This window comes from Xanthobacter variabilis, from assembly GCF_043831965.2.
Taxonomy (GTDB): domain Bacteria; phylum Pseudomonadota; class Alphaproteobacteria; order Rhizobiales; family Xanthobacteraceae; genus Xanthobacter.
In genome coordinates, this window is record NZ_CM195533.1 from 3,398,474 (window position 1) to 4,321,219 (window position 922,746).

749 protein-coding genes, 6 tRNA genes, 15 pseudogenes and 1 riboswitch (2 of these 771 only partly in view) are annotated in these 922,746 nt (G+C 66.3%); of the genes and pseudogenes, 345 read left to right on the plus strand and 425 right to left on the minus strand.

What is annotated here, in order from left to right; translation table 11 throughout:
- Both V5F26_RS14900 and V5F26_RS14905 read left to right on the plus strand, forming a co-directional pair.
- Positions 1 to 515, plus strand: the 3' portion of a protein-coding gene (locus V5F26_RS14900; RefSeq protein WP_394056668.1) for a hypothetical protein. The gene continues 358 nt to the left of window position 1, outside the view; 515 of the gene's 873 nt are visible here — the last part of the coding sequence; the start codon falls outside the window, past its left edge; its stop codon occupies positions 513 to 515.
- Positions 516 to 790: 275 nt separating this feature from the next.
- Positions 791 to 2,899: a fibronectin type III domain-containing protein gene (locus tag V5F26_RS14905; RefSeq protein WP_394946315.1), complete on the plus strand. Its 2,109-nt coding sequence runs from the start codon at positions 791 to 793 to the stop codon at positions 2,897 to 2,899.
- 225 nt (positions 2,900 to 3,124) lie between these two features.
- On the opposite strand, the gene V5F26_RS14910 is transcribed toward V5F26_RS14905, so the two are convergent.
- The 3 genes from V5F26_RS14910 to V5F26_RS14920 form a co-directional block, all read right to left on the minus strand.
- Entirely contained in the window at positions 3,125 to 4,630 is a 1,506-nt protein-coding gene (locus V5F26_RS14910) for an HlyD family type I secretion periplasmic adaptor subunit (protein WP_394946317.1), read from the minus strand.
- Between the two features lie 3 nt (positions 4,631 to 4,633).
- Positions 4,634 to 6,415 carry a type I secretion system permease/ATPase gene (locus V5F26_RS14915; protein WP_394946318.1) on the minus strand — a complete coding sequence of 594 codons (1,782 nt, stop codon included), beginning with the start codon at positions 6,413 to 6,415 and terminating at the stop codon, positions 4,634 to 4,636.
- 325 nt (positions 6,416 to 6,740) lie between these two features.
- Positions 6,741 to 9,026 carry a DUF3141 domain-containing protein gene (locus tag V5F26_RS14920; RefSeq protein ID WP_394946319.1) on the minus strand — a complete coding sequence of 762 codons (2,286 nt, stop codon included), beginning with the start codon at positions 9,024 to 9,026 and terminating at the stop codon, positions 6,741 to 6,743.
- A gap of 453 nt (positions 9,027 to 9,479) precedes the next feature.
- Between V5F26_RS14920 and V5F26_RS14925 the strand changes: the two genes are divergently transcribed.
- Positions 9,480 to 11,498, plus strand: coding sequence for a methyl-accepting chemotaxis protein (locus tag V5F26_RS14925; protein ID WP_394946320.1), 2,019 nt, complete (start codon positions 9,480 to 9,482; stop codon positions 11,496 to 11,498).
- A 60-nt stretch (positions 11,499 to 11,558) separates the two neighbouring features.
- On the opposite strand, the gene ccmB is transcribed toward V5F26_RS14925, so the two are convergent.
- The gene (gene ccmB / locus V5F26_RS14930) at positions 11,559 to 12,227 is read right to left on the minus strand and encodes a heme exporter protein CcmB (RefSeq protein WP_234050825.1); all 669 of its coding nucleotides are present in this window, start codon (positions 12,225 to 12,227) and stop codon (positions 11,559 to 11,561) included.
- Entirely contained in the window at positions 12,227 to 12,880 is a 654-nt protein-coding gene (gene ccmA, locus V5F26_RS14935; RefSeq protein ID WP_234050522.1) for a heme ABC exporter ATP-binding protein CcmA, read from the minus strand. Before ccmA ends, ccmB begins: the two co-directional genes overlap by 1 nt.
- A gap of 165 nt (positions 12,881 to 13,045) precedes the next feature.
- Here ccmA and acnA point away from each other — a divergent pair, with 165 nt between their 5' ends.
- The 3 genes from acnA to V5F26_RS14950 all read left to right on the plus strand — a co-directional run bounded on the left by acnA (position 13,046) and on the right by V5F26_RS14950 (position 17,484).
- The gene (acnA, locus tag V5F26_RS14940) at positions 13,046 to 15,742 is read left to right on the plus strand and encodes an aconitate hydratase AcnA (protein WP_394056661.1); all 2,697 of its coding nucleotides are present in this window, start codon (positions 13,046 to 13,048) and stop codon (positions 15,740 to 15,742) included.
- 213 nt (positions 15,743 to 15,955) lie between these two features.
- Complete coding sequence (locus V5F26_RS14945; RefSeq protein WP_394056659.1) at positions 15,956 to 16,723, plus strand: DUF1223 domain-containing protein; 768 nt, start codon at positions 15,956 to 15,958, stop codon at positions 16,721 to 16,723.
- A 413-nt stretch (positions 16,724 to 17,136) separates the two neighbouring features.
- Positions 17,137 to 17,484 carry a DUF2794 domain-containing protein gene (locus V5F26_RS14950; RefSeq protein ID WP_394056658.1) on the plus strand — a complete coding sequence of 116 codons (348 nt, stop codon included), beginning with the start codon at positions 17,137 to 17,139 and terminating at the stop codon, positions 17,482 to 17,484.
- 328 nt (positions 17,485 to 17,812) lie between these two features.
- Here the strand turns inward: V5F26_RS14950 and irrA are convergent, their stop codons facing one another.
- Positions 17,813 to 18,349: an iron response transcriptional regulator IrrA gene (irrA, locus tag V5F26_RS14955; protein ID WP_394056657.1), complete on the minus strand. Its 537-nt coding sequence runs from the start codon at positions 18,347 to 18,349 to the stop codon at positions 17,813 to 17,815.
- Positions 18,350 to 18,642: 293 nt separating this feature from the next.
- Between irrA and V5F26_RS14960 the strand changes: the two genes are divergently transcribed.
- Positions 18,643 to 19,152 (plus strand): disulfide bond formation protein B, encoded by a 510-nt coding sequence (locus V5F26_RS14960; RefSeq protein WP_394946322.1) that lies wholly within the window; start codon positions 18,643 to 18,645, stop codon positions 19,150 to 19,152.
- Positions 19,153 to 19,178: 26 nt separating this feature from the next.
- On the opposite strand, the gene V5F26_RS14965 is transcribed toward V5F26_RS14960, so the two are convergent.
- The 3 genes from V5F26_RS14965 to V5F26_RS14975 all read right to left on the minus strand — a co-directional run bounded on the left by V5F26_RS14965 (position 19,179) and on the right by V5F26_RS14975 (position 21,229).
- Entirely contained in the window at positions 19,179 to 19,736 is a 558-nt protein-coding gene (locus V5F26_RS14965; RefSeq protein WP_234050527.1) for an HNH endonuclease, read from the minus strand.
- 124 nt (positions 19,737 to 19,860) lie between these two features.
- Positions 19,861 to 20,550: an alpha/beta hydrolase gene (locus tag V5F26_RS14970; RefSeq protein ID WP_394946323.1), complete on the minus strand. Its 690-nt coding sequence runs from the start codon at positions 20,548 to 20,550 to the stop codon at positions 19,861 to 19,863.
- 28 nt (positions 20,551 to 20,578) lie between these two features.
- The gene (locus tag V5F26_RS14975) at positions 20,579 to 21,229 is read right to left on the minus strand and encodes a DNA-3-methyladenine glycosylase family protein (RefSeq protein WP_234050529.1); all 651 of its coding nucleotides are present in this window, start codon (positions 21,227 to 21,229) and stop codon (positions 20,579 to 20,581) included.
- 42 nt (positions 21,230 to 21,271) lie between these two features.
- Here V5F26_RS14975 and gluQRS point away from each other — a divergent pair, with 42 nt between their 5' ends.
- Complete coding sequence (gluQRS, locus tag V5F26_RS14980) at positions 21,272 to 22,171, plus strand: tRNA glutamyl-Q(34) synthetase GluQRS (protein ID WP_394946324.1); 900 nt, start codon at positions 21,272 to 21,274, stop codon at positions 22,169 to 22,171.
- A 6-nt stretch (positions 22,172 to 22,177) separates the two neighbouring features.
- Here the strand turns inward: gluQRS and V5F26_RS14985 are convergent, their stop codons facing one another.
- Together V5F26_RS14985 and V5F26_RS14990 are read right to left on the minus strand one after the other, a co-directional pair.
- Positions 22,178 to 23,116, minus strand: a complete 939-nt coding sequence (locus V5F26_RS14985) for an AEC family transporter (protein ID WP_234050531.1) — start codon at positions 23,114 to 23,116, stop codon at positions 22,178 to 22,180.
- A gap of 31 nt (positions 23,117 to 23,147) precedes the next feature.
- Positions 23,148 to 23,513: a hypothetical protein gene (locus V5F26_RS14990; protein ID WP_509210514.1), complete on the minus strand. Its 366-nt coding sequence runs from the start codon at positions 23,511 to 23,513 to the stop codon at positions 23,148 to 23,150.
- A gap of 304 nt (positions 23,514 to 23,817) precedes the next feature.
- Here V5F26_RS14990 and V5F26_RS14995 point away from each other — a divergent pair, with 304 nt between their 5' ends.
- Positions 23,818 to 24,045 (plus strand): hypothetical protein, encoded by a 228-nt coding sequence (locus tag V5F26_RS14995; RefSeq protein ID WP_234050533.1) that lies wholly within the window; start codon positions 23,818 to 23,820, stop codon positions 24,043 to 24,045.
- A 57-nt stretch (positions 24,046 to 24,102) separates the two neighbouring features.
- Complete coding sequence (locus tag V5F26_RS15000) at positions 24,103 to 24,696, plus strand: SCO family protein (protein WP_394946325.1); 594 nt, start codon at positions 24,103 to 24,105, stop codon at positions 24,694 to 24,696.
- Here the strand turns inward: V5F26_RS15000 and V5F26_RS15005 are convergent.
- Complete coding sequence (locus tag V5F26_RS15005; RefSeq protein ID WP_394946483.1) at positions 24,680 to 26,686, minus strand: glycosyltransferase; 2,007 nt, start codon at positions 26,684 to 26,686, stop codon at positions 24,680 to 24,682. The two genes, V5F26_RS15000 and V5F26_RS15005, sit on opposite strands and share 17 nt — an antisense overlap.
- Positions 26,687 to 26,734: 48 nt before the next feature.
- Here V5F26_RS15005 and V5F26_RS15010 point away from each other — a divergent pair, with 48 nt between their 5' ends.
- The gene (locus tag V5F26_RS15010) at positions 26,735 to 27,649 is read left to right on the plus strand and encodes a transporter substrate-binding domain-containing protein (protein ID WP_394056648.1); all 915 of its coding nucleotides are present in this window, start codon (positions 26,735 to 26,737) and stop codon (positions 27,647 to 27,649) included.
- Here the strand turns inward: V5F26_RS15010 and V5F26_RS15015 are convergent.
- On the minus strand, positions 27,643 to 28,275 hold the full coding sequence (locus V5F26_RS15015; protein WP_234050536.1) for a TetR/AcrR family transcriptional regulator: 633 nt from the start codon (positions 28,273 to 28,275) through the stop codon (positions 27,643 to 27,645). The genes V5F26_RS15010 and V5F26_RS15015 overlap by 7 nt on opposite strands.
- Before the next feature lie 96 nt (positions 28,276 to 28,371).
- Here V5F26_RS15015 and V5F26_RS15020 point away from each other — a divergent pair, with 96 nt between their 5' ends.
- The gene (locus V5F26_RS15020) at positions 28,372 to 28,626 is read left to right on the plus strand and encodes a hypothetical protein (RefSeq protein WP_394056645.1); all 255 of its coding nucleotides are present in this window, start codon (positions 28,372 to 28,374) and stop codon (positions 28,624 to 28,626) included.
- Between the two features lie 51 nt (positions 28,627 to 28,677).
- Positions 28,678 to 30,351, plus strand: a complete 1,674-nt coding sequence (locus V5F26_RS15025) for a lysine--tRNA ligase (RefSeq protein WP_234050538.1) — start codon at positions 28,678 to 28,680, stop codon at positions 30,349 to 30,351.
- Between the two features lie 154 nt (positions 30,352 to 30,505).
- Here the strand turns inward: V5F26_RS15025 and V5F26_RS15030 are convergent, their stop codons facing one another.
- Entirely contained in the window at positions 30,506 to 31,936 is a 1,431-nt protein-coding gene (locus V5F26_RS15030; RefSeq protein WP_394946484.1) for a diguanylate cyclase domain-containing protein, read from the minus strand.
- A 181-nt stretch (positions 31,937 to 32,117) separates the two neighbouring features.
- Here V5F26_RS15030 and V5F26_RS15035 point away from each other — a divergent pair, with 181 nt between their 5' ends.
- Positions 32,118 to 32,753, plus strand: a complete 636-nt coding sequence (locus tag V5F26_RS15035; RefSeq protein WP_234050540.1) for a peroxiredoxin — start codon at positions 32,118 to 32,120, stop codon at positions 32,751 to 32,753.
- 57 nt (positions 32,754 to 32,810) lie between these two features.
- Here V5F26_RS15035 and V5F26_RS15040 read toward each other — a convergent pair whose 3' ends face one another.
- Both V5F26_RS15040 and V5F26_RS15045 read right to left on the minus strand, forming a co-directional pair.
- Positions 32,811 to 33,242, minus strand: a complete 432-nt coding sequence (locus tag V5F26_RS15040; RefSeq protein WP_394056637.1) for a CBS domain-containing protein — start codon at positions 33,240 to 33,242, stop codon at positions 32,811 to 32,813.
- A 172-nt stretch (positions 33,243 to 33,414) separates the two neighbouring features.
- Positions 33,415 to 34,083: a rhomboid family intramembrane serine protease gene (locus V5F26_RS15045; RefSeq protein WP_234055848.1), complete on the minus strand. Its 669-nt coding sequence runs from the start codon at positions 34,081 to 34,083 to the stop codon at positions 33,415 to 33,417.
- Positions 34,084 to 34,333: 250 nt separating this feature from the next.
- Between V5F26_RS15045 and V5F26_RS15050 the strand changes: the two genes are divergently transcribed.
- Positions 34,334 to 34,993 (plus strand): transglutaminase-like cysteine peptidase, encoded by a 660-nt coding sequence (locus V5F26_RS15050; RefSeq protein ID WP_234050543.1) that lies wholly within the window; start codon positions 34,334 to 34,336, stop codon positions 34,991 to 34,993.
- 34 nt (positions 34,994 to 35,027) lie between these two features.
- Here V5F26_RS15050 and V5F26_RS15055 read toward each other — a convergent pair whose 3' ends face one another.
- The 21 genes from V5F26_RS15055 to V5F26_RS15155 all read right to left on the minus strand — a co-directional run bounded on the left by V5F26_RS15055 (position 35,028) and on the right by V5F26_RS15155 (position 60,030).
- Entirely contained in the window at positions 35,028 to 35,558 is a 531-nt protein-coding gene (locus tag V5F26_RS15055; protein ID WP_394946327.1) for a gamma carbonic anhydrase family protein, read from the minus strand.
- Between the two features lie 946 nt (positions 35,559 to 36,504).
- Positions 36,505 to 37,416, minus strand: coding sequence for a nucleotidyl transferase AbiEii/AbiGii toxin family protein (locus V5F26_RS15060; RefSeq protein ID WP_394946328.1), 912 nt, complete (start codon positions 37,414 to 37,416; stop codon positions 36,505 to 36,507).
- On the minus strand, positions 37,406 to 37,969 hold the full coding sequence (locus V5F26_RS15065; protein ID WP_394946329.1) for a type IV toxin-antitoxin system AbiEi family antitoxin domain-containing protein: 564 nt from the start codon (positions 37,967 to 37,969) through the stop codon (positions 37,406 to 37,408). Before V5F26_RS15065 ends, V5F26_RS15060 begins: the two co-directional genes overlap by 11 nt.
- 282 nt (positions 37,970 to 38,251) lie before the next feature.
- Positions 38,252 to 41,281, minus strand: a complete 3,030-nt coding sequence (locus V5F26_RS15070; protein ID WP_394946331.1) for a type III restriction-modification system endonuclease — start codon at positions 41,279 to 41,281, stop codon at positions 38,252 to 38,254.
- A gap of 10 nt (positions 41,282 to 41,291) precedes the next feature.
- Positions 41,292 to 43,325: a site-specific DNA-methyltransferase gene (locus tag V5F26_RS15075; RefSeq protein ID WP_394946332.1), complete on the minus strand. Its 2,034-nt coding sequence runs from the start codon at positions 43,323 to 43,325 to the stop codon at positions 41,292 to 41,294.
- A complete protein-coding gene (locus V5F26_RS15080; RefSeq protein WP_394946333.1) occupies positions 43,322 to 45,271 on the minus strand; it encodes a GmrSD restriction endonuclease domain-containing protein in 1,950 nt (649 codons plus the stop codon). The genes V5F26_RS15075 and V5F26_RS15080 overlap by 4 nt, the downstream gene beginning before the upstream one ends.
- Positions 45,268 to 46,053, minus strand: coding sequence for a DUF4391 domain-containing protein (locus V5F26_RS15085; protein ID WP_394946334.1), 786 nt, complete (start codon positions 46,051 to 46,053; stop codon positions 45,268 to 45,270). The genes V5F26_RS15080 and V5F26_RS15085 overlap by 4 nt, the downstream gene beginning before the upstream one ends.
- A complete protein-coding gene (locus V5F26_RS15090) occupies positions 46,050 to 49,262 on the minus strand; it encodes a helicase-related protein (protein WP_394946335.1) in 3,213 nt (1,070 codons plus the stop codon). The genes V5F26_RS15085 and V5F26_RS15090 overlap by 4 nt, the downstream gene beginning before the upstream one ends.
- Positions 49,259 to 49,471 carry a ribbon-helix-helix domain-containing protein gene (locus V5F26_RS15095; protein WP_394946336.1) on the minus strand — a complete coding sequence of 71 codons (213 nt, stop codon included), beginning with the start codon at positions 49,469 to 49,471 and terminating at the stop codon, positions 49,259 to 49,261. The genes V5F26_RS15090 and V5F26_RS15095 overlap by 4 nt, the downstream gene beginning before the upstream one ends.
- Positions 49,472 to 49,759: 288 nt before the next feature.
- Positions 49,760 to 49,990: a DUF2274 domain-containing protein gene (locus tag V5F26_RS15100; protein ID WP_394009350.1), complete on the minus strand. Its 231-nt coding sequence runs from the start codon at positions 49,988 to 49,990 to the stop codon at positions 49,760 to 49,762.
- A gap of 1 nt (position 49,991) precedes the next feature.
- Positions 49,992 to 51,215, minus strand: a complete 1,224-nt coding sequence (locus V5F26_RS15105) for a TraB/TrbI/VirB10 family type IV secretion system protein (RefSeq protein WP_394946337.1) — start codon at positions 51,213 to 51,215, stop codon at positions 49,992 to 49,994.
- The gene (gene trbG, locus V5F26_RS15110; RefSeq protein WP_394946338.1) at positions 51,212 to 52,264 is read right to left on the minus strand and encodes a P-type conjugative transfer protein TrbG; all 1,053 of its coding nucleotides are present in this window, start codon (positions 52,262 to 52,264) and stop codon (positions 51,212 to 51,214) included. The genes V5F26_RS15105 and trbG (V5F26_RS15110) overlap by 4 nt, the downstream gene beginning before the upstream one ends.
- On the minus strand, positions 52,261 to 52,944 hold the full coding sequence (gene trbF / locus V5F26_RS15115) for a conjugal transfer protein TrbF (RefSeq protein ID WP_394946339.1): 684 nt from the start codon (positions 52,942 to 52,944) through the stop codon (positions 52,261 to 52,263). The genes trbG (V5F26_RS15110) and trbF (V5F26_RS15115) overlap by 4 nt, the downstream gene beginning before the upstream one ends.
- A 2-nt stretch (positions 52,945 to 52,946) precedes the next feature.
- Positions 52,947 to 54,269, minus strand: coding sequence for a P-type conjugative transfer protein TrbL (gene trbL, locus V5F26_RS15120; protein ID WP_394946340.1), 1,323 nt, complete (start codon positions 54,267 to 54,269; stop codon positions 52,947 to 52,949).
- 2 nt (positions 54,270 to 54,271) lie between these two features.
- A complete protein-coding gene (gene trbK-alt, locus V5F26_RS15125; RefSeq protein ID WP_394946341.1) occupies positions 54,272 to 54,541 on the minus strand; it encodes a putative entry exclusion protein TrbK-alt in 270 nt (89 codons plus the stop codon).
- A 10-nt stretch (positions 54,542 to 54,551) separates the two neighbouring features.
- Complete coding sequence (trbJ, locus tag V5F26_RS15130; RefSeq protein WP_394946343.1) at positions 54,552 to 55,310, minus strand: P-type conjugative transfer protein TrbJ; 759 nt, start codon at positions 55,308 to 55,310, stop codon at positions 54,552 to 54,554.
- Positions 55,307 to 57,745 (minus strand): conjugal transfer protein TrbE, encoded by a 2,439-nt coding sequence (trbE, locus tag V5F26_RS15135; protein ID WP_394946344.1) that lies wholly within the window; start codon positions 57,743 to 57,745, stop codon positions 55,307 to 55,309. The genes trbJ (V5F26_RS15130) and trbE (V5F26_RS15135) overlap by 4 nt, the downstream gene beginning before the upstream one ends.
- A 14-nt stretch (positions 57,746 to 57,759) precedes the next feature.
- A complete protein-coding gene (locus V5F26_RS15140; protein ID WP_394946345.1) occupies positions 57,760 to 58,041 on the minus strand; it encodes a VirB3 family type IV secretion system protein in 282 nt (93 codons plus the stop codon).
- Positions 58,041 to 58,334 (minus strand): TrbC/VirB2 family type IV secretion system protein, encoded by a 294-nt coding sequence (locus V5F26_RS15145; RefSeq protein ID WP_394946485.1) that lies wholly within the window; start codon positions 58,332 to 58,334, stop codon positions 58,041 to 58,043. Before V5F26_RS15145 ends, V5F26_RS15140 begins: the two co-directional genes overlap by 1 nt.
- Before the next feature lie 35 nt (positions 58,335 to 58,369).
- Positions 58,370 to 59,377 (minus strand): P-type conjugative transfer ATPase TrbB, encoded by a 1,008-nt coding sequence (trbB, locus tag V5F26_RS15150; RefSeq protein ID WP_394946346.1) that lies wholly within the window; start codon positions 59,375 to 59,377, stop codon positions 58,370 to 58,372.
- Positions 59,378 to 59,544: 167 nt separating this feature from the next.
- Positions 59,545 to 60,030, minus strand: a complete 486-nt coding sequence (locus V5F26_RS15155) for an Rrf2 family transcriptional regulator (RefSeq protein ID WP_394946347.1) — start codon at positions 60,028 to 60,030, stop codon at positions 59,545 to 59,547.
- 103 nt (positions 60,031 to 60,133) lie between these two features.
- Here V5F26_RS15155 and V5F26_RS15160 point away from each other — a divergent pair, with 103 nt between their 5' ends.
- The 4 genes and pseudogenes from V5F26_RS15160 to V5F26_RS15175 all read left to right on the plus strand — a co-directional run bounded on the left by V5F26_RS15160 (position 60,134) and on the right by V5F26_RS15175 (position 62,231).
- Complete coding sequence (locus V5F26_RS15160; protein ID WP_394946348.1) at positions 60,134 to 60,601, plus strand: carboxymuconolactone decarboxylase family protein; 468 nt, start codon at positions 60,134 to 60,136, stop codon at positions 60,599 to 60,601.
- A gap of 60 nt (positions 60,602 to 60,661) precedes the next feature.
- Positions 60,662 to 60,799 (plus strand): annotated as a pseudogene (locus V5F26_RS15165) (MerR family DNA-binding transcriptional regulator); the annotation flags it as partial.
- Between the two features lie 45 nt (positions 60,800 to 60,844).
- Positions 60,845 to 61,120, plus strand: a complete 276-nt coding sequence (locus V5F26_RS15170) for a MerR family transcriptional regulator (RefSeq protein ID WP_394946486.1) — start codon at positions 60,845 to 60,847, stop codon at positions 61,118 to 61,120.
- Complete coding sequence (locus V5F26_RS15175) at positions 61,044 to 62,231, plus strand: MFS transporter (RefSeq protein WP_394946350.1); 1,188 nt, start codon at positions 61,044 to 61,046, stop codon at positions 62,229 to 62,231. The genes V5F26_RS15170 and V5F26_RS15175 overlap by 77 nt, the downstream gene beginning before the upstream one ends.
- On the opposite strand, the gene V5F26_RS15180 is transcribed toward V5F26_RS15175, so the two are convergent.
- The 3 genes from V5F26_RS15180 to V5F26_RS15190 form a co-directional block, all read right to left on the minus strand.
- Positions 62,228 to 62,665, minus strand: coding sequence for a ribbon-helix-helix domain-containing protein (locus V5F26_RS15180; RefSeq protein WP_394946351.1), 438 nt, complete (start codon positions 62,663 to 62,665; stop codon positions 62,228 to 62,230). The genes V5F26_RS15175 and V5F26_RS15180 overlap by 4 nt on opposite strands.
- A gap of 8 nt (positions 62,666 to 62,673) precedes the next feature.
- Positions 62,674 to 64,665 carry a conjugal transfer protein TraG gene (locus V5F26_RS15185; RefSeq protein WP_394946352.1) on the minus strand — a complete coding sequence of 664 codons (1,992 nt, stop codon included), beginning with the start codon at positions 64,663 to 64,665 and terminating at the stop codon, positions 62,674 to 62,676.
- Positions 64,666 to 64,781: 116 nt separating this feature from the next.
- A complete protein-coding gene (locus V5F26_RS15190; RefSeq protein WP_394946353.1) occupies positions 64,782 to 65,081 on the minus strand; it encodes a DNA -binding domain-containing protein in 300 nt (99 codons plus the stop codon).
- Positions 65,082 to 65,185: 104 nt separating this feature from the next.
- Between V5F26_RS15190 and V5F26_RS15195 the strand changes: the two genes are divergently transcribed.
- The 4 genes from V5F26_RS15195 (at position 65,186) to V5F26_RS15210 (ending at position 71,514) form a co-directional block, all read left to right on the plus strand.
- On the plus strand, positions 65,186 to 65,449 hold the full coding sequence (locus V5F26_RS15195) for a helix-turn-helix domain-containing protein (RefSeq protein ID WP_283481756.1): 264 nt from the start codon (positions 65,186 to 65,188) through the stop codon (positions 65,447 to 65,449).
- Between the two features lie 407 nt (positions 65,450 to 65,856).
- Positions 65,857 to 67,674 carry a hypothetical protein gene (locus tag V5F26_RS15200; RefSeq protein ID WP_394946355.1) on the plus strand — a complete coding sequence of 606 codons (1,818 nt, stop codon included), beginning with the start codon at positions 65,857 to 65,859 and terminating at the stop codon, positions 67,672 to 67,674.
- Positions 67,675 to 68,009: 335 nt separating this feature from the next.
- On the plus strand, positions 68,010 to 68,996 hold the full coding sequence (locus tag V5F26_RS15205) for a HamA C-terminal domain-containing protein (protein ID WP_394946356.1): 987 nt from the start codon (positions 68,010 to 68,012) through the stop codon (positions 68,994 to 68,996).
- On the plus strand, positions 68,989 to 71,514 hold the full coding sequence (locus V5F26_RS15210) for a DEAD/DEAH box helicase (RefSeq protein ID WP_394946357.1): 2,526 nt from the start codon (positions 68,989 to 68,991) through the stop codon (positions 71,512 to 71,514). The genes V5F26_RS15205 and V5F26_RS15210 overlap by 8 nt, the downstream gene beginning before the upstream one ends.
- A gap of 14 nt (positions 71,515 to 71,528) precedes the next feature.
- Here the strand turns inward: V5F26_RS15210 and V5F26_RS15215 are convergent, their stop codons facing one another.
- Both V5F26_RS15215 and V5F26_RS15220 read right to left on the minus strand, forming a co-directional pair.
- Complete coding sequence (locus V5F26_RS15215) at positions 71,529 to 72,437, minus strand: LysR family transcriptional regulator (protein WP_394946358.1); 909 nt, start codon at positions 72,435 to 72,437, stop codon at positions 71,529 to 71,531.
- 71 nt (positions 72,438 to 72,508) lie between these two features.
- The gene (locus V5F26_RS15220) at positions 72,509 to 73,657 is read right to left on the minus strand and encodes an MFS transporter (RefSeq protein ID WP_394946359.1); all 1,149 of its coding nucleotides are present in this window, start codon (positions 73,655 to 73,657) and stop codon (positions 72,509 to 72,511) included.
- A 165-nt stretch (positions 73,658 to 73,822) separates the two neighbouring features.
- On the opposite strand from V5F26_RS15220, the gene V5F26_RS15225 reads away from it, so the two are divergent.
- Positions 73,823 to 74,410, plus strand: coding sequence for a TetR/AcrR family transcriptional regulator (locus V5F26_RS15225; protein ID WP_394946360.1), 588 nt, complete (start codon positions 73,823 to 73,825; stop codon positions 74,408 to 74,410).
- 26 nt (positions 74,411 to 74,436) lie between these two features.
- Here the strand turns inward: V5F26_RS15225 and gstA are convergent, their stop codons facing one another.
- The gene (gstA, locus tag V5F26_RS15230; protein WP_394946361.1) at positions 74,437 to 75,054 is read right to left on the minus strand and encodes a glutathione transferase GstA; all 618 of its coding nucleotides are present in this window, start codon (positions 75,052 to 75,054) and stop codon (positions 74,437 to 74,439) included.
- Positions 75,055 to 75,155: 101 nt separating this feature from the next.
- Between gstA and V5F26_RS15235 the strand changes: the two genes are divergently transcribed.
- Positions 75,156 to 76,034, plus strand: a complete 879-nt coding sequence (locus V5F26_RS15235) for a LysR family transcriptional regulator (protein ID WP_394946362.1) — start codon at positions 75,156 to 75,158, stop codon at positions 76,032 to 76,034.
- A gap of 39 nt (positions 76,035 to 76,073) precedes the next feature.
- Here the strand turns inward: V5F26_RS15235 and V5F26_RS15240 are convergent, their stop codons facing one another.
- Complete coding sequence (locus V5F26_RS15240) at positions 76,074 to 77,591, minus strand: MFS transporter (protein ID WP_394946487.1); 1,518 nt, start codon at positions 77,589 to 77,591, stop codon at positions 76,074 to 76,076.
- 189 nt (positions 77,592 to 77,780) lie between these two features.
- Between V5F26_RS15240 and V5F26_RS15245 the strand changes: the two genes are divergently transcribed.
- Positions 77,781 to 78,641 carry a LysR family transcriptional regulator gene (locus tag V5F26_RS15245; RefSeq protein ID WP_394946363.1) on the plus strand — a complete coding sequence of 287 codons (861 nt, stop codon included), beginning with the start codon at positions 77,781 to 77,783 and terminating at the stop codon, positions 78,639 to 78,641.
- Positions 78,642 to 78,700: 59 nt separating this feature from the next.
- Here the strand turns inward: V5F26_RS15245 and V5F26_RS15250 are convergent, their stop codons facing one another.
- The 3 genes and pseudogenes from V5F26_RS15250 to V5F26_RS15260 all read right to left on the minus strand — a co-directional run.
- Positions 78,701 to 79,624 (minus strand): EthD domain-containing protein, encoded by a 924-nt coding sequence (locus V5F26_RS15250; RefSeq protein ID WP_394946488.1) that lies wholly within the window; start codon positions 79,622 to 79,624, stop codon positions 78,701 to 78,703.
- Positions 79,621 to 80,340, minus strand: a pseudogene (locus tag V5F26_RS15255) (MFS transporter); the annotation flags it as partial. The pseudogene V5F26_RS15255 and the gene V5F26_RS15250, both read right to left, overlap by 4 nt.
- 73 nt (positions 80,341 to 80,413) lie before the next feature.
- Positions 80,414 to 80,845 (minus strand): annotated as a pseudogene (locus V5F26_RS15260) (MFS transporter); the annotation flags it as partial.
- 122 nt (positions 80,846 to 80,967) lie between these two features.
- Between V5F26_RS15260 and V5F26_RS15265 the strand changes: the two are divergent.
- On the plus strand, positions 80,968 to 81,894 hold the full coding sequence (locus tag V5F26_RS15265) for a LysR family transcriptional regulator (RefSeq protein ID WP_394946364.1): 927 nt from the start codon (positions 80,968 to 80,970) through the stop codon (positions 81,892 to 81,894).
- A gap of 185 nt (positions 81,895 to 82,079) precedes the next feature.
- Here the strand turns inward: V5F26_RS15265 and V5F26_RS15270 are convergent, their stop codons facing one another.
- The 3 genes from V5F26_RS15270 to V5F26_RS15280 are packed head-to-tail and all read right to left on the minus strand — an operon-like array spanning position 82,080 to position 84,014.
- A complete protein-coding gene (locus tag V5F26_RS15270) occupies positions 82,080 to 83,216 on the minus strand; it encodes an MFS transporter (RefSeq protein WP_394946366.1) in 1,137 nt (378 codons plus the stop codon).
- Entirely contained in the window at positions 83,213 to 83,578 is a 366-nt protein-coding gene (locus tag V5F26_RS15275; RefSeq protein ID WP_394946367.1) for an alpha/beta fold hydrolase, read from the minus strand. Before V5F26_RS15275 ends, V5F26_RS15270 begins: the two co-directional genes overlap by 4 nt.
- On the minus strand, positions 83,517 to 84,014 hold the full coding sequence (locus V5F26_RS15280) for an alpha/beta fold hydrolase (protein ID WP_394946368.1): 498 nt from the start codon (positions 84,012 to 84,014) through the stop codon (positions 83,517 to 83,519). The genes V5F26_RS15275 and V5F26_RS15280 overlap by 62 nt, the downstream gene beginning before the upstream one ends.
- Before the next feature lie 80 nt (positions 84,015 to 84,094).
- Between V5F26_RS15280 and V5F26_RS15285 the strand changes: the two genes are divergently transcribed.
- Positions 84,095 to 84,442 (plus strand): MerR family transcriptional regulator, encoded by a 348-nt coding sequence (locus tag V5F26_RS15285; protein WP_394946369.1) that lies wholly within the window; start codon positions 84,095 to 84,097, stop codon positions 84,440 to 84,442.
- A 6-nt stretch (positions 84,443 to 84,448) separates the two neighbouring features.
- Here V5F26_RS15285 and V5F26_RS15290 read toward each other — a convergent pair whose 3' ends face one another.
- The gene (locus tag V5F26_RS15290; RefSeq protein WP_394946371.1) at positions 84,449 to 85,465 is read right to left on the minus strand and encodes a zinc-dependent alcohol dehydrogenase family protein; all 1,017 of its coding nucleotides are present in this window, start codon (positions 85,463 to 85,465) and stop codon (positions 84,449 to 84,451) included.
- A gap of 85 nt (positions 85,466 to 85,550) precedes the next feature.
- Positions 85,551 to 85,865 (minus strand): winged helix-turn-helix transcriptional regulator, encoded by a 315-nt coding sequence (locus V5F26_RS15295; protein WP_394946372.1) that lies wholly within the window; start codon positions 85,863 to 85,865, stop codon positions 85,551 to 85,553.
- Positions 85,866 to 86,004: 139 nt separating this feature from the next.
- On the opposite strand from V5F26_RS15295, the gene V5F26_RS15300 reads away from it, so the two are divergent.
- Positions 86,005 to 86,754 (plus strand): SDR family oxidoreductase, encoded by a 750-nt coding sequence (locus tag V5F26_RS15300; protein ID WP_394946373.1) that lies wholly within the window; start codon positions 86,005 to 86,007, stop codon positions 86,752 to 86,754.
- A gap of 129 nt (positions 86,755 to 86,883) precedes the next feature.
- The gene (locus V5F26_RS15305; RefSeq protein WP_394946374.1) at positions 86,884 to 87,708 is read left to right on the plus strand and encodes a PhzF family protein; all 825 of its coding nucleotides are present in this window, start codon (positions 86,884 to 86,886) and stop codon (positions 87,706 to 87,708) included.
- A gap of 107 nt (positions 87,709 to 87,815) precedes the next feature.
- Here the strand turns inward: V5F26_RS15305 and V5F26_RS15310 are convergent, their stop codons facing one another.
- Entirely contained in the window at positions 87,816 to 88,580 is a 765-nt protein-coding gene (locus V5F26_RS15310) for a sulfite exporter TauE/SafE family protein (RefSeq protein ID WP_394946376.1), read from the minus strand.
- A 97-nt stretch (positions 88,581 to 88,677) separates the two neighbouring features.
- On the opposite strand from V5F26_RS15310, the gene V5F26_RS15315 reads away from it, so the two are divergent.
- Complete coding sequence (locus tag V5F26_RS15315; RefSeq protein ID WP_394946377.1) at positions 88,678 to 89,649, plus strand: LysR substrate-binding domain-containing protein; 972 nt, start codon at positions 88,678 to 88,680, stop codon at positions 89,647 to 89,649.
- On the opposite strand, the gene V5F26_RS15320 is transcribed toward V5F26_RS15315, so the two are convergent.
- From V5F26_RS15320 to V5F26_RS15380, 13 genes and pseudogenes are all read right to left on the minus strand, one after another.
- Entirely contained in the window at positions 89,638 to 90,870 is a 1,233-nt protein-coding gene (locus tag V5F26_RS15320) for a DUF3363 domain-containing protein (RefSeq protein WP_394946489.1), read from the minus strand. The genes V5F26_RS15315 and V5F26_RS15320 overlap by 12 nt on opposite strands.
- Positions 90,871 to 91,050: 180 nt before the next feature.
- Positions 91,051 to 91,845: pseudogene (locus V5F26_RS15325) on the minus strand (hypothetical protein); the annotation flags it as partial.
- Between the two features lie 133 nt (positions 91,846 to 91,978).
- A complete protein-coding gene (locus tag V5F26_RS15330) occupies positions 91,979 to 92,686 on the minus strand; it encodes a lytic transglycosylase domain-containing protein (protein WP_394946378.1) in 708 nt (235 codons plus the stop codon).
- 226 nt (positions 92,687 to 92,912) lie between these two features.
- Positions 92,913 to 93,248: a DUF736 domain-containing protein gene (locus V5F26_RS15335; RefSeq protein ID WP_253709049.1), complete on the minus strand. Its 336-nt coding sequence runs from the start codon at positions 93,246 to 93,248 to the stop codon at positions 92,913 to 92,915.
- A gap of 46 nt (positions 93,249 to 93,294) precedes the next feature.
- Positions 93,295 to 93,840: a S26 family signal peptidase gene (locus V5F26_RS15340; protein ID WP_394946379.1), complete on the minus strand. Its 546-nt coding sequence runs from the start codon at positions 93,838 to 93,840 to the stop codon at positions 93,295 to 93,297.
- Positions 93,837 to 94,358 carry a DUF2840 domain-containing protein gene (locus V5F26_RS15345; RefSeq protein ID WP_394946380.1) on the minus strand — a complete coding sequence of 174 codons (522 nt, stop codon included), beginning with the start codon at positions 94,356 to 94,358 and terminating at the stop codon, positions 93,837 to 93,839. The genes V5F26_RS15340 and V5F26_RS15345 overlap by 4 nt, the downstream gene beginning before the upstream one ends.
- The gene (locus V5F26_RS15350; RefSeq protein ID WP_394946381.1) at positions 94,355 to 94,606 is read right to left on the minus strand and encodes a hypothetical protein; all 252 of its coding nucleotides are present in this window, start codon (positions 94,604 to 94,606) and stop codon (positions 94,355 to 94,357) included. The genes V5F26_RS15345 and V5F26_RS15350 overlap by 4 nt, the downstream gene beginning before the upstream one ends.
- Complete coding sequence (parA, locus tag V5F26_RS15355; protein ID WP_394946382.1) at positions 94,603 to 95,256, minus strand: ParA family partition ATPase; 654 nt, start codon at positions 95,254 to 95,256, stop codon at positions 94,603 to 94,605. The genes V5F26_RS15350 and parA (V5F26_RS15355) overlap by 4 nt, the downstream gene beginning before the upstream one ends.
- A complete protein-coding gene (locus tag V5F26_RS15360; protein WP_394946383.1) occupies positions 95,253 to 96,323 on the minus strand; it encodes a replication initiator protein A in 1,071 nt (356 codons plus the stop codon). Before V5F26_RS15360 ends, parA (V5F26_RS15355) begins: the two co-directional genes overlap by 4 nt.
- A complete protein-coding gene (locus V5F26_RS15365; protein WP_073625759.1) occupies positions 96,324 to 96,593 on the minus strand; it encodes a helix-turn-helix transcriptional regulator in 270 nt (89 codons plus the stop codon).
- A 155-nt stretch (positions 96,594 to 96,748) separates the two neighbouring features.
- Positions 96,749 to 97,234, minus strand: coding sequence for a DUF2285 domain-containing protein (locus V5F26_RS15370; RefSeq protein WP_394946384.1), 486 nt, complete (start codon positions 97,232 to 97,234; stop codon positions 96,749 to 96,751).
- A gap of 49 nt (positions 97,235 to 97,283) precedes the next feature.
- Positions 97,284 to 97,703: a transcriptional regulator domain-containing protein gene (locus V5F26_RS15375; RefSeq protein WP_394946385.1), complete on the minus strand. Its 420-nt coding sequence runs from the start codon at positions 97,701 to 97,703 to the stop codon at positions 97,284 to 97,286.
- Positions 97,704 to 97,834: 131 nt separating this feature from the next.
- A complete protein-coding gene (locus tag V5F26_RS15380) occupies positions 97,835 to 98,677 on the minus strand; it encodes a DUF932 domain-containing protein (protein ID WP_394946386.1) in 843 nt (280 codons plus the stop codon).
- Between the two features lie 252 nt (positions 98,678 to 98,929).
- Between V5F26_RS15380 and V5F26_RS15385 the strand changes: the two genes are divergently transcribed.
- Complete coding sequence (locus tag V5F26_RS15385; RefSeq protein WP_394946387.1) at positions 98,930 to 99,727, plus strand: hypothetical protein; 798 nt, start codon at positions 98,930 to 98,932, stop codon at positions 99,725 to 99,727.
- A gap of 69 nt (positions 99,728 to 99,796) precedes the next feature.
- On the opposite strand, the gene V5F26_RS15390 is transcribed toward V5F26_RS15385, so the two are convergent.
- Entirely contained in the window at positions 99,797 to 100,111 is a 315-nt protein-coding gene (locus V5F26_RS15390) for a DUF736 domain-containing protein (protein WP_394946388.1), read from the minus strand.
- Positions 100,112 to 100,865: 754 nt separating this feature from the next.
- On the opposite strand from V5F26_RS15390, the gene V5F26_RS15395 reads away from it, so the two are divergent.
- A complete protein-coding gene (locus V5F26_RS15395) occupies positions 100,866 to 101,870 on the plus strand; it encodes an HNH endonuclease (RefSeq protein ID WP_394946389.1) in 1,005 nt (334 codons plus the stop codon).
- 27 nt (positions 101,871 to 101,897) lie between these two features.
- Here the strand turns inward: V5F26_RS15395 and V5F26_RS15400 are convergent, their stop codons facing one another.
- The 4 genes from V5F26_RS15400 to V5F26_RS15415 all read right to left on the minus strand — a co-directional run bounded on the left by V5F26_RS15400 (position 101,898) and on the right by V5F26_RS15415 (position 105,572).
- Entirely contained in the window at positions 101,898 to 102,314 is a 417-nt protein-coding gene (locus V5F26_RS15400; protein ID WP_394946390.1) for a hypothetical protein, read from the minus strand.
- Positions 102,315 to 102,448: 134 nt separating this feature from the next.
- A complete protein-coding gene (locus V5F26_RS15405) occupies positions 102,449 to 104,461 on the minus strand; it encodes a ParB/RepB/Spo0J family partition protein (protein ID WP_394946391.1) in 2,013 nt (670 codons plus the stop codon).
- 395 nt (positions 104,462 to 104,856) lie between these two features.
- Positions 104,857 to 105,222, minus strand: coding sequence for a DUF2958 domain-containing protein (locus V5F26_RS15410; protein WP_509210515.1), 366 nt, complete (start codon positions 105,220 to 105,222; stop codon positions 104,857 to 104,859).
- A gap of 68 nt (positions 105,223 to 105,290) precedes the next feature.
- Positions 105,291 to 105,572: a hypothetical protein gene (locus V5F26_RS15415; RefSeq protein ID WP_394946393.1), complete on the minus strand. Its 282-nt coding sequence runs from the start codon at positions 105,570 to 105,572 to the stop codon at positions 105,291 to 105,293.
- Between V5F26_RS15415 and V5F26_RS15420 the strand changes: the two genes are divergently transcribed.
- The gene (locus V5F26_RS15420) at positions 105,571 to 105,954 is read left to right on the plus strand and encodes a helix-turn-helix transcriptional regulator (RefSeq protein WP_445329471.1); all 384 of its coding nucleotides are present in this window, start codon (positions 105,571 to 105,573) and stop codon (positions 105,952 to 105,954) included. The two genes, V5F26_RS15415 and V5F26_RS15420, sit on opposite strands and share 2 nt — an antisense overlap.
- A 328-nt stretch (positions 105,955 to 106,282) precedes the next feature.
- Here the strand turns inward: V5F26_RS15420 and V5F26_RS15425 are convergent, their stop codons facing one another.
- Positions 106,283 to 107,065 (minus strand): DUF5677 domain-containing protein, encoded by a 783-nt coding sequence (locus V5F26_RS15425; protein WP_394946394.1) that lies wholly within the window; start codon positions 107,063 to 107,065, stop codon positions 106,283 to 106,285.
- 175 nt (positions 107,066 to 107,240) lie between these two features.
- Between V5F26_RS15425 and V5F26_RS15430 the strand changes: the two genes are divergently transcribed.
- The 6 genes from V5F26_RS15430 (at position 107,241) to V5F26_RS15455 (ending at position 112,406) form a co-directional block, all read left to right on the plus strand.
- The gene (locus V5F26_RS15430; RefSeq protein WP_394946395.1) at positions 107,241 to 107,762 is read left to right on the plus strand and encodes a hypothetical protein; all 522 of its coding nucleotides are present in this window, start codon (positions 107,241 to 107,243) and stop codon (positions 107,760 to 107,762) included.
- Complete coding sequence (locus V5F26_RS15435; RefSeq protein WP_394946396.1) at positions 107,759 to 108,448, plus strand: hypothetical protein; 690 nt, start codon at positions 107,759 to 107,761, stop codon at positions 108,446 to 108,448. The genes V5F26_RS15430 and V5F26_RS15435 overlap by 4 nt, the downstream gene beginning before the upstream one ends.
- Before the next feature lie 56 nt (positions 108,449 to 108,504).
- On the plus strand, positions 108,505 to 109,404 hold the full coding sequence (locus V5F26_RS15440; RefSeq protein WP_394946397.1) for a bacteriophage abortive infection AbiH family protein: 900 nt from the start codon (positions 108,505 to 108,507) through the stop codon (positions 109,402 to 109,404).
- Between the two features lie 86 nt (positions 109,405 to 109,490).
- Positions 109,491 to 110,441 carry a restriction endonuclease gene (locus tag V5F26_RS15445; RefSeq protein WP_394946398.1) on the plus strand — a complete coding sequence of 317 codons (951 nt, stop codon included), beginning with the start codon at positions 109,491 to 109,493 and terminating at the stop codon, positions 110,439 to 110,441.
- A complete protein-coding gene (locus V5F26_RS15450; protein WP_509210516.1) occupies positions 110,422 to 111,150 on the plus strand; it encodes an AbiV family abortive infection protein in 729 nt (242 codons plus the stop codon). The genes V5F26_RS15445 and V5F26_RS15450 overlap by 20 nt, the downstream gene beginning before the upstream one ends.
- Positions 111,151 to 111,227: 77 nt before the next feature.
- Entirely contained in the window at positions 111,228 to 112,406 is a 1,179-nt protein-coding gene (locus tag V5F26_RS15455) for a restriction endonuclease (protein ID WP_394946400.1), read from the plus strand.
- Between the two features lie 258 nt (positions 112,407 to 112,664).
- On the opposite strand, the gene V5F26_RS15460 is transcribed toward V5F26_RS15455, so the two are convergent.
- From V5F26_RS15460 to V5F26_RS15475, 4 genes are all read right to left on the minus strand, one after another.
- Positions 112,665 to 113,912 carry a tyrosine-type recombinase/integrase gene (locus tag V5F26_RS15460; protein ID WP_394946491.1) on the minus strand — a complete coding sequence of 416 codons (1,248 nt, stop codon included), beginning with the start codon at positions 113,910 to 113,912 and terminating at the stop codon, positions 112,665 to 112,667.
- Positions 113,913 to 114,228: 316 nt separating this feature from the next.
- A complete protein-coding gene (gene guaA, locus V5F26_RS15465) occupies positions 114,229 to 115,788 on the minus strand; it encodes a glutamine-hydrolyzing GMP synthase (RefSeq protein ID WP_394946401.1) in 1,560 nt (519 codons plus the stop codon).
- 156 nt (positions 115,789 to 115,944) lie between these two features.
- Positions 115,945 to 117,246, minus strand: coding sequence for an RsmB/NOP family class I SAM-dependent RNA methyltransferase (locus V5F26_RS15470; protein WP_394056546.1), 1,302 nt, complete (start codon positions 117,244 to 117,246; stop codon positions 115,945 to 115,947).
- Positions 117,243 to 117,908 carry a 5'-methylthioadenosine/S-adenosylhomocysteine nucleosidase gene (locus V5F26_RS15475; RefSeq protein WP_394946402.1) on the minus strand — a complete coding sequence of 222 codons (666 nt, stop codon included), beginning with the start codon at positions 117,906 to 117,908 and terminating at the stop codon, positions 117,243 to 117,245. The genes V5F26_RS15470 and V5F26_RS15475 overlap by 4 nt, the downstream gene beginning before the upstream one ends.
- A gap of 422 nt (positions 117,909 to 118,330) precedes the next feature.
- Between V5F26_RS15475 and V5F26_RS15480 the strand changes: the two genes are divergently transcribed.
- From V5F26_RS15480 to V5F26_RS15500, 5 genes are all read left to right on the plus strand, one after another.
- Positions 118,331 to 119,962: a methyl-accepting chemotaxis protein gene (locus V5F26_RS15480; protein WP_234050615.1), complete on the plus strand. Its 1,632-nt coding sequence runs from the start codon at positions 118,331 to 118,333 to the stop codon at positions 119,960 to 119,962.
- Between the two features lie 167 nt (positions 119,963 to 120,129).
- Complete coding sequence (locus V5F26_RS15485) at positions 120,130 to 121,197, plus strand: calcium-binding protein (protein WP_394946403.1); 1,068 nt, start codon at positions 120,130 to 120,132, stop codon at positions 121,195 to 121,197.
- Between the two features lie 510 nt (positions 121,198 to 121,707).
- A complete protein-coding gene (locus tag V5F26_RS15490) occupies positions 121,708 to 123,879 on the plus strand; it encodes a type I secretion system permease/ATPase (RefSeq protein ID WP_234050617.1) in 2,172 nt (723 codons plus the stop codon).
- Positions 123,876 to 125,465, plus strand: a complete 1,590-nt coding sequence (locus tag V5F26_RS15495; protein ID WP_394946405.1) for an HlyD family type I secretion periplasmic adaptor subunit — start codon at positions 123,876 to 123,878, stop codon at positions 125,463 to 125,465. Before V5F26_RS15490 ends, V5F26_RS15495 begins: the two co-directional genes overlap by 4 nt.
- Positions 125,466 to 126,082: 617 nt before the next feature.
- Positions 126,083 to 126,157 (plus strand) — tRNA-Gly (locus V5F26_RS15500).
- Positions 126,158 to 126,769: 612 nt separating this feature from the next.
- Here V5F26_RS15500 and V5F26_RS15505 read toward each other — a convergent pair.
- The 4 genes from V5F26_RS15505 to V5F26_RS15520 all read right to left on the minus strand — a co-directional run bounded on the left by V5F26_RS15505 (position 126,770) and on the right by V5F26_RS15520 (position 130,550).
- A complete protein-coding gene (locus V5F26_RS15505) occupies positions 126,770 to 127,483 on the minus strand; it encodes a hypothetical protein (protein ID WP_234050832.1) in 714 nt (237 codons plus the stop codon).
- A gap of 149 nt (positions 127,484 to 127,632) precedes the next feature.
- Positions 127,633 to 128,610: a LysR family transcriptional regulator gene (locus V5F26_RS15510; RefSeq protein WP_234050619.1), complete on the minus strand. Its 978-nt coding sequence runs from the start codon at positions 128,608 to 128,610 to the stop codon at positions 127,633 to 127,635.
- Between the two features lie 62 nt (positions 128,611 to 128,672).
- Positions 128,673 to 129,398, minus strand: a complete 726-nt coding sequence (locus V5F26_RS15515; protein WP_394946406.1) for a class I SAM-dependent methyltransferase — start codon at positions 129,396 to 129,398, stop codon at positions 128,673 to 128,675.
- 21 nt (positions 129,399 to 129,419) lie between these two features.
- The gene (locus tag V5F26_RS15520; RefSeq protein ID WP_234050621.1) at positions 129,420 to 130,550 is read right to left on the minus strand and encodes a CaiB/BaiF CoA transferase family protein; all 1,131 of its coding nucleotides are present in this window, start codon (positions 130,548 to 130,550) and stop codon (positions 129,420 to 129,422) included.
- A gap of 328 nt (positions 130,551 to 130,878) precedes the next feature.
- On the opposite strand from V5F26_RS15520, the gene V5F26_RS15525 reads away from it, so the two are divergent.
- From V5F26_RS15525 to V5F26_RS15555, 7 genes are all read left to right on the plus strand, one after another.
- Positions 130,879 to 131,700 carry an HpcH/HpaI aldolase/citrate lyase family protein gene (locus V5F26_RS15525; RefSeq protein ID WP_394946407.1) on the plus strand — a complete coding sequence of 274 codons (822 nt, stop codon included), beginning with the start codon at positions 130,879 to 130,881 and terminating at the stop codon, positions 131,698 to 131,700.
- Between the two features lie 59 nt (positions 131,701 to 131,759).
- Positions 131,760 to 132,923 (plus strand): acyl-CoA dehydrogenase family protein, encoded by a 1,164-nt coding sequence (locus V5F26_RS15530; RefSeq protein WP_234050623.1) that lies wholly within the window; start codon positions 131,760 to 131,762, stop codon positions 132,921 to 132,923.
- Positions 132,924 to 132,935: 12 nt separating this feature from the next.
- Positions 132,936 to 133,790, plus strand: a complete 855-nt coding sequence (locus V5F26_RS15535) for an HTD2 family dehydratase (protein WP_394946408.1) — start codon at positions 132,936 to 132,938, stop codon at positions 133,788 to 133,790.
- Positions 133,791 to 134,157: 367 nt separating this feature from the next.
- Entirely contained in the window at positions 134,158 to 135,159 is a 1,002-nt protein-coding gene (locus V5F26_RS15540) for a TRAP transporter substrate-binding protein (RefSeq protein WP_234050625.1), read from the plus strand.
- Positions 135,160 to 135,408: 249 nt separating this feature from the next.
- Positions 135,409 to 135,945: a TRAP transporter small permease gene (locus V5F26_RS15545; protein ID WP_234050833.1), complete on the plus strand. Its 537-nt coding sequence runs from the start codon at positions 135,409 to 135,411 to the stop codon at positions 135,943 to 135,945.
- Complete coding sequence (locus V5F26_RS15550; protein ID WP_234050626.1) at positions 135,942 to 137,264, plus strand: TRAP transporter large permease; 1,323 nt, start codon at positions 135,942 to 135,944, stop codon at positions 137,262 to 137,264. Before V5F26_RS15545 ends, V5F26_RS15550 begins: the two co-directional genes overlap by 4 nt.
- Positions 137,265 to 137,388: 124 nt before the next feature.
- Positions 137,389 to 138,921 carry an acetate--CoA ligase gene (locus tag V5F26_RS15555; protein ID WP_394946409.1) on the plus strand — a complete coding sequence of 511 codons (1,533 nt, stop codon included), beginning with the start codon at positions 137,389 to 137,391 and terminating at the stop codon, positions 138,919 to 138,921.
- A 153-nt stretch (positions 138,922 to 139,074) separates the two neighbouring features.
- On the opposite strand, the gene V5F26_RS15560 is transcribed toward V5F26_RS15555, so the two are convergent.
- Both V5F26_RS15560 and V5F26_RS15565 read right to left on the minus strand, forming a co-directional pair.
- Entirely contained in the window at positions 139,075 to 140,382 is a 1,308-nt protein-coding gene (locus tag V5F26_RS15560) for a sensor histidine kinase (RefSeq protein WP_394946410.1), read from the minus strand.
- A complete protein-coding gene (locus V5F26_RS15565) occupies positions 140,379 to 141,041 on the minus strand; it encodes a response regulator (protein WP_394056523.1) in 663 nt (220 codons plus the stop codon). The genes V5F26_RS15560 and V5F26_RS15565 overlap by 4 nt, the downstream gene beginning before the upstream one ends.
- Positions 141,042 to 141,120: 79 nt before the next feature.
- Here V5F26_RS15565 and dsbD point away from each other — a divergent pair, with 79 nt between their 5' ends.
- From dsbD to V5F26_RS15605, 8 genes are all read left to right on the plus strand, one after another.
- A complete protein-coding gene (dsbD, locus tag V5F26_RS15570) occupies positions 141,121 to 143,028 on the plus strand; it encodes a protein-disulfide reductase DsbD (protein WP_394946411.1) in 1,908 nt (635 codons plus the stop codon).
- Between the two features lie 59 nt (positions 143,029 to 143,087).
- Positions 143,088 to 143,717 carry a DsbA family protein gene (locus V5F26_RS15575; protein ID WP_394056519.1) on the plus strand — a complete coding sequence of 210 codons (630 nt, stop codon included), beginning with the start codon at positions 143,088 to 143,090 and terminating at the stop codon, positions 143,715 to 143,717.
- A gap of 35 nt (positions 143,718 to 143,752) precedes the next feature.
- Positions 143,753 to 144,406, plus strand: coding sequence for a L,D-transpeptidase (locus tag V5F26_RS15580; protein ID WP_370640619.1), 654 nt, complete (start codon positions 143,753 to 143,755; stop codon positions 144,404 to 144,406).
- Positions 144,407 to 144,535: 129 nt separating this feature from the next.
- Positions 144,536 to 145,783 (plus strand): threonine/serine exporter family protein, encoded by a 1,248-nt coding sequence (locus V5F26_RS15585; protein WP_394946412.1) that lies wholly within the window; start codon positions 144,536 to 144,538, stop codon positions 145,781 to 145,783.
- A 105-nt stretch (positions 145,784 to 145,888) separates the two neighbouring features.
- Positions 145,889 to 146,140 carry a GlsB/YeaQ/YmgE family stress response membrane protein gene (locus tag V5F26_RS15590; protein WP_234050633.1) on the plus strand — a complete coding sequence of 84 codons (252 nt, stop codon included), beginning with the start codon at positions 145,889 to 145,891 and terminating at the stop codon, positions 146,138 to 146,140.
- Positions 146,141 to 146,279: 139 nt separating this feature from the next.
- Positions 146,280 to 147,053 (plus strand): glucose-1-phosphate cytidylyltransferase, encoded by a 774-nt coding sequence (rfbF, locus tag V5F26_RS15595; RefSeq protein WP_234050634.1) that lies wholly within the window; start codon positions 146,280 to 146,282, stop codon positions 147,051 to 147,053.
- Between the two features lie 82 nt (positions 147,054 to 147,135).
- Positions 147,136 to 147,666, plus strand: coding sequence for a dTDP-4-dehydrorhamnose 3,5-epimerase (gene rfbC, locus V5F26_RS15600; protein ID WP_394946413.1), 531 nt, complete (start codon positions 147,136 to 147,138; stop codon positions 147,664 to 147,666).
- Complete coding sequence (locus tag V5F26_RS15605; protein ID WP_394946414.1) at positions 147,663 to 148,961, plus strand: glycosyltransferase family 2 protein; 1,299 nt, start codon at positions 147,663 to 147,665, stop codon at positions 148,959 to 148,961. Before rfbC ends, V5F26_RS15605 begins: the two co-directional genes overlap by 4 nt.
- Before the next feature lie 20 nt (positions 148,962 to 148,981).
- Here the strand turns inward: V5F26_RS15605 and V5F26_RS15610 are convergent, their stop codons facing one another.
- A complete protein-coding gene (locus tag V5F26_RS15610; protein ID WP_394946415.1) occupies positions 148,982 to 149,872 on the minus strand; it encodes an NAD-dependent epimerase/dehydratase family protein in 891 nt (296 codons plus the stop codon).
- Positions 149,873 to 150,145: 273 nt separating this feature from the next.
- Here V5F26_RS15610 and V5F26_RS15615 point away from each other — a divergent pair, with 273 nt between their 5' ends.
- The 4 genes from V5F26_RS15615 to ppk2 (V5F26_RS15630) all read left to right on the plus strand — a co-directional run bounded on the left by V5F26_RS15615 (position 150,146) and on the right by ppk2 (V5F26_RS15630) (position 155,791).
- Positions 150,146 to 151,372: an FkbM family methyltransferase gene (locus V5F26_RS15615; protein ID WP_394946416.1), complete on the plus strand. Its 1,227-nt coding sequence runs from the start codon at positions 150,146 to 150,148 to the stop codon at positions 151,370 to 151,372.
- Positions 151,369 to 152,094 (plus strand): FkbM family methyltransferase, encoded by a 726-nt coding sequence (locus V5F26_RS15620; protein WP_394056507.1) that lies wholly within the window; start codon positions 151,369 to 151,371, stop codon positions 152,092 to 152,094. Before V5F26_RS15615 ends, V5F26_RS15620 begins: the two co-directional genes overlap by 4 nt.
- Positions 152,095 to 152,232: 138 nt before the next feature.
- Positions 152,233 to 154,455: an O-linked N-acetylglucosamine transferase family protein gene (locus V5F26_RS15625; protein ID WP_394946417.1), complete on the plus strand. Its 2,223-nt coding sequence runs from the start codon at positions 152,233 to 152,235 to the stop codon at positions 154,453 to 154,455.
- Between the two features lie 238 nt (positions 154,456 to 154,693).
- Positions 154,694 to 155,791, plus strand: a complete 1,098-nt coding sequence (gene ppk2, locus V5F26_RS15630) for a polyphosphate kinase 2 (RefSeq protein ID WP_394056504.1) — start codon at positions 154,694 to 154,696, stop codon at positions 155,789 to 155,791.
- A 511-nt stretch (positions 155,792 to 156,302) separates the two neighbouring features.
- Here ppk2 (V5F26_RS15630) and V5F26_RS15635 read toward each other — a convergent pair.
- From V5F26_RS15635 to V5F26_RS15645, 3 genes are all read right to left on the minus strand, one after another.
- Complete coding sequence (locus tag V5F26_RS15635; protein ID WP_394946418.1) at positions 156,303 to 157,823, minus strand: KpsE/RkpR family capsule polysaccharide export protein; 1,521 nt, start codon at positions 157,821 to 157,823, stop codon at positions 156,303 to 156,305.
- 18 nt (positions 157,824 to 157,841) lie between these two features.
- On the minus strand, positions 157,842 to 158,678 hold the full coding sequence (locus tag V5F26_RS15640) for an ATP-binding cassette domain-containing protein (protein WP_394946419.1): 837 nt from the start codon (positions 158,676 to 158,678) through the stop codon (positions 157,842 to 157,844).
- A gap of 75 nt (positions 158,679 to 158,753) precedes the next feature.
- Entirely contained in the window at positions 158,754 to 159,590 is an 837-nt protein-coding gene (locus V5F26_RS15645; RefSeq protein ID WP_234050644.1) for an ABC transporter permease, read from the minus strand.
- A 684-nt stretch (positions 159,591 to 160,274) separates the two neighbouring features.
- On the opposite strand from V5F26_RS15645, the gene V5F26_RS15650 reads away from it, so the two are divergent.
- The 15 genes from V5F26_RS15650 (at position 160,275) to V5F26_RS15720 (ending at position 176,590) form a co-directional block, all read left to right on the plus strand.
- A complete protein-coding gene (locus V5F26_RS15650; RefSeq protein WP_394056497.1) occupies positions 160,275 to 160,583 on the plus strand; it encodes a DUF485 domain-containing protein in 309 nt (102 codons plus the stop codon).
- A complete protein-coding gene (locus V5F26_RS15655) occupies positions 160,580 to 162,307 on the plus strand; it encodes a cation acetate symporter (RefSeq protein WP_370640620.1) in 1,728 nt (575 codons plus the stop codon). Before V5F26_RS15650 ends, V5F26_RS15655 begins: the two co-directional genes overlap by 4 nt.
- Positions 162,308 to 162,470: 163 nt before the next feature.
- Positions 162,471 to 163,859 (plus strand): putative nucleotidyltransferase substrate binding domain-containing protein, encoded by a 1,389-nt coding sequence (locus V5F26_RS15660; RefSeq protein WP_394946421.1) that lies wholly within the window; start codon positions 162,471 to 162,473, stop codon positions 163,857 to 163,859.
- Positions 163,856 to 164,101, plus strand: coding sequence for a hypothetical protein (locus tag V5F26_RS15665; protein ID WP_394056493.1), 246 nt, complete (start codon positions 163,856 to 163,858; stop codon positions 164,099 to 164,101). The genes V5F26_RS15660 and V5F26_RS15665 overlap by 4 nt, the downstream gene beginning before the upstream one ends.
- Positions 164,098 to 166,818 carry an ATP-binding protein gene (locus tag V5F26_RS15670; RefSeq protein WP_394946422.1) on the plus strand — a complete coding sequence of 907 codons (2,721 nt, stop codon included), beginning with the start codon at positions 164,098 to 164,100 and terminating at the stop codon, positions 166,816 to 166,818. The genes V5F26_RS15665 and V5F26_RS15670 overlap by 4 nt, the downstream gene beginning before the upstream one ends.
- A complete protein-coding gene (locus V5F26_RS15675) occupies positions 166,815 to 167,264 on the plus strand; it encodes a response regulator transcription factor (protein ID WP_394946423.1) in 450 nt (149 codons plus the stop codon). The genes V5F26_RS15670 and V5F26_RS15675 overlap by 4 nt, the downstream gene beginning before the upstream one ends.
- Positions 167,261 to 169,417: a 3'-5' exonuclease gene (locus V5F26_RS15680; RefSeq protein ID WP_394946424.1), complete on the plus strand. Its 2,157-nt coding sequence runs from the start codon at positions 167,261 to 167,263 to the stop codon at positions 169,415 to 169,417. Before V5F26_RS15675 ends, V5F26_RS15680 begins: the two co-directional genes overlap by 4 nt.
- Positions 169,418 to 169,899: 482 nt before the next feature.
- Complete coding sequence (locus tag V5F26_RS15685) at positions 169,900 to 170,772, plus strand: branched-chain amino acid ABC transporter permease (RefSeq protein WP_234050651.1); 873 nt, start codon at positions 169,900 to 169,902, stop codon at positions 170,770 to 170,772.
- On the plus strand, positions 170,772 to 171,623 hold the full coding sequence (locus tag V5F26_RS15690; RefSeq protein ID WP_394946425.1) for a branched-chain amino acid ABC transporter permease: 852 nt from the start codon (positions 170,772 to 170,774) through the stop codon (positions 171,621 to 171,623). Before V5F26_RS15685 ends, V5F26_RS15690 begins: the two co-directional genes overlap by 1 nt.
- Positions 171,623 to 172,381 (plus strand): ABC transporter ATP-binding protein, encoded by a 759-nt coding sequence (locus V5F26_RS15695; protein ID WP_234050653.1) that lies wholly within the window; start codon positions 171,623 to 171,625, stop codon positions 172,379 to 172,381. Before V5F26_RS15690 ends, V5F26_RS15695 begins: the two co-directional genes overlap by 1 nt.
- Before the next feature lies 1 nt (position 172,382).
- A complete protein-coding gene (locus V5F26_RS15700) occupies positions 172,383 to 173,111 on the plus strand; it encodes an ABC transporter ATP-binding protein (RefSeq protein ID WP_234050654.1) in 729 nt (242 codons plus the stop codon).
- A gap of 96 nt (positions 173,112 to 173,207) precedes the next feature.
- Complete coding sequence (locus V5F26_RS15705) at positions 173,208 to 174,377, plus strand: ABC transporter substrate-binding protein (protein ID WP_234050655.1); 1,170 nt, start codon at positions 173,208 to 173,210, stop codon at positions 174,375 to 174,377.
- A gap of 98 nt (positions 174,378 to 174,475) precedes the next feature.
- Positions 174,476 to 175,162, plus strand: a complete 687-nt coding sequence (locus V5F26_RS15710; RefSeq protein WP_234050836.1) for a DUF2848 domain-containing protein — start codon at positions 174,476 to 174,478, stop codon at positions 175,160 to 175,162.
- A gap of 63 nt (positions 175,163 to 175,225) precedes the next feature.
- On the plus strand, positions 175,226 to 175,921 hold the full coding sequence (locus V5F26_RS15715) for a GntR family transcriptional regulator (RefSeq protein ID WP_234050656.1): 696 nt from the start codon (positions 175,226 to 175,228) through the stop codon (positions 175,919 to 175,921).
- 294 nt (positions 175,922 to 176,215) lie between these two features.
- Positions 176,216 to 176,590 carry a FlxA-like family protein gene (locus V5F26_RS15720; protein WP_234050657.1) on the plus strand — a complete coding sequence of 125 codons (375 nt, stop codon included), beginning with the start codon at positions 176,216 to 176,218 and terminating at the stop codon, positions 176,588 to 176,590.
- Positions 176,591 to 176,701: 111 nt separating this feature from the next.
- Here V5F26_RS15720 and V5F26_RS15725 read toward each other — a convergent pair whose 3' ends face one another.
- The 4 genes from V5F26_RS15725 to V5F26_RS15740 all read right to left on the minus strand — a co-directional run bounded on the left by V5F26_RS15725 (position 176,702) and on the right by V5F26_RS15740 (position 180,625).
- Entirely contained in the window at positions 176,702 to 178,078 is a 1,377-nt protein-coding gene (locus tag V5F26_RS15725; protein ID WP_234050658.1) for an amidase, read from the minus strand.
- A gap of 96 nt (positions 178,079 to 178,174) precedes the next feature.
- Positions 178,175 to 178,555 (minus strand): cupin domain-containing protein, encoded by a 381-nt coding sequence (locus tag V5F26_RS15730; protein WP_234050659.1) that lies wholly within the window; start codon positions 178,553 to 178,555, stop codon positions 178,175 to 178,177.
- A gap of 36 nt (positions 178,556 to 178,591) precedes the next feature.
- Positions 178,592 to 180,076 (minus strand): 4-hydroxyphenylacetate 3-hydroxylase family protein, encoded by a 1,485-nt coding sequence (locus tag V5F26_RS15735; protein WP_394056477.1) that lies wholly within the window; start codon positions 180,074 to 180,076, stop codon positions 178,592 to 178,594.
- A gap of 33 nt (positions 180,077 to 180,109) precedes the next feature.
- Entirely contained in the window at positions 180,110 to 180,625 is a 516-nt protein-coding gene (locus V5F26_RS15740; RefSeq protein WP_394056475.1) for a flavin reductase family protein, read from the minus strand.
- A 218-nt stretch (positions 180,626 to 180,843) separates the two neighbouring features.
- On the opposite strand from V5F26_RS15740, the gene V5F26_RS15745 reads away from it, so the two are divergent.
- Genes V5F26_RS15745 through V5F26_RS15765 form a run of 5 tightly spaced genes read left to right on the plus strand, consistent with a single transcriptional unit; the run spans position 180,844 to position 184,779 of the window.
- Positions 180,844 to 181,488 (plus strand): hypothetical protein, encoded by a 645-nt coding sequence (locus tag V5F26_RS15745; RefSeq protein ID WP_394946426.1) that lies wholly within the window; start codon positions 180,844 to 180,846, stop codon positions 181,486 to 181,488.
- A 15-nt stretch (positions 181,489 to 181,503) separates the two neighbouring features.
- A complete protein-coding gene (locus V5F26_RS15750; RefSeq protein WP_394946427.1) occupies positions 181,504 to 182,076 on the plus strand; it encodes a flavoprotein in 573 nt (190 codons plus the stop codon).
- 3 nt (positions 182,077 to 182,079) lie between these two features.
- On the plus strand, positions 182,080 to 183,510 hold the full coding sequence (locus tag V5F26_RS15755; protein ID WP_394946428.1) for a DUF6513 domain-containing protein: 1,431 nt from the start codon (positions 182,080 to 182,082) through the stop codon (positions 183,508 to 183,510).
- Positions 183,503 to 184,063 (plus strand): DUF447 domain-containing protein, encoded by a 561-nt coding sequence (locus V5F26_RS15760; RefSeq protein WP_394946429.1) that lies wholly within the window; start codon positions 183,503 to 183,505, stop codon positions 184,061 to 184,063. The genes V5F26_RS15755 and V5F26_RS15760 overlap by 8 nt, the downstream gene beginning before the upstream one ends.
- Positions 184,060 to 184,779, plus strand: a complete 720-nt coding sequence (locus tag V5F26_RS15765) for a (5-formylfuran-3-yl)methyl phosphate synthase (protein WP_394946430.1) — start codon at positions 184,060 to 184,062, stop codon at positions 184,777 to 184,779. The genes V5F26_RS15760 and V5F26_RS15765 overlap by 4 nt, the downstream gene beginning before the upstream one ends.
- A 1,180-nt stretch (positions 184,780 to 185,959) precedes the next feature.
- On the opposite strand, the gene V5F26_RS15770 is transcribed toward V5F26_RS15765, so the two are convergent.
- From V5F26_RS15770 to mgtE (V5F26_RS15790), 5 genes are all read right to left on the minus strand, one after another.
- The gene (locus V5F26_RS15770; RefSeq protein ID WP_394056465.1) at positions 185,960 to 187,033 is read right to left on the minus strand and encodes an NAD(P)H-dependent flavin oxidoreductase; all 1,074 of its coding nucleotides are present in this window, start codon (positions 187,031 to 187,033) and stop codon (positions 185,960 to 185,962) included.
- 131 nt (positions 187,034 to 187,164) lie between these two features.
- Positions 187,165 to 187,545 (minus strand): 4a-hydroxytetrahydrobiopterin dehydratase, encoded by a 381-nt coding sequence (locus tag V5F26_RS15775; RefSeq protein WP_234050668.1) that lies wholly within the window; start codon positions 187,543 to 187,545, stop codon positions 187,165 to 187,167.
- 30 nt (positions 187,546 to 187,575) lie between these two features.
- Positions 187,576 to 188,448 (minus strand): bifunctional methylenetetrahydrofolate dehydrogenase/methenyltetrahydrofolate cyclohydrolase FolD, encoded by an 873-nt coding sequence (folD, locus tag V5F26_RS15780; RefSeq protein ID WP_234050669.1) that lies wholly within the window; start codon positions 188,446 to 188,448, stop codon positions 187,576 to 187,578.
- A gap of 333 nt (positions 188,449 to 188,781) precedes the next feature.
- Entirely contained in the window at positions 188,782 to 190,950 is a 2,169-nt protein-coding gene (locus V5F26_RS15785) for a putative bifunctional diguanylate cyclase/phosphodiesterase (RefSeq protein WP_394946431.1), read from the minus strand.
- 173 nt (positions 190,951 to 191,123) lie between these two features.
- Positions 191,124 to 192,539, minus strand: coding sequence for a magnesium transporter (mgtE, locus tag V5F26_RS15790; RefSeq protein ID WP_234050671.1), 1,416 nt, complete (start codon positions 192,537 to 192,539; stop codon positions 191,124 to 191,126).
- Between the two features lie 256 nt (positions 192,540 to 192,795).
- Here mgtE (V5F26_RS15790) and V5F26_RS15795 point away from each other — a divergent pair, with 256 nt between their 5' ends.
- Entirely contained in the window at positions 192,796 to 193,599 is an 804-nt protein-coding gene (locus V5F26_RS15795; RefSeq protein WP_394946432.1) for a polysaccharide deacetylase family protein, read from the plus strand.
- A 121-nt stretch (positions 193,600 to 193,720) separates the two neighbouring features.
- Here V5F26_RS15795 and V5F26_RS15800 read toward each other — a convergent pair.
- Positions 193,721 to 193,805 (minus strand) — tRNA-Leu (locus tag V5F26_RS15800).
- 332 nt (positions 193,806 to 194,137) lie between these two features.
- On the opposite strand from V5F26_RS15800, the gene lipB reads away from it, so the two are divergent.
- Positions 194,138 to 194,878, plus strand: coding sequence for a lipoyl(octanoyl) transferase LipB (gene lipB / locus V5F26_RS15805; RefSeq protein ID WP_394946434.1), 741 nt, complete (start codon positions 194,138 to 194,140; stop codon positions 194,876 to 194,878).
- 57 nt (positions 194,879 to 194,935) lie between these two features.
- On the opposite strand, the gene gatB is transcribed toward lipB, so the two are convergent.
- The gene (gene gatB / locus V5F26_RS15810; protein ID WP_394946435.1) at positions 194,936 to 196,414 is read right to left on the minus strand and encodes an Asp-tRNA(Asn)/Glu-tRNA(Gln) amidotransferase subunit GatB; all 1,479 of its coding nucleotides are present in this window, start codon (positions 196,412 to 196,414) and stop codon (positions 194,936 to 194,938) included.
- A gap of 282 nt (positions 196,415 to 196,696) precedes the next feature.
- Between gatB and V5F26_RS15815 the strand changes: the two genes are divergently transcribed.
- The 10 genes from V5F26_RS15815 to V5F26_RS15860 all read left to right on the plus strand — a co-directional run bounded on the left by V5F26_RS15815 (position 196,697) and on the right by V5F26_RS15860 (position 210,784).
- Positions 196,697 to 198,352 (plus strand): hypothetical protein, encoded by a 1,656-nt coding sequence (locus tag V5F26_RS15815; protein WP_394946436.1) that lies wholly within the window; start codon positions 196,697 to 196,699, stop codon positions 198,350 to 198,352.
- A gap of 401 nt (positions 198,353 to 198,753) precedes the next feature.
- On the plus strand, positions 198,754 to 199,962 hold the full coding sequence (locus V5F26_RS15820) for a capsular polysaccharide export protein, LipB/KpsS family (RefSeq protein ID WP_509210517.1): 1,209 nt from the start codon (positions 198,754 to 198,756) through the stop codon (positions 199,960 to 199,962).
- Positions 199,959 to 200,741: an SDR family NAD(P)-dependent oxidoreductase gene (locus V5F26_RS15825; RefSeq protein WP_394056450.1), complete on the plus strand. Its 783-nt coding sequence runs from the start codon at positions 199,959 to 199,961 to the stop codon at positions 200,739 to 200,741. Before V5F26_RS15820 ends, V5F26_RS15825 begins: the two co-directional genes overlap by 4 nt.
- A gap of 375 nt (positions 200,742 to 201,116) precedes the next feature.
- On the plus strand, positions 201,117 to 202,115 hold the full coding sequence (locus tag V5F26_RS15830; protein ID WP_394946437.1) for an AI-2E family transporter: 999 nt from the start codon (positions 201,117 to 201,119) through the stop codon (positions 202,113 to 202,115).
- A gap of 180 nt (positions 202,116 to 202,295) precedes the next feature.
- Positions 202,296 to 203,666 carry a glutamate--cysteine ligase gene (locus tag V5F26_RS15835; RefSeq protein WP_394056446.1) on the plus strand — a complete coding sequence of 457 codons (1,371 nt, stop codon included), beginning with the start codon at positions 202,296 to 202,298 and terminating at the stop codon, positions 203,664 to 203,666.
- 189 nt (positions 203,667 to 203,855) lie between these two features.
- Entirely contained in the window at positions 203,856 to 204,785 is a 930-nt protein-coding gene (locus V5F26_RS15840; protein ID WP_394056445.1) for a DMT family transporter, read from the plus strand.
- Between the two features lie 289 nt (positions 204,786 to 205,074).
- A complete protein-coding gene (gene ahpC, locus V5F26_RS15845; protein WP_234050681.1) occupies positions 205,075 to 205,638 on the plus strand; it encodes an alkyl hydroperoxide reductase subunit C in 564 nt (187 codons plus the stop codon).
- 126 nt (positions 205,639 to 205,764) lie between these two features.
- The gene (gene ahpF, locus V5F26_RS15850) at positions 205,765 to 207,348 is read left to right on the plus strand and encodes an alkyl hydroperoxide reductase subunit F (protein WP_394056443.1); all 1,584 of its coding nucleotides are present in this window, start codon (positions 205,765 to 205,767) and stop codon (positions 207,346 to 207,348) included.
- A 74-nt stretch (positions 207,349 to 207,422) separates the two neighbouring features.
- A complete protein-coding gene (gene oxyR, locus V5F26_RS15855; protein WP_234050683.1) occupies positions 207,423 to 208,331 on the plus strand; it encodes a DNA-binding transcriptional regulator OxyR in 909 nt (302 codons plus the stop codon).
- Positions 208,332 to 208,747: 416 nt separating this feature from the next.
- Positions 208,748 to 210,784 carry a c-type cytochrome gene (locus V5F26_RS15860; RefSeq protein WP_394946438.1) on the plus strand — a complete coding sequence of 679 codons (2,037 nt, stop codon included), beginning with the start codon at positions 208,748 to 208,750 and terminating at the stop codon, positions 210,782 to 210,784.
- Positions 210,785 to 211,288: 504 nt separating this feature from the next.
- Here the strand turns inward: V5F26_RS15860 and V5F26_RS15865 are convergent.
- The gene (locus V5F26_RS15865; RefSeq protein WP_394946439.1) at positions 211,289 to 212,464 is read right to left on the minus strand and encodes an MFS transporter; all 1,176 of its coding nucleotides are present in this window, start codon (positions 212,462 to 212,464) and stop codon (positions 211,289 to 211,291) included.
- Positions 212,465 to 213,070: 606 nt separating this feature from the next.
- Between V5F26_RS15865 and V5F26_RS15870 the strand changes: the two genes are divergently transcribed.
- Positions 213,071 to 214,648: a methyl-accepting chemotaxis protein gene (locus V5F26_RS15870; protein WP_394059724.1), complete on the plus strand. Its 1,578-nt coding sequence runs from the start codon at positions 213,071 to 213,073 to the stop codon at positions 214,646 to 214,648.
- A gap of 93 nt (positions 214,649 to 214,741) precedes the next feature.
- Here the strand turns inward: V5F26_RS15870 and V5F26_RS15875 are convergent, their stop codons facing one another.
- Positions 214,742 to 215,731: an HAD family hydrolase gene (locus V5F26_RS15875; RefSeq protein WP_394056862.1), complete on the minus strand. Its 990-nt coding sequence runs from the start codon at positions 215,729 to 215,731 to the stop codon at positions 214,742 to 214,744.
- Between the two features lie 117 nt (positions 215,732 to 215,848).
- Positions 215,849 to 217,480 carry an arylsulfatase gene (locus tag V5F26_RS15880; protein ID WP_370640623.1) on the minus strand — a complete coding sequence of 544 codons (1,632 nt, stop codon included), beginning with the start codon at positions 217,478 to 217,480 and terminating at the stop codon, positions 215,849 to 215,851.
- Positions 217,481 to 217,766: 286 nt separating this feature from the next.
- Between V5F26_RS15880 and V5F26_RS15885 the strand changes: the two genes are divergently transcribed.
- Together V5F26_RS15885 and V5F26_RS15890 are read left to right on the plus strand one after the other, a co-directional pair.
- Positions 217,767 to 218,822, plus strand: coding sequence for an AraC family transcriptional regulator ligand-binding domain-containing protein (locus tag V5F26_RS15885; RefSeq protein ID WP_509210518.1), 1,056 nt, complete (start codon positions 217,767 to 217,769; stop codon positions 218,820 to 218,822).
- Positions 218,823 to 219,076: 254 nt separating this feature from the next.
- Positions 219,077 to 219,346, plus strand: a pseudogene (locus V5F26_RS15890) (IS3 family transposase); the annotation flags it as partial.
- Between the two features lie 430 nt (positions 219,347 to 219,776).
- Here the strand turns inward: V5F26_RS15890 and V5F26_RS15895 are convergent.
- Both V5F26_RS15895 and V5F26_RS15900 read right to left on the minus strand, forming a co-directional pair.
- Positions 219,777 to 219,852: transfer RNA gene (locus tag V5F26_RS15895), tRNA-Thr, on the minus strand.
- Between the two features lie 149 nt (positions 219,853 to 220,001).
- On the minus strand, positions 220,002 to 220,382 hold the full coding sequence (locus tag V5F26_RS15900) for a hypothetical protein (protein ID WP_234050689.1): 381 nt from the start codon (positions 220,380 to 220,382) through the stop codon (positions 220,002 to 220,004).
- Positions 220,383 to 220,645: 263 nt separating this feature from the next.
- On the opposite strand from V5F26_RS15900, the gene V5F26_RS15905 reads away from it, so the two are divergent.
- From V5F26_RS15905 to V5F26_RS15955, 11 genes are all read left to right on the plus strand, one after another.
- Positions 220,646 to 222,349 (plus strand): helicase HerA-like domain-containing protein, encoded by a 1,704-nt coding sequence (locus V5F26_RS15905; protein ID WP_394946441.1) that lies wholly within the window; start codon positions 220,646 to 220,648, stop codon positions 222,347 to 222,349.
- A 212-nt stretch (positions 222,350 to 222,561) separates the two neighbouring features.
- Positions 222,562 to 223,023: an ANTAR domain-containing protein gene (locus V5F26_RS15910; RefSeq protein ID WP_394059377.1), complete on the plus strand. Its 462-nt coding sequence runs from the start codon at positions 222,562 to 222,564 to the stop codon at positions 223,021 to 223,023.
- 420 nt (positions 223,024 to 223,443) lie between these two features.
- Complete coding sequence (locus tag V5F26_RS15915; RefSeq protein ID WP_394059387.1) at positions 223,444 to 224,823, plus strand: dipeptidase; 1,380 nt, start codon at positions 223,444 to 223,446, stop codon at positions 224,821 to 224,823.
- Between the two features lie 141 nt (positions 224,824 to 224,964).
- Entirely contained in the window at positions 224,965 to 226,446 is a 1,482-nt protein-coding gene (locus tag V5F26_RS15920) for a replicative DNA helicase (protein ID WP_234050691.1), read from the plus strand.
- A gap of 83 nt (positions 226,447 to 226,529) precedes the next feature.
- Positions 226,530 to 227,603, plus strand: coding sequence for an alanine racemase (gene alr, locus V5F26_RS15925; RefSeq protein WP_394946442.1), 1,074 nt, complete (start codon positions 226,530 to 226,532; stop codon positions 227,601 to 227,603).
- Between the two features lie 272 nt (positions 227,604 to 227,875).
- Positions 227,876 to 229,435 (plus strand): inorganic phosphate transporter, encoded by a 1,560-nt coding sequence (locus V5F26_RS15930; protein ID WP_394946443.1) that lies wholly within the window; start codon positions 227,876 to 227,878, stop codon positions 229,433 to 229,435.
- Between the two features lie 307 nt (positions 229,436 to 229,742).
- On the plus strand, positions 229,743 to 230,006 hold the full coding sequence (locus V5F26_RS15935; protein WP_234050694.1) for a type II toxin-antitoxin system ParD family antitoxin: 264 nt from the start codon (positions 229,743 to 229,745) through the stop codon (positions 230,004 to 230,006).
- Positions 230,007 to 230,096: 90 nt separating this feature from the next.
- Entirely contained in the window at positions 230,097 to 231,560 is a 1,464-nt protein-coding gene (gene radA / locus V5F26_RS15940; protein WP_234050695.1) for a DNA repair protein RadA, read from the plus strand.
- A gap of 123 nt (positions 231,561 to 231,683) precedes the next feature.
- Entirely contained in the window at positions 231,684 to 232,400 is a 717-nt protein-coding gene (locus tag V5F26_RS15945; protein ID WP_234050696.1) for a CvpA family protein, read from the plus strand.
- A 46-nt stretch (positions 232,401 to 232,446) separates the two neighbouring features.
- Entirely contained in the window at positions 232,447 to 233,934 is a 1,488-nt protein-coding gene (gene purF / locus V5F26_RS15950) for an amidophosphoribosyltransferase (protein WP_394946492.1), read from the plus strand.
- Positions 233,935 to 234,173: 239 nt separating this feature from the next.
- Positions 234,174 to 234,935 (plus strand): SDR family NAD(P)-dependent oxidoreductase, encoded by a 762-nt coding sequence (locus V5F26_RS15955; protein WP_234050697.1) that lies wholly within the window; start codon positions 234,174 to 234,176, stop codon positions 234,933 to 234,935.
- A 273-nt stretch (positions 234,936 to 235,208) separates the two neighbouring features.
- Here the strand turns inward: V5F26_RS15955 and V5F26_RS15960 are convergent.
- From V5F26_RS15960 to V5F26_RS15980, 5 genes and pseudogenes are all read right to left on the minus strand, one after another.
- A pseudogene (locus V5F26_RS15960) lies at positions 235,209 to 235,736 on the minus strand (integrase core domain-containing protein); the annotation flags it as partial.
- Positions 235,728 to 237,275, minus strand: a pseudogene (locus V5F26_RS15965) (ABC transporter transmembrane domain-containing protein); the annotation flags it as partial. The pseudogenes V5F26_RS15965 and V5F26_RS15960, both read right to left, overlap by 9 nt.
- 634 nt (positions 237,276 to 237,909) lie before the next feature.
- The gene (cysG, locus tag V5F26_RS15970; RefSeq protein WP_394946444.1) at positions 237,910 to 239,385 is read right to left on the minus strand and encodes a siroheme synthase CysG; all 1,476 of its coding nucleotides are present in this window, start codon (positions 239,383 to 239,385) and stop codon (positions 237,910 to 237,912) included.
- A gap of 119 nt (positions 239,386 to 239,504) precedes the next feature.
- Positions 239,505 to 242,501: a DNA polymerase I gene (gene polA / locus V5F26_RS15975; RefSeq protein WP_394946445.1), complete on the minus strand. Its 2,997-nt coding sequence runs from the start codon at positions 242,499 to 242,501 to the stop codon at positions 239,505 to 239,507.
- Positions 242,502 to 242,875: 374 nt separating this feature from the next.
- Positions 242,876 to 245,017 carry a sodium-translocating pyrophosphatase gene (locus tag V5F26_RS15980; protein ID WP_394946446.1) on the minus strand — a complete coding sequence of 714 codons (2,142 nt, stop codon included), beginning with the start codon at positions 245,015 to 245,017 and terminating at the stop codon, positions 242,876 to 242,878.
- A gap of 400 nt (positions 245,018 to 245,417) precedes the next feature.
- Here V5F26_RS15980 and rimO point away from each other — a divergent pair, with 400 nt between their 5' ends.
- The 8 genes from rimO (at position 245,418) to V5F26_RS16020 (ending at position 254,696) form a co-directional block, all read left to right on the plus strand.
- Positions 245,418 to 246,761, plus strand: coding sequence for a 30S ribosomal protein S12 methylthiotransferase RimO (gene rimO / locus V5F26_RS15985; RefSeq protein WP_394946447.1), 1,344 nt, complete (start codon positions 245,418 to 245,420; stop codon positions 246,759 to 246,761).
- 260 nt (positions 246,762 to 247,021) lie between these two features.
- A complete protein-coding gene (locus tag V5F26_RS15990; protein ID WP_394946448.1) occupies positions 247,022 to 248,677 on the plus strand; it encodes a Na/Pi symporter in 1,656 nt (551 codons plus the stop codon).
- Between the two features lie 432 nt (positions 248,678 to 249,109).
- Positions 249,110 to 250,306 carry a tyrosine-type recombinase/integrase gene (locus V5F26_RS15995; protein WP_394946449.1) on the plus strand — a complete coding sequence of 399 codons (1,197 nt, stop codon included), beginning with the start codon at positions 249,110 to 249,112 and terminating at the stop codon, positions 250,304 to 250,306.
- Positions 250,306 to 251,133, plus strand: coding sequence for a hypothetical protein (locus V5F26_RS16000; protein WP_394946450.1), 828 nt, complete (start codon positions 250,306 to 250,308; stop codon positions 251,131 to 251,133). Before V5F26_RS15995 ends, V5F26_RS16000 begins: the two co-directional genes overlap by 1 nt.
- A gap of 109 nt (positions 251,134 to 251,242) precedes the next feature.
- Complete coding sequence (locus tag V5F26_RS16005; protein ID WP_394946451.1) at positions 251,243 to 251,446, plus strand: helix-turn-helix transcriptional regulator; 204 nt, start codon at positions 251,243 to 251,245, stop codon at positions 251,444 to 251,446.
- Positions 251,443 to 252,345 (plus strand): DUF7146 domain-containing protein, encoded by a 903-nt coding sequence (locus tag V5F26_RS16010; protein WP_394946453.1) that lies wholly within the window; start codon positions 251,443 to 251,445, stop codon positions 252,343 to 252,345. The genes V5F26_RS16005 and V5F26_RS16010 overlap by 4 nt, the downstream gene beginning before the upstream one ends.
- Entirely contained in the window at positions 252,339 to 253,838 is a 1,500-nt protein-coding gene (locus tag V5F26_RS16015; RefSeq protein ID WP_394946454.1) for a YfjI family protein, read from the plus strand. Before V5F26_RS16010 ends, V5F26_RS16015 begins: the two co-directional genes overlap by 7 nt.
- A 327-nt stretch (positions 253,839 to 254,165) precedes the next feature.
- On the plus strand, positions 254,166 to 254,696 hold the full coding sequence (locus V5F26_RS16020) for a hypothetical protein (RefSeq protein WP_394946455.1): 531 nt from the start codon (positions 254,166 to 254,168) through the stop codon (positions 254,694 to 254,696).
- Between the two features lie 349 nt (positions 254,697 to 255,045).
- Here the strand turns inward: V5F26_RS16020 and V5F26_RS16025 are convergent, their stop codons facing one another.
- From V5F26_RS16025 to V5F26_RS16070, 10 genes are all read right to left on the minus strand, one after another.
- The gene (locus V5F26_RS16025) at positions 255,046 to 255,543 is read right to left on the minus strand and encodes a zinc ribbon domain-containing protein (RefSeq protein WP_394946456.1); all 498 of its coding nucleotides are present in this window, start codon (positions 255,541 to 255,543) and stop codon (positions 255,046 to 255,048) included.
- A 638-nt stretch (positions 255,544 to 256,181) separates the two neighbouring features.
- On the minus strand, positions 256,182 to 256,775 hold the full coding sequence (locus V5F26_RS16030) for a hypothetical protein (RefSeq protein ID WP_394946457.1): 594 nt from the start codon (positions 256,773 to 256,775) through the stop codon (positions 256,182 to 256,184).
- Between the two features lie 544 nt (positions 256,776 to 257,319).
- Positions 257,320 to 257,411: transfer RNA gene (locus tag V5F26_RS16035), tRNA-Ser, on the minus strand.
- A gap of 81 nt (positions 257,412 to 257,492) precedes the next feature.
- Complete coding sequence (locus tag V5F26_RS16040) at positions 257,493 to 257,909, minus strand: DUF6165 family protein (RefSeq protein WP_394059361.1); 417 nt, start codon at positions 257,907 to 257,909, stop codon at positions 257,493 to 257,495.
- The gene (locus V5F26_RS16045; protein ID WP_394946459.1) at positions 257,906 to 260,038 is read right to left on the minus strand and encodes a CHAT domain-containing protein; all 2,133 of its coding nucleotides are present in this window, start codon (positions 260,036 to 260,038) and stop codon (positions 257,906 to 257,908) included. The genes V5F26_RS16040 and V5F26_RS16045 overlap by 4 nt, the downstream gene beginning before the upstream one ends.
- A 128-nt stretch (positions 260,039 to 260,166) precedes the next feature.
- The gene (locus V5F26_RS16050) at positions 260,167 to 260,880 is read right to left on the minus strand and encodes a glutathione S-transferase N-terminal domain-containing protein (protein ID WP_394059357.1); all 714 of its coding nucleotides are present in this window, start codon (positions 260,878 to 260,880) and stop codon (positions 260,167 to 260,169) included.
- Between the two features lie 254 nt (positions 260,881 to 261,134).
- Positions 261,135 to 261,614: a GNAT family N-acetyltransferase gene (locus tag V5F26_RS16055; protein WP_394059355.1), complete on the minus strand. Its 480-nt coding sequence runs from the start codon at positions 261,612 to 261,614 to the stop codon at positions 261,135 to 261,137.
- Entirely contained in the window at positions 261,605 to 263,089 is a 1,485-nt protein-coding gene (locus tag V5F26_RS16060; RefSeq protein ID WP_394059353.1) for a glycosyltransferase family 39 protein, read from the minus strand. Before V5F26_RS16060 ends, V5F26_RS16055 begins: the two co-directional genes overlap by 10 nt.
- Positions 263,090 to 263,264: 175 nt before the next feature.
- Positions 263,265 to 263,555: an acylphosphatase gene (locus tag V5F26_RS16065; RefSeq protein WP_234050750.1), complete on the minus strand. Its 291-nt coding sequence runs from the start codon at positions 263,553 to 263,555 to the stop codon at positions 263,265 to 263,267.
- A gap of 24 nt (positions 263,556 to 263,579) precedes the next feature.
- Entirely contained in the window at positions 263,580 to 264,413 is an 834-nt protein-coding gene (locus V5F26_RS16070) for a cell envelope integrity EipB family protein (protein ID WP_394059351.1), read from the minus strand.
- Between the two features lie 127 nt (positions 264,414 to 264,540).
- Here V5F26_RS16070 and V5F26_RS16075 point away from each other — a divergent pair, with 127 nt between their 5' ends.
- The 4 genes from V5F26_RS16075 to V5F26_RS16090 all read left to right on the plus strand — a co-directional run bounded on the left by V5F26_RS16075 (position 264,541) and on the right by V5F26_RS16090 (position 268,062).
- Positions 264,541 to 265,005, plus strand: a complete 465-nt coding sequence (locus V5F26_RS16075) for a RidA family protein (protein WP_394059349.1) — start codon at positions 264,541 to 264,543, stop codon at positions 265,003 to 265,005.
- A gap of 145 nt (positions 265,006 to 265,150) precedes the next feature.
- Positions 265,151 to 265,894, plus strand: coding sequence for a glycerophosphodiester phosphodiesterase family protein (locus V5F26_RS16080; RefSeq protein WP_394059347.1), 744 nt, complete (start codon positions 265,151 to 265,153; stop codon positions 265,892 to 265,894).
- 63 nt (positions 265,895 to 265,957) lie between these two features.
- Positions 265,958 to 267,130: a GNAT family N-acetyltransferase gene (locus V5F26_RS16085; protein ID WP_394946460.1), complete on the plus strand. Its 1,173-nt coding sequence runs from the start codon at positions 265,958 to 265,960 to the stop codon at positions 267,128 to 267,130.
- A gap of 146 nt (positions 267,131 to 267,276) precedes the next feature.
- Positions 267,277 to 268,062: a proteasome-type protease gene (locus V5F26_RS16090; RefSeq protein WP_234050755.1), complete on the plus strand. Its 786-nt coding sequence runs from the start codon at positions 267,277 to 267,279 to the stop codon at positions 268,060 to 268,062.
- A gap of 60 nt (positions 268,063 to 268,122) precedes the next feature.
- Here the strand turns inward: V5F26_RS16090 and V5F26_RS16095 are convergent, their stop codons facing one another.
- The 6 genes from V5F26_RS16095 to ssb form a co-directional block, all read right to left on the minus strand.
- Complete coding sequence (locus tag V5F26_RS16095; protein WP_394059344.1) at positions 268,123 to 268,578, minus strand: peptidylprolyl isomerase; 456 nt, start codon at positions 268,576 to 268,578, stop codon at positions 268,123 to 268,125.
- A gap of 157 nt (positions 268,579 to 268,735) precedes the next feature.
- The gene (locus tag V5F26_RS16100) at positions 268,736 to 269,308 is read right to left on the minus strand and encodes a peptidylprolyl isomerase (protein WP_394059342.1); all 573 of its coding nucleotides are present in this window, start codon (positions 269,306 to 269,308) and stop codon (positions 268,736 to 268,738) included.
- A gap of 63 nt (positions 269,309 to 269,371) precedes the next feature.
- Positions 269,372 to 269,872 carry a pantetheine-phosphate adenylyltransferase gene (gene coaD / locus V5F26_RS16105; RefSeq protein ID WP_394946462.1) on the minus strand — a complete coding sequence of 167 codons (501 nt, stop codon included), beginning with the start codon at positions 269,870 to 269,872 and terminating at the stop codon, positions 269,372 to 269,374.
- Between the two features lie 1,310 nt (positions 269,873 to 271,182).
- The gene (locus V5F26_RS16110; RefSeq protein WP_394946463.1) at positions 271,183 to 271,794 is read right to left on the minus strand and encodes a LysE family translocator; all 612 of its coding nucleotides are present in this window, start codon (positions 271,792 to 271,794) and stop codon (positions 271,183 to 271,185) included.
- A complete protein-coding gene (gene gyrA / locus V5F26_RS16115) occupies positions 271,791 to 274,544 on the minus strand; it encodes a DNA gyrase subunit A (RefSeq protein WP_394946464.1) in 2,754 nt (917 codons plus the stop codon). Before gyrA ends, V5F26_RS16110 begins: the two co-directional genes overlap by 4 nt.
- Positions 274,545 to 274,891: 347 nt before the next feature.
- Positions 274,892 to 275,431: a single-stranded DNA-binding protein gene (gene ssb, locus V5F26_RS16120; protein WP_394059334.1), complete on the minus strand. Its 540-nt coding sequence runs from the start codon at positions 275,429 to 275,431 to the stop codon at positions 274,892 to 274,894.
- 520 nt (positions 275,432 to 275,951) lie between these two features.
- On the opposite strand from ssb, the gene uvrA reads away from it, so the two are divergent.
- The 4 genes from uvrA to V5F26_RS16140 all read left to right on the plus strand — a co-directional run bounded on the left by uvrA (position 275,952) and on the right by V5F26_RS16140 (position 283,113).
- Positions 275,952 to 279,065, plus strand: a complete 3,114-nt coding sequence (gene uvrA / locus V5F26_RS16125) for an excinuclease ABC subunit UvrA (protein ID WP_394946465.1) — start codon at positions 275,952 to 275,954, stop codon at positions 279,063 to 279,065.
- Positions 279,066 to 280,194: 1,129 nt separating this feature from the next.
- Entirely contained in the window at positions 280,195 to 280,359 is a 165-nt protein-coding gene (locus V5F26_RS16130) for a DUF1127 domain-containing protein (RefSeq protein WP_234050763.1), read from the plus strand.
- A 240-nt stretch (positions 280,360 to 280,599) separates the two neighbouring features.
- Positions 280,600 to 282,000: a methylenetetrahydrofolate--tRNA-(uracil(54)-C(5))-methyltransferase (FADH(2)-oxidizing) TrmFO gene (gene trmFO / locus V5F26_RS16135; RefSeq protein WP_394059330.1), complete on the plus strand. Its 1,401-nt coding sequence runs from the start codon at positions 280,600 to 280,602 to the stop codon at positions 281,998 to 282,000.
- A gap of 9 nt (positions 282,001 to 282,009) precedes the next feature.
- Entirely contained in the window at positions 282,010 to 283,113 is a 1,104-nt protein-coding gene (locus tag V5F26_RS16140) for a serine/threonine protein kinase (RefSeq protein WP_394946466.1), read from the plus strand.
- Positions 283,114 to 283,519: 406 nt separating this feature from the next.
- Here the strand turns inward: V5F26_RS16140 and V5F26_RS16145 are convergent, their stop codons facing one another.
- From V5F26_RS16145 to V5F26_RS16175, 7 genes are all read right to left on the minus strand, one after another.
- Entirely contained in the window at positions 283,520 to 284,428 is a 909-nt protein-coding gene (locus V5F26_RS16145; RefSeq protein WP_394946467.1) for a phytoene/squalene synthase family protein, read from the minus strand.
- Positions 284,429 to 284,506: 78 nt separating this feature from the next.
- Positions 284,507 to 284,887: an Mth938-like domain-containing protein gene (locus tag V5F26_RS16150; RefSeq protein ID WP_234050767.1), complete on the minus strand. Its 381-nt coding sequence runs from the start codon at positions 284,885 to 284,887 to the stop codon at positions 284,507 to 284,509.
- A gap of 4 nt (positions 284,888 to 284,891) precedes the next feature.
- On the minus strand, positions 284,892 to 285,983 hold the full coding sequence (secF, locus tag V5F26_RS16155) for a protein translocase subunit SecF (RefSeq protein WP_394059323.1): 1,092 nt from the start codon (positions 285,981 to 285,983) through the stop codon (positions 284,892 to 284,894).
- Between the two features lie 13 nt (positions 285,984 to 285,996).
- Positions 285,997 to 287,604 carry a protein translocase subunit SecD gene (gene secD / locus V5F26_RS16160; RefSeq protein ID WP_234050769.1) on the minus strand — a complete coding sequence of 536 codons (1,608 nt, stop codon included), beginning with the start codon at positions 287,602 to 287,604 and terminating at the stop codon, positions 285,997 to 285,999.
- A gap of 19 nt (positions 287,605 to 287,623) precedes the next feature.
- Positions 287,624 to 287,971 carry a preprotein translocase subunit YajC gene (gene yajC / locus V5F26_RS16165; protein ID WP_234050770.1) on the minus strand — a complete coding sequence of 116 codons (348 nt, stop codon included), beginning with the start codon at positions 287,969 to 287,971 and terminating at the stop codon, positions 287,624 to 287,626.
- A gap of 303 nt (positions 287,972 to 288,274) precedes the next feature.
- Entirely contained in the window at positions 288,275 to 289,495 is a 1,221-nt protein-coding gene (locus V5F26_RS16170) for an alpha/beta hydrolase (RefSeq protein ID WP_394059321.1), read from the minus strand.
- A gap of 152 nt (positions 289,496 to 289,647) precedes the next feature.
- Positions 289,648 to 290,307: a protein-L-isoaspartate(D-aspartate) O-methyltransferase gene (locus tag V5F26_RS16175; protein WP_234050772.1), complete on the minus strand. Its 660-nt coding sequence runs from the start codon at positions 290,305 to 290,307 to the stop codon at positions 289,648 to 289,650.
- Between the two features lie 120 nt (positions 290,308 to 290,427).
- Between V5F26_RS16175 and recG the strand changes: the two genes are divergently transcribed.
- Together recG and V5F26_RS16185 are read left to right on the plus strand one after the other, a co-directional pair.
- Positions 290,428 to 292,521: an ATP-dependent DNA helicase RecG gene (recG, locus tag V5F26_RS16180; protein ID WP_394946469.1), complete on the plus strand. Its 2,094-nt coding sequence runs from the start codon at positions 290,428 to 290,430 to the stop codon at positions 292,519 to 292,521.
- Between the two features lie 86 nt (positions 292,522 to 292,607).
- Positions 292,608 to 293,117, plus strand: coding sequence for a YbaN family protein (locus V5F26_RS16185; protein ID WP_394059316.1), 510 nt, complete (start codon positions 292,608 to 292,610; stop codon positions 293,115 to 293,117).
- A gap of 73 nt (positions 293,118 to 293,190) precedes the next feature.
- Here the strand turns inward: V5F26_RS16185 and V5F26_RS16190 are convergent, their stop codons facing one another.
- The 3 genes from V5F26_RS16190 to glmU form a co-directional block, all read right to left on the minus strand.
- On the minus strand, positions 293,191 to 294,339 hold the full coding sequence (locus V5F26_RS16190; RefSeq protein ID WP_394946470.1) for a GGDEF domain-containing protein: 1,149 nt from the start codon (positions 294,337 to 294,339) through the stop codon (positions 293,191 to 293,193).
- 202 nt (positions 294,340 to 294,541) lie between these two features.
- Positions 294,542 to 296,365, minus strand: coding sequence for a glutamine--fructose-6-phosphate transaminase (isomerizing) (glmS, locus tag V5F26_RS16195; RefSeq protein WP_509210519.1), 1,824 nt, complete (start codon positions 296,363 to 296,365; stop codon positions 294,542 to 294,544).
- A gap of 253 nt (positions 296,366 to 296,618) precedes the next feature.
- Complete coding sequence (glmU, locus tag V5F26_RS16200; RefSeq protein WP_509210560.1) at positions 296,619 to 297,959, minus strand: bifunctional UDP-N-acetylglucosamine diphosphorylase/glucosamine-1-phosphate N-acetyltransferase GlmU; 1,341 nt, start codon at positions 297,957 to 297,959, stop codon at positions 296,619 to 296,621.
- Between the two features lie 221 nt (positions 297,960 to 298,180).
- On the opposite strand from glmU, the gene V5F26_RS16205 reads away from it, so the two are divergent.
- Positions 298,181 to 298,579, plus strand: a complete 399-nt coding sequence (locus V5F26_RS16205) for a hypothetical protein (RefSeq protein WP_234052229.1) — start codon at positions 298,181 to 298,183, stop codon at positions 298,577 to 298,579.
- Here the strand turns inward: V5F26_RS16205 and V5F26_RS16210 are convergent.
- Complete coding sequence (locus V5F26_RS16210) at positions 298,539 to 300,164, minus strand: glycoside hydrolase family 17 protein (RefSeq protein ID WP_234052230.1); 1,626 nt, start codon at positions 300,162 to 300,164, stop codon at positions 298,539 to 298,541. The two genes, V5F26_RS16205 and V5F26_RS16210, sit on opposite strands and share 41 nt — an antisense overlap.
- Positions 300,165 to 300,421: 257 nt before the next feature.
- Between V5F26_RS16210 and V5F26_RS16215 the strand changes: the two genes are divergently transcribed.
- From V5F26_RS16215 to gltA, 4 genes are all read left to right on the plus strand, one after another.
- Positions 300,422 to 300,907 (plus strand): hypothetical protein, encoded by a 486-nt coding sequence (locus V5F26_RS16215; protein WP_234052231.1) that lies wholly within the window; start codon positions 300,422 to 300,424, stop codon positions 300,905 to 300,907.
- 240 nt (positions 300,908 to 301,147) lie between these two features.
- Entirely contained in the window at positions 301,148 to 303,856 is a 2,709-nt protein-coding gene (locus V5F26_RS16220) for a glycosyltransferase (RefSeq protein WP_509210520.1), read from the plus strand.
- Positions 303,857 to 303,985: 129 nt separating this feature from the next.
- Complete coding sequence (mobA, locus tag V5F26_RS16225) at positions 303,986 to 304,624, plus strand: molybdenum cofactor guanylyltransferase MobA (protein WP_394947395.1); 639 nt, start codon at positions 303,986 to 303,988, stop codon at positions 304,622 to 304,624.
- 102 nt (positions 304,625 to 304,726) lie between these two features.
- Positions 304,727 to 306,037 (plus strand): citrate synthase, encoded by a 1,311-nt coding sequence (gene gltA, locus V5F26_RS16230; RefSeq protein ID WP_394059505.1) that lies wholly within the window; start codon positions 304,727 to 304,729, stop codon positions 306,035 to 306,037.
- Positions 306,038 to 307,122: 1,085 nt separating this feature from the next.
- Here the strand turns inward: gltA and lpxB are convergent.
- The 15 genes from lpxB to dnaE form a co-directional block, all read right to left on the minus strand.
- Positions 307,123 to 308,280: a lipid-A-disaccharide synthase gene (lpxB, locus tag V5F26_RS16235; RefSeq protein ID WP_394059511.1), complete on the minus strand. Its 1,158-nt coding sequence runs from the start codon at positions 308,278 to 308,280 to the stop codon at positions 307,123 to 307,125.
- A 14-nt stretch (positions 308,281 to 308,294) separates the two neighbouring features.
- Positions 308,295 to 309,194, minus strand: a complete 900-nt coding sequence (locus V5F26_RS16240; RefSeq protein WP_394947394.1) for an LpxI family protein — start codon at positions 309,192 to 309,194, stop codon at positions 308,295 to 308,297.
- Between the two features lie 3 nt (positions 309,195 to 309,197).
- Positions 309,198 to 310,004: an acyl-ACP--UDP-N-acetylglucosamine O-acyltransferase gene (lpxA, locus tag V5F26_RS16245; protein ID WP_394947393.1), complete on the minus strand. Its 807-nt coding sequence runs from the start codon at positions 310,002 to 310,004 to the stop codon at positions 309,198 to 309,200.
- A gap of 2 nt (positions 310,005 to 310,006) precedes the next feature.
- On the minus strand, positions 310,007 to 310,492 hold the full coding sequence (fabZ, locus tag V5F26_RS16250) for a 3-hydroxyacyl-ACP dehydratase FabZ (protein WP_234052238.1): 486 nt from the start codon (positions 310,490 to 310,492) through the stop codon (positions 310,007 to 310,009).
- Complete coding sequence (gene lpxD / locus V5F26_RS16255; RefSeq protein ID WP_394059499.1) at positions 310,489 to 311,574, minus strand: UDP-3-O-(3-hydroxymyristoyl)glucosamine N-acyltransferase; 1,086 nt, start codon at positions 311,572 to 311,574, stop codon at positions 310,489 to 310,491. The genes fabZ and lpxD overlap by 4 nt, the downstream gene beginning before the upstream one ends.
- A 71-nt stretch (positions 311,575 to 311,645) precedes the next feature.
- Positions 311,646 to 314,150 (minus strand): outer membrane protein assembly factor BamA, encoded by a 2,505-nt coding sequence (gene bamA / locus V5F26_RS16260; RefSeq protein WP_234052240.1) that lies wholly within the window; start codon positions 314,148 to 314,150, stop codon positions 311,646 to 311,648.
- Positions 314,151 to 314,335: 185 nt separating this feature from the next.
- Positions 314,336 to 315,493, minus strand: a complete 1,158-nt coding sequence (gene rseP / locus V5F26_RS16265; RefSeq protein ID WP_394947392.1) for an RIP metalloprotease RseP — start codon at positions 315,491 to 315,493, stop codon at positions 314,336 to 314,338.
- Positions 315,494 to 315,548: 55 nt separating this feature from the next.
- A complete protein-coding gene (gene dxr / locus V5F26_RS16270; RefSeq protein WP_394947391.1) occupies positions 315,549 to 316,742 on the minus strand; it encodes a 1-deoxy-D-xylulose-5-phosphate reductoisomerase in 1,194 nt (397 codons plus the stop codon).
- Positions 316,743 to 316,752: 10 nt separating this feature from the next.
- On the minus strand, positions 316,753 to 317,604 hold the full coding sequence (locus tag V5F26_RS16275) for a phosphatidate cytidylyltransferase (protein WP_394947390.1): 852 nt from the start codon (positions 317,602 to 317,604) through the stop codon (positions 316,753 to 316,755).
- Complete coding sequence (locus V5F26_RS16280) at positions 317,604 to 318,359, minus strand: isoprenyl transferase (protein WP_234052435.1); 756 nt, start codon at positions 318,357 to 318,359, stop codon at positions 317,604 to 317,606. Before V5F26_RS16280 ends, V5F26_RS16275 begins: the two co-directional genes overlap by 1 nt.
- A gap of 43 nt (positions 318,360 to 318,402) precedes the next feature.
- Complete coding sequence (gene frr, locus V5F26_RS16285) at positions 318,403 to 318,966, minus strand: ribosome recycling factor (RefSeq protein WP_234052244.1); 564 nt, start codon at positions 318,964 to 318,966, stop codon at positions 318,403 to 318,405.
- Between the two features lie 369 nt (positions 318,967 to 319,335).
- Complete coding sequence (gene pyrH, locus V5F26_RS16290; protein ID WP_394947389.1) at positions 319,336 to 320,100, minus strand: UMP kinase; 765 nt, start codon at positions 320,098 to 320,100, stop codon at positions 319,336 to 319,338.
- Positions 320,101 to 320,123: 23 nt separating this feature from the next.
- A complete protein-coding gene (tsf, locus tag V5F26_RS16295) occupies positions 320,124 to 321,047 on the minus strand; it encodes a translation elongation factor Ts (RefSeq protein WP_234052246.1) in 924 nt (307 codons plus the stop codon).
- A 111-nt stretch (positions 321,048 to 321,158) separates the two neighbouring features.
- Complete coding sequence (locus tag V5F26_RS16300) at positions 321,159 to 322,160, minus strand: 30S ribosomal protein S2 (RefSeq protein WP_234052247.1); 1,002 nt, start codon at positions 322,158 to 322,160, stop codon at positions 321,159 to 321,161.
- 343 nt (positions 322,161 to 322,503) lie between these two features.
- Complete coding sequence (dnaE, locus tag V5F26_RS16305) at positions 322,504 to 325,965, minus strand: DNA polymerase III subunit alpha (protein ID WP_394947388.1); 3,462 nt, start codon at positions 325,963 to 325,965, stop codon at positions 322,504 to 322,506.
- 330 nt (positions 325,966 to 326,295) lie between these two features.
- Here dnaE and glyA point away from each other — a divergent pair, with 330 nt between their 5' ends.
- The 7 genes from glyA (at position 326,296) to thiL (ending at position 332,033) form a co-directional block, all read left to right on the plus strand.
- Entirely contained in the window at positions 326,296 to 327,609 is a 1,314-nt protein-coding gene (gene glyA / locus V5F26_RS16310) for a serine hydroxymethyltransferase (RefSeq protein WP_255683989.1), read from the plus strand.
- Between the two features lie 27 nt (positions 327,610 to 327,636).
- Positions 327,637 to 328,146: a transcriptional regulator NrdR gene (gene nrdR / locus V5F26_RS16315; protein ID WP_394059493.1), complete on the plus strand. Its 510-nt coding sequence runs from the start codon at positions 327,637 to 327,639 to the stop codon at positions 328,144 to 328,146.
- 8 nt (positions 328,147 to 328,154) lie between these two features.
- Positions 328,155 to 329,306 carry a bifunctional diaminohydroxyphosphoribosylaminopyrimidine deaminase/5-amino-6-(5-phosphoribosylamino)uracil reductase RibD gene (ribD, locus tag V5F26_RS16320; RefSeq protein WP_394947387.1) on the plus strand — a complete coding sequence of 384 codons (1,152 nt, stop codon included), beginning with the start codon at positions 328,155 to 328,157 and terminating at the stop codon, positions 329,304 to 329,306.
- A gap of 1 nt (position 329,307) precedes the next feature.
- Positions 329,308 to 329,919, plus strand: coding sequence for a riboflavin synthase (locus V5F26_RS16325; protein ID WP_234052251.1), 612 nt, complete (start codon positions 329,308 to 329,310; stop codon positions 329,917 to 329,919).
- Between the two features lie 134 nt (positions 329,920 to 330,053).
- A complete protein-coding gene (ribH, locus tag V5F26_RS16330) occupies positions 330,054 to 330,545 on the plus strand; it encodes a 6,7-dimethyl-8-ribityllumazine synthase (protein ID WP_234052252.1) in 492 nt (163 codons plus the stop codon).
- A complete protein-coding gene (gene nusB, locus V5F26_RS16335) occupies positions 330,542 to 331,027 on the plus strand; it encodes a transcription antitermination factor NusB (RefSeq protein ID WP_394947386.1) in 486 nt (161 codons plus the stop codon). Before ribH ends, nusB begins: the two co-directional genes overlap by 4 nt.
- 1 nt (position 331,028) lies before the next feature.
- Complete coding sequence (gene thiL, locus V5F26_RS16340; protein WP_394947385.1) at positions 331,029 to 332,033, plus strand: thiamine-phosphate kinase; 1,005 nt, start codon at positions 331,029 to 331,031, stop codon at positions 332,031 to 332,033.
- Positions 332,034 to 332,039: 6 nt separating this feature from the next.
- On the opposite strand, the gene V5F26_RS16345 is transcribed toward thiL, so the two are convergent.
- The 27 genes from V5F26_RS16345 to V5F26_RS16475 all read right to left on the minus strand — a co-directional run bounded on the left by V5F26_RS16345 (position 332,040) and on the right by V5F26_RS16475 (position 364,371).
- A complete protein-coding gene (locus V5F26_RS16345) occupies positions 332,040 to 332,474 on the minus strand; it encodes an EamA family transporter (protein ID WP_394947384.1) in 435 nt (144 codons plus the stop codon).
- Between the two features lie 1,630 nt (positions 332,475 to 334,104).
- Positions 334,105 to 334,947, minus strand: a complete 843-nt coding sequence (locus V5F26_RS16350; RefSeq protein WP_394947383.1) for an energy transducer TonB — start codon at positions 334,945 to 334,947, stop codon at positions 334,105 to 334,107.
- 5 nt (positions 334,948 to 334,952) lie between these two features.
- On the minus strand, positions 334,953 to 335,438 hold the full coding sequence (exbD, locus tag V5F26_RS16355) for a TonB system transport protein ExbD (protein WP_394055170.1): 486 nt from the start codon (positions 335,436 to 335,438) through the stop codon (positions 334,953 to 334,955).
- Between the two features lie 12 nt (positions 335,439 to 335,450).
- Positions 335,451 to 336,434: a tonB-system energizer ExbB gene (exbB, locus tag V5F26_RS16360; RefSeq protein WP_394055172.1), complete on the minus strand. Its 984-nt coding sequence runs from the start codon at positions 336,432 to 336,434 to the stop codon at positions 335,451 to 335,453.
- A 232-nt stretch (positions 336,435 to 336,666) separates the two neighbouring features.
- Positions 336,667 to 337,359 carry an ABC transporter ATP-binding protein gene (locus V5F26_RS16365; RefSeq protein WP_234052259.1) on the minus strand — a complete coding sequence of 231 codons (693 nt, stop codon included), beginning with the start codon at positions 337,357 to 337,359 and terminating at the stop codon, positions 336,667 to 336,669.
- A gap of 38 nt (positions 337,360 to 337,397) precedes the next feature.
- Positions 337,398 to 338,696 carry a lipoprotein-releasing ABC transporter permease subunit gene (locus V5F26_RS16370; RefSeq protein WP_234052260.1) on the minus strand — a complete coding sequence of 433 codons (1,299 nt, stop codon included), beginning with the start codon at positions 338,694 to 338,696 and terminating at the stop codon, positions 337,398 to 337,400.
- On the minus strand, positions 338,693 to 340,015 hold the full coding sequence (gene proS, locus V5F26_RS16375) for a proline--tRNA ligase (protein WP_234052261.1): 1,323 nt from the start codon (positions 340,013 to 340,015) through the stop codon (positions 338,693 to 338,695). Before proS ends, V5F26_RS16370 begins: the two co-directional genes overlap by 4 nt.
- Positions 340,016 to 340,866: 851 nt before the next feature.
- A complete protein-coding gene (locus tag V5F26_RS16380; protein ID WP_394055173.1) occupies positions 340,867 to 341,139 on the minus strand; it encodes a DUF1467 family protein in 273 nt (90 codons plus the stop codon).
- A gap of 10 nt (positions 341,140 to 341,149) precedes the next feature.
- The gene (gene mce, locus V5F26_RS16385; protein ID WP_394055174.1) at positions 341,150 to 341,554 is read right to left on the minus strand and encodes a methylmalonyl-CoA epimerase; all 405 of its coding nucleotides are present in this window, start codon (positions 341,552 to 341,554) and stop codon (positions 341,150 to 341,152) included.
- Positions 341,555 to 341,606: 52 nt separating this feature from the next.
- Positions 341,607 to 343,277, minus strand: coding sequence for a ribonuclease J (locus V5F26_RS16390; RefSeq protein WP_234052264.1), 1,671 nt, complete (start codon positions 343,275 to 343,277; stop codon positions 341,607 to 341,609).
- Positions 343,278 to 343,426: 149 nt separating this feature from the next.
- On the minus strand, positions 343,427 to 344,194 hold the full coding sequence (locus V5F26_RS16395; RefSeq protein WP_234052265.1) for a biotin--[acetyl-CoA-carboxylase] ligase: 768 nt from the start codon (positions 344,192 to 344,194) through the stop codon (positions 343,427 to 343,429).
- A gap of 3 nt (positions 344,195 to 344,197) precedes the next feature.
- Positions 344,198 to 345,628, minus strand: a complete 1,431-nt coding sequence (gene nuoN / locus V5F26_RS16400; RefSeq protein ID WP_234052266.1) for an NADH-quinone oxidoreductase subunit NuoN — start codon at positions 345,626 to 345,628, stop codon at positions 344,198 to 344,200.
- A 13-nt stretch (positions 345,629 to 345,641) separates the two neighbouring features.
- A complete protein-coding gene (locus tag V5F26_RS16405) occupies positions 345,642 to 347,153 on the minus strand; it encodes an NADH-quinone oxidoreductase subunit M (RefSeq protein WP_394055177.1) in 1,512 nt (503 codons plus the stop codon).
- Between the two features lie 5 nt (positions 347,154 to 347,158).
- A complete protein-coding gene (nuoL, locus tag V5F26_RS16410; RefSeq protein WP_234052268.1) occupies positions 347,159 to 349,084 on the minus strand; it encodes an NADH-quinone oxidoreductase subunit L in 1,926 nt (641 codons plus the stop codon).
- Between the two features lie 4 nt (positions 349,085 to 349,088).
- Positions 349,089 to 349,397 (minus strand): NADH-quinone oxidoreductase subunit NuoK, encoded by a 309-nt coding sequence (gene nuoK / locus V5F26_RS16415; RefSeq protein WP_234052269.1) that lies wholly within the window; start codon positions 349,395 to 349,397, stop codon positions 349,089 to 349,091.
- A gap of 10 nt (positions 349,398 to 349,407) precedes the next feature.
- A complete protein-coding gene (locus V5F26_RS16420) occupies positions 349,408 to 350,028 on the minus strand; it encodes an NADH-quinone oxidoreductase subunit J (protein ID WP_234052270.1) in 621 nt (206 codons plus the stop codon).
- Positions 350,029 to 350,307: 279 nt separating this feature from the next.
- Positions 350,308 to 350,796 (minus strand): NADH-quinone oxidoreductase subunit NuoI, encoded by a 489-nt coding sequence (gene nuoI, locus V5F26_RS16425; protein ID WP_394055179.1) that lies wholly within the window; start codon positions 350,794 to 350,796, stop codon positions 350,308 to 350,310.
- Positions 350,797 to 350,848: 52 nt separating this feature from the next.
- Positions 350,849 to 351,868, minus strand: a complete 1,020-nt coding sequence (gene nuoH, locus V5F26_RS16430; protein ID WP_234052272.1) for an NADH-quinone oxidoreductase subunit NuoH — start codon at positions 351,866 to 351,868, stop codon at positions 350,849 to 350,851.
- Between the two features lie 102 nt (positions 351,869 to 351,970).
- Positions 351,971 to 354,043 (minus strand): NADH-quinone oxidoreductase subunit NuoG, encoded by a 2,073-nt coding sequence (nuoG, locus tag V5F26_RS16435; RefSeq protein ID WP_394947382.1) that lies wholly within the window; start codon positions 354,041 to 354,043, stop codon positions 351,971 to 351,973.
- 355 nt (positions 354,044 to 354,398) lie between these two features.
- Positions 354,399 to 355,694: an NADH-quinone oxidoreductase subunit NuoF gene (gene nuoF / locus V5F26_RS16440; protein WP_234052274.1), complete on the minus strand. Its 1,296-nt coding sequence runs from the start codon at positions 355,692 to 355,694 to the stop codon at positions 354,399 to 354,401.
- A 5-nt stretch (positions 355,695 to 355,699) separates the two neighbouring features.
- Positions 355,700 to 356,362, minus strand: coding sequence for an NADH-quinone oxidoreductase subunit NuoE (gene nuoE / locus V5F26_RS16445; RefSeq protein WP_394947381.1), 663 nt, complete (start codon positions 356,360 to 356,362; stop codon positions 355,700 to 355,702).
- A 78-nt stretch (positions 356,363 to 356,440) separates the two neighbouring features.
- Entirely contained in the window at positions 356,441 to 357,661 is a 1,221-nt protein-coding gene (locus V5F26_RS16450) for an NADH-quinone oxidoreductase subunit D (protein ID WP_394947380.1), read from the minus strand.
- Positions 357,662 to 357,671: 10 nt separating this feature from the next.
- Complete coding sequence (locus V5F26_RS16455) at positions 357,672 to 358,280, minus strand: NADH-quinone oxidoreductase subunit C (protein WP_394055187.1); 609 nt, start codon at positions 358,278 to 358,280, stop codon at positions 357,672 to 357,674.
- A 30-nt stretch (positions 358,281 to 358,310) separates the two neighbouring features.
- Complete coding sequence (locus tag V5F26_RS16460) at positions 358,311 to 358,895, minus strand: NuoB/complex I 20 kDa subunit family protein (protein WP_234052278.1); 585 nt, start codon at positions 358,893 to 358,895, stop codon at positions 358,311 to 358,313.
- On the minus strand, positions 358,886 to 359,251 hold the full coding sequence (locus tag V5F26_RS16465) for an NADH-quinone oxidoreductase subunit A (RefSeq protein ID WP_234052279.1): 366 nt from the start codon (positions 359,249 to 359,251) through the stop codon (positions 358,886 to 358,888). Before V5F26_RS16465 ends, V5F26_RS16460 begins: the two co-directional genes overlap by 10 nt.
- 419 nt (positions 359,252 to 359,670) lie before the next feature.
- Positions 359,671 to 361,101 (minus strand): DUF3300 domain-containing protein, encoded by a 1,431-nt coding sequence (locus V5F26_RS16470; protein WP_394947379.1) that lies wholly within the window; start codon positions 361,099 to 361,101, stop codon positions 359,671 to 359,673.
- Positions 361,102 to 361,707: 606 nt separating this feature from the next.
- A complete protein-coding gene (locus tag V5F26_RS16475) occupies positions 361,708 to 364,371 on the minus strand; it encodes an ATP-binding protein (protein WP_394947378.1) in 2,664 nt (887 codons plus the stop codon).
- Between the two features lie 197 nt (positions 364,372 to 364,568).
- Here V5F26_RS16475 and V5F26_RS16480 point away from each other — a divergent pair, with 197 nt between their 5' ends.
- Entirely contained in the window at positions 364,569 to 366,977 is a 2,409-nt protein-coding gene (locus V5F26_RS16480) for a flagellar biosynthetic protein FliO (RefSeq protein ID WP_509210521.1), read from the plus strand.
- A 169-nt stretch (positions 366,978 to 367,146) separates the two neighbouring features.
- Here the strand turns inward: V5F26_RS16480 and dksA are convergent, their stop codons facing one another.
- Positions 367,147 to 367,563 carry an RNA polymerase-binding protein DksA gene (gene dksA, locus V5F26_RS16485; RefSeq protein ID WP_234052283.1) on the minus strand — a complete coding sequence of 139 codons (417 nt, stop codon included), beginning with the start codon at positions 367,561 to 367,563 and terminating at the stop codon, positions 367,147 to 367,149.
- A gap of 408 nt (positions 367,564 to 367,971) precedes the next feature.
- On the opposite strand from dksA, the gene V5F26_RS16490 reads away from it, so the two are divergent.
- Both V5F26_RS16490 and V5F26_RS16495 read left to right on the plus strand, forming a co-directional pair.
- A complete protein-coding gene (locus V5F26_RS16490) occupies positions 367,972 to 368,817 on the plus strand; it encodes an AAA family ATPase (RefSeq protein ID WP_394055193.1) in 846 nt (281 codons plus the stop codon).
- Between the two features lie 2 nt (positions 368,818 to 368,819).
- Positions 368,820 to 369,164 (plus strand): hypothetical protein, encoded by a 345-nt coding sequence (locus tag V5F26_RS16495; RefSeq protein ID WP_394947376.1) that lies wholly within the window; start codon positions 368,820 to 368,822, stop codon positions 369,162 to 369,164.
- A gap of 508 nt (positions 369,165 to 369,672) precedes the next feature.
- Here V5F26_RS16495 and V5F26_RS16500 read toward each other — a convergent pair.
- Positions 369,673 to 370,437 carry a MipA/OmpV family protein gene (locus V5F26_RS16500; protein ID WP_394947375.1) on the minus strand — a complete coding sequence of 255 codons (765 nt, stop codon included), beginning with the start codon at positions 370,435 to 370,437 and terminating at the stop codon, positions 369,673 to 369,675.
- Positions 370,438 to 370,492: 55 nt separating this feature from the next.
- Between V5F26_RS16500 and V5F26_RS16505 the strand changes: the two genes are divergently transcribed.
- The 3 genes from V5F26_RS16505 to ppk2 (V5F26_RS16515) all read left to right on the plus strand — a co-directional run bounded on the left by V5F26_RS16505 (position 370,493) and on the right by ppk2 (V5F26_RS16515) (position 372,545).
- Positions 370,493 to 370,669 (plus strand): hypothetical protein, encoded by a 177-nt coding sequence (locus V5F26_RS16505; protein WP_509210522.1) that lies wholly within the window; start codon positions 370,493 to 370,495, stop codon positions 370,667 to 370,669.
- Between the two features lie 439 nt (positions 370,670 to 371,108).
- Positions 371,109 to 371,594, plus strand: a complete 486-nt coding sequence (locus V5F26_RS16510; protein ID WP_234052287.1) for a hypothetical protein — start codon at positions 371,109 to 371,111, stop codon at positions 371,592 to 371,594.
- Positions 371,595 to 371,675: 81 nt separating this feature from the next.
- Positions 371,676 to 372,545, plus strand: a complete 870-nt coding sequence (ppk2, locus tag V5F26_RS16515) for a polyphosphate kinase 2 (protein WP_394947373.1) — start codon at positions 371,676 to 371,678, stop codon at positions 372,543 to 372,545.
- Between the two features lie 74 nt (positions 372,546 to 372,619).
- On the opposite strand, the gene V5F26_RS16520 is transcribed toward ppk2 (V5F26_RS16515), so the two are convergent.
- The 5 genes from V5F26_RS16520 to V5F26_RS16540 form a co-directional block, all read right to left on the minus strand.
- Positions 372,620 to 375,778: an efflux RND transporter permease subunit gene (locus V5F26_RS16520; protein ID WP_394947372.1), complete on the minus strand. Its 3,159-nt coding sequence runs from the start codon at positions 375,776 to 375,778 to the stop codon at positions 372,620 to 372,622.
- Between the two features lie 4 nt (positions 375,779 to 375,782).
- Entirely contained in the window at positions 375,783 to 377,000 is a 1,218-nt protein-coding gene (locus V5F26_RS16525) for an efflux RND transporter periplasmic adaptor subunit (RefSeq protein WP_394947371.1), read from the minus strand.
- Positions 377,001 to 377,090: 90 nt separating this feature from the next.
- On the minus strand, positions 377,091 to 378,272 hold the full coding sequence (locus V5F26_RS16530; RefSeq protein ID WP_394947370.1) for an aminotransferase: 1,182 nt from the start codon (positions 378,270 to 378,272) through the stop codon (positions 377,091 to 377,093).
- A 113-nt stretch (positions 378,273 to 378,385) separates the two neighbouring features.
- Positions 378,386 to 378,676: a hypothetical protein gene (locus V5F26_RS16535; protein ID WP_394947369.1), complete on the minus strand. Its 291-nt coding sequence runs from the start codon at positions 378,674 to 378,676 to the stop codon at positions 378,386 to 378,388.
- A gap of 176 nt (positions 378,677 to 378,852) precedes the next feature.
- Positions 378,853 to 380,628: a potassium/proton antiporter gene (locus V5F26_RS16540; protein WP_394055207.1), complete on the minus strand. Its 1,776-nt coding sequence runs from the start codon at positions 380,626 to 380,628 to the stop codon at positions 378,853 to 378,855.
- A 147-nt stretch (positions 380,629 to 380,775) separates the two neighbouring features.
- Here V5F26_RS16540 and V5F26_RS16545 point away from each other — a divergent pair, with 147 nt between their 5' ends.
- Positions 380,776 to 381,102 carry a hypothetical protein gene (locus tag V5F26_RS16545; RefSeq protein WP_394947368.1) on the plus strand — a complete coding sequence of 109 codons (327 nt, stop codon included), beginning with the start codon at positions 380,776 to 380,778 and terminating at the stop codon, positions 381,100 to 381,102.
- A gap of 182 nt (positions 381,103 to 381,284) precedes the next feature.
- Here V5F26_RS16545 and V5F26_RS16550 read toward each other — a convergent pair whose 3' ends face one another.
- From V5F26_RS16550 to V5F26_RS16560, 3 genes are all read right to left on the minus strand, one after another.
- Complete coding sequence (locus tag V5F26_RS16550; protein WP_394947367.1) at positions 381,285 to 385,565, minus strand: translocation/assembly module TamB domain-containing protein; 4,281 nt, start codon at positions 385,563 to 385,565, stop codon at positions 381,285 to 381,287.
- Complete coding sequence (locus V5F26_RS16555) at positions 385,565 to 387,499, minus strand: autotransporter assembly complex protein TamA (protein WP_234052295.1); 1,935 nt, start codon at positions 387,497 to 387,499, stop codon at positions 385,565 to 385,567. Before V5F26_RS16555 ends, V5F26_RS16550 begins: the two co-directional genes overlap by 1 nt.
- Before the next feature lie 364 nt (positions 387,500 to 387,863).
- Positions 387,864 to 389,273: an FAD-binding oxidoreductase/lyase gene (locus tag V5F26_RS16560; protein WP_394947366.1), complete on the minus strand. Its 1,410-nt coding sequence runs from the start codon at positions 389,271 to 389,273 to the stop codon at positions 387,864 to 387,866.
- Positions 389,274 to 389,549: 276 nt separating this feature from the next.
- Between V5F26_RS16560 and V5F26_RS16565 the strand changes: the two genes are divergently transcribed.
- The 3 genes from V5F26_RS16565 to V5F26_RS16575 are packed head-to-tail and all read left to right on the plus strand — an operon-like array spanning position 389,550 to position 392,629.
- A complete protein-coding gene (locus V5F26_RS16565; RefSeq protein ID WP_234052297.1) occupies positions 389,550 to 390,071 on the plus strand; it encodes a SixA phosphatase family protein in 522 nt (173 codons plus the stop codon).
- 4 nt (positions 390,072 to 390,075) lie between these two features.
- Positions 390,076 to 391,536, plus strand: coding sequence for a YcjX family GTP-binding protein (locus V5F26_RS16570; RefSeq protein WP_394055216.1), 1,461 nt, complete (start codon positions 390,076 to 390,078; stop codon positions 391,534 to 391,536).
- Between the two features lie 52 nt (positions 391,537 to 391,588).
- The gene (locus tag V5F26_RS16575) at positions 391,589 to 392,629 is read left to right on the plus strand and encodes a YcjF family protein (RefSeq protein ID WP_394947365.1); all 1,041 of its coding nucleotides are present in this window, start codon (positions 391,589 to 391,591) and stop codon (positions 392,627 to 392,629) included.
- A gap of 1,022 nt (positions 392,630 to 393,651) precedes the next feature.
- Here V5F26_RS16575 and V5F26_RS16580 read toward each other — a convergent pair.
- Together V5F26_RS16580 and phaC are read right to left on the minus strand one after the other, a co-directional pair.
- Positions 393,652 to 394,242, minus strand: coding sequence for a hypothetical protein (locus V5F26_RS16580; RefSeq protein ID WP_394947364.1), 591 nt, complete (start codon positions 394,240 to 394,242; stop codon positions 393,652 to 393,654).
- Positions 394,243 to 394,579: 337 nt separating this feature from the next.
- On the minus strand, positions 394,580 to 396,478 hold the full coding sequence (gene phaC, locus V5F26_RS16585; protein ID WP_394947363.1) for a class I poly(R)-hydroxyalkanoic acid synthase: 1,899 nt from the start codon (positions 396,476 to 396,478) through the stop codon (positions 394,580 to 394,582).
- 325 nt (positions 396,479 to 396,803) lie between these two features.
- Between phaC and V5F26_RS16590 the strand changes: the two genes are divergently transcribed.
- The 6 genes from V5F26_RS16590 to V5F26_RS16615 all read left to right on the plus strand — a co-directional run bounded on the left by V5F26_RS16590 (position 396,804) and on the right by V5F26_RS16615 (position 403,770).
- The gene (locus tag V5F26_RS16590) at positions 396,804 to 397,175 is read left to right on the plus strand and encodes a hypothetical protein (RefSeq protein ID WP_234052302.1); all 372 of its coding nucleotides are present in this window, start codon (positions 396,804 to 396,806) and stop codon (positions 397,173 to 397,175) included.
- A gap of 140 nt (positions 397,176 to 397,315) precedes the next feature.
- The gene (locus V5F26_RS16595; RefSeq protein WP_234052303.1) at positions 397,316 to 398,536 is read left to right on the plus strand and encodes an LL-diaminopimelate aminotransferase; all 1,221 of its coding nucleotides are present in this window, start codon (positions 397,316 to 397,318) and stop codon (positions 398,534 to 398,536) included.
- 82 nt (positions 398,537 to 398,618) lie between these two features.
- Positions 398,619 to 399,923, plus strand: coding sequence for a homoserine dehydrogenase (locus tag V5F26_RS16600; protein WP_394055223.1), 1,305 nt, complete (start codon positions 398,619 to 398,621; stop codon positions 399,921 to 399,923).
- Between the two features lie 45 nt (positions 399,924 to 399,968).
- The gene (gene glpX / locus V5F26_RS16605) at positions 399,969 to 400,955 is read left to right on the plus strand and encodes a class II fructose-bisphosphatase (protein WP_394055225.1); all 987 of its coding nucleotides are present in this window, start codon (positions 399,969 to 399,971) and stop codon (positions 400,953 to 400,955) included.
- Between the two features lie 120 nt (positions 400,956 to 401,075).
- Positions 401,076 to 402,128 carry an N-acetyl-gamma-glutamyl-phosphate reductase gene (gene argC / locus V5F26_RS16610; RefSeq protein WP_234052306.1) on the plus strand — a complete coding sequence of 351 codons (1,053 nt, stop codon included), beginning with the start codon at positions 401,076 to 401,078 and terminating at the stop codon, positions 402,126 to 402,128.
- A gap of 250 nt (positions 402,129 to 402,378) precedes the next feature.
- On the plus strand, positions 402,379 to 403,770 hold the full coding sequence (locus tag V5F26_RS16615) for a GntP family permease (protein ID WP_394947362.1): 1,392 nt from the start codon (positions 402,379 to 402,381) through the stop codon (positions 403,768 to 403,770).
- 56 nt (positions 403,771 to 403,826) lie between these two features.
- On the opposite strand, the gene V5F26_RS16620 is transcribed toward V5F26_RS16615, so the two are convergent.
- The 3 genes from V5F26_RS16620 to V5F26_RS16630 form a co-directional block, all read right to left on the minus strand.
- On the minus strand, positions 403,827 to 404,513 hold the full coding sequence (locus V5F26_RS16620) for a YoaK family protein (protein ID WP_394947361.1): 687 nt from the start codon (positions 404,511 to 404,513) through the stop codon (positions 403,827 to 403,829).
- 568 nt (positions 404,514 to 405,081) lie between these two features.
- Positions 405,082 to 406,902: a single-stranded-DNA-specific exonuclease RecJ gene (recJ, locus tag V5F26_RS16625; protein WP_394947360.1), complete on the minus strand. Its 1,821-nt coding sequence runs from the start codon at positions 406,900 to 406,902 to the stop codon at positions 405,082 to 405,084.
- A 56-nt stretch (positions 406,903 to 406,958) separates the two neighbouring features.
- Positions 406,959 to 408,209 (minus strand): MgtC/SapB family protein, encoded by a 1,251-nt coding sequence (locus tag V5F26_RS16630; RefSeq protein ID WP_394947359.1) that lies wholly within the window; start codon positions 408,207 to 408,209, stop codon positions 406,959 to 406,961.
- A gap of 333 nt (positions 408,210 to 408,542) precedes the next feature.
- On the opposite strand from V5F26_RS16630, the gene parE reads away from it, so the two are divergent.
- The 3 genes from parE (at position 408,543) to V5F26_RS16645 (ending at position 413,303) form a co-directional block, all read left to right on the plus strand.
- Complete coding sequence (gene parE / locus V5F26_RS16635; protein WP_394055234.1) at positions 408,543 to 410,582, plus strand: DNA topoisomerase IV subunit B; 2,040 nt, start codon at positions 408,543 to 408,545, stop codon at positions 410,580 to 410,582.
- 209 nt (positions 410,583 to 410,791) lie between these two features.
- A complete protein-coding gene (locus V5F26_RS16640; protein ID WP_394947358.1) occupies positions 410,792 to 412,222 on the plus strand; it encodes a DEAD/DEAH box helicase in 1,431 nt (476 codons plus the stop codon).
- A 118-nt stretch (positions 412,223 to 412,340) separates the two neighbouring features.
- Positions 412,341 to 413,303 carry an alpha/beta hydrolase gene (locus V5F26_RS16645; RefSeq protein WP_394947357.1) on the plus strand — a complete coding sequence of 321 codons (963 nt, stop codon included), beginning with the start codon at positions 412,341 to 412,343 and terminating at the stop codon, positions 413,301 to 413,303.
- Positions 413,304 to 413,624: 321 nt separating this feature from the next.
- Here the strand turns inward: V5F26_RS16645 and V5F26_RS16650 are convergent, their stop codons facing one another.
- Positions 413,625 to 413,960: a TfoX/Sxy family protein gene (locus tag V5F26_RS16650; protein ID WP_394947356.1), complete on the minus strand. Its 336-nt coding sequence runs from the start codon at positions 413,958 to 413,960 to the stop codon at positions 413,625 to 413,627.
- A 39-nt stretch (positions 413,961 to 413,999) separates the two neighbouring features.
- Positions 414,000 to 414,782: a hypothetical protein gene (locus V5F26_RS16655; protein ID WP_234052315.1), complete on the minus strand. Its 783-nt coding sequence runs from the start codon at positions 414,780 to 414,782 to the stop codon at positions 414,000 to 414,002.
- Between the two features lie 356 nt (positions 414,783 to 415,138).
- Here V5F26_RS16655 and V5F26_RS16660 point away from each other — a divergent pair, with 356 nt between their 5' ends.
- The 4 genes from V5F26_RS16660 to V5F26_RS16675 all read left to right on the plus strand — a co-directional run bounded on the left by V5F26_RS16660 (position 415,139) and on the right by V5F26_RS16675 (position 423,377).
- Positions 415,139 to 416,398, plus strand: a complete 1,260-nt coding sequence (locus tag V5F26_RS16660) for a metallophosphoesterase family protein (protein WP_394947355.1) — start codon at positions 415,139 to 415,141, stop codon at positions 416,396 to 416,398.
- Positions 416,395 to 419,853 carry an AAA family ATPase gene (locus V5F26_RS16665; protein ID WP_394947354.1) on the plus strand — a complete coding sequence of 1,153 codons (3,459 nt, stop codon included), beginning with the start codon at positions 416,395 to 416,397 and terminating at the stop codon, positions 419,851 to 419,853. The genes V5F26_RS16660 and V5F26_RS16665 overlap by 4 nt, the downstream gene beginning before the upstream one ends.
- A 1,502-nt stretch (positions 419,854 to 421,355) precedes the next feature.
- The gene (locus V5F26_RS16670; protein ID WP_394947353.1) at positions 421,356 to 421,877 is read left to right on the plus strand and encodes a hypothetical protein; all 522 of its coding nucleotides are present in this window, start codon (positions 421,356 to 421,358) and stop codon (positions 421,875 to 421,877) included.
- 39 nt (positions 421,878 to 421,916) lie between these two features.
- Positions 421,917 to 423,377 carry an alpha/beta hydrolase gene (locus tag V5F26_RS16675; RefSeq protein WP_394947352.1) on the plus strand — a complete coding sequence of 487 codons (1,461 nt, stop codon included), beginning with the start codon at positions 421,917 to 421,919 and terminating at the stop codon, positions 423,375 to 423,377.
- A 13-nt stretch (positions 423,378 to 423,390) separates the two neighbouring features.
- On the opposite strand, the gene V5F26_RS16680 is transcribed toward V5F26_RS16675, so the two are convergent.
- Together V5F26_RS16680 and V5F26_RS16685 are read right to left on the minus strand one after the other, a co-directional pair.
- The gene (locus tag V5F26_RS16680) at positions 423,391 to 424,443 is read right to left on the minus strand and encodes an AI-2E family transporter (RefSeq protein ID WP_394947351.1); all 1,053 of its coding nucleotides are present in this window, start codon (positions 424,441 to 424,443) and stop codon (positions 423,391 to 423,393) included.
- 33 nt (positions 424,444 to 424,476) lie between these two features.
- Complete coding sequence (locus tag V5F26_RS16685) at positions 424,477 to 425,034, minus strand: hypothetical protein (protein ID WP_394055249.1); 558 nt, start codon at positions 425,032 to 425,034, stop codon at positions 424,477 to 424,479.
- Between the two features lie 244 nt (positions 425,035 to 425,278).
- Here V5F26_RS16685 and V5F26_RS16690 point away from each other — a divergent pair, with 244 nt between their 5' ends.
- The 7 genes from V5F26_RS16690 to V5F26_RS16720 all read left to right on the plus strand — a co-directional run bounded on the left by V5F26_RS16690 (position 425,279) and on the right by V5F26_RS16720 (position 430,629).
- Complete coding sequence (locus V5F26_RS16690; RefSeq protein ID WP_394055251.1) at positions 425,279 to 426,445, plus strand: alpha/beta hydrolase; 1,167 nt, start codon at positions 425,279 to 425,281, stop codon at positions 426,443 to 426,445.
- Between the two features lie 195 nt (positions 426,446 to 426,640).
- The gene (locus V5F26_RS16695) at positions 426,641 to 427,789 is read left to right on the plus strand and encodes a helix-turn-helix domain-containing protein (RefSeq protein WP_394947350.1); all 1,149 of its coding nucleotides are present in this window, start codon (positions 426,641 to 426,643) and stop codon (positions 427,787 to 427,789) included.
- Positions 427,790 to 428,082: 293 nt separating this feature from the next.
- Entirely contained in the window at positions 428,083 to 428,613 is a 531-nt protein-coding gene (locus V5F26_RS16700) for a flavin reductase family protein (RefSeq protein WP_394055254.1), read from the plus strand.
- Between the two features lie 129 nt (positions 428,614 to 428,742).
- Positions 428,743 to 429,312: a hypothetical protein gene (locus tag V5F26_RS16705; protein WP_394055255.1), complete on the plus strand. Its 570-nt coding sequence runs from the start codon at positions 428,743 to 428,745 to the stop codon at positions 429,310 to 429,312.
- 98 nt (positions 429,313 to 429,410) lie between these two features.
- On the plus strand, positions 429,411 to 429,827 hold the full coding sequence (locus V5F26_RS16710; protein ID WP_234052325.1) for a DUF3775 domain-containing protein: 417 nt from the start codon (positions 429,411 to 429,413) through the stop codon (positions 429,825 to 429,827).
- Positions 429,828 to 429,860: 33 nt separating this feature from the next.
- A complete protein-coding gene (locus V5F26_RS16715) occupies positions 429,861 to 430,073 on the plus strand; it encodes a ChaB family protein (RefSeq protein ID WP_234052326.1) in 213 nt (70 codons plus the stop codon).
- A gap of 109 nt (positions 430,074 to 430,182) precedes the next feature.
- Positions 430,183 to 430,629 carry a YbhB/YbcL family Raf kinase inhibitor-like protein gene (locus V5F26_RS16720; protein WP_234052327.1) on the plus strand — a complete coding sequence of 149 codons (447 nt, stop codon included), beginning with the start codon at positions 430,183 to 430,185 and terminating at the stop codon, positions 430,627 to 430,629.
- Here V5F26_RS16720 and V5F26_RS16725 read toward each other — a convergent pair.
- Positions 430,617 to 431,282 (minus strand): phosphoribosyltransferase, encoded by a 666-nt coding sequence (locus V5F26_RS16725; RefSeq protein ID WP_394055259.1) that lies wholly within the window; start codon positions 431,280 to 431,282, stop codon positions 430,617 to 430,619. The two genes, V5F26_RS16720 and V5F26_RS16725, sit on opposite strands and share 13 nt — an antisense overlap.
- Entirely contained in the window at positions 431,279 to 431,944 is a 666-nt protein-coding gene (locus V5F26_RS16730) for a dienelactone hydrolase family protein (RefSeq protein ID WP_394947349.1), read from the minus strand. The genes V5F26_RS16725 and V5F26_RS16730 overlap by 4 nt, the downstream gene beginning before the upstream one ends.
- Before the next feature lie 241 nt (positions 431,945 to 432,185).
- On the opposite strand from V5F26_RS16730, the gene mgtA reads away from it, so the two are divergent.
- The 5 genes from mgtA (at position 432,186) to bla (ending at position 440,531) form a co-directional block, all read left to right on the plus strand.
- Positions 432,186 to 434,765 (plus strand): magnesium-translocating P-type ATPase, encoded by a 2,580-nt coding sequence (mgtA, locus tag V5F26_RS16735; RefSeq protein WP_394947348.1) that lies wholly within the window; start codon positions 432,186 to 432,188, stop codon positions 434,763 to 434,765.
- Positions 434,766 to 435,168: 403 nt separating this feature from the next.
- The gene (locus tag V5F26_RS16740; RefSeq protein WP_394947347.1) at positions 435,169 to 436,329 is read left to right on the plus strand and encodes an NAD(P)H-dependent glycerol-3-phosphate dehydrogenase; all 1,161 of its coding nucleotides are present in this window, start codon (positions 435,169 to 435,171) and stop codon (positions 436,327 to 436,329) included.
- Positions 436,326 to 437,159 carry an HAD family hydrolase gene (locus V5F26_RS16745; protein WP_394947346.1) on the plus strand — a complete coding sequence of 278 codons (834 nt, stop codon included), beginning with the start codon at positions 436,326 to 436,328 and terminating at the stop codon, positions 437,157 to 437,159. The genes V5F26_RS16740 and V5F26_RS16745 overlap by 4 nt, the downstream gene beginning before the upstream one ends.
- Positions 437,156 to 438,670: a glucosylglycerol-phosphate synthase gene (ggpS, locus tag V5F26_RS16750; protein WP_394055268.1), complete on the plus strand. Its 1,515-nt coding sequence runs from the start codon at positions 437,156 to 437,158 to the stop codon at positions 438,668 to 438,670. The genes V5F26_RS16745 and ggpS overlap by 4 nt, the downstream gene beginning before the upstream one ends.
- A gap of 973 nt (positions 438,671 to 439,643) precedes the next feature.
- Entirely contained in the window at positions 439,644 to 440,531 is an 888-nt protein-coding gene (gene bla, locus V5F26_RS16755) for a class A beta-lactamase (RefSeq protein ID WP_394947345.1), read from the plus strand.
- A gap of 7 nt (positions 440,532 to 440,538) precedes the next feature.
- On the opposite strand, the gene V5F26_RS16760 is transcribed toward bla, so the two are convergent.
- Positions 440,539 to 441,159: a DUF938 domain-containing protein gene (locus V5F26_RS16760; protein ID WP_394947344.1), complete on the minus strand. Its 621-nt coding sequence runs from the start codon at positions 441,157 to 441,159 to the stop codon at positions 440,539 to 440,541.
- Between the two features lie 264 nt (positions 441,160 to 441,423).
- Between V5F26_RS16760 and V5F26_RS16765 the strand changes: the two genes are divergently transcribed.
- The 7 genes from V5F26_RS16765 (at position 441,424) to V5F26_RS16795 (ending at position 447,722) form a co-directional block, all read left to right on the plus strand.
- Positions 441,424 to 442,266, plus strand: coding sequence for a thermonuclease family protein (locus V5F26_RS16765; protein ID WP_509210523.1), 843 nt, complete (start codon positions 441,424 to 441,426; stop codon positions 442,264 to 442,266).
- A gap of 101 nt (positions 442,267 to 442,367) precedes the next feature.
- A complete protein-coding gene (locus V5F26_RS16770; RefSeq protein ID WP_445329404.1) occupies positions 442,368 to 443,780 on the plus strand; it encodes a M48 family metalloprotease in 1,413 nt (470 codons plus the stop codon).
- A gap of 78 nt (positions 443,781 to 443,858) precedes the next feature.
- Positions 443,859 to 443,955, plus strand: a riboswitch (TPP riboswitch).
- Positions 443,946 to 445,133, plus strand: coding sequence for a glycine oxidase ThiO (gene thiO, locus V5F26_RS16775; protein ID WP_394055275.1), 1,188 nt, complete (start codon positions 443,946 to 443,948; stop codon positions 445,131 to 445,133). Its footprint overlaps the riboswitch before it by 10 nt.
- A gap of 5 nt (positions 445,134 to 445,138) precedes the next feature.
- Positions 445,139 to 445,357: a sulfur carrier protein ThiS gene (gene thiS, locus V5F26_RS16780; RefSeq protein WP_394947342.1), complete on the plus strand. Its 219-nt coding sequence runs from the start codon at positions 445,139 to 445,141 to the stop codon at positions 445,355 to 445,357.
- A 28-nt stretch (positions 445,358 to 445,385) separates the two neighbouring features.
- The gene (locus V5F26_RS16785; protein WP_234052340.1) at positions 445,386 to 446,165 is read left to right on the plus strand and encodes a thiazole synthase; all 780 of its coding nucleotides are present in this window, start codon (positions 445,386 to 445,388) and stop codon (positions 446,163 to 446,165) included.
- A 4-nt stretch (positions 446,166 to 446,169) separates the two neighbouring features.
- A complete protein-coding gene (locus V5F26_RS16790; RefSeq protein ID WP_394947341.1) occupies positions 446,170 to 446,793 on the plus strand; it encodes a thiamine phosphate synthase in 624 nt (207 codons plus the stop codon).
- A 182-nt stretch (positions 446,794 to 446,975) separates the two neighbouring features.
- Positions 446,976 to 447,722, plus strand: a complete 747-nt coding sequence (locus tag V5F26_RS16795; protein ID WP_394947340.1) for a carbonic anhydrase — start codon at positions 446,976 to 446,978, stop codon at positions 447,720 to 447,722.
- Positions 447,723 to 448,065: 343 nt separating this feature from the next.
- On the opposite strand, the gene rpsA is transcribed toward V5F26_RS16795, so the two are convergent.
- Positions 448,066 to 449,769: a 30S ribosomal protein S1 gene (rpsA, locus tag V5F26_RS16800; protein WP_234052343.1), complete on the minus strand. Its 1,704-nt coding sequence runs from the start codon at positions 449,767 to 449,769 to the stop codon at positions 448,066 to 448,068.
- A gap of 426 nt (positions 449,770 to 450,195) precedes the next feature.
- Positions 450,196 to 451,467, minus strand: a complete 1,272-nt coding sequence (gene ccrA / locus V5F26_RS16805; RefSeq protein WP_234052344.1) for a crotonyl-CoA carboxylase/reductase — start codon at positions 451,465 to 451,467, stop codon at positions 450,196 to 450,198.
- A gap of 260 nt (positions 451,468 to 451,727) precedes the next feature.
- Here ccrA and V5F26_RS16810 point away from each other — a divergent pair, with 260 nt between their 5' ends.
- The 3 genes from V5F26_RS16810 to V5F26_RS16820 all read left to right on the plus strand — a co-directional run bounded on the left by V5F26_RS16810 (position 451,728) and on the right by V5F26_RS16820 (position 455,132).
- Positions 451,728 to 451,964, plus strand: coding sequence for a GlsB/YeaQ/YmgE family stress response membrane protein (locus V5F26_RS16810; RefSeq protein ID WP_394055284.1), 237 nt, complete (start codon positions 451,728 to 451,730; stop codon positions 451,962 to 451,964).
- A 134-nt stretch (positions 451,965 to 452,098) separates the two neighbouring features.
- On the plus strand, positions 452,099 to 454,072 hold the full coding sequence (locus V5F26_RS16815; protein WP_394055285.1) for a methylmalonyl-CoA mutase family protein: 1,974 nt from the start codon (positions 452,099 to 452,101) through the stop codon (positions 454,070 to 454,072).
- Between the two features lie 244 nt (positions 454,073 to 454,316).
- On the plus strand, positions 454,317 to 455,132 hold the full coding sequence (locus V5F26_RS16820; protein WP_394947339.1) for a bestrophin-like domain: 816 nt from the start codon (positions 454,317 to 454,319) through the stop codon (positions 455,130 to 455,132).
- An 8-nt stretch (positions 455,133 to 455,140) separates the two neighbouring features.
- Here the strand turns inward: V5F26_RS16820 and V5F26_RS16825 are convergent, their stop codons facing one another.
- The gene (locus V5F26_RS16825; RefSeq protein WP_394055289.1) at positions 455,141 to 455,602 is read right to left on the minus strand and encodes an Lrp/AsnC family transcriptional regulator; all 462 of its coding nucleotides are present in this window, start codon (positions 455,600 to 455,602) and stop codon (positions 455,141 to 455,143) included.
- Between the two features lie 140 nt (positions 455,603 to 455,742).
- Here V5F26_RS16825 and V5F26_RS16830 point away from each other — a divergent pair, with 140 nt between their 5' ends.
- On the plus strand, positions 455,743 to 457,008 hold the full coding sequence (locus V5F26_RS16830; protein WP_394055291.1) for a D-amino acid dehydrogenase: 1,266 nt from the start codon (positions 455,743 to 455,745) through the stop codon (positions 457,006 to 457,008).
- Positions 457,009 to 457,100: 92 nt separating this feature from the next.
- On the opposite strand, the gene V5F26_RS16835 is transcribed toward V5F26_RS16830, so the two are convergent.
- Together V5F26_RS16835 and nifH are read right to left on the minus strand one after the other, a co-directional pair.
- A complete protein-coding gene (locus V5F26_RS16835; protein WP_394947338.1) occupies positions 457,101 to 457,922 on the minus strand; it encodes a hypothetical protein in 822 nt (273 codons plus the stop codon).
- Between the two features lie 198 nt (positions 457,923 to 458,120).
- Positions 458,121 to 458,999 carry a nitrogenase iron protein gene (gene nifH, locus V5F26_RS16840; protein ID WP_234052351.1) on the minus strand — a complete coding sequence of 293 codons (879 nt, stop codon included), beginning with the start codon at positions 458,997 to 458,999 and terminating at the stop codon, positions 458,121 to 458,123.
- A gap of 582 nt (positions 459,000 to 459,581) precedes the next feature.
- Between nifH and V5F26_RS16845 the strand changes: the two genes are divergently transcribed.
- A complete protein-coding gene (locus tag V5F26_RS16845) occupies positions 459,582 to 460,379 on the plus strand; it encodes a TOBE domain-containing protein (protein ID WP_234052352.1) in 798 nt (265 codons plus the stop codon).
- A gap of 277 nt (positions 460,380 to 460,656) precedes the next feature.
- On the opposite strand, the gene V5F26_RS16850 is transcribed toward V5F26_RS16845, so the two are convergent.
- Both V5F26_RS16850 and V5F26_RS16855 read right to left on the minus strand, forming a co-directional pair.
- Positions 460,657 to 460,917, minus strand: a complete 261-nt coding sequence (locus V5F26_RS16850; RefSeq protein WP_234052353.1) for a hypothetical protein — start codon at positions 460,915 to 460,917, stop codon at positions 460,657 to 460,659.
- A 269-nt stretch (positions 460,918 to 461,186) separates the two neighbouring features.
- Positions 461,187 to 462,080, minus strand: a complete 894-nt coding sequence (locus V5F26_RS16855) for a LysR family transcriptional regulator (RefSeq protein WP_234052354.1) — start codon at positions 462,078 to 462,080, stop codon at positions 461,187 to 461,189.
- A gap of 118 nt (positions 462,081 to 462,198) precedes the next feature.
- Here V5F26_RS16855 and V5F26_RS16860 point away from each other — a divergent pair, with 118 nt between their 5' ends.
- On the plus strand, positions 462,199 to 462,621 hold the full coding sequence (locus V5F26_RS16860; protein ID WP_394947337.1) for a (R)-mandelonitrile lyase: 423 nt from the start codon (positions 462,199 to 462,201) through the stop codon (positions 462,619 to 462,621).
- A gap of 78 nt (positions 462,622 to 462,699) precedes the next feature.
- A complete protein-coding gene (locus V5F26_RS16865) occupies positions 462,700 to 463,752 on the plus strand; it encodes an NAD(P)-dependent alcohol dehydrogenase (protein ID WP_394947336.1) in 1,053 nt (350 codons plus the stop codon).
- Positions 463,753 to 463,820: 68 nt separating this feature from the next.
- Here the strand turns inward: V5F26_RS16865 and V5F26_RS16870 are convergent, their stop codons facing one another.
- The 7 genes from V5F26_RS16870 to V5F26_RS16900 form a co-directional block, all read right to left on the minus strand.
- A complete protein-coding gene (locus V5F26_RS16870; protein WP_234052357.1) occupies positions 463,821 to 464,705 on the minus strand; it encodes a transporter in 885 nt (294 codons plus the stop codon).
- 117 nt (positions 464,706 to 464,822) lie between these two features.
- Positions 464,823 to 465,665, minus strand: a complete 843-nt coding sequence (locus V5F26_RS16875) for a hypothetical protein (RefSeq protein ID WP_394947335.1) — start codon at positions 465,663 to 465,665, stop codon at positions 464,823 to 464,825.
- Positions 465,662 to 467,938: a hydantoinase B/oxoprolinase family protein gene (locus V5F26_RS16880; protein WP_234052359.1), complete on the minus strand. Its 2,277-nt coding sequence runs from the start codon at positions 467,936 to 467,938 to the stop codon at positions 465,662 to 465,664. The genes V5F26_RS16875 and V5F26_RS16880 overlap by 4 nt, the downstream gene beginning before the upstream one ends.
- A gap of 78 nt (positions 467,939 to 468,016) precedes the next feature.
- Positions 468,017 to 470,173 carry a hydantoinase/oxoprolinase family protein gene (locus tag V5F26_RS16885; protein ID WP_234052360.1) on the minus strand — a complete coding sequence of 719 codons (2,157 nt, stop codon included), beginning with the start codon at positions 470,171 to 470,173 and terminating at the stop codon, positions 468,017 to 468,019.
- 127 nt (positions 470,174 to 470,300) lie between these two features.
- On the minus strand, positions 470,301 to 470,687 hold the full coding sequence (locus V5F26_RS16890) for an acetone carboxylase subunit gamma (RefSeq protein ID WP_234052361.1): 387 nt from the start codon (positions 470,685 to 470,687) through the stop codon (positions 470,301 to 470,303).
- A 17-nt stretch (positions 470,688 to 470,704) separates the two neighbouring features.
- Positions 470,705 to 472,636, minus strand: coding sequence for a hydantoinase/oxoprolinase family protein (locus V5F26_RS16895; protein WP_394947334.1), 1,932 nt, complete (start codon positions 472,634 to 472,636; stop codon positions 470,705 to 470,707).
- A gap of 582 nt (positions 472,637 to 473,218) precedes the next feature.
- Positions 473,219 to 475,192, minus strand: coding sequence for a sigma-54-dependent Fis family transcriptional regulator (locus V5F26_RS16900; protein WP_394947333.1), 1,974 nt, complete (start codon positions 475,190 to 475,192; stop codon positions 473,219 to 473,221).
- Between the two features lie 493 nt (positions 475,193 to 475,685).
- Here V5F26_RS16900 and V5F26_RS16905 point away from each other — a divergent pair, with 493 nt between their 5' ends.
- Positions 475,686 to 476,876, plus strand: coding sequence for a CobW family GTP-binding protein (locus tag V5F26_RS16905; protein WP_394947332.1), 1,191 nt, complete (start codon positions 475,686 to 475,688; stop codon positions 476,874 to 476,876).
- 414 nt (positions 476,877 to 477,290) lie between these two features.
- On the opposite strand, the gene V5F26_RS16910 is transcribed toward V5F26_RS16905, so the two are convergent.
- Positions 477,291 to 478,469: an acetyl-CoA acetyltransferase gene (locus V5F26_RS16910; RefSeq protein WP_394947331.1), complete on the minus strand. Its 1,179-nt coding sequence runs from the start codon at positions 478,467 to 478,469 to the stop codon at positions 477,291 to 477,293.
- A 298-nt stretch (positions 478,470 to 478,767) separates the two neighbouring features.
- On the opposite strand from V5F26_RS16910, the gene V5F26_RS16915 reads away from it, so the two are divergent.
- Positions 478,768 to 479,805 carry a zinc-dependent alcohol dehydrogenase family protein gene (locus V5F26_RS16915; protein ID WP_394947330.1) on the plus strand — a complete coding sequence of 346 codons (1,038 nt, stop codon included), beginning with the start codon at positions 478,768 to 478,770 and terminating at the stop codon, positions 479,803 to 479,805.
- A gap of 458 nt (positions 479,806 to 480,263) precedes the next feature.
- On the opposite strand, the gene V5F26_RS16920 is transcribed toward V5F26_RS16915, so the two are convergent.
- The 4 genes from V5F26_RS16920 to ssuD form a co-directional block, all read right to left on the minus strand.
- A complete protein-coding gene (locus tag V5F26_RS16920) occupies positions 480,264 to 480,410 on the minus strand; it encodes a hypothetical protein (protein ID WP_394055310.1) in 147 nt (48 codons plus the stop codon).
- A gap of 74 nt (positions 480,411 to 480,484) precedes the next feature.
- Entirely contained in the window at positions 480,485 to 481,957 is a 1,473-nt protein-coding gene (locus V5F26_RS16925) for an FAD/NAD(P)-binding protein (protein ID WP_394947329.1), read from the minus strand.
- A gap of 223 nt (positions 481,958 to 482,180) precedes the next feature.
- Entirely contained in the window at positions 482,181 to 483,026 is an 846-nt protein-coding gene (locus tag V5F26_RS16930) for an amidohydrolase family protein (RefSeq protein WP_394947328.1), read from the minus strand.
- 9 nt (positions 483,027 to 483,035) lie between these two features.
- Positions 483,036 to 484,181 (minus strand): FMNH2-dependent alkanesulfonate monooxygenase, encoded by a 1,146-nt coding sequence (gene ssuD, locus V5F26_RS16935; RefSeq protein ID WP_394947327.1) that lies wholly within the window; start codon positions 484,179 to 484,181, stop codon positions 483,036 to 483,038.
- A 201-nt stretch (positions 484,182 to 484,382) separates the two neighbouring features.
- On the opposite strand from ssuD, the gene V5F26_RS16940 reads away from it, so the two are divergent.
- The 3 genes from V5F26_RS16940 to V5F26_RS16950 all read left to right on the plus strand — a co-directional run bounded on the left by V5F26_RS16940 (position 484,383) and on the right by V5F26_RS16950 (position 486,754).
- Positions 484,383 to 484,760, plus strand: coding sequence for a hypothetical protein (locus V5F26_RS16940; protein WP_394055317.1), 378 nt, complete (start codon positions 484,383 to 484,385; stop codon positions 484,758 to 484,760).
- A gap of 111 nt (positions 484,761 to 484,871) precedes the next feature.
- Positions 484,872 to 485,051, plus strand: coding sequence for a hypothetical protein (locus tag V5F26_RS16945; protein ID WP_394947326.1), 180 nt, complete (start codon positions 484,872 to 484,874; stop codon positions 485,049 to 485,051).
- Between the two features lie 251 nt (positions 485,052 to 485,302).
- Positions 485,303 to 486,754: an LLM class flavin-dependent oxidoreductase gene (locus tag V5F26_RS16950; protein ID WP_394055321.1), complete on the plus strand. Its 1,452-nt coding sequence runs from the start codon at positions 485,303 to 485,305 to the stop codon at positions 486,752 to 486,754.
- Positions 486,755 to 486,832: 78 nt separating this feature from the next.
- Here V5F26_RS16950 and V5F26_RS16955 read toward each other — a convergent pair whose 3' ends face one another.
- Both V5F26_RS16955 and V5F26_RS16960 read right to left on the minus strand, forming a co-directional pair.
- A complete protein-coding gene (locus V5F26_RS16955; protein WP_394055323.1) occupies positions 486,833 to 487,312 on the minus strand; it encodes an Lrp/AsnC family transcriptional regulator in 480 nt (159 codons plus the stop codon).
- Positions 487,313 to 488,155: 843 nt separating this feature from the next.
- Positions 488,156 to 488,947, minus strand: coding sequence for a helix-turn-helix domain-containing protein (locus tag V5F26_RS16960; RefSeq protein WP_394947325.1), 792 nt, complete (start codon positions 488,945 to 488,947; stop codon positions 488,156 to 488,158).
- A gap of 369 nt (positions 488,948 to 489,316) precedes the next feature.
- Between V5F26_RS16960 and V5F26_RS16965 the strand changes: the two genes are divergently transcribed.
- The 9 genes from V5F26_RS16965 to V5F26_RS17005 all read left to right on the plus strand — a co-directional run bounded on the left by V5F26_RS16965 (position 489,317) and on the right by V5F26_RS17005 (position 498,416).
- Complete coding sequence (locus tag V5F26_RS16965; RefSeq protein WP_394947324.1) at positions 489,317 to 490,807, plus strand: two-component system sensor histidine kinase NtrB; 1,491 nt, start codon at positions 489,317 to 489,319, stop codon at positions 490,805 to 490,807.
- Entirely contained in the window at positions 490,804 to 491,457 is a 654-nt protein-coding gene (locus V5F26_RS16970) for a response regulator transcription factor (protein WP_234052377.1), read from the plus strand. The genes V5F26_RS16965 and V5F26_RS16970 overlap by 4 nt, the downstream gene beginning before the upstream one ends.
- A 107-nt stretch (positions 491,458 to 491,564) precedes the next feature.
- A complete protein-coding gene (locus V5F26_RS16975; protein WP_394055328.1) occupies positions 491,565 to 491,954 on the plus strand; it encodes a response regulator transcription factor in 390 nt (129 codons plus the stop codon).
- A gap of 393 nt (positions 491,955 to 492,347) precedes the next feature.
- Positions 492,348 to 493,001, plus strand: coding sequence for a hydrolase (locus V5F26_RS16980; RefSeq protein WP_394947323.1), 654 nt, complete (start codon positions 492,348 to 492,350; stop codon positions 492,999 to 493,001).
- Between the two features lie 142 nt (positions 493,002 to 493,143).
- Positions 493,144 to 493,980, plus strand: a complete 837-nt coding sequence (locus V5F26_RS16985; protein WP_394947410.1) for an alpha/beta fold hydrolase — start codon at positions 493,144 to 493,146, stop codon at positions 493,978 to 493,980.
- Between the two features lie 114 nt (positions 493,981 to 494,094).
- Complete coding sequence (locus tag V5F26_RS16990) at positions 494,095 to 494,382, plus strand: XapX domain-containing protein (protein ID WP_394947322.1); 288 nt, start codon at positions 494,095 to 494,097, stop codon at positions 494,380 to 494,382.
- A 54-nt stretch (positions 494,383 to 494,436) separates the two neighbouring features.
- Positions 494,437 to 496,302 (plus strand): amidohydrolase, encoded by a 1,866-nt coding sequence (locus V5F26_RS16995; RefSeq protein ID WP_394947321.1) that lies wholly within the window; start codon positions 494,437 to 494,439, stop codon positions 496,300 to 496,302.
- Between the two features lie 9 nt (positions 496,303 to 496,311).
- The gene (locus V5F26_RS17000; RefSeq protein ID WP_394947320.1) at positions 496,312 to 496,785 is read left to right on the plus strand and encodes a DoxX family protein; all 474 of its coding nucleotides are present in this window, start codon (positions 496,312 to 496,314) and stop codon (positions 496,783 to 496,785) included.
- A gap of 23 nt (positions 496,786 to 496,808) precedes the next feature.
- On the plus strand, positions 496,809 to 498,416 hold the full coding sequence (locus V5F26_RS17005; RefSeq protein ID WP_394947409.1) for an MFS transporter: 1,608 nt from the start codon (positions 496,809 to 496,811) through the stop codon (positions 498,414 to 498,416).
- Positions 498,417 to 498,524: 108 nt separating this feature from the next.
- Here V5F26_RS17005 and V5F26_RS17010 read toward each other — a convergent pair whose 3' ends face one another.
- Positions 498,525 to 503,618: a trifunctional serine/threonine-protein kinase/ATP-binding protein/sensor histidine kinase gene (locus V5F26_RS17010; protein WP_394947319.1), complete on the minus strand. Its 5,094-nt coding sequence runs from the start codon at positions 503,616 to 503,618 to the stop codon at positions 498,525 to 498,527.
- 793 nt (positions 503,619 to 504,411) lie between these two features.
- Here V5F26_RS17010 and V5F26_RS17015 point away from each other — a divergent pair.
- The 6 genes from V5F26_RS17015 to V5F26_RS17040 all read left to right on the plus strand — a co-directional run bounded on the left by V5F26_RS17015 (position 504,412) and on the right by V5F26_RS17040 (position 511,261).
- Positions 504,412 to 504,843 carry a MarR family winged helix-turn-helix transcriptional regulator gene (locus tag V5F26_RS17015; RefSeq protein WP_394055829.1) on the plus strand — a complete coding sequence of 144 codons (432 nt, stop codon included), beginning with the start codon at positions 504,412 to 504,414 and terminating at the stop codon, positions 504,841 to 504,843.
- Between the two features lie 254 nt (positions 504,844 to 505,097).
- A complete protein-coding gene (locus tag V5F26_RS17020; RefSeq protein WP_394947408.1) occupies positions 505,098 to 506,960 on the plus strand; it encodes a DEAD/DEAH box helicase in 1,863 nt (620 codons plus the stop codon).
- Positions 506,961 to 507,532: 572 nt separating this feature from the next.
- On the plus strand, positions 507,533 to 508,543 hold the full coding sequence (locus tag V5F26_RS17025) for a succinylglutamate desuccinylase/aspartoacylase family protein (RefSeq protein ID WP_394055336.1): 1,011 nt from the start codon (positions 507,533 to 507,535) through the stop codon (positions 508,541 to 508,543).
- Positions 508,544 to 508,547: 4 nt separating this feature from the next.
- Entirely contained in the window at positions 508,548 to 509,963 is a 1,416-nt protein-coding gene (locus tag V5F26_RS17030) for an MFS transporter (RefSeq protein WP_394947317.1), read from the plus strand.
- The gene (locus V5F26_RS17035) at positions 509,960 to 510,343 is read left to right on the plus strand and encodes a RidA family protein (RefSeq protein ID WP_394947316.1); all 384 of its coding nucleotides are present in this window, start codon (positions 509,960 to 509,962) and stop codon (positions 510,341 to 510,343) included. The genes V5F26_RS17030 and V5F26_RS17035 overlap by 4 nt, the downstream gene beginning before the upstream one ends.
- Positions 510,344 to 510,397: 54 nt before the next feature.
- The gene (locus V5F26_RS17040) at positions 510,398 to 511,261 is read left to right on the plus strand and encodes an MBL fold metallo-hydrolase (RefSeq protein WP_394947315.1); all 864 of its coding nucleotides are present in this window, start codon (positions 510,398 to 510,400) and stop codon (positions 511,259 to 511,261) included.
- Positions 511,262 to 511,276: 15 nt separating this feature from the next.
- Here V5F26_RS17040 and V5F26_RS17045 read toward each other — a convergent pair whose 3' ends face one another.
- Positions 511,277 to 512,155: a LysR family transcriptional regulator gene (locus V5F26_RS17045; RefSeq protein ID WP_394947314.1), complete on the minus strand. Its 879-nt coding sequence runs from the start codon at positions 512,153 to 512,155 to the stop codon at positions 511,277 to 511,279.
- Between the two features lie 617 nt (positions 512,156 to 512,772).
- On the opposite strand from V5F26_RS17045, the gene V5F26_RS17050 reads away from it, so the two are divergent.
- The 8 genes from V5F26_RS17050 (at position 512,773) to V5F26_RS17085 (ending at position 525,026) form a co-directional block, all read left to right on the plus strand.
- On the plus strand, positions 512,773 to 514,980 hold the full coding sequence (locus V5F26_RS17050; protein WP_234052390.1) for an oxidoreductase: 2,208 nt from the start codon (positions 512,773 to 512,775) through the stop codon (positions 514,978 to 514,980).
- A 157-nt stretch (positions 514,981 to 515,137) separates the two neighbouring features.
- Complete coding sequence (locus tag V5F26_RS17055; protein ID WP_394947313.1) at positions 515,138 to 517,306, plus strand: (Fe-S)-binding protein; 2,169 nt, start codon at positions 515,138 to 515,140, stop codon at positions 517,304 to 517,306.
- Positions 517,303 to 518,745, plus strand: coding sequence for a hypothetical protein (locus V5F26_RS17060; protein WP_394947312.1), 1,443 nt, complete (start codon positions 517,303 to 517,305; stop codon positions 518,743 to 518,745). Before V5F26_RS17055 ends, V5F26_RS17060 begins: the two co-directional genes overlap by 4 nt.
- Positions 518,746 to 518,753: 8 nt before the next feature.
- Positions 518,754 to 519,548: an electron transfer flavoprotein subunit beta/FixA family protein gene (locus V5F26_RS17065; protein ID WP_394947311.1), complete on the plus strand. Its 795-nt coding sequence runs from the start codon at positions 518,754 to 518,756 to the stop codon at positions 519,546 to 519,548.
- On the plus strand, positions 519,548 to 520,516 hold the full coding sequence (locus tag V5F26_RS17070) for an electron transfer flavoprotein subunit alpha/FixB family protein (RefSeq protein ID WP_394055348.1): 969 nt from the start codon (positions 519,548 to 519,550) through the stop codon (positions 520,514 to 520,516). Before V5F26_RS17065 ends, V5F26_RS17070 begins: the two co-directional genes overlap by 1 nt.
- Before the next feature lie 135 nt (positions 520,517 to 520,651).
- Positions 520,652 to 522,370 (plus strand): trimethylamine N-oxide permease, encoded by a 1,719-nt coding sequence (locus V5F26_RS17075; RefSeq protein WP_394947407.1) that lies wholly within the window; start codon positions 520,652 to 520,654, stop codon positions 522,368 to 522,370.
- Between the two features lie 66 nt (positions 522,371 to 522,436).
- Complete coding sequence (locus V5F26_RS17080; protein ID WP_394947310.1) at positions 522,437 to 523,576, plus strand: aminomethyl transferase family protein; 1,140 nt, start codon at positions 522,437 to 522,439, stop codon at positions 523,574 to 523,576.
- Positions 523,577 to 523,934: 358 nt separating this feature from the next.
- On the plus strand, positions 523,935 to 525,026 hold the full coding sequence (locus tag V5F26_RS17085) for a helix-turn-helix transcriptional regulator (RefSeq protein WP_234052397.1): 1,092 nt from the start codon (positions 523,935 to 523,937) through the stop codon (positions 525,024 to 525,026).
- Between the two features lie 28 nt (positions 525,027 to 525,054).
- Here the strand turns inward: V5F26_RS17085 and V5F26_RS17090 are convergent, their stop codons facing one another.
- Positions 525,055 to 525,801 carry an N-formylglutamate amidohydrolase gene (locus V5F26_RS17090; RefSeq protein ID WP_394055834.1) on the minus strand — a complete coding sequence of 249 codons (747 nt, stop codon included), beginning with the start codon at positions 525,799 to 525,801 and terminating at the stop codon, positions 525,055 to 525,057.
- Positions 525,802 to 525,938: 137 nt separating this feature from the next.
- On the opposite strand from V5F26_RS17090, the gene V5F26_RS17095 reads away from it, so the two are divergent.
- From V5F26_RS17095 to V5F26_RS17115, 5 genes and pseudogenes are all read left to right on the plus strand, one after another.
- On the plus strand, positions 525,939 to 526,745 hold the full coding sequence (locus tag V5F26_RS17095) for a transglutaminase-like domain-containing protein (RefSeq protein ID WP_394055352.1): 807 nt from the start codon (positions 525,939 to 525,941) through the stop codon (positions 526,743 to 526,745).
- A 138-nt stretch (positions 526,746 to 526,883) separates the two neighbouring features.
- Complete coding sequence (gene rpsU, locus V5F26_RS17100; protein WP_394055836.1) at positions 526,884 to 527,138, plus strand: 30S ribosomal protein S21; 255 nt, start codon at positions 526,884 to 526,886, stop codon at positions 527,136 to 527,138.
- Between the two features lie 524 nt (positions 527,139 to 527,662).
- Positions 527,663 to 527,872 (plus strand): cold-shock protein, encoded by a 210-nt coding sequence (locus V5F26_RS17105; protein WP_394055354.1) that lies wholly within the window; start codon positions 527,663 to 527,665, stop codon positions 527,870 to 527,872.
- A 404-nt stretch (positions 527,873 to 528,276) separates the two neighbouring features.
- Positions 528,277 to 531,171: an autotransporter outer membrane beta-barrel domain-containing protein gene (locus V5F26_RS17110; protein WP_394947309.1), complete on the plus strand. Its 2,895-nt coding sequence runs from the start codon at positions 528,277 to 528,279 to the stop codon at positions 531,169 to 531,171.
- A gap of 203 nt (positions 531,172 to 531,374) precedes the next feature.
- A pseudogene (locus V5F26_RS17115) lies at positions 531,375 to 532,132 on the plus strand (IS5 family transposase).
- A 444-nt stretch (positions 532,133 to 532,576) separates the two neighbouring features.
- Here V5F26_RS17115 and V5F26_RS17120 read toward each other — a convergent pair.
- The 7 genes from V5F26_RS17120 to mdeB all read right to left on the minus strand — a co-directional run bounded on the left by V5F26_RS17120 (position 532,577) and on the right by mdeB (position 545,827).
- Positions 532,577 to 534,010, minus strand: a complete 1,434-nt coding sequence (locus V5F26_RS17120) for an SIR2 family protein (RefSeq protein WP_394947308.1) — start codon at positions 534,008 to 534,010, stop codon at positions 532,577 to 532,579.
- 466 nt (positions 534,011 to 534,476) lie between these two features.
- Positions 534,477 to 535,790: a hypothetical protein gene (locus V5F26_RS17125; protein WP_394947307.1), complete on the minus strand. Its 1,314-nt coding sequence runs from the start codon at positions 535,788 to 535,790 to the stop codon at positions 534,477 to 534,479.
- A gap of 13 nt (positions 535,791 to 535,803) precedes the next feature.
- On the minus strand, positions 535,804 to 537,375 hold the full coding sequence (locus V5F26_RS17130; RefSeq protein ID WP_394055359.1) for a S8 family peptidase: 1,572 nt from the start codon (positions 537,373 to 537,375) through the stop codon (positions 535,804 to 535,806).
- Positions 537,376 to 537,557: 182 nt separating this feature from the next.
- Entirely contained in the window at positions 537,558 to 539,444 is a 1,887-nt protein-coding gene (locus tag V5F26_RS17135) for a peptidoglycan-binding domain-containing protein (RefSeq protein WP_394947306.1), read from the minus strand.
- Positions 539,445 to 540,150: 706 nt separating this feature from the next.
- The gene (gene lpdA, locus V5F26_RS17140; RefSeq protein ID WP_394947305.1) at positions 540,151 to 541,836 is read right to left on the minus strand and encodes a dihydrolipoyl dehydrogenase; all 1,686 of its coding nucleotides are present in this window, start codon (positions 541,834 to 541,836) and stop codon (positions 540,151 to 540,153) included.
- An 11-nt stretch (positions 541,837 to 541,847) separates the two neighbouring features.
- Positions 541,848 to 543,146 (minus strand): 2-oxo acid dehydrogenase subunit E2, encoded by a 1,299-nt coding sequence (locus V5F26_RS17145; protein WP_394947304.1) that lies wholly within the window; start codon positions 543,144 to 543,146, stop codon positions 541,848 to 541,850.
- A 14-nt stretch (positions 543,147 to 543,160) separates the two neighbouring features.
- Positions 543,161 to 545,827: an alpha-ketoglutarate dehydrogenase gene (gene mdeB, locus V5F26_RS17150; RefSeq protein WP_394947303.1), complete on the minus strand. Its 2,667-nt coding sequence runs from the start codon at positions 545,825 to 545,827 to the stop codon at positions 543,161 to 543,163.
- A 146-nt stretch (positions 545,828 to 545,973) separates the two neighbouring features.
- Here mdeB and V5F26_RS17155 point away from each other — a divergent pair, with 146 nt between their 5' ends.
- Positions 545,974 to 546,444 (plus strand): Lrp/AsnC family transcriptional regulator, encoded by a 471-nt coding sequence (locus V5F26_RS17155; RefSeq protein ID WP_234052409.1) that lies wholly within the window; start codon positions 545,974 to 545,976, stop codon positions 546,442 to 546,444.
- Between the two features lie 125 nt (positions 546,445 to 546,569).
- Here the strand turns inward: V5F26_RS17155 and V5F26_RS17160 are convergent, their stop codons facing one another.
- The 8 genes from V5F26_RS17160 to V5F26_RS17195 form a co-directional block, all read right to left on the minus strand.
- Positions 546,570 to 547,856, minus strand: coding sequence for a TRAP transporter large permease (locus V5F26_RS17160; protein ID WP_394947302.1), 1,287 nt, complete (start codon positions 547,854 to 547,856; stop codon positions 546,570 to 546,572).
- On the minus strand, positions 547,853 to 548,377 hold the full coding sequence (locus V5F26_RS17165) for a TRAP transporter small permease subunit (RefSeq protein ID WP_394947301.1): 525 nt from the start codon (positions 548,375 to 548,377) through the stop codon (positions 547,853 to 547,855). The genes V5F26_RS17160 and V5F26_RS17165 overlap by 4 nt, the downstream gene beginning before the upstream one ends.
- Positions 548,378 to 548,418: 41 nt before the next feature.
- Positions 548,419 to 549,462 carry a TRAP transporter substrate-binding protein gene (locus tag V5F26_RS17170; protein ID WP_394947300.1) on the minus strand — a complete coding sequence of 348 codons (1,044 nt, stop codon included), beginning with the start codon at positions 549,460 to 549,462 and terminating at the stop codon, positions 548,419 to 548,421.
- A gap of 249 nt (positions 549,463 to 549,711) precedes the next feature.
- Positions 549,712 to 550,674: a hydroxymethylglutaryl-CoA lyase gene (locus tag V5F26_RS17175; protein ID WP_394947299.1), complete on the minus strand. Its 963-nt coding sequence runs from the start codon at positions 550,672 to 550,674 to the stop codon at positions 549,712 to 549,714.
- A gap of 10 nt (positions 550,675 to 550,684) precedes the next feature.
- Entirely contained in the window at positions 550,685 to 551,479 is a 795-nt protein-coding gene (locus V5F26_RS17180) for an enoyl-CoA hydratase-related protein (protein ID WP_394055370.1), read from the minus strand.
- A gap of 47 nt (positions 551,480 to 551,526) precedes the next feature.
- A complete protein-coding gene (locus tag V5F26_RS17185) occupies positions 551,527 to 552,936 on the minus strand; it encodes an MmgE/PrpD family protein (RefSeq protein ID WP_394947298.1) in 1,410 nt (469 codons plus the stop codon).
- A gap of 10 nt (positions 552,937 to 552,946) precedes the next feature.
- Positions 552,947 to 554,107: an acyl-CoA dehydrogenase family protein gene (locus V5F26_RS17190; protein ID WP_394947297.1), complete on the minus strand. Its 1,161-nt coding sequence runs from the start codon at positions 554,105 to 554,107 to the stop codon at positions 552,947 to 552,949.
- Between the two features lie 40 nt (positions 554,108 to 554,147).
- Complete coding sequence (locus V5F26_RS17195; protein WP_394947296.1) at positions 554,148 to 555,341, minus strand: CaiB/BaiF CoA transferase family protein; 1,194 nt, start codon at positions 555,339 to 555,341, stop codon at positions 554,148 to 554,150.
- Positions 555,342 to 555,630: 289 nt separating this feature from the next.
- On the opposite strand from V5F26_RS17195, the gene V5F26_RS17200 reads away from it, so the two are divergent.
- Positions 555,631 to 556,347 (plus strand): GntR family transcriptional regulator, encoded by a 717-nt coding sequence (locus V5F26_RS17200; RefSeq protein ID WP_394055374.1) that lies wholly within the window; start codon positions 555,631 to 555,633, stop codon positions 556,345 to 556,347.
- A 726-nt stretch (positions 556,348 to 557,073) separates the two neighbouring features.
- On the opposite strand, the gene V5F26_RS17205 is transcribed toward V5F26_RS17200, so the two are convergent.
- Positions 557,074 to 557,901 carry a TetR family transcriptional regulator gene (locus tag V5F26_RS17205; RefSeq protein WP_394947295.1) on the minus strand — a complete coding sequence of 276 codons (828 nt, stop codon included), beginning with the start codon at positions 557,899 to 557,901 and terminating at the stop codon, positions 557,074 to 557,076.
- Between the two features lie 68 nt (positions 557,902 to 557,969).
- Between V5F26_RS17205 and V5F26_RS17210 the strand changes: the two genes are divergently transcribed.
- The 3 genes from V5F26_RS17210 (at position 557,970) to V5F26_RS17220 (ending at position 562,840) form a co-directional block, all read left to right on the plus strand.
- On the plus strand, positions 557,970 to 559,109 hold the full coding sequence (locus V5F26_RS17210) for an efflux RND transporter periplasmic adaptor subunit (RefSeq protein ID WP_394055377.1): 1,140 nt from the start codon (positions 557,970 to 557,972) through the stop codon (positions 559,107 to 559,109).
- Positions 559,110 to 559,114: 5 nt separating this feature from the next.
- Positions 559,115 to 562,252 carry an efflux RND transporter permease subunit gene (locus V5F26_RS17215; RefSeq protein ID WP_394947294.1) on the plus strand — a complete coding sequence of 1,046 codons (3,138 nt, stop codon included), beginning with the start codon at positions 559,115 to 559,117 and terminating at the stop codon, positions 562,250 to 562,252.
- 267 nt (positions 562,253 to 562,519) lie between these two features.
- Positions 562,520 to 562,840, plus strand: a complete 321-nt coding sequence (locus V5F26_RS17220) for an alpha/beta fold hydrolase (protein ID WP_394055380.1) — start codon at positions 562,520 to 562,522, stop codon at positions 562,838 to 562,840.
- Positions 562,841 to 562,977: 137 nt separating this feature from the next.
- On the opposite strand, the gene V5F26_RS17225 is transcribed toward V5F26_RS17220, so the two are convergent.
- From V5F26_RS17225 to V5F26_RS17240, 4 genes are all read right to left on the minus strand, one after another.
- Positions 562,978 to 564,189, minus strand: a complete 1,212-nt coding sequence (locus V5F26_RS17225; RefSeq protein WP_394055382.1) for an ABC transporter permease — start codon at positions 564,187 to 564,189, stop codon at positions 562,978 to 562,980.
- 1 nt (position 564,190) lies between these two features.
- Positions 564,191 to 566,956, minus strand: coding sequence for a ribosome-associated ATPase/putative transporter RbbA (rbbA, locus tag V5F26_RS17230; RefSeq protein ID WP_394947293.1), 2,766 nt, complete (start codon positions 566,954 to 566,956; stop codon positions 564,191 to 564,193).
- Positions 566,953 to 567,969 (minus strand): HlyD family secretion protein, encoded by a 1,017-nt coding sequence (locus V5F26_RS17235; protein WP_394947292.1) that lies wholly within the window; start codon positions 567,967 to 567,969, stop codon positions 566,953 to 566,955. The genes rbbA and V5F26_RS17235 overlap by 4 nt, the downstream gene beginning before the upstream one ends.
- Positions 567,970 to 568,211: 242 nt before the next feature.
- Positions 568,212 to 568,796, minus strand: a complete 585-nt coding sequence (locus tag V5F26_RS17240) for a TetR/AcrR family transcriptional regulator (RefSeq protein ID WP_234052425.1) — start codon at positions 568,794 to 568,796, stop codon at positions 568,212 to 568,214.
- A 135-nt stretch (positions 568,797 to 568,931) separates the two neighbouring features.
- Between V5F26_RS17240 and V5F26_RS17245 the strand changes: the two genes are divergently transcribed.
- The 3 genes from V5F26_RS17245 to V5F26_RS17255 all read left to right on the plus strand — a co-directional run bounded on the left by V5F26_RS17245 (position 568,932) and on the right by V5F26_RS17255 (position 572,312).
- On the plus strand, positions 568,932 to 569,243 hold the full coding sequence (locus V5F26_RS17245; protein WP_394947291.1) for a hypothetical protein: 312 nt from the start codon (positions 568,932 to 568,934) through the stop codon (positions 569,241 to 569,243).
- A 63-nt stretch (positions 569,244 to 569,306) separates the two neighbouring features.
- On the plus strand, positions 569,307 to 571,490 hold the full coding sequence (locus tag V5F26_RS17250) for a DUF3141 domain-containing protein (protein ID WP_394947290.1): 2,184 nt from the start codon (positions 569,307 to 569,309) through the stop codon (positions 571,488 to 571,490).
- A 207-nt stretch (positions 571,491 to 571,697) separates the two neighbouring features.
- Entirely contained in the window at positions 571,698 to 572,312 is a 615-nt protein-coding gene (locus V5F26_RS17255) for a sll1863 family stress response protein (protein ID WP_394947289.1), read from the plus strand.
- Between the two features lie 661 nt (positions 572,313 to 572,973).
- Here V5F26_RS17255 and V5F26_RS17260 read toward each other — a convergent pair.
- A pseudogene (locus tag V5F26_RS17260) lies at positions 572,974 to 574,094 on the minus strand (IS3 family transposase).
- 73 nt (positions 574,095 to 574,167) lie between these two features.
- Between V5F26_RS17260 and V5F26_RS17265 the strand changes: the two are divergent.
- From V5F26_RS17265 to ggt, 5 genes are all read left to right on the plus strand, one after another.
- Entirely contained in the window at positions 574,168 to 574,524 is a 357-nt protein-coding gene (locus V5F26_RS17265) for an anti-phage protein Upx-like protein (RefSeq protein WP_394947288.1), read from the plus strand.
- A gap of 342 nt (positions 574,525 to 574,866) precedes the next feature.
- Entirely contained in the window at positions 574,867 to 575,439 is a 573-nt protein-coding gene (locus V5F26_RS17270; RefSeq protein WP_394947287.1) for a site-specific integrase, read from the plus strand.
- Between the two features lie 55 nt (positions 575,440 to 575,494).
- Positions 575,495 to 575,749: a tyrosine-type recombinase/integrase gene (locus tag V5F26_RS17275; RefSeq protein ID WP_509210561.1), complete on the plus strand. Its 255-nt coding sequence runs from the start codon at positions 575,495 to 575,497 to the stop codon at positions 575,747 to 575,749.
- A 13-nt stretch (positions 575,750 to 575,762) separates the two neighbouring features.
- Positions 575,763 to 576,974, plus strand: a complete 1,212-nt coding sequence (locus V5F26_RS17280) for an IS91 family transposase (RefSeq protein WP_394947286.1) — start codon at positions 575,763 to 575,765, stop codon at positions 576,972 to 576,974.
- An 801-nt stretch (positions 576,975 to 577,775) separates the two neighbouring features.
- On the plus strand, positions 577,776 to 579,545 hold the full coding sequence (ggt, locus tag V5F26_RS17285) for a gamma-glutamyltransferase (protein WP_394947285.1): 1,770 nt from the start codon (positions 577,776 to 577,778) through the stop codon (positions 579,543 to 579,545).
- A gap of 301 nt (positions 579,546 to 579,846) precedes the next feature.
- On the opposite strand, the pseudogene V5F26_RS17290 reads toward ggt, so the two are convergent.
- Positions 579,847 to 580,014: pseudogene (locus tag V5F26_RS17290) on the minus strand (transposase); the annotation flags it as partial.
- A gap of 159 nt (positions 580,015 to 580,173) precedes the next feature.
- On the opposite strand from V5F26_RS17290, the gene V5F26_RS17295 reads away from it, so the two are divergent.
- Positions 580,174 to 580,464, plus strand: coding sequence for a hypothetical protein (locus tag V5F26_RS17295; protein ID WP_394947284.1), 291 nt, complete (start codon positions 580,174 to 580,176; stop codon positions 580,462 to 580,464).
- A 44-nt stretch (positions 580,465 to 580,508) separates the two neighbouring features.
- Here the strand turns inward: V5F26_RS17295 and V5F26_RS17300 are convergent.
- Positions 580,509 to 580,755, minus strand: a pseudogene (locus V5F26_RS17300) (type IV secretion system protein); the annotation flags it as partial.
- Between the two features lie 491 nt (positions 580,756 to 581,246).
- Here V5F26_RS17300 and V5F26_RS17305 point away from each other — a divergent pair.
- Positions 581,247 to 582,605, plus strand: a complete 1,359-nt coding sequence (locus V5F26_RS17305) for a tyrosine-type recombinase/integrase (protein ID WP_394947283.1) — start codon at positions 581,247 to 581,249, stop codon at positions 582,603 to 582,605.
- A 422-nt stretch (positions 582,606 to 583,027) separates the two neighbouring features.
- Here the strand turns inward: V5F26_RS17305 and V5F26_RS17310 are convergent, their stop codons facing one another.
- A complete protein-coding gene (locus V5F26_RS17310) occupies positions 583,028 to 583,963 on the minus strand; it encodes an AraC family transcriptional regulator (protein ID WP_394947282.1) in 936 nt (311 codons plus the stop codon).
- A 179-nt stretch (positions 583,964 to 584,142) separates the two neighbouring features.
- Here V5F26_RS17310 and V5F26_RS17315 point away from each other — a divergent pair, with 179 nt between their 5' ends.
- Genes V5F26_RS17315 through V5F26_RS17325 form a run of 3 tightly spaced genes read left to right on the plus strand, consistent with a single transcriptional unit; the run spans position 584,143 to position 588,607 of the window.
- Positions 584,143 to 586,185 carry a TonB-dependent receptor gene (locus V5F26_RS17315; protein ID WP_394947281.1) on the plus strand — a complete coding sequence of 681 codons (2,043 nt, stop codon included), beginning with the start codon at positions 584,143 to 584,145 and terminating at the stop codon, positions 586,183 to 586,185.
- Positions 586,185 to 587,426, plus strand: coding sequence for an MFS transporter (locus tag V5F26_RS17320; RefSeq protein WP_394947280.1), 1,242 nt, complete (start codon positions 586,185 to 586,187; stop codon positions 587,424 to 587,426). Before V5F26_RS17315 ends, V5F26_RS17320 begins: the two co-directional genes overlap by 1 nt.
- Before the next feature lie 5 nt (positions 587,427 to 587,431).
- On the plus strand, positions 587,432 to 588,607 hold the full coding sequence (locus V5F26_RS17325; protein WP_394947279.1) for an FAD-dependent oxidoreductase: 1,176 nt from the start codon (positions 587,432 to 587,434) through the stop codon (positions 588,605 to 588,607).
- Positions 588,608 to 588,610: 3 nt separating this feature from the next.
- Here V5F26_RS17325 and V5F26_RS17330 read toward each other — a convergent pair whose 3' ends face one another.
- From V5F26_RS17330 to V5F26_RS17340, 3 genes are all read right to left on the minus strand, one after another.
- Positions 588,611 to 589,771 (minus strand): FAD-dependent monooxygenase, encoded by a 1,161-nt coding sequence (locus V5F26_RS17330; protein WP_394947278.1) that lies wholly within the window; start codon positions 589,769 to 589,771, stop codon positions 588,611 to 588,613.
- A gap of 7 nt (positions 589,772 to 589,778) precedes the next feature.
- The gene (locus tag V5F26_RS17335) at positions 589,779 to 591,887 is read right to left on the minus strand and encodes a TonB-dependent receptor (protein WP_394947277.1); all 2,109 of its coding nucleotides are present in this window, start codon (positions 591,885 to 591,887) and stop codon (positions 589,779 to 589,781) included.
- 126 nt (positions 591,888 to 592,013) lie between these two features.
- On the minus strand, positions 592,014 to 592,940 hold the full coding sequence (locus tag V5F26_RS17340) for a helix-turn-helix transcriptional regulator (RefSeq protein WP_394947276.1): 927 nt from the start codon (positions 592,938 to 592,940) through the stop codon (positions 592,014 to 592,016).
- Between the two features lie 240 nt (positions 592,941 to 593,180).
- Here V5F26_RS17340 and V5F26_RS17345 point away from each other — a divergent pair, with 240 nt between their 5' ends.
- The 5 genes from V5F26_RS17345 to V5F26_RS17365 all read left to right on the plus strand — a co-directional run bounded on the left by V5F26_RS17345 (position 593,181) and on the right by V5F26_RS17365 (position 598,578).
- Complete coding sequence (locus tag V5F26_RS17345; RefSeq protein ID WP_394947275.1) at positions 593,181 to 594,017, plus strand: helix-turn-helix domain-containing protein; 837 nt, start codon at positions 593,181 to 593,183, stop codon at positions 594,015 to 594,017.
- A 120-nt stretch (positions 594,018 to 594,137) separates the two neighbouring features.
- A complete protein-coding gene (locus V5F26_RS17350; protein WP_394947274.1) occupies positions 594,138 to 596,291 on the plus strand; it encodes a TonB-dependent receptor in 2,154 nt (717 codons plus the stop codon).
- 5 nt (positions 596,292 to 596,296) lie between these two features.
- A complete protein-coding gene (locus tag V5F26_RS17355; RefSeq protein WP_394947405.1) occupies positions 596,297 to 597,580 on the plus strand; it encodes an MFS transporter in 1,284 nt (427 codons plus the stop codon).
- Between the two features lie 54 nt (positions 597,581 to 597,634).
- Entirely contained in the window at positions 597,635 to 598,282 is a 648-nt protein-coding gene (locus tag V5F26_RS17360) for a class I SAM-dependent methyltransferase (RefSeq protein WP_394947273.1), read from the plus strand.
- Entirely contained in the window at positions 598,279 to 598,578 is a 300-nt protein-coding gene (locus tag V5F26_RS17365; RefSeq protein ID WP_394947272.1) for a cupin domain-containing protein, read from the plus strand. The genes V5F26_RS17360 and V5F26_RS17365 overlap by 4 nt, the downstream gene beginning before the upstream one ends.
- Before the next feature lie 165 nt (positions 598,579 to 598,743).
- Here the strand turns inward: V5F26_RS17365 and V5F26_RS17370 are convergent.
- The 3 genes and pseudogenes from V5F26_RS17370 to V5F26_RS17380 all read right to left on the minus strand — a co-directional run.
- A pseudogene (locus V5F26_RS17370) lies at positions 598,744 to 598,929 on the minus strand (hypothetical protein); the annotation flags it as partial.
- Positions 598,930 to 599,095: 166 nt separating this feature from the next.
- Complete coding sequence (locus V5F26_RS17375) at positions 599,096 to 599,542, minus strand: VOC family protein (protein WP_394947271.1); 447 nt, start codon at positions 599,540 to 599,542, stop codon at positions 599,096 to 599,098.
- Between the two features lie 526 nt (positions 599,543 to 600,068).
- Positions 600,069 to 601,583: an AraC family transcriptional regulator gene (locus V5F26_RS17380; protein ID WP_394947270.1), complete on the minus strand. Its 1,515-nt coding sequence runs from the start codon at positions 601,581 to 601,583 to the stop codon at positions 600,069 to 600,071.
- Between the two features lie 130 nt (positions 601,584 to 601,713).
- On the opposite strand from V5F26_RS17380, the gene V5F26_RS17385 reads away from it, so the two are divergent.
- Positions 601,714 to 601,995, plus strand: coding sequence for a DUF1127 domain-containing protein (locus V5F26_RS17385; protein ID WP_394947269.1), 282 nt, complete (start codon positions 601,714 to 601,716; stop codon positions 601,993 to 601,995).
- 89 nt (positions 601,996 to 602,084) lie between these two features.
- On the opposite strand, the gene V5F26_RS17390 is transcribed toward V5F26_RS17385, so the two are convergent.
- From V5F26_RS17390 to V5F26_RS17415, 6 genes are all read right to left on the minus strand, one after another.
- A complete protein-coding gene (locus V5F26_RS17390) occupies positions 602,085 to 603,503 on the minus strand; it encodes an MFS transporter (protein WP_394947268.1) in 1,419 nt (472 codons plus the stop codon).
- A gap of 94 nt (positions 603,504 to 603,597) precedes the next feature.
- A complete protein-coding gene (locus V5F26_RS17395) occupies positions 603,598 to 604,560 on the minus strand; it encodes a DMT family transporter (RefSeq protein ID WP_394947267.1) in 963 nt (320 codons plus the stop codon).
- A 116-nt stretch (positions 604,561 to 604,676) separates the two neighbouring features.
- The gene (locus V5F26_RS17400; protein ID WP_394947266.1) at positions 604,677 to 605,069 is read right to left on the minus strand and encodes a VOC family protein; all 393 of its coding nucleotides are present in this window, start codon (positions 605,067 to 605,069) and stop codon (positions 604,677 to 604,679) included.
- A 101-nt stretch (positions 605,070 to 605,170) separates the two neighbouring features.
- Positions 605,171 to 606,826, minus strand: coding sequence for an alpha-keto acid decarboxylase family protein (locus V5F26_RS17405; protein WP_394947265.1), 1,656 nt, complete (start codon positions 606,824 to 606,826; stop codon positions 605,171 to 605,173).
- A gap of 109 nt (positions 606,827 to 606,935) precedes the next feature.
- A complete protein-coding gene (locus tag V5F26_RS17410) occupies positions 606,936 to 607,214 on the minus strand; it encodes a hypothetical protein (protein WP_394947264.1) in 279 nt (92 codons plus the stop codon).
- Positions 607,215 to 607,240: 26 nt separating this feature from the next.
- Complete coding sequence (locus V5F26_RS17415) at positions 607,241 to 607,648, minus strand: DoxX family protein (protein WP_394055441.1); 408 nt, start codon at positions 607,646 to 607,648, stop codon at positions 607,241 to 607,243.
- Positions 607,649 to 607,820: 172 nt separating this feature from the next.
- Here V5F26_RS17415 and V5F26_RS17420 point away from each other — a divergent pair, with 172 nt between their 5' ends.
- The 3 genes from V5F26_RS17420 to V5F26_RS17430 all read left to right on the plus strand — a co-directional run bounded on the left by V5F26_RS17420 (position 607,821) and on the right by V5F26_RS17430 (position 610,697).
- Entirely contained in the window at positions 607,821 to 608,537 is a 717-nt protein-coding gene (locus V5F26_RS17420; RefSeq protein ID WP_394947263.1) for an HAD family acid phosphatase, read from the plus strand.
- A gap of 137 nt (positions 608,538 to 608,674) precedes the next feature.
- Positions 608,675 to 610,000, plus strand: a complete 1,326-nt coding sequence (locus V5F26_RS17425; protein ID WP_394947262.1) for an MFS transporter — start codon at positions 608,675 to 608,677, stop codon at positions 609,998 to 610,000.
- Positions 610,001 to 610,085: 85 nt separating this feature from the next.
- Positions 610,086 to 610,697, plus strand: coding sequence for a Crp/Fnr family transcriptional regulator (locus tag V5F26_RS17430; protein WP_509210524.1), 612 nt, complete (start codon positions 610,086 to 610,088; stop codon positions 610,695 to 610,697).
- Positions 610,698 to 610,723: 26 nt separating this feature from the next.
- Here V5F26_RS17430 and V5F26_RS17435 read toward each other — a convergent pair whose 3' ends face one another.
- The 7 genes from V5F26_RS17435 to V5F26_RS17465 form a co-directional block, all read right to left on the minus strand.
- The gene (locus V5F26_RS17435; RefSeq protein ID WP_394055448.1) at positions 610,724 to 611,176 is read right to left on the minus strand and encodes a DUF2306 domain-containing protein; all 453 of its coding nucleotides are present in this window, start codon (positions 611,174 to 611,176) and stop codon (positions 610,724 to 610,726) included.
- Positions 611,177 to 611,263: 87 nt separating this feature from the next.
- A complete protein-coding gene (locus tag V5F26_RS17440; RefSeq protein ID WP_394947260.1) occupies positions 611,264 to 612,058 on the minus strand; it encodes a histidine phosphatase family protein in 795 nt (264 codons plus the stop codon).
- Between the two features lie 223 nt (positions 612,059 to 612,281).
- Entirely contained in the window at positions 612,282 to 613,148 is an 867-nt protein-coding gene (locus tag V5F26_RS17445) for a CPBP family intramembrane glutamic endopeptidase (RefSeq protein WP_394947259.1), read from the minus strand.
- A 137-nt stretch (positions 613,149 to 613,285) separates the two neighbouring features.
- Positions 613,286 to 613,783: a Spy/CpxP family protein refolding chaperone gene (locus V5F26_RS17450; protein WP_394947258.1), complete on the minus strand. Its 498-nt coding sequence runs from the start codon at positions 613,781 to 613,783 to the stop codon at positions 613,286 to 613,288.
- Between the two features lie 29 nt (positions 613,784 to 613,812).
- Positions 613,813 to 614,145, minus strand: coding sequence for a hypothetical protein (locus tag V5F26_RS17455; protein WP_394947257.1), 333 nt, complete (start codon positions 614,143 to 614,145; stop codon positions 613,813 to 613,815).
- A 357-nt stretch (positions 614,146 to 614,502) separates the two neighbouring features.
- The gene (locus tag V5F26_RS17460; RefSeq protein ID WP_394947256.1) at positions 614,503 to 615,300 is read right to left on the minus strand and encodes a helix-turn-helix transcriptional regulator; all 798 of its coding nucleotides are present in this window, start codon (positions 615,298 to 615,300) and stop codon (positions 614,503 to 614,505) included.
- Positions 615,301 to 615,422: 122 nt separating this feature from the next.
- Positions 615,423 to 617,048: an OPT family oligopeptide transporter gene (locus V5F26_RS17465; protein WP_394947255.1), complete on the minus strand. Its 1,626-nt coding sequence runs from the start codon at positions 617,046 to 617,048 to the stop codon at positions 615,423 to 615,425.
- Positions 617,049 to 617,392: 344 nt separating this feature from the next.
- Here V5F26_RS17465 and V5F26_RS17470 point away from each other — a divergent pair, with 344 nt between their 5' ends.
- The 4 genes from V5F26_RS17470 to V5F26_RS17485 all read left to right on the plus strand — a co-directional run bounded on the left by V5F26_RS17470 (position 617,393) and on the right by V5F26_RS17485 (position 622,323).
- Positions 617,393 to 618,490 carry an S-methyl thiohydantoin desulfurase family protein gene (locus tag V5F26_RS17470; protein ID WP_394947254.1) on the plus strand — a complete coding sequence of 366 codons (1,098 nt, stop codon included), beginning with the start codon at positions 617,393 to 617,395 and terminating at the stop codon, positions 618,488 to 618,490.
- Positions 618,487 to 620,055 (plus strand): hydantoinase/oxoprolinase N-terminal domain-containing protein, encoded by a 1,569-nt coding sequence (locus V5F26_RS17475; RefSeq protein ID WP_394947253.1) that lies wholly within the window; start codon positions 618,487 to 618,489, stop codon positions 620,053 to 620,055. The genes V5F26_RS17470 and V5F26_RS17475 overlap by 4 nt, the downstream gene beginning before the upstream one ends.
- A 177-nt stretch (positions 620,056 to 620,232) precedes the next feature.
- The gene (locus V5F26_RS17480; RefSeq protein WP_394947252.1) at positions 620,233 to 621,345 is read left to right on the plus strand and encodes an alpha/beta fold hydrolase; all 1,113 of its coding nucleotides are present in this window, start codon (positions 620,233 to 620,235) and stop codon (positions 621,343 to 621,345) included.
- Positions 621,346 to 621,423: 78 nt separating this feature from the next.
- Positions 621,424 to 622,323, plus strand: a complete 900-nt coding sequence (locus V5F26_RS17485; RefSeq protein ID WP_394947251.1) for a LysR family transcriptional regulator — start codon at positions 621,424 to 621,426, stop codon at positions 622,321 to 622,323.
- A 256-nt stretch (positions 622,324 to 622,579) separates the two neighbouring features.
- Here V5F26_RS17485 and V5F26_RS17490 read toward each other — a convergent pair whose 3' ends face one another.
- From V5F26_RS17490 to trbB (V5F26_RS17540), 11 genes are read right to left on the minus strand one after another with little or no spacing between them, the layout of a single operon-like run.
- Positions 622,580 to 622,807, minus strand: a complete 228-nt coding sequence (locus V5F26_RS17490) for a DUF2274 domain-containing protein (protein WP_394055466.1) — start codon at positions 622,805 to 622,807, stop codon at positions 622,580 to 622,582.
- Position 622,808: 1 nt separating this feature from the next.
- Positions 622,809 to 624,050, minus strand: a complete 1,242-nt coding sequence (locus V5F26_RS17495; protein WP_394947250.1) for a TraB/TrbI/VirB10 family type IV secretion system protein — start codon at positions 624,048 to 624,050, stop codon at positions 622,809 to 622,811.
- Positions 624,047 to 625,099 (minus strand): P-type conjugative transfer protein TrbG, encoded by a 1,053-nt coding sequence (gene trbG / locus V5F26_RS17500; RefSeq protein ID WP_394947249.1) that lies wholly within the window; start codon positions 625,097 to 625,099, stop codon positions 624,047 to 624,049. Before trbG (V5F26_RS17500) ends, V5F26_RS17495 begins: the two co-directional genes overlap by 4 nt.
- A complete protein-coding gene (gene trbF, locus V5F26_RS17505) occupies positions 625,096 to 625,785 on the minus strand; it encodes a conjugal transfer protein TrbF (protein WP_394947248.1) in 690 nt (229 codons plus the stop codon). Before trbF (V5F26_RS17505) ends, trbG (V5F26_RS17500) begins: the two co-directional genes overlap by 4 nt.
- A complete protein-coding gene (gene trbL, locus V5F26_RS17510; RefSeq protein ID WP_394947247.1) occupies positions 625,782 to 627,089 on the minus strand; it encodes a P-type conjugative transfer protein TrbL in 1,308 nt (435 codons plus the stop codon). The genes trbF (V5F26_RS17505) and trbL (V5F26_RS17510) overlap by 4 nt, the downstream gene beginning before the upstream one ends.
- The gene (trbK-alt, locus tag V5F26_RS17515; RefSeq protein ID WP_394947246.1) at positions 627,086 to 627,346 is read right to left on the minus strand and encodes a putative entry exclusion protein TrbK-alt; all 261 of its coding nucleotides are present in this window, start codon (positions 627,344 to 627,346) and stop codon (positions 627,086 to 627,088) included. The genes trbL (V5F26_RS17510) and trbK-alt (V5F26_RS17515) overlap by 4 nt, the downstream gene beginning before the upstream one ends.
- Before the next feature lie 9 nt (positions 627,347 to 627,355).
- Complete coding sequence (gene trbJ, locus V5F26_RS17520) at positions 627,356 to 628,090, minus strand: P-type conjugative transfer protein TrbJ (RefSeq protein WP_394947245.1); 735 nt, start codon at positions 628,088 to 628,090, stop codon at positions 627,356 to 627,358.
- The gene (gene trbE / locus V5F26_RS17525; protein ID WP_394947244.1) at positions 628,087 to 630,516 is read right to left on the minus strand and encodes a conjugal transfer protein TrbE; all 2,430 of its coding nucleotides are present in this window, start codon (positions 630,514 to 630,516) and stop codon (positions 628,087 to 628,089) included. Before trbE (V5F26_RS17525) ends, trbJ (V5F26_RS17520) begins: the two co-directional genes overlap by 4 nt.
- A 12-nt stretch (positions 630,517 to 630,528) precedes the next feature.
- Positions 630,529 to 630,801, minus strand: a complete 273-nt coding sequence (locus tag V5F26_RS17530) for a VirB3 family type IV secretion system protein (protein WP_394947243.1) — start codon at positions 630,799 to 630,801, stop codon at positions 630,529 to 630,531.
- Positions 630,801 to 631,133 (minus strand): TrbC/VirB2 family type IV secretion system protein, encoded by a 333-nt coding sequence (locus tag V5F26_RS17535; RefSeq protein WP_394947242.1) that lies wholly within the window; start codon positions 631,131 to 631,133, stop codon positions 630,801 to 630,803. Before V5F26_RS17535 ends, V5F26_RS17530 begins: the two co-directional genes overlap by 1 nt.
- Positions 631,130 to 632,116 (minus strand): P-type conjugative transfer ATPase TrbB, encoded by a 987-nt coding sequence (trbB, locus tag V5F26_RS17540; RefSeq protein ID WP_012112619.1) that lies wholly within the window; start codon positions 632,114 to 632,116, stop codon positions 631,130 to 631,132. Before trbB (V5F26_RS17540) ends, V5F26_RS17535 begins: the two co-directional genes overlap by 4 nt.
- A gap of 461 nt (positions 632,117 to 632,577) precedes the next feature.
- Between trbB (V5F26_RS17540) and dsr1 the strand changes: the two genes are divergently transcribed.
- Positions 632,578 to 636,315, plus strand: coding sequence for an anti-phage defense-associated sirtuin Dsr1 (gene dsr1, locus V5F26_RS17545; protein WP_394947241.1), 3,738 nt, complete (start codon positions 632,578 to 632,580; stop codon positions 636,313 to 636,315).
- Between the two features lie 220 nt (positions 636,316 to 636,535).
- On the opposite strand, the gene V5F26_RS17550 is transcribed toward dsr1, so the two are convergent.
- Genes V5F26_RS17550 through V5F26_RS17570 form a run of 5 tightly spaced genes read right to left on the minus strand, consistent with a single transcriptional unit; the run spans position 636,536 to position 640,233 of the window.
- On the minus strand, positions 636,536 to 637,690 hold the full coding sequence (locus V5F26_RS17550; RefSeq protein WP_394947240.1) for a S8 family peptidase: 1,155 nt from the start codon (positions 637,688 to 637,690) through the stop codon (positions 636,536 to 636,538).
- Between the two features lie 12 nt (positions 637,691 to 637,702).
- On the minus strand, positions 637,703 to 638,695 hold the full coding sequence (locus V5F26_RS17555) for a caspase family protein (RefSeq protein WP_394947238.1): 993 nt from the start codon (positions 638,693 to 638,695) through the stop codon (positions 637,703 to 637,705).
- Positions 638,696 to 638,714: 19 nt separating this feature from the next.
- Positions 638,715 to 639,263: a hypothetical protein gene (locus V5F26_RS17560; RefSeq protein WP_394947237.1), complete on the minus strand. Its 549-nt coding sequence runs from the start codon at positions 639,261 to 639,263 to the stop codon at positions 638,715 to 638,717.
- Positions 639,264 to 639,304: 41 nt separating this feature from the next.
- Entirely contained in the window at positions 639,305 to 639,694 is a 390-nt protein-coding gene (locus tag V5F26_RS17565; RefSeq protein WP_394947236.1) for a TIR domain-containing protein, read from the minus strand.
- Between the two features lie 53 nt (positions 639,695 to 639,747).
- Positions 639,748 to 640,233 carry a toll/interleukin-1 receptor domain-containing protein gene (locus V5F26_RS17570; protein ID WP_394947235.1) on the minus strand — a complete coding sequence of 162 codons (486 nt, stop codon included), beginning with the start codon at positions 640,231 to 640,233 and terminating at the stop codon, positions 639,748 to 639,750.
- A gap of 116 nt (positions 640,234 to 640,349) precedes the next feature.
- Between V5F26_RS17570 and V5F26_RS17575 the strand changes: the two genes are divergently transcribed.
- Both V5F26_RS17575 and V5F26_RS17580 read left to right on the plus strand, forming a co-directional pair.
- Positions 640,350 to 640,625: a hypothetical protein gene (locus tag V5F26_RS17575; RefSeq protein WP_394947234.1), complete on the plus strand. Its 276-nt coding sequence runs from the start codon at positions 640,350 to 640,352 to the stop codon at positions 640,623 to 640,625.
- Positions 640,626 to 640,730: 105 nt separating this feature from the next.
- On the plus strand, positions 640,731 to 641,102 hold the full coding sequence (locus V5F26_RS17580) for a TIR domain-containing protein (RefSeq protein WP_394947233.1): 372 nt from the start codon (positions 640,731 to 640,733) through the stop codon (positions 641,100 to 641,102).
- Between the two features lie 140 nt (positions 641,103 to 641,242).
- Here the strand turns inward: V5F26_RS17580 and V5F26_RS17585 are convergent.
- The 15 genes and pseudogenes from V5F26_RS17585 to V5F26_RS17655 all read right to left on the minus strand — a co-directional run bounded on the left by V5F26_RS17585 (position 641,243) and on the right by V5F26_RS17655 (position 653,736).
- Positions 641,243 to 642,009 (minus strand): IS5 family transposase gene (locus tag V5F26_RS17585; protein ID WP_394947232.1). Its coding sequence is split into 2 segments (ribosomal slippage): positions 641,243 to 641,700 and positions 641,700 to 642,009, totalling 768 coding nucleotides; the frame shifts between segments, so codons are not numbered across the junction.
- Positions 642,010 to 642,298: 289 nt separating this feature from the next.
- A complete protein-coding gene (locus V5F26_RS17590) occupies positions 642,299 to 643,420 on the minus strand; it encodes a Fic family protein (protein WP_394947231.1) in 1,122 nt (373 codons plus the stop codon).
- A 364-nt stretch (positions 643,421 to 643,784) separates the two neighbouring features.
- Positions 643,785 to 644,213, minus strand: a complete 429-nt coding sequence (locus V5F26_RS17595) for a CopG family transcriptional regulator (protein WP_394947230.1) — start codon at positions 644,211 to 644,213, stop codon at positions 643,785 to 643,787.
- A 5-nt stretch (positions 644,214 to 644,218) separates the two neighbouring features.
- Complete coding sequence (locus tag V5F26_RS17600; protein WP_394947229.1) at positions 644,219 to 646,198, minus strand: conjugal transfer protein TraG; 1,980 nt, start codon at positions 646,196 to 646,198, stop codon at positions 644,219 to 644,221.
- Between the two features lie 23 nt (positions 646,199 to 646,221).
- Complete coding sequence (locus tag V5F26_RS17605; RefSeq protein ID WP_394947228.1) at positions 646,222 to 647,961, minus strand: relaxase/mobilization nuclease domain-containing protein; 1,740 nt, start codon at positions 647,959 to 647,961, stop codon at positions 646,222 to 646,224.
- A gap of 243 nt (positions 647,962 to 648,204) precedes the next feature.
- Complete coding sequence (locus V5F26_RS17610) at positions 648,205 to 648,981, minus strand: lytic transglycosylase domain-containing protein (protein WP_394947227.1); 777 nt, start codon at positions 648,979 to 648,981, stop codon at positions 648,205 to 648,207.
- 42 nt (positions 648,982 to 649,023) lie between these two features.
- Entirely contained in the window at positions 649,024 to 649,569 is a 546-nt protein-coding gene (locus V5F26_RS17615) for a S26 family signal peptidase (protein WP_394947226.1), read from the minus strand.
- Positions 649,566 to 650,093 (minus strand): DUF2840 domain-containing protein, encoded by a 528-nt coding sequence (locus tag V5F26_RS17620; protein WP_445329474.1) that lies wholly within the window; start codon positions 650,091 to 650,093, stop codon positions 649,566 to 649,568. Before V5F26_RS17620 ends, V5F26_RS17615 begins: the two co-directional genes overlap by 4 nt.
- Positions 650,093 to 650,344: a hypothetical protein gene (locus tag V5F26_RS17625; protein ID WP_394947224.1), complete on the minus strand. Its 252-nt coding sequence runs from the start codon at positions 650,342 to 650,344 to the stop codon at positions 650,093 to 650,095. Before V5F26_RS17625 ends, V5F26_RS17620 begins: the two co-directional genes overlap by 1 nt.
- Positions 650,341 to 650,994, minus strand: coding sequence for a ParA family partition ATPase (gene parA, locus V5F26_RS17630; RefSeq protein ID WP_394947223.1), 654 nt, complete (start codon positions 650,992 to 650,994; stop codon positions 650,341 to 650,343). Before parA (V5F26_RS17630) ends, V5F26_RS17625 begins: the two co-directional genes overlap by 4 nt.
- Entirely contained in the window at positions 650,991 to 652,145 is a 1,155-nt protein-coding gene (locus tag V5F26_RS17635; protein ID WP_394947222.1) for a replication initiator protein A, read from the minus strand. Before V5F26_RS17635 ends, parA (V5F26_RS17630) begins: the two co-directional genes overlap by 4 nt.
- A gap of 15 nt (positions 652,146 to 652,160) precedes the next feature.
- On the minus strand, positions 652,161 to 652,442 hold the full coding sequence (locus V5F26_RS17640) for a helix-turn-helix transcriptional regulator (protein WP_374254080.1): 282 nt from the start codon (positions 652,440 to 652,442) through the stop codon (positions 652,161 to 652,163).
- Between the two features lie 140 nt (positions 652,443 to 652,582).
- Complete coding sequence (locus tag V5F26_RS17645; protein WP_394947221.1) at positions 652,583 to 653,131, minus strand: DUF2285 domain-containing protein; 549 nt, start codon at positions 653,129 to 653,131, stop codon at positions 652,583 to 652,585.
- An 82-nt stretch (positions 653,132 to 653,213) separates the two neighbouring features.
- Positions 653,214 to 653,366, minus strand: a pseudogene (locus V5F26_RS17650) (transcriptional regulator domain-containing protein); the annotation flags it as partial.
- A gap of 112 nt (positions 653,367 to 653,478) precedes the next feature.
- Positions 653,479 to 653,736 carry a DNA -binding domain-containing protein gene (locus V5F26_RS17655; RefSeq protein ID WP_394947220.1) on the minus strand — a complete coding sequence of 86 codons (258 nt, stop codon included), beginning with the start codon at positions 653,734 to 653,736 and terminating at the stop codon, positions 653,479 to 653,481.
- A gap of 204 nt (positions 653,737 to 653,940) precedes the next feature.
- Between V5F26_RS17655 and V5F26_RS17660 the strand changes: the two genes are divergently transcribed.
- The gene (locus V5F26_RS17660) at positions 653,941 to 654,159 is read left to right on the plus strand and encodes a helix-turn-helix domain-containing protein (RefSeq protein ID WP_138397488.1); all 219 of its coding nucleotides are present in this window, start codon (positions 653,941 to 653,943) and stop codon (positions 654,157 to 654,159) included.
- Between the two features lie 58 nt (positions 654,160 to 654,217).
- Here V5F26_RS17660 and V5F26_RS17665 read toward each other — a convergent pair whose 3' ends face one another.
- The 12 genes from V5F26_RS17665 to sodC form a co-directional block, all read right to left on the minus strand.
- Positions 654,218 to 654,544: a DUF736 domain-containing protein gene (locus V5F26_RS17665; protein WP_394947219.1), complete on the minus strand. Its 327-nt coding sequence runs from the start codon at positions 654,542 to 654,544 to the stop codon at positions 654,218 to 654,220.
- A 406-nt stretch (positions 654,545 to 654,950) separates the two neighbouring features.
- Complete coding sequence (locus V5F26_RS17670; RefSeq protein ID WP_394947218.1) at positions 654,951 to 655,454, minus strand: hypothetical protein; 504 nt, start codon at positions 655,452 to 655,454, stop codon at positions 654,951 to 654,953.
- A gap of 137 nt (positions 655,455 to 655,591) precedes the next feature.
- A complete protein-coding gene (locus V5F26_RS17675) occupies positions 655,592 to 655,759 on the minus strand; it encodes a hypothetical protein (protein ID WP_394947217.1) in 168 nt (55 codons plus the stop codon).
- 385 nt (positions 655,760 to 656,144) lie between these two features.
- Positions 656,145 to 657,068 (minus strand): DUF2493 domain-containing protein, encoded by a 924-nt coding sequence (locus tag V5F26_RS17680; RefSeq protein ID WP_394947216.1) that lies wholly within the window; start codon positions 657,066 to 657,068, stop codon positions 656,145 to 656,147.
- 302 nt (positions 657,069 to 657,370) lie between these two features.
- Entirely contained in the window at positions 657,371 to 658,408 is a 1,038-nt protein-coding gene (locus V5F26_RS17685) for a DUF7146 domain-containing protein (protein ID WP_394947215.1), read from the minus strand.
- A gap of 90 nt (positions 658,409 to 658,498) precedes the next feature.
- A complete protein-coding gene (locus tag V5F26_RS17690; RefSeq protein WP_394947214.1) occupies positions 658,499 to 660,562 on the minus strand; it encodes a ParB/RepB/Spo0J family partition protein in 2,064 nt (687 codons plus the stop codon).
- A 174-nt stretch (positions 660,563 to 660,736) separates the two neighbouring features.
- Positions 660,737 to 661,933: a DUF932 domain-containing protein gene (locus tag V5F26_RS17695; protein ID WP_394947213.1), complete on the minus strand. Its 1,197-nt coding sequence runs from the start codon at positions 661,931 to 661,933 to the stop codon at positions 660,737 to 660,739.
- A 485-nt stretch (positions 661,934 to 662,418) separates the two neighbouring features.
- Entirely contained in the window at positions 662,419 to 663,264 is an 846-nt protein-coding gene (locus V5F26_RS17700; protein WP_394947212.1) for an HNH endonuclease, read from the minus strand.
- Between the two features lies 1 nt (position 663,265).
- On the minus strand, positions 663,266 to 664,852 hold the full coding sequence (locus V5F26_RS17705) for an AAA family ATPase (RefSeq protein WP_394947211.1): 1,587 nt from the start codon (positions 664,850 to 664,852) through the stop codon (positions 663,266 to 663,268).
- Positions 664,853 to 665,651: 799 nt separating this feature from the next.
- Positions 665,652 to 665,728: transfer RNA gene (locus tag V5F26_RS17710), tRNA-Arg, on the minus strand.
- Between the two features lie 305 nt (positions 665,729 to 666,033).
- The gene (locus V5F26_RS17715) at positions 666,034 to 667,671 is read right to left on the minus strand and encodes a GMC family oxidoreductase (protein WP_394947210.1); all 1,638 of its coding nucleotides are present in this window, start codon (positions 667,669 to 667,671) and stop codon (positions 666,034 to 666,036) included.
- A gap of 135 nt (positions 667,672 to 667,806) precedes the next feature.
- Complete coding sequence (sodC, locus tag V5F26_RS17720) at positions 667,807 to 668,286, minus strand: superoxide dismutase[Cu-Zn] (RefSeq protein WP_234051880.1); 480 nt, start codon at positions 668,284 to 668,286, stop codon at positions 667,807 to 667,809.
- 301 nt (positions 668,287 to 668,587) lie between these two features.
- Between sodC and V5F26_RS17725 the strand changes: the two genes are divergently transcribed.
- The gene (locus V5F26_RS17725) at positions 668,588 to 669,958 is read left to right on the plus strand and encodes a malonyl-CoA decarboxylase (protein ID WP_394947209.1); all 1,371 of its coding nucleotides are present in this window, start codon (positions 668,588 to 668,590) and stop codon (positions 669,956 to 669,958) included.
- Between the two features lie 22 nt (positions 669,959 to 669,980).
- Positions 669,981 to 671,513: a malonate--CoA ligase gene (locus V5F26_RS17730; protein ID WP_394947208.1), complete on the plus strand. Its 1,533-nt coding sequence runs from the start codon at positions 669,981 to 669,983 to the stop codon at positions 671,511 to 671,513.
- A 54-nt stretch (positions 671,514 to 671,567) separates the two neighbouring features.
- Here V5F26_RS17730 and V5F26_RS17735 read toward each other — a convergent pair whose 3' ends face one another.
- From V5F26_RS17735 to V5F26_RS17755, 5 genes are all read right to left on the minus strand, one after another.
- The gene (locus V5F26_RS17735; protein WP_394947207.1) at positions 671,568 to 672,452 is read right to left on the minus strand and encodes a transglutaminase family protein; all 885 of its coding nucleotides are present in this window, start codon (positions 672,450 to 672,452) and stop codon (positions 671,568 to 671,570) included.
- Positions 672,453 to 672,458: 6 nt separating this feature from the next.
- Complete coding sequence (locus tag V5F26_RS17740) at positions 672,459 to 674,963, minus strand: circularly permuted type 2 ATP-grasp protein (RefSeq protein ID WP_394947206.1); 2,505 nt, start codon at positions 674,961 to 674,963, stop codon at positions 672,459 to 672,461.
- A gap of 755 nt (positions 674,964 to 675,718) precedes the next feature.
- A complete protein-coding gene (locus V5F26_RS17745) occupies positions 675,719 to 679,093 on the minus strand; it encodes a transglutaminase family protein (RefSeq protein WP_394947205.1) in 3,375 nt (1,124 codons plus the stop codon).
- 154 nt (positions 679,094 to 679,247) lie between these two features.
- Entirely contained in the window at positions 679,248 to 682,439 is a 3,192-nt protein-coding gene (locus V5F26_RS17750) for an efflux RND transporter permease subunit (RefSeq protein ID WP_394055527.1), read from the minus strand.
- 31 nt (positions 682,440 to 682,470) lie between these two features.
- Positions 682,471 to 683,658, minus strand: coding sequence for an efflux RND transporter periplasmic adaptor subunit (locus V5F26_RS17755; protein WP_509210562.1), 1,188 nt, complete (start codon positions 683,656 to 683,658; stop codon positions 682,471 to 682,473).
- Between the two features lie 460 nt (positions 683,659 to 684,118).
- Here V5F26_RS17755 and secA point away from each other — a divergent pair, with 460 nt between their 5' ends.
- A complete protein-coding gene (gene secA / locus V5F26_RS17760; protein ID WP_394947204.1) occupies positions 684,119 to 686,896 on the plus strand; it encodes a preprotein translocase subunit SecA in 2,778 nt (925 codons plus the stop codon).
- A gap of 368 nt (positions 686,897 to 687,264) precedes the next feature.
- Here the strand turns inward: secA and V5F26_RS17765 are convergent, their stop codons facing one another.
- The 3 genes from V5F26_RS17765 to V5F26_RS17775 form a co-directional block, all read right to left on the minus strand.
- Positions 687,265 to 687,843 (minus strand): hypothetical protein, encoded by a 579-nt coding sequence (locus V5F26_RS17765; RefSeq protein ID WP_394947203.1) that lies wholly within the window; start codon positions 687,841 to 687,843, stop codon positions 687,265 to 687,267.
- A gap of 335 nt (positions 687,844 to 688,178) precedes the next feature.
- Positions 688,179 to 689,477 carry a hypothetical protein gene (locus tag V5F26_RS17770; protein ID WP_394947202.1) on the minus strand — a complete coding sequence of 433 codons (1,299 nt, stop codon included), beginning with the start codon at positions 689,475 to 689,477 and terminating at the stop codon, positions 688,179 to 688,181.
- Positions 689,478 to 689,715: 238 nt separating this feature from the next.
- Complete coding sequence (locus tag V5F26_RS17775; RefSeq protein WP_394947201.1) at positions 689,716 to 690,666, minus strand: acetyl-CoA carboxylase carboxyltransferase subunit alpha; 951 nt, start codon at positions 690,664 to 690,666, stop codon at positions 689,716 to 689,718.
- 213 nt (positions 690,667 to 690,879) lie between these two features.
- Between V5F26_RS17775 and V5F26_RS17780 the strand changes: the two genes are divergently transcribed.
- Positions 690,880 to 691,170, plus strand: a complete 291-nt coding sequence (locus tag V5F26_RS17780) for a YggT family protein (RefSeq protein ID WP_394055536.1) — start codon at positions 690,880 to 690,882, stop codon at positions 691,168 to 691,170.
- Positions 691,171 to 691,174: 4 nt separating this feature from the next.
- Positions 691,175 to 691,465, plus strand: a pseudogene (locus V5F26_RS17785) (DUF167 family protein); the annotation flags it as partial.
- Between the two features lie 422 nt (positions 691,466 to 691,887).
- On the opposite strand, the gene V5F26_RS17790 reads toward V5F26_RS17785, so the two are convergent.
- Positions 691,888 to 692,328: a hypothetical protein gene (locus tag V5F26_RS17790; RefSeq protein ID WP_234051870.1), complete on the minus strand. Its 441-nt coding sequence runs from the start codon at positions 692,326 to 692,328 to the stop codon at positions 691,888 to 691,890.
- A 367-nt stretch (positions 692,329 to 692,695) separates the two neighbouring features.
- Between V5F26_RS17790 and V5F26_RS17795 the strand changes: the two genes are divergently transcribed.
- The 5 genes from V5F26_RS17795 to V5F26_RS17815 all read left to right on the plus strand — a co-directional run bounded on the left by V5F26_RS17795 (position 692,696) and on the right by V5F26_RS17815 (position 697,486).
- A complete protein-coding gene (locus V5F26_RS17795) occupies positions 692,696 to 693,253 on the plus strand; it encodes a manganese efflux pump MntP (RefSeq protein WP_394055541.1) in 558 nt (185 codons plus the stop codon).
- 607 nt (positions 693,254 to 693,860) lie between these two features.
- The gene (locus V5F26_RS17800) at positions 693,861 to 694,166 is read left to right on the plus strand and encodes a hypothetical protein (RefSeq protein ID WP_394947200.1); all 306 of its coding nucleotides are present in this window, start codon (positions 693,861 to 693,863) and stop codon (positions 694,164 to 694,166) included.
- A gap of 79 nt (positions 694,167 to 694,245) precedes the next feature.
- The gene (locus V5F26_RS17805) at positions 694,246 to 694,731 is read left to right on the plus strand and encodes a hypothetical protein (protein ID WP_394055544.1); all 486 of its coding nucleotides are present in this window, start codon (positions 694,246 to 694,248) and stop codon (positions 694,729 to 694,731) included.
- A gap of 48 nt (positions 694,732 to 694,779) precedes the next feature.
- Positions 694,780 to 695,415, plus strand: a complete 636-nt coding sequence (locus V5F26_RS17810; protein WP_394947199.1) for a hypothetical protein — start codon at positions 694,780 to 694,782, stop codon at positions 695,413 to 695,415.
- Positions 695,416 to 695,422: 7 nt separating this feature from the next.
- On the plus strand, positions 695,423 to 697,486 hold the full coding sequence (locus V5F26_RS17815) for a heavy metal translocating P-type ATPase (RefSeq protein ID WP_394055547.1): 2,064 nt from the start codon (positions 695,423 to 695,425) through the stop codon (positions 697,484 to 697,486).
- A gap of 90 nt (positions 697,487 to 697,576) precedes the next feature.
- Here V5F26_RS17815 and V5F26_RS17820 read toward each other — a convergent pair whose 3' ends face one another.
- The 4 genes from V5F26_RS17820 to cysS all read right to left on the minus strand — a co-directional run bounded on the left by V5F26_RS17820 (position 697,577) and on the right by cysS (position 701,810).
- Positions 697,577 to 697,978 carry a DoxX family protein gene (locus V5F26_RS17820; RefSeq protein WP_394947198.1) on the minus strand — a complete coding sequence of 134 codons (402 nt, stop codon included), beginning with the start codon at positions 697,976 to 697,978 and terminating at the stop codon, positions 697,577 to 697,579.
- A 360-nt stretch (positions 697,979 to 698,338) separates the two neighbouring features.
- Entirely contained in the window at positions 698,339 to 699,934 is a 1,596-nt protein-coding gene (cimA, locus tag V5F26_RS17825; protein WP_394055551.1) for a citramalate synthase, read from the minus strand.
- Positions 699,931 to 700,425 (minus strand): GNAT family N-acetyltransferase, encoded by a 495-nt coding sequence (locus V5F26_RS17830; protein ID WP_234051863.1) that lies wholly within the window; start codon positions 700,423 to 700,425, stop codon positions 699,931 to 699,933. The genes cimA and V5F26_RS17830 overlap by 4 nt, the downstream gene beginning before the upstream one ends.
- Positions 700,422 to 701,810, minus strand: coding sequence for a cysteine--tRNA ligase (gene cysS / locus V5F26_RS17835; protein ID WP_394055553.1), 1,389 nt, complete (start codon positions 701,808 to 701,810; stop codon positions 700,422 to 700,424). Before cysS ends, V5F26_RS17830 begins: the two co-directional genes overlap by 4 nt.
- A 454-nt stretch (positions 701,811 to 702,264) precedes the next feature.
- Here cysS and V5F26_RS17840 point away from each other — a divergent pair, with 454 nt between their 5' ends.
- Positions 702,265 to 702,570 carry a hypothetical protein gene (locus tag V5F26_RS17840; RefSeq protein ID WP_394055555.1) on the plus strand — a complete coding sequence of 102 codons (306 nt, stop codon included), beginning with the start codon at positions 702,265 to 702,267 and terminating at the stop codon, positions 702,568 to 702,570.
- Positions 702,571 to 702,588: 18 nt separating this feature from the next.
- On the opposite strand, the gene V5F26_RS17845 is transcribed toward V5F26_RS17840, so the two are convergent.
- On the minus strand, positions 702,589 to 703,095 hold the full coding sequence (locus tag V5F26_RS17845; RefSeq protein WP_394947197.1) for a CreA family protein: 507 nt from the start codon (positions 703,093 to 703,095) through the stop codon (positions 702,589 to 702,591).
- 264 nt (positions 703,096 to 703,359) lie between these two features.
- On the opposite strand from V5F26_RS17845, the gene V5F26_RS17850 reads away from it, so the two are divergent.
- The gene (locus V5F26_RS17850) at positions 703,360 to 704,448 is read left to right on the plus strand and encodes a TRAP transporter substrate-binding protein (RefSeq protein ID WP_234051930.1); all 1,089 of its coding nucleotides are present in this window, start codon (positions 703,360 to 703,362) and stop codon (positions 704,446 to 704,448) included.
- A 202-nt stretch (positions 704,449 to 704,650) separates the two neighbouring features.
- A complete protein-coding gene (locus V5F26_RS17855) occupies positions 704,651 to 705,787 on the plus strand; it encodes a DUF2865 domain-containing protein (RefSeq protein WP_394055558.1) in 1,137 nt (378 codons plus the stop codon).
- 525 nt (positions 705,788 to 706,312) lie between these two features.
- Here V5F26_RS17855 and V5F26_RS17860 read toward each other — a convergent pair.
- From V5F26_RS17860 to V5F26_RS17875, 4 genes and pseudogenes are all read right to left on the minus strand, one after another.
- The gene (locus V5F26_RS17860; protein ID WP_394947196.1) at positions 706,313 to 707,719 is read right to left on the minus strand and encodes a glutamate--tRNA ligase; all 1,407 of its coding nucleotides are present in this window, start codon (positions 707,717 to 707,719) and stop codon (positions 706,313 to 706,315) included.
- Between the two features lie 127 nt (positions 707,720 to 707,846).
- Positions 707,847 to 708,245, minus strand: coding sequence for a hypothetical protein (locus V5F26_RS17865; protein ID WP_509210564.1), 399 nt, complete (start codon positions 708,243 to 708,245; stop codon positions 707,847 to 707,849).
- Between the two features lie 1,257 nt (positions 708,246 to 709,502).
- Positions 709,503 to 709,742, minus strand: a pseudogene (locus tag V5F26_RS17870) (SH3 domain-containing protein); the annotation flags it as partial.
- 206 nt (positions 709,743 to 709,948) lie between these two features.
- A complete protein-coding gene (locus V5F26_RS17875; RefSeq protein WP_234051857.1) occupies positions 709,949 to 711,373 on the minus strand; it encodes a short-chain fatty acyl-CoA regulator family protein in 1,425 nt (474 codons plus the stop codon).
- A 223-nt stretch (positions 711,374 to 711,596) separates the two neighbouring features.
- Between V5F26_RS17875 and V5F26_RS17880 the strand changes: the two genes are divergently transcribed.
- From V5F26_RS17880 to V5F26_RS17910, 7 genes are all read left to right on the plus strand, one after another.
- Positions 711,597 to 713,129, plus strand: a complete 1,533-nt coding sequence (locus V5F26_RS17880) for an acyl-CoA carboxylase subunit beta (protein WP_234051856.1) — start codon at positions 711,597 to 711,599, stop codon at positions 713,127 to 713,129.
- A 197-nt stretch (positions 713,130 to 713,326) separates the two neighbouring features.
- Positions 713,327 to 715,354: an acetyl-CoA carboxylase biotin carboxylase subunit gene (locus V5F26_RS17885; RefSeq protein ID WP_394947193.1), complete on the plus strand. Its 2,028-nt coding sequence runs from the start codon at positions 713,327 to 713,329 to the stop codon at positions 715,352 to 715,354.
- 194 nt (positions 715,355 to 715,548) lie between these two features.
- A complete protein-coding gene (locus V5F26_RS17890; RefSeq protein WP_394947192.1) occupies positions 715,549 to 716,778 on the plus strand; it encodes a class I SAM-dependent methyltransferase in 1,230 nt (409 codons plus the stop codon).
- Positions 716,779 to 716,926: 148 nt separating this feature from the next.
- A complete protein-coding gene (locus tag V5F26_RS17895; protein WP_394947191.1) occupies positions 716,927 to 718,750 on the plus strand; it encodes a methylmalonyl-CoA mutase family protein in 1,824 nt (607 codons plus the stop codon).
- Between the two features lie 164 nt (positions 718,751 to 718,914).
- Positions 718,915 to 719,178 (plus strand): hypothetical protein, encoded by a 264-nt coding sequence (locus tag V5F26_RS17900; RefSeq protein ID WP_394947190.1) that lies wholly within the window; start codon positions 718,915 to 718,917, stop codon positions 719,176 to 719,178.
- A gap of 111 nt (positions 719,179 to 719,289) precedes the next feature.
- A complete protein-coding gene (scpA, locus tag V5F26_RS17905) occupies positions 719,290 to 721,446 on the plus strand; it encodes a methylmalonyl-CoA mutase (RefSeq protein ID WP_394947189.1) in 2,157 nt (718 codons plus the stop codon).
- Positions 721,447 to 721,472: 26 nt separating this feature from the next.
- Positions 721,473 to 722,375 carry an MBL fold metallo-hydrolase gene (locus tag V5F26_RS17910; RefSeq protein ID WP_394947404.1) on the plus strand — a complete coding sequence of 301 codons (903 nt, stop codon included), beginning with the start codon at positions 721,473 to 721,475 and terminating at the stop codon, positions 722,373 to 722,375.
- A gap of 313 nt (positions 722,376 to 722,688) precedes the next feature.
- Here the strand turns inward: V5F26_RS17910 and dxs are convergent, their stop codons facing one another.
- From dxs to V5F26_RS17925, 3 genes are all read right to left on the minus strand, one after another.
- Positions 722,689 to 724,620, minus strand: a complete 1,932-nt coding sequence (dxs, locus tag V5F26_RS17915) for a 1-deoxy-D-xylulose-5-phosphate synthase (RefSeq protein ID WP_234051850.1) — start codon at positions 724,618 to 724,620, stop codon at positions 722,689 to 722,691.
- 181 nt (positions 724,621 to 724,801) lie between these two features.
- Positions 724,802 to 725,806, minus strand: coding sequence for a rhamnan synthesis F family protein (locus V5F26_RS17920; RefSeq protein ID WP_394947188.1), 1,005 nt, complete (start codon positions 725,804 to 725,806; stop codon positions 724,802 to 724,804).
- A 6-nt stretch (positions 725,807 to 725,812) separates the two neighbouring features.
- Positions 725,813 to 726,685, minus strand: coding sequence for a glycosyltransferase family 2 protein (locus tag V5F26_RS17925; protein ID WP_394947187.1), 873 nt, complete (start codon positions 726,683 to 726,685; stop codon positions 725,813 to 725,815).
- Positions 726,686 to 726,931: 246 nt separating this feature from the next.
- Here V5F26_RS17925 and V5F26_RS17930 point away from each other — a divergent pair, with 246 nt between their 5' ends.
- Both V5F26_RS17930 and V5F26_RS17935 read left to right on the plus strand, forming a co-directional pair.
- The gene (locus tag V5F26_RS17930; protein WP_394947186.1) at positions 726,932 to 728,146 is read left to right on the plus strand and encodes an RBBP9/YdeN family alpha/beta hydrolase; all 1,215 of its coding nucleotides are present in this window, start codon (positions 726,932 to 726,934) and stop codon (positions 728,144 to 728,146) included.
- Between the two features lie 7 nt (positions 728,147 to 728,153).
- Positions 728,154 to 728,744 carry a protein-S-isoprenylcysteine O-methyltransferase gene (locus V5F26_RS17935; RefSeq protein WP_394055575.1) on the plus strand — a complete coding sequence of 197 codons (591 nt, stop codon included), beginning with the start codon at positions 728,154 to 728,156 and terminating at the stop codon, positions 728,742 to 728,744.
- 313 nt (positions 728,745 to 729,057) lie between these two features.
- Here V5F26_RS17935 and V5F26_RS17940 read toward each other — a convergent pair whose 3' ends face one another.
- Positions 729,058 to 729,348, minus strand: a complete 291-nt coding sequence (locus tag V5F26_RS17940) for an exodeoxyribonuclease VII small subunit (RefSeq protein WP_394055577.1) — start codon at positions 729,346 to 729,348, stop codon at positions 729,058 to 729,060.
- Positions 729,349 to 729,479: 131 nt separating this feature from the next.
- On the opposite strand from V5F26_RS17940, the gene V5F26_RS17945 reads away from it, so the two are divergent.
- From V5F26_RS17945 to V5F26_RS17970, 6 genes are all read left to right on the plus strand, one after another.
- Complete coding sequence (locus tag V5F26_RS17945) at positions 729,480 to 730,631, plus strand: ATP phosphoribosyltransferase regulatory subunit (protein WP_394947185.1); 1,152 nt, start codon at positions 729,480 to 729,482, stop codon at positions 730,629 to 730,631.
- Positions 730,628 to 731,626: an ATP phosphoribosyltransferase gene (gene hisG / locus V5F26_RS17950; RefSeq protein ID WP_394055580.1), complete on the plus strand. Its 999-nt coding sequence runs from the start codon at positions 730,628 to 730,630 to the stop codon at positions 731,624 to 731,626. The genes V5F26_RS17945 and hisG overlap by 4 nt, the downstream gene beginning before the upstream one ends.
- Before the next feature lie 118 nt (positions 731,627 to 731,744).
- Positions 731,745 to 732,557 carry a sulfite exporter TauE/SafE family protein gene (locus V5F26_RS17955; RefSeq protein WP_394055582.1) on the plus strand — a complete coding sequence of 271 codons (813 nt, stop codon included), beginning with the start codon at positions 731,745 to 731,747 and terminating at the stop codon, positions 732,555 to 732,557.
- Positions 732,558 to 732,695: 138 nt separating this feature from the next.
- The gene (gene pepN, locus V5F26_RS17960) at positions 732,696 to 735,326 is read left to right on the plus strand and encodes an aminopeptidase N (RefSeq protein WP_394947184.1); all 2,631 of its coding nucleotides are present in this window, start codon (positions 732,696 to 732,698) and stop codon (positions 735,324 to 735,326) included.
- 199 nt (positions 735,327 to 735,525) lie between these two features.
- Positions 735,526 to 735,819, plus strand: coding sequence for a hypothetical protein (locus V5F26_RS17965; RefSeq protein WP_394055586.1), 294 nt, complete (start codon positions 735,526 to 735,528; stop codon positions 735,817 to 735,819).
- A 110-nt stretch (positions 735,820 to 735,929) separates the two neighbouring features.
- Positions 735,930 to 736,889 carry a LysR family transcriptional regulator gene (locus tag V5F26_RS17970; protein WP_394055588.1) on the plus strand — a complete coding sequence of 320 codons (960 nt, stop codon included), beginning with the start codon at positions 735,930 to 735,932 and terminating at the stop codon, positions 736,887 to 736,889.
- A 50-nt stretch (positions 736,890 to 736,939) separates the two neighbouring features.
- On the opposite strand, the gene fae is transcribed toward V5F26_RS17970, so the two are convergent.
- Entirely contained in the window at positions 736,940 to 737,479 is a 540-nt protein-coding gene (gene fae, locus V5F26_RS17975) for a formaldehyde-activating enzyme (RefSeq protein WP_234051838.1), read from the minus strand.
- A gap of 389 nt (positions 737,480 to 737,868) precedes the next feature.
- On the opposite strand from fae, the gene V5F26_RS17980 reads away from it, so the two are divergent.
- Positions 737,869 to 740,196: a sensor histidine kinase gene (locus V5F26_RS17980; RefSeq protein WP_394947183.1), complete on the plus strand. Its 2,328-nt coding sequence runs from the start codon at positions 737,869 to 737,871 to the stop codon at positions 740,194 to 740,196.
- A 112-nt stretch (positions 740,197 to 740,308) separates the two neighbouring features.
- Positions 740,309 to 741,904 carry a serine hydrolase gene (locus tag V5F26_RS17985; protein ID WP_394947182.1) on the plus strand — a complete coding sequence of 532 codons (1,596 nt, stop codon included), beginning with the start codon at positions 740,309 to 740,311 and terminating at the stop codon, positions 741,902 to 741,904.
- Between the two features lie 71 nt (positions 741,905 to 741,975).
- On the opposite strand, the gene V5F26_RS17990 is transcribed toward V5F26_RS17985, so the two are convergent.
- From V5F26_RS17990 to V5F26_RS18015, 6 genes are all read right to left on the minus strand, one after another.
- Positions 741,976 to 742,881, minus strand: a complete 906-nt coding sequence (locus tag V5F26_RS17990; RefSeq protein ID WP_394947181.1) for a universal stress protein — start codon at positions 742,879 to 742,881, stop codon at positions 741,976 to 741,978.
- A gap of 98 nt (positions 742,882 to 742,979) precedes the next feature.
- Positions 742,980 to 745,715, minus strand: coding sequence for a cation-transporting P-type ATPase (locus V5F26_RS17995; RefSeq protein WP_394947180.1), 2,736 nt, complete (start codon positions 745,713 to 745,715; stop codon positions 742,980 to 742,982).
- Between the two features lie 174 nt (positions 745,716 to 745,889).
- Positions 745,890 to 748,874 (minus strand): bifunctional [glutamine synthetase] adenylyltransferase/[glutamine synthetase]-adenylyl-L-tyrosine phosphorylase, encoded by a 2,985-nt coding sequence (locus V5F26_RS18000; protein ID WP_394947179.1) that lies wholly within the window; start codon positions 748,872 to 748,874, stop codon positions 745,890 to 745,892.
- 118 nt (positions 748,875 to 748,992) lie between these two features.
- The gene (locus V5F26_RS18005) at positions 748,993 to 750,432 is read right to left on the minus strand and encodes a sensor histidine kinase (protein WP_394947403.1); all 1,440 of its coding nucleotides are present in this window, start codon (positions 750,430 to 750,432) and stop codon (positions 748,993 to 748,995) included.
- Between the two features lie 47 nt (positions 750,433 to 750,479).
- Entirely contained in the window at positions 750,480 to 751,196 is a 717-nt protein-coding gene (locus V5F26_RS18010; RefSeq protein WP_394055598.1) for a winged helix-turn-helix domain-containing protein, read from the minus strand.
- Between the two features lie 282 nt (positions 751,197 to 751,478).
- Positions 751,479 to 753,050: a Do family serine endopeptidase gene (locus V5F26_RS18015; protein ID WP_394947178.1), complete on the minus strand. Its 1,572-nt coding sequence runs from the start codon at positions 753,048 to 753,050 to the stop codon at positions 751,479 to 751,481.
- Between the two features lie 261 nt (positions 753,051 to 753,311).
- Here V5F26_RS18015 and V5F26_RS18020 point away from each other — a divergent pair, with 261 nt between their 5' ends.
- On the plus strand, positions 753,312 to 753,701 hold the full coding sequence (locus tag V5F26_RS18020; protein ID WP_234051832.1) for a COG4315 family predicted lipoprotein: 390 nt from the start codon (positions 753,312 to 753,314) through the stop codon (positions 753,699 to 753,701).
- A gap of 102 nt (positions 753,702 to 753,803) precedes the next feature.
- Here the strand turns inward: V5F26_RS18020 and V5F26_RS18025 are convergent, their stop codons facing one another.
- Together V5F26_RS18025 and V5F26_RS18030 are read right to left on the minus strand one after the other, a co-directional pair.
- The gene (locus V5F26_RS18025) at positions 753,804 to 755,705 is read right to left on the minus strand and encodes an ABCB family ABC transporter ATP-binding protein/permease (RefSeq protein WP_394055844.1); all 1,902 of its coding nucleotides are present in this window, start codon (positions 755,703 to 755,705) and stop codon (positions 753,804 to 753,806) included.
- 84 nt (positions 755,706 to 755,789) lie between these two features.
- Positions 755,790 to 756,149, minus strand: coding sequence for an ArsR/SmtB family transcription factor (locus V5F26_RS18030; RefSeq protein WP_394055602.1), 360 nt, complete (start codon positions 756,147 to 756,149; stop codon positions 755,790 to 755,792).
- A gap of 114 nt (positions 756,150 to 756,263) precedes the next feature.
- Here V5F26_RS18030 and V5F26_RS18035 point away from each other — a divergent pair, with 114 nt between their 5' ends.
- Positions 756,264 to 756,872 (plus strand): LOG family protein, encoded by a 609-nt coding sequence (locus V5F26_RS18035; protein WP_394055604.1) that lies wholly within the window; start codon positions 756,264 to 756,266, stop codon positions 756,870 to 756,872.
- Between the two features lie 64 nt (positions 756,873 to 756,936).
- Here V5F26_RS18035 and queD read toward each other — a convergent pair whose 3' ends face one another.
- Together queD and queE are read right to left on the minus strand one after the other, a co-directional pair.
- On the minus strand, positions 756,937 to 757,293 hold the full coding sequence (gene queD, locus V5F26_RS18040) for a 6-carboxytetrahydropterin synthase QueD (protein ID WP_394055845.1): 357 nt from the start codon (positions 757,291 to 757,293) through the stop codon (positions 756,937 to 756,939).
- A 17-nt stretch (positions 757,294 to 757,310) separates the two neighbouring features.
- The gene (queE, locus tag V5F26_RS18045) at positions 757,311 to 757,943 is read right to left on the minus strand and encodes a 7-carboxy-7-deazaguanine synthase (protein ID WP_394055605.1); all 633 of its coding nucleotides are present in this window, start codon (positions 757,941 to 757,943) and stop codon (positions 757,311 to 757,313) included.
- Between the two features lie 125 nt (positions 757,944 to 758,068).
- On the opposite strand from queE, the gene V5F26_RS18050 reads away from it, so the two are divergent.
- Complete coding sequence (locus tag V5F26_RS18050; RefSeq protein WP_394055607.1) at positions 758,069 to 758,575, plus strand: flavin reductase family protein; 507 nt, start codon at positions 758,069 to 758,071, stop codon at positions 758,573 to 758,575.
- Positions 758,576 to 758,741: 166 nt separating this feature from the next.
- Complete coding sequence (locus V5F26_RS18055) at positions 758,742 to 759,581, plus strand: universal stress protein (protein WP_394947177.1); 840 nt, start codon at positions 758,742 to 758,744, stop codon at positions 759,579 to 759,581.
- A 13-nt stretch (positions 759,582 to 759,594) separates the two neighbouring features.
- On the opposite strand, the gene V5F26_RS18060 is transcribed toward V5F26_RS18055, so the two are convergent.
- The 10 genes from V5F26_RS18060 to V5F26_RS18105 form a co-directional block, all read right to left on the minus strand.
- Positions 759,595 to 760,029 carry an RT0821/Lpp0805 family surface protein gene (locus V5F26_RS18060; RefSeq protein WP_394947176.1) on the minus strand — a complete coding sequence of 145 codons (435 nt, stop codon included), beginning with the start codon at positions 760,027 to 760,029 and terminating at the stop codon, positions 759,595 to 759,597.
- Between the two features lie 143 nt (positions 760,030 to 760,172).
- Positions 760,173 to 761,588: an ATP-binding protein gene (locus V5F26_RS18065; protein WP_394947175.1), complete on the minus strand. Its 1,416-nt coding sequence runs from the start codon at positions 761,586 to 761,588 to the stop codon at positions 760,173 to 760,175.
- A 35-nt stretch (positions 761,589 to 761,623) separates the two neighbouring features.
- The gene (locus tag V5F26_RS18070) at positions 761,624 to 762,295 is read right to left on the minus strand and encodes a response regulator transcription factor (protein ID WP_234051923.1); all 672 of its coding nucleotides are present in this window, start codon (positions 762,293 to 762,295) and stop codon (positions 761,624 to 761,626) included.
- A gap of 69 nt (positions 762,296 to 762,364) precedes the next feature.
- Positions 762,365 to 763,519: a peptidoglycan-binding protein gene (locus V5F26_RS18075; RefSeq protein WP_394947174.1), complete on the minus strand. Its 1,155-nt coding sequence runs from the start codon at positions 763,517 to 763,519 to the stop codon at positions 762,365 to 762,367.
- Positions 763,520 to 763,782: 263 nt separating this feature from the next.
- On the minus strand, positions 763,783 to 764,073 hold the full coding sequence (locus tag V5F26_RS18080; protein WP_234051823.1) for a hypothetical protein: 291 nt from the start codon (positions 764,071 to 764,073) through the stop codon (positions 763,783 to 763,785).
- 10 nt (positions 764,074 to 764,083) lie between these two features.
- A complete protein-coding gene (locus V5F26_RS18085; protein WP_394947173.1) occupies positions 764,084 to 766,039 on the minus strand; it encodes a DUF2793 domain-containing protein in 1,956 nt (651 codons plus the stop codon).
- An 87-nt stretch (positions 766,040 to 766,126) separates the two neighbouring features.
- Positions 766,127 to 770,038: a baseplate multidomain protein megatron gene (locus V5F26_RS18090; RefSeq protein WP_394947172.1), complete on the minus strand. Its 3,912-nt coding sequence runs from the start codon at positions 770,036 to 770,038 to the stop codon at positions 766,127 to 766,129.
- A 47-nt stretch (positions 770,039 to 770,085) separates the two neighbouring features.
- Positions 770,086 to 770,538 carry an NlpC/P60 family protein gene (locus V5F26_RS18095; RefSeq protein ID WP_394947171.1) on the minus strand — a complete coding sequence of 151 codons (453 nt, stop codon included), beginning with the start codon at positions 770,536 to 770,538 and terminating at the stop codon, positions 770,086 to 770,088.
- Positions 770,535 to 771,419, minus strand: coding sequence for a phage/gene transfer agent baseplate hub protein (locus V5F26_RS18100; RefSeq protein ID WP_394947170.1), 885 nt, complete (start codon positions 771,417 to 771,419; stop codon positions 770,535 to 770,537). Before V5F26_RS18100 ends, V5F26_RS18095 begins: the two co-directional genes overlap by 4 nt.
- Before the next feature lie 26 nt (positions 771,420 to 771,445).
- The gene (locus V5F26_RS18105; RefSeq protein WP_234051818.1) at positions 771,446 to 772,087 is read right to left on the minus strand and encodes a DUF2460 domain-containing protein; all 642 of its coding nucleotides are present in this window, start codon (positions 772,085 to 772,087) and stop codon (positions 771,446 to 771,448) included.
- Between the two features lie 108 nt (positions 772,088 to 772,195).
- Here V5F26_RS18105 and V5F26_RS18110 point away from each other — a divergent pair, with 108 nt between their 5' ends.
- On the plus strand, positions 772,196 to 773,245 hold the full coding sequence (locus V5F26_RS18110) for a hypothetical protein (RefSeq protein ID WP_509210525.1): 1,050 nt from the start codon (positions 772,196 to 772,198) through the stop codon (positions 773,243 to 773,245).
- Positions 773,246 to 773,580: 335 nt separating this feature from the next.
- On the plus strand, positions 773,581 to 773,997 hold the full coding sequence (locus tag V5F26_RS18115) for a porin (protein WP_394947168.1): 417 nt from the start codon (positions 773,581 to 773,583) through the stop codon (positions 773,995 to 773,997).
- A gap of 109 nt (positions 773,998 to 774,106) precedes the next feature.
- Here V5F26_RS18115 and V5F26_RS18120 read toward each other — a convergent pair whose 3' ends face one another.
- From V5F26_RS18120 to V5F26_RS18155, 8 genes are all read right to left on the minus strand, one after another.
- The gene (locus V5F26_RS18120; RefSeq protein WP_234051815.1) at positions 774,107 to 774,769 is read right to left on the minus strand and encodes a phage tail tape measure protein; all 663 of its coding nucleotides are present in this window, start codon (positions 774,767 to 774,769) and stop codon (positions 774,107 to 774,109) included.
- 53 nt (positions 774,770 to 774,822) lie between these two features.
- Positions 774,823 to 775,047 (minus strand): rcc01693 family protein, encoded by a 225-nt coding sequence (locus V5F26_RS18125; protein ID WP_394947402.1) that lies wholly within the window; start codon positions 775,045 to 775,047, stop codon positions 774,823 to 774,825.
- Positions 775,044 to 775,391: a gene transfer agent family protein gene (locus V5F26_RS18130; protein WP_394055627.1), complete on the minus strand. Its 348-nt coding sequence runs from the start codon at positions 775,389 to 775,391 to the stop codon at positions 775,044 to 775,046. Before V5F26_RS18130 ends, V5F26_RS18125 begins: the two co-directional genes overlap by 4 nt.
- Before the next feature lie 23 nt (positions 775,392 to 775,414).
- The gene (locus tag V5F26_RS18135) at positions 775,415 to 775,822 is read right to left on the minus strand and encodes a phage major tail protein, TP901-1 family (protein WP_234051812.1); all 408 of its coding nucleotides are present in this window, start codon (positions 775,820 to 775,822) and stop codon (positions 775,415 to 775,417) included.
- Positions 775,823 to 775,934: 112 nt separating this feature from the next.
- Positions 775,935 to 776,354, minus strand: coding sequence for a DUF3168 domain-containing protein (locus V5F26_RS18140; RefSeq protein ID WP_394947167.1), 420 nt, complete (start codon positions 776,352 to 776,354; stop codon positions 775,935 to 775,937).
- Positions 776,351 to 776,671 (minus strand): hypothetical protein, encoded by a 321-nt coding sequence (locus V5F26_RS18145; RefSeq protein ID WP_394947166.1) that lies wholly within the window; start codon positions 776,669 to 776,671, stop codon positions 776,351 to 776,353. Before V5F26_RS18145 ends, V5F26_RS18140 begins: the two co-directional genes overlap by 4 nt.
- Positions 776,668 to 776,991 (minus strand): head-tail adaptor protein, encoded by a 324-nt coding sequence (locus tag V5F26_RS18150; protein ID WP_234051809.1) that lies wholly within the window; start codon positions 776,989 to 776,991, stop codon positions 776,668 to 776,670. The genes V5F26_RS18145 and V5F26_RS18150 overlap by 4 nt, the downstream gene beginning before the upstream one ends.
- Positions 776,988 to 777,545 carry a head-tail connector protein gene (locus V5F26_RS18155; RefSeq protein ID WP_394947165.1) on the minus strand — a complete coding sequence of 186 codons (558 nt, stop codon included), beginning with the start codon at positions 777,543 to 777,545 and terminating at the stop codon, positions 776,988 to 776,990. Before V5F26_RS18155 ends, V5F26_RS18150 begins: the two co-directional genes overlap by 4 nt.
- Before the next feature lie 72 nt (positions 777,546 to 777,617).
- On the opposite strand from V5F26_RS18155, the gene V5F26_RS18160 reads away from it, so the two are divergent.
- Both V5F26_RS18160 and V5F26_RS18165 read left to right on the plus strand, forming a co-directional pair.
- Positions 777,618 to 778,376 carry a S1 family peptidase gene (locus tag V5F26_RS18160; RefSeq protein ID WP_394947164.1) on the plus strand — a complete coding sequence of 253 codons (759 nt, stop codon included), beginning with the start codon at positions 777,618 to 777,620 and terminating at the stop codon, positions 778,374 to 778,376.
- Between the two features lie 149 nt (positions 778,377 to 778,525).
- Positions 778,526 to 779,341, plus strand: a complete 816-nt coding sequence (locus V5F26_RS18165; RefSeq protein ID WP_394947401.1) for a lytic transglycosylase domain-containing protein — start codon at positions 778,526 to 778,528, stop codon at positions 779,339 to 779,341.
- A 532-nt stretch (positions 779,342 to 779,873) separates the two neighbouring features.
- On the opposite strand, the gene V5F26_RS18170 is transcribed toward V5F26_RS18165, so the two are convergent.
- The 4 genes from V5F26_RS18170 to V5F26_RS18185 form a co-directional block, all read right to left on the minus strand.
- Positions 779,874 to 781,133, minus strand: coding sequence for a phage major capsid protein (locus V5F26_RS18170; RefSeq protein ID WP_394947163.1), 1,260 nt, complete (start codon positions 781,131 to 781,133; stop codon positions 779,874 to 779,876).
- Positions 781,134 to 781,168: 35 nt separating this feature from the next.
- Positions 781,169 to 781,702: an HK97 family phage prohead protease gene (locus V5F26_RS18175; protein WP_394055640.1), complete on the minus strand. Its 534-nt coding sequence runs from the start codon at positions 781,700 to 781,702 to the stop codon at positions 781,169 to 781,171.
- Between the two features lie 3 nt (positions 781,703 to 781,705).
- On the minus strand, positions 781,706 to 781,903 hold the full coding sequence (locus tag V5F26_RS18180) for a hypothetical protein (RefSeq protein WP_234051804.1): 198 nt from the start codon (positions 781,901 to 781,903) through the stop codon (positions 781,706 to 781,708).
- A gap of 88 nt (positions 781,904 to 781,991) precedes the next feature.
- A complete protein-coding gene (locus V5F26_RS18185; RefSeq protein ID WP_234051803.1) occupies positions 781,992 to 782,180 on the minus strand; it encodes a hypothetical protein in 189 nt (62 codons plus the stop codon).
- Positions 782,181 to 782,330: 150 nt separating this feature from the next.
- On the opposite strand from V5F26_RS18185, the gene V5F26_RS18190 reads away from it, so the two are divergent.
- Both V5F26_RS18190 and V5F26_RS18195 read left to right on the plus strand, forming a co-directional pair.
- Positions 782,331 to 782,795: a hypothetical protein gene (locus tag V5F26_RS18190; RefSeq protein ID WP_394947162.1), complete on the plus strand. Its 465-nt coding sequence runs from the start codon at positions 782,331 to 782,333 to the stop codon at positions 782,793 to 782,795.
- 337 nt (positions 782,796 to 783,132) lie between these two features.
- Entirely contained in the window at positions 783,133 to 783,438 is a 306-nt protein-coding gene (locus V5F26_RS18195; protein ID WP_234051801.1) for a hypothetical protein, read from the plus strand.
- 103 nt (positions 783,439 to 783,541) lie between these two features.
- Here the strand turns inward: V5F26_RS18195 and V5F26_RS18200 are convergent, their stop codons facing one another.
- The 3 genes from V5F26_RS18200 to V5F26_RS18210 all read right to left on the minus strand — a co-directional run bounded on the left by V5F26_RS18200 (position 783,542) and on the right by V5F26_RS18210 (position 786,563).
- A complete protein-coding gene (locus V5F26_RS18200) occupies positions 783,542 to 784,168 on the minus strand; it encodes a hypothetical protein (protein WP_394947161.1) in 627 nt (208 codons plus the stop codon).
- Positions 784,155 to 785,243: a ParA family protein gene (locus V5F26_RS18205; RefSeq protein ID WP_394947160.1), complete on the minus strand. Its 1,089-nt coding sequence runs from the start codon at positions 785,241 to 785,243 to the stop codon at positions 784,155 to 784,157. Before V5F26_RS18205 ends, V5F26_RS18200 begins: the two co-directional genes overlap by 14 nt.
- A 153-nt stretch (positions 785,244 to 785,396) precedes the next feature.
- Positions 785,397 to 786,563: a phage portal protein gene (locus V5F26_RS18210; protein ID WP_234051799.1), complete on the minus strand. Its 1,167-nt coding sequence runs from the start codon at positions 786,561 to 786,563 to the stop codon at positions 785,397 to 785,399.
- A gap of 102 nt (positions 786,564 to 786,665) precedes the next feature.
- Between V5F26_RS18210 and V5F26_RS18215 the strand changes: the two genes are divergently transcribed.
- Positions 786,666 to 786,947 (plus strand): hypothetical protein, encoded by a 282-nt coding sequence (locus V5F26_RS18215; protein WP_234051798.1) that lies wholly within the window; start codon positions 786,666 to 786,668, stop codon positions 786,945 to 786,947.
- A 27-nt stretch (positions 786,948 to 786,974) separates the two neighbouring features.
- Here V5F26_RS18215 and V5F26_RS18220 read toward each other — a convergent pair whose 3' ends face one another.
- The 3 genes from V5F26_RS18220 to V5F26_RS18230 form a co-directional block, all read right to left on the minus strand.
- A complete protein-coding gene (locus V5F26_RS18220; protein WP_394947159.1) occupies positions 786,975 to 788,288 on the minus strand; it encodes a DNA-packaging protein in 1,314 nt (437 codons plus the stop codon).
- Complete coding sequence (locus V5F26_RS18225) at positions 788,248 to 788,814, minus strand: hypothetical protein (RefSeq protein ID WP_394947158.1); 567 nt, start codon at positions 788,812 to 788,814, stop codon at positions 788,248 to 788,250. The genes V5F26_RS18220 and V5F26_RS18225 overlap by 41 nt, the downstream gene beginning before the upstream one ends.
- 125 nt (positions 788,815 to 788,939) lie before the next feature.
- Positions 788,940 to 789,878 carry a sensor domain-containing diguanylate cyclase gene (locus tag V5F26_RS18230; RefSeq protein ID WP_394055652.1) on the minus strand — a complete coding sequence of 313 codons (939 nt, stop codon included), beginning with the start codon at positions 789,876 to 789,878 and terminating at the stop codon, positions 788,940 to 788,942.
- Between the two features lie 179 nt (positions 789,879 to 790,057).
- Here V5F26_RS18230 and V5F26_RS18235 point away from each other — a divergent pair, with 179 nt between their 5' ends.
- The gene (locus tag V5F26_RS18235) at positions 790,058 to 791,308 is read left to right on the plus strand and encodes an Hsp70 family protein (protein WP_394947157.1); all 1,251 of its coding nucleotides are present in this window, start codon (positions 790,058 to 790,060) and stop codon (positions 791,306 to 791,308) included.
- A gap of 251 nt (positions 791,309 to 791,559) precedes the next feature.
- Here the strand turns inward: V5F26_RS18235 and V5F26_RS18240 are convergent, their stop codons facing one another.
- On the minus strand, positions 791,560 to 791,781 hold the full coding sequence (locus V5F26_RS18240) for a hypothetical protein (protein WP_234051794.1): 222 nt from the start codon (positions 791,779 to 791,781) through the stop codon (positions 791,560 to 791,562).
- A 297-nt stretch (positions 791,782 to 792,078) separates the two neighbouring features.
- Here V5F26_RS18240 and V5F26_RS18245 point away from each other — a divergent pair, with 297 nt between their 5' ends.
- Entirely contained in the window at positions 792,079 to 792,648 is a 570-nt protein-coding gene (locus V5F26_RS18245) for a TMEM175 family protein (RefSeq protein WP_394947156.1), read from the plus strand.
- A 17-nt stretch (positions 792,649 to 792,665) separates the two neighbouring features.
- Here V5F26_RS18245 and V5F26_RS18250 read toward each other — a convergent pair whose 3' ends face one another.
- The 6 genes from V5F26_RS18250 to V5F26_RS18275 form a co-directional block, all read right to left on the minus strand.
- Positions 792,666 to 793,304: a YcgN family cysteine cluster protein gene (locus V5F26_RS18250; protein ID WP_394947155.1), complete on the minus strand. Its 639-nt coding sequence runs from the start codon at positions 793,302 to 793,304 to the stop codon at positions 792,666 to 792,668.
- A 126-nt stretch (positions 793,305 to 793,430) separates the two neighbouring features.
- The gene (locus tag V5F26_RS18255) at positions 793,431 to 794,048 is read right to left on the minus strand and encodes a hypothetical protein (protein ID WP_394947154.1); all 618 of its coding nucleotides are present in this window, start codon (positions 794,046 to 794,048) and stop codon (positions 793,431 to 793,433) included.
- A 104-nt stretch (positions 794,049 to 794,152) separates the two neighbouring features.
- Positions 794,153 to 796,048 carry a sulfate adenylyltransferase subunit CysN gene (cysN, locus tag V5F26_RS18260; protein ID WP_394947153.1) on the minus strand — a complete coding sequence of 632 codons (1,896 nt, stop codon included), beginning with the start codon at positions 796,046 to 796,048 and terminating at the stop codon, positions 794,153 to 794,155.
- Positions 796,048 to 796,956: a sulfate adenylyltransferase subunit CysD gene (gene cysD / locus V5F26_RS18265; RefSeq protein WP_234051790.1), complete on the minus strand. Its 909-nt coding sequence runs from the start codon at positions 796,954 to 796,956 to the stop codon at positions 796,048 to 796,050. The genes cysN and cysD overlap by 1 nt, the downstream gene beginning before the upstream one ends.
- A gap of 149 nt (positions 796,957 to 797,105) precedes the next feature.
- The gene (locus V5F26_RS18270) at positions 797,106 to 798,326 is read right to left on the minus strand and encodes a class I SAM-dependent RNA methyltransferase (RefSeq protein ID WP_394947400.1); all 1,221 of its coding nucleotides are present in this window, start codon (positions 798,324 to 798,326) and stop codon (positions 797,106 to 797,108) included.
- Positions 798,327 to 798,334: 8 nt separating this feature from the next.
- Positions 798,335 to 799,054 carry a TlyA family RNA methyltransferase gene (locus V5F26_RS18275; RefSeq protein ID WP_234051789.1) on the minus strand — a complete coding sequence of 240 codons (720 nt, stop codon included), beginning with the start codon at positions 799,052 to 799,054 and terminating at the stop codon, positions 798,335 to 798,337.
- A gap of 231 nt (positions 799,055 to 799,285) precedes the next feature.
- Between V5F26_RS18275 and V5F26_RS18280 the strand changes: the two genes are divergently transcribed.
- Together V5F26_RS18280 and V5F26_RS18285 are read left to right on the plus strand one after the other, a co-directional pair.
- Positions 799,286 to 799,849: a hypothetical protein gene (locus V5F26_RS18280; protein WP_394947152.1), complete on the plus strand. Its 564-nt coding sequence runs from the start codon at positions 799,286 to 799,288 to the stop codon at positions 799,847 to 799,849.
- 114 nt (positions 799,850 to 799,963) lie between these two features.
- A complete protein-coding gene (locus V5F26_RS18285; RefSeq protein ID WP_394947151.1) occupies positions 799,964 to 800,446 on the plus strand; it encodes a hypothetical protein in 483 nt (160 codons plus the stop codon).
- Between the two features lie 281 nt (positions 800,447 to 800,727).
- On the opposite strand, the gene V5F26_RS18290 is transcribed toward V5F26_RS18285, so the two are convergent.
- From V5F26_RS18290 to urtA (V5F26_RS18350), 13 genes are all read right to left on the minus strand, one after another.
- On the minus strand, positions 800,728 to 802,797 hold the full coding sequence (locus V5F26_RS18290) for a methyl-accepting chemotaxis protein (protein ID WP_394055669.1): 2,070 nt from the start codon (positions 802,795 to 802,797) through the stop codon (positions 800,728 to 800,730).
- 119 nt (positions 802,798 to 802,916) lie between these two features.
- Positions 802,917 to 803,540, minus strand: a complete 624-nt coding sequence (gene ureG / locus V5F26_RS18295) for an urease accessory protein UreG (RefSeq protein ID WP_234051785.1) — start codon at positions 803,538 to 803,540, stop codon at positions 802,917 to 802,919.
- Positions 803,537 to 804,406: an urease accessory protein UreF gene (locus V5F26_RS18300; RefSeq protein ID WP_394947150.1), complete on the minus strand. Its 870-nt coding sequence runs from the start codon at positions 804,404 to 804,406 to the stop codon at positions 803,537 to 803,539. Before V5F26_RS18300 ends, ureG begins: the two co-directional genes overlap by 4 nt.
- Positions 804,363 to 805,214, minus strand: coding sequence for an urease accessory protein UreE (gene ureE / locus V5F26_RS18305; protein ID WP_394947149.1), 852 nt, complete (start codon positions 805,212 to 805,214; stop codon positions 804,363 to 804,365). The genes V5F26_RS18300 and ureE overlap by 44 nt, the downstream gene beginning before the upstream one ends.
- Before the next feature lie 51 nt (positions 805,215 to 805,265).
- Complete coding sequence (ureC, locus tag V5F26_RS18310) at positions 805,266 to 806,975, minus strand: urease subunit alpha (RefSeq protein ID WP_394947148.1); 1,710 nt, start codon at positions 806,973 to 806,975, stop codon at positions 805,266 to 805,268.
- Between the two features lie 10 nt (positions 806,976 to 806,985).
- Entirely contained in the window at positions 806,986 to 807,342 is a 357-nt protein-coding gene (locus V5F26_RS18315; RefSeq protein WP_234051783.1) for a GFA family protein, read from the minus strand.
- Position 807,343: 1 nt separating this feature from the next.
- A complete protein-coding gene (locus V5F26_RS18320; protein WP_394947147.1) occupies positions 807,344 to 807,964 on the minus strand; it encodes an urease subunit gamma in 621 nt (206 codons plus the stop codon).
- Positions 807,965 to 808,091: 127 nt separating this feature from the next.
- Positions 808,092 to 808,985 carry an urease accessory protein UreD gene (locus tag V5F26_RS18325; protein ID WP_394947146.1) on the minus strand — a complete coding sequence of 298 codons (894 nt, stop codon included), beginning with the start codon at positions 808,983 to 808,985 and terminating at the stop codon, positions 808,092 to 808,094.
- Positions 808,951 to 809,646, minus strand: coding sequence for an urea ABC transporter ATP-binding subunit UrtE (urtE, locus tag V5F26_RS18330; protein ID WP_394055681.1), 696 nt, complete (start codon positions 809,644 to 809,646; stop codon positions 808,951 to 808,953). The genes V5F26_RS18325 and urtE (V5F26_RS18330) overlap by 35 nt, the downstream gene beginning before the upstream one ends.
- 6 nt (positions 809,647 to 809,652) lie before the next feature.
- The gene (gene urtD / locus V5F26_RS18335) at positions 809,653 to 810,411 is read right to left on the minus strand and encodes an urea ABC transporter ATP-binding protein UrtD (RefSeq protein WP_394947399.1); all 759 of its coding nucleotides are present in this window, start codon (positions 810,409 to 810,411) and stop codon (positions 809,653 to 809,655) included.
- A gap of 164 nt (positions 810,412 to 810,575) precedes the next feature.
- Positions 810,576 to 811,688 (minus strand): urea ABC transporter permease subunit UrtC, encoded by a 1,113-nt coding sequence (urtC, locus tag V5F26_RS18340; protein WP_394947145.1) that lies wholly within the window; start codon positions 811,686 to 811,688, stop codon positions 810,576 to 810,578.
- The gene (urtB, locus tag V5F26_RS18345; protein WP_509210526.1) at positions 811,685 to 813,325 is read right to left on the minus strand and encodes an urea ABC transporter permease subunit UrtB; all 1,641 of its coding nucleotides are present in this window, start codon (positions 813,323 to 813,325) and stop codon (positions 811,685 to 811,687) included. The genes urtC (V5F26_RS18340) and urtB (V5F26_RS18345) overlap by 4 nt, the downstream gene beginning before the upstream one ends.
- Positions 813,326 to 813,861: 536 nt before the next feature.
- Positions 813,862 to 815,193 carry an urea ABC transporter substrate-binding protein gene (gene urtA, locus V5F26_RS18350; RefSeq protein WP_394055687.1) on the minus strand — a complete coding sequence of 444 codons (1,332 nt, stop codon included), beginning with the start codon at positions 815,191 to 815,193 and terminating at the stop codon, positions 813,862 to 813,864.
- A 393-nt stretch (positions 815,194 to 815,586) separates the two neighbouring features.
- Between urtA (V5F26_RS18350) and V5F26_RS18355 the strand changes: the two genes are divergently transcribed.
- From V5F26_RS18355 to V5F26_RS18380, 6 genes are all read left to right on the plus strand, one after another.
- Positions 815,587 to 816,198 carry a carbonic anhydrase gene (locus V5F26_RS18355; protein WP_234051775.1) on the plus strand — a complete coding sequence of 204 codons (612 nt, stop codon included), beginning with the start codon at positions 815,587 to 815,589 and terminating at the stop codon, positions 816,196 to 816,198.
- Between the two features lie 152 nt (positions 816,199 to 816,350).
- Entirely contained in the window at positions 816,351 to 817,730 is a 1,380-nt protein-coding gene (mgtE, locus tag V5F26_RS18360) for a magnesium transporter (protein ID WP_370640694.1), read from the plus strand.
- Positions 817,731 to 817,895: 165 nt separating this feature from the next.
- Positions 817,896 to 819,245: an HdeD family acid-resistance protein gene (locus V5F26_RS18365; protein ID WP_394947143.1), complete on the plus strand. Its 1,350-nt coding sequence runs from the start codon at positions 817,896 to 817,898 to the stop codon at positions 819,243 to 819,245.
- Positions 819,242 to 820,426, plus strand: a complete 1,185-nt coding sequence (locus V5F26_RS18370; RefSeq protein ID WP_394055692.1) for an MFS transporter — start codon at positions 819,242 to 819,244, stop codon at positions 820,424 to 820,426. Before V5F26_RS18365 ends, V5F26_RS18370 begins: the two co-directional genes overlap by 4 nt.
- Positions 820,427 to 820,456: 30 nt before the next feature.
- On the plus strand, positions 820,457 to 820,975 hold the full coding sequence (locus V5F26_RS18375) for a Pvc16 family protein (RefSeq protein WP_394055694.1): 519 nt from the start codon (positions 820,457 to 820,459) through the stop codon (positions 820,973 to 820,975).
- Positions 820,976 to 821,172: 197 nt separating this feature from the next.
- Complete coding sequence (locus V5F26_RS18380) at positions 821,173 to 821,325, plus strand: hypothetical protein (protein ID WP_394055696.1); 153 nt, start codon at positions 821,173 to 821,175, stop codon at positions 821,323 to 821,325.
- Positions 821,326 to 822,468: 1,143 nt separating this feature from the next.
- Here V5F26_RS18380 and V5F26_RS18385 read toward each other — a convergent pair.
- Positions 822,469 to 822,545: transfer RNA gene (locus tag V5F26_RS18385), tRNA-Pro, on the minus strand.
- A gap of 176 nt (positions 822,546 to 822,721) precedes the next feature.
- Here V5F26_RS18385 and fabI point away from each other — a divergent pair.
- The 4 genes from fabI to V5F26_RS18405 all read left to right on the plus strand — a co-directional run bounded on the left by fabI (position 822,722) and on the right by V5F26_RS18405 (position 825,964).
- Entirely contained in the window at positions 822,722 to 823,549 is an 828-nt protein-coding gene (gene fabI / locus V5F26_RS18390) for an enoyl-ACP reductase FabI (RefSeq protein ID WP_234051770.1), read from the plus strand.
- 35 nt (positions 823,550 to 823,584) lie between these two features.
- Positions 823,585 to 824,100, plus strand: coding sequence for a hypothetical protein (locus tag V5F26_RS18395; protein WP_394055698.1), 516 nt, complete (start codon positions 823,585 to 823,587; stop codon positions 824,098 to 824,100).
- 166 nt (positions 824,101 to 824,266) lie between these two features.
- Entirely contained in the window at positions 824,267 to 824,869 is a 603-nt protein-coding gene (locus V5F26_RS18400) for a histidine phosphatase family protein (protein WP_234051768.1), read from the plus strand.
- Positions 824,870 to 825,211: 342 nt separating this feature from the next.
- On the plus strand, positions 825,212 to 825,964 hold the full coding sequence (locus V5F26_RS18405; RefSeq protein WP_234051767.1) for a hypothetical protein: 753 nt from the start codon (positions 825,212 to 825,214) through the stop codon (positions 825,962 to 825,964).
- Positions 825,965 to 826,414: 450 nt separating this feature from the next.
- On the opposite strand, the gene V5F26_RS18410 is transcribed toward V5F26_RS18405, so the two are convergent.
- Positions 826,415 to 827,728, minus strand: a complete 1,314-nt coding sequence (locus V5F26_RS18410; protein WP_234051766.1) for a hemolysin family protein — start codon at positions 827,726 to 827,728, stop codon at positions 826,415 to 826,417.
- Between the two features lie 160 nt (positions 827,729 to 827,888).
- On the opposite strand from V5F26_RS18410, the gene aroC reads away from it, so the two are divergent.
- Entirely contained in the window at positions 827,889 to 829,001 is a 1,113-nt protein-coding gene (gene aroC, locus V5F26_RS18415; RefSeq protein ID WP_394055702.1) for a chorismate synthase, read from the plus strand.
- Here aroC and V5F26_RS18420 read toward each other — a convergent pair.
- A complete protein-coding gene (locus tag V5F26_RS18420; protein ID WP_234051764.1) occupies positions 828,991 to 829,554 on the minus strand; it encodes an HXXEE domain-containing protein in 564 nt (187 codons plus the stop codon). The two genes, aroC and V5F26_RS18420, sit on opposite strands and share 11 nt — an antisense overlap.
- 217 nt (positions 829,555 to 829,771) lie before the next feature.
- Here V5F26_RS18420 and ribB point away from each other — a divergent pair, with 217 nt between their 5' ends.
- The 5 genes from ribB to V5F26_RS18445 all read left to right on the plus strand — a co-directional run bounded on the left by ribB (position 829,772) and on the right by V5F26_RS18445 (position 835,615).
- Positions 829,772 to 831,082 (plus strand): 3,4-dihydroxy-2-butanone-4-phosphate synthase, encoded by a 1,311-nt coding sequence (ribB, locus tag V5F26_RS18425; protein ID WP_234051763.1) that lies wholly within the window; start codon positions 829,772 to 829,774, stop codon positions 831,080 to 831,082.
- Positions 831,083 to 831,310: 228 nt separating this feature from the next.
- Positions 831,311 to 832,135, plus strand: a complete 825-nt coding sequence (locus V5F26_RS18430; RefSeq protein ID WP_234051762.1) for a DUF1194 domain-containing protein — start codon at positions 831,311 to 831,313, stop codon at positions 832,133 to 832,135.
- Positions 832,136 to 832,486: 351 nt separating this feature from the next.
- Positions 832,487 to 833,404, plus strand: a complete 918-nt coding sequence (locus V5F26_RS18435) for a polyprenyl synthetase family protein (RefSeq protein WP_394947142.1) — start codon at positions 832,487 to 832,489, stop codon at positions 833,402 to 833,404.
- 19 nt (positions 833,405 to 833,423) lie between these two features.
- A complete protein-coding gene (locus tag V5F26_RS18440; RefSeq protein ID WP_394055709.1) occupies positions 833,424 to 834,416 on the plus strand; it encodes an ABC transporter ATP-binding protein in 993 nt (330 codons plus the stop codon).
- Positions 834,417 to 834,436: 20 nt separating this feature from the next.
- On the plus strand, positions 834,437 to 835,615 hold the full coding sequence (locus V5F26_RS18445; protein WP_394947141.1) for an ABC transporter permease: 1,179 nt from the start codon (positions 834,437 to 834,439) through the stop codon (positions 835,613 to 835,615).
- A gap of 596 nt (positions 835,616 to 836,211) precedes the next feature.
- Here the strand turns inward: V5F26_RS18445 and V5F26_RS18450 are convergent.
- The gene (locus tag V5F26_RS18450) at positions 836,212 to 839,343 is read right to left on the minus strand and encodes an Rne/Rng family ribonuclease (protein ID WP_394947140.1); all 3,132 of its coding nucleotides are present in this window, start codon (positions 839,341 to 839,343) and stop codon (positions 836,212 to 836,214) included.
- An 890-nt stretch (positions 839,344 to 840,233) separates the two neighbouring features.
- On the opposite strand from V5F26_RS18450, the gene V5F26_RS18455 reads away from it, so the two are divergent.
- The 7 genes from V5F26_RS18455 to V5F26_RS18485 all read left to right on the plus strand — a co-directional run bounded on the left by V5F26_RS18455 (position 840,234) and on the right by V5F26_RS18485 (position 852,487).
- Entirely contained in the window at positions 840,234 to 841,532 is a 1,299-nt protein-coding gene (locus V5F26_RS18455; protein WP_394947139.1) for an N-acetylmuramoyl-L-alanine amidase, read from the plus strand.
- A 346-nt stretch (positions 841,533 to 841,878) separates the two neighbouring features.
- Entirely contained in the window at positions 841,879 to 844,290 is a 2,412-nt protein-coding gene (locus V5F26_RS18460; RefSeq protein ID WP_394947138.1) for a penicillin-binding protein 1A, read from the plus strand.
- Positions 844,291 to 844,576: 286 nt separating this feature from the next.
- Positions 844,577 to 847,147 (plus strand): EAL domain-containing protein, encoded by a 2,571-nt coding sequence (locus tag V5F26_RS18465; RefSeq protein WP_394055716.1) that lies wholly within the window; start codon positions 844,577 to 844,579, stop codon positions 847,145 to 847,147.
- 168 nt (positions 847,148 to 847,315) lie between these two features.
- Positions 847,316 to 848,446: a peptide chain release factor 2 gene (gene prfB / locus V5F26_RS18470; protein WP_234051755.1), complete on the plus strand. Its 1,131-nt coding sequence runs from the start codon at positions 847,316 to 847,318 to the stop codon at positions 848,444 to 848,446.
- Positions 848,447 to 849,101: 655 nt separating this feature from the next.
- Positions 849,102 to 850,520, plus strand: coding sequence for a glutamate decarboxylase (gene gad, locus V5F26_RS18475; protein WP_394947137.1), 1,419 nt, complete (start codon positions 849,102 to 849,104; stop codon positions 850,518 to 850,520).
- A gap of 257 nt (positions 850,521 to 850,777) precedes the next feature.
- Positions 850,778 to 852,013, plus strand: coding sequence for a linear amide C-N hydrolase (locus V5F26_RS18480; RefSeq protein ID WP_394947136.1), 1,236 nt, complete (start codon positions 850,778 to 850,780; stop codon positions 852,011 to 852,013).
- Between the two features lie 9 nt (positions 852,014 to 852,022).
- Complete coding sequence (locus V5F26_RS18485) at positions 852,023 to 852,487, plus strand: YbaK/EbsC family protein (protein WP_234051753.1); 465 nt, start codon at positions 852,023 to 852,025, stop codon at positions 852,485 to 852,487.
- A gap of 117 nt (positions 852,488 to 852,604) precedes the next feature.
- On the opposite strand, the gene V5F26_RS18490 is transcribed toward V5F26_RS18485, so the two are convergent.
- On the minus strand, positions 852,605 to 853,957 hold the full coding sequence (locus V5F26_RS18490; protein ID WP_394947135.1) for an Nramp family divalent metal transporter: 1,353 nt from the start codon (positions 853,955 to 853,957) through the stop codon (positions 852,605 to 852,607).
- Positions 853,958 to 854,276: 319 nt separating this feature from the next.
- On the opposite strand from V5F26_RS18490, the gene mntR reads away from it, so the two are divergent.
- A complete protein-coding gene (gene mntR / locus V5F26_RS18495; RefSeq protein WP_370640693.1) occupies positions 854,277 to 854,747 on the plus strand; it encodes a manganese-binding transcriptional regulator MntR in 471 nt (156 codons plus the stop codon).
- A gap of 9 nt (positions 854,748 to 854,756) precedes the next feature.
- Here the strand turns inward: mntR and V5F26_RS18500 are convergent, their stop codons facing one another.
- A complete protein-coding gene (locus V5F26_RS18500) occupies positions 854,757 to 856,187 on the minus strand; it encodes a sugar porter family MFS transporter (protein ID WP_394055726.1) in 1,431 nt (476 codons plus the stop codon).
- A gap of 80 nt (positions 856,188 to 856,267) precedes the next feature.
- Between V5F26_RS18500 and V5F26_RS18505 the strand changes: the two genes are divergently transcribed.
- From V5F26_RS18505 to V5F26_RS18525, 5 genes are read left to right on the plus strand one after another with little or no spacing between them, the layout of a single operon-like run.
- Positions 856,268 to 857,590, plus strand: a complete 1,323-nt coding sequence (locus V5F26_RS18505; RefSeq protein WP_394055727.1) for a DegT/DnrJ/EryC1/StrS family aminotransferase — start codon at positions 856,268 to 856,270, stop codon at positions 857,588 to 857,590.
- A 48-nt stretch (positions 857,591 to 857,638) separates the two neighbouring features.
- On the plus strand, positions 857,639 to 859,012 hold the full coding sequence (locus V5F26_RS18510; RefSeq protein ID WP_234051749.1) for a sugar porter family MFS transporter: 1,374 nt from the start codon (positions 857,639 to 857,641) through the stop codon (positions 859,010 to 859,012).
- A gap of 11 nt (positions 859,013 to 859,023) precedes the next feature.
- Positions 859,024 to 859,326, plus strand: coding sequence for a hypothetical protein (locus V5F26_RS18515; protein WP_394055729.1), 303 nt, complete (start codon positions 859,024 to 859,026; stop codon positions 859,324 to 859,326).
- Positions 859,319 to 860,947, plus strand: a complete 1,629-nt coding sequence (locus V5F26_RS18520; protein WP_394947134.1) for a GMC oxidoreductase — start codon at positions 859,319 to 859,321, stop codon at positions 860,945 to 860,947. The genes V5F26_RS18515 and V5F26_RS18520 overlap by 8 nt, the downstream gene beginning before the upstream one ends.
- Before the next feature lie 24 nt (positions 860,948 to 860,971).
- A complete protein-coding gene (locus V5F26_RS18525) occupies positions 860,972 to 862,153 on the plus strand; it encodes a serine hydrolase domain-containing protein (protein ID WP_394947133.1) in 1,182 nt (393 codons plus the stop codon).
- 137 nt (positions 862,154 to 862,290) lie between these two features.
- Here V5F26_RS18525 and V5F26_RS18530 read toward each other — a convergent pair whose 3' ends face one another.
- From V5F26_RS18530 to V5F26_RS18555, 6 genes are all read right to left on the minus strand, one after another.
- Positions 862,291 to 862,773 (minus strand): RES family NAD+ phosphorylase, encoded by a 483-nt coding sequence (locus V5F26_RS18530; RefSeq protein WP_394055734.1) that lies wholly within the window; start codon positions 862,771 to 862,773, stop codon positions 862,291 to 862,293.
- Positions 862,770 to 863,201, minus strand: a complete 432-nt coding sequence (locus V5F26_RS18535) for an antitoxin Xre/MbcA/ParS toxin-binding domain-containing protein (RefSeq protein WP_394055736.1) — start codon at positions 863,199 to 863,201, stop codon at positions 862,770 to 862,772. Before V5F26_RS18535 ends, V5F26_RS18530 begins: the two co-directional genes overlap by 4 nt.
- Before the next feature lie 170 nt (positions 863,202 to 863,371).
- Entirely contained in the window at positions 863,372 to 865,351 is a 1,980-nt protein-coding gene (locus V5F26_RS18540) for a TRAP transporter permease (protein ID WP_394055738.1), read from the minus strand.
- A gap of 124 nt (positions 865,352 to 865,475) precedes the next feature.
- A complete protein-coding gene (locus V5F26_RS18545; protein ID WP_394059710.1) occupies positions 865,476 to 866,624 on the minus strand; it encodes a TAXI family TRAP transporter solute-binding subunit in 1,149 nt (382 codons plus the stop codon).
- Between the two features lie 33 nt (positions 866,625 to 866,657).
- Positions 866,658 to 867,869, minus strand: a complete 1,212-nt coding sequence (locus tag V5F26_RS18550) for a CaiB/BaiF CoA transferase family protein (RefSeq protein ID WP_394947132.1) — start codon at positions 867,867 to 867,869, stop codon at positions 866,658 to 866,660.
- The gene (locus V5F26_RS18555; RefSeq protein WP_394947131.1) at positions 867,866 to 869,581 is read right to left on the minus strand and encodes an acyl-CoA dehydrogenase family protein; all 1,716 of its coding nucleotides are present in this window, start codon (positions 869,579 to 869,581) and stop codon (positions 867,866 to 867,868) included. The genes V5F26_RS18550 and V5F26_RS18555 overlap by 4 nt, the downstream gene beginning before the upstream one ends.
- A gap of 130 nt (positions 869,582 to 869,711) precedes the next feature.
- Between V5F26_RS18555 and V5F26_RS18560 the strand changes: the two genes are divergently transcribed.
- Positions 869,712 to 870,614, plus strand: coding sequence for a LysR family transcriptional regulator (locus V5F26_RS18560; protein WP_394947130.1), 903 nt, complete (start codon positions 869,712 to 869,714; stop codon positions 870,612 to 870,614).
- Between the two features lie 84 nt (positions 870,615 to 870,698).
- Here the strand turns inward: V5F26_RS18560 and dmpG are convergent, their stop codons facing one another.
- The 8 genes from dmpG to hcaE all read right to left on the minus strand — a co-directional run bounded on the left by dmpG (position 870,699) and on the right by hcaE (position 878,239).
- Complete coding sequence (dmpG, locus tag V5F26_RS18565) at positions 870,699 to 871,733, minus strand: 4-hydroxy-2-oxovalerate aldolase (RefSeq protein WP_394947129.1); 1,035 nt, start codon at positions 871,731 to 871,733, stop codon at positions 870,699 to 870,701.
- Complete coding sequence (locus V5F26_RS18570; RefSeq protein ID WP_394947128.1) at positions 871,733 to 872,674, minus strand: acetaldehyde dehydrogenase (acetylating); 942 nt, start codon at positions 872,672 to 872,674, stop codon at positions 871,733 to 871,735. The genes dmpG and V5F26_RS18570 overlap by 1 nt, the downstream gene beginning before the upstream one ends.
- 128 nt (positions 872,675 to 872,802) lie before the next feature.
- Positions 872,803 to 874,056 (minus strand): 3-phenylpropionate/cinnamic acid dioxygenase ferredoxin--NAD(+) reductase subunit, encoded by a 1,254-nt coding sequence (gene hcaD, locus V5F26_RS18575; protein ID WP_394947127.1) that lies wholly within the window; start codon positions 874,054 to 874,056, stop codon positions 872,803 to 872,805.
- A 10-nt stretch (positions 874,057 to 874,066) separates the two neighbouring features.
- Positions 874,067 to 875,011 carry a 3-carboxyethylcatechol 2,3-dioxygenase gene (locus V5F26_RS18580; RefSeq protein WP_234051736.1) on the minus strand — a complete coding sequence of 315 codons (945 nt, stop codon included), beginning with the start codon at positions 875,009 to 875,011 and terminating at the stop codon, positions 874,067 to 874,069.
- A 178-nt stretch (positions 875,012 to 875,189) separates the two neighbouring features.
- Complete coding sequence (hcaB, locus tag V5F26_RS18585) at positions 875,190 to 876,002, minus strand: 3-phenylpropionate-dihydrodiol/cinnamic acid-dihydrodiol dehydrogenase (protein WP_394055755.1); 813 nt, start codon at positions 876,000 to 876,002, stop codon at positions 875,190 to 875,192.
- On the minus strand, positions 876,002 to 876,322 hold the full coding sequence (gene hcaC / locus V5F26_RS18590; protein ID WP_394055757.1) for a 3-phenylpropionate/cinnamic acid dioxygenase ferredoxin subunit: 321 nt from the start codon (positions 876,320 to 876,322) through the stop codon (positions 876,002 to 876,004). Before hcaC ends, hcaB begins: the two co-directional genes overlap by 1 nt.
- A gap of 2 nt (positions 876,323 to 876,324) precedes the next feature.
- Entirely contained in the window at positions 876,325 to 876,882 is a 558-nt protein-coding gene (hcaF, locus tag V5F26_RS18595; RefSeq protein ID WP_394947126.1) for a 3-phenylpropionate/cinnamic acid dioxygenase subunit beta, read from the minus strand.
- Positions 876,875 to 878,239, minus strand: a complete 1,365-nt coding sequence (gene hcaE / locus V5F26_RS18600; protein ID WP_234051732.1) for a 3-phenylpropionate/cinnamic acid dioxygenase subunit alpha — start codon at positions 878,237 to 878,239, stop codon at positions 876,875 to 876,877. The genes hcaF and hcaE overlap by 8 nt, the downstream gene beginning before the upstream one ends.
- 140 nt (positions 878,240 to 878,379) lie before the next feature.
- Between hcaE and V5F26_RS18605 the strand changes: the two genes are divergently transcribed.
- From V5F26_RS18605 to V5F26_RS18615, 3 genes are all read left to right on the plus strand, one after another.
- On the plus strand, positions 878,380 to 879,273 hold the full coding sequence (locus V5F26_RS18605; RefSeq protein ID WP_394947125.1) for a LysR substrate-binding domain-containing protein: 894 nt from the start codon (positions 878,380 to 878,382) through the stop codon (positions 879,271 to 879,273).
- A gap of 101 nt (positions 879,274 to 879,374) precedes the next feature.
- Positions 879,375 to 880,289, plus strand: coding sequence for an alpha/beta fold hydrolase (locus V5F26_RS18610; RefSeq protein ID WP_394947124.1), 915 nt, complete (start codon positions 879,375 to 879,377; stop codon positions 880,287 to 880,289).
- A gap of 8 nt (positions 880,290 to 880,297) precedes the next feature.
- Positions 880,298 to 881,110, plus strand: coding sequence for a 2-keto-4-pentenoate hydratase (locus V5F26_RS18615; RefSeq protein ID WP_394947123.1), 813 nt, complete (start codon positions 880,298 to 880,300; stop codon positions 881,108 to 881,110).
- A gap of 113 nt (positions 881,111 to 881,223) precedes the next feature.
- Here the strand turns inward: V5F26_RS18615 and V5F26_RS18620 are convergent, their stop codons facing one another.
- From V5F26_RS18620 to urtA (V5F26_RS18650), 7 genes are all read right to left on the minus strand, one after another.
- Positions 881,224 to 881,577, minus strand: a complete 354-nt coding sequence (locus V5F26_RS18620) for an FmdB family zinc ribbon protein (protein WP_234051728.1) — start codon at positions 881,575 to 881,577, stop codon at positions 881,224 to 881,226.
- A gap of 70 nt (positions 881,578 to 881,647) precedes the next feature.
- Complete coding sequence (gene fmdA, locus V5F26_RS18625) at positions 881,648 to 882,880, minus strand: formamidase (RefSeq protein ID WP_234051727.1); 1,233 nt, start codon at positions 882,878 to 882,880, stop codon at positions 881,648 to 881,650.
- Positions 882,881 to 882,912: 32 nt separating this feature from the next.
- Positions 882,913 to 883,602, minus strand: a complete 690-nt coding sequence (gene urtE, locus V5F26_RS18630) for an urea ABC transporter ATP-binding subunit UrtE (protein WP_234051726.1) — start codon at positions 883,600 to 883,602, stop codon at positions 882,913 to 882,915.
- A gap of 12 nt (positions 883,603 to 883,614) precedes the next feature.
- Entirely contained in the window at positions 883,615 to 884,394 is a 780-nt protein-coding gene (gene urtD, locus V5F26_RS18635; protein ID WP_394055767.1) for an urea ABC transporter ATP-binding protein UrtD, read from the minus strand.
- Between the two features lie 11 nt (positions 884,395 to 884,405).
- Positions 884,406 to 885,530, minus strand: coding sequence for an urea ABC transporter permease subunit UrtC (gene urtC, locus V5F26_RS18640; protein ID WP_234051724.1), 1,125 nt, complete (start codon positions 885,528 to 885,530; stop codon positions 884,406 to 884,408).
- 11 nt (positions 885,531 to 885,541) lie between these two features.
- Positions 885,542 to 886,468 (minus strand): urea ABC transporter permease subunit UrtB, encoded by a 927-nt coding sequence (gene urtB / locus V5F26_RS18645; protein ID WP_234051723.1) that lies wholly within the window; start codon positions 886,466 to 886,468, stop codon positions 885,542 to 885,544.
- A gap of 135 nt (positions 886,469 to 886,603) precedes the next feature.
- Positions 886,604 to 887,812 (minus strand): urea ABC transporter substrate-binding protein, encoded by a 1,209-nt coding sequence (urtA, locus tag V5F26_RS18650; protein WP_234051911.1) that lies wholly within the window; start codon positions 887,810 to 887,812, stop codon positions 886,604 to 886,606.
- A 476-nt stretch (positions 887,813 to 888,288) separates the two neighbouring features.
- Between urtA (V5F26_RS18650) and V5F26_RS18655 the strand changes: the two genes are divergently transcribed.
- Entirely contained in the window at positions 888,289 to 891,672 is a 3,384-nt protein-coding gene (locus V5F26_RS18655) for a hybrid sensor histidine kinase/response regulator (protein ID WP_394947398.1), read from the plus strand.
- Entirely contained in the window at positions 891,662 to 892,594 is a 933-nt protein-coding gene (locus V5F26_RS18660; protein ID WP_394055770.1) for a response regulator, read from the plus strand. Before V5F26_RS18655 ends, V5F26_RS18660 begins: the two co-directional genes overlap by 11 nt.
- A 165-nt stretch (positions 892,595 to 892,759) precedes the next feature.
- Here the strand turns inward: V5F26_RS18660 and V5F26_RS18665 are convergent, their stop codons facing one another.
- The 7 genes from V5F26_RS18665 to argE all read right to left on the minus strand — a co-directional run bounded on the left by V5F26_RS18665 (position 892,760) and on the right by argE (position 907,866).
- Positions 892,760 to 900,037, minus strand: a complete 7,278-nt coding sequence (locus V5F26_RS18665; RefSeq protein ID WP_394947122.1) for a hypothetical protein — start codon at positions 900,035 to 900,037, stop codon at positions 892,760 to 892,762.
- Between the two features lie 920 nt (positions 900,038 to 900,957).
- Positions 900,958 to 901,818: an ABC transporter ATP-binding protein gene (locus tag V5F26_RS18670; RefSeq protein ID WP_394947121.1), complete on the minus strand. Its 861-nt coding sequence runs from the start codon at positions 901,816 to 901,818 to the stop codon at positions 900,958 to 900,960.
- A complete protein-coding gene (locus V5F26_RS18675) occupies positions 901,803 to 902,609 on the minus strand; it encodes an ABC transporter permease (RefSeq protein WP_394055774.1) in 807 nt (268 codons plus the stop codon). The genes V5F26_RS18670 and V5F26_RS18675 overlap by 16 nt, the downstream gene beginning before the upstream one ends.
- A gap of 70 nt (positions 902,610 to 902,679) precedes the next feature.
- Positions 902,680 to 903,663 (minus strand): ABC transporter substrate-binding protein, encoded by a 984-nt coding sequence (locus V5F26_RS18680; RefSeq protein ID WP_234051719.1) that lies wholly within the window; start codon positions 903,661 to 903,663, stop codon positions 902,680 to 902,682.
- Between the two features lie 297 nt (positions 903,664 to 903,960).
- Positions 903,961 to 904,911 carry a LysR family transcriptional regulator gene (locus V5F26_RS18685; protein ID WP_234051718.1) on the minus strand — a complete coding sequence of 317 codons (951 nt, stop codon included), beginning with the start codon at positions 904,909 to 904,911 and terminating at the stop codon, positions 903,961 to 903,963.
- 141 nt (positions 904,912 to 905,052) lie between these two features.
- Positions 905,053 to 906,573, minus strand: a complete 1,521-nt coding sequence (locus V5F26_RS18690) for a 4-hydroxyphenylacetate 3-hydroxylase family protein (RefSeq protein WP_394947120.1) — start codon at positions 906,571 to 906,573, stop codon at positions 905,053 to 905,055.
- 138 nt (positions 906,574 to 906,711) lie between these two features.
- The gene (argE, locus tag V5F26_RS18695; RefSeq protein WP_394947119.1) at positions 906,712 to 907,866 is read right to left on the minus strand and encodes an acetylornithine deacetylase; all 1,155 of its coding nucleotides are present in this window, start codon (positions 907,864 to 907,866) and stop codon (positions 906,712 to 906,714) included.
- 164 nt (positions 907,867 to 908,030) lie between these two features.
- Here argE and V5F26_RS18700 point away from each other — a divergent pair, with 164 nt between their 5' ends.
- The 8 genes from V5F26_RS18700 to V5F26_RS18735 all read left to right on the plus strand — a co-directional run bounded on the left by V5F26_RS18700 (position 908,031) and on the right by V5F26_RS18735 (position 920,910).
- On the plus strand, positions 908,031 to 910,133 hold the full coding sequence (locus tag V5F26_RS18700; RefSeq protein WP_394947118.1) for an oxidoreductase: 2,103 nt from the start codon (positions 908,031 to 908,033) through the stop codon (positions 910,131 to 910,133).
- A gap of 254 nt (positions 910,134 to 910,387) precedes the next feature.
- Positions 910,388 to 911,674 carry a flavin-containing monooxygenase gene (locus V5F26_RS18705; protein WP_394947117.1) on the plus strand — a complete coding sequence of 429 codons (1,287 nt, stop codon included), beginning with the start codon at positions 910,388 to 910,390 and terminating at the stop codon, positions 911,672 to 911,674.
- A 96-nt stretch (positions 911,675 to 911,770) separates the two neighbouring features.
- Positions 911,771 to 912,187 carry a RidA family protein gene (locus V5F26_RS18710; protein WP_234051713.1) on the plus strand — a complete coding sequence of 139 codons (417 nt, stop codon included), beginning with the start codon at positions 911,771 to 911,773 and terminating at the stop codon, positions 912,185 to 912,187.
- 4 nt (positions 912,188 to 912,191) lie between these two features.
- A complete protein-coding gene (locus V5F26_RS18715; RefSeq protein WP_234051712.1) occupies positions 912,192 to 912,866 on the plus strand; it encodes a DUF1028 domain-containing protein in 675 nt (224 codons plus the stop codon).
- A gap of 15 nt (positions 912,867 to 912,881) precedes the next feature.
- Positions 912,882 to 914,378, plus strand: coding sequence for an aldehyde dehydrogenase (locus tag V5F26_RS18720; RefSeq protein ID WP_394947116.1), 1,497 nt, complete (start codon positions 912,882 to 912,884; stop codon positions 914,376 to 914,378).
- 106 nt (positions 914,379 to 914,484) lie between these two features.
- Positions 914,485 to 916,590 carry an oxidoreductase gene (locus tag V5F26_RS18725; protein ID WP_394947115.1) on the plus strand — a complete coding sequence of 702 codons (2,106 nt, stop codon included), beginning with the start codon at positions 914,485 to 914,487 and terminating at the stop codon, positions 916,588 to 916,590.
- A gap of 718 nt (positions 916,591 to 917,308) precedes the next feature.
- Positions 917,309 to 919,060 (plus strand): methyl-accepting chemotaxis protein, encoded by a 1,752-nt coding sequence (locus V5F26_RS18730; protein WP_394947114.1) that lies wholly within the window; start codon positions 917,309 to 917,311, stop codon positions 919,058 to 919,060.
- Between the two features lie 437 nt (positions 919,061 to 919,497).
- Positions 919,498 to 920,910, plus strand: a complete 1,413-nt coding sequence (locus V5F26_RS18735) for an amidase (protein ID WP_394947113.1) — start codon at positions 919,498 to 919,500, stop codon at positions 920,908 to 920,910.
- A gap of 118 nt (positions 920,911 to 921,028) precedes the next feature.
- Here V5F26_RS18735 and V5F26_RS18740 read toward each other — a convergent pair whose 3' ends face one another.
- Positions 921,029 to 922,408, minus strand: coding sequence for an aminotransferase family protein (locus V5F26_RS18740; RefSeq protein WP_394947112.1), 1,380 nt, complete (start codon positions 922,406 to 922,408; stop codon positions 921,029 to 921,031).
- Between the two features lie 67 nt (positions 922,409 to 922,475).
- Positions 922,476 to 922,746: the 3' portion of an SDR family NAD(P)-dependent oxidoreductase gene (locus V5F26_RS18745; protein WP_394947111.1), read on the minus strand. It continues 491 nt past the right edge of the window; the window shows 271 of its 762 coding nt (coding positions 492-762); its start codon lies beyond the right edge, outside the window; the stop codon is at positions 922,476 to 922,478.

A 922,746-nucleotide genomic window follows, 5' to 3' on the forward strand; every position in this document is an offset into this window, starting at 1 on the left:
GCTACATGCAGCATTTCCAGGCGGCGAATGCGGGCCCGTTCGCGGTGGACCCGGCAACGGTGCCGGCCCGCCGTATCGCGCTGATGGGCTGGCACCCGCGCAATGTGGGCTGGCTCAGCACCTTTACCCAGTTCATCGGCACCGTGGCCTTCAACTTCAACACCTTCGACTCGATCGTCGATCCCCCCGGCTGGCTGATGCAGAACCTGGCCATCTGGGGCCCGGATATGATCGGCTCCGTGCTGTTCCTCGTGTCCGGCTATCTCGCCTTCATCGAGACCTGCCACCGCTATTGGAGCTGGAAGCCGCGGTCGCTGGAATGGCAGATCGTGTTCACGAACCTGCTCGGCTGCATCGCCTTCATGGTCGCCGCGCTCCTGGCCTATGTGCCCCGGGGGCCGGAGGCGGCCTGGATTCCCATGCTCGCGAATATGGGCCTCTTCCTCGGCGCACTGGGCTTCTTCGTGGGCGCGCTTTTGTCCATGAGAGAGAGCCGGGCCGCTGAGCCGGCCTGACTGCGGGTCGCGGAAATCAAATCACCGTTGCGTGTTCACGGCGCGATAACGGCCATTTGATACCTCCTATGCGATCTCACTGCTCATATTTCAATATTCGATTGCAGTGTACGGTACAGAGTTTCTTGGAAAACCAATTTCCTCCAAGGATAGATATTCGCGACTTAGTTCACAAACCCGACATCATGGCAGTTCTCACAAACACATGACCTGGAGAAGCTTGACCATGACGGGCCACTCGGCTCCTTTTGCCGCGGCGGCGAAAAGGAGCCAGAATGACAACGACCACGATCACTTGGGCCTGGGGTTCGCAGGCGACTGTGAACTTTAATCCCGCAACGGATACGCTCGATTTCGGCTGGATGAATGCCGACAACTTCGCGATCAGCGAAGTGAACGGCTCCGTGGTGATTTCGATCCCGTCCAACAATCAGAGCTACACTCTGGCAGGAGTGTCACTGTCTGATCTGACACTCGCCAACATCACGGCCAAGGACAGCTCCGCAGTGACGGAGTGGACCGACGCGCTTTCCAGCTCCGGCGGTTCTTCCGGAGGCACCACCCCCGGTGGTTCCGGCGACAACGGCTCGGGTGACACCGGCAATACCGGCTCGGGCAATGACGGAAGCGGCACCACCACGACCATCACCTGGTCCTGGGGATCGGACACGGTGCTGAACTTCAACCCGGAAACAGACAAGCTCGACTTCGGCTGGTTCTCGGCCGACAACTTCACCATCTCCGAGGCCGACGGCTCGGTGGTGATTTCCATTCCCTCCAACGACCAGACCTACACCCTCTCCGGCGTGACCCTGGCGGACCTGAGCATCGACAATATCGTTGCCAAGGACAGCTCCGCGCTCACCGAGTGGCAGGGCGCCCTTTCCGGCTCGAACGGTTCCGGCGACACCGGCAATACCGGTGACACCGGGAACACGGGCGACACCGGGAACACTGGTGATACGGGCAATACCGGAGACACCGGCGATACCGGTGACACCGGGAACACCGGCGACGGCGGCGAGGAGGCTGACTATGCCGCGGCCTGGGCGTCCTCCGGCGTCTATGTGGCCGGCGACCAGGTGAGCGTCGGCAATGCCGTGTACGAGGCCAACTGGTGGACCCAGGGCGACGACCCGGCGAGCCACAGCGGCGCCGAAGGCAGCGGCAATGTGTGGACCTTCATCGGCTACATGGACACCACGCCCGTGGTTCCGGACGCGCCGGACGACCTGGCCGCCTCTGGCGTGAAGGACACCTCCTTCACCCTGCGTTGGGACGCGGCCGAGGTGGATGGCGTGGGCACGGTTTCCGGCTATGAGATCTACCAGGACGGCGAGCTCATCGGCACCACCTCGGGCACCTACTTCAAGGTGACGGGCCTGGATGCCGATTCCACCTATGCCTTCACGGTAGTGGCCCTCGACGAGGCCGGCTCCTCCCAGCCCTCCGACACCCTGAGCGTGACCACCGCCGAGACGGGGAGCGTGAGCGACACCGACAAGAGCTTCTCGCCCTATGTCGACATGTCGCTCACCACGAGCCAGAACCTCGTGAGCATGGTGTCGGAAGCGGGCCTGGATGCGGTGACGCTCGCCTTCGTGCTGTCCTCCGGCACCGACACCATCGGCTGGGGCGGCACCGGCAGCATCGCCGATGACGCGCTCTCGAACGGCACCACCATCTCGTCCATGGTGGACGAGCTCCATGCCATGGGCGTCGACGTCACCATCTCCTTCGGTGGCGCCAATGGGCGGGAAGCCGCGCAGACCTTCTCCAGCGCCGATGCGCTCGAGGCGGCCTACCAGTCGGTGATCGACAAGTATGGCGTGACGAAGCTCGACTTCGACATCGAGGGCGCCTCGATCGCCAACGACGCGGCCAACGACATGCGCAACGAGGCCCTGGCGGCCCTGCAGGATGCGAATCCCGACCTTGAGGTGTCGTTCACCCTGCCGGTGCTCACCGACGGCCTCACCCAGGACGGGGTGGACCTTCTGAAGTCCGCCATGGATGCGGGCGTGGAGATCTCCGCCGTCAACATCATGGCTATGGACTACGGCGACTATTACGACAGCGGCGACATGGGCGACGACGCCATTTCGGCGGCGGAAGCCACCCTCGCCCAGCTCAGCCAGATCGGCCTCGATACCGACATCGTCATCACGCCGATGATCGGCATCAACGACGTCACCTCCGAGATCTTCACCCTGGAGGACGCGCAGCAGCTCGTGGACTATGTCCAGTCCAACGATGACGTGGCCGGCATTTCCATGTGGTCCCTGGGCCGCGACAATGGCGATGTGGTGGGCTTCGTCTCCCCCGTCGGCAGTGGCGTGACGCAGGACGACTACGACTTCAGCAAGATCTTCGCGACGGTCTGAACGCGCGCCCCACAGGGGGCCATCCTCAGGTGAGCCGGCAGCGCGCACGCCCGAGGATCACGCAGAACAGGAAGCGGCCGGCCCTCAGCCGGCCGCTTTTCTTTTGGCCATCCCTCTGCGCTGCCTTCGCGCCTAATAGGAGCCTCGGCGGGCCGCGGACATGAAAATGCCCGGCACTGGGCCGGGCATCGCCGATGTTTTGGACGAGGGATGCGGCTCGCGCCCTCACCTTTCTGTCATGGCGTGGCTCATGGCGTCGGTGAAGGGGCGCACCAGATAGCTGAGCACGGAGCGCTCGCCGGTACCGAAAACCACCTCCGCATTCATGCCGGGGCGAAGGCGGGCCTTCAGGTCCGGCGGAATGTCGGTGTCGGCCACCGCCACCCGAGCCAGGAAGAACGGCTCATGGGTGGTCTCGTCCATCAGCCGGTCGCGGGAGACCGATTGCAGACGGCCGAGCACCAAAGGCGTGCTGCGCGCGTGGAAGGCGGGGAACTTCACCTCCACCTCATTGGTGTTTTCCAGCCGATCGATATCCTGCACGGGCACCTGGGCGTCCACCACCAGGGGTTCGTGAACGGGCACGACCTCCAGCATGGTGTCGCCGGGCCGCACCACCGCGCCCACCGTGTAGATACGCGGGTTGATGTTCTGCACCGTGCCGGCGCGCGGCGCGCGGATCTCCACGCGATCGAGCACGCTCTGCGCCACCCGCGCGCGCTCGCGCAGATCATTGAGCTTCTGGCGCACGTCGAGGAGCTGCTTGCCGGCATCCTCCACCCGCTGCTGGCGGAGCTGCGCGATCTGCATCTTGATCTCGCTGATGGACCCGTGCGCCTTCGCCGTATCGGCGATGTTGCGGCCCACCACGCCGTCGAGCCGCGCCTTCTCCCGCTCGAGCTGGGACACGCGCGACTTGTTCACCAGCCCCTTGCGCTCCAGCACGCGCACGGAATTCAGCTCATCCTCCACAAAGGAAAGCTGCTGCCGGGCGGAAGAGCGCTCCTGCGCAAGGCCCTCGATCTCCGTGTTGAACTGGGAGACCCGGCCGTCGAGAATCTCGATCTGGCTGTCGAAATTGGCTCGCCCGTCCTTGAACTGGGTGAGCTGGTCGATCATGGCCCGCAGCACGGCGGGCCGGTCCGTATGGTCGGAAAGCTCGGAGGGGAAGGTCACTTCCGTCAGGCCGTCGCGCTCGGCCAAAAGGCGCGATTCCATGGCCAGCGCCGCGCCGAGCTGCGCCAGCGCGGCGTCGTAATTGGCCTTCGGCAGCGTGTCCGTGAGGCGGAATAGCACCTGGTCCTTGGCGACCTCGTCCCCCTCCTTGACCAGGATCTGGCCGATGATGCCGCCTTCGAGATGCTGCACCACCTGCCGCATGCTTTCCACGGCCACCACCCCGGGGGCCATGACGGCACTGTCCACATTGCTGAGCGAGGCCCAGCCGCCGAGCCCCAGGAAGGTGAACGCGATCAACCCATAGCCGGCGCGGGCGAACACGCGGTAGTCACCCGAGGGCGGCGGCACGGCGCCGGGCGGAGGCGCTTCAACCGGCCCGAAGAGGGTGGCGACACGCTCGCGCGCCCAGCCCCCCACACGCATGAGCGCGGTGTTCTCCCGCAGCCGGCGCGTGAGGTCGGAAAGCACCGGATGGCGTGCCAGCCGATGGCCTCGCGCGAGTCCCTGGCGCAGGATGGCGCCGACCTGGCGCCCGTGATCGAGCATGGACATGGCTCACGCCTCCTTCTGGACGGCTGCGGGCATCGCCACTGCGGTGGGGCCCGGCGCCCAGCCAGCCGGCATGGCCCCCGCGCCGCGCGCGGCGCCCGCCGCCGGCTTGGGCGCGAGCGGGACACGCTGGCGCACCGCCGCGTTGCCGCCATTGGCCAGCTTGGCCAGGGTCTGCTCGCGCGGGCCGAAGGCCTGCATGGTTCCGTCCTTGAGTCCCAGGATGAAGTCGCACTGGCCCAGGCCCGCCGGGCGATGGCTGATGATGATGACCGTGCGGCGGGCCGCCTTCAGCTGCCGCATGGCCTCCGCGAGGGCCTGCTCGCCCGGCGGGTCAAGGCTGGCATTGGGCTCGTCCAGCACCACCAGAGCCGGCATGCCATAGACGGCGCGCGCCAGCCCGATGCGCTGGCGCTGGCCGCCGGAGAGGGCGACGCCCCCTTCCCCAATCTGCGTATTGTAGCCCTGCGGCAGGCGCTGGATCATCTCATGAACCCCGGCGATGCGCGCCGCGCCCACCACATGGGCGTCGTCCGGCTCGGCGAAGCGGGCAATGTTCTCGGCCACCGTGCCGGAGAACAGCTCGACATCCTGGGGGAGATAGCCAACCTGCCGCCCCAGCTGCTCCTCATCCCAATGGGCGAACTCGGAACCATCCAGGCGGATGGAGCCCGCCGCCGCCGGCCACACCCCCACCAGCACCCGCGCGAGGGAGGACTTGCCCGCCGCCGTCGGCCCCACGATGCCGAGAGAAGCCCCGGCTGGGAGCTTGAAGGAGAGATTGCGGATCACCGGCACATCGCGCCCGGGTGCGCGGATGAACAGGGTCTCCGCGCTCACCTCGCCCTTCGCGTCGGGCAGCTGCAGGCGCGGGCCGGGTGCCGGCGCCGCCCGCAGCAGAAGCTGCACGCGCTCGTAGGCCGAGCGCATCTGCACCACGGACTTCCAGTTGGCCACCGCCTGCTCGATGGGCTGAATGCAGCGCCCGAGCAGGATGGAGCCGGCGATCATCATGCCCGGCGAGATCTCGCGCTCGATGGCGAGATAGGCGCCGAGCCCGAGCACCGCGCTCTGAACCAAGGCGCGGTTGAACTTGGTGAGGGCCACCAGAACAGCTCCCCGGTCGCCGGCCTGCCCCTGCCATCCCAGGGCATCGTCATGCACCTTGCGCCAGCGCCGGCGCAGCGGCCCGGCCATGCCCATGGCCTTCAGCACCTCCGCATTGCGGAAGGTGGCGGTGGCCGCCGCGGTGGCGGCGATGCTGGCCCGGTTGGCCTGCTCCAGCGCGTGGCGGGTGCTGCGATTATTGAGCACGGCGATGACGCCGGAAAACACGCAGCTCGCAACCGCCAGAACCCCATAAAGGGGGTGAAGCACAGTGGCGCAGGCAATGTAGATGGGCACCCACGGCACATCGCACAGCGAGGTGATGCCGGCGCCGGCGAAGAAATCGCGCACCGTCTCCAGATCACGCAAGGGCTGGGCCTGGCCGGAGCCGGGCTGGCGCGCGGCAAGGCGCAACACCGCATCGAACACCGGAGCGTTCACCGCCTCGTCGAAGGCGACGCCGGCCCGCGCCAGGATGCGGGCGCGCAGGCTCTCCAGCGCCGCCCACACCGCATAGAGAAAGGCGGCGATGAGCGTGAGCACCACCAGCGTCTCAAGGTTCCGGCTCGCCAGGACGCGATCATAGACCTGCATCATGTAGAGCGGCCCGTTGAGGGCCAGGATGTTGATGAAGAAGCTGAAGACCACCACCGTCACGAATGCCGGACGGATCGTGTCCATGCCGGCATCCAGGGGCGTGGACCCCAGGGCTTGTGACGACGCGCTCGACAGCCTCCCCGCCGCGGGTGGAGTGACCATGTCTCATCCTCATTACCGATCCTGGAGCCCCCGGATCGAGAAGGGGAGAGGCTGCATGTTCCCGCCCAAGGCGGAGGCCCTGATGCCCCGCAGAAACGCGACCTCGACAGTTGGCCGAGGTATCCCCTCACTTCACCCCCCGGTTCAAATCACGAGATGCGGCGTGCCGAACACGGACGCGCGATCAACCCGCACGGCGCAGGAACCGGGCGCGAGAACACGGCCGGATCGGCACTCGCTCTCCGCCTCAGTGGCGGGCGGCGCGCGAGGATGAGGCCAGCGCCGCCATTTGCCCGTCCGGCTGCGGCAGCGGGGCCGATTCCAGGAATCGGCGCAGGTCCGATGCGAACGCCGCCTGCCGTTCACCCACGGGCAGATGGATCAGCAGCCGGTCGAGCAGCTCCACCAGATGCTGGCGCTCACCCAGGCTGTGCAGCAAGGCGGGCAAGGTCGCCAAAGCCTCGTCGGGTGCGTGATTGACGATGATGGCCTGGCGTCGCACCAGGGCCTGGGCCTCATCCGCCGGCAGGGCGATAAGGCCTACCTCGTCGCCCACGAGCTCGCGAATCTGCTTCAGGGCCGACAGGCGCTGGATACCGGCGCCGAGCCGGCGCGCCAGCAGGGCGACGCGCACGGCCGCCTCGGTGAAGCCGCCCTCCCCCATGGCCGCCATGGCCGAAGCGACCTCCGCCGGCGGCTCTTCCACCAGGTTTGGATGGGCCGGCGCCGTCAGGTCAGGATCCAGCATGGCAAGGCTGCCATAGACCCGGAAGAACTCGGTTTCCACGCTCGCGTCCCGCATCCGCCGGTAGAAATCCCAGCCGGCCGTGGCGGACGCCGCGAAAAAGCGCTCCCACGCCGCGAACACTCCGGCCTCGTCGCGCCGCGTCCTCTGGCTGCGGGCGAACTCCGCCAGCGGCGCCAGCGCAACGAGCCACGGATTGAGATCGGAGAAGGCCCAGCGGGCGACGCGCAGCGGGTGGAAGGCGCGCAGCGCGGCCCCCATTTCCGGCGTCACCAGCCACGAAAGAGCGGGGTGCACCAGGGCCTCATAGGCGCGGGCATTGGCGTCCGACACATTAGCCACCACCTCGAAGGGGATCTCATCCCTGCGGCCATATTTCTGCAGCTGGGCGAGGTCCTCCACCTTGCGCTCGGTGAGGGTGACGTCATAGGTCACCGCGCCGTCCTCCTGGATCTCCTCGATCCGCATGGCATAGAGGCCGGGCGGCAGCGCCTCCACATATTCCAGGAGATCGACGATCTGCGCATGCTCACGCCGCGCCACGGCGCCCGAGACGAAGATGCCCAGATGGCCGACGCTTTCGTGCATCAGCCCCACGATCACCTGCCCCGCATCCTTCAGCGCCTGGGTTGTGGGGTAGAGGTCCGCCACCCAGTTGATGGCCTGCTGCGGCGGCGTGATGTTGTCGCCCAACGAGGCAAAAACGATGATGGGCGAGCGCACCGCGCGCAGGTCAAAGGTCCGCCCCTCGGCCCAGGCCGCCTTGCCGGCGGCCAGCTTGTTGCCCACGAACAGGTTCTCGACGATCCACTTGATCTCCGCCCGGTTCATCAGGAAATAGCCGCCCCACCAGCGCTCGAACTCCAGGAAGCGCGGCGCCTCGGTGTCGATCCGCGAATAAAGATTGTAGTATTTGCTGAAATACGTGTTGGCGGGATTCAGATACTCGAAATTGTCCACCAGACAGGCCCCATCGAAGACCCCGCCGCCCAGGTCGCTGGCCAGCAGGGCCGGCCAGGTGCCGCCCAGCACGCCGCCCGCATAGCGCATGGGGTTTTCGGCATCGTTGCCCGCCCAATAGGACATGGGCGCGCCATTCACCACGATGGGGCCCACATTGTCCGGATCGAGCGCGGCCACCAGCATCGCCGCCCAGCCGCCCTGGCAGTTACCGATCACCACCGGCTTGTCCGTCGCCGGGTGGCGCGCGTGGACAATGCGCAGGAACTCGGCCTCGGCCAGCGAGACATCGGCCAGGGTCTGGCCCGGCTCCGGGTCCGGAAAGAAGATGACCACGTAGACCGGGTGCCCCGCCCGCAGGGCGAAGCCCACCTCCGAATCCCGCTTGAACCCGCCGATGCCGGGCCCGTGCCCCGCCCTGGGATCGATGATGAGGAAGGGCCGCTTGCCCCCGGCGGGCGTCAGGCCCTCCGGCGGCAGGATGCGGGCGAGCGCGTAATTCGCCGGCCGCTCGAAAGTGCGCGCGTCGGCAACGATCTCAAAGTCGAACGCGAGCAAGGGGGGCTTGCCCGCCTTTTCATGGGCGAGCCAATTATTGCCGCGCTGGCGCAGCGTATCCCAGAACAGCAGCCCGCGTTGCGCGGCGTCAAACCCATAGGAGACCGCCTCCCGCCAGACTTCCGCCGGATCCTTCGGCGCCGCGGCGCCGGCAACGCTTGATGCGGCGCCGCGCAGGGCCTCCCCATATTCCGCCACCGCCTGGCCAACCCGCGCCCGGTAGACCTCGCCCACGCGGGCGTACACCTTCATCATGTCCATGGGGTGCATGGAACCCTCCTCGGCCAGCGACGACCTGACGTTCCGCCCCCCACGCGCCCGCGCGATGCACATTTCCTTATGGATTTACCGCGAGCGCGCCCGCGAATACCACTACCCCTCAAGTATACTTGAATACAAACTGGCCCGCACGAACAACCCGCCAACAATTGACGCCTGATCCTCCGCCCGCCTGTCCCAGGCCACCGGAAGAGCCAGCCGAAAGCGCGCTTCAGCCCCCATTGGCCATGCGGATGCGCCATTTGTGTCAGTTGTATCCTGCCACCACTGAACTATGCTTTGCACAGCCTGCCCGGTGCACAGCCCGGAAGGGCACGACTTTTTTGTGCTTATGGCCGCGCCTCATGTTCTTCGGGGCCGCTCACGTCCGGGAAAAGCTCTGGAATACCGGCGAACGCCGCCCGCATTGCCGCCCTTGCCGCCACGCACCGACAGGAGCCTCGCATGTCCCCTCCTCCGCAGGCCGCCACGACACCCGACGCCGTTTCGTCTGCGGGCGGCGTGCAGGCCACCGGCGCGCAAGGGACGGCGGCCCAGCTGATCCGGGTGACCGAGACCGACGACGGGCTCCGGGGCATCACCCCCGCGGACCTGCGCTTCCCCACGGGCGATGCGGCCTTGGTCCTGGCCTTCGTCTCCCCCCACGTGGATTTCGCGGCGGTGAGCGCCCGCCTGAAGGCATTGGCGGGCGCGATTCCGGTGGTTGCGGTGTCCGGCGCTGGCGAGCTTTGCTCGGGCCAGGGCGGCCCGCTCTACCGCCCCACGGGCGAGCGCTGGAACACCCTGACCCTGCAGATTTTCCCGCCCGATCTCATTGCCGCCGTCGATATCCACTCCGTGCCGCTGCATAATGAGGATATCCGCGCCGGCGCGCCCACCCTGGCGCACGACGCACGCGTGGCACGGATCACTCAATCCCTGGGCCTCGTGCATCCGGTCTTTCCCATTCATGCACGGGACGTTTTCGCCCTCACCTTCATCGACGGCCTGTCGGCAAGCGAGAATTACTTCATGGAGGCGGTCTACCGGTCCGGCCGCTTTCCCTGCCTGTTCGTGGGCGGTTCGGCGGGCGGCACGCTGGACCTGCGCTCGACCTCCATCTTCAACGGCGAGCAGGTGCTTGAGAACCACGCCGTGGTGGTGTTCGTGAAGATGGCGCCGGGCCGGCGCTATGGCGTCTTCAAGAGCCAGAACTTCACCAAAAGCGGCACCGCTTTCCTGGTCGCGGAGGCGGATCCCGAGCGGCGCACGGTGGCGGCCGTGGTCAGGCCCGGCAGCGATCAGGTGGAGCCCTTCGTTCCCGCCCTCGCCACCATGCTGGGCGTGGCGCCACAGGAGGTGGAAGGCGCGCTGGCGGGCCGCACCTTCGGCATCGAGATCGATGGCGAGCTGTTCGTGCGCTCGGTCGCAGCCATCGATGTGGAGCGGGGGCGTGCGTCCTTCTTCTGCGACGTCAATGCGGGCGATGAACTGCTACTGCTCCAGGCCACCGACTTCGCAGAACAGACCCGCAGCGACCTCCAGGCCTTTCTCGCCCAAAAGCCCCGCCCCCTCGGCGCGATCCTGAATGATTGCATTCTACGCCGGCTCAACAACCCATCCAGCCTCTCCGGAACTGATGGGCTCTGGCCCTGCCCGGCGGCCGGCTTTTCCACCTTTGGCGAGCTCTTCGGTATCAATGTCAATGAAACGCTGAGCGCCATCGTCTTCTTCGACGCCAGCGCGGGCGACTATGTGGATGACGTCGTGGATACGTTCCCGATCCACTATGCGCGCTTCCGCACGTCCTTCACCAGCAGCGCCCTCAAGCGGGCCGAGATGCTGAACGCCCTTCGCTCGCGGATCATCGAGCAGCTGGCGGGGCATCTGGATTTCATCCACCATATTGAAGGGGCAGTGGAGCGCAGCGGTGAAATGCGCGAGGTGGTGGAAGCCATTCGCGGCACCCTGCTCACCGCCTCCGGCGAGGCGGCCGGAGGAGACGCGGAACGCGATGCCGCCGCCCTGTCCACGGAATTTCAGGCCCTAGGCCAATCCATGAAAGAACTCCGCGAGGTGCTGGCGGTCATCGACACCATTGCGGGGCAGACCAATCTCCTCTCCTTCAATGCCACCATCGAGGCGGCGCGGGCGGGGGAGGCCGGGCGTGGCTTCGCGGTGGTGGCCAGCGAGGTGAAAAAGCTGGCCGGCGATACCAAGGCCACCCTTTCCGAAACCCGCGAGGCCATTGGCGGCATGGAAGAGACCCTGCTGCGGCTCGGCTCCATCATCGATGCCACCCACGCCCGCTTCGGCGCCGACGATGCGCGACACCGCGAGATCATCGGCAAGCTGGAGCAGCTGTTCGAGCAGTCCGGGGTCATCGGCCAGACCCTGGACGAACTCGGCACGGCCGCCGCGGCACAACGCGCCGTCGCGGCCGACATCGACCGGCAAATGACCCGCCTGAAGCAGCTGGAGTGACGGCAGGGCGCCGCCTTCAGGCTTCACGCAGCCACCGCCCGGCGCCCCTCGGACAAATCCCTAGCCGCGCGCCGCCCGCAAGGCCGCCGCGGCCGCCACCGGCCCAAGCACCACGGCGAACAGAGCGAGGCCCATGAGCACCCGGAACGGCGTGCCGAACGGCACCGGCCCCGTTACGGCCGAGGTGGTCGCCGCAACCGCGAAGATCAGCACCGGGATGGTCAATGGAATCACCAGCACGGCGATGAGCAGCCCCCCGCGCCGGAACGCCCCCGCGAAGGCCGCGCCCACCAGGCCCAGAAAGGTGACGGCGGGCGTGCCCACCAGCAGCGTTGCCACCACGGCGCCGATGGCTGCCGGCTCCAGGTTCAGCATCAGCGCCAGCGCCGGCGCCGCCACCACCAGTGGCAGGCCGGTTGCGATCCAATGCGCGAGCCCCTTGGCGGCCGCCGTCAGCTCCAGCGGCATGGCTGAAAGGCTGAGCGCATCAAGCGACCCATCCTCCGCATCGGCAGCGAACAGCCGCTCCAGGCCGATGAGGCTCGCCAGCAGGGCGCCAATCCACAGGATGGCGGGGCCGATTCGGGCCAGCAGCACCAGATCCGGCCCCACGGCGAAGGGAACCACCGTGATCACCGACAGGAAAAACACCACGCCGAGCCCCGCCCCGCCGCCGGAGCCGAGGGAAAGGGCGATATCGCGCCGGACCACGGCCAGAAAAGCCCCCATCATGCCTCAAGCTCCTCATCAACCGTCGTGATGGCCCGCCCGGAAAGGCTGAGCTCGTCGGTCTCGCCCAGATCCAGAGGCGCATGGGTGGCGGCCACCAGAATGCCGCCGGCTTGAAGGTGAGCGCGTCCGAATGCCGCGAACCGGGCCTGCGCCCGCACATCGAGCGCCGTGGTCGGCTCATCCAGGATCCAGACCGGCCGTTGCGACACAAGGAGCCGGGCAATGGCCAACCGCCGCTTCTGCCCCGCCGAAAGCACGGAGGCGCGCAGCCGGCCAAGGCCCCCCAGCCCCACCTCCTCCAGCGCTTCCTCAACGGAAAGCCCGGTGGGGCCGAGCACCTGGCGCCAGAAGTCGAGGTTGGCGGCCACCGCCAGCGCCCCCTTCACTGCGTCATCATGCCCAAGATAATGCAAATGCTCACGCAATCCGCCTTCCTCAGGGCCACCCTGGAGGCGTACATTGCCGCCGCTGGGAGTGAGCAGGCCAGAGAGAATCCGCAGCAGGGATGACTTGCCGGCGCCATTGGGCCCCGTCACCACCAGCGCGCGCCCGGCTTGGGCAGTGATATCAAGGTCTTGGAAAAGTTGCTTGAATCCGCGTCGGCAGCTGAGCTTTTCGCCGGTGAGGGCGGTGATGGAAAAACCCGTCATGACCCCTGCTTTGGATGCATTGCGCATTCCCTCTTCTTAGCGCATGACCGCGCTTTGAAATGGCTCTATAAAGCCGCCGAACCGCACCTTTCGAGGTGGTGGGGTGCCGCTCCGACCACCTTTGCATATTGGCGTTGATCGTCATTACAACGGAGAGAACGCGCCGTGACATCCCTCGACAGCTTCAAGTGCCGCACCACCCTGAAGGTGGACGACCACGAGTACGTCTATTACAGCCTTGAAGCCGCAGAGAAGAATGGGCTCGAAGGGATTTCCCGCCTGCCCTTCTCCATGAAGGTGCTCCTCGAGAACCTCCTGCGCTTCGAAGACGGCCGCTCGGTCACCAAGGAAGACATCATCTCGGTCGCCGACTGGCTGAACAACAAGGGCAAGGCCGAGCGCGAGATCGCCTACCGCCCCGCCCGCGTGCTGATGCAGGACTTCACCGGCGTTCCCGCCGTGGTGGACCTCGCGGCCATGCGCGACGCCATGGTGGCCCTCGGCGGCGACCCCGCCAAGATCAACCCGCTGGTGCCCGTCGACCTCGTCATCGACCACTCGGTGATCGTCAACTTCTTCGGCTCCAACAGCGCCCTCGGCAAGAACGTCGAGGAAGAATACAAGCAGAATCAGGAGCGCTACCGGTTCCTGAAGTGGGGCCAGAGCGCGTTCGACAACTTCCGCGTCGTCCCGCCCGGCACCGGCATCTGCCACCAGGTGAACGTCGAATATCTCGCCCAGACCGTCTGGACCCGCGACGAGAAGATCGACGGTAAGAAGGTGGAGGTTGCATACCCAGACACACTCGTGGGCACCGACTCGCACACCACCATGGTGAACGGCCTGGGCGTACTGGGCTGGGGCGTCGGCGGCATCGAGGCAGAGGCGGCCATGCTGGGCCAGCCCATCTCCATGCTCATTCCCGAGGTCATCGGCTTCAAGCTGGACGGCAAGCTGAAGGAAGGCATCACCGCCACCGACCTGGTGCTGACGGTGACCCAGATGCTCCGCAAGAAGGGCGTCGTGGGCAAGTTCGTGGAGTTCTACGGCCCCGGCCTGGAGCACCTCACCCTCGCCGACCGCGCCACCATCGCCAACATGGCGCCGGAATACGGCGCGACCTGCGGCTTCTTCCCCGTCGACAGCGAGACCATCGCCTATCTCGACGAGACCGGCCGCAAGGACAGCCGCGTGAAGCTGGTGGAGAAGTACTCCAAGGCCCAGGGCATGTGGCGCAAGAAGGACACTCCCGATCCGGTGTTCACCGACACCCTGGAGCTGGACCTCGACTCGGTGCTGCCGTCCATGGCCGGCCCGAAGCGTCCGCAGGACCGCGTGCTGCTCTCCGATTCCAAGGCCGGCTTCCTCTCCGCCCTTGAGGGTGAGTTCAAGAAGCCCGGCGAGGCCGATAAGCGCGTGCCGGTCGCCGGCACCGACTACGCGGTGGGCCACGGCGACGTGGTGATCGCCGCCATCACCTCCTGCACCAACACCTCGAACCCCTCGGTGCTCATCGCCGCCGGCCTGCTCGCCAAGGCGGCCGTGAAGAAGGGCCTGAAGACCAAGCCGTGGGTGAAGACCTCGCTCGCGCCCGGGTCCCAGGTGGTCGAGGGCTATCTGAAGGCCTCCGGCCTGCAGGATGATCTCGACAAGCTCGGCTTCAACCTGGTCGGCTTCGGCTGCACCACCTGCATCGGCAATTCCGGCCCGCTGCCGGAAGCCATCTCCGAGGCGATCAACAAGAACGACCTCGTGGCCGGCGCCGTGATCTCCGGCAACCGCAACTTCGAAGGCCGCGTGAACCCGGACGTGAAGGCGAACTACCTCGCCTCCCCGCCCCTCGTCGTGGCCTATGCCCTGGCCGGCTCGCTCCAGGTGGACCTCACCACCGAGCCGCTCGGCACGGACAAGGACGGCAAGCCCGTCTACCTGAAGGACATCTGGCCCTCCAACAAGGAGATCGCCGAGTACATCCGCGAGAACATCTCCAAGAAGATGTTCAAGGAGAAGTACTCCGACGTGTTCAAGGGTGACGAGCACTGGCAGAAGATCCAGGCTCCCGAAGGCCAGACCTATGCCTGGCAGGATGCCTCGACCTATGTGCAGAACCCGCCTTACTTCGTGGGCCTGCAGAAGACCCCCGAGCCGGTGAAGGACATCATCGACGCGCGGATCATGGGTCTGTTCCTCGACTCCATCACCACCGATCACATCTCGCCGGCCGGCTCCATCAAGGCCGCTTCTCCGGCGGGCAAGTATCTGGTCGATCACCAGGTGCGTCCGGTGGACTTCAACCAGTACGGCACCCGCCGCGGCAACCACGAAGTCATGATGCGTGGCACCTTCGCCAACATTCGCATCAAGAACCAGATGGTGCCCGGCGTGGAAGGTGGCGTGACCGTCCACTATCCGGATGGCGAGCAGCTGCCGATCTACGACGCGGCCATGAAGTACAAGGCCGAAGGCGTGCCGCTGGTGGTCTTCGCCGGCAAGGAGTATGGCACCGGCTCGTCCCGCGACTGGGCGGCCAAGGGCACCAAGCTGCTCGGCGTGCGCGCCGTGATCGCCCAGTCCTTCGAGCGCATTCACCGCTCGAACCTGGTCGGCATGGGCATCGTGCCGCTGGTGTTCAAGGACGGCGAGAGCTGGCAGACCCTCGGCATCAAGGGCGACGAGATCGTCACCCTCAAGGGCATCGAAGGCGACCTGAAGCCGCGCCAGACCCTGACCGCCGAAATCAAGTTCGCCGACGGCTCCGTGAAGAACGTCGACCTCATCTGCCGTATCGATACGCTGGATGAGCTCGACTATTTCCGCAACGGCGGCATCCTGCCTTACGTGCTGCGCTCGCTCGCGGCCTGAGGCTGACGTTACGCAAATGGCCGGCCCGGAGCGATCCGGGCCGGCTTTTTTGTGCCTTCAGCAGTGTTTAGGGGTGCATCGAGCGCGCCTGTGAACCGTCCGCACCGCCATTTGTGACAATGCCGGCGGGCGTGACACCCCATTGTGACTGGTCCCGCGGCACCGCGTCCGCTATTCCGGACTGGCCCCGTTTCAGCACCGATCCCTGCGAAGATGATGTTCACCCGCACAGCTCTCGCCTTCGCCCTTTCCCTTGCCGCCCTGCCTGCATGGGCGCAGAGCCAGCCGAAAGCGGTGGTCGAGCTGTTCACAAGCCAGGGGTGCGCCTCCTGTCCGCCGGCCGATGCGCTGGTGGCCGAGCTTGCGAAGGATCCGAACCTGATCGTCCTGACGATGCCCGTGGACTATTGGGACTATATCGGCTGGAAGGACACGCTGGCCCTGCACGGCCACTCCCTGCGCCAAAAGGCGTATGCGGAGAAGCGGGCGGATCACAAGGTCTTCACCCCCCAGGCCGTGGTTGACGGGGTGCACGCGGTGAAGGGAAGCGATCGCGCCGCCCTCCAGCGTGCCATTCTTGCCGGCCCGGGCACCGCTGGCAGCCTCAAAGTGCCCATCAAGGCGCACCGCAGGGGCGAGGTGATGGAAATCGAGATTCCCGAATCGGCGGCGCCGCCCGAAGGGGCGGAAGTTTGGGTCTGTCCGGTGGCCAGCGAGAAATCCGTCACCATCAGCCGGGGCGAGAACAGCGGCCGCAACGTCACCTATTCCAACGTGGTGCGCGGGTGGGTGCGGCTCGGCCAATGGAACGGCACCAAGCAGCGCCATGAGCTCAAGCTGAGTGACATCAAGGGCGAGGCAGTGGACCAGGTCGCCGTTCTGCTCCAGGCCGGCACCGCGGCGGCGCCCGGCCCCATTCTCGGCGCGACAATCGTTGCCGTGCAAGAGACGACGCCCGCCTCCCCACCCGCAGCGAAGTAAGCCCCCGCCAGGACCGTCACCGCACCGCTGCCCCACGCGCGCAGCGGTCTGCGCGCCCCGCTCCGGGCAAAAAAGAAGCCGCCCGAAGGCGGCTCAACTTGGGGGTCGAATATCGATGCGTAGCAGTGGCCGGTTCGGATTCACCCCGGGGGGCTGGGGGGGCTGGGATAGACCGGAGCGCCTCACGAACCGGCCCTGCTACGAGAAGAAGCTTCTCTCCGCCCAGCGGCACGCGATAGGCCGAAATCCGGCGAGACTGTGATTTTACTAACGTTGACGTGATCGCCCTCGGGCCGAAAACGCACTCCACACTGCAGTGCCGGCTATGGATCCCCTTGAAACGGCGAGCGGTGCCGGTGATCATGGCCAACCTGCATCGCCGCAGCGCAACAGCCCGTGCGAAAGGAGAGGCTATGGGAGATATCGAGCCCATAAGCTTGGCCCGCGTGACACCCCCTGCGGCTGCTGTGCGGGTGACTTTCGATCGGCGGGAGCTGGACCGAATCCTCGACCTCTACGGCCGCATGGTCGCCCTCGGTGAGTGGCGGGACTATGCGCTGGATTTCACCCGCGACAAGGCCATCTTCTCCATTTTTCGCCGTGCGATGGATGTGCCCCTTTATCGGATCGAGAAGGACCCCCGTCTCGCCCGCAAGCAAGGAGCCTATGCGGTGGTGTCCCAGACCGGGCTCATCCTGAAGCGCGGGCACGAATTACAGCGCGTGCTCGCGGTGCTCGAAAAACCGCTCCGGGCCGTGTGAGGCGCGGGTCCGCCCCCCCCCCGAACGCATCCGCGCGAAGACCGGACGGGTTCGCGCGAAAGAGGCGTGGAACTGCATAAGGAGGGCGCACGTCGGCGCTGCACTGAAGCGCTGAAACGATCGAGCGCCCAAGCCGTCGCCCGCAAACAAAAACGCGCGCCGTAGCGCCCCTGTCCCCGAGGGCGTTACGACACGCGTTTATTGGACTCAGCTTGGCAAGAGCCGCCGTGTATGAAGGCGAGGCTTCTCGCCACCCACCTGCGCGGCCGCAGCAAACACCCATGCGCGGAGCACCTGCTGCGCGCGCCGCCATGAACGATCGGAGAGATCAGGACGGGCGATTGCTCTTGCGGCGCAGGCGCACCACTACATCCACGCGCGCCACCTCGTAACCCTCCGGCGGCTCGGGCAGAAGATTCACCGCCACGTCGCTGGCGGGAATGTCCACCAGATCATTCTGGCCTTCGAGGTAGAAATGGTGGTGGTCGGACGAATTGGTGTCGAAATAGGTCTTGGAGCCGTCCACGGCCACTTCGCGGAGAAGCTGGGCTTCCGTGAACTGGTGCAGCGTGTTGTAGACGGTGGCGAGCGACACCGGGAAGCGGGCCTTGATGGCCTCCTCATGCAGAATTTCGGCGGTCACATGCCGATCGCCCTTGGCGAACAGCAGCCAGCCCAAGGCCAGACGCTGGCGGGTCGGCCGAAGGCCCACCTCCCGCAGCATCTCGCGCACATCATGGAAGGGGCAGCCGGTGCGGCGCGCCACCGTAATGTCGCGGAGCTGGGCGACAGGAAGCACAGGCTCGGCAAGGCTTTCGCTGCTCGGGGCAACGGAAATACCGAAGGCGGATCGGGATCGGGGCATCTCGTTCATTTCGGTCTGCAATCTTCGTAGCTACCACCAAAATATGCCGGCGGAGGGGAAACGCAATGCGAATGCCTCCGAAGACGACTAGCAACTTATACCTCATGTTGCGCTGCGGAGCCATAGCCGGCTGCTGAGTAGGAATAACTCTAAGGTGCGGCGCGGGCGCGCAATCACGCCCTCGGCATCGCCGCATCCACCCGTGGACAGAGGCGCGCCGCAGGTTTATCGCCTTGCGGCGCATCACACGGCGCGCGCGGTTCGCCGCGTTTTCGAGAGCAAAGAGATACCGCGTGGCAGCCCTCCCCCTTCTTTCCCTGCGTTCTCCGGCCCCCGCAGCGCTGCTGGTGGCGCTGGGGTCTGGCGCCGCCTTGGCGGCCGCTTGGTTTTTCCAGCTGGTGGTGGGCCTGGCGCCCTGCCCGCTGTGTCTCGACCAGCGGATTCCTTATTACATGGCGCTGCCGCTGGGACTGGTCACGCTGGCGGTGCTGGCAGCCGGAAAGCTGCGGACGGGGCGCGTGCTGCTGGCGCTGCTGGCGGTGATGATGCTCGGAAACTTCGCCCTCGCGGTCTTTCACGCGGGCGTGGAGTGGCGCTTCTGGGCGGGGCCCACCTCATGCACCGGCGCGCCGGTGATGGTCACGGGCGACATTCTCTCGGCGATCAAGGGCGCCAACGTCCCGCGCTGCGATGAAGCGGCGTGGCGCCTGTTCGGCCTGTCCATGGCGGGCTGGAACGCCATCGTCACGGCCGCCCTGGCCCTCATTGCGGGACGCGCAGCGGCAACCGGTCGCACACTGTGATGCACGGCCCCGCCGCGGGCGGGGCATCAGGGATCGAGCTCGGTATCCCAATAAAGATAATCGAGCCAGCTCTCGTGCAGATAATTGGGCGGGAAGTGGCGGCCGTTCTGGTGCAGGTCCTGGACGGAAGGCTGATACGGCATCTGTGCCGGCCACATGCCCAGGTCCCCCGGCATGTCACTGCCCTTGCGCAGATTGCAGGGGGAGCAGGCAGTGACGACATTTTCCCAGGTGGTCTGTCCGCCCCGGGAACGCGGAATAAGGTGATCGAAGGTCAAATCATCGCGCGATCCGCAATATTGGCAGGAAAAGCGGTCGCGGAGAAAAACGTTGAAGCGTGTAAAGGCCGGCTGCCGCGTGGGTTTTACAAAAGTTCTTAAGGAAACGACACTCGGCAACCGGATCTCGAAGCCGGGACTTCGGACCGCTTTATCGTAGTATTCTACGATATTCACGCGATCCAGAAAAACCGCCTTTATGGCATCTTGCCATGACCAGACCGAAAGCGGGTAGTAGCTCAACGGGCGGTAGTCCGCGTTGAGCACGAGCGCTGGCCAGGCACCTGGTGACAAAGCAGTGGTCAAGGACCGAACTCCTCGTCCTTACCCATCGAATCGAGCCGATCGATCCCGATGCGCGGCGATACTGTATATTCACCATGTCACTCTTGTGAAGGCGAGCCGGTGCCGCACCGGGCATAACCCCGAATCACCCCTTGAGGGATTGCGCCAGGAACGCACCGGCAATGGCGAGCTCCGCTTCGTCGATGCCATGGCCAAGCCCGGTGCTAAGGTGCCATTCCACCGGCACACCAGCCGCCGCCAGCGCTTTTGCGGAGCCGAACAGGGCCTGCGCCGGGATCACCTCGTCATCCTCCCCGTGCAGCAGCAGCACGGGCGGCGGCGCTTGAATGGGCGCGGCCGGGGCAGCGCCCGCGTCCACCCACATGCCGGAAAACGCCACCACGGCGGCCGGCCGCAGCCCTTCCCCAAGCCCCACCTTCAAGGCCATCATCGCCCCCTGGCTAAAGCCGACGAGGGCCAGGCGTTCCGGCGGCAAGGCCAGCTTTTCCAGCTCCGCCTCCAGGAACGCGCGCAGCAACGGGGCGGCGGCCTCCGCCCCACGGGGCAGCTCATGGGGATCGCGGAAGGTGAGCGGGAACCACTGGCGGCCCACCGGCGCCTGCTCGCATGGGTCCGGCGCGTGGGGTGAGACGAACGCAGTGCGCGGCAGCAACTCGGACCAGGCGTTGCCGAGGTCGATCAGATCGCGTCCATCGGCGCCATAGCCGTGCAGCAGCACCACCAGGGAATCCGGCTGCCCGCCCATCCTCGGGCGCAGGCGCGGACCATCGAGAAGAGGCGCATCCAGGGAAACGCCGTCGAGGGGAAAGGACATGCCGCGGGGCCCCCAAGCTTGTGTCATGTCAGGCCGGAACGCCCGCTCGGGCGCGCCGGGCACCATAATAGGCCCACAGGAGGTGCGCGGCCACGCCCCTGAGGGGGCGCCAGTCCTCCGCGATGGCGCGCAGCCCCAGCTCTGTGCACCGCCCGCCGAGGTCGAAGCCCTCGCCCAGCGCCACCTGTAGCGCCAGGTCGCCGGCGGGAAAGGCGTCGGCGCGGCCCAGGCAGAACAAGAGATAGAGCTCCGCCGTCCACCGGCCCACGCCCGGCAGCCGCACCAGCTCGTCCGCCGCCTCCTCCAGCGCCAGCGAGGACAGGTGGTCAAGACCCACGCGCCCCGTGCCCACCGCCTGCGCGAGTCCCGTGAGGGTGCGGATCTTCGGCGCGGAAAGCCCTGCCTGCCGCAACCGCTCCGGGCCAAGCGCGAGGAAGGTGGCTGGGGTCACCTCGCCGTTCAGCGCCGCCTCGAGGCGGGTCCAGATGGCGCGGGCGGCGGCCACGGAAAGCTGCTGCGCCACCACCATGGCGCAAAGGCCCGCGAAGCCCGCCGGGCGCCGTCGCAGCCGGGGCGTTCCCGTGAGCCGCGCCAATGGCTTCAGGCGCTCGTCGAGGGCGAGAAGATCCGCGAACGCGGCCTCGAACGCGGCCTGGTCGGGCAGCAGCGGGCCGGTCATGGGCGCCCCGGCGGGCGGCTAAGCGTGGTAAGCCAAGGCATTATGAGTCTCCTTCCCGGCCCCTTCGTCTGCCGCTTCGCGCCGAGCCCCAACGGGCGCCTGCATCTTGGCCACGCCTTTTCCGCCCTGCTGAACGAGTCCGCCGCCCGCAAGGCCCGCGGCACCTTCTTGTTGCGCATCGAGGACATCGACACCACCCGATGCCGCCCGCAATACGAAAGCGGTATTCTGGAGGACCTCGCCTGGCTCTCCATCGTTCCGGACGCGCCCTTCCGGCGGCAGTCGGAACACTTCGCGGACTATGCCGCCGCCCTCGGCCGTCTGGAGGACATGGGGCTGGTCTATCCCGCCTTCGAGAGTCGTGGCGACATTCTGCGGGCGGTGCGCGCACGGGAAGAGGAGAGCGGGCGAGCCCATCCGCGCGATCCCGATGGCGGCCCCCTTTTCCCCTTTGCGCGGGCGACGATCCCCGATGAGGAACGGGCGGCCCGGCGGGCGGCGGGCGAACCTTTCGTCCTGCGGCTCGACATGGCACGCGCGCTGAGCCGCCTGGATACGCCCCTCTCCTGGCTGGAGGCGCGCGGCGCGCCCGACGGCCCGCTGGAAGAAATGTTTGCCGACCCCTCCGCATGGGGCGACGTGATCCTGGCGCGGCGGGACGTGCCCACCTCATACCACCTGTCGGTGGTGGTGGATGACGCGGCCCAGGGCATCAGCCATGTGATCCGCGGCATGGACCTGTTCCACGCCACCTCGGTGCATCGGCTGCTGCAGCATCTGCTGCGGCTGCCGCCCCCGGTCTACCACCACCACCGGCTGATTCTGGACGAAAGCGGGCGCAAGCTCTCCAAGAGCAACGACGCCGTCAGCCTCGCCAGCCTGAGAGAGGCGGGCGTGACGCCCGACGAGATCCGCCGCCGCCTGGACCTGCCGCCCGGTTGAAACGCCTCAGCCCACCCCCAGAACCAGCAGCCAGAAGGCGACGCTGACCACCGCGCAGGCGGTGGAGAGGGAGACCGCGCTGGTGGTGGTGCTCACCGCCACGCCATAGCGCTGGGCCAAAAGATAGCCGTTGATGCCTGAGGGCATGGCCGCGAACAGCACCGCCACGCCGGCCCACACCCGCGGCATGGGCAGCACCATGGCGAGCAGGAACACCGCCGCCGGATGCACCATGAGCTTGAGGAACGTGATGAGCATGGGCGGGCGCACATCACCACTGATACCGTAATGCCGCAGCGACAGGCCGAGCGAGACCAGCGCGCACGGCGTTGCCGAGGCGCTCAGCAGGTCCACCATCTGGCGGGGAATGCCGGTGGCGTGCACCCCGGTGAGCTGGGCGAGCCCGCCGGCATAGATGCCCACCAGCACCGGATTGAGCGCCAGCAGCTTCAGCAGCCGCATAACGGTGGCCCGCGAGAATCCGGCGCTGCCCTCCAGCAGGACGGTGGCGGCGATCATCATCACCGGCAAATGGATGGCGATGAGCAGGAAGAGCGGCACCGCGCCTTCCTCGCCATAAGCCTTCAGGATCAGCGGAACGCCAACGAACACCGTATTGGCCTGCCCCGCCGCGAAGCCATGGATGACCGCTTCCTGGTGGTTGCGGTGGAACAGGCGGCGCGCCGCCAGCATGGCGAGGCCGAACACCAGGAACGCGCCGGAGAAATAGGCGATCCAATAGCCCCAGGGCTGGGCATCCGGCAGCCGGGCCTCGGACAGGGTGCGGAAGATGAGCACCGGCACGGCCAGGCTGAAGACATATTCGGCCAGCCCGTCGGAGGCCTTCTCGCTCACCAGTCCGATGCGCGCGGCGGCATAGCCGATGGCCACCATGCCGAACACCGGAAGGACGATGACGGCGATGTCGGCGATGGTGGTCAGCATGGCGTTCGGTTCGCTCGCGCGGGGTGGCGGTTCAGGCGGCGGCGCTCACGTCCATCCCCTCGCCCGGCTCCTCGTCGCGCAATTCCAGCACGGCGCTGCGGGTGATCGGCATCACCGCAAGCCGCATCTTCAGCCGCTCGGCCAGATCAGGCGCGGCACGGAAGGTGATGGCAAGGCGCAGGTCCTCGCCCTCCGCGCGGCTGTCCAGATGAAGCGGCAGCACGTCGTGGATGACGAAGGGCTCCAGCAGGCGGAGCAAGGCATTGGGGTTCGGCTCGGCCGCGACGACGAGACGGTGGAGGGGCACGCCGGCAGGCATGGGGGCGGCGGAAAGCATGATGGAATGTCCGAACGGAAGGGACGCCAGAGCGTCATTGACCATGGGTGGTCGCGCCATCGCGGATCGCCTGAGACAGGCGACCGCCGACGCGTCATTTTACCCGGCCGACCCAGTCGACCGGGCCACGAATTCGCCGCGCTGCGGGGGCGAACGCCGTGCCATGGTTTCCGATAACAAACATGCCGCAATTGTTACGGCTCCACTCCCCGGGCGTCAACAGCCCGACTGCCCCTGCGGGCTACCACCCATGCAGCTGGCGGTGGCCGCGCGAGTTGCCGCGCACCGCGGCCCGCATCTTGGCGCCAGACGGCCGCGCGTATAGTCTTGCCACTCCTGCAACGCGCCGCTTCGCGCTTCGGACATGAGCATGCACCCCACCGGCCAGAGCACCAGCACCGCTCTTCCTTCCCGCTCCGGGCCGGCCCGCGCCCCGGTGGCGGGCGCGCGCCCTTGGGTGGGGCGTGTCAGCGTGGTGGTGGCCGTGGTCCTGGCAGGCGCCCTGTTCGCGGCGGCGCTGCTGCTGTGGGCGCGATACGGCGCGACGGTGTTCTTCGATACCCTGTCCGCCGGCATCGCAGCGTGCATGTGATGCGCGGGGATTTCCGCGGCCCGTTGCGCCCGCTTATCCACGATGACCGGTAGAGCCATGTCCCCCCGCACCAAGCTTCTGACCCTTTTCGGCGCCTTTGCCGCCGGCGCCCTGCTCCTCGTGGTGGGCGTCACGGCGCTGATCCCCGGCGCACCGCCCACGCAGACGAGCGCCGCGGCGGTGGGCGGCCCCTTCAAGCTGGTCGACCAGAATGGCGCGCCAGTCACCGAGAGCATCCTCAAGGGCAAGCCGAGCCTCATCTTCTTCGGCTTCACCCATTGCCCCGACGTGTGCCCCACGGCGCTCTTCGAGATGTCGGAGATCTTCCGCGCCCTCGGGCCCGATGCGGACAAGGTGCAGGCCCTGTTCGTATCGGTGGATCCGGAGCGGGACACGCCGGAGGTTCTCAAATCCTATCTCTCCAGCTTCTCGCCCCAGCTTCGCGGTCTGACCGGTACGGCGGACAATATCGAGACCATCAAGAAGGAATATCGGGTCTATTCCCGCAAGGTGCCCCTGGCCGATGGGGACTACACCATGGACCACACGGCAGTGGTCTACCTGATGGACAAGAACGGCACCTTCGTCGCGCCCTTCAACTCCAAGCAGGCGCCCGAGGCCGCGGCAGCCGAGCTCAAGCGCTATTTCTGACCACCCGCGAGCGCGGGGCCTGACGGCGCGTGGAGATTCCATGCGCCGTCTTCTCCCAGTGGTGCGGGCGGCGGACAAGGTCCGTCACGGCACGCCAGGCGGCCAGAGACAGCAGCAGCCAATAGAAGGGAAAGCTCAGGAGCAGCCCCGCCCGCAGCGCCATGCCGCGCCGCCTGAGGCCGGTGTGCAGGGTGAGCGCGGCGCTGCCATAGCCCACCACGAGGGTGACATAGGTGAGCGCCGAAATGCCCACCTCCACCCAGTTTGAGCCCGGATCCCAGAAATCCCCCCGAGCGAGGTGCCAGAACAGCAGCCCCACGCAGATGGGGTGCAGCAAGGTCGAGGCGAACGGGCCTGCGGTAAGCACCAGCACCGCCGCCGTTCCGCCCCAGCCGAGATCCGCCAGCAAGGCCCCCGGGTGGCGGCCGTGCACCAGCAGCGTCTGGGCCCAGCCCTTCAGCCAGCGGGTGCGCTGCCCCAGCCAGGCCTTGAGCGTGACCGGCGCCTCTTCAAAGGTACTTGAGGCAATGACCTCCGTGCGCCAGCCCGCACGGGAAAGGCGGACGCCCAGGTCCGCATCCTCCGTGACGTTGAAGGGGTCCCAGCCCCCCAGCTCCTCGAGAATATCGCGGCGGAAGTGGTTGGAGGTGCCGCCCAGCAGGATCGGCATGTTCAGCGCGCTGAGCGCCGGCAGGAGAACATCAAACTGGCCGGCATATTCGGCGGCGAAATGGCCGCTGATCCAGCATTCCGCGCCATTGTCCACGCACAGCCGCGCCTGGACGCAGGCCACCCGTGGCCCGCCGGCGCGAAACGCCGCCACCGCCCGCCTCAGCTGGTCTTCCTCGGGCTGGTCCTCCGCATCGAACACCGCCACATAACTGCCCCGGGCGAAGGCGAGCGCCGCATTGAGCGCCTTGGGCTTGGTGCGCGGCCCCACATCGGCCACCACCACTTCTTCCATATGCGCGGGCAGGCCCACTGCGGCGATGGCCTCGCGGGTCTGCCGGTCATCGGCCTCCACCACCAGTTTGATGTCGAGCTTTTCCGGCGGATAGTCGAGCGCCCGCATGGCCGCCACCAGCCGGGGGACGCTGGCCGCCTCCTTATAGAGCGGGATCAGCAGGCTATAGACGGGCAGATGCCGGTCATCGAGATCCAGCTCCGGCTCATCGCCAGACGGATCATAAAGGCACCCCGCCAGGCGCAGGGTGGTCCAGGAGAGGAAGACCGCCGAAAGCAGGGCCTGGACGGCGAGCAGCGCCACTTCCCCCGACACCAGCCAGACCATCGCCGCCGCCATCGCACCCGTCGCAGCGAGCAGCAGCAAGACCCGCTTTGAATCCAGCGTGCCGGCCGAGGAGGCCGGTGCCTTATCCCGGAACGCGAACGCCGCATCGCGCGCGATCGCCTCTCCCGCCTGCTCCATCACCTGCCGCCGCAGAGCCCCGGGGGCGATGAGGCGCATGCGCGCCCGCAACGGCGGATCCACCCGCAGCGCCCGTGCCAGACGAGACATGGAGCGGCCCCGCGCGGCGAGCGTGAAGACCACGCGCCCACCCGCATCGAGCCCCGCATGGACACCGGTGCGCAGCAGCCCCCTGGCCCAGTCCGCCACCTCTCCCGGTGCCGGCGCCTTGGGCGCGGCGAGATCGGCGACGCCCTCCACCACGGGCAAGCCAAGCCGCCGTGCCATGGCCTGGGCCGCCTGCGCATCGCTCACATGCCCGCCACAGCACAACACCTCATCGGCACCCACGCCCAGGCGGTGCGCGCGGCGCCACGCCCGCTGAAGCAGCGCGGCGGAGAGAGAGCCCTCGAACGCCGCCAGCTCAAAAGGCAAGGGCGGCGGCTCGTCCGCCGGCTGCTGCGGCGCCAGCACCTTTTCGCCAACGGGCTGGGCAAGCCGCGCTTCCGAAACCGCGCGGAAGGGCTTATTGGAAGCCCCGCTGGGCACACCCTTGCGGGCATGCAACGCCCCCGTCACCATACGCACCCCAACCCCACCGCGATGCAGCCTGTAGGTACTATGCGCACCATGGCACAACGAAGTCACGACAACCTTCGGCTGTCGGCGGGCCGCTGGGCGGCGGCGGGACTGGCTCTGCTCCTGGCGGTCTTTCTGGGCGGCGCGGCCCGCGCGGAATCCCCGCGGCCGGACGCGCCGACACGGGGCCTTTCCGGCCCGGTCGTGGTTCCGAACTTCTGGAACGTCGAGCGCCGGCTGGAGCGGCCCGACGCGGCCGATCTGCCCAAGGAACTGCGGATCGTCACGTCAGACGACTACCCGCCCTTCAATTTCATGAGCGCCGAGGGCGTGCTCACCGGTTTCAACGTGGATCTCGCCCGCGCCATCTGCGCCGAGCTCCAGGTGGCCTGCGCCATCCAGGCGGTGGCGTTCGACGGCCTGCTGGAGGCCATGGAGCAAGGGCGGGCTGACGCAGCCATTGCGGGCCTTGCCGCGACGCCCGCCAACCGCGCGGCCCTGGACTTTTCCGAGCGCTATCTCGGCACGCCGGCACGCTTCGTCGCCCGCAAGGGGAACGCCCCCTCCACCGCCATTCCGGAAACCGTGGCCAGCAAGCGAATAGCCGTGGTGTCCCGCACCGCGCACGAGGCCTATCTGCGCTCCTTCTTCAACGAAGCCGCCATCCGCCCCTATCCGGACCTGAAGAGCGCGCAGGCGGCGCTGCGCAACGGTGACGTGGACCTGTTGTTCGCGGACGGCATCACCCTGTCGCTGTGGCTGAACGGCACGGATTCCGCCGGCTGCTGCGTGTTCGTGGGCGGCGCCTTCACGGACAGCCGCTTCTTCGGCGAGGGCTTCGCCGTGGCGGTGAAGGCCGGAAACGACAAGCTGCGCCACGCCATGGACTATGCCCTCCAGCGCATCTGGGAAAAGGGCGTCTATACGGATCTCTACCTGCGCTGGTTCCCCATCGGCTTCTATTGAGGTGATCCGGCCAGGGTGCGCGCCACCGTCTCGATGCCCTGCGGATCGTCCGCAATCGTATCGGTGAGAAGGCGCACCCAGTTGAAGCCGATATAAAGCGCAAGCAGATGCGGCACCGCCTCGCCCCGGATCTCCCCCCGCGCGGCGGCCTCATCAAACATGGCCCGAACATCCTTGAGCCGCTCGGGAAGGAACTTGTCGCGCAGGGCGGCCAGCGCCGCTTCACTGGTCTGCGCCTCGGCGATCAAGGCGCGGAAGGTGCGGCCCGAAGGCGTGGTGCGCCAGAACGTCCATAGCGCCCGCGTGTAGGCCAGAAGGTCGCTCCACAGCGCCCCGGTTTCCGGCGGCACAAGGGCGGCGCTCTTCTCGGCGCTGTACACGTCGATGAAAAGATCCGTCTTGGTGGGCCACCAGCGGTAGATGGTGGGCTTGCCCGCCCCCGCCCGCCGCGCCACCTCGTCGATGGAAAACCCGGAATAGCCCTTCTCCGCCAGAAGGCCGCGGGCCGCTTCCAGGATCGCCGCCTCCGCCTCGGGGTTGCGCCGGGCACCGATGGACGCCCGGCGGCGGCCCTCCCCGGCATGGTCTTGGTGCGGGCCCTCGACCCGTGATGCGTCGCGCGTCAAATCCTCGCTCCTCAGGCACCCCTTGATAAACGATACGGCTCGTTTATATAGAACTCAATCGAAACGGATCGTTTCGGAACTGCAAGGATGCCCACGATGCCCCGCTTGCGTACTCTCTTTCACCTGCCCACCCTCTTTCACCTGCCCACCCTTGCCCACCTGCGTTTTCTCGGCCTGATGATGGTTGGCGCCTATCTTCTCATCAACCTCATCCTGGCCCTGCTGTCTCCCCTCACCGTCGATTGGCCGGTGTGGGCCACCACTTTGTGCGCGGTGCCGCCCATGGTGGTGGGCATGGTGCATGTTGTTCTGCCCCTGTCGCGGGGCCGTGGCGCGTCTCGTGCGCGTTGACGCAACCCTCGCGCCTTCCTAAGTATCGCGCTCCATTTTTTGGAGTTTGTCATGACTGAAGCCTCGTCCGCCCTTGCTGCCCCGGCCGAACTCGCCGGTGAGCTGAAGCGCGTCGCCGAGACGGCCACCGCCTGGCCGTTCGAGGAGGCACGCAAGCTGGTGGAGCGGCTGAAGCGCAAACCCAAGGATGAGGTGCTGTTCGAGACCGGCTACGGCCCCTCGGGCCTGCCGCATATCGGCACCTTCGGCGAGGTGGCCCGCACCACCATGGTGCGCCACGCCTTCCGCATCCTCACCGAGGACAAGGTGAAGACGCGCCTGCTGTGCTTCTCCGATGACATGGACGGCATGCGCAAGATTCCGGAAAACGTGCCGGATCCGGCGGCCCTGAAGCCCTATCTTCAGATGCCGCTCACGCGCGTGCCCAATCCCTTTGGCGGCGACTATCCGAGCTTCGGCGACCACAACAACGCCATGCTCCGCCGCTTCCTCGACACCTTTGGCTTCGATTACGAGTTCGCCAGCGCCACGGACTATTACACCTCCGGCAAGCTTGATCCGATCCTGCTGAAGGCCACGGAAAAGTATGATGACATCATGGCCATCATGCTGCCCACCCTCGGCGAGGAGCGCCAGGCCACCTATTCCCCGTTCCTGCCCATCTCGCCCACTTCCGGGCGGGTGCTCTATGTGCCGCTGAAGGACGTGAATGCCAAGGCCGGCACCATCACGTTCACCGACGAGGACGGGCAGGACAAGACCCTCCCCGTCACCGGCGGCCATGTGAAGCTGCAGTGGAAGCCCGACTTCGGGGCGCGCTGGGCCACGCTCGGCGTCGACTTCGAGATGTTCGGCAAGGACCACCAGACCAACGCGCCGATCTATGACCGCATCTGCGAGGTTCTGGGAGGCACCGCGCCCGAGCACTTCGTGTATGAGCTGTTCCTTGATGAGAAGGGACAGAAGATCTCCAAGTCGAAGGGCAATGGCCTGACCATCGACGAGTGGCTGACCTATGCCAGCCCGGAGAGCCTCGCGCTCTACATGTTCCAGTCGCCGCGCTCGGCCAAGAAGCTGCATTTCGACGTCATTCCGAAGGCGGTGGACGAGTATTTCAACTTCCTCGCCCGCTATCCCCAGCAGGATTGGAAGCTGCGCTTCGGCAATCCCGTGTGGCACATCCATTCCGGCAACCCGCCCAAGGTGGACATGCCGGTGTCGTTCACCATGCTGCTGAACCTGGCCTCCGCCTCCAATACCGAGGACGAGGCGGTGCTGTGGGGCTTCCTCAACCGGCACGTCGCCGGGGTTTCCGCCGACACCCACCCCAAGCTCGCCGAGCTGGTGCGCTATGCGGTGAAGTACTTCCACGATTTCGTGAAGCCCAACAAGGTGTTCCGCGCGCCGGACGAGGTCGAGCGGGCGGCCCTCGCGAGCCTCGATGCGGCGCTCGCCGCCCTGCCCGCCACCGCCACCGCCGACGACATCCAGACCGCGCTTTACGACGTCGCGCGCCCCATCCCGCGCTATCAGGACCTGAAGGCCAAAGGTGCGACGCCGGAGCGCCCCGGCGTCTCGGTGGAGTGGTTCAATACCCTGTACCAGGTGCTGCTGGGCCTGGAGCGCGGCCCGCGCTTCGGCTCGTTCGTGGCGATCTATGGTGTTCCGGAGACCCGCGCCCTCATCGCCAAGGCGCTTACGGGCGACCTTGCCGGCGCGGCCTGAAGCCTTGCCCCACGCGTATTGAAAAAGGGCCCGTGAGCTTGCTCGCGGGCCCCTTTTTTATGTGTCTCGGGCGTTCGTAATGAAGCCGCCGGGTCACGTGGGAGGCCACGCGGGGAACGAAGCAAACGGCCCCGCTCCTTCCGTGGCAGCGACCTCAAGGCGGAGACAGCTGCACGCCTTTGTCGAGCCGTGCGGGATCCGCGCCGCGGTCCGCGGGCCCGGGGCTTCCCGCGATGACATAGCGGTTTCGCCCGCCTTCCTTCGCCAGATACAGGGCCCGGTCCCCCTCGCGCAGCAGCGCCCCGACGCTGCAGCCGGCCGCGACCAGCTCCGGGCTCGCCACGGCGATGCCAACGCTGAGCCCCACTTCCACAACGGTGCCCTGGCAGGGAATCGGCTGCCCGGTAAGCTCGATCAGCCGGGAGGAAAGGCGCTCCGCGCGCTCCTGCGGATCCGCTCCCGCCGCCAGCACCACCACGAACTCATCGCCCCCCAGCCGCGCCACGAGATCGTCCTTGCCACCAGCCTGCAGAAAGCGATCAGCCACCGTCCGCAGGACGACATCGCCCGCCTCATGGCCGCGCGTGTCATTGATTTGCTTGAAGCGGTCCAGGTCGAGGCAGAGCAGGGCGAAGCCCGAGGCCGTGCGCTGGGCGCGCGCCAGCTCCATGTCCAGGCGCTCCTGCAGCAGGCTGCGGTTGGCCAGGCCCGTCAGCGCATCGTGCGCGGCGAGATAAGCCAAGCGGGCCTCGGCGGCCTTGCGCCGGGAAATGTCGCGCACCGACACGACATAGCCGTCCGGCTGCCCGGTCCTGCGGTCATAGGTCAGGCGGATGAAGGCCTCGATCCACACCCAGCTGCCATCTTTGTGGCGCTGGCGCTGCTCGCTGCACCCCTGCTCCAAATGCCCTTCACGCACCTGCCGCATCAGCTCGCGGAATTCAGGAAGATCGTCGGGATGCACCAGCTCTATGGCGCGCCGCCCCACCAGTTCAGCTGGCTCGTAACCCAACAGTGTCCGAACCGCCGGCGACACATAGAGGCGCACGCCGTCCAGCGTCCCACGCACGATGGTGTCGGTCGAATGGTCGGCGAGCAGCCGGTAAAGGTCCGCCTGCTCGCGGGCCCGGCGCGCCGTCGCCTCCACGCGGTATTGAGCTGCGGCCAGGGTGCCAAATGCGCGAAGGCGCTGGCGCATGTCCGGTGGAAAGGGCCGCGCCTGCGTATCCACCAGCACCAGAGCAGCCGGGGCGGTCTGGGCTTGGGGCTCATCGCCACCCTCCACGAGGGCCACGGCAGCGCAGAACCCTGCGTCGGTACATTGCGAAGGAAAGGCACCCGTGAGGTCGGGCGCCATGGCCTCCACGTCCTCAATCACCTCCACGGCGCAGGTCTGCCCGGCGCGCCTGCGCATCTCCTCCAGTCCGTCAGCAAGCGGCGCGGCACCGCTTTCGTCACAAGCGCGGACCACAGTGGCACAGCTCACGCCAAAGACCTCGCGCGCGAGCTGGCACAGCGCGTCGTCAGCGCGCGCGAGCTGTGCTTCCAGCTCGTCCCTGGCCACACCGGGCGCTGCCACGGTCATCGGCACTTCACCCCCTCCCCAACGCAATGGCGCACTGCCGCTGCATCATAGGGTCACCGACCGGCCGACGCACCTCCCGCTCCGCCCTTGCTGCATCGCGACACATTATTTGCTAATATCCATCGACTTAGTTATATATTATCGCCAACGCCGATCGATGGCTGAATCATTGGAGAGAGACATGAGCCTGCGCCTTGGGGACGTCGTTCCCGACTTCACCGCCGAAACCACCGAGGGGCCCATCTCCTTCCATTCCTGGCTCGGAGACAGCTGGGGCATCCTCTTCTCCCACCCCAAGAATTTCACGCCGGTGTGCACCACCGAGCTGGGCCAGGTGGCTCATCTCAAGGGGGAGTTCGACAAAAGGGGCGTGAAGGTGATCGGCCTTTCGGTCGACGCGGTCGAGAACCACCCGGCATGGGTTCAGGACATCAAGGACGCCACCGGCGCCACTTTGAACTTTCCCCTCATCGCCGATGCGGACCGAAAAGTCTCGACCCTTTATGACCTGATCCACCCCAATGCCAGCGACACGGCAACGGTGCGCTCTGTCTTCATCATCGGGCCGGACAAGAAGCTCAAGCTGTCGATCACCTATCCCGCCTCCACCGGGCGGAACTTCCAGGAAATCCTGCGGGTGATCGATTCTCTCCAGCTCACCGCACACCATTCGGTGGCGACCCCGGTGGACTGGAAGCCAGGCGACGACGTCATCATCGTGCCGTCGCTGTCCGACGCTGCGGCGAAGGAGAAGTTTCCCGAGGGGTGGAAGGCCGTGAAGCCCTATCTGCGGCTGGTGCCGCAGCCTGGCAAGTGACGGGCCGGGCCCCGCGCCTCGCCGTCCGGTCGGCCCCAGGGCCGACCGGAACCAGTTTCAGGCCGACATGATGTAGTCGCGCAGGGCCGCGTGCTCGCGCTCCATCTCCTCCACGCGGTACTTCACCACGTCGCCGATGGAGATGATGCCCACGAGGCGGTCCCCATCCACCACGGGCACGTGACGGAAGCGGCCGCGCGTCATGCGCTCCATGATCATGGGAATGGTTTCGTCGGCGGTGCAGGTCACCACCGCCCGCGTCATCACCTGTTCGAGCGGCAGCGACAGCGCTTCGGTTCCCCGCTCTCCGAGCAGGCGCACAACGTCGCGCTCCGAGATGATGCCTTCCACACCCATGTGCCCGTCCACCACCACGATGGCGCCGATGTGATGGCGCGCCAGGCGCGCCACCGCCTCACTCACGGTCGCCTGTGGAGAGATGGTGACGATATCCCCGCCCTTATGCTGCAGAATTCTGCTCACGGTCATTGGCGTCCTCTCCCTTTCGGAATCCGGCCGGGGTCCGGTGTGGCCCGGTTGCTTTTGCCCGTGCCGGCCTGCTCCAAGGGAAAGGATCACTCGCAATGGCCGCCGACGCAAGTGCGCTTCGCACTCGCGCAACGTCAAGCTGTAGCGATATACCGGATGTTGGGATTCCGCCTCAGCGCCCCCGGGGACGCGCCACGGGATCGAACAGGCCGAATAGCAGCAGGCCGGCGGCAAAGCCGCCCACATGGGCCTGCCAGGCCACTTCCGCCCCCTCCGTTCCCGGCATGGAAACACCCAGGCCGAACAGCAGGTTGAGGCCAAACCAGATGGCGATGAAAATGAGCAGCTGCGGGTTCTTCAGGCTTTGCAGCAGGGATTCGGCCGGGTGGTGGTCGCCCGCCCCCATTCCGCCGGCCAGGATGCCCCCGGGCGACACGGCGAACCGCATCGCCGCCGCCATGGCCCCCGACACCGTCGCCGAAGCGCCGATCAGGGGCGCGATGCCGTCCGGATAAGCCAGATAGTGCGCCCCGGCGCCCGCGGCCGCGGTGACCACGCAAAACAGCAGAAAACGCAGGGTGCCGAACCGGCGCGCCACCGGTGTTCCGAACGCCAGGAACCAGATGAGGTTGACGCCAAGGTGCATCCAATTGGCGTGGAGCAGCGCATAGCTCACCACGGACCACACCTTCGGCCCCCAGCCGCCCGGCAGATAGAACATCGTATCTGGCAGGCTGTATCGCGCCGGGATGAAGGCGAAATAGGTCAGCACCTCCAGGTCCGCCGCCTGGCTGAGGATGAGCACACGCACTGCATGGATCATGATCAGCGTGAGCGCCACGCCGACGATGCTCGCAGGCAGATTAAAGACCGGCTCGCGAGCCGGCGCGGGGGGAAGAGGCGGACGGTACAGCACGCTTCCGACATAGGCAGGCGCACCGCCCTCGGCAAGGAAAATTCCCCGTCCCGCGCGCGCCGCGATAGCGGGCCCTCCACAGGGCTTCAGGCCGTTAAGGTTAATAGAAGGTTGACGAAGCAATTGCGGCCGAGGTGAGGCATTATCATTTTGTTAACTTCTGCGGATGCCCGCGATGTCGAAGCGTTTGCCCCGGACCCTGCTGCAGATTCTGCTCTCCATGGCGCTGCTGTGTGCCGGCCTCGCCACGGCTGGGGCCCAGGAACAGCGCTTCGCCAATCTCTCGGCGGCGTTCGCACCCCGCCACCTGGGCGAAGGGCGCAGCACCAGCGCGCCGGCGGGCTACACCCGCTTCTGTGCCGAGCACCCCCGTGACTGCGGCAACTCAGGCCCGGCGGTTGCCGTCATCCATCTCGATAACAACAAGGCGGCCGAGCTCGACCGCGTGAACCGCGGCGTTAACGCCCGCATTCAGCCGGAGACCGATCTCGACCACTATGGCGAGACCGAGCGCTGGGCCTATCCCGACGACGGCAAGGGCGACTGCGAGGACTATGTGCTGGAAAAGCGCCGCACGCTGCTCAACCTCGGTTGGCCGGGCTCCGCGCTTCTGATCACCGTTGTGCGCGACCGCGAGGGCGACGGCCATGCGGTGCTCACCGTCATCACTGATCGTGGTGATCTCATCCTCGACAACCAGGAAGACGACATCGTGTCCTGGAAGGACACCGGCTACCGCTTCGTGAAGCGCCAGTCCCAGGCACGGGCCACCGATTGGGTGTCCCTCGGCGACACACTGGTGCCGCCCCCACCGGTGGTGGGTGGCGGGCGCTGAGGCGCCCTGCCCTCCCCTTCGGCTGCCCTCCGCGTCAGTCGACCCGCACGAAACCCTCGGCATAGCGCCGGCCATTGCGCTGGTAATTGGCCGCGCTCTTGGCGAGCCCTTCCACCGCTGCGTCGTCCAGCGCGCGCACCGCCTTGGCCGGCGAGCCCACGATGAGGGAGCGCTCGGGAAAGGTCTTGCCCTCGGTCACCAGCGCGCCGGCGCCCACCAGGCTGTTGGCGGGGATAACGGCGCGGTTGAGCACGGTGGCGCCCATGCCCACCAGGCTGTTGTCACCGATGGAGCAGCCGTGAAGGATGACATTGTGGCCCACGGTCACGTTGGTGCCGATGGTCAGCGGGCAGCCGGGATCGGTGTGGAGGACGCTGTTTTCCTGAATGTTACTGCCCTCGCCCACCACGATGGGCTCATTGTCGCCACGCAGGACGGCGCCAAACCAGATGCTCGCCCCCTCCTTGACGATGACCCGGCCGATGAGCACCGCCGTGGGCGCGATCCAATAGTTTCCGGAAGTGGGAAGCTCGGGGGCGACACCGTCGAGCGCATAAAGCGGCATGGCTGATCCTCCTGTCGGGCCGGTTCTCGCCCTCCCCTACAGCCAAAGACCGGACGAGGCTAGGGACCGGGCCCCGCGATGAAGGCCAGGCGGCGTGCGCAGCCGCGCCGATGGCGGGCATGGAGGTGGAAGCGCATCATGCCGCGCGGCCGCACGGCACCACCAGTCAGTCTGGCGAAAGGGATTTCGACCTTGCTGCGTGGTCGACGGAATATGCAGCGATAGCGCTCATGCCGATAGCGGCATTCCGGTGATGAACACGCCACGCTCTTTCCTTTGCGCCGTCGATGGCAGCGCCAAGTAACGCATGGCCAACGCGCTCACCGGCCGATGGGGCGCGGCCGACATCGGCTGCAACGCGTAATGCCTACCCTCGGCCCCGGGGGCATTCCCCCCGGCGGTCGGTCCGTCACATAACGATATGCGCCCGTTTATCCCTCACCCGCGGCACGTCATTTCCAGTCCAAATGGACCATAGCGCACCCCAACACGCCCGGCATTACTATTGAGAAAGCTGTATATCCCCGTGGGACACGCATTGTCCCACCACTCGCTCAGCTGACACAGCTCACGCCTCGCGGCTCCATAGTCAATAACATCGCTCAACCTGATCGACACCAACGGTAGAGCCCATCACAACAACAATAGGCACACCACGGGAGACACCGCGGCCTGCCCCTCATTCCCACTCGATGATTAACCGAAGCGGTAAGTATTTGAATTTTCGATGAGTGTAAAACGGAGAAATCGACTACTACCGTCAGATATACCGTCATATTCATACGCAATTGTTTTTCCACAATAAATGTGGCGCGGTGCGCGGCGTCGATCTGTACGTTTGCATTATATACCAAGCGCGGGAGAAATAGCTAGGCCGATCACAAATGTTCGCGATTGACTGCGATAGACGGTGAAGCCGCGCGCGCGTTCCGAGCTGCTCTGCGGGCTACGCATTCGATGTCCTCCAGCCTTCGCCGGGCTTCCAACGCTCATCCCTTTCAGCGGGCGCGATCAAGGGAAGCAGAAATCCGGCAAGGTCGGAGACAACGACAGCCAGATCGGTCGGCGCCGAGGCCATTCGCTCTCGCCCCAGAAAGGCCCTCCACTGTCGCCCCCAAGCTTCGACGTAAGCACCGCTCAGACCGATCGGCTTCTCAGTTGGAAGCATGGTCACGCGCCGTGCAAAGGTCTGACGGACGGCCTCTGCAAGTGATGCCCGGTCAAATTCGAACGTCTGCGCGATCAGCCAGAGGTCGTAGAAATCCTTCAGCCGGCTATTCGCGATGCCGAGCAGCACGAGCGCCTGGAATTTCTCGGCCACCACGGTCGTCACCGGATAGGCGCGCAGGCGGGGCGCTGGCGCGTCGAGCAGCGGCGGATAGACGATTTCGACCGGTCCTGGCGTGACGGCATCACCAAAGCCGATGTCGACCTGTATCGGAACGCGGGCACCGGCGATTGTTGCGGAGGTGCGCACGCGAATGCCGCCGTATTCTACGTCTTCCCGGATCGGAACAGCCGTGATCGCTCCGATATCGAACTCCACGCCATCATCATCGACAGGCTGCCCGCAGATCTCGCGAAAGGTCCCGCCGATCGCCTCAGGGCTGCTTTCGCCATAGCCGAGAAAATCGAGATCGCGTGTCGGCCGGAATGGGTCTTCCACCCAGGTCACGAACAGCATCGCCCCTTTCAGAACGAAGCGGTCGCGATGGGGTGATTGGCTCAGCCGGTAGAGAAGCCGTTCCAGCGCGTAGCGCGTCAGCAGAATCTGAAAGTCCGTGCGTTCGACGCGAGACCGGTCGAGCAGGCGAGCCCGGACCGAGGCGCCGACATTTTTTCTCGGTTCACGCGCCATCGGCCACCATCGCCTCCACATAGGGCTTCATGGTCGACCAGACCTTGCCTTTGGTCCCATAGGTCCAGAGCTGGTCGCTTGTGACTTTCCGCTGTCGAAGTCCCTCACGCAGGCCTTCCAGGGCGATATCCAGTCCGATCTTCGCCCGATAGCGAAAGCAATCGACGATCGTCCGCGCCGGATTGGTGATCGCCACCTCGACGCCTTCGATGGAGCGCCGCTCCACACCTTCTGTCAGCGAGGGACCGGTGAAGCGCACGAAGCGAATGGGTGGATAGTCGATCTTGGGACGCCAGGCGGTGCGATCGATGGCCATCCAAACGGCCGACGGCATTTGCAGCGTCAGCTCGTGGAACTGCAGCGCCGAGGTCAGACAGATGACGCCTTTGGGAACGAGCAGCGATGCTTCGGCCAGGACGCGCGCCGCATCGCCCGAGCTATCCGCGAGCTGATAGAGACCGCGCGCGGGACGAATGACCTCGCCGTCCCGGACAAGACGCGCCAGGGTTTCGGGCGCGATGCCGCGGGCGGCAAAGTCCTTCAGCCGCATCATGGGACACGTCTTCAGCAGCTTGAGCGCTTGGGCGCGTTGCGAGTCCATGGCCGTAGCGATGTGATGTTTCCTCGGCAGATTCAAAATATAGCAGAGGTTTTATCACATTTACAGGAAAGGGCAAATCCGATGCGATCGCCCTTTCAAGGGGCCACCGCATCGGCGGCACCAAAAGACTAGCTTCAGCTCTGCTGGCGCCCCCCTTACCTCGATGACGGCACATATTCACGCCCGTTGGCGCAAGGCAAATGACTGGCAGCAGCCCTCGCGAACGATGCCGCCTTATGTGTGATCCATCAGGTCGTCGACGGTTCTCGCCTTGATGTAGCGAGCCGGGTTCGGCCCGGAGGCGAGCGCGCTGAAGTGCGCCTCCCCGCACGCGATCTTGCCGGCTTCGATGTCGCGCAAGTCATCGACGAAGAGACTGCCTTTGGTCTCCACAACGAAGTACAGGCGCTCCTCGCCGCTGACTTCGACCAGAACCGCCCAATCGGGATTGTAGGTACCGAGTGGAGTCGGCACTTTGAACCATGCGGGCAGCTTGGCGTAGATCTTCACAGCTTCGTTCTTTTCGAGCTGCTCGGCGAATGTCCGCTCGACACCTCCGGAATCATAGACGACGTGCTCGAAGACCGACTTCTGCGCGTCCTTGAGCATGTTGCGCAGATAGCCGGTCAGTTCCTCCTGCGCGAAAAGCTCCTGCGCGTAATAGTGCTCGTCGCCGATCCGCTGATATTTGATGCCATCCACAATGGCCAAGCGCTTCGTCCGGTTGATCACTTCACCAGCGATCTCGATGAACGCCTGCGGATTGCGCTTGAAGTCGGTCAAGCGGCCGCACTCGGTCAGAATGCGGACGAGGCTCTTGCGGGTGAGTTGGGTCCGGTCCTGAAGATCGGTCAGCACGTCGGGCAGGACGATATCGCCTTCCTCGATCGTGATGATGGTTCCGCTGTTCTTGTCGTGCTCCTTGGCCTCGACACCACCTTGCCCAATGGAAAGATCGGCCTTCCTGACCCGCACCCGAGCTTTCGACACCGGCGGGCCATTGGCGATGGCCTTGGCACAATCGGTGATCAGCTTCTCGTTGTCGAAGTGAACGCGATACGTCGTCTTATGTTTGATGCGATCCCAGAGCGCCTGGAACTCGGCGCTTTCGAGAATGGCCTGCCTTGTCTTGACGGTGACGCGCTCGTCGGCATTCTTGATGTCGAGCTTCCCGGCGACCTTCTTCAGCACGTCACGAACCGCGCCAAGATGGGCGGCGAGCGCCACCGGCAGCGCGAGCGTTCCGTCCTTCAGGGCGGTGCGCAGCGTGTCCTGCACCTTGCCCTTGGTGTCGACGAAGCCCTCGGCCTTCAGGTGATCGAAGATGGCGGCCGACTCCTCGAAACCCAGCATTCCGGTCGAGCCGTCCGGATTGACCACCGGAATGGTCGCGAACTGGTGCTTTTCGACGATGCCGAATTTGATGCCGGTGTCCTTCTCGATCTCCTTCTGCAGGTTCTCGGCGAAGTCCTCATAGCTCTCGGTGGCGATGACGGTCAGGGTATTGATGTCGAAGCCGCGCAAGCGTTCGCCATTCTGATTCACGCACAGTCTAAGACCACGGCCGATGGTCTGCCGCCGCTCGCGCTCGGTGCCGATCTCGCGGAGCGCGCAGATCTGGAAGACGTTGGGATTGTCCCACCCCTCCTTCAGGGCCGAGTGCGAGAAGATGAACTTCAGCTTCGTATCGAAGCTGAGCAGCTTCTCCTTGTCCTTCATAATCAGGTTATAGGCGCGCTCGGCATTGTCGCGCCCCGCCTGATTGTTGTCGGCCGTGTCGGTCCAGCGCCGCGCCTTGTCGATCGAGAAATAGCCGTCATGCACCTCTTCGGCTTCCGACGTAACGTCGACCTCTTTGAATAGGCTGACGAAGTCGGGAAGCTTCGCCGCGCGGCGATACTCTTCCTCGAAGATGCGGGCATATTTGCCCTTCACGGGATTTCCATCAGCGTCGTATGACCGGTAGTGCTCCACCGCATCGATGAAGAACAGGCTCAGCACCTTGATACCGAGCGGCGCCAAGCGCTTTTCCTTTTCCAGATGCTCGTGGATCGTGCGGCGGATCATCAGGCGCTTCAGAGCGTCGGCATCGACATCGCCGACGGCTTGGCCGGGCTGGAGAAACTCTTCACTCCCCGGCAGCTTCACCTCCAGGAGCTGATTGTCGCGTCCGGCGCGAATCTCGCCGATGCGGCAGTCGGCGTAGATCGCGCGCTTGGTCAGTTGCTCCAGGTCATCGCCATCCTGAACCGTCACCTCCTGGCGACGCACTTGCTTGCCGTCGAGCACGTCGATTTCGACGCGGGCGGTGATCGTTCCCTTGGCGTTGCTGGCGGAGACGAAGCGGACGTAGGCCTTGTTGTGGCCGCCCTCCACTTCGAGCGAAGCGACCTCGATCTGCTTGACCAGCTTGCGCTCGTAGGCGTCGACCGCGTCGAGGCGGAACACCATGTGATGCTTGTCGACGTGGGTCGCCGAATAGCGCAGCGTGCAAAGCGGATTCATCTCGCCGAGGGCGTTCTTGCCTGCGCCGGAAAGGCCACCGTCGACGCTCTGCGGTTCGTCCACAATCAGGATTGGCCGGGTCGCGCGGATGAGGTCGATCGGCCGTTCGCCGCCCGTCTTCTCGCTGTCTTTGTAGAGGTTGTTCACATCCTTCTTGTTGATGGCGCCGACCGTCACCACCATGATCTGGATGTTGGGACTGGTCGCGAAGTTGCGCACCTGTCCGAGCTTGGCGGAATCGTAGAGAAAATAGTCGAAGGGCTGGCCCGAATAGAGGCCCTTGAAGTGCTCTTCGGTGATCTGCAGCGTCTTGTAGACGCCCTCCTTGATCGCCACCGACGGCACGACGATGACGAATTTGGTGAAGCCGTAGAGCTTGTTCAGCTCGAAAATGGTGCGGAGATAGACATAGGTCTTGCCCGTGCCCGTCTCCATTTCCACCGTGAAGTCGCCGGAGGTCAGCGCAGACGATGGCGCCAAGCCATTGCGGAGCTGGATATCCTTCAGATTGGCGATGATCTCGTCATCCAGCAGCGTGAGCCGATTGCCGATGCCGAGTTCGCTTTCGACCAGCCCGAGCTCTGACTGCGCATCGAGAGCCGCATCTTCCTTCAATCGACCGATACCGCCAGCCTTGCCCGTGCCGAAGGCGGTGACGGTGAACTCGGTACGGTTGATCTCCTGGCCACGGAACAGGTCCGCGACGGCTTCGATCGCGCGTTTCTGGTAGTCGAGATCGGGCTCGAAATGCAGTTTCATCGACCCGTCCTCACAGGCTACGAATGTCGGCGATGCCGGCCTGATTCAGGATCGCGGCCATATTGGTCTTGGCAATGTCGTCGGCGAAGCCGGTGTCCTTGAACACGACGCGTGTGTTGCGCGCGTTTTTGTCTTCCGCCGTCGGCGCAAGAAATTGCCACCAGCCGACAATGCCTGCCGCCAGCTCCTCGACGACGTCTTTGGTCAGTCCGTCCTCCAAACAAACAATCAACGTTCCAGCTCCGATGGAATGAACCATCTTGCCGGCCATCGTCTTCGTCTCAATCGGCACACAGAGATCGAGGCCGAGTTTGAGCAAAAGCTCATAAAGCACGTCCTGCTCCTTACGCCCCTGAATGAGGTGCTCGGCATTCTTCAGAAGGCTGTCTTCGAGATCGGAGGCGTCAGGTTCCCACGCGCGGATGTTTGACGACGCGAGCTTAAAGACGCGAAACCCTGCGTCACCGTTGAACGACGGATTGGTCTGTTTGATATACACGGCCGCTCGACGAACTCGCTCCTTGGTCAATTCAGCAATGTTCGCCGCCCTACAATTTTCCTCGCAAAATTTCGCGGCAACCTCTTGCGTTTTACTCGAAGCATCAAGGGGCTCCGGCAGTTGGACGAGGACGAAGTTCCTTGAGCCGCCATCCGCTGCGTTCTGCGCCATTACAGCGTGAGCTGTCGTGCCTGAGCCAGCGAAGAAATCCATAACCGTATCGCGTTCAGAAGTGGCTCCTTCAACGATTTTCCGAATGAGGTATACCGGCTTTGGGAAGTCAAACGGGGAGCTTTCAAAAAGGGTGGCAACCTCGCTTTTTGCGTTCTGATAGTTTATCTCGCTCTCGTTCCAGATCGTCTTCCATTTTATTGAGCGAATAGCGCCATTCTCGTCATCGATAAATTCACGCTGATAAACATCCCATTCGTTGCGCCCAGAAATAAACACGCCCTCCAGCCGATCTAGGCGTTCGCGGGCGGTTTCCGGCCCCCACTCCCAACGCCCATCCTCTCCGGTTGATTTGCGCGGATACACTTGCTCCGAAAAGATTGAACTTCTCTCTAGGGACACCTTTCGGCTTTCCGGATCGACATATATTGGAAAATACATGTTCGGGCGGTCTATCCGACGAGAAGCATTTCCCCGATGCCGAAGTCCACGAATGCGGTAACGGCGACCGTTTGGAAGCGTGTATTCGTACTGCTCTTGCTGCTGCTCGCTCAGCGCCTGCCCAATCAAGCCAACATCATCCATGCTCCGCGAGTATCCTACAAGATACTCATGGCTTGTGGCGACTAGTTCGGATTGCTTTCCGCGCGGATTACTCTGAACTGCGATTTGGCAAAGGAAGTTCTCCTCGCCAAAAATCTCGTTCATAACAGAGCGTGTCGATAGTATTTCCGTATCATCAATAGAAATAAATATAAGCCCATCCTCTCTCAGAAGGCTTCGAGCGAGCCTAAGGCGCGGGTAAATCATATTTAGCCACGCGGTATGAAAACGGCCGGAACTTTCCGGATTCGATGTCGTCTTGCGCCCTGAAACAATTTGGTTCGTAAGCTCCAAATAATTCTTTATATTGTCTTGAAAATCGTCCGGATAAACGAAGTCCTTACCCGTATTGTAAGGCGGATCGATGTAAATCAGCTTGACTTCACCGGCGTAGCTCTTCTGCAAAAGCTTCAGAACCTCAAGGTTGTCGCCCTCGATCATCAGGTTGCGCGTCGTGTCCCAGTCGACACTTTCTTCCGGGCACGGCAGCAGCGTCCCCGTCGACGGGGTCAGAGCGATCTGCCGAGCGCGGCGCTTGCCATGCCAATTGAGCCCATACTTCTCCTCGCGCTCGTCCACAGAGCCGCCAAGCAACGCCTTCAGCACCTCGAAGTCGATCTTCCCTTCGGTGAAGGCGTCGGGGAACAGGGACTTCAGCACCTCGACGTTGCCGGAGATGATATCGGCGCTCTTTGTCTCGGGGCTCTCGGCATCAAGTTTCTTCATTTTTTCCAACTCAATCAGGTGCAAACGAGGCATGGCAGCGGTCACGCCGCTTCCAGGTGCAGAATTTCGGTTTCGACATAGGTCCGGAAATCAGCCAAGGACGTGAAGCAGCGGAAACCCGCCTTGCTCGCCAGGGCGAGAATTTCCGGGCCTTCATTGAGCAACACGGCGATCGGAGCGCTCAAACCAGGCTGCAGACCGTCCGGCCACGCCATATCGAACAACGCCTTCTGCGCGCCCGTGACCGGATCGGCGTAGTCGAAGCCGAGCAGGCCACGCGGCAAGCCTTGGCCGTCGACCCAATCGTTGAGAGCTTCGAGTTCGGCTTCCTCGACCTCGCTCGTGATGCCGCCCATGGCCTGCGCCTCGGCCTCCGCCACCGGCGCCGCCGTACCGAGCCAGCACGTATCGCCATGGAGCAAATCCTCGAAGCGCCGGTTCGCCTCTTCAGCCAGCAACGCCTTGCGGGCTTCGAGAAAATCGAGGTAGCGCTCGATCTTCCACAGGGCGGGATCGGCCGGTATCCACTGCGACGCCAGCGCGCCGGGATGCCGCGCCTCGACCTCCGGGAAATACTCCTCCGGCAAACGATCGCTGATGTTGAGGTTCGTGTCCTTGGTCAGGAAGCAGAAATTGCCAAGCGCGTTCACGTCGGCCCGGCGGTGTTTCAGCTTGTAGAGCTGCGCCTTGGGGAAGATATGATGGACCTCCAGGCGGCTCATTTTCCCGAGCAGGCTGGCGCGCAGAGGCAAGCCCGTCCCCCAATCCCGCGCCTCGCCCATGCGGGTCAGCATGTAGAGCACCGGATAGAAGCGCGCGCCGAGGCTCCAGCCGGTGAAGTGCCCGGCTTCGACCCGAAGCCCGCCATGCCAGAGCCGAAGCTGTTCCAGCAGCGTGTCCAGGCTGCCGTTCGGCCCTTCGAGGGCGGCCAGATCCTGATCGATGAAGGTCTCCGTCGATCCCGAAAAGCGCCCCCACATGCCGGCCTGCGCGAACCAGAACAGGAGTTTGTCACGCTCCTTGGCGTCCAGCGCTCCCTTCGTCTTGTCCATGTAGCGCACCATGACCGGCACGCCGAAGCGGCCGAAGAACACCTGGTCATGATCGAGCCCGAGGCGCCCGGCGATGAAATTCAAGCTCGCGTCGATGTGTTTGCTGGCGCGCTTCAAGCCATCCTGAATGTCGAGCGCGCCCTTGTCGTGGAGATAGCTGAACTTGGCCTCTCCGGTCAGGACCGTGTTGACGGAGCGTAGCAGCCAATCGAGGTTGAATTGGTAGCCGGCGGCCGTCCATTCCTTCAGCTTGGCCTTCATGGAGTCGCGCGCTTCCGGCCATTCGGCACAGATCTTCGCGAGCGCCAAATCACCCTTCGACAGCTTGGTGCCGCCGCTGTTCACCCGGTTGAAAATATCGACGACGACATCGAGGGTCTTGTCCTGGCCGGTGACCTCCTCGACATGCAGGTCGATCTCGGTGACGCCAAGCAGAGCGCCAAGGCGGCCGACATAAGCGCCGACATTCGCCACATGGGCGGGATCGGCGGAAAGCTGAGCGATCAATGCCCCCAGCCCGGCGTTCCCCGCCTTCATCAGGGCGGTCACATCGATCCATAGCGGATCGTCCTGCATCTTGACCGGCTGGTAGAAGGCGAAAGTCTCGGTCTGCAGATGGAAACGCAGGCCGCTGAAGGCCTGGGCGTTGCCGTCGAAAAACTTCGGAGGCTGTCCACGCACGACGCCATAGAGCGAGGTCATACGCTGCTGGCCATCCAGCAAGAGCTTGACGATGCCTGCCGCGATCGGGCCGTCGCCGCGATGCGCGGCCGTTTTAGCCTCCGTTGCCCACACAAGCAGGCCACCGACTGGATGCCGACGGTACAGCGAGTCGAACAGGCCGCGAACCTGATCGCGGTTCCAGACATAGCCACGCTGGAATTCAGGCAGCGCCATGTGCCCACTGTCAATATGGTCCAGGATCGTGGAAATCTTCATTCGCCATCCCCCAACATCGACCGCTTGGCCCGATCGATGGCGGCTTCGACCGCCTTGATTTTCTGATTTAAATCAACCCGTTGACTAATCTGTTTGGCGCGGCCCGCCTGCGCCCGCAACTGTGCTATCTCGCGCAAAAGCCGAGCGTGCTCTTCCAGCGCGGAGCGACGACGATCAATCCGATCGGCTTCATTGGCGAGGATGAATTGGCCCGAGACGCGCGCCGCGTTCAGCGCCTCGATCCGAACCAGCCACCCATTGTACACCGCCGATAGATCGCGTGCGGGTTGCTGTGCAAGTGCCAGGCTTTCCAGGAATGACTGTTCCATCGCGGTAGGGGCGTCCGGATCAATCTCGCCCGCTATCACGAGACGCTCCACCACCACCTTGTTTCCTTCGCTCTGCGCCGCTCGCTTGGGGGCGACCGACAAGGCCCCACGCGAGCCGGATAGTGTGATCAGCAGGACCGGATACGGAATGGCGCGATGAATGAGTTCGGTGAGACGGGCCGAACGGGCCTCGGGGCGAAGCGTCGCGGATAGGACCGCAATCTCCGAATAGTTCCGGCCTTCGTCCACGAAGGCGGGTATGGCGACGGTATTGGGCTTGAGCGCGGCGATCCACTGCATCTCTTCGATGCCGTCTTGGATGGCGCGCTTGTCGGCCGTCGTTGGCGCTCCTTGCTCAAGCAGCGCCTTTTTCGGCACGCGCATGTCAAGGCGCGCTCCCGGCGGCAAGTCCAAAGCCGAAATGATCGGGTCGGTCGCCACCACCTCCGTCATGGCGTCACGTCCGCCGCCGGAGCCAGAGCAACCAGGAATGCAACGACCTCGAAGTCATTGATGCCGGCGAACTCACCCTTCACCGCGTGGGTGCCACCCATTTGGAACAGGCTGGCAACCGCTCGCTCCTCACGTTTGCCGACAATGGTGCCGACAGCGCGGGCCAGCAGCTTGCGATAGGGTTCCATGTCTCGACCAGCACGTGTCGCCTTGTCGAACCGCCCACAAGCCGCTTGGTCCGCCTGGTCGCGACCGAGGCTGAGCTTCTTCAGACGATCGAGCACCTGCTTGGCCTGCGTGTAGGGAAGCAGGACTTCTCCGTCCTCTCCGACATGAACGACGTAATGCGGCGCCAGCGGATAACCCGGCTCGGCGACGGAGGAAGCCGCGTCGCCGACGGCCCGCAGGCAGAAGATGACACCCGGCGGCACCGGATTCTCCCCCTCGTCGGGAGCCTCAGTGACCGCGTAGGTGCCGAGCGGCAACGCGTCTAGTCGATCCCGATTGGCCCCGAGATAACTGGCCAGATCGATCCGAAAATCGTTGAGCGTGAGGTCCGCGATAGAGACGCCACTGGACAAGTCTTCGAGATCGATCACAGCGTCCTGCAGCTTCTGAAGCTGCGCGCGACGGTATTCCAGATCGTTCATCTCGTTGCCCGCTTGGAACTCGATGACGTTCTCCTCGCCGGTAGCCGACACATCCAGAAGCATCATGCGCCCGCTGACGCGGGATTCGAGGTCAAGATACTCGTCCAGCTCCATATTCGGCCAGAAATTGACCAACTGAATTCTGGAGTTTCGGGAACCAATCCGGTCGATGCGGCCAAATCGTTGGATGATCCGCACGGGATTCCAATGGATATCATAGTTGACGAGGTAGTCGCAGTCCTGAAGATTCTGACCTTCCGAAATACAGTCCGTGGCAATCAGAAGATCGATTTCTCCCTCAGCGACAAGCTCTGCTGGCCGTTCTTTGGACCTCGGAGAGAAGGCGCTCAGAATGCTGCTCATGTCCCCGCGAACGCCCGGCAATGTGGTCTTATTCGCCCCAGCGCCGGTAACGACCGCGCTATGTAGATCGAGCGCCGAGCGCGCCCAATCGGCCAACTCGCGGTAGAGATAGTCCGCCGTATCGGCGAATGCCGTGAACAGCAAAATCTTCCGGTTATCCGGGTTTATCGGATTGCGGACTTTTTCAACGATCAACCGCTTGAGCGCAGCCAACTTGGCATCGCGCTTGGGGATAACAAGACGCGCGGCCGATAGAAGCGCCGCCAAGCGTTCATGGTCCTCGACGAGATCCTGTCGCCAGCGAATGCGGTCAACGTCCTGGAGAAGCACCTTGACCTTTCGGCCGACCAGCAGCGGCTCGAATGCGGGATCGTCCACATCCACGTCGTCAATCGGGATTTCCTCGATCGAGTCGTCATGGGAGTCGATTTTGGTGAGCAGAGCATCAACGTCCGCGAGTTGGCGTTCGATGGTCAAGGAGAACGACGCGACTGAACTCTCCATGCGCTTCAGGATATTCACGCGTAGGAGATGGATGAGGCTTTCCTCGCGATCAAGCTGCCGGAAAAACTGATCGCCACCTCTAATCTTCGTACTGTACTTCTCGTCATACGCCGCCTGCTTATGTGGCAGCACGTATCGCAGTGGCGCGTAGGCGCCGAGAGTAAGGCGCCGGATCTCGTTGTTGACCTCGCGAATAGGCCGAAACTCACCCGTAAGGTCAACGTCCGCCTTGATGTTCACCGGCGGCAGCCGGTCAGGAAACTGCCCCGTTTCCTCGACCCCATAATAACGTTGCACATGCTTGCGCGATCTGGCGATCGTCAACATGTCGAGCAGCTTGAAGTAGTCAAAGCCGAGCATGTCCATAAGCTTTGCGGGCCGACGCTCACTTTCCGGCAGGTCGAGCCAACGATTGAACTGGCCTTGCGCCTTACGGATTGTCGCCTCGATGCTTGGAATGCCATTGGCCGCAAGAGCCACGTCATTCCCTTCTGTTACAAAAGCGATTTGGTTCTTGAGGTCGGCAAGACGGTTGTTGACCGGCGTTGCAGACAGCATCAGTACCTTGGTCTTCACCCCCGACAGAATGATCCGCTTCATGAGGTGGTCGTAGCGGCTGTCGCGGTCCTTATGGGTCGGCTTATTCCTGAAGTTGTGCGACTCGTCGATGACCACGAGGTCGTAGTTGCCCCAGTTGACGTGGGCAAGATCGATGTCGCCGGATACACCACCATCGCGCGACAGATCCGTGTGGTTCAAAACGTCATAATTGAACCGATCTGAAGCCAGAATGTTACGGCGGTCATTTGCTTTATAGAGGGTCCAGTTATCACGGAGGCGCTTTGGGCAAAGCACGAGAACGCGATCATTGCGCAGCTCATAGTACTTTATGACTGCCAGCGCTTCGAATGTCTTTCCGAGGCCAACACTGTCAGCAATAATGCAGCCGCCGATCCTCTCCAATTTGTCGATCGCACCCACGACTCCATCGCGCTGGAAGCGAAACAGCTTCTTCCACACGACGGTGTTTCGAATGCCGGTCGCCGACTTGATGATCCGCTCTTCGTCAAGCTCATCACCCAAGTCCTTGAAGACCTGATAGAGGATCTGGAAATAGACGAGCGATGGCGCGCGCTGCGAGGCAATTTCCTCCAACGCGTTCAGAAAGTGGGCCTTTGCCGATGGGCTCGCCTCAATGTCCTCCCAGTTCGAGCGAAACCATTCGGAAAAATCAGCAGTCTCGGCATCGGACTCGGTTGCCTGAACCAATCCCAAGCGACCGCTCGGAGTGACACCCAGACCATCGGACGTGAATGAGCATGTCCCGACCATGGCCCGGCGGAAGTCGGGTTTGCCGTTGACGAGTACTAGCGACTGTGGCGGTGTTCGACGTGCGTGCCGAATCTCAACCCGCTTCCGCGCCCATTCGGCGACGAGGCGGGCGAGCCAACGCCCTTGAAGTTGTCCCCGGAAGACGATGTCAGCTTCACCGCCGAGAAGGCTGGGAAGAACGGAACTGGCGTCTCCCAGCAACAGCCGGCATCGCTCGATCCGATCGAGAACGCCTCGAAGCTCGGCAAATGCAAGCAGTGAAAAGGACGGGGAAACGATGTCTATGAGGGCGCCCTGATCCAGCCATTCGCGCAATCTGTCGATGGCACGGTCCGTCCCGCTGTTCCTAATAAGCCTCATGCCTCACCACCCTTCCGAGGGGGTCTAGACATAGACGATGGGCCACGGGCTTCGGACGAGCTTTCGATGAATTGTCGGATCGCTTGGCGGATGACCCACGAAACCGAAGCGTCCCTCGATAGCGCGATCTGGCACAGAGTCTGATAATCTTGTTCTTCCAGACTCACGGTCAGTCGCGTTGCCTTGCGCGGACGCTCGTTCATTTCCATCCCCACGGTTCCTCATATCAACCTACCGGCTCACGCATCAGACTTCAACAAAGTGATGCACTTTTCACCAGAAGGGTGCCCGAAGCCGTGCTGCATGGGCTGAACAAGATGACCCGAAGCGCGAATGGAAGTGTTCGGCACTCGTATGGGGAATGCTGCAACCGGACACGCTTTTCCGGTAAGGCACTTTATCTAAAGCTCTTTTCCGAAGCGGATGCTCCGAAATACCGAAAATGCGTGCACGCCGAAAGCGAGGGCTGCGATGGTTCGGCGGCCCACATTAATTTCTTAATGGGGGTCAGGCCTGCCCCGCCGCGCCTTTGCAAATCCCCGGTCCGTTGCCATGAACCGCTCCAGCATGGGTACGATCAGACGAACGGGATCGGCGGCGACTTGTCCTCCCTCCCGCCCGAGGATTTCTGCATAGGCGGTCAGGTCGCGATGGAGGCTCGCCGGCAATTCCAGCGTGACCTTCACCGGCTTGTCGTCGGCGATCGGACCGAGTTTCAGCTTTGCCATGTCAGCCTCCGTAGGGCTCAAGAACGAGATCGCGGGTGACGATCACGCGGACGGGGAAGCCCGGCCGGATGGTCAGAGTCGGCGCGATGTTGAGCTGGCGCTGCACGATCTGCTGACCGGTCTGATTGATGCTGTCGGATGCGCCGTTGCGCAGGGCGCGGATGATGTCGCTGTCATTGCTCGATGATCCAGATTGAGCACCAACGCTGAGCAGCGTCGACAGCGCTGCGGCCTTGAACAGCTCGCCCCAATGGTAATCGACGCCGTCTTCGAGCCCGGCATAGCCCTCGGCGTCTGCACCTGGCTGGCGCTCCAACACGATCGAGCGGCCATTGGGGAAGATCAGCCGGTTCCAGACCAGCAGCACGCGGCGCTGACCGAAGCCGACGCCATTGTCGTACTGGCCGATGATCCGCGTGCCCTGCGGCACGAGCAGGATGCGCCCGGTCGGGCTGTCATAGACGTTCTCTGTCACCTGCGCTGTGATCTGGCCAGGCAGATCGGAGCGGATGCCGGTGATGAGTGCCGCCGCGATCACCGCCCCGGCCTGAAGCACATTGGCCGACGCAGGTGCCGCGACGCGATCCGGTGAGACGGTGCGCTTGTCGGGTGCCTGGTTCAGAAACGCGAGCTGGCGCTCCTGCGCGGAAGGCGTCGCCGGCTGTGGTGCGAGCCCGAGGCTGGCGAGGTCCATCTGCGCCGAGACCGTCGCTTGCGGCTGCGCGACAGCGGCGTTGGTTGGCCGCGTCTCGGACGCAGCAAAGAGACGTGCCGTCCGCGCGGCCTCCAGCTCCTGAATGCGTCGCTGCTCCTCCTGACTGATCCCCGGATTGGGCGTCGCGATCCCCGGTGTCGGCACCGGCTGGCCGGCATTCTGGGCGCTGAGGATCGGCCGGCCGAGGTCGCCCGGCAGCGGCGGACCGAGCTTCGGGATACCGGCATAGTCCTTCGGCAGGGCGGCGAGTCCATCCGGCGTCGTTCGGTTGTCGGTCGAATAGAGCTCCTCGTTCGTCTTGCCGCCGTGCCGGGTTTGAAGCGCGTAGATCAGGGTGCCGCCGATACCAGTGCCGGCGAGCAGGCCGAGGGCGAGCAGCACCTTTCGAGACAGGCGCGTCACGCGCGGCGGTTCGGGCCGCAGCCGCATCGGCGCAACCGGCTCTCCGGTCAGCGGCCGGGCATCGTCGTCCGCGTCCGGCTTCTGACGATCGGGGTCAATCTCGCTCACGACGCCGGCCTCCCGTCGGTACGGGAGATGCGAACGCGCTTCTGGTTCTTGTCGGCGCCGAAGCGCAGCTCGGCGGCGGCGAACAGCCGGTCGACGATCATGTAGTTGTCGCGCACCCGGTAGTTCACCAGTTCGGACGTGTCACCCTCGGGACCGACGACGAAGAGCGGCGGCATCTCGCCCTGGCCGATGCCGCGTGGGAACTCGATGAACACCTGACGGCCATCGTCGAAGGCACGCAGCGGCCGCCATGGCGCACGATCGCCGGTCACCTCGTAGCGGAAGTTGACGCGCGAGAGATCGATGCCGGTCGCCACCGGCTGGATGGCTTGCGCTTCCGCGTTCTGCCGCCGTAGCGCGATGAGCTGATCCTGCGGATACTGCCAGGACACCGAGGCCATGTAGGTCTTCTCGGTCGAGCGCAGCTCCATGTGGTAGGTGCGCGCGTTGGTGTTGATGACGAGGTTGGTCATCAGCTCGGGCCGCGTCGGCTTGACGAGGATATGAACCTGCTTGGTGGTGCCGGCACCGCTCTCGGTGTCACCGATGATCCAGCGTACCGTATCGCCAGCGGCGACGGGCCCGGAGCCGACCAGCGTTTCGCCGGACTGCAAGGCGATGTCGGTGATCTGCCCCGGCGCGGTGTAGACTTGATAGAGCGCGCCATCGACGAAGGGATAGACTTGGATGGCGTTGATGAAGCCGTTCCGGACCGGCTGCATCCGCGCGGCGGCGTTGGCCTCATTCACCCGCGCGGCGGGGTCCGGCAGCTCGGGCGTCGCCTTGCCGTCCTTGCCGACTGGCTTCAGTTGACCGGGCAGCGGCAGCGGCTTCGGCAATTCCACCACCCGAACCGGCGCCGGGGGATCGGCGGTCTGAACCGCAGGCATCGCATCGTCATAGGAGATTTCCGGCGGCTTCTGCGCCGTGGCGCAGCCGGCGAGCACGGATGTGCAAGCCAAGAGAAGCGGCAAGGCGGATTTACGGAAAGCCTGAGAACTGCAGGTGAGGAAAGCCGGCCTCCCGGCTTCACGGAAGGTCGGCGTCATTGGGTCAGCTCCTTCGACCAGTTTATGGCGGTGACGTAGATTCCGAGTGGGTTGGCCCGGAGCTTTTCGGCGTCGCGCGGCACCTGCACGACGACGGTCAGAATGGCGGTCCAGCGCTCGGTGGAGGCGAGCGAGCCGTCCTGATAGGTCCGCTGGACCCAAGCGACGCGGAAACTGTCGGGCGACGCACGGATGACGCTCGAGACATCGACGGCGATCTGCGTCTTGCCAACCTTGGTGAAGGGGTCGTTGGCGCGGGCGTAGTCGTTGAGCGCCAGTGCTCCGGCCTGTGTGGTGAAATCGTAGGCCTTGAGCCAGTTCTGACGGACGATGATCGCGTCGGCCGGGATCGAGCGAACCTCTTCGATGAAGCGCGCAAGATGGAAGGCGATCTGCGGATCGGTTGGCCGATAATCGGCGGTTGCCGGCGCGACGGCCTGCGCTGCCCCGAGTTTGTCGACCTGCACCACCCACGGCACGACCGAGCCACTCAGCGATTGCCAGACCAAGGCGGCGGAGAGACCCGCCGACAAGGCCAGCGATCCGAAAGCCATCAGGCGCCAGTTCTTCGCCTGCACACGAGCCGAACCGATGCGGTCGTCCCAGACTTGGGCGGCGCGCTGATAGGGCGTCTCGGGTTCGGGAGATTTGCCGTAATGCGCGGCGGGTCGTTTGAACATGGTCAGTTGCCTTCGGAGAGATTGACGGAAGCGCCGCCGCCATGGCTGTCACCGGACTTGACCGCATGGGCGGCGGCCTGGACGCCGTGTGACATCGCCTGAGAGCGCTTCATGCGCTTGGCCCAAGCGGGCGGGCCGTCAGTGGTTGCGGACGAGGACGCGGGGGCATCGGAGGCACCGCTGTCGCCGACGGGCGATCGGCCGCCCGCCTCGAAGCTCTCCCTTATCGACGCGGCGGCGCGCCGGAACGGGCTGGCGATGGCCGAGCCGAGTTTGGAAGCACCGGTGCCGGCGACATTGCCGAGACCCGCTGCCACGCCTGTCGCGCCAGTATGTCCGGCCGCGCCGAGGCTGTAGGCAGACGATGCTCCACCTGCGAGCGCCGCCCCACCACGCGCTGCCGCGGCAGCGCCTCCTGCCAATGCCGCGCCACCAGAGGCGGCGATACCGACCGCCGCGGCACCCGCCATCGCCATGCCGCCGGCGGCGAGTCCGGTTCCGATCGCCGCACCGGCGCCGAGTTGCGGCCCTCCGGAGACGAGGCCGTTGGCGATGCCGGGACCGAAGATGCCGAGGCCGAGCAGCGACAGCGCCGCCAGCACGATCGCCATGGCGTCGTCGATGGTCGGCGTCGCACCGTTGAAGCCGGCGGTGAACTCGGAGAAGAGCGTCGAGCCGATGCCGATGATGACGGCGAGCACCATCACCTTGATGCCCGACGAGATCACGTTGCCGAGCACCCGCTCGGCCATGAAGGCGGACTTGCCGAAGAGGCCGAAGGGGATCAGCACGAAGCCGGCGAGCGTCGTCAGCTTGAACTCGATCAGGGTGACGAAGAGCTGGACGGCGAGGATGAAGAAGGCGAGCAGGATCAGCGCCCAGGCGAACAGCAGGCAGGCGATCTGGATGAAGTTCTCGAAGAACGACACCCAGCCCATCAGATCCGAGATGGAGTCGAGCAGCGGCCGTCCGGCATCGAGGCCGGTCTGCGCCACCTTGCCGGGACGCATGAGATCGCTGACCGAGAAGCCGGTGCCGGACGCCTTCAGGCCCAACCCTGCGAAGCTTTCGAAGACGATGCGCGCGAGGTTGTTCCAGTTGCCCATGATGTAGGCGAAGACCCCGACGAACAGGGTCTTCTTGATCAGCCGCGCGATGATGTCGTTGTCGGCGCCCCAAGACCAGAAGAGTGCGGCCAGCGTCACGTCGATGACGATCAACGTCGTGGCGATGAATGCCACCTCGCCCTGCAACAGGCCGAAGCCACTGTCGATGTAGCGGGTGAAGACCTCCAGGAAGTGGTCGATGACGCCGGAGCCGCCCATGGTCAATGCGCCTCCGGTGACGTGGTGCCGAGGAACCGGTCGCGGTTCTCCGCCCATGCCTTGAGGCAGGCCACGTCGCGGCCGGCGGCCTCGCCCATGTCGCGACACTGCCGGAGCGTGGCGCGCAGCGGCTCGGGATCGCTACCGTGAGGACGGTTGACGGTGCGGATCTCCGTTGCTTCTTCCTTACGGGTCAGCTCGATCACCGAGGCGGTGATCGCCACCGCTACGAAGGCGACGACGCCGATGCGTGCGAGGGTCTTGCCGTCCATCGCCGCGCCCTCAATTGCTACCGTAGAACATCTTGGCCGAGCCGGGCTGATAGCCCGTGCCCGGCGTCAGGAAGCGGCGACGCTGCTCGCGACCTTGCTCAGCTGCGGCCGTCCGCTCGGCATCGCTGAGCGCCTGCGCCCGGCCGTTTGCCGCGACCACCGCCGTGAGGTCGGCGAGCTGCTGTGCCTGGAGTGCGAGAAGCTGATTGCCGGCCTGCGTCGCCTGGAGCGCGCCGGTCGCCGACTGGCTGGCGCCGACCAGCGTCGACATCTGCGCGCGATTGGTGTCGATGTTGCCGACGACGCCGGCCTGCACGCGCATGGCGTCCTGCAGACCGCCCACGGTGTTCTGCCAGCGCGAGCGGGCATCGGCGACGAGCTGCCGGTCCGACGCCGACATCGAGGCGGTCGAATATTTCTGCTGGAAGGCCCGGTCGATCTGCTGGACGTCGAAGGCGATGTTCTGCGCCTGCCCCAGAAGCTGTTGCGTCCGTTGCACGGACTGCTGAAGCTGCTGGAGCGACGAATACGGCAGGCTCGCCAGATTGCGGGCCTGATTGATCAGCATCTGCGCTTCGTTCTGAAGCGAGGTGATCTGATTGGTGATCTGCTGGAGCGCGCGGGCGGCCTGAAGGACGTTCTGCGCGTAGTTCGACGGGTCGAAGACAATGATGGCGTGCGCCGGCATCGGCAGCATCGGTGCGACAGCGACGGAGGCGGACAGCAAGGCGGCGGCGAAGCGCGCCGCGCGCGAACGGCGCAGGGTCATGGGCGGATCTCCAGATTGGTGAGGTCGGGAATGAGGTCGGCGGCCCAGCCGGCACCGCGATGGCGCAGCCAGGCGTCGAGGAAGCCGTCGCGGCCGTGTTCGGCAACGATCTTCGCGATGGCCGCCTGATCGGTCTTCGAGGACGCGGCGCAGAGGGCCAGCGCCACGTCCGACAGGCCCAGCTCGAACAACCGATTGCCGCGTCGCGACTGGCAGTAGTAGTCGCGCTTGGGCATGGCCCGCGCGATGATCTCGATCTGGCGGTCGTTGAGACCGAAACGGCGATAGATTGCGGTGATCTGCGGCTCGATTGCCCGCTCGTTCGGCAGCAACAGCCGGGTCTGGCAACTCTCGATGATGGCGGGCGCGATGGCGCTGCCGTCGATGTCGCTGAGTGACTGCGTGGCGAAGATGACGCTGGCGTTCTTCTTGCGCAGCGTCTTCAGCCATTCGCGAAGTTGGCCGGCGAAGCCCTCGTCATCGAGCGCCAGCCAGCCCTCATCGACGATGATGAGCGACGGCGATCCGTCGAGCCGGTCTTCGATGCGGTGGAAGAGATAAGCGAGAACCGCCGGAGCGGCGTCCGTGCCGATCAACCCTTCGGTCTCGAAGGCTTGGCAACTGGCCGTGCCGAGATGCTCGCTCTCGGCGTCGAGCAACCGGCCCCATTCTCCGCCGATGCAGTACGGGCGGAGCGCCTGCTTCAGGTCGTTCGACTGCAACAAGACACAGAGGCCAGTGATCGTGCGTTCCTCGATCGGTGCCGAGGCGAGCGAGGTCAACGTGGTCCAGATGTGCTCCTTCACCTCCGGCGTGATGGCGACGCCCTCGCGGATGAGGATGGCGACGATCCAGTCCCCGGCCCAGGCGCGCTCGGCGGTCTCCTCGATGCGCGCGAGTGGCTGCAGGCTGACGGAGGTTTCCGATCCGTCCGTCAGACCGCCGCCGAGATCGTGCCAGTCACCAAGCATGGCGAGCGCGGCGGCGCGGATCGAACCGCCGAAATCGAAGGCGAAGACCTGAGCCCCGGCATAACGGCGGAACTGCAGGGCCATCAGCGCCAACAGCACCGACTTGCCGGCGCCGGTCGGGCCAACCACCAGTGTGTGGCCGACATCGCCGACGTGAAGGGAAAACCGGAACGGGGTCGAGCCTTCGGTCTTGCCGAAGAGCAAGGGGGCGGCACCGAAGTGCTCGTCCCGTTCCGGCCCCGCCCACACGGCACTGAGGGGGATCATGTGGGCGAGATTGAGTGTGGAAATCGGTGGCTGCCGGACGTTGGCATAGACATGCCCCGGCAGGCTGCCGAGCCAGGCGTCGACCGCGTTGATGGTTTCGACCATCGCGGTGAAGTCGCGGCCCTGGATGACCTTCTCGACTAGCCGCAGCTTCTCGTCGGCAACTCGAGGATCAGCGTCCCACACGGTCACCGTCGCGGTGACATAGGCGATGCCGGCATAGTCAGCGCCGAGTTCCTGAAGCGCGAGATCGGCGTCCGCCGCCTTGTTTGAGGCATCTGTATCGACCAGCACGGATTGCTCGTTGGTCATCACCTCCTTGAGGATCGCGGCGATCGACTTGCGCTTGGCGAACCATTGCCGCCTGATCTTCGTCAGCAACTTCGTCGCGTCGGTCTTGTCGAGCAGGATCGCGCGGGTGGACCAGCGATACGGGAAGGCGAGCCGATTCAACTCGTCGAGCAGGCCCGGCGTGGTCGCGGTCGGAAAGCCGATGACGGTCAGGACGCGCAGGTGCTGCGCTCCCAGCCGCGGTTCCAGCCCGCCGGTGAGCGGCTGATCGGCCAAGAGCCCATCGAGATACATCGGCGTCTCCGGCACGCGGACGCGATGGCGATGCGTGGACACGCAGCCGTGCAGATAAGTCAGTGTCTCGCCGTCATCGAGCCAGCGGCATTCCGGCATGAAGGCTTCGATGAGATGCAGCAGCCGGTCGGTGCGGTCGGCAAAGCTGGCCATCATTTCGTGCGCATTGATGCCGGCCTTCTCGCGCCCCTCGTAGAGCCACGTCTCAGCACGCGCGGCGTCCTCGGCCGGCGGCAGGTAGGCGAAGGTCAGGAAGTAGCTTGATTTGAAATGGCTCCCCGCTTCTTCGAAGTCGGCTTTCCGCTCGGCATCGACCAAGGCCGAAGCAGCATCGGGAAAACGGCTGGCGGGATAAACGCCCGCTGCATGGCGTTGTGCCTCGACGAAGATCGCCCAACCGCTCCCGAGACGGCGGAAGGCGTTGTTGAGGCGACCGGCTACGGCAACCAGTTCGGCGGGCACGGACGAATCCAGATCGGGACCACGGAAGCACGCCGTGCGTTGGAAACTGCCATCTTTGTTGAGCACGATGCCGGCGCCGACCAGTGCCGCCCAGGGGAGAAAATCGGCGAGCCGCCGGTTACGGTTGCGATATTCGGCGAGGTTCATCATGGCCGCGCTCCCCTTCAGACCGAAAGGTGCGTGGGGATGCGCAGATGCCGGCGACCGACCTCGACAAAGAGCGGGTCGCGCTTTGCCGCCCACACCGCCGCGAAGTGCCCGATCGCCCAGATGGCGATGCCGACCAGCCAGAGACGCAAACCAAGGCCCACCGCGCCGGCGAGTGTGCCGTTCATGATCGCGATGGCGCGCGGCGCGCCGCCGAGCAGGATCGGTTCGGTCAGCGCCCGGTGAACCGGCACGGTGAAACCCGGTACTTCGCCGCTCTGGTCGCCGACGCCCGCCATCAGACCAGCGCCCCGCCGCCGAACGAGAAGAAGCTGAGGAAGAACGAACTTGCGGCAAACGCGATCGAGAGGCCGAAGACGATCTGAATCAGGCGACGGAAACCACCCGAGGTGTCGCCGAACGCCAGCGCCAAGCCCGTCGTGATGATGATGATGACGGCGATGATCTTGGCAACCGGGCCTTCGATCGACTGCAGGATCTGCTGCAGCGGCTGTTCCCACGGCATCGAAGAGCCGGAGGCATAGGCGGGCACCGTCAGCGCCAGGCTGAGCGCGACGATGGATACGGTCATGGCGAGGCGTTGGCGCGCGAGGCGTGCGACTTGGATCACGGAGTTTCTCCTTCCGGGTTGGTGCTGATCGCGTTCGATGCGCCGTCGACGGCGGGCACGACGCGGTAATCGCCGTCCGGACCAAGGCCATCGACACGGGCGAGTTCGGTGAGCCGGCGGGCGGAGCCACGGCCGGAGAGCACGGCGACGAGGTCGATCGTCTCGGCGATCAGCGCGCGCGGGACGGTAACGACGGCTTCCTGGATGAGCTGTTCCATCCGCCGCAGCGCGCCAATGGCGCTGCCGGCGTGAATCGTGCCGACGCCGCCGGGATGGCCAGTGCCCCAGGCTTTTAGAAGGTCGAGGGCTTCCGCGCCGCGCACTTCGCCGATCGGGATGCGGTCGGGGCGCAGGCGCAGCGAGGAGCGGACGAGATCGGAGAGCGAGGCGACGCCATCCTTCGTCCGCATCGCGACGAGATTGGGCGCTGCGCATTGCAGTTCGCGCGTATCCTCGATGATGACGACGCGATCGGAAGTCTTCGCCACCTCGCCCAGCAGCGCATTGGTCAGCGTCGTCTTGCCGGTTGAGGTGCCACCGGCGACGAGGATGTTGGCGTGGGATGCGACGCCCTGGCGAAGGACTTCGGCCTGTGCAGCGGACATGGTCCCCGCGCGCACGTAATCGTCGAGCGAGAACACGGCGACGGCGGGCTTGCGGATGGCGAATGCAGGCGCTGCCACCACAGGCGGCAACAAGCCTTCGAAACGCTCCCCGGTCTCGGGCAGTTCGGCAGAGACGCGCGGAGCACCCGCATGAACCTCGGCGCCGACATGGTGCGCGACCAGGCGCACGATGCGCTCGCCATCGGCGGGTGACAGCACCTCGCCGGTATCGGAAAGCCCTTCGGAAAGACGGTCGATCCAGATGCGCCCGTCCGGGTTCAGCATCACTTCGACAACGGAAGCGTCTTCCAGGAACAGGGCAATCGCCGGCCCAAGCGCCGTGCGCAGCATCCGCGCGCCACGTGCATGCCCTTCAGAATTGTGATGCGAAGCCGCCATTCGATCCCCGATCTCGCCGGGGAGAAGTCAGATGGTCCCCAGACGGGGTCGATTAAAAGAGCCGGAAATTGGGCTGATTCAACAAGGATTTGATGACGAGCGGCCTTGGCGAAGAAAAGGCGGTGATTGGCGGGATTGGTTATTCGCTGTCGGCCGGTCGATATCGCTCAGCGCTGTGCGTTCTCGACGTAGGTCGCCACCGCCTTCTTGTTGTGCGCGTCGATCAATTGGGCTCCGTCGGCAACGAGATCGGCAAGGGTCTGCTGTTTCAGGACAGCCCGCCAAGCTTCCTCGGCGGCGATCATGCGGGTCTTGATGAAGCAGTCCGCCTTGTAGACGCACGGGTCCTTCGCCTTGCCGGGGCCGCGCCGGCGGATTTCGCGGCAGACGAAGGCGGGCTCCCGTCCGTCGATCGCTTCGACGATGTCGAGCAACGTGATGCGCGCCGGGTCGCGCGCCAGCCGATAGCCGCCGCGCGGCCCCGGCACGGCATCAATGACGGAAGCCGCAGCGAGCGCCCGCAGATGCTTCAGAAGATAGGTTTCCGAAACGCCGTGCAATTCGGCGAGACTCTTGCCCGGAAGCACTTTGCCCTCCCGCAATCCGGCCAGCACCAAGGCACAGTGCAGCGCCGCCTCCACCCCGTCGCTCATGCGCCGCATCGCCTTCTCCCGTTCCGTTCTTGGATTGCGCCCTAATCATGGATATATATTATCCACGATTCTCAGCCAACTCCATTCGATACAGGAGGCTCACATGCATTTCAGACTGAACATCGCCGCGCTGGCGCCGGAGCTCTATCAAGCCGTCCGCGCCCTCGATGGTGCCGTGACCAAGTCGGGTCTCGACAAGCGCACGCTTCACCTCGTCAAGCTGCGCGCCTCTCAGATCAACGGTTGCGCCTACTGCGTCGACCTGCATGTGAAGGACGCTCTGGCCGACGGGATGGACACCCAATTGCTGCATCTCGTCGCCGTCTGGCGCGAGTCCCCGTTCTTCGACGCGCGCGACCGGGCAATTCTCGAATGGACGGAGAGCGTGACGCTCGCCGCCGAGACGGGCATTCCCGACGCCGCCTTTGAAACCGTCCGCGCCGTCTTCTCGGAGGCCGACATCGCCAAGCTGACGATCGCCATCGGAACCATCAACATCTGGAATCGCATCGCGGTCAGTTCCCGCATGCAGCACCCGGTCGGCACGGAAAAGAACGCGGTTGCTCCTTGATCGATTGCCTCTTGACCCTGACATTGATGTCAGGGGTTACGAGATGCAGCAGGAGGGCGGATGAAGATCGGAGACGTTGCAAAAAGGACGGGGGCGAGCGTGCGCTCCATCCGTCATTACGAGAAGGTCGGCCTGATCCGCGCCACCCGCGAGGAGAACGGCTATCGCGATTTCGACGAAGCCGACGTGCTCCTGGTGCGCCGTATCGGCCGGATGATCCGGCTCGGCTTCACCACCGAGGAAATCGCAACCTTTCTCAACTGCATCGTCGACGATCCCGCCACGGTCACCGCCTGTCCGAAGGTGGCCGCTGCACATCGGTTGAAGCTCGAGGCGATCGAACGGCAGATGGCCGATCTCGAAACCCGTCGCCAGAAGCTTCTCATCACCCTGAAGGCGGCCTCCGGTCAGGACGACATCAGCGTACCGGAGACGCTTGCCCATGCCGAAAACAGCCCCATCGCCCTCGCTCATCCTCGCCACCCTGGCGCTCGCGGTCTATTTCGTCGGCGCGGTTGAGTTCATGCTCGCGCCGATGCTGACGCCATTGGCGTCGGCCTTCACGGCGAAACCCGCCGATATCGCCTGGCTCGTATCGGCCTATGCGGTGTCCTACGCCGTGCTCGCCCCGCTCATCGGCCTCCTCAGCGACCGGATCGGCCGGCGGCGCCTGCTTCTCCCAGCATTAGCGCTCTTTGCCGCCGACGCGCTGGCTGTCGCCTTCGCGCCGTCGCTCACCTTCGCGATCATCGCCCGCATTCTCGGTGGCGCAGCGGGGGCGGCCCTGACGCCGACCGCCTTCGCCTTGATCGCCGAGACCGTTCCCGAAGATCGCCAAGCCGGCGCCATGGGCCTCGTCCTCTTCGGCCTGACCCTCGGCATCGCCACCGGGCCGACCTTCGCGGGACTTCTGACCGATGCCTTCGATTGGCAGGCGCCGTTCATCGCCGTCGCCTGCGGCTGCCTCGCCGTTCTAGTGCTGGCCGCGCGCATCCTGCCGCCGTCTGTTGCGCGGCAAGGCCGACCGCTCAAAGCCTCGGCAGCCCGCCTGCTCGATGGCGCAATCCTCAGGCCCAACCTCTCCAAGGGCTTCTGGCTCGGCGCAACTATTGCCGGGTTTCTGATCTCCGGCGAGGTTCTGCGCAACCGCTACGGTCTTTCGACCAGCATGGTCGGGCTCTCGGTCACCGCCTTCGGCATCGGTCTCGCGGCCGGCAATCTCGCCATCGGGCGCCTCACTGCGTGGGCCGGACGTCCAGAGACCATCCTCATCTTCGCCATCGCCCTCATCTTCGTAACGCAGAGTGCCTTCCTGGCGATCGACTCGAGCCTTGCGTTGGCGATCGGCTTTCTGGCTTTCTGGGGCTTTGCCTCGGGCCTCGCCGCACCCGCCAACACCGTCATTCAGGCGAGCCGGGCCGGCTCGGACGCCGGCTTCGTGCTGGCGTCATCGGAATCGATGAACAACGGCGCGCTGCTCGTGCTGGCGCCGGTCGTCGCGAGTTGGATCGGCGGTGGGGACACCATCAATGCAGCCATTCTGCTCGGCGTCTGCACGCTCGCGGCGCTAGGGGTCAATCTCGTCGACCGACAGTCCCGAACGAAGGCCCTCCCATGTGAGGCGAGTTAAGTGCTCGCCTTCGTGGGCTCTTGGTTCGCGTCGACATCGCGGGACAGCTCCTTCAAAAAGCGGTCCCCAGTCGCCAGCCGCCTCCCAAGAGTTTGCAGAAAGCTCTCAAAGCGCTCTGCGCCTTTCGCCCTTGCAGATGCCTGCGCGCTGTCGGGCAATGGCGGCGTGATGGTCAGCCAGAAACGGATGAATAGCGAGAGCGTCTCTCCGACGATGGCGAGGTCTTCGTCGAGCCCATCGATCTGGCGGCCGATCCGGTCCATGCGGCGGGCGAACACGGCCTCCAATCGCTCCGAGGCGTCGGCCGAGAGGAAGGAGGCAACGGCGGCTTCAATGACGGCGGATTTCGAGATGTTGCGTCGAAGCGCCAGCGCTTCGACCTTCTTCAGGAGGCCAGGATCGAAATAGACGTTCATGCGGGTCTTGGTCTGCATGGCCATCCTCACAAGTCGAGGCCATCGGCCGGGTCCATCGTCGCCTGCCGGGCATTCGATGTGACCTGCTGGCGAAGACGGCTGGCCCGGGCGGCGTCCACATCGGGATCGTCATCGAGAACATCGAACTCGCTGAGGGGCGATCGTTCGGGCGGCGCGATCTCTTCATGCTCGGGCAATTCCGGCTCACGGCGAATACCGGCATTGGCCGGATCGGCGCTCACACCATTCCCGTTGTCGGATGCTTCTCCAGCCGATGCCGCCGGGATCGCCAGCGCCGACCAATCATCCGCGGACAGTACTGCCGGCGCGGTCGCTGTCGTCGCTTTCGGCGGCGGCAGGATGCGTTCCTTGAACCGCGCGTCCTCGTAGTAGCGTGCCTTCTTTGCTCGTACCGGCGGCACGCCCGCGACCAGCAGCAATTCGTCGGTCGGCGGGAGCTGCATCACCTCGCCGGGGGTCAGCAGCGGCCGGGCCGTCTCCTGCCGCGACACCATGAGATGGCCGAGCCAGGGCGACAGCCGATGGCCGGCATAATTGGTGGAATCGCGCATTTCGGTCGCGGTGCCCAGCGCGTCCGACACGCGCTTGGCCGTCCGTTCGTCGTTGGTGGCGAAGGCGACGCGCACATGGCAATTGTCGAGCACGCTGTTGTTCGCGCCATAGGCTTTTTCGATCTGATTGAGGCTCTGGGCGATCAGGAAGGATTTGATACCGTAACCCGCCATGAAGGCCAGCGCGCTCTCGAAGAAGTCGAGGCGGCCGAGTGCCGGAAACTCATCCAGCATCAGCAAGAGGCGGTACCGGTTGGCTGATGTTTTCAGGTCTTCGGTCAGACGCCGCCCGACCTGATTGAGCAGCAGCCGGATCAGCGGTTTGGTGCGGTTGATGTCGGAGGGTGGCACAACGAGATAGAGACTGACCGGCCGTTCGCCTGCCACAAGATCGGCGATGCGCCAATCGCACCGCGCCGTTACCTTCGCCACTACGGGATCGCGATAGAGGCCGAGGAACGACATGGCGGTGGAGAGCACGCCTGAGCGCTCGTTGTCGGACTTGTTCAGCAACTCGCGGGCCGAAGATGCGATGACGGGATGGACGCCAGCTTCGCCAAGATGCGGCGTGTTCATCATGGCGCGCAACGTCGCCTCGACGGGGCGTTTCGGATCGGAGAGGAAGTTGGCGACGCCGGCCAGCGTCTTGTCGGCTTCGGCATAGAGGACGTGGAGTATCGCTCCGACCAGCAGCGAATGGCTGGTCTTTTCCCAATGGTTGCGCTTGTCGAGTGCGCCTTCTGGATCGACGAGGATGTCGGCGATGTTCTGAACGTCGCGGACTTCCTTGTCGCCGCGCCGCACCTCCAGCAGCGGATTATAGGCCGACGACGCCGGATTGGTCGGATCGAACAGCAGCACGCGGCCATGCTTCGACCGGAAGCCGGCGGTCAGGCCCCAGTTCTCGCCCTTGATGTCGTGAATGATCGTGCTGCCCGGCCAGGTCAGCAGCGTCGGCACGACGAGGCCGACGCCTTTGCCCGATCGCGTCGGGGCGAAACACAGCACATGCTCGGGACCGTCATGGCGCAGATAGTCGCCGTCGAGCCGGCCGAGCAGCACGCCATCGGGACCGAGCAGACCGGCTGCACGGATTTCCTCCGGCTCCGCCCATCGCGCCGAGCCGTAGGTCGCGACGTTCTTCGCCTCCCGCGCTCGGATCACCGACAAGGTGATGGCGACTATGATCGAGATGAAGCCGCCCGACACAGCGATGCCAGCACCTTCGATGAAGATCGATGGCGCATAGGCGTCGTAGCAATACCACCACCAGAAGAAGAGCGGCGGATAGTAGATGGGCCAGCCCGCCGCCACGAACCACGGCCCGCCGAGCTGTCCCTGAAAGCCGAGCCGCCACGCCGTCCACTCCGTCGCGCACCAGATGGCGGTGAGCACGATCACTAGAACGACGGCGACTTGTCCCCAAAGGACACGGCTTCCCGACATAGAGGCTCCAATCGGCAGAAGAGACGGAGCCGATCAGAGAATAGCCGCATCAGCCACAAGCAACAGGAAATCCGAAACACCGGGGTTTCGGATACCACGGCGAAGAAAAAGGATGGTCAGTGCCGCGCCGAACGCGCCTCGGCCGCCGCCTGTTCCAATATCTTGCGATAGCCGGTCTTGGTCATCCACCGCGCACGGGCAAGGTGGCTTTGCCAGCAGGTCCGGGCTCGACCCGTTTCCGATGTCGGATCACGGTGCAAAACGATGCGAGCTACCTCGGTCCAATCGGCTCCATCCGTCTCGGCATCAAGCAGCCGCAGATAGGTCACGAAGTGCCGTTCGTCGTAGGCAGTGATTTCTCGCTCGCTGGGAGCGAGATCGTCGACGTCGGGGTCAAGCTCCGGTCGCACCCTCATCGCACTGCCCTCCCTCGGACCTCGGCAGAAAAAACCTGAAATGGGATAATCCCGTATCAGGATTACCGGAATGGCTCCTCTTTTTCAATGGAGAGCCATCCCGAATGCAGAAATCCTTGCGCACGCCTCGACAAATACTTCTTCAGTCCCTCCTCGTCGAAGCGCGTAAGGCCACTGGACTGACCCAGGCGGAGTTGGCCGATGCGCTGGGCAAACCGCAGTCCTTCGTTGCCAAGTATGAGAATGGAGAGCGACGGATTGATGTCATTGAATTCGTCGACATTGCTTCGGCCTTGGGCATACCTACCGCGGACCTTCTGGCCAGAATCGAGCCCGCTGTGGCAAAGCCTTCGCGACGCGGGAAGTAAGTTCGCGCCAAGGCAATGCTGGATTGATGGCCACGGTCCGGCCTGAGCACTCGCTATATCCGCGCGATCGAGGGCATCGACGTTTCCGCCAGCACCGCGGTTCTTGGGCAGACTTTGGAAGCGCTTGGAATTGAGACGGGCGAGCTTCTGAAGCAATCAGTCAAATCGGGCCGGGTTGGTTTCTTGCGTATCGGGCAAAAAGCAACCCTGCTTAACATCGGTATGCGGTCGCTATTTGTGCTGCGGCTGAATGGGGCCGTCTTGAGGCGGTCCGTTTTGGCGAAGGGCTCGGCGGGAAGCCAGCGTGGAGCGCAGTTCGGGTTCGACGACAGGTTCCCCCCCTTTCAGGACTCGACTCTATGGGGGGGGTATGCGCATATTTTACATGCTTAGGTTGGGGACCTAAGATGATAGACGACCTTTCCGTCGCAACCTCTGCCAATTTCTATTCAATACGGAAGAAACTGTCAGACAAGGTTATCGACGATGTATTTATAAAGCTGCGCGCCAGTCACAGCGTGACAGTACATAACGAGTTCAAGCACACGCGGGAGCAGCTCGACGGCGCTCGCTGGTCTGCGGTGTGCTTCAGATATGAGAGCCCGCCCTCATTTCTTAAGGACACGACCGCGATCCGGGAGAGCCTCTGCGGATTTCTGCTGCTGATCGAGTATCAGGGTTATGCAGCGGTCCTTTCATCCCGATTGAGCCTTCCGTCCTCATTCAAGACAGCGCATCTCTCGGCGGTTGCGACGGCGCGCGTCGAAGGCGCGATCGCCAAAGCAGATGCGATCTTTCAGCGCATGACGATGCGCAACATGTCCATCTCGCCTTACGCAATGCGCGCCAAGACCCTTGAGGCGTCGGATCTCGCCAATGTCGTTGGACCGGCAGGAAGCAGGCGATATGCACCCCGCACCTACAGCGTAGTCGCGAACGGCATGCACAGCACGGCCACGCCGAGCACCGGGCGCATTGGCATTCGCTCGACGCGTGCCGATCTTCCCGCCGTCGTGACCTTTGCCAAGAATGTTATCGATGCGCTCCGTGTGGAAAATGCGCACGTCTCACCGTTTATCAGGTCCTTTGCCCGACCGGTGTCACTGACCGAAGCCCTGGCCGCGTCAGCGCCCTTGGTCATGGCGATCGATACGAACAAGTTATCCGACGCCGTAGGCAGTGATGAGGCGGGCATCAGGCTCGTCCGCCTAGACGGCGATGCGGCAGTCGAACTCTCTGCGAGCGAACTGACGGCCGTGATAGCAAGCCTTGACCGCCCGATGAACATCGAAGGGGATGATCGTGTCAGAATGGCACGCGATCCGGCAACCGGCGATCAGGCGGCATCGATCAGCCTGAACAAGAATCGTATCGCTCTTCGGTCCCTGTCCTTGCCTCCGGCATCTGACGTCTATGTGGAAAGCTCCGGCAAGACGCTTGGTGAAGACGACGACCGCCAGACCCTGCGCGCGTATCTCGACGAAACTAATGCACTCATCGTTCTGTTTGATGATGTGCGATTGGCTTACATCGATGGCCAGGTGTTCCGGGACGAGACCCTTCTGGACGGGGGTGAAGCATTTCTGCGCTACTTCACTGCCAGCGCGCCGCTGGCGGCTGCCACAAGTGAGAAAGGGACATTCACCGCCTCACAGACCGCGTTCGACGGTACTTCCAGTTTCGGGGTGATTGTCGATCACATTACCGCTGCCGACCATATTCTGCTGTGCGACGATCTCGGCGACGAGTGGGCTGATTTCATAGGCGTCTCTAACGACGCAGGGCTCACGCAAATCTCGTTCTACCATGCAAAGCACGGCGCGCTATCTCTCGGTGCCAGCCCCTTCCATGTCTCGGTCAGCCAGGCGATCAAGAACCTCGGCAACATGATGTTTCCTGAAGAACGGCTCGCCGCGAAGCTGGGATTGTGGGGCTCAACCTATAGCGCACCCGGTCAGGAAACCCAGATTCAACGGACGATACGCTCGAATGCTGCTGATCTCGCGGTCGCACTGCGTAGCGCAAGAACGGCGCCCGATGCGCGCCGACGCGCCATTATTGTGACCTCGTCGCTCAGTCGTCAGGCGATCGCGAACGCATTTGCCACGATACAGAGCGGCCAAAAGCCAGCGCCGTCCTTCGTCCAACTCTACTGGCTGCTGCAATCCTTCTTCTCGGCCTGCGCGGAAGTCGGCGCGAGCGGCGCTGTCGTCTGCCAGCCATAAGCCCCCCTGGCCCGCGCAGTATGCCATCAGCTCGGAGAGCTATGAGTCACAGAAGAGCGTTTTATAGCACATAGCTTGGCATCGGCGGCAGCGGCTTTGGGACATCACGGGATGCGCGGCATCGGCTATCGATCGCCCTCGCTGACGACAGGAGCTGCTAGCTTTGCGTTCCCGCTCTTGCCTACTATTCAGACGTATCGGGGCCGCGATTCGCATGGCCTCCAAAATGTATTGAGAGTGCGCTTTATTTCATATTGGGGCTTTGACGGCGAGCCTTGGACTCTGGTGGCTAAATTGGCCATAAACTGTCCACAGCCGCATAGATGACAACAAGGATGTCTGAAAGGGAGGGCTTCGGGACTATGGATTTAGGGCAGCAACTCGAGCTGCTGCTTGGTAATTTCACGCATCTTGAAAGTCGACTTCGTCATCTGAGTTTTGACACCACTGTGTGTGGTGAGCGGATCGAAGTGCGATGCAGCTACGTGTCTTTCCAAGCCGGCGTGCAAACGATCGATGACTTTATCGACGTGCTGGCAAGCCATATCGTTCCGTTCTGTCTTCCGCGCTCCGCCATCAAAGCTGCTCAAGACGCGTTCATCCGCGGCGACCATGTTGCAGCCGGACGCATTGCCTCCGAGCTTGCCGACAAGGCCAAATCTCTATTCATCAAAGCCAAGAAAGGCAGTCACCGATCGGGTGAGGCAGCCGAGATTCTTTTGTATATCTTGAACGAGTGGATCCTGAAGGCCCCGCAAATTGTTTCAAAGATGTATTTAAAGACCAACAACAACATGCCTGTCCACGGTACGGATGGAATCCACGCGCGTTACGACGACGCCAGCAAAAAACTATATGTGTTCTGGGGTGAGTCAAAAGCGCATCAGACGCTCGACGGTGCTCTTGGTAGTGCACTTTCGTCTATCGACGAGTTCATCAAAGACGGGCAGGAAAAGCGTGAGCTCGACATTATTTCCAGCTACTCTGATTTAGCGCATATGACCGACGGGGCTAAGGAAGCTCTTCTTGAGTACCTGGACCCGTATTCACAGGCGTCGCTCAACCGAGTGCCCTGCTTTTCTTGCCTATTGGTCCACCAGTTTGACCACAAGGCCGATCCGCAACAGTCCGACGAAGATATTGAGGCCGCATACGTAAGCGCGGTAAGTGCTTCGGTCCAGTCGTTCACTAACGGCATAAAAACAAAGATCGAGGCGAAGGGATTATCCTTGCGCCGTTTTGAGTTCTTCCTAGTACCCGTTCCTTCTGCTCAGGAGTTCCGAGATAAATTCCAGACCAAGATTGGGTGGCCAAATGATTGAAGATCTGTCCAGCCGAATCTGGAGCCATGAGAAGTTTCACCAGGAGGTTGGTGAGCTGCGAGAGATGATTCTTCGTCATCGTTTCGTTGCGCCTGTTTCCACTGGAGGGATCTCCGAAGACGCGATGGTGCGCCTTCTGAAGTGCTCAATGACGCTTTCCGCGTCGTCGTCACTCGAACACAGGCAGGTCGCTTACCAGATCGCTACAGCGGCTGCCGAGATGCCAGCTCAATTCCCCGGCGCACGATATGCGCTACTACTCGTTCTGAGCCGCCTCAGCAATTTTCCAGCCCTTGCTTACGCACGACGCCGATTTGACGTTGCAGAGACAGGACTTCCTGTTCGCTCATACGTAGAGACCCGCGATCGCGCCGACATAAACACAATACGCCTCGCGGAACGCGACGTTGCTCTTACTGACTTTCAGTTTGAGCTTTGGGCACGTCTAACAAGTGGCGAGAATGTCGGGGTATCCGCGCCAACTTCGGCTGGGAAATCGTTTGTCCTTCAAACTTACGCCCAGAAAGTTCTACTTGAAGGCACCGCGAACAACGTGGCGTTTCTGGTGCCGACGCGAGCACTTATTAATCAGGTATCGGACGATGTGTCCGCCTGGCTCTCAGCGTCGAATTTAGACGTTGAGCTTCTGACGACACCTGTTCCAACAGGGAGCGATCTTCCGAAGCGGGCGGCGTATGTCGTTACTCAGGAGCGTATGCAGCTACTACAGACCGCACATCAGGGTTTAGCCTTCGAACTAATGGTGGTCGATGAAGCGCAAAGCATCGGTGACGGTCCGCGCGGGGTACTTCTGTCGTCTGTCATTGAGGAGGCCCTGGAACGTAACGGCCGTATGCAGTTGCTTTTCGCGGGCCCAAACCTGAGCAACCCCGCCCGTCTGGCGAGGCCACTCGGATCTGTACTTTCACCGGTGCGAACTGAAGAAGCATCGGTTACTCAGAATATCATCTTCGTTGACTGCGATGATATGCGTCCGAGCTACGCGAAGCTTGCTCTACTGGCCGACGGTAACAGGATCCCGTTCGGGCAAGTGGATTGCGGGCAACCGTTAACTGACCATCGAAGCAAGCTGGTGAACGTGGCTCTCAGGTTGGGCACTGGAGGGCAAAACCTTATCTACGCCCTCGGGCCTGCCGAATGCGAACAGGTTGCCTTTGGGTTAGCGGACCGCGAAACTGAATCTACGAGCCATTTGCAGGAGCTGTCGGCATTCATCAAGGAAGCTGTGCATGAGAAGTACCCACTTGCACAGAATGTTATGAGTCGCGTTGGCTATCACTATGGTCGCCAACCCTCACTAGTGCGCAAGGCAATCGAGGATGCTTTTAGTGAGGGTCATCTTCAGCATCTGGTGACGACAAGCACGCTTCTCTACGGCGTAAATCTACCCGCGCAAAACCTGTTTCTTCACAATCCGGAAAGGGGGCCGAACCAGCCCATATCTTCCAACGACTTTTGGAACCTTGCAGGGCGCGCCGGACGTATGGGCAAAGAGTTCTCTGGCAACATTTTTTTGATCGATTATGCAGGCTGGAGATCTGACCCGATAACCGGACCAAAGGATACAGAAATTACACCCTCGATCGAGGATCATGTCGTCTCGCGCGTGGAAGAACTCATCGCATATATTAATGATCCAGAGCGCATACCCGACCGTGATAAGCCGGATGAACTTGAAAATACATTTGTAAAACTTGTTTGCGACCATTTCGACGGCCGCCTGGAGAGCACGCTTTCCAAGCTTGGGCTGGATGTAACGTCGCAACCGGCAAAGCAGCTCACTCAAGCGGTCGCTCAATCAGTAGCCGGCAAGGATATTGGGAGGGAGACGCTTTTGGCATCCCCCACAGTCGCCATACACCGCCAGCAGTCGTTGTATAACAGGTTGGAAGCAAGCCTTGCCAAGAAGGGACCCTCTTATATCATTCCAAAGCACCCGCGCGATAGCGGTGCCTATCAATCATATCTCAGCGCTATCCGTCGATGCCATTCTGAAATTCTCAAGTATCCCTCGTCAGATAGATCGGAGCAATACTACGCACAGATCGCTCTCCGATGGATGAAGGGGGATCCTCTACCGCGTATTATCGATGCAAGCTACAATTACAAGGTCCAGAAAGGGCAGTCGCCCAGCTACCCAACGGTCATTCGTAATGCGCTGACAGAGATAGAAAGCGATCTTCGCTTCAAGTATGTGCGCCTGTTCTCATGTTACAACGCGGTTCTCGAACTTCTGCTCAGAAACAAGGGTATGGAAGAGCTGACTGCGTCCATACCGGCTGTGCCGATGTATCTGGAGGTGGGCGCCTGCTCCCCAACAATGATTAGCTTCATGGGCCTCGGGCTTTCACGGTTCACAGCAGGAAAGTTGAGTGGTCTTCCGCGTCAGCAGGACATGACACAGATGGCAGCAAAGGCCTGGATAAAGCGTCAGGACCTAGACACACTAGAATTGCCTCAGGCGTCCGTTAAGGAAATAAGGCGACTGGTGTTTTGACTATTCCGCCTGTCTCAACCGGGTGGGCGCAGTCTGTTCATCTCGGTAGCGAGATCAAGCAGATGTCTGAGGGCTGGACCACGATTGTGCGGCGACCAGACCGCGCTAAATCTGGCGCGGTCCGGCTCATCGGCAATAGGCCGAAACAGAACGCCCGGCAAAGGAACGCAAGCAGCGGCTTCGCTCGTCAGCGTGATCCCTTCGCCATCTGCAATCAGGTGCATCAGCGTGTCTCGGCCGACATCGCACCGACGAATGCGTGGCGACTTCTCTCGTTCGACGAGTCTGCGAACGATATGGTCCAGGACTTGGGGACCGGCTCCGCTTTGTCGGACGAGGAAGGTTTCCGCGGCAAGGTCGCGCCATACGAGGTGCTCCGCGCGCGCCAACGGATGACTCTGCGGCAACGCGACCATCAAGGCTTCCGACCATAGCTGACGTGAATGGCAGTCGGGTGCTTCTACGGCCCCAACCACGAAGGCGATATCGAGCTTGGCCTCGCGGACCTGACGAATGATCTCGTCGGAACGTCCCTCGAAGATATCGAGTTCGATCTCCGGATGCTCGTCTCGATACCGGCGGCGCAGATCGGCCAGAAAGCCCGAAGCGATCGAAGACAGGAGGCCGATCGACAGGTGACCAATCGCGCCGTTCAGAACCGCCCCTGCGGTCTTGACCGCAAGATCGAGATGGCTGATCCCCGCGGCAACTTCCGTGATGAAACTGCGGCCGGCGTCGGTCAGGCGGACGCCACGGTGGCGGCGCTCGAATAGAACAACGCCGAGATCCTCTTCCAACGTCTTGATCCTGGTGCTTACGCTCGACTGGCTGACGCCGAGAGCATTCGCTGCGTGGCGAAAATTCAGATACTCGGCAACGGACAGCGTCTGGATCAGCGCCACGAGCGGGATGCGGCCTCTCAACAGTGCATTCTGTTGATCAACAACCTCCTGGCCATTGTGCGCTCGTCGCCGCATAGCACCTCCGATCCCGCCTATGCGCCCATCGATCGAACGCGACGAGGTGCAAGGCTCAATAGACCGAATAGGGCAAGCGCGAAGCCGACCCACAGCGGCGCGGTGAGGCCATAGCCTTCATCGATCCCGACGCCCCCCGCCCATGCACCGAACGCGAGGCCGGCGGTGATGGCGGAGGTATGGACCGTGTTCACCAGAGCCCCCGGATGCGCGATCCGCATCACGCGCGCGACCATTGCGGGATTCATCGGCACCCCAACGATGCCAATAGCCAGAAAGGCCGAGACAGCTAGGTAACGGTCGGCGGCAAAAACGGCGAAGGTCATCAGTGCCAGCGCAAGGGCTGTCAGTCCGCCAAGCAGGATCTGAATCGTATAGCGGTCGGCGAAACGCCCGACGACGAGATTGCCGATGACGTTGGCTCCGCCATAGGCAGCAAGCAGCGTCGGCATGGTCGCCGGTGTCAGCCTCGTCGTGTCGATGAAGAGCGGCACCGCGTAACTGAAGGCGGCGAAGGTGGCACCGATGATGAGGCCGCTCGTTGCATAGGCCGCCCAAAGGCGACCCTTCCTCAACGCACCAAATTCCGCACCGAGACCATTCTCGATGTGGCTCTTCGAGACGGGCACGAAGACGGCAACCAGAGCAGCGGCCAGCATGGCGAGGATGGCAACGCTCCAAAAACTCGACCGCCATCCGAAGCCCTGCTCGATGGCCGTCGTCACCGGCAGACCGAAGACCGGCGCGAGCATGAGGCCGCCGAGCACAATGGATGCCGCACGGCCTCTCTCCTGTGGCGTCACCAAGTCCGCGGCAATCGCCAGTGCCACGCCGAAGCAGGCGGAACTGGCCGCGCCAGTCACGATCCGCGCGATCGCCATGACGCCGTAATCTGGTGCGAGAGCCGCAAGCACTCCGCCCATGACATAGAGGCCGAGCAAAACGAGAAGCGCGGGCTTGTTCGGCGCGTTGAGGCGGAGGAGCAACGCCGTCACTAGCGGGCCGCCGATCGTCATGCCGAGAGCATAGAGCGAGATCAGATAGCCGATCTCTGCCACTGAAACAGAGAAGGCCGCAGACAGGGCCGGCATCATTCCGGCGACCATGAACTCCGAGGTGGTGAGCGCGAAGATCGTCAACCCGAGGAGATAGACGACCGACGGCATCCCCTCACGCCCCTGCATGCGATCTTGGCTTGATGCTGGATTGGCGTCTCTCGCCCCACACATGGCCCTCGCTCCATTTCTATAGCCAAAATTATAGAAATGACTATCGCGCTTGCCCAGGCGGGTCAATTGAATTATATAAATCTGACTACAGAAAGGACTCCCATGGCACTCCGTGGCCGCCCCCGCAGCTTCGATCGCGATTTCGCCCTCGAAAAGGTGATGGAGGTGTTTTGGGCCAAGGGCTACGAAGGTGCGCAGCTCAACGACCTGACGGCTGCGATCGGCGTGACGCCGCCAAGCTTCTATGCGGCGTTCGGCACGAAGGAAGCGGCCTTCCGGGAAGCGGTTGACCTCTACGTCGCAACGGTCGGCTCGGTACCCATGCGAGTGCTTGAAGACGCGGGCACTGTCCGCGACGGTATTCGAGCTATGCTGTCGGGTAGCATCGACGTTGCACTGTCGACCAAGCCGGGCGGGTGTCTGCTGATCCTCGGCGTCGTCAACTGCTTGCCGGAGAACCTGTCGGCACGCGAGCATCTGTTCCAGGCACGCCGCAAGACGGTCGAGTTGATCGCGGCACGCCTTGAACGCGGTACGCACGAGGGGGACCTGCCGACGGACACGAAGGTCGCGCAGCTCGCGGCGTTCTATCACGGTGTTCTGCAGGCGATCTCCTTCCAGGCACGGGATGGCGCTTCGCGAGCGGAGCTGGAGGCGCTGATCGACCCAGCTCTCGCTGTGTTGAAGTAACCGGAACCAGCGTCCCGTGTCCTTCATCATTCCACGGGAGGAATCTCCGCCTCCCGTGCCAAAGCAGCTTGGACGGACGCCCGCGCGCCGATCCGTTGCATATGGCGAGCGGTCGCCGGCCAACGGTCGAGATCGATCGAAAACCCCTTCATCCAGCCGAGTACGGTGAAGAGATAGGCGTCGGCGACCGTGAAACCGTCGCCCACCAGATAATCCCGAGATGCGAGGTTCACCTCGATGAAGTCGAGGCGCCGGAACAGCCGGTCCCGGAAGATCGCCAGCGCCTCCTCCGGCAAGGCTCGATTGAACAGCGGGCTCGATCCGGAATGGATTTCGCTGGTGATGAAGTTGAGCCATTCCTGCAGCCGAACCCGTGCCAGCGTACCGGCGGCCGGAGCCAATCCCGCCTCCGGCTTCAGGTCGGCCAGATACTGAACGATGGCCGGTCCTTCGGTCAGAACTTCGCCGGTCTCGAGCTCGAGTGCCGCGACATAGCCCTTCGGGTTGATGGCGAGGAAGTCCTCTCCCGTGGATGTGCGTTTCGTCCGATTGTTCACGCGGACCAGCTCGTAGGGCAGTCCGAGTTCCTGAAGCACGATGTGCGGCGAGAGCGAACAGGTGTCGGGGGCGAAATAGAGCTTCATTGTCGGGGCCTCTCTGACGGGGGAGATCGCCACCCAAATTGGCAGGTCCCATGATATAATAAAAATTACTCCCATATTTTCTTGGTATAAGCTCACCTACTATGAACCTGACCCAACTCCAGAGCCTGATCGCCGTCGCCGAAGCCGGCAGCTTCACCGCAGCCGCGGACAAGCTCGGGGTCACCCAATCGGGGATGAGCCAAGCCCTGGCCGCGCTCGAAGAGAGCCTCGGTGTGAAGCTGCTCGTCCGGCAACCGCGGGGCGTCGAGTTGACCGCCTTCGGAGAGCGCGCGCTCGACCATGCGCGTACGGCGCTCTCGCATCTGGAGGCGATCGAAAGGGAGGCGATGGCGCTGATCGGCGAAGAGACCGGCGCCATCCGTCTGGCGGGGTTTCCAAGCGTCTTCGCCACTGTCCTTCCGCCCTTGCTTCGGCGTTTTCGTACGCTCCATCCGGGCATCGACCTCGTGCCACTCGAAACCGACGACATGGAAGTGGAGGCATGGCTCGCGGCGGGATCGATCGACCTCGGCGTCGTTCTCAACCCGTCTCCGGCCAGAAACGCCGTTCCGCTCGGGCGGGATGCCTGGGTTCCGATCCTGCCGGCGGCGCATCCCCTGTCACGGCGACCTTCGGTCTCGTTGGCCGAACTGGCAGCCGCGCCCTTCGTTCTCGCCACCGGCGGGTGCCATACGAACGCCCGCTCGCTTGCCGACGCGGCTGGATTGACGCTCCAGAACGTTGAGATCGAGGTGCGCGACTGGGCGAGCGCGATTGCCCTGGTTCGGGAGGGCGCGGGTGTCAGCCTCGTGCCGGAATCCACGTTGCCGGAACAGCACCGCGGCTTCCGGGTTTCGAAGCTCGCTTCGCCGTTGCATCGCGCGTTCGGACTCGTCGCTTCGCCAGTGCGACCGCTCTCCCGGGCCGGAAACCTGTTCGTCGAGGTGGCACGTCGCTCGACCGCGCCGACCTCGGCATAGCGCAAGACACTCGGACGGGCCGACCGCCTGGCTCCAACCTCATGACGCGCCATCGACATCTTTCCTCCTCCCGAAGGTGAAGACGCTGAGTGCGGCCAGCACCCAGACACCAATGGCGCCGTAGAGCATCACCTCACCGAAGCCGCCAGCCAGTGCGGCAGGACCGAGCACCTTCGACACTCCCGGAGCGGCTTGATCGAGAGCACCGACGTTTCCGGCGGCGATCTGTTCGGCGACGTGCCGAAGTTGCGTGGCATCGAACGATCCGGACACCGCACTCAAGCGCCTCAAAACACCGTCGACCAAGACAAAGCCCATGAGCGCGATGTTGATGGCGAGCGAGATCATCCGGGCACTCATGTCGATACCGGAGGCCATGCCGGCCCTGTCGCTCGACACAGATCCGGTCGTGGTGTTGGTGACCGGCGTGTTGGTCGCCCCGAGGCCGATCCCGGCCAGCAATGCGCCGACCAACGTCGTCGCCAAGGCAAGCGAACCACCGCCTGCTCCGATCTTCATGATGAAGAAGCCGAGACCGATCACGAACAGTCCCGCCGGAATGACGGTGCCGGCGCCAAGGCGTAGCGAGAGGCGTTCGGCAAAGGGCGGGACGACGAGCGTCGGCAGGGTGTAGGCGAGCAGTGCAAGGCCAGCGGTCAGACCATCGAGTCCGAGCCCAGCCTGAAACCAGATCGGCAGATAGATCATGAACGGCCAGAAGCTGAAGTTCATGCCGATCGAGCCGAACAGCGCCCCGGAGAAAGGTCTGATCCGGAACACCGAGAAATCGAACATCGGGTGCGGCGTGATCTGCTCGACAATGACGAAGGCGATGAGGCTGAGGGTGGCCGTGGCGATGATCGCCAGCGCGATCGGACTGGTGAAGCCGAGATCGCTCCCCTGAGTGATGATGTAGGCGACGCAAAAGACAGCCAGCGACAGCGTGGCAATACCGGCGAGATCCAGGCGCCGGGCCTCGGGGTCTTTCGATTCCCGGATAGCGCTCCAAGCCAGGGCGACGGTCAGCACGGCGATGAAACCGTGGATCAAAAACACCCAAGCCCAGCCCATCAGGGCGGCGATCCCACTGCCGATCACCGGACCGAAGCCGAGACCGAACCCGGTAACGATGCCCCACCAGCCGAAAGCCCGGGCACGATCGGCCGCCGTGCTGAACTGATGCGAGAGCACGGCGATCCCGCAAATCAGCATGGCGCCGCCGCTCGCGCCTTGCAGCGCGCGTCCGACGATGAGGATCATCATGTTGGGGGCAAGGCCGCACAGGATGGACGTGCCGCCGAATGCAACGATGGCGATGATGAGGAGTCGCTTGCGCCCGAAGCGATCGGCCAGCGTGCCCGCAGCCATGAGGACCGTCGCCACGGCGATGGTGTAGGCGTTCATCGTCCACTGGAGCTGTTGAAAATCGGCGTGAAGGACTGTCTCCAGCGTCGGCAGGATCGCCGGAACGCTGGATATTTCGAAGCCAAACATCAAAGCCGACAAGCAGATGGCGGCCAAGGCAAGGTTACCTTGCCGCGAGGAAGCAAAGGACATGATCAGGCCTTTCAGCGCCGAGATCACTCGGCGTCCCGCGCGCGGCCGTTCACCCCCAACGGCTGAAGCCGGGGTGGCACGGCAGTCTTGCGAGCGACTGTTGTTGATGGACCTGATCGTAGGCGAAACTTGACGATATAAGAATGATATGGCTGAGTATTTTAGAGACAACAAATTCGGATGATCGAAATGGCATCCCTCGATGTCGAGTCGGTCCAGGCTTTCGTGGCCATCGCCGACCTTCAGAGTTTCACGCGAGCGGCGGAGGCCCTTGGCACCACGCAAGGGGCGATCAGTGTCAAGCTGCGGCGCCTGGAAGAGAGGATCGGTCAACGGCTGATCGAACGCACGCCGCGCCACGTCCGGCTCTCCGCACACGGCGCCGTCTTTCTCGACCGGGCTCGCGACTTTCTTGCCGCGCACGAAGCCGCGCTGTCGGCGCTCGCTTCCACGACTCCACGACACTTCGGGCTCGGCATCGCCGCGCATGTGGCAGGTCCAGAGCTTCCAACCCTTCTCGCGCAACTCAACGCGCATGATCCGGGCCTGCGCATCGAGGTGCGTCTGGAAAACTCGCGCACGCTGCTCGACGCCTTCGATCGTGGAGAGCTGGACGCCTGTATCATTCGTCGCGAAGACGACCGACGCGATGGCGAGGTCCTCGGCCCCGAACATTTCGGATGGTTCGCCGCGCCGAATTTCGAGCATCGGCAGGGCGAGCCTCTGCGGCTGGCGGCCCTCTCGCCCTCCTGTGGCGTGCGCGATATCGCGACCCGCGCCCTCGACGAGGCTGGCATCGCCTGGACGGAAGTGTTCCTCGGCGGCGGCTCGTCGGCCGTGGCGGCGGCTGTTTCCGCCGGATTCGCCATGGCCATCTTTTCCTGTCGCCTTGCGCCGCCCGGCACCATCGAAATCGGCGAACGCTTCAGGCTGCCGCGCCTGCCTTCGTCCGAGATCGTGCTGCACTCGACGCTCACCGATCCCAAGTCGCGCGCTGCATTGCGCACATTGGCTGCGGCTTTTCGCGAGCACCGCGCGATGGCCGGATAGCGGGCGCGGGACAACCGCCCGCGGCCGGCTACGTTTGTCGGACAGCGTCGCCGGCGCCCTCATGACGTTGCCGAGGCCTGTTCCGGCGCGAGCTGATCGACGACGGTGAAGGTCAGGCCAGTCCAATATTCACCCGCCTCAACGACCGCGATGGATCGTTCCGCTTCCTCGATCGCGGCATGGCCGTCGGACAGCAGGAAGCTCTCGACATCCTTCATCGAGGCGAAGGCCATGAGCGTCACGCCATCGATCCGGCTGGCTACGGGATGGAAGAAAGGCGCGCCCGCTGTGACGGGGCCGATGTTGTGAAGCTGGACGTAACGCTTCACAAGACGCTGCGTATCGGCCTGGCCGACCACCAACTCGGCATGATCGTGCAGCCAGCGGCGCTGGAACCTCTCGCGGTCGAGATCATCGCGCCGGATGTGCGTCTTGATCAGGAGGATCGAGTCGTCACCAGCCGTGTTCGGCATGATGATGAACTGGCGGGCCAGTACCGGCCCGAGATCCCGGAAGATGGCCTGATCCTCGGGAAGGATCTTGCGACGAACACGCTCGGCACCGAGAACCGCGCCGAGATCGTCGAGCCCCGCGAAGTTGAGATACGCGACCCCGTCCCACTGCGGACGTCGGTGGGGCTCGACGTGACCGACGATGGTCTCGAACAGGCGACCGTCCGCATCGAGCGGTGGCCGGTAAGGCGGCGGGTTCAAACTCGTCGGTCCCGACGCCACGCGGTGAATCTGATCGTAACGCAGCAGGCGACTGATCGTCGTGCGATCGTCCGCCTCGTCGGGATGGAGGAAGCGCGGGCCATGCACCTTGCGCCAGTAGTCACCCCATGTTTCGAAGCTGAGATTGGGGTCGGTTTCGGACGCGTTGGCGGCCGGATCGGCGCGCAACAAGAACGAGAACAGCACCGTCAGCGGAGCGGTTCGAGCGTCGGGCTCGGTTGATGTGGACGGTGCGATAGAGGTGGTCATCGGGCGAACTCCTTTGCAGCGAGGGGAACGGATGGCGGAAGAAGGGAGCGCAGCAGCGCGGCGAAACCGGCAATCACGCCTGTGAGGCACACGCCGGTCCAGCCGTAGCGGCTCCAGGCCCAGCCGCCGGCGAGCGCACCGATCGCCATGCCAATCATGGCAGCGGTCATCAGTAAGCCGTTCAGCCGGCTGCGCGCTGCGGGGTCGATCGTCGTGACGATGGTCTGGTGCGAAACCAGCGCGGCCATGACGCCGAGGTCGAACAGCACCGCTCCCGCGATCAGCGCTGCGATCGAATGCGGAAGTGCCAGCATCAGGGTGAAGGCAAGAGTAACCAGCAGACAGCCGAGGCGGATCGCGATGGCAGGCCCTCGGGCGTCGGCGAGGCGTCCGAACAGAGGGGCGCCGAAGGCCCCGGCGGCGCCGGCCAATCCGAAGGCGCCGGCCGCACCCGCACCGAGATAGAGCGGCGGCTCCGCCAGCATCAGCGCCAGGGTCGACCAGAAGGCACCAAGGGTTGCCGCCAGCAGGCCCTGGGTCAGGAGTGCCTTGCGCAGCACCGCATGTCGCTCGACCAAGGTGGCAAGGCTCAGGAGAAGAGCGCCATAGGAACCGTTGGCGGTCGCCGGCTGGAGCGGCAACCAGCGCCAGACCGCAACGCCGACCAGCGCCACCATGGTGGCGGCCAACGCGTAGATCGCTCGCCAACCGAAGAGATCGCCGACGCCCCCCCCCCAAGGTGCGAGACAACAGGATGCCGCAGAGCAGGCCCGTGGTCACAAGCCCGATGGTGCGCCCCCGCTCTTCGGCCGTCGTGAGTTGCGCCGCCATGGGCACGAAGTCCTGGCCGAGGCTGCCGAGCAGTCCGACGGCGAGGCTGACGGCGAGAAGCACGGAAAAATTCGGTGCGAGAGCCGTCGCCAACAGCGCAAGCACGAGCAGGATCGACTTGGCGAGGACGAGCCGCTTGCGGTCGATGAGATCGCCGAGCGGGGCCAGCAGCAGCATTCCGAGGGCATAGCCGGCTTGGCTCACCGCCGGGACGAGGCTCGCCGGTTCCGATCCGATGCCGAATGTCTCGCGTACCAGCGGAACCACCGGTTGGATGTAATAGACATTGGCGACGCCGACGCCGGCTCCGATCGCCAGAAGCCAGATCAGAGCCGGCGGGATCGACTGCCTTCCTTCGTCTTTATGGGTGGAATGTGATGGTCCTGGCATGGCGCCGCTCCGTGGGATACGGGCCGGACGCCCCTAACCGGAGCATTTTATTGGCGACTGTAGTGGCGATAAATTGCCTCTTATGGCAATATGAGTTGACTGATAGTCGTCAATAGGTCGCGATGATTTCCACCGAACACCTCAGTGGCATAACAGCCTTCGTCCAGGCCGCCGACGCGGGCGGATTCACGCTGGCGGCGGAGAGGCTCGGCCTGTCGAAATCCGGTATCGCCAAGAGCGTGGCGCGGCTCGAGGATCGGCTCGGGGTTCGATTGTTCAACCGAACAACGCGTCGCTTCGCGCTGACGACCGAAGGCCAATCTTTCTACGAGACCTGCGTGCGCGTCCTGGCCGATCTGGAAAACGCCGAGGCGGCACTGAACGCCCATCGCCTGCGGCCACGCGGGCGACTGCGGGTCGATCTGCCCGTGGTGTTCGGCCGACGCTGGGTGCTGCCCGTGCTCCTCGACATTGGCGCGCTGTATCCGGAACTGTCGCTGGAAGTCTCTTTGACTGATAGGCGCATTGATCCGATTGACGAAGGCATCGACCTGGTGATCCGCATCGGCGATCTCGATGACAGCACCACACTCGTCGCCAGAAGACTGGGTGTGCAGCAATCGGTGCTCTGCGCCAGCCCAGATTATCTCGACAGGCACGGGAGCCCCACCTCGCTCGATGATCTCAGCGCTCATGCCTGCATCGTCTTTGGCCGGGGCGGACAGTCCTTGCCGTGGTGGTTCCTGGATGGGAAGGGCGCGCCAGTGGCGAAGCCCGTCTCCGGACGGCTCTCATTCAACCACAGCGACGCCATCTGCGACGCCGCGGCCCTCGCCGGCCAAGGCATCGCACTTCTCTCGACTTGGCTGATTGCCGACCACTTGCGCAACGGACGTCTTGCACAGGTGCTGCCCGAGGTGACGACGCGAGGCTTTCCGATCCACGCTCTCTGGCCGCAGACTCGGCAGATGAGCCCGAAGGTGCGCGTCGTGGTCGACGAACTGGTGAACCGCTTTTTGCCCGAACCGCCATGGGATCGAAACGATTGACCTTCACTTTTCTCAGATCCGCGCCAGACGAGATCGAGAAAAATTCCTGGTCCCAGCTACCCTTGGCGGCGACCAACTCGCAGTGCACCGAGCACTTTCCACTTCATCGCCGCTGAATCGAAACAAAAATCCGGGAAAGGGAGTTTTCGAAGCACCCTCGGTGCGTCACTGCCTCACGGCCTCTCTCAAAGAGAGCTGCAATTGTTCCGATTGCCAAGTATCTGAATCAGGATCAGTGCAGCACCCCCCAGAACCGCGCCGCAGAACAGCACTGTGGCCGGCGAGGCATGTGCGAGAACAAGCCCGCCGAGCGCAGCGCCGAGGCCGATCCCGCCGTTGAAGGCCGCGACATAGACGGCCGACGCGGCGTCCGGCGCTTCGGGTACAACCGCCAACACCCAGCCCTGCAAGCCGACGATCAGCATGGAAACGGAGCCGCCCCACAAGACCATTCCGGCGGCGATAAGGATCGGGTGCCGGCCCGACAGCGCCAGGGACGCCTCGCTCACGGCGACCAGGGCAATCGCGACCAGTGCGAGCGTCGAAGGCTTGGCGGGAAACCAGCCGCTGACGACGGTGCCGCCAGCGCCGGCGAGGCCGAAGATGAACAGATACCAGGGAACTCCATCCGGCCTGATGCCGGCGACATCACCGAGCAGGGGAACAATGTAGGTATAGCCGCAGAAATGCGCCGTGATGCCGAGCACCGTAACCCCCGCGATGACGGCGAGTTTCTTCACAGGCCGGCCACCACCCGGCGGGGCGCCCGATTCGAGCGACGGCACGGCCGGCAGACCGACGAGGCTCGTGCCCAGAGAAACAAAGCCGAGCACCGCGAAGGTGGCGAAAGCCGCCCGCCAGCCGAGCAACTGACCGATGGCGTTGGCGGCGGGGACCCCGGCGACGATGGCGATCGAAATTCCCGTGAAGACAATCGCCAGAGCCCTGTTCTCCGGCACATCGGGCGCAAGACGTGTCGCCAGCGGCGCCAGGATCGACCAGAAGACGCCATGGGTCAGGGCCGTCAGCACGCGTGCGGCGGCAAGCGCGGCATAGGTGGGCGCGACGGCTCTGGCGAGGTTCGACACGGCGACGGTGCCAACCAGTCCGACGAACAGCATCCGCCGGTCGAGCCGCAGGGTGAGCGTGGTCAGCGGTACGGCGGTGATTGCCGCAATCCACGCGTAGCCGGTAACCAGCGCTCCCACGGCGGCTTCGGAAACCCCGAGATCCTGCCGGATCGCGGGCACGAGGCCGATCGGCAGATACTCGGCCGTCTGCGCCACGAAGACCGCGAACATCACGATCAGCAACCGGATCATGGACGCCGGTCATCCAGCAGGAACTCGCGAATGAGCGCCGTGAAGGCGTCCGGCCGTTCGAGCGCGGCGAGATGACCGGTCGGCATCTCGGTATAACGCGCGCCGGGGATTGCCGCCGCCACGGTCCGCGCCTCGGCCGGCGGTACCATGTGATCGTAGGTGCAGCCGATGACCAGCACCGGCTTCTCGATCCGCCGCGCCGCCACGGTGACATCGATCGCAAGATCGAGGTCGACCTGGCGCGCCATGCCCTCCCAGTCGTTGCCGGAGACGATCGCTTCAGTCGCCTCGGCGATCCCGTCATGGCCGAGACTCGCCAAGAAAGTTGGGCTGAAGCCGGTCAGCAGCACGAAACGCGCCATGGCCAGGCGATCGCTGCGGATCAGATCGTTCCAGAGGCCGAACTGCATCCGCTGCCCGGGGGCCGGCGCCATCGAGAAAAGCCCCGAGCAGTACCACCCGGTGGACGAGATGGGGGTAATCCGCGGCGATCTTCGTCGCCACCGCCGCGCCGAGCGAAAAGCCGACGAGGTCGAACGGTACCGCGCCCGCCGCTTCCGCCGCCGCCACGACTTCGGCCGCAAGCCGCTCGGCGCTGAGTTCGCCGCCCGTGTCGCGCGTCTCGCCGGAGCCTGAATAGTCGGGCCGCACCACCGGCCAATGCCGGGCGAGCTCCTGTACCAAGTGCCCCCAATTGGTTTCGGCATTGCCGCCGGTACCGTGGACGAGCACCAGCCCCGGACCTTCTCCTTCGACACGGTAAGCGACGCGCGTACCGCCAAGTTCGACGATCGCCATAACCTTCGACTCCCTTCTTCCATTCAGTCGAAGGCGACGCTACAGTCTGACAGTACTGTGAAGGTCAAGAGAGTCGGGCCATGCAGATCGGTGATTTGTCGAAACGTACCGGCATCAGCATCCGCATGCTGCGCTACTACGAGGAGGAGGGGCTGCTGACGCCGGCCCGGCGCGCTTCCGGATACCGCGACTATGGCGAGGCCGAGGAGCGGATCGCCCGGCGCATCCGGCTCCTCAGCGAGGCAGGCCTGAAGCTCGACACGATCCGCTTCCTCCTGCCCTGCGTGCTATCCGACCGGCCGGATTTCGAGCCCTGTCTCGAGGTGCTGGCGACGCTGCGCCGGGAGGTGACGGGCCTCGACGAGAAGATCGATTGTCTCCAGTCGAGCCGCGCCATCCTCGCCGGCTACCTCGATCGTCTCGGCTGAACCCGGTCAGCCCGAAACGCCGACCACCACTTTGCCGAAATGCGCGCCGGCACGAAGATACTCGTATGCCTCTGGCACGCCCCCGAAGGGAAAGACCCGGTCGATCACCGGGACCAGTTTCTTTTCCGAGATGAAGGCGTTCATCGCCGAGAAATGGGCGGTCGAGCCGACGGTGACGCCGATGATGTCGGCGTTGACGGTCTGCAGGCGTTCCAGGTCGGGCTTCGGGCCGGCACCAGTCAGCACGCCGATCTGCACGATCTTGCCGCCGGCCGCGACGGCCTTCAGAGTGCGTCGGTAAGTCTCCCGCCCGCCGAGTTCGAGAATGTGGCTGGCTCCCTTGCCGTCGGTCACGGCGACGACCGCCTCGTGCCAATCGGGCGTGGTCCGGTAATTGATCAAGCCGGCCGCGCCGAGCGCACGGGCCCGTTCGAGTTTTTCGTCCGACGACGACAGGACGATCGCGCGGGCCCCGAGCGCGACGGCAAATTGCAGCCCGAACAGGGCGACGCCGCCGGTGCCCTGGACGAGCAGCGTATCGCCGCTCCGGAGCCCCGCTCGCACGACCAGCCCATGCCAGGCGGTGACCGCGGCGCAGGGCAAGGTCGCGGCTTCTGCGAACGAGAGATGCTCGGGCACAGCCACCAGCGCCGCCGCCGGAACGGTGATGAAGTCCGCCAGCACGCCGTCGGTCGCCCGCCCGCCGAGGGAGGTCGGCAGACAGGCCGTATCGAATGGCCCAGAGATCCAATTCAGGAAAAATGACGCGGCCACCCGGTCTCCCTCCTTCCAGCCGGTCACGTCGACGCCAAGCATATCGACGATCCCGGCGGCATCGGAAAGCGGAATGCGCCCGTCGAGACTGCCGTCGGCGGCGGCCGCCAGGATCAGGATGTCTCGGTAGTTGAGGCTCGCGGCGACGACCCGGAGACGCACCTCGCCGGGGCCGGGTTCGGGGACCGGCGCTTCACCGGCGACGGGTCGGGCCCGCCCTCCTTCGGACAGCAGTCGATAGAGTTTCATGTCGGCATCTCCATGTTGGTTCGATGGAGATTTCAGCCTCAGGCCTGACAGCGCTGTAAGAGTCAAGACAGCGATGGAATCGCCTTCACGCAGCCGCCCCGCCCCTCAACGCCTCGCCATGGATTCGCATCCACATGGCCAGCGAGCCAAGTGTTTCCTCAAGACTGCGGCCAAGGTCGGTGATCTCGTATTCGACGCGCGGGGGCATCTCCACGAAGACCTCCCTGCGCACGAGTCCGCGCCGTTCGAACAATCGCAGCTGACGGGTCAATTCCTTCTGGGTGATCGGGGCGACCGCGCGCTGCAGTTCCAGGAACCGCACCGGCCGGCCGATGACGATGAGGCGGTAGAGGATTGGAATCGCCCATTTTCCCGAGACGAGATTGACGAAATCCACCATCGGGCAGCGTTCGTCCGCGTCCGTCGCCCCTGCCCGACCCGCCACCGCATCTTTCTCCTTAGTATCCAAACGGTGCCTACTATACAAATAATACCATAGGCGTGAAAGTCGCCCAGACGGTCTGGTCATGGAGACTGGTATGAGACGCCTCGAAGGAAAGCGTGCACTGATCACCGGCGGCACGAGTGGGATAGGACTGGAGACCGCGCGGCAGTGTCTCGCCGAGGGTGCGCGGCTGGCGATCACCGGGCGAGACGAAGGACGGCTGGCCGAGGCGGCACGCGACCTCGGCGGCGACGTGCTGGCGATCCGTGCCGACGCGGGTGACCTCGCCGATCAACAAAACCTCGCCAATCGGATCGGAGCGGCCTGGGGCGGTCTCGACGTGCTCTTCGTCAATGCCGGGGACGTCACCCATCGGCCGGTCGGGGATTGGGACGAAGCGGCCTGGGACCGGTTGATGGCGACCAATCTCAAGGGTCCCTTCTTCCTGATCCAGGCGTTGCTGCCGCTGTTCGGCAATCCGGCATCGGTGATTCTGTGCGGATCGGTCAGCGCGCACATCGGCCTGCCGCAGTCGAGTGCCTACGCCGCCAGCAAGGCCGGGCTGTTGTCGCTGGCCCGAACCCTCTCGGGCGAGTTCATCAAACGCGGCATTCGCGTCAATGGCCTCAGCCCCGGCCCGACCGAGACGCCGGCACTCGGCAAGCTGGGCCTTTCAGGCGACGACGAAGCCAAGCTGCGCCAGGAAATCCGTGCTCTGGTGCCGCTGGGCCGGCTGGGGCGCGACTGGGAACTGGCAAAGGCGGCGGTATTCCTTGCCTCGGAAGAATCCGGTTTCGTGGTAGGCACCGAGCTTCTGGTCGACGGCGGCGTCGGCAACCTCTAGCCGACGGACGCCCTCGGGACGCAGAGGGTGTCCTACCAGCATCACCAAGGAGTCGGCATATCTCCGGCAATGATCTGGTAGCTTTGACAGTTCCAGCATTCGTCGGCGACCGGCAAGATGGAGCAAAACATGGATGTGAAGCGCATCGCCGCCTTCTCGATTGGCGGCAAGGGGGGAAACCCGGCGGGCGTCTCGTTATCCGCCGTTTTGCCCGATGAACGGGAGATGCAGTCGATTGCCTACGCAGTCGGCTATTCGGAGACGGCGTTCGCTGCCCCGATCGGGGATGCATGGCGCGTGCGCTATTTCGCGCCGGAAATGGAAGTACCCTTCTGCGGCCACGCCACTATCGCGCTCGGCACGCTTCTGGCCCGCACTCACGGCGACGGCGTCTTCAGGCTCCATCTCAACGATGGCGAAATCACCGTCGAAGGCCATGCTTCCGGTTCGCTCAACGCCGCACTCCAGTCGCCACCGACCCTCAGCCGGGCAGCCCCAACCGATCTCTCCGCCGCCGCACTCGAGCTCTTCACGATGACACCGGACGATCTGGATCCCCGTCTGCCGCCGGCGACCGTCGAAGCCGGCGCGCGGCATCTGCTGCTGGCGCTCCGCAGCCGAGAACGCCTCGCCACCATGGATTACAACCTCGTTGCGGGCGCCGAATTGATGCGGGCACACGGCTTTGCCACCATCGCGCTCGTCCAAGCCGAGACGGCCTCGCTGTTCCACGCTCGCAATGCCTTCGCCGCCGGGGGCGTCTTCGAAGATCCCGCGACCGGCGCGGCGGCGGCGGCGCTCGGCGGCTACTTGCGCGATGTTGGTTGGCCGCATGGCGGGCGGATCGAGATCGTTCAGGGCGAGGACATGGGGCAACCCTGCCGCCTGATCGTTGAGATTCCACCGGTGATCGGCGCCAGCGTTCGCGTCTCCGGAGAAGCTCGGTTCCTTTGACGAGCGACGATCGCTGCTATCTCGGAGTAATGCGCCAATCGCTCCGGCGGCATCTTGCGGCGAGCGCCCGGCACGAAGCGGAGCCCGGAAATGTGCTTGTCCTCGCCTCAATTCAACAGCCCGCGCAAAGCAAGCTCCATCCCCAGCAACCCGAGAAAGATGAGGAACCAACGCCGGAAGGCGGGCGGGCTAATCCTTCGGCGCAACCATTGTCCGATCAGCATCCCGATAAGCGCAGGAATGACGGCGAAGATAGACAAGCCCGCGTCACCGGCCGACCACGCGCCCATCGCGGCGAGACCGACAGCCAGAGCTACGGTCGAAACCGTAAATGACAGCCCGAGAGCCTGGACCAGATCATCGCGATCGAAGCGCAATGACTGCAAATAGGGAACCGCCGGAATGACGAAAACACCGGTGCAACCGGTGACGAGCCCCGTCGCGAGACCAATGACCATTGACAGGTAACGTTCCCAGCGCGGCGCTACGACAAAGGGATGCGCGACGAGCGCATAGACCGCATAGACCACCAGGGCGACACCCAATCCGGCCGTTGTCAGGTGCGTATCGCCACCGGCCAGCATCGACACGCCCGCAATGGTGCCGCAAACGATGCCCAGCAGCATCGGCCAGAGCCGGGACACCAGCATGGTGATATTCGGACCACTCGCCAGTTGCACGGCATTGGTGACAAAGGATGGAATAACCATCAAGCCGGCTGCGGAGACTGGTGACAGGAAGGCTCCGAGGAGCCCCATGGCGACAGTCGGCAGACCCATGCCGGTGACGCCCTTGACCACGCCGGCGAGGACGAAAACGGCGGCCTCGATGATCGTCACCCATACGGATGTTTCAAAAGCAGATACGGTCATGGCTTATTTGCACCGGGACCGACCCGCCTGAAAATGCGGAAACCGAAGAGTTAGCCTTAGGTTGGGCCGAAGGCTCGTTCAATGCTATGGTTTCCATATGCGGTTCGACCTCACTGACCTTCGCCTGTTTCTCAGTATCGCGGATGCCGGCAGCATCACGCATGGCGCCGCTGCTGCGCATATGTCGTTGGCTGCCGCGAGCGAACGCCTCATCGGCATGGAAGCCGATGCCGGGGTGCGTCTGGTCGATCGTGGACGCAGAGGCGTCGCCCTGACGGCCGCCGGCGAGACGCTCGCTCATCATGCCCGCCTCGTGCTGAAGCAGATGGGCCATCTCGTCGGCGAGATCGGCGAGCACGCGGCGGGGCGACGCGGTGCGATCAGGGTCTTGGCCAATACCGCATCCATGACCGAAATATTGCCCGAGAGGCTGGCGCGTTTTCTCGAGTTGCATCCACACGTTGACCTCGACCTCAAGGAACGAACCAGCTCCGAGATCGTAAAGGCGGTGGCAGGCGGGCTGGCGGATGTGGGTGTCGTCTCGGATGCGGTCGACACACGGGACGTTGCCATTCGTCCATTCGCGACAGACCGACTGGTCGTCGCCGTGGCCGGCAATTCCAACTTGTCGACAAAGCGGAAGGTCGCCTTTTCCGATCTCCTCAAGGTCCCATTCGTCGGGCTGGCTGTCGGCAGCGGGCTTCAGGACCATATCGACGAACATGCCCTACGCGCCGGTCAACCGCTCTCCTACCGGCTTCGAGTAGTGTCGGTCGAGGCATCATGCCTACTGGCGGCACGTGGCATCGGAATAGCCATTGTTCCGGAGGCCGCTGCGCGACGATGCCGACGACACATGGGGTTTGGCTTGCTGCGTCTTTCCGATCTATGGGCAAGAAGACAACTTCTTCTCTGCACAGAGAAAGGCCGAACCCCTCCACCTCTTGTTCGAACATTTCTCGATGCGATGGTCCCTCCAGCGGTAGGCGATGATCCAGCGGATGGCACACTCGCCTCGACAAAGGCTTTCGGCTTCAAACAAACGAGCCACGGCCGATCAAATCCCTAACCCTTTTTCCCGCCCCAACTGCCACGACACCGATCCTCCCTGGACAATGCCGGAGACCTCCCTACCGAACTGGCGGTCAATGACCGGCCGCCACGGGACAAGGGTGAACTCGTGAGACTTCTCGACGATCGCGAACTTGCCGCTCGATAGCTGTACGGTCCCGGTAAACGCACCACTGACGGTCTCACCATCGGCGGCGGAACGGAACGGCAAGGCCTTCTTCACGGCCAGATCTTCGCCAACACGGGCGACCTCACGCTCTTGCAGGGCGACGATCAGGTTGCGCCGATAAGCGATGCGGCCATCGGCTTGACGGAGTGCGTCGCCCCGCTCGATCAACATTTCGCGCCGTCGATCCATCGCCTCGCGCACCTGTTCGCTGAACCCCGACGCTGACAGGTCCGACGCGTTCACGCCGAGCAGCCGCCGGTCGAGCCAGGTTGCACCGTCCGCTCCGATCTGGCGTTCGAGGTCGAAGGTCGAAAGGATGCGGACATTGGCGCGAGCGTTGCGGCCCGCATCATGGGCGGCAGCACGCGCCTCGAAATCTGCCGGGATGCGCCAATGATCGGCGTCGATCCGCTCGGTTATCCCGGCGCGGCGCAACGCCTCAAGCCGACGGACATGGGCATCGACGAACGCCTCATAATCGCCGTTCGGCACACGCCCCTCGAACCGAGCCTGCTCAAGATGGCGGCTCGGCCGATAGATGCCGTCCTCGGCCATGCCGACGATGGCGCGATCGGATGGGCGGCCGGTGCTGTCCGCCGGCCCGATCTCGATGATGCTGCCGATGCGAGCATCTTCGACGCGGGCCGGATCGATGCCGGAGACATGGTGCGTGCGTCCGTCGATGCCATCGACCAGCAGCGTCAGGTTTTCACCCAGTTCATCGCTGAGATGCTTGTCGATGACGCGGCCGACGACCGGCGTCGTGGGCGCGGCGTCGTGAATCTGAAAACTCATCGGGTCGCGCTCGGCGCCTTCGGCCCGGAGCGCCTTCTGCATGGTGCGGATGATGTCGCCGCGCTTGCCCATCTCGCGCAGGGTCGGCTCCAGCCGTTCGCTCAATTCCCAGACGCCCGGCGTATGCTCAGTGGCAAGGCCCATGTCGCCGAGCTTGCCAAGACGGCGCAGGCGCATCGTCCGATCGGACTGGCCGCGCAGGTCGCCCGGCTCATGACGCAGATCGATGAAGCGGTCCTGGCTTTCTGCGATCATCGCCCGGTCGATGCGGGTCAAGCGGTCCTGGTCGATCTCCGCCGTGAGCTTGCGGCGCTGCTCGATCTCGGTGACGGGGCCGAGTTCCAGCGTCGCCAGTTTGCTTGCCCGCTCACGAATGCCATTGGCGAGATAGTCGCCATTGATGACGAGATCCTCGCCGAGCGCATCGCGACCATTGACGATGACATGGACATGCGGATGGCCGGTGTTGTGGTGATTGACCGCCACCCAATCGAGCTTGGTCCCAAGATCGGCCTCGACTTGCGCCATCAGCTCGCGGGTATAGCCGTTCAGGTCGGCAAGATCGGCCGCGTCTTCCGGCGAGACGATGAACCGAAACTGATGGCGATCGTCCTGGCCGCGATCGAGAAAGGCATCGCCGTCGGCACGATCCTCCGTCGCGGAGTAGAGTTGCCCGCGCTCGCCATCGCGAGATGTGCCGTCACGCTGGATATAGCGCAGATGCGCGGCGGCCTTGCCGCTCTTGCCCGCGCCCCGGACAGAGCGGGATTTGACCATGACGCGGCGGTTGCCGGGCTGGCGATGGCTCCATCCGTTTGACAGATTGCGGGCGCGCACGAAGGCCGCACCGCGACCGCGCTGCACGCCCCGGCCGGAGGCGACGATGCTCTTTTCCTTGGTGACGCCACCGGAACCACCGCTCTTCGCCGATCGGCTTCGGCCAGAGGCTGCCAGTTGCTGGCGCGTGACCTTCCGCACCTTGCTGAGGAAGCTCTTGGCCTGTCCGGCTTTCCCGCCGTTGGATCGGACGCGACCGGGCTTTGGCCGGAAATGATCGTCGTCTTTCCTCATGTCCGCCGATCCGCCAGAAACCGCCGGCTTCGGCCAAGAGTGCCGCGAGAACCGCCGTATATTCTGGCTTTTCCACACCTCGCGGCACCATGGCGGTCCGGCGAAGGTGCCGCTCCAAACAGTGTGCAGACAAGGGCTTGCCCTGCGGATCGGACCCATGGGGTGCCGTCCGCTTTAATCTTGCCCTCCGCCCATTGCCCCCTTCGTGCCCCTCCTGCTGATGGATGAGACCGTTGCCAGCCCCATCCGCTGCACACTGAAGTCTTCTGCCGGGCGGACGCGATCACGAGCTTCATGGCTGTTGTCTCACATCCGCTCGCGCAACGAACAGACCGCCCGACTGCGGCACGATGGCGGAGAGATCGCGCACGGTGATCGCCTGCGGAGCGTCGTCCTTGTGCTCATCGGACTGCATGGGAGTGACCGCCGCTTTGCTCAAAGGCTGCGTGATGAAAAGCGGAGCACGGGTCCAGGAGAGCGGATCGGCGGACGCGACGGCGACCGCACCGGGGCTCTCGCTGTTGCTGATGATCGGCGCGAGAGTGGCGACATAGGCGCGGGTCTCTGGCGGAAGCGGTCGGCCCTTCAGCGCCTCCTCGTAGCGCCCGGGGCCGGCGTTGTAGGCCGCGATCCACTCCGGCGAACCGTAGCGGTCGAACAGTTCTCGGATGTAGGCCGCACCCGCCACGATGTTGTCGTGCGGGCCGTAGGGATCGTCACCTAACCGATAGCGCACGCGCAACTCAGTCCAGGTCTCCGGCATGATCTGCATCAGCCCGATCGCCCCTTTGGGCGAGAGCGCGCGCGGATCACCGTCGCTCTCGACGCGCATCACCGCGCGAATCCAGGCGGCGGGAAGCTCGAAGCGCTGTGCCGCCTCGGCGATGTGATCGCCATAGGGATCGCGCGATGACGGTTGGACGACAGGCCGAGGCTGCGCCAGCGCCATCGCCGGGATCGCAACGCCGCAAAGCATGCCCGAGAGAAGAATGACCGCCATTCCAACAGGCGTTCCTTCTCCACTGCGACACCAGCCTGCCAGCGTGCTCGCTGCCGTCAAGGGTACGCGCAATGCGCCGATCTTCGATCGCCCTTGACCTCCGCTGCGCGCGCCGGCCGACCGGTCGTCGAGCGGAACGAAGGGATGAGACGACTTTCTCGCGAACAAAGGGATGACCGATCGTAAGGAGATAGCAAGCGCGCGCAGGCTGACGGATCGCATGATGTCACTCCCGCTCGCCGCGCTTCGGGGCACGGTTCCAGTGCAGCGACCAGGACGCGCCGGCATCATCGTCGCGGAACAGGTTGGCGCGGATCGGCTGCGGCAAGGCCGGGTCATCGATGACGAGCGCGATGTAGTCCCCGGCCCGTTCGCCTGTACGCTTCCAGCCCGCGCCGATCTCCGGCCCTTCCTCGTTGCCGTTGTGGACGCGGTAGTCCGGCGCGTTGTCGGCATCGGACGGCTCTGCGGGAACGATGGTGATCTCGCGGAAGAGCGTGAAGGTGTGGACGCGCCCGACAAAGCCGGTGGTTTCGCGCGTGAACTCGCCAATCTGTGGCATGTAGAGCCTCCTTGAACTGGTGGTGGGATGAACGGTGGTGCGGCACTCACCGTGTCGGGGCACGCCAGACGAAATGACCGTCGCCCTCCTCGTCGGTGTAGATCGGCGTCGCCGTGCCGACGACGGCGCGCGCTGGGATCGGGCCGAAGTAGCGGCCGTCCAGACTGTCGGGCACGTTCGGGTTCATCAGGAAGAACTCGTCTTGCGCGACCGTCCGGCACCCCTGCCAGACCGGCAGGTCGCGGCCCGCGCGGTCGCGATCGAGCGCGTTACCGAGCGGCACATGATCGACCGTTATGGTGGGCCCCGAGCGACAGACTTCATGCCCCGGCAGGGCCATGACGCGCTTCAACAGCGGCACGCCGCGGCCGATGTAGCCGCGCTCCACCATGAAGTCGGCGAGCGGTTTGTCAGGAAGCACAGCAACGAGATCGCCGACCTCCAGGTCCGGTGCCGGAGCAAGAGTGTAGAGGCCGATCGGAACGCTCGCGGATGCGTTCCAGACGACGCGCAGCGGCGTGGGAATGAACGATGCGACGGCAACGCCCATCACGGAGAAGTACGTCGCCATGATGTAGCCGAACCGGGTCATGGTTCAGCCCTCTGGCGCAATAGAAACGCCTGATGCTGATCGACGGTGTAGGCACGCGGCTCGTATCCAACGGTCAAACGGTTGAGGACGTGCCGCCAGTGATCGGGCGACACCTCGATCGGATCAATGCCGATCACCTCGATGGCATCGATGTGCTGAAGGACGCGCTCGACCTTGGGCCAGCCCTCGATTCTGAGCAGGATGTCGCCGCCGGGACACACGAAAGGCAGCGTCTGGAAGGGCTCACCTGGCGCCACCGCGCGCACGATGTCGACGCGCGATGTGATCGTGCCGAAGTCGTTCGATGCCCACCGCACGAAGGCAAAGACGCTGCCGGGCCTGTAGAAAAAGACACGCCGACTTCGGTCGAGCACCTGTTCGCGCGCCTTGTGGCCGAACCTGATCCAGTTCTCGATCCGCTTCTCGATGTGCGTCAGTTCGACTTGTGTGAAAGCGTCGGCGGACTGGGTGCGCGGTGCAGCACCGCCATGAGAACGGGAAGCGGTGGCGCCGGTCATGGGCGATCTCCATCGGTGGTCGAAGGAAATTCACGCGCGAGCAGATCGCGCAGCATGTCGGCCACGGTGATGCCGCGCTGAAAGGCGACGATTTTGATGCGGCCACGCAGTTCGGGCGTGATGTCGATGGTCAGCCGCGCGGTGAAGCAGGCCGGCTCGTCGGTGCGCGGCGCATCGGCTGCCTTGATCCAGCTTTCGGGATCAGCGGGCCGGGCGGCAAAGCGGCGACGGATCGGGTGCGCGCTCATGGCAGTGCCCTTCCCGTGATCAACCGTCCGATCTCGGCAGCGAGTGCCGCGATTTCGCGCGCGGCCTGACTGTCGGGATCGATTTCAGAGGCGAGCCGACCGGACTGTGCGGCATCGGCGAAGACGACACGCTGGCCGATGGTGGTCGCCAGCACCGGCGGGTCATGATCGGCGAGCGTCTCGGCGGTCTCGCGGGCGATGATGGTGCGCGCGCCGCAGCGGTTGAGCACGAAGCGCGCCGCCAAGGCTGGCCGGTAGATGCGCGCTTCGGCGACTAGCGCCAGCATCTCGGCAGAGGCCCAGCCGTCGAACGGCGATGGCTGCACCGGGATCAGCACCAGGTCGGCGGCAAGCAATGCCGAGCGCATCAAACCGGCGATGCGTGGCGGGCCGTCGATGACGATGTGATCGGCATCGCGCGCCAGCTCCGGCGCTTCCCGGTGCAAGGTATCGCGCGCCAGGCCGACGACGCCGAACAGCGGGACGCCGTTCTCACGCGCCCGCTGCTGCGACCAGTCCAGCGCCGAACCCTGCGGGTCCGCATCGATCAGGGTGACACGCTTGCCCCTGCCGGCCCATTCACCGGCGAGATGCAGCGCCAGCGTCGTCTTGCCGACGCCGCCCTTCTGATTGAGGAGCGCGACGATCATGGCGTCCGCCTTCCGGCGGCACCGGCACCACGGCCGCGTTTCGCGCGCGCCAACAAAGAAGAGTTAGATTCTCTGTTAGAGTCTAAGTTAGCAGCCGAATTTGGTGTTTCAGACCAGAGCGATAACTGCGACCCGTGCGCCCGATCTGCCGATAGGCCTGCGCCTGATGTGCCGATACCCTTTGCGCCTGATCTGCCGATGCCGTTCACAGGCTTGTCCACAGGCACTGTGAATTGTTGGACGGGCCGTATGCGGAGCAGTTCACGCGACCCCTCGCGTTCGATCGACAGGCGATATCCAGGCAAGGGCTGACGGAGAGCGATCCGGCGCAGATCGAGCGCGAAATCGGAGATGCGCGCAAGGCTGCCGGATTTGGCGTGGAGATGGGCGATCTCGAACAGCCAGCCGTGTCGCTGATGGCCGGCGTGCTTGCGCGCGACGCGATAGAGCCAGCGCTCGATACCGCCGGTCAGCCGGAAATAGTCCGGGTCGATGGTCAGCACCAGTGAGCGGTCGACGACCCCGTTGTAGAACCACTCGGGCAGGACAAATTCCATGCCCTCGACGCGGCCCTCTCGCGTCGTCATCTCTTCCCATTCGTTGATCCAGGAGAATTGTCGGCGGCGCCATTGCACGCCGTTCCGAATCGTCGTGGCGATGACGGTCGATTGCAGCCGTGCCAGCGAGGCCTTCAGGAGAAGATACTGCTGGTTTCCGGTCGGACGGCCGACACCCCGCAGGAGCTGGTAGGGCGTGAAGCGAAAGAAGCGCGAGGTACGAAGACCATGGTTCTCGGCCGCGACGATCTGCGAGGCGGCCCAGATCAGCACATCGGCGTCCCATATCGTCGCCATGCCGTGTTCGGGCATCCCCAGCACCTGCACCTCGACATCGGCGGCCTTGTAGAGGATCGGCTTGGTTCGCGGCGTCTTCGACAGCGAGAAGAACGGCCGTTCCATGAGATCGCGCTGATCGCGCGGGCTGGCATCGCCGGTGGCGACCACGAAGGGATCGAGCCGCTGGCGTTCGCTGCCGTGCTTACCATCTTGTCGAGAAGCCCCGCTCATTCAGCGCGCTCCCCGTTCGGCGGGCGTCAGAGGACGCGCCGGAAAGACCCGGCCGGCATTCTGGTCCGTGGTGGATTTGCGCGCGCCGATGGCCGTCCAGGCCTGCAGGTCCTCAAGCGCGTAGATCACGCGGCCGCCGATCTTGCGATAGGTCGGACCGGTGCCATAGGTGCGGTGCTTTTCCAGCGTCCTGAGCGAGATGCCGAGGAAACGCGCCGCGTCGGGCGTGCGCAGGAAACGCGGCGGCAATCCCGTCTTCGGGTCGAGCATGATCGGGCCTCCGGGGCGGTTCGGATGGCTGCCGGTGACGGCAGCGGGTCATGGCGAACCGTGGCGGAGGAACGGCGGCTTGCAGCGTGCCGAAATTAGGGGGTAGCGTTTCCGGCCCCCCGGAGGCGCGAACGAAGACGATCGAACGGCAACGTTCAGCGGGGCGGCAGACGCGCGGGATAGCGCAGCAGATCGCGATATCCGCCATGCACATAGTGGGTGCCGTCAGCAACGAGGCGGCGCGTCTGGTTCTTGCGAGGATCGCTTTCCCAATCGGCTTTGTTGCCACGAAATCCAAGCAGGGCTTCCGCGATCTTTCGATAGCTGGCGCCGTCTGTGCGACCGTCGAGGGCGCGCAGGATCAGGATATGCCGGTCTCGGGTCTGCGCGGGTAAAGCGTGATGGCGCTCGCCGGTTGGCCGCCCGGTCAGCGCGCGCCAGAAGCGCAACACCGCTTCGGCGCGATGCTCCAGCAAGGCGTCGAGCGGCAGGATGACGAAATAAGCCGTCTTGGTGCCGGGCGGCGGATCTGCGAGCCAGAACTGATGGTCCACCTCTGCCGACCGCCAGAGGCCATGCCACGTCCCATCCTCGGTGGCACGAGCGTCGAGACCCGACAACGTCGGCAGGCTGATCGTCATGCTGGCGGGATCGTCCACGCTCCCTGGATGGGAACGAAGCTCAAAGGCGTCAGGCAGGAGAGACGGCATCCAGAACAGCGCGGCCCGGTCGGCGGAGAGAGCCGGGTCCGTCGGGAAATCGCAACCCCCAGCGTTCCGAGAACGCGGTCTGTGTATCTCCGTCGAGACGTGGCAATCGTCTCATGCGATGGAAGTCGCGACGATAGTCGTCATCGCGACGAAGGTACTCCCAGGCAAAGCCGGCGGCAGAAATGCTCTTGGCATGTGCATAAGCGGCCGGCGAGCGCCAATCTGTACTCGGCATGCCGTCACCTCTCGTCCAGCATTTATGCGTTGCTGGAAAGAGGAACTGTTCGCGATACGAGGCTCGTGTTGAAGCCACTGTTGCCCGATATGTTGATCGCGTTGGACGATCAATATTTGAAGATAATTCGGATCTTTTTTGAGGTTCCTTCGCGAGCCGGGCCATGCCCGGCGAGCCGCGTATTCACTGCTCTGCGGAAACCTGCCGATCCGTAAAGACGGATTGGCGCGAAATCTGATCCACGTTTCTACGCAAAGCCGTGAAGCCGGATTTCCGGCTCCACGGCTTTGCGGGTGTCAGGCAGTCTTGAGCCGGTGCATTCCCTCGGCCAGCGTCCACAGGGCGCGGTTCAGCCCGACATTCTGGTCGATGCCGTTGATGGGCCGTGTCGTACTGCGGCGGATGCGTCCGTCCGAAGTCTGCCGCCGTCCATTCAGCCCGCCCCGAATGAGGTTTTCCTGAATGACGTTGAACGTCTGCCACAGGCTTTGCCCGGCATCCTCTCGGCGGCGCGGGGCGATGATCTGATCCGGGCGAACCGGGCTTTCCTCCTCGCCATAGCGCGCGACGAGGCTCGCCTCGGCCAATACTTGCTGTTCATCCCGTGAGAGCCGGGTGTCCTTCATGGTTTCGGTCGCATCGATCAGGCGCGGAAAGTCCTGCGCGACGGTGTAGACGCCCTCGATGATCTGCTCCTGAATGCCGCCCTTGTGCGGCACGCGGACTTCCTCGAACCGCTCTCCCGCGATCATGCTGTTGGTGCAGACGAAGCGGAGCACCCCGGCAAACATCTGATAGGCGCTGGTCCCGTCGTGGCTGTTGACGATGATGACTTCCGCAGCCTCGGGTTTGCCTATGCCGTCATCCCGGCGCAGGCGCAGCATGTGCTTGGCATGGCCGTGGCGGTTGCCGTCGCGCGGAACCGCCTGCACGGCGAAGAACGGAAACCAACCTTCCCGGCGCAGCCCCTCCACGATCTCGATGGTGGGGACGTAGACGTAACGCTCCGACCGGCTGTCATGCGCTTCACGCGCGAACACCGAAGGGACGTGACGGTGAAGTGCCTCGTTGTCGAGCGCCTCGCGCCCGCTGATCTGGTGAGAATTGCGGCCGAACCGGGTTGCGAGATGATGATACATGGTCTGTCTCCCTTGGGGCTGGGTTGGAGCGCAGCGCTGCGCTGCAACCCTGGCCGTCGCCGAGACCGGGGTAGCAAGGTGCAAGGGCGGCCGGGCCGAAGGGGGATCGCCCGGCCTGCACGCAATGACATGGAGGAAGGCCGGGGACACCGGCCCGGACGAGCGCCAGCGATCCCTTGCAGCGCGCGGGGGCGGAGCCCTTAGCTTTTTGATATATTGCAGCTCAACTGGTGCAACTAGGACAGCGTGACGATGAGTGACCCGGAAGATCCATTGGAACCCATTGCTCGACAGATGCGTGAGCGGCGTGAAGGCTACGAAGAGGCTGTTTTGAACAGCCAGCCCTTCCAAGATGGGTTGCGTTACCTTCAGGGAATTGCATCCGATTTTCTTATGGCCACGACATACGTGCGTTTACAAGGGACGCGCTATGACGCGAGCAACGATTATCTTTTATTCCGCTTCGCGCCGCATATCGTGGAATCTACACTTGCGATCTCGATGAATGCTAAGGAGGGGCTGCAAAATGCTGCCCGCCGCGAACTGCGCTTCCTGCTTGAGGCGTCAGTAAAATTGTCATCTCGCGATTTTCATCCCGAAGCTCGGAGCTTTGAAGAACGACTTCGGGGACTTGATGACAGAGATCGACGATTTGAGGACTACGTTGCAGCGCTAGTATATTTTGATGAGTTCGAAGCGCATCCGGAAGCGAACAGCACGATTTTATCGCTCTACAGCGAGTTATCCCGCTATGTGCATGCCACAGTTCCACAGTTTCAGGAAGCGGAGAACCGTTCCCGGCGCGGAGAGGATGCAGGCATGGAGTCGGTCGCAACCCTCAATCGATTCAATAAACTAGCATTCCAAGTTTACGACTTGGTCCTCGTTCGATTGTTTCATGGACTGGGATTGAGCATGGCCGGAGACATATTTACTGGCATATTGGACGACGAACCGAAGTGGCGCTTCCACAAAGGGAAATTTATCTCGCGACTGTCGAAGTGCTTCGACTACAAGCATGAGCGCAGTATCCGACGCGGTGAAATCTGAACGAAGCCGATTACGGAAAAGCGTACCGAAGCCCCGCGTGAGAGCGGGGCTTCGGAGGCAAACACGGCCTCAGTCTCCGCTGCGGCGGGACCAGATGAGGTTGTGGGCCTCGCCGCCTTCGTCTTCGACCAGGCTGGCGTAGATCGGGGCCGGGAAGCTCGGATCGTCCAGCTTGACCGAGAGATATTCGCGGCCGGTTTCGCGGGCGGTCTTCTTCCAGGCCGCGCCAAACTCCGTGGCGCCGGCGAAGATCCGATAGTCGGGGCCGCGCTCGCTTTCGCCTTCGGCCGGGACGAACTTGGCCTTGACGTTGAGGGCCAGGGTCTTGACCGTGCCGGTGATGTCGCCGTTCGCAGTCTTGGTGAAGGTGCCGATGGTTGCCATTGTCGTGTCTCCGTTCCTCGGGCCGCGCCTATCGCGACCTCGATGGCGGTCGTGAGACCGGAGGCGATCAGCCCGCACCTGAAGGGCTGGAACGAAGTGGAAGACGGCCGATGCCGGCTTTTTTGTTTCGCGATGCAAAGCGCGCTTGCGCGCGGCGGAAAAAACCGGTGACGGACGTTGCGGGAGGATGATCGAGGCGAAGCCGGTCTTCGGTCAGACCCACGCAGGTCGAGGACGCCGTGGGTGCGGCCGGTACAGGACTGACGAGATATGATGATGCGATCCGGTCGCTGCTGTCAGATAAAGGCGAATGACGGCATCACCAGCGCGGCTTGCCCTGACGCCTGAAACGCTTCTGGCCTGTCCCGTCCGTATGGCGGACAAAGCTGCGCTCCCGCCCCATGGATCGAGCGTGCCATCGGATTGCACGGCTTTGAACACCATAGTCACCCGGCTTGCGGATGCTGCGACAAGGTGGGGTGATTTGCTCCGGCCTGATCCGCTTGCCCGTCAAAGATGAAGATGGGGCAAAGCGCACAGCCTGACCACGCGGTAGCGGAGATTGATGCCTGACACGTCCAGACACCCGACTATGGCAGGGGGCTTTTGGCGAACCGCCGCTGATCTTCGCGTTAGCGATCGACGCGTATGGCGGAAACGCGCAATGGGCGCGGTTCCGGCGCAGCCGAGAGCGCGGCCAGAAGGGCAACGTCCCTTGGCAATTTCAGTCGAGCATTTAGGCGAACGTTGATACATGTCGGGTGCATATTCAGAGCTGAACATTTATGATGCCGCGATGGCTACAAGAGATGATGTTATTTCCTTTTATGAAACTCACTACGACGTGCTTGGGTCTTGGCTACTGAAGCCGGGCGATAAGGTCATGCTCGGAGACAAGAACAATCGGATTTGCAGATTCTGCGGCAAACGTCCGCCGGATGTGACATTTCGCAAGGTGGCACATGCCATACCTGAGTCTCTCGGCAACAAGAGCATCGAGAGCGCCTACGAATGCGATACCTGCAACGACAAGTTTGGCCGGGGCATCGAGAACGATCTAGGCAACTGGTCAAAGCCTATGCGTACCTTCGCTCGCATCCGGGGAAAGAGCGGTGTGCCGACCCTGAAGAAGGGAGGCGATGCGCCAGGTTGGCGGATCGAGTACGGCGAGAAGGGTTTTAACATCTCCTCCTACGAAGACGATCCATTGTATGAGATCGATGAGCCCAACAAAAGAATCACGTTCAAGCTTAAGCGAGATGCTTACACGCCTGTTGCCGTGCTTAAGGCTTTCATGAAGATCGGCCTGACATTGCTTCCGGACGTAGAGATCGTAAATTTCCCGCACCTCATGGCATGGGTGCAAGACAAGGATCACAGCCGTCCTTTTGCCGATCAATGCCCGATCATATATTCGTTCCAGCCGGGACCGATGCCTAACGATCTTATCGCTGCATTCATTCTACAGCGAAAACCATCCGTGACTGGATATGCATATGCTTACTTGATTTTGGGATATGGAAACGAAGTCTTTCAGGTGCAGTTGCCATCGGAAAAGCACGATGGCGCTATGAACGGCCAGTCTGTTTCGATCCACCCATTTCCGACGCCGGGGTCGCCCGATCCAACACGATTTGGCGCACCAGGTCGTGCTCTCCTCGACTTCACGGGTCGCGAAGTTGTAAAAGGCGAGATTGTTCCTATAACAGTTGGTTACGAACAGGCAGTTGAAAAGAATGCTGGCTCAGCAGCCTCCTGATTGCTGCTGATAACCGTTACTCTTTAACTACGCGGAGTGGCCGTTCGTCGGTGCGGATAACCGCATCACCCCCGACAGGCCGGTGATGCCGCCTCCGATAAGGCAAAAGATCATGCGCCATACCTCTGACGGTACAACCTCCCGCGTGATGCCGTGGACCAGCGCATAGCCGGCGATCGCAGCCGGAGCGGCGAAGGCGAGCGCCACCGCAAGACGAAGGATCGGGAGACGGACCGCCGTAAACAGGATCAGCAACAGACCATAGGCGGCGACACCTGCCATCAGCCCTACCAGTCCCGCGCCGATCAGGCCGGAGCCAGAGGCGTAAGTCCAACGCGCCGCCTCCACGCCGAGCATGAAGGGCAGCGCATAGACGGCGAGTGTATAGACCAGGATACAAAGACCGGCGACCAAGGCGGCGGCCATACCCAAGAGCGCGATCATCGCAATTTCCTCCCAACCCGATGACGATCACGGTCATCGGTCGGTCGCGCGAAGCTCGCCCTCGCGCGACCGCAATTTTTCCAAGCAAAAGCGGGGGAAAAAACCGGGACCGCTCGCGCGGTCCCGGCTCGTCCTCACTCGGCAGCTTGCGCGAAGGGTTCCGCTTCCGACACCGCATCGCGCGATGCGGGCCGTGCGGTGCGCAGCACGGACGGCAGCCAGCCGGCTCCGGCGAGAAGCCGTTCGGCAGCCTGCGCCATCTCTGCCTTCTTCAAACCCGCGATCCGCTCGGCGGCTTCATCACCGACCGCTTCCCGCACGGCGGCGTGGATATGCGCCTTGGTGACGCGACCGAGATAGGTCTGCACGGACGGGGTCCAGTGCGCCGCCATGTCCAGCGCCACCGCGCTCGCAAACTTCTCCATCGTCGCGCGGGCATTCGGCTTTTGCTCCCACGGTATCCTGACCACATTGACCGTCAGCGAAGCGCAATGGGCGAGCAAAGCCATGAGGCTTGCATAGTCCAGACCGGCGACGAAGGCCCACAGGTCCGCAACGTCGCGCGGCATGTCCGACGCCCATCCGGCATGACGATCCGCCAGCGCCTTCGCGGCGGGCGTATTCTCGATCCCGTCAGCGTGGGAGGCGAGATAGGCGCTGGTCAACCGGATTTCGAGGCACGACGCTTCCCCGCCGCGATAGAAGGTCTGCGCCGCCATCGCATGGACCACGGCGACAAGCGCCATCTCCGGCTGCTCGCCAAGGGCGAGACGCAGGCTGAGGGTACGATGGGCGGTCAGGTCGCGGATGAGAAGGTCCGACAGCGGCTTACCCGCATCCCCGGCGTCCTCGTCGTCCGGCTGGGGTTCGGCGTCCTCGCCGTCTCCCTCGCCGACGATTTCGCCATCCTCCGTGATAGTGGCCCCCTCCACGTCCTCCGGTCTCGGGGCCTCGTCTTCGGCGCGAATGAAGCCGCGTTCGATGCGGGCCGTGCCGTCATGGTTCAGGATAACGAACACGCCACCGCGCGCGATCTCGTCGGCGTCATAGGCGTGGTGCTTGGCGTCGATCCGTTCGATCTCCGCTTCAAGCTCGCCGAACCGCCGATCCGCCTCATCCGGCAGTTCCTCGTAGCCTTCGTACTCCGACGACATGCGGTCGTAGTCCTGCTGTGCCGCGTCATAGGCTGCAGCGTCTTCCTCCGACAGGTCCACCGGATGCGGATAGCTGCGGCGCATCCCATGCGCGTGAGGGAAGTCGATGTGAACGGAAGCCCACTTCCATCCCTCCGCTGCCTGCACCTCAGCGGCGATGCCTTCCAGCTTGGCGATGACGAGTTGGCCCAGCAACGTGGCGTCCTCGAAATAGCCGCCTCGATCCTCGGTGAAGAGGTCGCGGATGATGGTGCCGCCCGCTTCGGCATAAGCGTCCGCGCCGACGAAGATCGCGCGCCGGTCGGTCGCCGCGACATTCATCTTGGTCAGGTCGCGCCGGATGGTGGATGGGTCGCGGTTCCACGACAGGTTCTCGTAGACCTGCTCTTGCCGGTCATGATCCTCGGTGATCGCGAAGGCCATCAACTGGTCCAACGACAAGCCGCCGTCCCGATAGACCTGCATCAGCTTCGGGCTGACGGCACCAAGGCGAAGCCGCTGTCTGACGACATGGGCGGTCACGCCAAACCGGGCGGCGATTTCCTCCGCACCCCACCCGCGATTTTCAGCCAGCTCGCGGAAGCGTTCGAACTGGTCGGCGGGGTGCATGGCCTCACGGGTGACGTTTTCGTCGAGGCTGATCTCTGTCGCATCGTTCTCGATATCCAGAACGCAGCGGATGGCTTCCGTCTTCTTGATCTGCTTGCGCTTTACCCTCAGCATCTGCGCCAGCCTGCGGCCTTCGCCGATGGTGACGAAATAGAAGCCGGTCGGTTCGCCGCCCGCGTTCGTCTCCGGCTCCACCACCAGATTTTGCAGCATTCCCTTGGCGGCGATGCTCGCCGCCAGCGCCTCGATATGGGCTTCGCTGTGCGGGGTCTTGCGGGCGTTGCGAGGCGACTTCTTCAACTTGTTCAACGGCACGAATAGCACCGCCCCGTTCTCGGCGGGGGCTTCGGAAACCGTGGCGGTCGTTTCGATGGTGTCGGTCATGGTCTTGATCCTTTGGCTTGGGTTGGAGCGCAGCGCTGCGCTGCAACCCTGGCCGTCGCCGAGACCGGGGGGTGCAAGGTGCAAGGGCGGCCGGGACGGAGGGGGATCACCCGGCCTGCACAAGCGGATCGAACCTATGGGCGAGAGTCTGAAACAGCCATCCGCGCGGAAGGCCGGGGAAACCGTCCCGGCCGAGCGTCAGCGATCCCTTGCACCGCGCCAGGGGGCAGCGCCCCCAAGCACCCGCCCGGCACGAGTGAAAGCGAGCGCCGGGAATGATGACCGGATCAGGATGTACAAAGCCGTAGAACCTGAAAGCCGTGCATCCTGATCGCCGGCTTTCCTCATGAGCACGACGAAGCGCCCCGCCCGAAGGCGGGGCGCGATTACGATCGTCAGTCGGTGACGATCCTACCGGATTGGCGGGCGCGCCCGGCATACCAACTCAGCGGATGCTCGGCCTTGAAGTGGAGGTCGCGTTCGACCGGAAGCCGGAGACGTCCACGCAACGTTCGGATTTCGGCAAGACTGACGTAACCGAGCTCGGGTTCGCCAAGGCCGAGATCGCAGAGGCCGAATAGGCGGTCGGGGTCATCGGGATCGGCTTCGGTGAGAAGCCAGGTGGCGCCGGCGTCCGGTGTGAAGAGCTTGACGACGGGACGCGGATCGATGTCCTCGCCGGCGGCGCTGCGAGCGCCATTGGCGAGAAGCCGGGCATAGAGTTCGTCGGTGATGAGCGCTGCGGCCATGTCGACCTCCATTCGATGTCACCCTCCGATCGAGGGCGAGGAGGCGTTCGGCCGGCGCCATCGAGCGGCGCGGTCAGGCCCTACACGGTCGGGTGCGGGCCGGGCTTGAGCGCGCCGCGGCGGCGGCCAGCGTTACCGGAGCTCGTTGAGAGGGGAAGATCGAAGGCCACAGGCACAGTGCGCTCAGGAAAGGACGTGCCGGGCTTTGGGGAATGCGGGGTGATGTGTCGCTCGCGATTGCCTTCCGATTCCCGCGCGATGGCCGCCGTTTCCCGCACGTCGACGCCCGATGTCTTCAATGAACGAGCGACATGCATCACCTTGGTCGCAGTCATTCCACAGCGATCGAAGGCGATCGACATGAAACGCGAACAGACGATTTCAAGAGAAGATCCGGCCTTGGCCTCCGACTCTGTGCAGCCACCCGCCAACGAGCCTGCCGAGAGCAGCTTCAAGCGGTTTCAGCCGCTCGCCGATCTGCTCAAGCGCGTGATCCGCCGCCCGGAGCTTCGCAAGATCGTGCCACTCGCCGACACGACGATCTACGAGATGGAACAGCGCGGCGAGTTTCCCAAGCGCTTCTTCCTGACGCCACGCTGCGTTGTGTGGGATCTGGCCGAGGTCGAGACCTGGCTCGACGGACGGCGCCACGCATCGGAGACAGACGCCTTGCGCAAAGCACCGGCGCCGGATGTTCGTCAACGCCGCACCCGACCGGTCAAGCCCCCAATTCAGCTTGGATGAACGGAACTACATTTTCCTGCCGGTCGTTCGAAAGGAGTGGCCAGCCAGATCGACGTTCAGCTGGCGCCAGAGTGGGCCTTGGTCGGCGCTTTGATAGCGGACGCTCGGCTTTGCGCCTCCATTTTGGTCATTCAAACTACGACTTGGTGCTCCAGAAACTTGCCGTTCGCTGAGCAGAGATAACAACAACGCTAATGTTGGTCAGGGAGGGTATCGTACCGTTCCCATCCATCGTGACGATGCGGCCGACGAGAACCTGTCGAACGTCGTGAGCTGCTGCAATGAAATTTCCCAACTAAACTCCCCCCAGAGACTGAATTTGAGATTTTTAGGCGTTCTCATCCTGCTTCGACGGCTGGTCCGCGCGGTGCTGCTCACTCGCCAAGGCCCGGTAGCGTCGAAGTAACGTCTGAAATTCGTCCCAAACGTCCGTTTTTGCCTTGATCTTCATGATGAGCAGAGTGGCAATTGTCATTGAAATACCGAGCTCTGTCATCGTGCGCTGAAAATCGTCGTCATCGAGCGCAGGATGAAGGGTCAGTGTTGCCGAGCCGGTTTCGGGATGCTCGATATAGTGCCGGTTGAGAGCGGTGACACTCACGTGAGCCGCGTCCCCGGAAATATCACGATAGCTGCGATAAAGCCGATCGAAGTCGCTGCCCTCCAGGAGCGTACCGAGTTGGATTGCCTTCGCGCCCTGGAGCCCTTGATCTACAAATTCCTGCAGCTGTTGCCTGACGTCGTCGGTGCCGCTGAACGTCTTCGCATCAAGATGAAGAGCAGCCCGCGAATGCCGGCTCTTGAAATCGTCGTCCTTCATTTTTGCGACGAAAGCGGGATTTCGGTCCAGCGCGATGAGGTACATCGTGGCCTCAAGGACGCAGCGGGAATGGATGCGAAAATCAAGCTGTCGGTCGTTTTCGAGCAGGAGCAAGGCGCCCTCGAACAGTGTCAGCGCTCGGGCGTACAGCGCCATTTTGAGCGCTATCAGCTCCCTTTCCTCGTCTGAGACAACGTCGACCGGGTATTCTGAACTGAAGCGCCTAGCAGCATCGACATAATCATTCATCCAGGCAAGCCATTGCGATGAGCGCGATTTCTGTTCGGTCACGGAAAATAGCTCCGAAAAAGTTGGCATGGCTGGGGTTTCCTGACAGAATTTCGAGGGAGCCCGATGCCATCGGCAGGCATATGGGAAAGGCAAAGAGTGTTGGGTTTCGTCTTCTTGCGGGCGAACTCGGTTATCACGTCGCGGTCCCGATTTTCGTTGAGGTGCTTCATGGTAGATGAATGTCATGAGGGATGATTTACAAGAAGTACTTTCGGTATTCGCGGCGGCGGTGCGTGCACTTCTGCAGGATAAGGATATTGCCTATGCGGATCCCGCCGAGCGGGCGCTTGTCGCTCGGGTTCGCGATCTCCTGCATGGGGAATATGCCGGCTGGTCGATCGATCTGGAATGGAATCGGCGCGAGGATGTGATCAAGCGCCTTCGCTATGACCTGAGCGATGATGAGTTGATTGGGAAGGACGCGATCGTCCCTGACCTGATCGTACATCGGGTCGGGAAGCGTGACAATTTGCTCGTCGTCGAGGTCAAGAAGTCGACCAACAAGGACTTCGATGGGGACATCTGGAAACTCAAGGGGATGACCGAACAGGCAGGAGCCTACGGGTATTTGGTTGGGCTTCATCTGGTAATCGACGTGAAGGCGGGGATCGCGCCGCGTTGCGACGTCTATGTCGACGCCGCTCTGGACGAAGAGTTGACGGAGTGGATGCGCGCTGAGCTGGGGGGAGAAGGTTGACTGCCGATCCTGTTGAGATCGTTAAACTGCTCGGCCGCTTTACTGGCCCGGATTTGACGCAGACCTTATCGCGCATCGAAGGCGCGGTGCGAGGCGTTTCGGCAGTTGATTGTACGGGCTTCCTCGCTAATGCTGGGGCAGGACGTGAGGTGCTTGCGGCCGCGGCCGGCATGAAGCGGCTTGCCGGACAGATCAATGTCACAATCCATGCACTCGGCATCCTTATGTGTCTGCCACATATTCTCGAGCCGGACGAGCGCGTCGAATCTGTGTCTCTCGGTGCGGGAAATACGGGCCGCGATTTCGATCTGGAAACGAATGTTCGGGTTGCCGAGTTCAAATTCATTCAGTGGAGAGGCGGGCCCGAGACGATCCGCCAGAATTCGGTTTTCAAGGATTACCTGCGGCTTGCGGAGCATCCGACGGCGAAGCGTAAGCACCTCTATTTGCTCGGAACGGAGCATGCGATCAGGTTCTTGACAGGTGGTCGCGCCATGTCGAGCGTCTTGAGCAGAAACGCCAAGCTGCAGAGGATGTTTACGGAGCGGTTCGGGGAGCGCTTCCGGACGGTTGGCGATTATTACAGGGCTCACGCCAGCGCGGTTCAGATCGATGATGTTTCGCCGTGGCTTTCGGAGTTGGCGGAGGAGTTGATCGCGGAGCCGGATATAGACGTGAGCGATTGAAGAGCAATGCAAATGAGCAAATGCGCTAGCAAACGGGAAAACACCGAAGGGCTTAGATGGGGAAAACGCTTTATATCATTGGAAACGGCTTCGATCTCCACCACGGAATTCCGTCATCTTATAAAGCGTTCGGAGAATATCTCCGGCGGTCCGATGACAAGACCTACGAGTTAGTCGAAAAATACTTGAAGATAGATGCTCAGTTCTGGGCCGAACTCGAGGATCGGTTGGCCGCGTTGGACAGCGATTCGCTGATTGAGGACGCGTCCAACTTTCTGGTCGGATATGGCGCCGACGATTGGAGCGACGCATACCACCACGATTACCAGTACGAGATTCAGCAGGCGGTCGAGGCGATCTCGACGACGTTGCGGTTGCGCTTCGCCGAATGGATACGCCAGCTTCCTGTCCCATCGGCTGCTGAGTTCAGCGGGCAGCACGTTCCAGTGGATCCCTCGGCTGTCTTCTTGAACTTCAATTACACGCCGTCGCTACAACGTCTGTATGGGGTTCCCGACATCAACGTGTTGCATATCCATGGAGCGGCGGCGAACCCAACGGAGACGTTGGTGCTGGGCCATGGATGGGAGCCCGATCCAAACCCGGATCCCTATCGTTTCGAGCAAGATCCGGAGGGTGCGGATATGCGTGTCGTCGAAGGGCAGGAGATTGTCGACGATTACTTCCGAGACACGTTCAAACCCACCGCCAAAGTCATCGAGAAAAACGCAGCCTTCTTTGCCGGGCTGTCGGATGTCGATCGGATTGTTGTGATGGGACATTCGGTGTCGGAGGTTGATCACCCGTATTTTGAGGAGGTCATCGCGAATATTGACGTCAACCGGGTGAGCTGGAAGGTCAGCTACTACGGGGATCTTGATGGGCTGCGTAAGCGGATGGAGTCGTTGGGTGTGCCGGCCCATCTGACCGATTATGCCTTGCTGAATGCGTTTTGAACGATTGATGAGTTTTGAAATCGGAGGGTATAAATTTGGCGACGACCGCCCCGAATAGAATTTCCAATGAAGAATATAGTCGCATCATGGCCGATATTGCTCGGCTTGAAATCGACCAATCGCCGTCTGTGATGGAAGCCGAGCGCATCTTGGTCGGCATCTTGGTACCTATCCTTCGGGTCGAGGGTTTCGACATAGCGGTGACATCTGGGGCTCGCGACGAAGGTCTCGACTTTGTGGGTGTGCGCGGTGATCCGGCGCTGGGCTTGTCCGAAAGGCTGGGCGTCGAAACCAAATTTTATAGACGAGGCTCAAAGGTTTCGATTGAGCAGGTTCGCGCATTAATCGGAGCCGGTCTTCTGAAAGGTATGGGGCGGGTAATCCTCGTTAGCAATTGTGCCTTCACGAATTCGGCGAGGGCGACGGTCGAGCGCGACCTTCCCCTGACAGTCGAACTCAAAGCGCTGGACGATCTGCGCAGCTGGCTTGAGCTCGTGCGGGAAGCTGGGCCCGATGCGGAGACAGAGGTGCGGGTCATGCTGCGCGAGTTGAGTGAGCGTTTCGCGCGGCTCATTGCACGCGAACCGGGTGCCTTGGCTCATTTGGAATGGCGGGACGTTGAGCGGATCGTTGCCGAGGTCTTCGATGGGCTCGGCTTCCGGGTAACGCTGACGCCTGGATCGAAGGATGGCGGGAAGGACGTCATTCTGGAATGCGAGGTCGCGGGCAAACGAGCGATCTATTACGTCGAGATAAAGCACTGGCGGTCATCGACGAGGGTCGGTGCTGACGCTGTGATGAAGCTCCTGAAGGTGATCGTGAAGGAGAAGAAGGACGGAGGCCTGTTTTTGTCGACCTATGGGTTCACCGAGAATGCTTTTGAACAGCTGACGACAATCGAGCGGGAAAAGCTGAGGTTTGGCGATCAGGACAAGATCGTTACTCTATGCCGAACATATGTGAAGGCGAAGTCGGGGATTTGGTCACCGCCAGAAAACCTGACCGAAGTTCTCTTCAATGGAGATGCGGGTGGCTGATGGGAGAGAAAATGAGAAGGAGGCGTCGCTGGACGTTCTGCTTCAAGGTGCGGAGAAAACCTTCGCCAATGCCGAGCAGCTATTTTTTGAGGCCGAGCTGCTGGCGAAAGCCGGTGGTGTCGCCCGGGCTCTTTGCCTTCACCAGATTTCGCTCGAGGAGTGTTCGAAAGTCAGCAATCTCGGAGTGTGGGCCGTCAGCCTGGTTCTAGGTTTCGAAGTGAATCAGAAGAAGGTGCTGGCTGCATTTGCCCGCCATTCCTCGAAGAACAAGTCGAATGCCTACATGCTGGAACCTTCAGAGGATGAGTTGGCGGCGCGGGCGCGCGGTGATTGGGATGCTGCGAGAGAGGCGTTCAAGAAGACGCAAGATGCGTTTCACGATGACTCGAACCGAAACAAAAACGCATCGTTCTATGTGGATTGGTTGGACGGGGAATTCGTCGCGCCAAGCGAGCGCATTACCAAGGAAATGCTCGAAAAAATCACTGAGAGAAACGCGGAGTTTCTTGGCTATGCGCAGAATTCATTGAGGATGTTAGGGACTTTGACCGCGTCGCCCGAGGTCATTCGGGATCTGCTATCCGGCTTCGTCGTGGAGGCGGAGCGGCTGCGGGCGGAAGAACCGGATAGCCTTGAGGAGGCGATGGAGACGATGTTGTCCTCGATCCTGGAGGCAGGAAAAGCGAAGTTGGCCGGTAGAGCGCACTAATTTCGAGTGGATCGTTTTATCTTGAGGAGGCGGAGTGGAGGCGCATGCCAGCGTTGGATTCGACAAGCAGCACTTTGATGGCGGCTCTGGAGCAGTTCGAGGCGACGGAAGCCAATCTCATCAAGCTGGAACGATTGTGGGATGAGATCGCTTCGATGATCCCGACCGGGATCAATTTTGGCGCGAATGTCGAATATGAAGATCGGGTTCGTTCATTCGATCTTCTCGTCGCTAGCCTTCCGAAAATCGGGGGATGGAAGCCGACCGCAACGCCGCCGGATCTCGACGGAGTAGCCCAAAGCCGACTGGACGCGATGGAGATTGATGAGCCGAGCGCGCACGTGTCCGTCGAACGCTGGATTGAGGAGCCCGGACGTGAACTCCAAGAGTATCGTTTCCGGTTCAACAATATGCGAAGAGCGCTCATCCGAGACGCGCTCATCAGCCTGATCGATCAGATTGACGCGGACATTCGCGGCGTTCGCGCGGTCGTCGGGCCGGATGCGGAGCGTCCGCACCAGATCGAAAAAGAAGTCTGGAATGAGATGCGCGAGCATATGAGGCAGATCGAGGTTCTGCTCGGCTCGAGCGTGAAGAAACCAGCGCGGTGGTCCGACATGATGCGTCACATGCATTTTGGATGTGTCGGCGATCTCCATGATATCGAAGCGATGGACTGGCCGGACGTCAAAGGCACGCTCCGCAAGGGTTTGTATGGCGCCAACGAGGCCGTGCCGGTTCAGGTCGAGGACTTGTCGGCCCTGGTCGCAGCGCGGCCGACGGGCCCTATCACCACAGCGTTGGCTTGGTCGAAGATCGACGATCAGACTTTCGAGCGTCTGATTTTCACGCTCATCAGCGACACGCCAGGCTATGAAAATCCAGAGTGGCTCATGCAGACGAGAGCGCCGGACAGGGGACGTGACCTCTCTGTGATGCGCGTGATCCAGGACGAACTGTCAGGCACCATCCGCCTTCGTGTCGTCATTCAATGCAAGCACTGGAAGACCCGTAGCGTGAGCGTTGCGGAGGTCTCGTCGACCAAGGATCAAATGGCACTTTGGCCGAATCCTCGGGTCGATGTTCTCATCTTGGCGACGAGCGGGCGGTTCACCGCTGATGCGGTTACCTGGATCGAGCAGCACAATGCGAGCGGTGCATCCCCGCGCGTTGAGATGTGGGCGGAAAGCCACCTCGAACGCCTTCTGGCCGCCCGACCTGCAGTCATCGCAGAGTTTGGTCTGCGGGGTCACTGACGGACGGATAGAGCAGGAACGATTAGTGAAAATTGCGCGACTTCACCTTGATGGTGCCGATGTGCTGATCTGGAATGTAGATATCGCGCGTTCGCAGCCCTATTGGCGGCATATCGCGCGGGTGGGCTACGGTAGCAAACGGCCGCTATCTATGGAGTGCTACTGAAACCCGACAGTCGGCAATCGGCCCCATCCCGGACGTAACAGTCTAGCTGAGGAAATGCCAAAAGGTCCGGCGCTTCGTGCTTTGCCCGATTCTCAATTGCCTCCCATAAACGCCATCGACGGCGGCAAGAGCGTCGGCGCCCGCTTCTGACCGTTCACCCAGGCATCGACCATGTCGGCCCACTCCTGGAGCATGTGCCGACGCTGCGGTTCGTATTCTGCTTTGTTGTAGACGCCGCGTGAAGAGCGCCCGTCCTCGTGGGCGAGGCATTTCTCGATCCAGTCGCTGTTGAAGCCCATCTCGTTCAGGAGCGTCGAGCCGGTCCGGCGCAAGTCGTGGACCGTGAACGGCTCCAACGGCAGCCCCTCCTTCTTTGCCCGCGCCACGACAGCCGCGGTGACGCGATTGAAGGTTGCGCGCGACATGGGGGCGTCGGCGTCATAGCGGGACGGCAGCAGATAGCGCGAGTTGCCGGCGCAGGTCTTGAGCGCAATAAGGATGTCGAGCGACTGTTGCGCGAGATAGACGTTGTGCGCCTTCGATCGCTTCATGCGCTCCTTCGGGATCGTCCAGACGGCGTTCTCGAAGTCGACCTCGTCCCAGGTGGCATCCTGCAGTTCGCTCTTGCGCACCATGGTGAGCAGGATCAGGCGCAGGCCGAGGCGGATGGTTGGCAGGGTCGGCACGTGCTCGATCTGCTGCAGCATGATCTTGATCTCGGCCGGCGACAGCGCCCGGTCCTTCGGCTGGAAGGTCGCGATCGAGGCCGGTCCGACCTCGTCAGCCGGGTTCGGCACCTTCTCCCCATGCAGGATGGCGAAGGCGAAGATCTGTTTGACGATATCGCGGGCGTGGATGGCGGTCGCCGGCGCGCCGCGCTCTTTCACCTTGGCGCAGAGCTGCCGTAGATCGTCCGGCGTCACCTCGGTCAGAAGGCGGTTCTTCCAGGCAGGGAGAATGTCGCGATCGAGGATGGCCTTGCGCATCGAGCGGGTGCTTTCCGCCATGCGCGCCTCCTTGATCCATAAGGCGCTCACCGCACCGAAGCTGCGCTCCATGGCCTTGCGCCGCTTGTCACGCTGCTTCTCGTGGGCAGGGGAAAGCCCCTCCGCCACCAGCTTGCGAGCGGCGATGCAGCGTTCGCGCGCTTCGGCGAGCGTGAGGCCATCGGAGCCGTAGGGGCCGATCGTCAGCGTCTCCCGGCGGCCGTTCAGACGGTAGTCGTACCGGAAGGTGATTTGGCCTGTCGTGGCGACGGAAACGTACATACCGTCACGGTCAGCCACCTTGTACAATTTATCCTTTGGTTTCAGCCTCTTGATGGCCATATCAGTGAGCATGGGAACGGCCTCGTTGACGATCGAAAACGCCTTTTCGAGCTCCAATTTTACCGTCAAATTCGATACCGTCAATCAACGCGAATAATCGTTATAAAACAGCATACTAGCGTTGTTTTCCGTGGGCTGCTTCCGTTTTCGGCCTGACGGTAGGGCAAAAATCCGACGGACGGCGGAAAACGCATACCGTCGCGCGCACCGTCAGAGCCCGTCGCTTCAAGGCGATAGGCTCCGATAGTGATTGATTGACTTTTTGTTTGATTTCAGCTAGTTAAGACGATGTGGTGATAGTTCGCGAAACGCCGCGAACCACATCATTTCATTCCCACTCAATCGTGCCCGGCGGCTTGCTGGTGACGTCGTAGACGACGCGGTTTACGCCCTTTACCTCGTTGATGATGCGGGTGGCGACGCGGCCCAGGAAGGACATGTCGAAGGGGTAGAAATCGGCGGTCATGCCGTCGACGGAGGTCACCGCCCGCAGCGCCAGAACATGGTCGTAAGTGCGCCCGTCGCCCATCACGCCCACGGTGCGCACGGGCAGGATGACCGCGAAGGCCTGCCAGATCACGTCATAGAGGCCGGCATAGCGGATCTCTTCAAGATAGATGGCGTCGGCCTTGCGCAGAATCTCGAGCTTCTCGCGGGTGATGCCGCCCGGGCAGCGGATGGCGAGGCCGGGGCCCGGGAAGGGGTGGCGACCCACGAAGCTGTCCGGCAGGCCCAGCTCGCGGCCGAGCGCACGCACCTCGTCCTTGAACAGGTCGCGCAGGGGCTCCACCAGCTTCATGTTCATGCGCGCCGGCAAGCCACCCACATTGTGGTGGCTCTTGATGGTGACCGAAGGACCACCGGCGAAGGACACGCTCTCGATCACGTCCGGATAAAGGGTGCCCTGGGCGAGGAAATCGGCGCCGCCCACCTTCTTGGCCTCGGCCTCGAACACATCGATGAAGAGCTTGCCGATGATCTTGCGCTTCTGCTCGGGGTCGTCGACGCCATCCAGTTCCCTCAGGAACAGGTCGGACGCATCCGTGTGCACGAGCGGAATGTTGTAGTGGCCGCGGAACAGGGACACCACCTCGTCCGCCTCGCCCTGGCGCATCAGGCCGTGGTCCACGAACACGCAGGTGAGCTGGTCGCCAATGGCCTCGTGGATCAGCACGGCCGCGACGGAGGAATCGACACCGCCGGAAAGGCCGCAGATGACGCGCCCCTTGCCCACCTGCTCGCGAATGCGGGCAATGGCGCGCTCGCGGAACGCACCCATGGTCCAGGTGCCTTCGAGCTTGGCCACCTTGCGCACGAAGTTGGCGAGCAGCCGCGCGCCATCCGGCGTGTGAACCACTTCCGGATGGAACTGAACGCCGTAATAGCCGCGCGCCACGTCCGCGATCGCCGCGAAGGGCGCATTCTGCGAGGTCGCGACCACCTCGAAGCCTTCCGGCAGGGCGGTCACGCGGTCGCCGTGGCTCATCCACACGGTGTGGCTCTCACCCTCGCGCCACACGCCCTCGAACAGCGGCACCACCTTTTCCACCTTGAGCTCGGCGCGGCCGAATTCGCGGTGATGTCCGGCTTCCACCGTGCCACCGAGCTGGGCGGCCATGCACTGCTCGCCATAGCAGATGCCCAGGACCGGAACGCCGGCGGCAAAGGCCTCCTGAGGGGCCTTCGGGCTCTCGCCCTCGATCACCGAGGCCGGGCCGCCGGAGAGGATGATCGCCTTGGGCTTCAGGCGGGCGATGGCCTCGGCGCCCTTCTGAAACGGCACCACCTCCGAATAAACGCCTTCCTCGCGCACGCGGCGAGCGATGAGCTGCGTCACCTGGCTGCCGAAATCGATGATGAGGACGGTGTCTTGCGAGGGGGAGGTCATGGGGGCGTGAGCTTTCCGGCTGGGACGCCGCAAGGGCGCTTTAGCCGCATCCTTTAGCGGGAAAGTCGCGTTTGAAAAAGGCCACCACGCCGCGCGCAGCCGAAGCGGCAGCGCGCGGCGGTTATGCGTGGATGGCAATGCACCGCGGCGAGCGGGTCAAACCGCCCGTTTCAGCACGCTCACAAAGAAGCCGTCGGTGCCCGTGCGCCGGGGGGTCAGCAGCACGCCCTCGCGGCTGGCGAGGGCCACTTCCTTCAGCGCCAGCCCGCGCGCGCCCAGGGCGAGAGTGGTTTCAGCCGGGGGAATCGCTGTGAAGTCCGGCCGCTTGGCCAGCAGGGCGCGGATCTGCGCGCCATTCTCCTCGTCCAGCAGCGAGCAGGTGACATAGGCCAATCGCCCACCCGGCTTCACGAAGCGGGTCGCATCCTCCAGAATCCGGGCCTGCTCCGCCGTGCGCTGAGCCAGCGCGCCGGGCCGCACCCGCCATTTGGCATCGGGGTTGCGGCGCCAGGTGCCGGTCCCGGTGCAGGGGGCGTCCACCAGCACCAGATCCATGTGGCCTTCCAGATCCGCCAGCACGTCCTCGCTGCCGCGCGGCGCGCGCACCTGCACATTGCGCACGCCCGCCCGCGCAAGGCGCTCATGCATGGGCTTCAGGCGGCGGATGTCCGCATCATGGGCATAGATCTGGCCCTTATTGTCCATCAGGGCCGCGAATTCGAGGGTCTTGCCGCCCGCGCCGGCGCACAGGTCCAGCACCTGGGTGCCGGGCAGAGGCTGGGCGAGAATGGCGGCGATCTGCGAGCCCTCGTCCTGTACCTCCACCTCGCCTTTCAGGAAGGCAGGTTCGGCGGAGACCGGCGGGGCCTTGCCCTGGGCGTCCAGCACGATGCGCAGGGCCAGCGGGGAGTAGCCGCCGGAATCGGGATTGAGATGAGCGAGGGCGGCGCGGGCGTCCTCCGGCGTCGCCTTCAGGGTGTTCACGCGCAGATCGAGCGGCGCGCGGGTGGCCAGCGCCTGCCCTTCCGCAACGACATCTTCGCCGAACACGTGGCGCAGCGAGGCGTGCAGCCACTGGGGATAATCGCCACGCACGAATGGCGGGGCGCCCTCAAGGCTCGGATCCGCAAGGCGGGCCTGTTCCTCCGCGCTCAGGGCGGCGGGGGCGTAGCGCGAGCCGTCGGCGAGCTGGGTGATGGCGGCCAGATCGAGGCCTCGCATCACGTTGAGCATGCCCAGCACCAGGGCGCGCGGCTCCTCCGAGCCCATGACGGCGGCGGCCGACGCGCGGCGGCGCAGGGTGTCGTAGACGATGCCGGCAATGGCGGCACGGTCGCCAGACCCGGCGAAACGATGGGACAGGCCCCAGTCCTTCAGCGCCTCGGGCGCGGGACGGCGGCGGGTAGCGATGTCCGCGAGCACCTCGATGGCGGCGGCAATACGGGCGGCGGGCGTCATTCCTTGCGTTCCGTCACAGACTTGAGGCCGGATGCAGTGGTCTGCGATCCAAACAGGTCGAGCGCCTGGGCCAGCCGCTCGTCGATGATGTGGAGATACTCGGTCCAGTCTTCATAGCGGGAGAGCTCGCTCTTGCCGTCGCTGATGCCGCGCAGGCCCATGATGGGCAGATGGAAGCGCCGGGCCGCCCGCAGCACAGCGAAGCTCTCCATGTCCACCATGTCCTCGGCGATGGCATCGTAGGCCGGGCCGGAAATGATGGCGCCGCCGGTGGAAAGGGAAGCGGCGGGCACGCCATCGATATAATGCGGCAGCTCCACCACCGCGGGCTCGTCCAGGAAGGGGGTACGCCCCTTCTCGAAGCCGAGCGCGGAGGCGTCCATGTCCCGATAGGCGACATGGGAAACCTGGTACACCTCCGCATGGTCCAGCTTCCGCGAGCCGGCGGAGCCGAGGGAAAAGACGAGGTCCGGCAGCTCTCCGCGATGGTCGAGCCGGGCAAGCGCCCGCGCTGTCTCGATCGCCGCCTCCACCGGGCCGACGCCGGTGATGAGCGGATTGATGCGGGCCTTGAGATGGGGGCCAATCTCCTCACTGGTCGCCATCACGAACAGCACGTTGAGGCCGCCGACAGAAAGGAGGTGGCGGGCGGGATCATCCATCGGGTCACCTGAAACGCAACAAAGGCAGACTCCTCCGCCGCCGCGCTCCATCTGTCAATCGCCACGCGCCGGGGGCAATGGCGCGCGCGCACGCCGCGCCGCTGTATTCATTTTTCCGGCAAAGTATTCGCCGAAGCTTTCCTTAAGAAAATAAAGCGGAGTATCCCCGCTTGTGCATTTTGGAATTGAAGTGAGCGCAGCAGGGAGGTAGTGTGCTCCGCGCATCTGGACTCAATGTTCAAGCGTCAGAATGTCGTAAAAGCGCAATATATAATTGCCACGTGACGCCATCTGAGATCCACACCAGGGCGAATGCTGCTCATCTGCTTTTGAGCCGGGGCGGTCTTTAGGGGTTTCCTATGCGGTTCAGGAATTGGCCTCTCACATGGAAGGTCACAAGCCTTCTTTTTGTTCTCGGCGCCGTGAGCCTTGGCGGGGCCTACCACGCCACGTCCAACATGATGTGGATCGACGGCGTTTATTCCCAGCTTTTGGGCCACGAGGCGCTGGCGGGCATGAACCTCGCCCATGCCGGCCGCTACATCGCGCGATATAGCGGCGCCGTGCACCAGCGGGCCGATGCCAGCGACACCCTGGCCATGATCAGCACCTCCACCCTGGTGGACGTGGCCATGGATGGCTTCAAGAGCAACATGAAGGATGCGGTGGAACTGCTGCCGGACCAGGCCGACAAGTTGAATGGGCTGGTTACCGATTTTCAGCGCGCCGTGGACGGCCCCTGCGCGGATGCCCTGCGCATTGCCGAGAGTGGCGTGGAGGGGAGGAAGGACAAGGTTTCCGAGGCCATGAAGACCGGCTGTGACCCGGCGCTGGATGCGGTCATCGACCGCCTGGCGCAGGTCAACCGCGAGCTGGGCAAGCGCATTGACGAGGAGCGCGCCGACCTTACGGCGGCGGCACGGGGCACGGCCTGGCAAACGCTGATCGCCATGTCCGGCGCGACGCTGCTCATTCTCGTTCTTGCGGTGTTTATCGTCCGCTTCGAGGTGGTGCGGCCGATTCAGAAGGCCATCGGCGTCATGGCCTCCCTCGGCCGGGGCGACCTCGATGTGGCAGTGCCCGGCACGGAGCGCAAGGAAGAGATCGGCGCCATCGCCCGGGCCCTGGAAACCCTGCGCGGGCATCTGGGCGTCGCAGAAAGCCTGCGTCAGGAGGCCGCCCAGCGCGAGCAGGAGGAGCGGGAGACTCTCGCCCGGCGCGAGCAGCTGGCCCATGATTTCGTCGGCCGCATGCAGACCCTGGCCGCCGGCTTTGTCCATTCCTCCGGGGAAGTGGCCGATGCCGCCCGCAACCTTTCGGCCACCGCCGAAGAGACATCCCGCCAGGCCCAGGCGGTCGCGGCCGCGGCCGAGCAGGCATCCGCCAACGTGCAGACGGTGGCCTCCTCCTCCGAGCAGATGGCGGCCTCGGTGCACGAAATCACCGGGCAGGTGAGCCGCTCCGCCACCGTGGCCGATGGCGCCTTCGTCGAGGCGGAGGCCTCGAACCGGCGCATCGGCGGCCTTGCGGTGGCGGCCGGCGCCATCGGCGAGGTCATCGACATCATCAAGACCATCGCGGCGCAGACCAATCTCCTGGCCCTCAACGCCACCATCGAGGCCGCACGCGCCGGCGAAGCGGGCAAGGGCTTCGCCGTGGTGGCCTCGGAAGTGAAGGAGCTGGCCAGCCAGACCGCCAAGGCCACCGACGAGATTTCCACCAAGGTCGGCGAGATCCAGCAGGCCACCGACGGAACGGTCATTTCCATGGCCGAGATCGTCCGTGTCATCTCCGCCATCAAGGAGGGGGCGTCCACCATCGCCACCGCCGTGGACCAACAGGGCATGGCAACCGCGCAGATCGCCCGCAACTGCCAGCAGGCCGCGACTGGAACCCAGCAGGTGACGCAGAACATCTCGGGCGTCAGCGAGGCCGCGGAAACGACGGGCAGCGCCGCCACCCAGCTCCTCTCCCTGTCCAGCGGCCTCTCGAGGCAGGCATCTGATCTGAGCCGGCTGGTCGAGGGCTTCGTGACCGAATTCGCCGCGGCCTGACGGCCGGGAGCGACCCGCGCGACATCGTCACCGCTAGCGCGCCTGCCATCAGGCGCGCGGCAATGCGCCGCGCAATACCACCCCCACTTCGGCAGCATGCAACAAAACAAACATGCAATCAGTGGTAGAATACAGCCGTATTCGAGCTCGGAAGAAGGATGCGGTTTATGGCAACGCTCAATGGAACCAGCGGCAACGATACGCTCGTCGCCTCGACGTGGGCCGCAAGCTACACGATCAATGGCTATGGCGGCGACGATACGATTACCGTTTCTATCTCAACCATCTCAAGCATCGTGATCAATGCCGGGATCGGGAACGACACGATCTTCGTGCAGCAGGCCAAGAATGCGACCATCCATGGGGATGACGGCAACGACGTGATCACCGTCGTCGGCGGTCTTTCGGGCGGCTCCCGCGTCATCTATGGCGATGGCGGTGACGACACGATCACCGGCAGCAATGGCGTGGATTACATCTATGGCGGAACCGGAAACGACACGATATCCGGGTTCCAGGGGGCGGACTATCTCTATGGTGACGCCGGCAACGACACCTTTTACGCGACGCTGAGCTATCACGCGGTCTCCTATGACGGAGGAACCGGCACAGATACAATCCTCATTCTCGCGGATTCCGGTTACACCAGCTACAATATAAATATTGCCTATCTGTCCGGCATCGAAAAAATACAGAATATGGATACGAGTAAGGCCGCGTACATCAGCGGCAACGGCCTGAACCTGGATGGCATTGATCTGGTCGATATTGCCGGCATCAAAGGCAGCAGCGGCAATGATCTTTTGATGGCCGGCGAATCGCGCAAAGCCTCTGACAATTCCACGATCGAAATGACGGTGGAGGGTCTCGGTGGAGATGACGCGCTGCGCGGCGGCGCCAATGTGGATTGGCTTTATGGCGGGAATGGAAACGACCGCCTGGACGGCTTTGAGGGAAACGACCATCTTTTCGGCGGTGCGGGAAGTGATGAATTTCATTTCTACCAGGGATGGGATGTGGACACCGTCGAGGACTTCACCCAGGGTGAGGACTTTCTCTATATCCACGCGAGCGGCCTCTACGATATTTCGACCATGACGACCGGCATTGACCCGACGTCTCCCTCAACGCTGATCGTCAATATCGGCTCCATAGAGTTCCACATCGCCAATGGAGCTTCGCTCAACCTCACAAATTCAGATTTTGTCTTTACAGACAGCATTCCCTATTCGTGAATGCGCAGATGCGCGCCCGGCATCCACGGGCGCGCATATCGCCAGATGCTGAAGACTGAAAGCCCACCGCCACAATCGGCCCGATGAGTGACACGGGGACAGGACAGTCAAAACCTCACGTCGACCGACACTCCCCTGCCCTCCGCGAGCGAGACGGTGCAGGACAGTTTCGCGGGGCGCCGAGCCAGAGCGGCGCCCCGCTCGAGACCGCGTCCCCCTCGCCCGACAGCCCCTCGACTGCGTCCGGCGTGGCTCGTCGGTCCCCCCAACTCCGCGTCCTGACGGCACTATAGGCGGGCTTGCTCGCACGCGGATCTGCAACTAGTGATGCCTGTAACCGGGAATTCCCTTTGCGGAAGTCGCGCGCTCGACAGGGTTAGTGTCGTGACCGCCGGCGCCTAATGATGCGTGGTGGCGTCTCTGCCTGGGCAGGGCGAGAACATGAACAGGGCGGGTGATGCGCGTAGCCGGGAACATCGGGGGCGGTGCCGACGTGGAACCTAAGGGCGGATGAACACTCAGACTTCCCCAGCGTCAAACTCTGCCGCGGAGCCTGCGGACGGTGGACTGATCGCGCTATGCGGGATCGCGGCCTTCTTCCGCATTCCGGCCGAGGCGCCGGGGTTGCGGCGGGACCTGGCGCTGGGAACCGGCCAGGTCGCGAATGCCGAGGACGTGGTGCGGGCGGCGCGCCTCCTGGGCCTGAAGGCAGCCATCGGGACATTAAGATTGCCGGAGGGGCTCGACGGGCTGCCGGCGCCGGCCATCCTGCGGACGCGGGATGGAGCATTCCGGGTGTTCGGTGGGCGCCTGGCCGACGGGCGCTATCGGATCATCGATCCGGTGAGCCGGGTCGAGGCCCCAATGGCCGGTGCCGATCTCGCCCAGACGCTGGAGCCCATGGCGCTGCGCATCACCCGGCGCTTTCGCGGGGCCGGGACGAACCCCGAGAATTTCGGCTTTTCCTGGTTTCTGCCCTCCATCTGGCGTTACCGCACAGCGCTGGGCCATGTTTTGCTGGCCTCGCTGTTCATCCAGTTGTTTGCCCTGGTCACGCCACTCTTCTTCCAGGTGGTGGTGGACAAGGTGCTGGCACACCAGAGCCTGTCCACCCTCACGGTGCTGGTGGCGGGGCTCGTCATCATCGGCGCGTTTGATGTGGTGCTGCAATATCTGCGTACCTATGCGCTTTCCCACACCACCAACCGCATTGACGTGGAGCTGGGCCAGCGCCTGTTCCAGCACCTGCTCAGGCTCCCCATCGGCTATTTCGAGACCCGCTCGGCCGGACAGACGGTGGCCCGGGTGCGGGAGCTGGAGACCATCCGCTCCTTCCTCACGGGGCAGGGCCTGTTCGCGGTGCTGGACTGCCTGTTTGCCCTGGTCTTCATCGCGGTGCTGTTCTTCTACAGCACGTTCCTGACGGTGATCGTGCTCGCGACCATTCCGCTCTATCTCCTCATCAGCTTCGCGGTGCGCCCGCTGCTGCTGACGAAGATCAAGGAGAAGTTCGATCGCGGCGCGCTGTCCCAGCAGTTCCTGGTGGAAACCGTGGTGGGCATGCAGACGGTGAAGGCCGCCGCGGTTGAGCCCATCGTGCAGAAGGAGTGGGAAGAGCGCCTCGCGGCCTATGTGACCACCTCGTTCAGCGCCACGCAGCTCGGTTCCCTGGGGCAGAACGCCATCCAATACGTGTCGAAGCTGTCCACGGCCTTCATCCTGTTTTTCGGGGCGAAGGCGGTGATCGAGGGTGACCTCACCATCGGCCAGCTCATCGCCTTCAACATGATTGCCTCGCAGGTGGCCCAGCCGGTGCTGCGGCTGTCGCAGATCTTTCAGGATTTCCAACAGGTTCAGGTCTCCGTGGAGCGGCTGGGCGACATCCTGAATGCGCCGACGGAACGCCTGCCGGCGGCCCGTGCCGCGCTGCCGCCGCCGCGCGGCGCCATCGAGATGCGCAACGTGACCTTCCGCTACAGGCCCGGCCTGCCGGAAGTGCTCAAGCACGTCTCGCTCGCCATCCGGCCGGGGGAAGTGATCGGCATCGTGGGGCCGTCGGGCTCCGGCAAGTCCACCCTGACCAAGCTGGTGCAGCGCTTCTATCTGCCGAGCGAAGGGCAGGTTCTGCTCGATGGGGCCGACCTCTCCCAGGTCGACCCCACCTGGCTCCGGCGCCACATCGGCGTGGTGCTGCAGGAGAACCTCCTGTTCAACCGCACCATCCATGAAAACATCGCGCTGGCGGACCCCGCCATGCCGCGGGCGCGGGTGATGGCCGTGGCGCGCCTGGCGGGGGTGGACGAGTTTGTTGCCCGCATGCCGGAGGGCTACGACACCCAGATTGAGGAACGCGGGGCCAATCTTTCGGGCGGACAACGCCAGCGCATCGCGATCGCCCGCGCGCTGGTCACCAATCCGCCCATCCTCATCCTGGACGAGGCGACGAGCGCCCTCGACTATGAGAGCGAGCGGATCATTCAGGCCAACATGCGCCACATCGCGCACGGCCGCACGGTCATCATCATCGCCCATCGCCTCGCGGCGGTACGAGACTGCTCGCGCATCGTGGGCATGGTCGATGGACGCATCGTGGAGGTGGGCAGCCACGACGAACTGCTGGCACGGCCAGAGGGACTTTATGCGCGGCTATGGGCCATGCAGACGGCGCGGAGCGCGTCATGACGGATTCCCCCGCAGCGGCCGCCGGCCGCACCGGCGCAGGATCGGCGACGGACGCCGCCCCCCGGACCACAGCCGCCCAGGCCCCGCATTCTGCAGAATCCACCAGCGCCGCCGCCGACGTACCCCCGCAGCAGCGGCCCGTGGAGCCGAAAAAGGCCGCGGCAGAAAAGCCGCGAGATGCTGACGCGAGCCGTCGCCCGGTGGACCGCGAGTTTCTCCCAGCGGCGTTGGAGATCCTGGACACGCCCCCCTCACCCGTGGGCCTGGGCCTGCTGGTCGCCATCTGTGCGCTCGCAGTCATTGCCCTGGGCTGGAGCTGGATCGGCACCGTGGACGTGGTGGCGGTGGCCAGTGGCAAGATCCAGCCGACCGGACGGGTGAAGGTGGTGCAGCCGCTGGAAGGCGGCCGCGTAGAGACGATTGCCGTGCGGGATGGCCAGGAGGTTGCGGCCGGGGCCCTGCTGATGCGGCTCGACCCGCGTGAGGCGGATGCAGACGTTGCAGGCCTTTCGGCCGCGCTTGAATCCGCGAAGGCGGAGGCGCTGCGGCGCCGGGCGGCGCTTGCGGCGGTGGAGCGCGGTGCTCCCGCCGAGGTCACGGCGTGGGGGGCGGACATTCCGCAGGACGTGCGCGAGCGCGAGGCCCGCGTGCTGAAGGGAGACGTGGACCGGCTTGCCGCCCAGCTGGCGACGCTCGACGCCCAGCGGGTGCAGAAATTGGCTGAGGAAGCGCGCCTCAAGGCGACCATCAGCGCCCAGCGCGAGCTATTGGCCACCCAGGACACGCGCATCGGCATGCGTGCCGAGCTGCTGGAACGCGAGGTCGGCTCCAAGGCCCAGCTTCTGGACGCCCAGGAAATGCGCCAGACCCAGGGCGTCAACCTGCGTGTGCAGGAGGGCCAGCTTGCGGAGGTCACTGCCGCCCTCGACGTGATCGAGCGCAACCGCGAGAACACAAAAAGCGCCTTCATCGCCGACAACGCCCAGCGTCTCGCCGACGTGGAGCGCCAGATCGAGGACACCCGCCAGCGCCTCGTCAAGGCGCGTGCGCGGCTGGACCAGATGACCATCACCGCCCCCATCGCCGGCACGGTCACCGCCCTTGCGGTCATCGGACCGGGCCAGGTCGTGACCACCGGCGAGGAGGTGATGCGCATTGTGCCTGAGGGCTCGAAGCTGGAGCTTGAGGTCTATATGCCCAACCGCGACATCGGGTTCGTGCATGTCGGCGCACGGGCGGTGGTGAAGATCGATTCCTTTCCCTTCACGCGGTTCGGAACAATCGACGGGCATGTGCTGCGGATCGCCCATGACGCGGTGTCCGCCCCCGACGTGGAGCAGAGCCTCGCCTCGCCTGCCGCCACACCACGCACCAAGGGCGCCGCGGGCACCCAGCCCATGCAAAACCTGATGTTCCCCGTCACCATCGCCCTCGACGCCCAGTCCATGACCGTCGACGGCTCCACCGTCCCGCTCTCCCCCGGCATGACCGCCCAGGCCGAGGTCAAGACGGGACAGCGCCGCATCCTTGAATACCTCTTCTCACCCCTCATCGAGGTCGGAACCAGGGCTTTGCGCGAAAGGTGATCCGCAGGGAGCGCTCCCCTGCCCTCCGGCGCCCAGTGCAAAGCCGGCGGACGGCTTCGAATATTCGCGCGCTTCAGCCCGCGCCGGGGCAGCGGCGAGCTGTTCTCCGCCCTGAGCCCGCCGGGGGTGATGCAAGCAGTGTGGCCGACGGACGCCGGGGGCGCGAGCGCGCGCCGCTCGTCACAATCGGCCGATGTGAGGCGGCGTCTGGAGCGAGCTGAATGGTGACCGCCACCGAGAGCCAGCGATGCCGCACGGCAATCCAGACGCCGTGTCATGCCGCTTTGCGCCGCGCCTGACCGCCAGCCAAGCCCGTTGACCGCAAAATCCGCCCAGTGAGCCGCATTCGCGCATCAACTGCCCGGCGGCGCCCCGGCAGCGGCCGGGAAACGACCTCGCGTTTCGCCGATCGCCCTCGCCTTTTCAGCACCTGGAGCATTCGGAAAAACCGAGGGTGGATCGGTGGTCCGCGTGCCGGCGTCCACCCTCAGGCAAGAGCGTCATCCACAGGTGTCTGCGATTGAGGCATTATTTCTCGTCGAGGCCATTGCATTCGCCGCCGCCTCCTGGCATACGAACGCACCTGCCGCGACGCACTGAGGCGCGGCGAGATGGATGCGGGTGTAGCTCAGGGGTAGAGCACAACCTTGCCAAGGTTGGGGTCGAGGGTTCGAATCCCTTCGCCCGCTCCAGTTTCTTCAAGACATCAGGCACTGACGCAGGGTAACCAAGCGCGCTTGCGCTTGCAGGCCGCGCATTCCGACATCGGGCACCGCTCAAAGAGCTCCTATGTTCAAAGAGCCCCTGTGTCGCCCTCAGATTTGCGACATGCTCTCGCGATCAAGCGCGTTTCGGCCCCGCAAGGGCCACGAGAGTCGCCGTCTTCAACAGATCTGAGCGCCCAGGTCGCTCGCTCGGGGGGCACCCGAGAGCAGGATCCGCATCCGCGTGAGACGCAAGGGATCCACCGCGCCGCGGCGCCTTGAAGGGCCGCATATGTGCGCACGGCTCACAAAGGCGCAGCAGAAGGCTACCCCTCGTCGCTAGGCACGATGCGCGCGACGCCGAGATCGTCACCTCCCCACATCCACGCCGCCCCTGCCCCTGCCCCTGCCCCTGCCCCTGCCCCTGCCCGCAAAGCCGGGTGGACAAATGGGGTCATAAGATCGAGAGCTTTTTCCGCCTGCTCAGGGAGTTGAAGTGGCGCGGGCGCGCGATGTCCCCGCGTCCGCGCATAACAAGTCCCGGGGTGTTTTCGAGGACGAGGGCACCGGTTCGCGTGACAGAAACGCCAGCCCGATACACTAGGGGGCCACGACCTTCTGATAGGTATTCTTCAGGTTATCCTGAATAACGGTGGCCTTTCCCTTGGCGCCGAGCAGCAAGTCCTCCGTCGGCACGCGGGAAGCATAGCTCCAGCCTTCCGGGAGCTTGAGGCGTGTGGCGAGGCCGGGAAGCGCTTCATAGCTGAGCGTCGGGTCCACGATCTGCGCGTAGGATTGCATCACATACACCGCGCCATCCGGCCCCTTCAGCTCGAACACCGGCAAGCCGGCCTTGAAACGATAGGTGGTTTCGCGGTCGATGGTCTGCTCGGTGAAAGGCGGCTGCATCGCCTGGCGCAGGCTGGGGCGCACCTCAGCGCGCTTCTGAAGCACGATCCCGCCCAGCGTAATCACTTCCCCGGACGCGGTGGCTCCCCCAGCAAGGATCTGGTCCATAAGGAAATAGCGTGGCCCGTTCTTAATGACATCAAGAACATCAAAGTGCCTGCGCAGCTCAGATTCCGTCAGGGCGCGCCATTTTTCTTCCGGACAGGTGTCGTGCCCCAGCGTGTTGTAGACGCTTGCCTTCAGCCCCTCCAGGGTGACCTTCAACGGGATGATCTCGCAGTAACGCGCATTGCGAATTTCCGGCGGGACCTTGGCGGGAGGCGGCTCCTGCTGCGCGAATGCGGCAGAGCCGGCGGCAAGGGCCACGCCACCCGAAAACGCGAGGATCAACACCGACCGGAGCATGCGCACGGCTGAAATCCCTCCTTGAAATGACAGGAGAAATTGTTATCCGCCGCGCCCATCCCCCGGAAGGGCAAAACCATACCGGGCCAAAAAGAGGCAGCTCCGGCACCGCAAGACGGGTCGCGAGACAGATGCCGCGAGACATCGGCTCAGCGCGCGGCCCAAGCCAGCAGTTCGGCGGTGTCGGGCTCGTCCTCCACCAGCTCGGCCGGCCAGGCGCCGTCGCGCACCAGCTTCACCAGGGTCGCGTGGGCCAGCTCCTCGATGGCCTTGACTGCGTTGGACAAAGGCCGGTCCGAAGGGCGCACGAGATAGAGATTGCGCGACAGGACCGGCGTGCCCATGGGCCAGGTGCGCAGCACGCCATTGGCCACCTCCGCCCGCAGCGCCGTGCGCGGCAGGATGGAATAGCCGAGCCCGCCCGCCACCAGCAGCTTGATCTGGCCGTAGGTGTCGATGTCGATCACGGTGCTCAGATGCACCTTTTCCGCCAGTGCGCGTTCCTCCACCAGCTCCCGCAGGCCATGGCCGGGGCTGGGAAGGATCAGCGGAAAATCGCCGATCGCGGAAAAGGAAACCGGTCCCTCCGGTGGATGGGGCAGCTCGGAGGATTGCGCCGGCCCCAGCAGGCTCAGCTCCTCTGAGAGCACGCGGCGGGCCTGAAGCGTGCGCTCCGACACCGAGCGGTAGAGCACGCCCAGGTCGATCTTGCCCTCGCGCAGCCAGTCGAGCACGAAGCCACTCATGGCCTCGGCAACCCGCAGCTTGATCTTGGGATAGCGCCGCCGTGCTTCGCTGAGCAGCGGCACGCACAGCATCTCGCTCACCGTTCCCGGCAGGCCGAAGCGCACCTCGCCTTCCGGCTCACTCTGGCCGCGGCGCACCGCCTCCTGCGCCACCTCCACCTGATTGAGAATGATCCGTGCATGGCGCACCAGGGTCTCGCCCGCTTCCGTGGGGCGCACGCCCTGCGGGCTGCGGAACAGAAGCTCCACGCCCAGCTCCAGCTCCATGTTGCGCACGTGCTGGCTCAATGCCGGCTGCGCGACGCACAGGCGGTGGGCCGCCTTGGAGAAGGAACCCACCTCCGCGATGGTCACGAAATAGCGCAGCTGGCGCAGATCCATGGCGTCTCCCCGTCCTTGTTAGACGTAGAGCTTATAGGACCTGATCGCCAGGACGGCAAAAATTATAGGTGGTCGGCTTTTTGCAGGAGCAGCGCGCGATGCGGCTGATCGAGCCGCAGACCCTCGCCCTCGGGCGTGCCCCATTGGCGCATCAGCGCTTCCACCTCGCCACGCAGGCGCGCCGCCGTCTCCGCCCGCGCGGGGTCCGCCGCGATCACCTTGGCGAGGAACGCGTCCACATCGGCGAAGCTGCGAACATCATCGAAGTCGTGCGCGCGCAGCAGCCTTGCCACCCCCGCCTCAACCGTGCGGGTGATGGCCGCCTGCGCCGCAAGGCGCTGCTCCGTCTCATCCTCCACCGGCCGCATCACCTCGAAGAAGGGCCCCTCCGCCAGAGGCTCGATGACCAGTACCGGGCCGGCGCACACCCGCAGCACCTCTCCAAGGGCAGCATCCATCAAGGACAGGGGGACGTGGTGGAAGCTGTTGAGCAGCACGGCGGCGTCGAACGCGGAATCGGCGAAGGGCAGCGCCTGCGCCCCCGTCTCCCGGAACTCGGCCTCCGGCACCAGCTCACGCGCCGCGGCGATGGTCTGCGGCTGCGGATCCACCCCCACAACCTGAGCCTTGCGGGCCACCAGGCGCCGCGCCAGGGCCCCGCGCCCGCAGCCCACATCCAAAAGGCGGCGGCCGGCCAGCGGCGCCAGCCACTCCTCGATCACCGCCAGCGGAGCCCCCTGGGGCCGCGCCTGCTTGGATCCGGCTGTGTTCCGCTCAGCCTGCGTCATGGGCTTCCTCCCTTTTTTGTTTTACTCGGCGGGGCCGAACTCGCGGCGCAGCGTGGCGCTGTGCTCGCCCAGGCCGGGCACCGGACCGAAATGCGGCACCGTGCGGTCGAACAAAGCGCCGGGCGCCAGATAGCGGACCGGACCCGTAGGCGTTTCCACCTCAACATAACGGTTCTGCGGGTGCACGGTGAGGTCTTCCATGGTGCTCACGCGGCCATAGGCGATTCGCGCCCGCTCCAGCCGCTCCACCATTTCGTCGCGCGAATGGGCGGCGAACACGGCGCACACCAGCTCCTCGAGCGCGGGACGGTTCGCAACCCGCAGACTGTTGCTGGTGAAGCGCGGATCGGTGGCGAGATCGGGCTGCTCCAGCACGCCGGCGCAGAAATTCACCCACTCGCGCTCGTTCTGGATCGAGAACAGCACCGACTTGCCATCCTGGCAGCCATAGGCGCCGTAAGGCGCGATGGTGGGATGGCTGAGCCCCGCGCGCTCCGGCACCTTGCCGCCATAGGCGAACTGCAGGAACGGCACGTTCATCCAATCCGCGAGCGCATGGTAGAGCGACACGGAAATGTGCCGCCCCACCCCCGTGCGCTCGCGACCAATGAGCGCCTGGAGCACCGCCTGAAAGGCGGTCATACCGGCGGCGATGTCGCACACCGAGACGCCCACCCGCGAGAGCCCGGCGGCATTGCCGGTGATGGACGAAAGGCCGCTTTCCGCCTGCACCAGCAGGTCGTAGGCCTTCAGGTCGCGATAGGGGCCGTCCTCGCCATAGCCGGAAATGGAACAGGTGATGAGGCGCGGATTCTTCTCCCGCAGCGCATCGGGCGCGAAGCCCAGGCGATCGATAACGCCGGGCGCGAGGTTCTGAATGAACACGTCGGCCTTGTCGAGCATACCGGCGAGCACCTGAGCGTCGGCGGGCGACTTCAGATCGAGGCAGATGGATTCCTTGCCCCGGTTGAGCCACACGAAATAGGCGCTCTCGCCATGGACGAGCGCATCATAATTGCGGGCGAAGTCGCCTTCCGGCCGCTCCACCTTGATGACGCGCGCGCCCGCATCGGCCAGACGGCCGGAGACATAGGGCGCCGCCACGGCCTGCTCGACCGAGACGACAAGTATTCCTTCGAGGTCACGAGGCATCGAAACACCGGCAGGCTGCATTCTGAGGAAGTGAGGGCCATTTCACGCGCGCCGGCCGCCGGCGGGCGGGATGGCCCCAGCTGAGTGCACGGTTGCCGTCTCTGGCAGCAAAAGCAAATATAACTGAAGCCTAGGCGGCATAGCACAATGTTATGCCCCACCCTCTCACCACCGGGGCAGCTATAGGCTGTGCATCTAAAGGCCAGCGCAAATCCATATTTCGTTGTTGGCACCGTTTGCGGCAAGTCTTGCGCCGCTTTCCACGCGAGCCGCCCCGTTCTGCGCGCCGGCGGCCGCCATTCTTCGCTTCACCGGAGGGAGCCTCATCATGACCCCCGCCCCGCGCCCTTCCGCACTGCGAAACGGACGGCTTGTCGCGCTGTTCGTACCCGCCACGCGCCCCGAGCGCTTCGCGAAAGCGGCCGCCGCCGGCGCCGACGCCATCATCATCGACCTTGAGGATGCGGTGGCCCATGCGGACAAGGCCACGGCCCGCGCCGCCGTCGCCTCTGCCCTGCCCGCGACGGGGCCGGTGTTGCTGCGCATCAACAGCGCCGCAACGTCCTGGCATGAGGATGACCTCGACCTCGCCCGCTCCCTTCCCCTCGCCGGCGTGGTCCTGGCCAAGGCGGAAAGCGCCGCCGAGGTGGCCCGGGTGGCCGGGCGGCTGGGGTCCATGCCGGTGGTGCCGCTGATCGAAAGCGCGCTGGGGCTCGCCCAGGCCCGCGCCATCGCCTGCGTGCCGCAGGTGGCGCGGCTGGCCTTCGGCTCCATCGATTTCGCGGCCGACCTCGGCTGCGCCCACTCCCGGAACGCCCTGCTGGCGGCGCGTTCCGAGCTCGTGCTGGCCTCCCGTCTCGCCGGGCTCGACGGTCCGGTGGACGGGGTCACCACCGCCCTTTCGGACGGTGCCCTTGCCACCGACGATGCCGCTTATGCGGCGGAAATCGGGTTCGCCGGCAAGCTGCTGATCCACCCCAGCCAGATTGCCCCGGTCATGGCGGGCTTCGCCCCCTCGGCTGAGGAGATCGCCTGGGCCCGGCGCATCGTGGCGGCGCTGGCGGAAGGCGGTGCAGTCGTCACCGTGGACGGCGCCATGGTGGATGCGCCGGTGCGCCTGCGGGCGGAACGCATCCTCTCCCGGGCCTGAGCGCAAACGCGCTCGCCCCAAGCAGAACGAAACCCAGGGACGCTCAAGGACCCAACCCCATGAAGACCATCGGCAGCGACCAGTTCGAGGACATCCGCGACGCGGTGCGCGCCCTGTGCGCGGACTTTCCGGCCGAGTACCACCGCAAGGTGGACGAGGCGCGCGCCTATCCCGAAGAATTCGTGGATGCCCTGACCAAGGCCGGCTGGATGGCGGCGCTCATTCCGGAAGCCTATGGCGGCTCGGGCCTCGGCCTTACGGAAGCGTCCGTCATCATGGAGGAAATCAACCGCGCGGGCGGCAATTCGGGCGCCTGCCACGGCCAGATGTACAACATGAACACGCTGGTGCGGCATGGCTCCGAGGAGCAGCGCCGCAAGTACCTGCCGCGCATCGCGAGCGGTGAGCTGCGGCTGCAGTCCATGGGCGTGACCGAGCCCACCACCGGCACCGACACCACCAAGATCAAGACCACGGCGGTGAAGCAGGGCGACCGCTATGTCATCAACGGCCAGAAGGTCTGGATCTCGCGGGTTCAGCATTCCGACCTCATGATCCTGCTGGCGCGCACCACGCCGCTCGACCAGGTGAAGAAGAAGTCCGAGGGCCTGTCCATCTTCATTGTGGACATCAAGGAAGCCATGAAGAGCGGGATGACGGTTCGCCCCATCCTCAACATGGTGAACCACGAGACCAACGAGCTGTTCTTCGACAATCTGGAGATCCCGGCGGAGAACCTGATCGGCGAAGAGGGCCAGGGCTTCAAGTACATCCTCACCGGCCTCAATGCGGAACGCACGCTGATCGCGGCGGAGTGTATCGGCGACGGCTACTGGTTCATCGACAAGGTCACCGCCTATGCCGGCGAGCGCACGGTGTTCGGCCGCCCCATCGGCCAGAACCAGGGCGTGCAATTCCCCATCGCGGAAGCTTTCATCGAGGTCGAGGCCGCCAACCTCATGCGGTTCGAGGCGTGCCGGCTCTATGATGCCCACGAGGCGTGCGGCACCCAGGCCAACATGGCCAAGTACCTGGCGGCGAAGGCCTCTTGGGAAGCGGCCAATGCCTGCCTCCAGTTCCACGGCGGCTTCGGCTTCGCCTGCGAATATGACGTGGAGCGCAAGTTCCGCGAAACCCGCCTCTACCAGGTGGCCCCCATTTCCACCAATCTCATCCTGAGCTTCGTGGCGGAGCACGTGCTCGGCCTGCCGCGCTCGTTCTGAGGAGGCACTGGCATGGGCGACAATCCCGCACTCGACCTCGACCACCTGCGCACCTGGATCGGCCGCGAGGAGACCGCGACCGAGCTGGTGACGGCCGCCTTGGTGCAGCGCTATCGCGCCACCTTTGACGAAGAGCCCGGCGCGCCCGCCGACGGGGAGGTGGCGCCGCGCTTCATCCATCTGTGCCTTGCCCAGCCCGCCGCCATGACGCGGGCGCTGGGGCCCGACGGTCATCCCGCCCGGGGCGGCTTCCTGCCGCCAGTGCCCCTGCCGCGACGCATGTGGGCGGGCGGTGAGCTCACCTTCCGCGAGGAATTGCGCGTGGGCGACACCATGCGGCGCACCTCCCGGGTCGAGGACCTCTCGGTGAAAGAGGGGCGCACAGGCACCCTCTGCTTCGTCACCGTGCTGCACACCATTACCGCTGGCGAGCGCACCGTGCTCACCGAGCGCCAGGACATCGTCTATCGCGGCCTCGACGCGCCAGGGGCATCGCCCCGCGCGCTGCCGGCGGCGGCCGACGGGCGTTTCCGGCGCGAGGTGGACCCCTCCGCAGCCTTGCTGTTCCGCTATTCCGCCCTCACCTTCAACGGCCACCGCATCCATTACGACAACCCGTATGTGACGCGCGTGGAAGGCTATCCGGGCCTGGTGGTGCACGGCCCGCTGCAGGCCACCCTCCTTTACCGATTCGCCGCCGAGCTGCTGGGGGCTCCGCCCGCGCGCTTCAGCTTCCGCGGATTGTCGCCCCTGTTCGATACCGCGCCATTTTTCCTGCATGCCGAGGAAACAGGCGCCGGCACGATCAAGCTGTGGAGCGCGGCGGGCGGGGGACCGGAAGCGATGGTCGCGCAAGCCGATCGGTAGCGCGGCTTCAAGCGGGCAACGCCGCTTCGCGCGCCAAGGGCAGGTGAATGCAAAGCCTTGCGGCGCCTGCCGCCCGCCCGGCGCGGTGACACCCGCGCGAAACAAGAAAAAAGGCCCGAGTTTAAGGGCCTATGACGGCAGCCACACGGCTGCTGCACTGCAAAATGACCGCACGGTGGGTGCACTGCACCGACGGATATAAGCTTATTCTATCTCTGTTAGGTTCATTCTCTATTGGCGCGCGGGACGTGCTTCCGGATAATGCGCCAAAGGAACGCACCAGCGGTTCAAGAAGTGCGGAACAGGAGGGTGAGGGCGCGGCACGCGTCAATGCCCTTTTTTCAGAACGGATTGGGAGGAAAATGTGATGAATATCAGGATTCTCGGTGCGGCCGTGTTTGGCGCCGCGCTGCTCAGCGCCCCGCTCGCCATGGCGCAGCAGACGGTCATCAAGTTCAGCCACGTCACGACGCCCGACACGCCAAAGGGCAAGGGCGCGGAAAAGTTCAAAGAACTTGCTGAAAAGTATACCGACGGCAAGGTCAAGGTCGAAATCTACCCCAACTCCCAGCTCTACAAGGACAAGGAGGAGATGGAGGCGCTCCAGCTTGGCGCCGTGCAGATGCTCGCCCCCTCCCTCGCCAAGTTCGGCCCGCTCGGGGTGCGCGCGTTCGAGGTGTTCGACCTGCCCTACATCTTCCCGGACAAGGAAGCCCTGCGCCGCGTGACCGACGGCGAGGTGGGCAAGAACCTGCTCACCAAGCTTGAGCCGAAGGGCATCAAGGGCCTCGCTTATTGGGACAACGGCTTCAAGATCATGACGGCCAACAGCCCGATCGAGATGCCGAAGGACTTCCACGGCCTGAAGATGCGCATCCAGTCCTCGAAGGTGCTGGAAGCCCAGTTCCGCGCCATCGGCGCCCTGCCGCAGGTGATGGCGTTCTCCGAGGTCTACCAGGCCATGCAGACCGGCGTGGTGGACGGCTCCGAGAACACGCCCTCCAACATCTACACCCAGAAGCACTACGAAGTGCAGAAGCACGGCCTGGAGACCAATCACGGCTACATCGGCTATGCGGTGATCGTGAACAAGGCCTTCTGGGAAGGACTGCCGCCCGACACCCGCGCCCAGCTCGAAAAGGCCATGGCTGAAGCCACCGTCTACGCCAATTCCATCGCCCAGACCGAGAATGACGAAGCGCTCGAGGCGATGCGCAAATCCGGCAAGATCCAGCTCTCCAAGCCCACGCCCGAAGCCACGGCCGCGTTCCGCAAGGCCATGGAGCCCGTGTACTCGGAAATGTCGTCTCGTATTGGCCAGGACACCATCGATCAGGTGCTCAAGGCCACCCGGTCCGTCGGCCAATAACCTCCCGGCCGCGTGCGGCGCGCTCTGGATTTTCCGGAGCGCGCCCTTTTTTCCCCATGCCCGGCCGCTCGGTCGGCCCTGGGATTGGGAGGACCCATGGAAGACCCGCTGCACAAACTCTATGTCATGCTCGGCGTGCTCGCCGTCACGTTCGCCCTCTACCTGGGCTATCGCGTGCGCAACGAGGGCCTCGGCGCGGCCCTAAGGCACACGCTCAACTACCTGGAAGAAACCATCATCGCGGTGCTGATGGCGGCGGCGACGCTGCTCATCTTCGTGGCCGTGGCCCAGCGCTACGCCGCCGGCGTGCCGCTGCTCTTCCCCTATGTGCGCGGCATCAACCTGGGCTGGGCCCAGGAGGCCTGCATCATCATGTTCGTCTGGATGGCGAAGATCGGCGCCGCCTATGGCGTGCGCACCGGCATCCATGTGGGCGTGGATGTGCTGGTGAACGCGCTTTCGCCGTCGCGGCGCTATGCGCTCATCCTCTTCGGGCTCCTGTGCGGCGCCCTGTTCACGGCGGTGGTGGGCTCGTTCGGGATGAAGTTCGTGATCGCCCGCTACGGCTTTGGCGACATGACGGCGGAGATGGAGCTGCCCTCCTGGATCGTCTATCTCGCGATCCCCATCGGCTCCTACCTCATGTGCTTCCGCTTCCTGCAGGTGGCGTGGTCGTTCCTGCGCACGGGCGAATTGCCGGTGCATGACCACGGGCATGTGGCCGGCCTTCCAGAGCTACCCGGCACCGATAAATCCGACCTCTTTCCGAAGGATGCTCCGCGATGAGCGCCGCCATCATCTTCGGGCTGTTCCTGGCCCTCATGCTCACGGGCATGCCGATTTCCATCGCGCTCGGCATGACGGTGCTCACCTTCGTCTACACGCTGACACAGATCCCGGTCGACATCGTCGCCCAGAAGCTGTTCACCGGCATCGAGAAGTTCGAGATCATGGCGATCCCGTTCTTCATCCTGGCGGGTAACTTCCTCACCCATGGCGGCGTGGCGCGGCGGCTCATCAACTTCGCCACCAGCATGGTCGGCCACTGGCATGGCGGCCTGGGCCTGGCGGGCGTGCTGGCCTGTGCCCTGTTCGCGGCGGTCTCGGGCTCTTCTCCGGCCACCGTGGTGGCCATCGGCTCCATCCTGCTGCCGGCCATGCAGGCGCAGGGCTTTCCGCAGCGCTTCGGCGCCGGCGTCATCACCACCTCGGGCGCGCTGGGCATCCTCATCCCGCCGTCCATCGTGATGGTGATGTACTCGGTGGCCACCACCGGGTTGCAGATGACCGGACCCAATGGGGAGCGCGTCACCTCCGCGTCCATCGGCGACCTGTTCATCGCCGGCATCGTGCCCGGCCTGCTGCTGGCCCTGCTGCTGAGCGCCACCACCTGGTATCGCGCCTGGAAGAACGACTATCCCCGCATGCCGAAGGCGACCTTCGGCGAGCGCTGGAAGGCCTTCCGGGAGAGCATGTGGGGCCTTTTGCTCATCATCATCGTGATCGGCGGCATCTATACGGGCGCCTTCACGCCCACCGAGGCGGCGGCGGTGAGCGCGGTCTACGCCTTCATCATCGCGGTCTTCGTCTACAAGGACATGGGCCTTGCGGACGTGCCGAAGGTGCTCCTTTCGAGCGCCAACATGTCGGCGATGCTGCTCTACATCATCTCCAACGCGGCCCTGTTCTCCTTCCTCATGACCAATGAGAACATCCCGCAGGCGATGACTGAGTGGATGGTGGGCCTGGGCCTGGGCATGGTGGGCTTCCTGCTCATGGTGAACGTGCTGCTGCTGCTCGCCGGCAACGTCATGGAGCCCACGTCCATCGTGCTCATCATGGCGCCCATCCTGACCCCGGTGGCGGTCCGGCTCGGCATTGATCCGGTGCACTTCGGCATCATGATCGTGGTGAACATGGAAGTGGGCATGTGCCACCCGCCGGTGGGCCTCAACCTCTATGTGGCCTCCGGCATCACCAAGCTCGGCATCAGCGAGCTGACGGTGGCGGTGATGCCCTGGCTGCTGGCCATGATCGGCTTCCTGGCGCTCATCACCTACGTGCCGGCCGTCACCATGTTCGTGCCACGCCTGCTCGGTATGTGACGCGCGCGCGGGCGGCCATCTCCCCCCGGGGTGGCCGCCCGCTCACCTTCTACGCTAAAGCTCCGCTTCCCCCGCCGGCGCGCCGCGGTTCGCGCACCCGGCCGCTTTCCTCAAGGATGAAGTCATGACCGGTCCGTCCGCTTTGCCCCGGTTCAATCTGGCCGAGCACTGCCTGGCCCGACAGGCCCAGCGCTTCGGCGATCGGCGCGCGCTGGTGCTGGTGGGTGATGGCGGCGCCACCGAGGAATGGACCTATGGCGCGCTCGACGCCGCCGTGCGCCGCCTCGCCGCCGGCTTCCAGAGCCTGGGCCTGCCGCCCCAGGCCCGGGTGCTCATCCGCGCCGGCAACGATTCCAGCTTCGTCATGGCCTATCTCGGCGTCATCGCCGCCGGCTATGTGGCCCAGCCCACATCGGCCCAGCTCACGCTGGAGGAAGTGGTTGCCCTGTCACAGGATTCCGGGGCTTCCGCGGTGGTTCTGGGGCGCGATTACCTGGTCGAGCGCGACGGCTTCCCCCATTGCCTCGTGCTCGATCCGCAGGAGATGGAGCGCCTGGCCGCCCACGCCCCGCTCACGGAATATGCCGCGACCGCGGCGGACGACCCGGCCTATCTGGTGCACACCTCCGGCACCACCAGCCGGCCCAAGGGGGTGGTGCATGCCCACCGCGCCATTCTCGGCCGCAAGCCCATGCATAAGGACTGGCTCGGCCTTGGGGAAACCGACGTGCTGCTCCATGCGGGCGCGGTGAACTGGACCTACACCCTGGGCGTCGGCCTCCTCGACCCGTGGGCCTGCGGCGCCACCTCGGTGATCTATAACGGCCCGCGCGATCCGGCCGTGTGGCCAAGGCTGATCCAGCAGTGGGGGGCCACCATCTTCGCGGCCGTGCCCACGGTGTTTCGGCAGATCATGAAGAATTGCGAGATCAAGGACTTCGACCTGTCCACCCTGCGTCACGCGGTGGCGGCGGGCGAGGCGCTCTCGCCCCAGGTTCTCGCCGACTGGCACGCGACCACCGGCACCTGGATCTATGAGTCCCTCGGCATGAGCGAGGTTTCGACCTTTATCTCCAGCCGCCCCGGGGAGCCCATCCGTCCCGGTTCGCCCGGGCGTCCGCAGACCGGCCGGCGCGTCGCCATCCTGCCCATCGAGGGCGGCACCGAGCCCCTGCCGACGGGGGAAACCGGCCTTCTCGCCGTGCACCGCTCCGATCCAGGCCTGATGCTCGGCTATTGGCAGCGGCCGGAAGAGGAGGCCGCCGTCTATCGGGGCGAGTGGTTCGTGGGCGGGGACCTTGCCGCCTTCGACGAAGACGGGTGGCTCTGGTTCCACGGCCGCAACGACGACCTGATGAACGCGCTGGGCTACCGCGTGTCGCCCATGGAGGTGGAAAAGGTGCTGGCGCGCTGCCCCGGCATCGTCGAGGCGGCAGCCGCTGAAACCAAGGTGCGCGAAGATGTCAGCATCATCACCGCCTTCGTGGTGACGCAGCCGGAGGCCAAGCCCGCGGAAGCCGAGGTCCTGTCCTTCTGCGCCGAGCATCTGGCCGCCTACAAGTGCCCCCGCAAGGTGGTGTTCGTGGATCACCTGGAGCGCACCCCCAACGGCAAGGTGAGCCGCAAGGCCATGGCGCGCAGCGTGGCGACCGCCTAGCGCGTTTCCGAGCGAAGCGCGGGCCGGTTCACCGGGCCGCGCCGCTCCGGTGACCGCAAAGGGGCCGACCTGGCTCCTCGACCTGGCTCCTCGACATGGCTCCTCGACATGGCTCCTCGACATGGCTCCTCGACATGGCTCCTCCTGCCGGGGTCAGGTCCAGATCACCTCCGCCCGCAGGCCCGCGCGATCGGTCCGGTTTTCCAGCGACAAGCGCGCGCCGGCGCGTTCCGCGGCGAGGCAGGCGATGGTCAGGCCCAGCCCGCTGCCGGAGGAGCTGCGGTGCCGGCCGCGATAGAAGCGCTCCATCACACGGGGCAGGTCCTCCGGCGGAATTCCCGGCCCCTCGTCCTCCACGCAGACACCTCGCTCGGTGCGCCGCCAGGCGATATGGCCGGGCCCGCCCATGTGCTCCACCGCATTCTCGTGGAGATTGCGCAGCACCAGATGCAGCGCCTCGCGCCCACCGCGCAAAGCAAGGCCATCAAGAGCCCCATCCACCGACACGTCCACCCCTGACGGCGTCGGAGCCTGCTGCGCGATCTCGCGCAGCAGCGCACCGGCATCCACGCTGTCGCCCGCGCTATGGGGCGGATTGGCCTCCAGCTTCGCCAGCGCGAGGAGCTGGCGCACCAGCCGCGCGGCGCGATCCACGGACACCAGAATCTGCCGCAACGCCCCCTCGCGGGTGGCGCCCTCGCCAGCGGAGAGGGCAATCTGCGCCTGGGTCTTCAACCCCGCCAGCGGCGTGCGCAGCTCATGGGCGGCGAAGGCGGTCACCTCCCGCTCGTGGAGACGCGCCGCCTCCACCTTACCGAACAGGCCGTTGAGCGCCTCCAGCAGCGGGCGGACCTCGGCCGGCGCGTCGGCGGGGGAAACGGGGCTCATGTCCTCGCCATCGCGGGCGGCGATCTCCCGCGCCACCGCCTCCAGCGGCCGCAGGCCACGCCCCAGGCTCACCCAGATGAGCAGCCCTAGCAGCGGCACGATCAGCACCACCGGCCCCAGCAGGCCCGCCATGAGGTCCCACACCAGACGGTCGCGCAGGCCCACGCGATCGCCCACCATCACCCGCACGCCCTTGTCGGAATCGAGAATGGTGTAGACGCGCCAATCCTCCCCATTCACCTCGCGCTGGGAAAAGCCCTCGGCCGGCCCCGCCAGCGCCTCTTCCGGCGCGCCGCTGGAGCGGGCGACGAGCTGCCCGCCCAGGGACCAGATCTGGCACGAGAGCTGGCGCTCATAACCGGTTTCGGAAAATGCGGGCGCCCTGGCGGCGGTGGCGATGTTGCCGTCCGCCACCAGCGAATGCACCATGCGGGCGGCTTCCTGCAGGCGGGCATCCAGCACCCGCTCCAGCTCGCTGCGGCTTGAGGAATAGATCCAGCCCACCGCGCACAGCCAGATGGCCCCGGTGGCCGCCAGCAGGATGAGGAACAGGCGGCGCCGCAGCGAGCTCATGGCTCCCCCCGCAGGCGATAGCCGAGGCCGCGCACCGTCTCAATGAGGCTGCGGCCTACCTTGGCGCGCAGATTGTGGATGTGGACTTCCACCGTGTTGCTCTCCACTTCCTCCTGCCAGCCATAGAGGCGCTCCTCGATCTCGCTCTTGGAGCGGATCACGCCCGGGCGTTCCATCAGCGCGGCCAGCACGGCGAACTCCCGCCGCGAGAGCGCCACCGGCTGGCCATCCAGCCGGGCCGCGAAGGTGGCGGGATCAAGCTCCAGGGCGCCGGCCTTCAGGGTGGGCCCCGCCCGCCCCTGCCCCCGCCGGGCGATGGCGCGCACACGGGCGGCGAGCTCGTCGAGATCGAACGGCTTGCCAAGATAGTCGTCCGCGCCGGCATCGAGGCCCCGCACACGGTCGCCCGTATCGTCGAGGGCGGTGAGCAGCAGCACCGGGGTCGCATCCTCCCGCGCGCGCATGGCGGTGAGAATGTCGAGGCCGGAGCCATCGGGCAGCATCAGATCCAGCACCACCGCGTCGAAGCGGGTGGCGGCGAGGGCGGCGCGCGCATCGGCGCAGGTGGAAACCTCATCCACCGTCGCGCCTGAAAGCCCCAGCCCCACCTTCAACCCGTCCATCAGGACCGGATCGTCCTCGACGACGAGTATCCGCATCTGCCTCTTCTCCTGCCACCCCACCACCTTCTACCCCGAGCTTAAGGCTGGCTTAAGGTGGGCGGCCGAGAGAGCGGCCATGATGATGAGATCGCTTCTGCGCGGGGCCTTCCCGCTCCGGGTCGCTTCGCTCCTGGCCGCGCCATTCCTGCTCGCGCTGATGGCCGTGGCGGGCGACGCATCGGCCGCCGGCGCTAAGCCGCTGAAGGCGGACGAAGCCTTCCGCCTCTCCGCCGAGCGCACCGCCGACGGCACGCTGTCCCTGGGCTGGCAGATCGCGCCCGGCACCTACCTCTATCGCGACAGCCTGAAGGCGGACCGCGCGGGTGCGCCCATCCAGCTCGCCACCTCTCCCGGCGAGGAGAAGGACGACCCGAACTTCGGCCCCGTGGAGGTCTATCACCGACAGGCCCAGGCGACGGCCGCCGGCCTGCCGGCCACCGGCGAGCTGAAAGTGTCGTACCAAGGCTGCGCGGAAGCCGGCATCTGCTATCCGGTGGTGACACGCACCATCGACCTCGCGACGCTGGACATCAAGGCGACCGGCGCCAGCTCGCCGCTCGCCGCGCCCTCCAGCGCCTGGACCTCATCCGCGACCTCCCCCGCGCGAAGCGAACCGCCCGCCGCCGCGGCGAAGGCGGGCGCATCCGACCCTGCCACCGCATCCCCGGCGTCGCCTTTTGCCGAGGCGGAGCCGCCGGCTGCCGGCGAGGGTACTGCCTCCGCGCTGTTCGGCGGCAGCCTGGGCGTATTGCTGCTGGCCTTCCTTGGGTTCGGCCTGCTTTTGGCCTTCACCCCTTGCGTGTTTCCCATGCTGCCCATCCTGTCCGGCATACTGGCCGGTGGGGAAAGCCGGCCAGGCCCGGCGCGCGGGTTCGCCCTTTCGGCGGCCTACGGGCTCGCCATCGCCGCCGCCTATGGCGTGCTGGGGGTGGCGGCCGGCTGGTCCGGCGCCAACCTGCAGGCAGCCTTGCAGACCGAATGGGCGCTGGGCGCCATGGCGGTGGTGTTCCTGCTGCTCGCCCTCTCCATGTTCGGCCTGTTCGATCTGGCCTTGCCGTCCGCCCTCGCGGCCCGGCTGCCGCGCGGCGGCGGCGGTTCGCTCTCGGGCGCGGCGGCCCTGGGGTTCGCTTCGGCCCTGGTGGTGGGGCCCTGCGTCACGCCGCCCCTGGCCGCGGCCATGCTCTATGCCGCGCAGACGGGGGATGCCGCGCGCGGTGGCGCGGCCCTGTTCATGCTGGGCCTGGGCATGGGGCTGCCCTTGATCCTGGTGGGCACCTTCGGCGCGCGCGTGCTGCCGCGCTCGGGCCCCTGGCTGGTGCGCATCAAGCAGGTGTGCGGCGTGCTCTTCCTGGGCGTCGCTGCGGTGCTGGCCACCCGCCTCATGGCGCCGCCTGCAGCCCTGGCGCTATGGGGCGTCCTGGCAGTGGGCGTCGGCGTGTTCCTGGGCGGGCTCGACCGCAGCTGGCCGGGCCGCCCGCCCGCCGCCCGGCTCGCCAAGGCGGCGGGGGTGGTCGCGCTGATCTACGGCGCCGCCATGCTGGTGGGCGCCGCCGGCGGCGCGGGCGATCCGCTGCGCCCCCTCGCCTTCCTTAACGGCGGACCGCGCGCGGCGACGCCGCAGGCCGTGCAGGAAGCGCGCGTCGCCTCCCCCAAGGCGCTGGATGCGGCTTTCGCCCAGGCCAAGGCGGAGGGCCGGCCCGTGCTGGTCTCATTCACGGCGGGCTGGTGCACGGTGTGCAAGTCCAATGAAGCGGTGATGGAGGAGCCCACGCTGCGCGACCGGCTGGCGCGCATGCCGCGCATCGCCGCCGACGTAACCGAATATGGCGAGGGGGAGCGCGCGCTCATGTCCCGCTTCGCAGTGATCGGGCCGCCCACTTTGTTTCTGCTGGACCCCTCCGGCCAGGAGCTGCCCGGCTCCCGCATCGTCGGCGCGGTCACCCCTCAGGACATTGAAGGCCTGATGGCCAAGGCCGGGCTTTGAGCACGGCCTTCCGAAAAACCGACAGCGCAATTTTCCAGAACACTCAACGGAGACCCCACATGCATCGCCGGGACTTCATCCGCCTTGCCGCCGTGTCGCTTCTTCCTCCGGCCCTCATGGCCGGCACCGGTCGCGCGCTGGCGCAAAGCGTGGATGTGGAAGGCATCTTGCGCGATCCCGAGGCGCCCACCGCCGGAAACCCCAATGGCGACGTCACCATCGTCGCGTTCTTCGACTACAACTGCCCGTTCTGCAAGAAATCCGAGCCCGACCTCGCCCGCGTGGTGAAGGAGGATGGCAATATCCGCGTCGTCTACAAGGATTGGCCGATCCTCACCAAGGCTTCCGTCTATGGCGCGCAGCTCGCGCTCGCTGCCAAGTACCAGGACAAGTACCACGAGGTGCATGGTGCTCTCATGGCGATCCCCGGGCGCAAGATCCCCGAGGAGCAGATGCTGGAGGCGGTGAAGGCTTCCGGCGTGGACATGAACCGGCTCAACCTGGACCTTACCCTGCACGGGCCGCAGATCGCCGCGCAGCTGAAGCGCAACAATTCGCAGGCGGAATCCATCGGCCTGCAGGGCACCCCCACCTATCTGGTGGGGCCGCTGCTGGCCTCCACCCTCGACTATGCGAGCTTCAAGCGCGCCATCGCCGAGGCCCGCCGCCGCCAGGCCGGTGGCCAGTGAGGGGAACCATGGACCAGCGCTGCCCCACAATGCCCATGACGCCCCGTCTCCTGCTCACCCTGTTGCTGCCCCTGGCCTTGGGCGCCTGCGTGACCGCCGCCCCCGATGGCGCCTCCAGCGGTGCCCGCCCGCGCCTTTCGCCCGCCGATGCACAGCGCTACGGCGAGGTGCGCGACGGCGGCTACATCATTCCCGCCGCCGATCCGGAGGAGATGAAGACCCGCAACGTGCGCCAGCTCGTGAACGACCCCACCGGCCAGACGCCTGGCACCCTGGTGGTGGATCCAAAGAATCGCTTCCTCTATCTGGTGCAGGAGAACGGCAAGGCGCTGCGCTATGGCGTCGGCGTGGGCAAGGCGGGCATGGAGTTTTCCGGCACCGCCAGCGTGGGCTACAAGCGCGAATGGCCGAGCTGGCGGCCCACCAATGCCATGATCGCCCGCGAGCCCAAGAAATACGAGCCCTGGTCCGGCGGCATGGCGGGCGGCACGGACAACCCGCTGGGGGCCCGCGCGCTCTACCTGTACAAAGGCGGGCAGGACACGCTCTACCGCATCCACGGCACCAACGAGCCCTGGTCCATCGGCGAGGCAGTCTCCTCCGGCTGCATCCGCATGATGAACCAGGACATCATCGACCTTTATGGGCGCGTACCCAACGGCGCGAAGGTGGTGGTGCTGCCCATGTAGCACCACCCGCCCGCCCGGCGGCCTCACACAGGCACCGGCTCCCCCTTGACGCGGCGCAGCGAAGCAGCCTTGGCTGTGCCGTGGGGCAGGCGCGCGAGGCGCCTCGCGCAGCAGGGAATGGGCCGCACCGTGCCTCGTGAGACATCCAGTATTCCGGACCTGATCGCCACCACCACCGAGCTGCTCTTCCTGAACGGGCAAGCCTCTGAAAGCACCGGCGATTCCATCCGCCGGCTTGGCAAGGCGCTGGGCGTGAAGGTGGACCTGCTGTTGCGCTGGGGCGAGGTGGTGCTGTTTGTGGAGGGCCACCCCGCGCCCATCATCCTGGCGGTGAAGCCCACCAGCGTGGACATGGGCCGGGTGGCGGCGGTGCTGCACCTCATCGATGAGGTGGCCGCCGGCCGGATGACCCCGGACACCTACGCCGCCGAGCTGGAAAACGTGACGCGCATGCCGCCGGTGAACGTGTTCCGCTTTGCAGCGCTGGCGGCGGCGGGCGCGGCCGCCCTGGGGGTGATCTTCGGCGCGGTCACCTTCGCCACCATCGCGGTGATCGCCTTCAGTGCCGGTTGCGGCGCCCTGCTGCGGCGCGCGGTGTCCCACCTGTCCCGCAACCCGCTCATGCAGCCATTCACGGCCGCCTTGTTCGCGGGCGTCACCGGGGTGCTGGCCATTCATGCGGGCATCGGGGTCGACCCCCGGCTGGTCCTGGTCTGTCCCTGCATGGTGCTGGTGCCGGGCCCCCACGTGCTCAACGGCACCATCGATCTGGCACGGGCGCGCATCACCATCGGCTCGGCGCGGCTGGTGTTCGCCGGCCTCGTGGTGCTGATGATCTGCGCCGGCCTGCTGCTGGGCCTCACCGTGGGCAACATTGACCTGCCGAATGCCGGCCCGGCCACCGTGGTGCCGTGGTATCGCGACGTTCTCGCCGCCGGCATCGCCGTCGCGGCCTATGGCACTTTCTTCAACATGCCCTGGCGCATGCTTCCGGCGCCCGTCCTGGTGGGCATGCTGGCCCATGGCGGGCGATGGGTGTTGCTGGGCGCCGGGGTGAACCTTGCCGCCGCCAGCCTCGCCGCCTGCTTCATCGTGGGGCTCATCGCCGCCCCGCTCGCGAGCCGCCTGCGCTATCCGTTCGCCGGCTTCTCGTTCGCGGCGGTGGTGTCCATGGTGCCCGGCGTGTTCCTGTTCGAATCCGCGGCCTCTCTGGTGGAGCTCACCACCCACGGGACGGATGCCTCGGCCCAGCTCCTGGTGAGCGCCACCGTGAACGGCATCACCGCGCTCCTCATCGTCCTCGCCATGACCGTGGGGCTGATCGTGCCCAAGATGATGTTCGAGCGCCACCGGAGCGGCCCGCGCAAGATCGGCTGACCTCGGCCCGATGACGCTGGGAAACCGATGGGGAACCGACGCGGCGTCATCGGCGTTGCAGGAGGTGCCGCCGGCCCAAAGGCGGCCCACCGCGCGAGGCAGGCCATGGCAGATGCTCAAATCGGCTGGATCGCCGCCATCATCATCGGCGGCATAGCGGGCTGGATCGCCTCCGCTCTCATGAAGAGCGAGAACGGGCTGCTTCTCAACGTCATCCTGGGGGTACTGGGGGCGGCGGTGGCGAGCGTCCTGTTCGGCGTCCTGGGCATCAGCTTCGGCGGCTGGATCGGCTACCTTGTGGCCGGCATCATCGGAGCCTGCATCCTCATCGTTGGATCGCGGGCCGTCCGCCGATAGGCGCGCGGGGTGGCGCAAAGTCACCCATAAGGTCATCCATTAGGTCAGCCACAAGCAATCAAGAGCGCGTAAAGAGCCTCGTTCAGATCATAGGGCGGGCTGGAGACAGGTCGTGGCCTGCTCCAGGGGACGGACGGGCATGAAGGTCGTGATTTTGGCCGGTGGGCGGGGCACGCGCCTGGCGGAGGAAACCAGCGTGCGGCCAAAGCCGCTGGTCGAGATCGGCGACAAGCCGATCCTCTGGCACATCATGAGCATCTATGCCCATTACGGCTTCATCGATTTCATCGTATGCGCCGGCTACAAGGGCTACCAGATCAAAGAATACTTCGCGAACATGGTGCTCCACCACTCCGACGTGACCGTGGATCTGGGGCGCAATGTCGTCCACTACCATCAGCGCGATACGCCGGACTGGCGGGTGAGCATCGTCGACACCGGCCTCGACACCCAGACCGGCGGGCGCCTGAAGCGCATCGGGCGTTACCTCACCCCCGGCGAGCCCTTCTGCATGACCTATGGCGACGGCGTCGCCAACGTGGATGTGGCGAAGGAGATGGCCTTCCACCGCGCCCACGGCCTCAAGGCCACCATGTGCGCCGTCGCGCCGCCAGCCCGCTTCGGCGCCGTGGCGATCGAGGACGACCGCGTCAGCACCTTCGTGGAGAAGCCCACCAACGGCAACCAGCGCATCAATGGCGGCTTCTTCATCCTGGAACCCGAGGTTCTCGACCTCGTGGACGGCGACGACACCATCTGGGAGCGCCAGCCGCTGGAGCGCCTGGCGGCGGAAGGCCAGCTCGCCGCCTATTCCCATGACGGCTTCTGGCAACCCATGGACACGCTGCGCGAGCGCATGCAGCTCGAAGACATGTGGAACAGCGGCCGCGCGCCCTGGAAGGTCTGGGCGTGACCCCATCCCGCCCCCGCCGAGGACCCGCGTCCCGGCCCCGCTCCACCGCGCCGGTGCACTCCGGAGCGGAGCGCGGCGCCCTATGAAATTCGTTCCCACCACCGTGGACGGTGTCATGCTCGTGGAGGTGACGCCGTTCGAGGACGAGCGCGGCCTTTTCGCGCGGACCTTCTGCGCCGACACGTTCCGCGCACACGGGCTGATGGACCGCTTCGTCCACGCCAACACCTCCTGGAATCCGCGCAAGGGCACCCTGCGGGGCCTGCATCTCCAGGCCCCGCCCCGCGCCGACGCGAAGCTGGTGCGCGCGGTGCGCGGGCGCATCTTCGATGTGGCCGTGGACCTGCGCCCCACCTCCACCACCTACCTCAACTGGACGGCGGCCGAGCTCAGCGCCAAGCGGCGCAACGCCCTTTATATTCCAGAGGGTTGCGCCCACGGTTTTCTCACCCTTGAGGATGAGACCGAGGTGTTCTACCTCCACTCCGAGGTTTACGTTCCCGACCTCGCCCGCACTTACCGCTGGAACGACCCCGCCTTCGGCGTGGACTGGCCGGCGGCACCCACGACCATCTCGGCCCGCGATGCCGCAGCGGAGGATTACCAGCCATGATCGGCACTTTCATTCCGGAAATTCTGCCCTCCGCCAAGCAGGAGAGCGCCCAGGACGTCACGCTCAGCATCTGCGTGCCGACCTATAACCGCGCGCCGTTCCTGGAATACCTCCTGCCGCAGATCAAGACCTGGGGCGAGAGCTGGGACTTCGCGTTTGAAGTCGTGGTGTCGGACAATCATTCGACGGACAACACCGCCGAGGTGGTGGAGCGCTTTCGGGCCGAAGGGCTGCCGATCCGCTACTTCCTGCAGGAAGAGAACAAGCTTCTCTCCAATCTGATCAGCGCATTTCACCGTGCCTGCGGCAAGTATGTGATCTACCTGGCCGACGATGACCTCATCCTGCCCGAGGCGCTGGCGGACACCATTCACTTCCTGCAGAACAACCCCGAGGTCTGCGCCTGCTACACGCCCTGGGAACTCTTCGACGACCTCAACAAGGTGCCGAAGGGAACCTTCTATACGCAGCCGGACGACCTCAAGGTGTTCAAGCCGGGCGATGAGGCCGATCTGATCGGCTATGTCATCGAGCACCACATCTTCCCCGAAATCGCGGTCTATCGGGCTGATGCCATTCGGCGGATCGTCACGGTGCCGCGCTTCTGCTACTGGGCCTTCAGCTATCTCACCACCCTTTCGGCGCTGGGTCCGGTCGCCTTCCGGCGGTCCGTATACTACCGCTCTGTCACGCTGACCCCGGTCATGCCCGAGCGCACCCAATGGGGTCTCGATGATGCCATGACCATCTGGGACAATTACCGTGGTGGCATCGAGTACATGATGTTCAACCTGATGCGTCGCCACAAGGTCGCCGCGACGGATGATATGCGGAAATCCCTCCGCGGGCTGATCGATTACTTCGTCGAGCAGCGCATGCGGGTGGCCATTCGCCTGTGGCTGCTGCGCAAGGACTATATCCGGGCCTATGAGCTCATCTGCCGGCTCTCTTATCTTGACCCCAGCATCATCAGCAGCTTCGAAAACCTGGAGAGGCTGCCTCTGCTCGTGATGGCGCAGACCCTCGCCCGCTTCGCCAATGGCATTGCGGAAGTGGAACGGCTGGTGGTGGCCGGGGTGGAGGATGGCCAGGCCCTCGGCAAGCTGCTGCGGGACGCCGGCCTTGAGCGGCGCATTTTGGTGATCCCGCCGCCCGCCACCCCTTCCGAGAAGAACCTGCGCACGAGCGTGGTGTTCCTCGCCAACGACAGCCTGCGCCAGGGCTTCCTGGACCAGGGCTACGCGCCGGGCCTGATCGTCAGCGAGCGGGACATCCGCGGCTCCGTCCTGCTGTAAGCGCCTTCCGGGCCGGCGTCTCAGGACGGTTCTGGCCAGAGGTTGCACACACCGACCACGACCGGCGGATCCCCCGGCCGTGGCGGCGCGCTCCCGAACTCCAGAAGATCGGGGCGGCCGAGGGCTCTCGCCGTGCGCTCCGCCAGCTCACGAACGGTCACGGGCACGCCCGAGCAGATGTTGATGGCTCCCGGCTGGCCCGTCTCGACGATGCGGGCCACCATGGCGCCCGCCTCCGCCACATCGAGGAAATCGCGCACCTGGGTGCCCGCGGAAAGGCGCGCCACCTCGCCCGCCGCGAGACGGGCGCGGATATAGGCGACAAGGCGCCGCTCGTCCTCCCCCTCGCCGTAAAGATAGAACAGGCGCGCCCAGGAAAAGATGGTGCCGCCAGCGGCCTCGCCGGCAAAGAAGGCGGACAGGGTCTGGTAGAGCGCCAGCTTCGCGGTGGCGTAGAGGCTGGCGGGCCCGAGTGGCGCATCCACGCTCAGATGGTCGGACGGCAGGGCATATTCAAAGCAGGTGCCGACGCCAATCACATGCCCCACCCCCGCCTCGGCGGCGCCGCGCGCCAGGGCGAGACCGCCGCGAAGGCAGTCCAGGTTGAGCGGCGAGGCGAGATAGAGGCCGGGCGTGGCGACCCATGCCGCATGGATGACGGCATCCATTCCGGCCGTGGTCGACGCCCAGAACGACGCATCGTGCGCAAACAGGTCCGCCGTCTCCACCACGTCGGCCGGAGCCGAGAGGCGGTGCGCCGTGCCAGTCCTCACCACGGCTTTCACGCGATGGCCCCGAGCCACCAGCGCCCGGTGAATCTGCCGGCCAACAAAGCCCGTGGCCCCGGTGAGGAGAACGCGGCGGGCGCCATCACGCTGCGAGAAAGCGGTTTCGGGCCGGTCGGAAGGCATGCGGGGGACATCCTCTCGGGTCGGAGTCGGGGCACCTGCTTATGGCGGAAGCGGATGGCGCGAAGCTGGCGCCCGTGGGGAAGGGGCCGCAGGGGGAGCGAACGCACAAGGCCGGCGACAGCCTCCCCGTTCATGGTCCCGCAGCGGGGCCACAACCCATGCCCGCCATGATGAGGAAACGAGAGCAGAAGCCATGACCGCGCCCGATCCGGCTGCCCTCGTTTCAGGGCCCCTGGCGTCTACGGGGCCCACCCCCCATCGGGGACGCGCCTGATGCCGCGCGCCGCCGCGACCCATCTGCGCCTCGTCTCCGACGCCCATGTCAGTCGCCATCTTACCCAGGCCCCAGACCTGGACACCGCATTCCACCTGCTCGGCGAAGCCAATGCGCGCGCGCCGGCCGGCGCGCCGATGGTGCCCGGCCGTCGGAAATTGTGGCTTTACGGCCCCGATGAGATCACCCGGCCCGCCCTCGCTTTTCTCGAGGCGGTGGGCCAGCCGGTCGCCGGAATCCTGGTCGACAGGGCCGCCGACGGCGTGGCGCATCCGCGCCATGGGGACATTCCCGTGCTGGGAGCCGAGGACGCCCCGCCGGAGACGAAGGCTGCGGCGCTGGTGGCCATCTGCACCCTCACGATGCCGTTCGCGCCGATCGAGGCGGAGCTGAACCGCGTTGGCTGGTCCCATTGCGTGCCGCTGCATGACGTCACCGCGTTCTTTCGCGAGCAGCAGCCCTTCGGCGACGGCTGGTTCGCGCCCCGGCTGGACCCGGCGGAGATGGAGGCGGCCGGCGCCGTTCTGGCGGGCTTCGGCGACGCGGCGTCGCGCGCCCACTATCTGCGCTTCGCCGCCTGGCGGCTGGCCCGGCAGGAGTGGGACTTCAGCGACGCTCCGGTGGAGCCGGACACCTGCTTTTTCATTCCCGAAGTGACACGCGCGTTCAAGCCGACGGAACGGGTGCTCGACGCGGGCGCCCACGACGGCCGCGTGATCGCCCAATTCCTGAAGCGGACGGGAACGTCCGTGTCCACCATCTGGGCGGTGGAGCCGGACGCCGCGAACCGGGCCCACCTCCAGGCCCGGGTGGATCGATTCGACATCGACCTTCGCGCCCGCACGCAGATTCTGGACGCCGTGCTGGGTGCCGGCGCCGAGGCGGTGCGCTTCCATGGCGGGCTTGGTCCGTGTTCGCGCATCGCGGCTTCCGGAAGCCGCCTGCGGGCCGCCGTGCCCCTCGACGCGCTGGCCCTTGACCCGACATTCGTGAATCTCGATTTGGAAGGGGCGGAGCTCAATGCTCTGGCGGGCGCCCGCCAGACCCTGTTGAAGCACCGGCCGATCATCGCCGTCACCGCGCACCACAGCGCTGATGGCCTCATCGCGACGCCATCGTGGCTGATGCGCGAGCTTCCCGATTACACCGTGCTGATGCGCACCCACGGATGGTGCGGCACAGGCGCGGTTCTCTACGCCATCCCCAAGGAGCGCTCAGCCCCATGACCGTCTTTGCCGATTCCAGCGGGTTCATCATGGACCTCGGCATGCATAATGGCGACGACACCGCATATTATCTGGCGCGCGGCTACAATGTCGTCGCGCTGGAGCCAAACCCCGTGCACGCCAATGCCGGGCGCATCCGCTTCGCCGATGCCATCGGGGCCGGGCGCCTGAAGCTGGTGGAGGCGGCCCTTTGGTCGCGCCGTGGCCTCCTGCCCTTTCATGTGAACGAAATCGACGATCGCTGGAGCAGCCTTGATCCCGAGCATGCCGCCCATGGCGGCGCGCCCACCCATGCCGTCGAGATCACGGCCCTCACGCTGGGCGACCTTTTCGACCGCTTCGGCACGCCGCTCTACATCAAGATCGATGTGGAAGGAGCAGAGAAGACCGTGCTGGATCAGCTTTCGCGCCAGCTCGTGAAACCGCTCTACACCAGCATCGCGGAAGGCCCCGTGGGCTTCGACTTCATCACGACTCTGGCCGAATGCGGCTATGACGGGTTCCAGCTGGTGGACCAGTCGGACTTCAGCTCGATGGACGATCCGGACCTTCCCTATACCTTCCCGGAAGGCTCCTCCGGCCCCTTTGGAGACGCCCTGCCGGGTCCGTGGCTGGATCTCGCCGCCGTGGAGGAGCTCTATTCCACCACCGTGCGCAGGCGCGACGGCGAGCGCATCGCGTCCGAAACGAGCACGTTCGACATCCACGCCACCAAGGTCTAGGCAACGCGAATTCCGCGGGGCCGCGGCGCCGCCGCACGCTCACAACACAAGCCACGGGCAAGTCAGGGCGGCAAAGGTGCGGCCACAGGCTCATCCGCGACACCGCAGCAGGCGTCGCGGACGCAAGAGGACGAGAACATGGCCAAGGTGCAGAAGGCCGCATCCCGCTCGGGGACGGGCGCCATTCTGAAATCCATTCAGGATGCCAAGCAGGCAGCCACCCTGCACCAGTCCGGCGCCTATGCCGAGGCGGCTGAGCTTTACGCACGCATTCTGAAGCGCGACCCGCGCAACGCGCAGACCCGGCACATGCAGGCGCTCTGCTTCATCCGCCTGGGCCGGCTGCCCGAGGCGGTCTCCGCGCTGCGGACCGCGGCCAGCCAGAGCCCCAAGGACGCCAACATCCTGGCCAGCCTGGGCGAAGCGCTGATGAAGACCGGCGAGATCGCGGAGGCAACGGCCGCCTTCGAGCGCGCCTGCGCCATCGAGCCGGAGCATCGGGCGGCGCGCCGGGCCCTGGCCCGCATCGTCGGCTCTGCTCCGGACGGGGTCGCGACCCTGCGCCAGTGGGTGGAGGCGCATCCCGGCGACGGCAACGCCATCCTGGCCCTCGGCCGGGCGATGATCGTGGCCGGCGAGAAGCCGAGCCTGGCCATCGAAGAATGGCTGGCGGCGGAAAAGCGCGGCGCCCTCAAGGTTCAAAACATCATCGAGGAAGCCGACCACGCCTACAACAATGATCGCCCAGAGGAAGCACTGGCCCTGTTCCGAGCAGCCGCGGTCCTCAGTCCGGGCTATGCCGCAGTTCACTGCAACATCGGCGCGCTGCTGATGGAGAACGACCTGCAGGGCTCCCTGCGGGCTCTGCAGACCGCGCTCACCCTCAAGCCCGACAATGTCAGTGCGCTTCTCAACATGGCCAGCCTGTATTCGCGGCTGGGACGGCACTCCGAAGCCCTGGACTGCTATCTGCGCACGCTGACGCTCACGCCCGACAGCATTCCGGCCCATGTTGGCGCCATCGACATGAGCCACCACATCTGCGAGTGGGGCAATCTCGCCAAATGGGAGAAGGAGATTACCCGGCTTCTCGCGGGCGACGAGCTGATCAACGTCGATCCCTTCGTGCTCCTCAGCTGCGAGGTCACCCGCCACGATTTGCTGCGCGCCGCGCGTGGCTGCAGCACCACCCGTGTTGCACGCGGCACGCCGCTGCCGCCGCCGCCCGCGGGCGATCCGAACCGCCGCATCCGCATCGGCTACCTGTCCAGCGACCTGCATGCCCACGCCACGGCCTACCTGACCGCGGGCATGTTCGAACGCCATGATCGCGAGAAGTTCGAAACCTTTGCCTATTCCCACGGCATCGATGACGGATCCGAGACCCGCAAGCGGATGGAGAAGGCGTTCGACCACTTCATCGACATCCGCACCCTTACGGATCGCGAGGCCGCCGTGCGCATGCGCGAAGACGGCATCGATATTCTGGTGGATCTGAAGGGCTTTACGGGCGGCTGCCGCACCGCCATCCTGGCCCTGCGTCCGGCTCCCGTCCAGGTGAACTTCGTGGGCTTTCCCGGCTCCATGGGTGCCGATTTCATCGACTATCTCGTGGCCGACCGCATCATCATCCCGCCAGAGGCCGAGAGCGATTACGACGAAAAGATCGTGCTTTTGCCGGACTGCTACCAGCCCAATGACAGCACCCGCGCCGTGCCCTCGGCGGTGCCGAGCCGGGCCGAGTGCGGGCTGCCGCAGGATGGCTTCGTGTTCTGCTGTTTCAACAACACCTACAAGATCACGCCGGAGATTTTCGACGTCTGGATGCGCCTGCTGGACCAGGTGCCCGGCTCCGTGCTCTGGCTGTTCGAGGCCAACCGCACGGTCCGCGACAACCTGGCCTATGAGACCGCCGCGCGGGGCGTCGATCCGGAGCGGCTCGTCTTCGCCCCCTTCATCAAGGGCCAGGACAAGCACATCGCCCGGTACATGCAGGCCGACCTGTTCCTGGACACGCGCCCCGTCAACGCCCACACAACCGCGAGCGATGCCCTGTGGGCCGGCGTGCCGGTGGTGACCTATCCGGGTGAAACCTTCGCGTCCCGCGTGGCGGCGAGCCTGGTCAGCGCCGTTGGGCTCCCGGAACTCGCCGTCTCCTCCTTTGAGGCCTATGAGGCTCTCGCACTTTCCATCGCGCGCGACCCGGCACGCCTTGCCGCGCTGAAAGCCCATCTGGCAGCCGCGCGCACCAGCTCTCCCCTGTTCGACACCGCAACCTTCACGCGCAATATTGAGGCCGCCTTCACGCGCATGCACGCCTTGCGCTGCGCCGGGAAAAAGCCGGAGCGCATCGTGATCTGATCGTCCGCGCGCTGCCGGCGAAGCATGCCGATACGGTGCATTTGATCGTGGTCAACGCCATTTCACCGTTTACACTGCAAGGCTTCAGCCCGGACTTCGACCCGCGTCGTTTCCGCCTTCTCCTCCCTGGCATCCGCCGGGCCGGGGACCGCCGTCGCGGGTGAGGGAGCCGGCGATCCGGCGTGGACGGCCGCGTCCCGCGCCGATCGAAGGCCCGATGCAGAGAAAGATGTGAGACATGACTGAGGATGGCACCCCCGTGGAAATCGTCACCGGCAGCGACGCACCGGAGGCGCCCTTTCTCCAGGCTGCCGCGGACAGTCTTGCCGATGAGCGCGTGAAGGCGGCCCAGGAGGCGAATGCCTCCGCCGTAGCCGATATCGCCGCGGATGAGACGGTGACGGAGGGGCTTGAAGCCATCATCGCCGGCTCGTCTCCGGACGATGCCGCCCGTCTTCGCGCCTCCCTCGGCCTGCCCAAGCCCCCGGGCCAGTCCCATGCCCGCAACGACGCCCTCTCCGACGACTGGCGCACGGGCGGCTACCCCTACAAATACCGGATTTTGCGCCGGGACTACGAGCAGCAGAAGTTCCTGCTGCAGAGCGAACTTCTGAAGCTCCAATCCTGGGTGAAAGAAGCCCGGCAGCGGCTCATCATTCTGTTCGAGGGCCGTGATGCCGCCGGCAAGGGCGGCACCATCAAGCGCTTCATGGAGCACCTCAACCCGCGTGGTGCCCGCGTCGTGGCTCTTGAGAAGCCGAGCGAGGTCGAGCGCGGCCAGTGGTATTTCCAGCGCTATGTGGAGCACTTGCCCACGACTGGCGAGATCGTCCTGTTTGATCGCAGCTGGTATAATCGGGCCGGCGTCGAGCGCGTGATGGGCTTCTGCAGCAACGATGAGTATCGCGAGTTTCTGCGTCAGGCGCCGGAATTCGAGCGCAACCTGGTGCGCAGCGGAACCCACCTCATCAAGTTCTGGTTCTCGGTGAGCCGCGAGGAGCAGCGCCGGCGCTTCAAGGAACGCAAGGTGCATCCCCTGAAGCAGTGGAAGCTCTCGCCCATCGACCTGGCGTCCCTCGACAAGTGGGAAGATTACACTCGCGCCAAGGAAGCCATGTTCTTCCACACCGATACGGCCGACTCCCCCTGGACCGTCATCAAGTCCGACGACAAGAAGCGCGCGCGCCTGAATGCCATGCGCTATGTGCTTCACTCCCTGCCCTACACCGGCAAGGATCCCGAGCGCATTGGTCCGGTGGACCTGCTGCTGGTGGGCCGAGCCAATGCCGTGCACGAGCGCGACGAATACAACTTCGGTGCACCGACCGGCCTTTAGAGCGCCCTGCCCGCCGCTGTCGCCGCTTCGCGCGCCGAAAACGCGGCACATCACCGGCTAAAGCCCTCCCCGTTTCCGTGAAATGGGAAGGGTACCGGTGCGCCTGACCGCGGGATGCTCACTCAGGGTGCCCAACCGGCGCTCTGCCCGCGGCCAACAGGCCACCTCAAGCCAGCCAACAGACCCAGGAACGGTCATTCCGGAATCGGCAATCGCCGGCCACCAATGTATTCTCTGAATGCGCCCTGTGGGCTTCGCTCGACCGCCGTGGCCATGCACCAAGCGAGCAAATGCACGGAGCGAGCATAGGCACTCAGCGCCCACCCTCCGTGCCGGTCGGGATCGCCGGGCGGTCTGGGCCGAAGTCCGGACAGGCTGGCGTTCGGACGCACGACCTCCCGCCCATCGCGGCCCGAGGGTCAGCATCGGGCCGCTCTCCGGGCCCTAAGGAGGTGCCCATCCCAGCCCACACGGAAAGCTGGGGCGCTTAGTCAACTCCGACGTGTCGACCTTAGACGCTGTGGTCCCGAATGGACGCGAGCACCAAGCGCGCAATCAGCCATGCAACGAAGGTCACGGCAACGACGCCCAGCAGGATCAGGAAACGCCGAGGAATCGTCGACTCTTGCGGAGGCGAGGGCGGAACGATATTCACAACGTAAAGTTTCTGGTGCTCAGACTGCAAGACCGCGCTCTGCAGCATCGCAGCAGCGGAATTGTATTTCTGCTGCGCAAGCTGAACGTCAATTTCCAGAAGCTTGAACCGGCTGATCAGGGGCGCCAGCGCATCGGTCCGCCCGGTCAGCCTGCTCTGCTCGGTCCGGATCTGCGATTCCAGTGACGCCAGCATGTTGCGGATCTCGACAGCGCGCGGAGAGTCGGGCGATGCCGTGCTCGTCAAAGCGCCCAGCTCCGCCCGCTTCACCGCAACCTGCTCGCGCAGGGACGCAATGATCTTGCTGAAGCTCGAGGCCTCGTCCAGCGGATCCAACATGCCGTTCTTCACTTGAAGATCGGTCATGGCAAGCATCGCCGCGCGCAAGCCGTCCTCGGCCTCCGTCAGCTGCACCTGCGCGAGGCGGATCATGTCAGTCCGGGCGCGCTCGTTGAAGGTGTTGACCAGCCGCTCACTGATGCGCGAGAGAACCTGCGCCATCTGGTAGGCGGTCTCCGGATCATAGGCATCCGTCGACAGGGTGATCTGCCCTTCGATGTCGGAATAGGAAACCGACGTGTGCGCCAGGTAATTTGCATACCGCGCTTCGTAGTCGGCATTTTTGGGCAGGCGATTGAACCAGTCGATGCTGCCGGACTTGAAACGATCACTCAGCTTCAAGGCCTTCTCAAGCTCATTGAAAGCCTCGCGCGACCGGATGAAGTTCACGACAGCAAACGATTCGTCGATCGCACGCTCCGCATATCCCTGCCCCGTCGACGCGAGAGCGCCGGACAAGGTGCCCATGGACCCGCTATACGCGGCCGAATTGGTGGGATTGCGAATGGCGAGGACCGTATCGACGCGATATCCGTCCGGCGCGATCAAGTAGAGGTAGCCCGCCGCCACGATGATCGGCAAGGCGAAGAACAGCCGATTGAAAGTCTTGATGTTCGACTGCCAGAACTCGCGCACCGCCATCCGCTGCAAGAGCGGGGCGTTGGCCTCCTCAGCCACAACATCGTCGCCGGGCACCTTCAGCCAGTTGAAGATGGACCGGACATTGGCCGTGCGCTGCCGCAACCCGCGCAGAACAGGCACCAGCCGCGGCGCCACCAGCGCCCGGCTCGCGCGCGGGGCCTCAGATCCCTCGTCCTGGCCGTCTTGCTCCTCGCCCCGGCCAGCTGGCTTCAGGGCCGCCGCGCGCAGGCGCCGAAGGACGGCGGGAGCCTCGTTTGCCTCAACACTCGGCAGCTGAACCACCGCGGCCGGCCGGCGCCGACGCGGATTCGCCGCGCTCTCGCCATTGGCGCCAGGCACCTCGACGTCGTCAATCGGCGCAGCCGGACGTTGACGCAGATTCACGGGACTGTTCAAGCCGAACCCCTTCGCACTTTAGAGCGCATCATCACTCGCTTCGCCCCGCGGATCAACCCGCGCAGTCAAAGAGACGCCGGTAAAGACCTTGTAAGCCTCGCGCCTATTTTGGTATGTCTTTATGATTCCATTTTCCAAAATATAGAAGTCATCACAAAGATCCCTTATCGCCGCAGCGTTCTTTGAGACGATAATTAAACTGTGCGTTTTCTGCCTCTCAAGGATCAGCGTCTTGATATGATCGCGAAATTGGCGCGACCCGGCACACAATTGATCGTCCGCAACGTAGCAATCGAAATCAAGAGCATAGCACAAGCTCGTCGATGCTCTTACGGTAAAATCAGGGACCAGTTCCGCCAGAGGCCGATCCATATCCTGCGTGCGGATCTTTCCTATTTCCTTAACGGCCTCCAGCATGTCAGGGGCCCACGCCCCATACATGAGGCTGAGAAGGCGCACATTCGCGCGAATAGTCATGTCCTTACGGAAGATATCACGCGCACCCAGGGGCCACGACACGCGCATTCCGTGGATCACCCGCCCGGCGTCCGGCGCCATGTTTCCCGTCAGGATCTGCACCAGGGTTGACTTGCCGCCCCCCGCCTCGCCCAGGACACCAATGGCTCTTCCCCGCGGAAAGATCGCATCGACCCCCTTCAACACTTCCGTTTGGCGTGGCCGGAGCCCAATGGTTTTCGTCACCCCTTCTAGAACCACCGCCCCCCTGCCGCGCACCCGATCCACCCCGGACGGCACGACGCGTGCCCCCGGCGTGGCGTCCTCCACCGGGGGCGCGAGCGCCGAAGGGGACTTCGCCCGCCGGCGCGGAAGAACGTGCCACAGCGATTTCAGCATTCGCACACACCATCCCCCGCCGGCCCTCGCACGGCGCTCACCTCAAGGCCGCGATGCCGCATGGCATCCCGAAGCTCAAACGCCAGCAGCCACATCGAAGGCATCTTCATCCGCCCCCTGACGCTGAGTGCTCGCCTGGGCGCGCTTGCGCGTCACGCGCTCAAGCATGAGGCCCAAGGCAATCGTCACCCCCACCGTGGAGAGAACATAAACCCAGCTCCCCATCTGAGTGATGTAGGTCTTGAAGTAGGCCGTGCGCATCAACTCCATGAAATGGAAAATCGGATTATAAATTAGAATTCCGCGAAGCATATAAGGCGCTTCTGGCCAGATGAACATGACGCCACTGGCCCACATGGCGATCATCATGAGACCGGCAACGACCATTTTCGCGAAGGGCACATAGACGAATAGTGCACCAAAGCATAAGCCGAGCGCGAAACCCCAGATACCCATCAGCAGCATCAGCAAAAAGACCTGCACGGGATTTGCCATGAACGGCGAGATCCCAAGCCAATAGAAGGTGATGAAAACCGGAAATCCGATCATCATGTAAAATACGATGTTCAGGATCGCGCGGGCGGCCAAGACATCAAGAGAGGTGACGCGTGGATTGGCGCGAAAAGCGCCTTTCGCGGTCTTGAAGGAAGCCACCCGAAACAACGTCGTGCGCAGCATCCAGAACAGGATCATCCCGGAGATCACGAATGGTATTACGGGCATACCGTGGTGGGTCGGCGCGCGCGTGACAAGGCGCAGGATCAACATACTGCCGGTAATCACGGAAAGGCTGAGCAACTCTTCGAGAAGCCCCAGAGAACGCTTGGAGATGCGGATGGCGTACTCCGCCATCACCATGCCGATAAGGCTTCGCCATTGGTTTTTCACCGCTGTCGAGAACACGTCATCCATTCCGAGCCTGCTCCCGCTCCATCCCATCCGCTCGTGACCCACCTCGACCCGCGCCTGTCGCGCAGCGGCGCACACCCATCGATAAATAACCAAGCATCGTTAACAAGCCTGCGCGCCGCACAATGGGCTGCCGATTGTGGCCGGAACATGCCGCCGACGCGGCCACGACCGCATTCCGCAGCGGAAGATGCCACGACTTCGTCGCCCGCGCGTCGGACCTAAGTATGAGTCGCCTAGGGCGCCGTCGTCGCTTAGGGTTGCATCACGAAGCTTCGGTGTATTGAGAATCGCCCTTCTGGCTCGGCCCTTCGCGGCCCCTGCCAAGCCAAAGCGACCGAAACGCCGGCAGCTTCAAACCGTACCGCTTTCCGGCATGGGAGGATGCCGAGGCACGGAACGCCAAATCATGTGAATCGAGAACCGCCTGGAATTCAGCTTGGCGCCGGGTGTGCCAACTGAGGCTTCATACGCGGATCTGTTGACGAAAGGCCGGATCCTGGGTCCTGCCGCACCGGTTTTCCGAGGCGGCATGGGAACCAGTGGGTTTCGTGCATGCACGCGCCTGGTGGCTGAAGGCCGCCTGGGGCTTCGCATCCGCATGGCACCCGCGGCAATGGCGCATCAAGCGCTCAATCAGAAGAAAATGGCCCGCGGAATAGCCCGCGGGTTGGAGAGGAGAATCCCATGGACAATTCCCTGGCCGCGCGGATCGCGGTCAATCCCGATTATCAGCGGTTGAAGTCCACCCGCTCGCGGTTCGGCTGGCTGCTGACCCTCGCGATGCTGGTCGTCTATTATGGCTTCATCGTGCTCATCGCCTTCGACAAGCAGGTTCTGGCCGCGCGCATCGGCCCGGGCGTCATGACTTGGGGTATCCCGATCGGCTTCGGCGTCATCGTCTTCACCATTCTCATCACCGGCATCTATGTGCGTCGCGCCAACAGCGAGTTCGACGCCCTGTCCGAGAAGATCAAGGCGGAGGTGCTGAAGTGAAGACCGCTCGCAACTTTCTCACCCGCGCGGCGCTGACCGCCAGCGTGGCGCTGATGTCCGCGCCCGTGCTCGCGGCCGGCGGCGATCTCGGCGCGACCGAGAAGCAGGCCACCAACTGGACCGCGATCATCATGTTCGCGTTGTTCGTGGTGATGACCCTGTTCATCACCAAGTGGGCGGCGGCCCGCACCAAGTCGGCCGCGGACTTCTACACCGCGGGCGGCGGCATCACCGGCTTCCAGAATGGCCTTGCCATCGCCGGCGACTACATGTCGGCCGCCTCGTTCCTCGGCATTTCCGCCGCGGTGATGACCAACGGCTATGACGGCCTGATCTATTCGATCGGCTTCCTGGTCGGCTGGCCCATCCTCACCTTCCTGATGGCGGAGCGCCTGCGCAACCTCGGCAAGTTCACCTTCGCCGACGTGGCGGCCTTCCGCTTCGCCCAGACCCCGGTGCGCGTGTTCGCCGCTTCCGGCACGCTGGTCGTGGTGGCGTTCTACCTCATCGCCCAGATGGTGGGCGCCGGCCAGCTCATCAAGCTGCTGTTCGGCCTCGACTACTGGATCGCGGTGGTCATCGTCGGCGTGCTGATGATGGTCTACGTGCTGTTCGGCGGCATGACCGCCACCACCTGGGTGCAGATCATCAAGGCGTGCCTGCTGCTCGGCGGCGCCACCTTCATGGCCGTGATGGTGATGCTCACCTATGGCTTCAGCCCGGAGAATCTGTTCGCCGCCGCGGTTCACGTGAAGGAGGGCATCGCTGCTTCCAAGGGCGCGAGCCCCGAGGCGGCGGCCGCCGCCGGCCAGTCCATCATGGGCCCCGGCAACTTCATCAAGGACCCGATCTCGGCCATCTCGTTCGGCATGGCGCTCATGTTCGGCACCGCCGGCCTGCCGCACATCCTGATGCGCTTCTTCACGGTGCCGAGCGCGAAGGAAGCCCGCAAGTCCGTGATGTGGGCGACCGCCTGGATCGGCTACTTCTACCTGCTGACCTTCATCATCGGCTTCGGTGCCATCACCTTCGTGCTGACCAATCCGGAGTTCCTGGACTCCCACGGCTCCCTCATCGGCGGCGCCAACATGGCGGCCGTGCACCTCGCCCATGCGGTGGGTGGCAACGTGTTCCTGGGCTTCATCTCGGCGGTGGCGTTCGCGACCATCCTCGCGGTGGTGGCCGGCCTCACGCTGTCGGGTGCCTCGGCGGTGTCGCACGACCTCTATTCGACGGTCATCAAGGGCGGCAAGGCCGACAGCGCCTCGGAGCTGAAGGTCTCGCGCATCACCACCCTGTGCCTGGGCGTGATCGCGGTGCTGCTGGGTATTGCCTTCGAGAAGCAGAACATCGCCTTCATGGTGTCCCTGGCCTTCGCGGTGGCGGCCTCGGCCAACTTCCCGGTGCTGTTCATGTCGGTGCTGTGGAAGGACTGCACCACCAAGGGCGCGGTGATCGGCGGCTTCCTGGGCCTTGCGGCCTCGGTGATCCTCACCATCCTGTCGCCGTCGGTGTGGGAAGCCACGCTCGGTTATGCTAAGGGCTCGGCGCCGTTCCCCTACACGTCGCCGGCTTTGTTCTCCATGACGCTGGGCTTCGTCGGCATCTGGCTCTTCTCCATCCTGGACAAGAGCCAGCGGGCGAGCATCGACCGCGCCGGCTTCCCGGCTCAGGAGGTGCGCTCGGAGACCGGCATCGGCGCGGCGGAAGCCTCGTCCCACTAGGTCGAGCGCGATGTCGCGGCCGGGCCCCACCTCGGCAGGGGGATCGGTGCCCCAAGACCCCTCACCAGGGTCCCTCCCCGTCGGGACACCGAACCCCCTTGATCCGCCCGGAAACGGGCGGGTCCACTCCCGGCGCCGCGAGCGCCGGGAGTTCGTTTCCGTCATGGCCTCGCGCGTGCGCGACGCCTATGTGCGCAAGCCCTTCTTCGTCGATGGCGGCACTGACCTTGTCAGCGTCTGCCGCGCTTTGTCCGAAAAAGGGCTGACCGACGCCCTGGTGCGTGATGGCGAACGCGTCGGCGTCTTCACCACCACCAATCTGCGCGATGCGCTGCTACGTGAGACGCCGCCCCAGCTACTGCCCGTGCGGGAGGTGGCGACCTTCAAGCCCTTCTCTGTCTCCATCGACGACGAGCTCTATGGCGCCATGCTGCTGATGCTGCGCCACCGCATCCACCGGGTGGTGGTGCGCGAGGGGGAGGCCATCGTCGGGCTGCTCAGCCAGATCGACCTGATGGCCTTCGTGGCCAGCCACTCCCACCTCATCGCCCTGGAAATCACGGAAGCCGCCGACACCGACGAGCTGAAGACCGCCGCCCGCCAGATCGACGAGCTCATCGGTGATCTTCAGGACGACGGCGTGCGTGTGGAGGTGATCGGCGAGCTGGTGGGCGAACTGAACCGCCTGCTGTTCCTGCGCCTGTGGGAGCTGCTGGCCCCGCCGGCGCTGCGGGAGAATTCCTGCCTGTTGGTGATGGGCTCGGAAGGCCGTTCCGAACAGCTCATCAAGACCGACCAGGACAATGCGCTCATCCTGCGCGACGGTTTTCATTTCGAGGGGCTGGAGGCGATCACCGCCGCTTTCACCGCCGGGCTGATCGAATTCGGCTACCCCCCCTGCCCCGGCGGCATCATGCTCAGCCGGCCCCTGTGGTGCCAGCCCCTCGCGGGGTTCAAGGACACCCTCAAGCAGTGGCTGTTCGCGGGCCATGCCGAGGGGCCCATGCACCTCGCCATTTTCCTCGACGCGGCCGTGGTCGCCGGCGATGCGCGGCTGCTGGAGGAGGCGCGCGCCCACCTGGACCATCTGCTGCAGGACGACGCCGCCTATTTCTCCCGCTTCGCCCGCGCGGTGGAGCAGTTTGGGGACGGCGGCTCCTGGTGGTCGCGCCTGCCCGGCCTGCGCGGGCGGGGGGCGGCCGAGATCGATCTGAAGAAGCTGGGTATTTTCCCCATCGTCCATGGCATCCGGGCGCTGGCGCTGCAATATCGGGTGAAGCCCCTTCCGACGGTGGCGCGCATCGCGGCACTGGTTCAAGAAGGCCATCTGGACGCCGCCCTCGGCCGCGACCTGGCGGATGCGCTGCATTGCCTGATGGGGCTGAAGCTCTCCAACAATCTGCGCCAGCTGGCGGCTGGCCGGGCGCCCAGCAATGCGGTGCCTCTCGGCGAATTGGGCACGCTGGACCGGCAGGCGCTGAAGGACTCCCTCGCCATCGTGCGCGGCTTCAAGCAGTGGCTCGCCCGCCATTACCGGTTCGACCTGCTATGACCGGGGATGGCGACAGGCGCGGCAATGCCGGCGGTCCGCGCGCGGGTGTACTCGTGGCCCTGTTCGGGGCGGCCCTGCTGCTGTTCAACTTCCCCCTGCTCGCGATCTGGAACGTGCCCGCCACCGTGCTGGGCCTGCCGCTGCTGCCGGTGGCGCTGTTCACCATCTGGGCGGGGCTGGTGGCGCTTATCGCCCTGGCGAGCGAGGGGCGACACCCCGGCAATGGCGGCGGTGCGCCATGATCTCCGCTCCCCTCGTCATCGCCGTCTCGCTGGGCTACCTGGCTTTGCTGTTCACCATTGCCGCGGCGGCGGACAGCTCCGCGGCCCGCGGCCGCTCCGTGGTCGCGAATGCATGGGTCTATGCCATGTCCCTGGCGGTCTACTGCACCGCCTGGACCTATTTCGGCAGTGTGGGGCGGGCGGCGGCCGTGGGCATCTGGTTCCTGCCCATCTATCTCGGGCCCATGCTGGCGATGCTTCTGGCCTGGATCGTCATCCGCAAGATGATCCGCATCGCCCACACATATCGAATCACCTCCATCGCTGATTTCATCGCCAGCCGCTATGGCAAGAGCCCGCTGCTGGCGGCGCTGGTCACGCTCATCACCGTGGTCGGCATCGTTCCCTATATCGCCTTGCAATTAAAGGCGGTTTCGGCTGGCTACCAGATCCTGACCGATCCCGTCGGCGCCGGCCCGGCCGCGGCCCCGCCCTGGTGGCAGGACGGCACCTTGCTGGTGACGCTGGCGCTGGCGCTGTTCACCATCCTGTTCGGCACCCGCCACCTGGACAGCGCGGAGCGGCACGAGGGCATGGTGGCCGCCATCGCCTTCGAATCCGTGGTGAAGCTGGTGGCCTTCCTCGCCGTGGGGCTGTTCGTCACCTACGGCCTGTTCGACGGCATGGGGGATATCTGGGCAAAGGCCCAGGCCTTTCCGGAGCTGGCGGCCCTGTTCGGCTCTGATGCCGCCGCGCGCTTCGACTACACGCAGTGGTTTGCGCTCACGCTTTTGTCCATGCTCTCGGTGCTGCTGCTGCCGCGCCAGTTCCAGGTCATGGTGGTGGAGTGCACAGACGAGCATCATGTGAAGCGCGCCGCCTGGGTCTTTCCCGCCTACCTGCTGGCCATCAACATCTTCGTTCTGCCGGTGGCCATCGGTGGCCTGGTGCTGATGGGCCCCGGCCGCGTGGATGCCGATTCCTTCGTGCTCTCGCTGCCGCTCACCCAGGGCGCGCCCACCCTGGCCCTGTTCGCCTATGTGGGCGGGCTCTCGGCGGCCACGGGCATGCTGATCGTCGAGACGATCGCGGTTTCCACCATGGTCTGCAACGATCTCGTGATGCCCGCCTTGCTCCGCCGGCCCGGCTTCGCGGCCCGCGCCGGGGGCGACATCACCGTGCTGCTGCTGAACATTCGCCGGGCGGCCATCATGGCCGTTCTGCTGCTGGGCTATCTCTATTTTCAGGTGGCGGGGGAGGCTTATGCCCTCGTCTCCATCGGCCTCATCAGCTTCGCTGCGGTGGCACAGTTCGCGCCCGCTCTGCTGGGCGGCATGTATTGGCGGGGCGCCACCCGCGCCGGGGCGCTGGGCGGGCTCATCGGCGGCTTTCTTGTCTGGGCCTACACGCTCATGCTGCCTTCGGTGGCGAAATCCGGCTGGCTGCCCGACGGCTTCGTTCGTGAAGGGCCGTTCGGCATCACCCTGCTGGCGCCGGAACGGCTGCTGGGCCTTGGCGGCCTCGATCCGCTGACCCATGCCCTGTTCTGGAGCCTGCTCGTCAACGGCGCGCTGTTCGTGGGCCTCTCCCTGCGGCGGGCGCCGTCCGGGCGGGAGGCGAGTCAGGCGTTGCTGTTCGTGGACGCCTTCGAGCGCCACCCGGAAGCTGGAGGCCCCGTGTTCTGGCGCGGCGTGGCGCGTCTCGATGACCTGATGGCCCTTGCCCGGCGCCTTCTGGGCCCCGAGCGCGCCCGTGCCCTGTTCGAGGCCCACGCCCACGAGATCGGCGCCGCCGACTTAAACGCTCTGGTGCCCGATGCGCGGCTGGTGGACCGGGTGGAGCGCGCCCTGGCCGGCGCGGTGGGCAGCGCCTCGGCCCGCGTGCTGGTCGCCTCCGTGGTGGAGGAAGAGCCCCTGGGTCTGAAGGACGTGGCCCAGATTCTCGACGAAGCCTCGCAATTGCGCGTCTACGCCCAGAAGCTGGAAGCCACCAGCGCCGAGCTGAAGGCGGCCAACGCACAGCTCAAGACCCTGGACCAGCTCAAGGACGACTTCGTTTCCTCCGTCACCCATGAATTGCGCACGCCGCTCACCTCCATCCGCGCCTTTTCGGAACTGATGCTGGATTCACCCGACATGGATGAAGCCCAGCGGGCGGAATTCCTCTGCATCATCGTGGCCGAGAGCGAACGGCTGGGGCGGCTGGTGAACCAGGTGCTGGACCTCGCCAAGATCGAGGCCGGCCTTGCCGACTGGCAGACGGAGGATGTCGACCTGGCCCGGCTGGTGAGGGATGCGGTGAAGGCCACGTCCGAGCTGTTCCGCGCCCATGGCGCGCGCGTCGAGGCCCATGTTCCACCTAAGGTTCCCACCGTGCGGGCGGATGCAGATCGGCTGATGCAGGTGCTGATGAACCTCATCTCCAATGCCGCCAAGTTCGTCCCCGCCGGTACCGGCCGTGCGGATGTGACGTTGCGGCAGGATGGCGATTCCCTGGTCGTGGAGGTGAAAGACAACGGCCCGGGGGTGCCGGCAGGCGAGCAACACACCATATTCGAGAAGTTTCGCCAGGGCGGTGATGCTCTTTCCCGGCCACAAGGGACCGGTCTTGGGCTTCCGATCAGCCGCCAGATCGTAGATCATTTCGGCGGAAGCATGTGGCTGGTGTCAGAACCGGGCGGCGGCGCGACCTTCGCGTTCAGACTGCCCCTCCAGCCGGGAGGAGGAAAAACGCCATGACCGAAACGCAGAACGGGACCTTCAACGACACCGTCCTCGCCAACAAGATCATTGGTAACGGCAAGCCCGCCGAAAAGGTGCTGATCGCGGACGACGAGCCCAACATCGTCGTCTCGCTGGAATTCATGATGAAGCGCGAGGGCTTCCAGGTACTGGTGGCGCGGGATGGTCTCGGCGCGCTGGAGGCCATTCGCCGCGAGCATCCGCGCCTTGTCCTGCTCGATGCCACCATGCCCGGCATGACCGGCTTCGACGTGTGCGAGGCCGTGCGTTCGGATGAGGATACCCGCGATACCCGCATTGTGATGCTCACCGCCAAGGGACGGGAGACGGACAAGGCCCGCGGCGTCGGCGCCGGGGCGGACGCCTATGTCACCAAGCCCTTCTCCACCCGCGAGCTGGTGCAGAAGGTGCGGGACATGATGGCGCCGGACGCCGCCGAATGAGGCTCCCCTGGCCGCTGATCGCCGCCATGGTGGCGCCGGGCCTCGCCCTGGCGCTGTGGCTGGCGCTTGGCGCCGTGGGCTTCTATGCCACCCTCGACGCGCCGGCGGCGGCCGCCCTGGCCGCCGCGCTCGGCCCGCTGTTGGAAACCCACGGCATGCTGGTGCTGTTCTGGTGGCTCGTGGCCGCCAGCGTCGGCGCCTGGGCGGTGCAGGTCCTCCATGGGCGATATATGGCGGCCCCCGCCCGCCTTGCGGAAGGCGCGCGCGTGCTGGTGAGCGATGCCTCGGCGCCGCCTGTGGCCGCCAGCGGCGATGCCGCGGCCCGAACCATTGCCGATGCGCTCAATGCCCTTTCCCAGGAACGGCGCACACTGAAGCAGGAGATGGCGCGGCTGGTGGAGGATGCGAGCCACGCGGTGGCGCATCAGCGCGACCAGCTGGGGGCCCTGGTGGCGGAGCTTCAGCAGAGCGTGGTGGTGTGCAATCTGGAAGGCCGCATCCTGCTTTACAATGCCCGCGCCCGTGCCTTGTGCCGCCGCATTTCCCGCGCGCCGGGCGGAGCCGGTGGCGCGGAGCTGATCGGCCTCGGGCGTTCCATCCATGGCGTGGTGGACAAGGCGCTGATCGACCATGCCCGCGAAAGCGTGGACCGGCGCATTGTGCGCGGGGAGCCGGCGCCCTCCGCCCGGTTCGTCACCCACACCCCGTCGGGGCACCTGCTGCGCGTCAGCCTCGCGCCCGTGCGGGAAGCCGCCGAGGGGGCGCCGGCCACCGGCTACGTGCTGCTGCTGGACGACATCACCGAGGAATACGAGGCCGAGGCTCATGCCGACCGGCAATGGCTGACCCTGACCGAGACCAGTCGCGCGGGCCTCGCCAGCATCCAGGCCGCGCTCGACATGCTGGACTATCCCGATCTCGAAACCGAGGAGCGCGAGCGCTTCCAGGCAGTGGTGCGGGAGGAGGTGGCGGCCATGGGCGAGCGCATCACCGCCCTGGCGGCGGAGGCCTCCAGCGCCAGCAAGGCCCGCTGGCCGCTCCAGGACATGCTGGGTGCCGACCTCATCGCCGCAGCCTCCCACCACATCGCCGAGGCCACCGGGCTGGCGGTCACGGCCGATACGGTGGAGGGCGAGCTGTGGCTGAGCGTGGACAGCTTCTCGCTCATCGCCGCCCTCACTTTCCTGGCCCGCTGCGCGGTGGAGGGGCGTGAGGCCCCGGACCTGGAATTGCGCCTGTCGCGCGCGGACGGGCGCGCCCATCTCGACCTGTGCTTTGCGGGCGGCGCCGCCATCGCGGCCGGCTGGCAATCCTCGCCCATGGATGGCACCGCCGGCGGCTCGCCCCTGAGCGTGCGCGATGTGGCCGAGCGCCATGGCGGAGAGGTGTGGCTGGAACATGCGCGCACGGGTGGAACCCCGCGCGCCGTCTTCCGCTTCCTTCTGCCGCTGGCCTCCGCTGCCGCCGACACCGCGGCGCATGCGGGCGAGAGCCGGCCCGAATTCTACGACTTCGACCTGTTCGCCGCGAGCGAAGGCCACCACGAGCGCGACGACCGCCCGCTGGGGGAGCTGAGCTTCACCGTCTTCGACACCGAGACCACCGGCCTTGACCCGGCGGGGGGTGACGAGATCATCCAGATCGGCGCCACCCGCATCGTCAATGGCAAGCTGCTCAAGGCGGAGTGCTTCGACCAGCTGGTGAATCCCGGCCGCTCCATTCCCGAGGCGGGCATTGCCATCCACGGCATCCGGCCGGCAATGGTGCGCGGCCAGCCCGCCATCGGCGAGGTGCTGCCCGCCTTCCATGCCTTCGTCTCCGACACCGTGCTGGTGGGCCACAACGTGGCATTCGACCTGCGTTTCCTGAAGCTGAAGGAGGCCGCCACCGGCGTCGTCTTCGATCAGCCCGTGCTGGACACGCTGCTGCTCGCCTCCATCGTGCACCCCAATGCGGAGGCCCAGAGCCTGGAGGCCATCGCCGCGCGGCTGGGCATTACCGTATCCGGCCGCCACACCGCGCTGGGGGATGCCCTCGCCTGCGCCGAGGTGTTCATGAAGCTGCTGCCCCTGCTGCAGCAGCAGGGCATCCGCACCCTGGGCGAGGCCCGCGCCGCCTCCGAAGACTCCTATTACGCGCGCCTGCGCTATTGAGAGCCGACGCGCCCCAGCGGGCGCCGCCCCTGCCCGCCAGGCTGCCAGTCGCCGGGAGGGATTCGCTGGCGCACCATGCCCGTGCGCGACATCGGCACCACTGCCACGTCGTCACCGGCCTCGCGCACGAGCATGAGCGGGACTCGCCGGCGGCAGGAATTGCCTCGGATCAGGTCAGCGTGCCCGCCTTTTAGCCACCCGGCCGCCGCCGGATGGGGCGCTGCGCCACATGCGCGCCCGTCGCGGGCTCCGGAATATTACGTATCATCAAGGCATTGCCGCGCCTCACCCAGACCCCCGCACCGCTGAAATTTTTCTGAAATCCGCCTGAAATTTCAGCTTGAAGCCGGCGCACATTTAGCTTTGTCTATTACCTAATTCCGGTGGCGATCCTGGCATGTTCAGGGGGCTCCGGTCCTTCACCGCGCGGTGGCTGGCCCGTTGCCATCCCTTGCGTTCCTGTCCGTCTCCTGCGGGGTTCCATGCTCGCTCAGCAGATCGTCAACGGCCTGATGCTCGGGGCCATCTACATGCTGATGGCGGTGGCCTTCACCCTTGCCATCGGTGTGTTGAACTTCCTCAATTTCTCTTTGCCCGGCCTGTTCATGCTGGGCGGCATGGTGGCCTACGGCTTCATCAAGCTTGGCTGGCCCACTGTGTTCGCCTTCTCCGCCGCCTTGGCCGCGGCCGCCCTGGTGTCGCTGCTGGTGGAGCGCTTCGCCTACCGGCCCATGCAGGGGGGCGATCCGGAAGTGCCGCTGGTCTCCTCCCTCGGCTTCCTGGTACTGCTGGAAAACCTGATGCTGATCTATTTCGGCTCGGACCAGCAGGCCTTCCCCGCTCTGGTGCCGGACCTCAACTTCCGCTTCGGTGGACTGGTGATCGGCATCGCGCAGCTCGGCTCGCTGGTGCTCTCCGTGCTGCTGGTGCTGTGGCTGTCCTGGTTCCTGAACTCCACCGCCACCGGCCGCTGCATCCGCACCGTGGCGGAAAACCGCGACACCGCCGTGCTCATGGGCGTGGATACGGGCCGGCTCGTGCCCATGCTGTTCATCGCTTCCGCCTTGCTGGCGGCAGTGGCGGGGCTGCTGTTCGCGGTGAACTACCAGCAGGTTTCTCCCTTCATGGGCGAGGGCGTCGGCTTCAAGGGCGTCGCGGCCATGATCGTGGGCGGCATGGGCTCCATCTGGGGCGCGGTGCTGGGCGGGCTTTTGATCGGCCTCGCGGAGGTGCTCTCCATCAGCTTCATCGGCGCCGACGTGGTCAACATCACCGTCTACGGGCTTCTGCTCTTGATCCTCATCGTTCGTCCGCAGGGCCTCATTGGGCGCCCCGCCACCCGGGAGAAGCTGTGATGAGCGGTTATCTCACCGGCGTTCTCGTCGTCCTCGCCTTCAATGTCATGGCGGCCTACGCGGTTTACCTGCCGCTCGCCGCCGGGCAGCTCAATCTCGGCATTGCCGGGTTCATGGCCATCGGCGCCTATGCCTCGGCATTCCTGACCAACGAATATCAGTGGTCCATGTGGGCCGCGATTCCGGTGGGCTCGGCGCTGGCGGGCATCACGGGGCTGCTGATCGGCATCCCGGTGCTGCGCACCCACGGCATCTATCTGGCCATGGCCACCTTCGCGCTTGGCCAGGTCATCTCCGCCGTGTTCCTGAACCTCGAGGTGGTCGGCGGCGCCGCCGGCTATCCGGTCACCGATTATGTGGGGCCCTACGGTGTGTTCGCGGCCGCCATCGGCGTCGTGCTGCTGATGCTCTACCTCTCCCGCACCCGCTTCGCGCTCTATCTCACGGCAGTGAAGAGCGATGCCACGGTGGCGGACCTGATGGGCATCTCCGTGCGCGGCATCCAGGTGGCGGCGTTCGCGCTCGGCGCGGCGGTGGCGGGCTTCGGCGGCGCCTTCTATGCCCACCATTACAATTTCGTGGAAGCTCAGCATTTCAACGTGCTGCTCTCGGTGTTCACGGTGCTCTACGTGCTGTTCGGCGGCACGCAGACGGTGTGGGGCCCGCTGGTGGGCGCGGCCTTCTTCACCCTGGCGCCGGAGCTGCTGCGCGCCTCCGACCAGTGGCGCTATGCCCTGTTCGCCATCTTCATCATCGTCTTCATGGCCATGCGGCCCGAGGGCCTGGTGACCACCTCTCTGCTGCGCTTCACCCGGCGCCGCGCCACCACCGAGAGCGAGGAGGCCGCCTGATGACCGCCGCACTCTCCCTTAAGGGCATCACCAAGTCCTTCGCCGGGGTGCACGCCATCCAGAACCTCTCCTTTGAGGTTCCCAAGGGCGTCACCACCGCCCTCATCGGCCCCAACGGGGCGGGCAAGACCACCGTGTTCAACCTGGTGAGCGGCGTCTATGGCGTGGATGCCGGCACCGTCACGGTGAATGGCGTGGACGTGACGCACATGCCCTCGCGCAAGCGCATCACCACCGGCATCGCCCGCTCGTTCCAGAACATCCGGCTCATGTCCCACCTGACGGTGCTGGAAAACATGCTGGTGGGCCAGCATGTGCGCAACTCCTCCCTCGGCGCGCTGCTGACCCCCTACCGGCTGTTCCCCAATCACCGCTGGAAGGTGCAGGCCCGAGAGGCCCTGGCCGAAAGCGGCCTGGAGGAGTGGGCGGACGAAACCGTGGGCGCCCTGCCCTATGGGGTGAGAAAGCGCATCGACCTTGTCCGCGCGACGCTGGCCGGCGCCAGCCTGCTGATGCTGGACGAGCCCGCCGCCGGCCTCAACCCGTCCGAGACCAACGCCTTGCGCGACCATCTCAGGACGCTGATGGCCAAGGGCATCACCCTCCTCGTGGTGGAGCACGACATGCACTTCGTGGACAGCATCTGCCAGAACGTGGTGGTGCTGAATTTCGGCGAGAAGATCGCCGAGGGCCCGCTCTCCCAGGTGCGCCAGGATCCCAAGGTGCGCGAGGCCTATATCGGCTCGGAGGAGGCGTGACATGGCGCTTCTCGACGTTTCCGGAATCTCCGTCTCCTACGGCCGCGTGAACGCCCTGAAGGACGTTTCACTGCAGGTGAAAGAAGGCGAGATCGTCACCGTGCTGGGCGCCAATGGCGCCGGCAAGAGCACGCTGCTCAAGGCCATCCTGGGCGCCGTGCCGCTGAAGTCCGGCGGCATCACCTTCGCCGACCGGGACATGAGCCGCGCCGCGCCTCACAAGCGCATCGGCGAAGGGCTGGTGCTGGTGCCCGAGGGCCGGCGCATCCTCATCTCGCTGACGGTGGAGGAAAACCTGCTGCTGGGCGCCCATATGCGCCGCGACAGCGCCGCCATCGGCCGCGAGCTGGAAGCCATCTATGCCCGCTTCTCCAATCTGGCGGCGCGGCGGAACATGCTGGCCTCCTGCCTCTCGGGCGGCGAGCAGCAGATGCTCGCCATCGGCCGCGCCATGATGGCCAAGCCGAGGTTGATGATGCTGGACGAGCCCTCCCTCGGCCTGTCTCCCCTGTTCGTGCAGAAGCTGTTCGAGCTGATCCGTGAACTGAACCATGAGGGCCTCGCCGTGCTGCTGGTGGAGCAGAACACGGGCAAGGCCCTTTCCGTGGCGCACCACGCGACCGTGCTGGAGCTCGGCCGCGTGACCATGGCGGGCGATCCCAAAACGCTCGCGGACGATCCCCGCCTGCAGGCGGCCTATCTCGGCGCGGGGGAAGACGCCCCCGCCTGATCCGCCGGCAGCCTTTGCGCGGCGTGTGCGTGGAATCCATGGGCGCCGGTCGATGACCGGAGCCGTTGGCAAAAGAACCTTCAGAGGAGTTGGGACATGAAGAAGCAGGTCCTGTTGGGCGCCACCATGCTGGCGGCGCTGGTTGCGGGCGGCGCCGCCCGCGCCGAGGATGATCTGATCCTCGGTTACATGATGGCCAAGAGCGGCCCTTATGTGAGCCTTGCCAACACCAATGAAATCGCCGTCGACATGGCGGTCGAGGAGATCAACGCCAAGGGCGGCATCAACGGCAAGAAGATCAAGGTGGTGAAGTTCGACACCGCCGGCGATCCCAAGCAGGCCACCACCGCCGTGCGCTCCTTCGCGCAGGATGCCGGCGCCCTCGCCGTGATCGGCCCGTTCTCCTCCTCCGAGGTGCGCACCACCTTCCCGGTGGGCGAGCGCGAGGGCATCTCGCAGATGTCCATGGCCTCTTCCGCCCCCGGCCTCACCAAGGGCTTCACCTACGGCTTCCGCAACACCACCGACGAAGGCAAGGTGATCGATTCCGTGCTCGGCGCGGTGAAGGACAAGAAGCTGCCCATGGCCTCCGGCGCGGCGGCCTATGCCACCGACGACGTGGTGTCCAAGTCCATCGGCACCAAGGTCGTGCCGGCGGAGTTCGAGAAGTTCTCCATTCCGCTCAAGGGCTCGGTGGACTTCCAGCTGGGCGCCTTCGACCTGTCGCCCCAGGTGGCGCAGCTCAAGCAGATCAACCCGGACATCGTCGGCCTCGGCTCCCCGCCCGAGGGCGCCATCAACCTCGCCAAGGAGCTGAAGCGCCAGGGCGTTTCCACCCGCATCATCGGCGGCACCAACATGGCTGACCCCGAGCTGCCCAAGCGCATGGACGGCGCCGGCGAGACCATGACCATCGGCACCACCTTCTTCGCCGATGCCAACGACAAGACCAAGGCCTTCACGGAAGAGTTCGCCAAGCGCACCAAGGCCGCCGGCCTGCGCACCGATCCCAACCAGATGGACGCCTCGGTCTATGACATCGTCTACCTCTACGCGGAGGCCATGAAGAAGGCCGGCGTCACCGGCGACAAGGCCAAGGTGGCCGCCGAGCGCGCCGCCATCCGCGACCAGATCTCCAAGCTGAAGGACTATCCCGCGATGGAGGGCTCCATCTCCTTCACCGACGGCGACGCCGTGAAGCCGGTCTATGTGATCGAGGTGAAGGACGGAAAGTGGACGCTTCTGGACACGCGCCTGCCGAACTGACCTCGGCGAACGCGTAAGGCCGGCGCCCCATTTCTGCCCTGACCTGGGGCGCCGGCACCCTTTTTCTTGAAAAACGACTGACTAGTTCGAGGACCATGATGCCGGGCACCGCCCTCACCTTCACCATCCATGCCGACGGCCGCAGCTATGAAGAAACGCTGCTGATCCGCACCGCGGTCATCGCCGGCTGGACCGGTCGCGACAAGGTCGCGCTGGAGAAGCACATCGTCGAGCTCGAGGCCCTCGGGGTGCCGCGCCCGGCCTCCACCCCCATCTATTACCGGGTCGGAGCCTCGCGCCTCACCACGGCCGGCGCCATCGAGTGCGTGGGCGGCGATTCCTCGGGCGAGGTCGAGTTCGTGATCGTGGCGGCGGAGGGGCGCTATTTCCTCGGCGTCGGCTCCGACCACACGGACCGCAAGGTGGAGACCTACAACATCACGGTTTCCAAGCAGGTGTGCGACAAGCCCGTGGCCGCCGAGCTGTGGGCCCTGGACGAGGTTGCCGGCCACTGGGATGACCTGATCCTGCGCTCCTACGCCGTCATCGATGGCAAGAAGGAGCTTTATCAGGAGGGCACGGTCGCCGCGATGCTGCCGCCCGCCGACATTCTCGCCGGCTATGGCGCGCCCTTCGGCAACGGCGCCGTGATGTATTGCGGCACCCTGGCGGCGCATGGCGGCATCCGCCCGGCGGAGCGGTTCGAGTTCGAGCTGGTGGATCCGGTACTGGGCCGCACCCTGCGCCACGGCTACGACGTAACCACCCTTCCCATAGCCGGATAAGCAACAGCAACACCCCGCCGGTCGCCACCATGCGGCCGGCGCGCGTTCAGGGACAAGACGAACATGCGGACGGAAGCGGCAAACACCCTGCTGGACGTTTCGGCGGAGCCGGTCGAGACGGCAGCCCCCGCCCGTTCGCTGCGCGACGAGGCCTATGAGCTCATCAAGGCGCGCATCATCATGTGCGTGTTCCGCCCGGGGGAAGTGCTGAGCGAGGCGGCGGTGTCCTCCGCCATCAATATCGGCCGCACCCCTGTGCGCCAGGCGTTCGACCGGCTTATGCGCGACGGCCTGGTGGAGGTGCTGCCCCGCAAGGGCATCGTGGTGCGCCCCATTTCCCATGACGAAGTGCACGACATGGTGGAAGTGCGCCTGCTGAACGAGTGCTTCTGCGCGCGCCTTGCCGCCGAGCGCGCGGAGCCCGCGCACCTCTCGGCGCTGGCCATCAACGTGGCCCTGGGCGTGGAGGCCGCCGCCAATCGCGACGTGGCGGAGCTGATGGCGCTCGACCGGGAATTTCACGCGACCATTTCCGCCGCGGCCGGCAATCCGGTGCTGGCCGAGATTCTGAAGAGCCTGCACGAAAAGGCGCAGCGGGTGTGGTTCGTCTCCCTGCGCGCGCCGGAGCACCACCAGCGGGTGGTGGAGGAGCACGCGGCTATCGTCGAAGCCCTGCGCTCCCGCGATCCCGATGCCGCCGAGGCGGCCGTGCGGGCCCACATCCGCTCCTTCGTCGACAACCTCAACCGCCAGCTCTGAGCGCTCCTTCATGCACGGGCGGCACCGCGCCCGACTTGAGCAGACATCCAGATGCATCATACCCTGTGGCCAGAGCCGCGCAGCCTCACGCCCAAGGCGGCGCAGCTTCGCGCCCAGGGCGCTCGCGCCGCACCGGTCTGCAGGCATCGCCGCAGGGCCGCCGCGCGACACACCGCCGCCCGCATCGCATTCGCCCAGCAACATTCGGAAACACTTAAGACTTATTCAGAAACACAGCCTTGGACCAGCCCCTGACGGCAGAATAAGAGCCGGGTTTTCATATTGGGGGTAGACATGGTTTCCGTTTCTTCCGTCTCGACATCTGTCACAACCGCCAGCTCCGGCAGCGGTTCGTCTGACATCTCTGCGCAGATCACCAAGCTGCGGGCAAGCCAGGTCGCCCTGCAGAAGCAGATCGACGAAGCGAATGCTTCCGAGGACATGACCGACGACGAAAAGGCCGAAGCCATCCAGACGGCGCAGAAGAGCCTCAATCAGGTCACGGCCCAGATCGCCGAATTGACCGCGCGGCTCAGCGCCCAACAGTCCCAGGAGACGGCCCAGACCACTCAGGCGAGCGCCTCCACAAAGGATGACGAGAACGCGAGCAATCCCTATGCCGTGATCGCCACCACGGACTTCTCCGTCTTTAATGAGAGCAACAGCTGACGCTCCGGCGGCAAGAGATCAAGAAAGAGGCCCGTGAGCCAAGCTCACGGGCCTCTTTCTTCTTCCGGCCAGCGCAAAGGCCTCCCGGAGATACAGACGGGATGCGCCGCCTCACCCCTGCAGCAGGGCTTCCACGCCGGCCGCGATGGAAAGAAGCGCGCCATCCTGCCCACCGGCCGCGGCCAGCATCAGCCCCACCGGGGCGCCGGCATTCCCCGACAGCGGCAGGGAGATGGCACAGCCATCCATCATGTTGATGAGGGTGGGGTTGCGCAGCGCCGCGAGGTTCGCCTTGCCATAGGCGGCATCATCGCTGGCCAGGTCCGCGATGCGCGGCGGCAGCATGGGCGCGGTCGGCATCACCAGCGCATCATAGGGCGCAAGGCGGGCCGTGGCCTGCTGCACCAGCGCATTGCGGGCCTCGACCAGATCCAGGTAATCCGCCGCGGACTGCTCGGTCCCGCGCCGGATGCGCACGGACACGCGCGGGTCGTAAACGTCGCCCTTTTCCTCCAGCAGCTTGCGGTGCACCGCATAGCTCTCCGCGGCCGTGAAGCCGCCCTTCGCGTTCATGGGCGCGATGTCCGCGAATTCGGGGAAAGCCTCCTGGCTCACCACCGCCCCCGCCTGCGAAAGACGCGACAGGGCCGCCTCGAAGACCATAGCCACTTCCGGCTCGAGCCCGTCGAGGGCCACCGTGGTCGGCACGAGAAGGCGCAGGCCCTTCAGCGGGCGTGCCGCCAGCGCAGCTTCGCCGACGCCCGAGAGGATGGCATCGAGCGCCGCGCAGCACGCGACGGAACGCGCCAGCGGGCCCACGCTGTCCAGGGTTCCCGACAGGGGAAAGGCACCCGCGCGCGGCACACGGCGGGCCGTGGGCTTGAAGCCGGTGATGCCGCAGAAAGCCGCCGGGATGCGGCAGGAGCCGCCGGTATCGGTGCCCAGCGCGGCATGGGCCATGCCATCGGCCACCGCCACCGCGCCACCGGAGGAGGAGCCACCGGACACGCGGCCCACGGCACGCTCGAACGGCGCGCGCGGATCACCATAATGGGGGTTCATGCCGAGGCCGGAATAGGCGAACTCGGTCATGGTGTTCCGGCCGATGATGACGAAACCGGCCTGGCGCAGCCGCGCCACGGCAGGGGCATCACGGGTCGCGGCGGGGGCATCCGCCAGCACGCGCGAGCCGGCGGCGGTCACCTGCCCTGCCACGTCGAACAGGTCCTTCACCGAGATGGGGATGCCCGCGAAGGGCGAGGTCGCCGCGCCCGCCTGGCGCAGGGCGTCCTGGGCCTCGGCCGCCGCCAGCGCCGCTTCGGCATCAACGGAAACGAAGGCGCGCGCGCCCTCCCCGCCGGGGTCGCGGATCTGCTCGAGGCAAGCCTCGGTCAGCGCGCGGGATGTGGTGCGGCCCGCGGCGAGATCGGCTGCGAGCTCGGAAAGGGTGGGGTGAGGGGAGGCGATGAGGGGCAGAGCGGACGACATGGAGCTACCAGAATTGCACGTGCCAGAAATGACGCTGCCAAAAGCAGAAAACCCGCCCCGTCAGGGACACGGGGCGGGCGCATCGGGCGAAACGGTTCAGACCGGATCGTAATAATGGATTTCGAGCAGCATGCAGCCCTTTTCGGACTTGAAGGGCCCGTGGAAGGCTCCCGGAGGCCTCACCGCATAGGTGAAGGGCTGGAAGGATTCCCCACCCTCCCCCTTGTCGTCATTGCCCACGGTCAGGTCGCCGGAGAAGAGGAACACCTCTTCCCAATAGTCATGCACGAAGGGCTTGGTGGTGAAGATGCCGGGAGAGAAGCGCAGGATGCGCGTGCGCGAGCCCTGCTTGTTCTTCTCGTCCAGCACACCGGAAAGGATCTTCTGCTGGATACCGGGAGGATAGCCGGGAGGCACCTCCCAGCCGGTGGAAAGATCGACGGTCTTGAACTCGTCGTGGATCTTGTTGATGGCCATTCGGGGCAGTCCTTGATGTGAAATCCTTGGGCGCGCTCACTCGGCCGCTTGGGCCGTCGCGGCGGGCACTTCGTCAGCGAGGTCGTAGCTGGAGAGCATGCGGTTCACGAGATCGCCGGCCTTGTTCCAGTCATAGGTGCGGAAGGAGTGGTTCTTCACCACGAAGCTCGCGCCGGCATAGAACATCTCATACTGCGCATGGCGCGAGGCGAACTCGGAGCCCACCGCGTCCCACGCCAGCTTGAAGAACTTCACGCGCTCGTCGGCGCTGGCGGCGGGCGACTGCTGGGTCTTGCGGATGAGGGCCGCCAGCTCCGGATTTTCGTAATCGTGCACCGAGGACGGCAGCATGATGAGGCCGCCGCCGGCCAGCTCCCGCAGGGTGGCGATGAGCTTGCCATAAAGCTGCTGCGCCATGGTCTGCGCGGCATAAAGGGTGTGCCGGTCGGGGATGAAATAGGGGCCATAGGTGGTGCCCTTGGCCTCCATGGCTGCCACGAAGGCGTCCACCATGCCCACCTCGGCGGCGAGCTGGCCCAGGGTCTCGCGCACCTGGGGGAAGTTGATGATGCCATTCACCTCGGCGATGCGCCGGGCAAGGCCCGCCAGGAAGCGCACCTTCACCGAAAGGCGGATCTGCGCCTGGTAGTTCTGGTAAACGTGCGCCGGGGTGGCGTGGAACTGCTTGCCCACCATGGCGATGTCATCGACGATGAACACCCGGTCCCACGGCACCTTCACGTCGTCGAAGTACAGCACCGCGTCATTCTCGTCGAAGCGGCTGGCCAGGGGATTGTCGAAGACCGACGGCGCGGCCGCCTCATAGGACTTGCGCGAGAGCACCTTCAGGCCCTTCGCATTCATGGGAATGGCGAAGGAGAGGGCATATTTCTCGTCGCCCGGCTGCAGCGGCTGGATGCAGGTGACGAACACCTCGTTCGCCATGATGCCGCCGGTGGCCAGCATCTTGGCCCCGCGCACGGTGATGCCTTCCGCGTCGCGGTCCACGATGGCCGCGGACAGGAACGGATCGGCCTGCTCGGCCGCGCCCTTGGAGCGGTCGGCCTGGGGATTGATGATGACGTAGGTGAGGTAGAGGTCATTGTCGCGGGCGTAGCGGTAATAGTCCGCCAGCGCATTGGCGCGGGCCTTGTCATAGGCCTCGAACTGGTCGAGCCCCATATACATGCCGGCAATGCAGGAGGCCACGTGGTCCGGCGCGCGGCCGAGGAAGCCGCCATGCAGCTCGGTCCAGGCTTCCAGGCCCTTGCGGCGGGTCACCAGGTCCTCATAGCTGTGGGGCAGCTGCCAGATGCGGTTGGCGCGGGTGCCGGTCTCGGTGGCGAAGGTCATCAGCTCCGCGTTTTCCGGGGCGCTGTGAAAGTCGAACATCTTGGCGACCGAGGCCACCGCCCGCTCATAGCCGGGGTGGGTGGTCACGTCCTTCACCAGCTTGCCGTCGAGGAAGACCTCGCGGCCGTCCTGAAGGCTGGCGGTGTGCTGGGCTCCGTTCTTGATCATCTGGAAGGTCCTTCGATGTTGGCCGCAGTCGCTTCAGCGCTGCGGCATGTCGGTGGACGCAAGCGCATGATAGCGCCCGCGAAAGAAGATGAGAGGGGCCTCGGTGCTGGGGGCTGACACGCGCAGCACGCGGGCAATGAAAATCTCGTGGTCGCCACCCTCATGGACGGCGTAGGGCGCGCATTCCAGGTGTGCGAGCGCACCCTTCAGCAGGGGCACGTCATGGGCGCCGAGATGGTGGTCCACCGCGCTCCACTTGTCCTCCAGGGCACGGGCGAAGCGGTCGGACAGCTCGCGCTGGTCCTCACCCAGGATGTTGATGCCGAACCCGCGCGCCTCGCGCATGGCCGGCAGCGACAAGGCGCGCCGGTCCACGGAAAACAGGACGAGGGGCGGATCGAGGGAGACCGAGTTGAACGAACTCATGGTCATGCCGATGCGCGTGCCGTCGGCGGCGCTGGCGGTCACCACCGCGACACCGGTGGCGAACTGGCCCAGCACCTGGCGAAAGGTGCGCGAATCCAGAGGAGGAAAGTCGGTTTGCGACATCTCAGGCTCGCTGGAAGGATTGGTTATTAGCTTTGTAACAAAGCTATCTCCGCAATGCTGATGACGTCAAGTGCATTCATGCCGATCCAGCCTTGCGGCTGGCGTGGAGCCGGCCGGCGAGCCGCTTCGCGCCGCGGTGCCCTCACCCGCATGCAGTCATGTTACATTCGTCCGCGACGGGCGCGAGGCCCCACCATTACCGGCGAACGGGTGCGCTCTTGAATCCTCCAGCCCTTCCCCCCGGTCCCCTCGTGGTCAAGCTGGGCGGCAGCCTCATGCGGGAGGCACCACCGCGCGCGCTGCTGGCCCGCCTCGCGCCCCTGCCCGGCGTGGTGCTTGTGCCGGGAGGCGGCGTGTTCGCCGATGCGGTGCGCGAGGCCCAGGCGCATCTCGGCTTCAGCGAAAGCGCGGCCCATCGCATGGCCATCCTCGCCATGGAGCAGACGGCCTGCCTGCTCCAGGATCTGGCCCCCACCTTGCGCCCGGCCCGCACCCTCGCCGGGCTCGCCGCCGCCGGCACGGGCGCGGCCCTGTGGTTTCCGGCGGCGCTGCTGATCGGCCACGCCGAGATTCCCGAGAGCTGGGACGTGACATCCGACAGCCTTGCCTTATGGCTGGCGCGCCAGCTTCAGGCCCCGCGCCTGCTGCTCATAAAAGCCGAGGGCGCCTCCGTTCCGCCACCCTCGGGCACGCGTGCGGAGGATGTTTCCACCTGGAGCCGGCTTGGTCTGGTGGATCAGGCGCTTGAAGGCATGGCGCTCGGCTACGAAGGCGATATTGTGCTTGCCGCCGCGGACGATGCGTCCACCCTCGACACCGTCCTTGCCCCATTCGAAGCGGCGGGCAGGACCCACGAACCTTGAAGGGCGAAGGCCCCGATGAAAAAAGTGACCAATCCCCGCTGGGCGTGGGCCCTGACGGGCTCCGGCCATTTCTTCACGGAGAGCATGGAGATCATCCGCGAATTGGGAGACGTGGATCTCTTCATTTCCGCGGCCGCCGCCGAGGTCCTGCGCATGTACCGGCAGGACAAGGAGCCGCTGCCGGACACCGTGCACATCTATCGCGACGACAGCGCCTCTTCCGCCTCGGTGGGGCGCTTCTATCATGGGGAATACCACACGCTGGTGGTCTCCCCCGCCACCTCCAACACGGTGGCGAAGGCGGTTTACGGCATCTCTGATTCCCTGGTCACCAACTGCTTCGCCCAGGCCGGCAAGTGCCGGGTCCACTGCATCGTGTTCGCCTGCGACAGCGCGCCGGAGCTCATCACCATGGCGCCGGAAGGCCCGGTGCCGGTCTATCCGCGCCGCATCGACCTTGAGAACACGCAGAAGCTCAAGGAATTCGACGCAACCGACGTGGCCGAGAGCCTGTCCGAGCTGAGGGTGGCCATCGCCCGCCGTCGGTCGGAGCTCGCCGCCGCGGGCCTCATTTCCCCGGCGAGCTGACCCATGGCGGAGCGGGTCGCGCTCATTACCGGATCCCTGGCGGAACCGCGCATTGCTCGCATCGCGGAGGCGATTGCGGACGAGGCTTTGCACCCGGTGGTCATCAATATCGGCGTGAAGGTGGCGGCGCTGATGACCGCCGAAATCGTGGAACGCCGCCTGAAGCTGCCCGATGGCATCGACCGGGTGGTGATGCCCGGCCGTTTCCGGGGCGATCTCGACCGGCTGGCCGCCCATTTCGGCATCCCCTTCGCGCGCGGGCCGGAAGAGGCGGCGGACATTCCTGATTATTTCGGCAAAGGCGGCGGCACCGCCGATCTCTCCCGGCAGGAGGTGATGCTGTTCGCGGAGATCGTGGACGCCACCCGCCTCTCGGTGGACGGCCTTTTGGAGCGCGCCCGGCGCCTGAAGGCCGACGGCGCCGACGTGATCGACCTCGGCGCCTTGCCGGATGAGCCCTTTCCCCACCTAGAAGAGAGCATCGCCGCGCTGAAGGCTGAGGGCTTCCGGGTGAGCGTCGATTCGTTCGACCTCTCCGAGCTGGCGCGGGCGACGCGGGCGGGGACCGACTTCCTGTTGAGCCTCAACGAGACCAATCTCGACATCGCCAAGGAAGGCCCCGCCGTGCCGGTTCTGGTGCCGGCCAAGCAGGGCGACCTTTCCTCCCTCATCCGGGCGGTGGAGGCGTGCGAGGCCATGGGCCAGCCGTTCCTGGCCGACCCCATTCTCGACCCCATCCATTTCGGCTTCACCGGCTCCATCCTGCGCTATGCGGAGCTGCGTCGGCTGAAGCCGGAAATCCCCATCCTCATGGGCATCGGCAACGTCACGGAGCTGACGGATGCCGACACCACCGGCATCAACGCCATCCTCATGGGGGTGATCTCGGAACTGCATCTCAATGCGGTGCTGGCGGTGCAGGTGAGCCCCCATTGCCGCACCGCCGTGCGCGAGTTCGACCGGGCGCGGCGGGAATTCTTCGCCGCGCGCGAGGCCCGCTCTCTGCCCCAGGGCTTCGGCGGCGGACTGATGGCGCTGCGCGATCGCAAGCCCCTCACCACCACCGCGCGGGACGTGGAGCAGCTTGCCGCGGAGGTGACAGACCGCGCCTATCGCATCGAGGTGAGCGAAAAGGGCATTCACGCCTATAATCGCGAGAGCCACCACGTGGCCGCCGAGCCGTTTGCTTTGTTCCCCCATCTGAAGGTGGAACATGACGGCGCCCATGCCTTTTATCTGGGTGTGGAGACGGCGCGGGCCGAGATCGCCTTCCAGCTGGGCAAGCGCTACGCCCAGGATGAGCCCCTGCGCTGGGGCGTGGCGGGCGAGACCGGAGGCCAGGTGGACGAGGCCCACAAATTGACGTTCAAGGAAGCGGGCTCAACCCTCTCCGCCAAAAAGAATGCCGATCAGAAAGGCGAAAAAAGTGATTAGGGAGACCATCGTCACCACGGCTTCGCCCACCGGCGAGCCGCATGTGGCGCCCATGGGGGCGAGCGTGGTGGAAGGCGGCTATCTGCTGATGCCGTTCCGCCCCTCGCGCACCCTCGACAATCTCATGGCCAGCCGCGCCGGCGTCATCAATTTCACGGACGACGCGCGCATCTTCGCCGGCTGCGTCACCGGCCGCCGCCGCGATTGGCCCACCGTGCCCGCCGGCGCCAGCGTGCGCCTTGCCGAGACTTTGGCCCACGGGGAATTCGTGGTGGAGCGGGTGGAGGAGGATGCCCAGCGCCCGCGCTTCTTCTGCCGCGTGGTGCGGGAGGAAAGTCACGGTGTGTTCCACGGCCTCAACCGCGCCGTGGCCGCCTGCGTGGAAGGGGCGGTGCTGGTCTCGCGCCTCCATATGCTGCCGCTCGATCAGGTGGAACGCGAGATGGCGCACCTCGCCATCGCCGTCGAGAAAACCGCCGGCCCGGCCGAGCGCGAGGCCTGGGGCTGGCTGATGGACGCTCTCGCCGCCCACCGCGCCAAGGAGGCCTCATGAGCACCCCCGGCTTCCTCGCCTCCGTGGCCAATCTCGACGAAATGGAAACGGCCCTCGCCTGCGGCGTGGACATCGTCGATCTCAAGAACCCGTCCGAAGGGGCGCTCGGCGCTTGGCCGGAGGATCGGCTGAAAGAGGCGGTTACGCGCTGGCGCGCCCATCAGGCAGGCCCGAACCTGAGCGCCACCGTGGGCGATCACCCGCTCGATGCGGCCCGCCTCGCGGCCGCCGCCGCGCGCACCGCCGCCACCGGCGTGCCCCTGGTGAAAATCGGCTTCGCGCTGCCCCGGGATGGCGCGGAAGCGGCCCTGACGCCGTGCCTTGCCGCGCTTGCGCCCATTGCGCGGGACACGCGGCTCATCGCCGTGCTGTTCGCCGATCAGGCGCCGGATATCGAGCTCGTGCCGGCTTTCGCGGCGGCGGGGTTTGCCGGAATCATGCTCGATACGGCGGATAAAGCGGCCGGCAGCCTGCGCGCACACCTGGCTGAGGCCTCCCTGGCCCGCTTCGTGGAGCTGGCCCGGCGGCACAAGCTGATGACGGGCCTCGCCGGCTCCCTGAAGCTCCCGGATGTGGCCCCTCTGGCCGCGCTCCATCCCGATTATCTCGGCTTCCGGGGCGCCCTATGCGCCGAAGGCCGCACCGGCGCCCTCGATCCGGACCGCCTCGCCGCCGTGGCCCGGGCCCTCAGCGCCTCCTGCGGGATCGCGGCATAGACCGAGCGCCTTTTGGACACAGGGGGCGGGCGGCGCCCCCTTCTCCGGCTTGCAAGTGGCGGCCCGGGCGCGTTCCATCCTTGTCAGAAGACAAGCTGTGAAGGCGCGATCGCCCGTTAGGGCCTCGCCTCTTCGCGTGGCACAGTTTCCCTTGCCCCTGGTTGGCTTGCCCCCGGTTCCCTTGGCGCGGGGTCACTTGGCGCAAGTTCCCTTGGCGCAAGTTCCCTTGGCGCAAGTTCCCTTGGCGCAAGTTCCCTTGGCGCATGCACTTCCTGCCCGCGCTCCTGACCTGCCGCCACGGTCCCCGTGGGGGCGCTGCAGCGTGCGAAGCATCCCGGTGGCGGCTCGCCCTTTCGCTGGAGGCTCGTCGCCCGAGGGCTGCCGCGAAGACCAAGATCACTAGGCCAGCCATCGCCTTTCACCACACGAAACATGGCGACATGAGCTGGAGCGCCCCTCGGCCGCATCTTGCGCCGCAGATGAAACGCACGTAGCGGCGGCGACAGGCTTAAGCCGCCGCGGTCCTACTTCCGCTTCCGCCAGGGTCCGCAGCCTCCGCGCAACGGAGGGACGCCACAAGACCGGGTCTCTGGCCGGGCTGCCCCGTCGCGGAATCACTCTGAATTCAACGAGCGAGCCAAGCGGGCAATGAAGCGGCACCCGCCGCCTCCTCCGGGGAAGCGAGCACCTTCCTGCCTCTTCCCCAGGTGGGTGCGGGCGCATTTGCCGCTTCTGCCGCGTCTTGCGCCGCAGATGAAACGTGCGCAGCGGTTGCGACAGGCTTGAGCCGCTGCTGTCCTCCTTCCCCTTCCGGCGGAGTCCACAGGCTCCGCGCGATGGAGGGGACGCCGCAAGACCAGGTCGCGGGCCGCGCCTGCTCCTGTCGCGGAAGCACGCTGAACCCAAGGAACGCGCCAAACGGACAGAGAAGCGGAACGCGCCACTCCCTCTGGCCAAGCGACCACCTTACCGCCTCTTCCCCAGGCGGGCGCGGGCGTACTTGCTGCCTCGGCGGCGCGCCATCAGATGGAGGGAAACGACCGGCCGGCCGCCTGACGCGCCAATGCCGTGGGTGCCCGAGCCACGTCTGCCAGGAGCATTCGTGCCGAAGACAGACACGACCATGGGAACGCCAGCCCGTATATGGAAAGGAGGCCGGTTCGAAAAGTGCGATACGGCCTCAGCGCACGGCCAGCGCGGCGCGAACCGAGGCGTATTCGCGCATCAGCAGGTCGCACAATTCCGCCGCCGGAAGAGCGCGGGCGAGCGGTGCGCCCTGCCCTGCCCACTGGGCGCCGAAGCTGGAATCACCGGCCGCCTTGGCCGCCGCATTCAGCGCCTTGCCCGCGTCATAGGCCACCGGATAGGCGGCGCGGGGCGCATCAAGATCAGCGGCGAATGCGGTGAAGCCGTTGGCGAGGCAGCGTGCCGGGCGACCGGAAATGGCGTCGGTCATCACCGTGTGAAGGGCAGCCTCGCTGGACAAGGCGGCCCGGTGGCCGGCATCGGCCGCGCTCTCCGGGCAGCCGATGAAGGCGGTGCCGAGCTGGGCGGCCAGGGCACCGGACGCAAGGGCCGCCGCAATGCCCCCGCCATTCATGATGCCGCCCGCCGCGATCACGGGAATGGACAGCTCCCGCGCCAGCAGCTGCACCAGCGCCAGGGTGGAGAGGCGGTCATCGGGCGCCTCGGGATCGAACATGCCGCGATGGCCGCCGGCCTCGTAGCCCTGCGCCACCACCGCATCAATGCCCGCCGCTTCCACGAGCCGCCCCTCGGCCAGGCTGGTGGCGGTGGCGAACAGCACCGCGCCAGCCGACTTCAGTCGTCCGATGACCTCATCCGAAGGCAAGCCGAAATGGAAGCTGACCACCGCCGGCCGCTCCGCCACCAGCATCTCGACCATGTCCGGATCCGCGCGGAAGCTGCGATAGATCTCGTGAATCACCGTGGGCGGTGCCGCCCCGAAGCGAGCGAAGGCGGGCGCCAGGGCCAAAAGCCAATCGGCCTCGCGCACCGCGTCGCGCTGTGCCGACTCGTGGCAGAACACATTGACGTTGAAGGGCTTGTCCGTCAGCGCGCGGGTGGAGGCGATCAGCTGCCGCCCCGCCTCCGCATTGCCCGCGCCGAGGGCGATGGAGCCCAGCCCCCCGGCGGAGGCCACCGCCGCCGCCAGATTCGGCGTGGACGTGCCCGCCATGGGCGCCTGAATGAGGGGGATGGACATGCCGAGGCGGTGGAGAAGCGAGGTCATGGCGGAGCTCCCAAACGCTTTTCCGCCTTCTTACGGCCGCGCGCCCGGTCCGGTCCAGCCAACTCTAAACGCGCGAAGCGGCGGCCAGGGTGGACCGCCGCTTCGTTCAGGCGTTCTCGAGCGAAAACGCGTCAATCATACTTCACGTAGGCGAAGCGCAGATCGTGGGCGGGCGTGCCTTCCAGCGGCGTGTCCTCGCCCAAGCCGGGCTGCCACTGGACCACCTCTTCGATCTTCTGCGCCAGAGCGAAGTCGCGCACCGTGATGCCCTTGGCGTCGTGGGACATCAGGCGCACCTCGACCCACGCGTAAGAGGCGGTGAGGTCCGGGTGGTGCCATGCTGCTTCCGCAAGGTGACCCACCGCGTTGATCACCATCAAAGTGCCCTTCCAGCTGTTGGTGCGGTAGGTGCGGCGGATCCAGCCGTCCTCATAGCGCCAGTGGGGGAGGTCCCCCCTCAGCCGCTCCTCGATCTCGAGCGGCGTGAAGGTCTTCTTGCGATCGATGCTCATGACCCGGCTCCCTTCAACGGCCCGAGCGGCTCACAGGCCGTTCTGGCGGCGGGTGGCGGTGAGCGTGTTCTGGAGCAGGCAGGCGATGGTCATAGGGCCCACACCGCCCGGCACCGGGGTGATGAGGCCGGCAATGCCCTGGGCTTCCGCATAGGCCACGTCACCCACCAGCTTCGTCTTGCCGTCTTCCTTCGGAATGCGGTTGATGCCCACGTCGATCACCGTGGCGCCGGGCTTGATCCAGTCGCCACGGATCATTTCGGGGCGGCCCACCGCCGCCACCAGAATGTCCGCCTGCCGGCACTCGCCCGGCAAGTCACGGGTGCGCGAATGGGCGATGGTGACGGTGCAGTCTTCCTTCAGCAGCAGCTGGGCCGCCGGCTTGCCGACGATGTTGGAGCGCCCCACCACCACCGCCTTCATGCCCGAGAGGTTGCCCAGATGATGCTTCAGCAGCATCACGCAGCCGAGCGGCGTGCACGGCACCAGCGCGTCGAGGCCCACCGCCAGGCGGCCCGCATTCACCACATGGAAGCCGTCCACGTCCTTGGCCGGATCGATGGCCGCCAGCACCTTGGTGGAATCGATATGGCCCGGCAAAGGCAGCTGAACCAGGATGCCGTTGACCGCCGGATCGGCGTTCAGCTTGGCCACCAGGGCCAGAAGATCGGCCTCGGCGGTCTCGGCCGGCAGCTTGTGCTCGAAGGAGGTCATGCCGACTTCAAGGGTCTGCGCGGCCTTGTTGCGCACATAGACCTGGCTCGCCGGGTCCTCGCCCACCAGCACCACCGCGAGGCCGGGCTTGATGCCGCGCGCGCGGCCGAGCTCCGCCACCTCTTCGGCGATGCGGGTGCGCAGGTTGGCGGCGAAGGCTTTTCCATCAATGGGCTTGGTTTCGATCACGGAAGAAGATCCCGTCATTTGGCGCCGGCAAGGGCGGATGCAAGGCTGCGGACAGAAGCTATGGACTTGGGCTGCAAACACAGGCGTGGCACAGTCCACCGCGCCGCTCCGGCTCGCCGGCAGGGCACGCGATTGCCCGCCTGAAGCCCTCGCGGCGCGCCGAACCTGCGTGCGGCTCACCCGCGTTCGCGTCGCCCGCGTTCTTGGCCGGCCGCCGGACACATGCAAGACAAAACCGCCGGCAGCCGCCGCGAAAGCGAGACAGTCGACCTTATACAGAAAATATTTTTCTTTAAAAGAAATTCGTGCGCCGGCGAGGGCAATCCCGATCGCTCAATCCACGGCGTTGAGCGGGGGCGGCAGCTGCTGCGGAAAATCCCCCAGCTCGGCAACGTCATCGTCGGTGGCGGCAACGGCGCCGGTGCGCTGGCGTTCCACCATTTTCACCGCCGCCTCGAGCGACAGCGGCGGACCGAACAGATAGCCCTGCGCATGGTGCGCCCCGAACGCCCGCAGGAAGCGCAGCTGCTCGCGCGTCTCCACCCCTTCCGCGGTCACCGTCACGCCCAGCGAACGGCCGAGCCGCACCACATATTCCACGATGGAGGCCGCATCCCGCTGCTGGCCCAGATTCATGATGAAGGAGCGATCCACCTTGATCTTGGTGATGGGATAGCGCCGCACATGGACCAGGGAGGCATGGCCGGTGCCGAAATCATCGAGCGCCAGGCGGATGCCCCGCTCCCGCAGCCGCGTCAGGGCCAGGGCGGCGCCGGCGCCGGGGTCGATGATCGCGCTCTCGGTGATCTCCAGCTCCAGGCGGTTCGGATCAAAGCCCGTCTCCCGCAGGGTCGCCTGGATGTCGTCGGCGATGCCGGCAGTGCGCAGGTTGAGGGGGGAGAGATTGACCGAAAGCGTCACCCCCGGCAGTCGCCGCGCATCGGTGCAGGCGCGCCGAAGCACGAAGGCATCGATGCGGGTGATGAGTCGCGACCGTTCCGCAATCGGCACGAAGGCCCCGGGCAGCAGGCGGCCGCGCGTGGGATGGTCCCACCGCACCAGCGCCTCGAAGCCCACCACCCGCTCGGTCTCCACATCCACCTGCGGCTGATAGAGCACGGTGAGCTCGCCATGCTCCAGCGCCCGCACCACCTCCTGCTCGGTCCGGCGCAGGCGAATCTGCTCCTGCTCGAAGGCCACCTCGAAGTCGCGGAAGATGCCGCCCCCGTCAGCCTTGGCGCGATAAAGGGCGATGTCGGCCAGGCGCATCAGCTCCGCCGAGTCGTTCGCATCCTTCGGCGCCCGGGCCGCGCCCATGGACGTCGCGATCCGCAGGTCGAGCGAATCCAGCAGCACGGGAATGCTCAGCAGGCCGTAAAGGCTGGCCACCAGGCTTCCGAACTCCGCCTCGGTCTCGTAATGCGCGAACAGCACGAACTCATCGCCGCCGACACGCGCCACCGCGCCCCGCTCGCCGAGCCCTCCGCGCAGGCGCCGGGCCACCACTTGCAGCAGCTGATCACCCACCGCGTGGCCGTGGCTGTCGTTGATGGCCTTGAAGTCATCAAGGTCCACGAACACCACCGCCAGCTGGTCCGTGCGCCTGGGCGGCTTCAGGGCGGCATCAAGCAGGGTCACGAAGTGGCCCCGGCTGCACAGGCCGGTGAGCTGGTCCTGATTGATGATCTCCCGGGCCCGCGCCTCGCTCTCGCCCAGGGCCGCCGCCAGCCGCCGGGCCCGCAGCATGAGCACGAAGAAGACGAGGCAAAGGGCCACCGCCACCACCAGCAGCAGCGGCACGGCGGCCAGCAGCAGGAAGGCCGCCGGCTGATCGCTGCGCCAGGTCAGGCGCACCGATGAGCCGTCGAGCAGGTTCGGTTCCACAAGCTCGCTCTTGCCGAGATTTGCCGGCCTGTCGGAAAGAGTGAGCGCGCCGCCTTCAAGCGCGGCGGAGCGGGCCAGCGAGGAGAGCAGCTCGGAATCGAGCACATCGGCGCCGATGATGGCCAATGGCTGTGGGCTGGCAACAGCCTCGCTCTGCAGCCGGAACACGGTGGCGGTGAGAACAACCGCCTCGCCGTCCCCGACCGAGAGCCCGGCGGGGTCCTCGCCCTTCGGGGCCTCGTGCAGCTCGGTCAGCAGGCGCGTGATGGCGGGCTCAAGGGCGTGGTGGGCCGCGCCCACACCCTGGCGCCCATTTTCCGAGGCGTAGATGGTCTTGCCGTGCGCGTCCACGATGTAGACGTATTCAAGACCCGCCGCCTCCTGCAGATGCCGGCCGAATTTCTGGTGAAGATCATCAAGGTCCCCACGCGCGATATGGGCGAGCAGATCCCGCTCCGTCATGACTCCGGAAAGGGCATCACGGATCCGGATCTCGCGCTCACGCAGGGAAGTCTTCACAGCCTCGCTCTCGCGCGTGGCGACGACACGGTCATGGCGCGAGATCGCGTAGCCGAGCGCCATCGCCGACGCCAGGAACAGCAGGAAGAGCGTCACCACCCCAAAAGCTAGGAATCTGTGCGCAACGGCGCCCTTGCGCGATGGAATGATAAGTCTCCCTCAACCGATCCCTGACGCCATCCGTTCTGCACCGCGGATGGCGCCCCCCCGGATGCATGTTCGACACTTCTACCCGCCGCGCAAGCGCTGTTGAGGTATCCGGGGAGAAATTCCTAAGCCCCCGAGAACCACCAGGTGGCCAGGCCGAGAAAGGCCAGGAACCCCACGCAATCGGTCACCATCGTCACAAAGACGCCGGAGGCCACCGCCGGATCCAGCCGCAGCCGCGAGATGGCAAGCGGAATGAGGATGCCGAACAGCCCGGCCGCCGCCATGTTCAACACCAGCGCGGCCGAGATGACGAAGCCCAGATGCACGTTGGCGAACCAGAGCGCGGCGATGCCGCCCAGCAGGCAGGCGAGCGTTGCGCCATTGAACAGGCCCACCAGCAGCTCGCGAGACACGATTCGCCGGGCATTGTGGGTGGACAGGTCCTTGGTGGCCAGCGCACGAACGGCCACCGTCATGGTCTGGGTGCCCGCATTGCCGCCCATGGAAGCGACGATGGGCATCAGCACCGCCAGCGCCACCATCTTCTCGATGGTGCCCTCGAACATGGAGATGATGGAGGCGGAGACGAAGGCCGTGCCCAGGTTCACCACCAGCCACGGCAGGCGGCTGCGCGCCGTGTAGACCACCGTGTCGGACAACTCCTCATCGGAACCCACGCCGGCCAGGGCGCGCAGATCCTCGTCCGCCTCTTCCTGGATCACGTCCACCACATCGTCGATGGTCATCACGCCCACGAGCCGGCCCGCATCGTCCACCACCGGGGCGGAAACGAGATTGTAATGCTCGAACTTGCGGGCGACCTCCTCCTGGTCCTCGCTGGCGGTGACGACCTGGGCGTGCTCGCTCTTCAGCGCCGTGAGCAGCACCTGGCGGCGGCTGCGCAACAGCCTGTCGAGCCGCACCGCCCCCACCAGCCGATAGGCCGGATCCACTACGAACACCTCATAGAAGGTGTCCGGCAGGTTGGCGGTCTCGCGCATGTAGTCGATGGTTCGTCCCACTGTCCAGAACGGGGGGACGGCGATGAACTCGGTCTGCATGCGCCGGCCGGCGCTTTCCTCGGGATAGTCCAGGGAGCGCAGCAGCGCGACGCGCTCGGGCGCCGGCATCAGCTCCAGGATCGCCGCCACATCCTCCTCGGAAAGGTCTTCCAGGATGTAGACGGCATCGTCCGAATCGAGCCCGCGCATGCCGCGCGCCACGGTCTTGGGCGAGAGGCCGTGCAGGATCTGCACACGCATCGTCTCGTCCAGCTCGGTGAGGGCCGTGAAGTCGAAATCGTCGCCCAGAAGCTCGATGAGGCGGCGCCGGTCCTCGCCGTCGAGGGCCTCCAGCAGGTCGCCCATATCGGCTTCGTGGACGCTGCGGGTGAGCGCATGGAGCCGGTCCACGTCCCGCTCGCCGATGGAGGCGATGACCGAGTCGCGGAACGCCTCCGCGATATTGCCGGCCTCGTCGCGCACGGGCGGGAGGTGATCGCCGCGCTCGGCGTCGGCAGGATTGAGATCCTCGCGCATGGCTGCTCCCGATATCGACGAATTGGGGATTGGGCTTGCCCCGACGATCGGACCGGTCGTGCCGGATGCGTCGTCGGTGCGGAGCGCTGATCTGCCTCTAGTGCGCCTCCCGCTTTTAGGGAAGCGGCAAACGGTGCGCCAATGCGACGGTTCTGCAACAATTGTGGACCGAGACGCGTTTGCAACACCTTCATTTCGCCGCGAGCCGCGCCTAAAGCGCCTCCCGATCCTGTGAACGCAAGGGGGAGCGGGCGTCATGGCACATGGGCACCGGTGGATGACGGGCACGCGCGACATTGCCTTCGCGCTCGCTCTGGGCCTTCCCCTCGCCGCGCAGCCGGCGACTGCCGCTGAAAGCTGCGGGCCCGATGCGCTGGGCACGGCGCGGGTGCTGGAGGTCAACCCCAAGGGCGTGCAGGTGGGCACCAAGTCGTTCCCCGGCACCCTGCCCCTCGCCCCGCGCGAGGTGGTTCTGACCTTCGACGACGGCCCGTGGCCCAAGACCACCGAGGCCATTCTCGACGCATTGAAGGCGGAATGCGCGCGCGCCACCTTCTTCATCATCGGCGACAATGCGAAGGCCCGTCCCGCGTTGGTGCGGCGGGAGCTGGCGGAGGGCCACACCGTGGCCCACCATTCCATGACCCACCCGGCCGCGACCCTGGCGAAGCTGCCGTTCGACGCCGCGGTGGCCGACATCCGCAAGGGCATCGCCGCCGACGAAACGGCCGCCTACGGCGCCAGCGGCACGGTGCCCCGCGTGCCCTTCTTCCGCTTTCCCGGCTTTGCCTCCACGCCGGAGCTTCTCGCCTATCTCGACCGCTCGGGAATCGCGGTCTTCGGCGCCGATTTCTGGGCCAGCGACTGGAACAAGATGACCCCCGAGCAGGAGCTGGACCTGGTTCTGAAGCGTCTCGACGCCGCCGGCGGCGGCATCGTGCTGTTCCACGACACCAAGGCGCAGACGGCGGCGATGATTCCCGCTTTCCTGCGCGCCCTGAAGGAGAAGGGCTACAAGGTGGTGCACATCGTGCCCGCCCAGCAGCACGCCGCGCGCTGAGGCGCGCGGGCCGGCGCGCCCCAGGGCCGGGCGCGCGTTTTGCGAAATGGGATGCTGAAATGAAAAAAGGCGGCCAAGGCCGCCCTTATTTCACACACCGGAGCACCGGGCGTTCCATTCCTGGTGCGGACGAGAGGACTCGAACCTCCACGGGTCTCCCCACTAGCACCTCAAGCTAGCGCGTCTACCAATTCCGCCACGACCGCAGTCAGGATGGCACCACCGGGGTTCTCGAAGAGGACCGTGTCCGGCGGGGAGCCATCGTCTAACAGATCACCCAGAGCGCCACAAGAACTTCCTTCCGCGCGCACCGCCCGCCGCCGCGGCCTGTGGATGACATTTTGACAAATCCTTTTCCGATGCCGCTTTGCCGGGAAAGCACCCGCAGGGTGTCGGCGCGGAGAGCCGCCCCATGGCCCGGCGCGCGCGCCGGCCGGCATCGAGATTCGTCAGAGAATCTCCGACACGTCCGCCTTGTTTGAAATCGCTCTGGACGCGGGCCACCGATGGTTTATGCCGTTGCCCCATGTCCGCATCCATGTCCGCATCCCGATCAGCCCCCACATCGACGCACGCCCCGGTGCCTCGAGAAACCCTGGACGCCACCTTCCGGCCGCAGGACCCCGCGAGCCCACCGGTCCAATGGATGATCAGCGACGGTCTCGTGCCCTATGACGTGGCCCTGGCCACCATGGAAGCGCGCGTGGCCGCCATTGCCGACGGCACGGCGCGCGAGGCGGTGTGGCTGCTGGAGCATCCCCCACTCTACACGGCCGGAACCAGCGCCCGGCAGGAAGATCTGGTGGAGGCCCGCTTTCCCGTGTTCGATGCCGGGCGCGGCGGGCAGTTCACCTATCACGGCCCCGGCCAGCGGGTGGCCTATGTGATGCTGGACCTGCATCGGCGGGCACCGGACGTGCGGCGCTATGTGAGTGCGCTGGAAGCCTGGCTGATCGGCACACTCTCCGCCTTCAACGTCACCGGTGAGCGGCGGGAAGACCGGGTGGGCGTGTGGGTGCGCCGCCATGGGGATGAGGACAAGATCGCCGCCATCGGCATCCGCGTGCGCCGCTGGGTGACCTTCCACGGCATTTCGCTGAACGTGGAGCCGGACCTGTCGCACTTTGGCGGCATCGTGCCCTGTGGCGTGCGTGAGCACGGCGTGACGAGCCTTGCCGACCTCGGCATTCTGGTCAGCATGCCGGAAGTGGATTCCGTGCTGCGCGTGGCGTTCGAGGAGGTGTTCGGCCCGACCGAGCTGGCCGAAGCGCCACTGTGAGCACCCCGCCGGGTGGACGTGAGGGGGCGCCGCCTGGAAGCGGCGCCCGAACGAGCCTCAGATGCCCAGCTTGGCCTTCAGGATCTCGTTGAGAGCCTGCGGGTTGGCCTTGCCGCCGGACGCCTTCATGGCCTGGCCGACGAACCAGCCGAGCATGGTGGGCTTGGCCTGGACCTGGGCCACCTTGTCCGGGTTCTTGGCGATGATCTCGTCGACCACCTTCTCGATGGCGCCGGTGTCGGTCACCTGCTTCATGCCGCGCTCTTCGACCACCACCTTGGGGTCGCCGCCCTCGGTGTAGATGATCTCGAACAGGTCCTTGGCGATCTTGGAGGAGATGGTCTTCTCCGCGATCAGGTCCAGGATGGCGCCGAGCTGCTCGGGCGAGACCGGGGACGTGGTGACGTCCTTGCCATCCTTGTTCAGGCGGCCAAACAGCTCGTTGATGATGAAGTTGGCGGCGGCCTTGCCGTCACGCCCCGTCGCCACCTTCTCGAAGAAGTCGGCGGTGTCGCGCTCGGCCACCAGCACGCCCGCATCATAAGGCGAGAGACCGTATTCGGAGATGAAGCGGGCCTTCTTCTCGTCCGGCAGCTCGGGCAGATGCTCCTTCAGGCCCTCGACGAAATCAGCCTTGATGTCGAGCGGCAGCAGGTCCGGATCGGGGAAGTAGCGATAATCGTGCGCCTCTTCCTTGGACCGCATGGAGCGCGTCTCGCCCTTATTGGGGTCGAACAGGCGCGTTTCCTGGTCGATGGAGCCGCCATCCTCCAGGATCTCGATCTGCCGGCGGGCCTCCACCTCGATGGCCTGGCCGATGAAGCGGATGGAGTTGACGTTCTTGATCTCGCAGCGCGTGCCCAGCCCCTCGCCGGGCCGGCGCACGGAGACGTTCACGTCGGCGCGCAGGTTGCCCTTCTCCATGTCGCCGTCGCAGGTGCCGAGATAGCGCAGGATGGTGCGCAGCTTGGTCACATAGGCCTTCGCCTCTTCCGAGCAGCGCAGGTCCGGACGCGAGACGATCTCCATCAGCGCCACGCCGGACCGGTTGAGGTCCACGAAGCTCTGGGTGGGGGACAGGTCATGGATGGACTTGCCGGCGTCCTGCTCCAGGTGCAGCCGCTCGATGCCCACGGTGATGCTCTCGCCGTCGGGCAGGTCCACGATCACCGCGCCCTCACCCACGATGGGATATTTGAACTGGCTGATCTGGTAGCCCTGCGGCAGGTCCGGATAAAAATAGTTCTTCCGGTCGAACACGGAGTGCAGGTTGATCTGCGCCTTCAGGCCAAGGCCGGTGCGCACCGCCTGCGCCACGCATTCCTTGTTGATGACCGGCAGCATGCCGGGCATGGCCGCGTCCACCAGCGAGACGTGGTCGTTCGGCTCGCCGCCAAAAGCGGTGGCGGCGCCGGAGAAAAGCTTGGCGTTGGAGGCGACCTGAGCATGAACCTCCATGCCGATCACCACCTCCCAGTCGCCGGTGGCGCCGTGGATGAGTTTCTTGGCGTCGGCGGGGCGCGTGTGAACCGTCATCGTCGTCCTAGTCCATATCGCGGCGGTGCCGCATTCGTCTTGTGTTCACCTACTCCGCGAGAGCGCGTCGTGGCAACCATCGCGACGCCGCGGCGCACGGGCGGGCCTCACGAAAAGATGGGGGACAAGGGCGCGTTTCGCGAGCCATGGCCTGCCTTATTTTCTCTGTATCAGGGCCTTGCGCGGGCGCCCGTGCCACGCGGAACGACACGGCCCTGACGCGCGCGGCAGCCATTCAAAATGAGGAAACGGCCATCACATGACGAGGGCGGAGGCGACGAAATGAATGTCCAGCCCGGCGGCGCGATCAGCGCGGGTGGCCGCGCGGCTGCTGTCTCCACATTTTCCAAGCGCACGCGCCACGTCCAGATGAACGCCCATTTCACGCCAGGCGAGACGCTGGTGCTGACCTTCGCGCCGCGCGCGACCTTGCCCGGGGCGATCTGGGGCCTGGCCCCCATCCGCAGGCTCGGTCACTCCATCGTCTGTTTCGTCGACCTGGCCGACGCATGGTATCCCCAAACCGACATCATGGAGTTGAAGGCGGCCATTGCGGACCGGCTTCGCAACTTTCGGCGCATCATCACCTATGGGCACAGCATGGGCGGGTATGCGGCGCTGAAGTACGGCGCGCTATTCTCGGCCAAGCGCTCCGTGGCTCTGGGGCCCGCCTGGTCGGTCGCGCCGCAGGATGTGCAGGCCTTCGACGAGCGCCGGCCACGCCTTTATTACCGTCCCGATCTGCATGACGGCATGGCGATCCAGGCCGGAGACGCCCCGCCTGATGCCATCGTCGTCTTCGATCCCCGCCACCGGGAAGACCGGCTGCACTTCCAGGCGATTGCCGCCGCCGTTCCGCAGGTGAGGGCAGTCCCCAACCGGTTTGTCGACCACAGCCTTCTGTCGCCCTGCATCGATTGTGGCGCCGGCACCGCCTTCGCACGGGAAGTGATCGAGGGCACCGGGCCGAGCGGCCTGCGCAACCTCATCCGGCAGTCGCGCGGCGCCTCGCCCCATTATGTGGCGCGTGCCCTCGCCCAGCTCGACCGCGCCGGGCGACAAAAGGCCGTCGGCATGCTGGCGCGGACCTATGGGATGCCCCTCGCGGGATTCGCGCCCGTCCAATCCGAATTGCGACGCCTCGGCTATGGCATTCCGGACCTGCCGGAACGGCCCTGGCTCCAGGTATTTCGCAACGGAACCATGCAGGAGGCCCGCGCTGCGGCGAGGGGCCAGCCGCTGGATGCTTTCCGCAAGCCCGCCGATATGCGCCGCTGGCTCGCGATCCACGCAGCGGTGCATGATTATGTCCGCATCGGCGCGTTTGTGGACCATGTCCTGGCCAGGGAAGAGAGCACGGACCGCGAGTATTTTCGCTATGCGTCCATCATCATGTCCGGACCGGCCAGTGGTGATCGGCACCAATGTCGCGCGGCCAGGCGGCTGCTGGCCAGGATCCGCAACAAAAGATCCTATACCTATGTCGCTTTGAAGATAAAAATCGACATCGCCATCCACAAACAGACGACCATTCCAGCGGAACTCTTTGTTTCGCGATACTCGAGGTCCGGCCGCCGGCTCACCTTGCCCGCGTTCAAGGGCGAGTTCATTCGCGGCATGGCCCTCGGCCTGCCCCCGGGCACCTATGGCCTGAGCTACGACCTCGCCGCGGATGCGGACGTCGCGATCCATCTGGAAGGCGATGTCCTCGACAAGGGCGGCCACTCCCTCCGCAGCTCGCTCATCGGCAGGCTCATGGCCTTCGCCCGCGCCCCGAAGCGGGTGCGCCGGCTGACCTCGGGGCAGCGCCCGCTGGTGATGCGGGTGCCAAAGAACGCGAAGAATATGGAAACCTTCATCAACATAATCATGAAGAGCGATGGACAGGCGGCAGGCCACACCATCCTGTTTCGCGAGGTGCACCTGGTGCGCCTGTAGCGGACGGCTCCAAACACCTTGGCTCTCGGCGACGAACACGACGATGCGACCACCCGATTCGCACGCCCGGGTCCTGATGCCCCGCCTCTCGCGGTACCGCATGGCGGCGGCATTTGTGGCAGCGGACGCGATCTCTTTGGGCAGACCTTGACGTTGCGCAACGGCAAAACAGGTTTAAGAGAAGGCGGCCGCGACCCGCGCGAGGGCGTTTTCGTGCGTGCGGGACTGACGGTGCCGGGGAACGAAAGTGCGCTGCGCGAGGCGCTGCGGCCCGGGGCCGGAGGGGGCGCCATGAGGGAGGATGGAGAGATCGCATGCGGGGTCTAGAGCCGGCGTCTCAGCCGGCGACGTCGGACGACCGCCTCGCGCCCGGTCAGGATGCGCATGGCCGTGTGGTCCTGATGCTTCAGGGGGCCGCCTCGCAATTCCATTGGGGCCTTGCCTGCGCGCTGGAAAGCCGCGGCGCGCGCATCCTCAAGGTGCATCTTTGCGCTGCGGAGTGGGTGTTCTGGCCCGGCAAGGCTGTGTCTTATCGCGGGCGCCCGCGGAATTGGCGCCAGTTCGTCTCCCGCCTGATGCGCGAAAACGGTGTCACGGACCTGGTGCTGTTCGGCGATTGCCGCTTCTACCACGCCGAGGCGATTGCCGTGGCGCGCGCCCTTGGGATTCGCCGGCACTTGTTCGAGGATGGGTATCTGCGCCCCCACTGGATTACGCTTGAGCACGAGGGGGTGAACGCATTCTCCGATTTCCCCCGTGACCCGCAGGTGCTGCTGGCCGAAGCCGCGCTGCTCGGCCCGGCTCCGAAGGCGCGCATCTTCCATGACCGATTCGCGCTGCGGGCGGTCTGGGACGTGGCCTGGAATTCAAACCTCCTGCTGGGTGCCCTCGCCTATCCCCACTACCGTCGGCACACCATGCCCCATCCGGTGCTGGAATATGCCGGCTGGCTGCGCCAATTCGCGCGCGAGCGCGCCATCACCAAACGCGACAGCGCCACGCGCAAGGCGCTGAAGGACTCGCACGCACCGTATTACATCCTGCCCCTCCAATTGGATGGCGACTTCCAGATTCGCGTCCATTCCGACTTCCGCGACATGACGGAAGCCACGGAACTCGTCTTCGCCTCGTTCGCGCGGGCGGCGCCGGCCCATGCGCGCCTGCTGGTGAAGCGCCATCCCTTCGACGTGCCCTTGCGCGACCGGGGCCGCCAGATCGAGAAGCTGGCGGCGCGCCACGGCTTCGCCGACCGCCTCGTCTTCGTGGAGAGCGGGGATATCGTGCCCCTGATCGCAACCTCCTCCGGCACGCTGGTGATCAACTCCACCTCGGCCACCTTCGCGTTGAACCAGGGGGTGCCGCTGAAGGTGCTGGGCCGCGCGACCTACGACATTCCCGGCCTCGCCTTCCAGGGCTCCCTGGACGATTTCTGGACCAAGGCGGAACCGCCGGACCCGGAGCTGTGGGCGGCGTACAAGCGCGTGCTGCTGGAGCGCACCCAGATCAACGGCCGCTTCTTCTGCGACGACGGCATCGCCGCCGCCATCGCCGGCGCGACGCGGCGCATCCTCTCCACACCCGCCCCGGCACCGGCCGACAGCCCCCGATGAGTGCCCCCCCGGCCCCCCGCCATATCGTCATCACTGGCGCCTCGGGCGGGTTGGGTGCGGCCTTCGCCCGGCATTATGCGGCCCCCGGCGTGCACCTGCTGCTGATCGCCCGCGGCGCCGAGCGGCTGGAGCCGACCACCGCCGCCTGCATCGCCGCCGGGGCCCAGGTCACGGCCCTTGCCTGCGACGTGCGCGACGGTGAGCGCCTCGCGGCCGCGCTGGCCGCGCACGATGCCGCCCACCCCGTGGACCTGGTGGTGGCCAATGCGGGCGTGGAAGCCAGCGTCGGCCCCGATGGCGCGCCCGAACCCCTCGACGCGGTCCTGGCCCAGATCGAAACTAATCTCTCCGGGGCACTCGCCACCGTCGTGCCCCTGCTGCCGGCCATGCAGGCCCGGCGGCGCGGCGGCATCATCCTGGTGTCCTCCCTGGCCGCCTTGGAACCCTTGGCCGACCAGCCCGCTTATTGCGCCAGCAAGGCCGGACTTCTCGCCTGGGGTGAGGCGGCGCGGCCGTGGCTGCGGCGCTTCGGCATCTGCGTCACGGTGGCCTGCCCCGGCTTCCTCGCCACCGGCATGAGCGACCACTATGAAGGCTGGCGCCCGCTGGAATGGAGCGCCGACAAGGCCGCCCGCCACATCGCCCGGGCCGCCGCCCGCGGACGCGGACGGGTGGACTTCCCATGGCCACTGGTAGCCCTGATCGGCCTCGGCAAGCTGGCCCCACGGCCCTTGCGCGAAGCCGTGCGCGACCTGCTGTTCCGGCTGAGCGTGCATTAGGGCGTTTCCACGCGACGGGGGCACCGGCGCGCGTGAAGGAAACGCCCGGAAACACGCGAATAGCTGGCTTCTGCATTTCCATGAAAAACTGAAGCAGCCTCGTGCCCCTGCGCGCGAAGGCGAATCGAGCTTTGCGTGAAGGGGGCGCGTCGACGGGCTCAGCCATGGCCCTGCCTGTGAAGCCTTTGAGCGGTCATCCGGAGCCGGGAGCTTGCGCACGCCCTGGCAGGCCATCCGCCCCGCACCGAGAGAATCAGCCGCCCGCCATGAAGGGAGCTATGAAGGGGGCTGTGCGTAGCGGAAGCCGGGCGCGCCCACGCCCTATGGAAATGCCGCCAATTACGCTACCTCTGGGGCGGCTGGGGGGGAGAGCTCATGGTGTCGGACCGGGACGTGGCGCGGATGGCCGCCATCGCGGTGCTCGTGGTGGCGGGCTTCTACTTTGCATGGCAGCTCGCCAGCGTGTTTCTCACCGTTTTCGCGGCGCTGCTGGTGGCCCTGGCGCTGCACACCCTCGCGGTGCCCTTCGCCCGGCTGACGCGCATTCGCGAGCAATATGCCGTCTTTCCCGTGGCGCTGCTCGTTTTGGGGGCCCTGGGGCTGGTGGGCTACCAGTTCGGCTCCACCATCCAGACCCAGGTGAGCGCCCTGATCGAGGACCTGCCGACGGCCTGGGCGGTGTTCGAGGCGCGCTTCCACCTCAGCCAGATGATGCCCGAGCTGCTGCAGCGGGCGGAGGCGGCGGCGCCGTCCAGCTCGGTCATCCTCACCGCCGTGCAGAATTTCACCAGCAATCTGGCACAGGTGCTGGTGGGCCTGTTCCTGGTCGTGGTCGGCGGGCTCTATTTCGCGGTGGAACCAAAGCTTTACCGCAAGCTGTTCCTGGCCTTCTGGCGAGAGGCGGAACGCCCGCGCGTGCTGCAACGGCTGACGCTGATCACCGATGATCTGCGTAGCTTCCTGAAGGCGCAGGTCATCGCCATGCTGGTGGTGGGCGTGCTCACCTTCATCGGGCTGACGGTGCTGGGCATTCCCTCCGCTCTGGCCCTTGCCCTGTTCGCCTCCCTGGCCGAATTCGTGCCCATGGTGGGGCCCGTGGTGTCGGCCATCCCGGCCCTGCTCATCGCGCTGACGCTCGGCCTGGATTCGGCCCTGTGGACGCTCGCCATGTTCGTTGCGGTTCAGCAGACCGAGAGCAACATCATCACGCCGCTGCTCCAGCAGCGCATGGTGTCGCTGCCGCCGGCGGTCACCCTGTTCGCGGTGGTGGTTTTTGGCAGCCTGTTCGGCGCCTTCGGGGTGCTGCTGGCCACCCCGCTCACCGTGCTGGTGTTCGCCGCCTTCCGCGAGCCGGGCCCGCAACGCGCAGATTGAGGCGCGGCGCGCGCCCACGGGGGTTGCGCACATTGGCAAAACAAGCGCGAGCGTGAGCGGCGGGGGCCTGCGGCGCAGCGCCCGGCATCGCACCCGTTTGCCTCCACGAGACAGCCGTGTATGGTCGCGCGCCCCAAAGCGCGCCCAGGGCGCGCCCCGATGTGCTGAAGAGATGCCCATATGGCCCGCGATACGCTCGACGCGACTCCCATAACCTCCCGCGACGAACTGATCGCCTGGATGGAACAGGGCAACAAACCGGAAAGCGCTTTCCGCATCGGCACCGAGCACGAGAAGATCCCCTTCACCCTCGCCCGCCACGAGCCGGTGCCCTATGAGGGGCCCAAGGGCATCCGCAAGCTCCTGGAGGGCATGCGCCTCCTGCTCGGCTGGGAGCCGATCATGGAGGGCGAGCACATCATCGGCCTTGCGGACGTGACCGGCGGCGGCGCCATCTCGCTGGAGCCGGGCGGGCAGTTCGAGCTCTCCGGCGCTCCGCTCACCACCATTCACGAGACCTGCGCCGAGCTGAACGCCCACCTGGCCCAGGTGCGGGAAGTGGCGCAGCCCCTCGGCATCGGCTTCCTCGGCATCGGCATGAGCCCCAAATGGACCCGCGCGGAGACGCCGGTCATGCCCAAGGGCCGTTACAAGATCATGGCCAATTACATGCCCAAGGTGGGCACGCTCGGCCTCGACATGATGTTCCGCACCTGCACCGTGCAGGTGAATCTCGACTTCTCCAGCGAAGCCGACATGGTGAAGAAGATGCGCGTGGGCCTGGCCTTGCAGCCGGTGGCCACCGCCTTGTTCGCCAACTCCCCCTTCACCGAGGGCAAGCCCAACGGCCTGTTGTCCTTCCGCTCGGAGATCTGGCGCGACACGGACAATGCCCGCTCGGGCATGCTGCCCTTCGCCTTCGAGGACGGGTTCGGCTTCGAGCGCTATGTGGACTATGCCCTCGACGTGCCCATGTATTTCGTGAAGCGCGGCGACAGCTATATCGACGTGGCCGGCAGCTCCTTCCGCGATCTCCTGGCCGGCCGGCACCCCGCTTTGCCGGGCCAGACCGCGACCCTTTCGGATTGGGTGAATCACCTCTCCACCATCTTCCCCGAGGTGCGGCTGAAGCGCTTCCTGGAGATGCGCGGCGCCGATGCGGGCCCCTGGGCCACGTTGTGCGCGCTGCCCGCCTTCTGGGCCGGCCTGCTCTACGATCACAAGAGCCTCGACGCCGCCTGGGAGCTGGTGAAGGACTGGACCGCCGAGGAACGCCAGCAGTTGCGGGACGACGTGCCCCGTCTCGCGCTCCATGCGGAAATCCGCGGGCGCAAGCTGCGGGAAGTGGCTCGCGAGGTCCTGGCCCTCTCCAGCGCCGGCCTCGCGCGGCGCGGGCACCTGGACCGCCAGGGCCGGGATGAAACCCGCTTCCTGGCCCCCCTCGAGGAAGCCGCTTTCTCCGGCCGCTCACCGGCAGAGGCGCTGCTGGATCACTTCCATGGCGACTGGGCCGGCTCGGTCGAGCCCGCATTCTCAGCCCTCGCCTACTGACCCCGTCCCTTACGCTGAACAGCCATGCACTCATCGCATGGCGAAGACGGCAGACGGCGCGAGCTTCGCCTTTAGGATAGGGATGACTCGCGTCGGCGGTGCGCGCCCTCTCAATGGGCAGGGCCGGACGAGGCCCCTCCCACCAAACGCCGAAGCCTCCCAGCTCCGGAAGGCTTCCTGGAGCAGCCCATGCCGTCGGCCCGCGCGCACCAGCCCACCGCCTTCGGGCCCGTGGACCTGCTGCTTTATGCGATTACCGTGCTCATTTTCGGCAGTGGCTGGCTGCCTTTGCGCATGCAGCTGGGCGTGGTCGCGCCGGAAGTCTCCCTGGTCTGGCGCTTCCTCATCGCCACGGTGGTGATGTTCGTCCTGCTCGCCGTGCGGCGGGAGCGGGTGCTGTTCCATTGGCGCGATCACCTGGTGTTCGCGCTGTTGGGCGCAAGCCTCTTCTCCTTTAATTTCATCACCTTCTATTATGCCGGCTACCATCTCCCCTCGGGTCTGCTGTCGGTGGTGTTCGCGCTGGCGGCGGTGATGATTCCCCTCATCGGCGCCGCCGTCCTGCGCCAGCCGCTGCACCCGAAGGTGATTGCCGGCGCCGTGGTCGGGGTCGTGGGGCTGGCGCTGGTGTTCGGCCCATCCCTGGCCTCGGGCGAAGGGATTCACGGGGCGGGCGAAGGCCTGGCCCTCTCATTGGCCGGCACCTTCTGCTTTTCCGTCGGCAGCCTGGTTTCCGGCGTTGCCGGGCGGCGCGGCTATCCGCTGGTATCCATGACCGCCTGGGGCTTCTTCTATGGCCTCGTCATCATGGTGCTGATGGCATTGGCGCGCGGCGCGCCCTTCATGGTGGAGTGGACCACGCGCTATGTGGGCGCCCTGCTCTATCTGGTGGCGGCGCAGACCCTGTCGGGCTTCGCGGTCTATTTCCTCCTTATCCGCCGCATCGGCGCGAGCCGCGCGGGCTATGCCACCGTGCTCTTCCCGCTGGTGGCGCTGGCCCTGTCCACCTGGTTCGAGGCCTTCCACTGGACCCTGGCGGCCGCCATCGGCATCGCGCTGATCCTCACCGGCGCGCTGCTCGTGCTTTTGCCCCATCGCCGTCCGCCGCAGGAAAGCTGACAGGCGAACGGCGCGGCCGGCGCTCGGGCTGAGCCCGCCACGGGGCCGCGGCCGCAGCAACGGAGGCTGCGCCGTTCTGCCGCACCGCGCAACGGCCGGCGCGGCGGCGCCCTGCCCCCTGCGACACCTCGTCAAAAGCCTTTGCCACGAGCCATTTAGGCGATATTTGATAGACGCAGACTATCAAAAATGACGAATTTATCTATTTTCCTTATCCGGACCATCCCCATATGTTGCGTCGCGAAGGCTTTCGGCCCTTCTGCATCGCAACCTGACCCAAGGAAATGTCATGTCTCTCGTGAATACCAAGATCAAGCCCTTCAAGGCCCAGGCTTTCAAGGATGGCAAGTTCATCGAGGTGAGCGACGCTGACCTGGCCGGCAAGTGGTCCGTGTTCTTCTTCTATCCGGCCGATTTCACCTTCGTGTGCCCGACCGAACTCGGCGACGTGGCCGATCACTATGCTGAGTTCCAGAAGCTCGGCGTGGAGATCTACTCGGTGTCCACCGACACGCACTTCACCCACAAGGCGTGGCACGACACCTCCGACACCATCGCCAAGATCAAGTACACCATGCTCGGCGACCCCACCCACGAGCTGTCCACCGCCTTCGAAGTGCTCCGTCCCGGCCAGGGCCTGGCCGACCGCGGCACCTTCATCGTGGACCCGAACGGCGTGATCCAGGCCATGGAAGTCACCGCCGAGGGCATCGGCCGTGACGCCGCTGACCTGCTGCGTAAGGTGAAGGCCGCCCAGTACGTGGCTTCTCATCCCGGCGAGGTGTGCCCGGCCAAGTGGCAGGAAGGCGAGAAGACCCTCGCTCCGTCCCTCGACCTCGTCGGCAAGATCTGATCACGCCGACATCCGGTCGCGCCGCGATTTGATCGCGCGCAAGGCAGCCCTCCCCTCCCATGGGGAAGGCTGCCGCCACCGGCCACCAGCCGGAATTTTCTCCCTGATGTTCATCGGAGGATTGCCATGCTCGACGACACGATGAAGGCTCAACTCAAGACCTATCTGGAGCGGGTGGTCCGTCCTATCGAGATCACCGCTTTCGTGGACGACGGCGCCAAGTCCAAGGAAACCCTGGACCTGCTGAATGACATCGTCCCGCTCTCCGACAAGATCACCCTCACCGAGAGCCGTGGCGCCGAGGGCGCGCGCGTCCCCTCCTTCGCGCTCAACAGCCCGGGTGAGAATATCCATCTCGTCTTCGCCGGCCTGCCCATGGGCCACGAATTCACGTCCCTGATCCTGGCGCTGCTCCAGACCGGCGGCTATCCGCCCAAGGTGGAGCAGGCAGTGATCGACCAGATCAAGGGCCTCGACGGCGACTTCAAGTTCGAGACCTATTTCTCCCAGTCCTGCCAGAACTGCCCGGACGTGGTGCAGGCCCTGAACCTCATGGCCGTGCTGAACCCGAAGATCCAGCACGCGGCCATCGACGGCGCCCTCTTCCAGAAGGAAGTGGAAGAGCGCCAGGTGATGTCGGTGCCCACCATCTATCTGAATGGCGAAGTGTTCGGCCAGGGCCGCATGGGCGTCGAGGAGATCGTCGCCAAGCTCGACACGGGCGCGGTGGAGCGCGAGGCCAAGCGCCTGGCCGCCCTCGACCCGTTCGAGGTACTGGTGGTGGGCGGCGGCCCGGCCGGTGCCGCGGCGGCCATCTATGCGGCGCGCAAGGGCATCCGCACCGGCGTCGCGGCCGAGCGCTTCGGCGGGCAGGTGCTGGACACCATGGCCATCGAGAACTTCATCTCCGTGCCCTACACGGAGGGCCCCAAGCTCGCCACCGCGCTGGAACAGCACGTGCGCGAGTATGACGTGGACATCATGAACCTCCAGAAGGCCGAGAAGCTCGTGCCCGGTGATGATGGCATCACCATCGAGCTGGCCAATGGCGCGGCGCTGAAGTCCAAGACCGTCATTCTCGCCACCGGCGCCCGCTGGCGGCAGATGGGCGTGCCGGGCGAGGACAAGTATCGCTCCAAGGGCGTGGCCTATTGCCCCCATTGCGACGGGCCGCTGTTCAAGGGCAAGCGCGTGGCGGTGATCGGCGGCGGCAATTCGGGCGTCGAGGCGGCCATCGACCTCGCCGGCGTGGTCGCCCATGTGACCTTGTTCGAGTTCGACTCGAAGCTGCGTGCCGACGAGGTTCTCCAGCGCAAGCTGCACAGCCTGCCCAATGTGGATGTGAAGCTTTCCGCCCGCACCACCGAGGTGCTCGGCGATGGCCAGAAGGTGACCGGCCTCACCTATGAGAACCGCGTTTCCGGTCAGATCCAGACGCTGGAGCTGGAGGGCATCTTCGTCCAGATCGGCCTTTTGCCGAACACCGAATGGCTGAAGGGTACCCTCGAGCTCAGCCCACGCGGCGAGATCGTGGTGGACGAGCGCGGCCAGACCTCGGTGCCCGGCGTGTTCGCGGCGGGGGACTGCACCACCGTGCCCTACAAGCAGATCATCATCGCCATGGGCGAGGGTGCGAAGGCTTCGCTCGGCGCGTTTGACTACCTGATCCGCACCTCCGCTCCCGGCGAGCCGGAGAGCAAGGCCGCCTGATCGCACCCGCGATCAGCCTCACCCAACCCCGCCACCCGCCGGCCTCTCCGGCGGGTGGCTTTTTCAGATGCGAGATGACCCTTCGCGAGCTGCAATATCTCGTCGCCCTGGCCGATCACCGCAACTTCCGCCGCGCCGCGGAAGCCTGCCTGGTGAGCCAGCCGACATTGTCCATGCAGATTCGCAAGCTGGAGGAAGAGCTGGGCGTGCCCCTGGTGGAGCGCGCGCCCCGCAAGGTGATGCTCACCGCCGCCGGCCGCGATGCCGTCGAGCGGGCGCGCCGCATTCTCAATGAAGTGGAGCAGATGAAGGAGGCGGCCCGCCGCAGCCAGGCGGCCGAAGGCGGCACCCTGCGGCTGGGCGTGTTCCCCACGCTGGGCCCCTACCTGCTGCCCCATGTGGTTCCCATGATCCGCGCGCGCTTCCCCCAGCTGGAACTGCTGCTGTTCGAGGAGAAGAGCGCCGACCTTATTGCGCGGCTGAATGCCGGCACCCTGGACGCCGCCTTCCTGGCCCTTCCCGTCCACGACCACCACCTGCACAGCGAATTCCTGTTCGAGGAACCCTTCCTGCTGGCGGTTCCCGGCGACCACCCCCTGGCCAAGCGGCAGAGCCTCCATCTGGAGGAGCTGGGCCAGCACAATCTGATGCTGCTGGAGGACGGCCATTGCCTGCGCGACCAGGCGCTTGAAGTGTGCCAGCTTTCCGGCGCGCGGGAGACCAGTGAGTTCCGCGCCACCAGCCTGGAAACCCTGCGCCAGATGGTGGTGGCCGGCGCGGGAATCACGCTGCTGCCCATGCTCGCCATCAAGGGCCAGCCGCAGCAGGGGGAGAGCATCCACCTGCTGGACTTCGTCGATTCCCACCCCAGCCGCCGCATCGGCCTGCTGTGGCGTAAGACATCGGCCATGGCGCCGCTGCTGACGCAGATCGCCGAGGTGTGCCGCAAGCTGCCCGCCGACCTGCTGCGCCGCACCCATTAAGGGAAACGTCGTGCCCCACGCGGCGCGAAAGCGCGGTGTGCCGTGCAGGCCCGCCTGCAATCCAGGGCGGCAGCGTCGCCCAGCTGGAACGCGTTAAATCATTGGCGCGGCAAAACACTTTCCACAACCTGTGGCCTTCGAATTTTTCTAACTCGTCACAGACTGTGAAATATTTTACGGTTGCGACACGTCAATGCGGCGCAAAATTCCCTCGCTAGTTTTTCGGCATAGGTACGCCACGGCAGGATTGATCGGAACATAGAGAGGCGCGCGGGACCGGCACCTTGGGGGGGCCGGAACCATTTCCCCAGGCGCCAGCCTCTTCCGGCCCATCGCTGCCGTTCGCACCCGGAGGCGATGTCATGGATAACGACGTATCAGGAAAACGCAGATCGAAATGGAGGATCGCGGGCGCGGTGGTGGCTGCGGCAGCGGTGGTTGGGGCCGGCGTCTTCTGGTGGATCGTCACTCCCCCGCCTGTCGAGAACACGGGTCGCACGCTGCCCAAGACCGCTGATGCGGACCTGATCGCACGTGGCAAGTATGTCGCCGAAATGGGCGATTGCGTGGCCTGCCACACCGCCCCGGGCGGGCACCCCATGGCCGGCGGCCTGCCGCTGGAAACGCCCTTCGGCGTCCTCTATTCCACGAACATCACGCCGGATCCGAAAAACGGCATCGGCAAGTACACGTTCGGCGAATTCGACCGCGTGATGCGCAAGGGCGTGACGGCGGACGGGGTGCACCTGTACCCGGCCATGCCATATCCGTCCTACGCGAAGGTTTCGCCCGACGACATGTACGCCCTTTACGCGTACCTGATGCAGGGCGTTCAGCCTGTTTCCGAGCCCAACAAGGCGACCGGCATCGGCTTCCCCTTCAACCAGCGCTGGGGCCTCGCCTTCTGGAACTTCGCCTTCCTGAACAGCAAGCCCTTCGAACCGGATCCGAGCAAGGACGCGGTGTGGAATCGTGGCGCCTATCTGGTCGAGAGCCTCGGCCACTGCGGCGCCTGCCACACGCCGCGCGGCATCGGCTTCCAGGAAGTGGCCATGTCCAACCGCGGCGCGAACGGCGACAAGTTCGTCTCCGGCGCCAAGGTCGAGGAATGGAACGCCATCAACCTTCGTGACCTGTGGACCGTGCCCGACACGGTGGAGCTGCTGAAGACCGGCCAGAACCGCTTCGCGACCGTCTCCGGCTCCATGACGGAGGTCATCCACAACTCCACCCAGCACTTCACCGACGATGACCTCGTGGCCATCGCCACCTATCTGAAGTCGCTGCCGACCCCCAATCCCCATGAAGTCACTCCGCTGCCGAAGAACGACACGGTGCCGGAAGCGATGTTCACCACCCGGGGCGGGCTTGCCTACGCGCAGTTCTGCACGGACTGCCACCGCCTGAACGGCGCGGGCGTGCCCAAGGTGTTCCCGCCGCTCGCGGGCAACCCCACCGTCAATTCCGATGACCCGGCGACGCTGATCCACATCACCCTTACCGGGTGGAAGACGGCGGAGACCAACGCCTATCCCCGTGTCTTCACCATGCCGGGCTTTGCCCGCCTGGATGACCAGGAAGTGGCCGAGATCCTCACCTTCATCCGCAGCAACTGGGGCAACAAGGCCTCTGCGGTGAGCGCGGATCAGGTGAAGAAGGCGCGCGCCCTGCTCGACCCCAAGGTCGACATGTCCAAGTTCGAGACGCCGCGCCTCGCCAACATGCTGAATGAGTCCAATGCAAAGCAGCTCGTGTGGGGCATGCGCCTCAACACCGAGACCCACACCCTGCTGCCGAACAATGTGGGCGACGTGCTGAACTGCACCAGCTGCCACCTGAATGCCGGCACGGTGGCGGATGGCTCGCCTTATGTGGGCGTGTCGGCCTTCTTCCCGAGCTACCAGCCTCGGGCGGGCCGCGTCATCACCCTGGAGGACCGCATCAACGGCTGCTTCCAGCGCTCCATGAACGGCAAGCCGCTCGCCAATGACGGCGACGACATGAAGGCCATGGTCGCCTACTTCAACTGGATGAAGGGCGCCACGAAGCCTGAGGACAAGGTTGAAGGTCGCGGCGTCGGCAAGATCGACCGCAACATCAAGCCCAATGTGGAGAACGGCAAGCAGGTCTACACGACCCAGTGCGCCGTGTGCCATGGCGCCGACGGCGAAGGCCTGCAGGATGCCAACGGCAACTTCATCTACCCGCCGCTGTGGGGCGACAAGTCCTTCAACATCGGCGCCGGCATGGCCCGCACCTACACCGCTGCCGCGTTCGTGAAGCGCAACATGCCCATCGGCTTCCACGAGAAGTTCCCGCTGGGACAGGGCGGCCTCTCGGACCAGGATGCGGTGGACGTGGCCGAATACTTCAGCCACATGCCGCGCCCCGACTTCCCCGGCAAGGTGAAGGACTGGCCGAACGGCAAGAGGCCTCCGGACGCCCGTTACTGATCCGGCTTCCCCGCGCTCCACAGGGGCGCGGGGAAGGCACTGTCACTGCGCTGAAACCGCCCGGGCCCATCGGCCTGGGCGGTTTCGTTTTTCGCGCCGGATCATGGGCCGCAACCGGCCCCCTTTGGGCGTGCTTCTGAGGCGCGTTGCGAGGGCGTCTTCATGAGCGTGCGCCCTGGGGCATTTTGGAGCGAAGGGGATCGCCGATCGCGCGCAGGAAACGCGCCACGCCTCGCCCTGAAGGCTGCGGACAAGGGAGCAGGCCTCAGCCCCGGAGCCGACGACAGAGAACCGGCAGCAGGGCGCAAGGCCCTTGCGGAATCAACCGCATGAACCTGCGCCGCAGCGATCGTTCCAGCAGACCGGAAGGCCGGGCGAAACCGCTCCGCTGCGCCAATGGGGGAGGCTGGCCCCTGAACAGGCCCGAGCCGCGCGGCAAGGCTGCGAGGAGCGACGGGGGAGACAAATCCGCCGCCGCTCGCCCCTCCCCGCCCGCAGCCGGCTTCAGCGCCGCAGAAGCTGCACGCGCACCTGCAGCGCCGTGGCGAACGCCCCAAAGGCGACGCCCAGCAGACACACCAGGCCCCATCCGCCCTGGTGCCAGGCCAGAAGGGAAAGGGCCGAACCCAGCGCCCCACCCATGAACATGGTGCCCATGAAGACGGTGTTGATGCGCGCCCTCGCCTGCGGGCGCAGGGCATAGACAATGTGCTGGTGGGACACCAGCGCGCTCTGGATTCCGAAATCCAGCAGGATGCAGCCCACCACCAGGCCCGCGATGGCCCCCCAGGCACCAAACAGAACCCAGGACGCCAGCGTGACGGTGACCCCCACCATGACTGCCAGCGCCGGCCCGCGCCGATCCGCGAAATGCCCCGTGAGCGGCGCGGCAAAAATGCCCACCGCCCCCACGAGGCCGAACAGGCCCGCCACATCCGCGCCGAGATCGAACCGCGGCGAGGCAAGGCGGAACGGCAGGATGGTCCAGAAGATGGTGAAGGCTCCGAACAGCGCCGCCTGCGTGAGCGCCGCGACGCGCAGAGCAGGGAACTCCTTCCAAAGATCGAAGATGGAACGCAGCAGCCGTCCATAACCCAGGTCCGAATCCGGCCGGCTGTGGGGTAGCACCGCCGCCATGAGACCGGCGGCGCCGAGCGACAGCGGCACGGCCAGCCAGAACATCTCCCGCCACCCGCCATGGGTGGCGACGAAGCCGGCCAGGGTACGGCTGAAGAGGATGCCGCTCAGCAGCCCCGACATCACCATGCCCACCGTCGCCCCGCGCCGCTCCGGCGGTGCCAGCTCAGCGGCCAGGGGCACGATCTGCTGGGCCACTGTGGAGGCGAGGCCCACCGCGAATGAGGCGACGGCCAGCGCCAGCGCGCTCGGCGCCAGGGCCGCCAGCACCAGCGCTATGGCGAGCACCAAGAACTGCGTGACGATGAGCCGACGCCGCTCCACGAGATCACCCAGAGGCACCAGCAGGAACAGGCCCACGGCGTAGCCGAGCTGGGTCGCCGTCGGAATGCTGCCGATGAGAGGCCCCGGCATATCGCGCCCGATCACCTCCAGCATCGGCTGGTTGTAATAGATATTGCCCACCGCGATGCCGCAGGCGGCCGCCATTGCCAATGTCGCTCCAGCACCCGCAACGGGGGTCTTGGCCTCATGCGGTGTCATCTCGCCCGTCTCCTTGCGGCAGCCGGCCCCCGGGGGAGCTCAGCGCCAAAGTGCCCTCGCCTCGACCATGCCACGGCAAAGAGGAGGCGGGCAGCGCGCCACCTCTTACCTCCACCAACGCGCGACCGCACCCCGAAAGCGACAGGACGGCGGGCGGCGACACCAGATCCCCCAAGGGCACTCCCAGCCCTGCGGCAGGCTGCCCGCTGACGCGCGAGGAGGAGAGATGGAGGCGGGAGGGGCCGGCGCGCACCGTTCCCCCAAGGTATCGTTCCACCCGCGATCGATAATACCCCACCAAGGTACCTACATATAAACAGCGCGATACAGCAACGCATTAGCCTTCCGTCTACATAGACTGAACAGTTTTGTAGCAGAATTGGCTGAAATCGCACATTCACTTGCAAACTGGAGCGAGTTTTCATTTTTCGGCTATACATCGCCGTTCATCACGCCACTAATTGCAGTGACCTCGCGTATCGCAATAAGGGGTAATCTACGATGCGCTCGATTTCGCTGAAAGCTCGCCTCATCATTCTGATTGCAACTTTTATGATAGGGCTTGTCGGTATCACCACTGTATTTCTGGTGGACTTGTACAAAAGCATGATGAATGAGCGCAAAGCTGCGATTCACAACATCGTCGAGATGGCTGTGACGCAGCTCAAGGGGCTCGATCAGGCGGTCCGCGACGGCAAGATCAGCCTGGATGTGGCGCACCAGCGGGCGGCGGACATGATCCACTCGACCCGCTTCGACGGTACCAACTATCTGTTCGTGCTGAATCAAGAGGGCGTGACCGTGCTGCACGGCGCGCGGCCGGAGCGCGAAGGCGTGAATGCGATGAATGAGAAGGATGCCTTCGGCAACCTCTTCGTTCAGAATCAGCTTGCGAACGGAAGAGGTAATGGCGGCTATACCACCTATTACTTCCCGAAGCCGGGTGCAGACCCCACTCCGCGGCAGAAGATCTCCTTCGAACTGGGGTTCGCCCCGTGGGAATGGGTGGTGTCCGGCGGTGTCTACGTGGACGACATCGACGCGGCCTTCTATTCGCAGATGCGGGTGCTGATCGGCATCATCGTCGTTGTCATGGCTGTCCTCAGCGTGGCGTCCTATTTCTTCGCCCGGTCCATTCTTCGCCCGCTCGACCGCCTCTCCACCGAGCTGCGCGCCATCGGCGACGGCAATCTGGACGTGGAGATTCAGACCGCGGAACGCAGCGACGAAATTGGTGTCATCGGCACCAGCGTGGTCTACATGCGCGACCGCATGGTGGAAGGCGAGCGGCTGAAGGAGCAGCAGGCCGCGCGCGACAATGCGGAACGTGACATCCTGGCCCGCCGCGAGCATTTGGCGAAGGACTTCGTCGACCACATGCAGCGCCTGGCGACGGGCTTTGCCGGCTCCTCCCGCGAGGTGGCGGACGCGGCCAAGAACCTCTCGGCCACGGCCGAGGAAACCTCGCGCCAGGCACAGGCGGTGTCCGGCGCGGCGGAGGAGGCCTCCTCCAATGTGCAGACGGTCGCCGCCTCCTCCGAGGAGATGGCCGCCTCCATCCGCGAGATCAACGGGCAGGTGGCGACCTCCGTTCAGATCGCCGACACCGCTTTCACCGAAGCGGAAACCTCCAATGCCCGGATCTCCGATCTCGCATCGGCGGCATCCGACATCGGGGACGTCATCAACCTCATCAAGACCATCGCCGACCAGACCAATCTTCTCGCCCTCAACGCCACCATCGAGGCAGCGCGGGCGGGCGAGGCCGGCAAGGGCTTTGCCGTGGTGGCCGAGGAGGTCAAGCAGCTGGCGCTGCAGACCGCCAAGGCGACGGAAGACATCCGCAGCAAGGTCGGCGAGATCCAGCAGGCCACCAACACCTCGGTGCAGTCCATGACCGGAATCGCCCGCGTCATCGGCACCGTCAAGGATATCGCGGAGGCGATTTCGGGCGCCATGGAGCAGCAGAGCGCCGCAACCTCCGAGATCGCGCACAACTGCCAGCAGGCGGCCAGCGGCACCCATCAGGTGATGCAGAACATTTCCGGTGTCGGCCAGGCGGCGGGCATGACGGGCGCGGCTTCGACCCAGCTGATGACGCTCTCGAGCGGGCTCTCCGAGCAGGCCCATGAGCTGCGTAAGGCAGTGGACGACTTCGTGACGAACTTCGCGGCGGCCGCCTGACGGCACCGCCCGACCTGACATGCCGATCGGGGCGCCGCTGACACGGGGGCCCCGATCGGCGCACAGATGATGGGGCTGCCGGCCCCTCTCGCCTCAGGGCGCAGGAAACACTGTCTTCCAGTCCTTCGCCATGTCCACCACGGTCCAGCCGTTGGTGGCCGCGGCGTCGAGGCCCTTGTCGAGCCGGCCGACCTTGGAGTCCCGATCATAGGCCCATTCGCGCTTCGCATCCGTGTGGTGCACATAGCCGCAGAAATTCGGCCCCGACTTCAGACAGGTATATTGCAGCATCTGAAGGTCACCATCAGAATTGCCGAAGGCGAAGATCGGCTGGCGACCGATATTCATCTGGATGCCTACCGGCTTGCCGGGACCATCATCGATAAAATCGATATCGGCCAGCTTCAGCACCTCGGGATGCCCATCCTTCAGCTCGAACTTCAGCTTGCCGGTGCTGCCCACGACCTTTTCCGGAGGAATGCCATACAGGGACTGGCTGAAGACCCGCATGAAATCGACGCCGCCGCCGGAGACGATGAAGGTTTCGAAGCCGTTGTCGCGCAGATAGGATAGAAGCTCCAGCATGGGCTGGTAGTCCATGCGCGAGAAGAGCCGATCCTTCTCCGGATTCTTGGCTGCAGCGATCCACTGCTGCACGATTTCGGCGAATTCGTCCGTGGTCATTCCAGCGTGGGTGGCGGCGACGACTTCGGCGATGGCGTGGTCGCCTCCGCTCAACGCCTTCTCCATGTCCCCTTTCAGGATCGAGGCGAACGGCTCCTTCGTCTGCCATTCGGGGTGCTGGGGCGCCAGCGCCTTCACGCGGTCAAAGGCGAAGAAGAGCTGCACGTAGACCGGCTTTTCGGCCCACAGCGTTCCGTCATTGTCGAAGACGGCAAGACGCTTTTCGACCGGCACGAAGTCCGGACCGCCCTCTTTCGTGACGCGGTTCACGAAGTCGACGATGGCCGTCTTGCTGCCGCCATCGTTCCAGGAGGGCAGCGGGTCTTCGGCGGCCATGGCGGGCAAGCCGACAAGGGCCACCGTCGCGGCCGCAGCAAGGCACCGCAGGGTCAGGCGCATGATGTTCATCGCAAGCGGTCTCCGATAAGGCAAAACCCCGCCGGTGCCTGACGGCACCGGCGGGGTTGATATCGTGGAAGGCCCGGCCCCAAATGGGAGCCGGGCTACGCGGGGGCCTCAGTTGCCGGTGGGCAGGCCGATGGAGAAGCCCTGTTCCTTGAGCTGACCGCGCACGTTCTCGAACATCTGGTAGCGCGAGATCGTGATGGGGCCGGTATAAACCTCGCTCTGCAGCTTGCGGGGCGGATACTGGATATAGGTCTTCATCAGATCGGCGACCGCCTTGTTGATGCTGACCAGAGCCCAGGTACGCTCCGTATAGTTGTTCATAAAGAGATCGTAGCGCTCCTGCGGGTCCTGACGCAAATCGAAGACCTGCGGCACGGTGGCCACATACTTCTCCGGCCCCTTCCAGCCCAGATTGCTGTCCACCGCCAAGCCGCCGGTGGGCTGGCCGTCGTCACCGCGCAGGTTGAACACGGCCTTCAGGTGGCCCAGACGGGCCGCACCGGGGGTCAGCTCGTTCTCGGTGAAGTAGAACCAAGCCTTGCGGGTGGGTTCACCCTTGCCGGTCCACACGGGCATCATGTCATAGCTGTCGAACATGATCGGCTTGCCGTCACGATCCTCCTTGGGCAGCTCCTTGATGCCGGCGGCGGAGGCGAAGGTCTTCATGAGATCGAGGCCGCCGACGATGGCCGCGCTCTTGCTGTAGGGCTTCACATGGCCGGGCCAGCGCACGATGGCCGGCACGCGGCTGCCACCCTCGCGGTCGGTGCCCTTGGTGCCGCGAAACGGCGTGTAGCCGGCGTCGGGATAGACATCCTGCCAAGCGCCGTTATCCACCGTATAGAAGACGATGGTGTTGTCCCGCAGGCCCAGCTCATCCAGCTTCTTCAAGAGGTTGCCGATGCGCGTGTCGAGCTCGACCACGGAGTCGGCATACTTGCTCTTCGACGGAGACTTGTGGATGAACTCGGGTGCCGGCAGGTTCGGCTGGTGGTTCTTCATGAAGTTGACGTTGATGAAGAACGGCTTCTTCGACTTGGCGGCATCATCAAGGAAGCCGAGGGCGGCCTTCTCCACATATTCGTCGAGGAAGGGAATGCCCACCACGCCCTTCTCAGGCGTGTTCACATATTCGCCGTTGACCTGGAAATCCTGCTTCGGCGCCTCGCCGGCCTTGCCCGACAGCGCGCCCTTGGTGACGCGCTGGAACATGGCCCGGTCCTCGGGGCTCATGTCGGGGAACCAATTGGGGTCGCCATAGGTGTAGGCGTTGAGATGGTACAGGAAGGCGTACTTCATCTCGTCATAGCCCTGGGCGTTCGGCAGCGCATAATCCGCCTCGCCCAGATGCCACTTGCCGGTGAAATAGGTGCTGTAGCCCGCCTGCTTGAGCACGGAGGCCAGCGTCCATTCCGCGTGCGGCAGGCCGCCGCCCTGGCCCTGGAAGGCCACGGTGGTCATGCCGGAGCGGTTCGGGATGCGCCCGGTCTGCATGGCGGCGCGGCCGGGCGTGCAGCTCGGCTGGCCATAGAAGGAGGTGAACAGCATGCCGTCATCGGCGAGCTGGTCAAGGTTCGGCGTGGGCATGCCGCGCTCTTCGCCGCCCAGATAGGCACCCAGATCACCGTAGCCCGTGTCATCGGAGACGATGAACAGGATGTTCGGCTTGGCCGCCTCCTGCGCGAAGGCCGGCGTCCCCATGGCCACCGCGACCGCGGTTGCAAGAAATAATTGTTTCATCGCATCGCCTTACTTGTTCCGCCAGCCTTGTGCCCCGCATCGAGCATGCAGGCGCAGGCGGACATCAGGATGGATAGCAGCCCCCGCGAGTTGCAATCCGCCCTTCTGCCCGCCCCACTGACCCGGCCCTGACCGGACGAACTGACCGTTCTCAACGATCCACATCAAGCGCCTGTTCCCGTGCCCCCGCAGGAGGAACAGCCACGCTTTCGGTTGCTCGCGGGGCAGACAATGGGCAATGTTCGCCTTGGGCGCTTGTCATTTCGCGTCAGCAGCGAGGACAGATATGCCCTCATCCAGAACAATCGCCCTTGTGCGGGCACGCGGCTTCGGATCCCTGCCGGACATGCTCGAGGCGCAGGCCGGCGAAATGGCCGTGCTGCGCACCTTCGAGAGCGAGAGCGTGCCGCTGCTCGTGCGCAGCCAGCCTGACACGCCCATTCCTCTCGCCGCGATGATGGGCCTGTTCTCGCGCGCGGCGCACCTGCTGGCTGATCGCCTGTTCGGCCTCGAGGTGGGTGTGCAGATGAGCTATCGCGCCTATGGGCTTTGGGCGGAATATGGCGCACAGGGGGAGACCCTCGCGGATGGCGTTCGCCGCATCATTCTCACCAGCGCCGCCCACCTCACGGGCGCACGCCTGGAACTGGCTCCCGATCGCGGGCGCCGCATCTGGCGCTTCGTCATTCCGCGCTATGATGTCAGCGGCGTGCAGCATGCCGACCACCTGCTTCCACCAATGCTCAGCTTCGCGAGGCAATATCTGGGGCCAAAGTGGCAGCCGGAACGCATCGAGGTGAGCTATGCGCGCGATGCCGATGCCCGCCTTCTGGAAGACAGGCTGCAGGCGCCCATCCACTATGGATGCCCTGGCACCGGCATCGTTCTGCGGCCGGAAGAACTTGCGCGCCGACGGGCGGCCCCCGCGCGGCCGCCCGGCAGAATGCTCAGCCTGCGTGATGTCGACGCCGACATTGCACTGCGGGACGCCCCGGAACCCGCCCGCGCCCTGTCCGCCATCGTCGCACTGCGCCTGCTGGAGGGATCCTCCGACATTGAAGGCGCCGCGCGCCTTGCGGGCATAAGTGTGCAAAGCCTGCAACGCCGCCTGCGGCAGAAGGGCTACACCTATCGGGAGGTCGTCGACGCGGCGCGGCGCGCGCGCGCCATTGGCCTCTTGATGGAAAGCCGGCGGCCATTGGTGGAGATCGCGCTGGCGCTGGGCTACGAGGACCAGGCCAATTTCACCCGCGCCTTCATCCGCTGGTTCGGCCAGCCGCCTTCGGCCTTCCGTCGCGCCCAATATCCGCTCGCGGAGCAGCTCGAGGGCACACAGACCTAGCGCGCGTTCGCGCAAAGCGCTGAAGCGCCGCGAGATTCGCAGCCGCCTTCTTCCCTAAGTCTTGAGGCAAGGAGGCCCCCGGTGGCAAGGCGAACGCACCAAAGACTTCACGCGCGCCACGGCCCTTCAGCTCACCGAGCATCCGGTCGCGGAGGAGGCTGCGCGGCTGCGGCACGGAGCAGGCTCGCTCAACGAGTGAAGGAAGCCGCGCGCGAAGCTTGCCGCCGTAGCCCGCGATGATGAAGAGGCCGCACATGTCCGCCGTCTGGCGAGGCAAGCCAAAGGGTCGCGGCCGGCGCATTCGGATCAGGCGAGCCAGGTTGCGGGCAGGGAGTGAGCTTCACTCCCGAAACGCCTTGATCTGCAGCCCTCGATGAGCCATCGCGGCAACGGTCACGACAACGCCGTGGCCGAGAGCGTCTTCGCCCTGCTCAAGCGCGAACGCATCCGCCGCAAGCACGCGCGGCGGGATGCTGCCGCCCGTCACGTTCGAACGGCAGAACAAGGCGAAGGCCGAGGGCATCTCGAAAAATCGGGGCGGTTCACCGCGCCGTACCGCATCTGAACATCTACGCTCCGATCCTGACGACCTTTCATCCGCCCCTGCGGTCCTACCGACAGTCCATGGCCGCGAGCACATTCACACGACGGTGACGGAAGCCCACGCCCTGTTGGAACCGCGAGCCGGCCGGGAGTAGCGCAGCCATTGGGTCATTTTCGCCAATGATCCCGATCGAATTCGGCACCTGCGATATACGGCGGCGGCGAATGTGGGGTGCGCGCAGCTCGGGTCTGTTCCTGCAACGTCCTGCCCTCGCCCTTCGACCGTTCCGCAAGGCGGTGAACAGGCCAGCGAAGCCGTGCAGGAGCGGCCCTGCCAGGAAAACCACGCCGTGGTTAGCCGAGAGCGGGGAGCTATGAGCCCCAGCGTTCTGCTGTGATTTCAAAGTGAAGTGGTGCCGCGGAAGGGATTCGAACCCCCGACCCACGCATTACGAATGCGTTGCTCTACCAGCTGAGCTACCGCGGCACGCCCTCCTCATACGAACTGCGCGGGGCCTTTTCAAGGGTGGCGGAGGCGAAATGGATCCTGCGGACCGCCCGTCCACATCCTGCTGACCCTTTTTCCGCGACTGCGGGAGGCCACGTGTCTCGTTTTCATCCCGCGTTTTGGTGCCTTCAAACCACCTGGCGCAGCCCTGGAATGGCGCGCACAAGGTGGTTGATCGCGTCATCCCCCACCGTCTCACGGGCATAGGCGACGGTTTCGCGAACGGCCGTCTGCACCTGCGGCATGGTCAGGCCGAGGGCCATCATGCGATCGGCCACCTGCATCAGCCGCGCCATGCCGCCGAAATGACGCTCGCAGGCGGGTGGCGCAGGCTCATCGGGAATCTCTTCCAGCAGCGCCGGAATCCATGGATGGGCTGCCAGAAGGGGGGCCATGTCCTCCCGCGGAGCCTCGCGATCGAGGAATTTCAGCACCAGGCCCACGACCCCGCGTGCGGTTGCCGGGTCCAGATCCAGCCGCTGCGACAGCCGGGTGATGAGTTCATCCATGTGCGCTCCTGGAACCGGGTTGGGGCCCTCAGCCCGCCTGATGGCGCGCGCAGCTTGCCCACCCCGGCGGGCGGGCGCAAGACGCGGCGCGTCACGAGCGCCGGGGTGGGCCGGCCACCGGCTTGCCGCCACGGGTGAACTTGCCCCCACGGGTGAACTTGCCCCCACGGGTGAAACCGCGCGACAACATCCCATCCGACTCGCCCTCCGGGCCTCCCGCCAGCGGGAGTTTCCGGAAGGAATGGTTCCAAGAGGACAGCTCCATGACGCCGCAAGCCCCCTCATCGAGCCCTGACGTGGACGGCAAGATCTTCCTCGGAAAGGTGCTTGCTCCGGAACCGGCGGCGGGCGGGAAGGCGCGCAAGGGCGCGGCGCCAACCGTCGTGGATGCGGACGAATACCTCACCTTGCGGCTCGCCAACCGTCATGGACTGGTCACCGGAGCCACCGGCACGGGCAAGACGGTGACTTTGCAGGTGTTGGCGGAAGGCTTCTCGCGGGCCGGGGTGCCGGTGTTCGCGGCCGATATCAAGGGCGACCTCTCGGGCATCGCCATGCCGGGCGAGTCCAAGGATTTCCTGATCTCCCGCGCCACCGAGGTGGGCATCACCTACACGCCCGACAGCTTCCCGGTGATCTTCTGGGACCTGTTCGGCGAGCAGGGCCATCCGGTGCGCGCCACCGTCTCGGAAATGGGGCCGCTGCTGCTGGCGCGCCTCATGAACCTCAACGACACGCAGGAAGGTGTGCTCAACATTGTCTTCCGCATCGCCGACGAGCAGGGCCTGCTGCTGCTGGACCTGAAGGACCTGCGGGCGATGCTGGCCTATGTGTCCGAGAACGCCTCCCAGATCAGCGCCCAATATGGCAATGTGAGCCCGCAGAGCGTGGGCGCCATCCAGCGGCAGCTGCTGATGCTGGAGAACCAGGGCGCCGACAAGTTCTTCGGCGAGCCGGCCCTGGAGATCCGCGACATCATGCGGGTGGACCGTTCGGGCTACGGCACCATTTCGGTGCTGGCGGCGGACAAGCTGATGGGCGCGCCGCGCCTTTATGCATGCTTCCTCCTGTGGTTGCTCGCCGAACTCTTCGAGCAGCTGCCCGAAGTGGGGGATCCGGACAAGCCCAAGCTTGTCTTCTTCTTCGATGAAGCTCATCTGCTGTTCGACGAGGCGCCGAAAATCCTGTTGGAGAAGGTGGAACAAGTGGTCCGCCTCATCCGCTCCAAGGGGGTTGGCGTCTATTTCGTCACCCAGAACCCGCTGGATGTGCCCGACAGCGTGCTGGCTCAGCTCGGCAACCGGGTGCAGCACGCTTTGCGCGCCTTCACCCCGCGCGACCAGAAGGCCGTAAAGGCTGCGGCGGAGACCTTCCGCCCCAACCCGGCCCTGAACACGGCCCAGGTCATCATGGAGCTGGGCAAGGGCGAGGCCCTCATCTCCACCTTGGAGGGCAACGGAATTCCCTCCATCGTCGAGCGCACCTTGATCCGCCCGCCGTCCGCCCGCGTGGGGCCGCTCAGCGCGCCGGAACGGGCTGCCATCATGGCGAAAAGCCCGGTCGGCCACGCTTATGATACCGCCATCGACCGTGAATCCGCCTTCGAGCGCCTGCAGCAGCGGGCCGAGGAGCAGACAGCGGGCCATGGGCGCGAAAGCTCGGCCCCGGCGAGCCCTCCCGCCTCGTCCGGCGGCGGTGGCGGGATTCTGGATTCGGTGCTGGGCACCGTGCTCGGCCTGCCCGAGGTGAAGGCCGAGCGTACCGGCCAGACCAAGCCCTCCTCGCAGAAGACGACCGGCGGCACCAAGGGCCGCACCGGCACCAGTGTGCCGAAGAGCGGAACGTCGAGCCGCATGTCTACAACCGAGCTGGTTGTACGGCAGGTTGCGCGATCGGTCGCAACCCAGGTTGGAACACAGCTTGGCCGTGCGATCCTGAGGGGTATTCTGGGAAGTATCAGCCGTTGATTTTCCTGATATTCCGCACCGAATAGAGCAAAAGTTCCATTAGGGCCAAAAACTAACACCTGACCCTGGTAAGGGAGCCTGTTGCCTGATGCACGCATAACAGGTATCTTCTGTTGTGACAGCGAGATTGCGGGGTCTCGCATGTCCCTTTTCTGAATGGTGCGTCTCATCCTGGTTCAGCCGGATGGGCGCCACAGCAGATGGAGCGCCTCATGAAGGTGTTACCGACAGCCCGCATTCTCATCGTTGACTCGCAGGTGGAGCGTCGTGAGGCGCTTCGCAATTCTCTCATCGCCTTCGGCGTTGGTGGCGTTCAGGAAGCCGGCAGCCTTGAAGCGGTGGCCGGCAGCATGGCCACCGGGCAGCCGGATGTGCTGATCGTGCACGCGGACAATCCGGATCAGATTCCGGAGAACCCCTATCGCGATGGCAATGGCGCCCCCGCGGTCCTGGTCGCCGAAGCCCCCACCCAGGCGCTGATGCGCGCGGCCGCCCGTGGCGGCTATGATGCCGCGGTCGGCGCGCCTGCCGCGCCGCGCCTCCTCTATCGCCGCATCGGCTCTGTCATGCAGCGTGCCCGTCGGGTGGTGCGTGGCGGCGCGGTGTCCGCTCCGGCTTCCGCCGATCAGATTTCAGGCGATGCCGGCCATGTGGCCGCGGCGCCCTTGAGCTGACATGAAGCACGGCGCCAATGCGGCGCCGTGCCTGTGCGTTGCCGGGCGTTACTGCCCCCGCCCTACGACGGCTCTGACCTTTGCGCTGGCCCGCTCCCGCTGGATGCGTCGTGCCGCGCAAGGCGCAGGCGCGAGCCCTCCAGGCGCCCCCTTTCGATATGATGGCGTCGTGCGTCACGATCGTGTCGTGGGTCCCTGGGGGAAAACGCAAAGCGTCCGCCCTTTACCGTCGCGCGCCCCTGGCGCATCCTTCCACCGGCATGCAACCATCCCTCGCGAACGGCCGCCGTTAATGGCGGCGCCCTGCCCCGGACGGCACAATTCTGCCGAAAGGCCGGGGCCTTATGGCCGCCGGCAGGCGAGCACGCGACTCGTCGGCGGAACCGGGGCTGGCCCAGGCCCTGCGGAATGGAGGACATGATGACGGCGGTGGATCAGGCATTGGAGAAGGTCGATGCGGGACTCGACGCGTCCCTGGCGCGGCTGTTCGAATTCCTGAAAATCCCGTCCATCTCCACCGATCCCGCCCACAAGTCCGCCTGCGTTGCGGCGGCCGAATGGGCGGCGGCCCAGCTCGCCGATCTCGGCCTTGCGGCACAGGTGCACCAGACGGCGGGCCATCCGGTGGTGCTGGCCCGCACCGACACGGGCGCGGCGCGCCGGGTGCTGTTTTACGGCCACTACGACGTGCAGCCCGTGGACCCCCTGAACCTGTGGCAGACCCCGCCGTTCGAGCCCCGCCTGGGCGAAACGCCGGATGGGCGGCGCACCATCGTGGCGCGGGGCGCGGCCGACGATAAAGGCCAGGTGCTCACTTTCCTCGGCGCCCTGCGCGCCATCAGGGACACATCCGGCCGCCTGCCGGTGGACGTGACCGTGATGCTGGAAGGCGAGGAGGAGTGCGGCTCTCCCAGCCTGCCCGCCTTCCTTGCGGCCCACGCGGACGACCTGAAGGCGGACATCGCTTTGGTCTGCGACACCGGCATGTGGGATGCGAAGACCCCCTCCATCACCACGTCCCTGCGCGGCATCCTGCACACCGAGCTCACCATCACGGGCGCCAATCGAGACCTGCATTCGGGCCTGTTCGGGGGAGCGGCGGCCAACCCCATCCACATTCTCTCCAAGATCATCGCCGACGTGCACGACGCGAACGGCCGCGTCACCATTCCCGGCTTCTATGACGATGTGCGCGAGCCGCCGGCGGAGGTGCGCGCGCGCTGGGAAAAGCTCGGCCTTACCGCCGCAGGCTTCCTGGGGCCGGTGGGGCTGTCCCGCGCGGTGGGCGAGCACGACCGCATGCTGATCGAGCAGATCCAGTCGCGCCCGACCTTCGAAATCAATGGCATCTATGGCGGCTATACGGGGGAAGGCTCGAAGACCATCATCCCGTCCAAGGCCACGGCCAAGATCTCGTTCCGCCTGGTGGCGGACCAGGACCCGGCGAAGATCCGCGACGCCTTCGCGGCCTTCGTGGCGGCGCGCGTGCCGGCGGACTGCAAGGCGGAGCTGGCCAAGGCCGAGGGCTCGCGCGCTTTCATGGTGCCGCCCGAGAGCGCAGACCTCATCAAGGCGTCTGCCGCGCTGGAGGCCGAATGGGGCGTGAAGCCGGTGACCATTGGCACGGGCGGGTCCATTCCCATCGTCGGCCAGTTCAAGGCCCTGCTGGGGGTGGATACCCTGCTGATCGGCTTCGGCCTCGACGACGACCGTGTGCATTCGCCCAACGAGAAGTATGATCTCACCTCGTTCCACAAGGGCACGCGCAGCTGGGTGCGAATCCTTGAGGCCATCGCCTGAAAGGTCCAGGGAGAGCGATGTCGCCGCTATCCCCGAAGTTCACCCCTGTGGAAGATTTCCCTTGCCGCGGAGTCATCGTGGCAAGGGACTCGTAAGGGCTAACCCTGTTAAACGAGATCCCCAAGCCGTGGACTCGTGACCATGCTCGATCTTCCGAACAAGGGGGAAATCGTCCCCACCTACCGCCAGGCGCCCCACAATCTGGAGGCGGAGCAGGCTCTGCTCGGCGCCATTCTGGTGAACAACGAGGCGTTCTACCGCGTCTCCGACTTCCTGGAGCCGCGCCACTTCTACGAACCGCTGCACGGCAAGCTGTACGAGGTGGTGAGCGCGCTCATCCGCGCCGGCAAGATTGCGACGCCCGTCACGCTCAAGACCTTCCTGCCCGCCGAGCTGGACGTGGCCGGGCTCACCGGCCCGCAATATCTGGCGCGGCTGGCGGCCGAAGCCACCACCATCATCAATTCCGAGGATTACGGCCGCGCCATCTATGACCTCGCGGTGCGCCGCGATCTCATCCAGATCGGCGAGGAAATCGTCAACGACGCCTTCGACGCGGCCGTGGACGCCTCCCCCCAGGAGCAGATCGAGCAGGCGGAAAAGCGGCTCTACGAGATCGCCGAGAGCGGGCGCTATGACGGCGGCTTCCTGAAGTTCGGCGATGCCCTGCGCGAATCGGTGGACATGGCCTCCAAGGCCTTCCAGCGCGACGGGCACCTTTCCGGCATCGCCACCGCGCTCGACGACCTCGACCAGCAGATGGGCGGGCTCCAGCCATCGGACCTCATCATCCTGGCCGGGCGACCGGCCATGGGCAAAACCTCGCTCGCCACCAACATCGCCTTCAATATCGCCGCCGCCTATCGCGGCGAGCAGAAGGCTGACGGCTCCATTGAGGCGGTGTCGGGCGGCGTGGTGGGCTTCTTCTCCCTGGAAATGTCGTCCGAGCAGCTTGCCACCCGTATTCTCGCGGAGCAGGCGGAAATCGCCTCCTACAAGATCCGGCGCGGCGACATCTCGGAATCCGAATTCTCCAAGCTCGCGGCCGCCGCCCAGACCATGCAGGCGATCCCGCTCTATATCGACGACACCGGCGGCATCTCCATCGCCCAGCTGGTGGCGCGCGCCCGACGGCTGAAGCGTCAGCGCGGGCTCGATTTTATGGTTGTGGACTACCTGCAGCTCCTGTCCGGCTCTTCCAAGTCCTCGTCGCAGGGGCGCGTGCAGGAGATCACCGAGATCACCACCGGCCTGAAGGCCTTGGCGAAGGAACTGCAAGTGCCCATTATGGCGCTGTCGCAGCTTTCGCGTCAGGTGGAAGCGCGAGACGACAAGAGGCCCCAGCTTTCGGACCTTCGCGAATCCGGCTCCATCGAGCAGGACGCCGACGTGGTCATGTTCGTGTTTCGTGAGGAGTATTACCTCAAGAGCAAGGAACCCAAGCCGGGCACAGAGGAGTGGTTCAAGTGGGAGATCGAGATGAAGGCGGCCGAGAACACGGCCGAAATCATCATCGGCAAGCAGCGTCACGGCCCGACGGGGACGGTGAAGGTGCATTTCGAGCCCCAATTCACCCGCTTCTCCAACCTGGCGCGGGAGGACCACCTGCCGCCCCGGAGCTGACGGACGGGCAAGCCACGGGCGCCCCCGACGACGACGCCGAGGCGTTCGCGGCCGCCGAGCCCGATGCGGGGGCGGTTCTCACGGTGGACCTGTCCGCCATCGCCGACAATTGGCGCACCCTTTCCGCCCTCGCCGCCCCCGCCGAATGCGCGGCGGTGGTGAAGGCCAATGCCTATGGCCTCGGCATCGACCGCGTCGCCCCGGCCCTCTGGCGGGCGGGCGCGCGCACCTTTTTCGTGGCGCACCTGAAGGAGGCGCAGCATCTGCGCACCCTGCTGCCCGAGGCCACCATCTATGCGCTGAACGGCCTTCTGCCCGGCACCGCTCCGGCCTTCGCCGCGGCGAATCTCCGCCCAGTCCTCGGCTCGGCACCGGAAATCGGCGAGTGGAGCGACTATTGCCGTGACCAGGGGGTGAACCTGCCCGCGGCCATCCATGTGGATACGGGCATGCACCGGCTCGGAATTTCGCTGGAAGAGGCGGTGCGGCTGTCCGAGAGCTATCGGATGCTGGGTTTCACGCCCAGCCTCATCATGAGCCACCTCGCCTGCGCCGACACCCCCGGCCATGTGCTCACCGCGCGCCAGCATTTGGTGTTCGCGGACGTGGCGCGACGCTTTCCACAGGTGAAAGCCTCCCTCGCCAATTCAGCCGGCACGCTGATGGGGCGGGAATTCCGCTTCGATCTCGTTCGGCCGGGCATCTTCCTCTATGGGGGCGTCGCCATTTCTGGTGTGCCGCCGCTGCGCCCGGTGGTGCGGCTCGAAGCGCGGGTGATCCAGGTGAGCACCGCCCCTGCCGGCGAAACGGTGGGCTATGGCGCCACCCAGCGCCTCACCCGCGACAGCCGCCTGGCCACCGTGCATGTCGGTTATGCGGACGGCTTCTTCCGCGCCGCCGGCTCCACCGATGCCCGGCGTGGAGCCGAAGCCGTGCTGGCGGGCCAACGCTGCCCGCTGGTCGGCCGCATCTCCATGGACCTCGCCACCCTCGACATCACCGACCTGCCGCCGGACACCGTGGCGCGCGGCGACCAGGCGGTGTTCCTGGGCGAGGGCATCAGCGTGGACGAGCTGGCCGAAAAGGCGGGCACCATCGGCTATGAGGTGCTCACCGCCTTGGGCGGGCGCTATCTGCGCCACTATATCGGCGGATGAAAGCGGCGCCCACCGCCCCGAATGCGGTGGGCATGCTCCGGCTCATCGCGTTGATGCGCATTGCTCAAGGGCACCGGTATCCACTTCGGTCAAAAAACGCCCGAAGTGGTATCCTGAAGCGTCACTCGCGTGTCACGCCCTCCTGTCAACCAACGGGCGGCCGTCCAGCAGGACGGATCTCCGATGGTTGAATGGAGACGTTCATGTCGCAAGCCGCGACGCCGCATCACGCCCCGGCGGCAGGCCACCACGCCTCCGCCAGGCGCGCGTCCATGGATCGAGACCATGGGCTCCTGGAAATCTTCCTGTTCTTCGCCCTGCTGATCGGGGGCCTTGGTTTTACCGGCTTCTCCATCTGGCGGGATGTGGTGGACTCGGGCACGAGCACGCTGGCCATCCTGCCCTTCCTCCTCCTGGTGGTGGCGCTGCTCATCGCACTCGGCTTCGAGTTCGTGAATGGCTTCCACGACACCGCCAATGCGGTGGCGACGGTGATCTACACCAATTCGCTGCCGGCCCATTTCGCGGTCATCTGGTCTGGCGCCTGGAACTTCCTGGGCGTGCTGGTTTCCTCCGGCGCGGTGGCGTTCGGCATCGTGTCGCTGCTGCCGGTGGAGCTGATCCTCAATGTGGGGTCCGGCGCCGGCATGGCCATGGTGTTCGCGCTGCTCATCGCCGCCATCCTGTGGAATCTCGGCACCTGGTCGCTCGGCCTGCCGGCTTCCTCCTCCCACACCCTCATCGGCTCCATCATCGGCGTCGGCGTCGCCAACCAGCTGGTGCAGGGGCGCGATGGCACCTCGGGCGTGGACTGGGGGCAGGCCGCCAATGTGGGCTACTCACTGCTGTTCTCGCCCATCATCGGCTTCATCGCCGCCGGCCTGCTGCTGCTGACGCTGAAGGTGACCGTGCGCAACCCCTCGCTCTATCGCGCGCCGGACGGCCACAAGCCGCCGCCGTGGTGGATTCGCGGCCTGCTCGTGCTCACCTGCACCGGCGTTTCCTTCGCCCACGGTTCCAATGACGGGCAGAAGGGCATGGGCCTCATCATGCTGATCCTCATCGGCATCGTGCCCACGGCCTATGCGCTCAACCGCGCGGTGAACGTGGAGGAAGTGGCCCAGTTCCGCGCCATCGCCCAGGCCACGGAAGCCTCGCTCCAGCAGGCCGCCGGCAATGCCCCGGCACCGGCGGATCCACGGGCGGTGCTCACCGCTTATGTGCGCGACCACGAGGCCGGCGCAGACGTGCTGCCGGCGCTCGCCCAGGTGACCCGCGAGATCTCGGACATGGTGGGCACCCATGAGACGCTGGCCCAGGTGCCGGCGGCCTCGGTCTCCAACATGCGCAACGACATGTACCTCGCCTCGGAGACCATCCGGGTGATGGGCAAGACCGGGGCGCCGAAGCTGGATGCCACGGCGCGCGACAATCTCGGCGCGTTCAAGAAGCAGCTCGACCAGGCCACCAAGTTCATTCCGCTGTGGGTGAAGGTGGCGGTGGCCATCGCGCTGGGCCTGGGCACCATGGTGGGCTGGAAGCGCATCGTGGTCACCGTGGGCGAGAAGATCGGCAAGACCCACCTGACCTACGCCCAGGGCGGCGCGGCCGAGCTGGTGGCCATGGCGACCATCGGCGCGGCCGACATGTATGGCCTGCCGGTGTCCACCACCCACGTGCTGTCCTCGGGCGTGGCCGGCACCATGGCGGCCAATCACTCGGGGCTGCAGATGTCCACGGTGCGCAATCTGCTGATGGCGTGGGTGCTCACCCTGCCGGCCGCCATCGTGCTGTCGGGCGGCCTCTATCTGGTCCTGCGCCAAGTCATGTGAACAGCAAGACCACTCACGCGCCACGGCCGGGACGGACCTTCCGCCCCGGCCGTTCTGCATCCTGCAGGCGACGGAGGGCCTCCACAAGCGAGTCGCCGCGCGACCTCAGCCGCCCCACCCGGCAGCGATCCGAAACCGGCGCCGGTGGTATTAATCTGATGTTAACCATGTTTGGCAAAGCTGGGCACGTGCCTGAAGCGGCCAGGGACATGGGCTTGGAGCATCGCGGAACACCCCGCGCCTCAAACCTCCCCACAGCGTTTCCGGCAGCCAGATCTCGCGCCTGCGCACCCGTTGGGAGGCCCTCATGTCTGAACACCTCGATCTTTCAGCGGAACATTCCGGTCTCATCGACCGTTTCGTGGCCTCGGGCCGGTTCGAGGGCCCCCAGGCCGTTATCGGCGCCGCGCTGGCGCTCCTGGAGGGCCGCGAGCGCGAGCGCGCCGAGAAGCTCAGCGTGCTGCACGACGCCATCTCCGGTGAGATGGAGGCCACCTTCCGCGAGATCGAGCAGCTCATTTCCTCGGGCCTTGCCACCTTCCAGGCCCCGCTTCTGCGCGAGGCCTGCTGAAAGGCGGGCATCCCCGCCAGCGCCGCCGGCCAATGATATAAGCTCCCCCGGACATGGCGGATTCGGCCGGCATGTCCGATCGGGATGCTCATGGCCAAGCGCGACCACACATTCGTCTGCCAGTCCTGCGGCACGGTTTATTCGCGCTGGCAGGGCAAGTGCGATGCCTGCGGCGCCTGGAACACCATTTCCGAAGAAGTCGCCGTCGCCGCATCGGTGCCCGCCGCCCAGCGGGCCAGCCGCAAGGGCCGGGCCTTCGCCCTGGAGAGCCTGGAGGGCGCGGGCAACCCGACGCCCCGCCTCGTCTGCGGCATTGGCGAACTGGACCGGGTGGCGGGTGGCGGCTTCGTGCCCGGCTCCATCCTTCTCATCGGCGGCGACCCGGGCATCGGCAAATCCACGCTCCTGGTCCAGGCCTCGGCGGCGCTCGCCGCGCGCGGGCTCAACGTGGTCTATGTCTCCGGCGAAGAGGCGGTGGACCAGGTGCGCATGCGCGCCCAGCGCCTCGGCCTCGCCGGCGCCAAAGTGGGCCTTGCGGCCGAAACCAATGCCGAAAACATTCTCGCCACCCTCGCGGGCGGGCCGCCCGTGCATGTGGTGGTCATCGATTCCATCCAGACCATGTGGTCCGACAGCGTCGAATCGGCGCCCGGCACGGTGACCCAGGTGCGCACCTCCGCCCAGCTCCTGGTGCGCTACGCCAAGCAGACCGGGGCCTGCGTGATCCTCGTCGGCCATGTGACCAAGGATGGGCAGATCGCCGGTCCGCGGGTGGTGGAACACATGGTGGATGCGGTGTTCTCGTTCGAAGGCGACGGCGGCCACCAGTTCCGCGTGCTGCGCGCGCAGAAGAACCGCTTCGGCCCCACCGACGAAATCGGCGTGTTCGAGATGACCGGCGGCGGGCTGAAGGAGGTGGCCAACCCCTCCGAGCTGTTCCTGTCCAACCGCGATCTGGGCGCGCCCGGCACCGCCGTGTTCGCCGGCATGGAAGGCACCCGGCCGGTGCTGGTGGAAATCCAGGCGCTGGTCGCCCCCTCCTCCCTGGGCACGCCGCGCCGGGCCGTGGTGGGCTGGGACCCCAATCGCCTGTCCATGGTGCTGGCGGTGCTGGACGCGCGGTGCGGCGTGCGGCTCGGCGGACATGACGTTTATTTGAACGTGGCCGGCGGCTTCCGCATCAACGAGCCGGCGGCGGACCTGGCGGTGGCTGCAGCCCTGGTTTCCTCCCTCACGGGGGCCCCGCTGCCGGCGGATGCTGTGTATTTCGGGGAAGCCAGCCTCACCGGCGCCGTGCGGCAGGTGTCGCAGGCTCCGGCCCGCCTCAAGGAGGCCGCCAAGCTCGGCTTCGCCCGCGCCATCATTCCGGCCGGCGGCCTTGATGGTACAACGCCTCCGGTGGAGGTGGACGCCATCTCCTCCCTGGCCCAGCTGGTGGCCTCCATCGCCTCCCGCGCGCCCCGAAAGGCAGCCATGCGCCCCGCTCAAGGCACGGCAGGCGCCCGTTCCCGCGCGGCGGTAGCCGCCGCCGGCGACCCTGAGGACGAAGACTGACCCAACAGGGAGGATGACGAGCCGGGAAGCGCGGGCTATATGACCCGCGCGGCGCGCTCCGCATGGCGTGGAGCGGCAGGGCGCGCTTGTCCCGCGCGCCACCGACCACGGACCGATGCACCAATGCCTGTCACCCTACTGGACATCATTGTCATTTCCGTGATGCTGATTTCGGGCATCCTCGCCATGGTGCGAGGGCTGTTGCGGGAAGTCTTCAGCATCCTGTCGTGGGCTGTCGCCGCGGGCGTCACCCTCTTTTTCTACAAGCCTGCATTGCCTTATGTGAAGCAGTACATCTCCCAGGATACAGCGGCCACGGCCGCCACGGTGGGAATACTGTTCCTGGGCACGCTGCTCATCGCTTCCATCCTCACCGCGCGCATCTCCGACGTGGTGCTCGACAGCCGAATCGGCGCGCTCGACCGCAGCCTGGGCTTCCTGTTCGGCCTGGCGCGCGGCCTGCTCGTGATGGTCGTTGCCTTCCTTTTCTTCAACTGGCTGGTTCCGACGAAGAGCCAGCCGCCGTGGGTCGTGGACGCAAAATCGCGTCCCGCCTTGCAAAGTGCGGGCGATTGGCTGATGGCCCAGTTGCCGGATGACCCTGAAAACACCATCTTGAACAAATTAAAGAAGCAGCCCGCCCCGGAAGAGGGTGATAATCCCGCAGCCCCGGCGGGGGGCCAGCGTTCCGACAACACGGGTCTCGGGGCTCAAGGCAGGGTGGCATTCGCCGCCCAGGGAACCCAAGGAAGCCAACGGTCCCTTTCGGGCAATAACCCGCAGGTGGATCAGCAGGGTTTCAACCAGTTGCTGGAGAGCACGCGCGGTACCGGCCACTAGGGCCGCCGAGCGGAGGTGCAAAATGGACAAGATGGACGCGGGCGGCATGAACGGCGCGGGCGACAGCACCCATTATTCCTCCGGGATCGATCTCGATCTCGACGGTGACAGCCTGCGCGAGGAATGCGGCGTGTTCGGGATCTACAATCATCCCCACGCCGGAGCGGTGACGGCCATCGGCCTGCACGCCTTGCAGCACCGCGGACAGGAAGCCGCCGGCATCGTCTCCTTCGATGGCCGGCGCTTTCATTCGGAGCGGCGGCTCGGCCTCGTGGGCGACGCCTTCTCCGACGCCGCCGTCATCGATCGCCTGCCGGGCGATTCCGCGGTGGGGCATGTGCGCTATTCCACGACCGGCGAAACCCTGCTGCGCAATGTGCAGCCGCTGTTCGCCGAGCTCGATTCCGGCGGCTTCGCCGTGGGCCACAACGGCAACCTCACCAATGGCCTCACCCTGCGCAAGCAGCTGGTGCGCGAGGGGGCCATCACCCAGTCCACCACTGATACCGAGGTGATCCTTCACCTGGTCGCGCGCTCCAGCAAGCCGCGTTTCATCGACCGCTTCGTCGATGCGCTCCAGCGGCTGGAGGGGGCCTACTCGCTGGTGGCGCTCACCAACAAGAAGCTCATCGGCGCCCGCGACCCGCTGGGCATCCGCCCGCTGGTGCTCGGCACCCTGGAAGGCTCGCCCATCCTGGCTTCCGAAACCTGCGCCCTCGACATCATCGGCGCGCGCTATGTGCGCGACGTGGAGAACGGCGAGGTCATCGTCATCGACGAGGACGGCCTGCAATCCTACAAGCCCTTCCCCGAGGTGCCGGCGCGCCCGTGCATCTTCGAGTACATCTATTTCGCCCGGCCGGATTCGGTGGTGGGCGGGCGCTCCGTCTACCAGGTGCGCAAGAAGTTCGGGCAGGTGCTGGCCGAAGAGGCCCCCGCCAATGCCGACGTGATCGTGCCCGTGCCGGATTCCGGCGTGCCGGCGGCGATCGGCTTCTCCCAGCATTCGGGCATTCCCTACGAGCTGGGCATCATCCGCAACCACTATGTGGGGCGCACCTTCATCCAGCCCACCCAGACCATCCGCGATCAGGGCGTGCGCATGAAGCACTCGGCCAACCGCTCGGTGGTCGAGGGCCGCTCCATCGTGCTGGTGGACGACAGTCTGGTGCGCGGCACAACCTCTGTGAAGATCGTGCAGATGATGCGTGATGCCGGTGCCAAGGAGGTGCATTTCCGCATCGCCTCTCCGCCCATCACCCATCCCGATTATTACGGCATCGACACGCCGGACCGGAACAAGCTGCTGGCCGCCACCCATGATCTGGAGGGCATGCGCCGCTATATCGGCGCCGATTCCCTCGCCTTCCTGACGGTGGACGGCGTGTATCGGGCCATGGGCTATGAGGGCCGTGACCCGGTGCGGCCGCAATTCACCGACCATTGCTTCACCGGCGATTATCCCACGCCCCTCACGGACCGTTCCGGCGCCGTGGGCGCGCAGCAGCTCTCGCTGCTCGCGGAAGCGAGCTGAGCCTTTCCGGCGCGGAGCCCTCCCTCCGCGCCGGGCCATGGCGCCTGTTCGAGACACCCAGCGCCGGATCGGCGTGCCGCCCCTCATTCCATTCAAGCCCATCTCACGGATCGAAAGCGCCATCATCGCGCCCGCGAGCCCCTGCGGCGTCGCAACCGGGGGAGAGCGCCGCGGAAGGCTGGACTTTGGCGGCGAACGCGGCTCATCTCGCCTGCAACGATAACGCCCGCGGAGCATCCATGACCGATATCAGCCCGACCGGCGGCAAGCCCCTCGCCGACAAGATCGCCCTCGTCACCGGCGCAACCCGCGGCATCGGCGCCGCCACGGCCCTGGCCCTGGCCGCCGCCGGCGCTCACGTGGTGGCCGTGGGCCGCAGCGAAGGCGGGCTCGAGGAGCTGGACGACGCCATCACCGCCATCGGTGGCAATGCGACGCTGGTGCCGCTGGATCTGAAGGACAGCGAGGGCATCGACCGCCTGGGCGGTGCGCTCTATGAGCGCTATGGCCGGCTCGACGTCTATGTGGCCAATGCGGGCGTGCTCGGCCCGCTCTCGCCCCTGGGCCACGTGCTGCCCAAGGACTGGGACGCGACGGTGGCCGTCAACATCACTGCCAACTGGCGCTGCATCCGCTCGTTTGACCCGCTGCTGCGCCTCTCCACCACTGCGCGGGCCGTGGTCATCTCCTCCGGCGCCGCCCACAAGGCGCGGGCCTATTGGGGCCCCTATGCCATTACCAAGGCCGCGCTCGAGGTGATGGCCCGCACCTGGGCCGCCGAAGCCATCAATGGCAACCTCAAGGTGAACCTCTTCAATCCCGGCCCGATCCGCACGCAGATGCGCGCCAAGGCCTTCCCCGGAGAGGACCCCATGACCCTGCCGACGCCGGAAGAGGCCGCCGCCGCCATCCTGCCCTTGTGCCTTCCCGACTTCGCGGAAACCGGCAAGCTCTACGACTTCCCACAGCGCAAGCTGCTGAGCTTCCAGATGCCGGCCTGAAGCCTCTGGCGCCGCCCCTGAAGCGTCATTGACTCTCGCTCACTGAGCCGCCCCTGGATTCCAGGGGGCCTTCTTCCCTAAATTTTGAGGCAAGGAGGCCCCGATGGGAAAAGCGAACTTCACCGAGGACCTTAAGCGCGACGCGGTCCTTCAGATCACCGAGCGGGGTGACCTGAGGCCCTTTTCTCCCCCGACTTAAAGGAGAGTCCGAGGGTTGATGAAGCGCTCCCCGTTTCTAGGCCACCCGGAGCTGGAAATTTCCGGGGTTAGGGCTCATCCCGGCGGGTATGCTGGAGAGCCATTCATGAGCGTGATCGGCGGCTTGTTGCCGATCACGCTGTGCGGCCGAACCTCATTATAGTCTCTACGCCAAGCCTCCATTTTCGCCTGGGCGTCGTCAAGGCTCATGGACCAGTGCGTATTCAGGCATTCCGCCCGGAACTTGCCGTTGAACGACTCGATGAAGCCGTTGTCCGTCGGCTTGCCGTGCCGCGAGAAGTCCAGCACCACGCCTTTCTGATATGCCCACAGGTCCAGATCCCGACTGACGAACTCCAATCCCTGATCCACCGGGATGCTCTGCGGATAGCCCATACTCCGGCAGACCCGTTCAAGCGTCAGCACCACGTCCTCGCCTCGATAGCTGAACCGCGGATCCACCGCCGGCGAGAACGGCGTGAAGGTCTCGACGATGGTCAGAACCCAGATCTTCCGGCCCGTGGCGAGCTGGTCGTGGACGAAGTCCATGGCCCAGGTCTCGTTGCTGCGCGTCGCTGGACGACGGTCGTCCTGCAGCTTCGCGACGGTTGACTTGCCCGACCCCGACGGACCGACAATGCCCACGACCTGCCCAGCACCGACCTCGAAACTGAGATCGGGGAGCACCGTGGGGCCGCCTGCGCGATAGCAGAAGGCCCCGTGATCGAAGCGGATGGCGCCACGGAGCGCCGGCAATGCGGAGCGCCCCGGCTGGTGGGAGGGCTCGGGCGCCGTATTCAGAATGTCGCCGAGGCGCTCGATGGAAATGCGTGTCTGGTGGAAGTCCTGCCACACCTGCGCCAAGCGCAACGCCGGCTGCGACACCCGCGAGGCCAGCATGTTGAAGGCGATCAGCTCGCCCACCGTGAGCGAACCCTCCATCACCAGCCGGGCGCCGAATTAGAGGGTTCCGGCGGTCACCAGCTTGGCGGTCAGCTGCACCGCCTGGCTCGCCCAATTGCCCAGATTCTGCACCTTGAAGCTAGCGCTCACAGAGGCCGCCAGCTGTTCCTCCCAGCGACGCTGCATCTGCGGCTCAACCGCCATCGCCTTCAGAGTCTCGACACCCGTGACGCTCTCCACCAGCAGAGCCTGGTTCTCCGCGCCTTTATTGAACTTGTCCTCCAGCCTCCGGCGAAACGGGGGAGTCACGCCAGCCGAAATGCCGATAGAGATCGGGAACGATGCCAGAACGATGAAAGTCAATGTCGCCGAATATATGAACATCACGGCCACGAATACGAATTAGAACAGACACTCCACCACAAGTGTGAGGGATGATCCGGTCAGAAAATTGCGGATGCTTTCCAATTTTCGCACGCCTGCGACAGAATCCCCCGCCCGACGGGACTCGAAGTATGCGAGGGGTAAACCCATGAGGTGCGTGTACAGCCGCGTCCCTAACTCGACGTCGATTCGATTTGTGGTGTGCGCGAAGACATCCGTGCGCAAAGCACCAAGCACCGCTTCGAACACCGAGACCATCACGAGCCCAAGCCCGAGGATGTCGAGTGTTGTCAGACCGCGATGCACCAGAACCTTGTCAATGATCACCTGAAAAAACAATGCTGAGATCAGCGCCAACACCTGTAGAAAAATAGAGTCCGACAGCACTTCTCCGAATAGGGCACGATACTTTTGCATCGCCCTCATGAACCATGATATGTCCAACCGCCGCGCGAGGTCGGAAAAACGAGCGCGCCGCGCGACCAGAACCAGCCGGCCGCCCCACTGCGCCTCGAACGCCTCTCTCTCAACTTGCAGCGGCTGGCCTGACACCGGGTCGCGCACCAGCGCCAAATCCCCCGCCGCCTTCGCGAGAATAACGAATGTGCCATCTCGGCGCGCCGCGATCGCCGGCAGCGGTGTGCCGCTGAGCTTGCGCCATGAAGACAAAACCGCCCGCGCCTTGAGCCCGAATGCTCGTGCGCAACTCAGCATCTCCACGGGGCCGACTGTCGCGCCACCGCATTAATGACGCAACTGCCGAGCTTCGGCCGCTACACCGTGAAAACGCAAAATAAGCACCAGGGCGCCGAGACCCGGATCCGGCCCGGAGCCCGCATTTCGCTCGCTTTTCATGTGTGATCGGCCTGACACAACCGAAGCGAGAGGCAACAAGGCCCACCTCCGCCCGCAAGGTTGTTTTCCGAAAGCTCCATCTACCGTGGGGATATGTTTGGCTCTGCCGCATCACCGGTATGGGGAGCGGAGGGAGATCAGGCTGTCACGTTGGTTGCTGCGTCGGGCCGGGACCGAAGAAGCAGGTCTGACATAGAAGAAGAGGCCTCCGATATTCAGTCAGATGCGAGAAGAGATCTTTGATCTTGAGCTCAAGCCTTGCATCCTCGTCGCCGTGGACGCGCCAGATAGCCACGTTATTTGCGAGAGCGGTCAATGCGGCGGTTATCAGGCGGCGCGCGCCGTAATTAGGGCAATGCGCCAATGACGCAGGCGAGCGAGATTCAGTGACGCCTCAAGCCAACCTTCGATCGGCCGGCCCGGGTAAAGAAGACAAAGGCCGCGCTCCGGGCGCGGCCTTTTTGTGCTCCACCTCAGTTTGGCCGCGCCACCACCGTCGGCGGGCACGGGCGCCATCGCGGGGCTGCGAACGCGAGCTGCAGGCGTAGGCAAATGCCGCCGGTAATGGCGCCCCTGCCCCCCTCGACTGGGAGCGCCAGAGTGAAGGGTGGCGTGCACATGGCGCCCACGGCCCTCAAGCCGTGGCCCGCCGCGCCTCAGCCACGTCGGCAGTGTTCCATGCCTTGGCTTCCGAAAGCGCGTGGCCATACAGCACGATGCACGGCCCGCTCGCCCCCTCGGCCACCGCGCTTTCCACCGCCTCGGCCAGGGTGGCGATGGAGGCGTTGACCATGCGCTCCTCGGGTCGTGTGGCGGCAAACACCGCCACCGCCGGCGTGGCGGGGTCGAGCCCCGCAGGCACCAGGCGCCCCACCAGCTCCCGCAGCGTGTGACGCGGCATGTAGATGACGGTGGTGGCCACCGGATCGCTGAGGGCCTTAAGGTCGAGATCCTCCGGCAGGCGCCCATTGCGCGCATGGGCCGTGACGAACTGAAGCCGCCGCGCATGATCGCGATGGGTGAGCGAGGCGGCCAGCCGGCTCGCCGCGCCCTGGGCGGACGAGATGCCCGGAACCACCTCCACCGGAATGCCCGCGGCGCGGCAGGCCGCGATCTCCTCTCCGGCGCGGCCGAAGATCATGGGCTCGCCGCCCTTGAGGCGCACCACCCGACGGCCCTCGCGCGCCAGGCTCACCATCAGCGCGTTAATGTCGTCCTGCTTGCAGGAGGGACCATAGCCGGTCTTGCCCACCAGCATCTTCCGGGCCTCGCGCCGGGCGAAATCGAGCACCGCGCCGGAGACAAGGTCATCATAGAGCACCACGTCGGCGGATTGCAGCGCGCGCACCGCCTTCAGCGTGAGCAGCTCCGGATCACCCGGCCCCGCCCCCACCAGCACCACCGATCCGCCGGACGTCGGCGCAGCCGCGTGTAGCAACGCTTCGCGGTCGGCCTCATCGGGGGCCCGGTTGGGCTCCATCAGTGCAAGGGCGCTGAAACGCTCCCAGAAGCTGCGGCGCGCGGGTGCCGCAAGCCCCTTCCCCGCGATGAAGCCGCGCCAGGAGCGCGCCGCTTCCGCCCAGACACGGAACCCCAGCGGCAGCAGCGCCTCGATCTTCGCCCGCACAGCCTGAGCAAACACGGGCGCGGCGCCATCGGTGGAGATGCCGACCACCAGCGGCGAGCGATTGACCACCGCCCCAAAGGTGAAATCGCTCACCTTCGGCTTGTCCACCACATTCACCGGTGCGCCCGCCGCGCGTGCAGCCTGGGCAAAATGCCCGGCTTGCGCCTGATCCTGAAAAGCGCCCACCGCGAGGGCCGCGCCCGCCAGATCCTCCGCCGTCCAGGCGCGCGGGTGGAGGATGATCGGACCACGGGGAGGCTCCTCCACAAGGGCCTGAAGCGAGTCTTCCGGCGCCGGCGCATACACCTCCACGCGGGCGCCGGCGGCCGAGAGCAGCTCCACCTTCCAGGTCATGCCGGGCCCTTCGCCCGCCACCACCACGCGCCGGTCCTGAAGACCAAAGAAGAGCGGCAACCGCGCCAACGGCGCCATGCGGGCCGCGGCGGTGACGCGAGGGCTGCGGATGAGGCCGGACACGGCCATGGGCTCTCAACTCCATGAAACGCGCCGGCCCATGCCGGCACATTTCACAGCATATGTGAGCACCAGATGTTATTCAACACATAACAAAGTGAATTTTATAATTCACAACATTATGTAGTTTAATGAGCCTCATCCCAGTTGGCGGCGGCGCGCGCATCCACCTTCAGCGGCACGGCCAGCTGCACGGCTGGGGCGGCGGCGGTCTCCATCACCTCACGCACCAGAGGCAGGGTTTTCTCCACCTCGCCCTCGGGCACCTCGAACACCAGTTCGTCGTGCACCTGCAGCAGCATACGGGCGGAGAGCTTCGCCTCGTCCAAGGCCGGTTCCATGCGGATCATGGCGCGGCGGATGATGTCCGCGGCCGTGCCTTGCAGGCGGGCATTGATGGCCGCGCGCTCGTTGAAGGCGCGGATGGAGGGATTCTTCGCGGCGATGTCCGGATAGTGGCATTGCCGGCCGAACAGGGTTTCCACATACCCGTGCTCGCGGCAGAAGGCCTTGGTCACCTCCATATAGTCGCGAATACCCGGGAAGCGCTCGAAATAGCGCTTGATATACTGGCTCGCCTCCTCGCGCGGGATGCCCAGCTGGTTGGCGAGGCCGAAAGCGGAAATGCCGTAGATAATGCCGAAATTGATGGCCTTGGCCCGGCGGCGCACCTCGCTCGGCATGTCCTTCACCGGCACGCCGAACATTTCGGAGGCGGTCATGGCATGGATGTCGAGCCCGTCCTGAAACGCCTGCCGGAGCGCGGGAATTTCCGCGATCTCCGCCAATAGGCGCAGCTCGATCTGCGAATAGTCGGCGGAAACCAGCTTGTTGCCCGCCTCCGCCACGAACGCACGGCGAATGCGCCGGCCCTCCTCCGTGCGCACCGGAATGTTCTGCAGGTTCGGATCAGAGGAAGACAGCCGCCCCGTGGTGGTCGCCGCCAGGGCGTAGGAAGTGTGAACGCGATGCGTGTCACGGTTCACGAAATTGGGCAGCGCGTCCGTATAAGTGGAGCGCAGCTTGGAGAGCTGGCGCCATTGCAGGATCTTCTGCGGCAGCGGGTGGCCCGATTCCGCCAGCTCCTCCAGCACATTGGCCTTGGTGGACCAGGCCCCAGTCGGGGTCTTGGAGCCGCCCGGCAGGCCCATCTTGCCAAACAGGATGTCCCCAATCTGCTTGGGGCTGCCCACATTGATCTTCTCGCCCGCGATCTCGCCGATCTCATCCTCAACCCGCGCCGCGCCCTGGGCGAACTCGGATGAAAGGCGCGCCAAAAGGGCCTTGTCGATGGAGATGCCCCGCGCCTCCATGCGCGTGAGCACGGGGATCAACGGCCGCTCCAGGGTCTCATAGACCGTGGTTTTGGCCTCCGAGACGAGGCGCGGCTTCAGCGCCAGCCACAGGCGCAGGGTCACGTCCGCATCCTCGGCGGCGTATTGGGTGGCGGGCTCCAGGGCGATCTTGTCGAAGGTCACCTGCGCCTTGCCCTTGCCCACCACCTCGGTGAAGGCGATGGGCGTGTGACCCAGGTGGCGCACGGAAAGCTCGTCCATGCCATGGCCGTTGAGGCCGGCATCCAGCGCATAGGAAATGCACATGGTGCAGTCGATGGGCGCCACTGTGATGCCGTAGCGCGACAGCATCAGCACGTCATATTTGGCGTTGTGGCCAATCTTGAGGGTGCCCTTGTCCTCCAGCATGGGCTTGAGGATGGCGATGGCGGCCTGAAGAGGGATCTGCCCGGCCAGCGGCTCGCTGAACAGCCCCTCCCCCGCGCCCACATGGGCGAGAGGAATATAGCAGGCCTCGTTGGGCGAAAGCGCCAGGGACACGCCCACCAGATCCGCCGACATGGGATCGAGCGAGGTGGTTTCCGTATCGAAGGCGACGAAGCCCTGATCCATGGCCTTGGCGCACCACGCCTCAAGCTCGGCCGCATCGGTCACGCACTTGTAGGCGCTGCGGTCCACCGGCGTGGCGCGGGCGGCCTCGGCCCGGGCGCGGGCGAGATCGGCGGGCTTCAAGATGGAATCGCCGCCGGCATCCTTGGGCTGCGCGCTGGCGGCCTTCGATCGGGCGGCCTTGCCCGTCTCCGGCTCGGCCGCCTCTTGCACCTCGCCGGGGGTGAACAGGCCCTGGGGAGCGAGCTTGGGGTCCGGGTCGATGAGGCTCGCGTCAATGCCATAGGCCTCGGCCACACGGCGGGTAATGGTGGTGAATTCCATGGCCTTCAGGAAGGCCACCAGGGGCTTGGCCTCCGGCTGCTCCAGCACCAGGTCCTCAAGCGGCACTTCCACCGCCACGTCCCGCACCAGCTCCACCAGCTGCTTGGAGACGCGGGCGGATTCCTCGTTCTCCATCAGCGATTGGCGGCGCTTGGGCTGCTTGATCTCACCGGCGCGGGCGAGCAGCGTGTCAAGGTCGCCATATTCATTGATGAGCTGGGCGGCGGTCTTGATGCCGATGCCGGGCACGCCCGGTACATTGTCGGTGGAATCGCCGGCCAGGGCCTGCACGTCCACCACCTTTTCCGGTGGCACGCCGAAATATTCCAGCACCTCCGCCTCGCCGATGCGCCGTTCCGGCCGCGCGCCGCGCCCACCGCTCTCGCCGGATGCGGGGTCATACATGGCCACATGGGGGCCGATGAGCTGCATCAAATCCTTGTCGGCGGAGACGATGAGCACTTCCGCCCCCGCCTTCACGGCCTGGTCGGCATAGGTGGCGATGAGGTCGTCGGCCTCGTAGCGCGCCTGCTCCACCGGCACCAGGCCGAAGGCGCGCACCGCCTCGCGCATCAGCGGGAATTGGGGAATGAGCTCGTCCGGCGGATCGGAACGGTTGGCCTTATAAGCGGGGTAGAGCGCCTTGCGGAAGGAGTCTTCCGACTTGTCGAAGATGATAGCGAGATGAGTGGGCTTGATGCCCACCGCACCGTCGCGCACAAACTGGAACAGCTTGGTGCAGAACAGGCGCACCGCCCCCGTGGGCAGCCGGTCGGAGCGGAAATTATACTTCCGGTCCTGGTTGATGGACTGGAAATAGGCCCGGAACACGAAGGAAGAGCCATCCACCAGGAACACATGGTCTCCGGGCTGAATGGGGCGGGGCGAAGGGGACATGGCAGGAATCCGTCGTGGCGCCGGGCGGCGCGGGGCAAAGCGCCGCGCACGATGCCCCACGCCAGACTTCCGAACAACCCTGCAGGTCGCGCAGCCGCCCCGCGCCCGTCATCCCGGCCCCTCGCATCTGAGGCGAGGCCTTGAGCCCCGGACACAGCGACATTTGTGGACGGACATTCAAGGAACGGGGATCCGTCGAACGCACGTTCCCTTCCCGCATGCGGGAGAGGATCAGGGAGGGGCAGCAAGACCGCCCCTTCCGCGAAACACAACCTTCAAGCGCAGTGGTGCTTCGAGACCCCGCCCTTTCGCGTCCTTGCGTCCCGCGTTCGTCGCGGGCATCCGCTCCCCCCGCAACCGGGAGAGGGGCGGCGTCAGTGCCCGAGCACGGCGAGCAGCAGCAGGGCCACGATGTTGGTGATCTTGATCATGGGATTCACCGCCGGGCCCGCCGTGTCCTTATAGGGATCACCCACGGTGTCGCCGGTGACGGCCGCCTTGTGCGCTTCGGACCCCTTTTCGTGGCGCACGCCGTCCTTGTCCACAAAGCCGTCCTCGAACGACTTCTTGGCATTGTCCCAGGCACCGCCGCCGGAGGTCATGGAGATGGCCACGAACAAGCCGGTGACGATGACGCCCAGCAGCATGGCCCCCACCGCCGAGAAGGCCGCCGACTTGCCGGCCACCCCGCCGCCCGCCACGACATAAATGGCGAAGAAACACACCACCGGCGAGAGCACCGGCAGCAGCGAAGGTACGATCATCTCCTTGATGGCGGCGCGGGTGAGCATATCCACGGCGCGGGAATAATCGGGCTTTTCGCGGCCGGCCATGATGCCCGGCTTTTCGCGGAACTGCCGGCGCACCTCTTCCACGATGGCGGAGGCGGCGCGGCCCACCGCAGTCATGCCCATGGCCGCGAACAGGAAGGGCAGCAGCCCGCCGAACAGCAGGCCCACCACCACATAGGGGTTGTCGAGGGAGAAATTGGGCGTGACGCCCGCGAAATAGGTACCCTCCCCCGCCTGGGAGATGAAATATTTCAGGTCCTGGTTATAAGCCGCGAACAGCACCAGGGCACCGAGGCCCGCCGAGCCGATGGCATAGCCCTTGGTGACCGCCTTGGTGGTGTTGCCCACCGCGTCGAGGGCATCGGTGGACTGGCGCACCTCCTTCGGCAGGCCGCTCATCTCGGCGATGCCGCCCGCATTGTCGGTGACCGGGCCGAAGGCGTCGAGCGCCACGATCATGCCGGCCAGCGCCAGCATGGTGGTGGCCGCGATGGCGATGCCGAACAGGCCGGCAAAGCCATAAGCCGCCAGAATGCCGGCGATGATGACGAGGGTCGGCAGCGCCGTCGCCTCCAACGAGACCGCGAGACCCTGGATGATGTTGGTGCCATGCCCCGTCACCGAGGCCTGGGCGATGGACACCACCGGGCGATGGCCCGTGCCCGTATAATATTCGGTGATGACGACGATGGCCGCCGTGACCAGCAGCCCGACGACGCCGCACAGGAGCAATGCGGTGCCGGAAAACGCCGCCCCCTCGATGGGGCCGAAGCCGGGAATGAGCCAGGTGACCACCGCCAGGGCGATCACCGAGAGGCCCGCCGTGCCCAGCAGCCCGCGATAGAGCGCGCCCATGATGGTGGAGTTGGGCCGCAGCTTCACGAAGAAGGTGCCGGCGATGGAGGTGAGGATGCAGGCCGCGCCGATGGCCAGCGGATAGAGCTGCATCGCATGCAGCGTCGCCGGAGTGGCGGCGAAGAAGATGGCGGCGAGCACCATGGTGGCCACCACCGTCACCGCATAGGTCTCGAACAGGTCCGCCGCCATGCCGGCACAGTCGCCGACATTATCGCCCACATTGTCGGCAATGGTGGCCGGGTTGCGCGGGTCATCCTCGGGAATGCCCACTTCCACCTTGCCCACCAGGTCGCCGCCCACATCCGCGCCCTTGGTGAAGATGCCGCCGCCGAGCCGCGCGAAGATGGAGATGAGAGAGGCGCCGAAGCCCAGCGCCACCAGCGCGTCCACCACCGTGCGGCTGTTCGGCGCAAAGCCCAGGCCGGCCGTGAGCACCAGGAAATAGACGCTCACCCCCAGGAGGGCGAGGCCCGCCACCAGCAGGCCCGTCACCGCGCCGGCCTTGAAGGCGAGATCCAGCCCACCGCCAAGGGAGCGCATGGCCGCCTGGGCGGTGCGCACATTGGCCCGCACCGACACATTCATGCCGATGAAGCCGGCCGCCGCCGAGAGCACCGCGCCGATGGCGAAGCCCGCCGCCACCAGCCAGCCCAGGAACAGGCCGACCAGCACAAAGATGACGACGCCCACCGCGCCGATGGTGAGATATTGCCGCCGGAGATAAGCCGCCGCCCCCTCCGCGATGGCGGCGGCGATCTCCTGCATGCGGGCCGATCCGGGATCGGCCTCCATGAGGCTACGGACCGCCCAGGCCCCATAAGCAATGGCCAGAAGGCCACAGGCGATGATCGGCAGCAGAGCCAGCATGGGGCCTCTCCTCAAGGGTTTCCGAGTCTTCGTTATTATACCAGCGAGTGTGTGTGGGAAGACGACAGCCGGCAAGGCCCCAGCCTCGCGCTGCGGTAGAGTTGCCGCTCACATGCCGCAGCGCGCCATCCGCCGCCCGATGACGGACCGGAGCCATCGGCCCACCGCGTGGCGCAGTCAGCGCGGAAACGTTCGCCAGAAGCGGCAGGGTGCCCTCAGCCATCCGCCGGCTCGCGGGATGGGTGGCTCAGGGCTCCCGCGGAAGCACTCCCGCACCAGCCTTTGCCTCGCCCCGCCGCGCGCGCCGCATCGCCGGGATTGACGGCGAGCCCCGCGTCCCCTAACCCCTGCGCCTTCATTCCCGGACATCGCCCCAACTTTCGAGAAGCCGCCGCGCATCATGGCCGAGACCGCGCAGAAGTCGCCCCGCATTTCCTTTGTTTCCCTCGGCTGCCCGAAGGCGCTGGTGGATTCCGAGCGCATCATCACCAGCCTGCGCGCGGAGGGCTATGAGCTCACCAAGAGCCATGCGGGGGCTGATCTCGTCATCGTGAACACCTGCGGCTTCCTGGACAGCGCCAAGGCGGAGAGCCTCTCGGCTATCGGTGAGGCGCTGGCGGAAAACGGCAAGGTGGTGGTCACCGGCTGCATGGGCGCGGAGCCCGACCAGATCACCGCCGCCCATCCCGGCGTGCTGGCGGTGACCGGCCCCCAGCAATATGAAAGCGTGCTCGCCGCCGTGCACCAGGCCGTGCCGCCCCAGCACGACCCGTTCCTGGACCTGGTGCCCGACCAGGGGGTGAAGCTCACCCCGCGCCATTATGCTTATCTGAAGATCTCGGAGGGCTGCTCTAACCGCTGCACCTTCTGCATCATCCCCAAGCTGCGCGGCGACCTCGTCTCGCGCCCGGCCGGCGAGGTGCTGCGCGAGGCGGAAAAGCTGGTGAAGGCGGGCGTGAAGGAACTGCTCGTCATCTCCCAGGACACCTCGGCCTATGGCCAGGACCTGCGCTATGCGCCGAGCCTGTGGAAGAGCGCCGATGGCGACAAGGAGGTGGCCACTCGCTTCCTCGACCTTGCCGCCGCTTTGGGCGATCTCGGCGCCTGGGTGCGCCTGCATTATGTCTATCCCTATCCCCACGTGGACGCGGTGATGGACCTGATGGCCGCCGGCAAGGTGCTGCCCTATCTGGACATTCCCTTCCAGCACGCCAGCCCCTCGGTGCTCAGGCGCATGAAGCGCCCCGCCTCCCAGGAAAAGACCCTGGCCCGCATCCAGTCCTGGCGCGAAAAGGTGCCGGACCTCACCTTGCGGTCCACCTTCATCGTCGGCTTCCCCGGCGAGACGGAAGACGAGTTCCAGGAGCTGCTGGACTTCCTGCAGGAAGCCGAGATTGACCGCGCCGGCGCCTTCAAGTTCGAGCCGGTGGCGGGGGCGGTGGCCAATGGGCTCGAAAACCCCGTGCCGGAAGAGGTGAAGGCGGAGCGCTACGATCGCTTCATGCGCGCCCAGCAGGCGGTTTCCGCCCGCCGGCTGAAGCGCAAGGTGGGCACGCGCCAGCAGGTCATCATCGATCAGGTGACCCCCTTCGGCGGCATCGGCCGCACCAAGGGTGACGCGCCCGAGATCGACGGCACGGTGAAGGTGACCGCCCGCCGTCCGCTGCGGGTCGGCGAGATTACCTCAGTGAAGATCGAGAGCTCCGACGCCTACGACCTTTCGGGCACCGCCACCGGCTTCTGACGCCTCGCAGGCCGGCACCGGAAGAGCCGCGCCGGCATCGCGCCGTAGCTCTCCCGCGACAGGCGGGTGAAATCGGCCTGTCGCTTCAGCCCTCGATCATTGTTGCATTGCACAAGCTGGGCCATTCGATTTAGGGTCTGCAGCCTTTCTCGAAGCGGCATCTGCTCAGGTCATCCGTTCCCAAACCCAGGGGCGGGTTGGGGCGCGGTCAGGCAGGTCCGCGTCGCGACACCTGTGAGTTTCCGCCGCGGAGCATTTGCATGTCTGTCCTTATCGGGCTGCTCGCCGGTCTCGGCTTCATTTTCATCGGCACGCAATTTCTCACCGCCAACATGAAGCAGGTGGTGGGTCCGGGCTTCCAGCGCCTCGTCGCGCGGGCAACGGGCCATCCGCTCCGTGCCTCGCTGGTGGGCGTGCTCGCGGGGGCAACCATCCAGAGCACCAATGCGGTGACGTTCATCGTCATCGGCCTGGTCTCGGCCGGGGCGGCCACGGTGCGCAATGCCATGCCCATCGTCACCTGGTCCTATGCGGGCTCGACCCTGCGGCTGCTGCTGGCGTCGTTCGACATCGACCTCGTCATCATGAGCGGCATCGCGCTCATCGGCTTTGCCTATCTGCTGGGCTATGACCGTGATGCGCGCTACCGCAACTTCGTCGCGGCCATGCTGGGCCTGTTCCTGCTGCTCTATGGCGTGCAGCTGACCACTGACGCTTCCAGCTCGCTGCGCGACTCCGAAACGCTCAAGGCGGTCCTGTCCTTCGCCGACCAGTTCTATTTCTGGGGCTTCATCGCCGGCACCGCGCTCGCGGCCGTGGTGCAGGGGCAGACGGTTTCGGTGATTGTGGTGGCGCTGGCGGCGGCCGGCGTGCTCGCCATCGACCAAACCTTCCTCATCGTGGTGGGCGCCAATCTTGGTTCCGGCATCATGACCCTGGCGCAGGGGTCGAGCCTGAAGGGCACGGCGCGCCAGCTCAATCTTTACCAGCTCGTGCTCAAGCTGGTGGGCACGGCCATCCTGCTGCCGCTGCTCACCATCGAGCACTATACGGGTATCCCCCTCATCCGCGCCTTCGTCACCGATCTGACGGCGGATGCCGCGCTGCAGGTGACGGCGGTGCACTGGCTGTTCCAGATCGTCTCGGCGGTGGCGGCCTCCGCCTTCAACGGCCCGCTGTTTGCCCTCATCGAGCGCTGGAGCCCGCCGACCGCCACGGAGAACCTGAGCAAGCCCATGTTCATCACCGGCTATGCGGAAAGCCAGTCGGTGACGGCGGTGACCCTGGCCGAGCAGGAGCAGCGCCGCCTGGTGCGCCGCCTGCCCCACTTCCTCGACCAGGTGCGGAACAATCCCGGCGCCACCGCGGACGACGACGAAACCACCGCCAACGCCGCCAACGCCTCCCCCAAGGATCTGCGGCAGGCCGGCGACGAGCTGGCCCGGGACATCGACACGTTCCTGAAGCGGGCCCTGCAGAATCCCGGCGCGCCCACCGAGCAGGACGCGCTCATGGGCCTTTGGAACTGCAACCAATATGTCCATGGCCTGCATGCCGCCCTTGGCTCCATGGCCAAGACCCTGGCGGATCTCGCCAAGATCCCCGAGGTGGCGCCGACCGCCGCAAACCTCGCGGAGGCGACCCACGCCATGCTCACCTCGGTCATCGCGGAACTGGAGAGTTTCGACGAGAATTCGGTCGACATGATCCGCGCCCTCACCGCCGAGCGGTCCGATGTCCTGCGCAAGATGCGTGAGGAGCTGATGGCCCGCGCGCCCAATGTCGCGCCCGAGCAATGGCAGATGCTGTGGCAGGCCATGGACCATCTCGAGCAGACGGCATGGCTGCTGCGCCGCCTCACCGCCAACCTGGCCGCAGGCCCCATGGGCGACGCGGTCCGCCGTCGCGCAGCCTGAGAAGCGCCGCAGGCAAGCCTCGGCACGAGAGACGCCGCAAACCACGCCCCCCGCGGGCACGCGGCGGCTCCGGATTCCAGCGGGCTTGGGCGATGGGGTCGCCATCACGTATGCCCCTCAGATTCGAGAGCATCGAAAGAGGCCCTACAAATTCACCCCGGCTGACGCCCGCCTCCGTTCGCCCAAGCCCGCTGGAAGCCGGAGTCACAGCAGGGGCACACCGCTCTTCAAGGGAGCGGAAAGTCCTTAAAGGTCAATTGTATAAGGCAGATAGAATGGCGGAGACGGAGTCTGCCATCCGCCATTCCGGAGTGTTCCGCGCCATTCCTAAATCGTGTTGATTTCTTTGATTATTTGGCGTTATGTGTTCCTCATGGTTCCGCCTTTGTTCGGCATGTTCCCGAATATAATGGGGGATGAACTGGGGGACGCATGACGGGACATTTGACCCGCAGGCCCGAAAAGGCGCTCACGGCACAGGCGGTGAAGAACGCCACCGCTCCGGGCAAATATTTCGATGGTCACGGGCTCTACCTGCGCGTTGATGCCGGAGGCGCTCGGCAGTGGGTTCAACGCATCGTCATTCGTGGGAAAAGGTGCGAGATCGGGCTCGGCAGCGCATCCCTGGTGCCGTTGGCTGAAGCGCGGGCCGTTGCTCTGGATAACCGGAGGTTGGCGCGAAGCGGTGGTGATCCGTTGCAGGCCAAGCGGGAGGCTCTTGCGGTTCTCACTTTCGCGGAATCCACGCGCAAAGTGCATGAGCTGCACAAGCCGACGTGGAAGAACCCCAAGCACGCGGCCCAGTTCCTCACCACGCTGGAAACCTATGCTTTCCCTCGGCTTGGAAAGTTGAAAGTGCAGGACGTGACCACCGCCGACGTGCTGGCTGCCCTTTCACCCATTTGGACCGAGAAGCCTGAAACGGCGCGGCGGGTGCGCCAGCGCATCGGTACGGTGATGAAATGGGCGATTGCACAGGGCTGGCGGCAGGATAACCCGGCGGAGAACATAGGGCAGGCGCTGCCGAAGGTCGCCGCCGAGAAAGAACACCGAAAGGCGCTGAGCCATGGGGAGGTTGCGGCCTGCCTCGATACCGTTCGGGCCTCCCGTGCAGGGCTAGCCACGAAACTGGCTATTGAATTTCTCGTGCTCACAGCCGCCCGATCTGGCGAAGTGCGTGAAGCCCGCTGGGATGAAATCGACTTGGCCGCGAAGGTGTGGGCGGTTCCTGCCGAGCGCATGAAGATGAAGCGCCCGCATCGTGTGCCTTTGTCTCCCCGTGCCCTGGCCATTCTCGACGCCGCGAAGGCGCTGGATGATGCTTCCGGCCTGATCTTCCCCGGCACAAAACAGGGGCGCCCGCTGTCCGATATGACCCTGTCGAAGCTGATTAAGGAACTGGGCTTTGCTGCCGATGTTCACGGCTTCCGTACGTCATTCCGCACATGGGCGCAGGAACGCACGAACTTTCCCCGTGAGATTGCTGAGGCCGCGCTGGCGCATCTGTCCGGCGATGCGGTGGAGCGAGCCTATGCGCGCTCCGACGTGTTCGAGAAGCGCCGGAAGATGATGGAAGCATGGGCGGCCTATCTGGCCGATGCGAGCGCGAAGGTCGTGAGGATTGGTTGATGAATGATCAGGCTGAGGGATGGGGGGATGAGTTCGTTGCGATGGTGCGCACCTTTGAACACTTCGGCGCGAAATTTCCTCATGTCACGGAGGAAGCAGTCGAAAAGGCCCTTGAGGGATTTCCGGCGCCGCTGGCCGAGGGGCGCGACATGGGGACGCTCGCGACAGCGATCCGGAGCTTTTTGGGCCTTCTCGTAAGACGGCCTGAGGACGACCCTTATGCGTGCCAAGGCAACGCCCAAACCCGAGATAACCTCTACGCATTAGCGGAGCGCGCGGAAGAGCTATGGGAAGATTTAGCAGAAATACCATGGGCGGAATGGTCTGCAATTCATACCCATGGGCTCGAAAGACATAGACTTGGGATAAGCGGTGGGAGAGACGATGAGTTGAACTACATGTTGGCCATAAAGCATATTTTTTGGCTCTCCGGCTTCCTGGCGGGTGCAGCGCTGCGCATGGACAGCGGTGATAATGTGCAGCCGCCTCGTTGGCGCGAACGAGCCCAACGTGAGAGGCGCATCGAACGTGGCACGGTCATGGCCCATGTCTTCAAGGAAGCCTTTGCTCAGCCTGTAACGGTCAATAACTGGCCAAGTGGTAAGGATACGGGTCCGACACTATTTATGGATTTCTACAGGCGAATCGTAACACTGGCGTTAAATGGTCAAGAGGCCGATACGGACATTTCGGGGGTTCTACGTGCGGCTCGTGATAGGGATGCTGAGCGTGAGCAAAAATATTGGGCATCTCGGCATCGTCGACCAGAGGGAGTTGCACCGCTAAGCTCTTACAGTCCAGAGTTCCGTGCTCCTCGTGATGACTGACGCCGTTGGGTTATTCGTTACATTTCGAGTTTCCAAGTATCCTCACCACCCTTCGGCTTAACTCCATCATGTTCCCTGTACGTTCCATCACGGACAGGGAGTTGCCGACATGACAGGGGTTGCACAGTTCGCGACGAAACACCTTCGTCGCAAAGCGGTCGAGGACATCACCGGACTGAGCCGTTCGACCATTTACGACATGATGGGCAAGGGGCTGTTTCCCCGCCCGGTGAAGTTGACGGGCAAGGCTGTGGGGTGGCCTGAAACCGCCATTGCCGAATGGCTGGCGTCCCGTGCGAAGGCCGCGCGATGAGTGAGGCCCACCGCGTCACCGCCGCATTGAGCGGCAAATGGTATGCGCGCTATGGCGTTGCGCGCTGCCCCGCCCATGCCGACGCCCGTCCCAGCCTCACGATTGCCGATGGCCCCACGGGCCTTTTGCTCTTGCATTGCAAGGCGGGTTGCAACTTCGCGGATGTTTTGGCCGCCCTGCGGTGGAAGGGCATCGTGGAGGGCGAACGCCGGAGGCCGGAGCCGGACCTTGCCGAACTTGCGCGCGCTCATGCCAAGGCTGAGCGAGATGCCGTGAAGAAGGAACGGCAGGCGCTCGCTCTCTGGAATGAGGCCCAGGCCATCACTGGCACTCCTGCTGAAACCTATCTACGCGGGCGTGCTATCACCTGCTATCTTCCCGATAGCCTGCGCTTTCATCCCTCCTGTCGTCATCCTGAGGCCGGGCATTTGCCGGCCCTGGTGGCACGGGTTGATGGTTCGGCGCGCTTCGCCATTCATCGCACCTATCTTCGGCCGGATGGCCGCGCAAAAGCCGATGTGCAGCCGAGCAAGGCCATGCTGGGCACCACCGCAGGCGGGGCCGTGCCTGTCGCCTTTGCGGAGAACGCTCCGCTGGTGGTGGCGGAAGGCATCGAAACCGCTCTGTCGCTCGCTTGCGGCCTCGTGGATGGTCCGACAACGGTGTGGGCGGCGCTTTCCACCTCGGGCATGGGTGGGCTTGGCCTGCCGTCTGGAAAGCCCCACCGCTTGATTGTGGCGACCGATGGGGATGCGCCGGGGCGGGCCGCCGGCTTCAAGCTGGCCGAACGCGCTCGGGCGGTGGGCTGGGATGTCGGCCTGCTTCCCGCCCCGGACGGCCGGGACTGGAACGATGTGCTGATGCTGGCTGCCGTGAAGAAAGGGGGCGAGGCATGTTGAGCGCACCCGCACCGATCCCTTTCAAGGCCGAAGGTCCGCAGCCGCTCGTGCGGGACATCCCCTCCGGCCAGCCCTATCCCACCGAGGCGCTCGGTCCGCTGCAAGACGCCGCCGTTGCCGCGCATGACATGTCGCAGGCTCCCATTGCCATTGCTGCGCAATCAGCCTTGGCGGTGGCGAGTCTGGCCGTGCAGGGCTTCGCGGATGTCGAAACGCTGGGCGGCGATGCACCCTGTTCGCTGTTTTGCCTGACCATTGCCGAAAGCGGCGAGCGCAAATCAACTTGTGATCGCCTCTTGATGCGCGGCGCTCATGATTACGAGCGCGACCTCGAAAGGGCGCACAAGCCCGCTCATGCCGAATGGCTCACAACGAAGGAACTTTGGGAGGCCAAGCGCAAGCGGCTGATGGGCGATATCGCCGGCAAGGACTTGGATCGGGCGAGGGCAGCGGAAGCCGATCTGCACGCGATGGGGCCGGAGCCTACCGCGCCGCTTCTGCCCACGGTAATGATTCAAGAACCGACCTTTGAAGGCACAATCAAGCTGTTTCAGGCCGGGCGGCCCTCGCTTGGCCTGTTCAACGATGAGGGCGGGGGCTTCACCGGTGGGCACGCCATGAATGCCGACAACCGTCTTAAGACGATGGCGGGGCTGTCCAAGCTCTGGGATGGCGCCTCGATCAACCGGACCCGCGCCGGAGATGGCGTTGCGACCCTTCGCGGGCGCCGGCTGGCCACCCATCTCATGGCCCAGCCCATTGCCGCCCGCCCACTGATGGCTGACCCGCAGGCGAGCGGGCAAGGCTTCCTCGCGCGGTTCCTGGTCACCGAGCCGCCGTCCGCCATTGGCACGCGGCTGCGACGCGGGCACATGCCTTCGAGTGAAGGAGCCCTTTCCGCGTTCGCCGATCATCTTCGCGCTATTCTGGAAACCCCGCTGCCAACCGGTGACGATCCGCAGGAACTTGCCCCCGCGCGCCTCCCTTTGTCGAAGGGCGCGAAGGAATTGCTTTGGCGCTTTTACGAGGTGGTCGAGAAGGCCCAACAAGGCGGCGGGGCATTGGAGCACGTGCGCTCCTATGCGTCGAAATCAGCCGAACAGGCCGCTCGAATTGCCGGAGTGCTGACCTTATGGGCGGATTTGAACGCGCGGGAGGTTTCGGCCGAGACGATGGCCCAGGGTGTGACGCTCGCCCAATTCTATTTGGAGGAAGCCAGCCGACTGGCGGAAATCGGCGCTGTGTCGGAGGAAACGGCAAGGGCTGAGCGGCTTTTGGCTTGGCTGCGCGAGAGCTGGCCCCATGACGATGTCACCCCGACCGAAATTCTGAACAAGGGGCCGAACGCTTTGCGGGAGCGGGCAAGGCTGAACATGCCCTTAGCTGCATTGGTGAAAGCGGGATGGCTGGTGCCGTTGGAGGCGGGCACGGTTGTTCGGGGCACCGCGCGAAAGGAAGCCTATCGGGTTGTGAGGGCACCCCATGTTGTTTGATGCGCAGGCCGCGCTTGCGGACATTCTCAAGGATGAAGCCCCCGCGATTCCTGCGATTCCTGCGATTGTCGCCCCGCCATCCCCCCTGGAATCGCAGAAATCGCGAGAATCGCGGTCGCAGCCAGCCGCAAACACGCCCACCGGTGCGGTGGTGATCCACCTTGCGCGGGGCTTGGGGCTGCCGACCCATCCCGCGACTTGCGCTGTGTGCGGCGCCACCGACTGGCGTGTGTGTGTGCGCGATGCACGCGGGCGCCCCCTGCACGCCCGGTGCTGGAAAGCGGAACGGATCACGCGTGAGAGCAAACGATAGCCGGAGGTCGCACAATGAAGTTGATACAGGCCAATGCGCGCGTGCCGCAAGACAGCCGCCCGGTGCTCCTGAAGGCCGCTGCGTTAATGCGGGCCGATCCGTCCTTCACGGCGAGATTGCAAGCCTTCCTTGCCGATGATGAGCCGGGGGCCACATGGCGAGATGAAATGGCCGCGATGAGCGCCCGCATTGCGGCGGTCGAAGCGCAGGTGCTCCGGAAAACTCCGGTTTCTCCCGTCCTGAAGGCGCAGACATCCGGCGATGAGGCCGTGTGGCATCTGGCAGCGAATGGCGGCCATGCCCATCTGGGGACTTTGCCCCAGCCTCTGGCAGCCGATGCGGTGGTGCCGCCGGTGGATTGGCAGGCCCGCGCGGCGGCCATCACGCTGTCGACGGGCACCGGCAAGGGCCGGCAGCTGACACCCGCAGGCGAAGCCCTTTTTTGCGACATGATGGATGCGGGAGCCCGGGCACCGGAAATGGCCCGCACACTGGGCATGGCGCCGCAATCAGTTCACTACCGAATGAAGAAAAGGCGGGGCTGATTGCCGGCCGGGCTTTGATTCGCCGCTGAATTTCAGGAAGCCGTTATGCGAGGCAGTGGTGGAGTGAAAGCGAGGGGGGCTTTCCCGGTCAATGGAGCGCTCAAAAAGCCCCGAATTTGCCGACCCGGGCGGGCATTTTCAAAGCCTTCAACCGCCCCAACGTGGGTATCGGACTGGAGTTTCGGGTTCGCACCCTGCTTCCGCGCGTTGGGGGTGCGTACTTGGTGCGAACCTTTCGGCCCTCCGCCAGGGCGATCCAACCTGGAATTCGGCAACGACCAATGGTGATACGAAGCAGCCGGTGCCGTTGTAGGAGAGAATGACATGGTGGTATGCGTGCGACGAGGCGTCAATTCGTGAGGTGGGCCTTCATGGTGAAGAAGCGGGGCGAACAGGTGTCTGGCTTGCAATAGTCCACGATGAGATAATGGGCCAAGGTGTCGTGCAGATAGACCTGCTTTCCGGGGAGGTCCTCAATGCACCCGTATTCCTTCAGCTTTGCCTCTCGGGTAAAGATCGATGTGAAAATGCCCATAATTTTATCCGGGTATACCGTGGTGAGAAGGGCCTTGGGGCACAGCGCCGCGTACTTGGCCGTGAACAGAGGCTTCGTGAGATCCAGCTCGGCTTTTGGCTGCTCCTTGGGCGCGGGCGGTTCGGATGATTTCGCATCATCGCCAGAATGCCGGAGCCCATAGATGACCGCCGCCGCGATCACGAAGGGCAGAATCTTCATGACGGTCAGCGAGGCGCGTGATTTGGCTGGGTCGGAGACTCCGCACTTTGGGCAGGTCTTCGCGCTGGTGCTGACCTCGTTGCCGCACTCGCGACATTTGCGGAGGATCATGGCTGCTCAGCTCAGTTGGTCGTTTGCAGTGGTTATGGCCTGAAAGTTTTAATTTGCGTTTGGTCAATAATTTGACGTTCATGAAATATTCTTACATCGACACAGTCGGACCATAGGTCATATCCATGCGTATTTTCATTTTTTGATACAATTATAAGGCACTCATTATATATTTTATCTGACACATTGGGCCAAATATATTTCAGCCTATCATGTCCGACCTGGTTTCTTTCAATACATCCGTTTACAGCGATTACCCCACCAGGTCCGGGGCCGGAATAGCGGCGGCATAGTTTGTCGACATCGATTTGCGGGAAGAGAGCTTGATCCGCGCCAAATGCTGAAGCGCACGGCATGGCGAGGAACCCGGTGAGCAATAGAAACGAGTGGCGACGCATCATTTGATCCCCCACAGGTTGAGCAGGGGACGGTATCAGCAGTCAGGGATCAAAGGGAGTCCAGAGCCCAAAAAGCGGAAGACGACATGGACTTGCGTGGATTCAAGCTCGCGTGTCGGCAGCTGACGGTGAAGATGGACGGCAGGCGAGAAAATATCGTCCAGCGCCCCGTCGCCTATTACGCCTTCATCGCTTCGTAGGGCGAGGTCCTGGCAGCTTACCACCTGAAGGCACGGATGGTCAGAATGTCACTTCTCCTCGGAAGCTGACTGCGCATACCTGTTCCTCGCATCCCTCAATAGGGAGGTTGGGGATTTCTGAAAGCCTGTAGCGCGTATTATTGATCCTCCGGCATCCGCCGCACGTTTCCGCGAAAATGCCATCTGCCGTCGCAAATTCACATCCAGCGCGCTTCATATTCTCGATATCTCTGGCGCGACAACGCAGGAAGAACGCCAGCCTCAATGTAAATTCAAGCGCATTAAGCGGGTCTGTTTTCCCCTTATCACTCAAGTGAGCATAGTAAGCTCGCGACATGAAGGCATTCGACCGCACCCCAATGGCCGCCTTTTCGGCCGGGGTCATTTGATCTAGAGCTTTCCTGGCGGCCAACGCAACGCCCTCAGAGCGGGAAAACTGGTGGCGGTGAAATAGCTCCAACACCCATTCTGTGTACTGCGGGTCTATAAGGCCCATAGTCGCAATGGCGCGTTCAACATGTGGGCGTAGAGACTCCTTTGACTCCGTCTCTACCGGGATTCCAATATTTGGCTCTGCCTGCGGCTTGGCTTTCCTCCGTTGAAACAGGGATACGAGCAATCGCAACATGTTCATTCTCGCTCCGACGAAGGAGCAGGCACCATAGCCGAAGCTCAATCGGAGGTAGAGTCGGGCTCACGGGCAAATCTAGCGGGACGATAGTACCGATGTGCAAAATGGTGCCTTTGTCAGGCCGCCTTTTGCCGCCGAAGCCATAACTCCGACCCTCCTTCTGCGCGTTGTCGCATGCCCTGAATTGAGCTGCGATGAGATTCTTGCGAGCCAATAGTGGATAGCATCTCAATACCGGCGTGCGCGCCAAGCTCCATCAGGAGCCTCCCCGGCGCGCGATCTTGCCAGATACAGTGCGCGTCCCGTGCTTTTCATGTGATGCTATGGGCTGCCGCCATGAGTCGCATTTTTGGTGTTCCGCCTCGGCGGGGCGGCGACGTTCCTCGGCCCATCCCTTAGGTATCTGGCCGCTCCCCACACTATCGAGTGCCCGAATCGTTCCGACTTATGCCGGAGCCTTCCGCAAACTATTGGGGGATATTTTGGGGGACCGCACCAATTGAGAGATGGATTCTTTCAACGATATCAAAACTTTAACAGAGTTAGGTGGCGGAGACGGAGGGATTCGAACCCTCGAGACCCTTTTGGGGGTCTGCTCATTTAGCAAACGAGTGCCTTCAGCCTCTCGGCCACGTCTCCCGCTCGCTCTCCTATGCCGAACCGAAGACGGCTTTGCAAGGCACTGAAGTGGGTTTTCCAGCGAAACCCACAAAGTCGGCGTCAGCCGGCGACCCCCGCCGAGGCCGCGCCATAGGACTTTTCCTCCACCAGCCAGGAGCCGGAATGCAGGTTGATCTGCCGCTTCAGGGCCGCCCTCTCGTCGTTCAGCACATAGACAGAGCGCGCCAAAGCGACGAAGGGCGCGCCAAAATCCTGCCTGGCCTCCAGGTGCCGCAGTTCATCCTCCACGTGCCAGAGGCGGCGATTCACGTCCAGGAGAGCGCCAAAGAGGTCTTCAAAACTGTCCGCCAAGCGCGATGACGTGCGCAGCTCCCGCAGCGCGTCCAACTCGCGAGAGACGTTGGCGCGCTGGGCCTCGTCGGTCAGGTGCTCCATCTTCAGCATGAGGATGGTGATCTTGTCGTAGAGCTCGCCAACCGAGATCGGCGCGAGAATCATCACGCCTGCGGTGCTCATGGGGCCTCCTTCGCCTGCAGGAGCGCCTCGACGGCGGCCGCGATGCGGGTGAACACGTCGTCCCACTCCCCCGCCCGGCTTTGGCGGAAAAGGCGCACACTTGGATAGAGGTGCGTGCGCTCTCCCTCCCGTCCCCAGCGCCAGTCTGGCACCGCGCGCAGCGCCAGGAAGGCAGGGCGGCCGCGCGCGCCTGCCAGATGGACCAGCGCGCTATCAATGGTCACCACCACATCCAGATGCTGAAGAATGCCGGCGGTATCCATGAAGGTGCCCTCGGCATCGCGATCAGCCGCCAGCCGCACGATGCGGTCCGCGAAGGGCACGTCGTCAATCTGCTCCTCGCCATACCCCCATTGGAGGCTCACCAGCTCAACCCCTTCGAGCTCCGCCAGCGGCGCGAAGGCCGAAAGCGGCGCCGAACGGCCCACATCCACCGCCGAGCTCGGATTGCCCTGCCAGTTGATACCCACGCGCAGGCGCGGCGGCGGCCGCACCACGACCGGCGCAGGTTCCTCCGGCGCATTCTCTGCGCCCGCGCCATCGGCGGAAGGTTCGGCGGAGCCGGGCGGCGCGTCGAGATCCGGCGGCGCCTCGGCCGCGGCGTCGTCCTCCCCCGGCTCCGGGAGCGTTTCCGCCAGACGCCATGTCCGCCAGCGGGCCACACGCTCGGGATCCACGGTGAGATAGGGAGCGGACGGCCAGTCGGCCGGATTGGGGGCGATCAGCCCCGGCAAGCTGCCCACCGGCACCCAGCGCAATCCGGGCCGCGAGGTGTCCACGCTGGCGAGATCGCTGATCACGGGCACGCGCGCATCGATTCGCGACAGCAGCGGCGCATTCCGCCGCGCGGTGAGGAAACGGGCGTGGATGCCGCGATCGGCCAGAAGCCTCACCAGCCGGCCGAACTGGATGAGGTCGCCGAGCCCTTGCTCGCCGAGCACGATCAGTTCTTCCACCGGCTCGCGCCCGTCCCACCGCTCGAAGGACAGCGGCACGTAGGCCGGCGGCATCAAGCCGCCACGCGCCTCATAGCCGGTCCATCCCTCCGGCCACCGCCCGTGGGCAAGATTCTCCGCGCCGCAGACGAAGCGCACCACGGGCAGGCCGGGATCTGCCGCCAGCGCTGCGGCGGCGGCCCGCTCTCCACCGGCGACATCGCCCATGTCGAACCTCAAGGTGGCGAGCGAGATGTGGGCCAGCGCCAGCGTGGGGTCGAGGGTCAGCGCGGCCTCGGCATCGGCAAGGGCACCGGCCGTGTCGCCCATGAAGCGCTTCACCTCCGACCGCTCCTGGAGCACCGGGGCGCAGGCGGGGTCGCGCGCCAGCGCGTCGTCGCACACGGCAAGGGCCTCGTCCGGCTTCTGCTCCCGGCACAGCACGCGCGCCAGCGGCGCCGCCCAGGCGACGCGATCCGGCGCCACCGCCAGGGCGGTGCTGAAGGCCGCCCGCGCGCCAGCCAGGTCACAATTGCCGAGACACCCCTGGCCGCGCAGGAAATGGGCGTCTGCCATCCGGGGATCGATGCGCAAGGCGCGGTCGGCAGCCGCGGCGACCTCCTCGAAGCGGCCGAGCTCCAGCAGCGTGCCCGCGGTGGAGATCCAATGGCGCGGCTCCCACGGCTGCATGGTGGTGAGCGTCTCGCAGTCGCGCAGGGCATCCTGCGACCTGCCGACACGCGAGAGGGCCGTGGCGCGATTGGCCAACGCCTCCGCGGCGCGGGGATCGAGCGCGAGAACGCGGTCGAAACGGGTCACCGCCTCTTCGTGGCGCCCCTGCGCCGCCAGCATGTTGCCGGCCAGATAATGCGCCTCGCCCAGGGTGGGGTCGAGGGTCGCGGCCGCCTCGTAGGCGGCCAGTGCCTTGTCCCAGGTCCGGCTCGCCTGATAGGCGGCCCCCAGCAGCACATGGGCCCCGGCAAGAGAGGGGAAGGCCTCGCAGGTGCGGCGGGCGGCCTGCAGCGCCTCCTTGAAGCGGCGGGTCTGCAGCAGGGCGAACACCAGCAGGCGCTGCACCTCGAACACCGGCTTGGGCTTTACCAACCGGCGGTAGATCTCGATCGCCTCATCCAACTTGCCCTGACGATGCAGCTCAGTCGCCCGGCTGAAGGCAGCACGTGCATCGGTTGACATGGGACGGCGGCTCCTGGAGATGCGCTTTCGGCGTCTCTCTTAGAGCACCTATGGTTGGAGGGAAACCCAATCCGCACGCGACGTCGCGCGGCATTGCCCCCGAGCGCAGGCCCGAACGGGCGCCGATGTCACCCGCGGGCGCGCTGGCCGAACAGGACCGCCTGGGCATCCTTGTCCTTGGCGATATCGAGGTTGCTGCGCTCCTCGGCGCTCAAGGCCAAGCCGCGCTGCACGGCGGGCCGCTCCATCACGCGCGCCAGCCAAGCCTTAACATGCGGGAACTCTTCGATATTCTGGCCCTGTCGTTCCCAAAGCTTGGCCCAGCCCACGCAGGCAATGTCGGCAATGGAATACGCGCCCGCCAGATAATCCCGGTCCCTCAGACGCGCGTTCATCACGCCATAGAGGCGGTGCACCTCATGGGTGTAGCGCTCGATGGCATAGGGAATTTTTTCCGGCGCATAGATGCGGAAATGATGGGCCTGGCCGGCCATGGGTCCGAGCCCGCCCATCTGCCAGAACAGCCATTGGTCCACTTCCACCCGCCCGCGCTCGTCGGCCGGGTAGAAAAGCCCGGTTTTGCGGCCGAGATACTGGAGAATCGCCCCTGATTCGAACACCGAGATGGGCTGCCCGCCCGGGCCCTCGGGGTCGAGGATGGCCGGCATCTTGTTGTTGGGCGAGATGGCCAGGAATTCCGGCTTGAACTGGTCACCCTTGCCGATGTTCACGAGCTTCACCTCATAGGGAAGCCCGCACTCCTCGAGCATGATGGAGATTTTCCAGCCGTTGGGCGTGGGCCAGTAATAAAACTCTATGGGCTGGGTCTGCACCTGTGCCACGATTCGCTCCCCGAAACTCTGTCGTTCCGGCCGATCCTCGCGGCCGTGGGACGTCAACCAATGGCGACCAGGGGCATCGCGCCCCGCCACCACTTCCGTCTCGACCCCTCGGATCGGGACGCACGCCGTAATGCCGGGCTCACGTTCCCGTCCGGCGGCGCATGGTTAAGACCTAACCATAGCACACAGGATCGGCAAGAGAGGTCCAGTTGAGAGGTCCAGTTGAGAGGTCCGTGGCGGGTAGAGGTATAGCCCTACGTCAGCTCGATCTTGAAACCGAAATGGGAGGACGCGAAGCCCAGCCGCTCATAGAAGCGGTGGCTGGCCTCGCGACGCCGGTTGGAAGTCAGGGCCAGGGTAACGGCTCCCGCAGCACGCGCTTCCGCCATGGCGTGGCGGACCATGCGCTCCCCGATTCGCCGGCCACGCAGGTCGGACACCACCTGCACCCCTTCGAGAATCGCCCTCAATACGCCACGGCCGGGCAGGCTGTGGGCGAAGATGAGTTCGAAGGTGCCCACCACCCGGCCGTCGATCTCCGCCACATAGAGCCAAGTGGAAGGGTTGGCGCAGATGGCCTGGTACGCGGCCCGATAGTCCGCGAAGGCCTCGGCATCGGTGGTGTCTCCATGCCCGCCCACCTCGTCGTCCGCAAACAGGGCGACCACAGCGGGCAGGTCCTGCTCGCGCGCGAGGCGGAAAATCAGTCCATCGGGATGCAGTCTTACCGGCACAGGGGATCATCCGCAGGAAGAGGAGTGAGCTGCCAGTCGGTCCACCGGTGGGGGTTCATCAGCGGAGACGACCACTTCACCGGCATTTCGACAGTGTTGCGCCCCGGGGGCGGCAACAGGCGGAACGGCAGGCCGTTGGCGATGCCGGTGATGCGCGCGCAACCGGTGCTCTCCCGCGCGGGCGGGCGATATTGCAGCTCGGTCACGATCACCACGCGGGCGCCAGGCACGGCGGCCCGCAGGCGACCGGCGGAAGTGCGGTCGTCGGCCACCAGCGTCGGCGCCGGGCCCAGCTGGTGCTTCACTGTGGGAGCCAGCCGATGGAGCGGCTCCGCCGCCACGCAGCGCCCACACAGCCGCGGATCGGGCCACAGGGGAATCGCCACCCGAACAGCGAGCACGCCCACCGCGATCGCCAGCAGCACGCCGAGATAGGCCGGCATCCGCGCCCGCCAGCCGCCGACCCGCTCCAGCTCGGCGAACATGTAGACCGGCAGCATCAGCAGAAACACGTGGAAGTAGCGATCCCGCAGGCTCGTGGAGCCCACCGCGAGCACCCCCACCAGCGCCGCCACGAGGCCGAGGATGATGACATTGCGCAGCACGCGGCGGGCGCCGGCGTGCTGCACATCATCCGCCGCCCGCGCGCCTTCGCCACGGTTCCAGGGCAGGAAGATCAGGGCCGCGAGCGCCGCGAACGGCAGCGCATAGCCCACCAGCGCCACCACATAGCTCTGCACCACCTCGTCCCAGCCCGATTGGGCGGCGCCGATGGTCTGGGCGGTGGCCGCCACCACGTCCTGCTTCAGGAAATGCAGGGCGAGCCCATAGACGGCCAGCGGCGCGGCCGCCACCAGGGCCGTGATCAGGATGCGCCGGTCGAACAGGGCGCGGCGGTAGGTGGGCTCGAAGAGGCAGGCCACCACCAACGCGCCCAGGAATGCCACGAACCCGAACTTGCCCAGCAGGCCGACCGCGATCCAGGCACCCAAACCCGCATAGAGGGCCGCGCTGGGCTTTCGCACGATGGCGATGAGCGTCAGCATGGCCCCCGCGATGGCCACGATCATCACGTTGGAATGGGTGAGGATGCGGTGGCTGTGATAGCCGATCACCCACAGGGCCGAGAGCGAATAGACCGCCGCCGCCTGCAGGCGGGGATCGTGAATCACCCGCCGCGCGACCCGGTAGATCAGCATGGCGCAGGCGAACAGCAGCGCGTAGCGCAGGATCGCGAAGCTCAGCCGCCCGGTGCCAACGATCTGCTGGAGCCCATAGAGCAGCCAGTCGAAGAAGGGCGGGTTGCGCGGAACGTAGCTCAGCTCCAGCGACTGGACGAGATAGCTCTCGACCGCGTCGTCGACATTGATGGCCGATTCCAGGAAGGCGCCGATGGCTGCATGCAGCAGGCACCAGATGCCGACGATGACGGCCACACCCCTTGGCGTGGCCCAGAACGGGAGGGCCTCGCCCATCCCCGCCGGGCTCTCCTTCGGTGAACCCGGGTGCGGGGCGCGCGCTTGAATTTCGATCACGGGACTGACGCACTCCAACGGCCTGCGACCCCGTTTCTATAACCAGCATCGGGCCGCCGGCGCCACACGGCGAAGGCACCGGGGAACGCAAGGCGGCCGAGGTGGTGCAAACGGGTCACAGGGTCTCCAGGATGACGAACACCTCCTCGCCCCCCGCAGCGAGGGCGCTGTCGGCGGCATCGTGGAGCAGCAGGTCATCCACCCGTGCGCCGGGCGGGCCGGCGCGGCAGGCATCCACCATGGCTGCCACCAGCGCCTCGTCGCCAGCAACCACCGCCTCCACCGCTCCGTTGGAGCGGTTGCGCACCCAGCCCTTCAGCCCGCGCACCTGCGCCTCATACGCGCACCAGGCCCGGTAGCCCACGCCCTGCACCCGGCCACGCAACGTTATATGCACCACGCGCATGCGCACCTCCCCTGTCGCGGAGCGTCACGGCTGGCAGTTGCCGCCCGCCGGCAGCGCCTCGAAGGAGGTCATGCTGCCGATGAGCGCGAACCGGCCGTAATCGATCTTCAGGTCGCCCACCACGCCATTGTCATAGAGGGTGAAGCTCATCACATAAGCGGGCCCCTCGTCGATGGCACCGGGCTCGAAATAGCTGACCGCCACCGGATAGGAGAGATGCCCGGCCAGGGCTTCGCGGGCCGCGGGCGCCAGGCGCCCCCCGCCGCTGCCGGCCCGCCCGATCACGGCCAGCGTGTCATAGACCTTGTCGGGGTCGCTGGCGCCGTCATAGACCTTGGCCGAAAGCGTGCCCTCCCCGGCCGCAGCAGCCGCCAGCACTTTCAGCACGTGCTGCGTCGGCATCAGGATGGCGCCGTGGAGGACCTTGACCGCGTCATCGGGCCTGGTCACCACCACCTTCAGCGTATCCGCCCCCTCGCGCGTCACGCTGGCGGCGACCTCCTCGACCTCGTCATCGCTGTCGGTCTTGCTTTCGAAGCGATAGGCCGCGCCGTCCCCCGCCTCCCACGACTTGGAGGTGACGGTCTGCCGCGCGCCGCCCTTTTCCCCGCCCCGGCTCTCGCTGGTCTGTCGGGTCAGGGTGTCGTAGCCCGCGCAGGCGTCGCCGGTGAGCTGGTAATTGATGCTCCCGCTCATGTCCTCGAGCTGGCCCGTGGGCCGCGAGCCGTCCAGGGTGAGCGCATAGGTGGCCCGGTGGGGCAGCAGCGCCATGGCCGCCGCCGGCCCGCACAGGACGAGGGAGAAGGCGAGTTGCCCGCCCATGCACAGGAGCGCCAACGCGCCCGATCGAAGCCTCATCCGCGCCTCTCCTCCACATTTCCCGGCCGGCATTCCCAAAGGGATGCGCTTGCGTCCCACCCCGCCTTCAGCGAAGAGGAGGGCCCAATTGCGCACACCGTGTGGCAGGAACCCGCAAGGAGTCCTCATGACCTCGTCCGTTGAACAGAAGCTCGCCGCACTCGGAATCACCCTGCCCACGCCCAATCCGCCGCTGGCCAATTATGTTCCGGTGGTGCGCACGGGCAATCTGCTGTTCATCTCCGGCCAGGTTTCCATCGACGCGGCGGGCAAGATCATCACCGGCAAGCTCGGCGGCAGCGTGGACATCGCCACCGGCGCCGCTGCGGCCAGGCTGTGCGCCATCAACCTGCTGGCCCATACCAAGGCCACCATCGGCGATCTCGACAAGCTGGTGCGCGTGGTGAAGGTGGTGGCGTTCGTGAACTCCACCCCGGACTTCGTGGACCAGCCCAAGGTGGTGAACGGCTGCTCCGACCTGCTGGTGGAAGTGCTCGGAGACAAGGGCCGCCATGCCCGCTCCGCGGTCGGCATCGCCGCCCTGCCCTTCGACGCGGCGGTGGAAGTCGAAGCCGTCATCGAAGTGGCCTGAACCTGACGCGTCTTTAAACAGGAGCGCCCCGAAGTCTTCCCCGCTCCACGGGACGCGGAAAGACTTCGGGGTTTTGAGTTCACGCGTTCTCCAGGTGAAGCGAAGGCCCCTTCGCGCGAGAACGCTCAAGGATGGGTGAGCTCTGGTGGGCGATTTTTCTTGGCTCACGGCGCGGCCCATCGCCCATCGCGGGCTCCACGATGCCGCAAAGGGCATCGTGGAGAACACGCCTTCGGCGGTGGATGCGGCCATTGCGGGCGGTTTTTCCATCGAGGTGGACCTTCAGCTCTCCGCCGATGGTGTGCCCATGGTGTTCCATGATGCCACCCTGGAACGCCTCACCGCCGGCCAGGGGCCTTTGGTCGCCCTCACCGCGCGCGAACTCCAGGCCCTGCCCTTCAAGGGCTCCACCGACCACATGATGCGCCTGGACGATCTGCTGGAACGCGTGAACGGCCGCGTGCCCCTGGTGATCGAGCTGAAGAGCGAGCGCCAGGCCAATACCGACCTTGCGGTTCGCGCCAGCCGCCGCATCGCCGCCTATGACGGCCCAGCCGCGCTCATGTCGTTTGATCCCCGCCTGCTACCCACTGTGCGCACGCACGCGCCGGCCGTCGCGCGGGGCATCGTCGCCGAATTTGACTTCAGCGGGCCCGACTGGCCGGGCCTCAATGTGTTTCAACGGATGCTGCTCGGCCATCTGCTGCACTGGCCGGCCTCGCATTTCCAGTTCGTCGCCTACCGCGTGGCCGATCTCGATTCGCTGGCGCCGCAGATGGCCCGCCAGTTCGGACTGCCGCTGCTCACCTGGACCGTCCGCACCCCAGAGGATCGCGCCCGCGCCGCGCGCTATGCCGACCAGATGATCTTCGAGGGCTTCCTGCCCTGAGGGGCGGCCCTGCGACCGTCCGTCGCGCTTTCAGGGCGGCGCTGCGGTGCACACTGTATCCTTATGCCCGACGCCCGCATTCGTATTCTCCCGTCCTTGTCCGAAATCCCGGCGGCCCAGTGGGATGCCTGCGCCGCGGGCGGCGCGGCGCGGCCCGAGCCTTTGGTCAGCCACGCCTTTCTCTCCGCTTTGGAGGAGACCGGCTGCGTCAGCGCCAAGACCGGCTGGCTGCCCCAGCACCTGGTGCTTGAGGGGGCCGATGGAACAGTGACGGCCGTGGCGCCGGCCTATCTGAAGGGCCATTCGCGCGGCGAATATGTCTTCGACCAGGGCTGGGCGGATGCCTACCATCGCGCCGGCGGCAGCTATTATCCCAAGATCCAGGTGGCTGTGCCCTTCACCCCGGTCACCGGCCGGCGCCTGCTGCTGCGCGATCCGGCCGACCCCGCCGCCCGCCCGGCGCTGGCCGCCGGGCTGAAGCAGCTGGTTCAGCTGCGCGAGGCCTCGTCCGCCCATGTTACCTTCGCCACGGAAGAGGAATGGCAAAGCCTTGCCGCGCAAGGCTTTCTGCAGCGCACGGACCGGCAGTTCCACTGGACCAATGCCGGCTATGGCAGCTATGACGACTTCCTGGGCGCCCTCGCCTCCCGCAAGCGCAAGGCGCTGAAAAAGGAGCGGCGCGAGGCGCTGGCGGATAACATCACCATCGAATGGCTCACGGGCGCGCAGATCACCGAAGCCGCCTGGGATGCCTTCTTCGCCTTCTATACGGATACCGGCGCGCGCAAATGGGGCTCGCCTTATCTCAACCGCGCCTTCTTCTCCCTGGCGGGCGAGCGGCTGGGCGATCAGATCCTGTTGGTGATGGCCAGGCGCCAGGGCCGCTACATCGCCGGCGCGCTCAACTTTATCGGGGCGGAAGCCCTGTATGGGCGCTATTGGGGCGCCATCGAGGAGCATCCCTACCTGCATTTCGAAGTCTGCTACCATCAGGCCATCGACTTCGCCATCGCGCGCGGGCTCAAGGTGGTGGAAGCCGGGGCCCAGGGCGAGCACAAGCTTGCCCGCGGCTACCTGCCGACCACCACCTATTCGGCCCACTACATCGCCCATCCGGGGCTGCGGGCTGCGGTGGCGCAATATCTGGAGCACGAGCGCACCTATGTGGCCGAGGACGCGGCCGTGCTGACCGATCTTGGCCCCTTCCGCCGCGGCGGCGAGCCGGAACAGGACTGACCGGGGCCCGGATTCCGCGCGGATCGAAGGTACCGTTGGCAGGAACGCCACACCCCTGAACCGAATGCCATTTCTCCCTCTGCCCCACGTTGCGGGACGGGAGGCGCCGTCGCTATAGTCGCCGCTCCCGCAATGAGGGGGTGCAAATGACGTATTGTTGTGGAGTTCTCGTGCGCGACGGTCTGGTGCTGATCGCCGACACCCGGACCAATGCGGGACTCGACAACATCTCCACCTTCCGCAAGCTCCAGATCTTCGAGGAGCCGGGACGCCACGTCATCGGCATCGCCTCCGCCGGCAACCTCTCGGTCACCCAGTCGGTCATCAGCCTGCTGAACGAGGGTGTGGAGGACGCGGAAACCGGCGAGCGCCACCAGCTGCGCGAGGCGCGCACCATGTTCCAGGCGGCGCAGCTCGTGGGCCGCGCCATCCGCCAGGTGCACCACATGAACGGCCTCGTGATGGAGCAGTCGAGCACCATCAATTTCGAGGTGTCGTTCCTGCTGGGCGGCCAGATCGCCGGCGGGCCCATGCGCCTCTATATGATCTATTCCGCCGGCAACTTCATCGAGTGCACGCAGGACACGCCCTTCCTCCAGATCGGCGAGCATAAATACGGCAAGCCCGTGCTCGATCGCGCCGTGACCTACGAGATGGAGATTGCGGACGCGCTCAAGACCAGCCTCATTTCCATGGATTCGACCATGCGCTCGAATCTCGGCGTGGGGCTGCCCATCGACGTTCTGGTGGTATGCCCCGACAAGCTCCAGGCCGAGCTGAAATATCGCATCGAGCCCGGCGAGCCCTACTTCCATGATCTGCGCGAACGCTGGTCGGCCGCCCTGCGCGCCGCCCACAGCTCCATTCCGCGCCCGCCCTACCTGAAGGCCGTGCAGACCTACGTGCCGCCCAAGCCCGACGACGAGGCCTGAGCGACCAACAAAAAAGGGCGCCCCTGCGGGCGCCCTTTTCGTTTCGGCCACGAAAGCCGATCAGGCCTTGGCCTCGAGCTTGGCGGAAACGATCTTGTCGGGATCCTTCACCGGCTCGCCGCGCTTGATCTTATCCACATTCTCCATGCCCGAGATCACCTCGCCCCACACGGTGTACTGGCCGTCCAGGAAGCGGGCGTCGGCGAAGCAGATGAAGAACTGGCTGTCGCCGGAATCGGGGTTCTGGGCGCGGGCCATGGAAACGGTGCCGCGCTTGTGCGGCAGGGCATTGAACTCAGCCTTCAGCTTCTTGCCCGAGCCGCCCATGCCGGTGCCGGTGGGATCGCCGGTCTGGGCCATGAAGCCCTCGATGACGCGATGGAACGGCACGCCGTTGTAGAAGCCCTCGGACACCAGCTCCTTGATGCGGGCCACGTGGCCGGGGGCGGCATCGGGACGGAGGGCGATGGTCACAGGCCCCTGGGTGGTCTCGAGGACCAGGATCTCTTCACTCATGGGATTGTCCTTTCGGAGCGTGGCGGGGGCGCGAGGCCGCCGCGCGGGGATTTCACTACAGGTGGGCGCGTTTTCAGAGCATGAAACGGCGCGCCGCGAGCGATTCTCCGCCACCCGTGCCCAAGCGGGCCGTGGCGGAGAAGAGGCGCTCATGCTCTCACTTGGCGTCCTTGACGTCGGCGGCCACCTGCATCTTCACGATGCGATCGGGATTGGTCACCGTGCCATTCGCGGCGGCGGAGCCCTTCTTGATCTTGTCGATATACTGCATGCCCGACACCACCTCGCCGACGACCGTGTACTGGCCGTTCAGGCTCGGGGTTTCGTCCAGCATGATGAAGAACTGCGAGTTCGCGCTGTTGGGGCTGGAGGCGCGCGCCATGCCCACAACGCCGCGCTTGAACGGCACGTTGGAAAACTCCGCCGGAAGGTTCGGATATTTGGAACCGCCGGTGCCGTTGCCATACTGGCCGTCGCCGGTCTGGGCCATGAAGCCGTCAATGACGCGGTGGAACGGAACGTTGTTGTAGAAGCCCTCGCGGCTGAGCTGCTTCAGGCGCTCCACATGCTTGGGGGCGAGATCGGGCCGCAGCGCGATCACCACCCGGCCGTAGGGGGTGTCGAGATAAAGCGTGTTCTGCGGGTCGCTCTTCGGCTGGGCCGCCGCCGGCAGGGCGAAGGCGAGCGCGATGAGAAGTCCGGCGCAGACACGGCCGATTGCTCGCAGCATGAGGTTCTCCTCGGAAATGCCCCCCACGGGGGGCGAAACGAAAGCGGGATCCGCGATGGCAGCTCAGCGCCGGAAGCGCGTCTTCAGGCGCTCCAGCACCGGCGCCGGAACGAAAGCGGAGACATCCCCGCCCATGGCCGCGATTTGCCGCACGAGCGTGGCGGTGATGGGGCGGACCGAGGGGGAAGCCGGCAGGAAAACGGTTTGGATGGCCGGCGCCATGGCGGCATTCATGCCGGCCATCTGCATCTCATAGTCGAGATCCGTGCCATCACGCAGCCCGCGGATAAGCAAGCTCGCCCCCACATCCCGCGCGGTATTGACGATGAGCCCGTCGAAGGTGATCGCCTCGATGGTGGCATTCTCCTCGGCCGCCACCGGCGCGCACACCTCGGTGAGCATGGCCAGGCGCTCTTCCGCCGAAAAAAGAGGTGCCTTGCCGGGATGCACGCCAACGGCGAGCACCAGCCGATCGGACAGGCGGCATGCCGCGCGCACCACGTCCAGATGGCCGTTGGTGAGCGGATCGAACGAGCCGCCATAAATGGCCGTACGGGGCTTCATGCGCCCTCCCCTGTTCCTGCCCTGCGGATGAGGCCACGATCTGCGTCGACCGCGCGTGACCTTCGCTGCGGAAGGGTTAGCCGCCCCCGCCGGCCAGCGCAACCGGGGCCGTTGGCCGCGCCGCGCTCGCACCCCGTTTCAAGACCCATCCCGGAGCAGACCTGCCTCCGCCGCCTACGCCGCCCTGCGGCGATTCATCAGCCGAACGCCGCCACGCAACGGCCTGGATTGTCACGGACGGTCAAACCCCGCCAGCCGCTCATTGTTGAGCCCGATCATGACCCATCCGCTGCAAAGGACCTCGGCCGCACATCGGCCGCCTGCAACGGGTTGTGCCCCTCTCGACCACACGGCCCCTCATCCCGCAAAAGCTCGCCCCGGACCGAGCCGCGCCCTCAAGCCCGTCAATCCCCCTCCGCGCAGGTCCCGCGGCGCCACGCACGCTCCCCATCACCACACCGACGTGTTGGGCCGCCCGCCGAGCCGCGCAATGCTCCTCGCGACCGGCAGTCGCCCGACCATGCGCAGGGCGCGCGACACGCCTCACCGGCTGTATTGGGGGCGCGATGAGGTCTCGCTCTGGTCAACACAGGCGGAAGACTCTCCGGAGACAACTGGGGTGGCAACCGTTCTCCACCCCGGTCTCACCCTCTGACGTTGCCCATCCTGGCCGCTCTATGTCCGATCGACATTTAAGACGCACGGTTTGCGGGGGCTCGTTCCCTCTCCCGCCTGCGGAGCAGAGTGAAAGAGGGGGCAGGACCGCCTGTGCCGGAACGGCCTGGGCCGGAACCGCCGCAGTGTGCAGCGACAGGAGCGTCAAGACTTTTGAGATGTTCGGGGCGTTGCCCTTCGCCTCGCCGACGGGGCCACCTTCCCAGCGTTTTGCCCTCGACCTCTCCCCAGCAAACGGGAGAGGACGCCGCCCCATGAGGAATACGGCGGCGGTGGCATATCGGCTGCGCCACACGCGCTGAAGTCGATCGGGCCTGAACCAAAGCGGCCACCCTGCCTCATCACGCGCCACGGCGCGGCAACGCCTTCCGCGCTAAAAACGACGGTGCTTCAAAGCAACGCAAAGCTAGATCGCGGAGAGGAGCCGGCCAATCGTTGTCCAGGAACATGCCCCGCTAACCTGGAGCCGCACGATGTTCTCAGGCCCATCACGCGCGACTTCGACCGGCATCCAGCGTGTGCAGGCGTCGGCAATCCGGATCATTCCCCCCTCATCCGCGAACGGGAAAATCCTTCATTTTATTGATTAACGCACCTTCCTCGCGCGAAGCCGCGTCCACTTCGCTCGAAGAGCTCTAACGGCGCCCGGCCGCCAGCAGCACAGCTGCGCCGCCCACCAGAATGCCGGCCGACACCCGATCCGCGATCTGCGCGAAGCGGCCAGAAAGGGCAGCACGAGCGCGATCCGCAGCCAGCGCCCACAGCACGTCGCCGACCAGGGCCACCGCCGCAAAAACGAAAGCCAGCACCGCGATCTGCGCCAGCGGCTGCTCTGTATCCGTCACAAACTGCGGCAGGAACGCCGCATGGAACAAAAGCGTCTTGGGATTGGCAAACGCCACCGCCAGTCCACGCCCGAACGCGGCATGGGCGGATGGGGCCGACGTCGCCGGCCCGGCCCCCGCGCTGCGCCACTGACGGATGGCCAGCCACACCAGATAACCCGCCCCCACATAGCGAACCAAGTCGAAATGATGGGAGAAGGCTTCAACCAGGTACGCGAGCCCCGCCGCCACCACCGCCAGTTGGGCCACCAGCCCGACATTGACGCCAGCGGCGGTCAGGATGCCCGCCCGACTGCCGTATCTCAGGCTGGTTCCGACGATGAGAGCCACATTCGGCCCGGGCGTCGCCGCAAGGGCAACGCACGCGAGCACGAACAAGGCCAAGCTCTCCAGCGGAATCATTCCTCCTGCGCCCCGCTCTCGTCGTCGCCAGCATCGTCCGCGACATCGTCGCCGGCGGTATCCTCGCTGATGTGCTCCACCGAAACCACGCGCTCGCCATCCGCCGTGTTGAAGACGATGACGCCCTGGCTGGCGCGCCCAACGATGCGGATGCCATCCACCGGGCACCGGATCAACTGGCCGCCATCGGTGACCAGCATGATCTGGTCCGGATCCTCGACCGGGAAGGATGCCACCAACCGGCCGTTGCGCTCGTTCACCGCCATGGCGACGATGCCCTTGCCACCGCGGCCGGTCACCCGATACTCGAAGGAAGACGTGCGCTTGCCGTAGCCGTTCTCCGACACCGTCAGGATGAACTGCTCCGCCTCGCTCATCTCCACATACCGGTCCTGGCCCAGCTGCCCGACGCTGCTTCCGTCCTCGTCCATGTCAGTCTCGGCCGCATCGCCGGCCTCGCCGCGCAGAGCCCGGCGCATCTTGATATAGGCCAAGCGCTCCTCGGCACTCGCCTCCACATGGCGGATGATGGCCATGGAAATGATGGTGTCGTCATCCTCCAGGCGAATGCCGCGCACGCCGACGCTGTCGCGCCCCTTGAACACGCGCACGTCCGTCACAGGGAAGCGAATGCAGGCTCCGCCCGCCGTGGTCAGCAGCACGTCATCGTCTTCCGTGCACAGCCCCACATCGGCTATGGCCTCGCCCTCGCCCAGCTTCATGGCGATCTTGCCGTTGCGGTTGACCTGCGCGAAATCCGAAAGCGCGTTCCGGCGCACCGTCCCGGAGGTGGTGGCGAACATGATCTGCAGGCGCGCATTCTCCGCCTCGTCCTCAGGCAGCAGCACCACCGAGGTGATCCGCTCATCGGATTCGAGCGGGAGGATGTTGACTAGTGCCTTGCCGCGCCCCTGCGGCGCCGCCGCCGGCAGGCGCCACACCTTCAGCTTGTACACCTGCCCCTTGGACGAGAAGAACAGAACCGGCGCATGGGTGGATGCGACGAACAGGCGGGTAACGAAATCCTCGTCCCGCGTCTGCATGGCCGAACGGCCCTTGCCGCCACGCCGCTGCGCCCGGTAGGTGCTGAGCGGCACCCGCTTGATGTAGCCGGCGTGGGAGACGGTGACCACCATCTCCTCGCGCTGAATCAGGTCTTCATCATCAAGATCGCCGAAGCCTTCCACGATCTCGGTGCGCCGGGGCGTGCCAAACTCAGCCTTGATGGCCAGCAGCTCGTCACGAATGATGCCGCGCATGCGCGAACGGCTCGCCAGAATGTCGAGATAATCGGCGATCTCTGCCGCCAGCTTGTCCAGCTCCTCCGCGATCTCATCCCGCCCCAGCGCGGTGAGCCGCTGCAGGCGCAGATCCAGGATAGCCCGTGCCTGCTCCAAAGAGAGCCGGTACGTCCCATCCTCATTCAGCTTGTGGCGCGGATCGGCGATCAGCGCGATCAGCGGCGCCATGTCCTTGGCGGGCCAGTCGCGCACCATCAGGGCTTCGCGCGCACTCGCCGGATCGGGCGCCGTACGGATGAGGCGGATGACCTCGTCGATGTTCGCAACGGCGATCGCCAGGCCCACGAGCACATGGGCGCGATCACGCGCCTTGCGCAGCAGGAACTTGGTCCGCCGCCGCACCACCTCCTCGCGGAAGGCGACAAAGGCGGTCAGCGTGTCATGGAGTGTCAGCACCCCCGGCTTGCCACCGGAAAGCGCAACCATGTTCACGCCAAACGACGTCTGCAGCAGGGTCTGACGGTACAGGTTGTTGAGCACCACGTCCGCCTGGGCGTCGCGCTTGATCTCGATGACCACACGCAGGCCGTCGCGGTCGCTCTCGTCGCGGATCTCGGAGATGCCCTCCACCCGCTTGTCCCGCACCAGCTCCGCGATCTTCTCGATCATCGTCGCCTTATTCACCTGGTACGGAATCTCAGTGACGATCAACGCCTCGCGGTCCTTGCGCAGGCTCTCAATCGCCACCTTCGCCCGCATCAGGATCGAGCCGCGGCCGGTGAGATAGGCTTGGCGAATACCCGTACGACCCAGGATAAGTCCGCCCGTGGGGAAGTCCGGCCCCGGCAGCAGCTCCAGCAGCGCCTCGGGCTCCAGGGACGGATCATCGATAAGCGCAACCGTCGCGTCGATGACTTCGCCGAGATTGTGAGGCGGGATATTGGTGGCCATGCCCACCGCGATGCCGCCGGCGCCGTTCACCAGAAGGTTCGGGAACTTGGCAGGAAGAACACACGGCTCGTGCTCCGTATTGTCGTAGTTCCCCTGGAAATCGACGGTGTCTTTGTCGAGATCGTCCAGCAGAGTGTTCGTAATCTTCTCGAGCCGCACCTCGGTATAGCGCATCGCCGCCGGTGCATCGCCGTCGACCGAGCCGAAATTACCCTGACCATCCACCAGCGGCACCCGCATGGCGAAATCCTGAGCCATGCGCACCAACGCATCATAGACCGACTGATCACCGTGCGGGTGATACTTACCGATCACATCACCCACCACGCGGGCAGACTTACGGTATTGCTTGTTCCACTCGTAGCCATTCTCGTGCATCGAGAACAGGATGCGGCGATGCACCGGCTTCAGACCATCGCGCACGTCGGGCAAAGCACGGGCGACGATCACGCTCATCGCGTAATCGAGATAGGAGCGCGAGAGTTCCTCGGTAATGGAAACCGGCGTGATATCCGAAGGCGGCTCGCTGCCGGGCTTCGGCGTCTCGGGATCGGCCAAAAGTCGACACTCTCATCGTGATTGGAACGATCGACTTTTAGCCGATTCATCGCCCCAACGCCAGCAAAACCCCCCAGAGACAATGATTTTTATATATTGAAAATCAACGCCTTAGATGGGAAGTGCCGCGCCACGACCAAACATTCCGGCGGTTTTGCGTCGAAACCGGCCTGACGCCGTGGACACAGAGTCCGGATCGACCCCTCCGGCGACATCCATCCTCATGGGGCAAGTGACAAGCACCGACCCGTTCCGACGCCACGTCCCGCCAATGCTTCCGCCGCAACGCGAAGTCCAAGGCGCACCCGCCTCCCCAGCCGCACGGCCTCGCGCCTCCGCACCGATCCTCAGAAGGGAATCTCATCATCCAGGTCGTTGGACGGACGCCCGCCGCCACTCGCCCCGCCCGCGGAGCCACCCGACCTACGGCCACCACTGGAACCGCCACCATAGCCACCGCCGCTATAGCCGCCTCCCATCGGGCTCTGCGATCCGAAATCGGAGCCGCCGCCGAAATCCTCGCTTGCCTCCCCGCCAGACCGACCGTCGAGCAAAGTCAGCTCCCCGCGGAACGGACGCAAGGTGACCTCAGTCACATAGACTTCGCGTCCGTCCTTCTCATATTTCCGGGTCTCGAGCTGCCCTTCGAGATAGACCTTCGAGCCCTTCTTCAAAAAACGTTCGGCCACGTTGATGAGATTTTCGTTGTAAATCGCGACCGTGTGCCATTCCGTCCGGTCCCGACGCTCGCCGCTTGCCTTGTCGCGCCAGCTCTCCGACGTCGCAATGCGCAGATTGCAGACACGCCCGCCGCTCTGGAATGAGCGGATCTCGGGATCGCGTCCCAGATTGCCGATCAGGATCACCTTATTGACGCTGCCGGCCATCACCCGCCTCCCCATTTCGCGCACCGCCCCTCGGGGCGTTCAATGCCGCGCACCCTATCCGCAGCGCGGACACATGCGAACCCCTCGCGGCGTTGTCCACCGCAAAGTCCGCCAGGGACGGCGAGACCGCACACCCAGCGGCCCAGGTGTTCCACTTATGTTCTAGCCTCCGCCATGCGCAGGAGCAAGGCGTTTTTTTTCGAAAGCCTCCCGGATTTTGACTCGCGCCGCCGCAAGGTTCTCGGTATGTTCTATTCATGGTGATATTCGGGATTTAGGGCGCGCGACGATGACGCGGAAGCGACGGGACCGTACTCCGGACTTAGATGCAACGAAGCCGGATGCCTCCAAGTGCGGCCTTGGCGCATCCTAAGCGCTATGCATGGCGGGGACTGGAAAGCATGGGCATCTTTCGCCATCATGCCGCCTTCCCGCGCTTGCACTTCCCTGCTGCAAGAGGCGGCAGCCTCCCTACCCCAAATGTGTCGCGCCGGCGTCAAAGCCGCGCGGGTTGGATTTCATGTCGGATCGCGCCTTTCCCCCCAGGGGCTCCGCCCCGCTTGCCACGCCTGCTTCGAAAACCAGTGGGCAGCCGGCCCAGCGGCGCGACGCCCGCGCCTTGTCCGTCCGGGGTGCGCGCGAGCACAATCTGAAAAACGTGGACTTGGAAGTTCCACGCGATGCGCTGGTGGTTTTCACCGGCCTGTCCGGTTCCGGCAAGAGCTCTCTCGCCTTTGATACCATCTATGCGGAAGGGCAGCGGCGGTATGTGGAGAGCCTCTCCGCTTATGCGCGCCAGTTTCTGGAGATGATGCAAAAGCCGGACGTGGACCAGATTGATGGCCTGTCGCCGGCGATCTCCATCGAGCAGAAGACCACCTCCAAGAATCCGCGCTCCACTGTGGGTACGGTGACTGAAATCTACGATTACATGCGTTTGCTGTGGGCGCGCACGGGCGTTCCCTACTCGCCGGCGACCGGACTGCCCATTGAGAGTCAGACGGTTTCGCAGATGGTGGACCGCGTGCTCGCCTTGCCCGAGGGCGCACGACTGTTCCTGCTCGCGCCGGTCGTCCGCGGACGCAAGGGCGAGTACCGCAAGGAACTTGCCGATTGGATGAAAAAGGGCTTCCAGCGCGTCAAGATCGACGGCACCTTCCATGAAATCGCGGACGCGCCCGCGCTAGACAAGAAGTTCAAGCACGACATCGACGTCGTGGTCGATCGGATCGTCGTCCGCCCGGATCTCGCACAGCGGCTTGCAGACAGTTTCGAGACCGCTCTCGGGCTGGCCGATGGAATTGCAGTGGCGGAATTCGCGGATGAAAAGGATGAGGCGGGTGCGCCGCGGCGCATTCTGTTCTCCGAGAAATTCGCCTGCCCCGTCTCGGGCTTCACCATTCCGGAAATCGAGCCTCGGCTTTTCTCCTTCAACAATCCGTTCGGCGCGTGCCCGGCCTGCGATGGGCTGGGCGTTGAGCAGACCATCGACGCCGATCTCGTGGTGCCGGACAGGATGCGCTCTCTGAAACAGGGAGCTATCGCGCCGTGGGCGAAGTCGACGTCCCCCTATTACGGGCAGACGCTGGACGCCCTCGCCAAGCATTACCATTTCAATCTTTCGGTTCCGTGGTGCGATCTCCCCGAGAAAGCGCGTGACGTCCTGCTCTACGGCTCGGACGGAGAGAAGATCGTCTTTTCTTATAATGACGGAATGCGGGCCTACGACACCGAGAAGGCCTTCGAAGGCGTGGTGCGCAACCTGGAGCGGCGCTGGAAGGAGACGGACAGCGACTGGGCCCGCGAGGAAATTTCCAAGTATTTCTCTACGGTTCCCTGCTCGGCCTGTGGCGGTTACCGGCTGAAACCCGAGGCGCTCGCGGTGAAGGTTGCCGGCAAGCATATCGGCGAGGTGGGCGAGCTCTCCGTGAAGGCTGCGGCCCGGTGGTTCGAGGCACTGCCGGCACAACTCACGCACAAGCAGAACGAGATTGCCGGACGCATTTTGAAGGAGATCCGCGAGCGGCTCAGCTTTCTGCTGGATGTCGGACTGGAATACCTCACGCTTGCGCGCTCATCGGGGACCCTGTCGGGCGGAGAAAGCCAGCGCATCCGCCTCGCCTCGCAGATCGGATCCGGCCTCACGGGCGTGCTCTACGTGCTCGACGAACCCTCCATCGGCCTGCACCAGCGCGACAACGCGCGCCTGCTCGACACGCTGAAGCACCTGCGCGATCTCGGCAACACGGTGATCGTGGTGGAGCATGACGAGGATGCAATTCTTGCAGCCGATTATGTGGTCGATGTCGGCCCCGGAGCAGGCATTCATGGCGGGCGGATCGTGGCGCAGGGAACGCCCGCGGAAATCCTTGCCGATCCGGCTTCGCTCACGGGGCGCTATCTCTCCGGCGCGCTGAGCGTGGGGGTGCCCGCGCGGCGCGCACCCAATCCTAAGCGCATGCTGCGCCTGGTGGGCGCGCGGGGTAACAACCTGAAGAATGTCACGGCGGAAATTCCGCTGGGCCTGTTCACGGCCATCACCGGGGTATCGGGTGGCGGTAAGTCCACTTTGCTGCTGGAAACGCTCTACAAGGCCGTGGCCCGCCGGCTCAACGGCGCCAGCGAGGCGCCGGCCCCGTTCGACCGACTGGAAGGGCTGGAGCACCTCGATAAGGTCATCGACATTGATCAGTCGCCCATCGGGCGGACGCCGCGCTCGAACCCGGCGACCTATACCGGTGCCTTCACGCCCATCCGCGAGTGGTTCGCCGGCCTGCCGGAGGCCAAGGCACGAGGCTATGGGGCGGGGCGCTTCTCGTTCAACGTGAAGGGGGGGCGCTGCGAGGCCTGCCAGGGCGACGGTGTTATCAAGATCGAGATGCACTTCCTGCCGGATGTTTATGTCACCTGCGATGTTTGCAAGGGCAAACGCTATAATCGCGAAACGCTTGAGGTGACATTCAGGAACAAGTCCATCGCCGATGTTCTCGACATGACGGTGGAAGAGGGGGCGCAGTTTTTCAAGGCAGTACCGTCGGTCCGCGAAAAACTGGAGACGCTGGAACGCGTCGGGCTTGATTATGTCAAGGTTGGCCAGCAGGCGACCACCCTTTCCGGTGGCGAGGCGCAGCGGGTGAAGCTCTCCAAGGAGCTGTCGCGCCGGGCGACGGGGCGCACGCTCTATATTCTGGACGAGCCCACCACCGGCCTGCATTTTCACGATGTGAAGAAGCTGCTGGAGGTGCTGCACGAGCTGGTCGAGCAGGGCAACACCGTAGTGGTGATCGAGCACAACCTCGAAGTCATCAAGACCGCCGACTGGGTCATCGATCTGGGGCCTGAGGGTGGCGATGGCGGCGGGGAGATCGTGGCGGCGGGCACGCCCGAAGCGGTGGCCGCCAACCCGCGCTCCCATACCGGGCATTTCCTGGCTGAAGTGCTGGCCCGCCGCCCCAATCCGGATACCGGAAAGGCGACCGGAAAGGCCAAGGGTGATAAGGCCTTAAAGGAAAAGGGCACAGCTCCAAGAGCGGATGAGGCCATCGAGGAGGACGCGCCGGCGCCCCTCGAAGACGTGGAGGCCAGCCCGCCCAAGGCGCGCGGACCTCGGCGGCGCGTGCGTCGTACGCCTTGAGGTGGGCCCTGCGGCGAGAGATGTTCATCCTCGACGGCGTGATAGGCGTTGATCGGGATTACGCGCAGCGCGCCAATCTGGCCCAGGGGTGATGCGCGTCACCCGGGCGCAGAAAGAGCAGACCGCCCAGAAATGTGAGCGGCCGGAGGCAAAAGTACAGCGGGCAGCTGGAGCATTTTCCGGCCCACGGAATCAGCGCCCCCCGGGACTGGCGGAATTGCCTCGCGCGAGCGCTATGCCAGTTCGCTCGCGGGCGCGGTCGGTCCGATGGGCATGCCCGAACCGGAGGGAGGATCGGGTTTGCCCAAAGGCACGGCGGGCGGCCAGCAGGGCAAAGGCTTCGACCAACGATTTCGGAGACTGTCGCCTCTCGGCCCGCGCGCCAGTGCTTGAGTCTTCAGAGGGTGGACGTCGGGATTAGGCTCCTCGACGTCACTCCTGAGGCATCCGCGTGAGTGACCTTTTGACCGGCGCCCCAGCCGATGTCAGTCAATCTGGCCGCAAACCGCGGGTTCATCGAAGGTGCTGCCCAGCACAACGGCCGCCCTGCGCGCCTCCGGACAGCCGGGACGATTTCAGGGCCGTCGCAGATCCGTTGCCACTGTACCGGGGCAACTATTCGCCCCACTGGCAGACAGTATCAGCGCTCAGCCATCTCAGGAGATGATGACCACGCCAGTGCCCCGCCTGCCGCGGGCCATCCGGATTCGAATGCGCTCCCCGAGGCGGCGGCCGCCCGCCCTTATGCCCCGTCGGAGCCCCCGTCGCACCCGTAATAGCGCCTCCCTGACCTCACGCCCGCAACCAGCAGAAGCCCTGAGCGCAACACACCATAGCCGCGGCGCCCCATGCCGGGCGTCATGCGCCGGTCACGGCGGAGGCGGCCATAGCAGCCACCCGCACACTGCCTACACGACAGGCACTACGCACATTTTTCAGCCGCATGTATCTGCAACTCATTGAAAAAACGAGGCTCACCCTCTGCGAGAACGGGCGGAGACTGCATGTGAGTTACGCAATGCTGCAATGCACATACCCCCATTTTACCCGGCGGCGGCTCCACCTATCTTGGCGTCAACAACGGGCGCGCTCCGCAGCGCCCCCTTCAAAAGCGTCAAGGAGTTGAATCATGTTTCTCTGGGGCCTTCTCGCGCGCCAGATCCGCCGTTGGCAGGTGTACAACCGCACCGTGAGCGAGCTGTCCGAGCTCGATGATCGCAGCTTGGCGGACATCAATGTGTCGCGCAGCGAAATTCGCTCGCTTGCTCGCGAAGCGGCCCTGCGCGCGGCCTGATCCGGCGCAACGTCCTTGCGAACTGTCCAAAATGGCCCCCTCCGGGGCCATTTTCGTTTCCGGCGACCTGCCGTGCGCGGAACGAACACGGGGTAAAGCGGCCCCGTGCGCCACCATCGGGCTTGAACGCTCGTTGATGCCTGTGGCACACACGCCGGTCTGCGCGCCTCCGCTACGACGGTTATTCCGCAACGGAATGGCATGCGCTCCCGTCCAGCCACGCAGAAGGAGAAGACGCGCATGGAAGCCGTTCACGTGATCGGCGCCGGGCTCGCCGGGTCCGAAGCCGCCTGGCAGCTGGCCCAGCGGGGCGTTCCCGTGGTGGTGCACGAGATGCGCCCCGTGCGCTCCACCGAGGCACACCAGACCGATGGGTGCGCCGAGCTGGTCTGCTCCAACTCCTTCCGTTCCGATGACGCGCAGGGCAACGCCGTGGGCGTTCTCCATGCGGAAATGCGGCGCGCCGGCTCACTCATTCTTTCGGCGGCGGACGCCCACCAGGTTCCGGCCGGCGGCGCGCTGGCGGTGGACCGCGACGGCTTCTCCCAGGCCGTCACCCGCGCACTCGCCGAGCACCCGCTCATCGAGATTCGGCGGGAAGAGATCGCCACCCTGCCGCCGGCGGAGTGGGACAAGGTCATCATCGCCACCGGCCCCCTGACCTCCGCGGATCTCGCGGCAGCGGTGCTGGAGAAGACCGGCGAGAATGCCCTCGCCTTCTTCGACGCCATCGCCCCCATTATCCATTTCGACAGCATCGACATGGACAAAGCCTGGTTCCAGTCGCGCTACGACAAGGAGGGCCCAGGCGGCACCGGCGCCGACTACATCAACTGCCCCCTCAGCGAGGAGCAGTACAACGCCTTCATCGATGCGCTGCTGGCCGGCGAAAAGGCGCCGCTGCGGGATTTCGAGCTGAAGACCCCCTATTTCGACGGCTGCCTGCCCATCGAGGTGATGGCGGAGCGCGGCCGGGAGACCCTGCGCTTCGGCCCCATGAAGCCCGTGGGCCTGACGAACCCCCACACGCCAGGGGTGAAGCCCTATGCGGTGGTGCAGCTGCGCCAGGATAACAAGCTCGGCACGCTTTATAATATGGTGGGCTTCCAGACGAAGCTGAAGCATGGCGAGCAGGTGCGCATCTTCCGCACCATTCCGGGGCTGGAGGGCGCCGAGTTCGCCCGCCTGGGCGGGCTGCATCGCAACACCTATCTCAATTCCCCCCGCCTGCTGGATAAGACCCTGTGCCTGAAGGCGGAGCCGCGCCTGCGCTTCGCCGGGCAGATCACCGGCTGCGAGGGCTATGTGGAAAGCGCCGCCGTCGGCCTCATCGCCGGCCGGTTCGCCGCCGCCGAGCGACACGGCGAAGCCCTGGTGCCGCCGCCCCCCACCACGGCGCTGGGAGCGCTGCTCGGCCACATCACCGGCGGCCATCTGGAAGCGGAAGGCGAGGGTCCGCGCTCGTTCCAGCCCATGAATGTCAATTTCGGCCTGTTCCCGCCGCTCACGGAGGCGCCGAAGGGCGAGGGGGGCAAGCGCCTGCGGGGCGCGGAAAAGACCCTTGCGAAGAAGAAGGCCCTGGCCGCCCGTGCCCTGGCCGATCTGGCCGTGTGGCTCGACACCACGGCCTCGGCGGCTTAAGAGGCGGACATGGCGCGCACCTCTCGTCCCGTTCCTCCCGTCGAATATGACGCCGACCCGTCCCGCTTCGCCGTGGACACGGTGCTGAAGCGCGACGTGTTCTCCACCGTGGAACGCGGCACCTGGACCGACGCCTCGGGCCAGGCCTGGCCCGCCGTGCGCCGGCGCTGGAACGAGGTTTCCCCCTGGCTCGCGCTGCTGGCCCGCCAGCTCGCGACCCACGAGGTGAAGGCCCTGGAGAAGGTGACGCGCACCGGTGTGACCACTCCGCTCCTGGCGGTTGGCCACCGCTTCCTGGTGCGTGGCTGGGTGGAGGGCGTGCCCCTGCAGATCGCACGCCCCACGGGCGACAGCCACTTCTTCCACTCCGCCCGCAAGGCGCTACACATTCTCCACTCCGCGGGCTATGTGCACAACGACCTTGCCAAGCAGCAGAATTGGCTGCGCGGAGCCGATGGCGAAGCCTGGCTCATGGATTTTCAGCTGGCCCTGCCCATCAGCCGTCGCTGGAAGATCGGCCGGGTGCTCGCTTACGAGGACCTGCGGCACCTGCTGAAGCACAAGCGCACCTATTGCCCGGACGAGCTCACGCCCCGCGAAAAGGCCATGCTCGCCAAGAAGAGCGTGCTCACCCGCGTATGGATGGCCACCGGCAAGAAGGTCTACCGCTTCGTGACGCGGCGGCTGCTGTCTTATTCAGATACCGAAGGTCGCGGTCCGCGCGTGACCCAGGTGGGCCCGCGCATTATCGCCACGCTGAAGACTCATCCCGCCGTGGCTGATGCCCACATGTCTGATTTCCAGACCCTCGGTGGAAAGGTCGGCCTCTACGCCTTTGTTGAGCCGCGCACCCCGGTAACTGTGGAGGACCTGCGCGCGCACCTCACCCGCGAGCTGCCGGACCGCCCCCATCTCGACCATCTCCAGATCGTCCCGGCTCTGCCGCGCGCCGAGGATGGGAGTGTGCGGGACGACCTGTTGCTGTTGATCGCACGCAATCAGATCGAGATGCTCGATGCGCTGGCCAGTTCCGCAGCGCAGCGCGACCAGGTGGCGGAGATCGCGCGCTCACGCCTGAACCTCACCGACCGCATCACCCGCCCCGCCGCCTGATCGTGGCCGCCGGGGCCAAAGTGCCCAGGATGCCACCGGCGAGGATCCACGTGATCAACTGGGCCCTGCAGCTGCAAGGCGATGCCTAGGCTTGGACTCGCTCGGCCTTAGGATCGCTCGACCTTCGAGAAATGCCCGCAGACACGAGACCCGTTCGCGCTCCCGCCTCTCCGGCCAACGCCAGGGCGCAGGCCAAGACCGCCTTTTTGTAGCAGAACTCGGCATTTAGGGCCGACTGGCTTGGGTCACCTTGAGCGTTGCCGTGGCCTCCCTCATCAGCGCCCTCCACCTCCGCCTTTTCAACGCTGCCCCCTGCAACCGGGAGCGGAGACCATGGCGGCCACAGCGGACCAGCGTCGCGGCGCGGCATAGGCGCTGCCAGGTGCGCGGAGACTCCGGCCCTGTCCTAGTCCACCTTCACCCACACCTTGCCGGCGGCCGCCTTCCGCGCCGCCCGCCAAAGGGCAAAGGTGCGCCACACCGGCGCCAGCCCCGGCACCTCGCGGAAGGGATGGCGCACCTGCGCAAGGGCCTTCAGGTCGCCCGACACCAGTGCCAGCGTAAGGTAGGGGGCCGCCAGTGCCTTGCGTGTCGCGGGATGCAGCGCGGACAAAGCCTGCCCCGCCTGCTTCAGATGATGGCGCGCCTCGGCGCGCAGATCTGCGAACACCGCACGCAGCTCTCGAGTATCTTTCCCACCCGCCGCCGCCTCGCGGTCGAGCCCATGTGCCGCAAGCATGTCCAGGGGCAGGAAGCACTGCCCACGGCTGGCATGGATGGGGAACGCGCGCATCAGGCCCGTGAGCGCGATGGCTACCCCGCCATGGCCCGACGCTTCCGCAGCGCCCGCCGCCGCGTCGCGGGCCAGAATCAAAGCGGACAGCTGCAGCAAAGCACCCGCCGTCTCCCCTGCGTACCCCTGCAGGTCCGCAAGGCTCGGCATGGCATCGTCGTAAAGATCAAAGATGCGCGCATCGATGAGGTTGATCAGGGACGCCCTGGGCAGGCCGAAGCGCTCGACCGTGTCGAGCAGCGCGAATGCGATGGGATGGCCCTCCACCGCCCCGCGCCCCTCTCCCTCGATCACCTCACGCCACCACGCGAGGCGCACCTCCCCCGGCAGCGCCTCCCGCACCAGCTCGCGCACCCGGGCCACGTCCAGGTTGAAGGCGTAGAGCGCCAGGAGGTGGCGGCGCACCGGCTCTGGCGCGAACAGGGCCGCAAGGAAGCGGTCGCGATCCTGCGCGCGCACGAGATCGGCGCAATGGGCATAGGCCGCTTCCAGGCGGTCAGTGGATGGAGCTTCGGCAGACATTGGCGTTGGATACGCCGAGAGCCCCTCGCCCGCCAAGGGACAAAGAAGGCGCACCGCCATCCTCTTCGCCGAAAGAGCTCAGAGCGCGACCAGCGCTGCCCCCACCGGGCGCCCCTCTTCCAGGAGCACATTATAGGTGGACGCCGCAGCCCCCGTGGGCATCAGCTCGAATCGCAGGCCCGCATCCCGCAACAGCTGCTTCAGCGGCTCTTTCAAATGGGCGGGGTCCCGCCCCGTGCCGATGAACAGAAGCTCGAATGCCCCCGCCTCCGCCAGGATGGGCGCGAGCGCTGCGGCATCGACATCCGACCAAGCAGCCGGCGCCCAGGGGCGCAGGCCGGAGGGCAAGGCCAGAAGCGAGCCGGCATGGGACATGCCGGCGAAATGGAAGAACTTCGGCCCGTAGCCGTCGATAGGCACCTGCCGCGGCAGGAAGGAGTCGTCCGGCCGCGCGGTCATGGCCTCACCTCTTCTTCTTGCCGCCTTTCGGCCCCTTGCCCGAGGCCTTCGCCACGCTCTTGGCGGGCACCGTGGCAGCGGAGGCCGGAGCGGACTTGCCCTCCACCACTTCCTCGGCCTCGATAAACTCGGCGGCCTCCTCCACGCTCAGCACGTCCTCAGGCCCAGCCTTGGCGGGCTCTTCGGCCTTCGGCTCAACCGTTCTGGAGCGCAACCCGAGATGGATGAGGATCGGCGCCGCCACAAAGATGGTGGAATAAGTGCCGATCACCACGCCCACCGTCATGGCCAGTGAGAAGCCCCGCAGCACCTCGCCTCCGAAGAAGTAGAGGGCGAGCGTTGCGAAGAAGGTGGTGACGGAAACGATGATGGTACGCGAGAAGGTTGCGTTCACCGCCGTATCGAGCAGCTCCGGCAACGGCATCTTCTTGTAGCGCCGCAGCATCTCACGAATACGATCATACACCACCACCGTATCATTGAGCGAATAGCCCATGATGGTGAGGATGGCCGCGATGGAGGTGAGATCGAAATCGATGCCCAGCAGCGAATAGATCATCAGCGTGACGAAGATGTCGTGCACCGTCGTCACGATGGCGCCCACCGCGAACTGCCACTCAAAGCGGAACCACAGATAGGCCAACACCGCCACCGCGCCGAGAATCATGGCGAGGATGGATTGGCGCACCAGCTCGGCCGAGACGCTCGGGCCCACCGATTCCACCCGGCGGATGGTGTAATCGGGACCGAGGGCGTTCTTCACCTCGTTCACGATGTTCTGCTGCGCCTGCTCGTTCTCGCCCACCTGGCCGAGACGGATCAGCACGTCCCGCGGCGAACCGAACTCCTGGATCTGAACATCACCGATTTCAATGTCGATGAGGTGTTCGCGCAGCGCGCCCACGTCGGCCGATCCCTGCGAGGTCTGCGCCTCGATGAGCGTGCCACCGCGGAAATCGATGCCGAGGTTGAAGCCCACCGTCGCGAACAGCACCACCGCGAACACGGAAATGGCTGCCGAGAAGGGGAAGCTGAAACGGCGCAGCTTCATGAACCCGATATGGGTGTGCGCCGGAATGTAGTCGATCAAAGGCATGAGCGGCGCACCTTCAGATGGGCAGCTTGGCCGGACGCTGCCACTTCACCCACCAGGCAATCATCAGGCGGGTGAGGGTGTAGGCCGTGAACATGGTGGTGAGCAGACCGAGGATATAGGTGACGGCAAAGCCGCGCACCGGTCCCGACCCACCCATGAGGAAGAGGATGACCGCCGTCGCAAGGGACGTGACGTTGGCATCCAGGATGGTGCCGAGCGCGTTCACGAAGCCCTTGTCGATGGCGGAAATCGCAGCCCGCCCTTCGCGGGCCTCGTCGCGGATGCGCTCGAAGATCACGACGTTGGAGTCCACCGCCATGCCGATGGTGAGCACCACGCCGGCGATGCCGGGCAGGGTCAGCGTCGCGCCCAGCAGCGACTGAAGCGCGAACATCAAGGTCACGTGCACGGCGAGCGCCACCAGGGCGAACCCGCCGAACAGGCCGTAGACCGCGATCATAAACACCGCCACGAGGCCCGTCGCCACATAAGCAGCGACCTTGCCGGCCTCGATGGAATCGGCACCGAGGCTCGGGCCCACCGTGCGCTCTTCCACCACCTTCAGCGGCGCGGGCAGAGCACCCGCGCGCAGCAGAATGGCGAGGTCATTGGCCTGCTGCACCGTGAACGAGCCGGAAATCTGGCCGGATCCACCCAAAATGGGCTCACGGATCACCGGCGCCGAGATCACCTGATTATCGAGCACGATGGCAAACGGACGGCCCACCGCATCCTGGGTGGTCGCGGCGAAGCGCCGGGCGCCGTTGGAATTGAAGCGGAAGGAGACGATGGGTTCGCGGTTCTGCGGGTCGAAGCCCGGCTGGGCATCCACCAGATCCTCACCGGAAACACGGACCTGCTTTTCCACAAGATACGGCCGGCCATCCTGGCCATAGAGCAGGTCCGACTCGGGCGGCGCGCGCCCTTCCAGCGCCTGCTCCGGCGACATGGACTGGTCGACCATGCGGAAGGAGAGCTTGGCCGTCTGGCCGAGCAGCGCCTTTAGCCGCTGCGGATCCTGCAGACCCGGGACCTGCACCAGGATGCGATTGAGACCCTGGCGCTGAATGTTGGGCTCCACCGTGCCGAGCTGGTCGATACGGCGGCGAATGATCTCAATGGACTGATCGACGGCCGAGCGCATGCGCGCATCCAGGCCCGCCTGGGTCAGCTGCAGCGTGATGGCGCCCTCGCTGCCGGAGGACACGGTCAGGTCCATCTCGCCGCTGCTGCCGCCGAACACCGCATTGGTGACCGGCGCCGCAAGCTTGCGCAGCTCCGCCAGCGCCTTCTCCATGTCGGCGGGGTCGCGCAGACGCAGGGAAATGGTGGTGTCGCGGACGGCGAGGTTGCTGTAGCCGATCTTTTGATCGCGCAGCACACGCCGCACTTCGTCGCGCACCTGCTCGGCGCGCTCCTTGCGCAGCGCGTCGCCGTCCACTTCCAGCAGGATGTGGGAGCCGCCCTGGAGGTCGAGGCCGAGGGTCACCCGGCTCGACGCCAGCCATGTGGGCAGATGCGAAAGCACGCTCTGCGGCAGCACATTGGGCAGCGCGAACAGGATGCCGAGGGCGACCGTGATGAGGATCGCCGCCGTTTTGAGTCGAGAGAAGTGCAGCATGTCGCGCGATCTAATGGAATCAGGAAGCCGCCGCTTCGTCCTTCGCCGGCTCGCCCTTCGAGCGGACGGTGGCGATCTGCGAGCGCATCTGGCGAACGCGCACGTTGTCGGCAATCTGCAGCTCGACCTCGTTCTCGTCCACCACGCGGGACACCTTGCCCACCAGGCCGCCAGCCGTCACGACCACATCGCCGCGGCGCAGGGCGGTCACCATTTCCTGGTGCGCCTTGGCCCGCTTCTGCTGCGGCCGCAGGATCAGGAAATACATGACCACGAAAATCAGCAGGAACGGGGCAAGCTGAATGAGCATGTCGGCCCCGCCGCCAGCAGCCGGAGCGCCCTGGGCGAAAGCAGGCGTGATGAACATTTGCGTCCTCGTTCGTCTGTTGGGGTCAAGAGGTCGGGACCATGCCGTAAGGATGCGTCCCATGCACTGCCGGAGGCGGCGAAGCGGGCGGACTATAACCACCGCCCCGGCGATTGCAAACGCGACCTGAAGGACGGCGCCCGCATCATTCCCTTAGGGAATACAAAAAGGGAGGCGCGAAGCACGCGCCTCACCGTCGCGGCCACCGCGCGATGCGCGGGCAAGAGACCGCAACACCTTGTTGGGACAAGCCCAGCGCCGCGCTTTCGGCGCGCCCGCCGGAGTGTTGCCCCGCCGCGACGCCTATTGCGCCGCGGGAGCCGCCACGGTCTCCGCACCAGAATTTGCGGTATCGGAGATGCTGCTGCCCAGCTGGTTCACGTGAGTCGAATAATGCTCACGGGTATTGGGATCCACCACCGCCACCGGTGCGGCGATGACGAGGCCCGCGGCCGTGCCCACCGTGGAGGCGGCATCGGTGGAGAACTGCACGATGCGTTCACCCAGGCCAACTCGAGAATCGGTCATGGTCTGGCCCTGGGCGAGTCGCGCCCCGATGGACTGCACCACCTCCGGGCTCGCGGCGAACTTGCCGTGGTTCAGCGGGTCGTCGGTTTTCAGCTTGGTGAGGTCGAGAACGGTGATGTGGTATTTCTCGAACTCGCTGCGATAGGGCTCCTGGGTGGGATCCACCTGCCCGATGCGCGGCACATCGCCCCACACCCGCTTCGACACCGCCAGCGCCTTGTCGTCCTGCGAGACGAACAGAGTGAAGTTGGGCCGCGGCTCGCCGAACTCGCGGAAGATGGTGCGGAACACATCCGAATCCACGTCCGGCGCGGCCAGCATCACATTCTTGATCTTGGGCAGGATGTGGCCGTTGCGAATGGCCATCTGCCGCAGCGCCTCGAGGGTCACCACATTGCCCATGGAATGGGCAAGAACGGAGATCTCTCCCACGTTCGGGTCCTTGGCCATGAAGGTCAAAAGGCGTTCCAGGGCATCGCGCGAATAAGAGGTGCTCTCGCGATCATAACCATAGGCGAGCAGGCTGCCGCGCGACGGCCAGGTGAACAGCACCGGCGTCACGTCCGCCCCGGAATCGTGGATGATCTGGGCGAAGCGGAACACGGCATCGTCGAAGCGCTGATTATAGCCATGCACGAACACCAGAGCCTGCCGGCCGGGCGTGCGCTTGATGCGCGTGTTGAACCACTTGACGGCCTGCTCCTGGGTCATGTCCTCCAGACGGGTGGTCACGAAGTCCGTGGCCGGATTGCCGGGCACCGTCTTCGGCCACTGCACGTCGCCGGCCGCGCGGGCGCTGTCCGGCGGAATGGAAACGTCGATTTCCATGAAGCTTGGGGCGCCGCCGCGCTCGCCGGTATAAACGTCCGGCCCATCGGTGCGGGCGCGCACCGTGGCCACCGCCATATTCACATGGGACGTGCCGGGCACATCGTCGGGAACGGGAATCAGAACCCCGCTCGGCCGCCCGCCACAGCCCGCGACCACGGCGGACACCACCAGCAACGCAAGAAGGTTACGCCACCCAAGTGCAGAAAAGGTCCGCAACGGCTCGACCCCATTTCACGAATTCTCAACCTGGATAGGGCAGCCGCCCATGCTCCGCAATCAGACCGAAGGCCAGAGGCCGCTGGCGAAACGCGATTCTTTCACAGTGTGGCCGCCGTGCCCGGAATGAGCGGCAGGAAGCGCACCGGCATCAGCTCGCGCACCTGATTGCCCGAGTGCTCCTTCACCACGCGCACCAGCATCTGCACCTCGTCGCCCTTGCCCAGGGGGATCAGCAGCACGCCGCCGAACTTCAGCTGCTCCAGCAAGGCGGGGGGAATTTCCCGCGCCGCGGCGGTGACCATGATGCGGTCGAACGGCGCCCGCGAGGACATGCCCTGCATGCCGTCGCCCACATAGGCGGTCAGATTGCGCAGGCCCAGCACCTCATAGCGGGCCACCGCCTCGGACACGAGGGTGCGGTAGCGATCAACCGTCACCACTCGCGCCGCCAGATGCGACAGGACCGCCGCCTGATAGCCCGAGCCAGTCCCCACCTCGAGCACGGCATGCTCGGCCGTAGCGCCCAGCGCCTCGGTCATGGTGGCGACGAGGCTCGGCTGCGACATGGTCTGCCCGCAGGGAATCGGCAGCGAGACATCGTCATAGGCGTGAGCGCGCAACTGCGGATCCACGAACAGCGGACGCGGCACGAGCTCCATGGCGCGCAGTACCGCGACGTCGCGAATGCCGTGCTGGCGGAGCGCCAGGATGAACGCCATCCGCTCCGCCTTTTCGCCCTCACTGCCCCCGCCGCTCATGCCCCACATCCACAGCCTGAGATGACACATTGAAATAATAGGAAAATTTGCCATATCTCAAGTTGAACTTTAACTTTAAGTTCGCAGGCTGCTTTAAGAGATCATCCCCTCCCCTGCCCCATGCGCCCGGCTTCGCTCGATCCGCTGTTCGCGCCTCTCGACAGTCTTCCCGGCATTGGCCCGAAGCTGTTGCGCCCGTTTGCGCGCCTTCTCGGGCGTGATCCGCCGCGGGTGCTGGACCTGCTGTTCCACATGCCGTCGCAGTTCGTGGATCGGCGCGCGCGCCCTTCCATTGCCGAGGCGATTCCCGAGTCGGATGTGACGCTTGAGGTGCATGTGGAGGGCCACCAGCACCCGCCGGAAGGCAGCCGGGCGCCCCACCGCACCTATGTTTCAGATGCCAGCGGCAGCCTGGTGGTCGCGCATTTCAAGATGGATCGCGCCCGGCTGGAACACATGCTGCCGGTGGGCTCGACGCGCTGGCTGTGCGGCCGCATCGCGCTCTATGACGGCATGCGGCAGATGACCCATCCGGATCGCATCCTCGACGCTGCGGGGCTTGCCCGGCTGCCGCCGGTGGAACAGGTCTATCCGCTGGTGGAGGGCCTCGCGCCCGGCTATCTGCGCCGCGCCATCGAGGCCGCCCTCGGTCGGGTGCCCGAACTTGCGGAGTGGATCCCTCCGGCGCTGGGGGCCGCCCAGGGCTGGCCCGCCTTTCGCGAGGCGCTCACCCGGATCCACCGCCCGCAATCGCCCGAGGAGGCGGTGCCCACCGGCGCGCCCTGGCGCCGGCTGGCGTTTGACGAGCTGCTCGCCCACCAGCTCACCCTTGCTTTCGTCCGCTCCCGGGAAGAGCGCACGGGCGGACGCTCCACGGTCGGCGACGGCAGCCTTTCGCGGCGCATCCTCGCCGCCCTGCCCTTCGCCCTCACCGGCGCGCAGCAGCAGGCGCTGGAAGCGATCCGCGCCGACCTTGCGGCCGAGCGGCGAATGCTGCGCCTGCTCCAGGGGGATGTGGGGTCCGGCAAGACCGTGGTGGCGCTGCTGGCCGCCGCCACCGCCATGGAAGCGGGCCGGCAGGCGGCGCTGATGGCGCCCACCGAGATCCTCGCCCGCCAGCACCTGGAAACCATCGCCCCCCTCGCGGAGGCGGCCGGCATCCGGGTGGCGGTGCTGACCGGGCGCGAAAAGGGCAAGGCGCGGGCGGCGCTGCTGGCCGACCTGGCGGCGGGGCGCACCCAGCTCCTCATCGGCACCCACGCCCTCATCCAGGACGATGTTGCGTTTCAAGACCTCGCCTTCGTCGTCGTGGACGAGCAGCACCGCTTCGGCGTGGAACAGCGCCTGGCCCTGGCGCGCAAGGGCCAGGGCGTCGATATGCTGGTGATGACCGCCACCCCCATTCCCCGCACCCTGGTGCTGACTTTGTTCGGCGACATGGATTCCTCCGAGCTGCGGGAAAAGCCCCCGGGGCGGCAGGAGGTGGACACCCGCGCCCTCCCCATGGAGCGGCTCGACGAGGTGGTGGCGGGGGTCGGCCGCGCCCTGGCGAAGGGCGCCCAGGCCTATTGGATCTGCCCGCTGGTGGAGGAGAGCGAAGCCTCGGACCTGACCTCGGTCACTGAACGATTCGAGGATCTCAAGGCCCATTTCGGCGCCAAGGTGGATGTGGTGCACGGGCGCATGTCCGGCGCAGCGAAGGATGCGGCCATGGCCCGCTTCGCCTCGGGCGAGACCCGCCTGCTCGTGTCCACCACGGTGATCGAGGTGGGGGTGAACGTGCCCAACGCCACCCTGATGGTCATCGAGCACGCCGAACGCTTTGGCCTGGCCCAGTTGCACCAGCTGCGCGGGCGCGTGGGGCGCGGGGAAGAGGCTTCCACCTGCCTGCTGCTCTATCGCGGCCCGCTGAGCGAAACCGCCAAGGCTCGCCTTTCCGTCCTTCGCGAGAGCCAGGACGGCTTCCGGCTGGCCGAGGAAGACCTGCGTCTGCGCGGCGAAGGCGATGTGCTCGGCACCCGGCAGAGCGGCATGCCCGGCTTTCGAATCGCCCGGCAGGAGTTTCATGGCGCAGAGATGGAAGCCGCCCGCGCCGCCGCCGCGGCCATCATCCGCGAGGATCCCGAGCTGAGCGCCCCGGAATCGGAGCCGCTTCACACCCTGCTCTATCTCCATGAGCGCGACGCCGCCGTGCGGCTGCTCTCAGCGGGCTGACATCGCCCGACGCGCGCCGCACGCGATCAAACCCCGGGGCCGGAGCCGGCGCATCCCGCCCCTTGCCCTGGCCAAACGGAGCCGGCATGGTCGACCCCATGACTTCCCCATCGCGCCAGCCACTGCCCCCTGGCGGCCCAGACCCGGTCAGCGACGGCCCTGTCAGTGACGGCGGCGCGGCCCCTTCCGGCACGCGCCAGGGCCAGCGGCGCGTGGATGCGCGCGCCATGCGCTCCGCCCTTTACAGGCAGATCCTGTTCGCCGCCGGAGTGGTGTTCCTCATCATCGGCATCATCGGCATGGTCGTGCCCATGATGCCGGGCACGGTCTTCCTCATCCTGGCCGCCTGGTGCTTCACGCGCTCCTCGCCGCGGGTGGAGGCATGGCTGCTGAACCACCGCTATCTCGGCCCCAGCGTCGTCCGCTGGCGCGAGACCGGGGCGATTCCGCCCGTGGCCAAGCTGTTCGCCCTCTCCAGCTTCGTCGGCTCATTTGCCGGCTCATGGTATTTCGGAGCGCCGCAGGGCGTGCTGATCTTCCTCGCCGCGCTGTTCGCAATCCTCGCCGTCTTCATCGTCACACGGCCCAACCGCTAGGCGGACACAAGTCGATGAAACGCTTGAGCAGACAGCATTAACGCTCTGTTTTTAAAACATAATTTACCATAACTTAAAGTGGCGCGAGAGTGGCCCCTGCCCGCTTTTGCGCGGCGCGGCAAACCTGGTTGCGCCCCCCATCCTTCGCCGCATAAAGGGCTGCGTCCGCGTGGCGGAAGGTGCTGCGCAGGTCATAGCCCGGGCCCACTTCGGCCACGCCGATGCTCACCGTCAGCGCGGGAATCCCCTCCTCCGCGCAGGTGGCGGTGGCCACCCGCAGCGCCTCGGCCTGAAGGCAGGCGCCCTCCAATCCGGTGCGATCCAGCAGCACCACGAATTCCTCACCGCCGATCCGCGCCACCACGGCCGATTGTGGCGCGCTGCGCTTCAGCGTCGCACCAAAGGCGCGAATGGCGGCATCCCCCACCGCATGGCCGTGGACGTCGTTGACGGCCTTGAAATGGTCGAGGTCCAGCAGCAGCAGCGAAACCGGCCAAGCCGAGGCGGCGGCCCTTTCCAGGAGCCGCTCCGCATGCTGGTCAAAGCCGCGCCGGTTGATGAGGCCGGACAGAGGATCGGTTTCCGCATCGGCCTGCTTTTCCAAAATCACCGCTTGCAGGGCCTTGATGAGCAGCAGGAGTCCGGTCGCCACCAGCAGGATGCCGGAGCTCACTTGGGAGATGAGGGCGTAGGTGGTGCCGATATAGTCGGTGGGCCTGGCCCCCGTGCCGATCTGGGCCGCGATCATCGCCTTTATGGGAAAGTGCAGGGCCAGCAGGGCAAAACTGCCGGCCAGCACCAGATCGCCGGCGCGACGCGGGCTGTCACGCAGGATCACCCATACGCATGCCGCCATCGCCATGAAGAACGGCGATTGGTAGGCCAGTTCGCGGGCAAACGAAGGATGCGGCAACATGGCCTGCAGCGGCAACAGGAGCAACGCGTAGACCACGAGCCCCGCCACCAGCCGCCAGGGCGGTCGCCGACGGTAAAAGAAGGCCAGCGCGGGCACCATCAGCACCAGAGCGATCGCAAAGGTGAGGAAGACGAGGATCACGAACGGCGTGGTCCACCCGCTATAGGCCAGCCCCAGCTGCGCCACCGGCGTCAGCACGCCCACGCCATAACTGGCGGCGAACCACACCGGTGCGCGATAGCCCGGATTCAGCAGCGCAATCGTGACATAGCTCGCCGCGAACAGCAGCGCGACGGCCAGGTTCATGACGAGAGTGAATCCAGCAGGCTGCATCCGGCTCGGTCTTCTCAGTTCCACCCACCAAGGACGTCCGGTGCACTGAACCACCGTGCCCAGCTATGGCGCACGCCAAAAGAGGCGCACCGCCATAGACGGCAAGCCCCCCTTCAAGCTGCTCCAGAGTAGCAACCTTTACCGCAATATGCACGCATTGTAGGCAATCGCCCGGCTACTCGACCGTGACGGACTTGGCGAGATTTCGGGGCTGGTCCACGTCGGTGCCCATTATGACAGCAGTGTGATAGGCGATGAGCTGCACGGGCAGCACATAGACCATGGGGCACACCACGGCCGGCATCTCCGGCAGGATCAGCTTCTGCACGGCATCGCCATGGGCCATCTCCGCGCCCCTGGCATCGGTGATGAGGATGATCCTGCCGCCGCGGGCCGCCACCTCCTCCATGTTGGAGACGGTCTTCTCGAAGATGCGGTCATGGGGCGCGATCACCACCACCGGCATCTTCTCGTCGATGAGGGCGATGGGGCCGTGCTTCAGCTCGCCGGCGGCGTAGCCCTCGGCGTGGATGTAGGAAATCTCCTTCAGCTTCAGCGCCCCTTCCAGCGCCAGCGGATAGTTCGGGCCGCGGCCGAGATAGAGCACGTCCTGCGCATGCGCGAGGGTGCGGGTCAGCACCTCGATGTCGGGGGCGAGCTTCAGCGCCTCGGTCATCAGGCGCGGCACCTCCATGAAGGCGCGCACCAGCCGGCGTTCGTCATCCTCCGCCACATGCCCCGAGGCCCGCCCCAGCGCCACCGCGAGGCAGGCGAGCGTGGCGAGCTGGCAGGTGAAGGCCTTGGTGGAGGCCACGCCGATTTCCGGACCCGCCAGGGTGGGCAGCACCATGTCCGCCTCGCGGGCGATGGTGGAGGTGGCCACGTTCACCACCGCAACCACCTTCTGCCCGCACGCCTTGGCATAGCGCAGGGACGCCAGGGTGTCGGCCGTCTCGCCCGACTGGGAAATGACGATGGTCACCCCGCCCGGCTCCAGCGGCGTTTCCCGGTAGCGGAATTCCGATGCGATATCGATGGAGACGGGAATGCGGGCGAACTGCTCGATCCAGTATTCCGCCACCGCGCCGGCATAGAGGGCGGTGCCGCAGGCGGTGATGGAGATGTGCCGCACATCCTTCAGGTCGAACGGCAGCTCCGGCAGCGCGACCTTTTCGGCGGCAAGGTCGAGATAATGGCCGAAGGCATGGGACATCACCTCCGGCTGCTCATAGATCTCCTTCGCCATGAAGTGGCGATGGTTGCCCTTGTCCACCAGCAGCGCGCCGGCCGGCACCTTCTGCACGGGGCGGGCCGCCACCGCGCCGCTCTCGTCCCGGATGGTGGCGCCCTCGCGGGTCAGCACCGCCCAGTCGCCCTCTTCCAGATAGGTGATGCGATCGGTGAAGCTGCCGAGCGCGATGGCATCGGAGCCCAGGAACATTTCCCCGCTGCCATAGCCGATGGCGAGGGGCGAGCCGCGCCGGGCGGCGATCAGCAGGTCGTTTTCACCGTCGAACAGGAAGGCGAGGGCGAACGCGCCCTTGAGGCGCGGCAGCACGGCTTCCACCGCCGCTGCCGGCGTGCGGCCGGCGAGCAGCTCGCGGTCCACCAGCTGGGCCACCACCTCGGTGTCGGTGTCACTCTTGAAGCTCACCCCCAGATCGGTCAGATCCTGCTTGAGCTCGCGGAAGTTCTCGATGATCCCGTTGTGCACCACCGCCACCCGCTTGGTGGCATGGGGGTGGGCGTTGCGCTCGGAGGGCTTGCCATGGGTGGCCCAGCGCGTGTGCCCGATGCCGATATGGCCGTGCAGCGGATGCTTCATCAGCTTCTGCTCGAGGTGGCGCAGCTTGCCCTCGGCGCGGCAGACCTCGAGATGGCCATTCTCCAGCGTCGCGACACCGGCCGAATCGTAGCCCCGGTACTCCAGGCGGCGCAGGGACTCCACCAGGTGATCCGCGACCGCGCTCTTACCCAGGATGCCGACGATGCCACACATGCACTGAAGCTCCACATTGCGTTGCGCGCGCCCCGCTTCCGCCAGGGAATCGGTGTGCGCCGCGGGACTGGTTCATTCCTACCCCGCTGCACCGCAAGGCCAGAATCACTTCCGCTTTCGGTTCCTGTCTGCGGGCGCCGGCCGCGGCGCGGCCGCCCTCAGCGGGGGACGTGGCCTGCAAGTCTCGCTGACTTGCAGGAGGGCTGACTTGCAGGGAGCTGACTTGCGCGGATCCCTGACTTGGGGGCGCGGCTCATTCCCTGGCCTTGCGGGCGCGGAACTCGCGGGCCCAGCCTTCCTTCACCGTCTGCCGGCTGCGGGCCAGCACCAGGGCATCCTCGGGCACGCTGTCGGTCACCACCGCGCCGGTGCCCACAAAGGCGCCCCTGCCGATGGTCACCGGAGCCACCAGCGCCGAATTGACGCCGATGAAGGCGCCCTCGCCGATCTCGGTGCGGTGCTTGCCGAAGCCGTCATAATTGCAGGTGATGGTGCCGGCGCCGAGATTGGAGCGCGCGCCCACATGGGCATCGCCCACATAAGAGAGATGGTTGATCTTGGCGCCCTGTTCCACGTGGGAGGCCTTGATTTCCACGAAATTGCCGATGCGTACGCCGCTTTCCAGGCGCGCCCCGGGACGCAGGCGGGCGAACGGGCCGATGCTGGCCCCCTCCGCCACAGAGGCCCCCTCCAGATGGCTGAAGGAATGGATGACCACGTCATCCCCCACCGTCACGTCGGGGCCGAACACCACATGGGGTTCCACCACCACGTCCCGGCCCAGCCGCGTGTCGGCGGAAAGAAAGACCGTCTCCGGCGCCACCAGGGTCGCGCCCGCCGCCATGGCGGCCCGGCGCAGGCGCCCTTGCAGGATCGCCTCGGCCTCGGCGAGCTGGAGGCGGCTGTTGACGCCGGCCACCTCCTCCACGTCCGCCTCGGCGGCGACCGCCTTCAGGCCATCCGCGCGGGCCAGCTCCACCATGTCGGTCAGGTAGTACTCGCCCTTCGCATTGGCGTTGCCGATGCGCTCCAGCAGACCCAGCGCCACATCCCCCGAAAGGGCCATGAGGCCGGCATTGCAGAAGCCCACCGCCTTTTCGGCGGCGCTGGCGTCCTTCTCCTCGCGGATGGCGCGCAGCGTGTCGCCCTCGGTCAAAAGCCGGCCGTAGCCGGTGGGATCGGCGGGGCGGAAGCCCAGCACCGCCACCGCCGCCCCTTCGGCCAGGGGGGCGCGCAGGCGGGCCAGCGTCTCGGGCCGGATCAGCGGGGTGTCGGCATAAAGCACGAGAATGTCGTCGGCGCCCTGCTCCAGCGCCGCGCGGGCGGCGAGAACCGCATGGGCGGTGCCGAGCCGCTCGCGCTGGACGAACACGCGCGCATCGGGGCTCACCCGCAGCGCCTCGGCCGCCACATCCTCCCGGTCAGGGCCCACCACCACCGCCGTGCCCGTGGCGCCCGCGGCCCGCGTCGTCTCCAGCACATGGTGAAGCATGGTGCGGCCCGCCACCTTGTGCAGCACCTTCGGCAGACGCGAGGCCATGCGCGTGCCCTCACCTGCAGCCAGCACAACCACCAGCAGCGTCCGTTCCCTCATCATGCTTACTCCCTCTGCGCTGTCCGCTATCGCGCCTTCCGCCGCGCGGAAACCGGCCGCTCCCGCAGTGCCCTCGCACCGGCCCCTGCCGCGCGGCGACGTCCCTGCGTCATGCCCGCCCCTACGCCTTGGGAACCGACAGAGCGCCTCGCTCTTGCCACTGGACGGCGGCAATGCCACCTCCTAAGCCAGCCGCGGAACGAAAGAGACGGATCATCGCCATGCCCGATTTGCCCTATGCCGAACGGCCCCTGTTCCGCCCCGGCCCGAAGAGCCTGAACTGGCTCATTCCCCTTGGCATGGGCGCGGTGGGCTGGGCCCTCTACATGCGCTACATGGTAGTGGAACCCGCGCTGGTGGGTCTGGCCTGCGAAGCGGGGCTGGAAAGCATGGGCTGCTATGGGCGCGCGGCAGTGCTCACCTTCTCGCTGTGGAATGTGTTCGGCGGGTTGGCCCTCATCGGCGCGCTGATGCAGCTGGTCGCGCCCTCGCTCGCGGCGTTCGCCATGACCATGGTGTTCACGGCGTTCGCGCTGGTGTTCCACAACGAGGTCGCCGGCGCCCTGGCGGCGATGGGGCTCATCCTTTCCTTTGCACGGCCTGGACCCGCCACAGCGTGAAGGCCATGACCAGGCAGAGCGCGCCGAACCAGGCCGCCTGCCAGTTCGAAAGTCCCTCATTGAGCGGCACATAGATGCCGCCGATGAGCATTACCCAGGCAGCCACCGTCTCCCCCAGCCCCGCGCCTTCGCGCTCCGCGCGCCGCACCAGCAGCGGAGCGAACAGCGCCGCGACGAGGCCCGTCAGCGGGAACACGGGGAAATCCTTGTAGCGCGGATCGAACACCAGCTCGAACGCCACCGAGCCAACCGCCACCACGCCCAGCACCAGCATCAGGGCCGAGGCCACCGTCAGCCCCTCCCAGCGCGCCCGCATGCGGCCGTCGAGGGCGATGGAGAAGGGGGCGAGCCCCCGCCCGCCACCGATGACGGCCGGCATCACCACCATGGCTGCTGCCGACGCTGCCAGCAACAGCCCGTTGCGCAGCCAGCCGACGAAGCCCAGGCTCTCCAGCGGCAAGGCCGAGAGCGCGGCCCCGAGGGTGGCGCCGCCGAACAGCGCCACCAGTGCCACCGCGCCCCATTCCGCCGGCGTCACGCCCCCGTCGCGATCACGGCCGGCCCGCCAGGCGGCGCCGAAGGCGGCAGCCACCACAACGAGCCCCACGGCGATGTGCATCTTCCAGCCGGGAAAATCCTCCACTGGCTGGCCCCATTCGAACTTCGGGGTGCGGGTGGAAGCGTCGATCAGGCCCCAATGGCCGCCCACCGTGCCCTCGCTGCGGCGCTTCCAGGGCTGGTCGAACGCCTCGATGACGTTCACCCGATAGCCGCGCTTCTTCGCCAGGGCGACCACATCGTGCATCACCTGCGCCTGGTTGGAGGGCGAAGGCAGCGCCTCCTCGCGCATGCGCCCGGAACTGGGCCAGCCGGTCTCGCCGATCAGGATCTCCTTGCCGGGAAACTCCTCCGCCATCTTCTGGCGGATCTGGTCCACATGGGGGCCCGCCTCGGCGGCGGACACGGGCAGGTCCTCCCAATAGGGCAGGATGTGGATGGTGACGAAATCCACGTTCTCGGTGAGGCCTTTGTTGCGCTCCCAGAACTCCCACACATCGGCATAGGTCACCGGCACGTCGCCCACCTGCGACTTCACCCAGCGCAGGGTGGAACCGAGGTCGGTGGCGGACATTTCGCCGCGCAGCAGCACCTCGTTGCCAACCACCACGCCCTTAACCACGTCCGGATTTTTTTGTGCAAGGCGCACGCCGGTATCGAGCTCCACCCGGTTGCGATCCGGATCGGGGCCAAGCCAGATGCCCAGCAGCATGGTGAGCCCATGCTTGCGGGCGATGGCCGGCGCCTTGTCGAGCCCCATCTCGATGGAATAGGTGCGCACACAGCCGGTAATCTTGGCGAGCTGTGCGAAATCCTCGTCGATCTGCGCCTCGGGGATCACCAGGCCCTTCTGGAAGGGCGACTGCCCGTCGCGGAACGGCGCATAGGACACGCAGGGCAGCTTTTCACCAGCCGCCAGCGGCGAGGGCGGCATGGCTACCGGCCGGCCCAGCCAGACCCAAAGGCCGCAGACCAGCACGGCGACGGTGAGCGCGAGAGCAAGCGGCAGCCGCATGGATCGGGACATAAGAACTCCCAGTGGCGTCAACACGGGACGCGCCATTCGCCCTTCGGCCGCGGCCCCGTTCGCCAGAAACTGGGCAAATAGAGCTTCACGGTGGCGGTGTGAAGCCTGCACCGCCACCCGGCGCAGCGATCCGTGGAGACGATCCACCTAAACGGTGGTTGCCAGCTGCTGCGCCGTCATGCTGACAAAATCACCGCCTTCACCTAACTTGTCGCCGCGGATCGCTCCGCGCCTTCCTTCTGAAGATCATGGCCCTCATGCAACGCTCTAAGTTTTCTGCCCTGGCGGGCGCCCTCGCCCTCGCGTTCAGCCTCGGCGCGGGGCTCGCCCCGGCGGCGGCCCAGTCCCAGCCCCCCGAGCAGAAGCCGGCTCAGGAACCGCAGCTCACCCCCGAGCAGAAGGCCGCCCAGGAGGCCCAACGCCGCTCGGTGGAGGAGTTCAACGAGGCCTCCAAGCTGCCCGGCACCGCCGGCCTGCCCGAATGCGTTTGGACGGGGCGGCGCATTGCCGCACTGCTGTGGAACGATGACATCGACACGGCCCGCCGCCACCTCGAGATCTACGAGCGCTTCGGCTGCCCCACCGAGCACCTGAAGCTCGCCTTCCGCTGCCTGGTGCGCCAGGGCAAGATCGACCCCAAGGCCCGCGAGCGGGTGGATGCCCGCACGCACCAGTGCTGGATCAATCCCGACTACATCGCGGCTCCGCCGGCGGCCGCAGCCCCTGCTCCAGCCCAACAATAAGGTCACGGCAGGGTCATGGGGCTGACGCAACGGCGTCCCAGACCCGCCACGATCAGGATTTATCTCCAAAGCTGAGCATGTTAGTGTCTCGACGCATTGCAGCGTGGGGGTTTCCCCCCACTGCGGTGCCGACCTGGGGGCAGGTCGAAAGGGTGCCCCAAGCCTTTGGTTTTCCAGAACCCTTCGCGGCTTAGGCAGCGTTCGCGGTTCGAGATCTCCCAGATTTGGGTGGGCATCGCCATGCGTCCCGGTCTTGCTGCTGCGGCGGCGGTCATTGCGGTTGTGACATCGATCCACGCCGCGATGTGGATTTCCCTGCGTCCCGAGGTTAGCGCTCCGAACATCACGGATCGCTTCCAGAGCCTGTCGTTCGCGCCCTTCAGCCGCGACATGAGCCCTGAGGGCGAGGCGCCGACCAATGCGGCCCAGGTCCGCTCGGACATGAAGGTCGTGTCGCCCTACACGCGCGGCGTGCGCACCTATTCCTCGACCAATGGCAAGGAGCTGATCGCTCCCATCGCCGGCGAGCAGGGAATCAAGGTGATGGCCGGCGCCTGGCTGAACCGCGACAAGGACAAGGACACCGGCGCCGTCATCGAGAAGGCTAAGGAGGCCAACGACCGCGAGATCGCGGGCGTGATCGAGGTGGCGAAAAAGAATCGCAACGTCCAGTCCGTCGTGGTGGGCAACGAAACCCTGCTGCGCGGCGACATGGACGACACCGAGCTCGCCGAGCTCATCCGCCAGGTGAAGCGGCAGGTGAACGTGCCGGTGACCACCGGCGAAATCTGGAACACCTGGCTCGACCATCCGGAAGTGGCCGCCTCGGCCGACTTCATCCTCGCCCACATCCTGCCCTATTGGGAGGACGTGCCGGCGGACAAGGTGGTGGACTACACCATCAATGCCTACAATCGCCTGCGCGCGGCCTATCCCGGCAAGCGCATCGTCATCGGCGAGTTCGGCTGGCCCTCCCACGGCTTCAACCGCGGCGCCAGCGTGCCCGACCCCATCGAGCAGGCCAAGATCATCCGCGAATTCGTGGCCCGCGCCGACGCACTCGGCATCGAGTACAACATCATTGAGGCGTTCGACCTGCCCAAGAAGCAGAACGAAGGCTCCGTGGGCCAGTACTGGGGCGTGTTCGACGCCGACCGGAACCTGAAGTTCCCCCTCACCGGCCCCATCGTCGAGCACACCTACACCCAGACCGCCGTGCTGGCGCTGCTGCTGGGCGTGCTGTTTACCCTGCCGCTGCTGCGCATGCGCGACCTCACCATGTCCCAGGGCCTGGTGCTGGCCGGCGCCGCCAATGGCGTGGCCGCGTGGCTGGCGACCGTAGTCGACTACTGGATGAACCACTACGTCACCGGCGGCGACTACATCACCCTGGCGCTCAGCGTGGTCATGCTGGTGCCCCTGGTGTTCGTGCTGCTCTACCGGGTGGAGGAGATGGCCGCCATCGCCTTCGGCAACGGCCCCCACCGGCTGGTGGAATCGCTGAAGCCCGGCACCCCCTCGCGCTTCCCGAAGGTCTCCATCCACGTGCCCGCCTATCGCGAGCCGCCGGAGATGCTGAAGGAGACCATCGACGCTCTGGCGAAGCTGGAATATCCGAACTTCGAAGCCATCATCATCATCAACAACACGCCCGATCCGGCGATGGTGGAGCCGGTGCGCGAGCACTGCGCCAAGCTGGGTGACCGCTTCAAGTTCATCAATGCGGAGAAGGTGGCGGGCTTCAAGGCCGGCGCCCTGCGCATCGCGCTGGAGCACACCGCGCCCGACGCCGAGATCATCGGCATCATCGACGCCGACTATGTGGTGACGCCCGACTGGCTGAAGGACCTGGTGCCCGTGTTCGAGGACCCCACCGTGGGTCTCGTGCAGGCGCCGCAGGACCATCGCGACGCCGGCCTCAGCCCCCTGCACGAAGCGATGAATGCCGAATATGCCGGCTTCTTCGACATCGGCATGGTCCAGCGCAATGAGGATGACGCCATCGTGGTGCACGGCACCATGTGCCTCATCCGCCGCGCGGCCATGGTGGAGGCGGGCAACTGGTCCTCGGACACCATCTGCGAGGATACCGATCTCGGCCTCACCATCGCCGAGAACGGCTGGAAGACCCATTACACCCGCAAGCGTTACGGTTACGGCCTGCTGCCCGACAATTTCGAAGCCTTCAAGAAGCAGCGTCACCGCTGGGCCTATGGCGGCTTCCAGATCATCAAGAAGCATTGGCGGCGCTTCCTGCCCGGCCGCTCGCGCCTGACCACTGCCCAGAAGCGCCACTTCGTGCTGGGCTGGATCTCCTGGCTCGGCTCGGAATCGGTCGGCGCGGCCATGGCGCTGGCGTCCCTCGCCTTCGTGCCCTTCGTGCTGCTGTTCGGCGTGTCGGTGCCGGCCTATGTGCTCACCCTGCCCATCCTGATGACCTTCCTGGTCTATCTGATGCACTTCGTCAGCCTGTACCGGCTGCGGGTGGAAACCACGCCCCTGCGCATGCTGGGCGCGGCGGTGGCGGCGAGCGCGGTGCAGTACACGGTGGCCAAGGCGGTGCTGGACGGCTTCCGCTACAAGGATCTCGCCTTCGCCCGCACGGCCAAGGGCAAGAACTGGCTGGCGGGCGCGGCGCGCCACTTCCCGGCCCTGCCGGAGGCGACTCTCGGCGGGCTGCTGCTGGCGGCTGGCATCGTGCTCATCATCCTGAACAACCTGCCCGGCGTGGCGCTGACCAAGAACGACTGGCGGCATATCCGCGAGATCAATCTCTATGGAATCGCCTTGATGGTGCAGAGCCTGCCCTTCATGGCGGCCGCACTGATCGGCTGGTTCGAAACCTCGCGCCTGAACGACTTCGCCCCCTGGCGGGCGCTGGCGGCGAAGATTTCGGCGGTGCTGCCCCGCCGCGTGAGCTCCAACCACCCGACGGCGCTGGTGGACTGAGCCTCCGGTTTCCGCGGCGGGCCATCTCAAGGGCTGTCCCGCCCCCCGTCTCATGCGAAGCGCCCGGCCTCACCGCCGGGCGTTTGCGCATTCGGCAGGCTCAAACGGACGCGATCGCACGGGAGCGACATGGTGGCTCAAGATCCCCTCCCCTTCGGACTGATCCTCGCTGGCGGCTTTGGGCGCCGCATGGCGGCGGGCGCAGCACCCGCGGCGGCGTTGCCGAAGCCCCTCGTGCCCCTGGCCGGCCAGCCGCTGATTGCCCACGTCATCGCGCGCGTGGCGCCTCAGGTCTCGCGCCTCGCCATCAATGCCAACGACCCGCCGGAGCTGTTCGCCGCCTTCGGCCTGCCCATCATTGCCGACACGGTGGCCGATCGGCCGGGCCCCCTGGCGGGGGTGCTGGCGGGGCTCGACTGGGTGGCGCGGGAATCGCCCGGCACGAGTCTGCTGACCGTGGCCGCCGATACCCCCTTCCTTCCGCATGACCTCGTCTCCCGACTCATACATCGGTATGCACAGACTGCAGGGGTGGTCTGCGCCGGTTCAGGCGGGCAGGTGCATCATGTCATCGCCTTGTGGCCGCAGGCCGCGCGCGCGCCGCTTGCGGCAGCTCTCGCTGCGGGACAGCGGAAAGTCGGGCTTCTCCTGTCCAGCCTTGGCGCCGTAACAGAAAGCTGGGATGCGGTGGACGGCGACCCGTTCTTCAACGTGAACACCCCGGAAGACCTTGCCGCCGCTTTGTCCCGCTCCCCTGCCTCGCGATGAAGCATGGTCATGCTTGCGGCAGGATTGGGGAGGGTTTAGGACTGCGCTGCGGCGGGTTCGCATTCGCGAAGCCGCCCAGTCCGCCCAAAGGATGAGGGATCCATGGACGCCACCAACAACTCCGGGGCCAAAGCCGCCAAGTTCAGCTTGGGCGAAAAGAGCTGGGATCTGCCGATCCGCGGGGGAACTATCGGGCCTGACGTAGTCGACATCTCGAAGCTCTACGGCCAGACCGGGATGTTCACCTACGACCCCGGCTTTACCTCGACGGCCTCGTGCGAAAGCAAGATTACCTATATCGACGGCGATGAAGGTGTGCTGCTCTATCGCGGCTACCCCATCGAGCAGGTCGCCGAAGGCGGCGACTTCCTTGAAACCTGCTATCTGCTGCTTTACGGCGAACTGCCGACCGCTGCCCAGAAGGCGGAGTTCGACCGTTCCGTGACCCATCACACGATGGTTCACGACCAGATGACCCGTTTCTTCAACGGTTTCCGCCGCGACGCCCACCCCATGGCCATCATGGTGGCCTGTGTCGGCGCCCTGTCGGCCTTCTATCACGACTCGACCGACATTTCTGACCCGAACCAGCGCCTCATCGCGTCGATCCGCATGATCGCGAAGATCCCGACGCTGGCGGCTATGGCCTACAAGTATTCTATTGGCCAGCCCTTCGTTTATCCCAAGAATGAATTGGATTATACGTCCAACTTCCTGCACATGTGCTTCGCGGTTCCCTGCGAAGACTACAAGGTGAACCCCATTCTCGCTCGCGCCATGGACCGGATTTTCATCCTCCATGCAGATCATGAGCAGAACGCTTCCACCTCCACCGTGCGTCTTGCCGGCTCCTCCGGCGCCAATCCCTTCGCCTGCATCGCCGCCGGCATCGCCTGCCTGTGGGGACCCGCCCACGGTGGCGCCAACGAAGCGGCCCTCAAGATGCTCGCCGAGATCGGCTCCGTCGATCGTATCCCCGAGTATGTCGCCCGCGCGAAGGACAAGAACGACCCCTTCCGCCTCATGGGCTTCGGCCACCGGGTCTACAAGAACTACGATCCGCGCGCCAAGATCATGCAGAAGACCTGTCACGAAGTGCTGAGCGAGCTCGGCATCAAGGACGATCCGCTGCTGGACGTGGCCGTGGAACTGGAGCGCATTGCGCTGCACGACGAGTACTTCATCGAGAAGAAGCTCTATCCGAACATCGACTTCTATTCGGGCATCACCCTGAAGGCGATGGGCTTCCCCACCACCATGTTCACCGTGCTGTTCGCTCTCGCCCGCACCGTGGGCTGGATCGGCCAGTGGAAGGAAATGATCGAGGATCCGAGCCAGCGCATCGGCCGTCCCCGTCAGCTCTACACCGGCGCCGCCCGCCGCGACTACGTCGCCATGTCCCAGCGCAAGTGAGCGCGGGAGGCCCGGTACGTTCCCTCGGAGCGTGCTTGCGGTGAAACATCAGAACGGGGCGAAGCCAGACCGGCTTCGCCCCGTTTTTTTTCGCCCGCCCGGCGCGACAACCCAGGCACCCCGGCCGCCCTCCCCCCGCCCCCACGCAAGCGAGGGCCCGCACCACTCTGTGGATCTGGCCCCCTTTTCGCGCCCCGCAGCCCGGCCGCCAGCCATGCGCGTCGCCGGTCCTCCCGTGCCTCACGGACAGCCGACTTCGGCCCAGCGCCAGGACTGACAGGCGTCGAGAGGCACTTCCCATCGAAAGCATCGCAGGAGCGCCCGGACGCTGCGGCGGCGCGCCGGCGCGCCGGCACTGCGGGCGCTGCGATACAGGCCGGCGCTCGGCACGAGAGCGCCGGCAGCCGTCCCTGAGGGCGCGAACCAGCGCTGGAGGCTCGACCTCGCATCCGATGACCTGAACGATGGGGGGTGGCTTCCGGGTGCTGCGCATCGGCGACGCTTTCACCCGCGTGGTGCGCCGGCGTGCAGACGGATGGCCCGACACGAACGCGCTTGCACGATCGCGCCCGAGAGCGGCACTCAGCTGGTCAGCCGGGCCATGCAGAGCTTCTGCGCGGAGACTGCCAGAGATTGGCACGACATCACGTCAGGCAAAGCTGATCCAGAATGCCGTCGTGGAAGACCTCAACGGCCGCCCGCACGACGAGAGCCTCAATCAACCCGCCTTCTCCTCGCTGGCCGAGGCGCGGAGGATCAACAAGGCTTGGCCGATCGACGACAACCCTCACGCCCCTACGCGCGTCCGCGGCCGATCACGGTCGGTGCTCGCCAGCCTGTCCCGTGAGAGCCCGCGCCCAGCCTTGCCGGGCTAATGACCAGCAAAAAATGGGGAGCACGTCAGGGCGTGAAGGCGGGGGCTCGGGCGACCGTTGGTGGCTCCGCAAAGGCCTCTTTCTGAGAGAGACGGCGGGATTTGGCCGCGCCCGCTCACCCTTGCGTTACGGAGTGGAGCGCCCGTGTCTCAGACAGGGCCACGAAGGGCGTGCGCCAGACGGCGCGCGGACCTTCGCCTCAGCGCGCCATCACGCGGCAGGCAAGGCTGCCGTACGGCCGCTGCGCGCCAGGCGCAACACCACGTCTGCGGCGCGGGCGCTGGGGCTCGGCCCGGTGATTCCGAAAATATCGTCCAGGCGAGCGAAGGCCTCTTCCTGGCGCCGCCGCGCCGGCCCGTCGTCAATGGCCTCGCTCAGGGCCTTGGTCAAAGCCGGAACGGTGCAAAACTCCTGCAGGAATTCCGGCACGACATTCTGGCCCAGCACCAGATTGGGAAGGATGACGGTGGTGCCCTTCAGCACCCGCCGGGCAATCTGCGCCTCCAGCCACCCCATGCGATAGGCCGCAACCTCCGGGATACCGGCAAGGGCCAGTTCCAGCGTCACGGTGCCCGATGCCGCAAGCGCGGCACGCGCGGTGCGAAAGGCGGCGTATTTCTCCGCCTCGTCGAGAATGATGCGGGGCTGGACGGGCCAACCGGAAATCGTTTCCGCCACAAGATCCTTCAGATGCGGCAGCGTCGGCAGCAGCAGCTCAAGCTCCCGTTCGGCAGCTACCCGGCCGAGGGCCGCGCCGAAGTCGCGGCCCAGGCGCACGATTTCGCGCCGGCGGCTGCCCGGAAGCACCAGCACGCGCGCCGGCGAGGCACTCCGCCGTGCAGCCTCCTGCGGATCCGGGCGCAGTTCGTGCAGCCGCTCCAGCAGCGGATGGCCCACATAGAAAGTGGGCGGACCGCCGAGCCTGCGATGCACATCCGGCTCAAACGGCAGCAGCGCCAGCAGCGCGTCCACATAGGGGCGCATGGCCCGGGCGCGCCCCTCGCGCCACACCCAGACTGTGGGCGACACATATTTGACGATGGGAATGCGCGGGTTCGCTGCCCGCACCCGCGCCGCCACCCGATGGGTGAAATCCGGCGCGTCGATCAGCACCAGCACGTCCGGCGGATCGGCAAGGACGGCATCCACCGTTTCCTTCAGCCGCCGCAGGATGGTGGGCAGCTTGGCCAGAACCGCGCTGATGCCGATTGCGGTGAGATCCTCCATCGGGAACAGGCTTGCGAGCCCCGCCCGCGCCATGCGCGAGCCCCCGACGCCGCGAAAGGCGATGCCTTCCGGCGCGGCCGCACTCAGCGTCTGCATGAGAGCGCCGCCGAGCTGATCTCCCGATTCCTCGCCGGCCACCATGAACGCGCGCAGGCTCACGACAGCGGATCCTTCACGCCCACCACGAACAGGCCCGCGCTTTCCGCCGCGGCCACCAGCGCCTGCGTATCCGGCACCATGGCGCCCCCCGCCTCAAAGGCAATTCCGGCGAGCCCGGCTTCGGCCGCGCGCGCCACGGTCGCCGGCCCGAGCGACGGCAGATCCACGCGCCGATCCTGCCCGGGCTTTGGTGCCTTCACCAGGACACCCCGCCCCGCAGGGAAGCGCAGGCGCCCGCTGCGCCGCAGCTCGCCATAGCGCGCCAGCATCTGGTCCGTGCCTTCGGCGGCCTCCACTGTCGCGACCAGTCCGTCGACCACAATCACCCCCTGCCCCACATCGAACGGCCCCAGGGCATGAATCAGCTTCAGACCGCGCGTGATGTCCTGCCGCGCCTGGTCGGAGGGCACATGGGCGCCCAGAACACCTTCCGGAAGCAGCAGATTGGGCGCCACCTCATGGGCGCCGCGCAGGGTGAAGCCCTGTTCCGCCACCAAGCCCAGCACACCGGAGAGCAGGTGATTGTCTCCCCCGCGAAAGAGGCGCGCGATGCGTGGCAGAAGGCGAACCATGGTCCAGTCCAGACCAAGATCCCGCACCCGCGGACGCGTCAGCCCGCCCACCATCACCACCTCGCGGATGCCGCGCGCGCGGGCCAGCGCAGACACGCTCCCCAGCGAGCCGAGGCGGAACCAGCGATGTTCAAAACGCTCCAGCGCCGGATCGGCGAAACCCCGGATGAGGAACAGCACCACGTCCCGTCCCTGCGCCTTTACGGCCTCAGCCACCGCTGCCGGAAACGCGCCGCTGCCGGCGACGATCCCAATCGGCGCAGCGCCACGCCCAATGGCGCCGCCCGTGCCGCCTTCACCCGTCTGCAACGGCGACGTTGCCAAGGCTCACGCCTCCCCGCTCACACCCCGCGAGGGATGGCACAGGGCGCGCTTGCGATCCGCGTCGATGAACGCGACGACCTGAGCCGCGAAGATGGAGCCTTCCACCTTTTCCCGCAGGCGCTCCAGGCGCTCGTCAAAAGTGCCAGCGCCAAAGAACAGCTCACGATAGACGGCACGTGCCTCGTGCAGCTGCGTCTTGGAGAAACCGCGGCGCCGCATGCCGACAACGTTCAACCCCACAAGCTTGCCAGCCTGACCCAGAACATTGGCAAAGGGGATCACATCCTCGCGCACGCCCGTCAGGCCCGAAATCATGCACTGGGCGCCAATGCGCGTGAACTGGTGCACCGCGCATTGCCCGCCCAGGAACGTGAACTCGCCGACGCTGACATGCCCACCAAGCACCGCATTATTCGCGAAGATCACGTTGTTGCCCACCGTGCAGTCGTGGCCAACGTGCGAACCTGTCATCATCATGACCTGGTCGCCGATCCGCGTAACGCCGGCGCCGCCGGCCGTACCGATGTTCGCAGTCGCATGCTCCCGCAGCAGACAATCAGCACCGATGACGAGCTTCGTGCGCTCCCCCTTGTAATGCACCGACTGCGGCGCGGTGCCGAGCGATGCGAAGGGGTAGACTTCCGTGCGCGCACCAATGGTGGTGTCACCCTGAATGTTCACATGCGAGTGGAGGCGAACCCCCTCTGCGAGCACCACATGCGGACCCACGATGCAATACGGACCGATGACCACATCATCTGCAAGCCCAGCCGTATTTTCGACGCGGGCTGTGGGGTCGATCTTGGGCACGCTCAATTCTCCATGATCATGGCGCCGACCTTGGCTTCGGCAACCAGCTCGCCCCCCACCTTCGCCTCACCCTTATACCACCACATGTTGCGTCGCCGGGTGATGCGGGTCATGTGATATTCGAGCACGTCACCCGGCACCACCGGGCGGCGGAACTTGGCCTCATCGATGGTCATGAAATAAACCAGGGAAGGCTTCGCGCCCTTCTCCTTGCCCATCACACAGATCACGCCCGCGGTCTGCGCCATGCCCTCTATGATGAGCACACCCGGCATCACTGGATTGCCCGGAAAATGCCCCTGGAAATGCGGCTCGTTCGCGGACACGTTCTTGACGCCGACGCAGGAGCGATCAGCATCGATACGCTCCACGCGGTCCACCATCAGAAACGGGTAGCGGTGAGGAAGACAGGCCAGAATGCGCTGAATATCGGCGCTTTCCAGCGCCTTCTCCGCCGTCTCAGCATCCTGCGGCAGCATCTCGCTCATGCGTTCGATCCTTCCCCGTCCTCGTCTGTCGTGCGGCGGGCGGCCAGCCGCTTAAGGGTCGTGACCTCACGGAACCATTCCCGAACCGGCTTAGCAGGCGACCCGCCCCACCGGACTCCGGGCGGCACGTCCCCCTTCACATTGCTGGAAGCCGCGATCTGCGCGCCATCACCAATGGTGACGTGGCCCACCACGCCCACTTGCCCACCAAGCATCACAAAGTCACCCAGCCGTGTGGAGCCGGAGATGCCGGTCTGTGAAACCACAATGCAGTGCCGCCCAATCACCACGTTATGGGCGATCTGAACCAGATTATCGATCTTGGTCCCCTCGCCGATCACCGTGTCCGACAGCGCGCCGCGATCTACAGTCGAGTTGGCACCGATTTCAACGTTGTCCTGGATCACAACGCGGCCCAACTGCGGCACCTTTTGATGGCCCTTCGGGCTCGGCTGGTAACCAAAGCCATCAGAACCGATCCGCGCACCGCCATGGATGATGACGTTGTTGCCAACCAGCGCGTGGATGACACTTGCATTCGGACCGATCGCACTGTCCCGCCCGATACGCACACCCGGACCGATCACGGCACCGGCGCAAATCAGGCTTCCGGCGCCAATCTCCACATCCGGCCCCAGCACAGCACCGGGATCCACCGTTACCCCCTCCTCGAGGCGCGCGGATGGGTGGACCAGCGCCCCAGGGGCGATGCCCCGTTGGCCGAAAATCGGCAGAGGACGCAGGGCCGCAGGAAACAGAGTGCGGCTGATGATTAGGAATGCCGCCGCCGGGCGCGGAGCCAACAGCAACGGCAGATCCGGCCGCGCCTTTTCGGCGAAGCGCTCCGATGTGATGCACGCGGCAGCTCGTGTCGTCGCCATCTGGCCTGCGAACTGAAGAGCATCGCAGAACACGAGATCATCCGGGCCAGCGGTTTCGAGCGTCGCGAGCCCACGGATAAGACGACTGCCACATTCGGTAGCGTCCACACCCTCGGGCACGACCAGCCGTGCCCCGCACAGCTCAGCCACGGCCGCCAACCCAAGAGCATCCGGCAGCGGGAAGAAAGTGGTCTCTGTCATGAAACACGTTCAGGCGCCGGAGAGCCTCGGCCTTAGCCTCGACCCTCCGGCGCCTGCCTTCAGGATGGATATCAGAAGCGCGTGCCGCCGGAGAAGCGGAACTCCTGGATCTGGTCGTAGTCCGCCTTCGACAAAGCCCACGCATAGTCGAAGCGGAGCGGACCGAAGGGCGACTGCCAGATCAAAGAAGCGCCAATGGAAGAGCGAACCACATTTTCGTCGGCGACGCAGACATTACCGGTCGCGTTCTTGGTCGTGTAACCCGTGGTCCCGCAATTCACGATATTCGGATTACCGTAATAGTTGTTTCCATTGTAGTTCAGCACGTTATCGAACGTGGTCGGACCATTATAGTCGTAAACAGAGCCGGCATCCGCAAAGACCGCCATCTTCAGACCGATGTCCTTCGGCAGAAAGGCCAGCGGGAACTGAACTTCTGCCGACACGCCCCAGTACAGAGTCCCGCCCAGCGCCGTCGTGGTGTTGTCGAGGCAGTTGAAATAAGCGGGCGTACCGAAGTTCGACTTCGCACACGGCGCCACGTCACGCGGGCCGATACCAGAGGGAGCAAAGCCGCGCACCAAGTTGGGGCCCATGAAGAAGTTGTTCATCATGGACGAGCTGTCGCCCCAGGAGTCCACGTAACCAGCCTGACCACGCAGGATCAGAACCGCGTCTCCGTAAACCAGCGGGGTGTAGTGACGCACATCGGCCGTGGTGCGGAAGAAGTTCACATCGCCGCCGAGACCCGCCAAGTCCTGCTTGAGCTCGGCATACAGACCCTGGGTCGGGTTCTGGTTATTGTCGAGCCCGTTGAAGGAAAGGGTGTAGCCCAGAACCGAGGTGATCGTGCTCCCTTCCTGAGCCGCCTGACGCACAGCCCACGACGTGCTCTCGTAGCAAAGCGCCTGCTGATAAGCCAAGGGATAGGTGCTCTGATCGCAGATCGAGATCTCGCGCTGATACAGATTGTACCGCAGAGCCAGGGTCACCTCGTCCGTGATCGGCAGACCGAAGCGGAAACCACCACCGAGCATATTGGTCGCGTAGCTCGTGTAGCTGGTCGGCTGAGTTTCCTTCCAGTACAGGTCAACACCCGCCGCCAAACGATAGCCAAGGAAGTACGGCTCGGTGAAGGAGAACTCCGCGCCCTGGGAATTCTGACCCCAGGAGCCCGACACCTTCACATACTGACCACGCCCCAGGAAGTTTTTCTCACCCAGAGACACTTCCGCAATCAGACCGTCGGAGGTGGAATAACCACCGGAGACAGCAAACTCACCCGTGGGCTGATCTTCCACATCGACCACCAGGATCACACGATCGGGCGCGGAACCGGGCTCGGTGGAGATCTTGACGGTCTTGAAGTAGCCGAGATTACGCAGGCGACGTTCGGCGCGGTCCACCAGCACGCGATTGTAGGCGTCACCCTCGCCGAGATCGAACTCGCGCCGAATGACCCAGTCACGGGTGCGAGTGTTCCCGCGGATATCGATGCGCTCGATATAGACGCGCGGCCCCTCCTCCACCACGAAGAGCACATTGATCTTCTTGGCTTCGAAGTCGCGATCGCCACGCGGACGGACCTGGGCGAAGGCGTAACCGTTCTTGGACACCTCGATGGTGAGGTTCTCCACGGACTTCTCGACCATATCCGCGTTGTAGACCTGCCCCTCCTGGGCACGAACCACACCCCGCAGCGAGTCGGCCGGAACGTCGCGGATGTTGGAGACCACGTCCACCTTGCCGAACTTGTACTGATCACCCTCATCCAGCGTGAAGGTGATGATGTAGCCCTTGCCCGCAGGATCGAGCTCAGCCGTCGCCGCCAGGATGCGGAAGTCGGCATAGCCGTTCTTGAGGTAGAAGCGACGCAGAAGCTCCTGGTCGGAATTCACCCGATCAGGGTCATAGACGTCCGTGGACTTCAGGAACGAAAGCCAGTTGGTCGTCGTCGTGGAGATGACGTCCTTCAGCTTCCAATCGGAAAAGGCCTTGTTGCCGACGAACTTGATGTCCGCCACGCCGAGCTTGTCACCCTCGTTGATCTCGAACACCAGATCGACACGGCCATTGCCGCGATCAATGGTGACGGGATTGACGCGCACATTCATGCGGCCGGAACGACGATACACCTCGATGATGCGCTGGGTATCAGCCTGCACCGTCGCCTTGGAGAGAGTGCCGCGCGGCTTGGACTGCACCTCGCCGGCCAGAACCTCATCCTTGATCTTCTTGTTGCCCTCGAAGGCAACCTTGTTGATCACCTCGTTCTCGGACACGCGAACGATGATGCGTCCGCCGGACTGCGTCACCTGAACGTCCGAGAAAAGGCCGGTGGCGTAGAGCGCCTTCCAGGCCTCGTCGATCTTGGCGGCCGTGTAGGGGCCGGAACCGAAATAGGAGCGGATGGTCTCGGCATCCACCCGGCGGTTTCCTTCCACCACGATGGAGCTCGATTGGGCCGCGGCCGGCCCTGCCACCACAAGGGAACCAGCCCCCGCGGACACTGCCACACACGCGGCGATGCCAACTGCGGCGGCCAGCCTTCTCAACACCCGGAGCGGAGCAGTCATATGGCGCGCAACCCTGAAATATTAGACGAACGCGAACCCGCAACGCTTCCGCTGCGGATTCTCACCCTGTGTAGCCGCTTGTACAAGCTTTTCACCGCGCTGCAAACCGAGCCCGGCCTTTCGCCTGTCCTTTTTGCCGGAACCGTTGCGTTCCCGCCACGACCCCGGCCGACCCCACAAACCCCTTACATTGCAGCGATATGCAAGACATCGTTCCAGGTCGCGAAGACCATCAGCATGAGGACCAACGCGAGCCCGATCCGAAACCCGATATCCTGCGTGCGCGCGCTCAAAGGCCGACCACGCACCGCTTCGAAAGCGTAGAACAGAAGATGCCCGCCATCCAACATGGGAATGGGAAAGAGGTTAAGAAGACCAATCGACACCGACAGAACCGCCGCAAGGGAAAGCAGCGCGCCGATCCCGAAAGTGGCCACTTGGCCGGACACCTGGGCAATGCGGATGGGGCCGCCGAGCTGATCCGCCGATTCCCGCCCGACAATGAGCCCGCCGAGATAGTCGAAGGTGCGCGCCACCACGAACCACGTCTCCTGAACACCCATCCCGACCGCTTCCACAGGGCCATAGCGATGGATGGTCACATCCCCTTCCGCAAGGGAGCGAGAGATGCCGAGCAGGCCGGTGCGATGGACATTGCCGAATCCGTCCTTCACTTCCTTGAGCTCGGGCGTGGCCGTGAGACTCACCTCCGCACCCCCGCGCTCGACGCGGAAGGCCAGCGGCTGGCCGGCATGGATACCGACGATGCGCTGCATGTCGGCAAAGCTCTCCACCTTGGCGCCATCGATCTCCAGCACCAGGTCACCGGGCTTGAAACCCGCCGCAGCCGCGGCGCTGCCAGGATTCACCTGATCCACGCGAGGCGCCGAAACCGGGCGGCCGAACACCATGAAGACCAGGGAGAAAATGACGATGGCCAGGATGAAATTGGCAACCGGCCCCGCCGCGACAATGGCGGCCCGCCACTTCACCGGCTGGAAAAAGAAGCTCTGGCGCCGCTCCGCCGGACTCATGCGCTCAAGCGCCGCCTGGTCCGGCACCGAGGCGGCATCCTCGTCGCCGTAAAATTTCACATAGCCGCCCAGCGGAATTGCGGAAATCTTCCAGCGCGTGCCGTGCCGGTCGTTGAAGCCGGCGATCTCCGGGCCAAAGCCCAGGGAAAAGGTGAGGATGCGCACACCGGCGCGCCGCGCCACCCAGAAATGCCCGAGCTCGTGGAAGAACACCACCAGGGTCAGCACGAACAGGAATGGAATGACGTAGCCCAGCAGGGAGGTGCCGAAACCGGTGAGTGTGGTCCCCAAAGCTGAAACTGCGTCCATCGTCCCTTGTCCTCGTCCGTCACGGAGGGGCGCGGCCGCTCCGCCTCCATTATGCCTAGGATGCCTTTGCGGCAAACTTAGGTAACAGCCCGGTGCTCAGCCGCCGCGCCTCGGCATCGAGCGCCAAGGCCTCCTCTGCGGAAGCCGGCGCCAGCCCCTCGCCCAGCCGCGCCAGCGTCTCGGCCACCAGATCGGTCACGCCATAGAAGCCGATGCGCCCTTCAAGGAAGGCGGCCACAGCCACCTCATTGGCGGCATTGAGTCGGGTCGGCGCGGCGCCCCCCGCGGCCATCGCCTCGCGCGCCAGACGCAAGGCGGGGAAACGCGCCTCATCCGGCGCCTCGAATGTCAGGCGCCCGGCTTTCACCAGATCGAGCCGGCGGCTCGTGGTCGTGAAGCGCTCCGGATAGCTCAGGCAATGGGCGATGGGCACACACATGTCCGGCACCGCCAGCCCCGCCACCACGGACCCGTCCACGAAGGAAACCAGCCCATGCACCACGGATTCGGGGTGCACCACCGCGTCGAGTCGCTCCGGCGGCAGCGCAAACAGGTGGTGCGCCTCGATCAGCTCCAGGCCCTTGTTCATCAGGGTGGCCGAATCAATGGTGATCTTGGAGCCCATGGACCAGTTGGGGTGCTTCAGCGCATCCGCCGGAGTCGCCCGCTCCATCTCCACCCGGCTCTTCTGCCGGAAGGGGCCGCCCGAGGCTGTCAGCGTTACCTTCTCCACCGCCGCAGCGGGCGCGGCCGAAAGGGCCTGGAAAATCGCGTTATGCTCGCTGTCCATGGGCAGCAGCTCGGTACCCCGGCGCGCTGCCTCGGCCATGAAGAAATGGCCTGCGGCCACCAGGCATTCCTTGTTGGCAAGGGCCATCCGCCGGCCGGGCCCCAGCGCCGCCACCGAGGGCGCCAGGCCCGCAACGCCGACGATGGCACTCACCACCAGATCCGCCTCGCGCGCGGCCGCGTCGAGAATCGCAGATGGACCGGCGCCGCAGGCGATGCCACTGCCAGCGAGGGCATCCGCCAGGGCGCGCCCGGCGGAAGGATCCGCCACTGCGGCGAAGCGCGCGCTCAGGGCCCGGGCCGTGTCGGCCAGGGCCTTCACGTCGCGCCCGCCGGCCACGGCCTCCACCTCGAACCGCCCCGGCGCATCCGCCAGCACCTTGGCCACGCTGCGGCCGATGGAGCCGGTGGCGCCCAGAAGGGTGAGACGTTGGCGAGGGCGGTCCGAAACGCGTTCCATGGATCTCTTCCTACCACATCAGCAGGGCGGTGGCCGGGTCCGTCCCGCCATGCAGCACCGCCAGCAGCAGCGCAGCGAGCGAAGCGGCGGCAAAGCCGTCCAGCCGGTCCAGAATACCTCCGTGGCCGGGAATAAGACGGCTCGCATCCTTCACGCCGCAGCGCCGCTTCACCGCCGATTCGGCCAGGTCGCCCCCCTGGCTCACCACGCTGAGCACCAGGGCAACGCCGCCCACCGGCCAAAGATGGACTACGCCGCCCGCGGCGGCGACCGCCGCCCCCGCCACCACGCCAGCGGCCGCCCCGCCCAGCGCGCCGGACCAGGTCTTGTTCGGCGATACACGGGGCCACAGCTTGGGCCCACCCACGGCGCGACCCACGAAATAGGCAAAGATGTCGGTGGCCCAGACCACAGCATAGATGAAGAGCACCGCCAGCAGACCGAGATGCCCCTCCCCGCGCAGCGCGATGATGGGCAGCGCCGCCGCAGCAGCCACCAGCACTCCCGAAAGGCTCCACACACTTTTGCTGGGAACCACGAGCGCAGCCGCCGCCGCGCCGAGGAGAATCACGCTGAGAGCGTAAGCGGGGCTGGAGACCTGCAGCAGGCCCGCCGCGCCCGCCACGCACAGCGTGCCGAGCGCCAGCCACACGCGCCGATTGCCCAGCCGCGCCATGGCCGCCCATTCATAGAGAATCGCAAGCCCCGCCAGCACCCAGAGCACGGCGAACGGCCAGCTGCCGAAGAAGGTGAGGCCGAGCACCAGCGGCACCAGCACCAGCGCCGACAGCGTGCGGCGCTTGAGATCGCTGTTCCGGCCTGTGGGCCCGGGGGGTGTTTGCGCCGGATGGTGAAGCGGCATCAGCGCGCCGGGGCCGGCGCCACGCCGCCGAAGCGGCGCTCACGCCGCGCGAACTCGTTGACCGCGGACAACAGCGCCGCCTTGTCGAAATCCGGCCAATAGATGGGCAGGAAGACGAACTCCGCATAGGCTGCCTGCCACAGCAGGAAATTCGACAGGCGCTGCTCGCCGGAGGTGCGCACGATGAGGTCCGGGTCTGGAATGCCCGCCGTCTCGAGCCGCTGAGAGATCATCTCAACGGTCACGTCCTCGGGCCGGATGCGCCCGGCAGCCGCATCGGCAGCGATGGAAGCGGCGGCGGCGGCGATCTCCTGCCGCGAACCGTAATTGAAGGCGACAACCAGGGTCAGGCCCTGATTGCCACTGGTCAGCGCCTCGGCCTCGTCGAGCAGCGCGCGGATTTCCTTGGCCAGCCCCGCCCGCTCGCCGATCACACGCACCCGCACGTCCTGCGCATGCAGGTCCGCCAGATCGTGCCGGATGAAGAATTTGAGCAGGCGCATCAGCTCACCCACCTCGGCCATCGGCCGCGACCAGTTCTCGTGCGAGAAACTGTAAATGGTGAGATAGCGGATGCCGATGTCCTGGGCCGCGCGCACGCAGCGGCGCAGCGCCTCCACCCCGCGGCGGTGCCCTTCCACCCGCGGCAGCTTGCGCGAGGTCGCCCAGCGCCCGTTGCCGTCCATGATGATGCCCACGTGCACGGGCACCGCCGCCGGCAGCTCTTCGGCACCGGTGGCGTCGCGCAGGGACATGGCTTGCTCAGGGCTCAAAAGCGTGCGCTCCTTCCCGCGCGGCTCAGACCGAGAGGATTTCCTTTTCCTTGTGGGCCACCACCTGATCCACCTCGACGATGGCCTCATCCGTGGCCTTCTGGACGTCCTTGGACAGGCGCTCCATGTCATCGGAGCTCATCTCGCCATCCTTTTCCAGCTTCTTGAGCTGGTCCATGCCATCGCGCCGCACATGGCGCACCGACACGCGGGCGGCCTCGGCATATTTATGAGCCACCTTCACCAGCTCCTGCCGGCGCTCCTGGTTGAGCTCGGGAATGCGCAGGCGCAGCGTCTGGCCTTCAGTGGCCGGGTTGAGGCCGAGATTGCTATTCAAGATCGCCTTTTCCACGGCGCCCACCATGCCGCGATCCCAGACCTGCACCTGGAGCAGGCGCGCCTCGGGCACGGACACGGTGGCCACCTGCACCAGCGGCATGCGCGAGCCGTAGGCCTCCACCGTGATGGGCTCCAGCAGGCTGGCGGACGCGCGCCCGGTGCGCAGGCCGCCGAGCTCGTCCTTGAGCACGCCGATGGCGCCCTGCATGCGGCGCTTGATGTCGGCCAGATCGAAGGAAGCGGTGGTCATGGCAATCCTCTGTGCTGTCTCGTCTCGGCTCTTGCGGCCGAACCTTTTAGCCTGTCGCCTCGCGAAGGGCGACGTCGAAGTGAACAAATCTGTGTGCCGTCCCCGCTACCGACGCGCAGCGCCATGCGGAAGGCCCAGTCAACCCGGACCGCGGCCGGCTCGACACCTGTGGCCGCGCACCTAGCAAACCCTTGGCGCAATGGGGTAATCGGGTGCCAACGCGAAGACTAGGGGCACCCTTCCGCGGCAACCTTGCCGGCCGGCGAATATGCGTAACGCCGCACCGGAGCGAGGCTCCCGCGCGGCGTTACGGAACAATGGACGAATCGCGCCCGTCACCGAAGACGCCAAAACGCCGCGTCTTCCGCCTCAGGGCGCCACCACCGTCACCCGGCCGGCCCCCGTCGCGGCCTGGACGATGGCCCCCGGCTCGCGGATCGAAAACACGATGATCGGCAGCGCCGCCTCGCGTGCCAGCGCGAATGCCGCGGCATCCATCACCTTGAGGTCGGCCGCCAGGGCCTCGTCATGGGTGAGCCGCTCATAGCGCGTGGCGGTAGGGTCGGTCTTGGGATCGGCGGTGTAGACGCCATCCACATTGGTGGCCTTCAGCACCGCGTCGCAATCCAGCTCGGCCGCGCGCAGCACCGCGCCCGTATCGGTGGTGAAATAGGGATTTCCCGTGCCACCGGTGAGCAGGACAATGCGCCCGCGCCGGAGATGCCGCAGCGCCGGCTGGCGGGCGTAAGGCTCGCAGACGGTCGGCATGGGCACCGCCGAGAGGGTACGGGCCGGAGCCCCTGCCTTCTCGATGGCCTGCTCCAGGGCCAGCCCGTTCATGACGGTGGCGAGCATGCCCATGTGGTCGGCGGTGGCGCGGTCGAGATCCTCGCCCGCCACCCGCGCACCCCGCAGGATGTTGCCGCCCCCGACCACCACCGCCACCTCGCAGCCGAGCGCACGCGCGGCGACGAGATCACGGGCGATGGCCGCAACCGTCGGCGGATGCAGGCCGAACGGCTCCGGCCCCATCAGGGCCTCCCCCGAAACCTTCACCAGGATGCGGGGATAGGGAAGCCCCGGCGCCGCAAACGGGCGCCGGGGTTCGGGAACATCCGAATCGTCGAACGACATGGGGAGCCCCCTTCCCCGTTCGCTCAGGACTGACCGGCGGCGGCAGCCACCTCGGCCGCGAAGTCGCTCTCTTCCTTCTCGATGCCCTCGCCCAGGGCGAAGCGCACGAAGGCCATCAGGTTGATCGGCGCGCCGACCTGGCCTTCGGCCTCCTTCAGCACCTGCGCGACGGACTTGGAGCCGTCATGCACGAAAGCCTGATCGAGGAGGGTATTCTCCTTGAAGAAGCTCTTCATGCCGCTCTCGGCAATCTTGTCCTGCACGTTGGCGGGCTTGCCCTGGTGCTTCTCGAGCAGGATCGCCTTCTCACGAGCGACCGTCTCGGCCGGAATGCCCGAGGCGTCGAGCGCCAGCGGGTTCAGCGCGGCGATGTGCATGGCGATCTGACGGCCGAGCACGGAGAGCTTCTCCACATCACCCTCGGACTGCAGCGCCACCAGCACGCCGATACGGCCCTGGCCATCGGCCACCTGGCCGTGGACATAGGTGGCCACCACGCCGGCGGAAACCTCGAGCTTCGCGGTGCGACGCAGGGTCATGTTCTCGCCGATGGTGGCGACGAGGGCGGTGAGCTTGTCGGCCACCGTCACGTCCGCACCCGGGAACTTGGCAGTCGCCACGGCCTCGAGGGTGCCATCGGTGTTGAGGGCGACCTTGGCGGCCTCGCGGACGAACGCCTGGAAGTCGGGGTTGCGGGCGACGAAATCCGTCTCCGCATTCACCTCGATGGCGGCGGCGAAGCGGCCCGAGGATTCCACGGCCACCACACCCTCGGCGGCCACACGGCCGGCCTTCTTGGCGGCCTTGGCAAGGCCCTTCTTGCGCAGCCAGTCGATGGCGGCCTCGACGTCGCCGCTCGTCTCGGTGAGCGCGGACTTGCAGTCCATCATGCCTGCGCCGGTCTTTTCGCGCAGTTCCTTGACGAGCCCGGCGGTGATCGCAGCCATGTTCAATCCCTTCTTCTCGCACCACGGCCGGCCTGGGTGATCCCGAGCCGGCCGCCGGGGACGCCCCGCGCCCCCAATTACCCTTGATTCGTTTTCAACCTCGCGACGAGATCACTCGGCCTCGGCGGAGAGCTCCTTGGCCTGGGCGATCCAGCCATCCACGCGGCCAGGCAGACCCACCTCGTCGCCGATGCGGTCGGCGTCGATCTGGTCGAGGCCGGCGATCTGCGCGAAGTGGAACACGCCGAGCTCGTTCAGCTTCTGCTCGATCTCCGGGGAGACACCAGCCAGCTTCTTCAGGTCGTCGGCGACGCCGCGCGGGCCGGACAGGGGCTCGAACGTCATCCACACGCCTTCGGCGGGCAGCTCTTCGCCCAGCGGAATCTCCTCGGAGCCGAGGTCGATGCCGAGGTCGCTCTGGCTGCGGCCGATGCCGTCAATGGCGGCGCGGGCGATGAGATCGCAATAGAGCTGGATGGCGCGGCCGGCGTCGTCATTGCCCGGCACCGGGAAGGCGATGCCGTCGGGATCGCAATTGGTGTCGAGGATGGCCGCCACCGGGATGCCGAGGCGCTGGGCCTCCTTCACCGCGATGTCTTCCTTGTTCGTGTCGATCACGAACAGCAGGTCCGGCAGGCCGCCCATGTCGCGGATACCGCCGAGGGCCTTCTCCAGCTTCTCCTTCTCACGGGACAGCGTGAGACGCTCCTTCTTGGTGTAGCCGGAGGAAGCCTCCGGGGCCGCGAGGGTCTCTTCCAGCTTCTTCAGCCGGGCGATGGAGTTGGAGATGGTCTTCCAGTTGGTGAGCATGCCGCCGAGCCAGCGGTGGTTCACGAAATACTGGGCGGAGCGACGGGCGGCGTCAGCCACCTGATCCTGGGCCTGGCGCTTGGTGCCGACGAACAGCACGCGACCACCCTGGGCCACCGTGTCGGACACGGCCTGAAGCGCGCGATGCAGCGCGGGCACGGTCTGCGACAGGTCGAGAATGTGGATGTTGTTGCGAACGCCGAAGATGTACGGAGCCATCTTGGGGTTCCAACGGTGGGCCTGATGGCCGAAGTGCACGCCAGCCTCGAGCAGCTGACGCATCGAATAGTCGGGAAGAGCCATTTTCGTCTCCGGTTGAACCTCCGCGGACGTACCCTCTTGCCCGGCAGGGAAAGGGGGCACCGGATGGCCACTGGGCCGTTAGTCCGCGTGCGGGATGGCGGGGCTTATAGGGGAAGGCGCGAAAAAGGGCAAGGGCACGCAACAGCGCGAAAACAAAGGCGCCGCCCGGTTTTCCACGGGCGCGGCCCTGTGCCGCTGGCGCGCCTGTCCGTCAGATCAGGCGGAACCAGGCGTCGGCGAAGGAGAGGGAGAGGATCTCCGGCAAATCCCCGGCGCCCGGGTGAGCCGCCGCATCGCGATGACAGAAAGCGCGGCCCGTCCCGCGGGACCGGGGTGCGGCCCATCAGGCCGCCTCCACCGCCACCACTCCGGGAATGGCCTTGAGCGCGCCGGCGATCTGGGGAGAGACGGCATATTTGCCGTCCAGGCGTACCTCCACCTCGGCCTTCCCGTCATCCATCAGCAAAACGAGGCTCACCTCGCCATCGCGCTTGGCCGCGCCCAGGCCGGCTTCCAGCCGCTTGGCGATGCCGTCGAGAGGGTCGGGAGAGCGCACGAAGATGCGCAGCGCCTTGTGGGCGCGGGCTGCCACCTCGTCCAGCCGCTCACACGAATTGATGCGCACCCGCACATCCTCGCCGTTCAGCTCCGCCCCCACCATCATGAGCAGCGGCGTGCCGGGCTCCAACAGGTCGCGGTAATGGGCCAAAGCCTCGGAGAAGAGCACGGCCTCATAGGTGCCCGAGGGGTCCGACAGGCCGATAATGCCCATGCGGGTGCCAGACTTGGTCTTGCGCTCCTGCCGCGACACCACGGTGGCCGCCAGCCGCCCGGCGGAAGCCCCTGCCCGCACCGAGCGGGAAAATTCGCTGAAGCTCTGCACCCGCAGCTTCTTCAGCGCCTCGTCGTAATCGTCCAGCGGATGGCCGGTGAGGAAGAAGCCCACCGCGTCATATTCCCGCTGCAGCCGCTCCGCCGGCAGCCAGGGCGCGGCATCGGGAATCGGCAGCTTCGCCGCGACGGGACCGGAGCCGAACATGTCGTTCTGGCCCGATTGGGCATTGGCCTCCACCCTTTGGGCCTCGGCCACGATGGCGTCGAGCGCGGCGATGGCGCGGGCGCGGTTCTTTTCCAGCTCGTCGAAGCAGCCGGCGGCCATCAGGCTTTCCAGCGTGCGCTTGTTCACCATCTTCACCGGCAGGCGGGTGGCGAAATCCGCCAAGCTCTTGAAGGGTTTGCCGGCGCGCGCCTCCACCAGCGCGTCCACCGCCGCCCCACCCACGCCCTTGATGGCGGCCATGGCATAGATGATCTCGCCATTCTCCACAGCGAACTCGCGGAATGAGCGGTTCACGGAGGGCGGCACCACCTTGATGCCCAGGCGCTGCGCCTCCTGGCGGAATTCGGCCAGCTTGTCGGTGTTGCCCATGTCCATGGTCATGGAGGCGGCCAGGAACTCGGTGGGATAGTTGGCCTTCAGCCAGGCGGTCTGGTAGGCGACGAGCGCATAGGCCGCCGCGTGGGACTTGTTGAAGCCGTAGTCCGCGAACTTGGCCAGAACGTCGAAGATCTGGTCGGCCATCGCCTTTTCGACGCCGCCGGCCATGGCGCCGTCAACGAAGCGTGCGCGCTGCTTGTCCATCTCCGCGCGGATCTTCTTACCCATGGCGCGGCGCAGAAGGTCGGCTTCACCCAGGGAGTAGCCCGAAAGGGCCTGGGCGATCTGCATCACCTGCTCCTGGTAGATGATGACGCCGAACGTCTCCTTCAGATAGGGCTCGAGCTTGGGGTGGATATAGTCCGGCTTCGCACGGCCGTGCTTGCAATCGCAATAGACGGGGATGTTGGCCATGGGGCCCGGGCGATAGAGCGCCACCAGGGCCACGATGTCCTCGATGCGGTCGGCCTTCATGTCCACGAGGGCGCGGCGCATGCCCGCGCTTTCAACCTGGAACACGCCCACCGTCTCGCCCTTGCCCAGCATGGCGTAGGTCTTGGGATCGTCGAGCGGGATTTTCGAAATATCGAGCTCGATGCCACGCTGGTGGATCAGCTTCACCGCCTTGTCGATGGTGGTCAGGGTCTTGAGGCCCAGGAAGTCGAACTTCACCAGGCCCGCCTGCTCCACCCACTTCATATTGTATTGGGTGACCGGCATGTCGGACTTGGGGTCTCGATAGAGCGGCACCAGCTCGTGCAGCTTGCGATCCCCAATCACGATGCCCGCCGCGTGGGTGGAGGCGTGGCGGTTCAGGCCCTCCAGCTTCACGGCGATGTCGAAGGCGCGCTTCACCACCTCCTCGCTGTCGCGGGCCGCCTGCAGGCGCGGCTCCTCGTCAATGGCCTGCTTCAGGGTCACCGGATGGGCGGGGTTCTGCGGCACCAGCTTGCACAGCTTGTCCACCTGCCCATAGGGCATCTCCAGCACGCGCCCCACATCGCGCAGCACACCGCGCGCCTGGAGGGTACCGAAGGTGATGATCTGCGCCACCTGGGCCCGCCCATAGCGCTCCTGCACATAATGAATTACCTCGTCGCGGCGCTCCTGGCAGAAGTCCACGTCGAAGTCGGGCATGGAGACGCGTTCGGGGTTCAGGAACCGTTCGAACAGCAGGTGGAAGCGCAGCGGATCAAGGTCCGTGATCTGCAGCGAATAGGCCACCAGCGAGCCCGCGCCCGAGCCACGCCCCGGCCCCACCGGGATGCCATGGGCCTTGGCCCACTTGATGAAGTCCGACACGATGAGGAAGTAGCCGGGGAACTTCATGCGCTGGATGATGGAGAGCTCGTAGGCCAGCCGCTCCTCATAGGCGGCCACGTCCAGCCCCGGCGTCGGCCCGTGCTTGGCGAGGCGCTGGGCAAGGCCTTCCTTGGCCTGGCGCTCCAGCTCGGCGGCCTCGGCGGCCTCGGCGTCCATGCCCTCTTCGCTCTCATCGGCGGTGGTGAAGCGGGGCAGAATCGGCTTCACCGTGCGCACGCGATAGGCGCAGCGCTGGGCGATCTCGATGGTGTTGGCGGTGGCCTCGGGCAGGTCCTTGAACAGCTCCAGCATCTCCGCCCGGGTCTTGAAGCGGTGCTCGGGCGTCAGGCGGCGGCGGTCGCCGTCCGCCACGATCTTGCTTTCGGCGATGGCGATGAGCGCGTCGTGGGCCTCATAGTCCGACTGGGCGGCGAAGAAGGGCTCGTTGGCCGCCACCAGCGGAATGCCCTTCTCATAGGCGAGGTCCAGCAGCATCGGCTCGGCCAGGCGCTCGGCATCGGTGCCGTGCCGCTGAAGCTCCAGATAGAGCCGGTCGCCGAAGATGGCGGCGAGCTTGTCCAGCCGGTCGGCGGCGAATTCCGGGTGTCCGGACGCCAGCGCGAGATCCAGCGGCCCGGCCGGCCCGCCGGTCAGCGCGATCAGCCCGCCCGACGATTCGGCCAGCCAGTCGAGCTGAATGCGCGGTTCCTCGTCGCTGGGCGTTTCCAGATAGGAGCGGGAGACGAGGCGCATCAGGTTGCGCCAGCCCTCGTCCTTCTGCGCCAGCAGGACGATTCGCGGCTTCTTGGGGCGGATGACGCCGCGTGGCCCGGGCGGCTCCGGCACATCCAGCGCCAGGGAGACGCCGGGAATGGGCTGGATGCCCGCGCCCGCCATTTTTTCCGAAAACTCCAGGGCGCCGAAGAGGTTGCCGGTGTCGGTCAACGCCATGGCCGGCTGCTGGTCGCCCTTCAGGAACTCCGCCAGCTTGCCCACGGTGAGGGCGCCTTCCAGCAGCGAATAGGCCGAATGGACGTGCAGATGGACGAAGCCGGGGTCGGACATGGCAGATGAATTCTCTTCATAAACCCGGGGAAAGCGGGCCCGGGAGGGTCGGACGGCGTTCCGGGCCGGGAAGGATTCACCCGGCGCAGGCCGCGGTCAACGCCCACTGGAGCCACTGCGGAGGAGCCGCGACCGGAGCACGAGCATAAGCCCTGCGCGTGCATGCACATGCCCGGCGAGCGGGCCTGCGATGGTCATGCCGCAATCTCGCCCTTTGGACTTGGCGCCGCCGGTGTGATAAGCGCTGTGACCCGCTTGGATGGGGCTCTTCTCGTCAGACACCTCCCCGCCCACCGGACTTTCCGTAGCCGACATCACCGGAGACCTGCCATGGCCTCGCAGGACGCGAACGCCGCCTCCATTTCCGAGGAAAAGAACCGCTTCTTCACCGCCTCGATCGCGGAGACCGATCCCGAGATCGCGAGCGCGATGGAGGCGGAGCTGGGTCGCCAGCGCGACGAGATCGAGCTGATCGCCTCTGAGAACATTGTTTCGCGCGCGGTGCTGGAGGCTCAGGGCTCCGTTCTCACCAACAAGTACGCGGAAGGTTATCCGGGCAAGCGCTATTACGGCGGCTGCCAGTTCGTGGACGTGGCCGAGAACCTCGCCATCGAGCGCGCCAAGAAGCTGTTCGGCTGCGCCTTCGCCAACGTGCAGCCCAATTCGGGCAGCCAGGCGAACCAGGGCGTGTTCTTCGCCACCATGCAGCCGGGCGACACCTTCCTGGGCCTGAACCTGGCCGCCGGTGGACACCTGACCCACGGCTCGCCGGTCAACATGTCCGGCAAGTGGTTCAAGGCTGTGCCCTACACGGTGCGCCAGGACGATCAGTATATTGATTACGAGGAAGTCGCCCGCCTCGCGGACCAGCACAAGCCGAAGGTCATCGTGGCCGGCGGCTCGGCCTATCCGCGCATCATCGACTTCCCCAAGATGCGCCAGATCGCCGACAGCGTCGGCGCGCTCTTGATGGTGGACATGGCCCATTTCGCGGGCCTGGTGGCCGGTGGCGCTCATCCGAGCCCCTTCCCCCACGCCCATGTGGTGACCACCACCACCCATAAGACCCTGCGCGGCCCGCGCGGCGGCATGATCCTGACCAATGACGAGGACCTGGCCAAGAAGATCAACTCGGCCATCTTCCCCGGCATCCAGGGTGGCCCGCTGATGCATGTCATCGCCGCCAAGGCGGTGGCTTTCGGCGAGGCGCTGCGCCCCGAGTTCAAGCTCTACGCCAAGAACGTGGTGGAGAACGCCAAGGCCCTGGCCGAGACCCTGAAGGGCCACGGCTTCGCCATCGTCTCCGACGGCACCGACACCCATCTGATGCTGGTGGACCTGCGCCCCAAGAAGCTGACGGGCAAGGTGTCCGAAGCGGCTCTGGGCCGCGCTCACATCACCTGCAACAAGAACGGCATCCCCTTCGATCCGGAGAAGCCGTTCGTGACCTCGGGCGTGCGTCTCGGCACCCCGGCGGGCACCACCCGCGGGTTTGGCGTGGCGGAGTTCCAGCAGATCGGCGACTTCATCGCCGAGGTGCTGGGCGTGCTCTCCCAGAAGGGCGTGGACGAGGATTCGCTGGTGGAAGCCGCGGTGCGCGACAAGGTCTCGACCTTGCTGAAGCGCTTCCCCATCTACGCCTGAGCCAGGCGCGCCGGAGGCGAGCGATAGATGCGGTGCCCTTATTGCGGGAGCCTCGACACCCAGGTGAAGGACTCCCGTCCCACCGAGGACAACACCGCCATTCGCCGCCGGCGCATCTGCCCTGACTGCGGCGGGCGCTTCACCACTTTCGAGCGCGTGCAATTGCGCGAGCTCATGATTCTGAAGCGCTCCGGCCGCCGCGTTCCGTTCGATCGCGACAAGCTCGCCCGCTCCGTCCAGGTGGCCCTGCGCAAGCGCCCCGTGGATGCCGAGCGGGTGGAGCGCATGATTACCGGCGTGGTCCGCCAGCTCGAGGGCATGGGCGACACCGACATCCCCTCCGAGACCATCGGCGAGCTGGTGATGGCGGGCCTGAAGCAGCTCGACGACGTGGCCTATGTGCGTTTCGCCTCCGTCTATCGCGATTTCCGCGAGGCGAAGGATTTCGAGTCCGCCCTGGCGGAGCTCAACAGCGACGGGGAGCCCGAGGCGCCAGAGCCGGAAGCCGGCCTTCGCCCGCCGCGCAGCGTGGATTGATCGGCAAGATGGCGCCTGCGTCCCCGGTTCCCGTTCATGTGACCTCCCCGGAGGAGGATGAGCGCTTCATGGCGGAGGCGCTCACCATCGGCCAGACCGGGCTCGGCCGCACCTGGCCCAACCCTTCAGTGGGCGCGGTGGTGGTGCAGCACGGGCCGGACGGGCCCTGCGTCGTCGGCGCCGCCGCGACCGCCGCAACCGGGCGCCCCCATGCCGAGCCCCAGGCCCTCGCCCAGGCGGGCGAAGCGGCCCGCGGCTCCACCCTTTATGTCACCCTGGAGCCCTGCTCCCACCACGGCCGCACGCCCCCCTGCGCCGACGCGGTGATCGCCGCCGGCGTTCGCCGGGTGGTGGCGGCCCTCGAGGATCCGGACCATCGCGTGAAGGGCCGCGGCGTCGCGCGGCTCCGGGCGGCGGGCATCTGGGTCACGGTGGGCGTGGGCGCGGAACAGGCGCTGGAAGACCATGCCGGCCACATCCGCCGCGTCACCGAGGGGCGGCCCCACGTGCTGCTCAAGATGGCCGTGTCGGCGGACGGCAAGGCCGCTTTGCCCGGCCCCCGGCCGGCCGTCATCACCGGCCCTGAGGCGCGGGCGCGGGCGCACCTGATGCGGGCCCATGCGGATGCCATCCTGGTGGGCGTGGGCACCGCGCTGGCGGACGACCCCATGCTGACCACCCGGCTGGAGGGCTTCGAGAGCCGCTCGCCGGTGCGCATCGTGCTCGACAGCGCCCTGGCTTTGCCCCTCGAATCGAGCCTTGTCCGCACCGCCTGCGAGGTTCCGGTGTGGGTCGTCACGGCGGAGGATGCCCCGGCCGATCGCGCCGCCGCCCTGGCCGAGCGGGGCGTTGAGGTGCTGCGCGTGCCGCGCGGCGGGCCGGAGGACCGGCCCTATCTTCCTGCGGTCCTGAAGCTGCTGGGCATGCTGGGCGTGACCCGGCTAATGGTGGAGGGCGGCCCCACCACGGCCGCGGCCTTCCTGGACGCGGGACTGGTGGACGAAGTGGCCGTGTTCTCGAGCCCCGTGGTGCTGGGGCCCGATGCGGTGCCGGCGCTGCCCGGGCGGCCGCTCTCCCGCCTGTTCGCCCCCGTGGGTTTCGCCGAGGTGGAACATGCCAGCCTCGGTCCCGATCACCTTTTGCGCTTGTGGAGACGCTAGAATGTTCACCGGCATCGTCACCGATGTGGGCGACGTCATCGCGGCGGAAGCCCGCGGCGAGGTCAAGACCCTTACCATTGCGACCGACTTCGACGCGGCCACCATCGCGCTCGGCGCCTCCATCGCCTGTTCGGGCGTGTGCATGACGGTGACCTCCGTTTCCACCGAGGGGCCGCGCAAGACCCGCTTCACCGTGGATGCCGGACCGGAGACCCTCGCCATCACCACCGTGGCGTCCTGGCAGCCGCGCCGGCGCATCAATCTGGAACGCTCCTTGAAGCTCGGCGACGAGCTCGGCGGCCACATGGTTTCCGGCCACGTGGATTCCACCGCCAAGGTGCTGAAGCGCGAAGATCTCGGCGCCACCACCCGATTCGAGTTCAAGGTGCCCGATGCGCTCGCCCGCTTCGTCGCGGTGAAGGGCTCGGTGGCGCTCGACGGCACCTCGCTCACCGTCAACACGGTGGTGGACAACACCTTTTCCTGCCTGCTCATTCCCCACACCCTGGCGGTCACCACCTGGGGCGGCGTGATGCCCGGCGACCTCGTGAATTTCGAGGTGGACCTGATGGCGCGCTATGCGGCGCGGCTGGCCGAGTTTCCCCGCGCCTGAACACGCGTGCGCGGCGTATATTCAAGACGCTGGCAAGAAGCTGAGACCAGCTCTGCGCTTAAGGCACATGCGGCACGCTTGCGCGGCGCGGCGCGCTCTTGTACGCCTCGCGCCTCTATTTGGAGACGATGCCCATGGTCACGACGCGCAGGGAAGGCTCTCACGAAAAGGATGACCTGCTCGAAGGCGCCCGCGTGCTCATCGTCGAGGCGCGCTATTATGAGGCGCTGGCGGACGAACTGCTGGCCGGCGCCCGCGCGGTGCTGGAAGCCGCGGGCGTCGAGGTCATCGTGGTGACGGTGCCCGGTTCCCTTGAGATTCCGATCGCGGCGGAAATCGCCCTCGATGCCGCCGAGATGTCCGGGGAAACGCTGGACGCCGTGGTGGGCCTCGGCGTGGTGATCCGTGGAGAAACCTACCATTTCGAGATCGTGTCCGGAGAATCGGCCCGCGGCCTGATGGAGCTCGGCCTTGGCCGCGCGCTGCCCGTGGGCAACGGCATCCTCACGGTGGACACCGAGGCGCAGGCCTGGGAGCGCGCCCGCGTCACCGAGGGTGACAAGGGCGGCGGCGCGGCGGCCGCGGCGCTGTCGCTGCTGCGCCTGCGCAGGAGGCTGGAACAATGAGCGAGCCCGCGACAAGCTGGCCCATGAAGAAGAGCGCCGCGCGGCTCGGAGCCGTGCAGGCGCTTTACCAGATGGATCTGGCGCAGACGCCCATTCACGACATTCTGGCCCAGTTCGAAAGCCACTGGCTTGGCCAGGAGGTGGAGGGCACCCAGCTGCCCGACGCGGATGTGAAGCTGTTCCGCGCGGTGGTGGAAGGCGTGCTGTCCGAACAGCGCCGCATCGACCCGCTGGTGGACAAGGCGCTTTCCAATGGCTGGCCGCTGCGCCGGGTGGAAGCTGTGCTGCGCGCGGTGCTGCGCGCCGGAGCCTTCGAGCTGCTGGCCCGCCCGGAGGTTCCCGCCCGCGTTGTCATCGCCGAATATGTGAACGTGGCCGGCGCCTTCCTCGACCGTGACGAGACCGGCATGGTCAATGCCGTGCTCGACACCCTCGCCCGCGAGCTGCGCACCCGCGAATTCGCCGGGCCGGGAGCCGCCTGACATGACGGGCGCCGGCGAACGGGGATCCGGCGAGGATCGCTTCATCGCCCGCTTCTTCCGCCCCGTGGCTGGTGCGCCGGAGGCCCTCGGCCTGCTCGACGATGCCGCACGGCTGGCGCCGCCTGCCGGTGAGGAGCTGGTGCTCACCACAGACGCGCTCGTGGCGGGCGTCCACTTCTTTCCCGATGATTCTCCCGCCAGTGTCGCGCGCAAGGCCCTGCGGGTGAACCTGTCCGATCTCGCAGCCAAGGGCGCCCGGCCCCTCGGCGCGCTGCTGACGCTGGCGGTTCCCAAGGATATTCCCGATGCCTGGATGGAGGCCTTCGCCTCCGCCCTCGGCGCGGATGCGGCGCTTTATTCCTGTCCCCTGCTCGGCGGCGATACGGTGGTGACGCCTGGGCCCATCACCCTTGGCATCACCGCCCTCGGCAGTGTGCCCACGGGCCATTTTGTGCCACGCACGGGCGCCGGGCCAGGCCAGGCCATCATCGTTTCCGGCACCATCGGGGATGCCGCGCTCGGCCTGAAGTTGCGCCTTGAGCCTCGGCAGACCGCCTTCGCGGCCCTTTCGGACGCGCAGCGCAGTCACCTGCTGGACCGCTACCTCCACCCCCAGCCCCGCCTGGCGCTGGCCCCGGCCCTGCGCGCCTACGGGGCGGCAGCCATGGACGTCTCCGACGGGCTGGTGGGTGATCTGGCCAAGATGCTTGCCGCCTCGGGCTGCGGCGGGCGCATCGAGGCCCATCGCGTCCCCCTTTCGGCAGCGGCGGACGCGGCGGTGCGCCACGACAAGACGTTACGTGCCACGGCCCTCACCGGCGGCGACGATTACGAGCTTCTCGCCTGCGTGCCCCACAAAGAGGTGCACGCTTTCGTGGTCGCGGCGGCGCAGGCGGGCGTGCCCGTCGCCCTCATTGGCGAGACGCGGGCGGAGCCGGGCCTTGACGTGCTGGATGCCGGCGGGCGGGTCATGGAACTCGGCAGCGGCAGCTACAGCCACTTCTGAGCGGGATCAGCCCAGCGCCACCAGGACCGAGCCGGCGGCGATGAGCAGCACGCCAAGGCTGCTCATCATGCTGAGCCGCTCGCCCAGGAACAGCACGCCGAACACCGCCACCAGCACCACGCTGAGCTTGTCCACCGGCGCGACGCGGGCGGCCTGCCCCAGCTTCAGGGCCCGGAAGTAGCAGAGCCATGAGGCGCCGGTCGCGAGCCCGGACAGCACCAGGAACAGCCAGGTGCGCGCCGCGATTTCACCGGGCGGGCTCCAGGCGCCGCCAGCCGTCACCATGGCGGCGATCAAAAGCAGGATCACCACGGTGCGAATCAAGGTCGCGAGATCCGGATGGATGCCCGCGACACCCACTTTGCCGAATATGGCCGTCAGCGCGGCAAAGGCGGCGGACAACAACGCCCAGAACAGCCATGAACCCTGAAGGGAAGACATTGCGCGCCTCTCGCGGCGGCCCGATGCCGATCCGCGGCGAAAGCATAGCTCAAGTCGGGCCCCGGCGCGCGTCCTCCTCTACCGGATGAGGCCGCCGGCGCGCCTTGGGGCCAATGGCCCTTCGGCCCCGCGACGGGCCTTCCGCTCGCCGTCGTCGCGGCCGACACGGAGGGCATCCCGCATGTTGCCCCCCGCGCGCCTCCCTCCGGCGAGCTGTGGGAAGGCCGTAGACCAAGCCCCACTCGCGAGACACGGAGCCGACGCATCGGCACGCCCCCTGGCCCGGCCTGCTCAGCATTCCGCGCCGCCCATGCCTCGCACCGCAGGCCGGCACCTAAACGTCAGCGTGCAGCACGTCGGTCTCCGCCCTTCGCGCGCGCGGCGAGAAGCCAGCCCCCATGCGGGCGCGGCCGAGGCCCCGGGCGGCCCTTCGCGCGCGAGGCGGGAACCGGTTCGCGTAAGGGACTGGCGTAAGAGCACAGGGATAGGCCGCCTTCGTGTTTCCGTGAAGGAGCAGAGGTAGCTGGCGCCCTTAGGCGGAACACAGCTGTCGCTGGAGGGGACCGCTCCGCACGACTGGCCTCGATACTGGTCGGCTCGCGGCCCTGGACGGCTTCGCACTCTGTCGTCACGCCGGCAAGGCCTCCCCTCATGAAGCCAGCCCAGGCGTGGTCCCCTTCCCGCCGAACGACGGAAATGTGGCGGACCAGACCCAACCCTTCGCACAGTCTGGATCCGGCCAGGAGGCGCACGCGCCCGCCCCCGTCATGGAGCCCCTGTCATGGAGCCCCCGTCATGGAGCCCCCCTGGAGGACCCTCCGGGAGCTCCCTCCTTGAGGCCCCCCATTCCGCTCACCGCGCGAGACCTGAGGGCGGCCCGTTTCAGGCCAACCTGCATGATGGACATTTCGCGGCAGCGCCCCAGCTTCGCCATCGCGGCTTCGAGCAACGTGGGCACCGGATCGCCGAGAGCGTCTCAGCCAACCAGCCGCCGCCGCCTCCCCGCGTCCACGAAAAGGAGACGGCCCGCGGCAGGCCAGTGCTGTTCGTGCGCCCGCCTAGCCCCTTTTTGAGGGACGCCACTTTAAGTGCGCGACTGGCGACGCGAGGCTGAGATGCGGAGTTGCGCTCTGGACCCGGGCCCTCAAGCTCCCCAGCCGCGCGAGGGCCAGAGCGATGGTGGTGCGGTCTGAGGTCTGGGCGCCCCCCGTGATCAGGCGCCATCCCACGCGCGACATCGGATGCAGATCGCTCCATGCTGTTCCATCGAGAACGGCCCATCGAGGCCCGCTCCCTGCCCGCGCGACGCGCCTTCAGCGCCGGGGCCGGACAAGATCAAACTGAGTCCTGATCACTCCCGACTGCCTATGCGCGAGACAAATTCAGGGGGGTCGCTCGTCCCATGCCAAGCTGCTGGACGCCGATGGACGGCAGGCCAGCAGCCTCGCCGCACCTCGCATGCGGGGCGGCCCCGGCCGAGGCGCAACATGCCGCTCCTCCGACCGACGTGAGGTCCTGCAGCCCCTCACTCCACCCGGCGCGGGCCCCACGCAACGGCTCGGCTCGGTGGAAGACGGCACGCGGCGGCCCCTTTTCGCGGGACGGAGAGCCGCCGGCATGCCTTGTCGCGTCAGCGGCGCGTGAAATTCACCGGCACACTGAAGCTCGCCCCGCGCCCATCCGGCGGGGCCGGGAACGGAGACGCGCGCCGCACCGTCGCCACAGCCTCGTCATCCAGCACCGAGGAGCCGGAGGAGCGGACCAGGCTCACCGACGTCACGCGCCCGGAGCCGTCGAGGGAGAAACGCACGGAGGGCCGCCCCGTGACGCCCTCGGCGCCGCGCGGATAGCGCTTGAAGCGGTTGAGGTGGGCGGAGATCATCGCCGCCCAGCTGGCCCGCGCCTGCGAGTTGCTGGCGGAAATGCCGGGAGACGGCGCGGCCGTGCGCTGCGAAGGCGCCGCCTCCGAGCGGGGCGCGGCGGAGGTCACCGGAGCCTGGCGACGCCGGGTCGGCTTGGCCTCCTTCTTGGGCTTCTCCTCCGGAGGCTTCTCCTCGGGCTTGCGCATCTCCACGGGCTTGGGCTGCGGCTCGGGATGGGCTGCGGGCAAGACCACTTCGGAGGCCACGGGCGTCGGCGGCAACTCGGGCGCGTCTTCCGCCACCTCCTGCTTCACCGGCTCGGTGGGAGCGGGCTCCTCCTCCGGCTCATCAGGTGCATCGGGCGTGGTCTGCGGCGCCTGCATCATCTCCGGACCGGGCGCCACGTCCTGGGTCTGGGAGGGCGCGCTCACCGGCATGGGGGCGAGCTCGATCATCACCGCTGCGGGCGGCGCCGCGGCGCTTTCCTCCCGGTGCCAGAACAGAGCCGCATAGACGAAGCCGGTGTGGGCGAGCACGATCACAAGCCCGGCGGCCAGCCAGCGAAAAGCGGAAGCACGAAAGCGACCCCGCTCCATGTCGTGCCAGTGCATGGCACTCACTGTGCCGCCCCCGGTGCCGGCAAGGTCGCGGGCGCGGCGGCGGCAGGAGCGCCACCGCCCCCGGTCGGCGGCCCTTCAAGGCCCACGAGCGCCACCTTCAGATAGCCTGCGGTGCGCAGAAGGTTCATCACCTCCATGACCGAACCATAGTCCACCGACTTGTCCGCCCGCACGAACACCCGCTGCTCGCGATCGGACTGGCTGGCCTGGTCCAGCGCCGCGCCAAGGGCGCCGCGATCCACCGGCTCGTCGCCGATGGCCAGCGAGCGGTCGGCCTTCAGCGACAAATAGATGGGCTTGTCAGGACGGGGCTGCGGCTGGGCGTTGGAGGTGGGCAGGTCCACCTTCACGTCCACGGTGGCGAGCGGGGCCGCCACCATGAAGATGATGAGGAGCACCAGCATCACGTCGATGAACGGCGTGACGTTGATTTCGTGATTCTCGGCGAGATCGTCGCCGCCGTGGTCGAGCTTCGCGGCCATGGCGCGCGCCCGTCACTCGGCCGCGGCGCGCAGATTGCGCGCGCTGCCCGCCTCGCTCGCGCGATCGAGATCACGGGAGAGATGGCGCATGACCTCCGCCGATGTATCGGCGAGGCGCGCCTTGTAGGCGGAGATGGCGCGGGCGAACAGATTGTAGATGACGACCGCCGGAATGGCGGCGACGAGACCGATGGCTGTAGCCAGCAGCGCCTCGGCGATGCCCGGCGCCACCACGGCGAGATTGGTCGTCTGCGCCTTCGAGATGCCGATGAAGGCATTCATGATGCCCCACACCGTGCCGAACAGGCCCACGAAGGGCGCCACGGCGCCAATGGTGGCGAGCACCCCGGTGCCGCCGGACATGCGCCGGCCGGCGCCAGCCTCGATCCGGCCCAGGGCGATGGCCACGCGCTCCTTGATGCCCTCGGCGGACAGGCCTTCCGAGACCTCGCACTCCTCCAGCGCGGCGTGGACTGTGGCGGGGGCCGGTCCCCGGCCCTTCGGAACCAGGCGCGAGGCGGCAACCAGGGTGGGCGCCGAGCGCAGGGCCTTCAGGGTGCGACTCACCTGCCGGCGGGCGAACATCAGCTCCAGCGACTTCACGAACCACACGGTCCAGGTGATCACGGACGCCAGGGCCAGGCCGAGCATCACCGCCTTCACCACCCTGTCGGCGGCCATGAACATGCCCCAGGGGGACAGGTCGTGCGGCAGCGTGGAGGCGGCCGGCGCCGGCGCCTCCTGCGTTCCGGCGGGCGCGGGGGTGGCGACGGGAAGAGGCTCCGGAGGGGTCACCTCATGCGACGCCGTTCCGTGCGCGGCCGGCGGGGCCACAGGAACGGACGGCGCCACGGCGGGCGCCGAGATGGGCGGGGCGGGAATGGCTGGCGCGACAGCGGCGGCCGGCGCGCTGGCGGAGGCCGCAGGAGCCGGCTCAGCCGGCGGCACCTGCGCGGAGGCGGGCACCACGGAAACGGTGCCGCAAGCGAGCACCATCAGCGCCGCGCTCAAACCAGACCGAAGAAAATGCGCCGCCTTCGGCAGCGAGGCGGAAATGCAAAGGGGCATCGCGCGTCACCGGAATTGCTTCAACTATCGGGGTTCGCTGGCGATCCCGCAAACGGGAAATGGCTCGCAAGAGCACCTATACCCCCATTTCCCCCCTACGCTAACCCCTGTCGCGCCCGCGCGCACGCCCTTCCGCTAGGATAGAATTGCAATAAGCTACTCAGACCAGCTCCACGAGCTTACCTTCCCGCAGGGTCACCCGCCGGTCCATGCGGGCGGCGAGGTCCAGATTGTGGGTGGCGATCAGGGCCGCGACGCCGGTGGCCTGCACCAGCTCCGTCAGCGCGCCAAAGACATGATCCGAGGTCTTGGGGTCGAGATTGCCTGTCGGCTCGTCGGCCAGCAGCAGGCGCGGCGCATTGGCCAGCGCGCGGGCGATGGCCACGCGCTGCTGTTCGCCGCCCGAAAGCTCCGAGGGCCGGTGCGTCAGGCGCGCGCCGAGGCCCAGATAGCTGAGCAGATCCTTCGCGCGGGCATTGGCCTCCTTGTGGGAGAGGCCGCGGATCATCTGCGGCATGGCCACATTCTCCAGCGCGGAGAACTCACCCAGCAGATGATGGAACTGGTAGACGAAGCCGATATGCATGCGCCGGATGCGCGTGCGCTCCGCATCGGCCAGGCGCGCCGTGGGCCGTCCGTCGATGAAGACCTCGCCTTCGTCCGAGTGCTCCAGCAGCCCGGCGATGTGCAGCAGCGTGGACTTGCCCGACCCCGAAGGCGCCACCAGCGCCACCGACTGCCCCGGGGAGATGGTCAGATCCACCCCGCGCAGGATTTCGAGCGCCCCCACCCCTTCCGTGTAGCGGCGGACGACGCCGGTGAGGGCGAGGGCATAGTTGGAGCGAGGCGGCATGGCAGGCGAGCCTGGGCGACGGCGGGTGGGTTGATCCATCACTCGTATCTCAGGGCTTCGACGGGATCGAGCCGGGCGGCGCGCCAGGACGGGTAGAGCGTGGCGAGCAGCGAGAGCACCAGCGCCATCACCACCACCGTGGCGGTTTCACCGAAGTTCATCTCCGCCGGCAGCTTGGAAAGATAATAGAGCTCGGGCGAGAACAGCTCCGTGGAGGTGAGCCACGAGATGAACTGGCGGATACTCTCGATATTGAGACACACGATCACGCCCAGCAGCAGCCCCACCAGCGTGCCGACCACGCCGATGGACGCGCCGGTGATGAGGAACACGCGCATCACCGCCCCCCGTGTCGCCCCCATGGTGCGCAGGATGGCGATGTCGTGGCCCTTGTCCTTCACCAGCATGATCAGGCCGGAGACGATGTTGAGCGCCGCCACGAGAACGATGAGCGTGAGGATGAGGAACATCACGTTCCGCTCCACCTGCAGCGCGTTGAAGAAGGTGGCGTTGCGGCGGCGCCAGTCCACCAGATAGACCGGCCGCTCGGCGGCGGCCTCGATGGCGCCGCGCAATTCCTGAACGTCGTCCGGATGGTCGATATAGACCTCGACGGCGTTCACATCGCCATTGCGATTGAAATAGGCCTGGGCCTCGGGCAGCGGCATGAACACGAAGGCGCTGTCATATTCCGACATGCCCACTTCGAAGATGGCCGCCACCTTGTAGACCTTGATGCGCGGCGAGGTGCCCATGGGCGTCACCGCGCCGCGGGGCGCCACCAGGGTGATGTTGTCACCCGCGCGCAAGGAGAGCTGGTCGGCGAGGCGCTTGCCGATGGCGAGCCCCTGCCCCGTGTCGAACCCCTCCAGGGTACCGGAGCGGATGTTCTGCGCCACCGAGGGCAGGCCCCGCAGGTCCTTCTCGGTGAGGCCCCGCACCAGAACGCCCGAGGCACCGAACTGGGAAGAGGCCAGGGCCTGGCCCTCCACCAGCGGCACGGCGAGGCGCACGCCATTGAGCTTCGAGATGCGCTCGGCAACGGCCTTGTAATCGGTCAGCGGGCTTTCCAGGGGCTGCACCAGCACGTGGCCGTTGAGCCCCAGGATCTTGCCGAGCAGCTCCTGGCGGAAACCGTTCATCACCGCCATGACGATGATGAGGGTCGCCACCCCCAGCATGATGCCGAGAAAGGAAAAGCCCGCGATGACCGAGATGAAGCCTTCCTTGCGCCGGGCCCGCAGGTAGCGCAGCGAGAGCATCCATTCGAACGGGGCGAACGGCCGCGTTCCGGTGGGTTCGTCGCTTCTGGCCCCCGCGGACGCCCTCGCCGTCATGCCTTCAGCCTCTCCAGAATGTCGCTCGGCGCGATCAGCTCACGCTCACCGCCACGACGGCGCTTCAGCTCCACCTTGCCATCGGCAAGTCCCTTCGGCCCTACCAGGATCTGCCATGGCAGGCCGATGAGATCCGCCGTGGCGAACTTGGCGCCGGCGCGCTCCTCGGTATCGTCATAGAGCACATCATAGCCGGCGGCGGTCAATTCCGCGTAAAGCGCCTCGCACGCCGCGTCCGTGGTGCTGTCGCCGCTCTTCAGGTTCAAGATGCCCACCTGGAAGGGGGCAACCGCATCCGGCCAGATGATTCCCGCGTCATCATGGGAGGCCTCGATCATGGCGGCCACGAGGCGCGAGGGACCGATGCCGTAGGAACCCATGTGCACGGTGTGGGCATTGCCGTCCGGCCCCTGCACGCTCACGCCGAAGGGCTCGGAATACTTGGTGCCGAAATAGAAGATGTGGCCCACCTCGATGCCCCGGGCCGCCAGCCGCTTGCCCTCGGGGATGGCATTGTAGGCCGCCTCGTCGTGCTTTTCGGAGGTTGCCGCGTAAAGCGAGGTGAAATCGTCGAACACCTGCTGCAGGCCGGCGACATCGTCGAAATTCACATTGGCCGGCGGCGGCGCCATCTCCAGATAGTCGCCGTGGCAGAACACCTCGCTCTCGCCGGTGGAGGCCAGGATGATGAATTCGTGTGAAAGATTGCCGCCGATGGGGCCGGTGTCGGCCACCATGGGAATGGCCTTCAGCCCCATGCGCGCGAACGTGCGCAGGTAGGCCACGAACATCTTGTTGTAGGAGTGCCGCGCGCCGGCCGCGTCGAGGTCGAACGAATAGGCGTCCTTCATCAGGAACTCGCGCGAGCGATAGACACCGAAGCGCGGGCGCACCTCGTCCCGGAACTTCCACTGGATATGGTAGAGGTTCAGCGGCAGCGACTTGTAGGACTTCACATAGGCGCGGACGATGTCGGTGATCATCTCCTCGTTGGTGGGGCCGAACAGCATCTCGCGATCGTGCCGGTCCCTGATTCGTAGCATCTCCTTGCCATAATCGTCGTAGCGCCCGCTCTCGCGCCACAGATCCGCGCTTTGGATGGTGGGCATCAGGAGCTCGATGGCGCCTGCACGGTTCTGCTCCTCGCGGATGATGCCGCAGATCTTGTTCAGCACCCGGTGGCCCAGCGGCAGCCACGCGAAAATCCCCGCGGCCTCTTGGCGGATCATGCCCGCGCGCAGCATCAGGCGGTGAGAGACGATATCCGCCTCCCGGGGCACTTCACGCAGGATCGGCAGAAAATAACGGGAAAGGCGCATCGCAAGGCTCGACGGCTATGAGGATCGAAAACGGTCGGGCGGAGTGAAAGCGGAAGCGCCGCCAAAACACAAGAGCGCCGGCCAAATGGCCTCGAACCCGCCGCAATGTTGCGACGCAGCGTGCGACTTATTGCGGCGCAAGGATGACAAACGACAGAATCTTGTTCTAGTTTGGGCCCGCACAAGAAAGGGGATCGTCACCAGCCTGGCTTGCCGGGTGGGACATACGGTCCGGGTCTCGGGAGGAATCGAAGAATAAAGCCGACCGACAATCGCTCGCCAGACGGGCGTCCACGGAATCGGCAATCACGGATTGGCCATGCCACACGATAGCGGGCATTAGACCTGCAGGTGGCACAGGAGCCGTGGGAATGACAAAGGCGGGGCCACCGGGCCTCGCCTTTTCTTTTTCGAGCAATAGCTTACCGATCTTCCACCAGCATTCTCCGCTGGCCCAGCCGGGCGGACCAGCAGTGCGCTTCTTCCGTGTGATCGTCCTGGTGGCGGCGCCGCATTTCCCGAAACAGCAGCCGCAAACCCAGCGCGCGCGATTCTCGAAAGCCGCGCAGGTGGTCACCTGCCGTAGCCCTGCTTGTGGTTCAGCGCGGCCCATTTATAGCAAGTAATTGCTATAATATCAACGCCCCGAGTCGCAGGGCGTCCGGAGGGCGGGCGGAAAAAATCAGGACATTTATTTGCTGCAATGCAGCATATTGGTATCTGCACACCGCACCGTGATGGCCGGCCAAAAATAATTTTCGGACCGGATGCCGCCCCTTCCTCCCCTCAAGACTCGGCCGCACGGGCGCCATCGCGCGTGGGCGCGGCGGGAGAGCCGGGCCCGAGGGCCTTCAGTCCTTCCCGACGTCGAAGGGCATGGGGAAATCTTCCAGCGCGACGATGCCGCCAGCGAGCAGATAGACGATGCCGGCGGTGATCAGCGCCGCCAGCACGCTCGTGGCGAGGGCCTTGCGCAACAAGGCCGGCCGCACGGGCGCTCCGGGATCCGTACCCGGAGCGATATCGCGGGTTTCCGCCTGGGAGCGCACGCCCCACGGCAACACCGCGAACAGCGTGATCCACCAGACCACGAAATAGATGGCGACGACGGCTCCGACCGACATCGCCGCGCCCTCACGCCTGCTCGAGTTCGACGAGGGTGCCGTTGAAGTCCTTGGGATGCAGGAACAGCACGGGCTTGCCATGGGCACCGGTCTTCGGCTCGCCGGAGCCAAGCACCCGGGCGCCCTTCGCCTTCAGCTGGTCGCGGGCGGCAAGGATGTCGTCCACCTCATAGCAGATGTGGTGGATGCCGCCGTCGGGATTACGCTCCAGGAATTTCGCGATGGGGGAATTCTCGCCCAGCGGCTCCAGGAACTCGATCTTGGTGTTGGGCAGGGTGACGAACACGGTGGTCACGCCGTGCTCTTCCTGCGGCACCGCGGCGGAAACCTCCGCGCCCAGCGTGTCGCGATAGAGCTTGGAGGCGGCAGCGATGTCGCGCACCGCGATGGCCACGTGGTTCAGCCGTCCGATCATGATGTCCTCGTCCTTTCGCGCCAGCCCGTGCAGCCGGCCTCGCTTCCACCCATCACACTTCGAGAACGTGGACGTGGCAAACGGGTTTTTTGCCCCACACCGCGTTCACCGCCCCGCGGACGGCGCGCTCCAGCGTATCCGCCAGCGCGTCGGGGTCGCGGCGGCGCGCCTTCGGCAAGCCCTCCAGGGTCGCCACCACGGCGTCCAGCACATGGTCCAGCATGTCCACATTGCCGTCGCCCCGCTCCGGCACGCCGGAAAGCTCAACGGAGGGATCACCGGCGATGGTGCCATGCTTGTCCACGGCGACAGCCACCGAAACCGCCCCCACATAGCTCAGCTTGCGCCGCTCCGGCAGGGTGCGCCCGCCTTCAGGCAGCATCAGGCGCCCATCCTTGTAAACGCGCCCGAAGGGCACTTCCCCCACCCGCTCCGCCGGCCCTGGCGCCAGGCGAAGCATCTGCCCGTCATAGCAATTGACCACCTCTGGCACGCCGAGGCTGCGCGCGAGCTTGGCATGCTCATGAAGATGCAGCGCCTCACCGTGGACCGGCACCGCCAGCTGCGGCCGCACCAGCGCGTACATCTTCTCCATCTCGCCGCGGCGCGGATGACCGGAAACGTGCACCAGCCCGTCGCGATCCGTCATCACCTCCACCCCACGCTTGATGAGCGCGTTGATGATGTGATTGACCACCTTCTCATTGCCGGGAATGGTGCGCGAGGAAAACACCACCAGATCGCCCGGGGAGAAGGCAATCTCCGGATGGTCGTCATCGGCGATGCGCTTGAGCGCCGCGCGCGGCTCACCCTGGCTGCCGGTGAGGATGGCCACCACCCGTTCGCGCGGCAGGTAGCCGTAGGCGTCGGCACTGCGGAATGCGGGGATGCCCTCCAGCAGCCCCTGCTCGCGCGCAACCGCAATCACACGCTCGAGCGCCCGGCCGACCACCACCACATCGCGCCCCGCAGCCAGTGCCGCTTCCGCGATGCCGCGGATACGGGCCACGTTCGACGAGAACGTCGTGAAGGCGATGCGGTGCTTGGCTTTCGCCACGATCTCCTTCAGCGAATTCGCGACATCGCGCTCGGAAGGCGAGACCCCGTCGCGAATGGCGTTCGTGGAATCGCAGATCAGCGCGCGAACACCCTCATCCCCCAGGGCACGGAGCCGGTCGGTATCCGTCGGCAGGCCCACCATGGGTGTGGGATCCAGCTTCCAGTCTCCGGTGTGCACCACCAGTCCTGCACCGGTGCGGATTGCGACCGCATGGCTGTCCGGAATCGAATGCGCTACCGGCACGAACTCGACCTCAAACGGCCCGAGCTGAATGCGCTCCTTCGCCCGCACCACAGTCACCGGGAGGGACGCGGGCGCTCCCGGCTCGCCTGCCCGCTTGGCCTCCAGCAGGCCGGCGGTGAACGCCGTTGTGTAGATGGGGCACTGCAGGCGGGGCCACAGATCCAGCACCGCGCCAATATGGTCCTCATGACCGTGGGTGATGAGGAGGCCGGCGATATTCTTCTTCTCCCCTTCGAGGAAGCGAATATCCGGCAGCATCAGGTCAACGCCGGGCGCCTCGTCTCCGGCGAAGCTCATGCCGAGATCGACCATGAGCCAGGTCCGCGACTTCTTCGGCCCCGCGCCATAGATCGCGAGGTTCATGCCGATTTCGCCAACCCCGCCGAGGGGCGCGAATACGAGTTCGTCCGAGACTGCCATTGAGCCGATCACTTCCCCCCAGGACTCACCGCCTCTAGGAGGGATGCGGACGGTGCGTGCCCCAAGCTTGAAACATCCGCCGCTGCCTGGGCCGCCCTGCGGACCTCCGCACAGCCACAAGACGCGCCGGCACGTGTACCTCGCGTCCCCTACTCTGGCACGCGCAGCGAGACATCCCCTGCGGTGATGATTTCCGCGATGCCATCGCGACGGCGCAGCATCATCGCCCCGCGCGCGTCGATATTCTCGAACCGCCCCACCACTTCGCGCTCGCCGATCTTCACGCTCACCTGATCACCCATGCCAAGCGCATGGCGCATCCAGTCCGAACGAATTCCGGCGAAACCGCTGCCGGCGTGCCACTGATTGAGGCGCACCGCCATGGCGAGGTCCAGCGCTTCCAACAGCCGATCCGGAGCGGTCGGAGCTCCGGCCTCCTCAAGGCTCGTCGCCTTGTAGGGCAGGTCATCGGGGTGATGCAGGCAGTTCACCCCAAAGCCGATCACGGCCGCCGGCCGGCCATTGGCGTCCGTGCCGCCCTCCACCAAAATACCGGCCAGCTTACCGCCATTCAGCAGAAGATCGTTGGGCCATTTCAGCTTGAGGCTGTCGGCCTGCAATTGCGGCGCCGCCGACAGAACGGCATCGCGAACCGCGAGACCCGCGACAAAGCACAGCTGCGCCAGATTGGCGAGCGGGGCGGGGTTCGGCAGCACCAAAGTCGCAAAAAGATTGCCGAGCTCTGAGGTCCACAACCGGCCGCGGCGCCCGCGTCCTGCCGTTTGAATATCGGCCACGAGCCAAACCGGCATGATCTCGCCCCGCGCAAGCCGGGCGAGACCTTCCGCATTGGTCGAACCAATCTCGGTGAAGCGGATGATGGGAACCGTGGAACCCTGGAATTCGTATTGTGCCATCGATCAGAAGAGCGAGCGGGCAGCGACCCCCGCCGCCTCAATGAGAGGAGCGGGATAGACGAAATAGAAGATCGTGAAAAGCCCGCTCACCGCGAGCACGGCCTTCAACTCCGTCGGCATGGGGTCGAACGCATCCGCCGGCTCATCAAAGTACATCACCTTGACGACGCGCAGATAGTAGTAGGCCCCCACCACCGACGCGAGCACACCGATAACGGCCAACCCATAAAGCCCCGCCTGGATCGCGGCGATGAACACGTAGTACTTCGCCAGGAACCCCGCGAGCGGCGGGATGCCCGCCAGCGAGAACATCAGCGCGCCGAACATCAGCGCCATCAGCGGGTTGTTGCGGGCCAGTCCGGCCAGATCGTCAATGTTTTCCACCGCACGCCCCTGGCGCCGCATGGTGAGCACGCAGGCAAACGAGCCCAGGGTCATCGCCACGTAAATCGCCACATAGACCAGGACGCCCCGCACGCCCTCAGCCGTGCCCGCCGCCAGACCCACGAGGGCAAAGCCCATATGGCCGATGGAGGAATAGGCAAGGAGGCGCTTGATATTGCGCTGGCCGATAGCCGCGAACGCACCCAGCAGCATGGACGCCACCGACACGAACGCCACGATCTGCTGCCACTGGTGAGCGATGTGCGGGAACGCCTCCATCACCACGCGGATGAGAATCGCCATTCCGGCGACCTTCGGTGCTGTCGCGAAGAAGGTCGTCACCGGGGTCGGCGCACCCTCATAGACGTCCGGGGTCCACATATGGAACGGCACCGCCGAGATCTTGAAGCTGAGGCCCGCCAGAACAAACACCAAGCCGAAGATGAGACCGATCGACGGCTCCTTCACCTCGGTGGCGATCACCTCGAAATTCACCGAACCGGTGAAGCCATAAACCAGCGACGCACCATAAAGGAGCATGCCGGACGAAAGAGAGCCGAGCACAAAGTACTTCAGGCCCGCCTCGGTCGAGCGGATGGAATCCCTGTTGATCGCCGCGAGCACGTACAGCGAGAAGCTCATCAGCTCCAGGCCAAGATAGAGCGCGATGAGGTCACCCGCCGACACCAGCATGCACATGCCGAGCGTCGCGATGACGAAGAGCACAGCATACTCAAAGCGCGCAAGCTTCTCCCGGTTCTGCCAGTCCACAGCCATGATCAGCGACACCGTCGCGCCGAAGATGGCAAGACCCTTCATGAACCGACCAAACGGGTCGATCACCAGCGAGCCGTTGAATGCGACCGTTTCTACGCTCGGCCCGAGCAGGACCAGAACGCCCGCCGCCGCGAGAACCGCGATGGCGAGACCCGTGATCAAATTGGCCGCCCCCTCACCGCGCACCGCGCCGATCAGGATCAGCACGAGCGCGGAGATGGCCAGCACCAGTTCGGGCAGGACAGCACCGAGCGGAGGCAGGAGCTGCGTCATAGCAACCTCAAAATCAGAAGGTGAGGAGGAGCGCGGACTTCACCGCACCCGCCACCTGATCGGTGCGCGCGACCACCGCGTTCACCGCATGGGAGGTCATGTCGAGGATCGGCGCGGGCCACACCCCGAACAGGATCGTGATGAACACCAGCGGAACCAGGATCGCCAGCTCGCGCGGCGACAGGTCGAGAATGTTCTTCAGGCTGTCCTTCTCAAGCTTCCCGAAGATCACCCGCCAGTAGAGATAGAGCGCATAAGCCGCCGAGAGAATCACGCCCGTTGCGGCGAAGAACGCCACCCAGGTGTTCGCCTCGAACGCGGCGAGCATCGTGAGGAACTCACCGACAAAGCCCGAAGTGCCCGGCAGGCCGATGTTCGCCATGGTGAAGATCATCATCACCGTCGCGTACTGCGGCATCCGGTTTACCAGGCCACCATAGGCCGCGATCTCGCGGGTGTGCATCCGATCATAGATCACGCCAACGCACAGGAAGAGCGCCCCCGAGACGAAGCCGTGGGAGATCATCAGGAACATGGCACCCTGAAGGCCCTGCTCGTTCATCGTGAAGATGCCCATCGTGACGAAGCCCATGTGAGCAACCGACGAGTAGGCAATCAGCTTCTTGATGTCTTCCTGAACCAGCGCCACCAGCGACGTATAAATGACCGCAACCACTGACAGCGTGAACACCAGCGGCGCGAAATAGTGGCTGGCTTCAGGGAACATCGGCAGAGAATACCGGATGAAACCATAGCCGCCCATTTTCAGCAGAACGCCCGCCAGGATCACCGAACCGGCCGTCGGCGCTTCCACGTGCGCATCCGGCAGCCAGGTATGCACCGGCCACATGGGCATCTTCACCGCGAACGACGCGAAGAAAGCAAGCCACAACCACGTCTGCATGCCCGACGGGAAGCCGAACTCCAGCAGCTTAGGCACGTCCGTCGTGCCCGCCTGCCAATACATGGCCATGATGGCCAGCATCATGAGCACCGAGCCCGTCAGCGTGTACAGGAAGAACTTGAACGCCGCGTAGATGCGCCGCGGACCGCCCCAGATACCGATGATGAGGAACATCGGAATGAGGCCCGCCTCGAAGAAGAAATAGAACAGAACGAGGTCAAGGGCGCAGAAGGTGCCGATCATAAACGTTTCGAGCACCATGAACGCGATCATGTACTCCTTCACCCGCTTATGCACGCTCTGCCAGGAGGCAAGGATCGCGAACGGCATCAGAAAGGTGGTGAGGATCACGAACGGCAGCGAGATCCCGTCAACGCCCATGTGATAGGCGGCGACATCGCCAAGCCACGCCTTCTTCTCGACGAACTGAAAGCCCGGAGCCGTCGGATCGAAATTCGGCAGCAGAAGCAGGGAGACAAAGAAGGTCACCAAGGTGGTCCACAACGCCACCCAGCGGGCGTTGCGGGCCGCCACCTCATCGTCGCCCCGCACCACGAAGATGAACAGGGCGCCGACAAGCGGCAAGAAGGTGACGACGGATAGGATGGGCCAGTCGGTCATCGGCGTCACACTCCGGAGAACATGAACCAGGTGAGAAGGGCCGCGACGCCGATGAGCATCACGAAGGCGTAATGGTAGAGGTACCCAGTCTGCAGCCGCACGACGCGGCCGGTGACATCAAGCACGCGGGCGGAAACACCATCCGGGCCAAGGCCGTCAATGATGGATCCGTCACCCCGCTTCCAGAGCACGCGGCCAAGCCACATGGCCGGACGCACGAACAGGAAGTCGTAGAGCTCGTCGAAGTACCACTTGTTGAGCAGGAACTTGTAGAGCCCGGGCTGAGCCTGCGCGAGCGCAACCGGTATCTTGGGGTTCACCACGTAGAACCAATAGGCCACGAGGAAACCCAGAACCATCATCGCAGTCGGTGCCAGCACCAGCAGCTCCGGCATCTCGTGCATCGCGTGCAGCACATGGTTCTCGGCGCCCATGAAAATGGACGCACGGAAGAACTCATGGACGTCCTCGCCCACGAACACCTGGTAAAGCGCGAAGCCCGCGACGAGCGACCCGGCGCCCAGCACACCAAGCGGAATGGTCATCACCAGCGGCGACTCGTGCGCATGATCATAATGATGCTGATCATGCGGCTTGCCATGGAAGGTCATGAACACGAGGCGCCAGGAGTAGAAAGACGTCAGCGCAGCGGCGATCACAGTCATCGCCCAGCCATAAAGCGCAAAGGCGTTATGGCTCGAGTACGCCGCCTCGATGATCGCATCCTTGGAGTAATAACCCGCGGTGAAGGGGAAGCCGGTGATGGCCAGAGTTCCAATCAGCATCATCGCATAGGTGAACGGCACCTTCTTATAGAGGCCGCCCATGTGCCGCATGTCCTGCTCGTGATGCATCGCGTTGATCACGGAACCGGCGCAAAGGAACAGCAGGGCCTTAAAGCAGGCGTGCGTCAGGAGGTGGAACATGCCGATCGAATAGGCGCCCGCGCCCATCGCAGCGAACATGTAGCCCAGCTGAGAGCAGGTGGAATACGCGATCACCTTCTTGATGTCGTTCTGCACCAGCGCGATCGTGGCCGCGAAGAAAGCGGTGGTCGCACCAATCAGCATCACCACGTCGAGCGCAGTCTGCGAAAGCTCGAAGATGGGCGACATGCGCGCCACCATGAACACACCCGCCGTCACCATCGTCGCGGCATGGATCAGGGCCGACACCGGGGTGGGGCCTTCCATCGCGTCCGGCAGCCAGGTGTGCAGCAGCAGCTGCGCCGATTTACCCATGGCACCGACGAACAGGAGCAGCGCGATCACGGTCGGCGCGTCCCAGTTCTGACCCAGGAAGTTGATGCTCTTGCCGGCGAGCGAAGGGGCCGCCGCGAACACCTGATCGAACGCAACCGACCCAGTCATCACGAACGTGGCGAAGATGCCAAGCATGAACCCGAAGTCACCGACGCGGTTGACCACGAAGGCCTTCATCGCAGCCGCGTTCGCGGACGGCTTCTCATACCAGAAACCGATCAGCAGGTAGGAAGCAAGACCCACGCCTTCCCAGCCGAAGAACAGCTGCACCAGATTGTCAGCGGTCACCAGCATCAGCATCGCGAAGGTGAACAGCGACAGGTAGGAGAAGAAACGAGGCCGGCACGGGTCATCGTGCATGTACCCCATGGAGTACAGGTGCACGAGGCTCGACACCGTGGTCACGACAATGAGCATCACCGCGGTGAGGCTGTCGATGCGCAGCGCCCAATCGATCTTGAGGCCGCCAACGTCGATCCAGTTCAACAGGTGAATGCGCACCTCATGGTCGTCGAACCCGACGCTCACGAACGTAATCCATGCGAACAGACACGCGATGAAGAGGAACGTGGTCGTCACCACTTCGCTCGCCCGCGCCCCAATGGACCGACCGAACAAAGCCGCAATGAGGAAGCCCGCAAGCGGCAGAAAGACAATCGCCTGATACATGGCCTCAGCCCTTCATGGCGTTGATGTCCTCAACGGCGATCGACCCGCGATTGCGGTAGAACACCACGAGGATGGCGAGACCGATGGCAGCCTCAGCCGCCGCGACGGTAAGCACCAGCAAAGCAAACACCTGACCGGTGAGGTTCCCCAGGAAGGCCGAGAACGACACGAGGTTGATGTTCACCGAGAGCAGGATGAGCTCGATCGACATCAGAATGACGATCACGTTCTTCCGGTTGAGAAAGATGCCCAGCGTTCCCAGAGTAAAAAGGATCGCCGCCACCGTCAGGTAATGGGAAAGTCCGATTTCCATGGCGACCCCCTCAGAGCCCCTGCCCCGGCCGCACCTTGACCACCTTCATGGCGGCCTCCGGCGTGCGCGCCACCTGGGCAGAGATGTTCTGCCGCTTCACATTCACCTTATGGCGGAGCGTGAGCACGATGGCGCCAATCATCGCCACCAGCAGCACGAAGCCCGCCGCCTGGAAGAAATAGATGTAGTCCGTGTACAGTACGCGGGCGATGGCCTGCACATTGCCAACCTCGGCCACCTGCCCCTGCGCAGCACTTGCGGAGACCGCGGCAGAGATCCCGGGCCCGGTGGCCCATGCACCCACCACCAGCACCAGCTCAGCCAGAAAAATCAGGCCGACCAGGACGCCGACGGGCAGGTACTGCAGGAAGCCCTGTCGCAGCTCGACGAAATCCACGTCGAGCATCATCACCACAAACAGGAACAGAACCGCCACCGCACCCACATAGACCACCACCAGGATCAGGCCGAGGAACTCAGCACCGATCAGCAAGAAGAGGCCCGCCGCGTTCACGAACGCGAGGATGAGGAACAAAACCGATTGCACCGGGTTCCGCGAGGAGATGACCATGAAGGCCGACCCCACAAGCACGAACGCGAAGAGATAGAAAAACACCGCCGCGACACTCATGCGGAGAGCCCCCCTCTGCGCGCCAGTTTCGCGCTCATTGGCGCCGCCAAGCATCCTGCGCTGCCCTTAACGGACACCGCAGACCCGCGGCCGATGCGTCGATAGCTCTGACCCATCCCACAAATCCACCGTTTCGAGCGAGCTGCGCAACGCCGGACTTCGGCGCGCATATCCCACTCACGACCACCGACGGGGCGTTTCGCCGAACTCTCGGCCACCACCCACCTGTTCCCCGACCGTGCTATTCACGGCCTCGATTACCTAGCGCGCGACACGCACTCAGCGATAAGGCGCGTCAAGCGCAATCGAACGCGCGATCTCGCGCTCCCAGCGGTCACCATTCGAAAGGAGCTTATCCTTGTCGTAATAGAGTTCCTCGCGCGTCTCGGTCGCAAACTCGAAGTTCGGCCCCTCGACGATCGCCTCGACCGGACAAGCCTCCTGGCAGAAGCCGCAATAGATGCACTTCACCATGTCGATGTCGTAACGCGTCGTGCGACGTGTTCCGTCATTACGCCGCGGGCCAGCCTCAATCGTGATCGCCTGAGCCGGGCAAATGGCCTCGCAGAGCTTGCACGCGATGCAGCGCTCCTCCCCATTCGGATAGCGGCGCAGCGCGTGCTCACCCCGAAATCGCGGCGACAGCGGCCCCTTTTCGAACGGATAGTTCAAGGTCGACTTCGGCGCGAAGAAGTACCGCATCGTGAGGAAGAAGGCGGAGACCAGCTCCGTCAGGAGCAGGGCCCGCGCGGCCTGATCGAGCTTCATGGGCGCTCTCCCGCCGCCTGGGAGCGGCCAATCTGGAAGTTCAGGGAAGCGATCATTGCGGCGCCGTCCCCGTGAAGTGCAGCACACTCGCAACCACCACGACCGCAATCAGCGAGATCGGCAGGAACACCTTCCAACCGAGCCGCATCAGCTGGTCGTACCGGTAGCGCGGCACAATGGCCTTCGCCATCGCGAAGAGGAAGAACATGAAGCAGAGCTTCAGAACGAACCACACCACGCCCGGCACCCAGGTGAACGGGGCAAAGGGCAGCGGAGAGAGCCAGCCGCCAAGGAACAGGATGGTTCCCATGGCGCACATGGTCATGATCGCCACATACTCGCCGAGCATGAACAGCAGATAGGGCGTCGAGCCGTATTCGGTCATGAAGCCGGCCACCAGCTCCGATTCCGCTTCCACCAAATCGAACGGAGGACGGTTGGTTTCCGCCAGCGCCGAAATGAAGAAGATCACGAACATCGGCAGCAGCGGCAGGAAGTACCAGTTCAGAAGGCCGAACCGGCCATTCTGCGCTTCGACGATGCCGCTGAGATTGAGCGAGCCCGCGCACATCAGGACCGTGATGATTACGAAGCCGATGGAAACCTCATAGGAGACCATCTGTGCCGCCGAACGAAGCGCCGCCAGGAACGGATACTTCGAGTTCGACGCCCAGCCGCCCATGATGATGCCGTACACGCCCAGCGACGAAATCGCGAAAATGTACAGAACACCCACATTGATGTCCGCGATCACCCAGCCATCGGCAATCGGCACCACGGCCCAAGCCGCGAGCGCCAGCACGCAAGTCACCAGCGGCGCCAGCAAAAAAAGCACCTTGTTGGAACCCGCCGGGATGGTGGGCTCCTTCAGGACAAATTTGAGAAGATCGGCGAACGACTGGAACAGGCCGAACGGCCCGACAACGTTCGGCCCGCGCCGCATCTGCACCGCTGCCCAGACTTTTCGATCTGCCAGCAGGATGTAGGCGATGAAGATCAGGAGCGCCACCAGCAGAGCCAAGCTCTGGCCGATGATGATCAGCACCTGGAGAAGGGTGTCTTGCCAGCTCATTGGTTCTTACGCCCCCTCAGGCTTCCTGGTGGTGGACAAAGGCCCACCCCGGGTGCGCCGCGCGCGGCGCCAACTGTTGCATCCCAAGACGTGCCATAACGCTCACTCTGCCGCCTCGGCCACGGACGCAGCGCGAAGCGCCGAGCACTCGGCCATCACCGCAGAAGCGCGTGCGATTGCATTCGTCATGTAAAAATCATCGACCGCTGCGGCGAACGGCGTCTTGTCCACCGCCCCGCCCTTCTTGGCCAGCGTAGCGACGGCCGAGGCATCCGCCGCAACGATCTGATCCACGCGACCAAGGTGCGGATAGGCGGCCATTAGCTTGCCACGCAGAGCAGTCAGGCTGTCGAATGGCAGCGTCTGGCCGATCACTTCGGAAAGAGCGCGCAGGATGGCCCACTCTTCGCGTGCTTCGCCAGGCGGGAATGCAGCGCGATTGGCGAGCTGAACCCGCCCCTCGGTATTCACGTACAGACCCGATTTTTCGGTGTAGGCGGCTCCGGGGAGAATGACATCCGCGCGATGCGCGCCGCGATCACCGTGGCTGCCGATATAAACTGCGAATGCGCCCGGAGCGACCTCGAGCTCGTCCACGCCCAGCAGGAACACCACATCCAGCGCCCCTGCCTTCGCCATCGCTGCGGCATTGAGACCCTTCGGCCCAGGAACAGCACCAACGTCCAGAGCACCGACACGCGATGCTGCGGTGTGCAGAACAGCAAAGCCATTCCACCCGTCCTTCACCGCACCACATTCAGTTGCGAGCTTTGCCGCCTGCGAAAGGATCGCACCGCCGTCCATGCGCGCAAGGGCGCCCTGCCCGACGATGACAAGCGGCCGTTCCGCCTGGCGGAGTGCCGCAGCGAAGTCCGCTGGCAAATTGGTCAGGCTTTCCGGACCAGTGCCGAGATATTCGTAGCTATAAGTGAGGTCAACCTGCTGCCCGATCAGACCGATCCTGACGCCGCCCTGTCTCCAACGCTTGCGAATACGCGCATTGAGTACAGAGGCCTCTTTCCGCGGATCGGTACCGATCAGCAGAATGGCATCGGCCTCGTCAATCCCCGCGATGGACGGATTGAACACGTAAGTCGCGCGCCCCAATGCGGGATCCAGGCAAGCGCCATCCTGCCGCGCATCGATGTTTGCGCTGCCGAGCTTGTCCATCAGGCTCTTCAGCGCGAACACCTCTTCGACGCTCGCCAGATCGCCGACCAGCGCACCGATCTTTTCCGGCTTCGCAGCCTTCACCTTGGCGCCGATGGCTTCGAACGCCTCGCTCCAGGACGCAGCAACGAGCTGGCCATTCTTTCGCACATAGGGGCGATCAAGCCGCTGGACCTTCAGCCCATCCCATACATAGCGCGACTTATCGGAAATCCATTCCTCGTTCACGAGGTCATTCGTGCGCGGCAGAATGCGCATGACCTCGCGACCGCGAGTGTCAACGCGGATATTCGCGCCGACCGCGTCCATCACGTCAACGGACTCAGTCTTGATGAGCTCCCACGGCCGCGCATGGAACGCATAGGGCTTATGCGTGAGCGCGCCCACCGGGCAGAGATCGGCCACATTGCCCTGCATCTCCGAGCGCATCGCCCGCTCGAGATACGTCGTGATCTCTGTATCCTCACCGCGCCCGATGGCGCCAAGGTCCGGCACACCCGCAACTTCGGTCGTGAAACGAACGCACCGCGTGCACTGGATGCAGCGCGTCATAGACGTGCGCACCAGCGGGCCGATATATTTATCCTCAACCGCGCGCTTGTTCTCAGCGAACCGCGAGGTATCCGAACCGTAGGCCATCGCCTGGTCCTGCAAGTCACACTCGCCGCCCTGATCGCAGATCGGGCAATCCAGCGGGTGATTGATGAGCAGGAACTCCATCACGCCTTCGCGCGCCTTCTTCACCATGGGGCTCTTGGTGAGCACCACCGGGGGCTCGCCATTGGGGCCCGGGCGCAAATCCTTCACCGCCATCGCGCACGAGGCGGTGGGCTTGGGCGGTCCACCCTTCACCTCAACGAGGCACATGCGACAGTTGCCGGCGATGGAGAGGCGCTCATGGAAGCAGAAGCGCGGAATCTCCACCCCCGCCGCCTCGCACGCCTGAAGCAGCGTGAACTCGGCGGGGACTTCGATCTCAGAGCCGTCGACGACGATCTTCGCCATCCCTTCCACCTCGTCTCTTGCCGCGCCAGGCGCGGACTTCATCTCACATCGCGCGATACGCGACCGCCCAAAACTGACTCCGCGCTTGTGCGCAGCATCGAGCCCGGACACCTAACCCTTCACCCCGCATAGCCACTGAGGGCCATTGGGATGCATTTCACTTCCCCGGCGGCCGACGCCGAAACCGGCGAATAGCCCGATAGGATAGAACTCCGACACCGCGCAACGGTGCACGCACTACCCGAACCTAGCCTCATCCACGCCCACGCACCCGCGGGTCCCGATCCCTCATCCCTTCAGGCAGTCTACGTGGACATTCAGCCCAAAAGCGCTGCCTTCAGGTGCGCAACGCGCCCTATTCCGCAGCCACCGGCTGCGGATGTGGGTTCGCCGCATAGCGGTCGATCCGCTCTTCGATCACATGCCGGAAATGACGGATGAGGCCTTGAACCGGCCACGCCGCGGCATCCCCCAGCGCACAAATGGTGTGACCTTCGATCTGAGTGGTCACCTCCAGCAGCATATCGATTTCGTGCTTGTGGGCACGACCCTCGGCCATCCGGTGAACCACACGCCACATCCACCCCGTGCCTTCCCGGCACGGCGTGCATTGTCCGCAGCTCTCGTGCTTGAAGAAGTAGGAGATGCGCGCGATGGCCTTCACGATGTCCGTGGACTTGTCCATAACCAGCACACCGGCAGTGCCGAACGACGACTTCACGGCACGCAAGCCGTCGAAGTCCATAATCAGGTCTTCGCACTGCTCTGCCGGAACGACCGGACAAGACGCCCCGCCGGGAATGATGGCCAGCAGGTTATCCCAACCGCCGCGGACGCCACCGCCATGCTTTTCGATCAATTCCTTGAACGGAATACCCATGGCGTCTTCGACGACGCAGGGTTTGTTCACGTGGCCGGAAATACCGTAGAGCTTGGTTCCAACATTGTTCGGCCGACCAATGGACGAGAACCAAGAGGCACCGCGCCGCAGGATCGTCGGTGCAACGGCAATGCTCTCGACATTATTGACCGTGGTCGGGCAGCCGTAGAGGCCCATGTTCGCCGGGAACGGCGGCTTCAGCCGCGGCATCCCCTTCTTGCCCTCGAGGCTCTCCAGCAGCGCGGTTTCCTCGCCACAGATGTAGGCGCCGGCACCATGATGCACGTAGAGGTCGAACGGATAGTCGTGAACGTTGTTCTTGCCGAGCAGCCCGGCAGCGTAGCACTCGTCAATCGCCTGCTGCAGCCGCTTGCGCTCGTAGATGAACTCGCCGCGGACATAAATGTAAGCCGCGTGCGCACCCATGGCGAAGGACGCGATCAGGCAGCCCTCGATCAGCGTGTGGGGGTCATTACGCAGGATCTCGCGATCCTTGCAGGTGCCGGGCTCGGACTCATCGGCGTTCACCACCAGATAATGGGGACGCCCGTCCGACTGCTTCGGCATGAACGACCATTTGAGGCCAGTCGAGAAGCCTGCGCCGCCGCGGCCGCGCAAGCCTGATGCCTTCATCTCATTGATGATCCAGTCGCGACCCTTCTCAAGGATGCCCTTGGTTCCGTCCCAATGGCCGCGCGCCATCGCGCCCTTCAGGCTGAAATCCTGCAGGCCGTAGAGGTTCGTAAAGATGCGGTCCTTGTCGGCGAGCATCGTCATCACTCCCCGGAGGTCGGTGCGGAGGTGGAGGACGCGTCCTCCTGCTTCGTGCGCGGCGCGTAAAGGCCGGGATCGGTCAACGCCACAGGGCCCCCGACCGGCTCGCAGCCATGACGGCCGTTCTGCGGACCGACTTTCACCGGCCGCCCGGCCGCCAGATCGTCAAGCAGCTTTTCAAGGCTCTCAGGGGTGAGATCCTCGAAAAAGTCGTCATTGATCTGAACCATCGGCGCGTTCGTGCAAGCACCAAGACACTCGACTTCCAGCCAGGAGAAATTGCCATCCGCCGAGACGTGGCTCTGTTCGCCGATCCTGCGCTGGCAAACGGACTTCAGCTCATCCGAACCCCGCAGCATGCAGGGCGTGGTGCCACAAAGCTGCACGAAGAACTTACCGACCGGCGCCAAATTAAACATCGTGTAAAAGGTGGCGACCTCGAGAACCCGGATATGCGCCATTCCGAGCCGGTCCGCGACGGCACGCAAAGCCGGCTCAGGGAGCCAGCCGCCGGCCACTTTTTGCGTTTCCCAAAGCAGCGGCACGACCGCAGAGGCCTGCCGGCCCTCCGGATACTTCGCGATCAACGCCTTCGCAATCTCCTCCAACTCGGGAGTGAAGGCGAAGCTTTCCGGCTGCTCGGCAGCGAGACGACGAACGGTCATTTCAGACCCCCTGTCCGACGGCGGAGCGTGCCGCATTGCGGCGCTCACGCATGGGGATGATGGCGAGGAGGCGGAGCATCAGCGATCCACCTCGCCGAACACGATATCAAGCGAGCCGAGGATGGCGGACACGTCAGCCAGCATGTAGCCGCGCGAGAGGAAATCCATCGCCTGCAGATGGGCAAAGCCCGGAGCGCGGATCTTGCAGCGATACGGCTTGTTGGTGCCATCGGACACCACATAAACGCCGAACTCACCCTTCGGCGCTTCCACTGCCGCGTAAGCCTCACCTGCCGGAACGTGGAAGCCCTCGGTGTAAAGCTTAAAGTGATGGATGAGCGCCTCCATGGAGCGCTTCATCTCCCCGCGCTTCGGCGGAGCGACCTTGTGGTCCGACGTATGGACCGGGCCAGATTCCTTGAGCAGCCGCTCGACACACTGCTTCATGATCTTCGTGGCCTGCCGCATCTCTTCCATGCGCACCACGTAACGATCATAACAGTCGCCATGAACGCCGATCGGGATATCGAAATCGAGTTCCGAATAGCACTCGTAGGGCTGAGCGCGTCGCAGGTCCCATGCCGCGCCGGAGCCGCGCACCATGACACCGGAGAAGCCCCAGGCCAGTGCGTCCTCTAGCGACACGACGCCGATATCAACCGTGCGCTGCTTGAAGATGCGGTTGCCAGTGACCAGCCGATCCAGATCATCCAGCACCTTCGGGAAGGTCTCGCAAAAGGCGCCGATATCCTCGACCAGAACGCGCGGCAGATCCTGATGCACGCCGCCCGGCCGGAAATAGGCCGCATGCATGCGGCTGCCGGACGCGCGCTCATAGAACACCATGAGCTTTTCGCGCTCCTCGAAACCCCACAGCGGAGGAGTTAGGGCGCCCACGTCCATGGCGAAGGTGGTGACGTTCAGAATATGCGAGAGCAGCCGGCCGATCTCGGAGTACAACACGCGAATGAGCTGCGCGCGCTTGGGCACCTCAATTCCGAGCAGCTTCTCCACCGCGAGGCAGTAAGCGTGCTCCTGGTTCATCGGCGCGCAATAATCGAGGCGATCGAAATATGGCACCGCCTGGACGTAGGTCTTGGATTCGATGAGCTTCTCGGTGCCGCGGTGCAGCAGGCCGATATGCGGATCGACACGCTCGACGACTTCGCCGTTCAGCTCAAGCACCATGCGCAGCACGCCATGGGCGGCGGGATGCTGCGGGCCGAAATTGATCTTGAAGTTACGGACCTGATCGGCCGGCTTCAGCTCTTCGACGTCGGTTGCGAGTTCCTGTCCCATGTTCGCTCCCTCAGCCGGCCTTCGATGCCTTCTCGTCACCCGGCAGGACGTATTCCACGCCCTCCCACGGAGACAGGAAGTCGAAGTTGCGGAATTCCTGGGCGAGACGAACCGGCTCGTAAACCACGCGCTTCAGCTCGTCGTCGTAATGTACCTCGACAAAACCCGAGGTGGGGAAGTCCTTCCGGAGCGGATGGCCATCGAAGCCGTAGTCCGTCAAGAGGCGGCGCAGCTCCGGATGCCCCGTGAAAAGGATACCGTAAAGGTCGTAGGCCTCGCGCTCGAACCAGTTCGCGCCCGGGAACACTCCACAGATGGAGGGCACCGGCGTCTCTTCGTCGGTCTCGAGCTTGAGGCGGATACGCACATTCTGCTTCAGCGAAAGCAGGTGATAGACCACATCGAAGCGCTTCTCACGCTCCGGATAATCCACCCCACACACATCCACGATGCACTGAAAGAGGCACGCCGGGTCGTCCCGCAGGAAGGTGGTCACCTTCACGATCTGCCCCGGCTCCACCTCGAGGGTGAGCTCACCGAACGCCACCTTCCAGCTCTTCACCGCGCCCGCGAGGACACCGGTGATGTGAGCGGCCAGATCTTTCAGCGTCTCGTCCATCTCAACAATCCCGTCCTGGGCCCGAAGGCCTCAGCGCTCGATGGTGCCGATTCGGCGAATCTTCTTCTGCAGCAGCAGCACGCCATAGAGCAGCGCTTCAGCAGTAGGCGGACAGCCGGGCACGTAGATATCCACCGGCACCACGCGATCACAGCCACGCACGACCGCGTAGGAGTAGTGGTAATAGCCACCGCCGTTCGCGCAGGAACCCATGGAGATCACGTAGCGCGGCTCCGGCATCTGGTCGTAGACCTTGCGGAGCGCGGGCGCCATCTTGTTGGTCAGCGTGCCAGCCACGATCATCACGTCCGACTGGCGCGGCGAGGCACGCGGCGCGAAGCCGAAGCGCTCCACATCGTAGCGCGGCATCGAGACCTGCATCATCTCCACGGCGCAGCAAGCCAGACCGAAAGTCATCCACATGAGCGAGCCCGTGCGCGCCCAGGTGATGAGATCGTCGGCGGTGGTCAGCAGGAAGCCCTTGTCGGCGAGCTCCGCGTTGACTTCCTTGAAGAAGGGATCAGTCGCGCCCACCGGCTTGCCGGTCGAGGGGTCAATGATGCCCTTGGGGGCCGGAGCGATCTCCGGCCGCGCCGCAGAAGGGGTCAGTCCCATTCCAGAGCTCCCTTGCGCCACTCGTAGATGAAGCCGACCGTCAGCACGCCCAGGAAAATCATCATGGACCAGAAGCCGAGATCGCCGAGCCCCCCGAAGCTGACCGCCCAGGGGAAGAGGAACGCCACTTCAAGGTCGAAAATGATGAACAGAATCGACACCAGATAGAAGCGCACGTCGAAGGTCATGCGGGCATCGTCGAATGCATTGAAACCGCATTCGTAGGCCGACAGCTTCTCCGGATCGGGATTGCGGTAGGCCACGATGAAGGGAGACACGAGCAGCGCGAGCCCGATCACCAACGACACGCCGATGAAGATCACCACCGGCAGATAATCCATGAGCAAGGCGTTCATGTTGCCCGCACCTCGGGACGCATGGGCGATACGCTCGAAAGCGCTATCGCACCGGCCTCGGTTGGAGAAGTTCGAAACGACGCCGCAGCCTTATCTCAGCCCCTGGTGGGTGGCAAGTGCGCGGTTAGGTCAAGATCAGGCTCGGCGGCCGCCCGTGACGGCAGGAGAGTCGTTGGAAATGAAGGGGCGGACTGGCCTTTGGGGCGAGCGGTACAGTGTTGCGCATAGGCAACAAAAAACGGGTTCCACAACCGGAAACCGGGCTCTGAAAAAGACCAGCCGGCACCATAGGGGCCGGCCGGTCACACTTTAGACAGAGACTCGATTCTCAGCAGCGCCGCACCGCCCTAACGGAAGCGGTGGCGCGGCGGAGCCGTACTGGCGCCCTCACAGAAGACGCCTCCAGCCCGCCGCTCCCATCATCGGCGCCGGACGGGGGCGTGCCGGCCCCCGCCGCCGCGCGGCGTCACCTTGGCGCCGCCCCGCGACGGCGCCCGCATCTGCGCCGGGCGCGGCCGCGATGGCGCGTGCATGGCGGGAGATCTGCCCTTTGGCGCCCGCATCTGCTGCGGCTTGCCCACATTCGGCGGCCGCACATTCGGCTTCTTCATGCCTTGCGGGTGGCTCTGGGGCTTTTTGACCTGCGGCTTCTTCACAAAGCCGGGGCCCTGCCCCGCTCCCCCGGTCATGCCGGGACGTCCAGGAGTACCAGGCTTACCGGGGCCAACCGGATGCACAGGCCCGCCCGCGCCACCAGGGCGACCGGGACCACCGGGCCCGGGCTTGCCGGGGCCGATGGGGGCCACGGGTCCTCCCGGGCGGCCGGCGCCACCCGCACCTCCCGGTCCGATCGGCTGCACCGGACCACCGGGGCGACCGGGGCCTCCCGGTCCGATGGGATGCACCGGACCGCCTGGACCGCCAGGGCCCACCGGACGGCCAGGGCCGCCCGGCCCAATGGGATGCACCGGACCGCCAGGGCCGCCGGGACCACCCGGACGGCCGGGACCACCGGGCCCGATGGGATGTACGGGACCACCGGGCCCCCCGGGGCCACCGGGACGGCCGGGACCGCCCGGATAGCCGGGACGACCTGGGCCCGGATGCGGACGCCAGGGCTTCAGCCCACCCCCGGGACCGGGGATCGGCGCCGGACCTGGAACCGGAGGACGCGGGCCGGGGCCCGGCCAGGGGCCAGGGCCTGGCGGACGCGGACCGGGGCCGGGCCAGGGGCCAGGGCGCGGCGGCGGCGGGCGCCAGCCCGGATAGCCGGGCCATACCGGCGGATAGACCCATCCGCCCCCCCAGTTCCACGAATTGTTCCAGGCGCTGCCCACCAGCACGCCCGCGCCGAAGCCCAGGAGGCCCACGCCGGCCGCAGTGTAGATGGACGAGTAGTCGTACTGCGGCACGTACACCACATCCGGCTGGGCCGGGGTGATGTAGATGGTGCTCGCCCCGCCGCTGGAACCGCGCTGGGTTGTCACCACCTGCTGCGGCGTGGTCTTCAGGTTGCCGGCCGCTTCCGCCTTTGCGCGCAGGGCCTGGATGGCCACGGCGACGTCCTCAGGCTGGTTGGCGAAGGCATAGCCGATGGCGGTGGTCGATTCGAGGTTCTGGTCCAGCTGGCGGACCACATCGGGAAAGCGCGCGAGCGCCTTCACCGTGGGGTCCCACTTCTTGCTGTCGATCCCGGAGAAGTCGCCCTTCGCCACGGCCTTCTTGTGCGCGTCCAGCCAGCGGGCGGCCTCCACGATCTGCAGCGGGAAGGTGGTCGCCGGAAGCATCTGCGAGAGCAGCGTATCCGGGTAGAGCGCGTAGGGGGCGAGGAACTGTTCCAGCTCGCTCACGGTATACAGATTCGCGGCTGGAACCGCGGCGGTTCCGTTTGCCGGCGGGATGTCGGCGGCGGCCGGAGGCGGAGCCTGCTCGCCGGCAGGAACCGGGCCAGGCTGTGCAACCGGAGGTGCCACGGCGGAGGCAGCCGGTTCAGGCGGAGGTGAAGCGCTGGCCGCCGGAGCAACCGCCCCCGCTTCCGCAGGCGCGACAGCCGGCGCGCCGCCGTCGGCAGGCGGAGCGGCGGCCGCGGGCGGCGCAACCTCGGGCGAGGCGGTGGAGACCCCAGCCGCAGGGGTTTCGGAGGTCGTTGTTCCCGTCGTCGGCGCGCCTTGCGCGAAAACCGGTCCGACGGTGGATGACCAGCCGAACACCAGGGCCACGGCAAGCCGTGACCAGCCAGCCGGCCCGTCACTTTTGAGCGGCGGCCCCGCCGCCCCGCCTTTGTGCTTGCGCTGCCTCATCTGCCGCCTCCCAATTTCCCCAACCGCATGGAGATTAGAAGAAGTTGCAGCGGATTTGGACAGCAAATTGCTGGCTGCGTGGCAGTTTTCAGGCACCTCCGCCAGCCGGACGCAAGAGCGCCCCGCCGGCGGCACCGGAACGCGCCGCGCGCGCCCTCACTCCCCTCCGCGCAGGGCGGTGTTGACGGCCGCCACCAGCTGCTTCAGCGAGAACGGCTTCGGCAGGAAGGCGAAGTGCTCGGAGGGCGGAAGGTTGCGCGCGAAGGCCTCCTCCGCATAGCCCGAGATGAAGATCACCTTCATACCCGGATCGCGGGCCCGCAGCTCCTTCAGCAGGCTCGGGCCGTCCATCTCCGGCATCACCACGTCGGAGATCACCAGATCGACAGGACGCGCGCCGGACTGCTCGCCCTTTTCCAGCAGCTCGAGGGCCTCGACGCCGCTGGCGGCGGTGAGCACCTCATATCCCCGGGCGGAGAGGGCGCGGCTGGCGAAGGCGCGCACCGCATCCTCGTCCTCCACCAGCAGGATGCGGCCCTGCCCGGTGGAATCACCCATCTTCACCTCGGGCTCGGCGGGCCGCTGGGGCTCCGGCTCGGCGGAGGGCACATAGCGCGGCAGGAACACGCGGAACACGGTGCCCTTGCCCATCTCGCTGGCGGCGAGAATGGTGCCGCCGGTCTGCTGGACGATGCCATAGACGGTGGACAGGCCGAGCCCGGTACCCTTGCCCACTTCCTTGGTGGAGAAGAAGGGCTCGAAGATCTTGTCGATGATTTCGGGCGGGATCCCGGTGCCGGTATCCTCCACCTCCACCACCACATAATCGGCCGGGGTGAGGTTGCCGGCGCCATAGGCCGCGCAGGCGCTTTCCGGAACATTGGCGGTGCGCAGGGTCAGCGTGCCCCCGTCCGGCATGGCGTCGCGGGCGTTCACCACCAGGTTCACGATCACCTGCTCGAACTGGTTCACGTCGACCTTCACCGGCCACAGGTCACGGGCGTGCTGCACATCGAGGGTGATGCGCTCGCCGATGAGACGGCGCAGCAGCTCCGACACGTCGGAGATCACGTCGGTGAGCTCCACCGCCTGGGGCCGCAGCGTCTGGCGCCGGGAGAAGGCGAGCAGCTGGCGCACCAGGGCCGCCGCCCGGTTTGCGTTCTGCTTGATCTGCATGATGTCCGGGAAGGACGGATCGCTCGGCCGGTGCTTGGCCAGCAGCAGGTCGCAATAGCCGATGATGGCGGTGAGCACGTTGTTGAAATCGTGCGCCACGCCGCCGGCGAGGTGCCCCACCGCCTGCAGCCGCTGGGATTGGGCGAATTGCGCCTCCAGCGCCTTCTGCTCAGAGGTATCGATGGCGCACAGCGCGATATCGCCACCACTCCCGTCAGCGCCGCCGAGCGGTGCCGCGTAGAGGCGGGCAGAGCGGCCGCCCGCGCCGGTCGCCGTGACGTCACAGGGGCCCGAGGGCTGGGTGCCCGAGCGCGCCGCGCCCAGGAAGCCGTCCACAGCCGCCGCGTCGCGTTCGGAAATCACCGCGCGCAACGGCTGGCCGGCGGTGGCCGCCTCGGCACCGAACAGCCGGGCGAAAGCCGCGTTGGCAGCCCGGATGCGGCCCTGGGCATCCAGCAACGCCAGAGCCACCGGAGCGCGCAGAAAGAAACGATCCACATCGGCGCGGGCCGGCGCCTGGCCCGGCGCGGCGGCGGCCGGCTGCGGCGACGCCTCCCCAACTTCCGCGGACCGCACGACCGGCGCCGGCGCGACGCGCGCGGCAGCAGCCGGCGCGGCGGCTCCCGCCGAAGGAGCGGCAACACCGGCGGTGGGCAGTACCGTACGGGGAAGAATGACCGCCGTCGCCTCGCCGGCGGCGTCGCTGACGCCCAGGCGCAGGAAGACCGCCAGCGGGCGCCCGTCCTTGCGGGTGAGGTCCAGCTCAAGGCTCGCCGCCCCCCGTCCGGGGCCGAGCGCGCCGCGCAGATCAGGCACATAGGCCGGAGCGATGACCTCCTGCAGCGCCATGCCCTCGGCCGGCCATTCCGCTAGGCCGTAGCCGAGCAGGCGGCAGAGGCTGGCATTGGCCAGCACCACCCGATCACGTCCGAAGCGGGCGACACCGGCCGGCGCGCGCTCCCAGGCCTCCAGCAGCGCGGAAGCCGTCTTGTCGTCCAGGGCCGCAAGCGGGGCGAGCTCGGCGACCGCCTCCACCGTCGGCAGCACCGGCGCCACCGGCGCGGGGGCGGGCGGTGCCTCGATCACGCGCAGGGCCCACAGGACGCGTCGGCGGCTCTTGAGCGGCTGAACGGAGATTTCAAGCTGACGGCCGCCGCTTCCCGAATCGAAGCTGATGCGCCGCGTGAAGGCCTTGCCGTCCGCGACCGCGCCGAGCAGCTCGGACATGGCGGCCTGGGTGCCGGGCACCCGCGACAGGAACCGTTCGGGGCTGGGCGGCTCGCGCCCCTCGCTGCGGCACAGGGACAAATAAGCGGGGTTGGACTCAACCACCCGCTCCCCATCCTCGACCACCGCCATGGCATCGGGCGAGGCCTCCAGCACCACCGGCCCGCTGGCTTCCACCGGCGCGGGCTCGCCACGGAACGAGCGCCAGACCATGGAGGCGGCCCAGAAGGCGCCGAACGCCGCGAACCCCCCGATGATGCCGGACAGGAACGAGCCGGACGCCCCCGCGAACAGCAGGGTGGCCACGATACCGCCGACCAAGGCCATCGCGGCCACGGCCACCATGCGCAAGGGGTCGCCCCCAAGCCCCCGGGACATGGACCGCGGCGCGCGCGCTGCCGCATTCGTCTTGCTCATCGCAAACCCTTCCCGCTTCCGCGTCGCAACGACCGGTCACCGTCCCGGCGACGGCTCATGCATACGCGCAGATTCGTCACCGACTGAAATCCTGCCATGATTATCAACAAAAGCTTAAGGGGTGACCCCTAACATGCAGACGCAGAGTCATCCGCCCGCTATGACTCGATACCCGTAGGCTGCGCGACGGAGGCGTGATGTTACAGCAGTTGTTTGGCGCGGAGCTCGATCTTCCGGTTCGGTTGGCGATCTCCCTGATCGTCATCGCCGCCTTGCTCGGCGTCACCATCCTGGTGATGCGCAAGCTGAGCGGGGGCATGCCGGGACGAGCTTCCGGGCGAGGCCGCGCCGGACCTCGCCTCGCGATCGTCGACGCCATCAGCATCGACCCGCGCCGCCGCCTCGTGCTGGTGCGGCGCGACGATGTGGAGCACCTTGTGCTCACCGGCGGCAACAACGACGTGGTGGTCGAGCAGAACATCACCGGCAGCTACGTCGCTGCCACCGGCCTGCGTCCCGCCATGCCCATGGAACGCGAAGCGCAGCACGGCGGGCAGGCCCCCGCCGCCCGGCAGCCGATCGCCGCGCCGCGCGCGGAGAGCCCGCAGCTTCCCCCCACGCCACCTCGCCCGGAGGCACTCGCCGCCAGCGCAGTCGCGGCGGCGCTCGGCGCCCCTGTGGACGACGCTCAAGCGGCGCGCTATGCCCCGCCGCCCCGACCGGCCCCGGAAGCCCCGCCCATCGCCCCGGCTCGCCCCACGCCGGCGCCGGTCAAGGCAGCCCCAGCAGTCAAGGAGCTTCCTCCCGCGCCTCCTCGCCCGCAGCAGCCGGCACCGGCCGCCCCCGAGGAGCCCGAGTCGCCGCCCAGCCGCCTCGGCGAGCTCACGGAAGCCCTGGCGCGCAGCAAGGCACATAGCGCGACCCTGCGTAAGCGCCTTCCTTCCGTGCCGGAGGACAGGAAGGAGGCCGCGCTTCAGAGCATTCGGCGTGTCGAGCATCGAGTTGACCTTCTGCAGCGCGAAATCGAGCGGCTGATGGAGGAAGAGGAGCCGGCGGCTGAAGGAGCAGCCCGCAAGGAGCCGCAGCGCTCCGACGACGCGGCGCAGCGCGGACTTGCCCTTCTGCTCGGCAGCGACCGGGAGAGCCGCGCCACCGTCGCGCCAGCGCAGATCACCCAGGACGCCGGAAAGCCTGATTCCGCCACCCGCGCTCAGCAAAACGCTCCGGCGGCCGAGAAAGCCGCCACCGAAAAGACTGCCGCCCAAAAGGCTGCAGCGGAACGCGCGGCGGCTGAGAAGGCGGCCGCGGAGAAGGCTGCGACCCAGAAGGCTGCGGCCCAGAAAGCTGCGGCGGAGCGTGCCGCAGCCGAGAAAGCCGCAGGGGACAAGGCCGCTGCTGAAAAGGCGGCCGCTCAGAAGCTAGCCGCAGAGAAAGCTGCCGCTGAAAAGGCCGCGACTGAGAAGGCGGCCGCCCAGAGGGCCGCAGCGGAACGCGCAGCCGTAGAGAAGGCCGCTGCGGAGAAGGCAGCAGCCCGGAAGGCCGCCGCCGAGCGCGCCGCCGCCGAGAAGGCCGCTGCGGAGGAAGCCGCAGCCCGGAAGGCTGCAGCTGAGCGCGCCGCCGCCGAGAAGGCTGCTGCGGAAGAAGCCGCAGCCCGGAAGGACGCAGCTGAGCGCGCCGCCGCCGAGAAGGCTGCTGCGGAAGAAGCCGCAGCCCGGAAGGACGCAGCTGAGCGCGCCGCCGCCGAGAAGGCTGCTGCGGAGGAAGCCGCAGCCCGGAAGGCCGCAGCTGAGCGCGCGGCTGCCGAGAAGGCAGCCGCCGAGCAGGAGCTGGCCGACCAGATCGCCGCGGAGATGGCGGCCGCGCTGCAGGAGCATGAGCTGGCCGCCCCCCCGGCGCCTGCTGAGGCGCCGCCGGCGCGCGCACCCCGCGCGCCTGCCGCGCGCACGGTGGGTGGCGAAAGCGCCCATCCGGCTCCTGTGGAGCCCAGGCTTCGCGAGATGGCACAGCGGCTCGATGCCGCCCTTTCGCGCCCCTCCGATGACAGCCTGCGCCTCTCCCTTTCCGACCTGCTGGAGGACATTGAGGGCACCACTGCGGAAGTCAGCGTTCCGGTCGAGCCTGAGCGGCCGCGGCTGCCGCTGTCTCCCCGCCAGCCGGTGGAGCCCGTCGTTCCGCGCGCCGATCCGAAGGCCCGCTCCCTGAAGCCGGCTGACTATGCCCGCTTCATCTCCGACGCCCCCACGGACTCGGCTCCGGCGACGGAATCGGCGGCGCGCACCCAGGCGAAGGAGCTTTTTGCCGATGGCTGGATGCGTGCCACCCGGCGCAGTGAACAACGCACCGTGGAGCCTCCGCCGGCCGCCCCCGAGGTCGCAGCGAACCGCGCGGCCCGCACTTCCGAGCCGGCCGCGCCGACCAAGCGTGAGCCGCTTCTCAGCGCCCGTCGGACCGAGGCTGCGCCTTTGGTGAACGTCCTTCCGAAGATGGAGCCCGAGGTCAAGGCGCCTCAACCCGAACCGGAAACGCCGATCAACATGGACGACTCATTTCTCGATGAGTTCGATGCGGAGATGGCGACCCTTCTGGGACGCAAGCCGTCCCGCTGAGCATGAACGGGGGGAGGCGCATCGCCGCCTTCCCCGCCGCGCAGCCGAGCGAGCAAAGAAAAAGGCCGACCCTCGAAAGGGCCGGCCTTTTTCAATTCCCGTCCGATGGACGATGCCCACCGAACCTGCCCGGAAGCATCCGGAACCCGGATAGACCGCCGGACGGCGCTTAGTCGTCGCGATAAACCCGCTCGCGGCGCTCGTGGCGCTCCTGCGCCTCGACCGAAAGGGTCGCGATGGGGCGAGCCTCCAGCCGCTTCAGCGAGATGGGATCACCCGTATCCTCGCAATAGCCGTAGCTCCCGTCCTCGATCCGCTGAAGGGCGGCATCGATTTTCGAGATCAGCTTGCGCTGACGGTCACGGGCCCGAAGCTCAATGGAGCGATCGGTCTCCGACGACGCGCGGTCGGCAAGGTCGGGATGGTTCTGATTCTCGTCTTGAAGGTGCTGCAGGGTTTCACGCGCTTCCCGCAGGATGTCGTCCTTCCACTTCAACAGCTTCAGCCGGAAATATTCCCGCTGCCTGTCATTCATGAAAGGCTCGTCCTCGCGGGGCCGATAGTCATCGTCGAGTTGGATCGACATCAGCCGTGTCCTCAAAAAAGCGTCGTTGATCCCCGCGGTGCAGGATCCGCCGCCCGGCCTCCGGCGGATGCGGCCTCGCCTGCCCCGTCGACGAACTGGAGCGGCCTCCCACCATCGAGCGCGGCGAGGCGACCTTTCCCGGCAGGAATGACGCTCCAAGGTCGCCGCGCTTATATCCACGCTCTCCGCCGTCGACAACCACCATTGGCGGTTCCGATGACGGTTCCGCGCTTCCGCGGGACTTGACGAAGGGGCTGCGGGTGTCGACCCTGCCGCGACGCAGCAGCCGCCGCAGGGCACTCGGCTTGACACGGGCTGCGCCCGAAAGCCGCAACCCATGGCTGAAGCGCGCAGGGTGCGGCAACGCACGGGAACCCTGTCGTCGGCCAAAGAAGGAAGTGAGCATCCATGCGTTTCGAGGGCACCGACAGCTATGTCGCAACCGATGATCTCAAGATCGCGGTCAACGCCGCCATCGTCCTGGAGCGCCCGCTGCTGGTGAAGGGCGAGCCGGGCACCGGCAAGACCGTGCTGGCCCAGGAGGTGGCGCAGGCCCTCGGTGCCCCGCTCATCGAATGGCATGTGAAAAGCACCACAAAGGCCCAGCAGGGCCTTTATGAATATGACGCCGTGGCCCGCCTGCGCGACAGCCAGCTGGGCGACCCGAAGGTGCACGACATCGCCAACTACATCCGCAAGGGCAAGCTGTGGACCGCCTTCTCCGCCGAACAGCGGCCGGTGCTGCTCATCGACGAAGTGGACAAGGCCGACATCGAGTTTCCCAACGACCTGCTGCAGGAACTCGACCGCATGGAGTTCCACGTCTACGAGACCGGAGAGCAGGTGAAGGCGCGCCAGCGGCCCGTGGTGATCATCACCTCCAACAACGAGAAGGAGTTGCCGGATGCCTTCCTGCGCCGCTGCTTCTTCCACTACATCCGCTTCCCCGATGCCGAGACCATGCGCGCCATCGTCGAGGTCCACTTTCCCGGCATCAAGCAGCGGCTGGTGAGTGAGGCGCTGCGGCTCTTCTACGACCTGCGGGACGTGCCCGGCCTGAAGAAGAAGCCGTCCACCTCGGAGCTTATCGACTGGCTCAAGCTGCTGCTGGCCGAGGACGTGGAGGCCGACACGCTGCGCGAGCAGGACCTGCGCAAGTCCATCCCGCCGCTCCACGGCGCGCTCCTGAAGAACGAGCAGGACGTGCACCTGTTCGAGCGACTGGCCTTCCTGGCACGCCGCGAGGCCCGCTGATCGTGGACGTTTCCATCATTCTGCCGCTGCTGGTCGCGCTGGTGCCCATCGCGTTGTTCTTCGCCTTGGTGCACCGTCGTCGCGCGCCGGACCGGCGCGAGGCTGTGGCTTCCGTAAGGCCGGCGATACCTCCGGCGAGTTCCGAGCCCCCTTCGGATTTCGGGCTGGCCCGAGAAACCGATTCGGGCGAGGCCCCCGCCTCCGCCGAAGCGGCCAGCAGCAGCGCGGGCGCTGCCGCGGCCGCAGGCGGCGCCATCATTCTCGGCTATGGAGCCGCCCACCGTGGTGAGCGCGACGGCGATAACGCACCAGACGGTGACGGCGCCTCGGGCCAACGGGGCAGCTAGAGCCCGCCCGCGCCACGGGGAAGCCGGCCCGCGCGGACACGGCACGTGAATTCAATGAACTGAATGGAGGGGGAGGCCCCTCGTCCTTCCGCCTCGCCTTGGCTCGCAGCCGCAATTGGCTCGCCGCGGTCTTTGGCTCGCAGACAGCTTCCAGCGGACTGTAGAGCGCTTCCTCCGCTCCATGGCGAAAGGGAAGGCATATGCTTTGCTGATTTAGCGCGGCTTCTTCGTGCGAATCGGCTTCCGATCGCTGAAAGGCCCCCACCGGTCGCGGCCGGTCTTCAGGCATCCACTGGGCCAGCGCCCTTGCCACTGGGCCTGAGCCCACCGGGGGCGGATGAGCAGCCGAATCCGGACGCGGGCGCCGATTGCGCCTTACAGCGCAAGCGTCCGCCCCATCACGCTCCATCGCCCGGCCCATTAAAAACGGCCGGCCTTGAGACAGCCGTCCGGATACCGTCCGCCGAGCGTCAAGCCCGGAGTGAAGCCTCTCCGCGCGGGAGAACGGTCACCACCAGGACTTGCCGATGTTGAAGGTGTAGCTCAGCGAAATGCCGGTGCGGAACTGGTTCTTGTCGCTGGTCAGCGGCGAGGATGCTGCATCGCCCAGCAGGTAGCCGTAGCCGCCATACACGCCGGCCTCGAAACCGTTGCGGAAGTTATAGGTGAGCTGCCCCGTCACCCCCACCAGATCGAATCCCGCGCCCGCGTCATAGACCGGCAGCGGATTGCCCAGCAGCGTCGCGTTGAGCGACTGGACCGGCGTGACGCCGAAATAGGAGCTCATGTAGCCGGAGCCGGCATAGGAAAGGCGGGGTCCCACGGCGAAGCGCCAGCGGTCCATGGTGTAGATGGCGTCCGCCGCCAGATCGCCGGTGAAGCCGGAAAAGCCGCCGACGCCATAACGCAGCTCGGCGCGCAGGCGCAGCCAGTCGAACGGATACCACTCGGCGAAGCCGCCCCCCTCAACGCCCATGCCGATGTCGCCGAGACCGGTCAGGCGATCGGAAGCGTCTTCGTCGCGCCCCCAATCCAGCTTGCCCACGGCACCGATGCGGAACGCGCCGGTATCGAAGAACGCGATGGAGGGGTTGTCGTCCACACTCCGGAAAACGTTGAGCTGGCTCGCCTTGGCGATGGAGAAGATGCCGCGCGGCCGGATGGCATAGCTGTCGGCGCCCGGATAATCCGGCTCGACCCGCCCGGAAATGCCGATGGTGACGTACCAATCCTCAGTGGTGGCGGGCTGTGCCGTTCCATTCCCGATCGTCACATCCGCCGCCATGGCCGCGCTCGCGCACCCGAGCGCGACCGACGCCAGACATACCGTGAGAAGACCCCGCCCCAACGCCGCCATGGAACACCTCGACGAGACCCTCGCACCGCGATCCACCGCCATCGCCGTCGCGCCCTCGGGGGCTGCCGTCGGCTACCGGCTCGAATGGGACCGGGACGCGCCCGAATCAACTGATCCCCACAAGAGCATGGGGGTCTATAAAATTTAGCCGCGCCGGGCCGTCCGGTGGTGGCAAAAATGCCACTCCAGCGCGGCGCCACGCGAGCTGGAGGGCGCAGCGCCTCATCACCACCGCGCGAGCGCGCGACGGCGCCCCTTGACCCCGGCACGCGATGGTCTTCCATGCTGCAGTTATCTGGAAGTACAGTTGGACGTTCAGATTCGCGAAAGCCTATCGGGAGCCTTTAAAAATCGCTGGGAAGGCGCAAATGATCGAAATTCCTACGGCAAGGCTCTTCCGGCCACCCGCCTATGCGACGGCGCTCTTCATTGTTCGGTACAATAAAACCTCCACAAGCCGGAGCAGCGGCGCGCAATACCGCAGTGCCGCATCGCGGATGCTTGACATGCCGTAAAGCGGACGTCGTGCGGATGCTCCAGGATGAACGTGCAGTGCTTTGTTTACCTTGCGTCAGAAGGATCATGTCATGACCGCAGCAGCCCCCGAGCAGCATGCCACTCTGGGCGACGAAAGCTTCATGTCGGCCGATGACTTGCGGACCTACATGCAGGAGCTGGAGCAGGCGAAGCTCAGCAAGGAGCTCGCCGCCATGGATCGCGAGGAGCAGGCGCGCGCCGCGCTGGTGAAGACGCTGTCCACGCCCCTCGACCTCAACCCCGAGGTGCTGCACGCCATCGCCGAGAGCCTCATCAGCAAGATGAAAATCGCCGCCCAGCGGGGCGAGACCGAGATCATGGTGATGCGCTTTCCCAACACCCTGTGCACCGACAAGGGGCGCGCCATCAACAATGCGGAGGAAGGCTGGCCCGACACCCTCACCGGCCGGCCGCGCCAGGCGTTCGAGCTGTGGCGGGACCATCTGCGGCCCGCGCATTACAAGCTGAAGGCGATGATCGTGGATTGGCCGAACGGCATGCCCGGCGACGTGGGCTTCTTCCTCAGCTGGGCCTGACGGCGCGCGACCACGAAGCCCCCGGCCGGCACCGCTGGCCGGGGCGTGTTTCCATCAGGCATCGGCGCGGGAGGCACCGTCATGGGCAAGAAGAACAAAAGCGGCGGCCACAAGGCCGACAGAGCGGCGGCAGACCTCGCCAGTCCCGCCCCCGAAACGCCGGAGGACGGCGCGGCGGCCCCCATGAAGCGCAAGGCCTATGAGGCCCAGCTGAAGGAGCTCCACTCGGAGCTGGTGAAGCTTCAGCTGTGGGCGAAGCAAACGGGCGCGAAGGTCTGCGTTGTCTTCGAGGGACGCGACGGCGCCGGCAAGGGCGGCGTCATCAAGGCCATCATGGAGCGTGTCAGCCCGCGCATCTTCCGCGTGATCGCCCTGCCCCCGCCCACCGAGCGGGAGAAGTCCCAGATGTTCGTCCAGCGCTACGTGCCCTACTTCCCGGCGGCGGGCGAAATCATGATCTTCGACCGTTCCTGGTACAATCGCGCCGGGGTCGAGCGGGTGATGGGCTTCTGCACCGAAGAGCAGGCGCAGAAATTCCTCATGGGCACGCCGCTCGTGGAAAAGGCCATGGTCGAATCCGGCATCATCCTGCTGAAATACTGGCTGGAGGTGTCGGAGGAGGAGCAGACCCGGCGCATGGAGAGCCGCATCGACGACCCGCGCAAGGTCTGGAAGCTCTCGCCCATGGATCTGGAATCCTATTCCCGCTGGTATGAATATTCCCGCGCCCGCGACGAGATGTTCGCCGCCACCGATACGGAATGGGCACCCTGGTACGTGGTGCAATCGGACGACAAGAAGCGGACCCGGCTGAACATCATCTCCCACCTGCTGTCGAAGATTCCCTATGAGGAACTCCCGCGGGAGACGGTGAAGCTGCCCAAGCGCGACAAGCCCCACGGCTACGCGCCCTCCGACCGCCCCATGCGCGTGGTTCCGGAGCGCTTCTGAGGCGCGGCCCACGGGCCGGCGCCGTGGTGGTGACGACGCGCGGCAGCATTGGCCTGCTTCCGCCCGGAGGCGCGTTATTCCGCTGCCGCGCGGGGCTTTGGCGGCAGGGCGCCGGCCTCGCGGGCCGCGTCCTCCGCCGCCTCCTCCTCCTGGTGGCGGCCGGAAATGGCGTAGTGCACCACCTGGTCCAGCCGGTCGAGATAGAGATAGACCACCGGCGTGATGAACAGGGTGAGCAGCTGGGACACCAGGAGGCCGCCCACCACCGCCACGCCCAAGGGCTGGCGCAGCTCCGAGCCTGCCCCTGCCCCGAGCGCGATGGGCAGCACGCCAAAGATGGCGGCCAGCGTCGTCATCATGATGGGGCGGAAGCGCAGCAGAGCCGCCGTGCGGATGGCCTCCTGGGCCGGAAGCCCCGCACGCCGGCGCTCCAGGGCCACGTCGATCATCATGATGGCATTCTTCTTCACAATGCCGACCAGCATGATAATGCCGATGATGGCGATGACCGAAAGCTCCATGCCCGCCACCATCAGGGTGATAAGCGCCCCAATGCCCGCCGACGGCAGGCCCGACAGGATGGTGAGCGGGTGCACGAAGCTCTCATAGAGCACCCCCAGCACCATGTAGATGACCAGCACCGCCGCCAGGATGAGCAGCACCTGATTGCCGACCGCGTCCTGGAACACCTGGGCCGTGCCCTGGAAGCCGGTGATGATGCTGGCGGGCAGCCCCGCCTCCTGGGTCGCCTTCTGGATTTCCGTCACCGCCTGCCCCAGCGAGGTACCGGGCGCGAGATTGAAGGAGATGGTGACGGAAGGCTGCTGCTGCTGGTGGGCCACCTGGAGCGGCCCCACCGTGCGGCGAATATCGGCTACCGTCTCCAGCGGCACCACCGTGCCGGAGGCGGTGCGCAGATAGACGCGGGACAGGTCGGCCGCGTCCTTCTGGAAGCGCGGCTGCACCTCGGCGATGATCGCGTACTGGTTGGTATCGGTGTAGAGGGTGGCCACCTGGCGGGTGCCGAACTGGGTGTAGAGGGCATCGCGCAGCATCTGCTCGGTAATCCCGAGGGCGGCGGCCTTGTCCTTGTCCAGATCGATGGTGAGCTGGGGGCTGGTGATCTGCAGATCGCTGGTCACGTCGCGCAGACCCGGCAGCTTGGCGATGGCCGCCTCCATGCGCGGCGCCACCTCGTAGAGCGTCTTGGAGTCGGAACTCTGCAAGGTGAACTGATACTGGCTCTTGGACTGCACCCCGCCCACGGAAATGTTCTGCACCGGCTGGAAAAACACCCGCACGCCGGGCACCTGCGCCACCCGCTTGCGCAGCTCCTGGATGACGCCGTTGGCGGACAGGGTGCGCTCATCACGCGGCTTCAGGGCAATGAACAGGCGGCCCGTATTGGTGGTGCGGCTTGAGCCGGTCGCGCCCGCCGTGGAGACCAGATAGACCACGTTGGGGTCCGCCCGCACCGCCTCCGCCACCCGCTTCTGCCGCTCGACCATGGCGTCGAACGAGGTGTCCGTGGCCGCCTCCACCGTGCCGGTGATGAAGCCGTTATCCTCCTGCGGAAAGAAGCCCTTGGGGATGATGACGTAGAGATAGGCGGAAAGGCCCACGGTGGCGAACGTCACCAGCAGCATCAAAAAACGGTGCCGCAGCACCGCATCCAGCGCCACCCGATAGGCCCCGAGCCAGGCGTCGAACATGCGCTCCGTCAGGCGGAAGAACAGGTTCGGCTGCCGCTCGTGATCGGGCGCCTGGAACACGCGGGCGCACAGCATGGGCGTGAGCGTGAGCGAGACGAAGCCGGAAACCAGGATGGCCACCGAGATGGTGACCGCGAATTCCCGGAAGATGCGCCCCACCACGCCGCCCATGAACAGCACCGGAATGAACACGGCCACCAGCGACAACGTCATGGAAATGATGGTGAATCCGATCTCCCGCGAGCCCAGTATGGCGGCGCGGAAGGGTGTCATGCCGCTCTCGATGTGGCGGTAGATGTTCTCCAGCACCACGATGGCGTCATCCACCACGAAGCCGACGCACAAGGTCAGCGCCAGCAGCGTCATGTTGTTGATGGAGAAGCCGAACAGCCACATGGCCGCGAAGGTGGCGATGATGGAGAGCGGCAGCGTCAACGACGGCACGATGGTGGCGCGCACATTCCGCAGGAACAGGAAGATTACGAGCACCACCAGCACGATGGCCTCGAACAGGGTCTTCTGCACATCCGCAACCGCCTCCCGGATGGAGACGGAACGGTCCATGAGCACATTGATGTCCACCGAGGCGGGCAGCTGCGCGCGGAAGGCCGGCAGGTGGGCCTTCACCTCGTCCACCACCGCGACCGTATTGGCGTCGGGCTGGCGCACCACGGCGACGATGATGGAGCGGTCGTCGTTGAACCAGCTCGCCACCCGCTCGTTCTCCACCCCGTCGGAGACGCGGGCGATCTCGTCGAGCCGCACCGGCGCGCCATTGCGCCAGGCCACCACCAGCCGGCGGAAATGGTCCGCGCTGGCGCTGGGCGTGCCCATGTCGATGGTGAAGGTCTGCTTGGGACCGGAAAGCACGCCGATGGGCGTGTTGGAGGCCGCCGCCTGCACCGCCCCCTGAATATCCGCCGCCGAAATATTGCGCGCCGCCGCGGCTGCCGGGTCCACGCGGATCCGCACGGCATATTTCTGGCTGCCATAGATCTGCACCTGCGCCACGCCCGGCAGTTGGGAGATCTGCTGGCCGATCAAGGTGTCGGCATATTCATTCACCGCCGAGAGCGGCAGCGTGGCCGAGGAGATGGCCAGCAGGATCACCGGCGCATCGGCTGGATTAACCTTACGGAAGCTCGGCGGCGTGGTCATCTCGTCCGGCAGCTGGCGCTGCGCCACCGAAAGGGCGGACTGCACGTCGAGGGCCGCATTGTCGATATCGCGATTGAGATCGAACTGGATGGTGATGGAGGTCGAGCCCTGGGTGCTCGACGAGGTGAGCGAGGAGATGCCGGCGATTGTGGCCAGCTGCCGTTCGATGGGCGTGGCCACCGCCGTCGCCATGGTTTCCGGGCTGGCGCCCGGCAGGGTCGCTGTGACGGTGATGGTGGGAAAGTCCACTCGGGGCAGCGCCGCCACGGGAAGCTGGCGATAGGCGAACAGGCCAGCCACCACCAGCGCCAGCATCATCAGCGTGGTCATCACCGGCCGGCGGATACACAGTTCGGCCAGCATCGGCTCAGCTCCCCGTGGCCGCGGTGGGCACGCTTTTGATGCTCACGGGCGTGCCATTGCGCAAGGCCAGCTGGCCATCGGTGACCACTGTCTCGCCCCCATCGAGGCCCTTGGAGATCACCGCCTCCCCATCCACCGTGCGGGCCACCGTCACCGGCCGCACATGGGCGACGCCGTCTTCCACCAGGAACACGAAGGAGCCGTCCTGCCCCATCTGAATGGCCTCGCTGGGAATGGCCACCCGGTCGGCCTCGACGCGCAGGGTCACGGTGACGGCGCCAAGCGTGCCGGGCCACAGGCGCTCGTCCGCATTCTCGAACACGGCGCGCACGGCGATGGTTCCCGTCTGCGGATCGACCGTATTGTCGATCACCGCCACCTTGCCGCCGGCAATGGTCTCGCCCGAGCCCTGAAGGGTGATGGCAACGCTGGCGTCCCTCTCCCGGCGCAGCTCGGCCAGATAGCGCTCGGGCAGGCCGAAGGTGACGTAGATGGGCTTGAGCTGGCGCACGGTGGCCAGGGTGTCGTCCACCTTGATGACCGCGCCGGCGCGCACCGCCGATACGCCGATGCGGCCGCTGACCGGCGAGCGGATCTCGTAATAGCCGCGCTGCACCTGGAGCGAATGCAGGTTCGCCTCGTCCTGGTCCACGGTCGCCTTCTGCATGTCGGCCGTGGTGCGGGCATCGTCCACCTGCACCTGGGACACCGCGTTGCGGGTGGCAAGGCCGGAATAGCGCTCCACGTCGCGCTGGACCTTCACCAGCTGGGCCTGGTCCTTCGCCAGCGTTGCCTCGGCCTGGCGGATCTGCGCATCGATGACGCGGGAATCGAGCTCGAACAGCAGGTCGCCGGCCGCCACCACCGCGCCGTCCGCGAAGCCCACCTTGTCCACCTCCGCCGCCACGCGGGAGCGGATGGGCACGGTCACCATGGCTTCCACGGTGCCGAGGGCCTCCACACGCACGGGCATGGGCTTGCGCGCGGCTTTCGCCGCCAGCACCGCGGCCGCGCGGGGCTGCGCCTGCGCCGCGGCCGCCGGGGGCTTTGCGGCCCAAGGCTTCTGCTGCCACGCCCAGACCGCCACACCGGCCGCCGCCAGGCAGGCGATGGCCACCACGACCCGCCCGCCGCGCCTTCGCCCTTCGCTCGTCATGCCATCCTCAATGTCGCCCGCCGCCGCGCCGGCCGTGAAGTCGCTGCGATGCAACGCCAGTTGCACCAGCGCGTCCAATTACGGTTTGGACAGATTTGAAGGCAAATGCGCGGCGTGGCGCCGCCGCCACACCCTATCCTACCATCCGCCGCGAAATCAGGCGCTCAGGCGCAGATGAGAGAGTCGCTCCAGGGCCTTGTCCAGGGTCGCGTCATTCTTCGCGAAGCAGAAGCGCACCACGCTTTTGACCGCATCCTGCGCGTAGAAGGCCGAAACCGGAATGGCGGCCACCTTGTGGCTCTTCACCAGATCCAGGCAGAACGCCTCATCGTCAGGCGCATTGGTGTGGGCGGAAAGATCCACGGTGAGGAAGTAGGTGCCTGCCGCCGGCAGCACCCGGAAGCCGAGCTTGCTCAGCCCTTCCGTCAGCCGGTCGCGGGAGCGCTGGAGGCCGGCCCGCATGGTGTTGAAATAGGCGTCGTCCTTACCGAGCCCGTAGGCCACTGCAGCCTGGAGGTTGGGCGGCGTGGTGAAGGTGAGGAACTGATGCGCCTTTGACACCACCTTCATGAGCGCCGGGGCAGCGAACACCAGGCCCACCTTCCACCCCGTCATGCCGAAGATCTTGCCGGCGGAGGAGATCTTCACGGTGCGATCGCGCATGCCCTCCAGCGCCATCAGCGGCTCGAAGCGCAGGCCGTCGAACACGATGTGCTCCCACACCTCGTCGCACACCGCATAGGCGCCATAGCGCAGGCAGAAATCCGCCAGCAGCTGCAGCTCCTCGCGGGAGTGCACGGTGCCGGTGGGGTTTTGCGGATTGTTGAGCAGCACCAGCTTGGTGCGGTTGGAGAAGGCGGCCTCCAGCTTCTCCTGGGTGATGGTCCAGTAAGGCGGCTCCAGGCGCACCAGCTTGGCGATGCCGCCCGCCCGCTGCACCAGCGGCAGGTAGGCATCATACAGCGGCTGGAACAGCACCACCTCGTCGCCCGGCTCGATGAGGGCGAAAAGGGCGGCCGCCAGCGCCTCGGTGGCGCCGGAGGTCACCATCACCTCGGTGTCCGGGTCGAGATCGAGGCCCTGCCAGTGCTTGAAATGGGCGGCGGCGGCCTGCCTCAACTCCGGCAGGCCCATCATGGACGGATACTGGTTCCAGCCGTTCAACACGGCATCGGCCGCCTTCTCGCGCACGTCGAGGGGGCCGGGATCGTCCGGAAAGCCCTGACCCAGATTCACCGCATCATGGGTGCGGGCGAGCTGCGACATCACCTCGAAGATGGTGGTGGGCAGCGCCGAATAGATGGCGTTGAGCGGACGCAGCGGAACAGAAGAGGTCATGGAAGCATCGTCTTCAGAGGAACGGAGCCCCGGCGGCGCCGGCCGCATGCCGTTTAGACCCTTCACCGGGGCAACGAAAGGGCCTCGGCCATCGATCCGCCGCGCGGCGCGGCTCAGCGCGCCCCTTCCGGGCCCTCCAGCGGCTTCAGCGCCGCCAGCAGCGCCTCTTCGGTCACCTGGGCCATAGGGCACAGCACCTTCGCCGCCTCGGTGCGCCGGCCGGGACGCATCACCAGCACCACCGTCTCGGCGCCGCCACAGGCGGGGTCCCCGCAGGAGATCTCGGAAACGGAAACGGTCGCGGCCTCCTCCAGCTGCAGCACCGCGCGCACCCGGTCCGCAAGGGCCCGCGCCGCGTCGCGCGTGGAATCCGCCTCGCCCCGCCGACGCATGAACAGTCGCATGGATCACCTCCCACCGTCATGGCGCCGTTCTGCCCGCGCCCCGCGGCGGCAAGATGGCCGCCACCGGCTTGCCGTTTCGCAAACGCGCCGGGCACCGCGCTCCCTCCCGCGCCGGTTGGCCAACACCTTGGCGTGAAGAGCGCCCGCAGCTTTAGTCGACGGTCGGAGCAGTCGCCTCAATCCTCCTCCGCCTCCTGCTCGGGCAGACCCAGCAGACGACGCAGCCAGCGCAGGCCACGCTTGAGCCGGCTGCTCTCCAGCCGCAGCACCGCCCAGGTGACGCGCCCGTCATCCACATCGCGCACCTCGATCACGGCCCGGCCATAGGTGATGCGCATGCCCGGCGCCACCCGGTCGCTGGCGCGATCGGCGAAGGCGTCGGCAATGGTCAGGCCCCATTCCTCCTGCGGCACCGGCAGGCCGTAGAGGCCCGCCAGGTCTCCGAGCCGCACCTCGCCGACAAAGGGGAAGGCCGCCACATCGCTCACAGCCACAGCCTCGCGGGGCCGGAACAAGCGGTCGAGCCCGTGCACGCGCTGCGGCGGCGCCAGGACATAGGCATAGTCGCCCGCGCGCATGGCACCCGCCGCCTCGGGGGTCAGCGTCTGCCCGCCGCGCACCACCATCATCAGCCGCGCCCAGGCGGGCAGCGTGCCGGGCGTGCTCACCGGCGCCCCCTCCGCCACCGGATAGGCCACCAGCTCCACGTCCATCTGCCCGGGAAGGTCGATCTCGAAACGTCGCGCCGACGGCACCGGATCGGACAGCGCCACGCCCGACCGTCGCGCGGCCACGACCATGGTCCAGCCGTGCAGCACCAGCGACACCAGCACCACGGCAAAGGCCACGTTGAAATAGACTTCCGCTTGGGGCAGGTGCGCCAGCATGGGAATGGTGGCAAGGAAGATGGACACCGCCCCCCGCAGCCCCGCCCAGGAGACGAACGCCTTCTCCTTCAGCGAAAAACGGAACGGCGTGAGGCACGCGAACACGGCCACCGGCCGGCCCACCAGGATGAGGAAGGCCGCAACCCCCAGCGCCGGCAGGGCATATTCCAGGATCTTCTGCGGCGAGACGAGCAGCCCCAGCATCACGAACATCACGATCTGGCAGACCCAGGTCACGGCATTCAGGAAGCTGGTGATGGGCGCGATGGCCCGCACCGGCCGGTTGCCCATGACGAAGCCCGCCAGGAACACGGCCAGGAAGCCCGAGCCGTGCAGCAGCGAGGTGAGCGCGAACAGCAGCACCGCAACCGCAACCGCCAACACCGGATGAAGCCCCGCCGGCAGATCCAGCCGGTTCATAAGCACCGTCAGCAACAGCCCGCCGGCCACGCCGAAGGCCGTGCCCACGGCCAGCTCGCGCCCGACCCCCAGCAGCATCATGAAGCCCGGATCGGACAGGTTGGACGACAGCAGTTCCACCAGCAGCACCGTGAGGAACACGGCCGCGGGATCATTGGTGGCCGATTCCAGCTCGATCACCGATCCCACGCGCCGGCCGAGATGCAGCCCCTGCGCATGCATGAGGAAGAACACGGCCGCGGCATCCGTTGAGGCCACGATGGCGCCCACCAGAAAGCCTTCCATGAGCGACAGGTTGAGCAGCGGAGCAGCCACCAGCCCCACCAGCGCCGCCGTCAGCACCACCCCCACCGTGGCAAGGGTCACCGCGGGCGCCACGGCGCCGCGCATCGCCCCCATGCGCATGCGCAGGCCGCCATCGAACAGGATCACGGCCAGCGCCGCCGACCCCACCATGTAGGTGGCCCAATAATCGTCGAAGTGGATGCCGCCGGGCCCGCCTTCCCCCGCCAGCACGCCCACCAGCAGGAACAGCAGCAGGATGGGCGCCCCGAAGCGTGCCGCGAGCAGGCTGGAAAGGGTGCCCGCCACGAGCAGCGCCGCCACCACCAGCAGCACCGCATTGGAAACGACTACAGCCCCCATACCGCCCCGTCGCCTCCGCCATCAGCCCATGCGATGCCCACAAGCAACAGTAGCGCCTCCGGCATTCACCGCGTAAGGTCTTTCAGGTTGCGGAAATTCTCGGGCGGTTTTGGGGGCACGCCAAACGCGTTCGCAAGGATTCTGGAAATGCCGTGGCGCGGCAAAGCCTGTGCTTACCTCGTCGTCCCCTTCGCCCTCGCTGACGATGGGATGTGGGCGAGACAGGCGGAAACCATCTGCTTCGATCACGATCTAGCCGTCGACATCGCAGAGACGGAAAGTGAGCACGCATCAGGGGTTGGCATCTATCCCCTGGGCGCTGACGGGTGCTATCTCACCTGTGCACCCATCGCTTGGTATGGTGCCATACAACCACCGATGGAGGCCGGCAATAGCACGGCCGTCGCGCTCTCCAGCACCATCAGGCTGGATTGCCTTGCCGCGTCGAGCCTCGGCGCCCTTCAGCTGCACTGACCCATGCCGCGACGACACGCCTCACACGGGGTCGGCCCCGTGGCGGCGGGGCGTGGCCGCTGGGCCGTATACCCCTACCAACCGGCAGGCCATAGGGGGCATTTCTGGCGCGCAAGGGCCGCGGCCAACCGCCGCAGTTCGCGCGCGTTTTAGTGGAAATACTCGAATATACCCGCCACGGTTCAGTAATCCCACTGTGCGCCGATACCGACTGAAGTGTTGCCATCGGCGCCCGTGGCGCCCTGCAGGCGGATATTCTTGGTCACATCCACATCCACCGTCACCTGGCTGGAATTGGGCGTCGTGCCCTGGCGCACGCCCATATAGATGTTGTTGTTGATGCGGCGGCCAAGACCCACCTGCCCGCCGGTTCCGGCCGCGTTGGTGCCCACGTCCAGGCTGTCCATGCCGAGCGAACGGCGCATCTGGTCCAGCACGCCCCCGCCGCCAGAGAACTGGGCAATGGTCTGCGCGATCTGGAGCGACTGCGCGGCCGTGAGGGAGCCGGCATTGCGACCGAACAGCAGGCGCGCCAGCACTTCGTCCTGCGGTAGGGTCGGCTCCGAGGTGAACGTGATCTCCGGCTGCGAGGCGGGGCCCGTCACCAGAATGCGGGCGGTGATGTCGTTCGCCGTGGTCTCGGCGATGAAGTCGAGATCGGGATCGGTGTTGCCGGAAAACGTGATCTTGCCCCGGGTGAAGGTAAGGCGCTTGCCCAGAATGTCGAACCGGCCGCGCCGCATGTCGAAGCCACCCTGGGTCACCGGGGCCCGGCTGGTGCCGCTCACATGCAGCTCGCCGCCCAGCTCCGCCTCCATGCCCATGCCGCGCACGAAAATGTTGTTCTGCGCCGCCACGGTGAGATCGAGGGTGATGCCGCCGCTCGCACCGCCGCGCTCGCGCCGCGCGGGCGGCGGCGCCATGCGTGCGGCATCGCGGCCGCGCCGATCGTTCACATTGCGCACCGGCATGGACTGCACGCCGCCGGGCATGCGCTCGGCAATGTTGACGTCCATGGCGCGGATGTTGATGCGTCCCGTCACGTGAGGATCGTTGGTGAACTGGCCTTCAACCGCGATGCGCCCTTCGGTCACGAGCCGGATCAGCTCGCTGTTCACGAGGCCCGCATTCTGCATCGTCACCTCGACCCGGCCGGGGAAATTGGCCGCGGGGTCAAGGCCCACCGAGCCGCGCGCCGAAAGGCTGCCGCCATTGGGGGTGCGCGCGGTGAGGGAATTCACCGTCACCGAGCGATCCGTGCCGGCGATCACCCCTTCAATGCGGTCGAGGGTGATGCCGTTCACGCCGTCATTGTAACGGGCGCCACTGATGCGCACGCTGCCGCCGGCGCGCGGTGCGGCGGCGGTGCCGCGCACGGTGGCGTCGATGGCGGCATTGCCGGTGAGCTGGCTGCCCATGGCCGCAAGGGACGCATTGGCGATGCGCAGATCCACCCCACCCCGCAACGCAAGATCGAGGTCCCCCGCCCCCAGCGGCGCCGAGCCGGTGATGGCCACATTGGACAAATGCGTCCCGGAAATGGTGGTGCGCGTCGTCACCCGCCCACCGCCGAGCGCACCGGCGGAGCGGATATCGAACGGGCCCGCGCCCGCCTTCGCGAGGTCCGGCGTGCTGAGGCGGGACACCTGGATGTCATAGGGCCCCTCGGGCCGATCGGCCGAACCGCGCACGCGGGCGGTGCCGCTCACGGTGCCGTTGAGGCCGAGCCCCGGCGCGGCCAGCTCCGCCAAAGCCAGCGGCAGGTTGCGCAGATCGACACTGAGATCGAGGCTGCTGCCTGCGCGCCCGGACACGGCCACCGAGCCGCCTCGGCTCGCCAGCGCCAGCCGGTCGATGGTCACCTCGCCGCCCTCGATGGCGATATTAGCCGGTGCGGAGGTGGCGAGCGTGGTGCCGCCGCGGGCCACGCTGAAACGATCCAGCCGGACGCGGGAGGTGGAGCCCTGATGGTTGAGCTGAGCCACCGCCGCGACATTCGCACCGTTTACCTGCGCATCCAGGGTCAGGGCGCTGCCCTGACCCGCGCGGCGGGCCTGCAGCGAGGCGCGGGGAATGGAAACGCCCGCCTCCACATTGGTGAGGTTCACCGTGCCGTCGAGAACCGGCTGGCCCGTGGGGTCGGCGACCGTGAGGTTGATCCGCGCCCCGCCCACGCTCTGGCCAGCGGCGCGCACATTGTCGGCGGTGGCGTTCACTGCCACCGTCTGGCGTCCATCGGCCGTGCCAAGGTCGAGCCGGGCATCGAGCTTGCCGGCCAGCTCCGTCAGAGCCAGGGCCGAGAGGTCCGCAAGGTTGCCCGCCGCGACCGCCAGCTGGCCGCCGAAAAGGCCGTCCGCCTGGCGCGCCACATGGCCGCGCGCCGTCACGGAGCCGATGGCGAGGTCAAGATCATCCAGCCGCGCCGCGCCCTGGTCGGCCAGCGCGAAGGCGCCGCCACCGGTCGCGGGCTTGCCGGCCACGCGTCCGTCGAGCTTGAAGCTGCCGGAAGGAAGACCGGTGAGGTTCCGGGCATCGAGACCCAGGGTCAAGCCCTCAATCTTCTGACCCATGGCCGTTCCTTCGGGCACGGCGACGCGCGCGGCCACCGCCAGCGCATCCAGGCTGCCGGAGAAGGCCGCCGAGCTTTCAAGCCGGCCCGACAGGCGCGGCTCCACCCGCTTCAGGTCGTCCAGGGTGAGCCCGGCCTTCAGATCCGCGAGCCGGGGCGAAAGGGTGCCGTCCACCTTCAGGTCGAGCCCGGTGGCGGCAAGCGTCAGGTTCTCCACCGTGAACGCCTTCTCCCCCGCCCGGCTGAGGGTACCGGCGAGCCGGCTGGTGGCGCCGAAGATGCCGTCCACGGCGGTGATTCCGGTCTTGATGCCCTCGGTGCCGCCGGAGAGCTTCAGCGTCAGCTTGCGGAAGCCGTCGGCGCCCTGCACGTCGGCATCCAGCCGCGCGGTGCCGGCGAGGGGCTGGCCCGCCAGCGGGCCAAACGCGGCAAGGTCGAGCCGCTCCAGCTGTAGAGTTCCCGCCGCAGCCGCCGCGCTGGCGGTGCCCGTGAAACGTGCGGAGAGGGCGGCAAGCTGCGCGGAAAAGCCGGTCAGGGCCGGGTCGCCGCGCGCCGGCACCACAGCCGTGGCCGTCACCTGCGCGGTATCGCCCAGAGCGCTCTTCACCTTGGGGTCCGCCGCCGTCAGCCCCTTGGCATTGGCCTGCAGCGAGACATTGAGATTGCCGCCTTCGGGCGCGGTTTTCACCTCCGCCGCCACGGTGCCGGCCCCGTAGCCGGCGCCGGACAGACCCAGCGCGTCGAGGCGCGCGGACACGGCCGGGGTGGCCAGCAGGCCCTTCAGGCTGCCTTCCAGCTTCACCGACTTCCAGGCCGCGCCAGGGGCCAGGGCGGCGAAGCGGTCAGCCTCGCCCGCCACCGCGCTGAAGGCGAGATCGGCGCTGGGGCCTTGCGGATCCACCTTACCCTTGGCCGCGAAGCCGAACCCCGCGGCGCGGACGCTGAAGGTCTCCACATCCACCGTGCCCGCCGGCTGGGCGAAGGCGATGGCCGAAAGCTCGGTGCGCTGCTCGAACATGGGCGCCACGGCCGGCGGCAGCAGCTTCGCCACGTCGGCATCGAGCGCGAGGTTGATGCGGTGGCCGCCATTGGCCGCGCGCACGCCGGCAGCACCGGTCACATGGGCCACATCGCCGGCGGACAGGGAAAGCTGGCCGTCCCAGGCGTCGATCGGCCCCTTGCCGTTCACCCGCGCGTCGAGGGGCGGCAGGCCGTCCATGCCGGCGGCGCGGGCGACCAGACCGCCGGCCGGCTCGCTGGCCGCAATGTCCACGTCGAGGAAGCGGGTGTCGGGGGTGTAGTGCACCTTGCCCTTCACCGACCCCGGGGCATCCTTGCGCTCCAGCGCGAAATCCGCAGAAAGGCCGGGCCCCGCCGCCATCAGATCCGCCGAGGCGGTGAGCGAGAGCTGCGCCGCATGGCCCAGCACCGGTTCGCCGATGACGATGTCATCCACCGCGAGCCGGCCAAGGCGCACCGGCATCATGAAGGACGAGCCGCCGCTGGTGGCGGGCGCGGGCTCCGAGGCCGGCAGATCCGGCAGTCGGTTCACCGAGATGCGGCGCGCCTCGACGGCGTCCACGTTTACAACGCCGGACAGCAGAGAGAGCGGATGCCAGGCGAGGCGCAGCGCTTCCACCTCCGCCACCGGGCCCTTGGCATCCGCCACCGCGATGCGGCCGATGCCCATGTTCCACGGCACGCCGCCGCTGATCTCGGAGATCGAGACCGAAAGCCCCGACAGGGAGGCGAGCGAGGAGGCGACACGGGCGAGCATGGTCTTGCCCGGCCCGGTCTGCAGCGCCGCGAACAGCGCCACCAGAACCACAAGGACGCCCGCCAAAGTGTAGCCGAGGCCGCGCAGGATGAGGGAGAGGATGCCGCGCCCAGCCATCAGAACGCCTGCCCCAAGCTGACATACACGCCATAGGAGCCATCGTCCGGCCCCGGATTGAGCGGAATGGCCAGATCGAGCCGCAGCGGGCCGATGGCCGTGTAGTAGCGCAGGCCCAGGCCGGCGGAATATTTCATCACGCTGAAGTCCGGATATTCGGTGGCGTAGGCGGCGCCCATGTCCAGGAACGGCACGATGCCGATGGTGTCGGTGATGCGCACCCGCATCTCGGCCGAAGCCTCGAAATAGCTAAGGCCGCCGATGATAACCCCGAAGGCGTTGCGCGGGCTCACGGACTGGTAGTCATAGCCGCGCAGCGAGCCGCCGCCGCCCACATAGAAGCGCCGCTGCGCCGGCACGGCGGTGAGATCCGCACCGATATAGCCGCCGGTGGAAACCCGCCCCGCCAGGATATAGCGCTTGTCCTCATCGAAGGCGTGGTAGGCGGACAGGGTGGCCTTGGCCATCACCGGCCCCGCCCCGTCGTCGCCCAGATAGGCGAACGGCTCTACGGTGGCCGCCAGGCGCATGCCGCGCGAGGGATCGAGCGGCGAATCCGTATTGTCGAAGTTGAAGTTCACCGGCACGCCGAAGATGAAGTAGTCGCCGGTGCCGTCCGCGTCCTGGACTGTGGAATCCTCGAGATCGACACCCAGCTGGGCGGAGAACTGGTCGTTGAACCTGCGCCGCACGCCGGCAACGAAGGTGCCGCCCTCGCGCACATAGGCGTTCGTCACCTCGCGCAGGCCGGCGACCTCCGCCACCAGATCGTCATTGGCAGTGATGATGCCCGGCTTGGTGAAGCTGGCCGCCACCTTGTAACCGAAGGGGTCGGCATCCGGCACCGCCTCCGACTTCTGGCCGAACCAGGACACGCTGGCGTCGAGGCGCAGGGTCTCGCCGCCGCCAAACAGGTTGCGATGGCCCCAATAGCCGTTCAGCGAAGAGCCGTCGGTGTTGGAATATTTGGCGGAGAACCCCACATAGCGCGGCGCCCGCGCCGTCACCTCGATGGTGATGGGCAGTTCGCCATTGGCGGTGAGATGGTCGGCCTCGCGGATGCGGATGCTGGAAATGGCCTCGATCTTGGAGAGCCGCGTGCGCAGCGCCGCCAGCCGCTGCGGCGAGAACGGCTCGCCCGGGCGGATCTCGATACGCTCCTCGATGAAGCCGGGCGGCAGGAAGTCCGCGCCCACGACGGTGAAGTCGCCGAACGTCGCCTGACGCCCGGTGGCGACATAAATGGTCACGTTCAGCTTGTTTGTGGCGTGATCGGCGACCACCTGCTTGTCGGCCACCTTGGCGAAGGGATAGCCCAGCTCCCGCAGATGGTTGGACAAGGTGGTCTCGGTCGCCACGATGGCGTCGGCACGGGCGGGCTCGCCGGACTCCATGCGCAGCGCGCGCAGGGAGGGCACGTCCGGCAACGGCTGGTGCGTGGTCGCATCGACGATGCGCACGGTGCCGAAGGTGAACTGGGGACCGGGGTTCACCACGATCTTCACCGGCACCGGGCCACGCTTCCGGCTCGCCTCCACGATGTCGAAGATGTTGGGCGTATCGACGCGGTTGCCGGAGATGGTGATCTCCATGGTGCCGCCGTAAAAGCCGTTGGAATACAGCGCGGCGATGATGCGCTCGCGGTCGGTCGTCACCCGGCGCACCAGGCCCGCGGCCCCGGCGGGCGGCCGGTTCTTCAGGCTCTCCAGCGTGGAGGCGTCGAGCACGGCGTTGCGCACGCTGCGGTCCGCATCCACCACCTCGATATCGACGGTGTAGGGCACGGCGTCGATGACCGGCCCCTCGTCCTTCTCACGATTGGGATTGAAGAAATTCAGGATCGGGTCGAGCAGGCCCCCCTCGTCCGCCTGCGCCGGCAGCACCCCGAGCGCCGTCACCGCCGCGGCGATGGCGAACGGGCGCAAACAGGACATGCAGGAAAATCTCGCCGGGTTCGCCATATCCACTCGTGTCTCAGCTCAGCGCGTGTCTAACAAACGTTCCCCGCGCTGCGAAGGCAGAAGAGTGCAGGGCCCTGCGCCGACAAGATCGCCGGCTCTTGCATCTGACGGTAGGGGCCGACCGTAAATTTCGCCTTATGACACCTCCCGCGATGCCCCCGACTCCACCTCTGGCTGTCGCCGCGGAGTTTGGCATTCTTTGCTCGTGAAGGCGAGCTAAGCTGCTCACCCGCCAGGAGGATACACGCACCCCTGCGACATTCCCGCAAATCTCCCGGCAAGAGTTTGTTTACCATGATTGGCGGGATTTTCCCCAGCGGCATGCGCGCGGACAGGCTCACGGGCCGGGCGGCTGCCCACCGGTTCCGCCGGCCAGCCGCGCCACCGCCCGCACCGCACCGCGAAACGCCGCCGCCACGGCGCCCAGGCCGCGTGGAGGCGGAGCCGCGCCAGCATCAGCCTGCGGCCCTTCGCCCGCAGGACCGGCAGGCGAAGCACCGGCCGGCAGCTCATCGGCCACATGTCGCCGCCAATAGCCCGCGATCGCGCTCAGGCGCGACACTGGCTTGGTGCCCGCCGGCTCCAGGCCGAAGGCACTGAACAGGCGGATGCTGTCATCCCGGTCCAGAATCGCACGTCCGATCAGGTCCGCGCCCAGGATGCCGTGGCCCAGCTCGTCTCCCCCAAGGGTGACACAATACCACACCCCCTTTTCGCCCTCCTGGATGAGAGGCATGCGGCGTCGGGTGGGCGCGAGGGTGACGCCGTGGCTGCTTTCGGCAAGGGCATCGCGAATGCCGGCCGCCACCGCGACTCCGTGGCGGCGCAGCACCCGCGCGGCGCCGCTGCGGCTGCGCACCCGCGTGGCCGTTTCTGCGGCGATGGCGAGGCGGTCCTTGTCCCAATGCCAGCGCAGGCCGGTGCCGCCCACTTCCTCCACCACGCCGGCATAGGCCACGTCGGCGCCGGAGACGTGGAAACGGCCGCTGACCCAGGGCGTGGGCACCAGGCTCGGCGACAGCTCGGGAGCGAGGCGGGCCAGGGCCTCCGATCCGCTGAACACCACCTGGAAGGCGCGCACCTTCAGCTGCGGCGTCGTCACATATTTCCGCAGCCCGTGAACATCCGCCGCCAACGCCGTGGGCCGGGGCATGATGGTGAGCTCCCCCTCCCCCGCCGCGGCCGCGAGCGCATCACGGAAGGCGGCGGCATCCAGCCGGTGGGCGGGCACCAGCCCCAGCCCGGAGACGAACGCCGGCGTGCCCAGCAAGGCGTGCAGGTCCTCCGCCTCCAGCAACACGCTCGAATCGGACACCAGGGTTTCGCGCGCCGCGTGTTCCGCGGCCATCCGCCCCGCCTCGTGGGCGCGCGCAACCGCCATCCGCCCCTTGGGGCCGAGGGACAGGCCGGCCTCCTGCGCGATCAGCAGCCCGCGGCGGACCGCGTTGACGGAGAGCGCGTAAATCTCGGCGGCATCGGGCTGGCCCACCCGCGCGATGAGATCGAGGGCGGAAAGGCCGAAGCCCGGCGCCAGCGCCGCATCCAGCCCCAGCACCCGCGTCTCGCCCGGGGTGGGGAAAAGCACCACCTCCTGCCCGCGTGCCGCGAGGTCGCAGGCCAGGAGCAGGCCCGCCGCATCGTCGCCGACGATGCACACATCGCAATCGCGCGTGGGCATGAGGGCGGCGGCCCGTCCCGGCTTGGATGCCGGCGACGCGGCGGCGGACTGCGGATCGGGTCCCATCATGACACCTCGCGGATTCGGACCGTCAGGGAATCTTCGCCATCGGCGGACGTGCGCCCCCACAAGCGGGATGGCGCAGACGCGGCGAGGGGCTCGAAGTCTGCCCCAATTCTCCCGCGACTGCCTTGAAAAACCCTTGCCGCCGCTGCGGAAAGGCGTGGATTGGCCGAGCGTTACCACAGTGCGGCACCGCGTGACGCTCGGGCGCGGGGGGCGTGGGTTGCGGTGCAACGGAAGGCCCGGCATAAGGGGCCCAGTCCAAAAGTCGCTGGTCGTCACATGCGCCGTCTCATCCTGCTGCGTCACGCGAAGTCCGACTGGCCCGACGGGGTCGCCGACCAGGAACGCCCGCTGGCGGCGCGCGGCCGCAGCGCCGCGCCGCGCATGGGCCTCTACATGTCGCAGCAAGGCCTGGTCGCGGACCGGGTCCTCATTTCCCCCGCCCGACGCACCCGCGAAACCTGGGAGCTGGTGAGCGCGCAGATGCCGCCCGTGCCCACGGTGGCGAGCGAGCCGCGCATCTATGATGCCAGCGCCACCCGCCTGCTGGCCCTGGTGCGCGAGCAGCCCCGGCAGATCCACACCCTCATGCTGATTGGGCACAATCCCGGCCTCGAGGATCTGGCCGCCACCCTGGTGGCCAACGGCGCTTCGCCAGACATCGAGAAGCTGCGGGAGAAATTCCCCACCGGTGCCCTGGCTGTCATCGACCTGCCAGTGGATGACTGGGACGCCACCGCCCCCGGCAGCGGCCGGCTCGACCGCTTCATCATTCCCCGCGACATGTCGGGAGGCGCCTGACCCGATGCTGGGCCTCACCCGCGCCATCGAGGACGCACGCATCGCGCTCGCGACCCTGGCCGACCGGGTGGAGGGCCTCGCGCACCCCACGCTGCGCCTGGGCGTCACCGGCCTCTCGCGCTCGGGCAAGACCATTTTCACCACCGCTTTGGTCCACGCTTTGATGCGTGGCGGGCGGCTGCCGGTATTCGAGGCGCTGCAATCAGGCCGCATCGCCCGCGCCGCGCTGGAGCCTCAGCCCGACGACGCGGTGCCGCGCTTCGCCTATGAGGCTCACCTGTCCACCCTTTCCGCCGACCGCGCATGGCCCGCCTCCACCACGCGGGTGAGCGAGCTGCGCCTTGCGCTGCGCTATGCGCCGCCGCGCGGTGGCGAGCGCACCTTGACCCTCGATCTGGTGGACTATCCCGGCGAATGGCTGCTGGACCTGCCGCTGCTCGACATGACCTATGCCGACTTCGCGCGCCAGAGCCTCGATCTGGCGCGCGCGCCCGCCCGTGCCAGCGTGGCCGGCCCCTTCCTGGCGGCGGTGGAAGCCGGCCGCGCCGATGCGGTGGCCGACGAGGCGCAGGCGCGTGAGCTGGCAGCGCGTTTCACAGCCTACCTTGCCGCCTGCCGCACTGAGAAGCTGGCCATGAGCCTTTTGCCCCCCGGCCGCTTCCTCATGCCCGGCGACCTTGAGGGCTCGCCGGCCCTCACCTTCGCGCCCGTGGACCCGCCGGCCCTCGGCACCATGGCCACCGGCTCCCTGGGCGCCATGATGGAGCGGCGCTTCGAGGCCTATAAGAACGCGGTGGTGCGGCCATTCTTCCGCAACCACTTCGCGCGGCTCGACCGGCAGATCGTGCTGGTGGACGCTCTTTCGGCGCTGAATGCCGGCCCGGCGGCGCTCGCGGACCTTGAGCGCGCGCTCGATGGAATCCTGGCGGCCTTCCGCACCGGCCGCAACAGCCTTGTCAGTGCCCTATTCCGGCCGCGCATCGAAAAGGTGCTGTTCGCCGCCACCAAGGCGGACCATCTCCACCATTCCAGCCACGACCGGCTGGAAGCCATCCTCTCGCGACTCGTGGAGCGCGCGCGGGAGCGGGCGCACGAGCACGGCGCGGCCCTCGACGTGGTGGCCCTAGCCGCCATCCGCGCCACCCGCGAAGCCCGCGTGCGGCGCGATGGCGACGAGCTGGACGCCATTGTCGGCACCCCCGAGAAGGGGCAGGAGGTGGCGGGCCACGTGTTCGATGGCGAGGAAGAGGTGGCGGTTTTCCCCGGCGACCTGCCGGAAAACCCGGACACCCTCTTTGACCCCGCCGGCACCGGCTTTCGCGGGCTCGCCTCCGCCCAAGTGGATGAGGCCGACTTCCGCTTCCTGAAGTTCCGCCCGCCGGCCGGCATTGGCGGCGGCGGCCCCATTCCCCATATTCGCCTGGACCGGGCGCTCGAATTCCTGCTGGGGGACCGACTGGCGTGACGGCCGGGGGCCGCGCCCCTTTCGCGACGCGCCGAGCCCAGAGGGAGAGGAAATGACCGACGAGAGCGCGAGCCCGCAACGTCCCCAGCGCAGGCCGCAGGTCTTCAAGCTCGACGACAATGCCACCCGCATCACCCTAGCCGCGCCCGAGCCGGAACCGGACAACGGCGCCACGGAGGGCCTGCCCGAGCCGGCGCGTGGCCCCGCCCGCCGCGCCTCCCGTTTCGGTATGAGCCTTGGCGGGCTGTTCTGGACCGCAGCCGGCGGCGTCGCGAGTCTCGCCCTCTATGCGGGCTTGAGCCGGCTGGTCAGCGATCTTTATGCGCAGTCGCCGGTGCTGGGCTATGTGGCCCTGGCGCTCGCGGTCGCGCTGGTGGCGGCGGGCACGGTCATCCTCGCGCGCGAAGGCATCGGCCTCGCGCGGCTGGCCCATCTCGACCGGGTGCGCGAGAAGGCGGCCGACGCGTTGGCCCGCGACGATCGGGCCCTGGCCGAAAGCGTCGCCCGTGACATGCTCCGCGTGACGGCCGGGCAGCCCACCCTGGCGCGCGCGCGAAACGAACTGGAAGGCCATCTCGGCGGCATCATCGATGGTGCCGACCTGGTGCGCCTCACCGAGCGCACGCTTCTGCCCGCCCTCGACGCCCGCGCCCGGCAGATGGTGTCGGAGGCAGCCAAGAACGTCTCCGTGGTCACCGCCGTTTCGCCCCGCGCGCTGGTGGATCTCGCCTTCGTGCTGTTTACCGCGGTCTCGCTCATGCGGCGGCTGGCGCAGCTCTATGGCGGGCGGCCCGGAGCGCTGGGCATGGTGCGGCTGGTGCGCCACGTGCTCGGCCATCTCGCCATCACCGGCGGCATGGCGGCCGGGGACACGCTGGTTCAGCAGATCATTGGGCAGGGCCTGGCGGCGCGGCTCTCGGCCAAGCTGGGTGAAGGCGTGGTGAATGGACTGCTCACGGCGCGGCTGGGTCTTGCCGCCATCGCCGTCACACGCCCCCTGCCCTTCACCGCCCTGCCGGCCCCCCGCCTTGCAGACGTCGCCACGGGCCTGCTGCGCAAGGCGGAAGAGGAAGAACGCAAGGCCCAAGGGTGACCGCGCGGCTTTGCCTTGCCCGCGCCCCCCTCACGGACCTTGTCACAGATCAGCCAGTCGAAGCAGCAAGAGGGAAAGACCCCGGCGAGGCCGGCGCTTGCCGGCACCGCCGTTCCACACGCCGCCGGTCGGCGCCCTGCCAACGCCACGCCTTTGCGAAAGTGACCAAAGGCCGCTGCGCTGGGCGGGAGGCGAAGACCGCAAGACCCCAGGACATGGCGAGGATGCCCCTTGCCGGCGCCGCCAGCCCGCGCCCGTTCCTTCAGCACCCTGCCTGCGGCACGCCTTGCCGATGTGACCGCCGGCCTGCGGCGCAAAGCAAAAGAGGAGGGCACCAGGGTTGAATGCGACGCGGCGGCACCCGCATTGCCAATGCACGCCCGGGTGCTTCGCCGTCCCCTATCGCGCAGAGCTGGCGACGAGCCGGATGCTTCAGGCGGAAGGCGAAGAATGCAAAGCTCAGGCACGGGCGCGAGGCCGGGGGCTTGCCATCACTGCCGTCAGCGCTCCTGCCGTCCGGCGCGCTGTCGACGCCCCGCCGCGCGAGGCAGGGGGAAGAGCATTGAGCCCAGGGGAACGGCAGGACTGAAGCTTGCCGCCATCTCCGACACGCCACGGCCCTTGGCCCACCGGACACCGCCACGAACCTCGACAGAGGCCGCAGCGCGAGACCAAAGGCAAGGCACCACGCTCAGGCATAACGACGCGGCCGGGGCCTGCCGGCAGCGCCACTCCGCCTCGCACCGGCCCTCCGTCGCCATTTGGCGTGCCCGCCCAATACACTGCCACGCCCTGCGGATGCGGAAGCGTGAGGCCCCAGGGACGCTCCCGCCGGCGCCTTCGATGGCCGCAAAGCTGCGGGCGGGTTCGGTCGCTTGGAGACCAGCGGCCACGGATGCCATGGCGTGTGAGTTGGCGTCCTCATCGCGCGCGAGCCGGTGTCGCCTTCACTCGCAGCAGCTCGGCGTCCGTGCTCAGGCCAACGACGGCTCGCGGCGCACCCATCGGGCGGGCGGGGGGCATCAGCCCGGCAGCAGATGCGCCGGCAGCGCGTCGAGGCGGTAGCGCAGGGGGCGGTTGCGCACCAGCGTCTCCAGGGTGGGCCAGGCCACCACGACGGATAGCAGGCCGATGATTCCCGCCGTGCTCCATTGCCCCTGAAAGGCCGCGAAGCCGACCACCACCAGCAGGCCGACCGCCGCCACCAGCCCCAGCCCCACCATCAGCCCCCAGCGCAGAGGGCCATATCCGCCCCGGCACTCCACCGGAACCTTCTCCGCCTCGAGCGCCCCATGGAGCGCCCGCACGAAGCGGGTGTAATCGGGCCCCTGGTCCCGCACCGCCGTCAGCGAGGTCCGCGAGGCGGAAGCCGCCACCAGCCGCGAGCCCTCGCGCCCCAGAATCTCCAGCTCGAACGTGGCGCTGGCGAATTTGGCCGGCTGGAAGCGCAGGTTCAGCCGCGCGATATCCGCGAGCCGCAGCCGCCCCTCGCGCGGGCCAACCAGCCATTGCAGAGCATCATCCGCCAGCGTCAGCTGAACCCCAGCGCCACCGAGGCGGGGATGATAGGAATAGGTGGTGGGTTCGGACGACCCGCCGCACACATCACTCATGGCTTGCTCACGCCCCTCCCTGTGCCGCCTGTTTCCGCGAATGGCGCCGTGAGCGCAAGGGCGGACCGAGGAAGATCCCGCCTGCCGCGCCGTTGCGCGACACCTCGGGCCAGGCGCTCCAGCGGGCAGCATGTCTTTCCGCGCGCCGCGCTGCCCCAGGGCGTGGCCAGGGGGACGGTTTGCGCGGTTCGCCTGCAATGGGAACCGCCCCCGTCCGCAGCCGAATACCCCAGCGCAAGCCTGCTCTTTCGCGAAGGTCCAGGGGGTCCCGGAAACAAAAGCGCCGCGCCCCCAGGGGGAGCGCGGCGCGCCGGCTCGAAAGACGACGGGCCAGAGATCAGGAGCGTTCCTTCACATAGCGGCCCGGCGCGTCCTCGATGGCGGTGAGGCGGCCACCGCCGACCTCGCGGGCGGGAACCTCATCCGGGTGCCAGGACGAGAACCAGTTCAGCCAATCCGGCCACCAGGAACCCTTATGCTCCTGCGCGCCCTCCATCCACAGGTCGAAATCGGGGCCGATGGGGCCGTCGGACCAGTATTGGTACTTGTTCTTCACCGGCGGGTTCACCACGCCGGCAATATGGCCCGAGCCCGCCAGCACATAGCGCACCGGACCGGACAGCAGGTTGGCCCCCACATAGACCGACTTCGGCGGCGCGATGTGGTCTTCGCGCGTCGCCAGCGAGTAGACCGGGATCGTCACCTTGTGCATGTCCAGCTTCACGCCCGCGAGCTCGGCCTTGCCCTTGGCGATGTTGTTGGAGAGGTAGCAGTTGCGCAGATAATAGGAATGGTTCGCCGCCGGCATGCGGGTGGAGTCCGCATTCCAGTAGAGCAGATCGAACGGAAACGGCGCCTTGCCCTTCATGTAGTTGTTCACCACATAGGGCCAGATGAGATCATTGGAGCGCAGCATGTTGAAGGCGGAGGCCATCTTGCTGCCTTCCAGGTAGCCCATCTGCTTCATCTTGCGTTCCATGACCGCAAGCTGATCCTCATCCACGAAAACCTTGAGATCGCCCGCATGGGTGAAGTCGATCTGGGTGGTCAGGAAGGTGGTGGAGGTGATGCGGTCGTCGCCCGTCTCGGCCATATAAGCGAGCGTGCAGGCCAGCAGCGTGCCGCCCACACAATAGCCCACGGTGTGCACCCGCCGCTCGCCCGAGGCAATGGCGACCGTGTCCAGCGCGGCCATGATGCCGTCGCGCATGTAATCGTCGAAGCCCTTGGCCACGAGACGGGCATCGGGATTGACCCAGGAGATGGTGAAGACCGTAACGCCGTGGTCCACCAGCCACTTGATGAGCGACTTCTCGGGATTGAGATCGAGAATGTAGAACTTGTTGATCCAGGGCGGCACGATCAGCACCGGCGTTTTCTTCACGCTGGCCGTCGTGGGCGAATACTGGATGAGCTGCATCAGCTCGTTTTCGAAGATCACCTTGCCGGGGGTGAGCGCCAGATTGCGCCCCACCTCGAAGGCGGTCATGTCGGTCTGGCGGATCTTCAAGGTGCCGCCACCCTCGTTGAGATCCTCCGCCAGGTTGCGCATGCCCTTCACCAGGTTTTCGCCGGAGGAGGACAGGGTTTCGCGGATCAGCTCGGGATTGGTCAGCACGAAGTTCGACGGCGAGACCGCGTTGGAGATCTGCTTGACCAGGAACTCGGCCTTGTGGCGCACATGGGGGTCGAGGCCCTCGGCCTCGCTCACCATGTCGTTGGCCCAGTTGGAGGTCACGAGATAGGCCTGCTTCAGGGCGTCGAAAATGGGGCTCTCGCGCCAACCCTCGTCCTTGAAGCGCGCATCCTTGGGGTCGGGAGCCGCCACCGGCTGGGGCTCCTCGCCCGCCAGCTTCTTCATGGTGTTGGCCCACACCGACAGGTAGCCGCCCATCAGGCGCGTCTGCGCCTCCACCACCCGCTGGGGATCGGCCATCCAATATTCGGCCACGTGGCCCACGGTCTTCAGTGCGTCGGCGATGTCGTCGGCGAGATCATCGGCGCGGCCGGCCTCGCGCGGAGCGAGATAGGCCGCCACCGCCTTGCCGCTCTCCTCCACCAGCTGGGCAAGGTTGTGGGCGAAGACCTCCACATTGAGGCTCTTCTCCCCCTCGCTCGCGGGGGCGGCGGGCTTCGCCGGCGGGGCCGCGGGCGCAGCCTCCACCGGCGGCGCGGACGAGGCCGCGCCGGGAGCCGGCTCAGAAGGCGGTGCGGACGGGGCGGCTGAACTGGTCATGTCACGCTCCATGGGGCTGCATCCCTGAATTGCAACCATTGCGGGAGAGACGTGGAGGCCGGAACCCGGAGGCTCCGTTACGGCAATCGAATCCGCGCGCGCGCCTGTGGAAGGCGGCTCGCGGACCGGCGATATCTTGATTCTTGGTGTTCCCTCGCCTGCGGACATTCCTCCATCCCCTTATTGCGCTCCGCTTTTTTAGCGGACTTCGGTGTCGCGTGTTTCGCGTTTTGGATTTTTGCGCATATTAGCGGACGAACGGACCCGGATCGAGCCTCGCGGGACTACGGAGGCCAGCAACAACCCCAGGGATTCGCGTGCATTCATGTCCATGATGCGTCCCCGCAAGCGGACCTGCCCATCCCTTCGCTCCCCCGTGCGGCCGGCTTTCGGCCTTCTGGCGCGGAGCGCCTTCGCGGCGTCCATGCTGGCGGCGGCCGCCGGGCTGAGCGCCTGCTCCGGCGACTCGACGCTGACACTGCCTGTTCCGCCCCATCCGGACGTACCGGAAGTTGCCCATGATTCCTACCCCACCATCGGCGCCACGCCCCACACCGGAAGACCGGCCCTGAACGAGGCCCAGAGGGCCCGCCTGCAGGGCGACCTGGAGCGTGCTTCCAAGACCAACTCGGCCAAGGCGCAGGCCGCCGCGCAGGCGTCCACGCCCGCAGCCGAGCCCCAGCCCGCCACCAACTGACCCGACCCGATTTGACCCGACACGCGCATCTTCGCCCCGAAACCATCGCAATCATTGCTTCTTGATTTCGCGAAGAGTGCTAAAACACCCGTCCGCCGCGCCGGGAGACACATGCTGCGCGGCACCCTGGAGCCAATGAGATGACCACCGATTTCCACCGCATTCGCCGGCTGCCGCCCTACGTGTTCGAGCAAGTGAACCGTGTGAAGGCCGCCGCTCGCAATGCCGGGGTGGACATCATCGACCTCGGCATGGGCAATCCGGACCTCGAAGCGCCGGCGCACGTGATCGAAAAGCTCAAGGAAACCATCGGTAAGCCGCGCACCGATCGCTATTCCGCCTCCAAGGGCATTCCCGGGCTGCGCAAGGCGCAGGCCGCCTATTACGAGCGCCGGTTCGGCGTGAAGCTCAATCCCGATACCCAGGTGGTCGCCACGCTGGGTTCGAAGGAAGGCTTCGCCAATATGGCGCAGGCCATCACCGCGCCGGGCGACGTGATTCTCACGCCGAATCCCTCCTACCCCATTCACGCCTTCGGCTTCCTGATGGCGGGCGGCGTCATCCGCTCGGTGCCGGTGGAGCCGGGGCCGGAATTTTTCCACGCCATGGAACGGGCGGTGAAGCACTCCATCCCCAAGCCCATCGCCGTGGTGCTGTGCTATCCCTCCAACCCCACGGCCTGCGTGGCGGATCTGGAATTCTACAAGGACGTGGTGGCCTTCGCGAAGAAGAACGAGCTGATCGTTCTCTCCGACCTTGCCTATGCCGAGCTGTATTATGACGGCAACCCGCCTCCCTCCGTGCTGCAGGTGCCGGGCGCCATGGACGTGACGGTGGAGTTCACCTCCATGTCCAAGACCTATTCCATGGCCGGCTGGCGCATGGGCTTCGCGGTGGGCAATGAACGGCTCATCTCCGCGCTGTCGCGGGTGAAGTCCTATCTGGACTATGGCGCGTACACGCCGATCCAGGTGGCGGCCACCGCCGCTCTCAACGGTCCGCAGGAGTGCGTGGCCGAAATGCGCGAGACCTATAAGAAGCGCCGGGATGCGCTGGTCGATGCGTTCGGCCGGGCGGGCTTCCCCGTCCCCTCGCCGAAGGCCTCCATGTTCGCGTGGGCGCCCATTCCCGAACCGTTCCGGGCAATGGGCTCGGTGGAATTCGCCAAGCTGCTGATCGAGAAGGCGGAAGTGGCGGTGGCGCCGGGCGTGGGCTTCGGTGAGCACGGCGACGACTATGTGCGCATCGCGGTGGTGGAGAATGAGCAGCGCATCCGCCAGGCGGCGCGCAACATCCGCCGCTTCTTCGACCAGGCCGGCCACACCCTGCACAATGTGGTCCCGCTGAGCGCCGCGCTCTGAAAGAGCCCCCGCAGCCACTTATCCAGACATCACGCCCGCCTCGCGCGGGCGTCCTGTTCCCAGGAAAGAACCGGTCCGATCCATGAGCGATTTGAAAGTGGGCCTCGCCGGCCTTGGCACCGTCGGGGCCGCCGTCATCCGCATGCTCGAACGGCGCGCGGGTGACCTTTTCGCGCGCACCGGCCGCGGCATCAAGGTGGTGGCCGTCGCCGCGCGCGACCGGACCAAGGATCGCGGCGTCGATCTCTCCGGCGTGCGCTGGTACGAGGACCCGGTGGAACTGGCCCGCGATCCGGACATCGACGTGTTCGTGGAGCTCATGGGCGGGTCGGACGATCCGGCCAAGGCTGCGGTGATCGCGGCGCTGGAGCGCGGCCGTCCGGTGGTGACCGCCAACAAGGCCCTGCTCGCCAAATGGGGCGCCGACCTCGCCCGCATCGCGGAAAACTCCGGCGCCAGCCTGCATTTCGAGGCGGCGGTGGCGGGCGGCATCCCGATCGTGAAAACCCTGCGCGAATCGCTCGCAGGCAATGTGGTGGAGCGGGTTTCCGGCATCCTCAACGGCACCTGCAACTACATGCTCACCCGCATGGCCGACGAGAAGATCTCGTTCCAGGACTGCCTGGCCGAGGCCCAGCGCCTAGGCTATGCGGAGGCCGACCCCACCTTCGACATTGACGGCTTCGACACCGCCCACAAGCTGGCCATCCTCACCTCGCTGGCCTTCGGCACCCAGGTGGACGCCGACGCCATCTATGTGGAGGGCATCCGCCAGCTTACGCTGGAGGACCTCGAGGCCGCCGACGACCTCGGCTACAAGGTGAAGCTGCTGGGTGTCGCCCTGCGCACAGAGACCGGCATCGAGCAGCGCGTGCATCCCACCATGGTCCCCAAGCACTGGCCCATCGCCCAGGTTTCCGGTGTCACCAACGCGGTGGCGGTGGACGCGGACGCGGTGAGCCTGACCCTGGTGGGCCCCGGCGCCGGCGGCGATGCCACCGCCTCGGCGGTGGTGGGCGATCTGGCCGATGTGGCCCGCGGCGTGGCCGGCTTCGTGTTCGGCATGCCGGTGGCGACCCTGATGAAGCCCGAGCGGGCGCCCATGCAGCGCCATGAAGGCGGCTATTACATCCGCCTCTCGGTGGTGAACAAGCCGGGCACCGCCGCCACCATCGCGCGCCGCATGGCCGACGAGGGCATTTCGCTCGAATCGATCGTGCAGCGCCGTCCTGAAGGACAACAGGGTGAGGCCGCGCAGGGGACGGCGCGCGTCATCCTGATCACCTACGCAACGTCGGAAGAAGCCGTGCGGCGCGCCATCGCCGCCATCGAGGCGGATGGGGTGGTGAACGCACTGCCGCAAGTGATCCGCATCGAGAAGGATTGAGGCCAGAAGGACAACACCATGTGCGCCGCCCCCCTGCACGAGAGAATGCCTCAAGTCCTCGATCGCCGTCTGGCCCTCGACCTTGCCCAGATCACCGAGCGCTGCGCCGTCGCCGCCGCGCGCCTGCGTGGCCGCGGTGACGAACAGGAAGCCGACCTGGCGGCCATGGCGGCCTGCTGGCGCGAGCTGCAGACCGTTCCCGTCAATGGCACCGTCGTCATCGGCGAAGGCGCGAAGGGAGAGGTCGAGCACCTGTTCGTGGGTGAGACCTTCGGTGCTGGCGGCGAGGGCGACAACGCCACCGTGGACCTCGCGGTGGATGCGCTTGAAGGCTCCACCCTGTGCGCCAAGAACATGGAGGGCTCCATCTCGGTGCTCGCCATCGCGGAGGCGGATTCGCTGCTGAAGGTGCCGCCCGTCTATATGGAGAAGCTGGCCATCGGCCCCGGCTATCCCGACGGCATCGTCTCCCTCTCCCGCCCGCCCGAGGAGAATGTGCAGGCCCTGGCCGAGGCGAAGGGCGTGCCGACCTCCGAAATCACCGCGCTCATCCTCGACCGCCCGCGCCATGCGCCCCTCATCGAGGCGGTGCGCAAGACCGGGGCGGCCATCAAGCTCATCACCGACGGTGACGTGGCCGGCATCATCCACACCACCAATCCCGAGGAAAGCGGGGTGGATATCTATCTCGGCCTCGGCGGCGCGGCGGAAGGCGTGCTGGCGGCGGCGGCGCTGCGCTGCATCGGCGGCCAGATGCAGGGCCGGCTCGTGCTGGACACCGAAAGGAAGCGCGAGCAGGCCAAGGCGCTGGGCATCCGCGACGGCTCCAAGATCTATCACCTCGAGGAAATGGTGCGGGGCGATTGCCTCGTCTCCGCCACCGGCGTCACCGACGGCGCGCTCCTCAAGGGCGTGCGCTTCGACCGCGAGGTGATCGAGACCGACACCATCGTGCTGCGGGCCGCCACCGGCACCGTGCGCCGCATCACCACCGAGCATCGCGACTTCCGCAAGTTCCGCTTCGCGGAGTAGAAGCGAGCCCCGATACCGCCGGCCGGCGGGTGTCTTTTCCCTGATACGGGATGGGTGTAGAGACCGTCGCCGCACGAAAGCCGCCCCTACCGGGGCGCGCGGCGATGTCAGGAGAGGAAGATGGCGGACGCAAAGGCAAGGATCGCGGTTCTCGGTGCCTCTGGCTACACCGGTTCCGAGCTGGTGCGCCTGCTGCTGCGCCATCCGCGTGTGGAGATCGTCGCCCTGACCGCCGACCGCAAGGCCGGCCTGTCCATGGCCGACGTGTTCCCGCAGTTCGCGCCCTTCCCGCTGCCCAAGCTGGTCACCATCGATGCGGTGGACTTCAGCGCGGTAGATCTCGTCTTCTGCGCCCTGCCCCACGGCACGACGCAGGAAGTCATCAAGAAGGTGCTCGAAAGCTCCTCCACGGTGAAGGTGGTGGACCTGTCCGCCGACTTCCGCCTGAAGGACCCGGGCGCCTACGAGCAGTGGTACGGCCACCCCCACAGCGCCCTCGACCTGCAGCAGGAGGCGGTGTTCGGCCTCGTGGAGATCTATCGCGACGACATCCGCAAGGCGCGGCTGGTGGCCAATCCGGGCTGCCACACCACCACGTCGATCCTGCCGGTGGTGCCGCTCCTGGAAGCCGGCGCCATCGACCCCGAATCCATCGTGATCGATTCCAAGACCGGCATGTCCGGCGCCGGCCGCTCGGCCAAGGAAGCCATGCTGTTCTCCGAGGTGTCGGAGGGCATCCATGCCTATTCCGTGGGCTCGCACCGGCACATGGCCGAGCTGGACCAGGAATATTCCAAGGCCGCCGGGCGGCAGGTGGTCCCCATGTTCGTGCCGGTGCTGGCACCCATGAACCGGGGCATCTACGCCACCATCTACGTGCGCACCACGGGCGCCACCGCCGAGGACCTGCACAAGCTCATCTCGGCCTATTACAAGGGCGAGACCTTCGTGCACGTGCTGCCCTTCGGAGCGGTGCCGCAGTCCCGCCACGTGCGCGGCTCCAACATGGTGTTCATCGGCGTGGTGGCCGACCGGGTGAGCGGGCGCGCTATCATCCTTTCCACCCTGGACAACCTGGTGAAGGGCGCCTCCGGCCAGGCGGTGCAGAACATGAACCTCGTTCTGGGCTTCCCCGAAGCCATGGGGCTGGAGCAGATCGCCCTCATGCCGTGAGTCTTCTCACGCATCTCTGACCTGACGACAACCGCCCGCGGCCGCGCCGGGGCGGTTGTTTCGTCTTCAGCAGGCAATCCCAAGGGGCTCTTGCCGTTGCGGAATCATTACCAAATCGTAAATATCCCGGTGGATATCCACCCAAAGCGAGTCGCTGCCCGATTTATGGCAGGGTAGCTTCCCCATGCCGGTGCATGCACTGGCATAGAGGTTCGACGTTCCCTCCATTCTTTTGCTGGATCCAACGCCGATGAGCTTCATCATCTGCCTTGCGGCGCTCTTCTTCCTGATGTTCGTGGCCTATCGCGGCTTCAGCGTCATCCTGTTTGCCCCGGTCGCCGCCATTGGCGCGGTGCTCCTGACGGACCCTGGTGCGGTTCCGGTCATCTTTTCCGGCCTGTTCATGGAAAAGATGGTGGGCTTCATCAAGCTCTACTTCCCCGTGTTCCTGCTCGGCGCCGTGTTCGGCAAGCTCATCGAGCTGTCGGGCTTCTCGCGGTCCATCGTGTCCGCCATCGTGAAGCTGCTGGGCCCCTCGCGCGCCATCCTGTCCATCGTGCTGGTGGGCGCGCTGCTCACCTATGGCGGCGTGTCGCTGTTCGTGGTGGTGTTCGCGGTCTATCCCTTCGGCGCGGAAATGTTCCGCCAGGTGGGCATTCCGAAGCGGCTCCTGCCGGCGGTGGTGGCGCTGGGCGCCTTCTCCTTCACCATGGATACGCTGCCGGGTACCCCGCAGATCCAGAACATCATCCCCACCACCTTCTTCAAGACCACCGCCTATGCGGCGCCGATCCTCGGCTTCGTGGGCACGGCCTTCATTTTGGTGGTCGGCCTCTCCTATCTGGAGTTCCGCCGCAAGCAGGCCCAGAAGAAGGGTGAGGGCTACGGCACCGGCCACATCAACGAAGTGGTGGTGGACGAAAGCGTGCCGCTGGTGTCCCCCTGGCTGGCGCTGCTGCCGCTGGTGGTGGTGGGCATCGCCAACCTGGTGTTCGCGCGCCTCATCCCAACCTGGTATGAAACTACCGCCTCCGTCACCCTTACCGAGGGTGGCCATGCGGTGAGCGTGTCGACCGCCAGCTGGGCCGCCATCTGGTCGGTGCAGGCAGCATTGCTGCTGGGCATCGTCACGGTGCTGCTGTTCGCCTTCAAGCCCATCGCCGGCAAGTTCGCGGGCGGCTCGAAGGATGCCGTGGGCGGCGCGCTGCTCGCCAGCCTGAACACCGCCACGGAGTACGGCTTCGGCGCCGTCATCGCGGCGCTGCCGGGCTTCCTCGTCATCAAGAACGCCCTCTCGGCCATCCCGAACCCGCTTGTCAACGAGGCGATCACGGTCACCACCCTGGCCGGCATCACGGGTTCGGCCTCGGGCGGCCTGTCCATCGCGCTGGCAGCCATGTCGGAGCAGTTCATCGCCCAGGCCCATGCCTACGGCATTCCGCTGGAAGTGATGAGCCGCGTGGCCTCCATGGCCTCCGGCGGCATGGACACCCTGCCCCATAACGGAGCGGTCATCACCCTTCTGGCGGTGACGGGCCTCACCCACCGCCAGTCCTATGGCGACATCTTCGCCATCACCATCATCAAGACGCTGGCGGTGTTCTTCGTCATCGGCTTCTACTGGTTCACCGGCCTCTACTGAGCCTGCCGAACCCCAAAAAAAGACCCCGCGCGCCACCCGGCCCGCGGGGTTTTTCTTTATCCGGCCGCCGCTTTCTCCCGATCCGCCGGCAGGCAAAAGATCTCCGCCACCGCCACCAAGGGCGGCACCAGCATGCACCACATGCCCACCATCAGATAAAGGAAGGCCGCGAGCCCGCACCCGCCCACGAAGCCGAGGAAATTGGCGCCGAACCGCCGCAGCCGCTCGCGGTGCACATGCCGCTCGGCGCCGGGATGGGGCCAGAGCAGATTGGAGCCGTCTACCAGCAGCTGGGTGATGGTGCCGGTGACCATGGTGGAGGGCGGCAGATCCTTCAGATGGGTGCGATGCAAAGCGTTCTGCACCGCCATGGCACTCACCAGAGTCATGCCCGTCATGAGGGCGCTCGGCGCACTGGGATCGGGAAACGGCCCGATCGCGATGGCGACCAGGGCCGCATGGGCGAGCAACACCAGCTTGCCCGCCATCAGAATGCGGAAATCGCTCTGCCCCCGCACGGCCATGGCCCGGCCCAGCAGATGCGCCGCCACCACGACGATGGCGAAGACCGGCATGGCGATGACCTTGCCCACCTCCGGCGCATGCCCCTGCGCCAGCGCCGCCGAGAAGGTGACGATATTGCCCGTGACATGGGCGGTGAACAGGCCACCCAAGGCGACGAAGCCGGCCGTATCCACGAAGCCGGCATTGAAACACAACAGGATCGGCAACCACCGGCTCACGCTGGCATCCCCCGGGAATCGCATCACGGCGCATGATGCACGGCCGGCACGGGATACAAGCGACGATCTTTGGTGCCATCCCGCCGGAGGAGCCGGCAGCCGACCTCGGCCACGTCCTTGATCCATAACGAAACGCGTGCTTCGCCCGGTCAGGCCTCCGGCTCCAGGGAACAGGCCGCATGCAGCGGCCACCAGCCTACCGCCAGCAGAGCCCACCGCCGCCCTTCAGCCCAGCTCCGGGAGGTCCGTGATGCGCAGGGAGACGCGGGTCTCGCCCTGCCAGGTCTCCGGCCCCAGGAACCGACCACATGCAGTCCCGCCCGCGTGCCGCCAGCACGGCTCGGCGCAACAGCAGATTTTGGGATCACCCCGGAGGGCGGCGGACGCCCTGTGGCCCAGCTCCGGGACGTCATAGATATGCAGGGAAACGTGCGGCTCGCCCTGCCACAGGTTGCCGGTCTTTGGAGCGAGCGACATTAAAATAGCGCCTGCCTGTCCCCCCAGCAGAGCCCGGCCCAACGGCAGCTTCCGGCGCCATCCCGGCGCGCGGTGGGCCGGCAGCCGGCCTTCAGGCCACTTCCGCCACGTCCTTGATGCGCAGGGAGACGCGAGTCTCGCCCTGCCATGTCTCCGGCTCCAGGGAACCGGCCACATGCAGCGGCCGCCCGCGGGCCGCCAGCAGGGCCCGGCCCAGCGGTTCTTCCGCCACGCGGAAGGCGATCGCCTTCAGGCTCGACCCATCGCCGGACATCAGCCGCGCCCGCACATGGCCGGCGCCGAAGCTCTCCACATAGGAGAGCTTATGGTTGGGAAAGGCGAACACCGGCTCCGGATTGCCAGCGCCGAACGGGCCGGCGCGGGCGACAGTTTCGGCCAACGCCGGCGTCGCCGCTGCGGCGGTCAGGGCACCGTCCACGGTCAGGGCCCCCTCGGCCCGCGAGCGCTCCACATCGGCACCGAGCCGCTCTTCCAGATGGGCGCGCAGATCGCCGAGCCGAGCGCGCTCCACCGTCAGGCCGGCTGCCATGGCGTGGCCGCCGCCCTTCACGAGAAGCCCCTTCTCCACCGCCTCGCGGACGGCGCGGCCGAGATCCACCCCGGGCACGGAGCGGCCCGAGCCGGTGCCGGTGGCGCCATTGAGCGCGATGGCGAAAGCGGGGCGCTGGAAACGCTCCTTCAGGCGCGAGGCGACGAGGCCCACCACGCCGGGGTGCCAGCCCTCCCCGCTCACCACCACCACGGGGCCCTCGTCGTGAAGGCCGAGGGCCGCCTGCGCTTCCGCCTCGGCGGCGGCGACGATGGCGCGCTCCACCTCCTGGCGCTCGCTATTCAGGCGGTTCAGCTCGGTGGCGATGGTCTTCGCCTCCATGGGATCCTGGGTGAGCAGCAGCCGAGCACCAAGCGCCGCATCGCCGATGCGCCCGCCCGCATTGATGCGCGGGCCAAGGATGAAGCCGAGATGATAGGGCCGCGGCGGCCCATCCAGCCGCGCCACGTCCATCAGCGCGGTGAGGCCCAGCCGGCCACGTCGGCGCAGGGCGATAAGGCCCTTGGTGACAAACGCCCGGTTGAGGCCGGTGAGGGGCACCACGTCCGCCACCGTGGCCAGGGCCACGAGGTCCAGCGCCTCCAGCAGATCCGGCGCTGGCCGGTCGGTCCCGAAATGCCCGGCCTGCCGCAGCGCCCGCACCAGCCCCACGGCGGTGATGAAGGTGAGCCCCGCAGCGCACACATGGCCGAGACCGGAAAGGTCGTCCTCCCGGTTCGGATTCACGATGGCCTGGGCGGGCGGCAGCGCCTCGCTGGCCTGGTGATGGTCGATCACCACCACGTCCATGCCCAACCGGCGGGCGGCGGCCAGCGGCTCGATGGAGGTGGTGCCGCAATCCACCGTCACCAGCAGCTTCACGCCCTCGGCGGCCAGGGCCTCGATGGCCGGCACATTGGGGCCGTAGCCTTCATAGATGCGGTCGGGAATATGAAAGAGCGGGTCGAGCCCCGCCTGCCGCAGCAGCCCCACTAGCAGCGCCGTGGAGCATGCGCCATCCACGTCATAGTCCCCGAACACCGCCACCTTCTCGCTGCGGGTGACGGCATAAGCGAGCCGTGCCACCGCAGGCGCCATGTCGGTGAGGGTATCGGGATCAGGCAGAAGGGTGCGCAAAGCGGGATCGAGATAGGTCTCGACGTCCTCCAGGGCGACGCCCCGCCCGGCGAGCACGCGGGCGAGCAGGTCGCTCACACCGTAGCGTTGGGCCATGGCGAGGGCCGTCTGTGCGCCGCGCACATCCAGCCGCTCCCGCCAGGCGCGGCCGGTGGCGGATTGGGAGACGTTGAGGAAGGGTCGATTCGTCAGGGCGATATTCACCGGCTCATGAAGCCAGAGCATCAGGGCGTCGTCGAGGCTTCAGGGCGCAAGCCCTCCATGCGCGAGCTCGGCTGCGCTTAGAACAGCCGCAGCGCCAGCAGCACCACCAGCGCGGCGAGCGCGGCGATGAGGGTGGCGACCGCGAAGCGCACCGTGAACGACCGCGTGCCCCCGGCGGCCGCGAACAGCACGCGACCCACGCCATTCATGCCCAGGGCAATGAGGATGCATAGGGCCGCCCCTTCCATGGAAAGGCCATTGCCGGCGAGCCGCGTCGCGTTCAGGGACGGCACATCCACGTCCACGAGGCCAGCCACCGCGCTCACCAGATAGAGGCTGTCCGGCCCCACCGCCTTCAGCAGGAACCCGCTCAGCAGCGACACGGTGCCGAACAGGGCCGCGAACGCCGCCAGCGGGCCAATATCAATGGGGTTGCCGAGATTGGCCTCGCCCCGCGCACCGGCGCCCCGCCGCATCATCACCGCCCCTGGAATGCCGAAGCCGGCGGCCGCCGCCAGGGCCGGCGGGCCCAGATGCAGCAGCAGTTCAGGGCGCACCACGGCGCAGATGACCAGCACACGCAGCACCGAGACCATGGCCGCCAGCGCCGCGCCTCCCGCCAGCAGACCCGAGGGCTCACCCGCCGTGGAGCGCCGCGCGAAGGCGATGGCAACCGCTGTGGATGACACCATGGCGCCGCCCACGGCGGAAAAGAGAATGCCCTTCTCGGGCCCCGCCACCTTCACCGCCACATAGCCCGCAAAGGAGATGGTGGCCGTGAGCACCATGAACAGCCAGATCTGGCGCGGGTTCAGGCTGTGGAAGGGGTCGATGGTGTGATCCGGCAGCAGCGGGAGCACGATGACGGTCATCACCAGCAGCAGCAGCGCGGAGCGCAGCTCGGGCCAGGTCAGGCGCCGCACCAGGCGGTGCAGCCCCTCCCGCTCCGCCAGCAAGGCGGTGACGGCAATGGCGCCGGCGGCGGCGACCTCCGTATCGTCCACCACCGCGAGCGCGCCCAGCGCGAATACAAGGATGGCGGCGACGATGCCCGTGATGCTGTAATCGTTATCGCGCAGCATCTCGCGATATTTGAAGACCGCGAACAGCGTGCTGGCAGCGAGACCCGCCACGATCAGCAATGCCGGGCTCTCCAGCGCCTGGGACAAGGCCGCGCTGACGCCGCCGAGCAGGCCCACAAGCGCATAGGTGCGGATGCCGGCGGTGCGGCTGCCCTCCTCCTCCTTGCGCTCGCGCCACCCACGCTCGACCCCCACCAAGAGGCCGATGGCAAGGGAGACGGCGAGATGGAAAATCAGGTGGTCCATGGTGTCCGGCCCATTCGCGCGGCGACTCCGCCCGGCGCGATCCTAGAGAGTTTTCCGGCGAAGTGGACACCGGTTCACATGAAGAAAACGCGACAGCCCAATAAGCTAGGCCACGCCCACGCCCGGGTACCGGGAAACGAGCCGGCCGTCCGCCGTGGCGCGCGAAGTCCGCCTCTGCGCCCCCATCGCCCCCTCTTCCACAGAGGTGGCGGAGGCGGACATGTTGCCATTCTGTTCCCCTTCCGCTCCAGCTCTGGCAAGATGGGGCAACCCTGGCCGCGGGCCGCGCACGATTCGCGTGCGCGCTCGCTTATGCTCTGCTATCGACCATCCATGTCCGATACCGATGATCTCTTCGGCTCCGCCGGCCGTCCGCGCTCCTCGTCCAAGGCTTCCGGCCGGACGAAGGCCACCACCGTCCCCACCATGGCTTCCGACTACACCGCCGCCCACATCGAGGTGCTGGAGGGTCTGGAACCGGTGCGCCGGCGACCGGGCATGTATATCGGCGGCACGGATTCCAAGGCGCTGCACCACCTGTTCGCGGAGGTGGTGGACAATTCCATGGACGAGGCGGTGGCCGGCCACGCCTCCTTCATCGAAGTGCAGCTCGCCACCGACGGCTACCTGACCGTGATTGACAACGGGCGCGGTATTCCGGTGGAGGACCACCCCAAGTTTCCCGGCAAGTCGGCGCTGGAGGTCATCATGACCACCCTGCATGCCGGCGGAAAGTTCGACAGCAAGGTCTACGAGACCTCCGGCGGCCTGCACGGCGTGGGCGTGTCGGTGGTGAACGCGCTCTCCGACCACCTCGAGGTGGAGGTGGCGCGCGACCAGACCCTTTATCGCCAGCGCTTCTCCAAGGGCGTGGCCGAAGGGCCGGTGGAAAAGGTCGGGCGCATCACCAACCGGCGCGGCACCAAGGTGCGCTTTCACCCTGACCCGGAAATCTTCGGCCCCGGCGCACATTTCGATCCCGGCCGGGTGTTCCGCATGGCGCGCTCCAAGGCCTATCTGTTCGGCGGCGTGGAAATCCGCTGGTCGTGCGATCCGGAGCTGCTGAAGGGCGTCGATGGCGTTCCGGAAAAGACGGTGTTCCGCTTCCCCGGCGGCCTGCGCGACTATCTCGCCTCCGACCTTGAAGGGCAGACCCTGGTGCATCCGGACATCTTCTCCGGGCGCATCCAGAAGCCCGGCGGCCACGGTTCGGTGGAATGGGCGGTGGCCTGGGTGGCGGACGGCGACGGCTCCATCGCCTCTTACTGTAATACCATTCCCACGCCGGACGGCGGCACCCATGAGAATGGCCTGCGCGCGGTGCTGCTCAAGGGCCTGAAGGACCATGCCGACCGCTCCGGCCAGGGCAAGCGCGGCTCGGTCATCACCGGCGACGATGTGAGCACGGGCTGCGTCGCCATGCTCTCCGTGTTCGTGCGCGAGCCCGAATTCCAGGGCCAGACCAAGGACCGGCTTGCCACGACGGAAGCCGCCCGCATCGTGGAAAGCGCGCTGCGCGACCCCTTCGACCACTGGCTGGCGGCCAATCCGAACCAGGCGAGCCGGCTGCTCGAGCACGTCATCGACCGGGCCGAGGAACGCCTGCGCCGCAAGCAGGAGCGGGAGATTTCCCGCAAGACCGCGGTGCGCAAGCTGCGCCTGCCCGGCAAGCTGGCCGACTGCTCCAACACCGAGGCCGCGGGTTCCGAACTGTTCATCGTGGAGGGCGATTCGGCCGGCGGCTCCGCCAAGCAGGCGCGCGACCGCAAGACGCAGGCGGTGCTGCCCCTGCGCGGCAAGATCCTGAACGTGGCCAGCGCCGGCCGGGACAAGCTGGCCCAGAACCAGCAGATTTCGGACCTCACCCAGGCGCTGGGCTGCGGCACCACATCAACTTACCGTGATACCGACCTGCGCTATGAGAAGGTCATCATCATGACCGACGCAGACGTGGACGGGGCGCATATCGCCTCCCTTCTCGTCACCTATTTCTTCCGGCAGATGCCGAAATTGATCGAAGGCGGCCATCTTTATCTTGCGGTGCCGCCGCTCTACCGCATCACCCAGGGCGCCAAGACCCTTTATGCGCGCGACGATGCCCACAAGGAAAAGCTGCTGAAGAAGGAGTTTACCGGCAAGGGCAAGGTGGAGGTGGGCCGCTTCAAGGGCCTGGGCGAAATGATGCCGGCCCAGCTCAAGGAAACCACCATGGACCCCAAGACGCGCACGCTCCAGCGCGTTAGGATCGAGGACGCCGAGCGCGCAGCCACCGTCGACATCGTGGAACGGCTGATGGGCAACAAGCCGGAGGCCCGCTTCACCTTCATTTCCGAGCACGCCGCCTTCGCCGACGAGGACCTGCTCGACATTTGAGGGCGCCGACGCGCCGCGCCACGCCCGCCGCCACGCCTCACGCAAACGTAAGGCAGACGTATACATTGACATGTCGGCGGTTTTACATATGTTGCTGATCGTCGTCCGAGTTATGTCGAATCCAAGCGCGCCGACCGACGACCACTCGTCTGAGCCCGTACGGCACGGGACGTTCGATCAGCGGCGCGCCGCCGCATCCAAAAGATGCAATGTCATTTTCCGAACTCGGCCTGAGCGAGAAGGTTCTCGCGGCTGTCGCCGACACGGGCTACACAAAGCCCACACCCATTCAGGCCCAGGCCATTCCCGAGGTTCTGGCGCGCCGAGATGTGCTCGGTATTGCGCAGACGGGCACCGGCAAGACTGCGGCCTTCACCCTTCCCATGCTGACGCTCCTCGAACAGGGCCGCGCTCGGGCACGCATGCCCCGCACCCTGATCCTCGAGCCGACGCGCGAGCTTGCCGCACAGGTCGAAGAGAACTTCACCCGCTACGGCAAGAACCACAAGCTGAACGTGGCGCTGCTCATCGGCGGCGTTTCGTTCGGCGACCAGGACTCCAAGCTCCTGCGCGGCGTTGACGTGCTCATCGCCACCCCCGGCCGCCTGCTCGACCATGTGGAGCGCGGCCGGCTCCTGCTCTCCGGCATCGAGGTGCTCGTCATCGACGAGGCCGACCGCATGCTGGACATGGGCTTCATCCCGGACATCGAGCGCATCTGCAAGCTCGTGCCCTTCACCCGCCAGACCCTGTTCTTCTCGGCCACCATGCCGCCGGAGATCCAGCGGCTGGTCGACCAGTTCCTGTCGAGCCCGGTGCGCATCGAGGTGGCCAAGCCCTCCTCCACCGCCTCCACGGTGACACAGCTCCTGGTCGCCTCCGGCAAGGAGGATTGGGAGAAGCGCGACGTGCTGCGCGGCCTCATCCGCGGCAGCGAAAACCTGCAGAACGGCATCATCTTCTGCAATCGCAAGCGCGATGTGGCGGTGCTGCATCGCTCGCTGCAGAAGCACGGCTTCAATGCCGTGGCACTGCACGGCGACATGGACCAGCACGCCCGCATCAAGGCCCTCGACTCCTTCCGCAACGGCGAAGCCACCTTGCTGGTGGCATCCGACGTGGCGGCGCGCGGCCTGGATATTCCCGCGGTGGGCCACGTCTTCAATTATGACGTGCCCCACCATGCCGAAGATTATGTCCACCGCATCGGCCGTACCGGCCGCGCCGGGCGCTCCGGCGTCGCCTATACGCTGGTGACCCACTCGGACGCCAAGTCGCTGGCCGCCATCGAGAAGCTCATCGGCAATTCCATTCCCTGGCAGGGCGAGCCCCTGGGCGAAGCCCCGCCGCGGGAAAAGCGGGAGAGCCGCGAGCGTGAGGACGGCCGCCTGCGTGGCAAGCGCAAGGTGGAAAAGGAAGGCCGCAGCTCTCCCCGTCGCGAACGCGAGAAGGAGCCGCGGCCGGACAAGGAACCGCGCGTCGAGGAGCAGCCTCGCGCCGAGCGTCCGCGCCGGCCCCAGCGTGAAGAGGCCGCCGAGGCCCGCCCGCCGCGCCGCGAACGCGCGCCGGCGAACGAACCGGCGGACATGTCCCACCTGCCCGCCTTCCTCCTGCGCCCGGTGCGCGTGAAGGCGAGCTGAACGCACTCCGCCCCGCCGTGCTCCCTCGGGCCATGGCGGGGTTTTCCATTCCGGCCCCGCCGCACCTCACGACCTGCCCCGGGCACACATCGGGGCTGGCGGCGACAGAAGGAGCGCAATGGGGCAACAGCTTTTCCGCGCCTTCGCCGTAGCGCTGCTGCTCGGCCTGTCGCTCCTCTCCCCTGCCCGCGCCGAGATGACGTTCACAGAACGCGAACTGGCCAACGGCCCATTACGCGGCACACTCACCCTGCCCTCGCAGGGCGAGGTCACGGCCGCCGCCCTGGTCCTCTCCGGGTCGGGCCCTGTCGATCGTGACGGCAACCTTCCCCACGCCCGCAATGACAGCCTGAAGGCCCTGGCCCGCGGGCTTGCGGCCCATGGCATCGCCACCTTGCGGGTCGACAAGCGCGGCATCGGCGCCAGCGGCGTGACGCGGGAAGAGGATCTGCGCTTCACAACCTATGTGACCGATGCCCAGTCCTGGCTCGCGATCCTGAAGGCGTGGCAGTGGCCGGCGGGCCATGCGCCGCCGCTCTTCCTCATCGGCCACAGCGAGGGCGCCCTGGTGGCCACCCTCGCGGCCCAGGGCACTTCGGTGACGGGTCTGGTGCTGATCGCCGGGGCCGGAGAGCCGGCCGGTGCCCTGCTCGAACGACAGCTCGCCGCAGCGGAACTGCCGCAGGCGCTCCACGCCCAGTCCCACCGCATCTTGGAAAGCCTGCTCCGCCAGTCGCCGGTGGCGGATGTGCCGCCGGAGCTGTTCGCACTCTATCGGCCCAGCGTGCAGGGCTATCTGATGTCCTGGCTGCCGCTTGACCCGGCGGCGGAGCTTGCGAAGGTCAGCGCGCCGGTGCTTGTGGTTCAAGGCACCACCGACCTCCAGGTTTCACCCGAGGACGCCGGTCGCCTCACGGCAGCCCGGCCGGGCGCGCGACAGACGCGGATCGAAGGTATGAACCATGTGCTTAAGCTTGCCCCGCCCGACCGTGGCGCGAACCTCGCCACCTATGCGATGCCCGATCTGCCGCTGGCCCCCGGCCTCATCCCCGCCATCGTGACGTTCATGGACGCATCCTAAGGCGCGCCCGGCGCCCAGTGAGCCGCCGCCGGGCCGCGCTTCCACGGCACGCTCTCCGCTCACGCCAACGCCCCGTATGCTTGCTGCCTCCAGCGGATGGCCTGTATTCGGGCCTCGGCCGGCCATCTACACGTCCGGCTCGCCAAGGCGCACGGCTCCGCCCGCTGCGCGGCCTTGTTCGCCCCCTGTTCGAAGCGGCTGCAAACGATGTCCGCGCGCGAGCGAATGCGCATCTCCTACATAAGATCGGCCAATGTCCGACGCATTGAGCTGGCGCGCGCTCTTCGCACGGCTGGAGCGCTATCCCGTCCGAAAGGGCCTCTACCGAGCGGCACGCTCCCGCGCGGCCACCCGGGCGGCGTCCAGGGCGCGGCGGGCCAGGGCCGCGAGATCATCCGCATCATCCAGAGCTGCTTCCGGCACACGCCAGAAGCTGGCCATGGTGCGCGGACCGGTCTTCGCCACATAGCGAAAGGGCTCGGAGCCGCGCGCGGCGAGGTCCGAGGCAAAGGCGGCATCGGCCTTGAGATAAAGCAGCCCGTCCGCTTCAAGCGCGAACATCACCCCATCCGCATAGACGCCGGCGCCACCGAACATGCGGCGCAGGCGTACCGGGCCAAACGCGCTGAACAGATCGGAAACGGTATCCGGATCCACTACACACCTCGGTCCTCGGCCAAGCTCCGCCCGCTCAGGTCACCCGGCAAGCTGCCGCAGCTCGTTCAGCAGGAAGTTGCCGACACGCTTGCCGCGATTGCGGAAGGCGAGCATGGGCGTGTTGTCCACGAAGTAGGTGTGCAAAATGGTATCGCGGCTCACCACTTCCGGCCCCAGCTGATCCACGGAATGCCAGGTATCCGACCCCACGGCGAAGGCATAGCCGGTGTTCGGCGCAAAGGTCATGCGCTGGGCCATGTCGAAGCCGCCATCGGCCCGCCGCCGGTCGAAGCGGGTGCCCACATGGGAGATGCTCTCATCTTCCGGCAGGTAGAACTGGATGGTGATGCCCTTCCAGCGCGTATCCGTGTGCGGGGGAATCTGGTAGCCGGCCACGTCGCGGGTGAGCATGGGCACGGGGAACATGCCCGTTTCCATGTATTGCGGCCCGAAGCGTCGGCTCAGGCCCGGCTCAAGCCGCCGCATGAACACCGCCTTCACCGCCTCATCGCACAGCGCCTGCCCGACGAGGGCCCACACATCCCGCTTCTCTGCGGGGAGATGCCGGATATATTCGGGATAAAGATCGATCTTCACCCGGGTCGCCGAGCCGTCGGCCTGGATATTGTAATTGTTGCGCCCCTTCAGCGCGCGATATTCCCGCGCCTCCGGCATCGCCACGCGCATGGCGCGGTAAAGCTCCGGCGGGAACACGCCCGCAAGCTCCAGGTGCCAGAAAGGCTCATCCACCAGCGGCGCGCGCTCGACGGCATCCACGATGTGAGCGACCACGGTGGAAAGGGGCGGAAGCGCGGATGTCATGCTGCAGATCTCCAAAGATGCGCGACGCATCGGCCTTCGGCGTCGATGCGGGGCGGCCCCGCTCTCGGTCGTCGCCATCGGGGCCTGGGGCGCCGGGCTGGCGCAGCCAGGGCCCTCATCGTCGCCGCGATTGTAAATCGAGCCCCCACATCTCCGCCACGCGGGGAGCCCGGTGACCATACAATCAATGCCAGCCTTGGCAATCCCGAATATGGCAGAAATGGGCCCCACCGCCGGGACCGTGTGGGGGAAAATGCCCATCGCCGCGGCCGGATGTGCCGGGCCCGGTTGCCAAGGCGGGTGGGCGCACGCAATCTGGCGCCCCGCCGACCACGAGGGGCTGCAGTGATTCCCGGATGACGACTGCCTCGTTCCAATTTCTCCACGCCGCCGACCTGCATCTGGACAGCCCCCTGCGCGGCCTTGCGCGGCGCGGGCCCGAGGCCGCGGCCTTCACCGATGCCTCCCGCCGGGCGCTGGAAAACCTGGTGTCGGCCGCGCTGGCGGAAAAGGTGGCCTTCCTGGTCATCGCCGGCGACATCTATGATGGCGACTGGAAGGATTTCGCCACCGGCCATTTCTTCGTGCGGCAGATGGGCCGGCTGGCGCGGGAAGCCATCCCGGTCTTCATCCTGCGCGGCAATCACGATGCCGCGTCTGTCATCACCAGCGAGCTGCCGCTACCGCAGAATGTGCGCTCCTTCTCGGTGAACGAGGTCGAGACCGTGACCTTGCCCGAATTGAAGGTGGCCCTGCACGGTCGCGGCTTCGCTCAGCGCCATGTGGCGCAGAATCTGGCCCTCACTTATCCAGCCGCCGTGCCGGGCCATTTCAATATCGGCGTGCTGCACACCTCCCTCACCGGGCGGGAGGGGCACGAGGTCTATGCGCCCTGCACCGTGGCCGACCTCGAGCGCGCCGGGTACGATTATTGGGCCCTGGGCCACATCCATCAGCGCGAGGTGGTGACGCAGAGCCCCGCCATCGTCTTCCCCGGCAACCTGCAAGGGCGCCACGCGCGGGAAACCGGCCCCAAGGGCGCGACCCTGGTGCGGGTTGAGGACGGGCGCATCACCGCGCTCGAAGCCCTGGCGCTGGATGCCGCGCGGTTCGAGGCCCTGAGCGTCGAGCTCACCGGCGCCGACAGCCGCGAAACGGTGCTTGAGCGCGCCCGCGCCGCCCTAGCGGAAGCGGTGGACCAGGCGGAAGGGCGCCCGCTTGCGGTGCGCGTCACCCTCACCGGCCGCAGCCTCATGGCGGCAGCCTTGCGAGCTGATCCGGTGCAGATCCGGGAGGACATGGTTGCCCTCGCGGCGGAGGTCAGCGAGGCCGTGCTCATCGAGAAGGTCTCGATCCAGGTGGAAGGGCCACGCCCCGCCGCCGCGCCCCTGCTGGCCGATTTCGAGCAGATCCTGGCGGACGTGGCCGACGATCCCGCGGCCCAGTCGGACCTTCGAGAAACCCTGCGCAGACTCTATGAACGCGCGCCGCGGCCGGCGCTGAAAGCCCTGGGGCAGGACGATCCCGATCTCGACGCGTTGCTCGCGGCAGCGGTTGGCGAGGCCCGGGACGCCATCCTCGCGCGGCTTGCCGACCCGGACGAGACCAACCCATGAAGTTCCTCAGCCTGGGCCTGGACCGCTACGGCCGCTTCACCGATCGCCGGCTCGATTTCGACCCCGCCGCCCGGGTGGTGGTGGTGCTGGGCGCCAACGAAGCCGGCAAGACCACTGCGCTCGCCGCCGCCTGCGATGTGCTGTTCGGCATCGAGGAGCGCTCGCGCTTCAACTTCCTGCATGACTACAAATCCATGCGGCTTTCGGCGACCATCGCCGACGGGTCCGGTCGCACCCTGTCCTTCGCCCGGCTGAAGCGGCGGCAGTCCACGCTCGTGGATGTGGACAAGGACACACCCTTGCCGGACGACGTGCTGGCCTCATTCCTGGGCGCCCACAACAAGGCGGCGTTCCGCGCCATCTTCGGGCTGGATCAGGAACGGCTGCGCGAAGGCGGCGCCAAGCTGCTGGCGGGTGGGGGCGATCTCGCTGATACGCTGATCGCGGCGGCGCCGGGCCTGAGCCGGGTGGCCGCCCTGCGGGACCAGATGAAGGCCAGCGCGGCGGAGCTGTTCAATCCCGACCGCGCCAGCTCCCGCCTTACCTTCTACGCCGCCGTGGGCCGCTACAGGGAGGCCGACAAGGCCCGCCAGGAGAGTGAGCTGCGCGCCGATGCCGTGCGCCAGGCCCGCGCGACGGTGGAAGAGACCGCCCTCGACCGCAAGGCCGCCGAGCAGGACGAAACCGAGGCCGCCCGCATCGCCGGCCGGGCCCAATCCCTGCGCGGGGCGGCCAAGGAGCTGCGCGCCATCGCCGCCGCCGAAGCCGCCCGCGCGACCCTCGGCCCCCTGCCGGAGGTCGAAGCCGGCTTCCCCGCCCTCGCGCGCGAGCGCCTGGCAGCGCGCAACCGTGCCGTGGAGGCGGCGGCCGAAGCGCAGGTGGCGGAGGATCAGGCCCGCGCCGCCCGCCAGGCGATCACCGTCGACGAGGCCCTTCTTGCGGAGGCCGACGACATCGCCCGCCGCGACGAGGAGCGGGCCCAGGTGGGCAAGGAGCTGGAGAGCCTACCCAACCGCCGCCGCGAGGCCGACGGCGCGCGGGCGGAGCTGGCGCGCATCGCCTCCGGCCTGGAGCTGGACGGGGTGGAGACGCTGCGGGCGCGCCTCCCCGGCCGCCCTCTGCTGACGCGTGCGGAAAAGCTGGTGGACCGCCTGCGCGACCACACCACCCGGCTCGATGCCCTGGCGAAGGACACGGAGGCGCTGTCGCGCCGCCGCCGCGAGACGGAGGCCAAAGCGGGCGCGGAGGTTCCGGCCGCGAACCCAGCGCCGCTGAAGCGTCAGCTCGACGCCCTTGATGGCGCTGAGACGCGCGCGACCAACGCCGCCGCCCACGCACGCAAGCTGGCCACCGCCCGCGAAGCCTTGACCGCACGCATTTCGCGCCTGCCTTACGGCCCCTGGCGGGCCGAGGATCTGGTGCAAAGGCCATTGCCGGATCGCGCGGTCGCGGAAGCGGCGTTCGCCCGCCTCAATGCCCTTGCGGATGCCCATGCGCGGCAGAGAGAGCAGCGGGACGAGCTCTCCGACAAGGTGGAACAACTCAAGGCGCGGCGCACCGTGCTCGATGCGGCGGGCACGGCGCCCACCGCCCAGGCCATCACCACGCGGCGCGAGGCGCGCGATGCCCTATGGCGCGCGCTGCGCCCGGTTCTGCTCGCCCAGCGCCCGGTGGCCCCCCAGGACGCAATGCACTCGGAGGAGTTCGAGCGCGCCCTCGCCGCCGCCGACCGGCTGGCCGATGATCGCCAGAGCGAGAGCCAGCGTGTCGCCGACCTCGCCCGCACCGATCTCGACCTGGCCGAAGGGCAAACCCGGCTGCGCCAGGCCCAGGACCGCGTGGATGCCTCCGGGGTCGAGCTGCACACCGCGCGCGCGGCATGGGAAGGGCTGTGGCGCGAGAGCCGCCTGCCCCCGGATGAAGGCTCCATCGCGGTCTTGAAGGAAGTGGAGGCGATCCGCGCCGCCGCTGACGAATTGCTGGACCAGAAAGCCGAGGCCGAGCAGCTCAAGGCCGCGGTGGACTGGGACCGCGTGCGGGCGGAAGAGCTGCGGGGCGCCCTTGGCCTGCCGCCGCTCGGAGCCGCGCCGCTCGCTATGGCCGAGCTGCGCGCCGCCGTCGATGCGCTGACCGCCACGTTTCAACGCCAGCGTGACCGGCAGCGCGACCAATCGCGGCACGATCTCGACGCGGCCGACCTCGCCAGCCGTAAGGTCGCGCTCGACAAGCAGGGCGCCGAGCTTGTCGCGGAGGTGGGGCAGGTCTTCCCCCCCTTGTGCATCCGCCTGGAGGCGGACCCGGACGAGGCGCGCGCGGCCCTCGGCCTGTGGAACGAGGCCCTGGCGGTGGTTGAGAAACTCGTCACCGCCGAACGCCGCATCGCCGGCATCGAGCAGGACGAGGCGCGCTTTGTTCAGGCGGTCGAAGGGCTTCTCGGCCGGCTGGGCCAGCAGGCATCCGGCGACCTGTTCGCCACCGTCCGCGCCTTGCGCCAGCGGGTGGAAAGCGCCCGCCAGGCCCGGGCGCGCGCCGAAGCCGCTGACGAGCAGCTGGCCGCGCGCACCGCGGCCGCCGCGGCCGCGCGCGCGGCCCAGGAACGGGCGGAGGAGAAGCTGGCGGAGGTGCTCGCCCGCGCCGGTGTCGGCAATGCGGCGCAACTGCCCCAGCAGGTGGACCGCCTGGAGCAGGCGGCACGCTGTGCCGCAGATCTTGCCGCGGCCAACCTTCGCCTTGATGATTTGCGCGGCGGCCGCGACCTGGAAGAGATCCGCGAGGAAATCGCGGATCGGGACGACGATGCTTTGGCCCACCACGCCGCCGAGGCGGCCGAGGCCCATGCGGCGGCCCGGGCCGAACGCGATGCCGCCATTGTCCGCCACACCCAGGCCGAAGCCGCCCAGGAGGCCCTAAGCCAGAAGGATGGGGCCGCCCACGCCGCCCAGGAGATGCAGGACGCCATTGCCGACATGGGCGCGGCCATGGAGCGCTTCACCCGCGAGCATGTGGCCGCCCGCCTGCTCTCCTTCGCCATCGAGCGCTATCGCGAGGCACATCAAAGCCCCATCGTCACCCGCGCCGCCAGCGCCTTCGCCACCCTGACCGGCGGACGCTGGAGCGGCATCGACATCGATTACGACCAGGACCCGCCGCGCCTTGGTGCCGTTCGGGATGGTCGGCTCCATGGTGTCGAGGCCCTGTCGGAGGGCACCGGCGACCAGCTCTTCCTGGCCCTCCGGGTGGCCGCCATCGAGGAGCATGCGCGGCGGGCGACGCCCCTGCCCTTCCTTGCCGACGACCTGTTCGTGACCTTCGATGAAGGCCGCACGGAAGCGGGCATGCGGCTTCTGGCCGAGCTTGGCGCCATCACGCAGGTGATCGTCTTCACCCACCACGCTTATGTGGCCGAATGCGCCACGCGCGCCCTGGGGCCAGCCGCCTCCATCATCACGCTGTGAGGCGGCCGGGCACGGCGATGCCGCCGGAGCGCATCGCATTCCAGGAACAGGGGTGGGAAGGGGCGCGCTTGTCCTCCCGTTTGCCGGGAAGCGAGGGGCTTGACGACCCGCTTGGCCTATCGCCATTCAGCGCGCGTGGTGCGGCTTGCACTTTGTTACCACCGCGTTCCTCATGGTGCCGCCTACCTCCCGCCTGCGTGGAGGACCGGGGTGCGGGCAAAACGCTGGCAACGTAGCGCCGGCAGCGCCGCGAAGGGCAACGCCTCGAAAACCTCAAAAAGTCTTGAATCCTAGGGCTCTGTGCCGGTGAGGTGGTCCTGCCCCAAGTGGTCCTGCCCCAAGTGGTCCTGCCCCAAGTGGTCCTGCCCCAAGTGGTCCTGCCCCAAGTGGTCCTGCCCCAAGTGGTCCTGCCCCAAGTGGTCCTGCCCCAAGTGGTCCTGCCCCAAGTGGTCCTGCCCCAAGTGGTCCTGCCCCAAGTGGTCCTGCCCCAAGTGGTCCTGCCCCAAGTGGTCCTGCCCCAAGTGGTCCTGCCCCAAGTGGTCCTGCCCCAAGTGGTCCTGCCCCAAGTGGTCCTGCCCCAAGTGGTCCTGCCCCAAGTGGTCCTGCCCCAAGTGGTCCTGCCCCAAGTGGTCCTGCCCCAAGTGGTCCTGCCCCAAGTGGTCCTGCCCCAAGTGGTCCTGCCCCAAGTGGTCCTGCCCCAAGTGGTCCTGCCCCAAGTGGTCCTGCCCCCTCCCCAGCCCTCCGCCGCAAGCGGAGGGGAACGAGCCCCCCGGCAAACCGTGCCTCTCAAACGTCGGCCGAACCTAGGGCGCGGCAGAGCGGCATTCAGGCGTCGCGACGTTCCAAGGCGTCGCCCTTCGGCTCGCGGCCGCGTCCGCCGTCCAACCTTTGGCCCCGCGCGAGCGAGGAGGCCATAGCCGGCGGAACCTCCTGCGGGCGGGCATGAACTGTTCGCGGCGCACGACATGTCGGCTGTCGCCAGACGGTTTCAGGGGTGCCAGGAAGCGCGAGGGCGGTCGATCCTCTTGTTTTTGCGCGCTTCCACACGCGAGCGGATCCCTCTGCACTTGAACGTGTTTGCGGTGACGCGGGCGCGGAAGTGGCCCCCTCTGCGGCCTGACCTGGTTCAAGCCGCGCCGGCCCCCATCGCGGGCCGGATGCAGGTCGCGGTGGGAAGGAACGGCGTCCGGGGCGGGCCAAACCGATCGCGCACGGTAGCTCTTCCCATACGCTCGCGCCTCTCGCACCTGCATCGCGCGCCGTCCACGGCTCGACGCGACTGGCGTAACGAAGGAGCCCCGCAGGCGAAGGCCCCACCTGCCAAAGGCCCCACCTGCCATCAGCAGTGGCAAGCCCGGCTCGCGCGGCCCGCGCGCATGCTGCCCGAAAGGGCCGATGGTCGAGACGGCTCAGCGCCGGCCGGGACGCCCGCCACGGGCGAGGCGGCCCCACCCTCCGCCGCGCGCGGCCGGGGACCGGGGCGCGGCCGCCGGGGTGGCCGGTTGGGTCAGGCGGATGATGTGGCGCACCTCGCCGCGGCGCTGCGTCTGCACCGCGCGCACCTCATCGCCGAGCACCTGCTGATCAAGCCGGTCCAGCAGCCGTTTGCGTTTCACGCGCCGGCTGGCGATGCGGGCGGCCGGGCGGCGCAACAGGCGGCGCAGCAGCCGGCGCCGGCGCAGTCGCTCTTGCCGATCCCAGGGATCATCGCCGGCCGAAAAGAAAATTTGCTGAAGAACCACGGCATCGAGATCCGCCGTCGCGCCCGGCGCCGGCTCCGGAACAGGACGCCCCACCTTCCCTCTCACCCTCTTCATCCGGACTCTTCCGATTTAGACTTCATCACCCCGATGATCTTTGCCCCGCACCGGGCCGAAACGGATGAGCACAGCGTCCCGCGCCTGTTCGCGCCATCCCAAAGGTGGAGCGCCAGCGCTCCGACATTGGTCGCAGATGTTATTATATTACCACCATTTCAGATGCTGCGTTTGGTGGCGCCGCCCGCGGTCGCTATAGAGGGCTGAGCGGCCCATTGCAGCGGCCAAGGAAGCGGAAGGGGTGGGATGATGTTCGGCTGGCTCTGGCGATGGGCGCGGCGGGCGGGCATCGCGCTCCTCATCGTCCTGGCGACCGTCTTCACCGTGCGGGCCGTGGATGCCTGGCGGGGGCCGCCGCTGGAGCCGTGGCACACCTTCGTGCCGAAGGAGATGAGCCGCGCCGAGCTGGCCACCGCGGATCTCGCCACCTACCAGGCGGCCGAGGATAAATTGTTCGCCTCGGTGCGCGAGAACGTGACGGACCAGCTGCCACCGCGCGACCGCGAGCGCTTCAACCGTTATTTCGCACAGAGCCCCGTCTATCCGGGCCACTTCGCGCAGGATTTCAACCGCACCTTCGTGCTGGAGCCGGAAGGCGAGGCGCTGGGCGCCGCCGTGTTCCTGCACGGCCTCACCGATTCCCCCTACAGCCTGCGCCATCTCGCCCGGCGCTATGCCGCGCGCGGCTTCGTCTCCATCGCACTGCGGCTGCCAGGGCACGGCACGGTGCCGGGAGCGCTGACGGCGGCGCATTATGAGGACTGGATTGCCGCCACCCGCCTCGCCATGCGCGAGGCGCGCCGGCGGGTGGGACCGGACAAGCCGGTGCACATCATCGGCTATTCCAATGGCGGCGCGCTCGCGCTGATGCACGCCCTCGACGCCCTTGATGACCCCAAGCTGGTGGCCCCCTCGAAGATCGTGCTGCTTTCGCCCATGGTGGGGGTGACGGAATTCGCGCGCTTTTCCGGCATTGCCGGGTGGCCGGCCATCTTCCCCGCCTTCGCGAAGGCGGCGTGGCTGTCCATCATCCCGGAATTCAACCCCTTCAAATACAATTCGTTTCCGGTGCAGGCCGCGCGCCAGTCCTTCCTTTTGACCCAGGCGCTACAGGCCAACATCCAGCGCCACCTGCGCGCCGGCCGGCTGGCGGGGCTGGCGCCGGTGCTCACCTTCCAATCGGTGCTGGACCACACCGTGAGCACCCGTGCCGTGATCGATGCCCTCCACACCCATCTGGAGGACAATGGCAGCGAGCTGGTGCTGTTCGACATCAATCGAAACACCCATTTCGAGCAATTGCTCAACGCCCGCGCAGAGACCGCCCTTTCCCGGCTGCTGCCACCGGCGCCGCGCGCGTTCCGCACCTCGGTGGTCACCAATGTGAGCGCCACGTCCGATCAGATGGAAGCGCGCGTGACCCCGGCCGGAGCCACCGAGGATGAGGTGACGCCGCTGGCCCTCGCCTATCCGCCCGACGTCTATTCCCTCTCCCACGTGGCGGTGCCGTTTCCGCTCACGGACGGGCTCTACGGCCTCACGCCGGACCCGGCGGACAATTTCGGCGTGCGCCTGGGCGACATCGCCGCGCGGGGTGAATATGGCGCGCTGATCGTGAATGTGGACATGCTGGTGCGCATGTCGTCCAACCCCTTCTTCCCCTACCTGCTGGAGCGACTGGACGCCGGCCTGCCGCAGCACCCGTGAGCACTGGCGGCAATCACGCGGCGGCGTCCTCCTGCCCGGAGGCGGGATGCAACGCCTCCACATGCGCCGGCTGGCCGGAGAGCACGTCGGCGATGGCGCGTGTCGCCGGGTGGTGCGCGCACAGGGTGAGGGCCGCGATCAGGATCGGCACGCCGATGAAGGCCCCCGGCACGCCCCACAGGAACGCCCAGAAGAACACCGCGAACAGCACCAGGAACGGCGACACCGCCGTCGCCTTGCCGGCAATGCGCGGCTCGATATAGCTGCCCGAGAGGAACTGGATCAGGTTGAGACACACGAACACGAATGCCGCCATTTCCCAGGATTCGAACTGGGCCAGGGCGAACAGGGTGGGCAGCAGGGTGGCGATGAACGGGCCGATGAAGGGAATATAATTGAACGCGAAGGCGAGCGCGCCCCAGGCCAACGCCAGCTCCAACCCCGCCGTGAGGGTAAACACCCACACCACCGCGCCGGTGGCCACGCTCATCAGCGTGCGCACGGCCATGTAGGTCTGCAGCTTGCGGGCGATATCGGCCCCGGCGGTGAGCAGGAACGCGCCCTTGCCCTTGCGCTCCAGCGCCTTCAGCTGGCTCACCAGGGCCTCGACCTCCAGCAAGCCGAGCAGCACATAGACAAAGGTGAAGACCAGGAAGCTCGCCAGCCCCTGGAGGCGGCCCGAAACATCCTGGAACAGGCGCAGCAGCCAGCGCACGTCGAAATGGTCGGCCACCACGCTGGCGAGGATGAAGCCATGGCCTTCCAGCCATTCACCAAGCTGGGCATAAAGGGCCTGGAAGCGGGCGGCATTGGCAAACACCCACTGGCCCACATGGCCGAAGCCCCACACCACCACCGAGGTGACGGCCCCCACCACCGCGAGCGTCACCACCAGGGTGAGCAGCACTGCCGCCATCTTCGGCAGGCGAGCCTCCAGCCGCCGCTGCAGCGGCCACACCACGGCGATCACGAACAGCGCGAACGCCACGGGCGCGAACAGATTTTCCGCCACATAGAGCGCGCAGCCCACGGCAACCGCCGCCACCAGAGCAATCAACACCCGCATCGTTCCCCCCTCCCGGCAAGCCCGACGCCGGCCTCAAGCCAATTTGTGATCGAAAGCGAAGTCGAGCCGCATGGACTTGATCTTCTCATACAGCCGGATGTCCTGCGCATTGGGCCACCACGCATAAAGCAGCAGCTCCAGCGGATGCCACAGCCCCACCCATCCGGCGATGATGAAGCCTTCCACCAACACTTGCCCCACCAGGCTTTCAGACCCGATCAAGGCTTCCGTTCCGGCCGAAAGCGCAAGGCAGACAAAGAGAAACAAGGCCCCCATGCGCAAGGCATGGCGCCCTTCAAGACGCAGTTCGGCAATCTTGCGGCGGTTATATTGAATCTGCTTGTCGCAATACCGTTCGATATATTTCGGCATGTTCGCCAGGCGAGAATCCCCAGCGGCGTCCGACGGCAGATGAACGATGGCGTGCAGACTTTTCCGCTTCCAGCCGGACTGGGCCTTCAGCGCATCCATCAATTGATCGATACCGGAAACATCAAGGTCATCACCCGCGAAGGGATCGATCTCTGGCACCTGAAAGAAATTCTTGACGTCGCTCAGGTGGAGATGGATCTCATTTGTCGTCCCACTCATGGAAAAGCCGCCTTCCGTGCCGCGTGACGCTGCAATAGCAGAGGCTTGGAGCCATGACGAGGCAGCAGGAAGTCTCACGCGACCGGTGGATCAGGCCCGCCCGCGACGGAACGACATGGGCCGCACACCGGGCGCTTACCTTATCATCCGCACAACCCGCCCTTCCGCCACGAGATCATTCTCATTTCGTCCGCGATACACTATGAGGAAGGCTGACCACACGCGCAGGACACCCCTCCCCACAATGGCACGCACCACCGGCAGCCTCTTCTTCCGCGCAGGACGCGTGCTGGCGCTGGCCGCCGTCTGCGCGGCGCCCGTGTCGCTTTCCGGCTGCGCGCGGCCGGAAGGGGTGCTTCTTCCGGTGGCCGTGGGCGCCGAGGTGGGCGACAAGGTAGACATGCTGGTGGCCACCACCCGCGCGCCCTCAGAAACGGAAGGCGTGGTCTTCAGCGGGGAGCGCGGCGACACCCTCTCCTTCGCGAATATCGTGGTGAGCATTCCGCCCAATCGCGAGCCGGGCTCCATCCAGTGGCCGACCCGGGTGCCGGGCGATCCCTCCCGCGAATTCGTGGTGACGCAGGTGGATCCCCTGGCACGCAAGCAGGTGCTGCCCTGGTTCCAGCACCTGCCCAACAACAAGAGGCGGGTGCTGGTGTTCGTGCACGGCTTCAACACGCCGTTCGATGCCGCCGTGTTCCGCTTCGCCCAGTTCGTGCACGACACCAATTCCAATCTGGCCCCCGTGCTGTTCTCCTGGCCCTCCCGCGGGCGGGTGACGAGCTATCTCTATGATCGCGAGAGCGCCAATTTCTCCCGCTCCGATCTGGCCTATGTCCTCGCCGAGGCAGCCCGCAGCCCCCACGTGGACGAAGTGGTGGTGCTCGCCCACTCCATGGGGGCGTGGCTGGCGGTGGAAGCGTTGCGCCAGCTCGCGCTGCAGGATGGTCGCGTGCCGGCCAAGATCAAGAATGTGATCCTGGCCTCCCCCGATCTCGACATTGACGTGTTCGAGCGGCAGGTGCGGGACATGGGGCCGAAGCGGCCCAGCATGACCATCTTCGTGTCTCGCAACGACCATGCCCTGAGCCTTTCACGCACCCTTTCGGGCGACGTGCAGCGCGTGGGCGCCGTGGACCTGTCCAACCCCGATTACGCGGCCCGCCTGGAGCGGGGCGAGGGCGTCACCGTGCTCGACCTCACCGCGCTGGAGGGGGGCGACGCGCTGAACCACACCAAGTTCGCCACCCAGCCGGAAATGGTCCGCCTCATTGGCGACCAGCTGGTGGCCGGCCAGGAGATTTCCGACGGCGTAACCGGGCCGGCGAATGCCGTGGACAAGGTGGGCGGCGCCGTGGGCGCGGTCATCACCGCCCCCATCCAGGTGTTCCGGGCCGGCATGGCGCGATAGGCCGGCCGGGGTCCTCGCTGCCAAGCGAAACTGCGCCCATAAGATCACGTTCGCAAGAGCGGCCCCTGGTACGGCCACGCTCGCACCATATTCAGAGGGAACATCCCGGCCGCTTGCTACGCGTGTGCCATGGGCGAACCATGCGAGGGTGGGCGATCCGCCTTCCCCCTTTATCATTCACGCACGCACCCGAAGATGGCCTCTTTCATCCCCCCGAAATCCTCCACCGGCACCGCGGCCCCATGGGCCGCCGCTCCGGCCGCCACGATTTCCGCGCCGGGTGCCGCCCCTCTCGCCACATCCCTGGCTACCCCGCTGGCCGCCCCCGTGGCCGCCCCCCTGGTGCTGCCTCTCCGCTTCAGCACGCACGCCCTCCCGCCGGCGGACCAGTTCGCGGCCTGGCGGGACTTCACGGCTCCGGCGGTGAATCTGGACCTGGTGCAGGCCCCCGATACCAGCTTTGCCGCTGCGCAGGAGGTGTGGGACCTGGGCAGCATGGCCCTCACCGTCGCGACCATGCCGGGCGCGGGTTATGTGCGGTCGTGGCAGCATTGGCGCCGGCCCGCATTGGACCATTGGTGCCTGGTGCTCTGCCCGCCGGGCCCCAACGGCGCGGCCGCCTTCGGCCTGCGCTCGCTCGCCACGCCGTTCCAGGGCGGAGGCTCGGACGAGCGCGTCATCAGCCTGTTCATCCCGCGCGACCTCTTCCCCCACCTCGCGCCGCAGCTGGACGGCGCGCCCACGGACCTGCCGCTTGAGGGATTGGGCGGCATTCTGGCGGACCATCTGTCGAGCCTGACCCGACAGCTCCCCCTGACTGCCGCCTGCGATGTGCCAGGCCTCGCCACCGCCACCCAGGCCCTGCTGGCCGCCACCCTCGCGCCCCGGTCCGACCTTGCGGCCGGCGCGACGGATCTCGTGGCCCAGACCCTGAGGGAGCGCGCCCGGCGCATCATCCGGCAGAACATCGCCTCGCCCACCCTCTCGCCGGACATGCTCTGCCGCGCCCTGGGCGTCTCGCGCTCCCGGCTTTACCGGCTGTTCGAGGAGCTTGGCGGCGTGTCGCGCTACATCCAGCGCCAGCGGCTGCGGGCGGCATTCACCCTGCTCAACGACCCGAATGAACGTCGCGCGGTGTCGCAGATCGCCGAAGAGCTGGGGTTCTGCGATCATTCCGGATTCAGCCGCGCATTCAAGGCTGAGTTCGGCCTCTCGCCCAGCGCCGCGCGGGCGGCCAGCGGCGTCCCACAGCCCATCCGCCTGCCCCATGCCCCACCCGCCAACCTGCCGGCCTCCACCCCGCTGCGGGACCTCGGCGACATCCTGGGCCGCCTCCAACCCTAACATGGCACCTCCGCCCTTCAGAAAGCCCGTGCTCAAGAGATCGTGAGCCCCTTTCGGTGGGAGAAAAGGCTCCCCAATTGATCCGGAGCAAGGTCCCGCTTGCCAACGGGGGCTCTCATCGCTTTCCTAAATGCCGCCCTTGCCGGCATCCGGCACAATTGAAGGAGGGAGGCTCCCATGTGGTCCCTCGTCCCGCTCGCATTCCTCGCATCTCTCGGCGCCCTGGCCCTGTATTTCAGCACCGCGCGTCAGCCGGCGCCGCAGCCTGTGCGCGTGCGGGCGCGCCGGCGGCCGTGAAGGAGCTGCCGCTCGGCGAGGTCTATCAGCTCCTGGAACCGGGGCCGGTGGTGCTGCTCACCACCAGCCGCCGGGGCCATGCGAACGTGATGACCATGTCGTGGCACATGATGGTGGAATTCACGCCCCCGCTGGTCGCCTGCGTGGTGAGCGAGGGTGATTTCAGCCATGCCGCGCTGAAGGCCACCAAGCAATGCGTGATCGCCGTTCCCGCCGTGGAATTGGCGCACAAGGTGGTGGGCATCGGCAACTGCTCGGGAGCCGATACCGACAAGTTCGAGATGTTCGAGCTCACCCCCAAGCCGGCGGAGATGGTTGAGGCGCCTTTGATCGCCGAATGCTTCGCGAACCTCGAATGCAAGGTGGTCAATACACGGCTGGTGAACAGCCTCAACCTGTTCATCCTGGAAGTGGTGAAGGCGTGGCACGACCCGTCGTACAAAGCCGCGAAGACGATCCACCACCGCGGCTTCGGCCGGTTCGCCGTGGATGGCGAGATCATCAGCATCCCCTCACGGATGCCGTAGCGCTTTGATTCGAAGCGTTTTCTTCACGCGCACCGGAATCCACTTGGCGGCAAGGCGCGCGAGCGCATCCTCAGCCGGTACGGGAGCTGATTCGCTCAGCTTTGGACGTGCCCATGAGGAGGGGAGAGGGTGAGCGCGCCCGGGGACGCCATCGAGATCCGCCTGGAGAAGATCTCCCAGCTCTTCAACATGCTGGACCCCTTTCCGTTTCGGGAGCGGGATCTCGACGCCGATGCGGAGGAATTCATTGTCGGATGGGCACGGGAACTGCCGGCTCGCCAGCCCATCCGCATCGTCATCCACCTGCCGGACGAGGAAATGCAGCGCCCGGAGGCGCGGGGCGTCGGCGAGGCGATCCACAACTTCTTCCAGGACCGCGCGGATGCGGTCTCGCGCGAGCTGCGCGAACTGTTCCGCATCGGCCAGCGCATGCTGGTCATCGGTGGCGCGGTGCTGGCTCTGTGCCTGTTCCTGGCACGGACGGCCACCCGCGCCTTCGGCAGCGGAACCTTCGGCAGCTTCGTGGTGGAGAGCCTGATCATCCTCGGCTGGGTGGCCAATTCACGACCGCTGGAAATCTTCCTCTACGAATGGTGGCCACTTGTGCGCAGGCGCAATCTGTTTCAGCGGCTGGCTCAGGCGGACGTCACAATGGTCGCCACCGCTGCGCCGCGCACGGCGGGCCCCATCGCCGATTGACCCCGCTCAACGCCGATGGACCCCCAAGGCAGCAAAATGCGTTGTAAGATTGCGAGCGGCGCATTACCGCTGACGCGAACGCTGCGAGGAGATGCACCATGGCCGAAGCGCCCGATCTGAACATTCCCGTCGAAAAAGTGTGCTTCCTCGTCCAGCTTGCGCGCGAGTTCGACGTCAAGGACGTGGTGACGGAACCCGATCCCGGCTCCAACTCCGCCGATGACGCCATGCTCTCGGTGCTGGAAGACCACCCCGACGACCCGGTGCGCGGGGAAATTGTGAGCTTCATCCGCGGCCTGAACGAGGATGAGCAGATCGACCTCGTGACCCTCGCCTGGATGGGGCGCGGCGATGGCGAGACCTCCAGCTGGGACGAGCTGCGCGCTGAAGCCTCGCGGGCGCACAATAATCGCACCGCCAGCTACCTTCTGGGCATGCCGTTGCTGTCCGATTACCTTGAGGAAGCCCTGTCTCAGCTCGGCTATTCCTGCGAGGATCTTGAATCCGAGGAGTGATGCCGCCGGCGCCGTGCAGAGCGGGGAGCCCCCATGCCCTATCGCAGCAATGCCGACCTGCCGGCATCGGTGCGGGAGCATCTGCCGGCGCATGCCTGCGACATCTACCGCGCCGCATTCAATGCCGCCTATGCCGCGCACGCGGATGACCCGCGGCGCGAGGAAGCCGCCCACCGGATCGCGTGGGCGGCGGTGAAGCGCAAGTACATCAAAGAAGAGGGCCGCTGGATTTCCGTTCCGGACTGAAATCCCCATTGCCGGACGGTCGTGAGCCTGCCATGGAATTCGGCCCACGGATCGTTGACTCGGACCTGCGGCGCGAGTGCCCTCGCAGCCACGGCCACGGAGCAAACCTATGCGCCTGTTCTCCTCGGCCTTCGCCAATGGCGAGCCCCTGCCCCGTCGCTTCACCTGCGACGGAGAAAACCTGTCGCCGCCTTTGCAGTGGGCTGGCGTGCCCGCCGCCACCCGCAGCTTCGCCCTGGTCTGCTCCGATCCGGATGCGCCGCGCGGCACCTTTCACCATTGGGCCATGTTCGATCTGCCGCCCACGCTCACGGCGCTGGCGGAGGGCCAGACGCCCCTCGGCATTCGCGGCGCGCTCAATGATTTCGGCAAGCAAGGCTATGCCGGCCCCTGCCCTCCGCGTGGCCATGGCTCCCATCACTATGTGTTCGAGCTGTTCGCCGTCACCGTCCAGCGGCTCGAATGCGGGTTGCAGCCCACCGGCGCGGACGTGGCCCGGGCGGCGCGTCGCGCCTCCTGCGACATCGCCCGCCTCACCGGCCTTTACGCGCGCTGATCAGTCTCCGGCACCGGGCAGCGGGCCAATGCAGCCTCAACCTCAGCGTCGGAAACCTGGCTGAAATCGTCGTAAAAGCAGCCGATGGCCTCGAACACCTCCGGCGTCAGCGGGCAAATGATGGCGTCCACCTGCGGCCGCAGCTCCGCGAGGGTCTGCGGCGGCGCCACGGGAACCGCAAGAACCAGCTCCTGCGGCCCGCGCGCGCGAATGGCCTGAAGCGCGGCCTTCACCGTGGCACCGGTGGCAATGCCGTCATCCACCACGATGACGACGCGGCCGGAAATGGGCGCCCGCCGCCGCGCGCCGATATAGAGCGCGCGCCGCCGCTCGATCTCCTTCAGCTCCCGCTGGCAAACGGACTGGAAGGTGGCTTCGTCCACCCGGTCGAAGGCCAGGATGTCGGCATTGCGCACCACGATGGGTTCCGCCCCGTCCACCACCGCGCCCATGGCCAGCTCGGGCTGGGCCGGCAGGCCAATCTTGCGCACGAGCACCAGATCAAGCGGGGCATGCAACGCGGTGGCGATCTCGGCCCCCACCGGAACCCCGCCGCGCGGCAGGGCCAGCACCACCGCATCGCGGCCCGCATAGCTCGAAAGCGCCGCGGCGAGCCGCCGGCCCGCCTCGATCCGATCCCGAAAGCGCTTCATGGGTCCCTCCCCTCCGGATCGCCGCACAAATGATGCCGGAACCAGGCCGAAGCGCGCAGCGCCACCTCCTCCAGCGTGCCGGGCTCCTCGAACAGATGGCTGGCGCCGGGCACCACATCCAGCGCCACCGGCCCGCCGAAACGGGCAAGAGCGCGCCGATTCAGCTCCAGCACCTCCGCATCCGCCCCGCCCACCAGCAGAAGGGTGGGCGCGCGCACCCGGCTCAGCTCCGTCATCACCAGATCAGGCCGCCCGCCACGCGCTACGATCGCCCCCACCCGATCAGGCCGCCTGCTGGCCGCCGCGAGGGCCACCGCCGCCCCGGTGCTGGAGCCGAAGAGCCCCAGCGGCCGCGCGCCGGGCGCCCCCTGAGCGGCCGCCCAATCGAACACCTGAATCAAACGGTCCGACAGGAGCCGGACATCGAAGCGCTTCCACGCCTCATCCGCCTCCCGGGGCAGCAAAAGGTCGAACAGCAGGGTGGCGAAGCCATCGGCTTGAAGATGCGCGGCCACCGCCCGGTTGCGCGGGCTGTTGCGACCCGATCCGCTGCCATGGGCGAACACCACCAGCCCCCGCGCGCCGACGGGCTCGCAGAGCTCCCCGGCAAGGCCGAGCGGAGGGAGGGCAACTTCGCGCTCGGCGACGGAAACGGACGACATGGCCTTCTCCTGAAGGAACGATGCCCACCGGGAACACGCCCGCGGCGCCGATGTTCCCTGCGGCCGATTGCCTGATTCTCGACGCCCCGGCGGGCGATATCATTGATCCGCCGCAACCTCAGGGCGCAGCATCGCCAGCGGGCCGCGCGGGTGCTCCCCGCCAGTGGGCCCCCGCCATCATCTCGCCGTCCGCTTTCCGAGCTATGCTGTAGCATCCGCAGGTTGAACGATGGCCGCCGCGATGACTGACGCCTGGTCCTCCCCGCTCCCCGACCTTCTGGCCGCCCTGGACGCAACGCCCGAGGGGCTTTCCCCGGCGCAGGCCGACCAGCGGCGGCGCGAGCATGGCCCCAACCGGCTCACCCCCAGCCGCCGCGCCGGCGCCCTGCGACTGCTGGCGCGGCAATATCGCAGCCCGCTCGTGCTGATCCTGGTGTTCGGCGCCGTCATCTCGGCCGTGGTGCGGGACTGGACCGATGCCGGAATCATCATGGCCATCGTACTCAGCTCCACGCTGATGGGTTTCTTCCAGGAGTATCGCGCCTCGCAGGCGGTCGCGGCGCTGCGGGCGAAGCTGGCGCTGCGGACCACCGCGCGGCGCGCCGGCAAGCCGGTGACCATCGCCGCCGAAGACCTCGTGCCGGGCGATGTGGTGGAGCTTTCCGCCGGCAATCTCGTGCCCGCCGACGGGCGGGTGATGGCGGCGCGCGACTTCCTCGTCTCCCAGGCCGCGCTCACGGGCGAGACCTTTCCCGTGGAAAAATCCCCGGAGCCGGTGGCCGCCGATGCCGCTTTGGCGGGACGCACCAACATGGTGTTCCTGGGCACCTCCGTGCAGAGCGGCACGGCGCGCGTCCTCATCACCCGCACCGGCGGCGATACCGAGATCGGCCAGATCGCCGGCCATGTGGCGGATGCCAACGGCGACACCGAATTCCAGCGTGGCATTCGCGGTTTCGGCTACCTGCTGACGGAGGTGATGACGGGTATCGTCATCTTCGTCTTCACGGTGAACCTGCTGCTGCACCGGCCGGTCATCGAATCGCTCCTGTTCTCGGTGGCGCTGGCGGTGGGGCTCTCGCCAGAGCTGCTGCCGGCCATCGTCTCCATCACCCTGGCGGCGGGCGCGCGGGGCATGGCGCAGCGCGGCGTCATCGTGCGGCGGCTGGAGGCCATCGAGAATCTCGGCTCGGTGGATGTGCTGTGCACGGACAAGACGGGAACTCTCACCAAGGGCGTGGTGGAGTTCAACGCCGCGCTCGATCCTTCAGGCGCGGAAAGCGCCGCGGTGTTTGGGCTGGCGGCCGTGAATGCGCGGCTCGAAAGCGGCATCGCCAATCCGCTCGACGCAGCCATCGTCAAGGCGGCGGAGCAGCGCGCATGTCCCTGCCCCGGCGGCGCCAAGGTGGATGAGATCCCCTATGATTTCGTGCGCAAGCGCCTCACCATCGTGGTGGAGGAGGAGGCCCACCACCTGATGGTGACCAAGGGCGCCTTCGAGCCGGTGCTGGCGTGCTGCGGCACCGTTGCCTCGCCCTCCGGCCCCCTCCCCCTCGATGCTGTGGCGCGCGAGCGGCTCGAAGCCTTTTTCCGTGCCCGGGGCGAAGAGGGGTTCCGCGTGCTGGGCCTTGCCAGCCGGCGCCTCGCGCCCCAGGCGCGCTATGGCCGCGCCGATGAAGCGGGCATGGTGTTCGAGGGGTTCCTGCTGTTCTTCGATCCGCTGAAGGAGGGGATCGAAGAAACCGTCAGGGAGATCGAGAAGCTGGGCATCGCGGTGAAGATCCTCACCGGCGACAACCGGCACGTGGCCGCCCATGTGGCCGCCGCGGTAGGGCTCGACACGCGGCGCATCATCACCGGCCGGCAGATGAATGAAATGCGTGATGAGGCCTTGTGGCACCTGGCCGAGCACACCGCATTGTTCGCCGAGCTGGACCCCCAGCAGAAAGAGCGCATCATCCGCGCCCTTCAGCATCGCGGGCACGCGGTGGCCTATCTGGGCGACGGGGTGAACGACGCGCCCGCGCTGCACGTGGCCGATGCCGGCGTGTCGGTCGACCAGGCGGTGGACGTTGCGCGCGAAACCGCCGACATCGTGCTTTTGCAGCAGGATCTCAATGTGCTGCGCCAGGGCGTGGTGGACGGGCGGCGCACCTTCGCCAACACGCTGAAATACATCTCCATCGCCACCAGCGGCAATTTCGGCAACATGGTCTCCATGGCGTTCGCCTCGGTGGCAGTGCCGTTTCTGCCGCTGCTGGCCAAGCAGATCCTGCTCAACAATTTCCTCTCCGACATTCCGGCCATGGCCATCTCAACGGACAATGTGGATGAGGACGCGCTGAAGGCGCCGCAGCGCTGGAACATCCGCGCCATCGGCATTTTCATGCTGGTGTTCGGGCTTTCCAGCACGCTGTTCGATTTTCTCACCTTCGCTTTGCTGCTGCTGGTGTTCCACGCCGATGAGGCGCTGTTCCAGAGCACCTGGTTCACCCTCTCCGTGGTCACAGAGCTGGCGGTGATGCTGGTGCTGCGCACCCACATGCCGTTCTGGCGCAGCCGGCCCAGCCCCTTCCTCATGGGCGCGGTGGCCCTGGTGGCCGTGGTCACCATCGCGCTGCCCTTCATCGCCCCGTTGGCGCGGGCCTTCGGCTTCGTTCCGCTGCCGGCGAGCCTGCTGGCGCTCGGCGCGGGCATCGCCGTGCTGTATGTGGCAGGCGTCGAGATCACCAAGAAGCTCTTTTATTCCGGCGCCCATGTCTGGCATCGCCAGCACCAGGCCAAGTCATTCAGGAAGCGCCAACTTTTTCGACCCCGATGAGCCCCGCTCCAGCACCGAAGATGCACGCCAGCAAGGCGCCGCAGCCGCACGCGAAGGCCAACGAGCGCGACAGGGATTGATGTACTTATTATGTATCATGAATGTTTAACGTATTTCATTTCTTCGAAAATGAATTCATAACACTTATATCAGTCTCATTTTTTGATGGGTTTGAAAATCCGCGCGAAGTTATCGGCGTCGCCACCATTCTGCCCGCAAATAGACAAGGCCACACCCACTTCCGCAGCTTGGAGATTTGACAAATATCCCATGTTGCATATATGATACATTCTGTGATCCACAGAGGAATAGGGCTTCTTCGGGAGCCTTGCCGGGCAATTCTTGCCCCGTCGCCACCCGCTTCATGCGGCGCGCGGCACGCCCTTGCAACACAGGGGGGTCCATGACCGACTTCAAAACGCTGTTCGAGCAGCCCCGCCGGCCGGCCACCGAGCCGCTGCCTTCCGTACCACGGCCCTATGGCACCCTGGCCGTTTTCGGCGGCGGCGCCTGGGGCACCGCCCTCGCCATCGTGGCCGCCCGCGCGGGATGCTCCGTGCGCCTGTGGATGCGTGACGAAGCACGGGCGCGGGAGACCGCCCGCACCCGGCGCAACATGGCGCGCCTGGGCGACATCCCCCTTCCCGAGGGGGTGACCCCCACCGCTGATTTCGCCGCCGCCCTCGACGGAGCGGAGGCCGTGCTGCTGGTGACGCCCTCCCACACCATCCGCGAGATGGCGGCGCGTATCGGCGTCCATGCCGCCCCCGAGGTGCCGCTGTTCGTCAGCGCCAAGGGCATCGAGGCGCAGACCGGCCTTATGATGTCCGCCGTGGCGGAGCAGGCGGCGCCCGGCCGCCTCATCGGCGTGGTGTCGGGACCGACCTTCGCCGATGAGACGGCCCTGGGCGACCCCACCGCCGCCACCGTCGCCTGCACCGGGGCGGCGGACGTGCCGCCCTATGCCCGTGCCGGCGCCCGCATGGCGGCGAGCCTCACCTGCGACAGCTTCCGCCCCTACGTTTCCGACGACATGGCCGGCGTCGAGGTGGGTGGCGCGGTGAAGAACGTCATCGCCATCGCCTGCGGCATGCTGGCGGGAGCCGGGTTCGGCGAGAACACCCGCGCCGCGCTCATCACCCGCGGCCTGGACGAGATGAAGGAACTGGCGGTGTGCCTGGGCGGACGGCGCGAGACGGTCACCGGCCTTTCGGGCATGGGCGACCTGATGCTCACCTGCTCCAGCCAGAAATCGCGCAACTTCCGCTATGGCTTCGCCCGGGGCGAGGGCCGCTCCGACGCCGAGGTGTTCGGCGGCGCGCCGGTGCTGGTGGAAGGCCGGCACAATGCCATCACGGTCACCGACCTCGCCCGCAAGCTGAAGCTCCATATGCCCATCTGCGAGATGGTGCGTTCCGTGGTGGCGGACGCCCGGCCCATCGGCGAGGCCTTCGCCGCCTTCTGGGCCGCGCCCATCCACGCGGAACCGCGCGCCTTGGATCTCGCTTTCCCCCATCCGGCGGAAGCGGAAGTGACGCGCCGGTTCGAGGCTCTGCTGCCATGACCGCTGCTCTCGACCATCCCGCCGCGCCTCGGGCCTCGGCGGGCACAGCTGCGAACTGGCGCTTCGTGCTCGCCACCGATCTCGACGGCACCTTCCTGGGCGGCTCGCCGGACATGCGCGCGGGCCTTTATGACTGGCTGAAACGCCACCGGGACGATGTGGGCCTCATCTTCGTCACCGGCCGCGATCCGGACTTCATCCGCGCCTTGTGCGCCGGTGAGGTGGACCATGCGCCCAACGTGCCCGTGCCTGATTATGTGGTGGCCGATGTGGGCACCACCGTGGCCCGCATGGAGATGGGCAGCGAGGGCCCGGCTTTGTCCTTCCTCAAGGACCTGGAAGGGCCGATCTCCAGCGCCTGGGGAGAGCGCTCCGCCTTCGTGCGGGAGACGCTCTGCGATGCGCCGGGCCTCGTGCCCCAGGACACGCCGTTCCGCCACCGCATGTCCTATCATTACGACCCCGCCGGCTATGACCCGGCCGTCGTCCGCCCGCTGGAAGAAGCAGGGCTGGACATCCTCATTTCCGCCGGCTGCTTCCTCGACGTGCTGCCGGGCGGGGTGAACAAGGGCTCGACCCTGCTTGCCCTCGTCGACCATCTCGGCCTCCCGCGCGACGCGGTGCTGGTGGCGGGCGACACGCTGAACGATCTGTCCATGTTCCACACCGGCCTGCACGGCGCGGTGGTGGGCGGCGCGGAAGCCGCGCTGCTGGACGCCACCCGGGAGCTTCCCCGCACCCGGCATTGCCGCGCGCCCGGCGCGGGCGGCATCGCGGAGGCCATCGCGGCCTTCGGCCTTCACCCTGAGCCTCCGGAGGGCAGCATATGAAATCCGATCTCGTGATCGTCTATCACCGGGCACCTTACGAGGAGGTGGTGGAGGATGGCGGGATTGTCCTGAAGGAACACAAGAGCCCCAACGGCATCGTTCCCACCCTGAAGGCCCTCATCGGCCGCATCGATCGCGCCGCCTGGGTGGCCTGGAAGGAGGCGGAGGACCCGGCCAATCCGCCCTTCGAGCGCGTGGTGGAGATCTCCGACAGCTTCGGCACCTACACCGTGAGCCGCCTGCCCCTGACCGCCGAGCAGGTGAAGAGCTTCTACCATGTGACCTCAAAGGAAGCCTTCTGGCCCATCCTCCACGGCTTCAAGGAGCGCTACAATTACGATCCGGTGGACTGGCCCACCTTCCGCGCCGTGAATTGGGCGTTCGCCGAAGCGGCGGCGCAGGAGGCCAGCGACGATGCCGTGGTGTGGGTGCACGACTACAATCTGTGGCTCGTGCCGGGCTATTTGCGGCAGCTGAAGCCATCGGTGAAGATCGCCTTCTTCCACCACACGCCCTTCCCCGGCTCCGACATGTTCAACGTGCTGCCCTGGCGGAAGGAGATCGTGGACAGCCTGCTGTCCTGCGACGCGGTGGGCTTCCATGTGCCGCGCTATGCCCAGAACTTCGCGGCGGTAGCCCATTCGGTGGCCGGCGCGCGGCAGATCGCGGACACCAAGACGGACCCGCTGATGGCGAGCGAGGGCACCGCGCTCAACGAGCTGTTCACCCCGCTCGCCCTCGCGATGGACGGGCGCACCGTGCGCATCGACACCAATCCGGTGGGCGTGAACTTCAGCTATATCGAGGAGCTGGCCGCCGCCCCGGCCGTGGCGGAGAAGGTGGAGGCCATCCGCGCCGAGCTCGGCGGGCGCAAGCTGGTGCTGTCCGTGTCGCGCACCGACTACACCAAGGGCAACATCCAGCAGCTGGAAGCCTTCGAGCGGCTGCTGAACCGGCGCCCGGAGCTGCACAATCAGGTGCGCCTCATGCTGGTGTCCGTGGGCGCCAACCGGGGCATGAGCGTTTATGAGGATGTGCAGCAGCGCATCGAGGAGCTCTCAGGGCGCATCAACGGCACCTTCGGCAGCTTTGAATGGCAGCCGGTGTCGCTCATCTCCACGGCCATCCCCCTAGCCGAGCTGGTTGCGTATTACCGTGCGGCGGATGTCGCCTCCATCACCCCGCTGGCGGACGGGCTGAACCTGGTGGCGAGCGAGTTCTGCGCCGCACAGGGGGAGGATGGACGCGGCGTGCTCATCCTGTCGGAATTCGCCGGTGCCTCGGTGCTGCTGGAAGGAGCCATTCCGGTGAACCCCTTCTCCAACGCCCATATGGACAAGGCCCTCGACCAGGCGCTTGCCATGGCGGAAGCCGACGCGAAGGGCCGCATGAGCCTGCTACGCGCCTCCGCCCGCCGCTTCACCCTGGAGGACTGGGCGCAGACCACCCTGCGCGGGTTCGAGGAGCTGAAGACGCCCCTCGCGCCTCTGGCCACCGCGCCGGCGGCGTGAGGGCCGTGCCGCCGGCATCGCCCCCTCAGGCGTGGACGACGGCACATTCCGGCTGGCGCGGCGGCTGGCGCGCCGGTATATGAGGGACAGGTCCCCGTAGCTCAGCAGGATAGAGCACAGGTTTCCTAGAAAATTGGGCACCCGTGGCGGAAACGTCCGGTGTGAATCCGCTCAAAGTCGGGGAAAGCTTCGGCCCGGAATGTCGCTTCCGGCCATGCCAATCCCGAGCCAAGCCTTCCGGCCCGGCCTCGCGCCGGCTCCGCGAAGGAAGGTGTAGAGACTAGACGGGCGGCGCCTAAAGCCTTGCATGTGCGGGCCATGGCGAAGGGATAGTCCAGACCACGAACGCCGGTGCCAATGGCCCGGCGGCGGCGAAAGCCGAGGTGGGATGAAACCTGGTGTCGCGTGTTCGAGTCACGCCGGGGACACCAAACCATTCGACTCACGCACGCGGGGACTCGGGCTCCGCTCGCGTCCATGGCCCGGGCACGCCCCCCGGGGCGGGCCTTAGCCCACAACTGTGTCACCGGGGGCGGGGCAGCTTCAGTTTTCACCGAGACGCAGAGGCAGCCTCGCCTCTTGTTTTCGCGCGCGTCCCTCGCACAAGCCGGTTCCCGCTTCACGCGGAAACGCTCGGGGGCACCTGCTGGAAAGCATCTGCCGCGTCCGGCCCATGACACATGAAGGCCAATCGACGTCCCGTGTTGAGGCGCCATCCAACGGCCCAAGGCATTCGGGATGCTGCGATATTCAGGTGCCGCGAGCATGACGGCGAAACGGTGAAGCGCGCCCGCGACCAGCTGGGCCCGGCGCCCTTCCCGCGTCACTTTCCCCGCTTATCCGGCCAATCCGCGCGACCTCCTGAGGCCAAAGGGGGCATTTCGCACATGCCCAAGCCCAAAGGCGAAGCACACAGCGCCCCGGCAAACACTGTCGACGAGGTCAACGCAGGATGATGACAGATGCGCCGACCATGGACCGTCGCCCGGCGCCCTCGCGCCGCGTCATGGCGACGGGCCTGCTCGCCTTGCTTCTGGCCGGGCTATCATTGCTCGCCTCCCCCGCGCGAGCTGACGACCTTGCGGCATCGCTGAGCGCCATCGAAAAGCGCGCCGGTGGACGGCTGGGCGTCATGATCCTTGAGCCGGGCGGCAACCGCAGCTGGGCCTACCGCGCCGACGAGCGCTTCGCCATGAACAGCACCTTCAAGGCCTTCGCCTGCGCGGCCCTGCTGGCACGCGTCGATGCCGGTGCGGAAAAGCTGGAGACGCAGATCCCCATCACCTCCGCCGACCTGGTACCCCACGCGCCGGTGACACAGCAGCATGTGGGCGCGAGCATGAGCCTCGATGCCCTTTGCGCGGCGGCGACAAGGCTGAGCGATAACACCGCCGCGAACCTCATTTTGGCGCGGATCGGCGGGCCAAAGGGGCTCACCGCCTTCATGCGCACCCTCGGCGATAAGACCACGCGGCTCGACCGCCTGGAGCCGGCCCTCAACGAAGCGGCGCCCGGCGACCCGCGGGACACAACCACCCCGGCCGCCGCCGCGCGGAGCCTTGAAACCCTGGTGCTGGGTGACGCTCTTTCCGCTGGCTCGCGCCGCCGGCTCACCGATTGGCTGGAGGCGGACGCCGTGGCCGACGGGCTGCTGAGAGCCGCGCTGCCCGCTGGCTGGCGCATCGCGGATCGCACGGGCGCCGGGGACCACGGTTCGCGGGGCATCATCGCGGTCATCTGGCCGCCCGGCCGCGCCCCGGTGGTCGCCGCCATCTATCTCGGCGAAACCTCCCTCTCCCTGGCGGAACGGGATGCCGTCATCGCCCAGGTCGGGCGGGCGTTGGTCACGGCCCTACAGTAGGGGGAGCTCAGGGCTTCCGCTTGCGGAACACCAGGGAGAGATTATTGGCGGGCATCGCCACCATCTCGGCGAGGTCGAGGCCCTGCGCGGCGGCGCACGCCTCCATATCCTCCAGCATCCTCAGGCCCCAGCGCGGATCGCGGCGGCGCAGGTCGCGATCGAACGCCGCGTTGCTCTCCACCGTGGGCACCCCGGCCCGGTGGAATGCGCCATAGATATAAAGCGGCCCGCCCGGTGGCAGATGGCGCCCGGCGCCGCGCATCAGCCCCTCGGTCGCCGCCCAAGGGCTGATGTGGAGCATGTTGATGCACACCATGACGTCCACCGGTCCCACGGGCCATTCATCCGCGCTGGCATCCAGCGCCAGGGGGGCGCCCACGTTGGAAAGACCTTCCGCGGTAACCCAGGCGGCAATGGAGGCGCGCGCCTCGGGCGAGGGGTCGGAGGGCTGCCAGACCACATCCGGCCGCTTGCGCGCCATGAAAATCGCGTGCTCACCCGAGCCGCTGGCGACCTCCAGCACCCGGGCCGATGGCGCCAGCAGCGGATCCAGCACCGCGAAGATGGGCTCGCGGTTGCGCGCCACCGAGGGCGCGGACAAGCGCGCCTGAGCATCGAAACCGGACACCAACACCCTCCCCTCGCCGCAAGCGCGGCCGCCCACCCGGCGACAAGCGCGGGCACCATGTTGCCTGAGCTGCCCCGCCTCCTCAACCGGCCGGCAACGGACAGTAAGAAAGGGTGAACACGCAGGGTGGGCCCGAACCTTCAACCCCGACGCCCGATGCGGTACCTTATGCCCATGCCTCTGTCCGTCCCGAAACGCCTTGCAAGGCGCGCGCGTGCGACCGCCAGCGGCCGAAACGGCAGCCTCGCGCACACCGGCTCAAGGGTGTCGGCCAGCGCACGGATGTGCCGCCTCGGCGCCCTGTTCGGTGCTGTGCTGATTTCGGGATTATGCCCTGCGGCGAGTACCCATGCCGCATCACCAAAGGCCACCACCTGCGCCCTCGCCCCGCGCCCCGCCGCCGGGGAGACGGCCCACGTCACCGGCCTGGGCGCGGATGGCAGCCTCACCCTCGACGACGGACGGCATTTCGCACCCGACCGGATCGCATTGCCCACACGCCTGGAACCCTCCCGCAAGGTGATCGAGGCGGCCGGCGGCGCCGTCACGGCGGCCCTGGGAGGGAGGACCATCACATTCTCGCGTGCGCAAACCGATCGCCATGGGCGCCTGGTGGGCGAGGCCGTGATGACCGACGGGCCGGACGCGGGCTCGGACATCGCCACGATTCTCGTGGCGGCGGGTGCCGCCTTCACCGATGCCCAGGGCCCCTGCGCCGCCGCGCTGCTTTCGGCCGAGGCCCAGGCCCGCGAGGCCCGGCGGGGCCTGTGGGCCGAGCACGGCGCCATTGCTTCCGCAACGGACGAAGCGGAAATGTCGCGCCGCCTGGGCCTTTATACCGTTACGGAAGGTCGAATTTTGTCTGTTGGCGTCCGGCGCGAGCGTACCTATCTGAATTTCGGTGAAAGCTGGCGGCGAGATTTCACACTTATGGTGCCGACCAGGGATTTCGCCATAATCTTGGGGCAAGGCCAAGATCCCGTTATACTGCGCGGTGCACGGATACGTGCGCGCGGCGTGGTGCGGGAACAGGGCGGCCCGGCGATCATGATCCGGTCGCAAGCCGACATCGAGCGGCTGAGCGACCGAACGGGAAGCGAGGATTGAAGTTGAGCGAAAAGGCCCGAAACGCGAGCATGCTCCGGCGGGATGCGCCGCGGCGTTGGCCGCGAACGGCTCTTTTTGCCCTCGCCTTGCCCCTGGCGCTGATGCTCGCCGACTGTTCGTCCGCGGATCTCGACCAGGCGAGCCTGCCGCTCTCCAGCGCCTCCTCCGCGTCCGAATATGCCGACATGACGCCGGCCCAGCGGCGTGAGCATGAGCGGCTGGTGGCGAGCTATGGCGGCGCCTACAACGATCCCGAGCTGAAGGCGCTCATTCAGCAGGTGGTCGAGCGTCTGGTGGCCGCGTCCGAGCGGCCCGACCTGAAGTACCGCGTGACGGTGCTGAACTCGCCCGCCATCAACGCCTTCGCGCTGCCCGACGGCTCGCTCTACGTCACCCGCGGGCTGCTGGCGCTGGCCAACGACACCTCAGAGATGTCCTCGGTGCTCTCCCACGAGATGGCGCACGTCATCGCCCGCCATGCCAATATCCGCGAGGATCAGGTGAAGCAGGCGGTGCTGGTGAGCCGCGTCATCTCCGACGTCGTGAACGACCCGGACCTGGGCGCCCTCGCCATGCAGAAGAGCCAGCGCACGCTGGCCTCGTTCTCCCGCGGGCAGGAGCTGGAGGCGGACGCCATCGGCGTGGGCATCGCCTCCCGCGCGGGGTTCGACCCCTATGGCGCCTCGCGCTTCCTCACCGACATGGGCCGCTCCTCCGAGATGAAGTCCACCGGCCTCGGCGGCTCCAGCACCACGCCGGACATGGACTTCCTTTCCTCCCATCCGGCAACGCCCGAGCGCATCTCCATCGCCATCGCCAATGCCCGCCAATATGCCGCCCCGGGCAATGGCGAGCGCGACCGCGCCGCCTACCTCTCGGCCATCGACGGCATGGTCTATGGCGACGACCCCAAGGAAGGCTTCGTGCGCGGGCGCAAGTTCTTCCACCCCAAGCTGGGCTTCACCTTCACCGCGCCCGAGGGCTTCTCGCTGGAGAACACCTCCCAGGCCGTGCTGGGCGCTACCGGCTCCGGCCGCGAGGCGCTGCGGCTCGACGCGGTGCGGGTGAGCCCCGACCAGTCGCTGGCTCAGTATCTCTCCTCCGGCTGGATCGACGGGGTGGAGATCAACACGGTGGAAACCCTCACCGTGAACGGCTTTACCGCCGCCACCGCCATCGCGCGGGGCGACCAGTGGTCGTTCCGCATGTTCGCCATCCGCTTCGGATCGGATGTCTACCGCCTCATCTTCGCCGCCCGTGATTTGACGCCGGAGCTGGACCAGCGCTTCCGCGCCGCCGCCAGCACCTTCCGCCGCGTCTCATCCGGCGAGGCCGAATCGGTGAAGCCGCTGCGGGTGCGCGTGGTCACCGTCGGCTTCGGCGACACGGCCGACAAGCTCGCGGCCCGCATGCAGGTGCCCGACCAGCACATGGAACGCTTCCTGGTGCTGAACGGTCTGGATGCCGGCGCCAAGCTGAAGTATGGCGACAAGGTCAAGATCATCTCCGAATGAGCGGCGCGCCCTCGCGCCTTCGCCAGCCGGAAAACTCGTGAGCCACCTTGCGATCCACGACGCGGCGTGGATAATGCGCGCCACGGCCTGGGGTGCCGCGCGCCAACGCGGCTGAGATCATACCCATCGAACCTGTCTGGATCATGCCAGCGTAGGGAGGTGCCGATGAGCGAGAGCTCGTCGCCTGTTTCGTCATCATCCGTCTCGCGCCCGCTCAAGGCGCAAGCGCGCGTCGCCATCGTCGGTGGCGGCGTCATGGGCCTGTCGCTGGGCTGGCGGCTTGCGCAGGCCGGCTGCTCGGTCGACATTTATGAGGCCGGAACCGCCGGGCACGGCGCCAGTCATGCCGCCGCCGGCATGCTCGCCGCCTGCGCGGAGGCAGAGCCCGGCGAGGATGCCCTGCTCGCCCTCAACCGCGCCAGCCAGGCCCTTTGGCCCGCGTTCGCTGCCGAGCTGGAAGCAGAGGCCGGCATCAGCGTGGACCTGCGCACCGAAGGCACGCTCACCATCGGCCTCACGGCCGACGATGCCGCCCGCCTGCGCCACCTGTTCCAGCTGCAGACCTCCCTCGGCCTGCCGGTGGAATGGCTCACCGCCGCCGCCGTGCGCCGCCTGGAGCCGCATCTGGCCGGCCAGCTTTCCGGCGCCATCCGCAGCGCCGAGGACCATCAGGTAGACAACCGCAAGGTGGTCGCCGCCCTGCTCACCGCCACCGCCCGCGCGGGCGTTCGTCTGCATGAGAACAGCCCCGTCAGCCGGGTCGCCACCCAGGCCGGCAAGGCGCTGGGCGTGGTTGTGGGCGAGGAGCTGAAGCCGGCCGACATCGTCATCCTGGCCGCCGGGGCCTGGAGCCGGGGCGTGGACATTACCCCCGCCGCGCCGCTGCCCGTGCGCCCGGTGAAGGGGCAGATGCTGGCCCTGCGCATGGACCCGGCCGCGCCGCTGGTGAACCATGTGATATGGGCGCCCCATTCTTACATCGTGCCACGCCGCGATGGCCGCCTGATTCTGGGCGCCACCACGGAAGAGAAGGGCTTCGACACCTCCCTGACCGCCGGCGGGCAGCTCGCCTTGCTCACCTATGCCTGGCGCGCCTTGCCGGCGCTGGAGGAACTGCCCATCCACGAACAATGGGTGGGCTTCCGCCCCGGCAGCCGTGACGATGCGCCCATCCTCGGCCCCGCCGATGAGGTGGACGGGCTCATTTACGCCACCGGCCACCATCGCAACGGCATTCTGCTGCTGGCGGTCACGGCAAAGGTGATTTCCGATTTTCTCCTGGACGGCCGCATGGCCGAGGTGGCCGAGCCCTTCCGTGCGAGCCGCTTCGCGCCCCGGGTGGCAGCGGAGTGAGCCCTATGGATGCGCCCCCGCTTGAGCTGAAGGTGAACGGCGCCGACGAGGCGCTCCCCATCGCCACCGTCGCGGATCTTCTCGGCGCCAAAGGACTTGATGTGGAGCGCAAGGGCATTGCCGTAGCGCTGAACGGTGCGGTGGTGCCGCGCCGCGCGTGGGCCGGCACCCGCCTGGCCTCCGGTGACGCCGTGGAGATCATCACCGCCAAGCAGGGCGGCTGACCGGCCGGGAGAGGAGACGAGAAAAACCATGACCACCACTGCCGATCCCCTCGTCATCGCCGGGCGCAGCTTCAAGTCCCGCCTGTTTTTGGGCACCGCCGGCTACCCCAACCAGCAGGTGTTCCTCAATGCGCTGGAGGCCTCCGGCGCGGAGATGGCCACCGCCTCCATCCGCCGCATCAGCCTGGCCGGCTATGAGGAGAGCCTGACGGACCTGCTCACCGGCCGCGTGCACATTCTGCCCAACACCGCCGGCTGCCAAACCGCCAAGGACGCCGTGCTTACCGCCGAGCTGGCCCGCGAGGCGCTGGAAACGGACTGGGTGAAGCTGGAGGTGATCGGCGATCGCGAGCTGCTCTACCCCAATGTGGAAGAGCTGCTGAAGGCGACCGAAGAGCTGGTGAACCGGGGCTTTGTGGTGCTTCCCTACTGCAACGACGACCCCGTCACCTGCCAGAAGCTGGCGGACCTTGGCGCGGCCACGGTGATGCCGCTCGGCTCCATGATCGGCTCTGGTCTCGGCATCGCCAACCCGCACATGATTGAGCTCATCTGCTCGCGCTCGCCGGTGCCGGTGGTGCTGGATGCGGGGCTGGGCACCGCCTCCGACGCCGCGCTGGCCATGGAGCTCGGCTGCTCGGCGGTGCTGCTCAACACCGCGGTCTCGAAGGCCCTCGACCCGGTGCGCATGGCAGCCGCCTTCCGTTCTGCCGTCGAAGGCGGCCGACTGGCCCGCATCGCCGGGCGCATTCCAAAGAAGCTGCACGCCGAAGCGTCCAGCCCCGAATTCGGCCTCGTCGGAAGCTGACGCCATGCTTCCCGCCCCGCCCGTCCTCCTCATCACCGACCGCCGGCAGGTGCAGGGCGATGTGGTGGAGGTAGTGGGGGCCGCCTGCGCCGGCGGCTGCCGCTGGGTGAGCCTGCGGGAGAAAGACCTGCCGCCGGAAGACCAACTCGCTCTTTTCGCCCGGCTGCGGACGGCCACCAGCCCCTTCGGCGCCGTGCTGATGCTCCACGGCACGCCGGAGCTGGCCTGGGCGGCCCGCGCCGATGGCGTGCACCTGCCCGATGGCGCGGATCCGCGATGGGCACGCACGGTGCTGGGCGACTCCGCCCTCGTGGGCCTTTCCACCCACCGGCCGGCCGATCCGGCGGCGGCGCCTGCCGTGGCGGATTATATCACCGCGAGCCCCGTTTTCTCGACGCCCTCCAAGCCCGGCTACGGCCCGGCGCTGGGCATTGCGGGCCTGCGTGCCTTTGTCGAGCAATCGGCGGTGCCGGTGATCGCCCTCGGCGGCATTGAAGTCGGCAATGCCAAAAGCTGTCGCGAGGCGGGAGCGGGCGGGCTCGCCGTCATGGGTGGCGTGATGCGCGCAACAGACCCGCGGGCGCAGATGACCGCCCTGATCGACGCCTTCGCACGCCAGGGCGCTTGAGCCCCAACAGCCCCTCACGGAATTGGGAGAGACCCACGGCACCTTGCAGGCGCGCGGGACATCGTACCGCAACGCTGCGCGTGGTAGCGTGCCACTGGAGCCCATGGGCCGCCGAAGGGTCAGCCCCGGGGTTCCGCTGAACGCGGGCCAATCCGCGCACCGACACCCAACGGGGGGGATCAATGCTCAATCGCCGCACCTTGCTCGCCGCCTTCGCCCTTTGCCCCACCTGCGCCAGCCTGGCGCGTGCCGACAGCGTCCATTGGAGTTATGAGGGTTCCGGGGCGCCGGAGCATTGGGGCTCTCTGGAGAAGGGCTTCCAGGCCTGCTCCATTGGCACCCAGCAATCGCCGGTCAACCTCAAAGGCAGCGTCCGGGCAGAAACCGCCGGGCCGAAGCTTGCGTGGAAAAGCGCGCCCTTCAAGGTGGTCAATAACGGCCACACCATCCAGCTGGATGCCACCGACGACGCCGGCACCGCTGAGATGAACGGCAAGACCTACAGCCTGCGCCAGTTCCATTTCCATACACCCAGCGAACACGCCTTGGACGGCAAGCGCACCGCCATGGAGGCCCATTTCGTTCATGCGGCCGAGGATGGCGGCCTGCTGGTGGTGGGTGTGTTCATGGTTCCCGGCGGGAAAAGTGACGCCTTCTCCGCCGTGATGGCCGCCGCGCCGAAAAAGCAGGGCTTTGCTCCCCTGCCCTCGCCCATGGACCCCACCGCCTTCCTGCCGGATGCCCGGGGCCTCTACCGCTACGAAGGCTCCCTGACCACGCCGCCCTGCTCGGAGGTGGTAGACTGGAACGTCTATGCCGCCCCCATCAGCGTGGCTGAAGGGGATATCGAAGCCTTCCGCGCCATCTTCCCCATGAACTCGCGCCCGCTCCAGGCCATCAACCGCCGCTTCCTGCTCCAGCTCAATTGAGCGTGGGTGGATTTCCGCCGGGCAACTACCGGCTGGCAGCCGACGACACACCTCCTCCGCCGGACCCGGTGGCAGGATGCTTGCGCCTCCCATACCCGGGGGAGGCTGCGCGCGGGCATCACTCGGAAGGGCAGCCTTCGCATTGGGAAATGCGGCGGAGCACGGGCGGAACCGCCCTGCCCGCCTTGCTCCTTGGCGTTCCGACTTCCGGCGCGAACACGGCCAGCATCCGGCAAGCATGTGAGTGCCGCCGTTTGGGGGCAGCAACAGTTCCACTGGGCTCCGCGCAAAAGAAAAGGGCCGGCTCGCGCCGGCCCTTTCCATATACCACACCCTTGGAAGATCAGTCTTCCTTGGCTTCCTCGGCGCGCTGCTTGAGGGCGGCGCCCAGGATGTCGCCGAGCGAAGCGCCCGAATCCTGCGAACCGTACTGAGCCACGGCCTCCTTCTCCTCGGCGATTTCCATCGCCTTGACGGAGACCTGCACCTTGCGCGCCTTGCGGTCGAACAGGGTGACGCGGGCATCCAGCTTGTCGCCAACCGAGAAGCGCTCGGGGCGCTGGTCGTTGCGGTCGCGAGCGAGCTCGGAACGCTTGATGAAGGCCGACAGATCGGTGCCTGTGAGCTTCACCTCGATACCGCCATCCTTCACGTCGGTGACTTCGCAGGTCACGACAGCGCCCTTGCGGACATCGCCAGCCTCGGCGAAGGGATCGCCGGCGAGCTGCTTGATACCGAGGGAGATGCGCTCCTTCTCGACGTCCACGTCGAGCACCACGGCCTTGACCATGTCGCCCTTGCGGTACTCGTCGATGACCTGCTCGCCCGGACGGTTCCAGTCGAGGTCGGACAGATGCACCATGCCGTCCACGTCGCCGTCGAGACCCAGGAACAGACCGAACTCGGTCTTGTTCTTGACCTCGCCTTCGACCACCGCGCCGGGCGCATACTTCTCGGCGAAGGCCTCCCAGGGATTCTGGAGGGTCTGCTTGAGGCCGAGGGAGATGCGGCGCTTGGCCGAATCGACTTCCAGCACCTGCACTTCCACTTCCTGGGAGGTGGAAACGATCTTGCCGGGGTGAACGTTCTTCTTGGTCCACGACATTTCGGAGACGTGGATCAGGCCTTCGATGCCCGGCTCCAGTTCCACGAACGCGCCGTAGTCGGTGATGTTGGTGACGCGACCCTTGAAGCGGGCGTCCACCGGATACTTGGCCTCGATGCCCTCCCAGGGATCGCCCAGGAGCTGCTTCATGCCGAGCGAGATGCGGTGGGTCTCGTGATTGATCTTGATGATCTTCACCTTGACCGTCTGGCCGATGGACAGCACCTCGGTCGGGTGGTTCACGCGGCGCCAGGCGATGTCGGTGACATGCAGCAGGCCGTCAATGCCGCCGAGATCAACGAACGCACCGTAGTCGGTGATGTTCTTGACCACGCCCTCGATGGCCTGACCCTCTTCGAGGTTCTGCACCAGCTCGTGACGCTGCTCGGCGCGGGTCTCTTCCAGCACGGTGCGGCGGGAGACCACGATGTTGCCGCGACGGCGATCCATCTTGAGGATCTGGAAGGGCTGCTGATTGTGCATCAGCGGGGCCACGTCGCGAATCGGGCGGATGTCGACCTGGGAGCGCGGCAGGAACGCCACGGCGCCGTCGAGATCCACGGTGAAGCCACCCTTCACCTGGTTGAAGATCACGCCGAAGACCTTCTCGTTGGCGTTGAACGCCTTCTCGAGCTTGACCCAGCTCTCCTCGCGGCGCGCCTTGTCGCGCGAGAGGACGGCCTCGCCCATGGCGTTCTCGACGCGCTCGAGATAGACCTCGACCTCGTCGCCAACCTTGAGGGTGTTCTCACGGCCCGGACCGGCGAACTCGCGCAGGGCCACGCGGCCCTCGGTCTTCAGGCCGATGTCGATGATCGCCAGATCCTTCTCGATGGCGACCACGATGCCCTTGACGACGGCACCTTCGCTGACGTCGGCGCGGCCGAAGCTCTCGTCGAGCAGGGCGGCGAAATCTTCACGGGTGGTTTCTACGGCGGACATTCACACTCCAGAAATCTTGCGCCGGCGTCTCGCGTTGCGAGGCCCGAACCGAACGGGTGTTCCGGCATTCTCCCGCGGGATGAACGCCAAAACGGCCGCCGACGTTCCATCGGCGGGCCGGCGCTGAGGCCGAACGGCACGGACAATGATGTGATGACAGCCCATCCGGGCCCAGGACCGAAGCGCGCTCAGCGAAAGCCTGGATGGGGAGCCTCCGACGATCAGGGCGCGTATCCCGCGAACCCTGTCCCACCCTAGTAGCTCCCAGCTTTTCGGGAGCGCAGCCTCGAATTTGGCTCAGATAATCGAAAACCCGCTTCAGCGCAAGGCTCGGGCGCAAGACTTCGCGCGCAGCCAGCTGAAAAAGAACAAGCCGCCGCGCCCGGGAAGGACGCGGCGGCTCAAAACCGAAGACAGCGGAACGGCTCAGCCGCCGCAGGCTTCCAGCACGTCGTCGAAGGTGCGCAGGCCCGCGCGGGGCGCATTCACCAGCACCGCCATGTTGCCGGGGGCGTGCTTGTTCTGCCACATCTTCGTGTGCGCCTCGGGGATGCGATCCCACGGGAACACTTCCGACATGCAGGGGTCCACGCGCCGGTCGACGATGAACTCGTTGGCGGCGGAGGCCTGCTTCAGATGAGCGAAGTGCGAGCCCTGGATGCGCTTCTGGCGCATCCACACATAGCGGGCGTCGAAGGTGATGTTGAAGCCGGTGGTGCCGGCGCAGAACACGATCATGCCGCCGCGCTTGCCCACCAGGGTCGACACCGGGAAAGTGGTCTCGCCCGGATGCTCGAACACGATATCCACGTCGCGCTTGCCGGTGATATCCCAGATGGCCTTGCCGAACTTGCGGGCTTCCTTCAGCCACTCATTGTATTCCGGCGAGTTCACCTTGGGCAGCTGGCCCCAGCACTTGAACTCCTTGCGGTTGATGACGCCCTTGGCGCCGAGGCCCAGCACATAGTCGCGCTTGGACTCATCGGAAATGACGCCGATCACGTGCGCGCCGGAAGCAGCGGCCAGCTGCACGCCGAACACGCCGAGGCCGCCCGAGGCGCCCCACACCAGCACGTAGTCACCCGGCTTCACGGTGTGCGGCGGGTGGCCGAACAGCATGCGGTAGGCGGTGGCAAGGGTGAGCGTGTAGCAGGCGCTCTCCTCCCAGGTCAGGTGCTTGGGGCGGCGCATGAGCTGGCGCGCCTGCACCCGGCAGAACTGGGCGAAGGAGCCATCCGGCGTCTCATAGCCCCAGATGCGCTGGCTGGGGGAGAACATCGGGTCGCCGCCGTTGCACTCCTCGTCGTCGCCGTCGTCCTGGTTACAGTGCACGACCACTTCGTCGCCCACCTTCCAGCGCTTCACCTTGGAGCCCACCGCCCAGACGATGCCCGAGGCATCGGAGCCGGCAATATGGTAAGGCTCCTTGTGCACGTCGAACACGGAGATGGGCTCGCCGAGGCCGGCCCAGATGCCGTTATAGTTCACGCCGGCGGCCATCACGAGCACGAGCACGTCATTTTCGCCGAGCTCCCAGGTGGGCACCACCTCGAGCTGGAACGACTGTTCCGGAGGCCCGTGCCGCTCGCGGCGAATGGCCCAGGCATACATCTTCGCGGGCACGTGCCCGAGCGGGGGAATCTCACCCAGCTCGTAAAGATCTTTCAACGCCGCACCGTCCGCAGCCGTCTGGCCCATAGCGTCCCGTCCTCTCTCTAACGAACCCCTGGCGGACTCTCCGGTCGCGTCCAGCGGCACCCCTATCGCGGTGCAAACTAGCAGAGAAGGATTTCAAGTCGATAGTCCTTGCGGCTGAACATTATGCCAATCTGTTGCCATATTGTGCCACGCGGGAGGGCCCGCATTCGCCATATGCCACTGGACAAGGCCGGCGCGAGGCCCCATGCGTTGAAGCCGGAGCGGGGCCGCCCGCGAGGACCGAAGAGAGGGTGAGGGATATGGGCATCTTGTGGATGATCATCATCGGCGCCATCGCCGGCTTCCTGGCGGGCCAGGTCTTCCGCGGCTACGGCTTCGGCTTCGTGGGCAATGTGGCGGTGGGCATTGTGGGCGCGCTCATCGGCGGCTTTCTGTTCGGCAACGTGTTCCTGGTGGGCGGGCTCGTCGGGCAGATCATCAGTGCCACCATCGGCGCGGTGATCCTGCTGTTCGTCATCTCGCTGGTGAGGCGCTGAGGCGCCTCCACTGCCAATTGCATATGGAAGCATCAGGCCGGCGGCCGCTTGTGGGGAAAATTTCCCGTCGACGCGCCGGTTTTCGCGACGCACAATCGTGCGAGACATCAAGAAACGAACAACGGGGATTTCGGATGGCGGACCGCGACAGGCCTTGGCTTTTCCGCACCTATGCGGGGCATTCCACGGCGTCGGAGTCGAACAAGCTCTATCGCTCGAATCTCGCCAAGGGCCAGACGGGCTTGTCCGTGGCCTTCGACCTGCCGACCCAGACCGGCTACGACAGCGACCATCCCCTCGCCCGTGGTGAAGTGGGCAAGGTGGGCGTGCCCATCTCCCATCTGGGCGACATGCGCACTTTGTTCGAGGGCATTCCGCTCGCGAACATGAATACGTCCATGACCATCAATGCCTGCGCGGCGTGGCTGCTCTCGCTCTACATCGCCACCGCAGACGAGCAGGGCGCCGACCGCACCAAGCTGCAGGGCACCACCCAGAACGACATCATCAAGGAATATCTTTCGCGCGGAACCTATGTGTTCCCGCCCGCGCCCTCCATGCGCCTCACCAAGGACACCATCATCTTCACCACCGGCAATTTGCCCAAGTGGAACCCGATGAATGTGTGCTCCTACCATCTGCAGGAGGCCGGGGCGACGCCGGTGCAGGAGCTGGCCTTCGCGCTCGCCAATGCCATCGCCATTCTCGACACGGTGAAGAAGTCCGGCGAGGCGGAAGGCCCCGTGTTCGGCGAGGTGGTGGGCCGCATCTCCTTCTTCGTGAATGCGGGCATGCGGTTCATCACCGAGATGTGCAAGATGCGCGCATTCGTCGATCTGTGGGACGAGATCTGCGTCAACCGCTACGGCATCACCGACGCCAAGCAGAAGCTGTTCCGCTACGGCGTGCAGGTGAACTCCCTGGGGCTCACCGAGCAGCAGCCGGAAAACAACGTCTACCGCATCCTCATCGAGATGCTGGCGGTGACGCTCTCCAAGAAGGCCCGCGCCCGCGCGGTGCAGCTTCCCGCCTGGAACGAGGCGCTGGGCCTGCCGCGCTCGTTCGACCAGCAGTGGTCGCTGCGCATGCAGCAGGTGGTGGCCTATGAAACCGACCTGCTCGAATATGGCGACATCTTCGACGGCTCGGTGGAGATCGCCCGCAAGGTCGAGGAGCTGAAGGAAGAGGCGCGCGCCGAGCTCGCCCGGATCGAGGCCATGGGCGGCGCCGTCGCGGCCATCGAGAATTCCTACATGAAGCAGGCTCTCGTGGAGTCCAACACCCGCCGGCTGGAGGCCATCGAGCGTGGCGACCAGGTGGTGGTGGGCGTGAACCGCTGGACCGAAAGTGAGCCCTCTCCGCTCACCACCGGCGAAGGCGCCATCCTCACCGTGCCGGAAGGCGTGGAGGCCGAACAGGTCGCGCGTCTCCAGGCCTGGCGCGAGGCCCGCGACGGCAAGGCCGTGGTGGCCGCCCTGGCGGACCTGAAGAGTGCGGCCCAGGAAGGCCGCAACATCATGGATCCCTCCATCGCCTGCGCCAAGGCCGGCGTCACCACCGGCGAGTGGGGCACTTGCCTGCGCGAGGTGTTCGGCGAATATCGCGCGCCCACCGGTGTCGGCCGCGCCGCACGCGTGGACACGCAGGGCCTGGAAGAGGTGCGCAAGGGCGTCGATGCCGTCTCCGAGAAGCTCGGCCGCCGGCTCAAGTTCCTGGTGGGCAAGCCGGGCCTCGACGGCCACTCCAATGGCGCCGAGCAGATCGCCGTGCGCGCCCGCGATTGCGGCATGGAAGTGGTCTATGAGGGCATCCGCCTGACCCCGGCCGAGATCGTGAATGCCGCTCTGGAAGAAAGCGTGCACGTGGTCGGTCTCTCCATCCTCTCCGGTTCCCACGTGCCGCTGGTGCGTGACGTGATGGAGCGGATGCGGGCCGAGGGCCTTTCTGACATCCCGGTGGTGGTGGGTGGCATCATCCCGCCTGAGGATGAGGCCCAGCTCAAGAGCTTCGGGGTGGCGGCGGTCTATACGCCGAAGAACTTCGAGCTCAACCGCATCATGGCCGACATCGTCTCCATCGTGGACGGCGAGACCAAGAAGGCGGCCTGATCCGCCCTCCCCCGGACGATCCCAGCGCCCGCCCCTCCCGGCGGGCGCTTTTCTTTGTGTGCCGGCGACGCGCGACCTCCAGAGACGCGACCTCCTTGGGATCGGCGCGAAAGACTACGGGTCCCGGACCTCGCTCGACGGTCCATAAAAATGTCTCGTAGCGACCGCTCGCTGACGTAAACGGATAAGCGACAAAACCTGATCGGTGCCAAGCTCCGCGAATCTTTCCTTCGCGAGAACTCACATGGGCTTCCTGATCCAATTGGCCAATGCCAGCGTGCCGGCCGTCATCCTTCTTATATTTGCTGTTCAGTTGGTCGCGCGCGAGGTGGGACTGTGGGTCGGCAACCGCCAGCACCGCCTCAATCCCGCTGAGCAGGAGACTGCCGGCGTGCTCGTCGGCAGCATGCTCGCGCTCCTGGCCTTCGTCCTGGCCCTGACATTGTCCTTCGCCAATGGCCGGTTCCAGGAGCGCCGCGAACACATCGGGCGCGAAGCCAACGCCATCGGCTCATCCTGGACGGCAGCGCAGGCCATCGGCTCCCCTCAGAGCCTTGAGATTGCACGCCTGCTGGTTGACTATGGCGAGCAGCGCAAGAACTATGTGGAAGCTCCCCCGAACGCCACCGTGCTGGACGCGATCACCCGCCGCAGCGATGCGATCCAGGCCCGGATCATGGACCAGCTCTCCCTCATGGTGCGCGAGCGGCCCGATGCGATCAGCGCCTCCATGATGAACAGCCTGAATGACACCTTCAGCGCCTCCACGGGGACACGCTTCGCCTTCAGCTCCCATATGCCGGAGGAACTGTTCTGGCTGCTGATCGGCATGTCGGTGGTAAGCATGGCAGCACTAGGATACCAGATCGGCATCCGTGGCCAGAGGGCGCGCGCCCTTTCTCTGCTTCTGACCGCCATGTGGACCATGGTCATCGTGGACATTCTCGATCTCAGCTCGGCGCGCGTGGGCAACGTGCACAACGATACCAGCGTGTTCAACTGGACGCTGGATTCGCTCCGGCCCGAGGCGCCCGGCACCCCGCAGCCGCCCGCCCACTGAGCGGCAAGCTACACGCCTGCCGGGCGTCCGCTCACCACCGTGCGGATGGCGAAAGACGACTGGATGCGCGCCACCCCCGGCAGGCGTGAGAGCACTTCCTTGTGCAGGCGCTCATAATCGGCGGCGTTCTTCACCTCGATTTTCACGATGTAGTCGGCAAGGCCGGTCATCAGATAGCAGTCGGTCACTTCCGGGCAACGCCGCACCGCCGCCTCGAACCGGTTCAGGAACTCTTCGGTCTGCCGGTCGAGGGTGATCTGGGTGATGACCACCAGCTTGTCGTCGGCGCCATTGGAATTCAGCAGCGCCGTATAGCCCCGAATGACGCCCGTGCGCTCCAGATGGCGCATGCGGCGCAGGCAGGCGGAGGGCGAAAGACCCACCTCCGCCGCGAGATCCGCATTGGAGATGCGTCCATCGCGCCGCAAGACCCGGATAATGCGCTCGTCCACGTCGTCGAGGGTCGGCATGTGCAGGATCTTTCGCGGTCCGGCAGAAAATTGCAACTACCCCGCCCGCCGGTTCAGCTTGTGTCGTCGAATCGTCTGAAATGCCGCCGGTCCCGGCGTAAGCTTTTTGCCAGATCAGCAATTTGCACCGGTGAGCCATCATGCGGATTCTCGTCCTCGGCAGCGGTGTGGTGGGTGTCACATCCGCTTACTATCTCGCCCGCAAGGGCCACGAGGTGACGGTGCTCGACCGCCAGCCGGCGGCCGGCATGGAAACCTCCTTTGCCAATGCCGGCCAGGTCTCGCCCGGCTACTCGGCCCCCTGGGCCGGGCCCGGCATTCCCATCAAGGCCATGAAGTGGCTGATGATGCACCACCGGCCTTTGGTGGTATGGCCGAGCCTCGACACCAAGCTCTATTTCTGGCTGGCGAAGATGCTCGCCAACTGCACGGAAGATGCCTACCGGCGCAACAAGGCGCGCATGGTGCGCCTCGCCGAGTTCAGCCGCGACGCCCTGAAAGAGCTGCGCGCCGAAACCGGCATCACCTATGACGATCGCGCCAAGGGCACGCTCCAGCTGTTCCGCACCCAGAAGCAGCTCCACCATGTGGGCGACGACACCGTGGTGCTGGACGCCCACAACGTGCCCTATGAGGTGCTGGACGTGGCCGGCTGCGTGGCCGTGGAGCCGGCGCTGGCGCGCGTGCGCGAGAAGTTCGTGGGCGGCCTGCGCCTGCCCGGCGACGAAACCGGCGACGCCCATCTGTTCACCCAGCGTCTGGCCACCATCGCCGAAAAGCGCGGCGTGACATTCCGCTATGACAGCTCCGTCGAGCGCCTCGAAACCGATGGCGGGCGCGTGACCGCCGTGGCGCTGAAGGGCGGGGAAAGGCTGACCGCCGACCTCTACGTGGTGGCCATGGGCAGCTACAGCCCGGCTTTGCTGCGGCCGCTGGGCATCGACCTGCCCATCTATCCGGTGAAGGGCTACTCGCTCACTTTGCCCATCACCAACCCCGATGCCGCGCCCGAATCCACAGTGATGGATGAAACCTACAAGATCGCGATCACCCGCCTGGGCGACCGCATCCGTGTGGGCGGAACGGCGGAATTGGCGGGCTTCAACCTGGACCTGCGTGAGCCGCGCCGGGCCACACTAGCCTTCTCCGTCGGCGATCTCTTCCCCGATGGCGGCGATATCTCGAAGGCCACCTTCTGGACGGGCCTGCGCCCCATGACGCCGGATGGCACACCTATTGTCGGCGCAACGGCTTACGGCAATCTCTACACCAATACCGGGCATGGCACCTTGGGCTGGACCATGGCCTGCGGTTCCGGCCGGGTGTTGGCGGACCTCATCGGCGGGCAGGAGCCGGATATTGCGTCCGACGACTTCGCCATCTCCCGCTACGCGGTGGCGGCCTGAGGCCATCCCGCATCGCCCCGGCCGTTCCTCGCCCACGTGTAAGCGACGAAGGCGACCGCCGGGGCGATCACCAGATGACCGCCCCACAGGCGTCAGCGAACTTCAAGCCCGCCGGAACCCCGGCCCGGGCCCCAGCCTGGCGCCGAGGCCCCCGATTGTTCCAGCTCGATGGCGAAATCCACGGCGCGGGCGATGATCTGGTCGACCCGGTCGACACCGCTCACCTGAATAGCGGCATTGGGCACCACTTCCGCCAAGAGCGCGCCGGCCAGCATCTCGCGCGGCGGCCGCACGAGACCCCTCAGGCGTCCATCGCAGGGCGCCACCACCAAAGCGGTTCCCACAAGGCCGATCATCTCGCCCGCGCGCACCACCTCCCCGATCACCTTTTCACTGCGAAAGACACCTGATGCCGGCGCCCGCACCGCGGTGTCGAAGCGCGAAAAAGCGCGGGGACCGCCCTTTGCGCAGCCCGCCCGCAGCACGGCGCCGGGGTCCGGGCCGCCCACCTCGATGACAAGGTCGCAATCCTCGCCCGCGCTGGCGCCAGGGCCCAGGACGATCGTCAATTCCGTATCGCAGCGCTCGCCCCCGCCCTCGCGGGCGTCCACCACCACATCCCAAGGCCAGCGGGCAACCGCCGCAAGGTCCGCCTGGCACAATACGGGCACGAACATGCCGCTGGTGAGCCCGGAAAGGAGCTCCGCATCACGACCAACCCGCCGCGCTTCCACGCCGCCGAGGGTCGCCACACCATCCCACCAGGCATCGGCAAACGACATCTTTCGCCGCAGCACCGCTTCCGGCGCGCTTTGATGAAGAGCTACGGCGTGACCGGACAGGAGAAGAGTGCGGGCCACGGCGGAGGCCAGCTCGTTCACGCCCAGAACCAGGACACAGCTTTTGTCTGGCATCGCCCTCCCCTTCCGGCGCCCGGCCGCGGTGAACATGTCCGTCCTTCGCGCCAACGGCGTCAACCGCGATCTCCGCGACGGGCAATGAAGCCGGCGCTCGCGCGGCACACTGCATGCACGCGCCCACAGCCCCGCAAACGGAAACGGCCGGCCGCTGCGACCCGGCCGACCGTCCCGCCAAGGCAAGGCGTTTTCAGATCAGGCGGTGAGTTCGGACGCCGTCTTACCAACCTGCGTTTCGTCGACGGCCTTCATGATGCCGTGCTCCATGAGCAGGTCTTCGAGCTCGTCCATGGTGATCGGGGTCGGGATGATGCCATTGCCGACATTCGCATGGACCTTCGAAGCCAGGTTGCGATAGTGCTGGGCCTGCCCGCTTTCGGGGGCATATTCCACCACGGTCATGCGGCGCAGTTCTGCGTGCTGCACGATGTTGTCGCGCGGTACGAAGTAGATGAGCTGGGTGCCGAGGCGCTTGGCCAGGGATTCCGCCAGCTCATATTCCTTGTCGGTCTGGCGCTCATTGCACACCAGGCCGCCCAGGCGGACGCCGCCGGAGTTCGCATACTTCAGAATGCCCTTGGAGATATTGTTGGCCGCATACATGGCCATCATCTCACCGGACATGACGATGTAGATTTCCTGGGCCTTGTTCTCGCGGATGGGCATGGCGAAGCCGCCGCACACCACGTCGCCCAGCACGTCGTAGGACACGTAGTCGATGTCCTCATACGCGCCGTTCTCTTCCAGGAAGTTGATGGAGGTGATCACGCCGCGGCCGGCGCAGCCCACGCCCGGCTCCGGGCCGCCGGACTCCACGCAGCGGATGTCCATGAAGCCAACCTTCATCACGTCCTCGAGCTCAAGGTCTTCCACCGAGCCGGCGTTCGCGGCCAGCGACAGGATGGTGTCCTGCGCCTTAGCGTGCAGGATGAGGCGGGTGGAGTCGGCCTTAGGGTCGCAGCCAACGATGAGGATCTTGTGCCCCATCTGCGCCAGAGCGGCCAGCGTGTTCTGGGAGGTCGTGGACTTACCGATGCCGCCCTTCCCATAGAAAGCGATCTGCCTCAGGCCCATGTTCATCTCCTGATCAAGAGCATCCGCCGCTGCCGGCCAGGCTGGCCATAACAAGGGCATGACACGACGAAATGCTGGAACTAATCCCAGCAAAAGCAATGCCAATTCATTGCACCACGCCTCGAACACGCCCATCTGGGAAATGAAGCGCGACATTTATCATTTTCCTACAGCCTGTTACGCCGCACCTCTCGCCAACCGCACTCGCTATGATGTTCGATTATATGGCGCGGGCGGCACAAGGGTGCAGGAGCGACTGAGCAGCTGCATCACATGCAATTGAAATATCGCCTTCTTTTTTACGCCACACGTCCGCGCGCGGCCATTCAAGCGGGCGCCGCGCCAGAGGGGAAACCTGGAATGTGACGATGGAACAGCGGGACTGTCCGAAAGCTCACATCGCTGTCACAAAGCACACAGCGCGCGAATACGTCTGCTTTCGACACTCACCAGAGTCTTCATGCATCATATGTAATCTCATTATATCGCGACGGTGGCGCCGCTGCCGCGCGACGAGCGATGCCCCCAGCGCGCGGAATATGATAGCTTTCGCAAAGGCTGCCAGAACGGATGGGACAGGGGATGGGTTCTGCCACCAAGATCGATGCCATGCTTGCGCTGCGCTCCGAAGGGCGCTTCCTTGTAGGGCGCGACCGCATCGCCATTCTGGAGGCCGTCGCGCAGCACGGCAGCATCACCGAGGCGGCCAAAGCCCTCGGCTTCAGCTACAAGACCGCCTGGGACGCGGTGGCGGCCATCAATAACCTGATGCCGCGCCCCGTGCTCATCACCAAGGCCGGCGGCAAGCGTGGCGGCGGCGCCACGCTGACCGAGGAGGGGCACCGCCTCATCACCGCTTTCCGCCGCCTGGAAGACAAGCTGGCGCGCATATCCACCCTGATCGCGGAAGAAGGGCTGGACGGGCCCACCGATTTGTTGTTTTGGAGCGTGGCCATGAAAACCAGCGCCCGAAACGTCTTCCACTGCATCGTCACCGACGTGCGCCGCGCGCCGGTGAATGTCGAGGTCGTCCTGAAGGTCTCGGAAGCGCACTCCATCGTGGCCGTCATCACCAATGAAAGCGCCGATGACCTCGGCCTCACGGTGGGGCGGGAGGTGATGGCCCTGGTGAAGGCCTCCTTCGTCATGCTGGCCCGGCCGGAGCCCCAGTTGCGCCTTTCCACCACCAACCTCATCTGCGGCAAGGTGCTGGAGCGCATCGACGGCGGCGTGAACAGCGAGATCGTCGTCGACCTGGGAGACGGCAAGACGCTGACATCCATCATCACAAAGTCTGGCGCCGACGAGCTGGAGCTGCATCTGGGCGCGGAGGTCTGCGCTTTCTTCAATACGTCTCAAGTCATTCTGGCGGTGGACTGAGCTTTACCGCATCCACACCACGCCGAAACGCATGTACGACGGACGACGCTGCCGCCGCCCGCCGCACATCCGAGGCCAGAATCCAGCTGAGCCGCACTCCACCTGCCGCAACCACCAAGACCCGAGCTGGAGAGCAAGGATCGCCCGGACCTCCGGCAGATGCGACGGCATTGAAGTAAAGCCCGGCCTGCTCCAGCCCGGTTTCCGCCACCCCGCTCTCAAGCCAATGCAAGCCCCGACCGCGGCGGATCGTCGAAGCTTTCCGGCGCCGCGGAGGTCAGGCCGCGACGCTGGTCATCAGCTCATCGAACACAGGGCGAGGGATGCGGAAGAAGCCCCGGCCATTGGCGCGGGTCTCATAGTATTGGGTGTAGCCCATATAGAGCTTATTATACCATTCGCGCGGAGAGAGACTCTCGGGCTTGGCATCGATCGTGAAGATTTCGGCACTGGGCCAGAAGCGCACATGAATCATCACCTCTTCGGACGGATTACCGAGGGCGACGGTAGGCTCAACAATCTGCGCAAGGACGGTCATCGCACTACTCCGGAAGGATTATCATTATATGAGTACGCTATGAATTTCGTTATATAGTTTTTTTAAATAACGAGTCAAGCGACGAATTCATGCGCGTTCAAAATTCATCTACCGACTGCGGGAATGAAGACGCCGCGGCGACCACGACAGTGGAGCACTGTGAGACCTTCGATTCCGGCATTCATTGAACGAGATCAATTTTCGGCAACTTTGGTCGTCGACCGCCCGTCATTGCGGCCCGCGGCGGCAGGCGCGACGACCCGCGCGCCTCAGCCGCGATACCGAAGCGCCTCCACCAGCAGGGCGAATGCTGCGGAAGGCTGATGCCGGCTCGGATAATAAAGATAGTAGCCCGGAAAGCGCGGGCACCAGTCCTCCAGCACCCGGATAAGGCGCCCATCCGCCAGGTGATCCTGCACTTGGTCTTCGATGGCAAGGCCAATGCCGAACCCCGCAATGGCCGCCTGCACCGTCAGCTGCACCGTGTCGAAGATGAGCTGGCCCTCCACCCGCACGCGCACTTCCCGCCCCTCTTTCTCCAGCTCCCAGGCATAAAGGCCGCCGGAGGTAAGCTGCCGCAGGTTGATGCAGCGGTGCTCCGCAAGGTCCTGGGGCGTACGCGGAATGGGATGGTTGGCGAAATATGCGGGGGAGCCCACCAGAGCCATGCGCAGATCCGGGCCGATCCGCACCGCGACCATGTCCTTCGCCAGCGCCTCCCCCAGCCGCACGCCGGCATCGAACCGCTCCGCCACGATGTCGGTGAAGCGCGCGTCGATCCGCAGCTCCACGTGAATGTCCGGATAGTCCGGCAGCAGTTTTTGCAGCGCCGGCCACAGGATGGTGTGGGTGGCGTGGTCCGATGCGGTAATGCGGATGTTCCCGGCCGGCCTGTCCCGCAGGGCACTTAGTGAATCGAGCTGCGCGCCAATGCTCTCCAACGCCGGCCGCAGGGTACGCAGCAGCTGCTCCCCCGCCTCGGTGGAGGCGACGCTGCGGGTGGTGCGCGTCAGAAGGCGCACGCCGAGCTGCGCTTCCAGGCGGCGAATGGTGTGGCTCAAGGCGGATTGCGACGTGCCCAGCTTCGCCGCCGCGCGGGTGAAGCTGCGCTCTTCCGCCACCACGAGAAAGGCGTTGAGGTCCACCAGATCCTGGCGCCGCACTTATGAACTCCAGATATGACTGCATGCCATTTATATCGGCTAATCAGCCAAATGCCCAACCTTTAGGGTTCCGGCGGCGGGGGATCGGCATGATCCCACGATCGTTGGAGGTGTGAGAATGGAGATCAGGCGCCCCGGCACGCAGCCCTCTGTGCGGGGGCCGGATGCGTATTTCACCGGCAGCGTACGCATCGACGCGCCGTTCGCCGGCAGCGGCGCCCTGAGCGCCGCCACCGTGGCCTTCGAGCCCGGCGCCCGCACCGCCTGGCACACCCATCCACTGGGCCAGACGCTGCTGGTGATTGCCGGGCTCGGGCGCGTGCAGAAAGCGGGTGGGCCGGTGGAGGAGATCCGCCCCGGTGACATCGTCTGGATCGAAAGCGGCGAGAAGCATTGGCACGGCGCGGCACCGGACTGCGCGATGACCCACATCGCCATCGCCGAGATGAAGGACGGCTCCGCCGTGACCTGGATGGAAAAGGTTGCGGATGGGGACTATCTGCAAGTGCCCGATAGCCCGAAAATCACGATCGCGCCCTGAGACCCTCGCCGGTTCGCGCGAGCATCCCTGCTGAAAGGCGCCCGCCTTCCAGCCTCATCACAGCAGAGACGGATGAACATGAAGACAGTTGGATTTGCCTGCACCGCGGTGAACGAGCCCCTGGCGCGCTTCGCCTTCGACCGCCGCGCGCCGCGCCCCAACGACGTGGTGATGGAGATCCTCTATTGCGGCGTCTGCCACTCGGACCTGCATTGGTCGCGCAATGATTGGGGCTGGACCGTGTTTCCCGCCATTCCCGGCCACGAGATCGTCGGCCGCGTCGTGGATGTGGGCGCGGATGTGACACGCCACAAGGTGGGCGACCACGTGGCCGTGGGCTGCATGGTCGACAGCTGCCAGGAGTGCGACCAGTGCCGCAAGGGCGAAGAACAGCTCTGCCGCAAGGGCAATTCGGGTACCTATGGCGGCTTCGACCCGGTGACCAAGGAGCACAATCTCGGCGGCTACTCCAAGCACATCGTGGTGCGTGAGGAGTTCGTGCTGCGGGTGCCCTCCTCGTTGGATCTCGCCAAGGCTGCGCCGCTGCTGTGCGCCGGAATCACCACCTATTCGCCGCTGCGCACCTGGAATGTGGGCCCTGGCAGCCGGGTGGGCGTGATCGGCCTGGGTGGCCTTGGCCACATGGCGGTGAAGCTCGCGGCCGGCATGGGCGCGGACGTGACGGTGATGAGCCGGACCAGCGACAAGGAGGCGGATGCGCTCGCCCTCGGCGCCGATCGCCTGCTCGTGTCCTCCGACCCCGAAGCCATGGCGAACGCCGCCAGCAGCTTCGACCTCATCATCGACACCGTGCCGGTGAAGCACGATCTCAACCCCTATGTGCCGCTGCTGGATGTGGATGGCACGCTTGTCATCGTCGGCCAGATCGGCCCGGTGGTCGAGCCGTCGACGGTGCCGATGGTTCTGGGCCGCCGGCGCATCGCGGGCTCGCCCATCGGCGGCATCCGCGAGACCCAGGAGATGCTCGACTTCTGCGCCAAGAAGCACATCCTGCCCGAGGTGGAGATGATCCGCATGGACGAGATCAATGCCGCCTTCGAACGCATGGAAAAGGCCGACGTGCGCTACCGCTTCGTGATCGACATGGCGACGCTGCCGGCGGTCGCCTGACCAGCACCATCCCGTGGACTTCCCGGCTGGCGCCGGGGAGTCCACGGGACCTTCACTCGGTGAAACGCCTAGAACACCTGCAGCAGCCGCACGGTGCCCCGGAAGGCTTCCGGGAAGCCGCCCGAGGTGGACACGTCCCGCTGCACGAGGCCGAGCACCTGGAACGTGGGCGTGATGAACTTGGACAGCTCCAGGCGAACCTGCGAGCGCTCGGTCTCATTGTCCGTCGGCACCCCCGCGAGATATTCGGTGCCGCCCCAGAACTGAGAATAGCCCACCGCCGCCGACCATGTGGGCGCAAAGGCGTAGGACAGCCACGCCTGGAACTGATAGGTGGGGTCCTGGCTCAGGGTCTGGTTGCCATTGCCCGCCTTCGTGTTGTCGCCATACCAGGTCACGTCGCCGGTGAGCTGCAGGGCGAGCCCGTTCGTGAGGCCCTGGTACCACCCCGCCTGCAGGTCCAGCTTCCAGCGGTTCTCGCCAAGGTTCAGCGCCTCACCCGCGCTGTATTGGCCAAGGGGCAGGAACAGATAGGGCATGATGCCCACATAGGTCTGCGTGGCCTTATTGTTCACCACCCACACTGTGGCCGCGAGGATCGGGTCTCCGACGCCCGCAGCCGAATCCAGCCCGGCGCCGGCGACGCGCCCGTTATAGAGGGTGCCGGCAGGGATGAGCACCTGCGGTGCCACAGTGAAGCCCGCAACGTCGAAGTAATGCACGTAACGCAGAATATCGACATAGGAATCAAGGCCGGTGTCATTGGAGAATGTCTTCCCCGACGCCGTCGTATATTCGTTGCGGGTGGCATACTGGCTGTAGAACACCAAGAGATTGGTACCCGCGGGCGCGGGAAGATAATCGCTGGAATTGACGTCCGCGGCATCGGCGGCGCCTGCCGCCAGGCACGCGCAGACGGCCCCAAGGATGCTCCCCCTGAGCAAGGGTTTCATGTTTCCTCCCGGATTTTCTTGATTTCGCCGGCGGCCTTGGCGGACCGTTCCGGCCATTGGAGCGCGGGCGCCGGCGCCGCCTGGGTGGAAAGCCAGGGACGGCGTCGGCGGCGTTGGTCAGGCCCTCAGCCGCGAGAGCTGCTGGAGCACGGATTCCGGCTCCGCCCCTTCGGGAATCTCAGCGAAGTAGAATTGCCCCGCTCCCAGCTCCGCGACCGGCGCGCCGCTCCACAGCTCCTGGCTCACGTCCAGGCCCTGGGCGAGGTCGCCGCCCGCGACCGGCGCGGCACCGATGAGGCTATCCAGCTCGTCGCTGCCGGCCGCCGCCTGCCCGCGCAGCGCGAGGCCCCAGCGATAATGACGGGCCACGTTCACCAGCGGCCGGGTGGCTTCCAGGTCACCATCACTGGCGGCCTCGTCCTCCTCCAACAACAGCCCGCCGATGGGCAGCGCGCCGACCACGCGCACGAAGTCCGCCATGTACATGGCCGCGCTTTCCACGGCGTCCGTATCGACCGTCACGGCAGTCCGCCCCGCGAAGCCAGCGGCCTCGGTCAGCCAGCGCCGGGGCGCGGGCAGCGCGAGCACCAGCGGCGTCTGGCCACGAAGGCTTGCCGCCACCGCTTCCACCACCTCGGTCAGCAGCTTGCGCGGCCCCTCCTCCTCAAGCATGCGCTTGAGCGGGAAGGCGACGCGGGATTTCGCAGCCATCTCGGCCTTCAAGGCGGGATGGCGCGCGACCCAGGAGCGATAGAGGTCGCCCACATCCACCACCGCCACGTCCGGCCGCAGCAGGCCGTGGGCCTGGGTGAAGAAGGAGAGAAAGCGCGGGGCGCTTTCCCAGGGGTCGCCCGCCTCGCCCAGAAGAAGGCGCCGGGCATAGCCCGACGACTTCAACCAAACGCGCAGGCCCGGCACGCCCGAGGGGCGCGGCAGGTCGTCCACAAGGCGCGCGCTCATTGCTTCTCGCCCCCCATGGCGCCGAGAGCCGCCAGGCGCGCTTCCAGCTCAGCAATGCGCACGTCCTTGGGGTGGGTCATGTAATTCGGGCGCGGGGTCGCCGCCTCGCGGGTCTTCTGGGGCGAGCCCATGTACAGCACCGAGACGTCGTCGCCCCACGCGCCGAAATAGGGCAGATGGGCCGGCGGAGTAGGCTTGCTCCACGCCTTCACGAACTCGGAATAGGGCTTGGAGCGGGCGATGCGCGCCTTGCGCTCGGCGGCGCGGGCGGCCTCGGTCGCGGCTTCGTCGATGGCGAGGGTTTCCGGATCGAACACCACCTTATAAAGGCGCGCCGCCACCGCCGGAGACATGAGCCCTTCCTCAATGTCCTTGATGACGCCCTTGGGATCGCGCTCCAACAGGTCACCATAGCCTGCACCGGCGCCCTGGGAGATCATGAAGAGCTCGCCGCGCTTGGAGATCTCGAACCCCATGCCCATGTGATGGGTGGTGTAGCTGGCGCCCTCGAACGGCTGCTCGTTCATGATCTCCTCGATGGAGTGCTTGAACTTCTCCGGCGTGTTCATGAGCACGTCGTAGACATCCACGCCCTGCACCTTGGAGAGCGGATAGGTGCCGCAGGCATAGCCGCCGAACAGGCCCTGGAGCGGCGGGATCTTGGCACCCTGGGCGGTGGTCATGAAGCCCCACTGCTCACTATCCTTGGTGGCCACCATCATGGTGTAGCCCTGGCCGCCGCGATACTTACCGGGGGCAACGGCATCACGCGTCATCTTCTTGGACACGAGCTGGAGGAAGGGCACTTCCTCTTCGTTCAGCTCCTGCTCGCCGATATCCGCCATGGTGGCGAAGATGGGGGCGAGGGCGTGCTCGCCGTCGCGGTCCACGGTGGCGCCGGCGCCCATGCCGTTGAGGTCGGCGCACAGGTTGCCCAGCGTCTCGCCGTGCTGGGACACGCCGCCCCAGATGAAGGTGTTGATCATGTTGAAGGTGGGCGCATGCACCTTCGTGAACTTCTCCGGGCAGGAATAAAGGAACTTCGCCACCGCGTGCTGACCGGCGGTGAAGCCGGTGAAGATCGACATCAGCGACTGCGAATTGGGCGCGTCATAGGAGCAGTTGACGATGGAGTGGGGGTCGGTGATGACCTCGATGGGCGCGAATGCCGCCTGGCCGCGCGGCAGGTCCGGCCACACATAGCACAGGAACACCTGGGCCAGCATGCCCTTGAGGCCGGCGACAATGGTATTGGTGGCACGATTGGTGAATTCGGGCGCCGAGCCACGGAAATCGAAGATCAGCCGATCACCGGTCTTGGTGAGCTTGCAGTTGATCTTAACGACACAGTTTTCGCGCAGGGTCGAGTCCTGGATGATGTAGGTGCGCACGGTCATGTCCGGCCATTCGGAAATGCGGCGCTTCACCTCCGCGCGCACGTTCTCCATGGTCAGGCGCAGGGTGGAAACCAGCGCGTCTGGTCCATCGGTGTTCAGCGTCTCCTCAATGCGCTGCTTGATGCGCAGGCAGGCGAACAGCTTCACCTTCATGTCTTCATACTGAAGCTTCGGCTCGCGCACCGAATTCTGCAGGAAGGTGAGGATGTCGCGCTTGATCTGGTAGTTTTCGACCACCTTGAACGGCGACATCTTCAGCCCTTCGTCGGAAGGGCTCTCCGCCATGGAGGGCATGCCGCCGGGCTCAATGGCGCCGTTCTCGCCCTCGTGCACGGTGGAGGCCACCCAGCACACCAGCCGCCCCTTGTGGAAGATGGGCAGGATCATCGACTGGTCGGTGTTGTGCACGTTGCCGTAGCGGCTGTCATTATGGATGAAGCCGTCGCCCTCGCGCACGCCCACGGTGGGGTCATTCATCCAGTTCTTGATGATGAACTTGATGGGGTGGTGCACCAGAGCCGAGAAGATCAGCACGCCACCGGCGGAGGCGATGGCAAGATCACCCGAAGCCGAATACACGCCGGTGATGACGTCGCCCCACTTGGCGCCGGGCGCCGCCCCCATCTGCTCCACCATCTCATAGCCTTCGTCGCAACCGGACTGGATGCGATCGCGGATCTTGGCGATGGTGTGGGCGTCGGAGGCGTTGGCGATGGCGGCTTCCTCATCCGCGCTGCGCGGCATGAGGTCGTGGTTCTGCATGATCTCGGGGTCGGGGCCGAGGAACAGGGTGGTATCGTTCAGGAACTTCTTGATAAGGGCCATGTCCTCGGCGCTGGGCAGCTTGCCGCGACCGCTATTGCTCATGTCGTTCATGGGGTTTCCTCCCGGAATATCTTGATGGCTTTTCGCGCCAGGGCGCGTGTCCCCCCGCCGAGGCGGGGGGAGGAGGCGTCAGTGGGTGATTTCCGGCGTTTTGGCGCGCAGGAACCAGGAGGCGCCCTGCTTGGCGGCGACGAAGGTCCAGCCCGGATTGACCAGGAAGGTTGTCACCTCGGAAGCGACGATGGCCGGCCCCTCGATGGCGACGCCCGGGGCGATGGCGGCGCGGCTCCACACCGGCGTTTCCACCGGCCCGTCTTGGCCCACGAAGTGGCACACGCGGACGGAAGCGGGCGGCGGCGGTGCCTTGCGCTGATCCTCCGGCACCGGCTTGATGTCCTCGAATTGCACCGTCTCGTGGTGCACATAGGCGGCCACGCGGATGGTGTTGATGCGGATGCCGGCCTCCGGCGCCTGCGAGCCCTCGCCGAAGCGCTTGCCGTAATCCGCCGAGAACTGGGAGATGATGGAGAGCACGTCCGCCGGCCCCTGCACATCGTGCTTGTCGATCACCGCCGTGGTTTGCACCAGCTGGTTGCCGTAGCGCATGTCCAACTCGAGGTTGTGGCGGATGTCGGCCAGCGGCACGCCCTGGCGCAGCAGGTCCTGGGTGCCGCGCTCCTTCAGGTCGGCGACGATGGCGTTGAAGCGGTCATAGTCGTCGAACAGAGCGCGGGTGTTGGAGTCGTACAGCACCATGTAGAGCGACTGCTCATGGATGTGGAGCTGGTGCATGTTGCCGGCGCCCACCGCCGAGAAGACGGAGGAGAGCGGCGGGGCCAGGATGCGGTCGATATTGAGGTTCTGGGCGATGCCGCAGCAGTGCAGCGGGCCGTTGCCGCCATAGGCGAGCATGGTGAAGTCCTTGGGGTCGTAGCCCCGGGCGCGCAGCTCGGTGAAGAGCCCGTTGGCCATGTTGTCGTCCACCTTCTCGCGGATCAGCAGCGCAGCCTCGATCACCGAGCAGTCGAGCTCGTCGCACAGCGTGTCCTCGATGGCCGCCTTGGCCCGGCGCGGATTGAGCGGAATGGAGCCGCCCGCATAATTCTCCGCGTCGAGATAGCCGAGCAGCAAATCAGCGTCGGTCACGGTGGGGCGCATGCCGCCGCGGTCGTAGCAGGCCGGGCCGGGATCGGAGCCGGCGCTTTCGGGGCCGCACTTCACGGTCTTGTACATACGGTCATACGAGGCGATGGAGCCGCCGCCGGCGCCGAGGGTGACTAGATGCACCATGGGCACCGAGACCAGCCAGCGATCGATGACCGGGTTGAAGTCGTAATGCTTCACCCCGCCATCCACCACGATGCCGATGTCGTAGCTGGTGCCGCCCATGTCGGTGGCCACCACATTGCCGAGGCCCGTGAGCATGGCCAGATGCTCGGAGGCACCGATGCCGGAGACGGGGCCGGAATGGATGGTCTGCAGTGCATCGGTGGAATTGAGCTGCGCCATGCCGCCGGAATTGTGGATCACCAGCATGGGCTTCTCATAGCGATGGGCCCGCAGGTTCTGCTCCAGCGCCGAAAGCGCGTGATACATGGTGGAATGCAGGTAGCCGTCCACGATGGCCGAGGTCGCCCGCACATACTCGCCTTTGCGCCCCGCCACCTGGTGGGACAGGATGACCGGAATAGCGCCGAGCAGGTGGGAGGGATATTCCTCCAGCAGGATCTCCTCGATGCGCTGCTCGTGGGCGGGGTTCACCACCGCGTTCACCAGCGCCACCACGATGATCTGCGCGCCGCGATTGACCAGCTCGCGGATCTGGGCGCGCACGTCCTCTTCGTCCAGCGGCATGACGAGCTTGCCCTGGAAGTCCACCCGCTCGCGGATACCGCGGATCATGTGAGCTTCCACCAGCGGGTCCGGCCGCTGGGCATTGGGCATGTCCTGCTGGCCGAGATTGTCCAGCCCCTCGCCGTAGCCGCGGGCGCGGCTGAGCGGCACGGTGGCCTCATAGCCGGCGGTCACCAGCATGCCGATCTTGGGGCCCTTGTGCTCGATGAGCGCGTTGGTGCCCAGCGTGGTGGCGTAGCGCACGCTGTCCACCGCGCCGAGGATCTCTTCCAGCTGCAGGCCCAGCACGTTGCAGGCCTTGCCCAGGGCCTCGTTGAAGCCCATGGCCAGGTTGTGGTGGGTGGTGAGCGCCTTGGCCTCGATATACTGCTTGTCCCACACCACGAAGCAGTCGGTGAAGGTGCCACCGATGTCGACGGAAACGCGTTTCATGGATCCTCCCTGAGGAATGATGGGCGCCGGGCGCTGCTGTCTCGGTCGCCATTGTTCTGGTGCGTGCCGCGCGGCGCAGGCCCCTGCCCCCGCGGGGGGAGCGGACCGGGTGGCCGCGCGGACGGGCTCAGTGGCCGTGGCCGTCCTCGCGGACCACGGCGGGGCCGGCATAGGGAATGGCGGCTTCGCCACGGGCGGCCCACTGGGCCTTCAGCGCGTCGAGATCCACTTCCATGTCGTAGAGCGGGGGATGGCCGGGAACGGCGTATTCCGTCTCCACCTGGGTGCCGCAATGGGGGCAGCAGAATTCCAGGATGCGCACCCACTCCGGATCCGGGCTGAAAGTGAAGCGGTACTTCTCGGGGTCGATGATGGGCGGATGAATTTCGGTGGGGTCGCGGTCGTAGACCAGCAGCCCTTCCTTGTAGTTTCCGCGCGCGGATGCGATCTCATGATCACACACCCGGCACTCCCACTTCTCGTTCTCCGTATTGATGCGGAGATATTCGGTCATGGCGATTTTCATTTTTCTCAATCCTCCCGGCTCAGCAGGATGTCGCCTGCGTCGCTGATGACGAACTGCCAGCCCTCGGGGACGCGGCAGGTGAAATAGTCCTCCTCCAGAATGGCGGGGCCGGCGGCGAAATCGCCGGCTGCAAGATCGGCGAGGCGATAGACCGGCACGTCGATGCGCCCACGCTCGCGCACCAGCACGTTGCGCTTGCCGTGGGAGGGCGCCGGCGCCTTGGGGGCGAAGCTGGCCGCCTTTTCAGTGGCCGACCGCAGGCCCCGGACCGCCTTGAGCTCCAATTCGAGGGACTGCGCCGAAGCGAAGGCGGCCGGCACCACCGGCTGGTCGCCCAGCGCGAAGGTCTCGATGCGGCCATCCCCGAAGTCGGCCACGAGCCGGGCCTCGATGTCGTAGCTGCCCGCGGCGCAGCCTTCCGCGAACATGTCGCGGGCAGCCTTCACCTTCAGCGTCGCGAGGGTCTCTTCGAGGGCGGACGGGCTGGGAAGGGTCACCGCATAGCGCTGCGAGATGTCGCAGGAGCCGATGCCGTAGGCGGAGAAAACCGCCGCCATCTGCGGGATCGCCACCCGGCGGATGCCCGCTTTGTCCGCGACGCCGCAGGCATTGAGCGGGCCGGCGCCGCCAAAGGCCAGCATCACCGTGTCTTCGGAAATCCGGGTGAAACGGTGGAGCTCCGCCGCAATCTTCTCCTCATACGCGAACTCCATGCGCAGCAGCGCATCATCCAGGCTGAGGCCCAGGGGGCCGGCCACATTGGTCGTCACCGCCGCCGCCGCGCGATCGAGGTCGAGCCCCATGCCACCGCCGAAATAGGAGGTGGGGTCGAACAGGCCAATGAGCAGGCTCGCATCCGTGATGGTGGCCTCGCGCCCGCCGCGCCCGAACGATGCCGGCCCCGGCACCGCCCCCACGCTGTCCGGCCCGATGACGATGCGGCCGTCGACCACCTTGAACACCGAGGAACCGCCGGCACCCGCACTGAGGATCTCGCAGAGCGGGAACGAAACGGAGATGCCCTCCACATGCCCGCGGCGCACCTCGGCCACCGTGCCGTCGCTGTACTGGCCGATGTCGGTGGTGGTGCCACCCACGTCGATGGAGACGGAATCGGTGAAGCCGTAGCGCCGCGAGAACGCCTTCACCCCCTCCATGCCGCCGCGCGGACCCGAGGAATAGGTCTTGATGGCAATGGTCTTGGCCACGCGCGAGGCATCGCCGTCATTGCGGAAGATCAGCAGCGGATTCTTCGTGCGGTAGGCGCGAAGACGGTTTTCCGCGTTGAAGAGAAACGCCTCCATGGAGGGATGGAGGAAGGAATTGATGATGGCGGTCCAGGTGCGCCGCTCCCCGTCCGCGTCGCTGGTAAGGTCGGAGCCGTAGAGGATCGGAACGGCACCCAGCAGATGGCGCGGATACTTGCGCAGGGCGACCAGGCGGAAGCGGTTTTCCAGGGCCTCGAAATCCGCCCCACTGAAGCTCACCACCAGACGGTTGGCGCCGGCGGCGGTGAGCTTGTTGATGGCCTTCACCACCTCCACGTCCGCATCCGCGCCGCGCACCGTGGCGGCGTCGAGGAAGGCGATGCGATCACCCACCAGGGCTTCGAACACATCCTGGTCGTGCGCCGCCAGGCGGCTCGGTAGATCATGGGCGGCCGCATCCAGGATCAGGCCCAGACGCGGCCCCTTGCGCTCGCAGATGGCGTTGGTGCCCTGGGTGGTGGAGTAGCGGATAAGATCCACCTCCTCCAGCAGCCGCTTCACATCCGGCTCGCCATAAAGAACGCCCGAGGCCTTCGTCAGTCCCTCGAAGAAACACTTGCTGAGATCATAGGGCGTGGTGAGGACCTTGGTCTTCTTCACCTGATCGCCGGACAGAATACAGATGTCCGTCAGCGTGCCGCCATTGTCGATGTTGATCTGAAGGGACATTCCCTCACTCTCCTCCCATTTTCCGGCTGGCGCCGGATGCGCCCATTGCTTGGATGACCACGCGGCCGCCCCCGCCCTGATGGCGAGATGCTCTCGGCGAGGCTCGCTGCCCTGATCGCAAGGGCCATGCCAGAAGGAAGAGAGAAGAGGAAAATCGAGCTTCCCCTTTATTTGCGTCGACTCCGGGCATGACGATCTATTGCCGGATGCCAGCTACCGACTTCTTCACGAATACCCGCCCGAAAATCGAACTCTATTGTGCGACGCGATGAGGGGAGAGGGTGCGACGCAGCATCCGCGCACAGGCAAAAAAAACACCGCCGATCAGGACCGGCGGTGCGCAGGAGGCTTTCGGGAGGACGGCGAAAGCTGCTTCATTCAGGCAATCAGCGTGCCGAACCAGAGGACCGATCGGCCGATATCGGCAACGCAGAGACGCCGCCGTTTTCAGGAGAGCGGAAAATCCGGGGCACGAGGCCCGGAAATGGCTGCGTTTCAAGCAGGCGCGGCGCGGCGAAGGGGCCTCGGGTTTGGAACCCGGCTGCGGTCCGGGCTGCGGCCCGCGCCCCTCCCGGAGGGGCGTCAGACCTGGAACCGGCGCGCCTCACCCACCGCATCTTCAAGGCCGAAGCGGCGCAGCTTGGCGTACACGGTGCTTTTGGCAATACCCAGCTCGCGCGCCACCGCGGTTACATTGCCCTTATGGGTCTGCATGGCCTGCAGCAGGGCGAGCCGCTCGGCATTCTCCATGCCGGTCAGCCCGCGCAGCGGCTCAAGCGGCGCGGTCCCGGCGACCGCGGACACGTCGGCGACGTGGCCGGGCGTTCGAATCTCGTCCGGAATGTCGCGCTCGGCCAGCTCGTCGCCCTCAGCGGTGAGCAGCATGCCTTCGATGACGTTGCGCAGCTCGCGCACATTGCCCGGCCAGGCATAGGCCTGGAGCACCTCGATCGCCCGCGGCGAAAGGGGCCGGGGCACAAGCCCGCCCCGCGCCGCGAGTTCGCGGATCAGATGGGATGCCAGCAGTGGAATATCCGAAGGGCGCTCGCGCAGCGCGGGAATGGCGATGCTGGTCACCGCCACCCGATAGAACAGGTCCATGCGGAAGCGCCCGGCCTCCACCTCGCCGCGCAAATCGCGATTGGTGGCGGCAACGAGGCGGAAATTCACCTTGCGCGGGCGCGTTTCACCGATGCGATACACCTCGCCGGATTCCAAAACGCGCAGGAAATGCGGCTGCAGATCCTTCGGCATCTCGCCGATCTCGTCGAGGAACAGCGTGCCCCCATCGGCCGCCTCGATCTTGCCCACCATGCCGCCACGCCGGGCCCCTGTGAACGCGCCCTCCACATAGCCGAACAGCTCGCTGGTCAACAGCTCGCGCGAGAAGCCGCCGCAATTGAGCGCGACGAAGGCGCCCTCGCGCCCGCCGCTGGCCCCGTGGAGGGATTGCGCGAACACGTCCTTGCCCACGCCGGTCTCGCCCAGCAGCAGGACCGGCACGCGGCTGCGGGCCAATTGGCGCGCACGGCCGATCGCCTGCAGCAGCGCCGGCGCTTCGCCCACAATGGTGGAAAAGGCGCCGGTGCCCGCGCTGCGGTCCGCCGCACCTTCGGCGACGGCAGTGCGCGGCGCCGCGCTGCGACGCGCCGGCAGCCGCAGCACGATGCCCAGGCGTTCGCCCTCGCTCACCACGGGCTCAAGCCATTCCCGCCGCATCCAGGCCGGCAGCTGCTCCGGCAGGTCGGCACTCTTGCGCCAGTCGAGACGCAGGCGCGCCAGGTCAGAGCCGGGCGCTTCGCCACGCTGGGGCTGAAGATCGGCCAGAGCGGCAGTGGCCGCGCCATTGGCCTTCACGGCACGCCCACGGCGATCGAACACGATCACCCCCTCGCTGCCGGAGCCGGAAAAGCGCTCCATGCAATGGTCGAGCAGGCGCAGGCGAAAATCCATTTCCTGCTGCGCCAGGCGGTTCTCGATCCGTCCCGCCGTCGCCACCACCAGCGCCAGGCTGTGGCGGTTGAAGGTGTCCGACAGGCCGGAAACATCCACCACGCCGACCACATTGCCGTCATAGGGATCGCGAATGACGTTGGCGGAGCACGACCAGCGCTTGATGCCGGAGCAATAATGCTCCGCCGAGTGGATCTGCACCGGCTGGCCGATCTCGATGGCGGTGCCGATGGCATTGGTGCCGCAGGCCTGCTCGCTCCAGCTCGCCCCTGACAGAAGGTGAATGTTGGCCGCCGCGTCGCGCAGACGCGAGTCGCCCTCAAGGTTCAGGATGATGCCGGCGCCGTCCGTGAGCACCATCACCGTTCCGGTTTCGGCCAGAAGCTCGCGGGCGGAGGCCATCACCGGCTGGCTCGCCTCCAGCAGCTCGCTGCAGTCGTCGCGCAGGGAGTGCAGCGAATCCTCGCGCATGGGCGGCGGCGCCTGCACGCGCTGCGGATCCACGCTGTTGCTCAGGCAACGGCGCCAGGAATCATCCACCAGCCGGCGCAGCGCATCCGAGCCGAATTGATCGCCGCCGAGGAACTTCTCCCACGACGTCATGACTTTATCGTCGTTCTCGGGCACCGAGAACTTCTGTCGGGACCATCCCAAAGGCATTTCGCGTCCTCCCCCCGGCGGCCTGAAGGGCCAACCGGTGCGCCGCCCCGGGGCAAATCTATTGTCTGCGTCCTCTTGGGCGGACTTGTCGTTTATCATCCTCAGGCAGCGCGGCATGCGCCCGCTCCGGTCTCCTCTGCAGGAAGCAAATGGCCTTTGCCCTGGAAACCAGGGCCGCCGCGCCTGTGGGGTGTCACACTAGCATCCTTCATGCCAGCCCGCACTTCCCCCACGCCAGTGCCGCGCCGGTATCCAGCCCCCGCAACGACCTTAGGGAAAGCATCGGTCGGCGTTCGATTCTCAGCCAGCGGACCGTCTGACAATCGAACGCTCGGCCGTTGCGCCCGCCAGAGCGAGGCGGTTTGCCGCCACTGGCACAACCATTGCTGCGGGCCCACACCCGCTGAACCATCGGCGCAACCCTCCCGAGACAGCCATGGCCGAACGTGACACCGCCGATCCGCGCATCCCTGTGAGCGTCCTCACCGGCTTTCTCGGCGCGGGCAAGACCACCTTGCTGAACCATCTGGTGACCCATCCGGACATGGCCGGCACTGCCCTGCTCATCAACGAGTTCGGCGCGGTGGGCATCGACCACCATCTGGTGGAGCGCATTGGCGAGACCATGGTGCTGCTCGAATCCGGATGCGTGTGCTGCACCGTGCGCGGCGACCTGGTGGCGGCGCTGGAGCAGCTCCACGACAAGCTGTCCCGCCGGCAGATTCCGCAGGTGAACCGCGTGGTGATCGAGACCACGGGCCTTGCCGATCCCGTGCCCGTGGTCTGGACCTTGATGGAGCACCGCTTTGTCGCCACGCGTTTTCGTTGCGACGGGGTCATCACGCTGGTGGATGCCCGGCTCGGAGCCGGCCAGTTGGAGCGGCATGAGGAGGCCCGGCGCCAGGTGGCGATGGCGGACCGCATTCTCCTCACCAAGGCCGATCTTGCCGACCGCACGGCCCGCGAACAGCTGGAAGCGCGGCTTCAGGCCCTCAACCCCGCCGCCCCCCGCCTCACCGTGACCCACGGTGCGATCGAGCCCCGGCGCATTCTCGATGCCGGGCTTTATGCACCCGGCAGCCGCCCGGCGGAGATCGAGCGGTGGATGGCGGAAGCGGCCGCGCCCGACAGTGCGGCGCCCTCCGCCGCCCATGCCGGCGGCGCCCCGGTCACAACTTTCACCTGCTTCTTCAACCGTCAGGTCCCCTGGCGCGGGTTCGCCGTCACCATGGGGCAGATCCTCGCCGAATACGGACCCCGCCTGATGCGGGTGAAGGGGTTGATGAACGTCGCGGGCCTCACGGCGCCGGTAGTGGTGCAGTGCGTGGAGGGCGTCGCCTATCCCCCTGTGCGCCTGCCGCGTTGGCCAAGCGACGGAAAGCGCTTCGACATGCGCGGAAGGCTCGTCTTCATCGCCCGCGACCTGCCGCAGGCGGCCATGGACGACATCCGCCAGCGGTTGGATGAGCTGCCCGCCGACGGGCCAGCCCTGAAGGCCGCCGCCACCACGCCGCTTCTGCCCACGCGCTGCTGGCTGAGCGCGCGCATGCCGATGCAGGGCGCGAGCCGGCTCGAAACCGAGGGCTGGCATGTGAACTCCCTGCGCCTGGGTGCCGGCTCACACTGAGCCGCGCCCCCAGGGGCCCAGGCCCACGCTGGGGCCCCGGACTCCGCCGCCGGGATTGCACTTCAAGATGTCGGCGCAAAACGGACGGTGCCGAACCTGCGCCCGAAGGAGAGCCCGAGGTTCCGCGCGGCTGCAAGCCCATCTGGATAAGCCGTGCGCGGCCACGTCTCGCCCGGGGAACAACCTCCCATAGGGACAACCAGCCCGGCCGCCTCCGCGTGTCGCGGAAACAGTGATTCATCCTCTTACTTTGTTTCCAAACACATTTCTCGCGCGGACCGAGACCCGCTTCGCATGAAGGTGCTCCGCCGGCGCCGCCACTTCGGGGCGCACCGTGAGGTGCCGCCGAAGCGAGTGCGCGCGGGCCGCGCGAGCTTGACCGAAGGCCCGGGGGCCAAGCTCGCGCTCCCGGCGTCACTTCACCGGTTCGAGCACGCTCACATAGTTCGCCACTGCCGATCCGCCCATGTTGAACACGGCGCCCAGTGTGGCTCCGGGCAACTGCATGTCGCCGGCTGCACCGGTGAGCTGCATGGCCGACAGGGCGTGCATGGACACTCCGGTGGCGCCGATGGGATGCCCCTTCGCCTTGAGGCCGCCCGAAACATTGACGGGCAGACGGCCCCCGCGTGCCACGGTTCCGTCCTCCAGCACGCGCGCGCCCTGGCCCTCCGGCGCCAGCCCCATGGCCTCATAGGCCAGCAGCTCAGCGATGGTGAAGCAGTCGTGCACCTCCGCGAAAGACAGGTCATCGACGCCGATGCCCGCTTCCGCGAACGCAGTGGCGAAGGCCCGGCGCGGTCCCTCGAACCGCACCGGATCACGCCGCGACATGGGCAGCAGGTCATTCACCTGGGCGCGGGCGCGAATGCGCACCGCCCGCCGCGCGTCCGCGAGCAGCTCGCCCGAGGCGAGCACCAGGGCAGCCGCCCCATCGGAAACCAGCGAGCAATCCGTCTTGCGCAGGGGTCCGGCGATGATCGGGTTCTTCTCGGAGACGGTGCCGCAGAACTCCAGATCCAGCGCCTTGCGCATCTGCGCGAAGGGGTTGGAAACACCATTGGCGTGGTTCTTCACCGCGATCCGCGCCAGCGTCTGCGAATGGTCGCCATAGCGCTCGAAATAGGTGCTGGCGATCTCCCCGAAGATGGAGGGGAAGGTTTTGCCGCAGCTCGCCTCCTCCTTCACGTAGGAGGCAGACCCCAGGATGCGGGTGACCTCCTCACCGCTCACCGCCGTCATCTTCTCGGCGCCGACCACCAGCGCCAGCCGCGCGCGGCCGGACTGGATGGCGTCGCAGGCGGCGAAGATGGCGCCGGCCCCGGAGGCACAGGCGTTCTCAACCCGGGTCGCCGGCTTCCAGCGCAGCCCCGGCTCGCCATTCATGGGCAGCGAGGAACAGAAGATCTCCGGCACGAAGCCGCCATTGAGGTTACCCAGCCACACGCCGTCCATGCTTTCCGCAGGAAAACCGGAATGCGCCAGCGCCTCGTGGCAGACGCTGGCGATGAGCGCTTCAAGATCCATGTGCGCGAGGCGACCGAAGGGCGAATGGGCCCAGCCGACGATGGACACTCCGTTGTTGCGTTCCATGATGCTCCCTACCGACAGATTATGATTGTCGCGCCGGCGCTCCTGCACCGGCCATGCCACCGCCGCCCCTGCCCCGCCCGGCCCCGAAGGCCCGGCCCCGGGCTTCCGAAGCGGCCGAAATCACGACGCCACCGTCGTATTTTCACACGGCGGGGCGGCGCGGCCCGCCAGCAATAGCACGCAAACCGCCAGCCGGCCGCATCGCGCGCCGTGGCATCCCTCTTGCCGAAGGGGGAAGGCCCAAGGCGGGCGCCGGCCAGCGCACCGCCCCTCAACGACATCCAGAAAGAGAATCCCCATGAAGGGTCTTGTCTATCGCGGTCCCGGCCAGAAGGCGCTGGAGGATGTGCCTGATCCCAAGATCGAGCAGCCCACCGATGCGGTGGTGAAGGTGTCGCGCACCACCATCTGCGGCAGTGACCTTCACATCCTGAAGGGCGACGTGCCCACCGTGAAGCCGGGAACCGTGCTCGGCCATGAAGGCGTGGGCATCATCGAGGAGGTCGGACCGGCGGTTTCCACCTTCAAGAAGGGGGACCATATCCTCATCTCCTGCATCTCCGCCTGCGGACGCTGCGAATATTGCCGGCGCGGCATGTATTCCCATTGTTCCGTCGCCGGCTGGATGCTCGGCCACACCATTCACGGAACGCAGGCGGAATATGTCCGCATTCCGTTCGCGGACACCTCCCTGCATCGCATTCCCGAAGGCATGGACGAGGAAGCCCTCGTGATGCTCAGCGACATCCTGCCCACTGGCTTCGAGTGCGGGGTGCTGAATGGAAAGGTGCAGCCCGGCAGCACGGTGGCCATCGTCGGCGCCGGGCCGGTGGGCCTCGCAGTGCTGCTGACCGCGCAATTCTACTCCCCCGCCGAGATCATCATGATCGATCTCGACGACAACCGGCTGGAGCTCGCCCGCACCTTCGGCGCCACGCAGACGGTGAACAGCGGGCGTGAAAATGCGGCGGAACGCGTGATGGCCCTTACAGGCGGCATCGGCGTCGACGCCGCCATCGAGGCGGTCGGTATTCCGCCCACCTTCCTGCTGTGCCAGGACATCGTGGCGCCCGGCGGCACCATCGCCAATGTGGGCGTGCATGGCACCAAGGCCGACCTGCATCTGGAGCGCCTGTGGTCCCACAACATCACCCTCACCACTCGGCTGGTGGACACGGTGACGACGCCCATGCTGATGAAAACCGTGCAGTCCCGGAAGCTCGATCCGGCCAAGCTGATCACTCACCGCTTCCCGCTCGCCGACATCCTGAAGGCCTACGAAACCTTCGGCGGTGCCGCGCACACCAAGGCGCTGAAGGTCATCATCGAAGCCTGACGCCCCCGAACACGACGGGAGCCCAGTCCGCGGGCTCCCGGCTCCCGGCTCTCGGGCGCGGCCCGCGGTGGCCTTGAGCCGCCGGTGCCCGGCTTCCCGCAGTTCGACCTGATCGATGTCCCATACCGCGCCGCCGGCTGCCGCACGGGCAGGTCCCGCCTCTCGCCGGACGCTGCTCCCGCGGAGTGCCGTTACGATAGGATGGGGGTAGATGCCGCGCCGCTGAAGCTCCGGCATCAAATGGCCCATCACATCCGCGAACGTCTCGCGGGCGACCACATAGGACAGAAGCCGTCGAACGCCGTTCCTCCACCCAGTCCTGGAGCAGGTCCGCGGCCGTTTTCGCGGAGCCGACGAAGAGCGGCCCAATTTGGCCAGCTCCTCAATGGTCCAAGTCGATGACCCAGGCCTTCTCGCCGTCGGCCTGATGCCCGATGGTGGAGCCGGTGGCGTTGTTCTCAGCCTTTTTCACCGTGGCGGCGGAAATCGATGCCGGCGCAACTGGACATCAACGCCAGGGCCCCGTCATGGGACGCGTAGCGCACATCGTCCACATGCTTCGCGCGCGCCCCGGCACAGGTCTCGTCCACGATGACGGTCGCCATGGCATAAACCAGGATCTTCCGCGGATCGCGCCCCTGCGCGGCAGCGCGTTGCACTACTCGCTCGCCGGAGGACCTCAGGGCGTTCCGGCGGGAATGGGCTGGGCGCCGGGTGCTTCCGCAGGCGCTCCGGCAACGCGCGCCGCGACGGCTTCCGCCCAGGCGGTCACTTCGGGCACCCCCATCAGCTCGCCAACCGACCCGCGCGCCAGCGGACCTGCAACGAGCAGATTCGGCTGCTCCACCCCGTAGCGGTCGAGCACCACGCCCTGCGGCGACGTCCACAGCCCGAGCCCCAGCGGATCGGACTGCAGCAGCCCCTGCGCGGCGAGGTCCTTAAGGACCGGGTTTGCCGCGATGACCGACCCGTGGGCGGGCCCGGTGGCGATGACGATCCGCTCCACCTCGAGGACGCGCGAGGCGCCACCGCGCAGCGCGATGCGCACGGCGATGCTGGCGCCGACGCTCTGCGCCGAAACCAGCCGCCCCGCCAGCGGCTCCAGCCGGCCGGCCGCGATCTCACTTTGCAGCGCCTGATAGGTCTGCGGCGCGATGCGAAAGCGATGAATATCCCAAAGCCCCCGGAGATGGCGGACCACCCGCCGCCGCTCAGGCCAGGGCAGCGCTGCCCAGATGCGAGGCCCCTGCTCGCGGAGCCGATCAAACACGGCGTGCCATGTTCGCCCGGCTTGCGCATCGCGCTCCAGCTCGCGGCGCACCCGGCGCAGCAGCCCCACCGCGCGCGTCTCCCCCGGCTGCGTGAAGTCGGCAGACGTTGGCGACTGCGCCGGCCCGTGAGGTTGCGACCGGCGGCCGTGGCGGGACAGCATGTGAATGGACGCGCGATGGGAGCACCGCCGCAGGGTGGCCACCACATCGGCCCCCGTCAGCCCGGAACCGACAATCAGCACCCGGTCACTCGGGGCGATAGCGGAAAGCGCATCGCGGCCATAGGCATCCGCCACCAGCCTCGGATCATCCCGAAACGCTGCCAATGCGCCGGGAACCGCCGGAGCAGGATGGGCGACGGCCAGCACCACCCGATCGGCGACGACCTCGCCGCCGCCGTCCAACCGCACCGCATAACCCTGCCCCCGCTGCTGCACGCCCGTGGCCTGGGCCCGCAGATGCTCGACCCGCCCGCTCGCCAGCAGCGGCCGCAGGTGGTGCGCCACATACCGGCCGAAGATCTCGCGCGGCACGAAAGCCTCACCCTCGGCCGTCCACGCCCCGTGCGGAACCCCCGGCCCCTCGCGGGACAGCAGCCAGCGCTGGAAATGCAGCGGATCGCCGGCATCGAGGCTCATCTTCCGCTCGGGCACGTTGAGGCGATGATCCGGATCCGGCGTCGCATAGGCAAGACCCCGACCCAGCTCCGCGCGTGGCTCGACGATGATGATGCGGATCTCGCCCGGCCGGGTGCGGCGTGCGAGATGCCAGGCGACCGCAGCGCCCGAAAGGCCCCCGCCAATGATGACGACGCACGATGGGCCACGCGGCGCTGTCCGCATGCCGGCTGGCCCGCCCCCTGTGCCTTCGGATGAACTCATCAAACTTCACCTTCCCGTGGCATCGCGCACCAGATCCGGCCTTCAGCTCCGACCCGGAAGCCCCATCGCTCCCATCGGCGCGTTTTCCGCCAAAGGCCCTTGCGCCGCCCCACACCAAGAGCAGCACGCCATGCTGGCAATCCCGCTCGCGCAACGGACAGCTACTGAACGCCCGTTCCGGTAAACCGGATGCCGGCCCGCGTGAGTAACTCGCATCAGCGCCCTAGAGTTTCAGAAGGCGAGCAGCATTTCCATAAAACAGCCTCTCCAAGAGGGCCTCATGGAAGCCCACTTTCTGAAAATCCGCGATGGTCTGGGTGATAGGGCGGAACGGATAGGAGGAGCCGAACAGGAACTGGTCACCCAAAAAGCTGTTCACGGCCTCCACATAGGTCTGCGTTCCGGGCTGAAACAAATACATATCGGGAATGAGAAAGACATTCTCATGCCGAAAGGCGACGCCGACGATCTGCTGAGCATTCGGCCATGAGCCGTGATAGACGGCAATCTTCAGCCGCGGAAACAGCCGGGCCACATTGCCGATGGCGGCGGGATCGTTGAAGCGGGGGTCCGGCGTGGTGGGGCCGCTCATCAGAAACAGGGGCACATCCAGCGCCACCAGAAGTTCGTAAAGGGGAAAATACACAGGGTCGTCCGCGTGGCGGGCGGGCGTGCCGAATCCGGGCTCCAGATCGATGCCCTTCAGCCCCAGCACCTTGATGGCCCGCTCCGCCTCATCGAGCGCCGCCTGCTCGCCCTCGACCACCGGATCCACCGCGCCGATGCCCTCAAGCAGCGCAGAGCCGGCCACGATCCCATGGATGGTGTCATTCGGAAGGTGCTGGGTGGGGGTGTGGCGGCCCACAACCACGGCCTTCGCGAGGCCCGCCTGCGCCACCTCTTCCAGAAAGCCTTCCGGTGTCGCCGAACGGGTGAAATGGGTGTCGCTGCCCCGGGTCCCCACGCGCTGGTTGAGCCAGCGCGCGGTTTCGAACTCCGCCGTCCCGGGCGTTCTGCCGAAGAAATCGTGCAGATAAGCCGGCCGGCAGCGCATATCGATGATCTGCATGAGCGCCTCTCAGCTCGCCGCGACCTGCCGCACGGCTCGAATGTCGAAAGCGCCCCCGGTCTGCGCGCCGCGCTGCGTCACCGCCCCCTTGCCGAGCAGGGGGAACACCAGCTCCGCGAACCTCAAGGATTCCTCAAGATGCGGATAGCCGGAGAGCACGAAGGTATCGACGCCCAGGCCCTGATATTCGCGCAGCCGTTCCGCGATCTGTTCCGGCGCGCCCACCAGCGCCGTGCCAGCACCGCCGCGAACGAGCCCGACCCCGGCCCACAGGTTCGGCCCCAGCACGAGCCGGTCGCGCCGCCCCCCGTGCAGTGCCGCCATGCGGGCCTGCCCCACGGAATCCATCTTGGCGTAATTGGCCTGCGCCGCCGCGATATCCTCTTCGGTCAGGCGCGAAATCAGGCGATCCGCCGCCGCCCACGCCTCCTCCTCCGTCTCGCGGGCGATGACATGGAGCCGCACGCCGAAGCGCACGGTGCGCCCGTGCCGCGCGGCGCGGGCGCGAACGTCGGCGATCTTTTCCGCCACGGCCGCCAGCGGCTCGCCCCAGGTGAGGTAGGCGTCCACATGCTTGGCGGCCAGTGCATGGGCGGCGGGCGAGGAGCCCCCGAAATAGAGCGGAGGATAGGGCCGCTGCACCGGCGGATAGTAGTTTCGGGCGTTATCCACCTTCAGGTGACGGCCCTCGAAGCTGAACTTTTCTCCCGTTTCCAGAATGCGCCGCCACACGGTCAGGAACTCGTCCGCCGCCTCGTAGCGCTCGTCATGGCTCAGAAACACCCCGTCTGCCGCCAGCTCGGCGGCATCGCCGCCCGGCACCACGTTCAACAGCAGCCGGCCACCCAGGGCCTGGTCCAGCGTCGCCGCCTGGCGGGCGGATGCGGTGGGCCCCATGATGGAGGTTCGCAGCGCCACCAGCAGCTTGATGCGGCTGGTCACCGGAATGAGGCTGGCCGCCGTGATCCAGGGGTCGTGGCAGCTGGAGCCGGTGGGGATCAACAGCCCATCATAGCCGAGCCGCTCCGAAGTCACCGCGATTTCGCGCAGATAGGCGTTGGTCGGTTCCCGCCCGTAATCCGAAGTTCCAAGGTAACGGGTGTCGCCCGAAGTGGGCAGAAACCAGAAGATTTCGGGAGAGGAACCAACGGCCATCGCATTTTTCCTATCACGGGGTGCGGCGCCGTCACCCAGATCGGCGACATTCCCGCATTCATGCTTTGATAGGCCCCGACGCACGGCCGCGGCCATTCCAAAGAACGTGGTCTGTTTAGGAGAAGACCTTCGCGGCCGATGCTCAAGGGAGATCAATATTCTCCGCCGCGCAGGGGCCCTCAGTTCCAGGGGGCGGCGTGGATGCACGCCATTCAGATACCAGTTCCCCACATGGAAGAACTTCCACCGCACCGGATCGCGCAGGGGCTGGACCCGCGCATTGCACCGGTGCTGGTCGAGCCCGAACTGGGCAAGGGCCGGGCGCGAAAGGCCGGGCGCGCCGAAGTGCTTGGAGATGAAAAGGGACCAAATGTCGCTTTGGGAATAACGCTCCAGCGCCGCCTTGAGGACGGAGGCGATGGCGTGCGGCGACGTTTGGGCAGCAACATCGGGCGCAAGGCTCACGTCCTCATCGCGAAGAAAAATTCTTCTCGCTACCACCGGCTCGATGAGAAACGCCTGCTCTGTGCGCGGGAAAATATGGAAGACGTAACTCTCGCTTCCGCGCGGCTGTTCTGACTACACTTGATGCACTCGGCACTCCACTGGCCAACGGCCGCAAAAATCCGCCCCATCAGAAGATCTTTTCGCCCTCCGAACCTCCCTTCGCGGGCATGAAGGAGCCTTACCGTGACCGTGCATGAGTTCCGGGGCACGTTCCCCGACACCGGAAAGCTGAAGGCGCGCTTCAGCCCGCTCTTCGCGCGCATCGCGGAAGGCGCCATCGAGCGCGAGCGCGAACGCATTGCGCCCGTCGAGCAGATCGCGAGGCTGAGGAATCCGGGTTCACCGCCAGCCTCAACCTGCTGATCTACAAGGAGCGCAGTCTGGGCGACAACGCGGCGAACGGAACCGAGCCGGTCGATGTCTGGCAGATCGCCGCCATCGCCAGCTGATGCGCCGCCTCGCGGCGGCCCGTCGCGGCCGCGCAGCTTGTTCCCGAAAGCCAACTTCAATCCACCACGGCACCGCGGACCGGAGGATGTCGCCGTCGCGCCCTCCGGTCCGCCATCACGCGCCGCCGCATCGCCCGAGGGCAGCGGAGATGACAAGGACTTCATATGACCACGAAGAAACGCATCATTCTCAATGCCTTCGACATGACCTGCGTCGGCCATCAGGCGGCCGGCACCTGGCGACACCCCTCCAGCCAGGCCTCGCGCTATAACGACATCGAGTACTGGACCAACCTGGCGATCGAGCTGGAACGGGGCGCTTTCGACGCCCTGTTCATCGCCGATGTGGTGGGCGTGTATGATGTGTATCGCGGCTCGGCGGAAGCGGCGCTGCAGGACGCGGCGCAGGTGCCGGTGAACGACCCGTTCGGCGCCATTTCCGCCATGGCGGCGGTGACCAGGAATTTGGGCTTCGGCGTGACGGCGGCGGTGACGTTCGAGCACCCCTATCTGCTGGCGCGCCGGCTCTCGACCCTCGACCACCTCACCAAGGGGCGGGTGGCGTGGAACGTCGTGTCGTCCTACCTCGATTCAGCTGCGCGCAATATCGGCATGGATCGCCAGATCGAGCACGATGCGCGTTACGATCTCGCGGAAGAATACATGGAGGTCGTCTACAAGCTCTGGGAAGGGAGCTGGGAGGACGGGTCCGTTCTGCGCGACAAGGAGAAGGGGATTTTCACGGACGCCTCGAAGGTCCATCCCATCCAACACGATGGTGAATACTTCAAGGTGCCGGGCTTCCATTTGTGCGAGCCCTCGCCGCAGCGCACGCCGGTAATTTTCCAGGCCGGCGCCTCCGCGCGCGGGCGTCGCTTCGCCGCGCGCCATGCGGAGGCCATGTTCGTTCTGGCCACCTCGCCCGAGACGGCGCGCAAGCTGACCGACCAGATCCGCGCGGAGGTGGTGGCCGCCGGCCGCGAGCCTGACTCCCTGAAGATTTTCACGCTGCTGACCGTCATTACCGGGCCCACCGACGAAGCCGCCCGGCGCAAGTATGAGGAATACCTTTCCTATGCGAGCCCGGAAGGGGCACTCGCCCTTTACGGCGGCTGGACGGGCCTCGATTTCTCGTCGCTCGACCCGGACCTGCCGCTCACCGCCGTGGAGAATGACAGCCTGCGCACGACGCTCGAATCCCTCGCCGCCGATGGCAAGGCCTGGACGGTGCGCGAGGTGATCCGCAAAAGGTCCATCGGCGGGCTCGGCCCCGTACTGGTGGGTGGCCCGAAAACGGTGGCGGACGAGCTGGAGCGCTGGGTTGATGAAGGCGGCGTGGACGGCTTCAACCTCGCTTATGCCATCACGCCCGCCTCGACCACCGACTTCATCGACTTCGTGGTGCCCGAGCTGCGCAGGCGCGGGCGGGCGCAAAGCGGCTACGCCCCCGGCACCCTTCGCGAAAAGCTGCTGGGCGATGAAGGCGGGCGGGTGCGCGCAAGCCACCCGGCGGCCCAATGGGGCCACCATTATGTGGGACGGGAGAGCGTGGCCGACGCAAGCCGCGGCGCGCCCTTCGACGCGCCGGCGGACAGCCGCCTGAACGCAGCCGAGTAAACCCCACGCCATAGGAAAAGGGGGCCTGGCCCAGGGCCCGCCCCCGCCTTGCCGGCTCCCGCTTCGCGCGGAGCCGCTTTAGCGCTGCGCGCCGTGGAGATCCAAAGGATAGGCCGTGGTGAACTTCATCCGCTCCATCGCAAAATGAGAGGTGACATTTCGTAAGCGCAAGGCTTCCGTCAGCCGGCGATAGAACAGGTCGAAGGCGGGCATGTCGGGCATGGCGACGCGCAGCAGGTAGTCCATTTCCCCCGCCATGCGGTAGACCTCCAGCACCTCGGGCATCGCCGAAACCACGCCCATGAAGGCTTGCCGCCATTCCCCCGTGTGATCGGGCGCCTCGATGCCGATGAACACGGTGAGACCGAGGCCAAGCTTGACAGGATCCGCAATGGCGACGCGGTTCATCAGCACCCCGGAGGCCTCCAGCTTCTGGATGCGCTTCCAGCACGGCGTTTGGGACAGGCCGACCTTGTCCGCGACCTGGGCGACGGTCTGCGTTGCGTCGCGCATCAGCTCGGCGACGATCTTGCGGTCGATCTGATCGAGGCCACTCATCGATTTTCTCCGGAACCCTCGGTGGGAAAGCACCACTCCATATATATAATATAATCGATGGATTTTATCTAATATCTAATTCCCGTAGTCCAACGGGCTGTCGGCCCCCTGCGATCGAGATCAGGTGCCCGCAGCCGCCGAAGCCCTGACGAGACTGAGGCTCGCCAAGGACCCTGTTCGCTTCCAGCCTTCGATAGAGGTATCTCGATGCCTTCTCCACAGCGCTGAGCCGGACCTGGTTCAGGAGTTCAGTGACCGCTTCAGGCCGACGAGCCGAGCGCCCGACGAGCACTTCGCCGCGGCTTAGGGCCAGACATTTCGGCTTTTGATAGACACGCGATAAGCAGGCTAACGTTTTGTTTTTGCGCACGTTCTGTGCGGGAGATGGATCCCACATCGCGCACAGGACGCGCTCTCGTCTCGGCCGAGTGGCGGCCTCGGCCCAGCCGTTTCCGGTGCAGCCTGCCGGCAATGGCCCGCCCATGGTGGGGCATGTATTGCCCGCTCGCGGCTCTGTGCAGGGCCTCTCCTGCTCGGCGATCACCCTTTATTGGTCACCGCCATTGCCGCACTTGCCGGCGGGCCGGCTCTCTCCTTCGCCCGTGGAAAGCGGGTCGTGAAAACCATCGGCATGGGCGAAACCGTCGCGCCCCTCACGACAACGCTCGGCTTATGGCCACCCCGTCCGCGGCCGCCTGAAAACCGTGTTCAGCGAAGCGGGGCGGGCATCCGGGTGGTCCGGGGGCGTGAGTGCGGCTGAATGCGCAGGATATCCGCGCCTGATGGCCCGACGGCCTCAGGCGCGGCGCACGGGTGGGAACACCCGCCGATGCCCGCGCCGGCTCACGCCTCGGCGGCCTGGGCGCTGCGCCATTGGTGGGGAGTGGCGCCGGCGAACCGGCGAAACACCGTGGTGAAGTGCGCCTGGGTCTGGAAGCCCACGGCCAGAGCGATCTGCACCAGGGGATCGCGACTTTCCAGCATCAGCCTCTGCGCGCGCATGATGCGGGCCTTTAGCAGGTATTCGTGCGGCCGCAGGCCGGTGGAAAGCCGGAACTGGGCGGCGAAATGCATGCGGCTGAGCCCCGCCGCGCGCGCCATATCCGCAAGAGAGATGGCGTCGCAAAGGTTCGCCTCGATGAACGCAAGCACCCGCTTCAGCCGCCATGTCACGAGACCGGATTTCACCCGCGCCGGCGCGCTCGGCTCGACTTCGGGTGGAAGAGCGGCACGTGCATTTTCCTCCACGGCGAGCATGCGCGCCACCAGCGCCAGCTGGAGCGCATCGGCATAAACACCGCATCCGCCCTCCGCGCGCGTCGCCTCCAGCGCCTGCGACAGCTGCCGCACCACATGATCGTCCACAGCGGCGTGCCTGCGGTCGGCCTCGCGGCGCGCAGGCTGGCTGGCGCCCCCAGGCGCCCCGCCACAGCGCCTTTCGAGGCGCAGAACGATGCCTTCCGGCTCGCCGTCGGGCCGATGCCGTCTTTCCCGCTCGCTCGCGGTCATGCCGAGGACGAGGCCCATATGCGGCAGGTACACAGCAAGGGCGCCCCGGCGCGCCCCAGTGGGCTCGGTTTCCTCGAAGTCCTGGAAGGCCCGCCCTGTAGCGGCTATCGAGACATGGACGGACATGCGCGGAACCCCAATCGCTCGGAGCGGATGTTCGGCGGAGGCTCACCCCTCGCCAGTGGCTGCAGCGAGGATCGGGGATGGCGGCCGCGCGCTCCATTCTACGTGGGTTTCGCCACCCATATGATGGGAGGTGCCTGCCCATACCTTGGTATGGTCGCAGACGGGATCCAGATGCCGGGGCAGGCCTGGCCCTAAAAGCGCCAGCACGTCCGTTCACGGGCCGACGATTCGGAAATTCAGCGTCCGATCTGACAAAACGGCCGGATCCCGCAATGGTAGTGAATGTCTCGCTTGCAGTGGGCTGGCCCGCCGCCGGTCGATGGACTGATGGCGGCGCACGGTTCCGCATGAAGGTCCATCGAGGTGTCCATGTCCGGCCAGCACCACATCTTTTCGGGGACCGGGCCACCGACAGGTCGATGGCTCGGCCCCACCCTGGTCATCGCGTCATGCGGCGGCATCTTCCTCGTCGACACGCTCTCGCCGCTGGATATGGCCATCGCGGTGCTCTACGCGCTCGTGGTCCTCCTCTCGGCGCGCCTCCTCGAAAGGACGGGACTTCTGCTTGTCGCGGGCAGCTGCATCAGCCTCACGGTGCTGAGCTTCACGATCGTGCGCGCGAATGATTTCGCTCTCCCCTCCACCATGCGCGGGACGGTCAGCATCGTCGCCATCATGGTCACGACCCTGCTGTGCCTGCGCAACCAGGATGCCACGCGTTCCCTAAGGGAACAGGCGGCGCTGCTCGACCTCTCTCACGACGCCATCTTCGTGCGCGATACGTCGGATACCGTCACCTATTGGAATCGCGGCGCCGAGGCGCTCTATGGCTGGTCCCGCGAGGAAGCCGTCGGGCAGAAGGCGTCCGCTTTGCTGAAGACCGTCTTTCCATTGGCGCGCGCGGACATCGCCAGCACCCTCATCAACACCGGGCAGTGGGAGGGCGAGCTGGCGCATACCACGCGCGACGGCCGCAAGCTCACCTGCATCAGCCGCTGGTCGCTTCAGCACGACGCGCGCGGGCGGCCCATGGGCACCATGGAGACAAACCACGACATCACCGAGCGCCGGCGCGCCGAAAACCAGCTCCACGAAATGCGGGCCGACCTGGCCCTTGTCACGCGTGCGAGCACCCTCGCCGAGCTCACCACCTCCATCGCCCATGAAGTCAACCAGCCGCTCGCGGCGGTGGTCACCAATGGCGAGGCCTGCCTGCGCTGGCTGCGGCGGACGGTGCCGGACATCCGCGAGGCGGAACTCAGCGTGACGCGCGCGATCGCCAATGCGCGCCGGGCCAGCGATGTCGTCGCCCGGCTGCGAGCCGTCGCGCGGCAGGGCGAGAGCGCCCGCGCGCCCCTCGGCGTCGCGGAACTGGTCGCGGAAAGCGCCATGCTGCTGGAACGCGACCTTTCCTGCCACCGGGTGGGGCTTGATCTCAAACTCAATCACCAGCTGGCACCGGTCCTGGGCGACCCGGTGCAGCTGCAGCAGGCCCTCATCAACCTCGCGCTCAATGCCATTCAGGCCATGGACGGCGTGCCGGAGCAGGAGCGGACGCTGCGCATCAGCACGTTTCTCATGGCCGCGGACGAGGCCGCCGCGCCCCCGCGCGTCGCCATCCAGGTGGAGGATACCGGCCCCGGCGTCGCTGAGGAGACGCTGCCATTGCTGTTCACGCCCTTCTTCTCGACGAAGAAGCGGGGCATCGGCCTCGGACTGTCCATCTCCCGCTCCATCGTCGAGGCTCATGCGGGCCGGATCAACGCCGCCCTTGGCGCGGGCCGTGGCATGTGCTTCACCATGGCCCTGCCCATTGCCGAGGATGTTCCCCAGGCCATCGCCAAGGAAGCCCTGCCGTGACCAGCCGACAGCCCCCCAGCGCGACACCCCCGAGCGCCCCCGTCGTGCTCGTGGTCGATGACGATGCGGGTCTGCGGGATGCGCTCTCCAGCCTGTTCCGCTCCATCGGCCTGGAAGTCGCGCTGTTCTCCTCGGCCGCCGAGCTGCTGGCGGCAAGGCTGCCGGACGGGCCGCGCTGCCTGGTGCTCGACATCCGCATGCCGGGCCTCAGCGGGCTCGATTTCCAGAGCCAGCTGGCCCGATCGGGCATGGAGATTCCGATCATCTTCATGACGGGGCATGGCGATATTCCCATGTCGGTGCGGGCCATGAAGGCGGGGGCGGTGGATTTCCTCACCAAGCCCTTCCGCGACCAGGACATGCTCGATGCGGTGGCGGCCGCAATCGACATCGACCGCACGCGGCGGGAAGCGCGCGCCACCTCGTCCCGCCTGCGCGCCCTCTACGACACCCTGACCGAGCGCGAGCGCCAGATCATGGCACGCGTCACCGCCGGCCTGATGAACAAGCAGGTGGCCGCCGAGGTGGGGCTGAGCGAGATTACCGTGAAGATCCACCGCGGCAACGTCATGCGCAAGATGGAGGCCCATTCCCTGGCGGACCTGGTACGGATGGCCGAAGCCCTCGGCGTCAGTACCGCGAAAGGGTAGCGCGGCAAACGAGTGTATGATTCCTGCGCCGGAAGGCGGCAGCTACATTGGGTGTACATCGGTGCTGCGTGCCGCGCCGAAAAGCTCGCGTTTCGAGGTGTCCAGACGTGTCGCCTGTCCCGATGATCACGATCATCGACGATGACGAATCCGTTCGTCTCGCCACCGAAAGCCTCATCCGCTCCCTCGGGTTCGGCGCGAGCTGCTTTGCCTGCGCGGAAGACTTCCTCGGTTCCCCCGAACGCTGCCGGACGAACTGCGTCATCACCGACGTCCAGATGCCGGGCATGAGCGGGGTGGAACTGCAGAGCCGCCTGCGCGCCGAGGGCGACGCGGTGCCTCTGATCTTCATCACCGCATTTCCCGAGGAGCGCATTCGCCGCCAGGTGGATGCCGCGGGCGCCTTCGGCTTCCTCGCCAAGCCGTTCGACAGCGCCGCCATGATCGACTGCATCGGCCGTGCGCTGCAGGCCGGCGCGGCCACGCGGCAGGGCTGAACCGCCAGCGCCGGGCCACCGCCTTTCGGGCCCGGCACGATGCCGCGCCTTGGCAACGGCCGCTCCCTGGTCCCCGCATCCACCAGCGGACGCGCCCATTATCGCCATCCCGCGGCAAGTCCATGTCGGCTCGGCAAGTCCTGACCAGCGCGACCAGCGCCGCATTTGGGGATGCCATGGTCTTCGTGAAGGCCGCGGCCCCGGGCCAGGCGGGATGATCACTGGCTTGGCGCGCCCCGCCACGCCGGCCCCATGCTCGATCTCCGAGAGATCATGGGGGCAATGTGCCGGCCTCAGTGCGAACAGACAAAGCCATTCGCTTTTGCGCAAACCCGTCGCGACGACACGGGCCATGGTCGACTTGCCATTCACAGCTGGATGCAAGGGATATCCATGCCGACCGCAAGCCCCACTCCCGGAACGGCGCTCATCGCGCCCGACAACCACATGCTCGTGATGATCGACTTCCAGTCGCAGATGTCGTTCGCGACCAAGTCCATCGACGCGGTCACCCTGCGCAACAACGCCGCTCTGGTCTCGCGGGCGGCGGCCGGCTTCAAGGTGCCGACCATCCTCACGACCGTGGCCGAGAAGAGCTTCTCAGGCCCCATGTACGCTGAAATCACCGATGCCTTTCCCGGCCAGGCGCTGCTCGACCGCACCTCCATGAACACCTGGGAGGATGCCGCGGTCATCGCCGAGGTGAACCGCATCGGGAAGGGGCGCGCGGTGCTGGCCGGGCTCTGGACCAGCGTGTGCATCGTCGGCCCGGCTTTGTCCGCCATCGACCAGGGCTTCGAGGTCTATGTGATCGCCGATGCCTGCGGCGACGTTTCCGATGAGGCCCACGAGCGGGCGATGGATCGCATGATCCAGGCCGGGGCGGTGCCGATGACGGCGTTGCAATACCTGCTCGAGCTGCAGCGCGACTGGGCGCGCACCGGGACCTACGACATGACCACCGGCATCGCCAAGCAATATGGCGGCGCCTATGGGCTGGGCATCATCTACGCCAAGAGCATGTTCGGCGCCTCCGAAGGTCATTGAGGATCACCTCATGACCGAGCCGCAGCTGTCCCTGACGCGCCGAACCCTCCTGGAGCTGGGCGGCGCCGGTGCCCTGGCCACCGTCCTCAGCTCCCTCCCCGTGGCCGCCGCGGCCACCCCTCAAGCCAAAGGAGCGCCTCCCATGCCGAGCGTGACCACCAAGGACGGGGTCGAGATCTTCTACAAGGACTGGGGGCCGAAGGACGCCCAGCCCATCATGTTCCACCACGGCTGGCCGCTGTCCGCCGACGATTGGGACGCGCAGATGCTGTTCTTCATCCAGAACGGCTATCGCGTCGTTGCCCATGACCGGCGCGGCCATGGCCGCTCCACCCAGGTGGCCGACGGCCACGACATGGACCATTACGCCGCCGACGCCTTCGCGGTGGTGGAGGCGCTGGACCTGAAGAATGCCGTCCATATCGGCCATTCCACGGGCGGTGGCGAGGTGGCCCGCTACGTGGCGAAGTTCGGCCAGCCTTCCGGTCGCGTGGCCAAGGCGGTGCTGGTCTCCGCCGTGCCGCCGCTGATGGTCAAGACCGCCTCCAACCCCGAGGGCCTGCCCATCGAGGTGTTCGACGGCTTCCGCAAGGCACTGGCGGACAACCGCGCCCAGTTCTTCCTCGATGTGCCCACCGGCCCCTTCTACGGCTTCAACCGCCCGGGCGCGAAGGCGTATCCGGGGGTGATCGAGAACTGGTGGCGCCAGGGCATGATGGGCGGCGCGAAGGCCCATTATGACGGCATCAAGGCCTTCTCCGAGACCGACCAGACCGAGGACCTGAAGGCCATCACCGTGCCCACCCTCGTCATGCACGGCGAGGATGACCAGATCGTGCCGATCGCCGATTCCGCGCTGAAGTCCGTCAAGCTGCTCAAGAACGGCACGTTGAAGACCTATCCGGGCTTCTCCCACGGCATGCTCACCGTCAATGCCGAGGTGATCAATCCGGACCTGCTGGCCTTTGTGAAGAGCTGAGCCGCCAGCGCGGCCCATGACCGGCGCGGGCCATTCCGCGCCGGTCGCGACCCTGGGGGGCGGAGCGCGCCCCGGTCGCCACCCGTTCCCACCACCGTTCGGGAAGGAGGCCCCATGAAGCTTTATCTCGCCTCGCTGGGTGCCGGCCTGCTGGTCGGCGTCGTCTACAGCCTCATCAATGTGCGCTCGCCGGCGCCGCCGGTCATCGCCCTGGTGGGGCTCTTCGGCATTCTCCTGGGCGAGCAAATCGTGCCGGTCACGCGCCACCTGCTGAAGGGCGACAGCCTCAGCCGCGCCATCGGCCTTGCGGACTGCTCGGACCACGTCCTCGGCCAGCTCCCCGGCCGCCCGGACACGCCGACATCCCCCATGGCCTCGCGCGACAAGCCGCCCGCAACCTGAACCAGACCGCCCCGCCGTCGTTCCCCCCCGCAGCAGAACCCGAAAGCCCGAACCATGAACGAGATCGCCGACCTGATCCTCTTCAACGGCAAGGTGACCACCCTCGACCGCTCCAACCCGCAGGCGGAAGCTGTGGCGGTGAAGGATGGGCGCATCCTGTTCGCCGGGTTGGCGTCGGAGGCCATGCGCCTTGCCGGGCCGCAGACGCAAACCGTAGACGCGGGCGGGCGGCGGATCGTCCCCGGCCTCATCGACAGCCACATGCACATCATCCGTGGCGGGCTCAACTACAATATGGAGTTGCGGTGGGACGGGGTGCGCTCCCTGGCCCAGGCGATGGAGATGCTGAAGGCCCAGGTGGCCATCACCCCGCCGCCCCAATGGGTGCGCGTGGTGGGCGGCTTCACCGAGCACCAGTTCGCGGAAAAGAGGCTGCCCACCCTCGACGAGATCAACGCCGCCGCGCCCGACACGCCGGTCTTCATCCTGCACCTTTATGACCGCGCCCTGCTCAATGCGGCCGCCCTGCGGGTTGTCGGCTACACCCGCGACACGCCCAACCCGCCGGGCGGGGAAATCCTGCGCGATGGGGCGGGCAACCCCACCGGCCTGCTGGTGGCGAGCCCCAATGCCACCATCCTTTACGCCACCCTGGCCAAGGGTCCGAAACTGCCGCCGGAATACCAGAAGAATTCCACCCGCCATTTCATGCGGGAGGTGAACCGCCTGGGCGTCACCTCCGTCATCGACGCGGGCGGCGGATTCCAGAACTACCCGGACGACTATGCCATCATCGAGGAGCTGGCCCGAGAGGGGCAGCTCACGGTGCGCATCGCCTACAATCTCTTCACCCAGAAGCCGAAAGACGAGCTGGCGGACTTTGCCGGCTGGGCCAAGCAGGTGAAGCCGGGCCAGGGCGACGACCTCTACCGCGCCAACGGCGCCGGCGAGATGCTGGTCTATTCCGCCGCCGACTTCGAGGACTTCCAGCAGCCCCGTCCCGAAATGCCGGCGAACATGGAGGGCGACCTTGAGCCGGTCATCCGCCTTCTGGCCGAAAACCGCTGGCCGTGGCGCCTGCACGCCACCTATGACGAGACCATCTCGCGCGCCCTCGACGTGTTCGAGAAAGTGAATCGGGATGTGCCCCTTAAAGGCCTCAACTGGTTCTTCGACCACGCGGAAACCATCTCCGACCGCAACATCGAGCGGGTCGCGGCGCTCGGCGGCGGCATCGCGGTGCAGCACCGCATGGCCTATCAGGGCGAATACTTCGCCGAGCGTTACGGCGCGCGGACGACCGAGCGCACGCCCCCCATCCGCCGCATGCTCGACATGGGGGTGCCGGTGGGCGCCGGCACGGATGCGACCCGCGTCGCCTCCTATAATCCCTGGGTTTCCCTGTCCTGGCTGGTCACGGGGAAGACCTTGGGCGGCCTCTCCCTTTATCCCGCCTCCAACCTCCTGGACCGCGAGGCGGCGCTGCGCCTGTGGACCGAGGCGAACACCTGGTTTTCCACCGAGCCGGGCAAGAAGGGGCAGATCAAGCAGGGCCAGCTCGCGGACATCATCGTGCTGTCGGACGACTATTTTTCGGTGCCGGGCGAGCGCATCCAGGACATCACCTCAGTGCTGACCCTGCTCGGCGGCGTTCCGGTGCACGGGGATGGCGACTTCCGCACGCTGGCGCCCGATCTTCCCCCGCCCATGCCCGATTGGTCGCCGGTGCGCCGCTTCGGTGGCTACCAGGAACGGGCGGCGGCGGGCGAAAACCGCCTCGCCTTCGCTTCCGCGTGCGGCTGCGCGAAGTCCTGCGGCGTTCACGGCCACGCCCATTGGGGCGCCTGGGGCGCCAGCCTTCCCGTCGAGGATGCGCGCGGCTTCTTCGGCGCCCTCGGCTGCGGCTGCTGGGCCGTCTGACGCGGCACCATGGCGCAACTCCCCAAAGGCGCGACACCCAGGGCCGAGACACCCAAAGCGTGGGCGAAGCGGGCGCTCGCCTTCGCGCCTGTCCGGGTTCTCGCCTTGCTCGCGCTTACCTCTCCCTATGTCGAGGGCGGTCTGGCCAAGGTGCTGGACTTCGCAGGCGCGCAGGCCGAGATGGCCCATTTCGGCCTGGAGCCCACGGCGCCCGTCGCCATCGCCGTGATGGGCGTTGAGCTCGGTGGCTCGCTGCTGGTGCTGACCGGCTTCCAGCGCTGGCTGGGCGCCTTGGCGCTGGCAGGCTTCACGGTGATGGCGACCTTGCTCGCCAACCGGTTCTGGGCGGCGACGGGGCCGGAGCGCTTCGCCGCCATCAACGGATTTTTCGAGCATCTCGGGCTCGCGGGCGCTTTTGTCCTCGTGGCCTGGCATGATCTTGCGCACGGGCCGGGACAGGGGCCAGGAGGACATCGGGAATGAGCGAACCGCATCACGCTCCCCACATGGACGGCACAGCCACCGCGGCGCCCGCTACGCAGGGCGCCTTCGCCCCGCTGCGGCGGAAGGTGTTCGCCGTGCTGTGGGCGGCGACCGTGCTCGGCAATACGGGCACCTTCATCCGCGATGTGGCGAGCGCCTGGCTGGTCACCGACCTTTCCGCCTCTCCGGCGGCGGTGGCCACGGTGCAGGCCGCCTCCATGCTGCCCATCTTCCTGCTCGCCATGCCGGCGGGTGTACTCTCGGACATCCTGGACAGACGGCGTTTCCTCATCGCCATCCAGATCGGCCTCGCCTGCGTGAGCGCGACGTTGATGGTGCTTTCCCATACCGGCCTCATCAGCGTGTCGTCGCTGATCGGCCTTACCTTTCTCGGCGGCATCGGCGCGGCGCTGATGATGCCCACCTGGCAGTCCATCGTGCCGGAGCTGGTGCCGCGCCAGGACCTCAAGAGCGCGGTGGCTCTCAATTCGCTGGGCATCAACGTGGCCCGGGCCATCGGGCCGGCCACCGGCGGCCTGCTCTTGGCCTCCTTCGGCGCGGCGGTGACCTATAGCGCGGACGTAGCGAGCTACCTCATCGTCATCGCCGCCCTGCTGTGGTGGCGCCGTCCCCCCTCCGCCGAGGACGAGCTGGGCGAGCGCTTCGCCGGCGCCTTCCGGGCCGGTCTGCGCTATGCGCGCTCAAGCCGCGAGCTGCATGTGGTGCTGGTGCGGGCGGCCTTCTTCTTTGTGTTCGCCAGCGCCGTATGGGCGCTCCTGCCGCTGGTCGCGCGCGAGCTGCTGAAGGGCGACGCCGCCTATTACGGACTGCTGCTGGGCGCCATCGGCGTCGGCGCGATCGTGGGCGCGCTGCTGCTGCCGCGCATGCGGGCCAGGCTCGGCACTGATCGTCTGGTGCTCGCGGCTGCCCTCGTGACCGCCGCGGCCACCGTGAGCCTGGCACTGGCGCCACCGCGCTGGCTGGCGCTTCTCATCCTGCTTGGCATCGGCGGCGCCTGGATCGTGGCGCTGACAACCCTCAACGCCACCGCCCAGGCCATTCTTCCCAATTGGGTTCGCGGGCGAGCGCTGGCCGTCTACCTCACAGTGTTCAACGGCGCCATGGCGGCCGGCAGCATCACCTGGGGCTTCGTGGCCCAGGCGCTCGGGCTTCCGACGGCACTGATGCTGGCGGCGGGCGGGCTCGCGCTGGCGGGGATCATTCTCCATCGCCTGCGCCTGCCCACGGGGGAAGCGGACCTGACGCCCTCCATGCACTGGCCTGAGCCGGCCATGGCCGAACCGGTGGACAATGATCGCGGCCCGGTGCTGATCCTCATCGAATACCGCATCGACCGGAGCGACCGCCCGGCCTTCCTCAAGGTTCTCCATCACCTCTCCGCCGCCCGCCGCCGCGACGGCGCCTACAATTGGGGGGTGACGGAAGACTCGTCCGACCCGACCCTCCTCACCGAATGGTTCATGGTGGAATCCTGGGCCGAGCACCTGCGTCAGCACCGCCGGGTTTCCCACGCCGATGCCGACACGCAGAAGGCGGCACTGGCGTTCCACAGAGGGGAACAGCCGCCCGTCGTGCGGCACCTGCTGGCGCTGGATCCGCGGCAGAGGTGACCGGCCGCAGGCGCGCCCGCCCTGCACCATTTCAGGGGCCGGGCCGTTAGCGCGGAGACCGCTTGTCAGCGAAGCCCATCCAGCAGGCGCAGCCTCTGCCGGATGGGCTCATTCGACGAGGCCGAGGCTCAGAAAGAAGGTGCTGCCCCGGCCGACGACCGAGCGGACATCCAGCCTCCCTCCGTGGGCCTCGACGACAGACCGGCAGATGGCAAGGCCGATGCCCATGCCCGCGCTCTTGGTGGTGAAGAAGGGCTTGAATATATCCTCCATGACCTCCTCGCTCATGCCGCATCCGGTGTCACTGATGGCGAGATGAACCCGCCCGCCTGCGCGACGGGTCTCGACCAAAAGCCGTCTTTGCCCCATGGGGGTCTCGCCCATGGCGTGCATCGCATTGGTGATGAGGTTGAAGACCACCTGCTGGATCTGGACCGGGTCCGCCTCCACCCGTCCCGGCTGCGTCGACAGGCTGGCGCTCACGACAATTCCCTGGGCCTGCGTGTCGTCGCTCGTCAGCCGCAGCACGTCCTCGACAATGTGCTCCAGCCGGACCGGGACGAAGCTGATGGGCGTTTGCTTCGCCAGGGCGCGCAGCGACTTGATGATGCCCGCCGCCCGCAGCCCCGCCACCCGGATCTGCCCCAGCCCGCCGAGGGCCTCGCCCAGATCCGGCTGCGGGCGCTTCAGCCAGCGCATCGCGGCATCCGCATTGGCGACGATGCTGGCCAGAGGCTGGTTGATCTCGTGGGCGATGGAGACGGCATAGCCCTCGATCGCCGTCATCCGCGAGGTGCGCGCCAGCTCTGCCCGCGCCTCCCGCAGCGCGAACTCGGCATTCACGCGGCGCGTGTTCTCATCCAGCAGGTCCTTGTAAAGCCGCGCGGCATCAAGGGAAATGGCCGCCTGGGGCGCCAGGATCTCCAGCATGGCCGTGCGCTTCGGCGTGAACACCTCTGCCGCCAGGTTGTTCTCCAGATAGAGAATGCCGACCAGAACGCCGCGCTTCATCAAGGGCATGCAAAGCAGGGAGCGCACCACGCGATCCTTCGGCCCCTCCGACCGCAGGCGCGGGGCCTCCGCGAAAGCGTCGGAGAAGACGACGGCCTTATGGGTCCGCATCACCGTGTTGAGCACCGGCAGGGGCAGATCCGCCGCCGTCGGCTCGGCCGAATGGAGCGTCACCGCCACCTCTTCCCGCCACACATGGGCCGATGCCTCGATGAAGGGCTCGTTCTCACGCAGAAGCATCAGCAGTCCCGATTGGGCGCCCGCATGCACGATCATGTCGCGCATGAGGGTTCGGATAACCGCCTCCAAGCCGATCTCCTCGGCCAGGGTCTGCGCGCATTTGGTCATCACCGCGAGGTCGAGATCCTCCTGCCTCTCCTCCCCCGGCGCACCGGTGCCGGGATCCTCCGCCAGATCGAAGCTCCGCAGCAGGTGCTCCGCCTTGCCGTCCGCCCCCCATTGCCGATAGCCGCGGCAGGCGGCACGGACGTAGGCTTCCACGGGACGGGGCAAGCCCGCGTCACGGTAGCAGCGGGCGGCCAGCTCGAACGCCAGCGCCTGCTCGTGCACGAAACCCGCTGCGGCGGCCGCCGCAGCCGAGCGCTCATAAAGGGATTGGGCCACGGCCAGGTCACCGGCCATCCGCGCCGCCTCGGCCTCCACCAGCAGCTGCTTGCACCCGAACGTCGTGGGATTGAGCCGAGCCCAGTCCGCGAGCCGGGCACGCACCGCAGCCATCTGCTGCAGCCGCGCCTGGAGCTCGGTGCCGGAGGACCGCGCGACGGCAAGGGCGAAGAACAGGGAACAGGCCGCCGTGTCGATATGGGCGGGCGCCGCCCACGCCAGGTCCATCGCCTTTTCGAGATGCCGGACCGCCTCGTCGAAATCGCCGAACAGGAAAGCGGTAATGCCGGCGTAATCGTGGCTCCAGAACAGGGTCGAAACGGAGGTGATCCGCTCCTCCGGCACCGTCCTGGCGCTATCGTAATTCCCGGAAATCAGCGTGTCCGCAAGGGCATGCTGGGCATCGAGGATATGTTCGATATCCCGGTACTGGATCTGGCGCGTCCAATCGAGCCCCTCCTCGATCTCGTCGCGGGTCGCACGCAGGGGTTCGCCCAGGATGAGGAGATCGGACGCGATGTGGTTGCGGGCATAGCAGGCCATGCCCAGGTCGCCCGCCGCGCGACCGACCCGCGCCGCTTCCCGCGCCAGTTCCAGCGCGAAGCGCAGGGGCCGGGTCCAGGCAACCACCTGGTCCAGGGCGACCAGCGTGGCGGTGCGCTGAGCCTCATAGCCTTCGCGACCGACCAGGGCATGGGCCTGCATCGCATAGGCAGCGCCATCCTCATAAGCCCCATAGTGGTGGGCGCTGAACACGCCGAACCAGGCCAGGCCATAGGCGGATTCCGGGGTCGTCCCGTGCTCCAGCGTGAGCTCGACGATCTTGATGACGTGCAGGAAGCGCAGGCCACTCTCGACGAAAAACGACGAGATCAGCGTCGACAGCAGCGCCTGCGCCGAGCGCACCGCGGGATCGCTGGCCTCCGGCAGGGCCGAGAGCTGGGGCACGCCCATGTCATGAATCCTGGTCCGGCAGGCGCGATAGGCACGCTCAAGCTGGTCCCCGTCGGGAGAGCGCTCCAGCTCAACACCGAGCAGGGCCAACCCCTCGCAGGCCGCTTCGATGGCCGGTTCGTAGGCGGACTGAACAGTGTGGGCGATCGCCTTCAGGCGCAGGGTGTCGGCCCGGTCGACTGGCCGTATGGCGAGCGCCAGCAGCTCATCGAGCGCGCCCAGGGCCTCCTCGGTCCGGGCCTGCGCCAGGAGGCCGTCGCAATAGAGCCATTCGACCTCGAAGAACAGGGCGCAATGGGTCACCAGCCATTGTGGAATCAACAGCTCGCGCGCGATGCCCACATAGCCGGCGGCCTGCGCCACCGCCCCCGCATTGCGCGCGCGCCGGGCCGCCATCCGCAGCACCCGCACATAAGAAAGGCGTTCGGCCACGGACAGGGCGCTCCTGTCGCTGCGCTCGATCTGGGTGGAGATGTCGAAGGCATGATCGCGGTTTCCCTCGCCATGGAACGCGATCATCTTCAAGGCGATGTCCCGGTGCTCCCCGGGCCGGCGGGCCGGCGGGGTGAGCGCGTAGGCCGCCTCCAGAATCCGGTCGTGGGCCAGGAGATATTCCCCCTCCCGCCCCTGTAGAAGACCGCCCTTGACCAGCTTTGCGGCCACCTCCTCCACCTCCGCCGCGTCCCGCTGGAGGATGCGCGCGAAAAGGCGGGAGGGGCAGCGCCCGCCGGTGCAGGCGAGGCGGCGCAGGAACTCCCGCGGGCCGGGCGCCAGGGTATCCAGCCGGTGCAGCATGAAGTCCGCAACCGTATCGTGCTCGACAATGCGCGAACGGTCCCAACTCCAGCGCCGCTCCATGGGATCGAAGGCAATGACCTTTTCCTCGACAAGCTTCCGAAGAAGCTGGCTCACATAGAAGGCATTGCCCCGCGTCCTGCCGTGGACGCTCCGCGCCAGCTCCCCCACGTCGGCTGGCGTGCTGTTCAGCGCGCTGGAAACGAACTCGACCGCGTCGGCCTCCGACAGCGGGCCAAGCTTCATCGCGGTGACCGGCATCGGGCCGGAGTGGGCCATCTGCAGCAGCTCCGCCAACTCCGGCCGGCTGGCGACTTCTTCCACGCGATAGCTGCCGATGAACAGCAGGTTGGGCGGCGCGTCTTCCAGGAACGCGCACAATACTCCGAGGCTCGCCTCGTCCAGCCACTGGAGATCGTCGAGAAACAGGATGAAGGGCCGGCCTTCGCTGGCGATGGCGGAACAGGTTTGCAGGATGACGCGGGCAATACGCCTCGCCGCAAGGTTCGCGGGCACCTCCGGCAAAGGCGGGCTCTCACCCATCACGAACGCGGCTTCGGGCACCAGATCGGTCAACAGACGCCCATAGCCGGCAAGGCTGGCGGCAAGCCGCCGTCGCGCCTCATCCAGATCGGCGGCGGGTTCGCTCAACAGCTGCTGCACGATGGCGCGCAGGGCCTGGGTGAAGGGCGCGTAGGGCACATCCTTCTGTAAAATCGCGCTTTTTCCGGCGGCGAAGGGCACGCCCCGCGCACTTCGGCCCTGCGCCCACTGCTCCACCAGCGCCGACTTGCCGACCCCCGCTTCCCCGGCAATGAAAACGATCTCGGTCTCGCCGGAGCCGCGCACCCGCTCGAACGCGGCGCCAAGATCGGCCAGTTCCGCGGCCCGGCCGAACAGGCGTTGGGACAGCAGCCGCTTTGGCGCGAACTCTCCGCGCCCCAGCGGAAACGTCTCCGCATGCCCGGTCTGCGCGAGCGCGGTTTCGACCAGGCGCAGATCCGCGAACAGCGCCTCCGCACTTTGGTACCGCTGGTCCGCATCCTTGGCGATCAGCCGCAGCAAGAGGGCATCGAGGGCCGCAGGCACATCGGCCCGCACGGCACTGGGCCTTGCCACTTCGACCGCCACATGGGCGTGCAGCCATTCCGCGGTGCCGCGCGCAAACAAGGGAAGTCGGCCGACCAGACACTGATAAAGCGCGACGCCCAGCGTATACAGGTCGCTTCGCGCATCGGTGTAAGGGCTGTCGCGGTGCGCCTGCTCGGGAGCCGCATAGCCGATTTCGGCCGGGGAGATGGGGTGGAGCGCGCCGGCGGGCACGTCGAGCTGCGGCGCCACCGCCCGCCCGAAGCGCCGAAAACGCACGCTTCCGTCCTCCTGCACAAGGATATGGAGGGGATTGAGTCCGCCATGGGCCACGCTGAGCCCGTGGAGCCGCCCCAGCGCCCGCGCCAGCGACGCGGCGACATGAATAAAACGCCCCAGCGGCACATCCCCCGCCGGCAGATCGGCCAACGCCGTGCCCTCATTGTGGGGGTACAGGAGCAGCACACGATCACCGTGCTCCAGCCGTTTCGGCTGCTCCGCGAGCTCCGCCGGGAGCTGCCAGGCAATGAGGGCTTCGCGATCGAGAAGAGCGGCCGCCTCGCTTCCCCGTGGGGCGCCAACCACCCACCAGCGCTCGCCGCCCTCGTCACCGGACGCGAGATGAAATTCGGTGACGCCGTCAGCGCCAAGAGAAGCAAGCTGCAGCCGGTCGAAGGCAGCGGGGTCGAAGGCGCGGCCGGTAGCGAAGCCGGCCGTCCGACGCCCCATCGCGCTCTCTGCCCGCCGATCCATCATCGCTCACGCCCCATCGCGCGCATCCGCAACGCGCCGCCCGAATGAAGCGCGCCGCGCAGTGCGTCCGGAACCTGTCGGCCGCGAACCGCCCCGCCCCGCCGCCACCTCTGGAGGCGGCGGGCGTTGGAAGCAGATTGTGCGCCCGCTCTGTCTTTCCGTATCGAACGATCTGCCGTCGCCTTGAACGAAAATCGCCTCCGCGACCGGGCAGCTGCGGTCATCCCGGTTTCGATGGCCGCCGGCGCCGAGAATAGGGTTCCACGCGGCACGCACCGGCACGCGGGAGAGGTCTCAAGAGCACAATTGTCGCGGTGGCGGCCCCCGACGCGAGCGACAGGCGACGCGCCCCCGCGGCAGGCAATGGCCTCGGGGCACCCCGCCCCTTTTCCGCAGGCGCAGGAGGGAAGGCGGGCGCAGGCAACGCCCACGCCCACGCCCATGCCCATGCCCATGCCCATGGCGCCGCCTGCCATAAGCGGCCGCGCCCCGCATGGTTTCTCCCTGATCTCAAGAAGCATCGCCGACATCGCGCTCACCCCGCCCGCTCCCCCTGCCGCTACGATCCTCCACGGGACCCGGCCCGAGAGCGAATGCCCACTGACGACCAAAAGGCCCGACGATCCGCTCAGCGCCATACGCTAACCGCGATATTATTTATCGCAACAATTTTTATTGAAAATTATTTGGACGCGGGAATTTTTCAATACTCAAAATTTTTTCGTGCTAAACTCTCGCGCAACGCTGAACAATGAGCCCCCGCGAGACCGTGCCCCTCCCCCTCCAAAGACAAATCTGTTTCACGCTCTATGCGACGAGCATGGCGGTGGGGCGGACCTACAAGCCCATGCTTGACGAGCTGGGCGTCACCTATCCCCAGTACCTTGTCCTGTGCACCCTTGGGGAAGGAGGCGATATGACCATTGGCGCGATCGCCCGCCGCCTGGGGCTGGAACCGAGCACGATAACGCCTCTGGTCAAACGCCTGGAAGTCGCGGGGCTGGTCAGCCGCCACCGTGGTCAGTCGGACGAGCGGCAGGTGCATACGACCCTGACCGACCAGGGCCGCGCCACCCTGTCGCGATGCAGCTGCCTGGGAGAGAGCCTGATCGAGCGTTCCGGCATGACACTGGATCAACTGGACCATCTCAATGAGCAGATCCAGCGCCTGCGCCAGGCGCTCGACCCTTCAGCACGGTGAACGCGCTCTCCCGCCGCGCATCCGGACGGCCCCGGAATGAGATGCCCCGATCTAAAGCCGACGCCATGAGCAGGAGCCCGCCGGCCACAGCCTGAGCCCACAGCCTTCGGCACACCGGGAATGCTTCAAACGCGGCTCGCCGGCGGTGGCACTTTGGCTTCCATCCTATTAGGAAGGCATTCCAGACACCTTCCGATGGCTCCCCTTCGACGCCTGACGATAATGCGAGATAGGCGGAACCAGCCGTGCCCTTCATGACCACCAATCCGGCGCTTGCCCGTTCCCTGGCCGAACGGGACTATAACGAACCGACGCCGGTGCAGAGTGCCGTGCTGGCGCCCGAGGCCGCGGAGCGGGACCTTTTGGTGTCCGCGCAGACCGGTTCCGGCAAGACCGTCGCCTATGGCCTCGCCATGGCCGAAACGCTGCTGGGAACGGCGGAGCGATTTGCACCCGCAAGCGTGCCGCAGGCCCTGGTGGTGGCCCCCACGCGCGAGCTGGCGCTGCAGGTACAGCGCGAATTCACCTGGCTTTATGCCGGCACCGGCGCGCGGATCGTCTCCTGCGTCGGCGGCATGGATCCGCGACAGGAACAGCGCCAGCTGAACCAGGGCGCTCATATCGTCGTCGGCACGCCCGGCCGCCTGCGCGACCATCTGGAGCGTGGCCGCCTCGACATTTCCGAGCTGCGCGTTGCCGTGCTCGACGAGGCCGACGAGATGCTGGATCTCGGCTTCCGCGAGGATCTTGAGTTCATTCTCCTGGCCACCCCGCCGGAGCGGCGCAGCCTGCTGTTTTCCGCCACCATGCCGCGCGGCATCGTCACCCTGGCCAAGCGCTATCAGCGCGACGCGCTGCGCATCGAGGTGGCGAGCGCGGAAGGCGGGCATGCCGACATCGAGTACCGCGCCATGCGCGTTGCGCCCACCGAGGTGGAGCACGCAGTCGTAAACGTTCTGCGCTACTATGATACGCCCACCGCCATCGTCTTCTGCAACACGCGCGAGGCAGTGCGGCGCCTGCACGCCATGCTTCAGGAGCGGCAATTCTCCGCAGTCGCCCTTTCCGGCGAGCTGAGCCAGAACGAGCGTAACCACGCCTTGCAGGCGCTGCGCGATGGCCGGGCGCGGGTGTGCGTGGCCACCGACGTCGCGGCGCGCGGCATCGACCTGCCGAACCTGGGCCTCGTCATCCACGCGGAACTGCCGAACGACGCCGAAAGCCTTCAGCACCGCAGCGGCCGCACCGGCCGCGCGGGCCGCAAGGGCGTGAGCGTGATGCTGGTGCCGCCCTTCCGCCGTCGCCGGACCGAGGACCTGGTGCGGGCGCTGGGCATCAAGCCGGTCTGGTCGGGTCCGCCCACCCCCGAGGACATCCGCAAGCTCGACCACGAGCGCATGCTGGGCGACGCCCTGATCACCGATGAGCCGAACGAGGAGGATGCCGCGGCCGGCCTTGCGCTGCTCGCCGCCCACTCGCCCGAGCATCTGGCCGCCGCGCTGGTGCGCCTTTATCGCAGCGGCCTGCCCGCCCCGGAGGAGGTCACCGACCCCGGCGTGGGCCGTGCCGCCCGCGATCGTGCGGCGGACCGGGATTTCGCCGGGGCCTCGGGCGCCGGCAGCGTCTGGTTCCGGCTCAATGTGGGGCGCCGCAACAATGCGGATCCCAAATGGCTGCTGCCCCTCATCTGCCGCCGTGGGAACGTGACGAAAAAGGATATCGGCGTCATCCGCATCTCCGATGAGGAGACGGCCTTTGAAGTGGGCCTCGCCGCCGCCGACCGCTTCGGCAAGGCCGCTCGCAAGGCCGATGGCGACGACGTGATCATCGAGCCCCTGCCCGGCGGCCCGGCGGCCGGCTATTCGGAGCGGCCCGCGCGCGGGAAGCCGATGCGCGGCCGGCCCGCCCAGAGCCGACATCATGGCGACGAGCCATCCGCCGAAAAGCCCTTCCGGCCCAAGAAGTTCCGCGCCGCGCCGTCCCAGGCGCGGTCGACTGAGGGCAAGGCGGGCGACGCCAAGGCGGCAGGTGCCGGCAAAACTGAGCGTCAGCCAAAGAGCCGGCGCCCGGGGGGCTTCGAGGGCAAGCCGAAGGGCAAGCGCACGCGCCAAAGCTGACCGCCGATCTCCCGGAAGCAGGGCGGGCGCGCGCCGCGTGCCCCCCCGGATACGCACAGTCGCGGATTTCAAGATCACTGCTAGCGCAAGATGGCGGCGCCACGCGCTGGCGTGCGCCGACCATGGCCGTGGCGGGAACAGAACCGCGGAGCGCTCTCAGACCTGCCGTCGTGAGAGTGGTCGCCATGATCGCCCGATGCTGCGGGACGTCCGCCCGCGCGCCACAGCCTGCGATGGGCAGACGTGTCCCGTCCGCCGCTCCGTTCACGGGGCCGTCTGATCGCTGAGACGCGCGCCACGACAGGCGGGGCCACGCACCGCATGCGGGCATCGCCCCGCGAAACCGTCCTGCCCCACCAGCCTTGAGAGACCCCCTCGCCGTCCGGAGGCATCGGGCTCGTGCGACATGCCTTGCGCAGCATACGGGGCATGGCGGCTAATGATGCCTTTTAGGCATCATTAGCCGCAGAAAACGGCATTTGCCGGCATCGTTCCAATTTCTGAAGCTGTCGCTCGCAACAACGCTTCCGCCGGGAGCGCGCAACAAGCGCGCCAATGCGCCAGAGGGAATGATGTCGAGCAACAAATCGCTGATCACGCCAACAATAGATCTTGATGCGCCCGGCTATCAGATCGGGACCTTGAAGATCCCCCATTCACACAACCGCTCCGCGTACGGACACATCCCGGTTCCGATCGCCACTCTCGCACGGGGCAAAGGCCCCACCCTGCTCCTCACCGGGGGCGTCCATGGCGATGAATATGAAGGGCCCGTCGCCCTTATGAAGCTTCTTGGCCGCCTTCCGGAGCTGGAGATCAATGGCCGCATCATCGTCGTTCCCGCACTCAATCTACCCGCCTTCCTGGCCGGCGCGCGGAACTCGCCCATCGATTCCGGCAACCTGAACCGCCTTTTCCCCGGCAAGCGCCATGGCGGCATCACCGAGATGATCGCCCATTTCGTCGAAGCCGAGCTGCTGCCGCGCGCCGATGTGGCCTTCGATTTCCATGCCGGCGGCGCCTCGTTCAACCACCTGCCCACCATGTTGGCCTCTCCGCCCCGGGATCCGGCCCGGCGGGCGGACTATCTGAAGCTGGTGGAAGCCGTGGGCGCGCCCGTGACCATGGTGATGGACCTGTTGGGCGAGGACCGCACCTTTGCGGCGGCGGCGGACCGGCGCGGCATTCCGTTCCTGTGCGGTGAGTTCGGCGGCGGCGCCTCCTGCAATCCGGACAATCTGGCCCTGGTGGAAGCCGGCCTCCAGCGGGTCCTCGCGGTCCTGGGCATCGTCCGCGACCCGCCATTGCCACCGCCCGGCCCCACGCGCTTCATGAAGGTGGAGGGCGCGGAGCATTATCTCTACGCGCCGCGCTCGGGCATCATCGAGCCGTGCTTCCATCTGGGCGACGAGGTTGAAGCCGGCCAGCTGGCCGCGCGCCTGTTCGACCCCCACGCGCCCGCCGCCCGCCCCGTCGAGCTTATCTTCGCGGCCTCGGGCAAGGTGGTGTGCGCCCGAACCTTCGCGACGGTGGAGCCCGGCGACTGCATCGCGCTTTGCGCTGCGGACCACAAGTGGAGCTGAACCGATGCCCAACATCGCCTCCCCTCCCCCCGCCGCAATCGCCACTCCGGGCCGGGACCCGGCAGCCGAGGGCAACCGCGCCTATATCGTCGCCCTGTTCTTCCTCGCCTTCGCCTGCTCCTACGCGGATCGGCAGATCATCAGCATCCTGGTGCAGCCGCTGAAGGAAGCGCTGTCGCTGAGCGACACCCAGATTGGGCTGGTGCAGGGCTTCGCCTTCACCATCTGCTATGCCACGGCTGGCCTGTTCGTCGCCCGCCTCGTGGATGTGTCGAACCGGGTCGCCGTCAGCGCGGTGTGCATCCTCATCTGGTCCCTGGCGACCATGATGTGCGGAACCGCGACCGGCATCGCGACCCTGGTCTTCTGGCGGGCGGGCACCGCCATCGCGGAAGCGGGCCTCAGCCCCGCGGCGTCATCGGTCTTCAGCGATCTCTATCCCCCGCGCAAGGTGGCGCGGGCCACGAGCATCTTCATGCTTGGCCCGTATTTCGGCGGCGGGCTCGCGCTGCTCGGCGGCGGCACCCTGCTGGGCTGGCTGAACCAGCCCGAACCACTGGCCGCGCTCGCCACCCATGGGCTGGCGCCCTGGCAGGTGTGCTTCTTCGTTCTGGGCCTGCCCGGACTGCTGCTGGCCGGCCTGCTCTACTTCACCGTCGCCGAACCTGCCCGCCACCGCTTCGCCCCACGCCCGGCGACGATGAACGCTGCAGCGGACGACACCGTGCCCAACCTGCGGGATCTGCTGCATGCGCTATTCCGCCAAAACCGCTTCGGCCTCCCCTTCTTCGCCGCCTATATCTTTCTGATCGTCGTGTTTTATGCCCACACGGCCTGGTTCCCGACGCTGCTCATCCGCACGTTTGGGGTTCCGGCGAGCACGGTGGGCCAATTCGCCGGGCCGACCTTCATGATCGGAGGCACCTGCGGTGTGCTCGTCGCCGGCTTCCTCGCCAGCCGGGGGGATGATGCACAGACCCTGCGGCGGGTGCTGCTCATTGCCGGATGCGCGGCAACAATCCTCGTGCCGCTGGCGCTGGCGGCGCCGCTGGTAGGCCACTTCGGCCTTTCACTGGGCCTGTTCGGGCTCTGCGCCTTCGCCATGAGCATCGTGCAGGCCCTGGCGCCGGTGCCGATCCAGGTCGCGATCCCCAACCGCATGCGCGGCCGCGCCATCGCGCTCCTGGTCTTCCTCACCAATGCCATCGCCGGCAGCCTCGGCCCCCTCGCGGTGGGCGCGGGCGCGGACTGGACAGCGCGGAGCGCCCCCTCCCTCCATGGCCTGGGGCTGGGCCTCGCCGCGGTGGGAACCATCTGCGCTGCGGCGAGCGCGGCACTCTACTTCATCGCGGCACGGCGCACCGGTACCGCCGGCAAGGCTGCCGCCCCCTCCCCCCTTTGCAGTGAGACGCAACCATGACCATCGGCATCTCACCCGCCCCAATGACTGAGAGGGACCTGCGTCGGATCGGCAGCGGGCCACGGCTCAGCCGGGCCGTCGTCCACGGCACCACCGTTTATCTCTCGGGCCAGGTACCGGACCGCGCGCTGGAGGGCATCGAAGCGCAGACTCGGGACGCTCTGGCCACCATCGACCAATTGCTCGCCCAGGCGGGAACGGAACGGGCGCGCCTCATCTACGTCCAGATCTGGCTTGCCGACATCCGCGATTTTGCGACGATGAACGCGATCTGGGAACAGTGGCTGGAGGGCGCCCCGCCCCCCGCCCGCGCCTGCACGCAAGCGCCGCTTGCCGATCACGCCTATCGGGTCGAAATCCAGGCAATCGCCGCCCTCTAGGAGGATGGTCCATGGCTGCGCGGCATTGAGGGGGAACAGATGGCGATGTCGCAGATGACGACGACATACCGGGTCGGAGACGCCGAGATCACGCGCATCGTGGAGACAGTGCTGGGGGACTTCCCGCCCCCCAGCCTGTTCCCAGAATGGGGGGAGCCGGCGCTCGGAAACGCCGCTGCCCGCCAAAGCGCGCCAGCCTTGTCCGCCCCGCCCGTCACCCTCAATGTGAACATCTGGGTGGTGCGCCTCGCGGGGCGCGTCATGCTGGTGGATACGGGCGTCGGCAATCACAAGGATCGGCCCTTCAACCCCGCCTTCCACCACCTTGATACGCCCTTCCTCCAGCAGCTGGCCGCGCTCGGCGTGCGCCCGGAGGATGTGAGCCATGTGCTCCACACCCATCTGCACACCGACCATGTGGGCTGGAATACCCGGCTTGAGGACGGGGCGTGGGCTCCCACCTTCCGCTCGGCGACCTATGTCATGCCACAGGCGGAGCGCGCTTTCCTTGAGACGCCAGCGGCGGCCGGCCGGCGCATGGTTTTCGACGATTCCATCGCTCCGATCCTGGCCCATGCGCCGGTGGAGCTGATCGGACCGGCGGGCGGCGACTGGCGCGAGGGCATCACCTTCCTGCCGACACCCGGACACAGCCCGGGCCATATGTCGATCCGCCTGAGATCCGCGGGCCAGGAGGCGATCTTCACGGGCGACGTTCTGCACGCGCCGCTTCAGGTGCCACGTCCGCAGCTAAATTCCATTTTCTGCGCGCAGGCCGAAAGCGCGCGCGCCTCCCGCTTGTGGCTGCTGGATCACGCGGCGCGCCACGGCACGCTGCTGCTCACCGCCCATTTTCCCGAGACCGGAGCCGGGCGGATCGCGGCCGATGCCGGCGCGTTTGCCTGGGCCTATGCCTGAGGACCTCTTGCGCCCTTAACAGTGGAGCGCGGCGAGGAAACGCGCCAGGATCGGGTCGTCGTTTCCCGCCCGGTGGACAAAGACCAGCGGCAGGCGGATCGACAGATCCAGCAGCGGTGAGAAGCTGGCGCGTGCCACCGGGCGGCTCAAATTCGCCGCGTTGACGATCGCCCCGCCAACCCCGGAACAGACCAACGCCAGGATCGCCGTTTCCGTATTCTCCTCCTGCACCACGTTCAGGGTCACGTCGATGCGCCGGCAGGCCTCGATCATGAGGTCGTGATACGCCGGGTACATGGCGCGCGGAAACAGAATGAAGGGGCGCTCCGCAAGCGCCCGCAGCGCCACCGCGCTTCCACTCTCGATGCCCCAGGAGCGCGGCGCGGCGAGCACCACACCCTGCTCGATCAGCGGAACCGCCACCAGCTCCGCCGGCAAGGCACCGATGTGGTAAATGAAACCGCCGTCGAGCGCGCCAGAGAGAATATCCTCGATCTGGTGGGGGCTGTTCTGCGGGCGAAGCTCAAGATCAACGTCGGGCACCGCCTCCTGGAAGCGTGCAAAGGTGTCAGGCACCAGCCCATCCCAACCGGCATTCTCCACGAAGCCGATCCGCAACTGGCCGCTCAGCCCCTTGGCGAGGCGGCGGCCCGATTTGGCGGCTGCCTCCAGCCGTGCGAGCGCGAGCCGCGCCTCATCGAGGTAGCTGCGCCCGGCGGGCGTGAGAACAAGCCGATTGCGCTGCCGCTCGAACAGCAGAAAGCCAAGCTCGGTTTCAAGATCTTGAATCTGCCTGGAAATCGCCGGCTGGGTCACATGGATCCGCTGCGCCGCGAGACGAATGCTTTCGTGCTCGGCGACGGCGATGAAGTAGCGCAGATGGCGGAGCTCCATGGGAACGCCTCGGCGGAAGAAGGGGCCCAACGTCTAAGCCAAAGCCGGCATGCTGCCGTGCAGACGCCATATGGGCCGGAATCAGCGTTGGTTCATAGCCCAGTTTATCCAAAAGGCGAGCCGGGCGGCGGCTGCTCGTCATCGTCACCACCGAAGCATGCTGCTGCAGCGCATCGGAGCCCTTTCTTCGGCCCTTCCCGCGGGAACCATAGCGACGCGATAGCGGCCAACGCCCAGGAAGCACACGCCATTCCGCGCCAGTCTCGCCACGGCGCCATACCGGTAAACCACTTGGGTTCGAGCAAGACTCCGTGCGGCCTACAAGAGAACAACGCAGTCGCAATATCCGGAAATATTGCATTGCACCGTACCTGCCGCACACCAATGCCATGGCCAGATCTGCGACATAGTGCCATTTGGCACCATTGCCGCACCCATGCCCCCCGCAGTTAGAATTCAAACAATAAAGAACGAACCGAAACGAGCCGGGACGACTACATCGAAAACACGACGTTTTCGGGCGCGAATATTTTCGCGCCGCGTCTCTCCTTGCGCGTTTTCGGAAACAAATATTCGGCTGCTCCGTTCAGACAGGCCGAATGTGCACGGGGAGTGAGATGACCCACGACGATCTGACCATCAGCAAATACGATCTCCTGTTCGAGCCCATCAAGATCGGCCCGAAGGTGCTGAAGAACCGTTTCTATCAGGTTCCGCACTGCATCGGCGCGGGGTCCGACAAACCCGGCTTCCAGGCCGCCCACCGCTCCATCAAGGCCGAAGGCGGCTGGGGCGCCATCAATACCGAATATTGCTCCATCCATCCGGAAGCGGATGACACCCACCGCGTCTCAGCACGCATCTGGGATGAAGGCGACGTGCGGAATCTCTCGGCGATGACGTCGGAGATCCACAAATACGGCGCCTTGGCAGGCGTCGAGCTTTGGTACGGCGGAGCGCACGCCCCCTGCATGGAGACCCGCCAGACCGCCCGCGGTCCCAGCCAGTATGCCTCCGAGTTCGAATCCCTCACCTATTGCCATGAGATGGATTACGACGACATCCGTCGCGTGCAGGGCTTTTATGTGGAAGCGGCGCGGCGCGCCCGCGATGCCGGCTTCGACATCATCTATTGCTATGGCGCGCATTCCTATCTGCCGCTGCAGTTCCTCTCCAAATACTACAACAAGCGCACCGACAAATACGGTGGAAGCTTTGAAAACCGCGCCCGCTTCTGGATCGAGACGCTGGAGCAGATGAAAGCCGCGGTGGGCTCGGAATGTGCCATCGCCACCCGCTTCGCCGTCGACACGCTGATCGGCGAGGAAGGCATCGAGGTGGAGCGCGACGGCCTGAAGTTCGTGGAACTGGCCGACGACGTGGTGGACCTGTGGGACGTGAACGTGGGCGATATCGCCGAATGGGGCGAGGATGCCGGCCCCTCGCGCTTCTACCGCCAGGGCCATCAGCTCTCCTGGCAGAAGTTCGTGAAGCAGGCCTCGAAGAAGTGTGTGCTCGGTGTCGGTCGCTTTACTGATCCCGAGAAGATGGTGGAAGTCATCCGCAATGGCGAGCTGGACGTCATCGGCGCGGCGCGCCCCTCCATCGCCGATCCCTTCCTGCCGCAGAAGATCCGCGACGGGCGGCTGGACGACATCCGCACCTGCATCGGCTGCAACGTGTGCATCTCCCGCTGGGAGATCGGCGGCCCGCCCATGATCTGCACCCAGAACGCCACCGCCGGCGAGGAATTCCGCCGTGGCTGGCATCCGGAGCGCTTCCCCAAGAAGGGCTCGGACGATTCCATCCTGGTGGTGGGCGCCGGCCCGGCCGGCTCGGAGTGCGCCCGCGTGCTCATGGAGCGCGGCTATGTGGTGCATCTGGTGGACAGCGCCGAGAAGGTCGGCGGCTATGTGAACGATGTCGCCAGCCTGCCCGGGCTGGGCGAGTGGAGCTACCACCGCGACTATCGCGAAGTTCAGCTCACCAAGCTGTTGAAGCGCAACCGCGACAACCAGATCGCCCTGGGCGGCAAGCGCCTGTCGGTGGATGACGTGCTGAACTACGGCGCCGACAAGGTGGTGGTTGCCACTGGCGCCCATTGGGTGGCGGACGGCACCAACTGTCTGACCCACGCGCCCATTCCGGGCCTCGACGGCGCGCGCCGCGACAATGTGCTGACGCCGGAGGACGTCATTCGCGGCACCAAGCCCATCGGCAAGCGGGTCGTCATCCTCAATGCCGACCCCTATTACATGGCCCCCAGCCTGGCGCAGAAGCTGGCGGAGGCGGGACACCAGGTGACGGTGGCCACCGGCGTCGAGCTCGGCCGCTACATGCACTTCACCCTGGAAGCGCCCAACATGCACCGGATGCTGCACGAGCTGCACATCAACGTGCTGGGCAACACCTGGGCGAGCCGGGTCGAGGATGGGCGCATCGAGCTCTACAACATCTGGGGCGATGGCCATAAGCGCACCTATACCGGCCCCGGCAAGATGCCCCGCTCGGCCAACACCACCCACGCCTGGCATGAGTTCGACACGCTGGTGCTCGTCACCGCCCGCCGCTCGGACGATACCCTGTTCCGGGGCCTGAAGGCGCGCGCCAGTGAGTGGGACGCCCGCGGCATCAAGGGTGTCTACGTCATCGGCGATGCCTGGGCGCCCAAGCTCATCGCCGACGCCACCTTCGACGGTCAGCGGCTCGCCCGCGAGATCGAGGAAGCCAACCCGCAGGAGCCCAAGCCTTATCGGCGCGAGGCGGCCGTCTACGGCTCGCCCTATCAGCCGGGCGGCTCCTACGAGATCCGCTACCAGGGCTAGTTCCCCTCTCCCTGGTCGTGGCGGAGCGGGGCGCGTTCCATCCGCGCCCCGCAGGCGCCGCCCGCTCAGCCGGGCGGCGCCCCTTCCTCACTGTTCGAGACACAGGCGGTGGCCCGGCGGGACACCCTGCGCCTGAAGCTCCGAGGACGAGCAAGACATGATTCCGAGCGGCATCGCCCCCACTGAGGTCACGCGCATCCTGTTCCAGGACTTCTCCCTGTGGATGCTGTTGCTGTTCTATGCCTATGCCATCACCGCCATCGCCGTGTTCGGCTTCGGCGTCTATGTGCAGGTCCGCAAGTATCGCAGCGGACGTCCCGGCGCGGCCTTTTCCTGGCGCCAGCTTGCCACGCGCCTTGCCGACACCGCGAAAGTCATCGCCAGCCACCGCGCCCTGCGCCGGCGCGATGCCCGCACCGGCCGCCTCCACGCCTTTATTTTCTATGGCTTTACCCTGCTGTTTATCGGCACCGCCACCATCACCCTGCAGGAAGACATTCTGGGCCCGCTGCTCGGCGTGAACTTCTGGCACGGACAGTTCTACCTTATCTTCAAGCTGGTGCTGAATTTCGCGGGCGCGGGTTTCATCGCCGGGCTCACGTACATGATGTACCGGCGCGGCTGGCTGCGCCCGCCCAAGCTCGACTACACCCGCCCCGATCGCACGCCCGAGGATGCGGACTTCAGCCGCGAGCGCTACCGCATCGAGGATTGGGCCTTCCTGTGGACCCTCCTTCTCATCGGCGTCACCGGCTTTCTGCTCTCCGGCGCGCGCATGGTGTGGCTGCAGTCAGAGCCGGCGGTGTGGGAAACCCGCTGGTGGGCGCCCATCGGCGCGCTGGTCGCGGCGGGGTTGAAGGGCGTCGGCTTCACCAGCGAAGGCGCGGGGGCGCTGCGCATGGGCCTGTGGTGGTTCCACGGCGTGCTGGCGCTCACCTTCGTCGCGCTCATCCCCTACACCAAGGCCAAGCACATTGTCACCGCCGCCACCTCGTGGCTGCTGAAGGACCCCAATGCGCTCAACCACCTGCCGCTGGGCGATCTCGATGCCGACCATATCGGCTATCGCACCCTCGGCGACGTCTCCAGCCGCTATCTCGTCCAGGCCGATGCCTGCACCAAGTGCGGCCGCTGTCACGAGGCCTGCCCGGCCCGTGCCGCCGGCTACCCGCTCTCCCCGCGCGATGTCATCCTGACGCTGCGCGAACAGGCCAACGCGCTGCTGGGCGAAGTGCTACCCAAGCCACGCGCGGCGGCCTGCGCCACGCCGCTCATCGGCCTGGCCACCGGCGAATACAGGCCCGACACGCTGTGGTCGTGCCGCCAGTGCGGCGCCTGCACCGAAATCTGCCCGGTGGGGGTGGAGCATCTGCCGCTCATCAACCTGCTGCGCCGCGACATGGTGGACCAGGGCGAGATGGACAGCGCCCTGCAGCGCACCCTGGGCGCCATCGGCAAGACCGGCAACTGTTTCAACGAAAGCCGCCGCAAGCGCCCGCAATGGACCCGCGACCTGCCGTTCAAGATCAAGGACGCCCGCAAGGAGCCGGTGGAGGTGCTGTGGTTCGTGGGCGACTATGCGAGCTTCGATCCGCGCAGCCAGAAGGTCAGCCGCGCCTTCGCCCGCATCCTGCATGCCGCCGGCATCGATTTCGGCATCCTCTATGAGGGGGAGACCACCGCCGGCAACGACGTGCGCCGGGTGGGCGAGGAAGGGCTGTTCCAGCAGCTGGCGGAAGGCAATGTCGAGACTCTCGCCGGCTGCACCTTCTCGCGCATCGTCACCACCGATCCGCATTCCTTCAACACCCTGAAGAACGAGTATCCGGACCTCGGCGGCAGCTATCAGGTCAGCCATGCCAGCGCCTATCTGAAGGAGCTGCTGGACGCCGGCCGCATCGCGCCGGCGCGGCAGCTCGACTTCACCGTCACCTATCACGACCCCTGCCATCTCGGCCGGCTGAACAAGGGTTACGACGCCCCGCGCGAAGTGGTGGCCGCCACCGGCGCCAAGCTGGTGGAGCTGCCGCGCAGCCGCGACAATTCCTTCTGCTGCGGCGCCGGCGGTGGGCGCGTGTGGGTGCCGGACCCGCCCGGCACCTCCAAGGTCAGCGAGATCCGCGCCCGCGAGGCGGCCGAGATCGAAGGGCTCGACGTGCTGGTGGTCAATTGCCCCAAGTGCATGACGATGCTCGAAGATGCTGTGAAGACCACCGGCAATGAGCGCAACTTCCGGGTGATGGAGCTCACCGAGCTGCTGGCCGAGGCGCTGGAGGCCGACGAGGCCGCCCCCGCACCCGTGCCCGCCGAGGCCCACGAACCATGACCGCGTCGATGGCTCCCCCGCCGCCCCCTCCAGCAGACATGGACGCCCTGCTGTGCGCCCTGGAGCGGCGGGCCGACCCCTACCTCTGCCTGCCGGCTTATGGCGCGGCCGGCGCCGAGGGGGCGGAAGCGATGCTCGAACGCATCCTGCTGTCGCGGGAACGGCTAAAGCTCGCCTTTGCCGCTCTGCCCTTCACGCCGGTCCGCTTCCTCGAGCGGCTGGCGCGGGACGGACGACCCGCCGTGCTGCGCCGCCTCGCCCGCAACTCCGCGAGCAGCGCGACGACGCTTCTGACCCTGGCCCAGCGTGCGCCGGAGCAGGAAACGCGCATCGCCATCGCCGGCCACCGCAACGCGCCCGCACTGCTGCTTGCCGGGCTTGCGGGCGAGCCGGATGGAGCGGTGCGCGTCGCCCTGCTGCGCAATCCGGCCACCCCCATGCTGGTTCTGCACCGCCTGCTGGACCAGGCGAGCCCTGAGGAGGCCGCCTTGCTGGCCCGCCATCCGCAGGCGGATGCTGCGTTGCTGCGCGCGCTGGCCCGGCGCGAAGAGCCGGCGGCGGACGCGGAGATGCTCACCCACCCGGCCTGTCCGCCGGAGCATCTGGAACGCGCGTGGCGCGACAGCGACCCTGCCATCCGCCGTCGCTGCGCGGGCAATCCCGCATTGCCACGCGAAGCGCTGGGGTCCCTGTTGGCGGATCCCGATGCCGGGGTGCGTGCCGAGGCCGTGCGCGCGGCAGCCGGGGCGGAAGCCCTTTCCACCGAGGACGAAGCGGCCCGCGTGCGCCGCGCCCAGGCGCGCCACCTGCGCCTGCCGCCCGCCCTTGCCGCAGCGCTGGGGCGTGATCCGGATGTGTGGGTGCGCACCTGGCTCGCCCGCAATCCCCACCTGCCGGAAACCGTCCTGCGCGGCCTGTGCGGTGACGGCGAAGCGCGCGTTCGGCATGCGGCCGGGCGCCACCCCCATTGCCCTCCCGACGCGCTGGTCGGCCTTGCGACGGACACGGACGCCTGGGTACGTGCCGGCGTCGCCCCAAGGCCGGACCTGCCACCGGCGGCCCTGCGCGCGCTGGAGGCCGACACCGATATCGACGTGTGCTCCGCTGTCGCCCGCAACCCCAATGCCCGGATGGAAGCGCTGCTGGCGCGCGCCAGCCATCCCGATGTGGATGTGCGCCGGGCGGTGGCCTTGAACCCGCGCGCGCCCGCCGCGGCGCTGCGCCCGGTTCTCGCCGACCCCTATCCGCTGAACCGCGCCATCACCGTGCGCCACCCCAACCTGCCGGACGCCGAGGCCTGGCCGCTCGCAGAGGATCCGGAACCGCAGGTGCGGTTCGCGGTCGGCGCGCGCCTGGTGTCGCGCATGGCCCCACGCGCCGTGCCATCGCGTGCCATTCCGTTGCGCGCCCGCGCGCCCGAACTTTCTCCAGCCCTGTGAGGATGCCCATGAAGATACTCGTGCCGGTGAAACGCGTCGCCTCCCTGGACGACGAATTCGAGCTTCGCGACGACGGCCGTGATGTGGATCCGGACTTCTGCGAGTTCGACCTCAACGAGTTCGACGAATACGCCCTCGAAACCGCCGTGCTCATCAAGGAAAGCGCGCCCGAGGGAGCGGTGGAGGTGGTGGTCCTCACCATCGGCCCTGACGATGCCGACGATACCTTGCGCAAGGCCCTCGCCAAGGGCGCCGACCGGGCCATCCGGGTGGACGACGCGGACCTGGGCGACGCGGACCGCGTCGCCATTGCACGCGCCATCGCCAAGGTGGCGGAGCGCGAAGAGCCCGGCCTCGTGCTGTGCGGCGCCCAGTCCTCGGACTTCGGCCACGCGCAGACCGGCATGTCCGTGGCGGCCCTCCTCGGCTGGCCGCGGGTGGCCGTGGTCTCCCGCCTCGACCATGCGCCCGGCACCGCCACCGCGACCGTCGAGCGCGAGCTGGAAGGCGGGCTGGTGGAGCGTCTCGAGGTGGAAACGCCGGCGGTGCTGACCATCCAGCTCGGCATCAACACGCCGCGTTACGCCTCCCTGCGCGCCATCAAGCAGGCCAACGCCAAGGCCATCGAGAGCCTTGCGCCCGCCGATCTCGGGCTGAGTGCCGGGGAAACCGGCGGCGCCGGCGCGCTGAGCCGGGTGCGGCGCGTCTACGTGCCCGAGCGCGGCAAGAGTGAAATGATCGAGGGCACGCCCGCCCAGCAGGCCGCCCGTCTCTTGGAAATCATCGAGGAGGTGCAAGGCTGATGTCTGGAATTCTCGTTCTGGCAGAACACCGGCGCGGCGAGCTGCGCGCCGCCACGCTGGAGGCCATCGGCGCCGCCGGCCAGTTGAAGGCTGCGGTGGGCGGCGAGGTGAGCGTGGCGGTCATCGCGGCCGATCCGTCCGCCTTCGTGCCCGCGGTCAGCGTCGGCGCGGTGGACGAGGTGGTCACCATCACCGCCCCGGAGGCCGCGACCTTCGAGCCGCACCTGTACGAGCAGGCCCTCAACCGCCTGATCGCCGCGCGCAAGCCGGCCCTGGTGCTGCTGCCCCACAGCGTGGACAGCTGGGCGCTGGCCCCCGCGGTGGCCATCGCCAACGGCCTCGGCTTCGCCACCGACGTGTTCGGCCTCCAGGTGGAGGATGGCGCCATCGTCGCCACGCGCGCCGGCTACCAGGAAAAGGTGTTCGTGGAGATCGACTTCCCCGGCCGCGAGGGGGTGCTCGTCACCCTGCGCGGCGGGGCGTTCGAGCCTGCCAGTGGCCCGGCCCAGCCCCGCGTCACGCCGTTCGAGGCCGGCGACGCCCAGCGGCGCAGCCGGCACCTGGAATGGCGCGATCCGCCGGCCACCGGTGGCATCGACATTCCCGGCTCGCCCTTCATCCTCTCCATCGGCCGCGGTGTCGGCGACGAGGCGAACGTGTCCCAGTTCCTGGAACTGGCGGAGGGCCTGGGCGCGACGCTGGGATGCTCGCGGCCGATCGCCGACAACGGCTGGCTGCCCAAGGCGCGCCAGGTGGGCCAGTCGGGCCAGCTGGCGGCAAAGTGCAACCTCTATGTCGCCATGGGCATTTCCGGCTCGGTGCAGCACCAGTGGGGCATGAAGCACGTGGAGAATATCATCGCGGTCAACAAGGACCCCGAGGCCTCCATCTTCTCCATCGCCCGCTACGGCATCGTCGGCGACATGCTGGAGATCGCCGAGGAAGTGCGGAAACAAAAGGGCCTGTAAGCCCCCGCCCGGACACGAAGCCGCCCGGCATCACAAGCCGGGCGGTGCGCACGCCAAGTTCCGAGCAAGTCCACAAAAACGCCCGGGCCGGCACGCCTGCCTGACCTGACGCCGAGCACACGGGCGAGGGAGGAAATCGTGACCATCATCACCAATGTCCAAGACGGTGCCGGGACTGAGGGGCGACTGCATCGCTCCATCAGCTGGACCGGCGCCTTCTGGGTCGCGAGCGGCGTTCCCGCCCTCGTGCTGTTCTCCATCGGCGGCATCGCCGGCATGACGGGGACGCTCTCGTTCCTGATCTGGGGCATCTCCATCGGCATGGGCTTCATCCAGTCCTTCATCTATGCCGAGATCGCCGGCCTGTTTCCCAACAAGTCCGGCGGCGCCTCCATCTATGGCGCAGCGGCCTGGGTGCGCTATGTGAAGCTGGTGGCGCCGCTCTCAGTCTGGTGCAACTGGTTCGCCTGGAGCCCGGTGCTCTCTCTGGGCTGCTCCATCGCCGCGGCCTACATCCTCAACGCCCTCGCCCCGGTTCCGGCGCTGAACAGCCCGGAGGTGGCCCAGTGGCTCACCGTGCACGGCGCCAGCCTCACCGGCACCGAGGCCGAGAAGGCCGCCGCCGCTGTTGCCGCGCTGACGCCCCACATCCGTGACTGGACGCTGATGACCCATGCCATCGGCCCGGTGTCCTTCTCCCTCAATGCCGCCTTCTTCGTGGGCGCGGCGCTCATGCTGCTGGTGTTCGCCATCCAGCATCGCGGCATTCTCGGCACCGCCAATGTGCAGAAGTGGATCGGCCTGTCGGTGATCGTGCCCATGCTGGTGGTGGGCATCGTGCCCCTGCTGACGGGACAGGTGAACTGGAGCAACTTTTCGCCGCTGGTGCCGCTGGCCGCCGCCGGGGCGCCGGACGCGGGCAGCTGGAATATTCCCGGCTGGACGCTGGTGCTCGGCGGCCTGTTCATCGCCGCCTGGTCCACCTACGGCTTCGAAACCGCCGTGTGCTACACGGGCGAATTCCGCAATCCCGAGCGCGACACCTTCAAGGCCATCTTCTATTCGGGCCTTCTGTGCCTCGCTTTGTTCATCCTGGTGCCGTTCACCTTCCAGGGTGTTCTGGGCCTCGGCGGCATGCTCGATCCGGCCATCGTCGACGGCTCCGGCGTCGCCCAGGCCATGGCCCACATGGTCGGCGGCGGCAAGATCGTCGAGAGCGTGCTCGTCATGCTGATGATCCTGGCGCTGATGCTCTCCATCATGACCGCCATGGCCGGCTCCTCGCGCACCCTCTACCAGGGCGCGGTGGACGGCTGGCTGCCCCGCTACCTCGACCATGTGAACGAGCACGGCGCGCCCACCCGCGCCATGTGGACCGACCTGTGGTTCAACATCGTGCTCCTGGCCATCGCCTGCGCCGACAGCACCAGCTTCTTCTTCGTGCTGGCGGTGGCGAATGTGGGCTACATCATCTTCAACTTCCTGAACCTGAACTCCGGCTGGATCCACCGCATCGACAGCGCCCATGTGGACCGGCCCTACAAGGCGCCCACCTTCATCCTCGCCCTCGGCACCCTGTTCGCCTTTGTGAATGCGGTGTTCATGGGCGCCGGTGCCAAGGTGTGGAACCCGGTGGCCCTGTGGGCCGGGCTCATCACCGCCGCCCTCATCATCCCGGTCTTCATCTACCGGCATTACATCCAGGACGGCGGCAAGTTCCCGCATGAGACCTTCGAGGATCTGACCATCGGCGACGGCAAGCACACGCAGAAGCGTGCCGGCATGCTGCCCTACCTCGCACTCGTCGCCGGACTTGTGGTGGTGCTCGCCTCCAACTGGCTGTTCCAGCTCTGACGCCGCGCGGCCCGGTGCCCGCCGGGCCGCGAGACCTCCCCTCATTCCTCAAGAAGGATGCCCCGCATGACCGCCGGCACCCCTGCCTATTCTCGCCTGTCCGCCCTCTCCGACCGACATCGCGCCCTCGGCACCACCTTCGAGGCGGCATGGAACGACATGCCCGTGCCGCAGAACTACGCGACCGACCCCGATGACGAGGTGATTGCCGTGCGCACCGCCGCCGGCCTGTTCGACGTCTCCGCCCTGCGCATCATCGATGTCTCGGGCAGCGACGCCCTGGCCGTGCTGGAGGAGCTGTTCACCTCCGATATCGCCAGCATCGCCCCCGGGGCCGCCTCCCTCACCGGGCTGCTGGACGAAAACGGCAGCCTCATCGATGACGTGCTCGTTTATTGCGACGGGCCGAACGCCTATCGCGTGTCCCACGGCAGCGGCTGCCTGGAAGACCTGCTGCCGGCCGCGGCTGCGGGGCACGACGTCACCTTCCGCAAGGACGATGACGTGCATATGCTGTCCTTCCAGGGCCCGAAGGCGCTCGACATCCTGGCCCCGCACACCGGCTTCGACCTGAAAACCCTGCCCTATTTCGGGCACCGGCGAACCACCCTGTTCGGCCGCCCGGTTTCCATCGCGCGGGGCGGCTATTCGGGCGAGCGCGGCTACGAGGTCTCCTGCGCGTCAACCGATGCCGTCTTCATGTGGGATTCCATATTGGAAGCGGGACGCCCGCACGGGGCCATGGCGGTTTCCTGGTCCTGCCTCGACATCGTTCGGGTGGAAGGCGCGCTGCTGTTCTACCCCTATGATATGCCGGAGGGCGACACCACGCCCTGGGAGGCCGGGCTCGGCTGGACCGTCAATCCGGACAAGCCCGCCTTCCGCGGCCGCGAAGCCGTGCTGCGCCGGCGTGGGCAGGAGCGGGTGGCGCAAGCGGGCATCGAGATCGACCATCACGCAGCCATCGAGCCCGGCGCCAAGCTGTTCCGCGATGGCAAGGAGGTGGGCATCGTGAATTCCACCACCTACAGCCGCTATCTCATGCGCTCCCTGGCGCTGGTGCATGTGGCGCCCGAGCTTTCCGCCTTCGGCACCGAGCTGGAAGTGCGTGGCGCCGAGGGCAGCTTCCCCGCGCGGGTGGTGAAGACGCCGTTCTATGACCCACTGCGCCTGCGCACCCACCCGCTCGCTGAACGGACGGCCTGACCTCCCGCAGCTGCCGCGACAGGCCGAGCCGTAACCTGGGGGCTTCCTCCTGGGCAACTGCCGGAGAACGAGCGGGCCTCGCGCCCCTCGTCTCCGGCCTTTTCCCGCACCAAGCCGTACCGTGGCGCAACAAATTCCGCCGCGGAGAAATACAATCGCTTCGCGCGCGCGAGATGTGTCGCCGACGCGCGCAATGAAATCAATGCATGCAACTGGAAAACAACCAGATTGCACCGCAATATCAATCAGATGTACGGAGCATGATGACGCAAGGTCCGCATTGCCACGGGGCTGCCTCTCCGCTTTACTCCAGTCGGAAGAATTCAAATGTATTCACATGCCGGCTGGAGCGTAGGGCATGGCAGAACCGCTTCCCCTTCGGCCGCCTTCCGCACTTGGGCGATACAGCGCCGTGCCGCTGAACAGTCCGGAGTGGTTCGCGCACGTGGGGCAGGTTGCCCGTGTGATTGGCAGCGATCGCTTCCATCGCGAGCTGGTGGAGCTGTTCGGAGCGGCAATCGATCACGATGCGTGCTGGATCATCCGCTATTCCCGCGTCGCGCCGCCTGACGTGCTTTTCACCAAGAACGTGGCGAGCGATATCGTCGCTTATTATACCAACATCTACGCCTCGGTCGACCCGTTTTCCGAGTATTGGCGAAATAATGGCAACCCTGGCGTGCTGCAACTCAACGACGTGCGCTCCCCCGGTCGCGCGTGGGACATGTACCACAAGGTTTTCCAGACCGTCGCCAACATCTCGGACGAACTGGGCATCTTTTTCTCGACCGTTGGCCACTGCTGCTTCGGCCTGTTCCTGGAACGGGAGACCGGCCGCTTCTCGCCCGGCGACATCGAGCGGGCGCGGCTGATTTTTCCCATGCTGGAGGGTTTCCACCGCTCGCACCTCGGCTCGCTGTTCAACAATCTGCGCAATCTGCGCGGGCCGCAGGTGGAAGGCTTCATCACCCGCCCGACCCTCATCAAGGACCGCTTCGGAGTGGATGTCTTCTCCAATGAGGCATGGCAGAAGGCCGCCGCGAGCGAGCCCGCATTGACCCTCGTGACCGAGGAACTGCACGCCGCCGGTGCCACCGCGCCACGGGCCCTGCCGCAATTCACCGTGAAGGTGGAAGCGTTCGACCGCGACTTTCCCCTGGCCCCCGGCGGGCGCATGTATGTGCTGGACACCACCGCGGCCCGGCCCGTTGAGGACCCCGACCGGCTGCTGGAGGAAGCGCTTAAGATCTTCACCCCGCGTGAGAGGGAAATTCTGCTGCTGCTCATGAACGGTGAAACCACCGGCGGCATCGCGCAGAAGCTCAACCTCAGCAAGGGCACCATCAAGAACTGCCGCCTGCGCATGTATCGCAAGACCGGGGTGGGCTCAGAACGCGCGCTGGTGAAGCACGTGATGCAGCACCTCGACCCGCGCCACGAGGCCGGATAGGTCCCGAGCGAGTCGCAACCGGCGACGCTCAGCGCTCTCCGGCACAGCTGGCGAGGGCACGCGGAAGCACGACGGCAAGGCGCTCCGCCCATGCTCTCTGCTCTTCCGCGCGGGCGATGAGATCCTGCCGAATCTCAATACCCACGTGCAGCGCCCCGCGCTGCTCGCCGTGCACGGGGATCGTCCAGTCCGTGTCGTCTCCCACATCATAGGGCTCGTTGTCGCCCACCGGGAAATCGGCCTCGCCGCGCAGGTGCGCCAGCATCGCATGGGCCAGCCTGCTGTCGCGATTGTGGAGCAGGCCCACATGCCAGGGGCGCGCGAAACCTCCAAAAACCGGGGTGAAACTGTGCATGGCGATGAGGACCGCCGGCACCCGCTGGGCCCGCCGGCGATCGAGCTCGGCTGAGATGCGGCCGTGATAGGGCGCGAAAATCTCCTCTTCGCGCGCGCGCCGGGCCGCCATGTCCAGCGAGCGGTTGCCAGGAACCGGGGTCCCGTCGCTGATCTCCGGAATTGACTGCCTGCTGCCGGGCGGGCGGTTGCAATCAATGACGAGGCGGGAATAGTTCTGTTGTATGAGCGGCGCATCAAGCAGGTCTGACAGCAACCGGCAGACCCCGGCGATGCCAAGATCCCACGCAATGTGGCGTTCACGGTCCCCCTCGGAAAGGCCGAGCGTGCCGAGCGACCGGGGAAGGCCGTTACCCGCATGATCCGAAACAAGGACGAACTCGGACCGGCCATTGGCATTGAACACCGAAACCGGCGACATATCGCCCGCCGCCAGCACAGACAGATTTACGCTCACGTCCCGCGCCCCTTTCGGCACCGCGCCGCACCCGTGTCACGACGCCTTCGCGCCGCACCCATACACCCGATCCCCTCGGGCCGCCCACGACAGAGGTTCAGATGCTCATTCACGCCGGCTATGAGATTTCCTACACCTGTCCGCAGCCCACGCCCATGATCCTCACATTGAGCGTGCACCCCTCGCGAATCTACGATCTGGAGAGCCTCGACCGCGTGCTGTTCGACCCACCGCTCGCGGCCAACACCTATCATGACAGCTTCGGCAATTTCTGCCACGTCATCGAAGCACCGGCGGGCCGACTGACCATGCACACGGACTTCGTCATCCGCGATGGCGGGCGACCGGACGACGTGGCGCCGGACGCGCCCCAGCACCCCCTTGGCGCGCTGCCGGTAGACGTGCTCATCTTCCTTTTGGGTAGCCGCTATTGCGAAACCGACCGGCTGTCGGCAACCGCGTGGTCGCTGTTCGGCCATGTGCCCAAGGGCTGGCCCCTCGTCCAGGCCATCTGTGATTTTGTCCATTCGCATGTTGCCTTCGACTATGCCCATGCCAGCCCGCTGAAATCGGCCTTCGACGTCTACACGCAGAAGCAGGGCGTCTGCCGCGACTTCGCTCACCTCGCCATCACCTTTTGCCGGTGCATGAACATCCCCGCACGCTACTGCACCGGCTATCTCGGCGATATCGGCGTGCCGCCCGATCCCGCACCCATGGACTTCAGCGCGTGGTTCGAGGTGTATCTCGGCGGGCGGTGGTACACATTTGACGCACGGCACAACACCCCGCGCATCGGCCGCATCCTGATGGCACGCGGGCGAGACGCGACCGACGTGGCCATGGTCACGACATTTGGGCCGTCGACACTCACCGGCTTCAGGGTCACGACGGCAGAAGCTGCCTGACCAAACCCACGGATCGTCTCCACTGTCGCCTTGGAGGCGCATCCGCTCTATACCTGCGCGACCGGCTTCGGCCGGGCATTCGAGCGAACGGTCAGCAGGTGGCCGGGGATTCGGAGCCACGATCGGATTGGATATCTTTTGCAGGTTCTCGTCAGAGACAACAATATCGAGCAGGCCCTCAAAGTGCTCAAGAAGCGCATGCAGCGCGAGGGCGTCTTCCGTGAAATGAAGCAGCGCCGTGCCTTTGAGAAGCCCTCCGAGCGGCGGGTGCGCGAACATGCGGAAGCGGTCCGCCGCCACCGCAAGGCGGCTCGCAAGAAGGCCCAGCATGAGGGCTTGATTGCCGGCCCCAAGCGCCGCGCGAAGAAGCCCGCGACCTCGGCCAGCCGCTGAGACTGCCGGCCCGGACGGGGCTTGTGATGCCCCGTCCCGGTGCCCCTGGAACTCCATGGGCTGCCGGAAGGAGCACGTTCAGCACAGCCCTCACGCGGCTTAAGGTGTTCGTGCGAAGCGGGCGTGTTCGGAAACAGAAGATCCGCTGCGGCGCCTGATTCCGCGCGGGCGAAAAAGCTTTAATAAAAAGCGATGGACGCGAATTTGAGATCAACGGACGGACGAAGCGGATCTCGGGCTATCCCTCAACGCCCGGCCGCCCCCTTAAGTTCTCCGCGCTTCCCATCGCGCCTGGGCGCGGCATGCCAATTGCGCGCGTCCACCGCCAAAAGCTGCGGTTCCAATTAAATTTATTTCGGGCCTTGCTATCAACACAATCCCCGTCTACCTTCCCCCGAATTGAATTTGACGGCCGGTTTTTCGACGCACTCCAAGCGTCTGACAATGACTTCCTTCAATTTCGAAATTTCGTTCTGCCTGTTTTCGCAGGCGGACGCTCCATGCACGATTGAAAGGAAATCATCGTGAACATCGGTACGGTGAAATGGTTCAATGCCACCAAGGGCTATGGCTTCATTCAGCCTGACAATGGCGGACCGGATGTGTTCGTGCACATCTCCGCCGTCGAGCGCGCTGGAATGGCGTCCCTGGCCGAGGGGCAGAAGGTCCAGTTCGAACTCGTCCAGGACAAGAAGTCCGGCAAGAGCTCTGCGGGCAACCTGCAGGCTGCGTGATGCATCCCAATCATTGACCACGGATGTACTGGCAATGATTGTGCGTTCCATGTGAAAATCATGCCGCTGAGCCGCTCCGGGTTTACCTGAGCGGCTCACAGGCGGCGACGAAGGGGACCGACGGCGCAGTCCCGTCCAGGATAGTGACCGTCCCTGTGCGGCGCCCGGCGCGCCCTCACTATTGCCCTCCTCCCCCTGCAACGCGGGCCCGGAGGCGCCCTCCCCGCATGCGGCGGCCATCGCCTGTAAGTTTTTGACTTCATTCCCGCAGCCGTTTCGTTTTGGTGGAACCCCGCTATGATTTGCGCCGGGGGCTTGATCGTTTTCGATCATGCCAAGGGGCGGAAATCATGATGTTGCGGGCTTTCCTAGCCGTGGGATTCGGCGTTGGAATCGGTGCGTCCATGGCGCAGGCGGCCGACGCGGAGATCGGCTTCACTTACGAGCTCCTTCAGTTTGAAGGCTCGGACACGTTCTTCACCGGCATTCACGACAACATCATCACCGGCAACCACGTGATCGCGGGCACCACTTTCACGGGTGGCCTGCTTTACGACACCAAGACACAGAGCTGGTCGGCCTTCCCGACCGCCACGTCTAACGGTTCGAATTATCCCGGCGCCGACGTCTCGTCGCCCTATGGACCGGGCTTTGGCTCACAGGGCGGCATTCTCCGCGTTGTCGGCAGCTATCAGACCACAGCTTCCGCGCCTTACGACCTCGGCTATCTCTACGATGCCGCGGCCGCGCCCGGACAGACACTGACCACCCTGCAATATCCAGGCACGGGCGCCGCGGAAACGCTGTTCACCATCGCCCATTCCACCTTCGGCAACCAGGTCGTCGGCAATTACGACACTCGGCTCGCCACGGGAAATGCCTTCATCTACGACATCAAGACCGGCACCTACACCACCAACAACAAACCCGGCGCCGTGAGCACCACGGCCTACGGTATTTGGGGTGACAAGATCTCGGGCGGCTATTTTGAAGCTCTGCCCGGCGGCGGCCTGGGGCCCGAGCACGGCTACATTTACGATCAGACCACCGGCCTCTTCAAAACATATGATCACCCCGACTCCATCGGCACCCATTTTGAGGGCATCGTCGGCGCCGGCCGGTCCGATGAGTATAACCTCGTCACCAACTGGTTCTCTGCGGATGGCGCGGTGCATCCGGCCGTGATGCACGTGGCGGCGGACGGGACCGTCACCTGGTATGAGATCAACATCCCCGGCGGCACGGTTTCCTCGAACTCCGCCTATGGCGATCAGGTGGTTGGCATCTATACGCAGGATGGCGCCATCTACGCCTACATCGCCACCATTCCCGGCATCTACAACCCAATCCGCAACACCGGCACCCTGACCTCCAGCGTGGCTGATGACGTCGCCCTTTCGGGCCGCAAGGGCGATGACATCGTCAATAGCGGCACCGTTCAGATGAGCGGCCGGGGCGGCATCGGCATGCGGGGCGAAACCTATGGTGTGCTGAACAATTCCGGCGTGGTGCGCGCCACGGGCGCCGGCGGCGCGGCGGTGGACCTGCACGGCGTCTACGGTACCCTGCTGAATTCCGGCGTGCTGCAGGCGGGCGTAGAAGCGGACGCCCTGCGCACGGGGGCCGACAGCTACGGCACCGAGATCGTGAACACCGGCGTCATAGATGGACGCATCGCCGCGACGGCCGGGGCCGATAAGCGGTTCGAGAATAGCGGCTGGATCGGCGTCACCGGCATCGACACCTCCATCACCCATCTCCTCAGCGGCACGTTCGTGCAGACCGAGGCGGGCACCTTGTCGCTGCGGGTCATGGGCATCACCGGGAACGACACATTCGAAATCACCGGCGTGGCCCGGCTCTCTGGCACGCTCCAGGTTCCGTTCCTCACCTCCAGCCTTCGCAATACCTATGACCTGCTTCATGTCACAGATGGCATGACGGGCGCCTTCACCACCCTGACCACGCCCGGCCTGCCCAGTTATGTGGGCGCGTCGCTGGACTATTCCAGCACCGACGTGGCGCTGAACCTGACCTCGCGAATGGCCCTTCAGGCCGGCCTCTCGGCCAACCAGTCGGCGGTAGGCGCGGTGGTCGACCGCGCCTTCAACGCAGCGGCGGTGACAAATGCCGGCAGCTTGGCAACGGCCGCGCTCGGCCCGCTCTACAGCCTGACGGCAGCCCAGCTGCCCCAGGCGCTGAGCGCCCTTTCGGGCGAAGCCTATGCAAGCGAGCAGTCGATTCTGGTGGGCGACGGCCTCTATGTCCGCCAGGCGATGCTGAGCCGGCTGCGGCAGGATGCCTATGCGGGCGAGGGCGGGCCCGCGGCGGCCCTCAGCTATGGTGGCCCGGCTTTGGCCTATATGGGCGCTACTGCGCCCCAGCCGGGCACGGCCTCCGCCGCGCTCGCCACCGCCGCGCAGGCGCCTGCGGCCCAGCCGGCTGCTTCTGCCCCCGGCCTCGCGGTCTGGATGCAGGGCTTCGGCGTTTCCACCACGCTCGATCGCAACGGCAATGCCAGCAGCGTTGACGAAACCTTCGGTGGCATCATGGCGGGCGGCGACGTCGCGGTCGGCAGCTGGCGCGTGGGCGCGGCGCTGGGCTACACCCACTCCAACGCCACCATGTCGGCCGTCGCCAGCTCGGCCGGGGCCGATAGTGTGCTCGCCGCACTCTATGCCGGCACCAATGCCGGGCCGTGGAGCGTGCGGATTGGTGCCAGCTACGCATTCAGCCAGATCGACACCAGCCGCACCATCCTGTTCCCCGGCTTCGCGCAGCAGACCGGCGCGCAATATGACGGTGGCACGGCGCAGGTGTTCGGTGAGGTGGGCTACAAAGGCCTTGCGCTCCAGGCGCTGGCCCTTGAACCGTTCGCGGGCGTGGCCTGGGTGCATCTCGACACCAATGGCTTTACGGAAACCGGTGCCGGCACCTTCGCCACCGCCGGCCTGACCGGCTCGAATGCCGCGGCAGACATCGGCTACGGCTCCCTTGGCGTGCGGGCGGCAACGCTGCTGCCCCTCTCCGGTGAGCTTGCGCTCATGCCCCACGCGTCGGCAGCCTGGCAATATGCGTTCGGTGATCTCACGCCCAGCGCCAATCTCGCCTTCACCAGCCTGCCCGGGTCCAACTTCTCCGTGGGTGGCGTGCCGCTGGCCCAGAACACAGCATTGCTGGAGGTGGGGCTTGACCTCAAATTCAACGCCCAGGCACGGATCGGCGTCTCTTATATGGGCCAATTCGCGGACAGCGTGACCGTCAACGCCGTTCAGGGCGCCTTCATCTGGAGTTTCTGAGGGCCCATCCGGCAAAGCGGGGCAGCTCCAGCGAAAGCCGCGTCAACTCCGGAGGCCGGAGGAGCCGCCCGTTTCCTTAAAGCCCAAAGGCGCTGCCCAAATGGCGCCGAAAGCCTGCAGGGCCAGTGGGGCCGCGCCTAGGCAGTGGCCCCATAAATTTGCGGGCCTAGTTTGGTCGTGATTCAAGCTGCCAAACTGGGAGCTTGAGAGATGCACCCCAGTTGGCGGATGGGGAATTGTCAATCATCGCGCCGCTTTTGCCGAGTAAGGTGCGCGGCGTTGCGCGGGTGGATGACTGTCGGGGGATCAGCGGCATCCTCTAACGCTTCCGCAGCGGGGAGCCGGGCGGCACGTGCCCGAATGCTATGGCCCGCGCACAACCCGCTACAACCGCTTCGTGCACTGGCAGGCCGCCGGGGTCTGGCGCCGACTGCTGGAGGCGGTATCGGCGGCCCATAACGGCGATGTCGTGATGATAGACAGTTCCTGCGTTCGGGTGCACCAGCGTGGTGCCGCAACCAAAAAGGGGGCGACAGCGATCGTTGCAGAAGACGCTCCCGGGGTTCTCTGACCACCAAGATCCACGCCGGAGTGGATGGGACGGACGGCCGATCCAGCTCCCCCCCGACCGCCGGCCAGGCCGGCGACGCGCCGATGGGCGCGAGCTTCTGGAACGCCTCGCGCCGGGCGGAATTCTTCCCGCTGACAAGGCCTACGACACCGACACCATCCCGGCCGAGGCAGAGGGGCGCGGCACATTCGCCGAAGTGCCGCCGCGTGTCATCCGCAGTCTCACCTTCGCTTTCAGACTGTGGCTCCATCGCCAGCGGACCCACGTCGAGCGTTTCTTCAACCGCATCAATAGCTGCCTGGTCTTACCACGCGCGGCGACCACCGACCGGAGACTTTCCGCGCAGTTCCCAAGCTCGCAGACGCTCGTATCTGGATTAATGCGTTATGAGTCCGCGACATAAGGCGGGGGAACCGACGACATTTTTCGAAAATGCCGCCAAAGCGGAATGCTTTTCCGGACTGTGACGTCGCGGCTACAAATACCAATTACTCAGCTGAACGGGTCAATTTCATCGATTGAAAAGCACGCTTAGAACGCCGCTCCACGCTGACCTGCAGGGCGCTCCGTCGCGCACTCAGGCTACGGGCTGATCCTGCCGCGCCTCAACAGGCGCAGCGTGCGTGTGCCCCGCCCTCCAACGTGAATGGCATGAAGACATAGCGCCCATATAGCCGATCTCATGTAATAAGATAGCCGCCAACGGCAGTGGCCGACGCACCACAAAGGACGGCGCATTCGAAACCGAAGCACCTCCGCGATATCAACGCCGTTTCAACCCGCCCGCGAGCGCCTCCTCCCGATTTTCGAGAAAAGAACTCGCCTGCGATAAATTCAGCCCTCCCGGAACCACGCCGGAAAACGCGGATCGTCTGCAAGGTCCAATTCCAGGCGCGTGCTGCAGACCTCCGCGCCAACGGTAAAGGCACCGACAGCACGCACCGAAGTACTGGCCTTCCCCCGCAGGGCCTTGATCTTCTCCATGGACGGCTGGAAGGTGGGATGGAAGAAGAACGTCACCGGCTCGCTGAACGAAGCCTCCTCCTCGGCCTCCACGAGCAAGTCAAAGCTCACCCAATTTCCATCCACTTCAATCTGGCTTGCCCTCAGCGCAAATCCGTCCCGCGCGGGCATGCCACCGAATGCGCCCTTGTTTGGATCAAGGTCATAGGGGTCAACCTCGTCGCTCGTCAGGCGACCCAGCGGCACTATGCGGTCGCCACCCACCGGCGCAGTGATTACGGCACCCGAGCTTTGTGCAGCCGCTGGCGACAACGGGATATCGCCGAAGGCGCCCTCTTCCCTACCCGCATCCTGGCCGATGGAATCCAAGAGAGCCATCAGATTATCGTGCGAATAGGTCTTTCCGTCCGGCAGCGCCACGATCCGGTAGAAGACCGTCTGCAGACCGAACTTACCCTCCATGCGTCGGCGGATAAGATCCCGCTCCGCCGCGGTCCTGTAGCCGAAGACGCCGAAATGCCGCATTCCGAGCCTCCTGCCGCCATCGGCTCCTGCTGCGTTCGTACGGGGGACCGGCAGGCTGAACAGCACCTCACGCATGATCTGCGCGAGGTCCGGATCGTTCATGGAGAAGCCGATAAACACCACCGGCTGGGTCATGAAAAGCGCGATCAGCCGCCGCCGGTTTTCCTCGCGCAGGTAGGTCCTGCCATAGGCGCTCTCGGTGAGCACGACATTCTGCGGGTCGCCGGCATGGCCATGCAGATAGACCACCGAGGTCTCGGCATTCGGATCGGTAAGATCGATGAAGAAGCTCTGAACCTGATCCGGCTTGCACCAGTCCACCTGTTTGGGCATCCGCCCATGTAGCTTCTGATGCGACAGCGCCGCACAGGATTCGAAATTCGTCGTGAGGATGTGTCGGAAACCGAGCCGTGCGATCACATGATGCGGCTCCGCGACGTCCTTATCCCTGAAGGCATGGCGAATGAAATCGTAGAAGCGTTCAGGCCCAAGAGCATTGAAGAACTCCTCGGCCTGCCATGCCGGATCTTGAAGCTCCTGCACGACACTTGAATGCTTCGGAGCAATATAGTCCGGCCCAAGCTTCACCAGCTCCTGGGCCAACTGTGTCAGCAGATCGCCCCAAGATGGATAGCCCGAAGCAACACTCGTGCCCGCGCCCAGCAATGCCAGTGGCCGCACCCGCCGCATGGAGCTCACCAGCTCCAGATATTGCGCATCACGATCGAACGACGGCAGGTCTTCCGACCCGGCGCCTCCATTGCCTGTCTCCGCTCTCATGGCACGCACCTCCACTTCAGGCCACCGCAGACGCGAGGAAGGACACGACATTTTGATATATGAAATACTTCATTATAATATATTATAAAACTTATATAACGCATTATATAAATAATATATCATATTATTCATCATTGCAGCCACTCAACACGCCAAAGTCCACGCAATCCGTACAACTTTTGGATATCGCAATTTGAAAAAATATATTCTCTATAATTGCGGATTTTTTTACACTTCATTCCCGATCGGCGACATTATCTTGCGGTGAAAACAGGAACTGCACGAAGACCATGGCCGCGAAAGCCCTGCAATCGGTCGCACCCGCCAGTGGACAGCAGCACCGGCCGCCCATGGGTCAGCGCCGCCGCCTCGTCTGCACGGTTCGGATGGCAAGGGCATGTGATCTCAACCCCGGGTGCCGCCACTCCCATGAAGCTCAATCCCAGACGGCGCGCCCATATCCGCCTCAAGCAGATGCGGCCACGAGCAGCCGTCCGATCGGTGCGGTCCGTATATCATTGTGGTCTTTGATGAAATCGCAGCGCAGGCTGTGAATTCCCGCCTTCAGGTTCAAGAGTGCCTGCCCATCGTACGTAACATTGAGAACCTCGCCGCTCTTCATCTTCTGTGGGCCGTTGGCACCCATCGCGCCGAAGAGATCCTGGCTTCCACCGAAAGTGGGAGACACCTCGAACACCCCCTTGGCGATGTCCCCGGACGCACGAGACGCAACAGCATAGAGCAGGCCGACGGCGCGGTCGTTCCAGGTATGGGACACAACAATCCGCTGGCTGACTTTCCCGTCCGCCACAACGGATCGAAAGAAGCCGTCTTGGTTCCCGCTGATCTTTACTCCGAAAGCATTATGCGAGAACGCACCTTGAAGCAGCGTCAGGCTGTATGCCTTGCGCTTTTGCATGGCCGCGACAGCCGCCGTGACCAGCCGGGCACCGAAGCTGTGGCCCACGTAATGAATGCGTTTCGCGTCGACGAGGTCTGCAGTGTCAAGGATGCTTCCCAGCCCGGTGCCGACCACGCCCGCGCGGCGCTTCAATTCGAAATAGGCGAACTGGTTGAGCACCTTGGCAACCGCCGCGATCGGGCCACTGAAAATGCCGAGGGCCGCGCCAGTCGCAACATCATGATCTATCGCCTGGGCTCCCCCGTCAGTGGTCGGCTCATACTGGTCGGCGCCGCTTCCGAGAAAGGACTGCATCAGGTCCCAGCCGTCGCTGGCCTGATCCAGGATCCGGCCATGTTCACTCAAAAGGTCCGCATCGCGGCTCTGCCCGATGGCACCGCGCAGCATCTCCACCAGAACCCTCGCATCGCCGGGACTGGTATTGACCGCAGCCTCCCGGACGTGCGCCGCGAACACGTCCGGGTCCAAGCCAAACATCGCTCCAAGCTCGCGGGCCCGCCGAACAAGCTTGGACGCGTCCGCATCAGAACCGGCCGCCGCAGCCGCAGCGGCCGGATCGTTGCCGAGAGCCGCAACCACTTCGAGGGACAGGTCGTCGCGGAACTGATCGGAAGGCCAATACACCTCCACCACTGCGAAACTGCGGCCGGGACGCGCATTGCCGCCTTGCTCGGCAAAATGCTGCGCGATCTTCCGGTACATTTCCCCGGCGTCGTCAGGGTCCTGATGCCACCCGTGGGAGATGACGATCAGATCGCTTACGCCGGAACCACATAGGGGATGGGGCACGCCATCGGGAATTGCGCCGCTTTTGTCGAACTTCAACTGCACAAAAGGTAGAGCCGCAAGGTTCGCCATCGTCCTCTCCTGTTCAAACCGACTGCATGGCGCGCATCAGATCAACCAGCCCGCTGCCCTGGAATTCTCTGCGCCGCCCGAGATCCGTGGCGCTCTGCAGAAAAATTTCCTTGATGCGTTCCGGTTGACCGATGAATTCGCGACGAACGGAAAGAAAGGCAGCTATTGCGCCAGACACATGGGGCGCCGCCATGCTTGTTCCGCTTTGCTCACGATAATACACGACGTCCGAAGGCACCTTTGTCGCGTTATTGTTTCCAGTGGCCACGACCTCAGATGGCAGCTGTCCAGCAACTTGCTGATCGCCTCGCAGACTCGTGATAAATCCGGCCGAGGCGCAGGACACAATGCGCTCACCCGGCGCCACCAGGTCGGGCTTGTTGCGACCATCGGCAGTCGGCCCTCGTGATGAGAAGTAGGAGACGCCATAGGTGTGCGGCTGTTCGGGATGGGTGGAGCCGACGGTTATGGCGAATTCCGCGTTACCAGGATCACTGATCGACTGGTCGAGGCCAACCCGGCGGCTCTGGGAGGAAAGCTCCGGCTTGATCAGGGCCGACCCATCGTTCCCTGCCGCGACGACGACGACGACCCCCTGCTTGACGAGACGGTTGACCGCGACACACAGCGGGCTCTGGCCTGCAGCGAACCATTCGGCCTCGAACGGATAGCCGAGGCTGAGATTAATGCCGTGGATGCTGAGCCATCGCCCATCGTCATTGGTCCGAGCCACGAAATCCAGTGCGGACAGCAGCCAGCTCTCCCGTCCCCTCCCATTGTCTCCCAACACCTTCAAGCTCAAGAGCTTAGCCTTCGGGGCAACGCCGGTGAGCCGAGACCCGCATTCGCGCACGAACTGCCGCACGCAGGCGTCCCCGTCCCGTTCACGCGTCACCTTGAAGACGTTGGTCACCTTGCCATCTTGACCGGCCACTCGCTTGGGCGTGGCACCGGCGATGATGCCCGCCACGTGGGTCCCATGCCCGTAGACGTCCGTCAGCGGGGCATCCCCGCCCGTGAAGTCACGGTGGGTAAGCTTGCCATCCACCGATGGCCGGGGGCTCGAATAAGGTGCCGAGCCCTGAAAGGGGGGTGAAAGATTGTCGAAATCCGCAAAGTGCGGGTGCGTCCCGTCAATGCCGCTGTCAGCGACCGCCCAAACGATACCCACCCCTTCCGCCCCGAAGGAGCGCAGGCACGCATCGGCCTTAATGGTCTGAACCGAGTGGTCCAGATACGGCTCCAACTCTCGATCGGGCCAAACCTTGTAGATCGCGGGTTTACCGTTCTCAACGTCACGCTCCAGCAGGTCGCGCAGTTGCTGCAGCGTGAGCTCGGCAAAAACGTGATGCCGGCTTCCCTCCGCGTTGAGGACATTTTTATGATTTCTGCCAATGACACCGCGAAGCAGTTCGACAATCTGTTTCACCGCCGCGTGACGACCGCCGGGAAAATCGAGATTCATCTCGATAATTAGCGCCTGTAGCCGCTTCGTGTCATCACCATAGGCGGCGATCACCTTCGGCGAGACGACATAGCGTGCAGATGTATCGTTAATCTCATCAAGTGAAGAGCGTTTCTCCACGTTCGCCTCCCAAACGCTGGCTTTTCTCGATTTGCCAACCGCGAACCCGGCCCTATCAATATGTCCACCGCCCCGGCCCCGCCGGAAGCCGGGATTGGCGTGTTGCTTGTCACTTTCGCCCAGGGAGCCGCTTTTCGGGGCACGACAGCGTCAAGGCTCACACAGGCAGCCGGTCGCCTCGGTCAGCGCCGAACCCATTTTTCAGCCTTGCCGAGGGCCCCCCATGCCGCAAGACCGAGGAAGACAGGCAGAAATGCGCTGCTCGTTCCCGCAAGCGCAGGCACCGAACTCGCAATGGTGCCCAGCAGGGTGCCGGACGAGGAGCTGGCAAGTATCTGCGTGAGCACGGCGCCAATGATGCCGATCGCGCTCTTACGGCCATTCAGCAGCTTGCCGATCGTCTCGCCGAGCGCGCCATTGACCGGTCCAAGGGTCTTGCTGACCTCAGCCACCTGCGGGCCGATGCGCTCGGCGAGCAGCCGCGTCAGCATCAGGAATGCTGCAGCGGAATCGTCGGCCGCGGCGGCGGGCTGCTGCGCAATGGGTTGCGGGATTGTCGCGGGCGTGGCAGGCGCGACGGCGGCAGTGGGTGGAGGCGCGGCAGCATCCCTCAATGAAGCGACGATGCCTTCGATGCGGCCGAGATCGGCCGGCTTGCTGGCCAATGCCAGACGCAGCAGCAGCAAAAGCAGGTCCTCGGGGGCCGTGGGCGACTTGGGCGTCTCTTCGGCCATAGGTTTCTCCTGGTCGGCAAGCAGCTTGCGGATAAGATCGAAAAGGAGAAGGCTTCCGGCCCCCTCACCAGGTGCCAGCGGCGCCGCAGGCCCGGGGGTCACAACCGCCTCGCCGGTAAGGGAGATGCCGAGAGCCCCTGCCGTCTCGGGTCCAACCTCCCCGTCTGCGGTGAGGCCATTGCGACGTTGGAACTCCACCACCGCGGCCTGCGTGCCGGCCCCATACTCGCCGTCCACACCGCCCGGGTCGATGCCCTGACGAAGCAAGGCCTCTTGGATCGCCACCACGACTTTCGCGTCCATGTTCGGGGCCTCGGGCCTGTAAATGACCGCAGGCTGGACGAGGGGGTGGATCGGCCCTTGCGTGTAGCTGATGTGGGTTGGAATGAGGATGCCCGCATCCCAGTGGCGGCCCTGAACCGTGTCTCGCACCACTCCGTAACGCGCGCCTTTGGCTTCCACGGTGCCGCCGCGCCCGTCACAGAGTACGATATGGCCCATCGCATCGGGATTTGGGGGATAGCGCAACAGAATGCCGCCCACCGTCGCGGCCGCCTGCTCCACCGAAACCTGTGTCCCCAGACGCAGCATGTCGGCTTTCCACGCCCCTGTATAGGCATCGGCCTGCGCCGGCGGCACTGCATCGTCGACACAACCATAAAGTATACCCGCTTCCTGGAACACGAGCCAGGAGATGAACTCAGCGCAATCCCATGGGCCCTTCCAGTTGGCGTTGTCCTTGGGTACCCGGACGTTCTTATATTCTTCACCGACATGCTCGAGCGCGCGCTTCAGGAGCCCCTCTCCGCTGGCGACGCCTGGGGACACCACGACATTAAGCTTCGGCTCGGCGGCCAGAAATGCGTCGGCACTGCCCAGCTTGAACATGCGATGAGCCTGACGCCATTGCTCCTCGCTGAGATTGTTGCCCTTTCCGGATTCACGGTGCGCGATGGCCTTGAGGAGGGCGATGGCACCCTCAGGATCATCCAGCATGTCCCGCGTGAGGATGCGTGCCGACGGATAGCCCGGAATGCCGAAGCTGATCCCGCCGGTCCATTTTCCGCCTGCCGCGCCAATGCTCATTCCCATGTATTTCCGGAAGAGCAGGTCGAAATTGGAAGCCGCACCGTTTACTGGCGACGGGAAGCGCGCGATTTTGTTTTGCCCGTGTCCAATAATTCCGTAGCCAATCTGGCCGAAGCGCGCCGCCTCCTCCGCCGGATATTGTGCGCCTGGATTATTGTATCGAAACGAAGCGACCTCCGGGCCGGGAACATCCGACCTGATATCTGCCGTATTCGGACTTGTCGACTTGCCGATTGCGCCCGCCATCGTCCGCTCCCTCGCCCTGAGAAGGTTGCGATTTTCAGCATCTAACTCTTGCGCACTGCTTGTTCGGGCCGCCGCTCGTCGAAGGCGGCTTGCGGCCTTTCAGGCGCGGACACGAAATAATTATAGCGCGTATTTTTGTACTATACACTAATTAGATGTAGCCAAGCTGACGGCAAATCACATCCTCCATTTAGGGGATGGACAGCGACAGGGACGTCGCGGCGGGGGAAGCCGACGAAACTCGGCATTGCCCCTTCCCACAATGCGCTGCGGAAGCCGCAGGGCGGCTGGCGCGCCGGTGGGGAGATTGGATCTGTTCGCGCGCCACGGCGACGCCCGATCGGCCCGATAGGGGCCCGCAGGGCGCACGCATGGGGCGTCCGGCAGCCCGACCTTGGGATGGCCGTGCTCGCCTGCGCGGCGGAACTCGCTATTGCGCCGGCCCGGTGGGCGGCGCTCCGCAGGTGCCCGGGTCAACGGCCTTCGATTGAGGCCCCGCGATGACCCGACGCGTCCTGCCCGTCGAAACCTGCCTGCGGTTCCCAAAGGGCTACAGTGGCGTTCACAAAAGCTCGGAAATACTGATCTTCGAGCCGGAAATAAAAATGACAGGTGAGAGCGCCAAACAGGCTCGCTGCTTGACACCCTCGCCTGTCAGTCTGGCTCGCCGGGAGGTCGCGCCATTCAAGATGGAGAAGACCACACCCTAGAGGTCGGTGATCGTCCCCTCGAACACTTCGGCCGCAAGGCCAAGGGTTTCCGAGAGGGTCGGATGCGGGTGGATGGTCAAGGCAAGGTCGCCCGCCTCCGCGCCCATCTCGATCGCAAGCGCCGCCTCCGCCACCAGCTCGCCAGCGTTCGGGCCCACCATGCCAGCACCCAGAAGGCGGTGGCTGTCCGGATCGAACACCAGCTTCGTCACACCCTCGCCGCGCCCCATGGACAAAGCGCGCCCGGAGGCTGCCCAGGGAAAGGCGCCAGTCTTCACGGCGATGCCCTCCGCTTTCGCCTGGGCCTCGGTGAGGCCCACCCAAGCCACCTCGGGGTCGGTGTAGGCCACCGAAGGGATCACGCGGGCGTCGAACGCCGCTTTGTGGCCGCAGGCGGCCTCGGCCGCCACCTTGCCTTCGTGCACCGCCTTGTGGGCGAGCATGGGCTGGCCGACCACGTCGCCGATGGCGAAAATGTGCGGCTGGCTGGTGCGCATCTGCGGGTCCACCGGAATGAAGCCGCGCTCATCCACCGCGACGCCGGCCGCGGCGGCATCCACCTGCCCCCCGTTGGGGCGGCGCCCCACTGCCACCAGAACCTTGTCGAACTCCGCCTGGTGAACGCCGGCCGGCCCCTCGAAGGTGACCATCAGCCCGGAGGCCGAGGGGGTGACCGCCGTCACCCTGGTCTTGAGAAGGACCTGCTCATATTGCGCGCCGAGCCGCTTCATCAGTGGCGCCACCAGGTCGCGGTCGGCACCGGGAATGATCTGCTCCATCAGCTCGACCACGGTGATCTTCGCGCCAAAGGCATGATAGACCTGCGCCATCTCCAGCCCGATGATGCCGCCGCCGAGAACCAGCATCCGGGCCGGCACATCGGCAAGCTCCAGCGCTCCCGTGCTGTCGATGATGCGCCGATCGTCTGGCAGGAAGCCCAGCCGCACCGGCTCCGAGCCCACCGCGATCACCGCCTGATCGAACGAAATCGTCCGGCCGTCCTCGCCCGTGACCGCGACGCGGTTTGCGCCGGTGAAGCGGGCGGTGCCGCGCATCACCTCCACCTTGCGCCGTCGGGCAAGGCCGCTCAGCCCGCCGGTCAGCCGGCCCACCACGCTCCGCGTCCACTCGCGGATGCCGTCGAGCTCGACGGTGGGCGCGCCGAAGCGCACGCCATGGGCGGAGAGCCCCGCCGCCTCGTCCATCACCTTGGCCACATGGAGGAGCGCCTTGGACGGGATGCAGCCGACATTGAGGCACACCCCGCCCAGGGTCGGCCTGCTATCCACCAGCACCACCTTGCGGCCGAGATCCGCCGCCCGGAACGCTGCCGTGTAGCCGCCGGGACCACCGCCGATCACCAGAAGCTCGGCATGAAGATCGGCCCCCGCCGACGGTGGCCCATCCGCGGCCTGCGGCGCGCCGGCCGGGCGCGCGCCGGCCTCGGCTCCTGTGTCCAGCCGCAGCACCACCTGGCCCCGGCTCACCTTGTCGCCCACACCCACCAGCAGGGCGACGACCACGCCCGCCGCCGGCGAAGGCACGTCCAAGGTCGCCTTGTCGCTCTCCAGCATCAGGATCGGCTGGTCGGCGGCCACCCGCTCGCCCACCGCCACCAGGATCTCCACCACCGGCACCTGGGCAAAGTCGCCCATGTCGGGGATTTCGACATCCAGCGTCATCGCATCCCCCTTCACAACGAGATTCGCCGGAAATCGGCGAGGATCGTCTTGACGAACACAAGGAATTTCGCCGCCGCCACGCCATCCACCACCCGGTGGTCCCAGGACAGGCTCATGGGCTGAATGAGACGCGACTGAAACGCCGTGCCGTCCCACACCGGTTTGACGGCCGCGCGGACCATGCCGAGAATCGCCACCTCCGGCGCGTTGATGATGGGGGTGAAATTGGTGCCGCCGATGCCCCCCAGGGACGAGATGGTGAAGGTGGCGCCCTGGATGTCGGCCGCCTTCAGCCGCCCGGCGCGGGCGTCGGCGGCAAGGTCCGCCATTTCCGCCGCAATCTCCTGGATGCCCTTGCTGTCGGCGGCCTTCACCACGGGCACCACCAGGCCCTCGGGCGTGTCGGCGGCCACCCCGATATTGTAGTATTGCTTCAGCACCAGGGCATCGCCATCCAGCGAGGAGTTGAACGCCGGATAGGCTTTCAGCGCCGCCACGCAGGCCTTCACCACGAAGGGCAGGATGGAGAGCTTCACCCCGTCCTTAAGCTCCGCGTTCACCGTCTTGCGGAACGCCTCGAGGTCGGTGATGTCCGCATCCTCGAAATTGGTCACATGGGGAATGATGGTGGCATTGCGCGCCAGATTGGGACCCGAGATCTTCTTGATCCGCGACAGGGGCTCGCGGGTGATGGGCCCGAACTTGGCGTAGTCCACCTTCGGCCAGGGCAGCAGGTCGATCCCGATGCCCGTGCCCGCAGCTGCCGACATGGGCGCGGGCGCCCGCAGCGCGGCCTTGACCACGCTTTGGATGTCCTCCCGGGTGATGCGCCCCCGCGGCCCCGTGCCCGCGACGGCCGCCAGATCCACCCCCAGTTCCCGCGCGAACTTGCGCACGGCGGGGGAAGCGTGCGGCGGCAGGCCCTCCGACGCCCTACCCCCAGGCATTCCGACCGCAGCCGCCGTTGCCGGCGCGGCGGTCGGCGCCGGGGCCACAGCCGGAGCCGAAGCCGGGGCATCGGCCGGCGGCACCGGGGGAAGCCCTGGCGCGGCCTTCTGTTCCGCGCTGGCGACAGCCTCCAGCAGCATCAGCACGCTGCCGGTGCTCACGCGATCTCCCTCCGCCACCTTGAGCGCGATGACGCGCCCGGCTGTGGGGGCGGGAATATCGAGGGTCGCCTTGTCGGACTCGATCATCACCACGGTCTGGTCGGCGGCGACCACATCGCCCACCTGCACCGACAGCTCGACCACCGGCACGTTCTTGAAGTCCCCGATATCGGGAACGCGCAATTCAATCGTCTGGCTCATGTTCGCGCCCCCCTTCACGCGGTCCAGGGCGCCGGCGCGCCGGCGTTCTGCCCGAAATGGGCGATGGCACGGGTGTGCAACTCGGCCGGTGCGAGGCCAGCCCGCACCAAGGCATCAATGGCGGCGAGCGCGATGGAGTTGCGGTCCACCTCGAAGAAGGCCCGCAGGTCCGCGCGATTGGCACTGCGCCCGAAACCGTCAGTGCCCAGCGCCACGAAAGGCGCCCGCACATAAGGCGCGATCATGTCCGGCACGGCGCGTACATAATCGGTGGCCGCGATCACCGGCGCAGCGCCGGCTAGACAGGTCTCCACATGGGAGCGATGGGCGCTGCCGGGCCCCTCCAGCCGGTTACGGCGCTCCACGGACTGGGCATCGCGGGCGAGCTCCGAATAGCTGGTGGCGCTGAAGATGTCGGAGGCGACGCCGAATTCCCGCGCCAGGATCCCGGCCGCTGCGATCACCTCGTTGAGGATGCAGCCGGAGCCGATGAGCCGCACCCTGGGGCCCGCGCCCTCGCCTGCCGTGAGCCGATAGAGGCCCTTGAGAATGCCCTCGGCCACGCCCTCGGGCATGTTCGGCTGGGCATAATTCTCGTTCATCACCGTGACGTAGAAGAACTCGTCGGCCTCCTCCTCCAGCATGCGCCGCATGCCGTGATCGAGGATCACCGCCAATTCGTAGGCGTAAGCGGGGTCATAGGCGCGGCAGTTGGGCACGGTGGCGGCGATGAGGTGGCTGGTGCCATCCTGGTGCTGCAGCCCCTCGCCCGAGAGCGTGGTGCGCCCGGCCGTGGCGCCCAGCAGAAAGCCGCGCGAGCGCTGGTCGGCCGCGGCCCAGATCAGGTCTCCCACCCGCTGGAAGCCGAACATGGAATAATAGATGTAGACCGGCAGCGTCGGCACGCCATGGACCGAATAGGAGGTGGCCGCCGCCGTCCAGGACGAGAGCGCGCCCGCCTCCGTGATGCCCTCCTCCAGGAGCTGGCCGTTCTTGGCCTCCTTGTAGAACATCATGGATCCGGCATCCTCGGGCTCGTAGAGCTGGCCCTGCGGGGCGTAAATGCCGATCTGCCGGAACAGATTGTCCATGCCGAAGGTGCGCGCCTCATCGGCGACGATGGGCACGATACGCGGGCCGAGATCCTTGTCCTTCAACAGGCCGCCCAGCATGCGGACGGCGGCCATGGTGGTGGACATCTCCTTGTCGGCGGCCTCCAAGGCGAACTTGGCATAGGCCGCCGGCGCGGGAACCGCGATGCGGGTGCCGGCCGGCGCCTTGGGCGCACGCGCGGGCAGGAAGCCGCCGAGCGCCGCCCGCCGCTCGGCGAGGTAGCGCATCTCGCGGCTGTCGGGGTCAGGCCGGTAGAATTTGAGCTCCGCCAGATCCGCCTCCGACAGCGGCAGGCCGAACCGATCACGGAACGCCACCAGCGCGGCGAGGTCGAGCTTCTTGGCCTGATGCGCCGTCATCCGGCTCTCGCCGGCCCCGCCCATGCCATAGCCCTTCTTGGTCTTGGCCAGGATGACGGTGGGCTTGCCCTTGTTGGCCTTGGCGGCGGCGAAGGCGGCATGGAGCTTGCGGAAATCGTGGCCGCCGCGCTTCAGCGCATTGATCTCGGCGTCCGTCATGTGCGCCACCAGGGCACGGGTCGCGGGATCCACGTCGAAGAACTTCAGCCGGTTATAGTCGCCGTCCTTGGAGCCGAGGTTCTGGTATTCCCCGTCCACCGTCTCCGCGAAGCGGCGCAGGAGCACGCAATCGGTGTCGCGGGCGAACAGGGCATCCCACTGCGAGCCCCACAGCACCTTGATGACGTTCCAGCCGGCACCGATGAAGAGCGCTTCCAGCTCCTGAATGATCTGCCCGTTGCCGCGCACTGGCCCATCGAGCCGCTGCAGGTTGCAGTTGACGATGAAGGTGAGGTTGTCGAGGCCCTCGCGCGCCGCCAGCGTCAGCGCGCCGATGGCTTCCGGCTCGTCCATCTCCCCGTCGCCGAACACGCCCCACACATGGCGTCCCGCGGTGTCGGCCAGGCCGCGCCCTTCCAGGTAGCGCATGTAGCGCGCCTGATAGATGGCGCTCATCGGGCCGATGCCCATGGAGCCGGTGGGGAACTGCCAGAAGTCCGGCATCAGCCAGGGATGGGGATAGGAGCAAAGGCCGCCGCCGCCGGCCTCCTGCCGGTAGCGGGCCAGATGGTCCGCGCTCAGCCGACCTTCCAGGAATGCCCGAGCATAGACGCCGGGCGCCGAATGGGGCTGGAAATAAACGAGGTCGCCGCCGAATTCAGGTGTCCGCGCGCGGAAGAAATGGTTGAAGCCGGTCTCGAAAATCTCCGCCGCAGAAGCGTAGGAGGCGATGTGGCCGCCCAGCTCCCCATAAGCTCGGTTCGCCCGCACCACCATGGCGAGCGCATTCCAGCGGATGATGGAGGTGAGCTTCTCCTCGGTCTCCAGATCGCCCGGATAGGCGCCCTGCTGCTCAACGGGAATGGTGTTGCGATAGGCGGAAAACGGCTGACTGAGGCCGATGCCGCCACGCCGACGGGCTTCTTCCTCCAGCCTGCTCATCAGGAAGCGGGCGCGCGCGCCGCCACTGGCGTCCATGACGGCATTGAGCGCCTCCACCCATTCGCGGGTCTCGACGGGATCCGGGTCCTGGCCGGGCTCGACGATCATTGAGCATTTCCTCTGATTTGTGCTTTGGGCGCCTCTCGGAGGTCCCCTGTCTAACCCGTCAGGCGCCGCAGATGTTGCTTTATGTATTGATGATACTGTCGATTATAGGCATATAATGCTGCATCATATATTTTATGAGGCAGATTATGCCGCCCAGACCCATCGATGCGACAGACCGAAGAATTCTCCGTGAGTTGCAGCGCGAAGCGAAGCTCACCAATGCCGAACTGGCGTCACGGATTGGCTTGTCGCCATCGCCCTGCCTGGCGCGTGTGCGCGCCTTGGAGCATGACGGCGTGATCTCGCGCTACGTGGCCCTGGTACAGCCAGAAACTCTTGGGCTCGAAATCAGTGTATTCATTCAGGTGACGCTGGAGCGCCAGGCAGAGCAGGCCCTAGACACCTTCGAGTCTCGGATGGACCGCTGCCCGGAGGTGATGGAATGCTATCTAATGACAGGAGACAGCGACTATCTCCTGCGGGTCCTGGTGCGCAATATCAGCGAACTTCAGCGTTTCATCGTTCGGGATCTCTCCAAGATTCCGGGTGTCGCCAATATCAAGTCAAGCTTCGCGCTCAAGCAGGTAAAGTACAATACGGCCCTGCCGATGGAGTGATACATTGCCTTTCGGGAGCTGCACTTGTGGCCGCAACACGCCCATATCTTTATTTTCGGGTGGGATAAGCCGCCCTCGTCCTGCTCCAGGCCCCACCCGGGGGCCTGGAGCGATACCGTCGCCTCTCAGTGCCCCGGCAAGTAGAGCGCGAGGGGCGGGAAGATCCACACCAGCGCAAGGGCAATAAGTACGATGGAGACGGAGGGCACAGCTGCCCGTGCGATCTCCTCCAGCCGCTCATTCGGCAAGATCGTCTTCAGGGCGAACAGGTTCATGCCCACCGGCGGCGTGATGACCGCCAGTTCCATGTTGATGACCAGGATGATTCCGAACCAGATGGGGTCGAAACCCACCGCCATGGCCACCGGGTAGAATACCGGAACGGTGATCAGCAGGATGGAAATGACCTCCAGGAAGCAGCCCAGCGCGAACCAGATCAGGTTCATGACGAGCAGGACGATCCAGGGCGAAAGGTTCGCTTCCGTCACCGAACGGGCGAGCATCTGCGGCAGGCCGATGAGGGTGAGGGCCGAGCCCAGCACCAGCGCGCCGATGACGATGGCCAGCAGCATGGCGCTGGAGCGCGTGGCGCCGACCAGGATGGAGGGCAGGTCCTTCAGCGTCACCGTCCGCCGGGCCACCATGGTCAGCAGCACGGCATAGACCACGCCCACCGCCGCGGCTTCGGTCGGCGTGTAGACGCCGAGATAGATGCCCCCCAGCACGACCACAGGTAGCGCGAGATCCGGCAGGCTTCCCAGCGTGAGCCGTATGGCCTCGCCGAGCGACCAGCGTTCGTCTTTCGCCACCATGGACGGCGCGGCGACGACGGCCCAGACCGCCAGGAGCCCCGCCAGCAGCAGGCCGGGGATGATGCCCGCCGTGAAAAGCTGTCCCGGCGAGGCATTGCTGAGCGAGGCATAGATGATGAGCGGGATGCTCGGCGGAATGAGGATGCCCAGCGCGCCGCCCACAGCCGAGAGCCCGTAGGTCAGGCGCTTGCTGTAACCCAGCGCGCGCATCTCCGGAATGGCGATCTTGCCGATGGTGAGCACCGAGGCCATGCTCGAACCCACGATGGCGGCGAAGAAGGTGAAGGCCGCCACCGCCGCCACCCCGGTGCCCCCGCGCACCCGGCGCAGCCAGACATTGGCGACACCGAACAATTGCTGGCCCACCTTGCCGCGATAGAGGATCTCGCCCATCAGGATGTAGAGCGGAATGGCGAGAATGATGGGGTCGGAAAGAGACCGGTAGAGGGTGAGTGGAAGCTGCACCAGAAACCGCTCCCCGCTCGCCGCCAGGATGGTGACGACCCCGGCGAGCCCGAGCGAGAATGCGATGGGCACGCCGAGGGTGAGGCAACCCAGCACCACGACCAGCAGAAGGGCGATGACACCGAACGAAATCATGCCGCTTCTCCCTGGCCATGGGCCAGCCCCATATAGGCGGCCGGGTCCCTCGCAATCATCATGATCTTGGTGAGCGCCCCGAGTGCGAGCAGCAGGCCCCCGGCCGGGATCAGGCCGTAGGGCAGCCACAGCGGGATCTCCAGCAAGGTGGGCGAGAGCATGCCGCGATTGAAGGCATTGCTGGCATAAAGCCCGCCGTACCACACCAGTATGCCGGCATAGGGCAGGATCAAAGCGGTGGTGACAGCCTCCGCCCACGCGCGCCGCGGCCCCGTCTGCCCCTCGATCCAAAAGGTGACGCGCACATGGCTGCCGTCCAGCACCAGCGCCCCGAGGGTGAAAAACACCAGGAACTGAAGCAGATAGAGGGAAACCTCACTGGCCCAAATGGTGGGCGCGTGGAACAGGTAGCGCATCATCACGTCGTAGAAGGTGATGAGCGGCAGCAGGCCGAGGACCAGCGACGCCAGCCACAGGCAGGCGCGCTGGATGCCCACCAGCACCCGGATCAGATTCGACATTGGCAATCCCCTGGAATTCTTCTGATGCGCGGGTCAGAACCTCAGCGGGTCGATGCCTTGGCGTTTTCGGCTGCGATAACGTCCAGGAGCTGCTTGCCCGCTGCCCCGGTCTTGCGCAGATATTCTTCCTGACGGGACTTGGCCGCCGCCACCCATTGGGCGCGCTCCTCGGTGGTGGGGGTGTAGATGGTCACGCCCTTGGCCGCGAGCTCCGCCTTCAGCCTGGCATCATCGGCCTTGGCCTGATCGCGCGCCGCTTTTGTGGCAATCGCCGAAGCCTGCTGCACCGCCTGCTGCACATCCCCCGGAAGGCCGGCCCACCATTGCGCATTGGCGGTGGCGATGAAGGGAATGTAGGACAAGCCCACATCAGTGCCGAACTTGCTGACCTCGTAAAGCTTGCGATCCATGACCGTGGAAGGGCCGGTGGAGAAGCCATCGATGGTCCCGCGCTGCATCGCCTGGTAGACCTCCTGCGAGCTCATGGTCACCGGCGCGGCACCGAGGTCGCGCAGCAGCGTGGTGGAATCAACGCCGAAGGCGCGCAATCTCAGGCCCTTCACATCGGCCGGCTTGTGGATGGGCTTGTTGGCATAGATCTCGATCGAGCCATACTGCACCCACCCCAGCATTTCCTGATCGTACTTGCGCAACTGCGTATCGAAGACCTTTCGGAAGGCAGAACTATCCTCCGCATTCCACTCCGCCTCCCAGGAGGAATAGAGGAAGGGCAACGCCCAAATGCGCAGCACGTCGGCATCCTTTCCGGCCATGAAGCCGAGATTGATCATGCCGATATCCACGGCGCCGGTGCTGACGGCATCGGGGAGCTGGGTGTCGTTATAAAGCTGCCCATCAGGGAAGGTCTGAGGGATCAGACGTACCGAGGTGTGCGCCGTGCGCGTCGCAATCTCGCGGGCCAGCACCTCGAAATAGGTACCGACAGCATGCTCCCTGGGCAGGTTGTAGGCGATCTTCACCGGCCGTTCCGTCTGCTCCGCCGCCTGGGGCTGGCCCGCGCCCGCCACCGCAACCACCGCGCCCAACAGCGCCGCGGCAGCACGGTGCCGCCACCTCTGAGACATCGCTCGAATCGTGCCCATGTTTCCTCTCCCTGCGGCTTTTCATTGCGTTGCGCGAGGCCCTTTGGGCGGCGCTTGCCGGTGTGTCCTGGAGCCGCTCCAGGCACACCGGCAGATCGTTCTCAGGTCGTTCTGCGCCCGGCCGCCCCAACGCTCCCACCAACGGGAAGCACGGGAAGGCAATGCAGGCTCACTGTCGAAAAAGGGGTTGGCGCCCCATCGGCTCAGGCCCCGGATCCGGTGCCGTTCAGATCAGGCACAGACGCCCGCGCGGGCCTCGTCCCGCACCAGCTCGGGCGCCGGAGCGGTGCGCGGAAGTCCGGCGCGGGCCAGCGCACCGCCGAACCGCTCGCCGGGCAACCAGGCCGCCACCGTGGGCATCAGCGCCAGCAGCGCCGGCAAATCGATGCCCGTGTCGAAACCCAGCCGTTCCAGCAGGAACACCGTGTCCTCCAGGGCGATGTTGCCAGTGGCACCGGGGGCGAACGGACAGCCGCCGAGGCCGCCGAGGGAGGCATCGAAGCGCCGCACCCCGGCTTCCAGGGCGGCGCACACATTGGCAAGCCCCAAGCCCCGCGTGTCGTGGAAATGGGCGGAGAGCGGCGTGCCCCCGGCCACCTTGGAGAGCGCGCGGAACAAGCTACCGACGCCCGCGGGATCGGCATAACCCACCGTATCGGCCAGCATGATCTCCTCGGCGCCGCCAGAGAGGAGGGCCTCTGCCACCGCCACCACCCGGGCTGGCGCCACGGGGCCTTGGAGCGTGCAGCCGAACGCCGTGGCGATGGCCACCGACAGGACGATTCCGGCACCGCCCGGATGGGCGTCGCGAGCCTCGCGGATGCGGACGAACTCGGCCACGGCATCGTCAGTGGAGCGGCGGGCATTGGCGCGGCTGTGGGCCTCGCTGGCCGAAACCACATAGCCCACATGCTTGAAGCCCGCCGCGAAGGCACGCTGCGCGCCCTTCAGATTCACCACGAGCGCCGACGCCTTCAGTTCCGGTAGGGCAAGCGCCCCCTGCCCCACCTCGTCCGCATCCACGAATTGCGGCATCACCCGGGGCGGCACGAAGGAGGTGACCTCCATCTCCCGCACCCCTGCCGCCAGCTCGGCACGGCACCAGGCAAGCTTGCGCTCCGCCGGCAGCACCGATGCCACCATCTGCAGGCCATCCCGCAGCCCCACCTCGCGCACGGCGACAAACTCAGCCATGGTCTTCTCCTCAGCAGCCGGCGAAGCGCGGCCGGCGCTTCTCGTTGAAGGCGAGCACCCCTTCGCGCCGGTCCTCTGTGGGGACCATGCGGTTATAGGCCTCGATCTCGAAGGCGAGCCCGTCGGCCAGGGACATCTGCAGCCCGCGATGAATGGCGCCCTTGGCCTGGCGCACCGCGATGGGGGCGTTGTCGGCAATGGTCGCCGCGGTGGCGCGCGCGGCCGCCAGCAGCTCGGCCGCCGGGAAGCAGGCATTGACGAGGCCCATGGCCTGGGCCTCGCGCGCCGAGAACGGGCGACCCGTCAGGATCAGTTCCTTGGCCCACCGTTCGCCGATGGCGCGGGGCACGGTCTGGGTGCCGCCGGCGCCGGGCATGATGCCCAGCTTCACTTCCGGCAGGGCGAAACGGGCCGTGTCAGCGGCGTAGATGAAGTCGCAGGCGCTGGCGATCTCGCAGCCACCGCCGAAGGCCGCGCCGTTCACCGCCGCGATGAGGGGCACGGGACAATCGAGGATCGCCCGCGCCATGCGCTCGAACACCAGGTGCTGGCTCGCCCAGGCGGCATCACTCATGCCGCGGCGCTCCTTGAGATCGCCGCCGGCGCAGAAGGCCTCCTCCCCGGCGCCGGTGAGCACCATGGCGCGCCAGCGGCCGGGATCGAGACGCACCGCCTCAAACAGGGTCACAAGGTCACGCCCCATCTGGGTGTTCAGCGCGTTGCGCGCCTGCGGCCGGTTCAAGGTCACCTGCACCACATGCTCGCCGAGGGCTTCAAGCTTCAGGGTCTCGTAATCGTTCGTCATGGTTCCGCTCCGCGGAAAGAGGCGCCGTGGCGCCGCCCGGATAACCTTCACGCGCCCCGGAGGCCCGTGAGCCACGGCGCGACCTGCGGCAGTTCCGCCAGGCCCTCCCCTTCGGCGAACAGTCGCTCCGCGACATCCGCGCCGAGACCGGGCAGGCCACGGGCAAGGCAATCGCGCCACTTGTCCTGCAACTGCGCGCGGGTGAGCGGGTCTTGCCGTGACCCGGGGGAGGCCACCACCTCCCGGCTGACCTCAGCGCCATTGGTGAGCAGAAGGCGCACGGAAACCGGCGCCGCGCCGATGTCTCCGCCCCGGCTCAGTTCGGGCCCCGCCTCCACCAGCTCCACGTCCTTCAGCCGCGCCTGGATGGCCGGACGCAGCACCGCCGCGTCGGTGAAGCTGGCGAGATTGATCGAGCCGTCATGAAGCGCCGCCACCACCGCGTGCGGGCCGCTGAACAGCGCGTTGAGGCCACTGCGCGGGAACGGATGGATCAGCGGCTTGGTGCCGCCCCGGGGCATGGTGACGACTGCCTTCGCGACATCGTCGAGGCCAATGCCCTCTTCCCGACGCAGGCGGAGCGTGGCCTCGATCATCTTGTGCAGCAGGTAGCAACACGGATAGCGCTTCTGCTCGAAGCCCGGCTCGTCCACGGCGAACGGGACGCCGAGACCCAGGCCATCTGGCCAATGGTCCACCTCACCGCCCGAGAAGGCATGCAGGAAGCCTTCATTCTCCAGCGGCGCGGCCGCCCCCTCGATGCCCGTCGCCGCCAGCCGCGCGGCGCGAATGCCGTCTGCCGCCGCAATGCCCACATGGAGCGACTTCACCATGGAGCCGAAGTTCTTGCGCAGGCCGCCGGCAAGGCTGGCCGCGATGGCCAAGGCATGGCCGGTGCGCACCGCGTCAAGCCGCATCAGTCGGGCAGCTGCGGCCGCCGCCCCGAGGGTGCCCAGCGTCGCCGTGGCATGGAAGCCGAGGGCATAATGGCGAAAGCCCATGGCCTGCCCAACCCGGATCAGCACCTCGGTGCCGATCGAGAAGGCGTCCACGAACGCCGCGCCCGACACCCTGTCCAGCGGCACCGCGGTGAGCGCCGCCGAGAGCACCGGTGCGCTTGGGTGGCAGACCGTGAGCATGCTCACATCGTCATAGTCCAGCACATGGCTGCAAAGGCCGAACAGAAGCGCGGCATCCTCGGCGCGGAAAGCTTCCGCATGCCACAGGGACGCAACCGCGCCTTCCCCCTGCGCCGGCGTCAGGGCTGCCCGCAGACGCCGCGCCGCCGGCTCGCCGCCGCCCGCGACCATGACGGCAAGGGTATCCAGGATGGCCGAAGCCGCATGGTGGCGCGCGGTTTCCGGAGGAGCCGCCTCGCAGACGAAGGCAGCAAGGTTCCGGTCGACGGAGGACGCAGCCGGCATGGCGCCGGACGCGGCGGGACCGCAGGCATTCATGGCGGCGTCCTCAATAAGAGCGGGGCATGCCGAGGGCGTGCTGGGCGACCTGGGCGAGGATGAGGTTGTTGGAGAGCGGCGCGGTGCGGAACAGCCGCGCCTCCTTCCACTTGCGCTCGACGTGGTATTCGCTGGCGAAACCAAAGCCGCCGAAGGTGGTCATGCAGGCTTCCGCCGCCTCCCACGAGGCTTCCGTCGCGAGATACTTGGCCATGCTGGTTTCCGAGCCGCAGGGCTCACCCTTGTCGAACAGGGTGGCGGCCCGGTTACGCATCAGCTCAGCGGCCTGCAGGTTCATATGGGCGCGGGCGATGGGGAATTGGATGCCCTGGTTGGCGCCGATGGGCCGCTCGAACACCACGCGCTCCCCGGCATAGCGCGCCGCCTGCTCCACGAACCACTTGCCGTCCCCGATGGCCTCGCTCGACACCAGCAGGCGTTCGGAATTCAGCGTGTCGAGCAGGTAATAAAAGCCCCTGCCCTCCTCGCCGATCCGGTCGGCGTCGGAAACCTCCAGATTGTCGATGAACACCTGGTTGGTGTGGTGGTTGATCATGGTGTGAATGGGCGTGGCACGCAGCGCCGCGCCGGCCTTGGCGATGTCCACCAGGAACAGTGTCAGGCCATCGGTCTTGCGGGCCACCTCCTCATAGGGCGTGGTGCGCGCGATCAGCAGGTACATGTGCGACTGCTGATAACGCGACGTCCAGATCTTCTGGCCGTTGATGATGTAACCGCCATTCGTTCGTCTTGCGAACGTCTTGATCTTCAGCGTATTGGACCCGGCATCGGGCTCTGTGACGCCGAAGGCCTGGAGCCGGAGCGCGCCAGATGCGATCCTCGGCAGATAGGCCGCCTTTTGCTCCGGCGAGCCGTGCCGCAGCACGGCGGCCATGGTGTACATCTGGGCGTGGCAGGCGGCGCCGTTGCCGCCGGAACGGTTGATCTCCTCGAGGATCAGGCAGCCATCCAGAACGCCGAGGCCGGCGCCACCAAACTCCTCCGGGATCAGCGCCGCGAGCCAGCCCGCCTCGGTCATGGCGGCAACGAACCGCTCCGGATAGGAGCCCTCTTCCTCGCTCTGACGCCAGTAGTCCGGGCCGAAGCCGGCGCAAAGCCGGGCCACGGCGGCGCGGATATCCTGCTGGGTTTCTGTATAGTCAAAGTCCATGGCCGGCTCTGCTTGCTTTTTCTGGAATGCGGGAAACAGGTCAGGCGACAATGCCGGCAGCACGCCACGCAGCCACCTCCTCGGCGCCAAAGCCGAGGTCGGATAAAACGCGCGAAGTATCCGCGCCAAGGCCGGGCGGCGGGGCGAGGCGCCCACTGCGCCGCCCGCCCGCCTTGAACGGCAGCGCCACCACCTGGTGATCGGGCGCCTGCGCCACCGGCAGGTTGGCGATGATGCCGGCGGCCCGCACCTGGGGATGCTCCAGCATGTCGGCCACGGTATTCAGCTCGCTGCACGGCGCCCCGGCTTGGCGCAGGCGGCCGACGATCTCGGCGGCGGGGCGGGTGCGTGTATGAGCGCCCAGCGCTTCGCGCAGCGCCGCCCGGTTCTCCACCCGCCTGGGATTGGTGATGAAGCGCGGGTCGCAAGCCAGATCCGGCGCGCCGAGCCCGGCGCAGACCCGCGCGAACAGGCCGTCATTTCCGGCCGCGATGAACACATGGCCATCCGCCGCTGGAAACAGCTCATAAGGAGCGGTCATCGCCATGGCCGAGCCGAGCTTGCGCGGCAGACGGCCGGTGGCGCGAAAGCTGGCGATGAACACCGCCATCCAGTTGATGCCGGTATCCATCAGGCTGGCCTCCACCAGCGTGCCGGCGCCGGTGCGGGCTCGCTGCATGAGCGCGCTCAGGATGCCCAGCGCCGCCCACATGCCGGTGCCCATGTCGATGAGGGAGACCCCCACCCGCACCGGGTCGTCACCCTCATTGCCCGTGGTGCTCATGATGCCGGTGAAGGCCTGCATCAGCGGGTCGTAGCCCGGCAGCGCGCTCAATGGGCCGTCCTGGCCGAACGCGCTGATGGCACAATAGACAAGAGCCGGGTTGAGGGCGCGCAGATCGTCATAGCCGATGCCCCGTTGCTCGGCGCTGCCGGGCTTCATGGAATGCACGACCACATCCACCCGCGCCGCCAACGCGCGGATGATCTCGACACCCTCGGCGGAGGCGATGTCGACGCAGATGCTGCTCTTGTTGCGGTTCAGCGCGAGGAAGGTGGACGACTGGCCACCAACTTCCGGCGGGCGCCACTCGCGGGTGTCGTCTCCGCGGCCCGGCCGCTCGAGCTTGATGACCTCCGCGCCGAGGTCGCCGAGAATTTGGGTACAGAACGGACCCGCGACGTTCTGGGTGATGTCCAGAACGCGCACGCCCTCCAGCGTGGTTTCGAGCATAATTGGCGATTTCTTCCCTGATGGCGCTTGCGCCTATTTGTTCGAACTTTATCCGAGCCGGAGCTGCTGTCAACCACGCAGAGGCGGCCAGAGACGTGCGCCATCACTTTTTATTCGGACTATTTTTCCATATCGCCAATGAGCGAACATATCATTCGGACAATATGACGTAGCCTTCTCGCGCCTCGCAGTTGAACCCGGCGCCAAGGTTTGCGAGAAAAGGTGGACCGGCGCGGGGTCGCTGCCCCGTGGCCTGCCGCGTCTTCATTTGTTCGGATGGTTCAGCCCCGTGCAGCAACCGCGCCACAAGACACTGAGCGAGATCCTCGCCCAGGAAATTGCCAACGGCACCTACCCTGTGGGCGGCCGCTTTCCATCCGAGCATGAATTGCAGGCCCGGTTCGATGTCGGCCGCCATACCGTGCGCGAAGCGCTGAAGACCCTGACCGAGCAGGGATTGCTGGGGCGACGGCAGAAGGCGGGCACAACCGTGCTCGCCTCCACGCCTTTCGCCCATTATGCGCACACGCTGCGCGACACCAGCGGCCTGTTCGGCTTCGTCGGGGACACGGCCCTGGACGTACGCTATCTCGGCTTCGTGCGGCGACCGTCATTCGTCATGGAGCACGTTGAGCCCAAGCCCCCGACCGAACGGTGGCTGCGGATCGCCGGCGTGCGTCATACGCGCAGCAACGGCTCCCCTCTGTGCTGGACCGAGATCTATATTCCCTCGGCCTTTCCGCTGGACCGGGAGGCAGTGCGCGGCGCCCACCAGGCCATCTACGAGCTCTGTATGGAAACGCATGGCCTGAAGCTCAATTATGTCGAGCAAGAGATCAAGGCCACCACGCTGCCCCGCGCCATTGCGGGCCTGCTTGCGGCCGAACCTGAGTCCGCCGCCCTGTTGGTCCTGCGCCGCTACGTGACCGACACCGGCGCGACTTTCGAGATCTCGGCCAACCTCTATCCAGCGAGCCGATATTCAGTGCGCACCATCATCCGCTGAGACGACGCGGCGCCCCGTGATGGCCGGCCACCCCACGGGCCTCCGGAAAACTCCAACGCCGCGCGAACGGTGCCACGACGCGCCACCCGCCGGCGCAGCGCGTGACCCCCAAAGGTGATTCTCAGAGTTGACGGCTCCCCCATGGGTCTTCCACGCGCAAAACCGTGTCGCCCGCGCGATCCAAGCCCGAATTGAGACCCGCCACATTACCGGCCCGCTGGGCGCATCGTGAAAGATGGGCGGCGATCTCGCCCGGTGCTAAACGACCCGGCAGTACGCTAGGTGTTTCGTCCCCGGATGCCAGCACATGGAGATGGCGACGTTGCGATGAGGTAAGGCCGGTACGGATCGCAGTTGCCGCGCCTGAAGAATGGCAAGCAGGCCAGCTCCGTCCGATCCATTGAACGACCTCCTGGGAGGCGACAGAAAGAGGCCGTCGCAGGCGCGGGCGCACGGCAATGCCGCCTTCGATGCGCATGTCGAATCGGTGCCCGGCGCCGCGCCGAAGAAGGATGCGGACGAAGAGCAAAGGCACCTCGTCGAGGCGCTCCGAGCCCGCGCCCCTGAGCGCGGCGAGTCGTGCATGCAGCGCCGTATCCGCTCCGGCAGAGCCAAGCTCTTCGGATTGAGCGACCCGTCAAGGAGCACGGCGGAGGTGCGGCTGCGCGTCCGTGGCCGAACGCAGGCGCCATCGGCCGATTGTACCGGATTGATGCCAGAACGGTGTCAGCTCTGCGCAGGCGCCGCGATGTTTGCTGTGCCGCTGGGCGTCTTCATCCACATTTCCAGCATCGTCCGGATGAGCTGCAGACCGTCCGGCGCGAGGCGGAAGCTGTCCTTGCCGAGCGCCCATTCCAGCACCAGACCGCTGATGGTGATGCCCAAGGCGGCAGCGGCGGTCTGCGGCGTCCAGGGGGTTCGCAGCCCGACATCACGTTCGACCACCTGAAACATCCGTTCCAGGGCCGACCTCATCTCTTCACGGAACGTGCTGCCGCCGTTGTCCTCCTGGTCCGAAAGGCCAAGATCGAGACGCATCAGCACGCGGATCAGCCCCTTCTGGCGCGGATCGCCCTCCAGAGCCGAGAACATCTCGGATATGGCTTTGTCGAAGCGCAGGAGCAGGGCTGGGCCATTTTCGTCCGCGACATGGTCGGCCAATTCGTGAAACGGGGCTTGGGCCTCTTCCTGCAGGGCCAGCAGCAGGCCCTGCTTGTTCTTGAAGTGCCAATGCACGGCGCCGCGCGTCACCCCCGCAGCCGCCGCAATCTCCTCAAGACGCACGTTGTCGTAGCCCACATCAAGGAAAAGGGCTTCGGCGGCTTTGAGAATCTGGCGCCCGGTTTCCGCCGCCTGCTCCTTGGTTCGCCTCATGACCGCGTACCGCCTCCCCCACCTGGGCGTCACCCGTGTTTGGCGCGCCGGCTTCCCTGCTGACTGCCACCTCGCTGCGGGCTCCGCAACCAACTGGGCCAGACAATGGGCCTCCGCTTCTGACCGTGCGAGCGGCAGCAATACTGTCCCCGGCGGCCGAGCGCCACCGTAGCGCCACACCCGGCCTCCCCACCAATTTACAAACAATCATCATGTATGTATATGAGCCATCGAGAAAGGTTCAAGCCATGCGCTCCTCGTTCGTCGCCATCCTCCTCGGCAGCTCCCTGCTCATCCCCGTCCCCGCCCTCGCGCAAATGCCAAGCGGCGGGCCTCCGGCGGTCGGTGTCGCCACCGTGGCGCCCGAGGACGTTCGGCCGACCACCGAGTTCAATGGCCGCATTGAGGCCATCGAGCGGCTGAACGCCGTGGCCCGCGTCACCGCCTTTCTGGAAGAGCGCCTGTTCACGGAAGGCACGGACGTCAAGAAAGGGGATCTCTTGTTCCGGCTGGAGCGTGCCCCCTTCGCCGCGGAAGTGGCTGCCAAGCAAGCTGCAGTGGCGCAGGCCCAGGCCCAGCTCGACAACGCCAACCTCACCTTCGACCGTGCCGACAAGCTGCAAAAGTCCGGCACCGGCTCCCAAAGCACCCTCGACAATGCGGTGGCCAGCCAGCGCACGGCGCAGGCCCAGCTACAATCCGCCAAGGCCGCCCTGCAGATTGCCCAGATCAACCTCGACTACACCGAGATCAGCACTCCCATTGACGGGCGCATCGGCCGCATGGCGGTGACGGTGGGCAACGTTGTGTCTCCCTCATCGGGAGCGCTGGTCAGCGTGGTGAGCCAGGATCCCATGTACGTCACCTTTCCCGTGCCCACCCGCAAGCTCATCGAGCTGCAGCAGGAGCACGCCGCGGAAGGCGGCGCCGAGGGGGGACTCCGCCTCCGCCTGCGGCTGCCCGATGGACGACTTTACGAGGAACTGGGGCAGCTCGACTTCATTGATGTGAACGTGGCGGCAGCGACCGATTCCATCACCGTGCGCGGACGCATCCCGAACCCGGTCCGGGGCAACGGGCAGCGCGAGCTCTACAATGATGAGTTCGTCCGCGTGGTCCTGGAGGCGGTGAAGCCACAGCAGGTGCTGGCGGTGCCGCGGGCGGCCGTGATGACCGACCAGCAAGGCGACTTCGTCTATGTGGTGGGTGCGGACAAGACCGCGCAGGTCCGCCGCGTGAAGCTCGGCCAGTCCACCGCGGGCAAGGCCAGTGTCATCGAAGGCCTCTCGCCCGGCGAAACGATCATCGTGGAAGGGGTGCAGCGGGTACGACCGAACACGCCTGTCGATCCGCAGGCCGCCATGGCGCAGACCGCCAAAGCGGAGTGACAGCGATGATCTCCGACATCTTCATCGACCGCCCCCGCCTCGCCATCGTTATCGCCATCGTCATTTCCATCGCCGGCGCCCTGGCCCTGATGCGTATTCCGGTGGCCCAGCTGCCGGATATCGTGCCGCCGCAGGTCTCGGTCACGGCCACCTACCCCGGCGCCTCGGCGGAGGTGCTGGAGGCGACCGTCGCCCAGCCCATCGAATCCAAGGTGATCGGCGTCGACAAGGCGCTCTACATGAAGAGCACCTCGGGCAATGACGGCAGCTATACCCTCACCGTCTCCTTCGCCCTCGGCACCGACCCGGACATCAACACCGTCAACGTCAACAACCGGGTGCAGACCGCGCTTTCCCAGCTGCCGGCCGACGTGCAGGCGCTGGGCGTGACGGTGCAGAAGAAGTCCTCCTCCATCCTCCAGTTCATCACGCTCAGCAGTCCGGACGAGCGTTACGACCCGCTGTTCATGACCAATTATGCGGTCATCAACGTGATCGACGAGCTCGCGCGCACGCCGGGCGTCGGCTCCGCGTCCCTGTTCGGGCAGATGAACTATTCCATGCGCATCTGGTTCGATGTGGAGCGCCTCGCCAGCCTCGGCATGGTGCCGTCCGACGTCATAGCCGCCATTTCCGCGCAGAACGTGCAGGCCCCGGTCGGCCGCATCGGCGCGCGCCCAGTGCCGGACAACCAGCAGTTCCAGCTCAACGTGCAGACCCAGGGGCGCCTCACCACGCCGGAGGAATTCGGCAACATCGTGCTGCGTGCGAACCGCGACGGCTCAGTGCTGAAGGTGAAGGACGTGGCGCGCGTCGAGCTCGGCGCGCAGAATGAGGATTCGGTCAACCGCCTCAACGGCAAGCCCTCGGTCGCCATCGGCATCTATCTGGCCCCCGGCGCCAACGCGCTCACCACGTCTTCGGCGGTGACCGCCAAGCTCAAGAGCCTTCAGTCCCGCATGCCCGAGGGCCTCAAGGCCCAGATCATGTATGATTCCACCGACTTCGTGTACGACACCATCGATGCGGTGATCCACACGCTGATCGAAGCGTTCATGCTGGTCGCGGCCGTGGTGTTCCTGTTCCTCGGCAACTGGCGCGCCACCCTCATCCCGATCATCGCCGTGCCCGTCTCCATCATCGGCACCTTCGCCGTGCTGCTGGCCCTCGGCTATTCGGCCAACACGGTGTCATTGCTCGCCTTGGTGCTCGCCATCGGCATCGTGGTGGATGATGCCATCGTCGTGGTGGAGAATGTCGAGCGCGTGATGGAAGAGGAACCTGAGCTTTCCCCCGCCGCGGCGAGCAAGAAGGCCATGGCGCAGGTGACGGCGCCCATCATCGCCATCACTTTGGTGCTGCTCTCGGTGTTCGTGCCCATCGGCTTCATCCCCGGCATCTCCGGCGAATTGTTCCGCCAGTTCGCGGTGACGATCTCCGCGGCCATGCTGATCTCGGCGCTCAACGCGCTGACGCTTTCGCCGGCCCTGTGCGCCGTGTTCCTGCGCCACGGTGGGGAGAAGCGCGGCATCATGGGCTTCATCTCCCGCCGCATCGACAATCTGCGCGACGGCTACGCCTTCCTGGTGCGCAAGACCCTGCGGCTGTCCATCCTCTCGCTGGCCATTGTCGCCGTGTGCGCCTTCGGGGTGCTGAGCCTTGCGAAGATCACGCCCTCCGGCTTCCTGCCCGAGGAGGACCAGGGCGCCTTCTTCATCAACGTGCAGTTGCCGGACGGCGCCTCGGTCGCGCGCACCAGCGACACCGTGCGCCAGGTGGAAAAGCTGGTGGGCGCATTGCCCCAGGTGGAGAACGTGACATCGGTCATCGGGTTTTCGCTGCTGGACAGCTTCTCCGCCAGCAACAACGCCTTCATGATCATCCAGTTGAAGCCCTTCGAGGAACGCAAAGCGGCTCTCGACAAGGTTCAGGTCATCATTGGCCAGGTGTTCGGCGGCGTGCAGCAGATCCGCTCGGCCATGATCCTGCCGTTCAACCTGCCGCCGGTCATCGGCCTGTCCACCTCCGGCGGCTTCGAGGCCATGGTGGAATCCCTGGAGGGCGCCGACCCTGCCACCATGGGTTCCATCTCCAACGCCATCGTGGGCGCCGCCAACCAGGATCCCGCACTGAATCGCGTGTTCACCACCTATGCAGCCAATGCCCCCTCGCTCTATCTCGATATCGATCGTGAGAAGGCCCAGGCGCTGGGGGTGGGCATCAACGATGTGTTCACCGCCCTGCAGGCGACATTGGGCGGCTCCTATGTGAACAATTTCAACCTGTTCGGCCGCACCTGGCAGGTCAAGGTGCAGGGTGATGTGGATAATCGGCGCGATATTCCTGCCTTGTGGGACATCTATGTGCGCGCCAAGGACGGCGCCATGGTGCCCCTGCAGTCCATCGCCGAGCTGAAGACCATCGTCGGGCCGGCCGTCATCACCCGCTACAACAACTACCGCGCGGTGACCATCAACGGGTCGCCGGCGCCGGGGGTTGCCTCGGGCACCGCCATGGCGGCGTTCCAGCAGGTCGCAACCAAGGTGCTGCCGGCCGGCTATGCGCTGGAATGGACCGGAACGTCCTACCAGGAACAGCAGGCCGGCGGGCAGACCGGCATCATCCTCGCGCTGGCGCTGCTGTTCGCTTACCTGTTCCTGGTGGCACTCTATGAGAGCTGGGTGATCCCGGTGCCGGTGTTGCTCTCCGTGATCGTCGCGGTGCTTGGCGCGTTCGCCGGCATGGTCGCGTTCGGCATCACCCTCGACCTTTATGGCCAGATCGGCCTCGTGGTGCTCATCGCGCTCGCGGCCAAGAACGGCATCCTGATCGTCGAGTTCGCCAAGGAGCAGCGCGAGCACGGGGTGGAGCTGAAGGAGGCGGCGGCCAACGCGGCCAAGCTGCGGTTCCGGGCGGTGATGATGACCTCCATCGCCTTCATCCTCGGCCTCGTGCCCCTGGTGTGGGCCAACGGCGCCTCCATGATGGCCCGCCAGAACGTTTCGACGCCCGTGTTCATGGGCATGCTCGCGGCGAGCTCGTTCGGCATCCTCGTCATCCCCATGCTCTACGTCACCTTCCAAGGCATGCGCGAGCGCATCAAGGGGCTGTTCAGATTGAACATGGCGAGATCTCGTACGTGATTGCCGGTCTGCCAGCGGGTGCGCAACGCCCAGATGTGTTTGGGCTCCACCGGAGGCTTTGCGCCGACCATGCGGCCGGCGCCTTCGGGCTGTGATCGATGGGTCCTGAGCCTGGCCTTGATCATGCCGAACACCGGGAACCCCGCCACGCTGCCGTGAAATGCCGAGGCGATCGCCGCTCTCACTGCACCGCCGCCTGAAGGCAGAGGGGCCTATATCGAGCGTCAATTGGGCCTCTGGCGGCGGATCTAGAGTCCGGGATTTCCGATGGAAAACGACCGCGCACGCCGGTTTCTCACGGCTTGCTACGATCGGACCTTGAACCCCGCCGGAATGGCGCGCCAGAACCTGGCCCTGCTCGCGACCGGCGACAGAAGACGGAAGTTCGCCACCGTCCGCGTCCCCACGCTTGTCGTCCAGGGCGCTGCGGACCCGCTGTGTCCCGTTGCGGCAGGACGGGAGGCAGCCGAGCTGATCCCCGGCGCCGCGCTGCAGGTCATTGACGGGTTGGCGCCTGATCGTCCGGTGGAGACATGGCCCCGGCTGGTTTCCGCCATCGCCGACAATGCCCGAGGATCCGTAGGGTGAGGGATCAGCACCCTTGAGCCCCGCACGCCGGATCCGCCGGGACCGGATGCCGGGTTCTTCGTGAAGACCCCACGGGCGCTCACGGGACCGCCCCGCGAGGGCATCCCGAAGCTCCGCGCCAGCCGAATGGCCGGACCTCACCCCGCGAAGATAACCCTGCGGAAACGACGCAACGCGAAAATGAAATAGAGTGCTCCGATGATTGCCGTCGGCAGGATCTGCGGCCAGACGATGGATGCCCCGGCGCCGCGATAGAGCACGTTCTGGGCGAAGATCACGAAATGGGGCGTCGGACTGATGAAGCGCATCAGGTATTGCAGCCACACGGGCATGCTTTCCAGCGGCGTGGTGCTGCCCGACAGCAGCATCATCACCAGCAGCACGGGGATCGAGAGCAGGCCGAACTGGGCCATGGTGGTCGCTACCGTGCCCAGGGCGATGCCGAGCGAGGCCACCGTGAACACATAGACGCAGGCGCCCGCCAGGAACAGCGGCAGCGAGCCCGCGATCGGCACATTCAGCCACCACTCCACCACCAGCACCAGGGACAGGCCGGTGGCCACCAGCACCACGATGCCGTTGGCCAGCACTTTCGCGAACATGATCTCGAAGGGCACCACCGGCATCACCAGCAGATGCTCCACCGTGCCCTGCTCGCGCTCGCGAATGAGGGCAGCGCCGCTGAGCATCACCGTGATCATGGTCAGGTTGCTGATGATCTGCATGACCGAAGTGAACCAGCTCGACTTGAAGTTCGGATTGAACTTCGAGCGCGTGACCACCTTGATCGGGACGCTGCCGCCCACCTCGCGGCCGGCGATGAAGCGCGCGGCCTCGTTGAGGATGATGTTCTGGATGTACGTCATGCCGTTGAAGGCCTGGGCGGCAGCCGTGGCATCGACATTGATCTGGACCGATGCCTCGCGACCGGCCAGCACATCCTGCTCGAACCGGGGCGGGATCTCGATCACATAGATGAAGCGCTGCGCATCCAGCGCGGGGTCGATCTCGCCGACGGAGATCTCCACCGCCGGCTTGAACGTGGGCGGGGTGAGGCTCGCGGCGATGCGTCGGGACAGGTCGGAATGGTCCTCGTCCACGATGCCGACGGAGAGGTTGGTCGCCTCCGTCGAGGCGCCGGTGGCGGCGGCATAGATGGCGATGGTGAAGGAGAACGCGACCAGTGCCAGCATGATGGGATCGGCGCGGATGCTGCGCAGTTCCTTGATCGTCAGCCGGTAGACGTTGGTGAGGTGCCACCACAACGCTCCGCCCCGATGATCCGCGCGGGACGGTGTTTCGGCCGCGGGCGGCGTCGGCTCATGCTTCGCCTGATCCGTGAGCGACATCTCAGCTCTCCTGCTTGCGAAGCATCAGGTGCGCGCCGACAAAATAGGCCAGCGCGAAGAGGGCGAGGACGAGCGTGTTGATCCAGATCTCGGAATAGCCCAACCCCTTGGTGAAGACGCCGACGCTGATCGGCTGGAACCAGGCCGCCGGAAACAGGAGCCCGATGAGCCGGCCGGTGCCGGTGAGCGAAGAGACGGGCACCAGCAGGCCGGAAAAGTTCACCACCGGAATGACCGCCAGCACCGTGGTGGCAAACACCGCGGCCACCTGGGTCCGGGTGAAGGTGGAGATGAACTGCCCGAAGCCGCAGGTGGCGAAGACATAGAGCAAGGCTCCGAACGCCAGCGCACCGAACGCCCCCTTCACCGGCACCCCGAACACAAGCCGCGCCATGATCACCAGGAGGAAGAACGTCAGCATCCCGACCACCACATAGGGAAACTGCTTGCCCAGCAGGAATTCCATCTTGGTAATGGGGGTGGACCGGAAATTGGCGATGGAGCCGGTCTCCACCTCACGCACGATGCCGATGGTCGCCATGATGGCGGGGATCAGCACCAGCATGATGACGATGACGCTCGGCACCATGCTGAAGACGCTCTTGAACGCCGGATTGTAGCGGAAGCGGTTCTCGATATTGATGCTGCCCAGATAGGCGTTGGAGACGGCATTGGGGCCGAGGCGCTCGACGGCGAGGTCCTTCACGTAGCGCAGCAGCAGTCCGGAGACATAGCCGCTCGCGGTCTCCCCCCGGAACGGCATGGCGCCATCCACCCAAAAGGCGACCTCGGGCGGCCGCAGACTGGTGAGGTCACGGCCGAAGCCGGCCGGGATCTCCACCACGAGGGCAAGCTCACCACTGCGCATGCGCTGTTCCAATTCCTCCTCGGAGCGGATCGGCGGCTGCTCGGAAAAATAATGGGAGCCGGAAAAGCTCTCCAGCAGCCGGCGGCTCTCCGGCGTCTGGTCCTGGTCGAAGGCGGCGTACTTCAGGTTCTCCACGTCGAAGGTGATGCCGTAGCCCATGGCCAACATCAGGACGAGAGGACCGATGAAGGCGAATGCCAGGCGGATTGGATCGCGCAGCAGCTCCATGGTCTCGCGCCGGGCGTAGGCCCACAGCCGCCGCGGATCGAACCGCCAGGAGGCATGCCGCTGCGTCCCTTCCATGGATGGCGGTGCGGCCACCGGCGCCGGCACCGAGGGCTCCTGCTGCTTCTTGTCCGCTGCTCCCCCGGCTTCCTCCAGATAGGAGATGAAGGCGTCTTCCAGGGTGGCACAGCCGCGCGCCTCGGCCAGCGCCTTGGGCGTGCCGACCGCGAGCACGCGGCCCTGATGCATCAGCGAGATGCGGTCGCAGCGCTCGGCCTCATTCATGAAGTGGGTGGAGAGGAAGATGGTGACGCCGTCGTTGCGCGACAGGTCGATAAGCGTGCGCCAGAAGGCGTCGCGCGCCACCGGATCGACCCCCGAGGTGGGCTCGTCGAGGATGAGCATGGCGGGCCGGTGCAGCACCGCCACGGCGAGTTGCAAGCGCTGCTTAATGCCGAGCGGCAGGCTTTCCGGCTTGGCGTCCGCTTCGGCCTTCAGATCGAACCGCTCCAGCAGCTCGGTGATCCGCGGCGCGATCTGGTCCTCCGGCAGGTGGTAGAGATGCGCGTGCAGCTCCAAATTCTGGCGGACCGTCAGCTCGCCATAGAGCGAGAAGGCCTGCGACATGTAGCCGACGTTTTCGCGCGCCGCCGCATCGTCCGCCAGCATGGGCTTGCCGAACAGCTTGGCCGAGCCTTCACTCACCGGCAGCAGCCCCGTCATCATCTTCATGGTGGTGGTCTTGCCGCAGCCATTGGAGCCGAGGAAGCCGAAGATCTCGCCTCGCCCGATGCGGAAGCTCACATGATCCACCGCGACGAAATCGCCGAACCGCCGCGTCAGCCCGTCGGCTTCGATCGCCGGTGTCGCGTCCGGCTCCTCCACCCGCGGCGGCACCACCACATCCTGATGCTGTCCGCGTTTCTCGGGGGGCAGCAGGGCGATGAAGGCGTCGTCGAGCGTGCTCTTGTTCGCCCGTTTCAGGATTTCAGCAGGTGTGCCCTGGGCAATGACCTTGCCATCGTCCATGGCCGCGAGCCAGTCGAAGCGGCTCGCCTCGTCCATATAGGCAGTGGCGACGATGACGCTCATGAGCGGGCGTCGGGCACGGATGGAGTCAATCAGCTCCCAGAACTGGCGGCGCGACAGCGGATCGACGCCGGTGGTGGGCTCGTCGAGGATCAATAGGTCGGGGTCGTGCATCAGCGAGCAGCACAGGCTCGCCTTCTGCTTCATGCCACCAGAAAGCTTACCGCAGGGCCGATCCGCGAACGGATCGAGGCCGGTCGCCGCCAGTAGTTCGGCAATGCGCGCGCGCCGTTCGGTCGCGCCCTGGCCGAACAGCCGGCCGAAAAAGTCGATGTTGTCGAAGACGCTGAGGGTCGGATAGAGATTTCGTCCCAGCCCCTGCGGCATGTAGGCGATGCGGGCGTAGCTCTGCCTGCGATGGTTCTCGTCCGCCATGTTGCCGTCGAGCGCCAGGACCGTGCCGGCCTGGATCTTCCGCACCCCGGCGATGAGCGCCAGCAAGGTGGACTTGCCGACGCCGTCGGGCCCGATCAATCCCGCCATACAGCCGGCGGGAATCTCGAGCGTGAGTTCATTGAGGGCGACAACCTTGCCGTAGCGGTGCGTGATGCCCTCGACCCTGGCGGCGACGGCGGAACCACTCATTGCGGGAGCCTCACCTGGAGATCCTCCGGCCAGGCGATCCTGGGATCCGTGCGCACGAAGCCCAGCCCGCGCACGCCGGTCTTCACCTGACGATAGTATTTGCTCAGCACCTCGGGGGTCGCCTGCAATTTAACGCGAAACATCAGCTTCTCCCGCTCTTCGGCGGTTTCCACGCTCTTGGGCGTGAACTGGGCTTCCGTCGCCACGAAGCTCACCGTGGTCGGGAACACGTAGTGCGGTAGCGGATCCAGGATCACCCGCGCCTCATCGCCCAAGGTGAGCCGGCCGGCCTGATCCGCCGGCAGGAAGATGGTCATGTAGACGTCGTTCAGGTCGAGGATGGTGAGGACGCGCTGTCCGGGGGCGACCACCTCGCCGGCACGCGCCAGCCGATATTGCACCCGACCGCTGCGTGGCGACACCAGCGTGAGATCAACCAGCACCGATTGCAGGCGCTCGACATTGGCCTGCGCCGCCCGGATCTCGGAATCGGCCTGGTCGCGCTGGGCGTTCGCCGCGACATATGCCGCCTCAGCCGCATCAAACTTATTGCGCCTCTGGTCGGCGACCTGCTGGGTGATGAAGCCCTTCGCGACCAGGGCCACCGCGCGATCATAGTCGGTGCGCGTGAAGTCGAGGTCGCTCTTGCGCTGGGCGATCAGCGCCTGCGCCTCGGCCAGCGCCTGCTTGGCCTTCATCAGCTGCGCCTGCGCGCCGCGCAGCTCGGCCTCCGTCTCGGGAGAGGAGATGGTGGCCACCACCTGGCCGGCGGTCACGTTGTCCCCCTCGTTCACGGTCACGGTGGCGAGACGGCCGGGATATTTAGCCGATACGTCCACCTCGGTGGCCTCAATCCGCCCGTTCGACTTCACAATCCCTTCCGGCATGTCCCTGCCGCGCAGGCGGTTGATGAGTGTCTCCACCGCCGCCTTGGCCTTGTCGACCCGATTAGGCTGGCTCTGCTGGGCTTGCGCGGGCCCGGTGAGGAGCCCGGCGCCGGATATGTCAGCCATCAACGCCAATCCGAGCAGCATGCTGCAGGACAGGTAGCGACGCGGCTGGACGGCGCGCGCGGATCCGCGGCCGGCGAAACGCCGAGCGGTGTTCACAGCCATGGTCAATCCTCCTGCGCCGGGGCCAGACCAATGGGCCGCCTGCCGGCTTATCCTGTCCAAATCGCGGCATGCATCGGAACAGCACCCCGCCGCGTGCAAGGCGCTGGCATGAGACTTTACCGTCTCGCGGGCTGGTAGCCTCATGTCCCGCTCACCGACGGATCGTCGCCGATCAACTGCTCCAGCATCTCTATGGTGAGCTTGCGGAGTTCTCCATCCCCCTTTTCACGGAGCGGCTCGATGGCGAGGACCTCTTTCAGCACACCGATTCCCACCAGGAACGCGACCATCAGCGCGGCCCGGCGCGTGGACGGCGGATCCATCATCTCGGCAAATGGCACGATCAGCTCCGTGAGCAGTCCGTCGTGCATCACGTGCAACGCCTCCCGGCTGGTCAGCGAGCGCATGAAGATGTCAAGCGGCCCCACTTCTTCATGGGCGCGCGCGGCATCCTGCTCGAAGACCTCATCGACGAGTTTGGTCACGAACCCCTGACGGGTCTCGCCGCGAAACCGCTCCGGCTGGGCCGTGGCAAGCACTGCAGCCATCAGGAGGCTCTCCTTGGAGCCGAAGGAGCGGTGCACATGCGCGACATCGACACCCACGTCCGCTGCAATCGCCCGGAGTGTGGTGTCCTCATAGGATTGCCGCGCAAACCGCAGGATTGCTGCCTGCAGGATCTGTTCTTTCTTCGCCGCCGCAGCGAGCGCCGTCGATCGAGCCATCAGCGCCTCCTGACTTTCTCTGCCCATTCAACTTCTAAAAAACATCTTGATTTGCTCAACGCGTGTTGTCAATCTTGCGTCGCGGTGGCGGACAGGGTTTCGCGCCGCCGCACCCCCTCTGAAAGGACCGAAGCTATGACCTCGGAGACGGCTGCCATGGATGCGACGCTTGCGAGCTACGCCAACCTGCCTTGGGTAAAGGCCTGGAGCGCGGCGCCTGTTCAGGAATTCGGCACGGGCTGGAGCGCCGCGCTCAATCTCTTTGCGGATCGGCTGGAAGAGCAGGCCAGCTTCGTTCGTCAGATCTCACAATGCAACGACCCCGCAGCGGCGCTCCAATTGAGCGCGACCTACACCCAGAAGACCATGAAGCATCTTTGGGATGACAATACCGCGCTGTTCGAAGGCTGGCGCTCGAAGCTTGCCTCGGCGGCTACCGACCGCTGAGCGTTCCATAGGTTTAGGCGCCTTAATGGGGCGCCGCCGGCCCCACCAAGAAGGTCAAGGACCATGAACGAGCAGCCCTTCGGGATTTTCTCCAAAATGGCGGCGGATTTTTCGTCCTTGATCACAGCGGGGCAGGCCTACGCCGTGGATGCCGCCCAACGCGCCGTTCTTTATGCCGACGTCCGGCGCCAGCGGGGTGACCAATACCGCGCGCACTTGGCTGAGGCGGTGCCGAATGTACTCAATTTCCCCTCCGAGCTTGTTCTGGACGGCCGTGAGCTTGAACGGCCGGTGAATTACGGTCTGGTGCGCATTACCCCCGCGCCGGATCACCCTGTGCAGGCCGGCAAACGGCCCTTCGTCGTCATTGATCCCCGCGCCGGCCACGGGCCGGGCATTGGCGGGTTCAAGGCCGATAGCGAGATTGGGGCCGCACTCGAAGCCGGGCATCCTTGTTACTTCGTTGGCTTCACACCCAATCCGGAACCCGGCCAAACGGTGGAAGACGTGATGCTCGCGGAGGCGGCCTTTCTCGAGAAGGTCATCGCTCTTCACCCCGATTGCGAGAAGCCTGCGGTCATTGGAAACTGCCAGGCCGGCTGGCAGGTTCTGATGACCGCAGCCATGCGCCCAGACCTGTTCGGGCCGATCATCGTGGCAGGCGCTCCGGTGTCCTATTGGGCCGGGTGGAGGGGCAAGAATCCCATGCGCTACGCTGGTGGCATGCTGGGCGGAAGCTGGCTGACGGCCCTTGCCAGTGACCTTGGTGATGGACGCTTCGATGGCGCGAGCCTCGTGCAGAACTTCGAAAACCTGGATCCCGCCAATACGTTCTGGAAGAAAAACTACAACCTATACGCGAATATCGACACAGAAGCGTCCCGCTATCTCGGGTTCGAAAAATACTGGGGTGGCCACGTTCTCTTAAACGGTGCTGAGATCCAGTATATCGTCGATAATTTGTTCATAGGCAACAAGCTTTCGACTTCTAGCCTCGTTACGTCTAACGGGATCCGGATTGACCTGCGCAATATCCGATCACCAATCGTCGTTTTCTGCTCGAATGGCGACAATATTACGCCGCCACCCCAGGCTCTCGGGTGGGTCACGGATCTTTATCAGAATGAGAGCGATGTCCTGAGCCACGATCAGACGATCATCTACGCTCTGCATGACAGCATCGGGCACCTTGGCATTTTTGTTTCTGGTGCCGTAGGCCGAAAGGAACATAAGAAATTTGCCACCAACATCGAGCTCATCAACCTGATCCCCTCCGGGCTCTATCAGGCGGTGATCCAGGACGGGGCGCAGCAAGCCGATGGTCAGTCGGATCAATTCGTCATGGCTATCGAACGGCGGACACTCGATGACGTTCGAGCAATTGTCGCACCAACCCCCGAAAGTGACCGTCGCTTTGCCGCGGTCGACCGGATCTCACAGATCAATTTGAGTCTGTATCGCGATTTCGCCCAGCGCTGGGTTCGCGGGGTGACCACGTCGCAGTCCGCCGACGCGCTTCGCCGGCTGCACCCGCTGCGGATCTCATATGAATTCTGGTCGAGTCGCAGTCCGATGGCCCAACTCGTGAAGAAAGCGGCGGCCGATATCCGAGCGCATCGCAGCCCGGTGGCGCCGGACAACCTGTTTCTCAAGATGCAGGAGAGCTTTTCGGAAGCCATCGTGACGTCGCTGAATACTTGGCGGGACATTCGGGATACCGCCTGCGAGCAGTGGTTCGAATGGGTCTATAGCTCACCGGTGACCACGGCGCTCGCCGGGCTCGATGCGCACCGGGGCGAGCCCGTTCGGCCGTTTCCCGGCGTTTCGCCGGAGCATAAAGCCTTCGTTCGCGAGCAACTGGCTGACCTGCAGACCGAAATTGAACAAGGCGGTCTTCTCGAGGCCGGCATTCGGGCGCTCGTTTATGTGGGACAGGATCACCTGCAGGTTGACGAGCGCCAGTTCAATCTCGCGATTGAACTGGCTCCTGCTGTACGCGATTACGCACCGGACGTCTTTCGTAAAGTCATTCGGCGGCAGGCAGCTCTTATGCAATTGGATTTTCAGGCTGCGGTCGAAGCCATTCCACGTCTTTTGAGGCGAGCCGCAGAAGGCGACATTCGCAACGCCGCTAACGTCATTGCGCTGATCGAGCGCCTCGGGCCCTCACCATCCGGAAAGAGCCACTCACGTCTACTCGAGATGCTGCAGGTCTTTGAGGCTGCGGCAGTGACGGCCTCTCATTGAATATTATACGTAAGATCGCCGAAAAATGACAAAACCCGCGATCGACGAAGACCGCGCGAGACATGTCCGCGCGCATCTCTGGACTCCATTTCGATAAGCTTGAAGATCGCAAATTATAATGACTGACGGTGCTCGCAGTCTGTTTCGAATCCGAGGCGAGCCGCAGCTTTGTCGCAATGATCGAACCATCAAAACCGAATGGAGCTTATGATGTCGGAAAGTGCTGATGCGCATGCGTTTGTGAGTTGGGCCAAACAACGGCTCGACGAGATGGATGCCACCTTGGTGGCGCTGGAAACCACGGCCAGCCAGATTCGGTCAGGCGCTAAGACGGGGGTTGATCAGCTGATCGCCGACCTGAAAAGTCGCCGTGATGAATTCCGCGAGCAGATGAAGGCGCAGGCCGAAGGCGGCCAGACGGCGCTTCAGTCCTCGCGGGAGCAGCTCGAAGCGAATTGGAGTGCCTTTGAGGCGGAAATCGAGACCTACTTCGATGCCGTGGGCAAGGAAGTCTCGCGGCAGCAGCAAGCATTTGGGAATATGGCCGAAGCCCAGGTGAAAAACTGGCGCGAGGCGGCGGATATGGTTCTTAACACTGCAGCCAAGATCGCAACCGAAAAGCGCGCCGGCGTGGACGCAGCGGTCGCTCAGATGCAGGCGGATGCCCAAGTCGCTGAGACCCGGCTGCGTGAGCTGAAGCAGGCGGGCGAAGAATCCTGGTCGATATTGGCTTCGGCGCTGGCGGACTCGCGCAAGGCCTTTGACGCAGCCAGCGAGAAGGCATGGCACGCACTGAAGCACGCTTCCTCGCCGAAAGCATAACCGCGGGTAGCGGCAGATCCCGCAGGCGTGGAGAGAAATAGGGTGGCTGATCAAGTCAACGAGTTCGGCCGCCCGCATCCTGTTCCTTGGCTGGGAGGCATGGTCCCGCTAAGGCTTCGGAAGGATCACTCCCGAATGCTCCTCAAGCCACGATCGGCTTGGCCGGAGGGCGAAAATGGGTCCGTCGGGCTTACCACCTCAACGAAACGGGGTCTTGCGACCATCAGACACGCACCGTACATCGCGCTCGAACAGGAAGACCTCAAATTCTTCAGTCAGCATCCTCACTCTGGGCCAGCGCTTTGCACGCCCACGGTGAGTGCATCTTCGGCATGGCGAACCTTCGGATGTCTGGCGCAATAAGCGCGACACCCTCGCTCTTGAAGACTATTTTTGTAACGGCTGGGTTCCACCGCCCCTTAGCACTCAAATTTTTGTATTTCTGTTGTACTCGCGCTGAAATGAAAGAGATCATCTAAATTCGCGATATCAGCGTGCGATATGATAGAAGGCGCATCTCAATTCATGATCGGCACATCCCCTCGAGTTGGGATAGTTCTGGCAACAGCGGAATCTCAGCAAGAAGCATTTCGAGCACGGCTATGACAGGACCATCGAGGATTGAGGTGGTGCCCATTCCGCAGAGAAATTGGCTGCTTTTCTAAGCTTGGTTCTGGCGTGGGTTACGCCGCCATGTTGATCTCGCGCAGGCCGTATGGACCTCCTCCGGCGTTCTACAGCCGAGAGCCGAGTGGGGCCTCGTGCGATTGCAGTGGGTGACCCACCTGCCAATCCCCACCCGCGCCTCGGAACCGGTTTCGAAGGCATTGAGGGTAATGCACTCGTATTTCAGCGACCGCCAGAGGCGTTTGATGAACACGTTGTCCATCCACCGGCTGCGGCCATCCAGGGAGATCCGCACGACGGCCTCCAGCAGTACCTTGGTGAAGCGCGGGCTGGTGAACTGGCTGCCCCGGTCGGTATTGAAGATGCCGGGCCGCCCTAACCGGGACAAAGCCTCCTCCAGCGCCTCGATGCAGAAGTCTGCCTCCATCGTGTTGGAGAGCTTCCAGGAGAGAACTCTGCGGCTGTGCCGGTCCATGATGGCGATCAGGTCAGGCACCCGCGCCGCATCGGGATGTCGGTGATGTCGGCGCACCAGGCCTGATCAGGCCTGTCGATCGCCATATTCCGAAGGCGATAGGAGAAGACGCGGTGCTGGGGGTGCCGCACCGCGCTCTTCGGCTGCCGGTATAGATGGCGGGCCAGCCCCATGCGGGCCATGAGACGCCGCACGCGCTTGCGCGCGACTGCGAGCCGTACCAGGGCGTCTCGAGGAACTGGCCGTCGATCGCCCGGAGGGCGGCAACGGTCTCGGGGCTTTCGGTCCGCGGGCCGCCGTAGAATGCCGACCGGCTGACGCCGACCAGGGCGCATTGGCGCGTGATCGGCAGTTGTGGGTGATCCGGTTCGATCATGTCGCGTCTCGCCCCCACGCTCAGCGCCCGGAGGCCCGACGCTAAAATCCCCTTCCACCACAAGCTGGCCGATCTTCTCGTGGATTTGGTCGATCTCACCCTCGCGGGTGGCCTCGTCGGCTTCCGCATGGCCAGAGAACACCGCGGTCATGCCCTCGACCGCCGGTTTCTTCCAGGCGTTGATCATGGCCTGGTGGACGCTGTGTTGCGCCGCCAGCTGAGCCACCGTCCGCTCGCCGCGGATACCCCCCAGGGCCACCTTCGCCTTGAACTCCGCTGAATATCGCTTTCCCTTCCCCCTCATCGGGTTCGTCCTTCCGTCGGGCCGAACCAAGCTCACCCCCCTGTCCAGGTTTCGGGGACCACTCCAGGGCGACGTGGACGTGCTGGCCTGGAACAAAAAGACTGGGACGGCCTGGGCCATCGAATGCAAAAGGCGGCTTCTCGATCGGACAATCAGTGAAATTGGCGAGCGTCTCGCCGAATACAAAACGATGGGCACCCATCACAAGAAATGCACCCCGATTCGGAAGCATCTGGATCGTGTCGACGTCTTCAGAGCCAACCTTTCGACCGTGGCGTCGATAACCAAAATCCCTGTCGAAGACATCAAGCTGAAAGCCGCGGTCGCGACCGACAACATCGTACCCGTACAGTTCACCAAGACGATGTCGACCCGGGTGGATCGAACCTGCACTTTCCGCGACCTCGCCAAGCCGTTTGGTTCGTCGTGAGGCGGCGGAAGCCGAGGTATGCCAACGTCGCTATGGATGGGAAGCGCCCCCTACGGCGCACCACGGATAAGGGGGCCCCTGGCCGCTTTGGGTCGACAAGGGGGCATCTTCGGCAAGAAGATCGAAGGCAGTTTAGCGCCGAGCTTTGCCAGAACCGGACGTTTCGTAGTCGACCCCAACCCGGCCTCCTTCCACACTCTGTCACCAACGTCAGCTTTGCGCCAGAGGACTAAACCGCTGCCACGGTAGCGCCCCTGCATGATGGGCGTGCGGATGTTTTCGATGTGGCACCCGGCATAGGCGGGCGGACGATCGGGGGGGTCTCAACCTTTGGAGAGCCCCATGGACGCTTCCGAGCCCCCCACCAACACGCGGCCAGCCATCAGCCCGCTGCGCCAGCGGATGATCGAGGACATGACCATCCGCCGGTTCGGCGACCACACCAAGCGTGATTACATCAGCCGGGTCGCCGAGTTCACCGCCTTCCTCGGCCGGGCGCCGGATCAGGCCGAGCCCGAGGACCTGCGGCGCTACCAACTGCATCTGGCGAGCCTCGGCGCCAGCTATGCCCGCATGAACCTCGCCTGCACGGCCCTGCGCCTCTTCTTCCACGTCACCCTCGGACGGGCAGGGTTCGGCGACCGGATGGCGCGCATCCCGACGCCCGAACGCCTGCCCGTGGTGCTCAGCACCGAGGAGGTGGCACTGCTGCTCGCCCATGCCCCGAACCTCAAGTCCCGGGCCGCCCTCAGCCTCGCCTATGGCCGCGGCCTGCGGGTCTCGGAGGTCGCCCATCTCAAGGTCGCCGATATCGACAGCGCGCGCATGCTGATCCGGGTCGAGCAGGGCAAGGGGCGCAAGGACCGCTACGTGATGCTCGCGCCCGATCTGCTCGACCTCCTGCGCCGCTGGTAGAAGGAGCGGCGACCGCAGGGCCGGACTGTTCCCGGGCCGCGATCCCGGCCAGCCGATCACCACCCGCCAGCTCGACCGGGCCTGCAGGACGGCGGCCTCCGCCGCTCGGCTCGACAAGCGTGTGTCCATGCACACCCCGCGGCACAGCTTCGCCACCCGCCTGCTGGAGCGCAACACCGATATCCGCGTCATCCAGGTGCTGCTCGGCCACAGGAAGCTCGACACCACGGCCGTCTATACCCGCGTCGCGCTGAAGACCCTACGCGAGGTGGAGAGCCCGCTCTCCCTGCTGACGCCACCACCCCTGTAGTCCGTGCCGGTCCATGGCGCGGCCTGCGCTTGAGGTCGCGGATGCCGTGAACGCCCATGGCGACGCCTATGAGAGGGCGCATGCCGGGCATCTCGGCCGCGGCCAGCTGAAGGTGATGTCGGCAATCCGCTCCTGCCGCACGGCGGTGCTCGGCGGGCATTTGCCGCGCTGTACCGACTGCGCCCATGTGGAGATCGGCTACAACTCCTGCCGCAACCGGCAGTGCCCCAAGTGCCAGGGAGCCACGGCCCGGGACTGGCTGGCCGCCCGCCAGGCCGAGCTTTTGCCGGTGCCCTATTATCATCTGGTCTTCACCCTGCCGGCCGCGATCAGTGCCGTGGCCTATCAGAACAAGGCGACGATCTACGATCTGCTATTCAAGGCTTCGGCCGAGACGATGGCCACCATCGCAGCGGATCCGAAGCATCTTGGCACCCGCATCGGCATCACCGCCGTGCTCCAGACCTGGGGATCGGCACTGACCCATCATCCCCACATCCATGCCGTGGTGCCCGGCGGGGGCCTGTCTGCCGACGGCTCCCGCTGGATCGCCGGCCGGGCCCGCTTTTTCCTGCATGTGCGGGTGCTGTCCCGCCTGTTCCGGCGGCGCTTCCTCGACGGCCTTCGGGTGCTCCACGCCACCGGCCGGCTCGCCCTCTTCGGCGATCTCACACCACTGGCGGAGACGCCTGCCTTCGAGGCGATGCTCGCGCCCCTGCGCCGCGCCGAGTGGGAGGTCTATGCCAACCGCCCCTTCGCGGGACCCGCGGCGATGCTGGCCTATCTGTCGCGCTACACCCACCGCGTGGCGATCACCAACAGCCGGCTTCTCTCCAGGCATGCCCACGGAGTCACCTTCCGCTGGAAGGATTATCGCGCCCGGGCCCAGGCCACGGGCAACGGCGGGATCAAGGCCATGACCCTGCCGGCGGATGAGTTCATCCGCCGCTTTCTGCTCCATGTCCTGCCCAACGGCTTCCACCGCATCCGGCACCACGGCCTGTTCGCCAGCGCGGTCCGCGCCGCCAACATCACTAAGATCCGCGCGCTGCTCAAAGCGAAAAGTGAGAGCGCGCACCCGGCGTCTTCTGCTGAGCAGGAGAAAGCCGACGAGCGGCCGTGGTGCCCCTGCTGCGGTGGCCTCATGACCATCATCGAGACTTTCGCTCGCGGATCACTACCGCGGACCTGGTCCGCCGCCCCCATCAGGATCGACAGCTCATGAGCGCCGCTCCCGTTCCCCGGTATCAGGCTCTCGTCGCAGGCCATGCCATCTCCGGCATCGGGGCCGTGTGCGCTCTGTCAACGGAAAGGCCGCGCCCATCGTCATCGTGGCGCCGCAAAGACGTCGCCGCCGCGCGCCCCCCGGACACGATCGGAGAGGGTCGGCACCACCATGTGCCCGGATATCCGCCCCTCGATCGGTATCTTCCCCGTCGACGCGTGCCTCAAATCCCCATAGCACCGCGAAGACCTCAACCGTCGTGCAGGTCGGACCGCGGTTTCCTCCCCTGGAGGCTTTCCGAGGCCAGCCCGCGCGCCCAGACCCACCCTCGCGATCGGGCCGGCATCCGAAACCCTTCACAGCTTCGGACGTCGGCGTCGGAGCCGGACAACAGACGTTTAACAAGCAAGGTGGCCTGGCGCGATGGCGCCGCTGCCCCGGTCCCAGAGACCGGAGTTGTTGCCTGCCCCAACCTGAAAACGGCTGGCCGATACCGGGTTAGAGGCGAGATTCTTGAGGCCGAGGTATAGCGATCTCGGTCAGGCCCCGATCGTCCGCTGCGCCGCGGAGGACCGCAAACAGGTCAAGAGATCAGGACCGAATACCCATCTCCGCCGTGAACCGTGAGGCGCGCATCGTTCGTCTCCGTGATCGACGGACCTTCCCCAAATCTGGTGGAGAATCAGCAGCTCAGGCCGAAATGAACGGTATTCACCGGCTGGGAAAACTGAGCCTGATAGTGTGTCACCACCCAGGCCTAAAAACACGACCTGAATCACATTCCGCTGACGGTCTTTCTTGATGAAGCATCACACCGCCATTCTCACTTTCGCTTTCCTCGGATGCCTGCTGATCGCCTTTGCGCCGCAGGCTCACGCCGTGTCGCCTACACCAGTGGAGGGCGAAGGCGGCATGGTGGTCAGCGAGCAGTCCCTTGCCGCTCAAGTCGGTGCCGACATTCTGCGCCAGGGTGGCAATGCGATCGATGCCGCGGTGGCCGTGGGCTATGCGCTTGCTGTGGTGCATCCCTGCTGCGGCAATCTCGGCGGAGGCGGATATATGGTCGTTCGGCAAGCCGATGGCACATCGACCTTCATCGATTTCCGCGAGGCCGCCCCGGGCTCTGCGCAGGCGGACATGTATCTGGACAAGAACAGCAATGTCATTCCCGGTGCGAGCGTAAGGGGATGGCGGGCGGTTGCCGTTCCTGGTTCCGTGCTTGGTCTCGACACCGCGCTTCAGCGCTTCGGCTCCATGACACGCGCCGAGGTGATGGCTCCCGCCATCGCATTGGCCCGAGACGGCTACGTTCTTTCCCCTGGCGATGCCGCCATTCTGCGGGCCGGCACCGCGGATTTTCGCGCGGACCCCACCCTGTCCGCGATCTTCCTGAAGGACGGCGAGCCCCTGAAAGCCGGCGACCGCCTGGTCCAGGCGGATCTTGGCCAAACCCTTGCGGCCATTTCCGCTCAAGGGGTCTCTGCCTTCTATGATGGCGAGATCCCGCGCCGCATGGCCGCCGCGAGCGCTGTCGGCGGCGGAATTCTGAGCGACAAGGACTTCCAGGATTACAAGGTCCGTGTGGGGCCGCCCGTCCGATGCACCTATCGCGGCTATGAGATCCTGACCGCCGCCCCCTCGAGCGCCGGCGGGACCGCCGTGTGCGAGATCCTCAACATTCTGGAGGGATACCCGCTTTCGGACAGCGGCTTCGGCGCCGCCGACACCGTGCACCTTATGGCCGAGGCCATGCGCCATGCCTTCATCGATCGCAATTTTGTCCTGACCGATCCCGCCTTCGGCAGCAATCCGCTGGATCGGCTCCTGTCCAAGGACTATGCGGCTGCCATCCGCCGGCGCATCGATCCCCACCATGCCGACGCCTCGAAGCTGGATGATGCCGGCGTCGTGCTCCATGAGGGCACGGAGACCACGCACTATTCAGTGGCGGACGCAGCAGGCAACACGGTCGCCGTGACCACCTCGCTGAACGCCTATTTCGGCGCGCGGGTCATGGCACCCGGCACGGGCGTGCTGCTGAACGACACCATGGACGACTTCACCACCAAGATCAGCGGCGAAAACACCTTTGGCCTCGTCCAGGGCGCGCGCAACGCCATCGCTCCGGGCAAGCGCCCACTCTCCTCCATGAGCCCAACCATCCTCGTGCGCGACGGCAAACCCGTTCTCGTGCTGGGCTCGCCCGGCGGCCCGCGCATCGTCACCTCGGTCGTTCAGACCATCCTCAACGTCATCGACCACGGCATGAACGTGCAGGAGGCGGTGGACGCCCCTCGCACCCATCATCAATGGCTGCCGGACGTGATCTATGCCGAGCCCTACGCCCTCTCTCCAGACACGGTGCGGCTGCTGGAGGCGCGCGGACACAAGGTGGCGGTCCAGCGGCCGTGGAGCGCGGTGGAGGCAATCCAGTTTCCAACAGCGGCGCCCCCGAGGTCGCAGCATCCGTCCTCCGCCGCTGACACCGCGCGACTTTGGACGCCGGAGCCCGGCGCCATCTATGGGGCTAATGACAATCGCCGGCCCGCAGGAGCTGCAATCGCCCAATAAGCCGAAAGCTCCATGCACCAATAGGGGTCACGAAACAAAGCAAGCAGCTGTCTGATGCCAGGCGAACGCGCCAATGGCCGCACATTCGTCGAGGCAGACGTCGACGGCTGCACACCAGACGTCGTGCGCCGCAGCTTAGCCGATCCCGCGCGTCACTCTTCGACGACGATCGAGCTAGTCATCGAACTGCACTTGATCAAAGCCCTTGCCGGGATCCGACGTCCGCTCCTCCGGGCCGGCGACAGCATCACAAGGTGCCTCGATCTTGACCCAATGGGCGTGGGCCTCATGGAGACATCGTGCGCTTCCAGCGCGCCTCTATGAATTCCTTCGACCGGGTGGAGTACAGGCTCTGTGCGATCCCTTCGCGGCGGCACGGCTCGGCGATGCTGTCCTCGCTGCGCAGCCGGTCCAGCACGATCCTGATCTTGTCCTCGGCCGAGAAGTGCCGCCGTGTCCATCGGCGCATGTCCTTCACTACGGTCTCCACCGACGCCTTGGCCGGCGATTTGCGCAAGGAGGGTAGGCTTCGTCGTAGTGAGCTCCACGCCGCCAATGTCCTGGTCGGAGAGGGCGATAGCCCGTCTACGGCGACGTGGGTGAAGCCTGCTCCGTCCTCGCCCCGCTGATGCTCCAACTCAGCCTCTTCAGTCATCCTCTTGGCGGAGCGTGCCGTGAGGGGTGGCTGCTGGACTTCTCGGCGCCGTGGGAAAACACCGCGGCCTATGCCGCGGCCGGTCCGATCGGCGACTTCATCATGGCAGCGCGGATGTGGACTTATGCGACTGCATTTGGCGACCACGATGTCTTCGCCAACCGTTATGGGTATTTCCTGACGCAGCTAAAATACCTCAACACAGATAAAGAGTTTTTCATCCGAGCGGCTGGCGAGATGCGTGGTTGTCTCGAACGTGAGTGATGAACCTTCCTGCCGGAACCGGACTTTCCCAAGGTCCGTTCTCAGGCGGAGCCGCCGGCCTTGAGGCCCTGCCCGGCGAAGCTCTCGAACACGATTTTCGTGAGCGCGTTCAAGTTGCCGATGATCCAGGCAAAAAAGGCCGACGGCGAGCGTCTTCCTCACCAGCCTGCGCATCACATCCTCGTCGGCGCTCGAGGCCCAGAACAGGCCGGCGAGCGTGATGTCGAGGGCGATCAGGATGGAGGAGAAGCCTGTCACCTCGCCCTTGATCAGGCCGCGGCGAGACGAAAGACGGAAGCTGTCCCGGTGCTTCTAAAGGAAGACCTGATCGCCCCAGCGAGGTGTAGGAGGTCTACCGTCCTCGTGGCACGCAATTCACCGTAGGAGCCAGGGGCGCCAAGCCGCGCGTCTCATACCCTGTCGAATTTTGGGGCAGACGGGATTCGGATGCAGCTAGGGGCCGCGTCACGACCCTTCCAAGACGGCCAATCAGCTTCCAGCGTGAGGACAAAAACGGGCGTCTGCCACTCGATTGCCAAAACAATCCTTAGTTGTGATGGCGCACCCGACACGATTCGAACGTGTGGCCTCCGCCTTCGGAGGGACTACTGGTAGCTCCGTCGAAATCACGATGGAGCGCGAGATGATGCGCCATCATACTGTTATTGAAAAAGAATTTGTGGCACACGCTAGCCCAGGCTACGCTTCTCCTCGCTACCACTTTCTTCCCGTTGCTTACGTGGTGCTTACGCGAAACGGGGCGACCGGTGCGGAGGATCTCCATGGCTAAGCTCACCAAAAGGGCCGTCGATGCCGCGGAAGCCGGCGCCAAGGACTACGTGATCTGGGACGATGAGCTCCCCGGCTTTGGCCTCCGGGTTTTCACGTCCGGAAAGCGAAGCTACGTCCTTCAGTATCGGTCGGCTGGCCGATCACGCCGGTTCACGATCGGGCTGCACGGAGTGTGGACACCGGAACGCGCGCGCCAGGAAGCCAAGGCGCAATTGGGCCGGATCGCGCAAGGCGACGACCCGGCCGAAGAACGGCTGCTCGATCGGAAAGCACTCACAGTCAAGGAACTCTGTGACCTCTACCTTGCAGATCTGCAAGCGGGTCTCATCCTCGGAAAGGGTGGCCGCTCCAAGAAGCCGGGCACGATCGCCTCCGATCTCGGCCGCATCCACCGTCATATCGTTCCCCTCCTCGGCTCGCGTCGCGTCAGGGACCTGACGAAAGCCGACATTACGAAGGCCATGAAGGACATCATGGCAGGGAAGACGCGTGTCACCGTCATGACGAAGAACCTGCGCGGCAAGTCCATCGTGAGAGGCGGGGCCGGCACAGCTACGCGGACAATCGGTCTGTTGGGCGGCATCCTCACCTATGCGGTCGAAGCCGGGATTATCGAAACGAACCCGGCACACGGCGTGCGGCGGCCGAAGGACAATGTCCGCGCCCGGCGACTGAGCGAAGCCGAATATCGCGTCCTCGGCGACCTGCTCAACACAGCTTCCAAGAACGAGAACTACCGGATGTCTGTCGAGATCATCCGCCAGATCGCCCTCACCGGCTGCCGGCGCATGGAGATGGTAACGCTGCGATGGGATGAAGCCGATACGGCTTGCAGTTGCCTGCGCCTGAAGGATAGCAAGGAGGGACGTTCCGTCCGACCCATTGGGCTACCCGTGGTGGAATATCTGGAGAGGCGTCGGAAAGAGGCGATCGGAGATTACGTCTTCCCCGGCCGGGGCGGCGAGAGCGCATTCGGCAGCTTCCCCAATCACTGGGGGAAGATCTTCGCCAACTCGCCCTTGGCTGACATCAGCCCTCACGTCCTCCGCCACAGCTTCGCCAGCATCGCGAACGATCTGGGTTTCACCGAGGTCACCATCGCCGCCTTGGTTGGCCATGCGAAGGGATCCGTCACCAGCAACTACATCCATACGCTCGACACAGCTCTGATCATGGCCGCAGACACCATCTCGGGCTACATCCAGGGGCTGCTCGACGGAATTGAGTTCAAGCAGACTGCCTATGCGCTTGATCGAGGCTCCCGGAAAGCAGCGTTGGCCCGGTTTCTCCGGAGGGTCGCCGGCGATGAGGATGCAGAGTTGGACCAAAGCGGGCATCTTGCCGCTTAAGGTCGGCGGTCTGCCACGGACCGATATGCGCCCGCGGCGGATCAAAGAGCTTTCCGACCAGGAGATTCCTCGCTCAGGAGGCGGCCTCACGTATGCCAACGACCTGCCGTACTTCGCGCAGGACTGCATCTATGGCCGGGACAGTATCGACCTTGGACGCCTGAGCACGCTTGGCGGAACAGAGCCGTTCGGCTTCCGGACCGCGTTAGGCAAACGGTCCGTGACGACCCTTCCAAGAACCGATGCCACACCGTCGGCCCCGCACCCGCAACAGCTTGGAAATGACGGAGGGATGGTGCTGTAACGCCATTCAGAATCGCCAGGGCTTTGTCTGACGATCTCCTTACCGCAGCAAAGCCGCAAGCTGGCGCGTGACCATAGCCCTGAAAGATGCCCAGGGTGCTCCCTGCCCTTCCTGGACCTCACGTGCGGCGGGCGAAGGCGCTCGGCGGAAGGCCGGTCGCCTTGCGAAAGGTCCTGCTGAAATGGCTGAGATTGGTGAAGCCGGTCGCCAACGCCACCTCGGTCACGCTCTGGCCCTCGGCCAGCATATGAGCGGCCGCTTCCATCCGGACCTTCGTGAGATAAGCATGGATGGACTGGCCCACATGGGTGCGGAAGCCCGCTTTTAGGCTCTTCTCGTTCAGGCCGACCGCGCGGGCGAGACGGGCAATGGTCCAGGGCTCGTGCAGGCGCCCTTCGATCAGCTGCTGCGCCTCGGCGATCTTGGGAAGGGAGCGTTCGGCCCGAATGGCAGACTGGCCCGCATTGAGGAACGTGCCGACCACCACCGCAAGAAGCTCGAGGGCCTTGGCCCGGAGATAGAGCCGCCGGAGGTCCGGATGGGAATAGGCGCACGAGGTGATCTGGAGCGCCACCTGAAGCAGCGCCGCAGGCGCGGGAAAGCCCACCATCACGGCGCCGCGCTCCGGCACGCTGCGGTCGGTGAGAAGCGCGCCGCCATAGCGCTGCCATAGCGGGCCGCCCAGGCCCTGCAGCACGGCCGGTGCGAAGCGGACATCCATCATGCGCAGGCGCATGCCGCCGCGGATGGTGTCGATACCGCTGACGGTCTGATCGGTGGCGCAGACGACGGCCGTGCCAGGCGTGATCATCAAGGGCTGGCCTCCGTCAATCGCCAGCGTCCCCTCGCCATCCAGGAAGATGGAGATGGAAAAGGTCGGCGGCCCCTCCACCGCGATCACGGCGTCCTCCGGCGGCACGATGTCGAGCATGGCGATGGAGACCCCTTCACCGAGGTCGTCCACGCTCATGTGCCGCTCCCAGCCGAGAATCTCCACAGCGGGGGCAGCGGCTGTCAGCCAGTCCGCATACCCGGCCTGGGGGGGAACGGTCATCGAGGTTCGTCCGTCCATCGTCAGCGCATTCTCCCGCGAAAAGTCCCGGATCTGCAAACCTCAGCCCCCGAAAGCGTTAGACAGCTCCGCGCGACAAGCATAGCGAATGAAGAAGACAAGCGCGAACGGACAGGAATAGTTTAGAGATGCTCTTAACAACGCGGCGGAACCGGATCGCTTTGTCGATTTCACTTATTCCATCGATACTTGTTCCCAGTATCGGCTTTGCTCAGGATGCAAGCTCCGGGACGGGAGCCGAGATCAATCTCGATGAGATCACCGTCACCGCCAACAAGCGCGCGCAGGAGCTGGAGGACGTGGACGGCGCCGTCTCCGTGCGCACCGCGGACCAGCTTCGCGAGGCTGGCGTCACCACGGTCGCGGACCTGGAGCAGGTGTTTCCCGGCCTCGTCATCCGCACGCGCGGCAACCGCGCCTACGCCAACATCACCGCGCGCGGCATGTCCTCGCCGGACTATTACAATCCGACGGTGCAGATCTATGTGGATGGCGTCCCGCAGCTGCCGTCCGCCTTCACCCAGCCCTTGGTGGATGTGGAGCGGGTGGAGTTCCTGCGCGGCCCGCAGGGCACGCTCTACGGCCGCAACGCCTATGGCGGCGTGATCAACATCATCACCAAGAAGTCCGATCGCGGTCGGGTGGATCTCAGCCTCACCGCCGGGACGCCCGAATCCTGGGGCGAGCTGGCGGGTACGCTGCCTGTGGTGCCCGGGAGCACCTATCTCGACGTCGCGGTGAAGGCCGAGCACGCCTTCGGCTCGGTGGACGACATCTCCACCGGCGCCAGCAATATCGACACCTCCACCGACATGATCGGCCGCGTCGCCCTGCGCTACGCCCCCACGGGCGGCAATTTCGACGGCACCCTCGCCTTCAGCCGCGAGCACACGGAAAGCCACGAGGAACTCTACCTGCTTGATAACCAAGTCGGAAATCGAGCCTATTTCAGCACGCTCCAGGGGCCTGTGCCGCTGCTGGACCGCACCGTCTCCACGGTCTCAGCGACGGGCAACTGGCGCTTCGGGGACTTCAAGCTCTCCTCCATCTCCTCCTACCAGGACGTGGACATGACCCGCGACATCGCGGCCGGCCCCGGCCTGCTCATGTCGTTCCCGGAGACCGACGCAGCCTTCTCCCAGGAGTTGCGCCTGGTCTATGACGCCGGCGGACCGCTCACCTCCGTCATGGGCCTGTTCTACCAGCACGACGCCTTCACCCGGGAAGCGGACGGCTATTCGCCTTTTTACGGGCCCTCGCGCAATGCGGTGGACACCAACAGCTATGCAGCGTTCGGAGAAGCCACCTACAAGATCACCGAGAGACTGGACATCACCGGTGGCCTGCGCCTGTCCTACGATGAAAGCTCCATCGACTTCACGCGCTGGGGTGGCAATTATTACGGCTATTATGCCGGCAGCTTCACCAACTCGGCGAACTTCACCAGCCTCCAGCCGAAACTGGCGCTCGGCTACCAATTCACCGACACCACCCGCGCCTATGCGCTGATCTCGCGCGGCTACAAGCCGGGCGGCTTCAACCACGCCGTAACCTATCCGGACGACGCGGAGGCCTACGAGCCGGAAACCGCGTGGAACTATGAAATCGGTCTGCGCACGGCGACCCCCGACCGGTCCGTCGAGCTGTCCACCGCGCTCTATTACATCGCCTCCGACAACAAGCAGATCTATGTGGGCCCGGTGGGCTTCCAGGTGATCCGCAATGTGGGCGAGGCGGAGAGCTATGGCGTCGAGCTGGAGGCGCGCTGGCGCGCCTCCGAGCGCCTGAGCTTTGCCGCCACCGCCACCTATGGACGATCGACATTCACCGATTTCTCCGATCCCACCACCGGCCAGAGCTATGACGGCAACACCGTGCCCTACGCGCCCGACGCCACGGCCAATCTGTTCGCACGCTATCTCCTCGACCAGAAGCTCATCGACGGCACCATCGCGGTGGAAGGGGCGGTGCACTATGTGAGCACCACTTATTTCAACGAGGCCAACACCCTCTCCCAGCCCGCCTACACCACGGTGGATGCCGCCGTTGAGCTGGCCTGGACCTCGGGGGTCAGCCTGAAGCTGTTCGCGGAGAACCTCTTCGACGAGACCTACCGCACCTACAGCTACGCCTCGGGCGCCAACGTCTTCTCCAACGTCGCCCAGGGCCGGCTCGTCGGATTGACGCCGCGGGGCAGCTATTGATGGCCGAGATCCCGGCGCGCCAGCCGCTTTTCAAGATCCTTGCCGCCATCGGCGGTGTCTATGTGGCGCAGAGCCTGGTGGGCGGGCTCACCTTCATGGGCATTCCCGCGGTGCTGCGCGCCGAGGGCGTGCCGCTGGAAAAGCTCGGCCTCGTCTCGCTCCTCATGCTGCCCTGGGCGCTCAAGTTCCTATGGGCGCCATGGGTGGAGCGCTACCGGATCCGCCCCGACGGCGCGCGGCGCTCGCGGCAGGTGGTGGCGCGCGGCCAGCTTGCCTGCGCCCTCGGCCTCGCGGTCCTCGCCCTTGCGGGATCGGACAACACCCAGGTGCTGTTCACGCTGCTGGCCCTGGTGGCGCTCGCCTCGGCGACGGTGGACATCGCCGTTGATGCATTCGCGGTGGAGCAGCTTTCCGCCACCGACCGGGGATGGGGCAACGCCGCGCAGGTGGGCGGCGGCTATCTGGGCATGGTGCTGGGCGGTGGCGCCTTCCTGATGCTCGTGCCCCGGGCCGGATGGACGCTCGCCATGGCCATCATGGCCGGGGCCGTCCTGCTGCTGGCCACGCCCTTCCTGCTCGGCCGGGAGCCGACGCGCGCCGCTGGGGCGCAAGCCCACCGGCCCTCGCTCGCTTACGCCTTTCGCCGGCCGGACGTGCGGCGCGGGCTTCTCGTCACGCTCCTGTTCGAGGCGGGCGTGCGGCTGGTTCAGATGCTCGCCGGTCCCCTGCTGGTGGATCGGGGGCTCGATCTGACGGTCCTGGGCATGGTCAACGGCGCTGGCGCGGTCGGGGCGGGCCTCCTCGGCACGGCGCTGGGCGGCGCGCTGGTGCGGCGCCTGGGGGCGCAGAGCGCCGTTCTCGCGGCGGCCGGCGGACAGGTCGCCGCGCTCCTCGCCCTTGCCGGCGCCGTCACGGCAGGCGCCGACGTGCGCATCCTGGCCGGCCTGGTGGTGGTCAAGACACTGGCCATGGCCACCGGCTTCGTCTGCCTCTACGCGCTGCTCATGGGCTGGTCCTCGCTCAAGCAGGCGGGCGTCGACTTCACGGTGTTCCAATGCGCCGACGCCGCCGTGGCCGGCCTCGCCGGATATGGGGCCGCGCTCGTTGCCGGCCGCCTGGGCTATGGCCCTGCGTTTCTCGCTGCGGCCGGCATCGCGGCAGTGGGCCTCATGGGCATCCGCCTGCTGCTCATCCGCCAATCGCCGGGCCTCTCCCACCCCGTCCTTGAACCGAAGGTGTAATCACCATGCCGTCCGTCGTCATCTCCGGAGCCGGCGTCGCCGGCCTCGCCGCCGCCTGGTGGCTCTCCCGTGCCGGCTGGCGCGTCACCGTGGTGGAGCGCGCCACTGACCTGAGGTCGGGCGGCTACATGATGAGCCTGTCCGGCCCCGGTCATGCCGCCGCTGCGCGGATGGGCCTTTTGCCGAAGCTTCAGCCCCTTGCCTACCACGTGAACGAGAACGTCTACCGGGACCGCAAGGGCCGGGAGGTGATGCGCCTCCACTTCCAGGAATTCATCAAGGGGCTCGACTATCTGGTGATGCGGCGCACGGACCTGATCGACGCCTTGCGCTCCGACCTGCCCGCCAGCGTGGACGTGCGCCTCGGCACCACCATCCAGGATGTGGAGGACGGCGCGGACGAGGCCCGCGTCACCCTCTCGGACGGCGCCACCTGCAATGCCGATATCGTGCTTCTCGCCGACGGCATGCGCTCCGCCTTGCGCGAGCGCCTGATCGCCCCGGCAGGGGAATGCCTGAAGCCGCTCGGCTATCGCTTCGCCGTGTACGAGCTGACGGACCGCCTCGGCCTCGGCGCCGATTTCGTCTCCTATACGGAGCCGGGTCATATTGCAGAATATTACACCCTCGCGGAAGGCCGGGTCGCGGCGCTTCATGTCTGGCATTCCCAGGCGGCGGGGCCGGTGCCCGCTTCGGAGCGCTGGGGCCTCATCGAGGCGGTCTGCGCCCGCAGCCATCCGGCCGTCCATGCCCAGCTCGCCGCCGCGCGAGCGGAAGGCGCGGCGGTGCTGGTGGACGATTTGGCCCTGGTGGAGCTGCCGCGCTGGTCGAAGGGCCGCGTGCTGCTGCTGGGCGACGCGGCCCACTGCCTCACGCTCATTTCCGGCCAGGGGGCCGGCATGGCGCTGACCTCGGCGGCGATCCTGGCCGATGCCTTGTCCGGCGCGCCCGTGGCGGACGCGCTGGCCGAGCACGAGGCGCGCCTGCGCCCCTCCATCGCGCGCCTTCAGGACCGCAGCCGGAAGATGGCCGGCATGTTCGTGCCGCGCTCGCCGGTGGCCTTCGAGCTGCGCAATTTCTTTATGCGCCATGTGCCGCGCAAATGGATCGGGCGCTACTTCATCAACGCGGTCAATGCCGAGATCCTTGCGGCGCAAGGGCCCGCGGCAGAGGCGGGCTGAAGCTCACTGAAGAAGGCTCGGCGCCACCAGCGCCCGCGCCCTCAGCTTCAGCACCGGCCGCGACATCAGCACCGGCAGGAGATGCCGGCTTAGCCACAAGCCACCACGGCTGCGCGGCACATAGCTGCGCGCGGAGGCCCGTGCATGGCGCTGCACCGACGCGATGACGGGCCGCAGATGCGCCTCCCATCCCTGGAGCACGTCCGCGAGGGTGCCTTGCCCCAGCCGCTCGGCAAGCAGGAAGGCGCCAGCCATGGCCATGGAGGCCCCCTGCCCCGAGAGGGAGGAGAGGCACCAGGCCGCGTCGCCCACCAATGCCACCCGGCCGCTCGACCAGTTGGGCATCTCGATTTGGCACAGGGTGTCGAGATAGGCCGCGTCCCAATCCACATCGCCATCGATGAGGCGACGCAGCACCGGCCATGTGCCGGCGAAGGCCGCCGCGACCGTGCGATGCCGCGCGCCGGGCTGGACCACCCCGACCTCCTCGCTGCGCCAGCACAGGAGGGTGGAGAGCTCCTGCGGCCCGGACTGATAGAGGATCGCCTGCCGCCCCACCTCCATATAGCCCTCATAGGGCGGATCGAGTCGCAGATCGGACCCCATGCGCCATGCGGCGCCGCGATAGCCCAGGGGCCGCGCGAACGCCGGCCTCGGCCCGAAGGCGAGGGTCCGCAGCCGGCTGTTCGTGCCGTCCGCCCCCACCACCAGATCGAAGCGGCCCTGCCCGCCATCGCTGAAGCGCACATCCACGCCAGCGGGATCCTGGCTGAGCGCCGTCACCTCGATGCCGAAGCGCGGCCCGCAATGCCCCTCGGCGGCAAGAGCCTCGGCGAGGAGGCCGACAAGGGTGTCCCGCGGCACGTGGAGCATCTTGCCGCCCGTGAGGTCCGAGATGACCTCCTGGCGGAACCGGAACAGCTCGCGCCCGGAGGCGCCGTCGCGATAGACCGAATCGGCGGCCGGCAAGGCCCGCCGGCGCAGCTCCGCCAGGATGCCGAGCCGCTGCGCCACGTCCCAGCCATTGGCCTGGAGGCTCACCACATAGCCGCCGGTATTGAGGCTGGGCGCCCGCTCGACGAGCGTCGCCTTGACGCCCCGGCGCGCCAGACCCAGGGCGAGCGCCAAGCCCGCCGGCCCGGCGCCGACAATGAGGATGTGCATGGTGGCCTCAGAAGCGCGCGCGGGCCTGGACGCCTATCATGCGCGGATCCCCGGGCGCGCCATAGGGGCCGTAGCCGTTGTCGGTGGCCACGGTGTAATAGTCCTGGTCGAACAGGTTGAGCGCCACGAGATAGACGCTCCAATCCTTGGCCTCGACGCCGAGCCGCGCGTTCACGATGCCGTAGGCGTCCTGCTCGATGGTGTTGTCCACGTCGAAATAGAAGGACGAGCGCCAGTTCCAGTCCACCCGCGCGACGCCGTTGAGCTGGGCGGTGAGCGGGCGGGTATATTGCGCCGACAGGGACACGGAATATTTCGAGGCGAGCGGCTGCCAGTTGCCATCCGCATTGCCGCCGCTCTGGGAGGCCGGCGCATCGATGAAGCGGGCGTCGAGGAAGCCGAGGCCCGCGAACAGCTCCAGCCCTTCCATGGGCCGCGCCTTGATCTCGATCTCCACGCCGTAATTGCGGGACTTCGGCGCATTGGCGATCCACACCGAATAGCCGTTGAACGAATAGATCTGCTGGTTCCGCCAATCGAAGTAGAACAGGGAGGCGGAGACGTCGAGCTTGCCGTCGAGGAGCGAGGCCTTCACCCCGCCCTCATAATTCCAGGCGGTTTCCGCGTCGTAGGAAAGGTCCGCCGTGGGCGCGAAGGACAGGTTGTAGCCGCCCGCCTTGTAGCCCCGCGAGACGGTGGCATAGGCCCGCACCTTGGGGGCGATCTCGTAGGCCAAGCCGATCTTGGGGGACAGGTCCGTGCTGTCCATGGACTGGGACAGCTTCTGCGCTGGGGCACCAAGAGTCACGCCGGAAACGTTGGATTGGTGGTCATAGTCGATCTCGCGATGATCGTAGCTGAGGCGGGCGCCGGCGAGGACGTCGAGCTTTTCCGTGAGGTGCCAGGTGGCATCACCATACAGTGCGGCCGACCAGCCGAACAGGTTGGAATTGGTGCCTTCCTCATAGCCGGCCGGCAAGGTCGGCTGGCCGGGATAGAAGCTGTTGGCCGGCAGCGCGAAGTTGAAGCCCGTATATTCGTAGCGCGTGTCGTCCGAGCCGAAGAAGAAGGTCCCGACGGTCCAGTCCAGCGTGGCGTTGGGCTTGGCGACAAGGCGCAGTTCCTGGGAGGCCTGCCCGTAGTCACGGGTGAAGCCGTTCTGCCGGAAGGGGGATGGCGTGAAATCGCCGCCCTCGCCCTCCCCTTCCGCGCCGCGCCAGGCGGTCACCGAGATGAGATCGACGCTGCCGGCATCGTAGGTGGCCTGAAGCGAGGTGCCGTAGCTCGAGATGCTGGAGACGTAAGGGATGGCGGCGTTGTAGCCGTCCTGCCAGACGGTGCCGAAGGGGCCGCGATTGCCCCGGCTGCCCTGGTCGGTGGCATAGTCCGCCGAGAACAGCAGCTCCAGCGCATCGCTCGGACGCCCCACCACCTGGATGCGCCCACCGCCGTCCTTGGCGCCGTCATACTCCTCGCCGTCCGCGAGGTTCGGCACCCAGCCGTCCGAATAATCGCCGAACGCCACGGCCCGCACCGCAAGGTCGGTCCCGAGAGCGGCATTGACCACGGCGCGCCCTTGTAGGGTCATGTCGGTGCCGAAAAGCACGTCGAACTTGGAATAGGTGGCGTCCAGCTCCGGCCGGGCGCTGCGCACATTCACCGCGCCGGCGATGGCGTTGCGGCCATAGAGGGTGCCCTGGGGGCCCCGCAGGATCTCGATCTGGTCGAGATCGACCATGGTGAGGTTGAAGGTTGCGTCGTTCCCCACGAACACGCCGTCCCGATAGATGGCCACCGTGGGATCGGTGCCGAAGGCGGTGTTTGAAACGCCGCGGATGGAGATGACCGAGGCGTCGTTGCCGCCGCGCTGGCTGCGCATCAGCGTGTTGACGCTGGCGTCGAACGCATCCTCCAGCCGCTCGATGGTGCGCGCCTCGATGTCCTTTTCGGTGAAGACGCGCAGGCTCGCCGGCACATCCAGGAACGGCTGGGCTCGGCGCATGGCCTCGACGGTGAGCTCGTCGAGTTCGATGGTCGCCTCCGCCTCCTGTGCGGCGGCGGTCGCCGGCAGAGCGATGGCGGCAAGAAGGACAGTCAGGCGTGAGGCGTGGGCCATTGGTCGAAATCCCCGGATGGGCGCCGGGCACGGCGCCGGATATCTCGACCCGACTTTTCGCAAACATACCCAATGGGTTGGACTTGAAAGACGTATGCCATCAGTCCAATTGCATATGCGCGCGGCTCAGCGCCTCAGCCGAGAGGGCGCAAAGCCGAAGCGGCGGCGGAAGGCCGTGGAGAAATTGGACGGATGTCCGTATCCCGCCCGGTAGGAGGCCTCGGACACCGACAGCCCCTCCCGTTCGATGAGCGCGCGCCCCAGGAGCAGGCGCCGCTCGTTCACGTAGGCGCCGGCGCAGGTGGCGAAGGCGCTGAAGAAGTCCCGCTTCAGCTTGCTCGCGCTCATGCCGAAGGCTTCCGCAAGGCCGGTGAGGCTCACGATACTCGCCGGGTGGTCATCGATGCGCGCCCGCACCGCCATGATGCGGTCGCGATCGCGGCTCCTGAGCGCATCCGCATTCCCGGTCTCGCCGTCGCCCACGGCATCGACGAGGGCCACCAGCAGGTCGAGCGCGCGGCTTTCCAGCACCAGGGCGGCAAGGCCCGGCGTCGCGGGGGCCTGGAGCACCTGCCAGGCAATGCGCCTGAGATGCCCATCGATCGGCCTGCGGGTGATACTGAGGGGCCGCTCCATGGCCGCGCGCAGCGGGTCGAAAGCCTCGGACCCGGGACGGGAGGAGGCGGCGAGCCATTCCGGCGTGACCACCAGCTCCACGGTGCGCACGGGCTGGCCGCCATGGAGCATTGTGCGGCACGGCCGGCGGTCATTGTCGGAAGCGATCCAGACCTCGTTGGGGCGAAAGCCCGCCTCCACGCCACGGGTCTGGGAGGTGGCGGCGCCGTCGAGCACCACCGAGAGCGTGCAGGCGGGAAAGCTTTCGCTCTCGAACAGGAATGGTGCATCAATGGACATCTCCCGCGCGAGCAGGAACAGCCCCGCCTCCACCTCCACGGAGTGAAAGCGCGCATCTGCCCCGTGCGCGGACGCAAACGGGCTGTCCAGAAGCGCGCGCAACTCGTTGAGCGAAATGTGGCGATGCACGAGGTCCATGAGCGTTTCGTCCGTCTCCTGACCACGGGAGGGTTGAGCCAGAAGGGACACAATAGAAGACTGCCCCCGGGGGCTGTAGATCGTCATTCGAAATAGGATTTGGAATAACTCCAGATTTAAGCTGGAGCCTGCCGCAGGATAGGCGGAGTCAAAGACCAGTTTTTACGCGCTCCATCCTGCCCTCATCTCATTGAAGCACCGCGGACTACCTCTTACCATGGGGCAAAGGAGGGCGCGGCGATGGAGGTGATCGACGCCTGCGGGATGACGGTGATGATCGACAGCGTCCCGGTCCGGCAGGACCAGCGCTGGGAGACCATCATTCCGCCTGGCATCTGGTTTGGCACCGTGCTGGAAGGCGAGCTTTCCGTGCGCACGGAGTTTGTCGGCGACACCGATTGGGGGCCGGGGGCGACGACGCGCTTCAAGACGCAGCAGGCCGTCGCGACGCTTCATCACGCGCGGAAGGATTGCGTGATCTCCGGCGTCTTCGTGCGCGTGGCGCCCGACCACATGGAGGCGGTGATCGGCGGCGACGCGCTCCATCTCCTGGAGCATTGCCCCTCTTATATGGGCCGCGTCAGCGACCTCGCCCGCACGGTGGCTTGGCAGATGCGCGGATGCACCCTTTCCGGGCCCGCCCGACGGCTCTACCTCGCCGGCAAGGCCCTGGAGATGATGGGCGAGAGCTTCCTCGGGCCGGATGCCGCCACCCCCGCCGCGCCATCCGGCACCTGGTCAGCGCGTGACATCGAGTGCTTCCACGCCGCACGCTCGATCCTGCTGGCGGAGCTGGCCGATCCGCCCACGGTGACCGCCCTCGCCCGGCGCGTCGGCACCAATGCGCGCAAGCTCAGCCAGGGCTTCGCCGACCTGTTCGGCGCGCCGGTCTACAGCTTCGTAAAGGGCCGCCGGCTAGACGAGGCCAAGCGCATGATCGAGGCAGGGGAGACCTCCGTGTCGCGGGTGGCCCAGAGCTTCGGCTACCAGCCCGCGCATTTCTCCACCGAGTTCAAGCGCCGGTTCGGCCACGCCCCGAGCGCGCTGATTGGAAGAAATAAAAGAAACGGTGACTGAATTGCGGAAGTTCGCGAACCCGAAAGACAAAGTCGCGAACCCGAAAGCCCTGCCCATTGTTCAATGGATGAGGTGCGTTCCAAAAAGACTCCAGTAGATATTTGAGATTTGGGATACGAGATGCGTCATGATCGCCACGCGCTGCCACGCGGACGCCGGGTTGCAGCCCATGCGCTGTTCTGGAGCGCCTCGCTCCTTCTGATCCCGGAAGGCGCGCTCCTTGCCCAGGAAGCCACAGGCCTTCAGGACCTGCCCACGGACGGCTCCTCCATCGCCCTCGACGAGGTGACCGTCACCGCGCGGCGCCGTGAGGAAGCGGCCCAGGACGCGCCGGTCGCGGTCACTGTGGTGCCGCGGGAGGATATCGGCCCGGGCAAGGTGGAGACGCTGGAGGACGCCGCAGTCCGCAGCCCCAACACGGCGTTCTCCGGCCAGGGCGGCCCGCTCACTATCCGCGGTGTCGGCAATCTCGGTATGTCGGGCGGCGTCGACCGACAGCCCGGCGTTGGCATGTTCCTCGACGAGGTCTATATCGCCCGCCCGTTCGGCTACCCGACCTATCTCGACGACACCGAGCGGGTGGAGGTGGTGCGCGGCTCCCAGGCGACGCTCTATGGCAAGAACACCATCGGCGGCGCGGTGAACCTCGTGTTCCGTGATCCCGCGGACCATCCCGGCGCGGAATTGGAGGCGAGCTTCGGCACCGGGCCCTCGGGCCGGCTCCGCGGCGCCTTCGACACGCCGTTCACCACCGCATTTGGCGAAGGCGACTTCGCCATGCGCGGTTTTCTTTCCTGGACGGGAGACAACGGCCACATCGACAACCTGCCCACCGGCGACACTGTGGGCAACGAGAACGCCCTTGCCACGCGCTTTACCGTAACCGGTCATCTATCGCCCGACACCAAGTTGAAGATCGCGGTGGACTATTCCCACACCGACAATGATGGCGGCCTGTGGTACGCGACCCTGCCGCTCGCCTTCAACTCCAAGTCCAGCAGCGATTATGCGCCCATCAACCGGATCGACATCGGCGGCGTGATGGGCCGGATCGATCACGAGATGGGCTGGGCGCGCCTCACCTCCATCACCGCCTATCGCGGCCATGACATGAAGTCCGTGCTTGATGGCGACTTCACGGGCGCGGACTATCTCGTCCAGGCGCAGACCGAGTTTCAGCGCCAGTTCACCCAGGACCTGCGCCTCACCTCCACCGCGGACGGGCCGCTGCGCTGGCTCGGCGGGCTGTTCTACATGAACGAGAATTTCAGGGGTTCGCAATTCTTCGATCTCACGAGCGTACCGGAAGCCCTTTGGAGCCGCTCGGTCTTCGATCAGACCACCAACACCTTCGCCGCATTCGCCGAGGTGGGCTACAAGATCATCCCCGCCCTCGAACTGGTGGGCGGACTGCGCTATACTTATGAGATCAAGGACACCAGCGCGGCCACTTCCAGCCCGAGCGGCACCTACATGTTCGGCACGCCGGGATATGCCTCCGGCGACATGGATTTCGGCAATTTCTCCCCCGAGCTATCGGCGGTCTATACCTTCTCTGAAGGAAACATCGCCTTTGCCAAGTTCGCGCAGGGCTTCAAGTCCGGCGGCATCAGCCCGTTCATCGACGTGAACAACACGGCGAACACCTACGATCCAGAGACGACCACCTCCTACGAGGTGGGCATCAAGACCACCTGGCTCGACGGACGCATCACCTTCAACGCCTCGGCCTTCTACATCGACTGGCAGGACCAGCAGGCGGTGATCTATACAAGCCCCTTCACGCGGGTGATCCGCAACGCCGCCGCGGCCACGTCCCAGGGCGTGGAGCTGGAAGCGGCCATGCGGGTCTCCGAATACCTGACCCTCTCCGCCAATTACGGCTATCTCGACACCCATTACGACGATTTCGTCGATGACGTGCTGGGCGTCGTCTATACCGGCAATCCCCTGCCCTTCGCGCCGAAGAACAGCGCCGGCCTCGGCGCGCGCTGGGAAAGTCCCCTGGCGGCGGGCCTCAATTTCGTGGCGGCCGTCGATTACACCTACCGCAGCTCCTATTCCTTCAACCCCGACAATCTCTATCGGCAGGCCGCCACCCATCTGGTGGATGCGCGCGTGGGGCTCAAGGCGGAGCAGTGGTCGGCCACCTTGTGGGCCAAGAACCTCCTCGACGACGTCTATCTGCAGCAATATTTCCTTTATTCCGGCATCGACATGGGGGTCGCCGCCCCGGGACGGACGGTGGGCCTCACCGTGAAGGCGCAGTGGTGAGCGCCATGGATATGGGCGCCATCGAAACCTCCATCTCGCCGCTCACCTTGCCGGAAACGGAGCGGGACGGCGCAACACCAACGGGCGCGCCGGGGCCCGGCCTCGTGCTCATCGGCGCCCTCTATCTCACCCAGGGCATTCCCATCGGCTTCCTGTTCGAGGCGCTGCCGGTGCTGCTGCGCCAGCAAGGCGTGCCGCTGGAGGCCATCGCCTTCCTGCCGCTGGCGGCGCTGCCCTGGATCTTCAAGTTCCTCTGGGCGCCGCTGGTGGACAACCGCTTCTCCCGCCGCCTCGGCCGCCGGCGCAGCTGGATCGTGCCCATGCAGACGGTGCTGGTGATCTCGCTGGCGGTGTGCGCCTTCCTGCCGCCCACCGCGCAGAATGTCGGTCCGCTGCTCGCCGCCTTCCTCATCGGCTCGGTGGCGGCGGCGACGCAGGACACCGCCACAGACGGCCTTGCCGCCGAAAGCCTTGCGGGGCCCCGCCTCGCCACCGCCAATGGCCTGCAGGCCGGCGGCATGATGGCGGGCTTCATGCTGGGCGGGGCCGGAGCGCTGATCCTTACCGACCATCTGGGCTATGCCACCGCCGTGCTGGTGCTGGCGGGCATCGCCGCCTTGTGCCTCGTGCCGGCCCTGGCCTGGCGGGAGCCGGACATGCCCCTTGCCGCGCCGCGGCCATCCGCGCGGGTGCGCCACACGCTTCGACGCAAGGGCGTGGGGCTGCTCCTTCTGCTCGGCCTGCTCTATGGAACGGCGCAGTCCGCCGGCACCGGCCTGTCGCGCCTCATGCTCGCCGATGCGGGCTGGAGCCTCTCCCATCTTGGCCTGCTGGCAGCGGCGGGCGGAAGCGCCATGATCGTCCTTGGCGCGCCGCTCGGCGCGCGGGCGGTGGCGCGCCTGGGCACGTGGCGCGCGCTCGGCATCGGGCTCGGTGTCGGCATCGGCGCGCTCGGGCTCTGGCTCGTGCTGGCTGTGATGCCCCAGCCGCCGCTGACCGCCATCGCCGTGCTCGCGGCGGTGGGCATCGGAACCGGCGGCGGGATGATCTCGGTCGCCGCCTCCACCCTCGCCATGCGCTTCGCCGCTGAGGGCAGTCAGGCCGGCACCGACGTGACCGTCCTCCAAAGCGCCCACGTCACCGGCGACATGGCGGCCGGGAGCCTCGCCGTGGGGCTTGCCTCCGCGGCCGGCTATGGCGGCGCCTTCGCCGGGGCGCTGGCGGTCACGGCGCTGACCCTTGGCCTTGCCGCCCTGATGGCGCGACGCCCCTCCCTCCAGGGGCTCTGACGTCGCGCCGGCAAGGCACTCCGCCCCACTCCCCCTTGTGAAGGAGATGACTCCATGACGGCGACCTGGGTCGACCGCATCACCGACCATCTGGCGCGACGGCCGTCCGGCCGCATCGGCCGGACCCTCTACCGCCATGCGACCGGTCATCAGGCCGGCTTCCAGTTCGCTCTGGAGCACGTGCCGCCGGGACCGGATGACACGGTGCTGGACGTCGGATGCGGCGGCGGCGCCTTCCTGGCGCTCGCGCTCGCCCGCGGCATCGCGTCCGCGGTGGGCGTCGATCACAGCGCCGACATGCGCGCCACCACTGCCGAGACCAATGCGCAGGCGCTCGCCTGCGGCCGGCTGCGCGTCCTGGCGGGTGATGCCGCCGCCCTGCCCCTCGCGGACGATGAATTTTCCCGCGTCTACTGCCTCAACGCCTTCTTCTTCTTTCCGGATCCGGCCGCGGCCGTCCAGGAGATGGCGCGGGTCGCCGCCCCCGGCGGGACCATCGCCATCCTCACCACGCCGCCGGACATGGAGAAATCCGCCCGCCTGTTCTTCGGCCCCCTGGCGCGGCGGATGCGCTTTGATGCGCCCGAGGCGCTGGCGCGCTGGAGCCGAGAAGCGGGCCTCGTCGATCCTGAGGCCCTCGCCGTTCCGAAGGGCGGCATCCTCCATGTGGCCCACAAGCCGGCGAAAGGTGTCACGCCATGAGCCCGAGCGCGCCGCCCGACCCGTCCGAGATCGTCATGCCGGGCTTCCGTGGCCGCGTGGTCGGGTCGTTCGCTGGCATGATGGTGGTGGAAGGCGAGATCGACGGAGAACTCGCGCCCCATAGCGCAAGCAGCGATGAGCTGGCCGTGGTGCTGTCCGGTTGCGTGGAAGTGGACCTCGCGGGCAAGCGAATGCTGCTCAAGGCCGGCGACCATCTCATCGTCCCCGCCGGCGCGGTCCACGCCGTCTGGTCCATCGGAACTGTGCGTGTCCTGCTCATCGGCGCCGCAGAATGATGCCGGACGCGGCCGCATCGCCTACACGCCATCAGAAGACGCCGGCAAAAATCGCCGGGCGGCCTGACGCCGGGCGGAACCAGCATCAGGCCGTGTCGCACAAGCGATCGGAAGCTCAGTCTGTTGATTTCCGTCGAGAAGTGCGACGGGTCGGGCGGGACCAGATACTGCCGCGAAGAAGGCGATATCGGGCTGTTCGCCGAGCGCATGGCGCCGGCCGAGAGTGCGGTGGGTCGTCAGCTCCGTAAGCAGTCGGTCGGAGATGGGGCTGATGTCGTCCTCCTCCTCGCGAGCATCAGAGACCACCACCTCTTGGCGAGGTGCGGAGGCTGTATGGGTGTCACCCTCCGTCTCGATGGAAAGGTCATGTGTTCGCGTGGCGAATAATAAATCACGCCGTCTCCAGTCGACAGCTTTCGGACTCCCGCTTCCCGGCCGTGACAGAACTGGCAAAACCCACCCGTCTCGGCAGCTTTGACATGCTCGCGGCTCGCGACACCGATTCAGTAGCGTGTCGTCATGCGGTATGAACCGTGATCGTGTAGCCAAACGGATCGCGAAACGCAAAATATCGCCCGAACGGGCCGTCCTTCGGCGGGAAGGCGATGGCTATTCCTGCCGCCTTCAACTCCTCATGCAGCGCATCGGCGTCGTCGCAGCCGAACCACAGGGCAATGCCCCAGCCCAATTTTCCTTGTGCCGCATCCAGATCCACGAGCGGCTTTCTGACCGCGAAGGGAGCGGGCTTGCTGTCGAAGACGATCGCTTCTGGGTTCTCCTGCAGCAAAGGCCGAAGCCGCGAATGCCGAAGTGATGCGGGTCGAGGAGGTTCTGGAGGCTGCGGTCCATCCGGACGCCATTCAAGATGCCCTTGATCTGATGGAGCGGCTCCACAGCGCCATGTGCAGATAGCGCCGGGAGCTGAACCAGACGATGCCTTCCCGCATCGAGTATTGTCGGTCATGCTTCAATCTCATTCGGCGCTGGGGGAGCACAACGCGAGCCCCATCGAGCCGTCCGCAAAGAGGCGCAGGCCTGGTTCCGGCCTCATCACGGAGCCCGTCACCCTGCGCCTGCCACCGTGCGCCGCCGTAAACCTGCTTCATCGTCACAGTCCCTGTCATGCGACGCCGTCGCGTCGGCTCGCGGTTGTCGAGACGACCCTCGTGACGTTGTGAGAGCCGCATGCGGATCGGCCGGCGATCACAGCAATGGGGGAGAGATCGCGCCCCTCCGCGCTCGCTCGTTCGCCATCCGCGAAAAGTGCAACGTGTGAAAGCTCTCCGGATCGCCTACCGGTCCAGAATGGAACCGAGCTCACAGCGGCCTGATGCGGCCGATCTCGGAGATAGAGGGGAGCGCAACGCGTGGTCATCACCAGAAAAGGTGATCCACCCCTCCAAATCAGCGTGATGTTGTGGGCATGATGTTGGGCGCCTGGACGTCATTGCGCCTCCCGGCTCGGCCAAGATCATCGCTGCGCCAACAGGTCAGGTCTCCGTAAGGCCGGAAGCGCCAAGCGCCGTTCGGGCGAGGTCATTGCCGAAGACAGCCACGCACCACCCACGCACGGCGCCACTGAGCTGCTCCAGCATGCGCACGTCGCTGGTCGCGCGGGCAGCCTCCATCGCGCGGTAGAACACGAAGAAATGGCAGATCAGGGCCACATGAAGGGTGCGGGCGCCGGGCACATCGTCCGCGGTCCCCACCCGGAACAAAGCTTGGGACGAGGCTTGGAACAAGGCTTGGCGCGCCTGGCGCGCAAGAGCCTGCACCGGCCCCTGGCCGGGATCACCGGCCTTGTGGACGATGGTCCAGGAGAGGGCGAGGATAGCCGCGACGACATCGGCCAGATCTTCAGCGCACAGGCCGAAGGCTTCAAGAATATCGGCGCAGACTCCATAGACATCGTGCGGCGCTCCGAGCATCGTACGAAAGTCCCGCGCCAGCGCGAGATTACGTGCTTCGAGCTGCGCGCCGAACTGTGCCATCTCTTCGATCAGGCACGAGCACTCGAAGCACGGCAGGTCGGGGCTGGGCATCTCGACGGTTCCGGATGCCTCGAGCAACAGGCTCAGGAAGCGTCCCGAAAGGCAGGTTCCCACCGGAGCAAGCTCGGGCACGATCAGCCGCGCCCAGGTGCGCTGGGCAAGAAGATTGTCCGCCGCCGGAGGCCCGAACTCCCAGGCGCCGTCGCTGGTCAGCGCCTCGACATTCGCCCTCACACCTTCTCCCTTGGCGGCCCACGCGCTGGGAGAGCAGCCGACCATGTCCTTGAACACCACGTGGAAACGCTCGTAGCTGCCGAAACCGGCGTCGAGGCAGGCGGTGAGAAGATTGGAGCCGGCCCGGTAGGTCCTGAAGAAATGCTCCAGCCGCGCCCGATTGCGCCATTCGACGAAGCTTCTGTTGGTATCGGTGATCAGCAGGCGGCTGAGATAGGACGCCGCCACGCCGACTTCCCGTGCTACATCCGACAATGAGATGCCCGCCGGCCGTTCGCGAATGACCAGCAGGGCGCGCGCGACTGCGGGATGGACCGATCGCAGTATCGCAGTCTCGCTCGCGCGGCATGCGCGAACGGCGCGCGCGATGGCATAGGCGAGGCCGGCATTGAAAGCTTGAGGATCATCGAAATCCTGTGCGATCTGACCGAGGAGACGATCAAGGTCGATCAATTGATCGCCGTCCAGAACATAAGTGGGTTGAGCTTCGACCTGTGCCGTCCATTCCGCAGGCGCGAGCTGGGCCGCCAGGCTCACCACCCACATTTCCAGATTGGGCGCCCGAACGAGGCGATGCCGGACGTCCGGGACCAGCCACACGAGGGTGCCCGGCCGCAATTCCAGCATCTGCTCGCCCACAAGGTAGCGACCGGATCCCCGCAAGATGAGATCGAACTCCATTTCGGCATGGCAATGGTCGATCTGGATGCGCCCGCCCGCGACCGTCCTGCGCACGCTCCCCAGGAAGCCCGGAGGAATCTCCGGATGTCTCTCAGGCATCCGACCTCCCTTCGCTGAATGTCAAAAAGCGACAGGCGCGATGGCTTAAGCCGGCAGGCTTCCCGGAGCCCGGAAGCGGACAATGGCCACATCGATCAGGCAGAAGCCTGGATGTTTCAGGAGACCGATCATGTCGATGGCTCATATGCCCTTCCCGCAGGCGACGACGATGCGGGATGCCGCCTCGCGCAACGCCAGGATGCTGGGTTCCGCCCTGGTCCGCTTCGTCAATGTCCTGAACGGTTGGAAGGCCTTCCACCAGATCGCCGATCTCGACGACGCGCGGCTTGCCGATCTCGGGCTGGCGCGCTCGGATGTCGAACGGGCCCGGCTCACGCCCGTCTACAGGAATCCCACCGCGGAACTGGCCCATGCCGCCCGGGAACGCCACCTCGACCGGCCGGCCGAATGAGCGGCGAGAGCAAAGATGGAACAATGCCACCCGCGCCGGGCCCCACCGGCGAGGGTGGCACCTTTGGTTCTCTTCCCGCGGCAGGATGCTCACGCTCGCGCCCCTCCCCTGCCGCTCTCATCCCTTCGGCACAGCAGCCAGCCTCCGGCTGCGATCAGAAGGATCGGCACAGTCATTCCGGCCTTCTGGCTTGCCGTCAGAGCGGTCAGAAGCGCGGCCAAGGTCGGGCCCATGAATGACGTCACGCGCCCGGACAGGGAAAACAGGCCGAAATGCGCGCCCATATGCCCGGCTGGAGCCATTTGGACCAAAAGGACGCGCGATGAGGATTGGAGGGGCCCCGCGACCACGCCCACGACGAGCCCCAGCGCCAGGAAGATCCGCTCTTGCGGTGATTTGAAGTCCCCGGCAGACGGCTCCATCTGAACGAGACCAAACAGCAGCGCATCGCGTTCAAGCGAGAGCATGCCCAGGAGCGCGCACAAAAGAGCGCCGATGGATCCGAGAATGACGCCGTGCGCGCCGATCCTGTCATTCAGCACGCCGCCAGCCAGCGCGCCGAAGATGCCGGCAACAAGAATGAGGGCGCCAAAGATCCCTGTCTGCGCCGGGCCCCATCCGAAGGTGCCGGCGGCATAGATCCCGCCGAGGGTGAAAAGGGCAGCGAGACCGTCCGCATAAAGCATGCGTGCCACCATGAAGCGCAAGAGTTCCGCGTCACGGCGTATCCGCCGGACGCTGCCCCTGAGGCGCGCGATTACAGTTCCGAGTGACTGCGGGGGCGGCAGGCGGCGGGACCGTTCGCAGGGGCACAGGAACAAGGGCGCCGCGAACAGCATAAACCATGCCGCGCAAAACGGTCCGACGATGCGGGGGCCGCTACCCGCGTGGGCATCGGAACCGAAAAACGGCTGCAGGCCGAACGCTGTCCGGCCCGTCGTGGGGTCCGCCACGAGAAACGACAGAACGATGCCGAGGGCGGTCAGCCCGCCCAGATAGCCCGCGGCCCAACCGAGACCCGAGAGGCGCCCGAGCCGATGCGGCGCGACCAGCGCTGGCATCAGCGCATTGGCGAACATCAGCGCGCACTCCGCGCCGAAAAGAGCCACCATGAATGCGATGAGGGCCAGCGGCACGGTGCCCGGCGCGCCGGGCACCGCGAGCCATAGGGCCGCGGAGCCGCCCACCAGCATCAGGCCGCAGGCCACCATCCCGGATCTGTAGCGCCCCGTGGCATCTGCGAGCGCTCCGAGAAAGGGGGAAAGCACTCCAACGAGGAGACCCGCGCCGCCGGCGGCATAGCCCCAAAGGGCCTGGCCTCGCGCGCCATCTCCCACCACCACATGCGCAAAATAGGATGCGAAGACGAAGGTGGTCACAAGGGTAAAGAATGGCTGGCATGCGGGATCGAAGAGCACCCAGCCGACGATGGTCATCCGTGAGGGCGCATCGGTGAAGCCACCCTGCAGTGCGGAGGCATTGAGAGCGTCTTGATGTCTCTCGTCCATGAATGCCTCCTTTATCGCGAGAATGCGCTTCCATGGTCTTTGGGTGGTCTTCTCAAGCAAAACAGGGTTGCCGGTCGAACCCCGTCCGCGAACATCACCGGTCCGCGGACTGCGGCGCGCGGCGATGGTCCACTTCTTCGAGGGAAGGTCGAACGTACTGCTCAGGTCCTGGCTTCTCCACCCGTTGCGGGCGTCGGGCACAAACTGAAAGCGTGACCCCAGCCGCCACCAGGAGGCCGCCGATGACCTGCGCCGGATAGGGCGATGTTCCTCGCAGCGCGACCATGATCATGGTCAGCACGGGAATGAAGTTGTAGAGCAGGTTCGGCTCGCTGACGCCGAGCACCTGCACGGCCCGGTTCCAGAATATGTAGCCCAGCACTGTGGCGCCAAGCGCCACGCCGACCAAGGCCACCACAGCATCGCGCGTGGGCGCTCCACGCGGCGGCCCACCCAGCACGCAGAAGGGCAGAAGAAGGAGCGTGCCCGTGGCAATCACCAAGGCGGTGTTGGTCATCACCGGCACGTCTGAGGGCAACAGCCGGCGCGCCGCGACAGTGTAGAACGCCATGCAGATCGCAGCGGCAAACGCGATGGGCTCGCCGAGGTCGAGCGTGAGGCCAGCAAGGCCTGCGGGACTGTCACCCAGCACCGCGAGCAAAGCCCCAGCAACAGCGATGAGCATCCCCATTCCGGCACGCCACCCAAACGCGTCACCCAGAAACCCTGCGGCCCCCGCCATGGTGAGCACGGGCGTCAGCGCCATGACCACGGCGCCGTTCACCGCAGTCATGTGGTCCAGCGCGACGAAACGCAGCAACTGGTAGAGTGAAATACCGATGCCGCCCAGCGCCAGATAACCGCGCCAATGTGCCCGGAAGGCAGCAAGGAGGCCGCCGCCGGGCGCGGCGAGGGCCAGCAGCACCACCGCGGACAGGCTGAAGCGCGCCTCAGCCGCGGCGACCGGATCGAGCCAGGCGAGAAGTTCCTTGCTCCAGATGTAGTTGGCCGCCCAAAGCACAATTGTAGCGGCCGCCATGCCCCGAGCGATCCACATACCGGAACTCCTGGAAGCGCATGATTTCAAAGAGAGGTAGGACTTGCCTCGCGGTCTCCGGGAGCAGTCCGCCACGCGACGGCCGCGATCTGCGCACACCGTCGCGGCGCGGGGCTTCACTTCATCTTGAAGCCGTTTTCCACGAACCCCTGAAGCCCGAGCATCCGGTCCCCGAGCTGAACGTCGAGCCCATCCGGATCGCGGACATGGAAGCTGTCCGAATCCTTCTGGGGATCAAGACCTTCGACCTTCAGCTGCGCCTCGATCCGCTCGGCGTCATATGCAGCGAGACCGAACATGAAGTGGGAGATCGTGCCGGGCTTTTCGCCGGTGCGGAGCACCAACATGCTCTCGCCGAACCCAAGCAGCACGCTTTCGGCGCTTTCCTGGATCACCGAAAGCCCAAACATCCTGCAATACCAGGCCTTTGACCGGGCGAGATCGGAAACCGTGATGGCGATGTGGTTGACGGTAACGGCGTTGAAATGAGGTTCGCTCGTCTCGGACATGCGATCTCCTGCTGGTCTATGGGGCGTTGGTCTGCCGCGTGTCACTCGGCGCATGGCTTGGGATAGAGCTTGCTTTTGGTCGAACTTACTTTTGGAAGAACTTACTTGGGGTAGAGCGTCGCAAGAGCATCGTGCAGCTTGCGCGCGAGCGGAGAGGCCTCATAAGGGCCTGTCACCACCTCGATATAGGCCGCTTGATTGCCCGTTTCGGCAGCGATGAGCGCCGCATCGAGCTCCCCAATGGTCGAGACGCGAGCAGTCAGCCAACCTTCGCAGCCAAGTGCCTGGGGAAGCTGCGTGTAGCGCCAGGGCGCGACGTCGTTATAGGCGGCGTCAGGGTCGCGGCAGAGAAGACGCTCGATCAGGTAGCCGGAATTGTTCAGCACGAAGACGATGGGCTTCAGCCCCAAGCGGCCGAACAGGCCGATTTCCTGTGCCGTGAGCTGATGCGAGCCATCTCCCGTCACGAGGATGGTGCGCCGCTCCCGCGCCGCGACCGCGATGCCAACGGACGCCGGCGTGGCCCAGCCGATGGAGCCCCACAGCGTCTGATTGTGGAAGCTCGCCCCCCTCGGCAGGGCCGCGAATGCGAGGCCCATGGAGATGGTCCCCGTCTCGGCCACCAGTTGATCGCCGGGGCGCAGAAAATCCGCCCAGCGGGCATAGAGGGCCTCCGCCGTGATCGGAGCATCGGCGATCGGCTTCGTCGCCTTCATCGCGGGGGAACGCTCCGGCACATCAGGACGAACCCATGAGCGGTGTGTGAGACGGCGCGTCAGCTCGACGATCAGCTCGTCCATCTCCACATTCTGGTGGAGCACGCCGCCGACCCTCGTCCGATGATGGCCGACCTGGATCATTTTTGCCGGATCGAGCCTGGCGGTGAAGGCTCCGGTGTTGAAATCGCTCATCAAGGCGCCGACCGCGAGGACGAGGTCGCACCCCTCCACAAAAGCACCGACGCTTTCATTCATGAGGACGCCGTCATACATCCCGATGAATGCAGGCTGATCCTCATCGAGCACTCCCTTGTCCATCGCCATGGATGCGAACGGCAAGCCGCTGCCGTCCACGAGCCTTTGCAGGAGGGACGAGAAGCCCGCACGGGCAACAAGGATGCCCGGCAGAAGGCAGGCCGCCGTCGACGCCTCGAGCGCCTCGATGATCGCATGTGCTGCTCGCTGGAGCGCTGCCGGGTCGCTTCGTGAGGGCGATACCGGCGACGCGGCACCGAGAACCGGCTGCTCCGCAAGGTCGGCCGGGAATGCCATGTACACGGGCCGGCGATGGTAGAGCGCCTCGTGGATCAGCCGTTCTGTTTCATAGGCAACATTCTGGGGTGTCATCACGGCGTGGGCGACCACCACCGGTTCACACATGCGCCGAAAGAGGCTGTATTCTCCATCGCCAAGGGTGTGATGCATGATGGCACGGGCCGTCTGCACCGACATGCGCGGGGTGCCGACCAGATGGAAGATGGGGAGGTGCTCGGCATAGGAGCCAGCGACTGCGTTGATCGCGCTGAGCTCTCCCACGCCGTAGGTCGTGGACAGCGCAGCCGCGCCCTTGACCCTGGCATAGCCGTCGGCCGCATAGCCCGCATTGAGCTCGTTGCAGCAGCCAATCCAGCGCAACTGCGGATCCGCGAGCACGGCATCGCAGACCGAGAATGAATAATCGCCCGGCACACCGAAGACGTCATCAATTCCAATATCTTTCAGCCGATTGAGCACATGCTGGATCACTGTGGCGGACATGGGGTGCTTCGCCTCGGAATGCTGTCTGAGGGGCTGAAGGGCACGGGGCACACTTCGGTGGGGAAGGCCCACGCCGCAAGGCATGCGGCATGGCTCGCGTCACACGGCGCTATTGAGCACCACCGCCGCCATGTTCGTCGGCATACTCGACACCAGCCTGCGTCTGTTCGATCGCTTGCTGAATGAGAGCCATGGCCTTCATGCGGTGGCCGCCCTTGTTCGATGACGCCTCGCGCAGGGCGGCCAGGGCGTCATAAAGGGATGAAAGCGCCCTCTCCATGTTGCCTTGATACGCCTCGGCGCGAGTTGCGACGCCCACTGTTCCGAGCACTGCGGCTCCGGCGGCCAGCGCCGCGAGGCGTCGACGGTTCATCCGCGCATCATCCATGATGATCTCCGTATATTTCCGCGGAATTATTTCGCTTTCCGGTCCTGGCAGAGGATCGCCGCCGCCAGGAGCGCACCGATCAGAGAAATGTGCTCCATGACCACATGAAAATGCGCGGTCCGCTCCGGCTCGGGCATCGTCCAGAACCCATGCGCGATGGGTATTGTCAGCACCGTGAAGACGATGAGGGATGCCGCGCCCAGCCAGGCCGCGCGGTTCAGAATGATCATGGCCGATCCAATGAGAAGCCACGCGGCAGTCGCAGCGCCATAGACCGGCGCCGGCTCCAGGCCGAAATGCGCCATCTCCTCTACCCAGGAAGGGAACGAGAGGAGCGCGGCGAGGCCGGCGCTCCAAAAGACGAACGTCAACAAGACGCGTGCGACAAGCCGCACAACTGCGGCACCAAGAATTGTATCGAGAATATTTTGCATCTTTAACTTGATCTGTTGCGCCGGGATGGTCTCGCCTGTCTCCTTCGCTTGAGGAAAGGCCCTCGTCATCACCAGAAGTAATGATGTGCTCTCATCCCTGCCGCCGCATGTTGGCGCCGTTCGCTGCGCGGGCGATCTTTACGGATCAGGAGGCATGTTGGTGGGTCGATGGATGATGGCGCGCATCGTCGCGCTGGTGATGATCGCGGGCATAGCGCCGCCGCCGGCTGCGTTCGCTCAAACGGTGAATGGCTTGTTCGTGGCACCGCCTGCGCAGCCCCTCAATGTCGGCGATGCCATTCGCGCCGCTGCCGCATATCACGGCAGCGCAGCCTATGAGCGCGACCTGTCAGCGGTCACGCGTGCTGCAATAGCGTGGATCAATGACGCAGCGCCCCACAGCCCCCGGCCTGCTGTAGTGCTCGATATCGACGAAACGGCTCTGTCGAATTGGGAGGTCATCCGGCGTGATGACTTTGGCCGGCCCATCGGTGGACCGTGCCTTGCAGGTGGCACCGATCCCTGCGGCTGGGCCGCCTGGGACATGCTGGCGTCCGATGTGGCCATTACGCCGGTGTTGGATCTCTTCAGACGCGCCCGGGAGCTCGGTATCGCTGTGGTATTCATCACCGGCCGTCCCGAAAGCCAACGGACCGCGACCGAGACGAACCTGCGAACCGCCGGCTTTTCTGGGTACGAGGCCATGTACATGACGCCCGATGGCGCGCGTTTCGCATCGGCGGCCGACTTCAAGACGCCCATCCGGTCGCGACTGGAAAAGGATGGCTACACCATCATCGCCAATGTGGGTGACCAACCCTCCGATCTTCTGGGTGGTCACGCCGAGAAAATCTTTCTCCTGCCCAATCCTTTCTACCGCGTGCCATGACGAGCGCCCGCGCGCGGCGGGACCAGAACGCCCACAGGGCTGCCACACACATTGCGGGCCGCACGAGCAGGAGGCGTCACCCTTGTGGCGGCCCCCTCGGAACCAAGTTCGTTCCTGCGGCAAGTAGGGAGTAGATCATGTTCGGCTCATCCTCCTCCGGGGGATCGAAAGCACGCACCATCATCGCCTCGGCCATCGGAAACGGGCTCGAATGGTTCGATTTTCTCAGCTACGGCCTGCTCGCAGGATCGATCGCGGTCGCATTTTTTCCCGATCACGCGCCGGGTTCCGGCCTCATCCTGGCCTTCGCGACCTTTGCGGTCGGCTTTGCCGTCCGGCCCATCGGAGGGGTTCTGCTGGGGCTCTATGCGGACAAGGCCGGACGCCGCGGCGCGCTCGCTGTGATGATGGGGATGATGTCCGGGGGCAGCCTGCTCCTCGCGCTGGCGCCAGCCTATGACCAGATCGGCATCGCCGCCCCCCTTCTCGTCGTTGCCGCGCGGATCGTGCAAGGGCTCTCCGTAGGCGGCGAATTCGCCGGTTCCGCGACGTTCCTGGTGGAGCACGCCCCGCCCGGCCGACGCATGTTCTACGGCAGCTTCCAGATGTGCGCGCAGGGCGTCGGCATTCTGGCCGCATCGCTGTTCATTTTTGCGCTCGAGCAGAACCTGACGCCGGACGCCTTCGGCACCTGGGGGTGGCGTATTCCCTTCGCAGCCGGCGCCATCATCGGGCCTGTCGGGCTCTACTTGCGCTGGCGCGTCGCAGAGACTCCGGAATTTTGCGCCCCTGTCTCGAAGAGCCTTGCGGCTGGCAGTGTGCTCCGCGCATTGCGCACCGAGGCGCCTGCGCTTCGGTGCGGCATCGGTCTCATCGCCGTGGGCACCGCCATCGCCTATCTTTGGCACAGCTATCTGGTGGTCTATGTGGTGCATGAGCTTCACCTGACGCGGACGGACGCATTGCTGAGCGCCTCTGCGTCCGGCGCACTGGCCGTGTGCCTCTACCCCCTGGCCGGTTGGCTCGGGGATCGGCTCGGCGCCTTTCGCCTTTTTTCATGGTCCACCGCGATCTTCGCCGCGCTGACATGGCCCCTTTACGCTTGGCTGACCGGCGCGCCCGATTTCGAGCGGCTCATGGCGGCGCAGCTTGTCGCGACCGCCTTTCTCGCCTTCATTTCCGCCTGTCACCCTGGATTGCTGGCCATGCTGTTCCCGGTCAAAGTGCGGACCACAGGCGTGGCGCTTTGCTATAATTTTTCGGTATTGGCCTTCGGAGGCCTCGCACCGCTCACAGTGTCGTGGCTGGTCGCACGGACGGGCAGCCCCATGATGCCGGCAGTCTATCAGATCGTGGTCGCCGGCCTGTCACTGCTTCTGGTGCTTTCGGCGTCTTCGGCACGTCGGCAGGCTCTGGCCCGCAACACGGCGACGAAAGATAACCCGTCGTCTATTTTCAGGTAATAAGGTAGCATCGGTGTCACCGTTGCGATCCAGAGCATATTCAGCGATGCCTACACTCAACAATTTCATTCTGCGACGAACGGACTTGCCTCCGGCAGAGCTCGACTGGCTCCTCGCCCACGCCAGGCCGCGCTTCCTGCCGCGCGGGGGCGTCTTCTGCACCATAGGGCAGGCCGAGCACGAGATCGGATTCCTCGATGAGGGCATCCTGCAGGTGTTCGCCTTATCGCCGGATGGGCGCAAGATCCTGCTGGACTTCATCTTCACAGGCGGCGTCGCCCTGGCCCTGGACAGCGCGACCAAGGGCCTCCCCTCCGAGGTGGTGTTCGAGGCCGTCCTTCCATGTCGGCTCACGGTCCTGCCCTATCACCTGCGGCACGCAGCCGTGGAGCGTCATGCGGGTTGGGAGCGCCTGGCAACGCGGACGACGGAGGAGATGTTCCAACGCAAACAACAGCGGCATATGTCGCTGCGCTCGAAGACCGCGCGGCAGCGCTACGCAGAGCTCTCCTGCGAGCTGCCGGAGGCATGGCGATCGATCCCCCAGCATCTGATCGCCGCCTATCTCGATATCACGCCGCAATATCTCTCCACCCTCAAGCAAAGGGCGGAACGGGAGATAAGGACTGAGAAAGTGTCGGCGCGGGCCAGAGCCGCGGGCCTTCTCGTCAGCCCGGGAGAGGATGTGGGCCGTTAGCGCTCCGCTCCAGCCGCGAGCGCAGCTCACGGTGCCCCGAACAAGACCTGATGCATGATGCGTCCGGGCCAGAAGGTAAAGAGCCCCGCCAGCACGAGGCCCCCATAGAACAGCCCGCGCATGCCTCTGGCATGAGGGCCGATGTCGCCCCTGCGCCCATGCAGGAGCGCCAGAGGGAGGGCAAAGAGAACGTAAAGCGAGAGAAGGTGAATGGGGCCGAAGGGGCCAATCCAGCGCATCTGATGGATGAAGAAGGACGATAGCGCCACGCAGGCCATCAAAACCGCCCAGACCCAGCCCACGAGCCGATGGGGAACTGTCCCCTTGGGCGCAGCCAGCTGGATCATGCCGACAGCCAATGCGGCGACGGCGGAAAACGCGTGAATGCGGATTGCCGCCGAGGCATCAAGAAGCGGTTCAAGTGTCATGACGCCTCCCAGCTGTGCGTCGCGCAGAATTCGCGTCACGGCGCTGACCATGGATACTCAGAGCGTCTAAACTGCCGCTATTCCGCCGGCAACGCCGCCACCCGTTTCCCCGCCGACAACAGTCTTTTGCCTCATCCATCAGAGGCAACCGAACTTGGTGGAGCGCGGCTCGGGCCGCCCCCAACCGTTGGAGGGCAGGTCCTCGAAAGGGGGCCAGAAGACTTGGCGCACCAAGCTGAAGCGCGACGGCACTGTCAATGCCGGGCTGTCATAATCGAGAATCCAGAAGTAATCATAGGTGTCATCCGGCCAGGTCCCTGGCACGCGACGGGCCGCACCACTCATTTGATCGAGGTGCAGAAGTTGCCGAAGCGTGACCCTCTGGCCCGGGAAGGCCTCTTCCAGCCGCGCGCTGGCGATATGGAGATGCTCCCACACCATGACCACCGTCTGTCCGTGCCAACGCGGATTGTCCAATAGGTCCCGGGCCACCGCGGCGGTTCGCGCATTGAGCAGGACTTCGGGGTGAAACGGCGTGAGCATGAGCGGGTTCGCGGCAACACTCATGTTCCATGCCGCAGCGATGGGCTGCGCGGTTTCCAGCGTGTGCAAGGTAATGGCGAGAATGGCCGCCGGTCGAGCGCCATTGAGAAGGCTCCTGGATGCCCTCGGACCAAGATATTGCGCGGCGAGCGCCTCTGCCCGCTGCCGACCAACGCCACACAGAGACAGCAGGTTCTGTTTCTCACCGTGGCGAAGGATAATAATGCGTGCGGGCGCTGCCGCGGCCTCAGTGACGCCAAACGCAGCGGCGCCCCATGCAACCAAAAGAATCAGAACGCATAGCCTGGGCAACAGCGTGCTATCGGTACGTAGGCTTGTCATTGAGATGACTTTCGCAGGTGGTGAGCACCATTTTTCAAGCCAGCGCATGTGGGGACATCGCCCCTCCCTCGTCGGCGCAACCAGGGACCGTATCGAAGCGCTACGGCTTTCTACTGGGATGGCAAAGGCGTTCATGACATGAGTACTATGGAATGCCGTGCAATGCTGACGCGACGGTTGCAGAGGCGGGATGGGATCTGCGTCGAAGCCCTCGCCGTCGCGCTGACTTGCGCAAGCGCCCATCATCACGACATTCGGCGCGATACACGCCCTACCAGGTAGCAGACGGGATCATCCGGAGCGGGTAGGTGAAGAGAAGAAGGTGGGCCGCATTGAAGCCAAAATGAGCGAGTGTCGATGCAAGGAGGCCACCCTTACGAAAGGCATAGCCGTAAATAGCACCCGCAACCGACGCGAACACAACCATAATAGGACCTCCGGAGTAGTGCATAATTCCAAAAGTTACGGCAGAAAATCCCAACGCATTCCATTGCGACATGGAATATTTTTCAAACCAGCGCGCTAGATTTGACTGCAGGAAACCTCGGAACAAGGCCTCTTCGGTGAAGGCGACAAGCAGGAGATTATTCAGTGCCCACAGGCCGAACTCCGGCGGCAGCTTCGGCTCCCAAACCACGGCCTTGAACAAGAGAGCCGGCGGCAGGAGCACAAGGACAGTCGCGAAGGCGCCGGCGGCGGCCCAAGCCAATGATGTTTGAATGCCCTCCCCCCTGCGGAGCGGCCTATAGAACAGAAATATCGAAAGCCCCACAGCAGCCTTATCCGAGTTGATGTACATCTTGAACGGATAGGCATCTGGGCTGAACTGAACCGGACCAATGAGAATTGGATTTTGAAATCCAGGAAACACGTGAACAGACAAAGCAATGCATAATATGAAAAATGATATTTTTGCTATTTTTTCATTCGTTATCCGAATAGAACGGCTACAGATATGAGCCATCAGCATGCATAGCACAACTGCGAGAAGGCCCAGTGGCTGAACGTAACCCAGGACGGCGGCTGTGACGTAGGTGATAGCCGTCAACGCCCCGGCAAATGCAAACGCAGATGGAAGCCAGGCCAGGGCCGCGCTGAGCATCAGAAGCGCAGTTAGATATGGAAATTCGGAAATCATATGTCAGAGACCCGGAATATTTCAATATTACTTAATTTATTTATCGTAATTAAGTTTAATTAAACTTCGGCATCTCATGGATGCCGAAGCTGTTTGTGGCCAACGCGGTGATGTAAAGGCAGATCACGCCTTCGTCATCACCGCTCTTCTTCCTCGAACAGCCACAGAGATCGTGTCGCCAGTGGAGACTGAGCGTCGGCAACCATCCCAAGAAAAGCAGGCATCCGGTGCTTCTGAACATCTGAGAGCGACGCGACAAGCGGACGTGTCGCGCTGACGAAGGCTTTGAGATCCTGGCCGCGAATGACCTCGGCCTCGCCGATCCGCTCGAGCGCTTCAAGAAAGTCGGATGGCGGCTTAGCCTCCGCCCGCTTCTTGCCGCGGGCCATCGAATCCGCAGCGATCTTGCGGATCGAGGCTTCCACCGGCGCCCAAAGCTTATCCTGCGCCGGCGTCAGCTCCAGCACGGTCTTGAGTGCGGCAAGACGCGCGTTGAGGACCGCATTTGCATCAGCATCGGAGTAGATCTCGATGATCTGGGTTTCTTGCGGGGCATTTTGCGCCTGAGCGACGGAGGCGGCCAGCAGCAGACCACCGCAGAACGTCGCGCACAGGGCGGACTTGATGAGGTTCATGTTCATTCTCCGCAATGAGAGCGCGTGACCTACTGCCAGTTTCCATCGGGCAGGCGGCCGTGGAAGGGGGTGTTGCGGCAATGCCCCCAAGGGCCCCGCCAATAGCCGGGAGGGCAGCCATTCCAGGGCGCGCCACCATTATACGGGCCGAAATACCCGCCCGGATTCGGCCCGAAGCCAAAACGGTGGCAGGCGCCACCGGGGCCACGATACCAACCTCCACCACACCCATCGGCGACGGGCGTAACCTGCGCCGGCGCGTCAGTGAGCATCGGGGCAGGCAGCGGCAGCGCCGCTGCCGAAAGCCCTGAGGCGACGAGAAGTCCAGCGGCGGTAACCGCCTTCAATAAATGACCTGCCATGCGACAATCCCTTCCGTCGTCTGCATCATTCCTGCTCCGCCAACGCTCGCCGCCAACATCGCGTCGACACATCCGAGAGGTCACGGCGAACAAGGCGCCCGTCATCGCGATGCTCAAGACCGGCGTTTGCACCTGCGGCGCGTCCCGCCCAGCGCAGCGATGGACCGTGCAGCAACACGGTTCAGCAAGACCTGGAGCGAAGATCGATCACCCTGCCTTCATGCAGGGGCCAGCAAGGTGCCGTCATCACCAGAAGTGTTGATATACGACGCCGCAGGCAAGCTGCGCGGACCTTCCGACGATCCCTGCGTGCGAGCACCAAAAGGCGACGCGGCAGGTCAGCCTCTCTTTGGGCATTCAGCCCTCCTTGGGGAGCCCGGCGGAATCCGGAGGGAGCATGACCATGACGCTCCCGATCCTGTTCTCAAAAGCTCGCAGGTTCGGGGCCCCAGACTTCGACAGGATGGACCGGATCTGTGAGCGGATGGTATCGAGCCTGACGTTACGCAGCCGTGCGACCTCTTCGGCACTTATTCCCCCCACCAGATCGCTCGCCACTTCCGCTTCAGCCTGCGTGAAGCGGAACAGGGTGCGCAGGAGCATGGGAGGCGGCTTCGGGATCGCCGCGAACGGCTTGAAGATCAGGAGTGCCGCATTTCGGAAGCGTGCGCCCATCAGTGGATCGACCAACCCGCCAGCGATCGGCGAAATGAGACAGATGCTGCGTGGGCAGCATAAGGGATGGAACGGGTTGGGAGGCTCGCTGGCCTCGCTGGTCGGTCCCTCCGAGATGGCTGCGGCAACCAAACGCCGCAGCTCCAGCGTATCCGCTCGGGTTCCCAATGACAGGTAGGTCCCACCGGCACGCAGGCGCCGGGTCATGACAAAGCCGGCGTAAGGGCGAGTGGCATGGGTTCGACTGGCAGCGCTGGCATAAAGGACCCGCAGCCGCGAATCCACGACGACGATACACAGACCGAGTACGCTCACGGCGTTCCGCGTGATCGCCGTAACCACGGGGCCATGTCGGTGAAATGGGGTGTCAGGGGGCAGCACGCTGGCGTCGGCCCACAGCCAATCCTCCAGCTCAAGCACGACTTCATCGCCGTCCGCTGCATTCGGATCCAGGTCATGACGGAGGCGTCCTTCGTGCATCGCGACTCTTGTTCCGGTGATCAGGCTTGTGGGGAGCCAATCCCGGAACGCACGGCACTGTCATTCAACTACATGAAGTTTTGCGGGGCCCTTCGATACGGCCCCTCGTGGCGTGCTGCGCCTCAGCGACCACGAAGCACGCCGATGGACATCCCCTGAACCACCGAAACGACGGCATCGGCACAGATCACACCACCACCGAAGGCCTGGAGCGCCTCCCGAGACGCCTCTTGGCGTGATGGCCGGCATTTCAGCCAGATGAGGCGAAGGGCAAGGCCTGTGAGGACAGCAAGCCCGGCGCCCGGATCACCCAGCAGCAGCCCGGTGGCCAGCATGACCCCAAGCTGCCGGCGCGCACCACCGATCCACTGGACGAAGGCGCCGGGAAGAGCCCACAGAGCAAGGCTCGCCAGCGTCTGCGGGTGCGCTCCGGCGTCGATGGCAGCCGCATAGACGCGGTCGATGGGTGGAATGAGGCCCCTTCCGAACAGGCTCGGCCACGCGAGGGCCGTAATGGGAACGGCGACGGCGAAGGCGACGAGAGTGGCGAGCAACTGCTGGCGCCGCCCCTCCAGCTCGAACGCCGGCCCGCAGCCCGCCCGCAGGATTGTCCCCGCCTTCAGGTCGTAGCCCATGTCGGCGAAGCATGGCCCCGTGGCTGCGGTGAAGCCGGTGAGCAAGGCGAGCGCCAGGGGCGGAAAGCCCGCCAGGAGGCCCAGCATCAAGGTCACGAGGGCGAGCGCATAAGCGGGAAACCAGCCGCTCTGCATGGCCGCCAGCCCCACCACCAGCTCATGGGCGAGCGCAGCCACTGCGGCGAACACGACGAAGGCCGCCAGCATCCACGGATCGAGCCCAGCCGCGAGGCCCCCGGCAACAGCGATGAACGCCGCAACGGCAACGAACGCCGCCGCCCCACCCATGAGCGTTCGGCCCGGCCGGCGAGGTACCCCCGCGCCCACGGCTCCGGTGGCATCGGGGTTGAGGTGGGGGGCGATCTGCGCAAGAGCAACGAGCGCCGCGCCGATCATCATGCCATGCGGCAGCAACGTGGGATCGACGCCGAGGCGCTGGATCCAGGCGGCACCCCCACCCGCAGCGAGCCAGCCGCCGGGGATTTTCGCCAACAGCCCGGCGCAGAAGGCGGACAGGGCTGGCACGCTGCCGATGAACGCGACCCCGAAAGCGAGCATGGGCAGCCCCAAGACCCCACCCGCCAGGCCAACACCACCGCCGAGGGCCAGCGTGCGGCCTGCCGTGCGGCCAGAATCCCCCATCCGGATCACCTCGGCTGCGGCAACCCCGGGCGGCCAAGCTCCTTCGGCCGGAAAGATCGCAGTGCCATAGAGGCGATAGAGCATGATCGCGTCGATGATCATCGCCATGGCCACGCCGGCGAACAACGGCGCGATGAGGTCCGCCCGGCCGAGAAGGAAAGGAATGCCGATGGGCAGCAGCAGGCTGTTGGCTGCTCCGAAAGTGGCGCTGGACATGGCGCTCTGCACCAGGTTCTGCGCATGCGGCGAACGGTAGCCGGTAAACGCCGCCAGCGGGATGCGCCCCAACGTCATGGCGGCCATGGCGCCGATGACGGACGTGTTCGGTGTGATGCCAAGCGATGCGATCAGGTCGAGGCCGATCAGCGCGCCGGCGGCCGAAACCGCCACGATGGGGAGAAGGAGAGCGGCCGATATCGCTCGGGGATGGACCGCCTGCTGTTCGGGTTCGACGTTGACGCTGTCGTTCATGATGCGCGTTCAAAGGCCCCGGGGGCTGGGAGACGAAATCTGGCGGGCAAAGGCACCATTTGATGGGAAAAACGGCGCGAATGCTGGCGCGCACGACGCCCGAACGGCTCCACCCCACCCACGCACATTAGGCGGATGATATCCGGGTCGCATCACCACATCTGGGGATCGCCGTGAAGCTCGCGTGCTGAGGCGGAGCCCGCCATGTTTCACGTCATTACTTCTGGGGATGCCTGGCTTGCCGATCGCGGGCAGCCTTTCGCCCGACGCCTTTAGCCCATCGCGCCCTTCCCCCTCCTTTGGGCGGACGGGCGCTTGCCTGCCCTCCAGGAAGGAAGCGGCCATTGCCTCGCTTGCTGAAGACCGATGAACTGGAATTCCTCGCCACCGGCGCCTGGATCCTCGGCACGGGCGGCGGCGGATCGCCTTATGCCTCGTATCTGGGCGTGCGGCGCTTCCATGACGAGGGCGGCCGCATCACGCTCATGGACCCCGATGAGCTCGACGACAACGACCTTGTCGCCGTGGTGTCCACCATGGGGGCGCCGCTCGTCTTCCAGGAGCGCATGACCGATGCCGACTTTGCGCTCAAGCCCGTGCGCGTCATGGAGGATTATCTTCGCCAGCCGTTCCGCGCGGTGATGAGCGTGGAAGTCGGCGGGTGCAACGCCTTCCAGCCGCTGCTGGTGGCGGCCGCATGCGGCCTGCCGGTGGTGGATGCCGATGCCATGGGCCGCGCCTATCCCGAGGCGCAGATGCAGAGCTTCTCCATCGCCGGGCTGAACATGGTTCCGCACGCTGTGGCGGACGTGCGCGACAATGCGGTGCTCATCACCCGGGCCGCCGGCTGGCACGAGATGGAGCGCGTGCGCCGGAAGGTGTGCACCGAGTTCGGATCGGTCGCCACCACCTGCCAGGCGCCCCGCACGGGGGCCGAGATCAAGCGCTTCGCCGTTCTGCGCACCCTGTCGCAGGCCATCGCCCTCGGCCGCGAGGTGCACCGCGCCCGCGCCGCCCACGAGGACCCGGTCGAAGCCACGGTGCGCGCGGCCGCCGGCATCCGGCTGTTTGGAGGCAAGGTGGCGGACGTACAGCGCCAGACGACGGAAGGCTTTCTGCGCGGTGATGTGCGCCTCGACGGTCTCGATGCGGATGAAGGCGCCACGTTCGAGATCGCGTTCCAGAACGAATTCACCATCGGCCGGCGTGATGGGGCGGTGGCGGTGACCACCCCCGACCTCATCTGCGTGCTGGATGCCGTCACGGGCGAGGCCATCGGCACGGAGAGCCTGCGCTTCGGCCAGCGCGTGACGGTGATCGCTCTGCCTGCGCCGGCGATCCACCGCTCGCCGGAGGGCCTTGCCCATGTGGGGCCCCGCGCCTTCGGCTACGACGTGGATTTCCGCAGCGTGTTCGATGGCAACAAGGAGACCCGCGGATGAGCCGCATCGGCATCGACGTTGGCGGAACCAACACGGACGCCGTCCTCATCGACGGCGACAAGGTGCTGTCCGCGGTCAAGAGCCCCACCACCGCGGATGTATCGGACGGCGTGCGCCGCGCTCTTGCCGATCTGATGGCGCAGGCAGCGTCCCTCCCGACCGCGCCCCGCATCGACGCGGTGATGATCGGCACGACCCATTTCACCAATGCGGTGATTGAGCGGCGCGCGCTCGACAAGGTGGCGGCGCTGCGCATCGGCCTTCCCGCCAATGCGGGATTGCCACCCTTCATCGGCTGGCCGGCGGATCTTGCCGAGGCCATGGGCGGCTCCGTGCACATGGTGCGTGGCGGGCATGATTATGACGGGCGATCCCTGGTGCCGCTGGACCGCGCGGCCGTGCGCGCCGAGGCACGACGCATGGCCGAGGCTGGGCGCACCGCCATCGCCATCACCAGCGTCTTCTCCCCGCTCACCGATGAATGCGAGCGGGAGGCGGCCCAGATCGTGAGCGAGGAGGTGAGCGGCGCGCGCATCACCCTTTCCCACGAGATCGGCCGCATCGGCCTGCTGGAGCGGGAGAATGCGGCCCTGCTCAATGCCGGCCTCCAGAGCCTTGCGCGGCGCACCACGGCCGCCTTCACCGCAGCCATCGCCGACAGCGGCCTCGACGCGCCTTTGTTCCTCACGCAGAACGACGGCACCATCGTGCAGGGCTCGGTGGCGGAGAGCCATCCGGTCTATTGCTTCGCTTCCGGCCCCACCAATTCCATGCGGGGCGCGGCCTTTCTCTCCGGCATCGCGGACGCGCTGGTGGTGGACGTGGGCGGCACCACCAGCGACGTGGGCTGCCTGAAGGCGGGCTTTCCGCGCCAAGCCAATGCGGCGGTGGAGATCGGCGGGGTTCGCACCCTGTTCCGCATGCCCGACCTCCTCTCCATCGGCCTTGGCGGCGGCACCGAGATCTCCCCGGATGGACAGCACATCGGCCCCGGCAGCGTGGGGTTTCGGCTGCCGGAAAAGGCTCTCGTTTTCGGCGGGGAGACCCTTACCGCATCCGACGTGGCGGTGGCCGCCGGGCGGCTCGACCTTGGAGATCGCGGCAAGCTCGCCGGGCTGTCTCCACCGCTCGTGGCGCAGGGCCTCGCGCGCATGGAGCACATGATCGCCGACGCCGTGGACCGGATGCGCACCGATGCCACGCCCCTGCCGCTGCTGGCCGTGGGCGGCGGCAGCTTCCTGGTGCCGGATCAGATGCCCGGCATCTCGCAGGTCGTGCGCGTTCCCCATTATGCGGTCGCCAATGCCGTGGGCGCAGCCATCGCCCAGGTGAGCGGCGAGGTGGACCGCATCTTCACCGGCCTCACCCGCGAGGAGGCCCTCGGCCGGGCGCAGGCGGAAGCCACCCGACGGGCGATCGCCGCCGGCGCGGAGCAGGCAAGCCTCCAGACCCTGGAGATGGAGGATCTGCCCATTGCCTATCTTCCCGGCAATGCCCGTCGGGTCCGTGTTCGCGTCATCGCAGACATCGCCATGGCCGATGTTCGTGCCGAAGTTCCATCCTGATCACCGGGAAGCGGCATCCACCAAGCCAGACGACGCCCCGGATTGTCGAACGAGCCTGAGCTTGCTCCCGCGTTCCCTCCCCTATGAAAGGCGGGCATGATGCAAACTGCCGAGAACGCGTGGCGCCATGTGACACGGATCCTCCACAGCATAAGCCGAAACCTGTGCATGTGTCCGATGGTGCTGATCCTGCTCTGCGCCAGCACCGGGACATGGGCCTCATCGGCACGCGAGGGACCGGGCACCATCATCTCGGCGGAAGCGATGCCGGGCGCCCCGGACGGGGCCACCGCATATAAGATACTCTATCGCTCGGAAAGTCGGTCCGGCGAGCTGATCCCAGTGTCCGGGGTCGTCATCATTCCACCAGGCACGCCACCACCCGGCGGCCGGCCGGTCGTGGCCTGGGCCCACCCGACAACCGGAATAGAAAGCCGTTGCGCTCCGTCGCTTGCGCACGTCTTCTTCGAATCCGTGCAGGGTCTCCGCGACATGCTGGCGCGCGGCTATGTGGTTACCGCCACAGACTATCCGGGCCTCGGCACACCGGAAGTGCATCCTTATCTGGTGGGCGTCAGTGAGGGACGAGCCGTCTTGGATTCGGTTCGCGCCGCCCGGGCCCTTCCCACCGCCGGAGCCGACCGTCGCTTCGCGGTGTGGGGGCATTCGCAGGGCGGGCACGCCGCGCTTTTCGCGGGGCTCCTGGCCCGCCAATATGCTCCCGAGCTCGCCCTGGCGGGCATCGCGGTTGCGGCTCCGGCCACCGACCTCGGGGCGCTGATGCGTGATGACCAGGGGACGGGCGGCGGCAACAACATCACCGCCATGACGCTTTGGTCGTGGTCGCGATACTACGGTGCGTCCATCACATCCGTGGTGGAGCCGGCGGCGATCCCCGTCATCGACCAGCTGGCCGGTGAGTGTATCGAACGCTGGTTCGACGTGCTGATCCGGAGGGAACCAACCCGCGCGCTCATGGGGGGCTTCCTCACGGAGGGAAATCTTGCGGACACCGAACCTTGGAAGCGGCTCCTCGCGCTCAACACGCCAGGCGTATTGCCTCCCGACATCCCCGTTTTCGTCGCCCAGGGCGCGGATGACCGCCTGGTGAGGCCTTCGGTGACGGATGCCTATGTAAAGGCACTCTGCCGCAATGGAAATCGGGTGAGATACGAGACATTGCAGGGCGTCGGGCATGCGTTCATCGCGCGCGATGCAGCCAACACAGCAGTGGAATGGCTTTCTGGCCGCCTGTCGGGACGGATAATAGATGATTTCTGTTCAAAGTAGGCATTGGCCCGCACCGCTAAACTCACATCATCAACCATAGATATCTTTCAAAATTTCGGACCAAACGAGAATTGAGATTTGAATATCGAAATTCGTCATATTCAATATTTTCTAGCAGCGGCAGAGCACGGGAGCTTCCGCGGCGCAGCGATGGCGCTTGGCATTCAGGAATCTGCCATCAGTCGGCGAATTCGAGACCTGGAGGACCAGCTAGGAGCGGCTCTTTTCCAGCGACATAGCGGAGGCGTCCAACTTACTTTGGCTGGACAATGCTTTATACGACGCGCCCATAAGGGACTCCGGCAAATTGATGACGGCGCACGGGAAGTGGCTGCCGTAGGCAGAGTAGAATATGGCCACATAAAAATTGGAATTATTTCCTCAATAGCATCAGGATTTTTACTTAAACTCCTGCATGCTTATGACGAGCGACATTCTGGCGTGACCATAGAGTTCATCGATGGCGGACCGAGTGAACATATGGCGGCCATTCGCCACTTCCAACTCGACGTAGCGTTCGTTACAGGGGTTGCCGAATGGTCGGGGTGCGACACAGCTTGCCTCTGGACGGAACGAGCGTTTATCGTTTTACCTCAAGAGCACATTTTGACAAGACGAAGAGCGGTGGGCTGGCCCGAGCTCATTGGAGAAAACTTCATTGTAAGCGACCTTTCGTCCGGCCGCGATGTCCGGAATTATATTATTCGACATATTTCACAATTTAACAGAGAATCAGAAATACAATTCCAACATGTCGGGAGAGACAACCTGCTGCCTCTTGTCGCTTTGGGGCATGGCCTGACGGTGATAAGTGAGGCATCGACCGTCGTGCGGATTCCCGGCGTTTCATACCGACCGATAAGGGATGAGACCCTCCTCTTCAGCGCCGTCTGGTCACCGAAGAACGATAACCCGGCATTGCGTCGCCTTCTAAGCATGGCCAAGGCAATGTCAGGGAACGCAGCGAAAAGCTCCTGATGATTTCGCACGTCATGGCATCAGGGGACATTGTGCGTTTTACGTACCCTCATGAACCCGCTGTCCGTCGCGACAAAGCGCTCCAGCGCCAGGATATAAAGGTCGTGTGAGGGGCGGCAGCCTGAACCGAGCTACTGGGCACTCTGCCTGCGTTTCCTCCGCCGAGATTTTTCCCGCAAACTCACTCGCAGCCACGGCGGCCGGAGGCCCCTTATCCCTCGCCGGATCCGAGACCAAAGAACGGGACAGATTCAGGTCACTGTCCGCCGCTGCGCCGCCGAGCCTTCGCAAATCCTCGGTCCGTCGCAATGAAGCGTTCGAGCATGGGGGCGACGAGCCTGACGGGGTCTGCGATCGGGTTCCCCGTCTCTCCGCCCAATACCTGCGCATAGGCGACAAGATCGCGATGGAGTTTCGCCGGTAACTCCACGGTCACCTTCACCGGCTTGTCGTCGTGGAGCTCTGAGAGCTTCAGCTTCGTCATTTCAGCCTCCATAGGGTTCAAGAACGAGATCACGGGTGACGATGACCCGCACCGGGAATCCCGGCCAGATGGTCAGCGTCGGCGCAATATTGAGCTGGCGCTGGACGATCTGGCGGCCAGTCTGGCTGATGCTGTCGGAGGCGCCTTCCTTCAGTGCGCTGACGAGATCGCTGTCGCTACCGGACGAGCCCTCGCTCGCCCCAACACTCAGGATGGTGGAGAGCACCGCGGCCTTGAACAGCTCGCCCCAGTGGTAGTCGACCCCATCCTCAAGCCCGGCATAGCCTTCAGCGTCAGCTCCGGGTTGGCGCTCCAGCACGATGGAGCGGCCATTGGGGAAGATCAGCCGGTTCCAGACGAGCAGCACCCGGCGCTGTCCGAAGCCGACGCCATTGTCGTACTGCCCAATGATGCGGGTGCCTTGAGGGATCAGGAGGATCCGTCCGGTCGGGCTGTCATGGACATTCTCGGTGACCTGGGCCGTGATCTGCCCCGGCAGGTCAGAACGAATTCCGGTGATCAGCGCCGCGGGAATGACGGCGCCCGCCTGCAAGATGGCGGCAGAGGCCGGAGCCACCACACGGTCTGGCGATACCGTGCGTCGGTCCACTGCCTGGTTGAGGAAGGCGAGCTGGCGATCTTGGGCTTTTGGTGTCGCCCCCTGGGGGGCAAGACCAAGAGACGTGAGGTCCGGGGCAGGTGTCGCAGCTGGCACCGAAGTGACGCTCGCCTGTTGCGCCACAATCGGGCTCGCCGGCCGCGTATTAGTCCGGGCAAACAGCCGCCCGGTCCGCGCCGCCTCGCTTTCCTGCTGCTGGCGCTGCTCATCGGGACTGAGGGCAGGATTGGGCATACCTCCCATCGTGGGGACCGGCGGCTGGGCCGCCGTCTGTGCATTGAGGATCGGCCGGCCGAGGTCGCCCGGCAGCGGCGGCCCCAGCTTCGGGATACCTGTGTAATCCTTGGGAAGGCCAGCGAGCCCGTCGGGCGTTGCCTTGATGTCGGTGGCGTAGAGTTCCTGGCCGGGTCCGTGATCTTTCCGCGCTTGCAAGGCGTAGATCAGCGCACCGCCGATCCCGAGCCCCGCAACCAGCCCCAGCCCGGCCAGCACCTTGCGGGACAGGCGAGTCACCCGCGGCGGCTCCGGCCGCAGCCGCATGGCCGCCGCAGCCTCCCCCGTCAGCGGCTCGGCGTTATCTGCCGGGTCCGGTCCTTTCTCCTTTCCGGGATCGATACCGCTCATAGGACCGGCCTCCCGTCGGTGCGGGAGATGCGGACGCGCTTCTGGTTCTTGTCGGCGCCAAAGCGCAGCTCGGCCGCGGCGAAGAGCCGGTCCACGATCATGTAATTGCCGCGCACGCGATAGTTCACGAGCTCGGAGGTGTCGCCCTCGGGGCCCACCACGAAGAGCGGCGGCATCTCGCCCTGGCCGATGCCGCGCGGAAACTCGATGAAGACCTGCTGGCCGTCGTCGAAGGCCCGCAGCGGCCGCCAGGGTGCCCGGTCGCCCGAGACCTCGTAGCGGAAGTTCACCCGCGTGAGGTCGATGCCGGTGGCGACGGGCTGCACTGCTTGCGCTTCGGCATTCTGGCGCCGCAGGGCGATGAGCTGGCCCTGAGGATATTGCCAGGAGACCGAGGCCATGTAGGTCTTCTCGGTGGAGCGCAGCTCCATGTGATAGGTGCGCAGATTGGTGTTGATGACGAGATTGGTGGTGAGGTCCGGCCGGGTGGGCTTCACCAGGATGTGGACCTGCTTGGAAGCCCCTGTCCCGCTCTCGGTGTCGCCGATGATCCAGCGCACCGTGTCACCGGCAGCCACCGGCCCAGAGCCGACCAGTTGCTCACCAGGCTGAAGCGCGATGTCGGTGACCTGCCCAGGCGCGGCGTAGACCTGATAGAGAGCGCCCTCCACGAAGGGATAGACCTGCATGGAATTGATGAAGCCGTCGCTCACCGGCTGAACGCGCGCGGCCGCATTGGCCTGCGTGACGCGGGCCCTCGGATCGGCCAGCTCGGGCTCAGCCTTCCCATTCTTGCCCACGGGCTTCAGCTGACCTGGCAGAGGCAGTGGCTTCGGCAGTTCCACGATCCGCACCGGGCCGGCCGGCTCGGCCTTGAAGACGGCGGGCGGGGCATCGTCATAGGCGATCTCCGGCGGCTTCTGGAATGTGGCGCACCCAGCGAGCGCTGACGTGCAAAGCAGCAGAAGCGGCAAGCCAGACTTACGGAAATCCGGAATGGAGAGGACACGGAGAGCCGGCCTCCCGGAAGTGCGGACGGCAGGCGTCATTGGGCGAGTTCCTTCGACCAGTTGATGGCGTTGACGTAGATCCCGAGGGGATTGGCGCGCAGGCGCTCGGCATCGCGCGGTGCCTGCACCACGACGGTGAGGATGGCGCTCCAGCGGGCGGTGTTGGCGAGGCTGCCGTCCTGGTAGCGGCGCTCGGTCCAGGCGATGCGGAAGGAGTCCGGTGAGGCGCGGATGACGCTCGAGACCTCCACCACCACCTGCTGCTTGCCGACCCGGGCGAAGGGATCGTCGGCGCGGGCGTAATCGTTGAGGGCGACGGCGCCAGCCTGGGTCGTATAGGCGTAAGCCCTCAGCCAGTTCTGCCGCACGATGACCGGATCGGCGGAGATGCTGCGCACCTCCTCGATGAAGCGGGCAAGGTGGAAGGCGATCTGGGGATCGGACGGGCGGAAGTTCGCGGCGGCGGGCGCCACGGCCTGCGCCTGCCCGAGCTTGTCCACCTGAACGACCCAGGGGACTACCGAGCCGCCCAGGGCGTGCCATGCAAGTGCACCGGCGAGCCCCGTGGACAATGCGAGGCAGCCGAAGGCCATGAGGCGCCAGTTCTTCGCCTGGACCCGGGCGGAGCCGATGCGATTATCCCAGACTTGGGCGGCCCGCTGATAGGGCGTCTCAGGTTCGGGGGAACGGCCGTAATGGACCGCGGGTCGCTTGAAGGGGGTCATAGGCGATCACTTTCAGAGAGGGAAATGGACGATCCGCCGCCGTGGCTGTCGCCGGATCGCACCGCGTGAGTGGCGGCCTGGATCCCATGGGACATCTGCTGGGAGCGCCGCATGTGCCGCGCCCAATCGGGGACATCGCTGGTGGAGGCACTGGTCGGAGCAGGAGCGCTCGACGGCGCGGGACTCGGGCCGGCGGAGGCGGATGCCGTCTCGCCAGCGGCGTCAGCGGAGCGCCTCAGGGGAGATGTCGCTGCCGCACCGGCTGCCCTGGCCATGCCGCCAAGGCCGCTGGCGACGCCGGAAAGACCCGACTGGCCAGTAGCGCCGGCGCCGTACGCAGATGCTGCGCTTCCAGCGAGGCTCGCTCCCGCTTGCGCGGCGGCAGCGGTCCCGGAGAGCGCCGCGCCGGCCCCGCGAGCGGCGAGGCCCGCGGCACCGGCTCCTGCGAGCGCGACACCACCCGCGGCAAGCCCGGCCCCCACGGCAGCACCGGCCCCGAGCTGGGGCGCGCCCGTGATCAGGCCCGTTGCGATTCCGGGACCGAAGATGCCGAGGCCCAGAAGCGCCAGTGCGGCCAGAACGGCGGACAGCGCCTGGCTGATGGTCGGCTGGGCATCGCCATAGCTCGAGGTGAATTGGGAGAACAGCCCCGAGCCGATGCCGACGATGACGGCGAGCACCATCACTTTCACGCCCGACGCCACGATGTTGCCGAGCACCTTCTCGGCGAGGAAGGCGGTCTTGCCGAAGAAGGCGAAGGGGATGAGGATGAAGCCCGCGAGCGTCGTCAGCTTGAACTCGATGAGGGTGACGAAGAGCTGCACCGCCAGGATGAAGAAGGCGATCAGGATCAAGAGCCAGGAGATGAGCAGCACGGCGATCTGCACGGCATTGACGAAGATTGCCACCGGCCCAGTGAGCTGGCTTGCCGCATCCAGCATCGGCTGGCCGGCGGAGAGCCCCACTTCCGCAAGACGCCCCGGCCGCAGGAAGTCCGCGGTGCTGATGGCGGATCCGCCGGCCTTGAGGCCGAGCCCGGCGAAGCTCTCGAAGACGATCTGGGCCAGAGAATTGAAGTTGCCGATCATCCAGGCGAAGAAGCCGATGGCGAGGGTCTTCTTGACCAGCCGGCGCATCACGTCCTCGTCGGCGCCCCAGGCCCAGAACAGGCCGGCGAGCGTGATGTCGAAGGCGATGAGGATGGAGGAGAGGCCCGTCACCTCGCCCGTGATCAGGCCGAAGCCGGAATCGATGTAGCTGGTGAAGGTGTTGAGGAAGGTGTCGATGACCCCTACGTCGTTCATCGGGTCACTCCCTCAACAGCCTTGCCGAAGAAGCGGCGGCGGTTCTGCTCCCAGAGCGCGGCGCAGCGCGGATCGATGGGGTCGACCACCTCGATCTGGGCGCAGCTCTTGAGATCCGCAGAGGAGATGGGCGGCGTCTTTCCGCTTACGACGACCTTGGGCTCCGGTCGTCGACCTGCGGCGGCAGCGAGCGCTGCCAGCACCGCGCCCACCAGGCCGGCGACGATGAAGGTTCGAAGCGCGGTGTCCCGGTCCATGGCCACGCCTCACTTGCCGTGGAACATGGTGACGGCGGCGGGCTGATAGCTCGACTGGGTAGAGAAGCGCCGGTAGCGCTCCTGGCCTTCCGAGACGGCAGTTGCCCGCTCGGCTTCCGACAGAGCCTGTGCCCGGCCGTTGGCCGTGACCACGGCGGTGAGGTCGGAGAGTTGCTGCGCCTGGAGCGCCTGAAGCTGGTTTCCGGCCTGCATGGCCTGCAGCGCGCCGGTTGCCGCTTGGCTCTGGTCCACCAAGGTCGAGGACTGTGCCCGGTTGGTGTCGAGATTGCCGACGACACCGGCTTGGACCCGCATCGCATCCTGAAGCCCTGCGAGCGTGGTCTCCCAACGGGTCTTCGCCTGGGAGATGAGCGTGGCATCCGAGGCGCTCAGGGAGACGGAGCCGTACTGGCTCTGGAAGGCCCGGTCGATGGAGCCGACATCATAGGCGATCTTCTGCGCCTGACCGAGCAATTGCTGAGTGCGCTGGGCCGCCTGCTGGAAGGCGCTGATGGAGGAATAAGGCAGGTTCGCAAGATTGCGGGCCTGGTTGATCAGCATCTGCGCTTCGTTCTGCAGCGAGGTGATCTGGTTGGTGACCTGCTGCAGCGCCCGAGCGGCCTGAAGGACGTTCTGGGCATAGTTGGAGGGGTCATAGACCACGTACTGCGCCACGGCCGGCGCCAGCGGGCAGATGAGGAGCGGCGCGGCGACGAGCGCCGCCCGCAACGAACGGCGGATCATGAGCGTGGCTCCAGATTGTCGAGGGTGGGGATGAGATCGGCGGCCCAGCCAAGACCGCGATGCCGGAGCCAAGCGGAAAGGAAGCCGTCGTGGCCGTGCTCGGCGAGGATCTGCGCGATGGCCGTCTGGTCGGTTTTTGACGAAGCGGCACAGAGAGCGAGCGCCACCTGGGAGAGCCCAAGCTCGAACAGGCGGTTGCCGCGCCGGGACTGGCAGTAATAGTCCCGCTTGGGCGTCGCCCGTGCGAGGATCTCGATCTGCCGGTCGTTGAGACCGAAGCGGCGATAGATGGCAGTGATCTGGGGCTCGATCGCTCGCTCGTTGGGGAGCAGCAGCCTCGTCTGGCAGCTCTCGATGATGGCGGGGGCGACGGCGGAACCGTCGATGTCCGAGAGGGACTGCGTGGCGAACACCACGCTGGCGTTCTTCTTGCGCAGGGTCTTCAGCCATTCCCGAAGCTGCCCGGCAAAGCCCGGGTCATCGAGCGCCAGCCATCCCTCGTCGATGATGAGGAGGGTGGGAGACCCGTCGAGCCGATCTTCGATGCGGTGGAAGAGATAGGAGAGGACAGCCGGCGCCGCGCTGGTGCCGATCAGCCCCTCGGTCTCGAAGGCCTGGACGGAGGCTTGCCCCAGATGCTCGGCCTCGGCATCGAGCAGCCGGCCATGGGCACCGCCGAGGCAATAGGGTCGCAGCGCCTGCTTCAGTGCGTTGGACTGGAGGAGGATCGCCAGGCCGGTCAGCGTGCGCTCTTCCACTGGCGCGGAGGACAGAGAACTCAGGGCCGACCAGATGTGTTCCTTCACCTCCGGGGTGATGGAGACACCTTCGCGGGTGAGGATCGCCGAGATCCAGTCGGCGGCCCAGGTGCGCTCGGGTAGCTCATCCACGCGGGAAAGCGGCTGGAGGGCGATGCTCTCCTCGGCAAGACCTCCGCCGAGATCGTGCCAGTCCCCGCCCATGGAGAGGGCTGCGGCGCGGATGCTGCCGCCGAAGTCGAAGGCGAACACCTGGGCTCCGGCATAGCGCCGGAACTGCAAGGCCATGAGCGCCAGCAGCACCGACTTGCCGGCGCCGGTCGGCCCCACCACCAGCGTGTGCCCCACATCCCCCACATGGAGCGAGAAGCGGAACGGGGTCGCCCCTTCCGTCTTGCCGTAGAACAGCGGCGGCGCTGCAAAATGCCCGTCCTGCTCGTCTCCGGCCCAGACGGCGGAGAGCGGGATCATGTGGGCGAGGTTGAGGGTGGAGACGGGAGGCTGGCGGACATTGGCGTAGACGTGTCCCGGCAGGCTGCCCAGCCAGGCCTCCACTGCATTGAGGGTCTCCACCATGGCCGTGAAGTCCCGGCCCTGGATCACCTTCTCCACCTGCCGGAGCTTCTCGTCCGCGATGCGGGGATCGGCGTCCCAGACCGTCACTGTGGCGGTGACATAGGTGATGCCGGCATGGTCGGCGCCGAGCTCCTGCAAGGCGAGATCTGCGTCCTCCGCCTTGTTGGCGGCATCCGAATCCACCAGTACCGACGCTTCGTTGGTCATCACCTCCTTAAGGATGGCGGCGATGGACTTGCGCTTGGCGAACCACTGCCGGCGGATCTTCGTGAGGAGCCTGGTGGCGTCGGTCTTGTCGAGGAGGATGGCGCGGGTTGACCAGCGATAGGGAAAGGCCAGCCGGTTGAGATCGTCGAGGATCCCGGGCGTGGTTGCCGTGGGAAAGCCGACGATGGTGAGCACGCGCAGGTGCTGGTCCCCGAGCATGGGCTCAAGCCCGCCGGTCAGTGGCTGATCGGCGAGGAGCGCGTCCAGATACATGGGCGTTTCGGGGACACGCACCCGCTGGTGCCGGGTCGAGACACATCCGTGCAGATAGGTCAGGGTCTCCGTGTCATCGAGCCAGCGACACTCCGGCATGAAGCTCTCGACCAGCCGGAGCACGCGGTCTGTCCGATCGACGAAGCCATCCAATGCTTCATGAGGATCGACACCCTCGTCCCCACGCCCCTCATAGAGCCAGCTCTCCGCCCGCGCGGCATCCTCCGCCGGGGGGAGCCAAGCGAAGGTGAGAAAGTAGCTCGACTCGAAATGGATTCCGGCCTCGGCGAACCCGGCCTTCCGCTCGGCATCCACCAACGCGGAAGCCGGATCGGGAAACAGGCTCTCGGGATAGGCTCCCGCCTCGTGCCGCTGGGCTTCCACGAACAGTGCCCAGCCGGAGCCGAGGCGGCGGAAGGTGCTGTTGAGGCGACCCGCCACCGCCACCAGCTCAGCTAGCACCGCGGATTCGAGGTCTGGCCCACGGAAGCACGCGGTGCGCTGGAAGCTGCCATCCTTGTTGAGGACGAGGCCAGGACCGACCAGGGCCGCCCACGGCAAATAGTCCGCGAGCCGGCTCCCGTGTCGGCGATACTCGGCGAGGTTCATCATATTGCGCGCCCCTCAGACCGATAGGTGGGAGGAGATGCGCAGATGCCGACGCACCACGTCGACGAAGAGCGGATCGCGCTTGGCCGCCCAGACGGCGGTGAGATGACCAATCGCCCAGAGCGCCAGGCCCACGAGCCACAGCCTCAGGCCCAGCCCGACAGCACCGGCGAGCGTGCCGTTGAAGATGGCGAGCGCCCGCGGCGCCCCGCCGAGCAGGATCGGTTCGCTCAGAGCCCGATGGATCGGGACGGAGAAGCCCGGCACCTCGCCGGCATCGCCCGCCATCAGACCAGCGCTCCGCCGCTGAAGGAGAAGAAGGAGAGGAAGAAGCTGGAGGCGGCGAAGGCGATGGAGAGGCCGAACACGATCTGGATCAGCCGCCGGAACCCGCCCGACGTGTCGCCGAAGGCGAGCGCGAGACCGGTGGAGATGATGATGATCACCGCGATGATCTTGGCGACGGGCCCCTGGATGGACTCCAGGATGGACTGCAGCGGCGTCTCCCAGGGCATGGAGGAGCCGGAGGCGTGGGCGGCAGACACTGCGCAGGCGAAGGCGGCGATTGCAGCAGCGGTTCGCAGCAGGCGGCGATCAAAGGAAACGCGGTTCGGAGTCACGGGGAGGTTCCTTCTTCAGCAGGAGGGACAGCGGGAGAGATCCGGTAGTCGCCGTCGGGACCGAGGCCTTCGACGCGGGCGAGTTCGGTTAGCCGGCGGGCGGTGCCACGACCGGAGAGCACAGCGATCAGGTCGATGGTCTCGGCGATCAGAGCGCGTGGGACGGTGACGACGGCTTCCTGGATGAGCTGCTCCAGGCGTCGCAGGGCGCCCATGGCGCTGCCGGCGTGGATGGTGCTGATGCCGCCAGGGTGGCCCGTCCCCCACGCTTTCAGGAGGTCAAGGGCCTCCGCGCCGCGCACCTCACCGATCGGGATGCGGTCGGGCCGCAGGCGGAGCGAAGAACGTACGAGGTTTGAGAGCGACGCGATGCCATCCTTGGTGCGCAAGGCCACGAGATTGGGCGCGGCGCACTGGAGCTCGCGGGTGTCCTCGATCAGGATGACCCGCTCGGAGGTCTTAGTGATTTCGGCGAGGAGGGCATTGGTGAGGGTGGTCTTGCCGGTGGAGGTGCCGCCGGCCACCAGAATGTTGGCGCGGGAAGCGACGCCCTCGCGCAGGGCGTCGGCCTGCGCTGCCAACATGATGCCCGAGGCCACATAGTCGTCGAGCGTGAACACCGCGACGGCGGGCTTGCGGATCGCAAAGGTCGGAGCTGCGACGACGGGCGGGAGAAGGCCTTCGAAGCGCTCACCGGTCCCAGGAAGCTCGGCGGAGAGCCGCGGGGCACCGGCATGGACCTCGGCGCCGATATGGTGCGCGACGAGGCGGATGATCCGCTCGCCGTCTCCAGCCGCCAGCCGCTCGCCCGTGCTTGAGAGGCCTTCGGACAGCCGGTCGACCCAGAGGCGGCCATCGGGGTTGAGCATGACCTCGACGACGGCCGGCTCATCGAGAAGGCGGGAAATCACCGGGCCGAGCGCGGTGCGCAACATACGTACGCCGCGCGTCAGGCCCTCCGGATTGTGAACTGAACCCGCCATATCATCCTCGCCCACACCGGGAAGGATGCAGGGGCTTCCCGGACGGAGATGATTAAAGAAGGGGGAAACGGAGGAGTTTCAACAAGGAGAATGAGTTATCGCAGTGTGGCGTGCAAAGACAGGAGAACGGCGATTCGCTCAGATCTCGCGGTTACCAGAAATCGGCGCCGTTGACCCTTTGCCAACCCTCGACTGCCCTTTCAGAGACGTCCGCTTTGCGCCCCCATATCGGTCACTGGAAACTATGCCACAACTGCCTGAAAGCGGACATCAGCCGGCCGCCGTTAAAATGGCGGCGATTGGAGACGGGCCGTCCGGACTCAGGCATGCGACGCAGAAAGCCGTCCGTATTGCATCTCGACCGTCGTACGCCCCCCTTTCTGCAGCGGGGACAACGAGCGCAATGTGCTTGCCCCCACCACGCGGGTGCTTGAAACTTGACGCTGCGAGGTATCCCCTAGATGCAGTTCACTAAGAATGGCCCAGATGTGCCGGAAGCACTGCTGCAGGCGCATGAAGATGGCCGCGTGGTGTTTTTTTGCGGTGCCGGCATATCTTATCCCGCAAATTTGCCGGGCTTTCATGGGCTCGTCAGCCGCATCTACGCTGACCTCGGTGAAACGCCGAGCACCCTTGAACGGGCAGCGCTCGACGGGAGTCAGTACGAAACCACCATAAGCCTTCTCGAAAGCCGGCTGGTGGATGGCCGATCCGCGGTTCGCCATGCGCTGGCGAAGATTCTGACCCCAAATCTAGCTCTTCCCGGTGCAACAAGAACGCATGAGGCACTGCTCACGCTTGCCAGGAATAAGACCGGCCATTCGCGCCTGATCACGACGAACTTCGATCGCCTATTCGACGAGGCGGCACGTCGACGTGGCGTCACGCTGGATGGATTTGCGGCGCCGCTTCTGCCTGTCCCGAAAAAGAAGTGGGATGGCGTTGTATACCTTCATGGACGACTGCCGGAAAGCCCGACCCAGTCGGACCTCGATCGCCTGGTCATCTCCAGCGGTGATTTCGGTCTTGCCTACCTGACCGAACGCTGGGCAGCGCGCTTTGTCAGCGAACTATTTCGCAATCATACCGTGTGCTTCGTTGGTTACAGCATAAACGATCCCGTCATGCGCTACATGATGGACGCGCTTGCTGCCGACCGGCTGCTTGGCGAGGCGCCTATCGAGGTCTTTGCGTTTGGCAACCACGCGCGAGGCAAAGAGGAGCAAAGCGCCGAGGATTGGGGTGCGAAGAACGTGACCCCAATCCTCTACCGGAACCAAAATCGTCACACGTTGCTCCATCAAACCCTGCACGCATGGGCTGAGACCTATCGGGATGGTGTCCGCGGCAAAGAAGCTATTGTCTCGCGATACGCCTCATTGAAGCCGACAGGTAGCACCAGGCAGGACAACTTTGTCGGCAGGATGCTTTGGGCGCTTTGCGACGAGAGTGGCCTGCCCGCTAAAGTGCTTACGGTGCACGATCCGCTTCCATCAATCGAATGGCTTTCGGCTCTGGCCGAAGATCGGTTCGGACATCGCGATCTTATCCGCTTCGGTGTCCGCCCGGCCGAGCTCGAAGACAAGAAACTGTCCTACAGCCTGACCTCGCGTCCCGCGCCCTACATGCGCTCGCCATGGATGCGACTGGTTCACTATTCGGATCGTACATTCTCGCGCTGGGACAATGTGATGTCCTACATTGCGCGTTGGCTCGCCCGTCATGTCGACAATCCGGAATTGCTGATCTGGGTTGCCAACCAGGGCGGACGTGTCGACGATAACTTCCGCGTCTTCCTCGAGAACGAACTGAATGACCGGCCTCCTTCTCCGGCGATGGCGGCGCTTTGGCGCATCGTTCTCGGGGGCCGCCTTTCCGACCGGACGATGCACTTCGACATCTATTCGTGGGTGAAACGGCTGAAGCGCTCGGGGCTGACGGCTCTGCTACGCATGCAAATGCGTGAGATATTGTCACCGCGGGTTCGGATTCGGGCCCCCTACCGCTATTCGGATGAGAATGAAGACCGGGAAGACGGAGGTGCGCACCAGCGGGCCGATCAGTTGGTCGAATGGGAACTCGTCCTTGCAGCGAACCACGTGCACACCGCGCTCAGAGACATCGGCAAGAGCACAGAATGGCACAACGCACTGCCCAATCTGCTGAGCGACGCCACGGAATTGCTATTCGACGCAATGGACATCATGCGCGAGTTGCAGGCGGCGGATGACCGCTCGGATCACTCCTATTGGCAACAGCCCTCAATCGCTGAGCATCCGCAGAATCTCAAATATCACGACTGGACTGCCCTTATCGACTTGGCTCGCGACTCATGGCTGGCGGCGGCCGACCGCGCGCCGCCGCGGGCGCTTCGCGAAGCGCGCCGCTGGTTCGAACTTCCTTATCCGGTCTTCAAGCGGCTTGGCCTGTTCGCGCTGGCGGCGCGGTATGACCTTTTCCCGCAAGCGGAAGCACTTGAGAGACTGCTGTCCGAGGATTGCTGGTGGCTGTGGTCGATCGAAACGCGCCGCGAAGCAATGCGCCTGATCGTGGTCCTGGCGCCGGTGCTGCCACCAGGAGAATCGGAGAGGCTTCAGCATGCTATCCTGCGGGGCCCGCCGGTCGACATGTTTGCCGAAGACCGCGAGCCCGCAACGCTGGATCGCATCGTCGACCGCAATATCTGGTTTCGGCTAACCGCGTTCAGGGATGCCGGCGGCCACTTGGTGACAGACGCGGCACAGCGAGTTCAATCACTAGCCGAAACCTATCCCCAGTGGGCACCCGCCGACGAGCGTGATGAATTTCCTGTCTGGATGGGTAGTGATGGGTCATGGAGCCAATATTCGGCGACACCTGCGACCACCAAGGAGCTTGTTGCGTGGCTGCGCGAGCACAAGGATCGGGATGATTTTCGTCAGGAGGATGATTGGCGGGACCGGTGTCGCCAAGACTTTAGGAGGACGGCTACCGCGCTTTTGCACCTAGCAGCGCGCGGCGAGTGGGTACCGGTCCGCTGGCGGCAAGCGCTGCAGGCGTGGTCTGAGAAGGAGCTCGTCCCGCGCTCATGGCGTGTGATGGCTCGGCCCCTTGCAAGCGCCCCGGACGCGGTGATTGCTGAGATCGATCACGCGATCGCGTGGTGGCTCAAGGCCGTCGCCAAGTCTGTCGCCGACCAGAGCGATCAGTTCTTTGTGCTGGCGCGCCGCATCCTTGCCATTCCTCGTGACGACAGCGACCATAGGAGCGCCGACGCCATTACTGTGGCGATCAACCATCCGGTTGGCATGACAACAGAAGCTATCCTCGATCATTGGTATTCAGGCGAGCTGGAAGATGACCAGGGACTAACCACTGAATTTGCGGACATACTGACCTCGATCTGCGACCTCTCGGTCTCAGCCTACATTCATGGGCGCCTGGTTCTGTGCACCAACACCATTACCTTGTTTCGTGTTGACCGCGCGTGGAGCGCGCGGTGGCTCCTGCCACAATTTGATTGGCATCTGTTTCCGGCCGCCGCTCGAATTGCTTGGATCGGCTTCCTGTGGTCGCCGCGAATCTATCGGCCGTTGATTGAAGATATCAAGGACTATTTTCTCGAGACCTCACGCCATTACAACGAATTGGATCAGATGGCAGAGCAATATGCAGCGCTTCTGACCGTCGTGGCGCTGGACGAGGGTGAGATATTCACCAAAGCACAGCTGCGTGCCGCCATGGCAAGCTTGCCTCATGAAGGCCTGGTACGTGCTGTCCAAACCCTAGTGGATGGGCTACAAGCGGCAGCCGACCGCAGGGTTGAATATTGGCAAAACAGAGCAAGGCCGTTTCTTAACGCCATATGGCCAAAGTCCCAGGACATCAGGACGCCGCCGGTAGCCGAGAAGTTCGCGCAGTTGGTAATCGCCTCTGGAGCTGCGTTTCCCGAGGCGCTCGCTTCGCTTCGCAGCTGGCTGCTACCCTTGCCGCATCCCGACTACACGCTCTCGCTCCTGCTGGGAGCTGGCCATTGTGAAATCTTCCCGCAGCAGACGCTGGAGTTTATCGACTTTATCGTGACTGGCGAACAGCCATGGGCTGCGGGCGAGCTTCGCAACTGTCTCATCGCAGTGCGTGAATCGTGGCCAGCTGCAATCGCCGACCCGCGATTCGTCCGTCTGGAGACGATTGTTCGACAGACGGGACAGTCGCTTTAGTTGCGCTCTTTATGCCTGCCCCGAACTGCGCCGAATGGCAGCTTGTTATCAAACCCAGTCAACACCAGACGTTCCGCTCCCGGCCCCGGAGCCGTCTGTCAGCAAAGCGCCCCCATTTTGGTCGTTCGGCGAGCCTTTGCGAGGTCCCAAAAGCAGACAGCAGCGTCAAGGCAAAGCGAAAACAAGATGGGTGTAGTGTGTGCCGACATCGATTGCGCCGTCACGGTGCGGTAGCGAGCCCCTGCCCGATATCCGCCTCCGCATCGGCGCCCGCGAAGGCCTCCCGCCGAGCACTGCCTATCAGAGCCGAACGGACATTGATCGCCGTGGGTATGCGACCGCCACGGCGGGTCGCCTCCCACCAGAGCGCTGCGAGGCCGGCCACGTGCGGACAAGCCATGCTCGTGCCACTGAGCGTGTCCAGACCACCGCCGGTCTTGGCGGAGACCACATCGACACCCGGGCCGCTCAGCAGAGCCGCGCTGTTGGAGAAGTCCGATACCACCAATCTGTCGCCGCGCCGCCCCACCGCGGCGACAGCGATGACCTCGTCGTTGGCGGCGGGCAGGGAGGCAGCGATCCGCCAATTCGGATGCTGCTCGCGCTTGCTCTCGTTGCCGGATGCCGCGACCACTAGTGCGCCACCGTGGAGACCTCCCCTTGGCTTGGTCAAGCTCATCACCGAGTCGAGGACGCGCAGATTCACTCGGTAGGACTCGAGGGCGTTGGAGGCTGCCAGATCGGCAGGCCAGCCATCGTCGATCCAGCTCTCGACCATGCCCGGGAAATCGAAGCCCAGAGACATCGAGATGATATTGGCGCCTCTTCTCAGTGCCCAATTGATCCCGTTCTCCAGCATCTGGGTATCGCCGCCGCCGTCGTTGTCGAGCACCTTGCCGATCAGCGCCTTCTTGATCCCACGCGCAACGCCGATCCGAAGGCCGTCGACATCGCGACCGAAAACCGTTCCAGCGCAGTGGGTACCATGACCGACCACGTCACCGTTCCCTTGGCCAGTGAAGTCCTCCTCCTCCAGCTCCACGCCAGTGAACGCCGGGTGCGCAGCATCTATGCCGGTGTCGAGTATCGCGGGTACGACGCCTTCCCCCGAGAATCCGGATGTCGCGGCGCCGGTGGCCTGCAGCCCCCAAACGTCTCGGCTCGCAGAGCTCGAGCCCTGGAACGGTCGGATCAGCTTTATGGCCATTGCAGGGGCGATCGCCTCGACCTCAGGGAGGCCGGCGAGCTTGGCCGCGTCCTGATCCGTGAGCCTCTCGTAGAGCACGGACGGCCCTCGATGGACCGAGGTGCTCTCCATGCTCCTGGTGGTGCCAACAACGGCCTCTGTCTTCCTTATTATCACGTATTTGCGCATCGACTCCCTCCCTCAGAAGAGCTTTTTCACGGCAAGCCTGCGGTAGTGCGCGCCGATCGCAGTCAGCTTGCAGCTGCGCGATTCGATGGCGGCGTAGTACATGTGCTCCGTGCCAACGGGGACGACGAGGCCGTTCCGGTTGCACGCCTGAAGGCCTTTGAAGATGGCCACGTGGCCCTCGTCGACCGGTATGTTCATTATCTCCGGCGGAACGTTGTCGCGTGCGGGCTCGTACGAAGGATCCAGCGCGAACTCGGCAGCCTCATGAGGGAACAGCTCCGGCAATCGACGCAGGAATTCCTTCGGGATCCTTGGGGCGACCTCCCTGAGAGTTACGAAGGTCTGCACGTTCGCCTTGTAGATAGGACGCTGACCGCCCCAGGGACCGAGCGTCTGGTCTACGAGCGAGTAAAGGGCCGCCGGAGTGACGTTTCCGAGTATGTCGGATGCCGAGCCCTTGAGACCGGCGAGGAGGATGTCGGTGAACAATCCATGCTTCTCACCATCGGCAGCAACACCATCACGATGGCTGGCCGTCAAAATGGTAACACCAGTGCCGATCATGGAGACGTTTTGGCTGTCCAGCGCCGGGACCTCTCCAGCGAAACCGGAGTGGCAGCTGTCCAGTATGATGACGCTGGATTTGATTTTGGGATACGCCTTGTTGGCCAAGGAGAGTATCTCGTTTAAAGATATACCCCATCCTCCCTTCCGTCCATCCTGGGCCACGATGTAGCCGCTGTTGGTCTCGCGATTAATGATCCCGTGCCCCGCGAAGTAGAAGGCGACCGTTTCGGCATCACCCTCGAACAGTTGCTCGACCGCTTTGTTCAGGAGGGCGGAGGTGACATCGAAATCCTGGCTGACCAACCTGCGCACTGCGTAGTTGGGATCCCCGTTCCCCAAGGTCTCCAAGAGGTCGCCCATGGCCAGCGCATCGTTGACGCAGCCGGTTAGCGGATTATCGGGATAGGCATCGATGCCGACGACCAGCGCGCGTTTCATAGGAACTCCTTCACCGTCCTCAATCGTAGAGTCTGGGCGGGTCACCACGCCGTTTGTAAGCAGCCCTGACGTACCCGCCCCATTGATCCAGCAGACCGCGGCATTCCTCCCCATTGATGAAGCCGGCGCCATCGGCAAGACTGAACTCGGGCAGGTAGAGACCCGTGACTCCCTTCTCCAGGACGCCTTCTGCCAGAACTCCCCGTTCGCGCATGATCAGGATGGGCAGGCCGAGCTGGAAGGCCATCGCCGGCTCGATCTGGCAATAGGGGCTGGTGAGCCAAACGTCGGAGTCTTCGCGCGCAGTCATATCCGGGAGGTCGGCGCCAGGGTATTTTGTTACCATCGACGCCTTGGTGCGTCGAAAAGCGATCGATACCAAGCCGCAACAATGCATAAGCAACCTGCGGATGCCGACCAGCGGCGCATCGAAATCGTAGCTGCTGCCTGGCCCCATGCTGATCGGCTCGAAGCCGCGCTGCGTCAGAGCCTCGGCGAACTGGGTGATGAACGCCTCTTGAGCGGCGAGATGGGGCGTGGGTCTGCTGAGAAAAATCGGAACCTTCAAGAATACCCCCGGACCTAGTCGACCGATATCGAGTCTCGGGCCTATCGCCCACCGTTGATGAGTATCTTCAAATTCTCCCACGTCCACTCGTACATGACGTCGGTGCTAAGTGCCGCACTCGGCTTCACATTCCCGCCCGAGGAGTAGCCGGCCAACAGGAAGTACGGGACGGATTCGGCCTGCGCTATTCTCAACTCGGCGCTGACGCCAGTTGCAGTATTGGTGTGCTTGCCGCAGATCACGCACACTACGTCGATCGATCTGATGCGGGTTCGAGCATGCTTCTGCCAGTTCTCGTCGATCGCCTCCTTGATCGACCAATCCGCGAGATCGAAGGGGCTGTCGGGCAATTTGGCCTGACCGACCAGGAATGTTTTCAGCGCCTCGTCGTGGTCGTAGTCGAAGCTGATGAAGACCTTCTTCTTTGCCATTTGGATGCTTCTTCCGTTCAGTGAACCACGCGTGCCTGGGCGCAATTCCCTTGCTACAGCGCTGCCTTGAGTTGACGATGGAACTCCTGCGCATCCGATTTGCGGACCAGGACGCGGCGCTCGTCGGTATACACCTCGTCCATCTTGCGAGCCAGGCGGATCGAGGCCGACTTCGAGTATTGGCAGTATAGGTCCACATCCCTGTCGCTGTGCAGCGCGGGCCATTTCGTGAGATAGCTCGGAAGGGAGACGTTCTGCTCAGAATAGCTCGCCATCCGGAAGCTCTTCTCCGAGCCGACGCCGATCTCCCACGGCACCCACCAAGAGTCCCTGGTCTGCAACGAGACCACCGCGATGAGCTGTTGGCACGACGACATCCGGGTCAGGAGCAGGTCGGCCAGATCCGGACCATCCTTCGTCAGCGCGTCGTCGATGGTGTCAAGATAGGTGTCCATCCCGTTGGAACGAACTCGCCGAGCGACCCGATCAGCCAAGTCGCTATCGGAACCCTTGTGGGAGATAAATACTTTTATCAGCATCCGAGTCGCTCCGTTTCCAGCAAGTGTAGCGCGGCTTCATCGGCGATCTATTGGAATTATTGCTATTTCCCCGTAAATCTTGAGTGTCCGTACCGATGGACTTCAGCGGAGCGCACATGGACAAGCCAAGCATCGACCAACTCATCGGCTCCATCATGGACGAACTGGCAGCGGCCGAGCACGAGCGCTGGGCCCATTGGCAGCGTTTCGTTCACGATCAGGCGTCCCGGATGTCCGATGGTAGTCGTCTGCTGCCCGCCGAGCTTGTGGAAAGGTGGGAGAGGCAGATCGAAACCCCGTTCGGTAATCTGACCGAGAAGGAGAAGGAGAGCGATCGGGATCAGGTACGGAGATATCTGCCCATTATCAAACGAGCGCTCGCTCGGTATTGAGGCTACGAAGTAGTTGGTGCGATCCGTTGTATCGTCGATGTGCTGTCCAAATCGCTGGCCTGCGGTAGGCTGGACGTTCGTGAACTCGTTTCCCTGGAGCGTCGAATGGCTGACAAGAAGGTGGTGTTCGTAGCGTTTGCAATCGAGGATGTTCGGTGCCGCGACTACCTGAAGGGGCAGTCGCTAAATACGAGGTCGCCGTTCGAGTACATCGACATGTCGGTAAAGGAGGCTTATGATGAGGAATGGAAGGCCCGAGTGCTCACCCGCATCAGAAGGTCTGACGGCATTCTAGTCCTCGTCAGCGTGAACTCTTTAAAGTCGACGGGCCAGAAATGGGAGATCAAGTGTGCCCGGGAGGAGGGCAAACCGGTTCGTGGCATGTGGTGCTACAAGGACGATCGCACCAAATTGGACGGCGTCAACACTATGGTCTGGACCTGGAACAACATCGCCAACTGGATCGACGGCTTGTAACGGAAAGCATTCTGCAACTGCGTTCCTGGCCTCAATGCTGCGGCCGCCGGAGCGCTCGCGAATGTGCGTCTCGTCTCCGGAACCTTACAGTTTCTTAGACTGACCACGAAGCTGATTCGGATAATGCCAAGCGTAGCTTTCTAGGTCCTGTTGACGAATGCGCGGGTCCATAATCGCACGGCTGCGATGAGGACGAAGTCGAGATAGCTGTCGGCGGTTTTGTCGTAGCGGGTGGCCAGACGGCGCCAGTTCTTCAACTTGTTGAAGCAACGCTCGATCCGGTTCCGGAGCGCGTAGAAGTAGTCGTCGATGGGAGCCTGGACCTTTCGGCTCCGCCGCATCGGGATGATCGGCGTGACGCCACGAGCTTCCATCGCTGCTCGGGTTTCATCAGCATCATATCCGCGATCGGCAAGAAGAACCTTCGGCTCCGGTCCCACGGCGTCAAGGAGGGGCAAAGCGCCGGTGTAGTCGGAGGCTTGGCCGGGTGCGATGTCGACCGCTACAGGCAGACCAGCGCTGTTGGTGCGGAGATGTATTTTGGTCGAAAACCCACCTCGCGAGCGGCCAAGACGCTGTCTTGGAGTCCCCCTTTTGCGCCGGCAGCACAGTGGTGCGCCCGGATGACGGTGCTGTCGATCATCTGGACCGTCTCGCCGACACCCTCGGTGTCGTTCAAGGCATGGAGCAGGAGATCCCACAGACCAGCGAGGGTCCATCGGCGGAACTGGCGATAGACCGACGACCACTTACCGAAGAAATCCGGCAGGTCGCGCCACTGGGCACCGGTTCGGGCAATCCAGAAGGCACCGTCGAGGACCAGCCGATGATCCCGAGGTCGGCGACCGCTGTGGGGTCCTCGTGTCGTCACGAAGGGCTCGAAAAACGCCCACTCCTCGTCACTCATCAGGTCTCGAATCAACGCCGCCTGTCTCCGAAAGCGACTTTGAAACACGCCGCGCGTCCAAGGCAAAGTCTATTCGTCAACAGGACCTAGGCCGATGCGGCCGGTATAGCCATCGGCACGACCGCGCCGAATAGCTGCTTTCTGTTATGCCGTTACCAAAAGCGGACAGGCTGCTCCCGGCCCCAGACCGGCCATTCGTCGTGGTCGCAGCGAGCTTCTGCTTCTGGCGCGGCACAGCAAAGAGCCAGCCTATGCCTGGATCGCGTGAGTGACATGAGCCGAATTGGCGCTATGGCTTCGAAGCGGTTCCCGGCAGATTCAGGTGGTAGCGCGTATAGCGGCGCTCACCGGTTCGCGTCAGGGCGCCTTTCTCGACCAGATCGTGGAGGTCACGCGTAGCGGTCGGACGCGAGGTGCCGGTGATCGCGATGTAATTCTCTGCGCTCAGGCCACCCGTGAATCCGCCCGGGCCTTCACGAAATAGCCGGGTGATCACCTTCTCCTGGCGTTCGTTCATCTTGTCGCGGAAACGATCGTAGAAGTGCGTCTTAGCGATATGGAAGGCGACGCGGCCCAGCGTCGTCTGCTGGGCCGCGATGATCGTTTCGGCAAAGTAGATCAACCAGCCGGTGATCTCGAGCGTCCGCTGATAGACCTCCAGCTGTTCATAATAGGCCTTGCGGTGCTGCTCGATGGTATGGGCGAGTGCGATCAGCGTCGGTTGTCCGATGTTCTGCGCGAGGGACTTTTCCGCGACGGCGCGGCCGATCCGACCGTTACCATCCTCAAAGGGGTGGATGCTCTCGAAATAGAGATGTCCCATCCCGGCACGCGTGAGGGCCGGTAGCGGTGTGCTGCCGTTCGGTGCCGAGCCGTTGAACCAAGCGAGAAAGGCGGTCATCTCGTCGGGAACCTGAGACGAAGGCGGCGCCTCGAAATGCACTGTCGGTCGATCGTAGCGGCCGGATACGATCTGCATCGCGTCTTCATGACGGCGGTAGCCGCCGATCGTCTCCAGATGCCGGCTATCTGCCATGAGCATGCGGTGCCAGCGGAACAGGGTATCGTCGTCCAGCGGATCCGCCCAACTCCGGTACAGATCAGCCATCATCTCCGCGATGCCGCGTTCCCTCGGCTTCACGGCGCGATCGTCGGTGTCGAGGCCGAATTGCCGGCGCAGGGAAGATTGCACGCTCAGGCGATCCAGGGCCTCACCCTCTATCGCGCTGGTCTTGACCGCCTCCTCGCTGAGGAGCTCAATCCGCAATTGGTCGCGGTCATCGTCGCCCACGTGGCGGACCGCGCCGATCACCTCTCCGGAGAGCAGCAGGAAGTGCCGCTCCAGCGGTTCAAGGGCCGCCGGATCATAGGTCAAATGCGGCCAATGAGGCTGCGTCCAATTCCATGCCATGAGCGATAGAGTCTCCCCTCTATAGCTCGCATATTAGCCGATATCTGATTTATAGAAAGCCGTCCTATGGCTCACGCGACCCACGGGGCCGAAGTGCATTGTGGAACGAAGGGCGCGACTTTCTCCTCCTTGGCGCCGAAAACGCAATAGGATGGCACGGATCGGGCAGCATTTCTCGACAACGGAGATCGCTCGCGAAAGCCTTTCAAGCCATTGATCCACTGATCGATTAAGCGAATTGAGATAGTGGCCTGGTATCTGATCGGAGCATGGACGAACGTGCAGTTGCGCTCGATTAGATCGACCTACAACGTCCGGCTTTAAACACCTCGTCAATGTCTGTATCTGGCGGATGGCCCCTTTCTCACGTTTTATAAGCGCCGCTGTCCTCAGAAACCTCATGCGCCAGCCTCGGCCCCTTCGCGAGCCGGCGCCCCAGCGCCGCGACGAACGCCTCATATCGCTCCCCCGCCTTGGCTTGGGCTGCCTGGGCCGCCGGCTCCGGCAATGCTGGCGTGGTGGCCAGCCAGAACCGCACGAACACTGCCAGCGTCTCGACCGAGATGCCGAGGTCCCGCTCCAGCCGGGCCATCCGTCGGTCCAACTGATCGAGGCGCTTGGCGATTGCAGCTTCCCGCTGCTCCGCGGCGTCCGGCGACAGGAAGGACGCGATGGCCGCCTCGGCGATCAGGGACTGAGGCTGGCCGCGCCGCGCGGCATAGTCGGCCAGCAGCCCCATTGTCGCGGGATCAAGATAGACCGAGATCTGCGCCTTCTTCTTGCGCGGGGCCATCACCGTCACAGCTCCATGCCATCATTGGGATCGAGCGAGACCTGACGCGCGACGCCCTGCATGACGCCCGTCATGCGACTGGTCCGGGCCACGTCGTCTTCAGTCTCCTCGACCAGGTCGATCTCGAACTCGTTCCGCACTTGCTGCGACGTCTCCACCGTCTCGACTCGTGCAAGCTCCGGCTGGCGCCGTTGCTCCGAACCTGTGGTGTCCTCATCGTCACCGCCCTCGACCAGCAGGCTCAATTGCGACGGCACGGGCAACGGGAGCACTGTCCAATCGTCGGGCTGGCGATCGCGAGGGGCTGTGAGCTCCGGCGGGTGTAGCACCCGCTCCCTGAACCGCTCATCTTCATAGTACCGTGCCTTCTTCGCCCGGATCGGCGGTGTGCCGGCCACCATGACGATTTCATCGGTGGGCGGAAGCTGCATGACCTCGCCCGGTGTCAGAAGCGGGCGGGCCGTCTCGGAGCGCGAGACCATGAGGTGGCCGAGCCAGGGAGAGAGCCGGTGGCCGGCATAGTTCTTCATGGCCTTCATCTCGGTGGCGGTGCCGAGGGCGTCCGAGACACGCTTAGCGGTGCGCTCGTCATTGGTGGCGAAGCTCACCCGCACATGGCAGTTGTCGAGTATGGAGTTGTTCGGCCCATAGGCCTTCTCGATCTGGTTCAGGGATTGGGCGATGAGGAAGCTCTTCAGCCCGTAGCCCGCCATGAAGGCGAGCGCCGACTCGAAGAAGTCGAGCCGGCCGAGAGCCGGGAACTCGTCCAGCATGAGGAGCAGCCGGTGGCGCCCGGCCTTCGCCTGCAGGTCCTCGGTGAGGCGTCGCCCCACTTGGTTGAGGATGAGCCGGATGAGCGGCTTGGTCCGGTTGATGTCAGACGGCGGCACGACGAGGTAGAGTGTGGTCGGCCGGGCACCTGCCACAAGGTCGGTGATACGCCAGTCGCAGCATCGGGTCACCTCCGCGACCACGGGATCACGATAAAGCCCGAGGAAGGACATGGCGGTGGAGAGCACGCCGGACCGCTCGTTCTCGGACTTGTTGAGCAGCTCGCGGGCGGCGCTGGCGATCACCGGATGGGGACCCGCCTCCCCGAGGTGCGCCGTCGTCATCATGGCCGCGAGCCTCGTCTCGATGGGCCGCCGGGGATCGGAGAGGAAGGCGGCGACACCGGCCAGGGTCTTGTCCCGCTCGGCATAGAGCACATGGAGGATGGCGCCCACGAGGAGGGCGTGGCTGGTCTTCTCCCAGTGGTTGCGCTTTTCCAGGGAGCCTTCCGGGTCCACCAGGATGTCGGCAATGTTCTGGACGTCCCGCACCTCCCATTCCCCGCGGCGGACCTCCAGCAGGGGATTGTAGGCGGAGGACCGCACATTGGTGGGGTCGAACAGCAACACCCGCCCGTGCCGCGCCCGGAAGCCTGCGGTAAGCTGCCAGTTCTCGCCCTTGATGTCATGGACGATGGCCGAGCCCGGCCAGGTGAGCAGCGAGGGCACGACAAGACCCACGCCCTTGCCCGACCGGGTCGGCGCGAAGCACAGGACGTGCTCGGGTCCATCATGGCGCAGATAGTCCCTGCCATGGCGCCCCAGTACCACGCCGTCGGGGCCGAGCAGTCCGGCCGCCCGGATCTCCGCCGGCTCGGCCCAGCGGGCGGAGCCATAAGTCTCGACCCGCTTCGCTTCCCGTGCCCGCCACACCGAAAGGCCGATGGCAGCGGCGATGGACAGGAACCCGCCGGACGCAGCGATCACGGCTCCCTCGGTGAAGATGGCCGGCGCATAGGCGTCGTAGAAATACCACCACCAGAAGAAGGCCGGCGGGGGATAGACAGGCCAGGGCCCCATCAGGAACCAGGGCGGGCCGAGCTGGTCCTGGAAACCGAGCCGCCAGGCCACAAACTGCGTGGTGCCCCAGGTGGTGGCGAGCACGATGGCGAGCACGAGGAGGATCTGGCCCCAGAGGATCTTGGTCGCGGACATGCGGCGCTCCAGTGATTAGCAAGTTAGAGGCCGAGGCCGCGCTTGCGGCCGAAGGACCAGTCGATGCCGCCGTCTGAGCGGGCGACGCCGGAGATGTGCTTACCGAGCTGCTTCTCGAGGGACGGCGTCCAGGGCACGAGCTGGAAGCCGAGGCCGTCATCAATCATGGCGAAGCGGCCGGAGGCGAGCGCGAAGCGCTGACGATAGGAGCCGGCGACATAGTCTCCCGATCCTGCTCTGTTGAAGGGCTGCCCGGTCTCGGTGGAGAGCTTGTCACCCAGCATCTGCACCTCTCGCCGGCGCAAAGTCTCGATCAGGTCCCGGGCGAAGGTGACACGCCGGCCATGGCGCTCGGCCAGCCCCTCCCGGACCAGTTGGTCCGAGCGACGCTCCATGGCCTCGCGCACCTCCGCGCCGAAGCCGCCGCCCGAGAGGGATGCCGGCGCTCGGGAAAGCGCCTGCCGGTCAAGCCAGGTGGCGCCCGAGGCCGTGACCTGGCGTTCGATGTCGAGGTCGGAGCGGACGGCCAGCGCGACCCGCAGCTGGCCGCGGCCGTCTTCGAACCGCCGGAGCTCCACGACGGAGCCAGAAGGCCCCTCGCCTGCCGCATCGAGGTCGGGCAGCCGGATGTGGTGAGTGCGCCCGTCCACCCCGTCGACCACGGCATAGGCTGTGCCCTTCAGTTCGTCATCGAGACCTCGATCGACGAGACGGCCGATGACGGGAGCGTCCAAACTCTCTCCGGCGAGCACATAACTTGCGGTGCCCCGCTCGATGCCTTGGGCAGTGAGCGCCCGATGCATCCTCTTGATGAGATCGCCCCGCTCGCCGAGGGCGCGCAATGTCGCCTCGGCCTTCTCGTCGATCACCCACTGGCCAGGGCCGATCTCATCGGCGAGCCCGAGGGCCTCGAGCTTGCGCAGCCGGCCGACTTTCTGCGGCAGGAAAGCGTCCGGCCCCCCATCGGCATCGCGCGCCACGTCGATCACGCCGGCCTCACGCTGGTCCCGAAGCAGCTGACGGTCGAGCTGGGTCCAGCCCTCCGCCTCCACCTGCCGCTCGACGGCGCGGTGGATGTCGAGATCGGTGCGTGGCCCCAGTTCCTGAGTGATCAGGTCCTGCGCGCGGGCGCGCATGCCCTCCTTGATGTAGTCGCGGGAGATGACCAGATCCTGGCCGTCATCTGTCCGGCCTCGCACCAGGATATGGAGGTGGGGATTGTCGGTGTTCCAGTGGTCGACGCCAACCCAGTCCAGCTTCGTGCCGAGGTCTTTCTCCATCTGCCCGACGAGATCGCGGGCGAAGGACCTGAGGTCGGCCATGTCCGCCGCATCCTCGGGCGAGACGATGAAGCGGAAATGGTGCCTGTCGTCGGCGCATCGCTCCGCGAAGGCGCAGCCGTCTCCCTCCTCAGCGCCCGGCCCGAACAGGCGGGCCTTCTCCCCATCCCGGGTCACGCCCTCCCGGCGCAGGTAGCTGAGGTGCGCGGTCAGCGGTGCTGCCCGCGCCGTGTGCCGAACCACGCGGGTCTTGATGACGACGACGCGTGAGCGCCCAGTGAGCAGGCGATTGGCGACGATGCTCGCCGCCCTGCCCCGGCCGAATCGCGAGCGGGCACCGGAGGAGATGCGGCCGGATCGAGACACGTGCCCGCCGGCCTTCTGGGCCGCCGCGAGGGCCTGGGCGATGAAGGGGCAGGCGCGCTGGGCGCGGGTCGAGCGGATACGACCCGGTCGGACGCGGAATTCCCGGTCATCGGCCATGGCGCGCCCCTGTAGGGTGCGAAAAGGCAAACAGGACCAAGGGCTTGAGTGTTCTGCGCACATTGCCAAGCAGCGGCGCAAGGTGCGTTTGGCTGAAAATTCCCGCGCAAAAACAACCGCCCGACCGCAGCGCACCCTGCGCCCTTTTATCTCGCCATCGGTCGGTCGTTTCCCAGTCCTTCCGCCCCGTCCTTCGCTTGAACGGCAGAAAACCCGACGAGGTGCGAATGAGCACAGTCGTGGTCATTGCACGCCTCCCGAGCCACCAAGAGCCACGAACAGGCCCGCCGACTGCGGGAGGATGGCCGAGACATCGCTCACCTGGGGTGCCGGCTGCGCGCGATCGGGTGGCGCCAGATCTGCAGCCGACGTGCGGATCAGCTGCGCCGCAAAGATAGGAGCTTGAGCCCAGGACGGCGTCTCGACCGCCGGCGGAGCGGCCAACTTCAATGCGGACGGCTCGGCCTCGCCGCGCGCGATCTCTGGCACCAGCTTTTCGACATAGGCGCGCGTCTCCGGTGGGAGGGCACGCCCCTTGCGGGAGGTCTCGTAGCGGCCCGGCCCCGCATTGTAGGCGGCGAGGAAGCCGGGATTGCCGAAGCGATCGAACAGCTCCCGCAGATAGGCGGCCCCGGCCATAATGTTGTCGTGGGGATCGTAGGGATCGTCGCCAAGACCGTAATGGATGCGTAGTTCGGTCCAGGTCTGGGGCATGATCTGCATCAGCCCCATTGCGCCTTTGGACGAGGTCGAGCGCGCGTCGCCGTCGCTTTCCTTGCGCATCACGCCACGGATCCAGACGGAGGGAATGTCGAAACGCTCCGCCGCTTCCGCGATGAAATCGGCGTAGCGATCGACGGCGGGTCGAGCGTTCCGGTCCGCCTGCACTTCAGCCGCGGGGGCCGTCGTCGACCAGCCGGAGGCCACCCCGGAAAGGAAAAGGAGGACGGCTGCACGACGGCCGTTCCGCGCTCGCAGCAGTAGGTGCACGGCAGGCGAAATCAGTCTGGTCCGCTTCATGGCGGCCTCGCGAAGCTGATGATGGTTGAGGTGTGACGGTGCTCAGCGCATCGGCGCACGCCAGACGAAGTGCCCGTCACCGGCCTCGTCGGTGTAGAGCGGCACGGCGCGGCCGATCACGGTGCTGGCGGGCAGTGGCCCGAAATACCGCCCGTCCAGGCTGTCCGGCACGTCGAAGTTCATGAGGAAGAGCTCACCTTCCGCGATGCGCCGGCAGCCGCGCCAGACCGGCAGCAGTCGTCCCATGCGATCTCGCTCCAGCGCCTCGCCATAAGCCACGCCATCGACAGCGATGGTGCGGTCCCAGCGGCAGACCTCCTGTCCGGGAAGCGCTGCCACCCGTTTCATCAGCGGCACGCCGGCGCCCACATAGCCGCGCTCCACGAGGAAGCGGGCAAGCGCTGCCGGCGGCGTGATGGCGAGGAGGTCGGTGACCTCCAGCCGGCGCGCCGGCTCGATGGCATAGAGACCGATGGGCGCGCTGGCGGAAACGTTCCACACCAGCTTGAGCGGCGTCGGAACGAACGCGGAGGCTGCCACTCCCATCACAGAGAAGTACGTGACCATCACGGTGCCAAAGCGGGTCATGCCTCGCACTCCCGCCGCTTGAGCCACGCCGCGTGGCGCTCCAGCGTGTAGGCGCGCGGCGCATGGCCTACCGCAAGGCGGTTGTGAACGTGGCGCCAATGGTCTGGCGCCACATCCACACCGTGGAGGCCGATGGCCTCAACGGCATCCATGTGCTGGAGCACTTTCTCGACCTTCGGCCAGCCGTCGGCGCGCAGCAGGATCTCTCCGCCGGGACGTACGAAGGGCAGCGTCTGGTAGGCCTCGCCGGGTGCGACGGCGCGCACGATGTCGATGCGCGACACCACGGTGCCGAAGTCGTTTGCGGCCCAGCGGACGAAGGCGAAGATGGAGTTCGGCGCAAACGATACGATGCGGCGGCTACGGTCGAGAGTTTGTGCCTGCGCAGGCCGGCCGAAGCGGATCCAGTTCTCGATCCGCTTCTCGATCCAGGTCAGCTCCACATGGGTGAGCGGGTCTGGGGTCGGCGCGGCGGGTGATGGGGCGTTGGGTTTGGGAACGGAGGATGGCACCGGCGGGCTCATCATGAGGCCTCTCCTGATGTCGGGGGAAACTCACGGGCGAGGAGATCGCGGAGCAGGTCCGCGACGGTCTGGCCGCGACTGAAGGCGGCGATCTTGATGCGCCCGCGCAGGTCGGGCGTGACGTCGATGGTGAGCCGCGCGGTAAAGCCGCCGGCGACGTCATTCGACGTCTTCGCCTCCGCAGCCTTGATCCACCGCTCCGGATTGGGCGGCCGCGCGGCGAAGCCCTTGCGGGTCGGCGGCGCGCTCATGGTAGGCGTCCATAACCGGCGAGACCGACTATCTCCGCCGCCAGCGCCGTGATCTCGCGCGCAGCCGGGCCACGTTCGTCCAGCTCGCTGACTAGCCGCCCGGACTGTGCCGACATGGCGAAGGCGACGCGCTGGCCAATGGTGGTCGCGAGCAAGGGCGGATCGTGATCCGCCAGCGTCTCGGCCGTCTCACGGGCGAGCACCGTGCGGGCGCCGCATCGGTTCAGCACGAAGCGTGCGGCCAGCGCCGGTCGGTAAATGCGCGCCTCATTGAGGAGCGCGAGCATCTCCGCGGAGGCCCAGCCATCGAGCGGCGATGGCTGCACCGGGACCAGCACGAGATCGGCGGCGAGCAGCGCCGAGCGCATCAGGTTGGCGACGCGTGGCGGTCCGTCGATCACGATCATGTCGGCATCCCGCGCCAGCTCGGGGGCTTCCCGATGCAGGGTGTCACGGGCGATGCCGACGATGCCGAACAGGCGTGGCAGGCCCTCGCGGCTGCGTTGCTGCGACCAGTCCAGGGCCGAGCCCTGGGGGTCCGCATCGATGAGTGTGACGCGCTCGCCGCGGCTCGCCCACGCGCCGGCGAGGTGCAAAGCGAGCGTCGTCTTGCCGACACCACCCTTCTGATTGAGCAACGCGACGATCATCGCGGGCCTCCCGATGTGTCGGCAGGCATCGTTTCGGGTCCGGAGAGAGGATCTGGAGCCTGAAATCCGCCTTTACGGAAAGACGGAAGACCTTCATCTTTATAGGTGCGTGGATGGGCATGTTTTTGGGCCGGCTGAGCGCGGTTATCCACATCGCCCGCGCGCCTTTTAAAGTTAGACTCTATGTTAGACTCTAAGTTAGGAGCGCGATTTTCCCTTTTCGGGCTTGAAGTTAATCCCTGTTTCGGTTCCCGAAAGCACGAGGGGCCAGTTCCCGATGGCACGTGGCACCGGGTTCCCGATGGCACGAAGGGATTCACAGGTTGTCCACAGGCCGGCTCGAAGGCGAGCAGCGCGCGCGCACCCGCGTCACACTCCAGGAACAGGGTGTAGCCGGGCAGCGGCTGGCGGCGGATGATGTCCCGCAGCTCGAAGGCGAAGCGCTTGAAGGGCGAGAGGCTGCCGGACTTCAAGTAGAGGTGGCGGAAGTCGAAGCGCCAGCCGTTGTGCTGGCGGCCGCCGTGCTTGCGCACCAGCCGGTAGAGCCAGCGGTCGATCCCGCCCGTCAGCTCGAAGTACGCTCGGTCGATGGTGAGGACGAGGGCGTCCTCCACGATGGCGCAATAGAACCAGTCGGGGACGATGAGCTCGATTCCCGCGGGCCTGCCATCCCGGTCGGTGCGCTCCTTCCACTCGTTGATCCAGGAGAAGCGATGGCGCCGTCCCTCGGCAGGCTGGCGGATCGAGGTAGACACGGTGGTGGACTGCAGCCGGTCGAGCGCAGCTTTGAGGCGCTGATAGTCCCGCAGCGAGGTGCCCCGCCCCACGAACCTGAGGATCTCATAGGGGGTGGCGACCATGAAGCGCGACGTGCGCAGGCCGGCGTCTCGGGCCTCCACGATCTGGCTCGCCGCCCAGATCAGGATGTCGGCGTCCCAGATGGTCGCCATGCCGTGGTCAGGCACGGCCTCGACCCGGATGGAGACATCGCCGGCGGAAAAATCGATGGGCGCGATACGATGGGTCTTGGAGAGGGAGAAGAAGGGATAGGCCATGAGATCCTGCGCATCTCGTGGCGCGAACGCGCCGGGAAGCGCGCGGAACAGATCGAGCTGTCCGCGCTCCGGCTGGGAGCGATGCCGCGCCACCATGGAGAAGGGCTCCGATCAGCGTGCGAAACGGTGGGGCTCGGCAATGCCGGGCAGGCCCTGGCGCTTGGCCGGCAGGATCGAGCCGCGCGGATCGGAGGTGGAGGTGACGGCGCCACGGGCGACCCAGGCCTGCAGGTCCTCGATGGCATAGACGACGCGTCCGCCGAGCTTGCGATAGGCGGGACCGGTTCCGTAGGTGCGGTGCTTCTCGAGCGTCCGGGGCGATAGACTGAGGAAGACCGCGGCTTCCTTGGTGCGCAAGTAGCGTGGCGGCAGCGGGACAGCGTCGGGTCGCATGGATCGGGCCTCCGTGGGCGATCTCGGGCCGCTGGTCATCAGCGGCGGATGGCGATCACGGTGGCGAAGGGCAGCCGTCGAGGGGGATGGGGAAGTTGAGGGGGGCGAAAATCCCCACCCTCAGGATGCCGGCGATGCAGCTATGGTCTTCTGCGATGACGCAGGAGCTTGAGATATCCGCCGCCGATCATGGCGAGGCCGCCTTTGACGAGGCCGATGACCTGGTCGCGCAGCGCCGAGGTTTTCCAGGACTCGGACGCGACGCGCTTGTGGCCGTAAAGGACCATGGCGATGTCGCGGTAGCTGGCGCCGTTCGCCCGACCATCGGCCGCCAGCATCATGATGCGCAGCCGGCCACGCTGCTGCGCGGTGATGCGGGTGTCGGGGATCAATGGCCGGCGCTCGACCGCGCGCCAGAAGCGGGTCAGCGCTTCCATCCGCCCTATGGTGTCCGCGTCCAGCGGGATCAGTGCCGCCAGCGGCGCATCGGGGCGAGTCCCAGCCAGCAGCAGCACCTGCGCGGCATGGTGTGCCGGACCATGGACCAGGTATCGTCCCTCGGAGCTGTCGTGCGGCGCAACCATGTCGCCGAAGGAGACTCCGGCCGCCCCCGGAAGAAACGCGGGCTGCTGGGCGAGAAGCACGACGGCCGGATCGACAACCGGCGACCACGGGACGTTCTGTTCCACAGCGGAGAGAGATGGCCGCGCGGCGAAATCGCAGCCCCCAGCGCTGCTCCACCTCCCGGGGGAGCGGGTCGGCATCCGAGCCGGCCTTCACGAGGGACTGGTAGTGTTCCTGGTAGGTCTCGTCCCGGCGCAGGCATTCCCAGGCGAGTCCCTCCACCGACAGCGTGTCGAAATAGCCGTAGCTGGCATCTTCTCGCCAGCGCGATGTATCGGGCTTCATCACTCGCCTCCGCATCAAGGGTGCGTGTCGAGTGAGGACAATCAGGGATTGAGGGTATTGGGGGAAGCCGGCCGGGGAGCATCGCGTGATGCGGCTGCGGCATCACCCCTGCGAACGGGCAGCAACGTCAGACGGGACGGCGAAGGAGGTCCTTGTAGCCGCTGGAGGCCACCCATCGGGCCCGGGCCAGATTGCTGTCATGGACATGACGGGCACGTTCGGGCTCCCGAGCCGCGTCGATGCCGAACAGCACCGAGGCGATCTCCTCCCAGCCGGCGCCATCCGCCGTGGCATCGAGCAGGCGCGCATAGAGCTTGATGTGCGCCCGGTCGTAGTCGGTGAGCTCGGGAGCGGAGGGAACGGTGTCTTCGAACGTGTCGGTCATGTCCCCCCCTTTCCCTGCCTGACGCTACCTTCGCCCCTTCTAGACGACGGCGGATGGTGAAGCGAGCCCGCGAGCGGGGAGCATGCCCGGGGTCGCTCGATGGTCGATTGGCATCGGCATTGCCGCCGTCTAACCCGCTACGGGCATTTGATTACATATTATAGTTGATAAGCTCAAAGTGTGTAAATTGCGATCCGTCTGCGCATGGATATGCGCAAGCTGGTCGGCCGGAATTTCGCTCGCCTGCGTCAGGAGAAAGGCCTGACGCAGGAGGATGTCGAGGCGCGTTCCGGTTTCAGCCAGCAGTACATCAGCGGCCTCGAGCGTGGCCGGCGCAATCCGACGGTTATCACCCTCTACGAGCTGGCTCAGGCGCTGGGCGTCAGCCACGTCGAGCTGGTGCGGCCAGACGGCAACGACTGACCGGTGAACCCGGTGTGGGGAGGCCCCGGCTTGATCAGCCGGGGGCCTTGTGCGAGGCTCACTCGCCGCGTCGCCCGCTCGGGCGGGACCAGATGAGCGAGAAGGTGTCGGCATCCTCGTCGTCGAAGAGGTTGGCGTAGATCGGGGCGTTGAAGCTCGGGTCGTCGAGCTTGAGGCCCAGATAGTCGCGGCCTTCGCCGGAGCGCTTGGACCAGGCGGCGCCGATCTCGATCCGGCCCACCAGGACCCGGTGGCTGGGGGCGTTCTCACCGTTGGCCCGCAGGTCGGGGACGATGCGCACGCCCTTGGCCTGGACACTGAGGGTGACGATCTCGCCGGAGAACTCGTTCGCGCCGGTCTTCTTGAAGGTGCCGATGGTGGCCATGGTAAATCTCCGTCTTCCGTTTCCGAGCCCGCACCATGCGGCCTCGATGGCGATCGGAAGGCCGGAGGCGACCGACGCCGCATCGCCTCGGGGTCCCCGTCGCGCTGGCGCGATGGGGTGAGGGTTGCGACCGGAGCCAAGCGGAGGACGGCGCGAGAGGGACTTTCTTGCCTCGCGAGGAATGACGGCGCCTCGGGGTCCCCACGCGACCCGTCGCTTGGGGTGAGGTCCGGCAGGGGAAGAAAGTCATGATGCGCCGTTGCGGCAGAGGCGGTCGAGGCACAGCCGTCCTGCGGCCAGATCCGCCTATTGGAGAGGCCGTTTGGAGCGGTCGACCGACGGATACCGAACGGGGATGATGGCGGCCTCTCAACGTCACGGAAGACCGGCCTGATCCTCTTCGGCTTCACGTCCCCCGTTTCGGGCCTGCTTCGTGTGCTTCCCCCGCAACGGGTTCAACCGGGCAAGGCCACTCCCACCATGCACTGGTCCGCCACTGACCACGGGGCGCCGTGCCCGCGACCTGCATCAGCGTCGTGACGCCGATGGCAACAGCTCCGATGATCGAGAAAACGATCTGCCACGTCTCGGACGGCATGGCGAGCTTCGCGATACCATGCGTGGCGTGATAGCCGGCGAAGACGGCCGGGGCGACGAAGGCGAGCGCAACGAGGAGCCGCGCCCACATCGGACGAACGATCACGAGCAGCACTTGTCCGATGCCAAGCGTGACGCACCCGGCGATCAGGCCAACGACGATCGCACCGAGCCAGCCCGCGCCGGTTTGGTAGGCCCAAGTGCCGGCGCTGACGGAGGCGAAGAACGGCAGCGCGAAGACGGCGAGCGTAAACAGCAGCCAGCAAAATAGGACGATGGCGGCGAGACCGAGCGGGATACCGAGGAAGATCATGGTGGTGGCTCCATGAGGAAAGCTCAGACGGTTGCGCCTTCCACCACCACCGCGGCGCGATCCCCTGCATAGCAAGAGAAGATGCATGCCGGAATCCCAGTAAGGGGGATACCCGGCATTTCATGCGTACACCTCCGCTATCTGGCGAAGGGGTCAATCTCGCGGACGATCTGCGAAGCGTCGCCGTCGAACTCGTCTGCTGGCACGACCGACAGGCTGCCGTCGCCGGCGCGGAAGATCACGATGACGACCATCAGGGTCTTGGCGAGGCTGAGGGCGAAGGCCTGTGCATCGATGGAGGACATGGAATCCGGCTCCTGCTCGAAGCGGAGGACCATCCCCGCTGACAGGCGCCCGACGGGTCCGGCCGTGGGCCGCAATCACCGCGCAGGCGAAGCGGAGCGGCGGCACGCTATGCGTAGCCGACCCCTTGCGGGTTGATGGCGTCAGGCCCTCGGTCGGTACCTAAGGATCAGCGCAAAAAAGCGGGGGTGGATCGTCGCTCGAAGATCGGCAGGTGCGGCCGTCTCCCTGCATAAGCAGGCTCTGGAGGCTTTGTTCAGCTTCACGTCTGATGAGTACAGGCCCAGCTCGTCAGTCCGGTGAGAATCGATAATGGAGCCAGCACTTTCATGAGAAACGTTCAGGGCTCGTGAAATACGATTCCGATGGTCGAGGAAGGGGCAGCGCTCACGCGCCGCCCGACCCGAACCGATAGACTGGGATGCCGAGCTTGCGGGCCTTGTCGGCGAGATTGTCCTGGATGCCGGTGCCGGGGAATATGATGACCCCGATGGGCATGACCGAGAGCATCTGGTCGTTGCGCTTGAAGGGCGCGGCCTTGGCGTACCGCGTCCAGTCCGGCCTGAAGGCAACCTGGGGCACCCTGCGGGCATCGGCCCAGCAGGCGGCAATCCTTTCGGCGCCCTTGGGCGAACCGCCATGTAGCAGCACCATGTCGGGGTGCTTGGCGTGCACCTGGTCGAGCTTCGTCCAGATGAGCTTGTGATCGGCCGTGTCGCCGCCGGAGAAGGCGATCTTCGGACCTGCTGGCATCAGCACCTCGGTCTCCGCCCGCCTACGGGCGGCAAGGAAATCGCGGCTGTCGATGAGGGCGGCAGTCAGATTGCGGTGGTTCACCATGGATCCGGTGCGTGGGCGCCAGGCTGAGCCGGTGTGGCGCTCGAAGGCGTCGGCGGCTTCGTCGCGCATCAGCTCGAAGGCGTCGCGGCGCTCCACGAGGCTCTGCCCCTCGGCGATGAGGCGTTCCAGTTCCACCGAGCGTACCTCGCTGCCGTCCTGCTCCTGCTGGCTGCGGCGCTGGCGCTGCTCGTTGTCGTCAAGGGTGCGCGAGAGTCGGCCGGCGGCACGGTGGAAGAGATGGACGGTGGACCACAGAAGGTCGGGGAGGTCCGGCTCGAGACGGGTGTCCTGAAGCGTTGCGATGAGGGCGTCGAAGATGTCGGTGATGGCGCCGGTGATGCGGTCGGCCTCGGGCAGCGGCCGGGGATCGGGCTCATCGTCAAAGGGGCGGTAGCCGTAAAGCTGAAGTTCCTGCAGCAGGTGATCGGTGGGAGACGAGGCGTGGCGGGGGTCGTCGTGCTCTGCGCTCATGGGATGCTCCGTCGGTTGGACCGCAGCTCTGCGGCCTTCATGGCGACGAAGCCGGCGGGCGGGTCGGACCTGCACCCCGCGGGAAGCGCGGGGCCGGAGCGCAGCGGAGGATGGCGAAGGCCGGCGATTTTGTTTCGCGATGGAACGGCGCGCAGCGGCGCCGGAAAATCGTTGGCCGCAGCCATTGCCGGTCAGGCATGTCTGCTGGCCGATCGCCCTCTGGAAGGCCTGGCTGCGGACCTTTCCGATGACGGTGGGCACCAATGCGCGGAGCGAAAAAACCCACTCCCTCGTGCTGCGGATTACGGGCGTAGCACCATGAATCGGGAAACGTCCTCTGCTGCGATCTGAGCACGGATTCCGGCCCGAACGGCATCGACGCCAAAGGCGCGCAGATCCTCGTTGAAGTCGCCAAGCGCCGGCGAGAGCACGATGGCCTCGATCCCGGTGGAGTTCGCTCGTGCGATGAGGCTGTCTCGTGTCCTGTCGCCGGCAGGATCGTTGTCGCGGACGATGTAGAGCCGTCGAAGCCCTGGTGGAAAGGCGATGGCGGCGAGGTGTGCGGCCGAGAGCGCCGCCACCATTGGGAGGCTGGGCAGCGCTGTGCGCACGGAAAGGATGGTCTCGATGCCCTCGCCGGCCGCCATCGCGTCGTCAGGCCTGCCGAAGCGAACGGCATGCTCCAGCAGGTGACCCAAGGCGCGCCGGGGCGTGGCGATGACTGCCTTTCCGGCACCGTCTGGTGTGAGCCATGTCCGGTGGATGCCCATGATCCGTCCCCTGAGGTCGGTGACAGCTGCGATTATGGCCGGCAGGGGTTGAATGGGCTCCCTTGGATCCGGTCGGTAGTAGCAGCGCGGGTGAAAGCGCAGGCTCCCGGTTTCGTGCAAAGCCGTGATGCCGCGGTTCCGCAAATACGCCTCTGCTATTGTGCCCGAAATCGGCATTGCGGCGGCGAACAGCCGTCGTGCCGAGGTGACCGGATCACGTGAGGAGCTCGGCTTCCTGCGATGGAGGGCTTCCGCATCTGGGGAGGTTGGCGGAAGGCGCAGAAAAGCTTGAGCCTCGGTGACCACATCGGTGAAGTTGGACAGGCCCTGGCTTTCGCGGATCACGTCGAGCAGGTCGCCGTGCTCCCCCGTGGCTGCATCGGTCCATTTGCCGGCCGGGCCCTTCGCGCTGTCCGTCAGCCGCACGAACATGGAGCGGCCGGGCGCATTGCGGACATCGCCCACCTGCCAATAGTGCCCCTGCCGCCAGCCGGCGGAGAGATAATGGCGGCAGACTGCCTCTGCCTGCCGCCCCAGCCGCCGGGCGAGGTCGTGCGCAGCATCCGCCATGAGGACGCTCCAAGAAAAAGGCCCGCCGTCCGGACCACGCGACAGGGGGATCGCGGAGCCACAGGCGGCGGGCCAGGTTGCCCGGGAGGATTATTCGGCAGCGATCGGGGGAGAGATCGCTTCGGGCTCCTCACTATCGGCGAGGTCATCGCTGTCGCCCATGGCCGTTTCGCCGTCGATCTCCGCCCTCTCTTCGCCGGCGATGTCGCAGGGCTGGGTCCGCAGGGCTTCCGGGAGCCAAGCGCTGTCGGCGAGGAGGGTTTCGGCCTCCCGCGCCATGTCGCCCTTCTTGAGGTGGGCGATCCGCTCGGCCGCGCGTGCGCCCTTGGCCTCTGTCACCGCCTGCAGGATGCGGGCCTTGGTGACCCTGCAGAGGAAGGTGTCAACGGTGGGCTTCCACCCGGCCGCCGCCATGTCGAGCGACACCGCCTGCGCCAGCCGGTCGGCATGGGCGAAGGCGCGGGGACGGCGGTTCCAGGCCTCATGCACAGCATTGACCGAGAGACTCACCACATGGGCGAACAGGGCGGATTGGCTGTCGCGGTCCCATCCGCTCAGGGTGTCCCAGAGGGCAACGGGCTCCTTGGGCAGGGCCTTGGCCCAGCTTTCGTGCCGGACACGGATCGCCTCGGCCGAGACGCTGTCGTTGAGGCCCGGCGCCTGGGCGTTGAAGGACACGCTCTTGAGATCGAGCTCGAGGCAGCTATCCGAGCCATAGGCGTAGAAGGCCTTCAGCGTCAGGGCGTGGACCGCCGCGAGGAAGGCCACATCGGGCTGCTCGCCCAGCGTATGGCGCAGGCCGAGGGTGCGATGGGTGGTCAGCTCCGTGAGCAACCGGTCCGAGATGGGGGTGAGGCCGTCCTCCTCCTCGGGCTCAGCGCGACCATCAGAGACCACCGCCTCCTTGCGAGGTGCAGAGGCGGTATGGGTGTCACCATCTTTCTCGATGGAAGGATCATGCTCCTCTTCGAGCGGCCCTTCATCCTCCGGGCGGGCATAGCCCCGTTCCACCCGGAGCTTCCCGTCCTGCGCGATGCTGACGAAGGCGCCGGCTCGGGCGACTTCCGCTGGCTCGAAGGCGAGAGGACGCGTCTCGAAGGCTTCCAGCATCGCCTCGAGCTCGCCGAGCCGGGCATCCACCTCCTCGGGGAGTTCGTCGGCGTCGGCATGCGCCTCCGACAGGCGATCGTATTCTGCCTGGGCGGTCACCCTCGCAGCCTCCTCCTCTTCGGTCAGCGGCGTGGGCTCGCCACGCAACTGGCGCAGGCCGTAGGTGTGGCCATAGGCGAAGTCCGGTGCGACCTCGATCCACTTCCAGCCTTCGCTCCGGATCGCGTCGGCCTCGGCGGCGAGCTTCTCGGCCACCATCCGGTCGACGAGGGCCACGTCCTGCAGCCAGCCGCCGTCGTCGCCCTGGAACAGGTCGCGCAGCACTGTGCCGCCGGCCGTCTCATAGGCCTCGATGCCGATGAAGCGGGCGCGCTTGTCGCGGGCTCGGACGGCGCCCTCCGTCAGCATGCGCCGGATGACATAGGGCTGCTTGTCGTAAGCCTGGGCGAGACGCTCCAGCACCTGCTCCTGTCGCTCATGGTCGCCAGAGACGGTGAAGGCCATGAGCTGGTCAAGGGTGAGGCCATCCTCGGCATAGACGTCGAGCAGCTTCGGCGACACTGAGGCGAGCTTCAGCCGCTGCTTCACCACCGCGGCCGAGACGAAGAAGGCAGCCGCGATCTCCTCCTCGGACTGGCCCTTCTCCCGCAAGGCGAGGAAGGCGCGGAACTGGTCGAGGGGATGGAGAGGGGCGCGCTGGACATTCTCGGCCAGCGAATCCTCCTCGGCGATACCGCCCTCCCGCACGATACAGGGCACGGGCGCGGTCCGGGCGAGGCGCTTGCGCTTCACCAGCAGTTCCAGCGCCCGATAGCGCCGCCCGCCGGCCGGGATCTCATACATGCCGGTTTCGACGCCGTCCGCATCGACCACGGCGCGGACATTGAGGCCCTGGAGCAGGCCGCGCCGGGCGATGTCCTCGGCGAGCTCCTCGATGGAGACGCCGGCCTTCACCCGGCGGACGTTGGACTGGCTCAGCACCAGCTTGTTGAAGGGGATGTCGCGGGACGACGAAAGGGTGATCTTCTGAACAGCCGTGGCCATGTGATATTTCTCCGCGACGGGCGGCCGGAGAACCTCTCTCTCAACCTCAAACCCGTCACGAAGGACGGCGCCGCCCTCTTCCTCTGAGGGCAGCGCCGCAGAACCGATGATCCGGAAATCCGGGACAACACGAAGCCGGAGACACGACATTCCGCATCTCCGGCTTTGCGGATCTCAGGCAGCCCGGTCGAGCAGCTTCTTCGCCCGCGCCTCGAGGTCGAGGCGGGCGTCTTGGTGCGGCTTGTCCCGCGCCACAGCGGTGATGCCCTGCACGAAGTCGAAGATGCTCTCGGGCTTGCGGCCTTCCTCGGCGAGCACGGTGTCGATCACCTTCTGCGTCTCGGCCTTGGAAAACCCCTTGCGGCGCAGGAACTCGGCGCGGTCCTCGTCGGTGCGCGCCACGATGCGTTCCCGCGCCGCCTTGATGCCGTTGACGAACGGCATGGGCGAGGAATTGGCGAAACGCTCCAGGGCCGGCGCGGCCTGATGGGCGAAGCGGGAGGCGGCATATTTGGAGTGGCGGATGGTGATCTCCTCGAAATCCTCGACGCCCCACAGGTTCCGGTTCTGGCAGACCGCCCGGAGATAGAAGCTGGCGATGCCGAGTGTCTTGGCGCCCACCTCTGAGTTCCAGCAATAGAAGCCCCGGAAGAACAGGTCGGGCGAGCCATCCGGCAGCCGCCCGGCCTCGATGGGATTGAGGTCGTCCACCAGGAACAGGAAGACGTCCCGGTCCGAGGCGTAGAGTGTGGTGGTGTCCTTCGTGATGTCGACGCGGGGATTGTAGATGCCGGTCGACCAGTCGAGCACGCCCGGTACCTTCCAGCGGGTATCGCCCGTGCCGTTCCCGGCGATGCGTCGCACGGCGTCCACCAGCTCATGGTCATAGATGCGACCGTAGTCGGGGCCGGTCACGGCCCGAAGCTCCACGCGCCCGTCCTCCACCTCCAGCGTCTTGACCTGCTCGGCGCGGTGCGTCAGCAGGCCGTGCTGCAGGTTGATGCCGGCGAGCGGCGCGGGAAGCTGCCGCAGATAGGCGGCCGGTGCGCCGATGAGGCTCGCGAGCTGGCCAAAGCTCCAGTGGGTCGGGGCAACAGGAGCCTCCGCCCCCGGCAGCGCGAGCGTCAGCCGGTCCGGCGCCTCGCGGCTCGCTTCGACGCGGATGGCGGGGCTCTCCACAATGCGCGTCCGGCTCCGGTCGGACCGCCCGCGCACCCCACCGTAGAGCTCCGACAGCGACAGGTAGCGCTCGTCCGCCGGCCGGGAGAACCACTCGGAGGACACACGGCCGATCCGCTCGCCGCGGCTCGCATCCACCTTGTAACCGCGCGCCGCATCGCGGTGTCCTTCGAGAACCTGAACCTCGATCATGGGACCAAACTCCACGACGGGTGCCGGGAGCCTCTCTCCCGATCCTCAACCCGTCACGGAAATCCGGACCAACCTCTCACTCTCGGCGGTCCAGGTGGAGCGCCGACCGAATCTACAAGAGCGGTTCACGCGGATGGATGAAATTTGGTTGCATTGACGCGAGAGGTGGGCACGCCGCCATTCCCTCTGGAGTGCGCCATAGGCTGAAGTTCGCTGCGGCTGCAACGGACGGCTGGTTCGGGGCCGGGAACGGACTGGCAGGTTTCAGATGATCAAAATAGGAAAGCTGCCGTTCCCGACCAGTGGGCGCCTCCCGCCGCTTCCGATCAGATATTGCCATGCCGCAGCCGACGCTCGAATGTCCGCACTCGCCGAACTGGTCATTCGCATGCGATCCAATAGCTCGACTGTTACGCGTCCTAACAGCGGTCTTTCGACGCCACCTGATTACCCCCGAAAGCTGCCTTGGTGAGCGCCACGTGATATCACTGCGGGATTTGAAGATACCCGCCGTCGACGAACCACCGATTGGCGGCCAAGGTCTGAAACATGACGTGTTGCCAGCAATTGAGCCGAGTTGCGTAGCGCGCCTGCTCTTCCGCGAGATAGGCCTGTACGCCGGCCGCTCCCTTCGTCGCTGCGATCGTAGCGAGATGGTCGCGCAGCGGAATTAGATCGTCATTCGCGTTCGAGGTGTAGCTGACGCCGAGTTTGACGACGTCGAAGTGTCGCTTGGCTCGGAGCTGCGCAACCTGCGGCCATTGCGCCGGTGCGTTGACATAAAAAACAAGGACCGGCGGCCCGGCCACATCGAGCTGCGCAAAGATCCACTGCTGCTGGGTGTAGTCGTCATAGTAAGGGTGAATCGTTTGTTCTTCCGCGCACGTCGGGAAGCGCGCACGTTTGGCGTTGTTACAAAAGTCGCAAGCCGGAACGAGGTTGAAGGGGCACACCGACAGATTGGGATAGCGCGCCTTCGGAAGGTGGTGGTCGAGGACCGTGACCGTGCCGATGCCACAGAGCGGGCATTTGCCGTTGGGCGAGGCGTTGCGGAGCGCGCTGTAGATCAACCGCGCCGCGCCGTTCGCGGCGCTCATCTGCTGCGAATAGAGCGCTTCGAGTTCGGACCGTGTGACTGCGCCTACGTTCACCGTGCGCACGACCTGATGCAGGTTCTGGACGCGAGCGAGTTGATCGTAATTGACGGCCGCAGCTACAAGTTGCGGGGTGATCGCCTGCAGTCGATGCTGCAACGCCGGATCGGCAACTCCGCCTACACAGGTTGCGAGCACGTCGGCCGCCGCCTGGGGCGGCATCGGTAGCGTGCGCATCCTATTCGCCGCCGCCTTGGGGCGGGAGCTGATCGGGCAGCACGAGACTGAGCGCCCGCGCCAGCGCTCGGCCTTCAGCACCGAGCTGACCGCCAAACAGCTCCAATATCTGATCATAGGTGCGGCCCACGGCCCGATCGGCAATCAGCTTGTGAAATCCGGTCTGCGTTACCTCGAGCCCGAACACCTCACGAGTCAGCGTGCCGGCGTTCTCGCCAAAGGTCTCATGTTCTGGGCGATCGGCGCGGGCGTCGTGGCCGACGCGGCTCAGCTTCCACGCACAAGACCGCGGAACTTCCTGCAGAACGACCGGTGAATGTGTGGCAATGATCGCGACGCCATTACGATTGATCAGCAGGTCCGACAGCGCGCGCACGAACGCTGATAGCAAAGGCGGGTGGAGATGGCTCTCGGGTTCGTCAATCAAGATGAGCGATTTCTCTTCGACCAGCTCAACCAAGCGGGTCATTGAGAGCAGCACCACGGCATGGCCCGAACTCATTCGGAGGAACAAGGTGCGCGCGCGCTGTTCAAGATCCGGTCCCTGATAATCGGCAAGCGCCGAGACATTCGCTTCCGCGAAGAGGGGGTCGGCCTCCAGCGTCCGGAGGGCCTTCTCCCATCGGCGCCGCCGCACGCCTTCGCGGCAGGCAAGCATGCTCATGGCAAATTCGTGGGCGAGTTCGTACCCGTCCTTGACACGCGGGCCGCGCGGCATCGCGATTGGCGCGCCAGTCTGCAGGCCCTCGTGCGTGACAAGCCCGATATAAGCGTAGCGCTTCTCGCCACTGCTGGCGCCGCCGAGCGGGCCGGTTGAGTCAAAGGCGCTGAACGACACTGTGACGAGACCGGCAAAGCCAGGGTCTTGGTCGATATCTTCGATTCCCCATGGATTTGTAGCGCGGTTGCGTAGCTGGCCGACAGGCTGCTGCGGGTCGTCCGCCGGCATGCCGAGGAAGGCGCGGGCAAGGAAGTCGAAGCAGCGAGTCTTGCCGACCCCATTGCGGCCGATCAGCACATGGACGTTCGTCGCCGGCAGCGAGTTCGGCGTCACCGCGAAGTTGAGGACGGGCGGCGGCGTCAACGCCTGCGGATCGGGCGGAAACAGATAGTCGAAGCTGTAGGGAGAGAGGGCGACTTCACCGTGTGCGAGGCGGTTGAAGCGCTCCCGAACTCGCGACATCTCGATATCGCGGAGAAGCGAGCTTTGGAGAACGGGCTCTCTGGCGTTGGCGTCGAGGATGTCCGGCGTGAACGCACAGTCGCGTATTGCGGTCAGAAAGCCGGTGCGAATCTCGTCGCCGAGTGAGATCAGAGTCTCGTAATAATTCTCGCCCTGACCGACCGAAAAATAGGTCGCGTCCAACGCGTCGAAGACAGGCGGCAATTCGGTGCTGCCTTCGTCTTCCGTCATACCTTGGCGTGCGATTTTCGCGCTTCCGAGCTCGACGATTGATCCGTCGGGCTGGATCGCGCGGATCGCGTAGAGGGTGAACCATTTGAACCAGTCGTTCCAATTGTCTTTGATCAACTGGAAGGTCGGCATGCCTTGATAGGCAGGTTGCTGGTTTCCGACAAAGAATCGCACGTTAACCGCTCACTCCCTTGCTGACGTAGCACTTCTACCAGCGCGCGCCAAAGGCCGCCATGCCAGGCCCATCAAAGCGCCTGCTTTCGAACATTCCAAATATTGGTCGTTCATATCAGCTTGGGTAAATGTCAGGTCTTGCTAAAAAAGCTGCCGATTAGGCTGCGTGAAGCGGCGCAAATCCGTTGCACCGCATGCCCGACCGCGACCGAGGGGGTGCTGAGTGCCAGCGTGCCGAAATGTCTAATGTCGGTCATGTGAGATTGCGCTTCGCTCGGCGAACGAACGGCCGCTTTCAAGTTCGCGCAAAAGCATGCCCAACGGCCCTTATGGGGCGCAAAGCGGCCATTTGCGACGGCGTGCCGGGAGGGCCGCTTTGGGTCATCTTTTGCCTCCGCGGTGAGGACAGCCCACCAAGGCTTCCCGATCATTGGGGGCTTCCCACAACGCGTCCGTAGCGAAGAGTGTTCATATCGCCCACCAAGGAGGGAGAGGTGGTCGCGAATTGAGGGGACAGCTGCTCGACGTGACGAGAGGCGAGAGCGGACCTGGTGCTTGTGAATGACGATTTGTGAGCGGGGAGGCATCCGGCGTTTGCCGACTTCCGTGCTCTTCAGAGGCCACCGCGAAGCGGGCTCGCCCAGGCGAGCGTCTCATCGACCGTCAAATTTTGGAGAAGGCGAGATTCAGATCCAGGCGGGAGCCGCGCCCCGGTCTTGCCAAGGCGGTCAATGAGCGTCCAGCGTCAGGATGGAAAACGCGACTTCCGCGCAAATACCAAAACAATTTCTGGTTGCAATGGCGCACCCGACACGATTCGAACGTGTGGCCTCCGCCTTCGGAGGGCGGCGCTCTATCCAGCTGAGCTACGGGTGCCTGCTGCTTACGCAGTGCTTACTCGGATTTCCTGCGAAAGTTAAGCTCCACGAGCCAACCCTCACAAGCCATTGAATTCAAAAACTCTTTTCCTCGCACTTTTCGCATCGGCCGGCTTGACACGTGCCTTCGGAGGGCGGCGCTCTATCCAGCTGAGCTACGGGTGCAGCAACGCAGGGCGCTGACAGCGGCTTTCATAATCCATGCTTGAGCGTCCGGCAACTCCATGCCGGATGTTTCGCACAGATGCCTCGCACCTCGGCCCTGGTGGGCCGGCCGGGGACGCGAGGGCCCCCGGCCGATCTTCAGCCCCGGGCCGCGTCTTCCCGGATCATCTGGGCCCCCTTCTCGGCGATCATGATCGTTGGGGAGTTGGTGTTGCCGGAGGTGATCGTCGGCATCACGGAGGCATCCACCACACGCAGCCCAGCCAGCCCCATCACCCTGAGCCGGGCGTCCACCACGGCTTCCGGATCGGAGGGAAGGCCCATCCGAGCGGTGCCCACGGGGTGGAAGATGGTGGTGCCCACATCACCCGCCGCGCGCCGCAGCATTGCTTCATCGTTGCTCGCCGCCGCCGCTCCGGGCACCAGCTCGGCGGGCGCGAACGGTGCCAGCGCGGGGCGGGCCACGATGCGCCGCGCCACGCGGATGGATTGGGCAGCCACCCTCAGGTCCTCTTCCGTGGAGAGGTAATTGGGCCTGATAGCGGGCGCGTCGGCCGCTTCGGAACTCTTGAGGCGGATGCTGCCGCGCGAGGTGGGGCGCAGGTTGCACACGCTCATGGTGAAAGCCGGAAAGCGGTGCAGCGGCTCGCCGAACTTGTCCAGCGAGAGGGGCTGCACATGAAACTCCAGGTCCGCCGTCTCTTTCTGCGGAAACGATCGAGTGAACAGGCCGAGCTGAGAGGGCGCCATGGTCAGCGGCCCGCGCCGGCGGAAGGCGAAGTCGAGCGCCATGCCCAGCTTGCCGAACAGCGAATGGTAGCGCTCGTTCAGCGTGCCGATGCCCGCCACCCTGAACACCGTGCGCAGCTGCAGGTGATCCTGCAGATTTGAGCCCACCCCCGGGGCATGGTGCGCCACCGGGATGCCGAGTTCCGACAAATGGTGCCCCGGCCCGATACCGGACAGCATCAGCAATTGCGGGGAGCCGACCGCCCCTGCGGCGAGCACCACCTCGCGCCGGGCGCGCACGGTGCGCCGCTCGCCATCCTTGCCACGCATCACCACGCCGGTGGCGCGCCCCTCCTCCACGCACACGCGCTCCACATGGCCGGCGGTGACGAGATCGAGATTGGGCCGGGAGAGCACGGGCTTCAGGAAGCCGCGCGCCGAGCTCCAGCGCAGGCCGCGCTTCTGGTTCACATGGAAATAGCAGGAGCCGGCATTGTCGCCGGTGTTGAAATCATCAATGGGCGGAATGCCGTCCTCGGCGGCGGCGCGGCGCACGGCATCCAGCAGCGGCCACGTGACCCGCGGAAACTCAACATGCCACTCCCCTCCCCGCGCATGGTCGCGGTTGGGGCCCATGAAATGGTCCTCGTGGCGCCGGAAAAGGGGCAGCACATCGTCCCAGCCCCAGCCTTCCAGGCCCAGCTCGCGCCAATGGTCGTAATCCGCCGCCTGGCCGCGCATGTAGATCATGGCGTTGATGGCCGAAGAGCCGCCGATCACCTTGCCACGCGGATAGGAGAGCGCCCGCGCGTTGAGCCCCGGCTCCGGCTCGGTCTTGAAGCACCAGTCGGAACGCGGATTGCCGATGGCGAACAGATAGCCCACCGGAATGTGGAACCACACCCAGTCGTCGTTCCCACCCGCCTCGATCAGGCAGACCCGCACCGCAGGGTCCGAGGACAGGCGATTGGCCAGCACGCAGCCGGCCGAACCCGCCCCCACGATCACATAGTCATACGGCTGCGACACGTCGGCCGTGTGCGCCATGGGCTCCTCCCGCATTTCATTTTTATTGCGGGGGAGATTGGGGGGAACGTGGCGGGAAGGCAAGCCGCCGCAACGGCAGGATAGGGGCAGGATGCGGGCCCGCCGCCGGCCCCATCGCCCGGCGGCGGGGCTTTTTCAGTGCAGGGCCGCGCAGGCGATGCGCGCGCCCGCGCCGCCGATGGGCTGGGTGGTGTAGTCATCGGGATTGGCGTGGATCACCACCGCCGATCCGGAGGGGCCCAGCAGCGCCGGGCGGCCAGCCCCCGGCTGGAGCGCGACCAGCGTGGAATAGAGCTCCACCCGGGCGGTGCCATCCGCGCCCACATAGATGTTGGGCAGGTCGCCATCATCATTGGCCTGCGGGTTGAGGAAACCATGGACGACGGGCGTCGCCGCATGCACATGGGCGCCAGCCGCCGCAAAGCTCGGGGCATCGCAATCGCCCTTTTCGTGGAAATGCATGCCATGCCAGCCGGGCGGCAGGCCGGTGGCCTCCACCCGCAGCAGCACGCCCTTTGGGGCGGCAGTCACGGTTACGAGACCATGGGCGGCGCCGTCGGCACCGGTCAACGGCGCGGTGCGCACCTCCGCCCCCGCGGCGCCGAAGCTCGCCATGCCCAATCCGATGCCCGCGCAAAGCGCCATGCACATCCTCAACATGAGTTTCTCCCGTTTCCGACGGAGCCCGTCGCGCGGCGCCTTGAGCGCCACCGGGGGTACAAGGGCCCATCGCGCGCTTTGTTCCCGCAGCTCGGCTATTTCTGGTGCACGGCGTCGCGGCCCCTCCCCCATTGCGCTGGGGGATGGGGACAAAAGCCGGCCGTGCCCCCTTGCCATCGGCGCTCCGCCCTTGTCCCATGGGCGCGACCCGCCGGGGCGTGATCGGCCTCGGCGGACTCAAGGGGGATATGAGGCCATGAGTTCCAACACCTCCTTTTTCGGCGATCTTCTGGGCTCCATCGCGGAGCGGGGCCGCGCGCTGCTGGAGCGCAACGGCCGGGTCAGCGGCGCCACCAAGGCCGCGACCCTGGTGGAGCGCTGCGAGGAATTGCTGTCGGGGAAGGGCGAGGCATCGGGGGTGGCGCTCGCCACCGAGATCCTGCATCGCTATGGGCGCATGAAGACGGGCGAGCGCATCGCCTTCTTCGAGGCCCTGGCCGAAACCTTCGGCGTGGACCGCGCCCGGCTCGATGCCGCCATCGAAGCCTATGGCCGCACCGGTTCGGACGCCGCCACCTCCGAGCTGCACGCGGCCAGCGAGCCGCGCCGGCTGGAGCTGTTCCGCAGGTTCAACATGGCGCCGGGGGCCACCTTGTCCCTGGTCCGCATGCGCGAGCACCTGATGGATGCGCTGGTGCACCGGCGCGACCTTGGGGCCGTGGACCGTGATTTCGGCTATCTGTTCTCCACCTGGTTCAATCGAGGATTTCTGGTGCTGCGCCGCATCGACTGGTCCACGCCCGCCAACGTGCTGGAAAAGATCATCCGCTATGAGGCGGTGCACGAAATCCGCGACTGGAACGACCTGCGCGCCCGCGTCGACAGCCCGGACCGGCACTGCTACGCCTTCTTCCATCCGGCCCTGGTGGACGAACCCCTGATCTTCGTCGAAGTGGCGCTGGAGAAGGACATTCCCGGCGCCATCGCGCCCATTCTCGACCAGAAGCGCGAGCATCTCGATCCCGCCAAGGCCACGACCGCGGTTTTCTATTCCATCTCCAACTGCCAGCGGGGACTGTCGGGCGTGTCGTTCGGCAACTTCCTCATCAAGCAGGTGGTGGAAGAGATTTCCCGCGAGCTGCCCAACCTGACCACCTTCGTCACCCTCTCGCCCGTGCCCGCCTTCCACCGCTGGCTGGAGGGCGAGCGCACCAGCGGATCCTCCGCGGTGCTCTCGGCCACGGACATTCAGACGCTGAAGCTGCTCGACGACGCCGAATGGCCCCAGAAGGAGGAGGCGCGCGAGGCGCTCACCCCCGTGCTCAAGGCCGCGGCGGCCTATTACTTCCTGGTGGCGCGCACGCCCAAGGGGCGGCCGGTGGATCCGGTGGCGCGCTTCCACCTGGGCAATGGCGCGCGGCTGGAGCGCATCAACGCCATGGGCGACCTGTCGCCCAAGGGCGTCACCCAGGCCGCCGGGCTGATGGTGAACTATCGCTACGTGCTCACCGACATCGAGAAGAACCACGAGGCCTTCTTCGGCAAGGGCGACGTGGTGGCCAGCAGCGCCGTGAAGAAGCTGCTGCGCGCGGAGCACACCGCCCGCGCCCTGGTGCCCACCAGCTGAACGAAAACAACAGGAAACGCCCATGGACCACAACAGCCCCAACCATCTGTTCGGCGCCGTCCGCTCCGCCATGCCGGCGGCAGACAAGCCCCTGGCCCTGCATGCGGATGGCCGCGCCGAGACCTATGGCGACGCGCTCGCTCTGTCCGGCCGGCTGGCCAACCTGCTGGTGGCGCGGGGGGTGAAGCCGGGCGACCGGGTGGCGGTGCAGGTGGAAAAGTCCTGGCCCGCCCTCGTGCTCTATCTCGCCGCGGTGCGGGCGGGCGCGGTCTATCTGCCGCTCAACACCGCCTACACGCTGGCGGAGGTGGAGTATTTCCTTTCCGATGCGCAGCCCGCTTTGTTCGTCTGCCGGCCCGAGATCGTGGACGACGCGCGCACCCTCGCGGCAAAGGTGGGCGTGCCGGTGGTGGAAACACTGGGGGCCGACGGCACCGGCTCCCTGACCCAGGCGGCGGACGGCCAGACGGAAGCCTTCCAGGACGTGCCCCGCGGGCCGGACGACCTTGCCGCCATCCTCTACACCTCGGGCACCACAGGCCGCTCAAAGGGAGCGATGCTGAGCCACGACAACCTGCTCTCCAACGCCTTGACCCTGCGGAGCGCATGGCGCTTCACCGACCGCGACGTGCTGATCCACGCCCTGCCCATTTTCCACACCCACGGCCTGTTCGTGGCCTCCAACACCATTTTGATGGCCGGCGCGTCCATGATCTTCCTGCCGAAGTTCGACGCCGCCGAAGTGCTGGGCCTGATGCCCAAGGCCACCTGCCTCATGGGGGTGCCCACCTTCTATACGCGCCTCCTCGATCTGCCCGGCCTCACCCGCGCGGCGTGCGCGAGCATGCGTCTGTTCGTCTCCGGCTCCGCGCCGCTGCTGGCGGAGACCCATCGCGCCTTCCGCGAGCGCACCGGCCACGCCATCCTCGAGCGCTATGGCATGACCGAAACCAACATGAACACCTCCAACCCCTATGACGGCGCGCGCATCGCCGGCACGGTGGGGCTGCCCTTGCCCGGCGTCAGCGTGCGCGTGAGCGACCCCGAGAGCGGCCGCGAGCTCGCCCGCGACGAGATCGGCATGATCGAGGTGAAGGGCCCCAACGTGTTCAAGGGCTATTGGCGCATGCCGGAAAAGACGGCCAGCGAGTTCCGCGACGGTTTCTTCATTACCGGCGACCTCGGCAAGATCGACCCGGCCGGCTATGTGACCATCGTCGGTCGCGGCAAGGACCTGGTCATCACCGGCGGCTTCAACGTCTATCCCAAGGAGGTCGAGACGGAGATCGACGCCATTCCCGGCGTGCTGGAAAGCGCCGTCATCGGCGTGCCCCATCCCGATTTCGGAGAGGGCGTCACCGCCGTCATCGTCCTGAAGAAGGGCGCCAGCCTGACCGATGGAGACGTGCACGCGGCGCTCGCGGACCGGCTCGCCAAGTTCAAGCAGCCGAAGAAGGTGTTCTTCGTGGATGAGCTGCCGCGCAACACCATGGGCAAAGTGCAGAAGAACGTGCTGCGCGAGGCCTATCGCGACATCTATCGCGGCGCCGCCTGAGAGCGGCGGCACAGGGCGGCGGAGGGCTTGGCGGCCGGCTGGCCGGCTAGAGGCCTACCGCTCGACGGGGATCACATCCACGCCCACGGCGAGCATGTGGTCCCCCGATGAGACGATGACGCCATCCACCGGCGCCACATCCGCGTAATCGCGGCCGACGGCGAGGATGATGTGGTCGTCGCCGGCGGGAATGGCATTGGTGGGGTCGAGGCCGATCCAGCCCACCTCCGGGCCGCACCAGATCTCCGCCCACGCATGGGTCGCGTCCGCCCCCTCCAGCCGCGGCTGGCCCTCAGGCGGGACGGTGCGCAGATAGCCGGACACGTAGCGCGCCGGCAGGCCGAGCCCGCGCAGCCCGGCAATCATCACCTGGGCGAAATCCTGGCACACGCCGCGCCGCGCCACGAACGCCTCATGCGGGGGCGTCGTGACCATGGTCGAGCCCGGCTCGTAGACGAACTCGTCCTTGATGCGGTGCATGAGCTCCAGCCCCGCCTCCAGGATCGGCCGGTCGCCGGGGCAGCTCAGCGCCGTCCATTCGGTGATGGCGGCGTCGACCGGAATGGCCCGGCTTGGGAACAGGCCATGCACGGGCGAGCCGGGTCCGAGATCGAAACCGCCCGCGGCGGTCGTCCGCACATCATCCACGCTCGCCGTGGACTTTGGATCCGGCAGCGGGCCCGCACGCACGTCCACCCGGCTACGCGTGGAAATTTCCAGATAGTCATGGGGCTGATCAAGGGTCAGCCAGGTGAGGCCATTGCCGAAGAAATCCGTGCCCCGTTCCAGCTCCGCCGCCTCGGGCGAAAGGTCGAGCACATGGGCGATGACATGCTGGTGGCCGGGCCGGTCCACCGGCGTCATGCGCAGCACCTGCCGGGCCACGCGCACCGGCACGGCATAGGAATAAGAGGTGGTCTGGCGGATGTCGTAGAGCATGCCGCCTCACATGGCCAAGGTCATGGTCATTTCCTGGGAGTGACCCTGCAGGAAATAATGGGCGGCAACCTCGTCGGAAAGCCGCATGAGGGTCTTTTCCATCTCGTCGAACCAGGCCCCATCGAAGCTCTCGGCGGTGGCTGCGGCCAGCTCCGCCCGCATGCGCGCCACCAGGCGTTCCCACAGCGGCGGCGGGGCGTCGTGGTCGCGGCCGGGCAGCACCCGCAGATGGTCTGCCATCCGCTCCACCTGGAACGCCACCGAGCGCGGATTGTCCGGGTCCAGCAGCACCAGATCCAGCACCGGACCGCGCGCCTCCACCATCACATAGCGGCTGCGATAGGTGATGAGGCTGTCGGCCACCTGAAGCAGCGCGTCCAGGGACCCCGGCACGCCCTGCTCTCCGAAGGTGCGCGCGAAGCGCAGCGTGCTGATGGCCCGCTCGGTGCGGCGCCCCAGCTCCAGGAAACGCCAGCCGGTGAGGCGGTTCATGTTCTCGCTGGCAAGGCCCGAAAAGGCGGCGATGATGCGCAGCGCCGCATCCGCCCGCTCATGGGCATCAGCTTCCGAGGGCGCCGAATTGATCGGCGCGAGCACGCACGATTCGAGGTCCACCAGCGCCTTCCAGGCATCCGGCGAGAACCGGTCGCGGATGACGGAGGCCGCGGCCCGCGCCGCCAGCACCAGCTGCGGCAGCGCCCCTGGCACATCCCGCCGGGTGAGGACCGCCACCGCATAGCGCGCCGGCGTCGCCTTCGCCAGATCACGCGGCATGGCGCCCCACGCGCCCAGCAGCCCCAGCAGGCGCGACACCAGCGGGCTGGTGCCCGTTTCCCCGGTTTCCGCCAGCCGGCTCACCAGCACACGGGAAAGGCGCAGCGTCGCCTCCGCCCGCTCCACATAGCGGCCAAGCCAGAACAGATTGTCCGCCGCTCGGCTCGGCAGGGTGCCGGACGAGCGGCGCACCTTCACATTTTCCGGGTTCGGCAGCAGCGTGGTGTCCGGCACCGCCTGCTCCGCCAGCACCCACACATCGGCCGAGCGGTCGCCCTTCTGCAGGGAAATGGCGCGGGCGTCCGGTGTGGAGGAGATGCGGCAGAAGCCACCCGGCATCACCTGCCAGCCGCTGTCCGTGGCCGCCAGGAAAACGCGCAGCATGAAGGGGCGCGGCGTCAGCCTGTCGCCGGTCCAGACCGGAGTGGTGGACAGGCGCGCAATGTCCTGGCCCACCAGTTCCACACCACGCCGCGCCAGCAAAGTGGACAGGCGCCGGCGTTCCGCCGCCGAGAGGTCGGCGCCGAGCACGGAGCCGCCCGAGGGTAGCACCGGCACCGGCCGGCCGAAGGCCGATCCGATCACCAGTTCGTCCAGATGCTCCATCACCTGCGCGCGCTCGGCATCCTGTCCGCACCACCAGGTGCCCACATGGGGCAGCTTCAGCGGCGCGCCCAGAATGCGCATGGCGATGCGCGGCAGGAAGGCCAGCAGAGCCGGGGCTTCCACAAGCCCGCTCCCCAGCGCATTGGCAAAAGCGACCCCACCTTCGCGCAGCGCCTGCACCAGCCCCGGGACGCCCAGGCGCGAGCCAGCGTTCAGCTCCAGCGGATCAGCGAAATCGGCATCGAGCCGGCGCAGCAGCACATCAATGCGCTTCAGCCCCGCCACCGTGCGCACGTGCAGCCGATCACCGCGCACGGTGAGATCCTCGCCTTCCACCAGCAGGAAGCCGAGATAGCGCGCGAGCAGCGCATGCTCGAAATAGGTCTCGTTCATGGGACCGGGCGTGAGCAGGCCGATGCGCCCCTCCCCCGTGCCGTCCAACTTCATCAGCGACGTGCGCAGCGCCTGGAAGAAGCCCGCCACACGCTGCATGTGCAGCGCGCGCGACACGTCCGGCAAAGCCCGCGTCATGGCCAGACGGTTTTCCAGTGCGTATCCTGTGCCGGAAGGCGCCTGGGCGCGATCGGCCAGCACCCACCAGCGCCCATCTGGGCCACGGCCCACATCAGCCGCATAAAGGCGCAGATAGCGCCCGCCCACGGGCTTCACCCCCACCAGCGGGCGCAGGAATTCGTTGCTGCCGGCCGCCGCCGCCGCCGGCAAATCGCCGTCGCTCACCAGCCGCCCGGGGCCGTAGAGATCCTGAAGCACCGCCTCCAGCAGCTCGGCACGCTGAATGAGGCCGGCCGAGAGGGCCGCCCAGTCCGAGCGCTCGATCAGCAGCGGCACATGGCTCAGCGACCAAGGCCGCTCGCCCCCGCCCACATCGTCATAGACCCGGTAGAAGACCCCGGAATCACGCAGATAGCGGTCAGCTGAACCGAAACGGCGCCGCAGTTCGTCCGGCCCCATTTCCGCTAGAGCGGCCAGAAAGGGAATCCAATGGGCCCGCGGGCGGCCGTCCGCGTCCAGCATCTCGTCGCGGACGCCGGGCAGTGTGCGGTAGCCGCCGAGCAGGCTCTCCGCCGCAGCTCTCTCGAATGCTTCGCTGCGCTGTTCCGCCCCCGACACGAAAAACCCTTTCCCCGCGGTGGTACATTCACCGGGTTTTCCATTATGACAGACTCGCAGCGCGATGCATCATCTGCGCCACAGCCGCCCAAAGCTGTGGATAGACCCCGGTGAGCGGGGCCGATCCGGCACCTCGTTCATCACCGGGGCGACTTAAGAACAAACGCCTCGAGCCGCCCTCCGGTGCGCCACGGCGCAGCCAACCGGCAAGCCCCGGGCCTCACCGTCACCAGTCGGCTTGCCCGGCCCCTCAGGTGATGCCCTGTTCGCCGTGCGAGAGATAGCCATCCCGTTGAGGGAACGCCTAGCCTCGCGACCCGACTCCCACTTCGCCTGAAACCGCAGCGGTGCCGCCCCTCCCCACGCCGCATGCCGTCCCTCTCCCGCATCGTGCGCGGAGTTCGGAATTCAAACCTCGGCCCTTATCGCACCCCTCAGCAGAACATCTTCCGCCGGAACAGCCGCGGACACGGACCATCTCCGCTCACCATGGACCGGGGGAACGCCCTAGCGCGTTGAATTCCAGAGATTTTTCACGGTGGTCGCCAGCCACTTCACGGGGATACCCGCCAAAGCAATGTCACCGAGCGTCGCCACGGATGCAACGGCGCCGAGGATGCGAGACGAAAGCGGCCGGGCTGAGGGCCCGGCCGAATTGAGGCCGCCAGCGCGTACCAACCCTCCCGGGAGCAACAGCCGCGCCGCAGAGCAGCACAGCCATCGCCAGGAGACGGGACGGCGCGACAACCACGCGCTCACAGGCCGATGGGTCGGCGCAGGTCGAGCGTGGTGGGGAATTCGTCCGGCGCCGTCTCGGCGGGGACGTGGGTGACGCCGGGCGTGTGCCCATAATCCTGGAAGCGCGCCAAGCGCCGCGCCTCGGCCTCGTAGGAATTCACGGGGAACGTGTCGTAGTTCCGACCGCCGGGATGGGACACGTAGTAGACGCAGCCGCCGCGCGAACGCTGGCTCCACGTATCCACCACATCGAACGTCAGCGGCGAGTGCACCGGGATCGTCGGATGCAGGCCCGACCAAGGCTGCCACGCCTTATAGCGCACGCCCGCCACGAAAGTGCCGTTGCGGCCGGTGGGCGCCAGCGGCACCCGGCGCCCGTTGCAGGTGAGGATGTGGCGCGAGGGATTGAAGCCCTCCACCTTCACCTGCAGGCGCTCCACGGAGCTGTCCACATAGCGGGCGGTGCCGCCGATGACGCCTTCCTCACCCAGCACGTTCCAGCATTCCAGTGCCTGGCGCACTTCCACGTCGACACCCGCCCGCTGCACCTTGCCGAAGGCCGGGAAGCGGAACTCGTACTGCGCCTTGAACCACTCGGGATCGAAAACGTAGCCGTGGTCGCCGAGATCCTCCAGCACGTCCATGAAGTCCTGCCACACATAATGCGGCAGCATGAAGCGGTCGTTGAGGATGGTGCCCCAGCGGGCGCAGTTGCCCTGGATGGGGGCGCGCCACAGGCGGGCGACGAGGGCCCGCAGCAGCAGCTGCTGCGCCAGGCTCATGCGCCAGTCCGGCGGCATCTCAAAGCAGCGGAACTCCACCAGACCCAGCCGGCCCGTGGGGCCGTCCGGCGAATAGAACTTGTCGATGGAAATCTCGGTGCGGTGGGTGTTGCCCGTGACATCCACCAGGATGTTACGCAGCAGTCGATCCACCAGCCACGGCGGCGGGGGCAGCTCGCCGCCCGGCAGCGGGATCTTCGACAGCGCGATCTCGAACTCATACAGGCTGTCATGCCGCGCCTCATCGATGCGCGGGTGCTGCGAGGTCGGACCGATGAAGAGGCCCGAGAACATGTAGGACAGCGAGGGATGCCGCTGCCAGAACAGCAGCAGGCTCTTCAGCAGGTCCGGCCGGCGCAGGAACGGGCTGTCCGCCGGGGTGGTGCCGCCCACCACGACGTGGTTGCCGCCCCCGGTTCCCGTGTGGCGGCCGTCCACCATGAACTTCTCGGTGCCAAGCCGCGCCAGCCGCGCCTCTTCATAGAGGATGCGGGTGACATCGACACAGCCTTCCCAGGTCGAAGACGGGTGAATATTCACCTCGAGCACGCCGGGGTCAGGCGACAGGCGGATAAGGTTCAGCCGGTAGTCGAAGGGCGGGGGATAGCCCTCCAGATGGACCGGCATGTTGAGCTCGATCGCGGCCTGTTCGACAGCGGCGATGAGGTCCACATAGTCCTCAAGGGTGTCGACCGGCGGCAGGAAGATGCACAGGCGGCCGCCGCGGGGCTCGACGCACAGGGCGGTGCGGGTGTCGGTGGTGCCGACCTGCTGGTCATGCTTCAGCAGATATTCCTGCACCAGCGCCTGCGCACGCTCGCCGACACCGTAGGCCTCCGTACGGGGCGCCACCGAATAGCGCTCGCGGCCATCGGCCCCGGTTCCGCGATAACGCGCGGATAGCTCCTCCGCATCCGGCAGAGGTCCGCGCGGCTCGAAGGGGTCCATGGGCGCCGTGTGCGGGTAGCGCGTCGGCGCCAGATAAAAGAGCGAATCCAGGGGCAGACGGTAGCCCATGGGACTTTCGCCGGGGATCAGGAACAGGAACTCCCGCCGGAAGGTCCAGGCCTCGGACGCCCAGGCCGCACCTTGCGGCGTCCACACGCGGCGCAGGGGAAGCACCGAGCCGGTGGGATTGGCAAGGCCCTGGTTGAAGGTGCGCGCCAGCATGCGGCGCTCCACCTCGTCCGCCAGCCGCTCGTCGCCGGGCGCAAGATTCTCGGGAAGGCACTGCTCCTTCCACATGTAATAGATGTTGTCCTCGAACGCAGACTGCACGAACTGCGAACCGACCTTCAGCTTTTCCGCCAGGAGCTTCGCGAAACGGTCCGCATCGGCCGGGCCCACGCCATAGTCGCGGGTCTCATCGGCGATGAGGTCCTCCCGCCGCCACATGGGCTGGCCATCCTTGCGCCAGAACAAGTCGAAGGACCAACGCGGCAGCGTCTCGCCGGGGTACCACTTGCCCTGGCCGTAATGGAGCACGCCTTCCGCCGAGAAGCGGCGGCGCAGGCGGCGGATCAGGTCATCAGCGCGCACGCGCTTCTGCGGGCCCAGCGCCTCGGTGTTCCATTCGGCCGCCTGATAGTCGTCGATGGAAACGAAGGTGGGCTCGCCGCCCATCGTCAGGCGCACATCCCCGGCGGCGAGGTCAGCGTCCACCTTCTGGCCCAGCGCGTCCAGCGAGGCCCAGGTTTCATCCGAGAAGGGATAGGTCACGCGGGGCGCCTCGGCCACGCGGGTCACGCTCATGTCGAAGCCGAACTCGGCCTCCGCCTTCTCCATCAGATAGCCGCTGATCGGCGCCGCGGAGCGATAATGAGGCGTCGCCGCGAGGGGAATATGCCCCTCGCCGCACAGCAGGCCCGAGGTGGGGTCTAGGCCGATCCAGCCCGCGCCTGGCACATAGACCTCACACCAGGCATGAAGGTCCGTGAAGTCCACGTCGGTGCCTGACGGGCCGTCCAGCGACTTCACGTCCGGCTTGAGCTGGATCAGGTAGCCCGACACAAAGCGCGCGGCGAGGCCCAGGTGGCGCAGCAGCTGGACCAGTAGCCAGCCCGTGTCACGGCAGGAGCCGAGCTTGCGGCTCAAGGTCTGGTCCGGCGTCTGCACGCCGGGTTCCATGCGGATCACATAGCCGATCTCCTGCTGGAGACGCTGATTGATCTCCACGAGGAAGTCGACGATGCGGCGCTTGTCGCGCGGGACCGACGCCAGGAAGGAATCGAACAGGCCGCCCTCGTGCTCCAGCTCCAGATAGGGAGCGAGCTCAGCCTTCAGCTCAGGCGCATAAGTAAAGGGGAAATGCTCGGCATATTCCTCGACGAAGAAGTCGAAGGGATTGATCACATCAAGCTTGGCGAGGAGGTCGACCTCGACCTTGAATTCTTCCACCTTTTCAGGAAAAACGATACGCGCCAGCCAGTTGCCGAACGGATCCTGCTGCCAGTTGATGAAATGCTCGGCCGGCGAGATCTTCAGGGCGTAGGCCGGAATCTCAGTCCGGCTATGGGGCGCGGGACGCAGCCGGATCGTCTGCGGGCCGAGCGCGACAGGCCGCTCGTAGCGATAGCTCGTGACGTGATGCAAGCTCGCGAGGATGGACATTCAGAAACACCTGGTCCGGCGGGTCAATTCGACCCTGGTGTGGATGGGACAAGGTTAGACAAGGCTGCGCCGAGGCGGAAGCGCGACTTTACGGCGGTACCCGCCCTCATTTGAGGCAGATGCCGCCGTAATACGCATAATCGCGGCCCCGATCTCAGGCAGATGCGGGTTCGCTGGGCGGCGCCGGCTCTTCCGGCGGCCGCTGGGGCGCGGTCTTCTTTTTCTTCCCGCGCTCCTCGAAGCGCTGCAGCACCGTGAAGAAGGACGGAACGAACAGCACCGCGAGGCAGGTCGACGCCAGCATGCCCGAGACCACGGCGATGCCAATGGACTTGCGCGAATTGGCGCCCGCGCCGGTCGCGAACACCAGCGGCAGAACGCCGAGGATGAAGGCGAACGACGTCATCAGAATGGGGCGGAACCGCAGGCGCGCGGCTTCCACCGCAGCATCCATGATCTCCATGCCCTCGGCCCGTTTCTCGCGGGCGTACTCGACGATCAGAATGGCGTTCTTCGACGCCAGGGCGATCAGGAGCACGAGCCCGATCTGGGTGTAGAGATTGTTCGGAACCCCAAGCCCCAGCAGCGCACCCACGGTGCCGAGCAGAGCCAGAGGCACCGCCAGGATGACCGACATGGGCTGGATCCAGCTTTCATACTGGCCCGCCAGCACGAAGTAGACCAGCAGCACCGCCAGACCGAACACATAGTAGATCTGATTGCCAACCACCTTCTCCTGGTACGACATGGCCGTCCATTCGAAGCCCGTCCCCGGCGGCAGGGTCGACGCCGCGATCTGCTCCATGAGGTCCATCGCCTGGCCCGACGAGAAGCCCGCGGCATTGGAGCCCACGATCGTGGCCGACGGATAGAGGTTGTAGAGCGAGATCAGGGGCGGGCCCTGCACCGTCTTCACCTCGGCCAGGGAGCCGACAGGCACCATCTTGCCCTCGGGCGTGCGCACCTTGAGGCCGAGCAGGTCGGCGGGTGTCACCCGGAAGCGCGATTCGGCCTGCACATAGACCTGGAACACATTACCGAAGCGCGTGATCTGGTTGACGTAGGTGGAGCCGAGGTAAGACGAGATGGTCTCGAACACCTGCCCCACCGTCACCCCCAGCGTCTCCGCCATGGTGCGGTTCACGGTCACCTCAAGCTGAGGAGCGCCGGTGCGGAACGACGTTGCCACATGGGACAGCGCCGACTGCGCCTTCGCCTTCTCCACCATGGAATCGGTGATCTGCTCCAGCAGCCGGTAGTCGAAATTACCGTTGCGCAGCTGTGGCTGCATGGTGAAACCAGCGGCGTTGCCGATGCCCTGAATGGCCGGCGGCACGAGGATCAGCACCGAAGCTTCCTGGACGTCCGCCACGGCCTTGTTGAGATTCTCGTACAGCGAGAGCAGATCCTCGCCCTTCACCTTGCTGGAATAGCGCTCATCCCAGGGGGTCAGGGTCACGTAGATGACGCCGGCGTTGGCGAGGGTGGACGAGTTGTCCATCACCGAGATGCCGGAAATGGCCAGCGCCGTCTGAACGCCGGGCACCTTTCGCACGCGCTCCGACACTTCACCCATCACCTGCTTGGTGCGGTTCATGTTGGAGCCGTCGGGCAGTTGCACCGCCACCAGGAAGTAGCCCTGATCCTCGATGGGCAGGAACGAGGTTGGCACCTTCGTGATGCCGTAGCCGGCGATACCGATGAGGCCGAGCGCGATGATCACCATCAGCTTGGAATGGTGAACCATGCGCGACATGAGATTGGCGTACCAATGCTCGGCCTTGCCGTAGATCGCATTGAAGCCGCGGAAGATGAAGTTGCGCTTTTCAGGCGGCACCGGCTTGCGCAGCCACAGGGCGCACTGGGTAGGCTTCAGCGTCGCGGCGTTGATGGCCGAAATGAAGGCTGTGGCGGCGATGACGAGCGCGAATTGCTTGAACATCTGCCCCGATAGGCCCGGTATGAAGGATGCCGGCAAGAACACCGACATCAGCACCAGGGTGATACCCACCACGGGGCCGAACAGCTCATCCATGGCCTTTTCGGCCGCCGGCTGCCCCTCCATGCCCTCTTCAATATGCCGCGACACGCCTTCGACGATGACGATGGCGTCATCCACCACGATGCCGATCGCCAGGATGATGGCGAACAGCGTCGAGATGTTGATGGTGAATCCCATCGCGTCCATGGCGGCGAAGGCGCCAATGATGGTCACCGGCACCGTGGTCGCCGGCACCAGCGTGGCGCGCCAATCCTGAAGGAACAGCAGGATCACCACCAGGACCAGCAGCGCCGCCTCGTAAAGGGTCTTGTAGACCTCCGAGATGGACGCAGTGACGAACCAAGTGGTGTTGAACGGGATGGAATATTCGAGCCCTTCGGGGAAATCCTTCTTCAGCTCCTCCATCTTCGCGGCGACGAGGTTGGACACGTCGAGCGCATTGGCGGCGGGAAGCTGGAAGATGCCGATGCCGGCGGCCGGCTTGCCATCCTGCGTGAAGTCGCGGGAATAGCTCTGGGCGCCGAGCTCCACCCGCGCCACGTCGCGGATGCGGACGATGCGGCCACCGTCCTTGTTGTCCACCTTCACGATGAGGTTCTCGTAGTCGCCCACATCGTTGAGGCGACCCTTGATGTTCACCGTATACTGGAACGCGGCATTGGACGGCGCCGGCGGGATGCCCAGCTGGCCGGGCGTCACGAGCTGGCTCTGCTTCTGGATGGCGCTCGACACGTCGCCCGGCACGAGGCCGAAGGCCTGCATCTTGTCCGGATCCATCCACACCCGCAGCGCATAGGTGCCGGTGCCGAAGATGGCGACGTTGCCGACGCCGTTGAGACGGGCCAGCTCGTTCTGGATGTTGATGATGCCGTAATTGTTCAGATAGAGGCCGTCATAGCGGCCATCCGGCGAGGTGAGGGTCACGAACTCCAGGATGGAGGTGCCCTTCTGCAGGATGGTCACACCCTGGGCCTGCACCGGCTGAGGCAGCGAGGCCAGCGCGATGTTGACCCGGTTCTGCACCAGCACCTGCGCCATGTTCGGATCGGTGCCGATGGCGAAGGTGACGACCAGCGTGTAGGTGCCGTCCGAGGCCGACCACGACTGCATGTAGAGCATGCCCTCGACGCCGTTCACCTGCTGCTCGATGGGCAGGGCGACAGTGTCGATGATGGTCTTGGCAGAGGCGCCGGGATAGCTGGTGGAGACCGACACCGTGGGCGGCACGATGTTCGGATACTGGGCCACCGGCAAGCGGATGAGCGACACGAGGCCGATCAGCACGAAAACCAGGGCCAGCACGTTCGAAAGAACCGGCCTCTCGATGAAAAAGCGCGAGATCATGGGCGCCGCTTCCTGGCGTTCGAGGGGCGGATCAGTTCTTCGGTGCCGCAGGCGCGGCGGGCGCGGGCGGCGTCTTACCTTCGGCCGGCGTGGGCTGCACCGGCGCGGTAATCTTGCCCGCCTCCACCGTGACCTTGGAGCCCGGGACCGCGCGCTGGATACCATTGACGATCACGCGGTCACCCACCTTCAGGCCGCCCGAAACGGCCCGCAGCCCGTTGGGCTGGAGCTGACCGAGCTGGATCTGCGCCTGGGAAACCTCGTTGTTTGCATTCACAACCAGCACATAGGAGCCCAGCTGATTCTCGCTGATGATCGAATCAGGCACGAGAATGGTGGGCAGCGCCTGGCCAAGCGGCAGCCGCACGCGGGCGAACAGGCCCGGCAGCAGCGAGAGATTCGAATTGTCGAAGATGCCGCGCACGGTCAGCGTGCCGAGGTTCGGATCCACCTGGGGCGCGATGTAGTCGAGCTTGCCCGCATGCGGGAAGCCGGTCTCCGTCTGCAGGCCGACCTCGACCGGAACCAGACCGGGATTCTCCCGCAGGGTCATCAGCTTGTGCCCCGCCTTCTGCATCCCCTCCTTGATGTTGAGCACCTGCTGCTCGCTCAAGGAGAACCAGACATAAATGGGGTTCACCTCGACGATGGTGGCCAGCTTGGTGGGGCCGGAATAGCCCACCAGCGCGCCCACATCCTGAAGATGGGCCGTCACCACGCCATCGAACGGCGCGCGAACCTCGGTGTAGCCGAGATTGATCTGCGCCAGCTCCAACGAGGCCTGGGCGTTCTGCACGTCGGCCACCGCGGCGTCCCGCTTGGCGCGGGCCTGATCGAGCACGGCCTGGGAGGCGAAGTCCTGCTTGGCCAGCTGATTCTGGCGGTTGAACTCGGCCTCGGCCTGCACCTGCGATGCCTGCTTGGCGGCGAGCGTCGCCTTGGCCTGGTCCACATCGGCCTTGTAGACGTCCTGTTCGATCACGAACAGGAGATCGCCCTTCTTCACCAGCTGGCCGTCGGCATAGTTGATGGAGGTCAGGAAGCCCTGCACGCGGGCGTTCAGGTCCACCGAATTGATGGAGGCGGTATTACCGGTCAACTCCAGATAGGTGGTCACCGGCTGCTCGATGACGTCGGCCACCGTGACGGTCGGGGGCGGCGGGGGAACATAGGTGTTCTTTTCCTCGCACGCCGCGAGAAGGAAGGCCGCGCAGCACATCAATCCTGTGCGCCGCACCAAAGCGGCCGCCCGGAAACCTCCCACCATGCCAAATCCCCCGTTCGCAAGTGGGCGGGATACTAAGCATCCGCCGGTGGCGTGTCCATGCGAGGAATTGGTTGCTTCCGTCACCTTATCATCATGCTACTCGCATTTTTGGCAGTTGTTGCCGCACGGCAGCACAGGCCCCTCACCCAAGGGAGGGCGCGCTGGAAGGAACCGGAAGGCCTCCGCTCGCATTGACATTGCCCCGACCCGTTCATAAGTGTCCGCATGGCATGCACCCCGCCGAAAGGCGGAGGGGTCGCGGCTGCGCGCTTCGTCGCAGCACCCGCTCAACGCCCCATCCGACTTGCTGACGCCCCATTGCGGGGGTCCAAAGGCGCACCATTTCCCGGAGGGTCCGGCGGCCCGTCTCCGCCCTCCTTGAGACCCGACGGATCGGAACAGAGAACAACCCATGCTAGGTGGACTTGCCCGCAAGCTCTTCGGCTCCGCAAATGATCGCCGGGTGAAGGGGTATCGGCCCCGCGTCCAGGCCATCAACGCCATGGAGAAGGAAGTCGAAGCCCTCTCCGACGACGCCCTGCGCGCCCGCACCGAGGAGTTTCGCCAGCAGCTCGCCGCCGGCAAGTCCCTCGACGACCTCCTGGTTCCTGCCTTCGCCACCGTGCGCGAGGCGGCCAAGCGCGTTCTGGGCATGCGCCCGTTCGACGTGCAGCTGATCGGCGGCATGGTGCTGCACCAGGGCGGCATCGCCGAGATGAAGACCGGCGAGGGCAAGACCCTCATGGCCACGCTGCCGGTCTACCTCAACGCGCTCGCCGGCAAGGGCGTGCATGTGGTGACGGTGAACGACTACCTCGCCAAGCGTGACGCCGAATGGATGGCGCGGCTCTATGGCTTCCTGGGCCTCACCACGGGCATCATCGTCCACGGCCTGGACGATGCCGAGCGCCACGCCGCCTATCACAGCGACATCACCTACGCGACCAACAACGAGCTGGGCTTCGACTACCTGCGCGACAATATGAAGTATGAGCGCGCGCAGATGGTGCAGCGCCCGCACTTCTTCGCCATCGTGGACGAGGTGGACTCCATCCTCATCGACGAGGCGCGCACGCCGCTCATCATCTCCGGCCCGCTCGACGACCGCTCGGACTTCTACAACACCATCGACACCTACATGCCGCGCCTGGACAAGGACGACTACGAGGTGGACGAGAAGCAGCGCACCGTCACCATGACCGAGGCCGGCATGGAGAAGATGGAGCAGATGCTGAAGGAAGCCGGGCTGCTCAAGTCCGAGAGCCTCTACGACATCGACAACGTCTCCGTGGTCCACCACGTGAACCAGGCCCTGCGCGCGCACATGCTGTTCCAGCGCGACAAGGACTATATCGTGCGCAATGGCGAGGTCGTCATCATCGACGAGTTCACCGGCCGCATGATGCCGGGCCGGCGCTATTCGGAAGGCCTGCACCAGGCGCTGGAGGCCAAGGAGCACGTTCAGGTCCAGCCGGAAAACCAGACGCTCGCCTCCATCACCTTCCAGAACTATTTCCGGCTCTACGAGAAGCTCGCCGGCATGACCGGCACCGCCAACACCGAGGCGGCCGAGTTCGCCGACATCTACAAGCTCGACGTGGTGGAGATTCCCACCAACCTGCCCATCGCCCGCCAGGACGATGATGATGAGGTCTACCGCACCGCCGGCGAGAAATACGCGGCCATCATCGACCTCATCAAGGATTGCGGCGAGCGTGGCCAGCCGGTGCTGGTGGGCACCACCTCCATCGAGAAGTCCGAACTCATCGCCGACTTGCTCAAGAAGGCCGGCCTGAAGCAGAAGGACTATTCGGAGCCCACCGCGCTCACCAAGATCGATACCTCCGGCAAGACCTTCTCGGTGCTGAACGCCCGCTATCACGAGCAGGAGGCTTATATCGTCTCCCAGGCGGGCGTGCCGGGCGCCATCACCATCGCCACCAACATGGCGGGGCGCGGCACCGACATCAAGCTGGGCGGCTCGGCGGAGATGCGCATCGAGAATGAGCTGCGCGAGATGCCGGAAGGCCCCGAGCGGACCGCCGCCGAGCAGAAGATCAAGGCCGAGGTGGAGGAGCTGAAGAAGAAGGCCCTCGCCGCCGGCGGCCTGTTCGTGCTCGGCACCGAACGCCACGAGAGCCGGCGCATCGACAACCAGCTGCGTGGCCGCTCCGGCCGCCAGGGCGACCCCGGCCACTCCAAGTTCTTCCTTTCGCTGGAAGACGACCTGATGCGCATCTTCGGGTCGGACCGGCTGGACGGCATGCTGCAGAAGCTGGGCCTCAAGGAAGGCGAGGCCATCATCCACCCCTGGATCAACAAGGCCCTGGAAAAGGCCCAGCAGAAGGTGGAAGCCCGCAACTACGACATGCGCAAGAACGTCCTCAAGTATGACGACGTTCTCAACGACCAGCGCAAGGTGGTGTTCGAGCAGCGCCTGGAACTGATGAACGACGAGGACGTGGCCGGCACGGTGGAGGACATGCGCCATGCCCTCATCGCCGACACGGTGGCCAAGTTCATCCCCGAGAATGCCTATCCCGAGCAGTGGGACACGGCCGGGCTGCACCAGGCCCTGGTGGAGTCCCTGAACCTCGACCTGCCCGTGGAGGACTGGGCCAAGGAAGAGGGCATTGCCGGCCCCGAGGTGAGCGAGCGCATCACCCGCGCCGCCGACGAATGGATGGCCGCCAAGTCCGCCAAGTATGGCCCCGAGCTCATGCGCTATGTGGAGAAGTCCATCCTTCTCCAGACCCTCGACCATCTGTGGCGCGAGCACATCGCCATGCTCGACCACCTGCGCCAGGTGGTGGGCCTGCGTGGCTATGCCCAGCGCGATCCGCTGAACGAGTACAAGTCCGAGGCCTTCAACCTGTTCTCCGCCATGCTGAACCGGCTGCGCGAAGTGGTCACCGCCCAGCTCATGCGGGTGGAGATCGTCACCCAGCCCCCGGCGGAAGAGCTGCCGATGATGGAGGCCCACCACGAGGACCCGCTGACCGGCGAGGACGAGCTGGCGGAAGCCGCCGCCGCCATCGGCAGCCGGCCGGATCCGCAGCTGACCGGCGACATCGCGGTGGCCGAGCGCGACCCGAAGGACCCTTCCACCTGGGGCAAGGTGGGCCGCAACGAGGTCTGCCCCTGCGGATCGGGCAAGAAATACAAGCACTGCCACGGCCGCTTCGCCTGACAGCGCAACCCCTGAACACGCCTATGAACACGCCCCCTGCCGGCTACCGCCCGCAGGGGGCGTTTTCGTTTGGGGCGGCCCGGCCCGCCCAATACGCCGCTGACCCCAACGCGTGCCCGCCCGGTTCGGGTTGAGCCGCGCCCGCCGCAGACCTGAACGCCCTCGCTCGAGGGTGCCGGTCCGCCCGGCCGCGACGACGGCACGGCGGTTCGCCCATCGCGAGATCGCGCAGCCACGCCGCCCCTGAACGCGAAAAGGCCGCCAGCCCTGCCCGCGAGCATTCCCGCGAGCCGGCTGGCGGCCTCTTCCGTAGAGCCTTCGGGTGCCCCCGCATGCGAGACAGCCCGAAGGCGAAAAGCGTCCTGACCTTACTTGGTCACGGCGATGGCGACGGACTGATTGAAGGTCACCTGCACCAGGTCACCAACCTTCAGGCCCTTCACCTTCTCCTTGTGCTCCGGCTTCTTGGCCTGCACCTCATAGAGGCGGCCTTCCGGGCCCTTCAGGGTGAGAGTGGCATCATCCGGGTCCATGCGCACGATCTCGGCGGTCAGGCGGATGGTGTCCACCACGGCGCCCGACGGCTTGGTGCTCTTCGGGTCGCTGAGGACCGCCTGCGACACCTGGATGCCCGGCGCAGCACCGGCCTCGGGCTTGGTGATGTCGATGATGGCCGCGTCGGTTTCCGTGATGGTCACGGTGTCGCCGACCTTGATCTCGTCGAACTTCTTGATGGCCGGGCCGGCCTTGACGGTGAAGAGATTGCCCTCGGGACCCTTCAGCACGACCTGGCGCGTGTCGGCATCCACGGCGATCACCGAGACCTTGACCTGGCTCACATCAACTTCGCCCTCAGCCGCGATCGGCTGAGCGAAAGCCGACACCGCGCCGAGGACAGCAGCGCCGGCAACCATGGAAAGACGGGCCGCCATTTTCTTGAATGCCATAGTCTAAGTCTCCTTGTTCCCAATCCCGGCCGGCCGCGGGCGCCCCGACAAGAAATGCCGGGCTTCACCTCATCGCAGAAGCGAAGCCCCCGACCAGCCGACGTGACCTTAGCCGTAGCTTTGCGAACGAGGCGTTACACGTCAAAATTTCACACGACAAAAATGGGCCCTATCGCGCGCCCGCTTGTCGCAGCCCGCGCGTATGCTCCCCGCGCCGAGCTGACCGAGGCCATGAAACGAGGCGGCGAAGGAAAGCGGGGGGCCATAACACCACTACGCCCGGCATTTCGCCGGGCGCACGAAATCGGTGAAGCCAGCGCCCCAGAAGGCGTTGCTCAGCGTGCGAAGCTTGACGTTTCCACCACGTCGGAGGCACCGGAGAGCGTGTCCGATGGCCCCACATTGGCCGGCCGCCCCGCCACCACCAAGGAGGGCTTCGGCAGCTGCGTGGCAGACGCCTGCGGCTTGGGCGCCGGAGCGGGCACGTTGCTGGCCCCCGTTGCCGGCTGCGCAGGGATCGGCGGCGGCAGGGGCGCGGCCGTCGCCGGAGCGGCATTGGGCACCGCCGTGTCGGAAGCCTCGCTCACGGAAGCCGCAAGGCTGCTGAGGGCAACACTTTCATCCACCCGAGGCGGGCGCGTGGTTTCAGGAATGGTGCCCGGCGCCTGGGGCGCGAAGGCGAACTTGCCGTCGCCTTCCTTGCGCTTGATCTCCGCCAGGAAAACCGGATGCATGCCGCCATCGGCCCCGGTCTTCACAGGGGCGAGGGGCGAGCTCTGCGAAAGGGCCGCAATCTGCGCGTCGTCAGCGCGGCTCTTCGAAGCCACCGCATTCGCCACCGACGGCGCCACCTGATAGGGCGGGCACGCGGCATCGGCATCGAAGCGCGTGCCGGGAGCGGGCTGGGCGTCGAACACGTAGCGGCGCCCGCACACGCTCACCCTGGGCTCTTCGCGGGTCACCAGGAAGTGGTCGTTGCCTTCCTTCAGGTTCCGCCAGAAAGCCATGTTCGGGTTGTTGCGATGACGCGCCATGTTCTTCGGCGTCATGCGGAAAGGATAGGCCTGCACCTGGAACGAGCGCTGACCGCCAGCGAAGCTCTCACGTGCCAGCGAGAAAATTTCCGAAATCTGCTCGTCGGTCATGGCATAGCAGCCCGCGGACGAGCAGTCGCCATGCACCATCAGGAACTCGCCGGTGCGGCCATACGACTTGTCGAAGGCGTTCGGGAAGCCCAGGTTGAACGAGAGATAATAGCTGGAATTCGGGTTCATTTGGCCGGGCGTGATGGCATAGAAGCCCTCCGGCGCCTGCCGGTCGCCCATCTTCACCTTGGGCCCGAGCTCGCCGGACCAGCGGCAGATGGGATAGGTCTTCAGCAGCGCATAGCTGCCCGACGCATTTTCCTTCCACACCTCCAGCTCCGCTTCTTCCTTGAAGATGCGAACGAGGATGGGGGACGCCGGCGTCATGTTCTTCTCGCCGATCAGCGAGACCATCTGCGGCGAAAGGGGCTTGTTCGCCTTGCGCGCGACCTCGTCGGTCTGGTTGCAGGCGGCAAGGGCGAGCGCCGCCGTGGCGGCCAACGCCGCCATGCGGACGCGGGACGAAATCTTCGTCAGCGGACGGCTCAACGCGGAACTCCTGATACCTGTCCGGGCACCGTAGCGGCCATCCTCAGCCCCTGCCTCTTAACGAAGCCTTAACAAGAGGAGCACCGTCTTGGCGCCCATCCGCAAGGCTTCCTGCAGTTTTTACAAGAGAAGCCAATTGCGGCTAAGATGAGATTGTTCCCGCACGCAGAACGGCCGGACGGCGCGGGAACGCCGCCCGACATATCCGCATCACCCTTGAACGCGGCAGGACGCCGGCTCAGAGCCCGCGTCCGATGGCGAGGAATTTTTCCCGCCGCGCCTTGCGCAGGGCCGGCCCCTCAAGGTCCGACAGGGAGGCGAGAGCCTCGGCGATGGCGTCGCCCGCCGCCGCGATGGCGGTATCCGGATCACGATGCGCGCCGCCCACCGGTTCCTTCACGATGCTGTCGATCACCCCGAACTTGAGCAGGTCCTGGGCGGTGATCTTCATGTTGGTGGCGGCATCCTGCGCCTTGGCGGTGTCGCGCCACAGGATGGAGGCCGCGCCTTCCGGCGAGATCACGGAGTAGATGGCGTGTTCCATCATCAGAACGCGGTTGGCGGTGGCGAGCGCGATGGCCCCGCCCGAGCCGCCCTCGCCGATGATGATGGACACGTTCGGCACGCTGAGACCCAGGCAGGCGTCGGTGGACCGGGCAATGGCCTCCGCCTGTCCGCGCTCCTCGGCGCCGATGCCGGGATAGGCACCGGCGGTGTCCACCAGGGAGATCACCGGAATGCCGAAGCTGTCGGCCAGCTCCATCAGGCGCACCGCCTTGCGGTAGCCCTCCGGACGCGCCATGCCGAAATTGTGACGGATGCGGGTCTCGGTGGTGGAGCCCTTCTCGTGGCCCAGCACGCAGACGCTCTCGCCGCGGAAGCGGGCGAATCCGCCGATGATGGCCTCATCCTCACCAAACTTGCGATCGCCGGCGAGGGGGGTGAACTCCTCGAACAGCCGCTCGGCGAACGCACCGAAATGCGGCCTCAGCGGATGGCGGGCGACAAGGGTCTTCTGCCAGGGGGAAAGATTGGCGTAGAGGGCGACGAGCGCGTCATGGGCCTTGGCCTCCAGGCGCTGCACCTCGTCGCCGATAGCGACGCCATTGGACGCCGAAAGCGCCCGAAGCTCTTCCACCTTGGCCTCGAGTTCGGCGACCGGCTTCTCGAAGTCCAGATAGCTGCGCATGCTTGTCCGTGGGGTTGGAAAGGACTGATCGGTGCCCCTCCGATGGGCCGGGAAGCTGCCCGTGCGGGGCCGCCAAGTCAAGGGCGGGACTTTACGGGGGGTTGCCACAGCTTTAACGCGGGCGTGACATCCCGCACCGCGCAACGGCCTTGTTCCCGCCCCCGCGGAGAGGCTATTGCTTCTCTCGCGAACTGCCGAGGAAGCTTCACCCACATGCGCGCGCTGCTCGACGTCATCCTGGTCGTCCTGAACCTTTATGTGTGGCTGCTGATCGCCGCCGCCGTCCTGTCCTGGCTCGTCGCCTTCAACGTGGTGAACCCCTACAACAAGTTCGTCCACAATGTCGGCGAGTTCCTGTTCCGCATCACCGAGCCGGTGCTGGCCCCCATCCGCTCCGTGATCCCCGCCCTCGGCGGCATCGACCTTTCGCCGATGGTGCTGATCCTGATCATCTTCTTCCTTCAGCGGGTGATCGGCCTCTACATCTATCCGAACGTGTTCTGATCCCTTGAGCGTCTTCCGCCCCACGGGCGAGGGCATCGAGCTTCATGTGCGCGCCACCCCCAAGGGGGGGCGCGATGCGCTCGATGGCGTCGCTCAGCTCTCCGATGGGCGCAGCGTTCTGAAGGTGCGAGTGCGCGCCGCGCCGGAGGATGGCGCGGCCACTGCCGCCGTGGCAAAGGTGATCGCCGACGCCCTTGGCGTCTCGGCCTCGCGCGTCACCCTGGCATCGGGCGCCACGGCGCGGCTGAAAACCTTCCGCGTGGAGGGCGACCCCCAAGCCCTCGCCGCTGCCCTCTTGCGCAGTGTACCGGAGGCCTTACCACCCGCAGCGGCCGTTCCGGCACCACCCACCGGCCCCGCGCCTGCCACCGGCGGAAACGCGCGTAAGCGCCGCCGCTAGAGTGCCTCCGCATTTCACGGAATTGCGGAGCGGCTCCCGATCATTGCCTTAACGCGCGGTCTTCCCGCGAGCGCGTATCCGCTTCGCGCGCTCGCGGGCAAAGTCCCATCATCCATCCCACACCGCTTGCCGCCGCAGCGCGAAAATAGATCGCACGCGACACGTACGGCCCGATCCGGTCGCGAGGCCGCAGGCGGGGCGCGGACCCGCCAGGGCGGCCCGCACCCCGCCTGGGAGAGCGACAGGCACGGCCGCGGGTTCAACGCAACGGTCGCGCTCCGCCCCCGCCGCCCAAAGCCGCCGCATGGGCTCGCGCCTTATTTGCCGCCGTCGTTATTGGACGTGCCGCAGGTGTAGCCGACGAAGCATTGCGGATTGTCAGGCATGGGCAGCCAGGCCGGTTTGGCGCTCTGGCCCTCGGCGCAATAGGAATCATCCAGCACATAGCGCTGGGCATTGCCGTTGCCCGTCGGCACAAGCAGGGCGCCCTGCTGCTTCACAGCCGCGGCCAGTCCGGCGCAGGTGCTGGGCGGCACGGGAATGGCCATCATGCCGGCGGGTGGGTTGTTGTTGCCGAGGATGGCCGTGCCGTCTCCCGGCACCGGCACACCGGACGCGCCCAGATCGGGCGGCGGCGTCAGCGCATCGGTCTGGGCGACCGCCGGCAGGGTCAGAAGCGCGCCGGCCAGCGCAAGAGCCATCGCCGCGCCACGGCCCGCGCGCATCTCACGGCGCAGCCGATCCATCGTCCATCCCATTGGAAACCCTCCCCCATGCCGTCGCGAGAACCGCGACGCCCCATTTCGCTCTAGAGCATTTTGATGACGCGCGGAATGAGCAAAGGGTCGGGCCGCGAACGCGCCGGGGGAATGCGGCAACGCACAATTTCCACCTCCCGAGGGTTTGACACCGGCGGCGGTTACCTTTATCAGCCCGGCCATCGGGGAGTAGCCACCGCCACTGAGCGGGGCCGCGTCAACACACTCGCACCTGCGCCGCGGACTGGCGTCGGGCGTGGCGCGACCAGCCGAAGTCCTCGGCCCGGCAAGACCGTCGTGATCCGCGCACCCTATCGGACGAGGTGCGCCGGCACGCGGTCACACGCCGTCCGATGGGCCTTGATTCATGTCTCCTTTCGCCATTGCCGCGCTGGCCTTCAGCATGTCCGTGGACGCCTTCGTCGTTTCCGTGGGGCGCGGCGCCGCCCTTGGGCGGCCGCGTTATTCCGAAGCCCTGCGCACCGGTGCGGTGTTCGGCATGGTGGAGGCGCTGACCCCCGTCATCGGCTGGGCCGCAGGCGTGGCGGCCAGCAGCCTGGTGGAGGCGGTCGATCACTGGATCGCCTTCGGCCTGCTGGGCCTGGTGGGGCTGCACATGATGTGGGCCGCCATGCGCCGGGAGGAAGAGGCCGAGCCGCCGAAGGCTTCACTGCCCGTGCTCATCGCCACGGCCATCGGCACCAGCCTCGATGCCATGGCTGTCGGCGTCTCCCTCGCCTTCTTCGACGTGAACATCCTGGTCATCGCGCTCGCCATCGGCCTCGCAACCTTCCTCATGTCCTCCGGCGGCATGCTGATGGGGCGGCTCATTTCCGAGCGCTGGGGCCGCATCGCCGAAGTGCTGGCGGGCGTGACGCTGATCGGCATCGGCGCCTCCATCCTGCTGCGCCACCTCTACAGCTGACCTCACCGCCCCGCACGAAATGAGCCCCCGCCCTGCCCGGGCGGGCATGATGGCGCGCGCCCGTTGGCCAGCGCCATCAAGAGCCCCTGTGCACCGCGCATTCACCCCAAAGCAGTCATCCTGTTATTTTTTGATTAGACTAATTCTAATCTCTGATTTCCTCGAACATTTTCACTGCGGCACTCGATTCCGGTGACATATGTCAAAGTCTATGTTCTGTTTTCGCGACAAACGTGGCAGGACTATAGAATGGGTCGTCACGCCGGCACGCACCGGCGTGCGGCAGATCGACGGAGTCAGAGCCGATGACGCATCTGAGACTGTTCGACGCGATGCGCGCGACTGCGCTCGCCCGCTCATCGCACGGCCCAGACAGCTCCTGGAATGGCTCTAAGTCGGCCCGCCTTCGCCCGAATACGCGGAAGGTTGGCGGCATTTTCTCGATGAATGAGAAACCCCGGCGTGGGGCACGGCGGCGCCCCGCCGCGCCATCCGAAAGGCCCGGCGCCCGCGCACCCCTTGGCCAGGCGCAGCGGCGCCATGGTGCCAGCATCGGCGCAAGGCCGGAAACTCCCAATCGGGCGGGTGACGAGGACAAGACGGTTCGATGATTCCAGACCTTTCCCCTTTCCTGCACCTGCGCCGGTTCGTTTCCATCGCCCACCACGTGCCCGGCCGCATCCGGCTGAAGCTTGATCTGGCCGCCCTCATGCACCTGCCAAAGGTGGATCCGGAGCCATTCGTCGCGCTGGTGGGCCGCATCCGGGGCGTGAAGACGACCCGGCTGAACGCGGCGGCCCTGACCGTCGTGGTGGAATACGACCCCCATCTCATCCCCGCCGCGCTCTGGCCGCGCCTGCTGGTGGCGGACGCCGAGGAGGTCGAGCGGGCGCTTGCGGCCCACGTGGTTTGAAACCGACGCCCGGCGCTCCGCGCAGGAAAGCCAGGTCCCGCCATTTCACTTTTCGCATTTTGATTCGAGGACGAAGCCGATGTCGAAGAAGTACCCGCAATGGGACAACCAGCAGTCCGGCACGACCCAGGGCGGCCCGCAGGCGTCCGGACAGTGGTCTTCTTATGGCGGCTGGAATGCCGGCGCCGGCCCGCAAGGCGGCTATGGCCAGCAGTCCGGCTACGGACCCCAGCAGGGCTATGGCGCGCAGAGCGGCTTTGGCGCCCAGCCGGGCTACGGACCGCAGGGTGGGTACGGGCCGCAGGCAGGTGGCCCGCAGGGCGCGGGCGGCCCGCCGCGCATTGATGCTCTGGATGTCCTGGAGGGGGTGCTGAAGGATGGCTTCAGCCTGTCCAACCTCACCCGCATCGCGCGGGCGAGCGGCTCCAATTTCTGGATCGGGACGGCCATTGGGGCCGGTGTCGTGGTGCTGTTGAACCGGCCCGACGTGCGCTCCGTCTTCTCCTCCGTCTTCAGCAAGGCCACCGCGTCGCCGGATTCCTCGGAGGTTCCCCCCAAGGCGTGACCGCGCGCCGAACCCCCATCCGCGAACAGAAATTCAGGAGTTTCCATCATGTCCGACGACCACGGCTCCAGCCAGGGCGTGCACTACCACTATCATTTCTATGGCTACGGCCCAGGCGAGGGCTTCGCCCCTCAGGGCGGGGATAATGGGATGGGCGGAACCACGTCCGAAGCCGGTGCCCAGGACGGCGGGCAGGACGGCGCCCAGCGTCGGGGCGGCCGTGGCATGGGCGGCGCCCAGGGGGGCCAAGGTGCGGGCGGTCCAGCGGCAGGTGCTCACGGTTCGCACGGCCACAATGCCGGGGCCGGCGCGGTCCCGCCCGGCTTTCCTCCGCCCGGATTCCCGTTTGCTCCCGGCGGCGCCACGGGCACGAATGGCGCCCAGGGCGCGCAAAGCACGCAGGCTGGCACCGGTTTCAACTGGCACCAGCACCCGGCAGCCGATTCGCTCATCAAGGGCCTGGTGGTTGGCGCCGGCGCGGCCTACCTGCTCACCAATGAGACCGCCCAGCGTACGATTCTGCGCACCGCGGTGCAGGTGTGGAGTTTCCTCCAGGGCAGTGTCGAGGAGCTGAAGGAGCGCCTGCACGACGCTGAGGCGGAGGTGGCCGCCGCCACCGCGCCCGCCGCGCCCGCGGAACCCACGGACGTGGTGCCCGCCGCCCCGCCCGCCAGCGAGAGCTGAGAGCGTCGTGAGCGTCCGCATCGTTCACGAAGTCCCGGGCCGCATGCGCTTGCGGCTCGGCGGCGACGATTCCCGGCTGGCGCGGGCGGCCACTGCCGTGCGCGATGTGCGCGGCGTCAAGGCCGTGCGCATGAATGCCGGCTGCCATGGCCTGATCGTCAGCTATGACGGCAGCGCCGATGCCCGGGCGCGGATCCTCGCCCGGGCCGCCAATCCCCCCGCCAACGCCCCGCCTCTGGTGCAGGGCGAAGCCTCCGATGCCGCGCCACTGGTGCTGTCGGCGGCGACCCTGGTGGCGGCCCGGCTGCTGCCGCGGCCGGCGGCCGCCGCACTCACCTACGCGAACATCGCGCCAACCATCGTTCGTGGCATCGCCGCCGCCATTCAGCATGGCCTGAAGGTAGAGGTGCTCGACGCCATCGCCATGGGCCTTCCCACCGCGCGGGGCGAGTTCACCACCGCCAATTTCACGCGCCTTTTGGTGGAGCTGGCGGAATATATCGAGTCCACCACCATCGAGCGCTCGGACGAACTCCTGCGCTCCCTGCTCCACCGCTCGCCCGACGATGTCTGGATCGAGACCGGGCAGGGCGAAATGCTCCAGGTGCCGTTCGACAGCCTGACCGGCGGTGAGCATGTGGTGGTCGGCCTCGGCGAAACCATTCCCGTGGACGGCACGGTGGTGGCGGGCGACGCCTATGTGGACCAGTCCGCCGTCACCGGCGAGAGCCTGCCCATCCCCCGCGCGCCGGGCGGCACGGCTCTGGCGGGTGGCATCGTCACCGACGGCCGGCTCGTCATCCGCGCCGAGCGGGTGGGCCAGGCCACCACCACCGGCCGCATCGCCCGCTATATCCAGGATGCGCTGGAGCGGCCGGCGGAGATCCAGTCGGTTTCGGATGCGCTGGCGGACCGGCGGGTGGGCATCACCCTCGGCTCGGCCGCGGGTGTGTTCGCGCTGACGCGGGACTGGAAGCGCATGGAATCGGTGTTCATGGTGGACTATTCGTGCACCGTGAAGCTCGGCACCCCCATCGCGCTCAAGACCGCCATGTTCCAGGCGGCCAAGCAGGGTTGCCTCGTGAAGAGCGGCCAGGCCATTGAGCTGCTGGCCGATGTGGACACCCTGGTGTTCGACAAGACCGGCACCCTCACCCACAACACGCTGCAGGTGACGGACGTCTGCCCCCTCCACCCCCATGTGGACGAGGAAGAGGCGCTGGCCCTGGTGGCCTCTCTGGGCGAGCACACCAACCACCCCATCGCCCGCGCCGTGGTGAAGCTCGCCCGCCAGCGCAAGCTGGCCCATGTGCCCCATGAAGAGGTGAACTTCATCGTCGGCCACGGCGTGGAAGCGGAGGTGGATGGCGACATGATCCGCTTCGGCAGCCGCCATTACCTGGAGGATGACGAGAACATCTCCTTCGCCCGCCAGCGCGCGCAGGTGGCGAGCTTCCAGGAAGAGGGCAAGTCTCTGCTCTATGCGGCCCGCAACCAGAAGCCGCTGGCCATGTTCGCCCTGCGTGACCGGGTGCGCGAGGAAACCCCCGCCACTCTGGCCCGCCTGCGCGAGCTGGGCATCAAGCGCATCGTGATGATCACCGGCGACGCCAAGGCCAAGGCACTGGCGCTGGGCGAGGCGCTGGGGCTCGACGACGTGTTCTACGAGCAGCAGCCCGAGGACAAGGCCCGCATCGTCGCGGAGCTGAAGGCCTCGGGGGCCAAGGTGGCCTTCGTGGGTGACGGGGTGAATGACGGCCCGGCGCTGATGACGGCGCATGTGGGCGTGGCCATGCCCCGCGCCGCCGATATCGCCCGCGCCACGGCCGATATCGTGCTCACCGACGACCGGCTCGATTCGCTCGCGGACATGGTGGAGATTTCGCAGGCCACCATGCGGCTCATCCGCTCCAACTTCAACGTGGCGGTGGGGGCGAACTCGGCCATCCTGGCGGGCGCGGTGCTAGGCTATCTCTCGCCTATCGCCACGGCAGCCCTGCATAACGGCACCACCATCGCCGTGCTCATCCGTTCCCTGCTCGCCGGGCGCGGCACGCACGCGGCGGCCTGAGGCCGCCAGCGGCAAGGCACAGGACGAACAAAGAAAACGGCCCCGGAGCACCCGCTCCGGGGCCGTTTCGTCAAAAGCGCCCAGTGCCGCTCAGGAAACCCTCTCCCGGCGCAGCGGCCAGGCGAAGAAGCCGAAGAAGCCGGGGTTCTTGTTCCAGGCGTCGAGGGCCACCGCGAGCGAGGCCACCCCCCAGAACACCAGATATTCCACACCGTGCCCGCCCCAGAACCAGCTGAGGCCGTGAACGCGCGCGGTGGCATAGCCCGCCACCAGCATCAGGCCGGCGGAGAGGATGCCGAGATACTTGGGAAACAGGCCAAGGGTGAGACCGATGGCACAGGTGAGCTCCATGATGACCGAGAGCACCACAAAGCCCTCAGGCGGATAGAAGCCCGCCCGCGTGAAAAAGCCCACCGTGCCGGCGAAGCCGACAATCTTTGAGATCGAATGCGGAAAATAAAACAAACCGCAGATGACCCGAATAACCACCATAGGCTCTGTGAAATCAAATCTTCCAGATGCGGCGGGCATGATGACACATTCCTATTCTTGCATCCGCGTGAGATCAGGATGACCACGACGTGGCTGCCAATGTCCTCCAATTCATTGTGGCAACATTGACATGACGCAAGCTTGGGCTTGCCACAACGCACTGCGTCTTTGCATTTTTGAAAAGCAGACTTCCTTTACCGGACGCAAGCGCCCCGGCCGCTCGCGCAAGTAGAAGCCAGATGAAATACAGTCAAATACTGAGCCGCCGCGCCACGCAGGCGGAGATTCAGGACACATCCGGCGACCGCCGCCCGGGCCTGCGGAATGGGCTGACCCGGGCGGGGGACCTGATCTCGCGTCTCAGGCGGTGGCGCCTTCCTGGATCAGCTTCCAGGTGATGGAATCGAGCAGGGCCTCGAAGGACGCATCGATGATGTTGGGCGACACGCCCACGGTGGTCCAGCGCTCGCCCTTTTCGTCGGCGCACTCCACCAGAACGCGGGTGACCGCCTCGGTGCCGCCATTCAGCACGCGCACGCGGTAGTCGGTGAGGCGAAGGCCCGAGATCAGCGGCTGGTACTTGCCCAGATCCTTGCGCAGGGCGACATCCAGGGCGTTCACCGGGCCGTTGCCCTCGGCGGCGGAGATAAACACCTCGCCCCCCACGTTCACCTTCACGATGGCCTCGGCCACGGTGGTGAGCTCGCCTTTGGCGTTGTAGCGGCGCTCCACATTCACGCTGAAGCGCTCGACCGTGAAGAAGTCCGGCACCGAGCCGAGCGCGCGCCGCGCCAGCAGGGCAAAGGACGCGTCCGCCGCCTCGTAGGAATAGCCCAGCGCCTCACGGGTCTTCACCTCGTCCAAGAGGCGCGACAGGCGCGGGTCGCCCTTGTCCACCGCCACGCCCAGCCGCTCCAGCTCGGCGATGACGTTGGACTTGCCCGCCTGATCCGACACCAGAAGCTTGCGGCGATTGCCCACCGCTTCCGGCGGCACATGCTCATAGGTGGCCGGGTCCTTCAGGATGGCGGAAGCGTGGATGCCCGCCTTGGTAGCGAAGGCGCTTTCGCCCACATAAGGCGCATGGCGGTTCGGCGCCCGGTTCAGCATCTCGTCCAACGCGCGGGAGACATGGACCATGTCCGCCAGCCCTTCCGGCGACACGCCGATGTCGAAGCGCTCGGAGTAATCGGTCTTGAGCATCAAGGTGGGGATGATCGAGCACAGGTTCGCATTGCCGCAGCGCTCGCCCAGGCCATTGAGCGTGCCCTGGATCTGCCGCGCCCCGCCGCGCACGGCGGCCAGCGAATTGGCCACCGCCTGCTCGGTGTCGTTATGGGCGTGGATGCCCAGATGATCGCCCGGAACCACCTTCGCCACCGCGGCGACAATGGCCTCCACTTCCTCGGGAAGGGTGCCGCCATTGGTATCGCACAGCACCACCCAGCGCGCGCCGGCCTCAAAGGCGGTGCGGGCGCAGGAAAGGGCGAATTCAGGGTCTTCCTTGTAGCCGTCGAAGAAGTGCTCGCAATCCACCAGCGCCTCGCGGCCAGCGGCCACGGCCGCCTGAACGCTGTCACGGATGGAGACAAGGTTCTCCTCTTTGGTGGTCTCCAGCGCCACCCGCACCTGATAGGCGGAGGACTTGGCCACGAAGCAGATGGCATCGGCCTTCGCATCCAAGAGCGCGGCGATGCCGGGATCGTTGGAGGCGGAGCGGCCCGGCCGCTTGGTCATGCCGAAGGCAGTCACGCGCGCGCTGGCCGGGTGGACCTCTGAGAACAGCTGGGTGTCGGTGGGATTGGCGCCGGGATAGCCGGCTTCCACATAGTCCACCCCCAGCCGGTCCAGCAGGCCCAGGACCTTCAGCTTGTCCGCCAGGGTGAAGTCGACGCCATTGGTCTGCGCGCCATCGCGCAAGGTGGTGTCGAAGAGATAGAGGCGCTCACGGGTCATTGCAGGCGGCCTCCTTCGCCCAGGGATTTGCGCAAGGTGGTGTTGCTCAGCCACTCCCCACCCAGAGACACCGTATTGCGGCGCTCCGGCTGGTAGCCGCGCTGCTGGAAGAAGCCCAGGGCGGTGTCGCTGGCATCCACCGTCAGCGCCTTGGAGCCGCGCCCGCGCGCCAGCGTCTCGGCGGCATCGCACAAGGCGGTGCCGACGCCGCTTTCCGCCGCCTGGGGCAGCACATAGAGCAGGTCGATATGGCTGTCGTCCTTCAGCGCCACGAAGCCCACCGGTGCGCCGGCGCGCAGGGCCACCAGCGTCAGCAGGCTGGACAGGCGGGCGCCGAACGCCTCCTCGTCATCGGCGGCGGCGGCCCAGGCTTCCTGCTGGTCCTCGTCATAATCGTCGCCGGTCAGCTCCTCGATGGAGGCGCGGAACAAGGCCGCCAGCGCTGGCGTGTCGGCCGGCAGGAAAGGGCGCAGGGACACACGCTCGCTCATCGCGCCACCTCCCAGCTGGTGGTGCCGTCCTTATTGTCCATGAGCACGATGCCCTTGGCGGCCAGCTCCTCGCGGATCTGGTCGGCGCGCTTGAAGTCCTTGGACTTGCGGGCGGCCAGACGCTCGGCGATGAGCGCGCCGATGGTGGCCTCGTCCAGGGCGACCGACTCCTTCGCCCGCGCGCGCCAGGCGCTCTCGGTTTCGGTGAGCAGGCCCATGAGGTTGGCCGCGCCCTTGAAGCGGCGGCGCAAGGCGGAGGAGGCCTCCTCATGCTCCGCCACATCGGCGAGATGGTGCAGGTGGGAGATGGCGGACGGGGTGTTGAGATCGTCCGACAGCCGCTCGGCAATCTCGTGCTCGAAGGGATTGTCCGCCCCGCTCTCGGCCTCCACGTCGCCGATGACGCGATACCATTTGTCCAGCGTCTTGGCGGCGAAGCCCAGGCCCTGGCGGGTCCAGTTGATGGGCTGGCGATAATGGGTGGACAGCATGGTGAGGCGTAGCACCTCTCCCGGCCACTCCTCCAGCAGCTCGCGGATGGTGACGAAGTTGCCGAGCGACTTCGACATCTTCTCGCCTTCCAGCATCAGGAAGCCGTTATGGAGCCACATCTGCGCCATCACGCCCGTATGGAAGGCGCACCGCGACTGGGCGATCTCGTTTTCATGATGGGGGAAGATGAGGTCGATGCCGCCGCCATGGATATCGAAGGTCTCGCCCAGATGGCGCCACGACATGGCCGAGCATTCGATATGCCAGCCCGGCCGGCCGGGGGTCTTGATGCCGCAGGGCGAATCCCAGCCCGGAACGCCGATATCGGAGGGCTTCCACAGCACGAAGTCCATGGGGTCACGCTTATAGGGCGCCACATCCACCCGGGCCCCGGCAATCATCTCGTCGAGGGGCCGGCGGGAGAGCTGGCCGTAATCGGGCATGGAGGGCACGTTGAACAGCACGTGCTCCTGCTCCACATAAGCGTGCCCGGCCGCCACCAGCCGTTCGATGAGGGTGCGCATCTCGGCGATGTGCTCGGTGGCGCGCGGCTCCACGGTGGGGGGCAGGCAGCCCAGCGCCGCCGTGTCCTCCCGGAACCAGCGATAGGTCTCCTCGGTCAGCTCGCGGATGGAGATGCCGCGATCGGCCGCGCGGGCGTTGATCTTGTCGTCCACGTCCGTGATGTTGCGCACATATTTCACATGCTCGGCGCCATAGAGGCGGCGCAGCAGGCGGAACAGCACGTCGAACACGATCACCGGGCGGGCATTGCCGATGTGGGCATGGTCGTAGACCGTGGGCCCGCACACATACATGCGCACGTTCAGGGGATCGAGCGGACGCAGCGCGTCCCTCGACCGGGTCAGGGTATTGTGAAGCCGCAGCTCCATGGATCGCTCCGCTTCCCGTAAAGGCGCGACAGGCGCGCTCGCCTCGAAACGCGCGCGAACGCGCGTGCCGGTCCGCCGGCCGGGGCGTCCAGGTCCTTAAAGGGCTTTAAGGGTGCAGCAAGGGACGGCCGCGGCCAGCTTCTCGGGCTAACCGCAAATAATCGGCAGACGAATGCCGAAGATGGAAAAAGGGCCGTTCATGGCGGCGGACAATGGTCGGGCGCGGCCCATCCGTCAAGGATTTTCGCTTCACCGGAGCCTTGCGCGGCGGCCGTCGGCCCGGCCCCCGCCCTGCCCCCGGCGCGACGCTGCAGTGCGACATTCGCAGATTGACCGCCCCCGCCCGACGCAGCTATGCCGGCGGCATCAAACGAGCGGGCGGCAGGCCCAGAGGCGCACCACGCCGCAGTGGAGCCGGCCGCCGTGGCTTCAACCGGAAGCGATACCTCTGCCCATGTCCATGCTTCGCGTGCTGGCCCTTGCCAGCGCCTGCCTTCTCTCGACCGCCGCGCTGGCGGATACGCGCATCTTCATCATCGACAATTCCGACGGATATGGGGTCGACGGATGCCTGGCCTCGGGCGCGCCCTGCGGCGAGCGGGTGGCCACCGCCTGGTGCCGCACCCATGACTATTCCCGCGCCCTCGACTTCGGCCGGGTGGAGAACGAGCCCCTGGCACCGGCCGCTTCCCCGGCCACCCACGCGAGCTGCGCGGGCCCCGCGTGCGCGAGCTCGGTCGCCATCACCTGCTCACGCTGAAGACGCTGGCGCCGGGCCTCATTTCAGGTAATCGGCGCAGCGCGGCACCTCACCCGAACCGCCCCACGGCATGATGGGCACGGTGGAGGTGGAGTTTTTCGGGCTGCCATCAATGAGCTTGTCAGAATAGACGAGATAGACCAGCACGTTGCGCTTGGTGTCACAGCCGCGGACGATCTGCATCTTCTTGAAGAAGAAGGAGCGGCCTTCGCGGAACACCACATCGCCCTGGTCGAACTTGCCCTTGAAGGAGATGGGGCCCACCTGCCGGCAGGCCAGGGAGATGTCCGACAGCTCCTCCGCCACGCCGAGCATGCCGGAAACGCCGCCCTTCTCCGGCGTGGTGTAATGGCAGGCCACGCCCTCCACCAGCGGATCGTCGATGCCGTAGACCGCCAGCTTGTCGTCAGGGGTCAGGAACTTCCAGACGGTGGATTTCTTGAAGATGAGATCGGGCTCGGCGGCCAGCGCGCCACCGGCGGACAGAAGAAGGCCCGCCAGAGCGAGCATCGCGGCGCGCCGCATGAAAGTCCCGTTTGCCATCATAAAGCCCCTCGGACCACGCATGGCCCCCATATGGGATGCCGCGGGCGAAAGCGGAAGCGGCGCATTCCGATTGACGGCGGCCGCGGCCCGTGACACCCCTGCCTTCCCGCCACCGCAGGACGCCCGCGAGCCCAGCCGGTTCACCCGGCCCGAGGGCCGCCCCTCGCCCAGGCGCCGGAAGGGATAAAGACGCAACCGGAGCGCGAACCGTCGCGTGCCGGCCGAAGGAGATTGTTGATGGACATGAAGCGCCGCCAATTCATGGGCGCCACGGCAGCCGTCGCCGCCAGCACGGCGGTGGCCGCGCCGGCCGTGGCCCAGAGCGCGCCCGAAGTGAAATGGCGCCTGACCTCGTCCTTCCCGCGCTCCCTCGACACCATTTACGGCACCGCCCAGATCCTCGCCCAATATGTGTCCGAGGCCACGGACGGCAAGTTCCAGATCCAGACCTTTCCGGCCGGCGAGATCGTGCCGGGGCTCCAGGCGCTGGACGCGGTTTCCACCGGCTCCGTGGAATGCGCGCACACGGCCACCTATTTCTATACGGGCAAGAACACCGCCCTGGCATTCGGCACCGGCGTGCCGTTCGGCTTCAATTCGCGCCAGCAGCACTCCTGGTGGCACTTCGGCGGCGGCGCGGAGCTGACCAATCGCATTCTTGCCGATTACAACGTCACCGCCTTTGCCGCCGGCAATTCAGGCTGCCAGATGGGCGGCTTCTTCCGCAAGGAACTCACCTCCCTCGACGACCTGAAGGGCCTCAAGTTCCGCATCGGCGGCCTTGGGGGGCAGGTGTTGGCCAAGCTGGGCGTGGTGCCCCAGCAGATCGCGCCCGGCGACGTCTATCCGGCCCTGGAGCGCGGCTCCATCGACGCCACCGAGTTCGTCGGCCCCTATGACGACGAGAAGCTCGGTCTCGTGAAGGTGGCGAAATACTACTATTATCCCGGTTGGTGGGAAGGCGGGGCCATGCTCCACCTGATCGTCAACAATGAGCGCTGGGCGGCGCTGCCCAAACACTACCAGTCCATCGTGAAGCTCGCCTGCGAGGCGGCCAATTCGTGGATGCTGGCCAAGTACGATTCGGTGAACCCGCCCGCCTTGCGCCGCCTGGTGCAGCAGGGCGCGGAGCTGCGCCCCTTCCCGCCCGCCATCATGGATGCCGGGCACAAGGCGGCGCTGGAACTCTACAAGGAGCTGGCGGCTTCCAACCCCGCCTTCAAGGAGGCGCTCGACTCCATGAACGCCATCCGCACCGACCAGCTGGTGTGGTGGCAGATCGCGGAATATGCCTTCGACAGCTTCAACATCCGCAACCGAGGCAAGAGCTGACGCGGCGCTCAAACCGGCGTGAAGGCCGCCTCGCCTGCGAGCCCCCGACCCAGGGGCGCCAGGGCGTTGCACGAAGCGCGCGCGGATGCGTGGCGGGGGCGGATTCCACAGTTTGGTCACCATTTGAAACGCGCGGCGGGCTATAGACGAGCCATCAGGCGGCTTACGCCCGCGGCATCGACTGACCTTGAGAAGGCTGAGGATGGGATTTTCGCGACGCTTGGGCGCCATCGCCCGTGGGCTTCTGGTGGCTGCCGCCCTGCCAGCCGGCGCGGCGGGCGCGTGGGCGCAGCAAAGCTCCACCTGCGCCCAGCTCGAGGCCTCCCTTTCCTCCCTTGACCGGGGTGCCGATTCCTGGGCCTCCCGGCAGGCCCAGGCGTCCAAGCTCCGCAGCGACCTGGAGCGCTACACCGCCCAGGCCCGCAACATGGGATGCGACGCCCCCCGCGGCTTCCTCATCTTCCAGAATCCCGGCCGTCCGCCCCAGTGCGACCAGATCGACGACCAGATCTCGCGGCTGCGGTCCTCCATCGCCGGGCTCGAGCGCGGCGGCAGCTCCGATCAGGCCGGCCAGCGCCGCGCGCTCATTCTCGCGCTCGCCCAGAACAATTGCGGCTCGCAATACACCGCCGCCGTGCGCTCGGCGTCGCCGTCCCAGCAGCCCCAACGCCCCCGCAACTTCCTCGAGGCCATTTTCGGCGCGCCGGTGCAGAGCGATTCCGACGAGGGCGCGCCGGATGTGGACCTGAACGCGGTGGCCCCGGCCAGCAAGTCCACTGGCGGCGGCTCGCGCACCGTGTGCGTGCGCATGTGCGACGGCTATTATTTCCCGTTGTCGCGCTCCTCCAACTCCAACCGCTATGCGTCCGAGGACGCGCTCTGCAAGCGGCTGTGCCCCAACGCGGATGCCCAGCTCTTCACCCTTTCGGGTGACGACATCCGCAATGCATACAGCGTTTCCGGCCAGTCCTACATGTCCACGCCGAACGCCCTGCGCTACCGCAAGGAGCTGGTTTCCTCCTGCACCTGCCGGGCGCCGGGTCAGTCCTGGGCGCAGGCGCTCGCGGGCATCGAGGACGAGACCACCCTTCAGAAGGGCGACATCCTGGTGACCGAAGAGCAGGCCCGCGAGATGTCGCAGCCCAAGCCAGTGGACTCAGCTCCCGGCGCGAAGGGCAAGAGCGCCAGCACCGCGCCGGCCACAGCCACCGATGCCGGCCCCGCCGGCAGCGCGGCGGCCAACGTCTCGGCGCCCATGGCCCCCGCCTCCGAGCAGCCCGGCCAGCGGCCCGTCCGCATCATTCCCCTGCCCCGCTCGCAGAACGCGCAGCAGCAGTAGGCGGCTGGCCCCTCCGGCCCGCATGATTCTCGCAGCGGGGCCAGGGATGCGGAGCGCTCTGGAGGCCGACGGCTTCCGGCACCCTGGATCCAGCGCGACCCGCGCGCGCACTGGCTCTCGGCGGGGTGGCGATGGGGCGTCGGGCCCTCAACAGTGCCGGCCCACGACACGACCTGCTTCCGCGCGGTGTCCCCCTCAGGCCGCAGATGCGCGCGCCACGGCATCGGCGACGCGCGCCATGCCCCCGATGCTCTCAAGGTCGCGCGAGCCCTCTTTCCCGCCTCTCTTCCCCGCCCACGGGGTGGCCGTCTTGCGCGCCGCGATCAGCCATTCAGGCACGCGGCCACGCACTCACACCCCTTGAGCGGCAGCAGGCTCGCCAGCTCGTGGCCGGTGTCAGGGTGCGATGGATCGCAAGGGCCCAGTTTCACCCCGTCCGACGCGCGCCGTGCGGCCGATGCTCTCAAGGTCGCGCGAGCCCTCGCCCCTCTCCCCGCCACGGAGCGGCCGTCTTCCGCGCCGCGGTCAGCCGGCCTGCCCATTCAGGCGCGCGGCCACGCGCTCACGCCCCATGAGCGGCAGCAGGCTCGCCAGCTCGGGGCCGGTGTCGCGGCCCGTCAGGGCGCGGCGGATGGGGTGGAACAGCGCCTTCCCGGCACGCCCGCTCTGCGCCTTCACCGATTTGATCCACGCGCCATAGGTGGCACCATCCCAAGGCTCCGGCGGCAGCAGGGCGGCCGCAGCGTCTAGGAATGTCTGATCGTCAGGCTCGACGACGGCCTCCTGCGGCAGCGAACACACCGCCCACCAAGCCGCCGCATCGGCAAAAGTGGAGAGGTTTCCGCGCACCGCCAGCCAGAACGCCTCGCCGCCCTCGATGCCTGCCGCAGCGAGCCGCGACGCGACGGCCTCATAAGGCAAACCATGAAGAGTGCGGGCGGTGAGGCTGGTCACGTCATGGGGGTCGAACCGCGCCGGCGCGCGGGAAATGTGAGCGAGATCCACCATGCCCGCCAGCTCGTCCAGGCTCCCCACCGGCTGCAGCGCGTGGGAGGTGCCCACCAGCACCGCCGCGGCGGCCACAGCCAGGGCCTCCTCCCCCGCCTCGCGCAAGGCCCGCAGCGAGAGGTGGCCGAGCCGCTTCGACAGCCCCTCCCCGCTGGGCAGGGTCAGGAGATTGTGGTGGGCGAAACAGGGCGCGCGGCCGCCCAGGGCTTCCATGATCTCGATCTGCACCGCGGTGTTGGTCACATGGTCCTCGCCGCGCACCACCATCGTGACACCCATGGCGAGGTCGTCCACCACCGAAGGCAGGGTGTAAAGGAAGCTGCCATCTGCTCGCACCAGGACGGGATCCGAAAGGCTCTCCGTGTCCACCTGCTGGGGCCCGCGCACGGCATCGTCCCACGACACGGTGCGGTGATCGAGACGGAAGCGCCAATGGGGCCTGCGCCCCTGCGCCTCCAGCTCGGCGCGCTGGACCTCAGTCAGCGCAAGGGCCGCGCGGTCATAGACGGGTGGCAGGCCGCGCGCACGCTGCAGGCGGCGTTTCAGCTCCAGCTCGTCCTCGGTTTCATAGGCCGGGTAGAGCCGGCCGGCGGCCCTTAGGCGCGCGGCCGCGTCCTCATACAGAGCGAGGCGCTCGGACTGGCGATAGAGCGCATCCGGCTCGATGCCCAGCCACGTGAGATCCTCGCCGATGGCATCCGCGAACTCGACGCGCGAGCGCGCGCTATCGGTGTCGTCCAGGCGAAGGATGAACGTGCCGTGGCCGCGACGGGCCAGCAGGGCATTGAGCAGCGCGGTGCGGGCATTGCCCACATGCAGCAGCCCGGTGGGGGAAGGCGCGAAGCGCAACACGGGCTGAGCCGGCTCTGCAGCCGAGGGGGAAGCGGCAGGTACCGCGATGTCGGAAGGGGCGCGATCGGACATGGGCAGGGGCATAGACCGATGCGCACGCTCCGTCGATGCCCGCGATTACGCTTTTCAACGCGGCGCCGATCAATGGCGCGAAAAGAGGAGGAACCGGGCGGCCGAAGCCGCCCGGTTCCCTTAGCAATCACGGACGCTGCGGCGGGCAATTGGGCCCGTTGCACTGAGGCTTGTTGCCCCGCTGCTGCTGCGGCTGTTGCTGGCGTTGCTGCTGACGCTGTTGCTGCTGCATCTGCTGTTGCTGGCGCTGCTGTTGCTGCATCTGCTGCTGCTGACGCTGTTGCTGCTGCATCTGCTGTTGCTGACGTTGCTGCTGCTGCATCTGCTGCTGCTGGCGCTGCTGTTGCTGCATCTGCTGCTGCTGACGTTGCTGCTGCTGCATCTGCTGTTGCTGGCGCTGCTGTTGCTGCATCTGCGGCTGCTGACGTTGCTGCTGCTGCATCTGCTGTTGCTGGCGCTGCTGCTGTTGCATCTGCTGCTGGCGCTGCTGTTGCTGCATCTGCGGCTGCTGACGTTGCTGCTGCATCTGCTGTTGCGGCGGACGTTGAGCGCCAGGCTGCGTGCCAGGAGCACCCGGTGCCGGACGCCCGGGAGCACCAGGCTGAGCACCCGGAGCGCCGGGAGCCGGACGCCCAGGAGCGCCAGGCTGAACGCCCGGAGCGCCGGGAGCCGGACGCACGGGAGCGCCAGGCTGAACGCCAGGAGCGCCGGGAGCCGGACGCCCAGGAGCACCAGGCTGAACGCCAGGGGCCCCGGGAGCCGGACGCACGGGAGCACCAGGCTGAACGCCAGGAGCGCCGGGAGCCGGACGCACGGGCGCGCCAGGCTGAACGCCAGGAGCGCCGGGAGCCGGACGCCCAGGAGCACCAGGCTGAACGCCAGGAGCGCCGGGAGCCGGACGCCCAGGAGCACCAGGCTGAACGCCCGGAGCGCCGGGAGCCGGACGCCCAGGAGCACCAGGCTGAACGCCCGGAGCGCCGGGAGCCGGACGCCCAGGAGCACCAGGCTGAACGCCCGGAGCGCCGGGAGCCGGACGCACGGGAGCACCAGGCTGAACGCCCGGGGCACCGGGGACCACCGGCTGCACACCGGGAGCGCCCGGCACAGGCCGCACGGGTGCCCCAGGGGCAACGATAGGCCCACCGGGAGGCGGCGGCACGGCCGGCACCTTGATCGGTCCACTCGGAGCCACGGGCGTGATCGAATTCAGCGGCGCACCCGGCACCGGCGGAACCACCTTCACCGGCGCCACTCCGGGCGGAGGCGTGATGACCTTGACCGGAGCCACTCCCGGCGGGGGCGTGATCACCTTCACCGGCGCACCGGGGACGACGCCAGGCATCGGCGCAGGGCCCGGCATCACGCCCGGACCAGGCATCACACCGGGACCCGGCATCGGACGGGGCATGGGGCCCGGTCCCGGCGGCGGGAGCGGAGGCGGCGGGGGACGGTGCCACCCACCGGGAGGCGGCGGCGGCGGCATGTTCGGCGGCGGCACGTAATTGCTGCGCCACCAGCCCGGCGGACGCGGCCCGGGCGGCGGCGGACGCCAGCCCGGACGGGGCGGCGGAGCATAGGCCTCCCAGCGATAGCGATCATTGTACCAGGGCTGGTTCACATAATACGGCCGATTGACGTAGTTGCGATTCCAGTAATCGGCAGCGGCGAACGCCACGATTGGAATGCCGATGGCGGCCAATCCCAGGTCCGGCACCACCTCGACCCGGCGCTCGGCCACGGGCACGCCCACTGCGGCGGGCGCCTCATAACCGAGATATTCGCTGTAAACCCAGCCGCGATAGCCATTCCAATCCACATCGCACCAGGATTCATCCTGCAGGCAGCCCTCGATCTCGACGGGCGAACCTTCGGGGATGACACCCAGGGACGGAAACTGCGTGTCAGGGCCGGTGCGGATATTCACATTCGCCGTGGAGAATCCCGGCGCGGCCGCCTTTGCCACCCCCCCGATGCCCGCCACTGCCAAGCCGGCGACCATGCCGGCAAGTCTCAGCATCTTCATGGAGCACTCCCTTGAGCGCCTTCGAGTACGGCAAGGCCGGACGGAGGGCGCCAGACTCAATCATTTGGAGCAGCCCGCGTGATCCCGCGTGAAGGCGGTGCCACCGGCGACTCGGTCCAGTCGACGCACGCACTGTAAACGCCCCGTCATGGCGTTTCATGTGCGAAGGCGAGGCCTTTCACGAGCGAGAGCGCGGCCGAATTGCGTCACGAGATGGTGAACGGAATGATATCGCGCACATTCTCATCAATGCGGATGTCCCGGTCGAGGGGCGGAAACGCGCGCAGCTCGCAATCCGGCCGCGGGCAGATGCGGCACGAAACGCCCAGCGGCGCCACCGGTGCCGCCTTCAGGTCCAGACCGTCCGCATACACCATGTCATGGGCAAAAGAGACCTCGCAGCCGAGCCCCAGGGCAAAGGCGCGCACCGGCCCGCCATGGCGCAGCGGCGGCGCATTCACCGCCCGGGCCAGACAGATGTAGCGCACGCCATCCGGCATTTCCCCCAGCTGAACGAGGGTGCGGCCCGGCATCTCGAAGGCCTCATGCACGTTCCAGGCGGCGCAGGCCCCGCCATGGCGCGCGAACTGGAAGCGGGTCGCGGAATGCCGCTTGGTGATGTTGCCCGCCCGATCCACCTTGGCGAAATAGAAGGGCACGCCCTTCGCGCCCGGCCGCTGCAGGGTGGACAGGCGGTGGCACACCTGCTCCAGGCTCGCGCCCGTCTCCAGCACCAGCCGGTCGAGATCATGCCGCAGCGAGCGAGCGAGATCGAGGAAGCGGCGATAGGGCAGCATCATCGCCCCGGCGAAATAATTGAACAGCGCGAGACGGCAGATTTCGGCCGCCGTCTGGCTGCGAAAACGGGCGGAAGCCACTGTTTCCGCCACCAGATCGGCATGTTCAAGCTGGGCGATGGTGGCGGCCATGCGGAACGCGCGCGCGGGCATGGACAGCACGCCCGAAAGGGTCAGCCGGCGCAGGCGCGGGTCATATTGGGAGATCGGAGCGGCCGGGTCCGCGTGGCCCAGCTCCACCGTCACCCCATGGCGATGGGCCAGGTGGCCGGCAAAGGCGCCCGCCGGGTCGGCCCGATCGAGCACGCCCAGGGCCAGCGCCGTCACCTCCGCCGCGCGGTCCAGGCTGTCCACGTAATTGTCGATGTAATGGAAAAAGTCGCGCACTTCCTCATAGGGAATGAGCTTCGCCTCGTCGGCCCGAGGGGGAACGCCGGCGGTCAGCATATCGTCCAGCGAGGCCCGCCACTCAGCCGTGCGCCGCAGCGCCACATGCATGCGCAGGAAGGCGTGGGCGAAGGCCGGGGAAAGATTGGCCACCGCCTTCACATCCTGAAGGCCCAGGCCCAGGTCACTGAACAAGGGGTCGGCCGTCACCTCGCGCAGGTCCGCCACCAGCCGGTCCAGGTCCTCGGCCCCGAAAGTGGTGATGTCCACCGCGAAAGTGCGCGAAATGGCGATGAGCACGGAGGCCGTGAGCGGGCGCTGGTTGCTCTCGATCTGATTCACATAAGAGGGGGAAACCCCCAGCCGCTGGGCGAGCTCGCTCTGCTTGAGCCCAAGCTTTTCGCGCAGGCGGCGAACCGCATGGCCGGCATAAACCTTCTGACGCAACCGACCCCTCCCCCGCGCGGCGTTCGACACATCGCATTTGTGAAGCCTTCACAAATCACAACACAAAACTTTTACACATTCAAATCCCTTGAGAGTGCTGTTAGCCACCTGAGCGGCACACGCCGGTCAGGGCATCGAAGGAAGGCGCGGAAACCGTGCTTTTCTTCGCGCCGGCCGCCGTTACACTTCAGTCCTATACAAACCCGCTAAAGGGGGGCGTCGCATGAAGGAAATCCTTGAAGAGCTGGAAAGCCGGCGTGAAATCGCCCGCCTGGGTGGCGGCGAGCGTCGCATCAAGGCCCAGCACGCCCGCGGCAAGCTCACCGCCCGCGAGCGCATCGAGCTCTTGCTCGATCGTGGCACGTTCGAGGAATACGACACCTTCGTTCAGCATCGCTGCGTCGATTTCGGCATGGAGGACCAGAAGGTCCCCGGCGACGGCGTGGTGACCGGCTGGGGCACCGTGAACGGCCGCAAGGTTTTCGTGTTCGCCAAGGACTTCACGGTGTTCGGCGGCTCGCTCTCCGAGGAGCACGCCCGCAAGATCACCAAGATCCAGGACATGGCGCTGAAGACCCGCGCCCCCATCATCGGCCTGTTCGATGCCGGCGGCGCCCGCATCCAGGAAGGCGTGGCGGCGCTGGGCGGCTATGGCGAGGTGTTCAAGCGCAACGTGCTTGCCTCGGGCGTCATCCCGCAGATCTCCCTCATCATGGGCCCGTGCGCGGGCGGCGACGTCTATTCGCCGGCCATGACCGACTTCATCTTCATGGTCCGCGACACCTCCTACATGTTCGTGACCGGCCCGGACGTGGTGAAGACTGTCACCAACGAGACCGTCACCTCCGAGGAGCTGGGTGGCGCCAAGGTGCACACCTCCAAGTCCTCGGTGGCGGACGGCTCGTTCGAGAACGATGTCGAGATGCTGCTGGAGTGCCGCCGGCTCATCGACTTCCTGCCCTCCAACAACCAGGAAGGCGTGCCGCAGTGGCCCTCCTTCGACGATCCCGGCCGCTATGACGAGAGCCTGGACACCCTGGTTCCGGACAATCCCAACAAGCCCTACGACATCAAGGAACTGATCCTGAAGGTCGTGGACGAGGGCGATTTCTTCGAGATCCAGGCCGCCTACGCCAAGAACATCGTCACCGGCTTCGGCCGCATCGAGGGGCGCACGGTGGGCTTTGTGGCCAACCAGCCCATGGTGCTGGCGGGCGTGCTTGATTCGGATGCCTCCCGCAAGGCGGCCCGCTTCGTGCGCTTTTGCGACGCGTTCGAGATCCCGATCGTCACCTTCGTGGACGTGCCCGGCTTCCTGCCCGGCACCGCGCAGGAATATGGCGGCCTCATCAAGCACGGCGCCAAGCTGCTGTTCGCCTATTCCCAGGCCACCGTGCCGCTGGTCACCGTCATCACCCGCAAGGCCTTCGGCGGCGCTTACGACGTGATGGCCTCCAAGCATGTGGGCGCCGACGTCAACTACGCCTGGCCTACCGCTCAGATCGCGGTGATGGGCGCCAAGGGCGCGGTGGAGATCATCTTCCGGGCCGACATGGACGATCCGGAGAAGATCGCCGCCCAGACCAAGAATTACGAGCAGCGCTTCCTGTCGCCCTTCGTGGCGGCGGAGCGGGGCTTCGTGGACGAGGTCATCATGCCCCATTCGACCCGGCGCCGCCTTGCCCGCGCGCTCGCCATGCTGCGCACCAAGAAGCTGGAGCAGCCCCACCGCAAGCACGACAACGTGCCGCTCTGAGCGGCTGGGACTGATTTAAAGGCCCTTCCCACCAAGCTCGCCCTCCCCTCCCAAGCCCTCCCCTGAAAGCAGGAGAGGGACTTGGCATGGGGGTCAGGCGAAAGCCCTCTCCCGCCTGCGGGGGAGGGTTGGGAGGGGGAACCGCTCCTTAAGATTTTCAGCGCCCATGCCACCGGCGCTTCAAGGAACCGCACGCTATGTTCTCGAAAATCCTGATCGCGAACCGAGGCGAGATCGCCTGCCGCGTCATCAAGACGGCGCGCAAGATGGGCATCAAGACCGTGGCCGTCTATTCCGAGGCGGACAAGGATGCCCTGCATGTGGAGATGGCGGACGAGGCCGTCTTCATCGGCCCGCCGCCGGCCGCCCAGTCCTACCTCATCGCCGAAAAGATCGTGGAAGCCTGCATGCTGACCCACGCCGAGGCGGTGCATCCCGGCTACGGCTTCCTCTCCGAGCGCGCCGCCTTCCCCAAGCTGCTCGCCGAGCACGGCATCGTCTTCATCGGCCCGAACCCCCATGCCATCGAGGCCATGGGCGACAAGATCGAGTCCAAGAAGGCGGCCGCCGCGGCCAAGGTCTCCACCGTTCCCGGCTATCTGGGCGTCATCGAGAGCGGTGAGCAGGCGGCCAAGATCGCCGATGAGATCGGTTATCCGGTGATGATCAAGGCCTCCGCCGGCGGCGGCGGCAAGGGCATGCGCATCGCCCATTCCCGCTCGGAAGTGCAGGACGGCTTCGACCGCGCCCGCTCGGAGGCCAAGTCGTCCTTCGGCGATGATCGCGTGTTCGTGGAAAAGTTCATCGTCGATCCCCGCCACATCGAGATCCAGGTGCTGGGCGACAAGCACGGCAACGTGATCTATCTGGGTGAACGCGAATGCTCCATCCAGCGTCGTAACCAGAAGGTGGTCGAGGAAGCCCCCTCCCCGCTGCTGGACGAGGCCACCCGCAAGAAGATGGGCGAGCAGGCCGTGGCCCTCGCCAAGGCGGTGGGCTATGACAGCGCCGGCACGGTGGAGTTCGTCGCCGGCCAGGACAAGAGCTTCTACTTCCTGGAGATGAACACCCGCCTGCAGGTGGAACATCCGGTGACCGAGCTCATCACCGGCATCGACCTCGTGGAGCAGATGATCCGCGTCGCCGCCGGCGAGCCCCTCTCCGTCACCCAGGACGACGTGAAGCTGACCGGCTGGGCGGTGGAAAGCCGCATCTATGCGGAAGACCCCTACCGCAACTTCCTGCCCTCCACTGGCCGCCTCGTGCGCTACCGGCCCCCGGCGGAAGGCAAGACCGGCCCCATCACCGTGCGCAACGACACGGGCGTCTATGAGGGCGGCGAAATCTCGCTCTTCTACGATCCCATGATCGCCAAGCTCGTGACCCACGCGCCCACCCGCGCCATGGCCATCGAGGCCCAGGCGGATGCGCTCGACGCCTTCGCCATCGACGGCATCGGCCACAACATTCCCTTCCTCTCGGCCCTGATGGCGCACCAGCGCTGGCAGGATGGCCGCCTCTCCACCGGCTTCATCGCCGAAGAGTATCCGGACGGCTTCCATCCCCGCGTGCCGGAAGGCGAGATCGTCCACACCCTGTCTTCGGTGGCGGCGGTGATCGACCACATCCAGAATGCCCGCAAGCGGCAGATCTCGGGCCAGACCTCCGGCGTGCCGGTGAGCTTCGCCAAGCGCCGCATCGTCACCCTCGCCACCGGTGAGCACGTCGTCTCCACCGCCTGCGAAGTGGAAGACGTGGACGGCGGCTACAAGGTCCAGATCTTCGACGCGGAGGGCAATCCCGGCCACGCGCACGTGCTGCGCTCCGGCTGGAAGCCCGGTGATCCGGTGTGGACCGGCACCATCGATGCCGACCAGGCCACCATGCAGGTGCGCCCCATCTCCAACGGCGTGGCGCTGGCCCATCGCGGCGTCGCCACCAAGGCGCGGGTCTATACGGAGTTCTCCGCCTCCCTCGCGGCCCTGATGCCGAAGAAGGAAGCCGCGGGCGGCGGCAAGGAGCTCTTGTGCCCCATGCCGGGCCTCGTGGTGTCCATCGCCGTCACCCCCGGCCAGGAGGTGAAGAACGGCGAGATTCTCGCCATCGTCGAAGCCATGAAGATGGAAAACGTGCTGCGCGCCGAGCGCGACGGCATGATCAAGGCGGTTCACGCCAAGCCCGGCGACAGCCTCGCCGTGGATGCGGTGATCCTGGAATTCGCCTGATGATCGCGGCGCGCGGGGCCATTCCTTCCATGCGCCTGCGCGCCGTCATGCCCGGGCTCGTCCCGGGCCCCCACGCCCCGAGGCCCGGCCTGCGCCGGTCCTTGGGCATCCTGTCTTTCTGCGCCCACGACCGGGACAAGACCGGATCGGCGCGCTACCTTCGGTCGGCCCTCCCGCGGAAGGACGTCTGACCTATGCGCCTGCTCTCCCATCTCCTGAAGCGGTTCGTGGACAAGGGCCGCCTCACGGTCATCACTGCTGACGGCACGCGCCACGTGTTCGGCTCGGGCGAAGGTGGTCCCTCCGTCACGGTGCGCATGCATGACCGGAAAGTGGAGAAGGAACTTTTCTTCAACCCCGAGCTCGCCGCCGCCGAGGCCTTCATGGATGGCCGCCTCACCTTTGAGGACGGGGCGGGCGTGTTCGACCTGCTCTACCTGTTCTCCGTCAACCGAAAGGGGCTCGGCAGCCATCCGGTGCAGCAGGCCCTGCGGCAGGCGTGGCGCTCGGTGCGCCGCTTCCAGCAGGCCAACCCCATCGGCAAGGCGAAGGAAAACGTCTCCAGCCATTACGACCATCCGGCCGCCTTCTACCGGCTGTGGCTGGATGAGACCATGACCTATTCCTGCGCCTATTTCCGCGAGCCGGAAGAGCCGCTCGCCGATGCCCAGCGCAACAAGTTCCGCCACATCGCCGCCAAGTTGAAGATCACGCCCGGGATGCGGGTGGCGGAGATCGGCTCGGGCTGGGGCGCGCTCGCCATCTACATGGCCAAGGAATGCGGTGCGAAAGTCACCGCCATTAATGTCTCGCCCGAGCAGCTGGCGGAAAGCCGCCGGCTGGCCGAAGCCGCGGGCGTCGCCGCCAGCATCGATTTTCGCGAGGTGGATTATCGCCAGTTGAAGGGCAAGTTCGACCGTGTGGTCTCCATCGGCATGATGGAGCATGTGGGCGTCGCCCATTATGACGAATACTTCACCACTATCCGCAATCTTCTGAACGAGGGCGGCTTTGCTCTGGTGCACGCCATCGGCCGCATGTCGCCGCCCGGCACCACGGCGCCCTTCATCCGCAAATATATCTTCCCTGGTGGCTATGTGCCTGCCTTGTCGGAAGTGTTCGCCTCAACCGAGCGCACCCACCTGTGGGTGGACGATTGCGAGGTGCTGCGGCTGCATTATTACTGGACCATCCGCGCGTGGCGGCGAAACTTCATGGCCAAGCGCGCGGAGGTGGATGCCATGATGGGCGAGCGCTTCGGCCGCATGTGGGAATTCTACCTCGCGGCCGTGGAACTGGGCTTCCTGCACGGCTCCAACATGGTGTTCCAGCTCCTGCTCTCGGAAAAGCGGGACGATGTACCGGTGCTGCGCGATTACATGATCGACGCGGAACGCGCCCTCGCCACCCAGGAGGCGCGCTGATGGGCGCCCTCCCGCTCCCCTCTTGCCCGATGCGGCCCGCGACAGCGGAGCGGCACGGGGGCCAATCTTCCTGGCGCGCACCGCGCGGCGCTTTTCGCCGACCCGCGAGCCGCCACACCTCAAACTTCTTGCCTTCGGAGGCTCAGCCATGACCACCCTGCCCTTCGCCACCGACCTGCCGACCGTGACCCGCGAGGACTGGCTGAAGCTGCTGGAGGGCGTGCTCAAGGGCGTGCCCTACGACAAGAAGATGGTGACCCCCACCTACGAGGGTCTCGCGCTGGACGCCCTGCCGCCGCGCAAGCCGGCCGCCCCCATCCTGGCGGGCCGCGCCGCCGCCGCACCGTGGACCATCTCCATGCGGGTGGACCAGCCTGACCTGACGGCGTCCAACGCCCAGGCGCTGGAGGATCTGGACGGCGGGGCTTCTGGCCTCTCGCTGGTGTTCGCCATCTCGCCCCAGTCCTACGGCTTCGGCCTGCCCAACGGCGCCGATCTCGATGCCGTCCTGAAGGGCGTGATGCTCGACCTTATCGAGACCCGCCTGGAGCTGGGCGGCTTCACGGGCCGCGAAAATGCCCTCGCCTTCGCCGCTCTGGCGGAAACGCGCGGGCTCGACCCCAAGGCGGTGAAGGTTTCGTTCGGCCTCAATCCCATGGGCAGCTTCGCCCTCATGGGTCATCTGCCCATGAGCTGGTCGGACCTGGCCAAGCGATTCTGCGAGACCTCCGCGACCCTGGCGGACAAAGGCTTTGCCGGCACCATCGCCCGCGCGGAAGGCTCCATCTTCCACGAGGCGGGCGCCTCGGACGCCCAGGAGCTGGCGGCGGTGCTGGCCACCGCCGTGGCCTACCTGAAGATCTACACCAATGCCGGCGTGCCGCTGGAGGAAGCCGCGCGCCGCATCGAGGTGTCGCTGGTGGCGGACGTGAACCAGACCGCGACCATCGCCAAGTTCCGCGCCATCCGCCTGCTGTGGGGCGCCGTGCTGCGCGAGTGCGGCCTGCCCGCCAAGCCGCTCACCGTGCATGGCACCACCGCGTGGCGCTCCATGACCCGGCGCGACCCCTATGTGAACCTGCTGCGCGCCACCGTGGCGGCGTTCGCGGCCGGCGTCGGCGGGGCGGACAGCGTCACCGTGCTGCCCTTCACCCAGACGCTGGGCCTGCCGGATGCCTTCGCCCGCCGCCTCGCCCGCAACACCCAGGTGATGCTGCTCGAGGAATCCAATGTGCACCGCGTGGCCGACCCTGCCGCCGGCGCTGGCGCGGTGGAAGCCCACACCGACGGGCTGGCTGAAAAGGCCTGGGACCTGTTCCGCACCATCGAGCATCGTGGCGGCCTCATCGACGTTCTGACCGATCGCTGGCTCCAGGGCGAGATTGCCGAAGTGAAGGCCCGCCGCGACAAGGATGTGGCCACCCGCAAGGCGCCCATCACCGGCACTTCGGAATTCCCCATCCTCGTGCAGGAGATGCCGGAAGTGCTCGCGCCCCTGCCGGCGGCGGCCCCTGTCGCCGATGGCGCCCTGGGCTCCTACCGCACCGCCGAGCCCTTCGAGGACCTGCGTGACAAGGCTGAGGCCGCCGCCCCCAAGGTGTTCCTCGCAACTCTTGGCCCGGTCGCAGCCTTCACCGCCCGTGCCACCTTCGCCAAGAACTTCTTCGAGGCTGGCGGCATCAGCGCCGCGGTGCCGGACGGCTTCGCCGATCTCGACGCCCTGGTGGCCGCCTTCAAGGCCGCCGGCACGCCCTTCGCCTGCCTTGCCTCCTCCGACGAGGTCTATGGCACCGACGCCGCTGCGGCGGCCAAGGCCCTCAAGGCGGCCGGTGCCGGCGCGGTCTGGCTGGCGGGCAAGCCCACCGCCATCGAGGCGGAGCTGAAGGCAGCGGGCGTGGATGGCTTCATCTTCGTCGGCTGCAACGTGCTGGAAACGCTGGCCGCCGCCCAGGCGGCCGCCGGCCTGAAGTGAGGGTGGCGAACGTGGCGCCGGCGCTTGCTGCCGCCTCACGATACCGGAGGGCTCACGGTCCCCGGCGCTTCGGAGGCACGACATCCCTCCTGCCGGCCCTTGCCGCGAGCTTTGTGCTCACGGTTCCCGCCGCCGCGGCCTCCCGCCACGACGGAACCTGGGATGTGCGTACCGCCCCCGAAGGTGGCGCTTGCGACAGCACTTTCGACTTCAAGCTGAAAGTGAAGGGTGGCAAAGTCACTTCTGCGGGCTTTTGGCCGGTGAAGGCCACTGGAGGCATCAACAAGCTCGGCGTGGTGAACATGACTCTCGCCCACGGCCACCAGCGCGTCGTCGCGAAGGGGCTGGTGGAAGGTGACGCCGCCTCCGGGGATTGGACCTCGCCGAAGCCGAAATGCTCCGGCTTCTCGTTCGCCAAGCGCGCTTAGGCGCGCCACGGTTCGCCAAATGCGCGATCGCGCGCATCACGATTTCAAGGCCGGCTCGCGGCCCATCTCGCGAGCTGAAAGACAAGCCGACGCATTCAAGGGGATAGAACCATGAGCCAGATCCCGAACTTCGCCGCCATCGACTGGCGCGCCCCCGACGTGGCGCAGCCTTCGAGCGACGCCCCCGCCTGGACCACGCCCGAGGGCATCGACGTCAAGCCTCTGTACGGCCCCGCCGACATTGCGGACTTGAGCTATATCGACACCTATCCCGGCATCGCACCGTTCCTGCGCGGGCCCTATGCGGGCATGTATGCCACCCAGCCCTGGACCATCCGCCAATATGCGGGCTTCTCCACGGCCGAGGATTCCAACGCCTTCTACCGGCGCAACCTCGCCGCCGGCCAGAAGGGCCTTTCCGTCGCCTTCGACCTCGCCACCCACCGTGGCTATGACTCCGACCATCCGCGCGTCGCCGGCGACGTGGGCATGGCGGGCGTGGCCATCGACTCCATCTACGACATGCGCACCCTGTTCTCGGGCATTCCGCTGGACCAGATGAGCGTGTCCATGACCATGAACGGCGCGGTTCTGCCCGTCCTCGCGCTCTATGTGGTGGCGGCAGAAGAACAGGGGGTGCACCACGACCAGCTTTCCGGCACCATTCAGAATGATATTCTGAAAGAATTCATGGTGCGGAACACCTACATCTATCCGCCCGCACCCTCCATGCGCATCATCTCGGACATTTTCGCCTATACGTCGAAGGAGATGCCGCGCTTCAACTCCATCTCCATTTCCGGCTACCACATGCAGGAGGCCGGCGCGACCCAGGACCTGGAGCTGGCCTACACCCTGGCGGACGGCGTGGAATATGGCCGCGCCGGCATCGCCGCCGGTCTCGGCATCGACAAGTTTGCGCCGCGCCTGTCGTTCTTCTGGGCCATCGGCATGAACTTTTTCATGGAAGTGGCCAAGCTGCGCGCTGCGCGCCTGCTGTGGACCCGCCTGATGAGCGACCTCGGGGCCAAGAACCCGAAGTCGCTGCCTTTGCGCACCCATTCGCAGACCTCCGGCTGGTCGCTCACCGCCCAGGACGTGTTCAATAATGTGATGCGCACGGCCATCGAGGCGATGGCGGCGACCCAGGGCCAGACCCAGTCCCTGCACACCAATGCCCTGGACGAGGCGCTGGCCCTGCCCACCGACTTCTCCGCCCGCATCGCCCGCAACACCCAGATCATGCTGCAGCAGGAGAGCGGCACCACCCGGCAGATCGACCTGTGGGGCGGCTCCTTCTATGTTGAGAAGCTGACCTATGACCTCGCCGCCAAGGCCTGGGCCCACATTCAGGAGGTAGAGGCGCTGGGCGGCATGGCCAAGGCCATCGAGGCGGGCATTCCCAAGCTGCGCATCGAGGAGGCCGCGGCCACCACCCAGGCCCGCATCGACGGCGGTGCGCAGACCGTGGTGGGCGTGAACAAGTTCAAGCCCGAGAAAGACAAGATCATCGACGTGCTGAAGGTGGAAAACGCCGCCGTGCGCGCCGCCCAGATCGAAAAGCTCCAGCGCCTGCGCGCCGAGCGCAATCCGGCCGAAGTGGAATCCGCCCTGACCGCCCTCACCAATGGCGCGGCCGCCAACGGCAACCTTCTGGAGCTCGCCATCAATGCGGCCCGGGTGAAGGCCACCGTGGGCGAAATTTCCGACGCGCTGGAGAAGGTGTTCGGCCGCCATCGCGCCGAGATCCGCGCCATTTCCGGCGTCTACAAGCGGGAGGCATCCGCCATGACGGACAAGGTCGGCAAGGTGCAGAAGCTGGTGGAAGCGTTCGAAACCGCAGAAGGCCGGCGCCCACGCATTCTGGTGGCCAAGGTGGGCCAGGACGGCCATGACCGCGGCCAGAAGGTGATCGCCTCCGCCTTCGCCGATCTCGGCTTCGACGTGGATATCGGCCCGCTCTTCGCCACCCCCGAGGAAGCCGCCCGCCAGGCGGTGGAGAATGACGTGCACGTGGTGGGCATCTCCTCCCTCGCCGCCGGCCATCTCACCCTGGTGCCGGCGCTGAAGAAGGCGCTGGAGGCGGAAGGGCGCGGCGACATCATGGTGGTGGTGGGCGGCGTGGTGCCCCCGCAGGACTATCAGGCCCTCAAGGACTTCGGCGCGGAGGCCATCTTCCCGCCCGGCACCGTGATCGCCGATGCCGCCACCGAGCTGCTGCAGACCCTCTCCCACCGCCTGGGCCACAATTTGGAAGCGGCGGAGTGAGCACCCCTTCGTCCGGTGGCGGAAGCATCGCCGCCACCGGAGCACCTGTATTCGCTCGGCCCGGGTCCACCCTGCGCATTCTGGAACCGGCCCCGCATGTGCTGGCCTTCTATGACGGCCGCATCGCGGGCACGCGCCTGCACAGCGCTGCGGAGAACTGGCTCGACGATGGCGCCTATACGCTCGGCATCGCCTCCTATGCGGTCATCGATGGGGAAGAGGCGCTGGTCTACGACCCGCACATCTCGCTCATCCACGCCCGCCTCATCCGTGAGTCCCTGGAGGCCCGGGGGGTGCGACGGCTACGGCTGGTGCTGAGCCACTGGCACGACGACCATGTGGCGGGCAATGCGGTGTTCGCCGATGGCGAGATCATCGCCAGCGCTGAAACCGCCGAGCTGCTGACAGCCCACCGGGCGCGGCTGGAACGCGGCGACCCGCCCATCAAACCTCTGGTCATGCCCAACCACATCTTCCACGGGCGCCTGGACATTCAGGTCGGCCGCATTCCGGTGCAGCTCCATCACCTGGACATCCACAGCCGCGACGGCGTGGTGGCCCTGCTGCCCGACGGCGTGCTTCTGGCCGGAGACACGCTGGAAGACCCCATCACCTATGTGGACGAGGCCGACCGGCTTGCGATCCACCTTCGCAATCTTGATGCCCTCGCGGCCCTGGGCGCGACGCGCATCCTGCCCAATCACGGCGCACCGGAGGTGATCGCGGCCAGCGGCTATGGGCCGGAGCTGATCGAGGCCACCCGCCTTTATGTGGAACAGCTGCTGCGCGTGAAGACCGAGCCCGAGCTGGCGACGCAGGACCTGCGCACCTTCGCCGCCGCAGCATTCGCCACCGGCGCCATCACTTATTTCGAGCCCTATGAGGCAGTGCACCGGCGCAATGTTGCCGCCGTTCTGGAGCGCGGGTAAGGGACAGCGAAGAGGAAGCTCTTGCTGGCCTCAAGCCTCAGGGGGAATGCCCGTGCCGGATTAAACCGCGGCATCTCTTCGAGCGCTCGCGAGCCGGGCGGCCACCGCTCGGCGTGCAGAAAATGCGTCAACTCAATGACTTGGACTTCTCTTTGCTTCGCTGAAGCAAAGACAGCGCTGGCGCCCCATTCCACAGCTGCGCTGGACAGCGGCGCCAGCTCCGAGCCACCCGATTGCGCCGCGCACGCAACCGCCTCTTCCCTCAATGCGAGCTGCCTGTCGTGCGTTGGCACGGCCGAGCCGCCGTCGGCACTCAGCCGGCCCGCGACAGGCCCCGGCCAGTGCGGCCGGCGCCCAGAACGGCTTCGGCCTTGGAAACAATGGCATCCGCATCAAGGCCCGCCTCGGCGAGCTGGCGCGCCTGGCTGTCCTGGTCGATATAGATATCGGGCAGCGCCATGGAGCGCACCTTCAGATCGCCATGGTCGAGCATGCCCTCGTCGGTCAGCAGCTGGAGCACGTGGCTGCCGAAGCCGCCAACCGCCCCCTCTTCCACAGTGAGCAGCACCTTGTGGCCGGCAGCCAAACGCAGCAGCAGATCACGATCTAGCGGCTTGGCGAAGCGGGCATCGGCCACGCTCACCTTGAAGCCCTGCGCCTCCAACCGTTCGGCCGCCTTCAGGCACTCGCCAAGGCGCGTGCCCAGCGACAGAAGGGCAATGTCGCCCTCGCCTGAGCCTGAAACCAGCCGTCCCTTGCCGATGGGCAGCACTTCCCCACGATCCGGCCGCTCCACGCCCACGCCTTCCCCACGCGGGAAGCGTATGGCACAGGGGCCTTCATCATAGGCCACGGCGGTGGCGACCATATGGGTCAGCTCCGCCTCGTCCGCCGGCGCCATCAGCACCATGCCCGGCAGACAGGCCAGGAAAGCAACATCGAAGGCGCCCGCATGGGTGGCCCCGTCCGCCCCCACGAGGCCCGCGCGATCGATAATGAAGCGCACCGGCAGGCCCTGCAGGGCGACGTCATGCACCACCTGGTCGTAGCCGCGCTGGAGGAAGGTGGAGTAGATGGCGCAGAACGGCTTGAAGCCCTCGGTCGCAAGCCCGGCCGCAAACGTTACCGCATGCTGCTCGGCGATGCCGACATCGAAGGTGCGGGCGGGATGTGTCTGTCCGAACAGGTCCAGCCCCGTTCCCGAGGGCATGGCGGCGGTAATGGCCACCACTTTCTCGTCACGCCCGGCCTCCGCGATCAGGCTTTCGGCGAACACGCGGGTGTAGGAAGGCGCGTTGGACTTCGCCTTCTGCTGCGTGCCGGTGAGGACGTCGAACTTGACGACACCGTGATACTTGTCGGCGCTGGCCTCGGCCGGGGCGTAGCCCTTGCCTTTCTGGGTCACCACGTGGACCAGGATCGGTCCGCGCTTGGCGTCGCGCACATTCCGCAGCACCGGCAGCAGGTGGTCGAGATTGTGCCCGTCGATGGGGCCCACATAATAGAAGCCCAGCTCCTCGAACAGGGTGCCACCGGTCCAAAAGCCGCGCGCGAACTCCTCCGCACGCTGGGCGCCGCGCTCCACGAACTTGGGCAGGCGGCCGGCGAGCTGCTTGCCGATCTCCCGCAGCGACAGATAGGTCTGCCCGGAAATGAGCCGCGCCAGATAGGCCGACATGGCCCCCGTTGGAGGCGCGATGGACATGTCGTTGTCGTTGAGGATGACGATGAGGCGCGAATCCATGGCGCCCGCATTGTTCATGGCCTCATAGGCCATGCCGGCGGACATGGCGCCGTCGCCGATCACGCACACCACATTGCGGTCCCCGCCCGAAAGGTCCCGCGCCACCGCCATGCCGAGCCCGGCCGAGATGGAGGTGGAGGAATGGGCCGCGCCGAACGGGTCGTAGACGCTCTCCGAGCGCTTGGTGAAGCCGGAAAGGCCACCGCCCTGGCGCAGGGTGCGGATGCGGTCGCGCCGGCCGGTGAGAATCTTGTGGGGATAGCACTGGTGCCCCACGTCCCAGATGAGCCGGTCGTGGGGGGTGTTGAAGACGTGATGCAGCGCAACCGTCAGCTCCACCACGCCAAGGCCCGCGCCCAAATGCCCGCCAGTGACGGACACCGCATCGATGGTCTCCGCGCGCAGTTCGGCCGCAAGCTGGGAGAGCTTCTCCTGGGGCAGGCGCCGCACGTCGGCGGCATCCTTGATGGTATCGAGCAACGGGGTCTTCAAAGACGTCACGGAACCACTCCGCGCCGGACCCGCCGGCGACAAGCGAGGCTTACACAGGGAAATGATACGGCGCAACGCGCGGCATTAACCATTAGACCTGTGGCCTGCGCAACTTCTCGTGCCCCCATGAGGCGGCTTCAAGGCGCGCGAGCCCCGGCCACACCGGCGCTCGCCAGCTTCGCGCCGCGGTTCAGAAGGCCAGCAGGGCAGCCGCCCGCAGGCCCAGCGACCCCAGATGCAGCTGCACCTCATCGGGCTCGAAGCCATATTGGGCCAGATGCCCGCGCCAGTCCTTCAGGTCGACGCCCGAGGGATTGTCGCGCAGCAGCTGGACCTTCACGAAGGGCAAGCCCGCGGCATTGAGGCGGCGCCAGTCCTTCATGGTGGGGTTGTCCTTATTGCGAGGGGCATAGAAGACATCCACACGATTGCCGGCGGCTTCCAGCGCGCTTTCCAGCTTCACCTCGTAGGAGCGGATCACCTCGTCCTTGTCGACCAGGGCCCGGACGGAGTCGAAAAAGGCGCGGGTCTGCCGGCGGGCCAGGGCTCCGGACTTCAGGACGAAGAAATAGCTTTGGAAATGAGGCTCGATCTGGTTGGAGCCGGTCGCCGCGACCACGTCGGCGGTGCTGGCCTTCACATAGTCCGCGAACGCCGGGAACAGGCCCGGAGAGTGATAGACGCTGTCGTTCGCGAACCAGAGGGCGGAGGTCTCCCACAGCCACGGCCACAGCCGCAGCACGGCGGTCCAGGCGGCGAAGTCGAGGCCATGATTTTCCCGCACCACCACCGCATCGACGACATCCGGCCCGGGGTCCTCGCAGCACAGGTCCGTGCGCTCGGTGGTGGCGATCAGCACCACGCGACAACCGGTGGCCCGCAGGCTTCGGGCGTAGCTGACCAGATGCGGCCACAGCCGGCCGTCGGGGCTGTAGGTCACCAGCAGGCACACCGGCCCCGGCCCCTCCGAAAGGGGGCGCCGCACCACGCAGCGCTGGGCCTCTACCTCGGTATCCTCGGTGTAGAGCGGGGCCGAGGCTGAACGGGGCATCATCCCAAGCAGGGTGAGAACCTTGCGAAGGTTTCGCTGCGGATTGCGATGCACCAGGATCTTGCCGGCGGCGGTCAAAAGATGACGGGCCACACGACGGCGATCGATAACGAGCTCTTGCCCGGATGTGCGATCAAGGGTCATTTCGAATCACTTCAAGGTTGGCACGGGGATCTGGTCGAATAAGCCGCGCAACTTGCCGGCCCGTACCGCGACCCGATGGGGATTGATGAGCAATCCAGCCAGAAGGCAGCCCCCGAGGAGCTTCAGCGCCATGCCGGCGATACCGCGTCCGCGCCCGTATTTCGTGCGGACATAGCGCTCGGATTGCTGCTTGAACCGGTTGATGGCGAAGGTCTGGGCGAAACTCGGCGTGGATGAGCCGCCGCCGCTGTGAACCGCCTGCGCAGCAGCAACGACGGTGATCGGCATGCGCCGCGCGCGGGCGCGCAGGGAAAGATCATCGTCTTCATGATAAAGAAAGATGGCCTCGTCGAACCCGCCCAGGGAGAGGAAGGAGGCCCGCGCCATCATGAAGGCGGCGCCGTGGAGGAAGCCGGTGCAGTAGTCGCCGGCAATCTCCCCCGCCTTTAGCCGGGCGCGGCGCGGCACCTGGTCTAGAATGGTACCCTGCTTGCGCATCAGCCGACCATTGTCGCCGATGATGACGGGCATGAGGATGGCCTCGTCGCCATAAATGCGCGCGGCCGCGAACAGCTGATCCACCGCATCGGGAGCAAGCGCCGCGTCGGGATTGAGGAACATCACATAGGGCGTGGCCGCCCGTTGCGCACCGGCATTGCAGGCGGCGCCAAAGCCGGCATTGCGCCCCATGTCCACCACCTCGGCCGGACGGGGAAGGCTCGCGCGCCACGGCGTGCCCTCAGGGCTCGCATTGTCAACAATGATCACGTCGCAGCCATCGGGCACGCTCGCGACCGCGCGTGCAATGACGGCGCCGCTGTTATAGGTCACGAACACCACTGTAAGCCGCGGCGTGCCGACGTTAGGTGTGGCGGACAATGGACGGCCTCGGTTCTGAGCCGGCGACATTCCACAAGGCGAGACCACCGGCCGGGCATTTCCTTGCCCTTTCCCCGCCTTGAACACAAGCCTTCGCTGCCCGCCGGCGTCCCGCGCCCCAACCGGGCCGAGCTGGTTTACCGCTTAACAAAACGTAAAAATCCTCTAGAAGGCGCCCGCATGCGGGACGGTTCCAGCAGGCGCGAAATGCGCCGGCACTTCTTTTTCGCGGCGGGGTACCACCCCATGACCGTCGACGACCATTTCCGGGTGTTTGGCCGCGAGCTCAAGCGGTTCGGCTCCGTGTGGTCGGTCGAGACGCGCTGCCTCGACGCGGCCCCGCAGGCGACCCCCACGGGCGCCCTCTGGCGGGCGCGGGCCGCCGGCCCCGGCTGGGAAACACAGGCCAATTTCGAGATCCTGGCCTGGGATGATCTCGCCCGCGCCGACATGGAGCGCTCGGCATGGTCCCACCTCAAGGGCCAGATCAAAACGATCGCCGACATGATCACGAGCGGCACGCTGGCCCGCTATTTCCGCTCCAGCCGGCGCTACGGCATCTTCTTTCTCCTCACCTATTTGATGCTGGCCGCGCTGTGGGGCACCGCGCTCGCGCTCGGGCTGGAGGTGGGGCGAGCGCTGGTGCCGCTCATGGGGACCATGGGGGCCACGGTTGCGGGTGGAGCGCTGGCCCTCGCCTGCGGGCTGCTGCTGATGCGCTGGCCCGGTCGGCGGCTGCACCTGAAGCAATCCCTCGACCTCGCTGAATTCTCGGTGGATTTCGCCCATGGCCGCCATCCGGAGGTGGATGCGCGGGTGGCCGCCTTCGCCCGGCGCATCGCCGATGTGGCGGCGCAGGACGATGTGGATGAGGTGGTTGTCGCCGGCCACAGCCTGGGCGCCATGCATGCCATCTGCGCCCTGGCGGCGGCGGTGGAGGCGGACCCGGCCTTCGGCCAAAAGGTGCCGGTGCGGCTGCTGACCCTTGGCAGCACCACCGCCAAGTTCGCGCTGCATCCGGCTGGGGAAAGGCTGCGCCGGGCGGCGGCTCGGCTGGCGGCGGCGCCCGCCATCGGCTGGCTCGAAATCCAGTCCCGCGACGATATCGTGAGCTTCTACAAGGTGAACCCCGTCACGCTGGAACGGGCAACGATGGTGGCCCACAACCTGCGGCCGGGGGATTTCTCCACCCGTCCCCTGCTGCGCCATGTGCCCATCCGCGACATGATCACCCCCGCCACCTACCGCCGTTTCCAGCTGGACGTGATGCGGCTGCACTGCCAGTGCTTCCTGGCCGGCGACAAGCGGGCACCGCACGATTTCTATGCTTATGTGTGCGCGCCGGTGCGCTTCGATGCCCTGGCGGCGGACACCGGCGGCCTTCTGGCCTATCTGAACGAGGGCGGCCAGCTGCGGCCCTCCGCTCAGGGCCCGGCCCCGCGAGCTTCCTCGAACCCCTGAGAGCGTGATGACCCTTCTCGCCTTTTCCAAGATCGCATGGGCGATCGGCGTGGTGTGCTGGTACGTGCTGCGCATCCCGTTCGAGCGCAAGGCGCGCCGCATGAAGGTGACCAACGCCCGCCACCGCAACGCGCGGGATATGACGCTGCTCACCATCTCCACCCTGGGGCTCGGCATCACGCCCGGCATCTACGCCCTCACCGGCTGGCCGCGCTTCGCCTCCTATCCCATCACCATCGTGCAGGTGGTGGCGGGCGTCCTGGTGTTCCTGGCGGCCCTTTGGCTGTTCTGGGCCACCCACAAGGCCATCGGCCGCTATTGGTCGGTGACACTGGAAATCAAGGAAAAGCACGAGCTGGTCACCACCGGCGTCTATGGCCAGGTGCGGCACCCCATGTATTCCGCCTTTTTCATGTGGGCGTTGGCGCAGGCGCTGCTGCTGCCGAACTGGATCGCGGGCCCCGCCGGACTGGTGGGCTTCGGCATCCTGTTCTTCTTCCGGGTGGGACGGGAAGAGCAGATGATGCGCGAGGCCTTCGGCGCGGAATATGACGCCTATGTCCGCCGCACCAAGCGCGTCATCCCCGGCATTTATTGAGCTTCGGCACCGGGCGGGAACAAACGGTGATGCGGACGGTGTCAGCGATTCGGTCCCGCTGCGTTCCCGCTTTCCACTCAGCCGCGTCCCATATGGGGACACCGATCCCTTGAGCCGGGCACGAAGCGCGAACCGGCAATAAAAAGTGATTCGTCCCGCCTTCGTTCGCGATCCGGACCCACGGCGTGAAAACGGTGTCCCATTCCGGCACGGGCCCGAAAACCGGGAACAGGACCGGAACTGGGAGCGGACAGCGATTCGGTCACGGCCCGTTCCCCCTTTCCTCCCGCCCCTGGTTCAAAACGGGACGCGATCAGGCCTCCGGATCGAGAGGCGCCAGACCGGCGGGGCGCCCCTCGGCGTCGCGGGTAATGGTTTCGACCCGAGCTTCCGCCTGCTTGAGCAAGGCCTCGCAGCGCTTTTTCAGCGCCTCGCCGCGCTCATAGATGGCGATCGATTCTTCCAGCGGCACGTTGCCCTTTTCCAGGCTCGCGACGATTGCCTCCAGCTCCGCCAGGGCCTGCTCGAAGGAGAGGCTGGCCACATCCGCTGCCTTCCCCGTCTTCGCACCCTTGGGCGCGCCGCCCGTTCCTGCCTCGGCCATGGCCGTCTCCCTCCAATTTCCCGCGCCGCCACCATAGCCGAAGCCAGCCTCCACCTTGAAGCGGCCGCGACGGGGTGGCCCTGCCGCGCCCCCTTTGCTAGAAGCCCAGCATTCAGATGGAAAGTGGAACCATGTCCGCCGCGGCGCCCGCGTCCCTCCCTGTGCACGACCCCCGCATCCTCGAAGAGGCCCTCATCGCCCGCTTCGATGCGGCCGGCTATGTGCGCCTTGATCCGCCCATCCTCCAGCCGGCCGACGTGTTCCTGGACCTGTCGGGCGAGAGCATCCGCCGGCGCATGTTCCTGACCGCGGACGCGGAAGGCCGCGAGCTGTGCCTGCGGCCGGACCTCACCATTCCCGTGGCCCGCGCCGTGCTCGAACATCAGATACCGCTGCCCGCGGCGGTGAGCTATCTGGGGTCCGTCTTCCGCTTTCGCGGCGAAGGCTCCGGGGAATTTCGCCAGGCCGGCGTGGAATCCTTCGGCCGGACGGATATCGAGGCAGCGGACGCGGAAATCCTCGCCCTCGGGCTTGACGTGTGCACGCTCTACGGCGTCGAGCAACCGGAGATCCGGCTCGGCGATGTGGGCCTGTTCAGCGCCCTGCTGGAAGCCCTGCCCCTGGCCCCGGCCCTGCGCCGGCGCCTGCTGAAGGATTTCGGCCAGGGCCGGCTCGGCGCGGACTTCACCCGCCCCGCCGCCGGTGACACGACCACCGCCCATTCCGGCGTGCTCAACGCCTTGGCGGGGGCCGACCCGGAAGCCGCCCGCGCCCTCATCACCGATCTCCTCTCCATTGCCGGCATTTCCACCGTCGGCGGGCGCACCGTTTCGGAAATCGCCGAGCGCTTTCTGGAGAAGGCCTCGCTGGAGGCGGACGGGCTGCCCCAGGAGACGGCGACCGTCCTCACCCGCTACCTCTCCATCACCGGCCAGCCGGATGCGGCATCGGCGCAGATGCGCGCGCTTGTGGAGGATGCGGGCATCCACCTTGATCCTGTGCTCGACCTGTTCGACCGGCGCACGGGCTTCCTGACCGCGCACGACGTGAACCTCGCGGACGTGCGCTTCTCCACGGCTTTCGGGCGGCCACTCGATTATTACAGCGGCATGGTGTTCGAGCTGCACGACCCCGCCGGCCGCGCTGGCGGCGCCCTGGTTGCCGGCGGGCGCTATGATCGCCTGCTGCCGCGCCTGGGCTCCTCGTCGGAGGTGACCGGGGTTGGCCTTGCCGCCTGGGTGGAACGCCTCGACGCCCTCACTTCCCGCGGGACACTGTCATGACCGCTTCCAGCCCGCTCATCCTCGCCGTGCCGTCCAAGGGGCGCCTGCAGGAGAACGTTCACGCCTTTTTCGCCCGCGCCGGCATGCCGCTGACCCAGGCGCGCGGCGCCCGCGAATATCGCGGCGCGCTCGGCGGTGTGGACAATGTGGAGGTGGCCTATCTCTCCGCCTCGGAGATCGCCGCCGCGCTGGCGTCCGGCACCGCCCACCTGGGCGTCACCGGCGAGGATCTGGTGCGGGAGAACATCCTGGACCCGGATACCCGCGTCGCGCTGCTGGAGAAGCTGGGCTTCGGCTATGCCAATGTGGTGGTCGCGGTGCCGCAAGCCTGGATCGACGTGCGCACCATGGCGGATCTGGACGACGTGGCCACCCACTTCCACGGCCGCACCGGGCGGCGGATCCGCGTGGCGACCAAGTATGTGAACCTCACCCGCGGCTTCTTCGCCCGCTCCGGCATTGTCGACTACCGCATTGTGGAGAGCGCCGGCGCCACCGAGGGCACCCCCGCCTCGGGCTCGGCCGAGCTGATCGTGGACATCACCACCACCGGCAGCACGCTGGCGGCCAACGGCCTCAAGGTGGTGGATGACGGCATCATCCTGAAGTCCGAAGCCAATCTCGTCGCCTCGCTCACCGCGCCGTGGAGCCCACAGGCCCTGGCCGCCGCGCGCGCCATGTTCGACCGGCTGGGCGCGGAAAAGCGCGCCCGCACCAAGCGCGAGGTGCGCACCCGCTTTTCGAGCTGCGACGCCTCGCTGGTGGACGAAGCCGTGGCGCAGTTCCGCTGCGTGGCGCCCTTCGGCGGGCCGACCTCGTCGGGCATGCTCACGCTGCATTGCCCGCCGGACACGCTGCACGGCCTCGCCACCTTCCTGAGGGAGCGGGGCGCCAGCATGGTGACGGTTGCGCCGATCGAATATGTGTTCGCCTCCGACAATCCCCTCTACGGGGCCCTGGAAGCGCGGCTTGGCGCGAAGCAGGCTCTCGGCTGAACCCAATGTGCGACGACTGGGCGCCCCCGAGGCGCCCGGCCTGCACCCGATGGCCGATGCGTGCAGCCGGCTTCGATGTCATGCTGGAGCTTAGCGTGTCATCGGGAAGAGCCCAGCCATGAATGCCCGCCTTGCGGCCCCTCAGCGCGCCTGGCCCCGCCTCCTGGGCGCGTTTGCCGGCGGCGGAAGCATTGGGGCGCTGGGCGGGCTCATTGGCCTTGGCGGCGCGGAATTCCGGCTGCCACTGCTCATTGGCGCGTTCGGCTTCGGCGCCCTGGAAGCCGTTATCCTCAACAAGGCCATGAGCCTCGTGGTGGTGGCCTTCGCCCTGCCCTTCCGCATGTCCACCGTGCCTTTGTCCGCGCTGGTGGAGCACTGGGACATCATCCTCAACCTGCTGGCGGGCAGCCTCATCGGCGCGTGGCTTGGGGCCGGCTGGGCGACGAAGCTGGCCTCCCGCACCTTGTTCCGGGTGATCGCGGTGATGCTTGGCATCATCGCCGTGGTACTGGTGTTGCTCCATGATCCGGACGGCGCGCAGGTGCCTTTCCACGGCGGCGCGCTCATGATGCTGGGCACGATTGCCGGCTTCGTCATCGGTATTTTCGCATCGCTGCTGGGCGTCGCGGGCGGCGAATTGCTGATCCCCACGCTGGTTCTGCTGTTCGGCGCCGACATCAAGCTGGCGGGCAGCCTGTCCCTCGCCATTTCGCTGCCAACCATGCTGGTGGGCTTCGCCCGCTACAGCCAGGATCGCAGCTTCGCGGTGCTGGGGCGGAACAAGGCATTCGTCGGCGTCATGGCGATCGGCTCCATCGCGGGAGCGTTCATGGGCGGCCACCTGCTTGGGCTCGTGCCCTCCTCTTTGCTGCTGCCCGCTTTGGGCGTGATCCTGCTTCTGTCCGCCATCAAGGTCTGGCGCCACGGCTGAGGGGCGCGGCGCGGCTGAGGGGCGCGGCGCGGCTTTCCTCCGCCACGATCGCGCACTACTCTTGCCGGCCGAAGCGCACCGCGGGTTGCGCCCTTGCGCAATCCCCCCATGCCCCGGTGCCGACAGGAGCCCAGTTCCATGCGTGATGCCGAGCCGCAGCCGATCCGCCTTGCTGATTACCGACCGCCGGAGTGGCTGGTGGATAAGGTGGATCTCGATTTCGCGCTGCATCCCACCCAGACCCGCGTCACCGCCCGCCTCGCCCTGCGCCGCAACCCGAAGGGCACGGCCGGCGCCCCGGTGGTGCTTGAGGGCGACGGCCTGACCCTGGTGCGGCTCGCGATCAATGGCGAGCCGCTCGCCGGCACCAGTTTCGAGGCGACGCCGGAGCAGCTCACGCTCGCCCACCCACCGGCTGACAGCTTCACGCTGGAAATCGAAACCCTGGTGGACCCCACCGCCAACACCCAGCTCATGGGGCTTTACCGCTCGTCCGGAAACTACTGCACCCAGTGCGAGCCGGAAGGCTTCCGCCGCATCACCTATTTCCCCGACCGGCCGGACGTGCTCGCCGTCTACACCACCCGCATCGAGGCGGAGAAGGAAGAGGCGCCGATCCTGCTCTCCAACGGGAATCTGGAGAAGAGCGGGCCCATTCCCGGCACCACCCGGCATTACGCCGTGTGGCACGACCCGTGGCCGAAGCCCTCCTATCTGTTCGCTCTGGTGGGCGGCAAGCTCGCCAAGGTGGCTGATCATTTCGTCACCGCCTCCGGCCGGCCGGTGGAGCTCGGCATCTATGTGGAGGAAGGCAAGCAGGATCGCGCCGGCTACGCCATGGACGCGCTGAAGCGCTCCATGCGCTGGGATGAGGAGGCGTTCGGCCGCGAATATGATCTCGACGTGTTCAACATCGTCGCCGTCTCCGACTTCAACATGGGCGCGATGGAGAATAAGGGACTCAATGTCTTTAACGACAAGTATGTCCTCGCCAGCCCACAGACCGCTACCGACGCCGATTATTCCGGCATCGAAGGGGTCATCGCCCATGAATACTTCCACAATTGGAGCGGCAATCGCATTACCTGCCGCGACTGGTTCCAGCTGTGCCTGAAGGAGGGCCTCACCGTCTTCCGCGACCAGGAATTCTCATCCGACCAGCGCTCGCGCCCGGTGAAGCGCATCGCTGACGTGCGGGCGCTGAAGGCTGCGCAGTTCACGGAGGATTCCGGCCCGCTCTCCCATCCGGTGCGTCCGCAGACCTATCGCGAGATCAACAACTTCTACACCGCGACAGTCTATGAAAAAGGCGCCGAGGTGGTGCGCATGCTGAAGACCTTGCTGGGCGAGGATGGGTTCCGCGCCGGCATGGATCTTTACTTCAAGACCCATGACGGGGAAGCGGCCACCATTGAAGACTTCCTGGCGGCGTTCGCCGAGGCCACCGGCCGCGACCTCTCCCAGTTTGCCCTTTGGTATGAGCAATCCGGCACGCCGGTCCTGACGGTGAAGGGCACCTACGACGAAGCCGCCCGCACCTATCGCCTCGACGTCGCGCAATCGGTTCCGCCGACCCCAGGCCAGCCCACCAAGCAGCCCATGGTCATTCCGCTGGCGCTGGGCCTTGTGGGACCGGATGGCAAGGACATGCCGCTGACCCTCGGCAACAGGGTGGTCGAACGCGGCGTGCTGGAGCTGAAGGCGGCCGAGCAGAGCTTCGTCTTCACCGGCATCGACGCCCGCCCCGTGCCCTCCCTCAACCGCGGCTTTTCCGCCCCGGTGAATGTGGTGAGCGATCTTTCCGCCGATGATCGCGTCTTCCTCGCGGCCCATGACGCGGACCCCTTCAACCGTTTTGATGCGTTGCAGGGCCTTGCGCTGGGCCTGCTGAAGGAGGCGGCCCGCTCGCATGCCGCGGCCGAGCCCGCAGCCCTCACCGGCGCGGCGCGCGGCCTGCTCGCGGACAAGGCGCTCGATCCCGCCTTCAAGGCCCAGGCGCTGGCACTGCCGGGGGAAGGCGAGGTCGCGCGCGAGCTCGCAACCGACGTCGACCCGGACGCCATCTACGCCGCCCGCAAGACGCTCAAGATCGCGTTGGGCACCGCGCTCGCCGACGGATTCGCGCAGACCTATGGCGCGCTTTCAAGCGCCGGCACCTTCACCCCGGATGCCGCCTCCGCCGGCCGGCGCGCGCTGCGCAATCTCGCCCTCGACTATCTGGCGGTTGCCGGATCAGCGGAAGGCATCGCGCGGGCGGCGGCTCAGTTCGAGCAGGCCGACAACATGACCGACCGTCTCGCCGCCCTGGCCGTGCTGGCGCAGCATGACGTACCCGAGCGTGAGCGGGCGTTGGCCGCCTTCTACGAGCGCTTCAAGGCGGATGCCCTGGTCATCGACAAGTGGTTCATCCTGCAGGCGCAGATCGCGGCGCCCGACACGCTGGAGCGGGTGAAGGGGCTGATGGAGCACCCGGCGTTCTCGCTGGGCAACCCCAACCGGGTGCGCTCGCTCATCGGCGCGTTCGCCGCCGGAAATCCCACCCAGTTCAATCGCCCCGACGGCGCCGGCCATGGGTTTGTGGCTGACGTGGTGCTGACGCTGGATCCGAAGAACCCGCAGGTCGCCTCCCGCCTGCTGTCGTCCTTCAAGACCTGGCGCCAGCTGGAGCCCGTGCGCCGCGCCAGTGCCGAGGCGGCGTTGCGCCGTGTGGCGGAGACGCCCGGCCTGTCCGCCGACGTTTCCGACATCGCGACCCGCGCCCTCAGCTGAAGGCACACAGGTAGCTGAGAAACCAGGGACGGCCCCTTTCAAGGGGGCCGTCCGTACAGACGCGAGGCGGCCCGTATTGCTGCCGAAAACGGCATAAAGTCATTCGAACGTCACGCATTATCCCGCCGGCGTTCGAGGTCTAAATCTCCCTCATCGAAAGCGGCTCAAGCGAACCGCAGCAGAAAAAGGGAGAAGACCCATGCGTACCCTCACCATCGCGACCCTGACCCTCGCCGCATCTCTGTCGTTCGCCGGCATTGCCAGTGCGGATGAAGGCATCTCGCGCGAGAATGCCGAGTCTGCGGCCGTCGCCGCCCAGTCCTGGCAGGAAGCACACGAGCCCCGCTCGGCCGCGTCCGACACTGCGCTTGGCTACAGCACCCAGGCCTCGCACCGCGCCCAGCAGATCGACGCCATCTTCAGCCAGCCGGCGCACCCGAGCAACGATGCGCTCTTCCTCGACCAGGGTGACCGTGGCCTGGGCACCAACTGATCTGGCGCTGCACGAGCGCGTGCTTATCTGTTGAACAAGATGCGCCCGGCACCTGCCGGGCGCCTCAAGCGGGGCCAACATGGGGGGAGGCCCTTCAAGGAACGCGACCCATGGCCAGGTTCGATGATGTCGAGGTGTTCGTGCGGGTGGTGGAGCGCGGCAGCTTTCACGGCGCCGCCCAGCAACTGGGTCTGCCTGCCACGTCCGTGAGCCGCAAGATCAAGGCTCTGGAAGAGCGCCTCGGCGTTCAGCTGCTCCACCGCACCACGCGCCGGGTCTGGCCCTCAGACGCGGGGCAGGCCTATTACCAGCGCTGCGTCAGCGCCGTGGCCCTTCTCGATCAGGCCGACGCCCAGGTGCGCGCCCTGGCCCAGGAGCCGGAGGGGCCGCTGAAGGTGCTGATGCCCCACTCCACGGGCATCCTCTTTCTGGAGCCGGAGCTTGGAGCGTTTCGCGCCCGCTATCCAAAGGTCCAGCTCCACATCACCCTGGACAACCACGCCCTCGATCTGGTGGAGCACGGCTTTGACCTCGCGGTGCGGCACGGGCCGGTGCGCGATTCCAGCTATCACGTCCGCGCCCTCGGCCTCTCCCCCCTGCATCTGATGGCAAGTCCGGCCTATCTGACGGAGCACGGGCGCCCCACACATCCGCGGGAGCTCGCACAACACGAGCTCATCGGCATCCGCTCCACGCCTGGGCCGCTCATGTGGGCCCTGGAGGGGCCCGGCGGCGGCGTCGAGCTGAAGATCGAGCCGCACCTTGTGACCAACGACCCCGTTCTCGCCATGCGCCAGGCCCTCTCCGGCGGCGGCATCGCGCTGCTCTCCCATTGCCTGAGCGAACGCCGCATCGAGGCCGGCGAGCTGGAAATCATCATGCCGGACTGGGAACGCCGCGAGCCGCTGGAAACGGTCGCCTTGTTTCCCGCCCGTGCCACCTTGGACCTGAAGGTCCGGGTGTTCCTCGATTTTCTTGCGGAGATCTTCGGCCGCCGGTTCCTCGCGGGCGCGGCCCGACCGTTGGGCGGCGCTCTGCCAGGCCATGCCCCCTCAGGGGGCGCGAGCTGAGCCAAATCTGCACCGCGCCGGCGGCCCGTAGGCGCCGGCGCGGCCGCGGCTCAGTATTCCACGATGCCGTCGAGCGCGTAGTGCTTCACGCTCTTGCGGTTGGCGATCAGCTCATCCGCCGTCGGCTTGCCGGTCATGGCACGGGAAATGGCAAGCTTCGTGGCCTCGTAATTGGTGCGATAGAGATCCGCCTTGTCGAGGTTCGGATCCTCCGGGCACCGGGGGTCGAGCCACACCATGATGATCATGCAGAGTTCGTCGGCCTGATCCTTCGGCAGGATACCCTCGCTCAGGCAATCGACGATGGCGTCGCCCATGGCGCCCTGCACCACGCCGCCGAGCAGCTCAACATATTCAGCGGACGGGATGGTGACCTTGCAGGTCATCATGGTCGCCGGACGCACCATCTGATTGAGGTCACGCACCACAAACATGCGCGTGTGCCCGGCCGACTGCCCCATCATGGAGGCGAACGCCTGCCCAACGGGCCCGCGCACGGAGCCGATCAGCACCTCCGGCATGGCGTCCGTGGCCTGCCCTTCCTTCGCCAGCACCGTGGCCTCGCCGGTCTTGAACCAAATGTCCGTCATGTCGTCTCCTCGCTTGCGGGTTCCGAGAACCACCGCTTCTAAAATTCTTTTCGCTTGAGGAAAATCTTCTTTCCTCACCCCCTTCCTGCCGCACAGGCGGGTTGACGCCCTATTACCTCCCTGGCGCTGCCCATCACTTGTCCCCGTTTTCCCCAACTGCATACCAGGGCTCCTCCAAGCCCCGAGAACGACTCTCCGCACGCGATTTTCGCCCCCGAAGAGCCCTATTTTTTAACTCTTGACACACCTCCGACCCTGGACAAATCACCCGCGATTCGATTCCAATGGTCACGATTCGGAGAGATGCGGCACGTCCCTCCAGATCGAGGACGTGGAAGGCTTGAGCTTAGGCCGCTCAAGGCTTCCGAATGACCCGAAGGAGACCGGCGATGGCACGCGCCAACGCTGCGAGCGTCGGCGCGCGCGACCAAGCCATTCGAGGTCTGGCAAGGTCGATCGCGCGCCCTGCCTACCAGCGCCTGCTCGACGCAGAGCCGGTCCTTCGCAGGATCGTCCCTGCATTGATCGTGACATTTCTGGTGGTGATCGGAGCTGGGGCCCTGGTGCAGGTCCACAGCCACCGCCTCACCGTGCTTGAGAACGCCAAGGACGACTTGGCGCTGCTCGCGCTCGCCACCGCCGAGGGGCTTACCCGCCAGCCCGGCAATCCGCTCGACCGCGCCGCCCAGGCGCTCGCGGACGCGCTGCCCCCGCGCGCCACCGATTCCGGCCGCCGCGTTTATGTGACGGACCAGAGCGGCCGCATCATCGCCAGCGCACCCCGCTTGGAGCGCATGCCGGCAAGCCTCGCCGACATCATGGATCCGGCCCAACCGCTGGTCATCTTTGCCGAGCGCGCCGGAGTGCTGGAAGTGCCCATGGCACCTGCCGCGGGTGGCCAGACCATGCTCGCCACGGTGCGCAACCTAAAGGCACCCCTCGGCCAGATCGTCTATGTGCAGCCCATGGCCGACGCGCTCGCCGCCTGGTCGGACAGCACCACGCTCACCATCACCCTGTTCACCACCACCGGCGCGGTGCTCCTCATCCTCGGCTTCTCCTTCCACTGGCAGGCAAGCCGCGCGCGTGAGGCGGACCACATCTATGACACCGTGCGCCGGCGCATCGACACCGCCCTCAATCGCGGCCGCTGCGGCATGTGGGATTGGGACATGGCACGAGGGCGCATGTACTGGTCCGACACCATGTTCGAGATCCTGGGCCTGGAGCGGAAGGACGAGCTGATTTCCTTCGGCGACATCGCCAAGCTGGTGCACCCCGACGACGTCGACCTCTACGAGCTGGCCAAAGACCTGGCGGACCGCCCCGGCGCCGCCGTGGACCGGGTGTTCCGCATGCGCACCGCGCGCGGCGACTATGTGTGGCTGCGCATGCGCGCCGAAGTGGTGCAGCAGCAGGGCGAGGACGGCCCCCATCTGATCGGCATCGCCATGGACGTCACTGAAGCCCAGCACATGGCTGAGCGCACGGTGACCGCGGATATGCGCCTGCGCGACGCCATCGAGAGCATTTCCGAGGCGTTCGTGCTCTGGGACAGCCAGAACCGGCTGGTGCTCTGCAATTCCAAGTTCCAATCCCTGCACGAGCTGCCCGACGAGGCCATCCAGGCGGGCACCCCGTTCGAGACCATCGCTTCCGTCGGCCGTCACCCCGTCACCCGCACCCCGCTGAAGCCCGAGGACAAGCCGGAAGAGGGCTCGCGCGCCTTCGAAGCCCAGCTTTCCAACGGCCGCTGGCTGAAGATCGCCGAGCGCCGCACCAAGGATGGCGGCTACGTCTCGGTGGGTACCGACATCACCACCATGAAGCGCCATGAAGAGCGCCTCATGGACAATGAGAAGCGCCTGATGGCGCTGGTGGCGGACCTGCGCAAATCCCAGCAGACCCTGGAGCACCAAGCCCAGCAGCTCGCCGAACTCGCCGAGAAGTACTCGGAGGAGCGCAACAAGGCCGAGGACGCCAACCGCGCCAAGAGCGAGTTCCTGGCCAACATGTCCCACGAGCTGCGCACGCCGCTCAACGCCATCATCGGCTTCTCGGAGATCATGGAAAGCGGCATGTTCGGCCCGCTGGGCTCGCCCAAATACGCCGAATACTGCACGGACATCAAAGGCTCCGGCACCTATCTGCTGGACGTGATCAACGACATCCTCGACATGTCGAAGATCGAGGCCGGCCGCATGCAGCTCGAAGTGGAGGATGTGGCTCTCGACGAGATCATCGCGGACGCCATGCGCGTCACCGCCGTGAACGCCGACGAGAAGAATATCGCCATGACGGTTGCCGAGAGCGAGAAGCTGAGCATCAAGGGCGACCGGCGGGCGCTGAAGCAGATCCTTCTGAACCTGCTCTCCAATGCGGTGAAGTTCACGCCGGAGGGCGGCAAGATTTCCGTTCGTGCACGCATCAACGGCTCGGCGGCCGTGGTCGCCATCGAGGACAGCGGCATTGGCATAGCGCGCGACGCGCTGGCCCGCATCGGCCGGCCGTTTGAACAGGTGGAAAGCCAGTTCACGAAAACCCACAAGGGCTCTGGCCTCGGCCTTGCCATCGCCAAGTCACTGGTGGAGCTGCATGGTGGCGCCATGCGCATCCGCTCCAGCGAAGGTAAGGGCACCGCCGTCATCGTCCGCCTGCCGGTGAGCGGGCGCGCTGCGAATTCCAACGAGACACCGAAGCTCGCCGCGGTGATGTGATCGGGACACCCGCGGAGCACCATAGGGTCACCACATGAACCTGTTGCCGTTTCTTCGCCTGCCCCGCACCTTCCTTTCGCCCTGCCGCACCGCGCTGTTCGCAGGCGTTTGCATGACCGCCATCGCGTCGTCGCAGCTGGCGGCGCGGGCAGAAATGAATCTGGCCATCGACTCAAAGCTGCCGCCATCCGAATCCGTCGCGCTCGGCATTCCCAAGGGCCAGGTCGAGACCGCGATCGGAAAGCTCGACGACTTCGCCACCGCCCTGATGAAGCGCTCCGGCGTGCCCGGCATGGCCGTGGTGGTCGTGCGCGACGGCAAAACCGTCTATCTGAAGGGCTTCGGCGTCCGCAAAGCGGGCGAGAAAGACGCCGTCGACGGCGACACGGTGTTTCAACTCGCCTCGCTCTCCAAGGCCATCGGCGCGAGCGTCGTGGCGCAGCAGATCGGCACAGGGGCCGTGACCTGGGACACCCCGGTAAAGAAGCTGCTGCCCTGGTTCGCCCTGAAAGATCCGTGGGTCAGCGAGCATGTGACCCTGGCTGACCTCTACACCCACCGGTCGGGACTGCCCGACCATGCCGGCGACGAGCTGGAGGATATGGGCTTCGACCGCAGGCAGATCCTGGAACGGCTGAAGCTGCTGCCCCTCGCCCCCTTCCGGATCTCCTACGCCTATACGAATTACGGCGTCACCGCCGCGGGCGAGGCCGTCGCCACCGCCGCCCACAAGGATTGGGCCGTGCTTTCCGACGAGGTGCTCTACAAGGCCCTGGGAATGAGCGCGACCTCCTCAAGGTTTTCGGACTTCATGGCACGCGCGAACCGCGCCATCCCCCATGTTCGCGAGAATGGCGCCTTCGTCGCCAAGTACCAGCGCGACCCGGACGCACAGTCGCCCGCTGGCGGGGTGAGTTCTTCCGCGCGCGACATGGGCCGCTGGCTGTCATTCGTGCTCGGCAACGGCACGTTCGAAGGCAAGGAAATCGCGCCCGCATCGGCCTTGCTGCCCGCCATGACGGCGCAGATCATCTCCACGCCGTCGGATACAACCACAGCGCGCCCCGCCTTCTACGGCCACGGCTTCGGTCTCAACATCGCGCCCTCGGGACGCATCGTCATCTCACACTCGGGCGCATTCATGCTGGGCGCGGGCACCACCTTCGCGCTGCTGCCCTCGGAAAAGCTCGGCATCGCCGTGCTGACCAATGCGCAGCCCGTGGGCGCGGCCGAGGCGCTGGCCATGCAGTTCATGGACTATGTGCAGTTCGGCTCCATCACGCGGGATTGGTTCGCCGCCTATACGAGCCTGATGGCGCCGCTCTACCATCCACTGGGCGTGCTCAGCGGCCTTCCGGCGCCAACCAAGCCGGAGCCGGCCCAGAAGCTCGAAACCTATGCCGGCAGCTACACCAACCCCTATTTCGGCCCCGCTACCGTGTCCGTTGAGGGCGAACGGCTGGTGCTCAGCGTCGGCCCCAAGCCTGAAACCGCCAGCCTGGGACACTGGAACGGCGACGTCTTTACCTTTGTGCCCTCCGGGGAAAGCGCGCCTCCCGGCACCGTGTCCGAGGTGACGTTCGCCGTGAAGGGCAAGAGCGCCTCCACCATGACCATCGAGTTCTTCAACGAGAATGGCCTCGGGACTTTCACGCGCCAGTCGGCGCCCCGCAAGAGCGGCAAGTCGAAGGCGGGTTACCAGAAATAGGCCCGTTTGCGCATCAGGTCGCGTCGGGCCGCGTGGCGCCCGGCGCGACCAGCCTCCTGCATGGAGCCCCGCTATTCCTCGGAATCGGCCGCGGCCGGAACCACCAGGGCATCGCAGCTCAAACCATCAAGAACAGACTTGGCCGTGGAGCCCACCAGCAATTCCAGCAGCGCCCCCTTGCCCTCGGTGCCCAGCACAACGAGATCGGCCCGGAACGCCGTCACATATTGCTGAATGAGCCGGGCCGGGTCGCCTCGCTCCACCAGAACGTCCACCACCTGGCGGGGCGGAATTCCCACCTGGGACAGGAAGGCTTCCAGGTCGCGCGCCGCCAGCTCACCGAAAGCAGTGCGATAGCCCTGCGGGTCGCTCAGCAGCCCATCGAGCGGCGGGTCGAACGCGTGGAACACGTGAAAGGGCGTGTCTGGAAAAAAGCCGGCGGTCGTGCGCAGGGCGGCCCGCGACGCGGGGGAGACATCGGCAGCCACCACGATGCCCCCATAGGGATGCCGCGGCCTCTGGCGCACCACCAGCACAGGCACCCGCGCCCGGCGCAAAACCTTGTCGACGGTCGCCCCCAGCAGGAACCGCCCCAGGACCTCATCGCGCGCCACGGCGGTAACGATAAGCCCGCAGCCGTGTTCCTCCGCCGCCTTCAGGATCAGCTCAACAGGATCGCCCGGCTCGACAATCGAGATGACCGGCACCGGTGAACCATCCAGATCATGCTGGAGCGCCTCCGCGACGATGCGGGCGGGTTCCGGGCCACGTTGCCATGACGGCAGATCCGCCAGATCGTTCACGCCTGCGGATGCGGGCACATCCTGGGCATCCAGGGCATGAACGACCACCAGTTCCGCCCTCCAGGCCCTGGCCAAGGCGACGGCGCGATCCAGCGCGCGGTCGCACCGGGCGCTGAGGTCGGTCGCGAGCAGGATGCGGCGCGGCGTGCCGATGGTGTCCGGCTGTTGCGTCATCTCGATTTCCCCCAAATCGCGGCCATGTGATGTAAAACCGCCCCATGTCGCGCCCGCACCCATGGCGTGACCCGCGCGAGGCCACCACCGCATCGCCTTCAATCGGCCAACCCGAACCGGCGCATGACCACCTTCTCGCCCTCGAGAATGGCCATGAAGATCACCCCCGCAGCGATGATGATCAATCCATCGGACAGCGTTACCGGAGTGGTGCCGAACAATTCATGCATAACCGGCAGATAGGTCAGCGCGAATTGCGCGGCAATGACGCCCGCCAGCGCCAGCAGCACCGCCGGCGTTCCCAGCGCACCCCGCCAGGTCAGCGAGGTCATGTGCATGAAGCGCACGTTGAACAGGTAGAAGATTTCAAGCACCACGATGGCATTCACCACCAGCGTGCGCGCGGTGGCCAGATCCCGACCTTCGCCCAGTGCGTAAAAGAAAATGGAAAGCGTGCCGGCGGCGAACAGGACCGAAACGAAGAACACACGCCACAACAGGAACCGCGTCAGCAGTGGAGCATCCGCACGGCGGGGCGGGCGGCGCATCACATCCGGCTCGGCGGGCTCGAACGCCAGCACCAGACCCAGCGTGATGGTGGTGATGAGGTTGATCCAGAGGATCTGCGCCGCCGACATGGGCATGACGAAGCCGAATACGATCGCCGTGACGACGGCCAGAACCTCGCCGCCATTGGTGGGCAGCGTCCAGGCGATCACCTTGCGCACATTGTCGTACACGGTGCGCCCCTCATGCACGGCGGAGACGATGGACACGAAATTGTCGTCCAGCAGCACCATCTCCGAGGCCTCCTTCGCGGCCTCCGTGCCCTTGACGCCCATGGCCACGCCCACGTCCGCCTGCTTGAGCGCGGGGGCGTCATTGACCCCGTCGCCAGTCATCGCCACCACGGCGCCGGTGGATTGCAGGGCCCGAACGATGCGCAGCTTATGTTCCGGGCTTGTGCGCGCGAACACGCTGGCCCGGGTTGCCAGTAAGGCGAGCTCCGCGTCCGAGGCCGCATCCACCTCGGCGCCCGTGGCCACCTCCAGGTGATCAGAAAGGCCGAGCTGGCCGGCGATGGCGGCGGCAGTGGCCGCATGGTCGCCGGTGATCATCTTCACCGAGATGCCCGCCGAGCGGCATTCGGCGATGGCATCGATGACTTCCGGCCGGGGCGGATCGATGAAGCCGACCAGGCCCAGAAAGCACAGGCCGTCCACATCGGCAAAGCCGAGCCGCCCTTCCGCGACACCCTGGGGCTGGGCCTTCATAGCGAAGCCGAGCACACGCTCGCCCTTGCCCGCGGCCCGGGCGATGGCCTCGCTCCAATGGGCAGCGTCCAGCGCCTCGACGCCCGCCGCGCCGGCCTGCGTGCGGCAGCGGCCCAGCAGCGCTTCCGGCGCACCCTTCACGAACAGCACCGCGCCGCCGCCCGGATGACGATGCCGGCTGGCCATGAACCGATGCTGGGCATCAAAGGGGATCTCGTCCTGCCGCTGCCATTCGGAGCGCAGATGATCGGGATCGAGCCCAGCCTTCACGGCAAGGGTCACAAGCGCCCCCTCCATGGGGTCCCCGCTCACGCGCCAGTGCCCGTCGGCATGGGCGAGGGCCGCGTCATTGCAGAGCAGACCGCAACGGATGAGCTCTTCCGCAGCCTCCAGAGCGGCCACATCATCGTCGGACCCGATCGCCTTGAAGGCGCCCTGCGGCGCGTAGCCAGAGCCATCGACCTCCAGCTGGTGGGTCGCGGTAACCAGACGGCGGGCCGTCATCTCGTTGCGGGTGAGCGTGCCGGTCTTGTCGGAGCAGATGATTGAGGTGGCGCCCAGCGTCTCCACCGCAGGCAGGCGGCGGATGACCGCCCGGCGCGAGGCCATGCGCTGCACGCCGATCGCGAGCGTGATGGTGATGACCGCCGGCAGCCCCTCGGGAATGGCGCCGACCGCGAGGGCCACCACGGCAATCAGGGCCTCCACCCAGTCATAGCCCCGCAACAGCACCGCAAAGGCAAACAGCGCAATGGAGGCCAGGAAGGCGACGATGGTGAAGCCGCGGCCAAAGCTGTTGATCTGCTTCAGCAGCGGGGTCGTCAGCGGCTCGACCTTGGCGATGAGGGTGCTGATATGGCCAATCTGCGTGTCGCGGCCCGTCGCCACGGCGATGCCCGCCCCCTGCCCGGCCGCCACCAGCGTGCCTGAAAACGCCATGGAGGCGCGATCCCCCAGCGGCGCATCGACAGCGACGGAACCCTCGTGCTTCTCCGCCGCAACCGACTCCCCGGTCAGCATCGCCTCGTCGACCAGCAGGTTGCGGGCATGCACGAGGCGCAGATCCGCCGGCACACGGTCGCCGGCTTCCAGCAGCACCAGATCACCCGGCACCAGCTCGCGCACCGGAATCGAGGTGCGCACGCCGTCCCGCATCACGGCCGCATGGGGCGCGATAAGGTCGCGAATGGCACTCAACGCCTGTTCGGCCTTGCCCTCCTGAATGAAGCCCACCACCGCATTGACGCTCACCACCGCGACGATGACCACCGCGTCGATGGTGTGGCCGAGTGCCAGCGCCGCGACGGCGGACGCCAGCAGGAAATAGATGAGTGCGTTATTGAACTGCGCCAGAAAACGAAAGATCGGGTTGCGCGCCGGCGCCTCCGGCAGGGCATTGGGGCCATGGCGCTCAAGACGATGGCGCGCCTCTTCGCTCGAAATTCCCGATGCGCCCGTGTCCAGCGCAATGAAAACTTGCGATGGCACCAGAGCGTGCCAGTCGGCGGTGCTGTTCTGCGAGGAAGAGGAAGCGGCCGAACGGTGGTCCTGATCTGCCAAGGTCAATGCACCTGCCCCTGATGACGGCATCACAAAGCGCGTGTGACGCCCCCATGGCGCGCCATTACTTGATCGAAATCAAGTTTACGCTGCGGAATATCATAGGGGAGGACGAGCCGGCCGGGCAAGCCATCCGGCACGGCTCAATGCCGCAGCCCCTGCATCCTGCCCCGGTCAGGCGGCGCCGGCCTGAAGGATTCGCTCGAAGATGGCCCGCACCTTCTGCTGGGTCTCGGTGAGATAGGCTTCCAGGGTGGCGAAGTCCGGCATCTCGCCAGCGCGGGCGAGCAGGGCCCTCAGCGCCGGGCTGGCATCGGCCGGCACCACATGGGCATCCACCGACAGACGCAGCACCTGCGTCAGGTCCTGGTAGAGCCGGCAGGCACGGATGAGGACATGGGCATCCTCCGCCTCCAGCAGATCGAGCCGCTCGGCATGGGCCAGGATGCGGGCCGTCGCAGTGTCGACGATCTCCGGATGCCGCTCAGCATGGGCCAGAACGAGGTATTGGGCCAGGAACTCCACGTCCACCTGCCCGCCGGCGGCGTGCTTGAGGTTCCATTTGTCGTCCTCGCCCTTCTCAGCGGCGATGGCGTGGCGCATGTCGAGGATGTCGCGGGCCAGGGTGCGCCGGTCCCGCGGCTGGCGCATCACCGAGCAGATGACTTCCTCAACGCGGATCCGGAAGTCGTCATCAGACGCGATGACGCGGGCCCGGGTGAGCGCCATGTGCTCCCAGGTCCAGGCCTCCTCCTGCTGATAGGCGGCAAAGGAGGTGAGGCGCGTCGCCAAAGGCCCGGAGCGGCCGGAGGGGCGCAGCCTCAGGTCCACATCATAGAGCTTGCCGGCATTGGTGAGGGAGGTGAGCGCCGTCACCAGGCGCTGGGTGAACCGCGCGAAATACTGGGCGCCCTGCAGCGGCCGCTCGCCATCGGAGGTGGGATCGGCGTCGGCGGCATAGTCGTAGAGCACGATCAGGTCGAGGTCCGAGCCGGCGGTCATCTCGCGACCGCCCAGCTTGCCCATGGCCAGCACCGCCGTGCGCGCGCCCACAATGCTGCCGTGCGCCTCCACGAAGCGCGCCCACACGCGCCGGTGCAACGCGCGGATGATGACTTCCGCAAGGCGCGCATAAGCCTCGCCCGCCCGCGCCGCCGCCAGGGTGCCCGAGGCGATGCGCACGCCGATGAGCACGTGCTGTTCCTGCCGGAACCGCCGCGCCCGGTCGAACTGCTCCTCCTCGGTGTCGGCGCCGTCCAGCAGAAACTCAAGATGGGTTTCAAGGCTGCGTTCGTCGGGCAGAACATCGAAAAAGGCGGGATCGAGCAGCGCATCCGCCAATGACGGCCGCCGGGCGAGGGTTTCGCCCAGGCGCGGCGCCGCCGTGAGAATGGTCGCCAGAAGCCGCACCAGATCAGGGTGGCGATCCAGCGCCGCCAGCAGGTGTGGCCCGGAAAGGTCCGTGAGGAAACGGTCCGCCGCGATCAGCGCCCCGTCGGGATCGCCACCGCGGGCCAGGGATTCCAGCAGCAGCGGCACGATGCGCGCAAGGTGCATGCGCGCGCTCTCGGTCTTGAGCGCGCGGGGTTGCCCGGCCAGCCACCCGCGCACGATGCCGCTCGCCGCCGCCGGCTCGCGAAAGCCCAGGCGGGCCAGCGCGGCCATGGTGGGGCGGTCATTCTCATCCGGCGGAAACAGGAGGTCGGCATCGAGCACGGCCGGCGGCGGCGCATCCTCGAACAGCTGGGCATAGTGCCCCTGCACCCGCTGCAGGCGCTCCACCAGCGCGGCGGCGAAGGCGTCGCGGTCGGCATAGCCCATGAAACGCGCGAAGCCCTCCATGGTCTCGCGGCTCTCAGGCAGCTCATGGGTCTGGGCATCCGCCACCATCTGGATGCGGTGCTCCACCCGGCGCAGGAACAGGTAGGCCTCGGTCAGCTCGTCGCGCACATTGGGGGCGATCCAGCGATGGGCGGTCAGCGCCTCCAGCGCCTCCAGCGTACGCGAGGTGCGCAGCAGGGGGTCGCGCCCGCCGGCGATGAGCTGCTGGGTCTGCACGAAGAACTCGATCTCGCGGATACCACCGCGCCCGAGCTTCACATTGTGGCCCTCCACCGCCACCACGTCATGACCGCGGAAGGCGTGGATCTCCCGCTTCATGGCGTGGACATCGGCAATGGCCTGGAAATCCAGCACGCGCCGCCACACGAACGGCGACAGCTCGGTGAGGTAGCGCCGACCCAGATCGAGGTCGCCGGCCACAGGGCGGGCCTTGATATAGGCGGCGCGTTCCCAGGTGGCGCCCTCGCGCTCGTAATAATCGAGGGCGGCGTTGGTGGAGAGGGCGACCTGGGTGGAGCCGGGATCGGGCCGCAGGCGCAAATCCACACGCAGCACATAGCCGTCGCCGGTGCGTTCCTGGAGCATGCGCACCAGCCCCTTCGTGACCTTCACAAAGAAGGGGGAAGCGACGACGTCTTCCGCCAACGGCGCGCGGTCGCGGTCGTAGACCACGATCAGGTCGATGTCGCTGGAATAGTTGAGCTCGCGGGCGCCATGCTTGCCCATGGCGATGACCGCGAAGCCGCAGCCGAGCGCCGGCTGCGCCGGGTCGGCGGGTGAAAGGCGACCCGCACGGGCGGCATCCGTCAGCAGGAAGTCCAGCGCCCCGCGCACGGCCGCATCGGCCACATCGCTCAGGGCGGCCGTCACATCCACCAGGTCGAAGGCCCCGCCGATGTCCGCGAGGGCGATAAGAAGGGCCGCCTCGCTGCGCATGCGCCGCAGGGCCCGCATCGCCTCTGCTTCCTCGGTGGCAGCGAGGCAGGCGGCGGCGCAGGTGGCGATCAGCCGTTCAAGGTGGACTGCGGGATCACTCCCCAGGATGCGCAGCAGGCGCTGCGGTTCGGAGCGGATCAGCTCCATGAGAAAGGGCGAGCCCTCCGCGACACCGCGCACCACATCCCGCGACGCGGGGCCGGCGGCGAAAAGCGCGTCCAGTCGTTCCCGCTCCGCCGGCTCCAGCCGCTCGACCGCATGGGAGAGCCGCAGATCGGCGGCGGCAGCGTCATGAACAACGGGCGCTTCCCGCATCATGACGGCGAGGACGGTTCCTTCGGACGAATCCGACACGTGGTCCGGAGCATGGGGCGCGCGCATGGACTGACCTAAAGGCACGGGAGCGCACAATGTGCAACCCCTCAGATGACAGTGAGACCGATTCTGAGGCGTGCCCGCCGATTCGGTCGCCTCGCCCCGCCTTTGTGCCTCACCGGGGTTAACGTCGGCTGGCCAGATCCGCGGTTGCACTCGGGCCATCCCGCACCGCCTTGACCGGAAGACGCAGGCTGGCGACAAGGCCGGGCGCATTGTCGGCAAAGGAAAGTTCGCCTCCATGCAGCCGCGCCACCGCGGCCACCAGCGACAGGCCAAGCCCGGAACCCGGCCGGGTGCGGCTTGCTTCCAGCCGAACGAAGCGCTCCACCACCCGCTCGCGGTCCGCAGCCGAGATGCCTGGGCCGGAATCGGCGACGGTCAGCACCGCATGCCCCCCATCGCGCTTGAGGCTGACCTCGATGCGCCCGCGCTCCCCTTCGGGCGGGCGGCCGTATTTGATGGCATTGTCGAGGAGATTGGAAAGCGCCTGCGCCAGCAGCTCGCGCACGCCATGCACGAAAACCGGCTCCAGCGTCACCGTCAGGTCGAGCCCCTGCTCGTCCGCCAGGGGGTCATAGAGTTCGGAGACGTTCTCGGCGATATCCGCCAGGTCCACGTCGGTCATGTTGTCGCGCGCCTGCCCGGCCTCCGCGCGAGCGATCATCAGCAGCGCGTTGAAAGTTCGGATGAGGCCGTCACTCTCCTCAATGGTGGTCTCCAGCGCGGCCCGCCATTCCTCCTCGCCGCGCGCGGTGCGCAGGGCCTCCTCCGCGCGGTTACGCAGGCGGGTCAGCGGCGTCTTCAGATCGTGGGCGATATTGTCGGAGACCTCCTTCAGACCCTGCATGAGGGCCTCTATGCGCTCCAGCATGACATTGAGGGAATGGGCCAGCCGGTCGAACTCGTCGCCGGTTCCGGTCAGGGCCAGCCGGCCGGAAAGGTCGCCGGCCATGATGGTCTCGGTGGTGGCGGTCATGGCATCGATGCGCTTCAGCACGCGCCGCGTCACGAACACGCCGCCGGCCAGCCCCAGCACCACGATGAGCACCACAGCCCATTGCGCCGGCCGGGCCACGAGATCGCGCAGCGTGTCACGCTCTTCGATGTCACGCCCCACCAGCAGGCGATAGCCGCCCGGCAATATGAACACCTGCACGAACGCCACATGGCTGCGGCTGGCGCCGCCGTCATCCTGCCGATTATAGGTTGTGAAGCGCGTGCCCGCCGCATCCAGCAGGCCCAGCGACAGGTCCGACACGTTGGCGGCGAGCACCTCGCCCTGGAAATTCGCCAGCATGTAAATGGACGAGCCGGGTCGGCGGGAACGCCGGTCGATCACATAGACCAGCCGCTGGATACCACCGACGCGGTACTGGTCCGCCAGATAGCGGACCTCGCGGTCGAGATCGTCGGCCACCTGGTTCTGGATGAGCTCGCGGGTGTGCCACGCCGTGTAGCCGATGACCGAGACCGCGAACACGGCGAACACGGCGAGATAGGCCGCCAGCAGCTTGAAGGCGGTGGTGCGCACCAGGCGCGAAAGCTGCCCGAAGACGCGCACGGCCGCCCCCGCGATCTCCCGCCCCAGGGGCACGCGTGGCGCGCTTGTCACGCCAGCCCCGCCCGCACCATGTAGCCGGCTCCGCGCACGGTGTGGATCAGCGGCACCTCGAAGCCCTTATCCACCTTGGAGCGCAGCCGCGACACATGCACGTCGATGACGTTGGTCTGCGGGTCGAAATGATAGTCCCACACATTTTCCAACAGCATGGTGCGGGTCACCACCTGTCCGGCATGGCGCATGAGATATTCCAGCAGGCGGAACTCCCGCGGCTGCAGGGGAATTTCCTTGCCGCCCCGCGTCACCCGGTGGGCCAGGCGGTCCAGCTCCAGGTCCGCCACCTTGTAGAGGGTGTCGGTGGCCTGCGGCCCGCCGCGCCGGGCGAGCGCCTCCACCCGCGCCAGCAGCTCGGTGAAGGCATAGGGCTTGGGGAGATAATCGTCGCCACCGGCCCTGAGGCCCTGCACCCGGTCATCCACCTGCCCGAGTGCGGACAGGATGAGCACAGGGGTGGCATGGCCGCGCCCACGCAACTCCGCGACCAGCGACAGGCCATCGCGCAGCGGCAGCATGCGGTCCACCACAAGCACGTCGTATTTGTCGGCGAGGGCAAGGGCGAGCCCCTCTTCCCCGTCGGCGGCATGGTCCACCACGTGGCCGGCCTCGCGGAAGGCCTTGCGGAGATATTCGGCGGCGTCGCGGTCGTCCTCGACAAGGAGGAGGCGCATGGCGGTAAGGGTATCCGGATCGAGATTCGCGTTCATGCCACTCTAAAGCGATTTCGAGCGAAAGGGGACCGGCCAAAGGCGGGCCGCGAGAGGCGCAGGGCACGTGCGCAAAAAGAAAAGCGCGGGAAGCCCTCTGGAGCTTCCCGCGCTTGCGGTTCCGGCCGACGGTGGGGGCGACGGGGATCGTCGGGCACGGCACCGGAAACGGTCCGATCGGCGGGGCGAGGGGTAGGGGGCGAACCCCGCCGATCGGCACTGGCCGGGCTGTTTGGGATCAGCCCGGGAACTTCCTGATGTTGATCAACCCCAGGCCTTTCCTCAGCCCTTGGCCTTGCTGTCGAGGGTGATGGCGACGAAGCGCACGCCCTGCTCGTTCTTCACCTGCATGAGCACCGCCTTGCGGTTCTCAGCCTTGGCGGCGGCGAGCCCGTCGCGCACATCCTTGGGGCTGGAAACAGCCTTGTCACCCACCTTCAGGATCACGTCGCCGGTGCGGAAGCCGCGGGCGGCGGCGGGGCCGTTGGGGTCCACGCCGGTGACGACCACTCCTTCGCTGCCGGCACCGTCCACACCCTTGGCCGGGGCGAGCTGCAGGCCGAGGCGCGGCAAGCCCTTGGCGCCCGCATCCTCATCCGCCTGCTCGGCGCGGGCCACCTGGTCGTTGGGCAGCTGGTCCAGCTTCACCGCCACGGTGATGGGCTTGGCATCGCGGATCACCGCGAGCTGCACCTCGGTGCCCGGCTTCAGCATGCCCACCTTGCGGGTGAGCTCACGGGCATCCTTGATCGGCTCGTTGTTGAGCTTGACGATCACGTCGCCCGCCTTCAGCCCCGCCTTGGCGCCGGGGGTGTTGGGCTGAACCTGGGCCACCAGAGCGCCCTCGGTCTCCTTGATGCCGAGACCGGAGGCGAGATCCTCGGTCACCGGCTGGATCTGCACGCCGATATAGCCGCGCGCCACCGAGCCGTTCTCGCGGAGCTGGTTCACCACCGTCTTCACGGTCTCGGAGGGAATGGCGAAGGCGATGCCCACATTGCCGCCCGAGGGGGAGACGATGGCTGTATTCATGCCGATCACCTCACCGTTCAGCGAGAAGGTCGGGCCGCCGGAATTGCCCCGGTTGATGGGGGCGTCGATCTGAATGAAGTCGTCATAGGGACCCGAGCCGATGTCGCGGCCGCGAGCCGAGACGATGCCCGCCGTCACCGTGCCGCCGAGGCCGAACGGATTGCCGACCGCGATCACCCAGTCACCCACGCGCGGGGCGCTGTCGGCCAGCTTCACCCAGGGCAGGTCCTTGGCATCCTGGATCTTCAGGAGGGCTACGTCGGTGCGCGGATCGGTGCCGATCACCTTGGCCACGTGCTCCTTACCGTCGGTGGTGGTCACATCCACCTCGTCGGCGCCGTCCACCACGTGATTGTTGGTCACCACATAGCCGTCGGCGGAGATGATGAAGCCGGAGCCCTGGCCCACCACCGGGCGCTCACCGCCCGGGCCGCGATGGCCGCGCGGACCCATCGGGCCGTTGGGACCCATGGGACCCATCGGGCCACGACCCTCACCGAAGCCAAAGCGCTTCATGAACTGCTCGATCTGGGGCGGAATGTTGCCGCCGCCAAGGCCCTCGCCGTCATTGGAAGCGACCTGGTCGCCCGCATCCTTCTTCACCTTCACGGACACGACCGCGGGCGACACCTTCTCGACGATGTCGGCGAAGGAGAAGGTCCCGGCAGGCTGGCTGGTGGTGATCTGCGCGTAAGCGGGAGTCGCAGTGCCCGGCAGGAACTCACCAGCCACCATGCCGGCGACCGCGAGGCCGAACACGCCAGCGAGCAGAGCCTGGCGACGGCGCTTCGTCACGGAGGGGGTCTTGTCAGAGCGGGTCATGCGATCGGATCTCACTTTTTAGCGTCGGGTGTCCTGCGTCATCGGCAGGTTCGAGGGTGAAAGTAGATGTCCGAGCCTTACGGTTCCCTGGCGATGGCATTACGGTTCGGTAATGTCGCTCACACGGCCGTGATGGCCGGTTTCGACGGAACGCGGCGCGCCCGCGAGCGTTCACCGGCCGGATGCGCCCTCTCTAAGCGACGGCTTGGTGCGCAAGGATTTCCCGAGAGCGGCCGCCGCGATTGTGTCAGGAGGTCGACCATGGGCCGATCGCTTCTTGCCCCTGCTACCGCCGTGTGCCTGGGTCTTCTCGCCATTGGCCCCGCCCTGGCGGCCGAACCTGCAATGATCATGGAAACCCCGAAGGGCAATGCCCTGGTGGATGCCTCGGGCATGACCCTTTACGTCTTCGCCAAGGATGCGCCGGGCAAATCCGCCTGCGCCGCGGCCTGCGCCAAGAATTGGCCGCCGCTGAAGGCCGGCATGGATGCCAAGGCCATGGGCGCCTGGACCCTCGTCACCCGCGACGACGGCACCATGCAATGGGCCTATAAGGGTAAGCCCCTGTATCATTTCGCCAAGGACCAGAAGCCCGGCGAGGCTATGGGAGACGGATTGCTCGACGGCGCGTGGAGCGTCGCCCGGCCTTAATCCGTCGGTGCGGGCGACCTGCGGCGCCGGTTGGGCCGGAAACGCCCCTGTGTCGTGCACAGGGGCCAATGCATCGGAATCGGCGCCGGTTGTCCCGTGCGCTCAGCCCACGGCCCGGGAAGCGTTGTCCTGGTAGTCGTCTGCGGCATCCTCGAGCTGGGCGGGATCGAGACTGGCTTGCTGCCCTTCGCCTTCGGCGCCCGCGGCGGCGGTGGAAGCCGCCGCCTCCTCCGCCTGCTGTTGGCGATGCCAGAGATCGGCATAGAGCCCGCCGCGCGCCAACAAAGCCGCATGGCTACCGCGCTCGGCCACCTGCCCGTCGGCCATCACCAGGATCTCGTCCGCCCCAACGATGGTGGACAGGCGGTGGGCGATGACGAGCGTGGTGCGCCCTTCCGACACCTTGTCGAGGGCTTCCTGGATATCGCGCTCAGTGTGGCTGTCGAGGGCGGAGGTCGCCTCGTCCAGCACGAGGATAGGCGGCGCCTTCAGCAAGGTGCGGGCGATGGCCACACGCTGCTTCTCGCCGCCGGAGAGCTTCAGGCCGCGCTCACCCACCTCGGTCTTGTAGCCCTTGGGAGTGGAGCGGATGAAGCCGTCGATGCGGGCCAGCCGCGCCGCCTCCTCCACCTCGTCCTCGGACGCATCCTGGCGGCCATAGCGGATGTTGTAGGCGATGGTGTCGTTGAACAGCACCGTATCCTGCGGGACCATGCCGATGGCCGCCCGCAACGACGATTGGGTCACGTCGCGGATATCCTGCCCATCGATGAGGATGCGGCCGGAGGAAATGTCGTAAAAGCGGAACAGCAGGCGCGACAGCGTGCTTTTGCCCGCGCCCGAGGAACCCACGATGGCGAGCGTGCGGCCCGCCGGCACCTCGAACGAGACGCCCTTGAGGATCTCGCGATTGCCTTCATAGGAAAAGCGCACGTCCTCAAACCGCACAGTGCCGCCGCGCACCACCAGATCGGCCGCGCCCGCCTTGTCCTTGATCTCCGGATCGCGCGCCAGAACGGCGAACATCGCCTCGATATCGAGCAGGGCCTGCTTGATCTCGCGATAGATGAAGCCGAGGAAATTCAGCGGCACGTAAAGCTGTAGCATCATGACATTGATCATGACGAAGGAGCCCACCGTCTGCCGTCCGGCACGGATGTCGAACACGCACATCACCATGATGACGGCAAGGCCGACCGAGTAAATGACAGCCTGCCCGGCATTAAGCCACGCCAGAGACGTGTAAGTGTGGATCGTCGCCTTCTCATAGCGCGCCATGGAGCGATCGTAGCGGGCATTTTCCCACCGCTCGGCACCAAAATACTTGACCGTTTCGTAGTTCAGCAGGCTATCCACGGCCTTGGTGTTGGCCTCGGTGTCGCTGTCATTCATTTCCTTGCGAATGGCCAGACGCCATTCGCTGGCGCGATAGGTGAAGATGCCATAAGCGGCGATGGTGAGCGCCACCACCACGACGTAACGCCAGTCGAACGCGAACAGCAGCACGCCCAGCACCATCACCAGCTCGACGATGGTGGGCGCAAGCTGGAGCACCGCCATGCGCACGATGGTTTCGATGCCATTGCGGGCCCGTTCCAGAACACGCGTCAAGCCGCCCGTCTTGCGCTCCAGATGGAAGCGCAGCGACAGATCATGCATATGCTGGAAGGTCTCGATGGCCAGCTTTCGAACCGCATTCAGCGCCACCTTGGCGAAGATGCCGTCGCGCAGCTGGGTGATGGCCGCCATGACGATGCGCGCCAGTCCGTAGGCCAGGGTCAAGGCGACGGGCGCCGCAAGCACATAGGCCCAGCCGGAGGGGGTGGGCTCGCCATTCACCTCCGACGTCAAAGCGTCGGTCGCCCATTTGAACACGAAGGGCACCACCATGGTGGCGCCCTTCGAGCCGAACAGCAGCACCATGGTGATGATGACCCTGGTGCGCAGGTCGGCCCGATCCCGTGGCCACAGATAAGGCCACAGGCGCGATAGGGTGCCGAACATGCGCTCGCCCGCCGCGCCGGAAGCGCGCGGGGCGGGCGCGGCGACGCCCGCCCCGCCAGCCTTGGAACCGTCAGACATGAAAACCTAACTTTCCGCCGTGGGCTCGTCCGCTCCCTCACGGAGCAGGAGATCGAACACGGCTTGCAACTCGGCGCGAAGCGCCATGATGGCCTCACGGTCGAGGCAATAGCTGATGCGCGCACCTTCCGCGCGGCTGCGGATAAGGCCCGCTTCCGCCAGAACCTTCAGATGCTGCGATACGGTGGACTGGGCCAGCGGCAGCCCGCGCACGATCTCCCCACACACGCAGCGGTTCTCCCGCGCCAGCCGCAGAAGCACCGTGAGGCGCGCTGGATGGGCCAGCGCCCGCAAGCCCTCGGCCAGCCCATCGAGGGCCTCGGGATCGGGATCCGCGCAGGCGGCGACAAGGGGAGGAGGATTCATCGTTCATCGTCGATAAACGATGATAATGACCCTTTCAAGACCCGCTGTCACGCCGGCGTCGCGGCCTGCCGCGAAGCTGGGGTACGCCGCGCAAAACAGTGCTAAAGTGGGGCCATGGCTAAAATTGAAAGTGTCTGTGTCTATTGCGGATCGTCCCGCGGCCGCTCCCCGGTCTTCTCGGAGGGGGCGCAACAGTTTGGAAGAATCCTTGCCGAGAACGGCATCCGACTCGTCTATGGCGGCGGCGGCGTGGGGCTGATGGGTGATGTGGCGGGCGCGGCCGCGCTGGCCGGCGGCGCCGTCACGGGCATCATCCCGACCTTCCTCAAGAAGGCGGAGCGCGCCTTCCGCCACGAGGCGGAAATGATCGAGGTCGGTGGCATGCATGAGCGCAAACGGCTCATGTTCGAGCGCGCCGACGCGTTCGTGGCTCTGCCAGGCGGCGTCGGCACGCTGGAGGAGCTGGTCGAGCAGATCACCTGGGCCCAGCTCGGCCGGCACCGCAAGCCGATCCTGCTGGCCAATCTTGAGGGCTTCTGGAATCCGTTCCTCGACCTGCTGAGTCACATGCAGGAGATGGGGTTTCTGTGGGCCCAGCAGCCGCTACGCATTCTCACCGCCGAACGCATCGAGGATATTCTGCCCGCGCTCCAGGCGGCCGCGGCAGCGGTGCCCGAAGCGGAGTTCCACGGCCTCGACGCGGACCTGGCCAAGCAGATGTGAGGCCCTGCGCCTCACATCTCGTCCAGGTGAAGCCCCCAGGTGGAGCCCCAAGTGAAGCCCCAGGTCAGGCGCCCGCATATTCGGCGTAAGACAGCGGCGTCTCGAAAACGCGGACGCTCGCCAGCTGCGGCAATGCGGGCTTCACGCGCGTCCAGATCCAGACGCTGATATTCTCCGCGGTGGGGTTTTCGAGCCCCTCCACCTCGTTCAGGCAATAGTGATCGAGCCGCGCCAGCAGGGGCGCGAAAGCGGCCTCCACGTCGAAGAAGTCGGCTACGAAGCCAGTAACCGGATCAACCTCGCCCTCCAGGGTCAGCTCCACCTTATAGGAGTGGCCGTGCATCCGCCGGCAGCGGTGAGTTTCGGGCACGTGGGGCAGGAAATGGGCCGCCTCGAAATGGAAGCCCTGGGTAATGCGCATGGCGCGCGCCGCTCCGCTCATGGAATACCGATCATCTTGTGGGTCTGGAGGGACAGGCGCCAGCGCGGATGGGCGAGGCAATAGGCCACCGCCTCCTCGGTATGGCGCAACCGGTCCGGTCCATCCATCGGTTGCAGGAAGAAATTGGCGAAATCGAGCCCGGCCACCGCTTCGGGATCAAGGCCCGGCTGCGGGAACACGAGCTTCAGCTCCTGCCCCTGGCGCTGCACCAGCGGCGCGCCGGCCTTCGGGCTCACGCAGATCCAGTCGATGCCCGTCGGGGCTTCAACGGTGCCATTGGTCTCGACCGCGATCTCGAAGCCCTCGGCGTGCGCTGCCACGATCAGCGCGCGGTCCAGCTGCAACAAAGGCTCGCCGCCGGTGAACACCACGAAGCGGCCGGCCCTCTCCGGCCCCCAGACAGCCGCGAGGGTGGACGCCAAATCGGTCGCTGAGACGAAGCGGCCGCCGCCCTCCCCGTTCACGCCCACGAAGTCGGTATCGCAGAATTGGCAGATGGCCGCCTCGCGGTCAGTCTCGCGACCCGACCACAGGTTGCATCCGGCAAAGCGGCAGAACACGGCGGCGCGGCCGCTCTGCGCCCCCTCCCCCTGGAGGGTCTTGAACATTTCCTTGACAGCGTAAGCCATGGCCATCGCTTTAGACCCATCCCGCCCCGGGGGGAAGCGGCGCGGGCCTCATCCATTGGCGGGGCGCCCGGCGCTGGGATAAAGGGACTGGACCGGATGTTTCACGCCACAGCGAGCAACCCAGAATGACCGCTCTCGACCTCGACGCCCGCCTCGACCCGCGCGAGCTGCGCAACGCCCTCGGCCGTTTCGCCACCGGCATTGCGGTGGTGATGGCCGGTGACGACGAGGGACTGATGGGCGTGACGGTGAATTCCTTCTCCGCCGTCTCCCTTGATCCGCCGCTGATCCTGTTCTGCATGGCCCGCTCGCTCCGCTCACTGCCGCGGCTGGAAAAGGTGAGCGCCTATTCGGTCAATATCCTGCTGGAAAACCAGGAGGATGTTTCCAACCGCTTCGCCACCGCCGGCGAGGACAAGTTCGCCGCGACGGACTGGGAGCACGGCCCCAGCGGCGCCCCGCGCCTGGTGCCCGCCCACGCCGTGTTCGAGTGCCTGCCCTACGCCCATTACGACGGCGGCGACCATGTGATCTTCGTCGGCCGGGTCGTGCACATGCATGCCGAGGGGGAAGAGGCGCCCCTGCTCTATTATCGCGGGCGCTATCGCACCCTCGGCTCCCCGGAGAAGTGAGCCCATTGGAAGATGGGAATGCCGGCTTCAAGCGCCACGCGGAAGGGTCTAAACAAGCGTTGACCTGACGCAACGTTGGCGCGGCGGAAGATCGCTGACGCCCGGTATCGGCGCCCTCTCCACGCGGATCTCGCAGGCGGGCCCGTGCATTTTTCGAGGAATGGCCATGCTCCAGAACCTAAGAAGCATCCTCATCGGCCTCACTGAGGAAGGCGTCGACAAGCCGTCCGCGGCGCTGGGCTACGGTCTCTCGCTGGCCCGGCAGGCGGGCGCCCATGCCACCATCCAGGCCGCATCGCTGAAGGTGGTGCTGGGCACCGCCTTCGTGAGCAGCATGGCCGCCGGGTATGTGAGTGACCATAACCGCCGCCTGCGACAGTTGGCTGCCAATCTCGCTGAACGCGCGCGCGGCGACGCAGCGGCCCAGGGGGTTTCCTGCTCGGTGGAAACGCCCCAGCTTCCCTATGACGAGCTGGCGGAAACCTTTGTCACCCAGGCCCGCGTGCACGACCTGTGCGTGCTCGATGCCGAAACCGCGACCGTGAATGCGGAGCGCGGCCTCATCGATGCGCTGCTGTTCGAGAGCGGGCGACCGGTCATCGTCGTGCCGGCGGCTTGGGAGGAGTTCAAGCACCAGCGTGTGGTCGTCGCCTGGGATGCGAGCGCCCGCGCGGCGCGCGCGGTGGCCGACGCGATGCCGATCCTGCAATCCGCGGCCGCCGTCGAGGTGGTCGCCATCGGCACCGAGAAGGAGCTCGGCCAGAGCGTTCCGGGGGCGGAGCTCGGCCCGCACCTCGCGCGCCACGGCGTGAACGTGAGCGTCAAGGACCTGGTGGTTCAGCCCGACGGCATCGCCGGTACGCTGCGCGAGCAGGCGAGCCTGTTCGACGCCGATCTCCTGGTGATGGGCGCGTTCAACCACTCCATGGTGCGCGAATGGGTGCTCGGCGGCGTCACCGAGTCCCTGCTTCAGGACTGCGCCGTGCCCCTGTTCATGTCCTACTGAGTAGCGGGCGCGCTCAGCTTACCGCCTGCCACTTGCCATCGGTATTGCGGCAGGCGGCGCCGCGCGCGATCTGCGGGCGGTTGTCGATATAGATGGTGTGGGAATAATCCCGGCAGGTCTGGAAACCGGCGCGGTGATACGGCGGGCCGGCAATGACGGTGCCGTGGGCGCCGCTATCGCTCTTCCAGCCCGTGGGGTAGCCGGGGCCGCCGGTCTCGAGGGCGGAGATTTCCGCGTCATAGGCCTTCTGGCGATCGGTATCGTCGAGGCCATTGCCAATGGCGCCACTGATGAGGCCGCCGGAAACCGCGCCGCGCATGACCGGCGCGGCCGGCAGCGCGATGTTGCCGGTGCCCTTCAAGCTGGAATTGGCATCGCTGGCGCAGCCCGACAGGAGCATACCAAGAGCAAGTGCACTGAGAGCGGCGGGCAACTGACGAACGAGCATCGCACGGGATCTTTCAACGCCAAGGCCTTGCGGCGCGGAAACGGATCGCAGCCGGAACAGGCTGCCGCACAGTCTTAGTTGGACTTTGCCGGGAGGAAAAGCGCGCGCGGTGCCGCCCGTCCGCGCAGGTGCGATAAACCGCATCAACACGCAGCTCCAGGCTGAGAGGGAGCCATCACCGCTGGCAGCACCAGCTCGGTTCTCAACCCGCCGCCGGGCGCCGAGCCAAGCTCAAGGCTTCCGCCATAAAGCAGGGCGAGCTCGTGGACGATGGACAGGCCAAGCCCTGAACCGGGCATCGATTCGTCCAACCGGCGCCCGCGCTGGCCCACCTCGGCACGACGGGCGGGGTCCAGGCCCGGGCCGTCATCGTCGATCACCACGCGAAAAAACGGAGCGCCGCCAGCCGGGCGGGGGGCATCCAGGCGCACCTCCAGGTCGACCCGAGAACGGGCCCACTTGCAGGCATTGTCCACAAGATTGCCCACCATCTCCTCAAGGTCCTGCTGCTCGCCGCGAAAACGCACGCCGTCGAGAATGCGCACATCGATGGCGAGCCCCTTCGCGCGGTGGATCTTCTCCATGGTGCGGGCGAGGGCGGTGACGGTGTAGGCGACGTCGCATGCCCCGACGACGATGGACGGGCGCGCCGCCATCCGCGCCCGCTCCAGATGATGGGCGACCTGGTCGCGCATGACGCTCACCTGGTCCCGCACCCGTGCCGCAAGGGGATCGCCCCGCGTGCCGGCCTCGTTCAGCAGCACTGAAAGCGGGGTTTTCAACGCATGGGCGAGATTGCCGACATGGGTCCTGGCGCGCTGCACCACTTCCCGATTGGCGTCGATGAGCGCATTCACCTCGCGCACCAGCGGCACGATCTCCACCGGATAGGCCCCCACCAGGCGTTCCGCCTCGCCTGAACGCACATCGGACAGGGCCTGGGAGATACGTGACAGGGGCTTCAACCCGAACCGCACCTGGAACAGAACCACCAGCAGGAAGGCAAGACCGAGCACAATCAGCGTTCCGACCAGCACCATGTTGAAGCCGGCGACATCGCTATCGAGCTCTGTGGAAACCGCCGCCACTGAAACCACATAGCTGCCGTCCGCCCCGAAATCGAGCTCCCGCTCCACCACCCGCAAGGTTTCGCCGCGCGGCCCCGGGCCATAGCCCTGACGGACGGCGCCGGTGCCGTCCGCCCCGCTGGCAGGGGCCGCGCGAGGCAGGCGCGCATCCCGCAGCGAGCGCGAGGTCTTCACGGCCGAGCCGCCCTCCGCCTTATGGGCGATCTGCCAGTACCAGCCGGAATTGGGGAAGATGAACAGGGGGTCAGAAAGGGCTTGCGGCTCCGGCACGTCGGCGCCGCTGGCATTGGCCACCTCAGCAACGATCATCTTCAGATAGACGCCAAGCCGCCGGTCGAAGGCGCGTTCCGCCGCCCGGGCATACAGGGTGGAGAGCACCAGCCCCACCACCAGCAACACCGCCAGCATGATGGCGAGGGCAGACAGCACGAGGCGCAGGGCAAGCGAGCCCGATGGAGGCGTGGGGCCCATGCTTCACGCCCTCCCCGGCACAGGCGCGCCGCGGCTCATTGCGCGTCTTCCGGCGGCCCGAGAAGGTAGCCAAGGCCACGCACCGTTTGGATAAGCTCACAATCGAGCTTCCGCCGCAGACGCCCGACGAACACCTCGATGGTATTGGAATCCCGGTCCGAATCCTGCTCGTAAAGGTGCTCCACCAGCTCGGCGCGGGACACGACCCTCCCGGCATGGTGCATCAGATAGGACAGCAGGCGATATTCGTGAGAGGTGAGCTTCACCGGCAAGCCCCGCACGGACACCCGGCCCGAGCGCGTGTCCAACCGCAGCGGGCCGCAGGTCAGCTCGCTGGAGGCATGGCCGGCGGCACGGCGCAGCAGGGCCCGCAGCCGCGCCAGCACCTCCTCCATGTGGAAGGGCTTCGGCACATAGTCATCGGCCCCGGCGTCGAAACCCTGCACCTTGTCGCTCCAGCGATCGCGGGCGGTCAGGATCAGCACCGGGACGGTCTTGCCCGCGCGGCGCCAGCGCTCGAGAACGGAGATGCCGTCGAGCTTGGGCAGGCCGATATCCAGCACGATGGCGTCATAAGGCTCGGTGTCGCCGAGGAAATGCCCCTCCTCCCCGTCGAAGGCGCGGTCGACCGCATAGCCGGCCTCGCCCAGCGCCGCCGAGAGCTGGCGGTTGAGATCGGGATCATCCTCCACCACCAGCAGACGCAACGCCACCTCCCCCAGCCGTTCTTTAGAATAATAACATTCTTACCTCGGCCAGGGCAGGACCTGTCCCCATCAACCGGGGCCCGCATCGCGCCCAGAGCGCACAGCGTCAACTTCCGCGGCCTCGGTCCGATGCGCCAGCACATAGAGACCGGCGGCCAACACCGCCACTGCCGTCGGCCACATCCAGCTGGGCAGCCCACTCAAGGCGTCGCGCAGCGCGCTGAGCTTGCCGACCGCCTCGGGCACCTGCTCCAGCACGCCGAGCAACGTCGCGGGCGCCGCCAACAGCAGGGCCCCGCGCTTGCTCCAGCCGGCGGCGAGTGCGACCGCATCCCCTTCCGCCGCGAGGCTGCCGCCGGTGACGCGCGCGCGGGCGCCGCTCACCGGGCGCGGCCCTGCCGTCGCGAGAGCCGCGGCCGTCGCCGTGTCGAGCCGGCCAGTCACCGGCAGAGCGGTGGTCGCCTGGAACGCCGCGACACCAGCCGTGGTGCGCGGCCCCCAAAGGCCATCGGCGCGCCCCGTTTCCGCATACCCCAGGTCCCGCAGGCGCTGTTGCAAGGCCCGCACCTCGCCGGGGTCGAGCCCGTCTGACGCCGCTTTCCCCGCCGGCTGCGGCGGCCGGACGGGACGCGAAGCCTCGCGCGCGCCGAAGCCCACCTCGGAATCCAGCTCCATGAGGCGTGCCATCAGGGGCGCAATGCCGATCTGCTTGTCGACGGCATTACCGCTCCACACGCCATCGGCGACATATTTTCCGCGCGCATACCGGTCCGACCCGCTCCAGAGATAGGCGCTGGGCACGCCGCGCATGCGGTAGCCGAAGCCGTTGAAGCGCTCGCCCTCGAACAGGCAGCGCGGCAGGCTCCACGGGAATCCCGGCTTGTAGCCCTTCAGCGACAGCGCATCTTCCGCCGCTTCCTCCCAGGTCTCGAAAGGTCCCCGGCCAGCGGGCACCAGCCGCGTCGTGCGGCCCGTCCCGAGGATCTTCTCGCCGTTATGGAGCACGCCGCGAAAGTCGCAGCCGGACTCGCGAGCATGAAGCACCCCAATAAAGGCCCACGGCACGCCCGTGAGCGCCTCGACAGCCTGATAGCGCGCCTTGCCGGCGATGATCTTGCGCGCCGTGGAATCGATCGCGGGCAGACGCTCCGGCGCCAGCCGCATGTCGGCCCAGCGCTGGGCATATTCGGCCTCCAGCACCACAAAAGAATAGTTCGCGGACATCGCCTGTCCTTTCCCTGCGAATGAACAAAAAAGGCCGCCGAGAGGGCGGCCCGCAAATGCGCGGTGGGATGAAGGAGGCGAGAGGCGTCGTGTCCCGCTGACGCGGAGGCCGCCACAATTGCCGCAAGGGAATATCAGGCTTATAGTCCTGCCCTTGGGGGAACTGCCATGGAAAACCTTCGCCTGCCTCTCCTCACCTTTGCCTTTATGCTCTGGTTTGCGCTGTACTGGTTTCACTGAGGGAAACCGGCCCACGCCGGCCTTCAGAGGGCGAAACAGCAGCGCGGCGTCTGCGGCGCAATGAGAGAGGCACCGAAATCGGGCGCGCTCGCCTGCGTGCCCCACCACAGAAAATTCACGTGTTCCCCGCTGGTACTGGTCGGCACGCCATGGTCTGACAGGAAACACAGATCATAGCGCGTGCCCGCGAACCAACCGGACGTGGTCATTTCCCGCCCGTCTTCCTGACCCGCGGAACCGACATGCCCAAGCACGGCGGCAAGTGTCGCGAGCGCTTCGGCTCGATCAGAAAATCTCAGATAGATGGTGACCATCGCGCCCTCCTCAGGCCCACACGCGTGCTTGGGACTGGATCGCCGATGCGCTGCCCTTGACGGGCCAGATCAGCAGTTCGTCGATCTCGAACCGAGTGCCGCTATCCATGCCTCCGGAGCGGCCAAAGAAAATACTGTCCATGCCGTAGGTTGGAGCCGTCGCGTCGGTCCCCGCATCGGCCCCGTTCATGGACCCGATACGGCCGGCGCCGTTCCACCCCACGCAGGCACCCACATCCGAGGCGCCGCCGAGCGTGATGGGGCCGAGCGAAAGGTGAATGGAGGCGCCGTAAAGGCGGAGGGTGCCATCCGCGTGCGCGTACAGCAGGTGCCCGCCGGTGGTGTAGATCACGCCCTTGCTCCCGGCCGCGAAGAAAAGGGTTCCTCGCAGCGCGATGGTGCACGGCCCGGCCGTGGTCGGGAGAGCGGCCGCCTCGCCTGACCACGCGCTGACATCCGTGGTGCGCGTGGCCGCCGCCGCGGTCGTGGCGATGTAGCTCGACGCCACGGCCCCGATCTCAAGCTGGACTTTGGTGACGGTGCCGGACGGCGTTAAGGTCAGCGTTCCGGCGGCAGGAGTGAAAGCGTAGCTGGTGCGCATGGTGGCGCCGCCACCGGTCACCGTGGCGCTGTGGGCTCCGGAAAGAGCCAGTGAGCCCGCGCCCCAGAAGGAAACGGTATAGCTCTGCGCCGTCACCGCGATGGACTGCGTCGTGGCGGCTGCGGAATTGAGGAAGAGATTGGTGGCCGCCCCCTCCAGCAGCAGACGCCGCCGGCCGGAGGAATAGTCAAAGGCCACCGTGTCCGCCGGGGCCGCCATCAAGGCCCCCGAGGCGGTCGTCACCATTTTCGTTCCACCGGCCCTTTGCAGGATGCTCGGGGACGACGCCTGGCCGCCACCAAGGGCGTATCGCTCTCGCGAGAAATCCGCGGCCAGCGCGGGCTCCGCCTCATCGAGCAGATAGCCCTCCTTCGCCCACCAGCGGGCTTCCAGTGCCGGAAAAGCCGACGCCGGACAGGTCAGCACATGGATGGAAACCCGCACGCGCCCACCGGTGAAGGCGCCGTCCTTGGCGGTCAGCCGCACCGCGGTCGGCGCATAAAATGCGGTGGGCCCGATGACACCGGAATTGGACGAGCCCTGCGCGATGCCGAGCGTTCCACCGAACTTCGAGCTTTCGCCCGCAATCCCACAATCATACGACGTCGGGCCGGTCAGTGCCGACAGGACGAGCGTGGACACGCCGAGCACAATGCCCCGCGCCGGAATGCGGATGGTGGTGTCCATGCTGGTGCCGGACAGCACCAGATCCTCTTCCAGCACCTGCGCCTCGATGGCCGAGCGCGTGGGCCGAACGGCCAGGGGCGAGACCCAGTCCCCGCCGTCATAGAGCGCAAGCCGCCACTCGTCGCGGATGAAGGCGAGAGCTCCCGCCGTCAGCGCCGCGAAGGAGAACACACCCCCCTCATGGGTCGCAATGGTCCCCTCGTGGCCGGTAAACGCACCACCGGCACCGGTGGGCACGAACCAGTTCGCTCCATCATCGGGGCTGGCAGGCGGAGCGAGGGTGCTGATGCTTTCCAGCACGAGCTGGCCGGCGCCCCCGCTCGCCGCGCCCCCGGAGAGCAGCGGCACCCAAGTGGTGCCGTCGAACCGCGCGAAGCTTTCCGCATCGCGGACATAGGCCAGGGTGTCCCGGGGCACGGTGAGGAAATCGAAGGCTCCGGCCTCATAGGCGGCCAGCTTGCCGGCCTGTCCGGCGAAGGCGCCGCTCGCCCCCTGTGGCACGAACCAGCGGGCGCCTTCGGTTGGAGTGCCCGGTGGCTCGGTCGCGCTCACGCTTTCCAAGGCGAGCTGAACATAGGCGTCGAGACGCCGTACGGCCTCGTTGTGGGTCACATGCTTCTGCGCCTGCGCCGCCGCCAGATACGGCAAAGCAAGGTTGGCGGACTGTTCGGTCGCCATGGACGTGCTCCGGGTTGAGGATTCGATCGGGGCGCGCGGCCCGTGAAAATGAGGAGGAACACCGCGACAGGGCGTCCCTCCATCCGGTCAGAGGACCAGCGTGCGCACGGCTGCGGCGCCCGCCCCGACGGTGGCGGAGAGCTGGCGCACCCGCACCGTGAGACTGCTCTGCGCGGCGCCGAAATCCGCCAGCTCAGCAGCGTTGGAGTAGGTGACCTCGGTGCTGGCGGCCGCAAGGGTGCGCACCACGGTGGTGCCTGCGAGGATCTCCACCCGATAGGCTTCACTGGCCTCGCCCAGAGGCACCTCCACCACGTCCCAGCCGTCACCGTCCACACGGGTGCGGCGCGTGAAGTTGATGACGATGCCCGCCGGAGTGCGCCAGGCCTTCAGATGCACCGGAGAGAGGGGCAGCAAGGCACTGCCGGTGACGGTGGCGCTCACCTCGGTCACGTCGTCCCCGCCATAGTCGCCGCTGGCGGGGCCGACCCGGTAGATGGAGCTGCGCCCCACGGCCGAGAGGCCGCCGGCCACGGTCACCACCGTCCCGTCCAGCAACAGCGCCCGCGTGCCCTCGGGCCAGGTTTCGGCCCCCGCCGCCTCGGTGCCCGCGCGACCGCGCAACAGGCCGGAGAGGCGGTAGGCGTTAGTATCCACCAGTTCGGCCTCGGTGAACTGGACGAGCTCCGGCGTCCGCCCATCCGCGAATAGCGCCAGCACATTGGCACCTGCCAGCACCTGACTTTCGCTGGCCGAAACCAATTGCGAGCTGTCCAGCTGCACCAGCAGGGTGTTGAAGCGGTCGAACCGCCAGGCCGGCCCCGGCGGCAGGGCCGCAAGTAAGGAGCCAAGGGCGGACGAGGCGCTGACCGCACCCAGCGTCTCGAAACTCTCGCCATCACCGGAGCGCCAAACCGCGAGCGTGCCCGGCCAGGGCGAGGCGGCAGCGGCAAGATATTGCAGCGGCAGCGGATCGGCGGCCACCGTCGTTGGCAGGTCCAGCACCACCACCGCCGGCGGTCCTGAAACGGTGGGCACCGCGACACTGCCCGCCGGCAGGGTGTCGAGCGCAGTGTCGAACACCTCGGGCTCGATGGAACGGGCGGTGATCGCCCGCGCCTCCGCCTCCTCGACCCGGGTGATTTCCAGCAGCCGCTCGCGCCCGTCGAGGGTGAGCCGGACCACGTCTCCCGGCATCAGGCCCACATGGGACGGCGGCAGGCTGAAGCTCACCGTCTCGCGGGAGGCCCAAAGGTCCTGGAGCCACATGTCGGCGGCCCGCACCATCACATTGGGCGCCGCCACGAGAGCAAGGTCCGCCTCCGTCACATGGCGGCTGCGGCCCGCCAGGCGTCGGGAAGAGACGGTGGCCTTGCGGAAATCGTGCAGCGGATCGATGAACCCGACGGTGACCTCCAGCGGCAGCTCGCTTTCCTGCGCGCGGGTCAGGGAGATGAGGGCGCCTTCATCATCGGGCTGCACCAGGTCGTTCACGCCGAGGTCCGATACCGTGCCATCGCCGCGCTGGTGGAAGACGATGCCGCCACCCTGCTCCGCCGCCTCGAAGGAGAAGGCGCGCGCGAGCGGCTCCAGCGCCGTGCGGGCGGACATGGGGTCGGCCACCACATAGCCTTCCACCACGCCCGACAGGCGCGCCGTATCCACCTCGACGCCGAAATCCGCGCACAGGGCCCGCACCAGCCCGTCGAGGGGCGCCGAGCCCAGGCGGCCGGTGAGCCAGTGGCCGGTGTTCCAGTTGTCGCCGTCGCCCCACACGTTCGAGAGCAGGGGGAATTGGGGATAGGGCCGCGCGTCCCAGGTCCACAGGAACACGCAGCCCGCCTCCACCATCCGCCCGCCATAGAGCGGCGCGGCCGGGTTGTCGGCGAGGCCCGCCCCGGCGGCCGGATCGAAGGTGGCGAGGATCGCTTCCAGCGTCCGCCGCTGCACCATGTCGTCGCGATTGCCGGTGGAATAGGGCGGCAGCGCATTTTCCGACGACTTGGCATCGGGAAAGGCGCTGGGCCGGTTCGGCCCCTTATCCACCGCGGCGCAGCCGGCCTCCATCAGGCGAATGGGCTTGCCCGCGGGCACATAAGCCGTCGGGCTCCCGGCCCGCACGCCCGCGATGCGCTCGTGATGGACATTGGCCCACCACGACCACAAATCCTTCTGGCGATAGACCCAGGGCTCGCCATAGGCGCCGTCGGTGATGGGGGTGCGCCTTTGGGCGTCGCGGTCCGCATCGCTCGCATAGAACCAGTCGAAAGCCTCACCCGCCCGCAGCCGACCCTTGAGATAGACGGGGTCGGTGATGGCGCGCGCCAGCCCCGCGTCCAGATGGGCGGAGCCATCGCGCCAGTCGGTGATGGGCGGGTAATAGTCGATGCCCACGAAATCGACCGCCGGCGAGGCCCACACCGCATCCAGCGGAAACCGCACATCCCCATCATCAAAGGCCTGGGCGCCATACTCGGTCCAGTTGGCGCCGTAGGACACCTGCGTGCCCTCCCCCACCACCGCCTTCACATCCTCGGCGAGGGCCGCGAGGGCCGCGGCGGCGGGGAAGCCGCCGTCGCCGCCACGCAGCCGCGTCAGGGCCTCCATCTCGGAGCCAACGAGGATCGCCTCCACACCGCCAGCCGCGACCGCCAGGTGGGCATAATGCAGCACCATGCGGCGCAGGCTCCACTCCGCCGCGCCCAGATAGAGCACGAGGTCGCCCAGGCGCAGGAAATCCGTCGCCCGCGCGGCGCCGAACAGGGCCTCCACCTGGTCCGCGCACGCGCTGGTGCCCTCCACCGATCCGGCGCGCCCCGGCGCGGGATCGCACACGATGCGGCCCCGCCAGGGATGGGGCGGCTGGCTGCTCACGCCGCTCCAGGGGTCCGGCAGCGTGTTGGTGGACGGAATATCCATCATCACGAACGGGTTGAGCGTCACTTTCACCCCCGCCGCATTGAGCCGGCGGATGGCGCGGATAACGGTGAGGTCAGAGGGCGTGCCGCCATAGGCCGCGCGGCCATCATAGCGGGACACGGCTGGCAGCAGCAGGCGCGTGAAGCCGCCCACCGACCACTCACCGGGAAAGGTGGACTTCAAGGCGCGCTCGCATTTGGGACGCACGCGGCAGTGGCCCGCCCTGAGATCGTCACCGAACCACGCCACCACCAGCGACACCCGCTCCAGGTTCGGGCAGGCCGCCAGAAGCTGCTCGACGGCCGCGTTGAAATCGCTGGCGGCGGTGGAGACATGGCGGGCCTCCGGACCATAGCTGCCGCTGCCATAGACCTGGATGGTGGCCATGGTGTCGTAGCCGAACTCGGTGGCGCCGGGGATGAGGGTGACCGCCCGCACCTGCTGTTCCAGGTCGCCCACCGCCCGTTCCACCTCCACGGTGATCTGCGGCAGGCGATTGCCGAAATCGGTCAGCTCGAGATTTTCGAACACCAGATAGGCGATGCCGCGATAGGCGGGGGTTCCGGCGCCGCCCTGCTTCGCCGAAATCCACGTATCGGCCGCCTGCGTCTCTCCACCCAGGTGCCGGCGGATGGACAGGCCGGCCAGCTCCAGGAGCTTGCCATCGGCCCAGATGCGGCCGATGCGGGAGATGGGCCCCTCGCACAAGGCAACCGCGAAATTGGCGTAATAGGTGTAGGTGACGGCGCTGGACTTGGCCGAGAGGCTGCCGCCCTTGCCGCCCACGGACTGGCTGCTGGTGCTCTTGATCTCGGTGAGGCTGGTGGCCCAGATAACCTGCCCGGACAGGCGCGCGCGGCCATAGAGCCGGGGGATGGACGCCCCGGGCGTCGAGGCCATCACCTCCAGGTCGCTGAGGCGCGTGCCCTCGCTCGACGCGGTGCGATTGCCGCCCAGGAGGGTCTGGTCGAGCACCGCGCCGCCGAGCGCGCCCAGTGCCCGCCCGGCCACCGCACCCAGGGGGCCGAACAGCGCGCCGCCCACCAGCCCTCCGGCCGCGCCGAGAAGCAGGGTCGCCATGACAGATCCTCGCAATGATGGAGAAAAGGAGAGCAGCCGTCGCCCGGTCACGCCTCGGGATCGGCAAGGCCGGGAAAGCGGAACGCAAAGGCCAGGCGCCGGCGCCACCACGGGGTCAGCGCGGTCTCGCACACGTTTGCGCCGTCATAGGCGTGGATCATCTGGCCGCCGCCACTCAAAATGGCCGCGTGCTTGGCCGGCAGATGAGCGCGGAAGCGGAACAGGACCACATCGCCGGGCGCGGCCTGCGACACATCGAGCGGCACCAGATGGCGCCGCGCCGTGTCCGCCAGGGTTTCGCGCCGGCTGGCTTCCGCCCAGTCGGGCGCATAGGGCGGAAGCGGCTCCGGCTCCGGGCCCACGCACGCACGCCACACGCCGCGCACGAGGCCCAGGCAATCGGCCCCCCGCCCCTTCAGCGAGGCGCGATGGCGGTAGGGAGTGCCGACCCAGTCGCGCGCTTCCGCCACCAGCACGTCACGGGTGAGATGGCGGCTCATTCCAGCAGGCTCCCATCATATCCCCCTTCCCCGGACAGCGCGACGGAGATGACGAAATCGTTGCCCGGCATATGGGGAAAGCCGCGGAAGTTCAGGGCATTGGCGAAGCGGTCACGGCAGGTGGCGAACTGCTTGTCGCAACCCGCGCTCACACGCACGCGGTCCCCCGCCGCCACCGCGAACGGCGGGCGCTGCCACAGGCGCAGCACGGCGAAAGCGCCATTCCGCGTGTGGCCCTTGATCTCGGTGGCGAAGCCGGAATTGGCGCCGTCCGTGAACTCCAGCCGCCCGCGCGCCAGCGTCTCCGCAGCGAAGGCGGAAACACCGGCCACGGTCAGGCGCAGCGCCCCTTCCACCGCGCTCACGGTGCCGACGCCCGTGTGGGCGACAAGGTCCAGCCCGCACCGCGCATCTCCGAAATCCGCGTCGCAGCGGGTGCCGAACACGCGCCCGCGCTTCTGGTTCAGCGCGTCGGTCAAGGCGCGGATTTCCGCCGTGAAGCGGCCATCCTCCCGCTTCACCTCGCCGATGGTGCCCCGGCGCAGGAGAAGGCGCATGGCCGGATCCGACCAGTTGAGCAAATAGAGCTCGATATCCGCGCCGTCATAGAGCCCCGCCGCGAGATCATCTTCGCTCAGCGCATCAGCCGTGAGGGCGCCGGAGAGCTCGCTGCCAGTCACCGCCAGCCCCTCCGCGGCGGCGCTTTCCGAGGAGGCGATGCCGGAGGCGGCCTTCAGCACCAGGCCGTCGAACAGAAGATCGCGATCATGATCGGTGAAGCCGAGCACGGTGCCGTCGCGCCGCGTGAGCCGCCAGCCGTGGCACAAAGTGGTGGCGCCGCCCGCCAGATGGGTGGCGAGCGCCGGGTCCAGGGTGCGCATGGCATCCTCCAACGTCTTGGGAAAATTCAGATCCGGATCTCGATGACCGGAATGCGCGGGATTTCGCCGGCCGCGAAGGCGGAAAGGTTCACCTCCAGGAAATCGGTGTCGAAGCGCACCGGCACATCGAACAGGAAGCCCGCCGTCACCACCGCTCCGGCCGACGGAACATGGCCGTCGAGGAAAAGGATGCGCCCGCTGCCGGCATCCAGCGAAAAGGCCGCGCCGGACGCCTGTTCGACCCCGTCCACCGCCACGCGCACCGTGCCGGCGACCGGCTTGGAAATGGGGCGCGCATAGGGCGCATGCAGAGCGCCATAGGTCTTCGTGAGGGCGAAGCTGGCGGTGGCGCCATCGCCAACCGCCAGCGGCTGGTCGAGGGGGCTCGGCGCCGCGCCCGGCGGGGCCGAGCTGTGGTCCAGCCGGTCGCGCCAGCGGAAGCCATAGAGGCGCCCCCGCCGCTCCTCGAAAAACGCCACCACCTCGGCCAGGGCGGCAAGGGTTTTCACCCCATAGCCGGCATCCCAGCGGCGGCGCGAATCAGCGAGCCGTGTGTTGCGTTCCTCGCGCCCGGTGGCCGTGGTGATCACCTGCGTGACCCGCTCGGGACCGCCGGAGGCCCCAAGCGCCACATCCATGGGAAACAGAACGTCATGGAAGGCGGCCATTTGATCCCTCCCATCCCCAATTCTTCACCCCAACCAATAGAAACAGCCTTGACATAGTTTTATCCCGCGCCTTGACTTTCATCGCCTCGATGAGGATGGAGCAGATGCATGGCTACGAAGCCCGCGAAGAAGCCTGCGGCTGCTGCTGAAGAACCGGCCGCGACGAAGGCGGATCCGGTCAAGGCAGCCCCGGCAGCCAAGACCTCAGTGAAGACCGCCTCAGTGAAGACCGCCGCCACGGCCGCCGTTAAGAAAACCGCGACCGAGAAAGCCGCGATCGAGAAAGCCGCGATCGAGAAGCCCGCGATCGAGAAGCCCGCGACGAAGCCCGTCGCCAAAACGATTGCCAAGCCGACCGCGACGAAGGCTGCGGCCTCCAAGGTCAAGGTCGCGGAAGCCGGCCCGGTGGAAGCCGGCGCCCCCGCCGCAATCAAGCCGGCAGCCGTGAAGGCCGCCAAGGCCCCCACCAGCAAGGAAGCCGCCCCGAAAGCGGCAACCACCAAGACCCTCGCCAAGACCGCGGAGCCTGCCAAGGCTGCTGCTGCCAAGGCCGCCCCCGCCAAGGCGACTGCTGCGAAGGCAACCGCAGCCAAGCCCAGCGCGACCAAGGGCGCTAAGAACGGGATGACCGCCAAGGCCGCCGCGGCGAAGACTGCCGCCACCAAGGCCCCGGCCTCCAAGGCAGCTCTGGCGAAGGAAGCTCCTGCGGAGCCCGCCACCGCCCTGACAAAGGCCAAGGTCGCCCCCAAGGCGAAAAGTGAGCTCGCCAAAGCCGAGCCTGCGAAGGCTGGGGGGGCCAAGTCGGCGGCCTCGAAGCCGGCTGCGACCAAGGCCGCGACGACCAAGCCCGCTGCCGCGAAGGCACCGGCTGCCAAGTCGTCAGCAGCCAAGTCTTCAGCGGCCAAGTCCCCAGCCTCCAAGGCAACTGGCGCAAAGCCTGCCGCGGCCAAGTCGGCACCTGCCGAGACATCCCCTGCGAAGTCGGCATCCGCAAAGTCGGAAGCCGCCAAGCCTGTGGCGACCAAGCCGGCGGAGCCCAAAGGCGAGGCGACGAAGAAGGCCGCGTCGGTGAAAAAGCCTGTCGAAGCGAAGGCTGAGCCGTCCCCCGCGAAGAAGGCCGCGCCCAAAACCAAGGCGAAGGCCGCCGCCAAGGCGTGACACACCGGCCGCGCAAGGCCGGCGGAAGCAGAACACGTAATGACGCCTCGGGATTATTCCCCGAGGCGAGAAGTCGCTCGTGACAGCTTTGCATTCGTGCGGTGGAGGGCGCAGCTTTCAGCCCCTCCCCTCCCGCAAAGGCAGCATTGGTGAGGGCGCAGGCCTGTGCCATAGTCGCTCGGCAGGATAGAGGCATTCCCAATGCGCGCCCGCCGGGGCCGATTGAAGGGCCTGTCGCTAATCCAAGCTTCAAGCGATGGGGCGGGAGCGACGGGGCGCCACCGGCTCCGCAAGGGCCGTGCCCCCGCGGCGCACTTTGAAGGCTGTGGTCCACCATGTTGTCATCCGCCTCACCCGCGTCTTCCATCGCCGCCGGCCAACTGGGGAAGCGCACAGCGGCTTGGCGCACAGCGGCTTGGCGCACTGGAACCTTCGCCGCAGGCCGGCCATGCCTGTTCACGACCGCGTATGCGGTTGCGATCACGGCCACCCTCATTGCCACATCCGGCGGGGCCTCCGCGCAGAAGGCTCCCACCAAGAGCACGGATTGCGCAGCGCTGGGCGAGGGCTTCATGAAGATGCCCGGCTCGGATACCTGCGTGCGCATGCAGGGCGCGGTGCGGATGGATGCGGGCAGCGGGCGCAGCGTGTCCAACACGGGAAGCTTCGGCAACAGCGCCACTGAGCTCGGCAGCAGCTCGTCCAACAGCTCCCAAGGGTCGACATCCGATCCCTGGAAGCAGGCGCGCTAGGGCCCTTCCCCCTGTCCTGGAACAAGGGAAACGCCGGATCTTATTGAGCGAACGCGCTTTCTTGATGCGAGCCGCGCCCCCATAACTCGAAACCGCGCTCAGGGCACCGTCAGGCTCCCCGCTGCGCGCGCCCTACGGCCCGCGCCACCAGGCCGGAAAGATAGGCGTCGGAGCGGCGAAAGGCCGAGAGATCCGGCGTCGCCACATTCACCGTCACCTGCGCCCGCGCGCCTCCCTCCACCTGTCGCACACCCAGGCTGCCATCGGCGCCACGGGTCAGGGGCATGATGGCTTCCGCGCCCTTCTCACCCATCAGGCCGAACGACGCCCCGCTGAGCGGAAAATAGGTGGGCGCCGCCACCACGCCGCCACGGGCGAAGGGGCGAACGCGCGCCTCGGAAAGCGGCGCCGCCCCCTGCCCCACCCCACCCGAGAACACGCCGCCCGAGAACACGCCGCCTTTGGCAAAGGGCAGCACCGCTCCCCCCTCAAACACGCCACCCTTGGCGAAGCCCAGCCCGCTCGTGGCGCCGGACAGCAACGCGGTAAGCCCGCTCTCCAGGGGTTTCAGCGCGGCGGTCAGCGCCATGTTGGAGAGCCGCACCCCGAGCTGCTCGATGACCGTGCTCAGGTCCTTGCCCTTCACCACCAGGCCGGTGAAGGCGGAGCCGAGGGCGCTGGCCAGCCCCTTGGCTGAAACCTCCATCTCCCCCAAGGCGGCCTTGGCCTCCCGCGTATCGACGGATACGGCGATATCGACGGTCTCGCTCATCCTCATGTCCTTTCACGGTGGTAGCCCCCGGAGCACGCATCGGGGCCTCGATTTCAGAGCGGGCCCGACGGCGCATCGGGATAGCGGGCCATCAGCGCCGCGAGATCCGCGCGGCGCAGCACGGCCGGCGGGCGTGGGGCGAGCCCGCCGGCCGCCGCCGCCAGCTCTCGCGGTGTCATGCGCCAGAAGTCTTCCGGGGGCAGCCGCAAGATGCCCAGTCCCAGCCCCATAGCCTCGTCCCACGGAAAGGCGCGGGGCTCGGTAGGGGGCCGGGTCAGGCCTCCTGCGGCGGCGGAGGGGGGAGAGCGGCCTCCGCCGCGCCGAACGTGGCTGCGAGCAAGGCGGCGACGATGCGCACGAAGCCAGCGGCGCCATCCTCCACCCGCATGCGTTCCACATCGGCCAGCGTCACGTCCTCTCCCGCGCCGCGCAGGCCGGCGCACAGAATGCGCGCGGCGTCGCGGGCGCCGAGGCGGCCGCGCTCGAAACGCTCGGCCAGCGCCATGAGATCGGCCACGCCGAAGGCGGCCTCAAGCTCCGCCAGCGCGCCGAGGGTCAGCACCAGAACGCGCGGCCGGCCGTCCATGACGGCCTCGATCTCGCCGCGTCGGATATTGGCCATGGTCATGTCCTCCGAACGGGATCTCACAGGGCGGCGAAGGCAATCTCGCCAGCGCTCTCCAAGGTCAGGTCGAAGGTGACCTCACGGTCATGCTCGGCCGCGATCTCCAGGGCGGTGACCTGGAAGCTGCCGGTGATGGTGCCGAAGTCGGGCACCAGGATCTGGCAGCTCGCCAGCGCGCCGTTGAAGAACATCTGCCGCACCAGAGCATCGGACGCGGCATCCTTGAACACGCCCGATCCCGAGACGCTCGCGCGCTTGACGCCCGCGCCATCCAGCAGCTCGCGCCAGCGGCCGGCGGATTCCGAATGGGTCACGTCCACACTCTGCGCGTTGAAGGCGAGCGTGCGCGAGCGCAGCCCCGCCACCGTCACGAAGGCCGTGCCGTCGTGGATCTTCAACAACAGGTCCTTGCCCTTCTGCGCACTCATGGCGATCTCCGATGGGTAGCCGGCCCCCTTCCGCCCGACCGGCTTCGGATCGCGGCGGAAAGATGCGTGGCTTCAAGTGGTTGGAAGTGTGGGGCGTATAGCCGCCCGAGCTTCACGCAGGCTCGGTGACGGCGCGGAACCGCACCAGGGCGTGAAACGTGCGCCCATCCTTCTCGCGCACCACCTCGCTGGTGGTGGCGCGCAGATTGGCCAGCCGATGGCCCTGGAGGGAGAGAGGCGCATCGTGCAGCGCCTCCTGCACGGCGGCGGCAAGGGCGAAGGCCTCGCCCCGCCCACCACCGCGGGAGAAAGCGTGCAGGGTCAGCGCATGCTCGGTACCGGCCTCCGTGGCCGTGGACCAGTCGCTCACCACAGCCTCGCCGAGGGCGACGAAAGGAAAGGGCGCATCCTTCGGCGGCACGTCATGGATGCGCGCGCCGCCAAGCAGCGCCACCAGCGGAGCGTCGGCGCACAGGGCCGCATGGATGGCCTTGCGCAGGCTCAAGGCGGGGCTCGTCAGCGGTACGCTCATGGCGTCGTCCCCTCCGGGGTCGGGGCGGGCTGCGCTGGCCGGCGCGTGAAGGCGAGGCGCACGCGATCGAGCACCGGGTCGCCCGCATGCGCCGCATCACCCCGCACGCGATCGAGCACGGCGGGGTCGGTGACCCGCACCAGAGGGCGCGATGGGGTGCCGGCCTGCTGCGGGGCGGCGCCGGTCGCCGTGGCGATCTCCCGTGCAAGCGCATCGGAGGCCTGGGCCGCGACCTTTTCCACCACCGGGGGAAAGATCCGCGCGGCAAGGCGCGTGGCCAAGCCCTCGACGCCGCGACTGGAAATGCTCACCTTCATGGTTGCTCCTCCCGGCAGCGGCAGAGGGAGAAGCGCCCGCGCCCATCCGCATCCCGCACCGCCTCCACATGGAACGTCCGGGTACCCAGCAGCAGCCGATCCCCGGGCGCGATGGTGTTGGGCGAGCGCACCGTGATGCGCACGACATGGGACGCGCGGGCGCGCTCCTCGCCGATGCCGAACTCGGTAGACGCCGTCTCCACCGCCCCCCACAGCCGATCCACGGACAGGAAGGTGCGGGAGATGCCGCCGGCGCCGTCGGCGGTGTCCACATAGGTCTGGTGCGTCAGGCGCTGACGCAGGGCCGCCACCGCGCTCACAACCGCACCAGGCGGTAGGGCGCCAGCAGCGCGCCGACGGTGTCGGGCAGTGACAAGGCGTCGCCCGAGCCGTCGCGGAACTCGTAGAAATGCGCCATCACCAGCCGCACCGCCTGCATCAGGTCGGCCGGCACGGCGGCGGCGGTCGCGCCATAGCCCGCGGTGATGGTGATGGCGATGCCGCCCGCTCCAGGCTGCGGCGCGCGGGCGAGATCCACATGGATGAGCGCAGGCGCGCGATCCGCTTTCAGGCTGAGTACCCCTTCGGGCACCTCCACCGTGTGTCCATCGGCCAGGGACACGATTGCGGAGACGATCGTCCGCACCGGGGCCACGGGCGCCGGAATGACGCCGCTGAGCGGCCACGCCTCGCGCGTGAAGCGCCAGGTCTGCTCCAGCAGCACGCGGCCCGTGGCCGCCTCCACCATGCGCCGGGCGGCGGCGATGAGCGCATCGACCAGCGCATCCTCGTCGTCATGGTCGATGCGCAGGAAGGATTTTGCCTCGGCGCGGGTCAGCGGCTCGGCGGCGGGGCCGGCGAGAAGTTCTGCCATGCTCGGTCTCCATTGGGATTGAACCTGCGCGGCGCCATTGACGGTGGGGAGCCGGAGCGGCAGAACGCGCCCATGATCGGCTTTTCTCCCCTGCGCGCGTCCTGCGCCGTCGTCCTCCTCGCGGCCGCCATCGGCGCCACGCTTCCCGCGCGGGCCATGGTGGGCGGCGCGCCGGCCGACCCCACCCTGGAGGCGCACGCGGCCATGGTGGTTTCCACCCGCGGCGCGGTCTGCACCGGCACCGTCCTGGCGCCGGACCTGCTGCTGACCGCCGCTCACTGCGTGGAGCCCCAGGCGGACTATGCGGTGGCCATCGTGGGTGAGGGTCCGCCCCGGCTGATCCCGGCGGCGCGGGTCGAGGTGCATCCGCGCTTCAACGCGGACCAGTTCCGCACCCGCAGGCCCACACCCGACCTCGCCCTCGTCAAGCTGGCATCGCCGCTGCCATCGCGCTTCCGCCCGGTGGCGCTCACCGCCGCCACGGGGCTGCCGGCCAAGGGCACGCCCTTCACCCTCGCCGGGTTCGGCGTAACGGCGGACGGCGCCACCAAGACCGCCGGCACCCTGCGCACGGTGAACCTGCCTTCCATTGGCACCACCGGGGGCATCATGGTGCGCCTTTCAGCGGGCCAGGGCGCGGCCGGCGCCTGCACCGGCGATTCCGGCGGCCCGGCCTTCCAAGACGGGACGGTGGCCGGCGTTATCGGCTGGGCCACGGGACCCGGCGGCACACGCGGCTGCGGCGGCGTCACCGGCGTAACGCTGGTGTCCATCCACCGCGATTGGATCACCTCCACCGCCGCTGCCCTCGGCAGCCCCATCGGCCGCTGACCATGGCCGCGGCGTCGCCCCTTCCCATGCGGACGGCGCGCCGCGGCATCGCCGCCGGCCTCCTGCTGCTCGGCGCGCTGGCGGGCACTCCCGCGCCGGCCGAGGCGCAAGCGGTCGACGGCCACGCGAATGATGCTCCCCAGCCGCCCATGACAGCGCCCCCGCCCTCCGGATCTCCCGGCAGCGGCGACACGGCCAAAGGCGAAACCATCGATGGCGCGCTGTGCCGCCTGATCGACGGCGCGGCGGCGCGGAGCGGCCTCCCGGCCGCCTTCCTCACGCGGCTGATCTGGCGTGAAAGCTCGTTTCGCCCCCATGTGGTGAGCCGCGCGGGCGCCCAGGGCATCGCCCAGTTCATGCCGGGCACGGCGCGGGAGCGCGGCCTCTCCAACCCGTTCGACCCGGAAGAGGCCATTCCCGCCTCGGCGGCGCTGCTGGCCGATCTGCGGCGGCAGTTCGGCAATCTCGGCCTTGCGGCGGCGGCCTATAATGGGGGGCCGGGCCGCGTGTCAGCCTTCCTGGCCGGCGGCGGCCTGCCCCGCGAGACCCGTGCGTATGTGCGCCTCATCACCGGCCGCACCGCTGACGACTGGGCCGCCCTGAAACGGAGCGGGGATGTCCCGCCCGAAGAAGCGGACGCGACCTGCCTCGTCACCCTCGCCAGCCTGCGCCAGGGGACGCCCGCGCCCGATGCCGGGCCCAATGCCCTCTTCGCACCCTGGGGCGTGCAGATCTCCGGAAACTTCTCCAAGGATCTGGCGCTGGCATCGTTCCAGCGCGCGGCGGGCAAATATCAATCGGTTTTCGGCGATGCGGTGCCGGTGATCGTCGCCACCCGCATGGCGGGTCGCGGTGCGCGCACCTTCTATCGCGTGCGCCTCCCGGCCCAGACGCGGTCGGAAGCCAACGCCCTATGCACCCGCCTGCGCAAGGCCGGCGGCCCCTGCATCGTGCTGCCGAACTGAACCTCGAGCCGGATGGCGAAGCGGGAGCCGCCTCTGCGTTCATCAAGGAGTGGCGCGAAACGAACGCCGGGCGCCAGCGGGGCGGCAATGCCGCAGCGGCGGCCACGCCTGCCCCGCCTGAGGAGGAACCTGGAGCGAAGAGCGAACATGCCTCCAGCTTTGCCGGGGGCTCGCCCGTCAAGTGAACGGCGCAAAACACGCGCCTGGGCCACGACAAGAGCGGGCGCCGCGGACGTCGTCAGCGCGCCCCGCCAGCGGCCATGCTCTCCCACCTTTCGCGCCGGCTGACGCGCCGGAGTACGATCCGGAGAAACGCGCCGAGCGGCCGTGGCTTTCCCCGCGCGCTCCGCGCTCGGCGGGGACGTCTCCCGCGCCCGGTGTCCCCGTTTCCAGCGCGATGCCCGTCGGCCGCAGCCCATGATCGGAGCCGAGCGGTTCGCAGGGGCTGCAATCGCGGGCGGGCCGGGCGGCGGTGAGGCCCTGTCCCGTCCCCGCGAAGAAGGCGGCGCGCGGAGCGCGCCGCCTTCTTTTCTCAACTCGCGGCGAACTTCAGCAGCTTGGCCGCGTCGAAGTCCATGATGCCGCCGCCAACCCGCTTGGTGGTGTAGAACAGCACGTAGGGCTTGGCGGAGTACGGGTCGCGCAGCACCCGCATCCCCGCCCGGTCCACCACCAGGTAGAACCGCTGGAAGTCGCCGAAGGCGATGGGGAAGGCATCGGCGGCGATGTCGGGCATGTCCTCGCTTTCCACCACGGGAAAGCCCATGAGGCTGGCGCCCTGGCCCGCCACCGGCGGCGGGGCCCACAGATAATTGCCGTTCTCGTCCTTCAGCTTGCGCACGGCCGACTGGGTGCGCCGGTTCATGACGAAGCAGGCATTCTGGCGATAGCCGCCCTTCAGCGCATAGACGAGGTCGATAAGCCGATCCCCCGCATCCGCGCCGGGAAAGGCGCCGGCGGCGCCGGTGGCCACATAGCCCACCTTGTCCCAGGCCCAGGCGCCTTCCGCCACCTTGTCATAGGCCAGGAAACCCTTGGGCTTGGCCACGCCATCGCCATTGATGAAGGCCGCGCCCTCCTGCTCGGCGAAGACGGTGTCCACCTCCTCGGCCAGCCAGTCGTCCACATTCACCTGGACATCGTCCAGCAGCGCCTGGGTGGCGGCGGGCATGGCATAAAGCTCCATGGCCGGATAATCGAGGGCGGCCAGCACCGGGCTGTCGGTCTGCGGGCGCGCTGCCGTCTCCGCCGCCCAGCCGCACACCGGGCCGGAGGTCATGAACGGCTTGCGATAGGTGCCCGCCCCAATGGTCCGCACCGAGGCGATGGCGCGAATGGGCGACAGCGTCGAAAGGCGCCGACCGACCTCACTCTCGACCTCGACCGGCACCAGATAGCCGCCATCGACCCCGGAGCCGGAGGAGAGCGCCTTCGCTTCCAGCGCCTTCAGGCCGCCGGCCTCGCCGTGGCGCACATAGGTGTCGAAGGCCGAGGCATGGGCGCTCACGGCCACCGAGCGCTCAGGCGCGCCGCCCAGGGCCGGGCGTCGCGCCTTGGTGGCCAGGGCATCGAGCCGCGCCTGGTGGGCATCGAGCGCGGCGTCGATGCGGCCGAGCTGGTCGAGGGTGAGGGCATCCGCCCCGCGCCGCTCCATCTGCGAGAGGCGGGCATCATTGGTGGCCTTGTAGTCCTCGAAGGCGGACAGGAAATCGGCCAGGGCGGAACGCGCCTCGGCACCGGCGAAATCGGGCGCGGCCACTTTGGTCTCGGGGGCGCTGACGGCATTAGGCATGGGACATCCTCAAGAGTTGCAACGAAAAGGGCAGTTCAGCGGGCCGCAAGGCTGGCGCGCAGGCGGCGGGTGGCGCCGGCCAGCGCCAGAGCGGGCGGCAGGCTCGGCGCGAAACTGGGAGCGAGAGCCGGCTCGACCGGCGCGAGACGGGCGCCGGGTTGCATGGGGAAGGTGACGATGGAGACCTCCCACAGATCGATGCGGGAGAGCCGGCGCACCCGCGTCTTGGGATCGGTGCGGGCCTCCACGGCCTTGAAGCCGATGGAGAGGCCATCGAGCGCGCCTTCGCGCACCAGGGCCGCGCATTCGCGGGCGCGGGCCACTGCGGGGGAGAGCCGGCCGCGCACATAAAGGCCGCGCGCATCCTCGCGGATGTCGGTCCACACGCCGATGGGCTCGGCCGGGTCGTGCTGGTAGAGCATGCGCACGGCGGCGCCCCGGGCCAGGCTTTCGGCGAAGGCGCCGGGCAAGACCATGTCGCGGCCGAGATCCACCACCCCGAACAGGCAGGCGTGCCCCTCAATGACCAGCCCCTCGGCGGATGGGGGCAGAAAGATCGTCTCATCCATGCCTCAGCCCTCCCCGCCCGTGGCGCCGGGCTTCTTGCGGCGGCGGCTCTTGTCGAGCTTCTCCAGGGTGGCGACGAATTCGCGGAACACCTTGCCGGCCGAGGGCGCGTTCTGGGCCGGGCCCGGCGCCTTGGCGCGCGAAGGGGCGCCGCCGAGCGCGCGGATGCGCGGCGCCGGCGCCTTCTGGAAGGGGGCACGCATGGAAATTCTCCGGATGTCAGGCGTGAAGACGGCGCCGCGCGGCAGGCAACGGCGCGGAAAACCTCAGGCGACGGAGCCTTTGCGCGGCTCAGCCTTTGCCGTTGTGGCGGGCATTGAAACGGGCCAGCTCACGCACGAAATCATCGAACCGGCGCGTGGCGCGGGCGAGCTCGGAGAGCACCCGCCAGAAGGCGAGCGAGGCCGACAACGCCCACACCAGCAGCGCCAGATGGGCGAGATCGCCCCGCTCGGCGAAGGTGCGGATGACGGTATCCATGGGGCCTCAAGCCTTCAGCACGGCGGTTGGTCGCGTCCCGCCCCTCGGGGCGAGAGCGGCGGCGTTGGATCTGGCGCGCAATATGCCTGACGCCGTCTGGACCCGCGGTTTCGTCGGGTTTGGAACGTCGAATCCGACAAGGAGCTCATCTTGCCCGCATTGCAGGAAACCCGCGCCACGGTGACACTGGCCCCCGCGAAGCCCACCGGATTGGCCGATCTGGGCGTGCCCATGGTCGAGACCACGGCGGTTACGAAGGGGCGCGTGCACGAGCATGACCAGCTTCTGGCTGACGGCAAGATCGGCCGGCGCTACCAGGATCTTCGCGTCATCGCCATCAAGACGGTGGAAGGCGGCGCTCCCTCCGCCAAGGTGTTCGTCCAGTTCGAGGTGTTCGGCGACAATACGACGATGCTCGCCGGCGGCGGCAGCTTTGAAATCGTGCTGTTCGCGGGCGAGCGGCAAGTGGCCAGCCGCACTTCAAGCGGCATGTTCATGCCCTATGCCAATTTCTGGTACGCGAACCGCTTCGTGTTCGACCTGACCATTGAGGAACTCGACCAGGCCGACCGCGTGGAATTCATCGCGAAGGCCGAAGACGTCGGCGCGATCTAGACCGGATTGAGCTGCAAAGTCAGGCATGGCCGGGCGCATCCCCTCTCCCGCTCGCGGGGGAGGGTTCGGGAGCGGGGCGAAATGTGCCCTCTTCTTCAGAACACAGGCCTTGAGGAGGCTACGGCCACCCGAGGTCTGCGCCCCACGCCCGCCGTGCCTTCATCCCCCGGCGCGCCCGCCCCTCCCCCCGCAAGCGGGAGAGGAACAGGCGGCGGGAGAGCCGTTCGCCTCGCGGCCCAGGCCATCCCTTTGCGCTGAAGGTCAGTCGATGCCCTCCGGGGCGCCCGCGTAAAAATCCCCTCCGCGAGCCTGCGCGGAGCCAGCATGAGCGAAGAGCATGACCTATCCCCTCGTCAAACGCGTGCCCCATCGAATGCTGGGCGAGATGCTGCGCATGATGCTGAGCGACGATGTCTATTTCGACCTGACCCTGGAAGAGGGCCGAACCCTGTCCCGCGCCTTCACCGCCGTCGCCTTTGACTGGCGCCGCACGGACTTCATCTATCTCAGCCCCATCGGCACCGACACCGAATTCTCCGCCGCCGTAACGCAAACCGGCGTCACCGTAGAAACCCCCAAGGGGCCCCATCACCTGAGCTGGGACGATGTGAGCGAACTGGCGGAGCGGCTGGCTGTGGTGTGAGGGGGAGAGTAGGTGTTAGTGGGCGCGAAGAGCGGGGCCTTTTGCTCCATAGCGGACCTTCGGAAAATCCACTGTCCGAATGAGACCAACACGGCGAATTGGATCAAGGGAGTTGAGCTTCTGTTTCCAGGTCCACACCCGTCGCAAGATCAGTGATGAACTCGATTACACGGACCGCATCTGCACGTTCGACTAAATTCGGTCCCTCGGCCCCAGGAAGGGTATCGACCGAGTGGGCAATTAAATCGCGCCGATCTCCAATCAAGGTCAGCTCGTCCCTTATGTCCTCTTCGGTACGCCCTGCATATCGGCCAGTCGCCTTCAAGCGGTCTAATATTTTCGCCCACTTTTCCTTCGGAGCACAGGTCCAGATATAACCCAAAGCCTCTGATACCTTATCCGGCTTATAGAATGATTTGTATCGGACTGCGGTGTAGATGCGATCCTTGAAGAAAAGCAGTCGCTCTGTCGGCGACAAAGCATTGATGCTGATGACGCTATCAAGGGGAAACTGGACCTGCCGGAGGCTGGCCGTTAGAAGCGGCGGGTCGCGATCGATTAGACGCAAGCCGATTTCACACACCAGTTCGGTCATGTAGAGATCGAATGCGGACACACAGACGATCCAAATGTGCCGGAGTGCAAATGCATTTCCGACAGCATCGAAGGTAGAGAGGCATAGATGCGCATCGCACACATGCCGATCAAAGCGCGCCTTAGCGTCGGTCATATCCGGAGAGGATCTCAATTTTCTCGCACACAGCCGAGAAGATATCATTAAAGGTCGCGATGTTATCCTGCGCACTTGTTTTGACGTTGCCTCGCAAGTCCGCCTCTCGGAGGTCGTCATCGTCGAGACTGAAGACAGGCTTCCCAAACTGCGCAGCGATGTGGCTCACCTGAGCAAAGTCGGGAATTCGCGCCAATGCATAGAGACGCCGCTTATCAGGGTCAGTTGCATCCTCTGGCAGAACGACGTTCGCAGCAGCTTCGTAGGCCTCCAAGGGAAACAGGCATCCTGACATACGGAGCGAAGGCACGAGTTCGCCCTCTATGCGGTCGTCAATTTGGCTAATTCGCTTATGGTAGCGACCGGCAGCCTTACTTTTGTGGCGGTTGAAACGGGAATGAAGCGCTCCGAGGAACTTCGTCACGCCTGCTGGCAAAGGATAGGTCGCGTCTTTGAAGGCCGAGCCAAATGTTTCTTTCCAACTGATCCAGCGCTCAATTTCAAGACCCAACGTCTTGAGCGACATGAGCGAAAATGGATCGGGATTAGTTGGGACGATGAAAGCGTCACTAATCATGAAGAAGTTCTGGTTGAGAGCACCAAGTCCAGGATTGATATCAATGATACTGAAATCAATCTCGTGGCGCTCTTCTTCAAGAGCAATCAATCTGTGCATTACCCCTGGCAGGTTCTTCGTCACGGATAGCGTACCGCGCGTCTCCTGTGCGAGGCTGATTTGCCCTTCTAACGACGACAGATCAGGATGGCCCGGAAGGACAAATAGGTTAATCCCATTTTCGGCTACCGGGCAGTCGAAAGCTTCAATCGGCGTCGGTCGACCTTCGAAGACCGGCCTCACGGCATCGTAGATATTTCTGAGCCGAGTAGGGCTTTCTTCATCATAATATTCTTCAAATCGCTCGCCCAGCGAGAGCGCCGTGAGATTGACCTGCGAGTCTCCATCGACCAAGAGCACACGGTGCCCGCGCTGGGTTAGCTTCCAGCCGATATTGTAGGCAGATGTCGTTTTGCCGACCCCGCCCTTGTGGTTGAAAAGGATGATCCGCATCGACATCAACTTCTCACTCTTGGGCAGACAGGCATGGGCGTGACCGCATCAGCTTAGGGCCTAACTATGAAGCGCGCTATGGGTCGAAGAGAGAAGTTCGGCTGAGACGCGAACACTGCGTTTCCGGAGCCGTACCAGTATCAGCCCCGTCCCCGCCCCTCACCCATACCCCACCGCCGCCCGCTTCTCCTCGTCGGTCAGGAAATCCGCGGCGCCCACGCGGGTCCACAGGTCGGCGCGTTCGCTGGCGAGGGCTTCGATCTGGTCGAGGTCGGGGACGAGGCGCAGGGCGCCTTCATAAGCGGGGGTGAGCCAGGTGGAGAGGCTTTCGGCGGTGCGCTTCACCAGCGGCACCACGCTCTGGCGCCAAAGGGCGCGGTTGGCTTCGGCGTAGTTGGCGTAGGTATTGTCGCCGGGAATGCCCAGCAGCATGGGCGGCACGCCCACCGCCAGCGCGATTTCCCGCGCGGCGGCGTTGCGCGCGGCCTCGAAATCCATGTCCTTGGGCGAGAGGGAGAGCGGGCGCCAGTCGAGCCCGCCTTCCAGCAGCAGCGGGCGGCCGGCATTGGTGGCGCCCTGGAAGGAGGCTTCCAGCTCGCCCTTCAGGCGCTCGAACTGCTCATCGCTCAGCGCCCCCGTGCCGCCATAGACCAGCGCGCCGGAAGGCCGGGCCGCATTATCGATCAGCGCCTTGTTCCAATTGCTGGCGGAATTGTGCAGGTCGAGGGCCTGCGAGGCCGCCTCCAGAGGCGGAAAGCCGTAATGGTCGTCCAGCGGATTGAAGGCGGTGAGGTGGAGGATGGCCGGCACATCGCCCCCTTCCACCACGCTCGCCTGGGAAATGCGCAGGGTGCGCCCGCACAAGGTGTAGTCATAGGCCTCCGGCCAGCCATCCGGACCCGGCACCACGCGCATGCGATCGGGCCGCAGCACATGCAGCTCGCGCACGCGGCCTTCCACCGCCACCGCCTCCACATAAGCATTGCCTGCCACCATGAGATGACTGATCAGCGCCTCCATGAAGCTGGAGCCGGTAAGGCGCGGATTGGGCCGGGCGAGAAGGTCCAGCATCGGGTGGGTGTCCAGCTCGCGCGGGCCGTCCATCAGCACCAGCGGCACGGAGGCCGCCGCCTCCCCGATCATCCGCACCGCCCGGTAGGCGATGGCGTTGCGGGCGAAACCGTCGCGGGCGAGGGAGGCGTAATCGTGCCGGCTCCAGGTGGGCCGGCCGGTGGTGAGCAGCGCCACAAGGGCCGCCGTGCGGCTCGCCTTCGCCTCGGGCGGCGCGGATTTCGGGCGGAAGGGGGCGAGAAGCGAACCAAGCATGAGAGGCTCCAGCAGAAAAGAAGCTCTGAACGCCGCGGACAGCCGGTTTCCGGCCTCCGGGAAAAAGCGTAGGATCATCGCGTAGCGGCATCTGGAGGGCGCATGCTCTACGCACTGATCCTCGTCATCTCCACGACCACCCGCATCGAGCAGTTCACGCCGGCTCCCGATTGGCCGGTGCAGGTGGGCGCAAGCTATTTGGCCACCATCGATACGCAGAAGTTGGTGGCCTATTACGACACCGAGCGCGCCTGCCTGCGCGCCAGCACGCGGCCCAACGGCGCATGGCCGGCGCCGGCCCCCGGCCAGCGCGTGCGCGCCATGTGCATGCCCGTGCCCGCGCAGCAGCCCGCGCCCTCTCCCTTCGGTGGTTTCGGGAACTGAGCCCGCTCAGCTGTCCGAGGAAGCGTCCTACAGCCCCCGCACCCGCGGCGGCGCCCCCTGGCGCCCCAGCGCCAAGGCGGTGATGGCCCACACCAGCGCATCCAGCCGGTCCGGCGAGCGGCCGGAGCTGAGGCCATCCGGGCCGAAATCGCAAAGCTCGTCCTCGAGGGCCGGAAAGGGGCCCACATGGCGCACCCGCCCCTGCTCGTAGAGGGCCGCCACCGGCTCGGCGCGCAGATATTTGCCGCGCGTGGCGCGCACAGCCTGCACCGGCACGGCGGCATCCACTTCCGCCAGCACGGCGCGCACCATCTCGCCCCCCTGGTTCACCTCGGCCACCACGCCGTCGGCCGCGAAGCGGTGATACAGGGCCACCGCCCGCGCCGCCCACTGGGCCGGGGGCAGCCCCGCCGCGCTCTCATCGGCGAGCACATAGACCATGCCCGCGCTGTCGATGCCGGCGCAGACGATGCCGCACGCATCCGCCCCCGCGCGGGACGAAGCCGGCGGGTCCACCGCCACCATGATGCGGGCGAGCGCCGGCGCGGAGCCGGTTCGCGCCGCATCGAGCGCCGCGCGGGTCCATAGGGCATCGGGCCGGTCCTCGATGATCTCGCCATCCAGCTCCTGCCGCCCCAGCCGCGTGCCACCATAGCGGGCCAGCACCTGAGACAGGAAAGTGGGGGCGAGGTGGAAGGCGTTGTCCGCCGTCTTGGCCCGCGTCACCGCCGTGGCCGGATCATCCAGTAGCCGGCGCAGCAAATGGGTGGGGCGCGGCGTGGTGGTGACCATCTGGCGGGGATGGTCGCCCAGCCGCAGGCCGAACTGCAGCATGTCGAAGGCGGCCTCGCCACGCCGCCACTTGGCCAGCTCGTCGCACCAGGCGGCTCCGAACTGGGGGCCGCGCAGGCTTTCCGGATCCTCCGCCGAGAAGCCCTGCGCCACCGCGCCATTGGGCCATTCCAGCCGGCGACGGGAAGGCTCCCAGCGCGGCCGCTCTTCCCGCGTGTGCACGGAAAGGAGGCCGGAAACGCCCTCCACCATCACATCGCGCACATCGGCCAGGGTCTCGGCCACCAAGGCGATGCGGCCAACGGGGCGGCTGGCGAAGGGCGCGCGCCCCAGCGCCAGGCCCCGTACCCATTCGGCGCCCGCGCGGGTCTTGCCCGCGCCGCGCCCGCCCAGCACCAGCCACGTGGTCCAAGGCCCGCCCCCAGGGGCCTCGGCGGGGGGCAGCTGATCGGCCCGTGCCCAGAACGTCCAATCCGCGAGAAGGGCGCGCAGCTCGCTGTGGCTGAGGTCAAGCAGGAAGCGGCTTGTCTGGTGCGGCCTCGTCTTCACGCAGTCGCTCAAGGCGGCGCGCAAGCTCGCGACGGAACTCGTCGAGGTCGCGAACGGTGTCATCGGCATCCTTCTCCGGTTTCACGGTCGCATCCTCCTCGGCGGCCACCAGCTCACGCAGGGTGCGGGCCAGGAGAGCGAGGGCGCGGGCATCCTTCTCCGCATCTGCAGCGGCGCGCGGCGGCGCCTCGCCCTCGGCCGGATCGAAGCGCTTCGCGCGCGCCTCGATATCGGCCACCTGCCGCTCGGCCGCCCGCCACAGCCGTTTGAGAAGGCGGACGCGGGGCGACTCCCCCGGCTGCGCCGCATCGCGGCCCGCCGTGTAGGCCTTGCCGGCGCGGCGGCCGATGGGGGCGAGGCGGACCGAGCCGTCCTCCCCCACCTCGCGGTCAATCCAGTGATAGGCGGCGCCGGTGCTGAGGCCGGTGCGCGCGCAGATCTCGGCGATGGGCACGCCCTCGGCATAGAGCCGACGCGCGAGCCCCGCCGTCGCGGGCGTCTGCCGACGCGGCGGTGTGGGTGCCATGAGATGTCCAAGCTGAAGGTGCGAGAGGCCCGGCCCCGCCAGGCGCAACTCTCGAACATGGCAAAACCCTAGCCCCGCAGCGTATCGCTGTCAAGGACTAAATTCCTTATTTCATAAAAATAGGATCAAATGCCTTCAGCCGGAGGAAGCGCCACGGGCTCCTCTCCGCGCACGTGGTTCCGGCCCGCCATCTTGGCCGCGTAGAGCGCCTTGTCGGCACGGCCATAGATGGAGGTGAAATCGTCACCCGGGCGCACCGCCGCCACGCCACAGGAGAAGGTGTAGGAGAAGTCCGGCATATCGGGCAGCGGGCGGGAGCCGCGCACCGCCGCCAGCATGCGCTCGACGATGCGGATGCCCTCATCGAGCTCCGTGTCCGGCAGCACGAGCACGAACTCCTCGCCGCCGATGCGCCCGAAGCAATCGGACCGGCGCACCTGGCCGCTGATGCAGCGGGCGAAATCACGCAGGATCGCGTCGCCGGCCTGATGGCCATAGCTGTCGTTGATGTACTTGAAATTATCGAGATCGAGCACGCACAGGGATCCGGGCACCCGCGGCCCGTGCACCAGGGCGGAATGCGCGAGCATGGTCTCGATGCGGGCGATGACGAAGCGGCGATTCGCAACGCCGGTCAGGTCGTCGGTGTGGGCGGCGCGCAACGCCTCGTCGCGGTCGCGGCGCACCGCGCGCACGTCCGCGCGCAGCTTGGTGATGTCGCAGCCCACGCACAGGCGCCAGCCATCGGGACCCACGCTTTCCTGCAGCAGCAGCCAGCGGCCGTCTGGGAGCTTTACCTCCACCTTGCGAGGCGCGGCGGTGCAGGTCGCAACCGCTTCGGCCACCCAGGACTCGATGTCGGCCCCCTCCAGCACCACCCCGGTGTTCAAGGCCAGGTTGCGGCGCATCAGGTCGGCCCAGCCGAGCAGCTCGCCGGCGGCGATGCCATAGGCCGCGCGGTAAGCGGCATTGGCATGTCGCAGGAATCCGCCACCATCGAACGCGGCGAAGAGAGCCGGGCTCTCCTCCTGGAGCTGAAGCAGTTGGGCCGCCAAATCAGTCATAATCGTACCGAACATAACCGAGAATTACCTGCGGCGGGAGATACGACGATGACGGTGACGCCCGCATCCACCAGATGGCATACGAACCTTGCATGCAGCCATCGCATGGCGGTCGCCTCCGCGGAAGCCTTGAAAAGAGCCCGCAACTCTGGTCTGACACGCCCCTTCCGGAGACTGACATGAGCGCCTGCGGCCTGGATTTCGGCACATCGAACACCACACTCGGCATTCTGACGGAAGGCCGGGCCCGCCTGTGCGCGCTCGAGGGCGCCCACCTCACGGTGCCAAGCGCCGTGTTTTTCGGCACGGACGGCACCTATCGCATCGGCCGCGCGGCCATCGAGGCCTATGTGGAGGGCGTGGAAGGCCGGCTCATGCGCGGGCTCAAATCCGTGCTCGGCAGCGCGCTGATCGACGAGGCGACGCGAATCGGCCGCGAGCGCGCGCCCTTCCGCACCGTCATCACCCGCTTTTTGGCGGAAGTGAAGCACCGGGCCGAGGCCACCGCCGGCCGCCCCCTCGACGCGGTGGTGCATGGGCGCCCGGTACACTTCGTGGACGGCGACCCGGAGGGCGACCGCAAGGCCGAGGATACCCTGCGCCTCATTGCCGGCGAGATCGGCTTTCGGGATGTGCTGTTCCAGTACGAGCCCATCGCCGCGGCCCTCGACTACGAACAGCAGATCGACGCCGAGGAACTGGCGCTGATCGCGGACATCGGCGGCGGCACCTCCGACTTCTCCATCGTCCGCATCAGCCCGGAGCGGCGCGCGCAGGCCGAGCGCGGCGACGACATCCTGGCCAATGACGGCGTGCGCATCGGCGGCACCGATTTCGACCGGGTGCTGAGCCTCAGCACGCTGATGCCGCTTCTGGGCTATGGCAGCCCCATGCGTGGCAAGAATATCGACGTGCCGTCGAGCTATTTCCACGACCTTGCCAGCTGGCACTCCATCAATCGCGTCTATGAGCCCAAGGTGGCGCGGGAAATCCGCGAGGTGAAGCGCGATGCCATGGAACCCGAGCGCCTGGAACGCCTGGAACAGGTGATCGAGGAGCGCCGCGGCCACGCTTTGGCCGGTGCGGTGGAGGGCGCCAAGATCGGCCTTGCCGAGGCGCCGGACACGCATATTCCGCTGGAGTGGCTGAAGGCGGGCTTCACCCTGGGCATCAGCCGCCAGGAGCTGAAGGAAAACACCGCCGAGCTGGCCGCCCGAATCTCCCGCCGCATCGATACGGTGCTGAAGCAGGCCGGGGTGGGCGCGGAGCGCATCGATGCGCTCTTCCTCACCGGCGGGTCCACGCGCCTTGCCCATGTGCGCGCCGCCATCACCGCGGCCCTGCCCACCGCCAAGGTGGTGGAGGGCGACACCTTCGGCTCGGTGGGGGTCGGCCTCACCATCGCGGCGGGGCGCCGCTTCCCGCAGTGAAAGCGGGGCCCCTGCCCCGCCCCTGAGCGCCCGGGCGAATCCCTGCCAGACGCAAAAAAGGCATCCCGGCGTGGTCGCCAGGATGCCCTGAAAATGCTGGCGCCTCTCAATGGGCGCCTGGCAAGGCTCAGCTTTTGAAATGCAGCTCGCCTTGTGTGACGGCGGACGCCCGATAGCCCGCGCCGCCGCCAGCACACCGCAAGGCGATCACCCCCACCACGGAAGCGGCGGTGATCAGCCCCATCACCTTCTCACTTGGCGGAGAGGCCGGCGAAGGTGGCGGACGGGATGCGGAAGAAGCCGCGGCCGTTGGACAGGGTCTGGTAATAGGAAGAGGCACCGGCCAGCAGGCGCTCATACCAAGCCTTGGGGCTCACGCCCTCAGGGCAGCTGTCGATGGTCCACACCTCGGCATTGGGGTGGAAGCGGACGTGAATGAGGACTTCATCGGCGGTCTGGGCAACGGCGGACATGGAATGCTCCGTGATGAATGCAGGGCTCGCCAAAAAGGCGACTGGAACCGAAGAGGCCCCGCATGTGGCTCTCTCACCTGCGGAAAACCCCTCGCTGGCAAGGTAAACACAGGCGCCGTGAGCAAACCTTGATCACGATCAAAAACCGCGCATTCAGGGCGCCGGCCTTGTCGCCGCCGGCCTCAGGCCCAGCCCCGCCGGCCGGCGGCAGCGCGGTGTCTTGCACACGGGATTGGCTTGCCTCGATCCGCATCAGGCCGTCTACACTAACGCCCACCTGGAATCGCGACGGCCCCCATGCGCCCCTTTCCCAAGCCCCGTGTCGATGCCCTGACCGATGGCATTTTTGCCTTCGCCATGACCCTGCTGGTGGTGGATATCCGCGTGCCGGAAGCGGTGGAGGTCACCTCGACGGAGGCTCTCTGGCAGCAGCTGAGCGCGCTCTCGCCGCAGGTGGTGGCCTATGTCATTTCGTTCTTCGTGCTCGCCGCCATGTGGCGCAACGTGATTTCCGTGCGTCACGACACGGACGAGGTGGCGGCCGGCCCCATGCATCTATGGTTGTGGTACCTGCTGTTCGTCACCATGGTGCCCTTCTCATCGGCCCTGGTGGGCCGCTATGGGCAGTTCCCGCCGGCGGTCTGGATCTATGGGGCCAACATGGCGGCCCTCGGCATCCTCTCCATCCCCCTGCACCGGCTGGAAATTCCAGAACCCATGCAGGCCGAGGCGCGGCGTGGAGAACGGCGCATGATGCTGTTCATCGTTTCCGCGCTGGCCTCCGTGCTGGTCAGCCTCAGGGCGCCGCACTACGCCATGTATGCCTACCTGCTCAACGTGCTGGGCCGCCTGCCGCCATTCCGCTGAGCGCCCTTGCCGGCAGCCTAACCCTTGCGCTTCTTCTTGCCCTTATCCTTGTCCTTGCCCTTCGGCTTGGCACTCTGCGGCCCCTTGGCACCCTTAGGCCCCTTGGCACCCTTAGGCCCCTTGGCACCCTTAGGCCAACGGACGGGCCAGGTGACCAGCCGGTCGATCAGCTCGAACACGCCGTAATCATCCTCCAGCCCCGCCACCCGGCCGGCCACGGAGATGCCCGCCGCGCGCACGCTGTCGCGGTCCCCGGAAACCAGCGGGTGCCAGAATGGCAGGTCCTGGCCCTCCTGGAGCAGGCGATAGGCGCAGGTGGGCGGCAGCCAGGAGAGGGTGGCAACCGCCTCGGGCGTGAGGCGAACGCAATCCTCCACCTTTTGCGAGCGGTTTGCATAATCGGAGCAGCGGCAGGTGCCGGTGTCGAACAGCTGGCAGGCGACGTCGGTATAGACCACGACGCCGGTTTCCTCGTCCTCCATCTTCACGAGGCAGCAGCGCCCGCAGCCGTCGCACAGGCTCTCCCACTGCTCGGCGTTCATGGCCGCGAGCGGCGTGGTGCGCCAGAAGGGCTGTTCGGGCTCGGTCCCGGCAGCGGGCGTGGAGGGGGCGGCGGGCGGCGTTTCAACGGGCGGCGTTTCAGCGGGCGGCTTCATGGGGCATCTTTAGAACATTTCCGCGATCCGCGGAAACGGGGAAATGCTCTAGCTTATTGAGCTGACGCACATTCTTCATACCCTCCGCGCTCGCCGGACGCCTCGCTCCCGGCTGGCGCCCGCCTCTCAATCCCACATCAGCACCATCTCGGACACCACCGGCCGCACTGCGCGCATGGCCGCATCGTCGGACCGAAACTCGCGATCGCCGCTCACCTTGGTGATGCGCTTGGGATCGGCCTCGGGCCCGGGCGCGAAGCGCAGCAGGATGCGGCAGCCGGACCGAGCCAGCTTGCCGCCGGACCACTCACCGGCCATGCCGCCATAATCCCACTCGAAGCCGGAAAGGACGAAGGGCCTGCCATTGGCAGCCTGCACCGCTTCCAGCGTGGAGCCGACGCCAATGCCCGCCGGCGTGCGCCAGCCCACCGCCCCTTCGCGCACCGTCAGCGATGCCGGCTCCTGGCGCCGGGCATCGTCCTGCCAGAGGATTTCCGCCCGCCGCACCGGATCATCGGGGAACAGGAGGGTGCCCTCCTCCTCCGCGCCCTCGGCGCCGGGGACTTTCGCGCGCTTCACCGCGGGCCCGCCGAAGACCTTCGCCAGGGTCGACTGGCTGGCCGATGCGACCAGGGGGCCGGAGCAATCGAAGCTCAGCTCCTGCGCCCGCGCCGGTATCGCCAGCAAGGCCGCCGTGGCAACGGCGACAACGGCTACGGCACGCGCTGCGATCCGGATCCCCATGACGGCCCCCTCACAGGACGTGGCCGAGAGAGGGTAGCCCAATATGACATCGCATCAAATCACAAGGCGCGGCGCTAATCGCGATCACAGGGCGCCGGAGGGGCTCAGCTCAGATAGCCGCGGGCCTTCAGATGCTGCACGATCTGGTCGGCCATTTCCTGCGGCGCGTGCACCCCGCCTTCCAGGCGGATCTCGGGGGATTCCGGCGGCTCGTAGGGGCTGTCGATGCCGGTGAAGTTCTTGATCTGGCCGGCGCGCGCCTTCTTGTAGAGCCCTTTCACATCGCGGCTTTCGGCCACCGCCAACGGGGTATCCACGAAGATCTCGACAAACTCGCCCGCGCCCATCAGCTCGCGCGCCATCTGCCGCTCGGCGCGGAAGGGCGAGATGAAGGACACCAGTGTGATGAGGCCGGCATCCACGAACAGCCGCGCCACCTCGGCCACGCGGCGGATGTTCTCCACCCGGTCCGCCTCGGTGAAGCCGAGATCGCGGTTGAGACCGTGGCGCACATTGTCGCCGTCGAGCATGTAGGTGTGGCGCCCCTCGGCGTTGAGCTTCTTCTCCACCAGGTTCGCCACCGTGGACTTGCCGGCGCCGGAGAGGCCGGTGAACCACAGCACCACCGGCTTCTGCCCCTTCATGGCGGCGCGGCTGTCCTTGGAGACGTTGAGCGCCTGCCAATGCACGTTGGTGGCGCGCCTCAAGCCGAAATCCACCATGCCGGCGCCGACCGTGAGGTTGCTCATGCGGTCGATGACGATGAAGGCCCCGGTCTCCGGCACGTCGGCGAACGGATCGAAAGCGATGGGCTCATGGGTGGCGAGGTTCACCACCGCCACCTCGTTGAGCTGGAGCGTCTTGGCGGCGAGATGCTGGAACGTGTTCACGTCCAGCTTGTGCTTGATCTCGGTGACCTGCGCCCCCACCGTGCGGGTGCCCATCTTGATGAGATAGGGCCGGCCCGGCAGCAGCGGCTCCTCATTCATCCAGATGAGATGGGCGGCGAACTGGTCGGACACTTCCGGCCGATCGGCGGCCGCCGCCAGCACATCGCCACGGGAGACGTCGACCTCGTCGGTAAGGGTGAGCGTCACCGCCTCACCGGCGCCGGCCTCCTCCAGGTCGCCATCCTTGGTGACGATGGACTTGACGCGGCTGGTGGCGCCGGAGCCGGCCACCACCACGGCGTCCCCCGGCCGCACGAAGCCCGACACGATGGTGCCGGAGAAGCCGCGGAAATCCAGATTCGGCCGGTTCACCCACTGCACCGGCATGCGGAACGGGCGGGCCAGAGCGTGGCTCTCCACCTCCACCGTCTCCAGGTGCTCCAGAAGGCTCGGGCCGGTATACCAGGGTGTGTTGGCGCTGCGCTCGATCACATTGTCGCCGAAGCGGGCGGACAGGGGGATGGGCACCAGGGTCTCGAAGCCGAAATCAGCCGCGAAATCAGCATAAGTGCGCACGATCTCGTCGAACCGCTCCTGGGAGAAATCCACGAGGTCGATCTTGTTCACCGCCAGCACCACATGGCGCAGGCCCAGCAGCTTCACGATGTAGGAATGCCGGCGGGTCTGGGTGAGGATGCCCTGGCGGGCGTCCACCAGGATCACCGCCAGGTCCGAATTGGACGCGCCGGTGGCCATGTTGCGGGTGTACTGCTCGTGGCCGGGCGTGTCGGCGACGATGAACTTGCGCTTGTCGGTGGCGAAGAAGCGATAGGCCACATCGATCGTGATGCCCTGCTCACGCTCAGCGGCAAGGCCATCCACCAGCAGCGCGAAATCCAGGTCCGCCCCGGCCGTCCCGTGCTTGCGGCTGTCGGCGGAAAGGGTGGCGAGCTGGTCCTCGAACAACAGCTTGGTGTCGTAGAGCAGGCGGCCGATGAGGGTGCTCTTGCCGTCGTCCACGCTGCCGCAGGTGAGGAAGCGCAGCAGGCTCTTGCCTTCCTGGGCGGCCAGATAATCGCTGAAGCTGGAAAATTCGGGCTGGGCGGACATCAGAAATAGCCCTCGCGCTTCTTCTTTTCCATGGAGGCGGCTTCGTCATGGTCGATGAGGCGGCCGGCGCGCTCGGAGGTGCGGGCCGTGAGCATCTCGCCCACGATGGCCTCCAGCGTATCGGCATCGCTCTCCACCGCGGCGGTGAGCGGGTAGCAGCCCAGGGTGCGGAAGCGGATGCGCTTCATCTGCGGCACCTCGCCGGGGTTCAGCGGCAGGCGCGCGTCATCCACCATGATGAGCTGCCCGCCCCGCTCCACCACCGGCCGCTCGGCCGCGAAATACAGCGGCACGATGGGGATGCGCTCGGCCAGGATGTATTGCCAGATATCGAGCTCGGTCCAGTTGGAGAGCGGGAACACGCGGATGCTCTCCCCCGCCTTCACCCGGGTGTTGTAGAGGTTCCACAGCTCCGGGCGCTGGGTCTTGGGGTCCCAGCCGTGATTGGCGGTGCGGAAGGAGAAGATGCGCTCCTTGGCGCGGCTCTTCTCCTCGTCCCGGCGGGCGCCGCCAAAGGCCGCGTCGAAGCCATGCTTGGTCAGCGCCTGCTTCAGCGCCTCGGTCTTCATCACATGGGTATAGAGGCTGGAGCCGTGGTCGAACGGATTGATGTTCTGCGCCAGCCCCTCGGGATTGGTATAGGTGATGAGCTCGAAGCCCAGCTCCTTGGCCATGCGGTCCCGGAAGGCGATCATCTCGCGGAACTTCCAGGTGGTGTCGATGTGCATCAGGGGAAAAGGCGGCTTGGACGGGTAGAACGCCTTCACCGCCAGATGCAGCATCACGGCCGAATCCTTGCCGATGGAATAGAGCATCACCGGATTGCGGAACTCGGACGCCACCTCCCGCATGATGAAGATGGATTCGGCCTCCAGACGCTTCAAATGCGTCATGCGCTCAGACGACATCGACCCGCACTCTCCTGCCTGCCCTGCCGGCCCCGGCATGGGCGCCCCTTGTGGGCACCTATTTCACCAGACATAGATGTCTTAAGAGATATAATCCATACAATTTTGATATGTAATTTATTTCACATCAAAATACAGTCGTTTTGGCATCACCGGCTGAAGGTGGCCACCAGCTCCACATGGGGGGAGTAGCGGAACTGGTCCACCGGCGTCACGCCGCCGAGCCGCCAGCCGCCATCCACCAGCAGCCGCGCGTCACGGGCGAAGGTGGTGGCGTTGCAGGAGACGTAGACGAGCCGCTCCACCTTGGCGGCGGCCAGCTCGCGGGCCTGGGCCTCGGCGCCCTGGCGGGGCGGGTCGATCACCACCGCGTCGAAGGCGGCCAGCTCCTGGGCCATCAGCGGGCGGCGGAACAGGTCTCGCGCCTCGCCCTTCACCGCCTTGAGGCCCGGCGCGTGGGCGGCCTTCAGGAGGGCGACGAGGGCCGGCGCGTGGCTTTCGGCAGCAAAGACGCGCCCACGGGCAGCCAGGCGCAGGGCGAACGTGCCCACCCCGGCGAACAGGTCCGCCACATGCTTCGCGCCCTCGGTGGCCGCGAGCACCGCCTGCGACAGCAATTCCTCGCCGGCGCGGGTGGCCTGCAGGAAGGCGGCCGGCGGCAGCTCCACCCGCGCGGCGCCCATGGCCAGCACCGGCGCGACCCGCTGCAGCACCAGCTCCCCATGGCGGGTGAGGCGCGCGAGATTGAAGCGGTCCGCCAGGGCGGCCACGTCCATCAGCAGCGCCGGCGGCAGCGGGCCGGAGCCGCGCACATCCATGTCGAGCCCGGTATCGGTGGCGATCACCTGGAGGTCGAGCGGCTTTTTCAGCGGCGCCAACACCTCCGCCACCGCGCGGGCGGCGGGCAGCGCCCGGTCCAGGCCCGGCGCCAGCACCGGGCAGGATTCCAGCGCCACCATGGCGTGCGACTTGCGCTCGGCAAAGCCCACCACCGTGCGCGGGCCATATTGTCGGGCATGGAAGATGACGCGCCGGCGCCCGTCGCCATGGGCGTCGATCAGCGGCGCCACCTCGGCGTCCAGGCCCTCGCGCCGCAGCGCCTCCACCACCAGGGTGCGCTTCCACTCGAAATAGGGCTCAAGGCTCCAGTGCTGGAGCAGGCAGCCGCCGCAGCGGCCGAAATGGGCGCAGGCCGGCGCCACGCGATCCGCGCTCGGCTCCAGGATCTCGGCCACGACGAGCCGCTCGCCCTCCAGGGCGCCGCGCACCGTCTCGCCGGGCAGCACATAAGGCATGAAAACGGGGCCGGCCGGCCCTTCGGCCACGCCGTCACCCTGCGCGCCCAGGCGGCGCACCTGAAGATCCACCATCGTCGCCGTCACGGGCGCTCCGCTCCCAGAAGATATTCCACATTGCCGTCGCCGCCGGTGATGGGCGACGGCACGAGCCCTGAAACCCGCCAGCCCAGGCTCGTCACGAAGTCCTCGCTGGCGGTGCAGACCTCCTGCCGCGCCGCCGGATCACGGACGATGCCCTTCTTCAGCGCATCCCGGCCAGCCTCGAACTGGGGCTTCACCAGCGCCACCAGCCGCGCGCGCGGGGCGGCGAAGGCCAGCGCCGCCGGCAGCACCTGCCGCAGCGAGATGAAGCTGACATCCACCACCACCAGGTCCACCGCTCCCGGTACCGCCGCGCGGTCCAGGCTCCGGATGTCGGTTTCCTCCATCAGGGTAATGTCCGGCCGGCCCCTCAGGCTGGCGTGGAACTGCTCGCGCCCCACATCCACGGCGAACACATGGGCGGCGCCCCGGCGCAGCAGCACATCCGTGAAGCCGCCGGTGGAGGCGCCCACATCCAGCGCGCGCAGCCCGATGGGATTGATTCCAAAGGCCTTCAGGCCCGCTTCCAGCTTCATGCCCCCGCGCGAGACGAAATCATGGACATCGCGCGCCTCGATGCGGGCATCTTCCGCCACCTCCGCCGCCGGCTTGGTGACGACGGCGCCATCCACCTTCACCAGCCCCGCGGCCAGCGCGGCCTGGGCCCGGGCCCGGCTTTCGAACAGGCCCCGCTCCACCAACAATCGATCAATGCGCATGCCCGGCGCCCTGCTCCAGCCCCGCCCCGACGTGCGGCTTTTCCACCTGCGGCCGAGCCTTGCGGCTGCCCCGCGACGCAAAGCCGTAGCTTGCGCCGTCGCGAGCGGATAAAGGCCGTGATATGCCAAGCCCGTTGGGGAAGCAAATTGACCATTGAGTGGCAAGGAAGCGCGATCCGGGACGGTCACGACCGCCGCCGGGGGCGTCGGCGCGCGACGGAACCGGGAACCATGCAGCAGACCAAGCCGAAGCGTGCACCAGCCGAAATCGCCCTGAGCCTCGTTTTTTCCAGCCTCCTGGCCCTCTGGCCGGGCGCGACGGGGGCCTGGGCGGCCACCTCCCACGGGGAAAGGGCCAAGCCCGCCAAGCACAGCGACGCCCCGAAGGACAATCGCGTGTGGCTGATCGCGCGGGCCGATGAAACCATCGTGCTGCGCTTCGGCGCGCCGGGAGCGGCGGACCCGGTCTTCGCCGTGGGGTGCCAGCCCAGTGCTGGCCTGCTGCAGTTCACCGTCGAGGTGAAGTCCGCCAAGATCCATTCGGGCGAAGGGGTGGCGCTTTCCCTGTCCGCCGGCAAGCGCCGGCTGGAGCTCGCCGCCTCCACCTTTCGCGGCGCCAGCGACGGGCTGGTGGTGGCGGAAGCGGCCGTGAGCTTTGACGAGCGCGTGCTCGACCTGCTCGCCGACGGGGACACCCTGACGGTGCGCGCGCCGGGCGCCACCGCCAGCTTTCCGCTAACCGGCGCCAAGATGAAGCTGGCCGATTTCCGCCGCGCCTGCCAGCCCCGGCGGTAGCCCGCAGCGCCTGGAGACGGGGCGTTAAGGCTCGCGCACGGACAGCGCGCGCGAGCCCCTTCAACTTCCCGTGACAGGCAGTATGATCCGCGCCGGATCAACTGGAACACGACCATGCTCCGCCCGCTCGTCCTCCTGCCCCTCATGTCCGTTGCCGCCACGGCGGCGCTCACGCTGCCGGCCACGGCTCAGCAGAAGATGTCGTGGCACCTCCAGCAGACCGAGGAGAGCGCCGCGCTCGTCTTCGGCGTGCCGGAGACCGACGAGGTGATGCTGTTCTTCCTCTGCAAGCCCGGCTCGGACAGCGTGACCGCGCAAAGCCAGATCGGCTCCAAGGGCCTGGAGCGGGAGGCCGCCGCACGGCTCATCCTGTCCACCGGCAGCGTCAAGAAGACGCTCAACGGCAAGGCCGTGGGCAATGAGGAGAACAATGCCGTGGACGTGGAAGCGCTCACCAAGCTCGCCGACGTCAAGGCGCTCCTGAAGGGCGGCTCCTCCCTCACCGTCGAGGTGAAGGGGATGAAGCAGAAGATCAGCCTTTCCGGCGCCGGCGAGGCCCTCACCGCCTTCGAGGCCGCCTGCAAGCCCAAGAATTGAAGCCGGACATGACCGAGGGCGGACAAAACTGACGCCCCGAGCGGCCAGTCACCGCCCCCTCTCGGGAGCGCCATGGCGGTGCCCGCGGCGCCGCCGCTTCCGTGCGGCACCACATCGCCCGCGCGGATCCGAGCCCCGCGGCTATGGCGCGCGGGACTGGGCACTCCTCCGCTCACGGAAGCGGAGAAATCCTTTAGCGTCTTGACTTAAAGCACTTTCCTCACGCGAACCGGGAGCCTCTTCGCTTGAAGACGCTCCCGCCCCGCGCGCAGCCCCCGGCCTCAGGCCGCGGCCACCTGTTTCAGGAAGCCGTCAATCTCGGTGTCGAGGCGCGTTGTCGCCGCTCCCACCGAGTGCGAGGCATCCTGCACGCGGGTCGCCGAGGCACTGGTGCCGGCCACCGCGATGTTCAGGCCGCCGATATCCGCCGCCACCTGGCTGGTACCGGCCGCAGCGCTCTCGATATTCGAGCTGATCTCCGTGGTGGCTACGGTCTGTTCCTCGATGGCGCCGGCGATGGCGGTGGCATAGTGCTCCACCTCTTCCATCAGGCTCACGATGGCCCGGATGGCGTCCACCGCCTCCGCCGTCTCGGTCTGGACCGAGGAGATGTGCTGCGCGATGTCATGGGTGGCCCGCGCGGTCTGCTCCGCAAGGTCCTTCACTTCCGCCGCCACCACGGCGAACCCGCGCCCCGCCTCGCCGGCGCGCGCGGCCTCTATGGTGGCGTTCAAGGCCAGCAGGTTGGTCTGCTGCGCGATGGCCTCGATCAGCCCCACCACCTCACCGATGCGGGAGACGGCCTCCGCCAGGCCGGCAATCTTGGTATTGGCAACGCCCGCCCCTTCGGTGGCCTTACCCACCATCTGCTCGGTGCGCGCGATCTGCTGGGCGATCTCGGAGATGGAGGCGCTCAGCTCTTCCGCCGCGCCAGCCACGGCCTGCACATTGCCCGATGCGCTCTGCGAGGTCTGAAGCGCCGACGCGGAGTCGCGCTGGCTCGTCTCGGCCGCTCCGATCAGCGCGCCGGACACGGTATCGAGCTCACGCATGGCGCCGTTGACATCATTGATCACGGTGTTTGCCGTCTGGCGGAAGCCCTGGATCAACGCGTCGATCCGGGCCTGGCGGGCCATGCGGGCCTCGTTCGCCTGCTGGGCGGCGGCCTCGTGTTCCCTGCGCGCGATGGCATTGAGGCGGAACACGTCCACCGCCCGCGCCATCTCGCCGATCTCGTCCTTGCGGTCCATGTCGTCCACCGCGATCGAGGTGTCGTCGCTGGCCAGAAGACGCATCTTCTCGGTCATGCGGTGGATCGGGCGCGCCAGGGCGCCGGCACCGAAGAACACCAGCACCAGGATAAGGGCCAGCGTCACCACCGCCGTCAGCAGCAGCTTGTTCCGCGTGTCCGTAACGGTGGCGAACAAGGTGGCCTCCGGCACGCTCATCACCAGCACCCAGCGCTCATTGACCCCTGACAGCGTGACCGGCGCCGCCATCAGCGACCATGTGCCCGTCGCGTCCTCCCGCTGCCCGGTCGCGGTCTCGCCCCGCTTGGCGGCATCGAGCAGCGCCCTGAGCGACGGGTCCGTGACCGGCTTGCCGAGGAGCTTGGGATCGCTGTTGGCGATCCACAGATCATTCGTGCCCACCAGCGCCACCCGGCCATCGCCAAAGGGCCGCAGCGTCTGCACGAAACGGGTGATGCCGGTCAGCGGCAGATCGGTGGTGACGATGCCGATGGGCTTGCCGTTGCGGCGCACCACCACGCTGCTGGTGGTCATCAGCAGGTTCTCGCCGTTCACGGGATATTCGTAAGGCGGGGTGACCAGGGCCCGGTTCTCGCGCACCGGCCGATCATACCAGTTCTCGGTGCCGGCCTCCTTGGTCATGACGAGCTTTTCGACATCCACGGAGCCGTCGGGCTTATGGAAGAAATAGGGCACGAAGCGCCCGGCCGCGTCAGAGTAGGGGTGGGAGACGAAATCGGCGTCCCGGCCTTCCAGCCCATTGGGTTCGAAGGCCAGCGTCATGCCCACCAATTGGGGATTTTCGCGCACCATGCGCAGCATCAGGCCGCCGAGCGCGTCCCGATCCACCATGTTCGCCTCAAGCAGCCCCTCCACCGCCAGCGCGCCCGATTGCGCGATGGTGATGGAACGGGACATCTGCGCGGCAATGGTCTGCTCATATTGGCCAAGCAGCGCCTCGGCGCGTGCCTCCGCGTCCCGCGTGGCGGCCCGGGCAGACACCCACAGGCTGACGCCCGCCACAACCAGCATGGACAGGATGCTCAACGCACCCGCAGCAAGGACGAGTTTCGTCCGGATGCCCAGATCGGCCAAACGCATGATACACTCCCCGCCCGCCATAGTCACTTACGGGATACTTCTAGCTGTACCCAATGACCACGGATTGACAGCGAGTCGCAATCCTATCCGGAATAAAATACCTTCGGCAATCCGGAGACTTAGGCCGGATCGCCGAGCCCGCCCGCCGTTTCGATAAAGCGCGCCACGGCCTCCACCCCGCTGCCATTGCGGATGGCGGAGAAGACGTAAGGTCGCCCGGCGCGCATGCGGATGGTGTCGTCTTCCATCACCTTGAGGTCGGCTCCCACCAGCGGCGCGAGGTCGGTCTTGTTCACCACCAGCAGGTCCGAGCGGGTGATGCCGGGCCCGCCCTTGCGCGGGATCTTCTCGCCACCCGCCACGTCGATCACATAGATGGTGATATCGGCCAGCTCCGGGGAAAAAGTGGCGGCCAGGTTGTCCCCGCCGGATTCGATCAGCACCACGTCGAGCGCCGGAAACTTCGCCTGCATGTCGGCCACCGCCCGCAGGTTGATGGAGGCATCCTCGCGAATGGCCGTGTGCGGGCAGCCGCCGGTTTCCACCCCCAGGATGCGCTCGGGCGGCAGGGCGCCGGCCACCGTGAGCAGGCGCGCATCCTCCTTGGTGTAGATGTCGTTGGTGATGGCGCAGACGTCGTAGCGATCGCGGAAGGCCTTGCACAGGGCCTCCATGAGCGCCGTCTTGCCCGAGCCGACGGGCCCGCCAATGCCGACGCGCAGGGGGGATTTGCTGGAGCTCATGAGCGGAACAGCCTCGTATATTGGGTTTCGTGGCGAAAGCTGCCGAGATCGGCGCGAAAGGTGGCGCTGCCGATCTCATCCAGCGTGAGCGCGGGCGCCTCCGCCGCGAGCGCGCGGGCGTGGGGCGCCAGGGCCGCCACCACCTTCGTGCCCGCCGTCTGGCCAATGGGGGCAAGGCGCACGGCGGCCGAGACGAGATTTTGCGCCAGGCCGAGAAGGAAGGCTTCCAGCACCGGCGCGAGCGCGATGCCATGGGCCGCGCCCGCCAGCCCCAGCGCCACCGCATAGGCGGCCTCCGGCACCAGCAGCGGGGCGAATTCGGCCAAGCGCGGCGCGGGCCACGCGGCGCTCACCGCATCAAGGAAGGAGCGGCCCTGCTGGCAGGTCTCCAGCCGCAGCTCGGCGGAGGGCGCGAGCGCCACGGCCAGGTCATTCACATCCCGCAGCGTGTGCCCGTTGCCCGCGTGAGCGGCAGCATAAGAGTGGGCGAGAAGGATGGCATCGGTGCGCGCGAAGCCGTGGGCGAACACGTCTTCCAGCCACGACAGCAGCTGCGCGGGGGTCTCGACGTCGCCGGCCTCCACCGCCCATTCGAGGGCGTGGGAATAGGCATAGGCCCCCACCGGAAAGGCCGGCGAGAGCCATGCGAACAGCGGCAGCAGGCCAAGCGTCACGCCCCCGCCGGGTGGGGGCTCGCCGGCCGCATCCCCCACCGCGCCGCCACGCGATACGGAATGCGCAAGGGGGGCCGGCTCATTGGGCGGCTCCACCGCCGTCGCAACGCTGAGGCCGGCGGCCGATGGCCCGTTCGTGACCGCGATATCAGCCATGCCGTTGGCTGTGGCCCGCGCCGTGATCATAGGCATGCGCGTGCGCCCCCTCATGGGCGTGCTCACCAGCCTGGGGCTGCGAGCTTTCATGCCCGTGGCCGTGGTGCTCGTGGCCGTGGCTCTCGTGGCCATGGTGCCCGTGGGCATCCTCATGGGGGTGATCATCGGCATGCTCATGGGCATGGTCGTGCCCACAGCCCGGGCCATGGACATGGCCTTCGTGCCCGTGCTCGTGGGCGTGGTGTTCATGGTCATGCCCGCAGCCGGGGCCATGAACGTGCTCTTCATGCCCACAGCCGGGCCCGTGCACATGCTCTTCCCCATGCGCGTGAGCGTGCTCGTGGTGGGCATGGCCATCATGATCGTGGTCGTGATGGCCGCCATGGGCGGCGGCAGCCTCGTAGGCGCCCTTTTCGGGGCGGAAGGGGCGCTCCACGACGGCGGTGGCGGCGCCCAGGCCGCGCACCATCTCCATCAGCACATGGTCGTCCGCGAAATAAATGGCGTCCTCGGTGAGCTCGGCGGGAACGTGCCGGTTGCCCAGGTGCCACGCCACCTTCATGAGCCGCAGGGGGCTTGCGGTGCGCACCTCGATCAGCCGCTCGGGCGCCGCCTTGATGCGCACAAGGCGGCCGTCCTCCAGCTTCACCGCATCGCCATCGTCGAGCACGGCCGCTTTGTCGAGGTCGAGCAGGAAGGCGAGGCCCCCATCGGCGGTGAAGGCGAAGCGGCGGCGGTGGCGGGCCTGGTGATCGAGGGTCAGCTCATCGGCAACCCGCTCGGTGCGGACGGCGGGGCGGCGGACAATGGTGGTGGCGCGGATCATTTCATCCTCCGGGATCATCTCCCGATCTCAATCTACAGCATTCCCGCCGGAAGCCCGGCGTGGACGGCGTCAGAACAAGAAGTAACGCTGGGCCATGGGCAGGCTTTCCGCCGGCTCGCACACCAGCAATTCGCCATCAGCGCGCACGTCGTAGGTTTCCGGGTCCACCTCGATGACCGGGGTGGCGTCGTTGTTGACCATGCTCTTCTTGGAGATGCCGGAGCGCGTATTTTCCACCGCCACCAGCTCCTTGGAAACCGCAAGGCGCGCCGCCAGCCCATCTTCCAGCGCCGCCTTGGACACGAAGGTGAGGGAGGTGTGGGCCAGCGCCCGGCCAAAGGCGCCGAACATGGGCCGGTAGTGCACCGGCTGCGGCGTGGGGATGGAGGCGTTGGGATCGCCCATCTGCGCCATGGCGATGGCTCCGCCCTTGATGACCAGATCCGGCTTCACGCCGAAAAAGGCCGGGGTCCACAGCACCAGATCCGCCAGCTTGCCCTGCTCCACCGAGCCGATCTGGCGCGACATGCCATGGGCGATGGCGGGATTGATGGTGTATTTGGCGATGTAGCGGCGGGCGCGCAGATTATCGCTGGTCGTTTCGCCGGGCAGGTGGCCGCGCTGGCGCTTCATCTTATCCGCCGTCTGCCAGGTGCGGATGATGACCTCGCCCACCCGGCCCATGGCCTGGCTGTCCGAGCTCATCATGGAAAGCGCGCCGAGATCGTGCAGGATGTCCTCCGCCGCAATGGTCTCCTTGCGGATGCGGCTTTCGGCGAAGGCCAGATCCTCCGCGATCTCCGGGTCGAGATGATGGCACACCATGAGCATGTCGAGATGCTCGTCGATGGTGTTGCGGGTGTAGGGCCGGGTCGGATTGGTGGACGAGGGCAGCACGTTCGGCAGGCCCGCCACCTTGATGATGTCCGGCGCATGGCCGCCGCCCGCCCCTTCCGTGTGGAAGGCGTGGATGGTGCGGCCCTTGAAGGCGGCGATGGTGTCTTCCACGAAGCCCGATTCGTTCAGCGTGTCGGTGTGGATCATCACCTGCACGTCGAGGGCATCGGCCACCGAGAGGCAGCAGTCGATGGCCGCCGGGGTCGTGCCCCAATCCTCATGCAGCTTCAGCGCCGCCGCGCCCGCAAGCACCATCTCTTCCAGCGCGGCGGGGCGGGATGCGTTGCCCTTGCCGGCGAAGGCGAGGTTCATGGGAAAGGCGTCGGCCGCCTCGATCATACGGGCGATGTGCCAGGGCCCCGGCGTGCAGGTGGTGGCGTACGTGCCCGTTGCAGGGCCGGTGCCTCCGCCCAGCATGGTGGTGACGCCGGAGGACAGTGCCTCCTCGATCTGCTGCGGGCAGATGAAGTGAATGTGGCTGTCGAAGCCGCCGGCGGTGAGGATCTTGCCCTCGCCCGCGATGATCTCCGTGCCGGGGCCGATGATGATGTCGACGCCATCCTGAGTATCGGGATTGCCGGCCTTGCCGATCTTGGCGATGCGCCCGTTCTTCAGGCCCACATCGGCCTTCACCACCCCCCAATGGTCGAGGATGACGGCATTGGTGATGACCGTATCCATGGCGCCATCGGCATTGGGCACCTGGGATTGGCCCATGCCGTCGCGGATCACCTTGCCGCCGCCGAACTTCACCTCCTCCCCATACCGGGTGAAGTCCTTCTCCACCTCGATGAAAAGGGAGGTGTCGGCGAGCCGCACCTTGTCGCCCACCGTGGGGCCGAACATGTGGGCATAAGCGGAGCGGGGCATTCTTGCGGACATATCCGGCTCCTCAGTGGCTCGCGCCGTCGTGCTCGACAGGGGTCAGGCTCTTTACGTCCACGCCGTCGAGGCAGCGGGCATTGATGGCCACCATGGCGGTGCCGTCCGGCGCCGCGCCCCGCGAAAAGGACTGGATGCCGCAGGTGGAGCAGAACAGGTGATGGATCTTGCGGGTATTGAACAAGTATTCGGTGGTCGCCCCCTCACCGGACACGAGCTTGAACGCGCTTTCGGGCGCGAAGGTCAGGATGGCGCCCAGCTTGCGGCAGCGCGAGCAATTGCAGGTCACGGTGTGGTCGAGGTCCGCATCCACCTCATAGCGCACGGCGCCGCACTGGCAGCCGCCGAAATAATGCTGAACCGCCATCTCAAAGATCCCCCATCACCTGACCCCGGAAGCCCTGCACCTTGCGCCCGCCGCCAAAGGGCACCAGCCGCACCTCCCGCGTGGCGCCGGGCTCGAAGCGCACCGCCGTGCCGGGGGCGATGTCGAGCCGCATGCCGCGCGCCTTCTCCCGCTCGAACGACAAGGCCGGGTTGGTCTCATAAAAATGGTAGTGGCTGCCCACCTGGATAGGCCGGTCGCCCGTATTGGCGACCGTGAGCGTCACCGTCTCGGCGCCCTCGTTGAAGACGATATCGCCCGGCCGCGCCGCGATCTCCCCCGGCACCAGCTCAGAGGGCGCCCCGCGGATGGGGTGGTGGACGGTGACGAGCTTGGTGCCGTCGGGAAAGGTCGCCTCCACCTGGATGTCGTGGATCATGTCGGCGATGCCATCCATCACCTGGTCGGTGGTGAGCACGCGGGCGCCTTCATCCATCAGCTCGGCCACGGTCCGGCCGTCGCGCGCGCCCTCCACCACGAAGTCGGTGATGAGCGCCACCGCCTCCGGATGGTTCAGCTTCACCCCGCGGGCGAGGCGCTTGCGGGCCACTTCGGCGGCCATGGCGATGAACAGCTTGTCCTTTTCGCGCGGCGTCAGCAGCACGGCTCTTCTCCCTGTCCTGGCGATTCCACCCGCTCCCCCCGGTCTTCGACCGGTACCGAATGGGCCCGCTCAAACGCCGCGCGGGCTCGGCCAATGGCCCGTGCGTCACACTCACGCGCCTTTGGCATCACGTGGCCCACACCCGGGGCAGCGGCCGGCCCCGGAAGCCTATCAGAAACGAGCCGGCCGCACGGCGCAATGTGGCGCTGTCGGCGGCCAGCCAGCGCACGGCCAGAAGGCCGTTCCAGGCGCTCGCCCCGAATTCGCAAGGTCCGCCCGGCTCGGCGGCGGCCAGCAGGGCGCGCGCATCCTCAAGGCGCCCCTCGGCATCGGGAGCGACGTAAAGCAGGGTGCCGAACGCCCGGTGGCCCGCCGCCACCGCCGGCCGCGCCAGCAGCGCGCCGAGCGGGCCAGTCAGGCGCAGCGCATCAGCAAAGGCAAGGCGCCCATCTCGGCGCACCCGCCAATGGTCCTCCAGATGCCCCTCCCCCATCTCGTCCCCATGGGCAAGGCGGCCCAGCACCAGCGCCTCGAAGGACAGGAAGCGCGCATCGGCGGCAAGGTCCACTTCATAGCGCCGCCGCAGCCGGGCGCGGTCGAACAGGATGGTTTCCTGGGGCAGCCATTCCAGATGCGCCCCCGTCTCCGCCCTCAGCGCCACGTCGATCTCGGCCAGCGGGCCATCGGAGCGGTAGACCTTCTCGGCGGCGGGCGTGGTGAGGGTGAGATGGGCCCCGGCCTCCGCCCGCGCGGAAATGCGGAAGAGGTCGCCACAGGCGACGCCGCCGGCGGTGTTCACCACCACCGCTTCCACCCCCTCGCTGCCGCGCGGCAGGCGGGCGCGCAGGTTGCCCGCCTCAGCCAGATCCTTCAGGCGCGAGACGCCGCCGAACAGCGCCGCCGCCACATGCACCCGCCCCTCGCTGCGCTGGCGGCGCGGCGCCGGCGTCTGCGCAGGCAAGGTCACCCCAGATGGCCGGGTCACCTCAGATCGCCATGAGGCGGCGCACGTCGTCCCCATCCAGTCCGCTCCTGTCGCCGGAAGCCAGCACCTCGCCGCGATCCATCAGAATGAAGCTGTCGGCCAGCTCCTGGGCGAACTCGAAATACTGCTCCACCAGCACGATAGCCATATCCCCCTTGTCGCGCAGATAGGAGATGGCCCGGCCGATATCCTTGATGATGGACGGCTGGATGCCTTCGGTGGGCTCGTCCAGCAAGAGCAGGCGCGGGCGGGTGACCAGGGCGCGGCCAATGGCGAGCTGCTGCTGCTGTCCACCGGAAAGGTCGCCGCCGCGCCGCTTCAGCATGGAATTCAGCACCGGGAACAGCTCGAACACCTCATCGGGCACGAACTTGTCGCGGGAGGCGAGGCGCGCATAGCCCGTCTCCAGATTCTCCTTCACGGAGAGCAGCGGAAACACCTCACGCCCCTGGGGTACGAAGCCGATGCCGCGCGCGGCGCGATCGGGCGTGGAGAGCTTGGAGATCTCCTCGCCCTCCAGCGTGATGGAGCCGCCGGCAATGGGCCGCTGCCCCATGATGGCGCGCAGGAGCGAGGTCTTGCCCACCCCGTTGCGCCCCAGCACGCAGGTGACCTTGCCGGCCTCCGCCGTGAGCGAAACCTTCTTCAGCGTGTAGGCGGCGCCGTAATAGAGGTCGAGGTTATCCACCTTCAGCATGGCCCCTCACCTCCCCAGATAGACTTCGATGACGCGCTCGTCGGCGCTCACCTGGTCGAGCGGCCCCTCGGCAAGGACGGAGCCTTCGTGCAGCACCGTCACCTTCACGTCGAGGTCGCGCACGAACTGCATGTCGTGCTCCACCACCACCACCGAGCGGGTCTTGGCGATCTCCCGCAGCAGCACCGCCGTGTCGGCGGTCTCCTGGTCGGTCATGCCGGCGGCGGGCTCGTCCACCAGCAGCAAACGCGGCTCCTGGGCGAGCAGCATGCCGATTTCCAGCCACTGCTTCTGCCCGTGGGAGAGATCCCCCGCGCGGCGGAAGCGATGGTCCTGAAGCCGCACCCGCTCCAGAAGCTCGTCCACCCGCGCCTTCTCATATGCGGTGCGATGCCAGCGGATGTTGGCGAAAGCGCGCCGGTCCGCCTTCACGGCGAGCAGGATATTGTCCTCCACCGTGTGCATGTCGAACACGGTGGGGGTCTGGAACTTGCGGCCGATGCCGAGCTCGGCGATGGCAGCTTCGTCCAGGGTGGTGAGATCATGCACGCCGGCGAACAGGGCCGTGCCCGTATTGGGCCGGGTCTTGCCGGTGATGACATCCATCATGGTGGTCTTGCCGGCGCCATTGGGGCCGATGATGGCGCGCATTTCCTTGTCGCCGATCACCAGCGACAGGGCATTGAGCGCCCGGAAGCCGTCGAAGGACACGGTGATGGCGTCGAGATAGAGCAGCGCCGAGGTCACGGCCAAAGGGTCGCGCATGGGCCGCTCGGCCGCGAACAGCGCGTCGTCCGCCTCCAGCGAGAGCGCGCCGGGAGATTTCACCACCTCCGGCGGCGGGCCGGCCAGGGTGCCGGGCAAGGGCGCGCCAGCCAGGGTCTTGGCGGCGAGGGGGCGGGCATTGAGAGGGGTGAGGCTCATGATGCTCACTCCGCCGGGGCGGCCGCGGGGGCCGCCGGTTTCTTGAGCCGCTCGGAGATCTGGGACCACAGGCCCAGCACCCCCTTGGGCAGGAACAGGGTAACCACCACGAACAGGGCGCCGAGGGCAAACAGCCACGCCTCCGGCAGCACGCCGGTGAACCAGGTCTTGCCCGCATTCACGATGAGCGCGCCAAGCGCCGCGCCCACCAGGGTGCCGCGTCCGCCCACCGCCACCCAGATCACCATCTCGATGGACTGGGAGGGCGCGAACTCGCTGGGATTGATGATGCCCACCTGCGGCACGTAAAGCGCCCCCGCCACCCCGGCCAGCATGGCCGAAAGGGTCCAGGCGAGCAGCTTGTAGTTCTCCACCCGGTAGCCGAGGAACCGTGTGCGGCTTTCCGCGTCGCGCACCGCCACCAGCACCTTGCCGTATTTGGAGGTGACGAGCGCCCGGCAGATGAGATAGCCCGCCGCCAGCGCCAGGGCGGAGGCCACGAACAGCGCCAGCCGGGTCTCACTCGCCTGCACGGAAAAGCCCAGGATATCCTTGAAGTCCGTGAGCCCGTTGTTTCCGCCGAAGCCCATGTCATTTCGGAAGAAGGCGAGCATCAGCGCGAACGTCATGGCCTGGGTGATGATGGAGAGATAGACCCCCGTCACCCGCGAGCGGAACGCGAACCAGCCGAACACGAAGGCCAGCACCCCCGGCACCACCAGCACCATGAGCGCGGCGAAGGGGAACCAGTCGAAACCGTGCCAGAACCAGGGCAGTTCCTTATAGTTCAGGAACACCATGAAGTCCGGCAACACCGGGTTTCCATAGACCCCGCGCGGGCCGATCTGGCGCATGAGATACATGCCCATGGCATAGCCGCCCAAGGCGAAGAAGGCGCCATGGCCCAGCGAGAGCACGCCGCAATAGCCCCACACCAGGTCCACCGCGACGGCCAGCAGCGCGTAGCAGAGATACTTACCGATGAGCGGGATCATGTAATCGGGCACATGCAGCGGATTGGAGGGCGGCAGCAGCAGGTTCGAGGCCGGCACCAGCACCGCCGCCGCCAGAACGAGGAAGAGGAAGATGCCGCCGGTGCGGTCGATGATGGCCCTCATGATTCCACCGCCCGGCCCTTGAGCGCGAACAGGCCGCGCGGGCGCTTCTGGATGAACAGGATGATGGCGACCAGCAGCAGGATCTTGCCCAGCACCGCGCCGGCGAACGGCTCCAGCAGCTTGTTGGCCACCCCCAGGGTGAAGGCGCCCACCAGGGTGCCCCAGAGGTTCCCGACCCCGCCGAACACCACCACCATGAAGCTGTCGATGATGTAGCCCTGCCCCAGGTTCGGGCTCACATTGTCGATCTGCGAGAGCGCCACCCCGGCAATGCCGGCAATGCCGGAGCCCAGCCCGAAGGTGAGCGCGTCGATGCGCCCGGTGCGGATGCCCATGGCCGCCGCCATGCGCCGGTTCTGCGTCACCGCCCGCACATAAAGGCCGAGGGACGTGCGCTTCAGCACCAGCAGCAGAGCGAAGAAGACGAGCAGCGAAAAGACGATGATCCACAGCCGGTTATAGGTGATGGACATCTGCCCCACCTGGAACGCCCCGGACATCCAGGAGGGCGCGCCCACCTCCTGGTTGGTGGGCCCGAAGAGCGAGCGCACCGCCTGCTGCAGGATCAGCGACACGCCCCAGGTGGCCAGCAGCGTTTCCAGAGGCCGGCCATAGAGGAAGCGGATCACCGTGCGCTCGATGAGGATGCCCACCAGCCCCGTGAACACGAAGGCCAGCGGCAGCGCGATGGTGAGCGACCAGTCGAACAGCCACGGCGCCGAGGTGCGGATGACCTCCTGCACGAGAAAGGTGGTGTAGGCGCCAAGCATCACCATCTCACCATGGGCCATGTTGATGACCCCCATCACGCCGAAGGTGATGGCAAGGCCGATGGCCGCCAGCAGCAGCACCGAGCCCAGAGAGAGGCCATACCAGACGTTCTGCGCCACCTCCCAGAATTTGAGATCACGTTCGATGGACGCGATGCCTTCCGCCGCCGCTGCCTTCACCGCGGGCGGCGCGCTCGCCGGCACGGTGCGCAGCAGGCCCAGCGCCTCCTGATCGCCACGGGCGGCGATGAGCTTCACGGCGGCCATCTGCTCCGCCTCCGGCGCATCCGCCTTGCCGATGAGGATGGCCGCGCGCGCCTCAGCCAGCGCCGCTTTCACATCCGCCACCTTCTCCTGCGCCAGGGCGGCATCGAGGGTGGGAAGGGCCGCCGCATCGCGCGACTTGAACACCGCCGCCGCCGCATCGCGCCTCTTGGCCGGATCGGCATCGAGCAAAGAGAGCGCGCCCGCCGCCGCCTCAATGGCGCGGCGCACCCGGTTATTGGCCCGCACGGCGAACAGATCGGCCGACGCCCCGCTTGCCTTGGCGCCGGTCGCGGCCTCCTGAAGGCTGCCATCGGCTGCGCGGATATAGACCGCCTTGGTGGCGGGATCGTAGAGCAACCGGCCATCGGCCAAGGCGCTCACGATGGCGGCGGCCTGTGGACTACCGGTGGTGGACAGCTCCGCCAGGGCTTCGGCCGTCTGGGCATAGCTGTCATTGGCGAATTTCGCGACGGTTGGGGCAAGCTCCGTGGGGGCAAGGTCCGGCGCCGTCTGCGCCTGGGCTGGCGCCAAGGTCGGCGTGAGGGCCGCCAAGCCCAACAGCAGGAGCCCGGCCAGGGCCAGCGCACGCCCTGCGGCCACGGCCTTCTTCATACAAACGCGGAAGCTCACGAAGGAGGCGCGCGCCGCCGCCCCCGCGAGGCGGGACGCAGCGATGCCCCCTTGCGCCCACCCATCCCCGGCGCCGCGCCTCCTGCGCCGCCGATGCCGAAAGGCGAGGCAGCTCCGGGAAAGGGGGATTGGTCTGCGCATGGGCGTCTCATCCAGAGCTGAAGGCGTGTGGCGGAACCGGAGCCGACCCCGGCGGCAAGGCCCGGACCGCGCGGTGCCCCAGGGCTGCGGACTTCGGCCCCTTCATCCCGACCCCACCCCGCGCGACGGGCCGTGGCGTCGCTGCGGGGCGGAGGGATGCGGCCCGATGGCCGGCAAGCGCCCTCTCCCCGGGCTGGGGGGAGAGGGCCGGGTGTGAGGCCCTTCCGCGCGGCCGAGAGCTTTGCTTTGCAGAAGAACCCCTCGCCTCCACCATGCCCGCCCCCACCGGGAGGCGGACCGGGATCACCCGAGGCGAACTCGGCGGGCGGGAAACCCCGCCCGACGCACCGACGTGATGGCCGCCCTTACTTGGCGGGCGCCGCGGAACCCAGGCACACGTTTTTCACGGTGTCGTAGTTACCGCAATTATACTTCACCCAGTCGGCCACCAGATTCTTGGACCCCTCAAGATAGCGCGACCACGCCTCGCCAGGGATCAGATCCTTGGTCTTCCACACCACGTCGAACTGGCCATCGCCCTCGATCTCGCCGATGAAGACGGGCTTGGTGATGTGGTGGTTGGGCAGCATCTCCGCGATGCCGCCGGTGAGGTTGGCCTGCTTGATGCCGGGAAGGGCGGCAATCACCTTGTCCGGATCGGTCGTGCCGGCCTTCTCCACCGCCTTCACCCACATGTTGAAGCCGATATAGCTCGCCTCCATGGGATCATTGGTCACGCGCTTGGGATCCTTGGTGAAGGCGTGCCACTTGGTGATGAAGTCCTTGTTCTCCGGCGTGTCGATGGACATGAAGTAGTTCCAGGCCGCCAGGTGACCCACCAGCGGCTTGGTGTCGATGCCCGCCAGCTCTTCCTCGCCCACCGAGAAGGCCACCACCGGAATGTCGGTCGCCTTCACGCCCTGGTTCGCAAGCTCCTTGTAGAAGGGCACATTGGCGTCGCCATTGATGGTGGAGACCACCGCCGTCTTCTTACCCTGCGAGCCAAACTTCTTGATATCCGCCACGATGGTCTGCCAATCGGCATGGCCGAACGGCGTGTAATTGATCATGATGTCCTCGTCCTTCACCCCACGGGACTTGAGGTAGGCTTCGAGGATCTTGTTGGTGGTGCGGGGATAGACATAATCGGTACCGGCCAGCACCCAGCGCTTCACGCCTTCTTCCTCGGCCAGGTAGTCCACCGCCGGAATGGCCTGCTGGTTGGGCGCGGCACCGGTATAGAACACATTGCGCTCACTCTCCTCGCCCTCATACTGCACGGGGTAGAAGAGGATGTTGTTCAATTCCTTGAACACCGGCAGCACCGACTTGCGCGAAACCGAGGTCCAGCAGCCGAACACGGCCGAAACCTTGTCCTTGGTGATGAGCTCGCGCGCCTTTTCGGCGAACAGCGGCCAGTTGGAGGCGGGGTCCACCACCACCGGCTCGAGCTTCTTGCCGAGCACGCCGCCCTTCTTGTTCTGCTCCTCGATGAGCATGAGCATCACGTCCTTCAGCGTGGTCTCGCTGATGGCCATGGTGCCGGAGAGGGAATGCAGGATGCCCACCTTGATGGTGTCCTCGGCGCGCGCTGCGTCCATGGAGCCGGCCAGCGCGCCAGCGGTGGCCCCCGCGAGCGCCGTGGCGGCGGCGAGCCGCTTCAATCCCGTCGTCGCTCTCTTGAACAAACGGAGCATTGCCCTCTCCCTTTCGCTGATGCCGCGCCCGCCGGAGCACCCCGGCCGCGCAAACGGGCCGCTCAGGGACAGCAAAGCCTATGCCAAAGGCATGGGAGACCTGCGAAGACTTGGGAACGCGGAGGGTTTTCGGCCCGCCCCCTCACCCTGCCGCCCGCAGGATCATAATGCTACCTATTTGCTGCCCACAGATAAGGCATAAGCACAGTTATTATGCAGATCATATGAGCCCCCGCTGGCGAATGCCGCGCCGAAAGGCAGGGCCGCGCAGCTTCCTCGACATTTCAAAGGCAAAGAGCCCTCAGCGCCGCTGCGGAACCGGTGACAAGGGCACTTGACGCGCGCCGCGCGCCGGCTTTCCGTGCCCCCGCACAGCTGAGAAGGAGAGAAGCGGTGGACGATCTGATCGCGGGCTACAAGCGCTTCCGTGAAATCGCCTGGCCAGAGCGCAAGCAGGTGTTCGAGCAGCTCGCGGCCAAGGGCCAGAAGCCGGAGACCCTGGTCATCGCCTGTTCCGACAGCCGCGTCGACCCGCAGATGATCTTCAATGCCGGCCCCGGCGAGATGTTCATCGTCCGCAACGTCGCGAATCTGGTGCCGCCCTACCAGCCCGACGCGAACTATCACGGCACCTCGGCCGCCATCGAGTTCGCGGTGCGCGTGCTGAAGGTGAAGCATGTGGTGGTGATGGGCCACGCCCAGTGCGGCGGCGTCCACGCTCTGCTGGAGGGCGCCCCGCCCGAGGCCCAGGACTTCGTGACCGAGTGGATGAAGATCGCCGAGCCGGCCCGCCTCATGGCGGTGGATGCCAACCTGCCCGCGACCGAGCGCGCGCGCTTCTGCGAACAGTGCTGCGTCAAGCTCTCGCTCTCGAACCTCGGCTCATTCCCGTGGGTGAAGGATCGCGTCGCGGCCGGGGACCTGCAACTGCACGGCGCCTATTTCGGCGTCGCCACCGGCCGCCTGGAAGTGCTCGACAAGGAAGGAAGCTTCCAGGCCGTGTGACGCTTCGGGAGCGGTGATTTGATACTGTCATGAACGGCAGTTTAGACATCGACAGGCGCCTCCCGTCGCGACTGTGACGCTGCGGGAGGCTTTCGGTTCACAGGCGGGCTCCCGAACCCGCAGCGTCCGGCGTTCCGGTGGGAGATTTGGGGATGAACGTGGGCAAGATCAACGCCGATGCCATGGCGGGAACCGCCTCGAACGCTCTGGTGGGGCGGCTCGGCCACGAGCACGTCGCCGACATTGTGGAATACCTGAACGCCAAGACGGCGCAGGAAGCCACCGACGTCGTTTCCGCCATGCCCCTGCCGTGGGCGGTGGAAGTGCTGGACCAGCCGGAATTCCACGATGCCTGCGAGGTTATCGAGGCGCTGCCCCAGGACAAGGCGGTGGCGATCCTGGAAGGCATGGCCGCCGACCGCGCGGCCGACGTGCTGCGCTGGGTGGAGGACGAGGCCCGCGCCCGCCTGCGCAACGCCCTCAACACCGAATCCCGCACCGCCATCGACCACCTTCTGACCTATCCGGAAGGAACCGCCGGATCGCTGATGACCACCGAGTTCGTCTCGGTGCCGGCCGACTGGACGGTGCAGCAGACCCTCGACCATGTGCGCGCGGTGGAAGGCAGCCGCGAGACCATCTACGCCATCTATGTGCTGGACCCGGCCACCCGCCGGCTGATGAACACGGTGACCCTGCGCCGCCTGATCTCGGGCGTGCCGGATGCGAACATCACCACCGTGGCCCAGCCCTACGCGCCCATCACCGTGTCCCCCACCCTGCCCCGTGAGGACGTGGCGCGCACCATTTCCAAGTATAATTTCCTGGCCCTGCCGGTGGTGGACAGCACCGGCCACGTCATCGGCATCGTCACCGTGGACGACGTCATCGACGCCATGATCGAGGAACAGACAGAGGACGTCCAGCGCATGGGCGGCATGGAGGCCATCGACGAGCCCTACCTCGACATCTCCTTCATGCAGATGATCAAGAAGCGCGCCGGCTGGCTGTGCGTGCTGTTCCTTTCGGAAATGCTCACCACCTCGGCCATGCAGGTGTTCTCCGACGAACTGGAGAAGGCCATCGTGCTGGCGCTGTTCATCCCGCTGGTCATGAGCTCGGGCGGCAATTCCGGCTCGCAGGCCACCTCGCTCATCATCCGCGCGCTGGCCCTGCGCGATGTGACACTGAGGGACTGGTGGCGCGTGGCCCTGCGCGAGCTGCCCACCGGCATCGTGCTGGGCGCCATCCTGGGCGTCATCGGCATCATCCGCATCGCCGTCTGGCAGGAAGCCGGCATCTTCGATTACGGCGAATACTGGAAGCTGCTGGCCGTCACCATCGGCGCCGCCCTCATCGGCATCGTCACCTTCGGCTCGATGGCGGGCTCGCTGCTGCCGTTCGCGCTGAAGCGGCTGGGCTTCGACCCGGCCACCGCATCGGCGCCGTTCATCGCGACCCTGGTCGACGTCACCGGCATCGTCATCTACTTCTCGGTGGCCTGGCTGTTCCTGCACGGCACCATCCTGTGATGCCCGCGGCCCTGGCCTGAGACCGGCCCGGGGCACCTTCAGAAACCGCCGGCACGGTGGCGCCCGCCACGGTGCCGGCGGCGCGTTTTTCTCCATTGCGTCCGGCCCGGGCCTCAGGGCATCTTCCGGCGCCTCGTTCGAGGTGTCATCTTCCGGAAGCAGCCCATGGTGCAGCTCGCGTTCATTCTCGTCGGCGCACAGGCGCTGCGCCGACGGTGGTGGGGTCTTCTCATCGTCGCCCTGGCGCTGTTCGCCCTGGCCCTCGTCATCCTCGCCGATCTGGTGGACGGCACCGTTTCACTGGCCACCAACCTCTTCGGCTACGTGTTCCTGTTCGAGGGGCTGCTCGGCCTGTTGATCGGCATTGCGAGCCCCAGCCCCACCGGCCGGCTGTTCACCATCCTCCGTTCGCTGGTGCTGATGGTGCTGGGCGGCCTCATCATCGATCTTCCGCTCCACAACGAGATGGCGGTGGCGATCCTGTTCGGCCTCGCCTTCGCGGTGGATGGCGTAGCCCGCATCGTCTCCTCGGTGATGGTGCGTTTCCCGCGTTGGCGCACCATGGCCGCCATCGGCGCGGCGGAGATCGTGCTGGCAGGCCTGGTGGTCACCGATTGGCCGCTTCCGCACCGGCTCAACGTGCCGGTCTGCGTCAGCCTGCTGCTGCTGGTGAGCGGCGGCGTGATCCTGCGCACCGCCCTGATGCTGCGCAACCATCTCGACGAAGTGGCAATTCTGGCGCTGCCCCTGTTCGGGGTCCGCAACTGGTATGACAATGCCCCGGTCCTGGTGAGCGACGAGGGCGCCCCGCCCTCGCGCCCCCAGCACCACGACCAGCCCATGACGGTGCGGGTCTGGACCCCGGTGGGCTCCGCCGACGTGCGCGGGCGCCGGCTGCTGATCGACCGCTACATCGCCGCCGTGGATACGGACGGCCACATCTCCACCGGCCATTCGGCCCTTGAGCTGACGCCGGATCTCTATATCAGCCACTATCCGGCGCAGGAGATCGAGAGCGGCTCCGCCGATTTCGCCCGCCGCCTGCGGGCGTCCGCCGAGAATGATGTGCGCGGCCGCTTCCAGCCCTCATACGCTCAGGAAGCCGCCAATTGGTGCGAGGCCGACCAGCGGGTGGACTTCTTCACCTATGATGCCCGCCGCCTGCGCGCCTACTGGGCCGGCTACCGGCAGGACGACACCTACAACCTCACCAACCGCAACTGCTCCGTCGCGGTGGCCGCCGCGCTCGATTCGGCGCTGGAAGGGGCTCTGTCGGCGCGCCTGCCCTGGATGCGCCTGGGCCTGCTGCTGCTGAACCCGGACCTGTGGGCTGCCGCCTACATCCGCTCCCGTGCCGGGGCCATGAGCTGGACCCCCGGTTTGGTGCTCGATTATGCCCGCACGCTGAAGCGCATCGTCGAGCCCAACGCCCCCTCCTTCGTCATCCGTCTCGGCGACTTCCTCCGCCGCCTGCGCGCTGCGCGCGCCTCCGTGACCCAGGAAAGCATGCCATGACGGGCCCCGACGCCGCCGAACTCTCCCCGCCGCAAGCCAGCGGTGATGCCGCTGGCGGCCATATCCTGGCCCGGGCCGCGGTCATCGCCACCGCCGCGGTGTTCGGCCTCACCTATTCGCTGAGCGCGCCGCTGGTGGCGCTGGGGCTTGCCCAGCATGGCGTGTCACAGACCGTCATCGGCGCCAATGCCGCCATGCATGCCGTGGGCGTGCTCGTCACCGCCCTGCTGCTGCCCCGCATGGTGGCGCGGTTCGGGGCCAGGCGCATCATCATCGGCTCGCTTGGCCTGTCGACGCTCACCCTCATGGCGTTTCCGGCGGTGCCCTCCATCTGGCTGTGGTTCCCCCTGCGGCTGCTGCTGGGCATGGCGGCGGAGGCGCTGTTCGTGACCTCCGAAACCTGGATCAACGCCCTTTCGACGGAGAGCACCCGCGCCCGCGCCATGGCCGCTTATACGGCCGCGCTCTCGGTCGGGCTGGCGCTGGGGCCCTTCATCCTGTCGCTGGTGGGCTCCGGCGGGCTGCTGCCCTATGGGCTGGGGGCGGCCATCTGCCTGGCGGCGGTGGTGTTCATCGCCTCGCCGCGCGTGCCGGCGCCCCATTTCGACGAGCCGAGCGTGGATTCGCCGGTGCACTATCTGCGCCTGGCCCCGCTGGCCCTGGGCGCCACCGCGCTCAATGCGGCCATCGAGACGGCCGGCCTCTCCTTCCTGGCCCTCTACGCCATCGGCCTGGGCTGGGGCGAGCAGGATGCCACGCGGCTGATGTCGGTGATGATGGTCGGCGCCATCCTGCTGCAACTGCCCATCGGCTGGCTTGGCGACACGGTGGACCGCCGGCGGCTGGTGATCGCGCTCGCGGTGTTCGCCGCCCTGGGCGCCGCCGTGTGGCCGCTGGCGCTGGGCCATGCGGTCGCGACATACGGCCTGCTGTTCGTGTGGGGCGGCGCGTTCGTGGGCATCTACACCATCATGATCACCATCGTCGGGGCTCGCTTCAAGGGGGGCGACCTTGTGGGCATCTATGCGGTCAGTGGCCTGTTCTGGGGCTTTGGCGCGCTGCTGGGCCCGCTTCTGGCGGGCGTGTCCATGCAGGCGCATGTGCACGGCCTCGCCATATTCGCGGCCATATCCTGCACGCTCTTCGCCCTGGCCGCCTGGAGGCTGCGCGACGCCTCCTGACGCGGACCGGTCCGCAGGAAAGGAAGAGCCATGACCCAGCCGGACATGCGTGAAGCCGACCTCCCCGCCATCGCCGTGGAAGCCCTCCGCGCCCGCCTCGAAAGCGCGGTTTCGGACCTGCCGGACAGTCCCGCGGCACTGGTCAGCTCGCCCTGGCGCGCGCCCGAATACGGCCTGTTCGTGCATCTGCACGGCCTGGCGCCAGCCGCCTCTCCCCTTGCCCCCCGCCCGCTGGCGGCGGGGCAAGGCACCCGCGGCGCCGGCCAATGGCAGCTGCGGCTGCTGATCGGCGCCTTCGCGCCCGAGGACACGGCGATCCATCGCCTGATGGCGCGCGCGGCCATGACTCTCTCCGCAGAGCCCCTGTTCGACGCACAAAGCCTCGCGAAGGCCGCGCATCGGCTGGGCTGCGACGAAGGCATCACCGCCGGTCGTATCTGCGAGGCCCATCGCGAGGACCTCTCGCTCGACGACATGACGCGGCTTTGGCGCCGCTTCGCGCCCATGCGCTACAGCCTTTCGGCTGCATGGCGGCTGGATCTCGCCTGAGGGCGGATCCATCCCCCTTTCGGCGGACCAGCCGCGCGCATTGGGGGGTAAGATGACGCAGCCGGCCATTTTGCAATTGATAGGTTGCGCAACTTCCTGCAACCTTTCCCGAGCTCGCCGGCGTATTTGGCGGAATGGTGTTTTCTGGACCGTTGGAGCGACCTCCCAGCTGCGCTCCGGACATCAGGATGGAACCCATGACGACCGCGATTCTCGCCATCGTGACGGTGGCCGCGCTTATTTGGATGCTGCGCGTCGAAGCCCGCCTGCGGGAGATCTTCAACCGGCTCGATCGCCAGCAGGCCCCCGGCCTGAGCGATACGGTGCGGGACGGGCTGGAGATTTTCTAGGAGCTCGCCCGCGCACCACGCCCGCGGGCGTTGCTTGGCCGCGCCCGGATTGGGGAAAGCCAGCGCAGGCGACGATCAGCCAGCCCGCTGAAGGGCCGAGCGTTTCGCGCTTGGGTCAGCATTTGCGCTTGGGTCAGCACTTGCGCTTGGGTCAGCACTTGCGCTTGGGGACGATTTCGCCGGACGGCAGGCCCGTGCTCTCCCCCCGCCCGGCGCGCGGCGAGGCCCATCCAACCGACCGACGCAGCCCCTCCACAAAAGCGGCCGTTCGTTTGGCGACCCCGTTCCAGCTGGCGACCGGCCGCACGACTCCATGATCGCAGCGCATGATGTGGAGCCTTATCGCGCTGGACCGCATGTAGCGAGACGCGACGCCCGCACCGCCAGCCAGATCTGATTCGCCCCGAAAGATCAGGGTGGGTACGGCGCGATCCGCCAGGCGATCGGTGCGACAGGGATCAGGCTCATCACCAGGCGCGTGAATGGAGAACCGATACCGGGGCCCCCTGCAGATGCGGAACCCAGCGAGGCAGCCTTCCTGGCCGCACGCAAACCCGATGAACGCCGCCGGATGATGACGCCGCGCGAGCCCGCTCGCAAACAAACACCCCAACAGACGACTCCGCAGATCCATATTCCTGAAATCGGAGAGAGACCGATGACCGTCGCCGGCGTGTTTTTCAGCAAACGCTGCATGACGGATGAATTCATAATTCAGCCGCGCGCGATTTTTTCTTACCGCCGCCGGTCAGAGGGATAACCATCGCCCAACTGAGAGATGATGATGATGGGACCAGGCACAGACGGTCTCCACCACATTTTCCAATCGGCTTGCGCACATGCAGCCCACCGGAATCGCGTGCAGCGCGAGGCACGCAGCGATTCTCCACCGGCAAGACCGCGAATCACACGCCGATGCCGCGCACGATTCGCAGGCTGGCAGCTTCAAGCTCCAGGGAATCTAGGCGCCGCGCCCCTGAGCGCGACATGAGATTTCTGGATTTTGGAAAAGAAACAAGGCCGACTGGCTGTTTGCGGCATTTCCGCAGTCAATCTCGAAGCGCCGTTGTGTGCAGAGGGGAACTTTGTCCCTTCCTTCTGCCGGCGCGGCTTCCATCTGGTCATGGAAACCTCTGAAGCCACTGGTCGGAGTGGCAGGATTTGAACCTGCGACCCCCACGTCCCGAACGTGGTGCGCTACCAGACTGCGCTACACTCCGTGGCCAGGGCGATGCCTCTAACATGCCCTTTCCTCCCGATGCAAGTGCCAAGTTGAGCCATGCTCGCTTGAACGGTGGATGGCCCCATGTCATAGGAAGCCGGCCGAAGGGGCGTTCCTTTGCCAGAAGGTGCGACCGTGCGGCATCAACGGCTTGATCATGTGGAGTATGGGCAAATGGCGACGGACGGTTTCGCGAGCGGTCTTCTGAAGGGCAAGCGCGGGCTGATTCTCGGTGTCGCCAACAATCGATCCATCGCCTACGGAATCGCCAAGGCCGCGCGTGCAGCGGGCGCCGAGATCGCCCTCACCTATCAGGGTGAGCCGCTGAAGAAGCGCGTGGAGCCGCTGGCCGCCGAGCTGGGCGGGCACCTTGTCGGCCATTGCGACGTGACCGAGCCCGACACCCTGGACGCGGTGTTCGCGGAAACCGAAAAGCTGTTCGGCAAGCTCGATTTCGTGGTGCACGCCATCGCCTTTTCCAACAAGGACGAGCTCGACGGCCGCTATGTGGACACCACGGCGGACAATTTCACCAAGACCATGTTCATCTCCTGCTATTCCTTCACCGCCATCGCGAAGCGGGCGGAAAAGCTGATGAACGATGGCGGCTCGCTTCTGACCCTCACCTATTACGGCGCCGAGAAGTGGATGCCGCATTACAACGTGATGGGCGTGGCAAAGGCGGCCCTGGAAGCCTCGGTGCGGTATCTTGCCGCCGACCTGGGCCCCAAGGCGATTCGCGTGAATGCCGTTTCCGCTGGCCCCATCAAGACGCTGGCCGCCTCGGGAATCGGTGATTTCCGCTACATCCTGAAGTGGAACGAGCTGAACTCTCCGCTGCGCCGCACCGTCACCACCGACGAGGTGGGCGACACCAGCGTGTACCTCCTTTCGGATTTGTCGCGAGGTGTGACCGGTGAGATCCACCATGTGGACGCCGGATATCATATCGTTGGCATGAAGCATCCCGAGGCGCCGGATCTCGCTCTGGTCAAGGAGTGAGACGTCCCTCGCGGCGCGCCAACAGGAGACAGATCATGCGGACAGCCCTGCGCCTCGTCCTTGCCGCGCTCGCCACCCCGCTCGCCCTGGGCGCGGCGGCGACCTGCGCCGGCGCGCAGAGCCTGCCCACCCTGGAGCAATACCCGCTCCGGGATCGCGTCTTCGGTCCCGGCGGCGCTTTCTTCCCGAACTATGTGACACCCAGCCAGCCGGGCATTTCCTACATGATCGGCATGGGCCCCGCGGCGCAGCTCCCCAAGGGCAGCATCTTCGCGGCGGGAACGTCCGACTACAATTGCCAGCAGAGCCAGGTGCCCACCATCAAGGTGCTGTCGGCCCCGCCTGGCGCGAAGGTGAGCGTGGGCTATGGCCGCTTCGTCGCCACCGGCATTGATGGCGGCGCCACCAATCTGTGCGTCGGCCATCCGGCCAAGGGCGCCGTGGTGCAGTACAAGGGCCGCCGCGCCCCGGGCCAGACCGTGACCTTGCGCGTGACCTACCCCTCCCTCGGCGCGTGGTACGACCACGTCGTCGCGGTGCCCGCGCGCTGATGACCTGGGCAAAAGCGGCCCCCGCGCCGCGTGTGCAGATGATTCGCCCACTCCGTGGTTCCGCGCGCCCCTGCGAGCAAGCGGCGTCTTCACCGATGGGGCAGCGGCCATGATCTCTTCGACCCACCCGAGGGGCTCCGTCGGGGCGGCCCCGGCTTCCGCCGGCATGAGTCCCGCCTCCGATGAGAGGCACCGCTTTTTTCTGGTCCGCCATGGAGAGACGGACTGGAATGTGGCCGGTCGCCTGCAGGGGCGCCGGGATGTGCCGCTCAACGCGCTCGGCCGCATCCAGGCCGGAAGCGTCGGGCGCGTGCTGCATCAGCTCGCCGGACCGCCGGAGGAGTTGGCCTTCATTTCGAGCCCCCTGGTGCGGGCCACCGAGACCATGCGCATTCTGCGCACCAGCCTCGACCTGCCGGCGCATGATTTTTCCACCGACATCCGCTTCGCCGAACTCTCCTTCGGACGCTGGGAGGGCCAGACCTGGCCGGAGCTGCGCCGGCGGGATTTCGACGCCGTGCGCAAGCGTGATCGCGACCCGTGGCGCTTCGTGCCGCCCGAGGGCGAGAGCTATGTGGATCTCTCCCGCCGCGTGACATCCGCGATTTCCGAGCTGCCGGGCGATGCCGTGATCGTCACCCATGGCGGCGTCATTCGCGCGGCGCTGCACGTGCTCGCCGGCATGCCCGCGGAAGAAGCCGCGGTACTGCCGGTGCGCCAGGGCGCCGTCTATGTGGTGTCCGGCGGCCGCTTCGACGTGGCCGACTGAGCGCGAAGCGCACCCCGTCGAGTGGCGCGCGCGGCGTGGCTCCCGCACGGCTTTGAGCGAAGGCCCAGCCTGCCGGCGGGCGAGCACCCACAGCAATGGGTGGGTCAGGTGGAGTGCGGCGCGCGGCGCCGCCCTGGCTTCCGACACCTGCGATTCGCATGGAGGCCATCTCCCACACGAGGCCGGGGCGAACCGGCAGCACCTTGGCATTTTTCTTGCTGCGACAACTTGTTCGCGCGTGCGGTGTCGCGAAGGCGACGCTTCCGCTCGGGCCGGGCCCTCGCCCCGCGTTTCCCGCCTGCGTTCTTTCTGCCCTACGCTCTCACATTTCAGGGGATTTCCATGACAGACATGGCCGAGCTGCAAAAGCGCAAGATGCCCCTCAATCTGGCCATCGTGCACGTGGACCCGGATGCCTTCATTGCCAATTACATGCCGTGGCTGGAGATCACGTCCTACATCATGGCCCAGCGCGCCGGCGAGCCGGTGGCCCCGGTGGACGGCAAGACGCCTGCCCTCACGCCCCAGCAGCTTGCGACTGGCGGCGTCCATAATGTGGGAAACGACACGCTGTTCGCCTTCTGCATGACCGCCGCGCTGAAGGGCGACAAAGCCGCCGTGGACAAGGTGGAAGCCGCCCTGATCGAGGCCATGGGCAAGGAATATCCGGGCAATTTCGCCCTGTGGCACTTCCGCTCCCAGATCGACGCGCCGGTGACGCTGGATGATTTCGTGGGCCAGGCGGGCAAAAAAATGCTGCTCGGCGACATCCCGCCCCCGCCGCTGCGCGCCAAGGAGAATTGGAGCGCGGGCCTGCGCTTCTTCGAGAAGGCGCGCAAATCCAATTTCGTGAGCGAAATCATGTATCCGCTGGCCCTGTGGCACCGCGCCAAGTGGAACGAAACCCTGGAAAAGGGCATCGCCTTCCTCAAGCACATCGAGGACACCGTGCCGGTGCTGCGTGACACCCTGGCCGATCCGAAGAACGACCAGGCCTTCATCGCCAACATCCTCCTGAAGAATGCGTTCGCCGTGGATATGGAGCTGACCGAGGAATACGAGGGCTTCCTGCGCTCACTCGCGCGACGGGATTGAGACGGCCGGCCAGCGCGATGGAGCCGATTTTAGGGGCGGATTGCGGCGTCACCGCCCCGCCGCTCCCCGCAAACGGGGAAGGGGATGGCCCCTTCAAGCCATCCGCCGGGCGGTGGCGCCCCAAGCGTGCGGCAGCCGTGACAGCGCTTGGCGCGAGGTGGACGCCGGCGCGTGTTGGAAAAGCGCAGAAATGCAAAGGGCTAGCGCATTTTCCCGATTTCGCGAAAACAGAAAATGCCCTTGCCGAAGCCTTCCAATCGGTCCGTTCAACTCACCGCAAAAGCCCTCGCCCGCGTTCCCGGCGGTGAGGGGTGCAAGGCGGGCACAAGCTGGGAAGACCAACGGAGGCCGAGGACGAACCCGGCAGGACAGCCATCGAACCGGCGCCGCCAAGCGCGCGGGCGCTGACCGCGGGCCGCGGAACACCGCAACCGCCCGCGGCGGCCTTCCTCACTCCGACCCGGCCACCTTCTGGCGATGCAGCACGTGGGGGCGCGAGACCAGGAGCTTGTCGATGCGCCGGCCGTCCATGTCCACGATTTCGAAGCGCCAGCCATGGGCGTGGAACACCGCGCCCTCCTCGGGCAGCTCCTTGATGCGCGACAGGGCGAAGCCCGCCACCGTGTGGAAGCCCTCGTCCACCGGGAGTTCGACGTCGATCAGCTCCATCAGCTCGTCGATGGGCGTGTCGCCGTCCACCAGGTAGGAGCCGTCCTGCCGCTCCACGATGTGGCGCTCAGTCTGGGTGTCCACGGGCACGGTGGAGGTGATGGCGTCGAGCAAATCGTAGCCGGTCACCACGCCGGCCATGTCGCCATATTCGTCCACGACGATGCCCATGGGCACTTCCGAGCCGCGCAGGATGCGCATGGCCTCCAGCGCGCCCACCGTCTCCACCAGGAAGGGGGCCGGCTGCACGAAATCGCGCGGATCGGGATTCTCGCCCTTCAGATAGGCATCAAGCACGCGCTTGGCCTGGATGACGCCGATGGTCTCCTGCGGCGAGCCCTCGCAGGCGGGCAGGCGCGAATGGGGCGTTTCGAGAAGCTCGGCACGCACTTCGTCCGGGCTCTTGGAAATGTCCACCCACTCCACATCGGTGCGGGGCGTCATGATGGCGGTCACCGGCCGGTCCGCCAGCCGCATCACGCCGGAAATCATGCGACGCTCTGCGGGCTCAATGACGCCAGCCGTCTCCGCCTCGGTGATGATGGCGCGAATCTCCTCGTCGGTCACCGCATTGTCGCGGTCGCCCCCCTCGCCCATCAGTCGCAGCACCAGGCGGGTGGAGGCGTCCAGCAGCCACACCGCCGGCGCGGACACCTTGGAAAGGCCGACCATCAGCGGCGCCACCATGCAGGCCAGCCGTTCGGGGTTCTGCAGAGCGAGGCGCTTGGGAATCAGCTCGCCAATCACCAGCGAGACGTAGGTGATGGCCGCCACCACGGCGGTGTAGCCAACTGGCCCGGCAACGCTCGCAGGCATGCCCGCATCACGCAGCGCATCGCCCAGCTGTGAGCCCAGGGCCGCGCCGGAGAAAGCGCCGGCCACGATGCCGATAAGGGTGATGCCGATCTGCACCGTGGAAAGGAATCGGCCCGGCTCGGCGCCAAGGGCCAAGGCTGCGTGGGCGCCGGAGCGCCCGCGCTCCGCCATGGTCTTCAGCCGCGCGGGCCGGGACGAGACAATGGAAAGCTCCGCCGCCGCAAGCACCGCATTCAACAGCACCAGGGCGACAACGATGAGGATTTCAAGGAAAGGCATGGCGGGAAATGAGGCTCCGTCCCCCTCCTCTTATCACTTCTTGCGTGCCATGGCACCTTCAGAGTGACATTAACGCACTATAATACCGTACCTGCGGCGGAATGGTTTCCAATCGGCGTGATGTCGTCTATGGGGCGGGCGCAGCAGAATAGGTCGGGCCATGTCGTTCAATACCTTCGGGCAGCTTTTTCGCGTCACCACTTTCGGCGAAAGCCACGGGCCGGCCATCGGCTGCGTGGTGGACGGCTGCCCGCCCAATCTGCGCTTCACGGTGGAGGAGGTTCAGGCCGCCCTCGACCGGCGCCGGCCGGGCACCTCGCGCTTCACCACCCAGCGCCGCGAGCCGGATGCGGTGAAGGTGCTCTCCGGCACCCTGGAGCATCCGGAAGGTGGCCTCGTCACCACCGGCACGCCCATCGCCCTTCTGATCGAGAATGTGGACCAGCGCTCCAAGGATTATGCCGACATCGCCGGCGCCTACCGGCCGGGCCATGCCGATTTCACCTATGACATCAAATACGGCATCCGCGACCATCGCGGCGGCGGGCGCTCCTCCGCGCGCGAGACGGCGACGCGGGTGGCGGCCGGCGCCATCGCGGCCAAGGTGCTGCCGGGCGTCACGGTGCGCGGGGCGCTGACCCAGATCGGCGATATCGCCATCGACCGCAGCCGCTGGAACTGGGACGAGGTGGGCAACAACCCCTTCTTCTGCCCGGATGCGGAAACCGTGCCTGCCTGGACCGACTACCTCGACTCGGTCCGCAAGGCCGGCTCCTCCGTGGGGGCCGTGGTGGAAGTGGTGGCGGAAGGGGTGCCGGCGGGCCTCGGCGCGCCGCTCTATGGCAAGCTCGACGCGGACCTCGCCGCCGCCCTCATGGGCATCAATGCGGTGAAGGCGGTGGAGATCGGCGAGGGCTTCAACGCCGCCCGCCTCACCGGCGAGGAGAATGCCGACGAGATGCGGCGCGGCAATGAGGGCCACCCGCAATTCCTGGCCAACCATGCAGGCGGCATCCTGGGCGGCATTTCCACCGGGGCGCCCGTGGTGGCGCGGTTCGCGGTGAAGCCCACCTCCTCCATCCTCACACCCCGGCGCACGGTGGACAAGTTCGGCGAGGAGACGGAGCTGTTCACCAAGGGCCGCCACGACCCCTGCGTGGGCATCCGCGCCGTGCCGGTGGGTGAGGCCATGGTGTGGTGCGTGCTCGCCGACCATCTGTTGCGCCATCGCGGACAGGTGGGCGAAGGCGCCCACTGGCCCTTCACGCGCTGAGGGCGGCGGCGCGGCCCCGCGCGGCGTTGCGCTTCACGGCCACCATGATGGCCGCGTGCACCAGCACCGCCACCGCGAGGCCGAAGAGGTTCTGGGCCAGCGTGCCCGGCACCGCCGCGATGCCATAGAGACCGAACGGGATGAACAGCACCACGGCGGTGCCGAGGCCGGGATTGTAGCCCTTCAACCCCACCGCCATGCCCACATGGGCGATGCCGTTCAGCAGGATGAGATAGAGCGCCGCCAGCCCCCAGCCGGGCGCCAGCCAATGGGCCGCATAGAGCGCCAGCAGGTTGATTCCCCACACGCCGGGCAGGTTGATCCACAGCACGTCCGCCACGGTGAGCGCCTCGACCCCGCCGAACACGCGCGCATTGACGAAGGCACGGAAGCGATCGCCCAGATGCTCTTCGACCTGGTGGAGCATATAGACGGGCCCGGCGAGATAGATGATGCGCTCCGCCCCGCCACCGGTGAAGGGCAGCACCAGCAGCAGCGCCCCACACATGAAGGCCGCACCGGCGACCCAATGGGCCGCGAGCCACTTTTGCATGACGCCCCTCCGCTTCAGCTTGAGAGTGACGTCGCCGCTCACGGATCGCAAGCCGGGATCGCAAGTGGAGGTCGCAAGCCTTGACGCGAGCCGCCGCGCGGGGCTCTCTCAGGCTCTGGGAGCCGGCTGCATCCCCTGCAGCGCCGGCCGGATTTCAGTATGGCTGAATTTCAAGAAATTTTATTGTCACTGAAATTCACCCTGCTATGCTGAGCCCATGAAGCTCGCGGAATGGCTTTCGAGCAACGGCACAAAGCGCAGCGCGTTCGCGCGCAAGGTGGGGCTATCTCCCGCCAGCGTCACCGCTTTGTGCAATGACGAGAGGGCCTGGATCTCCCGCGAGACGGCCGAGAGGATCGCAGAGGCCACCGGCCACGAGGTGACGCCCAACGATTTCCTCGGTCTTCCTCCGCTCAGTCTGCGAGGTTCCGCCGTGACCGACAGTACCCAGGCCCGCGTCCAGGCCGCCATCGAAGCTTTCGCCCGTGGTGAAATCATCGTCGTCACCGACGACGACGACCGTGAGAATGAAGGCGACCTCATCCTCGCCGCCTCGCTGGCGACGCCGGAGAAGATGGCTTTTGTCATCCGCAACACGTCCGGCATCGTGTGCGCGCCGCTGCCGCCCTCCGAGGCCAAGCGCCTGCGGCTCGACCCCATGGTGTCGAACAATGACGCGCCGCTGGGCACCGCCTTCACCATCTCCATCGACGTGAAGCACGGCACCACCACCGGCATTTCGGCGGAAGAGCGCACCAACACCGTGCGCGCGCTCGCCAATCCCAACATGGGTGCGGCGGATTTCGTGCGGCCGGGCCATGTATTCCCGCTTATCGCCAAGGAGGGCGGCGTGCTCATGCGCTCCGGCCATACCGAGGCGGCGGTGGACCTGTGCCGCCTCGCCGGCCTGCCGCCCGTGGGCGTCATCTCCGAGCTGGTGAATGACGACGGCACGGTGAAGCGCGGCCCCCAGGTGGCCGAGTTCGCCGAAACCCACAAGCTCACCAGCATTTCGGTGGCCGACCTCATCGCCTACCGCCAATCGCGCGAGAAGCTGGTGACCCGGGCGGCCGAGTTCCCCGTGCCCACCTGCGTGGGTGAGCTGCAGGGCTATTCCTTCACCACCCCCTTTGATTCGGTGAACCATCTGGCCCTGGTGAAGGGCCGCATCGGCGATGGCGAGAAGGTGCTGGTGCGCCTGCATCGGGCGGACCCCATCGCCGACGCTTTCGCTGGCGGCAAGTCCATCCAGAAGGCGCTGGAGCGCATCGAGGCTGAAGGCCGCGGCGTGCTGGTCTATCTGCGTGACGGCACCGCCGGCGTGCCCCCCTCCGCCTTGGGCGCGGGGGAGAAGACCTCCAGCGAGGTCGAGCGCGATCGCCACTGGCGCGAGGTGGGCCTGGGCGCCCAGATCCTGCGGGATCTCGGCATCGTCTCCATCCGCCTGCTCGCCTCCAAGGCCCGCACTTATGTGGGCCTGGGCGGCTTCGGCATCGAGATCATCGAGACCGAAACCCTCGATCAGTGAGGCCGAAAGACGAAGCCCCTGCACAAATGGCGTGCAGGGGCCTTGTCTTCAACTGATTGTGACGACGGCACGACACTCCCTCTTCGGGCCGCAATCCTTCATTCATGCCCCTTTGCGCCGCACCAGCGCAACCAAGGGAGACGGCTAAGCTCTTTTGCACCCGCTCCGATGATGTCAGCATCATCGCGACGACATGTCGCGGATGCCCGACGCAGGGGAGCATGGGTGATGATGACGCGCAGGCTGTGGTACGGATCGTGGCTGCTGGGCCTGGCCCTTGCGGCCCAGGAGGCGCGGCCCGCGGCGGCGGATGACGGGCGCCTGCCGGTGGATGTGGAGCTGGTCCTGGCGGTGGACATCTCCTACTCCATGGACACCGAGGAGCAGGCCCTCCAGCGCGACGGCTATGCCGCTGCCATCACCTCCCCCGAATTCCTGGAAGCCCTGCGACTGGGCCCCAATGGCCGCATCGCGGTCGTCTATGTGGAATGGGCCGGCGAGAGCGAGCAGGACGTGGCGGTGAAGTGGCAGCTCATCGACGGCCCGCAATCCGCCCAGACCTTCGCGGACGCCATCCGCGCCGCGCCGCTGCACCGGGTCTACCGCACCTCCATCTCGGGCGCCCTGCTCTACAGCGCCGACCAGTTCGACCTCAACGGCTTTCGGGGCCTGCGCCGGGTGATCGACATTTCCGGAGACGGCGTGAACAACCAGGGTCCGCCGGTCGTGGTGGCGCGTGACTCGGTGGTGGAGCGCGGCATCACCGTGAACGGCCTGCCGCTGGTCATGAAGCGCGGCTCCGCCGCCGCCGTGGATGCCCCCGAGCTTGATCTCTATTACGAGGATTGCGTCATCGGCGGCCCTGGCGCCTTCGTGATTCCGGTGGAGCATATTTCCGAGTTCGCCCGCGCGGTGAAAACCAAGCTGGTGATGGAGGTGGCCGGCGTGGTGCCGCCGCCGGCGCCCAGCCTCGTGGTGCCCGCCAGCTCGGCCCAGCCGCGGGTGTCCTGCACCATCGGCGAGAAGATGTGGCTCGATCACTGGGCCAATTGAGGCCCGCGACGCCGCCCCCCACGGGCTCAGGCACCTGCGCCGTCCTCCCAGCAAAAAGGGCGCGCTCACGGGCAAGGCTCGTGAACAAGTCTCAGGGGGCGAACTCCCGTCCCATCGCCTCCCGCGGTGTTACCGGCAACGCACGGGCCGCATCGTGCGCGATGGCATAGTCTCCTGCGCTTCTGGGGCGAGGAAAGCTACCCGGCGCAGTCAGCTAACGCCTTTCGCCCACCCCGCAAACGGGGAAATGCCCTAGTAGCGGTTCAGCGAGAATGATCTAAAGTCGGCCCGGACGAGCTGTCGACGGCGCGTTCGCGGGCATCGGGCGAAGGTCGTGAAGAGCAGGCGGTCATGAGGCACAAGGCAAGCCAGGGCAGCGCCCCGCGGGAGGAAGCCTCTCCCCTCGCGGCCGAGTGTGCTCCGCCTGGGCTCCATGACGCGGATCCCTCTTATCTGCACGCGATAATTGAGCGTCGGCTCGGCCAGCTGGTGCCGCCGACGGCCCTCCACCCGGGGGCGCTGCATGCCGCCATGCGCGACATTCTGCTCAGCCCGGGCAAGAGGCTGGCGCCCCTGCTCGCCATCGCCGCCGCCCTTCAGCTCGACATGTCGGAGCACGCGGTGCTCGACTTGGGCTGTGCGCTGGAGATGGTCGACGCGGCCTCCCGCCTCATGGACACCCTGCCCGGCACCAACCACGCCGCGAGACTCCAGTCGCAGCCTGCTGGCGTTGGGCGCTGTGGGGATGATGTGGCCCTTCTGGCCGCCATCTCCCTGCTCTCGCGCGCCTTTGGCGTGGTGGCGGATGCGCCCGGCGTGGAGGAATGCGTGCGGCTCCAGGCGGGGACCTCCCTGTCCCTGGCGGTTGGCACCCTCGGCCTGTGCGGCGTGCGCTTTGACGATCTGCGCCCGACCGGCCACCCGGCACCAACCGGGGATGAGGTCAGCCGGCGCACGAGCAGCCTTCTGTTCCCCCTCGCCGCCGAGTTCGCCGGCCGGGTGGCGCGGCTGGACGAGGAGCGGCTGGCCCACCTCATCTCTTTCGCCAGCCATGTTGGGCACGCGTATCACCTGCTCGACGCCACGCGCGATGCTTCCGCTCCCAGCGCCCCTCTGCGCGCGGCGCGCGCCCGCGAGCTGCTGGCCGAGCACGTGATGGGCGCCGGCGACGCCTCGCGGCGCCTCGGCCCCAATGACGAAGGCCACGAGCCCCTGCGCCTGTTCCTGCGCTCTGCCTTCGGCGACGCGGTGGAGGCCAGCCCATGCTGAGCCGGCCGTGAGCGCGCCCATGCCCCCCTCGCACCTGCGCCTCGTGCAGCCACCGGAGCCCCCGCCGGCCGGTCCGCCGCCTGCGGCGGGCGAAGAACCCGCGCTCGCGGTGACCGGGCTCGACGCCGGTTACGGGCGACTTCGGGTGCTGCACAACGTGGACCTGACCGTGCCGGCAGGCTGCATAACGGTGCTGATGGGCCCCGGCGGAGCGGGCAAGTCCACCCTGGTACGTGCCATCTGCGGCCGCCTGCCGGCGCGCGCCGGGCAGGTGCGGATCTGCGGTGTTCCCGTCACCCGCGCCGAGGCGCGGGGGAAAATCGGCCTCGTGCCGCAGGACATCGCCCTCTACCCCACGCTCACGATCGCCGAAAACCTCTCCATCTTCGCCGAACTCTCGGGCCTGGGCCTGAGAGAGGTCCGCGAGAGCGTGACCCAGGCCCTGGACCGCACCGGAACCGCCGCGCGGCAGGACCAGCGCATTGATCGCCTTTCCGAAGAGTGGCAACGGCGCGCCAATCTCGCAGCGGCTTTGGTGGGGCGCCCGCGCCTGTTGCTGCTCGACGAGCCCACCGCCGGCATGGATGCCCTCGGGCGCGAGGATCTGGTGAGCCTGCTGCGAACCCTCGCGGGCGAAGGGCTGGGCGTTCTGCTGATCACCCAGGATTTCGAGCTCGCCGAGCGGGTGGCGGAACGCGTCGCCATTCTCAAGGCCGGACGACTGGCCCTGGAAGGCGCCGTGCGCACCCTCGCCGCCCAGGATTTCGCCCACCGGCGGCTGGTGGAGCTCGCCTTCAGCACCCCGCCCTCGCAGCTTCAGGCGGGGTTCCTTTCGGCCTTGGGCTTCACGGTTGAAGGGGCGCATGCGCACGGCCTCATTTCCGATTCCCCACGGGCGGTGAGCGAGCTGCTGTCGCGCCTGGATTCCCTGGGCCTGCCGCCGCGCGCGCTCACCTTGAGAACCGCAGGGCTTGCCGCCATCTACGGCGCCATCACCGGTCGGGACGCGTGATGGGCGCGGTGATGGGCGCCATGGCGCTGTCTTTCTTTCGTGATCGCGGCGCGCTGATCACGACATTCATTCTGCCGCCGCTGCTGTTCCTGCTGTTCGCCGCCATCTTTGCGGAGAGCGCCGGCGGTGCCGGTTCCCTCTCGGTGGCCGCCGCCCGCCTCTCCGACGCACCCACCGCTGCTGCCGTCCTCGACGCACTGGCGGCCACCCCCGGCACCCGCCTGACCCTCCTCACGGGCCCTGACGCCGCCGCGCAGGTCGAGGCCCAGGTGCAGGCGGGCGGCGTGGATGTGGGCCTGGTGGTGCGGGATGACCCCGCCGTGGCCACGCCTGAGCCGCCCTTTCTGGTCATCACCGATCCCGGACGCGCGCTGGCGGGCGCCGTGCTGATGGGGCGCATCCACGCCGTGTTCGACGCCGCGTTTCCTGCCGCCACACTGTCGCGCGCGGCCATGCAGATTGAGGAGCTGACGGGCCCCTTCAGCAGTGAGCAGACACGGCGCCTGAAGGAGGCCATGGCCCGCGCGCCCGAACGGGCCGCCAACGGCGGCGGCGCGCTGATCGCCAACCAGGCGGTGTCACGCGCGCAGGCGCAGCCCGGCGTCATCTATTATGCCGCCGCCATCACCCTGCTCTTCCTGCTGGTCGCGGCCCTGCGGGGGGCCGCGAGCCTGGTGGAGGAGCGCCGCTGCGGGGTGTTCGACCGTGTGCTCATGACACCAGGCGGCCTCGGCGCGCTGGTGTTGGGCAAGTTCGCATTTCTGGTGCTCCAGGGGCTCGCCCTGGCGGTCGTGCTGTTCACGGTGGCGCAGCTGGTCCACGGGGTGGGCGTCACCGCCCACCTGTCGGCCTTTCTGCTGGTGTCCCTCGCCTGTGCGGCAGCGGCGGCCGGGGTGGCGCTCGCGCTGGCGGCGGCCTGCCGCACCCGGCAACAAGTGCGGGCCCTTTCGATGATCCTGGTGCTGCTCTTCTCCGTGGCCGGCGGCGCCATCGCTCCGCGCGTCCTCATGCCCGACTGGCTGCAGCGCCTGGGAGAGCTGACCCCGACAGCCTGGGGCATCGAGGCCTATCAGGATGCCCTGTGGCGTGGCGCAACGGCCGAAGTGCTCGTCTTGCCGCTTTCGGTGCTGCTGGCGTTCGCGCTGGCGGGTGGTCTTGCCGCGGTTTGGCTGACCCACCGCGCAGCACGAATGTTTTAAGGCAGGCCCAGCCCGCCGGTTGCCATCCGTGAACCCGCGAATTGCCTCGCGCGGCCGTCCCCACGCCCTTCGCGACAGCATCCCTTTCGAGGGCTCGCCTCGGCAGTGGCCCGAGCGCAGGCCCGGCCAAGCCCCGCCCATGGTGACACGAGGGCCCCGCCCGGCACCACCCCCAGCCCATGACATGGATGCCGGGGTGCGTCGTGATGCGCGCAGCGAAAGGGCCGGCCCGACAGAGCACCTCTCCCGCGACTGCAAACACAGCCGTTCAGGCAGGCACCCGCTCGGGCAGCGGCTCAGAGCCAAGGATGAGGTGACGGGGTGACCAGCCGATCCGCGGCCCGCTTGTCTGCGTCGGGACCTCGAGGCATTGCGGCGTGGTTGACCACAGCAACCAGCCGGTAGCCCCCCCCCGCGCGACTGAACGCGGGGGAAATTCGGCGCACTCACCAACGCGCCGCGCCAGCATCGGGCGAACCAGTAGCCACCGTTCCAGAATACGCGCCAACGGCGGGCCCTGCCCCCGCCTAGCTCAGCCCCGCGTCGGCCCAAAACAAAACCGCCGGTGGCGCGAGCCACCGGCGGGAAAACGACGGTCAGCCGCCGAACAATTTACGCTGCCACCAGCCCGAGCGCGGTTTTGCCGAAGGCGTATCCGCGGGAGGGGCAGCCGGCGTTTCAGTGGAAGGCTCGCCGGCCGAGGGCTCCGCAGCCGGAGCCACCTCTTCCGTCCTGCCTGCGTCCGCGGGCTCACCCGGTTCAGCCTTGGCCTCCACGGCCGGCTCGGACGCGATGGCCGGCGCCTCGGAGGCGGGCGCAGCCTCGCCCTCCCCGGCAATCGGCTCGGCATCCTCAGTCTTCGCCACCGCAGGAGCCTTCTCGCGCACCGTCGAGCGACGGCGACGGCGGCCGGTTTCGGGCTCCGCAGGCTCGCTGGCAGCCGGTGCGGCCTCAGCGGCAACGACTTCAGGAGCCTCCACGACCGGCGCGGTCACGGGCTCGGCCTCAGCCGCTGTTGCCACCGGCTCGGCGACCGGAGCGGGCTGCTCCTCTTCCCCTTCGCCGGCAGTCTCATCAGCGGTGAGTTCACCCTCACCCGCTTCACCCTCCGCGGCACCGTCCTCACCATCCCGCTCGCGGCGATTGCGGCGGCCGCCCCGGCGGCCGCGGCGACGGCGGCGCCGATCATTGGCGTCATCCTCGCCCGACTCGTCCTCGGACACCGGCTCCTCTTCGCCCTCGGCCTCCTCAGCCTCGGCGGAGACTTCCTCTTCGTCCTCGCCATCGGCGTCCGACTCGCGGGTCTCGTCCCGCTCACCCGGGCGCCGCCGGCGGCGGCGGCGGCGGCGACGACGATTGTTCTCGTCGGCCTTGTCGGCAGCATCGCCCTCGGCTTCGGCCTCCAAGGTCTCATCGACCTCGTCTTCCTCCTCCTCGACGAATGCCTCATCGGGAGCGATGGAATCGGGGTGCACCACCGGAGCCGCGCGCGGCGCGGGCGCAGGGGGAGCGGCAAGGTCGCCCTTGTCGATGATGAACGGCTGGTGGCCGGTCACCGTCTCGTCCGCCTCGATGGTCAAGGTGACGTTGAAGCGCTCTTCCAGGTCGCGCAGGTGAGCGCGCTTGTGGTTGAGCACATAGAGCGCGACCTCAGCCCGGGTGCGGGCGATGAGATTATTGGAAGCCGAGCGCAACAGCTGCTCTTCCAGCGCGCGCAGGAGCTGGAGCGACACCGAGGCCGCCGAGCGCACATGGCCGGTGCCACCGCAATGGGGGCACACCTCGATGGAGCTTTCCAGCACGCCGGTGCGGATGCGCTGGCGCGACATTTCGAGCAGGCCGAAATGGGAGATGCGGCCGATCTGGATGCGCGCCCGATCGTTCTTCAGGCAATCCTTGAGCTTGCGCTCGACCGCCCGGTTATTGCGCTTCTCCTCCATGTCGATGAAGTCGATGACGATCAGGCCCGCGAGGTCGCGCAGCCGCAGCTGGCGCGCGATTTCCTCGGCGGCTTCCACGTTCGTCTTGAGCGCGGTGTCCTCGATATGGTGCTCGCGGGTGGCGCGGCCGGAGTTCACGTCGATGGAGACCAGCGCCTCCGTCGGGTTGATGACGATGTAGCCGCCGCTCTTGAGCTGCACCACGGGAGAGAACATGGCGTCGAGCTGCTGCTCCACCCCGTAACGGGCGAAGATGGGCTGCGGCTCACGATAGGGCAGGACCGCCTTGGCATGGCTCGGCATGAGCATGCGCATGAAGTCCTTGGCCTCCTTGTAGCCGTCCTCGCCGGCCACCTGCACCTCGTCGATGTCCTTGTTGTAGAGGTCGCGGATGGCCCGCTTGATGAGCGATCCCTCCTCATAGACAAGGCTCGGCGCGGCGGACGACAACGTGAGCTCGCGCACCGTCTCCCACAGGCGCAGGAGATATTCGAAGTCGCGCTTGATCTCGGTCTTGGTGCGGTTGGCACCGGCGGTGCGCAGGATGATGCCCATCCCCTCCGGCACCTCCAGGTCCTGCACCACTTCCTTCAGGCGCTTGCGGTCCACGGCATTGGTGATCTTGCGGGAGATGCCGCCACCCCGGGCGGTGTTGGGCATCAGCACCGAATAGCGGCCGGCGAGGGACAGATAGGTGGTGAGAGCCGCGCCCTTATTGCCGCGCTCTTCCTTCACCACCTGCACCAGCATCACCTGGCGACGGCGGATGACCTCCTGGATCTTATAGGTACGGGCGCGACGCTGGGGTGCGCGCTCGGGCACCTCCTCGAGGGCGTCCTCGTCGGAGCCCAGGTGCTCGATTTCCTCTTCCTCGTCGATCTGGTCGACGTCGCCGTCGTCCTCGTCCTCTTCCTCGTCGTCCTGGGGCTGGCGGGCCTCGGCGGGAGCGTCCTCGTCCTCAGGCAGGATGGGAGCGGGCTGGACCTCACCCTCCTCGGCCTCATGACGGCGCTCGGCCTCCTCGGCGTGAGCCTCAAGGGCGACCACCTGCTGGGCGGGGGCCGGCAGCGCGGTGCCCAGCGCAGCCTCGGCCGCCTCTTCCTCGCGCTCCTCTTCCGCCTCTGCGGCTTCCGCCGTGGCGAGCAGGGCGGTCACGGTATCCACGTGCGCGTGCACGGGAGCGGCCTCCGCGGGCTCTTCAGCGGACTTCGCCTCGGGCGCGTTTTCGGCTTCGGCGGCGACGGGGGCATCAGCCGACGCCTCATCTACAGGCGCGTTCTCGACCGGCTCGACCGCAGTCGCGGGCTCGGCCTCAACGGCGGAATCGGGCTCGGCAGCGGAAACGGCAGCCGCCGGCTCGGCGGTCGCGGCTTCCGGAGCGGCGGCGTCCTCGGCCTCCTCCACCTCTTCGCTGACGGCGGCATCGGCGCGGCTCTTGCGCGACCGGCCGCGCTCGCGGCGCTTCTCGCGCATGTCGGCCTCATCCTCGGCGAGGCGCGCGGCGCGCTCCTCCTCCTCGATCAGCGCCAGGCGGTCGGCGACCGGGATCTGGTAGTAATCGGGGTGGATCTCGCTGAAGGCGAGGAAGCCGTGGCGGTTGCCGCCATATTCGATGAACGCCGCCTGGAGCGAGGGCTCCACGCGCGTGACCTTGGCCAGATAGATGTTGCCCCGCAGCTGCTTGCGGGTGGCGGACTCATAGTCGAATTCTTCGACCCTGTTCCCGCGCACGACCACGACCCGGGTTTCCTCCGGGTGGGTCGCATCGATGAGCATCTTGTTCGCCATTGAATTCTCTCTTCACGGCGCCGGAGCCACAGCTCCGCCACAGGCGCCGGGAGGTGTCGCAGACCCCCGCCGGAACGCCGTTCGAACGCCGGATGTGATGACGGAAAGAGTCAGAGGATCGGTCGCGCCGGGGCGTGTCGTTCACACCCTCGACGTCGGGGCACACTCTGGCGCGGCGAACGCGCCGGTCGTGCGGATAAAAGTCCATGCCCTCGGCTACCCGGTCCTCGATGAAAGGTCCAACCGGCCCCGGAGCCAAGGCCCCGATCCGGCTACGGCACACGCCCGCCCGATTCTCCAGAACGTTCCTCGAAGGCATGTTTCGGAAGGGTCGCCGGGACCGCCGCTCGAAATGCCGCCGGCTCTCCTTGCTGGCGCGCTGCGCCGAAAGAGAGCGACCGACGACGTGGAGTGGGCCACTGAGGCCGGAAAGCGCGCTGCACCAGGGCCACGCGTACTTCCGGGCCTGAAGAGGAACACCCGCGGCAGCCGCGGCAGCCGGTGGCCGAAGAGCCTGGTCCGGAACGCGAACTGTGTACGCGCCTTTTGTAGACGCCCTCATTCCCGCTTGGCAAGGTTTATGCGTGTGCCGACGGCCCCTCGCAGCGGGACGCCAGGGCGCGACGGCTTGCCGACACAGCACTTCACCGTGTCGCGACCACGACGCCGCAGGCGCTATCCCCAGCCGGCGGCGAGGTGTCAACCAAAGGTTAACGCACCTGCCCCTATCCGTTAAGGACGTGCGGCGCGGGCCCCATTGGCCATCGCCGCCGCCCGGTCACCGGCACGACGGGATGCGCATGGTCCAAACCGCCTGGCACACCAGACTTTTCCGAGCGGCGGCCCGGTCCTGCAGGGGCGGCCCGATTCGCCGCGCGCTGCTCATTGCGGTGTGCGGCACCGTTCTCTGCACGCCTGCGGCCGCCGCCGGCCGCAATGCCGAAGCCCCCGCGCCGGAGGCGACCGGAAGCATCACGCGGCCGGCCGCGCCCGCGGCGGCCCGCCTGCCCACCCTTGCCCGTGAAGCCCGCCTCGCCGGCGACGGCCAGCGCACCCGCATGGTGCTCGACCTGGACCGGGCGGTGGATATCCGCACCTTCACCCTCGCCAATCCCTACCGGGTGGTGGTGGACCTCGACGACGTGGTGTTCTCCATGGCGCCGCAGCCGATGCAGCGCGGGCTGGTGAGCGCCCTGCGCTATGGCGTGTTCGCGCCCGGCAAGGCCCGCATGGTGCTGGAGGTGGGCGGCCCCGTTTCCATCGACAAGAGCTTCATTCTCGACGCCGTGGACGACCAGCCAGCGCGGCTGGTGCTGGACCTGGTGCCGACCGACGCCGCCACCTTCGCCCGCACCCTGGCCACCGCCACCCGCCCCCAGGCGGCCACGCCCGAACCCATCGTTCCGCCAGCTGGAGACACCCGCCCCGTGATCGTGATCGATCCCGGCCATGGCGGCATCGATACCGGCACCACCGGCTACAGCTCGTACGCGGAAAAGAATATCGTGCTGGAAACCGGGCTGGTGCTGCGCGACAAGCTGGAGAAGCTGGGCATCTACCGGGTGGTGATGACCCGCAGCACCGACACCTTCATTCCCCTCGGCGAGCGCGTGCGCATCGCCCGCGCGCATCAGGCGGCCCTGTTCATCTCGCTCCACGCGGACGCCCTCGCCCGCAATGATGGCAAGGCCCGCGGCGCCAGCGTCTACACCCTCTCCGAGACCGCCAGCGACGCCGATGCCGCCCGCCTCGCCGACCAGGAGAACAAGGCCGACCTCATCGCCGGCGTGGACCTGAGCGATGAATCGGATGCCGTCGCGGGCATTCTGGTGGATCTCGCCCAGCGCGAGACCCGCAGCTTTTCCGCCCATTTCGCCCGCCAGCTGGTGCACCAGATGAAAAGCGTGGCGCGCACCCATCACGGCGCGCTCAAGTCCGCCGGCTTCCGCGTGCTGCGGGCCCATGACGTCCCCTCGGTGCTGGTGGAGCTCGGCTACATGTCCAGCCGCGAGGATCTGAAGCTGCTCACCTCCGACACCTGGCGCAACGAGGTTGCGGACGCCATGGTGGAGGCGGTCAACGACTTTTTCGGCCCGCGCGTGGCCCACGCCACCCCCGCCGACGGGCAGACGGCCCGCGCCGAGAATGCCAAGGGCCAGCGCGCCGAGCCGGGCAAGGCCGGCCGCTGAGCGCCCACGCAACCCGCCCCTCATCCAACTCCCCATCCGCGTGGTCGCGAAGCGGCCATGTTTGCCCGCCATAGGGGCAAGGGCCGGTTGTCGCCAGCCGCTACCGCCCGCCGGTACCGCCTGATATTGGCCCGTCGCGAGCCGTCGCCATCTTCGGATGGTCCGCGCGCGTGTCGCGGCCTTGTGATGGCGAAGCGGTGCGGGAACGGCTACGCACCGGCATCTGCCGCTTCGCAGCGAAGCCGAGTCGCGGTAATGCGATGTCGCCGCGCGTGCGGTGCGGCGCAGGTAGATGGCCGGCATGCCGTTGGGGCATGCGTTCAACGATGTGGAGGGGCCCTGCGAGATGAGGCTGCTGCTGAGGTTTCTGGGCTTCCTGTTCGCTCTGTTCACCCTGGTGCTGCTGGTGGGCGCGGCGGGCGCGACCTATTTCGTCTGGAAGTACTCCAAGGACCTGCCGGACTATACCCAGCTCCAGAATTACGAACCGCCGGTGATGACGCGGGTGCACGCGGCCGACGGATCGCTGGTGGCTGAGTACGCCAAGGAGCGGCGGCTCTACATCCCCATCCAGTCCGTGCCCAAGCTGGTCATCGAGGCCTTCCTCTCGGCCGAGGACAAGAATTTCTACGAGCACGGCGGCGTCGACCCCACGGGCATTTTCCGCGCCGCCAGCTTCTATCTGCAGAATTACGGCAAGAACGTCCGGCCCCAGGGCGCCTCCACCATCACCCAGCAGGTGGCCAAGAACTTCCTTTTGACCAACGAGGTCTCCATCGACCGCAAGATCAAGGAAGCGCTCCTGGCGCTGCGCATCGAGCGCGCCTATTCCAAGGACCGCATCCTGGAACTGTACCTCAACGAGATCTATCTCGGCATGGGCGCCTACGGCATCGCCGCCGCCGCGCTGGTCTATTTCGACAAGTCCGTGGAAGAGCTGAACGTGCAGGAGGTGGCCTACCTCGCCGCCTTGCCGAAGGCGCCTTCCACCTACAACCCCTTCCGCGAGCGCGCCCGCGCCACCGATCGCCGCAACTGGGTGATCGACCGCATGGTGGAGAACGGCTTCGTGTCCCCCGAGGACGGCGAGGCCGCCAAGAAGTCGCCGCTTGACGTGACGCCCCGCCCCTCCGGCGCGCAGATCTTCGCCGCTGAATATTACGCTGAGGAAGTGCGCCGCCAGATTTTCGAGCGCTATGGCGAGAACAAGCTCTATACGGGCGGCCTCTCCGTGCGCACGCCGCTGGATCCCAAGCTGCAGGTGCTGGCCAAGAAGACCCTTTCGGAAGGCCTGGTGCGGTTCGACGAGGAGCGCGGCTGGCGCAAGCCCGTCACCCACATCGACATTACGGGCGCCGACTGGGGCGCCAAGCTGGGCGAGGTAAAGGAGTTCAACGACATCCCCTGGCGCCTCGCCGTGGTGCTGGACGTGAACAAGGACAACGCCCGCATCGGCCTGCAGCCGCCGCGCACCAAGTCCGGCGCGCGCTCCACCGAGCGCGAGGTGGGCCTCATCACCGCCGACGGCGCCAAATGGACCCGCCGCCCGCTGAACTCCATCCTGAAGACCGGCGACGTGGTCTATGTGGAGCCCATGGCCGGCCGCCAGGGCCAGTTCCGCCTCCACCAGATCCCCGCCATCGAGGGCGCGATGGTGGTGATGGAGCCGACCACCGGCCGCGTGATCGCCCTTTCCGGCGGCTTCTCCTATGACGAGAGCCAGTTCAACCGCGCGACCCAGGCCATGCGGCAGCCGGGCTCTTCGTTCAAGCCGTTCGTCTATTCGGCGGCGCTGGACAATGGCTATACGCCGTCCTCCATCGTGGTTGACGCGCCCTTCGAGCTGGAGCAGGCGGGCCAGGCCACGTGGCGGCCCACCAACTATTCCAACAAGTTCTACGGCCCGCAGACGCTGCGCTTCGGCCTCGAGCAGTCGCGCAACGTGATGACGGTGCGCCTCGCCAACGACATCGGCATGCCGATCATCGCTGAATACGCCAAGCGCTTCGGCATCTATGACAACATGCCGCCCATGCTCTCCATGGCGCTGGGCGCCGGCGAAACCACGCTGATGCGCATGGTGGGTGCCTACGCCATGATCGCCAATGGCGGGCGCAAAGTAACGCCCTCGCTCATCGACCGGATCCAGGACCGTTACGGCCACACCATCTACCGCCACGACGAGCGCGAGTGCCGCGGCTGCGATGCCGACCACTGGGCCAACCAGCCCGAGCCGACGCTCATCGATCGCCGGCCCCAGGTGCTGGACCCCATGACGGCCTACCAGATCACCTCCATGATGGAAGGCGTGGTGCAGCACGGCACCGGCACCGCCCTGAAGGAGCTGGGCAAGCCCATCGCCGGCAAGACCGGCACCACCAATGACGAGAAGGACGCCTGGTTCGTCGGCTTCACTCCCGAAGTGGTGGTGGGTGTCTATCTCGGCTATGACCGCCCCCGCCCCATGGGCAAGGGCGCCACCGGCGGCCACCTCTCGGCGCCGGTCGTGCGCGACTTCATGAAAGTGGCGCTGGCCGACCGCCCCGCCATTCCCTTCAAGGTGCCCGCCGGCATCAAGCTGGTGCGGATCGACCGCAAGAGCGGGCAGCGCACGGGCGCGGGCGATAGCAACGCCATCCTCGAAGGCTTCAAGCCCGGCACGGCTCCGCCCGACAGCTACTCGGTCTCTGATTCCTCTGGGGCATCCGATGGCGGCATTGGGTCCGGCTCCAGCGCGGGAACGGGCGGCCTCTACTGAAAACCGGGCGGCGGTTCCAACGGGCCGCCGCCCTCATCTTTTCGCCCACTCTCGTCCCCACAGAGCCCGCCGCGGCGAACCCACGGCTTTCGTCACTCTTGGTTAACCCTTTGTTGGCACGGCCAAAGCGGCCCTGCACACAGCCTTGGGGCGAAATTGTGTTACGGCCAAGCTATGGATGAGCTTGACGGTATCGATTGGTACCGCGCAATGTAACCTCGCCCAATGGCATCGGTAGCGCGCTCGCGTGACCTTGCAGGGGATCAAGCAGCGCGGGGGCGACGCGATGGATGAGGAGGTCCAGGATCTCAACCAGCTGGCACTTAGCCAGTGCCTGGACGCCGTTGTTTTCATAGACGACAAAAACAACGTCATCTTTTTCAACGACGCCGCCGAAAGGCTCTGGTGCCGCCCGCGCGCCGATGTGCTGGGCCGCAACGTCGCCGAGCTCGTGCCCCTGCGTTGGCGCGGCCAACACGACGAATTCGTCAACACCCAGCGCCGCACCGGCGTCACCAAGATCGTCGGCACCACACGCGATGTTCCCATTGAGCGGGAAGATGGCAGCGTGGCCTGGGGCCAGCTAGCCTTGTCCCGCGCTGAGTTGGGCGACAAGACCTATTATGCAGCCTTTGTCCGCGAGATCACCGCGGACGTGCGCCAGCGCGAGCAGATGCGCATTCTCTCCCTGGTTGCGGAAACCACGGGGCGCATCGTCCTGGTTCTGAACAGCCGGTCGGAGGCGGTCTACATCAACCGCGCATTCACAGACCGGTTCGGCTACACGGTTGACGACGTTCTCGGACAAGAGCCTTTCGCCCTTCTCGCGACCGATTCCGGCACAAGAGCGTTAACAAATCAGCTTACCGATCGCCTAAAACAGTTGCCGGAATTCACTGAAGAGGTACTGTTGTCCGATAGCTCAGGAAGGGGCGTCTGGGTGTCTGCGACTTTTAACCGTGTGATCGACAACTCGACCGGCGAGATCGCGAACATCGTCGCCGTTCTGGCTGACATCACCCAAATCAAGCAGATCGAAGAGCTGCGGCGGGATGTTCTCGCCGCCGTGGTTTCGGACGAGCCGCTCGACGCCGTCGCGGATCTCGTCTGCCGGAAAGTGGAAGCTATCGCCCCCGGCGTTGTCACCTCCATTATTTCGGTGACCGATGACGGCCTTCTGCAGCCGGTCGCCGGGCCCAGCCTTCCCCAGAGTTTCGTCGCTGCCGTGGAAGGTGTTGCCATCGGGCCGGACGTCGGGTCGTGCGGCAGCTGCGCGTTTCTCGGCGAGCCGGTGCTGGTGGAGGACATCGCCACCGATCCGCGTTGGGACGATTTCCGCTGGCTGCCTTTGCCGGCCAATCTGCTCGCCTGCTGGTCGGTCCCGGTGAAGCTGCGCTCCGGCAAGGTGGCCGGCACCTTCGCGTTCTATTTCACGGACCGTCGCGCCCCCACCGCCTGGGATGAGCAGATCGTCAACGCCTGCATCCATCTGTGCGCGCTGGCCATGGAGCGGCAGGAATCCAAGCGCCATATCGCGCGCCTCGCCTCAATGGATCCCCTCACGGGCCTGCCGAATCGTGGTGAGATTCTGCACCTGATGAGCGACGAGCTGCTGCGCGCGGAAGCGCTAAAGCTGCCACTGGCGCTGCTGTTTCTTGATCTGGATCACTTCAAGGACGTCAACGACACTCTGGGCCACACCACCGGCGACCGCCTGCTGGTGGAAATTTCCCGGCGCCTGAAGGCTCAGTTGCGCACCGGCGACGTGGTGGGCCGCATCGGCGGGGATGAGTTCGTCATCCTCATCCACAATTGCCGCGGTGACGAAGCCGCCCGCATCTCCGGCCGGCTGCTCGAATATCTGGCCGCGCCCGTCAATATCGAGGGGCTCAACCTCGCGATGACGGTGAGCATCGGCATCACCCTGTTCCCCGAGCATGGGCGCGACGCCGAAACGCTGCTGAAGCACGCCGACACCGCCATGTACGAGGCGAAGCGTGAAGGCCGGGGCAAGTTCCGCTTTTTCACCGAGGACCTCAACCAGCGCGTTCAGAACCGGCTGGTGCTGTCGGTGGCCTTGCGCAAGGCCATCCAGAACAAGGCCTTAAAGCAATACTACCAGCCGCAGGTGTGCATCACCGACGGCTCGCTCCACGGGGTGGAAGCTCTCAGCCGGTGGCATGACCCCATCCATGGCGACGTGCCTGCGCCCCGCTTTATCGCCCTGGCCGAGGAATACGGCCTGGTGGACGGGATCGATCAATGGGGCGTGGAAACCGCCTGCGCCCAGATCGCGAAGTGGCGGGCCGAGGGCCTGCCGGTGCCCCACATTTCCGTGAACCTCTCGCCGCTGAGCTTCCGTAGCGGCACCATCGTCGATGTCATCGCCGACGGCCTGAAGCGATACAACATCCAGCCGAGTGATATCCGTGTCGAGATCACCGAGCGGGTGATGATGGACCAGCACCCCAATTCGCTCGCCACCGCACGCGCCATCGAGGCGCTCGGGGTGCACATCGCCATGGACGATTTCGGCACCGGCTATTCCAGCCTTTCCGCCCTGGCGCGCCTGCCCATCGCGGAGCTGAAGATCGACCGCTCCTTCATGATGAGCCTGGAGCAGGACCAGAACTCCCAGGCCCTTGCCACCGCCGTGATCCGCATCGGTCAGAGCCTGGGCATGTCCGTGGTGGCCGAAGGGGTGGAAACCGAGGCCCAGATGGCGCTGCTGCGCGAGCTCAAGTGCCACGCCGCGCAGGGCTACCTGTTCGCTCGCCCGCTCGCCACCGAGGATTTCGAGGCCTGGTTCGTCACCCGGCTTCAGCACAACACCCGCCCCACCGCCAGCCGCGCCTGACCGTCGCGACCCGCGCTCCACTTCGGGGCCGCTGGCGGCTCGACAGTGGCAAAAAGTGCGCCAGAAGCGCGACGGTGGGACTTTCCCTGCTTCCATTCACAGCTGCGCCGTTTACACCTGCGCGCGCGGCCGCTATTTTCCGCGGCCCCATCCGGAGACCATGAAGCCATGCGCGCGGAACTCGCCGCGAAAGTCGACGAGATCAATCAATCGTTGGACCTGCTGCGGTCCCACCTGGACGTGGACCGCTCTCGCCGACGCCTGGCCGAGCTGAACGCCATGGTGGAGGATCCCACTTTGTGGGACGAGCCGGACCGGGCCCAGAAGATCATGCAGGAGCGCACGACGCTGGAAGATGGCCTCACCGCCATCGACCGGATCGCGCGCGACCTCGCGGACAATGTGGAGCTGATCGAGCTTGGCGAGGCCGAGGGTGATGAAGGCGTCATTGCCGAAGCTGCCGGCGCGCTCCAGGCTCTGAAGGCCGAGCTCGCCCGGCGCGAGCTCGAATCCCTGCTTTCCGGCGAGGCCGATTCCAACGACACCTATCTCGAGGTCCATGCGGGCGCCGGCGGCACCGACAGTCAGGACTGGGCCGAGATGCTGCTGCGGATGTACACCCGCTGGGCGGAACGACACGGCTTCAAGGTGGAGCTGGTGGATGAAAGCGCGGGCGAGCAGGCCGGCTTGAAGTCCGCCACCATTATGGTGAAGGGCCACAACGCCTATGGCTGGCTGAAGACCGAGGCGGGCGTGCACCGGCTGGTGCGCATCTCGCCGTTCGATTCGAATGCCCGGCGCCAGACCTCCTTCTCCTCCGTCGACGTCTACCCGGTGATCGACGACCGCATCGTGGTGGAGATCAACGAGGCCGACGTGCGGGTGGATACCATGCGCTCCGGCGGCGCGGGCGGCCAGCACGTGAACAAGACCGAATCGGCGGTTCGCCTCACCCACATTCCCACCGGCATCGCGGTGGTGAGCCAGGGTGACCGCTCCCAGCACAAGAATCGCGCCACCGCCTGGAACATGCTGCGCGCGAAATTGTACGAGATGGAGCTGAAGAAGCGCGAGGCGGAAGCCGCCGCGGAGCAGGCCGCCAAGACCGATATTGGCTGGGGCCACCAGATTCGCTCCTATGTGCTCCAGCCCTATCAGCTGGTGAAGGACCTGCGCACCGGCGTCTCGTCCGGCACCCCGCAGGAAGTGCTCGACGGCGACCTGGACACCTTCATGCAGGCCGCCCTCGCCCAGCGCGCCTATGGCGGCGGCCCCGAGAGCGTCGACGACGTGGACTGATCGCGGCGGAGGGCGCCCCCCTCCGCCCCCGGCGGGTCCTGTGCGCGCCGCAGGCCTTCGCGCCCCATTCTCAGCGATCGCTGCCGCAGGCCCAGGCCCAAGCGCCGGCCTCACCGGCCGGGGCGGGCTGGCGCGCCGCCGTGTCGCGTTCCAGTGCACGCCCGGCGATGGCGCCCCTTGCCTTCGCGCGTGGATTGTCGCTTACTGCGGGTAATGGGAAACGGTTGGGGGCGGAGGTTTGAGGCGGAGCCGCGCGATGCGACCGCTGGTCCATCGATCCATATCCGTGCTTTCGGTGGCGGCTCTTGCAACGCCGCGCACGCATCCAAGACCCGCTCCGGGCGCCATCGATGGAGCGTCAGCCTGTCCGTGTATTCGACGCGAACGCACCTCGTCCGCCGCGCGCCGCCGCCCCTGCCCACAGGTCGGAAGCGATTTACCGCGCTGGCGATGGTTCGCCCGGCCCTTGGCGTCGGCATCGAGCCCCCGCGACGTCTCCCCTCTCGCCATCTTCACCCGTAACGATACCGCTGGCCGAGCTGGCGGAGCTGCTCCCCACCCTCAAGCGCACCTCGCACAGAGCTGCATTCCCGCACACGCCGCGCGCACACCCAAGCCGCCGGCATGGTGACATCCGACCCTGAGGAGGCCGCCTTTGACTTCTGATCTCTCCAAGGCCCCCGCCGCCGGCGCGCTGCGGGACGAGCTTCTCGACGACGTCTACTCGTCGAGCGACCTGCACGGCCAGCTTCCCAAGTTCAATTTCCCGACCAAGGAACACGACCCTCGCCACGTGTTCACCGCCGTGCGCGACGAGCTGATGCTGGACGGCAACTCCCGCCAGAACCTCGCCACCTTCTGCCAGACCTGGGTGGATCAGGAGATCCAGGACCTCATGGCCTTGTCCATCGACAAGAACATGATCGACAAGGACGAGTATCCGCAAACCGCCGCCATTGAAGAGCGCTGCGTGCGCATGCTGGCGGACCTGTGGAACTCCCCCTCCCCACGCGAGACCATCGGCTGTTCCACGGTCGGCTCTTCGGAAGCCGCCATGCTGGGCGGCCTCGCGCTCAAGTGGCAGTGGCGCAAGAAGCGCGCGGCGGCAGGCAAGCCCACCGACAAGCCCAACATGATCACCGGGCCGGTGCAGATCTGCTGGCACAAGTTCGCCCGCTATTTCGATGTTGAGCTCCGCGAGATCCCGCTCGAGGGCGACCGGCTCATCATGAGCCCGGAAGAAGTGCTGAAGCGGGTGGATGAGAACACCATCGGCGTGGTGCCCACCCTGGGCGTCACCTTCACCTGCCAATACGAGCCGGTGAAGGCGGTCAGCGACGCCCTCGACCAGCTTCAGAAAGACACCGGGCTCGACATCCCGATCCATGTGGACGGCGCCTCCGGAGGCTTCCTCGCCCCCTTCTGCGCGCCCGAGCTGGAATGGGATTTCCGCCTGCCGCGGGTGAAGTCTATCAACTCCTCGGGCCACAAGTTCGGCCTCGCGCCCCTGGGCGTGGGCTGGGTGGTGTGGCGCGAAGCCGCCGACCTGCCGGAAGACCTGGTGTTCAACGTGAACTATCTGGGCGGCAACATGCCCACCTTCGCGCTGAACTTCTCGCGCCCCGGCGGGCAGGTGATTACTCAATACTATAATTTCATGCGCCTCGGCCGCGAAGGCTATTCCAAGATCCAGAACGCCTGCTACGACACGGCCGAATACCTTGCGCAGGAAATCGCCGCCCTGGGCCCGTTCGAGGTGCTCTTCAATGGCGATCGCAAGGCCGGCATTCCCGCCTTGTGCTGGAAGCTGAAGGACAATGCGAGCATTGGCGGCTCCACCCTTTATGACGTGGCCGACCGGCTGCGCAGCCGCGGCTGGCAGGTGCCCGCTTATTCCATGCCCGCCCATCGCGAGGATCTGGTGATCCAGCGTATCCTGGTGCGGCACGGGGTGAGCCGCGATCTCGCGAGCCTGCTGGTGGACGACATCAAGCGCACGCTCGATTATTTCGAGAAGCATCCGGTGACGGCGCCGCTCACCTCGGCGGAAGCGAGCGGCTTCAACCATAACTGACGGGGCGGGCCCCTGCATGGGGCCCGCCAAAGGTCAAGGCCGGCGAAGACTTGGGACGTCCCGTCGCCCGTCGGCGGCGACGGGGATGGCTCAAGGAGGACTTGAGCGAAGTAGACCGCAGTTCAAGCGAAGATAACGCCACCACTCAACAGGCGAGAGCATTTCCCGGATTCCGTGAAACCGGAAAATGCTCTAGCCTGCTGCAAATCCTACCGGCGGGTTCAGGCGGACCCGCCCTCATCCGAGGTTGTCATTCCATGGCCGGAGCCGAGATGTTCGCCACCAAGACCCGTGTCGCAAAGATCTTCGCAAGCCGGTTCCGCCCGTCCGCTCTAACACTGGCTCTGTTCGCAGCGTTCGCCCTGCTGGCCCTGCTCACGCCCCATACGGGGGTGGACGCCGTGGTGGCCTGCACCGCCCTGCTCTATCGGGACAATAAAGGCGGCGTTTATGCCGGGCGCACCCTGGAACTGCCCATGGAGCTGCCCTACCTGCTCACCTATCTGCCCGCCGGGCGGAAGGTCAGCTCCGCCGTGCCGGAGCGCGATCCGCTGGTATTCGAGACGCGCCACGCCATTGTCGGCATCACCGTGCCCAACGGGACGGTGGCGGACCTCAAGCTGGTGGAAGGCGTGAATGAAAAGGGCCTCACCTTCAGCCTGCTGGCCTTCGCCGACGCGGAAGGGCCCGCCATCAGCTTCCAGAAGACCAAGGCGGCTCTGGCGGCCATCGACCTCGGCGTGTGGACCCTCGGGCAGTTCGAGACCACGGACCAGGTGAAGACCGCCCTTGCCGCACAGCCTGTCCTGCTCTCCGCGCTCGAGGCCCTGCACGGTGCGCGCACGCCGTTCCATTTCATCGTCCATGACCAGGCCGGCGGCTCGCTGGTCATCGAGTTCGCGGACGGCAAGCAGAATGTCTATGACAATCCCATCGGCGTGATGACCAACGGGCCGGATTTCCCGTGGCATCTCACCAACATGAACAATTACTCGTATTTGACGAACCTCGACCGGTCCTCCGGCACGTTCGGCAAGCTGAATGTGCGCCAGCCGGATTCCGGCATTGCCACCGCCGGCCTGCCGGCCTCCAACACGGCCGTCGGCCGGTTCGTGCGCGCGGCCTATTATGCCCAGTATGCGGAGCGCGCTGCGCCCGAGGCGGCGCTCTCGGCCCTGGCCCATGTGATGAACAATTTCGACCGGCCGAAGGGCATCACCGTGGACCCGCGCGGCGCCGGCGGCCTGGAGGTGGAGGGCGCGGAGCCCGATGGCGAGGCCGACACCACCACCGAATATACCTCCTGGACCTCCCTCACCGACCTTGCCGGGGGACGCTTCCTGGTGCGCACCTATGCCGGGATGAACTATGTGAGCCTCGATTTCGCGGCCCTGAAGGGCGCGGATGAAGTGAAGGCGTTGCCGCTCAACGCCGTTGGCGCGCTGCCCGTGGCGAACGTCGCGGCCGAGCTCCTGGTCGCCAAGCTGGGCTGAGGCGCGGTCATGGAGGGCGTCGAACGCGTGCGCCAGGCCCTTCTCGCGGCCGGGCACGAGGACAGCATCATGGCCTTTTCGGAAGGCACCCACAGCGCGGCGGACGCCGCCGCGGCCGTGGGTTGCGCGCTGGCGCAGATCGCGAAATCCATCGTGTTCCGTGCTGGCGACGAGGCCGTGCTGGTGATCGCTTCCGGTGCCAACCGCATTGACCGCAAGAAGGTCTCGGCCATCACCGGCCTTGCGGTGAAGCCGGCCGATCCCGACTGGGTCGCGCGGAAGACGGGCTTCGCCGTGGGTGGCGTCTCGCCGGTGGGGCATGCAGCGCCGCTCATCGTTGTCATCGATGAGGACTTGATGGCGCTCGACCCCATCTGGGCCGCGGCGGGCTCGCCACTCCACGTCTTCCGCACCCGCGCGGCGCTGCTGGCCGAAATGACCGGCGCGGCGCCGGCGAATGTTCGCCAGGAGTGAATGGCGGCAAGAGTGAATGGCGACACGAGTGAATGGGCGGCAAGAGTGAACGCCCCCGCGTGAGCGTCCAAGCCGAGCAAACGACACGCGCCCGCAAGCTCCGCGGGCGCCCGGACCTCACACGCCGAGGTCGACGCCGAACGTCTGCAACAGCAGCACCGCGTTCAGCCCCAGCACCAGCACACTGCCGATAACCGCGAAAGCCGTGGTGAGCGGGCCATTGGCGAACTCGCCCATGAGATCACGCCGGCGGGTGAACATCACGAGGGCAATCATGGGCACCGGCAGGGCGATGGACAGCACCACCTGGCTCAGCACCAGGGCGTAGGTGGTGTTCACGCCCATGGCCACCACCACGAAGGCCGGCACCATGGTGACGAGCCGGCGCACCAGCAGCGGAATGCGGAACCCCACGAAGCCCTGCATGATCATCTGCCCCGCCATGGTGCCCACCACCGAGCTGGAGACGCCGGAGGCGATGAGCGAAACGAGGAAGATGCCCGCCGCGCCCGCGCCCAGCAGGGGCGTGAGCGTATGGTAGGCGGTCTCGATCTCCGCCACGTCCGAGTGGCCGAGATGGAACGCGCTTGCGGCCATGATGACCATGGCCATGTTGACGAGCCCGGCGACCGAAAGCGCCAGCATCACTTCCCGGTTGGAGAAGCGCACCAGCAGCCGACGCTGGGCGATGTTTTCCGGCGTGGTGCGGTTCTGGGTCAGGCCCGAATGCAGGTAAAGGGCGTGCGGCATGACGGTGGCACCGATAATGCCCACGGCGATCATCAGCGCCTGCCCGTCGGGAATCTGCGGCGTCACCGCGCCGGTGAACGCCGCACCCCAATCCACCGGCGCAATGAACAGCTCGGCCAGATAGCACAGGCCGATAAGCCCCACGAGGCCGCCGATGATGAGCTCCATGGGCCGGAAGCCATAGCGCTCGAACATCAGGATGCCGTAGGTGACGATGGCGGTGATGCCCATGCCCACCAGCAGCGGCAGGCCGAACAGCAGCGACAGGCCGATAGCGCCGCCAAGGAATTCGGCGAGGTCTGTAGCCATCGCCGCCACCTCGCTCACCACCCACATCGCCCACACCATGGGCCTGGGCAGCTCGGAACGGCACATCTCCGCCAGATTGCGCCCGGTGGCGATGCCGAGCTTGGCGGACAGCGCCTGGAACAGCATGGCCACCAGATTGGCCGCCACCACCACCCAGAGCAGCGCATAGCCATAATGCGCGCCAGCCTGGATGTTCGTCGCGAAATTGCCCGGGTCCATGTAGGCGATGGAGGCCACCACCGCCGGGCCCATGAACAGCAGCGTGCCGCCCCGCCGGCGGCCGGACAGCACCTCGGCGATGGCGGCATTGGTGCGCTGTGTGACCGAGCCGCCCCCGGCCGATGCCAGGCTGGGGGTCAGGGATGTCGGCGCCTCGGGCACCGGTCCGGTCGAAAAAGGCGAAGAGGGCATGGGGCGGGCCCGCGTTGCAGTTGCTCTATAATGTAGCCATGGCTACACCTCATGCAATAGCCTCATTTCGGCGACACCGTGCTGACAGGATCCGGGCAGCGCCGGGCTGTCCCGAAAGCGCCTTGCGGCCGGGGCTCGACGCCATTCGGCATGTCCCCGGCGGCAAATGCGGGCCGGCGCCGGTGGATGGCGGGGCGAGGCGAGTTGCAAAGCCCCACCCCGACCAGATAATGGGAGCGTCTTCCTGTTCGCGATCGGCCGCGCGCCCACCCCGGTGCCCCATGGCTGATCTCCCTGCGGGCCTGTCACGGGGGAGCGATTGACGTCCGAGCACAAGGGTGCCAGCGGCGGCGAGCCCGCCCCCATCGACCTGCGCGCCGCGGAAGCCGCCGAGGTGCGCCGCTTCAACCGCGCCCGAACCGCCCGCTCGGCGGAGATCCCCGAGGATTACACCGAGCTTATCGCCGACCTGCTGAACGCCCATGGCGAGGCACGGGTGACCGACATTGCCCGCCGGCTGGGCGTGACCCACCCCACCGCCACCAAAGCCATCGCCCGCCTGAAGCGCGAGGGGCTTGTGACCTCCCGGCCCTATCGCGGCGTGTTCCTCACCGAGGCGGGCGCCGCCATGGCGGAGCGGGTGCGGGCCCGCCATCGCCTGGTGGTGGACTTCCTGCTGGCTGTCGGCGTGCCGCGCGAGGCGGCGGAGACCGACGCCGAGGGGATGGAGCACTACGTTTCGGAAAAGACACTCAGCGCCTTCCGCCGCTTCCTTGACAGCCAGGGCTGAGAGAGGCGCTCAGCCTCCTGCCCCGATGGCGCGCAGGGGCTTGCCGGCCAGCACGTCATCCTCGATGCGCTCCAGGGGCACCGCGCGCGTTTCGGGCGTCACCGTCAGCGCCACCAGCAGCGAGACCACGCACACCGCCAGGAAGATGCCGATGGTCGCCGCAAGGCCCATCACCCCCACCACCGAGAGGAAAGTGGCGGCGACGATGCCGTTGAACAGCCAGCTGGTGGCGGACGCCAGGGCGATGCCGCGCTCGCGAATGGCAGCCGGGAACAGCTCCGACATCAGCACATAAGGCAGCGGCCCCAGGCTCAAGGCGAACGCAACGATGTAGAGGCTGAGGCCGCCCAGCGCCACGAACGGCCAATCGAAGGTGGCGGCGGCCACCACCGCCGCCAAGGCGCACACCATCACAGCCGAGCCGCCGATCAGCAGCGGCCGCCGGCCGAGCCGGTCCACCAGCACCATGGCCGCCACCGTCGCCAGCACATTGACAAGGCCAAGCCCGAACGTCGCCGCCAGGGACGCGAGGCCGGCGGAGAAGCCGAGCTCCGTGAAAATGTGCGGCGCGTAATAGAGAATGCCGTCGATGCCCGAGAAGTTCTGCAGCACGAACAACGCGCTGCACAGGCCGAGCACCGCCAGGGTGCTGCCCTGGCGAAGCACCGCGCGCAAGGGCAGCGCCGCCGCGCCCGGCGCGGCCTCCCCCATCTCATCGGCAATGCCGAACACGCGCGCGGCCGCCTGCGCCTCGCCCGTGCGGCCCTGGCCCTGCAGCCAGCGCGGACTTTCCGGCAGCGTCCCGGCCACGAGACCGCACGCCACGACGATCACCAGCCCAAGCGCCAGCATCACCGGCCACGACGCGACATTCATCAGCGCGAGAGGTACAGAATAGCCGCCAAGTATTCCAACCGTGATCGCGAGTTGGTACATGGACACAACTGCCCCACGGTAGCGCGCGGCGGTCACCTCGGCCGCGTACATTGGCACAACCATGGAAGAAAGGCCGACACCAAGGCCAATCAGAACGCGCGCGCCCGCCAACAGTTGCGGGCCGAACGGCACCTGCCCCACCAGCAGGATCAGCCCATAGCCAACTAAAGCAAAGACCACCGCGAGAAACAGCGATGGCTTGCGCCCAATGCGCGAAGACACCGGTGCCGCGCTTGCCGCCCCCACGAAGCAGCCCACCAGCAGCGCTGTCACGATCATCTCGACCGCGTGCGTGGAAAGACTGAAATCCGCCGTGATATCAGCCAGGACGCCGGCAATGGATGCGGTGCTGAAGCCAAACAGGGCGCCGAAACACAGCACCAGCGCGGAGGTAAGAACGACGACTTTCACCAGCAAACCTCGCCTGTCAAGCAAAGATATGTTGTCCGAATGGGCAAGATTTTCCCGCGCTCTCGCTTGCGGCTCAGGGCCGAGCTGAAGCATAGGTATATGCTGACCAGCGCGAAAGGCGTTCGCCCAAAAATCCTGGGTGCGGGCGCAAGCGTTGGGTGCAGGAGCAAGGCATGTCCCCCACGACCGTCGCTCGCGAACACGCCAACCGTCTGGCCATCGATGGAGGGGAGCCGGTGCGAACCGCGCCCCTGCCGTGGGAGCTGCCGGGCGCCCATTGGATCGGCGCCGAGGAGCTGGAGCTGGTGGAACGTGTGGTGCGCGCCCGCAGCCCGTTCCGCTTTTATGGCCCGGACCTGCAGCACATGGTGGACACGCTGGAAAGCGAATGGTGCTCCACCTTCGGCCACCGCCACGCGCTGGGCGTCTCCTGCGGCACGGCGGCCCTGTCCATCGCGGTGTCGGCGCTGGGCCTCGGCCCGGGCGACGAGGTGCTGGTGCCCGGCTATCTGTGGGTGTCGTGCGTGAGCGCGGTGGTGCGCGCCGGTGCCATTCCGCGCCTGGTGGACATCGACGACACCTTCACCCTCGACCCCGAGGACCTCGTCCGCAAGATCGGCCCCCACACCCGCGCGGTGCTGATGGTGCACATGAGCGGCGCGCCCGGCCACGTGCAGGAGGTGGCGCGCATCTGCCGCGAGAAGGGCCTGCGCCTCATCGAGGATTGCGCCCAGACCGCCGGCGCCAGCTCCCACGGCCAGCCGGTGGGCACGTTCGGCGACATCGCCATCTTCTCGTTCCAGCTCAACAAGAACATGACCTCCGGCGACGGCGGCCTGATCACGAGCAATGACGACGAGCTCTTCCGCCGCATCGTGGCGCTGCACGATCTCGGCTACCCGCGCAACGCTCAGGGTCGGCTCGACACCTCGGACGAGGATTGCCAGCTGTGGGGCGTGGGCGCGCGCATGTCGGAGCTGGCCGGCGCGATGGCCCTCGCCCAGCTGCGCAAGCTTCCGAAGATCACGGGGGCCATGCGCGATTCCAAATGGCGCATCCGCAACGCCCTTTCGGACATTCCCGGCCTCTCCTTCCGCACCATTCCGGACCCGGCGGGGGACAGCGGCCCCTTCCTCATCATGATGCTGCCCGACGAAGCCACCGCGAAGCGCTTCATCGAATGCGTGCGGGCGGAGGGCATTTCCGGGCCGCCCGGGAGCCTGGCCTGCGTGACCATGCGTGAATGGGGCATGCATTGGTACTCGAACATCCCGAGCCTGGTGCACAAGCGCTCCAACAGCCGCGACGGCTTCCCCTGGACCCATCCGGCCAACGCCTTCGGCGCCGATTATGATTACAGCGCCGGCGCCCTGCCCCATTGCGATGCGCTGCATGCCCGCAGCGCCCTCATCGCCATCGCCTCGACCCTGACCGACGCGGATGTGGAAGACATCATCCTCGCCGTGCGCAAAGTGGCGCGGGTCGTCCTCGGCTGAGGCGGCATCCCGGCCCCGGGAGCCGTCCGCGCGCTTGGAGAAGCGTTCATGATCTATTTCATCGCCGCCATTGCCGGCCTCGCGGGTGCCCTGTTCGGCTTCGACGAAGGCGTGATCGCCGGTGCGCTCGGCCCGCTGAGGACCGACTTCGGCATTGATCCCCTGGCGGAAGGGGTCATGACGGCGGCGGTGCCCTTCGGCGCCCTCGCCGGCGCGCTGATCGGCGGGCGCATCGCCCCCGCCTCGGGGCGGCGGCGCATGCTGCTGGGCGCGGCGCTCCTGTTCATCTGCGGCGCGCTCGGCAGCGCGCTCGCCTGGGATTTGTGGTCGCTCACGGCGGCGCGGCTCGTCATCGGCGTGGCGGTGGGCATGGCGGCCATGATGGCGCCGCTCTACATTTCCGAAAGCGCGCCCACGGCGCAGCGTGGCATGCTGGTGTCCATTTACCAGCTCGCGGTCACGCTGGGCATTCTGGGCGCCTATGTGGTGGGCTACCTGCTCTCGGATTCCTGGCGGTGGATGTTCGCCATGGGCGCCCTGCCCGCGCTGGTGCTGTTCTTCGGCATCTTCTCCCAGACCGACACGCCGCGCTGGCTGATGGCGCGCGGCCGCCAGACCGAGGCGCGCCGCGCCCTCGCCCACCTGCGCAACGTGCCGGAAACGCACCCGGACGTGGAAAAGGAGCTGAGCGAGATCCGCTCCGCCTCCGTGGCGGATCTCAAGCCCGGCCGGTTGTCCGACCTTTTCACCCCGCAACTGCGCCCGGCCCTTTATGTGAGCATGGGCCTGTTCCTGCTGCAGCAGCTCTCGGGCATCAATGCGGTGATCTATTACGCCCCCACGGTGTTCCAGATTTCCGGCTTCGATTCCACCTCCACCCAGATCCTGGCCACCGCAGGCGTGGGCGCGGTCAATGTGCTCATGACCATCGTCGGCATGCTGCTGATTGATCGCCTGGGCCGCCGGCTGCTCCTGCTGCTGGGCTTCGCGGGCACGGCCGTCGCGCTCGGCGCCATCGCCATCAGCTCGGCCACCGGCAGCCCCTCCCTGGGTGTGGTCGCCCTCGGCGGGCTGCTTCTCTACATCTCCGCCTTCGCCATCAGCATCGGGCCGCTGCCCTGGGTGATGATGGCGGAAGTGTTTCCGCTCAACGTGCGCTCGCTGGGCATGAGCCTGGCTTCGCTGGTGAACTGGGGCTTCAACTTCCTGGTGGTGTTCTCCTTCCCCGTGCTGGTGGCGGAGCTGGGCCTGGCCGGGGTGTTCGCCATCTATGCCCTGGTGTGCATCGCCGGGCTCGCCTTCACCCTGCGTGCGGTGCCGGAGACCAGCGGCGTCAGCCTGGAAGACATCGAGCGCCACCTGAAGAGCGGGCGCCCGTTCCGTGAGCTGGGCACCGCCCCGCTGGCATCCCGCGCCCTGTGAGGAGACAGGCCATGTCGATCACCCCCGACGATGCCCGGCGCCTCATGGCCGCCCTGGTGGAGCTGAGCCCCTATCGGCGCCCCCTGCGCCCGCTGCTCGGCGACCTGACCCGGATCGCCCTTGCCAACCACCAGCTTCACGCCGCGCTGGAGGGGCTGAGCACCCGCTTGCCCGCCGGCGGCGCCAAGCTCACGCGGGCCGACCTCGGCGCTGACGCGCCGCTGTTCGCCGATTTCCTGGAATACATGCGCTTTGCCTCGCCCGCCTTCCTGGCCAGCGTGGGCGAGTGGCCCATAGGAGGCGCCCGTGGCTGAGGCTGCCCATTGCGATGTGTGCGTTGTCGGCACGGGCGCCGGCGGAGGCATCCTGGCCTATGAGCTCGCGAAGGCGGGCCTGAAGGTGGTATCGCTGGAGCAGGGCGGGCGCCTTGCCGACGACCATTTCGAGAAGGTGGACCCGCCCGGCGCGCGGCTGGATTTCGGCGTGCGCCCCAAGTCCACCTGGCCCGTCGACCCGCTCGAAAACCTGTTCATCCACCCTTTGTACGCCAAGGGGCCGGAGGGCTCCACCGGATGGCCCGAGGGGAGCTTCCGGCACTATCAGATCCTGGCCGTCAACGGCCTGCAGAATCTGTGGAACGGCGTCAGCGTCCGGTTCGCGGAGAAGGACTTTTCCACCTGGCCGTTCGGCTATTCCGCCCTCGCGCCCCATTATGAGGCGGTGGAGAGCCGCATCGTGGTGTGCGGCACCAAGGAGGCCATTCCCGAGCTGCCCGATGGCGTGTTCGTGCCGCCCAAGCCCCTGCGGCCGGCGGATGAGATGATCGTGGCGGCGGTCAAGTCCCTGGGCGAGCCGCACTCCCACGCCATTCCCAACCGCAAGGCCATCGACACGCGCGCGGGTGGGCCGCATTCCTGCGTCTCAACGGGCATCTGCACGTCCGGCTGCCCGGTGGGCTCGGTCTACAAGTTCACCGCGCGCCTGCTGCCGGAGATCCAGGGGCGCGACAATTACGAGCTGCGCACCGGTGCCAAGGTGGTGCGGGTGCTGCGCGAACCCGGCACCGCCCGCGTGAGCGGGGTGGAATATCGCGACATGGCGAGCGGCGAGCTGCGCGTGCTCACGGCCGACGTGGTGGTGCTGGCCACCGGCGCCGTGGAGACGCCGCGCATCCTCTTCAACTCCGCCGACGAGGCGGCGCCCCAGGGCCTGGGCAACCCCCATGGCCAGCTGGGCCTGCGCCTTCAGGACAATCCGAAGGCGGTGCTTTCCACCTCGCTGTGGCGCCTGTGGGGCAAGCATCGCGACTATGATGTGGGCTATGGCGACCATCTCATCCTGCTGTCGCGGGGCAAGACGCGGGATGGCGCCGAATTTCCCTTCATCGGCCACGCCATCCACGGCCTGCCGGACGTGCCCTATTATCTCTCCGAGATGCAGCGCTTCCCGCCCTTCATGAAAGAGTGGCTGGCGCGAATGATGTTCCACAGCTACGTGACGCTGGGCCTGTTCTGCGCCGGCGACCCCACCCCCCGCAACCGCGTGCGCCCCGGCACCACCACGGACGCCTTCGGCGTGCCGCATGTGACCGTGGACTTTTCCGTCTCGGCCGAAACCGAGGCCATGATGGGAGCCATGCTGAAATGGGGCCGGCGCGTGCTGCGGCACACCTCGTCCACCCTCATCAGCACCGGCACCGACAATACGGGAACGGGCATCCACTATGCCGGCACCACCGCCATTTCGGGGGATCCGGCGCGGGGCGTGGTGGACGCGAACCTGAAGTGCCACGACCTCGACAATCTCTATGTCTGCGACGGCGGCGTGGTGCCGGTGTTGCCGGACAAGCACCTCACGCTCACCATCATGGCGCTGGCGCATCGGTTGGCGGGCCATCTGGTGGAGAAGGCCAAGGTCGCCACGGCGGCGGCCTGATCCGGCGTGGCAGGGAGAAGCACAATGGGCCGCTCGCGCTTCCACGCTCTCATGCTCGGGGTGATCACCGCGCTGGCGCTGGCGCCGGCGGCGCGGGCCATGGACAATCTCGACACCTATCTGGAAGGGGTGCGGGCGAAATATCAGCTCCCGGCGCTGGCGGCGGCGGTCACCTCCAAGGGCGAGATCGTGGCGGCAGGCGCGGTGGGCAAAAGGGCCATCGGCCTGGATGTTCCCGTCACCATCAATGACCGCTTCCACCTCGGTTCCGACACCAAGGCCCTGACGGCCACCGTCGCCGGCACCCTGGTGGATGAGGGGCGGCTCAGCTGGAAGAGCACGGTGGGCGAGGTGCTGGGCAAGGCGGTTCCGGACATGAATCCGAAGCTCGCCGCCGTCACCCTCGAGCAGCTGTTGAGCCATTCCAGCGGCATCCCCACCGACACCCCGGAGATGCTCGACATCTATATGAGCCCCGCCGCGTTCGAGAAGAATCCGCGCGACCAGCGCATCGATGCCGTCAACCGCTGGAAGCACCACGCGCCCAAGGTGCCCAAGGGCTCGCCCTTTCAATATGCCAATTTCGGCTATCTCATCGCGGGCGCCATGCTGGAGCAGGTGTCGGGCCAACCGTGGGAACGGCTGGTGGAGGAGCGCATCTACAAGCCCCTCGGCCTCACCACCGCCGGCTTCGGCCCCCAGGCCACCACTGGGCGCTATGATGCGGCCATCGGCCATTCGCTGGGCGATGAGGGCCGCGCCAAGCCCATGCCCTGGGGCCCGGCGGCGGATGTACCGCCGGTGATGGGACCGGCCGGCAGCGCCCACATGTCGGTGCTCGATTTCGCGCGCTGGGCGGATTGGAACGCCGGCGGCGCCCGGCGCGGGCCCCCCATCGTCAAGCCGGAGACCCTGGCTGAGATTCAGCTCCCCCACGTGCGCACGCCCCCGAGGCCCCATCCCGCGCCCGGCACGCCGGCGCAGGGGGAATATGGCTTCGGCTGGGGCATCGTGAAGTTCGACTGGGCGAAGACCCCGCTCCTCGCCCATAACGGCTCCAACTCCATGAACCTCGCCAAGATCCTGGTGGACCCGAAGGCCGATCGCGCGGTGGTGGTGGTGACCAACTTCCCCGGCCCCTATGCGGAAACCGCCGCCGCCGAGGTGCAGCAGCACCTTTACGAGGCCTATGCGCCGAAGCCCTGATACCAAAGGCCCGTGAGCTGGGCTCATGGGCCCTTTGGTTAAACCCGGGCGGCGCTTGAGCGTGGCCCATGAGCATGGCCCATGAGCGCGGCCCATTCGGCACCGGTCGAAGACCGGGGCGGATGGGATGGGGCGCCTTACGCGCCGAACAGCCGCCGGTCCCAGAACACCGGCTCGTGCAGCCCTGCCGTGATCATCGCGAAGTCGGGATGGGCGGGATTGATGAGCACGTTACGGTCAAGGCGAGCGGCCGCGCTCGGCACCAGCAGAATGGCGCTGCGCCGCTCCCGGCACCAGCTCTCCCCAAAGGCCTTGCTCACCGTCGCCGGCATCGCGTCCCACCCCGGCAAAGCGGGCGGCGAGAACACCTCGTAAGTGAGGCCCCGCGGCAGGGTGATCTCCACATAATGCTGGTTCGGCGGCAGGCGCCCGCTGCCATGCACCAGCTTTTCCAGCAAAGCGGTGGAATAATGCTCGCTCGAATAGATCAGCGGGCTCCCCGGCGTGTTCCACCGCCCCGGTGCGAGGGTGGAGCCGGTGGCATCGAAGATGGGAAAGGCGCCGTTGGGATCGCCAATCCGGTAGCTGAACAAGGTGCGGTCGAGGACCTGCGCCGTCACGCGGCGGTGCCGTATTTCAGCCGGCCGAGAATGTCGAGCACCAGCTCGGCCCCGATCTCGCTCTGCAGAACCAAATCGATGGGGCGCCGGTCCTCCAGCATGGCGTGGGGGCGGAACAGGAAGTCGCGGGCCTCGTCCGCATCCTGCCACACCTCCAGCGCGAAGGCCCAAGCCCGCGCCAGGCGCGCCAGCCGCGTGCCCTCTTCGGCGGAAAGGCGGTGCGTGCCCTTGCGCCGCTCGTAGGTGGCCTTGGGCACCAGGCGGTATTTGAATTGCGTGTCATCGGGCGCCACCAGTCGCGCCACATGCTCCAGCGTGCCAAGGGGCAAGCCGCTCTCGATCCGCGACATCAGCCCCAAGGGCGAGCGGGCGGCAATTTCCTTCACCGGCAGGCCGAGCACATCGGCAACGGTCGAGAATGCAAGCATCGTCGTCGCCTCCATTTCAGCTGGGCCTAAGATTAGGCTCAACTGAGGCCATCCGCAAGCAGGACCACCGGCGCCTCGGGCTTGCCCGCCCACAAGAGCAGGAACCACCTCCCCTCTTTCGAAGGGGGTGGCTCCTTGCGGGGCGGCCCTCGACGTCGCTGGCGACGCCGCTACACGTCCTGCGGCACCTCGGCGGGCCCGCGGGCCCCGCGGCGGCGCACCACCATGGCGCCCATGAGCAGCGCCAGCAGGCCCGCGCCCAGAAGCTCGCTCTCCCGGTTCGGCACCATCACCAGCAGAGCGGCGGCCAGCAGCGCCACCCGCTCCACCCGGCCGATGGGCCCCACCCGGTAGAGATAGCCTTCCACCGCGCAGGCCAGCAGCACCGTGGCGATAATAGCCGTGGTGACGGAAACCACGATGTTCACCACATCACCCTGCAGCAGCAGGCCGGGATTGTAGACGAACATGAAGGGCAGGATGAACAGCACCAGCCCGAGGCGCATGGCGGCGAAACCCGTCTCCAGCCCCTTGCCCCCGGCGATCTGCGCGGCGGCGATGGCGGCCAGCGCCACCGGCGGAGTGATGTAGGAGAGCATGCCCCAATAGAGCACGAACAGGTGCGCCCCCAGTGGGTTCAGCCCCAGCCCCACCAGCGCCGGCGCCAGCACCGTCGCCAGGAAGATGTAGCAGGCGGAAACCGTCATCCCCATGCCCAGCACGAATGAGGTGAGCGCGCCCAGGATCAGCAGCAGCAGCACATTGTTGCCGCCATAGAGGATCAACTCGCGGGAGAAGGCGCTGCCCACGCCCGTCATGGCCAGCGAGCCGACGATGAGGCCGATGCCGCACAAGGTGGCCACCAGATAGGCGATGTTGCTCGTCACATCGAGCAGCAGAGCGCGCACGGTGGAAAGCGGCAGCATCCGCCGCGTCGCCACCACGCCCAGCACCAGCATGATGGCGGTGGCGTAATAGGCCGCATGGCCGGGGCTGGCGATGAACAGCAGCAGCACCAGCGCCACCAATGAGACGAGGTGATGCCACCCACCCCGCACGGTGGCGAGAAGGTTCGGCAGCTGGTCGCGCCCCACCCCGCGAATGCCGGTGCGGGCGGCGAAGGCATCGGCCTGGATGAACAGCGCCAGGTAATAGAGCAGAGAGGGCACCACCGCCGCGATGATGATGGTGGTGTAGGAGGTGTCGAGGAACGAGGCCATGATGAAGGCCACAGCGCCCATCACCGGCGGCATCAGCGTTCCGCCGGTGGAGGCGCAGGCTTCGATGGCGCCGGCATAGGTGGCCGGATAGCCCGCCCGCTGCATGGCGGGAATGGTGAGGCGCCCGGTGGTGAGCACGTTCGAGACCACGCTGCCCGAGAGCGAGCCGAACAGGGCGCTGGAGAGCACCGCCACCTTGGCCGGCCCGCCGCGGCTGCGGCCCATGAGGGCCATGGACAGGTCCATGAAGAACTGCCCTCCCCCCATCACGCTCAGCACCGAGCCGAAGATGATGAAGCCCACCAGCGTGTCCGCCACCACCCGCACCGGCATTCCGATGACGCTTTCCGCGCCCATCACATGGGCCGCCAGGGTTTCGGACAAGGTGAGCTCGGTGCCCCACAGGAAGCCCGGCATGTAGCCCGCGAACAGGGGATAGGACGCGAACACCACGCAGATGGCGAGCAGAGCCAGGCCGCCCGTGCGGCGCACCGCTTCCAGCGCCAGCGCCACCACCACCGCGCACACGGCCACGGCCGAAAACGGCGCCACCACTTCCCAGCCGCTGGTGATGATGGTTTCCGCCTCCACCGCCAGATAGCCGCAGGAGGCGAGCGCGAGCGCGGCGCAGGTCCAGTCGAACACCGTCACCTGCCGGTGGCGGGGGCTGGCCGGCTGCAGCAGGAAGGCAGCCGCCAGGAACAGGCCGATCAGCACATAGTAATAGCGATTGGCCAGCAGCGGCAGCACGCCGCCAATCTCCACATTGAAGCTCTGCGCCAGGATGATGGCGAGGCCGGCGCCGCCGAGCGCCAGCAGGGCAGCAAGGGCGGGCCCGCGCACGCGCGGCGGCGGCAGAGGCAGCGCCTCGACGGTGGCGGCGGCCGGCTCCCCGCAGGAGCGCGGCGCGGGGGACTTTGCCGAAGACATGGCAGACTCCTTCTGGGCGAGCCCGTGCCGGTGGACGCGGGCCATCGGCCGGCGCGCGGGCTCATTCCCGCGCGGGCCTTGCGCGAACCCGTTCGCCGCCGGCACGGGGCCGGCGGCACTCAGGTCAGTTGAGGTTCTGCTTGCGATAAGCGTCCCAGAAGGTCGGCCAATCGGCATCGGCCACCTTCTTCTCGGCGGCGAGCGCGCGGGCGGTCGTCCAGGCGGCCTGCACCGACTTCAGCCGGGCCATGCGGCGCACGTTCCAGGCTTCGTCCTTGTCGGTCCACACGCCGATTTCCTTGAGATAGCGGACCGCGCCGGGGTGGAAGGGAGCATCCGAGGGCGCCGTGCCCGCCTCGGACATCCGCCAGGCCGGCATGGCGCTGGTGGCGCCCTGGTAGAGGCCATAGGTCTGGTCCAGCGCCTTCAGGAACTGATACACATCATCGTCCGTCGCATTGGCATAGACGGAGATCATGGGATAGCGCACGGCGAACAGCTCCGCCGGCTTCTGCGGCGAGAGGCCAGCGCCGGCGGTGGCAGTAACGGGCGCGAAGAAGTCAGCCACCGAGGTGATTGCCTTCCAGCCCGCCGCATTGTCCTTGGGCAGGGGCACCCAGGCGATGCCGCGCTGGGATTCCAGCTCGTAGAGCGCAGCGGCCGTGGGCGTGGTGCCGGCCACATCCACCTGCCCGTCCACCAGCGCCTGGAGAGCGGCGCCATAGGAGGGCACTTCCACCACCTTCACATCGTCCCAGCTGAGGCCGCCAAAGGCCAACATGGCCTCCACCTTGATATTGATGGAGGGGTTAGCCTTGATGCGCGGCACCCTTTTGCCCTTCACCTCCGCCACCGTGGCGATGCCGCTATTGGCGGCAGTGGCGAGGCCGAAAGTGGAGGGCCGCCCGGCCAGCACACGCAGATCCTGCGGGCCCCAATCGGCGGCCGCGAAATCATAGGTGCCCTCAGTCGCGAAATAGAGCTCGTCTGCGAGCCAGCCATATTGGGCGCGGCCGGTCTTCAGCGGCAGCAGGCGGGCGATGGAGGTGCCCGACGGCATCAGCCGCACCCGCGTGCCATAGGTCTTGCCGAAGGCGTCCGCGATGGCGGAGGCCTCCACGAAGCCGCTGGAGCCCACATCGTAAGTGGCCCAGACCATGCTGGACGGCAGCTTGGGGGCGCTGGGCTTCTCATCGGCCGCCAGGGCGGGCATGGCGGCCACGGCGAGCCCGGCGGCCAGTAATGCCGCCCGCACATTGAACATCCTCATCATTTCCTCCCGAACTCTGATCTTTATTGGCGTTGATCAGTTGTGATGGGCGCGTTGGCGTGGCACGACACCATCACTCAAGAATTGATCCGTCTCCTCTGGGCCATATCCCGCTTCCGCGAGAATCTCGGCCGTGTGCTGGCCGAAGGCCGGCGGCGGGCGGCGATAGCTGGGCGCCGCCTCGCTCAACCGCACCGGCGCGCCGAGCCCGCGATAGGCCCCCATCTCCACCACCATGCCGCGATGGCGGGCATGGGGCTGGGCGAGAGCCTCCGACACGTCCAGGATGGCACCCGCCGGCACCCCGGCGGCGATCAGCCGGGCCGCCAGCTCCACCCCGTCAAACGCCTTCAGCTGCTCTTCCAGGGCGATGCGCAGCGCCTCCCGGTTTTCCACCCGTACCCCATTGGTGAGGAAACGCGGATCGCCGCCCAGTTCGGGCGCTCCGATGACCGCGCACAGCTTGCGGAACTGCCGGTCATTGCCCACCGCCAGATAAATGGGGCGGGTGGCGGTGGCATAAGTGGAATACGGCGCGATATTGGGATGATTATTGCCCGAGCGCTGGGGAAGCTTGCCGGACAGGAAGTAGTTCGCCGCATGGGGATGCAAAAGCGACAGCGCGGAATCGAACAAGGTCGCTTCCACGAACTGCCCGCGCCCGGTCTCAACCCGATTGTGCAATGCCAGCAGGATGCCGAGGGTGGCGTTGAGGCCGGTCACCATGTCCACCACCGGCAGGCCGACGCGGGTGGGCTCGCCGCCCTCCGCGCCGTTCACGCTCATCAGGCCGCCCATGGCCTGCAGCACCGCATCATAGCCCGGCAGGCCGCCCAGGGGCCCATCGGCTCCGAAGCCGCTCACCCGGCAATGGATAAGGCGCGGAAAGCGCTTGGCCAGCACCTCCTCATAGCCCAGCCCCCATTTTTCCAGGGTGCCGGTCTTGAAATTCTCCACCAGCACGTCCGCATCTTCCAGCAGGCGCAGCAGAACCTCGCGGCCGGTGGGGTGGGTGAGGTCCAGGGCCATGGAGCGCTTGTTGCGGTTCACGCCGAGGAAATAAGAGGCGGTGCCGTCCAGAAAGGGCGGCCCCCATTCGCGGGTTTCGTCGCCCTGGGGCGGCTCGATCTTGATGATGTCGGCGCCGTGGTCGCCCAGCACCTGGGTGGCGAACGGCCCGCCCAGCACGCGGCTGAGATCCACCACCTTCAGGCCGGCAAGCGCGCCGGTGGCTTCAGCGGCGCTCATTCCGCCGCCTCACGGGTCGCGGGAGTGTCCTCGCCGAGCAGGGTCGCGAGTTCCGCCGCATCATCGCCACCGCGCAGGGGATCGCGGGGCAGAAGCTTGTGCCGCAGCACCGCACCGGCGAGCGCGAGACGCGCGCCCGAGCGGGCGTTGGTGCGCTCCTCGATGCGCGCATTCTCCCAGCTCAGCACGGTGGCGGAGGCGGCGTTGTAGACGGCCGAGGCTGCCTGGCGCACATCCGCCTCGCGGGCGCGGTCCTGCGCCACTTCATCCATGAAGCCGAGCGCCGATTTCAGCGTTTCGGCAAGGCCCGCCGGCATGCGCGCGGCACCCGTTTCCCGTTGCAGGTCATCGAGATAATCGGCGAGCGCCGCGAGCGCCCCCTCGCGCCGCGCGGCGCGGGCCACGTCCAGGGCCACGATGTTGCTGGTGCCTTCCCAGATGGAGCCCAGATGGGCGTCGCGCAGCACGCGGGCATCCGACCATTCCTCGATATAGCCGCAGCCGCCGCGCACCTCCATGGCGTCGCCCGCCACCTTGCGGGCATCACGGCAGGTGCGGAACTTGATGAGCGGGGTGAGGATGCGCAACACCTTGGCGCTGCGCGCATCGCCCGCATCCGCCGCCTCCAGCACCTTGGCGGTGTGGAACACCATGGAGCGGCCCTGCTCGGCCGTCACCTGCATCTTGGCGAGCTGCCGGCGCATCAGCGGCAAGTCCGCCAGCCGGGAGCCGAACGCCGTGCGGTTGCGGGCCACGAACAGCGCCTCGTTCACCGAGCGGCGCATCAGCCCGGCGGAGCGCACGCCATTGGCAAGGCGCGACATGTTGATCATGTCCGTCATCTGCTTGAAGCCCGAATTGGGCTCGCCCACCAGATAGGCTTCAGCCCCCTCCAGCATGATCTCGCCCGAGGCCATGGAGCGGGTGCCCATCTTCTCCTTCAGCCGCAGGATGCGATAGGCGTTGCGCCGTCCGTCCGGCAGGTGGCGCGGCAACAGGAACAAGGAGAGCCCCTTGGTGCCCGGCCCCGCCCCTTCCGGACGCGCCAGAACCATGCCCAAAGCGGCGTCGGGGTTGGAGCAGAACCACTTGTCGCCATAGAGCTTCCACACGCCATCCTCGAGGCGCGCGGTGCACTCGATGGCGCCCACATCCGAGCCCGCTACCTGCTCCGTCATGAACATGGAGCCCTGGGCCAGCGTCTCTAGATCCTGGCTGGTGAGATCGTCGAAATAGCGCGCGACGAGGTCCGGAGCGCCGAATTTCACCAGCGTGCGTGTGAGGGAATCCGTCATGCTCAGCGGGCAGCACAGGCCGAATTCCGCCTGCACGAACAGATAGACCAGAGCGTATTTCACCATCGGCGGCAGCTTGTCCGGCGCGCCGAACACACCGGGGCGGTGGGACATGGCGGCCAGGCCGAAATCCCCGAACGCCACCTGCTCCAGCGCCACATAGGCCGGGTGCTTGGTCACCTTTTCGTCAGGCGCGCCGTTGCGCGCGCGGATGGTGAGAGTGGGCGGGTTCTTGTCGGCGGTGAGGGCCAGCTCGTCGAGCCGGCCACCCACCAGCTCACCCATGCGCTCCAGATGGGGCAGCACCCGCTCCAGCATGTCGTCGGTCAGATAGACCCGCAGCAGGTCCAAAAACCCCGGGTCCGCATGGAACACGTTCCAGCCGGCACTGTCCGGAATATTGCGATGCACCGCCACGGGCAAACCCTCCTCCCACTCGGCCGATTGTCTCGGCATTGATCCGTTGGGAAGAGGATGGTTGAGTTATGATCTCTAATCCAATATCGATTTTGTATTCCGTGATAGCGAAATGGATATCATCTGAGCCATGGCCATCACCTTCCGGCAGTTGCAGCACTTCCTGGTTCTGTCCGAGCAGCTCCATTTCGGCCGGGCGGCGCGCCTGCTCAACATCTCCCAGCCCCCGCTCAGCGCGAGCCTGAAGCAGCTGGAGGAGCATCTGGGTTTCCAGCTCATCGACCGCTCGAGCAAGACGGTGCGCCTCACCCCCGCCGGTGTGGTGTTCGCGGAGCATGCGGCGCGCATTCTCGGCCAGCTGCGCTCGGCGCAGGAGATCGCGGGGCAGACGGCGCGCGGCACGGTGGGCAAGCTCACCGTGGCCTTCGTGCCCTCCATGCTCTATCGCCGCCTGCCGGCTTTGCTGAAGGATTTTCAGGAGCGTTTCCCGCAGGTGGAGCTGCATTTGCAGGAGATGAACTCCACCCGGCAGATCGAGCAGCTCATCAGCCACAAGATCGATGTGGGCTTCGTGCACGCGACGCCCTTTCCGGACGCCATCGCCACCCTGCCCTTGGAAGTGGAGCGCCTCATGTGCTGCGTGCCGCGCCAGCACCGTCTGGCGGGGCGCAGCCAGGTGTCACTGCGGGAGCTGGCGGGTGAGCGCATCCTGGTGTTCGCGCGCGATTTCGCCGCCCATTATCACGATCGCATCGTGGGGCTGCTCCGCTCCGCCCATGTGGAGCCGCACCTCAATTATCGGATCCAGAGCTGGTTTACGGTCATCGCCTTGGTGAGCCAGGGCATGGGGGTGTCCATCGTCCCGCGCTCGCTCATCCGCAGCCATGTGGCGGACGTGACCTACATCGAGCTCGCCGAGCCCACGGCCGAGCACCATGTGGCCCTGGCCTGGCGGATGGAGGCCAATTCCGACGCATGCAGCGCCTTCGTCGCCAGCATCCGCGAGCACTATCATCCGCTGACGGTTTCCTGACGCCAAAGGCCCGCGGGGGAGCCCCACGGGCCTTTGGCCGCCCGGCCAGCCGCGCCGGCCCCTGCACCAGCGCGGCGTCGCGGCTCACTCGGCCGCGTCGCGGGCCTTCAGCATGTCGAGGGCGACATCGACGATCATGTCTTCCTGGCCGCCGACCATGCGGCGCTTGCCGAGCTCCACCAGGATCTCGCGTGTGTCCACGCCGTAGAGCTTGGAGGCATTTTCCGCATGGCGCAGGAAGCTGGAATAGACGCCGGCATAGCCCAGGGCCAGGCTCTCCCGGTCCACGCGCACCGGGCGGTCCTGCAGGGGGCGCACCAGGTCGTCCGCAGCGTCCATCAGGCCGTAGAGGTCGCAGCCGGTGGCGATGCCCTTGCGCTCCAGAACGGCGATGAGGGCTTCCAGCGGCGCATTGCCCGCGCCCGCGCCCATGCCCGCCAGCGAGGCATCCAACCGCACGGCGCCCGCCTCGATGCCCGCCACCGCATTGGCGACGCCCAGCGTCAGGTTGTGATGGGTGTGCACGCCGATCTCGGTCTCGGGCTTCAAGGCCTCGCGCATGGCCTTCACGCGGACGAAATAATCCTCCGGCAGCAGCGCGCCGGCCGAATCCGTCACATAGACGCATTCGGCGCCGTAGCTCTCCATGAGCCTGCCCTGCTCCACCAGCTTTTCCGGCTCCAGCATGTGGGCCATCATCAGGAAGCCCACCGTGTCCATGCCCATCTCGCGCGCCACCTCGATGTGCTGGCGCGAGACGTCGGCCTCGGTGCAGTGGGTGGCGATGCGCACCGAGCGGGCGCCGGCCTTGTAGGCCTCCTTCAAGTCATGCACCGTGCCGATGCCTGGCAGCAGCAGCACGGTGGGAACCGCATGGGTGCACACCTCCGCCACGGCGGCAATCCACTCCACGTCGTCATGAGCGCCGAAGCCGTAATTGAAGGTGGAGCCGGTGAGCCCGTCGCCATGGGTGATCTCGATGGCGTCCACCTTCGCCGCATCCAAGGCGCGGGCGATTTCGCGGGCGGTGTCGAGGCTGTATTGATGGCGCACGGCATGCATGCCGTCGCGCAGGGTCACGTCCTGGATATAGATCTTGTTCGGGTTGGGACGGGCCATCACGCGGCCTCCTTCGCAAGCGCCTTGGCGGCCCAGTGATCGGCGGTGATGAGGGCGGCCGAGGTCATGATGTCGAGATTGCCGGCATAAGCGGGCAGGTAGTGCGCCGCCCCTTCCACTTCCAGCAGAATGGTGGTCTTCAGCCCCGACTGATAGCCGAGGCCCGGAATGCGCACCGGCGCGTTGCTCGGAATGTCCTCGAACTGCACCTTCTGCTTCAGCCGGTAGCCGGGCACGTATTTCTGCACGGCCGCGGCCATCTGCTGGATGGATGCCTCGATCGCCTCGCGCGAGCCGCCCTGGCTGAGGGTGAAGACCGTGTCGCGCATGATGGGCGGCGGCTCGGCCGGGTTGAGGATGATGACCGCCTTGCCGCGCTCCGCCCCGCCCAGCACCTCGATGGCCTTGGACGTGGTTTCGGTGAATTCGTCGATGTTCGCCCGCGTGCCCGGGCCCGCCGAACGGGAGGAGATGGAAGCGACGATCTCGCCCCAAATCACCCGGCCGGTGGCGCGCTTCACGGCATGCACCATGGGAATGGTGGCCTGCCCGCCGCAGGTGACCATGTTGACGTTGGGCTCGTCGATATTGGCGTCGCCATTGATGGCGGGGATGGTGAAGGGACCGATGGCCGCCGGCGTCAGGTCGATGACCTTCTTGCCGTCCTTCTGGAGCAACTCGTTGTTGCGGATGTGGGCCCCGGCGGAGGTGGCGTCGAACACCACGCCGATCTCGCCGTAATGGGGCATGGCGCGCAGCCCCTCGATGCCCTCATGGGTCACCGGAACGCCCAGCCGGGCGGCGCGGGCGAGGCCATCCGACTTGGGATCGATGCCCACCATGGCACCCATCTCCAAATTCTTCGACGTGCGCATGATCTTGATCATCAGGTCGGTGCCGATGTTCCCCGAACCGATGATTGCTGCTTTCATCTTGGCCATATGGAGAAACTCCCCGGAGCCACGGGCCGCAATGGCCTGGCTCCATTGTTCAATTCTAAAAAAAACGCGACCACGTGCGCGCGACGCAAGGACAAGGACCCATAGCCGCGCGCGAATACAGGAATGACTCAGAGCCGGCCGTCAGCGACCTTGCGCAGGTCCGTCCTGGGGTTGGCGAGAAGGGCGCGGTCGCCCACCCGGTAGCCGGCGGCGATCATCGCCCGCGCCGGGCGCATCTCGCGGCCATTGTCGATGGTGAAGGCGCCCACCACCACGCCGTCCTTGAGGCCGAACACGGTGGATTTCAGCGCCCCCTCATCGCCGCGCCGCAGCCACTCGTCGGCCTCCTGCGCACCGGCGACCTGGAAATTGTGGCCGTATTGGTCGGTCCAATACCAAGGCACCTCGAAGCCGCAGGGCTCCCCCGTCACCATGGACCGGCCGACGCCGGTGCCCTGGTTCTGCGCATTGGCCCAGGTTTCGAACCGCAGGTGGGAGCCGAAGGCGGGGTTCCATTGGCGGGCCACGTCGCCGGCGGCGTAGACGGCCGGATGGCTGGTGCGGCCGCACTCGTCCACCACAATGCCGTCCTCAACCCTGAGGCCGGCGGAAATGGCGAGGTCCGCATTCAGCTCCACACCGATGCCGTACACCACCAGATCGCCAGTGAAGACACGGCCATCCGCCGCCTTCAGCGTGATCTCGCGAGTATTGGCGCGGGTCGCCTCCACCAGCTCGGCGCCCAGCTCGAAGACGACGCCGTGCTCGCGGTGAAGAGCAGTCAGCGCCTCCACCATGGGCGCCGGGGCCCCGCGCGCCATCAGGCGCTCACCACGCTCGATCACCGTCACCGCGGCGCCCATGGCCACCGCGCTCGCAGCCACCTCCAGCCCAATGACGCCGCCGCCCACCACGAGAACGCGGCGGCCCGGCCAGATATGGCCGCGCAGGGCCTCCGCATCGTCCAGGGTGCGCAGGGTGTAGACGCCGCTGCCGAGCTGGTCGAGCAGAGGATAGGCCCGCGCCCGCGCGCCGGTGGCCAACAGCAACTTGTCGAAGGTGAGCGTCTCGCCGGAGGCCAGCTCCAGGCGCTTTTCATCCAGGTCGAAGTGCACGGCGGCATCGCCGAACCGGCACTCGATTCCCTTTTCCGCATAATAGCTTTCGGGATGGATGGCGAAATGGGCCGTCTCCGGCTTCACCAGCACATCCTTGGAGAGCGGCGGGCGCTCGTAGGGCAGATGGGGCTCGGCGCCGACCAGCACGATGCGGCCGGCAAAGCCCGCCTCGCGCATGGCGCTGGCCGCGGCGGCGCCCGCCTGGCCGCCGCCCACCACCACATGCACGGGCCCCTCGCTGACGGGGCGGGTCATCACATTCATGGCCGCCCCCTCACGATGCGAGGCTGTCGGCACTGACCATGCCCATGCCGGCGATCCACTCGTCGATGGGATGGTAGTAGCGCGTGGCGGCCCGGTAGGCGCCGGCCGCCTTCAGGCAGCCGAACGCGGCGATCCAGGCGCGGATTTCCTGCCCGCCGCGCCCGCCTTTGGCGCGGATTTCCTCATCGGTCATGGTCAGGAAGCGATCGAGGTCGCCGGTGACGAAATTGTCGATGAGGCCGAGGTCCCATTCCGGATCGAGCGGCTGGGAGCTGCCCTGGCCCTGGGCCAGCGCGCGCCCGTTCGCCACCACCCGTTCCTGCCGCGTCTGGCGGGCCTGCGGCGTGGGATTGCGGCCGGCGATGAGGAATTCCTCCACGTCCGGCGGTACAGTGCCGAACTGGGGCGTCGGCGGATCATGGGACAGGCCGCCCGAACCGACGATGAGGATGCGCTCTGGCCGCCCGGCCAGGAACCGGCCCACCGCCTCGCCCAGCTTCAGCGCGCGGCGGCACGGCGGAAAGGGCTTCGCCGCCCCGTTGATGAAGATCGGAATGGTGGGATAGCGCGCCACCGAGCCGGCCAGCAGCTCCAGCGGCTGGGTGAAGCCGTGGTCCGCCTGCATGCGGTAGGAATAGGCGATGTCCACGTCTTCCGCCTGCACCGCCCGCACCAGATCGAGGGCCAGCGCCTCCGGCACATTGAGCGGCCCCTCGCCAATGTCCCAATCGCCTGCGCACTTGGCGCGCAGCCCGATGCAGAAGGGGGGCATCAGATCATAGAAGAAGCCGTTGAAGTGGTCGGGCGCGAACACCACGATCAGCTCAGGATCGTAGGCCGCCACCTCCCGCGCCAGCTCGGCGAAAGTGCCGCGCGCGGCCTCTTCCACCTCCGGCGCCGGATGGATGAAATCCATCATCGGGCTGTGCGAGACGCACATGAGCTTGATGGCCATGGCGCAACTTTCCTCCCTTTGTGTCGGCGCCGTCACGGGCTGCCATTCTTGTTGGCGCGGGGCCGGAGCATCCCGCGTGCGAGGCCTCCGGCCTCCCCTAAGGCTCAAGGCCGCCGGCCCGGTCTTTAGAGTTCGAGGCCTCCGGCCAGGTCTTCGAGTTCAAGGCCTCCGGCCACCCTTAGAGCTCAAGGCCTCCGGCCACGTGGCGAATGCCGCGGATTCCAAGCCCGCAATCCGCATTGATCATCACCCCCGAAAGGGTCCGGTTGTCCGCCCGCGAGGCCAGCAGCACGTAAGGGCCGGTGAAGTCCTTCGGCTCCGGGAAGAACTGCAGGGGCAGGATGGCGCGGATGGCTTCCGGCGAGCGCGAATCCATGATGCGCTGGTCCTGCTGGCCGAGGGCCTCGGGCCCGCGCAGGTCGCTCGCCATGCCGCTCGGCGCCACCGCATTCACCCGCACCTTCGGCGCGAGCTCATAGGCGAGCTGGCGCACCAGCCCGACCCCCGCATGCTTGGAGGCGGTGTAGAGTGGCCCGCCGCCACCCGGATAGAATGCCGAATTCGACAGGGTGAAGATGATGGAGCCCTGCGACTTCACCAGCGCCGGCGCCGCCGCCTTCGCCCCCAGCAGATAGCCCTTCACATTGATGGCGAAGAGTTCGTCGAAGGCATCCGGCAGGCGCTCCGGCGCCATGTCCATGAGGCTCGCCCCATGGTCCCACACCGCCGCATTGCCGATGAAGCAGTCGAGCTGGCCGAAGCGGGCGACGGTCTCAGCCACCGCCTTGTCATTGTCGGCCATGGAGCGCACGTCACCGGCAACCGCCACCACATCGACGCCGAAGTCGGCCGTGAGCGCAGCCACCTTCTCCGCCGAGCGCTCCAGCACGCCCACGCGGGCGCCTTCGCCAAGAAAGCGCTCCACCAGGGCCCGGCCGAGGCCCGAGCCGCCGCCGGTGATGAGGGCCACCTGCCCGTCGAGCGCGCCCATCAGGCGCCCCCTTGGGGCACGAGCACATAGATTTCATCGCCCTCCACCTGCACCTCGAAGGTGGCGAGATCGACAGTGGCAGGCTGTGTGAGCGCCTTGCCGGTCTTCAGGCAGAAACGGGCGGTGTGAACCGGGCATTCCACCGTGCAATCATCTTCCAGATAGCCTTCCGCCATGGAAGCGTTGCCGTGGGTGCACAGATCCGCGAGGGCATAGAATTCACCGTCCAGATTGAAGACGGCGACGGCCGGGGACGTGTCCACCCGGCGCGCTTCGCCGGGTGGCAGGTCCGCCGTGGAGCAGACGTGAATTTTTTCCATGATCACAACAGGATGCTGATATTGGCCGACATCAGGGTGAACTCGTCGAGTTCAAGATCGCGGCCGAACAATTCCCATCCGCCGGCCGTTTCCGCACGCCGCAGGCGATCGCGACGGGTGCCGATGAAGGTGTGATGGTCGCGCGCCTTGGCCGCACGGTGGACCATGTAGTTGCAGGCGAGCTCCAGCTCGTCCCCGGCTACCGAGAGGATGCGCACGTTGGACACAAAATGCCGCGTGCGCGAGGCCGGTTCCTCCGACCAGGCCATGCCCGTTTCGAGGCGGGCAATGCGCCGCTCCAGCTGGTACTTGTCCTCGTTGAAGATGTAGGTGGTGGGCGGCTGCAGGCCGCGCCGGCGGTCCCGCACCTGCGCCAGGGTGTTGGTGCCGAGCACGTAGGAGATGTCTTCGGCCAGAAGGTCCAGCCACTCCCGGAACCGGCGCTCGTCGAGCAGAGCGGCTTCGAGATACAGGAACTGCTCCACCTCGTGCTGAAGCTGCGGGGTGACGGCGCCGGCGGGCTCCGCCAGCGGCGCGATGCGGGCGACGGCCTCAAGCATTGACGACCTCCTTCACGAACGAGGTGTTGAGAGCGTCGATCTCGTCCCAGCTTTCAGCGGTCATCATGTCCGCCCAACGCTGGTAGAAGCCGCGCGCGGCGGTTTCCGCGAAGGTGTAGTTGGTCACGCCCGGAATGCCGTCGGTGCGGCGCTCCTCCAGGCCCAGGCCCATCTGGACGCAGAATTCAGTCTTTTGCGCCATGTGGCCGCGCAACACCTTCTGCACCTCCACCCAATTCTCGGAATCGTCCTGCTCCAGGAAGCCGGCAGGGCCGAAGGCGCGGGCGTGGCTCTTCTTCAAAGCCTCCTTCACCTCTTCAGGCGCGGCCTTGTCGGCGATGCAGAAGGCCCACACCTCGATCTGGTTCGGCCCGCGCGGATGCCACACGCGCAGCGTCTGTGTGCCATTGAGCCAGGAGAGGGTCGGGAACATGGTGTTGTGGCCCGCGAGGCGCAAAGCCCGCACGCGGCCGAGGCGACGTTCCGACTCCGGATAGGTTTCGCGGAAGTAATTGGAGACCGCGCCACCCACCCAAACATTGGCATCGGCGCTTTCGGTAAAGAAGAATGCGCTGCCATGGCCGTTTCCGGCGAACTGCACGCCACCCAAGCCATTGGCCCAGGCGGGCTTTGCGGTCTGCCCCTCACCCAGGGGCGAGCCGTCGGGCTTGTTGGTGGGCACCGGCTGAAGCACCTGCACGGCCGAGCCGTGTGTATAGGGCGCATGATACTGATCGGAGCAGAACTGTTCGGCCGCGAACTTCCAATTACACTCGATCACCCACTTGTGGATACCGCCGACAATCTCGGTTCCACCTTCGCGACGATCGAGGAAGCCATCGAGATACCAGGCCATGTCGCCCAGATAATCCTCAAGGCTCGGCGCGCTCTCGTCCCAATTGCCGAAGATCAGGCCCTTATAGGTGGCAAGGCGCGGAACCTTGCGCATGCCCCACTTCGACTTGTCGAGCTTGTTGCGATAGGCCTCTTCCTCCAGCGGCACCGAGGTCAGCGCGCCGTCCAGGCCATAGGCCCAGCCGTGATAGGGGCAGGTGAGAGAGCGGGTATTGCCCTCATCCGCATGGCACAGCTTCATGCCGCGATGGCGGCACTGGTTGAGGAAGGCGGCGACCGAGCCATCCTTCTGGCGCACCACGATCACCGGATCCTCACCCATGAAGGTAGTGAAGAAGTCACCCGCCTTCGGAATCATGCATTCGTGAGCCAGAAACAGCCAGGAGCGCGCGAAGATCCGCTCCAGCTCAAGCTCATAGATCGCCTGATCGGTATAGATGGCTGGTTTGATCGTACCGCGCTGCACGTCGATGAGACTACGGACGCCGAGCTTGTCGTCCATACGCCGATCCTCCCTTTGTGGCTGCTTGGTTCGTTGGTTGTGGACCAAGCCTTGAGATGGGCGACACTAAACATCGACTTAGAACAACCAGAAATATTTTCTTCCTTGCTGTATGAGACATTTTGCGTCTAACTGCGCCCATGGAGCTGAGACACCTTCGCTATTTCGTCGCCGTCGCCGAGGAGCTGAACTTCACCCGTGCGGCGGCGCGCCTGCGTACCGCGCAGCCCTCCTTCAGCCAGCAGATCCGTGACCTGGAGGAGGAGATCGGCACGCCTTTGCTCACCCGGACCAAGAGGCGGGTGGCCCTCACCGAAGCCGGGCGGGTCTTCCTCGATGAGGCCCGCCTGGTGCTCGCCCAGGCCCATCGGGCGGTGGAAATGGCGCGGCGCGCGGCTCAGCTGGATGAGCGCCGTCTCGTCATCGGCTTCCTGCCATCAGCGGAGGTAAAGATCTTTCCCTCCATGCTGACGGTGATGCGGGCGCGCTTTCCCGAGCTCAACCTCGTCTTCCGCAGCCTCACCACCATGGAACAGGAAGAGGCGCTATCGCGCCGGGATATCGATGTGGGCTTTCTGCGCCTGCCGGTGAAGGACCCCGCCCTCCGGCACGTCTCCGTCCTGCGCGAGCGGCTGATGGCGGTGATCCCCGCCGACCACCCCCTCGCCCGAGTTGAGGAAGTCGACATCACGGAGCTCGCCAAGATCCCGTTTCTAAGAATTTCACCCGGCCATGCCGGCGGCCTGCACGATATCGTTGAAGGCTTTCTCAAGGCCAACAAGGCGGAGGTGACGCCAGTCCAGGACGTCGACAACGTGATGACGATGATGACCCTGGTCGGGCTGCGAACCGGATTTTCCATTCTGCCTGACTATGTGGAGCATCTGCTGTTCCGAAATGTCACCACCCGCCCGTTCCGCGGCCGCCAGACTTTCGTTGATCTTGCCATGGTCTGGCACTGCGAAAACGACATGCCCGAGCTGGCCGCCTTTCGGGAACTTGTGCTCGAAGCCCTCGCGCAGAGCACCGACTGAGACGCACTGCGTCTTAATATGCGATGGATTATGTATTGGCGCGGTCCCGGTGCTGTTCTCCATCTTGCCCCGGCTTTCAAAACACAGCCGAGGAACACGCCATGTCGGAAGCGGCCCGGACCACGGTCCCAGCATCCCCTCACCCCACCTCCACCACCCAGCCCGAGCTGCGCTCTCTGTGGTCCGCCATCGCGGGTGGGGACGTGCACCTGCACTATATTGACGCCAAGGGCGTGCGCACGCGCGTGCTGGAGGCCGGCTCGGGCCCGGTGCTGATCCTGCTTCACGGCGTCTCCGGCCATCTCGAGGCCTATCACCGCAACATCCTGCCCCACGCCGAGCATTTCCGGGTGCTGGCGGTGGACATGCTGGGCCACGGCTTCACCGACAAGCCGTCTCGCAATTACGAGATCTCCGATTATGTGGAGCATCTGCGCGATCTCATCGACGCGCTGGGCGTGGAGAAGGTGCACCTTTCGGGCGAATCCCTGGGCGGCTGGGTGGCGGCGCGCTTTGCCGCCACCTATCCCGAGCGCGTGGACCGGCTGGTGCTGAACACCGCCGGCGGCATGATCGCCGACCCCAAGGTGATGGAGCGCCTCAAGACGCTGAGCCTTGCCGCCGTGCGCTCCCCCGACCGGGAGGCCACCCGCAAGCGCCTGGAATTCCTGATGCTCGACCCCACCATCGTCACCGAGGACCTGGTGGAGGCGCGCTTCGCCTGCTTCCGCCGCCCGGGCATGGTGGAGGCCATGGAGCGCATCATGTGCCTCCAGGACATGGATGTGCGCATGCGCAACATGTTGACCCCCGAGGAGCTCGGCCGCATCACCGCCGACACCCTGGTGCTGTGGACCACCCACGATCCGACCGCCTCGGTTGAGGTGGGCCAGCGCATGGCCAGCCAGGTGAAGGGCAGCCGCTTCGTGGTGATGGAAAATTGCGGGCATTGGCCGCAATATGAGGACCCCGACACCTTCAACCGCATCCACATCGACTTCCTGCTGGATCGCTGAGACACGCCATGACTGATCCGCAGACGGCGGCCGTCGCCGCCGACACCGCCATTGCCGCAGTTGCCGAACAGCTGCGGCAGGCGGCCGAGAGTCGCACGCCCTGCGCGCCCATCGCCTCCCTGCTGCCGGCGGGCGACCTTGATGCCGCCTATCGCGTTCAGGAAATCGGTACCCTGCGGGCGCTGGCGGAGGGCCGCGCGCTGGTGGGGCGCAAGATCGGCCTCACCTCCAAGGCGGTGCAGAAGCAGCTCAGCGTGGACCAGCCCGATTACGGCATGCTGTTCGACGACATGGCCGTGCCCGATGGCTGGGAAATTCCCGCCGGCCGCCTGATCCAGCCCAAGGTGGAGGCGGAGATCGCCTTCGTCATGGGCCGCGATCTGGACAGCGAGCGCATCACCCTCGCCGAGGTGATCGGGGCGGTGGACTATGCCGTGCCGGCCATCGAGGTGGTGGATTCGCGCATCGCTGACTGGAAGATCGGCATCGTCGACACCATCGCCGACAATGCCTCCTCGGGCCTCTACGTGCTGGGCAATACCCCCTGCCTGCTGGAGGGGCTCGACCTGCGCCTCGCCGGCATGGCCATGACCTGCCGGGGCGATCTGGTGTCGGTGGGCGTGGGCGCGGCGTGCCTCGGCCATCCGCTGAACGCGGTGTGGTGGCTGGCACGCACCATGGCCCGCGCGGGCCGGCCGCTGCAGGCGGGGGATACGGTGCTCTCCGGCGCACTCGGCCCCATGGTCGCGGTCAAGCCCGGCGAGAGCTATGAGGCGCAGGTGATGGGCCTCGGCTCCGTGCGCGCGACATTCGGGGCCTGACGCTCACGCCCCGCGCGAAGACGAGCGCTGACGATGAAGGCCCGCCACGAGAGATCGTGGCGGGCCTTTTGACGCCATGGGCGGCGAATACCTATGCGAACGATTCCCGGCCATCAATGACTGATCATCCAGGGCCGCGCGGTCGGGAAGCTTTTGGCGCCGGTGGGCGAGACGCGGGTGCGGCTCTTCATCTTGGGCGCGCAGCAGGCGCAGCCAGCCTTGTGCTTGGCGCGCGCGCTCTTCTCCGCATATTCACCCACGCTCATGGGGGCGTTGGCACTGCGCTCATTGGCTGCGAAGGCATTGCGGCGGCCCGCATCCATGCCCGCCACATGGGGTGCGGTGAGGAAAGCGCGCGGGGAGAAGGCCCGGCACTCGGGGCAGGGCTGCGCCTCGTCGCACTGGCTCATCGGGTGCATCTGGGTGAACGGCCCGCAGTCCTCGCACATATAATCATAGACCGGCATGGGCATCCTCCGCGTCATTCGATTGGAAGGAAAAGGCCGCCGGAGCGCGAGCGCCCCGGCGGAGAGGGGTTCAGTCTTCCAGCGCGACGGGCATGTCGATGGAGCCATCAAGGAACTTCTGCGGGCCGGCCGCCGAAGGCTTGATGTCAAAGTCGAAGATCTCGGTGGGCAGCCACAAGGTGGCGCAGGAATTGGGAATATCCACCACGCCCGACAAGTGCCCCTGCACCGGCGCGACGCCGAGCAGCGAATAGGCCTGGGCACCAGAATATCCGAACTTCTTCAGGTATTCGATGGCATTCAGGCAGGCCTGACGGTAGGCCACATTGGCATCGAGATAATGCTGGGTGCCGGTCTCATCCACCGAGATGCCCTCGAAGATGAGATAATCCTTGTAGTTGGGGGTGATGGGCGACGGCTTGAAGATGGGATTCTTGATGCCGTACTTGGTCATCCCTTCCTTGATGAGGTCCACCTTGATGTGGAGCCACGCGCCAAACATCTCGATGGCGCCGCAGAAGGTGATTTCGCCATCGCCCTGGGAGAAGTGCATGTCGCCCATGGAAAGGCCGGCACCGGGCACATAGACCGGGAAGTAAATACGCGAGCCGCGCGACAGATCCTTGATATCGCAATTGCCGCCATGCTCGCGCGGCGGCACCGTGCGCGCGCCTTCCGCCGCCACCCGCGCCTTGTCGTCACCGGTGAGGCGGCCGAGATGGGCGGTCTTGGCGAAGGGTGGGTTGGCCAGCGGCGGGCTGCGGGTGGGGTTGGTGTCAATCAGCGCCTGCTCGCGGGCGTTCCAGGTATCGAGCAGCGACTTCGACGGCAGGGTGCCGATGAGGCCGGGATGGATAAGGCCGGCAAAGCCCACGCCCGGCACATGCCGCGAGCGGGTGAACATGCCCTCGTAATGCCACACGGACTTCTGCGCGAGCGGGAAGTGGTCGGTCAGGAAGCCGCCGCCATTCTTCTTGGAGAAGAAGCCGTTGAAGCCCCATTCATGGCCTTCCAGCGTGCCGGCGTCCAGAATATCCACCACCAGCAGGTCGCCGGGCTCGGCGCCCTTCACGCCGATGGGGCCAGACAGGTAATGCACGGTGGTGAGGTCCACGTCGCGAATGTCGTCCGCGCTGTCATCGTTCTTGATGGCGCCACCGGTCCAGTCCACCGTCTCCACCCGGAAATCGGCACCGGGCTCCACCCACACGGCGATCGGGATATCCGGATGCCAGCGGTTGTGGAGGTTCTCATTCTCCGTGGCCGGCCGCGACAGGTCGACCGAGATCAAGGTCTCAGGCATGGCTCTTCCTCAGGGTTGAAGGCGAAAAAGGTTCATACGGACAGGAACTTGGCGACCTTGGCTTCGTCGATGTCGGCGCGCAGGTCCTCATGGACGATCTCGCCGTTCTCGATCACCAGGACGCGGTCGGCGATGTCGAGGGCGAAGGAGAGCACCTGTTCCGACACCACGATGGACAGGCCCCGCTCATCGCGGATGCGCTTCAGGGTGCGGGCCATCTCGCGGATGATGGAGGGCTGGATGCCCTCGGTGGGCTCGTCCAGCAGCAGCACCTTGGGCCGGGTGGCGAGCGCCCGGGCGATGGCCAATTGCTGTTGCTGGCCGCCGGAAAGGTTGCCACCGCGCCGGTGCTTCATGTCCAGCAACACCGGGAACAGCTCATAGATGTCCGGCGGCACTTTGCTGTCATTGTGGACGATGAGGCCGGTTTCGATGTTCTCCTGAACCGTCATGGAAGAAAAAATCATCCGCCCCTGCGGCACATAGGCGATGCCGCGCGCCACCCGCTGGCAGCTCTTGAGATCGGTGATCGTGTCGGTGCCCAAGGCCACCGTGCCGGAGCGCGTGGGCACCACGCCCATCAGCGATTTCATGAGCGTGGTCTTGCCCATGCCGTTGCGGCCCATGATGGCGACGATCTCCCCCGGCGCCACGCCGAAGGACAAGCCGTGCAGCACCTCGCTCTGGCCATAGGAGACGACGAGGTTGTCGACGTTGAGCATGGTCGGTTCCCCTCAGTGGCCGAGATAGACTTCGATGACTTTGGGATCGGCCTGCACCTTGGCCATGGGCCCCTCGGCGAGGATCTTGCCCTGGTGCAGCACCGTGACCTTGTGGGCGATGTCCTCCACGAACTTCATGTCGTGCTCGATCACGATCACCGAGCGATCCTTGATGATGGTGTTGAGCAATTCCGCCGTCTTCTTACGCTCAGCGACGCTCATTCCGGCCACCGGCTCGTCCAGCATCAAAAGTTCAGGGTCCTGGATCAGCAGCATGCCGATTTCCAGCCACTGCTTCTGGCCGTGGCTTAAGTATTCGGCCCGCTGGTGAAGCTGGTCGGCCAGGAAGATGGTCTTGGCCACCTCCTCCACCCGCCCGATCACTTCCGCATCCCGCTTGAAGGCGAGCGCACCGAACACGCCGCGTCCGCGCGGAAAAGAGATCTCCAGGTTTTCGAACACCGTGAGATCTTCATAGATGGACGGGTTCTGGAACTTGCGCCCCACCCCGGCGCGGACGATCTCGTATTCCTTGAGGCGGGTCAGCTCCGTATTCTTGAACTTCACGGAACCTGATGTGGCTTTGGTGCGGCCGCAGATGAGATCAAGCACCGTGGTCTTGCCGGCACCGTTGGGGCCAATGATGACCCGGATCTCATTCTCATCCACATAGAAGGACAGGTCGTCGACCGCCTTGAAGCCGTCGAAGGAGACGGTCAGCCCCTCCACCGCCAGCAGGAAATCGGGGCCCATCTGGTCGGTGATGACGTTGGTGGCAGCTTGCGCGTTCATGGCTCACCTCCTCATTCAGCCGGAGCGGGCGCGGGGGTGGAGCCGGAGCGCCCCTTGCGACCGAGGAAGGCATCGATGCGCGGCTCCACATGGCTGCGGTAGAGGCCCGCAAGGCCGTTGGGGAACAGCAGCACCACCGCGATGAACAGGGCGCCGAGACCGAACAGCCACAGCTCCGGAAAGCTTTCGGAGAAGGAGGTCTTCGCCCAGTTCACCAGCAGCGTGCCGTAGACCGCGCCGAACAGAGAGAGCCGTCCGCCCACCGCCGTGTAGATAACCATTTCGATGGACGGCACGATGCCGACGAAGGACGGCGACATGAAGCCCACCTGCAGGGTGAACATGGCCCCGCCCACGCCCGCCAGCGCCGCCGCCAGGCAGAACACGAACACCTTGAAGCTCGCCACGTCGTAGCCGGAGAACCGCACCCGGTCTTCCTTGTCGCGCATGGCGACGAGGATGCGCCCGAGCTTGGAGCCGCGCACCAGCAGGCACAACCCGATGGCCCCGAGCAGCAGCGCCACGTTCACGAAATAAAGGATGGTCTTGGCGCTGTCGGTGCGGATGTCCCAACCCGCCAGGGTCCGCAGGTCGGTGATGCCGTTGATGCCGCCCGTATAGCCCTGCTGGCCGACGATGAGGATCGTCATGATGGCCGCCAGCGCCTGGGTGATGATGGCGAAGTAGACGCCGCCCACCCGCCGCTTGAACATGGGAAAGGACACGATGAAGGCGAACGCCATGGGCACCAGAACCACCGCCAGCAAGGAGAGCGGAAGCGACTTGAAGGGCACCCAAAAGAAGGGCAGCTCGGTAATCTGGTTCCAGTCCATGAAATCGGGAATACCGGGGGTAGACTGGATCTTGGTGGCCTCTAGCGTGGAGGACTGAAGCTTCAGATACATGGCCATGGCATAGCCGCCGAGGCCGAAGAACACCCCCTGGCCGAGGGAGAGGATGCCCGCATTGCCCCAGCACAGCACCAGGCCCACTGCCACGAAGGCATAGGTGAGATACTTGCCCACCATGTTGAGGCGGAAGGGCTCCAGCACCAGCGGCAGCACCACCGCCAGAAGCACGGCAAGGAGAAGAAGGCCAATGAGGTTCTTGAAACGGGGGGAGAGCGCTTGCGTCATGTCAGGCCTCCTCAGCGCCGGACCTTGAGGACGAACAGGCCTTCCGGGCGCACCATGAGGATGCAGACCACCACCAGCAGCGTGAGCACCTTGGCCATGGAACCGGACATGAAGAATTCCATGGTCGATTGCGCCTGGGAGATGGTGAAGGCCGAAGCGATGGTGCCCGCGAGGGAGGCCGCGCCGCCGAACACCACCACCAGGAAGGTGTCGACGATGTAGAGCTGGCCCGCCGTGGGACCCGTGGACCCGATCATGGTGAAGGCGCTGCCAGCGATGCCGGCGATGCCGCAGCCGAGGCCGAAGGTGAAGCGGTCCACCCGCTCGCTGTCGATGCCCACCGCGCCCGCCATGGGCCGGTTCAGCACCACGGCCCGCACCTGCAGGCCCCAGCGCGAGCGGAACATGAGCAGATAGACGGCGATGGCAATGAGGGTGGTGAGGCCCATCACGAACAGGCCGTTGATCTGCACCTCAATGGTGTCGGTGATGGCGAGCGAGCCCATCATCCATTCGGGCAGCTCCACCCCCACCTCGCGGGCGCCGAAGATGGAGCGGAACGCCTGCTGCATGATGAGGGAGAGGCCCCAGGTGGCCAGCAGCGTGTCGAGCGGGCGCTTGTAGAGGAAGCGGATCATGCTCCACTCCACCAGCATTCCCAGCGCGCCGGAGGCACAGAAGGCCACCACCATGGCGACGAAGAAGTAGATTCCGTAGAGCCCCGGCGCAAACGCCTGGAACGCCTGCGAGGTGAGGTAGGTCATGTAGGCGCCGAGGATCATGAACTCGCCGTGCGCCATGTTGATCACGCCCATCTGGCCAAAGATGATGGCGAGACCCAGCGACATGAGCACGAAGACGGAGAACAGGATCAGGCCGGCGAAGGCCTGCATGGCGAAGATGGAGCCGAGCTCCCCCAGCGAATATCCCATGAACATCGAAGCACTCCGCAGCGGCTCCGGCCGCATGACCCCGGGCCCCTCCTCGGGCCGGATGGAGCCCGCCCGCGCCGCGCGCGGACGGGTGGCGCGCCGCTTTTCAGGCGAAAGCGGCGCGGCGTGCGAGCGCTCGGCTCACTGGTAGCCCTTGGGGAAGGGGTTCGGCTCCACCAGCTCGGCGGTCTCGTAGAGCACGTCGAACTGTCCATCCGGGCGCGCCTTGCCGACGCGGGTCTTGCTCCACAGATGGTGGTTCTCGTGGATGCGCACATAGCCTTCCGGCGCCTTGTCGAAGGCGACGCCCGGGGAGGCCGCGGCCACCTTGTCGATGTCGAAGGAGCCGGCCTTCTCCACCGTGAGCTTCCACAGCCAGGGGCCGAGATAGGCGGCCTGGGTCACGTCGCCGATGACCATGTTGGGGCCATAGGCCTTCTTGAACGCCTCGACGAACGCCTTGTTGTTGGGATTGTCGAGGGATTGGAAATACTTCATGCAGGCGAGCGCGCCCGCGATATTCTCTCCGCCGATGCCCAGGATCTCGTCTTCCGTCACCGAAATGGTGAGCAGGGTCTGCTTGGACAGGTCGATGCCGGCCGCCTTGAGCTGCTTGTAGAAGGCGACGTTGGAACCGCCGACGATGATGGCGTAGATGACATCCGGCTTCTTCAGCTTGATCTTGTTGATGGCCGAATTGAACTGGGTGTGACCGAGCGGGAAATATTCCTCACCCACCACCTTCAGGTTGAGGAAGTTCTCGATGTGCTTGCGGGCGATCTTGTTGGAGGTGCGCGGCCAGATATAGTCCGATCCCAGGAGATAGAAGGTCTGCGCGCCGCGATTCTGCACCACCCAGTTGAGGCCGGCAATGATCTGCTGCGTCGCCTCCTGGCCCGTATAGATGACGTTCTTGGACTGCTCCAGGCCTTCATAGAAGGTCGGATAATAGAGCATGCCGTTATACTGCTCGAACACCGGCAGAACCGCCTTGCGCGAGGCGGAGGTCCAGCAACCGAACACCGAGGCGCACTTGTCCTGCACCAGGAGCTTCTTGGCCTTCTCCGCGAAGGTCGGCCAATCGGAGGCGCCGTCTTCCTGAACGTACTTGATCTTGCGACCCAGCACGCCGCCGGAGGCGTTGATCTGGTCGATGGCGAGCTTTTCCGCCTGTACCGATCCGGTTTCGGAAATGGCCATGGTCCCGGTGACCGAGTGCAGGATGCCCACCGTCACTTCCGTGTCCGTCACGGCAAGCCCGGTCGTATTCACGGCGGACGTCGCCGGCGCCTGGGCGAAGGCCGACGACGAGAAGAAGGCGGACGCCCCGAAAGCCGAAGCAACGGGCATGGCCGCGAGGCCCTTCAGGATTTGGCGCCGCCCCAGGTTCATCTGGGACAGACCTCGACCGGACCGCTGATCATCAGAAGACATACTTCCCCCTCCATCGCGATGACAGGATGGTTTCAAAGTGTCTGGAAGCTTTTTGGTGGGGTGATGCTTCCCGGGTTCGGGCCGGATCAGCAATACGTCAATTGACGTATATGGCCCGCGACAGGTCCGTTTATCTTGGCCCTGGACGCTCGGCGGGACTGGGCGGCGCGGCGGGAGGTGACAAATCCGCGGCGAAGCACGACACTGCCCCGCCGAACGAAACCGGCACCGGGTTTCACCCGGGCCACAGCCGGCGGCGACCGGCAGGAGGCGGCCACAGCGCAGCCCCTTGCCGGGCGCCGAAACCATAATGGCGGCAAGCCGAACAGAGACTGTCGGGAGCGATGCAAGAGGAGGTCCTTTCGAACCAGCCGGCGATGGGACCTGAAGCCATGGGGGCGGAACAGAGGATTGTCCGCGTCAGACGCCAGTACAATCAATGGGTGCGTAACGAGACACTGGAAGACTTCGCGCTGCGCTTCACCGCGAAGAGCGCCCGGCGCTGGTCCGCATTCCGGGTGGCGAACACGGCGCTTGGCGCCATCTCCTTCCTGGCGCTGGAGGCCATCGGCGGGGCGGTGACGCTCAGCTATGGATTCACCAATGCGGTGGCGGCCATCCTGGCGGTCAGCGCCATCATCTTCGCCACCGGCCTGCCCATCAGCTATTACGCCGCCCGTTTCGGGGTGGATATCGACCTGCTCACCCGCGGGGCGGGCTTCGGCTATCTCGGCTCCACGGTCACCTCGCTGATCTACGCCTCCTTCACCTTCATCTTCTTCGCCATCGAGGCGGTGATCCTGGCGCTGGCGCTGGAGATGAGCTTCGGCATCCCGCTCGCCATCGGCTATGTGATGGGGGCAGTGGCGGTGATCCCCCTCGTCACCCACGGCATCACCTTCATCAGCCGGTTCCAGACCTGGACCCAGCCCTTGTGGCTGGGGCTTCATCTGGTGCCGCTCGGCCTTCTGCTGGTTCACCGCGAAAGCCAGCTTCCCGAATGGATGGCGTTTGCCGGCCAGTGGGGCCCGCCGGACGGGCGCTTCGACCTTCTCGCCTTCGGCTCCGCCTCCACCGTGGTGTTCGCGCTGGTGGCGCAGATCGGCGAGCAGGTGGACTTCCTGCGCTTCCTGCCGCAGCGCAAGGGCGTGGGCGACCTGCGCTGGTGGGGCAGCCTGCTGGCGGCCGGCCCGGGCTGGATCGTGCCCGGCGCGCTGAAGATGCTGGCGGGTTCCTTCCTCGCCTATCTGGTGTTTGAAAGCGGGGTGCCCCTGGCCGCCGCGGCCGAGCCGACGCGCATGTATCTGCTGGCGTTCCAGGATGTGGTGCCGTCGCACCAGGCGGCCTTGGTGCTCACCGGCCTGTTCGTCATCGTCTCCCAGCTGAAGATCAACGTCACCAATTCCTATGCGGGCTCCATCGCCTGGTCGAACTTCTTCTCCCGCCTCACCCACTCACATCCGGGGCGGGTGGTGTGGCTGGTGTTCAACGTCACCATCGCGCTGCTGCTCATGGAGCTGGGCATCTACAAGGCGCTGGACCAGATCCTCGGCATCTATGCCATCATCGCGGTGGCCTGGGTGGCGGCGCTGGTGGGGGACCTGGTGGTGAACAAGCCGCTCGGCCTCTCCCCGCCCACCATCGAGTTCAAGCGCGCCCATCTCTATGACATCAACCCGGTGGGCGTGGGCGCGGTGCTCATCGGCACCAGCCTCGCCCTCACCGCCTATGCCGGCCTTCTGGGCGTGACCGCACAGGCGCTGTGCGTGTTCATCGCCCTCATCGCTTCCTTCCTCGCCGCTCCCGCCATCGCCTTCGCCACCGGCGGACGCTATTACATGGCCCGCGAGCCCAAGACCGATTGGGCGCCCGCCGCCCAACGCCACAACGGCCTGGTGCGCTGCTGTATCTGCGAGCATCGGTTCGAAGCGGAGGACATGGCCCAGTGCCCGGTCTATGCTGGCCCCATCTGCTCCCTGTGCTGCTCGCTGGATGCGCGCTGCAACGACCGCTGTAAGAGCAAGGCCCGCGCCTCCGACCAGCTCATGGGCGTGCTGGCCGCGACCCTGCCCCAGGCCGTGGTGGGCCGGCTCTATACCCGCGTGGGGCATTATCTCGCCATCCTCGCTTTGCTGGCCGGCGTCATCGGCGGCATCCTGGCGCTCATCTATTCCCACGCCCGCCTGGAATCGCCCCTGCATGGCGATGCCATCCGCACCACCCTGTGGACGCTTTATTTCGTGCTGATGATCATCGTCGGCGTGGTGGCGTGGCTGTTCGTGCTGGCCCAGGAGAGCCGGCGCGTGGCGCAGGAGGAAAGCCAGCGCCAGACCGCCCTCCTCATGCGCGAGATCGAGGCCCACAAGCGCACCGACGCCAAGCTGCAAAAGGCCAAGGAGGCGGCCGAGGCGGCCAATCTGGCCAAGAGCCGCTATGTGGTGGGCATCAGCCACGAGCTGCGCACGCCACTCAACGCCATTCTCGGCTATGCCCAGCTCCTGGAGCGCGACAGCTCCATTCCCGCCCACCGGCGCGACGCTATCCGGGTGGTGCGCCGCTCGTCCGAGCACCTGTCGGGCCTCATTGACGGCCTGCTGGACATCTCCAAGATCGAAGCCGGTCGGCTGCACCTCTATCGCGACGAGGTGCGTATCCACGAGCTCCTGGACCAGATCGTGGACATGTTCCGCCTCCAGGCCCAGGCGCGGGGAATCGAGTTCCGCCACGCCCGCTCGCCGCGCCTGCCACAGGTGGTGCACACCGACGAGAAGCGGCTGCGACAGATCCTCATCAACCTGCTCTCCAACGCCATCAAGTTCACGGCCCGCGGGCATGTGACCTTCTCGGTGGCCTATCGCAACCAAGTGGCGGAGTTCGAGATCACCGACAGCGGCATTGGCATTCCGGCCGAGGAACGTGAGCGCATCTTCGAGCCGTTCGAGCGGGGCAGCCGGGCGGGCACTTTCAACACCATCGGCATCGGGCTCGGCCTCACCATCACCAAGCTGCTCACGGAGATCATGGGCGGCGACATCTCGCTGCAGAGCGAGGTGGACACCGGCACCACGTTCAGGGTTCGCCTGCTGCTCTCCGAGGCCGCGCCGCGCCCCGACACCGCGCCCGCGGAACGGCGTATCGAGGGCTATGAGGGGCCGCCGCGCACCGTGCTCGTGGCTGATGACGATGCCGCCCATCGCGATCTCATGTGCGAGCTGCTGCGTCCGCTCGGCTTCATCGTCTTCACCGCGGATGACGGGCCGAGCTCGGTCGCCATGGCGGCTGAGGTCAAGCCTGATCTGGTGCTGCTCGACATCTCCATGCCCCACCTCACCGGCTGGGATGTGGCCGAGGCGCTGCGCACCAAGGTTGCGCCCAGCTCCCACATCATCATGATTTCCGCCAATGCCGGCGACATCACCCGCACGGACGAAGCCTCCTTCCATGACGACCAGTGCGTGAAGCCGGTCGACATGCGCACGCTGCTGGAGAAGATCCGCACCCTGCTGGGTCTCGAATGGACTTTCGAGGCCGACAGCCCCGCTTTGCCGGCCGCCGCGCCCGACACCGTGGCCCCGCCCGCGGCCGCCCATATCGAGGAGCTGCTGAAGCTCGGCCGCATCGGCTATGTGCGCGGCATCCGCGCCAAGCTGGAGGCGCTGGCGGAGGAATCCCCCGCCCATGGGCCATTCGTGGCCCAGATGAACGACATCGTCCGCAATTTCGACCTCAACCGCTACATGGCCGTTCTGGAGGCCTTCCGCAGCGATGATCCATAGCGCGACACGGCGTGACATCGTCCTGGTGGTGGACGATTCGCCCGAAACCCTGAGCCTGCTCACCGACGCCCTCGAAGATGCGGGCGTCACCGTGCTGGTGGCCACGGAGGGCGCCAACGCCCTCACTCTGGTCCAGCAGATCACCCCGGACGTGATCCTCATGGACGCGGTCATGCCCGGGCTCGACGGCTTCGAAACCTGCCGGCGGCTGAAGGCCGACAAGGCGCTGGCCCATGTGCCCGTCATCTTCATGACGGGCCTTTCGGAAACCGAGCACATCGTGCGCGGGCTCGATGCCGGCGGGGTGGATTACGTGGCCAAGCCCGTGGTGCCGGATGAGATCATTGCCCGCATGCGCGTGCATCTGGCCAATGCCCGCCAGACCCAGAGCGCCCAGGTGGCGCTCGACGCCGCCGGCCGCTTCCTCATGTCGGCGTCGCTGGACGGGCGCGTGCTGTGGAGTACGCCGCAAGCGAACCGGCTCATCGGCACGCACCTGCAGACCGTGGCTGGCGAGGGCTATCTGCTGCCGGAGGCGGTGCGCACCTGGCTCGCGGCCATGCGCGCGGGCCCGGCGGCTGGCGGCGCCGACACCATCAACCTCACCGATGCCGAGGGGACCGCGCGCCTGAGCTTCTCCTATGTGGGGCAGGTCGGCCCCCAGGAACTGCTGCTGCGCGTGGCCGAGGTGGAGCGTGTGAGCAGCGAGGACGTACTGCGCCGCGCCTTCGGCCTGACCTCGCGCGAAGCCGAGGTGCTGGGCTGGATCGCCCACGGCAAGCCCAACCGCGACATCGCCGAGATCCTCGGCCTTTCGCCACGCACGGTGAACAAGCACCTGGAGCAGATCTACGCCAAGATCGGGGTGGAAAATCGCGCCTCCGCGGCGGCCGCCGCCGTGCGCGCCCTGTCCGCCCGCTGACGCCCCGCCGGGACCCTCGGCCCCGGTCTTCTCCCGGTGCCAATCCGGTCCGCTGCAACGCTACGCGGGGTTGACCCCGGGGCCCATGGGGACCGCTCATCGGCCATGGGCGTCCCATGAAAAAAGGGGGCCGAAGCCCCCTCCTTCACAGGTGTTGAACCCGCCTCAGAAGTTCACTGAGAAGCGCAGCGTGCCCATGTTACGCGAGGTGTGCTCGGAGAAGGCGCCCTCATATTCCGCCCGCAGGTTCATGCCGTGCTTGACCGCCGCGAGGTCCAGCCCCGCGCCGACCCGCCCGTAGACCGTGTCCAGCGGCAACACCACGTCGAGGCCGCCCAGCCCCAAAGGCGCGCTCACCAAAGCGGTGTTGGAGGTCCAGGAATCGGTGGTGGAGAAGGTGCCCCCGAACCGGGCATAGCCCCGCAGCACGAAATCCGGATCGAGGTTGATGCGCGCGCCCACCTCGACACCGGGGGTGGCAAGGCCGGTCCACTGGTCGCTGCCCGCCACCACGCGATCGAGCACGCCGGCGCCCATTTCCGTGTAGCCGGACATGCTGTTGTAGAGCACGTCCAGGTCCACGAAGGGACGGGCATAGAAGCTCTCCGCGCCCACCGTATAGGCGATGCGCCCACGCCCGCCGAAGCCCCACAGATCGTTGGTGCCCTTGGCGATGCCGCCGATGGTGCCGAGATAGATGGAACGCTCGCCATCGAAGCTGCCATAGGAGCCGGTGAGCGCGGCGGCGAACAGCCACGGCCCGGTCTCGTACTTCACCGTCACGCCACCCCAGCCGCTGCTGCCGTCGATAGACATGTTGGCGGAGCTGATGCGGCTGTCGTCATAGCCGCCGGCGAGGCCCAGGAACCAGCCGGACGCCACCTCCTTCTGCATGCCCATGGCGAAGCTGTAGGTGGTGCTGCCATAGCCGCCAGCCCCGTCGAAGGCGCTCTGGTCGAAGCTCTGCCCCGCGCCCACGGCCCACATGCAGCTGGTCTGGGTGACGATGGCGGTTTCGCCCTGGAACACCGGGCAGCTCATCAGCCGATCGAGATGCTGCTGGGCCAGCGCGATGTTCTCGCCCGCCGGCGCATTGGCCGTGCCCTCCCCGAGCTGGGACAGCGCATTGGCATAAAGGCCGCTGTCGAGGGTGGACAGGTGGCCGAACACCGAGCCATAGCCGCTGCCACCGCTGTTCCAGATGCCCTGCAGATAGTTCGCCACCCGCTGCTCGATAGTGTTGAGGCTGCCGCCCGAATTGGAGAAATCGGCGGTGGCGATCACCGAATAGGCGCTGCCGGACTTGTCGACCACATAGTCGAACACGTTGCTGGTGGAGCCATCCAGCGTGCCCACCGCCACACCGTCCACCTCGAGGAAGGTGAGCTTGCGGTTCGGCAGCAGGGAGGAGGCCACCACCTCCACCCGCCCCTTCAGCTCCGCATCGCCCCCCACCGACAACAGGTCGATGGTGCCGCCGGCGAAGTCAGCATTGGCGATGATGACGCCGCTTTCGCCCTGGGTGAGCGATCCGGAAAGGCGGGTGGTGCGATCGCTTTCCAATGCGCCCAGCACCAGGGTGCCGTCATTCACCAGATGGCCCGCCATGGCACTGCCGGCGACCAGCGTGCCGTCGCTGGCATTGGTGAAGGTGCCGTAGCTCGTCACGCTCTTGCTCTTCGCCGACGTGGCCACGAGAGCGTCGCCGTTGGAGAAGGTGCTGCCCGCGGTGAGATCCCAATTGCCCGCCACCGCGCCGTGATTGGTCACGTTGGTGATGCCCTCGCCGGTGGAGCGGATGGCGAGGTTGGAGGTGGCGCTGAGGAAGCCGGTGGACGAGATCAGGATGGAGTTGGTGGTGCTGTCGGAGTCCACCCAGATGGCGGTACCATCTTCGCCATAGCCGCCGATCACCTTGCCATTCACGTTGATGGAGACCCCGCCGCTCGACGAGGTGCTATAGCCATTCTGGCCGACGCTCTGGGCGAAAATGCCCACCGCGTTTTCGCCGGTGGTATAGATGAGCCCGCCCGCGCCTTCGGTGATGGTCACCTTGCCGCCGCTGCCCAGGGAGCCGGTTCCGCCGGTCGAGCCCGCGATCACGGACAGCCCGTCATTGCTAGACCTCACGCCGCCGCCGGCGCCCACGCTCTGGGCGAAGATGCCGTAGGCGCTCGCGCCCGTGGTGGTGATGGAGCTGTTGCCGGTGTTGACGGTGACATCGCCGCCATTGCCGGAAGTCGCGAAATTGGTCCCATCCTGCGATGTCGCCATGCTCATGGTGGTGGTTCCGCCGGCGAAGCCGACGATGCCGCCGCCGCCGCCCACCGACTGGGCGAAGATGGCGTGCGCGCCATCGCCCGATGTGGCGATTGAACTGTCATCATGCAGCGCCACGCTGACCGTGCCGCCATTGGAATAACCGGTGGAGCCACCGAGCTCGTAAGCGCCGGTTTTGGTGCTGCTGCCCGCCTGGCGGAACACCAGGCCGCCACCGCCGCCGATGCTCTGCGCCAGGATGCCATAGGCATTCGCCCCGCTGGTCACGATGGTGAGATACGGCAGGTTCGTGGCATCGAACGTCACCGCCCCGCCATCGCCGATCACCCCGGAGCCACCCGCAGACAGGGAGACGTCGCCGCCGAATTGCAGGATGCCGGGCGTCAGGGTGAAGCCGTCGCCCGCCACGCCGCCACCGCCGCCGATGGACTGGAGGAACACGGCCATAGCGGCGTCGCCCTGGGTGGTGACGCTGGTGGGCCCGCTGCCGCTCGCCGAGGCCAGGGTGACGCTGCCGCCATTGCCCATATCGGCGGAGGTAAGGCCGCGGCTGGCGCCGAGGGAGAAATAGCCGCTGGAATTGGTCTGTGCCGATCCCGCCGTGCCGCCGCCACCGCCCACGCTCTGCCCCAGGATGCCATAGGAGGCGTAACCGGCCGTGGAGATCACCGAATCCGCCAGGGTCACGCTCACCGTGCCACCGTCGCCCGCGGCGCCGCCCGTGGAGCCGAGGGCGATGTTCGCGTTGAGCTTCATGATGCTGCCAATGCCGGACGAGCCGCCCGCCACCGCCGCCCCGCCATCGCCACCGCCGCCGCCGACGGACTGCGCCGACACCCCATAGGCATAATCATCCAGGGTCGCAACGGTGCTGTCGGTCAGGGAGACCTTCACCGTGCCGCCATTGCCGCCGGTTCCCCCATCGCCGCCCAGGGAGAGGGAGATATTGAGGGAGGGCAGGAAATTGCTGAGGGAATCCCGCATGGCCTGCGACCAGCCAGCCCCATCCTGAACCTTCTTCAGGATATCGGTCATGTAGTTCGCGATGCCGCTCACGAACTTCTTGTCCGCCTTCAGGTCATCGATGACGTTGGGATCGTCGGAGGAGCCCGAGGAGCCGGCCGAGCCGCCCTTGCCGCCGCCGCCGCCCACGCTCATGGCGGAAATGCCGGTGGCGCCCTCGGCGCTGGTGGTCACCGTGGTGCCGGTGAGGGCCACATTCACCGTGCCGCCATCGCCGCCGCTGCCGCCCGTATTGCCGTTCTTGATGGTGACGGAGGAGGTGAGCTTGCCCACTGTCCAACCGGTGGTGGACCCGCTAATGACCTTGCCCACCTCATCCAGGCTCGGCAGGCCGAGCTGGAACGAGCCGCCGCCGGAATTGCCGCCGCCGCCGCCCGTGCTTTCCGCGAGGATGCCGATGGCGCCATCGCCATAGGTCTGGATGGAGGTGCCGGTGAAGGCGGTCACGTTCACCTCGCCGCCGGTGCCGCCGCCCGTGCCCTGCCCGCCGAGGGTCAGCCCGAACTTCAGCGCCGTGCTGCCGCTGGTACCGTTCTGGGTGGAGCCCGAGCCGCTGCCCGCATTGCCGCCGCCCCCGCCCTGCGACTGGGCGAGCAGGCCATAGGCAGCGTCCCCGAGGGTAACGATCTGCACAGGATCGGTCGCCGCGTCCGCGTCGGCCACGCCATCGGTTCCGCCCAGGGTGACGTTCACCGTCCCGCCATTTCCGCTGGTGCCGCCATTGGAACCCACATTGAGCGTGAGATCCACGTTGTAATTGGCCTGCCCCGTCACCTTCGACAGGGTCTTGAAGCCGAAGGTGGTGGAATTGGACGATGAATCGCCACCCGTGCCGCCGCCCCCGCCAATGGACTGCACCATGAGCGCATGGGCCCCATTGCCATAGGTCAGGATGCTGACATCGCTCGCGAGATTGAGGGTCGCGGTGCCGCCATTGCCGCCTCCGCCGCCATCGCCGCCCGCCGAATAAGTGAGGGAAACCGCGAAGCCTGAAAGCCCCTCGCTCCCCGGAATGGTCACATCCTGCACGAAGGCCTTCGCGGCCGAGGCGCCGCCCAGGCCGCCGCCGCCGCCGATGGACTGCACGAGCACGCCATAGGAATCCACGGCCAGCGGATCGAGCACCGTGCCATAGGCGGCGTCTTCCGGATTGGTGGCGTCCTGCACGCTCGCGGCGGTCACGATGGTGGTCTTCGTGAGGTTCACGGTTGCCGCGCCCGCGTTGCCGCCGTCCCCGCCCTGTCCACCCGCGGCCACAGCGGCGCCGAAGCCCGCGCTGGCCGTCATGTCGAACGCCGAGCCGCCGACACCACCGCCGCCGCCCACCGATTGCGCCACCAGGCCCACCGACTGCGAGCCCAGCGTCTTGATAACGAGGCCATTGCCGCTGACGCTCACGGCGCCGCCCGCCCCGCCGGCGCCACCCGCCCCGCCAATGGCGAGGCTCACGCCCACCGAGGTGGCGGTGACATTGCCGCCATCGCCGCCGCCGCCGCCCACCGACTGGGCGATGATGGCTGCGGCCAGATCCCCCTCGGTGGAGATGGTGCCGCCCGCATTCACGTTCACCGCGCCGCCGCCGCCACCGCCGCCCCCCTGGCCGCCGATGGAGGCGAGATTGTCCGCCGAGCCACCGGCCCCGCCGCCGCCGCCGATGCTCTGGGCGAGGATGCCGATGCCGTTGAAGCCCGTGGTGAGGATGGAGCCCAGGTTCGTCACCTGGACAGTGCCGCCATTGGTGGCAAAGCCGGCGGAGCCGCCCAGGCCCGTATTGGCCATGTCCAGATTGCCGCCATCGCCGCCATCGCCCGAAATGGACTGGGCCAGGATGCCGACGGCGGCCATGCCGCTGGTGCTGAGGGAGCCGGTCGCGGAATTGGTGGCGATCACCTCGCCCACCACGCCGGCCGACGCGCCCGTACCGGCCGAGACGAAGAAGATGCCGCCGGTCTGGCCGCCGCCGCCGCCGCCGCCGGTGGCGGCCACGGCCTGGATGGCGGCGGAATCGTCGCCCAGGGTGGTGATGACGCCGTTGTTCACGGCCTCCACCGCCGTCAGCACGCCATTGACGGTGGAGCCGGCCTGGCCGCCCGTGCCGCCATCCCCGCCATGACTCGATCCGACGTTCGAGACGGTGTTGCCGTTGCCGCCAAAGCCGCTGATGCTGATGGCCACGAGGCCCCCGGAGGCATCGCCCTGGGTGGTGATGGTGGCGCCGGCATCCACCGTTGCACTGACCAAGCCGCTACTGCCGCCATTGCCACCATTGCGCGGGCTGCCGGTCATGTTGACCTCGCCAATGCCGCCATTGCCACCGGACCCGCCCGCGGAATAGGCGATCACGCCGGCGGACGAATAGCCGTTGGTGGTGACGCTGGAACCCGCCCCGAGCTCCACCGTGACGGAGCCGCCCGATCCCGCATTGCCGCCGCCGCCGGCATCGCCGGAATTGCCCGACTTGCGGTCGCCGCCATTGCCGCCATTGCCGCCGATGGAGAGGGCGACGATGCCCGCCGAATAATCACCATTGGTGGCCACGGACGTATTGGTCAGGCTCACGGTCACCGCGTCGGCGCTACCGCCCGCAGAGCCGTTGCCGGCGTCGGAGTTCCAGCCATAATAGCTCGCGCCATCGCCACCCACCCCGCCGATGGCCGCCGCCACCACGCCCGGCGCCAGGGTGCCGGATGCGGTGATCACCGTCCCATTGGAGAGGCTGACCGACAGGGCCCCCGCCGAGCCACCCACGCCGCCATCCGTCTTGCTGCCGCCGTAGGGCTCGCCATCATTGTCCTTAGAATTGCCGGTGCCGCCGGCGCCGCCCGCATTGCGCGCCTCCACGCCGGCCATGGCATTGCCCGAAACGGACACCTGTGCGCCGGTGATGCTCACGCTGGTGAGGGTGTCGCCGATGCCCGCGTCGCCACCAGCGCCGGCGGCCGCATCATTGCCATAGGTCAGGCCGCCGTTCCGGCCCTGGGAGAGGGCGGCCACCGCCGCGCCGGTCAGCGCGGTGCTGGCCAGCTTGCCCGTGTCGTCATAGGCGATGGCCCCTGCGGTGTTCTGCGCCACCACGGTCACGTCAGCATCGGCGGTGAGGGTCACAACCGCGCCATAGGCGCTGCCACCCGCCCCGCCATTAAAGCCCTTCTGGGCCTTGTTTGGGCTCACCCCGCCTTCGGACCCGGCGACCACGCCATAGAGCTGGGATTCGCCAACGCCCGGTCCGGCGCCCTGCCAGGTCCAATAGACGCTCACCGGCGCGGTGCTATAAACGCTCGCGAGGCCGCCGGAGCCACCAAAACGCGCGTCGCTCGCCGTGCTTTCGCCCGCAGATCCGCCGAACGAGGACGCCTGCAAGGCGCTGATAGCGCTGCCCATACTGCCGCCCGTGGACCCCACGACGAACGAGGTGGCGCTGCCAATATTGACCGCCGCATAATTCTCCAGCTGCACGGTGCCGCCAAAGCCGCCCGAGCCGCCGCTTGCGCCCTTGCCGCCATCCCCGCCTGTGGCGGTCGCGAGCACCAGGGCAAGGCCGCCCGGGAACTCCCCGAGGGCGGTGATGGCCTGGGAGTTGTTGACATAGACACCGCCCAGCGCGCTGCCGCCATTGCCGCCGCCATAGGCATTGTCATCGCCGGAATACTGGCCGCCATTGCCGCCCACGGCCTGGCCCAGCAGGGCGGAGATCGGGACGTATGACGAGGCCTGCCCGGTGACGGTGATGGCACCGGAATCATGGGCGATCAGACTGAGATAGCCCGCCGCACTGCCATCCTTCGCGCGGCTGGAGCTGGAGTCCGCGCCCGCGACCCCCAGCGCGCTGGCGGAGACGCCAACGGCCGTGCTGCCCCCGATGGAGAGGGTGAAGGTGCCGTAATCGTCGACCGAAAGCGCGCCCGCGCTCGCCGCCGCCGGGGCGGTGTAGGTTCCCGCCGAGATGGTGCAGGCCACGCCACCGGAGACATCGGCGCAACTCGGCACGGCCGTCTGCGCCACCGCCGCACCGCTGGAGATGGCCATGAAGAGCGGCGCGAGGGAGAGCACACCAAGGGGCAGATCGCGGACCAGCGCGCGGCGCGCGCGGGGGGTCTGGGGAAGGTTGAGGGGGCGCGGATCGGCAGCGGAAAGGGACACGGGGAGATCTCCGGAAGCGATAAATGGCGCGGACGCTGCCTTGGCGAGAAGATCGCGGTGCGTCTTCCGCTTTCTTCAGCGTCAACGGCCACGCACAGAGGCGCGGGCTTGGAATTGCTGCGGGGCAGATCTTCAATTGCGGGCCTGCGGGCGACTCAGATGCCCGGCGCGCGAATTAATTCGAGTAAAATGCGAATTTATACATCGGCTCAGCACCTCGCGAGGCCATCTGCGCGGTTCTGCACTTGATATTCAGAGCAGATGACCGCATCACATTTGCGCCGGGGCAGACCTTTCCCCTGTGACATCCAGGTTTTGCAGCGCCCCCCGCAGCTCACAAGCGCCATTCGACGGAGGTGCCGAATTCCTCGATGAATCGGCGACCGACGCGCGGGTGGAAGCAAAGGCCCAGCCATGGCGCCGCCGCAACGCCACCCGGCATTCCTGTGCACGGGCGCGGATGCGCGTTATGCGGGTCGCGCATTCCATGAATTGTCAGGATGCAGTCGCGAAGAAGGTCCGCCCCATGGCTCCAGGAGCACCAGGGCCCGAAGAGCGAGGTCGGCGGATGGGCGATGCCAACTCGCTTCCGAACGGGGCGCGGTTCAGCCCGGAACGCGGCGCTGCCCCGTCTGTCGTCATGGGGGAATAAAGGCCGTCCCGGAGGGCGGGCCGCCGGATCGGAAAGCGTCAGCGCAGTTGGCTCTGTGAACGCCCTCGGCGCACAGAAGGACGCGCAGGGCCGACACGAGGGATATGAGCGAGACGCCCCCGCGCGACACGCCCCACCGCCGGCGCGAGAAGGCACTTCAGGGCGCGCGGACGCTCACCTGAGGCAGAACGGAAAGCCCCCGTGAAACGCTCAGCGCGCACGGAGGCTTAGGGGACGAAAGGCACTCCCTTGAAACGGGGAGTGGCGATCAATGCTCCTCGTCGATCTCGTCGTGCAGCAGGCCCAGGATGCGCCGCTTCAGGGCGATGAAGTCCGGCTCAAGAACGAGGTCCATGGAGCGCGGCCGGGGAAAGTCCACCTTGATCTCGGCCTTGATGCGCCCGGGACGCGCGGTCATCACCACCACGCGGTCACCCAGCAGGATGGCCTCGTCAATGTCGTGAGTCACGAACAGCACGGTCTTCTGGGTGTGTTCCCACACCCGCAGCAGCAGCTTCTGCATGGTGCCGCGGGTCTGGCTGTCGAGCGCGCCGAAAGGCTCATCCATGAACAGCACGCTGGGGTCGTTCGCCAGCGCGCGGGCCAGCGCCACGCGCTGCTTCATGCCGCCGGAGAGCTGCGCGGGGAAGGCATCGGCGAACTGGCCCAAACCCACCTCGCCGAGGAAGCGCTCGGCCACCGCGCGCCGCTCGGCCTTGCCGAGCCCCTTGCGCTTGGGGCCATATTCCACGTTCTGCCGGACCGTGAGCCAGGGGAACAGGGTGTAGCCCTGGAACACCATGCCGCGATCCGGCCCCGGCTCGGTCACGATGTGCCCATCCACGCGGATGTCGCCGGCGGTCAGCTCGGTGAGGCCGGCGGCAAGGTAGAGCAGGCTCGACTTGCCGCAGCCGGAGGGACCGACGATGACGCAGAACTCGTTCTGCTCCACATCGATGGACACATCGTCCACCGCCAGGGTGCCAGCCGGCCCGCCATAGCGCAGCGTGACATTCTCGATGGCGAGCCGCGCCGGCGAGCCCAGCGCCCGCCGCTTCTTGGGGAACAGCTCCACCGCTGTCGTTTCCATGGGGGAGGAAGGGGAAAGCTCGGTCATCGATGTGCCCATGGCGCGACCCTCGCGCGAAGGAAGCGGAAGAAGAGATCGGAGAGCAGGCCCAGCACGCCGATGGTGGCGATGGCCATGAAGATCACGTCCACCTGAAAGCCGCGCATGGCCTTGATGGTGATGTAGCCAAGGCCGGAAGACGCGGCCACGAGCTCGGCCACCACCAGATAGGACCAGGCCCAGCCGAGCGTGACGCGCAGCGTATCGAGGATATCCGGCAGCGCGGCGGGGAAGATCACGTGCCACACCACCTCGGACCGCTTGGTGCCCAGGGTGTAGGAGGCGTTCACCAGATCGCGCGGCACCGCCCGGGCGCTGTCGGCGATCATCACCACCTGCTGGAAGAAGGTGCCAAGGATGATGACGCTGACCCGCTGCTGGATGCCGATGCCGATCCACAGGATGAGCAGCGGGACGAAGGCCGTCACCGGCAGGTAGCGCACGAAGTTCACCAGCGGCTCGAGCACCGCCTGCACGGCGCGGTAGCTGCCCATCCATAGCCCGATGGGAATGGCGAGGATGGAGGAGATGGCGAAGCCGAGCATCACCACCTCAAGGCTCGCCAGGGTGTGGACGAACAGGCTGCCATCGGACATCAGCCGCACGCCCGCGGCCCACACCTTCTCCGGCGAGGGCAGGAACATGGGGGGCACCAGGTTCGTGTGGGAGAGGATCCACCACCCCGCCACCACCATGACCCACACGATGATCCCGGTGGTGATCACCGCCCGGCGGGAAATGTCCCGGAACGGCGTGGTCATCAAGGTCCAGGGTGCGCGTCGGGAACTCATGTCTTGTCTCCTGCCGGCATGCCGCCGGTTCCGCATGGGAACCGGCGGCGGCGGGCCTTGGCCGGTAAGGTCACTGGGCAGTGGCGAAGGAGGGGTCGACGAGGGTGTCGTAATCCACCTTCATCTTCATCATCCCCTTGCTGCCCCAGATCTTGTTCGCAAGCTGGATGAGCTCGGCCGCCTCGCCCTTCTGTGGATTGCCGAAGAACTCGATGTTGCGGGCCTTGTCATAGAAGTTCACGCCCTTGGCGGCGTCGGCGAACTCCTTCGGGTCGGCGAGATAGCCGCCCACACCCTTGGCCATGATCTCGTAGGACTTCTCGGGATTGGCCTTCATGTAGTCGAGGGCCTTGTAATAGGCCTTCACGAAGGCGGCGATGTCGGCCTTGTTGGCGGCGATGAAGTCGCACTTGAGGCCGACCGTATCGACGATGGCGCCGGGGGTGGCGGTGGAATCGATCAGCACCTGACCCTTGCCGGACTTGCGCACCTCGGTGAGGTGAGGCTCCCAGGTGACGGCGGCGGGAACGCGGCCAGCGATGAAGGCGGCGGCGGCGTCATCGGAGGTCATGTTGGTGACCTGCACGTCCTTTTCCGCCATGCCCGCCTTGTCGAGCAGGATGTTGAACCAGAACTCGGACACCGAGCCCTCGTTCAGCGCCACTTCCTTGCCCTTGAGATCCTTCAGCGACTTGACGTCCTTCCCGGCGAGCACGCCATCGCCGCCATGGCTGTCATCGAGGGCCAGCACCGACTTGAAGCAGAAGTCCGGCGAACGCCACTTCATCACCTCGTCCACGGTGGAGGCCATGCCGTCGAGGTCGCCGGACGCCACGGCCGCCATGTAGATGGCCGCATCCTCAATGGTCTTCAGCTCCACGTCGAGGCCGGCTTCCTTGAAGTAACCAAGGTCGCGGGCGAGATAGAGCGGGCCGTAGCCGACCCAGGTGGTCATGCCCAGGCGGATCTGGCCGGCCTCGGCGGGGGAACCGAACGCGAGACCGGCGGCAAGGCCGGCGAGAAGGGTGGCGGTCTGGAAGGTCTTTTTGATCATGGATTCGGGTTCCGTCGCGGGTCGCGGCCGGCTCGCGCATGCGGTCCTGGCCGGGTGGAACGCGCTGACATCCAGACTTTATCCCGCGGCCGGAAAGGGCTTGGACACCCTCGCGACCTCAGTAAAACCCCGGAGATCAGCTCCGGAGACGAGCTAAACATGCACCCTTCTTCGGCAAAAATAGTCTTTTCGGGGGTTTTGCCTCGCCTTGGCCTAAGTAGGAGGCCCCCTGCTCCCAAGCCTCGCCCCGCGCCCCGCGCCATCCCTTGAAAACAGGCACGTGTGCCCGCCTGGCCGTCACGGCTTGCGCACCCGGCGGTCGAGGGCCGGCGGCACCATGCCGGGGATGTAGGCATCGGAGATGAAGGACCGGCAATGGGCCTCGAACGCCTGGAGCAGGCGGGATTTCTTGAACTGCGAGACGGTGGCGGTGCCCACCACCATGGGCCGGTGCTCGCCGGACAGCCGCACCCGCACCACGCGCCGCCCGTCGAGCGCGAAATCGGAGCGCGGGCGCACATTGAAGAGGGTGTAGCCATAGCCGTTGGCGACCATGGTGCGCACCACCTCCTGATAGGCGGAGCGGGAATGGATCTTCGGCTGCAACCCCTCCTTGAGGAACAGCGCCAGGAAGTATTCGCGACTGATGGGCAGATCGAGCAGAATCAAGGGCTCGTCCGCCAGATCCTGCAGGCTCACCGCCGAAAGCCGCGCGAACGGATGGCCTTCGCTCACCACCACATGGGGCGGCAGGCTGGCCAGGGGGGTGAAGGTGATGCCGTCGGGAATCTGCAGGTCGTAGGTCAGTGCAATGTCGATCTCGGCGCGCCGCAGCCCTTCCAGCAGCCATTCCTGGTTGGCCTCCACATGGCGCACCTGGGTGGCCGGGAATGCGGACATGAAGCCGTGGGACAGCTCCGGCAGGATCATGGGGGCGAGCGTGACCATGCAGCCCACGGAGAGTTGCCCACGCACCTGGTCCGTTGCCTCGGAGGCGACGGCGTAGAGGCCCTCGGCCTGCTCGATCAGGTGCTTGGCCTCGGCCAGCAGCTTACGGCCGGCGGGGGTCAGCGAAAGGCCCTGGGCGTGGTGGCGCACGAACAGCTGCACCCCCAGCTCCTGCTCCAGGTGGCTGATGGCGGTGGAGATGGAGGGCTGGGAAATGTTGATGCGCTCGGACGCGAGCGTGATCGAGCCGGTCTCCCCGGCCGCGATGAAATATTCCAGTTGCCTCAGCGTGTAGCGCATGGGCGTCCCCTACCCCTTTTCCGGGGGCCCGCGCGAGCAATCCCCGAGCGCACTCCTGGCGGAGCGCAACCCGATGCCTGATCGTGGCCTTCAGCGGAAATGTCAATGCGCCTGGGGCATGGCGGCCCCGCCGGTGCCACCTTACTCCGCCGCGCGCGGCTTCATAGCCGGGTCGAACCAGCGCGATACAGCGCTGTCGGCCGCGGCACGCGTGGCCTTGCCCATCACATTGTCGGACAAGCCCGCGGACCGTTTCACGAAGTCCAGCGGCCCGTCCCAGTCGAAGTTCCGGTACACCGCCGCAAGGTGGGCATAAGGCGGCGACTGGGCGAAGAGCTGGAAGCTCAGGCGGTGGCCCGCATAATCGGAGTTCAGCATATCGCGCGCGAAGGCGAGAAGCCTGCGGCGGTCCTCCGCCCCCCACTCCTCATTGAGAGTATAGAACTTGTCCAGCCACGGCTTGGTATCGGGATGGGCGAAGGCGGCAGCGTCCGGCGTAATGCAGATCTGCCCGCCACACAGTTCGCGGGCGACGTGCATGACGTGATGGAGCTGGGAACAGGCCAGCACGCGGCCTGCATAGAGCAGCGACTGGTTCGGCATGGAAAGTCCACTGGGCGAGCGCTCGGCCAGGGTCACCGACGCCGTGAGGTGGGCGTTGATGCCCTCCCTATAGACCGCCAGCTCCGCCAATTTTTCCTGCACCGCCTGCAGCTTGTCGAGCCCGGTCTGGCGCGCGTTGAACAAGGCCGCGCCAATGAGCATGTCCGCGAAGGTGAGGCTGCGCTGCACGAAGGCGAAGGCCGAGTAGCGGTGCAGGGTCGCGCGCATGAAGATGGCGGCCCGGGTGTGGCGGTAGAACAGCACGTTCTCCCAGGGGATCAGCACGTCATCGAAGATGACGAGCGCCTCCACCTCGTCGAAGCGGCTGGAAAGGGGGTAGTCTTCCACCGGCCGGCGGCCGGCGAACCCGGTGCGGCAGATGAACTTGATGCCCGGCGACCCCAGATCGCAGATGAACCCCACCGCATAGTCGGAATAGGCGCTGTCCCCCCAATTGGCGATGGTGGGCTTGGTGAAGGCCTGGTTGGCATAGGGCGCCGCCGTCTCATACTTGGCTCCGCGCACGATGAGGCCGGCATCGGTCTCCTTCACCACATGCAGGAGCATGTCCGGGTCCTGCTCCTGCGGCAGGCGGGAGCGGTCGCCCTTGGGATCGGTGTTGGCGGAGACGTGGAAGGGGTCGTGGTGCAACACCCGGTCGATGTGGTCACGGATGTTCGCGGAAAAGCGGGGGTCCACCTCGTTGAGCACATCCTGCCCGTCGAACAGCGACCACATCTCGCCCACGGTCTCGTCCCCCACCCGGGTGACGATGCCGCCAACCTCGCGCATCACGCAATCGGTGGCGCGGCGCTTGTCCCACCAATCCTCCTGGGTGATGGGCAGCTTGTTGCCGATGCCGTTGACCTCGCCATCCTGGGTGAAGGTCATCACATCGCGGGTGCGGGCCTCCCACTGCATGTCATAGATGCGCGCGCGAATGTCCACGAGCGGCTTGAACATGGGGTGGGAGGGCACATCGCGCACGCGCTCGCCATTGATGTAGACCTCGCGCCCGTCGCGGATGGAGTCGAGATATTGCGCGCCGGTGCGGATCATGGCGAAACCTCTGCCGGGAAAACGAAATGGCGGGCGTGCGCCGCCCCGCCGTCTGCGGCGCCGATCCTGTCGTCACGGCAGGGGAGATGAAAATATTGCTTTCCTCTCCAATGGTTCGGAAAGCCCGAACCAGCGCCCTCAGGCAGCCAGCCGCGCCAGAAGCGCATCCATGAAGCTGTCGCAGGCGGCGATCTGGTCTTTGGAAACCCATTCGTCCGGCTTGTGGCCCTGGTCCATGGAGCCGGGGCCGCACACTACGGTGGGGATGGACAAGCGGGTGCGGAACAGCCCGCCCTCGGTGCCGAACGCTAGCTTGATGCGCGCATTGGCGCCGGTGAGCGACTGGGCGAAGGCCACCACCGGCTCGTCATCTCCCGTGGCGAGGCCCGGATAGCTGTTGGTCGCCTCCAGCCCCACCGCCGCTTCGGGAAATTCCGCTTTCCACGGCCGGGCGACCGCCTCGGCGTCGGCCTCCAGCTCCGCGAGCAGGGTGGCGGGATCGTCCTGCGCGAGGTTGCGGAATTCCAGCTCCAGCGTGCAGGCATTGGGCACGATGTTGAGCGCGGTTCCGCCCTGGATGCGCCCCACATGGAAGGTGGTGTAGGGCACGTCATAGGCCGTGTCGCGCGCGCCCCGGTCCGCGTAGAGCGCCTGCCGGGCGCGGATCTTTTCCACGTAATCGGCCGCGAGGTGAATGGCGTTGAGCGCCGTGGGCGCGAGGGCGGAATGGGCCTCGCGGCCGCAGCACAGGGCCCGCAGCGCCGTCTTGCCCTTGTGGCCGGTGGCGATGCGCATGGAGGTGGGCTCCCCGATGATCGCCATTTCCGGCCGGAACGGCGCCGTTGCCAGCGCATCCAGCAGCCCGCGCACCCCCACGCAGCCGATTTCCTCGTCATAGGAGAAGGCGAGGTGCAGAGGCACCGCCAGCTCCATGCGCGCGGCACGGTCGGCCGCAGCGAGGGCGCAGGCCAGGAAGCCCTTCATGTCCGTGGTGCCGCGCCCCAGCAGGCGCCCGCCTTCCTCCCGCAGCCGGAACGGGTCGCCGGTCCAGGCCTGGCCCTCCACGGGAACCACGTCCGTGTGGCCCGAGAGCATGACGCCGCCTTTGTCCCGGGGACCGATGGTGGCGAACAGATTGGCCTTGGTGCCATCGGCATTGGGTACCAGCATCGCCTCGACGCCCCGCTCCGCAAGAAACGCCACGACATAGGAGACCAGCTCCCGGTTGGAGGCGGACGACACGGTGGGAAAGGCGATCAGCCGTTCGAGAAGATCGAGGGATCGGGCGGACATGGAACGTCTCCGGGGCGGTGGGCCGCCTTGAGCTTTAGCAGCCATGCCGCCGGCATCGATCTCGGAACTCCCGAACCAGAGCTTAGAAAAAAGCGAATTTCGATGGCGCCGGCCCACGGTTAGCTTTTGCCAGACCTTCCAGAACGCTCCGGAGGAGCCGCCGCGTGCCCCGCGATCCCCGTTACGACATCCTGTTCGAGCCGGTGAAGATCGGTCCCGTCACCACCCGCAACCGCTTCTACCAGGTGCCCCACTGCAACGGCATGGGCTATCGCGACCCCACCGCGCTCGCCACCATGCGCGCCATCAAGGCGGAAGGCGGCTGGGGCGTGGTGTGCACGGAACAGGTGGAAATTCACCCCACCGGCGACATCGCCCCCTTCATCGAGCTGCGCAACTGGTCCGATCAGGACGTGCCGGCCCTCGCCCGCATGGCCGATGCGGTGCACGCCCATGGCGCGCTCGCCGGCCTCCAGCTCGCGCACAACGGCATGAACGCGCCGAACCTCTATTCGCGCGAAATCCCCTTTGGCCCGGCCGACCTGCCGGTGTTCTCCATCTATGACGATCCGGTCCAGGCCCGGGCCATGGACAAGACCGACATCCGCAACCTGCGCCACTGGCACCGCGCCGCCGCGCTCAGGGCGAAAAAGGCCGGCTACGACATCACTTACATCTATGCCGGCAAGCTGTTCGGCGGCGCCATGTTCTTCCTCTCCCGGCGCTACAACAACCGCACCGACGAATATGGCGGCAGCCTCGAGAACCGCTGCCGGCTCTTGAAGGAGCTGATCGAGGACACCAAGGACGCCGTGGGCGACACCATGGGCGTGGCCTGCCGTATCTCGGTCGACGAACTGATCGGGCCGGAGGGCCTGCATGCGGCCGAGGCGCGGGACATCATCTCCCATCTGGCCGAGGTGCCGGACCTGTGGGACCTCACTCTCTCCAGCTGGGACAATGACAGCCAGACCTCCCGCTTCGCCGACGAGGGCTATCAGGAGCCGTTCGTCACCGGTGTGAAGAAGCTCACCACCAAGCCGGTGGTGGGCGTGGGGCGCTTCACCTCGCCCGACACCATGGTGCGCATGATCCGCCAGGGCATCCTGGACCTCGTGGGCGCCGCGCGCCCCTCCATCGCCGACCCCTTCCTGCCGAAGAAGGTGGAGGAAGGGCGCATGGAGGACATCCGCGAATGCATCGGCTGCAACATGTGCGTTTCCGGCGACCACACGACCACGCCCATCCGCTGCACCCAGAACCCCTCCATGGGTGAGGAATGGCGGCGCGGCTGGCATCCCGAGCGCATCCGCGCCAAGGAGAGCGAGGCCAAGGTGCTGGTGGTGGGCGCCGGCCCCGCCGGTCTTGAAGCGAGCATGATGCTGGGGCGACGCGGCTATGAGGTGGCGCTTGCCGAGGCCACCCGCGACCTCGGTGGCCGCCTGGTGGCGGAGCGCCGCCTGCCCGGCCTTTCCGCCTGGGGCCGGGTGGTGGACTACCGCGTGGGCCAGATCGACCCCATGACCAATGTGGAGGTTTATCGCGAAAGCCGGCTGACGGCGGAAGACGTCTTGGGCTTCGGCTTCGCCCATGTGGCGGTGGCCACCGGCTCGAAATGGCGGGCCGACGGCATCGGCCGCCGCCTCTTGAAGCCCCTGCCCCTGGCCGAGGGCGTGGAGGTGCTGACGCCCGACGACCTGATGGCCGGCCGCCGCCCCGGTGCCGGACCCGTGATCGTCTTCGACGACGACCATTATTACATGGGCGGCGTGCTGGCCGAGCTGCTGGCGCGCGAGGGCCATGAGGTGGCACTGGTCACTGCCAATGGCGAGGCCTCCACCTGGATGAAGATGACCATGGAGCAGCACTTCGTGCAGGCGCGGCTCATGGAGGTAGGGGTCACCATCGTGCCCCATCGCCTGCCCACGCGGGTGGAAAAGGGCGAGATCGAACTCGCCTGCGTCTATTCGGGCCGCACGGAGCGGCGCGCCTGCGCCTCCATCGTGCTCGTCACCGCCCGCCTGCCGCAGAAGGGGCTAGCGGAGGAGCTGGAAGCACGCCGGGGGGAATGGGCCGATGCCGGCCTTCAATCGGTGACCCGCGTGGGCGACGCGCTGGCGCCGGGCACCATCGCCGCCGCCGTTTGGGCGGGCCGTCGCTTCGCCGAGGAGCTGGACGCCCCGCCGCGCGGCCTCGACGACCTGCCCTTCCGCCGCGAGGTGGCGGGCCTCGACGCCGGCCCCCTGCCCTGGGCCGCCGCCCATTGATGCCGAAGGCGCCGGGCGTTGCCCCGGCGCCCGTTGCCCCGTTCCCATGCCGCGCTGGAGCCCCCTGGCCCCGGCGCGATGATGCGTGCCTGGCGCATGGCAAGCAACGCCAAGGAACGGTGATACGTGTTTAGGGATATCCGAAGCACTACAGCAGAAAATCATATTTTTTATGATCCAGCGCGGCCGCTAGGTTGTCGATCAAACCTCGGGATTTCATCCGGAATTCTTCGAGGGCGAACGAGGGTTGAGAGATGTCGGTTGAGAAGACGGACACGCTGGTCATCGGCGCGGGCCAGGCCGGACTGGCCATGAGCGAGCATTTGCGGAGAAATGGCGTGCCGCATCTCGTGCTGGAGCGTTCGCGCATTGCCGAGCGCTGGCGCTCGGAGCGGTGGGATTCGCTGGTGGCCAACGGCCCGGCCTGGCACGACCGCTTCCCCGACCTGGACTTCTCCGAGATCGACCCCGCCATGGGGCCGGACGTGTTCGTGCCCAAGGAAACGGTGGCCGATTATTTCGTGGCCTACGCCAAGAAGATCGAGGCCCCCGTGCGGTGCGGCGTCGAGGTGCTGAAGGTGGAGCGGAACGAAGGGCGCCCCGGCTTCCGCGTGGAGACCTCGGCCGGGGTAATCGAGGCCCAGCGGGTGGTGGCAGCCACCGGCCCCTTCCAACGGCCCATCATCCCCGCCGTCGTGCCCACCGCCGCCGGCCTGACGCAGATGCATTCGGTCTCCTACCGCAACCCCGGCCAGCTCCCCGAAGGGGCTGTGCTGGTGGTGGGCGCGGGCTCCTCTGGCGTGCAGATCGCCGAGGAACTGCTGGCCGCCGGCAAGCGCGTCTATCTCTCTGTCGGCCCCCACGACCGGCCGCCGCGCAGCTATCGCGGCCGTGACTTCGTGTGGTGGCTGGGCGTGCTCGGCAAGTGGGACGCCGCCGCCCAGGAGCCCGGCAAGGAGCATGTGACCATCGCCGTCAGCGGCGCCCATGGCGGCCACACCATCGACTTCCGCCGCCTTGCCGCGCAGGGCATGACCCTGGTGGGCCGCACCCTGGCCTATCAGGACAGCTCCATGACGTTTGCCCCCGACCTCGCCCAGAATCTGGCGATGGGCGACGCCGACAACCGCTCCCTGCTGGACGAGGCTGACGCCTATATCGCCCGCAACGGCCTCGATCTGCCGGAGGAGCCGGAAGCGCGCATGAGCGTTCCCGATTCCGAGTGCGTGACGAACCCCATTTTGTCCCTCGACCTCGCCAAGGCCGGCATCACCACCATCATCTGGGCCACCGGCTTCGCGGTGGACTATAGCTGGATGAAGGTGAACGCCTTCGACGCCAATGGAAGGCCGAAGCACCAGCGCGGCGTTTCCACCGAAGCGGGCATCTATTTCCTCGGCCTGCCGTGGCAGTCGCGGCGCGGTTCCAGCTTCATCTGGGGCGCGTGGCACGATGCCAAGTATCTGGCGGACCAGATCGTGATCCAGCGCAAGTACATGGAGTATCACAGCTCCGCCCGGCGCGAGATGGAACCCGCCTGAGCGCGAGGGGCCGATCCCGCCAAAGATACCATCCCGCCGAAACCCTGGGCGCAGCGCCCGTGGGCTTCGGCGCATCCATCAGCATCGGAGAGCGAAATGGCGCACACCCGCATTCGCAAGTTCAACACCAAGGACACCTATCCCGAGCAGAAGCTGGACAACGACCTCGCCCAGGCGGTCGTGACCCAGGGCGGCAAGATCGTGTGGCTGCGCGGCCAGTGCCCGCAGAATCTCGACGACGCCGTGAACATCAACAGCCACGACCCGGTGGAGCAGACCCACAAGGTCATGCAGAACATGAAGCAGCTCATCGAAGAGGCGGGCGGCACCATGGAGCATCTGGTCAAGGTGGTGGTCTACATTACAGATGTGCGCCATCGCGAGGCCGTCTACCGGACCATGGGCGAATACATCAAGGGCGTTCACCCCGTCTCCACCGGGCTGGTGGTGAGCGCCCTCGCCCGGCCCGACTGGTTGGTGGAAATCGACGGAACCGCCGTCATTCCGGAGTGACACGATGACCTTCTCCCTGGTCGCCCGGTGCGCCGAAACCGGCATGTTCGGCCTCGCCATCTCCTCGTCGTCGCCGGCGGTGGCCGCGCGCTGCTCGTTCGCCCGCGCGGGCGTCGGCGCGGTGGCCTCGCAGAACGTGACGGACCCTTCCCTGGGCCCGCTCACGCTCGATCTGCTGGAGTCCGGCATGAGCGCCCGCGAGGCCATCGCCGAGGTGCGCCGGCGCAGCCAGTTCCTGGACTATCGCCAGGTTCTGGCAGTGGACCGCGACGGCGGCGCGGCCATCCACTCCGGGGCCAAGGCCCTCGGCCTGTGGGCGGAGGCCTGGGGGGAGAACGTCGCGGCCGGCGGCAACCTGCTGGCTGACAGCGAGGTTCCGCAAGCCATGGTGGACGCGTTCCAGGCGGCCACGGGCCATCTGGGAGACCGGCTGCTGGCCGCCCTCAAGGCCGGCCTGGCTGCCGGCGGCGAGGCCGGACCGGTGCACTCGGCCGGCCTCAAGGTCGTCGACAAGGTGTCCTGGCCGATCGCGGACCTGCGCTGCGACTGGACCGAGGATTGCCCCATCGAGGCCCTCGCCACCGCGTGGACCATCTACAAGCCGCAGATGGGCGCCTATATCCAGCGCGCCCTCGACCCGCGGGAAGCCCCGTCCTACGGCGTTCCCGGCGACGAGTGACAGAGGAAGGCAGCCATGGCGAACCACACCCGTGAGGACTGGAAGGCGCGCGCCGCGCAGATCACCTTCCGCCGACAGGCTTTCATCGACGGCAAGTTCGTCGACGCCCTCTCGGGCGAGACCTTCGACAGCATCAACCCCGCCACCGGCGAGGTGCTGGCGAAGGTCGCCGCCTGTGGCGCCGCCGATATCGACCGCGCGGTGGCGGCCGGCCGGCGCGCGTTCGAGGACGGGCGCTGGTCGCGCATGGCGCCGGGAGACCGCAAGGCGGTGCTGCTGCGCCTGGCCGAGCTGATCCGCGCCAATCTCGAGGAAATGGCCCTGCTCGACAGCCTCGACATGGGCAAGCTGGTGACCGACGCCGCCACCATCGACGCCCCCGGCTCGGCCCACTTCTTCCAGTGGTATGCCGAGGCCATCGACAAGGTCTATGACAAAGTCGCGCCCACCGCCCGTGGCGATCTCGCGCTGGTGCGCCGGGTGCCGCTGGGCGTGGTGGGCGCCGTGGTGCCGTGGAACTTCCCCCTCGACATGGCCACCTGGAAAAGCTCCGCGGCGCTGGCGGCGGGCAATTCCGTGGTGCTGAAGCCGGCCGAGCAATCGCCCCTTTCCGCCCTCCGGCTGGCCGAGCTGGCGGCGGAGGCCGGCATTCCCGACGGCGTGTTCAACGTGGTTCCGGGCTATGGCGCCACGGCAGGCAAGGCCCTGGGCCTGCACATGGACGTGGACTGTCTCGCCTTCACCGGTTCCACCGAAGTCGGCAAGATGTTCATGCAGTATTCGGGGCAGTCGAACCTGAAGCAGGTGTGGCCCGAGACCGGCGGCAAGAGCCCCAACATCATCTTCGCCGATTGCGGGGATCTGGATGCCGCCGCCGACATGGCCGCCTTCGGCATCTTCTTCAACCAGGGCGAGGTGTGTTCCGCCAATTCCCGGCTTTATGTGGAGCGCTCCATCAAGGACGCGCTGGTGGAAAAGCTGATCGCCCGCGCCAAGGCAGCCCAGCCGGGCGACCCCCTCGACCCCGCCTCGCGCATGGGCGCGATCGTGGATGAGAAGCAGACCCAGGGCATCCTGCGCTTCATCGAGGCCGGCAAGGCCAGCGCCAATCTCGTCACCGGCGGTGAGCGCGTGCGCGTTGAGGGCAAGGGCTGCTTCGTGGCACCCACCATCTTCGAGGACGTGCGCCCCGACGACCCGCTGGCGCGGGACGAAATCTTCGGCCCGGTTCTGTCCGTCATCCCCTTCGACACGGAAGAAGAGGCCATCCGCATGGCCAACGATTCCATCTACGGCCTTGCCGCCTCGGTGTGGACCGACAATCTCAGCCGCGCGCTGCGCGTGTCCGAGCAGCTCCACGTGGGCACCGTCTCCGTCAACACGGTGGATGCGCTCTCGGCCCAGACGCCCTTCGGCGGCATGAAGCAATCCGGGTTCGGCCGCGATCTCTCCTTGCATTCTCTGGAGAAATACACGGCGCTCAAGACCACCTGGATCAAATACAAGATCTGAACGGCCTCTCCCTGCCCTTCTTCCCAACTCCTGTTCGGCCGGCGGCCGCCGCCGGCCCCTCTTTCCACCCAGCGCCGCTCGACCGAGGGTGCCAGGAACATCTGCAATGCGCGACGCGCGATACGATATCCTCTTCGAGCCCTGCCGGATCGGCCCGCTGACGGCGAAGAACCGCTTCTATCAGGTGCCGCACTGCAATGGCGGCGGCTATCGCGACCCGTCGGCCGCGGCAGCCATGCGCGGCATCAAGTCCGAGGGCGGGTGGGGCGTCATCTTCACCGAGCAGACGGAGATGCACCACACCTCCGAGATCACCCCCTTCATCGAGCTGCGGCTATGGGAGGATAAGGATATTCCCAGCCTGCGGCGGATGTCGGAGGCGATGAAGACCCACGGGGCCCTGGCGGGCATCCAGCTCGCTTATTCCGGCATTAACGGGCCGAACTTCTACACCAAGGAGGTGCCGCTGGCGCCTTCCGCCTTGCCCATCCGCACCTTTACCAACGATCCCGTCCAGGCCCGCGCGCTCGACCGCGCGGACATCCGCAACCTGCGGCGCTGGTTCGTGAACGCAGCCCGGCGCTCGAAGGGCGCCGGCTTCGACCTGATCTGCCTCTACGGCGCCCACGGCTTCGGCATCTTCCAGCACTTCCTGTCCCGCGCCACCAACCAGCGCACCGACGAATACGGCGGCAGCCTGGAGAACCGCTCGCGCTTCGCGCAGGAAGTGGTCGCCGACATTCGCGATGCGGTGGGCGACACCATGGCCATCACCATGCGCGTGAGCCTTGACGAGAGCATCGGCGATCTCGGCTTCTCCAATGCCGAGGTGCGCGAATATGTGGAGATGAATGCCGATCTGCCGGACCTGTGGGACCTCGCCCACGGCACCTGGGAAGACTGCTCCGGCCCCTCCCGCTTCAAGGAGGAAGGCGCCCAGGAACTGCTGGTGAAGGGCATCCGCGAGCTGTCCTCGCGCCCCGTGGTGGGCGTCGGCCGCTTCACCTCGCCCGATGTGATGGCGCGCATGATCCGCCAGGGCGTGCTCGATTTCATCGGCTGCGCGCGCCCCTCCATTGCTGATCCTTTCTTGCCGAAGAAAGTCGAGGAAGGGCGGATCGAAGATATTCGCGAGTGTATCGGCTGCAACATCTGCATCACCGGCGACATGACCATGTCCATCAGCCGCTGCACGCAGAACCCCACCTTCATGGAAGAATGGCGCAAGGGCTGGCATCCCGAGCGGATGAACCCCAAGGGCGACAGCGCGAACGTGCTGGTGGTGGGGGCCGGCCCCGCCGGGCTGGAGGCGACGCGCGCCCTCGCCTTGCGCGGCTATGATGTCGCCCTCGCCGAGGCCGGCACGGCGCTGGGTGGCCGTGTCGCCCGCGAACGGCTGCTGCCCGGCCTTTCCGCCTGGGGCCGCGTGGTCGACTACCGCCAGTATCAGATTTCCCAGCGCTCCAATGTCGAAACCTATTTCGACAGCCACCTTTCCGCCGACGACATCATGGCGTTCGGCTTCGAGCACGTGGCCATCGCCACCGGCTCGCGCTGGCGGCGCGACGGGGTGGCGCGCCAGCATGTGGTGCCGATGCCGATGGATGCCGCCATGCCGGTCTGGACGCCCGACGACATCATGGCCGGCGCCTATCCGGAAAATCTGAGCGGCAAGACCATCGTGGTCTATGACGACGACCATTATTACATGGGCGGCGTGCTGGCCGAAGTCATGGCCAAGGCTGGCGCGCACGTCATCCTCATCACCCCCGCCGCCTACGTGTCCGACTGGACGCGCAACACGCTGGAGCAGGGCGCCATCCATGTGCGCCTGGCCGGCCTGGGGGTCGAGATCCGCCTCAACACCGGTGTCACGGCCATCGCGGCCGGTGCGGTGGAGACCAACTGCACCTATACGGACGCGCGCCGGCCCCTGCCCTGCGACGGCGTGGTGATGGTCGCCTCGCGCATCGGCGAAGATCAGCTCTATCAGGATCTGTTGTCGAGGCGCGATGACTGGGCCGATGCGGGAATCAAATCGGTGAAGATCATCGGCGACGCGGCCGCACCCGCGCCCATCGCCTGGGCGACGTATGCCGGTCACCGCTATGCCCGCGAGCTCGACATGCCCGATCTCGGAGACGACCTGCCGTTCCAGCGCGAGGTGACGGAGCTCGGGCCGCTGCATCATCCGTCCGTCTCAGGACACTGAGAGAAAACGCGGATAGTCACGCCACGCATATTCTTCGGGCGAGGCGAACTCCACTTCGCCTGAAGACACCGCTGCCTGTCCCTGAGCAAGACAACCTTGCCATCTGCCCCGCACCGTCTCGCGCATCTCCGAAGACCGGCGCCGCCGGCGCTGGGAGGATCGCGCGCCGCATGATAGCCGGCCTGCAATGCCGCGCCGCAACGCACGCAGAAGGCCGCTTCACTCCATATCTGAAGCTTCCCGCGTTGCCGCTCCCGGCAAAGAGTGCTCCCCTGGCATCGGCTCGCGTTGTGCCGGCGTTCAAGGCTCACGGCATCGAGGCACGGCATTGGGTGGCGGCCTCGATCCCTGGAGCGGCGGACCGCTCGCCGGCACAGCGCCGAGCCACGGTTGAAGGGCGGCGCGCCGGCCACCCTCTCCCGCAAATGATGCGCCGGCAAAGGACGCATCTGAGCTCGGACAGGGGGAAGCGCGCCGCTCGGTCCCCATTGTCCGCGCATGACAGCCGGAGGGCGCGTCTCGCCCCGCAGCGCGTATTCGACGAAAGTCGGCAACGCCTGTGCGCGCTTGAAACCGGTGGCGGGAGATGGGTAGGCTGCGCGCTGAAATGCCCCCATGGCGCCCGCAAAGAGGCGCCAGCGGGCGAGGGAATGGGTGCGTGCGCAGCGGACCGACCCGCTCGCCGGCGCCCCATTCACTGAGGAGGGGGAACACTCTGATGTGGGGATTTCCGGCCAGGAATACGGCCAGGGTCGACATTGCCGCGGCACAGCCGACGAGCAAACCGGCGCCCGAAGAACCGGCGCCAGCGGAAGCGGCGCCGGCGCACGCCGCCCGCAGGGACGATAATCTCATCATCCTGCTGGAAGCCGACATCCGGCGCGCGGAGAGCAAGCTTGCGAGTGCGGGCGCCGAGATGCGCGCGAGCGCCGCCGCCGGCGTGCGCGACATGGAGCGCATCCGCGGCGACAGCGAGGAGATGACCGCGGAAACCGCCTCCGCCAAGGAGGATGCGGCCGGCCTTGCCCGGGCCATCGGGGCCTTTGCGGAAACCACCTTCGAGATCGGCCGCCAGGCCCAGGAATCGGGGCGCCTCGCCGGCGAGGCCGAGGCGGCCAGCCGTGACGTGGTCACCGCGACCCAGGAACTGCACGGCGCGATCACCCAGATCCAGGCCATCGTGGCGCTCATCGCGGACATTGCGCGCCAGACCAACCTTCTGGCCCTCAACGCCTCCATCGAGGCGGCGCGGGCGGGATCGGCGGGCGCCGGCTTCGCCGTGGTCGCGAACGAGGTGAAGTCGCTGGCCGGCCAGACCCAGAAGGCGACCGCCGACATCTCCCAGAAGATCGACCGCCTGGACGCCGCCGCCAAGTCCAGCGACCAGGCCATTGGGCGGGTCAGCAGCACCATCGCGGAGATCAGCCCGGTGGCGGCGCGGGTTGCCGACGCGGTCGCCGGACAGGTGGCGACCATGGACGAGATCCGCCAGAGCGCGGAGGCCGTGGAGCGGTTCGCGGAGACGGTGGCGACCCGCGCCGAATCCATCCGCGCCGCCACCGGCGCCGCGGCGGAAACCGGCGCCGAGATCGAGCGAAGCACCGGCAAGGTGGCCGATGGGGTGCGTGAGATGTCGCGCCACCTGCTCAGCGTGCTGCGGCAGACCGCCATGGGCGATCGCCGCCGCTTCGAGCGCTGGCCGGTGGAAATCCCCGGCCAAATCAGCTTCGCAGGCTCCAGCCAGAGCGTGAGGACGCTGGACCTCTCCCAGGGCGGCGTGCTGCTTGCCGCCCTGTCGCCGGCGCCCGTGGTTGGCAACACGGTGCGGCTGGAACTGGCCGGCATGGGCCCCCTCTCCGGGCGGGTGGTGGGGCTCAGCGAGCTGGGCTGCCACATCGCCTTCGACGATCAGGCAGCACCCGCGGTCATCGCGCGCATCGCCGCCCTCGCCCATGATGCGGCCCCCGCCATCGCCCGCGCCACGGCCGCCGCCGAGAAGATCCAGCTGGCCCTGGAAGAGGCCCTGAGGAAAAGGCTGATCTCACAGGAAGAATTGTTCGATACCCACTACCAGCCGGTGCCCGGCACCGACCCCCAGCAGATGGTGACGCCATCCCTGCCGCTGCTGGAGCGGCTGCTGCCTTCGCTGATTGAGGCGATTGTGGAGGAAGACCGCAGCCTCGCATTCTGCGTCGCGGTGGACATCAACGGCTACCTGCCGGTGCACAATGCCCGCTATTCCAAGCCCCAGCGGGCAGGCGACCCGGTGTGGAACAACGCCAACTGCCGCAACCGTCGCATCTTCGACGACCGTGCGGGCCTGCTAGCGGCGCGCAACACCAAGCCCTACCTCGTGCAGGTCTATGCCCGGCAGATGGGAAACGAGGTGGTGATGATGCGCGAGGTGGATGCCCCCATCTTCATCGCCGGCCGCCACTGGGGCGCCTTCCGCAGCTCCTACAAGCTGTAGCGGCGGATCAGCCCTTCCGGCGGGGCCGGCAAGCATCTCCCTCCCTCTCCCATCTGCGGGGGATGCGGGAGGGAGCCGGGATGCTCCCGATTATTCAGAAAGCCGGCGTTGAACGCGCGGCAGCTCGTCGGGGCGGAAGGCGTTCACTGGGGCGCGGCGTTCATCTGCCACCACGCCTGCCCCTGCCCCTGCCCCTGCCCGACAAGCGGGAGAGGGAGGGGCGCGTCAAGGCAACACGCCGCCGGGTACCGCCTGTTCCGCGAAGCGGGGAATGTTCTGAGGTCACCTGGGCCCGGCGCCCCCAACGCGCGCGGGCGTGGACCCGTGCTTCGGGCTTGTCTGGATCTGGAGAATTCCGACGAACGGGCTTGGACTGGGCACAATGGCGGGCTACCCCGGCCCATCACAGATCCCATCCGAACGACGAGCCATCCCACATGACTGCATTTCATGAATTGGGCGCCGCGCCTCTCAGCCGCCTGGTTCACGGCCGGCAGGCTTCCAGCCGCGAGATCGTCGCCGCCTTTCTCGACCGCATCGAGGCCCTCAACCCCACCTACAACGCCGTGGTCTCGCTGCGTCCGCGCGAGGAGCTGCTGCGCGAGGCGGAAGCCGCCGATGCCCAGACGGCGGCGGGCGCGCCCCTCGGTCCGCTCCACGGCCTGCCGCTGGCGGTGAAGGATCTGAGCCCCACGCGCGGCCTTCGCACCACATTCGGCTCGCCCATTTACGCGGACTTCGTCCCGCAGACGGATTCGCTGCTGGTGGAGCGCCTGAGGGCCGCTGGCGCGTTGATTATCGGCAAGACCAACACGCCGGAATTCGGCCTCGGCTCGCAGACCTACAATCCCGTCTTCGGCGCCACGCGCAACGCCTTCGACCCTACCCGCACCTCGGGCGGATCGAGCGGCGGCGCGGCGGTGGCGCTGGCGCTGGGGATGGTTCCGGCGGCTGATGGCAGCGACTTTGGCGGCTCGCTGCGCAATCCGGCGGCGTTCAACAACATCTTCGGCTTTCGCCCGTCGCAGGGTCGGGTTCCGTCCTGGCCGGCCGCCGACCCCTATTTCGGCCAGCTCAGCACCGATGGCCCCATGGCCCGCACGGTCGAGGACCTCGCTTTGCTGCTGGAGGTGATGGCCGGCTATGATCGGCGCGCGCCCCTCTCCCTCGACCCGGCCCATCCCCTCTTCGGCGATCTCGTGGCGCCCACGGCCCCACGGGTGGGCTGGCTCGGCGATCTTGGCGGCCACCTGCCGTTCGAGAGCGGCATCATCGAGCTGTGCGAGAGCGCCCTCAAGTCCATGGATGCCATGGGCGCGAAGGTGGAGGCCATCACCCCGCGCTTCGACTTCGAGGAGCTGTGGCGCACCTTCGTGGTGCTGAGGCAGTTCAACCAGCTCGCCCGCCTCCAGCCCCTCTATGAGGATCCGCAAAAGCGGCCCCTGCTCAAGCCGGAAGCCATCTGGGAAGTGGAAGGCGGGCTGGCCCTCAGCGCCGCGGACGTGTCGGCCGCGATCCAGGCGCGCGGGCGCTGGTATGGGGAGGTCTGCCGCCTTTTCGATACGTTCGACGTGCTGGCCATCCCCTCGGCGCAGGTCTTCCCGTTCGCGGCTGAAACCACCTGGCCGCGCGCCATCGGCACCCGCGCCATGGACAGCTATCATCGCTGGATGGAAGTGATCGTGCCCGCCACCCTCTCGGGGTGCCCGGTCATCAGCGTGCCGGTGGGCTTCCAGGAGGGGTTGCCCATGGGCATGCAGATCATCGGCCGCCCGCGCGACGACCACGCTCTGCTCGCCTTCGCCAAGGCCTACGAGGCCATCCTGCCGTTCAAGACCGGCGCGCTCTGAAGACGGCCGAGCCGCCTTCGCATCCTCTCCAGAAACAGAGGGCCGGGATCGCCGATGACGATCCCGGCCCGTTGTATTTTCGACCCGAGGAGCGGCCGGGGCAGTGCCGCGGCGCTGTTCAGAACACGCGGGACAGGGCCCCGTCGATGGCCTCCACGATCCGGTCGATGTCGTCGGCCGTGGCGATCAAGGCGGGGCTGAGGCACAGGGTGTTGTTATAGCCGGGCAGCGAGCGGTTGGTGGCGCCGATGATGACGCCATGGGCCATGCAGTCGGCGACCACCGCCTGGACAAGCTTCTCGTCGGCGGGCTCGCGGGTGGCCCGGTCCGCCACCAGTTCGGCGCCGCAGAACAGGCCCTTGCCGCGCACCTCGCCAATGGCGGCGTGGCGCTCCGAAAGGGCGTTCAGGCCATCCATCAGGCGCGCGCCCATGTTGCGGGCGTTCTCCAGCAGGTTCTCGTCCTCGATGATGCGCATGTTCTCCAGCGCCGCCGCCGGCCCCGCCACGCAGCCGCCGAAGGTGGAGATGTCGCGGAAAAACGACATGGGATCGGCCGGATCATCCTTGAAGAGGTTGAACACCTCCTCCGTGGTGGTGGTGCAGGAAATGGCCGCGTAGCCCGAGGCCACCCCCTTCGCCATGGTCACGAAGTCCGGCTTAACGCCGTAATTCTGATAGCCGAACCACGCGCCCGTGCGCCCCACGCCGCACACCACCTCGTCGATGTGCAGCAGCACGGAGTGGCGCCGGCAGATGTCCTGCACCTTCTCCCAATATCCGGCCGGCGGGGTGATGACGCCACCGCCGGCGGTGATGGGCTCCAGGCAGAGGGCGCCGACCGTGTCCGGCCCCTCGCGCAAAATCACCTGCTCGATGGCATCGGCGGCCATCTCGCCGTAATTGTCCACTTTGCCGAACTGGCTGCGATATTCGAGGCAGTGCGGCACTTCCACGAAGCCGGCCGGGAACGGGCCATACTGCTCGGCGCGCTGGGGCTGGCCGCAGGCGGCCAGGGTGCCGAGCGTCGTGCCATGATAATCCCGCTCGCGGAACAGGATCTTGGACTTGCGCCCGCCATGGTGCCGGTGCGCGATCTGGCGCACCATCTTGAACACCTTCTCGTTCGCCTCGGAGCCGGAGTTCGAATAATAGACGCGGGTCATGCCCGGCATCTTCTCGATGAGCCGCTGGGAGAACAGGGCCGCCGGAATGGAGCCCGCCGAACCAGCGAAATAGTTCAGCTTCACCAGCTGGTCGCGCACCGCATCGGCGATGCTGGCGCGGCCATAGCCCACATTCACCGTCCACACACCGCCAGAGACGGCATCCAGGAATTCGCGGCCGGTGGCGTCCCACAGCCGCATGCCCTTGCCTTCCACGAACACGCGCGGGTCGGTGGTCTCGAACGCCTTGTGCTGGAACAAATGATGCCAGACATGGGCCCGGTCGGCCTCGATCACCTCGTGCATGTCATTCGACCGGAGGCTTCCGTTCATCGATCTTCTCCTTGCATGGGGACAGCCCGCAGCGATGCGCGGGCTGAATTTGAAAGCGGGGCGCGGCTCAGCTCGCCGGCGCCCGATGCACCGCGAAGGGCGCCCAGGACTGGCTCACCGGCATGATTTCCAGGCTGTTGACGTTCACATGGGCGGGCAGCGAAACCACCCAGCGCACCGCCTCCGCAATGTCCCGGGGCTGGAGCGCGTTGGCGCCGGCATAAAGGGCGTCATAGGCGGCCTGGTCGCCGCCCGTGCGCACCAAAGTGAACTCGCTCTCCGAGAGGCCCGGCTCCAGCGAGGTCACCCGCACCCCGTGCCGCGACAGGTCGCAGCGT

Excerpts from the sequence above, each read along its gene's own strand:
- V5F26_RS14905 (WP_394946315.1), top strand. The coding sequence starts at position 791 with ATGACAACGACCACGATCACTTGGGCCTGGGGTTCGCAGGCGACTGTG.
- V5F26_RS14910 (WP_394946317.1), bottom strand. The coding sequence starts at position 4,630 with ATGTCCATGCTCGATCACGGGCGCCAGGTCGGCGCCATCCTGCGCCAG.
- V5F26_RS14915 (WP_394946318.1), bottom strand. The coding sequence starts at position 6,415 with ATGGACACGATCCGTCCGGCATTCGTGACGGTGGTGGTCTTCAGCTTC.
- V5F26_RS14920 (WP_394946319.1), bottom strand. The coding sequence starts at position 9,026 with ATGCACCCCATGGACATGATGAAGGTGTACGCCCGCGTGGGCGAGGTC.
- V5F26_RS14925 (WP_394946320.1), top strand. The coding sequence starts at position 9,480 with ATGTCCCCTCCTCCGCAGGCCGCCACGACACCCGACGCCGTTTCGTCT.
- ccmB (WP_234050825.1), bottom strand. The coding sequence starts at position 12,227 with ATGGGGGCTTTTCTGGCCGTGGTCCGGCGCGATATCGCCCTTTCCCTC.
- ccmA (WP_234050522.1), bottom strand. The coding sequence starts at position 12,880 with ATGACGGGTTTTTCCATCACCGCCCTCACCGGCGAAAAGCTCAGCTGC.
- V5F26_RS14945 (WP_394056659.1), top strand. The coding sequence starts at position 15,956 with ATGATGTTCACCCGCACAGCTCTCGCCTTCGCCCTTTCCCTTGCCGCC.
- V5F26_RS14950 (WP_394056658.1), top strand. The coding sequence starts at position 17,137 with ATGGGAGATATCGAGCCCATAAGCTTGGCCCGCGTGACACCCCCTGCG.
- irrA (WP_394056657.1), bottom strand. The coding sequence starts at position 18,349 with ATGCCCCGATCCCGATCCGCCTTCGGTATTTCCGTTGCCCCGAGCAGC.
- V5F26_RS14970 (WP_394946323.1), bottom strand. The coding sequence starts at position 20,550 with ATGTCCTTTCCCCTCGACGGCGTTTCCCTGGATGCGCCTCTTCTCGAT.
- V5F26_RS14975 (WP_234050529.1), bottom strand. The coding sequence starts at position 21,229 with ATGACCGGCCCGCTGCTGCCCGACCAGGCCGCGTTCGAGGCCGCGTTC.
- gluQRS (WP_394946324.1), top strand. The coding sequence starts at position 21,272 with ATGAGTCTCCTTCCCGGCCCCTTCGTCTGCCGCTTCGCGCCGAGCCCC.
- V5F26_RS14985 (WP_234050531.1), bottom strand. The coding sequence starts at position 23,116 with ATGCTGACCACCATCGCCGACATCGCCGTCATCGTCCTTCCGGTGTTC.
- V5F26_RS14990 (WP_509210514.1), bottom strand. The coding sequence starts at position 23,513 with ATGGCGCGACCACCCATGGTCAATGACGCTCTGGCGTCCCTTCCGTTC.
- V5F26_RS14995 (WP_234050533.1), top strand. The coding sequence starts at position 23,818 with ATGAGCATGCACCCCACCGGCCAGAGCACCAGCACCGCTCTTCCTTCC.
- V5F26_RS15000 (WP_394946325.1), top strand. The coding sequence starts at position 24,103 with ATGTCCCCCCGCACCAAGCTTCTGACCCTTTTCGGCGCCTTTGCCGCC.
- V5F26_RS15005 (WP_394946483.1), bottom strand. The coding sequence starts at position 26,686 with ATGGTGACGGGGGCGTTGCATGCCCGCAAGGGTGTGCCCAGCGGGGCT.
- V5F26_RS15010 (WP_394056648.1), top strand. The coding sequence starts at position 26,735 with ATGGCACAACGAAGTCACGACAACCTTCGGCTGTCGGCGGGCCGCTGG.
- V5F26_RS15020 (WP_394056645.1), top strand. The coding sequence starts at position 28,372 with ATGCCCCGCTTGCGTACTCTCTTTCACCTGCCCACCCTCTTTCACCTG.
- V5F26_RS15025 (WP_234050538.1), top strand. The coding sequence starts at position 28,678 with ATGACTGAAGCCTCGTCCGCCCTTGCTGCCCCGGCCGAACTCGCCGGT.
- V5F26_RS15030 (WP_394946484.1), bottom strand. The coding sequence starts at position 31,936 with ATGACCGTGGCAGCGCCCGGTGTGGCCAGGGACGAGCTGGAAGCACAG.
- V5F26_RS15035 (WP_234050540.1), top strand. The coding sequence starts at position 32,118 with ATGAGCCTGCGCCTTGGGGACGTCGTTCCCGACTTCACCGCCGAAACC.
- V5F26_RS15040 (WP_394056637.1), bottom strand. The coding sequence starts at position 33,242 with ATGACCGTGAGCAGAATTCTGCAGCATAAGGGCGGGGATATCGTCACC.
- V5F26_RS15050 (WP_234050543.1), top strand. The coding sequence starts at position 34,334 with ATGTCGAAGCGTTTGCCCCGGACCCTGCTGCAGATTCTGCTCTCCATG.
- V5F26_RS15055 (WP_394946327.1), bottom strand. The coding sequence starts at position 35,558 with ATGCCGCTTTATGCGCTCGACGGTGTCGCCCCCGAGCTTCCCACTTCC.
- V5F26_RS15060 (WP_394946328.1), bottom strand. The coding sequence starts at position 37,416 with ATGGCGCGTGAACCGAGAAAAAATGTCGGCGCCTCGGTCCGGGCTCGC.
- V5F26_RS15065 (WP_394946329.1), bottom strand. The coding sequence starts at position 37,969 with ATGATGCGGCTGAAGGACTTTGCCGCCCGCGGCATCGCGCCCGAAACC.
- V5F26_RS15070 (WP_394946331.1), bottom strand. The coding sequence starts at position 41,281 with ATGAAACTGCATTTCGAGCCCGATCTCGACTACCAGAAACGCGCGATC.
- V5F26_RS15080 (WP_394946333.1), bottom strand. The coding sequence starts at position 45,271 with ATGAAGATTTCCACGATCCTGGACCATATTGACAGTGGGCACATGGCG.
- V5F26_RS15085 (WP_394946334.1), bottom strand. The coding sequence starts at position 46,053 with ATGACGGAGGTGGTGGCGACCGACCCGATCATTTCGGCTTTGGACTTG.
- V5F26_RS15090 (WP_394946335.1), bottom strand. The coding sequence starts at position 49,262 with ATGAGGCTTATTAGGAACAGCGGGACGGACCGTGCCATCGACAGATTG.
- V5F26_RS15095 (WP_394946336.1), bottom strand. The coding sequence starts at position 49,471 with ATGGAAATGAACGAGCGTCCGCGCAAGGCAACGCGACTGACCGTGAGT.
- V5F26_RS15100 (WP_394009350.1), bottom strand. The coding sequence starts at position 49,990 with ATGGCAAAGCTGAAACTCGGTCCGATCGCCGACGACAAGCCGGTGAAG.
- trbG (WP_394946338.1), bottom strand. The coding sequence starts at position 52,264 with ATGACGCCGACCTTCCGTGAAGCCGGGAGGCCGGCTTTCCTCACCTGC.
- trbF (WP_394946339.1), bottom strand. The coding sequence starts at position 52,944 with ATGTTCAAACGACCCGCCGCGCATTACGGCAAATCTCCCGAACCCGAG.
- trbL (WP_394946340.1), bottom strand. The coding sequence starts at position 54,269 with ATGGGCGGCTCCGGCGTCATCGACCACTTCCTGGAGGTCTTCACCCGC.
- trbK-alt (WP_394946341.1), bottom strand. The coding sequence starts at position 54,541 with ATGGACGGCAAGACCCTCGCACGCATCGGCGTCGTCGCCTTCGTAGCG.
- trbJ (WP_394946343.1), bottom strand. The coding sequence starts at position 55,310 with ATGACCCTGCGCCGTTCGCGCGCGGCGCGCTTCGCCGCCGCCTTGCTG.
- trbE (WP_394946344.1), bottom strand. The coding sequence starts at position 57,745 with ATGATGAACCTCGCCGAATATCGCAACCGTAACCGGCGGCTCGCCGAT.
- V5F26_RS15140 (WP_394946345.1), bottom strand. The coding sequence starts at position 58,041 with ATGGCGGGCGTCGGCGACCAGAGCGGCGAAGTACCGGGTTTCACCGTG.
- V5F26_RS15145 (WP_394946485.1), bottom strand. The coding sequence starts at position 58,334 with ATGACCGTATCCATCGTCGCGCTCAGCCTGGCGCTGACGGTGCCCGCC.
- trbB (WP_394946346.1), bottom strand. The coding sequence starts at position 59,377 with ATGGCGGCTTCGCATCACAATTCTGAAGGGCATGCACGTGGCGCGCGG.
- V5F26_RS15155 (WP_394946347.1), bottom strand. The coding sequence starts at position 60,030 with ATGAGCGACGGGGTGGAGGCGGCGCTGCACTGTGCCTTGGTGCTGGCC.
- V5F26_RS15160 (WP_394946348.1), top strand. The coding sequence starts at position 60,134 with ATGCATTTCAGACTGAACATCGCCGCGCTGGCGCCGGAGCTCTATCAA.
- V5F26_RS15175 (WP_394946350.1), top strand. The coding sequence starts at position 61,044 with ATGCCGAAAACAGCCCCATCGCCCTCGCTCATCCTCGCCACCCTGGCG.
- V5F26_RS15180 (WP_394946351.1), bottom strand. The coding sequence starts at position 62,665 with ATGCAGACCAAGACCCGCATGAACGTCTATTTCGATCCTGGCCTCCTG.
- V5F26_RS15185 (WP_394946352.1), bottom strand. The coding sequence starts at position 64,665 with ATGTCGGGAAGCCGTGTCCTTTGGGGACAAGTCGCCGTCGTTCTAGTG.
- V5F26_RS15190 (WP_394946353.1), bottom strand. The coding sequence starts at position 65,081 with ATGAGGGTGCGACCGGAGCTTGACCCCGACGTCGACGATCTCGCTCCC.
- V5F26_RS15195 (WP_283481756.1), top strand. The coding sequence starts at position 65,186 with ATGCAGAAATCCTTGCGCACGCCTCGACAAATACTTCTTCAGTCCCTC.
- V5F26_RS15200 (WP_394946355.1), top strand. The coding sequence starts at position 65,857 with ATGATAGACGACCTTTCCGTCGCAACCTCTGCCAATTTCTATTCAATA.
- V5F26_RS15205 (WP_394946356.1), top strand. The coding sequence starts at position 68,010 with ATGTCTGAAAGGGAGGGCTTCGGGACTATGGATTTAGGGCAGCAACTC.
- V5F26_RS15210 (WP_394946357.1), top strand. The coding sequence starts at position 68,989 with ATGATTGAAGATCTGTCCAGCCGAATCTGGAGCCATGAGAAGTTTCAC.
- V5F26_RS15220 (WP_394946359.1), bottom strand. The coding sequence starts at position 73,657 with ATGCCGTCGGTCGTCTATCTCCTCGGGTTGACGATCTTCGCGCTCACC.
- V5F26_RS15225 (WP_394946360.1), top strand. The coding sequence starts at position 73,823 with ATGGCACTCCGTGGCCGCCCCCGCAGCTTCGATCGCGATTTCGCCCTC.
- gstA (WP_394946361.1), bottom strand. The coding sequence starts at position 75,054 with ATGAAGCTCTATTTCGCCCCCGACACCTGTTCGCTCTCGCCGCACATC.
- V5F26_RS15235 (WP_394946362.1), top strand. The coding sequence starts at position 75,156 with ATGAACCTGACCCAACTCCAGAGCCTGATCGCCGTCGCCGAAGCCGGC.
- V5F26_RS15240 (WP_394946487.1), bottom strand. The coding sequence starts at position 77,591 with ATGTCCTTTGCTTCCTCGCGGCAAGGTAACCTTGCCTTGGCCGCCATC.
- V5F26_RS15245 (WP_394946363.1), top strand. The coding sequence starts at position 77,781 with ATGGCATCCCTCGATGTCGAGTCGGTCCAGGCTTTCGTGGCCATCGCC.
- V5F26_RS15250 (WP_394946488.1), bottom strand. The coding sequence starts at position 79,624 with ATGACCACCTCTATCGCACCGTCCACATCAACCGAGCCCGACGCTCGA.
- V5F26_RS15265 (WP_394946364.1), top strand. The coding sequence starts at position 80,968 with ATGATTTCCACCGAACACCTCAGTGGCATAACAGCCTTCGTCCAGGCC.
- V5F26_RS15270 (WP_394946366.1), bottom strand. The coding sequence starts at position 83,216 with ATGATCCGGTTGCTGATCGTGATGTTCGCGGTCTTCGTGGCGCAGACG.
- V5F26_RS15275 (WP_394946367.1), bottom strand. The coding sequence starts at position 83,578 with ATGGCGCGTTTCGTGCTGCTGACCGGCTTCAGCCCAACTTTCTTGGCG.
- V5F26_RS15280 (WP_394946368.1), bottom strand. The coding sequence starts at position 84,014 with ATGGCGATCGTCGAACTTGGCGGTACGCGCGTCGCTTACCGTGTCGAA.
- V5F26_RS15285 (WP_394946369.1), top strand. The coding sequence starts at position 84,095 with ATGCAGATCGGTGATTTGTCGAAACGTACCGGCATCAGCATCCGCATG.
- V5F26_RS15290 (WP_394946371.1), bottom strand. The coding sequence starts at position 85,465 with ATGAAACTCTATCGACTGCTGTCCGAAGGAGGGCGGGCCCGACCCGTC.
- V5F26_RS15295 (WP_394946372.1), bottom strand. The coding sequence starts at position 85,865 with ATGGTGGATTTCGTCAATCTCGTCTCGGGAAAATGGGCGATTCCAATC.
- V5F26_RS15300 (WP_394946373.1), top strand. The coding sequence starts at position 86,005 with ATGAGACGCCTCGAAGGAAAGCGTGCACTGATCACCGGCGGCACGAGT.
- V5F26_RS15305 (WP_394946374.1), top strand. The coding sequence starts at position 86,884 with ATGGATGTGAAGCGCATCGCCGCCTTCTCGATTGGCGGCAAGGGGGGA.
- V5F26_RS15310 (WP_394946376.1), bottom strand. The coding sequence starts at position 88,580 with ATGACCGTATCTGCTTTTGAAACATCCGTATGGGTGACGATCATCGAG.
- V5F26_RS15315 (WP_394946377.1), top strand. The coding sequence starts at position 88,678 with ATGCGGTTCGACCTCACTGACCTTCGCCTGTTTCTCAGTATCGCGGAT.
- V5F26_RS15320 (WP_394946489.1), bottom strand. The coding sequence starts at position 90,870 with ATGATCGCAGAAAGCCAGGACCGCTTCATCGATCTGCGTCATGAGCCG.
- V5F26_RS15330 (WP_394946378.1), bottom strand. The coding sequence starts at position 92,686 with ATGGCGGTCATTCTTCTCTCGGGCATGCTTTGCGGCGTTGCGATCCCG.
- V5F26_RS15335 (WP_253709049.1), bottom strand. The coding sequence starts at position 93,248 with ATGCCACAGATTGGCGAGTTCACGCGCGAAACCACCGGCTTTGTCGGG.
- V5F26_RS15340 (WP_394946379.1), bottom strand. The coding sequence starts at position 93,840 with ATGACCCGGTTCGGCTACATCATGGCGACGTACTTCTCCGTGATGGGC.
- V5F26_RS15345 (WP_394946380.1), bottom strand. The coding sequence starts at position 94,358 with ATGACCGGCGCCACCGCTTCCCGTTCTCATGGCGGTGCTGCACCGCGC.
- V5F26_RS15350 (WP_394946381.1), bottom strand. The coding sequence starts at position 94,606 with ATGAGCGCGCACCCGATCCGTCGCCGCTTTGCCGCCCGGCCCGCTGAT.
- parA (WP_394946382.1), bottom strand. The coding sequence starts at position 95,256 with ATGATCGTCGCGCTCCTCAATCAGAAGGGCGGCGTCGGCAAGACGACG.
- V5F26_RS15360 (WP_394946383.1), bottom strand. The coding sequence starts at position 96,323 with ATGAGCGGGGCTTCTCGACAAGATGGTAAGCACGGCAGCGAACGCCAG.
- V5F26_RS15365 (WP_073625759.1), bottom strand. The coding sequence starts at position 96,593 with ATGCTCGACCCGAAGACGGGATTGCCGCCGCGTTTCCTGCGCACGCCC.
- V5F26_RS15370 (WP_394946384.1), bottom strand. The coding sequence starts at position 97,234 with ATGACGATCAGCCTGCCGACGTTGTCGGGTCTCGACGCTCGTGCCACC.
- V5F26_RS15375 (WP_394946385.1), bottom strand. The coding sequence starts at position 97,703 with ATGGCCCGGCTCGCGAAGGAACCTCAAAAAAGATCCGAATTATCTTCA.
- V5F26_RS15380 (WP_394946386.1), bottom strand. The coding sequence starts at position 98,677 with ATGTATCATCATCTCGCAACCCGGTTCGGCCGCAATTCTCACCAGATC.
- V5F26_RS15385 (WP_394946387.1), top strand. The coding sequence starts at position 98,930 with ATGAGTGACCCGGAAGATCCATTGGAACCCATTGCTCGACAGATGCGT.
- V5F26_RS15390 (WP_394946388.1), bottom strand. The coding sequence starts at position 100,111 with ATGGCAACCATCGGCACCTTCACCAAGACTGCGAACGGCGACATCACC.
- V5F26_RS15395 (WP_394946389.1), top strand. The coding sequence starts at position 100,866 with ATGTCGGGTGCATATTCAGAGCTGAACATTTATGATGCCGCGATGGCT.
- V5F26_RS15400 (WP_394946390.1), bottom strand. The coding sequence starts at position 102,314 with ATGATCGCGCTCTTGGGTATGGCCGCCGCCTTGGTCGCCGGTCTTTGT.
- V5F26_RS15405 (WP_394946391.1), bottom strand. The coding sequence starts at position 104,461 with ATGACCGACACCATCGAAACGACCGCCACGGTTTCCGAAGCCCCCGCC.
- V5F26_RS15410 (WP_509210515.1), bottom strand. The coding sequence starts at position 105,222 with ATGGAGGTCGACATGGCCGCAGCGCTCATCACCGACGAACTCTATGCC.
- V5F26_RS15420 (WP_445329471.1), top strand. The coding sequence starts at position 105,571 with ATGAAACGCGAACAGACGATTTCAAGAGAAGATCCGGCCTTGGCCTCC.
- V5F26_RS15415 (WP_394946393.1), bottom strand. The coding sequence starts at position 105,572 with ATGTCGATCGCCTTCGATCGCTGTGGAATGACTGCGACCAAGGTGATG.
- V5F26_RS15430 (WP_394946395.1), top strand. The coding sequence starts at position 107,241 with ATGAATGTCATGAGGGATGATTTACAAGAAGTACTTTCGGTATTCGCG.
- V5F26_RS15440 (WP_394946397.1), top strand. The coding sequence starts at position 108,505 with ATGGGGAAAACGCTTTATATCATTGGAAACGGCTTCGATCTCCACCAC.
- V5F26_RS15445 (WP_394946398.1), top strand. The coding sequence starts at position 109,491 with ATGGCCGATATTGCTCGGCTTGAAATCGACCAATCGCCGTCTGTGATG.
- V5F26_RS15450 (WP_509210516.1), top strand. The coding sequence starts at position 110,422 with ATGGAGATGCGGGTGGCTGATGGGAGAGAAAATGAGAAGGAGGCGTCG.
- V5F26_RS15455 (WP_394946400.1), top strand. The coding sequence starts at position 111,228 with ATGGCGGCTCTGGAGCAGTTCGAGGCGACGGAAGCCAATCTCATCAAG.
- V5F26_RS15460 (WP_394946491.1), bottom strand. The coding sequence starts at position 113,912 with ATGCTCACTGATATGGCCATCAAGAGGCTGAAACCAAAGGATAAATTG.
- guaA (WP_394946401.1), bottom strand. The coding sequence starts at position 115,788 with ATGACCTCCCCCTCGCAAGACACCGTCCTCATCATCGATTTCGGCAGC.
- V5F26_RS15470 (WP_394056546.1), bottom strand. The coding sequence starts at position 117,246 with ATGACGCCCGCCGCCCGTATTGCCGCCGCCATCGAGGTGCTCGCGGAC.
- V5F26_RS15475 (WP_394946402.1), bottom strand. The coding sequence starts at position 117,908 with ATGGATGATCCCGCCCGCCACCTCCTTTCTGTCGGCGGCCTCAACGTG.
- V5F26_RS15485 (WP_394946403.1), top strand. The coding sequence starts at position 120,130 with ATGGCAACGCTCAATGGAACCAGCGGCAACGATACGCTCGTCGCCTCG.
- V5F26_RS15490 (WP_234050617.1), top strand. The coding sequence starts at position 121,708 with ATGAACACTCAGACTTCCCCAGCGTCAAACTCTGCCGCGGAGCCTGCG.
- V5F26_RS15495 (WP_394946405.1), top strand. The coding sequence starts at position 123,876 with ATGACGGATTCCCCCGCAGCGGCCGCCGGCCGCACCGGCGCAGGATCG.
- V5F26_RS15505 (WP_234050832.1), bottom strand. The coding sequence starts at position 127,483 with ATGCTCCGGTCGGTGTTGATCCTCGCGTTTTCGGGTGGCGTGGCCCTT.
- V5F26_RS15510 (WP_234050619.1), bottom strand. The coding sequence starts at position 128,610 with ATGGATCTGCGCCAGCTGCGCTATTTCGTGACCATCGCGGAGGTGGGT.
- V5F26_RS15515 (WP_394946406.1), bottom strand. The coding sequence starts at position 129,398 with ATGACGCAGGCTGAGCGGAACACAGCCGGATCCAAGCAGGCGCGGCCC.
- V5F26_RS15520 (WP_234050621.1), bottom strand. The coding sequence starts at position 130,550 with ATGCCTCGTGACCTCGAAGGAATACTTGTCGTCTCGGTCGAGCAGGCC.
- V5F26_RS15525 (WP_394946407.1), top strand. The coding sequence starts at position 130,879 with ATGACCCCCGCCCCGCGCCCTTCCGCACTGCGAAACGGACGGCTTGTC.
- V5F26_RS15530 (WP_234050623.1), top strand. The coding sequence starts at position 131,760 with ATGAAGACCATCGGCAGCGACCAGTTCGAGGACATCCGCGACGCGGTG.
- V5F26_RS15535 (WP_394946408.1), top strand. The coding sequence starts at position 132,936 with ATGGGCGACAATCCCGCACTCGACCTCGACCACCTGCGCACCTGGATC.
- V5F26_RS15540 (WP_234050625.1), top strand. The coding sequence starts at position 134,158 with ATGAATATCAGGATTCTCGGTGCGGCCGTGTTTGGCGCCGCGCTGCTC.
- V5F26_RS15545 (WP_234050833.1), top strand. The coding sequence starts at position 135,409 with ATGGCGGCGGCGACGCTGCTCATCTTCGTGGCCGTGGCCCAGCGCTAC.
- V5F26_RS15550 (WP_234050626.1), top strand. The coding sequence starts at position 135,942 with ATGAGCGCCGCCATCATCTTCGGGCTGTTCCTGGCCCTCATGCTCACG.
- V5F26_RS15555 (WP_394946409.1), top strand. The coding sequence starts at position 137,389 with ATGACCGGTCCGTCCGCTTTGCCCCGGTTCAATCTGGCCGAGCACTGC.
- V5F26_RS15560 (WP_394946410.1), bottom strand. The coding sequence starts at position 140,382 with ATGAGCTCGCTGCGGCGCCGCCTGTTCCTCATCCTGCTGGCGGCCACC.
- V5F26_RS15565 (WP_394056523.1), bottom strand. The coding sequence starts at position 141,041 with ATGCGGATACTCGTCGTCGAGGACGATCCGGTCCTGATGGACGGGTTG.
- dsbD (WP_394946411.1), top strand. The coding sequence starts at position 141,121 with ATGATGATGAGATCGCTTCTGCGCGGGGCCTTCCCGCTCCGGGTCGCT.
- V5F26_RS15575 (WP_394056519.1), top strand. The coding sequence starts at position 143,088 with ATGCATCGCCGGGACTTCATCCGCCTTGCCGCCGTGTCGCTTCTTCCT.
- V5F26_RS15580 (WP_370640619.1), top strand. The coding sequence starts at position 143,753 with ATGACGCCCCGTCTCCTGCTCACCCTGTTGCTGCCCCTGGCCTTGGGC.
- V5F26_RS15590 (WP_234050633.1), top strand. The coding sequence starts at position 145,889 with ATGGCAGATGCTCAAATCGGCTGGATCGCCGCCATCATCATCGGCGGC.
- rfbF (WP_234050634.1), top strand. The coding sequence starts at position 146,280 with ATGAAGGTCGTGATTTTGGCCGGTGGGCGGGGCACGCGCCTGGCGGAG.
- rfbC (WP_394946413.1), top strand. The coding sequence starts at position 147,136 with ATGAAATTCGTTCCCACCACCGTGGACGGTGTCATGCTCGTGGAGGTG.
- V5F26_RS15605 (WP_394946414.1), top strand. The coding sequence starts at position 147,663 with ATGATCGGCACTTTCATTCCGGAAATTCTGCCCTCCGCCAAGCAGGAG.
- V5F26_RS15610 (WP_394946415.1), bottom strand. The coding sequence starts at position 149,872 with ATGCCTTCCGACCGGCCCGAAACCGCTTTCTCGCAGCGTGATGGCGCC.
- V5F26_RS15615 (WP_394946416.1), top strand. The coding sequence starts at position 150,146 with ATGCCGCGCGCCGCCGCGACCCATCTGCGCCTCGTCTCCGACGCCCAT.
- V5F26_RS15620 (WP_394056507.1), top strand. The coding sequence starts at position 151,369 with ATGACCGTCTTTGCCGATTCCAGCGGGTTCATCATGGACCTCGGCATG.
- V5F26_RS15625 (WP_394946417.1), top strand. The coding sequence starts at position 152,233 with ATGGCCAAGGTGCAGAAGGCCGCATCCCGCTCGGGGACGGGCGCCATT.
- ppk2 (WP_394056504.1), top strand. The coding sequence starts at position 154,694 with ATGACTGAGGATGGCACCCCCGTGGAAATCGTCACCGGCAGCGACGCA.
- V5F26_RS15640 (WP_394946419.1), bottom strand. The coding sequence starts at position 158,678 with ATGCTGAAATCGCTGTGGCACGTTCTTCCGCGCCGGCGGGCGAAGTCC.
- V5F26_RS15645 (WP_234050644.1), bottom strand. The coding sequence starts at position 159,590 with ATGGATGACGTGTTCTCGACAGCGGTGAAAAACCAATGGCGAAGCCTT.
- V5F26_RS15650 (WP_394056497.1), top strand. The coding sequence starts at position 160,275 with ATGGACAATTCCCTGGCCGCGCGGATCGCGGTCAATCCCGATTATCAG.
- V5F26_RS15660 (WP_394946421.1), top strand. The coding sequence starts at position 162,471 with ATGGCCTCGCGCGTGCGCGACGCCTATGTGCGCAAGCCCTTCTTCGTC.
- V5F26_RS15665 (WP_394056493.1), top strand. The coding sequence starts at position 163,856 with ATGACCGGGGATGGCGACAGGCGCGGCAATGCCGGCGGTCCGCGCGCG.
- V5F26_RS15670 (WP_394946422.1), top strand. The coding sequence starts at position 164,098 with ATGATCTCCGCTCCCCTCGTCATCGCCGTCTCGCTGGGCTACCTGGCT.
- V5F26_RS15675 (WP_394946423.1), top strand. The coding sequence starts at position 166,815 with ATGACCGAAACGCAGAACGGGACCTTCAACGACACCGTCCTCGCCAAC.
- V5F26_RS15680 (WP_394946424.1), top strand. The coding sequence starts at position 167,261 with ATGAGGCTCCCCTGGCCGCTGATCGCCGCCATGGTGGCGCCGGGCCTC.
- V5F26_RS15685 (WP_234050651.1), top strand. The coding sequence starts at position 169,900 with ATGCTCGCTCAGCAGATCGTCAACGGCCTGATGCTCGGGGCCATCTAC.
- V5F26_RS15690 (WP_394946425.1), top strand. The coding sequence starts at position 170,772 with ATGAGCGGTTATCTCACCGGCGTTCTCGTCGTCCTCGCCTTCAATGTC.
- V5F26_RS15695 (WP_234050653.1), top strand. The coding sequence starts at position 171,623 with ATGACCGCCGCACTCTCCCTTAAGGGCATCACCAAGTCCTTCGCCGGG.
- V5F26_RS15700 (WP_234050654.1), top strand. The coding sequence starts at position 172,383 with ATGGCGCTTCTCGACGTTTCCGGAATCTCCGTCTCCTACGGCCGCGTG.
- V5F26_RS15705 (WP_234050655.1), top strand. The coding sequence starts at position 173,208 with ATGAAGAAGCAGGTCCTGTTGGGCGCCACCATGCTGGCGGCGCTGGTT.
- V5F26_RS15710 (WP_234050836.1), top strand. The coding sequence starts at position 174,476 with ATGCCGGGCACCGCCCTCACCTTCACCATCCATGCCGACGGCCGCAGC.
- V5F26_RS15715 (WP_234050656.1), top strand. The coding sequence starts at position 175,226 with ATGCGGACGGAAGCGGCAAACACCCTGCTGGACGTTTCGGCGGAGCCG.
- V5F26_RS15720 (WP_234050657.1), top strand. The coding sequence starts at position 176,216 with ATGGTTTCCGTTTCTTCCGTCTCGACATCTGTCACAACCGCCAGCTCC.
- V5F26_RS15725 (WP_234050658.1), bottom strand. The coding sequence starts at position 178,078 with ATGTCGTCCGCTCTGCCCCTCATCGCCTCCCCTCACCCCACCCTTTCC.
- V5F26_RS15730 (WP_234050659.1), bottom strand. The coding sequence starts at position 178,555 with ATGGCCATCAACAAGATCCACGACGAGTTCAAGACCGTCGATCTTTCC.
- V5F26_RS15735 (WP_394056477.1), bottom strand. The coding sequence starts at position 180,076 with ATGATCAAGAACGGAGCCCAGCACACCGCCAGCCTTCAGGACGGCCGC.
- V5F26_RS15740 (WP_394056475.1), bottom strand. The coding sequence starts at position 180,625 with ATGTCGCAAACCGACTTTCCTCCTCTGGATTCGCGCACCTTTCGCCAG.
- V5F26_RS15750 (WP_394946427.1), top strand. The coding sequence starts at position 181,504 with ATGAAAAAAGTGACCAATCCCCGCTGGGCGTGGGCCCTGACGGGCTCC.
- V5F26_RS15755 (WP_394946428.1), top strand. The coding sequence starts at position 182,080 with ATGGCGGAGCGGGTCGCGCTCATTACCGGATCCCTGGCGGAACCGCGC.
- V5F26_RS15765 (WP_394946430.1), top strand. The coding sequence starts at position 184,060 with ATGAGCACCCCCGGCTTCCTCGCCTCCGTGGCCAATCTCGACGAAATG.
- V5F26_RS15770 (WP_394056465.1), bottom strand. The coding sequence starts at position 187,033 with ATGACCTCGCTTCTCCACCGCCTCGGCATGTCCATCCCCCTCATTCAG.
- V5F26_RS15775 (WP_234050668.1), bottom strand. The coding sequence starts at position 187,545 with ATGAGCATCGATCGCAAGAAGACCTTCACGCCGCTCGAGATCGAGGAG.
- mgtE (WP_234050671.1), bottom strand. The coding sequence starts at position 192,539 with ATGCGCGAGGATCTCAATCCTGCCGACGCCGAGCGCGGCGATCACCTC.
- V5F26_RS15795 (WP_394946432.1), top strand. The coding sequence starts at position 192,796 with ATGGCACATGGGCACCGGTGGATGACGGGCACGCGCGACATTGCCTTC.
- lipB (WP_394946434.1), top strand. The coding sequence starts at position 194,138 with ATGTCCGCATCCCGATCAGCCCCCACATCGACGCACGCCCCGGTGCCT.
- gatB (WP_394946435.1), bottom strand. The coding sequence starts at position 196,414 with ATGACGGTTCACACGCGCCCCGCCGACGCCAAGAAACTCATCCACGGC.
- V5F26_RS15815 (WP_394946436.1), top strand. The coding sequence starts at position 196,697 with ATGAATGTCCAGCCCGGCGGCGCGATCAGCGCGGGTGGCCGCGCGGCT.
- V5F26_RS15820 (WP_509210517.1), top strand. The coding sequence starts at position 198,754 with ATGCTTCAGGGGGCCGCCTCGCAATTCCATTGGGGCCTTGCCTGCGCG.
- V5F26_RS15825 (WP_394056450.1), top strand. The coding sequence starts at position 199,959 with ATGAGTGCCCCCCCGGCCCCCCGCCATATCGTCATCACTGGCGCCTCG.
- V5F26_RS15830 (WP_394946437.1), top strand. The coding sequence starts at position 201,117 with ATGGTGTCGGACCGGGACGTGGCGCGGATGGCCGCCATCGCGGTGCTC.
- V5F26_RS15835 (WP_394056446.1), top strand. The coding sequence starts at position 202,296 with ATGGCCCGCGATACGCTCGACGCGACTCCCATAACCTCCCGCGACGAA.
- V5F26_RS15840 (WP_394056445.1), top strand. The coding sequence starts at position 203,856 with ATGCCGTCGGCCCGCGCGCACCAGCCCACCGCCTTCGGGCCCGTGGAC.
- ahpC (WP_234050681.1), top strand. The coding sequence starts at position 205,075 with ATGTCTCTCGTGAATACCAAGATCAAGCCCTTCAAGGCCCAGGCTTTC.
- ahpF (WP_394056443.1), top strand. The coding sequence starts at position 205,765 with ATGCTCGACGACACGATGAAGGCTCAACTCAAGACCTATCTGGAGCGG.
- oxyR (WP_234050683.1), top strand. The coding sequence starts at position 207,423 with ATGACCCTTCGCGAGCTGCAATATCTCGTCGCCCTGGCCGATCACCGC.
- V5F26_RS15865 (WP_394946439.1), bottom strand. The coding sequence starts at position 212,464 with ATGACACCGCATGAGGCCAAGACCCCCGTTGCGGGTGCTGGAGCGACA.
- V5F26_RS15870 (WP_394059724.1), top strand. The coding sequence starts at position 213,071 with ATGATGAATGAGCGCAAAGCTGCGATTCACAACATCGTCGAGATGGCT.
- V5F26_RS15875 (WP_394056862.1), bottom strand. The coding sequence starts at position 215,731 with ATGCGCCTGACCCTGCGGTGCCTTGCTGCGGCCGCGACGGTGGCCCTT.
- V5F26_RS15880 (WP_370640623.1), bottom strand. The coding sequence starts at position 217,480 with ATGAAACAATTATTTCTTGCAACCGCGGTCGCGGTGGCCATGGGGACG.
- V5F26_RS15885 (WP_509210518.1), top strand. The coding sequence starts at position 217,767 with ATGCCCTCATCCAGAACAATCGCCCTTGTGCGGGCACGCGGCTTCGGA.
- V5F26_RS15900 (WP_234050689.1), bottom strand. The coding sequence starts at position 220,382 with ATGGATGAACTCATCACCCGGCTGTCGCAGCGGCTGGATCTGGACCCG.
- V5F26_RS15905 (WP_394946441.1), top strand. The coding sequence starts at position 220,646 with ATGACGCCGCAAGCCCCCTCATCGAGCCCTGACGTGGACGGCAAGATC.
- V5F26_RS15910 (WP_394059377.1), top strand. The coding sequence starts at position 222,562 with ATGAAGGTGTTACCGACAGCCCGCATTCTCATCGTTGACTCGCAGGTG.
- V5F26_RS15915 (WP_394059387.1), top strand. The coding sequence starts at position 223,444 with ATGACGGCGGTGGATCAGGCATTGGAGAAGGTCGATGCGGGACTCGAC.
- V5F26_RS15920 (WP_234050691.1), top strand. The coding sequence starts at position 224,965 with ATGCTCGATCTTCCGAACAAGGGGGAAATCGTCCCCACCTACCGCCAG.
- V5F26_RS15930 (WP_394946443.1), top strand. The coding sequence starts at position 227,876 with ATGGATCGAGACCATGGGCTCCTGGAAATCTTCCTGTTCTTCGCCCTG.
- V5F26_RS15935 (WP_234050694.1), top strand. The coding sequence starts at position 229,743 with ATGTCTGAACACCTCGATCTTTCAGCGGAACATTCCGGTCTCATCGAC.
- radA (WP_234050695.1), top strand. The coding sequence starts at position 230,097 with ATGGCCAAGCGCGACCACACATTCGTCTGCCAGTCCTGCGGCACGGTT.
- V5F26_RS15945 (WP_234050696.1), top strand. The coding sequence starts at position 231,684 with ATGCCTGTCACCCTACTGGACATCATTGTCATTTCCGTGATGCTGATT.
- purF (WP_394946492.1), top strand. The coding sequence starts at position 232,447 with ATGAACGGCGCGGGCGACAGCACCCATTATTCCTCCGGGATCGATCTC.
- V5F26_RS15955 (WP_234050697.1), top strand. The coding sequence starts at position 234,174 with ATGACCGATATCAGCCCGACCGGCGGCAAGCCCCTCGCCGACAAGATC.
- cysG (WP_394946444.1), bottom strand. The coding sequence starts at position 239,385 with ATGGCCGTGTCCGGCCTCATCCGCAGCCCTCGCGTCACCGCCGCGGCC.
- polA (WP_394946445.1), bottom strand. The coding sequence starts at position 242,501 with ATGTCCCCTTCGCCCCGCCCCATTCAGCCCGGAGACCATGTGTTCCTG.
- V5F26_RS15980 (WP_394946446.1), bottom strand. The coding sequence starts at position 245,017 with ATGCTGGCTCTGCTGCCGATCATCGCCTGTGGCCTTCTGGCCATTGCT.
- rimO (WP_394946447.1), top strand. The coding sequence starts at position 245,418 with ATGGCCGAGACCGCGCAGAAGTCGCCCCGCATTTCCTTTGTTTCCCTC.
- V5F26_RS15990 (WP_394946448.1), top strand. The coding sequence starts at position 247,022 with ATGTCTGTCCTTATCGGGCTGCTCGCCGGTCTCGGCTTCATTTTCATC.
- V5F26_RS15995 (WP_394946449.1), top strand. The coding sequence starts at position 249,110 with ATGACGGGACATTTGACCCGCAGGCCCGAAAAGGCGCTCACGGCACAG.
- V5F26_RS16000 (WP_394946450.1), top strand. The coding sequence starts at position 250,306 with ATGAATGATCAGGCTGAGGGATGGGGGGATGAGTTCGTTGCGATGGTG.
- V5F26_RS16005 (WP_394946451.1), top strand. The coding sequence starts at position 251,243 with ATGACAGGGGTTGCACAGTTCGCGACGAAACACCTTCGTCGCAAAGCG.
- V5F26_RS16010 (WP_394946453.1), top strand. The coding sequence starts at position 251,443 with ATGAGTGAGGCCCACCGCGTCACCGCCGCATTGAGCGGCAAATGGTAT.
- V5F26_RS16015 (WP_394946454.1), top strand. The coding sequence starts at position 252,339 with ATGTTGAGCGCACCCGCACCGATCCCTTTCAAGGCCGAAGGTCCGCAG.
- V5F26_RS16020 (WP_394946455.1), top strand. The coding sequence starts at position 254,166 with ATGAAGTTGATACAGGCCAATGCGCGCGTGCCGCAAGACAGCCGCCCG.
- V5F26_RS16025 (WP_394946456.1), bottom strand. The coding sequence starts at position 255,543 with ATGATCCTCCGCAAATGTCGCGAGTGCGGCAACGAGGTCAGCACCAGC.
- V5F26_RS16030 (WP_394946457.1), bottom strand. The coding sequence starts at position 256,775 with ATGAACATGTTGCGATTGCTCGTATCCCTGTTTCAACGGAGGAAAGCC.
- V5F26_RS16040 (WP_394059361.1), bottom strand. The coding sequence starts at position 257,909 with ATGAGCACCGCAGGCGTGATGATTCTCGCGCCGATCTCGGTTGGCGAG.
- V5F26_RS16045 (WP_394946459.1), bottom strand. The coding sequence starts at position 260,038 with ATGTCAACCGATGCACGTGCTGCCTTCAGCCGGGCGACTGAGCTGCAT.
- V5F26_RS16060 (WP_394059353.1), bottom strand. The coding sequence starts at position 263,089 with ATGGGCGAGGCCCTCCCGTTCTGGGCCACGCCAAGGGGTGTGGCCGTC.
- V5F26_RS16065 (WP_234050750.1), bottom strand. The coding sequence starts at position 263,555 with ATGCGCGTGGTGCATATAACGTTGCGTGGCCGGGTGCAGGGCGTGGGC.
- V5F26_RS16070 (WP_394059351.1), bottom strand. The coding sequence starts at position 264,413 with ATGAGGCTTCGATCGGGCGCGTTGGCGCTCCTGTGCATGGGCGGGCAA.
- V5F26_RS16075 (WP_394059349.1), top strand. The coding sequence starts at position 264,541 with ATGACCTCGTCCGTTGAACAGAAGCTCGCCGCACTCGGAATCACCCTG.
- V5F26_RS16085 (WP_394946460.1), top strand. The coding sequence starts at position 265,958 with ATGCCCGACGCCCGCATTCGTATTCTCCCGTCCTTGTCCGAAATCCCG.
- V5F26_RS16090 (WP_234050755.1), top strand. The coding sequence starts at position 267,277 with ATGACGTATTGTTGTGGAGTTCTCGTGCGCGACGGTCTGGTGCTGATC.
- V5F26_RS16095 (WP_394059344.1), bottom strand. The coding sequence starts at position 268,578 with ATGAGTGAAGAGATCCTGGTCCTCGAGACCACCCAGGGGCCTGTGACC.
- V5F26_RS16100 (WP_394059342.1), bottom strand. The coding sequence starts at position 269,308 with ATGCTGCGAGCAATCGGCCGTGTCTGCGCCGGACTTCTCATCGCGCTC.
- coaD (WP_394946462.1), bottom strand. The coding sequence starts at position 269,872 with ATGAAGCCCCGTACGGCCATTTATGGCGGCTCGTTCGATCCGCTCACC.
- V5F26_RS16110 (WP_394946463.1), bottom strand. The coding sequence starts at position 271,794 with ATGATTCCGCTGGAGAGCTTGGCCTTGTTCGTGCTCGCGTGCGTTGCC.
- ssb (WP_394059334.1), bottom strand. The coding sequence starts at position 275,431 with ATGGCCGGCAGCGTCAATAAGGTGATCCTGATCGGCAATCTGGGACGC.
- uvrA (WP_394946465.1), top strand. The coding sequence starts at position 275,952 with ATGTCGGATCGCGCCTTTCCCCCCAGGGGCTCCGCCCCGCTTGCCACG.
- V5F26_RS16130 (WP_234050763.1), top strand. The coding sequence starts at position 280,195 with ATGTTTCTCTGGGGCCTTCTCGCGCGCCAGATCCGCCGTTGGCAGGTG.
- trmFO (WP_394059330.1), top strand. The coding sequence starts at position 280,600 with ATGGAAGCCGTTCACGTGATCGGCGCCGGGCTCGCCGGGTCCGAAGCC.
- V5F26_RS16140 (WP_394946466.1), top strand. The coding sequence starts at position 282,010 with ATGGCGCGCACCTCTCGTCCCGTTCCTCCCGTCGAATATGACGCCGAC.
- V5F26_RS16145 (WP_394946467.1), bottom strand. The coding sequence starts at position 284,428 with ATGTCTGCCGAAGCTCCATCCACTGACCGCCTGGAAGCGGCCTATGCC.
- V5F26_RS16150 (WP_234050767.1), bottom strand. The coding sequence starts at position 284,887 with ATGACCGCGCGGCCGGACGACTCCTTCCTGCCGCGGCAGGTGCCTATC.
- secF (WP_394059323.1), bottom strand. The coding sequence starts at position 285,983 with ATGCCTTTGATCGACTACATTCCGGCGCACACCCATATCGGGTTCATG.
- secD (WP_234050769.1), bottom strand. The coding sequence starts at position 287,604 with ATGCTGCACTTCTCTCGACTCAAAACGGCGGCGATCCTCATCACGGTC.
- yajC (WP_234050770.1), bottom strand. The coding sequence starts at position 287,971 with ATGTTCATCACGCCTGCTTTCGCCCAGGGCGCTCCGGCTGCTGGCGGC.
- V5F26_RS16175 (WP_234050772.1), bottom strand. The coding sequence starts at position 290,307 with ATGAGCGGCGGGGGCAGTGAGGGCGAAAAGGCGGAGCGGATGGCGTTC.
- recG (WP_394946469.1), top strand. The coding sequence starts at position 290,428 with ATGCGCCCGGCTTCGCTCGATCCGCTGTTCGCGCCTCTCGACAGTCTT.
- V5F26_RS16185 (WP_394059316.1), top strand. The coding sequence starts at position 292,608 with ATGGTCGACCCCATGACTTCCCCATCGCGCCAGCCACTGCCCCCTGGC.
- V5F26_RS16190 (WP_394946470.1), bottom strand. The coding sequence starts at position 294,339 with ATGAACCTGGCCGTCGCGCTGCTGTTCGCGGCGAGCTATGTCACGATT.
- glmS (WP_509210519.1), bottom strand. The coding sequence starts at position 296,365 with ATGTGTGGCATCGTCGGCATCCTGGGTAAGAGCGCGGTCGCGGATCAC.
- glmU (WP_509210560.1), bottom strand. The coding sequence starts at position 297,959 with ATGAGGGAACGGACGCTGCTGGTGGTTGTGCTGGCTGCAGGTGAGGGC.
- V5F26_RS16205 (WP_234052229.1), top strand. The coding sequence starts at position 298,181 with ATGCCCGATTTGCCCTATGCCGAACGGCCCCTGTTCCGCCCCGGCCCG.
- V5F26_RS16210 (WP_234052230.1), bottom strand. The coding sequence starts at position 300,164 with ATGTCCCGATCCATGCGGCTGCCGCTTGCTCTCGCGCTCACCGTCGCC.
- V5F26_RS16215 (WP_234052231.1), top strand. The coding sequence starts at position 300,422 with ATGCAACGCTCTAAGTTTTCTGCCCTGGCGGGCGCCCTCGCCCTCGCG.
- V5F26_RS16220 (WP_509210520.1), top strand. The coding sequence starts at position 301,148 with ATGCGTCCCGGTCTTGCTGCTGCGGCGGCGGTCATTGCGGTTGTGACA.
- mobA (WP_394947395.1), top strand. The coding sequence starts at position 303,986 with ATGGTGGCTCAAGATCCCCTCCCCTTCGGACTGATCCTCGCTGGCGGC.
- gltA (WP_394059505.1), top strand. The coding sequence starts at position 304,727 with ATGGACGCCACCAACAACTCCGGGGCCAAAGCCGCCAAGTTCAGCTTG.
- lpxB (WP_394059511.1), bottom strand. The coding sequence starts at position 308,280 with ATGGTGGCCGGCGAGGAATCGGGAGATCAGCTCGGCGGCGCTCTCATG.
- fabZ (WP_234052238.1), bottom strand. The coding sequence starts at position 310,492 with ATGAGCGAGATGCTGCCGCAGGATGCTGAGACGGCGGAGAAGGCGCTG.
- lpxD (WP_394059499.1), bottom strand. The coding sequence starts at position 311,574 with ATGACAGAGACCACTTTCTTCCCGCTGCCGGATGCTCTTGGGTTGGCG.
- bamA (WP_234052240.1), bottom strand. The coding sequence starts at position 314,150 with ATGACTGCTCCGCTCCGGGTGTTGAGAAGGCTGGCCGCCGCAGTTGGC.
- rseP (WP_394947392.1), bottom strand. The coding sequence starts at position 315,493 with ATGGACGCAGTTTCAGCTTTGGGGACCACACTCACCGGTTTCGGCACC.
- dxr (WP_394947391.1), bottom strand. The coding sequence starts at position 316,742 with ATGGAACGCGTTTCGGACCGCCCTCGCCAACGTCTCACCCTTCTGGGC.
- V5F26_RS16275 (WP_394947390.1), bottom strand. The coding sequence starts at position 317,604 with ATGCCGCTTCACCATCCGGCGCAAACACCCCCCGGGCCCACAGGCCGG.
- V5F26_RS16280 (WP_234052435.1), bottom strand. The coding sequence starts at position 318,359 with ATGTCCCTGCGCGACGCCACCGGTGCCGAAGAGCTGCCGGCGGCGGTG.
- frr (WP_234052244.1), bottom strand. The coding sequence starts at position 318,966 with ATGACCACCGCTTCCTTCGATCTGGCCGACATCAAGCGCCGCATGCAG.
- pyrH (WP_394947389.1), bottom strand. The coding sequence starts at position 320,100 with ATGTCGTTCGACGATTCGGATGTTCCCGAACCCCGGCGCCCGTTTGCG.
- tsf (WP_234052246.1), bottom strand. The coding sequence starts at position 321,047 with ATGGCTGCGATCACCGCCGGGCTCGTCAAGGAACTGCGCGAAAAGACC.
- V5F26_RS16300 (WP_234052247.1), bottom strand. The coding sequence starts at position 322,160 with ATGGCTCTTCCCGACTATTCGATGCGTCAGCTGCTCGAGGCTGGCGTG.
- dnaE (WP_394947388.1), bottom strand. The coding sequence starts at position 325,965 with ATGTCCGACCCCGGCTTCGTCCATCTGCACGTCCATTCGGCCTATTCG.
- glyA (WP_255683989.1), top strand. The coding sequence starts at position 326,296 with ATGGCCTCGCAGGACGCGAACGCCGCCTCCATTTCCGAGGAAAAGAAC.
- nrdR (WP_394059493.1), top strand. The coding sequence starts at position 327,637 with ATGCGGTGCCCTTATTGCGGGAGCCTCGACACCCAGGTGAAGGACTCC.
- ribD (WP_394947387.1), top strand. The coding sequence starts at position 328,155 with ATGGCGCCTGCGTCCCCGGTTCCCGTTCATGTGACCTCCCCGGAGGAG.
- V5F26_RS16325 (WP_234052251.1), top strand. The coding sequence starts at position 329,308 with ATGTTCACCGGCATCGTCACCGATGTGGGCGACGTCATCGCGGCGGAA.
- ribH (WP_234052252.1), top strand. The coding sequence starts at position 330,054 with ATGGTCACGACGCGCAGGGAAGGCTCTCACGAAAAGGATGACCTGCTC.
- nusB (WP_394947386.1), top strand. The coding sequence starts at position 330,542 with ATGAGCGAGCCCGCGACAAGCTGGCCCATGAAGAAGAGCGCCGCGCGG.
- thiL (WP_394947385.1), top strand. The coding sequence starts at position 331,029 with ATGACGGGCGCCGGCGAACGGGGATCCGGCGAGGATCGCTTCATCGCC.
- V5F26_RS16345 (WP_394947384.1), bottom strand. The coding sequence starts at position 332,474 with ATGTCTTCCCTTCAGGGTTCATGGCTGTTCTGGGCGTTGTTGTCCGCC.
- V5F26_RS16350 (WP_394947383.1), bottom strand. The coding sequence starts at position 334,947 with ATGCACTGGCACGACATGGAGCGGGGTCGCTTTCGTGCTTCCGCTTTT.
- exbD (WP_394055170.1), bottom strand. The coding sequence starts at position 335,438 with ATGGCCGCGAAGCTCGACCACGGCGGCGACGATCTCGCCGAGAATCAC.
- exbB (WP_394055172.1), bottom strand. The coding sequence starts at position 336,434 with ATGGTGCTCGCTTGCGGCACCGTTTCCGTGGTGCCCGCCTCCGCGCAG.
- V5F26_RS16365 (WP_234052259.1), bottom strand. The coding sequence starts at position 337,359 with ATGCCGCCTCGCTCCAACTATGCCCTCGCCCTCACCGGCGTCGTCCGC.
- V5F26_RS16370 (WP_234052260.1), bottom strand. The coding sequence starts at position 338,696 with ATGACGGCGAGGGCGTCCGCGGGGGCCAGAAGCGACGAACCCACCGGA.
- proS (WP_234052261.1), bottom strand. The coding sequence starts at position 340,015 with ATGCGCCTTTCCCGTTATTTTCTGCCGATCCTGCGTGAAGTGCCCCGG.
- V5F26_RS16380 (WP_394055173.1), bottom strand. The coding sequence starts at position 341,139 with ATGTCGGTCGGAGCCGTCGTCGCCATCTATTTCGTGGTCTGGTGGATC.
- mce (WP_394055174.1), bottom strand. The coding sequence starts at position 341,554 with ATGATCGGACGGCTGAACCACGTGGCCATCGCGGTGCGCGACATCGCT.
- V5F26_RS16390 (WP_234052264.1), bottom strand. The coding sequence starts at position 343,277 with ATGGCAGTCTCGGACGAACTCGTATTCGCGCCCCTCGGCGGGGTTGGC.
- V5F26_RS16395 (WP_234052265.1), bottom strand. The coding sequence starts at position 344,194 with ATGGCACAATACGAATTCCAGGGTTCCACGGTTCCCATCATCCGCTTC.
- nuoN (WP_234052266.1), bottom strand. The coding sequence starts at position 345,628 with ATGACGCAGCTCCTGCCTCCGCTCGGTGCTGTCCTGCCCGAACTGGTG.
- V5F26_RS16405 (WP_394055177.1), bottom strand. The coding sequence starts at position 347,153 with ATGACCGACTGGCCCATCCTATCCGTCGTCACCTTCTTGCCGCTTGTC.
- nuoL (WP_234052268.1), bottom strand. The coding sequence starts at position 349,084 with ATGTATCAGGCGATTGTCTTTCTGCCGCTTGCGGGCTTCCTCATTGCG.
- nuoK (WP_234052269.1), bottom strand. The coding sequence starts at position 349,397 with ATGGAAATCGGACTTTCCCATTACCTGACGGTGGCGGCGATCCTTTTT.
- V5F26_RS16420 (WP_234052270.1), bottom strand. The coding sequence starts at position 350,028 with ATGAGTGTCGCGGCGGTGTTTTTCTATCTCTTCGCGTTCGTGCTTGTG.
- nuoI (WP_394055179.1), bottom strand. The coding sequence starts at position 350,796 with ATGAAGCTCGATCAGGCCGCGCGGGCCCTGCTCCTGACGGAGCTGGTC.
- nuoH (WP_234052272.1), bottom strand. The coding sequence starts at position 351,868 with ATGAGCTGGCAAGACACCCTTCTCCAGGTGCTGATCATCATCGGCCAG.
- nuoG (WP_394947382.1), bottom strand. The coding sequence starts at position 354,043 with ATGGCGAAGATCGTCGTCGACGGCTCTGAGATCGAAGTCCCCGCCGAG.
- nuoF (WP_234052274.1), bottom strand. The coding sequence starts at position 355,694 with ATGCTCGCCGACAAGGACCGCATCTTTACGAACCTCTACGGCCTGCAG.
- nuoE (WP_394947381.1), bottom strand. The coding sequence starts at position 356,362 with ATGACCGTTCGTCGTCTCGCTGCCGAGCAGCCGGAAAGCTTCGCCTTC.
- V5F26_RS16450 (WP_394947380.1), bottom strand. The coding sequence starts at position 357,661 with ATGGGACAGGAACTCGCAACCGACGTCGAAGAGCTGAAGCCGGCCGAT.
- V5F26_RS16455 (WP_394055187.1), bottom strand. The coding sequence starts at position 358,280 with ATGGACGAGACGCTGAAAGATCTGGCCGCTCACATCACCGGTGTCCTC.
- V5F26_RS16460 (WP_234052278.1), bottom strand. The coding sequence starts at position 358,895 with ATGGGACTGACCCCTTCTGCGGCGCGGCCGGAGATCGCTCCGGCCCCC.
- V5F26_RS16465 (WP_234052279.1), bottom strand. The coding sequence starts at position 359,251 with ATGAACGCCTTGCTCATGGATTATCTGCCGGTGGTGATCTTCATCGGC.
- V5F26_RS16475 (WP_394947378.1), bottom strand. The coding sequence starts at position 364,371 with ATGAGCAAGACGAATGCGGCAGCGCGCGCGCCGCGGTCCATGTCCCGG.
- V5F26_RS16480 (WP_509210521.1), top strand. The coding sequence starts at position 364,569 with ATGTTACAGCAGTTGTTTGGCGCGGAGCTCGATCTTCCGGTTCGGTTG.
- dksA (WP_234052283.1), bottom strand. The coding sequence starts at position 367,563 with ATGTCGATCCAACTCGACGATGACTATCGGCCCCGCGAGGACGAGCCT.
- V5F26_RS16490 (WP_394055193.1), top strand. The coding sequence starts at position 367,972 with ATGCGTTTCGAGGGCACCGACAGCTATGTCGCAACCGATGATCTCAAG.
- V5F26_RS16510 (WP_234052287.1), top strand. The coding sequence starts at position 371,109 with ATGACCGCAGCAGCCCCCGAGCAGCATGCCACTCTGGGCGACGAAAGC.
- ppk2 (WP_394947373.1), top strand. The coding sequence starts at position 371,676 with ATGGGCAAGAAGAACAAAAGCGGCGGCCACAAGGCCGACAGAGCGGCG.
- V5F26_RS16520 (WP_394947372.1), bottom strand. The coding sequence starts at position 375,778 with ATGCTGGCCGAACTGTGTATCCGCCGGCCGGTGATGACCACGCTGATG.
- V5F26_RS16530 (WP_394947370.1), bottom strand. The coding sequence starts at position 378,272 with ATGACCTCTTCTGTTCCGCTGCGTCCGCTCAACGCCATCTATTCGGCG.
- V5F26_RS16535 (WP_394947369.1), bottom strand. The coding sequence starts at position 378,676 with ATGCGACTGTTCATGCGTCGGCGGGGCGAGGCGGATTCCACGCGCGAC.
- V5F26_RS16540 (WP_394055207.1), bottom strand. The coding sequence starts at position 380,628 with ATGGGGGCTGTAGTCGTTTCCAATGCGGTGCTGCTGGTGGTGGCGGCG.
- V5F26_RS16545 (WP_394947368.1), top strand. The coding sequence starts at position 380,776 with ATGCCGTGGCGCGGCAAAGCCTGTGCTTACCTCGTCGTCCCCTTCGCC.
- V5F26_RS16550 (WP_394947367.1), bottom strand. The coding sequence starts at position 385,565 with ATGGCTGGGCGCGGCATCCTCTCCCTCATCCTGCGCGGCCTCGGCTAC.
- V5F26_RS16555 (WP_234052295.1), bottom strand. The coding sequence starts at position 387,499 with ATGTCCTGTTTGCGCCCGTTCGCCATCGCCGCGGCGGTGACGGCGCTC.
- V5F26_RS16560 (WP_394947366.1), bottom strand. The coding sequence starts at position 389,273 with ATGATGGGACCCGATCCGCAGTCCGCCGCCGCGTCGCCGGCATCCAAG.
- V5F26_RS16565 (WP_234052297.1), top strand. The coding sequence starts at position 389,550 with ATGCGCCGTCTCATCCTGCTGCGTCACGCGAAGTCCGACTGGCCCGAC.
- V5F26_RS16570 (WP_394055216.1), top strand. The coding sequence starts at position 390,076 with ATGCTGGGCCTCACCCGCGCCATCGAGGACGCACGCATCGCGCTCGCG.
- V5F26_RS16575 (WP_394947365.1), top strand. The coding sequence starts at position 391,589 with ATGACCGACGAGAGCGCGAGCCCGCAACGTCCCCAGCGCAGGCCGCAG.
- V5F26_RS16580 (WP_394947364.1), bottom strand. The coding sequence starts at position 394,242 with ATGAGTGATGTGTGCGGCGGGTCGTCCGAACCCACCACCTATTCCTAT.
- phaC (WP_394947363.1), bottom strand. The coding sequence starts at position 396,478 with ATGACCAGTTCAGCCGCCCCGTCCGCACCGCCTTCTGAGCCGGCTCCC.
- V5F26_RS16590 (WP_234052302.1), top strand. The coding sequence starts at position 396,804 with ATGTCCATGATGCGTCCCCGCAAGCGGACCTGCCCATCCCTTCGCTCC.
- V5F26_RS16595 (WP_234052303.1), top strand. The coding sequence starts at position 397,316 with ATGACCACCGATTTCCACCGCATTCGCCGGCTGCCGCCCTACGTGTTC.
- V5F26_RS16600 (WP_394055223.1), top strand. The coding sequence starts at position 398,619 with ATGAGCGATTTGAAAGTGGGCCTCGCCGGCCTTGGCACCGTCGGGGCC.
- glpX (WP_394055225.1), top strand. The coding sequence starts at position 399,969 with ATGCCTCAAGTCCTCGATCGCCGTCTGGCCCTCGACCTTGCCCAGATC.
- argC (WP_234052306.1), top strand. The coding sequence starts at position 401,076 with ATGGCGGACGCAAAGGCAAGGATCGCGGTTCTCGGTGCCTCTGGCTAC.
- V5F26_RS16615 (WP_394947362.1), top strand. The coding sequence starts at position 402,379 with ATGAGCTTCATCATCTGCCTTGCGGCGCTCTTCTTCCTGATGTTCGTG.
- recJ (WP_394947360.1), bottom strand. The coding sequence starts at position 406,902 with ATGCTCTGGCTTCATGAGCCGGTGAATATCGCCCTGACGAATCGACCC.
- V5F26_RS16630 (WP_394947359.1), bottom strand. The coding sequence starts at position 408,209 with ATGGACCACCTGATTTTCCATCTCGCCGTCTCCCTTGCCATCGGCCTC.
- parE (WP_394055234.1), top strand. The coding sequence starts at position 408,543 with ATGTCCGATACCGATGATCTCTTCGGCTCCGCCGGCCGTCCGCGCTCC.
- V5F26_RS16640 (WP_394947358.1), top strand. The coding sequence starts at position 410,792 with ATGTCATTTTCCGAACTCGGCCTGAGCGAGAAGGTTCTCGCGGCTGTC.
- V5F26_RS16645 (WP_394947357.1), top strand. The coding sequence starts at position 412,341 with ATGGGGCAACAGCTTTTCCGCGCCTTCGCCGTAGCGCTGCTGCTCGGC.
- V5F26_RS16655 (WP_234052315.1), bottom strand. The coding sequence starts at position 414,782 with ATGACATCCGCGCTTCCGCCCCTTTCCACCGTGGTCGCTCACATCGTG.
- V5F26_RS16660 (WP_394947355.1), top strand. The coding sequence starts at position 415,139 with ATGACGACTGCCTCGTTCCAATTTCTCCACGCCGCCGACCTGCATCTG.
- V5F26_RS16665 (WP_394947354.1), top strand. The coding sequence starts at position 416,395 with ATGAAGTTCCTCAGCCTGGGCCTGGACCGCTACGGCCGCTTCACCGAT.
- V5F26_RS16675 (WP_394947352.1), top strand. The coding sequence starts at position 421,917 with ATGATGTTCGGCTGGCTCTGGCGATGGGCGCGGCGGGCGGGCATCGCG.
- V5F26_RS16680 (WP_394947351.1), bottom strand. The coding sequence starts at position 424,443 with ATGCGGGTGTTGATTGCTCTGGTGGCGGCGGTTGCCGTGGGCTGCGCG.
- V5F26_RS16685 (WP_394055249.1), bottom strand. The coding sequence starts at position 425,034 with ATGAGTGGGACGACAAATGAGATCCATCTCCACCTGAGCGACGTCAAG.
- V5F26_RS16690 (WP_394055251.1), top strand. The coding sequence starts at position 425,279 with ATGGCACGCACCACCGGCAGCCTCTTCTTCCGCGCAGGACGCGTGCTG.
- V5F26_RS16695 (WP_394947350.1), top strand. The coding sequence starts at position 426,641 with ATGGCCTCTTTCATCCCCCCGAAATCCTCCACCGGCACCGCGGCCCCA.
- V5F26_RS16710 (WP_234052325.1), top strand. The coding sequence starts at position 429,411 with ATGGCCGAAGCGCCCGATCTGAACATTCCCGTCGAAAAAGTGTGCTTC.
- V5F26_RS16715 (WP_234052326.1), top strand. The coding sequence starts at position 429,861 with ATGCCCTATCGCAGCAATGCCGACCTGCCGGCATCGGTGCGGGAGCAT.
- V5F26_RS16720 (WP_234052327.1), top strand. The coding sequence starts at position 430,183 with ATGCGCCTGTTCTCCTCGGCCTTCGCCAATGGCGAGCCCCTGCCCCGT.
- V5F26_RS16725 (WP_394055259.1), bottom strand. The coding sequence starts at position 431,282 with ATGAAGCGCTTTCGGGATCGGATCGAGGCGGGCCGGCGGCTCGCCGCG.
- V5F26_RS16730 (WP_394947349.1), bottom strand. The coding sequence starts at position 431,944 with ATGTCGTCCGTTTCCGTCGCCGAGCGCGAAGTTGCCCTCCCTCCGCTC.
- mgtA (WP_394947348.1), top strand. The coding sequence starts at position 432,186 with ATGACTGACGCCTGGTCCTCCCCGCTCCCCGACCTTCTGGCCGCCCTG.
- V5F26_RS16740 (WP_394947347.1), top strand. The coding sequence starts at position 435,169 with ATGACCGACTTCAAAACGCTGTTCGAGCAGCCCCGCCGGCCGGCCACC.
- V5F26_RS16745 (WP_394947346.1), top strand. The coding sequence starts at position 436,326 with ATGACCGCTGCTCTCGACCATCCCGCCGCGCCTCGGGCCTCGGCGGGC.
- ggpS (WP_394055268.1), top strand. The coding sequence starts at position 437,156 with ATGAAATCCGATCTCGTGATCGTCTATCACCGGGCACCTTACGAGGAG.
- bla (WP_394947345.1), top strand. The coding sequence starts at position 439,644 with ATGGACCGTCGCCCGGCGCCCTCGCGCCGCGTCATGGCGACGGGCCTG.
- V5F26_RS16770 (WP_445329404.1), top strand. The coding sequence starts at position 442,368 with ATGCTCGCCGACTGTTCGTCCGCGGATCTCGACCAGGCGAGCCTGCCG.
- thiO (WP_394055275.1), top strand. The coding sequence starts at position 443,946 with ATGAGCGAGAGCTCGTCGCCTGTTTCGTCATCATCCGTCTCGCGCCCG.
- thiS (WP_394947342.1), top strand. The coding sequence starts at position 445,139 with ATGGATGCGCCCCCGCTTGAGCTGAAGGTGAACGGCGCCGACGAGGCG.
- V5F26_RS16785 (WP_234052340.1), top strand. The coding sequence starts at position 445,386 with ATGACCACCACTGCCGATCCCCTCGTCATCGCCGGGCGCAGCTTCAAG.
- V5F26_RS16790 (WP_394947341.1), top strand. The coding sequence starts at position 446,170 with ATGCTTCCCGCCCCGCCCGTCCTCCTCATCACCGACCGCCGGCAGGTG.
- V5F26_RS16795 (WP_394947340.1), top strand. The coding sequence starts at position 446,976 with ATGCTCAATCGCCGCACCTTGCTCGCCGCCTTCGCCCTTTGCCCCACC.
- rpsA (WP_234052343.1), bottom strand. The coding sequence starts at position 449,769 with ATGTCCGCCGTAGAAACCACCCGTGAAGATTTCGCCGCCCTGCTCGAC.
- ccrA (WP_234052344.1), bottom strand. The coding sequence starts at position 451,467 with ATGGGCCAGACGGCTGCGGACGGTGCGGCGTTGAAAGATCTTTACGAG.
- V5F26_RS16810 (WP_394055284.1), top strand. The coding sequence starts at position 451,728 with ATGGGCATCTTGTGGATGATCATCATCGGCGCCATCGCCGGCTTCCTG.
- V5F26_RS16815 (WP_394055285.1), top strand. The coding sequence starts at position 452,099 with ATGGCGGACCGCGACAGGCCTTGGCTTTTCCGCACCTATGCGGGGCAT.
- V5F26_RS16820 (WP_394947339.1), top strand. The coding sequence starts at position 454,317 with ATGGGCTTCCTGATCCAATTGGCCAATGCCAGCGTGCCGGCCGTCATC.
- V5F26_RS16825 (WP_394055289.1), bottom strand. The coding sequence starts at position 455,602 with ATGCCGACCCTCGACGACGTGGACGAGCGCATTATCCGGGTCTTGCGG.
- V5F26_RS16830 (WP_394055291.1), top strand. The coding sequence starts at position 455,743 with ATGCGGATTCTCGTCCTCGGCAGCGGTGTGGTGGGTGTCACATCCGCT.
- V5F26_RS16835 (WP_394947338.1), bottom strand. The coding sequence starts at position 457,922 with ATGCCAGACAAAAGCTGTGTCCTGGTTCTGGGCGTGAACGAGCTGGCC.
- nifH (WP_234052351.1), bottom strand. The coding sequence starts at position 458,999 with ATGGGCCTGAGGCAGATCGCTTTCTATGGGAAGGGCGGCATCGGTAAG.
- V5F26_RS16845 (WP_234052352.1), top strand. The coding sequence starts at position 459,582 with ATGGGTTCTGCCACCAAGATCGATGCCATGCTTGCGCTGCGCTCCGAA.
- V5F26_RS16850 (WP_234052353.1), bottom strand. The coding sequence starts at position 460,917 with ATGACCGTCCTTGCGCAGATTGTTGAGCCTACCGTCGCCCTCGGTAAT.
- V5F26_RS16860 (WP_394947337.1), top strand. The coding sequence starts at position 462,199 with ATGGAGATCAGGCGCCCCGGCACGCAGCCCTCTGTGCGGGGGCCGGAT.
- V5F26_RS16865 (WP_394947336.1), top strand. The coding sequence starts at position 462,700 with ATGAAGACAGTTGGATTTGCCTGCACCGCGGTGAACGAGCCCCTGGCG.
- V5F26_RS16870 (WP_234052357.1), bottom strand. The coding sequence starts at position 464,705 with ATGAAACCCTTGCTCAGGGGGAGCATCCTTGGGGCCGTCTGCGCGTGC.
- V5F26_RS16875 (WP_394947335.1), bottom strand. The coding sequence starts at position 465,665 with ATGAGCGCGCGCCTTGTGGACGACCTGCCGCGCCCCTCGGGCGTGCCG.
- V5F26_RS16880 (WP_234052359.1), bottom strand. The coding sequence starts at position 467,938 with ATGAACGACATGAGCAATAGCGGTCGCGGCAAGCTGCCCAGCGCCGAG.
- V5F26_RS16885 (WP_234052360.1), bottom strand. The coding sequence starts at position 470,173 with ATGAAACGCGTTTCCGTCGACATCGGTGGCACCTTCACCGACTGCTTC.
- V5F26_RS16890 (WP_234052361.1), bottom strand. The coding sequence starts at position 470,687 with ATGACCGAATATCTCCGCATCAATACGGAGAACGAGAAGTGGGAGTGC.
- V5F26_RS16895 (WP_394947334.1), bottom strand. The coding sequence starts at position 472,636 with ATGTCCCTTCAGATCAACATCGACAATGGCGGCACGCTGACGGACATC.
- V5F26_RS16900 (WP_394947333.1), bottom strand. The coding sequence starts at position 475,192 with ATGACGTCGTGGGAGAAGTTCCTCGGCGGCGATCAATTCGGCTCGGAT.
- V5F26_RS16905 (WP_394947332.1), top strand. The coding sequence starts at position 475,686 with ATGGCCGAACGTGACACCGCCGATCCGCGCATCCCTGTGAGCGTCCTC.
- V5F26_RS16910 (WP_394947331.1), bottom strand. The coding sequence starts at position 478,469 with ATGGAACGCAACAACGGAGTGTCCATCGTCGGCTGGGCCCATTCGCCC.
- V5F26_RS16915 (WP_394947330.1), top strand. The coding sequence starts at position 478,768 with ATGAAGGGTCTTGTCTATCGCGGTCCCGGCCAGAAGGCGCTGGAGGAT.
- V5F26_RS16920 (WP_394055310.1), bottom strand. The coding sequence starts at position 480,410 with ATGGCGACCGTCATCGTGGACGAGACCTGTGCCGGGGCGCGCGCGAAG.
- V5F26_RS16925 (WP_394947329.1), bottom strand. The coding sequence starts at position 481,957 with ATGAGTTCATCCGAAGGCACAGGGGGCGGGCCAGCCGGCATGCGGACA.
- V5F26_RS16930 (WP_394947328.1), bottom strand. The coding sequence starts at position 483,026 with ATGCAGATCATCGATATGCGCTGCCGGCCGGCTTATCTGCACGATTTC.
- ssuD (WP_394947327.1), bottom strand. The coding sequence starts at position 484,181 with ATGGCCGTTGGTTCCTCTCCCGAAATCTTCTGGTTTCTGCCCACTTCG.
- V5F26_RS16940 (WP_394055317.1), top strand. The coding sequence starts at position 484,383 with ATGCACGCCATTCAGATACCAGTTCCCCACATGGAAGAACTTCCACCG.
- V5F26_RS16950 (WP_394055321.1), top strand. The coding sequence starts at position 485,303 with ATGACCACGAAGAAACGCATCATTCTCAATGCCTTCGACATGACCTGC.
- V5F26_RS16955 (WP_394055323.1), bottom strand. The coding sequence starts at position 487,312 with ATGAGTGGCCTCGATCAGATCGACCGCAAGATCGTCGCCGAGCTGATG.
- V5F26_RS16960 (WP_394947325.1), bottom strand. The coding sequence starts at position 488,947 with ATGTCCGTCCATGTCTCGATAGCCGCTACAGGGCGGGCCTTCCAGGAC.
- V5F26_RS16965 (WP_394947324.1), top strand. The coding sequence starts at position 489,317 with ATGTCCGGCCAGCACCACATCTTTTCGGGGACCGGGCCACCGACAGGT.
- V5F26_RS16980 (WP_394947323.1), top strand. The coding sequence starts at position 492,348 with ATGCCGACCGCAAGCCCCACTCCCGGAACGGCGCTCATCGCGCCCGAC.
- V5F26_RS16985 (WP_394947410.1), top strand. The coding sequence starts at position 493,144 with ATGCCGAGCGTGACCACCAAGGACGGGGTCGAGATCTTCTACAAGGAC.
- V5F26_RS16990 (WP_394947322.1), top strand. The coding sequence starts at position 494,095 with ATGAAGCTTTATCTCGCCTCGCTGGGTGCCGGCCTGCTGGTCGGCGTC.
- V5F26_RS16995 (WP_394947321.1), top strand. The coding sequence starts at position 494,437 with ATGAACGAGATCGCCGACCTGATCCTCTTCAACGGCAAGGTGACCACC.
- V5F26_RS17000 (WP_394947320.1), top strand. The coding sequence starts at position 496,312 with ATGGCGCAACTCCCCAAAGGCGCGACACCCAGGGCCGAGACACCCAAA.
- V5F26_RS17005 (WP_394947409.1), top strand. The coding sequence starts at position 496,809 with ATGGACGGCACAGCCACCGCGGCGCCCGCTACGCAGGGCGCCTTCGCC.
- V5F26_RS17010 (WP_394947319.1), bottom strand. The coding sequence starts at position 503,618 with ATGGGGCGTCGGACGGCCGGCTTCGCTACCGGCCGCGCCTTCGACCCC.
- V5F26_RS17020 (WP_394947408.1), top strand. The coding sequence starts at position 505,098 with ATGACCACCAATCCGGCGCTTGCCCGTTCCCTGGCCGAACGGGACTAT.
- V5F26_RS17025 (WP_394055336.1), top strand. The coding sequence starts at position 507,533 with ATGTCGAGCAACAAATCGCTGATCACGCCAACAATAGATCTTGATGCG.
- V5F26_RS17030 (WP_394947317.1), top strand. The coding sequence starts at position 508,548 with ATGCCCAACATCGCCTCCCCTCCCCCCGCCGCAATCGCCACTCCGGGC.
- V5F26_RS17035 (WP_394947316.1), top strand. The coding sequence starts at position 509,960 with ATGACCATCGGCATCTCACCCGCCCCAATGACTGAGAGGGACCTGCGT.
- V5F26_RS17040 (WP_394947315.1), top strand. The coding sequence starts at position 510,398 with ATGACGACGACATACCGGGTCGGAGACGCCGAGATCACGCGCATCGTG.
- V5F26_RS17045 (WP_394947314.1), bottom strand. The coding sequence starts at position 512,155 with ATGGAGCTCCGCCATCTGCGCTACTTCATCGCCGTCGCCGAGCACGAA.
- V5F26_RS17050 (WP_234052390.1), top strand. The coding sequence starts at position 512,773 with ATGACCCACGACGATCTGACCATCAGCAAATACGATCTCCTGTTCGAG.
- V5F26_RS17055 (WP_394947313.1), top strand. The coding sequence starts at position 515,138 with ATGATTCCGAGCGGCATCGCCCCCACTGAGGTCACGCGCATCCTGTTC.
- V5F26_RS17060 (WP_394947312.1), top strand. The coding sequence starts at position 517,303 with ATGACCGCGTCGATGGCTCCCCCGCCGCCCCCTCCAGCAGACATGGAC.
- V5F26_RS17065 (WP_394947311.1), top strand. The coding sequence starts at position 518,754 with ATGAAGATACTCGTGCCGGTGAAACGCGTCGCCTCCCTGGACGACGAA.
- V5F26_RS17070 (WP_394055348.1), top strand. The coding sequence starts at position 519,548 with ATGTCTGGAATTCTCGTTCTGGCAGAACACCGGCGCGGCGAGCTGCGC.
- V5F26_RS17080 (WP_394947310.1), top strand. The coding sequence starts at position 522,437 with ATGACCGCCGGCACCCCTGCCTATTCTCGCCTGTCCGCCCTCTCCGAC.
- V5F26_RS17085 (WP_234052397.1), top strand. The coding sequence starts at position 523,935 with ATGGCAGAACCGCTTCCCCTTCGGCCGCCTTCCGCACTTGGGCGATAC.
- V5F26_RS17090 (WP_394055834.1), bottom strand. The coding sequence starts at position 525,801 with ATGTCGCCGGTTTCGGTGTTCAATGCCAATGGCCGGTCCGAGTTCGTC.
- V5F26_RS17095 (WP_394055352.1), top strand. The coding sequence starts at position 525,939 with ATGCTCATTCACGCCGGCTATGAGATTTCCTACACCTGTCCGCAGCCC.
- V5F26_RS17110 (WP_394947309.1), top strand. The coding sequence starts at position 528,277 with ATGGCGCAGGCGGCCGACGCGGAGATCGGCTTCACTTACGAGCTCCTT.
- V5F26_RS17120 (WP_394947308.1), bottom strand. The coding sequence starts at position 534,010 with ATGAGAGCGGAGACAGGCAATGGAGGCGCCGGGTCGGAAGACCTGCCG.
- V5F26_RS17125 (WP_394947307.1), bottom strand. The coding sequence starts at position 535,790 with ATGGCGAACCTTGCGGCTCTACCTTTTGTGCAGTTGAAGTTCGACAAA.
- V5F26_RS17135 (WP_394947306.1), bottom strand. The coding sequence starts at position 539,444 with ATGGCGGGCGCAATCGGCAAGTCGACAAGTCCGAATACGGCAGATATC.
- lpdA (WP_394947305.1), bottom strand. The coding sequence starts at position 541,836 with ATGACGCTGGATGTCGAAATCCCCGACATGGGCGACTTTGCCCAGGTG.
- V5F26_RS17145 (WP_394947304.1), bottom strand. The coding sequence starts at position 543,146 with ATGAGCCAGACGATTGAATTGCGCGTTCCCGATATCGGGGACTTCAAG.
- mdeB (WP_394947303.1), bottom strand. The coding sequence starts at position 545,827 with ATGATCGTCGAGCCCGGCCAGGACCCGGATCCCGTCGAGACCCGCGAA.
- V5F26_RS17155 (WP_234052409.1), top strand. The coding sequence starts at position 545,974 with ATGCCGCCCAGACCCATCGATGCGACAGACCGAAGAATTCTCCGTGAG.
- V5F26_RS17160 (WP_394947302.1), bottom strand. The coding sequence starts at position 547,856 with ATGATTTCGTTCGGTGTCATCGCCCTTCTGCTGGTCGTGGTGCTGGGT.
- V5F26_RS17165 (WP_394947301.1), bottom strand. The coding sequence starts at position 548,377 with ATGTCGAATCTGATCCGGGTGCTGGTGGGCATCCAGCGCGCCTGCCTG.
- V5F26_RS17170 (WP_394947300.1), bottom strand. The coding sequence starts at position 549,462 with ATGTCTCAGAGGTGGCGGCACCGTGCTGCCGCGGCGCTGTTGGGCGCG.
- V5F26_RS17175 (WP_394947299.1), bottom strand. The coding sequence starts at position 550,674 with ATGGCTGAGTTTGTCGCCGTGCGCGAGGTGGGGCTGCGGGATGGCCTG.
- V5F26_RS17180 (WP_394055370.1), bottom strand. The coding sequence starts at position 551,479 with ATGACGAACGATTACGAGACCCTGAAGCTTGAAGCCCTCGGCGAGCAT.
- V5F26_RS17185 (WP_394947298.1), bottom strand. The coding sequence starts at position 552,936 with ATGAATGCCTGCGGTCCCGCCGCGTCCGGCGCCATGCCGGCTGCGTCC.
- V5F26_RS17190 (WP_394947297.1), bottom strand. The coding sequence starts at position 554,107 with ATGGACTTTGACTATACAGAAACCCAGCAGGATATCCGCGCCGCCGTG.
- V5F26_RS17195 (WP_394947296.1), bottom strand. The coding sequence starts at position 555,341 with ATGCTCGAAACCACGCTGGAGGGCGTGCGCGTTCTGGACATCACCCAG.
- V5F26_RS17210 (WP_394055377.1), top strand. The coding sequence starts at position 557,970 with ATGCGCTCCTCGTTCGTCGCCATCCTCCTCGGCAGCTCCCTGCTCATC.
- V5F26_RS17215 (WP_394947294.1), top strand. The coding sequence starts at position 559,115 with ATGATCTCCGACATCTTCATCGACCGCCCCCGCCTCGCCATCGTTATC.
- V5F26_RS17220 (WP_394055380.1), top strand. The coding sequence starts at position 562,520 with ATGGAAAACGACCGCGCACGCCGGTTTCTCACGGCTTGCTACGATCGG.
- V5F26_RS17225 (WP_394055382.1), bottom strand. The coding sequence starts at position 564,189 with ATGTCGCTCACGGATCAGGCGAAGCATGAGCCGACGCCGCCCGCGGCC.
- rbbA (WP_394947293.1), bottom strand. The coding sequence starts at position 566,956 with ATGAGTGGTTCCGCCGTCGCCGCCAGGGTCGAGGGCATCACGCACCGC.
- V5F26_RS17235 (WP_394947292.1), bottom strand. The coding sequence starts at position 567,969 with ATGGCTGACATATCCGGCGCCGGGCTCCTCACCGGGCCCGCGCAAGCC.
- V5F26_RS17240 (WP_234052425.1), bottom strand. The coding sequence starts at position 568,796 with ATGGCTCGATCGACGGCGCTCGCTGCGGCGGCGAAGAAAGAACAGATC.
- V5F26_RS17245 (WP_394947291.1), top strand. The coding sequence starts at position 568,932 with ATGACCTCGGAGACGGCTGCCATGGATGCGACGCTTGCGAGCTACGCC.
- V5F26_RS17250 (WP_394947290.1), top strand. The coding sequence starts at position 569,307 with ATGAACGAGCAGCCCTTCGGGATTTTCTCCAAAATGGCGGCGGATTTT.
- V5F26_RS17255 (WP_394947289.1), top strand. The coding sequence starts at position 571,698 with ATGATGTCGGAAAGTGCTGATGCGCATGCGTTTGTGAGTTGGGCCAAA.
- V5F26_RS17270 (WP_394947287.1), top strand. The coding sequence starts at position 574,867 with ATGGACGCTTCCGAGCCCCCCACCAACACGCGGCCAGCCATCAGCCCG.
- V5F26_RS17280 (WP_394947286.1), top strand. The coding sequence starts at position 575,763 with ATGGCGCGGCCTGCGCTTGAGGTCGCGGATGCCGTGAACGCCCATGGC.
- ggt (WP_394947285.1), top strand. The coding sequence starts at position 577,776 with ATGAAGCATCACACCGCCATTCTCACTTTCGCTTTCCTCGGATGCCTG.
- V5F26_RS17295 (WP_394947284.1), top strand. The coding sequence starts at position 580,174 with ATGCTCCAACTCAGCCTCTTCAGTCATCCTCTTGGCGGAGCGTGCCGT.
- V5F26_RS17305 (WP_394947283.1), top strand. The coding sequence starts at position 581,247 with ATGGCTAAGCTCACCAAAAGGGCCGTCGATGCCGCGGAAGCCGGCGCC.
- V5F26_RS17310 (WP_394947282.1), bottom strand. The coding sequence starts at position 583,963 with ATGACCGTTCCCCCCCAGGCCGGGTATGCGGACTGGCTGACAGCCGCT.
- V5F26_RS17320 (WP_394947280.1), top strand. The coding sequence starts at position 586,185 with ATGGCCGAGATCCCGGCGCGCCAGCCGCTTTTCAAGATCCTTGCCGCC.
- V5F26_RS17325 (WP_394947279.1), top strand. The coding sequence starts at position 587,432 with ATGCCGTCCGTCGTCATCTCCGGAGCCGGCGTCGCCGGCCTCGCCGCC.
- V5F26_RS17330 (WP_394947278.1), bottom strand. The coding sequence starts at position 589,771 with ATGCACATCCTCATTGTCGGCGCCGGGCCGGCGGGCTTGGCGCTCGCC.
- V5F26_RS17335 (WP_394947277.1), bottom strand. The coding sequence starts at position 591,887 with ATGGCCCACGCCTCACGCCTGACTGTCCTTCTTGCCGCCATCGCTCTG.
- V5F26_RS17340 (WP_394947276.1), bottom strand. The coding sequence starts at position 592,940 with ATGGACCTCGTGCATCGCCACATTTCGCTCAACGAGTTGCGCGCGCTT.
- V5F26_RS17345 (WP_394947275.1), top strand. The coding sequence starts at position 593,181 with ATGGAGGTGATCGACGCCTGCGGGATGACGGTGATGATCGACAGCGTC.
- V5F26_RS17350 (WP_394947274.1), top strand. The coding sequence starts at position 594,138 with ATGCGTCATGATCGCCACGCGCTGCCACGCGGACGCCGGGTTGCAGCC.
- V5F26_RS17355 (WP_394947405.1), top strand. The coding sequence starts at position 596,297 with ATGGATATGGGCGCCATCGAAACCTCCATCTCGCCGCTCACCTTGCCG.
- V5F26_RS17360 (WP_394947273.1), top strand. The coding sequence starts at position 597,635 with ATGACGGCGACCTGGGTCGACCGCATCACCGACCATCTGGCGCGACGG.
- V5F26_RS17365 (WP_394947272.1), top strand. The coding sequence starts at position 598,279 with ATGAGCCCGAGCGCGCCGCCCGACCCGTCCGAGATCGTCATGCCGGGC.
- V5F26_RS17375 (WP_394947271.1), bottom strand. The coding sequence starts at position 599,542 with ATGACCGACAATACTCGATGCGGGAAGGCATCGTCTGGTTCAGCTCCC.
- V5F26_RS17380 (WP_394947270.1), bottom strand. The coding sequence starts at position 601,583 with ATGCCTGAGAGACATCCGGAGATTCCTCCGGGCTTCCTGGGGAGCGTG.
- V5F26_RS17385 (WP_394947269.1), top strand. The coding sequence starts at position 601,714 with ATGTCGATGGCTCATATGCCCTTCCCGCAGGCGACGACGATGCGGGAT.
- V5F26_RS17390 (WP_394947268.1), bottom strand. The coding sequence starts at position 603,503 with ATGGACGAGAGACATCAAGACGCTCTCAATGCCTCCGCACTGCAGGGT.
- V5F26_RS17395 (WP_394947267.1), bottom strand. The coding sequence starts at position 604,560 with ATGTGGATCGCTCGGGGCATGGCGGCCGCTACAATTGTGCTTTGGGCG.
- V5F26_RS17400 (WP_394947266.1), bottom strand. The coding sequence starts at position 605,069 with ATGTCCGAGACGAGCGAACCTCATTTCAACGCCGTTACCGTCAACCAC.
- V5F26_RS17405 (WP_394947265.1), bottom strand. The coding sequence starts at position 606,826 with ATGTCCGCCACAGTGATCCAGCATGTGCTCAATCGGCTGAAAGATATT.
- V5F26_RS17410 (WP_394947264.1), bottom strand. The coding sequence starts at position 607,214 with ATGGATGATGCGCGGATGAACCGTCGACGCCTCGCGGCGCTGGCCGCC.
- V5F26_RS17415 (WP_394055441.1), bottom strand. The coding sequence starts at position 607,648 with ATGCAAAATATTCTCGATACAATTCTTGGTGCCGCAGTTGTGCGGCTT.
- V5F26_RS17420 (WP_394947263.1), top strand. The coding sequence starts at position 607,821 with ATGATGGCGCGCATCGTCGCGCTGGTGATGATCGCGGGCATAGCGCCG.
- V5F26_RS17425 (WP_394947262.1), top strand. The coding sequence starts at position 608,675 with ATGTTCGGCTCATCCTCCTCCGGGGGATCGAAAGCACGCACCATCATC.
- V5F26_RS17435 (WP_394055448.1), bottom strand. The coding sequence starts at position 611,176 with ATGGTCAGCGCCGTGACGCGAATTCTGCGCGACGCACAGCTGGGAGGC.
- V5F26_RS17440 (WP_394947260.1), bottom strand. The coding sequence starts at position 612,058 with ATGCGCTGGCTTGAAAAATGGTGCTCACCACCTGCGAAAGTCATCTCA.
- V5F26_RS17445 (WP_394947259.1), bottom strand. The coding sequence starts at position 613,148 with ATGATTTCCGAATTTCCATATCTAACTGCGCTTCTGATGCTCAGCGCG.
- V5F26_RS17450 (WP_394947258.1), bottom strand. The coding sequence starts at position 613,783 with ATGAACCTCATCAAGTCCGCCCTGTGCGCGACGTTCTGCGGTGGTCTG.
- V5F26_RS17455 (WP_394947257.1), bottom strand. The coding sequence starts at position 614,145 with ATGGCAGGTCATTTATTGAAGGCGGTTACCGCCGCTGGACTTCTCGTC.
- V5F26_RS17460 (WP_394947256.1), bottom strand. The coding sequence starts at position 615,300 with ATGCACGAAGGACGCCTCCGTCATGACCTGGATCCGAATGCAGCGGAC.
- V5F26_RS17465 (WP_394947255.1), bottom strand. The coding sequence starts at position 617,048 with ATGAACGACAGCGTCAACGTCGAACCCGAACAGCAGGCGGTCCATCCC.
- V5F26_RS17475 (WP_394947253.1), top strand. The coding sequence starts at position 618,487 with ATGAGCCGCATCGGCATCGACGTTGGCGGAACCAACACGGACGCCGTC.
- V5F26_RS17480 (WP_394947252.1), top strand. The coding sequence starts at position 620,233 with ATGGTGCTGATCCTGCTCTGCGCCAGCACCGGGACATGGGCCTCATCG.
- V5F26_RS17490 (WP_394055466.1), bottom strand. The coding sequence starts at position 622,807 with ATGACGAAGCTGAAGCTCTCAGAGCTCCACGACGACAAGCCGGTGAAG.
- V5F26_RS17495 (WP_394947250.1), bottom strand. The coding sequence starts at position 624,050 with ATGAGCGGTATCGATCCCGGAAAGGAGAAAGGACCGGACCCGGCAGAT.
- trbG (WP_394947249.1), bottom strand. The coding sequence starts at position 625,099 with ATGACGCCTGCCGTCCGCACTTCCGGGAGGCCGGCTCTCCGTGTCCTC.
- trbF (WP_394947248.1), bottom strand. The coding sequence starts at position 625,785 with ATGACCCCCTTCAAGCGACCCGCGGTCCATTACGGCCGTTCCCCCGAA.
- trbL (WP_394947247.1), bottom strand. The coding sequence starts at position 627,089 with ATGAACGACGTAGGGGTCATCGACACCTTCCTCAACACCTTCACCAGC.
- trbK-alt (WP_394947246.1), bottom strand. The coding sequence starts at position 627,346 with ATGGACCGGGACACCGCGCTTCGAACCTTCATCGTCGCCGGCCTGGTG.
- trbJ (WP_394947245.1), bottom strand. The coding sequence starts at position 628,090 with ATGATCCGCCGTTCGTTGCGGGCGGCGCTCGTCGCCGCGCCGCTCCTC.
- trbE (WP_394947244.1), bottom strand. The coding sequence starts at position 630,516 with ATGATGAACCTCGCCGAGTATCGCCGACACGGGAGCCGGCTCGCGGAC.
- V5F26_RS17530 (WP_394947243.1), bottom strand. The coding sequence starts at position 630,801 with ATGGCGGGCGATGCCGGCGAGGTGCCGGGCTTCTCCGTCCCGATCCAT.
- trbB (WP_012112619.1), bottom strand. The coding sequence starts at position 632,116 with ATGGCGGGTTCAGTTCACAATCCGGAGGGCCTGACGCGCGGCGTACGT.
- dsr1 (WP_394947241.1), top strand. The coding sequence starts at position 632,578 with ATGCAGTTCACTAAGAATGGCCCAGATGTGCCGGAAGCACTGCTGCAG.
- V5F26_RS17550 (WP_394947240.1), bottom strand. The coding sequence starts at position 637,690 with ATGCGCAAATACGTGATAATAAGGAAGACAGAGGCCGTTGTTGGCACC.
- V5F26_RS17555 (WP_394947238.1), bottom strand. The coding sequence starts at position 638,695 with ATGAAACGCGCGCTGGTCGTCGGCATCGATGCCTATCCCGATAATCCG.
- V5F26_RS17565 (WP_394947236.1), bottom strand. The coding sequence starts at position 639,694 with ATGGCAAAGAAGAAGGTCTTCATCAGCTTCGACTACGACCACGACGAG.
- V5F26_RS17570 (WP_394947235.1), bottom strand. The coding sequence starts at position 640,233 with ATGCTGATAAAAGTATTTATCTCCCACAAGGGTTCCGATAGCGACTTG.
- V5F26_RS17575 (WP_394947234.1), top strand. The coding sequence starts at position 640,350 with ATGGACAAGCCAAGCATCGACCAACTCATCGGCTCCATCATGGACGAA.
- V5F26_RS17580 (WP_394947233.1), top strand. The coding sequence starts at position 640,731 with ATGGCTGACAAGAAGGTGGTGTTCGTAGCGTTTGCAATCGAGGATGTT.
- V5F26_RS17590 (WP_394947231.1), bottom strand. The coding sequence starts at position 643,420 with ATGGCATGGAATTGGACGCAGCCTCATTGGCCGCATTTGACCTATGAT.
- V5F26_RS17595 (WP_394947230.1), bottom strand. The coding sequence starts at position 644,213 with ATGGCCCCGCGCAAGAAGAAGGCGCAGATCTCGGTCTATCTTGATCCC.
- V5F26_RS17600 (WP_394947229.1), bottom strand. The coding sequence starts at position 646,198 with ATGTCCGCGACCAAGATCCTCTGGGGCCAGATCCTCCTCGTGCTCGCC.
- V5F26_RS17605 (WP_394947228.1), bottom strand. The coding sequence starts at position 647,961 with ATGGCCGATGACCGGGAATTCCGCGTCCGACCGGGTCGTATCCGCTCG.
- V5F26_RS17610 (WP_394947227.1), bottom strand. The coding sequence starts at position 648,981 with ATGAAGCGGACCAGACTGATTTCGCCTGCCGTGCACCTACTGCTGCGA.
- V5F26_RS17615 (WP_394947226.1), bottom strand. The coding sequence starts at position 649,569 with ATGACCCGCTTTGGCACCGTGATGGTCACGTACTTCTCTGTGATGGGA.
- V5F26_RS17620 (WP_445329474.1), bottom strand. The coding sequence starts at position 650,093 with ATGAGCCCGCCGGTGCCATCCTCCGTTCCCAAACCCAACGCCCCATCA.
- V5F26_RS17625 (WP_394947224.1), bottom strand. The coding sequence starts at position 650,344 with ATGAGCGCGCCGCCGACCCGCAAGGGCTTCGCCGCGCGGCCGCCCAAT.
- parA (WP_394947223.1), bottom strand. The coding sequence starts at position 650,994 with ATGATCGTCGCGTTGCTCAATCAGAAGGGTGGTGTCGGCAAGACGACG.
- V5F26_RS17635 (WP_394947222.1), bottom strand. The coding sequence starts at position 652,145 with ATGGTGGCGCGGCATCGCTCCCAGCCGGAGCGCGGACAGCTCGATCTG.
- V5F26_RS17640 (WP_374254080.1), bottom strand. The coding sequence starts at position 652,442 with ATGCGACCCGACGCTGTCCCGCTGCCGCCACGCTACTTGCGCACCAAG.
- V5F26_RS17655 (WP_394947220.1), bottom strand. The coding sequence starts at position 653,736 with ATGACCGACACGTTCGAAGACACCGTTCCCTCCGCTCCCGAGCTCACC.
- V5F26_RS17660 (WP_138397488.1), top strand. The coding sequence starts at position 653,941 with ATGGATATGCGCAAGCTGGTCGGCCGGAATTTCGCTCGCCTGCGTCAG.
- V5F26_RS17665 (WP_394947219.1), bottom strand. The coding sequence starts at position 654,544 with ATGGCCACCATCGGCACCTTCAAGAAGACCGGCGCGAACGAGTTCTCC.
- V5F26_RS17670 (WP_394947218.1), bottom strand. The coding sequence starts at position 655,454 with ATGATCTTCCTCGGTATCCCGCTCGGTCTCGCCGCCATCGTCCTATTT.
- V5F26_RS17675 (WP_394947217.1), bottom strand. The coding sequence starts at position 655,759 with ATGTCCTCCATCGATGCACAGGCCTTCGCCCTCAGCCTCGCCAAGACC.
- V5F26_RS17680 (WP_394947216.1), bottom strand. The coding sequence starts at position 657,068 with ATGAGCGCAGAGCACGACGACCCCCGCCACGCCTCGTCTCCCACCGAT.
- V5F26_RS17685 (WP_394947215.1), bottom strand. The coding sequence starts at position 658,408 with ATGGCGGATGCTGCGCACGACCTCGCCCGGCGGCTGGGGCGGCAGGCA.
- V5F26_RS17690 (WP_394947214.1), bottom strand. The coding sequence starts at position 660,562 with ATGGCCACGGCTGTTCAGAAGATCACCCTTTCGTCGTCCCGCGACATC.
- V5F26_RS17695 (WP_394947213.1), bottom strand. The coding sequence starts at position 661,933 with ATGATCGAGGTTCAGGTTCTCGAAGGACACCGCGATGCGGCGCGCGGT.
- V5F26_RS17700 (WP_394947212.1), bottom strand. The coding sequence starts at position 663,264 with ATGCGCACGCTACCGATGCCGCCCCAGGCGGCGGCCGACGTGCTCGCA.
- V5F26_RS17715 (WP_394947210.1), bottom strand. The coding sequence starts at position 667,671 with ATGGCGCACACGGCCGACGTGTCGCAGCCGTATGACTATGTGATCGTG.
- sodC (WP_234051880.1), bottom strand. The coding sequence starts at position 668,286 with ATGGCGAGCTTCGGCGCCGCGGGGGCGGAGGTGCGCACCGCGCCGTTG.
- V5F26_RS17725 (WP_394947209.1), top strand. The coding sequence starts at position 668,588 with ATGAGTTCCAACACCTCCTTTTTCGGCGATCTTCTGGGCTCCATCGCG.
- V5F26_RS17730 (WP_394947208.1), top strand. The coding sequence starts at position 669,981 with ATGGACCACAACAGCCCCAACCATCTGTTCGGCGCCGTCCGCTCCGCC.
- V5F26_RS17735 (WP_394947207.1), bottom strand. The coding sequence starts at position 672,452 with ATGCTCTACGACATCCGCCAGACCACCTCTTATTCCTATGCCGTGCCG.
- V5F26_RS17745 (WP_394947205.1), bottom strand. The coding sequence starts at position 679,093 with ATGTCCATCCTCGCGAGCTTGCATCACGTCACGAGCTATCGCTACGAG.
- V5F26_RS17750 (WP_394055527.1), bottom strand. The coding sequence starts at position 682,439 with ATGATCTCGCGCTTTTTCATCGAGAGGCCGGTTCTTTCGAACGTGCTG.
- V5F26_RS17755 (WP_509210562.1), bottom strand. The coding sequence starts at position 683,658 with ATGTGCTGCGCGGCCTTCCTTCTCGCGGCGTGCGAGGAAAAGAACACC.
- secA (WP_394947204.1), top strand. The coding sequence starts at position 684,119 with ATGCTAGGTGGACTTGCCCGCAAGCTCTTCGGCTCCGCAAATGATCGC.
- V5F26_RS17765 (WP_394947203.1), bottom strand. The coding sequence starts at position 687,843 with ATGGCATTCAAGAAAATGGCGGCCCGTCTTTCCATGGTTGCCGGCGCT.
- V5F26_RS17775 (WP_394947201.1), bottom strand. The coding sequence starts at position 690,666 with ATGCGCAGCTATCTGGACTTCGAGAAGCCGGTCGCCGAACTCGAGGCC.
- V5F26_RS17780 (WP_394055536.1), top strand. The coding sequence starts at position 690,880 with ATGCGCGCGCTGCTCGACGTCATCCTGGTCGTCCTGAACCTTTATGTG.
- V5F26_RS17790 (WP_234051870.1), bottom strand. The coding sequence starts at position 692,328 with ATGGGATGGACGATGGATCGGCTGCGCCGTGAGATGCGCGCGGGCCGT.
- V5F26_RS17795 (WP_394055541.1), top strand. The coding sequence starts at position 692,696 with ATGTCTCCTTTCGCCATTGCCGCGCTGGCCTTCAGCATGTCCGTGGAC.
- V5F26_RS17800 (WP_394947200.1), top strand. The coding sequence starts at position 693,861 with ATGATTCCAGACCTTTCCCCTTTCCTGCACCTGCGCCGGTTCGTTTCC.
- V5F26_RS17805 (WP_394055544.1), top strand. The coding sequence starts at position 694,246 with ATGTCGAAGAAGTACCCGCAATGGGACAACCAGCAGTCCGGCACGACC.
- V5F26_RS17810 (WP_394947199.1), top strand. The coding sequence starts at position 694,780 with ATGTCCGACGACCACGGCTCCAGCCAGGGCGTGCACTACCACTATCAT.
- V5F26_RS17820 (WP_394947198.1), bottom strand. The coding sequence starts at position 697,978 with ATGGTGGTTATTCGGGTCATCTGCGGTTTGTTTTATTTTCCGCATTCG.
- cimA (WP_394055551.1), bottom strand. The coding sequence starts at position 699,934 with ATGACCCGTGAGCGCCTCTATCTCTTCGACACCACCTTGCGCGATGGC.
- V5F26_RS17830 (WP_234051863.1), bottom strand. The coding sequence starts at position 700,425 with ATGAGCGAGCGTGTGTCCCTGCGCCCTTTCCTGCCGGCCGACACGCCA.
- cysS (WP_394055553.1), bottom strand. The coding sequence starts at position 701,810 with ATGGAGCTGCGGCTTCACAATACCCTGACCCGGTCGAGGGACGCGCTG.
- V5F26_RS17840 (WP_394055555.1), top strand. The coding sequence starts at position 702,265 with ATGTCCATGCTTCGCGTGCTGGCCCTTGCCAGCGCCTGCCTTCTCTCG.
- V5F26_RS17845 (WP_394947197.1), bottom strand. The coding sequence starts at position 703,095 with ATGCGGCGCGCCGCGATGCTCGCTCTGGCGGGCCTTCTTCTGTCCGCC.
- V5F26_RS17850 (WP_234051930.1), top strand. The coding sequence starts at position 703,360 with ATGAAGCGCCGCCAATTCATGGGCGCCACGGCAGCCGTCGCCGCCAGC.
- V5F26_RS17855 (WP_394055558.1), top strand. The coding sequence starts at position 704,651 with ATGGGATTTTCGCGACGCTTGGGCGCCATCGCCCGTGGGCTTCTGGTG.
- V5F26_RS17860 (WP_394947196.1), bottom strand. The coding sequence starts at position 707,719 with ATGTCCGATCGCGCCCCTTCCGACATCGCGGTACCTGCCGCTTCCCCC.
- V5F26_RS17865 (WP_509210564.1), bottom strand. The coding sequence starts at position 708,245 with ATGCAGCAGCAACGTCAGCAGCCGCAGATGCAGCAACAGCAGCGCCAG.
- V5F26_RS17880 (WP_234051856.1), top strand. The coding sequence starts at position 711,597 with ATGAAGGAAATCCTTGAAGAGCTGGAAAGCCGGCGTGAAATCGCCCGC.
- V5F26_RS17885 (WP_394947193.1), top strand. The coding sequence starts at position 713,327 with ATGTTCTCGAAAATCCTGATCGCGAACCGAGGCGAGATCGCCTGCCGC.
- V5F26_RS17890 (WP_394947192.1), top strand. The coding sequence starts at position 715,549 with ATGCGCCTGCTCTCCCATCTCCTGAAGCGGTTCGTGGACAAGGGCCGC.
- V5F26_RS17895 (WP_394947191.1), top strand. The coding sequence starts at position 716,927 with ATGACCACCCTGCCCTTCGCCACCGACCTGCCGACCGTGACCCGCGAG.
- scpA (WP_394947189.1), top strand. The coding sequence starts at position 719,290 with ATGAGCCAGATCCCGAACTTCGCCGCCATCGACTGGCGCGCCCCCGAC.
- V5F26_RS17920 (WP_394947188.1), bottom strand. The coding sequence starts at position 725,806 with ATGACCCTTGATCGCACATCCGGGCAAGAGCTCGTTATCGATCGCCGT.
- V5F26_RS17930 (WP_394947186.1), top strand. The coding sequence starts at position 726,932 with ATGACCGTCGACGACCATTTCCGGGTGTTTGGCCGCGAGCTCAAGCGG.
- V5F26_RS17935 (WP_394055575.1), top strand. The coding sequence starts at position 728,154 with ATGACCCTTCTCGCCTTTTCCAAGATCGCATGGGCGATCGGCGTGGTG.
- V5F26_RS17940 (WP_394055577.1), bottom strand. The coding sequence starts at position 729,348 with ATGGCCGAGGCAGGAACGGGCGGCGCGCCCAAGGGTGCGAAGACGGGG.
- V5F26_RS17945 (WP_394947185.1), top strand. The coding sequence starts at position 729,480 with ATGTCCGCCGCGGCGCCCGCGTCCCTCCCTGTGCACGACCCCCGCATC.
- hisG (WP_394055580.1), top strand. The coding sequence starts at position 730,628 with ATGACCGCTTCCAGCCCGCTCATCCTCGCCGTGCCGTCCAAGGGGCGC.
- V5F26_RS17955 (WP_394055582.1), top strand. The coding sequence starts at position 731,745 with ATGAATGCCCGCCTTGCGGCCCCTCAGCGCGCCTGGCCCCGCCTCCTG.
- pepN (WP_394947184.1), top strand. The coding sequence starts at position 732,696 with ATGCGTGATGCCGAGCCGCAGCCGATCCGCCTTGCTGATTACCGACCG.
- V5F26_RS17965 (WP_394055586.1), top strand. The coding sequence starts at position 735,526 with ATGCGTACCCTCACCATCGCGACCCTGACCCTCGCCGCATCTCTGTCG.
- V5F26_RS17970 (WP_394055588.1), top strand. The coding sequence starts at position 735,930 with ATGGCCAGGTTCGATGATGTCGAGGTGTTCGTGCGGGTGGTGGAGCGC.
- fae (WP_234051838.1), bottom strand. The coding sequence starts at position 737,479 with ATGACGGACATTTGGTTCAAGACCGGCGAGGCCACGGTGCTGGCGAAG.
- V5F26_RS17980 (WP_394947183.1), top strand. The coding sequence starts at position 737,869 with ATGGCACGCGCCAACGCTGCGAGCGTCGGCGCGCGCGACCAAGCCATT.
- V5F26_RS17985 (WP_394947182.1), top strand. The coding sequence starts at position 740,309 with ATGACCGCCATCGCGTCGTCGCAGCTGGCGGCGCGGGCAGAAATGAAT.
- V5F26_RS17990 (WP_394947181.1), bottom strand. The coding sequence starts at position 742,881 with ATGACGCAACAGCCGGACACCATCGGCACGCCGCGCCGCATCCTGCTC.
- V5F26_RS18000 (WP_394947179.1), bottom strand. The coding sequence starts at position 748,874 with ATGCGCGCGCCCCATGCTCCGGACCACGTGTCGGATTCGTCCGAAGGA.
- V5F26_RS18010 (WP_394055598.1), bottom strand. The coding sequence starts at position 751,196 with ATGAACGCGAATCTCGATCCGGATACCCTTACCGCCATGCGCCTCCTC.
- V5F26_RS18015 (WP_394947178.1), bottom strand. The coding sequence starts at position 753,050 with ATGACCCGCTCTGACAAGACCCCCTCCGTGACGAAGCGCCGTCGCCAG.
- V5F26_RS18020 (WP_234051832.1), top strand. The coding sequence starts at position 753,312 with ATGGGCCGATCGCTTCTTGCCCCTGCTACCGCCGTGTGCCTGGGTCTT.
- V5F26_RS18025 (WP_394055844.1), bottom strand. The coding sequence starts at position 755,705 with ATGTTCGGCACCCTATCGCGCCTGTGGCCTTATCTGTGGCCACGGGAT.
- V5F26_RS18030 (WP_394055602.1), bottom strand. The coding sequence starts at position 756,149 with ATGAATCCTCCTCCCCTTGTCGCCGCCTGCGCGGATCCCGATCCCGAG.
- V5F26_RS18035 (WP_394055604.1), top strand. The coding sequence starts at position 756,264 with ATGGCTAAAATTGAAAGTGTCTGTGTCTATTGCGGATCGTCCCGCGGC.
- queD (WP_394055845.1), bottom strand. The coding sequence starts at position 757,293 with ATGCGCATTACCCAGGGCTTCCATTTCGAGGCGGCCCATTTCCTGCCC.
- queE (WP_394055605.1), bottom strand. The coding sequence starts at position 757,943 with ATGGCTTACGCTGTCAAGGAAATGTTCAAGACCCTCCAGGGGGAGGGG.
- V5F26_RS18050 (WP_394055607.1), top strand. The coding sequence starts at position 758,069 with ATGACCGCTCTCGACCTCGACGCCCGCCTCGACCCGCGCGAGCTGCGC.
- V5F26_RS18055 (WP_394947177.1), top strand. The coding sequence starts at position 758,742 with ATGCTCCAGAACCTAAGAAGCATCCTCATCGGCCTCACTGAGGAAGGC.
- V5F26_RS18060 (WP_394947176.1), bottom strand. The coding sequence starts at position 760,029 with ATGCTCGTTCGTCAGTTGCCCGCCGCTCTCAGTGCACTTGCTCTTGGT.
- V5F26_RS18065 (WP_394947175.1), bottom strand. The coding sequence starts at position 761,588 with ATGGGCCCCACGCCTCCATCGGGCTCGCTTGCCCTGCGCCTCGTGCTG.
- V5F26_RS18075 (WP_394947174.1), bottom strand. The coding sequence starts at position 763,519 with ATGTCCGCGAACTATTCTTTTGTGGTGCTGGAGGCCGAATATGCCCAG.
- V5F26_RS18080 (WP_234051823.1), bottom strand. The coding sequence starts at position 764,073 with ATGGTCACCATCTATCTGAGATTTTCTGATCGAGCCGAAGCGCTCGCG.
- V5F26_RS18085 (WP_394947173.1), bottom strand. The coding sequence starts at position 766,039 with ATGGCGACCGAACAGTCCGCCAACCTTGCTTTGCCGTATCTGGCGGCG.
- V5F26_RS18090 (WP_394947172.1), bottom strand. The coding sequence starts at position 770,038 with ATGGCGACCCTGCTTCTCGGCGCGGCCGGAGGGCTGGTGGGCGGCGCG.
- V5F26_RS18095 (WP_394947171.1), bottom strand. The coding sequence starts at position 770,538 with ATGAGCCGCCATCTCACCCGTGACGTGCTGGTGGCGGAAGCGCGCGAC.
- V5F26_RS18100 (WP_394947170.1), bottom strand. The coding sequence starts at position 771,419 with ATGCGCACCCTGGACCCGGCGCTCGCCACCCATCTGGCGGGCGGCGCC.
- V5F26_RS18105 (WP_234051818.1), bottom strand. The coding sequence starts at position 772,087 with ATGGCCGCCTTCCATGACGTTCTGTTTCCCATGGATGTGGCGCTTGGG.
- V5F26_RS18110 (WP_509210525.1), top strand. The coding sequence starts at position 772,196 with ATGGCTACGAAGCCCGCGAAGAAGCCTGCGGCTGCTGCTGAAGAACCG.
- V5F26_RS18115 (WP_394947168.1), top strand. The coding sequence starts at position 773,581 with ATGTTGTCATCCGCCTCACCCGCGTCTTCCATCGCCGCCGGCCAACTG.
- V5F26_RS18120 (WP_234051815.1), bottom strand. The coding sequence starts at position 774,769 with ATGAGCGAGACCGTCGATATCGCCGTATCCGTCGATACGCGGGAGGCC.
- V5F26_RS18130 (WP_394055627.1), bottom strand. The coding sequence starts at position 775,391 with ATGGCCAATATCCGACGCGGCGAGATCGAGGCCGTCATGGACGGCCGG.
- V5F26_RS18135 (WP_234051812.1), bottom strand. The coding sequence starts at position 775,822 with ATGAGTGCGCAGAAGGGCAAGGACCTGTTGTTGAAGATCCACGACGGC.
- V5F26_RS18140 (WP_394947167.1), bottom strand. The coding sequence starts at position 776,354 with ATGAGCGTACCGCTGACGAGCCCCGCCTTGAGCCTGCGCAAGGCCATC.
- V5F26_RS18145 (WP_394947166.1), bottom strand. The coding sequence starts at position 776,671 with ATGAAGGTGAGCATTTCCAGTCGCGGCGTCGAGGGCTTGGCCACGCGC.
- V5F26_RS18155 (WP_394947165.1), bottom strand. The coding sequence starts at position 777,545 with ATGGCAGAACTTCTCGCCGGCCCCGCCGCCGAGCCGCTGACCCGCGCC.
- V5F26_RS18160 (WP_394947164.1), top strand. The coding sequence starts at position 777,618 with ATGATCGGCTTTTCTCCCCTGCGCGCGTCCTGCGCCGTCGTCCTCCTC.
- V5F26_RS18165 (WP_394947401.1), top strand. The coding sequence starts at position 778,526 with ATGACAGCGCCCCCGCCCTCCGGATCTCCCGGCAGCGGCGACACGGCC.
- V5F26_RS18170 (WP_394947163.1), bottom strand. The coding sequence starts at position 781,133 with ATGCCTAATGCCGTCAGCGCCCCCGAGACCAAAGTGGCCGCGCCCGAT.
- V5F26_RS18175 (WP_394055640.1), bottom strand. The coding sequence starts at position 781,702 with ATGGATGAGACGATCTTTCTGCCCCCATCCGCCGAGGGGCTGGTCATT.
- V5F26_RS18180 (WP_234051804.1), bottom strand. The coding sequence starts at position 781,903 with ATGCGTGCCCCCTTCCAGAAGGCGCCGGCGCCGCGCATCCGCGCGCTC.
- V5F26_RS18185 (WP_234051803.1), bottom strand. The coding sequence starts at position 782,180 with ATGGATACCGTCATCCGCACCTTCGCCGAGCGGGGCGATCTCGCCCAT.
- V5F26_RS18195 (WP_234051801.1), top strand. The coding sequence starts at position 783,133 with ATGACCTATCCCCTCGTCAAACGCGTGCCCCATCGAATGCTGGGCGAG.
- V5F26_RS18200 (WP_394947161.1), bottom strand. The coding sequence starts at position 784,168 with ATGACCGACGCTAAGGCGCGCTTTGATCGGCATGTGTGCGATGCGCAT.
- V5F26_RS18205 (WP_394947160.1), bottom strand. The coding sequence starts at position 785,243 with ATGTCGATGCGGATCATCCTTTTCAACCACAAGGGCGGGGTCGGCAAA.
- V5F26_RS18210 (WP_234051799.1), bottom strand. The coding sequence starts at position 786,563 with ATGCTTGGTTCGCTTCTCGCCCCCTTCCGCCCGAAATCCGCGCCGCCC.
- V5F26_RS18215 (WP_234051798.1), top strand. The coding sequence starts at position 786,666 with ATGCTCTACGCACTGATCCTCGTCATCTCCACGACCACCCGCATCGAG.
- V5F26_RS18225 (WP_394947158.1), bottom strand. The coding sequence starts at position 788,814 with ATGGCACCCACACCGCCGCGTCGGCAGACGCCCGCGACGGCGGGGCTC.
- V5F26_RS18230 (WP_394055652.1), bottom strand. The coding sequence starts at position 789,878 with ATGACTGATTTGGCGGCCCAACTGCTTCAGCTCCAGGAGGAGAGCCCG.
- V5F26_RS18235 (WP_394947157.1), top strand. The coding sequence starts at position 790,058 with ATGAGCGCCTGCGGCCTGGATTTCGGCACATCGAACACCACACTCGGC.
- V5F26_RS18240 (WP_234051794.1), bottom strand. The coding sequence starts at position 791,781 with ATGTCCGCCGTTGCCCAGACCGCCGATGAAGTCCTCATTCACGTCCGC.
- V5F26_RS18245 (WP_394947156.1), top strand. The coding sequence starts at position 792,079 with ATGCGCCCCTTTCCCAAGCCCCGTGTCGATGCCCTGACCGATGGCATT.
- V5F26_RS18250 (WP_394947155.1), bottom strand. The coding sequence starts at position 793,304 with ATGAAGCCGCCCGCTGAAACGCCGCCCGTTGAAACGCCGCCCGCCGCC.
- V5F26_RS18255 (WP_394947154.1), bottom strand. The coding sequence starts at position 794,048 with ATGGGGATCCGGATCGCAGCGCGTGCCGTAGCCGTTGTCGCCGTTGCC.
- cysN (WP_394947153.1), bottom strand. The coding sequence starts at position 796,048 with ATGTCCGCCCAGCCCGAATTTTCCAGCTTCAGCGATTATCTGGCCGCC.
- cysD (WP_234051790.1), bottom strand. The coding sequence starts at position 796,956 with ATGTCGTCTGAGCGCATGACGCATTTGAAGCGTCTGGAGGCCGAATCC.
- V5F26_RS18270 (WP_394947400.1), bottom strand. The coding sequence starts at position 798,326 with ATGGTGGATCTTCAGGTGCGCCGCCTGGGCGCGCAGGGTGACGGCGTG.
- V5F26_RS18275 (WP_234051789.1), bottom strand. The coding sequence starts at position 799,054 with ATGCGCATTGATCGATTGTTGGTGGAGCGGGGCCTGTTCGAAAGCCGG.
- V5F26_RS18280 (WP_394947152.1), top strand. The coding sequence starts at position 799,286 with ATGCAGCAGACCAAGCCGAAGCGTGCACCAGCCGAAATCGCCCTGAGC.
- V5F26_RS18285 (WP_394947151.1), top strand. The coding sequence starts at position 799,964 with ATGCTCCGCCCGCTCGTCCTCCTGCCCCTCATGTCCGTTGCCGCCACG.
- V5F26_RS18290 (WP_394055669.1), bottom strand. The coding sequence starts at position 802,797 with ATGCGTTTGGCCGATCTGGGCATCCGGACGAAACTCGTCCTTGCTGCG.
- ureG (WP_234051785.1), bottom strand. The coding sequence starts at position 803,540 with ATGAGCTCCAGCAAATCCCCCCTGCGCGTCGGCATTGGCGGGCCCGTC.
- V5F26_RS18300 (WP_394947150.1), bottom strand. The coding sequence starts at position 804,406 with ATGCCTATGATCACGGCGCGGGCCACAGCCAACGGCATGGCTGATATC.
- ureE (WP_394947149.1), bottom strand. The coding sequence starts at position 805,214 with ATGATCCCGGAGGATGAAATGATCCGCGCCACCACCATTGTCCGCCGC.
- ureC (WP_394947148.1), bottom strand. The coding sequence starts at position 806,975 with ATGTCCGCAAGAATGCCCCGCTCCGCTTATGCCCACATGTTCGGCCCC.
- V5F26_RS18315 (WP_234051783.1), bottom strand. The coding sequence starts at position 807,342 with ATGGCGGTTCAGCATTATTTCGGCGGCTGCCAGTGCGGCGCCGTGCGC.
- V5F26_RS18325 (WP_394947146.1), bottom strand. The coding sequence starts at position 808,985 with ATGGGGACGACGTGCGCCGCCTCATGGCGATCTGAGGTGACCCGGCCA.
- urtE (WP_394055681.1), bottom strand. The coding sequence starts at position 809,646 with ATGCTGAAGGTGGATAACCTCGACCTCTATTACGGCGCCGCCTACACG.
- urtD (WP_394947399.1), bottom strand. The coding sequence starts at position 810,411 with ATGCGCGACCCTTTGGCCGTGACCTCGGCGCTGCTCTATCTCGACGCC.
- urtC (WP_394947145.1), bottom strand. The coding sequence starts at position 811,688 with ATGAGGGCCATCATCGACCGCACCGGCGGCATCTTCCTCTTCCTCGTT.
- urtA (WP_394055687.1), bottom strand. The coding sequence starts at position 815,193 with ATGCTCCGTTTGTTCAAGAGAGCGACGACGGGATTGAAGCGGCTCGCC.
- mgtE (WP_370640694.1), top strand. The coding sequence starts at position 816,351 with ATGAACGTGGGCAAGATCAACGCCGATGCCATGGCGGGAACCGCCTCG.
- V5F26_RS18365 (WP_394947143.1), top strand. The coding sequence starts at position 817,896 with ATGGTGCAGCTCGCGTTCATTCTCGTCGGCGCACAGGCGCTGCGCCGA.
- V5F26_RS18370 (WP_394055692.1), top strand. The coding sequence starts at position 819,242 with ATGACGGGCCCCGACGCCGCCGAACTCTCCCCGCCGCAAGCCAGCGGT.
- V5F26_RS18375 (WP_394055694.1), top strand. The coding sequence starts at position 820,457 with ATGACCCAGCCGGACATGCGTGAAGCCGACCTCCCCGCCATCGCCGTG.
- V5F26_RS18380 (WP_394055696.1), top strand. The coding sequence starts at position 821,173 with ATGACGACCGCGATTCTCGCCATCGTGACGGTGGCCGCGCTTATTTGG.
- fabI (WP_234051770.1), top strand. The coding sequence starts at position 822,722 with ATGGCGACGGACGGTTTCGCGAGCGGTCTTCTGAAGGGCAAGCGCGGG.
- V5F26_RS18395 (WP_394055698.1), top strand. The coding sequence starts at position 823,585 with ATGCGGACAGCCCTGCGCCTCGTCCTTGCCGCGCTCGCCACCCCGCTC.
- V5F26_RS18400 (WP_234051768.1), top strand. The coding sequence starts at position 824,267 with ATGAGTCCCGCCTCCGATGAGAGGCACCGCTTTTTTCTGGTCCGCCAT.
- V5F26_RS18405 (WP_234051767.1), top strand. The coding sequence starts at position 825,212 with ATGACAGACATGGCCGAGCTGCAAAAGCGCAAGATGCCCCTCAATCTG.
- V5F26_RS18410 (WP_234051766.1), bottom strand. The coding sequence starts at position 827,728 with ATGCCTTTCCTTGAAATCCTCATCGTTGTCGCCCTGGTGCTGTTGAAT.
- aroC (WP_394055702.1), top strand. The coding sequence starts at position 827,889 with ATGTCGTTCAATACCTTCGGGCAGCTTTTTCGCGTCACCACTTTCGGC.
- V5F26_RS18420 (WP_234051764.1), bottom strand. The coding sequence starts at position 829,554 with ATGCAAAAGTGGCTCGCGGCCCATTGGGTCGCCGGTGCGGCCTTCATG.
- ribB (WP_234051763.1), top strand. The coding sequence starts at position 829,772 with ATGAAGCTCGCGGAATGGCTTTCGAGCAACGGCACAAAGCGCAGCGCG.
- V5F26_RS18430 (WP_234051762.1), top strand. The coding sequence starts at position 831,311 with ATGATGACGCGCAGGCTGTGGTACGGATCGTGGCTGCTGGGCCTGGCC.
- V5F26_RS18435 (WP_394947142.1), top strand. The coding sequence starts at position 832,487 with ATGAGGCACAAGGCAAGCCAGGGCAGCGCCCCGCGGGAGGAAGCCTCT.
- V5F26_RS18440 (WP_394055709.1), top strand. The coding sequence starts at position 833,424 with ATGCCCCCCTCGCACCTGCGCCTCGTGCAGCCACCGGAGCCCCCGCCG.
- V5F26_RS18445 (WP_394947141.1), top strand. The coding sequence starts at position 834,437 with ATGGCGCTGTCTTTCTTTCGTGATCGCGGCGCGCTGATCACGACATTC.
- V5F26_RS18450 (WP_394947140.1), bottom strand. The coding sequence starts at position 839,343 with ATGGCGAACAAGATGCTCATCGATGCGACCCACCCGGAGGAAACCCGG.
- V5F26_RS18460 (WP_394947138.1), top strand. The coding sequence starts at position 841,879 with ATGAGGCTGCTGCTGAGGTTTCTGGGCTTCCTGTTCGCTCTGTTCACC.
- V5F26_RS18465 (WP_394055716.1), top strand. The coding sequence starts at position 844,577 with ATGGATGAGGAGGTCCAGGATCTCAACCAGCTGGCACTTAGCCAGTGC.
- prfB (WP_234051755.1), top strand. The coding sequence starts at position 847,316 with ATGCGCGCGGAACTCGCCGCGAAAGTCGACGAGATCAATCAATCGTTG.
- V5F26_RS18480 (WP_394947136.1), top strand. The coding sequence starts at position 850,778 with ATGGCCGGAGCCGAGATGTTCGCCACCAAGACCCGTGTCGCAAAGATC.
- V5F26_RS18485 (WP_234051753.1), top strand. The coding sequence starts at position 852,023 with ATGGAGGGCGTCGAACGCGTGCGCCAGGCCCTTCTCGCGGCCGGGCAC.
- V5F26_RS18490 (WP_394947135.1), bottom strand. The coding sequence starts at position 853,957 with ATGCCCTCTTCGCCTTTTTCGACCGGACCGGTGCCCGAGGCGCCGACA.
- V5F26_RS18500 (WP_394055726.1), bottom strand. The coding sequence starts at position 856,187 with ATGCTTCAGCTCGGCCCTGAGCCGCAAGCGAGAGCGCGGGAAAATCTT.
- V5F26_RS18505 (WP_394055727.1), top strand. The coding sequence starts at position 856,268 with ATGTCCCCCACGACCGTCGCTCGCGAACACGCCAACCGTCTGGCCATC.
- V5F26_RS18510 (WP_234051749.1), top strand. The coding sequence starts at position 857,639 with ATGATCTATTTCATCGCCGCCATTGCCGGCCTCGCGGGTGCCCTGTTC.
- V5F26_RS18515 (WP_394055729.1), top strand. The coding sequence starts at position 859,024 with ATGTCGATCACCCCCGACGATGCCCGGCGCCTCATGGCCGCCCTGGTG.
- V5F26_RS18525 (WP_394947133.1), top strand. The coding sequence starts at position 860,972 with ATGGGCCGCTCGCGCTTCCACGCTCTCATGCTCGGGGTGATCACCGCG.
- V5F26_RS18535 (WP_394055736.1), bottom strand. The coding sequence starts at position 863,201 with ATGCTTGCATTCTCGACCGTTGCCGATGTGCTCGGCCTGCCGGTGAAG.
- V5F26_RS18540 (WP_394055738.1), bottom strand. The coding sequence starts at position 865,351 with ATGTCTTCGGCAAAGTCCCCCGCGCCGCGCTCCTGCGGGGAGCCGGCC.
- V5F26_RS18545 (WP_394059710.1), bottom strand. The coding sequence starts at position 866,624 with ATGATGAGGATGTTCAATGTGCGGGCGGCATTACTGGCCGCCGGGCTC.
- V5F26_RS18550 (WP_394947132.1), bottom strand. The coding sequence starts at position 867,869 with ATGAGCGCCGCTGAAGCCACCGGCGCGCTTGCCGGCCTGAAGGTGGTG.
- V5F26_RS18560 (WP_394947130.1), top strand. The coding sequence starts at position 869,712 with ATGGCCATCACCTTCCGGCAGTTGCAGCACTTCCTGGTTCTGTCCGAG.
- dmpG (WP_394947129.1), bottom strand. The coding sequence starts at position 871,733 with ATGGCCCGTCCCAACCCGAACAAGATCTATATCCAGGACGTGACCCTG.
- V5F26_RS18570 (WP_394947128.1), bottom strand. The coding sequence starts at position 872,674 with ATGGCCAAGATGAAAGCAGCAATCATCGGTTCGGGGAACATCGGCACC.
- hcaD (WP_394947127.1), bottom strand. The coding sequence starts at position 874,056 with ATGAATGTGATGACCCGCCCCGTCAGCGAGGGGCCCGTGCATGTGGTG.
- V5F26_RS18580 (WP_234051736.1), bottom strand. The coding sequence starts at position 875,011 with ATGGCCATCAAGCTCATGTGCGTCTCGCACAGCCCGATGATGGATTTC.
- hcaB (WP_394055755.1), bottom strand. The coding sequence starts at position 876,002 with ATGGGCGCGCTCGACGGGCAGGTGGCCCTCATCACCGGCGGCGGCTCG.
- hcaC (WP_394055757.1), bottom strand. The coding sequence starts at position 876,322 with ATGGAAAAAATTCACGTCTGCTCCACGGCGGACCTGCCACCCGGCGAA.
- hcaF (WP_394947126.1), bottom strand. The coding sequence starts at position 876,882 with ATGCTTGAGGCCGTCGCCCGCATCGCGCCGCTGGCGGAGCCCGCCGGC.
- hcaE (WP_234051732.1), bottom strand. The coding sequence starts at position 878,239 with ATGGACGACAAGCTCGGCGTCCGTAGTCTCATCGACGTGCAGCGCGGT.
- V5F26_RS18605 (WP_394947125.1), top strand. The coding sequence starts at position 878,380 with ATGGAGCTGAGACACCTTCGCTATTTCGTCGCCGTCGCCGAGGAGCTG.
- V5F26_RS18610 (WP_394947124.1), top strand. The coding sequence starts at position 879,375 with ATGTCGGAAGCGGCCCGGACCACGGTCCCAGCATCCCCTCACCCCACC.
- V5F26_RS18615 (WP_394947123.1), top strand. The coding sequence starts at position 880,298 with ATGACTGATCCGCAGACGGCGGCCGTCGCCGCCGACACCGCCATTGCC.
- V5F26_RS18620 (WP_234051728.1), bottom strand. The coding sequence starts at position 881,577 with ATGCCGGTCTATGATTATATGTGCGAGGACTGCGGGCCGTTCACCCAG.
- fmdA (WP_234051727.1), bottom strand. The coding sequence starts at position 882,880 with ATGCCTGAGACCTTGATCTCGGTCGACCTGTCGCGGCCGGCCACGGAG.
- urtE (WP_234051726.1), bottom strand. The coding sequence starts at position 883,602 with ATGCTCAACGTCGACAACCTCGTCGTCTCCTATGGCCAGAGCGAGGTG.
- urtD (WP_394055767.1), bottom strand. The coding sequence starts at position 884,394 with ATGAACGCGCAAGCTGCCACCAACGTCATCACCGACCAGATGGGCCCC.
- urtC (WP_234051724.1), bottom strand. The coding sequence starts at position 885,530 with ATGACGCAAGCGCTCTCCCCCCGTTTCAAGAACCTCATTGGCCTTCTT.
- urtB (WP_234051723.1), bottom strand. The coding sequence starts at position 886,468 with ATGTTCATGGGATATTCGCTGGGGGAGCTCGGCTCCATCTTCGCCATG.
- urtA (WP_234051911.1), bottom strand. The coding sequence starts at position 887,812 with ATGCCCGTTGCTTCGGCTTTCGGGGCGTCCGCCTTCTTCTCGTCGTCG.
- V5F26_RS18655 (WP_394947398.1), top strand. The coding sequence starts at position 888,289 with ATGGGGGCGGAACAGAGGATTGTCCGCGTCAGACGCCAGTACAATCAA.
- V5F26_RS18660 (WP_394055770.1), top strand. The coding sequence starts at position 891,662 with ATGATCCATAGCGCGACACGGCGTGACATCGTCCTGGTGGTGGACGAT.
- V5F26_RS18670 (WP_394947121.1), bottom strand. The coding sequence starts at position 901,818 with ATGGGCACATCGATGACCGAGCTTTCCCCTTCCTCCCCCATGGAAACG.
- V5F26_RS18675 (WP_394055774.1), bottom strand. The coding sequence starts at position 902,609 with ATGAGTTCCCGACGCGCACCCTGGACCTTGATGACCACGCCGTTCCGG.
- V5F26_RS18680 (WP_234051719.1), bottom strand. The coding sequence starts at position 903,663 with ATGATCAAAAAGACCTTCCAGACCGCCACCCTTCTCGCCGGCCTTGCC.
- V5F26_RS18685 (WP_234051718.1), bottom strand. The coding sequence starts at position 904,911 with ATGCGCTACACGCTGAGGCAACTGGAATATTTCATCGCGGCCGGGGAG.
- V5F26_RS18690 (WP_394947120.1), bottom strand. The coding sequence starts at position 906,573 with ATGATCCGCACCGGCGCGCAATATCTCGACTCCATCCGCGACGGGCGC.
- argE (WP_394947119.1), bottom strand. The coding sequence starts at position 907,866 with ATGTCCGCCCGATCCCTCGATCTTCTCGAACGGCTGATCGCCTTTCCC.
- V5F26_RS18705 (WP_394947117.1), top strand. The coding sequence starts at position 910,388 with ATGTCGGTTGAGAAGACGGACACGCTGGTCATCGGCGCGGGCCAGGCC.
- V5F26_RS18710 (WP_234051713.1), top strand. The coding sequence starts at position 911,771 with ATGGCGCACACCCGCATTCGCAAGTTCAACACCAAGGACACCTATCCC.
- V5F26_RS18715 (WP_234051712.1), top strand. The coding sequence starts at position 912,192 with ATGACCTTCTCCCTGGTCGCCCGGTGCGCCGAAACCGGCATGTTCGGC.
- V5F26_RS18720 (WP_394947116.1), top strand. The coding sequence starts at position 912,882 with ATGGCGAACCACACCCGTGAGGACTGGAAGGCGCGCGCCGCGCAGATC.
- V5F26_RS18725 (WP_394947115.1), top strand. The coding sequence starts at position 914,485 with ATGCGCGACGCGCGATACGATATCCTCTTCGAGCCCTGCCGGATCGGC.
- V5F26_RS18730 (WP_394947114.1), top strand. The coding sequence starts at position 917,309 with ATGTGGGGATTTCCGGCCAGGAATACGGCCAGGGTCGACATTGCCGCG.
- V5F26_RS18735 (WP_394947113.1), top strand. The coding sequence starts at position 919,498 with ATGACTGCATTTCATGAATTGGGCGCCGCGCCTCTCAGCCGCCTGGTT.
- V5F26_RS18740 (WP_394947112.1), bottom strand. The coding sequence starts at position 922,408 with ATGAACGGAAGCCTCCGGTCGAATGACATGCACGAGGTGATCGAGGCC.